804 protein-coding genes, 3 tRNA genes, 11 pseudogenes, 3 riboswitches and 1 other annotated feature (1 of these 822 cut by a window edge) are annotated in these 922,746 nt (G+C 44.0%); of the genes and pseudogenes, 392 read left to right on the forward strand and 426 right to left on the reverse strand.

Annotated features, from left to right (window positions below):
* The 4 genes in view from msbA to kdsB are tightly spaced (at most 5 nt apart) and all read left to right on the forward strand, a layout consistent with a single transcriptional unit that may run on beyond the window.
* Window positions 1–554, forward strand: the end of a protein-coding gene (gene msbA, locus N646_RS00240; RefSeq protein ID WP_017820018.1) for a lipid A ABC transporter ATP-binding protein/permease MsbA. It extends 1,195 nt beyond the left edge of the window; the window shows 554 of its 1,749 coding nt (coding positions 1,196–1,749); its start codon lies off the left edge, out of view; the stop codon is at window positions 552–554.
* A 5-nt stretch (window positions 555–559) separates the two neighbouring features.
* Entirely contained in the window at window positions 560–1,567 is a 1,008-nt protein-coding gene (lpxK, locus tag N646_RS00245) for a tetraacyldisaccharide 4'-kinase (protein ID WP_017820019.1), read from the forward strand.
* Window positions 1,548–1,727: a Trm112 family protein gene (locus N646_RS00250; protein ID WP_005378451.1), complete on the forward strand. Its 180-nt coding sequence runs from the start codon at window positions 1,548–1,550 to the stop codon at window positions 1,725–1,727. The genes lpxK and N646_RS00250 overlap by 20 nt, the downstream gene beginning before the upstream one ends.
* Complete coding sequence (gene kdsB / locus N646_RS00255; RefSeq protein ID WP_017820020.1) at window positions 1,727–2,482, forward strand: 3-deoxy-manno-octulosonate cytidylyltransferase; 756 nt, start codon at window positions 1,727–1,729, stop codon at window positions 2,480–2,482. Before N646_RS00250 ends, kdsB begins: the two co-directional genes overlap by 1 nt.
* Before the next feature lie 79 nt (window positions 2,483–2,561).
* Here the strand turns inward: kdsB and N646_RS00260 are convergent, their stop codons facing one another.
* From N646_RS00260 to N646_RS00300, 9 genes are all read right to left on the reverse strand, one after another.
* Entirely contained in the window at window positions 2,562–4,121 is a 1,560-nt protein-coding gene (locus N646_RS00260; RefSeq protein WP_005378449.1) for a SpoVR family protein, read from the reverse strand.
* A gap of 11 nt (window positions 4,122–4,132) precedes the next feature.
* Window positions 4,133–5,404 (reverse strand): YeaH/YhbH family protein, encoded by a 1,272-nt coding sequence (locus N646_RS00265; protein WP_005378448.1) that lies wholly within the window; start codon window positions 5,402–5,404, stop codon window positions 4,133–4,135.
* 47 nt (window positions 5,405–5,451) lie between these two features.
* Window positions 5,452–7,386 carry a PrkA family serine protein kinase gene (locus N646_RS00270; protein WP_005378447.1) on the reverse strand — a complete coding sequence of 645 codons (1,935 nt, stop codon included), beginning with the start codon at window positions 7,384–7,386 and terminating at the stop codon, window positions 5,452–5,454.
* A 492-nt stretch (window positions 7,387–7,878) separates the two neighbouring features.
* On the reverse strand, window positions 7,879–8,379 hold the full coding sequence (locus N646_RS00275) for a YfbU family protein (protein WP_017820021.1): 501 nt from the start codon (window positions 8,377–8,379) through the stop codon (window positions 7,879–7,881).
* A gap of 136 nt (window positions 8,380–8,515) precedes the next feature.
* Complete coding sequence (locus N646_RS00280) at window positions 8,516–9,181, reverse strand: energy-coupling factor ABC transporter permease (RefSeq protein WP_005378445.1); 666 nt, start codon at window positions 9,179–9,181, stop codon at window positions 8,516–8,518.
* Window positions 9,182–9,334: 153 nt separating this feature from the next.
* On the reverse strand, window positions 9,335–10,075 hold the full coding sequence (gene pflA / locus N646_RS00285; protein WP_005378444.1) for a pyruvate formate lyase 1-activating protein: 741 nt from the start codon (window positions 10,073–10,075) through the stop codon (window positions 9,335–9,337).
* Between the two features lie 211 nt (window positions 10,076–10,286).
* On the reverse strand, window positions 10,287–11,264 hold the full coding sequence (locus N646_RS00290) for a lipid A deacylase LpxR family protein (protein WP_005378443.1): 978 nt from the start codon (window positions 11,262–11,264) through the stop codon (window positions 10,287–10,289).
* Window positions 11,265–11,417: 153 nt separating this feature from the next.
* Window positions 11,418–13,694 carry a formate C-acetyltransferase gene (gene pflB, locus N646_RS00295; protein WP_017820022.1) on the reverse strand — a complete coding sequence of 759 codons (2,277 nt, stop codon included), beginning with the start codon at window positions 13,692–13,694 and terminating at the stop codon, window positions 11,418–11,420.
* Window positions 13,695–13,997: 303 nt separating this feature from the next.
* Complete coding sequence (locus tag N646_RS00300; RefSeq protein WP_005378441.1) at window positions 13,998–15,545, reverse strand: DUF3360 family protein; 1,548 nt, start codon at window positions 15,543–15,545, stop codon at window positions 13,998–14,000.
* Window positions 15,546–15,998: 453 nt separating this feature from the next.
* Here N646_RS00300 and N646_RS00305 point away from each other — a divergent pair, with 453 nt between their 5' ends.
* From N646_RS00305 to N646_RS00330, 6 genes are all read left to right on the forward strand, one after another.
* Window positions 15,999–17,474, forward strand: a complete 1,476-nt coding sequence (locus N646_RS00305; protein WP_017820023.1) for a hypothetical protein — start codon at window positions 15,999–16,001, stop codon at window positions 17,472–17,474.
* A 264-nt stretch (window positions 17,475–17,738) separates the two neighbouring features.
* A complete protein-coding gene (locus N646_RS00310; protein ID WP_005378438.1) occupies window positions 17,739–18,509 on the forward strand; it encodes an ABC transporter ATP-binding protein in 771 nt (256 codons plus the stop codon).
* A gap of 83 nt (window positions 18,510–18,592) precedes the next feature.
* A complete protein-coding gene (locus tag N646_RS00315) occupies window positions 18,593–19,363 on the forward strand; it encodes an ABC transporter substrate-binding protein (protein WP_005378437.1) in 771 nt (256 codons plus the stop codon).
* Window positions 19,364–19,444: 81 nt separating this feature from the next.
* The gene (locus tag N646_RS00320; protein ID WP_005378436.1) at window positions 19,445–20,185 is read left to right on the forward strand and encodes an ABC transporter permease; all 741 of its coding nucleotides are present in this window, start codon (window positions 19,445–19,447) and stop codon (window positions 20,183–20,185) included.
* Between the two features lie 3 nt (window positions 20,186–20,188).
* Window positions 20,189–20,866, forward strand: coding sequence for an ABC transporter permease (locus tag N646_RS00325; protein WP_017820024.1), 678 nt, complete (start codon window positions 20,189–20,191; stop codon window positions 20,864–20,866).
* 154 nt (window positions 20,867–21,020) lie between these two features.
* Window positions 21,021–23,744 carry an ImpA family metalloprotease gene (locus N646_RS00330; RefSeq protein ID WP_017820025.1) on the forward strand — a complete coding sequence of 908 codons (2,724 nt, stop codon included), beginning with the start codon at window positions 21,021–21,023 and terminating at the stop codon, window positions 23,742–23,744.
* Window positions 23,745–23,837: 93 nt separating this feature from the next.
* Here N646_RS00330 and xthA read toward each other — a convergent pair whose 3' ends face one another.
* The 5 genes from xthA to dinG all read right to left on the reverse strand — a co-directional run bounded on the left by xthA (window position 23,838) and on the right by dinG (window position 28,321).
* Window positions 23,838–24,644, reverse strand: coding sequence for an exodeoxyribonuclease III (gene xthA, locus N646_RS00335; protein ID WP_005378433.1), 807 nt, complete (start codon window positions 24,642–24,644; stop codon window positions 23,838–23,840).
* A 95-nt stretch (window positions 24,645–24,739) separates the two neighbouring features.
* Window positions 24,740–24,904, reverse strand: coding sequence for a pleiotropic regulatory protein RsmS (gene rsmS / locus N646_RS00340; RefSeq protein WP_005378432.1), 165 nt, complete (start codon window positions 24,902–24,904; stop codon window positions 24,740–24,742).
* Window positions 24,904–25,449 carry a primosomal replication protein gene (locus tag N646_RS00345; RefSeq protein ID WP_017820026.1) on the reverse strand — a complete coding sequence of 182 codons (546 nt, stop codon included), beginning with the start codon at window positions 25,447–25,449 and terminating at the stop codon, window positions 24,904–24,906. The genes rsmS and N646_RS00345 overlap by 1 nt, the downstream gene beginning before the upstream one ends.
* On the reverse strand, window positions 25,446–26,231 hold the full coding sequence (locus N646_RS00350; protein WP_005387866.1) for a sulfite exporter TauE/SafE family protein: 786 nt from the start codon (window positions 26,229–26,231) through the stop codon (window positions 25,446–25,448). Before N646_RS00350 ends, N646_RS00345 begins: the two co-directional genes overlap by 4 nt.
* A 14-nt stretch (window positions 26,232–26,245) precedes the next feature.
* Window positions 26,246–28,321 carry an ATP-dependent DNA helicase DinG gene (gene dinG, locus N646_RS00355; protein ID WP_017634733.1) on the reverse strand — a complete coding sequence of 692 codons (2,076 nt, stop codon included), beginning with the start codon at window positions 28,319–28,321 and terminating at the stop codon, window positions 26,246–26,248.
* Between the two features lie 511 nt (window positions 28,322–28,832).
* Here dinG and N646_RS00360 point away from each other — a divergent pair.
* Together N646_RS00360 and N646_RS00365 are read left to right on the forward strand one after the other, a co-directional pair.
* Window positions 28,833–29,912 (forward strand): porin, encoded by a 1,080-nt coding sequence (locus tag N646_RS00360; protein ID WP_005378424.1) that lies wholly within the window; start codon window positions 28,833–28,835, stop codon window positions 29,910–29,912.
* A 76-nt stretch (window positions 29,913–29,988) separates the two neighbouring features.
* Window positions 29,989–30,666, forward strand: a complete 678-nt coding sequence (locus N646_RS00365; protein WP_017820027.1) for a DUF2057 family protein — start codon at window positions 29,989–29,991, stop codon at window positions 30,664–30,666.
* Window positions 30,667–30,751: 85 nt separating this feature from the next.
* Here N646_RS00365 and N646_RS00370 read toward each other — a convergent pair whose 3' ends face one another.
* Window positions 30,752–31,453 carry a pseudouridine synthase gene (locus N646_RS00370; protein ID WP_005387874.1) on the reverse strand — a complete coding sequence of 234 codons (702 nt, stop codon included), beginning with the start codon at window positions 31,451–31,453 and terminating at the stop codon, window positions 30,752–30,754.
* Window positions 31,454–31,764: 311 nt separating this feature from the next.
* Here N646_RS00370 and N646_RS00375 point away from each other — a divergent pair, with 311 nt between their 5' ends.
* Entirely contained in the window at window positions 31,765–33,990 is a 2,226-nt protein-coding gene (locus N646_RS00375; protein WP_005378404.1) for an NADP-dependent isocitrate dehydrogenase, read from the forward strand.
* Between the two features lie 185 nt (window positions 33,991–34,175).
* On the opposite strand, the gene cspD is transcribed toward N646_RS00375, so the two are convergent.
* Window positions 34,176–34,394 (reverse strand): cold shock domain-containing protein CspD, encoded by a 219-nt coding sequence (gene cspD / locus N646_RS00380; protein WP_005378407.1) that lies wholly within the window; start codon window positions 34,392–34,394, stop codon window positions 34,176–34,178.
* Window positions 34,395–35,098: 704 nt separating this feature from the next.
* On the opposite strand from cspD, the gene clpS reads away from it, so the two are divergent.
* Window positions 35,099–35,419: an ATP-dependent Clp protease adapter ClpS gene (gene clpS / locus N646_RS00385; protein ID WP_005378419.1), complete on the forward strand. Its 321-nt coding sequence runs from the start codon at window positions 35,099–35,101 to the stop codon at window positions 35,417–35,419.
* 50 nt (window positions 35,420–35,469) lie between these two features.
* Window positions 35,470–37,737: an ATP-dependent Clp protease ATP-binding subunit ClpA gene (clpA, locus tag N646_RS00390; RefSeq protein WP_005387879.1), complete on the forward strand. Its 2,268-nt coding sequence runs from the start codon at window positions 35,470–35,472 to the stop codon at window positions 37,735–37,737.
* 133 nt (window positions 37,738–37,870) lie between these two features.
* Here the strand turns inward: clpA and infA are convergent, their stop codons facing one another.
* The 3 genes from infA to aat all read right to left on the reverse strand — a co-directional run bounded on the left by infA (window position 37,871) and on the right by aat (window position 39,576).
* Window positions 37,871–38,089, reverse strand: coding sequence for a translation initiation factor IF-1 (infA, locus tag N646_RS00395; protein WP_001040192.1), 219 nt, complete (start codon window positions 38,087–38,089; stop codon window positions 37,871–37,873).
* Window positions 38,090–38,170: 81 nt separating this feature from the next.
* Complete coding sequence (locus N646_RS00400) at window positions 38,171–38,872, reverse strand: arginyltransferase (RefSeq protein WP_017820028.1); 702 nt, start codon at window positions 38,870–38,872, stop codon at window positions 38,171–38,173.
* Window positions 38,869–39,576 carry a leucyl/phenylalanyl-tRNA--protein transferase gene (gene aat, locus N646_RS00405; protein WP_005378347.1) on the reverse strand — a complete coding sequence of 236 codons (708 nt, stop codon included), beginning with the start codon at window positions 39,574–39,576 and terminating at the stop codon, window positions 38,869–38,871. The genes N646_RS00400 and aat overlap by 4 nt, the downstream gene beginning before the upstream one ends.
* A gap of 39 nt (window positions 39,577–39,615) precedes the next feature.
* On the opposite strand from aat, the gene N646_RS00410 reads away from it, so the two are divergent.
* Window positions 39,616–40,092: an outer membrane lipoprotein gene (locus N646_RS00410; protein ID WP_005378348.1), complete on the forward strand. Its 477-nt coding sequence runs from the start codon at window positions 39,616–39,618 to the stop codon at window positions 40,090–40,092.
* Window positions 40,093–40,382: 290 nt separating this feature from the next.
* On the forward strand, window positions 40,383–41,663 hold the full coding sequence (gene aroA, locus N646_RS00415) for a 3-phosphoshikimate 1-carboxyvinyltransferase (RefSeq protein ID WP_005387883.1): 1,281 nt from the start codon (window positions 40,383–40,385) through the stop codon (window positions 41,661–41,663).
* Window positions 41,664–41,726: 63 nt separating this feature from the next.
* Here the strand turns inward: aroA and N646_RS00420 are convergent, their stop codons facing one another.
* Entirely contained in the window at window positions 41,727–41,975 is a 249-nt protein-coding gene (locus N646_RS00420) for a YciN family protein (protein WP_005387884.1), read from the reverse strand.
* 434 nt (window positions 41,976–42,409) lie between these two features.
* Between N646_RS00420 and topA the strand changes: the two genes are divergently transcribed.
* The 4 genes from topA to N646_RS00440 all read left to right on the forward strand — a co-directional run bounded on the left by topA (window position 42,410) and on the right by N646_RS00440 (window position 49,226).
* A complete protein-coding gene (gene topA, locus N646_RS00425; protein WP_017820029.1) occupies window positions 42,410–45,040 on the forward strand; it encodes a type I DNA topoisomerase in 2,631 nt (876 codons plus the stop codon).
* Window positions 45,041–45,648: 608 nt separating this feature from the next.
* Window positions 45,649–46,866, forward strand: a complete 1,218-nt coding sequence (glgC, locus tag N646_RS00430) for a glucose-1-phosphate adenylyltransferase (protein ID WP_017820030.1) — start codon at window positions 45,649–45,651, stop codon at window positions 46,864–46,866.
* A complete protein-coding gene (gene glgA / locus N646_RS00435) occupies window positions 46,856–48,313 on the forward strand; it encodes a glycogen synthase GlgA (protein ID WP_017820031.1) in 1,458 nt (485 codons plus the stop codon). The genes glgC and glgA overlap by 11 nt, the downstream gene beginning before the upstream one ends.
* A gap of 109 nt (window positions 48,314–48,422) precedes the next feature.
* Window positions 48,423–49,226 carry an alpha/beta fold hydrolase gene (locus N646_RS00440; RefSeq protein ID WP_017820032.1) on the forward strand — a complete coding sequence of 268 codons (804 nt, stop codon included), beginning with the start codon at window positions 48,423–48,425 and terminating at the stop codon, window positions 49,224–49,226.
* A gap of 31 nt (window positions 49,227–49,257) precedes the next feature.
* Here the strand turns inward: N646_RS00440 and N646_RS00445 are convergent, their stop codons facing one another.
* The 5 genes from N646_RS00445 to torD all read right to left on the reverse strand — a co-directional run bounded on the left by N646_RS00445 (window position 49,258) and on the right by torD (window position 53,604).
* The gene (locus tag N646_RS00445; RefSeq protein ID WP_017820033.1) at window positions 49,258–49,578 is read right to left on the reverse strand and encodes a DUF2007 domain-containing protein; all 321 of its coding nucleotides are present in this window, start codon (window positions 49,576–49,578) and stop codon (window positions 49,258–49,260) included.
* Window positions 49,579–49,598: 20 nt separating this feature from the next.
* A complete protein-coding gene (locus N646_RS00450) occupies window positions 49,599–50,285 on the reverse strand; it encodes a TVP38/TMEM64 family protein (RefSeq protein ID WP_005378366.1) in 687 nt (228 codons plus the stop codon).
* A gap of 114 nt (window positions 50,286–50,399) precedes the next feature.
* Entirely contained in the window at window positions 50,400–50,990 is a 591-nt protein-coding gene (locus N646_RS00455) for a TfoX/Sxy family DNA transformation protein (protein ID WP_017820034.1), read from the reverse strand.
* A gap of 116 nt (window positions 50,991–51,106) precedes the next feature.
* A riboswitch (cyclic di-GMP riboswitch) is annotated at window positions 51,107–51,196 on the reverse strand.
* A gap of 287 nt (window positions 51,197–51,483) precedes the next feature.
* The gene (gene purR, locus N646_RS00460) at window positions 51,484–52,488 is read right to left on the reverse strand and encodes an HTH-type transcriptional repressor PurR (RefSeq protein ID WP_005378368.1); all 1,005 of its coding nucleotides are present in this window, start codon (window positions 52,486–52,488) and stop codon (window positions 51,484–51,486) included.
* Window positions 52,489–52,956: 468 nt separating this feature from the next.
* The gene (gene torD / locus N646_RS00465; RefSeq protein WP_017820035.1) at window positions 52,957–53,604 is read right to left on the reverse strand and encodes a molecular chaperone TorD; all 648 of its coding nucleotides are present in this window, start codon (window positions 53,602–53,604) and stop codon (window positions 52,957–52,959) included.
* A 266-nt stretch (window positions 53,605–53,870) separates the two neighbouring features.
* Here torD and torR point away from each other — a divergent pair, with 266 nt between their 5' ends.
* A complete protein-coding gene (gene torR / locus N646_RS00470; RefSeq protein ID WP_005378370.1) occupies window positions 53,871–54,581 on the forward strand; it encodes a two-component system response regulator TorR in 711 nt (236 codons plus the stop codon).
* Between the two features lie 72 nt (window positions 54,582–54,653).
* On the opposite strand, the gene elyC is transcribed toward torR, so the two are convergent.
* Window positions 54,654–55,439 carry an envelope biogenesis factor ElyC gene (gene elyC / locus N646_RS00475; protein ID WP_005387893.1) on the reverse strand — a complete coding sequence of 262 codons (786 nt, stop codon included), beginning with the start codon at window positions 55,437–55,439 and terminating at the stop codon, window positions 54,654–54,656.
* A gap of 114 nt (window positions 55,440–55,553) precedes the next feature.
* Here elyC and cmoM point away from each other — a divergent pair, with 114 nt between their 5' ends.
* Genes cmoM through mukB form a run of 4 tightly spaced genes read left to right on the forward strand, consistent with a single transcriptional unit; the run spans window position 55,554 to window position 62,857 of the window.
* Window positions 55,554–56,345, forward strand: a complete 792-nt coding sequence (cmoM, locus tag N646_RS00480) for a tRNA uridine 5-oxyacetic acid(34) methyltransferase CmoM (protein ID WP_021707640.1) — start codon at window positions 55,554–55,556, stop codon at window positions 56,343–56,345.
* 2 nt (window positions 56,346–56,347) lie between these two features.
* Complete coding sequence (gene mukF, locus N646_RS00485) at window positions 56,348–57,685, forward strand: chromosome partition protein MukF (protein ID WP_009707095.1); 1,338 nt, start codon at window positions 56,348–56,350, stop codon at window positions 57,683–57,685.
* Window positions 57,666–58,391 (forward strand): chromosome partition protein MukE, encoded by a 726-nt coding sequence (gene mukE / locus N646_RS00490; protein WP_005378379.1) that lies wholly within the window; start codon window positions 57,666–57,668, stop codon window positions 58,389–58,391. The genes mukF and mukE overlap by 20 nt, the downstream gene beginning before the upstream one ends.
* A 2-nt stretch (window positions 58,392–58,393) precedes the next feature.
* The gene (mukB, locus tag N646_RS00495; protein WP_031777201.1) at window positions 58,394–62,857 is read left to right on the forward strand and encodes a chromosome partition protein MukB; all 4,464 of its coding nucleotides are present in this window, start codon (window positions 58,394–58,396) and stop codon (window positions 62,855–62,857) included.
* Window positions 62,858–63,000: 143 nt separating this feature from the next.
* Here the strand turns inward: mukB and N646_RS24735 are convergent, their stop codons facing one another.
* The 7 genes from N646_RS24735 to N646_RS00525 form a co-directional block, all read right to left on the reverse strand.
* Window positions 63,001–63,153 (reverse strand): hypothetical protein, encoded by a 153-nt coding sequence (locus tag N646_RS24735; protein ID WP_005378381.1) that lies wholly within the window; start codon window positions 63,151–63,153, stop codon window positions 63,001–63,003.
* Between the two features lie 227 nt (window positions 63,154–63,380).
* The gene (locus tag N646_RS00500) at window positions 63,381–64,349 is read right to left on the reverse strand and encodes an alpha-L-glutamate ligase-like protein (RefSeq protein WP_005378387.1); all 969 of its coding nucleotides are present in this window, start codon (window positions 64,347–64,349) and stop codon (window positions 63,381–63,383) included.
* Between the two features lie 3 nt (window positions 64,350–64,352).
* The gene (locus N646_RS00505) at window positions 64,353–65,858 is read right to left on the reverse strand and encodes an inactive transglutaminase family protein (protein WP_005378389.1); all 1,506 of its coding nucleotides are present in this window, start codon (window positions 65,856–65,858) and stop codon (window positions 64,353–64,355) included.
* Between the two features lie 11 nt (window positions 65,859–65,869).
* Window positions 65,870–66,616, reverse strand: coding sequence for an ATP-dependent zinc protease family protein (locus tag N646_RS00510; protein ID WP_005378391.1), 747 nt, complete (start codon window positions 66,614–66,616; stop codon window positions 65,870–65,872).
* 276 nt (window positions 66,617–66,892) lie between these two features.
* The gene (gene cmoB, locus N646_RS00515) at window positions 66,893–67,864 is read right to left on the reverse strand and encodes a tRNA 5-methoxyuridine(34)/uridine 5-oxyacetic acid(34) synthase CmoB (RefSeq protein ID WP_017820038.1); all 972 of its coding nucleotides are present in this window, start codon (window positions 67,862–67,864) and stop codon (window positions 66,893–66,895) included.
* Between the two features lie 81 nt (window positions 67,865–67,945).
* On the reverse strand, window positions 67,946–68,683 hold the full coding sequence (cmoA, locus tag N646_RS00520; RefSeq protein WP_017635063.1) for a carboxy-S-adenosyl-L-methionine synthase CmoA: 738 nt from the start codon (window positions 68,681–68,683) through the stop codon (window positions 67,946–67,948).
* A gap of 93 nt (window positions 68,684–68,776) precedes the next feature.
* Window positions 68,777–69,643 carry a DUF72 domain-containing protein gene (locus N646_RS00525; protein ID WP_017820039.1) on the reverse strand — a complete coding sequence of 289 codons (867 nt, stop codon included), beginning with the start codon at window positions 69,641–69,643 and terminating at the stop codon, window positions 68,777–68,779.
* A 273-nt stretch (window positions 69,644–69,916) separates the two neighbouring features.
* Here N646_RS00525 and aspS point away from each other — a divergent pair, with 273 nt between their 5' ends.
* The 21 genes from aspS to N646_RS00630 all read left to right on the forward strand — a co-directional run bounded on the left by aspS (window position 69,917) and on the right by N646_RS00630 (window position 88,925).
* Window positions 69,917–71,695: an aspartate--tRNA ligase gene (gene aspS / locus N646_RS00530; RefSeq protein WP_017820040.1), complete on the forward strand. Its 1,779-nt coding sequence runs from the start codon at window positions 69,917–69,919 to the stop codon at window positions 71,693–71,695.
* Between the two features lie 142 nt (window positions 71,696–71,837).
* On the forward strand, window positions 71,838–72,584 hold the full coding sequence (locus N646_RS00535; protein WP_005378402.1) for a YebC/PmpR family DNA-binding transcriptional regulator: 747 nt from the start codon (window positions 71,838–71,840) through the stop codon (window positions 72,582–72,584).
* A 92-nt stretch (window positions 72,585–72,676) separates the two neighbouring features.
* Window positions 72,677–73,198 (forward strand): crossover junction endodeoxyribonuclease RuvC, encoded by a 522-nt coding sequence (gene ruvC / locus N646_RS00540; RefSeq protein ID WP_005387909.1) that lies wholly within the window; start codon window positions 72,677–72,679, stop codon window positions 73,196–73,198.
* Window positions 73,199–73,265: 67 nt separating this feature from the next.
* The gene (gene ruvA, locus N646_RS00545) at window positions 73,266–73,877 is read left to right on the forward strand and encodes a Holliday junction branch migration protein RuvA (protein ID WP_017820041.1); all 612 of its coding nucleotides are present in this window, start codon (window positions 73,266–73,268) and stop codon (window positions 73,875–73,877) included.
* Window positions 73,878–74,164: 287 nt separating this feature from the next.
* Window positions 74,165–75,169, forward strand: coding sequence for a Holliday junction branch migration DNA helicase RuvB (ruvB, locus tag N646_RS00550; protein WP_005378312.1), 1,005 nt, complete (start codon window positions 74,165–74,167; stop codon window positions 75,167–75,169).
* Window positions 75,170–75,630: 461 nt separating this feature from the next.
* The gene (gene cydA / locus N646_RS00555; protein ID WP_005378311.1) at window positions 75,631–77,217 is read left to right on the forward strand and encodes a cytochrome ubiquinol oxidase subunit I; all 1,587 of its coding nucleotides are present in this window, start codon (window positions 75,631–75,633) and stop codon (window positions 77,215–77,217) included.
* A 17-nt stretch (window positions 77,218–77,234) separates the two neighbouring features.
* Window positions 77,235–78,371 (forward strand): cytochrome d ubiquinol oxidase subunit II, encoded by a 1,137-nt coding sequence (gene cydB, locus N646_RS00560; RefSeq protein WP_017820042.1) that lies wholly within the window; start codon window positions 77,235–77,237, stop codon window positions 78,369–78,371.
* 12 nt (window positions 78,372–78,383) lie between these two features.
* On the forward strand, window positions 78,384–78,491 hold the full coding sequence (gene cydX / locus N646_RS23315) for a cytochrome bd-I oxidase subunit CydX (protein WP_000270284.1): 108 nt from the start codon (window positions 78,384–78,386) through the stop codon (window positions 78,489–78,491).
* A complete protein-coding gene (gene ybgE, locus N646_RS00570; protein WP_017820043.1) occupies window positions 78,484–78,786 on the forward strand; it encodes a cyd operon protein YbgE in 303 nt (100 codons plus the stop codon). The genes cydX and ybgE overlap by 8 nt, the downstream gene beginning before the upstream one ends.
* A 171-nt stretch (window positions 78,787–78,957) precedes the next feature.
* Window positions 78,958–79,377 (forward strand): tol-pal system-associated acyl-CoA thioesterase, encoded by a 420-nt coding sequence (gene ybgC, locus N646_RS00575; RefSeq protein ID WP_017820044.1) that lies wholly within the window; start codon window positions 78,958–78,960, stop codon window positions 79,375–79,377.
* A complete protein-coding gene (gene tolQ / locus N646_RS00580) occupies window positions 79,367–80,065 on the forward strand; it encodes a protein TolQ (RefSeq protein WP_005378301.1) in 699 nt (232 codons plus the stop codon). The genes ybgC and tolQ overlap by 11 nt, the downstream gene beginning before the upstream one ends.
* 3 nt (window positions 80,066–80,068) lie before the next feature.
* On the forward strand, window positions 80,069–80,512 hold the full coding sequence (locus N646_RS00585) for an ExbD/TolR family protein (RefSeq protein WP_005378298.1): 444 nt from the start codon (window positions 80,069–80,071) through the stop codon (window positions 80,510–80,512).
* A 13-nt stretch (window positions 80,513–80,525) separates the two neighbouring features.
* Complete coding sequence (gene tolA / locus N646_RS00590) at window positions 80,526–81,593, forward strand: cell envelope integrity protein TolA (RefSeq protein WP_017820045.1); 1,068 nt, start codon at window positions 80,526–80,528, stop codon at window positions 81,591–81,593.
* Between the two features lie 12 nt (window positions 81,594–81,605).
* Window positions 81,606–82,958 (forward strand): Tol-Pal system beta propeller repeat protein TolB, encoded by a 1,353-nt coding sequence (gene tolB, locus N646_RS00595; RefSeq protein ID WP_005387925.1) that lies wholly within the window; start codon window positions 81,606–81,608, stop codon window positions 82,956–82,958.
* 30 nt (window positions 82,959–82,988) lie between these two features.
* Window positions 82,989–83,513: a peptidoglycan-associated lipoprotein Pal gene (gene pal, locus N646_RS00600; RefSeq protein WP_005378293.1), complete on the forward strand. Its 525-nt coding sequence runs from the start codon at window positions 82,989–82,991 to the stop codon at window positions 83,511–83,513.
* Between the two features lie 15 nt (window positions 83,514–83,528).
* Window positions 83,529–84,281, forward strand: a complete 753-nt coding sequence (gene ybgF, locus N646_RS00605; protein WP_005387926.1) for a tol-pal system protein YbgF — start codon at window positions 83,529–83,531, stop codon at window positions 84,279–84,281.
* Window positions 84,282–84,532: 251 nt separating this feature from the next.
* The gene (nadA, locus tag N646_RS00610) at window positions 84,533–85,594 is read left to right on the forward strand and encodes a quinolinate synthase NadA (RefSeq protein ID WP_017820046.1); all 1,062 of its coding nucleotides are present in this window, start codon (window positions 84,533–84,535) and stop codon (window positions 85,592–85,594) included.
* Window positions 85,595–85,712: 118 nt separating this feature from the next.
* Complete coding sequence (locus tag N646_RS00615; protein ID WP_017820047.1) at window positions 85,713–86,756, forward strand: potassium channel protein; 1,044 nt, start codon at window positions 85,713–85,715, stop codon at window positions 86,754–86,756.
* Window positions 86,756–87,172, forward strand: a complete 417-nt coding sequence (locus tag N646_RS00620; RefSeq protein WP_005378281.1) for a DUF350 domain-containing protein — start codon at window positions 86,756–86,758, stop codon at window positions 87,170–87,172. Before N646_RS00615 ends, N646_RS00620 begins: the two co-directional genes overlap by 1 nt.
* A gap of 8 nt (window positions 87,173–87,180) precedes the next feature.
* A complete protein-coding gene (locus N646_RS00625) occupies window positions 87,181–87,750 on the forward strand; it encodes a DUF1190 domain-containing protein (RefSeq protein WP_017820048.1) in 570 nt (189 codons plus the stop codon).
* An 8-nt stretch (window positions 87,751–87,758) separates the two neighbouring features.
* Window positions 87,759–88,925, forward strand: a complete 1,167-nt coding sequence (locus N646_RS00630; protein WP_017820049.1) for a glutathionylspermidine synthase family protein — start codon at window positions 87,759–87,761, stop codon at window positions 88,923–88,925.
* A 73-nt stretch (window positions 88,926–88,998) separates the two neighbouring features.
* On the opposite strand, the gene N646_RS00635 is transcribed toward N646_RS00630, so the two are convergent.
* The gene (locus N646_RS00635) at window positions 88,999–89,610 is read right to left on the reverse strand and encodes a YecA/YgfB family protein (protein WP_005378278.1); all 612 of its coding nucleotides are present in this window, start codon (window positions 89,608–89,610) and stop codon (window positions 88,999–89,001) included.
* Window positions 89,611–89,661: 51 nt separating this feature from the next.
* Here N646_RS00635 and N646_RS00640 point away from each other — a divergent pair, with 51 nt between their 5' ends.
* The 5 genes from N646_RS00640 to N646_RS00660 all read left to right on the forward strand — a co-directional run bounded on the left by N646_RS00640 (window position 89,662) and on the right by N646_RS00660 (window position 95,418).
* Window positions 89,662–92,082 carry a hybrid sensor histidine kinase/response regulator gene (locus N646_RS00640; protein WP_017820050.1) on the forward strand — a complete coding sequence of 807 codons (2,421 nt, stop codon included), beginning with the start codon at window positions 89,662–89,664 and terminating at the stop codon, window positions 92,080–92,082.
* Window positions 92,083–92,584: 502 nt separating this feature from the next.
* Complete coding sequence (locus N646_RS00645; RefSeq protein WP_005378276.1) at window positions 92,585–93,034, forward strand: L-alanine exporter AlaE; 450 nt, start codon at window positions 92,585–92,587, stop codon at window positions 93,032–93,034.
* Between the two features lie 144 nt (window positions 93,035–93,178).
* A tRNA-Ser gene (locus N646_RS00650) sits at window positions 93,179–93,266 on the forward strand.
* An 83-nt stretch (window positions 93,267–93,349) separates the two neighbouring features.
* Window positions 93,350–94,474 carry a site-specific integrase gene (locus tag N646_RS00655; RefSeq protein ID WP_017820051.1) on the forward strand — a complete coding sequence of 375 codons (1,125 nt, stop codon included), beginning with the start codon at window positions 93,350–93,352 and terminating at the stop codon, window positions 94,472–94,474.
* Between the two features lie 296 nt (window positions 94,475–94,770).
* Window positions 94,771–95,418: a hypothetical protein gene (locus N646_RS00660; protein ID WP_021033815.1), complete on the forward strand. Its 648-nt coding sequence runs from the start codon at window positions 94,771–94,773 to the stop codon at window positions 95,416–95,418.
* Window positions 95,419–95,704: 286 nt separating this feature from the next.
* On the opposite strand, the gene N646_RS00665 is transcribed toward N646_RS00660, so the two are convergent.
* From N646_RS00665 to N646_RS00675, 4 genes are all read right to left on the reverse strand, one after another.
* Window positions 95,705–96,244, reverse strand: a complete 540-nt coding sequence (locus N646_RS00665) for a helix-turn-helix domain-containing protein (protein ID WP_017820053.1) — start codon at window positions 96,242–96,244, stop codon at window positions 95,705–95,707.
* Window positions 96,245–96,857: 613 nt separating this feature from the next.
* Entirely contained in the window at window positions 96,858–96,986 is a 129-nt protein-coding gene (locus N646_RS25050) for a hypothetical protein (RefSeq protein WP_005378275.1), read from the reverse strand.
* 349 nt (window positions 96,987–97,335) lie between these two features.
* Window positions 97,336–98,328 carry a cytochrome d ubiquinol oxidase subunit II gene (locus tag N646_RS00670; protein ID WP_017820054.1) on the reverse strand — a complete coding sequence of 331 codons (993 nt, stop codon included), beginning with the start codon at window positions 98,326–98,328 and terminating at the stop codon, window positions 97,336–97,338.
* A gap of 2 nt (window positions 98,329–98,330) precedes the next feature.
* Complete coding sequence (locus N646_RS00675; RefSeq protein ID WP_005388402.1) at window positions 98,331–99,662, reverse strand: cytochrome ubiquinol oxidase subunit I; 1,332 nt, start codon at window positions 99,660–99,662, stop codon at window positions 98,331–98,333.
* Window positions 99,663–100,478: 816 nt separating this feature from the next.
* Between N646_RS00675 and N646_RS00680 the strand changes: the two genes are divergently transcribed.
* Window positions 100,479–100,727: a hypothetical protein gene (locus N646_RS00680; protein ID WP_005378271.1), complete on the forward strand. Its 249-nt coding sequence runs from the start codon at window positions 100,479–100,481 to the stop codon at window positions 100,725–100,727.
* Window positions 100,728–100,732: 5 nt separating this feature from the next.
* Here N646_RS00680 and N646_RS00685 read toward each other — a convergent pair whose 3' ends face one another.
* Window positions 100,733–101,722 (reverse strand): Solitary outer membrane autotransporter beta-barrel domain, encoded by a 990-nt coding sequence (locus tag N646_RS00685; RefSeq protein ID WP_017820055.1) that lies wholly within the window; start codon window positions 101,720–101,722, stop codon window positions 100,733–100,735.
* A 774-nt stretch (window positions 101,723–102,496) separates the two neighbouring features.
* On the opposite strand from N646_RS00685, the gene N646_RS00690 reads away from it, so the two are divergent.
* From N646_RS00690 to N646_RS00705, 4 genes are all read left to right on the forward strand, one after another.
* Entirely contained in the window at window positions 102,497–104,134 is a 1,638-nt protein-coding gene (locus tag N646_RS00690) for a methyl-accepting chemotaxis protein (RefSeq protein ID WP_005378266.1), read from the forward strand.
* A gap of 465 nt (window positions 104,135–104,599) precedes the next feature.
* Complete coding sequence (locus N646_RS00695) at window positions 104,600–105,739, forward strand: efflux RND transporter periplasmic adaptor subunit (RefSeq protein WP_017635040.1); 1,140 nt, start codon at window positions 104,600–104,602, stop codon at window positions 105,737–105,739.
* Between the two features lie 2 nt (window positions 105,740–105,741).
* On the forward strand, window positions 105,742–108,903 hold the full coding sequence (locus N646_RS00700; protein WP_005378264.1) for an efflux RND transporter permease subunit: 3,162 nt from the start codon (window positions 105,742–105,744) through the stop codon (window positions 108,901–108,903).
* 187 nt (window positions 108,904–109,090) lie between these two features.
* The gene (locus N646_RS00705; protein ID WP_017820057.1) at window positions 109,091–109,546 is read left to right on the forward strand and encodes a MarR family winged helix-turn-helix transcriptional regulator; all 456 of its coding nucleotides are present in this window, start codon (window positions 109,091–109,093) and stop codon (window positions 109,544–109,546) included.
* A 44-nt stretch (window positions 109,547–109,590) separates the two neighbouring features.
* Here N646_RS00705 and N646_RS00710 read toward each other — a convergent pair whose 3' ends face one another.
* A complete protein-coding gene (locus tag N646_RS00710; RefSeq protein WP_005388415.1) occupies window positions 109,591–110,547 on the reverse strand; it encodes an AEC family transporter in 957 nt (318 codons plus the stop codon).
* Window positions 110,548–111,148: 601 nt separating this feature from the next.
* On the opposite strand from N646_RS00710, the gene trpS reads away from it, so the two are divergent.
* Entirely contained in the window at window positions 111,149–112,171 is a 1,023-nt protein-coding gene (gene trpS / locus N646_RS00715) for a tryptophan--tRNA ligase (protein ID WP_017820058.1), read from the forward strand.
* Window positions 112,172–112,242: 71 nt separating this feature from the next.
* Here trpS and N646_RS00720 read toward each other — a convergent pair whose 3' ends face one another.
* Both N646_RS00720 and N646_RS00725 read right to left on the reverse strand, forming a co-directional pair.
* Window positions 112,243–113,211, reverse strand: a complete 969-nt coding sequence (locus N646_RS00720) for a hypothetical protein (RefSeq protein ID WP_017820059.1) — start codon at window positions 113,209–113,211, stop codon at window positions 112,243–112,245.
* Window positions 113,208–114,536 carry a sphingomyelin phosphodiesterase gene (locus tag N646_RS00725; RefSeq protein WP_017820060.1) on the reverse strand — a complete coding sequence of 443 codons (1,329 nt, stop codon included), beginning with the start codon at window positions 114,534–114,536 and terminating at the stop codon, window positions 113,208–113,210. Before N646_RS00725 ends, N646_RS00720 begins: the two co-directional genes overlap by 4 nt.
* A gap of 291 nt (window positions 114,537–114,827) precedes the next feature.
* On the opposite strand from N646_RS00725, the gene N646_RS00730 reads away from it, so the two are divergent.
* Both N646_RS00730 and N646_RS00735 read left to right on the forward strand, forming a co-directional pair.
* Window positions 114,828–115,094 carry a hypothetical protein gene (locus N646_RS00730; RefSeq protein WP_017634954.1) on the forward strand — a complete coding sequence of 89 codons (267 nt, stop codon included), beginning with the start codon at window positions 114,828–114,830 and terminating at the stop codon, window positions 115,092–115,094.
* A gap of 155 nt (window positions 115,095–115,249) precedes the next feature.
* Window positions 115,250–116,878 carry a methyl-accepting chemotaxis protein gene (locus N646_RS00735; protein ID WP_021033818.1) on the forward strand — a complete coding sequence of 543 codons (1,629 nt, stop codon included), beginning with the start codon at window positions 115,250–115,252 and terminating at the stop codon, window positions 116,876–116,878.
* A 125-nt stretch (window positions 116,879–117,003) separates the two neighbouring features.
* On the opposite strand, the gene miaE is transcribed toward N646_RS00735, so the two are convergent.
* Together miaE and N646_RS00745 are read right to left on the reverse strand one after the other, a co-directional pair.
* On the reverse strand, window positions 117,004–117,774 hold the full coding sequence (gene miaE / locus N646_RS00740; protein WP_005388968.1) for a tRNA isopentenyl-2-thiomethyl-A-37 hydroxylase MiaE: 771 nt from the start codon (window positions 117,772–117,774) through the stop codon (window positions 117,004–117,006).
* Window positions 117,775–117,871: 97 nt separating this feature from the next.
* Window positions 117,872–118,636: a hypothetical protein gene (locus N646_RS00745; protein ID WP_005378247.1), complete on the reverse strand. Its 765-nt coding sequence runs from the start codon at window positions 118,634–118,636 to the stop codon at window positions 117,872–117,874.
* A gap of 313 nt (window positions 118,637–118,949) precedes the next feature.
* Between N646_RS00745 and cysB the strand changes: the two genes are divergently transcribed.
* Together cysB and N646_RS00755 are read left to right on the forward strand one after the other, a co-directional pair.
* Complete coding sequence (cysB, locus tag N646_RS00750) at window positions 118,950–119,924, forward strand: HTH-type transcriptional regulator CysB (RefSeq protein WP_005388967.1); 975 nt, start codon at window positions 118,950–118,952, stop codon at window positions 119,922–119,924.
* A gap of 53 nt (window positions 119,925–119,977) precedes the next feature.
* On the forward strand, window positions 119,978–121,174 hold the full coding sequence (locus tag N646_RS00755) for a methyltransferase (protein ID WP_017634951.1): 1,197 nt from the start codon (window positions 119,978–119,980) through the stop codon (window positions 121,172–121,174).
* A gap of 93 nt (window positions 121,175–121,267) precedes the next feature.
* Here the strand turns inward: N646_RS00755 and ald are convergent, their stop codons facing one another.
* Entirely contained in the window at window positions 121,268–122,392 is a 1,125-nt protein-coding gene (gene ald, locus N646_RS00760) for an alanine dehydrogenase (protein ID WP_005378241.1), read from the reverse strand.
* 156 nt (window positions 122,393–122,548) lie between these two features.
* Between ald and lrp the strand changes: the two genes are divergently transcribed.
* The 6 genes from lrp to N646_RS00790 all read left to right on the forward strand — a co-directional run bounded on the left by lrp (window position 122,549) and on the right by N646_RS00790 (window position 130,148).
* On the forward strand, window positions 122,549–123,043 hold the full coding sequence (gene lrp, locus N646_RS00765) for a leucine-responsive transcriptional regulator Lrp (RefSeq protein WP_005378234.1): 495 nt from the start codon (window positions 122,549–122,551) through the stop codon (window positions 123,041–123,043).
* Between the two features lie 152 nt (window positions 123,044–123,195).
* Window positions 123,196–126,243 (forward strand): DNA translocase FtsK, encoded by a 3,048-nt coding sequence (locus tag N646_RS00770; protein ID WP_017821701.1) that lies wholly within the window; start codon window positions 123,196–123,198, stop codon window positions 126,241–126,243.
* Window positions 126,244–126,304: 61 nt separating this feature from the next.
* Complete coding sequence (lolA, locus tag N646_RS00775; protein ID WP_005388103.1) at window positions 126,305–126,931, forward strand: outer membrane lipoprotein chaperone LolA; 627 nt, start codon at window positions 126,305–126,307, stop codon at window positions 126,929–126,931.
* Window positions 126,932–128,287, forward strand: a complete 1,356-nt coding sequence (locus N646_RS00780; RefSeq protein WP_017821702.1) for a replication-associated recombination protein A — start codon at window positions 126,932–126,934, stop codon at window positions 128,285–128,287. It abuts the gene before it with no gap.
* A 91-nt stretch (window positions 128,288–128,378) separates the two neighbouring features.
* Window positions 128,379–129,686 carry a serine--tRNA ligase gene (gene serS, locus N646_RS00785; RefSeq protein WP_017821703.1) on the forward strand — a complete coding sequence of 436 codons (1,308 nt, stop codon included), beginning with the start codon at window positions 128,379–128,381 and terminating at the stop codon, window positions 129,684–129,686.
* 207 nt (window positions 129,687–129,893) lie between these two features.
* The gene (locus tag N646_RS00790; protein ID WP_017821704.1) at window positions 129,894–130,148 is read left to right on the forward strand and encodes a DksA/TraR family C4-type zinc finger protein; all 255 of its coding nucleotides are present in this window, start codon (window positions 129,894–129,896) and stop codon (window positions 130,146–130,148) included.
* 69 nt (window positions 130,149–130,217) lie between these two features.
* Here the strand turns inward: N646_RS00790 and bioA are convergent, their stop codons facing one another.
* Complete coding sequence (bioA, locus tag N646_RS00795) at window positions 130,218–131,498, reverse strand: adenosylmethionine--8-amino-7-oxononanoate transaminase (RefSeq protein WP_017821705.1); 1,281 nt, start codon at window positions 131,496–131,498, stop codon at window positions 130,218–130,220.
* Window positions 131,499–131,628: 130 nt separating this feature from the next.
* Between bioA and bioB the strand changes: the two genes are divergently transcribed.
* The 4 genes from bioB to bioD are packed head-to-tail and all read left to right on the forward strand — an operon-like array spanning window position 131,629 to window position 135,323.
* Window positions 131,629–132,681, forward strand: coding sequence for a biotin synthase BioB (gene bioB / locus N646_RS00800; RefSeq protein ID WP_005378222.1), 1,053 nt, complete (start codon window positions 131,629–131,631; stop codon window positions 132,679–132,681).
* Window positions 132,668–133,819 carry an 8-amino-7-oxononanoate synthase gene (gene bioF / locus N646_RS00805; protein WP_017821706.1) on the forward strand — a complete coding sequence of 384 codons (1,152 nt, stop codon included), beginning with the start codon at window positions 132,668–132,670 and terminating at the stop codon, window positions 133,817–133,819. The genes bioB and bioF overlap by 14 nt, the downstream gene beginning before the upstream one ends.
* Window positions 133,819–134,640 (forward strand): malonyl-ACP O-methyltransferase BioC, encoded by an 822-nt coding sequence (gene bioC / locus N646_RS00810; RefSeq protein WP_005388087.1) that lies wholly within the window; start codon window positions 133,819–133,821, stop codon window positions 134,638–134,640. Before bioF ends, bioC begins: the two co-directional genes overlap by 1 nt.
* Entirely contained in the window at window positions 134,637–135,323 is a 687-nt protein-coding gene (bioD, locus tag N646_RS00815; protein WP_005388086.1) for a dethiobiotin synthase, read from the forward strand. The genes bioC and bioD overlap by 4 nt, the downstream gene beginning before the upstream one ends.
* An 82-nt stretch (window positions 135,324–135,405) precedes the next feature.
* Here the strand turns inward: bioD and N646_RS24740 are convergent, their stop codons facing one another.
* Window positions 135,406–135,573 (reverse strand): hypothetical protein, encoded by a 168-nt coding sequence (locus N646_RS24740; RefSeq protein ID WP_005378215.1) that lies wholly within the window; start codon window positions 135,571–135,573, stop codon window positions 135,406–135,408.
* A gap of 509 nt (window positions 135,574–136,082) precedes the next feature.
* Between N646_RS24740 and htpX the strand changes: the two genes are divergently transcribed.
* From htpX to N646_RS00860, 9 genes are all read left to right on the forward strand, one after another.
* Window positions 136,083–136,952, forward strand: a complete 870-nt coding sequence (gene htpX, locus N646_RS00820; RefSeq protein WP_005388085.1) for a protease HtpX — start codon at window positions 136,083–136,085, stop codon at window positions 136,950–136,952.
* A 210-nt stretch (window positions 136,953–137,162) separates the two neighbouring features.
* The gene (locus N646_RS00825) at window positions 137,163–137,582 is read left to right on the forward strand and encodes a nuclear transport factor 2 family protein (RefSeq protein ID WP_017821707.1); all 420 of its coding nucleotides are present in this window, start codon (window positions 137,163–137,165) and stop codon (window positions 137,580–137,582) included.
* On the forward strand, window positions 137,579–138,304 hold the full coding sequence (locus tag N646_RS00830; RefSeq protein ID WP_005378209.1) for an SDR family oxidoreductase: 726 nt from the start codon (window positions 137,579–137,581) through the stop codon (window positions 138,302–138,304). Before N646_RS00825 ends, N646_RS00830 begins: the two co-directional genes overlap by 4 nt.
* A 12-nt stretch (window positions 138,305–138,316) precedes the next feature.
* Entirely contained in the window at window positions 138,317–139,627 is a 1,311-nt protein-coding gene (locus N646_RS00835; RefSeq protein ID WP_017821708.1) for an NAD(P)/FAD-dependent oxidoreductase, read from the forward strand.
* 1 nt (window position 139,628) lies between these two features.
* Window positions 139,629–140,447: a DUF1365 domain-containing protein gene (locus N646_RS00840; RefSeq protein ID WP_021033822.1), complete on the forward strand. Its 819-nt coding sequence runs from the start codon at window positions 139,629–139,631 to the stop codon at window positions 140,445–140,447.
* Window positions 140,441–141,697, forward strand: a complete 1,257-nt coding sequence (locus tag N646_RS00845) for an SAM-dependent methyltransferase (RefSeq protein ID WP_017821710.1) — start codon at window positions 140,441–140,443, stop codon at window positions 141,695–141,697. The genes N646_RS00840 and N646_RS00845 overlap by 7 nt, the downstream gene beginning before the upstream one ends.
* A gap of 6 nt (window positions 141,698–141,703) precedes the next feature.
* Window positions 141,704–142,216: a DUF2878 domain-containing protein gene (locus N646_RS00850; protein ID WP_017821711.1), complete on the forward strand. Its 513-nt coding sequence runs from the start codon at window positions 141,704–141,706 to the stop codon at window positions 142,214–142,216.
* A complete protein-coding gene (locus N646_RS00855) occupies window positions 142,176–142,769 on the forward strand; it encodes a chalcone isomerase family protein (protein WP_017821712.1) in 594 nt (197 codons plus the stop codon). The genes N646_RS00850 and N646_RS00855 overlap by 41 nt, the downstream gene beginning before the upstream one ends.
* Entirely contained in the window at window positions 142,769–143,302 is a 534-nt protein-coding gene (locus N646_RS00860) for a DUF3833 domain-containing protein (RefSeq protein ID WP_017821713.1), read from the forward strand. The genes N646_RS00855 and N646_RS00860 overlap by 1 nt, the downstream gene beginning before the upstream one ends.
* 133 nt (window positions 143,303–143,435) lie before the next feature.
* On the opposite strand, the gene purB is transcribed toward N646_RS00860, so the two are convergent.
* The 3 genes from purB to mnmA form a co-directional block, all read right to left on the reverse strand.
* Window positions 143,436–144,806, reverse strand: a complete 1,371-nt coding sequence (gene purB, locus N646_RS00865) for an adenylosuccinate lyase (protein WP_005378198.1) — start codon at window positions 144,804–144,806, stop codon at window positions 143,436–143,438.
* A gap of 153 nt (window positions 144,807–144,959) precedes the next feature.
* A complete protein-coding gene (gene hflD, locus N646_RS00870; protein WP_005378194.1) occupies window positions 144,960–145,577 on the reverse strand; it encodes a high frequency lysogenization protein HflD in 618 nt (205 codons plus the stop codon).
* Window positions 145,578–145,587: 10 nt separating this feature from the next.
* On the reverse strand, window positions 145,588–146,712 hold the full coding sequence (gene mnmA, locus N646_RS00875; RefSeq protein ID WP_005378192.1) for a tRNA 2-thiouridine(34) synthase MnmA: 1,125 nt from the start codon (window positions 146,710–146,712) through the stop codon (window positions 145,588–145,590).
* Window positions 146,713–146,900: 188 nt separating this feature from the next.
* Here mnmA and N646_RS00880 point away from each other — a divergent pair, with 188 nt between their 5' ends.
* A complete protein-coding gene (locus N646_RS00880; protein ID WP_005378190.1) occupies window positions 146,901–147,170 on the forward strand; it encodes a hypothetical protein in 270 nt (89 codons plus the stop codon).
* Window positions 147,171–147,287: 117 nt separating this feature from the next.
* Complete coding sequence (locus N646_RS00885; RefSeq protein WP_005378187.1) at window positions 147,288–148,592, forward strand: inosine/guanosine kinase; 1,305 nt, start codon at window positions 147,288–147,290, stop codon at window positions 148,590–148,592.
* Between the two features lie 127 nt (window positions 148,593–148,719).
* Here the strand turns inward: N646_RS00885 and N646_RS00890 are convergent, their stop codons facing one another.
* A complete protein-coding gene (locus N646_RS00890) occupies window positions 148,720–149,127 on the reverse strand; it encodes an H-NS family histone-like protein (protein WP_005378185.1) in 408 nt (135 codons plus the stop codon).
* A 582-nt stretch (window positions 149,128–149,709) separates the two neighbouring features.
* Window positions 149,710–149,892: riboswitch (Lysine riboswitch) on the forward strand.
* Window positions 149,893–150,001: 109 nt separating this feature from the next.
* Between N646_RS00890 and tet(35) the strand changes: the two genes are divergently transcribed.
* Complete coding sequence (gene tet(35) / locus N646_RS00895) at window positions 150,002–151,603, forward strand: tetracycline efflux Na+/H+ antiporter family transporter Tet(35) (protein ID WP_005378182.1); 1,602 nt, start codon at window positions 150,002–150,004, stop codon at window positions 151,601–151,603.
* A gap of 323 nt (window positions 151,604–151,926) precedes the next feature.
* Here the strand turns inward: tet(35) and N646_RS00900 are convergent, their stop codons facing one another.
* Window positions 151,927–152,880 (reverse strand): sigma-54 interaction domain-containing protein, encoded by a 954-nt coding sequence (locus N646_RS00900; protein ID WP_005388056.1) that lies wholly within the window; start codon window positions 152,878–152,880, stop codon window positions 151,927–151,929.
* 369 nt (window positions 152,881–153,249) lie between these two features.
* Window positions 153,250–153,387 (forward strand) — a sequence feature (His leader region).
* A 53-nt stretch (window positions 153,388–153,440) separates the two neighbouring features.
* Here N646_RS00900 and hisG point away from each other — a divergent pair.
* The 8 genes from hisG (at window position 153,441) to hisIE (ending at window position 160,609) form a co-directional block, all read left to right on the forward strand.
* A complete protein-coding gene (gene hisG / locus N646_RS00905) occupies window positions 153,441–154,337 on the forward strand; it encodes an ATP phosphoribosyltransferase (protein WP_005378180.1) in 897 nt (298 codons plus the stop codon).
* Between the two features lie 5 nt (window positions 154,338–154,342).
* A complete protein-coding gene (gene hisD, locus N646_RS00910; RefSeq protein ID WP_017821714.1) occupies window positions 154,343–155,635 on the forward strand; it encodes a histidinol dehydrogenase in 1,293 nt (430 codons plus the stop codon).
* A gap of 12 nt (window positions 155,636–155,647) precedes the next feature.
* Window positions 155,648–156,688, forward strand: a complete 1,041-nt coding sequence (gene hisC / locus N646_RS00915) for a histidinol-phosphate transaminase (RefSeq protein ID WP_017821715.1) — start codon at window positions 155,648–155,650, stop codon at window positions 156,686–156,688.
* A gap of 69 nt (window positions 156,689–156,757) precedes the next feature.
* On the forward strand, window positions 156,758–157,831 hold the full coding sequence (gene hisB / locus N646_RS00920; RefSeq protein WP_005389832.1) for a bifunctional histidinol-phosphatase/imidazoleglycerol-phosphate dehydratase HisB: 1,074 nt from the start codon (window positions 156,758–156,760) through the stop codon (window positions 157,829–157,831).
* A 26-nt stretch (window positions 157,832–157,857) separates the two neighbouring features.
* Entirely contained in the window at window positions 157,858–158,472 is a 615-nt protein-coding gene (gene hisH, locus N646_RS00925) for an imidazole glycerol phosphate synthase subunit HisH (protein WP_017821716.1), read from the forward strand.
* A 12-nt stretch (window positions 158,473–158,484) separates the two neighbouring features.
* Complete coding sequence (gene hisA, locus N646_RS00930) at window positions 158,485–159,222, forward strand: 1-(5-phosphoribosyl)-5-[(5-phosphoribosylamino)methylideneamino]imidazole-4-carboxamide isomerase (RefSeq protein ID WP_005390889.1); 738 nt, start codon at window positions 158,485–158,487, stop codon at window positions 159,220–159,222.
* Window positions 159,204–159,977 carry an imidazole glycerol phosphate synthase subunit HisF gene (gene hisF / locus N646_RS00935; RefSeq protein ID WP_017821717.1) on the forward strand — a complete coding sequence of 258 codons (774 nt, stop codon included), beginning with the start codon at window positions 159,204–159,206 and terminating at the stop codon, window positions 159,975–159,977. The genes hisA and hisF overlap by 19 nt, the downstream gene beginning before the upstream one ends.
* Window positions 159,974–160,609 carry a bifunctional phosphoribosyl-AMP cyclohydrolase/phosphoribosyl-ATP diphosphatase HisIE gene (gene hisIE, locus N646_RS00940; protein ID WP_017821718.1) on the forward strand — a complete coding sequence of 212 codons (636 nt, stop codon included), beginning with the start codon at window positions 159,974–159,976 and terminating at the stop codon, window positions 160,607–160,609. The genes hisF and hisIE overlap by 4 nt, the downstream gene beginning before the upstream one ends.
* A gap of 280 nt (window positions 160,610–160,889) precedes the next feature.
* Here the strand turns inward: hisIE and N646_RS00945 are convergent, their stop codons facing one another.
* The 4 genes from N646_RS00945 to N646_RS00960 all read right to left on the reverse strand — a co-directional run bounded on the left by N646_RS00945 (window position 160,890) and on the right by N646_RS00960 (window position 164,091).
* Window positions 160,890–161,405, reverse strand: coding sequence for a YchJ family protein (locus N646_RS00945; RefSeq protein WP_017821719.1), 516 nt, complete (start codon window positions 161,403–161,405; stop codon window positions 160,890–160,892).
* A gap of 80 nt (window positions 161,406–161,485) precedes the next feature.
* On the reverse strand, window positions 161,486–162,700 hold the full coding sequence (locus N646_RS00950) for an EAL and HDOD domain-containing protein (RefSeq protein ID WP_017821720.1): 1,215 nt from the start codon (window positions 162,698–162,700) through the stop codon (window positions 161,486–161,488).
* Window positions 162,701–162,798: 98 nt separating this feature from the next.
* Window positions 162,799–163,536, reverse strand: a complete 738-nt coding sequence (gene lpxH / locus N646_RS00955) for a UDP-2,3-diacylglucosamine diphosphatase (protein ID WP_017821721.1) — start codon at window positions 163,534–163,536, stop codon at window positions 162,799–162,801.
* 60 nt (window positions 163,537–163,596) lie between these two features.
* The gene (locus tag N646_RS00960) at window positions 163,597–164,091 is read right to left on the reverse strand and encodes a peptidylprolyl isomerase (RefSeq protein ID WP_005378156.1); all 495 of its coding nucleotides are present in this window, start codon (window positions 164,089–164,091) and stop codon (window positions 163,597–163,599) included.
* A 202-nt stretch (window positions 164,092–164,293) separates the two neighbouring features.
* Between N646_RS00960 and cysS the strand changes: the two genes are divergently transcribed.
* Together cysS and N646_RS00970 are read left to right on the forward strand one after the other, a co-directional pair.
* Window positions 164,294–165,676 (forward strand): cysteine--tRNA ligase, encoded by a 1,383-nt coding sequence (gene cysS, locus N646_RS00965; RefSeq protein ID WP_017821722.1) that lies wholly within the window; start codon window positions 164,294–164,296, stop codon window positions 165,674–165,676.
* An 87-nt stretch (window positions 165,677–165,763) separates the two neighbouring features.
* Window positions 165,764–166,342, forward strand: a complete 579-nt coding sequence (locus N646_RS00970) for a thymidine kinase (protein WP_005378154.1) — start codon at window positions 165,764–165,766, stop codon at window positions 166,340–166,342.
* Between the two features lie 60 nt (window positions 166,343–166,402).
* On the opposite strand, the gene N646_RS00975 is transcribed toward N646_RS00970, so the two are convergent.
* Genes N646_RS00975 through N646_RS00985 form a run of 3 tightly spaced genes read right to left on the reverse strand, consistent with a single transcriptional unit; the run spans window position 166,403 to window position 168,762 of the window.
* The gene (locus N646_RS00975) at window positions 166,403–167,041 is read right to left on the reverse strand and encodes a YdcF family protein (RefSeq protein ID WP_017821723.1); all 639 of its coding nucleotides are present in this window, start codon (window positions 167,039–167,041) and stop codon (window positions 166,403–166,405) included.
* Window positions 167,038–167,865, reverse strand: a complete 828-nt coding sequence (locus tag N646_RS00980; protein WP_017634682.1) for an NAD-dependent epimerase/dehydratase family protein — start codon at window positions 167,863–167,865, stop codon at window positions 167,038–167,040. Before N646_RS00980 ends, N646_RS00975 begins: the two co-directional genes overlap by 4 nt.
* Before the next feature lie 18 nt (window positions 167,866–167,883).
* Window positions 167,884–168,762, reverse strand: coding sequence for a LysR family transcriptional regulator (locus tag N646_RS00985; RefSeq protein WP_005378151.1), 879 nt, complete (start codon window positions 168,760–168,762; stop codon window positions 167,884–167,886).
* 89 nt (window positions 168,763–168,851) lie between these two features.
* Between N646_RS00985 and N646_RS00990 the strand changes: the two genes are divergently transcribed.
* Window positions 168,852–169,298: a PACE efflux transporter gene (locus tag N646_RS00990; RefSeq protein WP_005378150.1), complete on the forward strand. Its 447-nt coding sequence runs from the start codon at window positions 168,852–168,854 to the stop codon at window positions 169,296–169,298.
* Between the two features lie 43 nt (window positions 169,299–169,341).
* Here the strand turns inward: N646_RS00990 and N646_RS00995 are convergent, their stop codons facing one another.
* Complete coding sequence (locus N646_RS00995; RefSeq protein WP_005378148.1) at window positions 169,342–169,575, reverse strand: TIGR02647 family protein; 234 nt, start codon at window positions 169,573–169,575, stop codon at window positions 169,342–169,344.
* 299 nt (window positions 169,576–169,874) lie between these two features.
* Here N646_RS00995 and focA point away from each other — a divergent pair, with 299 nt between their 5' ends.
* Entirely contained in the window at window positions 169,875–170,735 is an 861-nt protein-coding gene (focA, locus tag N646_RS01000; RefSeq protein ID WP_005378146.1) for a formate transporter FocA, read from the forward strand.
* A gap of 85 nt (window positions 170,736–170,820) precedes the next feature.
* Here focA and N646_RS24745 read toward each other — a convergent pair whose 3' ends face one another.
* Both N646_RS24745 and N646_RS01005 read right to left on the reverse strand, forming a co-directional pair.
* Window positions 170,821–170,958: a hypothetical protein gene (locus N646_RS24745; protein ID WP_005378145.1), complete on the reverse strand. Its 138-nt coding sequence runs from the start codon at window positions 170,956–170,958 to the stop codon at window positions 170,821–170,823.
* Between the two features lie 354 nt (window positions 170,959–171,312).
* The gene (locus N646_RS01005) at window positions 171,313–172,125 is read right to left on the reverse strand and encodes an ABC transporter permease (protein ID WP_017634681.1); all 813 of its coding nucleotides are present in this window, start codon (window positions 172,123–172,125) and stop codon (window positions 171,313–171,315) included.
* A 462-nt stretch (window positions 172,126–172,587) separates the two neighbouring features.
* Here N646_RS01005 and torE point away from each other — a divergent pair, with 462 nt between their 5' ends.
* The 4 genes from torE to N646_RS01025 all read left to right on the forward strand — a co-directional run bounded on the left by torE (window position 172,588) and on the right by N646_RS01025 (window position 178,429).
* Window positions 172,588–172,767, forward strand: coding sequence for a trimethylamine N-oxide reductase system protein TorE (gene torE / locus N646_RS23320; RefSeq protein ID WP_005378141.1), 180 nt, complete (start codon window positions 172,588–172,590; stop codon window positions 172,765–172,767).
* Window positions 172,768–172,817: 50 nt separating this feature from the next.
* Window positions 172,818–174,002, forward strand: a complete 1,185-nt coding sequence (torC, locus tag N646_RS01015; RefSeq protein ID WP_005378139.1) for a pentaheme c-type cytochrome TorC — start codon at window positions 172,818–172,820, stop codon at window positions 174,000–174,002.
* A gap of 26 nt (window positions 174,003–174,028) precedes the next feature.
* Entirely contained in the window at window positions 174,029–176,491 is a 2,463-nt protein-coding gene (torA, locus tag N646_RS01020) for a trimethylamine-N-oxide reductase TorA (protein WP_017820873.1), read from the forward strand.
* A gap of 198 nt (window positions 176,492–176,689) precedes the next feature.
* A complete protein-coding gene (locus N646_RS01025) occupies window positions 176,690–178,429 on the forward strand; it encodes a glycoside hydrolase family 36 protein (RefSeq protein ID WP_017820872.1) in 1,740 nt (579 codons plus the stop codon).
* A 78-nt stretch (window positions 178,430–178,507) separates the two neighbouring features.
* Here N646_RS01025 and N646_RS01030 read toward each other — a convergent pair whose 3' ends face one another.
* Window positions 178,508–179,722, reverse strand: coding sequence for a putative manganese transporter (locus tag N646_RS01030; RefSeq protein ID WP_017820871.1), 1,215 nt, complete (start codon window positions 179,720–179,722; stop codon window positions 178,508–178,510).
* 186 nt (window positions 179,723–179,908) lie between these two features.
* On the opposite strand from N646_RS01030, the gene N646_RS01035 reads away from it, so the two are divergent.
* Together N646_RS01035 and N646_RS01040 are read left to right on the forward strand one after the other, a co-directional pair.
* Entirely contained in the window at window positions 179,909–180,814 is a 906-nt protein-coding gene (locus tag N646_RS01035; RefSeq protein WP_017634678.1) for a manganese-dependent inorganic pyrophosphatase, read from the forward strand.
* 68 nt (window positions 180,815–180,882) lie between these two features.
* Entirely contained in the window at window positions 180,883–181,272 is a 390-nt protein-coding gene (locus N646_RS01040; RefSeq protein ID WP_005378129.1) for a DUF2750 domain-containing protein, read from the forward strand.
* An 82-nt stretch (window positions 181,273–181,354) separates the two neighbouring features.
* Here N646_RS01040 and N646_RS01045 read toward each other — a convergent pair whose 3' ends face one another.
* The 6 genes from N646_RS01045 to pspF form a co-directional block, all read right to left on the reverse strand.
* Complete coding sequence (locus tag N646_RS01045; RefSeq protein WP_005393308.1) at window positions 181,355–182,146, reverse strand: peptide ABC transporter ATP-binding protein; 792 nt, start codon at window positions 182,144–182,146, stop codon at window positions 181,355–181,357.
* Window positions 182,143–183,138: a peptide ABC transporter ATP-binding protein gene (locus N646_RS01050; RefSeq protein ID WP_005378126.1), complete on the reverse strand. Its 996-nt coding sequence runs from the start codon at window positions 183,136–183,138 to the stop codon at window positions 182,143–182,145. Before N646_RS01050 ends, N646_RS01045 begins: the two co-directional genes overlap by 4 nt.
* Window positions 183,138–184,025, reverse strand: a complete 888-nt coding sequence (locus N646_RS01055) for an ABC transporter permease subunit (protein ID WP_005378123.1) — start codon at window positions 184,023–184,025, stop codon at window positions 183,138–183,140. Before N646_RS01055 ends, N646_RS01050 begins: the two co-directional genes overlap by 1 nt.
* Window positions 184,012–184,974, reverse strand: coding sequence for an ABC transporter permease (locus N646_RS01060; RefSeq protein WP_005378122.1), 963 nt, complete (start codon window positions 184,972–184,974; stop codon window positions 184,012–184,014). Before N646_RS01060 ends, N646_RS01055 begins: the two co-directional genes overlap by 14 nt.
* Window positions 184,974–186,593: an ABC transporter substrate-binding protein SapA gene (sapA, locus tag N646_RS01065; protein WP_017820870.1), complete on the reverse strand. Its 1,620-nt coding sequence runs from the start codon at window positions 186,591–186,593 to the stop codon at window positions 184,974–184,976. The genes N646_RS01060 and sapA overlap by 1 nt, the downstream gene beginning before the upstream one ends.
* 205 nt (window positions 186,594–186,798) lie before the next feature.
* On the reverse strand, window positions 186,799–187,806 hold the full coding sequence (gene pspF / locus N646_RS01070) for a phage shock protein operon transcriptional activator (protein WP_017820869.1): 1,008 nt from the start codon (window positions 187,804–187,806) through the stop codon (window positions 186,799–186,801).
* A 232-nt stretch (window positions 187,807–188,038) separates the two neighbouring features.
* Here pspF and pspA point away from each other — a divergent pair, with 232 nt between their 5' ends.
* The 7 genes from pspA (at window position 188,039) to N646_RS01105 (ending at window position 195,378) form a co-directional block, all read left to right on the forward strand.
* Complete coding sequence (gene pspA, locus N646_RS01075) at window positions 188,039–188,710, forward strand: phage shock protein PspA (RefSeq protein WP_005378119.1); 672 nt, start codon at window positions 188,039–188,041, stop codon at window positions 188,708–188,710.
* A gap of 14 nt (window positions 188,711–188,724) precedes the next feature.
* Window positions 188,725–188,958: an envelope stress response membrane protein PspB gene (gene pspB, locus N646_RS01080; RefSeq protein WP_005378117.1), complete on the forward strand. Its 234-nt coding sequence runs from the start codon at window positions 188,725–188,727 to the stop codon at window positions 188,956–188,958.
* Complete coding sequence (pspC, locus tag N646_RS01085) at window positions 188,951–189,340, forward strand: envelope stress response membrane protein PspC (RefSeq protein WP_017820868.1); 390 nt, start codon at window positions 188,951–188,953, stop codon at window positions 189,338–189,340. The genes pspB and pspC overlap by 8 nt, the downstream gene beginning before the upstream one ends.
* 161 nt (window positions 189,341–189,501) lie before the next feature.
* Window positions 189,502–190,533: an efflux RND transporter periplasmic adaptor subunit gene (locus N646_RS01090; protein ID WP_017820867.1), complete on the forward strand. Its 1,032-nt coding sequence runs from the start codon at window positions 189,502–189,504 to the stop codon at window positions 190,531–190,533.
* A 1-nt stretch (window position 190,534) separates the two neighbouring features.
* Window positions 190,535–191,632 carry an efflux RND transporter periplasmic adaptor subunit gene (locus N646_RS01095; RefSeq protein ID WP_017820866.1) on the forward strand — a complete coding sequence of 366 codons (1,098 nt, stop codon included), beginning with the start codon at window positions 190,535–190,537 and terminating at the stop codon, window positions 191,630–191,632.
* On the forward strand, window positions 191,629–194,739 hold the full coding sequence (gene vmeI, locus N646_RS01100) for an efflux RND transporter permease subunit VmeI (protein ID WP_017820865.1): 3,111 nt from the start codon (window positions 191,629–191,631) through the stop codon (window positions 194,737–194,739). The genes N646_RS01095 and vmeI overlap by 4 nt, the downstream gene beginning before the upstream one ends.
* A 72-nt stretch (window positions 194,740–194,811) precedes the next feature.
* A complete protein-coding gene (locus N646_RS01105; protein WP_017634671.1) occupies window positions 194,812–195,378 on the forward strand; it encodes a DNA-3-methyladenine glycosylase I in 567 nt (188 codons plus the stop codon).
* A gap of 24 nt (window positions 195,379–195,402) precedes the next feature.
* Here the strand turns inward: N646_RS01105 and N646_RS01110 are convergent, their stop codons facing one another.
* From N646_RS01110 to cls, 4 genes are all read right to left on the reverse strand, one after another.
* Window positions 195,403–196,263 carry a lipase secretion chaperone gene (locus tag N646_RS01110; protein WP_017820864.1) on the reverse strand — a complete coding sequence of 287 codons (861 nt, stop codon included), beginning with the start codon at window positions 196,261–196,263 and terminating at the stop codon, window positions 195,403–195,405.
* Window positions 196,264–196,275: 12 nt separating this feature from the next.
* Window positions 196,276–197,205, reverse strand: a complete 930-nt coding sequence (locus N646_RS01115) for an esterase/lipase family protein (RefSeq protein ID WP_021033826.1) — start codon at window positions 197,203–197,205, stop codon at window positions 196,276–196,278.
* Between the two features lie 224 nt (window positions 197,206–197,429).
* A complete protein-coding gene (locus N646_RS01120) occupies window positions 197,430–198,635 on the reverse strand; it encodes a cystathionine beta-lyase (RefSeq protein WP_017820862.1) in 1,206 nt (401 codons plus the stop codon).
* A gap of 211 nt (window positions 198,636–198,846) precedes the next feature.
* Window positions 198,847–200,301: a cardiolipin synthase gene (cls, locus tag N646_RS01125; RefSeq protein WP_017820861.1), complete on the reverse strand. Its 1,455-nt coding sequence runs from the start codon at window positions 200,299–200,301 to the stop codon at window positions 198,847–198,849.
* 430 nt (window positions 200,302–200,731) lie between these two features.
* Between cls and N646_RS01130 the strand changes: the two genes are divergently transcribed.
* The 3 genes from N646_RS01130 (at window position 200,732) to N646_RS01140 (ending at window position 203,850) form a co-directional block, all read left to right on the forward strand.
* Window positions 200,732–202,102 (forward strand): sodium-dependent transporter, encoded by a 1,371-nt coding sequence (locus N646_RS01130; RefSeq protein ID WP_042522154.1) that lies wholly within the window; start codon window positions 200,732–200,734, stop codon window positions 202,100–202,102.
* A gap of 82 nt (window positions 202,103–202,184) precedes the next feature.
* The gene (locus tag N646_RS01135) at window positions 202,185–202,877 is read left to right on the forward strand and encodes a TIGR01621 family pseudouridine synthase (RefSeq protein WP_017820860.1); all 693 of its coding nucleotides are present in this window, start codon (window positions 202,185–202,187) and stop codon (window positions 202,875–202,877) included.
* Between the two features lie 31 nt (window positions 202,878–202,908).
* Window positions 202,909–203,850 carry a class I SAM-dependent methyltransferase gene (locus N646_RS01140; RefSeq protein ID WP_017820859.1) on the forward strand — a complete coding sequence of 314 codons (942 nt, stop codon included), beginning with the start codon at window positions 202,909–202,911 and terminating at the stop codon, window positions 203,848–203,850.
* A 213-nt stretch (window positions 203,851–204,063) separates the two neighbouring features.
* Here N646_RS01140 and N646_RS01145 read toward each other — a convergent pair whose 3' ends face one another.
* The 9 genes from N646_RS01145 to N646_RS01185 all read right to left on the reverse strand — a co-directional run bounded on the left by N646_RS01145 (window position 204,064) and on the right by N646_RS01185 (window position 214,350).
* Window positions 204,064–205,119, reverse strand: coding sequence for an FAD-binding oxidoreductase (locus N646_RS01145; protein WP_005378100.1), 1,056 nt, complete (start codon window positions 205,117–205,119; stop codon window positions 204,064–204,066).
* An 81-nt stretch (window positions 205,120–205,200) separates the two neighbouring features.
* The gene (gene hcp, locus N646_RS01150) at window positions 205,201–206,862 is read right to left on the reverse strand and encodes a hydroxylamine reductase (RefSeq protein WP_017820858.1); all 1,662 of its coding nucleotides are present in this window, start codon (window positions 206,860–206,862) and stop codon (window positions 205,201–205,203) included.
* Between the two features lie 174 nt (window positions 206,863–207,036).
* Window positions 207,037–208,566, reverse strand: a complete 1,530-nt coding sequence (gene norR, locus N646_RS01155; protein ID WP_017820857.1) for a nitric oxide reductase transcriptional regulator NorR — start codon at window positions 208,564–208,566, stop codon at window positions 207,037–207,039.
* Window positions 208,567–208,768: 202 nt separating this feature from the next.
* Window positions 208,769–209,248, reverse strand: coding sequence for an outer membrane lipoprotein (locus tag N646_RS01160; RefSeq protein ID WP_005386695.1), 480 nt, complete (start codon window positions 209,246–209,248; stop codon window positions 208,769–208,771).
* Between the two features lie 123 nt (window positions 209,249–209,371).
* Window positions 209,372–209,983 (reverse strand): CDP-alcohol phosphatidyltransferase family protein, encoded by a 612-nt coding sequence (locus N646_RS01165; protein ID WP_017820856.1) that lies wholly within the window; start codon window positions 209,981–209,983, stop codon window positions 209,372–209,374.
* A complete protein-coding gene (locus tag N646_RS01170; protein WP_017820855.1) occupies window positions 209,976–210,623 on the reverse strand; it encodes an ATP-binding cassette domain-containing protein in 648 nt (215 codons plus the stop codon). Before N646_RS01170 ends, N646_RS01165 begins: the two co-directional genes overlap by 8 nt.
* Window positions 210,589–212,298: an ABC transporter permease gene (locus N646_RS01175; protein WP_017820854.1), complete on the reverse strand. Its 1,710-nt coding sequence runs from the start codon at window positions 212,296–212,298 to the stop codon at window positions 210,589–210,591. Before N646_RS01175 ends, N646_RS01170 begins: the two co-directional genes overlap by 35 nt.
* A gap of 9 nt (window positions 212,299–212,307) precedes the next feature.
* A complete protein-coding gene (locus tag N646_RS01180) occupies window positions 212,308–213,468 on the reverse strand; it encodes an ABC transporter substrate-binding protein (RefSeq protein WP_017820853.1) in 1,161 nt (386 codons plus the stop codon).
* A gap of 435 nt (window positions 213,469–213,903) precedes the next feature.
* Window positions 213,904–214,350 carry an META domain-containing protein gene (locus N646_RS01185; protein WP_005378077.1) on the reverse strand — a complete coding sequence of 149 codons (447 nt, stop codon included), beginning with the start codon at window positions 214,348–214,350 and terminating at the stop codon, window positions 213,904–213,906.
* A gap of 184 nt (window positions 214,351–214,534) precedes the next feature.
* On the opposite strand from N646_RS01185, the gene N646_RS01190 reads away from it, so the two are divergent.
* Complete coding sequence (locus tag N646_RS01190) at window positions 214,535–214,783, forward strand: DUF1289 domain-containing protein (protein WP_005378062.1); 249 nt, start codon at window positions 214,535–214,537, stop codon at window positions 214,781–214,783.
* A 134-nt stretch (window positions 214,784–214,917) separates the two neighbouring features.
* Here the strand turns inward: N646_RS01190 and N646_RS24710 are convergent, their stop codons facing one another.
* On the reverse strand, window positions 214,918–215,139 hold the full coding sequence (locus N646_RS24710; protein ID WP_005386686.1) for a hypothetical protein: 222 nt from the start codon (window positions 215,137–215,139) through the stop codon (window positions 214,918–214,920).
* A gap of 415 nt (window positions 215,140–215,554) precedes the next feature.
* A complete protein-coding gene (gene ushA / locus N646_RS01200) occupies window positions 215,555–217,243 on the reverse strand; it encodes a bifunctional UDP-sugar hydrolase/5'-nucleotidase UshA (RefSeq protein WP_017820852.1) in 1,689 nt (562 codons plus the stop codon).
* 751 nt (window positions 217,244–217,994) lie between these two features.
* Between ushA and N646_RS01205 the strand changes: the two genes are divergently transcribed.
* On the forward strand, window positions 217,995–218,510 hold the full coding sequence (locus N646_RS01205) for a GNAT family N-acetyltransferase (RefSeq protein ID WP_017634886.1): 516 nt from the start codon (window positions 217,995–217,997) through the stop codon (window positions 218,508–218,510).
* Window positions 218,511–218,657: 147 nt separating this feature from the next.
* On the opposite strand, the gene rplY is transcribed toward N646_RS01205, so the two are convergent.
* The 5 genes and pseudogenes from rplY to N646_RS01230 form a co-directional block, all read right to left on the reverse strand.
* On the reverse strand, window positions 218,658–218,936 hold the full coding sequence (gene rplY, locus N646_RS01210) for a 50S ribosomal protein L25 (RefSeq protein ID WP_005378066.1): 279 nt from the start codon (window positions 218,934–218,936) through the stop codon (window positions 218,658–218,660).
* A 284-nt stretch (window positions 218,937–219,220) separates the two neighbouring features.
* Entirely contained in the window at window positions 219,221–220,570 is a 1,350-nt protein-coding gene (locus tag N646_RS01215; protein WP_005378071.1) for an ATP-binding protein, read from the reverse strand.
* A complete protein-coding gene (locus tag N646_RS01220; protein ID WP_005378073.1) occupies window positions 220,560–221,219 on the reverse strand; it encodes a response regulator transcription factor in 660 nt (219 codons plus the stop codon). The genes N646_RS01215 and N646_RS01220 overlap by 11 nt, the downstream gene beginning before the upstream one ends.
* Before the next feature lie 76 nt (window positions 221,220–221,295).
* The gene (locus N646_RS01225) at window positions 221,296–221,661 is read right to left on the reverse strand and encodes a PepSY domain-containing protein (RefSeq protein ID WP_372008595.1); all 366 of its coding nucleotides are present in this window, start codon (window positions 221,659–221,661) and stop codon (window positions 221,296–221,298) included.
* Window positions 221,662–221,816: 155 nt separating this feature from the next.
* Window positions 221,817–223,566, reverse strand: a pseudogene (locus N646_RS01230) (DEAD/DEAH box helicase family protein).
* 121 nt (window positions 223,567–223,687) lie between these two features.
* On the opposite strand from N646_RS01230, the gene rsuA reads away from it, so the two are divergent.
* The 3 genes from rsuA to N646_RS01250 all read left to right on the forward strand — a co-directional run bounded on the left by rsuA (window position 223,688) and on the right by N646_RS01250 (window position 226,690).
* A complete protein-coding gene (gene rsuA, locus N646_RS01235; protein ID WP_017820850.1) occupies window positions 223,688–224,389 on the forward strand; it encodes a 16S rRNA pseudouridine(516) synthase RsuA in 702 nt (233 codons plus the stop codon).
* A gap of 436 nt (window positions 224,390–224,825) precedes the next feature.
* Window positions 224,826–226,028, forward strand: a complete 1,203-nt coding sequence (locus N646_RS01245) for a Bcr/CflA family multidrug efflux MFS transporter (RefSeq protein ID WP_017820848.1) — start codon at window positions 224,826–224,828, stop codon at window positions 226,026–226,028.
* Window positions 226,028–226,690, forward strand: coding sequence for a DUF2913 family protein (locus N646_RS01250; protein ID WP_017820847.1), 663 nt, complete (start codon window positions 226,028–226,030; stop codon window positions 226,688–226,690). The genes N646_RS01245 and N646_RS01250 overlap by 1 nt, the downstream gene beginning before the upstream one ends.
* A gap of 30 nt (window positions 226,691–226,720) precedes the next feature.
* Here N646_RS01250 and N646_RS01255 read toward each other — a convergent pair whose 3' ends face one another.
* Window positions 226,721–228,172 (reverse strand): DUF2867 domain-containing protein, encoded by a 1,452-nt coding sequence (locus tag N646_RS01255; protein ID WP_017634881.1) that lies wholly within the window; start codon window positions 228,170–228,172, stop codon window positions 226,721–226,723.
* A 94-nt stretch (window positions 228,173–228,266) separates the two neighbouring features.
* On the opposite strand from N646_RS01255, the gene N646_RS01260 reads away from it, so the two are divergent.
* The 8 genes from N646_RS01260 (at window position 228,267) to fabV (ending at window position 240,626) form a co-directional block, all read left to right on the forward strand.
* Window positions 228,267–229,643 carry an MATE family efflux transporter gene (locus tag N646_RS01260; protein ID WP_017820846.1) on the forward strand — a complete coding sequence of 459 codons (1,377 nt, stop codon included), beginning with the start codon at window positions 228,267–228,269 and terminating at the stop codon, window positions 229,641–229,643.
* A gap of 187 nt (window positions 229,644–229,830) precedes the next feature.
* Entirely contained in the window at window positions 229,831–230,502 is a 672-nt protein-coding gene (locus N646_RS01265; protein WP_005378040.1) for an ABC transporter ATP-binding protein, read from the forward strand.
* Entirely contained in the window at window positions 230,483–232,936 is a 2,454-nt protein-coding gene (locus N646_RS01270) for an ABC transporter permease (RefSeq protein WP_017820845.1), read from the forward strand. Before N646_RS01265 ends, N646_RS01270 begins: the two co-directional genes overlap by 20 nt.
* On the forward strand, window positions 232,936–234,060 hold the full coding sequence (locus tag N646_RS01275) for a lipocalin-like domain-containing protein (protein WP_017820844.1): 1,125 nt from the start codon (window positions 232,936–232,938) through the stop codon (window positions 234,058–234,060). The genes N646_RS01270 and N646_RS01275 overlap by 1 nt, the downstream gene beginning before the upstream one ends.
* Before the next feature lie 330 nt (window positions 234,061–234,390).
* Window positions 234,391–235,542: a Na+/H+ antiporter NhaA gene (gene nhaA, locus N646_RS01280; protein WP_005378034.1), complete on the forward strand. Its 1,152-nt coding sequence runs from the start codon at window positions 234,391–234,393 to the stop codon at window positions 235,540–235,542.
* A 717-nt stretch (window positions 235,543–236,259) separates the two neighbouring features.
* The gene (locus tag N646_RS01285; protein WP_005378033.1) at window positions 236,260–236,895 is read left to right on the forward strand and encodes a TetR/AcrR family transcriptional regulator; all 636 of its coding nucleotides are present in this window, start codon (window positions 236,260–236,262) and stop codon (window positions 236,893–236,895) included.
* Between the two features lie 71 nt (window positions 236,896–236,966).
* Window positions 236,967–239,249, forward strand: coding sequence for an acyl-CoA dehydrogenase (locus N646_RS01290; protein WP_017820843.1), 2,283 nt, complete (start codon window positions 236,967–236,969; stop codon window positions 239,247–239,249).
* 174 nt (window positions 239,250–239,423) lie between these two features.
* Window positions 239,424–240,626 (forward strand): enoyl-ACP reductase FabV, encoded by a 1,203-nt coding sequence (fabV, locus tag N646_RS01295; protein ID WP_005388648.1) that lies wholly within the window; start codon window positions 239,424–239,426, stop codon window positions 240,624–240,626.
* Window positions 240,627–240,704: 78 nt separating this feature from the next.
* Here the strand turns inward: fabV and N646_RS01300 are convergent, their stop codons facing one another.
* Complete coding sequence (locus N646_RS01300) at window positions 240,705–242,387, reverse strand: aspartate:alanine antiporter (protein ID WP_005378028.1); 1,683 nt, start codon at window positions 242,385–242,387, stop codon at window positions 240,705–240,707.
* Between the two features lie 175 nt (window positions 242,388–242,562).
* Entirely contained in the window at window positions 242,563–242,829 is a 267-nt protein-coding gene (locus tag N646_RS01305) for a GrxA family glutaredoxin (protein WP_005378026.1), read from the reverse strand.
* Window positions 242,830–243,206: 377 nt separating this feature from the next.
* Between N646_RS01305 and N646_RS01310 the strand changes: the two genes are divergently transcribed.
* Window positions 243,207–244,451, forward strand: a complete 1,245-nt coding sequence (locus N646_RS01310) for an iron-containing alcohol dehydrogenase (protein WP_017820842.1) — start codon at window positions 243,207–243,209, stop codon at window positions 244,449–244,451.
* A gap of 76 nt (window positions 244,452–244,527) precedes the next feature.
* Here N646_RS01310 and N646_RS01315 read toward each other — a convergent pair whose 3' ends face one another.
* The 5 genes from N646_RS01315 to N646_RS01335 form a co-directional block, all read right to left on the reverse strand.
* On the reverse strand, window positions 244,528–245,382 hold the full coding sequence (locus N646_RS01315) for a MurR/RpiR family transcriptional regulator (RefSeq protein WP_005378021.1): 855 nt from the start codon (window positions 245,380–245,382) through the stop codon (window positions 244,528–244,530).
* Between the two features lie 311 nt (window positions 245,383–245,693).
* Window positions 245,694–247,340 (reverse strand): pyridoxal-dependent aspartate 1-decarboxylase PanP, encoded by a 1,647-nt coding sequence (gene panP, locus N646_RS01320; RefSeq protein WP_017820841.1) that lies wholly within the window; start codon window positions 247,338–247,340, stop codon window positions 245,694–245,696.
* Between the two features lie 211 nt (window positions 247,341–247,551).
* Complete coding sequence (locus N646_RS01325; RefSeq protein ID WP_017634875.1) at window positions 247,552–248,064, reverse strand: hypothetical protein; 513 nt, start codon at window positions 248,062–248,064, stop codon at window positions 247,552–247,554.
* A 208-nt stretch (window positions 248,065–248,272) separates the two neighbouring features.
* Window positions 248,273–249,178, reverse strand: coding sequence for a lysine exporter LysO family protein (locus N646_RS01330; RefSeq protein WP_005378011.1), 906 nt, complete (start codon window positions 249,176–249,178; stop codon window positions 248,273–248,275).
* 146 nt (window positions 249,179–249,324) lie between these two features.
* Complete coding sequence (locus N646_RS01335; protein WP_005378009.1) at window positions 249,325–250,245, reverse strand: HDOD domain-containing protein; 921 nt, start codon at window positions 250,243–250,245, stop codon at window positions 249,325–249,327.
* 369 nt (window positions 250,246–250,614) lie between these two features.
* On the opposite strand from N646_RS01335, the gene N646_RS01340 reads away from it, so the two are divergent.
* Window positions 250,615–251,202 (forward strand): TfoX/Sxy family DNA transformation protein, encoded by a 588-nt coding sequence (locus N646_RS01340; protein ID WP_005378007.1) that lies wholly within the window; start codon window positions 250,615–250,617, stop codon window positions 251,200–251,202.
* Window positions 251,203–251,394: 192 nt separating this feature from the next.
* On the opposite strand, the gene N646_RS01345 is transcribed toward N646_RS01340, so the two are convergent.
* The 3 genes from N646_RS01345 to N646_RS01355 all read right to left on the reverse strand — a co-directional run bounded on the left by N646_RS01345 (window position 251,395) and on the right by N646_RS01355 (window position 254,669).
* Window positions 251,395–251,943 (reverse strand): hypothetical protein, encoded by a 549-nt coding sequence (locus N646_RS01345; RefSeq protein ID WP_005378006.1) that lies wholly within the window; start codon window positions 251,941–251,943, stop codon window positions 251,395–251,397.
* Between the two features lie 291 nt (window positions 251,944–252,234).
* Window positions 252,235–252,732, reverse strand: coding sequence for a response regulator (locus tag N646_RS01350; RefSeq protein ID WP_017820839.1), 498 nt, complete (start codon window positions 252,730–252,732; stop codon window positions 252,235–252,237).
* A complete protein-coding gene (locus N646_RS01355) occupies window positions 252,729–254,669 on the reverse strand; it encodes an ATP-binding protein (RefSeq protein ID WP_021033835.1) in 1,941 nt (646 codons plus the stop codon). The genes N646_RS01350 and N646_RS01355 overlap by 4 nt, the downstream gene beginning before the upstream one ends.
* A gap of 186 nt (window positions 254,670–254,855) precedes the next feature.
* Here N646_RS01355 and N646_RS01360 point away from each other — a divergent pair, with 186 nt between their 5' ends.
* The 3 genes from N646_RS01360 (at window position 254,856) to N646_RS01370 (ending at window position 258,771) form a co-directional block, all read left to right on the forward strand.
* Window positions 254,856–256,124, forward strand: a complete 1,269-nt coding sequence (locus N646_RS01360) for a DUF945 family protein (RefSeq protein ID WP_017820837.1) — start codon at window positions 254,856–254,858, stop codon at window positions 256,122–256,124.
* Between the two features lie 137 nt (window positions 256,125–256,261).
* Window positions 256,262–257,356 (forward strand): 3-phosphoserine/phosphohydroxythreonine transaminase, encoded by a 1,095-nt coding sequence (gene serC / locus N646_RS01365; RefSeq protein WP_017820836.1) that lies wholly within the window; start codon window positions 256,262–256,264, stop codon window positions 257,354–257,356.
* An 83-nt stretch (window positions 257,357–257,439) separates the two neighbouring features.
* Complete coding sequence (locus N646_RS01370; protein WP_017820835.1) at window positions 257,440–258,771, forward strand: D-serine ammonia-lyase; 1,332 nt, start codon at window positions 257,440–257,442, stop codon at window positions 258,769–258,771.
* 97 nt (window positions 258,772–258,868) lie between these two features.
* Here N646_RS01370 and cydC read toward each other — a convergent pair whose 3' ends face one another.
* The 3 genes from cydC to trxB form a co-directional block, all read right to left on the reverse strand.
* On the reverse strand, window positions 258,869–260,590 hold the full coding sequence (gene cydC / locus N646_RS01375; RefSeq protein ID WP_005377996.1) for a heme ABC transporter ATP-binding protein/permease CydC: 1,722 nt from the start codon (window positions 260,588–260,590) through the stop codon (window positions 258,869–258,871).
* Entirely contained in the window at window positions 260,583–262,370 is a 1,788-nt protein-coding gene (cydD, locus tag N646_RS01380) for a heme ABC transporter permease/ATP-binding protein CydD (protein WP_017820834.1), read from the reverse strand. The genes cydC and cydD overlap by 8 nt, the downstream gene beginning before the upstream one ends.
* A gap of 103 nt (window positions 262,371–262,473) precedes the next feature.
* Window positions 262,474–263,433, reverse strand: a complete 960-nt coding sequence (trxB, locus tag N646_RS01385) for a thioredoxin-disulfide reductase (RefSeq protein ID WP_017820833.1) — start codon at window positions 263,431–263,433, stop codon at window positions 262,474–262,476.
* A gap of 359 nt (window positions 263,434–263,792) precedes the next feature.
* Here trxB and N646_RS01390 point away from each other — a divergent pair, with 359 nt between their 5' ends.
* Together N646_RS01390 and N646_RS01395 are read left to right on the forward strand one after the other, a co-directional pair.
* Window positions 263,793–264,449: a 2OG-Fe dioxygenase family protein gene (locus tag N646_RS01390; RefSeq protein WP_005377989.1), complete on the forward strand. Its 657-nt coding sequence runs from the start codon at window positions 263,793–263,795 to the stop codon at window positions 264,447–264,449.
* Complete coding sequence (locus tag N646_RS01395; RefSeq protein ID WP_017820831.1) at window positions 264,433–265,668, forward strand: cysteine desulfurase-like protein; 1,236 nt, start codon at window positions 264,433–264,435, stop codon at window positions 265,666–265,668. Before N646_RS01390 ends, N646_RS01395 begins: the two co-directional genes overlap by 17 nt.
* Before the next feature lie 90 nt (window positions 265,669–265,758).
* On the opposite strand, the gene N646_RS01400 is transcribed toward N646_RS01395, so the two are convergent.
* Window positions 265,759–266,583 carry a DUF2797 domain-containing protein gene (locus N646_RS01400; RefSeq protein ID WP_005377984.1) on the reverse strand — a complete coding sequence of 275 codons (825 nt, stop codon included), beginning with the start codon at window positions 266,581–266,583 and terminating at the stop codon, window positions 265,759–265,761.
* A gap of 333 nt (window positions 266,584–266,916) precedes the next feature.
* Here N646_RS01400 and N646_RS01405 point away from each other — a divergent pair, with 333 nt between their 5' ends.
* The gene (locus tag N646_RS01405; RefSeq protein ID WP_005377983.1) at window positions 266,917–268,254 is read left to right on the forward strand and encodes a GGDEF domain-containing protein; all 1,338 of its coding nucleotides are present in this window, start codon (window positions 266,917–266,919) and stop codon (window positions 268,252–268,254) included.
* 142 nt (window positions 268,255–268,396) lie between these two features.
* On the opposite strand, the gene N646_RS01410 is transcribed toward N646_RS01405, so the two are convergent.
* From N646_RS01410 to N646_RS01420, 3 genes are all read right to left on the reverse strand, one after another.
* Complete coding sequence (locus tag N646_RS01410) at window positions 268,397–269,767, reverse strand: SLC13 family permease (protein WP_017634863.1); 1,371 nt, start codon at window positions 269,765–269,767, stop codon at window positions 268,397–268,399.
* A 219-nt stretch (window positions 269,768–269,986) separates the two neighbouring features.
* The gene (locus tag N646_RS01415) at window positions 269,987–270,721 is read right to left on the reverse strand and encodes a SanA/YdcF family protein (RefSeq protein ID WP_005388862.1); all 735 of its coding nucleotides are present in this window, start codon (window positions 270,719–270,721) and stop codon (window positions 269,987–269,989) included.
* Window positions 270,722–270,874: 153 nt separating this feature from the next.
* Window positions 270,875–272,563: an NAD-dependent malic enzyme gene (locus N646_RS01420; RefSeq protein WP_005377977.1), complete on the reverse strand. Its 1,689-nt coding sequence runs from the start codon at window positions 272,561–272,563 to the stop codon at window positions 270,875–270,877.
* Between the two features lie 213 nt (window positions 272,564–272,776).
* On the opposite strand from N646_RS01420, the gene N646_RS01425 reads away from it, so the two are divergent.
* From N646_RS01425 to N646_RS01435, 3 genes are all read left to right on the forward strand, one after another.
* The gene (locus tag N646_RS01425) at window positions 272,777–275,131 is read left to right on the forward strand and encodes a helicase-related protein (protein WP_031777198.1); all 2,355 of its coding nucleotides are present in this window, start codon (window positions 272,777–272,779) and stop codon (window positions 275,129–275,131) included.
* Window positions 275,132–275,419: 288 nt separating this feature from the next.
* Window positions 275,420–275,797 (forward strand): hypothetical protein, encoded by a 378-nt coding sequence (locus N646_RS01430; protein ID WP_005377965.1) that lies wholly within the window; start codon window positions 275,420–275,422, stop codon window positions 275,795–275,797.
* Window positions 275,798–276,127: 330 nt separating this feature from the next.
* A complete protein-coding gene (locus N646_RS01435; protein ID WP_017820829.1) occupies window positions 276,128–277,801 on the forward strand; it encodes an alkaline phosphatase D family protein in 1,674 nt (557 codons plus the stop codon).
* A gap of 78 nt (window positions 277,802–277,879) precedes the next feature.
* Here the strand turns inward: N646_RS01435 and N646_RS01440 are convergent, their stop codons facing one another.
* From N646_RS01440 to N646_RS01470, 7 genes and pseudogenes are all read right to left on the reverse strand, one after another.
* A complete protein-coding gene (locus N646_RS01440; RefSeq protein ID WP_005377963.1) occupies window positions 277,880–278,983 on the reverse strand; it encodes a phosphoribosylaminoimidazolesuccinocarboxamide synthase in 1,104 nt (367 codons plus the stop codon).
* 205 nt (window positions 278,984–279,188) lie between these two features.
* A complete protein-coding gene (locus N646_RS01445; RefSeq protein ID WP_017820828.1) occupies window positions 279,189–279,581 on the reverse strand; it encodes a SulA-like leucine-rich domain-containing protein in 393 nt (130 codons plus the stop codon).
* Window positions 279,582–279,993: 412 nt separating this feature from the next.
* Window positions 279,994–280,176 carry a hypothetical protein gene (locus N646_RS01450; RefSeq protein ID WP_005377960.1) on the reverse strand — a complete coding sequence of 61 codons (183 nt, stop codon included), beginning with the start codon at window positions 280,174–280,176 and terminating at the stop codon, window positions 279,994–279,996.
* Window positions 280,177–280,353: 177 nt separating this feature from the next.
* A complete protein-coding gene (locus tag N646_RS01455; RefSeq protein WP_017820827.1) occupies window positions 280,354–281,328 on the reverse strand; it encodes a J domain-containing protein in 975 nt (324 codons plus the stop codon).
* 76 nt (window positions 281,329–281,404) lie between these two features.
* Window positions 281,405–282,064: an OmpA family protein gene (locus N646_RS01460; RefSeq protein WP_172462919.1), complete on the reverse strand. Its 660-nt coding sequence runs from the start codon at window positions 282,062–282,064 to the stop codon at window positions 281,405–281,407.
* A 217-nt stretch (window positions 282,065–282,281) separates the two neighbouring features.
* A pseudogene (locus N646_RS01465) lies at window positions 282,282–282,977 on the reverse strand (DUF2786 domain-containing protein).
* A 208-nt stretch (window positions 282,978–283,185) separates the two neighbouring features.
* The gene (locus N646_RS01470) at window positions 283,186–283,866 is read right to left on the reverse strand and encodes a DUF3334 family protein (protein ID WP_005388843.1); all 681 of its coding nucleotides are present in this window, start codon (window positions 283,864–283,866) and stop codon (window positions 283,186–283,188) included.
* A 263-nt stretch (window positions 283,867–284,129) separates the two neighbouring features.
* On the opposite strand from N646_RS01470, the gene ydiJ reads away from it, so the two are divergent.
* Together ydiJ and N646_RS01480 are read left to right on the forward strand one after the other, a co-directional pair.
* Window positions 284,130–287,165 carry a D-2-hydroxyglutarate dehydrogenase YdiJ gene (gene ydiJ, locus N646_RS01475; RefSeq protein WP_017820825.1) on the forward strand — a complete coding sequence of 1,012 codons (3,036 nt, stop codon included), beginning with the start codon at window positions 284,130–284,132 and terminating at the stop codon, window positions 287,163–287,165.
* Window positions 287,166–287,238: 73 nt separating this feature from the next.
* Complete coding sequence (locus tag N646_RS01480) at window positions 287,239–287,700, forward strand: methyltransferase family protein (RefSeq protein WP_005377951.1); 462 nt, start codon at window positions 287,239–287,241, stop codon at window positions 287,698–287,700.
* A gap of 110 nt (window positions 287,701–287,810) precedes the next feature.
* On the opposite strand, the gene N646_RS01485 is transcribed toward N646_RS01480, so the two are convergent.
* From N646_RS01485 to hutC, 6 genes are all read right to left on the reverse strand, one after another.
* Entirely contained in the window at window positions 287,811–288,536 is a 726-nt protein-coding gene (locus tag N646_RS01485; RefSeq protein WP_017821813.1) for a DUF3581 domain-containing protein, read from the reverse strand.
* 335 nt (window positions 288,537–288,871) lie between these two features.
* The gene (hutH, locus tag N646_RS01490) at window positions 288,872–290,407 is read right to left on the reverse strand and encodes a histidine ammonia-lyase (protein WP_017821814.1); all 1,536 of its coding nucleotides are present in this window, start codon (window positions 290,405–290,407) and stop codon (window positions 288,872–288,874) included.
* Between the two features lie 11 nt (window positions 290,408–290,418).
* Window positions 290,419–292,116, reverse strand: a complete 1,698-nt coding sequence (gene hutU / locus N646_RS01495; protein WP_021033840.1) for a urocanate hydratase — start codon at window positions 292,114–292,116, stop codon at window positions 290,419–290,421.
* Window positions 292,117–292,189: 73 nt separating this feature from the next.
* Complete coding sequence (hutG, locus tag N646_RS01500; RefSeq protein ID WP_017821816.1) at window positions 292,190–293,200, reverse strand: formimidoylglutamase; 1,011 nt, start codon at window positions 293,198–293,200, stop codon at window positions 292,190–292,192.
* A 1-nt stretch (window position 293,201) separates the two neighbouring features.
* Window positions 293,202–294,452 carry an imidazolonepropionase gene (gene hutI, locus N646_RS01505; protein WP_017821817.1) on the reverse strand — a complete coding sequence of 417 codons (1,251 nt, stop codon included), beginning with the start codon at window positions 294,450–294,452 and terminating at the stop codon, window positions 293,202–293,204.
* A 129-nt stretch (window positions 294,453–294,581) separates the two neighbouring features.
* Window positions 294,582–295,289, reverse strand: a complete 708-nt coding sequence (hutC, locus tag N646_RS01510; protein WP_005385493.1) for a histidine utilization repressor — start codon at window positions 295,287–295,289, stop codon at window positions 294,582–294,584.
* A gap of 248 nt (window positions 295,290–295,537) precedes the next feature.
* Between hutC and N646_RS01515 the strand changes: the two genes are divergently transcribed.
* Entirely contained in the window at window positions 295,538–296,281 is a 744-nt protein-coding gene (locus N646_RS01515) for a sporulation protein (protein ID WP_017821818.1), read from the forward strand.
* Between the two features lie 6 nt (window positions 296,282–296,287).
* Here N646_RS01515 and N646_RS01520 read toward each other — a convergent pair whose 3' ends face one another.
* The gene (locus N646_RS01520) at window positions 296,288–297,265 is read right to left on the reverse strand and encodes a DUF3187 family protein (protein WP_017821819.1); all 978 of its coding nucleotides are present in this window, start codon (window positions 297,263–297,265) and stop codon (window positions 296,288–296,290) included.
* Between the two features lie 402 nt (window positions 297,266–297,667).
* Between N646_RS01520 and thrS the strand changes: the two genes are divergently transcribed.
* The 6 genes from thrS (at window position 297,668) to N646_RS01550 (ending at window position 302,544) form a co-directional block, all read left to right on the forward strand.
* On the forward strand, window positions 297,668–299,596 hold the full coding sequence (thrS, locus tag N646_RS01525; RefSeq protein ID WP_005395892.1) for a threonine--tRNA ligase: 1,929 nt from the start codon (window positions 297,668–297,670) through the stop codon (window positions 299,594–299,596).
* 3 nt (window positions 299,597–299,599) lie between these two features.
* Complete coding sequence (gene infC / locus N646_RS01530; RefSeq protein WP_080276913.1) at window positions 299,600–300,151, forward strand: translation initiation factor IF-3; 552 nt, start codon at window positions 299,600–299,602, stop codon at window positions 300,149–300,151.
* A gap of 121 nt (window positions 300,152–300,272) precedes the next feature.
* Window positions 300,273–300,467, forward strand: coding sequence for a 50S ribosomal protein L35 (gene rpmI / locus N646_RS01535; RefSeq protein ID WP_005377932.1), 195 nt, complete (start codon window positions 300,273–300,275; stop codon window positions 300,465–300,467).
* A 40-nt stretch (window positions 300,468–300,507) separates the two neighbouring features.
* Complete coding sequence (gene rplT, locus N646_RS01540) at window positions 300,508–300,861, forward strand: 50S ribosomal protein L20 (protein ID WP_004727974.1); 354 nt, start codon at window positions 300,508–300,510, stop codon at window positions 300,859–300,861.
* Window positions 300,862–301,050: 189 nt separating this feature from the next.
* The gene (locus N646_RS01545) at window positions 301,051–301,368 is read left to right on the forward strand and encodes a heavy metal-binding domain-containing protein (RefSeq protein WP_005377919.1); all 318 of its coding nucleotides are present in this window, start codon (window positions 301,051–301,053) and stop codon (window positions 301,366–301,368) included.
* A 366-nt stretch (window positions 301,369–301,734) separates the two neighbouring features.
* Window positions 301,735–302,544, forward strand: coding sequence for a helix-turn-helix domain-containing protein (locus tag N646_RS01550; RefSeq protein WP_005377917.1), 810 nt, complete (start codon window positions 301,735–301,737; stop codon window positions 302,542–302,544).
* Here the strand turns inward: N646_RS01550 and N646_RS01555 are convergent.
* Window positions 302,537–302,722 (reverse strand): hypothetical protein, encoded by a 186-nt coding sequence (locus N646_RS01555; protein ID WP_017821820.1) that lies wholly within the window; start codon window positions 302,720–302,722, stop codon window positions 302,537–302,539. The two genes, N646_RS01550 and N646_RS01555, sit on opposite strands and share 8 nt — an antisense overlap.
* 269 nt (window positions 302,723–302,991) lie before the next feature.
* Between N646_RS01555 and N646_RS01560 the strand changes: the two genes are divergently transcribed.
* From N646_RS01560 to pheT, 6 genes are all read left to right on the forward strand, one after another.
* Complete coding sequence (locus N646_RS01560; RefSeq protein ID WP_005377913.1) at window positions 302,992–303,780, forward strand: TetR/AcrR family transcriptional regulator; 789 nt, start codon at window positions 302,992–302,994, stop codon at window positions 303,778–303,780.
* Window positions 303,781–304,029: 249 nt separating this feature from the next.
* A complete protein-coding gene (locus N646_RS01565) occupies window positions 304,030–306,408 on the forward strand; it encodes an efflux RND transporter permease subunit (RefSeq protein WP_017821821.1) in 2,379 nt (792 codons plus the stop codon).
* Window positions 306,409–306,426: 18 nt separating this feature from the next.
* Window positions 306,427–307,218 carry an outer membrane lipoprotein-sorting protein gene (locus N646_RS01570; protein WP_017821822.1) on the forward strand — a complete coding sequence of 264 codons (792 nt, stop codon included), beginning with the start codon at window positions 306,427–306,429 and terminating at the stop codon, window positions 307,216–307,218.
* A gap of 10 nt (window positions 307,219–307,228) precedes the next feature.
* Window positions 307,229–308,404, forward strand: a complete 1,176-nt coding sequence (locus N646_RS01575) for a hypothetical protein (RefSeq protein WP_017821823.1) — start codon at window positions 307,229–307,231, stop codon at window positions 308,402–308,404.
* A 191-nt stretch (window positions 308,405–308,595) separates the two neighbouring features.
* Window positions 308,596–309,579 carry a phenylalanine--tRNA ligase subunit alpha gene (gene pheS / locus N646_RS01580; protein WP_005385470.1) on the forward strand — a complete coding sequence of 328 codons (984 nt, stop codon included), beginning with the start codon at window positions 308,596–308,598 and terminating at the stop codon, window positions 309,577–309,579.
* Between the two features lie 18 nt (window positions 309,580–309,597).
* On the forward strand, window positions 309,598–312,003 hold the full coding sequence (gene pheT / locus N646_RS01585; RefSeq protein WP_017821824.1) for a phenylalanine--tRNA ligase subunit beta: 2,406 nt from the start codon (window positions 309,598–309,600) through the stop codon (window positions 312,001–312,003).
* Window positions 312,004–312,216: 213 nt separating this feature from the next.
* Here pheT and N646_RS01590 read toward each other — a convergent pair whose 3' ends face one another.
* A complete protein-coding gene (locus N646_RS01590) occupies window positions 312,217–313,098 on the reverse strand; it encodes an AEC family transporter (protein WP_005377901.1) in 882 nt (293 codons plus the stop codon).
* 534 nt (window positions 313,099–313,632) lie between these two features.
* Here N646_RS01590 and ihfA point away from each other — a divergent pair.
* Complete coding sequence (gene ihfA, locus N646_RS01595) at window positions 313,633–313,929, forward strand: integration host factor subunit alpha (protein ID WP_005377899.1); 297 nt, start codon at window positions 313,633–313,635, stop codon at window positions 313,927–313,929.
* Between the two features lie 121 nt (window positions 313,930–314,050).
* On the opposite strand, the gene N646_RS01600 is transcribed toward ihfA, so the two are convergent.
* On the reverse strand, window positions 314,051–314,830 hold the full coding sequence (locus N646_RS01600) for a nucleotidyltransferase family protein (protein ID WP_017821825.1): 780 nt from the start codon (window positions 314,828–314,830) through the stop codon (window positions 314,051–314,053).
* A 315-nt stretch (window positions 314,831–315,145) separates the two neighbouring features.
* On the opposite strand from N646_RS01600, the gene N646_RS01605 reads away from it, so the two are divergent.
* Complete coding sequence (locus tag N646_RS01605; RefSeq protein WP_021707633.1) at window positions 315,146–315,796, forward strand: thiopurine S-methyltransferase; 651 nt, start codon at window positions 315,146–315,148, stop codon at window positions 315,794–315,796.
* 72 nt (window positions 315,797–315,868) lie between these two features.
* Here the strand turns inward: N646_RS01605 and purT are convergent, their stop codons facing one another.
* The 7 genes from purT to N646_RS01640 all read right to left on the reverse strand — a co-directional run bounded on the left by purT (window position 315,869) and on the right by N646_RS01640 (window position 323,457).
* Window positions 315,869–317,044: a formate-dependent phosphoribosylglycinamide formyltransferase gene (gene purT, locus N646_RS01610; RefSeq protein ID WP_021033842.1), complete on the reverse strand. Its 1,176-nt coding sequence runs from the start codon at window positions 317,042–317,044 to the stop codon at window positions 315,869–315,871.
* Between the two features lie 143 nt (window positions 317,045–317,187).
* The gene (gene cdd / locus N646_RS01615) at window positions 317,188–318,075 is read right to left on the reverse strand and encodes a cytidine deaminase (RefSeq protein WP_005377892.1); all 888 of its coding nucleotides are present in this window, start codon (window positions 318,073–318,075) and stop codon (window positions 317,188–317,190) included.
* 431 nt (window positions 318,076–318,506) lie between these two features.
* Entirely contained in the window at window positions 318,507–319,184 is a 678-nt protein-coding gene (locus N646_RS01620) for an LrgB family protein (protein ID WP_017820875.1), read from the reverse strand.
* Between the two features lies 1 nt (window position 319,185).
* The gene (locus N646_RS01625) at window positions 319,186–319,560 is read right to left on the reverse strand and encodes a CidA/LrgA family protein (RefSeq protein ID WP_005377887.1); all 375 of its coding nucleotides are present in this window, start codon (window positions 319,558–319,560) and stop codon (window positions 319,186–319,188) included.
* Between the two features lie 55 nt (window positions 319,561–319,615).
* Complete coding sequence (sbcB, locus tag N646_RS01630) at window positions 319,616–321,037, reverse strand: exodeoxyribonuclease I (protein ID WP_017820876.1); 1,422 nt, start codon at window positions 321,035–321,037, stop codon at window positions 319,616–319,618.
* Between the two features lie 157 nt (window positions 321,038–321,194).
* Window positions 321,195–322,568 (reverse strand): L-cystine transporter, encoded by a 1,374-nt coding sequence (locus N646_RS01635; protein ID WP_005377885.1) that lies wholly within the window; start codon window positions 322,566–322,568, stop codon window positions 321,195–321,197.
* Window positions 322,569–322,767: 199 nt separating this feature from the next.
* A complete protein-coding gene (locus N646_RS01640; protein WP_017820877.1) occupies window positions 322,768–323,457 on the reverse strand; it encodes an NAD(P)H-binding protein in 690 nt (229 codons plus the stop codon).
* A 248-nt stretch (window positions 323,458–323,705) separates the two neighbouring features.
* On the opposite strand from N646_RS01640, the pseudogene cobT reads away from it, so the two are divergent.
* The 8 genes and pseudogenes from cobT (at window position 323,706) to btuD (ending at window position 331,772) form a co-directional block, all read left to right on the forward strand.
* A pseudogene (gene cobT, locus N646_RS01645) lies at window positions 323,706–324,750 on the forward strand (nicotinate-nucleotide--dimethylbenzimidazole phosphoribosyltransferase).
* A gap of 29 nt (window positions 324,751–324,779) precedes the next feature.
* Window positions 324,780–325,556, forward strand: a complete 777-nt coding sequence (locus N646_RS01650; protein ID WP_031777196.1) for an adenosylcobinamide-GDP ribazoletransferase — start codon at window positions 324,780–324,782, stop codon at window positions 325,554–325,556.
* On the forward strand, window positions 325,553–326,086 hold the full coding sequence (cobU, locus tag N646_RS01655; RefSeq protein ID WP_017820879.1) for a bifunctional adenosylcobinamide kinase/adenosylcobinamide-phosphate guanylyltransferase: 534 nt from the start codon (window positions 325,553–325,555) through the stop codon (window positions 326,084–326,086). Before N646_RS01650 ends, cobU begins: the two co-directional genes overlap by 4 nt.
* Window positions 326,087–326,097: 11 nt before the next feature.
* Window positions 326,098–326,712 (forward strand): alpha-ribazole phosphatase, encoded by a 615-nt coding sequence (cobC, locus tag N646_RS01660; RefSeq protein ID WP_017820880.1) that lies wholly within the window; start codon window positions 326,098–326,100, stop codon window positions 326,710–326,712.
* Between the two features lie 128 nt (window positions 326,713–326,840).
* Complete coding sequence (locus N646_RS01665) at window positions 326,841–328,637, forward strand: M3 family oligoendopeptidase (RefSeq protein ID WP_017820881.1); 1,797 nt, start codon at window positions 326,841–326,843, stop codon at window positions 328,635–328,637.
* Window positions 328,638–328,911: 274 nt separating this feature from the next.
* On the forward strand, window positions 328,912–329,940 hold the full coding sequence (locus N646_RS01670; protein WP_017820882.1) for a succinylglutamate desuccinylase: 1,029 nt from the start codon (window positions 328,912–328,914) through the stop codon (window positions 329,938–329,940).
* An 82-nt stretch (window positions 329,941–330,022) separates the two neighbouring features.
* Window positions 330,023–331,018 (forward strand): vitamin B12 ABC transporter permease BtuC, encoded by a 996-nt coding sequence (gene btuC / locus N646_RS01675; RefSeq protein WP_017820883.1) that lies wholly within the window; start codon window positions 330,023–330,025, stop codon window positions 331,016–331,018.
* Entirely contained in the window at window positions 331,005–331,772 is a 768-nt protein-coding gene (gene btuD / locus N646_RS01680) for a vitamin B12 ABC transporter ATP-binding protein BtuD (RefSeq protein WP_017820884.1), read from the forward strand. The genes btuC and btuD overlap by 14 nt, the downstream gene beginning before the upstream one ends.
* A gap of 69 nt (window positions 331,773–331,841) precedes the next feature.
* Here btuD and N646_RS01685 read toward each other — a convergent pair whose 3' ends face one another.
* The 3 genes from N646_RS01685 to N646_RS01695 all read right to left on the reverse strand — a co-directional run bounded on the left by N646_RS01685 (window position 331,842) and on the right by N646_RS01695 (window position 334,411).
* Entirely contained in the window at window positions 331,842–332,417 is a 576-nt protein-coding gene (locus N646_RS01685) for a nucleoside triphosphate pyrophosphohydrolase family protein (RefSeq protein WP_005377875.1), read from the reverse strand.
* 109 nt (window positions 332,418–332,526) lie between these two features.
* Window positions 332,527–333,099, reverse strand: coding sequence for a DUF1415 domain-containing protein (locus N646_RS01690; protein ID WP_017820885.1), 573 nt, complete (start codon window positions 333,097–333,099; stop codon window positions 332,527–332,529).
* A gap of 88 nt (window positions 333,100–333,187) precedes the next feature.
* Entirely contained in the window at window positions 333,188–334,411 is a 1,224-nt protein-coding gene (locus tag N646_RS01695; protein WP_017820886.1) for an MFS transporter, read from the reverse strand.
* A gap of 106 nt (window positions 334,412–334,517) precedes the next feature.
* On the opposite strand from N646_RS01695, the gene N646_RS01700 reads away from it, so the two are divergent.
* A complete protein-coding gene (locus tag N646_RS01700; protein ID WP_017820887.1) occupies window positions 334,518–335,387 on the forward strand; it encodes a LysR family transcriptional regulator in 870 nt (289 codons plus the stop codon).
* Between the two features lie 27 nt (window positions 335,388–335,414).
* Here N646_RS01700 and N646_RS01705 read toward each other — a convergent pair whose 3' ends face one another.
* Window positions 335,415–335,645 carry a glutaredoxin family protein gene (locus N646_RS01705; RefSeq protein ID WP_005377871.1) on the reverse strand — a complete coding sequence of 77 codons (231 nt, stop codon included), beginning with the start codon at window positions 335,643–335,645 and terminating at the stop codon, window positions 335,415–335,417.
* Window positions 335,646–335,783: 138 nt separating this feature from the next.
* On the opposite strand from N646_RS01705, the gene N646_RS01710 reads away from it, so the two are divergent.
* Both N646_RS01710 and rlmF read left to right on the forward strand, forming a co-directional pair.
* Window positions 335,784–336,299: a M48 metallopeptidase family protein gene (locus tag N646_RS01710; RefSeq protein WP_005377870.1), complete on the forward strand. Its 516-nt coding sequence runs from the start codon at window positions 335,784–335,786 to the stop codon at window positions 336,297–336,299.
* The gene (gene rlmF / locus N646_RS01715; RefSeq protein WP_017820888.1) at window positions 336,286–337,413 is read left to right on the forward strand and encodes a 23S rRNA (adenine(1618)-N(6))-methyltransferase RlmF; all 1,128 of its coding nucleotides are present in this window, start codon (window positions 336,286–336,288) and stop codon (window positions 337,411–337,413) included. The genes N646_RS01710 and rlmF overlap by 14 nt, the downstream gene beginning before the upstream one ends.
* Window positions 337,414–337,484: 71 nt before the next feature.
* Here the strand turns inward: rlmF and N646_RS01720 are convergent, their stop codons facing one another.
* The 6 genes from N646_RS01720 to N646_RS01745 all read right to left on the reverse strand — a co-directional run bounded on the left by N646_RS01720 (window position 337,485) and on the right by N646_RS01745 (window position 344,014).
* Window positions 337,485–337,805: a hypothetical protein gene (locus N646_RS01720; protein ID WP_005397755.1), complete on the reverse strand. Its 321-nt coding sequence runs from the start codon at window positions 337,803–337,805 to the stop codon at window positions 337,485–337,487.
* Between the two features lie 70 nt (window positions 337,806–337,875).
* Window positions 337,876–339,471, reverse strand: a complete 1,596-nt coding sequence (locus N646_RS01725; RefSeq protein ID WP_017820889.1) for a S41 family peptidase — start codon at window positions 339,469–339,471, stop codon at window positions 337,876–337,878.
* 365 nt (window positions 339,472–339,836) lie between these two features.
* Window positions 339,837–340,601, reverse strand: coding sequence for a hypothetical protein (locus N646_RS01730; RefSeq protein ID WP_005377865.1), 765 nt, complete (start codon window positions 340,599–340,601; stop codon window positions 339,837–339,839).
* 30 nt (window positions 340,602–340,631) lie between these two features.
* Window positions 340,632–341,306, reverse strand: a complete 675-nt coding sequence (locus tag N646_RS01735; RefSeq protein WP_005377862.1) for a GntR family transcriptional regulator — start codon at window positions 341,304–341,306, stop codon at window positions 340,632–340,634.
* 152 nt (window positions 341,307–341,458) lie between these two features.
* Entirely contained in the window at window positions 341,459–342,991 is a 1,533-nt protein-coding gene (locus N646_RS01740; RefSeq protein ID WP_017820890.1) for an aldehyde dehydrogenase (NADP(+)), read from the reverse strand.
* A 21-nt stretch (window positions 342,992–343,012) separates the two neighbouring features.
* A complete protein-coding gene (locus tag N646_RS01745) occupies window positions 343,013–344,014 on the reverse strand; it encodes a 4-hydroxyproline epimerase (RefSeq protein ID WP_017820891.1) in 1,002 nt (333 codons plus the stop codon).
* 109 nt (window positions 344,015–344,123) lie between these two features.
* On the opposite strand from N646_RS01745, the gene N646_RS01750 reads away from it, so the two are divergent.
* The 7 genes from N646_RS01750 (at window position 344,124) to N646_RS01780 (ending at window position 351,932) form a co-directional block, all read left to right on the forward strand.
* Complete coding sequence (locus tag N646_RS01750; protein ID WP_017820892.1) at window positions 344,124–345,380, forward strand: NAD(P)/FAD-dependent oxidoreductase; 1,257 nt, start codon at window positions 344,124–344,126, stop codon at window positions 345,378–345,380.
* A gap of 123 nt (window positions 345,381–345,503) precedes the next feature.
* On the forward strand, window positions 345,504–346,577 hold the full coding sequence (locus N646_RS01755) for a polyamine ABC transporter substrate-binding protein (RefSeq protein ID WP_017820893.1): 1,074 nt from the start codon (window positions 345,504–345,506) through the stop codon (window positions 346,575–346,577).
* Window positions 346,578–346,663: 86 nt separating this feature from the next.
* Window positions 346,664–347,638 (forward strand): bifunctional Delta(1)-pyrroline-2-carboxylate/Delta(1)-piperideine-2-carboxylate reductase, encoded by a 975-nt coding sequence (lhpI, locus tag N646_RS01760; protein WP_017820894.1) that lies wholly within the window; start codon window positions 346,664–346,666, stop codon window positions 347,636–347,638.
* A 56-nt stretch (window positions 347,639–347,694) separates the two neighbouring features.
* Window positions 347,695–348,609 (forward strand): dihydrodipicolinate synthase family protein, encoded by a 915-nt coding sequence (locus N646_RS01765; RefSeq protein WP_005377851.1) that lies wholly within the window; start codon window positions 347,695–347,697, stop codon window positions 348,607–348,609.
* Window positions 348,610–348,682: 73 nt separating this feature from the next.
* A complete protein-coding gene (locus N646_RS01770; RefSeq protein WP_017820895.1) occupies window positions 348,683–349,804 on the forward strand; it encodes an ABC transporter ATP-binding protein in 1,122 nt (373 codons plus the stop codon).
* Window positions 349,801–351,081 (forward strand): ABC transporter permease, encoded by a 1,281-nt coding sequence (locus N646_RS01775; RefSeq protein ID WP_017820896.1) that lies wholly within the window; start codon window positions 349,801–349,803, stop codon window positions 351,079–351,081. The genes N646_RS01770 and N646_RS01775 overlap by 4 nt, the downstream gene beginning before the upstream one ends.
* A gap of 2 nt (window positions 351,082–351,083) precedes the next feature.
* Window positions 351,084–351,932 (forward strand): ABC transporter permease, encoded by an 849-nt coding sequence (locus N646_RS01780; RefSeq protein WP_017820897.1) that lies wholly within the window; start codon window positions 351,084–351,086, stop codon window positions 351,930–351,932.
* 120 nt (window positions 351,933–352,052) lie between these two features.
* On the opposite strand, the gene N646_RS01785 is transcribed toward N646_RS01780, so the two are convergent.
* Window positions 352,053–352,487 carry a hypothetical protein gene (locus N646_RS01785; RefSeq protein ID WP_017820898.1) on the reverse strand — a complete coding sequence of 145 codons (435 nt, stop codon included), beginning with the start codon at window positions 352,485–352,487 and terminating at the stop codon, window positions 352,053–352,055.
* 302 nt (window positions 352,488–352,789) lie between these two features.
* Here N646_RS01785 and N646_RS01790 point away from each other — a divergent pair, with 302 nt between their 5' ends.
* Entirely contained in the window at window positions 352,790–355,234 is a 2,445-nt protein-coding gene (locus N646_RS01790) for a collagenase (protein ID WP_017820899.1), read from the forward strand.
* Window positions 355,235–355,394: 160 nt separating this feature from the next.
* Here N646_RS01790 and N646_RS01795 read toward each other — a convergent pair whose 3' ends face one another.
* The 7 genes from N646_RS01795 to N646_RS01825 form a co-directional block, all read right to left on the reverse strand.
* Entirely contained in the window at window positions 355,395–357,191 is a 1,797-nt protein-coding gene (locus tag N646_RS01795; RefSeq protein WP_017820900.1) for an aminopeptidase P family protein, read from the reverse strand.
* Window positions 357,191–358,183 (reverse strand): ABC transporter ATP-binding protein, encoded by a 993-nt coding sequence (locus tag N646_RS01800; protein ID WP_017633963.1) that lies wholly within the window; start codon window positions 358,181–358,183, stop codon window positions 357,191–357,193. The genes N646_RS01795 and N646_RS01800 overlap by 1 nt, the downstream gene beginning before the upstream one ends.
* A 9-nt stretch (window positions 358,184–358,192) precedes the next feature.
* Window positions 358,193–359,176: an ABC transporter ATP-binding protein gene (locus tag N646_RS01805; RefSeq protein WP_017820901.1), complete on the reverse strand. Its 984-nt coding sequence runs from the start codon at window positions 359,174–359,176 to the stop codon at window positions 358,193–358,195.
* Window positions 359,177–359,186: 10 nt separating this feature from the next.
* Window positions 359,187–360,119 carry an ABC transporter permease subunit gene (locus N646_RS01810; protein ID WP_005377839.1) on the reverse strand — a complete coding sequence of 311 codons (933 nt, stop codon included), beginning with the start codon at window positions 360,117–360,119 and terminating at the stop codon, window positions 359,187–359,189.
* A gap of 9 nt (window positions 360,120–360,128) precedes the next feature.
* A complete protein-coding gene (oppB, locus tag N646_RS01815; RefSeq protein WP_005377838.1) occupies window positions 360,129–361,049 on the reverse strand; it encodes an oligopeptide ABC transporter permease OppB in 921 nt (306 codons plus the stop codon).
* Window positions 361,050–361,194: 145 nt separating this feature from the next.
* Window positions 361,195–362,805, reverse strand: coding sequence for a peptide ABC transporter substrate-binding protein (locus N646_RS01820; protein ID WP_017820902.1), 1,611 nt, complete (start codon window positions 362,803–362,805; stop codon window positions 361,195–361,197).
* A gap of 264 nt (window positions 362,806–363,069) precedes the next feature.
* Window positions 363,070–364,176, reverse strand: coding sequence for a M20/M25/M40 family metallo-hydrolase (locus tag N646_RS01825; RefSeq protein ID WP_017820903.1), 1,107 nt, complete (start codon window positions 364,174–364,176; stop codon window positions 363,070–363,072).
* 538 nt (window positions 364,177–364,714) lie between these two features.
* Between N646_RS01825 and hppD the strand changes: the two genes are divergently transcribed.
* From hppD to N646_RS01865, 8 genes are all read left to right on the forward strand, one after another.
* Entirely contained in the window at window positions 364,715–365,788 is a 1,074-nt protein-coding gene (hppD, locus tag N646_RS01830) for a 4-hydroxyphenylpyruvate dioxygenase (RefSeq protein ID WP_005377835.1), read from the forward strand.
* Window positions 365,781–366,923, forward strand: coding sequence for a homogentisate 1,2-dioxygenase (locus N646_RS01835; RefSeq protein ID WP_017820904.1), 1,143 nt, complete (start codon window positions 365,781–365,783; stop codon window positions 366,921–366,923). The genes hppD and N646_RS01835 overlap by 8 nt, the downstream gene beginning before the upstream one ends.
* Window positions 366,920–367,957: a fumarylacetoacetate hydrolase family protein gene (locus tag N646_RS01840; protein ID WP_017820905.1), complete on the forward strand. Its 1,038-nt coding sequence runs from the start codon at window positions 366,920–366,922 to the stop codon at window positions 367,955–367,957. Before N646_RS01835 ends, N646_RS01840 begins: the two co-directional genes overlap by 4 nt.
* 21 nt (window positions 367,958–367,978) lie before the next feature.
* Complete coding sequence (maiA, locus tag N646_RS01845) at window positions 367,979–368,647, forward strand: maleylacetoacetate isomerase (protein WP_017820906.1); 669 nt, start codon at window positions 367,979–367,981, stop codon at window positions 368,645–368,647.
* Between the two features lie 195 nt (window positions 368,648–368,842).
* Window positions 368,843–369,502 (forward strand): DUF2726 domain-containing protein, encoded by a 660-nt coding sequence (locus N646_RS01850; protein ID WP_005377831.1) that lies wholly within the window; start codon window positions 368,843–368,845, stop codon window positions 369,500–369,502.
* Window positions 369,503–369,621: 119 nt separating this feature from the next.
* Window positions 369,622–369,960 (forward strand): hypothetical protein, encoded by a 339-nt coding sequence (locus tag N646_RS01855; protein ID WP_005377830.1) that lies wholly within the window; start codon window positions 369,622–369,624, stop codon window positions 369,958–369,960.
* Between the two features lie 179 nt (window positions 369,961–370,139).
* Window positions 370,140–370,216: transfer RNA gene (locus tag N646_RS01860), tRNA-Val, on the forward strand.
* Between the two features lie 33 nt (window positions 370,217–370,249).
* Window positions 370,250–370,326 (forward strand) — tRNA-Val (locus N646_RS01865).
* 259 nt (window positions 370,327–370,585) lie between these two features.
* On the opposite strand, the gene N646_RS01870 is transcribed toward N646_RS01865, so the two are convergent.
* The 15 genes from N646_RS01870 to N646_RS01940 all read right to left on the reverse strand — a co-directional run bounded on the left by N646_RS01870 (window position 370,586) and on the right by N646_RS01940 (window position 381,661).
* Complete coding sequence (locus N646_RS01870) at window positions 370,586–370,816, reverse strand: hypothetical protein (RefSeq protein ID WP_017820907.1); 231 nt, start codon at window positions 370,814–370,816, stop codon at window positions 370,586–370,588.
* A 129-nt stretch (window positions 370,817–370,945) separates the two neighbouring features.
* Window positions 370,946–371,584: a DJ-1/PfpI family protein gene (locus N646_RS01875; RefSeq protein WP_017820908.1), complete on the reverse strand. Its 639-nt coding sequence runs from the start codon at window positions 371,582–371,584 to the stop codon at window positions 370,946–370,948.
* Window positions 371,585–371,749: 165 nt separating this feature from the next.
* On the reverse strand, window positions 371,750–372,148 hold the full coding sequence (locus N646_RS01880) for a VOC family protein (protein WP_017820909.1): 399 nt from the start codon (window positions 372,146–372,148) through the stop codon (window positions 371,750–371,752).
* A 205-nt stretch (window positions 372,149–372,353) separates the two neighbouring features.
* A complete protein-coding gene (locus tag N646_RS01885; protein ID WP_021033853.1) occupies window positions 372,354–372,926 on the reverse strand; it encodes a hypothetical protein in 573 nt (190 codons plus the stop codon).
* Window positions 372,927–373,118: 192 nt separating this feature from the next.
* Window positions 373,119–373,568 carry a nuclear transport factor 2 family protein gene (locus N646_RS01890; protein ID WP_017820911.1) on the reverse strand — a complete coding sequence of 150 codons (450 nt, stop codon included), beginning with the start codon at window positions 373,566–373,568 and terminating at the stop codon, window positions 373,119–373,121.
* Between the two features lie 163 nt (window positions 373,569–373,731).
* On the reverse strand, window positions 373,732–374,121 hold the full coding sequence (locus tag N646_RS01895; protein WP_017820912.1) for a lysozyme inhibitor LprI family protein: 390 nt from the start codon (window positions 374,119–374,121) through the stop codon (window positions 373,732–373,734).
* Window positions 374,122–374,526: 405 nt separating this feature from the next.
* On the reverse strand, window positions 374,527–374,778 hold the full coding sequence (locus N646_RS01900; protein WP_005377824.1) for a TIGR03643 family protein: 252 nt from the start codon (window positions 374,776–374,778) through the stop codon (window positions 374,527–374,529).
* 98 nt (window positions 374,779–374,876) lie between these two features.
* Window positions 374,877–375,377: a GNAT family N-acetyltransferase gene (locus N646_RS01905; RefSeq protein ID WP_017633971.1), complete on the reverse strand. Its 501-nt coding sequence runs from the start codon at window positions 375,375–375,377 to the stop codon at window positions 374,877–374,879.
* A 150-nt stretch (window positions 375,378–375,527) separates the two neighbouring features.
* The gene (locus N646_RS01910; RefSeq protein ID WP_017820913.1) at window positions 375,528–375,908 is read right to left on the reverse strand and encodes a hypothetical protein; all 381 of its coding nucleotides are present in this window, start codon (window positions 375,906–375,908) and stop codon (window positions 375,528–375,530) included.
* A gap of 153 nt (window positions 375,909–376,061) precedes the next feature.
* Window positions 376,062–376,466: a DUF1801 domain-containing protein gene (locus N646_RS01915; protein WP_017633973.1), complete on the reverse strand. Its 405-nt coding sequence runs from the start codon at window positions 376,464–376,466 to the stop codon at window positions 376,062–376,064.
* A gap of 141 nt (window positions 376,467–376,607) precedes the next feature.
* Window positions 376,608–376,940, reverse strand: a complete 333-nt coding sequence (locus N646_RS01920) for a YnfA family protein (RefSeq protein WP_005377819.1) — start codon at window positions 376,938–376,940, stop codon at window positions 376,608–376,610.
* A 64-nt stretch (window positions 376,941–377,004) separates the two neighbouring features.
* A complete protein-coding gene (locus N646_RS01925; RefSeq protein WP_005385757.1) occupies window positions 377,005–377,472 on the reverse strand; it encodes an Sbal_3080 family lipoprotein in 468 nt (155 codons plus the stop codon).
* A gap of 418 nt (window positions 377,473–377,890) precedes the next feature.
* A complete protein-coding gene (locus N646_RS01930; RefSeq protein WP_017820914.1) occupies window positions 377,891–378,574 on the reverse strand; it encodes a DUF4336 domain-containing protein in 684 nt (227 codons plus the stop codon).
* A 249-nt stretch (window positions 378,575–378,823) separates the two neighbouring features.
* A complete protein-coding gene (locus tag N646_RS01935; RefSeq protein ID WP_005377816.1) occupies window positions 378,824–380,299 on the reverse strand; it encodes a Na+/H+ antiporter NhaC family protein in 1,476 nt (491 codons plus the stop codon).
* Between the two features lie 18 nt (window positions 380,300–380,317).
* Window positions 380,318–381,661, reverse strand: coding sequence for a glutamine synthetase family protein (locus N646_RS01940; protein WP_017820915.1), 1,344 nt, complete (start codon window positions 381,659–381,661; stop codon window positions 380,318–380,320).
* Window positions 381,662–382,001: 340 nt separating this feature from the next.
* Between N646_RS01940 and N646_RS01945 the strand changes: the two genes are divergently transcribed.
* From N646_RS01945 to N646_RS01985, 9 genes are all read left to right on the forward strand, one after another.
* On the forward strand, window positions 382,002–382,748 hold the full coding sequence (locus N646_RS01945; protein WP_005377814.1) for a gamma-glutamyl-gamma-aminobutyrate hydrolase family protein: 747 nt from the start codon (window positions 382,002–382,004) through the stop codon (window positions 382,746–382,748).
* Window positions 382,749–382,766: 18 nt separating this feature from the next.
* Window positions 382,767–383,324 carry an HTH-type transcriptional regulator PuuR gene (gene puuR / locus N646_RS01950; RefSeq protein ID WP_005377813.1) on the forward strand — a complete coding sequence of 186 codons (558 nt, stop codon included), beginning with the start codon at window positions 382,767–382,769 and terminating at the stop codon, window positions 383,322–383,324.
* A 35-nt stretch (window positions 383,325–383,359) separates the two neighbouring features.
* A complete protein-coding gene (locus N646_RS01955) occupies window positions 383,360–384,844 on the forward strand; it encodes an aldehyde dehydrogenase (RefSeq protein ID WP_017820916.1) in 1,485 nt (494 codons plus the stop codon).
* Between the two features lie 37 nt (window positions 384,845–384,881).
* Window positions 384,882–386,159: an NAD(P)/FAD-dependent oxidoreductase gene (locus N646_RS01960; protein ID WP_017820917.1), complete on the forward strand. Its 1,278-nt coding sequence runs from the start codon at window positions 384,882–384,884 to the stop codon at window positions 386,157–386,159.
* A gap of 17 nt (window positions 386,160–386,176) precedes the next feature.
* Window positions 386,177–387,043 carry an N-carbamoylputrescine amidase gene (gene aguB, locus N646_RS01965; RefSeq protein ID WP_017820918.1) on the forward strand — a complete coding sequence of 289 codons (867 nt, stop codon included), beginning with the start codon at window positions 386,177–386,179 and terminating at the stop codon, window positions 387,041–387,043.
* 12 nt (window positions 387,044–387,055) lie between these two features.
* On the forward strand, window positions 387,056–388,138 hold the full coding sequence (gene aguA, locus N646_RS01970; protein ID WP_017820919.1) for an agmatine deiminase: 1,083 nt from the start codon (window positions 387,056–387,058) through the stop codon (window positions 388,136–388,138).
* A gap of 54 nt (window positions 388,139–388,192) precedes the next feature.
* Window positions 388,193–389,620: an NAD-dependent succinate-semialdehyde dehydrogenase gene (locus N646_RS01975; protein WP_017820920.1), complete on the forward strand. Its 1,428-nt coding sequence runs from the start codon at window positions 388,193–388,195 to the stop codon at window positions 389,618–389,620.
* A 14-nt stretch (window positions 389,621–389,634) separates the two neighbouring features.
* Window positions 389,635–390,906, forward strand: coding sequence for a 4-aminobutyrate--2-oxoglutarate transaminase (gene gabT / locus N646_RS01980; RefSeq protein WP_017820921.1), 1,272 nt, complete (start codon window positions 389,635–389,637; stop codon window positions 390,904–390,906).
* A 345-nt stretch (window positions 390,907–391,251) separates the two neighbouring features.
* Window positions 391,252–392,748: an EAL domain-containing protein gene (locus N646_RS01985; RefSeq protein WP_031777195.1), complete on the forward strand. Its 1,497-nt coding sequence runs from the start codon at window positions 391,252–391,254 to the stop codon at window positions 392,746–392,748.
* Between the two features lie 132 nt (window positions 392,749–392,880).
* Here N646_RS01985 and N646_RS01990 read toward each other — a convergent pair whose 3' ends face one another.
* Window positions 392,881–393,768, reverse strand: coding sequence for a DMT family transporter (locus N646_RS01990; RefSeq protein ID WP_017820923.1), 888 nt, complete (start codon window positions 393,766–393,768; stop codon window positions 392,881–392,883).
* Between the two features lie 110 nt (window positions 393,769–393,878).
* Between N646_RS01990 and N646_RS01995 the strand changes: the two genes are divergently transcribed.
* The 4 genes from N646_RS01995 to N646_RS02010 all read left to right on the forward strand — a co-directional run bounded on the left by N646_RS01995 (window position 393,879) and on the right by N646_RS02010 (window position 395,809).
* Window positions 393,879–394,361 (forward strand): MarR family winged helix-turn-helix transcriptional regulator, encoded by a 483-nt coding sequence (locus N646_RS01995; protein ID WP_017820924.1) that lies wholly within the window; start codon window positions 393,879–393,881, stop codon window positions 394,359–394,361.
* A 23-nt stretch (window positions 394,362–394,384) separates the two neighbouring features.
* On the forward strand, window positions 394,385–394,738 hold the full coding sequence (locus N646_RS02000; RefSeq protein WP_017633985.1) for an MmcQ/YjbR family DNA-binding protein: 354 nt from the start codon (window positions 394,385–394,387) through the stop codon (window positions 394,736–394,738).
* A gap of 119 nt (window positions 394,739–394,857) precedes the next feature.
* Window positions 394,858–395,292, forward strand: coding sequence for an Mpo1 family 2-hydroxy fatty acid dioxygenase (locus N646_RS02005; RefSeq protein ID WP_005377800.1), 435 nt, complete (start codon window positions 394,858–394,860; stop codon window positions 395,290–395,292).
* 205 nt (window positions 395,293–395,497) lie between these two features.
* Window positions 395,498–395,809 carry a hypothetical protein gene (locus tag N646_RS02010; RefSeq protein ID WP_005377799.1) on the forward strand — a complete coding sequence of 104 codons (312 nt, stop codon included), beginning with the start codon at window positions 395,498–395,500 and terminating at the stop codon, window positions 395,807–395,809.
* A 146-nt stretch (window positions 395,810–395,955) separates the two neighbouring features.
* Here N646_RS02010 and N646_RS02015 read toward each other — a convergent pair whose 3' ends face one another.
* From N646_RS02015 to metA, 7 genes are all read right to left on the reverse strand, one after another.
* Complete coding sequence (locus tag N646_RS02015) at window positions 395,956–397,047, reverse strand: hypothetical protein (RefSeq protein WP_017820925.1); 1,092 nt, start codon at window positions 397,045–397,047, stop codon at window positions 395,956–395,958.
* Between the two features lies 1 nt (window position 397,048).
* On the reverse strand, window positions 397,049–397,525 hold the full coding sequence (locus tag N646_RS02020) for a hypothetical protein (protein WP_017633987.1): 477 nt from the start codon (window positions 397,523–397,525) through the stop codon (window positions 397,049–397,051).
* A gap of 9 nt (window positions 397,526–397,534) precedes the next feature.
* Complete coding sequence (locus N646_RS02025) at window positions 397,535–400,711, reverse strand: response regulator (RefSeq protein ID WP_017820926.1); 3,177 nt, start codon at window positions 400,709–400,711, stop codon at window positions 397,535–397,537.
* 156 nt (window positions 400,712–400,867) lie between these two features.
* Window positions 400,868–403,024, reverse strand: a complete 2,157-nt coding sequence (locus N646_RS02030) for a GGDEF domain-containing phosphodiesterase (protein ID WP_017820927.1) — start codon at window positions 403,022–403,024, stop codon at window positions 400,868–400,870.
* Window positions 403,024–403,953, reverse strand: a complete 930-nt coding sequence (locus N646_RS02035) for a phosphate/phosphite/phosphonate ABC transporter substrate-binding protein (RefSeq protein WP_017633990.1) — start codon at window positions 403,951–403,953, stop codon at window positions 403,024–403,026. Before N646_RS02035 ends, N646_RS02030 begins: the two co-directional genes overlap by 1 nt.
* A gap of 266 nt (window positions 403,954–404,219) precedes the next feature.
* On the reverse strand, window positions 404,220–404,945 hold the full coding sequence (gene pilW, locus N646_RS02040; RefSeq protein WP_017820928.1) for a type IV pilus biogenesis/stability protein PilW: 726 nt from the start codon (window positions 404,943–404,945) through the stop codon (window positions 404,220–404,222).
* A 179-nt stretch (window positions 404,946–405,124) separates the two neighbouring features.
* The gene (metA, locus tag N646_RS02045; RefSeq protein WP_005377792.1) at window positions 405,125–406,066 is read right to left on the reverse strand and encodes a homoserine O-acetyltransferase MetA; all 942 of its coding nucleotides are present in this window, start codon (window positions 406,064–406,066) and stop codon (window positions 405,125–405,127) included.
* Window positions 406,067–406,406: 340 nt separating this feature from the next.
* Here metA and N646_RS02050 point away from each other — a divergent pair, with 340 nt between their 5' ends.
* From N646_RS02050 to N646_RS02060, 3 genes are all read left to right on the forward strand, one after another.
* Window positions 406,407–406,793, forward strand: coding sequence for a hypothetical protein (locus tag N646_RS02050; protein WP_017820929.1), 387 nt, complete (start codon window positions 406,407–406,409; stop codon window positions 406,791–406,793).
* A gap of 123 nt (window positions 406,794–406,916) precedes the next feature.
* Complete coding sequence (locus N646_RS02055) at window positions 406,917–407,252, forward strand: DMT family transporter (protein ID WP_069593657.1); 336 nt, start codon at window positions 406,917–406,919, stop codon at window positions 407,250–407,252.
* Window positions 407,253–407,672: 420 nt separating this feature from the next.
* Window positions 407,673–408,623, forward strand: coding sequence for an LpxL/LpxP family Kdo(2)-lipid IV(A) lauroyl/palmitoleoyl acyltransferase (locus tag N646_RS02060; protein WP_031777194.1), 951 nt, complete (start codon window positions 407,673–407,675; stop codon window positions 408,621–408,623).
* Between the two features lie 70 nt (window positions 408,624–408,693).
* Here N646_RS02060 and N646_RS02065 read toward each other — a convergent pair whose 3' ends face one another.
* A complete protein-coding gene (locus N646_RS02065) occupies window positions 408,694–410,166 on the reverse strand; it encodes a carboxypeptidase M32 (protein ID WP_017820931.1) in 1,473 nt (490 codons plus the stop codon).
* Between the two features lie 223 nt (window positions 410,167–410,389).
* Here N646_RS02065 and N646_RS02070 point away from each other — a divergent pair, with 223 nt between their 5' ends.
* Both N646_RS02070 and N646_RS02075 read left to right on the forward strand, forming a co-directional pair.
* Window positions 410,390–411,025: a LysE family translocator gene (locus N646_RS02070; protein WP_017820932.1), complete on the forward strand. Its 636-nt coding sequence runs from the start codon at window positions 410,390–410,392 to the stop codon at window positions 411,023–411,025.
* The gene (locus N646_RS02075; protein ID WP_005385713.1) at window positions 411,025–411,591 is read left to right on the forward strand and encodes a hypothetical protein; all 567 of its coding nucleotides are present in this window, start codon (window positions 411,025–411,027) and stop codon (window positions 411,589–411,591) included. The genes N646_RS02070 and N646_RS02075 overlap by 1 nt, the downstream gene beginning before the upstream one ends.
* A 118-nt stretch (window positions 411,592–411,709) precedes the next feature.
* Here the strand turns inward: N646_RS02075 and N646_RS02080 are convergent, their stop codons facing one another.
* Complete coding sequence (locus N646_RS02080) at window positions 411,710–413,086, reverse strand: alanine/glycine:cation symporter family protein (protein ID WP_017820933.1); 1,377 nt, start codon at window positions 413,084–413,086, stop codon at window positions 411,710–411,712.
* A gap of 122 nt (window positions 413,087–413,208) precedes the next feature.
* Window positions 413,209–413,308, reverse strand: a riboswitch (glycine riboswitch).
* Between the two features lie 527 nt (window positions 413,309–413,835).
* Here N646_RS02080 and N646_RS24750 point away from each other — a divergent pair.
* Window positions 413,836–413,994, forward strand: coding sequence for a hypothetical protein (locus tag N646_RS24750; RefSeq protein WP_005377784.1), 159 nt, complete (start codon window positions 413,836–413,838; stop codon window positions 413,992–413,994).
* A 31-nt stretch (window positions 413,995–414,025) separates the two neighbouring features.
* Window positions 414,026–414,760: a chromosome segregation ATPase gene (locus tag N646_RS02090; protein ID WP_017820934.1), complete on the forward strand. Its 735-nt coding sequence runs from the start codon at window positions 414,026–414,028 to the stop codon at window positions 414,758–414,760.
* Window positions 414,761–414,849: 89 nt separating this feature from the next.
* Here N646_RS02090 and N646_RS02095 read toward each other — a convergent pair whose 3' ends face one another.
* The 6 genes from N646_RS02095 to proV form a co-directional block, all read right to left on the reverse strand.
* Window positions 414,850–415,233 carry a hypothetical protein gene (locus N646_RS02095; protein ID WP_017820935.1) on the reverse strand — a complete coding sequence of 128 codons (384 nt, stop codon included), beginning with the start codon at window positions 415,231–415,233 and terminating at the stop codon, window positions 414,850–414,852.
* Window positions 415,234–415,332: 99 nt separating this feature from the next.
* On the reverse strand, window positions 415,333–415,698 hold the full coding sequence (locus N646_RS02100) for a VOC family protein (protein ID WP_017820936.1): 366 nt from the start codon (window positions 415,696–415,698) through the stop codon (window positions 415,333–415,335).
* A 147-nt stretch (window positions 415,699–415,845) separates the two neighbouring features.
* Entirely contained in the window at window positions 415,846–417,795 is a 1,950-nt protein-coding gene (locus N646_RS02105; RefSeq protein ID WP_005377780.1) for an LTA synthase family protein, read from the reverse strand.
* A gap of 194 nt (window positions 417,796–417,989) precedes the next feature.
* A complete protein-coding gene (gene proX / locus N646_RS02110; RefSeq protein WP_005377779.1) occupies window positions 417,990–418,997 on the reverse strand; it encodes a glycine betaine/L-proline ABC transporter substrate-binding protein ProX in 1,008 nt (335 codons plus the stop codon).
* Complete coding sequence (proW, locus tag N646_RS02115) at window positions 418,990–420,075, reverse strand: glycine betaine/L-proline ABC transporter permease ProW (RefSeq protein WP_017820937.1); 1,086 nt, start codon at window positions 420,073–420,075, stop codon at window positions 418,990–418,992. The genes proX and proW overlap by 8 nt, the downstream gene beginning before the upstream one ends.
* A gap of 4 nt (window positions 420,076–420,079) precedes the next feature.
* Window positions 420,080–421,267, reverse strand: coding sequence for a glycine betaine/L-proline ABC transporter ATP-binding protein ProV (gene proV / locus N646_RS02120; RefSeq protein ID WP_005377777.1), 1,188 nt, complete (start codon window positions 421,265–421,267; stop codon window positions 420,080–420,082).
* A gap of 438 nt (window positions 421,268–421,705) precedes the next feature.
* On the opposite strand from proV, the gene N646_RS02125 reads away from it, so the two are divergent.
* From N646_RS02125 to tnpA (N646_RS02160), 8 genes are all read left to right on the forward strand, one after another.
* The gene (locus N646_RS02125; protein ID WP_005377775.1) at window positions 421,706–423,586 is read left to right on the forward strand and encodes a DUF294 nucleotidyltransferase-like domain-containing protein; all 1,881 of its coding nucleotides are present in this window, start codon (window positions 421,706–421,708) and stop codon (window positions 423,584–423,586) included.
* Window positions 423,586–424,332 (forward strand): 3'-5' exonuclease, encoded by a 747-nt coding sequence (locus tag N646_RS02130; protein WP_017820938.1) that lies wholly within the window; start codon window positions 423,586–423,588, stop codon window positions 424,330–424,332. The genes N646_RS02125 and N646_RS02130 overlap by 1 nt, the downstream gene beginning before the upstream one ends.
* A 192-nt stretch (window positions 424,333–424,524) precedes the next feature.
* Window positions 424,525–426,183 carry a BCCT family transporter gene (locus tag N646_RS02135; RefSeq protein WP_005377772.1) on the forward strand — a complete coding sequence of 553 codons (1,659 nt, stop codon included), beginning with the start codon at window positions 424,525–424,527 and terminating at the stop codon, window positions 426,181–426,183.
* A 315-nt stretch (window positions 426,184–426,498) separates the two neighbouring features.
* Window positions 426,499–427,032 (forward strand): diaminobutyrate acetyltransferase, encoded by a 534-nt coding sequence (gene ectA, locus N646_RS02140; RefSeq protein WP_005393379.1) that lies wholly within the window; start codon window positions 426,499–426,501, stop codon window positions 427,030–427,032.
* 34 nt (window positions 427,033–427,066) lie between these two features.
* Window positions 427,067–428,332 carry a diaminobutyrate--2-oxoglutarate transaminase gene (gene ectB / locus N646_RS02145; RefSeq protein WP_017820939.1) on the forward strand — a complete coding sequence of 422 codons (1,266 nt, stop codon included), beginning with the start codon at window positions 427,067–427,069 and terminating at the stop codon, window positions 428,330–428,332.
* A gap of 14 nt (window positions 428,333–428,346) precedes the next feature.
* Window positions 428,347–428,733 (forward strand): ectoine synthase, encoded by a 387-nt coding sequence (locus tag N646_RS02150; protein WP_005377769.1) that lies wholly within the window; start codon window positions 428,347–428,349, stop codon window positions 428,731–428,733.
* Between the two features lie 86 nt (window positions 428,734–428,819).
* Window positions 428,820–430,241 carry an aspartate kinase gene (locus N646_RS02155; RefSeq protein ID WP_017820940.1) on the forward strand — a complete coding sequence of 474 codons (1,422 nt, stop codon included), beginning with the start codon at window positions 428,820–428,822 and terminating at the stop codon, window positions 430,239–430,241.
* A 170-nt stretch (window positions 430,242–430,411) separates the two neighbouring features.
* Complete coding sequence (gene tnpA, locus N646_RS02160) at window positions 430,412–430,846, forward strand: IS200/IS605 family transposase (RefSeq protein ID WP_017633711.1); 435 nt, start codon at window positions 430,412–430,414, stop codon at window positions 430,844–430,846.
* 197 nt (window positions 430,847–431,043) lie between these two features.
* Here tnpA (N646_RS02160) and N646_RS02165 read toward each other — a convergent pair whose 3' ends face one another.
* The gene (locus N646_RS02165) at window positions 431,044–432,609 is read right to left on the reverse strand and encodes an arylsulfatase (RefSeq protein WP_017821943.1); all 1,566 of its coding nucleotides are present in this window, start codon (window positions 432,607–432,609) and stop codon (window positions 431,044–431,046) included.
* 388 nt (window positions 432,610–432,997) lie between these two features.
* On the opposite strand from N646_RS02165, the gene N646_RS02170 reads away from it, so the two are divergent.
* Window positions 432,998–435,328, forward strand: a complete 2,331-nt coding sequence (locus N646_RS02170) for a tetratricopeptide repeat protein (protein ID WP_017821944.1) — start codon at window positions 432,998–433,000, stop codon at window positions 435,326–435,328.
* Between the two features lie 46 nt (window positions 435,329–435,374).
* Here N646_RS02170 and N646_RS02175 read toward each other — a convergent pair whose 3' ends face one another.
* Window positions 435,375–436,103 carry a formylglycine-generating enzyme family protein gene (locus tag N646_RS02175; protein WP_372434443.1) on the reverse strand — a complete coding sequence of 243 codons (729 nt, stop codon included), beginning with the start codon at window positions 436,101–436,103 and terminating at the stop codon, window positions 435,375–435,377.
* Between the two features lie 238 nt (window positions 436,104–436,341).
* Here N646_RS02175 and N646_RS02180 point away from each other — a divergent pair, with 238 nt between their 5' ends.
* The 3 genes from N646_RS02180 to N646_RS02190 all read left to right on the forward strand — a co-directional run bounded on the left by N646_RS02180 (window position 436,342) and on the right by N646_RS02190 (window position 439,979).
* Entirely contained in the window at window positions 436,342–437,667 is a 1,326-nt protein-coding gene (locus N646_RS02180; protein WP_017821945.1) for an anaerobic sulfatase maturase, read from the forward strand.
* A gap of 53 nt (window positions 437,668–437,720) precedes the next feature.
* Window positions 437,721–438,818, forward strand: coding sequence for a tetratricopeptide repeat protein (locus N646_RS02185; RefSeq protein ID WP_017821946.1), 1,098 nt, complete (start codon window positions 437,721–437,723; stop codon window positions 438,816–438,818).
* Between the two features lie 162 nt (window positions 438,819–438,980).
* Window positions 438,981–439,979 carry an HAD family hydrolase gene (locus N646_RS02190; RefSeq protein ID WP_017821947.1) on the forward strand — a complete coding sequence of 333 codons (999 nt, stop codon included), beginning with the start codon at window positions 438,981–438,983 and terminating at the stop codon, window positions 439,977–439,979.
* Between the two features lie 107 nt (window positions 439,980–440,086).
* On the opposite strand, the gene N646_RS02195 is transcribed toward N646_RS02190, so the two are convergent.
* Window positions 440,087–441,604, reverse strand: a complete 1,518-nt coding sequence (locus N646_RS02195; protein WP_017821948.1) for an arylsulfatase — start codon at window positions 441,602–441,604, stop codon at window positions 440,087–440,089.
* A 247-nt stretch (window positions 441,605–441,851) separates the two neighbouring features.
* On the opposite strand from N646_RS02195, the gene N646_RS24815 reads away from it, so the two are divergent.
* From N646_RS24815 to N646_RS02255, 13 genes are all read left to right on the forward strand, one after another.
* Window positions 441,852–442,706, forward strand: coding sequence for a sulfatase-like hydrolase/transferase (locus N646_RS24815; protein WP_255209460.1), 855 nt, complete (start codon window positions 441,852–441,854; stop codon window positions 442,704–442,706).
* A 94-nt stretch (window positions 442,707–442,800) separates the two neighbouring features.
* Entirely contained in the window at window positions 442,801–443,277 is a 477-nt protein-coding gene (locus tag N646_RS24820) for an alkaline phosphatase family protein (protein ID WP_021707625.1), read from the forward strand.
* A gap of 152 nt (window positions 443,278–443,429) precedes the next feature.
* Window positions 443,430–444,689 carry a hypothetical protein gene (locus N646_RS24825; protein ID WP_021033863.1) on the forward strand — a complete coding sequence of 420 codons (1,260 nt, stop codon included), beginning with the start codon at window positions 443,430–443,432 and terminating at the stop codon, window positions 444,687–444,689.
* Entirely contained in the window at window positions 444,655–455,571 is a 10,917-nt protein-coding gene (locus tag N646_RS02210) for an Ig-like domain-containing protein (protein WP_021033864.1), read from the forward strand. The genes N646_RS24825 and N646_RS02210 overlap by 35 nt, the downstream gene beginning before the upstream one ends.
* Complete coding sequence (locus N646_RS02215) at window positions 455,568–457,739, forward strand: type I secretion system permease/ATPase (protein ID WP_017820613.1); 2,172 nt, start codon at window positions 455,568–455,570, stop codon at window positions 457,737–457,739. The genes N646_RS02210 and N646_RS02215 overlap by 4 nt, the downstream gene beginning before the upstream one ends.
* Window positions 457,736–459,049, forward strand: a complete 1,314-nt coding sequence (locus tag N646_RS02220; protein WP_021033865.1) for an HlyD family type I secretion periplasmic adaptor subunit — start codon at window positions 457,736–457,738, stop codon at window positions 459,047–459,049. Before N646_RS02215 ends, N646_RS02220 begins: the two co-directional genes overlap by 4 nt.
* Window positions 459,050–459,064: 15 nt before the next feature.
* Complete coding sequence (locus N646_RS02225; protein WP_005377756.1) at window positions 459,065–460,378, forward strand: TolC family outer membrane protein; 1,314 nt, start codon at window positions 459,065–459,067, stop codon at window positions 460,376–460,378.
* Window positions 460,371–460,991 (forward strand): OmpA family protein, encoded by a 621-nt coding sequence (locus N646_RS02230; RefSeq protein ID WP_017820614.1) that lies wholly within the window; start codon window positions 460,371–460,373, stop codon window positions 460,989–460,991. Before N646_RS02225 ends, N646_RS02230 begins: the two co-directional genes overlap by 8 nt.
* A complete protein-coding gene (locus N646_RS02235; protein WP_017820615.1) occupies window positions 460,981–461,823 on the forward strand; it encodes a hypothetical protein in 843 nt (280 codons plus the stop codon). The genes N646_RS02230 and N646_RS02235 overlap by 11 nt, the downstream gene beginning before the upstream one ends.
* Window positions 461,824–462,000: 177 nt before the next feature.
* On the forward strand, window positions 462,001–462,774 hold the full coding sequence (locus N646_RS02240; RefSeq protein WP_017820616.1) for a DeoR/GlpR family DNA-binding transcription regulator: 774 nt from the start codon (window positions 462,001–462,003) through the stop codon (window positions 462,772–462,774).
* Window positions 462,775–462,785: 11 nt separating this feature from the next.
* Window positions 462,786–463,826, forward strand: coding sequence for an oxidoreductase (locus N646_RS02245; protein WP_005377752.1), 1,041 nt, complete (start codon window positions 462,786–462,788; stop codon window positions 463,824–463,826).
* On the forward strand, window positions 463,823–464,293 hold the full coding sequence (locus N646_RS02250; protein ID WP_017820617.1) for a heme-degrading domain-containing protein: 471 nt from the start codon (window positions 463,823–463,825) through the stop codon (window positions 464,291–464,293). Before N646_RS02245 ends, N646_RS02250 begins: the two co-directional genes overlap by 4 nt.
* Before the next feature lie 184 nt (window positions 464,294–464,477).
* Window positions 464,478–466,055: a sensor domain-containing diguanylate cyclase gene (locus N646_RS02255; RefSeq protein WP_005389121.1), complete on the forward strand. Its 1,578-nt coding sequence runs from the start codon at window positions 464,478–464,480 to the stop codon at window positions 466,053–466,055.
* A gap of 51 nt (window positions 466,056–466,106) precedes the next feature.
* Here N646_RS02255 and N646_RS02260 read toward each other — a convergent pair whose 3' ends face one another.
* On the reverse strand, window positions 466,107–466,664 hold the full coding sequence (locus N646_RS02260) for a DUF3750 domain-containing protein (protein WP_017820618.1): 558 nt from the start codon (window positions 466,662–466,664) through the stop codon (window positions 466,107–466,109).
* A 480-nt stretch (window positions 466,665–467,144) separates the two neighbouring features.
* Between N646_RS02260 and N646_RS02265 the strand changes: the two genes are divergently transcribed.
* The 5 genes from N646_RS02265 to N646_RS02285 all read left to right on the forward strand — a co-directional run bounded on the left by N646_RS02265 (window position 467,145) and on the right by N646_RS02285 (window position 471,478).
* Window positions 467,145–467,507 (forward strand): hypothetical protein, encoded by a 363-nt coding sequence (locus tag N646_RS02265; protein ID WP_017634013.1) that lies wholly within the window; start codon window positions 467,145–467,147, stop codon window positions 467,505–467,507.
* A 35-nt stretch (window positions 467,508–467,542) separates the two neighbouring features.
* Window positions 467,543–468,007, forward strand: a complete 465-nt coding sequence (locus N646_RS02270) for a GNAT family N-acetyltransferase (RefSeq protein WP_017820619.1) — start codon at window positions 467,543–467,545, stop codon at window positions 468,005–468,007.
* Between the two features lie 248 nt (window positions 468,008–468,255).
* Entirely contained in the window at window positions 468,256–469,674 is a 1,419-nt protein-coding gene (locus tag N646_RS02275; protein WP_017820620.1) for an SLC13 family permease, read from the forward strand.
* A gap of 6 nt (window positions 469,675–469,680) precedes the next feature.
* Entirely contained in the window at window positions 469,681–471,018 is a 1,338-nt protein-coding gene (locus N646_RS02280; protein WP_017820621.1) for a sensor histidine kinase, read from the forward strand.
* Complete coding sequence (locus N646_RS02285; protein WP_005377744.1) at window positions 471,005–471,478, forward strand: response regulator; 474 nt, start codon at window positions 471,005–471,007, stop codon at window positions 471,476–471,478. Before N646_RS02280 ends, N646_RS02285 begins: the two co-directional genes overlap by 14 nt.
* A gap of 107 nt (window positions 471,479–471,585) precedes the next feature.
* Here N646_RS02285 and N646_RS02290 read toward each other — a convergent pair whose 3' ends face one another.
* On the reverse strand, window positions 471,586–473,289 hold the full coding sequence (locus N646_RS02290) for a putative bifunctional diguanylate cyclase/phosphodiesterase (RefSeq protein ID WP_005377743.1): 1,704 nt from the start codon (window positions 473,287–473,289) through the stop codon (window positions 471,586–471,588).
* Window positions 473,290–473,776: 487 nt separating this feature from the next.
* Between N646_RS02290 and N646_RS02295 the strand changes: the two genes are divergently transcribed.
* The 4 genes from N646_RS02295 to N646_RS02310 all read left to right on the forward strand — a co-directional run bounded on the left by N646_RS02295 (window position 473,777) and on the right by N646_RS02310 (window position 478,481).
* Window positions 473,777–474,994: an HD-GYP domain-containing protein gene (locus N646_RS02295; protein ID WP_017820622.1), complete on the forward strand. Its 1,218-nt coding sequence runs from the start codon at window positions 473,777–473,779 to the stop codon at window positions 474,992–474,994.
* A 202-nt stretch (window positions 474,995–475,196) separates the two neighbouring features.
* Entirely contained in the window at window positions 475,197–475,820 is a 624-nt protein-coding gene (locus N646_RS02300) for a LysE family translocator (protein WP_021033866.1), read from the forward strand.
* A 212-nt stretch (window positions 475,821–476,032) separates the two neighbouring features.
* The gene (locus tag N646_RS02305; RefSeq protein ID WP_017820624.1) at window positions 476,033–477,577 is read left to right on the forward strand and encodes a YjjI family glycine radical enzyme; all 1,545 of its coding nucleotides are present in this window, start codon (window positions 476,033–476,035) and stop codon (window positions 477,575–477,577) included.
* Between the two features lie 22 nt (window positions 477,578–477,599).
* A complete protein-coding gene (locus N646_RS02310) occupies window positions 477,600–478,481 on the forward strand; it encodes a YjjW family glycine radical enzyme activase (protein ID WP_021033867.1) in 882 nt (293 codons plus the stop codon).
* A gap of 19 nt (window positions 478,482–478,500) precedes the next feature.
* Here the strand turns inward: N646_RS02310 and N646_RS02315 are convergent, their stop codons facing one another.
* Window positions 478,501–479,439, reverse strand: a complete 939-nt coding sequence (locus tag N646_RS02315; protein WP_005377737.1) for a LysR family transcriptional regulator — start codon at window positions 479,437–479,439, stop codon at window positions 478,501–478,503.
* A 411-nt stretch (window positions 479,440–479,850) separates the two neighbouring features.
* Here N646_RS02315 and N646_RS02320 point away from each other — a divergent pair, with 411 nt between their 5' ends.
* Both N646_RS02320 and N646_RS02325 read left to right on the forward strand, forming a co-directional pair.
* Window positions 479,851–480,621 (forward strand): TerC family protein, encoded by a 771-nt coding sequence (locus N646_RS02320; RefSeq protein ID WP_017820626.1) that lies wholly within the window; start codon window positions 479,851–479,853, stop codon window positions 480,619–480,621.
* Between the two features lie 160 nt (window positions 480,622–480,781).
* Complete coding sequence (locus N646_RS02325; protein WP_005377733.1) at window positions 480,782–481,384, forward strand: 2OG-Fe(II) oxygenase; 603 nt, start codon at window positions 480,782–480,784, stop codon at window positions 481,382–481,384.
* Between the two features lie 54 nt (window positions 481,385–481,438).
* Here the strand turns inward: N646_RS02325 and N646_RS02330 are convergent, their stop codons facing one another.
* Window positions 481,439–482,704, reverse strand: a complete 1,266-nt coding sequence (locus N646_RS02330) for an HD domain-containing phosphohydrolase (RefSeq protein ID WP_025766702.1) — start codon at window positions 482,702–482,704, stop codon at window positions 481,439–481,441.
* A gap of 629 nt (window positions 482,705–483,333) precedes the next feature.
* Between N646_RS02330 and N646_RS02335 the strand changes: the two genes are divergently transcribed.
* The 8 genes from N646_RS02335 (at window position 483,334) to N646_RS02370 (ending at window position 493,980) form a co-directional block, all read left to right on the forward strand.
* Window positions 483,334–484,527, forward strand: coding sequence for an iron-containing alcohol dehydrogenase (locus N646_RS02335; RefSeq protein WP_017820628.1), 1,194 nt, complete (start codon window positions 483,334–483,336; stop codon window positions 484,525–484,527).
* Between the two features lie 161 nt (window positions 484,528–484,688).
* Window positions 484,689–485,894 carry an aromatic amino acid transport family protein gene (locus N646_RS02340; protein WP_017820629.1) on the forward strand — a complete coding sequence of 402 codons (1,206 nt, stop codon included), beginning with the start codon at window positions 484,689–484,691 and terminating at the stop codon, window positions 485,892–485,894.
* Between the two features lie 274 nt (window positions 485,895–486,168).
* The gene (locus N646_RS02345) at window positions 486,169–487,293 is read left to right on the forward strand and encodes an HD-GYP domain-containing protein (protein WP_017820630.1); all 1,125 of its coding nucleotides are present in this window, start codon (window positions 486,169–486,171) and stop codon (window positions 487,291–487,293) included.
* Between the two features lie 87 nt (window positions 487,294–487,380).
* Window positions 487,381–487,599, forward strand: coding sequence for a hypothetical protein (locus N646_RS02350; protein ID WP_005377723.1), 219 nt, complete (start codon window positions 487,381–487,383; stop codon window positions 487,597–487,599).
* A 324-nt stretch (window positions 487,600–487,923) separates the two neighbouring features.
* The gene (locus N646_RS02355) at window positions 487,924–488,688 is read left to right on the forward strand and encodes an ABC transporter ATP-binding protein (RefSeq protein ID WP_005389081.1); all 765 of its coding nucleotides are present in this window, start codon (window positions 487,924–487,926) and stop codon (window positions 488,686–488,688) included.
* An 11-nt stretch (window positions 488,689–488,699) separates the two neighbouring features.
* A complete protein-coding gene (locus tag N646_RS02360; protein ID WP_005377718.1) occupies window positions 488,700–489,584 on the forward strand; it encodes an iron-siderophore ABC transporter substrate-binding protein in 885 nt (294 codons plus the stop codon).
* Entirely contained in the window at window positions 489,581–491,557 is a 1,977-nt protein-coding gene (gene fhuB / locus N646_RS02365) for a Fe(3+)-hydroxamate ABC transporter permease FhuB (RefSeq protein WP_017820631.1), read from the forward strand. The genes N646_RS02360 and fhuB overlap by 4 nt, the downstream gene beginning before the upstream one ends.
* Before the next feature lie 200 nt (window positions 491,558–491,757).
* Complete coding sequence (locus N646_RS02370; protein ID WP_017820632.1) at window positions 491,758–493,980, forward strand: TonB-dependent siderophore receptor; 2,223 nt, start codon at window positions 491,758–491,760, stop codon at window positions 493,978–493,980.
* 42 nt (window positions 493,981–494,022) lie between these two features.
* On the opposite strand, the gene N646_RS02375 is transcribed toward N646_RS02370, so the two are convergent.
* The 6 genes from N646_RS02375 to N646_RS02400 all read right to left on the reverse strand — a co-directional run bounded on the left by N646_RS02375 (window position 494,023) and on the right by N646_RS02400 (window position 501,954).
* On the reverse strand, window positions 494,023–494,571 hold the full coding sequence (locus N646_RS02375; protein WP_017820633.1) for an MSHA operon transcriptional regulator: 549 nt from the start codon (window positions 494,569–494,571) through the stop codon (window positions 494,023–494,025).
* A 250-nt stretch (window positions 494,572–494,821) separates the two neighbouring features.
* A complete protein-coding gene (locus N646_RS02380; protein WP_017820634.1) occupies window positions 494,822–496,597 on the reverse strand; it encodes an ABC transporter transmembrane domain-containing protein in 1,776 nt (591 codons plus the stop codon).
* A 3-nt stretch (window positions 496,598–496,600) separates the two neighbouring features.
* Complete coding sequence (locus tag N646_RS02385) at window positions 496,601–498,340, reverse strand: ABC transporter transmembrane domain-containing protein (protein ID WP_017820635.1); 1,740 nt, start codon at window positions 498,338–498,340, stop codon at window positions 496,601–496,603.
* 271 nt (window positions 498,341–498,611) lie between these two features.
* Window positions 498,612–499,103, reverse strand: coding sequence for a type II secretion system protein (locus tag N646_RS02390; protein WP_005377704.1), 492 nt, complete (start codon window positions 499,101–499,103; stop codon window positions 498,612–498,614).
* 204 nt (window positions 499,104–499,307) lie between these two features.
* On the reverse strand, window positions 499,308–500,651 hold the full coding sequence (locus N646_RS02395; RefSeq protein WP_017820636.1) for a sodium/glutamate symporter: 1,344 nt from the start codon (window positions 500,649–500,651) through the stop codon (window positions 499,308–499,310).
* Window positions 500,652–501,075: 424 nt separating this feature from the next.
* Window positions 501,076–501,954 (reverse strand): LysR family transcriptional regulator, encoded by an 879-nt coding sequence (locus N646_RS02400; protein WP_017820637.1) that lies wholly within the window; start codon window positions 501,952–501,954, stop codon window positions 501,076–501,078.
* Window positions 501,955–502,057: 103 nt separating this feature from the next.
* On the opposite strand from N646_RS02400, the gene N646_RS02405 reads away from it, so the two are divergent.
* Together N646_RS02405 and N646_RS02410 are read left to right on the forward strand one after the other, a co-directional pair.
* Window positions 502,058–502,345 (forward strand): putative quinol monooxygenase, encoded by a 288-nt coding sequence (locus N646_RS02405; protein WP_017820638.1) that lies wholly within the window; start codon window positions 502,058–502,060, stop codon window positions 502,343–502,345.
* A gap of 11 nt (window positions 502,346–502,356) precedes the next feature.
* Window positions 502,357–503,334: a Gfo/Idh/MocA family protein gene (locus N646_RS02410; protein ID WP_017820639.1), complete on the forward strand. Its 978-nt coding sequence runs from the start codon at window positions 502,357–502,359 to the stop codon at window positions 503,332–503,334.
* An 83-nt stretch (window positions 503,335–503,417) separates the two neighbouring features.
* On the opposite strand, the gene N646_RS02415 is transcribed toward N646_RS02410, so the two are convergent.
* Window positions 503,418–504,104 (reverse strand): DNA-3-methyladenine glycosylase I, encoded by a 687-nt coding sequence (locus tag N646_RS02415; RefSeq protein ID WP_017820640.1) that lies wholly within the window; start codon window positions 504,102–504,104, stop codon window positions 503,418–503,420.
* Window positions 504,105–504,190: 86 nt separating this feature from the next.
* On the opposite strand from N646_RS02415, the gene N646_RS02420 reads away from it, so the two are divergent.
* Window positions 504,191–504,385 (forward strand): hypothetical protein, encoded by a 195-nt coding sequence (locus N646_RS02420; protein ID WP_005377692.1) that lies wholly within the window; start codon window positions 504,191–504,193, stop codon window positions 504,383–504,385.
* A gap of 85 nt (window positions 504,386–504,470) precedes the next feature.
* On the opposite strand, the gene N646_RS02425 is transcribed toward N646_RS02420, so the two are convergent.
* The 3 genes and pseudogenes from N646_RS02425 to N646_RS02435 form a co-directional block, all read right to left on the reverse strand.
* Complete coding sequence (locus N646_RS02425) at window positions 504,471–507,296, reverse strand: Hsp70 family protein (RefSeq protein WP_017820641.1); 2,826 nt, start codon at window positions 507,294–507,296, stop codon at window positions 504,471–504,473.
* 56 nt (window positions 507,297–507,352) lie between these two features.
* A complete protein-coding gene (locus tag N646_RS02430) occupies window positions 507,353–509,317 on the reverse strand; it encodes an Hsp70 family protein (protein ID WP_017820642.1) in 1,965 nt (654 codons plus the stop codon).
* Window positions 509,317–509,950, reverse strand: a pseudogene (locus N646_RS02435) (DUF2760 domain-containing protein). Before N646_RS02435 ends, N646_RS02430 begins: the two are co-directional and overlap by 1 nt.
* A 291-nt stretch (window positions 509,951–510,241) precedes the next feature.
* On the opposite strand from N646_RS02435, the gene N646_RS02440 reads away from it, so the two are divergent.
* Together N646_RS02440 and N646_RS02445 are read left to right on the forward strand one after the other, a co-directional pair.
* Window positions 510,242–511,783 (forward strand): sensor domain-containing diguanylate cyclase, encoded by a 1,542-nt coding sequence (locus N646_RS02440; protein ID WP_005377686.1) that lies wholly within the window; start codon window positions 510,242–510,244, stop codon window positions 511,781–511,783.
* Window positions 511,784–511,865: 82 nt separating this feature from the next.
* Window positions 511,866–512,396, forward strand: coding sequence for a 3'-5' exonuclease (locus N646_RS02445; RefSeq protein WP_017820643.1), 531 nt, complete (start codon window positions 511,866–511,868; stop codon window positions 512,394–512,396).
* 241 nt (window positions 512,397–512,637) lie between these two features.
* Here the strand turns inward: N646_RS02445 and N646_RS02450 are convergent, their stop codons facing one another.
* From N646_RS02450 to N646_RS02460, 3 genes are all read right to left on the reverse strand, one after another.
* Window positions 512,638–513,078 (reverse strand): tellurite resistance TerB family protein, encoded by a 441-nt coding sequence (locus tag N646_RS02450; RefSeq protein ID WP_017820644.1) that lies wholly within the window; start codon window positions 513,076–513,078, stop codon window positions 512,638–512,640.
* Window positions 513,079–513,267: 189 nt separating this feature from the next.
* Window positions 513,268–515,208 carry an alkaline phosphatase D family protein gene (locus N646_RS02455; protein ID WP_017634943.1) on the reverse strand — a complete coding sequence of 647 codons (1,941 nt, stop codon included), beginning with the start codon at window positions 515,206–515,208 and terminating at the stop codon, window positions 513,268–513,270.
* Window positions 515,209–515,217: 9 nt separating this feature from the next.
* Window positions 515,218–515,562 (reverse strand): VC1380 family protein, encoded by a 345-nt coding sequence (locus N646_RS02460; RefSeq protein WP_017820645.1) that lies wholly within the window; start codon window positions 515,560–515,562, stop codon window positions 515,218–515,220.
* Between the two features lie 235 nt (window positions 515,563–515,797).
* Here N646_RS02460 and N646_RS02465 point away from each other — a divergent pair, with 235 nt between their 5' ends.
* Window positions 515,798–517,102 carry a MipA/OmpV family protein gene (locus tag N646_RS02465; RefSeq protein ID WP_021707746.1) on the forward strand — a complete coding sequence of 435 codons (1,305 nt, stop codon included), beginning with the start codon at window positions 515,798–515,800 and terminating at the stop codon, window positions 517,100–517,102.
* A 65-nt stretch (window positions 517,103–517,167) separates the two neighbouring features.
* Entirely contained in the window at window positions 517,168–517,554 is a 387-nt protein-coding gene (locus N646_RS02470; protein WP_017820647.1) for a hypothetical protein, read from the forward strand.
* A 94-nt stretch (window positions 517,555–517,648) separates the two neighbouring features.
* Here the strand turns inward: N646_RS02470 and N646_RS02475 are convergent, their stop codons facing one another.
* Window positions 517,649–518,233, reverse strand: coding sequence for an FMN-dependent NADH-azoreductase (locus tag N646_RS02475; protein ID WP_017820648.1), 585 nt, complete (start codon window positions 518,231–518,233; stop codon window positions 517,649–517,651).
* Between the two features lie 185 nt (window positions 518,234–518,418).
* Here N646_RS02475 and hrpA point away from each other — a divergent pair, with 185 nt between their 5' ends.
* The 5 genes from hrpA to N646_RS02500 all read left to right on the forward strand — a co-directional run bounded on the left by hrpA (window position 518,419) and on the right by N646_RS02500 (window position 526,241).
* Window positions 518,419–522,405 carry an ATP-dependent RNA helicase HrpA gene (hrpA, locus tag N646_RS02480; protein WP_017820649.1) on the forward strand — a complete coding sequence of 1,329 codons (3,987 nt, stop codon included), beginning with the start codon at window positions 518,419–518,421 and terminating at the stop codon, window positions 522,403–522,405.
* Between the two features lie 182 nt (window positions 522,406–522,587).
* The gene (locus tag N646_RS02485) at window positions 522,588–523,067 is read left to right on the forward strand and encodes an outer membrane beta-barrel protein (protein ID WP_021033871.1); all 480 of its coding nucleotides are present in this window, start codon (window positions 522,588–522,590) and stop codon (window positions 523,065–523,067) included.
* Window positions 523,068–523,266: 199 nt separating this feature from the next.
* The gene (locus tag N646_RS02490; protein WP_005377661.1) at window positions 523,267–523,782 is read left to right on the forward strand and encodes an outer membrane beta-barrel protein; all 516 of its coding nucleotides are present in this window, start codon (window positions 523,267–523,269) and stop codon (window positions 523,780–523,782) included.
* Between the two features lie 362 nt (window positions 523,783–524,144).
* Window positions 524,145–525,725, forward strand: a complete 1,581-nt coding sequence (locus N646_RS02495; RefSeq protein WP_005377659.1) for a BCCT family transporter — start codon at window positions 524,145–524,147, stop codon at window positions 525,723–525,725.
* A gap of 126 nt (window positions 525,726–525,851) precedes the next feature.
* Complete coding sequence (locus tag N646_RS02500) at window positions 525,852–526,241, forward strand: AAA family ATPase (RefSeq protein WP_017820650.1); 390 nt, start codon at window positions 525,852–525,854, stop codon at window positions 526,239–526,241.
* Window positions 526,242–526,260: 19 nt separating this feature from the next.
* Here N646_RS02500 and N646_RS02505 read toward each other — a convergent pair whose 3' ends face one another.
* The 16 genes from N646_RS02505 to N646_RS02580 all read right to left on the reverse strand — a co-directional run bounded on the left by N646_RS02505 (window position 526,261) and on the right by N646_RS02580 (window position 544,669).
* Window positions 526,261–526,899: a sugar transferase gene (locus N646_RS02505; protein ID WP_005377654.1), complete on the reverse strand. Its 639-nt coding sequence runs from the start codon at window positions 526,897–526,899 to the stop codon at window positions 526,261–526,263.
* Window positions 526,900–526,909: 10 nt separating this feature from the next.
* Entirely contained in the window at window positions 526,910–528,100 is a 1,191-nt protein-coding gene (locus N646_RS02510) for a glycosyltransferase family 2 protein (RefSeq protein ID WP_017820651.1), read from the reverse strand.
* A complete protein-coding gene (locus N646_RS02515) occupies window positions 528,093–529,211 on the reverse strand; it encodes a glycosyltransferase (RefSeq protein WP_017820652.1) in 1,119 nt (372 codons plus the stop codon). Before N646_RS02515 ends, N646_RS02510 begins: the two co-directional genes overlap by 8 nt.
* A gap of 221 nt (window positions 529,212–529,432) precedes the next feature.
* Entirely contained in the window at window positions 529,433–530,866 is a 1,434-nt protein-coding gene (locus N646_RS02520; RefSeq protein ID WP_017820653.1) for a GumC family protein, read from the reverse strand.
* Window positions 530,863–531,987, reverse strand: a complete 1,125-nt coding sequence (locus tag N646_RS02525) for a glycosyltransferase family protein (protein ID WP_017820654.1) — start codon at window positions 531,985–531,987, stop codon at window positions 530,863–530,865. Before N646_RS02525 ends, N646_RS02520 begins: the two co-directional genes overlap by 4 nt.
* 115 nt (window positions 531,988–532,102) lie before the next feature.
* Complete coding sequence (locus N646_RS02530; protein WP_017820655.1) at window positions 532,103–533,467, reverse strand: O-antigen ligase family protein; 1,365 nt, start codon at window positions 533,465–533,467, stop codon at window positions 532,103–532,105.
* On the reverse strand, window positions 533,464–534,894 hold the full coding sequence (locus tag N646_RS02535) for a lipopolysaccharide biosynthesis protein (RefSeq protein ID WP_017820656.1): 1,431 nt from the start codon (window positions 534,892–534,894) through the stop codon (window positions 533,464–533,466). The genes N646_RS02530 and N646_RS02535 overlap by 4 nt, the downstream gene beginning before the upstream one ends.
* On the reverse strand, window positions 534,887–536,059 hold the full coding sequence (locus N646_RS02540) for a glycosyltransferase (RefSeq protein ID WP_005377641.1): 1,173 nt from the start codon (window positions 536,057–536,059) through the stop codon (window positions 534,887–534,889). The genes N646_RS02535 and N646_RS02540 overlap by 8 nt, the downstream gene beginning before the upstream one ends.
* 11 nt (window positions 536,060–536,070) lie before the next feature.
* The gene (locus tag N646_RS02545) at window positions 536,071–537,255 is read right to left on the reverse strand and encodes a glycosyltransferase (RefSeq protein WP_017820657.1); all 1,185 of its coding nucleotides are present in this window, start codon (window positions 537,253–537,255) and stop codon (window positions 536,071–536,073) included.
* A 144-nt stretch (window positions 537,256–537,399) separates the two neighbouring features.
* Window positions 537,400–538,470, reverse strand: coding sequence for a glycosyltransferase family 4 protein (locus N646_RS02550; RefSeq protein ID WP_017820658.1), 1,071 nt, complete (start codon window positions 538,468–538,470; stop codon window positions 537,400–537,402).
* A complete protein-coding gene (locus N646_RS02555; RefSeq protein ID WP_031777249.1) occupies window positions 538,445–539,971 on the reverse strand; it encodes a sigma-54-dependent transcriptional regulator in 1,527 nt (508 codons plus the stop codon). Before N646_RS02555 ends, N646_RS02550 begins: the two co-directional genes overlap by 26 nt.
* A 307-nt stretch (window positions 539,972–540,278) precedes the next feature.
* Window positions 540,279–540,659, reverse strand: coding sequence for an Hpt domain-containing protein (locus tag N646_RS02560; RefSeq protein ID WP_017820660.1), 381 nt, complete (start codon window positions 540,657–540,659; stop codon window positions 540,279–540,281).
* An 11-nt stretch (window positions 540,660–540,670) separates the two neighbouring features.
* Window positions 540,671–541,357 (reverse strand): AAA family ATPase, encoded by a 687-nt coding sequence (locus tag N646_RS02565; RefSeq protein ID WP_017820661.1) that lies wholly within the window; start codon window positions 541,355–541,357, stop codon window positions 540,671–540,673.
* Window positions 541,357–543,459, reverse strand: coding sequence for an SLBB domain-containing protein (locus N646_RS02570; protein WP_017820662.1), 2,103 nt, complete (start codon window positions 543,457–543,459; stop codon window positions 541,357–541,359). Before N646_RS02570 ends, N646_RS02565 begins: the two co-directional genes overlap by 1 nt.
* Window positions 543,456–544,322, reverse strand: a complete 867-nt coding sequence (locus tag N646_RS02575; RefSeq protein WP_017820663.1) for an OmpA family protein — start codon at window positions 544,320–544,322, stop codon at window positions 543,456–543,458. Before N646_RS02575 ends, N646_RS02570 begins: the two co-directional genes overlap by 4 nt.
* A gap of 26 nt (window positions 544,323–544,348) precedes the next feature.
* Window positions 544,349–544,669: an STAS domain-containing protein gene (locus N646_RS02580; RefSeq protein ID WP_017634929.1), complete on the reverse strand. Its 321-nt coding sequence runs from the start codon at window positions 544,667–544,669 to the stop codon at window positions 544,349–544,351.
* Window positions 544,670–545,092: 423 nt separating this feature from the next.
* Here N646_RS02580 and N646_RS02585 point away from each other — a divergent pair, with 423 nt between their 5' ends.
* Complete coding sequence (locus N646_RS02585; protein WP_017820664.1) at window positions 545,093–545,938, forward strand: DNA ligase; 846 nt, start codon at window positions 545,093–545,095, stop codon at window positions 545,936–545,938.
* Window positions 545,939–545,953: 15 nt separating this feature from the next.
* On the opposite strand, the gene N646_RS02590 is transcribed toward N646_RS02585, so the two are convergent.
* Together N646_RS02590 and N646_RS02595 are read right to left on the reverse strand one after the other, a co-directional pair.
* Complete coding sequence (locus N646_RS02590) at window positions 545,954–546,952, reverse strand: DUF3080 domain-containing protein (RefSeq protein WP_017820665.1); 999 nt, start codon at window positions 546,950–546,952, stop codon at window positions 545,954–545,956.
* Window positions 546,953–547,086: 134 nt separating this feature from the next.
* Window positions 547,087–548,457 (reverse strand): MATE family efflux transporter, encoded by a 1,371-nt coding sequence (locus tag N646_RS02595; RefSeq protein WP_005377626.1) that lies wholly within the window; start codon window positions 548,455–548,457, stop codon window positions 547,087–547,089.
* A 392-nt stretch (window positions 548,458–548,849) separates the two neighbouring features.
* On the opposite strand from N646_RS02595, the gene N646_RS02600 reads away from it, so the two are divergent.
* Window positions 548,850–549,461: a riboflavin synthase gene (locus tag N646_RS02600; RefSeq protein WP_017820666.1), complete on the forward strand. Its 612-nt coding sequence runs from the start codon at window positions 548,850–548,852 to the stop codon at window positions 549,459–549,461.
* 75 nt (window positions 549,462–549,536) lie between these two features.
* Here N646_RS02600 and N646_RS02605 read toward each other — a convergent pair whose 3' ends face one another.
* Both N646_RS02605 and N646_RS02610 read right to left on the reverse strand, forming a co-directional pair.
* A complete protein-coding gene (locus tag N646_RS02605) occupies window positions 549,537–549,731 on the reverse strand; it encodes a CPXCG motif-containing cysteine-rich protein (RefSeq protein WP_017634925.1) in 195 nt (64 codons plus the stop codon).
* 253 nt (window positions 549,732–549,984) lie between these two features.
* Window positions 549,985–550,851, reverse strand: coding sequence for a fructosamine kinase family protein (locus N646_RS02610; RefSeq protein WP_005377623.1), 867 nt, complete (start codon window positions 550,849–550,851; stop codon window positions 549,985–549,987).
* Window positions 550,852–551,075: 224 nt separating this feature from the next.
* Here N646_RS02610 and N646_RS02615 point away from each other — a divergent pair, with 224 nt between their 5' ends.
* From N646_RS02615 to N646_RS02625, 3 genes are all read left to right on the forward strand, one after another.
* Window positions 551,076–552,050: a response regulator gene (locus N646_RS02615; RefSeq protein ID WP_021033872.1), complete on the forward strand. Its 975-nt coding sequence runs from the start codon at window positions 551,076–551,078 to the stop codon at window positions 552,048–552,050.
* Complete coding sequence (locus tag N646_RS02620) at window positions 552,050–553,012, forward strand: GGDEF domain-containing protein (protein WP_005377621.1); 963 nt, start codon at window positions 552,050–552,052, stop codon at window positions 553,010–553,012. Before N646_RS02615 ends, N646_RS02620 begins: the two co-directional genes overlap by 1 nt.
* Window positions 553,013–553,202: 190 nt before the next feature.
* Window positions 553,203–553,547: a DUF3802 family protein gene (locus N646_RS02625; protein ID WP_017820667.1), complete on the forward strand. Its 345-nt coding sequence runs from the start codon at window positions 553,203–553,205 to the stop codon at window positions 553,545–553,547.
* A 44-nt stretch (window positions 553,548–553,591) separates the two neighbouring features.
* On the opposite strand, the gene N646_RS02630 is transcribed toward N646_RS02625, so the two are convergent.
* A complete protein-coding gene (locus tag N646_RS02630) occupies window positions 553,592–554,086 on the reverse strand; it encodes an NlpC/P60 family protein (protein ID WP_005377619.1) in 495 nt (164 codons plus the stop codon).
* Window positions 554,087–554,220: 134 nt separating this feature from the next.
* Here N646_RS02630 and N646_RS02635 point away from each other — a divergent pair, with 134 nt between their 5' ends.
* The 4 genes from N646_RS02635 to N646_RS02650 all read left to right on the forward strand — a co-directional run bounded on the left by N646_RS02635 (window position 554,221) and on the right by N646_RS02650 (window position 557,769).
* The gene (locus tag N646_RS02635; RefSeq protein WP_017820668.1) at window positions 554,221–556,239 is read left to right on the forward strand and encodes a methyl-accepting chemotaxis protein; all 2,019 of its coding nucleotides are present in this window, start codon (window positions 554,221–554,223) and stop codon (window positions 556,237–556,239) included.
* 270 nt (window positions 556,240–556,509) lie between these two features.
* Window positions 556,510–556,923, forward strand: coding sequence for an NUDIX hydrolase (locus N646_RS02640; RefSeq protein WP_021707743.1), 414 nt, complete (start codon window positions 556,510–556,512; stop codon window positions 556,921–556,923).
* 198 nt (window positions 556,924–557,121) lie between these two features.
* Entirely contained in the window at window positions 557,122–557,502 is a 381-nt protein-coding gene (locus tag N646_RS02645) for a hypothetical protein (protein WP_005377611.1), read from the forward strand.
* Window positions 557,503–557,550: 48 nt separating this feature from the next.
* Entirely contained in the window at window positions 557,551–557,769 is a 219-nt protein-coding gene (locus N646_RS02650; protein WP_005389537.1) for a hypothetical protein, read from the forward strand.
* Between the two features lie 103 nt (window positions 557,770–557,872).
* On the opposite strand, the gene N646_RS02655 is transcribed toward N646_RS02650, so the two are convergent.
* Window positions 557,873–558,688, reverse strand: a complete 816-nt coding sequence (locus tag N646_RS02655) for a sterol desaturase family protein (protein ID WP_031777247.1) — start codon at window positions 558,686–558,688, stop codon at window positions 557,873–557,875.
* 140 nt (window positions 558,689–558,828) lie between these two features.
* Between N646_RS02655 and N646_RS02660 the strand changes: the two genes are divergently transcribed.
* Window positions 558,829–559,578: a tRNA-uridine aminocarboxypropyltransferase gene (locus N646_RS02660; RefSeq protein WP_021033873.1), complete on the forward strand. Its 750-nt coding sequence runs from the start codon at window positions 558,829–558,831 to the stop codon at window positions 559,576–559,578.
* Between the two features lie 175 nt (window positions 559,579–559,753).
* Window positions 559,754–560,662 carry an N-acetylglucosamine kinase gene (nagK, locus tag N646_RS02665; RefSeq protein WP_017820672.1) on the forward strand — a complete coding sequence of 303 codons (909 nt, stop codon included), beginning with the start codon at window positions 559,754–559,756 and terminating at the stop codon, window positions 560,660–560,662.
* 185 nt (window positions 560,663–560,847) lie between these two features.
* Here the strand turns inward: nagK and N646_RS02670 are convergent, their stop codons facing one another.
* The 6 genes from N646_RS02670 to N646_RS02695 form a co-directional block, all read right to left on the reverse strand.
* Complete coding sequence (locus tag N646_RS02670) at window positions 560,848–561,114, reverse strand: DUF2960 domain-containing protein (protein WP_005377584.1); 267 nt, start codon at window positions 561,112–561,114, stop codon at window positions 560,848–560,850.
* Window positions 561,115–561,188: 74 nt separating this feature from the next.
* On the reverse strand, window positions 561,189–562,967 hold the full coding sequence (locus N646_RS02675; protein WP_017820673.1) for a bifunctional molybdopterin-guanine dinucleotide biosynthesis adaptor protein MobB/molybdopterin molybdotransferase MoeA: 1,779 nt from the start codon (window positions 562,965–562,967) through the stop codon (window positions 561,189–561,191).
* On the reverse strand, window positions 562,964–563,551 hold the full coding sequence (gene mobA / locus N646_RS02680; protein ID WP_017820674.1) for a molybdenum cofactor guanylyltransferase MobA: 588 nt from the start codon (window positions 563,549–563,551) through the stop codon (window positions 562,964–562,966). Before mobA ends, N646_RS02675 begins: the two co-directional genes overlap by 4 nt.
* A complete protein-coding gene (locus N646_RS02685; protein WP_017820675.1) occupies window positions 563,529–564,248 on the reverse strand; it encodes an energy-coupling factor ABC transporter ATP-binding protein in 720 nt (239 codons plus the stop codon). Before N646_RS02685 ends, mobA begins: the two co-directional genes overlap by 23 nt.
* Window positions 564,249–564,298: 50 nt before the next feature.
* Window positions 564,299–564,997 (reverse strand): ABC transporter permease, encoded by a 699-nt coding sequence (locus N646_RS02690; protein WP_017820676.1) that lies wholly within the window; start codon window positions 564,995–564,997, stop codon window positions 564,299–564,301.
* 6 nt (window positions 564,998–565,003) lie between these two features.
* A complete protein-coding gene (locus N646_RS02695) occupies window positions 565,004–565,822 on the reverse strand; it encodes a substrate-binding domain-containing protein (protein WP_005389522.1) in 819 nt (272 codons plus the stop codon).
* 334 nt (window positions 565,823–566,156) lie between these two features.
* Here N646_RS02695 and N646_RS02700 point away from each other — a divergent pair, with 334 nt between their 5' ends.
* From N646_RS02700 to N646_RS02710, 3 genes are all read left to right on the forward strand, one after another.
* The gene (locus tag N646_RS02700; RefSeq protein WP_017820677.1) at window positions 566,157–567,608 is read left to right on the forward strand and encodes a sigma-54-dependent transcriptional regulator; all 1,452 of its coding nucleotides are present in this window, start codon (window positions 566,157–566,159) and stop codon (window positions 567,606–567,608) included.
* Complete coding sequence (locus N646_RS02705) at window positions 567,598–569,637, forward strand: sensor histidine kinase (RefSeq protein ID WP_017820678.1); 2,040 nt, start codon at window positions 567,598–567,600, stop codon at window positions 569,635–569,637. Before N646_RS02700 ends, N646_RS02705 begins: the two co-directional genes overlap by 11 nt.
* A gap of 216 nt (window positions 569,638–569,853) precedes the next feature.
* Window positions 569,854–571,446: an ABC-F family ATPase gene (locus N646_RS02710; protein WP_017820679.1), complete on the forward strand. Its 1,593-nt coding sequence runs from the start codon at window positions 569,854–569,856 to the stop codon at window positions 571,444–571,446.
* A 240-nt stretch (window positions 571,447–571,686) separates the two neighbouring features.
* Here the strand turns inward: N646_RS02710 and N646_RS02720 are convergent, their stop codons facing one another.
* Entirely contained in the window at window positions 571,687–572,511 is an 825-nt protein-coding gene (locus tag N646_RS02720) for a formate dehydrogenase accessory sulfurtransferase FdhD (protein ID WP_017820681.1), read from the reverse strand.
* Window positions 572,512–572,834: 323 nt separating this feature from the next.
* Between N646_RS02720 and N646_RS02725 the strand changes: the two genes are divergently transcribed.
* The 12 genes from N646_RS02725 (at window position 572,835) to N646_RS02780 (ending at window position 589,020) form a co-directional block, all read left to right on the forward strand.
* Window positions 572,835–573,299, forward strand: coding sequence for a DUF3305 domain-containing protein (locus tag N646_RS02725; protein ID WP_017634910.1), 465 nt, complete (start codon window positions 572,835–572,837; stop codon window positions 573,297–573,299).
* Window positions 573,289–573,915 carry a DUF3306 domain-containing protein gene (locus tag N646_RS02730; protein ID WP_017820682.1) on the forward strand — a complete coding sequence of 209 codons (627 nt, stop codon included), beginning with the start codon at window positions 573,289–573,291 and terminating at the stop codon, window positions 573,913–573,915. The genes N646_RS02725 and N646_RS02730 overlap by 11 nt, the downstream gene beginning before the upstream one ends.
* 311 nt (window positions 573,916–574,226) lie before the next feature.
* Entirely contained in the window at window positions 574,227–575,888 is a 1,662-nt protein-coding gene (locus N646_RS02735; protein WP_017820683.1) for a 4Fe-4S dicluster domain-containing protein, read from the forward strand.
* 9 nt (window positions 575,889–575,897) lie between these two features.
* Window positions 575,898–576,524 (forward strand): TorD/DmsD family molecular chaperone, encoded by a 627-nt coding sequence (locus tag N646_RS02740; RefSeq protein WP_017820684.1) that lies wholly within the window; start codon window positions 575,898–575,900, stop codon window positions 576,522–576,524.
* Window positions 576,525–576,597: 73 nt separating this feature from the next.
* The gene (locus N646_RS02745) at window positions 576,598–576,798 is read left to right on the forward strand and encodes a twin-arginine translocation signal domain-containing protein (protein ID WP_005377542.1); all 201 of its coding nucleotides are present in this window, start codon (window positions 576,598–576,600) and stop codon (window positions 576,796–576,798) included.
* 10 nt (window positions 576,799–576,808) lie between these two features.
* Window positions 576,809–579,664, forward strand: a complete 2,856-nt coding sequence (locus N646_RS02750; RefSeq protein ID WP_021033875.1) for a formate dehydrogenase subunit alpha — start codon at window positions 576,809–576,811, stop codon at window positions 579,662–579,664.
* A gap of 11 nt (window positions 579,665–579,675) precedes the next feature.
* Window positions 579,676–580,284 carry a formate dehydrogenase FDH3 subunit beta gene (gene fdh3B, locus N646_RS02755; RefSeq protein WP_005377536.1) on the forward strand — a complete coding sequence of 203 codons (609 nt, stop codon included), beginning with the start codon at window positions 579,676–579,678 and terminating at the stop codon, window positions 580,282–580,284.
* A 14-nt stretch (window positions 580,285–580,298) separates the two neighbouring features.
* A complete protein-coding gene (locus tag N646_RS02760; RefSeq protein ID WP_017821916.1) occupies window positions 580,299–581,351 on the forward strand; it encodes a formate dehydrogenase subunit gamma in 1,053 nt (350 codons plus the stop codon).
* On the forward strand, window positions 581,335–581,751 hold the full coding sequence (locus tag N646_RS02765) for a membrane protein (protein ID WP_005377532.1): 417 nt from the start codon (window positions 581,335–581,337) through the stop codon (window positions 581,749–581,751). Before N646_RS02760 ends, N646_RS02765 begins: the two co-directional genes overlap by 17 nt.
* Before the next feature lie 424 nt (window positions 581,752–582,175).
* Window positions 582,176–586,555, forward strand: coding sequence for an RHS repeat-associated core domain-containing protein (locus N646_RS02770; RefSeq protein ID WP_017821915.1), 4,380 nt, complete (start codon window positions 582,176–582,178; stop codon window positions 586,553–586,555).
* A 2-nt stretch (window positions 586,556–586,557) separates the two neighbouring features.
* Window positions 586,558–587,457 (forward strand): immunity 49 family protein, encoded by a 900-nt coding sequence (locus N646_RS02775; RefSeq protein WP_017821914.1) that lies wholly within the window; start codon window positions 586,558–586,560, stop codon window positions 587,455–587,457.
* Between the two features lie 342 nt (window positions 587,458–587,799).
* Complete coding sequence (locus tag N646_RS02780) at window positions 587,800–589,020, forward strand: ammonium transporter (RefSeq protein WP_017821913.1); 1,221 nt, start codon at window positions 587,800–587,802, stop codon at window positions 589,018–589,020.
* Between the two features lie 32 nt (window positions 589,021–589,052).
* Here the strand turns inward: N646_RS02780 and N646_RS24755 are convergent, their stop codons facing one another.
* Window positions 589,053–589,226, reverse strand: coding sequence for a hypothetical protein (locus N646_RS24755; RefSeq protein WP_005377524.1), 174 nt, complete (start codon window positions 589,224–589,226; stop codon window positions 589,053–589,055).
* A 118-nt stretch (window positions 589,227–589,344) separates the two neighbouring features.
* Between N646_RS24755 and cobB the strand changes: the two genes are divergently transcribed.
* The gene (cobB, locus tag N646_RS02785) at window positions 589,345–590,076 is read left to right on the forward strand and encodes a Sir2 family NAD+-dependent deacetylase (RefSeq protein ID WP_005377522.1); all 732 of its coding nucleotides are present in this window, start codon (window positions 589,345–589,347) and stop codon (window positions 590,074–590,076) included.
* 88 nt (window positions 590,077–590,164) lie between these two features.
* Here cobB and N646_RS02790 read toward each other — a convergent pair whose 3' ends face one another.
* The 5 genes from N646_RS02790 to potA all read right to left on the reverse strand — a co-directional run bounded on the left by N646_RS02790 (window position 590,165) and on the right by potA (window position 595,312).
* On the reverse strand, window positions 590,165–591,202 hold the full coding sequence (locus N646_RS02790) for an extracellular solute-binding protein (RefSeq protein ID WP_005377521.1): 1,038 nt from the start codon (window positions 591,200–591,202) through the stop codon (window positions 590,165–590,167).
* Window positions 591,203–591,451: 249 nt separating this feature from the next.
* Complete coding sequence (locus tag N646_RS02795) at window positions 591,452–592,483, reverse strand: extracellular solute-binding protein (protein ID WP_017821912.1); 1,032 nt, start codon at window positions 592,481–592,483, stop codon at window positions 591,452–591,454.
* Between the two features lie 102 nt (window positions 592,484–592,585).
* Window positions 592,586–593,356 carry a spermidine/putrescine ABC transporter permease PotC gene (gene potC, locus N646_RS02800; protein WP_005389180.1) on the reverse strand — a complete coding sequence of 257 codons (771 nt, stop codon included), beginning with the start codon at window positions 593,354–593,356 and terminating at the stop codon, window positions 592,586–592,588.
* Complete coding sequence (potB, locus tag N646_RS02805; RefSeq protein ID WP_005377512.1) at window positions 593,356–594,216, reverse strand: spermidine/putrescine ABC transporter permease PotB; 861 nt, start codon at window positions 594,214–594,216, stop codon at window positions 593,356–593,358. Before potB ends, potC begins: the two co-directional genes overlap by 1 nt.
* A complete protein-coding gene (gene potA, locus N646_RS02810) occupies window positions 594,197–595,312 on the reverse strand; it encodes a spermidine/putrescine ABC transporter ATP-binding protein PotA (protein WP_017634901.1) in 1,116 nt (371 codons plus the stop codon). The genes potB and potA overlap by 20 nt, the downstream gene beginning before the upstream one ends.
* 400 nt (window positions 595,313–595,712) lie before the next feature.
* Here potA and N646_RS02815 point away from each other — a divergent pair, with 400 nt between their 5' ends.
* The 4 genes from N646_RS02815 (at window position 595,713) to ttcA (ending at window position 599,107) form a co-directional block, all read left to right on the forward strand.
* Entirely contained in the window at window positions 595,713–596,510 is a 798-nt protein-coding gene (locus N646_RS02815) for a DUF2189 domain-containing protein (RefSeq protein ID WP_005377508.1), read from the forward strand.
* Window positions 596,503–597,339 (forward strand): glucosaminidase domain-containing protein, encoded by an 837-nt coding sequence (locus tag N646_RS02820; protein ID WP_017634900.1) that lies wholly within the window; start codon window positions 596,503–596,505, stop codon window positions 597,337–597,339. The genes N646_RS02815 and N646_RS02820 overlap by 8 nt, the downstream gene beginning before the upstream one ends.
* A gap of 13 nt (window positions 597,340–597,352) precedes the next feature.
* Window positions 597,353–598,015 (forward strand): DUF2987 domain-containing protein, encoded by a 663-nt coding sequence (locus tag N646_RS02825; RefSeq protein WP_005389171.1) that lies wholly within the window; start codon window positions 597,353–597,355, stop codon window positions 598,013–598,015.
* A gap of 198 nt (window positions 598,016–598,213) precedes the next feature.
* Window positions 598,214–599,107: a tRNA 2-thiocytidine(32) synthetase TtcA gene (gene ttcA, locus N646_RS02830; protein WP_017821910.1), complete on the forward strand. Its 894-nt coding sequence runs from the start codon at window positions 598,214–598,216 to the stop codon at window positions 599,105–599,107.
* Between the two features lie 123 nt (window positions 599,108–599,230).
* On the opposite strand, the gene tnpA (N646_RS02835) is transcribed toward ttcA, so the two are convergent.
* The 11 genes from tnpA (N646_RS02835) to ccoN all read right to left on the reverse strand — a co-directional run bounded on the left by tnpA (N646_RS02835) (window position 599,231) and on the right by ccoN (window position 608,850).
* Window positions 599,231–599,665, reverse strand: a complete 435-nt coding sequence (tnpA, locus tag N646_RS02835) for an IS200/IS605 family transposase (RefSeq protein ID WP_017633711.1) — start codon at window positions 599,663–599,665, stop codon at window positions 599,231–599,233.
* Window positions 599,666–599,849: 184 nt separating this feature from the next.
* Window positions 599,850–600,797, reverse strand: a complete 948-nt coding sequence (gene uspE / locus N646_RS02840) for a universal stress protein UspE (RefSeq protein ID WP_017821938.1) — start codon at window positions 600,795–600,797, stop codon at window positions 599,850–599,852.
* A gap of 180 nt (window positions 600,798–600,977) precedes the next feature.
* Window positions 600,978–601,724 (reverse strand): FNR family transcription factor, encoded by a 747-nt coding sequence (locus tag N646_RS02845; protein ID WP_005377497.1) that lies wholly within the window; start codon window positions 601,722–601,724, stop codon window positions 600,978–600,980.
* A 90-nt stretch (window positions 601,725–601,814) separates the two neighbouring features.
* Window positions 601,815–602,495, reverse strand: coding sequence for a sulfite exporter TauE/SafE family protein (locus N646_RS02850; RefSeq protein WP_017821937.1), 681 nt, complete (start codon window positions 602,493–602,495; stop codon window positions 601,815–601,817).
* A gap of 7 nt (window positions 602,496–602,502) precedes the next feature.
* A complete protein-coding gene (gene ccoS, locus N646_RS02855; protein WP_005377493.1) occupies window positions 602,503–602,667 on the reverse strand; it encodes a cbb3-type cytochrome oxidase assembly protein CcoS in 165 nt (54 codons plus the stop codon).
* Window positions 602,668–602,682: 15 nt separating this feature from the next.
* Window positions 602,683–605,046 (reverse strand): heavy metal translocating P-type ATPase, encoded by a 2,364-nt coding sequence (locus N646_RS02860; protein WP_017821936.1) that lies wholly within the window; start codon window positions 605,044–605,046, stop codon window positions 602,683–602,685.
* A 4-nt stretch (window positions 605,047–605,050) separates the two neighbouring features.
* Window positions 605,051–605,527, reverse strand: a complete 477-nt coding sequence (locus tag N646_RS02865; protein WP_005377489.1) for a FixH family protein — start codon at window positions 605,525–605,527, stop codon at window positions 605,051–605,053.
* 105 nt (window positions 605,528–605,632) lie between these two features.
* Window positions 605,633–606,607 carry a cytochrome-c oxidase, cbb3-type subunit III gene (gene ccoP, locus N646_RS02870; protein WP_005377487.1) on the reverse strand — a complete coding sequence of 325 codons (975 nt, stop codon included), beginning with the start codon at window positions 606,605–606,607 and terminating at the stop codon, window positions 605,633–605,635.
* Window positions 606,607–606,780, reverse strand: a complete 174-nt coding sequence (locus tag N646_RS02875) for a cbb3-type cytochrome oxidase subunit 3 (protein ID WP_005377485.1) — start codon at window positions 606,778–606,780, stop codon at window positions 606,607–606,609. The genes ccoP and N646_RS02875 overlap by 1 nt, the downstream gene beginning before the upstream one ends.
* Before the next feature lie 9 nt (window positions 606,781–606,789).
* A complete protein-coding gene (gene ccoO, locus N646_RS02880; protein WP_005377475.1) occupies window positions 606,790–607,410 on the reverse strand; it encodes a cytochrome-c oxidase, cbb3-type subunit II in 621 nt (206 codons plus the stop codon).
* Between the two features lie 12 nt (window positions 607,411–607,422).
* Window positions 607,423–608,850: a cytochrome-c oxidase, cbb3-type subunit I gene (gene ccoN / locus N646_RS02885; protein ID WP_005396488.1), complete on the reverse strand. Its 1,428-nt coding sequence runs from the start codon at window positions 608,848–608,850 to the stop codon at window positions 607,423–607,425.
* A gap of 257 nt (window positions 608,851–609,107) precedes the next feature.
* Between ccoN and N646_RS02890 the strand changes: the two genes are divergently transcribed.
* The 3 genes from N646_RS02890 to N646_RS02900 all read left to right on the forward strand — a co-directional run bounded on the left by N646_RS02890 (window position 609,108) and on the right by N646_RS02900 (window position 612,470).
* Entirely contained in the window at window positions 609,108–609,464 is a 357-nt protein-coding gene (locus N646_RS02890) for a hypothetical protein (protein ID WP_005377473.1), read from the forward strand.
* A 113-nt stretch (window positions 609,465–609,577) separates the two neighbouring features.
* Window positions 609,578–610,759 (forward strand): FIST signal transduction protein, encoded by a 1,182-nt coding sequence (locus tag N646_RS02895; protein WP_017634895.1) that lies wholly within the window; start codon window positions 609,578–609,580, stop codon window positions 610,757–610,759.
* Window positions 610,749–612,470 carry an ATP-binding protein gene (locus tag N646_RS02900; protein ID WP_005377471.1) on the forward strand — a complete coding sequence of 574 codons (1,722 nt, stop codon included), beginning with the start codon at window positions 610,749–610,751 and terminating at the stop codon, window positions 612,468–612,470. The genes N646_RS02895 and N646_RS02900 overlap by 11 nt, the downstream gene beginning before the upstream one ends.
* 173 nt (window positions 612,471–612,643) lie before the next feature.
* Here the strand turns inward: N646_RS02900 and N646_RS02905 are convergent, their stop codons facing one another.
* Window positions 612,644–613,012, reverse strand: coding sequence for a DUF3693 domain-containing protein (locus N646_RS02905; RefSeq protein WP_017821935.1), 369 nt, complete (start codon window positions 613,010–613,012; stop codon window positions 612,644–612,646).
* A gap of 126 nt (window positions 613,013–613,138) precedes the next feature.
* Between N646_RS02905 and N646_RS02910 the strand changes: the two genes are divergently transcribed.
* The 9 genes from N646_RS02910 (at window position 613,139) to N646_RS02950 (ending at window position 619,035) form a co-directional block, all read left to right on the forward strand.
* On the forward strand, window positions 613,139–613,762 hold the full coding sequence (locus N646_RS02910) for a 3'-5' exonuclease (protein WP_021033876.1): 624 nt from the start codon (window positions 613,139–613,141) through the stop codon (window positions 613,760–613,762).
* A 3-nt stretch (window positions 613,763–613,765) separates the two neighbouring features.
* Window positions 613,766–613,981, forward strand: a complete 216-nt coding sequence (locus N646_RS02915) for a hypothetical protein (RefSeq protein WP_005488200.1) — start codon at window positions 613,766–613,768, stop codon at window positions 613,979–613,981.
* Window positions 613,965–615,113: a replication initiation factor domain-containing protein gene (locus tag N646_RS02920; protein ID WP_021033877.1), complete on the forward strand. Its 1,149-nt coding sequence runs from the start codon at window positions 613,965–613,967 to the stop codon at window positions 615,111–615,113. The genes N646_RS02915 and N646_RS02920 overlap by 17 nt, the downstream gene beginning before the upstream one ends.
* A gap of 3 nt (window positions 615,114–615,116) precedes the next feature.
* A complete protein-coding gene (locus N646_RS02925; RefSeq protein ID WP_017822035.1) occupies window positions 615,117–615,470 on the forward strand; it encodes a DUF1293 family protein in 354 nt (117 codons plus the stop codon).
* Between the two features lie 11 nt (window positions 615,471–615,481).
* Window positions 615,482–615,727, forward strand: a complete 246-nt coding sequence (locus tag N646_RS02930) for a hypothetical protein (RefSeq protein ID WP_017822034.1) — start codon at window positions 615,482–615,484, stop codon at window positions 615,725–615,727.
* A 10-nt stretch (window positions 615,728–615,737) separates the two neighbouring features.
* Window positions 615,738–615,971 (forward strand): major coat protein, encoded by a 234-nt coding sequence (locus tag N646_RS02935; RefSeq protein ID WP_015975175.1) that lies wholly within the window; start codon window positions 615,738–615,740, stop codon window positions 615,969–615,971.
* A 133-nt stretch (window positions 615,972–616,104) separates the two neighbouring features.
* Window positions 616,105–617,580, forward strand: coding sequence for a methyl-accepting chemotaxis protein (locus tag N646_RS02940; RefSeq protein ID WP_017822025.1), 1,476 nt, complete (start codon window positions 616,105–616,107; stop codon window positions 617,578–617,580).
* A 1-nt stretch (window position 617,581) separates the two neighbouring features.
* Window positions 617,582–617,896, forward strand: a complete 315-nt coding sequence (locus tag N646_RS02945; protein ID WP_017822026.1) for a DUF2523 family protein — start codon at window positions 617,582–617,584, stop codon at window positions 617,894–617,896.
* Window positions 617,893–619,035, forward strand: a complete 1,143-nt coding sequence (locus N646_RS02950) for a zonular occludens toxin domain-containing protein (RefSeq protein ID WP_021033879.1) — start codon at window positions 617,893–617,895, stop codon at window positions 619,033–619,035. Before N646_RS02945 ends, N646_RS02950 begins: the two co-directional genes overlap by 4 nt.
* 321 nt (window positions 619,036–619,356) lie before the next feature.
* Here the strand turns inward: N646_RS02950 and N646_RS02955 are convergent, their stop codons facing one another.
* Window positions 619,357–619,611, reverse strand: a complete 255-nt coding sequence (locus N646_RS02955; RefSeq protein WP_017821799.1) for a hypothetical protein — start codon at window positions 619,609–619,611, stop codon at window positions 619,357–619,359.
* 295 nt (window positions 619,612–619,906) lie between these two features.
* Between N646_RS02955 and N646_RS02960 the strand changes: the two genes are divergently transcribed.
* Window positions 619,907–620,644, forward strand: coding sequence for a hypothetical protein (locus tag N646_RS02960; protein WP_021707808.1), 738 nt, complete (start codon window positions 619,907–619,909; stop codon window positions 620,642–620,644).
* Window positions 620,645–620,799: 155 nt separating this feature from the next.
* Complete coding sequence (locus N646_RS02965) at window positions 620,800–621,198, forward strand: hypothetical protein (protein ID WP_021707809.1); 399 nt, start codon at window positions 620,800–620,802, stop codon at window positions 621,196–621,198.
* A 37-nt stretch (window positions 621,199–621,235) separates the two neighbouring features.
* Here the strand turns inward: N646_RS02965 and N646_RS02970 are convergent, their stop codons facing one another.
* From N646_RS02970 to N646_RS24830, 5 genes are all read right to left on the reverse strand, one after another.
* Window positions 621,236–621,601, reverse strand: coding sequence for a phage protein (locus N646_RS02970; protein WP_017821803.1), 366 nt, complete (start codon window positions 621,599–621,601; stop codon window positions 621,236–621,238).
* Between the two features lie 520 nt (window positions 621,602–622,121).
* Complete coding sequence (locus tag N646_RS02975) at window positions 622,122–622,445, reverse strand: hypothetical protein (RefSeq protein WP_017821804.1); 324 nt, start codon at window positions 622,443–622,445, stop codon at window positions 622,122–622,124.
* Between the two features lie 114 nt (window positions 622,446–622,559).
* Window positions 622,560–622,871, reverse strand: coding sequence for a DUF3634 family protein (locus tag N646_RS02980; RefSeq protein ID WP_005377468.1), 312 nt, complete (start codon window positions 622,869–622,871; stop codon window positions 622,560–622,562).
* 15 nt (window positions 622,872–622,886) lie between these two features.
* Entirely contained in the window at window positions 622,887–623,336 is a 450-nt protein-coding gene (gene matP, locus N646_RS02985) for a macrodomain Ter protein MatP (protein WP_005396497.1), read from the reverse strand.
* A 173-nt stretch (window positions 623,337–623,509) separates the two neighbouring features.
* Window positions 623,510–623,752 carry a hypothetical protein gene (locus tag N646_RS24830; protein ID WP_021033883.1) on the reverse strand — a complete coding sequence of 81 codons (243 nt, stop codon included), beginning with the start codon at window positions 623,750–623,752 and terminating at the stop codon, window positions 623,510–623,512.
* Between N646_RS24830 and N646_RS02990 the strand changes: the two genes are divergently transcribed.
* Both N646_RS02990 and fabA read left to right on the forward strand, forming a co-directional pair.
* Complete coding sequence (locus tag N646_RS02990; RefSeq protein WP_226977269.1) at window positions 623,658–625,187, forward strand: AAA family ATPase; 1,530 nt, start codon at window positions 623,658–623,660, stop codon at window positions 625,185–625,187. The genes N646_RS24830 and N646_RS02990 overlap by 95 nt on opposite strands.
* Before the next feature lie 70 nt (window positions 625,188–625,257).
* Window positions 625,258–625,776, forward strand: coding sequence for a bifunctional 3-hydroxydecanoyl-ACP dehydratase/trans-2-decenoyl-ACP isomerase (fabA, locus tag N646_RS02995; RefSeq protein ID WP_005390081.1), 519 nt, complete (start codon window positions 625,258–625,260; stop codon window positions 625,774–625,776).
* Window positions 625,777–625,916: 140 nt separating this feature from the next.
* Here fabA and rmf read toward each other — a convergent pair whose 3' ends face one another.
* The 14 genes and pseudogenes from rmf to N646_RS03060 form a co-directional block, all read right to left on the reverse strand.
* A complete protein-coding gene (gene rmf / locus N646_RS03000; protein WP_005377453.1) occupies window positions 625,917–626,090 on the reverse strand; it encodes a ribosome modulation factor in 174 nt (57 codons plus the stop codon).
* Between the two features lie 181 nt (window positions 626,091–626,271).
* Window positions 626,272–628,005: a DUF3466 family protein gene (locus N646_RS03005; RefSeq protein WP_017821806.1), complete on the reverse strand. Its 1,734-nt coding sequence runs from the start codon at window positions 628,003–628,005 to the stop codon at window positions 626,272–626,274.
* Window positions 628,006–628,012: 7 nt separating this feature from the next.
* Window positions 628,013–629,932 carry an ABC transporter ATP-binding protein gene (locus N646_RS03010; RefSeq protein WP_017821807.1) on the reverse strand — a complete coding sequence of 640 codons (1,920 nt, stop codon included), beginning with the start codon at window positions 629,930–629,932 and terminating at the stop codon, window positions 628,013–628,015.
* Window positions 629,910–630,110, reverse strand: coding sequence for a glutaredoxin family protein (locus N646_RS03015; RefSeq protein WP_005377447.1), 201 nt, complete (start codon window positions 630,108–630,110; stop codon window positions 629,910–629,912). Before N646_RS03015 ends, N646_RS03010 begins: the two co-directional genes overlap by 23 nt.
* Window positions 630,111–630,173: 63 nt before the next feature.
* Window positions 630,174–632,294, reverse strand: coding sequence for a bifunctional 23S rRNA (guanine(2069)-N(7))-methyltransferase RlmK/23S rRNA (guanine(2445)-N(2))-methyltransferase RlmL (rlmKL, locus tag N646_RS03020; protein ID WP_017821809.1), 2,121 nt, complete (start codon window positions 632,292–632,294; stop codon window positions 630,174–630,176).
* 486 nt (window positions 632,295–632,780) lie between these two features.
* Window positions 632,781–633,324: pseudogene (locus tag N646_RS03025) on the reverse strand (cell division protein ZapC).
* Window positions 633,325–633,492: 168 nt separating this feature from the next.
* Window positions 633,493–634,503, reverse strand: a complete 1,011-nt coding sequence (gene pyrD / locus N646_RS03030) for a quinone-dependent dihydroorotate dehydrogenase (RefSeq protein ID WP_005377443.1) — start codon at window positions 634,501–634,503, stop codon at window positions 633,493–633,495.
* Window positions 634,504–634,814: 311 nt separating this feature from the next.
* On the reverse strand, window positions 634,815–639,656 hold the full coding sequence (locus N646_RS03035) for an NAD-glutamate dehydrogenase (protein ID WP_017821810.1): 4,842 nt from the start codon (window positions 639,654–639,656) through the stop codon (window positions 634,815–634,817).
* A 201-nt stretch (window positions 639,657–639,857) separates the two neighbouring features.
* Window positions 639,858–640,076 (reverse strand): DUF2835 domain-containing protein, encoded by a 219-nt coding sequence (locus N646_RS23335; protein ID WP_080659264.1) that lies wholly within the window; start codon window positions 640,074–640,076, stop codon window positions 639,858–639,860.
* A 65-nt stretch (window positions 640,077–640,141) separates the two neighbouring features.
* Window positions 640,142–642,748, reverse strand: a complete 2,607-nt coding sequence (gene pepN, locus N646_RS03040) for an aminopeptidase N (protein ID WP_017821812.1) — start codon at window positions 642,746–642,748, stop codon at window positions 640,142–640,144.
* Window positions 642,749–642,974: 226 nt separating this feature from the next.
* Window positions 642,975–643,640, reverse strand: coding sequence for a hypothetical protein (locus tag N646_RS03045; RefSeq protein ID WP_005377438.1), 666 nt, complete (start codon window positions 643,638–643,640; stop codon window positions 642,975–642,977).
* A gap of 194 nt (window positions 643,641–643,834) precedes the next feature.
* Window positions 643,835–645,841 carry a carboxy terminal-processing peptidase gene (gene prc / locus N646_RS03050; protein WP_017634279.1) on the reverse strand — a complete coding sequence of 669 codons (2,007 nt, stop codon included), beginning with the start codon at window positions 645,839–645,841 and terminating at the stop codon, window positions 643,835–643,837.
* Window positions 645,842–645,858: 17 nt separating this feature from the next.
* Entirely contained in the window at window positions 645,859–646,485 is a 627-nt protein-coding gene (proQ, locus tag N646_RS03055) for an RNA chaperone ProQ (RefSeq protein WP_005377435.1), read from the reverse strand.
* A gap of 97 nt (window positions 646,486–646,582) precedes the next feature.
* The gene (locus N646_RS03060; protein WP_005377433.1) at window positions 646,583–647,056 is read right to left on the reverse strand and encodes a GAF domain-containing protein; all 474 of its coding nucleotides are present in this window, start codon (window positions 647,054–647,056) and stop codon (window positions 646,583–646,585) included.
* A 92-nt stretch (window positions 647,057–647,148) separates the two neighbouring features.
* Here N646_RS03060 and N646_RS03065 point away from each other — a divergent pair, with 92 nt between their 5' ends.
* The 4 genes from N646_RS03065 to rsmF all read left to right on the forward strand — a co-directional run bounded on the left by N646_RS03065 (window position 647,149) and on the right by rsmF (window position 654,448).
* A complete protein-coding gene (locus tag N646_RS03065; protein WP_021033889.1) occupies window positions 647,149–648,945 on the forward strand; it encodes an ABC transporter ATP-binding protein in 1,797 nt (598 codons plus the stop codon).
* A 24-nt stretch (window positions 648,946–648,969) separates the two neighbouring features.
* Window positions 648,970–650,220: a paraquat-inducible protein A gene (locus N646_RS03070; protein ID WP_017821871.1), complete on the forward strand. Its 1,251-nt coding sequence runs from the start codon at window positions 648,970–648,972 to the stop codon at window positions 650,218–650,220.
* Entirely contained in the window at window positions 650,213–652,861 is a 2,649-nt protein-coding gene (locus tag N646_RS03075; protein WP_017821870.1) for an MlaD family protein, read from the forward strand. The genes N646_RS03070 and N646_RS03075 overlap by 8 nt, the downstream gene beginning before the upstream one ends.
* 150 nt (window positions 652,862–653,011) lie before the next feature.
* A complete protein-coding gene (rsmF, locus tag N646_RS03080) occupies window positions 653,012–654,448 on the forward strand; it encodes a 16S rRNA (cytosine(1407)-C(5))-methyltransferase RsmF (RefSeq protein ID WP_017821869.1) in 1,437 nt (478 codons plus the stop codon).
* A gap of 283 nt (window positions 654,449–654,731) precedes the next feature.
* Here rsmF and N646_RS03085 read toward each other — a convergent pair whose 3' ends face one another.
* Window positions 654,732–655,565, reverse strand: a complete 834-nt coding sequence (locus N646_RS03085; RefSeq protein WP_017633794.1) for a CvfB family protein — start codon at window positions 655,563–655,565, stop codon at window positions 654,732–654,734.
* 192 nt (window positions 655,566–655,757) lie between these two features.
* Here N646_RS03085 and N646_RS03090 point away from each other — a divergent pair, with 192 nt between their 5' ends.
* A complete protein-coding gene (locus N646_RS03090; RefSeq protein WP_005377421.1) occupies window positions 655,758–657,110 on the forward strand; it encodes a hypothetical protein in 1,353 nt (450 codons plus the stop codon).
* Between the two features lie 33 nt (window positions 657,111–657,143).
* Here N646_RS03090 and N646_RS03095 read toward each other — a convergent pair whose 3' ends face one another.
* The gene (locus N646_RS03095; RefSeq protein ID WP_005377418.1) at window positions 657,144–657,641 is read right to left on the reverse strand and encodes a DUF4442 domain-containing protein; all 498 of its coding nucleotides are present in this window, start codon (window positions 657,639–657,641) and stop codon (window positions 657,144–657,146) included.
* Window positions 657,642–658,013: 372 nt separating this feature from the next.
* On the opposite strand from N646_RS03095, the gene N646_RS03100 reads away from it, so the two are divergent.
* Complete coding sequence (locus N646_RS03100) at window positions 658,014–659,072, forward strand: 3-deoxy-7-phosphoheptulonate synthase (RefSeq protein ID WP_005390197.1); 1,059 nt, start codon at window positions 658,014–658,016, stop codon at window positions 659,070–659,072.
* A gap of 21 nt (window positions 659,073–659,093) precedes the next feature.
* Window positions 659,094–659,576, forward strand: a complete 483-nt coding sequence (locus N646_RS03105) for a YajQ family cyclic di-GMP-binding protein (RefSeq protein WP_005377415.1) — start codon at window positions 659,094–659,096, stop codon at window positions 659,574–659,576.
* Between the two features lie 100 nt (window positions 659,577–659,676).
* Here N646_RS03105 and N646_RS03110 read toward each other — a convergent pair whose 3' ends face one another.
* The gene (locus tag N646_RS03110) at window positions 659,677–660,597 is read right to left on the reverse strand and encodes a precorrin-2 dehydrogenase/sirohydrochlorin ferrochelatase family protein (RefSeq protein WP_005390199.1); all 921 of its coding nucleotides are present in this window, start codon (window positions 660,595–660,597) and stop codon (window positions 659,677–659,679) included.
* A 460-nt stretch (window positions 660,598–661,057) separates the two neighbouring features.
* Between N646_RS03110 and N646_RS03115 the strand changes: the two genes are divergently transcribed.
* From N646_RS03115 to N646_RS03135, 5 genes are all read left to right on the forward strand, one after another.
* Window positions 661,058–662,086, forward strand: a complete 1,029-nt coding sequence (locus N646_RS03115) for an amino acid ABC transporter substrate-binding protein (protein ID WP_005377403.1) — start codon at window positions 661,058–661,060, stop codon at window positions 662,084–662,086.
* A 218-nt stretch (window positions 662,087–662,304) separates the two neighbouring features.
* Complete coding sequence (locus N646_RS03120) at window positions 662,305–663,510, forward strand: amino acid ABC transporter permease (RefSeq protein ID WP_005377402.1); 1,206 nt, start codon at window positions 662,305–662,307, stop codon at window positions 663,508–663,510.
* A gap of 1 nt (window position 663,511) precedes the next feature.
* Window positions 663,512–664,609: an amino acid ABC transporter permease gene (locus N646_RS03125; protein ID WP_017821868.1), complete on the forward strand. Its 1,098-nt coding sequence runs from the start codon at window positions 663,512–663,514 to the stop codon at window positions 664,607–664,609.
* 23 nt (window positions 664,610–664,632) lie between these two features.
* Window positions 664,633–665,382 carry an amino acid ABC transporter ATP-binding protein gene (locus tag N646_RS03130; RefSeq protein ID WP_005377400.1) on the forward strand — a complete coding sequence of 250 codons (750 nt, stop codon included), beginning with the start codon at window positions 664,633–664,635 and terminating at the stop codon, window positions 665,380–665,382.
* 249 nt (window positions 665,383–665,631) lie between these two features.
* Window positions 665,632–666,294, forward strand: a complete 663-nt coding sequence (locus tag N646_RS03135; RefSeq protein WP_005377399.1) for a Bax inhibitor-1/YccA family protein — start codon at window positions 665,632–665,634, stop codon at window positions 666,292–666,294.
* A gap of 76 nt (window positions 666,295–666,370) precedes the next feature.
* Here N646_RS03135 and N646_RS03140 read toward each other — a convergent pair whose 3' ends face one another.
* Window positions 666,371–666,745 (reverse strand): chromosome partitioning protein ParB, encoded by a 375-nt coding sequence (locus N646_RS03140; protein WP_005377398.1) that lies wholly within the window; start codon window positions 666,743–666,745, stop codon window positions 666,371–666,373.
* A gap of 408 nt (window positions 666,746–667,153) precedes the next feature.
* On the opposite strand from N646_RS03140, the gene N646_RS03145 reads away from it, so the two are divergent.
* Window positions 667,154–667,483 (forward strand): TusE/DsrC/DsvC family sulfur relay protein, encoded by a 330-nt coding sequence (locus N646_RS03145; protein WP_005377396.1) that lies wholly within the window; start codon window positions 667,154–667,156, stop codon window positions 667,481–667,483.
* A 2-nt stretch (window positions 667,484–667,485) separates the two neighbouring features.
* Here the strand turns inward: N646_RS03145 and yccX are convergent, their stop codons facing one another.
* Complete coding sequence (gene yccX, locus N646_RS03150; RefSeq protein ID WP_005377386.1) at window positions 667,486–667,758, reverse strand: acylphosphatase; 273 nt, start codon at window positions 667,756–667,758, stop codon at window positions 667,486–667,488.
* A gap of 90 nt (window positions 667,759–667,848) precedes the next feature.
* Between yccX and N646_RS03155 the strand changes: the two genes are divergently transcribed.
* Both N646_RS03155 and N646_RS03160 read left to right on the forward strand, forming a co-directional pair.
* Entirely contained in the window at window positions 667,849–669,252 is a 1,404-nt protein-coding gene (locus tag N646_RS03155; RefSeq protein WP_017821867.1) for a methyl-accepting chemotaxis protein, read from the forward strand.
* Window positions 669,253–669,413: 161 nt separating this feature from the next.
* Window positions 669,414–670,607, forward strand: coding sequence for a class I SAM-dependent methyltransferase (locus tag N646_RS03160; RefSeq protein ID WP_017821866.1), 1,194 nt, complete (start codon window positions 669,414–669,416; stop codon window positions 670,605–670,607).
* A gap of 55 nt (window positions 670,608–670,662) precedes the next feature.
* On the opposite strand, the pseudogene N646_RS25075 reads toward N646_RS03160, so the two are convergent.
* The 3 genes and pseudogenes from N646_RS25075 to N646_RS25210 all read right to left on the reverse strand — a co-directional run.
* Window positions 670,663–680,554, reverse strand: a pseudogene (locus N646_RS25075) (Calx-beta domain-containing protein); the annotation flags it as partial.
* A pseudogene (locus N646_RS25205) lies at window positions 680,528–681,181 on the reverse strand (Calx-beta domain-containing protein); the annotation flags it as partial. The pseudogenes N646_RS25205 and N646_RS25075, both read right to left, overlap by 27 nt.
* Window positions 681,156–683,231, reverse strand: a complete 2,076-nt coding sequence (locus N646_RS25210) for a Calx-beta domain-containing protein (protein ID WP_021033900.1) — start codon at window positions 683,229–683,231, stop codon at window positions 681,156–681,158. The gene N646_RS25210 and the pseudogene N646_RS25205, both read right to left, overlap by 26 nt.
* Before the next feature lie 387 nt (window positions 683,232–683,618).
* On the opposite strand from N646_RS25210, the gene N646_RS03200 reads away from it, so the two are divergent.
* Both N646_RS03200 and N646_RS03205 read left to right on the forward strand, forming a co-directional pair.
* On the forward strand, window positions 683,619–684,932 hold the full coding sequence (locus N646_RS03200; RefSeq protein WP_021707835.1) for a TolC family outer membrane protein: 1,314 nt from the start codon (window positions 683,619–683,621) through the stop codon (window positions 684,930–684,932).
* A gap of 2 nt (window positions 684,933–684,934) precedes the next feature.
* Window positions 684,935–685,549, forward strand: coding sequence for an OmpA family protein (locus tag N646_RS03205; RefSeq protein WP_005377363.1), 615 nt, complete (start codon window positions 684,935–684,937; stop codon window positions 685,547–685,549).
* An 86-nt stretch (window positions 685,550–685,635) separates the two neighbouring features.
* On the opposite strand, the gene N646_RS03210 is transcribed toward N646_RS03205, so the two are convergent.
* On the reverse strand, window positions 685,636–703,746 hold the full coding sequence (locus N646_RS03210) for a tandem-95 repeat protein (RefSeq protein ID WP_021033901.1): 18,111 nt from the start codon (window positions 703,744–703,746) through the stop codon (window positions 685,636–685,638).
* A 400-nt stretch (window positions 703,747–704,146) separates the two neighbouring features.
* On the opposite strand from N646_RS03210, the gene N646_RS03215 reads away from it, so the two are divergent.
* The 6 genes from N646_RS03215 to N646_RS03240 all read left to right on the forward strand — a co-directional run bounded on the left by N646_RS03215 (window position 704,147) and on the right by N646_RS03240 (window position 710,345).
* Window positions 704,147–705,457, forward strand: a complete 1,311-nt coding sequence (locus N646_RS03215) for a TolC family outer membrane protein (protein ID WP_017821962.1) — start codon at window positions 704,147–704,149, stop codon at window positions 705,455–705,457.
* 2 nt (window positions 705,458–705,459) lie between these two features.
* Window positions 705,460–706,074, forward strand: coding sequence for an OmpA family protein (locus N646_RS03220; protein WP_005377354.1), 615 nt, complete (start codon window positions 705,460–705,462; stop codon window positions 706,072–706,074).
* A 175-nt stretch (window positions 706,075–706,249) separates the two neighbouring features.
* A complete protein-coding gene (locus N646_RS03225; protein ID WP_005377352.1) occupies window positions 706,250–706,603 on the forward strand; it encodes a DUF2750 domain-containing protein in 354 nt (117 codons plus the stop codon).
* A 186-nt stretch (window positions 706,604–706,789) separates the two neighbouring features.
* The gene (locus N646_RS03230; RefSeq protein ID WP_021033902.1) at window positions 706,790–708,760 is read left to right on the forward strand and encodes a tetratricopeptide repeat-containing diguanylate cyclase; all 1,971 of its coding nucleotides are present in this window, start codon (window positions 706,790–706,792) and stop codon (window positions 708,758–708,760) included.
* 87 nt (window positions 708,761–708,847) lie between these two features.
* On the forward strand, window positions 708,848–709,546 hold the full coding sequence (locus N646_RS03235; RefSeq protein WP_017821666.1) for an IclR family transcriptional regulator: 699 nt from the start codon (window positions 708,848–708,850) through the stop codon (window positions 709,544–709,546).
* Window positions 709,547–709,652: 106 nt separating this feature from the next.
* Window positions 709,653–710,345 carry an SDR family oxidoreductase gene (locus N646_RS03240; RefSeq protein WP_017821667.1) on the forward strand — a complete coding sequence of 231 codons (693 nt, stop codon included), beginning with the start codon at window positions 709,653–709,655 and terminating at the stop codon, window positions 710,343–710,345.
* Between the two features lie 198 nt (window positions 710,346–710,543).
* On the opposite strand, the gene dkgB is transcribed toward N646_RS03240, so the two are convergent.
* The gene (gene dkgB, locus N646_RS03245; RefSeq protein WP_017821668.1) at window positions 710,544–711,344 is read right to left on the reverse strand and encodes a 2,5-didehydrogluconate reductase DkgB; all 801 of its coding nucleotides are present in this window, start codon (window positions 711,342–711,344) and stop codon (window positions 710,544–710,546) included.
* 112 nt (window positions 711,345–711,456) lie between these two features.
* On the opposite strand from dkgB, the gene N646_RS03250 reads away from it, so the two are divergent.
* Together N646_RS03250 and N646_RS03255 are read left to right on the forward strand one after the other, a co-directional pair.
* Complete coding sequence (locus N646_RS03250) at window positions 711,457–712,362, forward strand: LysR family transcriptional regulator (RefSeq protein WP_017821669.1); 906 nt, start codon at window positions 711,457–711,459, stop codon at window positions 712,360–712,362.
* Window positions 712,363–712,494: 132 nt separating this feature from the next.
* Entirely contained in the window at window positions 712,495–713,400 is a 906-nt protein-coding gene (locus N646_RS03255) for a TIGR03571 family LLM class oxidoreductase (RefSeq protein WP_017821670.1), read from the forward strand.
* A 115-nt stretch (window positions 713,401–713,515) separates the two neighbouring features.
* On the opposite strand, the gene N646_RS03260 is transcribed toward N646_RS03255, so the two are convergent.
* Window positions 713,516–714,400 carry a LysR family transcriptional regulator gene (locus N646_RS03260; protein ID WP_017821671.1) on the reverse strand — a complete coding sequence of 295 codons (885 nt, stop codon included), beginning with the start codon at window positions 714,398–714,400 and terminating at the stop codon, window positions 713,516–713,518.
* 159 nt (window positions 714,401–714,559) lie between these two features.
* Between N646_RS03260 and N646_RS03265 the strand changes: the two genes are divergently transcribed.
* From N646_RS03265 to N646_RS03275, 3 genes are all read left to right on the forward strand, one after another.
* The gene (locus tag N646_RS03265; protein WP_017635963.1) at window positions 714,560–715,741 is read left to right on the forward strand and encodes an MFS transporter; all 1,182 of its coding nucleotides are present in this window, start codon (window positions 714,560–714,562) and stop codon (window positions 715,739–715,741) included.
* A gap of 143 nt (window positions 715,742–715,884) precedes the next feature.
* Complete coding sequence (locus tag N646_RS03270) at window positions 715,885–716,406, forward strand: TetR/AcrR family transcriptional regulator (protein ID WP_031777252.1); 522 nt, start codon at window positions 715,885–715,887, stop codon at window positions 716,404–716,406.
* Window positions 716,403–717,452 (forward strand): alcohol dehydrogenase family protein, encoded by a 1,050-nt coding sequence (locus N646_RS03275; protein ID WP_017821673.1) that lies wholly within the window; start codon window positions 716,403–716,405, stop codon window positions 717,450–717,452. Before N646_RS03270 ends, N646_RS03275 begins: the two co-directional genes overlap by 4 nt.
* A 201-nt stretch (window positions 717,453–717,653) precedes the next feature.
* Here N646_RS03275 and N646_RS03280 read toward each other — a convergent pair whose 3' ends face one another.
* Window positions 717,654–718,565 (reverse strand): GlxA family transcriptional regulator, encoded by a 912-nt coding sequence (locus N646_RS03280; RefSeq protein ID WP_017821674.1) that lies wholly within the window; start codon window positions 718,563–718,565, stop codon window positions 717,654–717,656.
* Window positions 718,566–718,678: 113 nt separating this feature from the next.
* Between N646_RS03280 and N646_RS03285 the strand changes: the two genes are divergently transcribed.
* Window positions 718,679–719,197: a cysteine hydrolase family protein gene (locus N646_RS03285; RefSeq protein ID WP_017821675.1), complete on the forward strand. Its 519-nt coding sequence runs from the start codon at window positions 718,679–718,681 to the stop codon at window positions 719,195–719,197.
* Window positions 719,198–719,317: 120 nt separating this feature from the next.
* On the forward strand, window positions 719,318–720,079 hold the full coding sequence (locus tag N646_RS03290) for a transporter substrate-binding domain-containing protein (RefSeq protein ID WP_005388903.1): 762 nt from the start codon (window positions 719,318–719,320) through the stop codon (window positions 720,077–720,079).
* 98 nt (window positions 720,080–720,177) lie between these two features.
* Here the strand turns inward: N646_RS03290 and N646_RS03295 are convergent, their stop codons facing one another.
* Window positions 720,178–721,251, reverse strand: coding sequence for a permease (locus N646_RS03295; protein WP_017821676.1), 1,074 nt, complete (start codon window positions 721,249–721,251; stop codon window positions 720,178–720,180).
* Window positions 721,252–721,597: 346 nt separating this feature from the next.
* On the opposite strand from N646_RS03295, the gene N646_RS03300 reads away from it, so the two are divergent.
* A complete protein-coding gene (locus N646_RS03300; protein ID WP_017821677.1) occupies window positions 721,598–722,590 on the forward strand; it encodes a zinc-binding dehydrogenase in 993 nt (330 codons plus the stop codon).
* Between the two features lie 147 nt (window positions 722,591–722,737).
* Here N646_RS03300 and N646_RS03305 read toward each other — a convergent pair whose 3' ends face one another.
* The 4 genes from N646_RS03305 to N646_RS03320 form a co-directional block, all read right to left on the reverse strand.
* Window positions 722,738–723,640: a homocysteine S-methyltransferase family protein gene (locus N646_RS03305; protein WP_017821678.1), complete on the reverse strand. Its 903-nt coding sequence runs from the start codon at window positions 723,638–723,640 to the stop codon at window positions 722,738–722,740.
* Window positions 723,641–723,916: 276 nt separating this feature from the next.
* Entirely contained in the window at window positions 723,917–724,651 is a 735-nt protein-coding gene (locus tag N646_RS03310; RefSeq protein ID WP_020480918.1) for an amino acid ABC transporter ATP-binding protein, read from the reverse strand.
* 14 nt (window positions 724,652–724,665) lie between these two features.
* Window positions 724,666–725,613 (reverse strand): amino acid ABC transporter permease, encoded by a 948-nt coding sequence (locus N646_RS03315; protein ID WP_005377325.1) that lies wholly within the window; start codon window positions 725,611–725,613, stop codon window positions 724,666–724,668.
* Window positions 725,614–725,748: 135 nt separating this feature from the next.
* Window positions 725,749–726,537 carry a transporter substrate-binding domain-containing protein gene (locus N646_RS03320; protein WP_017821680.1) on the reverse strand — a complete coding sequence of 263 codons (789 nt, stop codon included), beginning with the start codon at window positions 726,535–726,537 and terminating at the stop codon, window positions 725,749–725,751.
* A gap of 461 nt (window positions 726,538–726,998) precedes the next feature.
* On the opposite strand from N646_RS03320, the gene N646_RS03325 reads away from it, so the two are divergent.
* The gene (locus N646_RS03325) at window positions 726,999–727,343 is read left to right on the forward strand and encodes a DUF3316 domain-containing protein (RefSeq protein WP_017821681.1); all 345 of its coding nucleotides are present in this window, start codon (window positions 726,999–727,001) and stop codon (window positions 727,341–727,343) included.
* A 611-nt stretch (window positions 727,344–727,954) separates the two neighbouring features.
* On the opposite strand, the gene N646_RS03330 is transcribed toward N646_RS03325, so the two are convergent.
* Both N646_RS03330 and N646_RS03335 read right to left on the reverse strand, forming a co-directional pair.
* A complete protein-coding gene (locus N646_RS03330) occupies window positions 727,955–728,929 on the reverse strand; it encodes a porin (RefSeq protein ID WP_017634771.1) in 975 nt (324 codons plus the stop codon).
* 140 nt (window positions 728,930–729,069) lie between these two features.
* Window positions 729,070–729,993 (reverse strand): LysR family transcriptional regulator, encoded by a 924-nt coding sequence (locus tag N646_RS03335; protein WP_017821684.1) that lies wholly within the window; start codon window positions 729,991–729,993, stop codon window positions 729,070–729,072.
* A gap of 378 nt (window positions 729,994–730,371) precedes the next feature.
* Between N646_RS03335 and N646_RS03340 the strand changes: the two genes are divergently transcribed.
* The 3 genes from N646_RS03340 (at window position 730,372) to N646_RS03350 (ending at window position 735,769) form a co-directional block, all read left to right on the forward strand.
* Complete coding sequence (locus N646_RS03340; protein WP_017821685.1) at window positions 730,372–731,541, forward strand: efflux RND transporter periplasmic adaptor subunit; 1,170 nt, start codon at window positions 730,372–730,374, stop codon at window positions 731,539–731,541.
* Between the two features lie 12 nt (window positions 731,542–731,553).
* Window positions 731,554–734,694: an efflux RND transporter permease subunit gene (locus tag N646_RS03345; RefSeq protein ID WP_017821686.1), complete on the forward strand. Its 3,141-nt coding sequence runs from the start codon at window positions 731,554–731,556 to the stop codon at window positions 734,692–734,694.
* A gap of 145 nt (window positions 734,695–734,839) precedes the next feature.
* Complete coding sequence (locus N646_RS03350) at window positions 734,840–735,769, forward strand: LysR family transcriptional regulator (RefSeq protein WP_017821687.1); 930 nt, start codon at window positions 734,840–734,842, stop codon at window positions 735,767–735,769.
* 1,228 nt (window positions 735,770–736,997) lie between these two features.
* Here the strand turns inward: N646_RS03350 and N646_RS03360 are convergent.
* Entirely contained in the window at window positions 736,998–737,897 is a 900-nt protein-coding gene (locus N646_RS03360) for a LysR family transcriptional regulator (RefSeq protein ID WP_017821689.1), read from the reverse strand.
* Between the two features lie 112 nt (window positions 737,898–738,009).
* On the opposite strand from N646_RS03360, the gene eamB reads away from it, so the two are divergent.
* The 3 genes from eamB to queC all read left to right on the forward strand — a co-directional run bounded on the left by eamB (window position 738,010) and on the right by queC (window position 739,965).
* On the forward strand, window positions 738,010–738,594 hold the full coding sequence (eamB, locus tag N646_RS03365; RefSeq protein WP_005388201.1) for a cysteine/O-acetylserine transporter: 585 nt from the start codon (window positions 738,010–738,012) through the stop codon (window positions 738,592–738,594).
* Window positions 738,595–738,902: 308 nt separating this feature from the next.
* Window positions 738,903–739,241, forward strand: coding sequence for a helix-turn-helix domain-containing protein (locus N646_RS03370; protein WP_005388200.1), 339 nt, complete (start codon window positions 738,903–738,905; stop codon window positions 739,239–739,241).
* Between the two features lie 67 nt (window positions 739,242–739,308).
* Window positions 739,309–739,965, forward strand: a complete 657-nt coding sequence (queC, locus tag N646_RS03375; protein ID WP_005377298.1) for a 7-cyano-7-deazaguanine synthase QueC — start codon at window positions 739,309–739,311, stop codon at window positions 739,963–739,965.
* Between the two features lie 310 nt (window positions 739,966–740,275).
* On the opposite strand, the gene queE is transcribed toward queC, so the two are convergent.
* Complete coding sequence (gene queE / locus N646_RS03380) at window positions 740,276–740,926, reverse strand: 7-carboxy-7-deazaguanine synthase QueE (RefSeq protein ID WP_031777254.1); 651 nt, start codon at window positions 740,924–740,926, stop codon at window positions 740,276–740,278.
* A 216-nt stretch (window positions 740,927–741,142) separates the two neighbouring features.
* On the opposite strand from queE, the gene N646_RS03385 reads away from it, so the two are divergent.
* A complete protein-coding gene (locus N646_RS03385; protein WP_017821691.1) occupies window positions 741,143–741,952 on the forward strand; it encodes a Cof-type HAD-IIB family hydrolase in 810 nt (269 codons plus the stop codon).
* Window positions 741,953–742,111: 159 nt separating this feature from the next.
* On the opposite strand, the gene N646_RS03390 is transcribed toward N646_RS03385, so the two are convergent.
* From N646_RS03390 to N646_RS03435, 10 genes are all read right to left on the reverse strand, one after another.
* A complete protein-coding gene (locus N646_RS03390) occupies window positions 742,112–743,557 on the reverse strand; it encodes a bifunctional NUDIX hydrolase/phosphatase PAP2 family protein (RefSeq protein WP_017821692.1) in 1,446 nt (481 codons plus the stop codon).
* A 385-nt stretch (window positions 743,558–743,942) separates the two neighbouring features.
* Window positions 743,943–745,274 (reverse strand): trypsin-like serine protease, encoded by a 1,332-nt coding sequence (locus N646_RS03395; protein ID WP_017633778.1) that lies wholly within the window; start codon window positions 745,272–745,274, stop codon window positions 743,943–743,945.
* Between the two features lie 191 nt (window positions 745,275–745,465).
* Window positions 745,466–745,945, reverse strand: coding sequence for a GNAT family N-acetyltransferase (locus tag N646_RS03400; protein ID WP_005377290.1), 480 nt, complete (start codon window positions 745,943–745,945; stop codon window positions 745,466–745,468).
* A 189-nt stretch (window positions 745,946–746,134) separates the two neighbouring features.
* Window positions 746,135–748,012 carry a propionyl-CoA synthetase gene (locus N646_RS03405; RefSeq protein ID WP_017821693.1) on the reverse strand — a complete coding sequence of 626 codons (1,878 nt, stop codon included), beginning with the start codon at window positions 748,010–748,012 and terminating at the stop codon, window positions 746,135–746,137.
* A 77-nt stretch (window positions 748,013–748,089) separates the two neighbouring features.
* A complete protein-coding gene (gene prpF / locus N646_RS03410; protein ID WP_005377286.1) occupies window positions 748,090–749,286 on the reverse strand; it encodes a 2-methylaconitate cis-trans isomerase PrpF in 1,197 nt (398 codons plus the stop codon).
* 9 nt (window positions 749,287–749,295) lie between these two features.
* The gene (gene acnD, locus N646_RS03415; RefSeq protein WP_017633775.1) at window positions 749,296–751,887 is read right to left on the reverse strand and encodes a Fe/S-dependent 2-methylisocitrate dehydratase AcnD; all 2,592 of its coding nucleotides are present in this window, start codon (window positions 751,885–751,887) and stop codon (window positions 749,296–749,298) included.
* 156 nt (window positions 751,888–752,043) lie between these two features.
* Complete coding sequence (gene prpC / locus N646_RS03420; protein WP_005377283.1) at window positions 752,044–753,186, reverse strand: bifunctional 2-methylcitrate synthase/citrate synthase; 1,143 nt, start codon at window positions 753,184–753,186, stop codon at window positions 752,044–752,046.
* Between the two features lie 132 nt (window positions 753,187–753,318).
* Window positions 753,319–754,215, reverse strand: coding sequence for a methylisocitrate lyase (gene prpB, locus N646_RS03425; protein WP_005377281.1), 897 nt, complete (start codon window positions 754,213–754,215; stop codon window positions 753,319–753,321).
* 12 nt (window positions 754,216–754,227) lie between these two features.
* Window positions 754,228–754,941, reverse strand: a complete 714-nt coding sequence (locus N646_RS03430) for a GntR family transcriptional regulator (RefSeq protein ID WP_005377279.1) — start codon at window positions 754,939–754,941, stop codon at window positions 754,228–754,230.
* Between the two features lie 264 nt (window positions 754,942–755,205).
* Window positions 755,206–755,604, reverse strand: a complete 399-nt coding sequence (locus tag N646_RS03435) for a GFA family protein (protein ID WP_017821694.1) — start codon at window positions 755,602–755,604, stop codon at window positions 755,206–755,208.
* A gap of 266 nt (window positions 755,605–755,870) precedes the next feature.
* Here N646_RS03435 and N646_RS03440 point away from each other — a divergent pair, with 266 nt between their 5' ends.
* From N646_RS03440 to N646_RS03460, 5 genes are all read left to right on the forward strand, one after another.
* A complete protein-coding gene (locus tag N646_RS03440; protein WP_005388181.1) occupies window positions 755,871–756,842 on the forward strand; it encodes a tripartite tricarboxylate transporter substrate binding protein in 972 nt (323 codons plus the stop codon).
* Between the two features lie 238 nt (window positions 756,843–757,080).
* The gene (locus tag N646_RS03445) at window positions 757,081–757,575 is read left to right on the forward strand and encodes a tripartite tricarboxylate transporter TctB family protein (RefSeq protein WP_017821695.1); all 495 of its coding nucleotides are present in this window, start codon (window positions 757,081–757,083) and stop codon (window positions 757,573–757,575) included.
* 19 nt (window positions 757,576–757,594) lie between these two features.
* Window positions 757,595–759,121, forward strand: a complete 1,527-nt coding sequence (locus N646_RS03450) for a tripartite tricarboxylate transporter permease (protein WP_017821696.1) — start codon at window positions 757,595–757,597, stop codon at window positions 759,119–759,121.
* A 279-nt stretch (window positions 759,122–759,400) separates the two neighbouring features.
* Window positions 759,401–759,916 (forward strand): P-loop NTPase family protein, encoded by a 516-nt coding sequence (locus N646_RS03455; RefSeq protein WP_017633773.1) that lies wholly within the window; start codon window positions 759,401–759,403, stop codon window positions 759,914–759,916.
* 81 nt (window positions 759,917–759,997) lie between these two features.
* Window positions 759,998–760,768 (forward strand): sulfite exporter TauE/SafE family protein, encoded by a 771-nt coding sequence (locus tag N646_RS03460; RefSeq protein ID WP_017821697.1) that lies wholly within the window; start codon window positions 759,998–760,000, stop codon window positions 760,766–760,768.
* Between the two features lie 293 nt (window positions 760,769–761,061).
* On the opposite strand, the gene N646_RS03465 is transcribed toward N646_RS03460, so the two are convergent.
* From N646_RS03465 to sctW, 15 genes are all read right to left on the reverse strand, one after another.
* Window positions 761,062–762,033, reverse strand: coding sequence for a TAXI family TRAP transporter solute-binding subunit (locus N646_RS03465; protein ID WP_017821698.1), 972 nt, complete (start codon window positions 762,031–762,033; stop codon window positions 761,062–761,064).
* A 259-nt stretch (window positions 762,034–762,292) separates the two neighbouring features.
* A complete protein-coding gene (locus tag N646_RS03470; protein ID WP_017821699.1) occupies window positions 762,293–762,658 on the reverse strand; it encodes a hypothetical protein in 366 nt (121 codons plus the stop codon).
* Between the two features lie 364 nt (window positions 762,659–763,022).
* Window positions 763,023–763,457 (reverse strand): IS200/IS605 family transposase, encoded by a 435-nt coding sequence (tnpA, locus tag N646_RS03475; RefSeq protein WP_017633711.1) that lies wholly within the window; start codon window positions 763,455–763,457, stop codon window positions 763,023–763,025.
* A 168-nt stretch (window positions 763,458–763,625) separates the two neighbouring features.
* Complete coding sequence (vopD, locus tag N646_RS03480; protein ID WP_017821326.1) at window positions 763,626–764,630, reverse strand: type III secretion system translocon subunit VopD; 1,005 nt, start codon at window positions 764,628–764,630, stop codon at window positions 763,626–763,628.
* Window positions 764,631–764,640: 10 nt separating this feature from the next.
* Window positions 764,641–765,840, reverse strand: coding sequence for a type III secretion system translocon subunit VopB (gene vopB / locus N646_RS03485; RefSeq protein ID WP_017634540.1), 1,200 nt, complete (start codon window positions 765,838–765,840; stop codon window positions 764,641–764,643).
* A 7-nt stretch (window positions 765,841–765,847) separates the two neighbouring features.
* Complete coding sequence (vcrH, locus tag N646_RS03490; protein ID WP_005377258.1) at window positions 765,848–766,333, reverse strand: SycD/LcrH family type III secretion system chaperone VcrH; 486 nt, start codon at window positions 766,331–766,333, stop codon at window positions 765,848–765,850.
* Between the two features lie 12 nt (window positions 766,334–766,345).
* Entirely contained in the window at window positions 766,346–768,169 is a 1,824-nt protein-coding gene (locus N646_RS03495) for a virulence-associated V antigen (protein WP_021707754.1), read from the reverse strand.
* Window positions 768,170–768,179: 10 nt separating this feature from the next.
* Complete coding sequence (locus N646_RS03500; protein ID WP_005395092.1) at window positions 768,180–768,464, reverse strand: LcrG family type III secretion system chaperone; 285 nt, start codon at window positions 768,462–768,464, stop codon at window positions 768,180–768,182.
* Between the two features lie 60 nt (window positions 768,465–768,524).
* On the reverse strand, window positions 768,525–768,938 hold the full coding sequence (locus N646_RS03505) for an LcrR family type III secretion system chaperone (RefSeq protein ID WP_017821328.1): 414 nt from the start codon (window positions 768,936–768,938) through the stop codon (window positions 768,525–768,527).
* Window positions 768,938–771,064, reverse strand: a complete 2,127-nt coding sequence (gene vcrD / locus N646_RS03510; RefSeq protein WP_086013006.1) for a SctV family type III secretion system export apparatus subunit VcrD — start codon at window positions 771,062–771,064, stop codon at window positions 768,938–768,940. Before vcrD ends, N646_RS03505 begins: the two co-directional genes overlap by 1 nt.
* Window positions 771,048–771,389 (reverse strand): type III secretion system chaperone VscY, encoded by a 342-nt coding sequence (gene vscY, locus N646_RS03515; protein ID WP_005377248.1) that lies wholly within the window; start codon window positions 771,387–771,389, stop codon window positions 771,048–771,050. Before vscY ends, vcrD begins: the two co-directional genes overlap by 17 nt.
* Before the next feature lie 5 nt (window positions 771,390–771,394).
* On the reverse strand, window positions 771,395–771,772 hold the full coding sequence (gene vscX, locus N646_RS03520) for a type III secretion system protein VscX (protein WP_017821329.1): 378 nt from the start codon (window positions 771,770–771,772) through the stop codon (window positions 771,395–771,397).
* Window positions 771,769–772,143 carry a type III secretion chaperone SycN gene (gene sycN, locus N646_RS03525; protein ID WP_005388159.1) on the reverse strand — a complete coding sequence of 125 codons (375 nt, stop codon included), beginning with the start codon at window positions 772,141–772,143 and terminating at the stop codon, window positions 771,769–771,771. The genes vscX and sycN overlap by 4 nt, the downstream gene beginning before the upstream one ends.
* Window positions 772,130–772,414, reverse strand: a complete 285-nt coding sequence (locus tag N646_RS03530; RefSeq protein WP_017821330.1) for a TyeA family type III secretion system gatekeeper subunit — start codon at window positions 772,412–772,414, stop codon at window positions 772,130–772,132. The genes sycN and N646_RS03530 overlap by 14 nt, the downstream gene beginning before the upstream one ends.
* Entirely contained in the window at window positions 772,395–773,288 is an 894-nt protein-coding gene (sctW, locus tag N646_RS03535; RefSeq protein ID WP_017821331.1) for a type III secretion system gatekeeper subunit SctW, read from the reverse strand. The genes N646_RS03530 and sctW overlap by 20 nt, the downstream gene beginning before the upstream one ends.
* Before the next feature lie 185 nt (window positions 773,289–773,473).
* On the opposite strand from sctW, the gene vscN reads away from it, so the two are divergent.
* From vscN to N646_RS03585, 10 genes are all read left to right on the forward strand, one after another.
* Window positions 773,474–774,796: a SctN family type III secretion system ATPase VscN gene (vscN, locus tag N646_RS03540; protein WP_017821332.1), complete on the forward strand. Its 1,323-nt coding sequence runs from the start codon at window positions 773,474–773,476 to the stop codon at window positions 774,794–774,796.
* Window positions 774,793–775,254 (forward strand): type III secretion protein, encoded by a 462-nt coding sequence (locus N646_RS03545; protein WP_017821333.1) that lies wholly within the window; start codon window positions 774,793–774,795, stop codon window positions 775,252–775,254. Before vscN ends, N646_RS03545 begins: the two co-directional genes overlap by 4 nt.
* Window positions 775,255–775,263: 9 nt before the next feature.
* Complete coding sequence (locus N646_RS03550; protein WP_017821334.1) at window positions 775,264–776,469, forward strand: type III secretion system needle length determinant; 1,206 nt, start codon at window positions 775,264–775,266, stop codon at window positions 776,467–776,469.
* Window positions 776,466–777,434: a SctQ family type III secretion system cytoplasmic ring protein VscQ gene (gene vscQ / locus N646_RS03555; RefSeq protein ID WP_005377234.1), complete on the forward strand. Its 969-nt coding sequence runs from the start codon at window positions 776,466–776,468 to the stop codon at window positions 777,432–777,434. Before N646_RS03550 ends, vscQ begins: the two co-directional genes overlap by 4 nt.
* The gene (gene vscR, locus N646_RS03560; RefSeq protein ID WP_005377232.1) at window positions 777,431–778,081 is read left to right on the forward strand and encodes a SctR family type III secretion system export apparatus subunit VscR; all 651 of its coding nucleotides are present in this window, start codon (window positions 777,431–777,433) and stop codon (window positions 778,079–778,081) included. The genes vscQ and vscR overlap by 4 nt, the downstream gene beginning before the upstream one ends.
* Window positions 778,082–778,094: 13 nt before the next feature.
* Window positions 778,095–778,361, forward strand: a complete 267-nt coding sequence (vscS, locus tag N646_RS03565) for a SctS family type III secretion system export apparatus subunit VscS (protein ID WP_005377227.1) — start codon at window positions 778,095–778,097, stop codon at window positions 778,359–778,361.
* Window positions 778,358–779,143, forward strand: a complete 786-nt coding sequence (gene sctT / locus N646_RS03570; protein WP_031777255.1) for a type III secretion system export apparatus subunit SctT — start codon at window positions 778,358–778,360, stop codon at window positions 779,141–779,143. The genes vscS and sctT overlap by 4 nt, the downstream gene beginning before the upstream one ends.
* A 15-nt stretch (window positions 779,144–779,158) precedes the next feature.
* On the forward strand, window positions 779,159–780,208 hold the full coding sequence (vscU, locus tag N646_RS03575) for a SctU family type III secretion system export apparatus subunit VscU (protein ID WP_005387129.1): 1,050 nt from the start codon (window positions 779,159–779,161) through the stop codon (window positions 780,206–780,208).
* 102 nt (window positions 780,209–780,310) lie between these two features.
* Window positions 780,311–781,021, forward strand: a complete 711-nt coding sequence (locus N646_RS03580) for a helix-turn-helix domain-containing protein (protein ID WP_021707757.1) — start codon at window positions 780,311–780,313, stop codon at window positions 781,019–781,021.
* 106 nt (window positions 781,022–781,127) lie between these two features.
* Entirely contained in the window at window positions 781,128–782,030 is a 903-nt protein-coding gene (locus tag N646_RS03585; RefSeq protein WP_373417447.1) for a DMT family transporter, read from the forward strand.
* 89 nt (window positions 782,031–782,119) lie between these two features.
* On the opposite strand, the gene N646_RS03590 is transcribed toward N646_RS03585, so the two are convergent.
* From N646_RS03590 to N646_RS03685, 20 genes are all read right to left on the reverse strand, one after another.
* Window positions 782,120–783,598, reverse strand: a complete 1,479-nt coding sequence (locus N646_RS03590; protein ID WP_017821337.1) for a hypothetical protein — start codon at window positions 783,596–783,598, stop codon at window positions 782,120–782,122.
* A 9-nt stretch (window positions 783,599–783,607) separates the two neighbouring features.
* A complete protein-coding gene (locus N646_RS03595) occupies window positions 783,608–784,066 on the reverse strand; it encodes a CesT family type III secretion system chaperone (RefSeq protein ID WP_005377211.1) in 459 nt (152 codons plus the stop codon).
* Window positions 784,067–784,296: 230 nt separating this feature from the next.
* Complete coding sequence (gene vopR, locus N646_RS03600; protein ID WP_017821338.1) at window positions 784,297–785,274, reverse strand: type III secretion system effector VopR; 978 nt, start codon at window positions 785,272–785,274, stop codon at window positions 784,297–784,299.
* A 10-nt stretch (window positions 785,275–785,284) separates the two neighbouring features.
* Window positions 785,285–785,731 carry a type III secretion system chaperone gene (locus tag N646_RS03605; protein ID WP_021707758.1) on the reverse strand — a complete coding sequence of 149 codons (447 nt, stop codon included), beginning with the start codon at window positions 785,729–785,731 and terminating at the stop codon, window positions 785,285–785,287.
* Window positions 785,732–785,986: 255 nt separating this feature from the next.
* Window positions 785,987–787,150 (reverse strand): VopS family T3SS effector adenosine monophosphate-protein transferase, encoded by a 1,164-nt coding sequence (locus tag N646_RS03610; protein WP_017821339.1) that lies wholly within the window; start codon window positions 787,148–787,150, stop codon window positions 785,987–785,989.
* Window positions 787,151–787,153: 3 nt separating this feature from the next.
* Window positions 787,154–787,585 (reverse strand): type III secretion system chaperone, encoded by a 432-nt coding sequence (locus N646_RS03615; protein ID WP_017821340.1) that lies wholly within the window; start codon window positions 787,583–787,585, stop codon window positions 787,154–787,156.
* Window positions 787,586–787,767: 182 nt separating this feature from the next.
* A complete protein-coding gene (locus N646_RS03620; protein ID WP_005387146.1) occupies window positions 787,768–788,406 on the reverse strand; it encodes an HrpE/YscL family type III secretion apparatus protein in 639 nt (212 codons plus the stop codon).
* Window positions 788,385–789,050: a SctK family type III secretion system sorting platform protein VscK gene (gene vscK, locus N646_RS03625; RefSeq protein WP_017821341.1), complete on the reverse strand. Its 666-nt coding sequence runs from the start codon at window positions 789,048–789,050 to the stop codon at window positions 788,385–788,387. The genes N646_RS03620 and vscK overlap by 22 nt, the downstream gene beginning before the upstream one ends.
* A complete protein-coding gene (gene sctJ, locus N646_RS03630; RefSeq protein ID WP_086012989.1) occupies window positions 789,043–789,789 on the reverse strand; it encodes a type III secretion system inner membrane ring lipoprotein SctJ in 747 nt (248 codons plus the stop codon). The genes vscK and sctJ overlap by 8 nt, the downstream gene beginning before the upstream one ends.
* A complete protein-coding gene (gene sctI, locus N646_RS03635) occupies window positions 789,789–790,133 on the reverse strand; it encodes a type III secretion system inner rod subunit SctI (RefSeq protein ID WP_005387149.1) in 345 nt (114 codons plus the stop codon). Before sctI ends, sctJ begins: the two co-directional genes overlap by 1 nt.
* An 8-nt stretch (window positions 790,134–790,141) precedes the next feature.
* On the reverse strand, window positions 790,142–790,777 hold the full coding sequence (locus N646_RS03640) for a YopR family T3SS polymerization control protein (RefSeq protein ID WP_017821342.1): 636 nt from the start codon (window positions 790,775–790,777) through the stop codon (window positions 790,142–790,144).
* Entirely contained in the window at window positions 790,774–791,133 is a 360-nt protein-coding gene (locus N646_RS03645; protein WP_005377200.1) for a YscG family type III secretion system chaperone, read from the reverse strand. Before N646_RS03645 ends, N646_RS03640 begins: the two co-directional genes overlap by 4 nt.
* A 3-nt stretch (window positions 791,134–791,136) precedes the next feature.
* Window positions 791,137–791,385 (reverse strand): type III secretion system needle filament subunit SctF, encoded by a 249-nt coding sequence (sctF, locus tag N646_RS03650; RefSeq protein ID WP_005377199.1) that lies wholly within the window; start codon window positions 791,383–791,385, stop codon window positions 791,137–791,139.
* 18 nt (window positions 791,386–791,403) lie between these two features.
* The gene (locus N646_RS03655) at window positions 791,404–791,607 is read right to left on the reverse strand and encodes an EscE/YscE/SsaE family type III secretion system needle protein co-chaperone (protein ID WP_017821343.1); all 204 of its coding nucleotides are present in this window, start codon (window positions 791,605–791,607) and stop codon (window positions 791,404–791,406) included.
* A complete protein-coding gene (gene sctD, locus N646_RS03660; protein WP_017821344.1) occupies window positions 791,594–792,895 on the reverse strand; it encodes a type III secretion system inner membrane ring subunit SctD in 1,302 nt (433 codons plus the stop codon). The genes N646_RS03655 and sctD overlap by 14 nt, the downstream gene beginning before the upstream one ends.
* A gap of 5 nt (window positions 792,896–792,900) precedes the next feature.
* On the reverse strand, window positions 792,901–794,775 hold the full coding sequence (sctC, locus tag N646_RS03665) for a type III secretion system outer membrane ring subunit SctC (RefSeq protein WP_017821345.1): 1,875 nt from the start codon (window positions 794,773–794,775) through the stop codon (window positions 792,901–792,903).
* Complete coding sequence (locus tag N646_RS03670; protein WP_017821346.1) at window positions 794,772–795,200, reverse strand: YscB family type III secretion system chaperone; 429 nt, start codon at window positions 795,198–795,200, stop codon at window positions 794,772–794,774. Before N646_RS03670 ends, sctC begins: the two co-directional genes overlap by 4 nt.
* Before the next feature lie 12 nt (window positions 795,201–795,212).
* Window positions 795,213–796,193, reverse strand: a complete 981-nt coding sequence (locus N646_RS03675; RefSeq protein ID WP_017821347.1) for a T3SS regulon anti-activator ExsD domain-containing protein — start codon at window positions 796,191–796,193, stop codon at window positions 795,213–795,215.
* A 148-nt stretch (window positions 796,194–796,341) separates the two neighbouring features.
* The gene (locus N646_RS03680) at window positions 796,342–797,202 is read right to left on the reverse strand and encodes an AraC family transcriptional regulator (RefSeq protein ID WP_005377191.1); all 861 of its coding nucleotides are present in this window, start codon (window positions 797,200–797,202) and stop codon (window positions 796,342–796,344) included.
* Window positions 797,203–797,810: 608 nt separating this feature from the next.
* Entirely contained in the window at window positions 797,811–798,224 is a 414-nt protein-coding gene (locus N646_RS03685) for a YscW family type III secretion system pilotin (RefSeq protein WP_017821348.1), read from the reverse strand.
* A gap of 388 nt (window positions 798,225–798,612) precedes the next feature.
* On the opposite strand from N646_RS03685, the gene exsC reads away from it, so the two are divergent.
* Together exsC and exsE2 are read left to right on the forward strand one after the other, a co-directional pair.
* Entirely contained in the window at window positions 798,613–799,059 is a 447-nt protein-coding gene (gene exsC / locus N646_RS03690; protein ID WP_017821349.1) for a type III secretion system regulatory chaperone ExsC, read from the forward strand.
* An 8-nt stretch (window positions 799,060–799,067) separates the two neighbouring features.
* Entirely contained in the window at window positions 799,068–799,373 is a 306-nt protein-coding gene (gene exsE2 / locus N646_RS03695; protein WP_017821350.1) for a T3SS regulon translocated regulator ExsE2, read from the forward strand.
* Between the two features lie 126 nt (window positions 799,374–799,499).
* Here the strand turns inward: exsE2 and exaC are convergent, their stop codons facing one another.
* Window positions 799,500–801,020, reverse strand: coding sequence for an acetaldehyde dehydrogenase ExaC (gene exaC, locus N646_RS03700; RefSeq protein ID WP_017821351.1), 1,521 nt, complete (start codon window positions 801,018–801,020; stop codon window positions 799,500–799,502).
* Between the two features lie 239 nt (window positions 801,021–801,259).
* Here exaC and N646_RS03705 point away from each other — a divergent pair, with 239 nt between their 5' ends.
* On the forward strand, window positions 801,260–803,026 hold the full coding sequence (locus N646_RS03705; protein ID WP_017821352.1) for a sigma-54-dependent Fis family transcriptional regulator: 1,767 nt from the start codon (window positions 801,260–801,262) through the stop codon (window positions 803,024–803,026).
* 61 nt (window positions 803,027–803,087) lie between these two features.
* Here the strand turns inward: N646_RS03705 and N646_RS24765 are convergent, their stop codons facing one another.
* The gene (locus N646_RS24765) at window positions 803,088–803,225 is read right to left on the reverse strand and encodes a hypothetical protein (RefSeq protein WP_005377165.1); all 138 of its coding nucleotides are present in this window, start codon (window positions 803,223–803,225) and stop codon (window positions 803,088–803,090) included.
* Window positions 803,226–803,803: 578 nt separating this feature from the next.
* Here N646_RS24765 and N646_RS03710 point away from each other — a divergent pair.
* Window positions 803,804–804,007, forward strand: a complete 204-nt coding sequence (locus N646_RS03710; RefSeq protein WP_005377162.1) for a hypothetical protein — start codon at window positions 803,804–803,806, stop codon at window positions 804,005–804,007.
* Between the two features lie 93 nt (window positions 804,008–804,100).
* On the opposite strand, the gene gnd is transcribed toward N646_RS03710, so the two are convergent.
* From gnd to zwf, 3 genes are read right to left on the reverse strand one after another with little or no spacing between them, the layout of a single operon-like run.
* A complete protein-coding gene (gene gnd, locus N646_RS03715; protein ID WP_005377160.1) occupies window positions 804,101–805,549 on the reverse strand; it encodes a decarboxylating NADP(+)-dependent phosphogluconate dehydrogenase in 1,449 nt (482 codons plus the stop codon).
* Between the two features lie 38 nt (window positions 805,550–805,587).
* Window positions 805,588–806,304 carry a 6-phosphogluconolactonase gene (pgl, locus tag N646_RS03720; RefSeq protein ID WP_017634562.1) on the reverse strand — a complete coding sequence of 239 codons (717 nt, stop codon included), beginning with the start codon at window positions 806,302–806,304 and terminating at the stop codon, window positions 805,588–805,590.
* Complete coding sequence (zwf, locus tag N646_RS03725; protein ID WP_017634563.1) at window positions 806,301–807,803, reverse strand: glucose-6-phosphate dehydrogenase; 1,503 nt, start codon at window positions 807,801–807,803, stop codon at window positions 806,301–806,303. The genes pgl and zwf overlap by 4 nt, the downstream gene beginning before the upstream one ends.
* Window positions 807,804–808,340: 537 nt before the next feature.
* On the opposite strand from zwf, the gene N646_RS03730 reads away from it, so the two are divergent.
* Window positions 808,341–809,306 (forward strand): helix-turn-helix domain-containing protein, encoded by a 966-nt coding sequence (locus N646_RS03730; RefSeq protein ID WP_017821353.1) that lies wholly within the window; start codon window positions 808,341–808,343, stop codon window positions 809,304–809,306.
* 99 nt (window positions 809,307–809,405) lie between these two features.
* Window positions 809,406–811,541, forward strand: coding sequence for a TonB-dependent siderophore receptor (locus tag N646_RS03735; protein ID WP_017821354.1), 2,136 nt, complete (start codon window positions 809,406–809,408; stop codon window positions 811,539–811,541).
* A 91-nt stretch (window positions 811,542–811,632) separates the two neighbouring features.
* On the opposite strand, the gene N646_RS03740 is transcribed toward N646_RS03735, so the two are convergent.
* Both N646_RS03740 and N646_RS03745 read right to left on the reverse strand, forming a co-directional pair.
* Complete coding sequence (locus tag N646_RS03740) at window positions 811,633–812,319, reverse strand: response regulator (RefSeq protein WP_017821355.1); 687 nt, start codon at window positions 812,317–812,319, stop codon at window positions 811,633–811,635.
* On the reverse strand, window positions 812,316–813,935 hold the full coding sequence (locus N646_RS03745) for an ATP-binding protein (protein ID WP_017821356.1): 1,620 nt from the start codon (window positions 813,933–813,935) through the stop codon (window positions 812,316–812,318). Before N646_RS03745 ends, N646_RS03740 begins: the two co-directional genes overlap by 4 nt.
* 476 nt (window positions 813,936–814,411) lie before the next feature.
* Between N646_RS03745 and N646_RS03750 the strand changes: the two genes are divergently transcribed.
* The 5 genes from N646_RS03750 to N646_RS03770 all read left to right on the forward strand — a co-directional run bounded on the left by N646_RS03750 (window position 814,412) and on the right by N646_RS03770 (window position 819,506).
* Window positions 814,412–814,639: a hypothetical protein gene (locus N646_RS03750; RefSeq protein ID WP_005377125.1), complete on the forward strand. Its 228-nt coding sequence runs from the start codon at window positions 814,412–814,414 to the stop codon at window positions 814,637–814,639.
* 130 nt (window positions 814,640–814,769) lie between these two features.
* The gene (locus N646_RS03755) at window positions 814,770–816,185 is read left to right on the forward strand and encodes a TolC family protein (RefSeq protein ID WP_017821357.1); all 1,416 of its coding nucleotides are present in this window, start codon (window positions 814,770–814,772) and stop codon (window positions 816,183–816,185) included.
* Between the two features lie 3 nt (window positions 816,186–816,188).
* Window positions 816,189–817,169, forward strand: a complete 981-nt coding sequence (locus N646_RS03760) for an HlyD family secretion protein (RefSeq protein ID WP_005377122.1) — start codon at window positions 816,189–816,191, stop codon at window positions 817,167–817,169.
* Between the two features lie 22 nt (window positions 817,170–817,191).
* Window positions 817,192–818,358, forward strand: coding sequence for an ABC transporter permease (locus tag N646_RS03765; protein ID WP_017821358.1), 1,167 nt, complete (start codon window positions 817,192–817,194; stop codon window positions 818,356–818,358).
* The gene (locus tag N646_RS03770) at window positions 818,355–819,506 is read left to right on the forward strand and encodes an ABC transporter permease (RefSeq protein WP_017821359.1); all 1,152 of its coding nucleotides are present in this window, start codon (window positions 818,355–818,357) and stop codon (window positions 819,504–819,506) included. The genes N646_RS03765 and N646_RS03770 overlap by 4 nt, the downstream gene beginning before the upstream one ends.
* 287 nt (window positions 819,507–819,793) lie before the next feature.
* Here the strand turns inward: N646_RS03770 and N646_RS03775 are convergent, their stop codons facing one another.
* From N646_RS03775 to aspT, 6 genes are all read right to left on the reverse strand, one after another.
* On the reverse strand, window positions 819,794–820,702 hold the full coding sequence (locus tag N646_RS03775; RefSeq protein ID WP_017821360.1) for a LysR family transcriptional regulator: 909 nt from the start codon (window positions 820,700–820,702) through the stop codon (window positions 819,794–819,796).
* 142 nt (window positions 820,703–820,844) lie between these two features.
* The gene (locus N646_RS03780; protein WP_017821361.1) at window positions 820,845–821,273 is read right to left on the reverse strand and encodes a hypothetical protein; all 429 of its coding nucleotides are present in this window, start codon (window positions 821,271–821,273) and stop codon (window positions 820,845–820,847) included.
* Between the two features lie 17 nt (window positions 821,274–821,290).
* On the reverse strand, window positions 821,291–822,460 hold the full coding sequence (locus N646_RS03785) for a patatin-like phospholipase family protein (RefSeq protein ID WP_017821362.1): 1,170 nt from the start codon (window positions 822,458–822,460) through the stop codon (window positions 821,291–821,293).
* 210 nt (window positions 822,461–822,670) lie between these two features.
* Complete coding sequence (gene pdxY / locus N646_RS03790; protein ID WP_017821363.1) at window positions 822,671–823,528, reverse strand: pyridoxal kinase PdxY; 858 nt, start codon at window positions 823,526–823,528, stop codon at window positions 822,671–822,673.
* A 125-nt stretch (window positions 823,529–823,653) separates the two neighbouring features.
* Window positions 823,654–825,249 (reverse strand): bifunctional aspartate transaminase/aspartate 4-decarboxylase, encoded by a 1,596-nt coding sequence (locus N646_RS03795; RefSeq protein ID WP_017821364.1) that lies wholly within the window; start codon window positions 825,247–825,249, stop codon window positions 823,654–823,656.
* Between the two features lie 95 nt (window positions 825,250–825,344).
* Entirely contained in the window at window positions 825,345–827,060 is a 1,716-nt protein-coding gene (aspT, locus tag N646_RS03800) for an aspartate-alanine antiporter (RefSeq protein ID WP_017821365.1), read from the reverse strand.
* Window positions 827,061–827,486: 426 nt separating this feature from the next.
* Between aspT and N646_RS03805 the strand changes: the two genes are divergently transcribed.
* From N646_RS03805 to N646_RS03830, 6 genes are all read left to right on the forward strand, one after another.
* On the forward strand, window positions 827,487–827,699 hold the full coding sequence (locus N646_RS03805) for a DUF1656 domain-containing protein (RefSeq protein ID WP_005377106.1): 213 nt from the start codon (window positions 827,487–827,489) through the stop codon (window positions 827,697–827,699).
* Window positions 827,700–827,709: 10 nt separating this feature from the next.
* Window positions 827,710–828,573: an HlyD family secretion protein gene (locus N646_RS03810; RefSeq protein ID WP_017821367.1), complete on the forward strand. Its 864-nt coding sequence runs from the start codon at window positions 827,710–827,712 to the stop codon at window positions 828,571–828,573.
* Between the two features lie 13 nt (window positions 828,574–828,586).
* Window positions 828,587–829,942, forward strand: coding sequence for an FUSC family protein (locus tag N646_RS03815; protein WP_017821368.1), 1,356 nt, complete (start codon window positions 828,587–828,589; stop codon window positions 829,940–829,942).
* Window positions 829,943–830,243: 301 nt separating this feature from the next.
* Window positions 830,244–831,899, forward strand: coding sequence for a hypothetical protein (locus tag N646_RS03820; RefSeq protein WP_017821369.1), 1,656 nt, complete (start codon window positions 830,244–830,246; stop codon window positions 831,897–831,899).
* Window positions 831,900–832,108: 209 nt separating this feature from the next.
* Entirely contained in the window at window positions 832,109–834,148 is a 2,040-nt protein-coding gene (locus N646_RS03825; protein ID WP_017821370.1) for a carboxylesterase family protein, read from the forward strand.
* Between the two features lie 101 nt (window positions 834,149–834,249).
* Window positions 834,250–835,701: a phospholipase D family protein gene (locus tag N646_RS03830; protein ID WP_021033915.1), complete on the forward strand. Its 1,452-nt coding sequence runs from the start codon at window positions 834,250–834,252 to the stop codon at window positions 835,699–835,701.
* A gap of 58 nt (window positions 835,702–835,759) precedes the next feature.
* Here the strand turns inward: N646_RS03830 and N646_RS03835 are convergent, their stop codons facing one another.
* From N646_RS03835 to N646_RS03905, 15 genes are all read right to left on the reverse strand, one after another.
* Window positions 835,760–837,418 (reverse strand): autotransporter assembly complex protein TamA, encoded by a 1,659-nt coding sequence (locus N646_RS03835; protein WP_021033916.1) that lies wholly within the window; start codon window positions 837,416–837,418, stop codon window positions 835,760–835,762.
* 336 nt (window positions 837,419–837,754) lie between these two features.
* On the reverse strand, window positions 837,755–838,219 hold the full coding sequence (locus tag N646_RS03840) for a DUF2846 domain-containing protein (protein WP_005377099.1): 465 nt from the start codon (window positions 838,217–838,219) through the stop codon (window positions 837,755–837,757).
* Between the two features lie 169 nt (window positions 838,220–838,388).
* Window positions 838,389–839,015 (reverse strand): LysE family translocator, encoded by a 627-nt coding sequence (locus N646_RS03845; RefSeq protein WP_005377098.1) that lies wholly within the window; start codon window positions 839,013–839,015, stop codon window positions 838,389–838,391.
* Between the two features lie 327 nt (window positions 839,016–839,342).
* Entirely contained in the window at window positions 839,343–839,969 is a 627-nt protein-coding gene (locus N646_RS03850; protein ID WP_017821466.1) for a LysE family translocator, read from the reverse strand.
* A 129-nt stretch (window positions 839,970–840,098) separates the two neighbouring features.
* Window positions 840,099–840,452, reverse strand: coding sequence for a DUF1428 domain-containing protein (locus tag N646_RS03855; protein ID WP_017821465.1), 354 nt, complete (start codon window positions 840,450–840,452; stop codon window positions 840,099–840,101).
* Between the two features lie 97 nt (window positions 840,453–840,549).
* On the reverse strand, window positions 840,550–841,155 hold the full coding sequence (locus tag N646_RS03860; RefSeq protein ID WP_017821464.1) for a hypothetical protein: 606 nt from the start codon (window positions 841,153–841,155) through the stop codon (window positions 840,550–840,552).
* 81 nt (window positions 841,156–841,236) lie between these two features.
* Window positions 841,237–841,533, reverse strand: coding sequence for an antibiotic biosynthesis monooxygenase family protein (locus N646_RS03865; protein ID WP_017821463.1), 297 nt, complete (start codon window positions 841,531–841,533; stop codon window positions 841,237–841,239).
* A 143-nt stretch (window positions 841,534–841,676) separates the two neighbouring features.
* Entirely contained in the window at window positions 841,677–841,964 is a 288-nt protein-coding gene (locus N646_RS03870) for a putative quinol monooxygenase (protein WP_017821462.1), read from the reverse strand.
* A 128-nt stretch (window positions 841,965–842,092) separates the two neighbouring features.
* Complete coding sequence (locus N646_RS03875) at window positions 842,093–842,734, reverse strand: alanine--tRNA ligase-related protein (RefSeq protein ID WP_017821461.1); 642 nt, start codon at window positions 842,732–842,734, stop codon at window positions 842,093–842,095.
* Between the two features lie 142 nt (window positions 842,735–842,876).
* Window positions 842,877–843,422: a GNAT family N-acetyltransferase gene (locus tag N646_RS03880; protein ID WP_017821460.1), complete on the reverse strand. Its 546-nt coding sequence runs from the start codon at window positions 843,420–843,422 to the stop codon at window positions 842,877–842,879.
* 253 nt (window positions 843,423–843,675) lie between these two features.
* Entirely contained in the window at window positions 843,676–844,239 is a 564-nt protein-coding gene (locus N646_RS03885; RefSeq protein WP_017821458.1) for a sugar O-acetyltransferase, read from the reverse strand.
* Between the two features lie 143 nt (window positions 844,240–844,382).
* Entirely contained in the window at window positions 844,383–844,724 is a 342-nt protein-coding gene (locus N646_RS03890) for an RDD family protein (RefSeq protein ID WP_017821457.1), read from the reverse strand.
* Window positions 844,725–844,937: 213 nt separating this feature from the next.
* A complete protein-coding gene (locus N646_RS03895) occupies window positions 844,938–845,546 on the reverse strand; it encodes a pyridoxamine 5'-phosphate oxidase family protein (RefSeq protein ID WP_005389306.1) in 609 nt (202 codons plus the stop codon).
* 143 nt (window positions 845,547–845,689) lie between these two features.
* Entirely contained in the window at window positions 845,690–846,091 is a 402-nt protein-coding gene (locus tag N646_RS03900) for a putative signal transducing protein (protein WP_005377076.1), read from the reverse strand.
* Between the two features lie 104 nt (window positions 846,092–846,195).
* Window positions 846,196–846,717: a GNAT family N-acetyltransferase gene (locus tag N646_RS03905; RefSeq protein ID WP_017821456.1), complete on the reverse strand. Its 522-nt coding sequence runs from the start codon at window positions 846,715–846,717 to the stop codon at window positions 846,196–846,198.
* Window positions 846,718–846,984: 267 nt separating this feature from the next.
* Between N646_RS03905 and N646_RS03910 the strand changes: the two genes are divergently transcribed.
* A complete protein-coding gene (locus tag N646_RS03910) occupies window positions 846,985–847,464 on the forward strand; it encodes a hypothetical protein (RefSeq protein ID WP_021033918.1) in 480 nt (159 codons plus the stop codon).
* A gap of 200 nt (window positions 847,465–847,664) precedes the next feature.
* Here N646_RS03910 and N646_RS24850 read toward each other — a convergent pair whose 3' ends face one another.
* The 5 genes from N646_RS24850 to N646_RS03935 all read right to left on the reverse strand — a co-directional run bounded on the left by N646_RS24850 (window position 847,665) and on the right by N646_RS03935 (window position 852,071).
* Window positions 847,665–847,871 carry a hypothetical protein gene (locus N646_RS24850; protein ID WP_005377069.1) on the reverse strand — a complete coding sequence of 69 codons (207 nt, stop codon included), beginning with the start codon at window positions 847,869–847,871 and terminating at the stop codon, window positions 847,665–847,667.
* A gap of 806 nt (window positions 847,872–848,677) precedes the next feature.
* Window positions 848,678–849,790 (reverse strand): DGQHR domain-containing protein, encoded by a 1,113-nt coding sequence (locus N646_RS23265; RefSeq protein ID WP_017821455.1) that lies wholly within the window; start codon window positions 849,788–849,790, stop codon window positions 848,678–848,680.
* Window positions 849,787–850,323, reverse strand: a complete 537-nt coding sequence (locus N646_RS03925; RefSeq protein WP_017821454.1) for a GIY-YIG nuclease family protein — start codon at window positions 850,321–850,323, stop codon at window positions 849,787–849,789. Before N646_RS03925 ends, N646_RS23265 begins: the two co-directional genes overlap by 4 nt.
* A 151-nt stretch (window positions 850,324–850,474) precedes the next feature.
* Entirely contained in the window at window positions 850,475–851,074 is a 600-nt protein-coding gene (locus N646_RS03930) for a hypothetical protein (protein ID WP_017821453.1), read from the reverse strand.
* A 133-nt stretch (window positions 851,075–851,207) separates the two neighbouring features.
* Window positions 851,208–852,071, reverse strand: a complete 864-nt coding sequence (locus N646_RS03935) for a hypothetical protein (RefSeq protein WP_017821451.1) — start codon at window positions 852,069–852,071, stop codon at window positions 851,208–851,210.
* Window positions 852,072–852,410: 339 nt separating this feature from the next.
* Here N646_RS03935 and N646_RS03940 point away from each other — a divergent pair.
* Window positions 852,411–852,940, forward strand: a pseudogene (locus N646_RS03940) (MFS transporter); the annotation flags it as partial.
* 5 nt (window positions 852,941–852,945) lie between these two features.
* Here N646_RS03940 and tnpA (N646_RS23370) read toward each other — a convergent pair.
* The 4 genes and pseudogenes from tnpA (N646_RS23370) to N646_RS23375 all read right to left on the reverse strand — a co-directional run.
* A pseudogene (gene tnpA / locus N646_RS23370) lies at window positions 852,946–853,161 on the reverse strand (IS200/IS605 family transposase); the annotation flags it as partial.
* Window positions 853,162–853,270: 109 nt separating this feature from the next.
* On the reverse strand, window positions 853,271–853,966 hold the full coding sequence (locus tag N646_RS03950; protein WP_017821449.1) for a 4'-phosphopantetheinyl transferase family protein: 696 nt from the start codon (window positions 853,964–853,966) through the stop codon (window positions 853,271–853,273).
* 214 nt (window positions 853,967–854,180) lie between these two features.
* Window positions 854,181–854,330 (reverse strand): hypothetical protein, encoded by a 150-nt coding sequence (locus N646_RS24770; protein WP_017634313.1) that lies wholly within the window; start codon window positions 854,328–854,330, stop codon window positions 854,181–854,183.
* 3 nt (window positions 854,331–854,333) lie between these two features.
* Window positions 854,334–854,571: pseudogene (locus tag N646_RS23375) on the reverse strand (transposase); the annotation flags it as partial.
* 295 nt (window positions 854,572–854,866) lie between these two features.
* Between N646_RS23375 and N646_RS03955 the strand changes: the two are divergent.
* Window positions 854,867–855,943, forward strand: coding sequence for a 3-deoxy-7-phosphoheptulonate synthase (locus N646_RS03955; RefSeq protein ID WP_017634314.1), 1,077 nt, complete (start codon window positions 854,867–854,869; stop codon window positions 855,941–855,943).
* A 30-nt stretch (window positions 855,944–855,973) separates the two neighbouring features.
* Here the strand turns inward: N646_RS03955 and N646_RS03960 are convergent, their stop codons facing one another.
* Window positions 855,974–856,753 carry a 2,3-dihydro-2,3-dihydroxybenzoate dehydrogenase gene (locus N646_RS03960; protein WP_017821448.1) on the reverse strand — a complete coding sequence of 260 codons (780 nt, stop codon included), beginning with the start codon at window positions 856,751–856,753 and terminating at the stop codon, window positions 855,974–855,976.
* Window positions 856,754–856,930: 177 nt separating this feature from the next.
* On the opposite strand from N646_RS03960, the gene N646_RS03965 reads away from it, so the two are divergent.
* Entirely contained in the window at window positions 856,931–858,112 is a 1,182-nt protein-coding gene (locus N646_RS03965; RefSeq protein WP_017821447.1) for an isochorismate synthase, read from the forward strand.
* A 5-nt stretch (window positions 858,113–858,117) separates the two neighbouring features.
* A complete protein-coding gene (locus tag N646_RS03970) occupies window positions 858,118–859,737 on the forward strand; it encodes a (2,3-dihydroxybenzoyl)adenylate synthase (protein ID WP_017821446.1) in 1,620 nt (539 codons plus the stop codon).
* Between the two features lie 42 nt (window positions 859,738–859,779).
* Here the strand turns inward: N646_RS03970 and N646_RS03975 are convergent, their stop codons facing one another.
* Window positions 859,780–860,661, reverse strand: a complete 882-nt coding sequence (locus N646_RS03975) for an isochorismatase family protein (protein WP_017821445.1) — start codon at window positions 860,659–860,661, stop codon at window positions 859,780–859,782.
* 216 nt (window positions 860,662–860,877) lie between these two features.
* Between N646_RS03975 and fepB the strand changes: the two genes are divergently transcribed.
* Window positions 860,878–861,879, forward strand: coding sequence for a Fe2+-enterobactin ABC transporter substrate-binding protein (gene fepB, locus N646_RS03980; protein ID WP_226977257.1), 1,002 nt, complete (start codon window positions 860,878–860,880; stop codon window positions 861,877–861,879).
* 31 nt (window positions 861,880–861,910) lie between these two features.
* Here fepB and entS read toward each other — a convergent pair whose 3' ends face one another.
* The gene (gene entS / locus N646_RS03985) at window positions 861,911–863,194 is read right to left on the reverse strand and encodes an enterobactin transporter EntS (RefSeq protein ID WP_010648822.1); all 1,284 of its coding nucleotides are present in this window, start codon (window positions 863,192–863,194) and stop codon (window positions 861,911–861,913) included.
* Between the two features lie 128 nt (window positions 863,195–863,322).
* Here entS and N646_RS03990 point away from each other — a divergent pair, with 128 nt between their 5' ends.
* Genes N646_RS03990 through N646_RS04000 form a run of 3 tightly spaced genes read left to right on the forward strand, consistent with a single transcriptional unit; the run spans window position 863,323 to window position 866,265 of the window.
* Window positions 863,323–864,402: an iron chelate uptake ABC transporter family permease subunit gene (locus N646_RS03990; RefSeq protein ID WP_017821442.1), complete on the forward strand. Its 1,080-nt coding sequence runs from the start codon at window positions 863,323–863,325 to the stop codon at window positions 864,400–864,402.
* Window positions 864,402–865,442 carry an iron-enterobactin ABC transporter permease gene (fepG, locus tag N646_RS03995; protein ID WP_017821441.1) on the forward strand — a complete coding sequence of 347 codons (1,041 nt, stop codon included), beginning with the start codon at window positions 864,402–864,404 and terminating at the stop codon, window positions 865,440–865,442. Before N646_RS03990 ends, fepG begins: the two co-directional genes overlap by 1 nt.
* A 1-nt stretch (window position 865,443) precedes the next feature.
* A complete protein-coding gene (locus tag N646_RS04000) occupies window positions 865,444–866,265 on the forward strand; it encodes an ABC transporter ATP-binding protein (protein WP_017821440.1) in 822 nt (273 codons plus the stop codon).
* A gap of 79 nt (window positions 866,266–866,344) precedes the next feature.
* Here N646_RS04000 and N646_RS04005 read toward each other — a convergent pair whose 3' ends face one another.
* Genes N646_RS04005 through fes form a run of 3 tightly spaced genes read right to left on the reverse strand, consistent with a single transcriptional unit; the run spans window position 866,345 to window position 876,398 of the window.
* Window positions 866,345–874,807, reverse strand: coding sequence for an amino acid adenylation domain-containing protein (locus N646_RS04005; protein ID WP_017821439.1), 8,463 nt, complete (start codon window positions 874,805–874,807; stop codon window positions 866,345–866,347).
* Window positions 874,808–874,860: 53 nt separating this feature from the next.
* Complete coding sequence (locus N646_RS04010) at window positions 874,861–875,055, reverse strand: MbtH family protein (RefSeq protein WP_017634326.1); 195 nt, start codon at window positions 875,053–875,055, stop codon at window positions 874,861–874,863.
* A gap of 23 nt (window positions 875,056–875,078) precedes the next feature.
* Entirely contained in the window at window positions 875,079–876,398 is a 1,320-nt protein-coding gene (gene fes / locus N646_RS04015; RefSeq protein WP_017821438.1) for an enterochelin esterase, read from the reverse strand.
* A gap of 186 nt (window positions 876,399–876,584) precedes the next feature.
* On the opposite strand from fes, the gene N646_RS04020 reads away from it, so the two are divergent.
* Together N646_RS04020 and N646_RS04025 are read left to right on the forward strand one after the other, a co-directional pair.
* On the forward strand, window positions 876,585–878,678 hold the full coding sequence (locus tag N646_RS04020) for a TonB-dependent receptor (RefSeq protein WP_017634328.1): 2,094 nt from the start codon (window positions 876,585–876,587) through the stop codon (window positions 878,676–878,678).
* Between the two features lie 258 nt (window positions 878,679–878,936).
* On the forward strand, window positions 878,937–879,641 hold the full coding sequence (locus tag N646_RS04025; protein ID WP_017821437.1) for a nickel/cobalt transporter: 705 nt from the start codon (window positions 878,937–878,939) through the stop codon (window positions 879,639–879,641).
* An 80-nt stretch (window positions 879,642–879,721) separates the two neighbouring features.
* Here N646_RS04025 and N646_RS04030 read toward each other — a convergent pair whose 3' ends face one another.
* Window positions 879,722–880,045: a cupin domain-containing protein gene (locus tag N646_RS04030; RefSeq protein WP_017821436.1), complete on the reverse strand. Its 324-nt coding sequence runs from the start codon at window positions 880,043–880,045 to the stop codon at window positions 879,722–879,724.
* Between the two features lie 3 nt (window positions 880,046–880,048).
* A complete protein-coding gene (locus tag N646_RS04035; RefSeq protein WP_017821435.1) occupies window positions 880,049–880,855 on the reverse strand; it encodes a class I SAM-dependent methyltransferase in 807 nt (268 codons plus the stop codon).
* Between the two features lie 212 nt (window positions 880,856–881,067).
* Between N646_RS04035 and N646_RS04040 the strand changes: the two genes are divergently transcribed.
* The 3 genes from N646_RS04040 (at window position 881,068) to N646_RS04050 (ending at window position 884,340) form a co-directional block, all read left to right on the forward strand.
* Window positions 881,068–881,754 (forward strand): Crp/Fnr family transcriptional regulator, encoded by a 687-nt coding sequence (locus N646_RS04040; protein WP_017821434.1) that lies wholly within the window; start codon window positions 881,068–881,070, stop codon window positions 881,752–881,754.
* Window positions 881,755–881,791: 37 nt separating this feature from the next.
* Window positions 881,792–883,234, forward strand: coding sequence for a tetratricopeptide repeat protein (locus N646_RS04045; protein ID WP_017821433.1), 1,443 nt, complete (start codon window positions 881,792–881,794; stop codon window positions 883,232–883,234).
* Between the two features lie 740 nt (window positions 883,235–883,974).
* Entirely contained in the window at window positions 883,975–884,340 is a 366-nt protein-coding gene (locus N646_RS04050) for a hypothetical protein (protein WP_021707818.1), read from the forward strand.
* A gap of 185 nt (window positions 884,341–884,525) precedes the next feature.
* Here N646_RS04050 and N646_RS04055 read toward each other — a convergent pair whose 3' ends face one another.
* The 6 genes and pseudogenes from N646_RS04055 to N646_RS04085 form a co-directional block, all read right to left on the reverse strand.
* Entirely contained in the window at window positions 884,526–885,008 is a 483-nt protein-coding gene (locus tag N646_RS04055) for a hypothetical protein (protein ID WP_017821432.1), read from the reverse strand.
* Window positions 885,009–885,051: 43 nt separating this feature from the next.
* The gene (locus tag N646_RS04060) at window positions 885,052–885,195 is read right to left on the reverse strand and encodes a DUF3265 domain-containing protein (RefSeq protein ID WP_017821431.1); all 144 of its coding nucleotides are present in this window, start codon (window positions 885,193–885,195) and stop codon (window positions 885,052–885,054) included.
* Window positions 885,158–885,634: pseudogene (locus N646_RS04065) on the reverse strand (GNAT family N-acetyltransferase). Before N646_RS04065 ends, N646_RS04060 begins: the two are co-directional and overlap by 38 nt.
* Before the next feature lie 161 nt (window positions 885,635–885,795).
* The gene (locus N646_RS04070; protein WP_017821429.1) at window positions 885,796–886,191 is read right to left on the reverse strand and encodes an ACT domain-containing protein; all 396 of its coding nucleotides are present in this window, start codon (window positions 886,189–886,191) and stop codon (window positions 885,796–885,798) included.
* A 117-nt stretch (window positions 886,192–886,308) separates the two neighbouring features.
* Window positions 886,309–886,788 (reverse strand): hypothetical protein, encoded by a 480-nt coding sequence (locus N646_RS04075; protein WP_021033927.1) that lies wholly within the window; start codon window positions 886,786–886,788, stop codon window positions 886,309–886,311.
* Between the two features lie 340 nt (window positions 886,789–887,128).
* Window positions 887,129–887,683 carry a hypothetical protein gene (locus N646_RS04085; protein ID WP_017821426.1) on the reverse strand — a complete coding sequence of 185 codons (555 nt, stop codon included), beginning with the start codon at window positions 887,681–887,683 and terminating at the stop codon, window positions 887,129–887,131.
* Window positions 887,684–888,433: 750 nt separating this feature from the next.
* Between N646_RS04085 and N646_RS04090 the strand changes: the two genes are divergently transcribed.
* Window positions 888,434–888,991 carry a GIY-YIG nuclease family protein gene (locus N646_RS04090; protein ID WP_021707816.1) on the forward strand — a complete coding sequence of 186 codons (558 nt, stop codon included), beginning with the start codon at window positions 888,434–888,436 and terminating at the stop codon, window positions 888,989–888,991.
* 144 nt (window positions 888,992–889,135) lie between these two features.
* Here N646_RS04090 and N646_RS04095 read toward each other — a convergent pair whose 3' ends face one another.
* The 11 genes from N646_RS04095 to N646_RS04155 form a co-directional block, all read right to left on the reverse strand.
* Window positions 889,136–890,095: a phosphotransferase gene (locus N646_RS04095; RefSeq protein WP_017821423.1), complete on the reverse strand. Its 960-nt coding sequence runs from the start codon at window positions 890,093–890,095 to the stop codon at window positions 889,136–889,138.
* Window positions 890,096–890,800: 705 nt separating this feature from the next.
* Window positions 890,801–891,247 (reverse strand): GNAT family N-acetyltransferase, encoded by a 447-nt coding sequence (locus tag N646_RS04105; protein WP_017821421.1) that lies wholly within the window; start codon window positions 891,245–891,247, stop codon window positions 890,801–890,803.
* A 135-nt stretch (window positions 891,248–891,382) separates the two neighbouring features.
* Window positions 891,383–892,156 carry an aminoglycoside phosphotransferase family protein gene (locus tag N646_RS04110; protein ID WP_017821420.1) on the reverse strand — a complete coding sequence of 258 codons (774 nt, stop codon included), beginning with the start codon at window positions 892,154–892,156 and terminating at the stop codon, window positions 891,383–891,385.
* Window positions 892,157–892,291: 135 nt separating this feature from the next.
* A complete protein-coding gene (locus N646_RS04115) occupies window positions 892,292–892,834 on the reverse strand; it encodes a hypothetical protein (protein WP_017821418.1) in 543 nt (180 codons plus the stop codon).
* Window positions 892,835–892,982: 148 nt separating this feature from the next.
* Complete coding sequence (locus N646_RS04120; protein WP_017821417.1) at window positions 892,983–893,429, reverse strand: GNAT family N-acetyltransferase; 447 nt, start codon at window positions 893,427–893,429, stop codon at window positions 892,983–892,985.
* Window positions 893,430–893,563: 134 nt separating this feature from the next.
* Window positions 893,564–894,304: a hypothetical protein gene (locus N646_RS04125; protein ID WP_017821416.1), complete on the reverse strand. Its 741-nt coding sequence runs from the start codon at window positions 894,302–894,304 to the stop codon at window positions 893,564–893,566.
* A 197-nt stretch (window positions 894,305–894,501) separates the two neighbouring features.
* Window positions 894,502–895,020, reverse strand: coding sequence for a DJ-1/PfpI family protein (locus tag N646_RS23400; RefSeq protein WP_309303445.1), 519 nt, complete (start codon window positions 895,018–895,020; stop codon window positions 894,502–894,504).
* 206 nt (window positions 895,021–895,226) lie between these two features.
* Complete coding sequence (locus N646_RS04135) at window positions 895,227–895,784, reverse strand: hypothetical protein (RefSeq protein ID WP_021707815.1); 558 nt, start codon at window positions 895,782–895,784, stop codon at window positions 895,227–895,229.
* A 287-nt stretch (window positions 895,785–896,071) separates the two neighbouring features.
* Window positions 896,072–896,572 (reverse strand): hypothetical protein, encoded by a 501-nt coding sequence (locus N646_RS04140; protein ID WP_017821413.1) that lies wholly within the window; start codon window positions 896,570–896,572, stop codon window positions 896,072–896,074.
* Between the two features lie 106 nt (window positions 896,573–896,678).
* Window positions 896,679–897,215, reverse strand: coding sequence for a nucleotidyltransferase family protein (locus N646_RS04145; protein WP_017821412.1), 537 nt, complete (start codon window positions 897,213–897,215; stop codon window positions 896,679–896,681).
* A gap of 756 nt (window positions 897,216–897,971) precedes the next feature.
* The gene (locus tag N646_RS04155; RefSeq protein ID WP_017633715.1) at window positions 897,972–898,328 is read right to left on the reverse strand and encodes a cell envelope integrity protein TolA; all 357 of its coding nucleotides are present in this window, start codon (window positions 898,326–898,328) and stop codon (window positions 897,972–897,974) included.
* A 247-nt stretch (window positions 898,329–898,575) separates the two neighbouring features.
* Here N646_RS04155 and N646_RS24865 point away from each other — a divergent pair, with 247 nt between their 5' ends.
* Window positions 898,576–898,878, forward strand: coding sequence for a hypothetical protein (locus N646_RS24865; RefSeq protein ID WP_017821409.1), 303 nt, complete (start codon window positions 898,576–898,578; stop codon window positions 898,876–898,878).
* Between the two features lie 215 nt (window positions 898,879–899,093).
* Here the strand turns inward: N646_RS24865 and N646_RS04165 are convergent, their stop codons facing one another.
* The 16 genes from N646_RS04165 to N646_RS04240 all read right to left on the reverse strand — a co-directional run bounded on the left by N646_RS04165 (window position 899,094) and on the right by N646_RS04240 (window position 910,600).
* The gene (locus tag N646_RS04165; protein ID WP_017821408.1) at window positions 899,094–899,474 is read right to left on the reverse strand and encodes a DUF4087 domain-containing protein; all 381 of its coding nucleotides are present in this window, start codon (window positions 899,472–899,474) and stop codon (window positions 899,094–899,096) included.
* A gap of 134 nt (window positions 899,475–899,608) precedes the next feature.
* Window positions 899,609–900,007, reverse strand: coding sequence for a DUF6232 family protein (locus tag N646_RS04170; protein WP_017821406.1), 399 nt, complete (start codon window positions 900,005–900,007; stop codon window positions 899,609–899,611).
* Between the two features lie 119 nt (window positions 900,008–900,126).
* Complete coding sequence (locus tag N646_RS04175; protein WP_017821405.1) at window positions 900,127–900,480, reverse strand: hypothetical protein; 354 nt, start codon at window positions 900,478–900,480, stop codon at window positions 900,127–900,129.
* A gap of 147 nt (window positions 900,481–900,627) precedes the next feature.
* Complete coding sequence (locus tag N646_RS04180) at window positions 900,628–901,146, reverse strand: GNAT family N-acetyltransferase (protein WP_017821404.1); 519 nt, start codon at window positions 901,144–901,146, stop codon at window positions 900,628–900,630.
* 152 nt (window positions 901,147–901,298) lie between these two features.
* Entirely contained in the window at window positions 901,299–901,649 is a 351-nt protein-coding gene (locus N646_RS04185) for a hypothetical protein (RefSeq protein WP_017821402.1), read from the reverse strand.
* Window positions 901,650–902,403: 754 nt separating this feature from the next.
* Window positions 902,404–902,982, reverse strand: coding sequence for an ankyrin repeat domain-containing protein (locus N646_RS04190; protein ID WP_017821397.1), 579 nt, complete (start codon window positions 902,980–902,982; stop codon window positions 902,404–902,406).
* Window positions 902,983–903,111: 129 nt separating this feature from the next.
* Window positions 903,112–903,846: a hypothetical protein gene (locus N646_RS04195; RefSeq protein ID WP_021707813.1), complete on the reverse strand. Its 735-nt coding sequence runs from the start codon at window positions 903,844–903,846 to the stop codon at window positions 903,112–903,114.
* 145 nt (window positions 903,847–903,991) lie between these two features.
* Window positions 903,992–904,549 (reverse strand): HNH endonuclease, encoded by a 558-nt coding sequence (locus N646_RS04200; RefSeq protein WP_017821394.1) that lies wholly within the window; start codon window positions 904,547–904,549, stop codon window positions 903,992–903,994.
* 149 nt (window positions 904,550–904,698) lie between these two features.
* Window positions 904,699–905,127, reverse strand: a complete 429-nt coding sequence (locus N646_RS04205) for a GNAT family N-acetyltransferase (RefSeq protein WP_021033943.1) — start codon at window positions 905,125–905,127, stop codon at window positions 904,699–904,701.
* 137 nt (window positions 905,128–905,264) lie between these two features.
* Window positions 905,265–905,870: a hypothetical protein gene (locus tag N646_RS04210; protein ID WP_017822041.1), complete on the reverse strand. Its 606-nt coding sequence runs from the start codon at window positions 905,868–905,870 to the stop codon at window positions 905,265–905,267.
* Between the two features lie 372 nt (window positions 905,871–906,242).
* Complete coding sequence (locus N646_RS24670) at window positions 906,243–906,407, reverse strand: hypothetical protein (RefSeq protein ID WP_155244049.1); 165 nt, start codon at window positions 906,405–906,407, stop codon at window positions 906,243–906,245.
* A gap of 788 nt (window positions 906,408–907,195) precedes the next feature.
* Window positions 907,196–907,615 carry a GNAT family N-acetyltransferase gene (locus tag N646_RS04220; RefSeq protein WP_017822044.1) on the reverse strand — a complete coding sequence of 140 codons (420 nt, stop codon included), beginning with the start codon at window positions 907,613–907,615 and terminating at the stop codon, window positions 907,196–907,198.
* Between the two features lie 696 nt (window positions 907,616–908,311).
* Window positions 908,312–908,770, reverse strand: a complete 459-nt coding sequence (locus N646_RS04225; RefSeq protein ID WP_021033947.1) for a hypothetical protein — start codon at window positions 908,768–908,770, stop codon at window positions 908,312–908,314.
* A gap of 221 nt (window positions 908,771–908,991) precedes the next feature.
* Window positions 908,992–909,405: a hypothetical protein gene (locus tag N646_RS04230; protein WP_017822003.1), complete on the reverse strand. Its 414-nt coding sequence runs from the start codon at window positions 909,403–909,405 to the stop codon at window positions 908,992–908,994.
* A 647-nt stretch (window positions 909,406–910,052) separates the two neighbouring features.
* Entirely contained in the window at window positions 910,053–910,355 is a 303-nt protein-coding gene (locus tag N646_RS04235; RefSeq protein ID WP_017822001.1) for a type II toxin-antitoxin system RelE/ParE family toxin, read from the reverse strand.
* Window positions 910,343–910,600, reverse strand: coding sequence for a type II toxin-antitoxin system Phd/YefM family antitoxin (locus N646_RS04240; RefSeq protein ID WP_005448240.1), 258 nt, complete (start codon window positions 910,598–910,600; stop codon window positions 910,343–910,345). The genes N646_RS04235 and N646_RS04240 overlap by 13 nt, the downstream gene beginning before the upstream one ends.
* A 719-nt stretch (window positions 910,601–911,319) precedes the next feature.
* Between N646_RS04240 and N646_RS04245 the strand changes: the two genes are divergently transcribed.
* Window positions 911,320–911,568, forward strand: coding sequence for a type II toxin-antitoxin system Phd/YefM family antitoxin (locus tag N646_RS04245; protein WP_005377003.1), 249 nt, complete (start codon window positions 911,320–911,322; stop codon window positions 911,566–911,568).
* Window positions 911,558–911,848 carry a type II toxin-antitoxin system RelE family toxin gene (locus N646_RS04250; protein ID WP_005377002.1) on the forward strand — a complete coding sequence of 97 codons (291 nt, stop codon included), beginning with the start codon at window positions 911,558–911,560 and terminating at the stop codon, window positions 911,846–911,848. Before N646_RS04245 ends, N646_RS04250 begins: the two co-directional genes overlap by 11 nt.
* 40 nt (window positions 911,849–911,888) lie before the next feature.
* Here N646_RS04250 and N646_RS04255 read toward each other — a convergent pair whose 3' ends face one another.
* The 14 genes from N646_RS04255 to N646_RS04320 all read right to left on the reverse strand — a co-directional run bounded on the left by N646_RS04255 (window position 911,889) and on the right by N646_RS04320 (window position 922,155).
* On the reverse strand, window positions 911,889–912,620 hold the full coding sequence (locus tag N646_RS04255) for an IS3 family transposase (RefSeq protein WP_431188248.1): 732 nt from the start codon (window positions 912,618–912,620) through the stop codon (window positions 911,889–911,891).
* A 47-nt stretch (window positions 912,621–912,667) separates the two neighbouring features.
* On the reverse strand, window positions 912,668–912,976 hold the full coding sequence (locus N646_RS04260) for a transposase (protein ID WP_004413754.1): 309 nt from the start codon (window positions 912,974–912,976) through the stop codon (window positions 912,668–912,670).
* A 655-nt stretch (window positions 912,977–913,631) separates the two neighbouring features.
* Window positions 913,632–914,063 (reverse strand): T6SS immunity protein Tdi1 domain-containing protein, encoded by a 432-nt coding sequence (locus N646_RS04265; protein ID WP_005386969.1) that lies wholly within the window; start codon window positions 914,061–914,063, stop codon window positions 913,632–913,634.
* Window positions 914,064–914,134: 71 nt separating this feature from the next.
* A complete protein-coding gene (locus tag N646_RS04270; protein ID WP_021033953.1) occupies window positions 914,135–914,986 on the reverse strand; it encodes an IS3 family transposase in 852 nt (283 codons plus the stop codon).
* Window positions 914,983–915,291 (reverse strand): transposase, encoded by a 309-nt coding sequence (locus N646_RS04275; RefSeq protein ID WP_004413754.1) that lies wholly within the window; start codon window positions 915,289–915,291, stop codon window positions 914,983–914,985. Before N646_RS04275 ends, N646_RS04270 begins: the two co-directional genes overlap by 4 nt.
* A gap of 214 nt (window positions 915,292–915,505) precedes the next feature.
* On the reverse strand, window positions 915,506–916,162 hold the full coding sequence (locus N646_RS04280; RefSeq protein ID WP_017822040.1) for a quinolone resistance pentapeptide repeat protein QnrVC10: 657 nt from the start codon (window positions 916,160–916,162) through the stop codon (window positions 915,506–915,508).
* 245 nt (window positions 916,163–916,407) lie between these two features.
* A complete protein-coding gene (locus N646_RS04285; RefSeq protein WP_457785813.1) occupies window positions 916,408–917,139 on the reverse strand; it encodes an IS3 family transposase in 732 nt (243 codons plus the stop codon).
* 47 nt (window positions 917,140–917,186) lie between these two features.
* Entirely contained in the window at window positions 917,187–917,495 is a 309-nt protein-coding gene (locus tag N646_RS04290) for a transposase (protein WP_004413754.1), read from the reverse strand.
* 207 nt (window positions 917,496–917,702) lie between these two features.
* Window positions 917,703–918,119 (reverse strand): lysozyme inhibitor LprI family protein, encoded by a 417-nt coding sequence (locus N646_RS04295; protein WP_017821968.1) that lies wholly within the window; start codon window positions 918,117–918,119, stop codon window positions 917,703–917,705.
* Between the two features lie 693 nt (window positions 918,120–918,812).
* Window positions 918,813–919,718, reverse strand: coding sequence for an Imm49 family immunity protein (locus N646_RS04300; RefSeq protein WP_017821971.1), 906 nt, complete (start codon window positions 919,716–919,718; stop codon window positions 918,813–918,815).
* 162 nt (window positions 919,719–919,880) lie between these two features.
* Window positions 919,881–920,225, reverse strand: a complete 345-nt coding sequence (locus N646_RS04305; protein WP_127891239.1) for a hypothetical protein — start codon at window positions 920,223–920,225, stop codon at window positions 919,881–919,883.
* 206 nt (window positions 920,226–920,431) lie between these two features.
* Complete coding sequence (locus tag N646_RS04310; protein WP_017821975.1) at window positions 920,432–921,124, reverse strand: DUF2971 domain-containing protein; 693 nt, start codon at window positions 921,122–921,124, stop codon at window positions 920,432–920,434.
* 151 nt (window positions 921,125–921,275) lie between these two features.
* Window positions 921,276–921,590 carry a hypothetical protein gene (locus N646_RS24675; RefSeq protein WP_041170521.1) on the reverse strand — a complete coding sequence of 105 codons (315 nt, stop codon included), beginning with the start codon at window positions 921,588–921,590 and terminating at the stop codon, window positions 921,276–921,278.
* Window positions 921,591–921,744: 154 nt separating this feature from the next.
* Window positions 921,745–922,155 (reverse strand): cytidine deaminase, encoded by a 411-nt coding sequence (locus N646_RS04320; protein ID WP_021033956.1) that lies wholly within the window; start codon window positions 922,153–922,155, stop codon window positions 921,745–921,747.
* Between the last annotated feature and the right edge of the window lie 591 nt (window positions 922,156–922,746).

Genomic DNA, 922,746 nt, shown 5'->3' on the forward strand with positions numbered 1-922,746 from the left:
CTATCACATTAGATGGGCATGATATTCGTGATTACGAGCTAAAGAATTTACGTCAGCAATTTGCACTAGTATCGCAAAATGTTCATTTGTTTAATGACACGATAGCAAACAATATTGCGTACGCAACGGATGGCCAATACGAGCGCAGTGATATCGAGAAAGCGGCAACACTCGCGCATGCGATGGAGTTCATCGGCAAAATGGATGATGGACTTGATACCATGATTGGTGAAAATGGTGCTAGCTTGTCTGGTGGTCAACGCCAACGTGTTGCGATTGCGCGAGCTCTATTGCGTGATGCTCCAGTGCTGATTCTTGATGAGGCAACTTCGGCTTTGGATACCGAATCCGAGCGAGCTATTCAAGCTGCACTTGATGAGCTGCAAAAAGATAAAACGGTACTTGTAATAGCGCACCGCTTATCCACAATCGAGAAAGCCGATGAAATTCTTGTGGTTGATGATGGTGCCATCATTGAACGTGGCAACCACGCTGAGCTTATTAAGAAAAATGGTGCGTATGCACAATTGCACCGTATTCAGTTTGGTGAATAAGCGCGGTGATTGAAAAAATCTGGTTTGAAAACCATCCAATAAAATACCTCTTGTGGCCGCTTTTGTGGCCACTGAGTTTATTATTTGGAACGATAAGCAAGTCAAAGCGAAAGCAATACCAAACTGGCCGCAAGCAAGCTTATAATGCGCCAATACCTGTTGTTGTGGTTGGCAATATCACTGCTGGTGGCAATGGTAAAACACCAGTTGTTGTGTGGCTTGTTGAGCAACTACAGCAAATGGGCTTTAAGCCGGGGGTTGTTTCTCGTGGTTATGGGGCAAAGGCTCCTGCCTATCCGTTAGTGCTAAAAGAAGATACGCCAGCGAAGCATTGTGGCGATGAACCTAAGTTGATTCATCGCCGTACAGGAGCACCTGTTGCGGTAGATCCTGTGCGTTCAAATGCAGTGAAAGCACTGCTAGATTTGGATGTGGATATCATAATTACGGATGATGGATTACAACATTATGCGTTAGGCCGTGATATTGAGTTAGTGATTGTGGATGGGAATCGCCGGTTTGGGAATGAAAGCCTGATTCCATTAGGTCCTTTACGTGAAGGTATTGAGCGACTTAAAGAAGTCGACTTTATCATCACCAATGGCGGTCAAGCGCATACGGGCGAAATCGCAATGGCTTTAGCACCCTCTAAAGCTATTAATCTTAAGACTAAGCAACATGTGGATGTCTCGGAGTTGAAAGATCTCGTCGCATTTGCGGGCATTGGGCATCCTCCGCGTTTTTTTCATACACTAAACTCGATGAACGCAGATGTTAAAGTCACAAAAGGTTTTGCTGACCATCAAGACTTTGATCAACAAGAATTAGAAGCATTGGCTCAACAAGGGACCAATGTGGTTATGACCGAGAAAGATGCCGTCAAGTGCAGCCATTATGCGCAAGATAATTGGTGGTATCTGCCTGTATCTGCCCAGTTTGAATCAAACGATGCAGAGCAAATTTTAAATAGAATAAAAGAGGTTAAAGCGGCTTATGGATCACCGTCTACTTGAGATTGTAGCTTGCCCTGTTTGCAAAGGTAAGCTGACGTACGATAAAGATAATCAAGAGTTGATCTGCAAATTGGATCGCCTCGCTTACCCGATCAAAGAGGGTATTCCAGTTCTGCTAGAGCCTGAAGCTCGCACTATGAGCATGGATGAGGGACGCTAATGTCTTTTACGGTTGTCATCCCTTCGCGCTACGCATCGAGCCGTTTGCCTGGTAAACCGCTAGCGGATATTGGTGGTAAGCCTATGGTTCAGTGGGTTTATGAACAAGCGCTACAAGCGGGTGCGGAAGATGTCATCGTTGCAACTGATGACGAGCGTGTTGCGAAAGCGGTTTCGTCATTTGGTGGTAAAGTTTGTATGACCTCTCCCCACCACGAATCAGGTACGGAGCGTCTTGCCGAAGTTGTTGAAAAGATGGCTATTCCGTCAGACCACATTATTGTTAATGTGCAAGGGGATGAGCCTTTGATTCCGCCGTCCATCATTCGTCAGGTTGCTGATAACTTATCTGGGTGTGAAGCCCCGATGGCGACGTTAGCTGTAGAAATAGACTCGGAAGAGGAAGTGTTCAACCCGAACGCTGTTAAAGTTGTCGCAGATGAGCAAGGCTATGCGTTGTACTTTAGTCGAGCAACCATCCCTTGGGATCGCGATAACTTTGCTAAACAAGACAAAACTATTGCCAACCCATTAATGCGTCATATTGGTATTTATGCTTATCGAGCTGGTTTCATTAATACGTATGTCAACTGGGCACCAAGTGCATTAGAGCAGATTGAGTGTCTTGAGCAACTGCGAGTGCTTTGGTACGGTGAAAAAATTCATGTGGCGGTAGCGAAAGAAGCACCAGCGGCAGGGGTTGATACGCCCGAAGACCTAGAAGCCGTGCGCGCGATTGTTGAGAAGCAAGCGTAACAAATGCTCATATAGATTTAAGAATAAACAAGGCTCCTGAATTAGGAGCCTTTTTGTTTTACTTGTATCGCGGTATTAGTTAAATGTTAGTGTCGTATTGGTTCCGTTTAGGGCAGGTCGCTAACACCTCTCGGTGACCGGTGTCTTTCACTTCTTGGAGAATGACATCAAAGCCCCATAATCGATACACGTGCTTTAGAACTTCTTCGTAACTATCATCAAGTGGGATGCGGTTGTGAGGAACGTACTGCAACGTAAGCGAGCGATCACCACGGACATCGACATTAAACACCTGAATGTTTGGCTCAAGATTAGATAAGTTATACTGAGCGGCTAGGGTTTCTCTAATGCGTTTATAACCCATCTCATCGTGTATCGCAGCGACTTCAATAAAGTTCTTATGATCATCATCGTTGATCGCAAACAACTTGAAATCACGCATTAATTTCGGAGAAAGGTATTGGCTAATAAAGCTTTCATCTTTGAAATTATGCATCGCGAAATGCACTGCATCTAACCAGTCGGTTCCTGCCAAGTCTGGAAACCACTCCTTGTCCTCATCAGTTGGTTCTTCACAGATACGCTTAATATCTCGGAACATGGCAAAGCCTAACGCGTAGGGGTTAATGCCATTAAAGTAAGGACTGTTATAAGGCGGCTGAGCCACGACACTGGTGTGGCTATGTAAGAACTCTAGAATGAACTTTTCAGACACCAAGCCCTCATCATAAAGATGGTTGAGTATGGTGTAGTGCCAGAACGTTGCCCAGCCCTCATTCATGACTTGCGTTTGTTTTTGCGGATAAAAATACTGACTGATCTTACGGACGATCCGAACAACTTCACGTTGCCATGGCTCTAACAACGGAGCATGTTTTTCGAAGAAGTAGAGCAAATTTTCCTGAGGCTCGCTTGGGAATCGCTCTTTAATGTCTTCCTCTTTCGTCTTGGCTGTTGGTACCGTGCGCCAAAGCTCATTAACTTGAGATTGTAGGTATGCTTCGCGTTCTTCTTGTCTTGCTTTTTCCTCTGTAATTGAGATTTTCTCTGGACGCTTGTAGCGGTCTACACCAAAGTTCATTAACGCGTGACAAGAGTCGAGCAGCTTTTCCACTTCTTTTACGCCATATCGTTCTTCACATTCGGCTAAGTACTTTTTGGCGAACAGCAGATAGTCGATAATAGAACTGGCGTCAGTCCACGTTTGGAATAGGTAATTACCTTTGAAAAAAGAGTTATGGCCGTAACACGCGTGCGCTATAACGAGTGCTTGCATTGTTACCGTATTTTCTTCCATCAAATAAGCAATACAAGGGTCGGAGTTAATGACAATCTCGTAGGCTAGCCCCATTTGACCATGTTTATAGTTCTGCTCTGTTTGGATGAATTTTTTACCAAATGACCAGTGATTGTAATTGATTGGCATGCCGATACTTGAGTAGGCATCCATCATCTGTTCTGAAGTAATCACTTCTATTTGGTTAGGGTAAGTGTCTAGGCGATAATGCTCCGCGACACGCTTAATTTCTTTGTGGTATCGCTCTAACAGCTCAAATGTCCAATCTGGTCCATCTGGCAACACTTTACTGTTACGCTTCTTAGGCGCCTCTCCTGAGAGGTTTCTCGTTGCGGTATTCATCGCTAGCCTCCTTACGCCGTTTCTTTTTGGAATAGTTCACGAAAGACTGGGAAAATATCCTCCACAGAGCGAATGTTTTTCATTGCGAAATTAGGAAACTCTTCAGTGAGTTTTTCGTACTCATGCCATAGAGTTTGGTGCGAGCGCCGTGTGATCTCTATGTAAGAGTAGTACTGACAGTTTGGAAGTAATTTGTTCACTAATAGATCCCGGCACCTTGGCGAATCATCTGCCCAGTTGTCACCGTCGGATGCTTGAGCTGCATATATGTTCCACTGACCAATCGGGTATCGCTCTTTTACTATTTCATCCATTAACTTGAGTGCGCTAGATACAATGGTGCCCCCGGTTTCTTGTGAGTAGAAAAATTCGTGCTCGTCCACTTCCTTCGCTTGGGTATGGTGGCGGATAAAGACGACTTCGACATTCTCGTAGGTACGAGTTAAGAACAAGTACAAAAGAACATAGAAGCGTTTTGCGATGTCTTTCGTTGCCTGATCCATCGAACCGGATACGTCCATTAGACAGAACATGACCGCTTGGCTCGATGGTACCGGGCGTTTCTCATAGTTCTTGAAGCGTAAGTCGAAGGTATCGATGAACGGCACGCTTTCGATTTTCTTGCGCAGTTCTTCAATTTCAGCCTTCAAGCGGTTCTCTTCAAACTGCTGAGCAGGTTCAATATTTTTGATGCGAGCAAGTTCGTCTTCTAACTCTTTAAGAAGTCGTTTTTTACCGGCAGTCATTGCAGTACGGCGCGCAAGAGATTGTTGCAGAGAACGTACTACGGCGATATTGGAAGGGATACCGGCAGTTTGAAAGCCTGCACGGTGTGTTTTCCATTCAGTGATTTTGGCAATTTGGTTTTTTTCTAGATTAGGCAGCTCGAGATCTTCGAACAAAATATCGAGGTACTCATCTTTTGATATTTGGAATACAAATTCGTCTTGGCCTTCTCCATCTGGACTGGCGTTCCCTTCTCCTGAGCCGCTACCCTGACCGCCACCTTTGGGACGCTCAATTTTATCACCAGTAATAAATTGATCGTTACCGGGATGAACTCGTTCGCGAACACCACCTTTGCCTTGATGAAATATAGGCTCATTGATGTCTTTGTGAGGGATAGAGACGTCTTCGCCCGTTTCCGTATTCGTAATCGAGCGTCGATTCACTGCGTCTGCTACCGACTCTTTTATTTGCTCTTTGTGGCGCTTCAAGAAGCGCTGTCGATTAACAGCGCTCTTGTTCTTGCCATTGAGCCTTCGGTCTATAAATTGCGCCATGAAATAGCCCTCTTCATGTTTCACAAGCGACCTAACTCAATACTGGGTTAGGATGACTTACGTACTCGTAGGTACCACTCAGAAAGTAGGCGAACCTGTTTCTCGGTATAGCCTTTTTCCATCATGCGAGCGACAAAGTCGTCGTGCTTCTTCTGATCTTCAGAAGAGGTTTTCGCATTAAATGAGATAACCGGAAGTAGCTCTTCGGTATTGGAGAACATTTTCTTCTCGATTACTGTGCGCAGTTTTTCGTAGCTGGTCCAAACCGGGTTTTGACCATTGTTATTCGCTTTCGCACGAAGCACAAAGTTAACGATTTCGTTTCGGAAATCTTTCGGGTTAGAAATACCAGCTGTTTTTTCGATCTTCTCTAGCTCAGCATTCAGTGAAGAGCGATCAAATAGCTGACCGGTTTCTGGATCTCGGTACTCTTGGTCTTGAATCCAGAAGTCTGCATAGGTGACATATCGGTCGAAGATGTTTTGGCCGTATTCAGAGTAAGACTCAAGATAAGCGGTCTGAATCTCTTTACCGATAAATTCAACGTATCGAGGTACTAGGTAGCCTTTCAAGAACTCGAGATATTTCTCGGCTGTTTCAGCAGGGAACTGTTCGCGCTCAACCTGTTGTTCAATCACATAGAATAGATGTACAGGGTTGGCTGCCACTTCGGTTTGGTCGAAGTTAAATACGCGTGACAAAATCTTAAAGGCAAAACGTGTTGAGAGACCGTTCATGCCTTCATCGACACCAGCATAATCACGATACTCTTGATAGCTTTTTGCCTTTGGATCCGTATCTTTCAGCGTTTCACCGTCGTATACGCGCATCTTAGAGAAGATGGACGAGTTTTCAGGCTCTTTAAGTCGAGAAAGAATACTGAATTGTGCCAGAGTCTCGAGCGTGCTTGGTGAACAAGGGGCTTGAGACAACTCACTGTTTTCAAGAAGTTTTTGGTAGATTTTGACTTCTTCTGAAACACGTAGACAGTAAGGTACTTTCACAATATAAACACGGTCCAAGAACGCTTCATTGTTCTTGTTGTTACGGAAGGTCTGCCACTCAGATTCGTTTGAGTGAGCCAGAATCATACCGTCGAATGGAATCGCAGAAAGGCCTTCTGTACCGTTGAAGTTGCCTTCTTGCGTTGCTGTTAACAGCGGGTGAAGCACTTTGATTGGTGCTTTGAACATCTCAACGAATTCCATTAAACCTTGGTTTGCTTTACACAGCGCACCGGAGTAGCTGTAAGCGTCTGGATCGTCTTGCGAATAGTGTTCAAGCTTACGAATATCGACTTTACCAACCAATGATGAGATATCTTGGTTGTTTTCATCGCCTGGTTCAGTTTTGGCAATACCGATTTGGTCAAGGATAGAAGGGCGTACTTTCACTACTTTAAATTTGGTGATATCACCACCAAACTCGTGAAGACGTTTAGCGGCCCAAGGAGACATGATCGAGCGAAGATAACGGTGCTCGATGCCATATTCTTTTTTCAAAATATCGCCATCTTCTGTGGCTTTGAATAGGCAGAACGGATGGTCATTCACTGGGCTGCGTTCGCCGTTAGCAGTAAGAACATAAATAGGCATCTGTTCCATCAGAGCCTTAAGCTTTTCTGCAAGCGAAGACTTACCGCCACCTACAGGGCCGAGTAAGTAAAGAATCTGCTTACGCTCTTCTAGGCCTTGCGCCGCATGTTTTAGGTAAGACACAATTTGTTCTATGGCATCTTCCATGCCATAAAAGTCTTTAAAGGTTTCATAACGAGAGATAACACGATTCGAGAAGATTCGGCTTAGTCTCGGATCCTTTGCCGTATCGATTATCTCTGGTTCACCAATCGCCATCAGTAGGCGTTCTGCTGCATTAGCATAAGCGCTTTTGTCATCTTTACACAGGGCTAAAAACTCCTGTAACGACATCTCTTCATCTTTTGCAGCTTCATATCTTGATTGATAGTGGTCGAAAATACTCATGTCGCTTTCCCCTTTAATAGTCAGTCTACCGACGAACGTTGATTCAGGCTTTCCACCAACAGTTATGCTCGTTGTTGTTTGAATATACGTCCTGTTATCACATTTGGTTCGTACAGAATGTAAGATTGGCGACACCAAAGACTTTGCTTTATGGACGGTTTTTCGTTACAACGGTGAGCGGTGGATATGAATTTTTCAATCACAGCCTTTCTCTACTTAAGCCTAGTCGGGGATTTGCAATTTTGCTTAACAATTATGAATTTATTGTAAAAGTGACATTTGAATCACTCTTTTATTAAGGACGAATTTATGTCGTGAATAGGTGCAATAGAAATCAAATATTTGGCAAAGACAGAAGAGTCTCAGTGATTCGTTGTTCTACATTGAGCAAGGCAAGTGAAAGAGGTAGGAAGAGAGCAAAGTCTTAGATAAGTTTGTGACAGGGTAAATAACAAGGAGAGCGGGCGCTCTCCTCATTCTTAGATGACCATTTTATGCGCTGAAGATTTGCGCTAGTTCGTTTTCACATAAATGATACTGACGAGGGCAGTTACGCCAAGTTTGCAGCATACGGCGGTATTTATCTAGCATCGGCATTTGGCTGTTAAAGTGATGATCTGCCTTGTCAAACTGAGGGTACAAACCTTCAGAATCGATGAGAAAACGTACGTAATGTACTTGTTGCGCTTCTGAAGCGATATCAAATCCCAAGAACTTCAAGCGGCGCTGATCTACGTTGCTGCGGTCTTCATCTTCTAGCATGTTGTAAGATTCTTGCATCGCATGATACATCTCCATAACGTCGATGATCTCACGACATTCTGCTTCTGAGAGGCAGCCGAAATCTTTGTTCAACTCTCGCATTTGTAGTTCATAACCACGTTCAACTATCGTTTGTAAGCGTTTGTATTTGGCCGCATTACTTGGATCAAGTTGAGACATAAGGTTGTATTGGTTTGATAGAATCAAACGTTGAGCGTTTGACATTTCCATGGTGGCCTCACTAGATATCTAATACATTTTTAATGTGCTTAGGTTAACGCTTAAGACACGAGTGAAACATGATCTCAACACATATTTAATACTAAAAAATGGCAAGAACTGTCACTTTTGACCAGTTTGAAAACACTTATTTATGGTAATGATTGTATATGTAGTCTCGGTCTGAAAATACTCTCAGCCACTCTGGCTTGAATACGGTTAAAACCGCCAGTGCCATACCATTTAATAGACCTTCTGGAAAGGCGAGCAACGGCACAAAAACAAAGTAGTTATGTTGAATGGTTTCCCAATCGTAGTGACCAACTGATAGGTGATAAAAAGAGTTAATGATGAGGTGCAGACTTCCTGTTATCGCGCCATTGAAAAATCCAGCAACGAAGATGAAAACAAAAATGTTTCGTGGCAAGTAGTGGTAACTCAGAAGAAACACTAAGTAACTAATGAAAATCGGAATTAGGGCAGATAGAACTAACGACGTGGGTAAGAGTAGCAAGGACACATCATGTAGTAGGTGGTTGACCAACATAGCGGGAATGCTGAGTAGAAATGCCATGCGCCAACCATACATCATCGTCAGCGTTGTTAGTGCAAGAAAATGAATCTGTAATCCTTCTTTTACACCTGCTTGAGCTGTCCATAAAATACTGAAAAAGAATAGCGTTGCAAAAACGAGGTGCTGAAATCCTTTTTCTTTTTCCAGTTTGGGCCAAACGACTTTTTTCCAATCTGGTAGGCAGTAGACTACTACTATCCAAATTGAGACAACAAGAGAGCCTAAGTTAAACAGATCCATGTTACTTCCTTCCTATGCGAACATGACGCAATCATTTCTATCGTTCTTTTATACCTAAATGACCGCAGAGAAACTCACTGATAAGGCTTAGATATAATCAAAAAAATACCAGCAATAAGCTGGTATTTTAAAGAGGTTAGTCTTGCGGTTCACTTAGTATTTTACGTTATCGTTGTATTGAGCAAGAATGGATTGAATTTCATCCATGGTTTCTTTCGGTGGCGGGTTTACGCCTTCGAGTGGGTATTCTAAGCCTAACGCTTCCCATTTATGAGCCCCTAATTTGTGGTAAGGAAGTAACTCGACCTTTTCGATGTTATCCATGTCTTTAATAAATTCACCAAGCATGTGTGCTGCTTCTGGGTCATCTGTGTAACCAGGCACGACGACATAGCGAATCCATGTTTTCTTTCCGATTTTTTGTAAGTAACGAGCAAAGTCCAATGTGCGTCGGTTGGATACACCGATGAGATCTTGGTGCACTTCGTCTTTCATGTGTTTGATATCAAGCATGACTAAGTCTGTTGCATCCAGTACTTCATCGATAACATCAGTGTGCTTACGAACATAACCGTTAGTATCTAGACATGTATGAATGCCCTCGGCTTTAGCTGCGCGGAAAAAATCACGTACGAATTCCGGTTGAAGCATCGCTTCGCCGCCAGAACAAGTAACGCCACCACCTGATGCATTCATGAAGTGGCGGTAACTTTTCGCTTCGGAAATGATTTCTTCAACCGTGACTTCTTTGCCATCATGCGTGTCCCAAGTATCGCGGTTATGGCAATACTTACAGCGCATTAAACAACCTTGCAAGAAGACGATAAATCGAATACCAGGTCCGTCTACGGTACCACATGACTCAAATGAGTGAATACGACCAGCTGTTGACATCTTTTGCTCTCATTACTAGTAAATTCTAGCTGTTATTTTATTACAAAAAGCAGGGTTAAAACAGCTTTGTCGGTACTAAAGGCAAGGTTATTTGAAGAAAGAAAATAGATGGAGCCAATCTACATAAACGCTTGAACACGAGGTGGTTAATACCTACCCCGAGAACTTGCCGTGTATCTAGATTGACTTCGATGCTGGGATAATCCAGTTTTTAGAAAAAGGCGAACACGGAGAACGAGCCTGTCCCATAAACATCGGTTTGGGCTTCTTCATAATCCGGTGTTTTAATTGTAAAGGTGATGCTTGCACCGTAATTTTGGTTGTACCAAGATACTCCCGCGACGGCACTTGCTTGCCAATTTTGCAGTGTGACGTCGTATGGCGCTGACGGTTCAGGAATGCCAGGACGATCTCCTTCGATAGTCATGTCATTAAAGCGGTAACGACCTTCAAACCCGGTGAACAAGAACCAACTCGACGTGTTCTGAGCGATCATACTTGCTGAGAAAGGGCTTTCGACACTGATATTGGCGGCTCCGATGCTATTCGCTAGGTTTGTACCCCAACGAAACATGACGCCTTGAGAGACATCACTACGGAAGTTACCCGCATTGATGTCGTTAATGTTGGTGATCTCCCATTGTGTTTTTTGTTCTTCGCTGCGCATCAATTTGTTAAATACGCGGTAACCAAGGCTGAACGCCACTTTATCTTCAATCTGGTAATCCCAACCTTGAGGGTCCGTCGATCCTGTTATGCCGTGAACGATTTCTTGCGCCTTTTCTGATAGCGAACTTTCACCCGTAGTTCCTATGGTGAAATTGTACCGTACAGCTTTGTCACTCGTTAGGGAAAGGTAGTTGATTTCGGTGTGTAGGTAACCGGCATATGGGCGATCATTGATTAGTGGATAATCGGCTTCAATGTCGCTTGGAGTCCACATCTTGTGGCCAAGAACCAACTCTATTTTATCGATATTGGCGTGCTCTGAGTTAGCTAGACTCAGCCATTTCCATTGGCTTTCTTGTGTCAGTTGGTCTGTCGCGTAAGAAAGGAAAACACCATTCGTATAGTCTTGATCGACGCCAAAAATACCATCGTTGTCGATGGTAAAAGAAACCGTAGACTTAGTGGATGCTATTGCAACTGGAGAAAGAAGGGTAAGAATAATTAATTTACTAAATCTCATAGACTTTATTTGCTAACTTTTTTCGCATCATACGTAAGAATGCGGGCAAAAGTCTTTCGCGATATCACAACTTTCATTCAAGAAATAAAAAAAGGCTGATGCTACTTAGCATCAGCCTTTGTTGTATTACTAGAACGTTATTTCGCTATAGTCTTATAGAGACTCAGTGAATGTACGCGCGATTACGTCAGCTTGTTGCTCTGCAGTTAGAGAGTTGAAGCGAACAGCGTAACCAGATACACGGATTGTTAGCTGAGGGTATTTCTCTGGGTGCTTAACTGCGTCTTCTAGAGTTTCACGGTTAAGAACGTTCACGTTTAGGTGTTGACCACCTTCGATACCCGCTTCGTGGTGGAAGTAACCATCCATAAGACCAGCAAGGTTAGCGCGTTGTGAACCCTCATCTTTACCTAGTGCGTTAGGTACGATAGAGAATGTGTAAGAGATACCATCTTGTGCGTCAGCAAACGGCAGTTTAGCAACTGAAGTTAGTGATGCTACAGCACCTTTCTCGTCACGACCGTGCATTGGGTTTGCACCTGGAGCAAATGGAGCACCAGCACGACGACCGTCAGGCGTGTTACCAGTTTTCTTACCGTAAACCACGTTTGAAGTGATAGTAAGAATTGACTGAGTAGGGATTGCATCACGGTAAGTCTTAAGCTTACGGATTTTGCCCATAAATACAGAAACAAGTTCACATGCAATGTCATCAACGCGTGGGTCGTTGTTACCGAATTTAGGGTAATCGCCTTCGATTTCGAAGTCGATTGCTAGACCGTCTTCGTCACGAATTGGCTTAACTTTTGCGTATTTAATTGCAGATAGTGAGTCAGCCGCAACAGATAGACCAGCAATACCACAAGCCATAGTACGTTTAACGTCACGGTCGTGTAGAGCCATTAGTGCCGCTTCGTAGCTGTACTTATCGTGCATGAAGTGGATAGCGTTTAGTGCAGTCACATATTGTTTCGCTAGCCAATCCATGAAGTGGTCCATTTTCTCCCACAGTTCATCGTAGTTAAGAACATCGCCTTCGATCTTAGGCATTTGCGGGCCAACTTGGATTTTTAGCTTCTCATCCACACCACCGTTGATGGTGTAAAGCATTGTTTTCGCAAGGTTCGCACGAGCACCGAAGAACTGCATTTGCTTACCAACAACCATTGGAGATACACAACATGCGATCGCGTAGTCGTCAGAGTTCATGTCTGGACGCATTAGGTCGTCATTTTCGTACTGAATAGAAGAAGTATCGATAGATACTTTCGCACAGAACTTCTTGAAGCCTTCAGGTAGTTGCTCAGACCAAAGAACAGTGATGTTTGGCTCTGGAGAAGGACCCATAGTGTATAGTGAGTTTAGGAAACGGAAGTTTGTACGAGTAACTAGCGTACGACCGTCAAGACCCATACCACCCATAGACTCAGTTGCCCAGATAGGGTCGCCAGAGAATAGATCATCGTACTCAGGAGTACGTAGGAAACGAACCATACGTAGTTTCATTACGAAGTGGTCGATCATTTCCTGAGCTTGTTCTTCAGTTAGCTTACCAGCCGCGATATCACGTTCGATGAAGATGTCTAGGAACGTAGAAGTACGACCTAGAGACATAGCCGCACCGTTTTGAGATTTAACAGCAGCTAGGTAACCGAAGTAAGTCCACTGAATAGCTTCTTGCGCAGTTTCAGCAGGACGAGAAATATCACAACCGTATTTTGCAGCCATTTCTTTGATTTGACCTAGAGCACGGTGTTGCTCTGCGATCTCTTCACGAAGCTGCATTGTCATTTGTAGGTCTTCGCCGTTCTCAAAACGCTCTTGTAGAGAAGAGAACTGCGCGAATTTATCCTTCATTAGGAAGTCAATACCGTATAGAGCAACACGACGGTAGTCACCGATGATACGACCACGACCGTATGCATCTGGAAGACCAGTCAGTACGCCAGATTTACGACACGCCATGATTTGAGGAGTGTAGATATCGAAAACGCCTTGGTTGTGAGTTTTACGGTATTCTGTATAGATTTTTTTAACTTGTGGGTCTAGCTCGCGGTCGTAGGCTTTGCATGAACCTTCAACCATGCGGATACCACCGTTAGGGATGATCGCACGTTTTAGAGGAGCGTCAGTTTGAAGACCTACGATAGTTTCTAGGTCTTTTTCGATGTAGCCTGCATCGTGAGCAGTGATGGTAGAGATAACTGAAGTATCAAAATCAACAGGAGCGTGAGTCGAGTTCTCTTGTTTGATGCCTTCCATTACCTTAGCCCAAAGCTTGTTAGTCGCTTCAGTACCTTCAGAAACTAGGAAAGATTCGTCGCCTTCGTACGGAGTGTAGTTCTTCTGAATGAAATCACGAACGTTTACTTCGTTTTGCCAGTCGCCTGCAGCAAAACCTTCCCAAGCTTTAGCAAATTGCTCTGCCATGACATACCTACCTTTTTAGTAGAAAAAAATACGTACTGCTTCGCCGTTGAGCCAGCTATCCCCAGATAAAAGAGGGGAACAGTACACTCTTATGAATAACAATATTTATAGTCTTAAATTTACGTATTCGATTTACAAAACTATAAATATTGTCACTAGTTTTAACGTTTCTCTTTTTAAGCAACAGTTAGAGGTTAAACTAAAATTTTTTTGCAAACCTTAAACTAAATCAATAAATCCTCAAAAATCTCGATAAAAATGGGGTAGCGACGAGCGCTACCCACAAATTTCTGGACTGCTAGCTTATAGCCAAGCTTGGATGCCATACTGGCCTTCAAGCATACCAACTGCAAGCATAGCAACTAAACAGATAACGAGTACGCTTACTGGGATCACAATCTTGTCTACAAATGATAGGCGAGACGCGCGCTCTTTATCTCCAATTAAACCGTTGTTATCTAAAAGCATAGTTAGTGCCCAAGCTAGAACTGGGTTAACAACGGCAGAACCAAAGATACAGATACCTGCTGCTTGTGAGTCTTTTGAGTCCTTCACCATCTGCATGCCAGCTTCAAGCAGTGGTAGAGATACACCAACGAGAAGAGCAACGCGCATAACTGGAGGCCATACTGCAACGTCCATAGGAAAACCAAGGATTGCAACAATAATACATAGAGAGCCTAGTAAGATGGCACCAGCAGGAATAGGGCGTTTCGCGATTGCAGCAGGGATCATGTAAGTCCCCCAAGATGATGTGATGTTACCACCACCCACTGCAGTACCGACCATTTGGCGAACGGAACACATTGTCATTGTGTCATCAACGTCCATCAGCACTTTCTCACTCTTACGTGGGTAGTTCATCTCTTGGAAGATACGGTGACCCAAGAAGTCAGGTGACCACATTGCTACCGCAAGAATGGCGAATGGTAGTGAAGCGATGAAGTGTTCCATATTAGGAAGACCAAGCATCCAACCTTCTTCTGTTGAACCCCACCAGTAGATTGGATTTAGGTTTGGAAGGCCTGTCTCGGTTACGAATTTAATATCGAAGCCTGCGCCAAGAGCAAGTGCGATTGCAAGCCCAGTGAAGGCACAAACAGGGATCGCTAGCCAGCGTTTGTTCACTTTAGCAAGGAACGCGTATAAGCCAATGGTAACCGCAAGAACAATCAGACCGATGTAACCCATGCTACCAGCGGCAACCGTATCGGATTGCAAACCAACAGCCCAAGCTTGAATAGAGTTAATTTGGCTCATGGTTCCGGTTAAACCTAGGAAAATAAGAAGGCCACCAGCCGTACCTTCAGAGGTGAGGTTAACCAGTTTTGACCCACCTTTTAAGAGGCTCAAAATCAAACCAAACACACCAATGAGAATTGCTAATGCAAGAGGATGAGCACCAGCAAGAGCGATGGTACCAATAAGAGGGATCATTGGGCCGTGGTTGCCTGCTAGGTTGGCTTTAGGGTTAATAAAACCAGAGGCAAGTACACAGAAAAGAAGTGCAGGGATGAGCATTTCTACACGCGCAACTTCGATAGCAAAGTCCTTGCCTAAGTTTACGTGGTCCCATGCTGCAGTAAGACCTTCAGCCCAAGACATCATTACCGCAGAGTACATTGCGATAATACCGATAGTACCAGCAAGCGCTGGAACAAGGTCTTCAAGCTCAAAGCGGAAGTCACGACCTGGCAAGTTCAAGCCAAAACGACGTGGCTTCATAATTTGTAGTTCGTGGTCTAGGTAGTCTGAACGGCTTGCGAACTCAGATGCTGGACGATGAAGCTCACGGTAGCTCTTGGTCTCGATATCTGAATCAGAGTGCGTTTTGTTAACTGCGTCTGACATAGATTCCTCATATATTTAAAAGTTATGAATTCTTCATTCAATTGTGTTAATCCGCATCCTGCGGCACGCTTATGCTAGCTATTGTTAGATTTGTTACACGTCGACACTGTGCCTAAGCATAGCTAATAACTTATTGTGTTGAGGCACAAAAAAAGCCTCATCTTTTGGCAGGAGTCTAGCAAGATAGCCATTTAGGGTGATTGATTTAGATCACTTTAAGAATGGTTGTGAAATAAAACTACAGAAAGTTTCTGGCATGCGAATGAGATGCGGAGATCTTGTGTAATTTCATTACACAAGTTGCATAAAATTAGAACTTTTTGTCCTTTTGCACGAGATGCAGATTAAATGTCAATATTCACGGTGATTATATAAAGCTGGCTTTATTCTTGCTTTGGACAGAGCAAAGACAATTTTTTGGCTAATCATTGCCGCTCAGTTTAGGAAAAAGACATGAAACAGCTTAAAGTACTGCCACTAGTGGCAATCATCTCAGGGTTAATGGTCGGTTGCGGCGGCGGTGGCGGCGGTGGCGGTGGTGCAGCGCCGAAAACTGCGTTTACTTTTGATTTTGCTATACCAGCAACAATGACTGAAAGTGAAGCAACTACGAAAGGTTGTACTGTATATGACCACAAAACTGAGCTGAACGGCGATAAAACGGTTTTAACCTACAGTGCAGCGTCAAAAGAGCAAGTGACCAACTATGTTATCGGTTACTACTCTGATGCCGATGGCAAAAGATCCGGAGACATTATCAAACCTACCACTGATAACTTTAAGTTTTATCTTGAAGATATCCCTGACGGCGGCTTTGTAACGTTTCAAGCAATAGAATTTAACGGCAAAGAAGCTCGCGTAAACACGTTTTCAAAAGAGTTCTTGCAAGATAAGAAACTACGTAATGCTACTTTTGCACTAAACCGAGACTCTTTGAACAAATGCTTTACTGGCGGTAACTTAGCAAGCAATAAGTTTACTAACTTAGATTACCGAAACGCTGAATCAGGTGGCGGAGATTACAACTTTGTCTCGCAAACCGATATTTTCACGTCTCCGAACCCTGATATGTTGCCTACTGATGAACTGATGGGGCTTAAAGGTGAACCAACGGCATTGTTTCAGTATGAATCAGGTTCAAGCGACAAAGCGCTTTACCAGTATGGTATTGGTTCGTGGGGAACTGGTGAGATAGCCTTAGTTAGAGCGGATAATACGTCAAACATTTATTCGTCTTCTGACTATACTTACGACTCGCTCAACATTGGCTTTGTTACTAACGGCTTTGCATATGACGCGTTGAAGCTGGATAAAACGGCCGTTGAATATAATCGCCCTAGTGCAACGAATAAAGAAACTTGGGTATACATGGCGTTCTCAGAGAATCAAGTTAATGGTTGGGAGTCTCTACTTAACGAAACGATCTCTGACGGATGGGATATTGACGTTGATCCGAGTGCTTACTTAAATATTGATAACCTGCCGAACACAAAACCAAGTGTATCAACGCAAGGAAGTGCAGAGTCCGTGATTGATCTGGACATGGGCTTAACATCGTCTACTGAAGGCTTTACTCGTGTCGCTTACTTTGCAACTTCAGGCGACTACAGAGTCACACATCGCATTTTCACAACAAGTGATAGTGATTCTGTTGTTGTTCCAGAATTGCATTACTACAACTTCCCAACATCGGCCGTTAACGGTTTGAAAGTTTCAGCTTCGGACGATTTTAATCGCACTGCTTTGGTAGTGAATGAAGATAGTAATATTGATTCTAAAGTTTTCATGAGCTTCTTTTCCAATGGTGAAGCGTCAGAGCCTGAACTAGATGAAGACCTAGATGGCATCATTACTTCTGAAAAAGAAGGCTTAGAAAATGAAGTGACATTACGTACTTCAAACTCGTTGGTAGTCAGTCGTTTTAATTAATTCATTGCGACCTCGAATAGGTTTCAATTAACACTTTTGTAAATTTAGTAAGCCCCTTTGAAAGGGGCTTTTTTATATTTAATATTCAACTTTTGAAGAATATGTTGCTATATATTGCATATTAATTTGTCTATCGTATCTTTCTATTCGAATTATTTAGGTTAATAATTTGTTGCAAGTTTCAAGGGGCGGTGCTAATTTGTTCCGAATTAGAGAGGGCGGAGTCCCTTAATTGCAGTGACAAAAACACAGGGAGTAGGGCGCATGAATGATGTACCAGCGCTAGATATAAAAGACCTGCACAAAACATTTGGACAAAATGAAGTTTTAAAAGGCATTTCACTTGCCGCGCACAAAGGAGATGTTATCTCCATCATTGGCTCTTCCGGCTCAGGTAAGAGTACCTTTCTCAGATGTATCAACTTGCTAGAAACGCCTACCGCGGGCGAAATTTGGGTAAATGGTGAATTAATCCAAATGAAGAACAACAGAGCAGGTGAATCTGTTCCTGCTAATGAAAAGCAAGTCCAACGTATTCGCTCACGCCTGGCAATGGTTTTCCAAGGTTTCAACCTCTGGTCTCACCTAACCGTACTAGAAAACGTGATTGAGGCGCCTGTTCATGTCTTAGGCGTGCCAAAAGCTCAAGCGATTGAAAATGCAGAAGTCTTGCTTAAGAAAGTAGGCTTGTATGAGCGTAAAGATTATTACCCTGGGCACTTATCTGGCGGCCAGCAGCAACGTGCAGCTATTGCCCGTGCGCTAGCAGTTGACCCAGAGGTGATGTTGTTTGACGAGCCAACTTCTGCGCTTGACCCAGAACTTGTAGGAGAAGTTCTGGGGGTAATGAGAGATTTGGCAGATGAAGGGCGAACTATGCTGGTGGTCACGCACGAAATGGCGTTTGCGCGTGACGTATCAAACCATGTGATGTTTTTACATCAAGGCTTAGTGGAAGAACAGGGAAATCCAGCTAAGCTATTTACAAACCCGGATTCAGAACGATTACAGCAGTTTATCTCATCCATTTACTAATATTTGTTAGGCGGCAGACTATTGCCTCCTAAGCCAACACAACAAACAAAACGAAATAAAATAGCAATCACAGGAGTATGGAAATGAAAAAGTGGTTATTAGCAGCAACGATTGCTGCAACGGCAGTATCAGGTGTTGCCCAAGCGAAAGAATGGAAAACAGTTCGCTTTGGTATCGAAGGTGCTTACCCTCCGTTTAGCTGGACAGAAACTGATGGCTCAATAAAAGGCTTTGACGTAGACATGGCAAATGCACTCTGTGAAGAGATGCAAGTGAAGTGCAAAATCGTCGCTCAAGATTGGGATGGTATTATTCCTTCTCTGCTTGCACGTAAGTACGATGCCATCATCGCAGCAATGTCTATCACTGAAGAGCGCAAGAAAAAAGTCGATTTCACTGGCAAGTACGCACAAATTCCAAATAAATTTATCGCTAAGAAAGGTGCGGGTCTAGATTTTGATAATCTTAAAGATGTCAAAATTGGCGTGCAACGTGCGACGACACATGACAAGTACTTAACTGACAACTACGGCGATGATGTTGAAATTGTGCGTTATGGCTCTTTTGATGAAGCGTATCTTGATCTAGAAAATGGTCGAATTGCTGCTGTTTTAGGTGATGCGTCTGCTCTAGAAGAGGGTGTGATCAACAAAGCAGGTGGCGAAGCTTATGAGTTTGTTGGACCATCGTTAACCGATCCAAAATGGTTTGGCGAAGGTATGGGTATCGCTGTTCGTAAACAAGACAAAGATCTGACGAAGAAACTCGACGCAGCAATTATTTCACTACGTGAGAAAGGTGTTTACCAAGAAATTGCTGGTAAATACTTTAACTACGATGTGTACGGTGAATAAACCGTAATTAAGCGACCGTTGGCTTGTTCCTAGAAGTAGTCAACGGTCGATTTTTTGAGTTTAGGGATTAGGAACTCACCTATGCTAGATTTACAAGGATACGAAGCTTCGATTTTGAAAGGAGCTTTAGTAACAATAGAAGTTGCAGTGCTTTCACTCATTCTCGCCATGGTCTTAGGCATGCTTGGCGCATTAGCTAAGTTAGCGCCTTACAAATGGGCAAGGGCGATTGCCACTCTTTACACCACCGTCATTCGCGGCATTCCAGATTTGGTTCTGATGATGCTAATTTTCTTTGGTGGACAAATACTTTTAAATAACAGCCTTTACTCCATCAACGAAACGCTCAACGAGTGGTTTGCCTCGAGTGATCCAAACCATGAATGGACGTCTTACTTACCTGATTATATTGATGTCAGCCCATTTATAGCTGGTGTACTCACGATTGGTTTTATCTTTGGCGCCTACATGGCGGAGACTTTTCGTGGAGCGATCATGGCGGTGGACAAGGGTGAATTAGAAGCGGCGAAAGCTTATGGGATGAGTTCTGCTTTATCGTTTAGAAGAATCTTACTTCCTCAGATGATTCGTCATGCATTACCTGGATTTGGTAATAACTGGTTAGTGTTACTTAAGACCACAGCGTTAGTTTCCATTATTGGTCTGGATGACATGGTGAGAATGAGCTCATTGGCAGCAGGTACAACGAAAATGCCGTTCACCTTTTACATGGCTGTCGCGCTCATCTTTCTATTTTTTACCAGCGTTTCGACCGGGCTACTCAAGCTTGTTGAGCGTAAGTTCAGTATTCATGCGAGGTAAGTTATGGACTTTTCTTTGATTATTGAAAGCTTTCCAACTTATCTTCAGGGACTTTGGACAACAGTTTGGTTAGTGGGATTAGCGTTGGTTATTGGCTTGTGTGTCTCTATCCCATTAGCCGTGGCACGCAATAGTACCAATTACGCTCTAAGCTTACCTTCTTGGGGATTCATTTACTTTTTCCGTGGAACGCCGCTATTGGTTCAGCTGTATTTGATTTACTACGGCATGGATCAGTTTTTCCCTGTGAAAGATACCTTATGGGAGAACGCTTGGTTCTGTGCTTTGGTCGCTTTTATTCTGAATACATCGGCTTACACCGCAGAAATTATTCGTGGTGCGATTAATGGTTTGCCGAAAGGTGAGGTGGAAGCTGCGAAAGCGTATGGCATGAGTAAGTTTATGACATACAGACGTATTATCTTGCCGAGTGCATTGCGTCGAGCATTACCAGCTTATTCCAACGAGGTCATATTTATGCTGCACGGAAGTGCAGTCGCGGGCATCGTTACCATCATGGATTTAACTGGTGCTGCGCGTCTAGTAAACTCGCGCTACTATGCACCATTTGAGTCTTTCCTGACGGCGGGGCTGTTCTACATGGCACTGACGTTTTTGATCTTGTGGTGTTTCAAAGTGGCAGAGAAGCGTTTCTTAGCTTATTTGCGTCCTTTAAGCTAATTATCAATAGAGGCAATAGCACCGGAGTGGGTGCTATTGCTTTTGATAATTTTGTTATCTTCATTCCTATTTTTCCAGTCGATGTAAAAGACTCTTTCTTATTATTCATTAACTTACATTAACATTCGATAAACTCATTGTTTAGTAAGTAAAAATGAAAAAAACAATTCTATCGTTGGGCATTGCCGCCTTAGCCACAGGATGTGGTGGGGGAGAGGGAGAATCAAAACCTAATGCTCAAGTAAAACCAACGCCAGCTCCAGTTCAACAAGCTCTTGAAACTGGTAATGCACTGCTCGTTTCTGACCCGAGCGATTTCATTCGAGAAAGTCGTCAGGTTGTAGAAGCCCACAAGATGCAGTCGAATACGATCAAATCTGCAATTGCGAAAAACCTTTCAGGTCTTTATTGGGATCCAACCCATGATGCCGCGATCTTGGCACCTCAGTATGGCTTCAACGACACCATCTTGATGATCAATAAGGCCATGGCAAGCGGTTACAAAGATCAAGCGCTGTCAATTGGCGTTGCCGGGGAAAAGTCTAATGGTCAACGTTACGCACTATTAGGTAGTAACCCATTTAGAACGGCACAACGTTTTCCCGACTCTTCCAACGCAGCGATGACGCAATGGTTAAGTAATCTGGTCACTTGGTTGTCGGGCGGAGTTACTTCAAACGTCGTCATCGCGCAAATGGACCAGTCTTATTACTTTCCGGATGAGCAAGCGACTCGGAATTGGCTAAAAGACAATGTCTCACAAGAGTTGGCGTTTAACGAGGCCAACCTATGCGATGGTTCGAAGCTACTTAGCTGCTTGCAAACCAATACTCCAAACTTATTGATCTTGTCACAGCATCTGCAATCTGGAGATACCAACAAACCAGTACTCGAAGCTTTGGAATACGCTGAGCAAGCCCAAATTCCTGTTCTATACCTGCATTGGGATGGAGGACTAACTGATCTTGGCCAAGACATTTTGGAAAAATTCCATGTTGATTATGTGGGAGATAACTATTGGCGTAAGTTAGGCTTGGTCGACTGGGAACCTTCATCGTTGATGAACGTTGTGCCGGACTCTGTCATCACACAACAAGCGCTGTTGTCTCGTTTTGAATCTCAAAATTTCAACGTTGACTTGTCAAAGTGTGATGACAAATCCTGCCCTGACACTGCGAATATGGACAGTCAATTTTATGCAGGGGCAAACAGCATTCGCCATTGGTTGCAAAAGCTTGATGAACAAAAAGTAGATTTGTTTAATCAAAACGGCTACCAATACGAAAAACTCATGGTATTGCTGGCTGATCATTATCGTCAAACGGTTGTCTTCCCGATGGACAAACAATCAACCCAAACGACCGAATTCCTAAAGTCGTACTTTGCCGATTACGTGCAATACAACAGCCGAAGCGTAAACCCAAAACAACCAAATATGGGGAACTTCAGCCGTAGTGAGTTTAGCCCTGACATAAAGAGAATCAGTGCAACGATTAATATGGAATCAAAGCGTAACTTCCGTTCGGCTGGTGTGTATGCGCTTCCTGGGGAAACCTTTACGGTTAAACGTAATGACAGCAATGATGTGGCGACTAAGATTGTCATCAACACTTTAAGAAGTGGTGCAACTCATGAGTTCAGCAAAGATGGATACACGCGACCAAAACTGCTGACTTCATTCGGCTATGAAGTGAAGCCGGGTGAAACCATCACGCTGACTTCTCCTTATGGTGGTCCAGTACAGGTTCACTTTGACAAAAATGATGTTCCGGTTGAACTGAAATTTAATCATGTGGCACAGCATCCAGTTTGGAGAAGTGAGAAGGACAACGACGCTTTTATTCAACAGTTAGAAGCCAATTTATTCGATTGGGCTGAGCTGATCACTCCTGGGTTTGAAGTACACTCAAAGCGCGACAAAATGTTGGAGTCGGTCAACGATGAAATGTGGTCTACCCCTTCGGAAATGGCGCTTGCAACAGAAGAATATGTTCACAACTACCCGCATGTGCTGGCAGGTTTCCAAGGGCCGGGCATAGATGAAGTGCCTGAAATTATTCAATACGCCCAAAACCAAGGTTGGGAAATCGCCAATATTGATATAGTGAAGCACATGAACGCCGACCAAGCGACGTGTGGTTATGGTTGTTCGGGTAACCCTTACGATGCTTACTGGTCATTCAGCCCACTCGGTCACGGTGATTTACATGAGCTTGGTCATGGTTTAGAAAAAGGTCGATTCCGATTTTCAGGCTGGGAAGGGCATTCAACGACCAATTACTACTCGTATTACAGTAAGTCTCGTTTCTTCCAGAATACGGGAAAAGTTTCAACTTGCCAAAGCTTGGATTTCAAAGGCCAGTTTGAATTATTGCAAGCTAGCCGAACTCAAGCGGATCCAAACGCATACATGGCTGCGCAAAATCAAACCAGTTGGAGTTGGGGCGCTCGTGTTTACATTCAAATGATGATGGCGGCGCAGCATGAAGGTGTGCTTAAAAATGGTTGGCATTTATTGGCGCGCTTGCACCTGATTGAACGTGAGTTTAACCGCTTAAAATCGGACGATGCGCTTTGGGATGAGAGACGATTGAGTATTGGTTTCGCCAACTACTCTCGGGAAGAAGCAAATAGCATCTCGAACAACGACTGGTTGCTTATTGCTCTGAGCTACATCTCTCAGCGAGATATGACTAACTATCTCGATATGTGGGGGTTCTCGCTCACAGAAAAAGCGAAACAGCAGGTTGTGGCGCTGAATCTACCGCCGATGCCGCTCACTTACTTTGCAAGTAGTAATACAGGCTACTGTCTGAACGAATTTGCACAAACACCGATAACTGTTGATGGTCAAACGGTTTGGCCGCTGAATCAGTGATTAAATGGTAATTTGTATGAAAAAGGGAGACTGAGTCTCCCTTTTTATTGGATTAAGCTTAGCGTTGAGTCTCGCTTATAGCTTTGCAATATATTACTTAAATGTTGACCAGATTGGTGCGTGATCTGAAGGCTTCTCGATACCACGAAGCTCATAGTCGATACCAGATTCAATACACTTTTCCGCTAGAGAAGGGGTTGCCAAAATGACATCAATTCGTAGGCCACGGTTATCATCAAAACCGCGAGAACGGTAGTCAAACCACGAAAATTGATCGTTCACCTCTGGGTATAGCTTACGGAAGGTGTCCACAAAGCCCCAGTCTAGTAAGGTTTTCAACCATTCGCGTTCTTCAGGTTGGAATGAACATTTACCTGTTTTTAGCCAACGTTTACGGTTTGGCTCGCCGATACCGATATCTGCATCAATAGGGCTGATGTTGATGTCACCCATAACAATCAATTGCTCGTCGTTATTGTGATGATCGTTTAGGTAGGTCATCAGATCTTTATAGAATTGGCGCTTGTATGGGAATTTGGTTTCGTGGCTGATGTTATCCCCTTGAGGGAAATAGCCGTTTAGTACAGTGACCTTTTCGCCGTTTTCATTTAAAAACGTTGCCATGATCATGCGCTTTTGATGTTCCTCGTTATCCGTCGGGAACCCTTTTTGTACGTGTAGAGGCTCTTGCTTACAAAGCATTGCTACGCCGTAATGTGCTTTTTGACCATGAAAATACACTTTGTAGCCCATGGCTTCGACAGCTTCAATCGGGAATGCTTCATCGTGAACTTTAATTTCCTGAAGACCAATCACATCAGGTTGGTGTTTGTCGATTAGCGCTTGGAGTTGGTGCAGTCGCGCACGTAGTCCATTGATGTTAAAGCTGATTACTTTCATTATTTATCCTTTTTGGGGGCGTACTTTTTATGAATAGTATCATTGTGTAAGAGCACTGAAAACGAGTCTCGGTGAAAGGAGTGAAACGCTCTGAGCTACTTTGCTTTTAATTTGTTTTCTAAGTCGTTTTGCACGATCTTTAAAGCGTTAAGCGCAACTTCTGGATCTATCTCATTGCTCTCAAGCAAATAGATTAAATCGACAGCCAGTTTGATCTCTTCAGGTGCGTCATCTAAAGGCGAGGTTGGTTGATCAGCCATTATTGATGTTTTTCCCTATGTGTAATTTGGTTCTCTAGCTTAAGAAGTGCTGTTTCACAACGCGCTAAACGTTGCTCGGTTGCTAGTAATACTTTTTGAGCGTCGGCACGCATAAAACTAGGAGCGCTTTCGACAGCACGTTCTTTTTCTAACACCATCTCGCGCAAGCGTCTTGCCCACTCTTGATGTTGAGCGAGCTCCTGATAAAGCACGTTGATAGGCTTACGGAAATGGCTGCTATGTTTGATTTCATTCTTACGAATTTTAGTGGTAGAAATCTCGCGTTGAATCGCACCGATTTGCGCCACTAACCGTTCAGTGAGGTACTCAGCACGCAAAGCGGTGAGCTTACCTTCATTTTGCTCACGCACAATCGCACCCAGCGTGGCTTTTGCTTCTTTTACGCAAGGAGTAAGTAAGCGAGAGCGGCAACCAAATAAACGCTCATCAAAAAGCGGAACATGATGTTCGCCTCTTTGACGGTCAAGAACAGCGGCTTGCTTCGCCATTTGTTCTAGATTTTCCTGGAGTTGAGAAATGTTCATGACAAACCTACAAACCATGCGTCATAAGCCAATTTAATAGCTAGTATGCTGACGACAGTAACAAATACAGGACGAATGAATTTAGAACCAAATCTAATAGCGGAGTGCGCGCCAACAAAAGCACCAGCCATTAAACATACTCCCATTGTTAAGCCTAGCACCCAGTTGATATGTCCGAGGAATGCAAAAGTGATCAAAGAGGTAAAGTTACTGGTAAAGTTCATTGCTTTTGCTAAGCCAGAGGCGAGCAAGATATTCAGCCGGTACAGCGCCATTGAACTTACTGTCCAAAAAGCCCCAGTTCCAGGCCCTGCGAGTCCGTCGTAGAATCCTATGGATAAGCCTTGCATGTACTGTTTTTTATGAAGTTTTGGGCAAGGCTCGGGTATTGGACTTTGATGAGCAGAGTGGGGTGTTTTATGAAAAACGGTATACAACGCTGCCGCCAAAATAACAAGCGGCAATCCTTTTTCCAGCCAATCCGTACTAATCGCATCTACAAATAGCGTACCTAATGTCGCTCCGACGAGTGTTGCCACGAATGCACGCCTCCAGCATTGAGGTTTGAATAGACGTTTTTTGTAGTACGTAAATGCTGCAGTAGAAGAAGCAAAGGTAGCGGCAAGTTTATTGGTGCCTAGTGCAATATGAGGCGGCAAGCCTAGCGAAAGTAGAGCAGGTACGGTAAGCATGCCACCACCACCGGCAACTGCATCAATAAATCCTGCGACAAAAGCGACAAGCGCCAACACCAACAGCATGGTTGGCTCAATCATTTCCATAAATGGTGATTCTTCTAATATTCTATTTTACGTTTAAATGGAGGTAGTGAGTCGATTAAGGCTTGTCCGTATCGCTTAGTGACTAGGCGTCGATCAAGAATCGTTACTCTACCAGAATCTCTCTCTTTACGCAGTAAGCGACCTACGCTCTGGATCAGCTTTTTGCTTGCGTCTGGTACAGTTATTTGCATAAACGGGTTTCCTCCTTTTTTCTCAATGTATTCGGAATGAGCCTGCTCAACAGGGGAGGTTGGAACGCCAAATGGAATTTTTGTAATCACCAAGTTTTCAAGTAATTCGCCAGGTAAGTCTAGCCCCTCAGAGAAACTGCCAGTACCAAATAAGACGCTGGTTTTATTTGATTCTATTAACTTTTTATGTTTTTTTAGAATTTCTTGACGTGAGCTTTCACCTTGAACTTGCAACGCCCAGCCTTTTTTTATGAACTCCGAAGAGAGTGCCTTCGCGACTTGGTTCATCTGCCAATAGGATGAGAATAATACTAAGTTGGCTTTCTTGTCTTCCAAGTACTTAGGCAAGATCTCAATAAGATATTCAGTAAATTGAGGCGCTGGTGGTTCATATTTCATCGCAGGGATGAGTAATTCTGCCTGGTTTTGGTAATCGAATGGTGACGCAAGCGCTAAAAACTGAGTGCCTGATTCTGGTTTTCCATCAATACCAACCTGATGGCAAAAGTAATGGAAAGAGTTTAATGCACGCATCGTTGCGGAAACCAAAATGGCGCCAATACATCTGCTCCAAATCTGTTGGTCGAGTTGCCATCCAATTTCAAGTGGCGAAACACTCACAATGAAATCACCCTCGCGATCGGGGTGGGTTTCTAACCAGCGAGCTAAAGGCGCACCTTTTTCACGAGTTGGTTCAGCCATTAAATGCCATACTTGCGCTAGGTTTTCTAACCTTTGAATGTAGAAACCGAGCTCTGCAAGCGCTGGTTCAGCCAACCTTGTCGCAAGCTCCCCGTCTTTTACTCTTTCCGCAATAAGGTCGGCAATTTTTGCCACACTCTGATTTGCTTTTTTACTGAACTGTTTTAGTTCTTTGGATTGGTTCTCTAGCCACTCAGGTAGTTCACCGTGTTCGAAGCGGTAGATACCCTCTTCAAATTGAGCTGGGTCGAACTGTTTGGGCAATTGAGTCAGTGCCGGTATCAAGTTCTGAACCGCGTCTTGAAGGTCGTTGCGAAATCGAGCTACGCGTTTCTCGTCTGCGAGTGATGAAAACTTACTAATCGACTGATTTAACTTCTCAAGCCATGCTGCCGCGCCTTTTAAACTCGCAGATGCTGAAGCATGGTCACGAGCGACGTGAGGTAAGTGATGTGCCTCGTCGAAGACGTATATCGTATTTTCTGGCTCAGGTAAAATCACGCCGCCACCTAAATCTGCGTCTGCCATGACGAGAGAGTGGTTAGCAATGATGACATCGTTTTTATCCAACTCTGAGCGCGCTTTTTGGAATGGGCAGCCGCGGTGGCCTGGTAAACTGTTATTGCAACTGTGTTTATCACTGACAATCAGTTGCCAAAGCTTATCGTCGATGGGTTTAGGCCAAGAATCACGGTCACCGTCCCATTTACCTTGCGCAAGAGAGCGATGCATTGTTTCTAACAGCTCTATATCTTTTTGCTTAGGTTTGGTTTCAAACATGGCTAACTGGCCACCATCAGCACCGCTAGCAGTAGCGAGCTTTTCTGCACAACAATAGCGTTGACGGCCTTTTGCCAAAATAAAAGAAAACTCTCGGTCGGTAATCCGACGAAAAAGAGGGAGGTCTTTATTTATGAGCTGCTCTTGCAGAGCGACGGTCGCCGTTGAGATAACCACTTTTCTATTGTTATGTACAGCCACGGGAATGGTCGCCATTAGATAGGAGAGCGATTTACCAATTCCAGTCCCTGCTTCTGCAACGAGTATTCGGTTAGATTTGTGATACTGACCGCACAGCGTTTTTGCAATCTCTGCAACAAGGTAGTTTTGTGCTCTTCTAGGCACAAAGTTATCAAGTTGATCTTGAAGGTTTTGATAGCTATTACGAATCGATTTTTGAATGTTACTGGTCAGCATACGGGCCTCAAATGCGTTGGAGGCGAATAGTAGCACACATCACTAGTTGTACAGTAGTTCACAAAACGGAATGCTTTTATAAGGAATGTAGATCTCCTTCACAAAAAAATATTGAACCTTATCTTAATGAAATTAATTTCATTATATGAAAAATATAAAACTCCAACTTGGTCTTATTTGTGGGTTTTTATTCTTTTTTTGTTTTTTAAATTTACTTATTGGATTAAAAAACCATTTGTTAATAATTTTGTAAATTACAAATAATAATGGAGATTGGTTAGATGTTCGTCGAATAAATAAAGGTAAACTTATCAAGTTGTTGTTTTATAATGGTATTTTGTTTTTTTACATTGGTATTTAGAAAATTTGACAGCCAGAATAATCTTTTGCACTCTTAGCTCCAGATTTTGAGGAGGTGCTGTATAACGTTTTGTTAACGCTCTACCTCAAACATATAAAAAAGGGAACCGGACAAGGATATCCCGAACTAAGAAAAGGCAGTGGATTAATTATGAAAAAAACTCTATTAGCACTAGCTGTAGTTGCGTCTGCAACTTCAGTGAACGCAGCTGAAGTATTCAAATCTGAAGAAGGTTCTGTAGATTTCTACGGTCAGCTACGTCCAACTCTTCTATTCACAGAAAAAACTGATCACACAGCAGAGCTAAACACTAGCTCTTCTCGTACTGGTGTGAACGCGGTTTACGTTGTTGACGAAAGCCTAAAAGTTCTGGGTGAAGTTGAAATCGGTGTTGCTCTAGGTGACAACTACGACGCAGGTGCTGATTCAAGCGAGCGTACAGATGACTCTGTATACGTACGTCGCCACATCATCGGTTTTGATATGGGTGATATGGGTACTCTTCGCTTCGGTAAAGAAGGTACTTGGGCTGATGACGTATACTTCGCAGATTACTCTTACTTCTTCGGTGGTAACGCAGCGGAAACTGCATACGGTCACGCTTGGAACAACGATTCTCAAATCAAATACGCTTACGAAAATGACGCGTTCTGGCTAAAAGCTGGTTACGCGCTAGGCGAAAAAGATTCTAACGAAGAAGTACTAGAAGTATTCGTTGGTAAATCTTTCAACGACCTATCTCTACACGCTGGTGTACTTACTGCGAACAACGACATCAACGTAACTAAAGAGAAAAAACTAGTTCTTAATGGTGTAGAGCAAACAGTTTCTCACACAGAGCGTACTGATAACGAAAACCTATCTTTTGAAGTAACTGCTGAGTACGCACTAAACGAGCACACTCTAGGTGCTACGTACTACTACAACGAAAACGAAGATAAGCTAGGTAAATCAACAGTTGATTCACACTACATCGTTGTAGCTGGTATGTTCGCTGTTGCTCCTAAAACAACTCTATACTCTGGTTACGAGTACCTAGCTCAGTCTACTGACGAAGCAGGTAAAGTAGACGCAGACTCTTCTTGGTTCTACGCTGGTGTTGAATACAAGTTCTCTAAATGGGCACGTGTATTCGCAGAAGCGGGTTACACTTTCGAAGGTACTGACTTCGACAACAAAGACACAGATGACGCAACTAACTTCGGTGTTGGTGCTCGTTTCTACTGGTAATCAATACCCAGTTTGATATTGTAAGACCCAGCTATATGCTGGGTCTTTTACTATGAAGATAAGGATGAAAAATTCTATGCAGTTATCATTAAAAGTGGCAATGGCACTGTCTATTTTTGCCAGTACAAACCTCTACGCTGCAACGACTTTAGTGGTTCCAGAAGACGTGAAGTTATTGGCCGTCAACATGGAGAAGCCAGATCTAGAAGGTGGTCTTTTTTCTAGTGAGAAGACAATCGAACTACCTGACGGAACGAATCAAATTGTCTTCAAATATCAACCTACATTCGAAATTAACGAAAACCTTAAGACGGTTTACAGTGATGTAATCGTTGCTAAATTTGATGCTGAAAACGAAAAGCTAACGTTTGAACTGCCAGAGTTTAAAACTCTTCGCCAAGCGCAAAACAACATCTCGCCTCTAGATTGGCAATTACTGGATACCAAAGGCCAACCTATTGCTTTGGTCGAAGATGTATTAGAGTCAGATGGTGTTCAAATTGGTCGTAATTACCCTCAAGAAACTCGTAACTACAATATTGCTGGCGGTATCGCGAGTGTTGCTGTTAGCTATGTAACTGTGAATCAGCATCAACAATCAGTAAGTGATATCGAGCCTCGAGTTGAGACTAGTGATACCCGTTCAACAGCCGCATCGAACGACAGCCCAATGGTTGATGTATTAAAGACGATGTACCAGAAAGCGTCTCCGGCGGAAAAAGAGGCCTTTAAAAACTGGCTTGCTGAGCAGTAATCCCTTAGTTCATTAGATAGGGCTTAACTGAAAAAGTACGAATCTAAAAAGCAGGCTTTAAGCCTGCTTTTATCTTTTCTGCTTATTAGAGAGAGATTTCTCTCCATTCACCAGGCATTAGGTCGTTAAGGACGATATCACCCATCGAATGACGAATGAGGCGCAAGGTAGGGAAGCCAATGTGCGCAGTCATGCGACGCACCTGACGATTTCTTCCTTCAATAATGGTAATGGCTAACCAAGTTGTAGGGATATTTGCTCGAAAACGAACAGGAGGCGTTCTGTCCCAGACTTGTGGTTCTGGAATAACTTCAACTTCGGCTGGTAGAGTCATACCATCTTTTAGCTCTACTCCCTTTCTCAATTTTTCAAGATCTTGCTCCTGAGGAGCGCCATCAACTTGAACCCAATAAGTCTTCGGCGATTTTGACTTTGGCTGCGTTAGCTTCGCCTGCAAGATGCCATCGTTAGTGAGTACCATCAAACCTTCGCTGTCTCGGTCCAATCGGCCAGCCGCATAGACATTTTTGATTGGGATATAGTCCGCTAACGTTTTGCGACCATCGCCATCGGTAAATTGACTGAGCGTATCGTAAGGCTTATTGAAAATAATGACTTTACGATCTTTAGGGGCCACTTTTGGCTTTTGGCTTTTTGTTGGGCGATTAGGGCGGCGGTCTTGCTGAGTACGAGTCTTCGAGCCATTGCGAGCTCCTGAGTGTTTAAAATGGCCCGTTTTAGACTGGTTACGACTGCGACCTTTTTCCTGACCTGTACGAGATGACATGTTAACTACCCTGCAAAAATGTAAATGAACTGTGTTTGAAAGTTTTAAGTTTTCTCATGATCGGATATGATTTGCGCGCCTAAAACTAACAAACGCGCACAGAATGATAGACTAATTCGTGTTATTTGTTTAATTATATCAGTGCACTCATGGATTCAGAGCTTAGAGCTTCAAACTACAACAAAGAGTGCGAACCGCATGTGGCGTTAGTGAGGAGACATGTACTGCTAACGCGCAGCAATGCGTCAATTAAACCAACTCAGACGCTGAGTTGATCAGCCAACAAGTTGATTAAAAAATAGGGAAATTTCATGCCTACAGAAAAACCTACAATTATCTACACCATCACTGATGAAGCGCCGGCGCTAGCAACTTATTCATTACTACCAATCATTCAATCATTCACAGCATCGTCTGGCATCAATGTAGATACTCGTGATATTTCACTAGCAGGTCGAATTATCGCTAACTTCCCAGAGCATCTAAAAGAAGAACAGCGCATTGGCGATGCGTTGACTGAGCTTGGTGAACTAGCTCAAACTCCAGAAGCAAATATCATCAAGCTACCTAACATTTCAGCTTCAGTTCCTCAGCTTAAAGCGGCGATTAAAGAGCTTCAGGCGAAAGGTTACGATTTACCAAACTACCCAGAAGAGCCGAGCACGTACGAAGAGAAAGCGATTAAAGCGGCTTACGACAAAATCAAAGGTAGTGCGGTTAACCCAGTACTTCGTGAAGGTAACTCAGACCGTCGTGCTCCGACTTCGGTTAAGAACTACGCGAAGAAAAACCCACACTCAATGGGTGCATGGTCAGCAGAATCTAAGTCTCATGTTGCGAGCATGTCAGACAATGACTTCTTTGGTAGCGAAAAGTCTACAACTATCTCTGGTGCAACAGAGGTCAAAATCGAGTTTGTCGGTAATGATGGTACAGTTAAAGAGCTTAAGTCTGCGTTCCCATTACTAGATAAAGAAGTCATTGATACTTCAGTAATGAAGAAGAAGGCGTTGGTTGAATTTTTCGAGAAAGAGATTGCTGAAGCGAAAGCGCAAGACGTGCTGCTGTCTCTTCATATGAAAGCGACGATGATGAAAGTTTCTGACCCTGTCATTTTCGGCCATGCCGTAAAAGTTTACTACAAAGACGTTTTCGATAAGTACGGTAAGCTGTTTGAAGAGCTAGGCGTTGATGTAAACAATGGCATCGGTGATGTTTACTCAAAAATTGAGTCTCTACCTGAAGCGCAAAAAGCAGAAATTGAAGCGGCCATTCAAGCGGTTTACCAAACTCAACCAGAACTTGCGATGGTTGACTCTGATCGTGGTATCACAAACTTACATGTACCAAGTGACATTATTGTAGATGCTTCTATGCCAGCAATGCTTCGCTCTTCGGGTCAAATGTGGGGACCAGATGGTAAACAAAAAGACACCAAAGCGATGATTCCAGATCGTAGCTACGCAGGTATTTACCAAGCGGTTATTGATTTCTGTAAAGAGCACGGCGCATTTGATCCAACCACTATGGGTAGCGTACCTAACGTTGGTCTAATGGCTCAGAAAGCTGAAGAGTATGGTTCTCACGACAAGACATTCATTCTAGACGCTGCGGGTACTGTTCGCGTTGTTGATGCTTCAGGTAACGTACTGTTAGAGCAAGCGGTTGAAGAAGGTGATATCTTCCGTATGTGTCAGGTTAAAGACGCACCAATCCAAGATTGGGTTAAACTAGCAGTGACTCGCGCACGTGCAACAGGTGTTCCAGCTGTATTCTGGCTAGACGAAAACCGCGCGCACGATGCTGAGCTCATCAAGAAAGTAAACGCCTACCTACCAGATCACGATACTGACGGTCTAGAGATTAAGATCCTATCTCCTGTTGAAGCTTGTAAGTACTCACTAGAGCGTATGAAAGCGGGCCTAGATACTATCTCTGTTACAGGTAATGTTCTTCGTGACTACCTAACAGACTTGTTCCCAATTCTAGAGTTAGGTACGTCTGCTAAGATGCTATCTATTGTTCCATTGATGAATGGTGGTGGTCTATTTGAAACAGGCGCTGGTGGTTCTGCTCCTAAGCACGTTCAACAAGTAGAAAAAGAGAATCACCTTCGTTGGGATTCTTTGGGCGAGTTCCTAGCGCTTGCAGCTTCGTTAGAGCATTTAAGTGTAGCGACAAACAATCCTAAGGCTCAGGTTCTCGCAGATACACTAGATAAAGCGACCGGTGAGTTTTTAGACACCAATAAATCTCCGTCACGCAAAGTGGGTGAGCTAGATAACCGTGGAAGCCACTTCTATCTTGCACTTTACTGGGCGAAAGCGCTTTCAGAGCAAACGGATGATGCGGATCTTGCTGCTGAATTTGCACCAATTGCAAAAGCGCTGTCAGAGCAGGAAGAAACGATCGTTGCTGAGCTAAATAATGCGCAAGGCGTGAAAGGTGAGCTAGGAGGTTACTACTTACTAGACGATGCATTGGTTTCTAAATTGATGCGTCCAAGCGAAACCTTTAACGCAATCATTAACAAGTAAGTTAGTGTTAAAAAACACGTCGTTTTCGGCGTGTTTCCTATCCTGTAAGTGCGTTGTAAGTGTTCCTTTTGTAACACGTGCTCTAAATAGTAAGAAACCCGCTATCTTGGCGGGTTTATTTTTCTCTTCAAAACATCAACGTGGTGTTTCGAGAGCAATATTTTTATATTTCGATAGCGCTCTAATTATTTGGCTTGGCCTTCAAGAGGCACGACGCTACTCGCGTGACAGCCTTTGGGACCTTTTTCAATCTCGTAAGAGACTTGTTGGCCTGCTTTCAGTGTACGATAACCGTCCATCTGGATAGTTGAGTAGTGGGCAAAGATATCTCCCTCTTCTTCATCTGAACAAATAAACCCAAATCCTTTGGCATTGTTAAACCACTTTACTGTACCTGTAGCCATGCTTTACATCCCTCATGCATTTTTTACTGATGTTGTTACTGCAACCAAGTTATACCTTTAACTTGGTACTACCATTGTCAGCGAATGCCAACAAACGTCAAATCAATGATAAGTCACATTCATCAAACCACTTAAAGAAGAGAAGTTTCAAAATGATGATTTATGCATCGACACTTTCCACTGTAGTCAATGAATTTCGACAGTCAATAGCAGTGAGCAACAAACAGAAACATAATTGAAAACAAATCACTTTTGAGATTAACAAATTTGCAAACAGTTTTTCGTATATACGCAGAAGTTTAGTCAATTTGCCTATGAAGTGGCTCATACTGAAAAAGCCATACTGTCCGTGTTGCTTATGGGAGAAGAATCCTCTGACTGAATAAAAAATGAAGTTTTCGTGATAATTACCGTATTCTCAATGAGGAAGTGTGATCCAGATAGAAGATGATGGGGTGGTTTGCAATAGTCCAAAAGCAATAAATAGAAAGTTCTTTTATAAGAAAAAATGTGTAACTTATCGACAAGCATCTTTTATTTGCGCCGTATCAAGACGTGCATTAGTCTCTATATTAGGTAGCAACTTTTATCGATCAAAGATCGAATTCGGTGCCATAACTCACTACACCGCGCTGCACGCTTGTGGTAGATTGTTTTTATAGGTCGAAAACATCAACCCTTTGATACGATATCTTTAGATTGCCATGAGTAAAAATTTTGAATGGGTCACTCCGGACTCTGATCTTCTGGAGCGAGAAAGTACGAAAGTCCAGCCACCTAAGCTGTACAATGTCGTACTCAATAATGATGACTATACACCTATGGATTTCGTCATAGAGGTGCTTGAGCGATTTTTCTCACATGATATTGATAAAGCAACTCAAATCATGCTTCAGGTCCACTATGAAGGAAAGGCAATTTGCGGCACATACAGCGCAGAAATTGCCGAAACAAAAGTAGCGCAAGTTACGATGTACGCAAGGGAAAATGAACATCCGCTACTTTGCACTATGGAGCAAGCGTAAACAAAGAAGACTTGCTCGAACAACCCCAGTTGTTTTTTCGGGAGGTACTTATGCTAAATAAAGAACTAGAGTCAAGCCTTAACGGTGCATTTGCTCGGGCGCGAGATAAACGCCACGAGTTTATGACTGTCGAACACCTCCTACTTGCATTGTTGGAAAATGATGCAGCTAAGGAAGCCCTTCTAGCTTGTAAGGCGGATCTTGACGCTTTACGCAACGAACTCGATATTTTCATCGATCAAACTACGCCTCTTATCCCAGATAGTGATGAGACGCGTGAAACGCAGCCGACTTTGAGTTTTCAACGTGTACTACAACGCGCCGTCTTTCATGTACAGTCGTCTGGTCGTAATGAAGTAACAGGCGCCAACGTGCTTGTTGCTATCTTCAGTGAACAAGAGTCGCATGCCGCTTACTTACTGAAGAAAAATGACATCTCCCGATTAGATATTGTTAATTTCATCTCCCACGGTATTACTAAAGCATCAGGTGCAGGTGAGGATTCATCATCAGACTCGTTTAGCTCAGAAAGTGTTGAAGAGCCTAATTCTGAAGAACGCCTAGAAAGCTTTGCGACGAATCTTAATCAAGTCGCTAAAGATGGAAACATCGACCCACTCATTGGACGTGATAAAGAGTTAGAGCGCACTATTCAGGTACTTTGTCGACGCCGCAAGAATAATCCACTACTAGTGGGTGAGGCAGGAGTTGGTAAAACAGCCATTGCGGAAGGTCTTGCATGGCGAATTGTCGAAGGGCAGGTCCCTGAGGTCATTCAAAACAGCGTGATTTATTCACTAGATATTGGCTCTTTGCTCGCTGGTACCAAATATCGCGGTGATTTTGAAAAGCGCTTCAAGGCGATTTTGAAACAACTTGAAAAAGAAGAAGATGCCATTTTGTTCATCGATGAAATACATACCATCATCGGTGCAGGCGCGGCATCTGGTGGTCAAGTCGATGCAGCAAATCTTATTAAGCCTCTTTTAAGTAGCGGTAAGTTGCGTTGTATTGGTTCGACGACATACCAAGAATACAGCAACATTTTCGAGAAAGAGCGTGCGTTGTCTCGCCGTTTCCAAAAGATAGACGTTGTAGAGCCTTCATTGGATGATACAACTAAAATCTTGATGGGTTTGAAGCCGAAGTACGAAGCTCACCATGAAGTACGTTATACCAATAAAGCACTGCGTGCCGCGGTAGAACTGTCGGCTAAATACATTAATGAACGCCATCTACCAGATAAGGCCATTGATGTCATTGATGAAGCTGGTGCGCGTAGTCGTCTTGCTCCTGCAAGCCGTCGTAAAAAAACGGTCGGAGTGGCTGATATCGAATCAATGGTTGCCAAAATGGCGCGAATTCCAGAGAAGTCGGTTTCTTCTTCAGATAAAGACATTTTGAAAAACTTAGATAGCAAAATGAAGATGTTGGTATTCGGTCAAGATAATGCGATTGATGCATTGTCCGAGGCGATCAAGCTGACACGTGCAGGTTTAGGTGTAGACAACAAACCTGTTGGTTCATTCTTGTTTGCAGGCCCAACAGGGGTTGGTAAAACAGAGGTGACGGTGCAGTTATCTAAGCTTCTAGGTATCGAGCTACTTCGTTTTGATATGTCTGAGTATGGTGAGCGTCACTCCGTAAGTCGCTTAATTGGTGCGCCTCCTGGTTATGTCGGTTATGACCAAGGTGGTTTGCTAACCGATGCTGTTATTAAGCACCCACACTCAGTCGTATTACTTGATGAGATTGAAAAAGCGCACCCTGATATCTTTAACCTGTTGTTGCAAGTCATGGATAACGGTACGCTAACGGACAACAATGGTCGCAAAGCAGACTTCCGTAATGTCATTCTTGTTATGACAACTAACGCAGGTGTGGCGGAAACCGAGAAGAAATCAATTGGTTTGATTCAACAAGACAACAGTCACGATGCAATGGCGGAAATTAAGAAGGTGTTTACTCCTGAGTTCCGTAACCGTCTTGATAACATCATCTGGTTTAACAGCCTTGATGAAAGCGTTATCCATCAAGTGGTTGATAAGTTCATTGTTGAACTGCAAGTGCAACTTGATGCGAGAGGCGTTTCAATGGAAGTATCGCAAGACGCTCGCCATTGGTTAGCACATAAAGGTTATGACAAAGCTATGGGGGCTCGCCCAATGGGGCGTGTTATCCAAGAACAGCTTAAGAAGCCTTTGGCTAACGAACTGTTGTTTGGATCTTTAGTTGACGGCGGTACAGTGAAAGTAACGCTGGTCAACGATACGCTTGAGTTTGAATACTTAAGTGAGAAAGAGACAGCGATGCATTAATCGTTAGTCGGTAACAAACGCAAAAGCGCACGAGAAGATCGTGCGCTTTTTTATCTGAACTAAATCGGAAAAAATTGTGCAATAAAAAACGGAGCAGCTTGCTCCGTTTTTTATTGCATCCGAAAATCAGAGATTAACGAGCGCGGAAGACGATGCGGCCTTTTGACAGGTCGTATGGAGTCATCTCTACAGTTACTTTGTCACCCGTTAGGATACGGATGTAGTTCTTACGCATCTTGCCAGAGATGTGAGCAGTCACAACGTGACCGTTTTCAAGTTCAACACGGAACATAGTGTTTGGTAGAGTGTCAAGGACAGTGCCTTGCATCTCGATTACGTCTTCTTTAGCCATTTAATCCTCTTTAGAAATTAGGCAATATTAGCGGGCTATATTCTGCCGCTAAATAGTAATTATGTAAAGTTGAGGCGTATTCTACCCTCGCCAACGCTGATTTACTAGCCTTTGGTGGCGTTGAAAGCGTGTTTTGTAGCTCATTGCTGGGCACTCATCAATCTGATATCCCAAATATAGCCACTGTTGTTTGTTTTCTTGGCAGTATTTAATTTGATAAAGCACTGCTAACGTGCCAAGAGATAACTCGTAGTCAGGGTCAAAGAAAGTATAAAAAGCACTCGAGCATTGTGGCATCAAATCTGTCACCGCAATGGCGAGCAATCGATCTGATTCATCGTAAATGTGTAAAAACGACGTTGTCAGCCAGCTAGTTTGAGCAAATCGAGCAAACTCATCACGCTTTGGTGGGTACATAGTGCCGTTTTTATGCCGTTTGCCGATGTACCGACTGTAAAGCTCAAACCATTCCTCATCCATTTCAGGTTTCATTTCCCAGCGTAAAGACTGTGCTTTATTAAGCAGCCTCTTCTGACTTTTTGATAATCTAACGTCTGGAATCGAGACTCGAATTGGCTGGCAAGCGGTGCAATGCTCGCAATGCGGTTTATATATGGTATCTCCGCTACGACGAAAACCGTTAGCCATGAGCAACTGGTAATTTTCTTCAGTATGCAGCCTTTCATCAAGCGCCACCGCAACCCGCTCTTGCCGTTCAGGCAAATAACTACAAGGGTGATTATTCGTCAACCCTATTCGAATATGTTGTATATCCGTACTCATACTGAATCCTGCAAAACTTGGGGCTGATAGGCATCAAATAGTGTTTGCTTTTCTCTTAAAGATAGTAGTTTTTGCATAAATTCGTCACGCTCAAGTTCAAATGCGCCAAGTGATGCCAAGTGAGAATTCATAACTTGGCAATCGATTAATTGACCTTGCTTTGACGCCAAATGGTTGCATAAGTACCACAATGCAATTTTGGATGCGTTATCTTTTAGGCTAAACATCGACTCCCCGCAAAAAAGTTGGCCCACGCAGATGCCATATAGTCCGCCAATCAGGTTGTTGTCATGCCATACTTCTACAGAGTGACAGTGACCAAGTTTGGCTAACTCAATGTAGGAAGTTTGCATTTCCTCGTTGAGCCATGTTTCCTCTGCAGGGCGTGTTGAAGAACATAGTCTAATCACTTCTTCTGTCGCGAAATTGAGTGTTACTTTATAGTTATGTTTACGCTGAAATTTTTTGAGACTTTTAGATGGCTTAAACTGCAATGGGTCAAACACAGCGCGCGGAGAAGGGCTCCACCATAAAATAGGTTCACCAGGACCATACCAAGGGAAAATGCCTTGATAATAACCATTGAGGATTCTCATGGGGTTTAAGTCACCACCAAAAGCCAGCAAGCCATTGGGGTCGCTGAGTGCTTTATAGGGTGAGGGAAAGTTGAACGTTTCATCGAGTTCAGTTAAATAAATAGCCATAAGAAGTCGTTACCAACATTGGAGTCAGAGGAGTTTATGATGACCTGGTTAAGAAATATCGTAAAAGTATGGCTTGGGATCATACTGTTTTTACCACTTGTCGCCAACGCAGCCTATGAAAGAAATGTTGCCAAGCCAGTTAATGAAGTAGTTTACGGGAAGATTGACTCTGTCCGTTATATTACTCAACAAGAGGTTGTTCAATCGAAAAGTAACGGTTGGAAGACACTACTTGGTGCCACTATCGGTGGTTTAGTCGGTAATCAATTTGGTGGCGGTACGGGAAGAGAAGTCGCGACGGCAGTGGGTGCGCTTGCAGGTGCCGCAGTTGCTCAAAACCAAAGTAATTACCAATACACGGTTGAATATAAGTTAGTTGAGCTACTCATCAAAGTGAAGGGTGATAAGCTAATTAATGTCATCCAAGATGTTGATAAAAATATGTTATTTAGTCGAGGGGATGAAGTTCGTATTTTATATTTTGATGATGGAGTCAGGGTTGATATCACTTATTAACCCTAGGTTGTTTTAGCCTAACGAAGCCTAATCAGGCATGTACAGTCGGGCTGGCTTATCGTCAAATAAAGTCGAAATAGTTTGCTGTTTCGCCGTGCTTCTTTCGCTCTGATTTACATCGCTGGCAATGCCTTTAATTCTGTATCTTTAGGCTGCTTGAGGATATTCATAAATTAGCACCGATTTACTCTGGTTTTGTCGTGTTTTTTTGGGTAGTCTGAATTCACGAAGAATTGTTTAGCCCTCATAAAAAATCGTATGTTGAGGGCACAAAGGATTATCAACTTTTAATGGAAAGCCTAACGTTACAACCTATCAATAAAATTCAAGGGGAAGTGAACCTTCCTGGCTCTAAAAGCGTTTCTAATCGAGCTCTTTTACTTGCTGCTCTTGCTAAAGGCAGAACTCGCCTTACTAATCTCCTCGACAGTGATGATATCCGTCATATGCTGAATGCGCTGACTAAACTAGGCGTTCAATACCAACTTTCCGAAGATAAAACAGAATGTCTCGTTGAAGGCCTTGGGCGTCCGTTTTCTGTCTCAGAGCCGGTAGAGTTATTTCTCGGCAATGCTGGCACTGCGATGCGACCATTAGCTGCGGCTCTTTGTCTTGGAGAAGGGGAGTATGTACTGACGGGCGAACCTCGTATGAAAGAGCGTCCAATTGGTCACCTTGTCACGGCACTGAAAGATGCTGGTGCGAACGTTGAGTACATGGAAAACGAGAACTTTCCGCCTCTCAAAATAATTGGTACTGGCCTAAAAGCAGGTACAGTTTCTATCGATGGGTCCATTTCAAGTCAGTTCTTGACCGCTTTCTTAATGTCTGCGCCATTGGCTGAAGGTGAAATTCGCATCAACATCGAAGGCGATTTGGTTTCTAAGCCTTATATCGATATCACCCTGCATATCATGAAGCAGTTTGGAGTCGATGTGATCAACAACGACTATCAAGAGTTTGTGATCCCAGCCGGTCAGCAATACATCGCTCCAGGTGATTTCTTGGTTGAAGGTGACGCGTCTTCTGCTTCTTACTTCTTGGCGGCGGCAGCCATCAAAGGTGGAGAAGTTAAAGTCACGGGTATCGGTAAAAACAGCATTCAAGGTGATATTCAATTTGCTGATGCGCTTGAAAAAATGGGTGCAGAAATTGAATGGGGTGATGACTACGTAATTTCACGTGTTGGTCAATTAAAAGGCATTGATATGGATTACAACCATATCCCTGATGCTGCAATGACCATCGCGACAACAGCGTTATTTGCCGAAGGCACTACCGCTATTCGTAACGTTTATAACTGGCGTGTAAAAGAAACAGACCGTTTGTCAGCTATGGCGACTGAGTTACGTAAAGTTGGTGCGGAAGTGGAAGAAGGGGAAGACTACATCATCGTCAAACCTGTCTCTCAGTTAAAGCATGCAGCGATTGATACTTACGATGATCATCGTATGGCGATGTGTTTTTCGCTGGTGGCACTTAGTGATACGCCTGTGACGATTAACGATCCAAAGTGTACGTCGAAAACGTTCCCTGACTACTTCGACAAACTTAAGGCTTTGAGCTGCTAAATATTCTGACCTGAAACAGGAAAGCCAGAGTGAATAACACTCTGGCTTTTTTGTTTCCCAATACTATTTAACCAGCGTAAATTCCTTAGAAAGGTGATGCGCTAAGTATTTGAACATATTGAATACTGCAGTCGTATTTGAAGTTGGTAAACCTTTGTCATCAAGGAAGTATTCACCTTTAAAAACTAAAACACCTTCTTTTTCTTCTACACTTGTTGCTCGCATTCCCTCGATGTAATCATCGTGCTCTTGGATGATTTGGTTAGCGATCAAAAGAAGGTCGAACTCTTCGATAAACGTTCTATCAGACATATTCTTTCTACCATCCTATTCAGTTAAGAACGCTGAGTATACCTACAACTAAAATGGGTTTGCATGATTAATTCAGTCAATCGTTCAGTAAGACTAAACAGATCAATTTTTAGAGTATAAGCATGATGCGGAGGAAGATGGCAGAGCATTGAACCAAACTATTTTGTGATGGGTAACAAAATTTATTGCATTGGATTAGCGGATGCTAAGTTTGCCTGTTTAGATATGCCGCTCAATACCTTTCAGAACCCTGTCTTTTTGAAGTATAAAGACGATGAATTGTCAACCAATCGGATCTGAATTTCAAAAAAGCAGTTGATCTTCTTTTCATCTCGCACAATAGTAAAAAAAGAAGCAATGAAATAGAACATTATGCGGGTGGCCTTTAAACAAGGCTTCTACCCGCATTATTATGAAGGACGTTAGAGTCAGTTATGGGTAAATCACTCGTTATAGTGGAGTCACCAGCCAAGGCAAAGACGATAAATAAGTACCTTGGTAAAGACTTTATTGTTAAGTCTAGTGTTGGTCATGTGCGTGATCTGCCTACGGCCGGTCAAAGCACTGGTGAGAAAAAAGCCGCAGCCATCTCAACTAAAGGGATGAGTCCGGAAGAGAAAGCGCGCGTTAAAAAAGAGAAAGACCGCAAAGCGTTGATCAAAAAGATGGGGATTAACCCATATCATGACTGGGAAGCGAATTACCAAATCCTTCCAGGCAAAGAAAAAGTTGTCAACGAACTACAAAAACTCGCCAAAGACGCAGATTGCGTTTATCTCGCAACCGATTTGGACCGCGAAGGGGAAGCAATCGCATGGCACCTTCGTGAGATCATCGGTGGCGATGAAGAGCGATACAAACGTGTAGTTTTTAACGAAATTACGAAAAACGCGATCCAACAAGCTTTCCAGACACCTGGCGAGCTGAACATGGATGGTGTAAATGCCCAACAAGCACGTCGCTTCATGGACCGTGTCGTTGGTTTTATGGTTTCACCTCTACTTTGGAAAAAAGTGGCTCGTGGCTTATCTGCTGGTCGAGTGCAGTCTGTTGCGGTGAAATTGTTAGTTGAGCGTGAGCGTGAGATTAACGCGTTTGTACCAGAAGAATTCTGGGACATTCATGCGAATACGAAAACGAAAGACAAAGCGGACTTTAAACTGCTTGTTGCTCAGAAAGACGGTTCTGCGTTTAAGCCAGTTAATGAGGCAGAAACCAAAGCAGCGATGTCTGTACTTGAGAATGCAAGTTACGAAGTATGTAAGCGTGAAGACCGCCCTACAAAGAGCAAGCCTTCAGCACCTTACATCACCTCTACGCTTCAACAGGCAGCGAGTACACGCCTGGGCTACGGCGTGAAAAAGACCATGATGCTAGCTCAGCGCCTCTATGAGGCCGGTTACATCACTTATATGCGTACTGACTCGACTAACCTAAGTGCCGAGGCTGTGGACGCTGTACGTGACTTTATTGGTTCTGAGTTTGGTGATAAGTACCTACCAGCGAAACCATTGACGTACGGTAGCAAAGAAGGGGCACAGGAAGCGCACGAAGCGATCCGTCCTTCAAATGTGGGTGTTAAGGCGGAAGACCTGCAAGGTGTCGATGCTGATGCGCACAAACTTTACGCTTTGATTTGGAATCAGTTTGTAGCGTGTCAAATGACGCCAGCAGAATACGATTCAACAACCATCAGCGTAAAAGCGGCAGAATACACGCTTAAAGCGAAAGGTCGTATCCTTAAATTTGACGGCTGGACTCGTGTACAGCGTCCAATGGGCAAAAACGAGGATACAATCCTTCCTGCGGTACAACTTGGCGATAAGCTAAGCTTAGAGTCACTTGACCCTAAACAGCACTTTACAAAGCCACCTGCGCGCTACACTGAAGCAGCACTGGTTAAAGAGCTGGAGAAACGAGGTATTGGTCGTCCGTCGACTTACGCATCGATCATTTCTACGATTCAAGATCGTGGCTACGTGAAAGTTGATCAGCGCCGTTTCTACGCTGAAAAAATGGGTGAAATTGTTACTGACCGCCTTGATGACAGCTTTAACGATTTGATGAACTACGACTTTACTGCGCGTATGGAACAGAAATTGGACCAAATCGCTGAAGGTGAAGTGAACTGGAAAGCTGTGTTAGACAACTTCTTTGCTGATTTTACTGGCGATCTTGAAAAAGCGGAGCTGGATGAGTCAGAAGGCGGTATGAAGTTAAACCACATCGTCATGACGGATATCGAGTGTCCGACGTGTAGCCGTCCAATGGGCATCCGTACTGCTTCGACAGGTGTGTTCTTAGGCTGTTCAGGTTACGCGTTACCACCAAAAGAGCGTTGTAAGACAACCATCAACTTGGGTGACGAAGAAGGTATTATTAACGTTCTAGAAGAAGACGTTGAAACCGCAGCTCTTCGTGCTAAAAAGCGTTGTCCGATCTGTGAAACAGCGATGGACGCTTACCTGATTGATGACAAGCGTAAGATGCATGTTTGTGGTAATAACCCGAACTGTGAAGGCTACCTTGTTGAATACGGCGAGTTCAAAGTAAAAGGCTACGATGGTCCAGTTGTTGAATGTGACAAATGTGGCTCTGATATGGTGCTTAAGAACGGTCGCTTTGGTAAATACATGGATTGTACGAGCGAAACGTGCAAGAACACTCGTAAGATCTTGAAGAATGGCGAAGTCGCGCCCCCGAAAGAAGATCCTGTTCATTTCCCCGAGTTGCCATGTGAAAACTCAGATGCGTATTTCGTACTTCGTGATGGTGCTTCAGGTCTATTTATGGCGGCAAGCAACTTCCCGAAATCGCGCGAGACACGTGCTCCTTTGGTTGCTGAACTGGCACGTTTTGAAGAGCGTTTACCTGAGAAGTTCAAATACCTAGCGACCGCACCGCAAGAAGATCCTGATGGTCGTCCTACAGTTGTACGCTTTAGTCGCAAAACAAAAGAGAACTACGTTCGTTCGGAAGAGAATGGCAAACCATCTGGTTGGACAGCGCTCTTTGTTGACGGTAAGTGGGAAGTCACTGATAAGCGTAAAAAAGCGAAAGCATAAAAACGTACGATCTAAGTAATGTAAAAAGGCAGCGATATCGCTGCCTTTTTTGCGTTTTGTTTTTGCGTAAAGGCCACTGTGTTGTTCGTATAGATCTTTGCTGCTTTGACTGAGTTTTGCTGACGCGAGAAGATCCCAGTATCAATATTTCGTAGTCGCTGATGTATTTTTTATGTAAAAAATATTCGTTGTAACTTTCATTTTGCATTCACATATTTGTTATACATTGGGCTAAAAAATCGGCGGTGTAGTGAATCCGTTCGTAAATTGTTTTCACAATGTAATCGTTTGCTTTTCCATGTGTGATCTAGATATCGTCTTGAGTACGCAAGAGCTGTATGGTACACAGAATGGCGTATTAAAAATTGTAATTTAGAACCCGCTTAGATAATTTATTACAAAAATTAGTGCAACTGTGTGCATTGTTTGCGTCAAAAAATAAGGAAAGAGTGGACGTTGCATACTGGAAGTGCCGTAGCTTTTTTATCCGTGTTGTAAGAGTTCACAGAAACTCAGAGACGGTTGCTAAATGTATTCGCTTGACTCCCCGAGTATGACTCATTCAAGCGAGTACCAAATCCAAGCTATAACGATATGGAGAACAACAAATGGCTGGTGTTTTGGGAATGATTCTTGCTGGCGGTGAAGGCTCTCGTTTGAGACCTTTAACGGAATCTCGCAGTAAACCTTCGGTACCGTTTGGTGGTAGTTATCGATTGATCGATTTTGCTCTAAACAATTTTGTTAATGCGGATCTGATGCGCATTTACGTCCTAACCCAATTTAAATCTCAATCTTTATTCCATCACTTAAAAAAGGGGTGGAACATCAACGGCATTACAGACCGCTTTATCGATCCTATTCCCGCTCAAATGCGTACTGGTAAACGTTGGTACGAAGGGACGGCGGACGCGATCTATCAAAACCTGCGTTTTATGGAGTTAGAGGAACCAGAGCAAGTTTGTATTTTTGGCTCTGACCATATCTATAAGATGGATATCAAACAAATGCTGAACTTCCACTCAGAAAAGCAGGCTTCTCTGACGGTATCTGCATTGCGCATGCCACTAAAAGAGGCGTCGCAATTTGGGGTTATCGAAGTGGATAGCGAAGGCCGTATGATTGGCTTTGAAGAAAAACCAGCAAATCCGAAGTCGATTCCTGGTGACCCTGATTACGCTTTAGTTTCAATGGGTAACTATGTTTTTGAAGCTCAGGTACTGTTCTCAGAGTTGGTCGAAGATGCGGATAATGAAGCTTCATCACATGATTTTGGAAAGGACATCATTCCAAAGATGTTCCCTAGAGGTGATGTGTTCGTGTATGACTTCAGTACCAACAAAATCAGTGGCGAAAAAGAAGAGGTGTACTGGCGTGATGTCGGAACTATTGATGCGTACTGGCAAGCGCATATGGATCTGCTAGAAAAAGATGCTCCATTTTCGCTGTACAACCGTAAATGGCCATTGCACACCTACTACCCACCATTGCCACCTGCGACATTTACCGACTCTGATAATGGTCGTGTGCAGATAATCGATAGTTTAGTGTGTAATGGCAGCTATGTTAGAGGCTCAAGAATCGAAAAGTCGGTGCTTGGTTTTCGCAGTAATATTGCTTCTGCTTGCGATATCAGCGAATGTATACTTCTTGGTGACGTAAAAATTGGCGAAGGCTGTGTTTTACGTCGTGTGATTGTCGACAAGGATGCCGATATTGCTCCTGGTGCTCAGATTGGTGTGAATCTTCAAGAAGATAAAAAACACTTCCACGTGTCTGAGGAGGGCATTGTTGTTATTCCGAAAGGAGCTCGAGTTGGCTACTAACAACTTATCTATTCTGTTTGTAGCTTCTGAGGTTGAAGGCCTCATTAAAAGTGGTGGCTTGGCAGATGTTGCCAAGGCACTACCGGAAGCCCTTCAAAACCTACAGCAAGACGTAAGAATTACCATCCCTGCGTACAGTAGTATTGATAAACTCGCAGACGCAGAAGTTGTATTAGAAACAGAATTAACATCATGGCCGCATACGGAGTATCGAGTTTTGCGGCTCATGTTAGGTCAAAATCCTGTTTACCTGATTGATTGTCCGCCGTATTTCAATCGACCATCAATGTATGCGGAGAACAACCAAGCGTATACTGATAACGGCGAGCGCTTTGCGTTTTTTAGTGCAGCATGTCTCGATATGTTACCCAAGCTCGCCTTTCAACCTAATATCATACACGCGAACGATTGGCACACAGGTCTTGTTCCATTTTTGCTCAAGCACAGGTATGGCAATGATCCGTTTTTTGCTCATACTAAAAGCGTCATTTCAATTCACAATGCGGTCTTTAAAGGCGTATTTAGTTATGAAGACGTGCAGTGTTTGCCAGAGTTTCATTGTAGAAACGTTCCCGATGCTGCGGTGAGTGCAACGCATATTACGATGCTTAAAGCTGGTGTAATGAATGCAGATAAGATAAACGCGGTTAGCCCTACGTACGCAGAGGAACTAAAAACAGAGCTTGGCAGTCACGGCATGGCTTGGGAGTTTCAGCAACGTGCGCAGGACTTAGTCGGCATCTTGAATGGTTGTGATTACAGCGCTTGGAATCCGGAAACTGATACCTACTTGCCGGTTAATTACTGCGCCGACCAGCAAAGTATGTCGCAAGGGAAGAAAGCTTGTAAAAAAGCATTACAACAACGACTAAATTTGCCCGAAAAAAATGTAGCTATGTTCGGTATGGTTTGTCGGTTGACCCAGCAGAAAGGCGTTCATTACTTGTTGCCTGCTTTGGCCGATTTTTTGAAGCACGATGTTCAGCTAGTTGTCGTTGGGACCGGAGACCCTGTTCTTGCCGCTCAGTTACGAGAGGTTGCCGCGCAGTTTTCTAGCAAATTTGCCTTTGTAGAAGCGTATGACAATGAACTTGCGCATATCGTTGAAGCTGGTTCGGATTTCTTCTTGATGCCTTCTGAGTTTGAACCATGTGGCTTAAACCAAATCTATAGTATGGCTTATGGGACATTACCGATAGTACGCGGTGTTGGTGGCTTAAAGGACAGCGTTAGCGATTATGATGTAAACCCATCTGAAGCAACGGGGTTTGTTTTTTTCGAACCGACACCGCAGGCATTGTTGTTAACGATGCTAAGGGCACTGTTGCTCTACGCTCAAAACGAGCCTGAAGTGAATAAAGTACAGTTGCACGCGATGCAACAAGACTTTTGTTGGCAAAAGGCCGCAGAATCTTATTTGCAGCTTTACCACTCAGCGTTAGTTTGACTTAAAATTGTAACGAAAGGCACCGAATGAGGTGCCTTTATTATCTTGAGTAAGGGGAGTGTGGTAGGATGGCTTTTTACTCAATAGCACGATCTTTTTGATACTCAATATGACCCAGCCGCTACTTTTTCATAAAACCTATTTGCACCCTACTAGTAATGAGTGGGTTGTATTTGTGCACGGTGCTGGTGGTAGCTCTTCTATCTGGTTCAAGCAAATTAAAGCTTACAAGCAACACTTTAACTTATTGCTGATCGATTTAAGAGGTCATGGAAAGTCAAATCAGTTACTTAAAGAGCTCATTGCTAGCCGTTATACCTTTACGGAAGTTACCCAAGATATTTTGAAAGTATTGGACCATTTAAAGATCCAATCCGCTCATTTTGTCGGTATGTCGCTTGGTACTATTATTGTTCGAAACCTTGCTGAATTGTCATCAGAGCGCGTACGTTCGATGGTGCTCGGCGGTGCTGTCACAAGGCTTAACACTCGTTCTCAGATATTGGTGAAATTAGGTAATTTTTGTAAGCATATCCTACCGTACATGTGGCTCTACAAACTGTTCGCTTATATTGTTATGCCTCAAAGAAGCCAACGAGAATCTCGCCACCTTTTTATTCGCGAAGCCAAGAAGCTTTGCCAAAAAGAATTTAAACGTTGGTTTATTCTTGCCGCTGATGTAAATCCGTTAATGAAATATTTTAAAGATCGAGAGTTACCCATTCCGACTCTTTACTTAATGGGCGACAGGGATTACATGTTTATTAAACCTGTCAAAGAAATGGTTGCAGCACATAAGCTCAGCATTCTACGAGAAATCCCGAATTGTGGTCATGTATGCAATGTAGAGCGTCCAGAAGACTTCAATCAACACTCCATCGAGTTTATTAAACAGCAAGCTGTATGTGCTTAAAACTGAGTGCATCCACTGAATAGGAGAGCCGCTATAGCTCTCCTAGTTGATATCCACATTGCCAACATGCACCAAATTGCCCTTCGTTTATTTCATGACATTTTGGGCATTGCCAATCTTGATACTCATGCCTATCGGATTGTTTTCGATATGCTTTTACTATTTCTTCAGCTTTCATCTTTTGTGCCGTGTCAAAAAGCCACACATAAGGATCGGTATCATCACCAAACGGCAGTTCTCCTTTTAAGCCGAAAATACCTTCTCCGCGAACTTCACAGTAAATTTGTTCCACTTTAAGCAGCTCACATACAATGTGTGCTTCTGCTGGGTTTTTAGCGATAAATATTTTCATCAAAATACCCACTTCACCAATTACGAGTTTTGCTGACTTGGTGTCGGCCTTACTTTATTCATAACCCATTTAGTGATGATTGGAAATAGTCCCAATAGCGCAAAAGACGCTAATACTGCGGGTGAAACAATGCCCGATAGGCTTTCAATTGTTGCTAATTGAGTACCTGCATTCAGATATACGGCTGTGCCTGGCAGCATACCTATTTGGCTAGTGAGATAAAATCGACCTACAGACATCGGTGTTAAGCCCATCAGTAAGTTGATTAGAAAGAAAGGGAATACAGGGATTAGACGCAAGGAAAATAGATAAAAAGCTCCGTCTTTTTCGACACCTTGATTAATTGCGTTGAGTTTATTTCCGAATTTGTTTTGTACCCAGTCACGCAATAAGTATCGGCTGCTCAAGAAGGCCAGTGTTGCCCCCATAGTGCTAGCGAAAGAAACCAGTAGCAAGCTTGTCCAAAAACCAAATAAGGCTGCACCAAGTAAGGTGACTACTGCCGCTCCTGGGATAGAAAAAGCGGTAATTGCAATGTAGGTAAAAAAGTAAATCGCAGCCGAGAATACAAAATTCTGATCGATGTATGTAGTTAGTGCTTCTTGTTGGGCTTTTGCATTCTCTAAGGTTAAATACTGGCCAAAGTTAATACCTAAAAAGACGATAGCCGCTAGTAGGATGAGACCTAATATCAGTTTCTTATTCATAATTTTGATTCCAATTTGGGATATATGTAATAAGACAGTAGGAAAACCGAAAAAATTTCACAAAAAAACCGCAGATTAGACTGCGGTTTTACAAGATAGTTTTTAGGCCGACTTTTATTGGAGGCCGTTCATCAACTCATCTCGGCGAGCTTGAGGTACCACACTCCAATGAGTGCCGTTGATAGCACCTTCTAGTGCCCATAGCAACTCAATGTTGACGGTTGCAGAGTGCGTATCTCTTATCGCTTTATAGGCGTTAAGCGCACCTTCCTCTTCAAGCTTCTCTACGGATTCGATGCCGGCTTTTTTTAGCATGCGCTCGGTAGCCAGTCGTAAGTTAGGCAAATCTTTCAAACGGTTAGGCTTTGTACTTGCTTGCTGTTCTTTCTCAAGCTTTGCCTTTTTCAATGATTGATTCGCTACTTCGATTAAGCGTTCGCTTGATTCCCATAAATCGCTGGAAATAGCGTAGTACTTTGTAACGACTGGAAAGCCACGTTTTTTATAAACGTAAGGCTTTAGCCCTTGTTTCTCGAAGTCAGATGAAGTTTTTTGGTCTGCTCTGATATGAAGCTGATTCTTTACCACTAGTGCAAACATTGTTTCATCAGCGAATAGTCCGAAGCCACCAAACATTGAGCGCGACTTGATATTACCAAGTGCCTCAAATAGCTTCATAGAGTCTTTGAGTATCGGTTTATCCATGTTTTGTTATCTCGGTGTAATTAATATTACGCCACCAAAAGTCAGGTCCGAGAGAGTAGCAAACATGCGTAAAAACAATGTCATTACAGAGTAAAGTCATTGCTTACACACTTGCCATCGGTAACCCCGCTACCTTCCATATCGTAATATGGTTCAGGCCGGAGGCTTTGCGTCCCACTCTTTCGAATGGTTTGCCCTGTGCGTGACACAATGAGCATACTTCTTATATTGAATTAACATCACGGTTTAGCGTTAAAAGTGTGATTTCGGTTCAATAAAAATGATAGATTGAATGCTCTATTTTGCATATGGAAAGGTGCAAATTGGCCTTTGAAAAGGAGTTCTTAATATATATTACATTTATATAAAACAGGGAGTTAACGTTAGTCAATTGTTATTAGAGCTGTGTGAAGTATTAGAGAATGCTTAATTTTCCCAAAAAAATAAGCGCCCCTGTAGAGCGCTTATTTAACACGGTTAAATACAGTGAAATTTAGTTCATTTTTTTCACAGTATTTCGAATTACAAGCTCAGGTTGCATTTCGAAAATTCGTTTTTCGTGTTCTTTATCTTTGATACGCTCAAGTAGAATTTCGAATGCATTTTTACCAACACGACGTTTAGGTTGGTGGATAGTCGTTAGCGGTGGAGAGAAGTATTCCGCAAGCTCGATGTTGTCGTAGCCGATCACTGAAATATCTTCAGGAATTTTGATCCCGTTTTGTTGCAAGCGGCTCATTAGGCCTAGAGCCATTGTGTCGTTAAAACAGAATACCGCCGTCGGGCGCTTGTCCATTGCGGTAATTTTATCTGCAACTAATACGGCCGTATCACATTCAAAGTTACCTTCAAGGATCCAGTCTTCATTTACAGCTAGGTTCGCTTCACTCATTGCGCGACGGAAACCTGCAATGCGCTCTTGGCAAGCAAGCTTTTCAAAATGACCGCTTAGACAAGCGATATCCGTATGACCATTGTCAATCAGATGTTTGGTTGCAATGTAGCCACCTTCTTCTGAGTTATCCATGATCTTGTCTGCTTGTGAGCTCTCTGGGCCCCAATCCATGACCACTTTAGGAATGTCCGCATGACGGTCAAGCATCTCTTTTAGTTCTTCGGTTAAGTCAGAACACATCACTAGGATGCCATCAACGCGCTTTTCAGCCAGCATACGAATGTAATCGCGTTGTTTTTCGTAAATCCCGCCTGTGTTACATAAAATCAGAGTATAGCCTTGGCGGTAACAGTAGCTCTCAACGCCATCAATCACTTCTGAGAAAAATAGGTTAGTTGATTGAGTTACTAACATGCCAATCGTACGAGTTGAGTTGCATTTTAGGCTGCGTGCAACGGCACTTGGCGCGTAATTCAGCTCGTCAACGGCTTTCATTACTTTTTCTTGCGTTGCTTCTGCAACGAAACGCGTTTTATTGATAACGTGCGAAACTGTCGTAGTGGAAACGCCGGCTAAGCGAGCAACGTCTTTTATCGTGGCCATAAATGGTGTCCTGTATCGAGCTACTGAAATATGTCGTATTGGATGTACCTGATGCTCTAATGGTTTCACACCTAGCAATATAAAATTGGCGCTAAGTGTCTCGGCAGCGGTTGATCCAAGTGCGACAAAAGGGTGCGTAGCAGCATCGGTCGATGAATTTTATCTTTTTTCTATCTGATGAGAAATTGCCATCAACCTGTTAAGAAAACACAAAAACCGCTATATTTCAGCGGTTTACATATAAATCATATTTAATCGTTTGCGCTCACATTTTAGCCCTATGTGGACTGACTAGCAATGTTTTCAGCAAGAGATTTGTGTATTTGAAGTCACATTTTGACTGCTAAATAACCAAGCGTCTTTGCGCTAAGTTAAGGCAAACGAATATTATACCCAAGTTACTTACAATTGGTCACTTTCAGGCATACAGGAAGCCCGATAGGCAGGCTCCCTAAAAATAGGCGGCAATTATTCACCAAGAAGGTAGGCGCTGTCTAGTTTACAAAATGCAACTAATAGTTTCGCGACACTCGAGTAAAATCCAAATTCGTCGAATTGTTTACATTTGTCTGAAAACTGAGGTAACCAAGACATCAATTGTTGCTGGATAAAGTCGTTTTGTTTAACGAAGGCTTCTTCCATGTGTTTTTCTTGTTCAAGCTCGTTTGAGCGGATAATCATGTTCCCGAGAAAGTCGAGCTCAACGGCTAAGTGATCCGCAGGTTCCTTTAGGTTTTCGTCTACTTGAACGCCAAATTCAGCCATCAACTTTTCCATTTCCTCAGCTGGCTTGTCATTCAGTAAACCTGATTCACCAATGTACATGGATGCGTAAGGAAGAGCGCCGTATTTTTCTGTCTTCAAAAACAGTTCACAAAAGTCAGCTGCAAGCTCTAGTTGTGCATCTTCACGATCTTGTAACCGATTCAATGCATCAACTAGGCTATCAACAGCTGGTTTCAGCGACTCATTTTCACCTAAACCTGCGAGAAAACTGCGAATTTCAACACTGTGATAGGCTTCCAATTCTTTCTCTGTTAGTTCTTTTGCGAACAAGCTCGAAAACCACCAGTAAATTTCAGCGCGTTTTTCATTAAAAGCTTTCACTTCTTGCATTTTGGGCTCCTGAATGATGCTTCAAGTCATGCATCACAAAGTCAATTAGGGATATCCCCTAAGTGTAATCAATTAAAATGAATAGCAGTAACTATAATTGTTATGTTTTATGGTCAAAAATGACCGTTTATTAATAGCAATGGGCAAGCTTGTTTTGAATCAATAAAAACGCTAAATCTTGCGTTTTAATGTATCTATGACTAGAAATGTTACTAGTTATGAATAGAATACGTCTTGGATAATAAGAAGACAGAAAAGTGGTGTAAATGAGCTATCACGTATTAGTCGTAGAAGATGATGTTGTAACTCGTAGTAAGCTTGCGGGATATTTCCAAAATGAGGGCTACCAAGTCAGCGAAGCAGAGAGTGGCGCAGAAATGCGTGAAGTTTTGCAAGCGGGCGATGTAGACCTGATCATGCTGGATATTAACCTGCCTGGTGAAGACGGCCTGATGCTTACTCGTGAGTTACGTAGCCAATCGGATATTGGTATCATATTAGTAACAGGACGCACGGATAGCATTGATAAAATCGTAGGCCTAGAAATGGGTGCTGACGATTATGTGACAAAACCTTTTGAACTGAGAGAGCTGTTAGTTCGCGTTAAAAACTTGCTGTGGCGTATTTCAGCAGCGCGCAGTGGCAGCTCGAAAGCGAATGAAACCAGTGAAGAGCACATTGTGCGCTTTGGGGAGTGGACATTCGACATTCAACGTCGCGCACTTAGCCGCAACGGTGAGCCAGTAAAACTAACTAAAGCAGAGTATGAACTTTTGGTGGCATTATCGTCTTATCCTAACCAGGTGTTAAGTCGTGAGCGTATTTTGAACATGATCAGCCATCGAGTGGATGCGCCGAATGACCGCACCATTGATGTTCTTATTCGACGTATGCGCGCAAAAATGGAGTTCGATCCTAAGAACCCACAGATTTTTGTAACGGTACACGGCGAAGGCTATATGTTTGCTGGTGACTAGTTGGAACATAACTCAATCGTAAAAAGAAAAAGGAGAGCTTGGGCTCTCCTTTTTTGTGGCTTCAAGATAATACTAGTTTGCTTCAACCATTGGTGTTTGGCCGACAGTATCACGCAACCTTTGCCAAATACTGCCCAAGTACTCATGCCAATAAAGCTCTGTTTGTTCTAAGTAACGCGCTTTAGGTGAGTATTTATCCCAAGGTTGACTTATCTCGCTAATAGCTAAGAAGTTGGTCGGGGCTGGGATTGGTTTAATGCCTGCTGCGTTGAACTCATACAATGCACGGCTCATGTGACTCGCAGAAGTGACTAACACAATCTCCTTTTGTTGAACGAATGCAGCCGCTTGACGCGCCTCTTCCCACGTATCTTTCGCATCTTCTAATAAAATGATATCGGATTTCGCGACTCCCAACGCAAGGGCAACGTTCGCCATCATTCGCGCGTGGCTAATTTCAGATCCGCCAGCATAGCCGGATAAGATTAATTTCGCGCCTGGATACATTCTTAAAATACGAATGCCCTCAGTTAAGCGCATTAATGCTGCACGGCTTAACTGCGAGGTGGGTGGAATTTCGTCATCGATAACATGACCATTCCCTAAAACCATCACGTAGTCGATGGTGCCAGAAACTGGCAAAAAGGCTTTATGCTCTCGCTCTAACGGCATAAGAAGCTTGGTTGAAACAGGTTGGAAGGCAACAAGAAAAATGCCAACAAAAGAGAATAGAACAACGAAGCAGCCAGTTTTACGTTTTGTAGTAAAACTAATGAGAGCAAGACCCAACAAGCCTATCAGCAGCAATGCCGGAAGGGGCATAAGCATGGCTGACACTACTTTTTTCAGCTCAAACATACATAAATAGTCCGAAAAAACATCAATTGATAATAAAAATGAGGGTATCCCTCTTTATTCCTGCTTTCCTTGTGCCAGAATAGCGGCACAATCCGTTATGATAACTCAGCAGAAGTGACAGAAGACCGCAATTTCGACGATATCGCCCACAAATTTGCAAAAAATATTTACGGCTCCGATAAAGGGGAGATCCGCCAAATCATTGTGTGGGAAGATTTTCTACAGATTCTAAGTGAATTAGATGCTGACCAGCAACCCCTAGAAGTGTTGGACGCTGGTGGTGGTTTGGCACAAATGTCGCAAAAGCTTGCTAAGCTCGGACATCGAATCGCTTTATGTGATCTATCTTCGGAAATGCTGCAGTTGGCTAAGCAGGATATTGAAAAAAACGGTTTGCTTGAGCAGTATCGCCTGATTCATTCGCCTGTCCAATCCATCGGTGAACATATGGATGGACAGGTCGATCTGGTTATGTTCCACGCTGTGATGGAGTGGCTGGTTGATCCTAAGGCCGCACTTGAAACAGTTCTAGAGCAAGTAAAACCGGGAGGCATCGCATCAGTCATGTTCTACAACCACCACGGTTTAGTCTATAAAAATGTGGTTTGTGGCAACATTCCTCATATTTTAGACGGCATGCCTCACCGGAAAAGATTTAAACTACAGCCGCAGAAAGGCCTAAAACCCGAAGAGGTCTATCAATGGATAGAAGATTCTGGTTTTAGTATTTGTGGCAAATCTGGTATTCGTTCCTTCAGTGATTACATAGGCAATATGCAATACATGGGCGATTACGAGTTTGAAGATGTGTTGGCGCTAGAAAAACAACTTTGTCGACAAGAGCCATACCTCTCATTAGGCCGCTACATACACGTGTGGGCTAAGAAGAACGATAAACAGGAATAACGATGAGTGAGATGACTCTCAATGCTGCAGAGCAACCAATCGATGAGTTGGTTGGCTGGGTTAAGCAGCACGATTTCTCGTTGAACCTGACCACTGAGCGATTGGCATTTTTGATTGCCATCGCTGTACTAAGTAATGAAAGGTTCGATGAAGAATTGGGTGAAGGTGAATTGCACGACGCATTTGCCATCGTCACTCGACTTTTTGATGAGACCGGCGAAGCTTCGGCTTTCCGTGCGAACAATGCCATCAACGAGATGGTTAAGCAGCGTCTTATGAGCCGTTTTGTCAGTGAGATTACTGACGGAGCGAGCATTTACCGCTTGTCGCCATTAGCGATAGGAATTACCGACTACTACGTGCGTCATCGCGAGTTCTCGAAACTGCGTCTTTCTATCCAGCTATCGATGGTAGCGGATGAAATGGCAAAAGCGATTGAAGCTGCACAAAAGGGTGGCACTCCGGGCCACTGGAAGAAAAACGTTTACGGAATTTTGAAATATTCTGTAGGCGAGATCTTCGATCAAATCGACCTTAACCAACGTGTGATGGATGAGCAGCAACAGTCTGTTAAACAACAGATTGCTGATCTGCTTAACAAAGACTGGCGTGAAGCGATCAACAACTGTGAAGCGCTACTGTCAGAAACGTCGAGCACGTTGCGTGAACTTCAAGATACGCTGCAAGCTGCCAGTGATGAACTGCAAACTCAGATCCTAGATATTCAAGAAATTGTTTACGGTGACCCTGAGCTGGAGTTCATCGAAGAAGCCTTGTTTGGTCTGCAAATGAAGCTGGACCGAATCACAAGCTGGGGCCAGCAAGCGATCGATCTCTGGATTGGTTATGACAGACACGTACACAAGTTTATCCGTACTGCTATTGATATGGATAAGAACCGTGCGTTTAGCTCGCGTCTGCGTCAATCCGTCAAAGATTACTTCGATGCGCCTTGGTATCTGACTTATGCAGATGCGGAAAGGCTTTCTGACCTTCGTGATGAAGCCCTAGTACTGCGTGATGACGAGGTAACGGGTCAAGTTCCGATGGAAGTAGAATACGAAGAGTTTCAACAAGTCAATGATGAGTTGGCAGAGCGAATTGGTGACATGCTAAAAGCGCATAAAGATCAAGGCACACCAATCGACTTGAGCGTGGTACTGCGAGATTACCTTGCACAACACCCATACACTCATCACTTTGATTTAGCTCGCATTGTCGTTGATCAGGCGGTACGTCTGGGTTACTCAGAATCCGACTACCAAGCTGTTCAGCCAGACTGGAAAGCAATCAACGAATTTGGGGCAAAGGTACAAGCGAATGTCATCGACCGATACTAATGAATACATGTCAGAGAATCTGGCAAAAGCAATTTCTAACCCTCTGTTCCCAGCGCTAGACAGCATGCTTCGAGCAGGGCGTCATATCTCAAGTGAAGATCTAGACAACCACGCGTTGTTGTCGGATTTCGAACTTGAGCTTTCTTCTTTCTACCAACGCTACAACACCGAATTGGTGAAAGCGCCAGAAGGTTTCTTCTACCTTCGTCCACGTTCAACATCTCTGATTGGCCGTAGTGTTCTTTCTGAACTGGATATGCTGGTGGGTAAGGTACTGTGTTTCCTTTACCTAAGCCCAGAGCGTCTTGCGCACGAAGGCATCTTCACTAACCAAGAGCTGTACGACGAACTGCTTGCTCTAGCAGATGAAAATAAGCTGATGAAGCTAGTGACGAACCGTGCTACCGGTTCTGACCTTGATAAAGAAAAGCTGTTTGAAAAAGTACGTACGTCACTTCGTCGTCTGCGTCGCCTAGGCATGATCATCAACATCGGTGAGACCGGTAAATTCAGCATCAGTGAAGCGGTATTCCGCTTTGGTGCCGATGTACGTATTGGCGATGATATGCGTGAAGCGCAATTGCGTCTGATCCGTGATGGTGAAGCGGTAGTGCACACCAAAGAGCCAAGCCAAGGCAGCCTATTGTCTGAAGAAGATCAAGACGACCAAGCCCAAGAAGAAACAACAGAAGAGGGTGAAGCATGAGCATGATTGAACGCGGTAAATACCAATCGCTGACCATGGTCAACTGGAACGGCTTCTTTGCCCGTACGTTTGACATCGATGGTCTGGTCACCACGCTATCAGGTGGTAACGGTGCAGGTAAATCAACCACAATGGCGGCGTTCATCACCGCATTGATTCCTGACCAAACGCTGCTGCACTTCCGTAACACGACAGAAGCAGGCAGCAGCCAATCGTCTCGCGACAAAGGTTTGTACGGTAAGCTACAGCCGGGCGCATGTTATGCGGCGCTAGACGTGGTGAACTCACGTAACCAACGCCTATTGTTTGCAGTAAAACTACAGCAAGTTGCGGGTCGTGATAAGAAAGTAGACATCAAACCGTTTGTGATCCAAGGTCTTCCAAGCCATGTGAAACCAACGGATATCTTGGTTGAAAGCGTATCTGCGACTCAAGCTCGTGTACGTCAAATCAACGAAGTAAAAGAATCGATCGCGGAATTTGAAGGCGTTCAGTTCAAAGCGTTCTCTTCTATCGTGGATTACCACGCACAAATGTTTGAATTCGGTGTGATTCCGAAGAAACTGCGTAACTCTGGTGACCGTTCTAAATTCTACCGCCTGATCGAAGCATCGCTTTACGGTGGTATCTCAAGTGCGATTACCCGTTCGCTACGTGACTACCTTCTGCCACAAAACGGCGGCGTGAAGAAAGCGTTCCAAGATATGGAATCGGCGCTGCGTGAAAACCGCATGACGCTAGAAGCGATCAAAACTACGCAAGCAGACCGTGACTTGTTCAAACACTTGATCACAGAGTCGACTAACTACGTGGCAGCGGACTATATGCGCCATGCTAACGAGCGTCGTAAAAAACTAGAACAGACATTGTCTTTGCGTTCAGAGTTATTTGGTTCTCGCGAGACCTTGATTGAGCAAAACAATCTGCTTAATCGCGTTCAAGAAGAGCTGGAACTGCTGATCGAATCAGAATCTTCTTTAGAGCAAGACTACCAAGCGGCTTCTGATCACTTGCAACTGGTGCAAAACGCGCTGCGTCAGCAAGAGAAGATCGAACGCTACCAAGAAGATCTTGAAGAGCTGAGCGAGCGTCTTGAAGAACAAATGATGGTAGTGGAAGAAGCGCAAGAACGCGTGATGATGGCTGAAGAGCAAGCTACCGTTGCAGAAGAAGAGGTGGATAGCCTTAAGACGCAACTTGCTGATTACCAGCAAGCTCTTGACGTTCAGCAAACTCGCGCCCTTCAATATCAACAAGCAGTTCAAGCGCTGGAGAAAGCGAAGCAGCTACTTGGCGATGACAGCCTAACGGCGGAATCGGCTCAAGCGCTTGTCTCTGAGCTTAAGAGCAAAGAATCAGAACACACCAATGCGTTGCTATCGGTTAAGCACAAACTGGACATGTCCTCTGCAGCGGCAGAGCAGTTTGAAACCGCGCTTAAACTGGTACAAAGCATCGTTGGTCAAGTTGAGCGCAAAGACGCGTCTGAACATGCGAAAACTGCAATCGCGAAAGCGCGTGAGTCACAACAAATCGCACAAAACGAACAGCAATGGCGAGCACAACACCGTGATCTCGAACGCAGCCTTAACCAGCAGCGTCAAGCACGTGAACTGGTTGCTGAATACAAAAAGCAATATCACGTTGAACTAACCGATGAGGTTACGTTTGAACAAGAACGTGAACGTCATGCGACGCAAATCGAATCACTAGAGATAGCTCAAGAAGAAGTTCGTGATCAGCGTGGTGAACAGCGCCGTCTAGAGCAAAACGCGGTGGCAGAAATCAGTAAGCTTGAAGCAATAGCACCAGCTTGGATCGCGGCGAACGATGCGCTAGAGAAACTGAGAGAGCAGAGCGGTGAAGAGCTTGAGGATCGCCATGCGGTAATGAACCACATGCAAGTTGTCCTTGAACAAGAAAGGGAGCTGTCTTTAGCTAAAGATAAGCTTGCTGAGCGCCGTAGCCAGCTAGACTCTGAGATTGAGCGTCTTGCTTCTCCTGGTGGTTCAAATGACCCTCGCCTGAAAGGTTTGGCAGATACGCTGGGCGGTGTATTGCTGTCTGAGATCTACGATGACATCACGATTGATGACGCGCCTTATTTCAGTGCGATGTACGGTCCGGCTCGTCACGCTATCGTTGTTTCTGACTTGTCAGGCATCGAAGAGAAACTGGTAGAGCTAGACGACTGTCCAGAAGACTTGTACATCATTGAAGGTGACATCGATGCCTTTGATGACAGCTCGTTCGATGCAGAAGAGTTAGAGGGCGCGGTTTGCGTTCGTATGAACGATCGCCAAATGCGTTACTCTCGCTTGCCTGAGATCCCATTGTTTGGCCGTGCGGCACGTGAGCAGCGTCTAGAGTTGCTGCGTAACGAACGAGAAGAAGTGGTAGAGAAACACGCAAAAGCGGCGTTTGATTCTCAGAAAATGCAGCGCTTGTACCAAGCGTTTAACCTATTTGTGTCTAACCACATTCAGGTTGCTTTTGACGCCGATCCAGAACAAGCACTGGCAACTATTCGTGATAAGCGTAACCAAATTGCTCGCGTGTTGGCGGATCTGGATGTGAAAGAGCAACAACAACGTTCTCAGCTTCAAACCAGCAAGCAAGCGTTGTCTTCTCTGGACAAGCTAGCGTCACACATGGTGCTTGTTGAAGATGAGTCATTGCAAGCGCGTTTTGATGAGCTAGAAGAGAAAATCGCTCAGCTTGCAGAGGCGAAGAACTTCTTAAGCAACCATGCAAAAGCCGTCGCGCAATTAGAGAATATTGCGTCTGCGCTTGATGCTGACCCAGAGCAATTCGACGCGCTAGAAGCAGAATACAAAGCGGCAGACGAACAGCTACAAGATCTTAAGAAGCAAATCTTTGCACTCTCAGATCTCGTTGAGCGTCGCCACTACTTCGCTTACTCAGATTCAGTAGACCTACTGAACAAGAGCAGCGAACTGAGCGAGCAGCTAAAAGCAAAACTGGTTCAAGCTGAACAAATGCGTACACGCTCTCGTGAAGAGTTGAAACAGTCGCAAGGCCAAATGAACCAATACAACCAAGTATTGGCGTCATTGAAGAGTTCACACCAAGCGAAACTGGAAACGGTTCAAGAGTTCAAACAAGAACTTCAAGAGTTTGGCGTGAACGCGGACGAAGGTGCTGAAGAACGTGCAATGCGTCGTCGTGATGAATTGCATGAGCGTCTACACACGTCTCGTAGCCGTAAGAGCGAATACGAGCGCACAATCACCTCTACTGAACTAGAGATGAAAGGCTTGGCGAAACGTCTGAAGAAAGTTCAGAAAGAATACGTTGAGCTACGTACCTTTGTGGTTGCAGCGAAAGCTGGCTGGTGCTCTGTACTTCGTCTGGCGCGCGAGAACGATGTTGAACGTCGTCTACACAAGCGTGAACTGGCTTACATGTCAGCGGATGAACTGCGTTCGATGTCGGATAAATCACTGGGTGCGCTGCGTCTAGCGGTTGCGAACAATGACGACCTGCGTGATGCGCTGCGTCTATCAGAAGACAACGCTCGCCCAGAGCGTAAAGTTCTGTTCTATATTGCTGTATACCAACACCTTCGTGAGCGTATTCGTCAGGATATCATCCGTACTGATGACCCAGTTGAAGCAATCGAAGAGATGGAAGTCGAGCTGGCGCGTCTAACGGAAGAGCTAACGCAACGTGAAAACCGTCTAGCGATCAGCTCTGAGTCGGTAGCGAGCATCATCAAGAAGACGATTCAGCGTGAGCAAAACCGTATTCGTATGCTGAATCAAGGCTTGTCGAACATTTCGTTTGGTCAGGTGAAGGGCGTACGTCTAAACGTGAAGATCCGCGAAAGTCACGAAGTGCTACTGAACGGTCTAGCGACACAACAAGAGCAGCACAAAGACCTGTTTGAATCGACTCGCTTTACTTTCTCCGAAGCAATGGCGAAGCTGTTCCAACGTGTGAACCCACATATCGATATGGGTCAACGTTCTCCTCAGGTTTTGGGTGAAGAGCTACTGGATTACCGTAACTACCTAGAGCTAAGTGTAGAAGTGAACCGTGGTACAGATGGTTGGCTACAGGCTGAGTCTGGCGCGCTATCAACAGGTGAGGCGATCGGTACTGGTCAGTCAATCCTACTGATGGTTGTTCAAAGCTGGGAAGAAGAATCACGCCGCCTGCGCAGTAAAGACATTGTGCCTTGTCGTCTGCTGTTCTTAGATGAAGCAGCGCGTCTGGATGCGAAATCGATCGCGACATTGTTCGAATTGTGTGACCGTCTGGATATGCAGCTTCTTATCGCGGCACCAGAAAACATCAGCCCAGAGAAAGGTACGACCTACAAACTGGTGCGTAAGGTGTTTAAAGACCACGAACACGTACACGTAGTGGGTCTGCGCGGTTTTGGTCAAACGGATAAGCCTAAGACCGAAGCACAAGAGATGATTGAAGAGTTTGAATCGTAAACTTCGAATCTAACAAAACGCCCGCAATGAATGCGGGCGTTTTTGTATCTGTTTACGAGGCAGGCTTCGAAATACATAAGATAAGCCGAGACTGTAGGACGGCAGTCTCGGCTTATTAACGGAACTTAATGAGGAAGCGACGTTTATTCCTCTGGAATATCGTCCCTGACTTCGATCATTTCAGCAAGCTCTTCAAGTGCTTGGACAGAAAGCTCAGACAAGCGTTGTAGGTGTTGGTCTAAGCTCTCTTGTTCTTCAAGCTCTGGTTCATCATTATTTGTTTCTTTTATTAGCATTTCCCAACCTCTCAAGTTGAGTAAGGGGAGCTCTCATCATACTCAAAAGGCAAAGTAGAAAAGAAACGATCTATGTTGATTTTGTTAGCTCGATCATTGATTCAACTTATATATGAGAAGGATGTGTTTAATAAGGAGAGCAAGTGCAAGGTTTTTGGATGCGGGAACAAAAACGCCAGTAATCATGACAATTACTGGCGAGTAATAACGAACATTAGGTCGGAGGGTTAGAACAACGGCTTCACACCGAACTGCTCTGCTGCGTAAGCGACGCGTTCAATCGGTTTTGGATACTCAGCAGGTGTGCCAAGGCTCTCTATGTGTTTCAAACGAGGAAGCAAGCCTGCACCATTAGCGATTTGGATTGCCAGACCAGGGCGAGCGTTAAGCTCTAAAACCATAGGTCCTTCATCTTTATCCAGCACCATATCCGTACCCATGTATCCCAAACCTGTCATTTCCCAGGCACTTGACGCAAGCTCCAGCAAGCGCTCCCAATGCGGTACTTGAAGGGTCGAAAGGTCTTTACCTGTATCAGGGTGATGAGTCACTGGATGATCGAACTGCACCGCTCTGACGGCTTTACCTGTCGCGATGTCAATGCCTACTCCTACGGCACCTTGGTGAAGGTTTGCTTTGCCGTCGGAAGCCGCTGTAGAACAGCGCATCATCGCCATAACTGGATAACCTTTAAATACGATGATCCGAACATCTGGTACGCCTTCATAACTGAAGCCATCAAAACAGTCATCAAACTTGATTAAGTTTTCAACCACAGCAACGTCATTTTTACCACCAAGAGAGAAAAGGCCAGCAAGCGCATTACTAATGTGACGCTCGACCTCATCCCTACCAATTGTAGAGCCGGAGGGTTTGGTATATACCCCGTTTTTGTGAGACGTAACAACCAGAATGCCTTTACCGCCACTACCTTGTGCAGGTTTGATTACAAAACCAGGCCAGTTCTCAACCATTTTGTGGATAGTCTTAACTTCAGCTTGGTTATGAATGACACCGATCAGGGCAGGAACTGTTGCTCCTGCTGCCTGTGCAATAATTTTGGTCTTTAGCTTGTCATCGACAAGTGGGTATTTAGAACGATCATTGTAACGGCCAATATAGCTGTGGTTACGCTTGTTCATCCCCATAATGCCTTTATGGCGAAGCTTAGACGGCGAAGTAAAACTTTCGAACATCGTTTAGTCCTCCGCTAGTGGTTTGAAGCGTCGTAGCTCAGTGAGGCGGTAACCTGTGTAAGTACCTAGTAATAGAATACCGGCCAGAACAATCAACTGTAGACCAATGAAGTTAAAGGTTAAGTGTTGAATGTATGAGTTCGTCATTGCAAGGTAAACTAATACCGCTGTCAGCAATGAACCACCACCTTGCAGAGCAACTTCCTTCGCACCTTCTTCTTCCCATAGGATTGACATACGTTCAATCGTCCAAGACAAGATTATCATAGGGAAGAAGGTAATTGTTAGGCCTTCCGTTAAGCCCATCTTAAACGCAACAACGGTGAACACCGAGATGATCATGATAACGGTAATAATGACCGCAGATATCCTTGCTACCAGCAATAAGTTCAACCTAGACAAATAGCTTCGAATAATCAGGCCTGTACCTACAATTAGCAAGAAACCGACAATACCCGTTAATAGTTGAGTTTGAACAAAAGCAACGGCAATCAACACAGGCATGAAGGTACCGGATGTTTTCAGGCCGATAATCACACGCAAGAACACAACGATCAGAGCACCAATAGGGATGAGCATGATGGTTTTGAACATCGCTTGCTCTTCCAAAGGTAAGCTATGAATTGAAATATTCAGTAATCCATCTGCTTCTATTTTGTTGTTTGTAGCTTGTTGTGGTGTCATTTCTTGCTTAATCATCGAGAAATGCACTTGGCTATTTTTACCACCAACAAGGTCAAGTAAGGATACGTTTGATTCATCCCACACTAACAAGTTGGGTTTCACTGCTTTTTGTTCGGATTTTGGCGAAAACAGTACCCAATCTTTACCTGACCAAACCTGAACCATTGGTTGAATTGTTTGGCGTCGACGACCATCTTCTAGTTCGATAACACCGACGGTTTTGCTTTGTATACCTGCGGTAAGCAAAATATTATGCAGTGCATCAGTACGGCTGAAATCGTTCAGTAGTAGCGACGAGTTTTGGCTATCTGGGTCATTAAGCGCTTTGATAAGCTCACGAGTAAACGTCACATTATCGGCTGAGCGACTCATCGCACGTTCGATAAGGGCATTTGCCGCTGCTGCTTGTGGTGCTGATAGCGTTGGTGGCGTAATGTCTTCCGTTGGCGGTAAAGGAGTGACTTTAGCCTGAGGGTCTACTAAGAACTGGGCTTTGTAGTATATGGTTTGTGGCCCTTGAGCTTGGCGAATTGACCATTCTGCACGACGGCCTGAATCGTCATTGATGTAGGAAACGCCATAACCTGATGAGGAAGCAGATTCACCGATAAGTGTGTAACCACTTTGTGTATGAGGTGCTGCAAGTGACGCTTTTACTTCGTTGCCGTTAGCATTGAACTCAATACGAGCTTCTACATCCCATACCTGGCGAGTTTCGCCTGGCGTCCAAGGCACGCCGTAGTTTTCATGTCTGAAAACACTCAGAGCAATGCCCGCAATCACCAATAAGATGATAGAAAGGTAAAACGGTATTTTTGACGTCATAATCTACCTTATTATTTTTTATCTTCGTCCGTTTGGATATAGGTACGACTTACATCGACAAGTGCTATGTCGCGCATAAATTCTCTACCCAGTAAAATAGGATGGTTCATATGTGAGCGATCTGCCAACGTAAATTGCGCTTTTTCATGAATTTTTCCAACGCGCACCCAAAGTTCTACCACAGCGCGGCGTTCTAACTCTTCACTGGTAACCTGGCGGATTTTGACGTAGCGAATGACAGGAGCTTCGATCCAAGTACTTTTCTCTTCTTCGGATTTACTGGTGTCTGCTAAGTGGAATCGGACCCATTTTTTGCCATTTCTTTCGAACTCTTCAATATCAACGGCATTTAAAGACGACGTCGCGGCACCAGTGTCGATACGTGCATCAAAAGTTTGCTTAATCGACTCTACAGTGACCTTTTCGATAGAGCCAAGGACAATATCGTGAGTTGGGGTTGGTTCCACAGGAGCGGGAGATTGGACAATAATCGGCTCTTTCGGTTTTTTTACTTCTGCCATTGCTTCATCGCGAAATGTAAGAAGTTCAACCTGTAGTTTATCGACTTGTTCTTCAAGGCTGTCGATATAGTCCGATTGGTTGCTGAGCTGTAGCTCTAGGTTGGTAATGCGATTATTGACATTCGCTTCTGAATTTTGAATCGCCGCTAACGTTTCTTGGTGGTACTGTTCGCCTTTGGTTAGTGAGCATCCAGATAGTAAGGCGATGGCAACAATCGGGGTCAATCGTAATAACATTGAAAACCTTGGGATTGGATTAAGTTGTTTATTTTTTAGGAGTTTAGCTTATATCGATAAAGCCTCACAAGTAAGAATGTTTCTCTATTACTTATTGTTTGAGGAATAGTGATGAAAAGCCAAAAATCAAGGACATAAAAGCGCATCCTTATTTAGAGCGTGCTTATATTTTGACGTGAAAAATGGATTCAAAAATCAAACTCGCTCATTACGAGGAAAGAGGGTAATGTCTTAACTCGTAAAATGAGTTAAGACAATGTCAGGAATCTCAGCGAATTATGATTTGCGAGCGACAAGAACCGCGCGGCGAGGGGCAGGGTAGCCTTCTACAGTCTTGCTTGGGTCGTTCGGATCTAAGTAGTCAGGTAGAGAGTTATGCGTCATCCAATCTGTGGTACGTTGTTCATCTACGGATGTGATGTTTTCATCAACGATACGAACATCTTCAAAACCGACCAATTCTAACCACACTTTTAGGGCTTTTGCTGAAGGGAAGAAATAGACATTACGCATTTGCGCGTAACGAGAAGTCGGGACCAGTACTGCATTCTCATCACCTTCAATCACGAGTGTTTCCAATACGAGTTCACCACCAGATACCAATTGATCTTTTAGTTGCACTAAATGATCGAGAGGCGAGCGGCGATGGTAAAGCACGCCCATGCTGAATACCGTATCGAACGCTTCTAACTTAGGTAGTTGTTCAATACCCAATGGCAATAGGTGTGCACGTTGGTCATCGCCCATTAGTTTACGAATTGCTTCGAACTGAATTAGAAACAGGTGAGATGGATCGATACCGACAGTTAAGCGTGCACCTTCGCCTAGCATGCGCCACATGTGGTAGCCGTTACCACAACCTACATCGAGTACGCTGCGATTTTTTAATGGTGAAATATGCGGAAGCACGCGGTCCCATTTCCAATCACTGCGCCACTCAGTATCAATATGGATGCCGTGTACGTTGTATGGGCCTTTGCGCCAAGGATGGAATGTACGAAGTAAGCTTTCTAGCTTTTTAAGTTCCCCTTGAGGCATGGGCTCATTGTTTGAAATCGTGACAGAATCAACAATGTCGATGTTGTCCGGTCTACCCGCTGGGATTTTGTTCAGGGCTTTCAACCAGCGACCAAAGTCACCGTGCTCTGCATTTTGCCAATCCGTTAGCTGTTGTGGAAGCACATTAAGCCAAGGTTGAAGACGAGTGTCTTGGGCAATCAATTGGTAGAAATTTGCAAAGTTAAACATAGTTAGTTAATCGCTGAGTTGATGGGTATAAATTATTAACAAAAGCCGAAATCGGTATAGTTCAGGCTTTGTATGCATGGTCTATTTAATCGCGAACATGGAGCCGAAGTTAAAGCATTGGAACCAAACATCGTAGCTAGAAAAGCCAATTTTAGCGAAACGCTCTTTATGTTCTTTCTTTGAATCTGGGCGCATTACGTTTTCTATCGCGCTGCGCTTTTGGCTGATTTCTAGTTCGCTATAACCATTCGCACGTTTAAAGTCGTGGTGAAGGTCAATTAACAGTTCGTTCGACACTTCATCTTCGAAGACGAATTTCTCAGATAGAATCAAAATGCCGCCCGGACGAAGGCCTGCGTAAATTTTTTCGAGCAAGGAGTAACGATCTTCTGGAGAGAGGAATTGCAAAGTGAAGTTCAACACCACCACTGACGCGTTTTCAATTTCGATATTGCGAATGTCTGCTTCTACTACATCCACAGGAGTGTCACTGCGGTAAGCGTTGACGTGAAGTTTACAACGCTCAACCATCGCAGGAGAGTTGTCCACTGCGATGATTTGGCAGCCTTCTTGTTTGATATGGCGACGCATAGACAATGTTGCAGCACCCAAAGAACAGCCAAGGTCATAGATGTTTGAGTGAGGTTTTACAAAACGCTCTGCCAGCATACCGATTGCAGAAATGATATTGCTGTAACCCGGTACCGATCGTTGAATCATGTCAGGAAATACTTCCGCTACGCGTTCATCGAACGTGAAATCCCCAATTTTATCGATTGGAGCCGAAAAAATAGTATCTGGATTGCTCTTAGGGTTCATAACTAAGTCTCTGCATACAAGCCGCCTGAAAATGTCAGGCACCAAAAAAGGCGCGTATTTTATGGGAATTTCGCGCCTCTGTCATGTGTTGCGTTAGAACATCTGTAACTGCGAGTTGCCATCGTCAGCTGGGAAAGGCGCTAACTCAGGGAGCGTGATACGTTTTTGTATGTCTTTATACAGGTTTGCAGCCAACTCTGGCGCAATTATATTGTCTGCGGTATGGATCATGACATATGGCTGTTTACCTTCGGCAATCCATTGTGGCAACTTGCTGAGCCATGGTTTAAAAAACTCGTAATTTTGCTGTTCTTCTGGATGACCAATAAAGCGAATCAAAGGGTGTGAAGCGGTAGCAATGGCGTGGACAGGGACTCGTGGTTTTTTCATTTGCGCATCAATGATCGCCTCATTGTCGGGCTTAGCGGCAAAGACTGGGCGGCTATCCATAATAATACGGTCAATATTATTCTCTACTAACCATTGGTTAAGTGCTCGCTCTTCTTCGCCTTTGGAGAAAAATGCCATATGACGAACCTCAACACCGAGAGGGAAGTTAGGTGGAAAGCTCGCACAGAACTTTTTCAGTCGATCAAGGTGCTCAGGACCAAATGCGGCTGGTAATTGAATTGTCCATTGGCCCACACGGTCATGCAAAGGCTCCATGACTTTCATGAAGTCTCTCAGTTGTTCGCTGCAACCTCTTAGCATTTGCTCATGAGTGATGGCTTTAGGAAGTTTGAAAGTAAAGCGAAAATCATCGTGGGTTGCGGCTCTCCAGTTTTGCACTGTATTGAGCGTCGGTGTGGCATAAAATGTCGTGTTGCCTTCCACGGTATGAAACACTTGCGCATACCTTTCTAAACGTTCAGCGGGCTTTGTCCCGCTGCCGTAAAAACTTTGTTGCCATTGATTGTGCGACCACATCGTCAATCCAAGTCGAAGAGGTAAGTTATCCATTATTCTTTACTGCTTGCTACTCGTGTGAATACTTTACGAGAGTTTTGCTGAAATAGGTAATTTCACGCTATAATCCTCCCCAATTTTTTCGCTTTGGTGCGCTTTTGAACATTTGTTGTACTAAAAAGCACCAGTGAATGATAAAACACACGTAATTGTATGTTGAGTAGTCGATTTTCGTGGACATTCAGCGTATAACTGAATCTTTACTCTGCTTAGCAATGAGGCTGACAGAGCGTAGTTAACAACATTTGAGAGATTGGGAATTTCATTATGCGTACCCATTACTGTGGTCACCTGAACAAGTCCCTTGCAGGACAAACTGTAGAACTTTGCGGCTGGGTTAACCGTCGTCGTGATTTAGGCGGTCTTATTTTTATTGATATGCGAGATCGCGAAGGTATCGTTCAGGTAGTTGTTGATCCAGATATGGCGGATGCGTATGAAGTGGCGAACACACTTCGTAATGAATTCTGTATCAAACTAACGGGTGAAGTGCGCGTTCGCCCAGAGAGCCAAGCAAACAAAGACATGGCAACAGGTGAAGTTGAGATCCTTGCGAAAGGTCTTGAAATCATCAACCGTTCTGATGTTCTGCCTCTAGACTTCAACCAAAAGAACTCTGAAGAGCAGCGCCTGAAGTACCGTTACCTAGATCTACGTCGTCCAGAAATGAGCGACCGCATCAAGCTACGAGCTAAAGCGTCTAGCTTTGTTCGTCGTTTCCTAGATGACAACGGTTTCCTAGACATCGAAACACCAGTCCTAACAAAAGCGACTCCAGAAGGCGCTCGTGACTACCTAGTACCTAGCCGTGTTCACAAAGGCAGCTTCTACGCGCTTCCTCAGTCTCCACAGCTATTCAAACAGCTTCTAATGATGTCTGGTTTTGACCGTTACTACCAAATCGTTAAGTGTTTCCGTGATGAAGACTTGCGTGCTGACCGTCAACCAGAATTCACTCAGATCGATATCGAAACGTCATTCATGACGGCTGACCAAGTTCGTGCAACGACTGAGAAAATGGTTCGTGAAATGTGGCAAGAGCTACTAAACGTTGACCTAGGTGAATTCCCAGTAATGCCGTTCAGCGAAGCGATTCGTCGTTTCGGTTCTGACAAGCCAGACCTACGTAACCCACTGGAACTAGTAGACGTTGCTGACCTAGTGAAAGATGTTGAGTTCAAAGTATTCTCAGGTCCAGCAAACGACGAAAAAGGCCGCGTTGCCGTTATTCGCGTTCCAGGTGGTGCATCTTTGACTCGTAAGCAAATTGATGGCTACGGTGAATTCGTTGGCATCTACGGTGCGAAAGGTCTAGCTTGGATGAAGGTTAACGACCGTGCAGCGGGCATGGAAGGTATCCAATCTCCAGTCGCTAAGTTCCTAAATGAAGACGTGATCAACGGCATTCTAGATCGTACTCAAGCGGAATCTGGTGACATTATCCTATTTGGCGCTGATAAAGCGGGCATCGTTGCAGAAGCAATGGGTGCGCTACGTTTGAAACTAGGTAAAGACCTAGAGCTAACGGATGAGTCTGCATGGGCTCCACTATGGGTTGTTGACTTCCCAATGTTCGAAGAAGATGACGAAGGCAACCTACACGCGATGCACCACCCATTCACATCGCCTCTAGGTGTGACTGCAGAAGAGCTAAAAGCAAACCCTGTTGCGGCAAATTCTAACGCTTACGATATGGTTCTAAATGGCTACGAAGTGGGCGGCGGCTCTGTTCGTATCCACAACGCAGATATGCAAGAAGCCGTATTTGATATTCTAGGCATCACACCTGAAGAGCAACAGCTTAAGTTCGGCTTCCTGCTTGATGCGCTGAAATTCGGTACGCCTCCACATGCTGGTCTTGCATTTGGTCTAGACCGTCTAGTAATGCTGCTATGTGGTACAGAGAACATCCGTGATGTTATCGCGTTCCCTAAAACAACAGCAGCTGCGTGTCTACTAACAGACGCACCAAGTATTGCGAACCCAGCAGCGCTAGAAGAGCTAGCAATCGCAGTAACTGCAGCGAAAGAAAAAGACGCAGAATAAGCGCACAACATTTGAAGAAAACTCCCGCAACTGCGGGAGTTTTTGTTTAAATAAACCCAAGAAACTTCCAAAGCAATTTCCCAAGCAACGCTTTTAGAACATGTTTTGTTATTAAGCGTCAAAATACATTAAAAGGTGAATTATGGCTGGTCATAGTAAATGGGCGAATATTCGTCACCGTAAAGCAGCGCAAGATGCGAAGCGCGGCAAAATCTTTACTAAATTAATCCGTGAAATCGTTGTTGCGGCAAAAGAGGGGGGCGGTGAGCCAGAAAATAACCCACGTTTGCGAGCAGCAATTGATAAAGCACTGTCTAACAACATGACACGTGACACTGTCAACCGCGCTGTCAGCCGAGGTGCTGGTGGTGAAGGCGACGACAACATGGAAACCGTGATCTATGAAGGTTATGGCCCAGGTGGTACGGCGGTCATGGTCGAATGTATGACGGATAACCGAAATCGTACGGTATCTGGCGTACGCCATGCATTCTCAAAGTCAGGCGGTAATCTGGGGACGGATGGTAGCGTCAACTATCTTTTCGACAAGAAAGGCGTGATTTCATATGGCCCAGGTTTAGATGAGGATGCGGTAATGGAAGTAGCATTAGAAAGTGGTGCTGATGACATTGAAACGGCAGAAGATGGCTCGATTGATGTCTACACGGCCCCAGGCGATTTTGGACTCGTAAAAGATGCTCTTGATGCCGCAGGGTTTGAGGCAGAGAACGCGGAGGTGTCGCTGATCCCATCTACGAAAGCAGATTTGGACGCGGATACTGCGCCAAAACTACTTCGTTTGATTGACGCTTTGGAAGATCTGGACGACGTTCAAGAGGTTTATCACAATGGTGATATCTCTGACGACGTTGCGGCTACGCTAGATTAAACTCAAGGTGTCGGGAGCGGTATTTGCTCCGAAGTTAGCAAGTAATAATAAAAAGACTGAGGCCGAATTAGGCCTCATTTTTAGGAACATTCATGTCAATTATTTTGGGCATTGACCCAGGTTCGCGCATTACCGGCTATGGGGTCATTCGTCAAAATGGACGCCACTTGCAATACCTTGGTAGTGGCTGCATTCGTACTTCAGAAAAAGAACTTCCGGGTCGGCTTAAACAGATTTATGCAGGCGTCACGGAAATCATTACCCAGTTTCAACCGGACGTTTTCGCGATCGAGCAAGTGTTTATGGCCAAAAACGCGGATTCAGCGCTAAAACTTGGCCAAGCTCGTGGCAGTGCAATTGTTGCTGCGGTGAATGCGGAGTTGCCGGTATTTGAATATGCGGCTCGTCTTATTAAGCAAGCTGTCGTCGGCACTGGTGGCGCGGACAAAGCGCAAGTTCAGCATATGGTTCAGCAGATGCTTAAATTGCCCGCCAAGCCTCAAGCGGATGCAGCCGATGCTTTAGGTGTGGCGATTTGTCATGCCAATACTAACAAGACTCTCGTTGCGTTAGCGGGCAAAGCAACCAGTGCCAGAAAAGGGCGCTACCGTTAAAATTAACTGGATGTCTATCCAGTTCTTTATTATCCTGTCGCAAATTCATTTCCAAAGAGTATTTATAGTGATTGGACGTCTTCGTGGCATACTGATTGAAAAGCAACCACCTGAAGTATTAATTGAAGTTAATGGCATTGGCTATGAAGTCCAGATGCCAATGAGCTGTTTTTACGAACTGCCAAATGTTGGCGAAGAAGCCATTATTTATACTCACTTTGTTGTCCGTGAAGATGCGCAATTGCTATACGGTTTCAACACGGTAAAAGAACGAGCACTTTTCCGTGAAGTGATCAAAGCCAATGGCGTTGGTCCTAAACTCGGTCTTGGTATTCTCTCTGGTATGACAGCAACGCAATTTGTTACTTGTGTGGAACATGAAGACGTTTCTACGCTGGTTAAGCTTCCAGGCGTTGGCAAGAAAACCGCAGAGCGATTGGTTGTTGAAATGAAAGACCGCTTGAAAGGGTGGGGCGCTGGCGATCTATTTACACCATTTACGGATGCTGCTCCTGCGGATTCTAGTGCGACATCCAACAACGCGGAAGAAGAAGCAATCAGTGCGCTTCTAGCTCTAGGTTACAAGCCGACTCAAGCGTCGAAAGTGGTATCTCAGATCGCTAAACCGGACATGAGCAGTGAGCAAATGATCCGTGAAGCTCTAAAATCAATGGTGTAACGCTGGTTGCACAGTGAACATTTGTTCAAGATAACTCATTCTCTAAGGTTAATGCCAATCGCTTAACGATGTTTTTTTGTGTCATTTCAGCGAGCCTGGCGAGACTGGGAATCTAATAGCAGCACGCTGAGCGGTTAATGAAACAATTTGACCATAAATCGCTCGGGTAGAAGATCCTGTATCACGCTCCTTCGTCGCTGTACAGGATGACGAGATATAGAAATATGCCACTTGCTGTTAAACGAGCGGCATTATTCTCTCAGGTAACCATTTTTCAAGGTAAAAAGATGATTGAAGCCGATCGTTTAATCGCGCCAGAAAACCCTGCCTTTCGTGATGAAGATGTCATTGATCGTGCTATTCGGCCAAAAAAATTAGCGGATTACCAAGGTCAGGACCATGTCCGTGACCAAATGGAGATCTTCATTAAAGCTGCTCAGTTACGTAGCGAAGCACTTGATCACCTTTTGATTTTTGGTCCCCCAGGTTTGGGTAAAACCACACTTGCGAATATCGTTGCCAATGAAATGGAAGTGAACATTCGCACTACTTCAGGCCCTGTACTTGAGAAAGCAGGCGATTTGGCCGCGCTGTTAACCAACCTTGAAGAAAACGATGTGTTGTTCATCGATGAGATTCACCGCTTGAGTCCGATGGTTGAAGAGGTGCTATATCCGGCGATGGAAGATTATCAACTGGATATTATGATCGGTGAAGGTCCGGCCGCTCGTTCTATTAAGATCGATTTACCACCATTTACGTTAATTGGTGCGACGACCCGAGCGGGCTCTTTAACGTCACCATTGCGCGACCGCTTTGGTATTACTCAGCGCCTTGAGTTTTATAAGATAAAAGACCTCCAAGATATCGTGCAGCGAAGCGCGGATTGTTTAGGTTTATCAATGGAACCTGAAGGTGCATTGGAAGTGGCAAGACGTGCGCGTGGCACACCACGTATTGCTAACCGTTTGCTACGCCGTGTTCGTGATTATGCGGAAGTAAAAGGCAATGGTCACATTTGTGCCGATGTTGCTGATAAGGCGTTGAATATGCTTGATGTGGACGCCGAAGGCTTCGATTACATGGACCGTAAGCTACTACTCGCGATTATGGAAAAATTTGGTGGTGGTCCGGTCGGGCTCGACAACATGGCAGCGGCGATAGGTGAAGAAAAGGACACTATTGAAGACGTTCTTGAGCCTTATCTTATTCAGCAAGGTTATTTACAACGCACTCCGCGTGGAAGAATCGCGACAGATCGTGCGTATTTGCATTTCGGAATTGAAAAATAAGATTCCCTCGCTGGGCCTTTGTTGCCCAGCGCTTCATTAAAGTTGACCAAACTCACATTTTTTGAATTTTTTCTCATACTGGTTTAGTAAGTAAAAAGCATTGATTGTTAACTCGATGTTTGCTTGCAACTGGTTAATTTCTCTCCTGATTACTCTCTCTTAACATCCGTATCCAATACTGGTTGATCTAGATCAATGTGATGGATTTTTGTGCAAATTCCGCGCATAAACATTGATGTATATCAAAGCGCGTTACGGCTATAAACCTTTTGAAACAATCTGTTTTTACAAGTAATATTAGTCCCAGCTATATTAGCTGATGCTTAACAATTAACTAACCAATGAAGCACATTTTTGCAACAATGAGTTGTGATAATTCAACATTTTTCAAGTGTAAATAACACCTGAATATGGATTGCAATATGTAGAGAGTGTCATTCAGCCGACACATAGGAGTTACCATGATTGACGTAGTTGATCTATCGCGGTTGCAGTTTGCACTGACAGCGATGTATCACTTCCTATTCGTACCATTGACCCTTGGTATGGCCTTCCTTCTGGCCATTATGGAATCGATGTACGTAATGACGAACAAGCAAATCTATAAGGACATGACCAAGTTCTGGGGTAAGCTATTCGGTATTAACTTTGCACTTGGTGTGGCGACAGGCCTTACCATGGAGTTCCAGTTTGGTACGAACTGGTCTTATTACTCCCACTATGTAGGTGATATCTTCGGTGCACCGCTAGCGATCGAAGCACTTGTCGCATTCTTCCTGGAGTCAACTTTTGTTGGTCTATTCTTCTTCGGGTGGGATCGTCTATCTAAACGCCAACACTTAGCGGTTACCTGGCTTGTGGCACTAGGCTCTAACTTCTCTGCTCTTTGGATTCTTATCGCAAACGGCTGGATGCAAAACCCAGTAGGCGCAGATTTCAACTTCGAAACCATGCGAATGGAAATGGTGAGCTTCTCTGAGGTTGTACTAAACCCAGTTGCTCAGGTTAAGTTCGTGCATACGGTTGCTTCTGGTTACACTTGTGGCGCAATGTTTATTCTAGGCATCAGTTCATACTACCTATTAAAAGGTCGTGACATTGCGTTTGCTCGTCGTTCGTTTGCTATTGCTGCTTCTTTCGGTATTGCAGCTATCTTATCTACCATCGTTCTTGGTGACGAATCTGGCTACGAGCTTGGTGAAGTTCAAAAAGTGAAACTCGCTGCAATTGAAGCAGAGTGGCACACTGAACCTGCACCTGCCGCATTTACGTTATTTGGTGTTCCTAACCAGGAAACGATGCATACCGATTACGCAATTAAGATCCCTTACGTAATGGGTATTATCGCGACACGCTCTTTTGATGAGCAAGTAACAGGTCTTCGTGATTTACGTGATGAACACGTCGATCGTATTCGTGACGGCATGTACGCTTATGAACTTCTAGAGAAGCTTCGCGCGGGCGACAAGTCAGAAGAAAACATGACTGCGTTTGATGAAGTGAAAGGTGACCTAGGTTACGGTCTACTTCTAAAACGCTACACAGACAATGTTGTTGATGCAACAGAAGAGCAAATCCAAGCTGCTGCGGACGACTCAATCCCAACAGTATGGCCGCTATTCTGGTCATTCCGTATCATGGTTGCTTGTGGCTTCATCATGTTGTTTGTCTTTGGTGCGGCGTTTATCCAAACGTGTCGTCAGAAGATTGAACAGAAACAATGGATTCTAAAAGCTGCACTATTTAGCATTCCACTACCTTGGATTGCAATTGAAGCGGGTTGGTTCGTCGCTGAGTACGGCCGTCAGCCTTGGGCTGTAGGTGAAATTCTACCAGTGCATGTTGCAGCTTCTGCGCTGACTGCAGGTGAAATCTGGACTTCACTCTTCGCAATTCTGGCGCTATACACGGTATTCCTGATTGCAGAAGTTTACCTAATGTTGAAATTCGCTCGTAAAGGCCCAAGTAGCCTGAAAACGGGTCGCTACCACTTCGAGCAAAATGCTGACTCTGTTGAAGACAAAGTTAGTCGCCAAGTAGAAGCGTAAGGTAAGGAGATAACAAGATGTTTGATTACGAAATCTTGCGACTCATCTGGTGGGTACTAATCGGTGTTCTACTAGTTGGTTTTGCAGTAACAGACGGCTTCGATATGGGTGTAGGCGCGCTTGTACCTATCATCGGTAAAAACGACACGCAACGCCGTGTCATGATTAACTCAATTGCTCCTCACTGGGATGGTAACCAAGTTTGGCTTATCACTGCTGGTGGTGCACTGTTCGCAGCTTGGCCTTTGGTTTACGCAACGTCATTTTCAGGCTTCTACTTAGCGATGATTTTGACACTAGCAGCGCTATGGCTTCGTCCTCTGGGTCTAGACTACCGCTCTAAAATCGAAGAACCAAAATGGCGCAATACCTGGGATATCTGTATCTCAATCAGTGGTTTTGTTCCGCCAATCATCTTTGGTGTGGCGTTTGGTAACCTTCTACAAGGTGTACCATTCCAATTGAGTGAGTTCTTGATGCCAACATACCATGGCTCATTCTTTGGTCTACTAAATCCATTTGCACTGTTGTGTGGTCTAGTAAGCTTGTTCATGATTTTGATGCAAGGTTCTACTTGGCTACAAATGAAAACAACAGGCGAAGTGCATGTGCGTGCGCGCAACGTTGCTCAGTTGGCTGGTTTACTGACGGTTGCTGCGTTTGTAGCGGCTGGTTTCTGGATCCAAAATATCGATGGCTACGTCATTGTTGGCGGTATCGACACTAACGCTGCTTCTAACCCTCTAAACAAAGAGGTTATCCGTGAAGCTGGTGCGTGGATGAAGAACTTTGAAAACTACCCACTACTATGGGCTGCTCCTGTATTAGGTGTTGCAATGCCGCTTCTCGCTGTATTGGCATCTCGTCTTGAAAAATGTGCGATTTCGTTCATTACTTCAAGCTTGGGTGTTGCTGGTGTTATCTTTACTGCAGGTTTTGCGATGTTCCCATTCATCATGCCTTCAGACTTAATGCCAAGCCACAGCTTAACAATGTGGGATGCAACGTCATCTGAGCTGACTCTGAACCTAATGACAGGCGTTGCGTTTGTTATGGTGCCAATCATCCTTGGTTACACATCTTGGACTTACTACAAGATGTTTGGTCGCCTTGATGACCAGTACATTGAAGACAACAAAAACTCACTTTACTAAGGGGCATTTACTATGTGGTATTTCGCATGGATTCTAGGTGTACTACTTGCTTGTGCATTCGGTATCATCAACGCTCTTTGGCTAGAGCACTCAGAAATGATGGATAAAGACAGTGAGTAACCTCGCTGATAAGGTAGCGAAACTTCACGCACCAATGGATAAGACTCTGCTACGAGTCTTATCTCTCATCCTTGGCTTTATGCACGTAGGATTGGTGATGTGGGACCCTGAAGCTTACCATCAAGCAATTGGTGGTTTTAACTCAATCGTCGCACCAGCACTGATTTGGTCTGTATGTTCAAGCATGGTGTATGGGGTGGGCTTCAAGCCAAGAAACTGGTACTGGCAAGTTTTGTTTAGTCCTTATTTCTCGTTAGCTATCTTAATTTATCTAACGGCACTTTATTTCATTTAGGCTGAAATATGCTGTAATAAAGTCGGTTACTAAATCATCGAATAAAAGCTAGGTATCTCGCCTAGCTTTTATTTTTCTACAAATTTCAAAAATATTTCCTTAGCTCGGTACCAATTGCTGTCGCTTCAGTTATAGTAATTACTTTAAAGAATTGAATATATTGGTACTCCCTTGCAAGGCACATCAAATCTCTTTCACTGGCCGATCACCGTGTACTATGAAGACACTGATGCGGGCGGTGTTGTATATCATTCTAATTATCTAAAATTCTTTGAGCGCGCACGGACAGAGATGTTACGTGCTAAAGGCATTTCTCAACATGTGTTACTGGAACAAAATATCGGCTTTGTTGTCCGACACATGGATATCGATTTTAACCAAGGGGCTAGGCTGGACGAGCATCTGACAGTCGTAACCCGAGTGTCAGAAATAAAACGTGCTTCTCTGCAATTCTGTCAAGAGTTGGTCAATGATCAAGGCAAGATATTGTGCAAGGCCTCGGTTAAGGTAGCATGTATCGATAATAAGAAAATGAAACCAATAGCTATTCCAACCTTTATAAATTCGGAGCTAACAAATAGTGACTGCTGATATTTCCATTTTAGATCTCTTTCTTCAGGCCAGTCTGTTGGTAAAGCTTGTGATGCTGACGTTGCTTGGCATGTCAATTGTGTCATGGGCAATGATCATCAAGCGCAGCAAAGTGCTTTCTCAAGCATCAAAAAATGCAGAGCAGTTTGAAGACAAATTTTGGTCGGGTACTGATCTTTCTCAGCTTTACCAAAAAGTAAAAGCGCGTAAAGACGAAATTGAAGGCACAGAAGAAATCTTCTACGCAGGTTTTACAGAGTTTGCTCGCCTACGTAAGAGCAACGCAAATTCACCAGCTTACATCATGGAAGGCACTGGCCGCGCAATGCGCGTTGCTGTTTCTCGTGAAGTAGATGAGCTAGAAACAAGCTTACCGTTTTTGGCAACAGTCGGTTCTATAAGCCCTTATATCGGCCTATTTGGTACCGTTTGGGGCATCATGCACGCCTTTATTGCGCTGGGTGAAGTAAAGCAAGCTACGTTGTCTATGGTTGCACCGGGTATCGCCGAGGCACTTATCGCGACAGCGATGGGGCTATTTGCGGCTATTCCGGCAGTAATGGCGTACAACCGCCTAAGCAATAAAGTGAGTAAACTAGAGCACACTTACGCAACATTTTCTGAAGAATTCCACAGCATCCTTCATCGTCAAGCGATGGCTGGCCGAGACAGCGCGGATAAGGAATAAAGCATGGCGGGTTATCAACCTAAAAAGCGAAAAATGACAGCGGAGATCAACGTTGTTCCGTATATCGACGTAATGCTCGTACTGTTGATCATTTTTATGGCGACCGCTCCATTTGTGACTCAAGGCGTCGACGTTGATCTTCCGAAAACATCGACCGCAGAATCTATGCAAGACCTTGCTGGCGAGACTGACAGTAGCTTTATTATCATCGAAATTGATAGCGAGGGTAATTTAGGCCTAAGCGTAAATGATGAAGAAGTTCAGCGAGGTTTGTCGTTGCAAGATGTTATTGTGCGAGTGAAAGCGGAGCGAGAGGTTAAGCCGGATTCACCAGTTGCGGTAGGTGGCGACGCGGCAACACCATATGCCGATGTTGTTCTATTGCTAGATGAACTAAGTCGAGCTGGTATCCCTAAGGTAGGTCTAATGACCGATATCAGGGAATAGACATCAATTATCTATGAAAGATCACAAGAAGAAACCCAACCAATACGCCAAACCGATAGCAATATCGGTTGGTTTGCATGCAATTCTAGTTGCAGCCCTGCTTTGGGGGACGGACTTCAACATGTCTAAACCAGAGCCTACAGGGCAAATGGTTCAAGCTGTTGTCATCGATCCAAAACTTGTGCAGCAACAAGCGAAAGAAATTCGCCAGCAACGCGAAAAGGCAGCGAAAAAAGAACAAGAGCGTCTTGATAAACTGAGACGCGAAGCAGAGCAGCTAGAAAAAAACCGCAAAGCTGAAGAAGAGCAAATTCGCAAGTTGAAAGAGCAGCAAGCGAAAGATGCTCAAGCGGCGCGAGAAGCAGAAGCTGCACGTAAGAAAAAAGAGCAAGAGCGCAAGCAGGAAGAAGAACGTGTTCGCAAAGAAAAAGAGCGAGCTGCTAAGCTAGAAAAAGAGCGCAAGGCAAAAGAAGAAGCCGTGCGTAAAGCTGAGCAGGAGCGTTTAGCAAAAGAAGCGGCTATAGCAAAAGCTGAGCAAGAACGTTTAGCTCGCGAAAAAGCAGCAAAAGAAGCGGAAGAAAAAGCACGTCGTGAGCGTGAAGCTGCTGAAAAAGCTGAACAAGAGCGCATTGCAAAAGAGAAAGCGGCAAAAGAGGCAGCGGAGCGAGAGCGTAAAGCGAGAGAAGCAGCTGAGCGTGCCGAGCGTGAGCGTAAAGCTCAAGAAGCCGCGTTAGATGATATTTTTGCGGGTCTTGAGGATGAGGTCAGTAAAAACAGTGCTGCGCGCAATCAATTTATTGACGACGAACTTTCTCGTATGTCATCCATCTATACTCAAAATATTCAGCAAAAGCTGATTAAGGATGACTACTTGCTGGGAAAGGAGTGTAGGGTAAACATCAAATTGATTCCGACAGGAACTGATATGATGGTCTCTGGTGTTACCGTTTTGAGTGGCGATACTCGAGTATGTGCTGCGGCGAAGCGAGCAATAGCTCAGGTAGGGACGTTCCCTAAATCTTCAGAATCAGCGGTCAATGAAAGACTAAAAGACATCAACATAACTGTTGCTTTGGACTAAAAGGAATAAGACGTGATTAGACGCCTTTTACTAGGAATGTTTGTACTGTTTAGCAGTATGACAAATGTGGCGAATGCCGCATTAGAGTTGGTCATTACCGATGGTATTGATTCAGCACGACCAATTGCTGTTGTTCCGTTTAAGTGGGAGGGCACACAAGCGCTTCCAACGGATGTTTCTGCTGTTATCGCCTCGGATTTACAACGTAGTGGTAAATTCAGCCCAGTTCCAACGAGCAAAATGCCACAAACACCGTTCAGTGAATCAGAAGTTAATTTTGATGCTTGGACCAATTTAGGTGTGGATGCGCTATTGACTGGTTCAATCAAGCAAAACGACCAAGGTGACTACGTTATCAACTATCAACTTGTTGATATTGTGCGTGGTCAGTTAACAGGTGGGAAGAGTAAGGCGCTTGGTAGTGACGGTGAATTGGTTCTGTCAAAAGATCATGTGCTGTTCAATAAAGTAGCCACTGTTCAAGGGCCTCGTATGCGTGAGTACGCTCACCGAATCTCTGATTTGGTGTATGAGCAGTTAACTGGCGACCGTGGCGCTTTCATGACTCGTATCGCATATGTGGTAGTGAACGATAAAGACCGTTTCCCTTACCAACTTCGAGTCGCTGATTACGATGGCTACAATGAGCGTCTGGTTTTACGTTCTAAGCAACCATTAATGTCACCAGCGTGGTCACCAGATGGTAAAAAGCTTGCGTATGTTAGCTTCCAAAATGGCCAAGCAGAAATCTTCATCATGAACATCTACACCGGTGAACGTGAGAAAATTACTTCATACCCACGTCACAATGGTGCGCCAAGATTTTCGCCAGATGGCAATAAGTTAGCGATTGTTCTTTCTAAAACAGGCTCGCTTCATGTTTATACGTTTGACCTTAACACTCGTAAGCTGACGCAAATTACGCGTGGCAGATCAAATAATACGGAACCGTTCTGGCATCCGGATGGAAAATCGTTGATTTTCACATCGGATAGGGGTGGTAAACCACAGATTTATCAAGTAAATTTGGGCAGCGGTTCTATTGACCGTTTGACTTGGCAAGGCAGCCAAAATTTGGGTGGTCAGATTACTCCTGATGGGCGATTCCTAGTTATGGTGAACCGCAGCAACGCAGGATTTAATTTGGCGAAACAAGATTTGGAAACTGGTGCTCTTCAAGTCTTAACTAAGACCTTGCTTGATGAGTCTCCTAGTATTGCCCCAAACGGTGGCATGGTTGTGTATAGCTCGATTTACAACAAGAAAAACGTACTATCGATGGTGTCAATTGATGGTCGATTCAAAGCTAGATTACCGGCAACAAATGGGCGTGTTCGAGCGCCTGCATGGTCACCGTTTTTGTAGTAATAAGTTTGATTAATAAAGGAAAATAAGATGCAACTGAACAAGGTTCTAAAAGGGCTACTAATCGCGCTTCCTGTAATGGCTGTTACAGCGTGTAGTTCAAGCGACGACGCTGCTTCTAACACTGGTGCAGCAACAAACAACAATGGCGCAGTGGAAACAACAGTAGCTACGCCAATTGATCAAAGCGGTCAGTTGACAGAGCAAGAGCTAAAAGAGCAAGCGCTACGTGAAACTCAAACAATCTACTTTGCTTTTGACAACTCAACAATTGCAGCAGATTACGAAGAGATGCTAGCGGCTCACGCTTCTTACCTAAGCAAGAACCCAGCACTTAACGTAACTATCGAAGGTCACGCTGATGAGCGTGGTACTCCTGAGTACAACATCGCTCTAGGTGAGCGTCGTGCACAAGCAGTAGCGAACTACCTACAAGCACTAGGTGTTCAAGCTGACCAAATCTCAATCGTTAGCTACGGTGAAGAGAAGCCACTTCTTCTAGGTCAATCAGATGAAGTTTACGCTAAGAACCGTCGCGCGGTTCTAGTATACTAATTCGAGGTAATCCTCATGTTCAGTAACACTAAGCGCGCTGTTGCGCTTACGTTACTGGCAAGTGCAGCGAACTTTGCGTTCGCTGCACCAGCTCCAGTATCCGATCTCAACAGCACATCATCCGTCTCTAAGAGCCGTTCATCTGAAACGGAAGTAGAGCGTCTAGAGCGCTTGCTACAAAACCGCAATCGCGTTCAGCTCCAAATGCAACAGCAAATTGACCAAATGTCACAAGAGATCAGTGAATTACGTGGTCAATTAGAGCGAAATAGCTACGAAATGAAGCAAATGTTGCAACGTCAACGAGAGTTGTTTGTCGAGCTGGATCGTGTTCGTGGAGAGATAAAATCCGCGCCTGCGCAAGAAGCGAAACCGGCTAAAACAGGTGGTCAGTACACACCAAATGTTGATGAGCAAACGGCATACCAAAATGCAGTCGACCTCATCCTCAAGAAACGTGACTACACTGGCGCAATTGCAGCGTTCCAGCAGTTCCAGAAAGATTATCCTGATTCTACATATTCAGCGAATTCTCACTACTGGCTAGGTCAGTTGTACTTCGCTAAAAAGCAGGATGAGGATGCAGTGAAAAGTTTTGCCGCTGTTGTGTCTTATAAAGACTCCAATAAGCGAGCCGATGCGTTGCTTAAGTTAGGCGAAATCGCTGAGCGTAATAACAATGCAGCTCAAGCGAAAAAGTACTACCAACAAGTGGTTGATGAATACCCAGGTAGTGCATCTGCAAAACTTGCCAGCTCTAAGCTGTAAGACGTTATGTTTTGAAAAGGAAGCTTCGGCTTCCTTTTTCTTTTCCATTTTCTGTTGGTGCAGAACGGCTAAGTCGATAGCAATGATGCAGAGCCTCTGACCTTATGTTGCACCGAATTTAGCTACTCGGAAATGCTACCTGTAACAAAGATATACGGCTAGACCGCTAGAAATCCCCGCGACAAGTTGGTTTTTGAAAATTAACGAGGTTACAATACTCGGATTAAAGGAAGTTGCGTAGAGCAAGAGCAATGAGCCATATATTAGATAAAATCGACACTGTTTACCCATTCCCACCGAAACCAGTTCCATTAAGCGAAGAAGAAAAAGCATCTTACATTGAGCGTATTAAAAAGTTACTCAAAGAAAAAGATGCGGTACTTATCGCGCACTATTATACCGACCCTGAGATTCAAGCCCTAGCTGAAGACACTGGCGGGTTTGTTGGTGACTCGTTGGAAATGGCGAAGTTTGGTAATCGTCACCCTGCAAGTACATTGATTATTGGTGGTGTTCGCTTTATGGGCGAGTCGGCCAAAATTCTGACACCAGAAAAGCGCATTCTAATGCCAACGTTGGAAGCGGAATGTTCGCTCGACCTTGGCTGTCCTGCGGATAAGTTCAGCGAGTTTTGTGATGCTCACCCTGATCATACGGTTGTAGTTTACGCAAATACTTCAGCAGCGGTTAAAGCCCGTGCCGACTGGGTCGTTACATCGAGCATTGCGCTTGAAATCGTGGAACACTTAGACGCTGAAGATAAGCCAATTATTTGGGGACCAGACCGTCACCTAGGATCGTACATCGCTAACAAAACTGGCGCAGATATGCTGCTTTGGCAGGGTGAGTGTGTGGTTCATGATGAGTTCTCTGCTGATGCGCTACGAAAAATGAAGAGCGTGTATCCAGATGCGGCTATTTTGGTTCACCCTGAGTCACCAGCAAGCGTCGTAGAACTTGCCGATGCCGTTGGATCAACGAGTCAGCTGATCAAAGCAGCGAAAGAGCTTCCTCACAAACAAATGATCGTTGCGACAGACAAAGGCATTTTCTTTAAAATGCAGCAACTTGTGCCAGAGAAAGAACTTATCGAAGCGCCAACCGCAGGTGCAGGCGCAACATGTCGCAGCTGTGCACACTGTCCTTGGATGGCAATGAACGGTTTGAAAGCAATTGAGAAAGCGCTTAGTGAAGGTGGTGAAGAGCACGAAATTTTTGTTGATGAAGCGCTACGTGTGAAATCACTTATCCCACTGAACCGCATGCTAGATTTTGCTGAGCAGCTAAATATGCAAGTGAAAGGTAATGCTTAAAAAGTAGGCGTAACTGAAAGTAAATCTCAAAAACCAGCCGAATATGGCTGGTTTTTTTGTGTCTTACTATCAATGAGTTACTATTGATGCAATCAATGAATATCGAGGTCATAAATTTATGGCGGTGTGGTTAGTAGTTAAAAAGTGGCTTAGTTCCCACCTTTTTAAATTGAGCAACCGAAGCCTTCTCATCTTTAGTGGCTTATATGTGAGCCTTTCATGGTGGCTGCTGGTTCTCGCTGGTGAAACAGCATTAACAGACAGTTTCGCTAACTTTATCTATTACCTCATGGTTACGGCGAGTACGGTGGGTTATGGCGACCATTCTCCAGTAACAGATATGGGTAAATGGGTTGTCGTACTATTTGTAATCCCCGGCGGTTTGAGCTTATTCGCCGCATTATTGGGGCGTGTCGCTGGAGCAGCGATGGACTATTGGCGAGCGGGTATTTTAGGAAAACGGAGAGTAAGAGTGGAAAACCATATTGTATTGTTGGGCTGGAATGGATCGAGAACGATGCACCTTATTCGCATGTTACAACATGAAGAAGAGGGAAAGCGCCCGATTGTTTTATGCAGCCGTTCAGAAATAGAGAACCCGTTACCTGGCGAAATCAGTTTTATCAAAGTGACCAGTTATACCGATTCGCAAGAAATGAAAAACGCCAATATTGCCGAAGCCGCTTGCATTATTGTGGATAATCTCTCGGACGACATTACCTTGTCAGCCGCTCTATACTGCGCATCTGTAAACCCTTCCGCTCATTTGGTCGCTTACTTTAAAGATGAAGCGCTAGGCCGACTTCTAAGTCAGCATTGCCCGAAAGCGGAATGCATACCTGCTGTTGGCGCAGAAATGTTGGCAAAAGCGGCGGTTGACCCGGGCTCAAGTGCGCTTCATCAGGAGCTTTTGGCTTCAACACGAGGTATGACGCAATACTCAGTTATTTATCCTGAGGGGCAGTCTGCCACCACTATTGAGAATCTCTTCGTTTTTCTCAAAAGACGCCATCATGCCACGCTGATTGCTTTTGATATTGGCGATGGTATTCAACTCAACCCAGATTTAGATGCTGAAGTACCCGCGAGTACCAAGCTGTTTTACATTGCAGATGAACGTATTGAAGATTTTGCCTGGAAAGAAATGAACAAGGAACAATAATGCACATGATTGCTGGCCTGTTAGCAGGCTTCCCAAACTTTTTACTCTATTTCTCTGTTTCTATTATTTTTGTATTGGCGTTTAAGTTCATCTACGTCAAGTTGACGCCATACGATGAGTGGCATCTGATTAAAGAAAAACAAAATACAGCAGCAGCGATTGCGCTAAGTGGGGCTTTCCTTGGTTACTGTCTCGCGATTTCGGGGGCGGCAAAAAACTCAGTCAATATCGTCGATTTTATGGTATGGGGCGTTGTCGCAATGCTTGCTCAAATTATCGCATTTGCAATTGTACGCTTTATTTTACTTCCGAAAGTGGCAGAGCGTATCGAAAAAGATGAACTGCCAGCCGGTATTGTATTAGCAGCAGTTTCTGTTTCGGTTGGCGTATTGAATGCCGCGTGCATGACCTACTAGGAGGAACGATGAAGCGGAGTTCTAACGTTAAACGTTCTTCCATGGACAAAAGCTTAAAGATTGGGAAAATTCTTCCCTTTGCTGCCTTTGGTGGTATTTTCTTCTTTGCTACGTACGAGTCAAAAACAGAAGGGTACATTTTTTCTGATGCTGATGAGTGTAAATCTAACTCGCCTGAGTTTAGTGAACAGTGTGACATTGCATACCAAGAAGCTTTAGCTCGTGCCGAACAAAATGCCCCTCGCTACCGCAGCGAGTTCGAATGCGAGAATGATTTCTACGAGGATGATTGTTACTACAGTTCCAGTTCCCGAGCTTATGTACCTAACTTTGGCGGTTTTTTTTACAGTCGCTCATTAAGCGGGTTGAAAGGTTATAACAAGAGCTATTACTCAGAGCCGATGTACCGTTATAAATCCAAATTCTATAATGGAGCAGGGCAATTCTTTGGCTCCTACCGAAATCAGCCGACCAAAGTTGCGACGAATAGCCTTAATAAACGTGGTGGCGGCACCATTGGCAGGGCGATGTCTCGAGGCGGGTTTGGTAAAGCGGTGTCGGTCAGTCGAGGCGGTTAAAAAGCACTATGTTTCGACGAGAAATACAAGAGCGCGAAAACTGGCGTGAATTAGCACGCCAGTTTGGTTTTGGTTTCCATACCATGTATGACCAACCGTATTGGGATGAGAGTGCTTACTATCAATTCACGCTGGAGCAAATTGAGCGCGATATAGAAGCGCCCACTGAAGAGCTGCATCAGATGTGCCTGGCTATTGTGGATGAAGTCGTTCGGAGTGAGCGGTTGCTGACGCAATGTGCGATCCCTGAATCTATGTGGGAGCAGGTCGCTTCTTCATGGAGACGAAGCGAACCTTCGCTTTATTCGCGGCTGGATTTCGCGTACAACGGGACCTCGCCAGCAAAATTACTGGAAAACAATGCGGATACGCCAACCAGCTTGTTTGAAACTGGCTTTTGGCAGTGGGTGTGGCTAGAAGATGTTGTAAATAAAGGTCGAGTTCACCAGAGCGCGGATCAATTCAATATTCTTCAAGACTTTTTGATCGAGCGCTTTGCCGAAATAGCAAAATACCAACCAGGACAAACACTTCACTTTAGCTGCTGCAAGTACACTGAAGAAGATAAAGGGACTGTCCAGTATTTAGAGGATTGCGCGCGAGAGGCAGGGTTAGCAACGGCATTCGTGCATGTCGAAGATATTGGAGTGACGGAAGATGGTCTGTTTGTGGATGCTGACGACAGAGCGATTCGTTGGATGTTTAAGCTTTACCCTTGGGAGTTTATGTTTGAAGAGGAATATGCGAAGTACTTAGCGACTGCGAACGTAAACTGGTTAGAACCGATGTGGAAGTCGATTCTATCCAATAAAGCACTTTTACCGTTATTGTGGGAGCGCTTTCCTAATCACCCGAACCTTTTGCCCGCTTATTTTGCTAACGATTCAAAAGCGAACACTATGAGAGATTGTGTCATCAAGCCACTATTTTCTCGAGAGGGCGCGAACATCGAGATCGTCATCGATGGAAAACGTTTTGTTAAAACGTCAGGGCCTTATGAATCTAAATTCAATATCGTCCAGCAATACCATCCACTACCTAAGTTTGGGCACAACCATACGTTAATTGGCAGTTGGTTGGTCAATGATAGAGCTGCCGGTATTTCGATTAGGGAAGACAGTAGCTTAGTGACTCAAGATATGGCGCGGTATATTCCACATGTAATTTTAACATGATCAAAAAAGCTCTCCATTTGGAGAGCTTTTTGTCTATTCAGCCGTTCAATCTTGATGGTCGACAGCGTTGCGTCTATTGTTCTTCAGCTAATGCAACACCGCGCTGGGTAAGACCACATAACATCACTGGCATTGCATTGAAGATCTCTTCAAACTGCTCTAAGCCTTCCATACCTTGTTCGGCCAATGTTTCAATGGTTGTTTCTGGGTCGTAAAGCATAGTAAGAGAAAGTAAAACACCACCGAGTAGGGCATTATCTTCGCTATCCTCAGGCATCAACGTTTCCCAGTCATCACGCGCAAGTTGCCAGCCTTGTAATACACCTTCACAGAAATCGCGAGCCTGACTTGTTACAATGTCTTGCTCATCTAGCGCGCACCCTGCAGGCCACTGCCAAGTGCCTTCTAGGAGAGCGGGACGAGTTTGGTTCCACATTTGTACAATCTCGTCAATGTACTGCTCTAGTTGTTCACCGTCAGTAAATGGCGCTGTTTCTTCTCCACCCCATAAGAATGGCAACCACTCTTGAGGCATTAATACGTTTGGCGCTGCAGCCATCGCTGTTACAAAGCCTTGAGTTTTTGCTAGGTTTAGTAGTTTACCGTCAAGTTCTGGGAGAGAAAGGATGTCTTGTAGTTTCAAAATAGAATACCATTTGTTAATGGGCTGGTTGATTGCGCTCATCTTACCAATCAATTAGTGATAAATCGATATTAGGGAATGATTCACACATCTATGGAAATTCGCTCATCACTTAGAAAAAAAAGCATTCTCGCCCTAACACTTTACCTGTGCTTCTTTATCGCCACTATCGGTTCTGTCGCCTATTTGGTTGTTGAGCCACCGGTTAGACAAAAGCTAGAGCAAAACCTAGAGTTACGTACCCAACTCCTGGCTCTTGAGATAAAAGAGCCCCTCCTCAGTTCTACAGGTGTATTGAGCAGCTTAGTAGGGCTAGCCCAAGGGACTGAAAATATTCAATCTCTCAACACAATAATTCCACATATACTTCAATTGAGTGACAAGATGCTTGTTAGTGGTGGCGTATGGCCTAAACCCGAACTAAAAGCAGAACAATGGAGATATAAAAGTCTATTCTTCAATAAAAACAGTGATAGTGGTATTGACCAAATTCACTCCTACAATAACCCCGAATCTGGCGGTTATGATAATGAAGCCTGGTATGTCGCTGCCGCCGATGCTCCGGTAGGTTCTGTTAGTTGGTCTACGGTTTACATCGATACCTTTACTCAGGTCCAGATGATTACCGCGTCTTCTCCGTACTACCAAAACGGTCGATTCGCTGGAGTTGTAACGGTAGACCTATCACTTGATGCACTTTTTCAGTTTATTCGAGAGCACACGAACCAGCATTCTTTGGGGGTAGTGGTTCGCGATGCTGACTCAAACGTGATTATTGAACACAACTTTCAACTGACGGACGAAATTTATGTCAGCGAGCTTGATTTCGGAGAGTTCGATTGGCGCATGGAAGTTGTCAACGCAAAAGCTAAAGTCGCCGATCAAGTGTTTGAACAAGTGATGAGCGTTGAGGGGAGGATCATTCCATTTTTGCTCTTGTGTGTCTTGGTCGGTTACTACTTACTGAATCGCTATATTGTTGAACCAATTGTTCGCATTGCCGCTAAGATTGATGACTCGAAAACTGGTGGGATCATAGATATTGACTACGATAGCGATGACGAAATCGGACAGCTTATCGAGAAGTTCAATGAAAAGACGATCTATTTAGAGCAGGAGAGAATAAAAGCTCAGGCTTCGACAAACGCTAAAACGGCATTCTTAGCCACATTGTCCCACGAGATTCGCACACCAATGAACGGTGTACTAGGAACTGCCCAGATACTGTTAAAAACACCACTTACCGATGAGCAGCGTAAGCACCTGAGAACACTTTATGATTCAGGTGATCACATGATGACATTACTCAATGAGATTTTAGATTACTCAAAAATTGAACAAGGGCATGTTGAGTTTGAAAATAAGCCTTTCCCAATTGAGTCGATTATCGGCAGTATCAAGAGTGTTTATCAAACGCTATGTGCAGAAAAAGGTCTTCGCTTTAGAGTAGTCTCGCATTTACCAACGGGTCGTTGGTACAACAATGACAAAGCCCGTTTGCGTCAAGTACTGTTCAATCTACTCAATAACGCTGTTAAGTTCACCGATCGTGGCATCGTAGAGGTAGAGCTAGCCGAGAAATCGAGTAAGGCTGGCACCAAGCTGATACTAAAGGTAAAAGATACAGGGATTGGTATTTCAAAAGAGGCACAAAAACGCATTTTTCGTCCTTTTGAGCAAGCAGAGTCATCAACGACTAGACGGTTTGGTGGTACAGGGCTTGGTTTAGCAATAGTCAAAGAAATCGCGGAACATATGGGTGGGCAAGTGGTTGTAGAGAGTCAGGAGGACGCTGGAACGACTTTTACTGTCGAAATTGCCCTTACACCTTGCAAGCCGGGTAAAGTAGAGTCAATCAATACACATAAATTGAACTGTAAAGGGTTGAAAGCACTCATTGTTGAAGACAACCGAACAAATGCGATCATTATGGAAACTTTCCTCCGAGCCAAGGGCTTTGAGTGCACAAGTGTCGAAAATGGTCAGCTTGCAGTCGATGAGGTTGCGATCAAACCATTTGATTTGATACTGATGGATAATCATATGCCTGTTCTAGATGGCGTTGGGGCCATATCAGCCATTCGAGCAATGAGTTCACCTGCTAAGTCGGTACTGATTTTTGGCTGTACAGCGGATGTGTTCAAAGAAACACAAGAGCGTATGATTAATGTAGGAGCAGACCACATAATAGCGAAACCAATAGTGGAGTCTGAATTAAATGATGCACTGTATCTTCATGCGACACAGTTATATCAGTACCAATCGGACTTTGATGGAAATGCAGCAGATAGCTTTAATGCTGAAAAGTGGTTACTCAACTTCTATGTCGCTCTAGATAATGGACATCTTAATGAAGCACTTGAGGCTATTTCAGCGATCATTGCGGAGGCTCCCCTTGAACTCAGTGGCGACGTTTCTTCAGTCGCCGAACGGATAAGAAGTAACTTAAAGCGTCAGCAATCCCCGGACCAAGATGATATCGATACATTAACGATTTTGCTGGCCTCACCATAACTGAATCAATATGGCGCAACTGTAAATTGTTCTTACTATTCATACGTCATCCAGCGTCGTCACAAACTCTTCTAACCTGCAATGAACAGGCTTGCAGTTTTACTTTTACGAGTAAAGCAGCAAGACCTTCTACTGTGATTATATCGGTAATACTCTGAATTTTCGCAGCTTGGTAGCATAAGCTATAGGAGTGACTGTTTACAGTCCGAGTTTTGTTCTAACTTTACGTCAAAATAATTATCGTAACCCCTTTTTATGTAAGTGAAATCCGTGTTTTTGTACCATTTTTACGTAATTTTAGGCGTTTTTACTCGCCATTGGTGAAAAAAACTACTTTTACTTTAAAAGTTGGTTATAAATTTACAACTTAATTTTAAATACAGAGCCATAAGCTGGTTTTTGTGTGTTCTAATTGCATCATTAACTGGCTTGATGTCTTTTTAGTGGTTAATAGTTTTATTATTTTTATTAATTGCAGTGTTTGATTTTAAGGGTTTTGTAAATGAAGTCTCGTGGACCATTTTGTATTCGTCACGCCGCAGCGGATACCTTTGCTATGGTTGTTTTTTGCTTTATCACAGGGATGATTGTCGAGATTTTGATTTCAGGGATGACATTTGAGCAATCTCTAGCATCGCGTACGCTATCGATTCCAGTGAATATCGCCATTGCTTGGCCGTATGGGGTTTTTCGTGATTGGGTGCTGCATCAAGGTAGTAAGGTGTCGCCGTCTTCCTTTATGAAAAACATCTCTGATCTGGTCGCTTATGTACTATTTCAATCTCCAGTTTATGCGGGTATCTTATTCGCGGTTGGCGCGTCTACAGATCAAATTGTGACCGCAGTGGCAAGTAACGCTGTTATTTCTTGTGGCATGGGTGTGTTGTATGGGTACTTCTTGGATATGTGCCGCCGTTGGTTCCGTGTTCCCGGTTATTCTCAAAGCATGTAAATGCCCCAGTTTTGCTCAATTTAGTTACTTAGTGAGCAATCGATTCGAAAAGGGCGCTTTTTTTTATGTTTAGCCTTGACCATCAGGCACATAATCATTAAATTAGCGCCTCGTTAGCCAATGATGCTAACCAAAATTTGATTCGGTGAGTTGTCCGAGTGGCTGAAGGAGCACGCCTGGAAAGTGTGTATACGGCAACGTATCGAGAGTTCGAATCTCTCACTCACCGCCACATTCTAAGAGGTCTGATTTATCAGGCCTTTTTTCGTTTTTAAGGCTTATTGAGATAACGCTAGCCCACACTGGAGCTAACACATGTTATCGAATCAAAGGCTATCTTCTAGAAAATCACTTTACCTTATTACCAGTAGGACGGGTGTTTTTACGTTCCGCTGGAATCTTAGAGTTAATGGTAAACACCACCAGCCAACATTGAGTCTAAAAACGAGAGACTACCTCCAAGCGGTTAAGCTCGCGTCAGAAATAGCAATTCGCATACAGCAAATTACTCTCCCAACCTTAGAAGACATCAAGTCAATCTACAGCGACTTCAAAGGCTCTCAGTCCAAGCAAGCTCTTTTGCTTCAGAGTATTGATATCTCTAATCATCTAACAGACCTCAGTATCAAAAGCCAAACAGAATACAGAAACTGTTGGAATAGCTTTGTTAGCTCTGTAAGCCCATCAACGACGCTAGACAGTGTCAGACAGTCACACATTGAGCAATGGAAGAAAACCCAAACTTGTAGCCTTACTACTATGAAGAAGAAGCTTAGATTGCTGTCTAGTTGTTTCGGGAGAGTTGGTCATAAAGTAGAACAAGATTGGCTTAAAGTAGCAGTTGAAAAGACACCAGTTAGACCCAAGCGAGCTATAACCAAGCAGGAGCTAGGAAAGCTACTGAAAGCCACACAGTGCTATAAAAAGAGCAAGGATGAGTGGAAGTATTATCTTCCTCGCATAGCGGCTCTAACAGGCTGTAGGCTCAATGAAATAGCTCAGTTGAGGGTAAGTGATGTTCAATTGGGAGATGAGCCAACATTGAGCATAAATGACGAGCATGATGATAAAAAACTAAAGAATTCATCGAGTAAACGAGCCTTGCCAATTACTAATCCTTTACTGAATTTACTCAATGAGTTGGTTGCAGGTAAAGGAAAGAATGAACACTTATTCACTCTTCCATACAGTAAACAGAATGGCTACTCAGGAAAGCCTAGTAAGTACTTCTCAGTGCTTCTAAAGTCTTTAGATATAAGAGGTGTGTCATTTCACTCTTTACGCCACTACGTGATTACAGAGCTATTTAATGCAGGAGTGAAAGAAGAGCTGATAGGTTCACTGATGGGACATAGTGTAGGTAAGTTGACTACAGGTAAAGTTTATTTGTCGGGTTTTTCATTCGAGAATAAGTGTAAGGCTATGGCGGTGCTTTCGTAGGCGTATTCTGATTTTTATGTAATTGAGAATAATTAGTCTCTTTATGTTGTTTTACTCTGTATTTTATCTGTATATCAATAACTCTAAAAATGGTAAGGGCCGTGTGGGAGCCCAAATACTTAGTAATAAGATTCTTGACTGATTTAGCGTTTGTGGGTCGTATGGTGATGATTTCTCACTTTCAGAGTCAACAGGAAAGACAATAAGTTTCGAGATTGGTGAGGCGGTATAGTTTTTAGGGTGAATTAATTGTTAAGGTATAGATTTTTGTTTATTTACTTTTTGGACGTAATTTTATGATAGAGTGGAGTATTTCTCGCCTACCATTGCATGGTGTTTGGGGGATGGATAATGGTTGGTATGAGGTATTTCATAATATATTAGTACCAGAAGTACTTAGAGACGAAAAAAAGGAAAGCATTGAAACGACAGGTGGATATAGGTTGAATTTCGAATACGGCAGACCAGTTCTTTATAGTGATGGTTTTGCTGATTGTGGTTTCGAAATGCACTCATTGAATAGAGTGTTTTTACCAGTGTTCCTAAAAAAAGAAAAAGAGTTGAATTGTGACTTAAGTCCATATGCGTTTATTTACATATTTGGATATACAGAATTTGATGAGTACGTTGTTAATAGTATTAAAAAGAAAAGAAGCTTTTTAAATTCATTAATTAATACGCGTAAAATGGAAGATTATAAAAAGTCAAAGTCATACCTAAAAGTTTTTTGTTGTATTTCTTGGTCTATTTCTCCCATCGGTTTTAGAATAAAACCCATAGACAGAGAGCTGTTTGCTAATGATTGTTTTATAAATGATGATGAAAATGTTATCTACGAATCCCCATATATACTAGTTAATGAAGATATATGCGACAATGTTAATGATTATATAGATTTAGCTGCAATAGAATTGGCTAGATATACTAAGATGAAATTCTCGTAATATTGATATATATATCATTACTCTGTTTTGCCATTTATTATGTGCATCCACTGGGAATGATTTGGTACACTAAAAGGGGAAGTATTATCATCCCCTTTCTTATTTTACATCTTTGTCAGTGTTCGATTAACATTCTATTATTTTAAGTAGTAGGATTAATAATATGTTTCTTAGTATGTTTGTCTAAACTGTGTTAATAGGGGAAGATAACTCAGTTTGCAAGGGTATGGTCATTAGTTTAGAGGGGGACGCAACTCAAAGAAAGAAAGCCTCCGAAGAGGCAATCTTAGAACGGTGACTCTCTAGCCTCTAGTTCCTCACTTACAAAGTCATCCCACCAACTACTATTAGTATGTTGAGCTTGGACGCTGTTTGGATTTACCGTACTAACAGTACATCCTGATAAAATGTGGGAACTTTCAGATTTTGAACCATTATCCGTAAGAGATTCCAAGGTTTCAGCGTTATTAGGCTTAACTTCAGCGCTAAGTTCTTCTGTTTCTTTTTCCTTCAGTTTTGGAATCCCAATCCAAGTGTATAATTTCGAAGTAGAACCCCCATGAAGAGTGGTTCTATAACAACTCTTTATAAAGCCTAACTCCTCGAACTTCTTCAGTGCACGATTAACTGCTACCGTAGAACAGCAAGCTTTATCTGCGAGAGTCCTTTGACTTGGATAGCAGGTAAACACGTTCTTTTTCTCTTTGTCGCCAAGGAATCGAGAAAGGGATAGCAACACCAACTTTTCAGTTGGGGTTGTTCCGTGAGACTGCTTTAGATTTGCATCCATGATTTGGCTTGTGATAGAAAATTGATTTCTAGTCATAGACAATAGTTCCTAATGTGCAAGGTAACTACGGATTGCTCCAAACATTTTCAGCATGCATCTATGTGTATCCACAATTCCATATGTGAAAGATAATTCCATCAAAACTACTAACTACTGTTAAGATGGAACTGTAAGTCTAACTGCAAGGACGATGAAAAAAGTCAGCATAATGTCTATTTTTTCGTTAGAATAAGCACACACAGCAGCATACACTAACATGCTAGTTTTGTTTTCTCAGTGCAGATAAGTCATTGACCTATATACGGCACATCGCCGTCAGGTGATGGTGAAAGCGTAGCTTTACGTATCGAGAGTTCGAATCTCTCACTCACCGCCACATTCTATAAGGTCTGATTTATCAGGCCTTTTTTCGTATCTACACTAAAGTAATGCGTAATTGAAAGTACACAAGAGTGCTCAAGGTGCAAGCGCCATTCTATCTACAAGCCAACTATTCACATCTCACCTCTATACAACGCCAAAATTGAAGATGCTATACAGAGGCAGCCATAATCTGATTGGTGCGGGTTAGCACATCCGCTTTAATCTAGAATTTAGCACCCATATCACATGAGGTATGAATACGGCCACAAGAATGAACGTAGTGCTACTAGATGCTAAGCAAAACAGCCATGAACACGAATACAACAGCAATCATACCAAAGAGATCTGTGTTTAGATTGAGGTCATCAGGGTTAAATTTTTCAATGCTTTGCGTCGTTTTGCATCTTATCTTCATGTTCTTGTCCTTATTTCATGTACGATTTCAACAGCAACATAACATGCAATTGAGTGTTCACAAGTCATAAAAAGCATAAGTATACTTGCACCACATTGAGCGCAAAAAATACTCAAAGCGTTTTAAAGTGGCGGTCTACCTTTTGTAACATCAAATATTCTTTCTGTTTTTGTGCCTGTATCGCTATAGTTGAGAAACGGTTATCTCGTTCTAGTTAGGAACAAACTACTGGCTGCCGCTACATTCTCTAAGCGTTCCCACTCAGTCGCCTTGGGTAGATACTTTAGTCGTTGAGTACTGCAAAAAAACGCCGCATGAGCAGCGGCGCTTTGTTGAGGAATTCCCTTTCCTACTTGTAGCTAAGTTCTGTCGCTTTGCCTTTGAAGATCCGGTATACCACAAAGGTGTAAAGCAATATCACCGGCATAACAATCATCACACCGTAGCCCACGATTATTAACGTCGCAGGCGAGGAGGCAGCTTGTTGTGCGGTCATTAATCCCGGCACAACTTCTGGGAAGAAGCTATACGCAAGCCCGAGAAAGCTCAACGCGAAAATGACAGTGACACCAAAGAAAGGCCAGCGCACACCCAGATCATTCACCATTGGAACCTGACGCAAATAGCGATCAACTAGGAAGATGGTTGCCAATACAATTAACGGAACTGGGGCAAGCAACAAGATTTCTGGGAAGCTGAACCAACGCAAGGCAACTTGTTGATTTACAATTGGGTTTACAACGCTAACCACCAAGATTCCTAAGGCTGCTAACCAACCAGCACGGCGAGACCAACGGGCCGAGCGTATTTGCAAATCACCTTCCGTTTTTAGTACTAACCATGCGCCACCGATGTAAACGTACGCCGCCGCTACACAAAGTGCGCTTAACCAAGCAAAGCCAAATGCTTCGGTTGATTGTTCAAATCCCATGATGTAACGACCCACCATGTAGCCTTGGGTTAGCGCGGTGACTAACGAGCCAATTCTGAAGCACCAATCCCAGTGAGGTTTATGATCCGAGTTCGCTTTGGCTCGGAAGTCGAACGCCACGCCACGCATGATCAGTGCGATAAGCATAATCGCGGTCGGCATATAAAGTTCCGTCAAAATCAAGCTATGAGCAGTAGGAAAGGCAATCAGCAGAATACCGACGGCTAACACCAACCACGTTTCATTCGCATCCCAGAAAGGGCCGATAGACGCTATCATTCGGTCACGTTGCGCTTCATTATCACTCGGTAAAAGGATACCGACGCCAAGATCGTAGCCGTCGAGCACGGCATACATAAAGACCGAGAAGCCAAGCAGCAGAAGATAAATTTCTGGTAGATAGTCGAGCATGATTAGGCCTCTTGTTGTGTCAGTGGGACTTCATGGGCTGCAACGTCTTTGCGCGCCAAATAGAATAGGGTATGGATGTACGCAACCAGCAATGCAGCATAAATGGCTAAGTACATAATGAGCGAAGTCATCACGCTACTGCTCGCAACCGTGGTGACGGCTTCGGATGTTCGCAATACACCGCTGACCAACCAAGGTTGTCGACCAATCTCAGTAACATACCAACCCGCCAGTGTGGCTATCCAACCAGAGAACGTCATGGCTAATACCGTGTACAGGTAAGGTTTAGGTAGCGCTTTTTTACGTGCTAGCTTCACCGCGCCATACCAGCTAACAAGCAACATAAGGACACCAACACCAACCATCACGCGGAAACCAAAGAACAAGGGCTTCACTGGCGGGTGGTCAGGTGCAAACTCGTTAAGTCCTTGGATTTCCCCATCTAAGTCATGCGTAAGAATCAAACTCGCCAGCTTTGGGATGCCCACTTCAAAATCATTGCTGCGAGTTTCTTCATTTGGCATCGCAAACAGAAGAAGAGGCGCGCCTTGCTCGGTCTCCCACACGCCTTCCATCGCTGCGATTTTTGCAGGTTGATGTTCAAGCGTGTTTAACCCGTGAAGGTCACCGACAAAGATTTGAATTGGGATGAATCCAGCCGCCGCGAACAGCGCGACTTTTAGGCCAAGTTTGGCTGAGCGGTGATCTGGCTTTTTCATTATTTGATAAGCTGAGATACCCGCAATCAAGAAGCTGGCAGTCAGCGCCGATGCTAATAGCGTGTGCAGAAGACGGTAAGGTAAAGAAGGATTGAAAATAACTTCCTTCCAACTGGTTACATGTACAATTCCGTCAATCACTTCATAGCCACTTGGTGTGTGCATCCAGCTGTTAAGCACTAGAATCCAAAACGCGGACATACTTGTCCCAACAGCAACCAGAACGGTGGCGAGAGTATGAACCCATTCCGGCACTCGTCCTCGTCCAAAAAGCATCACGCCAAGGAAGGTGGCTTCCATAAAGAAGGCGGTCATCACTTCGTATCCGAGCAATGGTCCTGCTACGTTACCGACTCGTTCCATAAAGCCTGGCCAGTTGGTACCAAACTGGAAACTCATCGTAATGCCGGATACTACACCTAAGGCGAAAGTAAGAGCGAATATCTTGACCCAGAAGTAATAAACATCGAGCCATACGGGGGCTTGGGTGCGGTTATATCGCCACTTGAAAAACACCAACATCCATGCCAACGCGATGGTGATGGTCGGGAAGAGAATGTGAAAGCTGATATTGGCCGCGAACTGGATCCGCGACAGCATGAGGGTATCTAACATCTTGGTTCCTCAAAAACGTGCCATACTAAAAATCGTGTCTATCTGTAATTTAGTTACGAAAAGTCGGGCAGTTTGGATTCATGTATCGAGAAATACAGGTGATTCTGTTTTCTTCTAACCATGATTTATATCAACTAAGGGAAAGAAAGGAGTGTAGGAAATTGTCTCAAAATGCCACTAATAGTCGCGAGAAGTGAGTAAAAGAAAGCAAATGTAACTGAAGGAGCATGGATTAAGATTAGTTCGAATTATCCTTATGATGGTTTCGATAATCCTGAAATAAAATTACAAAAACAATATTTTTAGTAAGGAAAATTGCCTTGCCTTCACTTTGAACCTCCATACTATTTATACACTAGTCATGTCGAGATCATCTCAAACACAGCAAACTTACTGGCAGTTAAGGTGGGAAACTTTAGCTAATTGATAAACTTAAAATTGCACTGCTAATGACATATGCATCATAAGTTCGTTAGCACTCGACCAGAAGTGCGATAGGCTACATTTTTATACTAGCGAACGATTTGGCGCTAGGTAATTCGGCTTTCACTAGATCAACAAGTCGACTGCGGACCATTTTCGATTTCTGATGAGTTTCAATCCAAACTGACACTTACTTTTCAGCAAGTGTGCTAGTGTCTTTCTTATTATTTATTAAATAATTAATAGATGCCGATATGGTAAAGAGAGTTGTGGACAGCTATCTCGAGCAGTAGACTGGCGCTAGCCAGAGAGTCTGACTTTGAGGGGGGCATTCTACATGAATTTTGGATTCTGCCACCGCAAAGCTGATATTGAATTTGATGGAGATGGATAATGAATGACAGTTGGGCTAATTTCTTTCCTTACTTTGCTGGAGCTTTTAAGCTTATTGTATTAGGGATAGGAGCCTACTTAGCCATTAAATGGCATTTTGACGAAGAGCGAAGGGTAAGAGAAGCGGAAGGTGTGGTGTTTGATAACCCAAGTCTCATGAAAAAGTTTGCGAAGACGCTAACTCTGCCATTCCTTTTGTGTCTTCTCGTTCTTCTTGTTATATATGCTACCAACTGGTTCCTGTATTGACGGCTTTATTGTTTGTTGTAGTAAAGCTGAATGCTGCCGCCTCTGAGAGTCGAGCCGTAGTTGAAGTTAACGCCTATGCCGAAATTGTCCAACCAATCAAAGGGCTTTGGTGCATAAAATAGCCATCCTATAGAAGCTTCGTAGTAATGCGGACTTCCCAGTTCATCGCTTAAATCATGCGAAAGGTCGACTCTTTTAATCCCGGTAAATAAAGCCTGCTCACCGTGATAAATATTGTAGTAACCGGTGATTTCATTAGATAGGTACCAACCTTTAGGGTTGCCTATATTGCCGTTATTTGCGCTTCCCCAGCTGTGCCCAATGAATGAATTCAATGTCGAACTGGCATGCCATTTCCCCCAAATTGTGGGAGACGTGTATTTGGCTTTAATGGATGGTTGAACTATTGCCGCCCATGCTGAAACGTTAACGGCACGGCCGTCTAGGATTCTTCCAATGATGGATGAAAGTTTATTATCGGTAGAGAATGAGTTTTTATAACGCATAAGGTGAGTCGTCGTTCTGGTGCTAAGGGTGACGTTTTCACTTGCTTTGTATAGATACCCATAACCAATCGATGCACCGTATGTCCTTTCCTTGAGAAGATCCTTACTTGTGCCGAATAGTTTGAGATCATTCTCTGTTTGTATCGTAAATGCCTTAAACGACAGCTCATGTAAGTCCTCGCTGCCCTCTATGTCAAAGTTAGTCGTGTAAGGGAGAACATATACGGATTTGCTTCGACGTTCATTGATTGACTCGTCAGTCCCGAACTCTGGGTTGGCGGTATCAAATAATGCATTCGGATCAAAGTCGCCAATACCAAACGCAATTGCGTCAGTGTCGGACAGCAAAACCGCGATAGAAAAACGTTGTTGGAGAAGGTTGCTAATTTCCTTATCTAGTGGATCCGCTTGAGCTGTGTTAGGAAGAGAGAGTAGGAGAGCGAGCGAAACGACTCGCCACTCCACTGAGGCGAAGTTGGGTTGGAACATTTTGGCTCTTTCAAATGGTTCATGCATGGAGTTTTTGGACGTACCGGTACGCTAACATTAGTTTAATCGTTGAATGGTCGGTGTAACTTTGAGAAATCTATGTTTTCTCATATTGATATGAAAAAGTTCCTTAAACGAGTTTAGCTTCAATGTGTATGCTGCACCAGATTTGTTTAGCAACATCATTCTTTTCTGAAGATGTAGCAAGACTTTGTGACTAGGTTGCATTATTTTCTTTAATGCGTCTCTTGAGAGGAAAATAGCAAACTTTTTTATTGCCTTGGCGCTCAAGAAAATCTGAATCGTTCACTGTGCTACTGGTTAACTTCGAAAACTTGTAAGCATCCTGTCTGCCAACATCACGACTAACATCATCAAGGAGTACCCTTAAATACGTCAGATAAACAATGGTTTTTTTGAGCTTTAGAAGAAATGTTCGGACCTTTGCATATTCCGCGGTGGTGCTCAATCCAAGAACTGTGTTTTGTATGTGTTCTCAGTAAATCATTGAGTCGATCTATTCTTCAAAATGTGGTCCCTTTTAATTCACTTTCTGTTACATATTTTTCGTTTTGAAAGAGCATTTTAATTTGCATCTTTTGAAAAGATCTCTTTGTTAAATTTTGTATAAAATCAACTAATTGTTGAAATTAGAACCCTTGTCAAAAAGTCATTAGATTTCATGTTGAATAGCCTCTTTTACCTAATAGTATACTCTATTTGTTTGATATAATTTCCGGCAGTTTGTATACCATAAATAAAGAGAGTCTATTCATGTTCCAGAACTTAACGATCAAGCAGAAGATAGTGATTCCGCTGTCATTGATTATTGGATTGTTTATTGTGAGCTCTGTATTAAACGTTATGACAAGTTGGAAGCAATCTGAATTGAGTGAGACACTCAACGAACAGATCGTGCCGAACTTATTAACGATTGAGGATGCTTACCGCGATCTTTACCAAGCTACATCTGCAATCCAAGGTGTTGCTCTTTCTGATACTCAAACCGATATTGATCACCACATCGGTGAATACAAAGACAACGCATACAAAGCGCTGCCGCGTATGGAACAAATGATTGAGCTATCGCAAGCCGGTGTGACGCCTTCTACACATGGTAATGAAGTTCGAACGCTTGTCTCTTTGGGTGAAAAATGGTTAGCAAGTTATGAGGCGATGCTACGTTTACCTCAATCTCAATGGCGTGGTTACTACAATGAGCACAAACATACCTTTGAAGACCAATTTATCGAGGTTAGAGCGCAGCTTAACGTTGTAAAAGATGCAATAGAAGAAAAGCAAAGCCAATTGAAGGACGAAATATCAGCGGCTGCAACAAGAGCAGAACTCATTCTTGAAGCGGGCATTGTGATTGTTATTCTGGCCGCTATTGCGATGGCGTTTTTGTTGTTGCAAACGGTTGTGAAGCCTATCAATGATATTAAAAATGCGATGACAGAAATTGCGTCCGGTGAAGGTGATCTAAGTCAGCGAATCGATGTAAAAACACAAGACGAAATTGGCAATTTAGCAGACGCATTTAACCAGTTTGTGTCCAAAATTCAAGTGACAGTCGCTCAGGTAATTGAAAGCTCAAATACCCTACGTAACGAAATGGCAAATCTTAGCTCGTTGACCAAGACCATCGCGAACTCGACCGTTTCTCAGCAAAAAGATAGTGAGGCGGTAGCGGCGGCAGTGCACGAAATGCAAGTCACCAGCAGAAATGTAAGCGATAGCGCTAACGAAGCCGCGGTTGCGAGCCAAACAGCGAATGATGAACTTACCAATACCAATGTTATTTTGGATCAAACGGTTAGCTCAATTCGCAGCCTCGCAAGTGAAATCGAAAGCGCAAGCCACGTCATTAACACATTGGATCATGATGTGAGTAACATTGCGTCCGTACTGGATGTAATTCGTGGTATTGCCGAGCAAACAAACTTATTAGCGCTTAACGCAGCCATTGAAGCGGCTCGCGCTGGAGAGCAAGGGCGAGGCTTTGCTGTGGTAGCGGACGAGGTTCGTTCTTTAGCCAGTCGTACGCAACAGAGTACGGGAGAAATCCAAACCATGATTGAAAAGCTACAATCTGGTGCAGGACAAGCTGTAGAAGTGATGCGCGGTAGCCAAAATAGCAGTGATGAAACGATCAAGTCCGCTGGCCGAGCGAGTGAATCCCTTTCTGAAATCTTGAACGCGATTTCACGTATGAACGAGATGAATACACACATTGCAACGGCTGCGAGCCAGCAAAGTACAGTAAGTGACGAAGTAAATAGCAACGTACAAGGCATTGCAGACAGTAGCACTTCAATTGTGGAAATCGTAAACCAAGCGCAAGCTTCTTTAGCCATGTTGTCAGAGCAAACTCAACGTTTAGATCATCAGGTCAGTCAGTTCAAAGTATAAGCTGAGAACAGCAATCTCACTGACGAAATAACCCGCTTCTTAGCGGGTTATTTTTTAGATAAGTGGCGAACCTGACTTGTGAAATTTCGACTATATTTACATTCCTTTCTCACTTTAGTTCGTATACCAGAGTGGGCAAATAACCCTAGACAGCGGTAACAAACTCTGTACAGCGTGATGATGCTTTTATCATCACTTTTGCTGCTTTTTAACCATTGCAATTGCACACAGGAAAATGTGATTTCCAACCCAAAATCTTCAAATTTGAGAACTTCATAACACCTTTACCATAAACGTTTTTCGTAAGCGTATAGAACTGTAAATTTTGTTGTATGTACAACACTGGGTATTTATCATCCTAATTAATTTGTTCTGGATATACATCCATTAGTCATTATTAAGTCATTCTAGAAGCTTTTAATAAGGAATCTTGAAGGCTTGTCGGTAGATAAGAGAGAAAAATTCATGAGACGTAAAACCACGCTATCTCTGCTGATTGCGTCGAGCCTTTTTGTGGTTGGATGTCAACCTAGCGAAGAAGGATCGAGCCAAGGTGGGGGGCCTGCGCCCGTAACCGAAGTAGAAGTGTTAACAGTGCAGCCAACGCGCCAAGCATTGACAGTAGAGTTGCCGGGTCGTAGCAGAGCATTCAAAGAAGCAGAAGTTCGTCCGCAAGTCACTGGCATTATTTCGGAGCGAAATTTTGTTGAAGGTGGCCTTGTTGAACAAGGACAGTCGCTATATCAAATTGATGATTCATCATTTCAGGCGGATTTGCTGAGCGCTGAAGCGGAATTAATCCGTGCGCAAGCTGCGGCAGAGTCGACCTATGCCACGGTGAAGCGTTACAGAACCTTGATCACCAAAAAATCCATCAGCCAACAAGACTTGGATGAAGCAGAAGCGGCATACAAAGAAGCGAAAGCGCAGGTCCTAGTCGCAAAAGCCAAGATCAACACAGCAAAAATCAACTTAGATTATACGCAAGTCAAAGCTCCGATTAGCGGGGTGATCGGTAAATCGAGTGTGACAGCGGGTGCGTTGGTTACGGCTAACCAAGCTGCCAAATTAGCGACCATTCAGCAGCTTGACCCTATCAATGTTGATATTGTGCAATCATCCGCGCAACTGCTGCGTTTGAAAGCATCACTCTCCCAAGGCCATATGCAAGAAGATGACTCTGCGCAAGTTACATTGATGCTTGAAGATGGCAGCACTTACGAACACAAAGGCACAATGAAATTTACTGAGGTCAATGTGAACGAAAGTACGGGCAGCGTGACGCTTCGTGCCGAATTCCCAAACCCTGACGGTTTGTTGCTACCTGGAATGTTTGTTCGTGCGACGGTCATTACTGGTGTCGACCCTGATGCGATTCTAATACCACAAAATACGGTATCTCGTGATGCGACAGGTAAAGCGACAGTGATGACGGTTAATGGCGAGAACAAAGTGGAAGCGAAACCAGTGAAGACTGCCGAAGCGATCAATAGCCAATGGCGCATTATTGATGGTTTGAACGCGGGTGATAAAGTCATTACCGCCGGTTTACAAAAGGTAGGGCCAGGCAGTTCGGTAACTATCCAAAACGGTGAACAGGAGTAATCATGGCACGATTTTTTATCGATCGTCCGGTATTTGCTTGGGTTCTCGCGATTCTAACGATGTTGGCGGGGGTAATGTCATTATTCAATTTACCCGTCTCGCAATACCCAACGATTTCACCGACGACGATCACCATCAGTGCTCGCTATCCAGGTGCATCAGCAAAAACCGTTGAAGACTCGGTAACGCAGGTTATCGAGCAAAACATGACAGGATTAGATTACCTTCGCTACCTATCATCGAGCAGTGATGCATTTGGTAATGCGACAATTACCCTGACGTTTGATAGCGAAGCTGATCCTGATATCGCGCAAGTACAGGTGCAGAACAAACTGCAATTGGCATTGACTTCATTGCCGATGGAGGTACAAAACCAAGGTATTGTCGTCAATAAATCCAATACGGCATTTCTCATGGTTGTCGCAGTTTATTCTGAAGATCCTGACTTTACAGAAAACGATATCGGCGACTTTGTTGTAACGAATATTCAAGACCCGATAAGTCGTGTAACTGGCGTAGGACAAGTGCAGGCGTTTGGTGCGCAGTATGCGATGCGAGTTTGGCTGGATCCATTTAAGCTTACGCAATTCAACTTGACCGCGATCGACGTAGCAAATGCAATCAGTGAACAGAACGCGCAAGTTTCTTCAGGTCAACTTGGTGCGGCACCTGCGCAGGAGGGTCAGTTGTTGAATGCTACGATTTCTTCTGCAAGTCGTTTGAGCAGTGTAGAAGAGTTCCAAGACATCATTCTTAAGTCCGACGCCAGTGGTTCGAATGTTTATTTGAAAGATGTAGCTCGCGTTGAGCGTGGTGCAGAAAGTTATGATATTCGAGGCCAATATAATGGCTTCCCAGCATCGGGGTTAGGTATTTCATTAGGTACTGGCGCAAACGCGCTTGAGACAGCCAATGCGGTAAAAGAGCGCTTAGAACAACTGAGTGCAACGTTCCCAGAAGGGTTGCAGATTGCTTACCCATTTGAAACAACACCATTCGTCAAAGCCTCGATTCAAGAAGTGGTTAAAACGCTATTAGAAGCTATTCTTCTTGTGTTCTTAATCATGTACCTATTCTTGCAGAACTTCCGTGCGACGATCATTCCAACGATCGCAGTGCCTGTCGTATTGCTCGGAACCTTCGCTATTTTGTACGCGACTGGATTTAGCGTAAACACGTTAACCATGTTCGCGATGGTTCTGGCTATCGGTTTGCTGGTGGATGATGCCATCGTTGTGGTGGAAAACGTCGAGCGTGTGATGCATGAAGATGGTTTAGAGCCCAAAGAAGCGACCAAAAAATCGATGGGGCAGATCACTGGTGCCCTGATTGGTGTGGGGTTGACGCTTTCAGCGGTATTCGTCCCTATGGCGTTTATGTCTGGTTCTACCGGGGTTATTTACCGTCAGTTCTCGATAACTATTGTGGCGGCTATGACGCTTTCCGTTTTGGTTGCGATAATTCTGACTCCGGCATTGTGCGCTACGTTGCTGAAAAAAGGCGATGCTGAGCTTCTAGAGAAGAAAGGCTTCTTTGGCTGGTTTAACCGCAAGTTTGATGCGATGACAGCAGGCTATGAAACCGGCGTTGCCAAACTTCTAAAACGCACAGGTCGCATGTTGGTTGTATTTTTGGCAATGAGTGCAGGTGCTGGCTGGTTATTTATGAACCTTCCAACGTCATTTTTGCCAGATGAAGACCAAGGCACAGTATTCTCAATGGCTATTTTGCCGCCTAACTCAACACAAGAACAGACGGAAAAAACACTTGAGAAAATGCGTGACTTTTACCTAGTAGACGAAAAAGACAATGTAAAATCCGTCTTCTCTGTTGCGGGCTTTAGTTTCGCAGGTCAAGGCCAAAACATGGGGATGGCATTTATCGGCCTGAAAGATTGGTCTGAGCGTGAAGCGCCTGGCGCTGATGCGGCTTCCATTACGGGCCGAGCGATGGGGTACTTCTCTACCATTAAAGAAGCTTTGGTGTTTGCGTTCGCCCCTCCAGCGATTCAAGAGCTAGGTAACTCGACAGGTTTCGATTTCTATCTCCAAGACTCGTTGAATAAAGGGCACGATGCATTAGTTGCGGCTCAAGGGCAACTTCTGGGCATGGCAGCACAAAACCCGAAACTTGTCGGTGTTCGTCCAAACGGTCAGGCAGATGCGCCAATGTACAAAGTGAACATTGACCACGTCAAACTTCGTGCTTTGGATGTCAGTATCAATGACGTAAACCAAATCCTGTCAGCTGCATGGGGCGGGGCTTACATTAACGATTATATTGACCGCGGTCGTGTGAAGAAAGTGATGGTGCAAAGTGATGCGGAATACCGCATGCAGCCAAAAGACTTCGATTCATGGTACGTACGCAACGCTAAGGGAGAGATGGTGCCTTTCTCTGCTTTTGCGAGTGGTGAGTGGACATATGGTTCTCCTCTTTTGCAGCGCTTTGATGGTTTGCCAGCAATGAATATTCAAGGCGGTGCAGCTCCTGGTGTAAGTACTGGTGAAGCCATGGAAGAAATTGAAGCAATGGTAGAAAAGCTACCAGAAGGTTTCACGGTGAACTGGAATGGTATTTCGTATGAAGAGCGCCTTTCCGGAAACCAAGCGCCGATGCTATATGCGCTATCTATCCTCGTCGTATTCTTAGTTCTTGCCGCTTTGTATGAAAGTTGGTCAGTACCTTTCGCCGTGGTGTTAGTTGTTCCTCTTGGTGTGCTTGGTGCTGTGCTTGCGGTAATGACGCGCAGTATGGATAACGATGTGTTCTTCCAGGTGAGCTTATTAACGACGGTCGGCTTGGCAACCAAAAACGCCATTCTGATTGTTGAGTTTGCAAAGGACTACTATGAGAAAGGCGCTGGGCTTATCGAAGCAACCTTACATGCTGTTCGCGTTCGTCTGCGCCCAATTATCATGACATCGCTTGCTTTTGGTTTGGGTGTGGTACCACTAGCTATTAGTTCAGGTGTGGGATCAGCAGGTCAAAACGCAGTGGGTACCGGCGTACTTGGTGGCATGATCAGTGCCACGATATTGGGTATATTCTTCGTCCCAATCTTCTTTGTAGTGGTTGAGCGATTGTTTGATCGACGTGCGAGAAAAGAGTCGGAGGCAGAGTTGTCTGAGACCAGCACTAAACCCACTCAGCAAAGCGAGTAGGACTTGGTTGTTTTAACTGAGTTATACTAGTGATAATAAACACGATTAAAGGGCGCTTCGGCGCTCTTTATTTTATGTTTTCACTTGGTGGTTACCGTCTATGACGCGAGCCTGAAAGACGGCGTGTTGTGTGCAGTATCAGCACAGCCTTTTCGACCGAATGGAAGCCTAAAGAAGAAAAACGACGATGAAAGATCAGAAAGTTTCCCCAATTTCCGTTTTGGATCAAAGCCCTATGTTTGTTTGTGGTGTGATGCAGCGCATGTACCGCAATCGTGCCCAAGCTGAGCTCTCTCGGCAAAATTTGATGACACTAGAAATGGCAAGTGCACTGGCCGCTTTAGAAGAATTTCAGCCTATGAGCCAGCAAGCGTTAGCTGATGCGGTTCGAACTGAGCGAAGTGTAGCAAAGCGGATGGTGGACAATCTGGAAAAGAGAGGGTTTGTTCAAGTTTCTAAAAGTAAATCGAATCAGCGCCTTAAAATGCTAAGCATGACAAAAGAGGGGGCAAATGCTTTAAAGCAAGTTCATCAAATCATGACGAATTTACAGAAAGAGTTTTTTTCTTGTTTGTCGGAATCTGAAGCGACTGAATTTTTTCGTCTGGTAAGAAAGCTCACTTTTGCGAATCACGACCAGTAACTTACATCAATGCCGTCTAGCGTCTTTATTTTATCGCTGGCCAATTATATTAAGTTGTAGAACTTAAGAAATAGGATGCCCAACGTACAGGTCACGGTAGAAAGCACCGTAGTGAGTGCGATGATATTTGCAGCTAACGTGGCATTGCCTCCCATGGAGCGCGCCATGACATAGCTGGCAGCAGCGACTGGAGAGGCGTTCATAAAGAAAAGAATACCTAGCTCAATTCCTCGAAATCCTACTAAGTAAGCTCCCATGGTGATGATGACTGGCGCTACGATGAGCTTGTAACTGCTCGCAAACCAAGATGGACCTTTCTCTTTTCTCATCAAGCTAAAGTCAAGTGAGCCACCCGTACACAACAGCGCCAAAGGCAATGTCATTTTGGACAAGTAGTCTCCTGCGTCAATAACCACATTCGGTACTGGAATAGCGAGTAAATAAAAAGCCATTCCTAGAACAATGGAGATTATGAGTGGATTCCTAGTCAGTGTTCGGCCCATCATCTTTGCTGCTTGCGAGGCAGACGTTGCTCCTTTGGGAGATAAGCAAATTACCGCTTGGACGTTATAAATAAATGTGGTGACCGCGACATAGAGAGCCGCTAACGCCACACCTTGAGAACCATACGCATTGGCAACGTAAGCGATACCAATAATACCTGTATTTGCTCGGAACCCACCTTGGATGAGAACGCCTTGGTCAGGCGATGCTTTGAATAGAAGTTTGACGGAAAGATAGGTGAAAATGAAAAACGAAATACTAGCGATGACGCCGAAATTGACGAATCCACTTGCCGCGGAAAAGTCGTGTTCTGAAGCCACAATGCTGACAAATAACATTGCAGGCAAGGTAACTTGAAACACCAGTTTAGAGCCTACTTCGATAAAATTATCGTTGATTAGACCAAAGCGCTTAAAAAGAACGCCAAGTACCAACATCAAACAGATAGGTCCGGTTATCGACAAAGAGAATTGCAACTGATGTAAAACAGCTTCCATGTAAGTATCCGCAGCAAAAGAAAAAAGTGTTCCTGTTGCCTATTAAGCCACAAACCCGGAGGGTAGGACAGTAACGTGATGAAATTTTCTTCTGTTGTAGGTTCCGGAGTCATTTACACTCCAAGTTATGGACGAGGTCCCAATTTAACAAAGCGGTACTGGTCCTACGTGCGATATGTTGATTAACTCGTTGTCGTGATGCATCCACATGCGTATTAGATGTGAGGGCTGGTCATCGTAGTTATGGATAGGAGTTCATCAATGAAAAGGAAACACAACAAAACTGTACTGTGTGCGTTTGTCTCTGGTTCGGTATTTGGTGCGGTTTTGGTCATTGCGATGTCTTTACCAATGTAATCCTCTTAATTGGCTGTTGGAACACTCACTCTAATTCAGTACAAAACAGATTGAGTTCTGCGGTATGTGCTGTTAGTTTAAAAAACATGAAAATACACGTTCGCCCTTCATTAACAACCTTCTCTTGGTGGCGCTCTAAATAGAGCGGCGCGGAATACTTACATTCTTAAGCTGCTGGATGGTAGCTAAGAGTGTTTGATCTTTTTATCTCCAGTAGCGATCTATTAATTACTTGGAGACAAATATGAATACCCATAAAAATACATCTCAGCGTGAAATTATACTTACCGGAGATCGAGCAACAGGTCCATTACACCTCGGGCACTATATTGGTTCATTGCAACAACGAGTCAAATTGCAAACGGAGCACGAGCAAACGAGCTTGGTTGCGGACATGCAAGGGCTGACGGATAACGCGCATAACCCATCAAAGGTATCCTCTAATATTCTCAATGTCGTTGCAGATTATTTGGCTGTTGGTATCAACCCCGCTCAAACTACGATCACGTTGCAGTCTCAAATTCCAGCGTTAGCCGAGTTGACAATGTATTACAGTAATCTTGTTTCTATCGCACGATTAGAGCGAAACCCCACGGTTAAAAATGAGATTCAAAGTAAAGGCTTTGAACGCTCTATTCCCGCAGGCTTTTTAACGTATCCAATTTCTCAAGCTGCTGATATTACGGGGTTTCATGCGACGCTAGTACCAGTGGGTGATGACCAGCTGCCGATGTTAGAGCAAACTAATGAAATCGTGAGAAAAATAAACCACCTGGGTGGAAAAGAGGTTCTTAGGGAATGCCGTCCATTACTTAGTGATGCACCTCGTTTGCCGAGTACTGATGGCAAAAATAAGATGTCTAAAAGCATGGGGAATGCAATCAACCTAGGGACGTCTGAAAAGGAGATTTCTGCGGCGGTGAAATCTATGTATACCGATCCCAATCATCTGAAAATTGAGGACCCTGGCCAAGTCGAAGGGAATATTGTATTCATCTACCTCGATGCTTTTCATCCTGATAAAAATTATGTCGAACAGCTAAAAGACCATTATCGACGAGGTGGGTTAGGTGATGGTTTGACCAAGAAAGTGTTAGAAGAATGCTTACAAGAGATGCTTCGCCCTATTCGAGAAAAGAGCGCTATGTATTTGAATGATAAAGCGCAGCTGATTGATATTTTAAAACAAGGTAGTGAGCGTTCTCGCGAGAAAACCGAAAAAGTGCTATTTGATGTGAAAGATGTATTTGGTTTAAATTTGTTCTGAATTAAAAGTAGAGAGTTGAACATAAGGCACGACGACTGGTTAGCAACGTGCCTTTTTAAGTTCCCAGTCAGTCAAAGCGCATTGTTAAGAAGAAAAAAAACACGACGAAAATCCGCGACTTCTTGTTGGTAATAGCTTTGCCATTCCGGTTCTGACAAATGTGAATGGCTAGAGGCTCTTTGCGTTCTTAGCTTGGACTCAAGTTGTTGTAATGCTTGTTGGTAATCTTTGACTTGTTTTTTTTGCTCTGTAATTTGCTGCTGACGAGCATGAATGTTTTTACTTTCTTCTTTCGTTAAGTAAGCTCGTTCTAGCTCTGCGATGATCGCCAAGCGATCTGGTAGGCTCATACTATTAGGAATCAGGGTGACCGCACGCTCATATTTTTCCTGGTTGCTTGTTAGCCCGATAGCATCTGCATGTTCTTGCCAGTCAATGGTGAGTTGCTCGAAAGCTCGCAAAAAGTTATCTGGGCTTTGAGTGTCCAGCTTTTGGGCTTCTAAGTTGAAATCGTACAGCGCGAACTCATCCGCAAAAACAACATCAGCCAATTCCCCCCAGATGCTTCTTGCTTCGTTCTTCAGCTGTGCAACACGCGACGCCAGTGATTGTTGCTCATCAAATAACAAATTTCCTACACTCTCTTGCCATTGGCTGCTGAGCTGAGGGTAGTTCGCCAAAAGCTGGAATCGAGCTGAAGATAAATGCGCCTCAAACAAGGCGATCTGCTCTTCACAACTACGGTTCAACATACACTCATGCCAAAACGTCTCAAGTTCAGCGACAAGTTTCCTGCCTTTGAGTTGAGTTAATCGCTCAGTCGTTATTTGAACTGTGGAAGGGAGCTTAGTTGTTTGTGGTGAAGTATCTGTATCGGGCACGATGCTGCTTGTTTGTGGTGATGTACTGGAGACACTCTGATTTTTTGTCTTAGGGAAAGGAGAGGAAGCGAGCTCTTCTTTTTGAACATCGTGACTGAAAGTTAAAAATATCATGCCCGCCATAATGGCGGACATGATTATCAAAGCGATTTTCTTCATGGCTTGATTGTTGCGCTTACTGGGAAATGGTCAGAAAGGTTATAGTGTTTCCATAAACTCTCTGCGGTTGTGCGCGGCACGTCTACACGGTTGTCATTGAATGATTTCACCCCGTATTCACTACTCACCATAACATAGTCAAGGTATTCCACGTTTTCGCCACCTGATAATGCTTCACCTGCGAAGTTATTGATACGGGGATCAAAGGTTGACTCCGTGTAACCAGAGTACTGAGGCTCTATGGCGCTTAAGTTAGCGATCATTTGTTGGTAGTCACCAGGGAACTTTCTTTTGTTTACGTTAAAGTCGCCGCTGTATACCACAGTTTCGCTTGAAGGAATGTTAAGAGATTGGGCGAGTGCGCGGATTTGTTTGAACTGGCGCTGACGATACTCACGGGCGGTGTCTGTATCGAAAGATGCGGTATGGGTAGCAAACACATGGTAAGCCTGACCACCTTTAATTATTTCCGCATAATTTACGCCTTTATCGGCAAAGCAGTCTGTACCAGAGCAATCGGGAAAGACATATTGCGCTTCATTCACGATAGGGTAGCGACTAACTATGATTACGCCACCATCATGAATATTAACGCCTTCTTTATCTAACATCTTTGTTTGGTAAGGATATTCCTTGGCTAACTCACGTAAGAATGCTTCACGACCGCTGGCAAACACCTCTTGCAGCGCCAAAACATCGTAACCTTTTACATGTTGAGGAATCAGTTCGTAACGATCTCCAATGTGCGATGCAATAGCCGTCAACGCCCAGATGTTATAAGTCATCAACTTAAGGTTTTGTTCTTCGCTGTCGACAGACTCCGCTACCTTGCTTGGCGTGATGGTGTAGTAAAGATCATCATATCGAGCGGTACTGTCTGACTTAAATGCCAGTTCGGTTTCTCTCGTACCAAAAGCTTTAGTGTTGGCACGATGAATGTTACGATCATCTTTGAGAGATAACTCGACATCGGCTGCGGATAAGCCGTATTCAATGGTCGAATTGTACCAATGGCCTTCCATTATTTGATTGAGTGTTATGCTTTCACCTTCGGGGCTAGAAACCACCGTTTCAAAACGGTAAGTTTGATTTGATTTCACGCCCTCCCAGCGGTTGAAGCTTAATACAGATTTAGTTTCCCACGGACCAAGTACCTGCACATGTTGTTGCCACTCGTCTCCGTATTGAAGCAAATCACTACCTTCATGTTTTACTTGAATAGTTAACGGTTGATCAGAGTTATTCGTTAGGTAAACGTCGGTATCTGCAATGCTGGGTAACGCTATCAAGCTACTTAATAAAAGGCTCCACTGCGAAAATTTCATCTTATTTTTCCATCATTTGAACTAGAGCAATCATTCTTGTTTATAAATGTTACTTGCACGTTAAATATGGATGACATCTAAGCCAGTGCTGAAAATTGTTATCAGAATGTGATCTTTATTCAATGGTGAGGGTGGAGGTATTGAGTGTGTGGCCGTTGAAGCGGTGGAAAATAATACCAACAGTCAACGAATTGCATTCACTGCAATCAAGCTGTCATCTTTGCTCTATAAGTTGTGCGGCGTCATTCATCTAGCCATATGGCTAGAACTCAAATTGATAGATGGAGCACCATGGCTAGAGCAGTAAATCCAACCGATGAAACCATCATTAAATTGTTACAAGAGCAAGGTTTGATTAGAAGTGAAGCAGAAGCGCGTTTAAAGAAAGAGGTGTACCGCTTGCAACCTAATGAGATAGCAAAAGTAAAAAATTATGCCCAGCATTTTGGGATAAATGCGAAAGAAAAGCTCATCGATGAGATCTTGGATCTGCGCCGAGAAGCGCTCATGAAAAGATGTAGACACAATACGGAGCATGCGAGCCTATCTCTAAAATAGCATGTGATAAAACTATCAATTACTGGTCAAGATTTGATCTCTCAAGCCGATATATATAAGAGCGTTCAATGATATCGAGCGCAAAAAACAGTGTGTTTTAGAGGTTAAGCTTTCACTTAAGTGAGAGGTTTGGAAAGGCTGCGGGGAGAGAGTGCATGCGTATTAAAGACTTAAGTGTCGTAAAGAAAATATCGGTTAGTTATTTAACCGTTTTTGCCGTGTTTGGTTTAGTGTCAGTAATGTTGGTGCAAGGTTTGTTAACACTGAATAAAGACATTTCAGTGTTAACAGATAAAAGTTTACCTTCTGTTGCGATTTTGAAAGGTATCCAAGTTGATATTACTAAAGTGCGTAAAGATGAGTTCTCTTTATTGCCAAACGCAAATCACCCCAAAATTGGTGAGTGGTTAAAAGGCCTCGACCAATGGCGTTCTGATGTGCAGGCTGGTATTGCAGAATACGAAAAGCTCGACCTTAATAAGCGTGAAACGCAGTCCTTTAGCGTTTTTAAAGAAACTTGGAATCAATACATCAAAGAAACGAAGACTTACAACGCACTGCTAAGCCAAGGTGATGCTGAAAGTGCAAATGATGTGATTTTATCGAGTTTCGATACCTACTCAAAAGCGTTGAGCAGCTTGGATGATACCCTCGCGTTGAACGATGAGTTGGTGAATTTGATTGGTGAAGAAGTACAAAGTGAAGCGGCATTTACACAATACAGCGCTGCTGTTGGTGCGCTTGTCGTCGCATTGGTCATGGTAATGTCTGCCATGCTGCTTTCTCGAGTCATCTGCGGGCCTGTTGATCGAGCATTGGAATTCGCTTCCAAAATCGCCAAGGGTCAATTGAATAATCAAATCGACGAAAGCGAATTGAGCAAAGACGAGTTAGGAACGCTGCTCAAAGAGCTTGTCGGTATGCAAACAAACTTACATTCGTTGGTTTCTGAGATTAATGACTCAACGATTCAGCTAACGGCAGCAGTAGAGGAAGTGAGTGCTATTTCTTCTCAGACCGCCTCTGGTATGCAAAATCAACAAATTGAACTTAGCTCGGTGGCTTCTGCGATGACAGAAATGCAAGCTGCTGTAAGTGAAGTGGCACAAAATACCGAAGTTGGCGCAACCTCTGCTTATTCGGCTGCGGAAGTGGCAAAGCAAGGAACGGTGACGTTACAACAAACTATCGCAGTAATTGAGCGTGTATCACATACGATCCAAGAATCAGATGAACTGGCACGTGAGCTTGAATCGAGCTCAAACAATATCAATGTGGTCGTAGATGTGATCCGCGGGATTGCCGAGCAAACAAACTTGTTAGCACTGAACGCCGCAATTGAAGCCGCTCGGGCTGGTGAACAAGGACGTGGGTTTGCTGTTGTGGCAGATGAGGTTCGTTCTCTGGCGCAACGCACTCAAGACTCCACTTCACAAATTGTGGAAATTGTTAATCAACTACAAGAGAGCAGCAGTAAAATAGGGCATTCAAGCCGTGATTGTCAGGAGGGTATTTCTCAGTGTGTTGAGCAAGTTAATGATGCTGATAGCCAGATAAAAGAAATTGAACATTCTGTCGATAACATAGCGCAAATGAGCACACAAATCGCAACGGCGTGCAGTGAGCAGAATTCTGTATCCGAAGAGCTGAATCGCAGCGTGGAGCATATTAATAGTGCTTCAACAGAGATGGCTGAGGGAGCTTCACAAACGGCTGTGGCTTGTCAGCAGATTAGTAGCCTAGCGCACAACTTGAAAACTCGAATGGGTTCATTCCAGCTCTAGTTGTTGTGTTTCAGCTTTATTCCTAACCTCATTGCTACAATAAATAAGCCGGACGAAATGTCCGGCTTATTTATTCTCTGTCTATATAAGTTCAGAGTATGCTCAACCTTGGGAGAATATGCTCGCTAGGCTGGAATACCACTGTGAAACTTAAAATCTGTATCTGGCGTAGAAATTAAATCTGCCTCTATACGTCCAAAGTAGGCGATGCGCTCGCTGATATCTTTGCCTGCGATTTGCTCCGCTAATACAAGATAATCCTGGTAATGGCGTGCTTCTGAACGTAATAAAGAAATGTAGAACTTTGCGATATCGTCATCCATATGTGGTGCTAGTTTGGCAAAACGCTCACAAGATCGGGCTTCGATGTACGCACCAATGATGAGTTTATCGATCAGCGTTTCCGGCTCATGAGTCTTCATATGCGAAATCAGTCCTTTAGCATAACGACTTGCTGGAATATTTTTGTACTCAATTCCACGACTTTCCATGATCTCTAAAACTTGATAAAAGTGGTGTAACTCCTCTTTTATCAAAAGCACCATCTTATCGATCAAATCTTGGCTGTATGGTGAGTCGGACTTAGCCATGATTGACTTAGAAATATTGCTCTTGCCTTTTAAAGTTTCCAATGAGCCTACGTTACGGTAAGCAAAATCTTCGTAGGGCTTAAACCAGTCAAGTAGAGCATGTGAACTGGATTGGTCAACGGCATACTTACGAATTAAAAACATGGCAGATTGGCCAGCTTTTAGTTCGCACAGTAGGTGGTCTAACAAAATGGTTTGAAGGTTCTCTGGTTTCTTTGCTTCCTCTACCCATTCATCAGGTGTACTGCATTGCAGAAATTGGTTAATGGGAGCAAGAAGATCTTGATAGGCGTCTAGATTCATCATTTTAGTTTTAGTACTTCACATTTTTATTGGGCATATCCGTTGTCTTGCGGATAGAAAAAAGGCTGCAATTGCAGCCTTTCTTGACCTGAAGTGAATGTTACCACTTTTTCTTCTCGCCGAAGAGTGCTTCCATGTCATTGTCACGCTCTTTGTCAGCAATCTGCTGCATTTCAGCATCGCTTTTATCTTGGCGCTTTTTATCTAAGTCACCCAACATCTCTTCAAGCTTTTGTTTCGCTTGAATAGAATAAGGATCGCTCTTAGTGCTCAAAGCATCGATACCTTTACGCAGCAGTTGAAGCGCGGTGCCTGGTTGGCCACGAGCGATAGAGTCGTTTGCTCTTTTGATGACATTTTCAATGTTGATGCGAATTTGCATCGTTTCCAAGCGCGCATTTTCAGTGACGTAAGTCTGGGTATCCAATCGGCCTTTGTTGTGCTCGTTACGGATAGTGTCGCGAAGTCGTTTAACCAGCTTAAGCATGACGATAGCTTGTTTATCACTACTCGGCATCTTGAAAGTGGTACTCTCGCCAGTAGGACCATTCTCTTTTAGCTGCGTAATCTGCTGCTTCATATTTTCGATACGTTGAGCAAGTTGCTTGTTCTTCGGGTCCAGCTCATGCATGCTCTCTAGCGCGTCAAGAATACGATTGTTTAGACACAGCAACAGCTCTTTACTAAAAGGGATATGGTGCGCATGACCAATCAACTCTTCAGTACCATCTATCAAGGCTACATATCGCGCTGATTCCTGCCTTTTTGCGGTTTCAACTTTAACCTTATATTGCAACATAATGTTATAGCCTAGGATTAACACCAGTAGGATGGCTACCAAAGCGATTATTAAACCAATATTCATATCTTTGCGTCTGCTTTACTTTTCTGCGGCTAGCGTTAAAGAATACATGAATCTTATCTTACTCGGCACCTTATTTGTTTGATTATTTTGTCTCTCCCACGTTTTAGTTACTGATAGAAGTCACATCATAGAACTTCGGTCATTTATTGGCTCAACTTTGTGCATATTGTTTCTTGCTTGAAGATTATTAGTATGTGATTGAGGTATAAGTTAGAAATTGCTGTTCATTTCGATTTGAACGCGTTATAACTAATTATTATATCGCTCGCTTGAGTGGCCAATAAACTCTCTCATGAATAAGTAAGGGATTACGATGAAACTGCAGCAGCTGAAGTATATTGTTGAGGTTGTAAACCATAATCTGAATGTATCTGCAACGGCGGAAAGCTTATATACCTCTCAGCCAGGTATTAGTAAACAGGTTCGGTTGCTGGAAGATGAGTTAGGTATTCAGATTTTTGAACGTAGCGGTAAGCACTTAACGCAAGTGACGCCAGCTGGAGAAGAAATTGTACGTATCTCTCAAGAAATTCTCGCTCGTGTAGAAAGTATCAAAGCGGTGGCTGGAGAGCACACCCATCCAGAAATGGGGACGCTGAATATCACCACGACACATACGCAGGCTCGTTATGCACTGCCAGATGTCATCAAAGGTTTTACTTCTCGTTATCCAAAAGTGTCGTTACACATGCACCAAGGTACACCGTCACAAATGTCTGAGGCGATAGCTAAAGGCACTGCGAATTTTGCGATTGCGACAGAAGCTCTTCACTTATATCAAGATGCCATCATGCTGCCTTGTTATCACTGGAATCGTTCAATAGTTGTGCCTAAAGACCACCCACTAGCGAAGAAAGACAAAGTAACGATCAGTGATCTTGCCGCTTACCCATTAGTCACTTACGTGTTCGGTTTTACTGGTCGTTCAGAGCTGGATACAGCATTCAACCGCGAAGGTTTAACCCCGCGAGTGGTGTTCACGGCAACTGATGCAGACGTCATTAAAACTTACGTTCGTATGGGTATTGGTGTGGGTGTGATTGCAAGCATGGCTGTGGATGAAGAGCAGGACGGTGACTTGGTTGCAATAGATGCGAGCCATTTGTTTGGCGCGAGCACCACGAGCATCGGCTTCCGCCGTGGTACATTCTTACGCTCTTACATGTTCGATTTTATGGAGCGTTTTGCACCGCACTTAACGCGTCCAGTGGTTGAGCAGGCGATTTCGTTGAAGTCTAATGCAGAAATCGAAGAGATGTTTAAAGACATCGAGCTTCCGGTGAGATAACACTTCATTGATGTTTCGATTCCCTCTACAATGCGCTCGTTGTAGGGGGAGCTATGAAAACGCAATTTCAGTTTATTAATGACTGCTTAATCGAAAACCAATCTTTGTGGCGATTCGAGCCTTTTAAAAGCAGCATTCACACATCATTACCTTGGCAGGAGCAACATCCTCGACTGTGCCAATGGCTAGCGTCTCTTACTCCCTCTCAAATCGAAGAATACAAAGCAGCACCAGAACTCGCGTTAAAAGCACTTAGTCCGTTTTTGCCTGAGCTTGAACAACTCGCAGAACTGACTCATTTAGAGCTTTTGTCGTTAAACGGCTTGGAACTCGCTCGTGGTTTAGATAACGGTATTCCGGGACGTAAGTTGGAGCAAATTAGCTCGATGGGTGAAGCTGCAATTCAACAACACTGTGGCGAAGAATGGCTAGAATGGTGCTCAGGTAAAGGTTACTTGGGGCGAATCCTGACAACGCAAACCGATCAGCCTGTAACCAGCTTTGAATACCAACAAGCACTGTGCGATTCGGGGCAACAAGCAGCCAATGAACATCATTGGAAGATGACGTTTATTCAAGGCGACGCGTTTGATAGCAAAGCGAAAGCCGTGTTTAAGCCAACGCAACACGCAGTAGCACTGCATGCATGCGGTGACCTTCACGCTCGTCTAATGCAGTACGGCAGTGAAAATGGGATTGCTGCGATGACCATATCACCTTGTTGTTACCACTTGATTCAGTCGGAACAATACCAGCCGATGTCGGAATCGGGCAGGGCTTCTTCTCTCTCATTGTCTAAGCAAGAACTGCGTATCCCATTACAACAAACGGTGACAGGAGGAGAGCGCGTGCGTCGTCATCGTCAGCAGGAAATGATGTTTCGTCTTGGGTTTGATTTGATCACGCGACAAGCTTTGGGAATGGCAGAGTATCAGCCTGTGCCGAGTATCCGTAAGTCGCAATTAAGTGATGGTTTTGAATCTTTATGTCGCTGGGCAGCGGAGCAAAAAGGCATTGTTCTTCCTCAAGAAATCGATTTCTCTCATTTTGAAAAGTTAAGCGAACAACGCTTCTGGCAAATGGAGAGAATGAGCTTAGTGCAACTTGTTTTTCAACGTCCGTTGGAGATCTGGCTCGCATTAGACAAAGTGCTTTATCTTGAAGAACGTGGTTACCGTGTTAGATTGTCAGAGTTTTGCCCTAAATCGGTCACACCTAGAAATATTTTAATTTGTGCATATAAGATTTAGTTATTCTTTATAGCCAAACGCTCTATATGAAAAAGCCCACTTATGAGTGGGCTTTTGTAAACAAAACGTGACAAGTTATGTTTTATTTTGTCATTAATTAAACATAGCGATAGCTTGAGTTGGTTCAACGTATTCCAAGTCAAAGCTTTCTGCTACTTCTTTACATGTTACTTTTCCGTGAATAACGTTTAGACCTTCAAGGAAGCCTTTGTCTTCTAGAAGTGCTTCGCGGTAGCCTTTATTTGCTAACTTCACGATGTATGGAAGCGTAGCGTTGTTGAGTGCAAATGTTGAAGTGCGAGCAACTGCGCCAGGCATATTTGCTACACAGTAGTGAACCACTTCATCAACGATGTAAGTTGGATCTGCGTGAGTTGTCGCGTGTGAAGTTTCGAAACAACCGCCTTGGTCAATTGCCACGTCAACCACTGCTGCACCAGGCTTCATCTTAGCAATGTGCTCTTTAGTGACCAGTTTAGGTGCTGCTGCGCCAGGAATTAGAACGGCACCGATAACAAGGTCCGCTTCTAGAACATGCTTCTCGATAGCGTCTTCAGTAGAATAAACCACTTTTGCGCGACCTTGGAATTCTTCGTCAAGCTTACGAAGTGTGTCTACGTTACGGTCTAGAATAGTGACGTCAGCGCGAAGGCCAACCGCCATACGAGCAGCGTTTGCACCAACAACGCCACCACCAACGATAACGACTTTTGCAGGTTCAACACCAGGTACGCCGCCTAGGAGCAGACCACGACCGCCGTGCGATTTTTCCAACGTTTGCGCACCAGCTTGGATAGACATCCGACCTGCCACTTCTGACATTGGTGCTAACAGTGGCAAACGACCCATATTATCTGTTACAGTCTCATAGGCTATACAGACAGCTTTGCTCTTGATTAGCTCATCAGTTTGTGGAAAATCTGGTGCTAGGTGTAAATAAGTAAATAAAATTTGCCCTTCGCGGAGCATTGCTCTCTCTACTGCTTGGGGTTCTTTTACTTTTACAATCATGTCTGCTTGCGCAAATACGTCAGCAGCATGAGGGAGAATGGATGCGCCGACAGCGATGTAATCATCGTCTGAAAAACCAATGCCGGCACCTGCATTGGTCTCAACTAAAACTTGGTGACCATGTGAGATGAGTTCTCTCACGCTAGCTGGGATCATACCAACACGATATTCGTGATTCTTGATTTCCTTAGGTACGCCAATGATCATCCTGTATCCTCTTTCTATAATGGTTGTATTAACTGTTAGTAGGGTGTTATTGTCGAATTAATAACTAGTATAGTTATAGATTTGTAAAATTTGGCACCAAATATTAAAAAGTTGTAGTATATTTTTTTGCAAGGAAGTAATAAGGTGGAATAAAAAATGGCAGACAACTATAAAAAGCCGTCCAAGGAACTAGACCGTATCGACCGCAACATTCTTAATGAGCTGCAGAAAGACGGTCGTATTTCAAACGTTGAGCTTTCAAAACGTGTGGGACTTTCTCCAACGCCATGTTTGGAGCGTGTACGTCGCTTAGAGCGTCAGGGTTATATCACAGGGTATACTGCATTATTGAATCCGCAGTTCCTGGATGCATCACTATTAGTATTCGTTGAGATTACGCTAAACCGTGGTGCGCCGGATGTGTTTGAGCAGTTTAACTCAGCTGTTCAAAAGCTAGACGACATACAAGAGTGTCATCTTGTTTCAGGTGACTTTGACTATCTTCTTAAAACCCGTGTATCAGATATGGGTGCTTACCGCCGACTATTGGGCGATACGTTACTACGTCTACCTGGCGTAAATGACACTCGCACATACGTTGTTATGGAAGAAGTGAAACAATCTAACCAGCTTGTGATCAAAACTCGTTAATTTCTTGCAAAGAAAGCGGTATATGCTTCCGCTTTCGCCAGAGAGTAATTGGGTTTTTCTCCTTGATATGGTTAAATCAATTTACCGAGCGGCTTGATGCCGCTCGGAATGTTTTGCAATTTCCTATTTCATTTCCATATTCAAGTTGATTTATGTTCAAAGAGAACGCAAAGAAAGTCGAAACCATTATCAAAACCAGTGAAGAGCCCCAGTCTTCACGCTTAAATGGCTTCCAACGCTTAAAAGAGTGCTGCTTTATCGTTGGCGTTCTTAGCTCGGTATTGCTTGCGGTTGCACTATTTACCTTCAGTCCGGCCGATCCTTCTTGGTCCCAAACCGCATGGGGAGGGGATATCGATAATGCTGGTGGCCTTTTCGGCGCTTGGCTAGCCGATACTCTATTCTTCACATTTGGCTCTCTCGCTTACCCAATCCCTTTCTTGCTAGCGGCGGCTGCATGGGTGATTTGCCGTAAACGAGGAGAAGATGAGCCAATTGATTTCATGCTATGGGGTACAAGGCTGCTCGGTCTTGTCGTCCTTATTATGACCAGTTGCGGTCTTGCCGATATTAATTTTGATGACATTTGGTATTTTTCATCCGGAGGTGTGGTCGGGGATGTGTTGTCTAGCCTCGCTTTACCTACATTGAATGTACTCGGTACCACATTGGTACTGCTGTTCTTGTGGGGAGCGGGCTTTACGCTCTTCACTGGCATCTCATGGCTTAACATCGTGGAATGGCTTGGTGATCGTGCGTTAGCGCTAATTGCCGCGCTTGCAAATAAGGCAAGAGGTTCAGAGCAGGAAGTTTTAGAACCTCAGCTTGATGAGTTTGTAGAAGATAAAGTCTCTACGCCTAAACATAATGTAGACCATGAAATTGATGATGAGCCGCTTCCTCATTTAACGGCGTACGATGTCGATGAACCGAAAGAGCCGGCGCCAGCGCATGAGTATCCTATTTATATGCCGCAAGCTAAACCTGATAAGCCTGCGGAACAGGCGATGGTAGAACCGACGCCACCACAACGCAAGGCTACGGTTAATGCTGCGCCAGTTTATTCTGAACCTGAGCCTCAAATACAACCTATCCATACGGTTAACACGGATAACGTTGATCCGCTCTTGGAACGCACCAAGCAACTGAATGTTACGATAGAAGAGCTTGAAGCAGCGGCGCAACAAGCAGATGACTGGGGAACTGAAGAACAGGCAGCCCCATCATTTGCAAACACTTACTCTTCCTATGTAGAGCCACATACAGCTACAGAAGAACCGATCAGTGTTGAACCAGATTATGCGGAGTACGAACAATTTGAAGCAGAGCAAGTACAGCAGCCAAGTATAGAGCATCCTGTACATGAAGAGCCTGCAATTGATTCTGCTGTATTAGATAGCATCACGGCTCAAACAGAGTCGAGCCAACATATTGAGCCTACGATCTCTGACTTTGATGTGTTAGATGATGAAGACGAAGTGGAGTCTCAGCCTGCACAGCAAGTACAGCCAACAACGCCTCATCAGCAAGCAGCAACACCTTCAACAACATTTGAACCTGCACCTCAAAAAGTGGAAGTAGAAGAGATCCAAGACAACGACCAAGACGTTACCGCATTCCAAGATATGGTTTCCAATGCGCAAGCCAAAGTCGCTGCAACACAGAACCCATTTTTGGTACAGAAAGAAGAAAACTTGCCAGTTCCGGAAGAGCCACTCCCAACGCTCGAGTTGCTTTATCATCCAGAAAAACGTGAAAACTTTATCGACCGTGATGCGCTAGAGCAGGTCGCTCGATTGGTAGAGAGCAAACTCGCTGACTACAAAATCAAAGCCGATGTGGTTGGTATTTATCCTGGTCCAGTGATCACTCGTTTTGAGCTTGATTTGGCGCCGGGGGTGAAAGTAAGTCGTATTTCTGGTCTTTCAACTGACTTAGCGCGTGCATTGTCTGCGATGGCGGTACGTGTTGTGGAAGTAATCCCTGGCAAGCCTTACATCGGTTTGGAACTGCCAAACATGAGTCGTCAGACGGTCTATTTATCTGATGTCATCAGTAGCCCTCAGTTTGAGCAAGCAACGTCACCAACAACGGTTGTGTTAGGTCAAGACATTGCGGGCGAAGCTGTGGTGGCAGATCTTGCGAAGATGCCACACGTGCTAGTAGCAGGTACAACAGGTTCTGGTAAGTCGGTAGGTGTGAACGTGATGATTTTGAGCATGCTGTATAAAGCAGGCCCAGAAGATGTACGCTTCATCATGATTGACCCGAAAATGCTAGAGCTTTCTATTTATGAAGGTATCCCTCATCTTCTTTCTGAAGTTGTGACTGATATGAAAGACGCATCAAATGCTCTACGTTGGTGTGTGGGCGAGATGGAACGTCGTTACAAATTGATGTCGGCATTAGGTGTACGTAATGTGAAGGGCTTCAACGAAAAACTGAAGATGGCAGCAGAAGCGGGCCACCCAATCCATGACCCGTTCTGGCAAGAAGGCGACAGCATGGATACTGAACCGCCATTGCTAGAAAAGCTGCCTTACATCGTCGTTGTTGTTGACGAATTTGCTGACCTAATGATGGTGGTCGGTAAGAAAGTTGAAGAACTAATTGCTCGCTTGGCGCAAAAAGCGCGTGCGGCAGGTATTCACTTAATTCTTGCGACTCAGCGTCCATCGGTTGATGTTATTACCGGTCTAATTAAAGCGAACATTCCAACTCGTGTTGCGTTTACGGTATCGACTAAAACGGACTCTCGTACAATCCTAGATCAAGGCGGCGCAGAATCACTACTTGGTATGGGTGATATGTTGTATCTACCGCCGGGGTCAAGTCATACAACTCGTGTTCACGGTGCATTTGCATCAGATGATGATGTTCATGCTGTTGTAAACAACTGGAAAGCGCGTGGTAAACCTAACTACATTGAAGAGATCATCAGTGGAGATCAAACTCCAGAAAGTCTATTGCCAGGTGAGCAAATGGAAGCGGATGAAGATGTAGACCCGCTCTTCGATCAAGTTGTTGAGCACGTGGTTCAATCACGTCGAGGTTCGGTTTCCGGTGTTCAGCGCCGATTTAAGATAGGTTACAACCGTGCCGCCCGTATTGTAGAGCAGCTTGAGGCGCAGGGCATCGTAAGTGCTCCGGGTCATAACGGTAACCGTGAAGTACTGGCACCTGCGCCACCAAAAGATTAATGAACTTGTGTTACTCACCTCAGTCCAACTGAGGTGAGTGGTTCTAATAATAGGTATCTGAATGAAAAAACTATTTTCAGCGAAACTTTTCTCCGCGCTTGTTTTAAGCTTTTCCCTCTTCTCTACTGCACACGCAGCGTCTCCTAAAGATGAATTAAACAAACGCCTTTCTATGAATGATGGCTTTAGTGCAGATTTCTCTCAGCAGGTTATTAGCCCTGAAGGCGAAACGGTGATGGAAGGAGAAGGTACGGTTGAAATTGCCCGCCCAAGCCTGTTCCGTTGGAGTACAACATTCCCTGATGAGAACCTATTGGTCTCTGACGGTAAGACATTGTGGTACTACAGCCCATTCATCGAGCAAGTGAGCATCTACTGGCAAGAGCAAGCAACAGAGCAAACGCCATTTGTTTTGCTAACGCGTAACCGAGCAAGTGATTGGAATAACTACAAAATATCTCAAAAAGGTGACCAGTTCACTCTCATTCCTACTGCAGTAGACTCCACACAAGGTCAATTCCAGATTAATATTGATGCCAAAGGTGTGGTGAAAGGCTTCAATGTGGTTGAGCAAGACGGCCAAAAAGGTTTGTTCACCTTTAACAACGTGAAGCTGGGTAAACCAAAAGCAGACAGATTCACATTCACAATTCCAAAAGGTGTGGAAGTGGATGACCAAAGGAATTAATTGGTAGTGAGTAATTACACATTAGATTTCTCGGGGGACGAAGATTTTCGTCCCCTTGCTGCTCGTATGAGACCGGAAACGATCGAGCAATATATTGGACAGCAGCACATTTTAGGCCCTGGTAAGCCACTGCGCCGTGCGCTAGAGGCGGGTCACATTCACTCTATGATCCTTTGGGGACCACCAGGCACAGGCAAAACGACATTAGCGGAAGTGGCTGCAAACTACGCCAATGCTGAAGTAGAGCGTGTGTCTGCCGTAACGTCTGGTGTGAAAGAAATCCGTGCTGCAATCGAGAAAGCACGTGAGAACAAAATGGCGGGTCGCCGCACCATCTTATTTGTGGATGAGGTGCATCGCTTCAACAAATCTCAACAAGACGCGTTTTTACCGCATATCGAAGATGGCACGGTTACCTTTATTGGTGCGACGACAGAAAACCCGTCGTTTGAGTTAAACAACGCATTGCTGTCACGTGCACGTGTCTACAAGCTAACGTCTCTCGATAAAGATGAAATCTCACTGGCGCTGAATCAAGCGATCAGTGACAAAGAGCGTGGCTTGGGCAATACACCCGCACACTTCGCTGATAACGTATTAGACCGCCTAGCAGAACTGGTAAACGGTGATGCTCGCATGTCTCTCAATTATCTTGAGCTGCTCTACGACATGGCAGAAGACAATGCGCAAGGTGAAAAAGAGATCACGCTTAAGTTGCTGGCTGAAGTGGCAGGGGAGAAAGTCTCTCGCTTCGATAACAAAGGTGATATCTGGTATGACTTAATCTCTGCGGTCCACAAATCCATTCGTGGCTCTAACCCAGATGCGGCGCTTTACTGGGCTGCACGTATGATTGCTGCGGGTTGTGATCCTCTTTATATTGCCCGTCGATTACTTGCGATAGCATCAGAAGATGTCGGCAATGCGGACCCTAGAGCCATGCAAGTGGCACTCTCCGCGTGGGACTGTTTTACACGCGTTGGCCCAGCAGAAGGTGAACGTGCGATTGCACAGGCGATCGTGTACTTAGCATGTGCGCCAAAAAGTAATGCTGTTTACGTGGCGTGGAAACAAGCGCTAGCGGACGCTCATAACTTACCTGAATATGAAGTGCCGCATCACCTTCGAAATGCGCCAACCAGTTTGATGAAAGACATGGGTTATGGGGCTGAGTATCGTTATGCTCACGATGAGCCTGGTGCTTACGCAGCAGGTGAGCAATATTTGCCGCCTGAAATGGGCGATCGTAGGTACTATCAGCCGACAAATCGTGGTCTGGAGACCAAAATCGGCGAAAAGTTAGATTACTTGGCTACTTTAGACGCAAATAGCCCACAAAAGCGCTATGAAAAGTAGGCGTTTTTGGATACATTTGTTTAGTAAATTTTTTTAACGCGTACGCTTGGAAAGTGCGCGTGATTTCACAACAAAAAGCATAGGATTAACAATGCTGGATTCTAAATTACTTCGTACAGAGCTGGATGAAACAGCTACTAAACTGGCGCGTCGTGGCTTTAAGCTAGACGTAGATACTATTCGTAAACTTGAAGAACAACGTAAGTCCATTCAAGTAGAAGTAGAAAATTTACAATCCACGCGTAACTCCATCTCCAAGCAAATCGGCCAAAAAATGGCGGCTGGCGACAAAGAAGGCGCAGAAGAGATCAAGAAACAAATCGGTACGCTAGGTAGCGATCTTGATGCGAAGAAAGTTGAACTTGAGCAAGTAATGGCTCAACTAGACGAATTCACGCTTTCTGTACCAAACATCCCAGCAGATGAAGTGCCAGATGGCAAAGATGAAAACGACAACGTTGAAATCTCTCGTTGGGGTGAGCCAAAGTCTTACGACTTCGAACTGAAAGATCACGTTGACCTAGGCGAAATGGGCGACGGTCTAGACTTCGCAAGTGCAGTTAAGATCACTGGCGCACGTTTCATCGTGATGAAAGGCCAATTTGCTCGTCTACACCGTGCAATCGCTCAGTTCATGCTGGATCTTCACACTGAAGAGCACGGCTACACAGAAATGTACGTACCTTACCTAGTAAACTCTGACAGCCTATTCGGTACTGGTCAGCTTCCTAAGTTTGGTAAAGATCTTTTCCACACTGAGCCGCTAGTAGAAAAAGTAAACGACGAAGAGCCACGTAAACTGTCTCTAATCCCTACTGCAGAAGTACCTGTAACGAACCTAGTTCGTGACACGATTTCTGACGAAGCGGATCTACCAATTAAGATGACAGCTCACACGCCATGTTTCCGTTCAGAAGCAGGTTCTTACGGTCGTGATACTCGTGGTTTGATTCGTATGCACCAGTTCGACAAAGTTGAGCTAGTACAAATCACTAAGCCAGAAGATTCAATGAACGCACTAGAAGAGCTAACAGGTCACGCTGAGAAAGTTCTACAACTTCTAGAGCTTCCTTACCGTAAAGTGGTTCTATGTACAGGTGACATGGGCTTCGGCGCTCGTAAGACTTACGACCTAGAAGTTTGGGTTCCTGCTCAAGAAACTTACCGTGAAATTTCTTCATGTTCTAACATGTGGGATTTCCAAGCTCGTCGTATGCAAGCACGTTTCCGTCGTAAAGGCGAGAAGAAACCTGAGCTTGTACACACGCTAAACGGTTCTGGTCTTGCTGTAGGTCGTACAATGGTTGCTATCCTAGAAAACAACCAAGAAGCAGACGGCCGCATTGCAATCCCTACAGTACTTCAGAAGTACATGGCGGGCGCAACGCACATCGGTTAATTCATTAACCACTAGAACACCAAAACCCAGCCTTAGTGCTGGGTTTTTTGTTATCTGCGTCGAGTGAAAATTGATTATTACTAAGCTGCAATAGTGTTTTCGAATTTACCCTAATTATCTTGTTATTTGTAATCGATATAATCATCCACCTTACCACGGTAAGTAGATTTTCTCATTCAAGTAACGAGGAGGGCTTATGGCCGTAGGGTGGCAAATGACGATAGCGTCAGCCAACAAATTCAAAACACAATAGACGACGAGATTTCCCGTGTTCGTGGCAGTATCACAAGGGGTGAAAGCGCCCATTATTGCGATGAGTGTGGTGATGAGATCCCAGAAGCACGTCGTTTTGCTATGAAAGGCGTTCGTTTGTGTATCGAATGTCAGTCAACAATCGAATTGGTGTCTCAACGCCAAGCATTGTTCAATCGACGAGCGAGTAAAGACAGTCAACTCCGATAACTTTACTGTTCTAATAAATAATGAGACGGTTTGAGTCTCATACTCAAACCGTTTTCGTATTGAATTGGACTATGAAGCGAAGCAGTCTTTACGTTGCAACGCCGCATCAATCGCGTTAACTAGCTTCTCAATATCTTCCGGCTTGCTGATGAACGGCGGCATCATATAAATCAGTTTGCCAAATGGACGAATCCAAACTCCGTGTTCAACAAACAAGGCTTGGATGGTTTCCATATTCACAGGGCGATGCGTCTCCACTACGCCAATGGCACCTAGCCAACGGGTGTTTTTCACCAACTCGTATTCTTCAAGTTTTGGTAGTAACTCAGAAAACAGCGTTTCAATTTGTTGGGTTTGTTGCTGCCAATTACCTTGCTCAATCAATTCCAAACTTGCGGTGGCAACAGCACAGGCGAGTGGATTCCCCATAAAGGTTGGACCGTGCATAAAACAGCCTGCATCACCACCACAAACGGTGTCTGCTACGTGTTTGCTCGCCAGGGTCGCAGAGAGGGTCATGTAGCCGCCAGTGAGTGCTTTCCCGACACACAGAATGTCTGGTTGAATGTCTGCATGTTCGCAGGCAAACAACTTACCGGTACGACCAAATCCGGTAGCGATCTCATCTGCAATCAATAACAAGCCGTATTTGTCGCAAAGCCTACGCACGCCTTTGAGAAATTCTGGATGGTAGATGCGCATGCCGCCTGCGCCTTGAACAATAGGTTCTAGGATCACCGCAGCAAGTTCTTCATGGTGCGTTTCAATCTTGTGCTCGAAGTCGGTAAGGTCCTCTGGCTTCCATTCATCCCAATAACCACAAGTTGCTGACTCCGCAAAGATATGCTCAGGCAAAAAGCCTTTGTAAAGAGAGTGCATTGAGTTATCAGGATCGGTAACCGACATAGCTGCAAAGGTGTCGCCGTGATAACCGTGTCGCAAAGTAAGAAACTTCGGTCGGCGTTCGCCTTTTGCATGCCAATATTGCAGTGCCATTTTTAAGCTGACTTCTACGGCAACGGAGCCTGAATCGGCAAGGAATACATGTTCAAGGTTATTTGGTGCAAGGGACAATAGCTTCTTACACAAACTGATTGCTGGCTGGTGGGTAATCCCGCCAAACATCACGTGAGAGACCTGATCGATTTGCTGGTGAGCGGCTTGATTTAAATGCGGATGGTTGTAGCCGTGGATCGTCGACCACCAAGAAGACATGCCATCGACCAGCTCAGTACCGTCTTCCAATTTAATATGAACACCATTTGCCGATGCCACTGGGTAGCAGGTCAGAGGTGTCAATGTCGAAGTGTAAGGATGCCAGATATGCTGGCGGTCGAAGGCGAGATCCATGTGCGATTCCAATAATAATTGAGGCTAAAAAACAGACAGGTGTAAACTTTGATCTTTTGCGTTGTGTTGACAGTTTATCGAGACTCAGTAGACTGTCAACACAACAACAAAAGTGACTAAAGGAATACACGTGGAAGTTCGTCATAACTGGACGCATGCTGAAGTGCGCGATCTCATGGAAAAACCATTCATGGATCTCCTATTCGAAGCGCAGCTTGTACATCGTCAATATCAACAAACCAACCATGTTCAAGTAAGCACGCTTCTGTCGATTAAGACAGGTGCTTGTCCAGAAGATTGTAAGTACTGTCCTCAGAGTGCTCGTTACACCACAGACATCGAGAAAGAGCGTCTGATGGAAGTAGAACGCGTACTCGATGCTGCGCAAAAAGCCAAAAATGCTGGTTCTACTCGATTCTGTATGGGCGCAGCATGGAAAAATCCAAAAGAGCGTGACATGCCGCATTTGACCGACATGATCAAAGGCGTGAAGGGCATGGGTTTAGAAACGTGTATGACATTAGGCATGTTGACACCAGATCAAGCAAAACAACTGGCAACCGCAGGTTTGGATTACTACAACCACAACCTAGATACGTCTCCTGAATTTTACGGCAACATCATTACCACACGTACTTATCAAGACCGTTTAGATACTTTGTCTCATGTTCGTGATGCTGGCATGAAGATCTGTTCCGGTGGCATCATCGGTATGGGTGAAAGTGCTAACGACCGAGCAGGTTTGTTGGTTGAATTAGCTAACTTGCCAGTGCATCCTGAAAGTGTGCCAATCAACATGCTCGTGAAGGTGAAAGGCACACCACTGGAAGAGGTGGACGATGTTGAGCCATTCGATTTCATTCGCTTGATTGCGATTGCGCGCATCATGATGCCTCAATCAGCGGTTCGTCTATCGGCTGGCCGTGAAAACATGAACGAACAAATGCAAGCGCTGTGTTTTATGGCGGGTGCAAACTCAGTCTTCTATGGCTGCAAACTTCTGACGACTCCAAATCCTTCTGAAGATAAGGACATGATGCTGTTCAATAAGCTCGGTATTAACAGCCAAGAGGTGTCTCAAAAGCCTGATGAAATCGAAGAAAACGAGTTACTCGATCGCGTCGTAGAGCGCGTTGCTGCCCGTCCGACAAAAGACGACCTTTTCTACGATGCCAGCGTTTAAATCTCGTATCGAGTCCGCCCTTGCTGAGCGTAAAACGCAAGGGTTGAATCGTTCTATGAATGTGGTGTTTGCCGGTAACCAGTCCGTTTTGGAACACGAAGGTAGACGCTACATTAATTTCTCAAGTAATGATTATTTGGGATTGGCTAATGACCAAGCGCTTGTTCGGGCTTGGCAGCAAGGTTTAAGCGTATATGGTAGTGGCAGTGGAGCATCACCGATGGTGACTGGCTTTAGTGCCGCGCACAGCAATTTAGAAGCCGCACTGACCGAATGGTTGGGTTACGACAGAGCAATTCTGTTTGGTTCTGGATTCAGTGCTAATCAAGCCTTGTTGTTCACCTTGTTGGAAAAATCAGACGTATTGATCCAAGACCGTTTGAACCATGCCTCACTGATGGAAGCGGGGGCGTTGTCACCAGCTAAGATGAAGCGCTTCAAACACAATGACATCGAGCACCTAAAGTCGCTGATTAATAGCGAAGACAACCATCTAGTTGTGACTGAAGGGGTATTCAGCATGGACGGCGACTGTGCGCCGCTTAGCGATATAGCTGAAGTCACTCGTAGTCATGATGCTTGGTTTGCTGTCGATGACGCTCATGGTATTGGCGTTCTTGGTCAATCCGGTGGTGGTTCTTGCGAGTTGGCAACGGTTAAACCCGAGATACTGATCGTTACTTTCGGCAAAGCGTTTGGTATGTCTGGCGCGGCTATTTTATGTGACCACGCAACGGGAGACTTTTTGACTCAGTTTGCTCGTCACCATGTGTATTCCACAGCGATGCCTCCGGCACAAGCCTACGCGCTCACGCATGCGGTTTCTATGGTTCAAGAGCAGTCTTGGCGACGTGAAAAGCTCTCTGAGCTTAGTGAAGTGTATCGAGATAGCCTTAGCGACCTTGAGGGGTTTGTTGAGACTCAAACTTCGATTAAGCCCTTTTTGATTGGTGAATCTGAATTGGCTTTGCGAGTAGCAGGTGCTTGTCGCCAAAACGGTATTTGGGTGACTGCTATTCGCCCTCCGACGGTGCCTAAAGGAACGTCTCGTCTTCGAATCACACTCACTGCCAATCACACTAATGAACAAGTTAAAACGCTTTCAATCGCATTGAAGCAAGCATTAGGAGCGCTGTAATGGATAATGCAACTACCGCATTAGCGCAAACGCTCGCGTTAGAGAGTTTCCATCAAGATAAAGACGCGATTGCCTCTTCGTTTGGTAAAGCAGCAGAAACATACGATAAACATGCGGCTTTTCAACGTGATGTCGGGCATCAGCTGCTTGATAAACTTCCTGAAAACTTGACGGGAAAACGTGTATTGGATTTAGGTTGTGGCACGGGTTATTTCTCCCAACTACTTCAACAACGCGGTGCGGAAGTAGTCTGCGGCGATATCTCTCAAGCCATGTTAGATAAAGCAGAGCAGCGTTGTGGTGCAGTACGAATGCATTACCAAGTTGCTGATGCTGAAAACTTACCATTTGACGATGATAGCTTCGATTACGTGTTTTCAAGTTTAGCGCTGCAATGGTGTACAGATTTAAGTTACCCACTAAAAGAAGTGCGCCGCGTGCTAAAAAATGGTGGGAAAGCGTGGTTCTCTACACTGGTTGATGGATCACTGTATGAGCTGCGTGCATCATGGGAAAAAATTGATGCATATCAACACGTCAATAACTTTCTAACGCTCAATCAGGTAAAAATTGCGTTAGCGCAATCTCGATGTGACAGCCATCAACTAGACTTGACCACCATCACAGTTTGGTACGACTCTGCATTTTCAGTTATGCGTGACCTCAAAGGTATAGGTGCAAATCACGTAAGCGGGCGCTCACACGGTTTAACTAGTCGCGAGACTTTGTTAAAAGTTGAGCATGCGTACCAAGCGTTTAAAAACGATCAAGGTCTTCTACCTGCAAGTTATCAGGTTTGTTTTGGAGTAATACATCTATGATTGATGCTTTTTTTATTGCTGGTACGGATACTGATGTTGGAAAGACGGTAGCGTCTAAAGCCATTTTGCAAGCGATCGCAGCAAAAGGACTAAACACTATTGGTTATAAGCCAGTGGCAGCAGGGAGTGACAAGACTGAAGCGGGATGGCGCAACTCTGATGCTTTACACTTACAAGACGTCGCAACACTCGATGTGGCCTATGATGATGTGAACCCATACGCTTTAGAGTTGCCTGCTTCTCCCCACATTGCAGCGAAGCATGAACATGTCGAAATAAGTTACGATGTTCTGAGTCAAAAACTGGCTCAACATAAGCAGCAAGCCGATGTTGTTCTCGTTGAAGGTGCTGGAGGCTGGCGTGTGCCAGTATCCGATACGGACTGTTTATCTACATGGGTAAAAGAAGAGCAGTTACCTGTTGTACTGGTGGTTGGCATTAAATTAGGCTGTTTGAGCCACGCTTTACTCACAGCGGAGAGTATTAAAGCGGATGGTTTGAATCTTGTTGGCTGGGTGGCAAACCGCGTCAACCCAGGCACAGAGCACTACGCTGACATTATCGAGATGCTAGAAGCACGTATCGATGCACCTAAGCTTGGGGAAATTCCATATATTCCAAGTGCTAAACGCAAAGAGCTAGGCAAGTACATTAATGTAGAGCCGTTGCTAAACACTGACTAATGGTGTTTAGGATAAAAGACTAAAAAACCCAAAGGGCTGCGCAATGCAGCCCTTTCTTGTTGGTGTAACCTAAAAAGTCAGATTACTTATCTTGGCTGAGCCCCATCAATGCTTGTTGTGTTTCTGCAACACGCTGAGACATATGATGATCGGTTGAAATACCAAGTTGTTGCTTTGCCTCGTCCTCTGAGATGCCTAGGTGACAACGTAGTAAATCAATAGCCATTTGATAGTCGTTAGTTTCTACCATGGTTTTTCCCTCAATACATGGAGTTTTTGAGCTCACCCAATGCACTTTTTGCAATGTACTTAGAGTGGCTCTGTTTTGTTCATCTCATTCGAATTTAGCATGTCCATGTAGCCGCACAATAAGACCAAAGTCTATAGCAGAGCTAACGTACTGTTTTTGGTCTATTAAAAAATTTCTAGCTAAGTTGCTAAGAGGTGATAGATTTAACACCAAGATCATCTATCAATAGATGATGGGTAGCTCAGAGCTTATTTTATCATTTTGATAAATGTATATGAACGGAGGTTCCAGCTCCTACCAAAGCATGTTTTGAAATCGCTTGAATCAAATATTTCAGTCCCGAAAACAAATGTTGCAATTTATTGCTTAACCTTGTTTTTATCGCGGATAGACTATATCTATAACGCACGGAACATGAAAATCAACGGAATTGGCTTTTATAGCGATTACCATTTGTTCCTTATAACAATCCGTTTTAAAAAAACGATAAGCTTCCTCGGAGAAAAGTAATGAAGCGAATTATGTTATTCCTAGCAACTAACCTAGCTGTCGTGCTAGTGCTTAGTGTTGTTCTGAATATTGTTTACGCTGTAACTGGAATGCAACCAGGCAGTCTGTCAGGTTTACTTGTAATGGCTGCTGTATTTGGTTTTGGTGGCGCATTTATTTCGTTGATGATGTCAAAGGGTATGGCGCTACGCTCGGTTGGTGGTATGGTCATTGAAAGCCCGCGCAACGAAACGGAGCATTGGTTAGTCGAAACTGTGGGTCGTCAAGCTCAACAAGTGGGTATTGGTATGCCAACGGTGGCTATTTATGATTCACCAGATATCAATGCATTTGCGACAGGTGCAAAACGAGATGACTCTCTTGTCGCAGTTTCTACTGGTCTTTTACACAATATGACTCGTGATGAGGCAGAGGCAGTACTTGCACACGAAGTGAGCCATATTGCAAATGGTGATATGGTCACGATGACGTTGATGCAAGGTGTCGTGAACACGTTTGTTATCTTCCTATCACGCTTTATTGCCAATATCGTGGCGTCGAACGATGATGAAGAAGGCCAAGGTACAAATATGATGGTTTACTTTGGCGTATCCATGGTGCTTGAACTGGTATTTGGTTTCCTAGCTAGCTTCTTGACTATGTGGTACAGCCGTCATCGCGAATTCCACGCGGACGCAGGTGCAGCGCGCCTCGTTGGCAAAGAAAAAATGATTGCGGCTCTAGAGCGTTTGAAGGTGAGTCATGAATCTCAACTGGATGGCACCATGATGGCATTTGGTATCAACGGCAAGCAGTCGCTGACTGAGCTACTAATGAGCCACCCTCCGCTAGATAAACGTATTGCAGCGTTGCGAGGCCAGCAATACTAATTGTTCCTACTTAAATAATTGTTAATCTGCTGAAAAGGCTTGGTTTTGACCAAGCCTTTTTTTTTCGCCGATTGATCGCGTGCGAACTTCATCACGTACTACTTACAGAAATAAAGTTATACAAAATTATTTTTGTACAACTTTGGTGGAATGAACTATCTTGTACATATAATAATTTTGTACAACTTAATGGGCGTGTAGGAGTAAAAAATGGACATACAGTCTGTTGGCAATATCTATCAAAAGCTCAACAAAGCGAACTTACATCTGCTTAAGGATATATATCACCAAGATGTAGTATTTGAGGACGCAGCGCATCGTTTAGAAGGATGGCCAGCACTTTCGAATTATTTCACCTCATTATATGCCAACGTCATCAGTTGTGATTTTGTAATCCATGAGCATCAACAAGTCGGAGATACAGGCTTCCTAACTTGGACAATGGACCTTCAGCATCCCAAACTTCAGAAGGGTGCGCCTATTCTCGTCAATGGTGTTTCGCACCTCAAATTTAGCGAAGGTCAGGTCATTTATCACCGAGACTATTTTGATCTCGGAGAGATGCTCTATGAGCATTTACCGTTACTTGGTTCAGTCGTTAAAACCATCAAGCAGAGGTTAGGACAATGAACAACACCATCTTAATCACAGGCGCCACCTCCGGAATAGGAAGACAGCTTGCCCTAGATTACGCGAACTCAGAATGGAATGTGATTGCTTGTGGTCGGAATCAAGATGTTCTTGCAGAACTGGAGGCAGTTTCCTCCAAAATTCATACATTGCAGTTTGATGTGACAAATTATGAGGAAACTCAGCAGGCGCTCTCTAATTTGCCCTTTACGCCAAACACATGGGTTTTTAACGCAGGCGATTGTGAGTACATGGATGAGGGAGTGGTCGACGCGAAACTCATGGCGCGTGTGATGAACGTAAATGTTGTCGGTGTTGCCAACTGCGTTGAAGGCTGCCAAGTGCATTTAGAGAGAGGGCACCGCATTGTTATTGTTGGCTCTATCGCATCAGAAGTGGCACTGCCTCGTGCTGAAGCTTACGGCGCATCCAAAGCGGCAGTCAGTTATTTTGCACGCACGCTCGCCGTCGACTTGAAAAAGAAAGGGATCAATGTGGTAACGGTGTTTCCTGGTTTTGTTGAAACGCCGTTGACTGACAAAAACGACTTCGAAATGCCAATGATCATTTCTACTCAGCAAGCGTCGGACTCTATCAGGAAGCAGTTAGCCGCCAACAAGACCTATATCTATTTCCCAGCGAGATTTACCAGTATTTTACGTTTTATCTCGTTACTTCCATACAGTTGGCAAGCTCGCCTAACTGCTAAACTCGTATCATAAGAAGGAATAAAAATGAAAACAGCAGGAAGAAAGAAGATAGCGATTGTGGGAACGGGAATCTCTGGCCTTACTTGTGGTTATTACTTGCATAAAGAACATGATGTAACGCTGTTTGAAGCGAACGATTACATCGGTGGCCATACTGCAACCGTTGATGTGAGCCTTGATGGTAAAGAATACGCGATAGATACTGGGTTCATCGTCTATAACGACCGTACGTACCCTAATTTCATTAAAATGATGAGCGAGATTGGCGTTGAAGGTCTGCCTACTCAAATGAGCTTCAGTGTCAGAAACGATGGGAACGGACTAGAGTACAACGGCCACACAGTGTCGACATTGTTTGCTCAAAAACGCAACTGGGCAAACCCCAAATTTTATCGATTTATCTTCGAGATACTTCGTTTCAATAAACTTGCCAAGCGCTTCGCTAGCGAGCAATCCTCGCACTCTCAGACGTTAGGTGAGTTCCTTGACGAACACAAATTCAGTGCTTTCTTTACCGATAACTACATTTTACCGATGGGTGCTGCGATTTGGTCGTCGACTTTAGCTGACATGCGCGCATTCCCTCTTATGTTCTTCTTACGTTTCTTCCTCAACCACGGTCTGCTAGATGTGACTAACCGACCGCAATGGTATGTGATTAAAGGTGGTTCACGTTCATACATTCCACCATTGACCAAAGGCTTTGCCGAGAATATTCGTCTTAATAGTCCTGTCGAAAAAGTGGTTCGCAACGAAAAAGGGGTTGGCGTTCAAGTTCGCGGAGAAACGCATTGGTTTGATGACGTTATCTTTGCTTGTCACAGTGATCAAGCAATGAGAATGCTAGAGGATATCAGCCCAATTGAGCAGGAAATCTTGGGGGATATGACATACCAAGCAAATGAAGTTGTTCTTCATACCGACTCTGCCGTATTACCAAAACGTAAGGCAGCATGGGCATCATGGAACTACCTATTGGAAGGCAGTGAAGAGGAACAGCAACGCCTCCCTTCGCTCACTTATAACATGAACATTCTTCAGCATATTCAATCAGAACATACGTTTTGTGTAACGTTGAACAGTACTGAGCAAATTAACTCAAATAAAGTCTTGCGTTCGTTCACTTATTATCATCCAGTATTCACCACTGAGTCTATTGCAGCGCAGCAGCGCAAAGATGAGATACAGGGCAAACAAAGTACCTGGTTCTGCGGCGCTTATTGGTACAACGGTTTTCATGAAGATGGCGTGCGTAGCGCGCTTGATGTTGTGAAAGAACTAGAAGAAAAGTACCGCGAACAAAATGTGGTTCCTTTCGAAAAAGGCGCAGCGTGATATGGATAGCCAAATGAACAGCCGATTGTTTATAGGCAACGTTCGTCACCGTCGATTCACGCCGGTGAATCATGAGTTGAACTACTCTTTATTTATGCCCGCCATTGATGTAGACGAGATCGATGCTTTAGAGAAAAAAGTATGGGGTTTTGGTTCGCGTTGGTGGCATTGGGCTCGCTTCAAGCGCAGTGATTACATTGGTGAAGGTAGCGTCAAGGCGGCAGTGCACAGCAAAATTGAAGAACTGACAGGTGTTCGCTGTACCGGCAAGGTAATCGCAGTCTGTCACTTGCGTTATCTAGGACTTTATTTCAGTCCCGTTAATTTCTACTACGTTTATAACACGGAAGGAGAATGGAAGTATCTCCTCGCAGAGGTGAGTAACACTCCTTGGAATGAACGACATTACTACGTGGTGTCAGCAGATAAAGAAGAAGAAAAGTTTGGTTGGGAACAAGATAAAGCATTCCATGTTTCACCATTCAACCCGATTGACCAACTCTACCGCTGGAGAATTAAGCCTTTGACAGACAAGTTGAATATTCATCTTGAATGTCACAAAGGAGAGAAACACTTTGATGCCACCATGGTTATGAAAGCTAAGCCACTTTCAAGCAAAACCTTATTGAGGTGTTTGATCGTTACACCAATACAAACGGTAAAAGTAATGGTTGGTATTTATTGGCACGCATTAAAACTTTGGGTGAAAGGCGCACCTTTTTATTCTCATCCTAAATATTCAACGCATGAAGAAATAGAAGCCGATATTGAAAAAACAGACAAAAAAAATAAAAAGCACAAGGAGAATTCTGCATGTTAAATACTAGTTCTATGACATTGCCGCGTAAATTGACGACAACGCAAAAAGCGGCTCGCGGAGTTATTTTTCAATGTCTGCAAAAAATGGAAATCGGCTGCTTAACAGTTATTGAAAGTTTTAAGACGGAAACGACAGAGCGAAGCGAGCGTTTTAGTGCGCCAAATGGGGAGTACAGTGGTCAACCTGTTGTCGCTACTATAGAGGTAAAACATCCAGGCTTTTATTCACGGATCTTGCAGGGCGGCAGTATTGCTGCTGGTGAGGCTTATATGGATGGGTGGTGGGATAGCCCCGATTTAACCTCATTAATGAAACTGATGGCCCTTAACATGCGTGCTCTAGATAAACTCGAAGAGCAAGGCAGTTGGTTGACTAAAATACTGTACAAGTTCAGTCATTGGTCAAACAGAAACTCTGAAGAGAACTCACGTAAAAATATCCATGCGCATTACGACTTGGGTAACAACCTATACGAAGCGTTCCTTGACACCAATATGCTGTACTCGTCGGCGCTTTACAATCATGCGGACGACTCTCTAGAGCAGGCTCAAATCAACAAAATGGATCGTCTATGTCAGCAACTTGAGCTGAAGCCCACTGATCATGTTGTTGAAATTGGCACTGGGTGGGGCGCTATGGCGATTTACATGGCCGAACAATACGGCTGTCAGGTCACTACAACAACGATATCTGAAGAGCAACACGCGTACGCGGAGCAAAAAATCAAAGAGCGTGGCTTAGAAGATAAAATCACACTACTCAAAGAAGATTACCGTAACTTAACCGGCACTTATGACAAGCTCGTTTCTATTGAAATGATTGAAGCTGTGGGCAAACAATTCCTGCCTTCGTACATTAAGGTCTGTGAGTCTTTATTGAAGTCTGGTGGCTTGATGGCGATTCAAGCGATTACGATTGCCGATCAGCGTTACGATTACTACAGTAACAACGTCGACTTTATCCAAAAGTACATTTTCCCGGGTGGTTTTTTACCGTCGGTAACCTCACTAACCCAAGCAACAACAAAGTACAGTGACTTAGTGACGCGAGACTTGTTCGATATTGGTTTGGACTACGCCAAGACGCTGAACGAATGGCACTTACGTTTTAATCGAGCAGAGAATGAAGTGCGCTCGTTTGGCTACGACGACCGCTTTGTGCGTATGTGGCGCTACTATTTGAGCTACTGTGAAGGTGGCTTTTTGGCTCGCACGATCAGTGCCGTTCACATGACGTTTCAACGCCCGTAGTTCGTTATGAAGGTGTTTCTTGCTTCGACATGGTTCCAACTCTGCTGGTTTGCAGCGGTGCTTGGAACCTATCAATGGCAATGGGTGACGTTATTCCTTACTTTGGCAACCCTACTATATTGTTTGAAAACTGACGCATCTTCGCTCAACAGTATTGGTGTTATCGCCACGATTGGTCTCGTGCTTGATACATTAAATCAGCAATTTTCAATTTTCATGTTTGCCACTCAATGGTTACCCCTTTGGCTTTTGTGCCTTTGGATTCTGTTCGCCTGGTATGCCTATCAACTCAAGTCAATTTTGTACCGTTTCCCAAAAACCTACGTATCAATAGTAGGCGGACTCGGAGGAACAGCGAGCTACTTTGCTGGCTATAAGCTCCAAGCCGTTGAATTTGGATTTAGCACTGGCGCTACACTGGCAATGTTGTTTGTCGAATGGTGCGTCATGATGCTCTTGATACTCAAGGTGTACGGAAATGAAAAGCTTGAAGAGAGACTTAACTCAGAGACTGACTAGGCTGCTTGCGTTGGTAATAGTAACTGGCTCTTTTGCTCTGCAAGCTCAACCTGTTGGAAACAGCGAAGCTGCTAGCAACATTGCGAATTGGAAGGGATGGAAAACTGTTGGAGAAGCCCAACTTACTTGGTTCATCTTCGATATTTATCACTCAAGATTAAAAGCGCCTGATGGAAAGTTCATCGTAAGCGATGACGTATCGCCACATCCCCTTGCGTTGGAAATTAATTACAAGAGAGACATCAGTAAGCAACAGCTGCTTGATGTGACGGATGAGCAGTGGGCGAAATTGGGTTTTACGGACTCATATCGAAAAGCTTGGATCAGCGAGCTCGATCGTATGTTTCCTGATATTCAAAAAGGTGACGAGCTTACTTATCTAACAGATGGAAAATCTGGTCAGCTTTTTTATAAGCAGGTTGGGGACGTGCAAGTAAAGAACGTTGGCATCATTGAAGACGAACGAATGAACGATGCATTTTTGGCTATATGGTTATCACCCAACACAGAATTTCCGAAACTCCGAAAACAATTGATAGGGCAGGTTAGATAGTGTTTAAACGAATTTTTAAATCAGCGACTTTAGTGGCAGCTGTTTTTCTTTCGGCATGTTCCGCAGACATTGATAATTACCGCTCTTCTAAACCGACTTTTGACGTATTCGGTTATTTCGAAGGCGACATAAAGGCGTGGGGGATGGTGCAAGATTATACCGGACAGCAAACGCGTCGCTTTGAAGTCGATATAGTGGGTACTGTAGCGGGTGATACGCTGACGCTGGTGGAAGACTTCGTGTTTGATGACGGAGAGGTGGACCAGCGAATTTGGGTTATCACTAGATTAGAAGACGGTCGTTATGAAGGTAAGGCAGACGATATTATAGGTGTGGCAACAGGGGAAGAGCAGGGCAATGCGCTACAGTGGCAATATGACTTTGAGCTACAAATGGAGGATTCATCAGTGACGGTTGCTTTTGATGATTGGCTTTATCGTCAGGATGACAGACACGTTTTCAATCTAACGAAAATAAAAAAGTTTGGTGTGGAAGTAGGAACAATAACCTTGTTCTTCCAAAAGCTGCCATAACAAATGGGGCTGATCTTCAATTAATAATCCATTCCATATAACTAAAATTATTTTCTCCCGACCTAACTCTCCTAACTAAAAAAGGTTGACGCTTTCGCGTCAACCTTTTAAGTATCTGGTCGTTACAGGAGTATTACAGCTTATCTGTCAGCTCGATTGCTTGACCGATATAGTTCGCTGGTGTCATCTCTTTCAGACGTGCTTTCTCGTGCTCAGGAAGCTCAAGACCGTCGATGAAGTTACGCATTGCTTCGCCGTCTACACGCTTACCACGAGTTAGCTCTTTCAGCTTCTCGTATGGCTTCTCGATGCCGTAACGACGCATAACGGTTTGTACTGGCTCAGCTAGTACTTCCCAGTTCTTGTCTAGTTCAGCAAGAAGCGCTTCACGGTTTACTTCTAGCTTGCTGATGCCTTTAAGTGTCGAAGTGTAAGCGATGATAGCGTAGCCAACACCAACACCAAGGTTACGTAGAACCGTTGAGTCAGTTAGGTCACGTTGCCAACGAGAGATAGGCAGTTTCTGTGCTAGGTGGCCGAATACAGCGTTCGCAAGACCTAGGTTACCTTCTGAGTTTTCAAAGTCGATTGGGTTAACTTTGTGAGGCATTGTTGAAGAACCGATCTCACCAGCAATAGTTTTTTGCTTGAAGTGGCCTAGTGCAATGTAACCCCAAACGTCACGGTCGAAGTCAATCAGGATAGTGTTGAAACGAGCGATAGCGTCGAACAGCTCAGCGATGTAATCGTGCGGTTCGATTTGAGTTGTGTAAGGGTTCCAAGTTACGCCTAGAGACTCTGTGATGAACTCTTCAGAGAACTTGTGCCAATCTAGCTCTGGGTAAGCAGAAAGGTGTGCATTGTAGTTACCTACTGCACCGTTGATTTTCGCTAGGATCTCAACGTTTTCGATTTGCTTGAATTGACGCTCCATACGGTACGCCACGTTTGCCATTTCTTTACCCATAGTAGATGGAGAAGCAGGCTGACCGTGTGTACGAGATAGAAGAGGAATGTCGCGGTATTCCACTGCTAGTGCTTTGATAGCGTCGATTAGGTTACGGATTTCTGGAAGAATCACGTTCTCACGCGCTTCTTTAAGCATTAGAGCGTGTGATGTGTTGTTGATGTCTTCAGAAGTACATGCGAAGTGGAAGAACTCGTTTACTGCGTGCAGTTCAGGAACGTCTGCTACTTTCTCTTTTAGGAAGTACTCAACCGCTTTTACGTCGTGGTTAGTTGTACGCTCGATCTCTTTGATACGGCGTGCATCTTCTTCAGAGAAGTTTGCAGCAAGGTCGTCTAGGAATTGGTTTGCTTCTGCGCTAAACGCTGGCACTTCTGCAATTTCAGCAGTAGCAGCAAGCTTTTGTAGCCAGCGGATTTCAACGATAGTACGGTACTTTAGTAGACCGTATTCACTGAAAATTTCGCGTAACGCAATTGTCTTGCTTCCGTAACGGCCGTCTACTGGTGAAACAGCAGTCAATGCTGACAGTTCCATGATGTTCTCCTGAATTGAGTTTCTAAATTTCGTGAGCTTTATACCAATAACTGTGGCAATTGTCACGAATATTGCGCAAACGTTTGCGCGAGATTTGTTTTAGTCGAAAAAAATGAGCTCGCGATAAACGCGAGCTGCTTATTTGATATTTTACTACAGACGAGCAAGAAGGATTTGTGCTTGCTCTACCATCTTCTTGCGCCCGAAGATTAGGTGGCGACGCTTACCACCAACTTGACGCCAAAGAACTGCACTACGAATGCCAGATAACAACAGCGCACGAACTTTGTGTTGGCTTGCCGTCTGCTGCAGTACAGATGGCGTGCCCGTTACTTGAATGCGTGGGCCAATAGGGCTAACGACATCCAGATAGATGCTCGCTAAATTGCTGATCATTTGATCGTCTAGTAGCTCAAAGTGCTCTGACTGACGCTTGGCCATTTGAATACGATCACCAAGCTGAGACATAGCATCGTTTCGAGAGCTTAACTTACGTTCTAACGCCATTAAACTAATAATGTAACGAGTAATTTCACTGCCTGATGGTGTGCTATCAATCCCTTTAACCAAGCATTCTAGGCCGAGCTTTAGATCGGCTTCGCGACCGAATACGCCAACTGTGTTAGCAGGGTTAGTGCTCAAAATAGCGTTGATTGATGTTTCAAAAGCATCTTGATCACAATGTCCGTTTCTCGCTACCTGTTGAACTAAAGCAACAGCTTGGCAAATCCCAGCGAAAGCGATAGTACGGTCATAAAGTGTATTCGCCACGTAACGACTCCTAAGCTTGAGAATATTTAATGCGTTGCTCGATGATGCCGCCACCTAGGCACACGTCACCTTTGTAGAACACTGCTGATTGACCTGGAGTTACAGCAATTTGTGGCTCGTCAAAGATAACTTTAATGTTTTCATCATCGATAGGGATGATTGTACAAGGAATATCTTCCTGACGGTAACGAGTTTTCACTGTGCACTTCATAACATCGCGAATTGGCTCACGATCTACCCAGTGAAGTTGTGATGCAAGTAGACCTTCTGATTTCAACATTGGATGGTCTTTACCTTGAACGGCAATCAAAACGTTACGTTCTAGATCTTTCTCACCAACGAACCATGGGTCCTCGTTACCACCGCCGCCTTTACGGCCACCAATGTGTAGACCTTTACGCTGACCAAGTGTGTGGTACATCAGGCCTTGGTGTTGACCAATCACTTCGCCTTCTGGAGTCTCGATATTACCAGGCTGAGCTGGAAGGTAGCGACCCAGGAATTCCGTAAACTTACGTTCACCGATGAAACAAATACCAGTAGAGTCTTTCTTCTTCGCCGTGATTAGATCTTGCTCTTCAGCAATGCGGCGTACTTCTGGCTTCTCTAGGTCACCAACAGGGAATAGGCTACGTGCGATTTGCTCGTTGCTTAATGTGTACAGGAAGTAGCTTTGATCTTTGTTGCCATCTAGACCACGCAGCATCTGTGGTTTTTCACCATTTTCTGGGAAAGAGCGACGCACATAGTGGCCCATTGCAATGTAATCAGCATCAAGTACTTCATCAGCGAATTCTAGGAATGCTTTGAACTTGATTTCTTTGTTACAAAGAATGTCAGGGTTCGGAGTACGGCCAGCTTTGTATTCAGCAAGGAAGTACTCAAATACGTTATCCCAGTATTCGGCAGCAAAGTTGATAGTGTGTAGGTGGATGCCTAGCTTGTCACATACTGCCTGAGCGTCAGCAAGATCTTCTGCCGCTGTACAATATTCTTCGTTGTCATCTTCTTCCCAGTTCTTCATGAAAAGGCCTTCTACTTGGTAGCCTTGCTGCTTTAGAAGATACGCGGAAACAGATGAATCAACGCCGCCGGACATACCGACGATGACTTTCTTTTGGCTGTTATCAGACATTACTAAACACCACTTAAATAAACGGGATGCAGATTCTATCAGAATCCACAGACCGGTGACAGATCCGAGATCGAAATCACAATTCGTTTCGCTGGATTTTTCTTCAACAAAGATTCGAACGAGTAATTTCGCAAGTATAGAAGAGGTATATATGGCATAGTTGGCCAAAATCCAAGAGGAAACACCAAATGACAGAAGAAAACCAATTTATGCAAGAAAGTGAGTTGATTGAAATTGTTGAAAATCAGCTCGAAGATGGCAACCCGCTTAAAGTAAAAGAAACCCTTATGCGTTTAATGATGACTGGCACACCACGTGAAGATGCGGTTGCGATGATGGCATGTGCGATGTCAATTGAGATTTTTGATGTAATGAAGAATGAAGGTGAGTTCAACCTAAAGCGTTATAGCGAGCACCTTGAGCAACTACCAGATCTCAGCTTTATGGAAGGTGAATAAGCCACCTAAAAGAAAAAAGCTGTCAGCAAACGTTTGCTATAATCGCTTTTATTGCTGCTTTATTATTAGCGGTATAGAATCCGCTCTCCTTTTCATCCCCTTACTCAGACTGACAATATGAAATTTCCTGGACAACGCAAATCGAAGCACTATTTTCCTGTTCATGCTCGTGACCCGCTGGTGAGCCAAGCACAAGAAAGCAAGAAGATGACGCGCACTCACATCATTGGTATTGACCAAACCTTGGTTGATATTGAAGCAAAAGTTACAACGGATGTGATTGAAAAGTACGGTCTGAGTAAAGGTCACTCTCTGGTTATCGATGACGAAAGAGCAGAAGAGTTATACCAGCAACTGAAAGAAGAGAACTTGATTACCAATGAGTATGCGGGCGGTACAATTGGTAACACGCTACATAACTACTCCGTGCTAGCGGATGACCGCTCCACACTACTTGGAGTGATGAGCCAGGATATTAAGATTGGCAGCTACGGTTACCGTTATCTTTGTAATACATCAAGCCGCATGGACTTGAACTACCTACAAGGTGTAGATGGTGCAATTGGCCGTTGTTTTGCTCTTATCACAGAAGACGGTGAACGTACTTTTGCTATCAGCGAAGGGCAAATGAACCAACTCCATCCTGATAGCATTCCAGAGAAAATCTTTAAAAATGCATCAGCACTTGTACTGACGTCATATCTAGTACGTTGTAAAGACGGCGACCCAATGCCGGAAGCAACAATGAAAGCGATTGAGTACGCGAAAAAGAATGATGTGCCTGTTGTTCTGACTTTAGGCACAAAGTTTGTTATTCAAGATGACCCTAAATATTGGCAAGAATTCATTAGAGATAACGTTTCAGTCGTTGCGATGAATGAAGATGAAGCAGAAGCTCTGACGGGGGAATCTGATCCACTTGCTGCGTCTGATAAAACATTGGAGTGGGCTGATCTAGTATTGTGCACGGCGGGTCCTGTAGGTCTATTTATGGCTGGGTATACGGAAGATAGCGCGAAGCGCGAAACTTCTTTGCCATTACTTCCAGGGTCAATTGCTGAATTTAATCGTTATGAATTTAGTCGCCCGGCGAAAAAAGACTCATGCGAGACGCCAATAAAAGTGTACTCGCATATCTCGCCATATATGGGTGGCCCAGAAAAAATTAAGAATACAAATGGCGCAGGTGATGCCGCGTTATCTGCTGTTCTTCATGATATGGCAGCAAATAAATACCATAAAGAAAATGTGCCTAATTCAAGCAAGCACAGTAACGAGTATTTAACTTACTCTTCTTTTTCTCAAGTCTGCAAATACGCAAACCGTGCTAGCTACGAAGTTCTCGTGCAACATTCACCACGATTGTCGCGCGGACTTCCTGAGCGAGAAGATAGCCTAGAAGAAGCATACTGGGAACGTTAATACGAAGCGGTTTAATTAACTATTCTGTAACTAAAGTAAAAGGCACATTAAGAAATGTGCCTTTTTTATTTGTAATGGTTTAAATAAAAAAGGCTCCCTATGGGAGCCTTTTAAAAATAGCACGGATCTAGATTAGGAACTCATCCAGAGATTTACCTGCATCAAGTTGCTCTTGAATCGCCGAAGGTGTACGACCTTGGCCAGTCCAAGTTTTCTCATTACCGTTTGAATCTGTGTATTTGTATTTAGCAGGGCGAGGTGCGCGCTTCGCTTTGCCTTTCGTCTTAGTTTCGCCAGATAGCGCAGTAATAAGTGCTTCTACGTCAATACCGTCTTGAGCGATTTTCTCAGCAATCTCTGCAAGCTTAGCTTCTTGCTCTGCTTGTGCTGCGCGTTCTGCTTCTTCTGCTTCACGACGCTCATCTACGACAGTAGTGAGTTTATCTAGAGCTTCTTCCAATTGTTCTAGAGTCAGCTCACGAGAAAATGCACGAAGGCTACGGATATTTAGAAGGGTTTTAGTCAGCTCTGACATAACGATTCCTATTAAAAGGTTAATGTGTTGGGCACTTTTTATCGTTACGATTAAATAATGCCAATCTATAAATAAACAAAGAGTCCTTATATTTAACTTTATCTTTTCCTTATGTGCAAATGCTAAATCAAGATTTTGTTTAAATTTGACTATTTTTTAAAGCAATTAATATTATTACACTCGAAATAAATCATTATTAGATGAGAACTAAAATCAACAATCATTATTGTATAGAGAGAGCGACAGCTTGGTTTTTTATAAAAAAATTTGAGTTATTACTTAAAAATATGAAGCATCCATCTTTAATGGTGTGTCATATATCCTTAATTTATTGATATAAGATAAACCATGATATTTCTAAGGTAGTAATAATGTTTCATAAATAACATGATTGATGTGATTTCAGTTGCACAAAACTTATGGAAGTAGGCAAGGTTTATAAATTATCTCAGTCATTATTTATTTGTTTAATTTAGTTTGATGTGTTGCATTGACTCTCATCATAAGTACAATGGCTGCCACCTGATGCAATATTGCAGACAATTTGTTGTTAATTTGTACAGTTAGTGGTTAATTGTTTGTTGTTGCCGTAGAGGCGCGGTCTCGAAGAGTAGCTATTATTGGGGTGATGCCAATGAATAATAGTGGAAGGCGAAGATTGCCGAAGTAAGTAACTCATCAAAGTTACTTGCTGGGGTTGTATCTGAAAGGAACAACACTGCCATAGTATATATTCACATTAAACTATGGAGCGCTACTGTAGGGTTGGGTGGAGTGTTCGCTTCCCTGTCGCTAAGTTCAACATGAGCACGTATCGTATGCTACGTGACTTGTCTGCAGTAGATCTCTAGCCAAACTTTGGTTTTTGAAGATCATGAATTTAATAGATTTTTCTAGTTCTCCTGTTTCATTATTGCCACCTATTGTCGCTTTGACTTTGGCGATTTTGACTCGACGTGTATTAGTTTCCTTGGGTGTAGGTATCGTGCTAGGTGCGGTGCTACTTAATAGCTGGTCTATCAGCGACACCGCAGGTTACGTCAGTTCTCAAGTTTCTTCTGTCTTTATTGAAGATGGCGGAATTAACACTTGGAACATGAGCATTGTTGGTTTCCTAATCTTATTAGGTATGACAACAGCTTTATTAACGCTTTCTGGCGGTACTCGTGCTTTTGCTGAATGGGCACAATCTCGAGTGAAGAGTAAACGCGGCTCCAAACTTCTTGCCGCCTTTTTAGGCGTATTCATTTTTGTCGATGATTACTTTAATAGCCTTGCTGTTGGTGCGATCTCTCGCCCAGTAACCGATCGCTTTTATGTGTCTCGCGCTAAGCTTGCGTACATTCTAGACTCAACCGCTGCTCCAATGTGTGTAATTATGCCTGCTTCTAGCTGGGGTGCTTACATTATTACTATTATTGGCGGGATCTTAGTCTCACATGGGATCACAGAGTATTCGGCTCTTGGCGCATATGTTCGTCTTATCCCAATGAACTTCTACGCCGTTTTTGCGCTGCTAATGGTGTTCGCTGTTGCGTGGTTTGGTCTTGATATTGGTAAAATGCGTGAGCATGAGATCTCTGCATCGCAAGGTCGTGGCTTTGATAAAGACAAAGAAAATGACTCGCAAGAAGCGCATGACCTAAATGAAGAGCTAGATATCCGTGAAAGTGAAAAGGGTAAAGTGTCAGATTTGATACTTCCTATCGTGACGCTGATTATCGCGACTATCGCTTCAATGCTTTACACGGGTGGCCAAGCATTGGCTGCTGATGGTAAGGAGTTTGCGCTTCTTGGTGCTTTTGAAAATACAGATGTAGGTACATCACTAATCTACGGTAGCTTGCTTGGCTTAGCAGTTGCACTGTTTACTGTTGTGAAGCAAGGTCTACCAATGGCTGAGATCGCACGTACACTTTGGATTGGTGCTAAGTCTATGTTTGGTGCGATTCTAATCTTAGTATTTGCCTGGACCATTGGCTCTGTTATCGGTGATATGAAGACTGGTACTTACCTTTCGACAATGGCGCAGGGAAATATCAACCCTCATTGGCTCCCAGTTATCTTATTCCTGCTGTCTGGCCTGATGGCGTTCTCAACAGGTACTTCATGGGGTACGTTCGGCATCATGCTTCCAATCGCCGGAGACATGGCTGGTGCAACAGACGTAGCGCTAATGCTACCGATGTTGAGTGCGGTTTTAGCTGGTGCGGTATTCGGTGACCATTGTTCACCAATCTCAGATACGACTATCTTGTCATCGACGGGTGCACGTTGTAACCACATTGATCACGTATCAACACAGCTACCTTATGCATTATCAGTCGCGCTTGTTTCATGCGTCGGCTTTATTGCCCTTGGTATGACTGCTTCAATTGCGTTCTCGTTCATTGCAGCGTCGATAACATTCGTTATCGTTTGCGCTATTTTGTCATGGCTTTCAAAGTCTAAAATAGCGTCTTGCCAGAGTGCGTAAGTTGTTTTGAATAGATTCGTTACAGAGGGAAGCTCCGCTAATTTAGCGGAGCTTTTTTTAACGCGACTTAGGTGAGGGGGGCAATCGCGTTTTTGGGGATAAAAGTCTCGTGTTAAGAGCGAATTGTTTGTGTACCGAGCTCTCCTTGATGGGCTGTAATGGAAAAGCAATCCATCTTCTTCTTAGTTCTAAGCAAAGACTATGCCCATTTTAAGCTTTTGATTTTTAATACAGAAAAATCCGCATGGTTGCGATGCAGAGTTAACTAAATGATATCTAAAGAGTTACCTGTTACACAGTGTTACGTTACACCTATACAGTATTTAAACATTTAAGTTGTATTTCTTTATTAATCGATAAAGCGTTGTTCTTGAAATGCCGAGGTGACGTGCAGCCGCACTCATATTGTGTTTATTTTCTTCGATAGCTTGCAGTAGGTAGTCGAGATCAATTTGGTCCACAGAAGGGAGCAATTGCCTCTCATTGTTATCAAGGCCCAAGTCAGCGACGAGAAGCGTGTGATCTTCACACATGACAATTGCTCGTTGGATGACATTACGCAGTTCTCTTACGTTGCCTGGCCAACGATGTTTGAGGAGCTTGGCTTTTACCTTATCAGACATTTTTTGTACCTGACCATGAGACAGATCTGCTAGAAAGTGTTCAGATAAAATAATAATGTCTTTTCCACGCTTTCTCAGTGGAGGGATAGTTAATGGCAATATATTAAGCCGATAGAATAGATCTTCACGAAATCCTCCTTGTACGACCTCATTTTTCAAATCCACGTGGCTTGCTGCAATGACCCTACAGTCCACGTCAATGAATTTATCCGCTCCGACTTTATGGATTTGTTTACTCTCCAAAAAGTGAAGGAGGTGGATTTGTAAGTCTGGTGGCATGTCACCAATTTCATCAAGAAATAGGGTGCCTTTATGTGCCTTTTGAATAAAACCTATACGCTCTGAGATTGCGCCTGTAAATGCTCCTTTTTCATGGCCGAAAAGCTCGGATGCAATAAGACCACTTGGAATGGCTCCACAGTTGACTTCCACAAAAGGTGCTGAGTGTCTGTTCGACAATTGATGAATAAGGCGAGCGCAAAGACCTTTCCCAACACCAGTTTCACCCTGAATGAGGACTTCAGCATCACATTGAGCGTACTTTTGTATTGCAGTACGAAGTTCTTGGATACAGGCACTATTGCCGATCAACGGGTATAGTGCCGTATCGTCGAAATCTACAGCTTGTTTATTACTACCGTTACGCAGTTTCATTGTTAATCACTATTTTTTGCCCCGCTCTAATAATAGTTTTGAATGACTTGTCTCAAACGTGAGTTGCTGTCTCTTTATTGATAAAAATGTCAATTAATGGGTTGGGTACGGTCTAAATAGTTGATTTGGTGGATATTCATACTATTCTTCGCTTTCTTCGTCAGAGTAGAGCTGATTGGAGGTGTTCTTTCCACCAGAGTATTCAATATGGAAAAGAATTTAATTTCATTTAAATCAATGTCTTGTGAAAAATATTTAGAAAATATTCAATTGAGTATTGAAAAATATAGAATCCTTAGTTAGTGTGGTTACTAACAAAGCAACTCAAAAAGAGCCTTAAATAAGTATGCGTAATTTTGTAATGAACATTCATCACCATCATCACCCAATCTAGTCTTTCGGGCGATGTACGCATACCCGGGAGGCAGGAAACTCCCGGAGGTAAAATCAAAGTAAAAGCAGATTTTAAACCCTCGGGAGACTTCAATCTCCCGAGGGTTTTTTAGTTTTATTAGTTTGAAAAATACTTAGATATCAAAATCTTGCATAGGGACAAAGCAATGCAAACACAACGTTTAAGAATCGCAATTCAGAAAAAAGGTCGTCTTAGCAAAGAGAGTCAAGCTCTACTAAAACAGTGCGGCGTAAAGTTCAACGTAATGGGCGAGCGTTTAGTTGTCCATTCTGAAAATATGCCAATTGATTTACTCTTGGTTCGTGACGACGACATCCCAGGTTTAATTATGGATGGCGTGGTTGACCTTGGCTTTATTGGCGAAAATGAGCTAGAAGAAGTTCGCCTTGACCGCAAAGCATTAGGTGAACCCTGCGAGTTTGTTCAGCTTCGTCGACTTGATTTTGGTGGCTGTCGTTTATCTATCGCAATCGACAAGGACGAAGAGTACAACGGTCCACAAGACTTAGCTGGCAAGCGTATTGCTACAACGTATCCTCAACTTCTAAAAGCGTACATGGATGAAGCCGGCGTTCCATTCTCTACATGTATGCTGACAGGCTCTGTAGAAGTTGCGCCTCGCGCGGGTCTCGCTGATGCTATCGCTGATTTGGTTTCTACAGGTGCAACACTGGAAGCGAACGGCCTTAAAGAAGCTGAAATTATCTTCAAATCAAAAGCGACATTGATTCAACGCACAGGTGAGTTCGACGCAGACAAAGTGGCGCTAATCGAAAAGCTGTTAACTCGCATGCAAGGTGTGCAGCAAGCGAAAGAATCTAAGTACATTATGCTTCACGCCCCAGCAGAGAAGTTAGATCAAATTAAAGCACTACTGCCAGGTGCTGAAGACCCAACTGTTCTTCCTCTTTCTGCAGATAAGCAGAAAATGGCTGTTCACTTAGTGAGTTCTGAAAACCTGTTCTGGGAAACAATGGAACAGCTGAAAGAGTTGGGCGCAAGTTCAATTCTCGTTCTACCAATTGAAAAAATGATGGAGTAAGCATCATGAGAACAGTCGTTTGGCAATCATTAAGTGAGAATCAGCAAGACTCTATTTTGGAGCGCCCTGCTATTGCAGAAGGTGCCAATATCACCACTGCTGTGGCCGAAGTTATTGCTAAAGTTCGAGAAGAAGGTGACTCTGCTCTTATTGAGCTGACCGAAAAGTTTGACCGTGTTAAGCCTGAATCCATTCGTGTTTCTTCTCAGGAAATTAAGGCAGCGTCAGAGCGTTTGTCAGAGTCAATGAAGAGCGCATTAGAGCAAGCTTACGCCAATATTTCTAAGTTCCACAAAGCGCAAAAGCCGCAACCGATCAAGGTGGAAACCCAGCCAGGTGTCCTTTGTGAACAAGTAACACGCCCAATTCAAAAAGTGGGTTTGTACATTCCGGGTGGCAGTGCGCCTTTGCCATCGACTGTTTTGATGCTCGGCGTTCCTGCAAAAATTGCAGGTTGTCGTAAAGTCGTTCTTTGTTCTCCACCGCCAATCGCTGATGAGATCCTTTATGTCGCGAAACTGTGTGGCATTGATGAAGTGTACAACGTCGGTGGTGGCCAAGCAGTTGCTGCAATGGCTTATGGCACCGAGACGGTATCGAAAGTAGATAAGATCTTTGGTCCGGGCAACGCTTACGTGACCGAAGCAAAACGTCAGGTAAGTAATGATTTCCGTGGTGCTGCGATTGATATGCCAGCAGGTCCATCAGAAGTTCTTGTAATTGCCGATGAAACCGCAGATGCAGACTTTATCGCTGCGGATCTTTTGAGCCAAGCGGAACACGGTCCTGATTCTCAAGTGGTACTTGTGACTCCTTCTCCTGTGATTGCTGATCAAGTGACGGATGTGGTTCAACGTCAGCTTAAGGAGCTATCTCGTGCAGACATCGCAGAAAAGGCTCTGGCATCAAGCTTGATCATTATTTCTGAGTCGATGACGCAGTCAGTTTCTATTTCCAATTACTACGGTCCTGAGCACTTGATTGTTCAGACTAAGAACCCTCGTGAGCTTCTACCTCTATTAGATAACGCAGGTTCTATCTTCCTAGGTGATTGGTCGCCTGAATCAGCAGGTGATTATGCATCGGGCACTAACCACGTTCTTCCTACTTACGGTTACACACGCACGTATTCAAGCTTAGGCTTAGCGGACTTTTCGAAACGTATGACGGTTCAAGAGCTGTCTGCTGATGGTCTAAAGAACCTTGCACCAACGGTGGTCACCATGGCGGAAGCAGAAGGTCTGGATGCACACAAACGTGCAGTGACCATTCGCGTAGAAAAACTGGCAGCTAAGTAAGAGGATATTGAGATGGAAAAGCTAGCGCGCAAACAAGTCCAACAACTTACCCCTTATATGTCGGCTCGTCGAATTGGTGGTACCGGTGACGTATGGCTAAACGCCAACGAATCACCATTCAATAATGAATACAAAACAGACTTCGCTCGTCTTAATCGTTACAGCGAATGTCAGCCTAAAGAACTGATTTCTGCTTACGCAGCCTATGCGGGTGTGAAACCAGAGCAAACATTAACATCTCGTGGTGCGGATGAAGGTATTGAGTTGTTAATTCGTGCATTCTGTGAGCCGGGTGAAGATGCGATTCTTTACTGCCCACCGACTTACGGTATGTACGCCATCAGTGCAGAAACCATCGGTGTAGAGCGCAAAACCGTGCCGCTAACGTCAGATTGGCAACTAGACCTTGCAGGCATCGAAGCTAATCTGGATAACGTGAAACTGGTTTTTGTATGTTCGCCAAACAACCCAACAGGTAACTTGGTTAAGCGTGAGGACATTGTGTCTCTGCTTGAGATGACAAAAGACCGTGCAATCGTGGTGATGGATGAAGCGTACATCGATTTTTGTCCAGAAGCGTCAACGGTAGACCTACTGGCGCAATACCCGAACCTTGCAATTCTGCGTACTCTGTCGAAAGCTTTTGCGCTTGCAGGTCTACGTTGTGGATTTACGCTTGCGAACGAAGAGCTGATTAATGTACTTCTTAAAGTTATCGCACCTTACCCAGTCCCAGTTCCAGTGGCAGAAATTGCGACTCAGGCGCTTTCGGAAGCTGGTTTAGCGCGAGCGAAGTTTCAAGTTCTCGATTTGAATGCAAACCGTGCTTACTTGCAAGTTGGCCTTTCAATGATTCCGGACTTGGAAGTGTTTGAAGGGTGGGGGAACTACCTATTGGTGAAATTCCCAGATGGCGATGACCTTTTCAAAGCGGCTTGGGATACGGGCATTATTTTGCGTAACTCGCCAATTGAAAACTGTGTGCGTATCAGTGTGGGTAACCGTGACGAGTGCGAAAAAACGCTTGGATTTATCAGAAACTACTACGCATAAATAGAGACAGAATTTATCGCTCTCGCTCAATAGCGGGAGCGCCAAAAGAATAGCAATAAGGAAGTTCGAGTGAGCAAACAACAAAAAATCCTTTTTATCGACCGTGATGGCACCTTAATTGTTGAGCCGCCGATTGATTTTCAAGTAGACCGTTTAGATAAGCTAAAACTAGAACCATTTGTTATCCCAAGCCTGCTGTCGTTGCAGGATGCAGGATACCGCCTAGTGATGGTCACGAACCAAGATGGTTTGGGTACCGACAGCTACCCACAAGCTGATTTTGATGCACCACACAACATGATGATGGAGATCTTTGAATCTCAAGGTGTGAAGTTTGATGATGTGCTGATTTGTCCTCACTTCGATGAAGATAACTGCTCTTGCCGTAAGCCTAAATTGGGCTTGGTAAAAGAGTACCTTCAAGGTGGCAAAGTGGATTTTCAAAACTCTGTTGTGATTGGCGATCGTCAAACCGATCTTCAACTTGCAGAAAACATGGCAATTCGTGGCATTCAATACAACCCAGAAACCATGGGTTGGAAACAGATCCTAAAAGATCTCACGGTGAAGGCTCGCGTTGCTGAAGTGGTTCGCACCACAAAAGAAACAGACATTAAAGTATTCGTTAATCTTGACGAGCAAGGCGGTAACGATATTTCTACAGGTCTTGGCTTTTTTGACCACATGCTGGATCAAATTGCGACGCACGGTGGATTCCAAATGGTGTGCAAAGTGGAAGGTGACCTGCACATTGATGATCACCACACAGTAGAAGATACCGCTCTTGCGTTGGGTCAAGCGTTGAAAGAAGCACTGGGTGACAAGCGTGGTATTGGTCGCTTTGGCTTTAGCTTGCCAATGGATGAGTGTTTGGCGCAATGCGCACTAGACCTATCAGGTCGTCCTTACCTTAAGTTCGACGCGCAATTCAGCCGTGAGCAAGTGGGTGATCTTTCAACAGAGATGGTGGTTCACTTCTTCCGTTCTCTGACTGACACATTAGCGTGTACGCTGCACCTGTCTTCTGCGGGCAACAATGATCACCACATCATTGAAAGCCTATTTAAAGCGTTTGGTCGTACGTTACGCCAAGCAATCAAAGTAGAAGGCACTGAGCTACCAAGTAGTAAAGGCGTGCTTTAAGGCTAACGTTAGCAAGGAGAAAAACAGTGACAGAACAGAAAGTTGTCATTATCGATACTGGCTGTGCCAACGTTTCTTCGGTGAAGTTTGCCATTGAACGCCTAGGCTATGACGTAACGATTTCAAAAGATCCGCAAGTCGTATTATCCGCAGATAAGCTATTCCTACCGGGTGTGGGAACCGCCAGCGAAGCGATGAAGAACCTAGAAGAGCGCGATCTGATCAGCTTGGTAAAACAGGTAGAAAAGCCATTACTAGGTATCTGTTTAGGCATGCAACTGTTGGGCAAAGTGTCTCAAGAGAAAGGGCAGAAAGCCGACGAGTTAGTTGAGTGTCTTGGACTTTGTGATGGCGAAGTGAAGCTACTACAAACTGGCGATTTGCCGTTGCCGCATATGGGGTGGAACACGGTCTCTGCAAAAGCAGGTAATCCACTTTTCAAAGATATTGAAGAAGGAGAGTATTTCTACTTCGTGCACAGCTTTGCGATGCCTGTTGGGGATTACACGATTGCGGAATGTGAATACGGCAACCCGTTCACAGCAGCAGTACAAAGCGGTAACTATTACGGCGTGCAATTCCACCCTGAGCGTTCTTCAAAAGCGGGCGCGAAGCTTATTCAAAACTTCTTAGAATTATAAAAGGGATTTAGTGTGATTATTCCAGCTCTTGATTTAATTGAAGGACAGGTGGTTCGCCTTTATCAAGGTGATTACGGCCAAGTAACTGAGTACAAAGTCGACCCAGCAGAGCAGTTCAACTTGTACCACCAAGCTGGTGCTAACTGGCTGCACTTGGTGGATTTAACTGGCGCGAAAGACACGACAGCACGTCAACTTGATTTAATTGCAAAGCTACTAGCAAGCACGCCAGCGAACATCCAAATCGGTGGCGGAGTGCGCACAGAGCAAGACGTGATTGATCTGCTAGAAGCGGGGGCTCAGCGTGTTGTCGTTGGCTCAACAGCAGTAAAACAGCCAGAGCTTGTGAAAGGTTGGATGGAAAAATACGGTGCAGAGAAAATCGTTCTCGCGCTAGACATCAACATCGACCAAGACGGCACGCGTAAAGTAGCGATCTCTGGTTGGCAAGAAGATTCAGGCGTGACTATCGAAGCTCTGATCAACGATTACCTGACGGTAGGTTTGCAGCACGTGCTTTGTACGGACATTTCTCGTGACGGTACGCTAGAAGGCTCAAATGTAGAGCTTTACGTTGACCTATGTAAACAGTACCCACAAGTGCAGTTTCAATCTTCAGGTGGCATTGGCTCATTAGCAGATATCGAAGCGCTAAAAGGCAGCGGTGTGGCTGGCGTGATTGTTGGTCGTGCGCTGTTAGATGGTAAGTTCACAGCAGAGGAGGCGTTTGCATGTTGGCAAAGCGAATAATTCCATGTCTTGATGTCCGTGATGGACAAGTGGTGAAGGGCGTTCAGTTCCGCAATCACGAGATCATTGGCGACATCGTTCCTCTGGCACAGCGTTATGCGGAAGAAGGCGCTGACGAGCTCGTGTTCTACGATATTACCGCTTCAAGTGATGGGCGTGTCGTCGATAAAAGTTGGGTCGCTCGCGTTGCAGAAGTTATTGATATTCCTTTCTGTGTGGCTGGTGGTATTAAATCAGCGGAAGACGCAGCGCGCATTCTTGAGTTTGGTGCAGACAAAGTGTCTATCAACTCACCTGCATTAGCGAACCCACAGCTGATTACTGACCTTGCTGATAAGTTTGGTGTGCAATGTATCGTCGTTGGTATCGATTCATACTACGACAAAGAGACGGGCAAGTATCAGGTTTACCAGTTTACTGGTGATGAAGAACGAACCAAAGCAACGCAATGGGAAACACGTGATTGGGTGCAAGAAGTACAAAGGCGTGGCGCTGGTGAAATCGTACTGAACATGATGAACCAAGACGGCGTACGTAACGGTTACGATATTGAACAACTTAACATGGTGCGTGAAGTGTGTAACGTGCCATTGATTGCATCGGGTGGGGCAGGTGCTATGGAGCATTTCGCAGAAGCCTACCAAAAAGCAAATGTGGATGGCGCGCTTGCCGCATCGGTATTCCACAAACAAGTCATCAATATTGGTGAACTAAAGCAGTATTTGAAACAACAAGGCATTGAGGTACGACTATGAGTGTGAAAGCCGCCGAAGTAAGTTCGCTAGTTGAGCGAATCAACTGGGAAAAGGTGGATGGTCTGGTACCTGCTATCGTACAAGATTTCCAATCAAGCCAAGTGCTGATGATGGGTTATATGAACCAAGATGCGTTGGCAAAAACGGGCGAAACAGGTCAAGTGACGTTTTTCTCTCGTACCAAGCAGCGTCTTTGGACGAAAGGTGAGACCTCCGGCAACGTATTGCAACTAGTGAACATGCAGCTCGATTGCGACAACGATACGCTACTGGTGAAAGTGAATCCCATTGGTCCTACGTGTCACTTGGGTAACACAACTTGCTGGGATGTGGACCCTCAAGAGGAGTCACAAATGGTGTGGCTTCATCAACTTGAGCAGCTATTGGCTGCCCGCAAGAGTGCCGACCCAGATTCCTCTTATACTGCCAGTCTTTATGCCCGTGGCACCAAGCGTATTTCGCAAAAAGTGGGCGAAGAAGGCGTTGAAGTCGCGCTTGCGGCGACGTCGGGCGATAAGGCGGAGTTAGTGTGTGAATCAGCAGACTTGATTTACCACTTGCTGGTATTGCTTCAGGACCAAGGTCTATCGATGAATGACGTGGTGAATAAACTGAAAGAGCGTCATAAATAAGCCTGCTATAGATAAATGAAAGCCCCTATGACTCGGGAGTCTAGGGGCTTTTTTAATTTAGTGTTCTTGGTTCGGGGTAAACCTCGGCGACAGTGCGAGTGGCGATTGGATTCTGAATCACGCTCGTCCCTCGCTGTTCAGAATGACGGTATATTTTCTAATGGTGCTTGCAGTAGAGTTATCTACTTCAAATAGGTACATATATTCACATCATTTCGACAAGCCTAAGCGATGTCAAGAATCCAATTAAATCGAGTTTAATAAGCTAGGTATGGATGCTTTACCCACAACACTTTTTAAACTTTTTACCGCTTCCACAGATACACGGGTCGTTGCGACCTACTTTTAGGCTACTCACTGGTTGGTTTAGGCGAGGATCTTGTTCTGGTTCTTCTTCTAGCTCTTTTTCTGGAAACGTGCCGTCAATGTAGTACCAAAGCCCATTTTCTTTTACAAAGCGGGAACGCTCTGTCATACAGTAGCGTTTGCCGTCTTCATCAAAATAAGCGCTAAACTCTACAAAGCCTTCATTGTCATTACTGCCAGCTTCTGTTTTTACAACTTCAAGTTTGCACCAATCGCTGTCGATAGATTGGGCAATGCCTTCACGTTGCTCTTCTGCATTACAGATTGGATGATAAGTGTTGACCACGTAATCGACTAGACCTAACACATGCGCACTGTAACGAGAGCGCATTAACTGCTCTGGAGTGGTGACGTCAGCATGGTTGTTGTGGGCGATTTCACAACACTGTGAGTAGGTGCGGTTAGATCCGCAAGGGCAAGAAGAAGCCATAAAATGAAATCTCGATTAATTAAGCGGTAAAAACAAACAACCTCACAATTGCGAGGCTGGAGGTGAGGCATTATAGCGATTTAGGGCGTTTGAGACAGCAGTTCTTGAGCCCACTCGGTAGATTGATTAAAAGCGTCTGCTAATTGAGGTTCGGTTAATTTAAGAACGGTGCAATATCGCTCGGCTAACTCCCAGTCCGCTTGTTCATAGGCGATCGTCATCGAAAGTAAGTGACCAAGTACGCCTTTTCGACTGGTTAATGCGAGTTTTATATCTTCGTCAACGGGGATATCTTCAATGACATCCGAGAGCGGTTGATCGAGCAAAGATCCGAGTAAAGAAAACATGCCTGTCAAAAAAGCCTGCCCAGGGTCATACCTAGTGTTCATTTGACTAAGTAACAGTTCACACATTCGTGCACGCTGAATCGCTAAAGAGTAAAGAGAGTCAGGTTTATCTTCTTGAACAGACGCAATTGCAACTAAGGAAATAAAGCGTCGTAGTCGCTCTTCACCCAGATAAATAAGCGCCTGTCTGAACGATTTGATCTTAGTCGTTAATGTATATCCTGAATTTACGTAAGTAAGCAGCTTGTATGACAGCGTCACATCAATCGAAAACAGACGTTCAACCTCATTGAAGTCGATGGGCTTATCTGCAATCTCTTTACAAAGTTGGATGACGGTAAGAAACGCGGGGTTCAACCGTTTTTTCTGGATCATCTCAGGTTTGCTAAAAAAATACCCTTGAAAATAGTTAAAACCGGCTTCTAGGGCTTGCTCAAACTCTTCATAGGTCTCTACCTTCTCCGCAAGAAAGTCGATTTTAAATGGGCTCAACGCCTGAATAAAAATGGCAGCTTTCTTGATCGGCACAAGTCTAATATCAAACTTGATCATGGAAACGTATGGAAGAAAACGCTTCCAAGCTTTCGTCGGAACAAAATCATCCAGAGCAATTTTGTACCCGCACTCATGAAGGTGCTTGATGGCTTCTAACAGTTCTTCTGTCGGTTGGCAGTCTTCAAGGACTTCAATGACGAGAGATTCTTTAGGAAACAAAGTTGGGACCAAGTTCACCAAGCTTTGATGCGGAAAGTTAACAAAGCCAAGTTTGTTTCCTAATGTATTGTAATGCGTCGACAAAAAATGATCGGATAGCAGTCGACTAGTAGCCAGCTCTGGTTCTACTTCAGGGAAGGTATTTTTAGGGCCGTCTCGAAAGAGGAGTTCGTAACCTATGGTTCGTTTTTCTCTATCCAGAATCGGTTGGCGAGCTACGTAAGAATACTTCAATTAGGTACTTCGTTCTGTTTAACTTAGTATTATGATAATAGCGATTTTTTACAAAATATCTACGACTTGAGCGTGAATCTTCTACACGCTCTACATGCTTAACGCAAATTCTGTATGAACGGTCTCGTTTGCAGGTCAAAACTATCAGAATTTACTTTTAAAACTGAGCCTTGCGTATACCAATCCCCTAAAACAATTCGGGTCTTTTTAATGCCATCGACGTCAAAAAAATGTGTGTTCGGGCGATGTGTGTGACCATGAATCATTATGTTGACGCAGTTCTGAGACATCACTTTCTCGACCTCATTTTGGTTAACGTCCATGATATCTAATGACTTGCTCATTTTATCATCACGAATATCGGATTGAACTTTTGAGACAATTTTCTTCTTAATGAACCAAGGAATACGGTTAAACAACCATTGTAGCCATGGCTTGTGAACGGTTTTTCTAAACTCTTGGTATTTCACATCGTCAATGCAGAGCGTATCGCCATGTAGGATTACGGCTTTTTGACCATAAAGATCAATCGTGCAGACATCGTCGAGTAATGTCATACCGGTTTCTTTGCAAAAGCGTTTGCCGAGTAAAAAATCTCGATTGCCTTGGATGAAAAAAGTTGGCACACCCGCATCCGTCAGTGCTTTAAATTCTGCACGGATTTGGTCTGCAAAAGGGGTGTTGTCATCGTCACCAATCCAGAACTCAAACAGATCGCCGAGTACATAAAGTGCATCAGCTTTTGTTGCTTCTGTTCGTATGAACGTCACAAAACATTCCGTGATATCAGGACGTGATGGGGTAAGGTGAAGATCGGAAATAAATAATGTCGTCATAGAAATAAGGGGAAGCTATGCCTCCCCATTAACTTATCTTTTAAAAATAATTCCTAAGAATTACTCTTCAATTGTTGTACCAGTGATTACTACGTCTTCTAGAGGTACGTCTTGGTGCATGCCGTAAGAACCAGTGCTAACGCCTTTGATCTTATTTACGATGTCCATGCCTTCGATTACTTCACCGAACACACAGTAACCCCAACCGTCTAGGCTTTCGCTACGGAAGTCTAGGAATGTGTTGTTGTTTACGTTGATGAAGAACTGAGAGCTTGCTGAATGCGGCTCCATAGTACGTGCCATAGCAAGTGTACCCACTTTGTTGCTTAGGCCGTTGTTTGCTTCGTTCTTGATAGGTGCACGAGTCGCTTTTTCACGTAGACCAGACTCCATACCACCACCTTGGATCATGAAGCCGTCAATAACACGGTGGAAAAGCGTGTTGTCGTAGAAACCGTCGCGGCAGTACTGAAGGAAGTTTGCGCTTGTCTCTGGCGCTTTCTCTTCGTTTAGTTGAATCTTGATGTCACCAAAATTAGTGTGAAGGGTGATCATGCTACTTTCCTTTACTGTGTTGTGTTGAGCCCGAGATTCTAGCCTAAGTTCTAGTGCTTTAAAAACTCAGGAAGAGGAAATTCTTCGTTTTGTGCTTGAAGTTTAGCCGATTATCGTTTTATCGGTTAATTGCTATTACCTAACTAGGTTGGAGTTGATATACTCATCTTCTTTTATTCATTCACAATCATAGATAGAGATCATGTTAAAGATATATAACACACTCACAAGACAGAAAGAGGAATTCAAACCAATTACAGCTGGCAAAGTCGGTATGTATGTCTGTGGAGTTACCATCTACGATCTCTGTCACATTGGTCACGGTCGTACTTTCGTCTCTTTTGACGTTGTATCACGTTACCTTCGCTACTTGGGCTATGATCTGACGTTTGTACGTAACATCACAGATATCGACGATAAGATCATCAAACGTGCCGCAGAAAATGGTGAGTCTTGCGATTCATTGACTGAGCGTTTGATTGGTGAAATGCACGCTGATTTTGATGCTCTGAACATGAAACGTCCGGACGTTGAACCTCGTGCGACACAGTTTATTGCTGAAATCATCGAATTGGTTGAGAAGCTAATCGAGCGCGGTTTTGCATACGTTGCAGATAACGGTGACGTAATGTTTGAAGTGGGTAAGTTCAACGAATACGGCAAGCTTTCTAAGCAAGACCTTGATCAGCTTCAAGCTGGCGCGCGCGTTGATATCGAAACAGCAAAACGCAGCCCTCTAGACTTTGTACTTTGGAAGATGTCTAAGCCGGGTGAACCAACGTGGGAGTCACCATGGGGTCCTGGTCGTCCAGGTTGGCACATTGAGTGTTCAGCAATGAACTCTTCAATCCTAGGTAACCACTTCGACATTCACGGCGGCGGTTCTGACCTTCAGTTCCCACACCATGAAAATGAAATCGCGCAATCATGCTGTGCACACGATTCACAATACGTGAACACATGGATGCACAGCGGCATGGTAATGGTAGACCGTGAGAAGATGTCTAAATCTCTAGGTAACTTCTTTACTATCCGTGACGTTCTTGGTCACTACGATGCTGAAACAGTGCGTTACTTCCTAATGTCTGGTCACTACCGTAGCCAGTTAAACTACAGCGAAGATAACCTAAACCAAGCACGTGCTTCGCTTGAGCGCCTGTACACATCTCTACGTGGTTTAGACCTAAACGCGGCGCCTGCTGGTGGTGAAGAATACGTATCTCGCTTCACTGCAGCGATGAACGATGACTTCAACACACCAGAAGCGTACTCAGTTCTGTTCGACATGGCGCGCGAAGTTAACCGCCTGAAGACAGAAAACCTAGAGAAAGCGAGCGAACTCGGTGCGCTAATGCGTGAACTAGCTGACGTGATCGGTATTCTTCACCAAGATCCTGAAGCCTTCCTAAAAGGTGATGCGGGTAACGATGATGAAGTGGCTGAAATCGAAGCTCTGATCAAGCTGCGTAACGACTCTCGTGCTGCGAAAGATTGGGCGAATGCAGATATGGCTCGTGACAAGCTGACCGAAATGGGCATTGTTCTGGAAGATGGTCCAGAAGGTACAACGTGGCGTCGTAAGTAATTGAATTTTCATTTTTAAAGGGCTGATAATTCAGCCCTTTTATTTTCCATTTCCATAAATTAAAACTTTAACTTTAGGTAATGCTCTGTGGCTCAGATGTATTTCTATTACTCAGCAATGAATGCGGGTAAATCAACAACGCTTCTTCAATCCTCTTTCAACTATCAAGAACGCGGCATGACGCCAGTTATTTTTACGGCTGCGCTAGATGATCGTTTTGGTGTCGGTAAAGTGAGCTCTCGTATTGGTCTTCAATCTGACGCACATTTATTTCGTCAGGATACCAATTTGTATCAGGAGATCGCAGCTCTGAATGAGGTTGAAAAACGTCACTGTATTCTTGTTGATGAGTGTCAGTTCTTGTCGAAAGAACAAGTTTATCAACTTACTGAAGTCGTTGATAAGTTGCATATTCCAGTATTGTGTTACGGCCTTCGCACCGATTTTCTAGGCGAACTTTTTGAAGGCAGTAAGTATCTATTATCTTGGGCAGACAAGCTGGTTGAGCTCAAAACAATCTGCCATTGCGGCCGCAAAGCGAATATGGTTATTCGTACCGATGAACACGGCGTGGCAATTAAAGAAGGCGATCAAGTTGCGATCGGCGGTAACGATAAGTATGTCTCCGTATGCCGCCAACATTACAAAGAAGCGCTCGGTAAATAAGCCGTATTGATACATAAAAGCCACCGAACTTGGTGGCTTTTTGTTGTCGGTTAGAAAAAGTTAGACTAAGTCAAAACCAAATCGCTCGAGTAAAACCTGGTAAGAAGATTCGACTTGCTGAGGGATGTTCTGCTCGGTTTGAAATCCTTTCTCTGGATAGCTTTTTACGCGAGAGAAATCTTCCATTAGTGCTTCTAGCACCATCATTAATGGCATGTCTTCATTAATGTATTCAAAAAATGGAAGAGCCGCAGAGCTTACTTGGAGCTGAGTGTAGGGTGACTGCCACTGTTTTTCAAATGTCGCGATTGCTCTACGCTCCATAAACGGTTTTTGTACCAGAATAAACGAGGAACATTGTTTTCCTTCCTCTTTTAATCGTTGCTCAGTAAAGCGGACGTTTTCTCCGCTGTTTGTGGATTTAGTCTCGAGCAAAATTGCTTTGCTTGGAACGCCCGACAACTTTGCAATCTCGGCAAAGGTTTCTGCTTCGCTTTTTTCAAACAGTCCATCTGTGAAGCGACCTTCACCCCCTGAAAATACAATCAAAGGTGCCAACTTTTGGTGGTAGAGCTTGGCAGCGTGCTCCGCTACACGCACATCATTACTGCACATCACAAACAAACAGTCCGCAGGCTTCAGTTCATGTTTAAGTTGCATGTAATCCCAAAGCGTTTCTATATGTCTATAGAGTCTCATAGCGCATCCAAAGTTGAATTGAAGTGAAATCGATAACCAAGTGAGAGTAGTTTGTCAGCAAGAATACGCTTGTCAGCTTGCTCTGTGACGGGTGGAAGAGGTATCTCACTTCCGATTTTGTTTATGGCAGCTTGGTAGAACTCAGCCTTGCTGACAGTATGAGGTGTCGTAACATTAATGACTTGGTTGCTTAAGTTGCCTAAGGCAAATTTCGCAGCCGAGACAGCATCATCTTGATGAAGCATATTAGCTGGTGCTTTACGACTAACTTGTTGAAGCCTTGCTGCAAAGCGAGATGGGTGTCTATCTGGCCCGATTAATCCGCTACAACGTAGAATAACAAAGCTAATATTCGAGTCGATAACATGCTGCTCTGCTTGAAGCATAATACGTGCATTGTCAGAGAAATAAGGGCTTTCGGCTGCTAAAGAGATTGACGCGTCAGCTTCTTCCATATCGGAAGCAAGGTTAGGGTAAACCGTTGTAGAGCTGATCATGAGAAGTTTTTCAACGTTGTTTTGCTTAGCTGCGTTGGCAAGTATTTGCCATTGCTGTGCATATTCTTGACCGCGTCCTTTACGAAATCCTGGAGGAAAAGCACCGATAACGTGCGTAATTTGATGCTGTTTGAGCAGCTCATCTAGCCGTGCTGTGGCGTTCAATTGATTGAAATCGAACAATGCGGAGTGAGTTAATGAGGTGGGTAACTCTTTTAATCGAGTTTGGCTACGACGAGTGACAACAACATAGTGTCCATCTTTCATCAATGTTTCTGCTAGCGGAGTTCCGAGCCAGCCTGCACCTACGATCAATGTATTTGCCATTTGGGTCTTCCTACTTACTTATGTCTGCCCGAATAGGTTGAGCAGTTCTGCTTTGGCTTGTTGATGGAGGGGATCTGAATGCCATTTCTGGTGCTGAATAAGGTCAACATTGACTTGCCAAGCCAGTTTTGTGAAATCATCCCCAACTTTTTTTAATGTATTAGGTGAATACGCGACTAAATGCTGTGGTAGAAAGCACCAACCAAACCCTTTATTCGCCAATTCCAACAAAATATAGTAGTTATCAGCGTACCAGATATCTGGGCTAAATGCTTGATTGAGACCACATGGCTCTGCACTTTTGGATCGTATGACCAATTGACGATGTTGTTTTAGTTGATCAATGTGAGTGATTTGCTGCTTTGCTAAAGGATGTGTTGAAGAGACATAGACATCAAATGCAATATTGCCAAGATTGGTGAAATCGATGTGCCTTGGCATTTGTAAATCACTCAAAATAATCCCAGTCGTGGCGCGTTCCGACTTAACCAATTCAATGATATCAGGGCTTGATGCCGTTAAGCATTCAACTTGTAAGTGTGGAAAGCGTTGCTCTAACTTCTTTAGCACATCCGGCAAGCGAGTCAGAGGAATCCCTTCATCAATAGCTAAGACTAATTTGTTCGTTGGCGTGGAAAAGAGCTGCGATGCCCTATTGTTTAGGCGGTCGAGTTGGCTGATTGTTGCTTGTGCATAAGGTACGAGCGCGAGGCCATTCTCAGTTAATTTAGGGTACCTGCCTGATCGATCAAAAAGCTCAACGCCACAGTCGATCTCCATATTCATGATGTGCTGGCTCACTACAGATTGAGCTCGCCCCAGTTTTCTAGCTGCTCCTGAAAATGATCCTGCTTCTGATGTAGCAATAAAAGCTTGCAGTTGTTCGATGGTAAACATATCGCTTAAACCGATGGTATCTAACTTTTGGTTATCTAAATAATAGATAAAATTCTAAGCATTGAGTAGAACTATTTGGACAGAGAAATATGACTCGTAACGAACGAATTTTTCATGCAGTACTTTTTGAGTTAATCGCACTCGCGATTATTGTACCAGCGGCTTCATTGATCACTGGAAAGGGCTCTAGTGATCTTGCGTTGGTTGGGGTCGGGTTGAGCATGTATACCGTGATATGGAACTACATCTACAACTTGTACTTTGATAAGTGGTTTGGTGGCAATCGAGCTGAGCGAAGTTTAGCGATGCGGCTTGGACACACTGTTGGTTTCGAGGGAGGATTGATCTTTATCTCTCTACCTGTGATTGCCTGGTTCTTAGAAATTACGCTTCTTCAAGCTCTGATGCTGGAAGCCGGCTTCCTCGTTTTCTTCCTATTTTATGCTACTGGTTTTAACTGGTTGTATGACAAGGTTCAACCATTTAGCAAAATGAAAAAGCGATTATTGCCGCAGGCATCGACAGGAAAAATATAGGACTAAAAAACGCCACCGAGTTCGGTGGCGTTTTTTGTTCAAATTACACAGACAAAACTCTTAAAATCTTATCTGCATGTTCTGCAACTTCAATGCCTTCGTCTGTTAGATAACCACCGTCAGGCTGTGTACAAAGTTGCTTCTCATATAGACGAGCAACGGCTGCCTGCATTTCTTCTGACGCGTCTGTATGAACTTTAATACCAGTTGCAGCACTACTTAGGTCGAACTGAAGAAGTAGATTCAATTCGGCGATATGTTCAGCTGAATATTTCATAAATGATTCCTTTGCGCTTTTTTTACCAAGCTAGTCTGAAAAGTAGCGTTGGGCAACATTCAACGACAAGAAGTGTTAAGTATGGCGCTATCAGGCTGATATAACGCAGGATCTTTGTTCGAAAGGCCGAATACTTGTTAAGTATCAATGATACTTACGGTAGCGAATGATAGGCGCTATTTATTGCTTGATCTCCCAATAACAACGATTTTAGTAAACACGCCAAATAGAACTTGAAAAAATAGGGAAATAGAGCGATTATCCGCGCCTCTTTAAATGTTTCTAAATGTTACACCAGAATGAACTTTAATCAGTTTGACTCACTATTACCGCCACAAGCTGCGGAACGCGCGGCTGAAGTGGGGGTAGGCAAAGCAACGAAAGCTCCAATCAAATCTTTTCTGCTCGCCATTTCTGCGGGGCTTCATATTGGTATTGCTTTCATCTTCTATACCACAGTAACGACAGGCGCAGGCGAGCTGCCTTGGGGCATTACACGACTCATTGGTGGTCTGGCATTTAGCCTTGGTTTGATTTTGGTGGTGGTTACTGGCGGCGAGCTTTTCACTAGCTCTGTGCTAACACTAGTTGCGCGTGCGAGTGGAAAAATCTCTTGGCAAGCACTTATCAAAAACTGGTTGGTGGTTTACTTTGGCAATATGGTTGGGGCCATTTTGCTCGTGGCCTGTATGCTAGTTACCAAGCAATATATGTTTGATCATGGCCAAGTTGGTCTTAACGCGATGGCGATCTCCCAACACAAATTACATCATGGTTTCTTTGCTGCTGTTGCGCTTGGCATTATGTGTAACGTATTAGTTTGTATTGCAGTTTGGATGACGTTTAGTGGGCGAACATTGACAGATAAAATAGCGGTCATGATTTTGCCTGTGGCTATGTTCGTGTCGGCAGGTTTTGAGCACTGTATTGCGAACATGTTCCAAGTACCTATGGCGATTGGTATTAAGTACTTTGCGCCAGAAGCGTTTTGGCAAATGACAGGGGCAGATATTGCAAACTACGCGGACTTAAACATGATGGGGTTCATCGTAAACAACCTAATTCCTGTTACGATAGGAAACATTATTGGTGGTGGCGTATTTGTTGGCATGTGGTATTGGATGATTTATCTACGCGATGAAGATAACCATTTGCGATAAGTTTAGAAGATCACAAGAAAGGCGAACCAGATGGTTCGCCTTTCTTTTTATTTGTCTCTGCAAATGTCAAATAAGTCGAGTCATGCTAAATCAACTCTTCGTTGATGCCAAAATCGGTTGGGAGCCAATGAGAAGTTACTTCCTTTGGTTCTTGAACGAGCCAATCCAGAGGTGCATCGGACAGGAGTTCATCGTAATTTTCTTTGATCATTAAGACATCCATGTACGTCTCTCCAAGTTTGTGGTCACTGCCTTTACTATAAAATTAGAACATGTCAGTCACGTGATCAATGCATGACGATTCGATTGATCACTTATGTTGCTATGTTTCTGGTTGCGTATGGGTTTTGGGGGCTTATCCACATTTTCTGTGGATAACCTGTATCAAAGGTCGTGCGTATCTAAACTTGCAAAGAAAATTTCATAAAATTAGAGGCTTATATCAAAAAGAATTCTGCCTGACTTTTCATCTGAAAGCGTCTTGATGAGTGCTCGAAGAATAGTTGAGTTATTCAGTTATAAGTACGTTCGACTTGGCACCATAAGTTGTTTAACGGGCTTTACCCACAAGCGCCAACTAACCGTGAGTTTTGGTCGATTCGGGTTGCTCGATTTTTATCTTGATTCGGCCTTCTTTGGTTTGTACCCAGCGCAATGTCATTTCTAACGTTATGGTTACGGAGGCACTCAACATGACGAAAATAGCCAGCATAATTACTAACTGGTATTTAATCGCAACCATCGGGCTCGCGCCACCTAGAATTTGACCGGTCATCATACCCGGTAAGGTAACCAGTCCTGTAGTGGCCATAGAAGCTAAAGTCGGGGCAAGGGACTTTCTAAGAGCCTCTTGAATGAAGGGGAAGGATGCGTAGCGAGGAGAGGCTCCAAGTGAGATTGCAGCCTCATATTCTGCTTGTCTCTGCTCAAAAGCCGTAAACAAATTCTGAAGAGCGATGATATTACTACTCAAGCTGTTACCCAATAACATACCAGCAAGTGGGATCATGTACTGCGCATTGTAAATAGGGGATGGTTGCACTAGGCCTGCTGTAATTGCTATCAGAAGTGGTATTAGACCACAGGTAAGGCCCGTTAGTAGCGGAAGCATAAGTGGCTTTTTAGGTAAGTGAGCTTTTCCCGCAATTGAGCTGGCACCAATCAGTAGCATGATGGCAAGCCAAAGTATATTGACAAGTAAGCTGTTTAATTGAAAAAGATATTCTAAATACACGCCAATCAATATGAGCTGAAGTGTCATTCGGATAACACTGATTATGGTGTCTTTTGCTATCCCTAATTTGTAGCGGGCATTGATAAAGAAGGGGACCAATAAAATCAAACCAAACAGTGCCAGTTTGACCCAGCTTATATCCACCACGTTATCCATAATCGCTCCTTGAAAATACGCGAATAATTGTATCTAAGCCTCCCCTTTATATGAACCACTATGTGCACTTTTTGCTGTTCTTAAAGTAAACCTTGAGTGCTATTTTAGACATTAATACGCAGCATTCTGTTTACAAGTGGATATCTTTTTCGGAGTTTTTAAGTCGATTTATGGCATGGTAATTACGATTTAAATGTGATCGATGTTTCTTAAATGTTGGTTATTTAACAACTCCTTAAAAGACTTATTTTGTCACATCTGTTCATGTTTTTTAATAAATAACATCAATCCATCATATCTCTGGATGAGCTCAAAAAAGTGTTGAATTACAAGGTCTGAGGTCGCTTATTTGATTGAACCCTACTATTAGTATGGTCTAACATTTTCCATTAGAGATTGTAAAAAACTTAAGCTTGGTTACGCGGGCTTTTCAATAACACTAGATACAAAATAGGCAAATGTATGAGTGATGTTAATAAAATTGAGAGTGGTGAAAAACGCTCCCTGGAGTGGAAGTCGTTCCTCTTCATTGCAGTTGTTCTCTTCCCAATTCTGAGTGTGGCCTTTGTTGGCGGCTACGGGTTCATCGTTTGGATGTTGCAAGTCTTCTTCTTTGGACCTCCAGGCGCGCACGGCATGTAAGCCAGTGAGCTCATAACCACACTTTTGAAAAGATTTTAAGAGAGCAAATAATGAAATCATTAATCATTAAACTGTGGCGTACCATGACGCGCCCAGCTGTACATATCAGCCTAGGTGTGCTGACTATGGGCGGCTTTATTGCTGGTGTTATCTTTTGGGGTGGCTTTAACACCGCTCTAGAAGCAACCAACACAGAAGAATTCTGTATTAGTTGTCACACAATGCGTGACAACGTGTACGTTGAGCTACAAGAAACGGTGCACTGGAAAAACCACTCTGGTGTTCGTGCTACCTGTCCTGATTGTCACGTTCCACATAACTGGACAGATAAGATCGCTCGTAAGATGCAAGCTTCTAAAGAAGTATTTGCACAAGTATTTGGCAACTACGACGAACCGGGTGTGTTCGAAGAGCGTCGTATCGAACTTGCTAAACACGAATGGGATCGTTTCTCGGCAAACAAATCTCTGGAGTGTAAAAACTGTCACAACTACGAATCGATGGATTTCGAGCAAATGTCTCCTACGGCTCGTATCCAAATGAAGCAAGCCGCTGAGAAAGATCAAAGCTGTGTTGACTGTCACAAGGGTATTGCGCACAACCTACCAGCAGGCATGGACAGCATTGGCGGTATCGTGGGTGATCTAGAGGGTATGACTTCTAACACGGATTACGGCGTTGGTCAGCAACTCGTGAGCGTTCGTCACCTACCAATTTACTTTGATGCGCAAGGCAGTAAAGAAGCTGGTCTTCTTAATCCTGCATCGACCGTTAAAGTTCTTGAAGACAAAGGCGAGTTTGTTGAGATCGAAATTGACGGTTGGCGCAAAGCAAAAGGTTTTGGTCGTGTAATTCAAGAAGACTTCGGTAAGAACATTGCGACTGCGTCTCTGATGAAAGAAGCAGCAACAGACAGCAACATTGTGACGACTGGTGAGAAAAAAGTGGATGAGCTAACAGGCCTTCCTTGGGAAAAAGTAGCGGCGAAAGTATGGATTAAGAAAGAGTCTATGCTGAACGACATCAATCCTGTTTGGGAAAAATCTCGTGAAGCCTACAAGACCAATTGTTCTGTATGTCACACTCAACCTGCGGAAGCGCACTTCGACGCGAACACCTGGCCAGGTATGTTCGACGGTATGTTGGCGTTCGTTAACCTAGATACAGACAGTGAAGCACTGATCTTGAAGTATCTACAGAAACACTCTTCAGATTATGCTGAAGGTCACCACTAATAAGCGTCGGATTGGAGTAATTTTAAATGGCTATTACACGAAGAAGTTTTCTTAAAGGTGTAGCAACCACAAGTGCAGCGTCAGTAATTGGTCCTAGCTTATTGGCGTCCGCCTCTGCAAATGCCGTTGAGACGACAGGTACTTGGAAAGTAACCGGTTCTCACTGGGGCGCGTTTCGCGCCCACATCTACGCGGGTAAAGTTCAAGAGATCAAGCCGCTAGAGCTAGACAAAAACCCAACAGAAATGTTGAACGGCATTAAGGGTATTATCTACAGCCCTTCACGTGTTCGTTACCCAATGGTTCGTCTAGATTGGTTGAAGAAACATAAATACAGCGCAGATACTCGCGGTAACAACCGTTTCATCCGAGTAACTTGGGATGAAGCGCTAGATTTGTTTTATCGCGAACTAGAACGTATTCAAAAAGACTACGGCCCATGGGCGCTGCATGCAGGTCAAACAGGTTGGAACCAAACGGGTTCATTTAACAACTGTACTGCGCACATGCAACGTGCAGTAGGTATGCATGGCAACTTCATCACTAAAGTAGGTGACTACTCGACGGGTGCAGGTCAAACCATTATGCCGTACGTGCTAGGCTCAACCGAAGTTTATGCACAAGGTACGTCTTGGTCTGAGATCCTAGAAAACTCTGACAACATCGTTCTTTGGGCTAACGACCCAGTGAAAAACCTTCAAGTAGGTTGGAACTGTGAAACGCATGAGTCGTTTAAGTACCTTGCACAACTAAAAGAAAAAGTGGCAAAAGGTGAGATCAACGTTCTATCTGTAGACCCAGTGAAGAACAAAACTCAGCGCTACTTAGAGAACGATCACTTGTACATCAACCCGCTGACAGACGTAGCGTTCATGCTCGCTGTGGCACACGTGTTGTACAACGGAAACCTGTACGATAAGAAATTCATTGATACTTACTGTCTAGGCTTTGAAGAGTTCATTCAATACGTTCAAGGTAAGACAAAAGACAAAGTAGAGAAGACGCCCGAATGGGCAGCAGCGATTTGTGGCGTGAAAGCGGACAAGATCCGTGAATTCGCACGCATGCTAGTCAGCGGTCGTACACAGATCCTGATGGGTTGGTGTATCCAGCGTCAAGAGCACGGTGAGCAGCCATACTGGGCAGCGGCTGTGGTTGCTGCAATGGTTGGTCAAATCGGTCTACCTGGCGGTGGTATCTCTTACGGTCACCACTATTCAAGTATCGGTGTGCCTTCTACTGGTTTCGCGGGCCCTGGTGGTTTCCCTCGTAACCTTGACCAAGGTATGAAACCGAAGTGGGACAACAACGACTTTAACGGCTACAGTCGTACTATCCCAGTTGCACGTTGGATCGACTGTCTGCTAGAACCTGGCAAAGAGATCAACTACAACGGCGGTAAAGTGAAACTGCCAGACTTCAAGATGATGGTTATCTCGGGTTGTAACCCATGGCACCACCATCAAGATCGTAACCGCATGAAGAAAGCGTTCCGCAAACTTCAAACGGTTGTAACGATCGAGTTTGCTTGGACTGCGACATGTCGTTTCTCAGATATCGTTCTACCGGCGTGTACGCAATGGGAACGTAACGACATCGACGTATACGGTTCATACTCGAACAAAGGTCTGATTGCGATGCATCGTCTCGTTGATCCATTGTTCCAATCTAAGCCTGACTTCCAAATCATGAGTGAACTCACTCAGCGTTTTGGTCGCCGCGAAGAATACACTCGTGGTATGAGCGAGATGGAATGGATCGAAAGCCTTTACAACGATTGTAAAAAAGCGAACGAAGGTAAGTTTGAAATGCCAGAATTCAACGAGTTCTGGGAGAAGAGCGTACTAGACTTCGGTGAAGGTAAACCTTGGGTTCGTCATGCGGACTTCCGTAAAGACCCTGAGCTTAACCCACTAGGTACGCCGTCTGGCTTCATCGAGATCACGTCTCGTAAGATCGGCCGTTACGGTTACGAACACTGTCAAGAGCACCCAATGTGGTTCGAAAAATCAGAGCGTTCACACGGTGGTCCTGGTTCAGATAAATACCCATTCTGGTTGCAGTCTTGCCACCCAGATAAGCGTCTTCACTCTCAAATGTGTGAGTCTGAAGAGTTCCGCGCGACTTACGCGGTACAAGGTCGTGAGCCGGTTTACATCAACCCAGCGGATGCCAAAGCAAAAGGCATCAAAGATGGTGATTTGGTACGTGTATTCAACGGTCGTGGTCAGCTGTTAGCTGGTGCTGTTTTGACTGACAGCTACCCACGTGGCGTTATTCGTATCGAAGAAGGTGCATGGTACGGTCCTCTAAACGAGAAAGAGGGCGCAATCTGTACCTACGGTGATCCTAACACGCTGACGCAAGACATCGGTTCTTCTGAGCTTGCACAGGCGACTTCTGCGAACACATGTATCGTAGACTTCGAGAAGTTCACAGGTAAAGTGCCACCAGTCACTTCATTTGGTGGTCCGATCGAAGTTGCTTAATTAGTGCAGTTTGCATAAATCGAAATACCAGCCTCAGGGCTGGTATTTTTTTATCAAAATTTCAGTGAGCGTTGTCTCAATAGTAACTTCATAACGTTAAACGAGACTGGTATTCGTGATGATGGTAACGAATTGGGTGAGACAAGCAGGAGATAATGCGCCAAGCTAAACAATAATAATTAAGTGAGTAGACCCATTATGGCTCAGAGCATTCAATTGGCAAATCACACTGAGATCACTGTGAATAACAATGACTTCCAAGTTGAAGTCAAGGGTAATCAATTACATTTTTCTTTTGCCGGTCTTCACAATAAAACCTTTACCGACCGTGAAGTGTTATTCGAAATGCCGTTTTTGTACGAGCACGAGGCCAACGTAATTGGGGATGGTTTTCAAATGTTGGCGCAAACGGCGGGAACGATCAATCACCCCGTTGATATTGGTCGCTGCCCAGACAATAATCCTTCTTATCGAATCTACCCTAAAGATGCCCCTAAGCGTTATTACAACTATTTAGTGGTGGAAGGTTCAGCGGGCTACACATTATTTGGCTTCACATCATGTCATCGCTTTGCAGGCTATTTTGATGTTGTGCTGCGTGATGGGCATTGGGTTTTATCAGCCGCAATTGATGGTGAGTTGACTCAAGTGGCGGATTGGGAAAGTAATCAACTTGAGTCCGTGGCGGTACTCTGTGGTCAATCGCTGTCCGAGCTTTATCAAACCTATGGCGAGATGATTGCAAAGCATCATCCTGTTCGCCAAGGTGTGACACAAGATGCGCCTGTTGGTTGGTGTTCGTGGTACGCGTACTACGCGGACGTGACAGAGCAAAACATCATGCAGAACGTGGATTGCATGCAAGATAAGCTCGAAGACCTAGAGTGGCTACTTCTGGATGATGGCTATCAAGCCTTTATGGGCGATTGGTTAACCCCATCAGATAAGTTTTCTGGTGGCGTAAAAGAGCTCATTCATAATATCCGTGCAAAAGGAAAAAAGCCGGCAATTTGGATGGCGCCTTTCATTGCACAGCCTGAGTCGGAGATCTTCAAACAGCATCCAGATTGGTTTGTTCGCCACAAGGGTGGTGGCTTACTTAAAGCAGAAGATGTCACATACGGTGGTTGGCGATGCACGCCTTGGTACATACTCGATACCTCAAACCCAGAAGTGCAAGACCATCTGACGCATGTAGTCTCTGTCATGAGACAAGAGTGGGGCGTTGAGTTGTTCAAGCTAGACGCGAACTATTGGGGCACCTTAAAAGGTGTCCGTAAACAATCTGGTATTACAGGCGTTGAGGCGTATCGCTTAGGAATGGAAGCGATTGCCAAAGGCGCTGGTGATGCGTGGCTTTTAGGTTGCAACGCGCCAATGTGGCCATCTCTGGGGCTTGTGGATGCAATGCGTGTTTCTGACGATGTAGAGCGTCATAGTCGTCGATTCGAACAGATAGCCAAAGAAACCTTTTACCGTAGTTGGCAGCATCGAAAATTGTGGCAAATTGACCCGGATTGCGCCACGTTCACTTCATTAGCTAATCAATCTGCATCCAGAGAAGAGTATGAATTTCATCGCACGGTGTTATTAGCGAGTGGTGGTTTGCTGCTGTCTGGTGACCCGCTCCCTGAGATTACACCGTTTGCTAAGAAGACACTGTCTAAGCTCATGTTACGTCAACAACGTAACCAACAATCTGCAAAGTTTACCGCTTTGAGTTTAAATCACGCGTTTTTAAAACTAACGACGAAGAATGACCTCCATTGTTTGTTTAATTATGCGAGTTACGGAGCGATGGAATTTACGCTGACGTCTGATCAACCGGTGGACTGGTATGATTACTGGACAGGGGAAAAGCTAAACCAAGAACCTTGCCAGTTGTTAATGGTGAGCGTGGATAAAGGGCTCAATGCGAAAGCGATCGTTACAGCATAAAACGTGAAGTAAATCGCCTAATACCAAGATCAAGAAAGGAGCCTATTGCGGCTCCTTTCTCGTTTGATGCTCTGAGCGTTAGAACTCGAATAAAAAGTAATACCCGTATCCAACAATAAACGCAGGAATGGACGAGTAAATAGTCGCGACCAAAGCAGCTTTCGGTGCCATTGCAATAGCGGGGAATAGGGCGTCACCATCGTTAGAAATCGCATTGGCCAGTTGCGCAGAAAGTGGCGCTGCACCAGAAATGTATAGGCTAGTGACTAAAATTTGCGGTCCACAACCAGGCAACATACCAATGGCTAGGCCAGCTAATGGCATCCAAATTCCCCAATGAGAAAAGGTTTCTACAAGGTCGAGTCCAGAAAAATAGGTCGTCAGTTCAAACGCCAGAAACGCCACGATCACCCAAGCACTGACGAAATTCGTATCTTGTGCTGCTTTTTGAATCGGGTGTGAGTCCACGATTTTTTCATCTTCAGAGACCGTTGACTGATAATCGCCGAGCTCTTTTGTCATAGCCCACAACGACATTGTGATCACCGCGAAGATAGCGCCTAGCCATTCAATGGTATTGGCCTGCAAAGACAACAGCTGATTAATATCGATTTGGAAAGACATTAACACAGCAACGACACTAGCAGGCACAATAAGCCATTTCCAAAATGCGCCTTGTAGATTGATTGCACGTTGTTCAAGGGGTGTGTGTCGGTCTGTCTGGTGTTGGCAACAAGCATGTGTCTGAGGTGCTTCTTTTGGTTCTGGTCGCAGAAAGTTATCAGCATGAAAAGCATTAACGACTAACCCTGAAAGAGTACCCACGATAATGCCTAATCCAACCACGCCTAATCCAACACTTGGTTTGGCGGCCAGAAGTAAAAAGGCAGCGTCACCCATTGTTGAAGTAAGTACCGCGACAATCGCACCAAATCCTACTCGGCCACTAATAAATTGCGTTGTCACAACAATAGCGCCACCACAGCCAGGCAAAGCACCCAACAAAGAAGCAAAGAAAACCTGATGATTACGCGAGCGATGATATAGCTCGGTAATTCGATTGGTTTTCGACATAAAGTTTGAAAGATAATGATAAATAGCCAATGTGGCAGCAACATAGCATGACACCGCCCAGAATGAGTCGGATAGCGTCTGTACGGCTACGTCACGTGTATTTTCATTGCCTAGCAAAATGAGCATGACGATAGGGATCAGCAATCGCTTATAAGCTAAACGAAACTGAGTAGGCTGAAACAACTGTTGTGCAGAGTGTAATAATTGGGTCGCGTTCATCGTTTACTCAAATGCAAATAGGAATAATTATCATTATATGTAAATGAGATTTATTCGCAATAGCATTGTGAACTTTTCTTCGTGTCAAACTCTCTGAAATCAGGTAAAGTATCGGCCTTTGTGAGCAAACACGCCCTAATTAACTGTATTAGGCGGCGTATAAAATTGACTTGAATAGGAAGAAACATGATTCTAGTTGTAGGTCATAAGAACCCAGACAGCGACAGTATTTGTAGTGCACTCGTTGCAACTGAACTTCTAAAAGCGCGTGGCGTTGAAGCTATGCCAATTCGCCAAGGCGAAATCAACCGTGAAACTCAGCACATCCTAGAAGTTGCTGGCGCTGAAGTTCCTGAGCTTCGCACATCAGTTGCGGGTGAGACCGTTTGGCTAGTAGATTACTCAGATCTAGCACAAGCACCAGACGATATCGCAGAAGCTGAAATTGCGGGTATTGTTGACCACCACCGTCTAGGTGACGTGATGACAGTAAACCCAATGGAAGCATGGATCTGGCCTGTTGGTTGTACCAACACTGTTCTATTCAACATGTTCAAGATTGAAGGTCACGCGATTACTCCACAAATTGCTAAGCTAATGATGTCAGCAATTCTATCTGACACAGTAGGTTTTGCTTCTCCAACTTGTACACAAAAAGACAAAGATGCCGTTGCTGAACTAGCGGCAATCGCAGACGTACAAGATGTTGACGCGTTCACTAAAGATCTTCTAATTGCTAAAACAAACATCGAAGGTCTATCAGCGGCTGAGCTTGTTGAGAAAGACCTTAAAGGTTACCCATTCAACGGTCGTGACGTAGTGGTTGGTCAGGTTGAACTTGCAACTCTTGAGCAAGTTGACGGTATGATCGAAGCACTAGAAGCAGACCTAGAATCTCGTTGTGAGAAAGATAACCTAGCGTTCGCTGCTGTAATGCTAACAGACATCACGACTGCTCAAACTCGTCTTCTATACAAAGGTGAGTGGGCTGAGAAGCTTGTTAAGCACGAAAAAGACGGCATGCTAATGATGGAAAACACGCTAAGCCGTAAGAAGCAAGGTTGGCCTTGGCTTCAAACTGAGCTAGCTTAATTTTCTAGCATATACTTTAAATGCCCGCCTAGCTGCGGGCATTTTTCTATGGGAAATAGGAGACGAATATGTCTGAGCAACTGACCCAAGAGCAGATGGATACCATTAATCGCTACAACGAAGAGCAACGTTTAAAGTACTGCGTAAAAGAGATTGTGGCGAATCGTAAGGTTTGGATTCTGAAAGACGAACATGGCTGTGTCATGTTAAATACAGAAGATGATGATTGTGTACCAGTATGGCCAAACGAAGAATTTGCTTTGCAATGGGCGAATGGTGATTGGGAAGATTGCGAGCCTGAGGCGATCTCTTTAAACAAGTGGCACAGCCGTTGGACCTCTGGTCTAGAGGATGACGAGCTATCGATTGTTGTATTCCCAAATCAAAATGAAGAAGGGGTCGTATTGTTTCCTGACGAGTTTGATTTTGAACTGCGCAAACAAGCGAGCCGCCGTTAGTTTTTTGATTAGTACCCATGCAATAAAGAAGCCTGCGTTAAAGCAGGCTTCTTTACATTTGCACGATTACATCTTTGATAAGCTATTTTGTTTGATGGCTTGGCGCTTTATAAAAGTGGCTTTCGACTAGTCGTTGAGTAATAGGATGCTCGGGATGAGTCAATACTTGGTTGGTCTCGCCAAACTCGACCACTTCACCTTCATGCATCACCATCACTTTATCAGTAATATGCTTAACAATGCCAATATGCTGAGACACGTACACAAATGACAATCCCATCTCTTCTTGCAACTCGAGGAATAAGTTAATGATCTGCGAGCGCATTGCCATATCCAAACCGTTTAACGCCTCATCAGCGACAATGATGGAAGGTTGAAGAATAAGTGCACGAGCCAAACACACGCGCTGTTTTTGACCGGCAGCTAGCATTTGTGGATAAAAATAGGCGTGCTCAGGCAGCAATCCTACGCGGAGCAGGGTGTTCTTTACACGCTGCATGCGCGCATCTGGCGGCATGTTGGTATTTCGCTTTAGCGGACCTTCTAAAATACGACCAATCTGGATTCGTGGGTTTAACGATGTGTTTGGATCTTGGAAAATCATGCGGATGAGCTTGCAGCGTGTCGCGTAATCTTTGTGCTCCAATCGTTCGCCATTCACACGGATCTCTCCGGAGCTTGGTTCAACAACGCCAGCAAGCATACGAGCTAGTGTGGATTTTCCTGACCCGTTTTGACCAATAAAACCAATAGTTTGTCCTGGCTCTAAAGTAAAGCTTACCGGTTTAACTGCCTCATTAACCTGACGTTTGAACAGACGGGAGCGCGTAACAAATTGCTTCGATAAATTATCGACTTCAAGTAACGCACTCATGACTTTTTCTCCGTGTTCAATGGAAAGTGGCAGTTAAATTTATGATTCTTAATTCGTCTGGTGTGTGGAATTTCTACACATTGTTTCTGCGCATATGGGCAACGTGGTCCGAGGCGACAACCGATAGGCAGATGCTGCAATGGCGGAATCGAGCCCGGTAGGGATTGGAGTTTTTGCTTGTGTGGTACCCAATCATTAAAGTCAGGCATCGCTTTAAGCAAGGCATCGGTGTACGGGTGCTTGGGTGCCGCAATGATTTTACTGGTATCGGCAGACTCCACCGACTGACCACAATACATTACCGTAATACGTCCTGCCCACTGTGTTATGGTCGCTAAGTCGTGGCCGATAAGCAGAATGGTTGTGTTATTAAGTTGGTTCATGCGGCTCAACAGACGCAAAATTTGCGATTGGGTAATCGGGTCTAAGTCGTTGGTTGGTTCATCTGCTATCAGCAATTTAGGTTTGGTCGCAATCGCCATGGCAATCATGACCTTTTGACACTCACCATCAGTCAGTTCATAAGGGTAGCTACCCATTAAACGCTTGTGATCTTTAATACCCACTTTATGCAAAAGCGCGATGGCCTGTTTTTTACGCCATTTAAATCGCTCCCACCATTTCCCTTCAAATGCGCGAGATGGAATGGATTCAATCAATTGACGCCCGACTTCCTCTGAAGGGTCAAGACAAGTTGAAGGCTCTTGGAAAATCATCGCAATATCACGAGCAATGACGCGCCGACGCTCTTTTGGCGTAAGCTGAAGCAAGTCAATATTGCCAAGGCGCATACGGTCAGCGGTGATGCGCCAGTTATCTTTACTCACACCGACAATCGCTTTTGCAACTAAGCTTTTTCCAGAGCCAGACTCACCTACAAGACCACGAATTTCGCCTTCGTTCAAAGTTAGGCTCATTCGGTCAACGGCTTTGACCAACCCTTGAGGTGTTTCGATCTCAATGGTCAAATGTCGAATATCTAACAACGGCATTATTCGATCCCCGCATTAAGCGCTTGACGTACACCTTCACCTACTAAGTTTAGGGTAATAACAGTAAACATGATGGTCAGGCCGGGTAGGGTCACTGTCCAAGGTGCAATATAAATAAGCTCGACAGAGTCACCTAATATTGCTCCCCACTCGGTGCTTGGTGCCTGTGCGCCTAGGCCAAGAAAACCCAGTGCCGTAATATCTAAAATCGCAGCAGAGAGCGCGAGTGTGATTTCAGCGGCAATGACCGTCAGAATGTTAGGAAGAATTGAACTCCACAGTAAGTAGAAATCATTAGCGCCATCAAGGCGTGCTGCCATTATGTAGTCTTTTTCAACTTCGGTGTGGACTGCGATATAAACGGAGCGAATAAAACGCGGAATCAAAGCCAAGCAGATTGCGAGTAAAATATTGAACCCACCAAAGCCTAGAAATGCCACAAAAATGATTGCTAATAAGAGCGACGGGATCGACATGACGGTATCGAGCAAGTGGTTGAGAGTACTCGACAGTAAGCCTTTCGTCATACCTGCCAATACGCCAATTAAACAGCCTACAACGGCAGCAATTGCGGTGATGGCGACAGCAGCGCCAAATGTCAGCTGAGAGCCCATAATCAGGCGCGAAAGAATATCTCTACCTAAGTCATCGGTCCCCAAAAAGTAATCAACCGTTCCTGCTGGAGCCCATGATGGCGGCACAAGCAACTCACCTGACTGTGCTTGGGCGTCAAATGGTGCAAGTAGGGGGGCAAAAATGGTAATAAGGACGATAAACACCAAGCACCACAAGCCAAACATGGCTAGTCCGTTGGCGCGGTAGCTTCGCCAAAAACGCTCAAACTGTGTTGGAATGCGCTCTTCCTGATAAACGTTATTTGTTAGCATACCATTCCTTTCGAACTAAAGGGTTAATCATCGCGCCAATCAAATCCGAGAGTATGTTAGCGGTAAGAACCAAAGTCGCAAGTACCATCACGCCAGCTTGGATAGATGCATAGTCTTGGCTTGCTAGCGCATCTAAAAGCCAACGACCAATACCTGGCCAGTTAAAAATAGACTCCGTGATGATAGCTAAGGTAATCATACTCGAAAGTTGAACACCAACCTTGGGAATGATAGGCGGTATCGCATTCCGCAATACATGTTGAGTTACGATTTCGCGGTTAGAAAGACCTTTGATTCTCGCTGCACGGATGTAGTTTTGGCTCATCACTTCCGCTACCGAGGAGCGCATTAGTCCGACAACCTGGGTGGTTGGAGCCAAAGCAAGCACCAAACATGGCAGCACCATATGCTCAATGACGCTTTGCAGTGCGTGAGCGCGGTATTCACCTTTCGCCATGAATGCGTCGATAATGGCAAATCCGGTTACATGATCAATTTCGTAAAGCAGGTCATATCGTCCTGCCACGGGAAAGAGTTGGTACTCTAATGAAAAAACCATGATAAGTAACAGAGCCACCCAAAAAATTGGGGCGGAATAACCAGACATCGACATGAATGAAATGCTGGTGTCGAGCCATTTACCTTGCTTCATCCCAGCCACGGTTCCAAGTGGAATACCGATCAAAAGGGACACCAAAAAGGCAAAAAAGCACAGTTCCAAAGTGGCAGGGAATACGACGGCGAGCTCGTCATAAATCGCGTTGCCGTTTTTACTTATGCCAAAATCAAGCTGAGAAAGGTTGATTAAGTAAGTTTGCCAACCAGACCAAAAATCAACGTTTGCCCAGTGCGAGAGAGGGTCAAGGCGAAGCAGAGAAAAACCCACTAATGTAAGGATCATCAAAGTGATGATAAATAGGTTAAAGCGTCGAACGGTATACCAAAACATCAGTGAATTCTCTCAACTCTATCAAACGGTTGGGCATTGAAAGGGCTTGATTTGAAGCCTGTCAGCGATTTGTCGTGCACACGGAACTGCACGCCATGCGCCAGAGGAATAACCGGGAACTCTTGATTCAAAATGTTCTGTGCTTGGCGATATAGGTTCAAACGGTAACGCGGTTCTTGAGTTTCTAACGCCAAATCGAGCAAGAAATCGAAGTCATCGTTACACCACATGGACACGTTAAGGCCAACGCGGTCAGACTCGCAAGATAATAAAGGGCGGAAAAAGTTGTCAGGATCCCCGGTATCACCAATCCAACCTGTTAAAAGTAAATCGATATCGTTGATGTTCTCCAAATCCACACGTTCAAACCTATCATCGGTCAGTAGCGTTAATTTAACCCCAATATCGGCAAAATTCGCTTGGATTAACTCCGCAGTCTTGCGAGGGCTTGGGTTAAAAGCACGTGGTTCAAGTGGTACCCACATGGTCAATTCTAGGCCGTCTTCGTAGCCTGCATCTCGAAGTAGTGCCAATGCATAATTCCGGTCATAACGAATTTTTACGCTGTCTTTTTGATAAGCCCATGAATTTGGTGGTAGCAAGGTATAAGCTTGGGAGCCAGTTCCGTAGTAAACCGAATCTAAAATATTTTGACGGTTGATCGCTAAGTTAAGAGCTTGGCGAACTCGAGCATCACTCAGCGCGGTGGTTTCTGTGTTTATCGCAATAAAGGAAACGTTGTTAGCTGGTGTAGCCGTCAGCTCAAGGTTGTCATTTTCTTGAATGACAGGTATTTGGCTCGAAATAGGTGAAGAGAGTACGTCACACTCGTTTCTTAAAAGTTTAGCTAATGTACCCGTGCCTCTGTGAGAGATATCGAACACCACTTGTTCCATTTTTGCTGGTGACTTCCAGTAATTAGAATGACGCTCTAATCGAATCAAATCGTTCACTTGGTACTCTTTTAATTGATAAGGGCCGGTACCGATAGGAAGTTGGTCGATTTCTTCTTTATGATCTTTTGCTGCCAATTGCTGTCCATACTCCGCAGACAAGATAACCGCATGGCTGGTGGCAATATTGGCCAAGAAAGAAAAGTTTGGCTGAGATAACGTAAACCTTACCGTATGCTCATCTATTGCAACCACGTCTTGGAGTAGGTTTTGAAAATCTAACCCTGCAAACCATGGATAAAAACCACCACCTACTTGGTGAAAAGGATGGTCTACATCGATGATTCGCTTGAAGCTAAATACCACATCTTTTGCATTCAATGGGCGAGTGGGTGTGAACCAAGGCGTGGTTTGGAATTTAACACCACGTTTAAGCTTAAACGTGTATTCCGTCCCTGATTCATTTACTGACCAACTCTCGGCGATGCTTGCCACGGGCTGATGTGATTTAGGATCGAGCGTGAGCAGCGTATCGTACAGCTGCGGGCTCAGAGCCTCTGCGGTAATACCGCTATCAATAAGCTGAGGGTTAAACGTGGTCGGCTTACCCTGTCCGCAAAACACAAAGCCAGCTTTGCGAATATCATTGTGGTCAATTTCATCGCCACAAGCGGTAAGTAGGCTAATCCCAATAAGGCTCAGCGATAATCTTATAAAAGCATTCATAATATGAAATGTTCATTGGATCTTGCTCGTTTCGTTTGATCTTACTCTTTCAAAGCTAACAAGCGAAAATGATCTCGCTAATTTATCACCTTTGTGAACTCGCTCCAAACATAAAATCCATACACTGTAAGGTGTTATGCCATAAATGCATGCGAATTAGAGCGCAGTCACGAGCTCGTGTATTGATTGAGTTCTCTCGGTCAAGTTAGCTTTGTCCGACCAAACCATATTTTCTAACCATCCCTCGTAATTGGTGATAGCTCAAGCCAAGTAGCTCGGCTGCTTGTCGTTGATTAAACTTGGCTTCTTCCAATGCACGATTGAGTAAATGGATATCTTGTTCCTCTTGCCATTGTTTATAGTCTAGAGGGAATTGGATGGTGTTGCTTGATGCTTCCTCTTCTTGTTGTTCTGCTTGTTTTGCACTATGGCCAAGCGCGCTGTGCCAAACCGTTTCAAAGGGATTGAAAACCAGTTCATCAATTGGGTGAGCATTCAGACCATGTTGGTAAATCGCACGTTCAATCACGTTTTTTAGTTCGCGGACGTTACCGGGCCATTCATATTCAATAAGCGACTGCTGCGCTTTTGGGGTAAAACCGACAAAGTATTCCAGTTGCAGTTCACGACACATTTTCATCGCGTAGTGCTCTGCTAAAGAGAGAATGTCTTCTTTGCGCTCGCGAAGAGGCGGTAACATAATGACATCGAAGGCTAGCCTGTCGAGCAGATCTGCACGAAAATCACCTTGCTCTGCCAATTTTGGTAGGTCGGCATTGGTTGCACAAACAAGTCGAACATCCGCATTGAGAGCGGTATGACCGCCAACTCGCTCATATTCACCATATTCAATGACACGTAATAGCTTTTCTTGAACTAAAAGTGGTGCGGTTGCCAGTTCGTCAAGGAACAAAGTACCGCCCTCGGCACGCTCGAAACGCCCTTTATGCTTACCTTTAGAGCCCGTGAAGGAGCCGGATTCATGTCCAAACAATTCGGAATCTATTAGCCCTTCGCTTAATGTCGCACAGTTGAGTGATAGTAGTGGTTTATCCCAACGTCTTGATAAATAATGCAAACGCTGAGCGATGAGTTCTTTACCCGTACCTCGCTCACCAATGATGAGGACAGGGCGCTCAATGGGTGCAAGTTGTGATACTTTATCTAGTACAGCGAGAAAAGCAGGTGATTCACCAATCAGGTTTTGCTTCATAAAATCCTTCTTATTTAACAGCCGAGCCATGATTCAGGGATAGAGTTGGTAAATTTCACCAACAGTTGGTGAAAAACATCATAGCACAATAGTGTGTAACGACAACAAAATGAATAACGCTCTGATTTAAAAGAAAATTATAAGTTGGCACGTTACTTGTTATATATTCAGGGAGACACAAGGTTAATCACCACCTTGTCGAGTTTTAATAGGAAAAAAGAGGAGTTCCGTTATGGGTATTTTTTCTCGATTTGCAGATATCGTTAACTCAAACATCAGTGCATTACTGGACAAGGCGGAAGATCCTGAAAAAATGATCCGTCTTATCATTCAAGAAATGGAAGACACACTTGTTGAAGTGCGTACTAACTCGGCTAAAGCGATTGCAGACAAGAAAGAGTTGGCTCGTAAGGTTGAAACGTTAGAAGAGCAAATTGGCGAATGGGGCCAAAAAGCGAGCTTAGCATTAGTGAAAGAGCGTGAAGATCTAGCTCGTGCAGCGTTAATTGAAAAGCAAAAGCTAGAGCAAGTGATTAAAGGCCTCCACACTGAGCAAACCTTAGTGGAAGAAACGATCGATAAGCTTACTGGCGAGATTGGTAAGTTGGAAAGCAAAATTGCCGAAACGCGCGCAAAACAGCAAGCACTAGCAATTCGTAACCAAACTGCATCTAACCGTCGTGATGTGCAAAAACACCTGCACACTAGCCGTACTAATGAAGCGATGGCGAAATTTGAGCAGTACTCACGTAAAGTGGATGAAATGGAAGCGGAAGCAGACTTGTATGCTCAAACTGGTAATGCTAAATCGCTAGAACAAGAGTTTGCAGAGTTGCAGGCACAAGACGAAATTGAAAAAGAGTTGGCAAAACTGAAAGAACAGATGTCATCGAAAGATAAATAAGAAAGGAGCCATTTATGTCGGCATTTTTTATAGCAGGACCAGTGATTGTCTTTTTAATCTTTGTCGCTCCACTATGGCTCTTCTTACACTATCGCAGCAAACGCAAAACAGATAGTGCACTGTCGAGCCAAGATTTAGAGCGCCTTCAGGTACTATCTGAAAAAGCGGAAGCGATGCAGTCCCGAGTTGATACATTGGAGCGCATCTTGGATGCTGAGTCACCAACATGGAGACGAAAGTATGAATAATCGAGAACTGTATCGTGACCCAGTAAATGGCAAAATCTCCGGTGTTTGCGCCGGAATTGCCAACTACTTTGGTGCAGAAGTTTGGTTGATTCGTATTGTAGTGATTTCTGCAGCGCTGTTAGGTGGTACGTTTTTGGTATTGCTAGCGTACATCGCGATGGCGTTTATGTTAGAAAAGCAACCAGTAACGTATTCTGAAAATATCAGAGCGCAGCAAGAGCATACGCTCAAAAGTAAGCCTTGGCAGAAAGGGCAAAGCCCTGATCAACTGCTCAGTGTGTTGGAAAGGGATTTTGACCGTCTTGATGTCAAAATTCGTAACATGGAAGCTTATGTTACGTCTGATACATATAGGGTGAACAGAGAATTCAGTAAGCTCTAGGCATTTTATATCCAAAGAAGATTTAACTGAAGCAGGCATAAAGCCTGCTTTTTTATCACAAATTACTAATTTTAAAGCACTATTAATCTTTTCTGCTCTGGAAGTTCGTTCAAAATTCATCTACTTTAAAAATAATCCCCCAATTTTTATGGATGAATGTAATGAGAAGATTGCTCATTCCTATTGCCATCTCGGCTGTCTTGTCGGGGTGCGGTAAAGAACTTCCTCCTGTTCCTGAACCTGAATCGCGCCCTGCGAAGCTATTTACAGTATCTGTTGGCAATGCCCAGTTTGAGCGACATTTTCCTGCCACGACGGAAGCTGGCGATAGAGCAGTACTGACATTTCGAGTTCCTGGGCTTCTTCAAACGATAGAAGTGAATGAAGGTCAAGTCGTCAGTAAAGGTGATGTTTTGGCGTCATTAAACCCAGATGAATATTCTCTGCTCGAACAGCAAGCTCGGGCAAATTTTTTGCTCGCAGATGTGCAATACAAGCGATACCAAAAGCTACGTAAAGACCAAGTAGTATCTGAGCAAGATTTTGATGAGGCAAAAGCGAATCACAACTCAGCAAAAGCTCAATGGAATCAAGCAAAGGCAAACTTAAGATATACCAAACTTGTCGCGCCATATGATGGCACTATTTCGTACATTCCAGCAGAAAACCATGAATATGTTGCCGCGAAAGAAGGGGTGATGAATATTCAGTCCAACCAACTCCTCAAAGTGATATTCCAAATCCCAGACTATCTTCTAAATCGTTACACGCAGGGGAGCGATGTCTCTGCCAGAATGATATTTGATGCGTTCCCCGAGCAAGCCTTTGACTTAACCTTTCAGGAAATCGATACAGAAGCCGACCCTAAAACGGGCAGTTACAAAGTCACGATGGTCATGGAGCGACCAGCAGAAATAGGCCTTTTGCCGGGAATGTCTGGCAATGCTTACCTCCTGTCCAAAAGTGCAGGAGCGACAAAGATTCCTAACTCCGCGTTGCTAGAAGAGAACGGCAAAACATACGTTTGGCGTGTCGATGAGCAAGGCATTGTGTCCAAAGCCGCAATTGAGATGAATGACAAAAATCAAGTGTTAGCCGGGCTTAGCGATGGCGACCAAATCATTATCTCGGGTGTCAGTGTAATTGAACCCGGAATTAAGGTAAGAGCGTGGATTAAGGAAAGAGGGTTGTAATATGAAAGGAATCATCTCTCTAGCGACTTTACTTTCAACGCTTTTTCTCGTCGGCTGTGTGGATAATGCGCCAGAAAAAGAGCTCGAAACGCCACGAGTTAGGGTTACGTCATTAGCGGGAAACAAGGTGGACGACAACTTGTACTTCCCTGCGGTTGCGAATGCAGCGGATCGCTCTCATTTGAGCTTCAGAGTGACAGGAGAAGTCAGCCGCATCATGGTAAAAGAGGGCGACAAAGTCACGAAGGGTGATGTTATTGCAACGCTAGATCCCACGGACTATGAGTTGGATGTAGATAATGCGAGTGCGCGTTTTTCTGTTGTCGACAGTCAGTATCGCCGCTCACGCCCTTTGGTTGATAAAGGCCTATTAGCTAAGTCTCAGTTTGATGAAATTGCAGCACAACGACAAATCGCCTTAGCTGAGCTTCAGTTAGCCAAACTTCGTCTATCATTTACTGCCTTAAAAGCGCCCGTGGATGGGATTATTTCGCGAGTTAATATCGACCAATTCGAAAATGTTCAAGTCGGACAGCATATCGTTAATATTCACAGCTTGGAGCGAGTCGAAGTGTTGATTCAGCTTCCAGACCGCCTCTATGTGAACCAACCGCCAACGGAAGAAAGGCTTACCGCGATCAAAGCATTAGTGCGCGTGCCCAGCGGTAACGAATATAACGCGACGGTAAAAGAATTTACGACTGAGCCCGATCCAACAACAGGTACGTTTACTGTCACACTGTCGCTTCCTATGCCGGAAGAAGAGTACATCCTAGATGGGATGGCTGTTGAAGTAACGTCTAAAGACGAGAATGTTGGGCTTGATCTCAACCTAGGAATTAATGTCCCTATCGAAGCCATTTTTAATGCGGATGGTGACGAGCTGGGGCGCGAAAACAAATTTGTTTGGGTACTGAATGACGACAATACGGTATCGCGCAAACAGGTGCGAGCAGGTAAGGCATCTAAAACGTCCATTCAAATCCTTGATGGTCTCATGCTCAAAGACAAAGTTGTGATTGCCGGTGTTTCTCGATTAAGGGATGGCATGAAAGTGGAAGTGATACAGGAAATGGCTACGCAGGAGGCCGGTCTATGAGCGATCTTAATAAATCAGTGCCTCAAAGTGATGATGATGTGACCGGTATTGCTGCGTACTTCATCCGAAATCGCGTCATCAGTTGGATGGTCGCACTGATATTTTTGATTGGTGGTATCGCCGCATTCTTTGGTTTAGGGCGTCTTGAGGACCCTGCTTTTACTATTAAAGATGCGATGGTAGTGACCTCTTACCCTGGTGCGACACCGCAACAAGTCGAAGAAGAAGTGACGTACCCAATCGAAAAAGCGATTCAGCAGCTTACTTATGTTGATGAAGTAAATTCGATTTCTAGCCGAGGCTTATCTCAAATCACGGTCACGATGAAGAACAATTATGGCCCTGATGATCTACCACAAATTTGGGATGAGTTGCGCCGTAAAGTGAACGACCTTAAAGGGACGTTGCCTCCAGGTGTGAATGAACCTCAAGTGATCGATGATTTTGGTGATGTTTACGGGATTTTGTTAGCGGTGACTGGCGACGGTTATAGCTATAAAGAGCTACTAGATTACGTCGATTACTTACGCCGAGAGCTCGAACTGGTTGATGGCGTGAGTAAAGTTTCGGTATCCGGGCAACAGCAAGAGCAAGTTTTCATCGAAGTATCGATGAAAAAGCTGAGCAGTATAGGTCTTGCTCCGGATACCGTGTTTAATCTTCTTTCGACGCAAAACGTGGTTTCTGACGCAGGAGCGATCAGAATTGGTGACGAGTACATCAGAATTCAGCCGACTGGCGAGTTCCAGAGTGTGGAGGAGCTGGGTGATTTGTTAATTACTGAGTCGGGCGCTCAGGGGCTCATTTTCTTGAAAGATGTGGCGGAAATAAAACGCGGGTATGTAGAAGTACCGAGTAATGTTATTAATTTTAACGGCAGCCTTGCACTGAACGTGGGTGTTTCTTTTGCTGAAGGCGTCAATGTGGTTGAAGTCGGAAAAGCGTTTGATCATCGCCTTGCCGAGCTAAAGTACCAACAACCTGTCGGTATCGAAATCTCGGAAATTTACAGTCAGCCTAAAGAGGTGGATAAATCGGTTAGCGGTTTTGTTGTCAGCTTGGCTCAAGCTGTCGGTATCGTCATTATCGTACTTCTGTTCTTTATGGGGCTACGTTCTGGGCTACTTATCGGTTTAATCTTGCTGCTGACGGTGCTGGGTACGTTCATTTTCATGAAGTATCTCGCGATAGATTTACAGCGGATTTCATTAGGTGCCTTGGTTATCGCATTGGGTATGTTGGTGGACAATGCCATCGTTGTGGTTGAGGGGATTTTGATTGGTACTCAAAAAGGGCGAACTCGACTCCAAGCAGCGACCGACATTGTTACCCAAACCAAGTGGCCATTACTTGGGGCAACTGTGATTGCGGTAACTGCATTTGCGCCAATTGGACTGTCTGAAGACTCGACGGGCGAATACTGTGGCACTTTATTTACGGTTCTGCTGATCTCTTTAATGTTGAGCTGGTTTACCGCTATCTCGTTGACACCATTCTTTGCTGACATCTTCTTTAAAGGCCAGAAGATTAAACAAGGTGAAGGGGAAGAAAATGATCCATATAACGGGGTTATTTTCGTTATTTATAAAAAGTTTCTTCAGTTTTGTATGCGTCGTGCTTGGTTTACCGTTGTGGTGCTGATTGCGGGATTAGCGGCAAGTGTTTACGGGTTCACCTTTGTGAAGCAAGCGTTTTTCCCATCGTCGACAACGCCTATTTTTCAGTTAGATGTATGGATGCCAGAAGGAACTGATATTCGAGCAACCAACACAACGCTTAAAGAGTTAGAAAGTTGGTTAGCTAAGCAAGAGCATGTTGACCATATCACGACGACCGCGGGTAAAGGCTTACAGCGCTTCATGTTAACGTACGCGCCAGAGAAAAGTTATGCGGCTTATGGTGAGATAACCACTCGCATGGAAAACTACGAAGCGTTAAAACCATTAATGGCGAAGTTTCGAGAGTATTTAAAAGCCAACTACCCAGAAATCAATTACAAGCTCAAACAGATTGAGTTAGGCCCTGGTGGTGGTGCAAAAATTGAAGCTCGCATTATTGGCTCAGATCCAACCGTCCTTCGTACGATAGCCGCTCAGGTCAAGGACATCATGTACGCCGACCCTCAGGCAACAAATATCAGGCATGATTGGCGTGAACGAACCCAAGTTCTTGAACCTCAGTTTAACGAGAGTCAGGCACGTCGCTATGGCATTACCAAATCAGATGTCGATGACTTCTTGTCCATGTCATTCTCTGGAATGACGATAGGCCTTTACCGAGACGGCACGACGCTCATGCCTATCGTGGCTCGTTTACCTGAAGATGAACGTATTGATATTCGTAACATTGAAGGCATGAAAATATGGAGTCCAGCACAGAGTGAGTTTATCCCACTTCAACAAGTCACAATGGGTTACGACATGCGTTGGGAGGATCCTATCATCGTACGTAAGAACCGTAAGCGTATGCTCACTGTGATGGCAGACCCTGATATTCTAGGTGAAGAAACCGCATCGACATTGCAAAAACGCTTACAGCCCCAAATCGAAGCGATTCAATTACCACCAGGTTATTCCTTAGAGTGGGGTGGTGAATACGAATCTTCAGGTGATGCTCAAGAGTCACTGTTTACTACTATGCCAATGGGGTACTTGTTCATGTTCTTGATCACTGTATTCCTATTTTACTCTATCAAAGAGCCACTCATTGTTTGGCTTACCGTACCGCTGGCGTTAATTGGCGTCACCACTGGTTTGTTGGCACTCAACACGCCGTTTGGTTTTATGGCATTGCTCGGCTTCTTAAGCTTATCGGGAATGGTGCTCAAAAATGGCATCGTATTACTGGACCAAATTGAAATTGAAATGAAGTCCGGTAAAGAGGCTTATGACGCGGTCGTTGATGCTGCGGTAAGTCGCGTCCGTCCCGTTTGTATGGCTGCTATCACGACGATCCTTGGTATGATCCCACTGTTGCCAGATATTTTCTTCAAACCAATGGCGGTTACGATTATGTTTGGTTTGGGTTTTGCGACAGTCCTGACACTGATTGTCGTGCCAGTGTTGTATCGTTTGTTCCATAAAGTGGCAGTACCGAAACAGGCTTAGTGCTACTGATATAACGATAAAAAATATCGCGCCTCTAGCTCATCAGTTAGAGGCGCTTTTTAAGGAAGAATAATGACAGAACAAAAAACGTGTGCGTGGGCGATGAATCACCCATTAGAGCGCGAATATCATGATTCCGAATGGGGCGTGCCAGTATATGACGACCAAGTCCTGTTTGAATTTATTACTTTGGAAGGTGCGCAAGCTGGTCTTAGTTGGATCACCATCCTTAAAAAGCGCGAAGGTTACAGAGAAGCGTTCGAGAATTACGATCTAGATGCGTTGGAACAAAGAAATGAAGAACGCGCTGAATACATCGTGGAAAACTTCGATGTTGTAAGGCATCGCGGAAAGATTAACTCGGTTTTCAGTAATGCCAAAGCGGCCAAAGCGTTAATTGCTGAATACGGAAGTTTATCAGACGCGTTGTGGCAGTTCGTGGACGGCGAACCAATCATTAATCAATGGCAACATATGAGTGACGTGCCAGTTTCGACAGAGCAATCCAAAGCCATGAGTAAATTCCTAAAAAAGAAAGGCTTCAAGTTTGTCGGTGAAACCATCTGTTATGCTTTCATGCAAGCCGTCGGCATGGTGGATGACCATATCGTTGGATGTCCTAAAAAGCAGAATAAGTAACGTTTGGCTATTAAGCTAATGTTGTTAGTTCTGGCTATCATGAATACGTTCCAAAGCTTCGATTCGACGCCATTGAGTGGCATCGAAGCTTTGTTTTCTTAAAGCAATGATTTCTGACTGTTTTTCGTCTTGCCCTAGAAAATCTCTATTCAGAATATTTTGACGCTGCTTTAAGTAAGTGGCGAGTTGAGTCTCAAATGATTCTCTTTGCTCATCAAGTTTTTGCAGCCTCTGCGCTCCGGCATCTCCTACCAGAGCAACACGGGCGATGTACTTGTCTTGTGAATCAAGCTGAGAAGCTTGCTCGAGCTGCTTTGCTAATGCGTTATTGCGTTCACTTTCTCGTATGTAATCCGGTTGTTCTGATAACGCTTGATTGAGAAGGTGTTCTTGACTCTCGATATCCGATGCCTGTGTTTTAATCGTCAGCTTTTCTAAAGCAAGTTGGCGAAGTCGGTTTTCTTCGTCAAACAATTGGGTTATCTGCGCCTCGCTAAAGTATTGAAGCTGTAAGTTCAGTATTGCTTCATTCAGCATGGTTAACTGTTCAAGCGTTAGGTGATTGTGCTCAAAAGGCTCTAATGCAGAGAGTGCTTGCTTGTAGGAAAGGTAGGTTTGAAAAAGTTTGGCATCAATATTCAGAGTTTGCTTTGCTAAAGTGTCATCATTGACTTCCGCTTTGATCGTATCGAGATCTTCTTCGCCCAGCCGGCTAAGAGAATATTCGAAGAAGTCTTTTGGGGAAGAGACATCGGCGGCTATATCTTGCTGAGATGGCGAATGGTTAGAGGTTATCTCTTGTTGTTTGTCGCTTTGTAACAGAGAAAGCGCTCCCACGCCAAATATCGAGAGCAGGATAAAAGTGGTGAGAGCGACTTTCTTCATTGTGATGACCTCTTATAAACCTTGAAGTTTGAGACGATTTGCATGTTGGCGATAAAGCGTGACTGGATCGGTTTCAAAAAGATGATGAATACCGAGTAGGCCGTTAATTTCATCCAAATGGTTCATTTGATAATCATCACGTATGACTTTGCCCAAATGTGTGCTGCACGCACCAACTAAGCCATCATTTGGCCCATCAAAGGCTAAGCCAAGTACCATCATGGCAGCGTCGGTCGGATCGAAAACGTTTGTAAAAGTGGATGATCCGGTCCATGAGTAGTAATAAACGCCATTTGAAGCCAGCAAGTCACCATTACCACATTCACTGGTAGGGACTCCTTCCGGGTAGTGTTGGTTAAACGCTAATGATCCTTCCGTGGTTAATGCTGCTAGTGAGGCTAAAGGGTCTTGGTCGAGATCAGAACCACCTGATAGAAGATTAATAAGAGTAGTTAAGCCTTGCGCCAGTTTTACCGCGAGCTGCTCACTACCCGAACCCTCGGATACGGTGCCACGAACTAGATCTGCCACTTTAGACCCTTTATTAACGCCTCCTATACTCGTAACTGATGCGACTAGGTCAGGACGGACAGAGGCAACATAGCGCGTTGTTGGACCACCATGACTGTGACCAATGAGATTGACTTTCTCTGCGCCTGTTGCTGCAAGTAAGGTTTCGACTTGAGCAAGCAGTTGCTCCCCTCGAACTTCGCTGCTATTGGTCGCGGATACCTGTGCAACATAAACCGTAGCGCCATCTTTTGTTAAGGAATGTGGTATTCCGAAAAAGTAATCAACGCCTGCCAGGGTATCAAAACCAAACAAACCGTGAACCAGAACAATCGGATACTTGGTTTGGGTATAACCTGTTGCAGCGTATACGGAGGTTATTGGGACGGTAACTAAGGTAAAAAGCATTAGCGCTATAAATTTGAGTTTCAAAACTATCTCCTTGTGGTATGACCTCTTATGAATGATAAAAAGTAGGAGAGAAACTCTAAATTTGGAAAGCCTATTTGTGGCACATTATTTCATTCTGTGACTGCTCAATTGAAAAACAACACAAATGATTAACATTAATTAATAGTTCTGGTGAATGTTAGTTAATTCTAATTAAGTCAGGGAGTTATAAAAACGCCCCGCAATGCAGGGCGATTCAATCATTGTTATAGGGAGACTTCTTTTTCAAGCATTAAGGCATTATAACGCGCAAAACCAGCCTCTAAATCAGCGATCAAGTCATTTACGTCTTCTAAGCCAATATGAATACGAACCAAAGTACCTTCAAAGTGTGGGTGAGCTACGGTTCTCAGACTGTTAAAGCTCTTAGGTTCGTTAGCTAGAATGAGGCTTTCATAACCGCCCCAAGAGTAACCCATACTGAAGTGTTTCATGCCATCAAGCAGAGCCGTCGTCGCTTTTGGATAAGACGTTTTGAGAACAAATGAAAACAAGCCGTTTCCCCCTGTGAAGTCTCGTTTGAAAAACTCATGGCCAGGGCTTGTTTCTAAAGCTGGATGGCGGACATGATCAACTTCTGGGCGAGAAGCGAGCCACTGAGCGACTTTTAAACTGCTTTCTGCGTGCTGTCTTAGGCGAACATCCAACGTGCGAATACCTCGAAGACCTAGGTATGCGTCGTCAGGAGAAACGCACTGACCCATCAGGTAGCTTTGTTCACGAAGCTGATCCCAATACTTTTCAGAAGCCACAGCAGTACCTAGCATGACATCTGAATGTCCAACGATATACTTAGTCGCCGCTTGAATGGAAATGTCTACGCCATGCTCGAAAGGAGAGAAGTTCACGCCAGCTCCCCATGTATTGTCTAGCATCACGATGATATCTTGCTCATGGGCAATGCGTGCTAATGTAGGTACATCTTGGACTTCCATGGTTATTGAACCAGGAGACTCCAAGAAAAGGACTTTGGTATTCGGCTGAATCAAGTCTCGGATACCTTCACCGATCATTGGGTCATAATAGGTGGTTTCGATGCCCATTTTCTTCATTATGGTGTTACAAAAGTCACGAGTTGGTTCGTAACAAGTGTCCACCATTAGAATGTGATCGCCAGTTTCAACGAAAGAGAGGATGGCGTTTGAAATTGCTGCCGTTCCACAAGGGTAAAGCGCGCAACCAGCTCCACCTTCAATCTCAACCATTGCGTCTTGGAAAGCAAAGTGCGTGTTGGTGCCTCGGCGACCATAAAACAATGTTTTGTTTGCACGATTAATGGTGGCTTGGTTCTTTTCTGCAACGGTATTGAATACCACGGTTGAAGCGCGTTGAACGGGTGGGTTTACAACACCATTTGTCCACTTTTTATCGCGGCCAGCGGTAATGAGTTTGGTTTTTTTTCCCTCTGACATAAAAGTTCCCTGTCTTAAATATTGCGGTTTTGAATATTTAAAACATGGACGACGTAGGTTATGCAAGGGAAAAGTCAACTATCAGCCAATAACAGCGAAGATGAACAGGTAATGATGTCGAGAGGTATCGTGTAGATAGGGAGCTAAAAGAACAAACCTCCAGCAGGATGCATGTAGCGCTGGAGGTTTTTTAGCCTGTGTATTTGAGGTATTAGAGGAGTGGGTTGAAGAGATAGAACACTCGCTCTAAGAACCGAGAAAATAGGCTCCTTTTCTCCCATTCTTCCAATACAACAGTGTGAGATTGCTTAATATAGCTATCTTGTAACCAAGACATTTGCTTGGTGAACTCTTCGTCATCAACGGCGAGGGTCACTTCGAAGTTCAGCCACAAGCTGCGCATATCCATGTTTACGGTGCCAACTAAACAGAATTGGTCGTCAATTACGACAGATTTTGTATGCAGCAAACCACCATAAAACTCATAAATCTTGACCCCTGCACTCAAGAGCTCACTATAAAAAGCGCGTGAAGCCCATTGCACCATCATAGAGTCATTTTTATGGGGAATAATGAGTTCAACGTTAATGCCTCGTTGTGCTGTCATCTTTAACGTTTCGAGTAAATCAGCATTGGGCACGAAATATGGTGTTGTGATTCGTACCGAGCGATTGGCTTGGTTTATTGCCAATGTTAATACTTGATAGATCAGATATTCCGGCATACCTGGGCCAGAAGGCACAACCTGAATAGGGTGTTGGAATTCACTCTCATCGATCTTGCATTCAGGTAGTCTTGGTAAATGACGTTCGCCAGTTTCGACTTCCCAATCCCAACAGTGGATGGCACTCAATACGTTTACCGTTGGTCCCGTAATGCGAACCATGATGTCCACCCAATGCCCGACGCCACTGTTTTGCTTGAAGTAAGCCGGGTCAACCAGGTTCATTGAACCGGTATAAGCAATTTCATCATCAATTACGATGATCTTGCGATGTTGGCGAAGATCAAGACGACGTAAGAAAATACGCCACATCTTCACTTCTAGCGCTTGAATAACTTCAATTCCAGCATCCTGCATCATTCGATACCAAGGACTTCTGAAAAAACGTGGACTACCTGCTGAATCGAGCAATAGCTTGACATCTACGCCGCGTTTAGCCGCTTGAATAAGCGCAGAAGCGACAGAGTCAGCCAAACCACCCGGATGCCAAATGTAGAATACCATTCGAATACTGCTCTGCGCGTTTTCGATGTCTTCAATAATGGAATGCAAAATCTCATTAGGTGACTGTTGCAGCGACAATGTATTACCGCTCAATGCGGGAAGACCAAGGCGGTTGTTACAAAGTTCATCAATTCGGTAGATGTGCCTTCCCATCGTTTCTGGGTTGTGCGCGTTACAGTCGTTAAGCTGACTGAACCACTTCTCGAATGGTGTAAACATCTCTTTCGCACGTTCGGCTCGCTTTCTGCCTAAGTTCAGTTCACCGAAGAGGAAATAACATGCGACACCCAGAACGGGAAGGATATAAATGATCATTAGCCAAGCTAAAGACACGCTCACTGCACGGCGCTTTAAAACGACACGAATGGTCACACCTGCGACCAGTAACCAATATAGCCCGATGCCAGCTAAAGTAAGAAAGTGATAAAACTTGTCCATATACGCTCAGAGTAATATGCCCTTCTAGGATATTAAGCATAAAAGTGGGTTGGGGGAATAGATTTCCCATTTAGACGTGGGATTGACCTTATATGAGGAACGAATTTCATAACAGCTGATTCTGTTATTTTAATGTGAAAAATAAGGTCATTCTTTAACTTTTGAACAAAAAAGCAGCATTTAACCTGCGTAACTCGACACTTGTGCGATAAATGTACTTTTTTGGGGTTCCAATTTTAAAGGGGAGCTGCTTTACTTTCTAGACATAGTGCGTCGAACGCTTATTTTATAAGTGTACAATAATTTTTACATAAACTTTTTAGACGCCTATCTCTATGCATACACAACAAACTAATTTTGGAGAAAAAGCGTGGCTACAACTAATACAGCAGCACCACGTGATACGTGGGGGTCTAAACTAGGCTTCGTAATGGCAGCAGCGGGTTCCGCTGTCGGTTTAGGCAATATATGGAAATTCCCTTACACAGCAGGTGAGAGTGGCGGCGGTGCATTCGTTGCTATCTATCTTATCTTTGTAATTTTTATCGGCTTTAGCGTGATGCTGACAGAGTTCGCTATTGGTCGTAAGACAGGTCTTTCTGCCGTAGGTGCATTCAAAACAACTGACCGACGCTGGACGTTCACTGGCGTTATGGGAGTCTTCAGTGGTCTTTTGATCATGGGCTTCTACCCAGTGGTTGGTGGTTGGGCATTGGCCTACATCTTTAAAGTGGGCGGTGGTCTACTCAGCGCGCCAGAAGCAATTGGCGACAGCTTTGGCGGTTTCATCTCAGATCCGATTCAACCTTTGATGTGGATGGGTGTTTACCTGTTCCTTAACGTCATGATCGTGATGAAAGGGATTTCGGGTGGTATTGAGAAAGCCGGTAAGGTTCTGATGCCGCTTCTGTTCTTAATCCTAATCGTTGTTTCTGTTAAAGGCTTGATGCTGCCAGGTGCAATGGCTGGCCTTGAGTTCTTATTCATGCCGGACTTTTCTAAAGTCGACAGCAATGTGGTTCTTGCTGCACTAGGGCAGGCGTTCTTCTCACTTAGCTTAGGTATGGGTTGTATGATGACGTACGGTTCTTACCTGAAAAAGAAAGAGAACCTAGTTCAAACAACCGGTATGGTTACAGCGATGGATACAGGTGTCGCGATTCTTGCTGGTGTTGCTATGTTCCCAGCTATGTTTGCCTTTGGCATGGAGCCTGCGGCAGGCCCTGGTCTTGTATTCGTTGTCGTTCCTCAGCTATTTGCTGAAATGGGCGGTGTGATTGGGTTGCTATTCGCGTTGCTATTTTTCATCGGTTTGACGGTGGCGGCATTAACTTCTTCAGTATCACTATTGGAAGTTGTCGTGTCTTACCTAATCGACGAGAAAGGCATGAAGCGCTCTAACGCAGTTCTGTCTGCAAGTGCAGTTATGGCGGCATTATGTATTTTTGCGTCACTATCGTTAGGTGGAATGGGACCAACGCTGTTCGGTACCGGTGCCTTTGATATCTTCGACTTGCTAACGGACAAAATCTTCTTAGCGGTTGGTGGTATGTTGGTTTGTATCTTTGCTGGATGGCGCCTAAGCCGTGCTGAGCTAGAAAAAGAGATCACTAATGACGGCGAAGTATCCTTCCCGCTATTTGGATTGTGGTACAACCTAGTTAAATACCTGATTCCTGTTGCGATTGCTATTGTTGCCTTCATGGGGATTAAGTCTGGCTTTGATAGTGGCAAAGGTGAAATCATGCTGCTGGGTATCGCAATCATTGGTCTTGCTGGCATTTTCTCGAAGAAGCTTTAGAAAAGACCTTAGGGGCAAGCCTCGATAGCTTTGTCCGGTAACTTATGTATACTGCTGGCTCCAAACGTGGAGCCAGTTTTTTATGTTCGATATTCTACATACCCATCCCGATTTTCTGATCATCAATAAGCATCCCAACGTCTCTGTTCATAAAGACGATGGCGACACAATGCTGCTGCAAGAAGTGGCTAAGCAGAGTGGTGATGAGCAGCTCTATCTTATCCATCGCTTGGATAAAATGACATCGGGTATTCTGCTCCTCGGACGCAACGCCAAAGCGGCTAGTGCGTTATCACAAGCTTTTGCTGACCGCCAAGTGGAAAAGTTCTATCTGGCGATTGGCTCTAAAAAGCCGAAAAAGAAACAAGGTTTGGTCGTTGGTGATATGGAGCGTTCGCGCCGTTCATCATGGAAGCTGGTCAACAGCAAAAACAACCCAGCCGTCACCCAGTTTTTCTCTCTTGCGGCAGAGCCCGGAGAGCGCCTATTTTTATGTAAGCCACACACTGGTAAAACGCATCAAATCCGCGTGGCATTAAAATCGGTTGGCTCAGGTATTGTTGGCGACCCGATTTACAATGCAGGCAATGAGGCTGATCGCGGTTACCTGCATGCATTTTCACTTTGCTTCCAATACCGAGATGAGCAATATCGCTTTGTTTGCGATCCACGAGAATACAAAGTGCTGGGTAGCAAATGGCACAGTGAAATCGTCTCTCAGGGCTTGGATACTTGGCTTTCCCCTTGGGAGCTGAACTGGCCTACGATCAAATAACCGTCACAAAGAAAACTAATAAGAGAACTCGATGCAAGCATCACAACTTCCGCTGTTCTTTCAGCATCTAGAAACCGAGCTCGCGCAAGCTCCTAACGAAATTCGTCGACTGTTTCATGGTCGTGGCCGTCGTTTTGAGGGCCTAGAGCAAATCACCTGTGATTGGTTACAAGGTCAGTTGATTATCAACTTGTTTAAAGAAGTCGACGACGCGTTTCTCGCTGAGCTGAAAAGCGGCCTGAATGCGTTGGCACAATCACAACTGTGGGCAGACAAGCAAGGTCGCACTATGGTTCTTCAGCACCGTTATGCCGATGGTGCGCCTTCAGAAGTGCTTGTCGGTGAATTAGACGCTCGCTCTGTCGTTGAAGAAAGCGGTTTGAAATACCAATTGGATATTGGCCGCAACCAAAACTTCGGTCTGTTTTTGGACATGCGCTACGGTCGTGATTGGGTTCGCGAAAATGCGAAGCAAAAAAACGTGCTTAACTTGTTTGCTTACACCTGTGGCTTTTCTGTCGCTGCCATTGCGGGTGGCGCAGATAAAGTGGTTAACGTCGACATGGCAAAAGCGTCGCTGTCTAAAGGTCGTGAGAACCACAAGCTAAATGGTCATAACATCAACCAGGTAAGCTTTATGGGGCACGATATCTTTAAATCGTGGGGTAAGATTAAAAAATCTGGTCAGTATGACTTGATTATCATCGATCCGCCTTCATTCCAGAAAGGCAGCTTTGCGCTGACGAAAGATTACAAAAAGATTCTACGTCGATTGCCGGATTTGTTGGCAGAAGGCGGTCAAGTGATGGCATGTGTGAACTCGCCATCTGTGACAAGCGACTTCTTGATTGAAAGCATGAAAGAAGAAGCGCCAGAGTTGACATTCCGTGAGCGTCTGGATAACCCACCAGAGTTTATGGACGTAGACAGCGAAGCAGCATTGAAAGTGTTGTTGTTTAGCGAGAAGCAATGACGACGAAACGAAAGTTGTACCTATCTATAGTACCAGCCGTTTGAGTACGGCTGGCATTTCCGCGATACCCCGTCAATCTGAATAGCGAGACGCGAGTGTGATTCAGAGTCTATTATCAGAATAAGTTATTCCTAACACGCTGATATTAGGTTCCTGATCTCGCCTAGGCTCGCCGGAATGACGGGAAACAATAAAAGATCGATACCAGCAGCATTAACCGATCTGCACTTCAAGATCCGCTTCGATGATTGATGAGCAGGCGAGCACATAGCCTTGTTCAATTTCTTCTGGCGTCAATGTTTCTAGGCTAGTGGAAGATACGTTGCCTTTACGAACCTTGCATTTGCACGAGCCACAAATTCCGCTTCGACAAGCGACGATTAATGGTAAACCTGCGCCTTCGAGCACATCGGCCAGTACCTGACCTTTTTGCGCATCGATGCTTTGAGCAAAATCAGGAACAGAAACGTTAACCGTCTCATCGGAGACCGATGATTCTGCGCCAGTCGCTGGCGTAAAACTCTCTTGGTAGAAGTTCGTCATGTCAAAACCAAGGTCATTCAAATAGCCGTGAACATCTTGCATAAACTGGCTTGGACCACACAGGTAAACGGTGCGCTGTTTGAAATCAGGAACAAGCTCTTTAAGCCAGTCGGCATTCAAACGACCTTGTGGATGCGATGTTCCTTCGCGGTTTTTCAGCAACAACTTTAAATTGAAGTTGGGATACACAGCGTCTAACGTTTCTAGCTGATCGTAGTAAATCGTCTCTTCTGGGCTGCGTGCAATATGAAGAAATGCGATGTCCACATCGTTGTCGTTTTCATCTTGATTACTCAGCCAGTGTTTTGCCATCGAAAATACGGGCGTGACGCCGCAACCTGCACTGATAAGCAAGGCTTTTGTTTCGCCATCACGTAAAACGGGTGGATGGTCAATGCAGTTAAATTCGCCCGCTGGTGGTAATGCTTGAACGGTATCACCAAGCAGCAGCGAGTCAACGATGTAGTTCGATACTTTACCGCCAGATACTCGTTTGATGGTGAGTTGAAGGTGATCGTCTTCATTGATCGAGCTGATTGAATAGGCACGAAACTCCATTTTTCCATCAATTTCCACGCCTAAGTTAATAAACTGGCCAGGCTTAAACTGAAACAGAAGTGACTCGGTTAGTTCAGCCAATTTGATGCTGACGGTGTCGTGTGTTTCGAAGTATTTGTCGATGCAACGGAGTGTGACGGGTTGGTTACCTTGCCATTCAAAAAACATAACAATCTCTTTGGTTGTGGCTATTTTTGGTTCGAAATAGATAGCGCCTCCGCGTAAGGAGGCGCGTAACAAGCAAGTTTATTAAGCTGCTAGGATGGCTTTTAGATCATCCTGAACATTGCCAATACTGCGCATATCGAACTTCTCTTGGATGATGGCGATTAGGTTTGGCGTTAGGAATGCCGGTGCAGTAGGGCCTGTGTAAATGCCTTTCACGCCCAATGCAAATAGCGTTAGCAAGATAACGATCGCTTTTTGCTCGAACCAAGAAAGCACAAGCGTGAGTGGTAGTTCATTGATATCACAGTCAAACTCTTTCGCCAGTGCAAGTGCAAGCTGGATTGCAGAGTAAGCATCGTTACATTGGCCCACATCCAATAGGCGAGGGATGCCGTTGATATCTCCGAACGTATTCTTGTTGAAGCGGAACTTACCACACGCCAAGGTCAGGATTAGCGTGTCTTCTGGCGCTTCAGCCGTAAAATCGGTGTAGTAGCTGCGTTCCGCTTTATCACCATCACAACCGCCGACTAGGAAGAAGTGTTTGATGTTGCCTTGCTTCACTTGGTCGATAACCGCAGGGGCGGCGTTCATCAGTGCATTGCGACCAAAACCAACCGTGATGTGGTGTTCGATTTCATCGTGTTGGAAACCGTCTTGCGCTAGAGCACATTCAATCACTTGGCTAAAATCATCGCCTTCGATGTGAGCCACACCAGGCCAGCCAACAATACTACGAGTGAATAAACGGTCTGCGTATTGACCCACATTTGGATTCAACAAGCAGTTTGACGTCATTACGATTGCGCCAGGGAAGTTTGCGAATTCTTTCTGTTGGTTTTGCCATGCGCTGCCGTAGTTGCCGACAAGATGAGGATATTTCTTCAGCTCAGGGTAGCCGTGTGCAGGCAGCATTTCACCGTTGGTATAAACGTTAATGCCTTTGCCTTCAGTCTGTTGCAGGATTTTTTCTAGGTCATGCAAATCATGGCCAGAAACAAGAATACATTTGCCTTTTACTGGCTTGACGTTCACCGAGGTTGGTTCTGGATGGCCGAAGGTCATTGTTTCACCTTGGTCGAGCATTTCCATCACTTTGTAGTTCATCAGGCCGATGCGCATTGAGCAATCAAGTAGTTCACCAAGATCTTCAGGGTCTGTACCCAACCACGCCATGATTTCATGGTATTCGGCATAGATATCGTTGTTGGTTTGCTCAAGAACACGTGCGTGCTCCATGTATGCTGCGGCACCCTTAAGGCCGTATAGGCAAAGTAAGCGTAGGCCAATAACATCTTCATGTACTTGGTCCTTACCACGGTTAACCGCGACTTGAGGAGCAAAAGCTAAGATTGCTTCTGCGCTATTTGGTAGCTCAAAGTGAGCAACAACAGGGATGTCAGCAACTTCGGTATCGGCGAGTGTTGCAGCAGACATTACTTGCTCTTTTAGCAATGCTTTGTACGTTGCCGCTTGAGAAGTTAGCTCTAGGACACGTTCAGGGTCAAAGTTTACGTTCGTCAATGTAGAGAAAAATGCCTTTGGTGCCCATTGGTTGATTTCATCGTTAATGATGTTGAATTCAAGTGCTTTTGATGCCCAAAAAGAAACCCCTTGCAGTGTGTAAACCAACACGTCTTGAAGGTCAGATACTTCAGAAGTTTTACCACACATACCTTGTGCAAAAGAACAACCTTTAACAGTAGGGGTTTGAATTGTCTGTTCACATTGAATACAGAACATATTGGGTTCTCCAGTGATTGTTTTAATAGTCGTGATGTTGACCACTAGAGAGCAGAATGTGTGCCAATTATTATCTTGTTGATTTGTATTGAATTTTATCAGATTTAGGAGAGTGGTTGATGTAATTAAGACAACGCAGTTGATGTCTTAATCACATCGACTTCTTGTGGTCGGTTATTTATTGATCCCGAGCTTTTTACCCATTCGATATAAGTTCCCGCGATCCATTTGCAAAAACTCCGCTGCTTTTGCCCAAACGCCACCAGTTTGGCTTAAAGCATGTTCAATTAAATCACGTTGATAGCTTTCTATCAGTTCTCGCATTGGTTGGCTTTCTTTGGGTAAATAATGCGATGTGTTTTTTACATCACCGAGAGCCAATAAGGTGTCGAAATGGTTAAGCATGATCGTGCTTGCGCCTTGTTGAATGGCGTGCAAAGCCGCGCGAGTTAAAGTATGTTCGAGCTCGCGCACGTTTCCGTACCAAGGTGAAGATTCCAATTGAGTCAACACTTTAGGATGAACGTGCAGATTGGGTGCATTGAATTGTTGGCGTACTTTTTCCAACAAATATCCTGCTAAAACGGGAATATCCCCGTCACGGGCACGCAGTGGGGGGACTTGGATTGGGAACACGTTCAAACGGTGGAAAAGGTCAGCTCGAAACGTGCCAGATTCGACCTCTTTTTCTAATTGTCGATTGGTCGCGGCGATGATGCGCACATTGACCATCAAATGCTGATCGCTACCTACACGTTGCAGCTCGCCTTGCTGAATTACGCGCAGCAATTTTGCTTGCAAAATCAAAGGCAGTTCGCCCACTTCATCAAGGAAAATCGTTCCACCGTCTGCCAGTTCAAACTTACCGGCACGGTGGCTATTAGCACCTGTAAATGCGCCTTTGACATGGCCAAACAGTTCACTCTCAGCCAGACCTTCAGGCAGGGCCGCACAGTTGACGTAAATCATCGGCTTATCGCTACGATGAGATTGCGCGTGTACCGAGTGCGCGACCAGTTCTTTACCAGTTCCGGTTTCTCCTAAGATAAGTACCGCGTAATCTGATTGAGCAACAGTCGCAATGTTGTTTCGTAACTGGTTGATCTGCGGACTCAAACCCACCATTTCACCATGTTGAGAACGGGCTTGCTGGATAAGGGTTTGAGTGACGCTTTTTTGCTTCTGGTTTTGCGCTTTGAGCGCTTTTAATTGAGCTATGTTACGCAATGTCGCAGCGGTCAAAGCCGCAAAGGTTTCGATAGCGACAGGATCGATGCCATCAAACGCGCCCACTGTTAGTGCATCCATCGTTAGTGCGCCAACAAGTTGGCCTTCGACATACAAGCTAAAGCCCATGCAATCGTGAACATCAATGCATTGGTCTTCAGTTAATAGTGTGCCGTCGAAAGGATCCGGCAGTGAACAATCGGCATCGAAACGCACCGGTTCACGGCTATGAATAATGGCATCTAAGCGAGGGTGCGCCTTGGGGAAATAGCGACGACCTAAGACCGAGCTGGATAAGCCTTTTACCGCGACAGGAGTTAGAAACCCATCCTCATCGAAGATAAACAGGCAGCTCGCATCACATGGGAATACTTGCGCGACCCCATCAATGAGATTTTGATATTGCTGCTCGTGAGAGCGATTTGAGCTGAGGTTTAGCGCAATATTAAGGAGTACGTGGTCAACAGTCGGAGTCATAACAAGCCCAAAGTTATCTGGAATGGGCTCATGCTAGCAACTTGATGTCATTTGAACATCGAAAGGTGTGGGAGATTGATGTTCCATTGACGACGATCAAGTTTGATACGAAAAGAAACGCGCAAGTTAACAAGCCAGTGATGTAAGCTTGCGCGGGTTAGGTGTTTGAATCAAAGCAGGCCAAAGGTTTGGTTCGTCCGAATTAACGAGGAACGACTCTGGCGTCATTACCAGAAACATTGATTTGGACCGCTTGGCCTGGTTGGAAAATCATGTTTGGATTTGCTTCTTGAACAATAGAGATAATCTTTCCGTCCTCTAAACGAATGGTCAGATTCACGCCATTTCTTTTCGCGGTTGCTTCAGCCGCTTTGCTGCCTGCATAGCCACCCAATAGACCACCACCAATGGCAGCGATATCCGAGCCAGAACCGCCCCCAACTTTTGAGCCTAAGATCCCGCCCACGGCAGCACCAGCGATGGTGCCAATGGCATTGGATTGGGTAGAGGCATCAATGGTTACGGGTTCTACTTTTTCTACTGTGCCGTAGTAAACCTGCTGAACTTTGCGAGTGTCGGATGAGCCGTATGCATCTCCGTACGGGTTAGGTGAGCTACAGCCGCCAAGCACGAGCGCACAAGTAATGGTGAGCAACATGCCTAAATTGATCTGTTTTTTCATATAGCCTCCGAATGGTTTCTTCATTCAAAGAGTATATACCCCAATTTAACCTGCGTTTTGGTGCTTTATAAAACAGTGGCTTAGCGGCCTGTCCCTTAAGGAAACGCGATTGTCTAAGCAGTATTAATGATCGTTAAGCGTATGAAACCCTGAATAAATACGTGTAAAAGTAGTAAACCAGCATGCCGCGCCAAAGATATACGCGATGACGGCAAAGTGTTGCGGTAGCAAACAAAATAAAATCAAGCAGCCAATGGTTTCTGTACCTTCGGTTAAGCCGCTCATGTAGTAAAGCGATTTGTTTTTATATACCGGATTATCGATGCCTTGTTTTCCTGCCATGATGGCAAAAGCCAAAAAGCTACTACCAGTGCCGATGAAGGAAAAAATCAAAAATGCGCCTGCAACGGCATTGTGCTCTGGGTTGGCAAGCACAAAGCCAAAAGGAATCAACGAATAGAACAAAAAATCTAAGCTGATATCAAGAAAACCACCCGCATCGGTAATGCCCTGAATCCTTGCCAGTGCTCCGTCTAACCCATCACAGATTCTGTTCAGCAAAATAAACAGCAACGCCAACAAGTACTGTTCGGCGATCAAAGCAGGCAGGGCAAAACAGCCAAGCACAAAACCAAATACTGTCGTCTGATTTGCAGTGATACCACATTTATCGATATATGTCGCACTGAGTGCCAGCGGTTTGCGGATGAGCTTTATACTCAGGCTATCAAGCATGATTTGTCTCCCACGGCCAGTTTATGCAGCGGCTGCCATCAGGAATATCGTCTTCATCGTGCGTTACCATCAAAGTAGGGATGTTCGCTTGCTGCAATTGTTCGACCACCCAATTGCGAAATTGTACACGCAGGTCTTTATCCAACTTGCTATAGGGCTCATCAAGTAGCGCAACTTTCGGCTTTGCTAGCAGCATACGAGTCAATGAGATACGGGCGCGTTGCCCTCCCGAGATTTGGTCAGGAAAGGACTCTGCTAGCTTGGTCAATGAAATGTTCTTCAGTGCTTGCATGGCGTGAGCTTTACGCTCTTCACCTTTGATTGAGTTTGGTAGCGCGAAGGCAAGGTTCTCCCACACCGTTAAATGAGGGAAGAGCAAATCTTCTTGGAACAGAATACCGACCTGACGCTTATGGGCAGGGAGGGCATCCAACTTTTCGTTATCAAGCGTAATGGCTCCAGAGTAATTGAACTCGGCGGATAGGTGCCCGGCAATGGCATCCAACAAAGTGGATTTACCACAACCGCTAGGCCCCATCAGGGTAACGATTTCACCTTTTTCTACGGTCATATTAAACGCCGAGAAAAGCGCGTCGCCATTGGTTTTACGGATGGCGAGGTTTTCGAGACAAAGACTCATTCAGTAGTAAACCTTTTATAGACAAGCGGCGATACGTCCTGTGCAAGTGGCTAAGCAGTATCGCAAAAGAGAAGAACATGAATGGCAGCAGAGCTTGCCAAATGGCGTAAATAGCGGTGACACGTCGGTCAAAACCACTGGATAGTGCAACGGCTTCGGTTGTGATGGTGCTAATGCGCCCAGCCCCTAGCACTAATGTAGGTAGGTATTGCGCTAGGCTGACACTAATACCGACAGCCCACGCGAATGCAATCGCAGGTAGGAGGATTGGCAGTTTCACTTTTAACCAAGCTTGCATCGGTGTTTTACCCAAGCTGAGTGCGACGCGAGTTAAGCTGTTATCGAAGCTGCGCCACGGCCCGTCTAGCGAGAGGTAAATAAATGGGAATGCGAAGAACACATGCGCCCAGCATACCCAAAAGAAATACGCGTTACTGTTTAAGTACAGTGTTACCACTTGCATACCGAATAGCACCGATAATTGAGGAATCAGCATCGGGATGGCGATGATGTAACCGGGTATCTGCCAGCGATAACGAAGGCGATACTCATGTGCTATTAAAGCAAGAACTAGCGCGATAGTCGCGCTGATCAGGGCGATTGACATACTTTGCTCTAGAGTCCCTAGAATACTGTGCCATTCGTATTCCCAAAAACGCAGGCTGTAACGGCTTGGGAGCAAATCTGGAAAGCGCCAACGTTGAGCAAAGCTCCACAGCACCATGAGTGGAATCATTAGAAGTGCAAGTAGCGCAATCAGTGAAAATAGGGTTTTACCGGGTAAACGAAACCCGTTTCGACCAGAGTACTGCCAGCGTTTGAAGCCTTTGGTCGTTAACCATTCCACCAATCGAGCGAAACCAATCAAAAGACTAGCCATCACAAACAGTATTACTGCGCCAGCGGCCGCTCTTGGTAGGAGCGATAAATCTGGATCGTTAAACCATTGCCATACCAAAACCGCAAACGTCGGCGGGTTGGTAGGGCCAATAATCAGGGCGACATCGACAACGGACAAACTGTAAGCCAATACCGCCAGCATTGGGAAACGAAGTTTTGCTAACCATTGCGGAAATACGCATTTCCACCACGCTTGCGCCGAACTATAGCCCATCGAGTGACTGACTTTTTCAACCTTATCGACTTTCAATTGCTGAAGGATCGGAATACTCATCAACAATAAAAACGGCACTTCTTTAATCGCAAGCATGATGACCAAACCGAGTGCATGTGGGTCTTTAATCAACAATGCTAAGTCATTCACCGTTTGTGCATTCGGGTCGTAACCAAACAGTTGGTTGAGAACACGAACGCCCATACCAGTTGGGGCAAACAAGAACGCAAAGCCAATTGCAAACGCGACGTGCGGCATCGCGAGAAGTGGGGAAAGGCTAACTTCAATTTTTCGCCAAAACTTGCTGCCCCAAGACGCCTGTAGAATGGCAAACGTGATGAAGCAAGCCAAGTAGCTACTGAAAATGGCGGAGTAGAAAGTAAGCCCGATGGATGTCCAAACACCTTCCCAATCAAAGACGGCATTGAAGCCATCAAAAGAAAAGTGGTGTAGACCGATAGGAGGTACATAACCGAGCGCAGAGACCACCACTCCAAGTAGTCCCGGAATGGTAGGCAAAATACAAACTGCGATAATGACTAAATACAGCGCTCTTAACATGGATTCTTACTAATTCCCGTAGCGTTTCAACCATTCTTTTTCCAACGCCGCTTGCCAACTTGGATGTGGCTCAGCGATGGATTTGAATTGTTGAGTGTTTTTGGCCGAACCAGTTAGGTATTGGTTGCTTAGTACCGAAGGGTCGCCCCAGATGTTTAGGTTACCTTTGCGAGACTGTGCTTCAGGGCTCAATAAAAAGTTTATCGCAACTTGTGCACCAGCACTGGCATTTGCGTTCCAAGGAATCGCTAAAAAGTGGATATTTGAGAGTGCTCCTGCGTCCATTGCGTACGCTTTGGTGCTCTCTGCAAGATTACCGCTCGACTGCGCAGAGAAAACCGCGTTCGGGTTAAAGGTAATCGCCAGGTCAGTCTGACCATCATCTAGTAGCTGAAGGGTTTCTGCTGTACCGCCTGGAAACTGCTTACCACCGCGCCAAGCGACTTTATGGAACTCATCTAGATAAGACCACAGCGGTTGAGTGACTTGTTCAAACGTGTCATCGGTAATTGGTTGTTGCAGCTCAGGGGCGTTGTTAGACAGTTCAATGAGTAATGCTTTGATAAAGCTTGTGCCATGAAACTCTGGTGGTCGAGGGTAAGTCAGGCGATTCGGGAACGCTTTTGCATAGCTCAGCATTTCTGAGAATGATTTTGGAGGGTTATGGAGGGTTTGCTCGTCATGGATAAACACTAATTGTCCTACTCCCCAAGGTGCTTCTAGACCTTCTGTTGGCTCGGAGAAGTCCACATCAATTGGTAGAGATTTATCCACATATTGCCAGCTTGGCAAACCTTCGACAAAAGGACCAAATAGCAATTGGTTATCCTTCATTGATTTGAAGTTTTCGCCATTGATCCAAACCATATCAACACTACCACCGCTGTTTTTGCCTGCCGCTTTTTCTGCGATAAGTCGAGTAGTGGTCTCAGAAATATCAGTTACTTTAACGTGGTTTAGCGTCACGTTATAACGTGATTTTAGCTCTCTACTCGCCCACTGTATGTAGCGATTAATTTCTTGGCTCCCGCCCCAAGCATGAAAGTAGACGGATTGCCCGTCGGCTTGCTGTTCGATTTTTTGCCATTCGCTATTCACTGATGAATCGGCAAAAGAAGGTGTCGCAAAAGTCGTGGCTAAAATGCCAATGCTGCTGAGTAGCTTTTTCATATCTATTCCGTGTTATGTCTTTTGGTTCTTGCTTTCGTTTCTATTGACGTTTTCGCAAGTCGTTCCGCTCTGTTACAAGGATAGTAATTCATCTCTCTCTATTATCAATGCCAATCCCAAACGGAATCACTCATTGATTCAAAGAATTACTCTCAATGTGAAGCAAAACGAATAAAGGACAAATTTGGTGTCATTTTAGGAGCGGACCGTTTGTTTAAGGATATTCTTTCAAGTAATTGAAAATTATTGTCCCCAGAGATATGAATAGGTTGTTTTACAGAGCAAAATTGATGTCTAAAGCATGGAATTGAGGGCGAAAAGAGAAAGAAAGTTGGCCATTTAAATGACTTTAGCATGCATGACTAACGATTCATCGATATAAAAAAAGCAGCCGTTTGGCTGCTTTAAGATACTATCTGGTTTACTTAGTTGGGATTAGTTTACCCAGTCACGTAGTGTAAACGTCAATTCGTGATCGGCACTTTTCAGAACAAGACCATCTTTAGTTAGCGTGATATCGCTCCAGTTAGATAGTGTTTGTGTCATTGCGTTTTCGATCTTCATTTGATCTTCCATACACATCTTCATGGTCATGCCCATTTTTTCGATGCGTAGTTGGTTGTTTTTCAGCTCGGCTTGACCGAAGAAGTTGTTACAACCTGCGTTGCCGTTTGCGGTTAGATTTTCACCGATTTCTAGGCGAGCCGCTTTTTGGTGTTCGTCTAGAACGATATTTTTGCCATCAACTTGAACAAGTTCCCAGTTGTGGTGCTGCAAATCTTGAGCCGTTATTTCTTTCACATCATCACCGTTGCTAGCACAAGCAGTCATAAGAACAGGGAGAGAGATTGCTGTAACTAACGTTTTTAGGCTAAGCTTCATTTTATAGACTCCGTTTTTATAAACGCGGTAAGTATAAGTAATAAAACACTGTTTTTGTCAGCATAAGGTTATGGTTTCGTATGTTTTTGACATAACGAAGTATATAGCAAGTTTTGTTGCTGACTAATCTTCTCATTATTTAAACTAGGCCAATACGCCCTAATATGGAAAGAGCGGTTTTAGTATGGAGCAACTGGAGTTTTTTACTGTCCCAAGCCCTTGTGTTGGAGTATGTACCTCCGATGAAAAAGGGTATTGCAAGGGGTGTATGAGAAAGAGAGAGGAAAGGTTTAATTGGCTTAACTTAACCCCCGCTCAGCAGTTGCACGTTATTAAGTTGTGTCGTCAAAGGTACAGAAGAAAGATGTTGGCAGGGAAGACGAAGCCAGAACAGCTTCAAGATGAGTCATCGCCTCAACAAGACTTATTCTAGAACTCTTGTTCAGTCTGTGGGTTACGCCTTCGCTTTCGGTTCTGATTAGGCTTTTACATATTCCCGGTCCGGCAAGGTGTCCTTTAAGAACCGGGAATCTCCTATCCATTTTCCCTATAAAGCGGTAATTGGCGTTATTTCATCGACCAACGGTCGCTAACCCAGCCTCCCGCTTGTTCGTCGAAGTGATTTCCTGAAAATCGATGATTGAATTCAACATCTAATTTACTTGTTGGGCGTTCATCCATGAGTTGATGAATGTATCTCGCCATAGGATCCGTACAAGCTTCACGCTCTCTACGGGTAACTACTTCTTTGATCATTTGGAGTCTGTAGCTATTGCTGGCTCGTTTCATTTTTGACCTCCAGAACTCGATGGCAGCAGTTTGAACACATTGACGTCCAGATCGCTGCTCATTAGTGTGCGCGTGGAGGCACATCACCATCGTTTGAAGTCCAAAGACAAATTGTTTGAGAGCAGTGTTTGTAACGCCATTCACATCTTTCTCAGAATCATTGACTGTGCGATTGAAAATGTTTCGCGAAATTTAGCCGATGAACCTGCATATTTAAAAGACCTTATCAAACATAGAAGCCCAACACAGGGGCGTCAATAACACAAATGAACAATTTTTGAACATATTGTGAAGGTGGAGAGTTTTCAGTAATTTATCGAAAATAAAAAACCGAAGCACAAAGCTTCGGTTTTAAGGAAAGCCCTGACGAAATTGCTTGTAAAAGCTCTTAGCGCCAGGGGTAAGGTGTTGAGTATTAGCTACCAGTTGCAGGACAACCTTTTACTGGTTGGCCATTACTGAAGTACTTGACGTTCTCTAAGTTCTTGTTGTAGTTATCCGCAGAGATTTGTGGGTTGTTTACGAAGAACTCGCGCAAAACGTATGCATCGGTTAGCTGTGTAGATTGAACATCGATGATTGGATAGTTATCGCCACCAGCAGCACTGAAGCTGATTACAGAGAATGTGTACGTTTCGTTTAGATCGAAGCCTTTATTGTTAATATCGGTAATGGTTACTGAGCCAGCATCACAGTTTACATCTAAAGTGATGTTATCTAGTTGAGCGTAAGCACCAGACCCTGCAGATTTCGTCGCAACCACGTCTAGGTATTCTTTAACTTCTTTACCTGTCATAGTTGCTTTAGTCACGAAGTTACCAAATGGCTGAACCGTTAGTACGTCACGGTAAGTGATATCACCATCTTGGATTGAATCACGCACGCCGCCAGAGTTCATCACACCAAAGTCAGCATTTACCGTTTTGTAAGTACGGTATGCCTCGCCGAGTAGGTGACCTAGGTTAGTTTGTTGAGAGCGAACTACGTTACGATCACCTTCTAACTTACCCGTCGTATTAGAAATCTTCTCATCTAATAACTCTTGACCTTGTTGTTGGTATGGCAGTAGTAACGCTTTTACTGTTGCATCTTGTTGAATTCGTTCACCGATAACTTCATCGTTTTCGTCTAGAAGGTTTACAGGAATCAGTGCGTAGTTCGCTAAGTGAAGCTTGCCGTCGTAGTATTCGAAGTCTGCACGACCCACATATTTACCCCACTCATGCGCTTGCATAATCCAAGTGCCTTTTTGTTGGTCTGGGGCACAATCATCCCCAGGTTTGAAATCAGCATACTCATTGGTACCTGGTTCCATACATACAGGGTTTTGCGAGTGACCACCGATGATAGCGTTTAGCTGTCCTTCTTCAAGAGAGCGAGCGAGTTTAACGTCACCTGGTGCTTCACTACCGTTTTTGCCGTCTTCGTAGTGACCCATGTGCGTCGTTGCAAATACTAGGTCTACCTTTTCGTTCTCTTCGATTTCCTTCAGTACCTTTTTGATTTCTACTTGAGGGTCTTCGAAGTGGATGTTTGATACGTTGTCTGGATTGACTAGCTTCGCAGTGTCTTGCGTTGTTAGACCAATAACAGCGATCTTAAGGCCGTTGATAGTAAATACTTTGTAAGGGTCGAAGTAACGCTCGTTTGTATCTTTTTTATAGATATTCGCAGCCAGCATAGGGAAGTCAGCTAGCTCGGCTTGCATATCGAGAATATCTAGTGAGTTATCAAATTCGTGGTTACCGACAGCCATTGCATCGTAACCAAGTAGGTTCATCCCTACGAAGTCTGGAACCGCATCTTGCATGTCTGATTCTGGTACACCGGTATTAATATCACCGCCAGATAGCAGAATGGTTTCACCGCCTTTTGCTTCGACTTCTGCGCGGATAGATTCGATTAAAGTGTGACGCGCAGCCATGCCGTATTCGCCGTCGCTGTTATGCCAAAAGCGACCATGGTTATCGTTAGTGTGGAGAACGGTGAACTTTGTACAAGAATCTGCAGTCTCGCAGGTTACTGGAGAATTGTCGCTGTCTGAGCCGCATCCTGCTAGCGCAGCGCCCACTGCCACTACCAAAAGAGATTTGGAAAACTTCATAAGGGATCCTTTCTTTGTGATTTTGTTATTGTTACGGCGTGAAATATACGGAATTAATGTGAAACTTTAGTGATCTATCTCTTATTTATACTTCTATCGGAGAAATGAATTAATAAGCCTGCAAACTACGTCTATAAATAAACAGAATTGGTATTTAGTATTTATTTTATATAGCTAGCTCTATTTTTTGTGAGGTAGTTAATTGAATGTGTGTTGTTTGTGTGAATCAATGCGCATTTTTGCGAAGTATTACGCTGATTTTGGTGATTATTTTGCCAAGTTTATGTTTTTCCTAATAGGTATGACACAAATCGTTATAAATTTTCGCTCTGATGATGAGGGGTGGCGGTTTGTATGCATAATGAACAGCACAGAGCTTAAACTCATTTGATCATGGCTTTATTCTGCCAAACTCTATCAAAAATTGTATTTATCTCTTTACTATAATTGCGATCGTTTAGAAACCTTATGCTTTAGGCATCGTTTATTTATCCTCATCGATACCTTATCGTGCTTATTCCGCATTTGACACTCGAGTGTTTAAACAAATAGATTCAACCTAATGAGTCAAAATGAAAAGTAAATAATGGATCGTTCTTCTTCGAATATTATGATGTGAACTATCATTTAATTAATGAAAATGAAATGGATTAATGTAAAGCGTTGCGACTGTAGCTGTTATCTTTGAGCTTTGGTTTAAAGGGTAGGGTTAAAAGAATTTGTAAGTGGTGAACGCTAATAAAGGATGCTTATGAGATACACAGTAAGGGACGCACTCAAAAAGGAAGCAGCCCAAATCGCCAAGATACACGTTGACTCTTGGCAGGTGGCGTATAAAGGATTAATGCCAAAGAGCTACATAGAGCAGTTTACGATTGAGCGTCGAGAAAGGATGTGGGCACGAGTGATGACGGAGCAACTGGCCCAATTGATCGTAGTTGAGAGGCAAGGAGAAATTGTTGGCTTTTTAAGTTACGAGTTACCTAACCACACCAGCGAAGATAAAACGGCATTAGTGACATGTTGCTACGTTACGCCGCTACATTATGGGCAAGGAGCAGGAAGTGCACTGTTAGATGAGTTAGAGACACGTTTGCTCTCTACGTCAGTTATGCAGATCAGTTTGAAAGCACTGGATACTAATCAACAGGGGCTTAACTTTTACAAGAAGTGTGGTTTTGTGCGTACTGGAGAGGAAGAGTCGGAAGTGATTGAGAGTATGACGCTGACCGATCTCACTTTAGTGAAGTATATTGCCCGTTCATAAATCAAATGCTATATGCCAAACATAGTAAAACCCCGGAGGTGGTAAGACTCCGGGGTTTTGAAATTTTGTAGATGTCTCGGTTGGTAAATCCGATTATCTTTTATGCAAAAGGTTTGGATTTAATCCGATTAATTCCTTGGTAGGGAATTAGATACGGATGAAGTCCATGTGTTCAACTTTTGGCTTGAACGCGTGACGTTGAACGTCTTGTGGCTTAACTTTAACTTCTTTGCCATCGATAACTAGAACGATGCCTTCGTAGAATTCAGGCTTGTCCATTTGGTTTACGATGTCGTCGTGGTTAAGAACGATAGCTACTGCTGCTTCTTCACCGCCGTATACAACTGCAGGGAATTTGCCAGCGTGACGTAGGCGGCGGCTCGCACCTTTACCTAGTTCAGTACGTACTACTGCTTCGAATTTCATAGTATTTACTCTCAAATTAGTAAAAATCAAATGTTCACAATCAACAATGCGACCTTGTTGTTCGTGGTAAAGCTTGAAACAGGAACTGTTCAAGCGAGCGCGGATACTATCATTCCACTTATAAATGGGCAACCCAAATCGTATCCAAATCAACAAAAAGGTATGATTTAGCGGGGTGGAAGGCTATCCCTTTTAACGCTTTGCTTGGATTTTGTTCACATCGACTTCATTTTCATCGGTTTACTGATCATGGTCCGAAAAACAAAGTTTATGTGTTATATGCTTTATGTTCGGCTGAGATGTAAGACTAAAGATGCTTTTAATCCACCTAAAGCGCTTGTATCCAATGTTAATTGACCTCGGTAACTGTGTGCCATTTCACTGACTATGTTTAGACCAAGACCTGAGCCAGGGGTTGTTTCATCCAATCTAACTCCTCTCTTGATTACTTGACTCAGTTTCTCTTTAGGGATGCCTGGCCCATCATCTTCAATAATGATGTGTATATTTTCCTTATCCTGAGAGGAGTGCACACGAATCATGCTGTTGGCCCACTTATAGCCATTTTCTAGCAAGTTACCTAGCATTTCATCGAGATCGGTCTGCTCTACTGCTACATTCAGCTCTGAATCAAGTTCATTAATTAAGGTAATGCTTCGGCTCGCATACACTTTATCAAACGCCATTGAGATAGCATCCACACGATCTGCTGGGTTCGACTTCACTGATAATATGTTCATCGATCCGGCCATACGGGCACGACCCAAATGGTAATCGATATGGTCTTGTATTTGATTGATTGGAGCTCGGAGACGGGATTGTGCCTCAGGTTCTAACGTCTGAACTTCATTTTTTAGAACAGAAAGTGGCGTTTTAAGTGCATGAGATAGGTTACCTGCATGATTGCGAGCTCTCTCTAGTAATTCTTGGTAATGGAACAGCAGAGCGTTGAGGTCGAAGATTAGAGGAGAAATCTCTTTTGGGTAGGTTTCTTCTAGACTCTTTTTATTACCAGACTTCAGCTCGGCTAATTCTTTTTGTAGCTTTGTAAGCGGACTCAATGACCAAGCAATTTGCAGTAAAATGACGGTAAGTACGCCCGCGAATAATAAACCCAAAATAAGCCAAAGTTGGCCGATTAACGTTTGAAGGGTATTTTTAATGGGCTCTTCGTCAATACCAATAATAATGTGAATAGGACCATCGTAATCAGGAAGATACAGCGCTTTTTCTAGCGTAATTAGTTTTTCGCCTCTTGCTCCATACGCATCTTTATCCAAACCTTTGTATTCGATTTTTTTGTCCCACAACGAACGAGAACGTTCGAGGCTTGCCTCTGTAGAGGCGCTCCAATACAAACCACTGTAAGGTCGGTTAAATCGAGGGTCTGATAGCTGAGCTGCGAGTGAAAGATGCCCGGTGTTATCGACTTCTAACTGTGCGGCGACTTCATCCATAAAAATGCTGAGCTGTGAGCGAGTGTCATCAACCATATAGTTATAGACCTGCGTCGGTATCGTCACACCAGCGGCGAGGATCATTGCCGTTAACCAAACGATCGCCGCTAAAACGAGGCGACTTTTGATACTCAGTCGTTTTATTGCGTTCAACGGTAGCCTGTTTCTATTCGGCATTTAATTGGTATCCCAACCCTCGGACAGTTTTGATGATCTTTGGTGCGATTTTTTTGCGAATTCGGCCGATAAAAACTTCGATTGTGTTGGAGTCACGATCAAAGTCTTGTTTGTAAATGTGCTCGACGAGTTCGGTTCGAGAAATCACTTTTTCCGGGTTATGCATAAAGTAAGCGACCACTTTATACTCTAGCGCCGTCAAGCTTACCGCTTGCCCTTGCCACATGACTTTAGAAGTGCGTGTATCCAAGCTCAAGTCGCCAATTTGCATCACAGGAGAGGCATTACCAGAGGCTCTTCGTAGCTGTGCACGAATACGAGCGATAAGCTCAACCATTTCAAATGGTTTAGTTAGGTAATCGTCTGCACCTGCGTTTAAGCCTTCAACTCGCTGCGTTAGGGTGTCGCGAGCGCTTAGAATCACGACAGGAGTATTAATGTTTTCATCTCGGATGCCTTTTAGGACGGTAAGACCATCCAGTTTTGGCAAGCCGAGGTCAAGAACAATGGCGTCCCATTCTTCCGAAGTCGCGCGATACAGAGCGTCTATGCCATCTTGGGACAGTTCTGGTACCCAGCCGGTACTTTCTAATGTTTCGATGATTTGCTCGCCTAAACGAGGATCATCTTCAACAACAAGTATTTTCATATTGATGATTCTTATTATGTTTGGATTTTTATCGAAGTAAGCTACGCATCGCGTCTGGATTACGCATTAGACAAGTTTAGTTGTTTTGCGGCTTTAACGCTTTGTTAAAGCTGCGACCTTTGATCTCAAGCATTTCCAGCGTGGCGGCGTCGTACTCAACTTTCAGGACGCTATTGTTGTACAGAATTTTCAATTCATACACCCAAGCATCATCATCTTCTTCAAGCTCGACCTTGATGATGCGGCCGTATAGGTCGTTTTCTACTGCGGCGTAAAGTTCCGAAAATGGTCGTATATATCCTTGTTGAACCGCGCGATAGACCTCATCTTGATCTTCATCGAATTCGATGCGTGTTCCTGGCTTTTCGACATCTTGCACGATGGCGTGGCCATTTTGTGATGTGTACTCGTTGCCATGCTTGGCAAAACTTGGTGCACACATGAATGTCGTGATAAGGCCGAAAAGTAACGCAGAATGTAGAGAAGTCGTTGCTTTATACATAGTCAAACCTTTTCTGGAGCGTTAGCCGCAGTATATCGGATATAGATGAACAGAGAGTGAATCAGCTAATTGAGTTTTGCCATGTGTTGTCGATGTTATTTCAACTCATCTTCAAAAATCTTATCCCGCAGCTTCCAAAAGCGACCAGATTTTCTAGCAATAACAAACTGAGGCAAACGGAAACGATGTTGATTAGCTACAACGCGTGTCGGTGAAGCCTCTTCAAAAGGGCGATGCTTGTCTGCTAAGTGGGGGCGTACGAACTGATCTTTAAACGTTTGTTTTGTTTTTGGTACTCAATGACCAAAACTCATGAACTAACGCATTGCCTTCGCCTTGGTATGGTTCACCAGAATACGTCACCTTTAGCTGAGATTTACCATCACTGGACTTAAATACAGATAGGTCCATTTCTGTGCATTCAAAGATTAATGCATCTTTGAGATTAAGGGCTTCTTTTAGCTTTTTATCTGGGTCAACGAGCGTCGCGTCACACTCATGACAAATTCGTGCAGCAATATCGTTGTCCGCACCACATTCACCACAGTATTTGGCACGAAAACGGTAGCCACAGTGTTCACGTTCGCCTGTGTCTTCATCTTCAAAGTAACCTTGGCAACGTCTGCCAAAGTGTTCAACCAAGAAACCGTTACTATCCAACTTACCCCAGAAGTTGTTATTGAATCCGCAAGCCGGGCAAGGAATCGTGATAATTTCACTGTCAGAGTCTGGTTTGGGATCACCGACTTCTGGTTGGTATAAATCGTAGCTGTTGCCTGCGTAATCAAGCACTAAACATTCTGATTTTCCGTCTGATAAGCGTAATCCTCGTCCTACTATCTGTTGGTACAGACTGACTGACTCTGTTGGTCGCAAAATCGCGATTAAATCGACATGCGGCGCATCAAACCCGGTTGTCAGTACCGAAACATTGACTAAGTATTTTATTTGACGATTCTTGAACGCTTGGATGATCGCATCGCGCTCCGGCGTAGGTGTATCACCAATGACGATTTCAGTTTCGCCTTCTGGCAATAAACTGTGTATCTCTTGTGCGTGTCGAACAGTTGCAGCGAAGATCATGACACCTTGACGCTCTTTCGCATATTGCATGATTTGCTCAACAATTTGCGGAGTCGCACGTTTGGCTTTATCGATCACCATGTCCATTTCTGCTTCTTTGTAGCGTCCGGTGTTAGCGGGCTTCAGCTGAGAGAAGTCGTAAGACAAAACGGGGGCATCCATCATGCGGGCTGGAGTGAGGAAGTTTTCGTCGAGCAAGTAACGGATCGGCAGTTCGAAAATACAATCGCGGAAGAATCGAGGCTCTTCGGTTCGCACTTGACCTCGGGTGTGATACTGATAAATCCAGCCCATTCCTAAACGATAGGGCGTTGCAGTTAGTCCCAGCACCTTAATGCCAGGGTTCAGTTCTCGTAAGTGAGTAATAACTTTTTGGTAGCTGCTGTTTTTGTCATCTGGCACACGATGGCACTCATCAATAACGAGCAGAGAAAACTGGTTTTTGAACGAATCTAAGTTACGTACGACCGATTGAACCGAAGCAAACACGACTTGCTGGTCAGTTTCTTTTCGTCCCAATCCTGCTGAGAAGATAGAACCTTTTAAACCATAACCTTCATACTTTGCGTGGTTTTGCTCGACCAGTTCTTTTACGTGGGCGAGGACTAACACTCGTCCTTTCGCAAGGCGAGCAAGTTCTGCGATCACCAAGCTTTTTCCTGCACCGGTTGGCAGCACGATCACTGCTGGTGTCGAGTGTTTACGAAAGTAATGAATAACGGCTTTAACCGAGTCGGCTTGATAAGGACGAAGTGTGTACATGAAAATATGTGAAATTGCTCAACTATTCGAACGAGGAACGCTATAATACCTGACTTTTATACCCAAGTGACCTTTAAACCAAGATTTAGAGATCACTTGGGTATAATTCAATGAGGTATTCATGCGTTTAGATAAATATTTGTGTGACGCTCTGGGTGCAACACGCAAACAGGCAACAAAGATCATCAAAAGTGGAGACATCACCGTTGACGGTGAGGTTCAAAAAAGTGGTGCATTTAAAGTACCTAAAGGTGCGGAAGTGATGTGGGAAGACCGTGTTATTGGTGCTCCTGGTCCTCGTTACATTATGTTGTATAAGCCTGCTGACTTTGTTTGTTCACATGAAGATGGCTACAACCAAACTGCATTCGCATTGCTTGATGAGCCTAAAATTGAAAACCTTCACTTTGCGGGCCGATTAGATGTCGACACAACTGGTTTAGTATTGATTACGGATGATGGTAAGTGGTCTCATCGTATTACCTCACCTAAGCATAAGTGTGAGAAAACGTACCGTGTTTGGCTCGTCGATGCTATTCAGCCAGATTACGAGGAAAAGCTCGAACAAGGCATCATTTTGCGCAATGAATCAGAAGCAACATTGCCTGCTCGTTTGGAAATCGTGAACGAGGCTGAGAATGAAGTATTGTTAACTATCGTGGAAGGTAAGTATCACCAAGTGAAACGTATGTTCGCGGCGTTAGGAAATAAAGTTGAGTACTTACATCGTGAGCGTATTGGTTCTATCGAACTTGATGAGGCACTAGAACCAGGTGATTATCGCTACCTCACGCAAGAAGAAATTGATTCTATTTGGAATTAATTGTCGGCATGGGAAATTCTTTAGTTCCTAATAGGAACTAGCCTTTTGGTAGGAATTGGCTCAAAATAAATTTTCCTACCAAAATTAGTGCCTAGACAATTCCGGTGTGCTTACTCATCTCAGTGATATGCCTTTGCATTTAGCTGATGCATGCATACTCTTATTGCAAAGCCTTCGGCTACGGTGAATGGAATGATGGTGTCAACGCCATCATTTTTACTGCATTGTGTTTGTTTCCCATAAACACATTTCGCTTTCACATGCTTTTCTATGTCGAGTTCGTCAAGGTCACACCTTGGTACATATTTGCCCTTATGATTCTCGAACGTTGGATAGAACAGGTTTTTGGCTTCTACATTCAGCGATATGAGAACTTCCGTTATTTTCACTTTGTTCTGCAAGTATTGACGGTAGGGCTCCAACAAGAGGTAAAAGAATGACAGAAAAAGCTCAAAGTGCTCCGCAATCCCAAATCAGTTTTCTATTGTTTCTGGTACTAGGAGCGATTGGTGCTTTGACGCCTTTGGCGATCGATATGTATTTGCCTGCGATGCCGACAATAGCGAAAGATTTGGGGGTCGCGCCTGGCGCGGTTCAGATTACGTTGACGGCTTATACCGCGGGTTTTGCGATCGGCCAGTTAATTCACGGGCCGCTTGCCGATAGCTTTGGTCGCAGACCTGTGTTGATTTTAGGCGTACTTTTCTTCGGCTTGGCTGCTGTTGTGAGTGCGACAACAAATGGCATTGATGCGCTGACCTATGTACGTACGGCACAAGGTTTTGCTGGCGCGGCAGCGGCGGTCATTATCCAAGCCGTCGTGCGTGACATGTTTGACCGTGAAGACTTTGCACGCGCAATGTCCTTCGTTACTCTGGTCATTACTATTGCGCCGTTGGTGGCACCGATGATCGGTGGCCATCTCGCGATTTGGTTTGGTTGGCGTTCCATTTTTTGGGTACTAGCTATTTTCGCTGTAGTTGTGATTTTTCTCGTACTTTGGAAAATCCCTGAAACGTTACAGCCTGAAAATCGTCAGCCTCTTCGTTTCCGCACGACGCTGAGAAACTACGCCAGATTATGCTCCAATCCTGAAGCGATCGGTTTGATGCTCTCAGGTGCGTTTTCATTTTCCGGAATGTTTGCATTTTTGACGGCGGGTTCGTTTGTTTATATTGATTTATATGGTGTTCGACCAGACCACTTTGGTTACCTATTTGGTTTGAACATTGTGGCGATGATCATCATGACCAGTATTAATGGTCGCTTGGTGAAGAAAGTGGGTTCCCATGCCATGCTTCGTTTTGGGTTGTTCGTGCAACTTTTGGCGGGGATTGGTTTATTCGTAAGTTGGTTAATGGACTTCGGATTATGGGGCATTGTGCCTTTTGTTGTGCTGTTTATCGGTACATTGTCGACGATAGGTAGTAACGCGATGGCGCTGCTTTTAAGTGGTTACCCATCAATGGCGGGTACGGCGTCGTCTCTAGCGGGGACATTAAGATTCGGTATCGGTTCATTGGTTGGTGCGCTGGTGGCATCACTGCCCGGGAATGTTGCTTGGCCGATGATCATCGTGATGTTTGCTTGTTCTGTGCTTTCAGCACTGTTTTATTGGACTTTAGGAAGAAAGGCGTAATGTCGAATTACACCAAAGAAATTCAAAACTTGGTTAACTCAGCACTTGAAGAGTTAGATCAAGAGCATCGCTCAGGTAAGTTAGCCAATGCCCCTGTTGCGAATAACCATTATTTAGTGCGTTGGGTAACAAAGGCGCTAAAATCACAACGTTTCGGACGTACGGTAGGCGATGACTTAACGCGTTGGCAAAAAGCAGGTCGCTCAAAGGGGAACGATGCTGGTTTGTTGTTTATCTTTAAACGTATTTCTTCTTTTTATGCGCAATTCTTCCCTGAAGGTGAAGACTCCAAAGTGTTCAAAGATTCAGATATTGAGTCTTTTCTTGATTTGATGGAGCAAGCAGGCTGGGAAGTCTCAACATCTGAGCAACTGATTGGGTGCGGCAAAGTACAAATCTTCACTGAAGGTCAAAACTCTTTAGCGTTATGTGCAGACCAATGCGAAAGCTGTTTTGATGGCGAGTTGCTCGTAAAGCCAATGAGTTGGTTTGTGCGTGGCAATCATGCTGAGTTTGTTGAGAAAGCAGCGCAAGCGGGCTTTATGGTTCATAAGGTAACAGACTACAAATCGATGGTGAAATACCATGGCGAGTACCTTATTTTTCCAGCAAACGAAGGCAACCAGTTAGCCGAAATTCCACTCTCGTTCAAAGCTGACTAAAGTGACATTTTGAGTGTTTAGAAGCCCCTGTTATTGGGGCTTTTTGTTTTCTAAACGGTTTGCTTCTTTCGCGATGGCTTTGACCATGCCTTTAAATATGAAAAGATGGGCTGGCATCATTGCAAACCAATAAAGCAGCCCAAGAAACCCTTGCGGGTGCCACCAGGCGGTAATATCCAGCTCTCGTTCGTCACCGAGATCTTTGATGGTAATTTCTAAACGCCCAAGGCCTGGGCCTTTCATACCAAAAAACAGTGAAAGAAACTGATTATTATCGCAGCGAATCACTTTCCAAGAGTCAATAAAATCACCGACTTTAAGCTCTGGTCCAGGAGGAGAAACGCGAATCGGTTTTCCGCCACCAAAAAAGATATCGAGCCATTCACGTGTACGCCACAAGATGTTGGCAAAGTAATAGCCTTTTTCGCGACTCCCGATCTTTTGCGCCACTTTCCATAATGCCGCAGCGGAGGCATGAGTTTTAATGCTCGCTCCAGCTTGTTTTGGGTAATAACCATATCCTGGTTGCCATCGACGAAGCGCTGCGGGTTCAAACCCCCAGACATTACTGCGTACAAATGTGCCTTCATCTTGAATGGTATCAGTTACCGCTTGCTCGTAGCTGATCAGCGTTTGAGGAAATCGTTCTTCAATCGCTTTGGAGTTTGCAATGTAGTCGTGCTCTAAGCCAGCAAGTAATGCTTTACCGATACTAGTTGGCACTGAGGTAACTAAACCTAGCCAGTACGATGCCATTTTCGGAGTAAGTAGCGGGGTCGACCACAGTCGATACGGCTTGTTCGTGATTCGGCAAATGACTTTGAACTGTTCGCGGTAGCTAAGTGTATCTGGCCCACCAACTTCATAAATTTGACTTTCTTCTGGAGAGGGAGCTTCTGCTAACTTCAACAAATAGTGGTTGAGATTGGGCAAGGCAATAGGGTTCGCTTTTGAGTCGACCCATTTAGGCGCGATCAAAATAGGTAAGTTGTAGACAAAGTCACGCATGATTTCGAAAGCGGCAGAGCCGGGGCCGATGATAACGCCAGCACGCAATTCAGTTACTGGAACACCAGACTGTCGAATTATTTTTCCCGTGGCTTTACGAGCGGCTAAATGGCGAGAGTTTCCGGTTTGAGGTTGAATGGCACTCAAATATACAACATGCTCGACGGAGCTTTGTTCCAACGCATATTTGAAGTTCAAAGCAAGGTTTAGTTCGTACTCAACAAAGTCATCACCTTGAGCCATCCCGTGCACGAGAAAAAAGACTAAATCAAAATCGTTCACTACAGCCTTCGTGGTCTCTGCGTCAGCCAAGTCGAGATACCTTAACGTTAAATTAGGGTGAGGCTGAGTTCTTGACTCTAAATAATCAATATGTCGCGCCGCTGCTGTGACGGCGTAACCTTTATCTAAAAGTAACGGAAGAAGTTGAGAGCCAATGTAACCCGAGGCGCCTAGCACCAACACCTTTTTCATTATCTGTCCTTTTATCGTTGGTGGAATAAACACCACAGAGTATAATCATGAGACACTTTCCCCATTCTATCAATAAGTTGTCGTTGGAGCGCTTGTGACTTTTCTTTCTCAACTCTCAATACACGCAGATAAAGCATTCTTACGTCGTTTATTTGCAATCGCGTTACCAATTACACTGCAAAGCATGATGTTTTCTAGCCGAAGCCTCGTCGATGTTCTTATGCTTGGTCAGCTTGGTGAAGCAGAAATTGCCGCTGTTGGAGTTGCTGCGCGCGCGACTTTCGTCACCACCATCATGTTAGTTGGGGTGACAACGGGCGGTGCGTTGTTAACCGCTCAATATTGGGGGGCTGGCGATAAAGTTGGGGTGCGTCGCAGTACCGCTTTGACATGGATGATCGCAATGATGTTTGCTGCGATTGCTGTTGCTTTGTTTGTTGTTTTTCCACAACTCATCATGAGCTTGACTACCGATTCACAAGAAGTGATTGAATTAGGGGCCAGCTATCTCATTATTTCGTCGGTTAGCATGTTTGCTGTTGCATGTGTGGCCAGTATGTCGGTGGGCCTAAGGGCGATGCACCAACCAGGCCTAAGCACTTTTTTTAGTGGTATAGGCATTTTATCTAATGTGTTTCTTAACTGGGTTTTAATTTTTGGTCAATTAGGCTTTCCTGCTCTGGGTATTACGGGAGCAGCGATCGCAACGGTAATCAGTGGCGCGATCGAAGTAGGTTGCTTGTTTGGTTATCTATGGTTGAAAAAACACATAATCGCATTTGGTTGGGATGATATACGCGCAGGATTGGTCTTAGATAAAATTACGCGTTTCTTGAGCCTCTCTTTGCCAACCACATTTAACTTCTTGGCGTGGGCTGGTGGGCTGTTTGCTTATCACGCCATCATGGGGCAAGCAGGTGTACAAGGTTTGGCGGCACTTTCCGTAATGACACCTGTTGAGTCGATCGCATTGGCGATGATGATTGGTTTATCGAATGCGGCTGCAGTTCTAGTCGGGAACCAGCTCGGCGCTCGTAATTTTGAACCCGTTTATTATCAAGCATGGGCTACGGTCATTTTGAATGTGCTTATCGCATTTGTGGTCGCCGTCTTGTTGATAGTGTCAAATCAATGGATCCTTAATGCGTTTAGTGCACTGACAACAGACACTCGCGAGCTAGCTGAACAGTTTATGGTGATTCTTGCGTTGGGTGTCGTGCTACGCTCGGTGCCGATGATGGCGATTGTTGGTGTATTACGTGCGGGCGGTGATGTTAAGTTTTGTTTGTATCAAGACATCTTGGCGCAGTGGGTGATCGGGATTCCACTCGCAGCATTTGCAGCGATTTATCTCAATTGGGACCCACAATGGGTTTACTTACTCTTTTTGACGGAAGAAGTTGTGAAGTGGGCGATTTGCTTGCCAAGAATGGTTAGCCGAAAATGGATGAAAAACCTGATTGGCCAGTAAGGAGGAACAGAGTTTATTTTGGCTGCAAAAATCTGCTCAAAACGTCAACAAAATTAGCAACAGAAAGTGAATCGAGTTGCATTTGTACTTCCATAGTGTGATCAAGCATTCAAAATACTTTCTACTAACAGGATTTTAGTGTAGATTCTGATCCCAATTTTTAAACACCATCCGAGCGGCATAATCAATGTTAAAACTGTCAGACCTATGTAAAGGCTATGTAGACGGGGGAGAGTTTCACCCTGTATTACAAGGGGCAGAATTAACATTGCAGCAAGGCGACCAAGTTGCTCTGATGGGGGAAAGTGGTTCGGGTAAAAGTACTCTGCTGAATTTAATCGCCGGATTAGATACTGCTGACTCTGGTGAAGTGCAGTTTCCAAATTTTGCTATGCATGAAGCACCGGAGCATTTAAGAACCCTTTATCGCCGCAACAATATTGGTAATATCTTCCAACAATTCAACCTGCTTCCTACACTTAATATTGCCGACAATATTCGTTTTTGTCGTCAGTTAAAAGGTCTGCCGGAAGATAAAGAGTTGTGGCGTCAAATTCTTTCTGCTTTGGACTTAATGCCATTGCTAGGACGTTATCCGGAAGAGGCGTCTGGTGGTCAGCAACAACGTGCGGCGATTGCTCGTGCACTCTATATGGAACCCAAAATCCTGCTTGCTGATGAGCCAACTGGTAGCCTAGATGAGCGAAACGCAGAAGCAGTAATGCGCTTACTAACGAGTCTCGCTCGCCAACTGGAGTGTACTTTGCTGTTAGTGACGCACAGTGAAAAAGTGGCCGCCCATATGGAAGGAAAGATTCGACTTCAAGGAGGGCAGCTACATGTTATGGCCCGTAGTTAAGGCACTACTCGGTCATTACCGTCGTTACCCTCTACAAATTATTCTTGTCTGGCTGGGATTAACTTTAGGCGTGTCCCTCCTTGTTGGTGTTACTTCTATCAACCAGCATGCAAAACAAAGTTATGCCACTGGGGAAAAGCTTTTCTCTAATCCTTTGCCATACCGAATCCGAACGAAGCACTCTGCCAATAAAATTCCTCAAGGTTTCTATATTCAGTTACGTCGAGCTGGGTTTAACCAATGTGCACCGTTTGACGTGCTTCATCTAGATGCCAAGACCGATATGAGCCTGATGTTGGTGGGGATAGATCCTGTCGCGATGATCCCACTACAACAAGGAAAATCGCTAGGTGAGATGCCGGTTTTATCACTAATGAAGCCTCCTTATCCTATTCTCGTTAGTCAAGATTTGGCCGCTTACATGGGTTGGCAAGATGGGGACTTCATTGAGATGAATGACGGAAGCCGTCTTGGGCCTATTCAAGTAGATAAGGACAAGATGCTTTCGGGTACTCGGCTGGTTACTGATATATCGTTGTTGCGTATGCTCAAGCGGAGCTCAGGTTTGTCTGCGATTTCTTGTGGTGAAATGCCAGAGGAAAAGCTAATAGCACTGAAAAACATGCTGCCAAATGGAATGACGCTTGTTAGGAATACGCGTACTGAGCTTGAGTCGCTAACTAACGCATTCCATATGAATCTCACCGCGATGGGAATGCTGTCGTTTTTGGTTGGGTTGTTTATTTTTTATCAAGCGATGTCTCTGTCTTTCATTCAGCGACAACGTTTGGTCGGTATTTTGAGACAGACTGGTGTTAACGGAACACAGTTAGCGCAAGCCTTATTGCTAGAGTTGTCTTTGCTCGTCTTTATTGCGTGGGCGTGTGGTAACTTTTTTGGCTTGATCTTAGCGAATGAACTTATCCCAGCAGTGTCTTCGAGCCTGAGTGATTTGTATGATGCCAACGTAGGTTTAACCATAGGATGGTCATGGCAATCTAGCTTATATAGCCTAATCATGGCAGCGATGGGTGCGTTGATATCGTGTCTGTGGCCATTAATCCGTTTGCTGAAGTCACAACCAATCCGCCTTTCTTCTCGACTGTCGCTAATGCGATTTGCTGGAAGAGAGTTCTCTTGGCAGGCGCTTGCGGCGTGTGCGTTTTGTGTCGCTGCAATAGCGGTATATCAGGCCCCGAAAACACAAGAAACCGGCTTTGCTATTATTGCTCTGATGTTGGTTAGTGTGGCGTTGTTTATGCCATTTATTATGTGGCATATGTTCCAAAGTTTTTCTTATACCATGCGATGGGTTCGTGTCCGTTGGTTTTTTGCTGATGCAGCAGCGAGCATGAGCTATCGCGGTGTGGCTACGATGGCGTTTATGTTAGCGCTGGCGGCAAACATTGGTGTAGAAACAATGGTCGGAAGCTTTCGAGATACAACCGATAAGTGGCTAAATCAGCGATTAGCGGCTGATGTGTACATCTATCCGACCAACAATTCAGCCGCTAGGATGAGCGCATGGCTCCAGAATCAGCCAGAGGTGAACTCGGTTTGGTGGCGCTGGGAAAAAGATATGCCGACCGAGCATGGTGCTCTGCAAGTTGTGAGTACGGGCTCTTCTGAAGGTGAGTTAGACTCACTTACCGTCAAGTTAGGTGTCCCAAATTACTGGTATCAACTGCACGCTACCAAGAGCTTAATGGTCAGTGAGTCGATGGCCTTGAAGTTGGATATCCGCCCTGGCGATTTCATTAACTTGCAAGAACCGCTTGGTGGTGATTGGCAAGTCGTAGGCGTTTACTACGATTATGGAAACCCATATAACCAGGTGATGATGTCGCACCGGAATTGGCTGTATGCATTTGCAGGTACGGGTAATGTTGGTCTTGGCGTAGTATTAAAAGATAACGTCAATGGAGAAGGGCTGAAAAATCGCTTAGAGAATGTATTCCGTCTCCCGCAAGATCGTGTGTTTGATAACGGTAATATTTATAGCCAAGCAATGAGAGTGTTTGATCATACCTTTGCGATAGCGGGAACCTTGGGCAATATCACGCTGATTATTGCCGTGTTTGGTTTATTCTTTGCGACGTTGGCAGGAGAGCTTTCACGGCAGCGGCATTTTTCCTTATTAAGGTGCATGGGTGTGTCCGGAAAAGAACTTGTCGTATTAGGTGGTTTGCAGCTATTCGTCTTCGGAGCCATTTCTGCGATTATTGCAGTGCCGCTCGGCTTGGCGCTCGCACATTTGATCGTTGATATTATCATTAAGCAATCATTTGGCTGGTCTCTAGAGCTTCAAACGATTCCATGGGAGTATGCTCAAACCATTGCTTGGGCGATGCTTGCCATTATGGTTGCTGGCGCATTGCCAGTTATTAGAATGATCAAAAGTACACCGATGAAGTCATTAAGGGACGCGTTGTAATGAAAAAAATGGGCTCTAAAAAACGCTTGTTGGTTTCAACGCTCATTGTTGTTACGTTCGCGTTTCTGACTGGGGCTGCTTTTTACTCAACTTTTTGGTTAGAGGCGACAGCAATACGAGAAAGCGAACTTGATTCTATCTTAACGCGTGAAAATCAAACGATTTTCGAGCCTGTACTACCTAATGAGCATGTCTCTTTACCCTCAGACTTTCGCTTTCATCCCGAGTATCAGCATGAATGGTGGCACTACTTTGCGAAATTAAAAGATGAGCAAGGCAAGATCTACAATGTTCAATGGAGCTATTTCAGGGTTGCGACGGACGAGCGAGAAACCAGCGGTTGGCAGAACCCTCAATTGTACATTTCACATGTTGTCGTCAGTCATGGTTCGCATGTATGGAAAGAGCAACGGGTAGCTAGAGGCGGGATAGGCCAAGCTGGTATGATCAATCGTCCTTTCAGGTTATGGATTGATAATTGGACTTGGCGATCACTCGGTGCGACGCCTTTCCCGGGCAACTTGAATGTGAATACTGATACGTTTGGGCTTGAGCTCAATACCATGACAAGCGGCCCCTTTGTGGTGAATGGAGACAAAGGTTTCCAAGTTAAACATGCGTTGCAATCTGTTGCTTCTTTCAGCTTCAGTGCTCCATTTTTAAAAGTAAAAGGCAGCTTAAGCTTAAATGGTAAGCGATTCTCAGTGACGGGTTCTGCATGGGCGCAAAAAGAATGGGGCAGCGGCTTAATTGGTGAGGGGCAACAAGGCTGGGATTGGTTTGTTTTCAATTTAGATGATGGTCGAGCATTAACTGTTAGCCGTTATCGTCACCATGGGCAAACACCGCACGTGTTTGGCACGTTGTCGACACGCTCAGGTAAAGTCATCAACCTCTCAGACGATGATATCAGTATTAAACCAATGCAAGTGACCAGTTTATCCAATGGAAAAAGGTTACCTTTGCAATGGATTATCAATATTCCGAAGCATCAAATTAATTTGACTACCCGCATTATCAAGTCAGATATGTGGCTACCCTTTGTAATACCTTACTGGGAAGGGCCTACTTTAGCTTCCGGCTCCAATGAGGCTTGGGGCTTTATGCAGCTGACAGGCTATTGAGTTGTGAAGAAAACCACCCCCTACGGGTGGTTTTTTAGTGCGCGAAGCTTCCTAGCTTTTTCTCAAAAGTACGGGGTTATCATGATGGTACAAGCCGTGTTATGCTGATTTTCTCATCATCTTGATAAATATTTGGTGCGACAAGTACAAATACGATCTCCGATCAAAATTGAGTGTCATGTTGGAAAATACGATGTATAGTAAACTTAACATCGAAAAAACCGAAGTTTATACTCTGAAGAAGCGATTATTCTAAAGTTTTCGACAGCTATACACTCTTATCACTCTTTGTTAATCGTTTATTAAGATAATAAATATAAGGACGAAACCATGAACGATGTCATTCGTGACTTTTTCAAAATGGAATCAGCAGGTGGTATTCTTCTCGTAATTGCAGCGGCAATTGCGATGACCATTGCTAACTCACCGCTGGGCGAAACTTATCAATCTGTACTGCATACTTATGTATTCGGTATGTCAGTTTCTCACTGGATTAATGACGGCCTAATGGCTGTTTTCTTCTTACTTATTGGCCTTGAAGTGAAGCGAGAGCTACTTGAAGGAGCGCTAAAATCAAAAGAAACCGCAATTTTCCCTGCGATTGCAGCGGTTGGTGGTATGTTAGCCCCTGCTCTTATTTACGTTGCGTTTAATGCTAACGACCCAGAGGCGGTTTCTGGCTGGGCCATTCCAGCTGCGACGGATATTGCATTTGCTCTAGGTATCATGGCGCTACTAGGTAAGCGCGTACCAGTAAGCCTTAAAGTGTTTTTGTTAGCTCTCGCTATCATCGACGATTTAGGCGTGGTTGTTATTATTGCACTGTTTTACACAGGTGATCTTTCTAGCATGGCGCTGCTTGTTGGCTTCATCATGACTGGTGTCCTGTTCATGTTGAATGCGAAGGAAGTAACGAAACTGACGCCATACATGATAGTCGGCGCGATCTTATGGTTTGCGGTACTTAAATCTGGTGTTCACGCAACACTTGCAGGCGTAGTGATCGGCTTTGCTATTCCTCTTAAGGGTAAACAGGGCGAACATTCCCCACTTAAGCACATGGAGCACGCACTTCATCCATACGTGGCATTTGGTATCTTACCTCTATTCGCATTTGCAAATGCGGGGATTTCGCTAGAAGGCGTATCGATGTCAGGCCTAACTTCAATGCTGCCATTAGGTATTGCTTTGGGGCTACTGGTTGGTAAGCCTCTAGGTATCTTCACCTTTAGTTGGGCAGCTGTGAAAATGGGTGTAGCTAAGTTACCTGAAGGCATTAACTTCAAGCATATCTTTGCGGTCTCTGTGTTGTGTGGTATCGGTTTTACAATGTCTATATTCATTTCCTCTTTAGCGTTTGGAAATGTAAGCCCTGAGTTTGATACCTATGCTCGACTAGGTATCTTAATGGGCTCGACGACAGCCGCGTTACTTGGCTACGCGTTACTGCACTTTTCTTTGCCTAAGAAAGCGCAAGCGTAAGATACACACTGTTTAGTAAAGCCTCCCATTCGGGAGGCTTTTTTATGTCTGCAGATTGGCACATCAACCACTTCAGGGTGGTTACTTTTGTGACCAACTAAGGTCTAGCTTATGGAGTTGGGGCAAATCATCGAAAGAGGCGCTTGGTAAATCTATAGGCGAAAAAAAGCCCAGCCTAAAATTTGACTGGGCGGATACAAACATAGGAGTTAATAAGAAAAAAGCAGCAACGTAACAATTAGATGGAAACAAGTTTGACGGCCAGTGAAACTTCAAATGCCCTAACTGTTACGTATATTCAGACCGAGCCTTTTCCAAACAGTTCCATTTTTTTTCAAAAAATTTCTACTTAATGCTTTCTAGCTTCTTACACATCCGAAAGTAATAGAAAAATCGAGATGGATTACCAACTTGGCGAAGTTACTAACTTCTGTGTTTCTCATTTTATCTCCCCTAGAACCGAAGATGTATTTCATACTCTCGTCGCTCACTCCGAGCCGCCAAGGCTATTGTTAGCGTTTCAATTGCGCTGGACTGAGAAATTTGATCTTTTTCTTCTGGCAAGCTTCACTGGAGTATTCGATTGAATTTCAAAAGATTAGATCACACCTTTTACTGTCTGGTCAGACCAATTGGTTAAAGTGTGATGTTAATCATTTGTTAATCTTAAGTTTCGGGAGTATATTTTCAAACAGTTGTTTAATACGAGTGATTAAAATGGCCCCGAGAACATCAACAAAAGAAAAAATACTCGATGTCGCAGAAGGACTCTTTGCTGAACATGGCTTTAATGATACTTCGCTAAGAACGATAACAGGTAAAGCTAACGTTAACTTAGCATCGGTAAACTATCACTTTGGCGATAAAAAAACGCTGGTTAGAGCGGTTTTAGATAGGTATTTAGAAGCACTAATGCCGAGCATTAAGACTTCATTAATTGAGTTAAACACGCGCGATAGCTACAACATGGACGATGTCTTTGAGTCATTGCGATTACCTTTACGTACATTAAATGATGTACGCCCAAATGGTACTGCGCTATTTATGTTGTTAATTGGCCGCGGTTATACAGACGTTCAAGGTCATCTACGCTGGTTCATTACCACCAGATACGAAGAGGTACTGAACCTTTTCACTTTCTCGATAATGAAAGCGAACCCGGAACTATGTGAAGAACAGTTGTTTTGGCGACTGCACTTCACGTTAGGAACCTGTGTATTTACGATGGCTTCAAGCCAAGCTCTTTCGGAGCTGGCAGAAAGTAAGTTTGAAAAGGAAGTCGATGTGAAATCTGTCGTCGATTTACTGATTCCATATTTGTCAGCAGGAATGTCAGCAAAGCAGTTGGCATAAGACAAATAAGAAAGTTAAACCAATAATAAGATTATACCCCGAGCGGTTACGTGAACAAAAGGATCTGAACTATGAGCTCTCTACGAAGAAAATGGATTAGTGACCCGGCTTTTAAAGTGTTCAAAAAAGTATTGCCACCTCTGTCTAGCACCGAAAAAGAGGCGATGGAAGCGGGTAGTGTATGGTGGGATGCCGAACTATTCTCAGGCAAGCCAAACTTCACAACATTGCATCATTATCCAACGCCTACACTGACGGCAGAAGAGCAGTCATTTATGGATAATGAGCTTGAAACCCTGCTAGAAATTCTTGATGACCAGAAGATTGTCAAAGAAGACAGGGATTTACCGCCTGAAGTATGGGAATACCTACGTAAAGAGCGATTTTTCTCTTTGATCATCTCGAAAGCTTATGGTGGTCGTGAATTTTCCGCTTTGGCGAACTCAACTATTGTTTCTCGTATTGCGACTCGAAGTATCAGTACCGCGGTATCGGTAATGGTACCGAACTCTCTTGGCCCTGGTGAGCTGCTATCGCACTATGGTACGCAAGAGCAAAAAGATTACTGGTTGCCTCGTTTAGCTGATGGTACAGACATCCCTTGTTTCGCCCTAACTGGCCCTGAAGCGGGTTCTGATGCGGGTGGCATACCTGATCAAGGCGTAGTTTGTTACGGCACCCATGAAGGCAAAGAAGTGCTTGGCGTGCGAGTTAGTTGGAATAAACGCTACATCACGCTTGCGCCAGTTGCGACAGTGCTCGGGTTAGCATTTAAACTGCAAGATCCTGAAGGGCTACTTGGAGACAAGAAAGAGGTTGGCATTACATGTGCGTTGATTCCCGCTGACCATGAAGGTGTCGAGATAGGTGAACGCCATGATCCTCTGGGGTCTGCGTTCATGAATGGTCCAACTCGTGGTGAAGATGTCTTCATCCCTATGGACTGGTTGATCGGTGGCGCTGATTACGCAGGTAAAGGTTGGCGTATGCTGGTTGAGTGTCTTTCTGCGGGGCGTGGTATCTCTCTCCCAGCGCTTGGCACTGCGATTGGTCACCTTACTACACGTACAACAGGTGCTTATGCTTACGTGCGTAAACAGTTTGGAATGTCGATCGGTAAGTTTGAAGGCGTCGCAGAAGCGATGGGGCGCATTGGTGGTCTTACTTACCTACTAGAAGCGACGCGTACGCTAACGACGACTTCTCTCGATATGAAAGAAAAACCTGGGATTGTAACCGCGATTGCCAAGTACCACATGACGGAAATCGCGCGTACCATTCTAAATGATTCGTTTGATATCCATGCGGGTCGTGCGATTCAAGATGGCCCAATGAACTATCTTGCTAAACATTACCTTGGTATCCCGGTTGCTATTACCGTTGAAGGCGCTAATATTCTGACTCGTAACCTGATGATTTTTGGTCAAGGTGCGACTCGATGTCACCCATATGTTCTAAAAGAGATGGAAGCCGCGGCGAATCCAGATTCTGAACAAGGTGCGAAAGAATTTGACAACTTACTCTTTAAACACATCAAGCACGCGCTCGGTAATACATTCGGTGCATTTGGTGCAGCACTAACTGGTTCTCGATTTGTTAACGCGCACATGAGTGGCCCAACGCAGCAATACTACAAAGACATTACTCGTCTCAGTCGTGCACTTGCAGTAAGTGCAGACTTTGCGATGTTAACCTTAGGTGGAGACTTGAAGCGTAAAGAAATGATCTCCGCACGTTTGGGTGATGGATTAAGCTATCTATACATGGCATCTGCTGCCTTGAAAAAGTATGAAGATGAAGGCCGTCAACAAGGCGATCTAGACTTCGTTCATTACGCTGTTCAACACTGTTTGTATAACGCTTCTAAGTCATTAAATGAGGCTTACACCAACTTCCCTGTGAAATACGTTGGCGGTGTGCTTAAGGGGCTATTGTTCCCGCTTGGTAATCATTTCAATAAGCCAAGTGATGAGCTGTGTGTGAATTTGGCTGAAGCGATGATGACGCCAGGCGTGCAACGTGATCGCCTCACGCATCTGTGCTACATCGGAAAATCAGAGGATGACAGCGTAGGCTTAATGGAGAATGCATTCCTTGCAATGTACGACATTAAACCTTTGGAGCGTAAACTTATGAAGGCTGCGAAGGATGGTAAAGTGGCTCGTAAAGGTCTGCTACATGATCGTTTGCAGCAAGCATTTGAAGCAGGCGTGTTAACTGAACAAGAAATTGATCAAATCATGGCTGCAGATAAATTGCGCTACAAGGCGATTCAAGTTGACCACTTTAGTCATGACTTTTCTGAAGTGCGAACTCATAGCCCAAAAAAGTCGCAGTTGAATCCGGCGGCATAATAGACAACTAATGTTAAGAAAAGCACCTCAATGAGGTGCTTTTTTGTATTCTTGGGGAGTGGATGGTGGGATAGTGCTCCAACCACTTGCCTTTTAAGAGCATTTTTACAGAAATTAGATGCGAAATCCCAACGAAACTTTTATCCTAACAAGGTTTTTTAAAGGAAGTTGAATATGATCATCAAACCTAGAATTCGTGGATTTATCTGTACTACAACGCACCCTGTTGGTTGTGAAGCTAACGTAAAAGAACAAATTGCGTACACCAAAGCGCAAGGTCCAATCAAAAACGCACCTAAGCGTGTTCTTGTTGTTGGTGCATCAAGTGGCTACGGTCTATCTTCTCGTATCGCTGCGGCATTTGGTGGCGGTGCATCAACTATCGGTGTTTTCTTCGAAAAAGAAGGTACTGAGAAGAAGCCAGGTACAGCAGGTTTTTACAATGCCGCTGCTTTTGAAAAGCTAGCGCGTGAAGAAGGTCTGTACGCAAAAAGCTTAAACGGCGACGCTTTCTCAAATGAAGCGAAACAGAAAACTATCGAGCTGATCAAAGAAGACTTAGGTCAAATCGATATGGTGGTTTACTCACTGGCATCTCCAGTACGTAAAATGCCAGAAACTGGTGAATTAGTTCGTTCATCTCTTAAACCTATCGGTGAAACTTACACATCAACGGCTGTTGATACCAACAAAGATGTGATCATCGAAGCTAGCGTTGAGCCTGCAACAGAAGAAGAAATCAAAGACACTGTCACGGTAATGGGCGGTGAAGATTGGGAACTTTGGATCAATGCGTTGTCTGATGCTGGTGTTCTTGCTGAAGGTTGTAAGACCGTCGCGTACAGCTACATTGGTACTGAGCTAACTTGGCCAATTTATTGGGATGGTGCACTAGGTAAAGCAAAAATGGACCTAGACCGTGCAGCGAAAGCGCTAAACGACAAGTTAGCAGCAACAGGCGGCAGTGCCAATGTTGCGGTACTTAAATCTGTTGTAACTCAGGCGAGTTCTGCAATTCCTGTTATGCCACTGTACATCGCAATGGTATTCAAGAAAATGCGCGAAGAAGGTGTACACGAAGGCTGTATGGAACAAATCTACCGTATGTTCAGCCAACGTCTATACAAAGAAGACGGTAGCGCGGCAGAAGTTGATGAGATGAACCGCCTACGTCTGGATGACTGGGAACTTCGTGACGACATTCAGCAGCACTGTCGTGAGCTATGGCCTCAAATTACGACTGAGAACCTAAAAGAGCTGACTGACTACGTTGAGTACAAAGAAGAGTTCTTGAAACTATTTGGTTTCGGCGTTGAAGGCGTAGATTACGAAGCGGATGTGAATCCAGCAGTTGAAGCAGACTTCATTCAAATCTAATCGAATCACAGACTAGATAACCAATAAACAAAAGGCGCTCATTGAGCGCCTTTTTGTATTTCATAGTCAAAGTGAGTATTAACTTAGTATTATCAGAATCGTACCAGCTAGCGTCATTAAAATATTCGCAATCGCATAGGTACCCGCATAACCAAGGGCTGGGATGGTGGACTTAGCGTAGTCGTTAACGACATCCATAGCCGGAGCGCAAGTACGGGCGCCAATAATGGCACCGAAGAGCAGGGCACGGTTCATCTTGAGTACGTGTGCGCCAACTAAGTAAGCCAGAACTACAGGCACAACACTGACAATAAATGCCAAACCAATGACTTTTGGTCCTACTTGCGTTAGGTGCTCGAACATCTTTCCACCTGCACTTAGACCAATTCCGACCATAAAGAACATTAACCCTAGATCTTTGACCATATTCAGCGCCCCTTGTGGGACATAACCGAAAGTAGGGTGATTTGCTCGTAAGAAACCAAGCGTAATACCGGACAACAGAAGACCCACCGCATTACCCAAACTGAAAGACACCTGACCGAACGTCATTGTGATGAGGCCAAACAGAATACCCAAAATAAAGAAGCTACAAAAAGCGAGCAAATCGGCCATTTGACTGTGGATCGAGATGAAACCGATTTTTTCCGCCAGTCCATGTACTCGGCTTTTCTCGCCGCTCACTTGAAGGACGTCCCCTTTAGCGAGCACAATGTCTAAGTCCATAGGCATTTCAATCTGAGCGCGAACTACGCGGTTTAAGAAACAGCCAAACTCAGACAAATTCAAATCCGATAAACGCTTACCAGCGATTGCGTCACTTTTTACGACGATTTCTTCTTCAACGATGCGTAAATCAAGCAAGTTACGGTCGAATACTTCTTTACCATTACGGAAGCTAGGGTCTAAGCGAGCATGGCTGTCAGGGAAGCCAACCAGTGCAATTTCATCTCCCTCTTGCAAGATAGCATCACCATCTGGGTGGGCGAGAATACCATTGCGACGGATTCGTTCAATGTAACAGCCAGTTTGACGATAAATACCCAGTTCTCGCAAGTTTTTACCATCAGTCCAGTCAATTAGCTCTGGGCCCACTCGGTAAGCTCGAATAATGGGTAAATACACTTTTCTCTGGCTTGAATTTCCAAGGCCACGCTCTTGTGCGATTTGCTGCGCGGAATCAGAAAGGTTTTGTTTTTGCAGTTTTGGCAACAATTTAGCAAACATGATCATGCTAATTAAGCCGACCAGATAAGCCATCGCGTAGCCTACGGATAGATTTTCTAATACCAGAGAAAATTCCATATTCCGCGGTATAGTCGCAAGGCCAGAGTTAAGAGCATCTTGTGCACCAACCAGTACTGGCGTTGCGGTCAATGCGCCTGCCATCATACCGGCGGATAAGCCAAAATCGAGGCCGAAATAGTGACTCAAACCATACGTTAAGCTGACCGCAGACACGAGAACAGTCATGCTTAAAATAAAATAATGCTTACCATCTCTGAAGAATATACCAAAAAAGTTTGGTCCAGCTTCAATGCCAACGCAGTAGATAAACAGCATAAAGCCAATGGTTAAAGCTTCTGCATTAAATGAGAAACCAAGGTGGCCCATTACCAAAGAGGTAATAAGAACGCCAATAGAGTTGCCTAATTGTAATTTGCCAAATCGAATTTTTCCGATGGCAAGGCCAATGGCTAATACGACGAAGATTAGAAGGATAGGGTTTTGCTCGAGAAGGTATACGACGTCTATGTTCACTGTGTGGCTCGGTAGAGTGTGTGCCAAAAAAGATTAAGAACTGTGAATTGTAACTAAATATAGCAAAAAGATAAGTGAATTTTTTTAGGTTTTACCATTAGTTGACTTAACGTAATAACCAGCTGAAAAATAATAAAAAAGCCGCATGAAGCGGCTTTTTTGAAAACAGTCTTTATTACTCGTCAAATAGACCTAGGTGCTCTTTCGCGTATGCTTCGAACTCGTCGCAGCCACCGATGTGCTCTTGGTCGATAAAGATCTGAGGAACGGTTTCAACTGGTTTACCAACTGTTTTCTCAAGATCTGCTTTAGAAATACCTTCAGCGTGAATATCAACGTAACGGTAGTTGAAGTCATCACGTTTTGCTTTTAGCGTTTCTGCGTGCTCTTTTGCACGAACACAGAAAGGACATGCAGGGCGACCAAAGATAACAACGAACATAATCTTATTTCTCCTAAATCTATTCTTTTTTGAAAGCGTACAAAACATAGCGGCTGAGTGCGCTTTCTTTTGTTGGAGTAACTATGCCCGATCCAGATACGGAAATAAAGCGGCAATTACCTCTTGGTTCTATAGGTGAAATCTATCGAATAAAAACTAAACGCACGTGCTTATTTTACGACTCTGAAGTATGTGAAGTGACGCATAAAAAACATACATTCTAAAGGGTTAATGATGGCAAGGTGGAATTGGTCAATTTTTTTTGTTTAAAAAAATAGCAATCTATTTTGGCTATACGCAAATAACTTCAACTCTTACATAAGTGTTAAATCAGAGGGCGAGAGGTTATTTGGGTATATTCTTTTGGGAGGGTGTGTATGTTTCAGTTTATGACTGCAACAAGGATTATATTTGGTGAAGGTGCACTTCAATCTTCATTATCCGTTATTAACCAATTTGGCTACAGTGTTTTGCTGGTTACTGGGCAGGATACCCAACGAGCCGCCCCCATTATCCAATATCTTAAAGCTCAAAATATGCGTTACCAGCACGTAGCTATCGTTGGTGAACCATACATCACGATGGTAGAAGAGACCGCAGTGCTCGGTAGAAAATTCCAACCTGATATGGTGGTTGCGATAGGTGGTGGCAGCGTCATCGATATGGGCAAAGCCTTAGCTGCCATTATTCCCAATCAAGGCAATGTTTACGATTACGTAGAAGTGGTAGGAAGAAGCGTCCCTTTAAAAGCAAAGCCTCTTCATTTTATTGCAATTCCTACGACAGCAAGCACCGGTTCAGAAGTGACCAGAAATGCTGTGCTGAAATCTGGACAAGATAAAGTGAAAGTGAGTCTTCGAAGCCCTGATATGCTCGCAGACGTTGCCATTGTAGACCCGACACTTACTTACGGGACCGACCAATACACATCTGGACGTGGCGCAATGGATGCGTTCACTCATTTAATGGAAGCGTATGTGTGTGGTGAGCCAAACCCTCTTACTGATATGGTCTGCGAAGAGGGGCTACGCCGTTTAAGCCGTTCAGTGATTGCCGCTTGTAAGCAAGATAATCATAAGGCGCGCTCTGATTTATCGTTCGCTGCATTGCTTGGTGGTATGGCGATTACTAATGCCAAATTAGGTGCCGCTCATGGGTTAGCATCGGCGTTAGGAGGCAAGTTAGACGCCCCCCATAGCGTTATTACGGCTCGCCTAGCTCCGCACGTGATGCAGGAGAACATTAACGCCGCTAAACTCGCGGGTAGGAATGATGTGATAAGTCGTTATCGCAAGCTGGCCCAATTAGTCACTGAGCGAGTAAATGCTAACGAACACGATGGAATTCTTTGGGTAAATATGGTGCTAGATAAGTTAGCGTTACCGCTACTGGCTCAATTTGGAGTATGCCAAACCTCTTTTGAGCAAGTGGCGAATGATGCGCTTAAATCAATGGCAATCAAAGGGAATCCTTTACCTCTTAATCAGGAACGTTTGATACACATATTGCAGCAAGTCTGTGATTGTAGCGGAGAGTGCGCAGCTGAGAGTGCACAACATGTCAGTTCTGTTGAAGTACTGGAATCAAGAACGGACTTATCGAGTGTCAACGACTTAGGGTGATTGCTCCCTTAGCAGCATTAAAACAAAAGGGGAGCCTTGAGCTCCCCTAGATAAAGTATTGACTAAGCTTTAGTGCTTAGTACTGGCTTAATTTGTCATAGCGACTGTCTTTCAACGCATCTTTTACGCGTTTTAGGTTCTCACGGAAACCTGTACCACGGCGAAGAGTGAAGCCAGTTGCTAGCACATCAATCACTGTCATTTGTACAACTCGGCTTGCCATTGGCATGTAAACGTCGGTATCTTCTGGAATATCGAGCGTGATGGCCAGCGAGCTTGCCTTTTCTAGAGGAGAATCCTTCGCTGTAATCGCAATAACCGTTGCGCCATTTTCACGAGCAAGGTTCGCTATTTCTACCTGACTCTTTGTTCGACCGGTATGAGAAATAAGAACCACAACATCATTATCACTGCAGTTGATACAACTCATGCGCTGCATAACAATATCTTCAAAACAAGTAATTGGAATATTAAAGCGAATAAACTTGTTTTGTGCGTCTCGGGCAACAGAAGATGATGCACCAAGGCCAAAGAATGAAATGCGCTTCGCTTGCGTTAGCAAATCGACCGCACGGTTCACTTGCATTGGATCTAGGCTATTTTTCGCGACATCTAAACACGCCATCGTCGATTCGAAAATCTTATGGGTGTACGCGTCTGGGCCATCGTCTTCTTCCACATTACGGTTAACGTAAGGGGTGCCGTTGGCTAGGCTCTGTGCCAAGTGAAGCTTAAAATCTGGAAAGCCCTTGGTGTCCAGACGACGACAGAAGCGGTTTACAGTGGGCTCACTAACGTCGGCCATTTTAGCCAGCGTTGCAATGCTTGAATGAATTGCAGTTTGTGGAGACGCCATAATTACTTCCGCAACTTTGCGCTCTGACTTACTGAAATTCTCCAGGTTTTTTTGAATTTTTTCTAATGTATTCATAGTGTTCACGAGGGTATAGAGAACAACTCGCTGGCTCTGCTAACGAAAGGAAACACGAAGATTCCGGAGTAGAGTGGGGCGTTAACGAAAACAACCAGCGCCATAGAATCAGTATAAACCTGATCTTCAATCAGTCTAAACCAATAACGGGTACTATTTAGTGAGAATTTGACAGGCCTCAAACAAAATGTTGTAAAAACTACAGAATTGGATGTGTAAACGAAGTTTTGTTGCGCTAGTCGCACGATAATGATGTTTGAGTTACATCAAAACGAAAAAAAATTTCAAATTGATGTAACTCGATCTGGCTGTTAAGACGATTGAATATCGACAACCAGCTGTTGAATTCTTTTCATCAAATTTGGTGCTTGCTTGGCGATTTCGCGTTGTTCATCAAGCACTGAGCTCAAAATTTCTTTTGTGGTCAGTGGATTTGCCAAAACCACTCTAAACACTATCGTATTCATGCGTTGCCATTGGTCTGGGTTCAGTCTTGTACGTGAAACGAACGATTTGCCCGTTTCGCGCTGACGCTTTTGAATAAACTGTGTTAACTCATTGATCAGCTCATTCAGTTGTTCTTTTTGTGAGCCTTCTGCTTGTGCTAATGCTTCACGGATGAATGGCGGCAAATAACGGTATGTGAGCAGACAAAGCTCTGGTTCAGAAACTAACTCGAAATCATCTTGCTGTTTGATTAAATCCGCAAAGTATCGAGCTTTTTCAATGCTTTGGTCAATCAGAAGCTCGTAACCTGGGCGACTTATGATGTGCATTGCGGCGTAGACCAACATCGCCATACCCGAACGTGAACCTTCTAATGTATGGCTGCCTAGGTCTTTTGAACCTTTGCGCAATATATATTGAGCGTGATGCTCTATGGATTTCATTGCGTCAGGGTCTTTGAACAGAACCATACCAGCGCCCATCGGGATGTAGAGCTGCTTATGCGCATCAATAGTTACTGAGTCTGCCATTTCCACACCTTTGAGAAGGTGACGGTGATGGTTAGACATAAGTGTTGCGCCACCCCATGCGGCATCCACATGGAAGTGACAGCCGTGAGCTTGGCAGACTTCAGCGATTTCAGGCAATGGATCAACATTACCTGTCTCTGTTGTGCCAGCCACACCAATAACAGCAATAGGCTTGATATTTTGTTTTTCGAGCTCAACAATTTTCGCTTTCAGGTCGTTGACAATAATACGGTTGTTGGCATCGGTTTTAACCGCAACCAAGCCCTCTTGGCCTAGCCCTAATACATCGGCTGCTTTCTTAAGGGAGTAGTGACCACGCTCAGACACTAGCACCGCTAAGCCATCATATCCATAGTGCATCATGGCTTTAAAAAGGCCTTCCTTCTCAACGCCTTTAAATGAGCCATTGGCTCTTAACGCTTTGTTACGTGCTACCCAAAGCGCAGTGATATTGGCAATGGTGCCGCCGGAACAAAATGCGCCTAATGAGTGGTTTGCACTGTGCATCCACTGATTGTAAAACGTATCATTCTGACCATATATTAAGCGATGCAGCATACCCAAAACTTGACGCTCAAGTGGCGTAAAGGCTTTGGAAGTCTCTATTTTTACCAGGTTTTGGTTTAAGGCGATCATGATCTTTGACAGTGGCATCAAGAAATAAGGCAGTGCCGATGTCATATGACCAATGAAGCTTGGTGAAGATGTGTGAACTGAGTGCGACACCAAAGTGTCGAGTAAGTGCTCTGTATGATCTGACACGAACTCTGGCTGCTCAGGAATCTGAGCAGAAGAAAAGTCTTTTTCGATTTCGCGTAAAGGCTTTTCTTCTGCCACGATGTGTTCACGAAGAAATTGATTTAGATTTCGCGAGAGGCTCTCGTCAATTTTAGTTAACGTTGAGTCCGGACCTTCTGGGACAGTGAAGATCTTTAGCAAGCTCTCAAAGCTAACATCAGCGGTTTTTTGTTCCTTAACCATAGCAAAGAATCTTTGTAGTTATTTTGGTAATGCGAGCGGCACAATCTAAACTAAAACGGGCGCAAAGTCCCGTTTTAATTGTTGAAACCCAAGTTGTAGAAATGAAAATTTTAGGTGAAGGTTACGATATTCACATTAAAAAATTCTAGATTGAGTACGTTAAAACATTCTAGTGTTTTCGAATGCTAATCAACGACTAATGCGAGCAATCTTAGTCACATTTCTGCTTTTCAATCTTTTCTATTGACTGATTGTACTTATTAAGTGCGGTATCAATTTGTTGGGGATGACTAAGCAGATCAGCGAATGCTGAACGAAGCTCGTAGTTTTTTGGGTGGTTAGTTGATTGACGGTCGCTAAATGTCTGTTTTGCAACTTCACCTAACTTATCGCTTCGGGTCGCTAACTGCTTAACGTCATGTTGCTCTAGTTTTAACCATGCTTCGATTGGCTGTTCCGTCGCAACGCGGCTAGGGTCGTTCTCTAGAAAGTAGTGAACCGCTTCGCGGTTTAATTCAAAGTGATGTTTACGTCCATCCAAGAACCATTGACTAACTTCTTTCAGATCTGGATATTGGGTAACCGTCAAATCAACAAGATCTTGATACCACTGTAGTGAGGCATCGACGTAGCCATCGTATTTGCTAGCAAGACATTGTTGATCTGCGGCAAGCGTAAAAGTTGAGCTTGTAGCGAGGAGCGCTGCAACGACAAAGCGTTTCATTCTTCTTCCTTCTGGTTGTTATCCCTTTATTAACGCAATGCACATCAGTTGATGTTTCTCCCTTCTTTCTATTTGGTCGTGACAAATCGTTGGGCTGAATGACGAAAAGAAAGAGGGGTCTTGCCAAAAAATATTGACCACTTTGACGTTAACTGGGTATTTAAATTTTTGCCGTATTGTAATGGATGTTAAAGCGAAAACCTGAGATCTAGCTAGCAAGTGATACAAAGAAAAGCATCATAACTGGTACCAATAAACTCAAAATAAAGCCGCTAACGATAGCAACAGGAACACAACGCACACCACCGGTAGTTTGAATAACGGGTAGGGTGAAGTCCATTGCTGTTGCACCGGCATAACCAATTGCGGTGCACGGATAGCTACGAATAAAGAGAGGAATGGCAACCAGTGCGACTAACTCTCTCATCAATTCAATCAAGAACGACGCGCCACCAAATACCGGACCAAAAGCGTCACCCATTAAAATACCTGCGAGTGAATACCAGCCAAAACCTGAAGCCATTGCGAGTGCTTGATAAAGAGGAAGATCCAAAAGCACCGCTGCAAGAACGCCACCAAGCATACATGTTGCGATGACAACAGCCGCAATGGCCATTCCTTGTTTATTTAATAGGATTTGACGCAGAGTAAGTCCACTATTGCGCAGCTGAATACCAATAAAAAATAGAAGTAGAAAGAGTATCCATTCGCTTGCTGTATCTACCCAACTCAAATCAATGGGTAACAGCAGGCCAACCACTAACCCTCCGCCAACGACCACAATAAGCTTAACAGACTCTAAAGCCATCGAAGATAACGGTAGCTTCTTTTGATTCTGATTGGTCTGGAGTGGAATAATTTTATCAATAATAGGCAGAGCCAACAGGTTGCAGGCACTTAGACACAAAAAAAACGTACTCGCATAGAGGAGAATACTTTGTAAGTTGCTGCTTAAATTATCGAGCGCCGCCAAACTAAGACCCATCAACGACAAAATGACGTAAATAAGGTAGGACGTTGACTGATTGATCTTCTCCAATAACGAAGATCGAGATATAGGAATTAGATACCCCACCACAAGCGGAGCGAAAATAAATAGCATCCCTGAAAACATAAAGCTCAATGATTCCTTTTTGAGATAACATCAACACGCATAAATCAAATTATCTATCGGTTGAAATTAGAGATATTTCACCACACACAGCTCAGCCTTGAGCGAATCGTTTTATCACGTATAAGGTATTATCAGAAAGCGATAAATTACAAACCGCTAGCATTGAGTACAGCACGGATTTGATCATTGAAGTCAGTATCACTCATGTTACTAAGTTCATACAAGACTTCTGCACCAGTTAAGTTGAATTCAACTTCGTGTTCGTCAATGCGTTCATCGTGATTGCGAAACATCAATAAATGATGCGCAATTCTAGCGATGTCGAGATAACTCACTTCTGGTCGCGTTAATTCGTATTTTTCGTTTGAGGATACTTCTCTGAAGTCGTTGTCAAATCCCCAACGCTCAAGCACTAGTTTACTTGTGGCAGAACAACGTGTTTGGAAGATTTGCAATGCAATATCTGGGTCTAAGTAATTGCCCCTATCTAAGTACAAGTGGTACTCATTAATTAGGCAAAATAACCCAATATCGGCTAATAGACCGACCAATAACGCCTTTTCTTGCTCTAGATGACCATAAGTGCCTGGCTCGTGGCTACGAAACGATTGAACCAACATCACCATGACGGCACCGAGCTCACGCGATATCGCTGCACTCTTCACCAAGATGGCATTGCATTCTTTAGTGAGATTAACTGAGTGTTTAAGTTGCTCGATCGCTTGTGCGGTAACAATATCACGTACACGAAGTATTCCGAGACGAGATACCGCTGTAGTTAAGTCGTTGCAGGTGATATTTCTGCGATTAAAAATCACAGAGTTAGCGACTCGTAAAACGACCGCTGCTAATCCGGGATCTTCCAATAAACAGTTAGCAACATCGGCAATCGTGGTGTGTTCTTCGACACATAACTGCTGAATTTTAAGCACGACATCAGGAATAGGAGGTAACGAAATCTTACCCGTGGCGATGGACTGTTCTACCAGCTGAGCAAACTCGGATTCCAGTGCGTTTATAAGCTTATCTTTATTATTTGGCAGCCAAAAAAATGATAAATGTTCCATTGTGACGCTGTACTTGAGATCTTTCGTACAGTGTACCCTTACAGCGTATTCTTTATCAATTAAATGCGTATTATGTGCCCGTAATTGCCAGCGAGATCATAATGATGGCGTGTTTTAGGCATGCTATGCGTCAAAAAAATATCACCACACAAACAATAAGTGTGAAACTAATCACGTATGCAGAATTTATACTTTTTTATATGTGACCTATGTCCTAACTTATTTTTCAACGTTAAGTATGATTAAGCAAGTTGGTGAGCACAACTCACAAAAATATCGCCAACAAATCGACATTTATAATTCGCTATAAGCTGCTGTTTATCTGGTGACATCGCTAATCGGGGTAATTTATTCAGATTAAAGAGGTCAATGGACATGACAGACCAAGCTTTTTTTAAATATGTACGCACCTTCAGTGAGTACCAAAAACGTTCTATGTTCGGTGGTATTGGTTTATTCACCGATGATGCTATGTTTGCGCTTGTCAGCAATGATTGCTGCTACTTACGTGGTGGTAATGGGCTAGATGAAGTGTTTACTCAACTGAGCTGTGAGAAGTATAAGCACGTCAAAAAACAGACGACGGCAACCGTAAATTATTATGATGTAACCGATTTATTCGAATCCGGATATGTAGGGCTTGATGAACTGGTACAGAAATCAATTGAATACTCAATTAAGGAACGGAAATATCAAAAGTCCTCTGCCAGTAGACGCTTAAGAGACTTACCCAACATGCAACTAACCCTTGAACGTATGGTCAAGAAAGCCGGTGTTGATGACGTAGAAACCTTTTTAGAACTTGGACCTGTAAAAGTCTTCAACAAAGTTAAAACGGCTTACGGTAATGATGTTGATGTAAAGCTACTGTGGAAATTTGCTGGTGCAACTGATGGCGTACATTGGAAACTGATCCAAGAGCCGCGTAAAAAACAGTTATTGGCACTGTGTGACTAAGCGAAGCTGATCGCACAATGATTGACTCGTTTCGATGGAGTTAGCGGGTCGTAAAGGCAAGTGTGAAAAGCGGAAAAAGGACGTTGAAGTTTTTTACCACTTCATTGAGTTAGTCATTAAATTAGACAAAAAAACCGAGGCAGAGACCTCGGTTTTTGTTTTTTAATTTGCTCTTTTCTTATAGCACAAATCTTAAAACTTAAAACGCGTAGTGAACATTACCTGATCACCGTAAAAATCGTTGATACGTGCTTCAGCACCCAAAGAGAAAAGCTCTGTTGAGTGGAATCGAGCGTAGGCAGAGCCAGTCCAATCGTCATCGTTATCGATAGAAACGTAGCCGACTTTGCCGCCTACTTCTAATTGAGGGCCCAACCATTGGCGAACACCTAAGTTAAGCTCCATACCAACATCTGTGCTGCTCTCATTCGAAGGTTGCACAACGCGCATTAGCATTTCACCAGTAAGATCTGCCCAGTTGTTTAGCGGAGAATGGAAGCCAAAGCCTGCAGCTGAGTCAAAATCACTTTCAAACTCAGAGTCAATACGAGCAATAACATGCGCGTTCGGGTGAATTGATTTGCTGAATCCAGCACCAAATGTCACAGGACTTGCGCCAATACGTGCTTCGAAATAGTCGTAGCTAAAGTTGCTCATAGTTGCTGGCGCATTGCGATCGTTTGCAGCTAGGGCATGGCTTGATGCCACTAGTAAGGCAGCGGCTAATAGTGTTTTACGCATAACTAACGATAAACCTTGTTCATTATTTCCATGGATTCAAGCAACCACTTGAACCGTAATCTGATTTGTCCGACATCATAATAAAAAGGAAGGTCGACGACCAACAAAAATGTGTCGATGTTTTGTCAATTAACTTAATAGTTCCTTGGTTTAAGCAAAAACTACGCCATATACGTAGTGTCCGAGAATTTCACTCGGACAAGTAACGATGTTTTTCTAACCTCATTCGACTATGCGAGGTTAGGTGGTGCAATGAGCATCGTTGAGTTCAAGTTAGAACCAAACACTTTATTACTCGCCAAAGCTTGCTCTTCTATCTGCCATGGCGTTGAGGATTGCCTCAGAATCAAGGATTTGAGTCCAGGATAGCAGGTTATCATCATTCTCAATCACAAACGCGGTAAGCTGAGACACGATTGCTTTTCTCAATGCTTCGCCTTTCCAAGGTTTGGCAATGTAATAATCGAGACTCGCGTTATTTACGGCTTCTACGGTGTCTTCCAAACCAGCTTGTCCTGTGAGTAAAACTTTCCGCGCTGCTTTTGTGTCACCATTTTGACTGAGTTCGATTAAGAAGCTGATCCCAGTTTGTTCCGGCATAATGTGGTCACATAAAATGAGAGCAAGCTGAACTTCTTCTTCCGCCATCTCCTCAATCACTTGTCGTGCTTCAGTCACTGATTCCGCTCCTTCGACAACAAAGTTCTCCTCGAAGGGAGCAAGATCTTGGAGCACGCTATCCAAGACTTCTCGTTCGTCATCGACACATAAAATTAGATACTTGGTCATGTTTCATCTCCTTCTTCGATGACTGGTAACCAGACGGTCATTCGTGTGAACTGGCCGATCTCTGATTCGACGTCAATCCACCCTCTGTGTGCTGTTACGATTTGCTGGCAGATGGACAGCCCGATGCCTAAGCCAAAATTACCTTCTTTTTTTGTGGTGAAGTTTAGCTCGAAAATGGCGTCTCTTTGCGACTCAGGAATGCCACATCCATTATCTTCAAATGAGATAACGGCATAATTTGTGTGCTCTTTTTCTACAAGGCGTGTTTGTATGTTTAACACCCCTTTTTCTGGAAATGCGTCAATGGCGTTAGAGACCAAATTCGTCCACACCTGTTGGAGTGCGATCGGTTGACAAAGGATAGAAGGCAAGTTTGCATAGTCGGTTGAAATTTGGTGCATTTTTAATTTGTTCTCGAAAATCACCAAGGTGTCTTCAATGCCCTCATGAATATCGGCATAGTGCAGGGTCTCATCATCTGACCGAGCATATCCTTTCAGGCTTTTTACCATATCAGCAATTCGTGCTGCACAGACATTAATTGAGCGAAGTGTAGAACCTGCTTTGTGGTATTGCTCTAGTGTATTGAGAGCATGATAAGACGCTTGCTGCTTTCTCGCTAGTTGGGTAAGTAGCTCTTGATCGGACTCTAATCCAAGGCTCACCACTTTTTTTGCCAATGCTCGGTCTGGAAGAGTATGGCTAAGCGCTTTTACGCGTGATCTGAGCTCGGCGGTTGAAGCGGGTTTTGAGGTTTGCGCTTTGCTCAGTAATTCAATGCCTTTGGTTTGTATATCGGAACTTGGCGCATCGTTAAGTAATCGTTCTAGCGTATGCGTTAAATTCTCTACGCCCCTCAATATCGCGGCTACTGGATTGTTTAGTTCGTGGGCCACTCCCGCAACCAATTGACCAAGCATCGCCATTTTTTCTCTTTCAATGAGCTGCTGGTGGGCTGATTCTAAAGATTCGAGCGTTTTTTGAAGTTGCAGTTTGGTGTTGATGCTTCTTTGCAATCGGCGGTTGAAGTGGCGTAAAAGCAAGTTTGTAAAAAGAGGCAGTAAGTTTGAGTCGCTTTGCATCACTTTATTGAATACGTTGCGATCGAGTTTGATAACTTCTGTTTTGGTTAGTGTTAGAGCTGTCGAGAAAGAACATTCCCCAGTAACAAACGACATGCCTCCGACAATATTCCCTTTGTTATGGCGTACAACCTCTCGCTGCATGCCTTGCTCATCGCGCTTGTACAGAGCCACTTCACCTTCGGTGATAAACCACAAAAAGCAATTTGGCTCGCCTTCCACGGTTAATAAGTGTTCAGGTGAGTATGTACGGCACGCTCTTGTTTCGTCATTATCTTTGAAAAATTGCTGGAGAGCGGAGATCACTTGCTCGGCTAACTCGGCATCAGACATCGAGTGGTAGTCGTGTAAGAATCCGGCTTGATAATGGCTCATCTGGTTATTGATGTGCGCTCGCAACAAGCTGTGATGATCCAATATCTGACTGTAACTTAGCAGGTCTTCTTTGCCATTTCGCAAGATAAATTGGGTCAGCTCTTTTTGCACTGTGTTAAATAAGACGTGATCTGGCAAAGGTTTAGTGAGGCAGTGGTCGAGCCTGCCCTCATTAACGGCAGTGAGAATTGCCTCTATATCAGACGAGCAGCTAATAAGAATTTTTCTTGCTTGCTCGGTATGTGGCATCCGGTCTAAACCAATAAGAAAATCCACGCCGTTAAAATGAGCGTGATGGCTCGCTATAACTAAAGCAACAGTCTGTTCTCTTTCTTCTAGATACTCTAAAGCGCTTTGAGCCTCTTCTATCGATTCGACAGAAAAAATATCAAACTTACTTGAGAAGGCAGACAGCTCCAATCGAAACTGTTCAGCACTGATTGGGTTGTTGTCGAGACACAACACAGCATAACGATTCACAGATGTTTTAGCTCCGGTTAAAACTTCGCCACGCAAACTTTAACAATAAAAGGACATGATGAGTGGGAGCCAAGTATGATTCCTGATTAATGGACTAGAATAAGCATCAATAGTCTGATTTGTCTCAATGTTTTCTCCGCAGGTGGTTTGGGGTAGACTGACCGAAAATATCTAATAAGTGACGTTATGCAAAATCTTAAAAAAATCGGCGCCATTGGTGGTGCTATCTCATTAGCACTGTGTTGGCCATTGGCTGTCGGACAAATTGGTCAGTCCATCATTGAAGATGGTATTACCAATATGAATGATGAAATGATTAAAGGTGAAGTGGTCGAGTATCAGCGTGGCTACTTGTCTTCAGTCGTGCTGACTCGTTATTCAGTTGTTGATCCTGAGCTTAAAACTCAGCTAGAGCGTGATGGTATGCCAACGACGTTTGACGTAACCAGTGATGTTAGCCACGGTCTAACAAGCCTAACAGCAGATTCAAAATTGGTGGACAATGACTTTTTGCCTCTCACGATGCATAGCCAGACTCAACTAAATGGCAATACAGCATTTATCCTCGACCTAGACAGTTGGCATTATCGTAACGAAGCGCAAGGTGTTTCTGTTTCTACAAGCCCTGCAAAAGTAACAGGTGATGTGACGGTATTGGGTGATCTCAATTACCAAGTTTCCGTTCCTTCTGTTCAAGTGGATTTTGAAAACGGTGAAGAGCTTCATCTGAATGCATTGACAGGGCAAGGTAAAGGAAAGCAAGCAAAAGGCTACTGGTTAGGCGAGCAATCTTTCTCTCTAGAGAAGCTAGATGTGGTTGATGCGAACTTAACGCCTGTCTTTTTGATTGAAAATGCGAGCTACCGTGGTAACACTACGATGAGTGAGTCTGGTGATAAGCTGAACAGTCAATTAAACCTAGATGCTAAGAAACTGCGTTTAACTGATGGGACGGATGTCGATAACTTTAAGTTGGATTTCTCAATTGCAGATGTGGATAGCCAGTCTTTTGATCAAATTATGTCTATCTATCAAAGCTCTCCTATGATAGATGAGCAGGAAATTGCGAATTTATTGCCGCATGTCGATACGCTGTTTAGCAAAGGTTTTGATTTATCCGTGAACGAGCTTTCACTCGCGTTCGGTGACGGCAAGTTCCACAATGAGTGGCAACTATCCATCCCTGAAGGTACTGAGCATATTACTCAAGATCCAATGAAGTTGGTGACGGCCACTACTGGTGAACTTAGCACTTACTTCTCCGATGAATTAGTAACGCATTACCCATTTATTCAAGAAGGGATTGATGAGCTCCTTATTATGGAGTTGATCGAAAAAGTAGAGGGCGGTTATCAATTAAAAGCAGAAATTGGTGAAGGCAAATTGAAGTTCGAAAATGGGCATGAGTTCCCATTGGTGGCTCTACTTATGCCTGCTTTGATGCAACAACAGTAATTCGTGTTGTTGCGAATTTGTTCCAATTCAACGCTTAGTCTTTAAAAAGAGGTCGTAAGACCTCTTTTCTTGTTTTTATCACTGCGAAAACGTGATATTAATTTCGTAATATTTACATAGCAGGAGCAATGAGCATCATGGAACAAAATACGGACAACGTATTTAACTTCAGTGCAGGGCCAGCAGGTCTGCCTAAAGCAGTTATGCAGCAAGCACAACAGGAACTAATCGATTGGCAAGGCCTTGGTACTTCGGTCATGGAAATCAGCCACCGAAGCAAAGAGTTCATCAAAGTTGCAGAAGAAGCCGAGCAGGATTTACGTGATCTTCTGAATATTCCGGACAACTATAAAGTGCTGTTCTGCCAAGGTGGTGCTCGTGCTCAGTTTGCTGCTGTTCCTCTAAACTTACTTGGTGATGCCGATACGGCAACTTACATCGATGGTGGTTATTGGGCTGAAAGCGCGGTAGCTGAAGCGAAAAAATACTGCGAACCAGACGTGTTTGATGCAAAAACAGAAATCAACGGGAAAGTCGCGGTTCTACCTGCAAGTGAATGGAAAATTGCTCCAGAAGCGGCTTACGTTCACTTCTGTCCAAATGAGACCATTGATGGTATTGAGATTAACGATCTTCCTATCACCGATAAACCGATTGTTGCTGACATGTCTTCGACAATTCTTTCTCGTGAAATCGATGTGTCTAAATACGGTGTAATTTACGCGGGCGCTCAGAAAAATATTGGTCCTTCCGGCATTGCTATTGCTATCGTGCGCGATGATTTATTAGGTATGGCGAAGCAGGTACTACCAAGTATCTTGGATTACACTGTTTTGGCAGAAAAAGAATCAATGTTCAACACGCCACCAACCTTTGCATGGTACCTGTCTGGTCTTGTTTTCAAATGGCTGAAGGCACAGGGTGGAGTAAAATCGATTGAGCAAGTGAACCGCGCTAAAGCCGCGCTACTGTATGATTACATCGATCAGTCTGATTTCTACCGTAATGGCGTGCACTCAGCAAACCGCTCTTTGATGAACGTGCCATTTCAACTTGCTAAGCCTGAACTGGATGCAACCTTCCTTGAGCTAGCAGACTCTAAAGGGCTGAAAGCGCTAAAAGGTCACCGAGCAGTTGGTGGTATGCGAGCATCCATTTATAACGCAATGCCGCTAGAAGGTGTTCAAGCGTTAGTAGACTTCATGCAAGAGTTTGAGAAAAACTACGCGTAAGCTCAAACTGATAGTTATTCTCCAAAGCGTCGCTATTGCGGCGCTTTTGTTTATCTCAACTCACATCATTCCAGGAAGGTAAAATGACCAAGGCAAATATTGAAGCGCTGACTAAGCAGTTCCCACTCTTGGCAGCACTTATTGATCTTGAAGAGGTTTGTTGGTTTAACCCCCATATCACTTCCTTGGAGGAAGGCTTACCTCATGTCGGGTTAGATGAAAAAGATATTCAAGCGGCGAGTGAACGGCTAACACGATTTGCGCCTTATTTGATGAAAGCGTTTCCCGAAACGGAAACGTCGCGTGGCGTTATTGAGTCCGCAGTGGTGGATATTCCCAATATGAAAGTGCGTTTGGAGCAGCAATACGGCACGCCAATATTGGGCCATTTAATGCTCAAAAAAGACAGTCATTTGCCAATTTCTGGTTCGATCAAAGCGAGAGGTGGTATTTATGAAGTGCTCACTCATGCAGAAAAGTTGGCGTTTGATGCCGGCTTGCTCTGTGAAAGCGATGATTACAGCAAATTGTTCAGCAATGAGTTTCGGCAGTTTTTTAAGCAGTACAGTATTGCGGTTGGCTCAACCGGCAATCTTGGTATGTCCATCGGCATCATGAGTGCGAAGCTGGGTTTTTCAGTTTCAGTCCACATGTCTGCGGATGCGCGGGAATGGAAGAAAAATAAGCTCCGGTCACATGGTGTTAATGTCGTAGAGCACCAAGAAGATTATGGTATTGCTGTCGAGCAAGGTCGTAAAGAGGCAGAAAAAGATCCCAACTGTTTCTTTATCGATGATGAAAACTCACGGACGCTGTTTCTAGGTTACTCTGTTGCGGGTGAGCGTCTTAAGCAGCAGTTTGATGACTTGGGAATCGTTGTTGATGAGCATCATCCATTGTTTGTTTATCTTCCTTGTGGTGTTGGCGGTGGACCTGGTGGGGTGGCATTTGGCTTGAAGGTAGCATTTGGCGAGCATGTCCACTGTATTTTCGCAGAGCCAACGCACTCACCGTGCATGCTGTTGGGCGTACATACAGGCTTGCATGACGATATTTCGGTACAAGATTTGGGTATCGATAACATCACCGCCGCTGATGGTTTGGCAGTCGGGCGTGCCTCGGGATTTGTCGGAAGAGCGATGGAAAGGCTACTTGATGGTTTTTACACCATTGATGACGCTCGTATGTATCACCACTTGGGTCAGTTAAGTGAACTGGAAGGTATTAATCTAGAGCCTTCTGCATTAGCCGGTATGATTGGTGCAGTGCACGTCTCGAATAACCATGCTTACCAGTCTCGAATGAAATTTGACGAAGAAAAACTCAAAAACGCAACACATCTTGTTTGGGCAACAGGTGGGGGCATGGTTCCGAAAGATGAAATGGCGGCTTATCTCAAAAAATCTGGTCGGTAAATCAGCACTGTATACGTGCTTAATTAGGTAACTAATAATACAGGAATAACAAAAGGGCTCATCGTTTGATGAGCCCTTCTCGTCACTGAAAATCGAATTATAGAGATTGTAATAGCTGGTAGTAACGACCTTTTTGAGCGAGTAGCGTTGGATGGTCGCCTTGTTCGATGATCTCACCTTGTTCCATCAAACAGATGCTATCCATACTTTCTAGCTCTATCAGTCGGTGTGTAATGAATACTACTGTCTTATTAGCAAAGTGTTCATTGAAAAGCGCCATCACTTTTTGTTCCGTACGCTTATCGAGGCCTTCAGTCGGTTCATCTAAGAGTAGGATTGGGGCATCACGTAGCAATGCTCGAGCAATACCGATTCGACGTTTCTCACCACCAGATAACTGACGACCGCCGTCGCCTAACCAAGCGTCTAACCCCGGCTCTTCAAGAAGCCCGCCAAGCTCGACTTTTTGTAAAATAGTAGACAGTTGCTCATCACTTGCATCCGGAGCGGCCATGAGTAAGTTGTCACGTAGTGTCCCGTTTAGTACATCTACGCGTTGACTGACCACAGTCATTGCTGATCGCAGGTCCGACTCGCTCCAATCTTGCAGTTTTGTACCACCGATTCGAACTTCACCTTGGTTAACATCCCAGTAGCGGCAAAGAAGCTGAATCAGTGTTGATTTACCTGAACCTGTTTGACCTACAATTGCAGTTTTAGTGCCCAACGGTAGTGAGAGTGACAAGTCTTTCAGCACCTTTTGCTGACCGTCAGGGTAAGTAAAATCTATGTTGTCGAATTCAATGTCTAACGTTGTGTCTTTATGTTTCGACTGCTCAGGGAAGACAACGTCAGGTTCAGCCAAAATTACTTCATTTAAACGACGAGCAGAGGTCAACGTTTGACCGAGATACTGGAATGCGCCTGCGATAGGCATCAGAATCTCAAAGCTCGCCATGGTTGCAAACGCAAACAGCGCAATCCAAGGATCAGGAGCACGACCACCTACGCCGTCTGCAGCAAACCAAAGCATCACAACCAGTGTAATGCCGTTCACCAGCATAAGCAGGCCTGAAGCCATGCCCGTTAAGTTCGCGTTCACAAATTGGTTAGACAGCAACTGCTTCTGCTTCTCTAGAATGAGATTACGATAACGTTCTTCTGCTCCAAAGATACTCAGTTCGCTGTAGCCTTGAAGCCAGTCCAGTGTCGCCACTCGCAATTGCGCTTTATGATGAGTGAGATTCTCGCCATTATTTTTACCCAGTTTATAGAACAGCACTGGCCATACAAACAACATGACGGTAAGAATCGAGCCAAGCAGTAGGGCGAGATGCCAATCAAAGAACGCCAGGACAGCCGTTAAACTCAATATGCCAAAAATACCAATCACGACAGGGCTGATAAGTCGAAGGTATACGTGATCCATCGCATCTACGTCCGCTACTAAGCGGTTGAGCAGATCGGCATCACGCATCGTAGAAACACGACCCGGAATCAGTGGTGCAAGTTTCTTAAAGAAGAAGATACGTAGATCGGTAAGCAGCTTGAACGTTGCATTGTGGCTAACGACACGTTCTCCCCATCGACCTGCGGTTCGAGCCATTGCAGCGCCGCGTACCCCGGCACCTGGTAACATGTAGTTGAAGGTCTCACGAGCAACCGTCAAGCCTGCCACCGCTGCGGCTGAAATAAACCAACCTGATAGCGTTAATAAGCCAATAGACGCCGCTAAGGTCAGAAATGCCAGTAGCATACCTAGCGAAAGACCAAACCAGTGTTTTTTATAGAGTTTTAGATAAGGGAGTAAATCACGCATCTAAGTTCCCCTTGTCTGTTTCACGTTGTGCGAGGTTCGCTTCCAACATGTCTTTAAATAAGCCATCTTCTGTCGACAGTGTGGCGTAATCACCACGTTGAACAATCTGGCCGTCCTGCATAACAAGAATTTGCGATACGTTTTGTAAAGGCGCAAGTTGGTGAGTAATCATCAAATTCGTTGTGGCATGCGCATACTTGTTAATGCCTTCCATCACGAGTTTTTCACTGCGAGCATCTAAGCTTGCGGTTGGTTCATCTAATAACCAAAAACGACCATTTTGTAGCATGGCGCGAGCCAGTGCTAAACGCTGCGCTTGGCCGACAGATAAACCACCAGAACGATCAGATATCGGATAATCCAACCCATGCATTTCAACAAATTCAGCAGCGTGAGAGTCATTCAACACAGAATGTACGTCTGCATCCTGAATATTGTGCTTACCTAGTGTGATGTTATCTCGAATGCTACCGTGTAATAGCATCGGGTTTTGACCAATCCAGCTTACTGCCTCTCGCCATGTGGCTAGATCCAGTTGCGACAATTCACAACCATTAATCTTCAAGCTACCTTGATAAGGCATGAAACCGAGGATGGTGTTTACCAAGCTTGTTTTACCTGCGCCACTTGGTCCAACTAAAGCCGTACTTTTGTTGGCTTCAAGAGAGAAGGATAGGGGACCTGCGAGCTGCTTACCTTCCGGACTAAAAATGGTTAACTGGTCCGCTTCAATATGGATAGGGCTGTTTTTATCTAACGCTTGGGTACCATCTTTGATTTGATCGACTTCCAAACCCAGAAACTCGACAATGCTTTCTGCTGCCCCAACCGCTTGCTGTTTCGCATGATAGAACGTGCCCAAATCACGTAATGGCTGATAAAACTCTGGAGCAAGAATCAGAATGAACAAACCAGCAAAGAGCGTAACACCTGTGCCGTAGTAGCCGAAGTCCAGCTCCCCGATATAACTAAAGCCAAAGTAGACAGCGGTAATTGCGATAGAAATGGAAGTGAAAAACTCTAACACCGCAGAAGACAGAAACGCGATTTTCAGAACGTCCATGGTACGAGTACGAAAGACTTCTGAAGCACCCTTTAGCGTCTCAGTTTCAGATTTTGTTCTATCGAATAAGCGAATGGTTGTCATTGCTTGCAAGCGGTCATAAAAGTGACCCGACAAACGCTGCATCGCTTTAAAGTTTTTACGGTTTGCTTCTGCGGCTTTCATCCCAACCAGTGCCATGAAAATAGGCACTAGTGGTGCAGTGACCAGGAAGATCAAGCCTGCTGCCCAGTTTACTGGGAATACGACAACCAAAATGATGAAAGGCACTAGTACCGATAATGACATTTGAGGCAAGTAGCGTGAGAAGAAATCTTGCATATCTTCTACTTGCTCTAAGATGAGCGTTGCCCAACTGCCAGCAGGTTTGCCTTTGATGTAAGCTGGCCCAAGTTTATGAACTTTATCTAAAATGAGTTGGCGAATATAAACTCGAATTTGCTCCCCGCAACGGTAACCGGCAAGCTCTCGACCCCAGGTACAAGCAGCTCGACCGATAACCGTGCCACCGAGCCCAACAAAATGCCAAATGAGGTCGGCTTTGTCGACTTGGTCAATGATTAACTGGTGCAGAATGGAGGCGAGCAGGGCTGCTTGAGCCAATAAAAACACGCTTGAAAGTACGCCTAGGCCTATCGCAATCATAAGCCAGCGCTTGGCTAACTTACTTTGTTGCTTCAGCCACTTATTCAAGCTGCTTTGCTTTTTCTTATCCATCGTGAAGGCTTAATGATAATTGTTTTAATGAGGCGGTAGTATACAAAAGAAAACCCAGCGGGAATACCGCTGGGCTTTAAGGATATGACACAAATGTGAAAAGTTATTTGTCACCAAGTGAGTCTAAGAAACGTTCAGCATCTAATGCAGCCATACAACCTGTACCTGCAGAGGTGATCGCTTGACGGTAGTTGTGGTCCATTACGTCGCCAGCTGCAAATACACCTTCGATACTAGTTTGTGTTGCGTTGCCTTCAAGACCTGATTGAACGATGATGTAGCCATCTTTCATGTCTACTTGGCCTTCAAAGATTTGTGTGTTTGGCTGGTGGCCAATTGCGATGAATGCACCCATTACATCGATATCTTCTGTCGCACCGCTGTTCACGTCTTTAATGCGGACGCCCGTTACGCCCATATCGTCACCCAGTACTTCATCGAGAGTGCGATCGGTATGAAGAACGATATTACCGCTTTCAACTTTATCCATCAGACGTTTCACAAGGATCTTCTCTGCGCGGAATGAATCGCGGCGGTGGATCAGGTGAACTTCTGACGCAATGTTAGATAGGTATAGCGCTTCTTCAACAGCCGTGTTACCACCGCCCACAACTGCAACTTTCTGATTACGGTAGAAGAAACCGTCACAGGTTGCACAAGCAGAAACGCCGCGACCTTTAAATGCTTCTTCAGACTCAAGGCCAAGGTATTTTGCTGATGCGCCGGTAGATATGATTAAGGCATCACAAGTGTACTCACCTGAGTCGCCTTTTAAATGAAATGGGCGTTGTGATAGCTCTACTTCATTGATGTGATCAAATACGATTTCAGTTTCAAAACGCTCGGCGTGTTCTTTCATGCGATCCATCAATGCTGGACCTGTCAGTCCCTCAGCATCGCCTGGCCAGTTTTCAACTTCAGTTGTGGTGGTTAGCTGACCACCTTGTTGCATTCCCGTCACAAGCACAGGGTTTAAGTTTGCACGCGCTGCGTAGACGGCAGCTGTGTATCCTGCAGGACCAGAACCAAGAATTAATAATTTACAGTGTTTTACGTCGCTCATTATGGCTCCAAAAAGGGCGTAACATTTCCCTCGATTGTATGGAAATTCTTAGTGCTTTAAAAGCATAAACAACGATTGTGATCGAATAATTGGTTATAGATTAGAACCCACTAAATATTGATTGAGAACGTTGACTTCTAGCATAAAATTCTATTCGTAGTAGAGAAGTCTAGTTTCAAATATTGTCAAAGCGTAAAACTGAAACATGGCTCTGTTTTTGTGGTTTGGTTTGGTTTGTTATGTTGTTTTCGTCGTTTTGTTGAAGCTATCAACGTTAAAAGCTGGTAATTGCAGAATATTTGCGTAACCTAGTGTGTAAATTAAATGTTAATTAATGTGCCTCATTAAAGGAGCAAATGATGTTACATTCACGTGAGAATACTCTACATTTAACACAGCTCAGCATGGCAGCAATTGAGCAGCTTTCCCCATCGTTTGAAGAACTGCCTCGTACCGAACATGCAGATGGTCAGTATCGACTACGACGTTATTCTGTGGTTGGCTTTGATAACGGCAAAGTCATCGACTTAAATAAAAATAGCTTTGTTCAATCCTCTGATATCAACCGATTTCAAGGTGATGTAGTAAGACAATTCGAGCCAATTGAGAAGGATATTCTTACCAGCGATGGATTTCGAGAAATGTGTGAATTGTTTGTCAATGCGAATCATCTGCCAAACGGTCAAGAAATAGAAATTCACCAAATCCGTATCAGGGCACTGGAAGAAGAAACCCAAGTAGCACCTGAAGGTGTGCACCAAGACGGTTTTGATCATATTGCAATGGTTGGTGTGGGACGCCATAACATCATCGGTGGCGACATCATGCTGTACAGCAGCCATAACCAAGCCCCATTTTTCCGTAAAGTGCTAGAAACCGGAGAGGTCGCAATCTTGGCTGATAGCAAGCTGTGGCATAACGCGTGCCCAATCCGCTCTGTTATTGATGACGAAGCGGGCCATATGGATGTATTTGTACTTACTGCTACGGATAAGCGTAATGAACTTCAATCTTAATCAGATCAGAGAGCAATTTCCGGCGTTGGCTCAATACCACAACGACAAGCCCGTGACGTTTTTTGATGGTCCAGGTGGCTCACAAGTGCCTCAACCAGTACTAGACAGCATGGTTGGGTATTTAGGTCGTTTCAACGCTAACTTAGGCGGGCATTATTTTTCTAGCCAAGTGACCGTTGACGTAATGCAAAATGCGCGTGAGTCGGCTCAGGCTCTACTTAATGCCCCTTCATCTGGCAATATTGTCTTCGGTGCCAATATGACCTCACTAACCTTTCAGCTTAGTCGCGCGATTAGTCGAGATTGGCAAGCAGGAGATGAGATCATTGTCTCCGCTTTGGATCACTATTCAAATGTATCCAGCTGGCAGCAAGCGGCAGAAGATAAAGGCGTTACGGTTCATCAAGTTCGTATCAACGAAGAAGATTGTACGCTTGATATGGAGCATTTAAGCCGCCTTCTTTCTGATAAAACGCGCCTTGTCGCTGTGACTTATGCATCGAACACGACGGGCTCTATTGTGGATGTACAGCAAGTAGTCAGCATGGCGCACAATGTTGGGGCACAAGTTTATGTGGATGCCGTCCATTATGCGCCTCATCATTTGGTTGATGTTCAAGCGTTAGGTTGTGACTTTTTAGCTTGCTCAGCTTACAAGTTTTTCGGACCACACGTTGGTATTGCTTACATAGCCGATCAGTGGCTCCACAGTATTCTCCCTTACAAAGTCGAGCCTGCCACTAATATAGGCCCTGGTCGATTTGAAACAGGAACGCAAAGTTTTGAAGGTCTTGCTGGTGTCGTTTCTGCGGTTGAGTATCTGGCTCAATTTGGTGAAGTCGGTTTACCTCTTCGCCAACGATTGGAGCAAAGCTACCAACTGTATGAACAACATGAGCAGCGCTTGAGTGAGCGTTTCTTGCAGCGTTTGAATGCATTAGATGGTGTCAATCTATTCGGTATCGCAAAGGAAGATAGCCAACTCCGCACGCCAACTTTTGCGCTAACGTTTGACCGATATTCTCCAGAGTTCATCGCGAAAACACTGGGTGAACATAACATTTGTGTATGGAATGGTCACTTTTATGCGTTGGGCTTAGTTCGTCAACTTGGTTTAGAAGAATCGGGTGGTGTAGTGCGAATTGGTTGTATGCATTACAACACAATAGAAGAAGTCGATATGTTATTCGATGTGCTAGAAAGCATCCTTGACGCATAACTAACGATTTCTTCCTAATAGAAAAACAAAAGCTCGAGTCAAACTCGAGCTTTTTTCATTTTTATTTGAATCAACGCGTTCTGCAAGCGATTACTCACTAACTTCAACTTCATAGGAAGTGAATTTTCTTACATTAATAACGCCGGTATCAAAGATGAGGTATTGACCTTTGATGCCTTGCAAAGTGCCAGTAACAACCGGGTTTTTATCGAAGTTATGCGAAGTGATCTTCGTTGGGTGCTGTTGTACCGGGTAGCTAAGGTCGGTAATGCTTTCGTTTAATACTTCAATGGCATCTTCGCCGAATTGCTGTTTTATCTCGGCAATTTTCTCTTCGACTAAAGGCAATAGCTCAGCAAAACGGTCCTGCAATGCCATAGGTTCACCGTCACCTTTTAGCAGTGTGCGCCAATTGGTCTTGTCTGCGATATGTTTCGCCAGTTCAACTTCAATTAAACCGGAGATATGGCGAGTTTTTACTTTAAAAATTGGCAAGCCCTGAGTCGCGCCTTGGTCAATCCAACGAGTCGGGATTTGAGTATGACGAGTAATACCAACTTTTAAGCTGGATGTGTTGGACAGGTAGACAAAGTGATCCACCATGCAATTCTCTTCACCCCATTGTGGTTCGCGACAAGTCCCTTGATCGTAGTGGCAGGTCTCTGGCTTCATGATACACATGTCGCAGCTTGCTAGCTTTTTCATGCATACAAAACAGTGGCCTTGCGAATAACTCTTTTTCGTTTTCTTTCCACATGAGCAACAAAAAATATTGCCAGTGTGAGTCAGTGTGAGCGTTTTACCCAGAAAAGGAGTTAAGTCGATTTCTTCCTCACCGACAGGAAGACGGTAGTTGACGGCACCGTCCAGAGAAGCACGCATTTTGTTTAGCGTGCCAGTTGCAATTAATGACATGACATTACTCATTATTGTGTTTTTGCACAGTATATACTGAAGTGGAGAAGAGATGCAGGGTTGACAGGAGCTTTAAAGTAAATGTCTTGCACTAAATTATTATGCATCGTGTTTTATTTTCTAAAAATTATGGCTGTGAAATGCTTCGCAAATAGAAGTTGGGCTGCACTTTTTAGAAATTTTAAAACGTGATAACGGTTCAAAATCCGTTACCATGTGTCGAAACTAAGAATTGAATGAAAAAGCGATTTTATTTCTTGATAAATCACCTTGATTTCATTTTTGAAATTATTGAACCCCACGTATTGTATAATCTCAGCAGGTCACTTGCCCATGAAGTGGATCCATAACTTTATCTTTGCTCTTTCTATTTGCACTATCAGTTTGGTTGCCCTTTATAGTGTGCTTGGCGATACGCGAAAGCTGACCATTACACCTGAGTATTTCAATATCTATGCAACTAAAGATGCCAGTGAAGGAGGTGTGAGTGAGGCAGATATCACATACGATCGGCAAAGCCTAGTCCTTAGCTGTGAACTAAAGCAGAGCTCGTATGCTTGGCCTTATTGCGGAATCTCGGTTTATACCGATTCAGCAACGCCAACACAGGGTATTGACCTTTCCAACTACCATACGATTCGATTGAAGGTGCGATATGAAGAGGCAGGAATAGGGGCTAACCCTAGCCACGACCTACGTTTGTATCTTCGCAATTATAATTCTGAGTATTCCAAACCGGACGACGAGTACACCATTAAATATAATGGCATGCAGTTTTCTCCGTCGGGTTCGATCGATATTGTCGAAATTCCGATTAAAAATCTTCAGGTGATGACCTGGTGGTTAGCAGATAACGGAGTCGCGATTGAACACTCTGCACCTGAATTTTCAAACATCACACGTATTGATATTGCAACTGGGTCTGGTGCGGCACTTGGTAAACATAGAATTGTGATTGATAAAATTGAGTTTGAAGGCGCTTACCTTGCGCAAGAAACATTGTTGTATGCATTATTACTCTCTTGGATGGCGCTTGGACTGGCTTTTTCACTGCATGAGTTACGAAAAAATAGAGTGGCTTATGAAAAAGCGCAAAAGCGTCACCGTCATTTGGAAAAGGTGAATGATACTTTGCGAGCTCAAAACTATGAGTTTGCAGAGTTAGCGCATCGAGATGCTTTGACGGGCGCGATGAACCGATATGCTGTGCAACACTGGCTGGAACAACAATCTCGTCAGGTTCGCTGGGGGCATAACACCTTCAGTATTCTCTATTTGGACTTGGATAAGTTTAAAAAGGTGAACGACAAATTTGGGCACCAAATGGGGGATGACATATTGCGCGAATTTGTCATGGTGGTAGCGACTTCTATTTACTCAGACGATCGACTCGTTCGTTGGGGCGGCGAAGAGTTTGTCGTATTTTGCCCTGATACCAATATTGAACAAGCGCTAGAGAAGGCAGAAATGATTCGCAAAAATGTGGAGGATCATTTGTGGGTGCACGGTGAATCATTAACTTGCAGTATTGGCATTGCCCAAATGCAGAATGAACGCGTCTCAGAAACCATGGCGAGAGCTGACGAAGTGTTGTATCAGGCGAAGCGCAATGGTCGCAACCGAGTGGAAGCTCATTATGGTTTACTTGCTTGCGAAAAGAAGCAAGCCTGATAGCCGTTCACTAAAAGGAAAGAAAAAAGGTGGCCAACTGGCCACCAAGAGGGAAACTGCTGAACACCACTTAGGGGGGAAGTTTGGGTTATCGATACGATTACCGTGAGCAGCAGTGTAGTGCTAATCGAACTTGCTATTTTTACCAGAACAACCAAGCGAAAAGCGTTAGTGCAGCAATACAGGCAATGTTTAATACGAAACCAATTCGCATCATTTCTTTTTGCTTGATATGACCCGTACCGAACACAATCGCGTTTGGAGGTGTTGCAACAGGTAACATAAATGCACAAGATGCAGCGACGGCAATCAGTGCAGAGAGAATAACCGGAGACATGCCTAAGGCTTCTGCAATGGTCGCAAATACAGGGACAAGTAGCGCAGCACTGGCGGTGTTACTCGCAAACTCAGTTAAGAAGACAACAAAAGCAACCACTGCAAGAATCGTTAAGAGAATACCGGCTTGCTCAAGGAAGCCTGACAAGCTATGAGCCAAAAATACGCTTGTTCCGGTTGCTTTTAGGACGTTACTCAGACAGATACCACCACCAAATAGGATTAACACACCCCAGTCGGTTGTTTTCTCAATATCTTTCCACTCGACGGCGCGAGAAGCACCAAGTAGAAGGATGGCGCCAATAGCTACAAGAGTATCGAACTTCGCGAAGCCACCCAGCATAGCGTTAATAGGCTTACTGAATATCCACAAAGTTACGGTCAGTAAGAAAATCGCCAACGTAATCATTTTGCCGTTTGTCCATTCGACTGGTTGATGGTCAAGGTCAAACTTGTGGCTAAGGTCAGGCTTAGTCATCGTGTACAATACGAGGATAGCGATTGGCATTAATACTAGGGAAATAGGTACACCAAACTTCATCCATTCAGTGAAGCTTAGGCCAACTTCAGCGGCTGCAATTGCGTTTGGTGGGCTACCAACCAGTGTTGCAATACCACCAATTGAAGCACTGTAAGCGATACCGAGTAGAACAAACAAAAAGGTGTTGTGGTTTTTCTTGGCGTCTAGCTTTGTCATCACACCCAGCACAAGCGGTAACATCATCGCGGCGGTGGCGGTGTTTGAAATCCACATTGACAGGCCAGCACTCACACCAAATAGCATGAATACAGCGACAGACATTTTTCCTCTTGCCAGCAATAGTACTTTATCTGCAATCGCTTGATCTAACTTTTGTTTATGTAGAGCCGCAGCTAGTGCAAAACCACCCAAAAATAGAAAAATGATGGAGTTGGAAAAGTTATTCAGTGCGGCTTGAGTGTTGAACACACCCAAAAATACCGCAAGTAGTGGTATGAGCAGCGCAGTAATGCTGACGTGAATCGCTTCGGTTAGCCACAGAATAGCAACAAAAACTAAGATGCTCAGGCCGGTTACTACTTGTGGTTCAAAGGGTAAGGTATTAAACAAGATAATGAACAATAGGATATTCGCGTTCAAAATCATGCTGTTGCGAGTGAAGAACCAATTCTTCAATGTCACAGCGAGTGCGGTCATGGGTAGTGCTCCTTTTGCATTGCCTTTTGTCGGTTTTTTTATGGCAAAGTAACTGACTTGTAGTTATTTATTGATGAAATGTTACTTTGAATGCGAAAAAGAGTTTTGCCTGAATCGTAGAGCAAATTAGAAAGTGTGATGTTGAGAATTGGAAATGGGTAGAAAACTACCCATTTGTTTTATAGAAATGTTACTAGGCTTGTGAGCCACGTTATTCCTCTATTCGACGGGGACTTGAAGAGGCTCGTTAGCTGCTTTATTTGGCTCTTTTACTGCGACGATAGGTTCTTGAGGGCCAAGAAACTTAGGCTGCGTATTGATAATATACAGGTCTAAAAACGCTTTCACACGGGCTAGCAGTTCTCGAACACGCATCGATGTTTTTTGCTTGTTGGCCGTCGGCCCTGCTACCGCGAGACACTGCGCATCAATGCTGTAAGCATCAGCGATGAACAGTGCGCGTTCGCAGTGAAAGCGTTGAGTCACAATCAGAAATCGCTCCGAAGCAAAAATTTTTTTTGCTCGTACAATCGAATCTAAGGTACGAAAGCCAGCATAATCAAGGTGAATCACTTCTTCAGGCACGCCTGCTTTAAGTAAGTCGCGTTTCATTGTCCACGGTTCGTTATATGAACGGTGGGCGTTATCACCACTCAATAAAAACTGTTTTACTTTGCCTTGGTTGTAAAGCTCAATCGCCGCATTAATGCGATGAGTGTAGTAAGTGTTGAGGATCTTTCCGATGTATTTACTGGTACCAAGAACTACGGCAACCTCATGTTGAGGGATTTGCTCGTATTCAGTGAAAATGCTCTCTTTGGCTTGTAAAACCACCCATCGGTCGATGGCAATAACAGAAACAAGCAGACTAAGTGCAGAGATCGACAAAATCAAAGCAAATCGCTTCCAGGAAAATTTCAGCTTCCACTTTGATCTTATGCGAGAAAACAACAAAACGTTTTATATCCTTAACTAAAAATGTAGTTCTCATCATATCTGATAGAAACAAAAAGAGAGAAGCCCATTTATGCCAAAATCTGGTTAGGATGATAAAAAATAAAAGCCCCTACATGGTAGGGGCTAATTATTAAACGAATTGTCTCAAGCTTAGAACGCAGTGCGTTTGTAGCGGCGGTAAACAGGTTGCCAGAACGACTGTTCAATTGCCACGTTCAATGCTTCATCAGTAATTTCTAATGCGACACCTTGTTCAATTGCCTTTTTACCAACGGCAAATGCGATTTTTTTCGACACTAAGTGGATCTCTTCCAGTGGTGGAAGTAGTGCACCACGACCATTGATTGCTAGAGGAGAACATGTTGCTAGCGCGCGACTTGATTCCATTAGCATCTCGTCAGTGACACGTTTTGCATTGACAGCAAGTACACCAAGGCCAATGCCTGGGAAGATGTAGCTGTTGTTACATTGTGCAATAGGGTAAGTGCGACCTTCATGAACCACTGGCTCAAATGGGCTACCTGTTGCAACCAGTGCTTCACCATTTGTCCAACGAATGATGTCGTTCGGTGTCGCTTCCACGCGGCTTGTTGGGTTCGACAGAGGGAAGACAATCGGACGCTTACAGTGTTTATGCATTTCTTCGATGACTTCTTGGCTAAATAGGCCAGGCGCACCAGAAACACCAATTAGTACCGTTGGCTTGGCGTTACGCATAACATCGAGTAGTGAGAAGCCATTTCCTTCATTTTCCCACTCTTTCGTATTGGTATGCTTTTGCACCAAGCGTTGTTGGAAATCAAGAAGGTTAGGCATGCCTTCTTGTAACAGACCCCAACGGTCAACCATGTAAACTTGTGAGCGAGCTTGCTCGTCAGAAATTCCTTCCGATACCATTTGTGCGATGATCGCTTCTGCGATACCACAACCAGCAGACCCTGCGCCTAGGAAGGTAATACGTTGTTTAGAAAGCTGAGTTCCTGCTGCTTTACAGGCGGCAAGTAGAGAGCCAACAGTAACAGCTGCAGTACCCTGAATATCATCATTGAAGCAACACACGCGGTCTTTGTAACGCTCTAGAAGAGGCATCGCATTTTTCTGAGCAAAGTCTTCGAACTGGATCAAAGCATCAGGCCAACGGCGCTGTACCGCTTGGATAAACTCTTCTACAAATGCATCGTATTCTGCACCCGTAATACGAGGATGACGCCAACCCATGTACATCGGATCAGCTAAGCGTTGCGGGTTATTGGTACCCACATCAAGCACGATTGGTAGCGTGTAAGCAGGGCTGATACCACCACACGCGGTATATAGTGACAGTTTACCGATAGGAATACCCATGCCGCCGATACCTTGGTCACCCAAGCCAAGGATACGTTCGCCATCTGTCACAACAATCACTTTAACGTTGTGGTTTGCTGCGTTGTTCAGCAAGTCGTCAATACGGTCACGGTTTGGGTATGAAATGAACAGACCACGACCACGACGGTAAATGTTAGAGAAGTTTTCACATGCTGCGCCAACAGTCGGTGTGTAGATGATAGGCATCATCTCAGAAATGTGATTTTGCACTAGGCGGTAATACAATGTTTCGTTGGTGTCTTGGATATTACGCAGATAAATGTGTTTATCCATATCGCTTTCGAAACTTTTGTATTGCTGGTAGGCACGTTCCACCTGCTCTTGGATAGTTTCGGTCGACTCTGGAAGCAGACCTTCTAAGTTGAATGAACTACGTTCTTCAGCAGAGAATGCACTGCCTTTGTTCAAAAGAGGGGTTGCTAAAAGAGCCGGACCCGCATATGGAATATATAGTGGGCGTTTATCGTTGTTCATTGGGTGCCTTATGTAGGGTTGAAGGATGCGCACCAAATTTTAACGGGTTCACTATTTAGTTGTAAACATGCGTTGATGCACATCAATGTAATGTCGCAAAAAAATTCAGATACCGACGAAAATATCGGCAATATTGGTTGTTTAGAGATACCTAAAGCAGGATTTTTTTACTTGGGTATAATGTTTTGCATCATCAAATCAAATCCAATTTCTATGTTTCAACTACCTATCGACAGCCTGCAAGCCGAGTTTGACCATCATGTAAGCCTTAACCATCTTGTGGTGGAAGCCGAAACCGGGTCGGGTAAATCTACCCGCTTGCCCATGTGGGCGGCAAAACACGGACGCGTTCTGGTTATTGAACCACGTCGAATTGCTTGTACCTCGCTGGCTGAATTTCTTGCGGAGCAATCTGGAGAGCCAATAGGTCGCAAAGTCGGTTACGCGATCAAGCTTCATGCCTATTTTGATGAAAAAACCGAAGTTGTATTTGTCACTCCGGGGGTTGCACTGCGTTGGTTTTCGGAAAACAAGCTAGCAGACTTTGATGTCGTGATAGTGGACGAATTTCACGAGCGACGCTGGGATATTGATCTATTAACCGCCATTTTGAAGCAAGAAAATCAACATCGATTGATCGTCACTTCCGCTACCTTAGAAGGCGAAAAGCTTGCTCGTTACCTGAATGCTAAGCGCCTGAGTTCGGAGGGACGTTGCTTTCCAGTCACGGTGACACATCGTTCTACAGACAGCCGCTATTTACCGAACAAAAAGGGATGTGAACAGGAGGTTGTCGGAGCGGTAAAAGAAGCACTGGAAGATGAAGATGGCGATATTCTTGTTTTTCTCCCAGGACGTAAAGAGATCGCCCAATGCGCGCAGATGCTACAAAGCAGCAGTGATGTCATGGTGGTTAAACTTCATGCCTCGGTCAGTGATGCAGAACGACATCGTGCGCTGACGGTACAAAAGCAACGGAAAGTCGTATTGGCAACCAACGTCGCGGAAACCTCTCTGACCATTCCTAATATCCGGGTGGTAATCGATAGCGGCTTAGAGCGCAGAACTGTACAACGAAATGGACGTACAGCACTGACGTTAACCAACATTTCTAAGGCCAGTGCCGCGCAGCGAATGGGGCGAGCAGGTCGCGTTACCGAAGGGGCTTGTATTCGTCTATATGGTGAGCACGCGCCTTTAGAGTTGGTGACACCTCCAGAATTACACAGAGAAGAGCTCGTCGAGCCCATGCTGGCAGCGGCTTGTTGTGGGTACCGTCTCTCAACACTCGATTTTCTCGACTCAATTCCCCCAAAGTCGCTAGAGGCATCTCATTCGACGTTGTTATCCATGGAAGCGATTGATGAGGATGGCAATGTCACGCAGCACGGGAGAAAAGTATATCCACTACCCATTGATGCACTGTTTGCCGATCTCGTTACCAGAATTCAAGCGAAGACAGAGAAGGAAGCAATGATTGACTTGGCAGCAGCATTATCTGTGCCTGCTCAACTCTATCAGCGACAAAGTGGTGAAGTCGCTGAGCTTCTATCTCAAGAGGAACCATACGGGTGTGATGCCTCTTTGCTTATCCGTTTGGTTCGGGGGGAGCGACTTCCGGGCATTGTCATTGATGCCAGCGCACTCGAAGAGGCGCAAGGTTTAGCGAAACAAATGCGAGAAGCATTTGAATTGCCGGAACTTGACGTTGCCTCTCGATATAAACGTGAAGCGCTCTTTTTCTCCATCGCCTCATTGCACCCTGAGCTTGTGTTTGTCCGACGAGCTCGTCGAAGGGATGCTCTAGGAAATGGCGTAGTCGAGATGCTGGTTGGGCGTAACAGCCGCTTTCCTGATAAAGAAGAAGCGGCCATCGTGCTAGATAGCCATAGCGTGCCAGGACGAGGCGTTAAGCAAACACTGAACCTCGCATCAGTTATGATGCCTATCCCGCTGACATTATTACGCGAACTTGAATTTGGGGAGTGGCAACAAGGTGAGACGAATTATGAAGAGGAGACCCCAAGAGCAACAATGCACCTGGTCTACGCCGGGCGAACAATCTGTACTGAACATCAAGCGTTAAAAGGTGATGTTGCTGTTCAGTCTATTGTCGAAATGATAGAAGACGAGACACTGTTACCAGGTTTTGCTTCTCAAAGAAAACAGCAAATCCAACACTGGAAACTCTACAACGCATTGGGCCTTAATGCCGAAGGAGAAGAGGTTAACGACTTGGCCTCCTTGACATTTTCTAGCTGGTTAAAGGATCAGTTGGAAACATTAGGCGTTGAAAACATCGATGATATGGCGTTGTTTGAACCAGAAGACTTAACATTTAACGGTGTTCCAGAATGGGAATACGACGATTTCACGGAGCAGTACCCTTTAGAACTTTCGCTGCCAGAACTCCAACTAGATGTCGAGTATTACGCGTCTCGCAAGCTGGTACAGGTCGTTTATCGAGAGGGAAACCGTAAGGGAGACCCGAAGCGTTGGGAGCTGCCACGTTGGGCTGGTTGGAAGATACAGTATAAAAAGGCCAGTCGAGTGATTGATGTAAAGTAGGTCGACGGATGACGTTGTGACAAGAATTGATATTTTCTTGGTGAATCTATAATGATTTCATATTGATAGCGTTACTTGAGTGTTGTTTTTAGTTTCTTAATTGAAATATTAATCAATTGAATGCTTATATATGGCGAAGCTGTACATCAGTTGTTACAAAGCTGGTTTTAATATTTCCTTTTGTATGTAAATTAGGGCATAAAAGACGAATGTTTTATATCCCATTGCTATATCAAAACAGTTGAACGATATTTGGTATATCTCATTTTCGAGTGTCGGGGGCATAGAATGGATCAACAAGGAAAGACGTGCATTGAATTCGACTACACTAGCTTTTTAGGAGCGACAGGTAGTAAAAAATGGACCTTTTTAGAGGCATTTGCCACCATCGCGCCTATTTTCGGTTTGATGTGGAAACAGAACATTGCGGAATTGAGCAAGCCTGAAGATCGGTTGTGGGATGCCGCATTAAAATCGATGTCTTCTCGTAAAAGTGATGAATCCAATTTGGTCCGCTTAACCCAGTTAGCTAAACATGAAGGGATCAATGAATTGCGAGTCGTTATGCCATATTCGCTCGATGTTCAGCAAATCGAGTACATAGAATCTCGCAGTCAGTTGAAGGTGGATACGTCAGAACAAGATGTCCTTAACATCAAGTTTTAGGCTGAGCATTTCCACTTCATCGATGTACCACTTAACAATAGTGCAATGAAAAGCGACCTCAAAGTAGGTCGCTTTTTTATTTTGAGGTTTTTGTCACAGGTCTTAGGAAGTGTGATGAATATAGAGTATTTGCACTTAAATTAACAAAAATGTAACGTTTGGAAATGCAATTGTCATAACTAGCTTCTAACTTTGTGTTTTTAGGACAAATTATCGACTAAGTGGTTGGTACTGTAAGTTCGAATTAACGTCCCTTATTGGCATACAAGGATGATCGAGTCACCACGTCATTTGGGCATAAAAACAAACACAATAAGAAAGGAAGTCAATATGTCTTTGTCTCGTCGAGACTTTATGAAAGCTGCCTCTTCAACGGCGATTGTTACCGGGCTGGTGGGCTGTGGTAGCGATGCTAGTGAATCTGTTGCGGTTACCTTTGAGCACGGAGTGGCGAGTGGAGATCCTACTCAAACACAAGTAATCATTTGGACTCGTGTTACAACCTCAGCGAGCTACGCAGATGTAAGCTGGCAAGTTTCTTCTAATGAAAATTTTACTGATATCGTACAAAGTGGCACTTTTGCCACGGACACGAGCCGAGATTTCACGGTAAAAGTCGATGTTCAAAATCTCAACGCAAATTCTCGTTACTACTATCGATTCATGGTTGGAGATGTCACTAGCGAAGTCGGGCAAACTCAAACATTACCAGAGGATGGTGTAGAAAAGGCATCCATGGCGGTTGTTTCTTGCGCAAACTATCCTGCTGGTTACTTCCATGTGTATCGAGAGATCTTAAATCAACATGAGCAAGAACCGTTTGATGTGGTACTTCATCTCGGTGATTACATTTATGAGTATGGTGCTGGTGGCTACGCTAGTGAAGATGCTGAGGCACTAGGGCGAGAACCAAGCAAAGGCACTGAATGCATTACCTTAGATGATTACCGAAAACGGTATGCGCAATATCGCCAAGATGCTGATCTGCAAGCGTTACATGCGAGCCTACCAATGATTGCTGTCTGGGATGACCATGAGCTTGCAAATGATACTTGGAAAAATGGTGCGGAAAACCATCAAGAAGAGGAAGGCAGCTTTAATGATCGTCGTGCAGCTGCGGCTGCCGCGTGGACAGAATGGTTGCCCGTTCGTGAAAACACTTTCTCAAACATGCTGATTTACCGTCAGTTTTCGTTTGGAAGTTTAGTCAATTTGATGATGCTCGACACGCGACTTGTGGGGCGTGATAAACCGTTGGATTATTTCTCGCTCAGCTCACCAACGATGGAAGCTATTGGCGGTTTAGTTGCTCAGTCGCGCAGTCAAGACCGAGAGCTGTTAGGCGCTGACCAACTCGCTTGGCTGATGGATGCGTTCAGTACGCACGACGCAACTTGGAATGTGCTAGGGCAACAAGTGTTAATGTCTCGTATGGAGTTGCCAAGTTCGGTTATGACCGCGATGTTTCAATTGTTTACTGTCACTGAAGAACAAAAAACAGAGGCGTTATTAGCGGTAAACTCTGCGATTACGGGTTATCTCTCTGACCCAAGTTTAGATACCATTGCTTTGCCATATAACCTAGATGCATGGGATGGTTACTACGTTGAGCGAGAGAAAGTTTATCAACTGGCCAAAGCCAGCAGTGGTAACTTTGTCTGCTTGGCAGGAGATACGCACAACGCATGGGCAAGTGAGCTTAAAGACATATCTAAGCATCCTATCGGGGTAGAGTTTGCGACTAGCTCTGTGAGTTCCCCTGGGTTAGAGGCCTACCTCGCGTTAGACCCTGTCGCGATCGCTCAAATGGAATACACGCTGCCGCACTTAGTGTCAGAATTACAGTGGGCAGACATCAAACAGCGTGGCTTTATGCGCGTTACTTTTACGCCCGACAAGGCAGAGTCGACCTGGTATTTTGTATCAACGATTAAAGACAAAACATATCAGGTGACGACCAAGTCAGCCTCTACAACAGATGGCACTACGTTAAATATCGGCTAAGGTGAGCCTAATACGAAAAAAGTCCGCAGGCTAGTGCGGACTTTTTATTGGAAAGCGTTTAGCAATCTAGCGACAGTGCTAGTCAATCAATCCGTATTCTTTGCTCAGAACCTCGATGATTTCCGCTTTCGGATTCTCACTCAAATGAATCGGCTTGCCTGTAATCTTCTCGGCAATACCAATGTAAGTGCTCGAAATCGCCATCAAAGATTCGACGGGTAAAGCATTATCACGAGCGAGAGCTTCGCGCTCAGGCATACGTTCTTTGTTTAGCAAGATATCTGGGTCAGGGAAGTGGTTAAGTAGGAACTGGCGGAAACCTTCTTTTGAGTTCTCTACGATGTGACCTGCTTGGTACTCTTTAGCATCCCATATACGAGACGAGTCTGGTGTACCCACTTCATCCATGTAAATCAGCTTTTCATTGCCAGCAGCATCATGAACATAACCAAATTCGAATTTGGTATCGACAAAGATTTGGTCGATTTCTTCTAACGCTTGGCTGATAACGTTAAAGCCTTCTTTCAGCAATTTTTCGTAGAGTGCGATATCGTCAGCGCTTGAGAAGTTAAATGCTTCGTAGTTGTCTACGATGTTTTGACGAGTAATATTTACGTCATCCGCTTCTGGCACACCGGGAATGCCTTTTAGAATGCCTTTTGTGGATGGGGTCATTAGCAACTCTGGCAGTGCTTTGTCTTTTCCTAACCCTTCAGGAAGTTGGATTCCACAAAACTCGCGCTCGCCATTTGCGTAAGCGCGCCACATCGAACCCGTGATGTATTTGCGGCAGATGGCTTCGATTTTTACCGGTTTGGCTTTTTGTACAATCCAAACAAAAGGGTGAGGAATGTCTAGAATATGGCTATCTGCTAAGCCATTTTCTTTGAACAGTTTGAACCAGTGATTAGAAATCGCATTAAGCGCAGCCCCTTTACCCGGGACACCATTAAGACCACCTTCAGCATGCCAAATACAATCGAATGCAGAGATTCGGTCGCTAATCACCATGATAGCCAAAGGCGCATCTGGAGCGACATTGTATCCTTTTTCTTTGATCAGTCGGGCGCTGTCTTCTTCAGTTAACCAGTAAACTGAACGAACTTTTCCACTATGAACGGGTTTATGGGTGCGAATTGGCAGGTCGTCATTGACGGCAAGTACTTGATTAGCAAGGCTCATTGCGACATTCCTATCATCTTAATCAAACGTCAGAAAGAGAAGATATTCAGCAAAATGTGGGCGCTGAATAAATCGAATGTGGGCATCATACCAGAACTATTTTAACTCGCCAGAGAAAAAAGCAAACGTTTGCCTGTTTTCTTTAATACAAAAAAATGCCCCCTTAAAAAGGAGGCGAGATGCAGGATAGATAACGTCGAACTTATTAGTGGTACTTATTAACTCTGCCTTCGACGAAAAAGACTTCACACTGATAGCGCTGCGCCACGTCGCGCAACATAGATTGATTCATAAGTGCAATTTTATTGGATGCGACAACAGCACTGGCATTACCTGATCGGATGGCTTTTATCACGATCTCGACTTCTGAAAGCTGTTGAGAGGGCTTCATTTGAATAACGTTTTTACAGCAAATATTAGAAGCAGTGAGTTGTTCAAAGTCTGGACGAGGGCAGTCTGCTGTAAACAAAATCCATTGTTTCTGCTGCGATAAAACAGCCAGCTTAGATAGAAGCTGATCCGAAACGGCCATGGGCTTAGTTGCTTGTGCCAATACGTTGTAGCGAGAGTATGTATGAGATTGACTTTGTAACTGCATCTTACTGTTCCTTTATACATGCTGTATGTGTATACAGTAGTTTGTTTTGGCGACCTGATCAACAAGTTTCTCAAAAGTTATTTGCGGTTTTTTGAGAAGGAAATAAAAGGATTTTACTTTAAGTAATTGAATTCATTTGTTTATTTTTCATTTCTGATATGTCTAACATCAATTTAAAAATGTGAGGTGAGTAGAAAGTTGGACGAGAGACATACAGGGGTTTACTACTGTATATACAGGTGTTTTTCACGGACAGTGGTTTGTATACAGTGGAAGAGGGCTGATAACCGATGCGACATGCTATGTAGGATAGGAGGGAATACGAGATAGAGATTGGAAATAGGCTTGGGCGATCAAAAAAGCGCCTTATAAAAGGCGCTTTTGAAAATCAGTTCCATTGATTCCGTCTTGCTTAGCTCGCTCGTTGCAAACGTTCACGCATTTGCAATTCGCCTTGGTTAAATAGGCGCACGTCGATTTTCGCCATATCGTAACAAGCTTTACATGAGTAGTGGTGCTTGCCATCTAAATAATCGTGACGAGTTACAAGACTAGGTTTTTTACACCAATCACAGGTGCCTTCTTCAGTGAACATTGATTTTCTCCCCACCTAGATTAATTTGAGTCGTTAGGTGTTATTTTGCGCCGGGCATTATGGCATAAAAGCGCGACTTAAGTTAAATGTCTGTTAATTTCTTTGAGAGGGAGATCGATTGCGGTGCTTGATTATATGGGAATAAAAGCATGGCAGCCAAAGTATCCTGACCTATTTTTACTGTTTTGTAACATTTTGTGAGACGAGCTTAAAGGCATGATTGAGTCGCTTCATTTCTTCTTCACTGCCCCTTGTGTCAGGATGATAAAGCTTTGATAACTGTCTATAGCGTAGCTTGATTGCCTGTAAATCAGGGATGGTTTGTGGTGTGTAGCCAAGCATGGCGCATGCGACGCTTAGCTTATGGTTTTCTGCCTGAGTTTTGGATTTCTTAAACTCTCTGAATACTTTCTCTAACTGACGCTTCAGTTGCTTGTTCGTAAACTCTAGCTCTTTTATTTTTTTCGCCATTCGTTGATTTTGGCTTTCCTCTTTGGCTTCACGCGCTTTTCTATTCTGCTTGAGTTTCTTGATTACGAGAAAACTTAAGCCGCTGATGATGAGTATCGCCGCTAGCCAGATCAGCCATAAAAACGGCGAGTGTTCTACTTTGGGGTTTGCAACTGTGCTTTTCTCTTCCTGTGCTTGCTCAGCCTTTTTATCGAGCGACTTTATTTGCGAGACTTGTTTAGCTCGCAGTTGGTTGAAGCGCTGCTCTAACAGTTGATTATAAGCTTGTTCTGCTGCTGGATTATGCTGAGAAGCCATTTGATACAAGGCTTCAGTCAATTGAGAAGTTGTGACCTTATCTGGATTGCGCTGAATAAAATCGGCGAGAAGAAAGCCACGATCGGTTGGGTCATTGAGTGCGATAGAGGTTAGCCAATATAACGCTTGTGTTTCATTTTTTTCGCCATTTATCCCTTTAGCAAAGTCGTTCGCGAGCTGTTTTTGTGCAGGGAGGTAACCTTGGTTGGCGGATTGCTCTAGCCAGTAGCGCGTTTCTGGTGAGGCTTCAGCTTCGTTTGATGCCAATAATTGTTGTGCGTACTCGTATTGTTCGACGGGGTCATTTGGAGCTTGAGAGGCAAGTGAGTAGCCAGAAAAACTGAGGCTAAATAAGCAGAGTAGGGCAGACGTTTTGACAGACATTAATATGTCAGGCCTAACGATAATGGTTAGGCCTGCTCCGGTAATTTTTTATTATTACCGTTATGGTGCAACCAAATTACTTCAGTGGCAAGATCTGGATTTCAACACGACGGTTGCACGCACGACCTTCAGAAGTTTGGTTTGAGCAAATTGGGTTACGTTCGCCGTAGCCGCGTGCAATTGCACGACCAGGTGCAACGTTTTGAGATACTAGGAATTGACGTACGGACTCTGCACGGCGCTCTGACAACTTTTGGTTGTATGACTCACTACCTGTGCTATCCGTGTAACCGTCAATAACGAGACTGGTATCTGGGTACTCAACTAGGATGCGAGCAACACCGCGTAGAGTATTATGGATACTAGCATCAAGCTGGTAAGAGCTTGAAGAGAAGCCGATACCGTTTTCCATACGCAGTAAAAGCTGATTTTCACCAACACGCTGAACTTGTACGCCAGAGTTTAGCAAAGCGCGACGTAATTCCGCTTCTTGTTGGTCAAAGTAGTAACCAACGCCAGCGCCAGTCGCTCCGCCTGCGGCTGCACCAATGAGTGCATGCTGACGACGTTCTTTAGCATCATCACCCGTTGCTAGACCGATTGCTGCGCCAGCGATCGCACCAATAAGCGCGCCTTGCGTGGTGGAGTTAGTTTCGTATTCACCCGTTGTTGCATTTTGGCGTTGAGTGGCTTGACAGCCAGTAAGAGCTAGCACTAGAGCTAGTGCAATAGGCATCTTTTTCAAGGGAAAATCTCCGTATAAAACTGAGGCGAAACCATGCCTCATAATGGGATGCGAATTATGAATAAACAAGCATTGATATTTGTTATGAGAAAGTAAGATTGATAAGAGTTTCTGTAAGAAAATTCCTATCAATACTGCTAAAGCTCTCAAAGTAAGCCCCATCGACATCGAAGTCATTGCTGCTTATGTGAATCCTTTACTATTCTGGCTATTTCGATGAATCGCCCAACATTTTGCGTGCTTGTTCGCCGCCCACTCCACGGTTAACTGAAACCTTTCTACCTTTCTTTAAGCCCACTTCGTAGTCTTAAGTTAGGTTTTTCATCGCTTCTTTCAATTGCTTCTTGAACGTTTCGCGGTCAATGTTTTGGAATTCTTTATCAATATAGTCATTAATTTTATTGGCCGACTCTTCATCTGGAGAAATAATTGGCAATTTTTCAATCGCGCCTTCCACCCAGCCAGATACAAATGAGTTCACACGGCGAGTCACTTCCTGAGAAGAGGTGCCGGTGCCAGCAAAGCTGTTTCGGAATTGTCCGGTACTTTCGTTCATCTCGCGATAAACAATATCGAAAGCAAATGCAGCAAAAATAGCGCGATCTGCTTCACCGATAAATTCGACACGTTTGAGCCCTTTGTGATTCAACAATACTGCTTCGACACCGAATTTTGTGTTAATGCCGCGAATCACTCGCAATATGGTAGAACTGATGTTCGCTGGTAGCAGATGAGAAGATTGTGTTTTTCCCATTCTGATGAACTCAATATCGTCTTTATCGAGACCATATTTAAGCATGAGGCGATGTGCCATTTTGATAGCATTGGCAGCCTCATTAACATTAGCGGAATTGCCCAGTTCTAAGCACTTGGCGATTTTTTTCAGAGCTTTTTGTTTATCCATCGACAACCAGTAACGAAAGCAGAAAATTTATGAAGTCAGACATATTACCTTTTTTGACATAAAAACGAAATACAAGGTGGGACTGAAGATAATTTCTGCACATAAAAAGAAGCCTCGCATTAAGCGAGGCTGGCGTTTTAGTTCGTCGTAATCAGTATGAAGCCGTACTTGTGTCTAAGAAGCCATTCTTCATTAAGATTCGTTAGAATTACAACCCGAGCTGGTTGAGCAAGTCATCGGCATCATCGTTTGATCCCGACGATTTAGATTCTTTCTCAGCCAACTGTTTACGTGTTGCCTCTAAAATGTCGTCTGGGTTTTCGTCTTCAGCAACTTCAAACTCTTCCAGTTGGATGAACTCAGTTTTATCCATTGCTAGTTCGAGATAGAAAATATTGTTGTTTTCGGTGGAGAACGTCACTCTGCGCGCTTGAGGGCGGTCAAGGTTGGTATCAACTTGTAAGATAACTTGCTTATTCAACGCCAGCATTTTTGGTTGGTTTTGTGTGATGTTCGTTTGCAGGTCTTTACGAATTTTATTAGTGAAGTCTCCGACCAGTTGATTCATGAGTTCACCCAGAACATCGCCTACCTCGTCAGAAGTATGAGATATTGCCAGTTCTTCTTCTGGCATGCCCATATTACGCATGTAGTTGGTGTAGATCTCCAGTGCGGCTTTTGCCGTAAAATTAATCACAACTAGCCCGGTAAATCCGCCATCAAACAGAACAAAACAGCCAAAATCTGGTTTGAGGCTAGTCTTGTGGATTTTTTGCACCATTGCTGAATAATTTACTTGAGAAGATGTCGCCGAAGTAAGTACGCCAGAAACAGACTGGCAAAGTTTGAGAAGGATATCTTCAGTGGTCACAATTTTATTTTTTTTCATTCTGAAAACTCATCTAGAAACGCGATTCGTTCCCCAATGTAAGGCATCAAGCGTGAAAAAATAAAGCATAAGTTTAATTATTGTATCGAGATTCTGATTTGCTCGTCTTTTTAAATGTTGTAAAGTGACGAAATTCAAAGAATATTACTTCACTAACTCTTTTGTGGTGTTTTGTTTCGCTTAGCGCCAATTTGTATGAGAAGTGAGCAAATAATTACACAACCCGCAGCTGATCGGATCAGCGTCGTAGGGGCAGGAAGCAAATGTTACCAAGATTACACTCGCAAACTGATGTCGATCCTCTTGTTCTTAGTTTTCTGAAAGAGCTTGAGCACGCCGGATTCACTGGTGATATCGAAAGCCAATATTCAAGCCGACTAGCGGTTGCCACTGACAACAGTGTTTACCAGCAACTTCCTCAGTCTGTCGTTCATCCCAAAACGACAGAAGATGTTTCTCTCCTCGGTAAACTGAGCAATAAAGAAAAGTACGAACGAATTACCTTTTCACCTCGTGGCGGCGGCACAGGGACCAATGGTCAGTCGCTAACCAAAGGTATTGTGGTGGATATGTCTCGTCACATGAACAAAGTGCTTGAGATTAATGAGAAAGAAGGCTGGGTTCGTGTACAAACTGGTGTAGTGAAAGACCAGTTAAATGACGCTGTTCGCCCTTATGGCTACTTCTTCTCTCCAGACTTATCTACCAGTAACCGTGCAACGATTGGCGGCATGGTCAACACCGATGCTTCTGGTCAAGGTTCTCTGAAATACGGAAAAACATCCGATCATGTTTTGTCGCTACAAGCGGTGTTTGCTGATGGTTCAATTTTAGAGTCGGACTTGTCTCATGGTTACCCAAAAGAAGGCGAGTTTGCTGCCAAGGCGCTACGTGTAACGGAATCCGTATGTCGTGAAAAACGCCAGCAGATCGTAGATAAGTTTCCTCCTCTTAACCGATTTTTAACGGGCTACGATTTAAAAAATGCCTTGAATGAAGAAGGTGACCGTTTCGATATCACACGAGTACTGTGCGGCGCTGAAGGTTCATTGGCATTCATTACCGAAGCGAAGCTTAACCTGACGCCAATTCCGAAAGCGCGTACGTTGGTTAACGTTAAATACAACAGCTTTGATTCTGCACTGCGTAATGCACCGTTTATGGTAGAAGCGAAGGCGCTGTCTGTAGAAACCGTTGACTCAAAAGTGCTTAATCTCGCGAAGCAAGATATCGTTTGGCACACCGTGAGCGATTTACTTACCGATGTTCCAAATAAAGAGATGCTTGGTATCAATATGGTGGAATACGCAGGTCAGGACGAAGAGGAAGTTGCTGCTCAGGTTGCAGCATTGACCGCCAAGCTCGATACCATGTTGGAAACAGAAGAAGCGGGCATTATCGGCTACCAAGTTTGTAACGATGTAGCGAGCATTGGGCGTATTTACAACATGCGTAAAAAAGCGGTGGGTTTGTTAGGCGCAGCAAAAGGTCGTGCTAAACCGGTCGCATTCGCTGAAGATACCTGTGTGCCACCAGAAAACCTGGCGGACTTCATTGTAGAGTTTCGAGAACTGTTAGACAGCAAGTCTCTGAATTACGGCATGTTTGGTCACGTCGATGCTGGGGTGCTTCACGTACGTCCTGCGTTGGATTTGTGTGACCCGCACCAAGAAGCATTGATGCACGAAGTTTCTGATGAAGTGGTCAAGCTGGTGGCGAAATACGGTGGTTTGATGTGGGGTGAACACGGCAAAGGTTTCCGTTCAGAATATGGCCCTGAGTTTTTCGGCGACGAGTTGTTTACTGAACTGAGACGTGTGAAAGCGGCATTCGATCCACACAACAAAATGAACCCGGGCAAAATCTGTACACCGCTGGATAGTGATGCAGAGCTTGTCAAAGTTACCGATACCAAACGTGGTTACTATGACCGTCAGATTGACGTTCAAGTACGTGACAGCTTTAAACAAGCGATGGAATGTAACGGTAACGGTTTGTGTTTTAACTACGATACTAGCTCGCCAATGTGTCCATCGATGAAAGTAACAGCCGATCGTCGTCATTCACCGAAAGGTCGTGCGGGTTTGGTTCGCGAGTGGTTGCGTCAGCTCACTGAACAAGGCATTGATATCCTTGACTTAGAAAAGCAAACACTAGAAAACAAAACATCAATCAAAACCATGATTGACCGCGTACGTCATTCTATCAATCGTCGTCACGAGTATGACTTCTCTCACGAAGTGTATGAAGCGATGAATGGTTGTTTGGCGTGTAAAGCGTGTGCGAGTCAGTGTCCGATTAAAGTCGATGTTCCGAGCTTTCGCTCGCGCTTTTTAAACATCTATCACTCTCGTTACCAACGTCCTGCAAAAGACTATCTGGTTGCCAACATTGAGACTATGCTGCCGATGATGGCGAAAGCGCCAGGTGTCGTAAATGGTGTTTTGAAGCAGTCGTGGGTGAAAAGTTTAACGGCATCTACGGTCGGGTATGTCGATGCGCCGTTGTTATCAGTACCCACCTTGAAACAACGAGTAGAGTCGCTGACAACGCCTTATGATCTGCAAGCGCTCAGTGGTTTGTCTTCGTCTGAAAAGAGCAAGCATGTTTTAATTGTTCAAGACCCATTCACTAGCTACTACGACGCTGATGTCGTTGAAGACTTCGTTAAGTTATTGAAAAAGCTGGGTATGCATCCGGTACTTCTGCCGTTTAAGCCGAATGGTAAAGCACAACACATTAAAGGGTTTTTACGTCAGTTTAAGGACACAGCAGCCGACACAGCGAAGTTCTTGGCGATGGTAGCGGATTTGGATATCCCATTAGTTGGCGTCGATCCTGCTTTGGTGCTGTGTTATCGAGATGAATACGCTGAAGTGCTTGGCAGTAAGCGAGGTAATTTCGATGTACTAACAGCCCACGAATGGCTTTACCCAAGACTAGAAGCGTTTGAAAGCGGAGAGCATAAGGCGCAGGAACCTTGGTATCTGTTTGCGCACTGTACTGAAAAAACCAAAATGCCCAATGCGGAAAAAGAGTGGGGCGCTATTTTTGCTCACTTTGGTGCAGTTTTGAATACGGTACCTGTTGGTTGTTGTGGTATGGCGGGTACGTTTGGTCATGAGGTTGATAAGTTGTCGATGTCGAAAGACATTTACAATTTAAGCTGGAAGCCGAGCTTAGATAAGTTGGATAACGAGAGATGTTTGATTACAGGCTATTCTTGCCGCAGCCAAGTTAAACGCTTTGAAGGAACGAAGCCCAAGCATCCCGTTCAGGCATTGTTAACTTTGTTGTAATCGGACTAGATCAAGCCCAGTTTTACTGGGCTTTTTAGAAACCGTATTTAGACCCTTTCAAAGGATATGAATCTTGAGAAAACTTGAACTCAAAGTCCCACCTGTTGTGGTGTTTTTGCTAGTCATACTTTTGATGTACGGACTTAAAGTTTTGACGCCGAGCATGAACATTCGAGTACCCTTTGTTGAATTTGTAGTAGGTGTATTAACTTTGTTGTCTGGCTACATGGGCATTGCTGGCGTGTATGAATTTCGCAAAGTAAAAACCACAGTAAACCCAGTAAAACCTGAAGCGGCATCTTCTGTTGTAAGAACAGGTGTGTTTGCCTTTTCACGCAACCCTATGTACACGGCATTATTGCTTCTAATCATAGCAACTGGTTTGTGGTGGCAGCACTTGAGTGTGGTGCTTTGTGGCGTGATATTTGTCAGTTATATGAATCGGTTTCAAATCAAGCCTGAGGAACGCGTTTTAGAGCGATTGTTTGGTGAAGAGTATGTGGATTATAAAAACCATGTTCGTCGTTGGCTCTAAGCATTGCGTTTAGTTTTGTTTGGATGAGACATAAAAAGAAAGCCCAACGGTCGACGTTGGGCTTTCTTTTAGTAAACACTTTTTTTGTGCGCTTCTGATAGGGCAGTCGACTAGGCTGCCTTAACGAACTTTGCTAGGAATGCATCCTTACGTTCATTAAAGCGGCGTACAAGGTCGTCAACCGCTTCTTGGTCATATGGCTTCAAGCCACTTGCAACCATGCGCTTAATACCTTTACCAACGACTTCACCGTCTTCTTTAAACGCAAAGTTTAAGGTGACTACACCTCGTTTTCCTTCTACGTCGAATGTTGCGCCAGTGAAATCCACCTCTGGATGCGTAAGGTCTAAGCGTGAAAATTCGACTTCCATGCTTTCATAAATAACTAATGGACGCTGGCAGTTAATCATCATTTGCTTCTCTTCCATAAGAGGAACCATGATGTGAGGGAAGTTCATACCAGAAAATTGCACGTAATTTGTCACTACATGCTCAATAAATGCCGGATCGTGGTTAGTTTCACCTTCACGGGACATGTGTAAGTATTCTTTACCTGCCTCGTCAACAACAGCGCTTTCTTTGTCACACTTATTTTCAATATGAAGTGCTACACCATCGTTTACCATGCCAGAGAAGTTAAAACGCATCTTTTGGCTAACGCCTTCTTTACTAAGAAGCACAGCGAAAAGTAAATCTCCAGGGACACAAAAGCGTTTGTTGTCTTCATCATGAATTGGGTTGTAGTCACCTGCGACACGTTTTGCAAAGTGGCTTGCTTGTTCGCGAGTGAACTGAAACTGGTGATTAGTGTTTGAAAAATAAGGTGTTAGAAACATAATTTTTACGTAGTAACCAAAACTGTGTGGGATTATATGCGAATATCTGCGTAGCAATGGTCCATCCAGTGAAAACTTCACCGTATCCTAACAATAAGACACTATTTCGGCGGATAAACCGTTAAAAACGCATACTTTAGCAACGCTTTTATTTGTGAAAACAATAAACAACGACCTTTTCGCTCGCCTATCTTTTAAAGTATAGCCATCAAAGTAGACAGGCGTTCATAAATAGTGCCATCAACATGTTTAATCGTATGTAAAAAGGCTCCACGCTGAACGTAGAGCCTTCAAGTCATTATCTGTTTATTCGATGAAATGCCAGTTATGCTTGGTTATTGAACACTTGGTAACAAGCTCTCTGGCATGAGCGTGTTGTGGATAGCCAGCTTAAGCAGAGTATTTGCCTGTTCAATGTCTGGAGCAAAGTAGCGATCTTTATCGTAGAACGATACTTTTTCACGCAACATTTGTTTCGCAATCTCAATACGCTCAGAGGACTTGTTTGGCGCTCTAAAGTCTAGGCCTTGTGCTGCTGAGAGGTACTCGACAGCCAGAATACCGCGAGTGTTTTCGCCCATTTCTTTCAATCTGCGAGCCGCGAATGTTGCCATTGACACGTGATCTTCTTGGTTTGCAGATGTTGGCAAGCTGTCTACTGACGCTGGGTGAGCGAGCGTTTTGTTTTCACTTGCTAACGCAGCAGAGGTCACCTGAGCGATCATGAAACCAGAGTTCACACCACCATTGTCGACTAAGAACGGTGGCAGTTTTGATAGCGCGCTATCGATAAGTAATGCCATACGACGTTCAGACAAGCTGCCGATCTCGGCAATCGCAAGTGCTAGGTTGTCGGCTGCCATTGCAACAGGCTCCGCGTGGAAGTTACCGCCAGAGATGATGTCACCATCTTCAGCAAACACCAACGGATTATCTGATACGGAGTTCGCTTCTACTTGTAATACTTCCGCCGCATTGCGGATTTGCTGTAAACACGCGCCCATCACTTGAGGCTGACAGCGCAAAGAATACGGGTCTTGTACTTTTTCACAGTTAGTGTGCGAATCACCTATTTCACTCGATGTGTCTAACAAATGACGGTATGCGAGTGCTGCGTCCATTTGGCTGCGATGACCACGTACACGGTGAATGCGCGGATCGAATGGACGTCGGCTGCCGAGAGCGGCTTCAACAGACATTGCACCACAAACGGTTGCTGACGCGAAAAGGTCTTCCGCGATAAACAGGCCTTCCAATGCGAACGCTGTGGATGCCTGAGTCCCATTTAGTAGCGCTAAGCCTTCTTTTGGCGCCAGAGTGATAGGCTCTAGACCTGCGATTTTTAATGCTTCTTGCCCGGAAATGATTTTACCGTTGTGGCGAGCTTGTCCTTCTCCCAGTAATACAGTGCTCATATGGGCTAGAGGAGCTAAGTCACCTGATGCGCCAACAGAGCCCTTTTTAGGTACGCAAGGGTAAACTTGTGCGTTGACTAGGTCGGTCAGCATATTAATGACTTTTAGGCGAATCCCAGAAAAGCCACGAGACAGACTATTGATTTTTAATACCATCATCAGACGAACCGTTTCATCTGACATAAACTCACCGATACCTGCCGCATGAGAAAGAACGATACTGCGTTGCAGTGTTTCTAAATCTTCTGGTGCTATTCGTGTGTTAGCCAATAGCCCAAAACCAGTGTTAATTCCGTAAACCGTTCTATCTTCCGCGATGACTCGGTCTACGACCTGTGTGCTTTCTTCAATGGCCGGAATGGCTTCAGGATCCAAAGTAAGGTTGACTGGTGAACGGCTCACTTGGCGTAGTTCGTTTAAGCTAATATGACCTGGCTTTAGCGTTAAATTTAACATCTCTTTCATCCTTACTTGAGCTTCTTCAGTTCTTCGTTGAGCATTGGCAAATCTAGCCCTTGCTCTGCTGCACATTGTTTAGCGATATCGTATCCCGCATCAGCATGACGCATCACGCCTGTTGCTGGGTCGTTATGCAGCACGCGGGCAATACGTTCTGAGGCATCTTCACTGCCGTCACAGCAGATAACCATACCTGAGTGTTGCGAGAAGCCCATACCTACGCCACCACCGTGGTGCAGTGAAACCCAAGTTGCGCCGCCCGCCGTGTTGAGTAGCGCGTTTAATAATGGCCAGTCTGATACGGCGTCAGAACCGTCCATCATACCTTCGGTTTCACGGTTCGGGCTTGCTACAGAGCCAGAATCTAAGTGATCTCGACCAATGACAACGGGCGCTTTAAGTTCGCCATTTTTCACCATTTCGTTGAATGCTTGACCAAGACGCTCACGATCTTTAAGACCAACCCAGCAAATACGCGCAGGTAAACCTTGGAACTGGATGCGTTCGCGAGCCATATCTAGCCAGTTATGTAAGTGCGGATTATCTGGAATTAGCTCTTTTACTTTTTGGTCGGTTTTATAAATGTCCTCAGGATCGCCAGAGAGAGCAGCCCAACGGAAAGGACCGATACCTTCACAGAATAGAGGACGAATGTAGGCTGGAACGAAGCCAGGAAAATCGAATGCGTTTTCTACGCCTTCTTCCAAGGCCATCTGGCGGATGTTGTTACCGTAGTCGAGTGTTGCGGCGCCGCGATTTTGCAGCTCTAACATCGCTTGAACTTGCACAGCCATGGATTTTTTCGCTGCTTTTACGACCATTGCTTCATCTTGCAAACGCATTTCTGCTGCGTGAGACATGCTCCAGCCTTGTGGTAAATAGCCATTGAGCGGGTCGTGTGCAGACGTTTGGTCTGTTACGACATCAGGCGTGATATTACGTTCTACCAGCTCAGAGAAAACGTCTGCTGCATTACCTAGTAGACCAACCGATACTGGTGTGTCTGACTCTTTAATGATAGCTAGCGCTTCATCTAAAGAAGTCGCTTTCTTATCGACATAGCCTGTACGTAGGCGGTAATCGATACGTGATTCATCACACTCTACTGCAATCATGGAGAAGCCCGCCATTGTACCAGCGAGAGGTTGAGCACCACCCATGCCACCAAGACCACCTGTTAGAATCCAACGGCCCTTTGCTTCGCCGCCAAAGTGTTTTTTTGCAACAGATACGAACGTTTCGTATGTGCCTTGTACGATACCTTGCGAGCCAATGTATATCCAGCTGCCAGCGGTCATTTGGCCGTACATCATCAAGCCTTGTTTATCGAGCTCGTTGAAGTGTTCCCAGTTTGCCCAATGCGGAACAAGGTTTGAGTTTGCGATAAGCACGCGTGGAGCATTTTTATGAGTAGGGAAAACACCAACAGGCTTGCCTGATTGAACTAAAAGCGTTTGGTCATCTTCGAGTCTTTCAAGTACTTCAACAATCTTGTCGTAACATTCCCAGTTTCGCGCTGCTCGGCCAATGCCGCCATATACAACCAGTGAATGTGGATGTTCTGCAACATCAGGATCAAGGTTGTTCATCAGCATACGAAGAGGGGCTTCGGTTAGCCAAGATTTTGCGCGCAGTTTATCTCCGTGAGGTGCACGAATTGTTCTGCTTGTATCAAGTCGTGGATCTTGTCCCTGGCGCTGTGTCATTTCAGACTCCTTTAGTTTCTCGTGATGACCAAGTACTTGCTTGGTCGTAATAATCAGTGGCATCTGGGATGCATTATGGTTTGTGCTGTTTTTCCGCCATTGCGTTGGCGATATCCCAACACAAACGGGCAGCTAATCGTGCTGTTTGACTATCGACGTCATAATTTGGGTTGTATTCGGCGATATCAGCCAGCATTAACTTATTTTTGTAATGAAGAATTCGATCTAAAAAGGGGGCAATTGTGTCGTAACTCACTCCCCGAGCTGCTGGTGCGCTGACTCCAGGTGCGGTTGCAGCAGGGAATACATCCAGATCAATAGTCAAATAGAGGTAGTCACAGTCGTCAATAAAATGCTGAAGCTGAGTTAAGTGATAACTGTGGTTTAAGTAGCAGAGCTGATTGTCCTCTACATACCAAACATTTAACGCATCTGCTTTTTCAAATAGCGCTTTAGTGTTGCTACTGCGGCTTACACCAATACAAGCGTAATGAAAGTCCCAATCGTTACGTTGACAAAAATGGTAAATTTGGTTGAAGGGTGTACCAGAGCTCGGTCTTATGTCGGCGAGGTTACTCTCGAATGCGCGCAAATCGAAATGCGCATCGAAATTGATAATGCCGATTTTAGGCTTCTTCTCTGGATGGTGCGCTTTAAAATATTCCGCTAAGCCGGAAAACGAGGCCCACGCAATCTCATGCCCACCACCCAGCACGATGACTGGTGTATGGGGCAGTGCGCTTGAAATGGTTGCTGCACATAGAGCTTGGCTCTCTTCCAGTAAGTCGTCTTCACACACCACAGTACCTAAGTCATATAGTGGGGCGTCTTGGTGCCATGCTAAATTAGCGAGTGCTCGTCGGATTAAGTCTGGCGCTTTTTTCGCGCCAATGCGTCCTTTGTTTCTCGCAACGCCAGCGTCGGTAGCAAAACCGAGTAATGAGACGCCATGCGCAACGGCACTCAACTCATCTGCTTTTTGGCGTTGAACAACGTGATGAATTCGCTGACCAAGCTTGCCGTCCTCGGCATCATGACGGCCTTGCCAATGAAATAGGGGAGAGTGTAGGTCGAATTGAGACATATTATTGGCCTCCGTGTGAAATGTATTCACCATTTACTATACGACCTACCAGACGTTTTGCTCCGACTTGATAGCTTAAATCCGCAGGGCTTTCGATATCCCATATAGAGAAGTCCGCATCAAACCCTACTTTGATTTCGCCACGTGAGTTTTGATAACCCAGAGCTTTGGCTGCATGTTGCGTTACACCACGCAGTGCTTCTTGCGGTGTAAGGCGAAATAGCGTGCACGCCATATTCAGCATGAGTGTGAGATCAGAAAATGGTGATGTACCTGGGTTGACGTCCGTAGCAATTGCCATCGGCACGTTATGCTCTCTCAACAACTCAATCGGTGGTAACTGAGTTTCTCTTAGAAAATAAAAAGCGCCAGGCAATAGAGTGGCGACGGTGTTTGATCGAGCAAGTGCTTTAACACCTTGCTCATCTAAAAACTCGATGTGATCCGCTGACAGACCTTTGTATTGCGCAGTGAGGGCTGTACCACCGAGATTAGAAAGTTGCTCAGTATGCCCTTTAACCTTTAAGCCGTGGCGTTTTGCAGCTACAAACACTTTTTCTGTTTGTTCAAGATTGAAACCAATCGATTCACAAAAAACATCGACACTCGTAGCTAATTCTTCCTTTGCGACAACAGGGATTATGTCCTGACAAATGTGCTCAATATAATCATCTGCACGACCTTGGAACTCTGGCGGAATGGCGTGAGCGGCGAGAAGTGTAGTGGTGATTTTAACTTTGCGCTCTTGCTCCAGCATTTTGGCGGCACGGAGCATTTTTATTTCATCATTCAGTGTCAATCCATAGCCAGATTTCACCTCGACAGAAGTGACGCCACTCGCGAGTAACCCATCTAAACGTGGTAACGCTAACTCAACTAATTGCGCTTCGGTTGCTGAACGCGTCGCATGCACCGTTGAAAGTATCCCACCGCCTTGTTTGGAAATTTCTTGATATGGCACGCCGTTTAAGCGCATTTCAAATTCGTTGGCACGATTGCCCGCGTAAACAAGATGAGTGTGGCAGTCGATCAAACCTGGCAGAACTAACTTGCCTTGAAGGTCGATACTCTGAGCGTAATGTTGGGCAGACAGCAGAGACTCGGTTTGCGGTGCGTCTTCACCAATGGCACAAGTACTGATCGCAACGATTTTTCCAGATTTAATACCAATGCGCGCTGGAGGCGTTGGAAGGTATCCGCATTCTCCCGATTGCATGGTAACTAGACGTGCGTTTTCAATCAGCAAATCCATGTTTGTGTCCCTGTGTTTATTTGTATCATTAAATGTATATACAAATAAATAGAGCAAAATAAGAACACTGACAAGATTGATGTTGCTAAAATGTGATCAAAACGTAGATCTAGAGGGCAAATCTTGTCCTTAAATGAGCACTTTTGAGCTCAGCTTATATTTGTTACCAGGGTGATAAAGTAGGGCGGTACTGACTAACTTATCTTGGCTCCACGTTCTGCGATTCAAGAGAAGGCAAGGTTCATTGGCTTGCATTTTTAAGTCTTGCTTAATACGGCTTTCAGGCACAATTGCCTCTACAGTATGTTCTATCGCGCTGAGTGGGCAATTATCTGACAGGTATTGATTTGGAGTGATTTGTGTGAAGTCTTGATTTAAATAACTCGGGGCATATTGGCTATTCACCCAGCGGAGCTCCAATTGAATCGGCGTTTGGTCTTCATAGTGAATAATTTCACTGTAAAACACTGTCGTGCCTAGCATAACGCCGAGTTTTGTCGCAATGTTGTCATCTGCTTTTATGGCAATCTGTTTGAGCACTTTACTGCCATACTTTCGCCCTCTATCGCTGACTTCTTCGGCAATGTTTCGAATGTCTAGCAGGGGGGATTCTGACTTTTCACCAGGATCACACACGAACGTGCCTAAGCGTGGGCGACGTTGTAATCGGCCCTCATTTACTAAATCCCGAATTGCTTTGTTCACTGTCATTCTACTGACACCAAATTGCTCGGTAAGCTCAATCTCGGTGGCGATGCGATGACCAACTACCCACTCTCCAGCATCAATTTTATCCAGGATAAATTGTTTAATTTGAATGTAGAGCGGTGCAGACATAATGATTTCCCTTTATTTGACTATACAAATACTGCTGAATTTAGGTACAAATTGCAAACATTTCTCGACGAATGTACCGCTTAGTGACCGAACAATCCTATTGCAGGGCTGAATGACTCTTGCTGCTGAGCATTATTTGGCTTGATGATTGAATTCAAGCATTTTCTTGTGGTCTATTGCTTGCACAGCAGAAAACAATTGTGTAAACAAACGATTATTAGAAGAAAAGTCGCTAAAAAAGGAAAAATATGTTTAAAAAATTGAAAGCATCACTGGGGATCGGCTCTGCAAAAGTAGATACCATTTTGGACGAAATGAGCGTGTTTCAAGGAGCGACGCTGAAAGGGCATGTTCATATCAAAGGCGGAGATGTCGAACAACAAATTGATGCTATTACGATTAAATTGAACACGGAAATGAAAGTCGAAGTGGATGATAGCGTAAGTTACCAAACCTTCACTATTGATCAATTGAAAGCAGTTGACCCTTTTGTGATTCAACCTAATGAAGAAAAGCAGGTTCCGTTTGAGCTAAAACTGCATGATGAAACACCAATTACTGCGGTTAGCGCACTTAAGAATCAATGTCATGTTTGGGTCGAGACGACGTTAGATATTGATTTTGCAATTGATCCGCGTGACCGTGACTATATTGAAGTGAAACCTTTACCAGTAGCATCTCGGGTTATTCAAGCGATCGAGCAAGCTGGTTTCACTATGGTTAAAGCCGATGTTGAAAAAGGCTTTTTGCGCGGTGGCTCGTTTGCTTCTCGCTCTGGTATTTATCAAGAGCTAGAGTTCCGTAACAGCGGCTTTATCTCATCAAAAGAAATTGAGCTCTCTTTTATTCTGGAAGGGCAGGTCATGCATTGTTTGGCAGAGATTGACCGTTCGCTCAGTTTGGCTGGTGACCAATATCGCTCGTTTACGTTGCCGATCAATGCAACCGATGCTCAAGTCGCAGCCGCAGTGGCACCAACGCTAAATCTATAGCTCTCATCACCTTGATGAAAATATGTACCGATATCCTATTGTGAAAGCGATATCGGTACTGTTATCCATGTTTCTTGCGTTCTCTACGGCTAAAAACTCAAGCGCTGAATTTTCCATTAGATATCGATAGCCCAATACCAGTTCATTAGAGGCATCAGCAAACTCTGTGGGCCCTTCTGTTGAGCCTTGATACCAATGATATTCCAACATCAGGTGATGGTTATCTTCTAAGGCATAACGGTACCCACCCGCAATGGCAATCGTATTATGTCGATAGGGCAGATCGAGCAAGGCACGGTCATCCGAGCGAAAAGTCATGCCAATCATCGAATAAAATGCATGAGCATCACTTAAGTAGCTGTAGTTTAATTGGAAGCCTTGCTCGAAACTGCTACCTTGAAAAGTACCGTGAGCCACATCGTTAAAATACAAACTGCCGCCAATCGATAGGCCGTGATGTTCATTTTGGAACACTTGATACTGTAAGTAAGTAGATAGGTTATTGGCCAGTGTTTGTCCTTCGAAATCATCTTCAAGCACATTATATTGCGGCATTGAAATGTAAAAACGATCTCTGTCTACTTTATCCCGCCCATTTTGTCCGATACCGAAAAGTTTATGGAAGCTTTTCGTCAGTCCATCTAAATGGTTGTCAGCGGCAAAGACCCATCGATAGTTGAGCTCCCACTGCCAACGGTTGCTGACTTGCCATTTGCTGCCTAATTCGATTTGATTGTGGTAATAATCCAGTGCGTATTCATCAGTATGAGCCCAAACACTTGCCACGGTTCCCGAACCATAGGCTTCGACAAAACCAGAGGGCAGACTATGCCCTGAACGCAGTATGTTGGTGTGACTAACCACTTGCATTGGGGATTGTGCGTAAGAACGCAGCGGGCCATATAAGTCATTTGATGCGAAGGCTTGCAAAGAACATATCGAGGTGCTTAGAAGTACCATAAAGCGCGATTTGAAATAGACCATGATGAATACCTACATACAAACTACTCTATAAAACAACTATATACCTAAATCGCACGTTGAGCTCTCGCCAAGCGTGTTAAGCTTTGTATCGGTTCAAACGTAATAGGCGATATTGTAATTTGTTGTGTAAGTTCATTGGGGGGCAATTCCGTTTACAAGTTATGCGGTCTCTTAAAAAGCATGATCAGATTGTCGTGACGGGTCTGCGGTTAAGTTCTTATGACAAAACAAAATCGCGCTTTGCATTCTAAATGTGAGCTAGGTACAATCCCATTTTCGATAACGGTCCGGTATTCGTGTTACCGAGAGGCCTTTATTGACTCTCAACTATTTTCAACAAATAGCTTCTAATTTGAATAACATGTGTTGCTTGGTGTGCAACACCACTGTAAAGGACATAGCATGCCTATTATTACTCTTCCTGACGGCAGTCAGCGTCAATTTGACAACCCAGTTTCTACTATGGAAGTTGCGCAATCGATCGGTCCTGGTCTTGCAAAAGCAACTATCGCTGGTCGTGTAAACGGTAACCGCGTTGATGCGTGTGATCTAATTGAAGAAGACGCAAGCCTTGAAATCATCACAGTTAAAGATGAAGTAGACGGTCTAGAAATCGTTCGTCACTCTTGTGCTCACCTTCTGGGTCACGCTCTTAAGCAGCTTTACCCTCAAGCTAAAATGGCGATCGGTCCAACCATCGACAATGGCTTCTACTACGATATCGACCTAGACGAATCTCTAACGCAAGAAGATCTTGAAAAGATTGAAAAGCGTATGAAAGAGCTAGCGAAAACCAAGTACGAAGTGGTTAAGAAAAAAGTAAGCTGGCAGGAAGCGCGTGATACGTTTGAATCACGTGGCGAACCATACAAAGTGGAAATCCTAGACGAAAACGTATCTCGTGATGATCGTCCAGGTCTTTACCACCATGAAGAATACATCGACATGTGTCGTGGTCCACACGTACCTAACATGAGCTTCTGTCAACATTTCACACTATTAAATGTGGCAGGCGCATACTGGCGTGGTAACAGCGACAACAAAATGCTTCAACGTATCTACGGTACAGCATTCCACGATAAGAAAGCTCTGAAAGCGCACCTAACTCGCCTAGAAGAAGCGGCGAAGCGCGACCACCGTAAGATTGGTAAGCAACTAGACCTATTCCACATGCAGCAAGAAGCGCCGGGTATGGTGTTCTGGCATCACAATGGTTGGTCTATCTTCCGTGATCTAGAAGTATTCATTCGCGCTAAGCTAGATGAGTACGGTTACCAAGAAGTAAAAGGTCCGCTAATGATGGACCGTGTTCTTTGGGAACGCTCAGGTCACTGGGATAAATACGCTGATGCAATGTTCACAACTTCTTCTGAGAACCGTGAATACGCGATTAAGCCAATGAACTGTCCAGGTCACGTACAGATCTTCAACCAAGGTCTAAAATCGTACCGCGACCTACCGCTACGTATGGCTGAGTTTGGCTCATGTCACCGTAACGAACCATCTGGTGCACTACACGGTATTATGCGTGTACGTGGCTTTACTCAGGATGACGCTCACATTTTCTGTACTGAGAGCCAAATTCAAGAAGAAGTAACAAACTGTATCAAGATGGTGTACGATACGTACCAAACATTTGGTTTCGACAACATCGTAGTGAAACTGTCTACTCGTCCAGAGAAACGTGTAGGTTCAGATGAAATCTGGGATCAATCTGAAGAAGCATTGAAGCAGTCTCTTGAATCGATGGATATCCCATACGAAATTCAAGAAGGCGAGGGTGCGTTCTACGGTCCTAAGATTGAATTCACACTATACGATTGTCTAGACCGTGCGTGGCAGTGTGGTACTGTCCAGCTAGACTTCAACCTACCAGGTCGCTTAGGTGCAACTTATGTAGGTGAAAACAATGAACGTCTTGTACCGGTAATGATTCACCGTGCGATTCTAGGTTCACTAGAGCGCTTCATCGGTATCCTTATCGAAGAATATGCTGGTTTCTTCCCAACTTGGTTGGCGCCAGAACAAGCAGTTCTTATGAACATTACTGATAAACAGTCAGGTTATGTTCAAGAAATAGTACAAAAACTACAAAAAAGTGGAATTAGAGCTAAAGCGGACTTGAGAAATGAGAAGATTGGCTTTAAAATCCGCGAACATACTTTGAAGCGTGTACCGTATATGCTTGTTGTTGGTGACCAAGAAATGGAAGCTGGCGAAATTGCAGTGCGTACTCGTAAAGGTAAAGATCTTGGTAAATTTAAAGTGGATGATTTTATTGCATACATCCAAGACGAGATCTCTAGCCGTAAGCTCAATCTGGAGGAATAAGCTATTAAAGGCGGAAGACGTGGCCAACAGCCGGTAAAACAAAACCCGCACCGTATCAACGGTGAAATTCGTGGTATTCGTGAAGTTCGACTAACAGGCGCTGACGGTGAATCAGTTGGTGTTGTATCGATTCAAGAAGCCATTGCAGCTGCTGAAGAAGCTGGTATGGATCTCGTTGAGATCAGTCCTAACGCCGAGCCACCTGTTTGTCGTGTGATGGACTATGGTAAGTTCCTCTTCGAGAAGAGCAAAACTGCTAAAGAGCAGAAGAAGAAGCAAAAGCAGGTCCAGATCAAGGAAGTAAAATTCCGTCCTGGAACTGATATTGGAGACTATCAGGTAAAACTACGCAACCTGACGCGTTTCCTTGAAGAAGGCAACAAAGTGAAAGTAACAATTCGCTTCCGTGGCCGAGAGATGGCACACCAAGACATCGGTGTTGACGTTCTAAATCGTCTTAAGGAAGATACTGCAGAAATTGCTGTAGTTGAATCTTTCCCTAAGAAGATTGAAGGTCGCCAGATGATCATGGTGCTAGCCCCTAAAAAGAAGTAATTAACGGCTCATCAAGTAATTAAAACCTAGCCGCTTTCCTTTCGATAAAGGCATAACGGCTGGGTTTTGTTCGCCCTAATTACGTTGTTTATTAAACCTACTCAATGCGGAGTTATTCATCATGCCTAAGATGAAAACCAACAAAGGTGCTGCTAAGCGTTTTAAGAAAACTGCTGGTGGTATTAAGTACAAGCACGCTACAAAACGTCACATCCTGACTAAGCGTACTACTAAGAACAAGCGTCAACTACGTCCGAATGCAATCCTTCCAAAATGTGAAGTGGCTGCAGTAATCCGTATGTTGCCATACGCTTAATTCTTTTTAGTTATCAATCGTTTAGTTTAGGAGAAGCATAATGCCTCGCGTAAAACGTGGTGTACAAGCTCGTGCACGTCATAAGAAAGTTCTAAAACAAGCTAAAGGTTACTACGGTGCGCGTTCACGTGTTTACCGCGTAGCTTTCCAAGCAGTTACTAAAGCTGGTCAATACGCTTACCGTGACCGTCGCGCTAAGAAACGTCAATTCCGTCAACTATGGATTGCACGTATCAATGCGGCATCTCGTCAAAATGGTCTATCTTACAGCCGTTTCATCAACGGTCTTAAGAAAGCATCTATCGAGATCGACCGTAAGATCCTTGCGGACATCGCAGTATTCGACAAAGCTGCATTTGCAGTTCTAGTTGAAAAAGCGAAAGCTGCTCTTTAATTAGCAGTTTAGGATTAAGAGAAGGAGAGCATTAGCTCTCCTTTTTTATTGCTAAAATTTATACCCAAATGACTTTTAGCTTGGCTATTTAGAGTATTGTTTATCAGTCTTCTCAATTTATTGGTTAGCATCTTATGTTAGTTATAAGGTAGCTTGGGTATAAATTTTTACGTTTATAAGGGATTAAAAATGATTTACACAACGACCGAAAGCATTCCTGGCAAGCAGATCTCTGAAATCAGAGGGGTTGTAACTGGTAATGTTGTTCAATCAAAGCATATTGGCCGTGACCTCATGGCGGGTATCAAGAGCATTGTTGGCGGCGAAATTCGTGGTTACACGGAAATGATGACCGACGCGCGTGATATTGCTATACAGCGCATGGTGGCGGACGCTGAATCTAAAGGTGCCGATGCAATTGTAGGGATTCGATTTACCACAAGCTCAATCGTAGATGGTTCTTCGGAAATTTTGGCATTTGGTACTGCAGTGAAACTAGCGGACTAGTCTACTTGAATAGCATTGCAAAAATGCTAATAGAGAGCGGTGAATTATTATGCATTTACCGTTCTGTTCCTTTTAGGTTAATTATTCTAGATTTTTGCAGAGCGAATAGATTTATATTCTCAACTTTACGTTACTATTAAAATTAATCACGATAATTTAGAGTGATTGCTTTACTTTTGTTTTGCATATTATTTTATACCTATAATGAAATTGAATTCATATTGAATTTTTCATTTGTTGTGTGAATTCTCCTTTCAGTATATTAATTCATGTTTTTCTTATAAAAATATGAACTTATACCTTGCCAAGCGGTTCTAAATTGTTACAAATACTATACAGCTGTAACATTGCCAAAAGGAATTGTAGATGAGAGATCTGACTCCCGAATACTTGCTAGCCGCATTACGCCAAGCGATTAAAACAAAAGGGCTAACATATCGAGAGCTATCTGAGAAAATGGGTATGCCACTATCTACTTTTAAGAGACATCTTACAAGCACGAATCTCGCTTTAGATAAGTTGCTGGAATATTGTAGAGCGGTTGATTGCACGTTAGATGAACTACAAAAGCTCGCAAATCAATTGCAAGGTGAAGACGAGGATTACTTTAGTCGCACACAGGATGAAGTATTCTTTCAATTCCCTCACCTTTACGACTTTTATCGTGAATTGAGAATGTTACGAGGTAAAGACGGCTATTCTATTTTAAAGAAAAAGTATGACTTGTCTGAGCAGAGCATGTCCGATTACTTAAAAGCATTAGAGTTGTTGGATCTCGTTTACGTTGATGAAGATAAAAATATAACGCTGCACGGACCTTTATATTATAGCTATGCAGAGAACTCCAAGCTCAACGACAAATATACCGAAATCATAAAAGAGCAGACGACTACCCACGATAAGTGTGTTCGCGTTGCTTTGGCGCGTATGAAAATTACCGAAGAACAGCTTTTGTTACTGGAAGATCAAGTCGCAAAGACCGTCATCGATTTTCATTCCAAAAATGTTGTAGCAGAGAACTTTAATGTCTCTGATTTTACTAATATTGTTCTACTTGCTGGGCCACATCAGCCAGTCACATTCTCTGACGGCATTATTGAGACAGAGGGGCGATTTATTGATGATATTCGTTATGCCATCGCATCTGCAGGTGATAAGCCAAGCCTATCTATATAGATTTTGAGCCTTTTTTGAAGAGAGTTTCTGAAAGGGCGTTGCAAAAGAAAAAGCCTAAGACAGCAAATACTTTGTAAGTAGGGCATTCAGCGGTGTTTGCTCTTAATTCAGACTTAAAGTGTTTTGGGCTTATTTCGAATAATACCTGTTCAGTATCTACTTTCGTCATTTTTAACATGCTGATTTCCTTCGTTGTTCCTCCCAAAGCCACTCTCGCTTCCTCTACAAAGAAACCATTCTCGTTGAACCAAGCATCCTGTAGCTACTTGGGTATGCATAATTGGTAGCTATTTATCTTCTAATTATAAATTCATACTTGAAATGTTTGTTTTTTGATCTATTATGACGAAGTGTCATTCATGACGGTTCGTCAACTTTAGTTGCGTTCCTGTATTAAAGAATCGTGTTACAATTATGGGAGTGTGTTGGTATACGGATCAAAGGATTATGTTTAACTTTCGCTGTAAAAAATATAGCAAGCAAGACGGATGTCGCGTGTCTTCAGGGCTAACAAAAAAGCAACAGGCGATTGCTGATCGTGAGATAGAGCTTATTCAATTGGCTAAGTCTTTAGTTCAAGAGCAAGGCTTTGCCAACTTAACGATGGACAAGCTTACAGCGTCAAGCCCTTATTCTAAAGGGACGATCTACAATCATTTTTGCAGCAAAGAAGATGTGATTCTTGCGCTTTGTATTCATTCGCTGAAAAGCGAAGCAATATTTTTCGAACGTACCGCCAAATTTAATGGCAATACCAGAGAAAAAATCATTGCGATGCATGTAGGTTATCGTATTTACGCTCGTATGGAGCCAGTACTATCAACCTGTGCGATTGTTGCAAAGACGCCTTGGGTTCTAGAGAAGGCTTCGCCTAAACGTGTGAATGAACTGAATAACTTGGAAGAACAAGTAATAGATGGTGCTGATGCGCTAGTGAACAATGCGGTAGAATGTGGTGATCTTAAGTTTTCTCCCGCAATAGGTTCTGATGCTATTGTATTCGCCAACTGGTCTATTGCATTCGGTTCAAACGCTTTGGCGCAAAATGCATCGAACAGTCGATGTATTCAGCGAATTCAAGACCCATTCTCAGTACTGCACAACGCGAATATGTTACTTGATGGTTTAGGTTGGTCGCCTTTATCTACAGAATGGGACTACCGTAAAACCTGGCGTCGAGTGGAGCAGGAGTTATTTAGTGAAGAGCTTGCTTATTTAGAGTCAGTGAATCGCTAATAAACTGGAAAGGCCAATCTGACGTTATGGTTGGCTTTTTTATCGCACTATTGTGACGAATCGTCATTAAATCTCGAAGGTTGGCGTTCAGCCAATGATCACGAGAAGCATAGGAAGTTACTAAAAACTAACTTATGTAGCCAAATTCATTCGATCTAAAGTTTGCATGTCGAGTTTGTCTGGTTATTTACAGCATTTGCTGTTTTTTTAGTTTTTAAATTTGACGAAACGTCACAAAAGGAGAGTGTGATGCCACATCACAACGTTCAACAATACGCCCGTTCAGGGTGGGGTAAGCTACCAACGAATTACAGTGTATTGGTGATGCTTGCTACCGTTTTATTGATTGTCATAGCAACTATTGGAGGAAAAAATCTTTACTTTAGAGGAGATTACGACATCTTCTTTGATGGAACAAATGAGCAGTTACTTGCGTTTGATGAAATTCAAACCACCTTTGCAAAATCTGACAGTCTTGCTTTGGTTATAGCGCCAAAGAGCGGCACTGTTTTTACTCCTAGCACATTATCTCTTATTCAGCAGATCACTGACGAGGCGTGGCAAGTTCCATACTCCACCCGCGTTGATTCCCTCGCCAACTACCAGCATACCGAAGCGTTTGAAGATGATCTTCTTGTCGAAGATTTACTGTATAGCGAATATGAATTGACACCTCAACGAATAGAGAAAGTCAAAAGTATTGCGTTGAGTGAGCCGGTTTTGAAAAGTTCACTGATTTCTGAAAAAGGAGATGTCACGGTCGTAAACGTTACGGTCCAACTCCCTGAAATAGATAAAACTGCTGAAGTACAAGAGGTGGTTGCTTACATAAACGGAATGATTGAGCGTTATCAGCAAGTGTACCCAGACACGGAATTCCACAAGGCTGGTATTATTGCAATGAACTACGCGTTTATGACCGCAGCCCAAGATGATAGCGCAACATTAGTGCCAACTATGTTACTAGTGATATTGGTGTTTCTGACCATCATGTTGCGCTCATTGCTTAGCGTCATCGCGACGCTCATCGTTATTATCGGCTCGGTTATGGTTACAATGGGCTTGTCAGGATGGGCTGGTATGTTCTTAAGCACGGCGACCGTTAATGTGCCTACCTTGGTGATGACGCTTGCCGTCGCAGACTGTGTACACATCATCGCGACAATGCGTCAGTCTATGCAAAACGGCTTTAGTAAAGCCCACTCTATTGAGCGAAGTATTGCGCTCAATTTCATGCCTATCTTGATTACCTCCATTACCACCGCGATCGGCTTTTTAATGATGAATATGTCGGATTCTCCAATCCTGAGAGATTTCGGCAACCTATCAGCCCTTGGCGTCATGGTTGCTTGTTTCCTTTCCATCACGTTACTTCCCGCCTTGCTTAATATCCTTCCGATTACGGTGAAGTTGGATACTTCTGATGAAAGAAAGCACTTTATGGATCATTTAGGAGATTTCGTGGTGTCAAAGCGACATGCGTTATTGCCGTTGTCGGTGCTTGTTATTGTCGCGAGTGCGAGCTTGATTCCGCTGAACAAAGTCAATGATGAATCCGTCGAGTACTTTGGCCATAGCAATGAATTTCGCCGAGCGGCTGATTTTATGGAAGAGCGAATCAGTGGCATGGCGAACATCAGTATCGCGATAAAAACTAACGAATCGCAGGGCATTGCCGATCCTAATTTTCTCAATTCCGTGGGTAAATTTACTGACTGGCTAAGGTTGCAGCCAGAAACGGACCATGTTGCGACCTTGAGCGATGTTTATAAGCGCCTAAACAAGAACATGCATGGAGATGATCAGGCTTATTACTCGCTCCCTCAAGACAGAGAATTAGCGGCTCAATATCTGCTGCTTTACGAAATGTCACTACCGTATGGTTTAGATTTGAACAACCAAATCAATGTAGATAAGTCGTCGATCAAGATGGTTCTCACCGTGGAGAACTTGGGCAGCGTCGAGCTTGTTGATTTGGAAAATCGTATTTACCAATGGTTTAACGAAAACGCGCCTCAATATGATGTTGTTGCGTCTAGTCCTTCACTGATGTTTGCGCATATTGGTGAAACGAATATGGCTAGCATGCTGTCAACCTTGCCCATTACTCTTGTCTTAATCTCTGCATTACTGATCTTTGCCTTGCGTTCGTTCAAGCTTGGCTTAATTAGTCTTGTCCCGAATATTGCTCCTGCGCTTATTGGTTTTGGTATTTGGGCGCTGGTTTCTGGCGAGATTAACTTGGGATTGTCTGTCGTTGTGACATTAACGCTTGGTGTTGTTGTTGATGACGCCGTTCACTTTCTTTCTAAATATCAACACGCTCGTAAAGATGGCCACAGTGCGGAGCAAGCGGTTCGCTACGCCTTTCGTACCGTGGGGCGCGCACTTTGGATTACGACGGTCGTGCTTGTTGCTGGTTTCTCTGTTCTGGCGATGTCGAGCTTCCGCTTAAATGCCGATATGGGACAGCTGAGTGCCATTGTCATCTTTATTGCCCTTGTTGTGGATTTCATCCTCCTACCGACTCTACTGATGTTGTTTGACAAAGGCGTTTACGACGAGGTGGAGCGCCGAAATAAGCTTAAATCAACTGACTCTCAAACCAAGACTGTTACTCAGTCATAACGAATTAAAGGATCGAACATGAATTTAGTAAAAAATGCCTTAAAAGTATCAGTACTTTCTGTCTCGCTTATTATGAGTCATGCGGTGTTGGCGGATGAAGCCAAAGGACTAGAAATTGCCCAAGAGCGCAAAGCCCGTGATGAAGGGTGGGGGGATTCTGTTGCTACGATGCAAATGATTCTTCGAAACGCGCAAGGAGAAAGCAGCACACGTTTAATGCGCTTACAATCACTCGAAGTTGATGGCGATGGTGACAAAGGGCTCACGATATTTGATGAACCGAGAGATGTAAAAGGCACGGCGTTTCTTAACCATTCTCATACGGTGGGTGCCGATGACCAATGGCTTTACCTTCCTGCACTGAAACGTGTGAAACGTATTTCCTCGCGTAACAAATCAGGTCCTTTTATGGGCAGTGAATTCGCGTATGAGGATCTCAGTTCCTTTGAGATTGAAAAATACCGTTTCAACTACCTAAAAGATGACAGCATAAACGGGCAAGATGTTTTCGTCGTAGAGCAAATTCCGACCGATAAGAACTCAGGTTATACCAAGCAAACGGTGTGGTTAGGTAAAGCGCATTATCGTCCACTTAAAGTTGAGTTTTACGACCGCAAAGGCTCTTTGTTAAAAACGCTTTCTTTTTCCGATTACAAGCAATATCTCAACCAATATTGGCGCGCGCACACTATGGCGATGACAAACCATCAAACAGGAAAAAGTACTGAGCTAACGACTAGCGAAATGCGTTTTAACACTGGATTACAAGACAATGACTTTCATAAGAATGTGTTGAAGCGAGTGAGGTAGTGGAGGAAAAATGAAGCGATTAAATGTTGGGTTGTTGTTTAGTGCAGCAGCTTTTTTTTACTCGATGCCTCTGACTGCCGTCGAGCTCGCAGGACAAGTCAATATTGAGCATCGTCAGTTTTTTGAAACGGGCTCTCAGGGTCAGAGCAAAGCGCAAACGTCATTGGTTTTGCAGCCAGAATTTTACTGGGAGATGCAAAATGGTGATGCAAACTTTACTTTCACACCTTTCTATCGTCTGGATGGTCTAGACGATGAGCGAAGTCATGGTGACATACGAGAGGCACTTTATCTGACTTATTGGGATGATTATGAGCTTCGAGTTGGGATTAGTAAGGTCTTTTGGGGAGTGACTGAATCAGCCCATTTAGTTGATGTAGTAAACCAAACAGATGCCATTGAAGCCGTCGATGGTGAAGATAAACTCGGTCAGCCGATGTTACATTTTACCTCTTTCAAAGACTGGGGCACCGTCCACGCAATGTTGTTACCTTACTTTAGGGAACGAACGTTTGCGGGTACAGATGGCCGCTTGAGAACCGACCCCGTTGTCTCTGATGATGCTATCTATGAATCAAGCAGAGAAGAGAAGCACGTAGATGTGGCTTTTCGATATTCGAAAATGCTTGGCGATTGGGACGTAGGCCTAAGCTATTTATATGGAACAAACCGGGATCCTTACTTTCGTTTAGAGTACGGAGAATTAAAGCCTTACTACGCTCTGATGAGTCATGTCGGTCTCGATGTGCAAGGAATTGTTGGCGATTGGTTATGGAAACTAGAAAGTGTTTATCGAGATAGCGCTGATAATCATGTCGGTCTTGTGACGGGTTTTGAGTATACCTTCGTCGGTGCATTTGACACGGTTTGGGATGTGGGGGTTATTGGTGAGTACCTCTATGACAGTCGTGGAAACAACGCACAAACTATCGGTCAAAATGATGTGTTTGCAGGTATTCGTTGGGCGCTCAATGATGAGGACGGAACGGAAGTATTGACGGGAATCACGAAGGATTTAGATAATGCTGATGTTTACAATGCTAAGTTAGAGGCGTCGAGCCGAATATCGAATCACGTTAAGTGGCAAATTGATGCTTGGTTGTTTAAAAATGAAACACCAAATGATTTGCTCTACTTCGCTAGAGATGACGATTTTATCGAGCTATCTATTCAATACTATTTCTAAAACAAAAGGGCACAACTAAACGGCAGATTAACTAAAGATGACATTTTTGACGTTTTTGTGCTCTTTTTATTCAATAACCTCTTCTTTTCGTAATTCAATTTGGCATTGGTGCCCGGTTTGGCTACTATGTACAGCTATCAAAAAACCAATCACTCCCTTATGGACACTACCTACAGGTAGATGAGGAAACGATGCAACATCTAGAAGAGATCATTGCTAGCGCGAGCACTGCAATTGAAGCTGCCGAATCGCTAGTCGCACTTGATGAAGTGCGTGTTCAGTATCTGGGTAAAAAAGGTGAGCTAACTGCTCAACTTCAAAGCCTAGGCAAACTACCACCAGAAGAACGCCGTGAAGCTGGTCAAGAGATCAACAAAGCGAAAGGCGTAGTTCAGCAAGCTATCGCAGCTCGTAAAGATGCACTACAACGTGCTGAGCTTGAAGCGAAACTAGCAGCAGAAACAATCGACGTAACACTACCAGGTCGTCGTATTGAAAACGGTGGTTTACACCCAGTAACTCGTACTGTAGAGCGTATTGAGAAGTTCTTTGGCGAACTTGGTTTTAACACCGAGGCTGGCCCAGAGATCGAAGATGCATTCCACAACTTCGATGCGCTAAACATCGCAGCTGATCACCCAGCGCGTACTGACCACGATACTTTCTTCTTCAACCCAGACTTGATGCTTCGTACTCATACGTCAGGCGTACAGATCCGTACGATGGAAAATGGTAAACCACCATTCCGTTTCATTGCACCAGGCCGTGTATACCGTAACGACTACGACCAAACGCACACGCCAATGTTCCACCAAGTGGAAGGCATGCTGGTTGATGAGAACGTAAACTTTGCTCAGCTGAAAGGCATCCTGCACGATTTCCTATGTAACTTCTTCGAAGAAGAAGTAGAAGTACGTTTCCGTCCATCTTACTTCCCATTCACTGAGCCTTCAGCTGAAGTAGACGTGAAAGGCAAAAACGGTAAATGGTTAGAAGTACTAGGCTGCGGTATGGTTCACCCGAACGTGCTACGTAGCGTAGGTATCGATCCTGAAAAATACTCTGGTTTCGCATTCGGTATGGGTGTTGAGCGTCTAACAATGCTTCGTTACGGCGTGAACGACCTACGTGCGTTCTTCGAGAACGATCTTCGTTTCCTAAAACAGTTCAAGTAATCCAGAGGGTTCATCAACATGAAATTCAGCGAATCATGGCTTCGTGAGTGGGTAAACCCTGCGGTTACTACTGACGAGCTAACTCACCAAATTACAATGGCCGGCCTAGAGGTAGACGAGGTTCTTCCTGTTGCTGGTTCTTTTACTGGCGTTAAAGTCGGTCACGTTGTTGAATGTGGCCAACACCCAGATGCAGACAAACTGCGCGTAACTAAAGTTGACGTGGGTGAAGAAGAGCTTCTAGACATTGTTTGTGGCGCACCTAACTGTCGCCAAGGTCTGAAAGTAGCAGTCGCAACAGTTGGTGCTGTTCTTCCAGGTGATTTCAAAATCAAAAAAGCGAAACTACGTGGCCAGCCATCTCACGGCATGCTTTGTTCGTTCACTGAACTAGGTATCGACGTTGAGTCAGACGGCATCATGGAACTAGCAGAAGACGCTGTAATCGGTACTGATTTCCGTGAATTCCTAGGTCTAGACGACGTAACAGTAGACGTAGATCTAACAGCAAACCGCGCTGACTGTTTCAGCATTCGTGGTCTAGCTCGTGAAGTTGGCGTACTAAACCGTGCTGACGTGACTGAGCCATCAGTAGAAGCAGTTGCCCCTTCAATCGACGATAAAGTGTCTATCGAAGTGAAAGCGCCAGCTGCGTGTCCTCGTTACCTAGGTCGTGTTATTAAGAACGTAAACGTTCAAGCTGAAACGCCACTATGGATGCAAGAGAAACTGCGTCGTTGTGGTATTCGCTCTATCGACCCTGTAGTAGACATCACTAACTACGTTCTTCTAGAGCAAGGCCAACCAATGCACGCATTCGATCTAGCGAAGATCGAAGGTGGCATCGTAGTTCGTATGGCAGAGCAAGGTGAGAAGCTAACGCTTCTTGACGGCAACGAAGCAGAACTAAACGCAGATACACTAGTAGTTGCTGACCACAACAAAGCACTTGCAATCGCAGGTATCTTTGGTGGTGAAGAGTCTGGTGTAACAACTGAGACTAAAGACGTTCTACTAGAGTGTGCATTCTTTGCACCTGACCACATCCGTGGTCGCGCACGCAGCTACGGTCTGCACACTGACTCTTCAATGCGTTTCGAGCGTGGTGTGGATTACGCACTACAAGTGAGCGCAATGGAGCGTGCAACACAGCTTCTTGTTGAAATTTGTGGCGGTGAAGTAGCACCTGTTGTTGCAGTAGAGTCTGAAGCAGACCTACCTAAGCCAAACAAAGTTGCTCTACGTCGTACTAAGCTAGACAACCTGCTAGGTCACCACATTGCAGATAGCGACGTAGTAGAAATCCTAGAGCGTCTAGGTTTGACTGTTGAAGCTTCAGAAGAAGGTTGGATGGCAGTAGCGCCAACATGGCGTTTCGATATCGCTATCGAGCAAGACCTGATTGAAGAAGTTGGCCGTATCTACGGTTATGACAACATTCCTAACCAACACCCAGCAGCAGCACTTAAGATGCACAACCACGTTGAAGCGGATCTTCCACTGAAACGCGTTCGTGATCTTCTTGTTGACCGTGGTTACCACGAAGCAATTACATACAGCTTCGTTGAGCCTGAGCAACAAAAGCTAGTTGTACCTGGTGTTGAGCCTCTAGTGCTTCCAAACCCAATTTCTGCAGACATGTCAGCAATGCGTCTTGGTCTTATCCAAGGTCTGCTGAACACGGTTGTTCACAACCAGAAGCGTCAACAGCCACGCGTTCGTCTATTCGAATACGGCCTACGTTTCATCCCATGTGAAACTGCAGAAAACGGCATGCGCCAAGAGCCTATGCTTGCAGGTGTTATTGCTGGTACTCGCGGTGAAGAACATTGGGATATCGAAACTAACACGGTTGATTTCTTCGACCTTAAGGGCGATCTAGAAGCGATTCTAGAGCTATCTGCGAACGAAAAAGCGTACTCTTTCGCTGCACTGTCACCTGAAAGCAAAAAAGCTAACCCAGCACTTCACCCAGGTCAATCTGCGGCAATCATCGTAGATGGCAAAGAAGTGGGCGTGATCGGTACCGTTCACCCTGAGCTTGAGCGTAAGTTCGGTCTAAATGGTCGTACTATCGTATTCGAAATCGAATGGTCTGCAATTAACAGCAAAGTGATCCCAGAAGCGGTAGCACTTTCTAAATTCCCTTCAAACCGTCGTGATATCGCGGTAGTAGTGGATGAAGCTGTTGCATCTGGTGACATTGTTAACGCTTGTCTAGAGCAAGGTGGCGAGTTCCTTAAAGATGCGAAACTGTTCGACGTTTACGTAGGTAAAGGCGTTGAAGATGGTAAGAAGAGCCTAGCAATCGCTCTGACTCTACAGTCACTTGAGCGTACGCTTGAAGATGCAGATATCGCTGGTGCGGTTGACGCTATCGTTGCTCACGTTTCTGAGAAGTTTGGTGCGTCTCTGCGTGACTAATCTCGCGTAACGTATCTTCTTAAGAAATGAAAACCCTGCCAGTTTGGCAGGGTTTTTTATTTTTAGGATTACCTTATCGTTGTTCAAGTTCCTTACTGCTCGCACCATCCCTCATTACTTTAAAATACTAGACCAAACTAGGGATGGCCCTTACCCGAGATTAGGAACGTATTGTTTTTCAGCTAATACACGCTAACGATAGCTTGTTGGCGGTTAGGCAGCGAGTGAGAGGGTATAGCTAAGCAGAAGAGGTAGCGTAAGAATGCTGAAAAAGTTGCCAAATAGTACCATTGACGCCACTTTCATGGGTTCTATATTCAGCCTTTCCGCAAATAGGTAATTCATGACGGCTGGCGGCAGCATTGTGAAGAGCACCATCATTTGCAATTGCATCGTTGGAAGGGGAATTAACCAATAAATAAGTGCAAAAGCGACAGCACCAGTTGCCAGTGACTGCACGGTACACAACACACCAATCTTTAAACCGTCCAACCTTAAATGACACATTTGTGCCCCCAGAGATAAAAGCATCACGGGTACGGCCGCTTGCCCAAGTAGAGCCGTGGCTTCGTATAAAGGCGCCCATGCACCCACATTTGACACGTTGAGAAACAGAGCCAACGACGCTGCTAAAAAGATTGGCATCTTGACTATTTGCTTAAAAGGGTTGCCATGACTAAGCAACATTACGCCTAAGCTGATATGCAAGCATGCTGACACGACAAATAAAAGCACTGCTGACGACAGCGCAATTTCTCCAAACGTATAGGTAAACAAAGGAATAGCTAGATTTCCGCTATTGCGAAACATATGTGGTGGCGCCCAGGTTTTAAACGAGAGTGACGTCCATCGACATACCGGGATCATGAGTAGTGCGGGAATTAAAACCGCGACAATTGCCGCCAAAAGAAGCGGCCCCTGATTTGAATCGAGCGGCATGCTAACGAGTGACGAAAATACCAGTGCTGGCGTAAATACCTCAATATTAATGCGGTTTATTGGGCGAAAGTCAGGCTTGATGTAACGACCGACCAAATAGCCAACTCCGACAAGAGCAAAAACAGGGAAAAGAATATTTATGATTTGATTAATCATGGTCGCCTAGAAGCAGTGTAAGAAGCTAATGAGGAAATACACGAACTTCCACATTATCAATCTTTATATATGGCGTCATCGTTAAACAGCGAGAAGCGTGGGTTTAATCAAGCTTTCTAAGCACAGTTGCAAAGTACAGGTGGTCATACCTTTTAATCTAATTGTTACGTATCGAGTTACATACAAATCACTGAATTTACGACAAGTTCTATGTCAAGTGTCTGTTAAATAACCAATATCTGATATTTTTATTAAATAGTGTTTAATGTTGATATTTAAACTACTTTTAGTTTTATAATCTGGATGTTTTTCCTGATAAAGATGAAACAAAAACAAAAATATCAAATTTCTGGCGTTTAACAATAATTTACGTAGTGCTATTCCTTTTGTTCGCCAAGAAAAAAGTTGGCGAAAATCATAAGCTTGTCATACACTTCCTGATGTAACCCCGATATGTTGTTGAATTGGTAGGGTAAAACTGCTCTGGCGCTACACTAACGTAGCATTGTTTAACATAGCTTTGAGGAAAGTTTTATGGCGCTCACAAAAGCCGAACTGGCAGAAAACCTGTTTGATAAATTAGGATTTAGTAAGCGGGACGCCAAGGAAACGGTGGAAGTGTTCTTTGAAGAGATTCGTAAGGCACTGGAAAGTGGCGAACAGGTAAAACTGTCAGGTTTTGGTAACTTTGATCTTCGTGACAAGAATGAACGACCTGGTCGTAACCCGAAAACTGGTGAAGATATTCCAATTACTGCTCGACGTGTAGTGACTTTTCGCCCGGGTCAGAAGTTAAAAGCTCGTGTAGAAAACCTGAAGAAAGTACAGTAAGCCGAATAAATGGATCACGCTAAGGCGTGGTCTTTTTTTGCGTAAAATTCGTGTGCATACAAATGAAAACCACCGCAATGCGGTGGTTTTTCTGTTTATGAGAGACGCTTAATGATATCGGTTACGCCGCTTCTAGATGCGTTGTTAAGTATGGTTGCCATGCTTGTTGGTACAAGTTCTTAGACTGTGTACGCATGTTGCGAATAGAGGCAAGCTCTATTTCGCTTAGCTCACGTTTTTCCAACATCGCTTGACGTTCTAGTTTCTGGATTTTTTCGTATAGGTCGTGTTCGGGACCGCTTTTTACATCTGCGATTGCTTTCAAGTGCAGTTGAACTTCGGCTACTAGGTTTGTTTTTGGTAAACGAACGAGCAAGTTCAAGTCTCTATATCCTGAAGGGCCAGGTTTTTTGAATCGATTTTTTACTTTCACAATCGTTGTTTCACGCTCTAACGTTTCATAAATGGAGACTAAGCTGGCGACGTCTTCAGCTACAATCGTTGCACGTGCTAGGTCAGTAATACGTTCAACTTTCCCACCTAATTCTAAAGCTATCTTTTCTTCTGCTCGTTGTTTGGATTTTACACCTGCGAAGTATGGCTGAGCGTCATTAAGAAGTGCGGTACTTTTACAGATAGTTTCAAGTTCAAATTGTGCTTGGTGTGCTTTGCTGTAAAGAATGTCGAAGTCAGAATATGGCTGAGTTGGCGTGGTGTCGATTGACTGAATGCCGTATAAACCGCTAAGGCTGTGTTTAAAAAGTTTCGAACAAACTTCGTTTTGGCTGGTTGAACGATTTTGTTCGCCACTAGGTGCAGGGGTAATTGGAAGTGCGGCAAATGCCGGTGCACGGCTAAGTACCAAAAGCATCAATGCTGTAGTACGAAGAAATAAGCTCATTCACTCTCCTTAACTTGCTTGTACTTAGAAAATAGGGAACATAAAGGTCGCTAAGTTCGGCAAATCAGGTACTAACTTATAAATGGGGCCATTACGAAAGATTCCAAGGTTTCAGTTTTATCTTGAAGTAGAATCGTGCGTTAGATCACCATTTCTCTTTTCTTTATTCTGATTATCAGATAAAGGCGCGTCTCCTATGAGACCGATTACATCCTATCACCGCAGTATTAACCAAAGATGAACGGCATAGACAAATTGAAAAAAAACGTTAGTCTTACCTCTCAAAATGAAAACAGCCGACAAGTAGAAAGTAAAATGAGAGACCAAGAATTTTGGCATAACAAATGGGCCAGCAATCAAATCGGATTTCACTTGGAAGATGTAAACCCGCTATTACCAGTATATTGGAAACACACTAATCCAAAGCGTGAAGATAAAGTGTTAGTTCCTTTATGTGGAAAGTCAGAAGACTTGATTTGGCTAGCGATGAAGCATGATTCGGTTGAAGGCGTTGAGCTAAGCCATATTGCTGTGCGTGCCTTTTTTGCTGAACATTTTTACACGCCAACGGTAACGCCTCTTAATGGCATGCACGAGCTTTATCAATTTGATGAGCTCTCTATTTATACTGGGGACTTTTTCACTGCACCAGTATCTCAAGCCGATATCATTTATGATCGCGCCGCGTTGGTTGCTTTACCGCAAGATATGCGAGAGGAGTATGTAGAGCGTCTCAAGCAACTTTTGAACCCAGGCGGTCGTATTTTGCTTGTTACACTCAACTATCCTCAAGAAGAGATGGCGGGGCCTCCATTTAGCGTGCCGGTCGAAGAGATTGAGCAGTTATTTTCAGGTTACAAAGTTACTTGTTTGAACGTAGATGAAGCTGACGAGAATCATCCTAAAATTGCGAAAAAAGGCTTAAGTCGCTTCTCTGAAGAAGTGTACTTAATCGAGAGTGAATAGGCTCTCTTCGGTTTGGAACACGAAATAGCGCAGCAATTTGAGCTGCGCTATTTTTGTATGAGTGGTTCGTATTTAATAAATGATATTCACTTTTGAAGCACTTTCAACAGCATCTTGAACGGCTTCTTCGGTGGTTTTTCGTCGCGTAAGGACAACACCTAAACGGCGGCGACCATCGATTTCTGGCTTACCGAATAGACGAACTTGTGTTTGAGGTTGAGCTAAAGCTTTGCTTAGGTTTTCAAAGCGAATGTTTGTGGAAGTCCCTTGTCCAAGAATAACAGCAGACGCAGATGGGCCATATTGCACAATATTATTAATTGGCATTCCGGTAAACGCGCGCACGTGGAGAGCAAACTCAGACATTTCCTGCGAAATCATTGTAACCATACCCGTATCGTGAGGGCGAGGAGAGACCTCATTGAAAATGACTTTATCGCCTTTGACAAACAGCTCTACACCAAAGATGCCGTAGCCACCGAGCGCGTTTACCACTTTCTCAGCCGTGTATTCAGCTGCTTTTACTGCGTTTTCTGACATAGCTTGCGGTTGCCATGATTCGCGGTAGTCGCCATCTTCCTGACGATGACCAATTGGAGCACAGAAATGCACACCGTCAACGGCTCTGATGGTCAATAAAGTGATTTCGTAATCGAAGTCGATAAAACCTTCCACGATAACGCGACCTGCACCCGTACGTCCGCCTTCCTGAGCGTAATCCCATGCTTTTGTAACGTCGTCTTCGGTCTTGATAACACTTTGCCCTTTACCGGAAGAGCTCATCACTGGCTTCACCACGCACGGAATACCCACATGTTCAACCGCGGCTTTGAAGTCTTCAAAGTTATCTGCAAAACGATAAGGTGAAGTCGTCAATTCCAGTTCTTCTGCTGCCAAACGTCGGATACCTTCACGATTCATTGTTAGCCTGGTTGCCTTAGCGGTTGGAACAACATTCAGTCCTTTTTCTTCAAGCTCTACCAGTTTGCCGGTTGCGATGGCTTCAATTTCTGGTACGACGTAAGTAGGTTGTTCCTTCGTAATAACTTCTTCTAAGGCGTTCCCATCTAACATGTCGATAACATAACTACGGTGAGCGACTTGCATCGCTGGAGCATTGGCATAGCGATCACAAGCAATCACTTCTAAACCAAGTCTCTGGCATTCAATGGCGACTTCTTTACCGAGTTCGCCAGAGCCTAAAAGTAATACACGGGTAGCATTTGCGCTAGTTGCAGTGCCAAACATAGTGTTCCCTTACAAAATAGAGTGATGAGACAGAAATTGCAGGAGATCATACTGAAGTTTTATGACAAAGCAAACGTTTGCTTTTGGTTTTTAGGTAATAAAAAAGCTCTACATGTTGTAGAGCTTTTTGTTGAATTTGTCGTTTATACGTTGACAAAACTAAGCGGAATATCTGGATTCAACGCTTCCAACGTTGATTGCGTATCGGCTAAGTGACTGATCTTACCTTCAGAGTTTTCTACCAATGCAGCGGCTTTGATGCTGTCAAAGGTTTCACCCGCAAGTAAAACTTGGATTAGCGCAACTTGTAGCGGTGGCAAGCTAGGATTAAACGCTGCATTTTCTGCATAAGCGCCTTGGAATACACGGCCGCTAGTCATCTCTAATGCTAAACCACTCAAGTTGTTGGTGTATGGAGAGTGGCTCATGTTCATCGCTTCAACTGCACTTTGGATGAGTGCGTCTTCATCATCACATGAGAATTGGTGTTTAACTTCTGCCATTAAGCCGGACTCGATACCGAGATCGTTTGGTCCAAAGGCTTCAGGCAGGTATTCATGAAGTGACTTTTCTTCACGTTCTGGGAGCTGGATTTTAAGCTCGTTTGCGGTAGATAACTCATTCATGAACTGGCGGCAGTGACCACATGGGCTGAAGTTGATAGTGATATCCTTAACACCACGTTCGCCTTTCATCCAAGCATGGCTAATCGCAGACTGCTCTGCGTGAACCGTTTGACCCAACTGTACACCAAAGAATTCCATGTTGGCACCGAAGTAAAGGCGACCTGAAAGACCACGAACGATAGCGCCGACATAAAAGTCAGAAAGGGGAGCATAGGAGTACGCTGCGGCAAAAGGAAGTAGCGCAACACGAAGCTCTTTGTCTGATAGACCGGTAGCTGAAAGCAACTGCTCAAATTGTTGAACTGAAAGCGTAGCATCAAAATCATCAGCTTGGATGATAGGAGCAAGTTGTTTGGAAAGTGCTTCTGGAGCGCCTGCTAGCGCCTGTTCAATGCGACTTTTCATGTTGAATCCTTGTTATTGCATGGACAGTTATTCTATGTGAAAGATAGAAATGTTCCGTGCGTTAGATCACGATAAATAATGCAATTGATAATTCTGTTACATAATTAGAGTGAGCTCACACATGTATTCGATTGCACAGGTGTGAAGCGTTATCTCCGTCTCACAATTAACCATATCAGTATATATTCATATGACCAAGGAGCAGGAGTATGTTACCAACGCGACTTTTACCGCTATGCTACTTTATACTTACGTAATCTAGAGCGAGTGGTAGCAGCTAGAATGCTAATGCTATGAATGTATATCTCAGTCAAGTCCCTTCACGATATTACTGGGTGAGTTTGATAGATAAGATAGGGTTTTGAAAAGGGATAAGTAAGAAACGTAAAGGCTACGGCCTGCCGGAAGGAGGGCAGACCGAGAGCGCTTAACTATTGATATAGCCAGACCGCCAAAGCAAAAAAACTTGGAGCCAAAATAGAAGTTATGATCCCACATAAAACCAATGCGAGTGATGAGAACGCGGCATCTATGGGCTGTTTCTCTGCACATGTCGCGGTGCCTAAGGCATGAGACACGGTACCCATTGTTAGGCCACGTGCAATCGGGTGTTTAATTCCAATTAAGTTGTAAATTGGGTATGCCAAAATCGCGCCCAATAAACCAACAATCAGAACCAAGATCGCCGCAACGGCTGCTTCACCACCGAGGTGACTCGAAATTTCCATTGCTATTGGCGTAGTGACGGATTTACCCACTAGACTTGCGATTAAACTGATATCCGCTTTGAAAGCGACTGCGAACAAGGTGGTTGTCATCATCGACATCACACTGCCTACTGTGCAAGCGAAAGTGATGATTCGCCAGTTTGCTTTAATTTGTGGTAGTTGTTCATATAGTGGATAAGCCAGAGCAACTACAGCAGGTTGAAGCAAAAAGCTAATTCCTTCGTTATCCGCATAATACGTTTCAAATGGCACATTTAAGTAAGTAAGCAAAGGAATGAGCACTGCGATACTGATCAGCAAAGGGTTTGCTAGAGGATTGTTCACTTTGATTGCGATTTGACGAGCGATAAGAAAAACCGCAATGGTAACAACTAACCACATATCAGTGTTTCTCCTGTAGCAAGTAATCTAGCAGCCAAGCGAGGCTGACCAGTACAATGAGTGAACCGCCAACCGCGCTAGCGATGATAGGGAGCGCATTGGCGAGTAGTAGGTCGAAATGCTGCATTAATCCGACGCTGATAGGAACGAACAATAAGATCATATAGCGGATAAATAGCGTGGCGCCCGGTTTGACCCAGTCGACTTTTACAAGCCCAAGAGTCATGGAGAAAAACAGTACGAGCATACCGATGACACTTCCTGGAACGGAAACGCCAGTGAACTTTTGAATGGTAATTCCGATGCCAAGTGCTCCCATGATGAGGAAGATTGAAATGAGCAGTTGGATCAGTTGTAAGAATCGTTCTTTAATCATTTTGACAGTATATAAACAACAAGCACACCATAAGGTGCGCTTGTATTAGGAGGAGTTAGGAAGCTAAGCTCTCTACATAACGGTACACGGATTTTAATATCGCAATCTTCTTTTCGTCACTTTCATGTTCGTGAACTAAGTTTTCTAAATTCAGCATGTACTCTTCAATTTGGCTTTCAAACACTTCTCGACAGTGTAGTGCCCAGCGTCTTTGTTCTTGCTCGTCTAATGTGCCTGGGAAGTTACGCGCACGATAGCGGAACAATAGAGGTTTAATACGCTTGTCATCAAATTCAATGTCTAATGCAGCAAGATTATTCGGGTCGGTTTCTCGAATGATATCCATAGCTGCGCGATCAGCCGGAGAAAAGAACCCGTCGTAAAGCTGTGTATCGACGTCATCACTTTTATCGAATTTACGCTCGACGGAAAAGAGGCTAATCAGCTTTTCTCTAATTTCAGGATGTTGGCGCAACAAAGCGAGATTGGCGAGACATTGTTGGCGATCAATGCCAATAGACTCTGCATTTTCAGCCGTTAACGTTTTTGCAGGGGCGAGAATAGGGCATTTGTTCAAATGAACTAGTTTAACTGGCACTGGTAGCAATTCACCAAGATCTTCGCGCTTCGTGTAGAGTCTTTCGTGCAGCTCTTCTGCGGATAGCTCAAGAATAGGTTGAGGGTCTTTCGCTAAATCGATGGTGATAACGGCGTTATTATTGGTTGGATGCCAAGCAACAGGCACAATCCAGCTAGTGTACTGACATTCGCGCCCTAGCATGCCTGAAACGTGCATCAACGGTGTCATGTTGACGATGTCGACTAAATCATTGAGCTTGCGCTTTTGGCGCATAGAAAAAAAGTAATCAAACAATTTTGGTTGCGCTGCTTTTACTTTCTTTGCCATTTCGATAGTCGCAACCACATCTGCCATGGCATCGTGCGCGTTACTATGTTCTATGCCGTTAGCCACAGACAAGTGTTCTAATTTAAAGCTAGTGAAGCCATCTTCGTTTTCTGGCCATTCTACGCCTTCTGGGCGAAGGGCATGGCAAGCGCGTAGTACATCGAGTAAATCCCAACGTGAGTTACCGTTTTGCCAACTCCATGCGTATGGATCGATAAAGTTGCGATAACAAGTATAACGGGTCACTTCGTCATCAAAGCGAATGCTGTTGTAGCCTAAACTGGTGGTATTTGGTCTCGCGAGTTCAGTGTGAATCTTAGCGATAAACTCTGGCTCAGAAAGGCCTTCTTGAACCGTTTTTTGCGGAGTAATACCAGTAATAAGCGCAGCTTCAGGAGACGGAAGATAATCAGCCGGTGGTTGACAGTACATGACTAAAGGCTCGCCGATGATATTAAAGTTTTCATCTGTACGAACACCAGCAAACTGGCTTGGGCGATCTTTCGCGGGGTTGGTTCCCCATGTCTCATAATCAAAGAAGAAAAAAGTGGGCTGATTATCTTGGTGCATTCTGCTTACCGTTTACAAAACCGATGACAGTATTAGACCATTCAACGCCTTGACTAGCAACGAAAGATGCAAGTTGAATTTTTGAAAATGAAAAAAGCCGATGGCGAACCATCGGCTTGATATTTTACGTTTTATCGCTTTGGAAGGAATTTGAGTTCTATGCTCGTGTTTCTTCCAATGTTGCTTCACTTTCTGGTGACTTCAGCACTCGGCTAGCAATTGTACCCGCAGTCATTGAGCCTGAAACGTTTAGTGCGGTACGTGCCATGTCAATCAGTGGTTCAATAGAGATAAGCAGTGCCGCGATGGTCACAGGTAAGCCCATTGCAGGAAGAACAATCAAGGCTGCAAACGTCGCACCGCCGCCGACACCTGCAATACCAAATGAGCTGATGGTGATAATCGCAATCAATGACAGGATAAAGTGTAGATCAAGTGGGTTGATACCCATTGTTGGAGCTACCATCACTGCAAGCATTGCAGGATAGATACCCGCACAGCCGTTTTGGCCGATAGTGGCACCAAACGATGCTGATAGGTTTGCAATCGCTGGTGGTACGTTAAGCTTGGTGATTTGCGCTTCTACGTTTAGTGGAATTGTTGCTGCTGAGCTACGAGATGTAAACGCGAAGGTCAGTACAGGCCAGATTTTCTTAAAGTATTCCGCAGGGCTAACGCCAACAAAAGAGACCAATACGCCATGAACAACAAACATCAGTGCGATAGCAACATAAGACGCCACAATAAAGCCAAGTAGGTTTAGGATGTCGCCTGCGCTTGATGTCGCTACCACTTTTGCCATCAGTGCTGCGATGCCGTATGGCGTTAGGGCCATGATCATCTTCACTAATCGCATAACGATAGATTGAGCAGCTTCTACGAAAGTACGAATCGGTGATTCCAACTCTGCTTTTTCCATCATCACTTTACGAGCGGCGATACCAGTTAACACGCCGAAAATCACAACAGCGATAATTGATGTCGAGCGAGCACCTGTTAGATCAGCAAATGGGTTGGTTGGAATGAAGCTAACTAGCATTTGAGGAATAGTTAAGTCACTTACTGTACCGGCACGGCTTTCTAAAACGGCGATACGAGCGGTTTCACGCGCGCCTTCAGTTAAACCTTCTGCTGAAAGGCCAAATGTTGTTGTCACCAAGATACCGATGAGTGCAGCAATTGCAGTCGTTACTAGAAGAACAGAGATGGTCAGGCCAGAAATTTTACCTAATGATCCACCTTTCTCCAATTTAACAACTGCAGAGATCATCGATACCAACACCAGTGGCATGATGACCATTTTCAGTAGACCAACGTAGCCACTGCCTACAATGCCTACCCATTCAAGTGTTTGAGCAATTGCGCTGTTGCCTTCACCGTGAATGAGTTGCAAAGCAAGACCAAAAAGAGAACCGGTAACAAGACCGATTAAAACGAGACGAGAGAGTGTGTGTTTCTTTTGTTGTTGGTTAAATAGAAAGAACAATATGCCAACAAAGACGGCTAGAGAGGCTATCACTGCAAAATTCATAATCTGACCTTATCAACCTGCCGAAATGGCGGTTGTTTTTATACGGGGTTTTATACGGATTTGTTTATGGGGCGTAAGATAACGCTCGTGATATAACTTTAAAAATGACAAACGGGTATTAGCTAGATCTAAAATGAATATAAAAACGAGATCTAAGTCGCGTGAGAGCGTGAATTAGCACGTTAATTGTACAAAATGGTTATTCGTAGTGATGCAGTAAGTCACGCATTTCTTTCCTTTGTAAGTAAACCACCGAGTCTTCTTGATAACTGAAAAGTTGATAAACCATCGCTTTGGCGACATCTTCTGCTCGAATCGGTAAAAAGTTGGACAGTTTGCCAAGCATGAATGGGCGAATTACCTTAAACAGAGTTTGTACTAACTTCTCGTCCATTCTTGGGCTTTGACGTTGACCAACAAGCGGGCCTGGGCGAACAAATACGATTTCCTCAAAATCCATAGCTTCGATTCGTTGTTCCATTTGTCCTTTACAAGCTAAGTAATGGGATGGCGATTTACTATTTGCACCGAGGCTAGAAACAACCGCAAGGCGTTTGACTCCGATTGTTTTCATTTGTTGGGCGACTTTACACACCAGATCAACATCTACTCTACGCAAATTATCCTTACTGCCTGCTTGCTTAAGGGTCGTGCCTAAACAGATAAAGCCGATGGTTGGTGTTGGTTGGTTCTCATCCCATTGGTGGATAGAAAGGTCTGCATCAATGAGAGGAATAAGCTTGTTGTCCACATCTAGGACGCCATCGAGTGGGCGGCGAGAAAGATAATATAATGTTCCAACACCTGATTGATTTATGAGGTTTGCAATGACTTTTGAGCCTACTAAGCCAGTTGCACCGGCGATGATTGCGCAGGTGTTGTTATCCATATCTTTTCTCCTATATGGGAACATAGTCTAAGCTATTGTAGCGGATTTCAACGAGTTACTTATAATCTCGTGCAAGAAAGGTGAGACGCTCTGCGAACTCGGCAGACTATCCTGAGATAAACTTGATTAGCGCTGCCCCAATTGGATGCAAGTGTATACAATAGTGGGCGCGCAAAAACTGTCGCTGAACAAGACCTCTTGAACAACAGAACACCTCTCACCCAGACAACATCAAAGGAACGTAAAAAATGGATGACTCTTTTGCTGCGGAGATACAAGCACGCATAGATAACAAAACCAAACCCGTCGGTTCTTTAGGCTTATTGGAAAAGGTGGCACTGCAGTTAGCTCTTATTCAAAGTCAGGATAAACCTCAGCCAGTTGATTCCATCGCTATCTGCAAACCGAGCATGCTGGTATTTGCTGGAGATCACGGCGTTGCAGAGGAGGGTGTGAGCATTGCGCCAAGCGAAGTCACTCAACAAATGGTGGCTAACTTTCTCGCTGGCGGCGCAGCCATCAACTGTTTTTGCGACATTAATGGCATTCAACTCAAAGTAATAGATTGCGGCATGTTGGCTCCTATTGATGTGCTGGTTCCAGAATTTAAATCCCATCCCAACTTGGTTGAACAACGGTTGGGTAACGGTACGGCTAATTTTTCTAAACAATCAGCGATGTCCCCAGAACAAGTGGCGTTAGGTTTAGAATATGGTGCGAAGATTGCTGAGCAAACCATTTTTGCATGGTTCAAACCTCTTGATGTTCGGTGAGATGGGCATCGGTAATACCAGTTCGGCCTCAGCACTGTTATCGGCACTGAGCTCATTAGATATTGATTATTGTGTTGGCGTTGGCACCGGAATCAATCAACAGCAGTTGAGCCGCAAATATAAACTGGTAGCACAGGGGGTAAACCGATGTCGAGGTCTTGATACCAAAGCGATTCTCGCACAGGTTGGGGGCTTTGAAATCGTACAGATAGTGGGCGCTTTTTTAGAAGCCAAGCGGCTTAAAACTCCAGTTTTAGTGGATGGGTTTATCGTATCGGTAGCGGCTTATATTGCGACGTTGTTAGACGAAGAAACGCGTGAATACATGTTGTTTGCCCATCGCTCTGAAGAAAATGGACATAAATTTGTATTGGAACATCTAAAAGCAGAACCTCTGCTCGACCTTGGTTTACGGCTAGGGGAGGGAACAGGAGCCGCTCTTGCCTTGCCTCTGTTAAAAGCTGCTGCCCAGTTTTACAACAAAATGGCGAGCTTCGAGAGTGCAGGAGTTACAGTTTAGTGTCAGTCCCTGATAATTCTGAGAAAGTCATGCCGTCATCGTTAAGATACCAGTGGGAGTTATTTCTATTAGCTACCAGTTTTTTTAGCCGCTTACCCGTGCCCCAAGCGTTGCATTACAGTGAAGAACGCATGAATCAGGCAGGCCGTTACTTTGCGTTAGTTGGTCTCGTGCTTGGAGCACTTTGCGCTTTGGTATTCTCGCTCACCTCAATTTTTTTCCCAGAGTCGGTTGCCATAGTATTAACGATGGTGTTTAGCTTATTGTTAACTGGGGCTTTTCACGAAGACGGCTTGACCGATATGGCGGATGGCATTGGCGGTGGCATGACCGTAGAGCGACGCCTCTCTATTATGAAAGACAGTCGTATTGGCACTTATGGTGCCGCCACTCTCATTATGGCGTTATTGGCTAAGTATGTTTTTTGGAGTGAACTGGCTAACTTGCCGCACTTTTGGTTGGTCATTGTCGTCGCTTACACCGCAAGCCGAGCACTAGCAGCGACGCTTATTTATGACATGCCTTATGTCAGTGACAGTGATACGTCGAAAAGTAAACCGCTAGCAAGTCGCCAGTCTTCTCTAGAAGTCTCCATTTTGTTGTTTACTGGTGGCATAACATTGCTTGTGCTTGGTATCGCGGATGCGATCTTGATATCGCTTGTTCTCGTGGTATTTCGTTTGATGTTCAAACGTTGGTTAACCAAGAGAATTGGCGGCTTTACGGGGGATTGCCTTGGCGCAGCGCAACAGTTGTCGGAACTGCTTATTTATCTCACTATGATTGGGTTGTATCACTCCTCATGAAGCAATTGATACTCGGTGGCGCGCGCTCTGGGAAGTCGCATTTGGCAGAAAAAACAGCTAAGCAATTATCGGTCGCTTCTCATCGATCATTACACTATGTTGCAACCGCGCTGCCATTTGACCAAGAAATGCGAGAGCGAATAGCGCATCATCAAAAGCAACGCGGGGGCGAGTGGCAAGAGCATGAATGCCCCCTTAATTTATCTGAGTTACTGACAAATTTCGCTACCACCGATGTTGTATTGGTCGATTGTTTAACCTTGTGGCTCAACAATTGGATATTTGAGTTAGGTGATGAATGTTCCAATGAGAAGCTAGAAGCAGAAATTGAAAAGCTTATACAGGTGGTGCGTGGCTCAGATGCGACGTTAATATTCGTCTCTAACGAGGTTGGAATGGGCATTGTACCTTTGGGGGCGGTTAGTCGTTATTTTGTGGATAATGCAGGACGGATGAATCAAAAACTAGCCAGTGTTTGCCATCGCGTTACCTTTGTTGCTGTTGGTTTGCCGTTGGTTCTTAAAGAGTAGGATGGAACAAAATGAAAACACTCAATATCTATCTTGTGCGTCATGGAAAAGTAGACGCTCCACCAGGACTCCATGGCCAAACAGATGTAAAAGTTACGCCTGCTGATCAAGAGAGTATTGCTCGGGCTTGGGCCGAGAGTGGACGAGGTGTGGGTGGAATAATTTCTTCTCCGCTTTCACGCTGTCAAGAACTGGCAAACATCATTGCTGAACAGCAATTATTACCAGTAATGACGGATGAGTCTTTACAAGAGATGGCATTTGGTGATTTTGATGGTATGCCTTTTGATATGCTCACTGAGCAGTGGAAAAAGCTAGATGCTTTTTGGCAATCGCCAGCACAACATACGTTGCCGAATGCTGAGAGCTTAAGCACATTTTCTGAGCGCATATGTCGCGTTTGGTCTCAAATCATCAACGATATCAATGACAATCTACTTATCGTCACGCATGGTGGCGTCATTCGTATGATTCTTGCTCATGTATTGGAGTTAGATTGGCGTAACCCAAAGTGGTATTCGACGTTGTCGATAGGAAACGCTTCTGTCACGCATGTAACAATTACCATAGATGAGCAAATTTACGCCTCGGTGCGTTCGATTGGCGTACCTCTTTTAACTCGTTAATTTATAAATATTAAAATGCCCAGAACGATATTGCTTACGGGCATAGTCACGGAAGATGTCAGTGGAAGCCCATCTGCTAGGTGCAGGAAGCGAAAATTGACTCAGTTACTTAAAAAGGAAATATAGAAATGACAACGCCGAGTTGGGATTTGTCCATCGTTTATAACGACCTTTCTGACCCACGAATTCAAGACGATATTGCTCTTGTGGAACAATGTATTGATCTTTTGAATAAACAATCAGCAGATTGTGGCAACGTAGAGATCATGCAAAATGCGATTTTAACCAATGAAGCCGCGAGTCGTTTAGCGGGTACAGTTGCAAATTTTGCGAGTTGTTATGCTTCTGTTGATGCAACAAACGCCGAAGCGAAATCGTTACTTGGTAAAATGACCCGCATCTTTTCGGAGCTTTCCCAAGCGTTCAGTCCCTTTGATTTGACATTAACTCATGCCGACAAAGAGTTTATCTTGCGCGTGTTAGACCATGAGAATCCTGATATCAGTGGGCAAGCTTTTTCTATCTTGAATTCTAGAAAGTTGGCGGATACTCGTCTTAGCAACGCAGAAGAACAGTTACTGGCTGCGATGAGTGTGGATGGCAAATCGGCTTGGGGTAACCTATACGATAACCTGACTGGCTCATTGAAAGTGAAGCTTGAGTACACAGATGGTAATAGTGAAGAGCTTGGATTTTCTCAAGCGGCAAGCATTCTTTATGGTTCTGAATTCGAGCGTCAAGAAGCCGCGTGGCGTGGCGTACAAGATGCAATGCAAACGCACCAAGAATCATTCGCTGCGATTTTGAATGCGTTAGCAGGATGGCGCTTAACTGAAAACAAAAAGCGTTCTACGAAGCGTGAAGTTCACTTCCTAGAGCCGAGTTTGCATGGTAGCCGAATCCAAGCTGAAACTTTAAATGCGATGATGACAGTAGCCAAAGACAGTCGAGCTATTGGTCAGAAAGCAGGTTTATTGATGGCGCAAGTACATGGTCTGGATGAGATGAAACCTTGGAATCATCTGGCGGCTATGCCTGCTTTGAGCGGTGAAGCGAAGGTTTACGACTTTGATGAAGCGATTGATGTTATTTGTGAAGCATTTGAAACAGTAAACCCTGAGATGTCGGAGTTTGTCCGTTTGATGGTACAAAATGGTTGGATTGATGCCGCGCCAAATGCTAACAAGCGTCTTGGCGCATACTGCACCAAACTGCCAGCAACGCGAACACCACTTGTGTTTATGACTTGGAGTGGCAGCCGTTCAGACCTTATGACTCTGGCACATGAACTTGGCCATGCGTTCCATAACTGGGTTATTCGTGATTTGCCACTTTGCCAAACTTACTACCCAATGACGTTAGCAGAAACCGCCTCTATCTTTGCAGAAAACATCGTTCGTGATCATTTGATTTCGAAAGCTGAGAGCGTTGATGAAAAGCTCGAGATGTTGTGGGAAGAGTTGTCATCTGCGCTAGCTTTAATGATCAACATTCCGGTTCGCTACGAGTTTGAAAAATCGTTTTATGAACGCCGCCAGGATGGAGAGTTAACCGCAGATGATTTCTGTGAGTTGATGTCAGAAACTTGGAAAGAATGGTATGGCGACGTAATGAGCGAACCGGATCCGTACTTCTGGGCAAGCAAGCTGCACTTTTCTATTGATAGCGTGAGCTTTTATAACTACCCATACCTATTTGGCTTCTTGTTTAGCAAGGGTATCTATGCACAGCGAGAAACCAAAGGCGAAGCGTTTTACACCGATTACATCAATTTGCTGCGCGATACAGGCTGCATGATGGCGGAAGATGTCGTCGAAAAGCATCTGTCTATGGATTTAACCCAGCCAACGTTTTGGCAGCAGAGTGTTGAGCTAGTGCGTGAAAAAGTCGATGAGTTTGAGCGTTTGCTCGTACAGCGCGGCTAAGTTTTTCGCAGTGTTGATGCATAATCTGCTTTATAGCTACAAAAATTTGATCAAATCATAATGATCTTAATCAGGGCTGTGGTAAAGTTCACAGCCCTAACACTTTGTAATTGTTTGAAAATTAAACGCCTCAATGCTTGATTTGAGTGCCTGGCGCGAAAAGGCATCGGATTTTCGAGGGAAATAGTGATTTCTACTCATAAGTGAGATCGCAGCAACAAAAATCCTTTGTACAATTTATTAACATATCCGCCGTGCTATTAAGGAGTAACGCATGACGAAGTCTCTCTTTCGCCAATCGTTTTTAACTGACACGTTAGATGTTCATATTGATGTTGCACCAGCGGAGCAGGTGCTTTCTAGCGGTGTAAAACTTAAACTCTATCAGCGTGGTGTATTAGAAGTAATCCCTGCGAATTATACTCAGGATACGAAGAACATCATCATCTCTTGTGGAGTTCACGGAGATGAAACCGCACCGATGGAGCTGGTGGATTCCATTATTCAAGACATAGAATCTGGGTTCCAGACGGTCGATACCCGTTGTCTGTTCATTATCGCTCACCCAGAATCCACTCTGGCGCACACGCGATTCCTCGAAGAAAACCTCAACCGTCTGTTTGACGAAAAAGAACACAAACAGACAAAAGAGCTTGTTATCGCCGATACACTTAAGCTGCTTGTTCGAGATTTTTATCAGGATACCGACCCGACAACACGCTGGCACCTTGATTTACACTGCGCGATTAGAGGCTCGAAGCACTATACGTTTGCAGTAAGTCCTAAGACTCGTCATCCAGTGCGCAGCAAGGCATTGATCGATTTCTTGGACAGTGCACACATTGAAGCTGTGCTCCTGTCAAACTCACCATCGAGTACGTTTAGCTGGTACAGTGCTGAGAACTTTGGTGCGCAGGCTCTCACGATGGAGCTTGGACGTGTGGCTCGTATTGGTGAAAATGACCTCGATAAACTGACCGCGTTTGATTTGTCTTTACGTAATTTGATTGCGGAAACGAAGCCAGAACACCTACCAAAACCATGCATTAAGTATCGCGTAAGTCGCACAATCGTTCGTTTGAACGAAGACTTTGACTTTATGTTCGACGACAATGTTGAAAACTTCACCTCATTTGTTCACGGCGAAGTGTTTGGTCATGATGGCGACAAACCATTAATGGCAAAGAACGAAAACGAAGCGATTGTCTTCCCAAACCGCCACGTCGCAATAGGTCAACGCGCAGCTCTGATGGTTTGTGAAGTGAAAACCCGTTTTGAAGAGGGTGAGTTGGTTTACGATTAATCCAACATTGCTTTGAGAAGTTAATTGCAATTTACCGAGGCTTAACTGTAAGGTTAAGCCTCGTCTGTTTTTATCGGCTGCTATGGATTTTCAACAACTTATCCTGAACAAGGAGCGACGCTGGCAACGTAACCTGATGGTTATGTCGATCGTGCTCGCTGTACTCTCTGCCATTCACTTGATGGTCGGAGAAATTTTCCTTTCTCCTTTTCAATCCTTATCTGCATTTGAACAGAAGTTATTGGTGGACTTGCGTTTACCGAGGTTAGTGTCTGCGGCAATTATTGGTGCTGCGTTAGCGGTATCTGGCGCGACGTTACAAGTGTTGCTTGGGAACGTGTTGGCTGAACCTGGCGTGCTTGGTATCTCTGGTGGTGCAAGCTTAGCAATGGTCTTAATCATGTTCGCGTCACCTGTTCTTCCTACCCCGATTGTTTTTATGTTGGCAGCAATTGCAGGCTCGATGGTATTCACGTTTGTTTTGGTGGCGATAGCAAGGGCAATGCACCTGACGACGGCTCGATTGCTTTTGGTTGGTGTCGCATTGGGTATTTTATCGAGCGCGATTGTGACGTGGGCATTTTACTTCAGTGATGATCTCAGCTTACGCCAACTGATGTATTGGTTAATGGGCAGCATTGGCGGTGCGAGTTGGTATCAACATACCGTTACTTTGGTGATGTTACCAGTGCTTACCTGGTTGTGCTGTAAAGGCAAGTCGCTTGATAAATTGATGCTGGGTGAGATTCATGCGACCCAATTGGGTGTCGACGTGCATCAAATGCGTTGGAAATTGATCCTCGCCATTTCTATTTTGGTGGGTAGTTCAGTCGCTTTGGGTGGCATCATCAGTTTTGTTGGTTTGGTGGTCCCGCACTTGTTGCGTTTGGCTTTTGGTACGGAAAACCGTTATTTATTGCCACTTTCTGCAATATCTGGTGCTGCGTTGCTTGTATTTGCTGACATCGGCGCAAGACTGTTATTGGACTCCGCAGAGTTACCTTTAGGTGTCATGACAACATCGATTGGCGCACCTATTTTCATCTGGATGCTGGTGAAGAGTCATGATGCACGTTAAACATATGTCGGTTGGTAGTCGATTATTGCCTCTTTCTTTTGAATGCAAAGCTGGCGAAATCGTACATATCGTTGGGCCTAATGGTTCCGGTAAGAGTACTTTATTGGCTGCGATTTCTGGTACGTTAAGTCACCGAGACGGTATGAGTGGTGAAGTGTACGTGGGCAACAAAAACTTGCTTACTTTACCGTTGTCAGAGCAAGCTCATGTTCGAGGTTATTTGTGTCAGCAATCGCGCCCAGCGTTTAATGTTGATGTGTTTCAGTATCTAGCCCTATCTCTGCCGAGTGGCGCTGAGATTGCGGATATCAAAGTGCGTGATGCCGTCAATATGGTGGTGGAGCTGGTACAACTGCAAGATAAGCTTCATCGCAGTATTCAAACATTATCCGGTGGTGAGTGGCAGCGTGTCCGATTAGCAGGTGTATGTTTGCAGGTGTGGCGTACCATTAATCCTTTTTCGCAGTTTTTAATTTTGGATGAGCCAGCAGCACCGTTAGATATTGCGCAAGAGGGTCTGCTTTATCAATTGATTAACGCTATGGCGGCGCAGGGAATTGGAGTATTGGTTGCTAATCACGATCTCAATCGCACATTAAAGCACGCAGATAAAGTATTGCTGCTTAACAACGGTGTGCTGCACTCATCAGGAAGTGCCGATACTGTGCTAACGGAAGAAGCTCTCGGGGAAGTGTTCAATACTCAAGTCAAAAAGGTCATTGTAGATGAGCAACCTTATTTAATCTTTGATTAATATTTAGGGACAATAAAAAACGACCTACTTGAGGTCGTTTTTTTTAATCGAGATAGCCAAACTCAACGCTTATTGAGTTAACGGTTTTAGATCTGCAGGGCGGTAGTAAACAGATTTGAGTACTTTGCCTTTACGAATGGTTTTACCTTCCGATACGAAATCTTCGGCGCATTTCGCGATGATGTATTCACCTTTCTGCACCGCCATCAACTTGATGCCTTGTTCCGCGTAGAATGCTTCTGTTTCTGAGTACTCTTGCTCGTTACGGCATACTTTGCTCATGTTGCTTGAATGTACTTCATCCCAGCAAGGAATAAATTCGATACCACGGTTTACCGCAACGTTTAATAGAAGATCAATTAAGTAGCTGATCGCCAGGTTGTCTTCTACTTTGCTGTGGCCAAGATGAACGAGACGTCCCATTAATACATACACGCTGTCTACGATGGCATCTGCTTGCTCAGTTTTACAATCTGCTTCTGCTAGCTCTGTTAGCTCTTCGATCGCCAAAGAGGTGTGTAGTGTGTCTGCTTGCGTATCAAGGCTTGCAGCGTCTGCGACTGGTAAGTCGAACGTACTACGGAACTCGGTGATATCACGGTATAAGTGATCAAAAATCTCTTGGGTTAGCTTTGACAGTTGCATTCTAATTTCCATTGAATCGATTGAAGCGGCAATGATACCAAACCGCACTTTGAACCCCAAGGGCATTGCATCTAACTGGTGATAAATCTGCCTTTGGGAATGGTGGTGCTTAACGAAATAGGTAAGGGAACAGCTTTTTACGTTCTTCCTCTGAAAGGGAGGAAACACGAGCGATGTTTGTATCGGGAATGGATTCAGGATCAGGATAGTGTTTTAGTACCTTTTCCATACTCTCTTCGCGAATCAAATGGAAGATCGGGTAAGGAGAACGATTGGTTAGGTTTTCGTCGTCTTCAGGCCTTGCGCCGCCAAAACAGTAATCAGGATGGAAAGTCGCTACTTGGAAAACACCTTCCCAGTTTTGTTGCTTAATTAATCCTTCAACCCAATCGATACAAAAGTTGTAGTCCCAGAAATCTTGTAGCATGTTGGGAACCACAACCAACGTGGTCTCAAGTTGTTCGGGTTCTGTGTTACTCAGCTCAATCAGCTGCAATAAAATATCTTCAAGAAGCGCTTCTTCTTGAGTCGCTTCACTAACAAAGATTTTGATTTGTTTATTACGTTGCGGTTTGGCAGCAAACGGACAAAGGTTGAGCCCGATTACCACATCGTTGAGCCATTGGTTGACCTGTTGAGTGATCGCTTCGATATCTGTGTTTTGTGTTGAACGCGTTGACATACGACTTTCTGGTTTTATTAAAGTAGCGCAAGCATAGCAGAGTTGGTTATCCAAGTAACCAGAGAGGTATTACGTAAATGAGCGTACCTTAGCTACTCTTTAAACTCGCAGTGTCAGGTGTTTGGTCAGTATGCTTTCTTTCGGCAATGTGTTTCAAATACGCAATTGCAGCAAACATTGCTAGGTAGACGGCGCTTCCCCCCATAAGAACACTCGACCAACCTCCATGCTGCCAACAATAAAGAAGTAAGAATCCTCCTAAGCTACCGCCTACGTAGTAGTGTACTAAGTAGAGCGCTGTCGCGGTGGCTTTGGCACGAGTGGCATTCTGACCGACCCATCCGTAGGCGAGGGTATGAGTAAAGAAGGCACCAAAACTTATCAACAACAATCCAAATAGCATTGCAGTCAAGCTTTCAACCGCCGCAATCCACATCCCCGTCATGCTCACTATCGCGCCTAAGAACATACCGAGGATTGATGAATAACGTTTACTCCAGTGGCCTGCGCAACGAGAGGAGAAAGTCCCTCCCAAGTAACAAATAAAGATCAGTGAGGCCAACCCGACGGGCACATTGTGAGGTTCACTCACCAGACGGAAACCCATGACGGAGTAAAGGTTGACGAACAAAGCAAAGTTGAGTCCTCCTATCAGCATCGCGAACCACACGCGTTGGTTTTTAAAATGACCAATAAGCGCACGATTTTGATGGCGCAAGCTGCTTGATGACGGGGTGAAGTTGCGCTGTGTTGGCAATAAATAGTGAACGCCAATGACACCAAGAAGAGTGAACACCATCATAACTTCTATGGCGACATCAACACTGAAATTGTCCGCCAATAAGCCGCCGCTAATACGCCCTGCAATACCGCCTAGTGAGTTAGCCGCAATGTACGTTCCAATTGCCATCGAGAAAGCGTGCTTGTCGAGCTCTTCTGCCATGTAAGCCACGGCGACCGCAGCAAAAGCTGCGAGCGCGACACCGATCAGTGCTCGACATACCACCAAAAACAGAAATGAGTCACCAAACAGCATCAAAGCGGAAAGGGTAGGAATCGAAAACAGACCAGCCATCATGACTGGCTTTCGTCCCACTGATTCTGACAACACAGCCATTGGAACGAGGCTAAAAGAGAGAGCGAGTGTTGAGGCCGCAAATAACCAGTTCACTTGCGTTTCTGAGATCGTGAAAATTTGGGCAAAAGTGGGCAGCATTGGCTGTAGTAGGTATAAATTTGAAAAAACCAAGAAGGAACCAAGCGCTAGCGAGAGCGTAATGCGTTTGTATTCCGGTGTGCCAAAACTGACCATGAATCCTGCCTAATGTGAGCAAATGGAGAGACTGTGATCAATCTATCAGTTCGTTATAAATTAAAAAAATATATTAAAAATATGGACACCATATATTTATGATCTAATGGAATCGAAACAACTTAAACATTTTCTGGCGGTCGCTGAACATGGAAATATTACCCATGCGGCGAAAGCCCTGCATATTGCCCAGCCCGCATTAAGCATTTCTATCAAAAAGTTTGAGCAGTCTTTGGGCGTTACCCTATTTCGCCGTGATGATAAAAAAATCAGCTTAACGAAAGAGGGCGAAACGCTACTTATACATGCCAAGCGGGTGATTCAACAGTTGCACGACGCGCAGCTCGCGATTGATGAGTTGAAAGGCTTAGCGAAAGGCGAAGTAAGGCTCGGGACGCCATCAATGATGGGCAGTTATTTCTTTCCACGAATTGTGATGGCGTTTAAAAGCCAGTTCCCGGAGTTAAAATTGACCTTGGTCGAAGCTGGGACTCAATCGATTCGTCGTATGCTGCTCAATGGTCAACTCGATATCGGTGTGATCAGTTGTGATAACGTGCCTGATGACCTAGAAACTGACCATTTGTTTACTAGCCAAATGGTCGCAGTTGTTTCACCTGAGCATGAGTTAGCCCAGCGACACGCTCTTACTTTTGATGAGTTCTTTGAACACGATTTGGTTATGTTTCAGCATGGCTATTTTCACCGCGAATTTTTGGATCAGGTGAGTGAGGAGCATGGGTTTACCATGAAGTCATCATTCGAGACCAACTTACTGCCTTTGATTTTGAGTATTGTAAAACAAGAGTTTGCGATTACCGCGTTACTGGAATTGGTGACTCAACATGAGTCGGGCGTTGTTGGCTTACCGTTTGAACCACCAGTGACGCTGGATCTGGCACTTGCTTGGCGCAAGCAGGGGTACTTATCAATAGCAGATCGAACGTTTATCGACTTTATCAAGCGCTACGTTTAAACGCAGCGCAGATTCATCGTCCGAGCACTAGTCGCCTTTGTACATCTTCTCGAAGTTCTTTGGGTTCCAGCCAATCATTACCCGATCACCAATTTTTAAAACTGGCACTGAACGAGCACCAAGCGCATCAAGTTCTTTGCGACCGCGTTGCATCTTAGCATTGCACAAACGATAGTTAATATTTTTCGAATCCAGATAACGTTGAGCATCTTTGCAGTGAGGGCATTTGTCTTTGACATAAAGAACGACACGTTTCATTGAATTTCTCTCCATTATCATTGGGAGGCGAAGTTTAAAGGCCTTTCACAATAAATGAAAGGCGAAAGCTAAGGTGAAACTGTCCTTTATCTCAGGTATATTGAGCGCCTTTATTTTGTCATAAAAGACGTTAACTCTATGCATCCGTCACTTCGATACATTCAAGGCTACCCACAAAACATCGTAGAGCAGGTGAGCTCATTGATAGCGAGTGGCAAGTTTGTTCCTTGGTTCGAAAAGCGTTATCCCGACAGGCACCAAATCAAAAGCGAAAGGGCGCTCTATGAGTACGCCATGGCAATCAAAAACCGCTACATGAAGAAAGCCGCGCCAATCAGTAAAGTCGTCTACGATAAGAAAATTCACGCGGTAAACAACGCGCTTGGTTTGCACAGTGTAATCAGTAGAAACCATGGCGGTAAGCTGAAGTCGAAAAACGAGATACGCATTGCCAATGTATTTAAAGATGCGCCCGAGCCACTATTAAGAATGCTGGTGGTACATGAGTTGGCACATACTCGTGAGAAAAACCACGACAAGGCGTTCTATCAGCTATGTTGCTACATGGAGCCTGAGTATCACCAACTCGAATTTGATGCTCGTTTGTTTATGATTTACCTCGATTTAAAAGCGAATTTGAATGAAGAACAATAATCACAACGCGAAGCAAGCAAAGCCAAAGGCTTCAATGACGGGTCAGAAGAAAGACGCGAATAAAGCCAAGCCGAAGCGTGTTAAAGACAAAGTTGCGCGCAAATCCTCGCAGCCTGCAGGAAAGAGCGAAGTCGAGTTCATAAAAATAGCGAAGAATGGTTTGCATGAGCGTAATGTTCATCGAGGTCGTTACGATTTTAAAAAACTCGTGGAAAGTGAACCACAGTTAAAGCCATTCGTTATCAAAAATCCGAAAGGGGAAGACTCCATAAACTTCTCTGATCCTAACGCTGTTAAAATTCTCAATAAAGCATTGCTTGCTGCGTATTATGGTATCGAGTTCTGGGACATTCCCGACACCTACCTTTGCCCACCGATTCCGGGCCGCGCTGATTACATTCACCGAGTGGCAGAACTACTTGATGGTGAAGTAAAAGGTCAGTACGCGCACCAAAAAGTGAAAGCGTTGGACATTGGCGTGGGAGCAAACTGTATTTATCCGATTGTTGGTGTAACAAAATACGGTTGGCACTATACGGGCAGCGATGTCGATCCAAAATCCATCCAATCGGCTCAAACGATCGTAGAGCACAATCGTGTTTTGACGGGAAAAATTGCACTGGTACAGCAATACAATGATGCCAATATTTATCGAGGTATCATTCAACCGAATGATCGTTATGATGTGACGACATGTAATCCGCCATTCCACCGTTCGGCGGAAGATGCCGCTATGGGCAGCCAGCGTAAAATCGATAATCTAAAAGCAAACCAGCTTAAGAAAGGGCTAAAACCTCAAACCACACAAGTAAAGACAAGTAAACCTGCGTTGAATTTTGGCGGTCAAAACGCTGAATTGTGGTGTGAAGGCGGAGAAGCGGCGTTTATCCGAAAAATGGCGAATGAAAGCCAAGCTTTTGCCGCACAGGTCTTGTGGTTTACGACACTTATATCCAAAAAAGACAACGTTCGCCCGATGCGCAAGCAGCTTGAAAAATTGGGTGTGAAGGCCATTCGTGTGGTTGAAATGAGTCAAGGGCAGAAAGTGAGCCGCTTTGTAGCTTGGTCATACATGGATAAGCAACAGCGCAAAGCATGGATTGAACTAAAGTAACGTTGACCGTTTCACACTGAACAATAAAGTAGGAAGCCCGCTGATATCAGCGGGCTTCTATTTTGGGAGATCTAAAACTTAATGATGGGCTCACAATCTAGTGAACTGAGAGAGACAAAAGTATCTGTTTTGGCATAGTACAAGCCACAGGTTTCACCTCTTATCTGCAACGTATATTGGTCTGGAAGATCCGTATAGCTGCCATCCAACAGTTGATTGTTGTTCCCTTTTACTCGTCCTTTTTCAATCAACAAATGCGGTGAGGATTCAAATACGTTATTTGCGATTCTAGGTGCTGGTGTCCCTTGGATTTCTGCGATCGCGTTTTGAATCTCTATGACTGTTTCCGGAGAGTTCTTTTTACTTAATGCTTCAACGGGTTCTTGTGACATAGCTTGGCATCCTATCAAAGAAATCGAAGTGCCTAAGAAAAGCGCAACCCGAATCAGCATTCGTAAAAAGTTAGTTGATCTCAACATGAATTGCCTCTGTTCGTAGCGGAGAGCGAACATCGCTTAACTCCGGAGATGAAATGTTACGCGGCATGGCGTTGAAACTTGAAGGGGATACTGGCGGACAGGTTCCTGTTTCCATGTAGTTTAGCGCCGCAGAAAGCATACCTTCAGACGGATCGCCTAACGGTTTTGTTAGGTCGTCATTGACCCAGCAACCTTCCACTCTATTGTTTAAGCCTAGCTCGGTATTGATTTGGCTCTTTGGAGTAGGAATAAAACCATCAGCGAAGTCGCCAAATTTTTTCTCGTTCGCCGACTTGAACTGAATAGTGTAGTACATAGTGCCGCAGTTTTGTTCTGGTGAGAACCCATACGGTTTACCTGTGGTTGTTGAGCCTATTTGGATAACCTCCACATCAATGCCGCGCAAAGCGTTGATCAACAGTTCACTTGAGGAAGCCGTGCCTCCTGAAGTCAGTACATATACGCGCTTTTTGTTCAGTGTCGGAAGCACTTGGTCCGAATATTTCTGTGCTGCCCAGTCTATTGCTAGATTCGTAAAGCGATAGATGTTATCCCCATCCTTAATGGTACGCATCACTTTGTCATTGTGAATCAATTCACTGAAGACTCGGTTCTGACCAGCACCGCTTAGCATGTAGCCTACTTGCGAGGACTGAAGGACTAAACCACCGCCGTTGTAACGTAAATCAACGACGATCTCGTCAACATTCTCTGCTGAGAGCGTACTAAACGCCTCAATAAGCGGGGCTTGAGCGCTTGGTTCGAAGGAGTTGTATTGCAGATAGCCGATCCGCATACCATTGTGTGTAATCACTTTGGCATTTTTAACTGGAGAGGTCATGACATCAGAGGCGGTAAGCGTCACGGTTTTCTCTAGACCGTCAACACTCTCAAATGTGAAGGTGTAATCTTGATTGATGTCAGGGTTAAAGAGCGTTTTATTAATAAAATCAATGTCGGACTGACTACCGGTGTTAACCACATCAATATTATTGATTTTCAGAAGCTTATCACCACGAGCAATGCCGCTTCTATCAGCTGGCGAGGCTTCTTCAGTGTAGGAAATACGAACGTCTCGAGGTTGTACGCCACGTAGGAATGCCCAGTTAAAACCAAATCCAGCAACTAAACCGGATTGCGATGATTTCATATCATCCTCATAAGGGACGGTAAAATGGAAGCGATCTTTTGGTTTACCCGTCGCGGTAGTAGCAGAGGTGACCAGCGTATTGAAGTAATCAGTAACAGTTTTGTAGTTTGCTGGATTATTATCAGGAACCTCGTCATACCATAGATACGTTTCGTTAGTAAAAGCTCTTAAAAAGAGTTTTTCGTGTAATGCAGAGCCCAATTTATCTGGATAGGCGGCATAGTTGTCATATGGGTCCAGTCCGACGCGGGGCGTTTCACATTGGTTGATAAACGTTTTCGACGGTTGGCTAAAATCATGAACTTTCCACGTTGGACCGTTTGCACTGCTAGTGGACGGAGTAGGTGATGAGCTATCACCGCCACCACCGCCACAGCCTTGTAATAATGCGAGAGTGACTGCCGTTGCTAAAGAATACTTAAATTTCACTTTTCTATGTCCTTATAAATAATAGAATTATAATTATGTGTTTTGCTTTTGTTTTTATTAGCTAGGTGAATGTATTAATTTAATTTGTTCGTCTGCAAATTTATAGTTAAATAGTGTGAGGTAAATAACGTAAAAAAGTTGTCTTTTATACTTAAGCTAAATTAGTCATTACTTAAGTTTTCTGTCTATTTCAAAAGAGCTAACAAGACAATTAATAAGTGTGAAATTAAGACAAGTTCTTAGTTGACTAAGCGACGCTTGCTAAATAAAAAATCAGAATTAGATTCAGGAAACGCTTTGAATCAATAGTTTGGTAGGGATATATGATGTTATTTCGGGGGTGTTTGATTTATTTATCTGATGCTTTAACTTAATTTAGTGAGTTGAGCGACGTGCTTTAATAAGCTTCCGTCAATGTTAGGTAAATCATCAGCGAAAAATATCTGAGCACCGGGAGTGCAGCGCATTAATATATTTGTTAGTTCACCTTCATTGTTGGAAGTGTTAACTGCGTTAAGTTTCGCTAATTTATTACAAAGCTCGTCCTCTATTTGCACTTTCTGCTCTTCGGTGAGCCTAATGCGACCTATACATACGCCTGGGTTGATATCATGAGAAAGCGAATCTTGTTGAAATCGCTCTTTGAATAAGGTGTCTAATGCCGTACCTTCTTCCATAATAAATCGACGACCAGAACGGTAAAACAAGCCGTCTCCGAAGTTTTCGACATATCCTAGAATTTCCGCGATACGCAAATAGAATCGTAAGCTTGTATCAGAAAGTCCGTAAGTTTGGGCTATCTCTTGCGGTTTAATATCACGAGAAGTCAGCATATAAATAAAATCAAGTAAATAAGGATGCTCAACGAAAAGGGCGCTCTCTTCATCTGTTAGCATTTGCTCGTTTTGGTGCTGAAGCTCGTTGGCTAAGGTTGCGAGTTCGATGAGATCGGTATTCAGGTAGTTCAGATAAATAAGTACTTTATCCAAACCTAAAGCTGGATTATGTAGGTGGCGTTTAATACTAGATAAAGGGATGCCACTTTTCTCTGACAAGGAATTGTAGCAAAGCCCTTCTTCTTTAATCTTTTGTCGTAGCGCTGCAAGTAAAAACTTTGGTCCAACATTCATCCTTGAATATCACCTTATTCGTTATTCCGTTTACTGGCTGATATTTTGCCTTTCAAGCAGCAGGTTTCGAATCGCTGTGCCTGCTTCTAGAATGTGCTTTTTCAGTAGGTACTTGGCGCCTTCGATATCGCGATTTTGGCACATTTCAAACAAGCTTAAGTGCTCTTCTTCTGCCTTTTTAATGCCTGTAGTAAACAATAGCTGCATGCGTATGTATCGGTCACACTTTGTGTTCAGGTTGTAAATGACGTCCATAGTTTCAGGCATGTTGGCTGGCGCATATAGGGCTTTGTGGAACTCGTAGTTGTAGTTGCTCCATTCTTCTACTTCGTCGCCACTGTTCACTACTGACTCGAAACGTTCGCGAACTTCGCGCGCGCGTTCAAGGTCAGCGTCTGTCATATTTTGAATCGCGCGCTCTAAAATGTGGCATTCCACGACAGCGCGCAGTTCAAATAGCTCATTGATTTTCTCTGGAGATAGCTCAGTGACCGTCGCACCTTTGTGAGGTTCAAAGCTAACGAGTCCTTGTGCTTCCAATTGAACTAACGCTTCACGCACAGGAATTCGGCTAACATTAAACTCTTTTGCTAACGCATCTTGACGTAAAGGTTGACCAGTTTTTAACTCGCCCTTCAAGATCTGAGTTCGAATTGCTTCCTCAACGAGCTGAGTACGCGTTTTAAAAACAGGTTTCTGTGACATTGAAGTCTCCCGTGAAATTAATATTGTATCCAATCCATTTTACTTTAGTAGTTTATTGTTTTTCTGGCACAAACCAACTAGGAAAGAAGGTTTTGAGAAGTAGAGTGAAATAAAAGGCATCAGTTGATGCCTTTTTGAGCCATTTGGTGATTTTATTGGGACACACTGCCATCTATGGCGCGTTGAATACCCAGTGGATTCGACGCTTTTAATGAATCCGGCAATAAAGATTCTGGTAAAGCTTGATAAGCGACGGGACGCAACCAACGATGAATAGCCTCTGCCCCGACAGATGTTGAGGCAGAATTGGTTGAAGCCGGATAGGGTCCACCATGAACCATAGCGTAACCAACCTCGACGCCAGTTGGCCAACCGTTGAATACAAGGCGTCCGGCGATTTCTTCCAAACTTGGAAGCAGTTGCTTGGCTTGTTCTTCGTCTTCAGCGGTAGCGTGAAGGGTTGCGGTGAGCGAGCCAGTCAGTGAATCACTCAGTTTCAACATGTCATCGAAATCTTCACAGATTACGATCAACGATTGAGGACCGAATATTTCTTCTTCCCATTGCGGGTTTTTACGCCAGTTTTTACTGTCCGTCACGAACAGTGCTGGTGCGACATTGGTCACTTCTGCTTGTTCAGAACGAGTTACGTTAATGCCTGTTTCGGAAGCTCGCTTATCCACTTCGGATTCATACGTTTCTCGGATTCCTTGCGTTAGCAAAGTGGCCGTTGATTGTTGTCGAATTAACCCTTGAGCGATTTCGATAAAGGCTTGCGTTTCTGGGCTATTCAAGACAAATACAACGCCTGGTTTTGTACAAAATTGTCCACAGCCCAAAGTCATAGAAGCCACAAACTCTTCAGCCAATGAGGCGTTTGCTCGTATGGCTGAAGGGAGAATAAATGTTGGATTAATAGCCCCTAGTTCACCATAGAAGGGGATTGGCTCTGGTCTTTGCTGAGCTAGATTGAACAGCGCACGGCCACCACCGACGGAACCTGTAAACCCAACCCCTTTAATTTTTGGATGGGTAACGAGTGCTTGGCCAAGTGCGCGTTTGTTGCCTTGCAATAGCGTGAAGATGGCTTGCGGTAAGCACTCTTTCTCAAGTGCAGCCTCAATACACTCTGCAACAAGTTGACTGGTGCCAGGGTGGGCGGTATGGCCTTTTACAATCACAGGACAGCCAGCTGCCAGTGCCGAAGCCGTATCACCACCTGCCGTAGAAAATGCGAGCGGAAAATTAGACGCACCAAACACGGCGACAGGGCCAATTGCGATTTGCTGACGACGAATATCTGGTTTCGGCAGTGGTTGACGGTCTGGGTTTGGCGTATCGAAAATTGCTTGATGGTGATTACCCGAGCTCACAACCTCGGCAAATAGTCTTAATTGGCTCGCTGTACGTCCTATTTCACCGCTTAAACGTGCTTCGGGAAGGGCAGTTTCTAAATGAGCACGAGCAACGATTTCTTCACTCTTCACTTCCAATTCAGAGGCGATAGAGCAAAGTAAGCTCGCTCGCTTTGCATTGCTTAGTTGGCGAAACTCACGCGCAACGTTTTGGGCGGCTGAGGCGGCTTGATTAACTTCTTGCTCTCCATGTACCGGAAACGCAATAGGTAGAGGCTCACCAGTAAAGGCGTTGACTGCGTAAAAAGTGGTTGGTTCTTGTGGGTTCATCATTCTTCCTTACTATCCTTATTACTTCACTTCAAATCCGTACGCATATGGGTCTTCATCGTCTACCCATATTGTGTTGTGACCGTATACTTGTGCCCATCCTTCAATACTTGGCAAAATAGCGGCTTTGCCATTCACTTCGGTAATGCCTTCTATACGTCCTTGAAATAGGCTGCCGATGATACTTTCGTGAATAAAGTCTTCTCCTTGATTGAGTTTGCCTCTTGCATGCCATTGCGCCATGCGTGCACTAGTACCCGTACCACATGGCGAGCGATCCAACGCTTTGTCGCCGTAAAACACAGCATTTCGAGCGGTGGCGTTTTCTTGAGTGGGCTCTCCGGTCCATAGCACGTGAGAAACACCGCATACTGTTGGATCTTCTGGATGTACGCACTCAACCGCTCGAGATACCGCTTCGCGAACTTTTGGTGAAAGCATCAAAATTTCATCTGGAGAGTAGTGTTCAAGTCCGGCATAGTTTTCTTGAGGATCGACGATTACGTAATAGTTTCCGCCATAAGCAACATCGACAGTGAGCTCACCTAAGCCCTCTATGTCCACGGTTACGTCTTGGTGGGCAAGGTAAGCTGGTACGTTAAATATCCTCACTGACGTGACCTTGTCACCTTTTGTTTGGTAGTGCACTTCGATTTGTCCTGCTGGGACATCAAGTATCAAACGGCCTTCTTTTTTGGGAGTGATAAGGCGATTCTCGATAGCGGTAGTGACGGTTCCAATGGTGCCGTGGCCACACATTGGTAAGCAGCCACTGGTTTCAATAAACAGAATTGAAGCGTCTGCGTTATCGCTGCAAGGAGGCAAGACAACTGACCCCGACATCATTGAGTGTCCGCGAGGCTCAAACATGAGTGCCTGACGAATCCAATCATAATGCTCAAGAAAGTATTGGCGCTTTTCGCTCATGGTATTGCCTTCGAGTGGAGGCACACCGCCTGCGACCAGCCTAACTGGGTTGCCGCAGGTGTGGGCATCAATACAGAAAAAAGTTCCTTGTCTCATTTTTCGCTCCTTGCTGAAAAAATGGTTGAATTAAACAATAGTGATGTTAACGTAATGTAAAATATATTGTATACAATCTACGTTTTCAAGTGTGACTCGGAGCATATTTATGTTGGTCAAGGATGAAACAAAAAAGGAAAGGATCGCCGTGATAGGTGCGGGGATTATTGGCTTATCAATTGGATTGAAGTTGCAGCAGCAAGGTTATCAAGTCACAATTTTTGATCCCAATGGCGTGGGGAATGGATGCTCTAAGGGAAATGCAGGTCATATCGCGACTGAGCAAATCTTCCCTCTTGCAACGCCAGCGCTGCTTCCACAATTACCTAAAATGCTGCTAGATCCCAAAAGTCCGGTTTCGATCCGTTGGCAAGATATTCCAAGCACTATCGGGTGGATGATTCGTTTTCTATTACAAACAAAGCCATCAGCCGCGGAGCAGGCAAAAAACGCGATTAAAACTCTTAACGAGCGGTCAGTGGCAAGTTGGCGTGGCGTGCTTGATTCAATCGGAAAAGCGCATCTAATAAAAATGAATGGTTCATTGCTCACTTTTGAAAACGAGAAACTGTTTAAAGACTACCAAAGTACGCTTAACTCACTGGTCAAAAACGGTGTGGCGTATCAAGTTTGGACGCAAGAGGCGATTCGAAAGCGGATACCTGATCTCAGCCATAAGGTTCGTGTCGGCGTCTTTTTTCCCGATACAGGACATACGCTAGACCCTTATCAGATCTGTGTTGAGCTAAGTGAAGCTTTTGAAGCTCTTGGCGGTAAGATTTTACAAAAAGGTGTATCTGCGTTGGAGAAAAATGGTGATGTGTTGGTTGAGTCTCAAACACATTCATTTGACCGAATCATTGTTGCCGCTGGTGTACATTCTAAGCCTTTGATATGGCAGCTAACCGGAGTCAAAGTGCCTATTCAAGCCGAGCGTGGTTATCACCTAATGGTGGATGACAAGCGTGATGTACTGCCATTTCCTATTAGCTCTGCCGATAGAAAATTCATCATGACTCCGATGTCTGGCGGGCTACGCTTGGCAGGCACTGTTGAGTATGCCGATGTAGAATCACCACCCAATATGAAACGTTCAGAAATGCTTTTTCAGTTAGGTGATGAGATGTTTGAATCGGAGTTAAATCCACTCAAGCAAGGAGAAAAGTGGATGGGTAATCGGCCTTCAACAGTCGACTCGTTACCGGTTATTGATAGCATTTGGGATGGAAATGTATTACTGGCATTTGGCCACCAACACCTTGGATTAACTCAAGCGGCGATTACGGCAGATCTCCTTTTAGAGCTTATCGAAGGAAAGCCGACATCGATTGATCTATCACCTTTTTCATTACAACGATTCGCCTGAAAAATTTAATATTAAATATTGTATAAAATATATTAAATGCTAATGTTAACTTAATTTTAACAAAAATGGTGTCCAACAGCCGTACTCGGATGCCTCCAGAAAAACAACCAAAAGGAGTAAAACATGTCACGAATGACCAAAGCACCATTGGCGCTGTTGATTTCAGGAATGCTGTTGGGGGCCTCTGCTTATGCTGAAGACAAATTGACGGTCGTATCTTGGGGTGGTGCATTCACCAAGAGCCAAGTGGAGGCATATCATAAGCCTTTCATTAAAAAAACAGGTGTTGAGATCGTATCCGAGGATTTCAGCGGCGGATTAGCTGAAATTAAAGCACAGGTGGAAGCGAACAACGTGCGCTGGGATTTGGTTTCTCTCGACAAGCCAGACATTGTTCGTGGTTGCGCCGAAGGGTTACTAGAACCAGTGAACCCAAGTATTTTGCCTCCGGGCGCAGATGGAACACCAGCACAAGAGGATTTTATTGATGGTGCGATTCACGAGTGCGCAATCAATACCATCGTAGTGTCCACTGTATTAGCGGTGAACGAAGACGCGTTTAAAGGTAAGGCTTTGCCAAGCAAGTTGACCGATCTTTTTGACCTAAAAACTTTTCCAGGTCGACGTGCATTGCAAAAACAACCTCAGGGCAATCTTGAGTGGGCACTATTGGCTGATGGTGTAAAGCCAGAAGAGGTCTACAGCCTGCTCGAAACCGAAGCGGGGCGTGAGCGTGCTTTTGCTAAGTTGGATACGATCAAATCAGAAGTACTGTGGTGGACAACAGGTGCCCAGCCACCTCAAATGCTTGCAGACAAAGAAGTGGTGATCGCCTCGGCGTTTAACGGCCGAATCCACAATGCCCGTAAAGATGAAGGTCAACCATTTCGGATTATATGGGACCGTCAAATGGGTTACATGAATGGATGGGCGATACCTAAAGGGAGTGAGAACACAAAGCTTGCATTGGACTTCATTGCTTTTTCTTCAGGAACAAAACCATTAGCTGATCAAGCTAAGTACGTTGCCTATGGGCCTACGCGTAAGTCGTCTTCGGCGGAGGTGAACCCAGACATTTTAGCGAACCTTCCTACCGCACCTCAAAACTTCCAAACCGCCTTCCTGATTAACGATGAATGGTGGTCAGACTACGCGGATGAACTCAATGAAGAGTTCAATACCTGGCTGCTTAACTAGGCGTTAATTTGTGTATGGGGTCGAGTTTTCATCCATAAGCGAGGTTCCGTACTTTCCTCAACTGTATTTATGTTTTCGGAGAAATGATGAAAGTCATCGAAGCACAGCAAGTCGCGCAATGTTTAACAATGAAGTCTCTTATTGAAACGATGCGTGAAATGTACTCGCGGCCAGCAACAATACCTCAACGCCGAGTCATGCCCTTAGAAGAGGGAGAATACGAGGCGTTTGCGCTACTTCCAGCTTGGAACCAGGAGTTGATTGCGGTGAAAGCCTTTACGTATTTCCCGCATAACCCTGAACAAGGCAAAGATACGCTTGCATCTAAGCTGCTTATTTTTAGACGAAACGATGGTGAGCCGCTCGCACTCGTGGACGGTAAAGTTTTAACGTTTTGGCGCACCGCCGCAGCTTCTGCGTTGGCAGCGGACTATTTGGCGCGTCCCGATGCTGATCGTCTGTTGATCTGCGGAACGGGCAATCTTGCGCCTTATTTTGCGTGGGCATACGCTGCGGTTCGCCCACTTAAGCAGGTTTATATTTGGGGGCGTAACTCAGATAAAGCCGAGGCGACGGTAGATGCCATTGTGTCATCTTCAGAGTATCAGTCGCTTCCTGATGAGCGTCGGTTTCGCGTTTCAGTCGTAGAAAAAGTGGACCACGTTATCAAACACGTTGACATCATCAGCTGTATTACTGCATCAGCAGAGCCTTTGTTTAATGGCGCAGACGTGCAGCCGGGCACCCATATTGATTTGGTCGGTAATCATGACTTGGACAAGCGTGAATGTGACTCCGAAGCAGTGCAACGAGCACAGGTGTATGTTGATAGCCGTATTAATGTATTAGCCGAAGCGGGCGATCTTCTCATTCCAATTCAAGAGGGCGTATTCACGTCAGACGATATCAAAGGGGAATTACCGCAGCTTTGCGCCCAACAAATCTCAGGACGTCAAAACGATGAGGTCATTACTTTATACAAATCAGTTGGCAGTGCTTTGGCTGATTTGGCCGCTGTAAAGGCGGTGTTGTTAGAAAATGGCATAGATAGCCATGTCTGAGCATTTTCGCTCGTTCATTTAAATTGCATACAATATACATATAAGGAAAGTAGTTCATGAAAATTGATTGGAAAGGTGTTTATCCGGCGGTCAGTACGCAATTTCGTCAAGATCAGTCAATTGACTTAGACGCAACGCAAACCGTTATAGACAACCAGATTAAAGATGGTGTGAATGGCATTATCTGCTTGGGTACTGTCGGTGAGAACTGCGCGTTGTACCCGGAGGAGAAACGCCAGGTTTTGCAAGCGGCAAAAGAAGTCGTAAATGGCCGTGTGCCTTTGATTGCTGGTACAGCAGAGTCTATTACCACAGCAGCTGTTGATTACATGCAGGATGCGTACAAAATTGGTATCGATGGTTGTATGGTGATGCCTGCCATGGTTTACCGCACGTCTGAGAGCGAAACGTTCGAATATTACCGCACGCTAGCAGAAGCAACGCCAGAAATGCCAATCATGATTTACAACAACCCGGTTGCTTATGGTGTCGATGTAAACCTCGATATCATGGCGAAACTGGCTGAGTTTGAAAGTATTGTAGCTATCAAAGAGTCGACCACTGATACTCGTCGTATCACCGAGCTTTACAATAAATTTGATGACCGCTTTACCGTGTTCAGTGGTGTTGATGACATCGCTCTTGAATCATTGATGCTAGGTGCGACCGGCTGGATTTCTGGTTTAACCAACGCATTCCCAGAAGAGTCCGTTGCGATTTATAAACTGGCAAGCCAAGGTCGTTATGCTGAAGCGTTAGAGATCTACCGTTGGTTCTTACCCCTACTGCGTTTAGACACCATTCCTACGCTGGTTCAGTGCATAAAATTGGCCGAGCAAGTCTGCGGACGTGGCTCTGAACAAGTTCGTGCGCCACGCCAACTCTTACAAGGTGAAGAGCGTCAACAAGTCATTCAAATGGTTGAACATGCGTTAGAAACCCGCTTAGACCTATCCAAATACAATCTGTAATTGTGCTGTTTAGTAGAGCGTTAACTGACGCTCTACTCATTCGTAATATTCAAAAAATGAGAAGAGGGAAGTCATGAGCACGGAAAACAAGGACTATGTCAGCTTTCAACACGTTAAGAAAACCTACGATGGCACGAATTTGGTGGTGAAAGACTTCAACTTAGATATTACTCCTGGAGAGTTCGTTACTATGTTGGGGCCGTCAGGATCGGGCAAGACCACTTGCTTGATGATGCTAGCAGGCTTTGAAACTGCGACCGGTGGAGACATTTATATCGATGGCGTTCCTGTCAATCATCTCGCGCCGCACAAGCGCGATATTGGTATGGTGTTTCAAAACTATGCGTTGTTTCCACATATGACCATTGCTGAGAATCTTGCGTTTCCTTTAAAGGTGCGAAAACTCGACAGTGACACGATTCAAAGCAAAGTTCAGAGTGTATTAGAAATGGTCGAGCTTGAGCATGTTGCGACTCGATACCCAAAGCAGTTATCAGGTGGTCAACAACAGCGTGTCGCGTTAGCGCGAGCATTAGTGTTTGAGCCTAAACTCGTTTTGATGGATGAACCACTAGGCGCGTTAGATAAGCAGCTGCGTGAGCAAATGCAGATGGAAATTAAACATTTGCATGAAAAGCTTGGTATCACCATTTTGTATGTGACGCACGATCAAGACGAAGCTCTCACTATGTCCGACCGTATTGCGGTTTTTAATCACGGCGAAGTGCAACAACTCGCGACACCAACCGAGCTTTATGAATCTCCGAGTAATACGTTTGTTGCACAGTTTATCGGAGAAAACAACCAACTCTCAGGTTTAGTCAAAGAGTGGAACGGAAAGTATTGCCAAGTGCTCGTTGGGAAAGAGTCATTTACTGCGAAACCTGTCAGAGTCTCTGAGCAAGGGCAGAGAACAACACTTTCCATTCGACCAGAAAAGATTGTTATTCAACCAGAGAAAGCGTCTTGCGAGAACCAAGTCTCAGGCGTCCTACGAGAATTGATTTATCACGGTGATCATTATCGTCTGGTCGTCGAAGTAGAGAGCGTTGGTCACTTCATCGTTAAAGTACCTAACGATAATCGTAAACACTTGCAGTTAACGCCTGGCTCAATTTGTCGTATTGGTTGGCAAAGTGACGATTGCCATGCTCTTGATGGGACACAAACTCAAAGTAGCGAGGTAGCAGCATGAGTCGAGAGCTAACCGCATTAGATTCTGTATTGGAGATCGAACGCCAAGTTCATGAGCAAGAAACCAATCTGAAAGCGCAGTTGCAAAAGGCGGAGCGCCGAAAAAAGCTTCGCTCCATTATGCTCACAACGCCATTGGTGTGTTTTATTCTGCTTACGTTTGCTTTTCCTATCCTCGACATGCTTTATCGAAGCGTGGATAACCGAGAAATATCCCTTTCACTACCACAAACTATTCAAGCCTTAGAAAGTTGGGATTATCAAGGTCAGCCTCATCAAGAAGTCATTGAGGCATTCTCTGTTGAAGTACTTGCGCTTTATCAAAGCAAAGAGCTACCGAAAATAGCCAACCGGATGAATATTGAAGAGTCTGGTATGCGCAGTTTACTCATGAAAACCGGCAGAAAGTTGTCTCGGTTGACGTCGCTGCCGATCTCGGTGACACAGCTAGCTAAGCTGGATAAGCGTTGGGCTAATCCTAAATATTGGGCGGCGTTTAAGAATCTTAGTGGCGCATTCACATTCAGTCATTATCTTGCAGCGCTAGACTTGCAAGTGAATGAGTTTGGAGACATTGAGCCCCAACCAGAAAAACGCCAAATATACGTCGACCTTTTCTTTAAAACTTTTTGGATGTCTATTTCAATCACCTTAACTTGTTTGGTGATGGCGTACCCCGTTGCTTACCTGCTTGCCAATTTACCTGATAAGCGCGCGAACTTACTTTTAATTATTGTGCTGCTGCCATTTTGGACATCATTATTAGTCAGAACCACGTCTTGGATTGTTCTGCTGCAAAACCAAGGGGTCATTAATGATCTCCTTATTTGGTCGGGTTTTACTTCTGAGCGAATTCAGATGATTCACAATACCTTCGGAACGGTGGTGTCTATGGTGCACATTCTGTTGCCTTTTATGATCCTGCCTCTGTATAGCGTAATGAAAGGAATTAGCCCAACTTATTTCCGTGCCGCTCGTTCTCTAGGCGCGACGCCTTTCATTGCGTTCATCAAAGTTTATATGCCGCTTACGTTACCGGGGATAGGTGCGGGGGCCTTGCTCACTTTCATTCTTTCTATTGGTTTCTACATTACGCCCGCTTTGGTTGGTGGAAGAAGCGGACAGATGATCTCCAATATGATTGCCTATCATATGCAGACATCACTGAACTGGGGGATGGCTGGCGCATTGGGTGGACTGCTTTTGTTCGTTGTACTGGTTCTGTTTTATATGTTCAACCGTGTGGTTGGCACTAACAACCTTAAGGTAGGGGGATAACCATGGCATTACCAAACTATGCATCAAAAGTAGAGCGAGTCGCGTACGCAGGTTACTTAGTTTTTTGTGGGTTGGTGCTGTTCTTTTTAATCGCTCCAATTCTGACCATCATCCCGTTATCGTTTAATGCAACGCCTTACTTTACTTTTACCGAGGGGATGTTAAACCTTGACTCGGCAGCGTATTCTACTCGCTGGTATCAAGAAATGTTTACTAGTGAACAGTGGCTGTTGGCGCTGAAAAACAGCACGTTCATTGCTTTTATGGCGACACTCGTTGCAACAGGGCTAGGAACTCTGGCGGCGTTGGGTTTAGCCAGTAGTAATTTGCCTTTTCGCAATACGATTATGGCGCTGTTGATCTCACCCATGATCGTACCAGTCATTATCTCTGCTGCTGCGATGTACTTTTTCTACACACGCTTTGGCTTATCACAAACTTATTTAGGCATCATTTTGGCACACGCTGCGTTAGGTACGCCTTTTGTCGTCATTACCGTTACTGCGACGTTAAGCGGCTTTGACCATAGCTTGGTAAAAGCGGCGGCTAGCTTAGGCGCAAACCCTGTTTATACTTTCAGACACATTACCTTTCCGCTGATTCGTCCGGGGATGATATCTGGCGGCTTGTTTGCTTTTGGCACCTCGTTCGACGAGGTTGTGGTGGCGTTATTCCTGACTGGGGCAGAACAAAAAACCGTTCCGAGGCAGATGTGGTCAGGAATTCGAGAGCAAATTAGTCCGACCATATTGGCGGTCGCTACGTTGTTGATTTTTATGTCGGTGTGTTTGCTCGTGACATTAGAAGTTTTGCGTAGACGTAATGTACGCATTCGAGGCATTCAAGAGTAACCAAACTTTTTCTTTGTTGGTCACTTTGCACTTTTGTTTAGGGGCACCTCAATTTTTGACCAAATGCGCCTCATTGTAGGCGCTTGTCTTTTTTGTGTATCTTCAGCGATGACTGACATATCACTCTGGTAGCTTAATGCCAGCTTGCTCGAAACGTGCCAAAGGCGACTTGTTTGATTGCTGATACCAACTAGCTGGCATGTTTGATTTAAGTCGCGCTTTTTCTTCCTTGCTAATCACAACATAATGCAAAAACGTATCAAGTGTGGTTCCCATCACGTCAAATGTCATTTCCCCATCTTTGCTGATGGCTTTCAATAACCCAACCACGGCTTCCTCAGGGACTAACGGTTCAACCACCGCCTTTTTTCGCTCTTTTATTGATGTTGAAGCGGGCAGTCTTGCACGTGCCGTCTCCCAACAAACTTTGTTGGTTTTACTGACAAGGTTGTGCTTGTAGCAGTAGTAACTGAATAAAAAGCGTGGCAGGTTTTGCCAGCGTTCGGCTTGGACTTCTAACCAAAGATGTTGTAGCTCAATATCAGCGTCGGTCATAGGAGTTGTTTAGCAAAAAGAAAAGAAACCATTTTATCGCTTTTGTGAGGAGCAATAAAAGATATTTGAATGGAAAGATAAACAACTAGTTGATCAATATTACTAAAGCAAATCGATTTCTGGCAAGCTCGTGCAACGGCAACTCGAGTACCAAAAACTGACACCGTCACGTTCAGTTGTTAACAAAATGTTTCATCTTGTCTTGCGAGTAGATTATATGGAGATGCTCTTGCAGTAATAAGGGCAGTGGCGATGCAAAAGACGTAATGCATTTAAGGAAAACTCAATATAGAAGAAATTAGATGGAACTGAAGACTTTGAGTGTCGCGATTGCGACAACATTAACCAGCACTGGCGTATTTGCGTTAAGCGAGCCAGTTTCTCAAGTTACAGAGCAACATGCACATTCGGCTCATACACACGGTGTTGAATCCAATCGAGTTGAATACCAACCAACCGCAACTCTCCCTATTCAGCCCTCCAAGGCAACTCGAGTACAGTCACTTGAAAGCCTTGATGAGTCGAGCACTGCTTGTGATTTGGAAGCATTGGTTACCGAAAGCAGTAACCAATTGATCAGCGAAATTTTAAGTCAGGGCGCGACGTGCGTGAACCAGTTATTCTCTGCTGAAAGTCGGATTCAGGAGTCGGTATTTAGCTCCGATCATATGTACAACATTGCGAAGCGCACTACGACATTGGCGAAGGGGTATACAGGTGGCGGGAGCGATGAACTCGAAACGTTTTTCTTATACTTGCGCGCGGGTTATTACGCCGAGTTTTACAATGACAACATCTCATTTATTGAATGGGTTACCCCAGCGGTGAAAGAATCCGTGGATGCGTTTGTTAATAACGCAAACTTCTATGAGAACAGCGACCGTCACGGCAAAGTGCTTAGTGAAGTCATCATCACTATGGATAGTGCGGGCTTGCAGCACGCGTACTTACCGCAAGTGACCCAGTGGCTTACACGTTGGAATGATCAATACGCCCAGCACTGGTATATGCGCAATGCAGTTAACGGTGTTTTCACTATTTTGTTTGGTGGGCAGTGGAACGAGCAATTTGTGCAAATAATTGGCAACCAAACGGACCTTGCCAAAGCTTTAGGCGATTTTGCTCTGAGGGCATCATCAATCGGTGCTGAAGATGAGTTCATGGCCGCGAATGCGGGGCGAGAGCTCGGGCGTTTGACCAAGTATACGGGTAACGCGAGTTCTGTTGTGAAGAGTCAGCTGAGTCGAATCTTTGAACAGTATGAAATGTATGGTCGGGGTGACGCGGTTTGGCTTGCGGCGGCGGACACTGCCTCATATTACGCAGATTGTAGTGAGTTCGGAATTTGTAATTTCGAAACTGAGCTAAAAGGCTTAGTGCTATCGCAAACTTATACTTGTAGTCCAACAATTCGAATATTGTCCCAGAATATGACGCAAGAGCAACACGCGGCCGCATGTTCTAAAATGGGTTACGAAGAGGGTTACTTTCATCAGTCATTAGAAACTGGTGAACAGCCAGTAAAAGATGACCACAATACTCAGCTCCAAGTCAATATCTTCGATTCAAGCACCGATTATGGTAAGTACGCAGGGCCAATTTTCGATATTAGTACTGACAATGGCGGTATGTACTTGGAAGGCGATCCTTCCCAGCCGGGGAATATTCCCAACTTTATTGCTTATGAAGCCTCTTATGCGAACGCGGATCACTTTGTCTGGAACTTAGAGCACGAATACGTGCATTACTTAGATGGTCGATTTGATCTCTATGGAGGGTTTAGTCATCCAACTGAAAAAATAGTGTGGTGGAGTGAAGGCATTGCAGAGTATGTCGCTCAAGAAAATGACAACCAAGCAGCACTTGAGACGATTTTAGACGGCTCGACATATACCTTAAGTGAGATTTTCGAGACTACTTATGATGGGTTTGATGTCGATCGAATTTATCGTTGGGGGTACTTAGCTGTACGTTTTATGTTTGAAAATCATAAAGATGACGTAAACCAAATGCTGGTGGAAACACGCCAAGGGAATTGGAGCAATTACAAAGCAACGATCACCCAATGGGCGAATTTATATCAAAGTGAGTTTGAGCAGTGGCAGCAAGCCCTTGTCTCAAATGGTGCACCTAATGCAGTCATAACCGCAAACAACAAGGGGAAAGTCGGTGAAAGCATTACATTTAGCAGTGAAAACAGTACAGACCCAAACGGGAAGATCGTCAGCGTCTTATGGGACTTCGGTGATGGCTCGACAAGTACACAAACCAAGCCGACGCACCAATATGGGAGTGAAGGGGAGTATTCGGTCAGTCTAAGTGTGACAGACAGTGAAGGCTTGACGGCAACCGCCACTCATAGTGTTGTTATCTCAACGTTGGGCGGTAATGACACATTGCCACAAGACTGCGCGGTGCAAAGTAAAGTAAGCGGTGGGCGCCTAACAGCAGGAGAGCCTGTTTGCTTGGCAAATCAACAAACCATTTGGCTGAGCGTGCCAGCGGTGAATGAGAGCTCAAATCTGGCGATAACGACGGGGAACGGTATGGGCAACCTAAAGCTTGAATACAGTAACTCTGGTTGGCCGGATGGTGCTAATCTTCACGGGTGGTCAGATAATATTGGTAATGGAGAGTGTATTACGTTGTCAAATCAGAGTAACTACTGGGGCTACGTTAAAGTCTCTGGTGACTTTGAGAATGCCGCCATCGTCGTTGATTTTGATGCTCAGAAGTGTCGTCAGTAGGGCATTTTAACTGCATCATTTTAATTTAATTGATCGCCTCGCTAACATTGCGGGGCGTTTTTGTTTTTCACGCCGTTATCTCTATAAAAAAACCAGCCCGAAGGCTGGCAAACAAGGAGTTTGAGATGAAAATGAAAACGTTATAAAGCTTGCTGATATCCTATTTCTCAATAAGTTGGGTTGTGCGTTGAAGCCAGTTTTTATCTTGCGTATCAAGAAAAGGGCTAAGTGCTTGATAGACTCGTGAATGGTAATGATTGAGCCAGTCTAGCTCTGCTTGATCTAGCATTGATAAATCAAGGGCGTTGGTCGCAATTGGAGCAAGAGTGATGGTCTCAAAACCGTAAAACGTGCCGAACTCATTTTGTTCTACTTCTACAACTTTAAGAATGTTCTCTATTCTTACCCCGTACTCACCTTCGCGATAAACGCCTGGTTCATTAGTAATGACCATACCCGGTTTTAGCTCAACCTCATGGTGGCTTTGCGAGAAATTTTGTGGGCCTTCGTGAACATTCAAGCAAATGCCCACGCCGTGTCCAGTGCCGCACTTGTAATCAATACCATGTTGCCATAAGACGCCACGCGCCATGATATCAAGATTGGCACCCGTAGAGCCTTTCATGAATCGAGTCTGAGTCAGTCGGATGACCGCTTTGAGCACCAAGGTATAATCTTTGCGCTGCTTAATGGTCGGTGACCCGAAGTGGAAAGTACGGGTGATGTCTGTTGTCCCGCCAAGGTATTGGCCACCAGAATCGACGAGAAAGAAGTTGCTTTCATTGACTGCCGCATTGCTTTCTTCATCGGCGGCATAATGCATTTTTGCCCCGTGAGCTGCGAAGCCTGCGATAGTGCGGAAACTGTCACTCACATAATGTCGGGTTTGACGGCGATAGTGATTCAGTTGTGCCTCAGCAGACAATTCTGTAACGAGTCCGCTTGGAACTTGCTCTTCGAGCCAGTTCATAAACCTTACGATTGCCACACCATCATCTGTTAATGCCTGTTCTAGGCTAGTTAGCTCGGTCGCATTTTTTATGGCCTTCATTGCCGTTACAGGGCAAGCCATTGGCTTTAGATTCACATTCCCTTCAATCGAACTCACCAATAAGCTGTCTGTGTGGGTCGGGTTAAAAGCGAGCGATAATCCCTCACATTGCTGATTCAAATACTGACTTACGTAGTTGTAATGGCGAATGTGTACACTCTGCTCGGTCAGCGCTCTTTCAACGTCTTGAGGCAGTTTGGCTTTATCAATAAACAGTGTCGCAAGTGATTGCTCTACGACTAGATAGGCTTCAGAAACTGGGCAGTAATTCGTATCACCACCTCGAATATTCATTGTCCACATGACATCATCTAGCGTTGACACTAATAAGCTATCTACTTGGTTCTCGGTTAACCAAGAACGGATTCTCGCTAACTTATTTTCAGTGTCAACGCCAGCAAAAGCGGTGGGGTGCTCGAATACGGGTGCACTTGGGCGAGGTGGTCTTTCAAGCCAAATCGGTGTGAGTAAATCCAGGTCGACAATGATCTTAATGTTTTTCGCTTCAAAGGTTTGTTTGAGGCCTTGATAAAAAGCGTAACTGATGGCGCGCCCGTCAACCGCGATAATACTGTTTTCTGGTAGCGTGGTAGCCAGCCATTTGGCAACTGTCGGCGTTTCTGGTTGTTTGGCTTTAAACAGTTCAAGTCCTGTGCCGTGTAACTGTTCTTCAGCTTGAATATAGTAACGACCATCAGTCCACAGGCCACCACCTTGTTGGGTAATGACGACATCGCCTGCTGAGCCGGTAAAACCTGAAATCCAGCTTCGCGCTAACCAATGATCCGCTGAGTATTCACTGTTATGTGGGTCATTGTTGGTCACGATATATGCAGACACGTTGTGAAAGGACATTGCCTCACGCAATAACGTAAGGCGTTGGTTTACTGAGTTAGTATTGTTCATTAAATGGTTCCTAAAGTCATATTTGAGCAATAGATATGATGCTGCTCCGAGCCTGTTTTTATTGGGTTCTGTTGCCCGCATACTTCTGTTGCTTCTGGGCATCGAGTACGAAAAACGCAACCGCTCGGTGGGTTAAGTGGAGAAGGAAGATCGCCGGGCAATAGTTGTATTTCACGGTCACGTGCTAATTGCGGATTAGCTATCGGGACAGCAGATAACAGTGCTTTGGTGTAGGGGTGTTGAGCATCATCAAATACTTGATCGTAACGTCCTACTTCCATAGGTTTACCAAGATACATCACCATAACGCGGTCGCTGATATGGCGCACCACGCTTAAGTCATGCGCAATCATCACCAGTGTTAACCCCATTTCTTGTTTAAGATCATCTAGAAGATTGATGACCTGAGCTTGTATGGAGACATCTAGTGCACTAACGGGTTCATCACACACGACCAAATCTGGATTGAGAATTAATGCTCTGGCAATGCCCACACGCTGGCATTGACCTCCGGAAAATTCATGTGGATAGCGGTTTCGCTGGCTCGCCAAGAGACCCACTTTATCCATCATAGCGATGACACGCTTTTCTACCTCTGCCCGTTTAAGCTTTGGCTCGTGGGTGAGCAGTGGTTCGGCGATGCATTCTGAGATGGTTAACCTCGGATTCAAACAAGCGGATGGGTCTTGAAACACCATCTGAAATTCTCTGCGTCGAGAGGAAAGCTCTTTTTTACTAAACCCGAGCATGTCTTGACCTTTCCAAGTCAACTCGCCATGTGTAGGTTCAATTAAGCGAAGTAAGGCGCGAGCAAGTGTTGATTTTCCGCAGCCTGATTCCCCCACAATGCCAAGTGTCTCACCTCGGTAAACATCTAAGTCGATACCATTGACCGCTTTCACGATTTTACGTCGACTTGGAATAAGATGACGTGAAACAGGAAAGTGGACGTTTAAATCACGAGCAGACATGAGGACTTCTTTTTTATTCATAACGCCTCCTTAAGCTTTTATTTGAATGGGAGTGATAACACTGGGTGCTTTAACGTGACAGGCAATGGACTGGCTCGTGTTTAATGGAGAAAACCGTGGGGTTTCGTATTGGCAACGCGTCTCTCGATGCTCGCACCGCTCTTTAAACGGACACCCTTGATGGTTAATCAACGCACTTGGTGGGTTACCTGGGATGGTTGGTAAGCGCGGCATATCTTCAGTGATGGAAGGAATCGCCTTTAGCAGACCTTGAGTGTAGGGGTGCGCAGGTTGAGCGAACAATGTCTCGGTATCGGATTGCTCCATTTTTTGACCACCATACATGACCAATACGCGATCACACATCTCGGCGACGACGCCCATATCGTGAGTGATCAGTAAAATAGCCGTATTGAACTCTTGTTGTAAGTCTCGTAATAGCGTCAAAATTTGAGCTTGAACGGTTACATCTAACGCGGTGGTTGGTTCGTCTGCAATTAACAACTCGGGCTTACACAACAAGGCCATCGCTATCATGATTCGCTGACGCATTCCGCCAGATAATTCGTGAGGGTATTGATTCATCCTAGTTTCGGGAGAGGGAATACGCACCGCATCCAACATGTGAATCGATTCAATTTTTGCTTGTTTTCGGGTCATTCCTTTATGAATCATGAGAACTTCACAAAGCTGTTTGCCAATTTTCATAAATGGGTTGAGTGACGTCATCGGATCTTGAAAGATCATTCCGATTTTCTCTGCACGGATGCGGTTGAGCTGCTTTTTAGACATCGCGAGTAAATCATCACCGTGGAACATTGCGCTTCCAGACACGGCGCCGTTATCCGCGGTTAACCCCATTAATGCGAAAACAGACTGGCTTTTTCCCGAACCTGATTCCCCAACAATCCCAAGAGTTTCGCCCGCTTTAATCGAGTAGGAGAGATTACTGACCGCTTGCACTTGCCCATCTGGCGTATCGAAGCGCACGTTCATGTTTTCAATAGATAGCATGGGTTTGTCCTTATCGGTCTTTCGGGTCAAGAGCATCACGCAAGCCATCGCCGATGAAGTTAAAACAAAAGAGGGTGGCAACTAAAAACAGAGAGGGAAAAAGCAGCATCCACAATGCAACGTCAATCGTTTTTGCGCCTTCGGAAATTAGGATTCCCCAGCTCGTGTCTGGTGGTTGAACACCAAGCCCTAAGAAGCTCAAAAACGATTCGAACATAATGAATCCTGGTACCATTAAGGAGGAATAAACCATCACGATCCCAAGCACATTAGGCAGAACATGGCGTCGGACAATTGTCAATTTAGAAACCCCAATAGAGTGTGCGGCTTCGATGAACTCTCGCTTTTTTAGACCGAAGGTGACACCACGTACAACACGGGCAATGCCCAGCCAAGATACCATTCCGATCACGATAAAAATCAGGTAGATGTTGTTGCCAAAAAGGGTAACAAACAGGATAACCATAAACATAAATGGCACCGAATCGAGCACCTCAATAATGCGCATCATTACGCTATCGACAACGCCGCCAAGATAGCCGGAAATACTTCCCCAAATCGTACCAATAACAACGGCGACTAAGGCGCCAACAAAACCTACCAAAATAGAGAGCCTGCCACCTTGCATCGTGCGAGCGAAGACATCTTGCCCGAGATCATCGGTACCAAAGTAATGGCCACTGCTCAGTGAAGGTTTCCCTAGCTCGTATGGATCGATGAGCACTTCCCAGTCAATTTCATCATGGCCAAAAGCGGCAAGAGAGGGGCCGAAAGTGATGCATAAGGTAATGAAAGCCAAAACATACACTGATGTCATCGCGGCTCTGTTTTTACGAAATCGAGTCCATGCATCCTGCCAAAGACTGCGACCTTCGACGGCTTCAATATTGTCGACGACTTGATCTTGAAGAGCTTGTGTATCCAGTTTTTTGATCGTTAACATACCGGACTCCTAAACGCGTATACGAGGGTCGATAATCGTATATAGCAAGTCGACCACAAGGTTAAAGAAGATAGTGAGTGAAGCGACAATCAGAGTAATGCCCATTACTAGGCCGTAGTCGCGGTTGAGAGCCCCAGACACAAAGTGTTGTCCCATGCCACCTGTACCAAAGAAAATGTCGATAATTACCGAGCCTGTCACGACAGACACAAACGCAGGGCCGAGCATCGCAACGACGGGAATCAGGGATGGTCGCAAAGCGTGATGGAATAAAATGTAGGTTGTGGACAAACCTTTGGCCTTTGCCGTTCGAATGTATGGTTGGTTAAGTGTTTCAATCATTGCGCCACGCATGACGCGTGCAATACTCGCAATGGAGCCAATCGCTAGGCTGAGCACGGGAAGAACAAGAAAAGCCAGCTTTCCTCCTTCCCAACCACCAGCAGGGAACCAGCCGAGCTGAATAGCGAAGATCATGACTAAAACTGGAGCAAGCACGAAAGCCGGAACTACAACTCCAGTCATCGAAAGTGTCATCAGGCCGTAATCTAGGCGGCTATTTCGGTTCAATGCCGCAATAGTGCCAAGCAACATGCCAAGTGGAACGGAAATACAAAAGGAGAGTACGCCTAATACTGCTGAAACTGGCCATGATTGTGCGACGAGCTGTGTAACACTGAAGTCTTGATAAACGAAGCTCGGACCGAGATCTCCTTGTATGAAATTACCAATGTAAATCCAAAACTGAGTAAGGAAGGGCTGGTCCAAATGGAATTTTGCTTCGATATTCGCACGTACCACCTCTGGCATAGGCCGTTCCATATCAAATGGCCCCCCTGGTGCAATGTGCATCAGCCAAAATGATACGAGTGCGATGAATAGAAGCGTGGGGATAGCGATAGCTAATCGCTTAACAATGTACCAAATCATGATCCATCATCCTTTGGTCGTCCGAAATCACTTCGAACGGTTATGAATAAAAAAATGGCCTGAGCTCAGGTTGCCTTCTCCACCGAGAGATATGAGGAACGACAAGTAAACATTGAACTTGCCGACTCAGACCGAAAACATGCTTTTAGTGGGCTTTCACATAGACATTCTTGCGGTAGTACGACGACTCAGGGTTTGTCAGTTCGTAGCCGCCCACATAAGGCTTGATGAGGTATTGATCGTTACCCGGACGATAAATAGGAATAATGGCCATGTCTTCAATCAGCATGCTTTCTGCTTGTAAATACAGTTCTGATGGGTTGCTCATGGTCTTTGAGCGAGCCATTAACTCGTCGTATTGCGGGTTGTTATAACGAGAATCGTTGTACTCGCCACTAGAAACGAAGATATCCAACCATGTAGAGGCTTCATTGTAGTCGGCCGTCCAGCCGCCGCGAGTAATGTCGGTCGGCTCTTTAAGTGCGTAGAACACTTTCGGTTCTAGCTGTTTTATCGTGACTTGCGCACCCAATCGGCTTTTCCACATGCCTGCCATGGTGGTTGCCATTTTTACGTCCATCGAGAAAGTTGGTACGGTAAACGTTAACTTAAGCGGATTGCTTTTATCGTATCCAGCTTCTGACAGTAATTGCTGCGCTTTTTCGATACGTTTATGGCGGTTCCAAGTTGCGAACTCAGGAGTGTGAGATTTAAAACCATCTGTTTGAGGTGGCACAAGGGTATACATTGGAACCCCACCGTTTCTCAAAATAGCACTCGTTAACAGTTGACGGTCAATGGCATATGAGAGGGCTTTACGAACCCGCACGTCTTTTGTTGGCCCTTGTTGAGTGTTGAGGTAATAGAATGTGGAGCCAAGAGACGCACTGGTGCTTGCCACTTCTTGTGGGCGTTGTTGAATTAACTTTTTCTTCTGAGCGGCAGGAATGGAAACCGCTTGGTCTATCTCACCAGCTAGGTAGCGGTTTAGCACTACGTTTGCATCACCAATTGGTAGCCAGGTGACTTTTTCCAGCACTACATTGCTTGCGTCCCAATAATGTGGATTTTTAACCATCACCAGTTTTTCGTTAACTTTCCATTCAGAGACAGTAAACGCACCATTTGTAACGATATGCTCAGGCTGGGTCCAACGGTTGCCATGTTTTTCAATGGTCGCTTTATGAACGGGGGCAAGCACTGGATGACTTAATAGTTTCGTAAAGAAGGGAATAGGCTCTTCGAGTGTTACCTGGAACGTTTTTTCATCCAGCGCCTTCACGCCCAAGGACTCGGGTGCGGCGTCGCCTTTCATAATGGCTTGCGAGTTTTCGATATTTGGAATGGCCGCAAACCAAGCGTAGGGTGAAGCAGTGCTTGGATTCAGTAAGCGTTGCCAGCTGTAGACAAAATCTTGTGCAGTGACCGTTTCGCCATTTGACCATTTTGCATCACGTAAGTGGAAGGTATAAACCGTATTGTTGTCATTGACTGACCAAGACTCAGCAACACCAGGAATGGTTTTACCTTGCTTATCTTGAATGACCAGACCTTCAAACAGGTCTCGACCGAGATTGAAAGCGGGCTCTGCGGCTTGCTTGGCTGGGTCAATAGAAGTAACTTCAGCCCCATTGTTTAGCGTAATTTCTTGTGTCTCATCGAGGGTCACACTTACGGGATACGGCGCGGCATAGCTTGATGTTGCCAGTATTGGACTCATCATCGACGCTAATAAAAGCAACTTAGGTAATTTCATCCTTGTCTCACTCTTTTCATCCTGAAAGATGCCAAAAATGTATATTGTATAAATTGTCTACACAATCGAGTTTTAACATTACTGTAACAGGGTGTCAGGTATTGAGCTGTCTGGTCTCAAAAAGTGAGCTAGGGGAATTTCTTTGAAGATCTGATATCAAGTTGGCATGACGGGAAGTAATTTTGCTTCGATACAAATTAAAATCCCCTTCAAGCACAGGCTAGAAGGGGAAGATAGTCAGTCTGCTCTTCAAAAGGCACGACGTTAACTGACTAGGAAATGTTTCACGAACTCAGTGATTTTGACCATATCACTTACCGCGATAAACTCTTCTGTCGTGTGTACTTTTGCCATGCCAGTTGAAAGATTGACCGTTGTGAGACCTTTCTTGTTAAAGTTGTTGGCATCGCTACCGCCGCCAGTGCCTTTTGTGAAGGCGTCAATTCCCAACTCTGAAAACGCTGCTTTTATAGCGTTTACGTGCGGGTGGTTTTCTTCAATAACAAAAGCGTCGTAGGCTCGGCTAGATTCAATGTCGACTTCTGCACCGTGTTTTTCACAGACAGACTCTAATGTTGAGATCATATGATTGACCTGAGCATCTAGTTTATCGCCATTCAGGGAGCGTGCTTCTGCCACGATTTTTAATTCAGGCATAACAATGTTTGTGGCCTGACCGCCATTCACTATACCGATGTTGGCTGTCGTTTCTTCGTCGATGCGAAGCAGCTTCATTTGGTTGATGGCATCTGCCGCCACCATGATCGCACTGATGCCTTCTTCTGGCGCAAGCCCTGCATGTGCTGGTCGACCTTTGATTGTTGCCACGATTTTTTGCTGGCCTGGGGCTGCGGTCACAATAGTGCCAATAGGGCCACCCGTATCTAACACGATTGCTTCCGTTGAAGTGACGTGTGACATATCGAAGTATTGTGAACCGAATAAACCGCCTTCTTCATACACGGTGAAAGCAAGTTCTAACGTTTTGTGCTCAAGGTTTTCCGCTTGAATACAACGAACGGCTTCCATGATGGCAGCAATACCAGATTTATCATCGCCACCAAGAATCGTATTGCCTTTTGAACGGATAACGCCGTCTTCGATGATTGGCTCAATGCCAATGCCCGGTGTGACTGTATCCATATGACAGCTCATTAGGATAGAGCCGTCTTTTTTGCCGTCTAAACGGGCGTACACGTTAAAGCCGTTAGAAATGTGCTTAGGTACTGGAAGCTTGTGCACGGTAAAGCCTAGGTCGCCTAGCTGCTCTGCCAGTGTTTCTGCAATTTGTTTTTCGTTTGTTGATTCGCTATCGATACGTACCAGTTGGCAAAAATGTTCAACTAAGCGTTCTTGATTGATGTGTGTCATTAGAAGTCTCTTTTTCTGATCGAGCGTGAAGCCTTGTGGCTCGGCTCGATAGGGAACAGAGCACCACTTATGGCACAGTTACTTTTAAATAAAACTGAGGTGAATCAATAAAGGGGTATCCATGACACGATTCTGACCGATGAGCCTTTCGAACTGTATGAAGCGTCACGAAACATTACTTTTGATGTTTTGCAGGAGCAAATGAATAAATCGGATAGAGATAGGGTGCAATAGATTTTCCATACCCTTTTACTTTTTGAGTTACGTTGCCAAGATAAAATGCCAAAGTAACAACTTGTTTACATTTTATGTGTTGGCGTAAAGCCGAAAATATCAATCTAATATATTGAAAATAAGCAGTTTATTTGATGTTTACGAAAGTAGATTCGACGCGCCTCCTGTGTGTAACATATATTTTACAATTATGCGTAAAAATCGCCAAGGTAAAGATTTCTCCCCACGTATTCCAATTTCTCAAGACCTGCGCCAAGTTAGAAAAATAAGTCCAAACAAAAGCTACTGAGACAAGGAGAAAGTCATGGTTGATGCATATAACCCACTAGGAACAGACGGATTTGAGTTTGTTGAATATACCGCTGCTGACAACAAAGGCATTCAACAGCTTAAAGATCTGTTTATATCGTTAGGTTTTGCGGAAATTGCAAAGCATCGCTCAAAAGAAGCGTGGTTATATCGACAAGGTGACATTAGCTTTATTGTGAATGCGCAGCCGCATAGCCAAGCTGAGGGATTCGCCAAAGTTCACGGTCCGTCGGTTTGTGGCATGGCATTTCGTGTGAAAGACGCCACCGTTGCTCTGGCGCATGCGTTAGAGAATGGCGGTAAAGAATATAAAACGGAAATTGGGCCGATGGAGCTTAGCATTCCTGCTATTTATGGCATCGGTGAAAGCTTGCTTTATTTTGTCGACCGTTATGGAAAGCAGAGTATTTATGATGTCGATTTTCGTTTTTATGATGATGCTGATGAGCGTTTATCAAAAGCGAATGTTGGTCTTTACGAAATCGACCACTTAACGCACAACGTTAAGCAGGGCAACATGGATGTCTGGTCAGGTTTCTATGAGCGCATTGGTAACTTCCGCGAAATTCGTTATTTCGATATCGAAGGTAAGCTGACTGGTCTTGTCAGCCGTGCGATGACCGCACCTTGCGGCAAAATCCGAATTCCTATCAATGAGTCGTCAGATGATAAATCGCAGATTGAAGAGTTTATCCGTGAATACAATGGCGAAGGTATTCAACACATCGCATTGACCACAGACGACATCTACGAAACGGTCAAAACATTGCGTGAGCGCGGCATGGACTTTATGCCAACGCCAGATACTTACTACGAGAAAGTCGATCAGCGTGTTGAAGGCCATGGTGAAGATGTAAGCAAGCTTCGTGATTTGCAGATTCTTATTGATGGTGCGCCAACGAAAGATGGCATCTTGCTACAAATCTTTACTCAAACCGTTATCGGCCCTGTGTTCTTCGAAATCATCCAACGTAAAGGCAATGAAGGCTTTGGCGAGGGTAACTTTAAAGCGTTGTTTGAATCGATAGAAGAAGACCAAATTCGACGAGGAGTATTGAGCGATGCATAAATGGATCACATTCCCTCACCGGGAGGGAGTGTGCTCTAAACAAGCGCATGCTGACTTCCCGAAAGAGGCAATTTATGAACGTGAGGCAGGTCGAAGTGGCTTCTTCGGCCCCGCAACACATTTTCATCATCAACATGCCCCAACGGGGTGGTCTGAGTGGGAAGGCGAGCTACGTCCACGAGCATTTGATTTTAATCTAGTCGAGAAAGCCAGCCATATTACCCCTTGGGCAGTCCCGCATCTATTACACAACGCGAATTGTAAAGTTCGTGTTTGGCGTATGGATGAAAAAATGGACTTCTTGGTGAGAAACGCGGATGGCGACGAACTGCTATTCATCCACCAAGGTACGGCAGATCTCTACTGTGATTATGGTCATTTGAAAGTGAGTGAAGGGGATTATGTCATGATCCCGCGCTCAACGAGCTGGCGTTTAGAACCAAGCGAGCCGATGTTCATTCTGATGATTGAAAACACCGATGCGGCCTATACATTGCCCGAAAAAGGCATGGTTGGAAACCACGCGGTGTTTGATCCAGCGGTTTTAGAAACGCCGTCGATCAACGATCAGTTCCGTGCTCAATATTCTGAGAATCAAACACAGGTTCAGGTGAAACGCCACGATAAAGTCAGTGTTATCACTTACCCATTCAACCCGCTGGATGCGATTGGGTGGCATGGTGATTTGGCGGTAGTAAAAGTGAACTGGCGTGATATTCGTCCACTTATGTCACATCGTTACCATTTACCGCCTTCTGCACATACTACATTTGTAGGATCAGGATTTGTGGTGTGCACCTTCGTTCCTCGTCCAATTGAAAGTGATCCTGGAGCGCTCAAAGTACCGTTCTACCACAACAATGACGATTATGACGAAGTCTTGTTCTACCATGCAGGTGATTTCTTCAGCCGTGACAACATTGAAGCGGGTATGGTGACATTCCATCCAGCAGGATTTACACATGGCCCTCACCCAAAAGCTTTCAAAGCAGGGCGAGAGCATAAGAAGACTTTTACCGACGAAGTCGCGGTCATGATTGATACGCGTCACGCACTTCAGTTTTCGGATGAGCTGGAAAAAGTAGAAAACAAAGAATACGTCTATAGCTGGCAGAGAAGTAAGAGGCAAGGATGAAATTAGCAACCAAGAAAAATGGCACTCGTGACGGTTTGTTGATGGTCGTGAGCAAAGACTTAACGCGCTGCGTACCTGCGACAGAAATTTTCCACCCTATGAACTTAGCTCCGACGATGCAGGTGGCGCTTGATAACTGGGATGCGCTAGCACCACAACTGGAAGAGCTATACCTTGCACTGAACAATGGCACGGTTGCAGGGTATGAAGAGTTTGAAGCGCACTACTGTGAGTCGCCGCTTCCTCGCGCTTATCAGTGGGCTGATGGCAGTGCTTACGTAAACCACGTTGAGTTGGTTCGAAAAGCTCGCGGCGCTGAAATGCCAGAGAGTTTTTGGACGGACCCGTTGATGTACCAAGGAGGCTCTGATGCCTTTATTGGACCTTGTGACAACATCGAGTTTGCGAGTGATGAATGGGGTATTGATTTCGAAGGTGAAGTTGCTGTGGTAACTGGTGACGTGCCAATGGGCGCGAGTGTTGCAGAGGCTCAGGAGTCGATTCGTTTGATCATGCTGGTGAATGATGTCTCACTGCGTGGTCTAATTCCGGCAGAGTTAGCTAAAGGGTTTGGTTTTTTCCAATCTAAACCTTCTTCTGCGTTTTCTCCTGTGGCAGTAACACCTGACGAACTAGGCGATGCGTGGTACGAAAACAAAGTGCATTTACCACTGGTCTCGACATACAACCACAAGCCGTTTGGTCGCCCAAATGCGGGTATCGATATGACGTTTGATTTTGCAGACTTAATTGTTCATGCGACTAAAACGCGCCCGCTTTCTGCTGGGGCAATTATAGGTTCTGGCACGGTATCTAATAAGCAAGGCACCGAACATGGCACTTCGATTGAGGAGGGTGGTGTTGGTTATTCATGTATCGCGGAAGTTCGCATGATTGAAACCATTCGTGATGGTAAGCCGTCGACTAACTTCATGTCGTTTGGAGATTCAATTAGATTGGAAATGTTCGATGCGGATGGCAACAACATATTCGGTTCGATTGACCAACAAGTTAGCCAATATCTCAAGCACTAACAGTGCTGGTTGGGAGACGATATGAGCGATAGCATGGTTTTGTACGGATATTGGCGGTCTTCAGCGGCGTATCGTGTGCGTATTTGTTTGAATCTTAAAGAGTTATCGTATGATTCAAAATCGGTACACTTGGTGCGCAATGGTGGCGAACAACACAGTGACGAGTACCATGAGTTAAACGCTTCTGAACTGGTTCCTTTGCTGGTGGATGGGGAGGTTCAGTTAACCCAGTCACTGGCGATCATTCAATACTTAGAAGAACACTACCCGGATGTCACCGTGATCCCCGAGCAAACGCCGCTTCGATACCAAGCGCTAGCTTTGGCTCAGGATATTGCAATGGAGATTCATCCCCTGAATAACTTAAGAGTTCTACAGTATTTAGAGGGGGAGTTAGCTTGCGAGCCAGAGCGCAAAGTCGCTTGGATTCATCACTGGATCCACAAAGGTTTTACGGCATTAGAAGAGAAACTTCAGAAGCATCGTAAACTAAATGGTGATTGTAAGTTTAGCCTGACAAGCTCGCCATCTATTGTCGATATTTGTCTGGTACCACAATTTTATAACGCACAACGCTTTGGTGTAGATACCTCTCTTTATCCAACCATTAACGCTGTTGTGCAGTCATGCAATCAACTGCCAGCTTTTATTGATGCGATGCCAGAGAATCAGCCAGACGCTAATAGTTGATTCTTAGCATACATAATGTATTAAAAAAATTAAAACGAGCCAATCCAAGTGTGTGATTGGCTTGTTTTTATTGGTGAGCAAAATTTTCTGTTTCTCGCTATCGTCGTGGCGCCTCAAAATTGCGAGGTTTTGTTGCTCTGCATAACATTTCCATTTACGCTTTGAGCAACGAGTTGTTTTGGATGCACTTTATTTATGACCAACATTTTTATCATTGTTGTTCTTCTGGTTTTATTCTTCTTTGTTATTCAAAAGTACGTGATTAAGCACGATGACACGCGTGATTATCCTTATCGCTCGAAAGGCCCTCTGCTCAGAGGTCAAGAGGGTGCGTTCTATAATGCGTTAAGAGCGGCGGTCGGGGAGCATGCCGTAGTATTCGCGAAAGTAAACATGTCCAGTTTGGTTACGCCAAAAGAAATCAAAAATAAGAAGCAGTTTTTTGTCGCGAACAATCGTATATCTCGAAGCTATTTTGATTACGTTATTTGTGACCCAAGGACTCTAGAGCCGCGCGTTATCGTTGAATTGGATAATGGGCAGGAGCTAAACAAGGGTAAGATAGAAAGACAAAAGTTATTGATTCATGTTTGTAAGACGGCCAACCTGCCTTTAATTGGCGCCTCGATAAAGCACAGTTATCAAGTTGGGCGATTACGTCGTTTGCTTGCGGCACACATTGATTTGATTGAGCCCGATAAAGAAGTGCGTTTTTGTAAAAAATGCGGCAGTCCGATGATCATTAAAACCGCAAGCCAAGGTGAGTTCAAAGGGAGACGTTTCTTTACTTGTAGCCGTCAGCCGAATTGTACATACACCGAAAATTATAACGTTGTGTTTGAGGCGGACGACTAAACACGACAATTAACCAGCAGAAACAAGGGGCTTTGATTAGAGATGATCAAAGCCTTTTTTGTATCAGTCCTCAAGGCAAGACCTATACTTTGAAAAAGAGTGCAGAATAGGGCAGCCATATGCGATACGGATGGATTTTGTCAGCATTGTTCATCGCATCTAATGTTAGTGCGATACCTAATTTGAAACCACTAGAGTGTGAATTGACAGAGACACCCCAAGATCATTTCTTGTTTTACCGAGAGCAAATGGTTTACCACAGTGAGCAGTTTGTCATATTTCAAAACTTCAAAGGCAGGGTGAGCACTCAAGTGGATGTTAAAACAGGAGAGTTGATCCGTACAACCTATATCGGCGAACCATTTAAACCTAAATATCAGATTTTGTTCGGCACTTGCCCTAAGGTATCGCAAACCTTACAGATTTGGATGCTCAGTGAAGTGCCTTACGACAATTAAGTGAGATAATAAAAGTTATATAGATCACACTTTTAAACCCTGCAGGCTCAGTCCTTGTCGATAAAATCATCTGAAAACGCGTGTTGAGTTTACATTTTCGCCAAACGGTTCAAAGTTGGTAAATTTGTGCTTGCACCGTCGTTCGCTTATAGCTAATATCCTCGTCGTTCCAGAGAAATGCGTCCGTAGCTCAGCTGGTTAGAGTATCGCCTTGACATGGCGGGGGTCGGTGGTTCGAGTCCACTCGGACGCACCATTCTGAATTGAATGGTTAGGAACATAAAAATTTGGGTCCGTAGCTCAGTTGGTTAGAGTACTACCTTGACATGGTAGGGGTCGGCGATTCGAGTTCGCCCGGACCCACCAAATTTTAGAAAAAGCCCACCTTTTGGTGGGCTTTTTTGTGTCTGTAATTCATTGATACTCAAGTAAAACTACTTCTTTTCTTGTCCCTTGTTTTTGCTCTGCTTTAGCCCCTTGTTAGAGATAAAAGCGCACTACTTGATCCGCAACACAACCTCAAAACCCTAAATGCAATGCATAAGGTGTATACGCTTCAAACCCACTAGAGCCGTCTATAAATCATGTTGCGTGCCACTAGCCGTGGCATTAGAGACAATGACTATTAATCTAAATTATCTGGCGTGTGAAGATTGGTGCCGCATATTGTACATTTGTAGTCACCAGTCGCTTCGCCTTCCATTAATGAGCTAATTATTGCTGCAAATAGACCTGAGAAGAAACCTTTAGCTTTTTTCTCGGTCTTTTCCTGCGCTTTAGAGAAGCTTTCGTACCGATGCAGCGTTACTTCTTTACAATTACAGCAAAACGCTCTTGTCTCTTCAGAACCGTACATTTTTACCAATTGATTTACTCCCTGTAAGTTAATTTCCCCAAGTGGCGTTATGTTCAAGGGTAAGTCACACAAGACTGATGTGTGACTTACCCTAAACACTAAAACTAACGTAATGTAAAACACCACATGTTATGAATGATTATTTAACGCCTTGTTATCCGAGCTTGCTAACTCTGCTGATTGAATAGTTGTGGCAATAAGTTCTTCAAACAGCTCTAATTGCCCAGCAGGTATCAATTGATTTTGTATAGCTTTTCGTTTGTTTGAGTCAAATAGCCGCTCTGTTAACCAACCAATTAGATACATCAGTGAAAGACAGCCACCGGCCGTCGCTACATTACCGTCTATCACGAGAGGCAGATCCTGAACATCTCCTCCCATACTTTGTAGAACAGCCTTTGCATCTGGGTTTGTTGTTAATCGCTTGCCTTTTAGTAAACCGAGTTCATGGAGGATGAATGATCCCGCACAAATCGAACCTATTAGCTGCCTATTTGGATCAAGATTCAACGCTGACATAAATTCAGCATCTTTTAAAGCGGCTGGAATACCCTGTTTGCCGCTTGTAATAAGAACGACATCTTGATTCGTCACCTCAGAAAGGTGTCCGTCTGTTTTAACTTTCATACCGAGGTGGGAATGATGTTCAGATTTAGTTCCAAGTATACTTACTGTCCAACTGTCGGTTGTGCGCCCCAGCAAGTCATACATAAGAAAGAAATCGACATCCGTGAAATCATCAAATAAAACAACGCCGATTTTATACATAACATTTATCCTTTTGGACTTACTCGTAAGTCGCAAAATGTGTAGTAGGAGGGGAGGGGCATTCAATACGCAAGCTTCTACTGAGCACCTTAAACACCAAAGGCGGTGCAAACTAACAATGCCATGTGTGCCAAATCCCTATTATAAAACTTTGTTATGTTTGTTTTATGAGCCCGCCCAGAAAAACTCAACCCTAATACCACTTGGGTCGTAACACATTAAATGTTTTGCGGGTCCTGTTTTAACAAGCTCGGGACCAAACTCAATTTCGATTCCCGACGCCATAAATTGATCACGCAACTCATCGAGTTGCTTCTCAGTCTCTACCAGTAAAGCTAAGTGATGCAAACCAATATTCGTTTTTCTGTCAAATGGAGTGGCGGCATCAGCCTTAGCCGCCCATAGTGTAAGCATGATATGCCCATCACTCACAAATATTGCCGGGTAGTCTGGATTTCTTTTTACTTCACTCCAACCTAATTGTTCAGTGAAAAACTTCGCGCTTGCTTCTAGGTTAGATACGGTTAAACCTACGTGGTGTATGCCTTTTGTTAACACAGTCACTTTGTTTCCTTACTCGTTTTAATGGCTATCAAACAAAGATAACTCGATAAAAAGTAAGCATCAATACACATATATTGATTAACTTCGTCAATCTATTCGAATACGGTAATCCAACTGGAAACATAACATTGTAAACAAGAAACCCAATCTTGAACTAAAAATTAAACTTAGAGTTCATTCTTAAGTACTGTATTAATCAAATACATTAATAGCCATAATATTTAAGCCAGCCTATAGGGCATATCATTCCATTAAAGGTTTGAATGTTCTTATCCAAGCTAACGTCTTCCAATTTGTAACAGTGAACAACATTACTAGTCGAAGTAGATGCTGGTGTTGAATACGTTACAGGTTTAGAAGCGTTTGCTTTATGTATTTCATGTGCTCGCTGCTGGTCTATCGCCACTTGATTCTTATGATTGTTAACTTCTCGCAATCCAGATTCTAGGGGTAGGTGCCAATCCTTACATGTTGTTCCTAAACCATCATTCTGAGACTGATATTCTGATAACGCTACACGAGCTTCATTTACAGACTGATCGATATCGGACTGATCGACTAGCCAAGTAGAAAAAGAATAGTTAATGGCCTCTCGATAGTTTACCGATTGCTCTAAGCTATAAGCATCGGAATGAAAACAGGCTTCTACTACTGCCCATTGAGTCGATAGGTTTGATAATACGTTTTCAGGTATAGGCTGTAGCTGGCTTTGCGTAGACTGGCAACCGGTTAGAAGAAAAGGGACAGGGAGTAGTTTTAGAAAAAATTTTTGGTTCATTTTAATCTTAAAATTAATGCAATCTTTTTCATTATCATAATACAGGACGATTGAAGAAAGTAGCATTTCTATCAGTAAGGGAATGTGGCTAACGCACTGATAAGGTGTGAGTAAAGCGATATCAAAGCCCTCAACACACCTTAACTACGAATACTACCGCATAACAAAGATGCTATGCGGTAACGGTAGTATTCAGGCTTGAACAGTTTGTCGCACGTTGTTCTCGCCTGCCAGCACGGAAATTCTCTCAAAATCTCGACTCGGGAAGTCAGGATCTACGTACACAAACATACGACTTATCATTTTTCCTTCAAACTCAAATACACTACAAAAACGCCCTGTGGAAACTTTGTTGTCCGGCCAAGAGGTACCATCACTCATTACGCCGCCTTCCTGTCCTTCAACAATGACCTTGTTTCCAGCAGTCGTTATTTGAAAGCCGTCTATGTCGTGCCAGATACTAATCAACGAGCTACCAATCCTATTGCCAAACTCCACTAAGGCACTCTTTCCTTTCGCTTGCCCAAATTTAGGAAAGAAAAAATCAACATCCTCTGAGAATAGATCCAGATAGCTAGGAGCACCGGCATCTATTTTCTCGAAATACTTAACTACTAGCCCAACTAAATCGTCTTTTTCCATAATTATTTCACACCCATATTAGCTTTACGCACAACGCAGAGTTAAATAGTAAGCGGAGCGACCACTCAACCTGAACGTTTGCATCTTAAACACCGAGTACATTTAAACTGAAATTGCCAAGAGTTGCGAATCTTATTGAAGTGCTTTGTTAGATGTAATCCGTTTAGCCTACGTATACACCATTGAAGTATTCGACGCGTTCTAACGTCATTCTTAACTTACATTCTTCAATCTGGACACCTTGCCAGGGTGAGGGCGTGGAAGACAGGCCCGTAAACTCACATTCGGCGTCTCTGTATTTTAGCCAAGCTCTTTGGGCCTTTCGAAATGGCTCTACCAGTTCGGTCTGAGACCATGTTTCCCTTAGTGCTTTTTCTTCCTCACCTATTCTAGCGATTGCTTCCTTGTAACTTTCGTTAAGCTCTTTATCTGCAGATTCCATTTTCTTTTCTACACACTGATAACCAGCCATAACGCCACCGCCTTTTACTTTGCAGGGATCTTCAACATCATCAGAGGCCAAGCAAGGTAAAGAAACCAACGCAAATATCATAAGTAATTTGTTCAAAATTGCCTCCAAGCTCCGAGTGCTTGTTAAACCGTTATCAGCTATTTTTCCTTTTTAATCATGCAGCTTTTTGCCTGTGCCTTCAAAGATAAAATAGAAGGTTAGTGATTCTAGTGCCTAAACAGAAGGTAAAAGAAGATTGATACACGGGTTAAATGACGCCTTAATCTGAGTTATTTTTAGTGGGCGTTTTGTATCAATTTTTTCTGTGGAATCATTAGTTTGATGGCGTCTGAGGATGTTAAGATGACTCCCATTGAATTTATTATCGCCCTGAAACACCTAGGTTGAATTAAGTGGTGACTATTCCCCTCCAATCATGGAGTTGATTCAAAGGTAGGGCGATAAATGTTGCGATTCGTAATAAAAATTTATGCCAAGTGCAGTTCGCTATCGCGGCTTATATTGAGTTGGGCAATAACCTCTAATGATGTCTGAGTTTCGTAGCTTGTTGTGTTTTGTATTGCGCCCCGAAACCCTTTTACGCCACAATTTAAAGCTACTTGATTTGAGCCGGCTACGCATAAACTGAATCACGTCGGATTCATTCAAACCAAATTGGAATTCGATAGCCTCAAATGGGGTGCGGTCTTCCCATGCCATTTCTATTATTCTTGACTCAGTTTCCGAGGTCAGTTTCATTTCAAATAACCTATTTTAGAAAAGAGATTTCTACGACGGAAATTGAGTCTTGGTTCAAATGTTCTTATATGCGTGCTTAGTGTTTAGCGACTTAACACCTACAAAAACTTCTCAATGAGGACTTCGTCTACGTATTTCCCACGAACTTTTGCATGCTTCTTCGCGGTCCCTACGATTTCGAAGCCTTGTTTGAGATAGGCTGATAACGCTCGCTCATTATCGCTGCGAACGTACGCAAATAGTTTTTCGTAACCCTTTTGTTTGGCTACTTCGAATGTCGATTTGAAAAGCTGTTTAGACACACCTTGGCCACGAGCACCGTCACTAACAAACGTACCAATTATGCCAACATGGTCAAAAGCTTTTGTATATTGTGCAAAGGGCTCGATATTTTGGAAACCAATGACTTGTGAGCTATTTTCGGATAAAGCGACTGTAAACACGCCCCGTTCTGGGAAATGAGTAATGAACTCTTTTTCTTCTTCAGGTGTGAAAGGCGTATCTAATACAGTGTATAAACCTTCAATAATGATGGGATTGAGGACGTTTGTAATGCCTTCAGCATCACCTAAAGTTACCTGACGTACAATTAAATTCATGCCACTTAGCTCCTATTAAAATTAGGGCTGTTTTGTACATGAGTTGGAGACTTGCGGCAACAAGTAACGTCATTAAGTCGTAAAGAATATACCTATTACACTTAAACGGCGGTTAATAGTGCTGATTGTTACTTTAGTATTTCTGATATATCACTTTTTAAGTGACGGCTTAACTTCTACAGAATATTTCCACACCACGATCCCGTTTTCTACAAGATCATAACTCGCGCTTTGACCCTCGGAGTTGAGTACAAATACCGGCATTTCCATCCTTGACGTAGCGTCATCTCGGTTGCATGACATGGTAGCTTCAAGCTGTATGCTATTTTTGCTCGGTTCTGAAAGGGTTCCTAAGTACGTGCAGCCGTCGACAAAACTGGTTTTGCTTTTTCCTTTAGAGGATATTTCAAAAGTCGGAAAAATGAATGTTGATTGAGGCTCTGTTACTACCACATTGACTTGATAGTTCGTCGCTGAAAAAGCATTGAAATGAGCTCCAAGCATAAGTAAGAACAAGATTTTTGATTTCATAAACTCTTCTTTATTTCGATATTACTAGTTTGGTTACGGCGCTATTAACGTGACCACTTAATCTAAAACTTTACTGCGTAAGCATTAAAAAGGATACAAAGGTAGAGTAGTTGAATATGGTTAATCGGCCGTAAATAGTTTTATTAAGAGATCTTACATACCTAAAAGAGGTAAGTTCTTTCGCTTTTGATAGGTTAATGCTAATTCTAAACAGGTCTTGATTGAAGCTTCTGGCAAAGGAGCGGATAAAGATAGAATTATTGCTCGATTACCCTGAAACTCAAGTGAGTCACTATACAGTTCGCGGAATGTGTCGACGAGCTTAGTTTGGCAATTAAAGAACAGATAATAACGACTAGGCGTTTTCTGTTTCCAATCCATCCTTACCGGGCTACCTGTTTTCACACTGTAGCTTGGCTCTCCCCATTTTAGAGATTCTTCAACTTCCCCCAGTTTTAATTCAGAAGCGATAGTTAAGACGATATTTCGTAGCTCTTCTATCCGAATACGCACATGTTTTGGATACTCATCAAATCTTGCCTTCACTGCATGGTTCATTGGTATCTCCTATAAATAGCGCTGTTTTGGGGTGAAGCCCAAGCATACTTTGGCTATGTAGCAATTACGTCATAATGTTATTAATCAATAAATCTAGCACATAGCCAAAATACTAAGCGTAAGGGTTTCCCTCGGTTACGTTTAGGATGCTCTGGGTGAAAACATGATGATTGACATGCCAAGCATAGCGACAGAAACCCCCACTATGTCCCAGAGCGTTGGTCGAACGCCGTCGATACACCACAACCATAGAATTGCGACAAAAATATAGACACCACCGTAAGCGGCATAAACTCTGCCAGTTGCGGTAGGATGTAAAGATAGAAGCCAAGCAAACATAGCAAGGCATAGCGCTGCTGGTACCAAAAGCCAAACTGACTTATCTTCCTTTAACCAGAGATAAGGTAAGTAGCAGCCTAATATTTCTGCAATGGCGGTTATAAAGAAAAGCCCAATGGTTTTGACTTCAGTCACTTAAACATTCCTATCTTTTTCTACAAATATATGAGGCTGGTTAAATGGGCAATTGCTCGGCTCATTACATTTCGCCCAGCTTAATCTTGGATTGAGCCTCACTCACGGTTTGTTTACCGAATAACAAATCCATCATCGAAATGATTCGTTTGTTGTCTTTACCCCATTTATCTGGATTCGCGCTGTTTGGTGCTTTAAATTCAACTTGTCCTACTTTTTCGTTATTTTTGTAGGCTTTGATCTGAGCATCAGCGATAAATGTTCTAAAATCCCAGCTCCAGCGTGATACGTAAGTAAGTGTCAGCTCAGAGCTAACAGGAGGCGTGCCATCGCTTACGACTGTGCATTTATGGGCGGTATCCAAACACCAGTCTTGCATCGAATCTAAGAAAACATCTCGCGTGGCGTTGTCTTTTACGATGGTGATTTCCTTGCTCTGATTTTCTTTCGAGATTGTTTCTACCGTATACTTTGGTGCCGCACATGCAGCTAATAGAATAGGCAAGCTTAGAATGATGAGTTTTTTGTGCATCTTATGTCTCTTTTTTTTAAATTTATATATTCAAACAACTTCAAGATACTGAGTTCAACGAGAATAACTAACAAGCATGGCAACAGTTATTAACAAAACCTTTAGAGTCGAAGGGTTTGTTTCGGGAGTATGCCAATGTCTCGAAGCAAAATAATTAGTAAGAGATTGCTATAGCGTTATGTTAACTCTTGAACTTATGTCCGTATCAATGTTCAGAATTCTTCGCATTGAAGTTTTTGAAGTGCAATTCTAACGGAATTTTAAATTGCTGCATAATGCTCAATTAAGAGGAATAGGGGAGCTTATCGTTAAACATAACGTGTAGTTCTGTAAATTGCCCCCTAAGACTAAGCTAAAAGGGCCTAATGTTTTAAAATAGCTTCTTGTCTATTCTGTTGTGTGAGTTTTCAATGTTGTCTCATACTAGCCACTTAAAAGAGCGCTGTAAGAACTCGTCTGCATTATCAAGGACGATTTCACCGTGAGCCATAACCAATATATTAGGTTTCCAAGACAGCAATTTACTTAAGTGTTTTCGAGCCTCTTGTTTGCTAAACATAAAACTTAGGCGCCAATCCAAAGGCATTTTTCCATTCGGAGCAAGAATACCGGCCCCTTTAGCCACAAACCGCTGCCAGTAGTTAAAGTCCTGGCCAGAAAAATTCTCGACGAGGTCAGTAACAATTAAGGTCTTTGAAAGTCGATGATAAAACACACACTCTTCCATTAATGGAGAGCCAGAAAATAGTTCTTGTTCAATCTCAGAGTTCCAAGCATTACCGCCTTGGTTAAGTGAAGCGTGAAAGTGTATATCACGGCACTTCTTAATGACTTCATCTGTGCCATAAATTTCTGCGCTAGGATAGGCAAATACCCATTCAGATAAGAACAAGTGGTGTAAATGATTAGGAGCGATTAAGTATTTCACTTGGCCTAGATTGTTGATTTGCTCTTTAATCGAATTTGATAACTGAATTGGACTATGAACCCAAAGGCCACCATCAGAAAGCCTAACAATAGTCATACGAGTGGTGTATGGGAGTCCTAAGAATTGGACGGGATCTCCGTCAAATATCCATATCTCATGGGCTAACTTTTTCATGTCTCTCCAACCGTTAACACTGTATTAAGGCGGCATTTAAGTTACTCAAAAGCTGCCTTGCTGCACAATAAACGCTTCGCTAAGCGTAAACCAAAAATATTAGGTTTACCAAACCCTTATTGAGTGCAGCTGTACATCTTTGAGTATTTTTATACTGAACGAACGTAAAGTAGTTTTAAGAGGATCATTTGACTTGATAGAACAAAACCCCGCTATTTTTGAGCAGGGTTTTGCAATTAGATAAAGGGGCTAACCGATGATGAAGAAGAAAATCGCGGTTGCAACAATACCAATCAACGCATAAGGAAACTGTGTGGTTGCGTGTTGCATTGCTGTACAGCCCGAACCTTGTGCAGATAACACGGTTGAGTCACTAAAGAAACAAGAGTGGCTCCCTGCCGCTGATGCTGAAAGCAGAGCTGCAACGGTTAAGTGTAGAGGCACACCAAGCTGTTCGCCCAAAGGTAGAACAATTGGCATCGCTACTGCAAACGTTCCCCAAGACGATGCCGTTGCAAATACCAACGCGCCCGTAATCATAAAGATAATCGCAGGGAAGTAAGACGCTGACAGGTAAGGGCTGACGGTCTCAATGACATACTGCGTGACGCCCAATGAGTCGTTGACCGATTTCAACATGAAACCACCAATAACGGTCGCAAGCGGCAGTAGCATAACTTTAATGCCATCATAAACAGCTTCGAACATGTCGTTCATCGAGATCAGTTTTTGTGCGCCGTAAAAGCTAATAGTAAAGATTAACGCGACGAAAACACCAGCAAGTAGATCGATACCAAAGTACCAACTTGCGGCAACGAGTACGATCATCGGCAACAAGAAGTTGACAAGGCCCATGGTTGGGTTGGTATGTGCAGATACATCGGGACCAAAGTCGACATCTGTTGCACCGTCTGGACGAACTTGACCATTCTTCGCACGCTTTTCTGCCTTTTTCATCGCACCTAGATCTGGGATCTTTTCCATTGCAACCAGCAAAACAATCACCAGCGTTACCCAGCCGTAAGCCATGTATGGAATAGCTTCAATGTATGCTTTGATACCATCTCCCGCTTCTGCTACTCCGTTTGCTTCTAGCAACGAACTGAAGAAAATTGCCCAAGTGGAAATCGGTACGAGGATACAGATAGGCGCGGCGGTTGAATCCACAAGATATGAGAGCTTTTCACGCGAGATTTGGTAGCCGTCCGTAACTTTTTTCATTGAGGAAGAAATTGCAATCGCATTCAAATAATCGTCGATAAAGATCAGAATACCTAACGCAAAGGTCATCAGCATCGATTGCTTACGGCTTTTTACTTTCGTGACCAGCATGTCGGAGAAGCTTAAGATACTGCCGCCTTTCTCCAAAATAGCAATTAGGCCGCCCATCAAACCACAAACGAGGATGATCCAGGCAATAGTTTCATCCATCATTACACTCATGGAAATATCAACAATCTGTTCCACCGCTTCAGTTGGGTTAAGCAGAAGAACACCGGCAATAGCGCCGCTAAAGAGGGCTTCCACAGTTCGGTGTGTTGTCAGCGCAAAGACCAATACCAACGCCGTTGGTAAAAGACTCATCCATCCGTAGGCTTCGCCTTCCTCATGGTTCAAACCGATTGTGGTAAAAAAGACAAACGTCGCAACCGAGATTAAAGAAACAATAATGTGTTGAGAGTTGATTTTAAGAGGCGCATCCAGCGCCTTGGTCTGCGTAGTCATAAAGTTCATTTCCTTTGTTTATGCCGAGTGCAACATCCAGTCGATTTCCAATGGAGTAATCGCTCGCTCAAATTCTGCGAGTTCACTCTGTTTGCAAGCTAGATACAAATCGATAAAGTCTCTTGAGATGTATTGAGCCAGCTCACTGTGCTCCAGTCGCTCTAGAGCTTCTGACATACGCAGAGGTAACTCAATTGCATCATCACTGAGAGTCGGTGGACATTGATCTTTGGTGTAGCTTTCACTCGCTAATACTGCGGAAAGTACTACTGCAGCGAGAATGTAAGGGTTAACGTCAGCGCCTGCTATACGATGCTCTATACGGCGATTTTTGCTATCGCTGATAGGCACACGCAACGCAACACCGCGGTGGTTTTCTCCCCAATCGGCTTTGGTCGGGACGTAAGCGCCAGGAACAAAGCGACGGTAAGAGTTAACGTTAGGACAGATTAGGGCCATGGCATCGGATGTTTGTGACAGCATCGCTGCCATGGTTTGATAGAAGAAGGCGCTCGCTTGACCGTCTGGTTGGCTAAAGTGGTTGTTACCATCTGTATCAACCAAGCTGAGGTGAATGTGCATGCCATTACCCGCTTGCTCACTAAAAGGTTTCGCCATAAATGTGGCGTCAAATCCGTGCTGATGAGCGACCTGGCGAATCAAGCGTTTTGCGATGATGATTTCATCACATGCTCGAAGTACATCTTTAGAATGGTTGAAGTTGATTTCGAACTGCCCTGGGGCCGATTCAGATAGGGCTCCGGAAGTGTTTAAGCCTTGTTCTAATGCAATTCGATTAAGGTCGGCCAAGAAATCAGCGTAGTCATCTAGTCCATCAAGGTCGTAAACCTCGGTATCTTTTTCTCGAGTTTTTTTCGTGGGGTTAATTGCCGTTAATGGTTCGCCATTTTCGCCGCGGGTTTTGTCTATTAAATAGAACTCCAGCTCGAGCGCGACACAAGGATATTGGTCTTTAGCATGCAGTGTTTGCAATATAGAAGCGAGAATGTTTCGGATGAACAGTGGGTTAGGGTGCTGCCCGGTTTCATCCATCATACTAAGCAGTAGCTGACCAACTTGTTCTTTTGCCGTCGGCATTAAGGTGCCGCTGATTGGATAGCAGAGATTATCTGGTTCTCCGAGATCTTCTCCCAACCCGGCTGTTTCAACGACGTTACCTTTGGTATCTAGGGTGATGGTCGAAAGGGGGAGGGCAACACCTTTATTCAGTTTTTCTAGAGCATCTATCGGGATGCGTTTTCCTCTTGGGGTGGCATTTATATCGGTAAAGATGAGATCGATAAATTCAATATCGGGCCATTTTTGTTTAAAATTTTGTACTTCCTGTAGATACGATTCCATTTTCTTCTCCAAATAGCCTGACGAGTAGAAATTAGAAATAACCAAATTAACAAATAAATTACAGCACTCTGAGCGAGCTGTTTGTTTTTTAGGTTATTTTTAATTTAAACATGTACTTACACTGTGTTTTTGATGTTTAACGGCTGGTTTTTATGTCTTTCTGTTAACTATTTTGTAACAGTTGGTTTTGTTTTGTTCAATATAATGAGCATAAATATTCAGTTTTGAAGCCTAAAAAGTGCTTCAGATCACGTTGTGACGATAATAATGGTCATCTGTGTTGATAATTTTGTACATGGTTTGTAGGGTTTGTGTTAAATAAATTGAACACGGACATATCATGGCAGATACACACAAACCCATCATTGGTGTGGTTAGCTGCGCTAAAGAGTTGGGTGGCTATCAGATACAAGCGGTCAACGACTTTTACCTTCGCGCCATAAAGGATTTTGGAGGACTACCGATTATGTTGGCTCCCGACATGTCGGGCGATGACGTAACCACCATCCTAGACATATGTGATGGTTTTCTTTTTCCTGGCAGCCACTCTAACGTTGCGCCACATCGATACAATGCAACGCACGAAGAGAGCTACAAAGATGAAGCTCGTGATGAGCTCTCATTCACGTTAATTCGTCATGCGGTTGACCAAAACATTCCGTGCCTTGGTATTTGCCGCGGCTTTCAAGAGATGAATGTCGCACTTGGTGGCTCGTTAAACCCAGCCGTTCATGACTCCGGCTTCAATGACCATCGTGAAGCGCCTGTTGAAGATTTCGAACAAAAATACGCGCCAGCACACGCTGTGCTAGTTCAAAAGCAGAGCTTATTTGAACAATGGCTGGTGCAAAATCATTGGGAAAATACCACCTTCTTTGAAGTGAACACACTACACAACCAAGGCGTCGATCAGCTTGCTCCTCTATTACAAGTAGAAGCTAAAGCCCCGGATGGCTTGGTAGAAGCATTTAGTCTTCCTAATCAAAAATTTTTCGTTGGCGTGCAGTGGCACCCAGAATGGGAAGCAAAAACCAATCATTTCTCTCAAATTTTGTTCAATGAATTTATGATGGCTACCTCTCGTTAAACGTTTGGAGCTGTATGAATGGACAATCAAGAGATTGGTAAAAATATTGTTCAGTTACGAAAAAAACATGGATTGTCACAAAGGGAACTAGCCGAGCGCGCTGGTATTACCCACAGTGCAATCTCATCCATTGAAAATGGCAAAGTGAGCCCGTCGGTCAGCTCACTACAAAAAATCGTTAATGTATTTTCTTTATCGTTATCAGAGTTTTTCACTTTTGAACAACCTTCGAACGATGAAGTGAAAGTAGTCATCAAGCCGTCAGATCTTGTGGAAATCGGGAGCGAGACGGTGTCCATGAAACTGGTAACGAATGGCGACAAAGATCAAGTCATCGGATTCTTGATCGAGGAATACGCACCTTATGGAACCACTGGTGCGGCAGAAATCAAACACGAAGGCGAAGAGATTGGCACCGTATTAGAGGGTGAAATCACTCTGGAATATAAAGGGCAATCTCATGTCATAACAGCGGGCGAGTCGTACATTATTGATACGACGAAGCCCCATCGATTTACAAATCACACAGACAAGGCTTGTCGAATGATAAGTGCGCATACGCCAACCACATTTTAGTGGGGGCTTGCCTTGTGTGATCACAAGGAGAGCGTATGAAAACCCAAGAGCAATGGATTGAACTAAAAAACAATCTAAACATCGAAAACAGGGCGTACATTAACGGTGAATACAGTGCTGCTTTAACAGGGCAAACCATCCCGGTAGTTAACCCAGCAACAGATGAGATATTCACCGAAATCGCCCGTTGCCAAAATGAAGATGTTGATCTCGCAGTTTCATACGCTCGCCAAGCATTTCAATCCGGTCAGTGGAGCGAGAGCAGCCCAGCTCATCGCAAAGCAGTGCTTAAACAGTTTGCTGACTTGATTGATCAAAACCAAGAAGAATTGGCTCTGCTAGAAACGCTTGATACCGGTAAGCCTATCTCTCACAGCTTCTCTACCGATATTCCTGGTGCGGCGAGTGCATTACGCTGGTACGCAGAAGCAATCGACAAAGTATACGGCGAAGTTGCCCCAACCGAAAAAGATGTACACGCTTTTATTTCTCATCAACCGATTGGTGTGGTTGCTGCGGTTGTACCGTGGAACTTCCCACTTTGGCTTGCGTGCTGGAAGCTTGGCCCTGCTTTAGCGGCTGGTAATAGCGTGATTCTAAAACCGTCAGAAAAATCTTCTCTCACCGCGATATTCCTAGGTCAACTTGCTTCTCGAGCGGGCTTACCAACAGGCGTTTTCCAAGTCGTTACGGGTTTTGGTCATGAAGCTGGCGACGCGCTGGCGAAACACCAAGACGTAGACTGCATCGCTTTCACAGGCTCGACGCGCATTGCAGGTCAACTGATGGTCAGATCGGGTGAGAGCAACCTAAAACGCGTGTTTGCAGAAGCGGGCGGTAAGAACGCGAACATCGTGTTTGAAGATTGTGATGATTTAGACCGCGCAGCAGCAGACACCGCCGCAGGGTGTTTCTACAACCAAGGTGAGGTGTGCGTCGCGGCAACCCGCCTGCTTGTTCACGAAAGCATCAAAGATCAGTTCTTAGAAAAAGTTATTCAAGCGTCGAAAGCGTTCACGCCAAAAGACCCAATGGACCCAAGTTCATCCATGGGAGCGCTCATCGACCAAGATCATAAATCAAAAGTGTTGGAATACATCTCGTTAGGTGAATCAGAAGGTGCAAACGTACGTTGTGGCGGCGATGTCGATGGGCAGGGCGCATTTGTTTCCCCAACCATTTTAGACAATATCGACAACAAGATGCGTGTCGCCCAAGAGGAAATTTTTGGTCCGGTGCTGTGTGTCATTCCATTCAAAGACGAAGCGCAAGCAATTGAGATCGCTAACGATTCGAAGTACGGCTTAGGTGCTGCACTTTGGAGTAGCAATATCAACCGCGTTCATCGCGTAGCAAAACGACTGCAAGCCGGCTCGGTTTGGGTCAACAACTATAACGAAGGTGACATGACGGTCCCATTTGGTGGATTCAAAATGAGTGGAAATGGTCGAGACAAGTCTCTCCACGCGATTGAAAAATTCACCGAAACCAAAACCACTTGGATTCGCCTCCATCCTTAAGCCTGCTGACGATTACGATAAATAAAGGAATAGTTCTATGAACAAGCATACGGATTCGTTCTACGCGCACTCTGTGCCAAACATGCCGGAATACCCACAGTTGCAAAACGACATCGAGTGCGATGTGTGTGTAGTCGGTGCGGGATTTTCTGGTCTTTCTTCTGCACTACACCTTGCAGAAAAAGGTTTTAAAGTTGTTGTGCTAGAAAGCGCAAAAGTGGGCTTTGGAGCAACTGGTCGTAACGGTGGCCAAATCGTTAACAGCTACAGCCGAGATGTTGACGTGATTGAAAGCCGTTACGACCAAAACCAAGCCAAAGCTCTGTGCGATATGATTTTTGAAGGCGGCGATATCATCCGTGGTCTGATCGACAAATACGACATCAACTGTGATTACAAGCAAGGCGGCTTGTTCACGGCACTGAACAGTAAACAACTCAAAGGGCTAGAAGAACATAAGAAGAACTGGGAGCGTTACGGCAACGACCAACTGACTCTACTTGACGCAGGAGAAGTAGAACAAGCGGTAGGGACCAAAGTGTACACTGGTGGCTTGTTGGATATGCGCGGTGGTCACATTCACCCGCTTAAACTCGCGTTAGGTGAAGCCGCTGCGTTTATTTCTCTGGGTGGCCAAATCTTCGAACAGTCGGCGGTCGTATCGATTGACAAAGGGATTAACCCAGTAGTGAAAACAGCGCAAGGCAGCGTGAAGAGCAGGTACGTGGTTTTGGCAGGTAACGCCTACCTTGGTGGTTTGGCACCAAACATCAGCAACAAAGCGATCCCGTGCGGCACACAAGTGGTGGCGACTCAGCCTTTGAGTGATGAGCAGCTAAAACAAGTGCTGACCAGTGACTACTGCGTTGAAGACTGTAACTACTTGCTTGACTACTTCCGCTTAACCGCCGACAAGCGTTTGTTATTCGGAGGTGGCGTGGTTTACGGCGCACGTGACCCAGAAAACATTGAAGCACTGATCCGTCCGAAGATGGAGAAAGTCTTCCCACAATTGAAAGGCATCAAGATTGATTACACCTGGACGGGTAACTTCTTGCTGACTTACTCACGCATGCCGCAATTTGGCTCGTTTGCAGACAACATTTACTACCTACAAGGCTACAGCGGTCACGGTGTAACGTGTACTCACCTAGCAGGCAAGTTGCTGGCTGAAACCTTGACTGGACACGCAGAACGCTTTGACGCGTTTGCCGCTCTGAAACATTACTCCTTCCCGGGTGGCCGCCACTTCCAAATTCCGTTTACGGCAATGGGCGCGGCTTACTACAACCTACGTGACAAACTGGCGATTTAAGAGATAAGGAATATCCAATGAGCAAAGTAGTGAAATTTGCAGCCCTTCAACTGACGAAAAGCTGGGATCTGGAAGATAACTTAGCCAAAGCAAAAAATGCGATTCGTGAAGCAGCACAAAACGGTGCGAACGTGATTCTTCCTCAAGAGCTGTTCGCCGCACCTTACTTCTGCAAAAAACAAGAAGCGAAGTATTTCGAGCTTGCAGAAGAAACGGAGAATTGTCGTCTTATTAAAGAGATGAGTGCGTTGGCTAAAGAGCTCGGCGTGGTGATTCCTGTCAGCTACTTTGAAAAAGCGGGCAATACGTTTTTTAACTCGCTAGTAATGATAGATGCCGATGGCACGGTACTAGATAACTACCGCAAGTCACACATTCCTGACGGCCCGGGCTACAGCGAGAAGTACTACTTTAGCCCTGGCGATACTGGTTTCAAAGTGTGGCAAACCAAGTTCGGTAAGTTCGGTGCTGGCATTTGCTGGGACCAATGGTTTCCAGAGCTTGCACGCAGCTTGGCTCTGCACGGCGCGGAAGCGATTTTTTACCCAACTGCAATCGGTTCTGAGCCTCAAGATCCGACACTGGATTCACGTGACCACTGGCAACGTACAATGCAAGGTCACTCGGCAGCAAACCTCGTTCCAGTGATTGCGTCAAACCGAGTGGGCACTGAAGTCGATGATGGTATCGAGACGACGTTCTACGGCTCTTCTTTTATCACTGACCACACTGGTGCAAAAATTGCCGAAGCACCGCGTCAAGGTGAAACCATCATTTACGCAGAAATCGACCTAGCTACGACAGCGAAAGCGCGTCACGCGTGGGGCTTGTTCCGCGACCGTCGTCCAGACCTTTACACCAGCGTTGGCAAACTAGCCGTTTAAAGAGGCGTTAAAATGAAGTTATCGACAACACCAGCGCAAGATGGCTTCTATTTTCCGGCTGAGTTTCAGCCGGTTAGTGAAGTTTGGCTAGCGTGGCCAGAAAGGAAAGACAATTGGCGTGATGACGCATTACCCGCGCAAGAAACCTTCGCCAGAATCGCGAACTTAATCGCGGAAGTGGCCAAAGTGTGTGTGGCGGTGTGCTCGCACAACTTTGACCGAGCGCGTCAAATGCTTCACTCAGATGTACGTTTGGTGGAAATCCCATTTAACGATGCGTGGATGCGAGACATCGGGCCGACCGTGCTTGTTAACCAAGCGGGCGAGCGCCGTGGGATTAGTTGGCAATTCAACGCGTGGGGCGGCGAATACAACGGCCTTTACGACAACTGGCAGCAGGACGATCTTGTCGCTGGTTCGGTGTGCGACATCATCGGTATTGATCATTACCGCGCACCGTTTGTACTTGAAGGTGGGGCGATTCACACCGATGGTGAAGGCACCCTTTACACCACAGAAGAGTGCTTACTTAGTCCGGGGCGAAATCCACAGTTGAGCAAAGCGCAAATTGAAGAGCAGTTAAAGGCGTATCTCGGTATCGAAAAAGTCATTTGGTTGCCAAATGGTTTATTCAATGACGAAACAGACGGCCATGTTGACAACCTGATGCACGTTATCGCTCCGGGTAAGGTGGTACTTAGTTGGACCGATGACCCAAGTGATCCGCAATACGCGTTATCTCGTCAAGCGGAACAAGTACTGAAATCTCAGCACGATGCGAAAGGGCGCAATATTGAAATTGTCCGTTTGCCATTACCGGGTCCGTTGCATTACAGCGAGCGCGAAGCCAATGGCATTGACGCCAGTTCGGGAATGAGTCGACAAGCTGGCGAACGCCTAAGTGCCTCTTATGCGAACTTTCTTATCGTCAACGAGCATGTGTTCTTGCCGATGCTGGACGAAGAGACCGACGCTATGGCGATCGATATTTTGCAAAACGCGATGCCGGAATACCAAATCATCGCGATACCGTCGAGAGAGGTTCTACTCGGCGGAGGGAACATTCACTGTATTACGCAGCAGATCCCTGCTTAAACATAAACTCGCCGCTGGCTTAGCGGCGATGATGAGTTGTCAAAAGGAATGACCATGCAACAGATACAAAACCAAAGCCTTGTTTCGTTTATGGTAGCGAATCCACAACAGGGCATTGCAGTGACTAATCCGGCGACCGGAGAACTCCTCGGGTACGCACCAGTTTCAACCGAAAACGACATTTCAAATGGCATTGAACGTGCCAGTGTGGCGCAGAAAGAGTGGGCGGCACTGCCAGCAAAAATGCGTGCTGGCATGCTCAATCGTTGGTTCCAACTCCTGTTAGAAAACAAAGCCGACCTTGGCCGTTTGATGACGTTAGAGCAAGGTAAGCCGCTAGCGGAAGCTCAAGGTGAAGTGCTTTACGGCGCGAGCTTTATCGAATGGTTTGCTGAAGAAGCGAAGCGTACCTACGGTGAGACGATTCCTGCGCCAAGTGCGGACAAGCGTTTGGTGACCATCAAACAGCCAATTGGTGTCGCCTGTGCGATTACACCTTGGAACTTCCCAATTGCGATGATCACGCGCAAAGCAGGGCCAGCTTTAGCAGCAGGCTGTAGCTTTGTGGTAAAACCATCTGAATCTACGCCGCTGTCTGCGTTTGCGGTTGCAGAGCTTGCCTATCAAGCGGGTATCCCAGGCGATGTGCTGCAAGTGGTATTGGGGGAAAACTCCCGTCAGGTCGGTGCTATCTTCACTTCACACCCGTTGATTCGTAAGTTGTCTTTCACTGGCTCTACTCAAGTCGGTAGCGTGCTGATGCAGCAAAGCGCGGCTGACATCAAACGTACCTCAATGGAGCTCGGTGGCAACGCGCCATTTATCGTATTCGATGATGCGGATATTGATGCAGCTGTGGCAGGCGCGATGGCGTCGAAGTTCCGTAACGCAGGCCAAACGTGTGTTTGTGCGAACCGTTTCTATGTACACAGCAAAGTGTATGACGAATTCGTTGCTAAGTTTGACGCTGCGGTTCAGCAGCTCAACGTCGGTAACGGATTGGAAGAGGGGGTCAACATTGGTCCGGTGATCAGCGAGTCAGCGAAGCAAGGCATTCAAGCGTTGATCGATGGTGCTATCGAGCAAGGCGCGAAGCCGGTTTCAGAACTTAAAAAGCTGGATGGTCTATTTATGCAGCCAGTGGTTCTCAAAGACGTTACTCACGACATGAAGATTGTCTCTGAGGAAATCTTTGGTCCTGTCGCACCAGTGATTCGTTTTGACAGCGACGAACAGCTAGTCGAAATGGCGAACGACACCATCTACGGCCTTGCGTCGTACTTCTACAGCCAAAACATTCACCGTGTTTGGAAAATCGCAGAAGCGCTCGAATACGGCATGGTCGGCATTAACGAAGGCATGATTTCTACTGAAGTTGCTCCTTTCGGTGGTGTTAAGCAGTCCGGCATCGGACGTGAAGGTGCAAAACAAGGTATCGATGAATACATGGACGTGAAATATCTCTGCTTTGGCGGCAACTAATTAAGGACAAAACAATGACAAACCAACAACTACACGAAAGAAGAAGCCAAGTTATCGCTCAAGGCATGGGCGCACTGTACCCGCTTTACGTCGAGAAAGCTGAAAACGCTTACGTATGGGATATCGAAGGCAACAAATACATCGACTTTGCAGCTGGCATCGCGGTAACTAACACCGGGCATTCTCACAAGCGCATTAGCGAAGCGGTAAAAGCTCAGCTGGACAACTTCTCACACACGTGTGCGATGGTTACGCCATACGCGTCATTCGTAGAGCTGGCTGAAAAGCTGACAGAACTTGCACCAGGTGAGACTAAGAAGAAAGCGATCTTTCTAACCACTGGCGCCGAGGCGGTCGAAAATGCCGTAAAAGTGGCACGCGCTCATACAGGCCGTAGCGGCGTGATAGCGTTTAAAGGCGGCTTTCACGGTCGCACAAATATGACGATGGGGTTAACTGGTAAAGTTGCGCCATATAAAGCAGGCTTTGGTCCTTTCCCGAATGAAATCTATCACGCGCCGTACCCAAATGCGTTCCACGGCATCAGCGTTGAGCAAAGCTTACAAGCAATCGACGATCTGTTTGCTTGCGATATCGAACCTTCACGCGTTGCGGCGATCATCTTCGAGCCAGTACAAGGTGAGGGCGGCTTCTACAAAGCACCTGAAGCGTTTGCACAAGGCTTACGTCAGCTGTGTGATAAGCACGGTATCATGCTGATTGCCGATGAAATCCAAACGGGTTTTGCTCGTACCGGTAAAATGTTTGCCACAGAGTACCTAGGCATTGAACCAGACCTAATGACAATGGCGAAAGGCATTGCTGGTGGTTTCCCAATCTCAGCGGTAGTTGGGAAAGCGGATGTGATGGATTCTGCACTACCTGGTGGTTTAGGTGGCACTTATGCGGGCTCGCCACTTGGCTGTGTTGCTGGTCTTGAAGTACTGAAAATTATCGAAGAAGAAGACTTGTGTGCTAAAGCAATGGGTATCGGTGAAGTGGTCAATGCTCGTATGACAAAACTGCAACAGTCAGTGCCTGCTATCGGTGAAATCCGTACTACAGGTGCGATGATGGCGATTGAATTTACTGATCCTGAAACGGGTGAGCCGCTACAAGAGATGACCAAAGCGGTGATTTCTAAAGCGCAAGAAAATGGTCTGATTTTGCTTTCTTGTGGGGTAAAAGCGAACGTGATTCGCTTGTTGCCGCCGCTAACCATTGAGCCTGAAGTGCTTAGTGAAGGTTTAGATAAGTTGGAAAAAGTGATTCTTGAAGTGGCGTAATTCACGCGCTTTTAAATAGCAATAACAAATCAAGGAAGCGGTTGGTATCAATCGTTTCCTTTTTGTTTTTTAGCGTATCTGCTGCCTATCTAAAAAGTATTGCTCAAGCTCCAAGTCGTCACTTTTATTACGGATGACTTAACAATTGGGCTCGTTCTTACTTTCCACTTAGTCGCTACTTTGTTCTCCTCGAATGTGGTTTGGTGCTCACATTCTAAATCCCGACATCTGAAAGCCACTTGAGTCTATAATTTTATTGAGCGTCATTCCTCACTTTTTGGACTATAAAAATGAGATAGTATTCATATCCCACTTAGGTTGCTTGACAGATTAGCAGGACGAACTTTGATAACAAAGAATACAAGGTATGCCATTTTACTCGGCTTAGTTCCCATCGCCATATTTGTAGTGGCCTTTCATTCGATAACCAACTTTTACGTCAACTCGGTAAAAGCGTCGAAAATAGATGCTTACGTAGATTATTTAAATCAAAGGTCTGCCTATTTGGACGGAGCAATAGTGAAGCAGATTGCTCAGTTAGATTTTACTTGTAGTGATAGTGATGTAAGAACTTTACGCGACCCACGTTTTTATAACCGTTACATTCGTTTTATTGCGATGACCACAGAAGGCGGAAAAACGTGTTCCACGGTTGGTAGTGAAGTGTCTCGCCCATCTAGTAGTGAACGATTTCAGATGGATGAAAACTTTTTCGCATCACTTATTTTGCCGCAACAGAATGACCAAATAGAGTGGATGGTCATTTATGATAATGAACACGTTGAAGTCTTCTGGGTACTTGATAACAGTTGGGTTAACGAGGTAATAAAAACGCCTTGCAAAGACTGCCTATTTGTAGAGTTTAAGTATGATGAACCAATATTTGGTGATTTAACGATAAGCCGTGGCAAAGCGAATATTGCAGGAGAAGAAAACGCACTGTCAAAAGAGTTTTTCTTTTCAGGAGAGTCTCAAGCCAACATGCTCATCAAGATATACAGCGGTGAAAAACTTAAAAATTATGCTCAGGAAAGAGTACTTTTGTGGGGCGGTCTTGTAAGTGTGCTTGCTGGTCTTGTGACTGCCTTTGCATACATATCTGGTAAAAGCTTGAGAAAATCCATTACAGGTCTAATTGAAAATGGGATTAGTAATACAGAATTTATTCCTTACTACCAGGCGATTGTCGATAGTCGCGATGGTAAGACAGTAGGATATGAAGCTCTGATTCGATGGTCGCGACGTGATGGAATGGTGCCACCAAATATGTTTATTGGTGCTGCAGAAGAAAGTGGCCTGATTATCCCGATGACCAATCAGCTTATTCGTAAAATCATACAAGACTTAAGTGACTTGCCCGAGCATACGTGGGTCAGCATCAATATTGTTTCCTCCCATTTAGAGTCAGGCGTATTAACGAAGTTGCTGTCGGAGTTAAATTGGCCAATCTCGAATAGAATTCATTTTGAGTTGACCGAGAGAATACCAGTAAAAGACACTGAGGCCGCGAAAAAAGAGATTTTGTATTTAACGAATAAAGGCTACAAGTTCAAAATTGACGATTTTGGTACCGGATATGGTGGCTTTTCTTACCTACAAGATTTGGGCATCCGGTGTGTAAAAGTGGATAAGATGTTCATTGATCCAATAGGATCTGACGATCAAAAGTTGAAAGTGCTGGACTCAATTGTGTCTGCAGCGAACAAAGCGGAATGTGAGATGATTGCAGAAGGTGTAGAGAGCCAGGCTCAAGTCGAATATCTGGCTCAGCATGCGATTTACCTTATTCAAGGTTATGTTTACGCTAAACCAGAGCCCCTGACTAACCTTGCAAGCGCTTAACAGCCATAATGTCAAAATGTACCGTTTTAAAGGTGTCAGTTGCCTAGGTTAGCGCTGATTTCTGCTGATGGGGTTACACTTGAGGATTCCTAACACTCTCATTACTTCTAGAGTGTTAGGAATTAACGTTACTTAGGAGGAGAGTGCGGCTCTTTTCGTTTTGATTGACGTAATGAGCTGAGGTAGTAATGACATTACGATCATTCCTAGCATTAAGCTGTATTGCAGAGGAGTGAACGTTTCCCCCAATAGCAGTAGGCCCGAAACAATGCCTGCGACTGGGTTTGCAATACCACCAAAGGTAAAATCTACGACCGACATCCGCTGTAATAACCATACATACATGCCATACCCTAATGCGGTGTTCAGAATAACTACCCACAGTAACCCTAGAATATTCGTCATGGATACGTCCTGAACGACCGTAACATATGGCTCTGGATTGTTTATCGCCAGCACACTTGTTGCGATAGACATAATCACGCCACCCAAAATGAGCTGCCATGTTAGCACTGTCCACCAGTGCATTTTTGTACCTAGTGACTTTGTTACGCTACTTCCTATCACGATGCACATAATGGCGGAGATCATCGCAAGTAAGCCCACGGGTTCGAGAGAAATAGAGCTAGGATCAAATAAGAACCAAGCTAAAGCAATCAAAGTTGCGCCGCTTATCGCTTGAATGCCACTAGGCTGACGTTTGTAGACCGCCCAACCAAACAGCATCGCAAAAACGGGGACCGAAACCATACCAACACCAGAGATGGCAGAAGGAAGCGTCAACGCCATGACAAAAATGAGACCAAAGAAGCAAGCGATGTTGATGGTTCCTAAAACAAGCAGCACTTTCCACTCACTTCTTTTTGGAAACGAGGGCTTTATTGCCAGCAACAAAAGACCCGCAGGCAGTGCCCTTAGAGCACCAAGTAAAACGGGAGGCCAGTCCGGTAGAGTAAACTGAGTAACAGCGTAAGTCGTCCCCCAAAAAAAGGCAGGAATCATCGCAAGTAAAATGTTCATGTTAAATATCTTTATGTAGAGATAATTAAATGTAACGATATCGGCAAGGTGGCTTTTTGTAAAGTATCTTTATGTTAAAATAAAAAATATATGATGTTTGGAGAGAAATAATGGATGCAATTGATAGAGTGGTAGAGCAGTGGGCTAGGGAGAAGCCAGACCTCGACACTGAACCGATGGCAATAATGGGTCGACTAATGCGAATTGCAAAACACATGGAATCTAGGGTCGCCGAGCTACATAAGAAGTACGATCTGAAAATGGGTGAATTTGATGTGTTAGCGACACTGCGTCGAGCTGGTTCACCATATTGTCTTACTCCCTCAGCGTTAATAGAGTCAATGATGCTCACTTCGGGTGCGATGACCAATCGCTTAGATAAACTAGAGAAGAAAGGGTTTATTACCAGAACCCATAGCAAAGAAGACCGACGTAGCGTCACCGTTGAACTAACAGAGCAAGGCTTAACCTTAATTGACAAGCTAATTTTGGAGCATGTAGACGTTCAGCAATCGTTATTGCATGGTTTAGAAGGCAATGAAAAAGAGCGGGTTAACCAGGCGTTAAAATTGCTATTGCCACAATTTGAGTGAGAACGCAGAAGGAGGTAGGGGATATGAAAAGCAAAGAACTAGAACAATACTTAAGTACCTTCATGTGTGCAGAAAGTGATTTCCCATTTGGGCCTGAAGCGCTTGTATACAAAATCAAAGGCAAGATGTTTGCCATCATTGCAGAGAGAAACGGTCGGGAGTATGTCAGCGTAAAAGTAAAACCAGAAGATGGAGAAGTCTTAACGTCGCAGTTTACGGATATTATCCCGGGTTATCACTTAAATAAGCGTCATTGGATAACGGTTTATTTTAACGGTGATGTCGAGGATGGGTTGATTCAAGATTTGTGTGAACGCTCTTATGCTCTTGTCGTTGCCAAGCTGCCGAAAGCACAACGAGCGTTGCTTGGTGAGTAATCGGCAACGCACTGGCCTCTGTTGTCTTGTCGCTCGTTGCTCGTAGCCTTTACGGAAAAATTCGCACCTTTTTCATCCTCGGGCTATATAAGAATAAGAAGGTGGAAAAGGGGAATGATATGCGAGCATTATCTGAATGGCTAAAAGAATATGGTGAGAGTCACCAAAACCCTATCAACCAAAAGATTCACACAATCGCAGTTCCAGGTATTTACCTTTCTGTGGTTGGACTTATTTGGTCGATTCCCCAGATTTCATTATTAGGCTTCGAACTTAATTGGGTTTGGGTAGCGGTGATCCCCACTTGGGTTTTCTATTTTCGTTTGTCTCTGAGCGTATTCATGATGATGATCGGCTACACATTAGCGTGCATTGGCCTTATTTGGTCTCTAGAGGTATTGATGTTGCCCGTTCTGCATATTTCTATGCTTTTGTTTGGCGTATTGTGGATATTGCAATTTATCGGTCACAAGATTGAAGGTAAAAAACCGTCGTTTTTTGAGGATTTACAGTTTCTACTCATCGGCCCGATTTGGGTGTTCAGAAAACACTAGCGATAAGCAAAATCAGGCATCATCCGAATGACACAAGACATATAACGTTCAGAGATTATGTAGCTCTTACTACAGAATACCTCTCCTTCTTATTGCCACGACAAGCATTCACTTTAGATACGCACTATGATTAAAGAGGTGCCAACGCACTTTACGCTATCGAGATGCTTAAACTTACGGCAAGTTTACTTTAGGGGGGGGATGAATGTACGATCGACAATATAAATATGCCTATTGGAGAGAAGAGCGTAAAAAAGGCAAATGGCACTATATATTAAAGTCCTTCTTTATGATTTGTTGTGCATTACTGCTTGGTAAAGTCATCGGTTTGTTCATTTTTGGAGAGCTGCATTCTTTAAGCGACATTTGGGAACAACTCCCTGCGGATGTTTTTATTATGATGCTCGTGGGCTTCCCAATTAGTGTCCTTGGTTGGTACCACGAAGAGTCAAAGTTTTTCCGGGCACTGCGACGCAAAGAAAAGCGGTTAAAAGGCAATCAAAACAAACCGAAATAGAGTAACCTTTGTCTCTGTTTGGATTGCCACTTACCTATCTGATCGATTCTATCCCTTCCAGTCGTTTAGCGTTTAGTTACGTGTTGCAAAAAGCCTTCTTAATACAACAGCCCCCAGTGTTGTGGAAATTGGTACTGTAAGAAATATTAAAAAACGAAGTTGAGCATTAGCGTATAAAGGCTCGCACTGTCATCCTTTGGGGCTGATGAAAACGCGCCAGAGCTATTATTGTAGGCGTTGAACCTTTGCCATTCTGCATTCAGGGAAACGTTGTAATCTAGGTCATATCTCAACCCGAGTAAGAAACTGTCTCCACTTTTTTTATCCCGACTATTAAACTGCTGACCGTAAACAATATAAGGAGTCAGCTTGTTTACATTATAACTTGTTGTCGCGTACCAAGATGAGGAAAGATTGCTGGTCTGTCCTTCTGCCATAATCACAATGTTATCGAGCTCGTATCTTAACCCTAGAGAAAACAGATCGATCGTGTTGTTTTTTTCTGTTTCAACTAGACGGTCAATGATTGTGGTTCCGCCACCGGGAGTGGACTGCTCAATGTTAGAGAGCGTCGTTGTTTGATCATAATCGCCGTGGAGGTAGGAAAAATTCCAACGATAGCTCTCTCCGCTTAGCGTTAAGTTCATCCCTACAGTATTGTTTGACTCAATTTCCAATTCAGTACGTTCATTGATGGTTACGTCACTATTGTCTTTAAACCCGACAAACGGCATGGCGGTAAGTACGACTTGCTCATTGAGGTCATGAATCCAGCGTGCAGATAGGCCGTTATAAGCCGTGATACCTAGAATGCTGTCATATACCTCATTCGGTGGGCGGGCTTGGGTAAAAGCGTGGCCGACATAGTTGTACTCAGACATCAAAAACAGTGGCAGTCTTAAGCGTCCTCCTCGTATTTCTATGTTTTGATAGGTATAAGCCAAATACGCCCACTCGAGCTGAGGCGAGCTCCAATGGTCTTGCGGGCGCTTTACGACTTGTGCGGATGCCCGAAATGCCTTGTGAAAATAATCGAGCTGCATGCCGAAAGTGGTATCGCAATCGAAACAAGATTCATCGCCAATAAAGCGGTTAACTAGTACCGTAGTTGGGTTATCGGATTTTGCCCACGAAGTAGAGCCAAAACCACTTAAAGAAAGTTGTTCTGTTAGTTCAATCGTGGCTGAGCTCGGAAAGGTCGCGATACTCAGCGATAACATGGTTAAATATTTTTTCATATCAATTCTCCGAGCTAACCACACATAAAACATGAGCATTACTAGGGACGCTCGATGTTGGGGCATAACCAATTCTATTCGGCTTCTCTTGCATCCATGCTATGAGGTCATCAATGCTGGAGCGTGCAATCACTTTTGGCGGTCTAGCTTTACCAGAAAAAGACAAGCTTGCCCAATGCGCGTTCATTTGCGCTAAATTTTTGTTGAGAAGATAACGATAGAACTCAGCTCTTTCTGTTGATGTCGCAGGCCAGTCAGAGAGTTCAATTCGCTGGCCTTGTAAAAGTTGCGTCTTCCCTCTGTACAACTTTCGCGCTTTATTGACAGTGAGCGGAGAGAATTCGTCATTAAATGAGAAAACGGCGTAGCTCTCTGCAGCGAGAGCTTGGCAATTTAATGAAAGAAGGGCAATCAGAATAAACAGATAGCGTTTTATGTAACGCAAAGGAAAAGCAACGCGAGAATGATTTCTACTCATAGAATCCACCTACATTGCTTGTTCTATTTGATATAACAGTTTTTCTTTGCGCACAGGCTTTGGTACGTAGGCATCCATTCCTGAATCAAAGCAGCGCTGGATGTCATCATCTACGACGCTTGCTGTTAATGCGATAATGGGCGTCTTAGCTAATCCTTTACTCGCTTCATAAGCTCTAATTTGCCTAGAAGCTTCAAACCCATCCATTATGGGCATCATGCAATCCATCAAAATAACATCAAACTTTCCATCTTTTTGGAACATTTCGACTGCAATTTGTCCGTTTTCTGCGACTTCGAATTGATAGCCTGCTTTAGATAGCAATAGAGAAGCCACTTTCTGGTTCACTCTATTATCTTCGACAAGCAAGATACGTTCGGAGCGAATAGGCGTTACCGTTGCTTCTGGTTGCTCTGAACTCGCAGGTAGTTTATGAGTTTTATCGGGAGTAGTATTCTCTTGGTGTGGTTCAGCAGGCGTCGTGTTGGAAACACGTAACCCAATTGCCTTATCTAACTTCTCTTTAAGCAACCCTGCTTTAAACGGTTTGGGCACATAGTCATCCATTCCAACGTCAAAGCATTTTTGTATATCGTCATCGACCACACTTGCCGTTAGAGCAATAATCGGAATTCTGAAAGCGCGTTTTTCTTTTACTTCTATTTGACGAATTATTTGGGTGGCTTCAAATCCATCCATTACGGGCATCATACAGTCCATTAAAATTAGGCTGTATTGATTCTGTTGAAATTTCTCAACCGCTTCTTGTCCGTTTACTGCGACATCAAAGTCGAAGCCAGCTTTTGTGACGTGTAGCCCCGCGATTTTTTGATTGACCGTATTGTCATCAACGACCAAAATTTTCGGCAAAGATTTAACATGTTGCGCTGAAGTGCTCTCTTGTTGTGCGTGCGAGAAATTTGCCGCACAACTTTCAAGTGCTTTAATTAAGCGCTGCCCTAGTAGTGGCTGAGTGACCAAGGCGCTGATACTGTTTCTAAAGTCGAATTGTGGGCTATGAAGGTGCTTGATGAGGCAGACACGAATGTTTCGTTTACAAAGGCTTTCTATCTCATCGATATGCATCGCCGCTGCATTTGGTGATGCTTCTACATGAATAACGATAACGCGCTCGTTATCAATCCACGTTGGCAACGCACTTAAGGTATCTACTGACTGCGTTATATTGATGTTGAAAAAACTTAACTCGTTACGCAGTTTTTGTTCTAGTTGAGTACTGCTGCATACAATCCATATGTCGTTGTGATTCAGAGCGTGATAAGCGTTAAACTCTTGCGTCACAACAGGAGCAGTTAGTTCAAAGAAGAAGCGACTGCCTTTACCTTTCTCGGATTCAAGTTGAATTTCTCCACCCATTAGCTCAACTAATTGCGTGCTAATGGCAAGCCCAAGTCCAGTTCCCCCAAATTGTCGGGTAGTAGAGTTATCCTCTTGGGCAAATGGAGCAAATATTTTCTTTTGCTGCTGGGCATCAATACCAATCCCAGAATCTTTAACGGAAAACTCGATGACCGCTTCACCATTTTTTATTTCGCGGGTGATGACCGATAGCTCTACACTGCCTTGTTCGGTAAATTTTACCGCGTTAGACATGAAGTTCATGACAACTTGGCGTATACGATGGTCATCCAACATTACGTGGTAAGGCGTGTTACGGCTAATGTTGACTTGCACATCGATGCCTTTTTCCTTTGCTTTCGGTGAAATGATAGAAGCAATGTCATAGATAGACTCTCGAACACAAGTTGAATGTGGGCTAATGAGCAACATCCCAGATTCAATTTTTGAGAAGTCTAGAACGTCATTAATTAAACTCAAAAGCAGTTGGGAGGAGGTTTCAATCGTGTCGACGTAATCGCGTTGTGTGGCAGTCAGGGAAGTATCGGATAAGACTTCAGAGATGCCAATAACGCCATTTAGCGGCGTGCGGATCTCGTGGGACATGTTGGCCAAAAAGCTACTTTTGGCTTTACTCGCCTTAATTGCATCATCTTTTGCTTGTTCTGCATCTTCTTTAGCTTGTGTGAGCTTTAGTCTGGACAACATCCGCTCATCACTAAGCTTTTTTACCTCTCGAGCAAACTTACTCAGCTCGTCTTTACCCTTTATTAGTTGAGCAAGAGGTGAATTTTCAGTGTTACTTTGTTCATTGCTTTCGTTACTGAGAAATTTGAGGACTAGATTCAAGTTTCCAGTAACTTTTCGCACCAATCTTAGCGTTAAACTTACGACCAACAGCGTTAAAAGGCTCATCATTGCGATAAAGGTAAAGCGGTGCTGTGTCGTCGTGTTGATTGTCTTTGATATATCATCACTCAGCTGCTGTTCCATTTTGTCGTCAACACTTTGTAATAACGATAAGCGTTTGTTGAGTGCAGATAACCCCGCATCAATCTCATCCGGGGTTAATGATTTGAGTTGAGCTGGTTGCAATAAATAAGCACGAAACTCTTGGCTTTTGATAAAGACTTCACCCGTAAACGTCTCAATGAGCAGATCTACTTGTTGTTGATTGGCATTTAGCGTCACAAAACGCTCTAGAAATAGTTGTTGGTTCTGGATTAAAGATTGGATAGAAGCCTGTGTTGTGAGGTCATACTCGTTATTTTCCTCTGAAGATCGAATCAAATATTCGCTTAATCTATGCTCTTCAGTGGACCAAAACATCAACCATTCAAGTTGCATCAAAGAAGAAAGGTGAGTGTTTGTTTCATAACTCACATTTCTAAAATAGACTTTGTCTAAGCTCATGAGGATTTCTTTGAACGTATCAGCGCGCCACTCTGCCGCATCTAACTTTTCTTCTTGATTTTGCGAAGAGAGCATCGAGAGGGTTGCTTCCTCAAAGCTTGTCAACTGGTTTAGTATCTCAGCGTTTTCACCGAATACTGGTGCTGCAGTGTCGCGTAACAATTGAGATATCTGCTGAGTTTTTAGTTGCTTATCTATTACATCAGGGTTATTCGGTAGGTGATAAAGCGAAGATACGCGGTCTATGTAGACAGAGAATAACTGTGCTTTTTGTAGTTCCTGAGCCTGGATAGAAAGGCTTTGTACATGTTTACCCGCGAGGACAAGCAACAATAAAATTGGCAGCAAAACCAACCCAAATAGCTTTTGTTTTACCGACAGGTTGTTCCAAGAAAAGATTCCTACCACGCGCATTTCCATATCCAAGAAGTTGATATGAAAAGTGTAGTTTATTTATCTCAGATGTTAGATTTTAAGAGAAAATTCATATTAATGAGGTGGGGGAAGTGTGACCGATATTGCATTACGAGTACTAACGCGCTAAGCGGCAATAGTTAACAAAACGGCGTTCTAAGCAAAGTGATTGACGATTTGAGCGTCACTCCCTCGTTGGTATTCAAATGCAATCAATTCCTCGGCAGGTACAGGTCTACCTAAGAAAAAACCTTGTACGACGTCACAGTGGAGAGACTCCATTCGTGTGAGTTGAGTTTGAGTTTCTACGCCTTCGGCTACTACTTTCATTCTTAGGTTGTGAGCCATGGATACAATCGCGCGAACTAATGAATCGTCTTGATCGCTTTTTCGGATTTGAGCGATAAATGAACGATCAATCTTGAGCCCGTCAAAAGCCATATGTTGTAGGTAGGCAAGGGCTGAATACCCCGTACCAAAGTCATCTAGCCAAACTTCCACTCCGATACTTTGTAGTTTTTTAAGCACATATTGAGCTTTCTCTGTATCATCAATAAAAAGTGACTCTGTCACTTCAACATGAATGGTTTGAGGGGCGACATCATGTCGTCGTAAATACTTAGAAAATAATTGACTTAAATCTTGGCGATAGATTTGTCTTGGGGACAAGTTTAGTGCAATGTGAAAATCAGTACCGAAATGTTCTGCCCACATTGCCCGCTGAGCAACTGCCGTCTTAATGATATGTTCTCCAAGCTCCAATATTAAATCACTTTGTTCTGCGATCGGGATAAACGATTCTGGACTGATATAACCTTTCTCGGGATGATTCCACCTAACCAATGCTTCGACCCCAATTAGGCGATAGGTTTTTAGATCAAATTGTGGTTGATACCACAGCTCGAATTGAGACAAGTCACGTACTGAACGACGCAGTTCTCGTTCTATGTATAAACGTTGTTTAATCGTTTCATCAAACGTGGAATCGTATATCGTCATAATGTCTTTACCGCGTCTTTTAGATTCCTGCGCCGCAAGAGAGGAAAGCTGTAAAAGAGACTCAGCGTTTGAACCAAATTCTGGATACACAGCAATTCCGAGGCTTGCCGTAATTTGAATATCGTTCTCTTCCAAACTAAAGGGAGAGAGTAGTTGGCGATGAATATCGTTCGCTTTTTCTCTAGCTTCATGATTGTCCGAGCACGGAAAGGCCAGTACAAATTCATCCGCACCTACTCGACTTACGATGGTAGAAAGGCGGTAAAGCGGCTTAAAATAACTCGGCAAACGGCCTTGAAGCTCTGAGGCAAGATGGCCTAGCAATTTATCCCCAATGTTATGTCCATAGTTATCGTTAATGTGCTTAAAGTCATCCAAGTCAATAAACACAACCGCGAGTGAGGGGGATTTGTGGTCAGTTATTTGCGTTTGAATATCAATGAGTAACTTTTCTCGGTTTGGCAGGGAAGTCAGAATATCGTGGTACGCCATGAACTCAACTCGGCTGGTGTATCGGTTCACTTTGTTTGACATTTTGTTGTACGCCGAAATAAGTTCTCCCACTTCATCTTTGCTTTGTATGTCGGTGACTGGCAGCGCTTGGGTATTTGACTCTGAAAATTGATCTTTTAGTTGCTTGAGTGGCTTAGTTAACGACCGCCCCAAAGCATAAGCGATGATGCTACCGAATAGAACGGATATCCCACTGATCGTTAGCAGCAAGTTAAACATCTTCTGTTTATCGTTTGAGGTAATCGCTTGGACTTGTTCAATGTTCTGTTCTTTCTCTTCCAGTAGATGTATCAAGTTAAGCTCAAGATATACCGCCCCAAGAGTAATGTTTGATTGCTGAATCGGCGCTGCGATCTCCAACTGATGCTTGGAAAAGGAAACGAGAGTTCTGGATTCTTCTATTGCTTTCAAAATAAAAGGAGAGCGGTCATGAGGTTGGGCAAACATCCTTAGCTGAGTAGTGCCGTCGTGAAAGATTAGCCCTTCATTGTCAACAACATGTATTTTCGAGACATCTGGCTGGCTCAATGTTGCCTTAATTTGCTCATACGCTTGACTGATATTGTCTGTATAGAGTGGATCAAAAAGCTGTTTTGATAATAGCTCTGCATAAACCAACCCTTTTTGCTTAACGTAAGATTCTGTTTTTTCTTGAGAGTTGTTCGTGATTTGTTGAGTTAAGCTATTTGAATACGCATCGTAACCGTGCATGTATAACGCAAGATTTATCACCACAACAAACAAGACAACGAACATTGTCGAGCAAATGTATTTGGTTTCGAGTGAGAGCTTTTGAAACATCAATCCACCTTCGGTAATAAGTGAACTGACTTGCGCACTGTACTTAAGGAGGCTCGCATTTCTGGAGTAAGCGCGCTGAATTTTTTGGTGTTCTGAAACTTTTTAAGTGCGAGAGAGCCTTCGTGAGTTGTATCCATATCAAGCAGTATGGACGTGATTTTACGCTGTTGCTCTAGGCTCATGCTTGGAGAAGCGAGAATCAAATCCCTGGGTATTTCAACAGAACGAGAAAAAATCGCTAGTTTGTCTTTCATGTTCTCTGGCAAATCTTTGGGATTGTTCCAGTTGAAGTTACTGAATGCTCCTGCTGCAACTCTCTGTTTATATACCCATACAGATAGGTTGATTTCATTTGACTGAGCGAGTTGCTCATCAAGGAATAAATAACCAATGCTGTCTTTGGCCGGTTTGTCATCAGGAGAGGGAAGGTATTGCAGTTTTTCTCCGTGGTTCAGCAATGTAATCGCAGGTAGGTAATAGCTGCTGGTAGACGTGCGCTTTTCGAAAACAAGCGTTTTTCCGCGCAGGTCAGAAAGTGACTCAATGCCACTCTCTTTATTAGTAAAGAACACCGTATGATATTTTTGCAGGCCTTTTTTCCATCGTATAGCAAGAACTTGGCTATTAGACTCCTTTTCTAAGGTCATCGCATTAAAGGGGGTCGCCGTTGCAATTTGAACGGTGCCATTTTCAAGCGCAACCGCGAGCTGACGATAATTTTTAAATACCTTTACTGCCCCTTTTGCGTAACCATATTCAGACATATTTTCAGTTACATACTGAGTAAGGGGCGTCGCTTTTTTGATTTTGCTTTGGGCTTTATTGGACACAATGCCAAACGTGAATGTTTTCTCAATATTTTCTTGTGCACTGACAACAAAAGGTGAACTCAGCAAAGTGAGTAATAACAGAGTGCAGGCAGGTTTCATCCGGCTTCAACTTCCTTCTGGTCATGTCAGTAATATTTAGTATTTATCAATGTGCCGAAATCAATCTTAAAAACAGTATGATGTACAAATTTCGTTGTGTGCGCACTTTTTATAATGTGACTTGGTCACTTATTCCGTTCAAATAGTACCGAATTTGACGTTTATGTACAGGATGAATGTATCACCGTGAGTCTGAATTCACTGGATTCTTGGTCAAGCGCTGTATTGGCTGTGAGCTAATGCGCCTTATGTATCGCTATTTTGTACTAAGAAAATTTTTCCAATTGTTTTTGATACTTTTTCTCGAGAGCTTCATTGCCTGCCGCACGTTCAAGTTGAATCATGAGTTGCAAAGAGGGCTTCTTCACGCCATACATTTGATTGAATCTCATTAATCGAATTCTAGCTTCAGTATAATCACCGCTATCAATTTCTATTTTAGCGAGTTGCAAAATCGATTTTGGTCTATGAGGGTCATGATCGATAGCTCTAGTAAAGTAGTATCTCGCTTTGTCTTTATCTTGTGATTTTAGCGCACAAAAAGCTGCATTCTCATAGCTTGCTGGAATAAGGTAGTAATAAGGCTGCTCAATGGCTCGATTAAACATCTGATCGGCTTTTTCGAAGTCACCTCGCTTGCAAAGAAAAGTACCGTAGTTATTGAGCACATTTCCGTTTTTAGTGTGTTGGCGTAGAGAGCGTTTATACATCTGTTCGGCTTTAATATCTTCACCAACCGTTTCGTAGTAGTGAGCCATAGATAATTGCGCGCGATAGTATTGAGGTGCGTGGTTTAAGGCTTGTTGTAAGTTATCATGCGCGCGAATCATGTTACCGCCGTCTAAATAACCTAAGCCAAGTGCGATACGTGATTCTGCCATTGCCACAGGATCGGCTTTAACGACAGGGCTTCCATCTTCTTTCACCGTCACGCAACCCACGAGTGCAAACTGAGACAATAATATTAGTGCACCGAGCTTTGCTGTTTTCATTCTTTATCCCTACATCCCTGAATCTTTCTGCATGATATGAATTACTTAGCAAAAACCTATTGAGGAAAAAACACTATGCGATCAGGTTTGCAAACTGTTATGAAAAAGCCGCCATATGGCGGCTTGGTTCACATATTACATTTCGGTAATGATGAGTGCTTTGTTTGCTTATTTTGAAGCTAATCGTCTTTAGTGAAAGCATCTTCACTGAAGTGATCGAGATCGTACGGTGTTTGCTGATAAACACAGTAGTTCAGCCAGTTTAAAAAGAGGAGGTGTCCATGGCTTCTCCAGCTTGCAATTGGTGGGTTATCTGGGTTGTTGTTTGGGTAATAGTTGACAGGAATAGCGGGCTCCATACCTTCGCTTAAATCTCGGATATATTCATTATGTAAGGTGTGAGAATCATACTCAGGGTGTCCTGTGACAAAGACATTGCGTTTGTCTTTTGTGGTGGCCAAGTACACACCTGCGACATCCGATGTCGCTAAAATGTCTAAGTCAGTATGCTCTTCTAGAAAGTGAGGCGAAAAATCTGCGTAACGCGAGTGAGGAGCCAAAAACGTGTCATCAAATCCGCGTAAGATAGGGTGAAACTGATGATGGATTTGATGATGATACACGCCTGAAAGTTTTTCTTTACGCGTTTTTTTAGGTAGATCGTAGAGTAGCTTTAACCCTGCTTGCGCAGCCCAGCAAACATAAAGAGTGGATGTCACATGATCTTTTGCCCACTCCATGATGGTTTTGAGATGATCCCAATAAATGACATCTTCAAATTGCACCAAACCTAATGGAGCCCCAGTAATGATCATGCCATCGAAGTTTTTATCTCGCACCATTTCAAATTGGCGATAAAACGTGTCTAAATGTTCAGTTGGCGTATTTTTACTCGGGCGGTTATCAATGCGCAGTAATTCGACGTTAACCTGTAGTGGGCTGTTTGAGAGTAGACGCAGAAACTGAGTTTCAGTCTCTATTTTTTTTGGCATCAGATTAAGGATCAGCACTCTTAAAGGACGTATTTCCTGACTCGCTGCACGCGTTTCACTCATCACGAAGATGTTTTCTGTCCTTAATACATCGGTAGCTGGTAATTGATCTGGAATTCTAATTGGCACGACTTTCTCTCCCTAAGTATAGTCAATCTAGACGTCTATACTTCTAAAGCTAACTTAATTAAGTTTAGATGTCGATACGAAATCCGACTTTTCAATCTACTCTTTACATTATGGTAAACCGTACTCGGGGTTGTCACACAATTGTGACTAAAGCAGAGTTTCTGATGAGATAGGTTTGAAACGCAGTGTGTACTATTTGCTGGTAATTATGCGATCACGTTAATATGTGAAGGTGACTTCGTAGTAAGGAAGTCTCAAATTAATGAGCCATACTAAAAACAATCAGCTCACCATTTTGCATTAATGTGCATGTTTGGAAACATCGTCAGTGGAGGACATTATGTTCGGTATTTTCAAGAGAAAGACAAAGATTCAGAGCATCGCTCAAGAAGTTCCTTGCGTGCTACTGCATTCGTTTGGTGATAAAGGCATTTATACGCCGGAAGAGATTGATCAAGCTCTTCAAAAGCTGGGTTATGATAAGAGCAAGGATATCAGTCATTATCAGTATGCGTATGGAATGTTTGCCGATGAAGCCTCTTACGAGCTCCTAGAACTAACGGATGAGCTAGGTAATTATGGTCATTTCCAACGTGAAGTAGGTAAGATGCTACTCAATACACCTGAGCCGATTGATATGCATATCTACTTTGAAATTTCTCGTCAGCACCAAAACGTCAGCCTTTCACCTGGTCATCAAAAAGTAAGCGAAAGTGATGGTGTGTAAACATCGTTAGTGGTATTCCATCGTGAGATGAGTTGGGTATAATGCGCGGCCTAATTATCCGGACATGTTGTCGGTTACATTTCTGTTGAGCGTTAATGCCTTATGTTCAAAATGCTTGTCTCTATGCCACCAATGTTGGCGCTGTCGATAGCGATTGTATGTGAAGTGATTGCCACTTCTTATATTCCCAAAACAGAGCAATTTACGAAAGTAATGCCGAGCACAGTCGTTTTGATTGGTTACGGCATCGCTTTCTTCTTGCTTTCCGTCACAGTGCAAACAATGCCTGTCGGGGTTGTTTATGCCATATGGAGTGGTGCTGGGATCGTTTTGGTTGCGACGGTTGGTTACTTTGTTTACGGACAGCGTCTAGACTTACCAGCCCTAGTTGGTATTGGGTTTATCATCGCAGGTGTGTTGATCGTAAATTTATTATCCAAAACAGTAGGGCACGAATAACGCCACTCTACTTGTTAAGTGAATAAGAAGCCGCAGCGAGAAATTGCTGCGGCTTTTTAGTACAAATTCAATCGCTAATGGCGAGTATTGATATGACGTCTTATTGTTGTATTCATAACGGTCGCATTATGTGATTGAAAAATAGACATTATTTAGCGCATTGAAAATACAAAGTTATGTTTCTTCAAACTTTAGGAAAGGGCAGTAGATAAATCACTCCGATAGATGTTAACGTGGCGACTCATCTTTACTGCTTTTTCATTCCCTACATATTTCTGCAAAGTTCTTATTGTGTAGTGTGTCGAAGAACCATAGAATCCGCGCGCTTTAATTTATGTTATTAGCGTTATCAATGATAAAAGTGCAGTCCATTATCATTGTTTTTATCACTTATAGATGGGCACATCTGACAATACTTACATGAACAAATACAAAAAGCCTGCTTTCAAGGCCGAATTTCTTTTGCCTCGTTACTGGGGAACGTTAATTATCATTAGCGTGATGTACTTACTTAGCCTCCTTCCTTTTAAAGTTCAACTAGCTTTGGGACGCAACATTGGTCGTTTAGCTATGCGACTCATGAGAAAACGTCAAGTTACGATCAGACGCAATCTTGAGCTTTGCTTCCCTCATATGGAAAAATGCCAACGCGAAGCAATTCTAAAAGACAACATCGACAATACTGGCATCGCACTTTTTGAGACCGCAATGGCATGGTTTTGGTCAGATAAACGGGTAAACAAACACGTCACGATAAAAGGCATGGAGCATCTAGAGGCTTTAGAGAAGTCAGGCAAAGGTGCATTAATGTTGGCCGTACACTCAATGAATCTAGAGTTAGGTGCTCGAGCTTTTGGCATTAAAAAGTCTGGAACCGGTGTTTATCGCCCAAACAATAATCCGTGCTTTGATTATTTTCAGTATAAGGGACGCTCTCGCTCTAATCGTACACTGATTGATCGTAAAAACGTCAAAGCCATGCTTGAATCACTTAAAACGGGTGAGCGGGTTTGGTATGCACCGGACCACGATTATGGTAACCGACGCTCGACATTTGCACCGTTATTTGCCGTTAAAAATGCTTGTACTACGACAGGTACAAGTTTGTTGGTTGATTCTACAGATTGCGCCATTGTGCCTTTTACGATGGTAAGAGGAAAAGACGGACACTATACCCTAACCATTAGTGCGCCCGTCGAAGGTTTCCCGAAAGAGGATCATCAACGCGCCGCCGCATTCGTGAATCAAATAGTTGAAACATCAATCATGGCAAGTCCGAGCCAGTATATGTGGCTTCATCGTCGGTTTAAAACTAGACCAGAGGGTGAGGACTGTTTGTACAAGCCTAGGCTCATCCCTAGCTTGGCATAACACATAGATAGCCTACAAAAAGCCCAAGGAACATACGAACCTTGGGCTTTTACTTTCTATTCTTTTCGCTTTATAAGTAGCGATCTTTTAGGTGAGCTTGAAAGTGTTTAGCATTCAGTGTTTCACCCGTGGCTTGTTTTACCAACTCATCAGTGGTGAATAAGCTCCCTTTACTCCAGATGTTTTCCGAGAGCCAATTGAATATCGGAGCTAAGTCGCCAGAACGAATAACCGCATCTACATCGACGGTTTGTTTCATTGCTGCCATAAATTGTGCAGCGTACATCGCACCGAGCGTGTAGGACGGGAAATAGCCAAAACTTCCGTCTGTCCAATGGATATCTTGCATACAGCCATTTTTGAAGTTTCCTTCGGTTGATAGCCCCAAGTACGCTTTCATCTTTTCGTTCCAGAGTTCTGGTACATCTGTATGTTTGATGACGCCGTTCATGAGATCTCGCTCAATTTCATATCGAAGAATAACGTGAGCAGGATATGTAAGTTCGTCAGCATCTACGCGAATAAAGCCTTTTTCTACGCGAGTGTAAATTTTGGCTAAATTGTCTTTTTCGAATTCACTACCAGAAAAATGGTTAGAAGCCAGTCGAGCGAGGTGATCGATAAACGCGCTGCTTCGTCCTATTTGCATTTCAAAGAAGAGTGATTGTGATTCATGAATACCCATAGAGCGAGCTTCTCCCGCGGGTGTTCCTGATAAATCTTTTGGTAGCCCTTGCTCGTATCGAGCATGGCCAGTTTCGTGGACAATCCCCATCAATGATTGGACAAACTCGTTTTCATTATAACGTGTCGTAATACGTACATCTGTCGGTACACCGCCACAAAATGGGTGGGTACTCTCATCAAGTCGACCGTGTTCAAAATCGAATTGAAGTAGCTTCATGACTTCCAAACCGAGCGCTTTTTGCTTTTCCGCAGGGTAGTGTGCAGTTGGCAATAAGATGTTGTCTGATTGTTGTTTTTCAAGCGCTTCATCGATCAAAGTAGGAAGCCAGGTTTTCACGTCAGCAAAAAGAATGTCTAACGACGCAGACGTTGTGCCAGGTTCATAAACATCGAGCATGGCATCATAAGGAGTCGTGCCATTTGCTTCGGCTCTAATTTGCGCTTCTTCCTGCGATAGCTTTACTACTTCAGCCCAGTTCTTTTCAAAACCAGCCCAGTCATTTTCTCCACGTTGTGTACGCCATGCATGTTCACATTTGGAGCCAGCAAGAGATTGAGCTTGAACTAATGATTCTGGTAGTAAGTTAGCTTGCTGCCACCCACGCTTCATTTCTCTTAGGATAGATTTTTCTTTTGTAGACAGCGTGTCTTCTTCTGCCTGAGCGAAAAGCTCTCCCAAGTGCGGTTGAGTCATTAAAGAATGGATATGTACATCAAGCTCTGCCGTGGCATTCGAGCGTGCTTCAGCGCCACCAGGTGGCATGACCGCCGCTTGATCCCAATCTATGATGGCAGATAGATGCTCAAAATTTGCCACTTTTTTGGAATGTTCAACGAGTTTTGTAAATGCGTTCATGTGACTACTCTTATTCTTTTGTTCTTTCCCTAAACACCCGATAACGGGTCCTTCATATGGTGTTGCACTAAGCAACCTGCGTTAATTTACTAATAATTAACAATTAACTCCAACCCATTGTCCATAAACTCACCCAGTTGTATAGCTCTCTTAAAAAAGAAGCTTGCGAATCTTGTGGATTGGCGGTATTGATGAAGGATTGACAATTAATTATCACGATAATATGGATATTTTGAATTTCGAGGCATTTATTATTGCCATTACGATTTTAACGTTAACGCCAGGTTTAGATACTGCACTTGTTATCCGTAACACTAGCCGCTCGGGCCTAAAAGATGGATGTACAACCAGTCTAGGGATTTGCTTTGGCTTATTCGTACATGCTTTTTTTTCTGCGGTTGGTATCTCGGCGATTCTTGCGCAATCAGCAGAGTTGTTCCAAATCGTAAAAATGATTGGCGCAGCTTATCTTATCTGGCTTGGTTTGAGCAGTTTAAAAGCGCTAATGTCGTCGAAAGATGGATTGACCGTGACCGAGCAGATTCACGAAGTGTTTAATGGTAAGCGCTCTTTTAGAGAGGGCTTTCTTTCTAACGTCTTGAACCCGAAAACGGCGGTCTTCTATTTGGCTTTCTTACCACAGTTTGTGAATCCAGAAGGTTCACCCTTGCTTCAATCAATGATGATGGCATCTGTACACTTTGCTATTGCGATGGTTTGGCAGTGTGGTTTAGCTGGCGCGCTTAACTCGGCTAAAAATCTACTAAAGAATGCAAGCTTTATGAAGTGGATGGAAGGCGCGACGGGCGCAGTATTAGTCGCACTTGGTGTGAAGTTATTAATTGAAAAACCCGTTTAATGCGTAATATTTATCGATTGTTGATACTACTCGCTGTATTTATTGTGGGGATAGGTGCCGCTGTTGCTTGGCATACGTGGCCACAAGTACAGTTTGCGCAACGCGGCATGATCTGGTCTTGGCACTGGGGCTACTTCGAGCCTTTTGCTAATGGAATACAACAAACGCGAACTCAAGACACTAAACAGTTATTGCTCAGGCGTGTGTATTTGCATGACGCTATTGTCGTTTTTGTTTCGACAACTATGGACAATAAATTTGAGGTCGACGTTGTAAAAGAGCAAACCTGTGAACCTAAAACGACGACTTGGGCTTCGGTCTCTGTCAATCATCAACGTGTCAGGCATGTACCTATGGTGTGCGATGCGTTTGGGCAAGGCTACTTTTATCGCTACATCGGGAAACATCTGGAATCGATTGAGGTTGGTGTCGGCGACTCGTTTGTAACAGAAGCATTTTTAGACTGGCCGCTATCAGAGTTGAAAGCGGATCAATTCAAGCAAAAAAATGCGAAGTTTTTTGAAGAACGTGGAGAAAACGTTGAGCATCAATGGTTGAGAGATTAACCATTTAACCGAAGATAAATAAAGCCCGCTAAATAATAGCGGGCTTTATGTTTTTACCATTTCTAATGTGCTTTGCTCTCCGTTACTGGTAGTTTGTGACCGAACAGCTGTCATTTCACTAAGCTTTCACTGCTTCAACTTCACCTGATTGCGATGTTGAGCTAAAGAACAGTTTGGTTTCTGCCAGTACGACGTGACGCAGTGCGATCAAACCAATCAGGTTAGGAATTGCCATCAGACCGTTTACGATATCAGCCAGTAGCCAAATCATATCGAGGTGAAGGAATGCACCAGATGCCACCAAGCCAACGAAAATCAGTTTGTATGGAAGCACAGCTTTAGTTCCGAACAGGAACACAACGCAACGCTCACCGTAGTAGTTCCAACCAAGAATGGTGGTAAAAGCGAAGAACATCAAACCGATTGAGACGAGCATAGGGCCAAATGTATCTGCATTTAAACCCACCGCAAAAGCATGAGTCGTCATCGCGGCGCCTGCTAGGTCACTTTGCCATGCACCGGTCAGGATTAGAGCAAGGCCTGTCATGGTACAAATAATGATGGTATCGAAAAAGGTACCCGTCATTGAAATTAGGCCTTGTTTAACACAAGAGTCTGTCTTCGCTGCTGCTGCTGCCATAGGCGCGCTACCCAAACCTGATTCATTTGAGAACACACCGCGAGCGATACCTGATTGGATTGCCAACATGATGCTTGCACCTAGAAAACCACCAGTCGCTGCTGTTGATGTAAAGGCTGAAACCAGCACTAATTCAACGGCATTGAACAATTGGTCTGCATTCATGATGATCACGCTTAAACACGCCAACACATAAAATACAGCCATGGTAGGAACCACTTTTCCTGCAACGTTAGCAATGGATTTGATGCCACCCAAAGTTACGAAAGCAACCAAAAGAGTTAGTACAAAGGCAGATAGCTCACGGTTAATACCAAGAGATATCTCACTTGCATCCAGAATCGCGTTTACTTGTGGAAACGTACCGATACCAAAACAAGCAACACCTAAAGCAAACACTGCAAACATGATCGCGAGAGCTTTTGAGCCAACACCGTATTGCAAGTAATACATTGGGCCACCAATCATTTGGTCTTTATCATCGACTCTTCGGTACTTAACCGCCAACAAACATTCGGCGTATTTAGTCGCCATTCCGAAAAGGGCAGCGAGCCACATCCAGAATAGAGCGCCTGGTCCACCGAGTTTGATTGCTGTGGCAACACCAACAATGTTACCAGTACCAATTGTTGCTGAGAGTGCAGTACAAAGAGCTGCAAAGCTAGAAACGTCACCTTGAGTATTAGATGACTTATCTTTACTGAATACCATCGCTAGCGCTGTTGGGAGGTGTTTAAACTGGATCAAGCCAAGGCTAAAAGTGAAGTAAACACCTGTACCCACTAGCAAAATAAGCAGCGGTGGACCCCAGACAAAATTATCGATGGTTTGTAGTAAAGATTGTAGGTTGTTCATGATTTCCCCTTAATAAAACAACTAATAAGGAGAAGAGGGAAAGGACGAGATCAACGATCTCTAAAAGAACTAAGCTATTGGCTGTAGGCGGGAAGGCCAAGCAAAATAGTTAGGTTGTAACTTTCCACTCCTCTGTCCTTTTGCCTGAGAGTTTCACCTTGCGTGAGTGCAAGACTTGCTCCTTCGGCGACCGATTTAACGGTTCTCTCCAGAGGTTCCTCCAACTACAGTCCCCGCTACCTAGGTAGCACCTGAAATAGTTAATTCTTCGGCGAGTTATGCTAATCAAATGTTAAAATTTGATTAATAACCACTCTCCTGCAGTCTTCATCGGAACAATTACTCAATTAAATGAGTAAAGGTTAGTTAATGATGCTGGTCATCATTAACGTGTGAACTCTATCATGTTTTTGGTCCATTTCAACACCCTATGTCAATTTATTTTCAATGAAATAACCTTATCTATTTTCATGAAGGTATGTTTGCCAATCTTTTTGTGCGAGTCACGGCATAAATAAAATTTATTGGGTTAGGGAATGGAACCCAAAAACACTTCAGAACGATAAATGTGTTTCGATCGTTACGACATAAGTTATTCAATTAAGGACACAAAATTGATTAAAATCGGAGCACTTATTTTAAAATCTACGCTAAGTTGACCTTATGGTACGTATAAATGGGTTACAATGAATCTTTGTGAAACAGTCTACGGACCTAGGCAGTTTTTCATGAGTGGACAAGGAGGCGGTATGACCAGATTATTAGCCATTGCGGTGTTGATTGCAGTAGCATTTGTGCTGTTTCGTTATCGAACCAATGAAAAAGTCCAAAAAGCGACCGTTATAACATTAATTGGCGCATTTCTGATTTATACAGCATCAATTATGTTTGCGGAATTGATCCGCTAGCAAAGTAAAAGAGTCCTTGGAGTAGTATACGGTGAGTTCTCAGAACAAAATGGAAGAGCAAGACGACGTAGTTGTCATTGAAGAGCGTGACAAACGTACGCATATCTATATCGCAATCGCTGCGGTGTTAGGCTTGGCATTTGGTGGCCTTGTTGGATCGGTTGTCACTGCGAACAAGTGGGAATCGACTTACCACGTATTAGAAGAAAAGTATCAAGCACTAACGCAAGATAAAACCCAGTTGGCATCTCAAGTAAAAGTGCGTGAAGAGGCGCTCGACCAAGAAATACAAAACCAAGTTAGTGAGTTACTCGCCGCGAAAGATGAAGCTCATCAGAAAGCACTTAAGAAGTTGCAAAAGCAATTGACTGAGGTCGAGAAGGTTAACTTGTCACTAGAGTCTCAATTGAAGCAGCAGGCAGATAAGATCAACACGACGAAGTCAGAAAATGAGAAGTTGAGTCGTCAAGCGGATATGCAAGCGACTATGTTTGAGCGGTCCCGCGAAGTATTCCAGAAAGAGCTAAAAATTTCGCAAGAATTAGAGTCTCTCGAGAAAGAACGGTCAAAATTATTACCTAAGATTGAGAAACTCAAGAAAGAGTGTGACGTATTTTTAGAAGGCAAATCTTGGGACGTGAAGTCGGACGCGTGTGATAAACATGACGAAGCTAATTCACGACTAAGTCAGGTCGATCAAATGATTGAAGTCTATAAAATGGACCTCAAACAAATCAAAGCAATAACGGAAGATATCGGCCTTTAAGTCTTTTGTATCCGATTTTTGAAAAGCAAAAGGAGCTCTTTAAGAGCTCCTTTTTCTTTGTTAGCTATGACTTTAAGGCTGCTCGTATATTAGATTCGTGAGGCGTCATAGCCTGAGGCGAGCAGGAGCTCTCGTTCGTGTTTAATCAGCTGAGCTCGATCTTCAATTAGTTCATTGAGTGCTTGAGATGGCTTACCTGCTAATGCTTTGAACGAATCAAAAGATTCCGCGGTGTCGATTTTATCAATCATCTGACTGATGACATTACGAGCCTCACACGGGTTACTCGTCGTTGTAAAGTATTCTACTTGCTTTGCTGCCGATTTCATCTCAGTTAATAGCTCAAGCGGGCTACTTTCTTTGGCTACTGCCATGTAGTTATCCAGCACGCGCTTTGCATAAAGCAGTTCTTTGAGGGGGATATCTCTTCCGCTCTCGATTAGGGATTCGCTAAGGATCATACTTGAGATCATGGGCATTCCTTCTTATTACTACGCCGCTTTTAATGTTTCCTTGAGTCTAATTTATTGAAGTCACATTGGGAATGGGTAAAAAGCATTTTTAACGCATTTTTATTCATTTATGAAAACACGAATGCGATGCTTATCTGGATCGATAGCCATAAAATTTAACCCATACACTGATGTCGCTGGTGGTTGAACAAACTCAACACCTAGGTCTTTCCAGCGCTTGTAAATGCGCTCTAACGTATGCCTGTTGGGCACTGATAAAGACAGCTCGGTGCCACCACCTCTAATTCCGCTGTGGGGTGAAAGATTATCTCTTTGCTTGAGTGTCAACGTTAAGCCTTCGGTCATTGGAATAGCGGCAAAGGTTGGAGACAACTGCGTGACTTTGCGTTCGAACAGTTTCGAATAAAAAACTTGGCTTATGTGGATGTCCTCAACGTAGAGAACGAATGAATTGATAGTCAGCATGGTTTTGTTCCTTAATCAATTAGAAGTAGTAGGGGCAATCTAACGGAAAGGAACGACAGGAGTTGTCAGTAGAACATTCTCGAAGGTAAGTGACAGAATAAGAAAAAGGAGCCGTTTAGCTCCTTTTTATCAGCGGAATCATTGGTATTAATGAGTGTGTTTGGAAGAATACCAGTTGTTTTGATACGCTTTAGATGCAAATAATGCGTTTGCTTTTGCACGCTCGATAATAGACTCGTCCACCTCTAGCGGCTTCATGGTTTGGTCTTTAAAGTCGTACGCCAGGGTCGATATCTTTTCACCAGGGGAAAGCACAACGAGATTGTCGCGCGTTAAATAACCAAAGTTTTTGTCGTATTGCATCATTGCGCGTTCATCTTCGCGAGCCAGTGGCTTCGTTAAATCACGACCAATCATCGGTGTTTTAGCATCTACCCCAATCAGAGATAACAGTGTAGGCGGCATGTCTATGTTGTTTGCTATGCGGTCATCTTTACGTGGTTGAATGCCTTTACCAAGGATCAATGCTGGAATGTGAAAGTGCTTAACTGGAACAAGGTTAGCGCCAGAAACACGTGCATCATGATCTGCAATTACAATGAAAATGGTATCATCCCAATAAGATGACTTTTTCGCCTTTTCAAAGAAAGTACCCAAAGCGTAATCGGAATATTTAACGGCGTTCTTACGCGTCATATATTCTGAATCGTATGGCTCAATTTTGCCTTTTGGATACTCATAAGGGCTATGATTACTTGACGTAAAAACTAAGCTAAAAAAAGGTTTGTCGCTTTTTGAAAGGCGTTCAAACTCTTCGTTTGCTTTGTTATATAGATCTTCATCACTAACACCCCAAGAGCCAACAAAGCTTGGGTTGTTATAATCGTCTTCTTCTACTATTTGATCAAAACCGTTACCAAAGAAGAAAGTTTTCATGTTGTCAAAGTTGGCTTCACCGCCGTAAATAAATTGCGTGTGATAGCCTTGAGCTTTCAGTAAGTCCGCGATGGTAAAGAAACCCGTTTGGCTTTTACTCAGCTTCACTACCGCGCGAGACGGAGATGGAGGAAAGCCCGTGGTTACGGCTTCAATTCCACGAACAGAACGAGTACCAGTGGCGTACATTTGTGTGAACTGCCAACCTTCCTTCATGAGTTCATCAAGGTTTGGTGTTAGAGGTAAACCACCCAAAGCACCGACAAATTGGGCGCCTAAGCTTTCTTGTAGCAAAATCACTAAGTTTTTATGTTTACCCTGGTAAGTCGCGGGGTTACTGTTCATGGTTGGGAGTAATGAAGGGGTGAAGTCGGACTTTGTTGATGAAGTGCGAACTAATTCCAACATCTTTTGAGTGTCCATTTTTCCGTAGAACTGCTCAGCACTCTTTTCTGACTTCATGCTATTAACCGCAAACAACAATGAGTAAGATGAGTTCAGTGCTAAGTCGTTAAGCAGTGGATCGTTAGAAAAGGCGACCATAGCAGGATTTAGCGGGCGGTGCCCTAAAGATGAGCGAGCACCTGCAACCCCAAAAAGAACAACGAAAAGTGCCAATAGTGGTCGCCATTTCCAGTTGACCTGCTGCGCCTTATCGGTCAGTTTCTTACTCCACTTCCAACCTAAAGTGATGGTTAAAACTGTACCTAACGCACCAATAAACAGTTCTAATTTGTAGCCAGTCCAGAGCATACTCAAGACTTCTTTTGGGTAGATTAAGTATTCCACAAACAGGCGGTTTGGACGTAGGTCGTATTCCTGAATGAATGGCGCTGTTGCTAGCTCCATGTATACAAGCACCCAAAGCCCTAAAACCATCCATATGCGTAATATTCGCTTCCAACACTCTCCCATCTTACCGGTTAATGGCATGAAGGTTGAAAACAGTGCTGGAAGAATAAATAACCAGCAAAGCGTTGCAATATCTACGCGCAAACCTTGACCTAGGATGTAAATTAAGTCGTTTAGAGAGTCAATACGGTCAATCTGCCAAAAAGCTAGCAAAACTCTTGAGATAGACAGAAATAGAAGCGAAAACAAAGAAAAGGCAGCAATTGGCTGCAAAGGCCCCCACACAGAGCTCTTTGATAAGTTTTTCATATTTATTCGAATAGTTTAATTGTTATGTTGTGTTGTTTTTAGCAAAGCAAGCGTGAAATAAACGTGAATTATAATGTGGGTTTATGGTCGAGTAGTGTAAGTGTTGGTATGTCTATGTAAGGGGGAGGGGCGTTTGTGTAAAAAAAGAGCCAGTTGATAACACCAACTGGCTCTAGAGGTTGATAAAGGCATGATTACATTGCGGCTTTCTTCGCTTCTTCGACCCATGCGTCGAACTTTTTCTGGTTCGCTTTGATCCAACCATTTACATGAGACTCGATGTCCGCTGAGCTGTTCTTACCTTGGCTCATCATCATATTCTGAGCACTAACATCATTGATATTTAGTTTGATGATTTCAAATAGCTTCGCAGCAGCAGGGTTTTTTTCCGTAAACTCTTTATTGGCAACGATGCGCATAGAGTTCATCTCGAAGCCGTAGTTCTTACCGTTCTCTAGTGTCGTATCAATGTCCTTACGCTCACCAGGAAGTGAAGAGAATGGCACTTCTAACCACACAACATCTTTCCCTGGAACTAAAACGCCACTTACCCAGTACGGTGTCCAAGTGTAGTAAAGAATCGGATCGCCTTTTTTGTAACGTGAGATCGTATCAGCGATAATCGCCGCGTAGTTACCTTGGTTGTGTGTTACTGTGCCACGAAGTTTGAAAGCATCCAACTGATGCTCAACAACCATTTCACACCCCCAACCTGGGTTACAACCAGTTAAGTCCGCTTTGCCATCGCCGTTTGCATCGAATAGCTTCGCCAATTTTGGATCTTTTAACTGACCAATGTTAGTGATGTTATATTTTTCCGCGGTTTTCTTATCGATCAAATAACCTTGCGCAGCACCACTTACGTATTGGCCTTTACGGAAGAACTTATCATCACCGCCCGACATCGTGTACTTATCGGCGTGAAGAGGGAACCAACCAACCGCTAAGAAAGTAGCATCACCTTTAGCAATAGAGGTGTAGCCTACGTTGTAGTCCACTTCTTTGGTCGGTTTAACATCGTAACCAAGCTCTTCAAGTGCGCGGTTTACGATCAACGTTTGAAATGTTTCTTCTGCAACGGTTGATTGAACAGGCTGAACAGTGACACCTTCACCCGGTAGTTCACTTGCCACACCATAAGTTGAAAATGCGATAGTACTTAGAGCTCCAACAGAGAGCGCTTTCTTCCATGAATTATTCATTGATGTTTCTCCTAAGTTTTAGATCGTCTTGGTTCGTCTTTGTTTTCAGTTTTAATAGGTATGAAACAGGACCTGTGTGATACCAGCGAAGTTTAGTGTTGCCCGCATTAACCCCTAACACCTGGGTGATACGGTCTAACAAAATCGCAAGAATAACGATGCCTAAGCCACCAACGGCAGCAAGACCCATATCAAGTCGGCCAATACCACGAAGTACCATTTGGCCTAAGCCGCCAACAGCAATCATTGAAGCAATCACTACCATAGAAAGTGACAGCATTAAGGTTTGGTTTACACCTGCCATGATAGTTGGTAACGCCAACGGTAACTGGATGCGATAAAGCATCTGTTTTTTGTTTGCCCCGAAAGAGTGGCCAGCTTCGATAAGCTCTTCAGGTACTTGCTGAATACCCAAAATAGTCAGGCGCACAACGGGAGGCAGGGCGAAAATGATCGTTACTACTACGCCAGGAACGTTACCAATACCAAACAACATAACAATTGGTACAAGGTAAACGAACGCGGGAGTCGTTTGCATTGCATCTAATATTGGCCTAACAAATTTGGCAGCGGTTTGGCTCCTTGCCAACCATATCCCCATTGGTAGCCCTATAAGCAAACAGAAGAAAACGGCGGTTAACACCAGTGCTAGCGTTGTCATCGCTTGTGACCACGCACCAATTAGGCCGATGAAAACAAGGGATACAAGAGTAGAAAAACCAAGTTTTACATTGGAAAACTGCCACGCTAGCAAAAATAAAATGAGTACCATTATAGGCGCAGGTGTAGACACCAAAGCAGTTTCAAACGACGTTAGAATAAAGTCGATTGGAACTCGTATTGCTTGGAAAACAGGTCGACCATGTTCCACCAGCCAGTTCAAACCGGACTCTACCCAGCTATCGAGGGGTAAAACCGCATCTTGGAATGGGTTCATAATATCGAATGGCGCTTGCTCTACAGTTTCTGAGTTGAGCCAATCATTACTTGGCGCGGCCTCTGTACCTTGCGACCAAGGATCATCTTGCGTAGGAGCAGTATTTGACCAGGGATCATTGTTAGTTTGCTCTGAAGACATCGTGTTAATCCTTATCTAGTGTTTGTAGAAGACGTGATTTAGTCACGACACCAAAGTAAGTTCCTTTCTCATCTACGACAGGCACGGCATAAGGAACACCAGCAACCAGACCCAAAATGTCATTAATTGACTGATCAGGCTGAAGAGTAACTTCATCCGGTAATTGAGCACTGGCTAACGAACGGTTTTCTTTATGAGCCAAACGTAGTGAATCAAGAGATACGATGCCGGAATATCGGCTAGATTTATCGACGACAATACCGTAATCACGGTCGTGATCCATCAGAATCTGCATCGCAGAGCCTGGACCGTCATTTTCCGATTTCTTAAAAACAGCCGCTGGCTTCTTGCGCGCGATATCTTTTGCTGTCAAGACACTTGCGATGTTTACGCCGCGGAAAAACGCTTCGACATAATCATTTGCTGGACTGTGTAATATTTCATCAGGTGTACCAACCTGAACAACCTCACCGTTTTGCATGATGGCGATACGGTCGCCAATGCGCATTGCTTCATCCAAATCATGAGAAATGAAGACAATTGTGCGTTTGTCATCGTTCTGTAGACGAATAAGCTCATCTTGCATCTCAGAACGGATCAATGGGTCTAAAGCGGAAAACGCCTCGTCCATTAATAGGATGTCAGGATCACAGGCTAACGCTCTCGCTAAACCAACGCGCTGTTTCATACCACCGGATAATTCGTCAGGGAAAGATTCTGCATAAGGGTCTAAACCCACTCTTTCTAGGGCGGAAAGGGCACTTTTCTGACGCTCATTAACATCGATGCCGGCAAGTTCTAAACCAAAGGCGGCATTTTCAATCACCGTCATGTGTGGCATGAGTGCGAAACTTTGAAACACCATTGAGATATTATTACGACGAACTTCTCGAAGTTCATTTTCGGAGATGTGGGCGATATCTCTTCCTTTGAGATAAACACTGCCTTTAGTCGGCTCAATGAGCCGGTTAAGAAGTCGAACAAGGGTGGATTTCCCGGAGCCAGAAAGGCCCATGATTACGAAAATTTCCCCTTCATTTATGGTGAGAGATACATCGTTTACGCCGACTGTTAAACCTGTCTGTTCAAAAATACCGTCTTTATCGACGCCTTTGTCGATAAGCGAGAAGGCTCTCTCTGGGTCTTCTCCAAACACTTTATACAGTCCCTTAACTTCCAGTATGGGATCCATGTTATCTGTCCTTTTTCGTGTGTTTATAACTGTTTAACGATTTGTACTCTAATTAATTTTAGTTCAACTTTCAATGAAAGGGGGTTGGTTAACTAGTTATGCTGTGCATAGAGAATTAGTTGAGCAAGGTCTGTTCAACTCTTGTTTTTTATATTTAAAACAATTGCTTGAGATGTGTTTTTATCCGCCATAACGTTGCCCTGACGTAGGGTTGAATTTATTTTGAATTTTTTTGTACATTTCAACTCAACTCACTTGCATAGATATAAGCCGTGATAGCTTAGAGCTCTACATATAAAAAGGTTAGAGCTCTAATTTTTGGTTAAGGCTTGGTCCTGTGAAATCGGTTAGGTACTGTTATCCTTAGATTTATTTATTGCTTGATTTCACTCAGGGTGATATTTATCGCTGTAGTTTAGGCAACGTATGGAATAAAAAATGGAAGCCGAACAGTTAGAAGTGCTCAATTTCATTAGCCAGTACCCACCTTTTGATGACCTACCTGAAGAGCAGCTTAGAAAAATTGCTCTCAATGCCGAGGTTGCATACTTTCGGCAAGGAACAAAAATCCTTAACTTCGGAGATACGATCCGCGACTTGTATATGGTGAGAAGTGGGGCGGTAGAGATTTATCGACGTAAAGGTGAACTTTACAACAGGATTGATGCTGGTGGACTGTTTGGTCAGATGGGGTTGTTGATGAACAACCGCGTACGTATGCCAGCCAAAGCGATAGAAGACACTCTCGTTTACTGCATTCCGGAAAACATCTTCAATGAACTTTGTGATGAGTTTGAAAACTTTGCGGACTACATGGAACTGGAAGATAGCGCGCGTTTGCGAAGCGCAATATCTAGCCGCTCCGAAAGCAATGACTTTACCACCGCTAAGGCACGTAAAATCTTAGCAAGAGATCCAGTAACTCTGGAGGCAACGGCTTCAATTCAGGAAGCTGCGATACTAATGGCAGAGGAAAATGTCACCTCTCTGCTCATTATTCGCCCGACAGAGGAGCTCACAGAAGAAGATGATGAACAGCTGCTTGGAATATTGACTGATCGCGATCTTTGCATTCGCGTACTAGCTCAAGGTATTGATACCAATATTCCAGTGAGTGAGGTCATGAGTTATGACGTGGTTTCATTGGATTATAACGCCTATGTGTTTGAGGCCATGTTAACCATGTTGCGTTACAACGTACATCATTTACCAATTTTAAAAGATAAAAAGCCGATAGGAATTATTGGCATGACGGACATCGTTCGTTACGAATCTCAGAACAGCCTATTGCTAGTGAGCTCTATTTTTCAGCAAACCAGTGTCGAGGATCTCAAGCAGGTTTCTGAACAAGTAAAAGACTGTTTCGTAAGAATGGTCAATGAAGATGCCAACGCGCACATGATTGGTCGAGCCATGTCGGTTATAGGCAGTAGTTTCAAACAACGCCTCGCTGAATTAGCTGAGCAAGAGTTCGGCCCAGCGCCCATTCCTTATTGTTTAGTCGCAATGGGTTCAATGGCGAGGGATGAGCAGCTAATTGTAACGGATCAAGATAACGCCCTTATTCTCGATAACAGTTATGACGTTGAGATTCACGGAGAGTACTTTGAAAAGTTTGCTAAATTTGTTTGTGATGGTTTAGCGGCATGCGGCTATGCTTATTGTACTGGAGACATTATGGCTACCAACCCAGAATGGCGAAAAACTCGTGCAGAATGGGAAGAATGCTTTGGAAACTGGATAGACAATCCAACCCCTGAGAGATTGTTAAATAGTAATATCTTTTTTGATCTCCTCGGTGTGCATGGGCGAGTGAAATGGGCGGAGCAATTAAGCAGCTTTATTGTGAGACGAGCGAAAAGAAATAACCGCTTTCTTGCTTGTATGGCGTATAACGCAATACGTAGGACGCCTCCACTGGGCTTTTTCAAAGACTTTGTGATGGAGAAAGATGGTCGTCATCGCAACTCGATTAACTTGAAGCGAAGGGGGACGGCTCCGTTGGCCGATTTAATACGGGTGCATTCTCTGGCAATCGGTTCGCGATCGCAAAACTCTTTCGACCGTTTAGATGACATTAATGATGCTGGCATTTTACCGAAAGGTCGAGGTTTGGATTTAAGGGATGCGATGGAGCTAATCTACATGGTTCGAATTCGTCACCAAGCCCTTGATATAGAAAATGGAGAAGAGCCAGACAACAATATTGAGCCGGAGAACATGTCTGAATTTGAACGTCGAAACTTAAAAGCAGCATTTCAAATTCTAAGTAACGCTCAGAACTTCATTAAGTTTCGATACCAGAGAAGTAGCAAATAATGTGGTTCTCAAAAAAAGTAGAAAAAGAACAGCCGTTGTTGGATACATCCCAGACGCCAGAGTGGTCAATGTTGTTCAAACAACTAGCTAAAGAAGCGAAAGACGAGAGGCTCAAACGCTACTATTCGACACCGATGGTTAATGGGGAAACACCAATTGAACAAGTGCCATTTGTCTCGGTAGACTTTGAGACAACAGGATTGAACTCGGAAGAGGATGTCATTCTCACGATCGGACTTGTGCCGTTCACTATTGATCGTGTTCAATGTAATGGTTCTGCTCATTGGGTCGTTAACCCAAACAGAGAGTTAAACCACGAGTCTGTCATTATTCACGGTATCACTGACTCTGAGGTTAAAAACGCGCCGCAGCTGTCTCAGATCTTGGGTGAAATATTGGATGCGTTGTCAGGCAAAGTGGTACTTGTTCACTACAAGAACATTGAAAGGCAGTTCTTTAATAACGCCTTGCTAAATAGCATCGGAGAGGGGATACAGTTTCCTGTTGTTGATACGTTAGATATTGAGTATGCGATACAACGCCGTGAATGCAGAGGTTTTATCAATAAGTTGAAAGGCAAGAAACCCGGTTCTGTACGATTAGGGCACGCTCGTGAAAGATATGGCCTCCCTGCTTATCAACCTCACCATGCCCTGACGGATGCGTTAGCAACTGCGGAGCTGTTTCAAGCACAACTGCAGTATCACTTTAATCGAAACATGCCAATATCTTCGGTTTGGCAATAGGCGTTATTTATGGTGAAAACAATAAAATGCAATGAGAGATAGGGGGCTTTAAGATTATGATGGCGGATTGAGTAACCGCTTATAAGAACAATGTTTTATGAACATGTGCTTGGTAGTGATGAAGACGTTTCATTACTCGAACTCCGACGAAAGTAATTTAAACTTGGTCACGTATTTTTAAGGAGATTATCCGTGAGCACCGATAATAACGGTGGCATTCAACGCCCCGATGGAAAAGTAAACGCAATAGATACTGACTATCAAATTGGTCAGGATAACGTTGCGCTAAAGGTAGGCCCATTTGGCCTTGATATTCACAACCGTGTTTTTGCAATTTCTGGCTTAGCAATCGTCATGTTTGTTGTGATAACACTATTATTCCGAGAACAGGTAGAGCCGTTTTTTGCAGACCTACGAGCGGGTTTGTTACACAATTTAGACTGGTTTTTTCTCGCTTCAGGTAATATTTTTGTCATTGTCTGTGTCGGATTGATCTTCACACCATTGGGCCGTGTGCGAATCGGTGGTACTGAAGCAACACCGGATTACTCCTATGCCGGATGGTTGGCAATGCTATTTGCTGCAGGTATGGGCATTGGTCTCGTATTCTTCGGTGTATCAGAACCGATGTCCCATTTTAGTTCTGCGATTGGTGGCGTGAGCGTTGAGAATGGTGTACGTACTGACTGGGCACCGCTAGGTGGTGCAGAGGGCGATGCAACTGCAGCTTCGGCATTAGGGATGGCTGCGACGATTTACCACTGGGCACTTCATCCGTGGTCAATATACGCGCTCTTGGCTCTTGGACTGGCTATCTTTTCATTTAACAAAGGTTTGCCACTCACCATGCGCTCAATTTTTTACCCTTTGTTTGGTGAGCGTGTATGGGGTTGGACTGGTCATATTATCGATATTCTTGCAGTGGTAGCGACGGTTTTTGGTTTAGCAACATCGCTAGGCTACGGTGCGTCTCAAGCCGCAACGGGTTTGAACTTCCTGTTTGATGTCCCAATGACCAATACCACGCAGGTTATATTGATTATTGGTATTACTGCGCTCGCTTTAATCTCTGTTGTGGCTGGACTCGATAAGGGCGTGAAAATCTTATCTGAAATCAACATGGGTCTTGCAGCGCTGCTATTGCTATTTGTTATTGTTGTTGGCCCGACGATTGCGATTTTAACTGGTTTCTTCGAGAACATCGTTTCCTATGTGGCTAATATCCCTGCCTTATCTATGCCATTTGGACGAGAGGATGTGAATTACTCTCAAGGCTGGACGGCGTTTTACTGGGCGTGGTGGATTTCTTGGTCACCATTTGTGGGTATGTTCATCGCACGTGTGTCTCGCGGTCGTTCAGTTCGTGAGTTTATTATTTGCGTTATTCTTATCCCATCTTCAGTTTGTGTGTTATGGATGACGGCTTTTGGCGGTAACGCAATTAGCCAATACGTTAATGATGGCTACGAGGCGGTGTTTAACGCAGAACTACCTTTAAAACTTTTTGCCATGTTAGATGTTATGCCATTGGCTGAGATAACATCTTTTGTCGGCATTATCTTAGTCGTGGTGTTCTTCATTACCTCTTCTGACTCAGGATCACTGGTTATTGATACTATTGCTGCGGGCGGTAAGGTCGATGCACCAACGCCACAACGCGTGTTCTGGTGTACGTTTGAAGGTTTGGTTGCGATTGCATTGATGTTGGGTGGTGGTCTAGCTGCTGCTCAAGCAATGGCGGTGACGACTGGTTTACCGTTTACTATTGTTTTACTTGTTGCAACGGTATCTTTGATAAAAGGTTTGATGGATGAACCTCGTCCAAAGGCGGTTTCTAAGAAATCAAAATAACTAGTATCAGCAGTTAAATTATTGATAAAAGCGGTATGCGAAAGCATGCCGCTTTTTTTTTGGATTTCTATTTTTCTCTGAGAAATGAACAGCATGGAAAACGGTCTTATTCTGGTTGTTTTTTGTACTGTGCATTTAGGTGACTATTTAATAAATTAGACCTCGAACTATTTTAACTTTTGGTTAATAGGTTTATTTTTGTGATTTGAATCACAAAAATACCGATAAAAAGGCGGATTATTTGATTTTTAGTCGCGAGGGATGCCCATAATAAAAAGGAAATTTAATTAGACCTCAAAGGATATGTATTTTCACATGATCACATCAGCACCTTGGGTCCTTTATCCAGAGATTGGAGAAGACTCAAGTAAAAAATGGATTTTTCGTGAGCCTAAAATCTCTGATGGTGACGACATTTACAGCTTGATTGCAGACTGTCCTCCATTGGACATGAACTCATCTTATTGCAATTTCCTACAGTCTACGCATTTCAGCAAAACCAGTATTTTGGTTGAGCAAAAAGGCGAAATCGCAGGTTTCATTTCCGGTTATCAGAAACCAGACGAGCAAGACGTTTTATTTGTCTGGCAAGTTGCAGTCTCACCTCGCTTTAGAGGTCATGGTTTAGCATTCCGCATGTTGAAAGAACTTCTCACCCGAGAGGAATTAGGCGGTGTTAAATCGGTAGAAACTACCATCACGGAAGATAATAAAGCCTCTTGGGCACTGTTCAAAAAGTTAGATGCGATGAACGGCAATTCTGGCCAAGTAAGCACATTTTTGGATGAAGAAGCCCACTTTAAAGGCAAACACGATACAGAATATTTGTATCGCATTCCTCTCAAATAATCCTCAAACAATAGGAAATAAAAACGGTCTCATCATGGATATTTTCAAAAAGCAGGAATCCAACGTACGCTCATATTCAAACAATTTCCCGGTCGTTTTTCGTAAAGCGAAAGGCTGCTGGCTAGAAACAGAACAAGGTGAACGATACTTAGACTTCCTTGCTGGAGCGGGATCTCTAAATTACGGCCATAACAATCCAGTACTAAAACAAGCGTTGCTTGAGTACATTGAAATGGACGGTATTACTCACGGTTTGGATATGCACTCAGAAGCGAAAGCATCGTTTCTGGAAGCGTTGGATACTTACATCCTTAAACCAAGAAACTTGGATTACAAGGTTCAGTTTACGGGCCCAACAGGTACTAACGCTGTTGAGGCGGCATTGAAGCTGGCTAAAAAAGTAAAAGGCCGCGACAGCGTCGTTGCGTTTACTAACGGTTTCCATGGTTGTACTGCTGGCGCACTGGCTGCAACGGGTAACCAGCATCACAGACAAGGTAACGGTTCTAGTCTAAGTAACGTCACTCGTATTCCATTTGAAGGTTACGCTGGCGTAGATGGTCTTGCGCTGTTCGAAACCATGCTAAATGATAACTCTGCAGGTATGGATAAACCAGCCGCTGTACTTCTTGAAACTGTGCAGGGTGAAGGTGGTTTAAATGCTGCTTCAAACGAGTGGTTACAACGTTTGAGCAAAATCTGTAAAGCCAATGACATTCTTGTGATTGTCGATGACATTCAAGCAGGTTGTGGACGTACCGGTACTTTCTTTAGTTTCGAGCCGTCTGGTATCCAACCGGATATCGTGACGCTATCGAAGTCGATCGGTGGTTACGGTTTGCCGATGGCTGTCGTATTACTTAAGCCTGAGCTTGACCAGTGGAAGCCAGGCGAGCATAACGGTACGTTCCGTGGCAATAATCACGCCTTTATTACTGCTGCAAAAGCACTAGAAATTTACTGGGCAAACGATGATTTTGAAACACACATCAAGCAGTGTTCAGACAAGGTGAGTGCAGTGATTGACCGTTGTGTTCGTCGCTTTCCACAAATGTTTGTGCAGAAAAAAGGCCGCGGCATGATGGTTGGTATTGAATGTATCAATGGTGACATGGCATCTGAAATCGCGAAAAACTGTTTCGAGAATGGAATGGTGATAGAGACAGCGGGTCCAGACGATGAAGTTGTGAAGTTCTTCTGTCCACTAACCATCAGCGAATCAGAGCTAGATCAAGGACTAAGCATCTTTGAAAATGCAGTAGAGACTATCGCTGCGAAACATTTCAAACAAGCATCTTAATAAGGATTTTAATTATGATCGTCAGAACTCTAGATGAATGCCGCAACAGCGAACGACGTGTTGTTTCAGATAACTGGGAAAGTGTCCGCATGTTGTTGAAAGACGACAACATGGGTTTCTCTTTCCACATCACAACGATTTATGAAGATACAGAAACTCATATTCACTATCAAAACCACCTTGAATCGGTGTTTTGTATGAGTGGTGAAGGTGAGATTGAAGTTGTAGGTGGAGAAACGTACCCAATCAAACCAGGTACATTATATATCCTTGATAAACACGATGAGCACTACTTGAGAGCTTATAAGAATAAAGAAATGGTAATGGCGTGTGTGTTTAACCCACCGATTACTGGCGCTGAAGTGCACGATGAAAACGGTGTTTATCCTCTCGTTGACTAAAAGATGATGGTGGGGTGCTTTGCCACCCCACACTTTACTATCTCTTCTTTTTTCTTTTTAAAGTTACCAATCAAAAAAGGCTTATCATGACATTTACCGTAGAAAAAATCGGCGGTACATCAATGACAGCATTTGATGCTGTTCTCGACAATATTATTCTTCGTCCCAAAACACCATACAATCGTATTTTTGTCGTATCTGCATACGGTGGTATGACCGATGCGCTGCTCGAGTGTAAAAAAACCAGTAAACCAGGCGTTTATCAGCTTATCGCGAAACGCGACGACAAATGGGAAGAAGCGTTAGCGTACGTTGAAAGCCGTATGTTGCTGACCAATGAAAATATTTTTGCGGACCCAATGAATCGTATCCGTGCGGATAAATTCATTCGCTCCCGCATTGCTGAAGCGAAAAACTGTATCGCGAATATTTTAGAAACCTGTCAGTACGGTCAATTTTCGTTGCGCCAGTACTTGCCTCAAATTCGAGAGTTTCTCTCGTCTATCGGTGAGGCACATAGTGCTTACAACACAGCACTAAAACTAAAAAATATGGGTATTAACGCTAAGTTCGTTGACCTGTCTGGTTGGGATAATCAAGCGCCAAGAAGCCTTGATGAGTCGATCAGTGACGCGTTTGCTGATATCGATGTATCAAAAGAACTGCCAATCGTGACAGGTTATGCTTACTGTAAAGAGGGCCTAATGCACACTTATGACCGAGGTTATAGTGAGATGACATTTAGCCGAATTGCAGCAATAACAAAAGCGGATTTAGCAGTAATTCACAAAGAGTACCACTTGAGCTCAGCAGACCCACGCGTTGTTGGCCCTGAAAAAGTATTACCAATTGGTAGTACAAACTATGACGTAGCAGACCAACTTGCTAACCTTGGCATGGAAGCGATTCACCCAAATGCCGCTGCGGGTTTACGTGAAAGTGGTATTGAGCTACAGATTAAAAATACATTCGAACCTGAACACGAAGGTACTTTGATCTCTTCAAGCTACCGCCCAGAAGAAGACAAAGTCGAGATCATCGCAGGTAAAGAAAAAGTATTTGCACTGCATTTGTTTGACCAAGCAATGGTAGGAAAAGCCGATAACGTTAGTTACGAATTGATGGAAATCATCTCCGATGCTCGTGTAAGTTTGGTTGGTAAAGAGATGAACGCTAACTCTATTACTTACTATCTAGGTGGCAGTACTGATAGCTTAAACAAAGTATTGTATAAAGCCGAGAAACGTTATCCGAATGCCTCGATTAAAGGTCGTATGGTCGCGCTTATCTCAGCCATCGGTTCTCAAATTGATACCAACAAGACGTTGGCGAAAGGTGTGCTTGCATTGATGAATAATGGCGTTACGCCAGTTGCACTGCACTCATCATTGAGAAATGTAAATGTTCAATTTGTTGTCGGTGATAAGGAATACCAGCACGCGATTTGCGCATTGCATGATGAGTTTTTCCAAAGTAGCAGTGTAGCTAAATCGGTTAATGTGGCTTAGTTTATCCACGGTTAAAATACAAAGGAGAGCAGGTTAGCTCTCCTTTTTTTGTTTTCAGCCCTAAACCACCTACTTCAGTAGGTGGTTATCATCCGTTTCGGCTTTGCCTGTAAAACTACTCATGCTAAATGCGTCTTTGATTTTTCCAGAAGTCAAAGAGGACAAATAACATGAGTAGATACAATCAAGCTTCCCACGTATTTTGGCGTTGTCAATACCATATAGTGTGGACGCCAAAGTATCGATTTAGGATCTTGAAGAACAATATAGGTAAAGAAGTTTATCGATGTATTTATGTTTACTGTAATCAACTTGGATGTGAAGTCGTAGAGCTAAACGTACAAGTTGACCACGTACATTTAGTTGTAAAGGTCCCACCAAAGCTTTCGATATCCAAGTTGATGGGGGTATTGAAAGGCAAAATAGCCTTAAAGCTATTTAGCAAGTTTCCTCACCTTAGGAAGAACAGGCTTTGGGGTAATCACTTTTGGCAAAGAGGCTATTTTGTCGATAGTGTTGGAATCAATGAAGAAATAATACGCCGATATGTAAGACATCAAGAGAAGCAAGAGCGAGTAGAGCAGCAGCAATTGGCGCTGGACTAAACAAAGGCCCCCTTTTAGGGGGCTCACACAAAGCCACCTTCTTTAGAAGGTGGTAATTTACTTTTCAGTTTGTACTCACAATGCCCACTTTGTATAGGCTAAACAGGCGATTTAAGTAAGTTCCTATGTGGCGATACACATAAGCCAGCAGAATGGTCTGCTGGCTTATGTTACTGATTAACTAACGTTAACTTAGTTTACTTAAACTTGCTGATTTCTTGTTCAACTTTGTCTAGTTGTTGCAGCTTCTCTTGCATTTTTAGAGAGTCGTAGTTTAGTGAAGCAGGGTTCATCGCTGTGCCACGCTGCATTGGGTATTCTGGAAGTGTTTTAAAGAACTCTCCCACAACGTCTTGTACAGGTACAAATAGCCACATGTTGTCAGCCATCCAACGCAAGTACATTTGTGATTCGCTTGGGCCTTTTTCGAATGGGTCAGCGCGTAGGTGGATGATTTTAGGCCAGTTCGGAGCAAAACGAACTGCGTTACTTAGGTTCCCTTCAAGCGTTGCAAAGTGAAGTTTCCAGTCATTCCAGCGGACAGCGTTTAATTCACCATTAGACGTAAAGTAAAGCAGCGACTCACGAGGGCCTTTTTCTTCCTTACCTTCAAAGTATGGCATGAAGTTATAACCATCTAAATGCACACGCCATTCTTTGCCATTTGCTTTGTAGCCTTCTGCCAGTTTTTCTTTTACATCAGGTACGCCAGCAGCTGCCAATAATGTAGGCAACCAGTCTTGGTGTGCCATCATTTCATTGATCTTGGTTCCTGGCTTAATGACGCCTGGCCAACGAACCAGTTGAGGAACACGCATACCGCCTTCCCAAGTTGTACCTTTTTCACCATGGAATGGTGTTGCGCCACCATCTGGCCAAGTCATGGTTTCTGCGCCGTTGTCCGTTGAGTAGATAACGATAGTGTTGTCTGCAACACCTAGCTCATCCAGCTTGTCGAGTAAAACACCTACATGATCATCATGTTCCAGCATACCATCGGCATAAATGCTTACACCTGATTTACCTTGGTATTTTTCCTGCAAGCGAGTCCAAACGTGCATACGAGTGGCGTTATGCCAAATAAAGAAGGGTTTATCCGCCTTAACTGCTTTTTCCATAAATGCCAAAGAGCTCTCTAGGAACTCTTCATCTGCGTGCTCCATACGTTTTCGTGTCATCGGGCCAGTGTCTTCAATCTTACCGTCGGCATAAGACTTAATGACACCACGAGGGCCATAGTTTTTACGAAACTCTGGGTCTTTAGGGTAGTAATAAGTTTCAGGTTCTTCTTCTGCGTTTAGGTGATATAAGTTACCGAAGAATTCGTCAAAGCCGTGTTTTGTCGGTAAGTGCTTATCTTGGTCACCTAAGTGGTTTTTACCAAATTGACCCGTCATGTAACCTTGTTCTTTTAACAGATCTGCAATGGTTGGTGCCCAATCAGGTATGCCGTGGTCAGAGCCTGGCATACCAATTGTTAACAAACCCGTACGAAATGGCTCTTCACCCGTAATAAAGGCAGCGCGACCAGCAGTACAAGACTGTTGTCCGTAGTGATCTGTGAACAACGCACCTTCATTCGCGATACGGTCGATGTTTGGCGTTTTGTAACTCATCATACCTTGGTTGTATGCGCTGATATTCCAGTAGCCGATATCGTCACCAAAAATTGCCAGTATATTCGGTTTGTCTGCTGCTATAGCAGCACTAGACGCCGCTAACAGTCCTGCGCCTACAGCGGTTTTGCTCAATTGATTTGCCATAAAAACTCCAGATTGTTGAGAGTAAAGATAAGCACAAGTGAGCCTTATGCTTAGTTGCTGCATAAGTTAATGATGTATATAGAAAAATCCTCTTATACTCGATATAACTATAAGTTATTGCTAGGTAGTAACCATTTGTTAATTAAGAAGAAATAGGATTGTCCTGTTAGTTTGTAGAGATTCGTAAAGTAGATTTAGATCACTGAAGAGCCTTATTTTTATTGCGTAGTAGAAGAGGGGATGGAAATGAAAAACAATAGGATGCTCGCTTGTTTTACGGTCCTAAAGCAATACTAAAGTCGTTATGTATTGCTTGTAATTATTTGTATAACCAGTGATTTAGTGTCTATATTGATTTAGGTTGTGCATTATAAATATAAGGATATCTATGAGTCAGTGGGCAGGCCGGTTTCGTATTTTATTGCTGGTCAACGTTGTTGTCAGTTTTATGGCTTTTTCTCAAGAGTTATTAACAGAGAAACCAAATATTCCTTTAGGCTTAAATCCAGAATATGCTGGCACACAAGCTTGTATAGATTGCCACCAAAACGAGGTGGAGGCCTGGAAAGGGTCACATCACGATATGGCCATGAAGCATGCAAGTACAACCTCTGTGCGTGGTAATTTTGATAACCATGTTGTAACACACAAAGGAATGCCTAATCGTTTTTTTAAAAAAGGCGGCGAATATTGGGTCAACATTCAAGGCTCTGACGGGCAATGGCATGACTATAAGATCAGCTATACATTTGGCTGGGAACCATTACAGCAGTACATGGTCGAGTTTGAAGATGGCCGCGTGCAGCTTATTCCTTTTGCTTGGGACACAAGAGCTAAAGTTGAAGGGGGACAGCGTTGGTTTCATCTTTATCCAGAAACGACAACAACGGATGAATTCTATTGGACCAATACCGGGCAAAATTGGAACTTCATGTGTGCTGATTGCCATTCAACGCACCTAAAGAAGAATTACGACGCTGACAAAAACACTTACAACAGCTCATGGTCAGAGATTAATGTGGGATGCGAAGCATGCCATGGTCCTGCTAGTCAGCACATAGAACTGGCCAAGAAATACAAAAATGCTGGCACTTCTTTTGAGCATGACAGCCATTATGGCTTTGATCGAAATTTGTCTAAAGCAGTGTCGGATTGGGTGTTTGAGGAAGGCCATAGTACGTTACAGCCGAAATCAATTGAAGCAACCAATCAAGTGCAAACATGCGCTCAATGCCATAGTCGCCGAACCCAGTTAAATGAAACAGGTGATCATGTTAAAGGTTCCTTTTTTGATAAATATCGCTTAAGTCTTATAACACCTGAACTCTACTATCATGATGGACAGATTTACGACGAAGATTATGTTTATGGTTCGTTTCTTCAATCTGAAATGGCGGAGAAGGGGGTCACGTGCACTAATTGCCATGATCCACACACGGCAGAATTAACGATCCCAGAAGAGGCAGTATGTTCGCAATGCCATATTGCATCTGAATATACACCTGAAAAGCATACCTTTCATAAGGCTGGATCTGAAGCATCGCAATGTACGACTTGTCACATGCCAGAAACGACTTACATGCAAGTCGATCCTCGTAGAGACCACAGTTGGCATATTCCACGACCAGATTTGAGCAAACATATTGGAACGCCCAATGTTTGCATGTCATGCCATGAAGATAAAAGCAATCAATGGGCCGATGAACAGATAGCAGAATGGTACCCGAATTCGAAGTATCGTAATCAGCAACATTTTGCTGTCGCATTTTATGCGGATTCAATTGGTCATCAAGGAGCAGCAAATGCGTTAGCATACTCTGCTCAGGATTCGTCTTTAAAAGACATTATTCGCGCCTCAGCCCTGGAGAGGATGGGAGGCAATACAGACCAAAATACAACAGTATCTTTGGCTAGGGCCGTTAAGAATGAGAATGAAATGGTTCGATTAGGGGCAATTTCAGGCTCGTCTGGTTATGAATTTCATGATCGGTGGCGGATTCTAGAGCCATTGCTTGATGACCCGGTGCTTTCAGTGAGAACGGAAGCTGCCTCGGTGCTGGTAGCGAACTACGCACAAATGACCCCTTTACAAAAAGATATCATTAAATCGCCTTTAGAAGAGTACATGGAAATTCAAGAGTTTAATGCCGATCGTGGTTTCGGAAGAACCAATTTGGCGAATGTGTACCGCAGCTTAGGTGAAATCGACAAAGCGGCCGAGCTGTATAAACAAGCGATCAGCATCGAACCCTATTTCGAAAATAGCTACGTTAACCTAGCAGATTTGTATCGTCACCTAGGTAAAGAAGAAGCTGCGCTCACGGTGCTACAACAAGGGATGAAAGCTCAACCTAAATCCAGCACGTTACCATACAGCGCAGGTCTTTCTTTGTTGCGTCAAGGCAAAGCTGATGATGCGAAAAAGCTACTTAGACGCGCCGCAGAAATTGGTGAAACTAATGCTCATTATTGGTACGTGTACGGTCTAGCTCTAGAAAAAAGCGATGTTCTAGAAGCCAGTAAAGCGTTGCAAACAGCATTTGAAGTCGGTGGCAATCCACAGCACTTGTATGCTCAATGCGAGGTTCTAGCGAGAAATCATAAAAAAGGTGCTGTCGCTTTTGCTTTCGATAGGTGCATACAAGAGCTTAGTCACTATGCACCTAAACAAGCTATTGATCAGCTTAAAGCCTCTATTGTCGGGGTCAATAGGAGCTAATTACCAAAAGTGGAGCTTTTATCGCTCCACTTTTTTCTTACTTAGTTTAATCAGCGTCTTTCGCTAATCTCAGCCCCATGTCGGACATGATGACTGACTGGCTAGCAAAATCGCGACGATAGTTTTCGGATTCGTCAGCATCATAGGCAAAGCTACCACCTCGTACAGACTTGTGTGCAAGGCTTTCTTTTTCATCTTTTGCGTTTACCGGATTATCACTTGGTGCTGATTTGTAATAACCTTCATCAAACGCATCAATAACAAACTCACCAACATTACCCGTCATATCGTATAAGCCAAGCTCATTCGGTTTTTTCTGACCTACCTTGTGTGCCTTATTGTTTGAGTTACTGGCATACCAGGCAACGTCGTTAATATCATCAGCTCCCGCGTAAGTGAATCCTTGACTTAGATTCCCCCCTTTCGCTGCAAACTCCCATTCTGCTTCTGTGGGTAAACGATAGTGCTCTCCCGTTTTTTCATTCAATTTCTTTATAAAATAATTGGCTTGTTGCCAGCTAATGTTATTTACGGGCGTATTTGGGTTTCTAAAATAACTCAGAGAAGAGCCTGTAACCGATTCGAATAACTCTTGGGTTACCTCAAATTTTGCCAAATAGAAATCTTCCACGCGAACGGTGCGAGCCGGGCGCTCGGATTTATTTGCTGACGGATTATCCGAGCCCATCGTAAATTGTCCACCTTCAATAAGAACCATATCTTGATCGATTTTTTGGGCAAGAGGGCTAGGTTGTGTTGTTGCACATCCAGTCATAATTAGCGAAATCGAAATAGCGGCACCAAGGTAAAGAGTATTACTTTTGGAATGCTTCATAGGGGAGCTCCATCAACATTTATGATCAAAGAATTTTATCAGGCAAGTCTATGAAAAACAGTTATACACACTATAACAAGCGCCACGAATAATTGAACATTATCATCACACTAGGCGATTAACTTAATGATTAGTCTTAGCGCCGTTGGGCACAGGCTAGCAACTAAGAAGGTGATGAATGCACATAACTCAAGGTCCGCAGTTCAATGGAAAAGCATCCAAGCGATTACATGTCATGGCGAAACCTATCGGTGCAGTGTGCAATATCGATTGCACCTATTGTTACTACCTAAGCAAACAAGATTTACTTGAGTACAAGCCAGGCTGCTCACCAGTCATGGATGAGGAAACGCTCGAGACCTATATCCGTCAATATATAGCGGGACAAAATACACCTGAAATTATTTTCTCTTGGCAGGGTGGTGAGCCGACAATGCTAGGTTTGGATTATTTCAAGACAATTGTTGAGCTACAGAATAAATACCGTCCCGATGGCATTACGATCTCCAATGACCTCCAGACTAATGGCACACTGCTTAACGATGAATGGTGTGAGTTTTTAAAGGCGAACAACTTTCTCGTCGGTTTAAGCATTGATGGCCCAGAAATGATGCACAACGCTTACCGAACAAACCGAGCTGGTAGAGGCACATTCCGGCAAGTTATGAATGCGGTTGAATTATTACATAAGCACGAAGTAAAGTTTGCTACGCTCACTTGTGTTAACAACTTGACCGGCCGTAACCCACTTGAAGTGTACCGATTCTTGCGAGATGAAGTACGCTCCCCTCAAATGCAGTTTATTCCAATAGTTGAGCAGAAAACATTCAGAACAACCGCCCCTCAAACTTGGGAGCCAAACGAGCAACTAAAGCAAGGAGATAAACGGTTGATCCCAGGTCATAAAGATGCCGTTGTTGAGCCTTTTTGCGTTGCGGATGAAGCATGGGGAAATTTTCTGATCGCGATTTTCAATGAATGGGTTTTACACGATATCGGCAACGTGTTTGTGCAGTACTTTGAAGCCAGTATCGAAACCTGGATGGGCAGAAAAAACCCACTGTGTACGTTAGGTGAAATCTGCGGGAAGGGCTTAGCAATGGAGCCTAATGGTGATGTGTTTGCGTGTGATCATTACGTGTACCCAGAATATAAGGTTGGAAACATTCATCACGAAAAGCTCGATACGCTCGCTTATAGCTCTGAGCAGCAGAAATTTGGGTTTGCTAAAAGTCGTACGCTGCCCCAACAGTGCCTTCAATGTGATTATCAATTTGCATGTTTTGGAGAATGTCCCAAAAACCGTTTTATCCGTACTAGGCAAGGTGAGCCTGGTCTTAATTATCTCTGCGCGGGTTGGAAGAAGTTTTTTACCCATGTTGATCAGTCGATGGCGTACATCTTACGAGCGACAGGTAACCCAGTGGTTCACGGTAAATACAGTGACCAGATTCTACACCAGCAAGCTACTCAAACACAGACTGTGTTTGAAACGAAGTTTTAAGATAGTCACTACGCCTGCTACAGGCCCGGAAATGAAAGAATATAGGTTATTGAATGCAAAAAATTAAGCTGCTCTCTAAATCATTACTCGTGATCTCGATCGGCATTGCTGCGAGTCAAACAGCAGTGGCACAAGAAACAACATTGCTAGACCCAGATCAAGTATCGCCGACAACGGTTGTCACTCCACAAGAAGCTCAAATGACACCGGCGCAACGAGTCGAAAAGCTGTCTTATGATGCGCAAAATAAAAAGTTGTCTTCAGAAAAACGTATTGATGCTTTACGTGAGTTAGCCAACTATCCAAGCCAAAATGCATTGGTTGCAGTTGCGCGTGGGTTGCAGGATGAAGATGCAGGTATTCGCGAAGCTGCGATCGTGGGAGCACAGCCATATATGATTGAGCACCGTTGGCGTTTGATTTCACCGTTATTGAGTGATGACGCCGCCATGGTGCGAATTACAGCAGCGATTAACCTCGTTCGAGATTACGCCAATTTGAGTTCGGAGCAACAGCAGTCACTTGAGGGGCCTGTTTCAGAGCTGACAGCACACTTGTCCAGTAAGAACGATAATGTTTCCAAGTTATTACTTGCAGACGTTTACCGTTGGCATCGTGATTGGGATAAAGCGGCGCTGATATACCCAGAGTTAACTAAGCTTGAGCCAAACAACCCTCAAGTTTGGTTAAGCTATGCAGACAACTTCCGAGCGCAACAGCTAGACCAAAAAGCTATCAACGTGCTTGACGAGGGTATCAAGCTAAATTCAGAAGATGCCTCGCTGCATTATTCTAAATCTCTCGCTTTGGTTAGATTAGACAAAAAGAAAGAAGCGGCGTTTGAAATAGACAAAGCTGCGACGATGGCAACGACGAACAGTTACTTTTGGTATTTAAATGGTGTTCTGCAAGAAGAGTTAGACTTGAAGAAGTCTGTCAACGCTTTTGAGCAAGCGTATTTGATATCCGGTGCTCCAGAACAATTGTATGCCGTGTGTGACATCTATGTCAGATACGGCAACCCTAAAACGGATGACTGTTTAACAGAGCTAACGAAGGTCGCTCCCGACTATGTTATTGAAGAGCTCAATCAGAAAAAGGGACGTAAAAGTGCCTCTACATCAGTTGAAGCCAATGAATTTAAACTCTAATCGGTAAATTCCATGTTCCTATTTCAATAAAATAGTGAACCAATTTAGTGACGGCGTCACTCTTTGGTGGCCGTTGGATATGTCAGTTCAATATGCGCCTGTTTCAATTGAACTATACTTTTGATTGGATTCGCACCTAGCACCTCAATATAAGGAATTAAGATGGCTATAAAGTTAAAGGCGATTGTCTTAGCAACAGGTTTAGCTCTGTCTAGTTACGCTGTTGCTGCTGATATGCAAGATCCACTTCCGTCATGGAACAACACTGACGCTAAGCAAGCTATTATGGCGTTTGTTACGAAAACAACGACCCAAGGTTCGGATTCCTATGTGCCTGAAAGCCAACGAATCGCGACGTTTGATAATGATGGAACACTTTGGGCAGAAAAGCCTGTTTATCTACAGTTGTTTTTTGCGATCGATAGAGTAAAAGAAATGGCCTCTGAGCATCCTGATTGGAAGACAACCGAACCCTTTGCTTCCGCATTAAAAGGTGACATGGAGGGGATTGGTAAACAAGGACTCGAAGGTGTAATGAAGCTTGTTATGGCAACCCATTCTGGAATGTCTACTGAACAGTTTCATCAAGAAGTTAAGGAATGGTTGAAAACGGCTGTCCATCCAACAACGGGTAGACCATACACTGAAATGGTCTATCAACCTATGCTCGAACTGCTCGACTATTTAAGAGCGAACGACTATCAGACCTACATCGTTTCTGGAGGCGGTATTGAATTTATGCGCGTTTGGGCGCCGGAAGTATACGGCATTCCAACGCAAAACATCGTGGGGACGACGTTAAAGGCGGAATATCAAAGTGTTGATGGAAAACCTACCATCCTACGCATGCCGGAAATAGACTTCGTCAATGACAAAGCAGTAAAGCCTGTGACGATTCAAAACTTCATTGGCAAACGTCCGGTCATGGCGTTTGGTAATTCTGATGGTGATTTACAGATGTTAGAGTGGACGAAAGCAGGTTCAGGTCCAAGATTTTCTGCGATTATCCATCACACGGATGACAAGCGCGAATGGGCGTATGATAAAGATTCTCATGTTGGTAAGTTAGATGAATCGTTTAAAGTAGGTGAAGAGCAAGGTTGGCTATTTGTCGATATGAAACAAGATTGGAATCAAGTGTTTAAAGAGAGCACTAAATGATAATCTTTGTTTGACCATAACTTGCTGCAACCAAACAATTGCAACGAAATAAAAGGCCTCACAATTGAGGCCTTAGTTAATTCCACAGTAGCTTCGATACCTAGGGTCTAGTTTCTAGGTTGCTGTGTCATTGTTTCTACCACTTTTTCAATACTTAACGAGCTACCTTTCGTGGCAGGGAACTCCTTGAATGTCTCTAGGAACTTACGCACGATAGCTTGAGCAGGAACGAACATCCACATTTGATCAGCGTAAAAATGTCTGACGTAAAGTGCTGCATCTGGACCGACCTCAAATGGATCCATACGAAGGTTTACAATCAAAGGCCAACTAGGTGTTTTGCGGTATGCCTCATTAATGGCACCTTCCATAATACTGAAGTGGATCTTCCAGTCTTTATAACGAACGGCGTTTAAATTACCACCAGCATCGAAGTAAAAGATTTCTTTGCGTGCGCCTTCGTCAGCTTTACCAGTCAGCAGATCAAGTTGGTTGTAGCCATCTAAATGTGCTTTAAAGGTTTTGCCCGCTGCTTTATGACCCTTCAATAGTTTTTCTTTCACATCTGGTTCGCCCACAGCTGCGAGTATAGTTGGCATCCAGTCTTCTTGTGAAAAGATATCGTTGATAACCGTTCCTGGTTTAATGTTTCCAGGCCAGCGTACCATCATCGGAACGCGGAATCCGCCTTCCCAAGTCGTACCTTTTTCGCCCTTGAACGGTGTAGTACCACCATCTGGCCAGGTAAATTTCTCAGCGCCATTATCAGTACTAAAAACAACAATGGTGTTATCTGCTACGCCTAGCTCTTCAAGTTTATCAAGCATGACACCTACTTGATCATCTAGGTCCATCATGCCATCGGCGTATAAGCCGTAACCTGACTTCCCTTGATATTCTTCACTCAAATGTGTCCAGACGTGCATACGGGTTGAGTTATGCCAAATAAAGAATGGTTTGTCTTCTTTTACTGCTTTTTCCATAAATGCCAAGCTAGCATCCATGAACTCTCGGTCTACGTTTTCCATACGCTTACGAGTAAGGGGACCAGTGTCCTCGATTTTGCCATCCGCAGTCGCCTTCAACACGCCTCGAGGTCCGAATTTTTTACGAAACTCTGGATCTTTTGGATAAAACTCAGACTCAGGCTCTTCTTCCGCGTTTAAATGGTATAGGTTACCAAAGAACTCATCAAACCCATGGTTAGTTGGTAGGTGCTCATCTTGATCACCAAGGTGGTTTTTACCAAACTGACCAGACACATAGCCGTGATTTTTAAGTAACTCTGCGATAGTAGGATCTTTCGATTGAATACCCTCTTTTGCGCCGGGCATACCAATAGTCAATAGACCGGTACGAAACGGATGTTGACCCAGAATAAATGAGGCTCGTCCGGCAGTACAACTCTGTTGTGCGTAAGCGTCTGTGAAAATGGCACCTTCATTGGCGATTTTATCAATGTTAGGAGTCTTCCCTCCCATCATACCATTGTGATACGCACTAATGTTGTATACACCTACATCGTCACCCCAGAACACAAGGATGTTGGGCTTATCGGCAGCAAAGGCTGTGGACGCAGCTAATGTACCGACCAATGCCATTACCTTTTTAATCGAGTTTCGCATGAAAATCCTCCGCGATAAATGAATCCATTATCGTTATATAACGTTACTAATTGTGTTCATCATGGCGAAGTCGAGTGAGATGACACCAAATGAGACAATGTAGTCAGTTGAATATAGTAGAGGTTTTTTGTTGCTTCCAAGTAATCCCTGTTTTTCAAAAATGTTAACTAACATGGACTAGACTTTAGTGTGTTTTAAGTGTGATAAGACGCACTTACAGGATTGAATTTCAATGAAAGGCGACACTATGAAAAATAAACTAGCAACTATCCTGTTTCTATGTATCCCGTTAGAAGTGGTTGCGGAAGAGACACCAAATGTCGTGGTAATGTTGGTTGATAACCTTGGGTGGGGGGAACTAAGTTCCTATGGGAGTACCAGAGGTGTTGAAACTAAAAACTTAGATCAACTTGCTAGAGAAGGTGTACGCCTTACTAATTTTAATGTGGAACCGCAATGCACGCCAACTCGCTCCTCATTCATGACGGGGAGGCGAGCGCTTAGATCTGGGACAGATAAGGTTGTTTGGGGAGTGCCTTACGGTATGGTGAACTGGGAGATAACCATTGCAGAGAAGTTTAAGGAACAAGGATATAACACGAGCCTTTACGGGAAATGGCATTTGGGAGACCAAAAAGGGCGCTTTCCAACGGATCAAGGCTTTGATGAATGGTATGGCATTGCAAATACGACGGATGAGTCAGAATATAGCTCTCAACCCGGTTATAAAGCTATATTACCTAAACCTCAAATCCTTTCAGCTAGAGCAGGGCAGGATCCTAAAGGGGTCAAAGAATATAATTTGGACTCACGTAGAACGATTGACAGTGAGCTAGTTGAACATGCCACAGATTTTATAAATCGAAATGTGAAAGAGAATAAGCCATTTTTCTCTGTAATTACTTTTACTCAACCACATTTACCGACGCTACCTCATCCTGATTTTATTGGTAAAACAGGCAAAGGAAATTACTCAGATGTGTTAGCTGAGATAGATTTTCGAGCTGGGCAAGTTATTGGTGCAATAGAAAAAGCAGGAATTAAAGACAATGCACTAGTGATTTGGTTTTCTGACAACGGTCCAGAGTGGCATATGCCATAGCGGACCATGGCGTGGTGCGTACTTTACGGCTCTTGAAGGCTCTCTCCGAACACCATTTATTGCCTCTTGGCCTAACCACATCAAACCGGGCAGAGTGAGTGATGAAATTATCCATGTTGTGGATCTATTTGCCTCACTTTCTCATGTCGGTGGATACAAATTACCAAGCGATAGAACAATAGATAGTATTGATCAGTGGGCCTTTTTAAAGGGAGATAGTGAAAAGTCTAATCGAGATGGTTTCATCGTTAACAATGGATCTGAAACCTACGCTTATAAGTGGGAAAATTACAAGATGCACTTTATTGATCAAGATATCATGCCGGAGAAAGGGCGCCCATTACAGATCCCTGAAATATACAATTTGATTGATGACCCTAAAGAGGAGTTTGATTTAAGAAATAATGCCACATGGTTATTTCCTATCATGATAGGAAAGAGAGTAAAGTTTGAATCTTCCGTTTCAACAAGCTGCGATACGATTCCTTTCCCTGCTCCATTTGGATATGAGCCCGATTGTAGCAAGGGGAATTTCAATCAATTTCCAGTGGATGGATTACGCCAGAAGTAGTTTACCCCAATGGCTCTTTCTCGCATACATGAGGTATGTTTTTGGTTCAATATCTCATTAGAGCCATTTAGGGCCATGTTTTTTCTAGTTTCATTTGAACAGTCATATTCGTCGACCATACTTAAAGTTCGTTGTTTCATATGGGGCGAATTATGCAGCCAATACTCTACATTCAAATCGGTAATGTTCTTTGGGCGGTTTTAAGTGACGGTTCTTGGATCCAAATGTTGCCCAACGAACAATTAGTTCCAGAAGTAGAGGTGGTTGTTCTTAATACTGACATTCTCGATATTGCATTTAATGAAGATACAACAAGTGAGGATGAATCGAGTTCGAATGATCTTTTAATTGCATCTCAAAACGGTATTGAATCCACTTTTAATCAGAGCGTTCGAGATTTTAGTGAGTCTTCTGGTGGGTTAAGTTTTGTTGCCTATATTCGCGCTGTTTTACCTGAGCAACTCGTTTCTAATGGCTATGTTACTAGGCCAGCAGTGCAAGAAAGAGAGAACCCAACTTCTGAGACTCAGGCTCCTGAGCGGTTGAATCCCGATGCTATATTAACGGTGGATATTCTTGATGGCGGCGATGGATACGAAAACCAGTTTGAAGTTCCTAGTGTCACGATTCAAGGTGACGCACTCAAGATAAGCGATGAGTGGCTTGTTACTATCACCATTACCGATAGCCTCAATAATTCTATTACTGTTACAACGACCGTAGAGAACGAGTCTTATACCCTATCAGGCGTTGATCTGTCTTCTCTTGCCGAAGGGCCGCTTACGGTGACTTCTGTGGTTTCTGACATTTATGGCAATAACCTGAACGCCGTCGATACGACCATTAAAGATACGCTTGCAACGGTGAACGTCAATTTTGATGGTGGAGGGGATGAGTATTTAAATCAGTACGAAATCGCGACTACTCGCCTCGAAGGGACGATTGAAAACATTGAAGATGGCCAGCGTATCCAAGTTACGGTAACCGACTCGTTAGGAGCGGTCATAAACTTAGAAACGGTGGTGACTGGTGGAAGTTGGTCTCTGGACGACGTTGACCTTTCTGGATTGTCTGAAGGTACGCTGACAGTTGTTGCTGAGAGTATTGATATAGCGGGCAACCCTACAACCAGTGAAAACACCATCATCAAAGATACGCTCGCAAGTGTGACGGTGGACGTTGACGATGGCGGAGACGGCTATTTAAACATTGAAGAGCGCCAATCTGTCACTTTGTCAGGGCAAGTCAGTGATGTTGAAAATGGTCAGACGGTTTCTGTCACGGTTCAAGACAGCTTGGGGGTGATGCTCTCGTTCAATACCGTTGTCGTTGATGGTATGTGGCAAGTCGAAGGGGCGAACTTATCCACGTTAGCCGATGGGGCGTTTAACCGTATCTGCCTCCGTGAATGATGTGGCGGGCAACCAAGCGAAAGCGATGGATGAGGCTACGACCATAGATGCCACTGCTCCCACCATTGATATCGATACGGATTTTTATATTAGCGGTGGTCTTGCCATTGATGATTTCCGTGAGGGTATAGTCACGGAAATGAGAGGGACAACCAGTGGTGTAGAGCAAGGTTTGGCAGTGACGATTCGGGTAAGTGACGGAGACAGCACGCTGAATTTTACTGGCCTCGTTGATGCATCAGGTTCGTGGACAGTAACCGGAATTGACGTAAACACTCTCAATCTAAACAACACGTGGACCATTGAAGCAGAAGTGTTGGATGCCGCCGGCAACCACGTGGTCGATACCATGCCGACAATAGTGCTACCCGGTTCAACGGTATTTTCTGAAAACATCGTTGGATTTTTTGGTGAGCAAAGCAGCTCGGCAGCCATCAACATAGAAAATGGTGTGCCAGCACTGCATGCAGAGCAACCAAGTTTGAGCGCGCTTACATCGGTCGGTCAATCTATAAATGTTGTTGTTGCAGAAGATGGGTTGAGCTTACAAGGAACATCGACTGACGACCGATTAGTTTTCTCAGCAGAAGTCAATGATGATGGTACGGTTCAAATTACTTTTTATGAAGCGATTGATCATGGTGTAGGTCAAGATGAGCTGGTGACTAACGTATTGGTTGAAAGCATTCAAAGTGATGCTGACGGCACACAAGAGGCTGTTGTGGCTCCCCTAGAAATCGCCATCCTTGATGCCGATCCAGTGATCGAAAATGAGTCATATAGTGTAACCGAAGGCCAAGTCATTTCTGGCAATGTACTGGAGAATGACATTGATATTGATGGTGACTTGTACATTCGATATGTCAGAGCCGGAGGAGAGATCCAGTCTGTCCCTGATGGTGGCTCAGTAAGTTTTAGTCTAGAGAAGGGTGAATTAACCGTATTTTCAGATGGCTCTTGGCAGTTGAATGCCAGTCGCAACTTAGATCACACGGTTGAGCAAAGTCTCGTTTTTGATTATCTCGCAGCCGATGATTCAAAAGATTACGGTGTAGCAACCGCAACTATCGACATTATAGATGGCCAAGCGGGTTATGTAGGCAGCGCTACTATAAACGCAGCAGAAGTACCTCTGGGAGAGGCATTATTAACCACCGAAGGCAGTGTTAATGTGATTGCTGGCTCTGATAACCCTGATCCGACTAGTTTGTATTTTGGTGGGGCATCCATTACTAAGTTAGAGGCATTAGGGCTTACAAGCTCAGTCTCTGATAATGAGCTTAGCTACACGTTAAGTTCCAGTGGAAAGCAAATCACAGCATTTGCCAATGGTGTCACTGTATTTACGTTAACATTGAGTGGCATTGAGTCGGGTAACGATGTACTAGCTTCAATCTCGCTTACTCTTGATCATCCTATCGATCAATTCAATAGTAGTGATACGGTCACTTTCCCGCTGACCATTGGAGGGACAGATCTAGACTCCACACCGCTTGTAGAGAACGAAATTGATTTCGTGTTGAAAGATGGTGTTGATCCTACGTTGAGCAACTTGACTGTTGTTGCAATGGAGGAGATTAATCTAGAAAGTGGGGCAATCTTTAAAACTGGGAGCCTTCAACTCGATATCGGGAGTGATTATGTTGACTCTCTTCGATTTAGCGAATTTAACCAGCCCACATTAGTGAGTAGTGAAAGTGAGTTGCTTTACCGTCTGTCTGATGACGGTACGACAATTACTGGCTATATCTTAGAAGGTGGGGTGGAAGTAAATATTTTTCAATCGAAACTATTATCCACATTACCTTTAGAGTCAAGTAGTGAAATAGAGTATTCCTTTGAATTATATCGCTCTTTCGATCTGTCAAAAGATCAAATCCTGGATATACCATTGTTAGTTAATGCAACAGATTCAGACGGTGACACCACCTCGGTAACATTGGATATTACCTTAGAGGCAATAGAAGGTTTGAACGATGATGCCTCTTTAACAGTAGATATTCTTGATGGCGGTGATGGATACGAAAACCAGTTTGAAGTTCCTAGTGTCACGATTCAAGGTGACGCACTCAAGATAAGCGATGAGTGGCTTGTTATTATCACCATTACCGACAGCCTCAATAATTCTATTACTGTTACAACGACCGTAGAGAACGAGGCTTATACCCTATCAGGCGTTGATCTGTCTTCTCTTGCCGAAGGGCCGCTTACGGTGACTTCTGTGGTTTCTGACATTTATGGCAATAACCTGAACGCCGTCGATACGACCATTAAAGATACGCTTGCAACGGTGAACGTCAATTTTGATGGTGGAGGGGATGAGTATTTAAATCAGTACGAAATCGCGACTACTCGCCTCGAAGGGACGATTGAAAACATTGAAGATGGCCAGCGTATCCAAGTTACGGTAACCGACTCGTTAGGAGCGGTCATAAACTTAGAAACGGTGGTGACTGGTGGAAGTTGGTCTCTGGACGACGTTGACCTTTCTGGATTGTCTGAAGGTACGCTGACAGTTGTTGCTGAGAGTATAGATATAGCGGGCAACCCTGCAACCAGTGAAAACACCATCATCAAAGATACGCTCGCAAGTGTGACGGCGGACGTTGACGATGGCGGAGACGGCTATTTAAACATTGAAGAGCGCCAATCTGTCACTTTGTCAGGGCAAGTCAGTGATGTTGAAAATGGTCAGACGGTTTCTGTCACGGTTCAAGACAGCTTGGGGGTGATGCTCTCGTTCAATGCCGTTGTCGTTGATGGTATGTGGCAAGTCGAAGGGGCGAACTTATCCACGTTAGCCGATGGGGCGTTAACCGTATCTGCCTCCGTGAATGATGTGGCGGGCAACCAAGCGAAAGCGATGGATGAGGCTACGACCATAGATGCCACTGCTCCCACCATTGATATCGATACGGATTTTTATATTAGCGGTGGTCTTGCCATTGATGATTTCCGTGAGGGTATAGTCACGGAAATGAGAGGGACAACCAGTGGTGTAGAGCAAGGTTTGGCAGTGACGATTCGGGTAAGTGACGGAGACAGCACGCTGAATTTTACTGGCCTCGTTGATGCATCAGGTTCGTGGACAGTAACCGGAATTGACGTAAACACTCTCAATCTAAACAACACGTGGACCATTGAAGCAGAAGTGTTGGATGCCGCCGGCAACCACGTGGTCGATACCATGCCGACAATAGTGCTACCCGGTTCAACGGTATTTTCTGAAAACATCGTTGGATTTTTTGGTGAGCAAAGCTGCTCGGCAGCCATCAACATAGAAAATGGTGTGCCAGCACTGCATGCAGAGCAACCAAGTTTGAGTGCGCTTACATCGGTCGGTCAATCTATAAATGTTGTTGTTGCAGAAGATGGGTTGAGCTTACAAGGAACATCGACTGACGACCGATTAGTTTTCTCTGCAGAGGTCAATGATGATGGTACGGTTCAAATTACTTTTTATGAAGCGATTGATCATGGTGTAGGTCAAGATGAGCTGGTGACTAACGTATTGGTTGAAAGCATTCAAAGTGATGCTGACGGTACACAAGAGACGGTTGTGGCACCGTTAACGATTACTATTTATGACTCTGATCCGGTGATTAGAGATGACACATACTCAGTCGCAGAAGATCAAACAATTACGGGCAATCTACTTGAAAATGATATTGATCTTGATGGAACACTTTATGTGAAATTTGTAGAGGCTGGCGGGGAGCAGAAGTCAATTCTAGAGGGGGGATCCGTAAGTTTTAGTTTAGAAAAAGGCGAATTAACCGTATTTTCTGATGGCTCTTGGCAGTTTGATGCAGGTCGAAACCTAGATCATTCGGTCGAGCAAAGTGTTTCTTTCAGCTATTTAGCTGCAGATGACTCCCAAGACTATGGCTTGGCTAACGCGACGATTGATATTAGTGATGGACAAGCAGGTTACGTAGGCAATGCGACTATAGACGTAACAGAAGTCCCTTTGGATGGCCCGATATTGAACTCTGAAGGAACTGTTAATATTGTCGCGGGATCTGACAATCCGGATCCGAGTAGTTTGCATTTCGGTGGGTCATCTATTACTAAGTTAGAAGCATTAGGGCTTACAAGCTCAGTCTCTGATAATGAGCTTAGCTACACGTTAAGTTCCAGTGGAAAGCAAATTACAGCATTTGCGAATGGTGTCACTGTATTTACGTTAACGTTGAGTGGCGTTGAGTCGGGTAACGATGTATTAGCTTCAATTTCGCTTACTCTTGAGCACCCTATCGATCAATTCAATAGCAGTGATACGGTCACTTTCCCGTTGACCATTGGTGGCGTAGATTTAGATGCCACACCGCTTGTAGAGAATGAAATTGACTATGTTCTAAAGGATGGCGCAGACCCAACTTTAAATAATTTGAATGGGGTAGAAGTAAAAGAATCTGATCTCGCAAATGGAGGTGTGTTGAGCTCAGGGAATTTTCAAGTTGAGGTTGGCAGTGATTACCTCGAATCTTTGTCGTTCATCGTCTCTGAACAACCCTTGTTGACGAGTAGTGAACAAGTTGTGCTTTATCAAGTCTCTGCGGATGGCAAAACACTTGATGGTTATATTCTTGACGAAGATGGGCAAACTCAGATTCCCATCTTTCAAGCTATCCTCAATGCTTCTTTACCTATTGATGCAAATGGCGACATTACCTACTCCTTTGAGCTTTTTCAGGCTCTCGACCAACAAGAAAATACTGATCCAAACGTACCTCTCGTTGTTACTGCAATGGACTCAGACCAAGATAACACGTCGGTCGTTTTAGACATTAATGTGATAGATAACGACAATGGACAAGCGCTAATCAATAGTGGCAATGTCGAGTTAACCGAAACACCTGTCGATACAAACATTGCTCCTGATGGGGTTTCAGCCATAGCGAATACGGATGTGATAGTTACGTCATCATTCGATCCGATTGTGTATCTGGGTGTTGACATAAATGATGGAGATACTGTCAAAACTACGCTTGGTGATGCTGTTACTTATAACGGAGAGGCTGTCACTTGGTACGATAACAATGATGGAAGCTTTGACGCAATTTCAGACACTGGAGACGTTGTATTTAGGGTCACGTTACCTAGTGACTTCTCTTTGCCATCAAATGATACGTCTACCGTTAATGTAACTGTAGAGCTTTATCACTCGCTTGACCATGTTTTAGGTGATGGGACGCAATTGTCGATCTCTATGCCCATCGTGGCGAGAGATTCTGATGGAAGCGAGATCTCTACGGAGTCCAACATACTGGTCTATGATGGCTTGTTTCCGGAACTAGTAATTACAGAGGGAATCACAGTCAATGAAAGCGGGTTGAATGATGATTCGCTTGATTCTGGCATCGAGGGCTCGTCACCATCCATTACGCTATTACAAGGTTCAGACTCTATCGCCAGTGTGAGCGTGAATATCGATATGTTCAATGCGCTCGGCTATAAAACAAGTAGTGGTAGCCTGGTTTCGCTTGATTCACCGGACTCGAATGGTTGGTTATATGCAAGAGATGAAAGTGAGCAAGACGTCTTTAGAATTAGATTTAATACCGATGGGACTGTCGAGTTTGATCTATACCGTGCACTTGAACACGATGAACCTGACGGTGTTCCAGCGGACGAGAACACATTAGAACTCAGTTTTTCAATTTATGCCGTTGATAAGGATGGCGACCAGTCTGAAGCTGAGACATATACCGTAAGTGTAGTGGATGATATCCCCGAAGACACAAGCTCACCAATAGAAATTGAACTTACCGAGGGGGATGAGTTTTCGGGAAACTGGTTTAGCAATAATGCTGACTTAATCAGTTCAGATGGCACGTTGATTTCAAGTTTGACCTATGCAGGTGAAACATACGATACGGCGAGTTCGGTATTTAGCAATGATGCTTGGACCATCGATTTAATCAATAGTAGTGATGGTAACTTAAAATATGGAACGCTGACTATTGCTCAAGATGGGACATTTACGCTAACTACCGAGCTTATTGTTAATACGCCTGTAGGTGGTTTGCTTGATGATCTAACGATAACTGTGACGGATGCAGACGGTGACCAAGCAAGCAGTGAAGCTCAATTAATTCTTGATGATGCTAGGGGCTTTATTCGAACTGTTAATGTAGATACGTTAGAAGATAATGGCGCGAATAACAGTGGAGACCCCACGCCAGTCGCGTTACCGATTAGAGTTTCTCCTGGGGATACGGAGAATAATGAGCGTGTTGAAGCGATAAGGATCTCTGTTGAATCTCTACAAGGAGGGGCTCTGTTTTTAGACGGAGTGCGCCTTGAAGATGATGATAATGACGGATTTATTAGTCTTTCTGGTACAGAGCTAATGGGGGTGGGTATATTCACCGTTCCAAATGGTGATCTCACTTATCAACCAGCGCTAAACCTGTCGGGCAACACTATCAAAGTTTCGTTAGCAGTGTCTGCATTAATCGTATCTGATGTCGAACCAGATGGTTTTGTATTACAAGGCAATAACACGTTAAATGTTAACGTTTTACCGGTTGCAGATTTGCCAGAGTGGTCTAATGATTCGGACTTTTCTTATCAAAGTGTTGAAGATTCCGCTGAATCACTTTCACTCAATATTGTCGCTGAAAAGTTTGACCAAGACGGTTCTGAAACGCTCCACTACCAAATTTCGAATATTCCAGATGGACTTATATTAACACTTAACGGAAGTGCTATTGAGGAAGGGAAAGCGTATAGCCAATCCGAGTTAGATCAAATTGAAATCACATCTAACGAAAACTTAGCCGGAAGATTTACTTTTGATGTAACGGCAGTAACGACTGAGTCGGGTAGTGTGTTTGCCGATGAGCAAGATAAAACAGCGGAGATCACTGAGCAAGTAGTTATCGATATATCTCCAGATGCCGATGTGCCTACGCTGACCGTTAAAAACATTCAGGGGCTTGAAGACCAAGCGATTGACTTAAAAGAGTACATCCTAGGGCGGCTCACTGACACAGATGGCTCGGAGTCTCTGTCTTATCGCATAGAAGTTCAAGATGGTTGGACATTGCCTGTCGGAGCTGGGATCACGCTTATCGGTATTAATACCTACCTAGTGACCTCCAATGCTCTAGCCAATTCAGAGGCGTTACTTCAACCAAAATCGGATATCAGCTCATTTACTGAATCTCTATCCCTTCAAGTAACCGCCATTTCAACAGAGTCGACTATTGATGGCTTAGCACCTCTTAATGAAACCGCCGAGAGCCAATTTGCAACCATTGATATTAAGCTAAAAGGCGTGGTCGATGAACCAATTGTCCTAGATGGTGGACAGGGGAATTGGCAATATGATCAAGCGACTAAAGTAATTAGTAATCTCTCTACGTTAGACGAAGATAACCTGATACAACTGGATTTTATCATCCAGACATCAGACGACGATCTATCAGAAGAAATTAATATCTTGCTTCAGAACATCCCTTTGGGAACACAACTGACAGATGTAAATGGTGACCCTATTGTTCTTCCAATTGCTTACGTGGACCCAATAACGGGGCCAGTTTATCAGGTCTCGAACGCTGTTCTTGAAAACACTTACCTCAAAACAGAGCAAGATTTTAGTGGAACACTGAGCATGGATGTTATCGTCGTTTCAACAGAGCCGGATGGTGATTCTGCTGAAACCCCTCTTAAAGTGGAAATGGAAATATCACCTATTGTTGATCAAACTGACGGTCAAGAATTACAAAGCAATGGTGTTGAGGACAATTTCATCACACTAAATCTTGAGCCTGTCGTTAATCAAGATATAGATTCTAGTGAGTCCTTGACAGGATACACCATTGTATCCATTCCAGATGGCTTAACACTTTACTTTGATGGTAATGCAGTAGAGGAAAGTAATTTACCGTTAGAACTCAATGAACTACTCGATGGTAGCTCGGCAACATTATCTGAGTTGTTAAACAGTGGACGAATCACTGTAAAAGCTAATGAAGACCTAAGTGGGACATTTAGCCTGGAAGTTCAGTACGAAGTGACAGACACGTCTCCGACGATGGAGACTGATGTAAAGGCAATCAATGGCTCTTTGAGCGTCGTGGTTTCTGGCAAAGTGGATATTGGTAATGAAGATATTGACAAAACACGTTTAGAAGGCGCGACTGAAGTATTCACAAGTACGGATGGGTCTGCTGTTGACGTGAGTGGAGGCATTACATTTACAGAAGCGGATATTGATGGTTCAGAGTATCTCGATTACATCGTTTTACAGATACCGCAGGGTCAAGACCTCATTGTTACTCATCCGAACGGTGCTTCTCAAGATGCCGATGGGAACTGGCTGATTCCAATGGAAGGAATCACAAGTGATAGCGTGTTGGAAACCGCTCAAGATTTGCTTGCTGGCGCATCGATTTATAGCCCATCTAATACAGAGATACTTGATGTGAATGTGTTAGCGTATGTTCGAGATGGAACGGATGCTCAATACATCACAGGTCAGTTCCAAATTCAAATTACTGGCCATGAAGGAGATGGAGACCAGTGTGCTGATCCTGGTGAACCAGGAAGCGTTCAAAGTGGGGATATTGTAGGTAAAGAAGGTGAAGATGTCTCAATTGGGGCGTTTTTAAACCCTGATGTAGCGAGTAGTGATGGTAACTTAGTTTCCTTCTTTGTCGCCGCAGATTCTTTACCTGAAGGAGTCGAGCTTACTGGCGAAGGTGTGATACCTGCTTATGATAATGCGGGCAATCTGTTAGGTTATTCAATTTCTAGCGCTGGATTGTCTTCCTTGACGCTTACTGGCGTGGATGAGGACTTTGCTGGTTGCATTACTTTCAATTTAGAAGTGACAGAAACGGCCCCATGCGATGGTGACTCGAAAACAACCGCTCAGACCATTACGGTACAAATCTCTCCTGTTGTCGATGATATCGCGATAGCACCAAGCCAAGTTACGGTTCAAGAAGATACTATAACCAACCTGAATCTTGCTCTTGTATTGGGCGATAGTGAAGGACCAATGCAGTCCATTACTGGAGAAGGTGACGCAGCGACTGGCCTTGAAAGTGTCAATTGGGTTTCTTTATCGGTGTCTGACGAGAATGCGCGGTTTACGGCCGTGGACCCGAGCCTACTCATTGACAACGGTGATGGAACATGGGTAGTGACAGATGTTACGCGTCTAAACGAAATTCAGTTAATCCCACCTGAAAACTACAGTGGAGAGCTTGTTATTTCCGTTGACGCAAACATTACTGATGAAGTCACGGGAAGTTGTTTAAGTACTGACAGTGCGAAAGATACTCAAACTAAATCAACAGAAGTTACCGTTACCATTGCCCCAGTGGTTGATAAAGCGGTTCTGGAAACAGAAGACGTAGTTGGTGATGAAGATAATTATATTTATTTAGGAAACTTATCTGCATCATTAATCGATCAAGATGGTTCTGAGTCGATGTCTTTGGTCATGACAGGAGTGCCAGACGGAGCCGTGTTGGTTTGGGACAATAATGGGACGTTCGAATTACTCCCTGATAACGGTTCAACGGATGGTGAGAGCAAGGAGTGGCAGCTAACTCAAGCACAACTTGATAAGGTTTACTTTCTACCGCCACTAGATTTTAGTGGGGATATTTCATTAACACTGCAAGCTATTACCCAAGAGTCTGGATCAAACGACTATAACTATACCACTTCTCAGTTCAACGTCGGCGTAAAACCGATTGGCGATGATGTATCGTTGAATACAACCTCTAACACGTTCACTGGAGATGAAGGTGATTCCATTTCGATTGACTTTTTAGCGAGCGGTTTTGAAACAAATAGCAACGAATATATAGAAGTGTCGATGTTGATCAAAGCAAGCTCTGAACCCTCTGCATTGGAAGGCTTAGGTAGGATTCGTATCGGGACTCAATTCTCATCCTTTACCTTCGATGACGCGGGCAATGCCGTGGCGACGGTATTAGTGCGAGCAAATGAAGTGTCAGGTTTGGAGTTCGTTCCGAAGGATGCATTTGGAACGATGGATGTTGCTCTCAATGTTAGAACGTTTGATCAAGCGATAGTGTCAGGGAAACTCGAAACCGATTTTGGAGATGTGCAAAGCACCGATCTAACCATTGTTGTTACCCCTGAAGCTGATGAACCAACACTAACGGCCGATTATCAATCTATTGTGTCTGAAGCGTCTGGGAGTATTCCTTTAGGGTTGAGCATGAATTTAGTCAACCCTGCACCCGAAGAGTTTGGAAGTGTGGAGATTCGCGGATTACCAACAGATCTAGAGTTGAGTCATGGTGAAAGATTGAACGGCTTTTATACTGTTGATCAAGAGGATGTCGCTGATCTTTCCATCGTTGGCGGGTTTAGCGGTGCAAGTGATTTTACGTTGTCGATAAAACCGATTGCAACACTGGGTGCTACAGTCGCAGAAGGTGCTGCTCAGACAGTCAATGTTGCCTTAGTGGAAGAGGGTGACCAAACATTACTTGCGACAGATGCTAATGATTTGCTTATTGGAGGAAGTGGCAGCGATGTATTCGAGTTTGACAGTTCAGGGCTCGGTAACGAGTTAAAGCCCTCGTACGATGTGATCAACGACTTCCAAATATCCGTTATTGGTGATGATAATGACACAATTGATATCGCCTCGATAATCACCGCTACCTCGATAACAGAAGTCGATAATAAGCTCGATTTAACAGAGAATGATGATGGCGTAACGCTTCACATAAAACCAGAAGAGACGGGGACAAAACAACAGATTCTTATGCAGGGCGTCACTCTCGATCAGCTTTACAAAGGTGACTCGACTGGCGTAGCCGAAGAAAATGTCTTACAGAAGATGATTGATGACAACAACTTGCTAGTAGGTGGTATGTCATGAAGCATCACTCATCCTCATCAAGTGAGCTGACTAACGATCCTTGGGGGCATTCGTTAACTTGGTTGATGCGTTATTTTGAGGTTAGACACCATACAAAAAAGGTGCTTTCTGGATTACCTCTTGTTGAGGGTAGATTGGATGTTGACTTATTCATCAGAGCCGCTGAGCGAGCCGATCTTGAACTCACATTAATCGATTTAAAATCCACCGCAATGTTGAGCTTTCCATTGGTGGTAATCAATAGGAAGACGTTACAACCCGCTATTATATCTGAGCGACATAACAGCGATTATCAAGTCACGTTATTTAGTGAAGATCAAGGTGAAACGCAATACGTCACGAGCGAGGAGCTGCATAATCAATTCCAGCCTCAAGCATGGCAAGTTTCTATGCGTCCAGAGCTGGACAAACGGATAAGTTCTATTCAAGCGGATTATAATGAACATTGGCTTTTCGCCGTAGTGAAAGAAATGTCTCCGTGGTATCGAGATCTTTTGATTGCCTCTTTCCTTATCAATACGCTAGCGCTAGTTATTCCGCTTTTCACTATGAACGTTTACGATCGTGTAGTGCCTAATCAAGCTTTCAGTACATTATGGGTTTTGGTCGCTGGTGTCTCCGTCATCATTATTTTTGATTGGCTATTGCGTAAAGCAAGGGGAGTTGTCACTGATACCGCGGGTAAGTACATCGATAACAAGCTTTCTTCGATACTTTTTTCTAAAGTTATGGGGATGAAACTTGAACACCGTCCTGCATCAGTCGGTGCATTCGCTCGACAACTACAAGATTTTGATAGTGTTCGCGATTTTTTTACTTCTGCATCTCTTGTGACCTTAGTTGATCTCCCATTTACGTTGTTATTTTTAGTCTTAATAGGTTGGCTAGGTGGGGCAATGATGTTCATACCTATTGCCGTCATGTTTACCCTGCTGATCCTTGGCTTTGCGGTAAAAGCAAAAATAGAACAATCACATACGGAAAGTGCTGCACTATCCATGAAGCGACAAGCTCACTTGTTTGATTCATTGTCCTCTTTAAAAGAGATTAAGCAAAATAACGCTACGGGAGAAGCACAAAAGCGTTGGGAGCAAACGGTATCCATGCTTTCTGATTGGCAAAATCAATCGCGAAACTATTCGAATATCGTTGCTTACTCCATTCAATCTAGCCAGCAGATAATTACCGTAATGTTACTTGTAACAGGCGTGTACAGAATTTCTGAGGGATTGCTCAGCATGGGGGGGCTCATTGCTATTGTCATGCTGAGCGGTCGTGCTGCAGGGGCGATTAACCAGTTAGCTATGCTGTTACTTCGCTATCAACAGACAAAAACAGCGGTTGAAGGCTTAAATTCTATCATGTCTTTACCTCAGGAGGTGCAACGCAGTCAGGTCATTACGTCTGCCGAATTTACAGGGAATATACGTTTAGAAAACGTGAGCTTCCAATACCCAGATGTTGATATGCCATGTTTGAGAGATATTAATCTTACTATCAAGCAAGGCGAACGCGTTGGCGTTATTGGTAGTGCAGGAGCAGGAAAGTCTACACTCCTTTCTATTATTGCCAATCAACTCAGTACCTTACAGGGTAGCGTTTATTTTGATGACATTGACAGTCAGCTTTGGCCCGCCGAATTGATAAGAGAGAAAACGGGTTGGGTTGGCCAAGATTCGCATCTTATATACGGCAGCATTATGGAAAACATAGTATTAGGACATCATGTTATTGATCAAGAACGATTACGCCGTGCGATAGAATTATCGGGTTTGAACCAGTACATGAGTCGCCTTCCTCATGGTCTAGAAACGCAAGTCGGAGAAGGAGGGCGTTATTTGTCGGGGGGGCAAAGGCAAGCTGTAGCGATTTCAAGAGCTTTTTATCGAAACCCAGCAGCATTAATTTTAGACGAGCCAACCAGTTCCTTAGACCAACCTGCTGAGAATGCGTTGTTTAATGCTCTTAAATCGTTGCCGCACTCGACGACGATGATTATTAGCTCTCATAAACATTCCTTATTATCGCTTTGTGATCGAATTGTTGTGCTTGATAAAGGCGCAATTTTGAGGGAAGGATCGCCCCAAGAAATTTTTGCTAAACAACAGTCTAACGCGAAGACGAACAGAGTACGCGCAGTATCAATTGTACGCGAAGGAGGTCAATGATGAGCACAGTTCGTTGGAGTAATGCTCATTTAGCAAACCGTTCGAGAACGTTGATTTGGTTGTCTGCCGCGTTAGTGCTGAGTGTGATTATTTGGGCCTCGTGGGCGAGGTTAGACGAAGTGGTTGTCGGCGAAGGAAAAGTTGTTCCTACTTTGTCTGTTCAGACGATTCAGAGCTTAGAGGGAGGCATTCTAAAGGAGTTACTTGTCATGCCTGGTGAAAGCGTCACTAAGGGGCAAACCATCGCCATTCTGGATGATACAAGGTTTAAGTCGACCTATTCGGAGACCTCTGAACAAGTAGAATCTTTGCTCGCCAGAAAGCAGAGGCTTCAAATTGAATTAGAAACGGTAAAAGTGAATAGCCTCCAACTGGATTGGAAACAACAAGTGAGTATCGAGCCTCAGCCATTTGATATTTCGATGACCGGCCACTCTGCCTATCTGAATGCCAAAGCAAACTATCTTGAGCGGTTGAGCCAACTGGAGTCTGAGCTGGAGGAGGCTAAATTGCGAATTGAGCAACAATCGCAAGCTTATCTAGATACCTTGAATACCATTCAAACACTAAAAAGCAGTCTGGTTATTGTCTCGAAAGAGCGAGATATGTTGAGAGAGGTGGTTTCTAGTGGCGCGGTGGCTGAAGTGGAATTATTAAAACTGAATAGAGACGTTATAAAGCTCAAAGGAGACATCGCGAGTTCACAAGCTGCTGCCCAAAAGCAAAGGGCTGTGTATTCTGAATCCATCGCAGATTATCGTGGTACTGCGCTTGCTTTTAGGGCAGAGGCACAAGGGCAGCTCAATGAAGTTGTGACGCAACTAGCGCAGCTCAATGAAAGTCGTCAGGCGATTGCGGATCAGTTGAATCGAACGCAGTTACTTTCTCCGGTCGATGGAACCATCAAAGATGTTTTTGTCAGAACCATCGGAGGTGTGGTTAAGCCGGGTGAGCCTATTTTAGAAATAGTCCCTCGTAATAGCACGTTAATCGTTGAAGCGAGAATTTCTCCTCAGAATATCGCCTTCATAAGGCCTGGCCTGCCGGCAACGGTAAAGTTGTCTGCCTATGACTTTGTCATTTACGGAGGCCTAGAAGGAGAAGTGACCTACGTAAGCGCCGATGCACTTCAAAATGAAGAGGGCAATGCCTACTACCGTGCCAACGTTACTTTCAAGGTTGATGATAAGTTTACGATCATCCCGGGAATGCAGGTTGTGGTAGACATTCTTACAGGAGAAAAAACAGTACTGAATTATTGGTTAAAACCTATATTACGTGCGAAAGAGAATTCGCTCAGAGAAAGATAGACATAAGGATATAAGATGCGGCTTAAATCAACGTTATTGGTCTTGTTTGCAGTATCATCGTCGCCAAACGCTTTGACTTTAGAAGAGTCAGTTACGTTATCTCTCGATAGCTCCCCCAGTTTGCTTGCTCGCTATTCTCGCTATGAGTCGATGGTACGAGACCGAAATGCCATAAATGGTTCATTTCTTCCTCAGGTTAATTTGTATGCAGCAGCAGGGTACGAAGGTACTCGATATAACAACGGAAACTACATCGACAGTGAAGATAGAACATTAGAAAGAACGGAGATGGGCGTAAGAATCTCCCAACTGTTATTTGATGGATTTAAAACAAGTGCTGATGTTGATCGCCTATCTTACGAGGCTGAAGCTGAACGCTTGGACTTATTGGCATCTGCGGAAAATGTTGCATTAGATACTGTCAGAGCGTATGTGGATGTTTTACATGCCCGAGAGTTGATGAAACTGACAGAAAGAAACCTAAATGAACACCAAGAGATCTACCGTTTCATTCTAGATAAAAAAGAAAAAGGTTTAACCAGCAACTCCGACTTAGCGCAGGTTTCTTCGCGTGTCGCGACAACACAGTCCTCATTGATTGCCGCCCAAAACAATCTTTCCGATGCTAGAACAAGATTTGTACGTTTGGTTGGTCGAGCGCCACAAAACTTAGTTGAACCTGTTTACCCGCAGGAGTTGCTTCCGAATAAGCTTGACGAAGCACTCAAACAAGCGGTTAGGTTGCACCCATCCATACAGTCAGCGATGAAAGATTTAGAGGCGGCTCGACATGAAGTAAAAAGAGAAAAGGGGGATTACTACCCAGAGCTCAAGCTTGAGCTGTCAGCCAACAAAACAGACAACGTGGATAATATTGAAGGCATTAACGAAGATGCAAAGGTTATGCTGACGGTCAACTACGATCTTTTTAACGGCTTTTCTACAGACTCCCGAGTGGAGTCATCTGCCTGGCGAGTAGAGGAGGCGAGGGCTATTCGAGCAAATGCAGAACTAGATGCGAATGAAGGTGTAAGGCTGGCATGGGACGCACATACATTGCTTCAACAGCAAATGGAGTTTTTAAAAGTCAACGTTGATGCGGCGAAAGTAACTGAATTAGGGTACATCCAGCAGTTCAATGTAGGGCGACGCAGTTTGTTAGATGTATTAGATGCCAAAGTTGAAACGTTTGTTGCGAGACGGAACTACACCCGAACAAAGTACGATCATTTGGTTGCCACTTACCGTTTATTCAACTCGATGGGGATTCTGACTTATGCGTTGCGAGTTGAGTATCCAGAGAACTGGAAGGAGAACAATAATGGATAAATTCGCAGTGACGAGTCTTCTAGTTTTCATGTTAGCGGGCTGTGCTGAATCACCGGATACGACGTTGACCACTTACCAGTACAACGACCTTAAAGACAATGATAGTGATGGCGTGATAAACCAACGAGATAACTGCGCAGATACGCCAAAAGGTGTCGTTGTTGACAGTGAAGGTTGTGCGAATTGGGTCAACGACTCGCAGACACACCTGATCAGTTTTTTCTTTGTGATGGATGAGCATCAGGTAACGCCATCTCATGATATGCCGCTAAGCGAGTTGAAAGCACTGCTTCAGAGTAACCCAAATGCGCAAGTCATACTGATAGGAGACACAAGCCCTGAAGCGTCACTCGAATACAACAAAGCGTTGGCAAAGAAAAGGACGGCAGCTATACGAGAATTGCTAGTGAGAAACGGCATTCAAGATAATCGAATTGAAGAGCAAGAGTTTTATCAGAATACGGCATTGACGGTACAACTAAAAAAACGGGAAAGGCGCACAATTGCTGTTGTAAACACGAAAGCTGAAAGTACTGAACAAGCGTGGACTATATTTAGTTCGGACAGCGAGTTGACACCTAATTCGAAGTTGGAGTTGAATTATGAAAATTAAAGTCTTGCCTTTCTTTGCTCTAGCTTCATGTTTGATTTCACCGCTGGCATTTGCTGACTCTGAGGCTCGAACATCGATTTTTGTCGAACCAGAGATACTAGAAACGATAGAAACATTGATAGATGAGCCAAGTGTAAATGTAGCGCTTGCATCTCAGTCTGGTGGTTTTAACGACATGCTAAATGACGGGACCTCTATTGCGATCACATCTAAGAAATGGTCAGATGAAAACATCTCTCGATTTCAACGAGAAAGAGGCCACAGGCCTATACGTTTGTTTTTAATGGCAAACGCTATTGTCGTAATCAATAGTCAAAAGAGTACGGTAGATAGTGTTTCCGTTAGTGAATTGAAACGCTGTGATGCAAATACGTATGCTTTCGGGGAGATGCGTTTAAGTAACCCAGATGTGAGCTCTAATGGTTGTCAATCATCGATTCAAAAGCTTGATGAAGACCGATTGAAACGCGCTTTAAGTGACGACTTTTTAGCCAAAGCTTATATGCGATACTCCGATTTTAAATACTCAGAACAGTGGTCGAGCTACAAGGCTCTCTCTGTTCATCATAACGATGACTCATGCTCTTTGAGCACAGATTGCATCTATTCTCTTCGCTATCCATTTTCCGTGGTCTATTACGTTTATATAAATAAACAATTCGACACTAATCAGAAGATCAAAAAATCAAAGCTATTTGAACTCCTTACAACCGACAACAATACACAACAGGTACGAAATACTGGGTTTATTCCACTACCAAAAGCGCTTATTAAAATAAATAGGGTGAAGTTAGGGCTAGATGAGCCAGTTGTTTTAAACGGGTATAAATAAACTTCATACGCCTAACTATGTGGGCTTGAGTGAACGTACCGCTCTAGGAAGTTTGCCTTGCTGCTCATTTATCTTTGGTTAACCTTTGGTCAATTGAGTTGGTTATAAGTGGTTTTGTTGGTAATTTTTCTATCATTGTGGCAAGTTTACTTAAAATCACTTAAGTGAATTTAAGTTATGACACAAGAAGAAAGACTCGTAGCGCTCAGAGCGAAGCTGGATCAGCAAAATAAAGTAACGTTGTCTGAAGTTTGTGAGTACTTTGGTATCTCGCGAGATTCAGCTCGTCGAGACTTAGTTAAGTTGAGTCAGCAACCTGGGTTACAAAGAATACGAGGTGGTGTCATGCTTGCGCCGATCTCTTCCCATACCGAGGCATACGCGAGTCGACCCGTGAGTGACGTTAAACATCGACTAGCTCAAGCTTCCGCAGCGTTGTTGGATGAGCGCGACCATCTTGTTATTGATACCAGCACCATTTTGTCTCTGCTCCCACTCTATGCAGGAAAAGCGCATTGTGGAGAAAACAAGCTCAACGTCGTCACTAACAGCATTGATGTGCTGACCGCTGCTGAAACAAACGACACAATGGACGTTCATTTCTTAGGCGGACACTTTGACCCTTATGCCAGAGCAGTTTTAGGGGCGCAAGCAGAGCAGCAAATGCAGCAGTATCACGTGAACAAAGCGTTCATTGGCGTGTGTGCATTGTCATCCCGAGGGCTGACAACAAATAGTTTGTTAGAAGCAACAATGAAACAAGCGATGATTGCTCAAGCTCAGCAGGTCATCGTCGTTTGTGAATCCCGAAAAATTGGTAGCGACAATTTCCACCACGTATGTGATTTGTCAAAGATCGACATCATTATTACCGATCATCCTCCTCAATCAGATTTTCAACAACTCCTCGATCACAATGATATTGAATGTATTGTTGTGTCACCGAAATAAGGAATCTTAGAATGGCTTACGATCCCGTAAAAACCGCTGTGATTGGTTACGGATATTCAGCAAAAACGTTTCATTTACCCTTCATTAAAGCGCTACCAAATTTAACGCTGAGCGCGATAAGCTCTCGTCAACAGGAGGCGGTTCAAAATGATTGGCCAGATGCTAAGTGGTTTTCTGATGCGAATACTTTACTCGATGATAGTGATGCAGAGCTTGTAATCATTACTGCGCCAAATGACGTACATTACGAACTTGCAAAGCGTGCGTTGAACAATGGGAAACACGTCATCGTCGAGAAACCGTTTGTTACTCGTATAGAAGACGGTAATGAACTTATCGCCTTGGCGGAAGAGAAAGGTCTGGTGCTGAGCGTTTTTCACAATAGACGTTGGGATGGAGATTTTCTCACGGTTAAATCTCTTATCGAACAAGGTAAGTTAGGTGATATAAAGCTATTCGAGTCACACTTTGACCGTTACCGCCCTGAAGTTCGTCAACGCTGGCGAGAGCTAGCCCAAGATGGTGGTGGTATTCTATTCGACCTTGCTCCTCATCTTCTCGATCAAGCATTGGTGTTGTTTGGCTTGCCAGATGCGATAGACGCACAATGTCGAATGATGCGCCCGGGTGCGACAACGATTGATTATTACAACTTGATACTTCATTACCCTGAGCATATTGTGCACTTGCATTCAAACTTGTATAGCCCAGAGCCGAATCTCCGCTACAAAGTATTGGGTACGGAAGCTAAATATGAAAAGTTTGGATTAGATCCTCAAGAGGGCTACTTAAAAGAAGGCCGTTTGCCGGAAAACGATGCTTGGTCGGAAGAAGATGAGGCGTTATACGGCGTCCGTTACGACGAAGACGGTGCGCAAACTATCAAAACGGAGAGAGGCGCGTACCAAGCTTACTTTGTTGGTGTGGCAGACGCCATTCGTTTGGGCACTGATAACCCGGTTCCTGCCGCTCAAGCAGTACAGAATATCGCTCTGATTGAGATGGCATTGGAAAGCAGTAAAACGGGTAAAACGATTCAGGTGAAACCATGAGTTTGACGCTTGAACTCGTGGCCCTGCAAGAGCATGAACTTCAGTTGGCGGAATTTAATCACCATATTGCGTGGTCTATCGGCCTCGCTCTAAAAGAAGAGGCTGAAGCTCGCGGCGCGGCTGTTGCTATTGAGGTTTACGGCTTTGGACAAACGCTATTTCAATACGCGATGGCAGGAACCTGCGCTGATCATGTAGATTGGGTCCGTAGGAAGCGAAACTCAGTATTAAGGTATGGCCACAGCTCTTACTATCTTTCTCTGTACAACAAGCAAAAGCAACGTGATTTCGAAAATCAGCCTCATCTCGATGCTCGTGAGTACTGCGCTCATGGTGGCGCGTTCCCAATTCGGCTTTCTGGGTCTGGTTTGGTTGGGGTTGTGACGGTATCGGGTTTACCGCAGTTAGATGATCATCAGCTAGTTGTGGATATATTAAAAACGATGACAGAGACAAAATCCTCTTAAACGCCAAATATGAAAGTAGCACGGTTCTTTATCGTGCTACTGAATTCTCTTTTTAGCTCATAAAGTGTTCTTTAATGTGAGCAAATATTAACATTGATCCCAACTTACTACCTGAAAATCAAATCAATTTCATATAACCTATACGCTCATTCATATAGAAAGCCTTCAAAGTTGGCCATTGGCAATGTCTTTTAGAAGAAAAGAAAAACTCAATCTTAGAAATCTTATTGTCACCCTATGTGTGTTCAGTGTGCTTGTCACTTTGATCAACGCATTCTACTCGATTTATCGTGTTCAAAGGGATCTCATCATCAATAACACGTTAGAATCAAACCGTGTTTACGCCCAAAAAATGTCTGAAATGACAGACTCTTTCATAGAAAGCTCAATGTCGCAGTTAAAATACAGTGCGAACGTGCTAAAAGACAAGATGCATGACGCTCAGCTTCTTGATAAAGAGGCTGAGAGATTAAGAACGCAAACCAAATCATTTAACTCTGTGGTTGTCGTTAATGCAAAAGGGGTTATTATTTCTGTATCCCCTGAAACACTTCAGGTGAAAGGTGTAAGGTTAGTGGGTGAAAGAAAACGCCAGTCTTTAAACGCTCAAGCACCGGTTGTTACTGAACCATTTATATCGCCAGCTGGAAATTACTTGTTAACCATCTCATACCCTATATTTTCTCAATCTAATGAATATTTAGGTTATATCGGCGGCACTATTTATCTAGAAAAAGAAAATATTCTTGCAGAGTTACTCAGCCAGCACGCATACAAAGATGGTTCTTTCCTTTACGTTGTCGATGAGAGTAACACTCTGATTTATCACCCAGATCAATCGAGAGTTGGTGAAGTAATCGACGATAATGAGGCAATCAAAGCGGTGACGATGGGGCAGAGCGGTAACAAAGAAATTGTTAACTCTCGCGGCGTCGAAATGCTTGCTGGTTATGCACCAGTAAAGTCATCAGGATGGGGAATTGTTGCTCAGCGCCCGAAATCGATGACGTTATCTGTGCTAGATGAACAGATGTGGAATGTTTTCCTTAAGTCGATTCCAATTGGTTTATTAACTTTGTTGCTAATTTGGTTCTTGTCCCTTCTTATTTCTAGACCACTTTGGCAGTTAGCGGGTGCTGTGCGAGGTGTCGAAGAACATTCATCATCTATCGATGATCTCAAACTGGTTAAGTCTTGGTATTTTGAGGTCTCACATTTGAAGCTTAGCTTTCTTAAAGCATTTGGTATCGTGTCAAAAACCATTGATAAGCTGCAACTGGATACATTAACAGATTCGATGACTGGATTATTGAATCGACGTGGATTAGATAAAGTTCTTGGTTTGTTTAAGCAGGAAAATACCGCGTTCTCTGTTTTGGCGCTAGATATTGACCACTTTAAGAGCGTAAACGATAACTATGGCCATGACGTGGGTGACAATTTACTTAGAGAGTTTGCGCAGTTAATGAAAGACCAAGCTCGCTCTAATGATCACCTGTGTCGTTCTGGCGGTGAAGAGTTTATGATGTTTTTGGAAAAAACAGACGTAAACCACGCTATGGATGTTGCAGAGCGTATTAGACACAACGTGGAACAACATGACTTCCAAGTCGTTGGTAAGGTCACGGTTTCGTTGGGCGTTTCTCACTGGAAAGGCAATGACACACCAATTGAAGCGGTAATGAAAGACGCCGATAATGCACTGTATAAAGCGAAACATAATGGAAGAAATAGAACTGAGTTGGGTGACGACGCACAATAGATATTGCGCTTTAGGCTGAACATAAAACGAGCCAGTGACTAACCTTTGCTGTTAATCGCTGGCGTAACCGCTACCAATTGCGCGAAACGGCAAGTTCAGCTCTAATTCTGGAATTTGTTTACCCACCCAAGCCGGAAATGTATTGCTATTTGGCCCTGGAAACAGCGTATATTCTTCAGCCCAAGGGTATTGGTTAATAACACTTTGTATTTTAGGGATAAGCTGGCGGGCCTTTTCACCTTGTATGGAGAGGATCTTTTCTGGTTTTGCACCATACCAATATCGATCTGGCGTCCCAGTTTGGTACTGATATAGAGCGGGTTGTCCGCGATTCACTCTCCGGCCGACTACTTCATAGACTGTATATTCGTTCGCATTTTCAGGCTTTATTGCAAACCATGTGTGAACGGCAAACCAGCCTCGCCAACCAAACGCATCTGCGGCATAAAACTCAATCACAGCATGCTTAACATTAGAAGGATCGGGTGCGATACCCGCAGGTTCTCTGCTTGCGGTACGCCAATCTCCTTGAGTGCATCCACCCAGCATAACCGCGATTGACATGAACCCAATTTTTACAAGGTGAGTAAAGTTGAGAGGGTCTTTCATTTATTGCTCCTAGACCAACCGATGCTGGTAACGCTCTATTGATTTTAGCTATAAAAACGTGGCAAGTCTGATTGTTGAAATCCTCTCCTTATTAAAAGAGAGAGGGAAGTTAGTGCCATAATTCCAGTTCATACGTAATAATAAGGTAAGCCGATTTGTAACATGTGGCATAGACGATGCCGTATTTCTCGAACGATTCGTCTAATTGCGTATGAAAAAGTAAGAGGTTGTATGTATTCCTTACACGGTCACATGAATTAAAAGCATAAAAAAAACAGAGGTTTACAGTGGCCTTTGACTGGTTGAGTGAGTTTGGGACCCTCACATTGTCTCACATTTGCTTGTTTTGGACGGAATTTTCATCGCTCATCTTTTTGCGCGTTTAGAGTCAGCGTTCAGCTATGGCACAATAGGCGCTCACAGAACAAGTGCTGTTTGGTCATGCAAATAGCAGAAAAATAACTAGAAATAGAATAATTAATGTTTAAATCAAAAAGTATACTCGCATTAAGCATGTTCGCATTTGGCTGTTTTGCCAATCAAGATAGCGAACCAACGTCCGTTGTGCTGAACTATGGTGACTCCTCCATCAGTACTGATATTCAAGCCAATCGAAAATTTCATGTTGTCCGAGACAATGAAAGTGAGCACGTAGAATTTTCCGGCGGAATCACAAAGGAGTATTCCGATTATATTGTGAATATTCATATCATAAGAAAAAGCAATATACGCAGATCAAGCCGAGAGCTGAATACAACCGTATTGATGAACAGTGATCAGATTGGGAAGCCTTTAGTGATTGGCATTGAAAATGATGAGTTCACTAGTATCACTTTGCGTTAATGCTTAGTATTTATTGAATAGGAATGAGGAAATTGATGCTCTCAATACGCTGCTATCGCACCGAGGATGCCCCAACACTGTGGGCACTCTTTTACCATACTGTGCGAATCATTAATCGTCGCGATTACACGGAATCACAAGTTTCCGCTTGGGCACCATCAGATTTTGACCTCGATGTGTGGCAACGCAAAATGGACGATATTCAACCCTATGTCGCGGAGATAGAAGGGCAGGTCGTTGGCTATTGTGATTTGCAAGGTGACGGCTTGATTGATCATTTCTTTTGCCATCATGAATACCAAGGACAAGGTGTTGGTCGTGATTTGATGTCTTTTCTTTTTTCACAGGCGAAAGTACAGGGGATAAAACGACTGTATTCTGAAGTGAGTATTACCGCCCGACCTTTTTACGAGAAAATGGGTTTCACAGTTAAGTCTCGACAACGTGTTGAGGTTAGGGGAGAAACCTTAACTAACTTTATGATGGAAAAGTATATTTAACTTAAATAGTGAGCATTTAGTGAGCTTGAACACAGATATAAAATGTTTTCCAATGTGAAAGCGAGTTCATTGATCTCGCACCAATGTTTTGTTTGAAAACAGTGTACATAATCTTCTCTGGAACGCCATTACCGCATTTCGTCTCTGAAGGCTTAAAAACAGTCTGAAAGTTTTGGTTTTGCGGCGGGTAATAGCGTTCCAAACGCCAAATGTGTCTGGCTAACCATCTCAGGAAGAGAAGTAGTACTATGCGCCCTTATCTCAAATACGTTGCTCCAACATTGATACCATTGCTTGTTTGGTTGATGCCTCTCTCTGCGTTCCCATTTGATGGCATTACTATCGTCCAGCAAAGAGTGATTGCAATCTTCTTGCTTGCCGCACTTTGCTGGGTATTCGAGCCAATTCCAATCTACGCCACTTCGGTTGTGATCATTGTCCTAGAGCTATTGCTTGTATCAAATAAAGGTATTGTGCTCTTTCGCTTGCAAGAAGGGCAGCCACATTTTGGTGAGCTATTACAATACAACGAGATAATGGCGACCTTCGCTAGTCCGATTATCATGCTCTTCCTCGGCGGTTTCTTTTTGGCTATGGCGGCGACAAAGTACAGGTTAGATGTCAACTTAGCCCGAGTGTTACTCAAACCATTTGGACAAAAACCAAAGTTCGTTATGCTGGGGTTGATGCTGATCACCGCTGTTTTTTCCATGTTTATGTCAAACACCGCAACAACAGCGATGATGTTGTCCATTTTAACCCCTGTGATAGCAGTTTTCGGGCCTAAAGACCCAGGTCGAATTGCATTCGCTTTGTGTATTCCTGTTGCGGCCAACATTGGTGGCATTGGTACTCCAATCGGCACGCCACCGAATGCCATCGCCCTAAAATATTTGGTTGGTGACAACTTAATTACGTTTGGTGAATGGATGGTATTTGGTGTGCCATTCGTTATTGTGATGATGGCGTTAGCCTGGTTTCTGATTGGCTTTTTGTATAAAGCCGAACAAACCACCATCGATCTGAACATTAAAAGCAAGTTTTTGAAAACACCCAAAGCAATAATGGTTTACGTCACCTTTGTCGGCACGATTATTCTTTGGTTGATGGGTTCTGCACATGGAATGAATTCTTACACAGTAGCATTAATTCCGGTCGCAGTGTTCTCATTGACGGGCATCATCAACAAAGAAGACTTGAAGAAAATCTCTTGGGATGTGCTTTGGTTGGTGTCAGGCGGTATTGCTCTGGGCCTTGCTCTAGATAAAACCGGGCTTGCGAAGCTGGTGGTACACAGCATTCCGTTTGATCAGTTCTCGCCATATGTTGTCTTGTTTGGTGCGGCTTTCTTGTGCTTGTTAATGGCAAACTTTATGTCGCATACAGCCACCGCAAACTTGCTGATGCCGATTATGGCTGCGCTGGGTACTTCTATGGCTTCGCTAACGCCTCTCGGCGGTGAAGTTACTCTGATCTTGGTCGTGACATTTGCCGCTTCACTCGGTATGTCGTTACCAATCAGTACGCCACCAAACGCGTTAGCTCATGCAACAGGGCATGTCGAGAGCGGCCAAATGGCTCGTATCGGTGCCGTGCTAGGCGTGATTGGCGTATTACTCAGCTTTGTGATGGTGTGGATTTTACATACTGTTGGGCATATTGGATAACCCACCATGTACGAAACGAAGTTAGACGCGTTAGTACAACGCTACTTTAATCACCTTGAACGCCGATTAACAGTTTTATCCGGGTCGGTGCTTATTGAGCAAGCTGGCTACAACGATCGCTTGTACTATGTGCTGTCGGGAGAACTGGCGGGCTATTACGCGGAAGATGACAAGAAACCGATTCAGGTATTTTCTGCGTCTCAAGGTGCGTTTATTGGCGTACATAGTTTCTTTTCTGGTACGTGGACTGCCTCTTCGACAGTGATTGCTCAAACCGATGTTGAATTGGCTTGGATACAGCGCGATACGCCCGCCGTGGAAGAGGCGATATACGGACCATTGACGACACAATTTATGCCTGTGATGGTTAACGAATTATCTCGTCGTCAACGGCGCGCAATGCAAGAGGCATTGGCTAAAGAAAAAGCACTACAAAAGCTTCATACCGCAGAGCAAATGACAACGTTGGGGCAGCTTGCAGCGGGTATTGCTCATGAGTTGAACAATGCGATAGGCGTTGTAAGCAGTAAATCAGAACGGCTAGAGACAGTTATCATGGAACTGCTTGAAGAAGTTCATCCGGAAGCGAGTCAATTTTTTGATTTTGGTTTAATGCAAGGGCAGAAAGTCTCTTCTAGCGAAGCGAGAAAGCGGGGGCGCCACTTCGAAAAATACTACGGTTTAACCAAGGAGGTTGCTCGTGATCTTGCACGTGCCGTTCCAAATAACTTCCTTTCAGAACATTGGCTAAAAAGACCAGAAGAAGCGATACGTTTCTGGCAAATGGGGCGAGATCTGCATGACTTACGCATCGCTTCTAAACATACCGTTGGCATTGTGCGATCCGTAAAACAATTGGGGCGCACGGATATCGACTTGGATGAAGCGATTAACATCAATGATTCAATCAATCGCGCCTTGGCTCTATTGCAAAGTGACTTAAGACGAGTGAGTGTTCGTTTTAGCCCTGCGGATTTACCTGCTTTTATTGGTTCTCAAACCGAACTCGTCCAAGTTTGGGTAAATATATTAAAGAATGCGTGCGATGCACTTGGTGAAACGGAGAAACCCGGTATCGAAATACATACTCGGGAGAGTAAGGGTAAAATTTTGGTCACGATTGCTAACAACGGACCAGAAATTGATGAAGCGACACGTAGAAAAATTTTCCGGCCAAACTTCACCACTAAAAAGGGGGGATTGTCGTTTGGTTTAGGGTTAGGTCTGTCGATTGTGAAGCGCATTATCGCCGGATATAACGGCTCTATTGTAGTAAAGAGCGACAGTGAAAAAACGATTTTTAGAATCAAGTTACCAGTAGAGGGTGAACATGGAGAAGCTTAATGTAATTTGCGTTGATGACCAACGAGAGGTACTAAGCGCGGTTCTACAAGATTTAGAGCCGTTAAATCAGTGGTTGAATGTCGAAGACTGCGAATCAGCAGGTGAGGCTCTAGAACTGATGGATGAATTTGATGCAGAAGGCGAGATGATCGCATTGATTATTTCCGATCATGTGATGCCAGGTAAAACGGGAGTAGAGCTGCTGACCGATGTATCAAAAGACGGTCGTTTTGGCTTTACGAGGAAAGTGCTTCTTACCGGGCAAGCGACGCACACCGATACGATTAATGCGATCAACTCCGCAGGCATTGACCGCTACTTTGAAAAACCATGGCAAGCAAGCCAATTAATAGAGTGCGTTAGAAACCTGGTGACCCAATATATCTTTGATGTGGGCTTAGATTACACTCAGTATCACGAACATTTAGATCAGAGTGTGGTGTTTGAACGCCTACGTTAATAGGGGGCATTAAGCTTTGTTTTCGTCACGGCCAGTTAGTGTCTGAAATCTATAGTGAATAGTTCAGCATGTTTAACGTGGCCGTGCGGAATATTGCTCTAGTATGCTTAACTCAACGAATAGCGGCTTGCACTGGCAACAGAAAGTGGCTTAGAGAACCAATAACCTTGCAGATAATCGACGCCCATTTCGGTAAAAAATTCACACATTTTGGCGTCTTCAATTCCCTCAATCACTACTTCAATATTATTTTCCTGGCACATAGTGATAAGAAACTTCAGATATTCTTGTGAAGAGCGGTTGGTTAGTGTTTTCCACGCCATCGACCTATCAATTTTGATTTGTGTCATCGGGAGGTCGAAGAAGCTATTTAATGAACTGTAACCCGATCCAAAGTCATCCAGAGAGAGTGCAAATCCTAGTTCCCTGAGGGTATTCAGAGGGGCAATGGCTGTCTGATTATTATCCAAAATAAACGTTTCTGTTAGTTCCAAAACAATAGACTCAGGATCGACACCAACCTCATCCGCCATGGCTTTAATTCGCGCAGGGAATTCACTGTTCATTAACTGAAGTACAGAAACATTCACGTTGACGCGAACTTGGTTTTGGTAACGCTCACGGTAGTTTTTGATAAATTCACACGCTTTGGCAAAGACTTGATATCCGAGTTCGACAATCAAACCTTTGTTCTCTGCCACGGGGATGAATTCGTCTGGATAAATTTCGCCAAACTCTTTGCTACGCCAGCGAACCAGAGATTCGAAGCTCACCACTTTTGAGCTTTTGGCGTCAATAATTGGCTGAAACTTAACGCTTAATGTCTGTTTTTCTAGTGCACTTTTTAGACCTTGCTCAATAAAGAAATAACGGTCTACGGCATGCTGAGTTTTCTCACTGTAAACCGCAACACGGTCTTTATTCTGTTCGCTTGCGTACTGACAAGTTCGTGCTGCTTTACGTAATATTTCCTCTGCTGAGTGACTTGGATCTATGCAAGGATACAAACCAATACTAATGTTACTTCCTAAGTATTGGCCTTCTTCAATCACTGCCTCGTGGTAGGTTTCCTTTAAACTTTCGGCGTAACTTTGTAGCGTTTCTACCGAGCATTCATCGTGAATCAAAATCGCAAAGTCATCATCATGTACGCGATATACAGAACTATTTGGAGAAGGTAGGTGACTGAGAGTTTGTAGCAATTTTTCCACTAACCCATCGACCAACTCGCTGCCATATTGATTTAAGTAAGATTTAATCTCTTCTATCTGAATGTAACAGATAGATGCACAAGAATCGGTGGCTCGCACACTATCTTCAATATCCAGCAAGAGATGGGCGCGATTAGCCATACCTGACGCATTGTCATGAAATGCGACTTGATGAATATAGCTTTCCATCAGCTTGCGTTCAGAAATATCACGGTGGCTACCAACCATATAATGACCATGTTCTGTTTCTTTGGTCATGGCTACGCCTTCAATCCAGACGTACTGCCCATTGGGTTTACGCACGCGGTAGGTCGTTGTGACCCTCGTGTTGTTGGTAATGATGTGAGCATCGACCCGAGTGGAGAGTCTTTCTCGATCGAGAGGGTGAACAAGGTCTAACCATTGCTCTAAGCTGATTCGACCAGCGTTGATACCAAGCTGCTCATAAAAGCCCTTGTTATAAAATACCATGGTGCCAAACTCATCCATGTAAAAGAGGCCTTCGTTAAATACATCGAAGATATGAATGAATCGTTCTTCGACGATTTTTAGGAACTCTCGGTCACTATCTGAGACTTGTTGGTCAAATATGGTGGTCAAGATATTTCCTCCTCGAGCCTTTTAGCATCAGAGATGAGTGTTGGGGTTGATAACATAGAGTTGATCTACTGGCGTACATTACAATCACAAAAGTGTCAGTTCAAATTGTTTGGCTATCATTTTATGCGCTACTAGGTTAATAACATACTAAGATTAGGCGGCTAATCATCGACATTTATAAAAAATAGTCAACAGTAAAAATCATTTATAAAATACAGTTATTGATGCCGTCCGCAATCTATAAATATTTATGAATAATTATCCTAAAGTTATTTTCAGTTGTGTCGGTATCAATGTGCGGTTTTCTAACGTCATTTGTATATATGCTATCTTGGATAAAACCATAATAACAAAAAGGACTTAATGAGCGCGACCGATTATTAATTGACAGGATGCTCATTAATTGTAATCAATTCAAATTTATTATCACGCCAAGTAATCAAATCTCTTATAATGCGGACGTTAATATCGAGTAAGCCTTCTTTATATGCAGTACGATCCGAAAAATTCAATCAAAATTGCGCTCGCTGATATCGGCGTTGGTATGTTTGTTACCGCGATAGAGCACAACAAGCGCGTCAATTTAGCCAATGCAGGGCGGATATCTAGCCCTGAAGGCATTAAGAAGCTTGCTACAAGTGGAGTAAAGTATGTTTGGGTAGATCAAACATTATCTTCGCAGCAGTGTGTCTTCAAGCATGTAGATGAATCAACTGATGCCACTAAAGAGACGAGAGAGCAGAAACACTCAGATTTTAAGAGGGGTCAACGAACTTATCGTTCGAGAGACATCCAACACAAGCGAGCCAAAAAGCTGATCGCCGAAGCAAAAGATTTGGCGCAGAAACTATTGAATCAAACTTTTGAAGGAAAAATCATTGAAGTTGATGAAGTAGAAGCTTGGGCTGACGATGTCATTGAAAGTGTTTTGATTGACTCAGATGCGTTGCAGTGTGTCTCTGCACTCCGAAAAAAAGACTCTTACTTATTGGAACATTCCGTCAATGTCGCTTGTCTTTTAGTGTCATTCGGTAAGTACTTGGGCTTGGATAAGCCAACGCTAAAACAGCTTGCTGTAGGTGGCATTATTCATGATGTAGGTAAAATTAAAGTCGATGATAAGATCTTGCACAAGCCAGCGAAGCTAACGCCTGAAGAATTTGAACATATGAAGCTACATCAAGTGTTCGCAGGTGAGATTATCCTTCACGTAAAAGGGCTTAGTGAAGTAAGCCGTGATGTTTGTTTGATGCACCACGAGAAGTTAGATGGCAATGGTTATCCTAGAGGCTTGAAGGGGGATGAGATTCCAATTCACGGCCGTATGAGCTGTATTGTAGATATCTACGATGCGCTAACGGCTGATCGCTGTTACAAAAAAGGCATGAGTTCTGCGGAAGCGTTTAAAATCTTGTTGAGTCTAACGCCATTTCATTTAGACGCAGACTTAGTTTACAAATTCATTAATTGCATTGGGATGTACCCCGTAGGCTCCATTGTCGAGTTGAACGATGGGCGTGTTGGTATTGTTTGGTCTTCAAATGAATCTCAAGCATTAAAGCCAGAAGTGAAATGTTTCTACTCCCGCAAGTATAAACGATACATTGATGTCACGATGGTGGATTTAAAAACGAGTGCGTACAAAATTGAAAGAGCGATCGCGCCTTCATCGTTAGAGATCGATCCTAAGCCTTTTTATGATTAAGAGAAATAGATAAGCTTATACAACAGGCTTTACATCCTTGCATGTAGATCGTATTTTATTTGCATAACTATCTATTAATTTTTTCTAAGTTATTTAGATGCAAGATGGTTATTAAGACCTCGGCTTCATGGATAGAAACCGGGCGATAAAATAGTTCTATACACAATGGGCTATAAACCTCATTTTGCTGGAAGGGATGCCAATGCAAATAGATACATGGATTTTTTACACTCTTGCCATTCTCGTGCTCACAGCTTCACCAGGACCAAGCTCACTGTTGTGTTTAAGTAAAGGAGTGAGTAGTGGGTTTCGTATTGCTTTCATGACTGCACTTGGCAGTTTGTCTGCGATTACGAGCATCCTTACGCTCTCATTTACCGGGCTGGGAGTTGTCATTGCTTCATCTGAGTTAGTTTTTAATATTATCAAATGGTGTGGTGCCGCTTATTTAATCTGGTTAGGTATTCAAGCGTTGCGCTCATCTCAGAGAGATTTTAATAAAACGGCAACGACTCAAAGTTCCGCGACAGCGTTCAGCGCGTTCACTAGTGGTTTCATTGTTGGCGCTAGTAACCCCAAAGCGATAGTCTTTTTCACCGCTTTGTTTCCTCAATTCATTGAACCTTCCGCACCGCTACTGGCTCAATACGCGATTTTCGCGTCTACATTTGTGGTTTTTGAGCTTAGCTGGCTAACATTTTATGCATTGTTAGGGGTAAAAGCCTCCGATTGGTTGTTTGTCGCTGGAAGGGCGAAGTTGTTCAATCGTTTGACTGGTGGAGTATTTATTGGTGCAGGCGTGATGTTGTCGACGGCAAACCGATAAGTAAGACAGATTTCGGTACGCAGTTAGGTTTTCCCATATAGTAAGTTGGAATGCGCTAATTTAGCTTTGTCTTATTTCCAGAATGGAAATAGACGTTTTGTTTATTTTCATTAGTGGCAACAGCCAAGCAGGAGTAAAATCACGTTACTCTTTAGGGGTAGAGCTCGTATTTTGTCTTGTGGGCTTGTGGTTACTTTGTAGGAATATCTTAGATGACAAGCCTTTCTAAACTACAACAACGTTTTCTAGATATCGCGACCGACGTCCGTCTTTCTCCAAAACAGAAGTCGAGTTTTTTAGCTTTAGAGGCGGAAGCGTGCATTCCTTACATGACCGTATCTCCATCACTGAGACAAGCAATGGATGAAGGCATCATCTGCGATATGTTTGAAGGTCATGCACCGTTTAAACCTCGCTATGTGTTGCCTGATTACGCTAAATTTCTATCGCAAGGCTCAGACTATTTAGAGTTGTCTCCGGCTGATGATTTCGATGATGCGTTGAATATGCTTACCATCATTTACCATCATGTTCCTTCGGTAACGAACATTCCGGTTTACTTAGGCCAGTTAGATGATGTCTTGTTGCCTTACATAGGCGACCTAACAGAGAGCCAGATTTACAAAAAGTTAAAACATTTTTGGATCATGCTGGATCGCACATTGCCAGATGCGTTTATGCATGTGAATGTCGGACCGACAGACAACATTATTTGTCGCACTGTTTTAAAAGTAGATGCGGAGCTCAAGCAGATCGCACCGAATCTCACCTTTATGTACGACGAGACAGTTACACCTGATGATTTACTTCGTCAAGCGACACAGAACATTTGTGAATGCAGTAAACCGCATATTGCCAATTACCCAATGCACGCGAAAGCCTACAACGGCTCACGCTTTGGTATTGTAAGTTGCTACAACTCGCTTCCATTAGCAGGTGGCTCGAACACATTGGTGCGAATGAATTTAAAAGAAGTTGCAAAACGAGCATCAGACTGTAACGACTTCTTAAACAGTGCGTTGCCTTCTTACCATCGATTAATGGTCGAGCTCATAAACGCAAGAAGCACGCACTTGCATGAAAAATCGAACTTCTTTCAAGGCTTTTTGACGCAAGAAGGGTTGATAAAAGAGTCCTATTTCGCGCCAATGTATGGCGTTTATGGCATGGCCGAAGCGGTAATCCTTCTATTTGAAAAAGAAGGGCAAATAGGGCGATACGGAAAAAATGATCGAGCAAATACTTTTGCTCATGATGTTTCAGCAACACTGGCTAAACTGGTGGACTCAACCCCGGTGAAATATGGTTTAGATGGCAAAGCGCTCTTACATGCACAAGGCGGCATTAGCTTAGATCATGATGTTACGCCAGGTGTACGTCTGCCTTATGGTGCAGAGCCAGACCCTGTCACTTATGTACAAGCAACGGCGAAGCATCATCAGTATTATCGTGCGGGTATCAGCGATATTTTGACGATTGATGAAACGGTGAAATCTAACCCAGAAGCGATGTTCAATTTATGTAAAGGGGCACTAAATGCTGGTTATCGTGAGTTTACCGCGAATGTCACTTCAAATGACTTAATTCGCGTGACAGGCTACATGATCAAACTTTCAGATGTCGCGAAATATGATAAAGAAGGTTCGAGAACCAACACGACGTTTCTAGGTGCAGAAGCAGCAAAAAATACCAAAATTTTAGAACGCTCGCCACGTGTGGTGAGTCATGAAGTAACACCGACTTACACGCAGGCATAAGTTCGGTTTAGGAAAGAACAAGATGTCTAGACGAAGTGGAAGCCTTTTGGCAAAAGTCACTCGTATCCTTCCTTTCTCTTGTGTTGATGGGCCAGGAAATCGTCTAGTCATCTTTCTACAGGGTTGTAACTATCAGTGTTTGAACTGCCACAATCCTCACACGATAAACCATTGTAATCATTGTGGTGAGTGTGTGAGTGAATGTTCAGCAGGCGCATTGAAGTTCGACGAAAACAACAACGTTGTTTGGCTTAAAGAGGAGTGCACCCACTGCGATCATTGTATAGAGATATGTCAGAACCAATCTAATCCAAAAATTACTGACTACTCTGTAGTAACAATGCTCGATTTGATACGCAAACATCGCTTTTTCATCAGTGGTGTTACTGTATCCGGTGGGGAATCTACCTTACAACTTCCTTTCATTATTGAGCTGTTTAAAGGGATAAAACAAGATCCTGAATTACGGCACCTCTCTTGTTTCATCGACAGTAACGGTTCTTTAGCGGTTGCTGGTTGGCAGCGTATTCTACCTTTTCTGGATGGCGCAATGATCGATTTGAAAGCGTGGCAGACGGAGACGCATCAGTGGCTAACTGGGCGTGATAATCATCGTGTATTTAAAACCCTTCAGTACCTTGTTGAGCACGAAAAATTGTACGAGGTCCGCTTACTGCATATTCCCCAAAAAAGTGATTTAGATATAGAAATCGTAGCAATTGGGCGTTACTTGAGTACTCTTCCTGAATCGGTGCTTATCCGTTTAAATGCCTTTCAGCATCACGGAGTAGTGGGGGAGGCGTTAACTTGGGATATGTGCTCTCATCATGATATCGAACGCTTAAAATCAGAGCTTCGATGCTACGTGAGTAACCCTATCACAGTGCCGACAGTACTCACGTAGTACCGTTGTTTATCTATGCTTACGCATCACAGGCATCTAACATGGCGCAGGCGTCGAGTAATTGTTGCTGTAACCATTTTAAAGCGGGATCGTTTAAGCTCGCTTTGTTCCAAACGAGGCTGTAGGCTACCTGTCCGTAATCGAATGGAAGAGCTTGTTCAACCAAACCTTTTGCTTGCATTGCCGCTCTTGCCCAAAGCTTGGAGCATGTGAACAAGTAATCCGAGTGCTGACACATCACCGCAGCTGAACCAAAGTCGGCTACACGCATGGCCAAGTTTCGCTTTGAATGCCTTTGGGTGAGATTTTGCTCAAAATAAGGTTGTGACAGATCTTTATCATGAATACCGATGTGTCTTGCACAAAGGTAACTTTCAACAGATAGGGGTTGCTCAGCGAGTGGGTTCGATGCTCTCATTAAGCAAACCATTTCGTCTTTCAAAATGGTTTTCCAGACCAAGTCTTTATTTTGTGTGGGTGGTTGGCTGAGATCGTGAGGAAGCAACAAAAAATCCACTTGACCTCTTGCTAATGCATCGAAGCTCATTTCCTCTTTCGCATGGACATTCAAGTGCGCGTGATTGCTCAGTTGTTGGGACAAGTGCTGTAGAACTGGCGCAAAGAGCTCAAACGAACTTTCACGCATTGCTAATGAAAAACTACCTTGATAGTAAGCCGGATTAAAAGAGCCTTGATGTAATAACCCATTCATACTGGAGAGTATGCCATGGATTGATGGGCCTATATGCAGCGCAAATGCTGTCGGCACTAAGCGAGTGCCATCACGATAAAAAAGGTCATCCTTTAGCGTTTCGCGCAACTGTCCGAGCGTTTTACTGACGCTCGATGGTGTTACACACAAGCGTTCTGCCGCAAGTGTGACGCTGTGAGTGGTTAACAACATATGTAAAACAGTTAGATGTTTAAGGCTTATACGCGAAAGAGCAATGTAGTCCATAAATAGCATGGTTTCTTATGATTTTTGGCAGTATATCAGCATGAAACAAATTTTTACTATTGTTTATCTCGGAAACACGCCTGTTTCTCTTTGAGCTCAATGCATTTAATGGGTTGCATAAGGGTTGATGGTGCTTATAAGTCTAGAAATTTATCTTAGTTTTGTTGGACTTTAATGCTTTCATTTATTCAATTCTAAAGCTTCTATGTAATTTTAATCAATTTGGAGGAGTTGATTGATTTGTACACGAATTAAACTTGTTCCTTGTTAATTAAAATAGATATTGTTTTGTTGATTGTTTGGTGATTTACTCATGATCCCTCAGTAACAAAGGTATAAATAATTAATGGACGACCCCTTTAGTCGACAAAACCCTTCACCATATGTCTTCTTATTATTGGAGACATGCTCATGCTAGAACTTTTTATGCAACCAGAAGCTTGGGCTATTTTCGCCACTTTGTTTGCGCTTGAAGTTGTCTTAGGCGTTGATAACGTCGTTTTTATCTCTGTCTTATGTGAAAGACTGCCGCTGCACCAACGTAAGCTGGCAAGAAACCTTGGTATTGGTCTTGCTGTTATTGCTCGTATTGGTTTAGTGTTTTCAATCTCTTGGATCATGCAACTGACTCAACCGCTATTTTCTTTGGCGAACCATGCGTTTACCGGAAGAGACGTTATCATGATTGCGGGTGGTGCATTCCTCTTGGCTAAAAGCCTGAAAGAGTTGTGGAGTTGGTTAAATCACAACGAGTCGGCTCACTCAACTCACGCCCGTACTGGTTTAGCGGTAGTTCTGTTGCAGATTGTTGCCGTGGATGCTGTATTCTCGATGGACTCGGTGATAACCGCCGTTGGTTTGACAAGTGATGTCCCACTTATGGTCGCAGCGATTGTTTCTTCTGCTATCGTGATGGTCATGACAGCAGAAAAAATCAATAACCTGGTGTCGTGTTACCCTGGTTTTAAGACACTTGCTTTGTTATTCCTCGTTTTGTTAGGTGGTTTATTGATGGCAGAAGGCTTCGAAATTCATATCAACAAAGGTTATGTGTACTTTGCGATGGCATTCGGCTTAATTCTGGAACTTTGTCATATCCAGTTAAAAAACAAACAACGCCCGACTATTAAACGTCTTAGTCCGTTGCGAGTTCATCCAACGAGATTAGAAGCTCGTCAATAATAAAAGATATTGCCGCTCATATGAGCGGCATTTTTATATTCGTCATCACCTATTTTTAGTCTCTTTTTATTTTGTTGTCGTTTCGACAAAAAATCGCATTTGTTGTGGGGTTGAAGATTTTTTATATAGACCGCCCAACTAATATGAGTGAACGACAATAATGGATAAAATGATCGATGCGTTAGCAACCCATGGCTACTACATCTGGGATGATTTTCTTTCTGAACAAGAAGTGGCTCAATTACGAGACTGCATTCCAAGTAACTGGAAAAAAGCGCGTATTGGTCGTAATGACGATGTGACACGTATTGAGTCAATTCGAAGTGACAAAATTCAATGGTTATCGCCCAATATGGGGCACGCGGTTACTTCTTACTTAGATAAGATGGAAGAAATACGCCAAGAAGTGAACCGTCACTTGTTTCTGGGGCTTTTTGAGTATGAAGCTCACTTTGCCAAGTACGAGGAAGGGGATTTCTACCAAAAGCATCTAGATTGTTTTAAGGGCAATGAAAACCGTCGATTGACAACCGTTTTTTACATGAACGAATCTTGGACGGAAAAGGATGCAGGTGAATTGGTGGTTTACGATCTAAATGATAATAAGATAGCAACCATCCCTCCTCAATCGGGACGCTTACTTTTATTCTTATCTGAGCAATTCCCGCATGAGGTTTTACCGACCAATGCTGAGCGTTTCAGTATTGCAGGTTGGTTCAGAATCAATGGTGTGCGAGACAATGTACTTGATATTGCAAAATGATTGATTTGCAACCTGCACAAAATCAGCAAAGGGCGTATCTACGCCCTTTATCGATTAAACATTAGTTGATAGCTCGTAACACTCGGTCATGTTTCGCTCTAGCACTGCATAGACGTCAGAACAAAGTTCTTGTTTAGCGACTTGCTCGCCCATAATCGCGGCGATTTGTGCTTGAGCCATTCGTCCTCGGTAGGGACGGTCCTGAGACAGAGCTTGAAAAACATCGGCAACCGCGACAATACGCGATGGTACATCGAGTTCGTCTCCTGTTTTATGATAAGGATAGCCAGAACCGTCCAAACGCTCGTGATGATTAGAGGCCCACTCCGCTATTTTAGCGTTGGGAAACACTTTGTGTAATGCGAGCTGAGTATCAATTGTATGGCGTTTAATACGCGTATACTCTTGTTTATTAAGAGAGCCTTCTTTATGAAGAATCTCATCTGGTGTTTTTAACTTTCCGATATCATGCACCAACCCAGCAATAAATAACATCTCTTGGTCGTGCTCACAGAACCCAAGCTTGATGGCTAGATACCGAGATAACTCCGCCACTTTTTGCGAATGTTGATAAGTAAATGGGCTTTTTGCGTCAACAATTCGAGCGATAAACATGCCCAAACTATTCATATCTTGGATGGTGAGCTGTTTTTGAAGCCAATCAATGCTTTTAAAGTTTAATCCGATGGTTTCTATATTTTCAGACTCCATCGCGAACCAAAATGCGTCGGTCATAACGAGCTTAACCATTGCCTTAGCCATGTCTGGATTAAACAAAGTTCCAGCGTTTGCCATGATGCATTCTGCAATTAGTTCTTCATGAAGTGTGACAATGTCACAGTGGCAGTTCATGACGTATTTGGAACGCATAAAATCGAGACGGTCGGCTAAATAGAGTAGGGCAGCGACCTCTTTTTCAAAAGGCGGTAAATCAAGATATTTTAGTTCACTCCAATGTGTATGGTGGTAAAGAACAGGTGTAGCAAACTGACGCAACAAACGACACTGCTTGAGGCTTCGGTATCCTCTTAAGCAATGTGTTTTTACGTCTTGTGGCACCAACTCCTCAAGTAACATTTTATGTTCTTGTGTTTCGGAGACCCCACAATCGTGGATCATCCCTGCGAAGTAGCAAAACTCCGCTTTTTCTGGTTCCCAGTTCATGACCCGAGCACATTGGTAAGCGATGTAAGCGACACGGTGGCTATGGTGCGTATCATCAACACCTACATAGTCGAGTGCTCGAGCAACCCAGATAAGTGCTTGTTTCAGATCGACTTCAAAGCCCATGTCCGTATGGGAATGGCAAGAATGATTCATGGTTTATACCGACATTGCTAATTAGCCCACGCTAAACCCAAATCAGAAGGTGATAGGAAAAATTGGGTACGACAGCGAATAGACCCCAAAAAGGTGGGCGTTTAGACATAGTTTTGATTATGGGCGGGATAATAATCCTAGTTGCATAATAATATCACCTGAAGCTCATGGTTAAGAGTCAGATATTTGAACTAAGTATAAGTTTTGAAAGATTATTGTTGCTCTTGTTGACTTATTTGAAAACGACAATAAATCATGATGTAACACATTCTTATTTTTATTTTTGTAAATCGTGTTCGGGCTTAACCAGAGACACACGGTATTGATGTGTGATTAACAGAATTCATATTGTTGCTTTTGAAGGCAAAAAATAAGAGGACTTCTTCGAGGCTTGCTCTGTAACTAACAGAGTAATAGGGAAAGCAGCTTGTTAACTACATGACAATAGAGCGTCGTTGAAAACATTTTCTCTGTAGCTCATGTCGTTGAGGAAAGATAATAAAATGGTACGGTTTCCCAGCGATGCTAGCCCTTTTAGTGAGATAAGTTTATTGAAAATGTGTGATTGCAAAGTAAGCATAGGTAGTAAAAGTAGCTAGAATGATAGCTCTAAATGAAAAGGATTTCGTATGTTGAAGCATCGTTTATATCGGAGTTACACCGCAGGGTTAAAAATAGCAGCCCTTATCCTTCCTATGCCGAGACCAACCTTGTTTTCCGGCCCTGGTTCGATGAATGAGCTATTAGAATCGATGACCGAGCTGGGATTTAAACGCGTTTTGTTAGTTACCGACGAAGGGTTGGTCCAAGTCGGTATTGTAGATAAGGTGCTTGAGGCAGCAGCACAACTCGATTTACAGTTAGATGTTTTCTCGCAAGTTAAGCCCGATCCTACCTATGATCAGGTTGAGAGCGGTCTAGAGGCTTATCATCGTTTTCATTGTGAGGGCATATTAGCTTTGGGTGGCGGCTCTGCAATGGATTGTGCAAAAGTTATTGCTGCGAAAGTTACCAATAAACGGCCAATAAAAAAATTAGCTGGACTATTGAAGGTATGGCGAATGCCAGCACCGCTTTTTGCTATTCCAACAACGGCTGGAACCGGAAGTGAAGTTACTATCGCTGCGGTCGTGTCAGATCCCTCCTCACACATTAAAACCCCTTTAATGGATCCAAAGTTGGTGCCACTAATGGCAGCTTTAGATGCGAATTTAATGATTGGTTTACCTCCTAAGATCACGGCTGATACTGGCGTTGATGCATTAACCCACGCTATTGAGGCCTATGTATCGAAAAACGCTACTCAAGAAACGATGGCTTATTCGGTTGCCGCTATTAAACTCATTTTTAAATATCTTCCTAGGGCTGTGATGCAAGGGGATGATGTCGAAGCTCGTCATAAAATGGCTATGGCATCCTATTACGCGGGTTTAGCATTTACCAAAGCGAGTTTGGGTTATGTTCATGCCTTTGCTCACACATTCGGTGCGAGATATGGAATACCTCATGGTATGGCAAACGGATTAGCCTTGTTGCCTGTGCTGCGCTTTTCATTATCAGAGATTGAGCCTCAACTAAGAAAGCTCGATGAGTTGACGGCCGAGGGGCAGTTAGGTAACGCAAGTGCTCAGCATTTTTTGGCGAATCTGGAGTCCTTGTTTTCAACTATTGATATTGAGCAAACCAGTGCGCTCATTCAACGTGAAGATGCTGATGCGCTTGTTGATTTAATTCTGAAAGAGGCGCACTGGAATTACCCTGTTCCCAAGTTCATGAACAGGGAAGAATGCACACAGTTATTGTTAACTATCAGTAGGGTGTAAATTTTAGTTTACATGTGTGGTTTTTTATCCTTACACTTTGCTTGATCTTCTGCTAAAGATCCTACAATATCGACGGCAATACAAATATGGTGTTGGTTTCGGTCCGCCGTTGCCCGATCTAATACTGATAATTTCTAATAAAGTGTAAAGATTAATATACAATGAGTCGTTCTAAAGTATTCGGTAGTACGCTAATTATTGCGGGCACTACAATAGGCGCTGGTATGCTAGCGCTTCCACTTGCCTCTGCCGGCATTGGTTTTTCAACTTCTATTATCATCATGCTAGGCTTATGGGCTCTGATGGCTTTCACTGCCTTGCTTATGCTTGAGCTTCATCAACATGCGGAGAGTAGTGCTACACTTCATACTTTGGCGAAACAGATCCTAGGTCAAAAAGGCAAGTGGGTGGCAAGTTTTGCGATGTTGTTTCTTTTCTACTCATTATGTGCAGCGTATATCGCTGGCGGTGGTGCTCAGTTCGGAGACCGCCTTGCACAATGGTTTGACCTCGATATTTCAGGGCCTACATCAACGATAATCTTTACCTTGGTTGTGACTTTAGTTGTGACAGTGGGTACCGGTACGGTCGATAAAGTAAACCGAGTTCTGTTCGCGATGAAGCTCGTTGCGATGGTTGCGGTGCTTTCTTTTCTTGCTCCAAACGTTACGGAATCTTACTTGTTAAGTATGCCAATCGAACAAGGCCTTGTTGTAGCGGCGATTCCGGTGATCTTTACTTCGTTTGGTTTCCACGGAAGTATACCTGCAATTGTGAATTACTTAGACGGTGACACTTCTTCTTTACGCAAAGCCGTTATTATTGGTTCGACGATTCCACTTGTTATTTATATCTTTTGGCAAATCGTGACGTTGGGTGTGGTTAGCCAAAGTACGCTTGTTGAGAACGGAGGGTTGAGCGCACTGATTGGTCAACTATCTCAGACAGTACACCAATCAAATTTGGGTAGCATTGTTGGTGTGTTTGCTGACTTGGCATTGTTGACATCGTTCCTTGGCGTGAGTTTGGGTCTATTCGAATTTTTGGGTGATACCATCAAAGGAAGTAACGATAAGCCTAATCGTTTGATTGCGGCACTAGTGACGTTTACTCCACCGCTAGGCTTCGCACTTTTCTATCCTCAAGGCTTTATTATGGCTTTGGGCTATGCAGCGATTGCCTTAGCGATTTTAGCCATCTTTTTGCCTTTGGTTATGGTGATCAAGGTTCGTAAATCGGATGATTTTACTGGGGAGTACCGCGTCGCAGGTGGTCAAGGTGCGTTAGTGATAACGGGCATCGCTGGCACTGGCATCGTATTCGCTCAGGTGTTAATTACGCTGGGTGTGCTTCCTGCTCTAGGCTAGTTGTTTAGAACGTTCTTTGAATAACTTCTAGTTACTGAATCCATCGTAATCAATCAGTATTGTTAGGCCAACGAGTTTCGCTCGTTGGCTTTTTTAATCTGGATCAAATTACCGTAAGATATCCGGTGAAAAAATTGGTAGAAATGTGCTTTTATTTCGTACACTTAAGTTGTGGTATATCGATAATTTAAGTGGAGAAAACCGCTCAAAATACCATTGAATTTGCAACACAATGAGCTTTTCTTGTTTCTCTGCTTTGGTGTGGAGGTGAAGCATGGCGCACCGGAGTTTTTACCCGTTTGCAAAACCGCTTAACGAGCAACTGCAAACGCTAAAAGGCAGGATGCAGGCGCACTTGCCATGTATTGATAGGGTGTCATTTGCAAAATATCACCCAGACCAAGATGTGCTCAAATCATTTGCAGAAAGTGAGTTCGACACTTGGTGTTTAGCCCATCACGAATCAGCATTCCGTAAACTCCACCACCTCAATATTGCCTCTAAAAACGCGGTTCCTCGTATCGTCGAAGACCTTCATGATATTAAGCACTGTCCTCGGGTTCAAATTTTACTCAAACACGGATATCAGTCGTCGGCTGCTATTCCTTGTTATGACAATAAAGCTTTTACTGGTTTTGTATTTTTGAACTCCACTCAACGTGATGCGTTTAGTTTAGAAGTGCTGAATGGTCTTAAACCTTATTTCGAAATGATTCGATTTGCGGTTGCATCAGAGACTCAAGTAGTCAATGCGATAGAAACGCTAGCGAACCGAATGCAATGTATGATGCCAGGCTATTCACCTGAGTATTACGCGCATACCAAACGCATGAAGTACTACAGTCAAATTATCGCAACGCAGTTAGCGGATCGTTATCACCTGAATGACGAAATGGTCGAAGATATTGGTATTTTTGCTCAGTTCCATGCGCTCGGTGATAGTCAGCTGCCAGTTGAAATTGCTAGCCGCCGAACAAATTACTCTCAAGAACAAGAGGCGATATTGATTCAACATATTGAGCGTTGTATCGATTCAGCGGATGACATAGTTGCCCGTATCGGAAATCCGGTTCACCCGAGTGTGACTTTGTTTTTGCAGATGGTTACTTATCAGTACGAAAACTTAAATGGCACTGGTTATCCTTATGGTTTAACCAATGATGATGTACCAATCGCCGCGCAAATTACGGCTGTCGCGAATGCCTTTGATTTTATGACAACGCACCATCCGTACAGACAAGCGTGGTCCATCCCATACGCATTGTTAGAACTTGAAAAATGGGTATATCAGGGATGGTTATCTCGAGAATGTGTTGATGCTCTGCGAGAGCATCAAGGTTATATAAAGCAAATCATCCACAAATATCCCGAGCACTATACAGGCTTGGGGTTAATGTGAAGAGCAGTAACAAAGTTGAAATATTGACGAGGAGGAATATTTAAACAATACTGTTTTTATATACAGTAATAAGTTTGGAGGTGAAGTATGTTGTGGGAAACCCTTGAAAGAGTAAACCGCTTACGCCAACAAGCACTTGCAAATCCTGAGTTTGTTGAGTCAGCAAAAGAGCACGAACAAGCACTTCAGGAGCAAGAATACCATTATCAAACTAAGAAAAAGCGTTCAGCCAAAGACAAACAAGGTAAAAAGTCGCTGGCCGATATCTATAAAGAAGTAGAGTTTGGCGCTGACGCTCGTCATTAATGTATTCACTGCGGCATTTTTCATTTCTTCATACGCTGCAGTATTCGTTCAAATTTATTCGAGAGCAGTGGGAGACCGCTGCTCTCGTTGACCTGCCTATAATTTACTAATGAAGTTCAGCTGAGCAAATTATCACTAACACTTAGCAATTCTCTCAATGATCTTGTTGATGTAATGATAATGACAACGGTTTGCATTTGTATCTTTGTTGTTATATAAAACCTCCCTTATTAATCGTTCTGTTGAATAAGAACGGCAAACGTGATCAACGAATGAGAGCTTTGAATAACTGTTATTCGTAAATGGCTATTAGGTGAAGTAGGGATGTTGGAAGCTAAAGCACTCCAGTTTGAGATTGAAGGCAAGTCATTGCTAAAAGCGTTTGATGTGACATTTGAACCCGGAAAAACATACGCCCTTGTTGGACACAATGGTTCAGGAAAATCCACATTGTTAAAGTTGCTGGCACAGCAACAGCAATACACAGCTGGTGACGTGGTTCTGCATGGAACGAGCATTAACGATCTCTCAGCGAAAAAATTCGCCCAACACATTGCCTACTTGCCTCAGCATCTTCCGGTGACCGACAGTATTTTAGGTCGAGATTTAGTCGGTTTTGGTCGTTATCCATGGCATGGTTTACTTGGACGTTTGAGTAAGAAAGATCACGACATTGTTGAAGAAGCAATGGCGATGACAGGCACACTAAAATACGCAGATCGCTTAGTGGACACGTTATCTGGAGGAGAGCGTCAACGTGTGTGGCTAGCTATGCTGTTAGCCCAAAAAACCGAGTATTTGCTTCTTGATGAGCCTTTGTCTGCGCTAGATATCAGCCATCAAGTCGATATGTTGAAGCTTATCTCTAAACTCAGTCAAGAACTGGGCTTGGGCGTTATCATCGTATTACACGACATCAACTTGGCTGCACGATTTTGCGACTACATCGTTGCATTACATCAAGGTGATTTGATTGCACAAGGCAATGTTGAACAGGTGTTTACTGAACCTAAGTTGAGGGACATATATGGGATAGAGATGATGATCTCTGACCACCCTGCGGGTTATCCGGTGGCGATGCCAAGCTAAAGGTTGGAATAATGAGCAGTACAAACACTCGACTTAAACATTTCTCTTTCGCTCTCTCACTTAGTGCGCTTTTGGTCAGTTCTTTTCAAGCACTAGCTGACGCATCACCTCGGGTGATGTCGGTTGATTGGACACAAACTGAAACGATGTTGGCTTTAGGGGTCGTACCTGTAGGCGTTGCTCAAGGGCAAGATTACGATGCTTGGGTAAAATCGCCACCGTTACCACCTCAAACGAAGGATGTAGGGTTAAGAACTCAACCCAATATAGAGCGCATTTACGAGCTCAGACCTGATCGTATTTTTATTGCCCCGTACTTTTCCTCAATGAAGCATCGCTTAGTTGATATCGCCCCGGTTACCACCATTGACTTATATGAAAGCGGAATTACGGATTGGTCGGTACTTACCAGTTTCACTCGGAGGTTTGGTGAAGAGCTGGGAAGAGAGGCGGAAGCAGAGGCGCTTATCCAACAATATGAAAAACGTTTGTCTTTATTAAAACAGCGTATAAATAAAGGCCAGCCGCCACTACTAATGATTCAGTTTATGGATACAAAGCACGTACGTGTTTTTGGTCAAAATAGTCTTTACTCTCAGGCTATCGAAAAGATTGGGCTGAGTAATGCATGGAATGAAAAGACGAATAGCTGGGGCTTTAGCCTAGTTGGCATCGACAAGTTAGCTGGCATAAAAGCTCAAATTGTTATCGTAGAGCCATTACCTTACGGTGGAGCGGAGCAGCTCTCTCAAGACCCATTTTGGCAATATGTTGTTCAACAATCTGGTGAAAAGGTCATGCAAGTCGCGCCCGTTTGGAGTTTTGGTTCTATGCCTTCAGCCCTCCGTTTCGCAGAGTTAGTTACGGCGAGTAAGGTCGAGGAGTTAACACAATGAAAACGATGCCTTTAAGCTTTGTGGTGTTACTTTCGGCATTTACCTTTTCTATTGGTGCTTTCCAATTGTACCAAGTAAGCTCATTTTCGTTAGCTCTAAGCAGTTTATGGGAGCCTAACTTTCAATCTATCGATTCTGTTTTACTTCACTTTAGCTGGTGGCCTCGAGTCTTCACCACGATTATATCTGGTGCTGGATTAGCGGTTGCTGGGGTATTGATGCAGCAAGTGCTGCGTAACCCTCTCGCTTCACCCACGACACTTGGTGTGGCGAGCGGTTCAAGTTTTGCTTTGATGTTAGCTACGCTATTCGCACCTTGGATGTTGGATATCGCGCCTAATTTGGTTGCTCTCATCGGCGGTGTGATATCGATGGGGTTGGTGATGCTGTTGTCATGGCGACGAGCGTTATCTCCAACGGTTGTCGTCGTTTCTGGGTTAGTGATAAACCTGTACTTTGCATCATTAAGTACGGTTATTCTGATGATGAATACCGAAAAGCTGAATGGGTTAATGATATGGGGAGCCGGTTCGCTTGTTCAGAGTGGATGGGGAGATTTCTCGTATCTTGCCCCTCGAATCGCACTTGCTACGGTCGTTGCATTTGTGATTGCAAAGCCGTTAAGTCTGTTGGAACTCTCCGAGCAAGGTGCCAAGAGTTTAGGTGTCTCGCTAGCTAAGTTGCGTTTTGTCTGTCTTGGGCTTGCGGTGTTAATCACTTCTTGGGTGGTTTCTGCCGTAGGAATCATCGGTTTCATCGGGTTAGCGGCGCCAGCGATTACTCGATTGATAGGTATCAATAAAATCCAGCATAAGCTTTGGGTATCAATGCTGATTGGTGCCATGTTATTGACTTTAACCGATTTGGTTATTCAGCAACTGCCAGGGATAATGGCGAGTTTTATACCAACGGGAGCAGCAACCGCTGCACTGGGCGCTCCGCTACTGTTATGGCTGTTACCTCGTTTATCACAAAAGACGCAGGGCCATACTCAAACAGTGTTAACTCGACACCGTCAACATGTTTATAAGCTAAACCCTAAAGCGATCTCATTGGCGTTGATCGGCACGTTAATTTCTGTTGTTCTTTTTGCCACGGTTGCTGTGCAAAATGAAGGGTGGACAAATTTATTTGCTAGCCAAAATTGGATTTTTTTGGAATGGCGCGCACCTAGATTATTTGCAGCAGCAATTGCGGGGGCAATGTTAGCGATTGCTGGAACCATGATTCAACGCCTAAGTGGAAACCCAATGGCAAGTCCTGAAGTGATCGGTATCAGTTCAGGGACAGCGATGGGATTGATCATCGCGATGTTTACTGGGTTTGGTTCGTCAATTTTCACTCTTTCTCTAGGCGGGCTCGTAGGCGCATTAGCGACGGTATTAGTCATTGTGCTGCTAAACCGTAAGTCAGGCTTTCAGCCGGAGCGTATTTTGTTGACTGGTATTGCAATAACCGCACTGATGAATGCAATACAGAGCTTTATTCTAGCCACTGGTGACCCAAGAAGTTATCAAGCATTGGCTTGGTTGTCTGGGTCTACCTACTATGTTTCGGTTGAAACGTTACTCCCATTGTCCTTATCTGCGCTTGTCTTTATAGGGTTGAGTTTTCTCTGCGTAAGATGGCTAGATATTCTTCCTGTCGGTGCCGCTTCCTCTAAAGCACTTGGAATTCGAGTTGATCGTTCACGCGCAATACTGCTTCTTTTAGTTGCTTGTCTCACGGTCAGTGCGACATTGGTTGTTGGCCCGATTAGCTTTGTTGGGTTGTTGGCTCCGCATTTAGCTCGCTTATTTGGTTTTAACAAAGCGTCACAACACATGTTATGCGCCGCGATACTGGGGGCAGGGGTGATGTTGTTGGCTGATTGGTTGGGACGACAGATCCTTTACCCGCAAGAAATACCAACAGGGCTTATGGCGTCTCTCATTGGCGGTTTGTATTTAATGTGGGGTTTACGCCGCTTATAGAAATGAGCTAAGCCTCAACCAAGAAAGTACTTATACAAATAAGCACTCGTAGTGGCATTCGTAACCTATGCGAGTGCTTTATGCAAAACCTCTGGTTTGTCTTTTACGGAAACAACTGGCGATGCCGTAACTCGCTTTTCTTTCAGCGGTCGCTGAAGTCATGAAGGGTTGGTTTGGCTGCCGACAAAAAGGAGAAGAATATGACTCGGCAGTTTATGCTGACACCAACGTCGATGGCGGTTGTATTAGCTTTATCAACGCCAAATGTCTTGGCTCAGGAAGATGAAAATATAGTTGTGATTGGACAGCAGCAAGACAGTGCAGTTGGTCCTGATTTTAGTTATCTCGGAGCGAAGAGTCGGGCAGCGACGAAAACTGATATTGCTATCAATGAGACTCCAAGAGCGGTGTCTGTTGTTACGCGAGAGCAAATGGATGATCGTGCCTCTATTAGCATTTCTGACGCACTACAGTACACACCAAGCATTCAAACTAATTATTTCGGCGAAGATAACAAGCAAGATTGGTTTATTATTCGTGGTTTTAAACAGGCGAACAGTGGGTTGTATCAAGATGGTACCCGTTTATATTCTTCTGGCTTCTATAGTTGGCAAATAGATCCGTTTGCGTTAGAGAGGGTTGAAGTTTTACGTGGTGCAGCGTCTGTTCTTTATGGGCAAAACCCTCCTGGTGGGGTCATCAATGTTGTCAGTAAGCGACCTCAATTTGATGGGGGGTCAGGACTTGTATCTTTGGAGTACGGTTCTGAAGACCGTAAACAACTTTCTCTTGACGTAAACTCTGAGGTGAGTGAGCAGCTAGCTTTCCGCTTTCAAGGGTTAGCGAGAAAAAATGGGACGAGAATTAGTGGGGTAGAAGCAGAGCGCATTCTTCTCTCTCCATCGATGACGTACAAATTTAATGAGGCGTCTGAAATTACCTTTCTAACGAGCTATCAAAAAGACGACTCAGATCCTTATCTGCAATTTTTGCCAGTTGAAGGAACGTTAACGCCAAACAAAAATGGAAAGATCAGTGATAGTTTAGCGATAGGCAATCCTAACTGGGAGACGTTTGAGCGTGAGCAGGTGTCTTTAGGCTATGAGTTTTCTCATGCATTTAATGATACCACTTCATTTATTCAAGCAGCTCGTTACAGCGAAATGGATGTTAAGCTAAGACAAATGTATTCGTACGTTTACTCGGCTGATGTGCCTGCGTTGGGGCCGGTTTTGGACCCATCAAATGAACGCAAAACCATACTTCGGGGTGCTTCAACAGAAGATGGGTCATCTGATGCTTTTAATATCGATAATCGTTTGATGCACCAAGTAAATTGGGGAAGTGTTGAGCATAACTTGATGTTGGGCATAGATTTTCAAATGATCAGTATCGATGGTAAAGATTTTGCCAATGACCCTATAGTTGCTAATGGTAATGCATTATTAAACACACCAATGGGAGCTTTGCCCGATCCTAGGTTTAATGTATTTAATCCTACTTATTCGGATAACATAATGTTACTCGATCCGAATACGCTACAACCATTGAGCGAAACCGATAAGCAAAGAACGAAAATCGATAATCAGCAGCTCGGCGTCTACTTTCAAGATCATATGCTGATCAACGATAAATGGGCGATGTTATTGGCCGCACGTTACGACGATACAAGTAATGAAGTACATAATGTTACCACGGGTGCTCGCACGAAAGTCGATAATGGAGAGTGGACGTTTAGCGTGGGAACGGCTTATATTTCTGATTCTGGCTTCACGCCATACTTTAGTTACTCTCAGTACTTTGATCCAATTATTCAAGAAGACAGCAATGGTAAGCCAGCGAAGCCTGAAAGCGGTGATCAATTTGAAATCGGTATGAAATACCAACCGGATTCATTTGATGGTTATTTCAATATTGCAACGTATCGGGCAACAAAAGAAAACTTGGCTCGTATCTACTTGAGTGAATTAACGCAAATAGGAAAAATAGAAAATAACGGCGTTGAGTTTGAAGCTGTAGCTAATGTGACACCATCCTTAACATTGATCGGGAACATTGCGTACGTTGATGCAGAGATAAAAGAAGACATCAATAAGGCATGGGTTGGCAAAACACCTTCCCAAGTGGCTAATACCGTATCATCAGCTTGGGCACATTATCGTTTCTTTGATGGACCTCTTGATGGCTTTGCTGTTGGCTTAGGCGCGCGCTATACAGGTGAGTCATACGGAGACAATGAAGAGAGACTAAAAGTACCAAGTTATTTCTTAATGGATGCGACGGTCAGTTATCGAATCGGCGACTACAAGTTACAAGTCGCAGCTAAAAACATCGCGGATAAAAAGTACATAGCGACATGTGATGGCTTTTGTTGGTATGGCGACCGACAAAATGTTATTGCAAGTTTAACTTACGACTGGTGAGTTAACGTATAAATAAACACCCCTAACTTTAGGGGTGTTTATTTAGAAATCGGCTTTACGGACAAAGTGCGGGTTTTTGTACTTTTTCTGCGGGCCAAACGATGATACGACAAGTTTGTTCCATAATGTTTTGTCAAACTCACCCTTTGGAATCGAAGGGTAGAGGGTTTCCTCTTCTTCTCTTGCAAAGTTCATATATTGTTTCTTTTTAATTTGATTGTACTTTTTGGCGATCTGGTTATGTTTTCTTACCCACTCCAGCTTGTAATTGTGGAGCACTTTTTCACCATCTTCGAGACTCATTCGAGATAGGAACAGTCGCTTGTATGAGACCTTTCTGTCCAGCATTGTGCGCATAACGGTTTGGATATATTTACCGTGATGCGTAATGGTAATGTCGTTTTCATCAACAGGAGTGACACACCAGCCTTTAGGTAAAAAGTCTGGCTTCTTAAATTGCTTATTACGCTCCATTAGCGCCTGATGTAAAACTAAATCAGAGGTGCCGCGGAACGTCTTTTGCCATTTACCGATACGAATTTGAATCGAACCAGGCAAGCGATAGATGTTAGTAAACTTATCTTTGTCCATGGACTTGTGTCATGAGATTAATGTGCATAATTAGAAAGCGGAATTCAGCCCAATGCCACAGGCAGTAGACTTAAGTACCGTACGATTTTACAACGACCTTGCGTGATATAGCGAGGGGTTATGTCAATAATAGGTAAGAAATAGAAAATTAGTTCACATTATGAAGAAATTGGAAGCTTACAAGGCTAAATTTTGAAGTTACACCAATTATGCCCATGCCGACTAAATAAAAGAAGGCACGGGCATAAAATCACACCGCTTCTTCGAGTTGCTTGGTGTCTTCTTCAATCTGTTGTAGGTGTCGGTTTGCTTGCTGTAACTGATACATTTGAGCATAACGACCATTTTGCGTTAAGAGTGCTTTGTGTGTGCCTTTCTCGACTAACTCCCCATGATGAAGAACAATGATTTGGTCTGCATCTAGGATAGTTGACAGCCGATGAGCAATAACAACGAGCGTCATGTCTTGTCTGAGTACCGCCAAGCTCTTTTGGATTAAAGCCTCTGTTCCTGAGTCAATATTTGCGGTTGCTTCATCTAATATCAATATCTTAGGTTTTACCACAAGCACACGTGCTAACGCCAAAAGCTGTTTCTGACCCGCAGATAAATTAGTTTCGCCTTGACCTAACTGCGTGTCTAGCCCGTTAGGGTAACGATGAATTTGTTCTGCCAAACCTACCTTGTCTAACGCATCCCATATTTGATTGTCATCAACCGCCCGACTGAGAGAGATGTTTTCTCTGACTGAAGCAGGGAGAATATGTGGATCTTGTTGGACCATTGCCACATCTTTGCGAAGTACGTCTTTCCCTAATGTTTTAAGTGGACGACCATCTATGAGCAGTTCGCCACATTGCGTTGGATAAAAGCCCATTAACAGTGACGCTAATGTGCTTTTACCGCTTCCTGTATGCCCGACAAGCGCGATAAAGTCTTGGTGGTTGGCCTTCAACGAAATGTCTTTTAGGACGTCCTGTTTACCATCGTAGCTAAATGTGAGATCTCTAAGTTCGATAGCACCTGACCTTAATGGTTGATGATTGTCCCCGTAAGTTTGTTCTTTCGCGTCAATTAATTCAAAAACACGTTCGCTTGATACTAACGCTTGCTGAAGTAGAGCAAGTTGCTGAGTCATCTCAATTAGTGGTTCAGTAACTCGCGCAAGATAACTGATAAATGCATACAGTACCCCCACACCAATCAACTCAATACCATTAAAACCAAAGATCGCAACCAAGCAAAGCAACGCAAGACCAGCGAGTAAGTCCATTAATGGTCTTAGCAGATAGCCGTTTAGCCGAATCACTCGTTTAGATGCCACCAGATGCTCTGCGGTTAGCTCGTTGAACTGTTTATTAAAACGCTCTTCTTGTTGCATTAATTGAATGACACTCATCCCTTGAATGGATTCACTCAGATTCGCATTTATATCGGTCAATAGGTCACGCATCTTTCGGTAGCTTTCTGTACTTAGCTGCTTAAACAAGTACATAAAGCCGATGACGATCGGCAGCAATACAAGCACAACGAGTGTGAGCTTCCAGCTCATGAAAAACATAACGCCAAGCATTACGACAATCATGACCACGTTTTTCACCACGGTCGCGATCAAAAGCTCATAAAATTGCTGTAAAGATTCCGTATCGTTGGTGATTCGCGACACCAATTTTCCAGCAGGAGTGTAATCAAACGCAGATAACGGCTGCTTAATCACGCCAGAAAATACTTGCTTACGAATCGCTTTGATCGTGTTAGCCGCGACAATGCTAAATTGCAATGACTGAAAATACTGGAATGTTGCCGATACGATCTGAAGAGCGATATAACCTACTGCTAGCGAAATCAGAACACTTTGTGAATAGTCACCTTTAGCGATGTGCTCATCAATGAAATATTGAATCAACCAAGGGCCGCCGGCGCTAGCTAACGCTGCAATAAACAGCAAGGCGAGTCCTTTAATCATTGGCTTTGGTTGAGATAATGGGTAAGACATTAACCGTTTAAACGTGCTGGTCTGGTTCATTCATTATTCCTCCATCGCCTGCTCTAGTTTCTGATACTCGAACATCTCGGCGTACCAGCCTTTATGCGCTAATAACGCGCTATGTTGCCCACGTTCAGTAATGTGTCCGTGATTCAATACAATGATCTCGTCTGCTGCTTCCAAAGCGGTGAGGCGGTGCGCAATAACGATTAGGGCCTGATTACGGTAGTATGTTTCCAAATTCTTAAGGATTTGATGTTCGGTCCGTCCATCAACAGCGGAAAGTGCATCGTCCAAAACCAACACTTGAGCATTCAGCAGCATAGCGCGTGCTATCGCAATACGTTGTTTTTGCCCGCCGGAGAGTGTAATGCCTTTTTCACCAACTTCTGTTTGATAGCCTTCAGGAAACTTTTCAATATCGTCATGTATACAGGCTAACTTTGCTGCTCTATAGACTTCTTCTTTCTCTGCATTAGGGTTGCCTAAGGCAATATTTTCGAAGATAGATTTGGAGAATAGAAACGGACTTTGGTTAACGACAGCAAAACGGTTGCGCCACTGCGGTAGTAGGGCATCCTTGATCTCGACATCCCCGAATTTAATTGAGCCGTTTTCTAAATCATGTTGACGCAAAAGTAGTGTTAACAGGGTCGATTTTCCGCTTCCTACCGGCCCTGCAACTCCCAACATTTTTCCGGGTTCAAGTTCGATGTTTACTTCCGTCAAAGCGGGCGGTAAATCACTAGACCAGTGGAAATCGTCGATATCAATTTTTAACGGAAGTGGTTTATTTTCTATTGGCTTATTACCACTGATAATTTCTGGCTTTTCATCAAAGATCTCTTGTAGTCGGTTCCATGCAGCTGAGCCTCTTTCTAAAATGTTAAATAGGAATGCGAATGCCAGCATCGGCCATATCATCAACCCTAAATACATCGTAAATGCGGTCAGATCACCAAGCGTGATCTCACCTTTATCAACAAGGTAAGCACCAGCAGCGACACTAAGAAGGAAAGAAAGACCGATGGTTAACTGAATTGCCGGGTCAAATCTAGCATCGACTCTTGCAACAGCGATGTTCTTTTCGCCAGTATCATCCACAACCTCTTCAAAACGTTGCTGCTCTTGGTTTTCTAATCCGAAAGCACGCAGCATTCGCACGCCATTAAGTGACTCTTGTGTCATGTCTGACATGGTAGAAAAGGCTTCCTGAGCGACACGAAAGCGTTGATGTAGGATGCGCACAATAAAGAAGATGATGATGGCAAGAAATGGCATTGGAAGAAGCGCCATTACGGTGAGCTTCCAGCTTACTTGCGTTATCATAATGATTAAAACCGCAATACCAGTGATCAAAGAGTCTGCGGCGGTTAAAACCCCTTCGCCGGCTGTCATAACGATATTACGCACATCATTAGTGCCACGAGCCATCAGATCCCCCGTCTTGTAACGTTCAAAAAAACGAGGTGGCTGTGTCGATAAATGCCTATATAGACGGTTACGTAGAATGGTCCCGAGCTCCCAGCTTGCGCCGAAAAGCCAAATTCGCCATAAGATGCGACACCCATAAATGGTAAAGATCAGTACAGTTAACCCTGACAGCCATAGAATCAGCGTATTTGTATCTAAAGTGTTGTCTACGACGCCGTCAACTATGATGCCAACTGCTTTGGGCGGAACAAGCTGTAGTGCTGATATCACAGCGAAAAGCAGAATGGATCCGACATAGTGCCTCCACTTTTGTTGGAAATACCAACGTAGCTGCCAGAATATTCTCATTACGCCTCCCGCTTTAAATTATTGAATTTGTTATAGAACTATTATTGAGCGAAATGATGAGTTTACAAGCACAAGTTATAGGCGGGTTTAAAAACGATAGATTGTTTCAATTATAGCCATGTGTCGGCGCAAATTACTGGTTTTATCTCTATGAGCTAACTGTGCGACGACATTATGTGAAATAGTTGTTAATGGTGGTTTTGGAGCCATGACCTTGCAATAACGATGAAGACACCAAAAGTAAAAGTGTTACTGCCACTCTCTATGGGAATTAGCAATCGTCAGTTTGTATTTTGTATTTCACTTGGCCACCAGGAGTTTCTGGGTAGTAAACTTCGACATAACACATATGTTCTGGACCAACAGGCTTGTTTGCAAAACCAATAAGGAAGTAGGGCTCGTCTGGGCTATCTACCCCATACCAAGTGTTGATAGTGAGTTGCGGATCAAAGCCTGCTAGCTCTTTTGCTGGAATAACATTTTTGATAAATCCAAAGTAACCAATTAGGTCGTTATGGCCGTCATTATCTAGATCAATGTTATATTGTATGCCGCCATCTACTGTCTCTTGAGATTGAATCACTGCTTTGGTGTAGACAAAGTTGTTGGCGGTCATGAGTGCTTCTCTGGCTCCATATAGAACCGCCACTCTGGCATCTTTTTGTAAGCCAAGAAATTTAGGAAATGCAACGACGCTTACAATACCAAGAATGATGATGCACACAATGAGTTCAATAAGAGTAAATCCTTGAGAGCGACGCACAGCCTTTCTCCATGTTTTAGAAACGAATAGGCGGCTATTCTGATATAGAAACTTTCAGGTCAAGTATTAAAAAAGAATGATAGTAAGAGATCGGGATTGCAAATCTCAAATATAAAACAAGTTGCTTATTTTCGAGATGAGGAGTGATTTTGATAAAAACCAAGGAATGAACTCGAGAGGATAAAATCCTCCCGAGTAAAGCGACTAAGATTCGTGTGTCAGAGCACTGCTGTTACGTTTAAAAATGAATCGCCAAACAAATAAGACAATTGCGATGTAACCTAATCCTACACCAAGCGCTTGCCAGTGCATGCCGTTATACATCGCGATTGGCATCAAAGAGATGATGAAGATGTCAGTGATTGAGCCAGGGACATAAGCGATGGCGTAATCATCAAGCACCTTGCTACGCATTTTTGGATCAACAATGCGAAGCAACGCAATACCCATAGCTACCGTACCGGTCAACCAACCCCAAGAGAAGATGCCTTTCTCAAACCAATCTTCACCCATGATTCGCGGCGCTACCCAAAAGATTAGCCATAGTGTGAAGGCGATACCGCCGATTGCAAGTACTACCATCGGCATTAAATACTGGGCTAAGACGGTAATCTTGATGGCTGAGATACCAAAGATAATCAAATAATCGGTACTGATGCCCGCAGCGTGTTTGAATGCACCGTCACAAAGATAGCGTGAAGCTTTCGTTTGTTTCGCGATGATTCGCACAAGCATGCCGCCAAGGAAGCCAGTTACAAACGTCGGGATCTGCACCTTATCGTGGAAAGAAGACAAGTAGTTGGCGGCGACATAAGAGAAAGCGGTTACGACAACCACTAACGCAGCGTGAATCGCGAAAGAATCAACCGACAGGGAAGACATGGTGTCTTTCATTACCGGTTCTTGATCATCAGGCTTAACAAGGCCTTTGCGTTCGTGTTCGTCCATGCTGTCGAAGGTCGTAAAGCTACGAATCCAACCCATCTTCAATGCGAATTGCAGCATGAGCATGCCGACAGAAATCGAGATGAAAATACCCACGGTTGCGAACGTTAAGCCAAGTGTGAAGCCATCTTCCCAGCCAAGCCCCGTGAAGATTTCACCAACAACAGATGCAGAGCCATGTCCGCCCATAAAGCCCGCAGACATTGTCACACCAAAGCCAGGATTAATCTCTGGCCAGAAGAAGGTTGTGAGAACTAGACCAAACATTGCTGCAAACAACCACTGAGAAACAGAAGCGATTTGGTTAAACGCCCACAATGAGCCAGCACGCTGTGCGACGGTTTTAGGTGATGGAACATCCGTTGCCAGACCTAACGCAGAAAAAAGTGCAGCAGTTAATAGGCTTGCGTTAGCGGTAAACGTATCGGTCCAAGGCAGTACGTCTAACAGGGCTGGTCCAAAAATTAGACCGAATAATCCTGCGAGAACCGCCGATGGAATGTACATACGCTGTAATAATGGCGCGTGAACGCGAATGACTTTTGCCAAAATTAATAGTAAGCCAGCGATGGCTAAGTCAGTCAGCATTAGACCTTTAGGCATCTTATCCTCCAGTAAATGCAGTCAAGGGGTAGCGTCCTTGTGACCTACCTTGAATAAAAATCTCTCTCAAGCCAAAAAGCCACATACGTGACTAACAGCGTTGAGAAATCAATGTCGTTTTCATAAGCAAAGGAATGTGCTTATGCAATTTGAAATGAGTGTAAATGTTGTGATTGCACACGAACAGGAAGAGAAATTAGATTAAATTTCTCGATATTTTTTTGATAGTTCACTCAGGAAAGGCGGCAATCCTAGTCACTTTGTTAGAGCAATGCAATTGGTGTGAATCAATAAATTATGCCTAGTTATGGGTGTTTCTGACTAACAACATGAAAAATAAAGACAATTAACAAGCAATAATATTTGTCATATCGACAATAAAAGTTAATTAAATGGTTAAATTGTCGCCGCTTTATGTGGGGCGTTACGGATTCACATGCGAAAGAACAAAATCGACTAAGGTGCGATTTTTAAGGGAAAGCTGTTTTGAACGGTAAAGCAGGTGGATCGGTTTTGGCTTGGGAATGTGTGAATGGAGAATTTCTACCAAGGCGCCAGATTGGATTTCCTGTTCAACTAAGATCTTTGGTTGCAGAAGAACACCAGAGCCTTTTAACGCAGCAAACTTAAGCACATCACCATTGTTAGACGTTAATCGGGTGTTACTGTTTCCAAAGGTATTAGATGGCATGTTCACCACTTGTTGGCTTTCTCCTTGGTGATACTGAAACCCCAAACAATGATGATGTTCAAGGTCATCAAGCGATTGGATAGGGGCATGTTGTTCAAGGTAAGAGGGTGAGGCGCAGTAAGTCATGTGGTATTCACCCAATTTTCTCGCGACTAACGACGAATCGACCAACTCACCGATTCGAATAATCACGTCTGCTTCGCTTCGATATGGGTCAATCAAATTGTTGTCCAACATCAGCTCAACGTTCAAATCGGGAAATTCAGCTAAGAAGTCAGCCACGATAGGAGCAATGACCTTTTTGCCATACGTGACAGGGCAGTTAACTTTTACTGTTCCGGTTGGACGGTTGATCAGCGTCTGGATTAAGTTCTCTGCGTTAGTGATGTCTTCAATAATGCGGTGGCACTCTTGGTAGTAGAGTTTACCGGCTTCGGTTAAGGACTGTTTGCGCGTGGTCCGATGAATCAGCTGTGTACCTAAGCTTTGCTCAAGAAAGCTCACGTGCTTGCCAACCATGGTCGGTGAAATATCAAAGTGGTGTGCAGCATTACGAAAGCTGCCGTGTTCGACCACGTAAGCGAAAACTTTCATGCTTGTTAATTTATCCATTGCACACCCAGAGTTGATAAAGAAATAACTAAAGCAGAGTTTATCAATCAAACGAGGTTAATTACAGTGGGCGTATGATTAAGAATGGAGAAAGAGATCCATCATGAATGAGACGATTTTTGTTACCGCCGAACTGAAAATGAATGCCGATAAGCCAAGACAACAAGTAGTTGAAGCCATTGAACAATTTTGCCTTGATATGCAAAGCGAAGCGGGGTGCTTGCAAGCGAGTGCGACCTACGATTCTAAAGATCCACAACGTGTGATTCTTTGGGAGCGATATGAAAACCGCGCCGCGATTGAAGCGCATTTTGCTATGCCGCATACACAAGCGTTTATTGCGGCTGAAATGGCAGAGTTAGTTCAAGCATTCGAAACCCAAGCTCAATAGGAGAGGCGAACATGAAATGGGGTATTTTAGGCACAAGCTTTATCTCAGGTGTCATGGCTGAGGCAATCCAAGGCGATGACAAGAGTGAACTGTACGCGGTTGCTGGGCGTTCGGAGCAGAACTTAAAGACATTCGCTGAGCAATATGGCATCGAGAATACGTTCAACGATTACGATGCGTTGATTGCCGATGAGCAAGTCGACATTATTTACATCGCATTGCCAAATCACCTTCATCATGACTTTATCGTTAAAGCGGCAGAGCAGGGAAAAGCGATCCTGTGTGAAAAGTCACTGTCGGTAGATATGGAAAAAACCGAGTTGGCCCTAAAAGCAGTCGAAACGCACAAGGTATTCTTTGCTGAGGGTTTGATGTACTTACATCACCCATTGATCAGCGAGTTGGTTTCTGTGCTTAAATCGGGAGAGATTGGTGAACTTCGCTCCATCCACACGTCTTATATTGCGTCGATTGCGCAGTTTGTTAATCCAGACAGTAAAGGTGCTTTGTATAACTTAGGTTGCTACCCAATGTCATTGGTGCATTTGGTGGTGAAAACCATGTTGGGTGAACAAGCCTTTGGAAACCGCTCTATGACGGCGATTGGTCGACGAGGTAACGATGGGAATATCTGTGAATCGAGTTTGATGATGCAATTCGGTGAGCAACAAACGGCGAGCGTACACACCGCCGAAGATCATGGATTGAAACACCAATTCACTATTCTGGGTAGTAAAGGCAGTATTACGTTAGACTCGAATCCATGGCTACCAACGCAAGACAACCAGTTTAGTGTGGAAATTTACGAGACGTCGAAGCGCGAGGTGTCTGTATCGGCAGCTGGAGACGCTTTCTTCTATCAAGTGCGCAATATTCGCCAAGCGGTTGAAGCAGGGCGTACATCGTTAGAGAACCCTTGTGCAACATGGGAAGACTCTCACCGTATTATGCAGCTACTGACTGAGTGGGAATCACTGGCTTCAAAGTAAGTCTGTACTTGAACCAATGAACATAAAAACGGCGCACTAAATCCAATATTTGGTGCGCCGTTTTGTTTTGGGTTCAGTCTCTGTTAAATGCGATTATCGCCGGTGCTGAACGCAATGATTTGGCTGATCTCAGACAGGCTTCTGCCACTTTCTTGCTGCCATTGAACAAACGCTTTGTTGGTTGCATCGAGCGATTTTTTCGTATCTTTGCCACCTTCAATGATCTTGCAATTGCGCAGGTAAGCCTCGACGTCGCTAGACAAGATGAAGGTATCAACGCCCATTTGACGAAGTGTGTAAGGGCCAGTATTTCCGCCTAGGCGATTACCGCGTTTCTTCAAATACGCCCACAGGTCGGTGATTTTATCTTGCGGCCAATCGGCAACCATTTTGCCAAACGAGCCGTATTCGATTTTTGCTTCGTGGATCATACGAGCGTTGGCAGGAATCGACATAACTTTAGTGAGGTGGCGAATGATGCGTTTGTCGGTTGCTTTGGTTTCCCATTGCTCATCTGACAGCATTAATAGCGGCTCAATCTTAAACCCAAAGAACACTTCTTCGAAGTTCGGCCACTTGTTGCGAACCACACTCCACGAAATCCCACTTTGGAATACTTTCATCGAAAAAGCGGCCAGCCAACGGTCGTCGGGAATCGCTGCCAATTCTTCTTTGCTTAGTGGATGAGATAAAAGCGCTTCAAGTTGATCTTCACCACCTTTACGCTCGGCAGCGCGCTGATAAATCGCGTCAAATTTTTCGATACTCATAAAAGAAGTTAGTCCTAGTTTATGTCGATATTTGCGAAACATACTACGCTTAAGTGGCTGAATCGTAAATTGATGGAGTGTCACAAATGAAGAAGGTCACATTAACGTTTGTCGGGGAAGGTTCGGATCGTATTGCGGAAAAATTCTATGCGTGGATGACGGACGGTGGGTTGGAAGACAGCATGATTGAGAATTTATCTGACCGTGAAATCTCAGTGGTCGGCATCAGTGATATGGATAATGAAACGCGTGATGTGGTGATCAATACGGAAATGAATTAACGAGTCGACTTTCGTCAGCAAGCAGAATCAGATAAAACAAAGCCCTTCACGAGAAGGGCTTTGTTGCGTTTATGAGCATGGGAGCTTAGTTATTTACCAGCGTCAGACCGCTTGGCAGTGCATCACCGAAGATACGCTTCGATTCGCTCTCAGATAGCTCTTTGACTTCTTCAACCAATGATACCCAAGATTCAGGTACCTTGCTTTGCTTCAACTTAGCCAGTACCTGCTCACGGTAGTCGTCTGAGATATCGAATAGGCGGTCGCCTGTCTTACGACAAATCATTACGGCTGCGAAAGCGATCATTGGCTCTTTCTGCCAGTTCTGCTCTAACAGCTTAGGCAACCACTGTTCCGCTTGTTCACGAGGAACGACGTTATGCTGACTGCCATATAAAGGCGTACGTGATGCCAAGCGACCCATTGCCCACCAGTGTGCTTGTTCGAACTGGTTATGGTTGATGGCTTTGCTCAAGAACCACGTAGCCAATAGAACTTTGTCTTCGACTTCTAGATGCTCTAGAGAGGCAGACAAGCGAACCATCGACTCGTAACCCATGTCTTGCGCTGCTTTGGCGGATTGTGGGTTTTTCATCGCGCCAGGGTGTAGGTATTTCGCGATGTCCGCCAAGATGGTCTCTTGCTGCTCTTGGCTTAAACCACCGGCAATGCGACGCCAGAATACCCACCAGTCAGTCCAACCTTGATGGTTCTTAAACTGAATGTTTTGCTGGTAGAGACCCCAAACTTGCTCAATGCGCCATGAGTCGGTTGGATCGCCAAAGCCCGGACGCAGTGCAAAACCTGCCAAACGAAGCCAGTTTTTCTCGTGTTGTTCAGAACGACGGCGACGCTTACGACCTTGTGCAAAGGTATCGAACAGTTGACGTAGGGTAGTGAAATCCCATTCATCACGTTTGCCCAGTTTCTTCTCAAGATCTTTGGCTAAGGTTTTGATCTCTTTACTTTCCGCGCTTTTCTTATTACCGCTGTAAAGGCGAGCGATCAGCTCCTTACATTCGTTCAGTTTAGGGTGAAGCTTAACTTGCTCGCTGTCATCGGTTTGCTTATTACGAACTTCGAATTCTAGCTCCCAACGTTTGCTATCGTCTTCTGCGCTGACACATTCCATCTTAAGTGTGCCGACTTCAGTCAACTGACACGCCAGTTGCACTTCTACACGCTCTTTCTGGTTGGCTTGTAGCTCGGCGCCTTCACCTTCAAGGGTGGTGATATAAGGCGGAAGAGGAGCAAACAAGTCCGGATCAACGTCAACCATCACACCGTTTTGAATAGCGGTGTTATTGGTTAAGGTGTCGTGGGTAGAAGTCAGCAGGTTAAAGCGAACGGGTTCACCTAGGGTAAGCGAGAAGCGACGACCACTTAAGCGGATCTCGTGTCCTTCTTCTGTACCTTTTGCAAGTAAACAAAGCGCTTTGCCCATCTTGTTCTTTTCTTGAAGATGCAAGAAGTAAGAACGCGCTGCACCACCACCAATTTTTAGCTGTGCACCACGACGTGCTTTACCAAACGCAACAGCACCTAGTGCAACAGACCAATCTGGATGTGGGTTGTCTAATACCGTAACCGGAGCGCCGCGCCAATCGGACAGTAGGGTAGTGACTCGCTCAGTAACAAGTTCACTATTGAACACACCACCGTTAAGTAGCAAACCGACTGGCATGGCATTTTGTTTGTCGTCTTCAATGCCAAGAGCGGCACGAGCAACTTGCTGATGCTGAGTTAAGAACTCGGCTACGTGTTTGCTCACCGCTGGGTCAGCAACGTATGGAAGACCAAACTCGACAACCGCGCTGCGACGTTTGTCTGGTACTTCACTGAAATCAGAAAGCGGGAAGAAGCCATCTAAAGCGATTTGGTGCACTTCTTGTTTGCTCAGCCCAATACTCTTTGTTCCGCCAAGAAGTTTCGAGCCGCTGCCCAGCATGGTGATTTTCACTTCTTCAGGTGCATTCGCTGAAAGCAGGTTTTCTTTCGCTTTACGCGTTTGCTGAATCAACTTAGTCAGGCTTGCGGCAGTGAGCTTCTTACTTTGTTCCCCTTTATTTTGAGAAAGGCGGCTCTCCGCAAGGTGTGCTAATGCTAAATCGAGGTTATCACCACCAAGCATCAAGTGTTCGCCAACGCCAATACGATCAAGGGCTAGTTCATCTTGAGAAGAGAAACTGGCTTCAATCAAGCTTAAGTCGGTAGTACCACCGCCCACATCACACACCAGAATCAGCGGTAACTCTTTGAGTTCATCAGCTGCGGTTTGCTGGTGGCGTGCGTACCAGTCGTAACATACGGCTTGTGGTTCTTCGAGCAGGACGATTTTTTTCAAACCTGCCAACTCAGCGGCTTCAAGCGTGAGCTTACGAGCGGTTTCATCGAACGACGCTGGAACGGTCACAACCACATCTTGGTCTTCTAACTTATTGCTAGGATGACGGTAGTTCCATGCTTGACGAATATGGTTGAGGTAGCTTGCGCTGGCAATGACGGGAGAAACTTTATCTACGTCTTGCGCACCAGCCCAAGGAAGAATGTCTGAGCTACGATCCACGGCTTGGTGAGATAGCCAGCTTTTTGCACTGGATACCTGACGTCCTTCCACCTTAGCGCCTAACTCACGAGCCCATTCACCCACGATCACATTACTAATGTCACCAGAGACAGGTTCGTTTTCCCAAGGGAGTGTTAGGTCAGAAGGGGAGATTTGACCAACCGCAGGGTGATAGCGGAAAGAGGGCAGCAATGGTTTACGAACCACTTCACCCGGACCAATCAATTGGTCGATGTCGAATAGGGATACTTCGGATTGTTCAAGGTTGTCGGTAATTTCACAATACGCCACCACAGTGTTTGTGGTGCCAAGGTCAATACCAACAAGAAAACGAGGAGATGCCATACAAACCTTCGTGTATTTAAAAACGGCACCCGATTGGATGCCGTTTGATTTTCTATTTATTCTTCTTCGTTTGAGTTGCTTTTCGCGTCTTCGCGCACATCGAACTCAACATGCCATTTTTGACCGTTATCAGCGGCAATGGCTTCTAAGTAAAGCGTACCAAGCTCTGTCACGCGAGAAGCTAGGGTTACCGGAACCACTTCACCTTCACGGCGACCTTCAGATACAGGCAGCGTTACTTGGATTTCTGGTAGCTCTTCAAGCTCTTCTGGTGCCCAGTAGTCTAGGTGAGTACCCGCTAGGTCATCACGACGAACGGTTGAGCCGAAGAATTGGAAGTTAACCGGCTGACCGATGATCAAACCAAACTCTTGGCTTGGTACGTCAACGCTTGAACCTTCTTCCATACCAAATGGTGCAACACAAAGTGCTTCCATTGGAGGCGCCATGCCCGGAATCGCTGGCATCGCACTTTCGATACCCACGTAGTACGCCGAAGCAATACCACCGCGGATACGAACGCCTTGACCACGACGCACAGAGCCGTAGTAAGCCGCTCCGCTAGCAACTGCAAGGTCTAGATCCACACCTGTTAGGCGTTTTGCCATTTCAGCATCTGCTTCAATTAGCCATTCGTTGATCGTGTCTTCTAGACGAGTTGCTAGAAGTTTCGATTTCAGAACACCACCGTTGAATAGGATTGCTGTTGGCTTGATGAAGTCAGCTGATTGGGCTGCATCCGAACCTGGCATACCAGGCATGTTAGCGAATGGGTTGAAATCTTGAGCTGCTGCTTCTGCGCCATTTCCTGAAGCAGAAAGAGCATTGGCTTGCTTAGACAAGAACGCTGCAATGTGACGAGTAATGCCTGCATCTTGTGCGTAAGGCAGACCCATTTGCGTTAGTGCACCACGGTTACGTTGAACAGGGTGATCGGTAATCGCAACTTGAGGGAAGAAACCGTCAACTAATGTTTGTTGTACTTCTTCTTGAGTCAGTTCAGTTTTCAGCGTTGCACCAAGCAGTTTAGAACCGCGACTTGGTACAACGATTGGCACTGACTGAAGCTCGCTGTCGTTCAATAGCGCTTCTTTAGCGTCACGACATGCGTGCGTCATCGCCTGAACTTGCCATGGCTGTAGCTCTTTGCCTTCTTGCGCTAGCTTCATCTTCAAGCGGTACGCAAGTGCAAGGTCCATGTTGTCACCGCCAAGTAGGATATGTTCACCTACCGCGATACGGTTCAGAGTTAGGTTGCCTTCGTCTTCTGTTACTTCAACTAAAGAAAGGTCGGTTGTACCACCACCGATATCGACCACAAGCACGATGTCGCCAACTTCAACTTCGTCGCGCCATTTGTCGTTGCTGTTATCAATCCAGTTGTAAAGCGCAGCTTGAGGCTCTTCTAGAAGCGTTAGGTGCACAAAACCAACGTTGCGTGCAGCTTCGGCTGTCAGGTCTCGAGCCGCAGGATCGAAAGAAGCTGGAACCGTAATGGTAACGTCTTGATCGGCAAGGTTGTGATTTGGATTGGTGTGATTCCAAGCGTCTTTTAGGTGCTCTAGGTAAAGCTCTGTCGCGCGAAGAGGGGATACTTTTTCCACTTCTTCTGGGCTACCTGCTGGTAAGAAGGCATCACGACGATTCACACCAGCGTGGCAAAGCCAAGATTTCGCACTTGCAACAAGGCGAATCGGTGTTTTTGAACCTAGGTTACGTGCAATAGCACCAACCAGAGCTTTTGGCTCGCTCGACCACGGAAGAACGCGTGATTGCGGGTTCATTTCGTGTTCGTGTGGTTGGTAAAGGAAAGAGCCCAATTGGCTGCGAGTCTCTACCGTGCCCGGCGCAGTAAGTTGCGGGATAGGCATCACTTCAACGCGAGCGTCTTCGTCGTGAGTATCAACAAAAGACATGACGCAGTGTGTTGTACCTAAGTCGATACCAACACTGAATTTAGGCGTCTGTTGAGTTTCAACAGACACTTCTCGAGAATGGTTTTCTTGGTTCATGTGTTCCATTACAGCTCAACCTCAGCTGGAGCGATCACAGATGCGTCGTAGTTCTCAGCCAGTTTAGGCAACGTCATTGATGTTGCCTTCCAACCTTTGTGAACTAGCGTGCCGTTAAATGGCGCGCTGCCTGTTACGTTGCCAGTTAGGCGGATTTCTTGTGGGTTGAAGCCTTCTTCAACCGTAATGCGAGTTTCTTCGTCTTCGTTACGAACGTGCGCTAGCGTCACGTAGTCGTTCAGTACTTTCTGACCGCCAGTGTGGATTACGCGAGCGGCTGCGCCTACTTCTTCATCAGAGAATGACGTTAGGTCTTCTTTTAGGAAGTCAATCAGGCGAGCTTCTTGTTGCATGATAGAAAGCAGCTGCATTGCAGAGTCCGTTGACGCGGTTGCAAGTTTTGATTCAACTTCCACCACTTTTTTCGACGACTTTCTCTACTTCCACTACTTTTTCTACTTCAACGATCTTCTCAACTGGTTTCTCAACCTCGACGATTTTCTCGACTGGTTTTTCTACCACTTTCTCGACCACTTTTGATTTGCGCGACACTGCAACTAGAAGAAGCAAAACGCTCGATGCGGTTAGGCCAGCGTGAAGCATATCGAACGTTTGAGGAATTAGGTTCAAATCAATGTTCATGACGTTTTTTCTCTTTCTATTGATTTATTGGTGCTCAGTATTGGCTCATATTTGTTCACTAAAACGATCGTCTTTGCGATCTTGCACCAAGTTTAGACATTAAAATGATGACGGATGGTAGCATATTCAAGGCTTAAGGCTGTAATAATTCGTGACTATACCGTACGAACAGCGTGAAAAATCGACGATCAGACTCCCCAATATAGGTTGTTGCTTGATGTTTGTGCATTGCTAACGCAGTATTTCAATAGATCCCGAAGTTTAACTTACGGAAGTATCAAAAATTACGATATGACACAAAGCACCGCTCATAAGAGCTTTATAAAACGACATTCAGACTCTATTTTAGCTTTTTTGGCGACTTTATGTGTCACTGCTGGTGTAGTAGGTGCTGCTTATACAATGCAGCAACGGTATACACAGACGACGTTTGATACTTTAGCCGACCGACAAGCAGAATCACTTAAAGCAAACGTCGAGAATGATCTAAAGTTCATTGGTGCGGGCGCAAACTTTTTCCATTCGATTGAGCGAAGCTATTGGCCATCGTTTCCCATGTATGCGGAACAAGTGATTAATAGCTCGCGAAGTCTCATTGGACTTCAATGGATGCAAAAGGTCGAATTCGAAGATCTTGATGAACATATTTTAAAGACCCGTCAAAAATTTCCAAACTTCCAACCGTTTACCGTTCCTAAAGATGGTCCCAAAACCTACGGGTACATTTTTGAACACAATGAGCCAATTTTTATCGCGTCGGATATCTACCCAAGAACACCGGAAAACCTTTCTCTATTGGGTTTCTATTTTTCGCGCAAACGCTTCGATTTAATCTTGGATGATATTTCCGAAAATGGGCGAGCGAATGTCTCGGATAAAGTTCGCTTACTGCAAGATGGTTATGACAAGTCCATACCTAAGACTGGGTTGCTGGTGTTCCATCCAGTGTTCGACTTCGAGAACAAATATTTATTAGGAGTAGTGACCGGTGTTATCCGAAGTACGGTTTACTTTGAGGATTTGATTACGAAAACCGCGACGGAGCTCGATATGTCGGTGCGCGTAGAAGACTTGGGATTCGACGCAGCAGATGACCCTGTTCTCTTTCAAAGTGCTAGCTGGGATAACATTCGAGGAACCGTTATAAGCCGAACCATTCAACTGCCTAACCGTGAATGGCGTATTGACTTTAAACTTTCTGACGCAGTCTCAGCTTGGGAGCGTTCTATTTTAGCGGGCACGACGCTAGCCGGATTGGTAATCGCCTTTTTGATCAGTTGGATTGTGAATTTACAGTCTCGAGAAAAAGAGCGCTTAGCGGTCATGTTGGAGCTCAAAACCGTTGAATTAAAAAGAATGGCAGAGCGAGACCCTCTAACTCAACTACTGAATCGCCGAGCATTCAACGATCACTTGCTTAATCAGATAAACAAAGGTGTTAACTTCGCCTTGGTTGGTTTTGATATCGACCACTTCAAAGTGATTAATGACAAACACGGCCATTTAGGTGGAGATGAAGCGTTGCAACATGTCACTAAGCTGGTCAGTGCTAATTTAAAACCGGGAGATAAGTTTTACCGCGCTGGTGGTGACGAGTTTTGTATTATTTCTAAAGTCATTGATAGAGCGGTGCTAGAAGCTTACCTAGAAAAGTTACGGAGTGTTGTGGCAAGTACGGCTTTTGATTATGGTGATGCGTCAATCATCTGTACGTTGAGTATCGGTGCGGTTATCCATAAAGAAGAAGATCCTGAGAGCTTGTATCACAAAATGGACAGTCAACTCTATTTGAGTAAAAAAAACGGCCGTAATAATGTGTCGATCGGCGATTAAATGGGCGCACAAATTCGAGTTTTACGCCGTGTTACGATAGAATCGCACGCTTTAAATTTTATGTTAGGAACCAAGGCAAACTATGAACCATAACCGTATTGTATGCTTCGATTTAGAAATGTGTTGCTGGAACGAAAATGGCGTCGGCAGCACGGGTGAAATTATCGAAGTGGGTTTAGCTGAAATAGATTTGTCTAAAGGTGAGATAGTCAAGCGTGCTCAATACTACGTGAAACCAGAACACGATGAAGTGTCTCTGTTTTGCGCTGAGTTAACGGGCATCACACCACTTAAGATTGAAAAACAAGGACGCCCACTAGAAGAAGTGCTTAAATCTATGGTTAAGAACTTCGGTGGTCGCAACAAAATCTTTGCATCTTGGGGGCGAGATGACCTCATTCTTCTAGAAGAGTGTAAGCAAAAAGGTATTGAAGCACCGTTCACAGAGTTCATCAACTTAGCGACACTCTACCGTATTCAAAATCGTCTTAAAGATAAACGTATAGGCCATCGAGCCGCTCAAGAAGCAAAAGGAATAGACTGGGAAGGGCGTCAACACTCTGGCTATGTAGATGCATACAACTTAGCTAAGCTTGCTTTGACCATGTTTTAGTTATTCGAACCTAGCTAGCTTGTAATTAAATTATCATCCAACCATTGTTGTTTTGTCATGCAGTCTGTTTAGTGTGGAAAGAGCTAAACACATACCTTGACCAGTATTTTAATAACAATGTCGTTGGCTTATTGAAAAACGCGCAGAGTGCGCGTTTTTTTATGGCTACAGAAGCGATATCTGTTGTCATCCTAGGGGTAGCTTAGAGTTAGCCAGCGACTTATATACTCATCTCGTCACTTTACTGAGACTGTAACTTCGCTCGAATGAACTCGCTGTGATCAACATAGAGTAGCTCTGCTGTTTTACGGATCACCGCGTCTTCTAGCGGGTCAATTTCGCCGTCTGCGTAAGCGACTTCCCACATGCTTTTGATTAAGTTATAACGAGTTTCTTGAGTCAGTTCTCTTAGTTGAGAGGTAAAGTCGTACAGCGAAGCGGAATCTTTTATTTTCTGTTGCGCTTGCTCTAACAAAGTATTTGATTCTTCTTCATTTAACGAAAGCAGTTTCATCAATAAAGAGCGCTTTGTTTCTTGTTCTCTATCATCGACACTATGGTCTGCACCAGAAACTTCACAAAGCAAACACGCGATAGCCATGTTAGGGGAAAGTGTGTTGGTTTGGCTTAAATCAGAGCCATCAATGAGTTGTTTAAATAATGATGTGAGAGAATTAAACATAATGAACACCGAGCTATTGTTTATTTGGTTAACATGGTAATAAATACGGAAGATCTCAAGGTGCGATACCAAATTTAGCACGCCGTTGACATTTAAGCACGGCCACTTTCTCCCCAAAAAACCTAAACTCCTGAGTTAGTTTAAGGTGACTTGCCTCTTACAAAGGGCAAGTCATTTTGGGATTGATACTCAGCTTTCAGCACGTGTCGGTGGAAAATGAACTTCGTCACCATCACTCGTCAGAATACTAATTTGACTTGGTTTGCCTTCATCATCAAGACGTAGCTCACCAATGGCACTATGGTTAACCAAGCGATAAAAGTTGTGCGTACTTGGTGCGCGTTTGTAAATCTTGAGTCGTTTACGTTTTGTGAACCAGTTTAAAGGTGAGCGAGGGCTGTATAGCAGTCTATCTAGGCCATCACAAATATTGAGCAGTTGTGTAGGGAACTGATTTTTAATTCCACTACAGGTGATTTGATAGATATTCGGACTGTTTTTTCGATAGCGGAGCTTAATATCGTATGCAAAAGAGTAGTGTACGTCGCCAGAGAGAATAACAAAGTTAGTTGGTGTCTTTGTGTGTGTGAAAATACTAATAAGAGTATTCGCACTTCCGGGGTGAGCCATCCAGTTTTCAGCATCAACCATCAATGGTTTACCAAGCATGGTCACCACACGTTGTAGTGCTTCGATAAATTTCACACCAAACATTGGCGCGGCAGAAACAATAACAACTTTGTCTTGGTGCACGAGTTCTTGGTGGAACTCAATCATCGCTTCCCAGTCCATTAAGCCAGAAGGTTTGTTCATTTTAGACTCAGAACGCCAGCGTCTGGTTCGTGTATCTAGCACGACAACTTTTGGTGTCGTAGGAATGGTGTAGTGCCAATTCTCAAAGCGATACAAATATTGAATAAATGCATCTTGGGTTTGCGAGGTTCGCTCATCGATAAAGCGTTGAGCGAGGCTCATAAATTCATCATTGAATTTTTCTGGCGCATTTCCCCAACCTTGGCAAAGCCAGTAAGCAATCAAGCTATTACCGATAATGCGTTTTGCAAACGTGTTGCTGTATGCGGCTTGTTCCCAGCCTATGGTGAGATTCCAATCGTCGGTGACATCGTGATCATCAAAGATCATATAGGTTGGAATGTGAGCGAGTAAGCGTTGAACCTTGTCCAGACCTGCGACGAATTTATCAATTTGTTTTTTTTCTTCGCGCCATTGCTGCTGCCATTTCGGTTCAAGAACTTCTCCGCCGACAGTAAATTCGTTTTCTAATAAACGATCCGTTCGAACAAGCTTCCACAAGGTCGGAGACCAAACCAATAAGTACATTGCAAAGCACTCAGCAAAGCTTATTAGGTGATTCTCACACTCTTTGGCGCTGAATATTGGTGTCCCTCGGTGTGGAAAAAACTTACTTAGTAAACTGTCATCACTCACATAATGAGGCAACAATTTATCTCGACCATAATAGCAAGCAGGGTGTTGGTAGAGGTCATTGGTATTTTTTATCGGAGCTTGATCGAATTCTTCGCCTGGCAAACCCAATAAAGCTATGACTTGCTCAATGGCATCGAGAGTGGGGCCTGCAACATGGTCTGCATAGATTTGATCACCACTCATGATGAGCATATCTGGTCTCTCTTCAATGGATTGAGACGCGATTTTATGATCCGCAGCGACCAATGTATCATCACTGAAGTGATGGGGATTACGGCAAGAGCCATGTAAGAGATAATCCGCTTTTTCACTAACGAGGAACTCAATACCCAAGTTTGGCGTATTATCTCGCTCATAAGTCAGGTGAGGGAGCAGTTCCGTCACTAAGCCATATTGCGTTTTTATTTGATAGCGTAACGCTTGATGGGTTGGAAACTCGCCTTCTAATTTAAGTAAGCAACACCACGCATTGAGGCCGATTTGAAGCTGTTCTTTTTGTTCACTTAAAGGGGCTTGATAAAGGATGGAGGCATTTTCATCCGTAATTTGCACCATACCCTCCAAGCGTTGGGTGGTGACTAGCCAAATATTGATTTCAGTTGCGGTCACTTTACGTAGGATCGGACCTGCAACGACAAGAGGAAGTGAAGAAATTTCAGTCGTGTTCATCAATGCTGGCAAAACGGCTCCTTATGTGTCAGCTTCTTCTTCTAATATTTCGATAACTTGCGAGCTACTAAGTTCATGTCCCATAAGGAACAAACCAAGCATCGCATCGGCTTTTGACGCGTTATCACTGTCTTCATCCAAAATTTGCTGAAGCCGAGTTCTAATTAGGTCGATTTCGTGTTCGACGAAGCCACGCCCTTCTTCGTCACCTTGACCATCTTCTGGTGCATTATCAAAGTGCAAAAACAACATGTCACCATCGAGTTGAGTCCCTATCAACCTCTCTGGCAGCCATGCTTCTCCCATCACAATGTCTGTGTCTGCGGGTAAATGATTCAAGGTAGAGATGAGTTCTGATGCTTTCACTTTTTACTTCATTATGTTTGATTTAGAACTAAGCTAGAGTTTAAGCGCTTGTTGTAATGGTAAAATATTCGCAAACAAGCTCACCTAGTCGTGCAATATTAATATGATCTTGGGACTCAAACTGTCACGAGGATGACAACATTTGCCATTGTAACGGCTATCATCAGCAGAACATAAGCTTTTAATGGCAAATCATTGATGTTTGCCTGCTTCTCAACCAACATTTTTCGAACTCATGAAGAGATTAATTCTAACAACACTCGCTTTACCTTTAGCTGCGGCAGTTTCTTCTGCGCATGGTGCAGAAGAACAAACGTGGGGGATTGCTGCGATGTATCGCACAGCATCGATTCCGTTTTATACCGCCGATAATGACTCTACGGTGAGTACATTTGTCCCAATGATGTTCTTTGAAAACGAACATGTGTATATCAATGGCATTGAAGGTGGCGCGTTTTTGTATAACGAGAGTGATTCCGACTGGCGCGCGAGCGCACTCATGCGATTGAGATTTGTCGATATTCCCATGTCGCTACAAAATGCTAATGAAGGGGACAGAGTCGATTTCGGTGGGCAAGTGCGTTATAGCATTAACGACAATTGGCGCGCAGAAGTAGAGCTGATGACGGACGACGAACTCCAGTTTCACTCTAATTACCGCCTTGCTGCCAATTATGTATTTGGGGATTGGGAATTAGAGCCATCGATTACGATTCGATACAAAGACGCTGATTTCAATAGTGAATATTATTCCTTTAAGGATATTACTGGCGAGAGAATTGGAGCTGGACTTGACACCAATCTTGGTATTAAGGCGCGTTACCATGTAACTTCAAATTTGTATTTACTGGGTGAGACGAGTGTTACTCGCTTAGATGATAACGCCTACAACAGTCAGCTTGTAGAAGATCGATATCAGGGAGAAGTGTTTGTCGGTTTTGGCTTTTTCAACGATAAAAGCAAAGTTCCGAAACCGACACTGAGCAATAAAGCATATCTACGTATTGCGCATGGTTGGGCGACGCCTTCGAACATCGGTGAAATATTTAGCTTTGAGAGAGAAAAAGACCCATACGACAATCAACTTACTTCATTGTTTTATGGGCATCCATTAACGGATGAGCTGTTTGGTTTTCCTCTTGATATTTATTTAACGCCAGGGTTGGTTCATCACTGGTCGTCCAGTGTTCAGTCTGCGAGCACAGAATACGTCATGGCGATTAAGGCTTATTATACGGTTAATTGGCCTACGACTTGGCGATTTGGTGTAGCGGAAGGTGTGTCATACATTGATAGCATTACCTATATTGAAGGCACAGAAATGGAAGACAAGGGTTATACACCAAGCAAGTTGCTCAACTACCTAGATTTCTCGTTTGATGTCAATGTAGGCGATCTCTTCAACCAAAAGAGCTGGAACAATATGTGGGTGGGCTATTCATTGCATCACCGCTCGGCGATTTTTGAAAGCGCTTCCCAGTTTGGGCGAATTAAAGGTGGGAGCAACTACAATACTATTTATTTCCAGTTCGAGTTTTAGCGCATCGCGAGATGCATATAGGTCGGATTTGCAACTGACTTATTTATCGCCCATTATGAGTAAAGATGAATAATACTATGCTGCTTTCAACGAGAAATTTCGTATATCGTGCCAGAGTTAAGGCTGTTTGTGATGCATCTGATGAATCGGATGGCATGAGCACCATGAGTATCGACTCCTCATTCAATATTCAAATTGAAGCGATAAATTGTACTAACTATGAATTTGCTAAACGCTTTTTTGCCATTCACGGAGAAGGGCATTTGGAGGGAGATGAATGGTTGGTGTTGTACGTCAACTCTCTTGACGTTAAGGCGGGAGACAATATAGAAATCCGTAGCGATGTCGCGTTTAATGCGATGATCGAGAATATGATAAGCGAAGCTGAGCGGTCTTTAGAAAAAGTCTACCTTGATGCAATACGCAACTTGGAGAAAGTGAATCGTCTTTGACGATGTAAGAGACCCTATAAATACGTTCAAGGCATCAGGATCCAAAAAGGGATTGGCGCGAACCAATCCCTTTTGTATTCTGGTTTATTCTAACTTACGCCATTGTTGCAAGTTGGCTTTGCGCTTCTGAAATGCCTTTTGCAGCCGCATCTTCACCCATGTTTAGCGCTTCTGCGTAAACAAATTCTACATCAGTGATTCCTACAAAACCCAGTACAGTGCGTAGGTATGGCGTAACGTTGTCAGTTGGTGAATCTTTATGAATACCACCACGAGTCGTTACTACAATCGCCTTTTTACCTTCAATCAAACCTTGAACGCCGTTTTCTGTGTATTTGAATGTCACGCCTGCACGAGCAATCAAATCAATCCAGTTTTTAAGCTGAGTCGGGATGGTGAAGTTGTACATTGGAGCGGCAATAACCAAAGTGTCTGCGGCCTTTACTTCTTCAATAAGGGTGTCAGACAAGTCGACCACCGCTTGCTGTTCTTGTGAAAGATCTTCCGTAGCGCGCAGTGCAGTCGCAACGGCGAAGTCCAAAACAGGTAGCGGGTTTGCAGCCAAATCACGAACAGTAAGCTTGTCTTGGTCTACATTTTTGATGAAGTTTTCAACCAATTTGTTTGATTGAGAGTAATCGCCAAGGATGCTTGATTTTAGAGCTAGTACACGAGACATAATGGTTATTCCTTAAATAAGTGCTTTCGACTATGGGAGCCATTATAAGCAACGTAAGTGAGTTCAAAAGTCTAGCGATTCGCTGAACATGTTCGAAAAAATTGAATGAGCTTTCGGTTATCTTGTTACAGATCTTGTGTGATACAATCCGCGCAGTTTTTGTAATGAAAAGAATAGGAAACGCTTTGACTTCGTCACAGCCCCCAAAAAAGAATCTAGCTGAAGAGCAAGCGACACCGTCAAATGGTGCGCAAAAAGCGACAGCGAAACAAGCTCAAACACCTCAGGCTCAAGTGAATAGTGCTGCATCTCTGCGTAAAGCGCTGAATCAGTGCATGATGCGCGACCGTTTCCGCTTGAGTAAACGTATTTCTGGTGCAAGCAAAATTAAGAAGGACGCAGCGCGTAATGCTGTGTTCGACGAAATCGCATTAGACATCGCAAAATCCATGATGGTTGCAGAGCAGCGCAGCAACTACAAACCAACGATTGAATACCCAGAAATCCTACCTGTAAGCCAAAAACGCGACGATATTGCGAAAGCGATCGAAGAAAACCAAGTGGTTATCGTCGCGGGTGAAACCGGTTCTGGTAAAACCACTCAGCTACCAAAAATCTGTGCTGAGCTTGGTCGCGGTAAATTTGGTCTGATTGGTCATACTCAGCCTCGTCGTCTTGCAGCGCGTTCGGTTGCTAACCGTATTGCCGAAGAGATGGAAACCAAGCTTGGTGAGTTTGTTGGTTACAAGGTTCGATTCAACGATCAGATCTCTGAAAATACCCAAATCAAATTGATGACGGACGGTATCTTGTTGGCTGAAATTCAGCATGACCGTTTCTTGAATCAATACGACACCATCATTATCGATGAAGCGCACGAGCGCAGCCTCAACATCGATTTCATCTTGGGTTACTTGAAAGAGTTGCTGCCACGTCGTCCTGATTTGAAAGTGATCATCACGTCAGCAACCATCGACCCAGAACGCTTCTCAAAACACTTCAACAATGCACCAATCATTGAAGTATCGGGTCGTACTTACCCAGTAGAAACACGTTACCGCCCACTAAGCGGTGATGACGACAATGATCGTGACCAGCTTGAAGGCATCTTCGAAGCGGTAGATGAACTGTGCGATGAAGGTTTAGGTGACATCCTGATTTTCATGAACGGTGAACGTGAAATCCGTGATACCGCAGATGCATTGTCCAAACGTAATCTGAAGAGCACGGAAATTGTGCCGCTTTACGCGCGTTTGTCGGCAGGTGAGCAGAATAAGATTTTCCAACCTCACACTGGTCGCCGAATTGTACTGGCAACCAACGTGGCAGAAACCTCGCTAACTGTTCCGGGCATTAAGTACGTTATCGACCCGGGTACGGCGCGTATCAGTCGATACAGTTACCGTACTAAGGTTCAGCGTCTTCCAATCGAGCCAGTTTCTCAGGCGAGTGCGAACCAGCGTAAAGGTCGTTGTGGTCGTGTGGAAGAGGGTATCTGTATTCGTCTGTACTCAGAGGAAGATTTTGAGTCGCGCCCAGAGTTTACTGATCCTGAAATCCTGCGTACCAACCTAGCGTCGGTTATCTTGCAAATGACGGCACTTGGTTTGGGTGATATTCAAGCGTTTCCGTTTGTGGAAGCACCGGATAAACGTAACATCCAAGACGGCGTGCGTTTGCTGGAAGAGCTTGGTGCTATTAACTCTGAGGTAAAAGACCCGAAAAAACGCCTGACTTCCATTGGTCGCCAATTAGCGCGTTTGCCAATCGATCCGCGCTTGGCGCGTATGGTATTGGAAGCGCCAAAATATGGTGCGCTTAAAGAAGTGATGATCATCGCAGCGGCCTTGTCGATTCAAGATCCACGCGAACGTCCTTCAGATAAACAACAATCGTCAGACGATAAGCATCGTCGTTTCTTCCATGAAGAATCGGACTTCCTGACATTTGTGAATTTGTGGGAATACATCCAAAAGCAGCAAAAAGCCCTGTCTAGCAATCAGTTCCGCAAACAGTGTAAGCAAGACTATTTGAACTACTTGCGCGTTCGCGAGTGGCAAGACGTTTACTTCCAAATTCATCAGTCGATGCGTGAAATGGAATTCAAACTTAACGATGAGCCTGCTTCTTACCATGGTGTACACAGTGCGATCTTGGTTGGTTTGCTGTCGCACATCGGTATGAAAGACCAAGAAAAGAATGAATATCAAGGCGCGCGCAATGCTCGTTTCCATATCTTCCCTGCATCGGGTCTATTTAAGAAACAACCTAAGTGGATAATGTCAGCCGAGTTGGTGGAAACCTCGAAACTTTGGGGCCGTATCATCGCAAAGATTCAACCAGAATGGATTGAGCCGTTAGCTAAACACCTTATTAAACGCAGTTACAGCGAACCACATTGGTCGAAGAAACGTGCGGCGGTGATGGCGCACGAGAAAGTCATGCTTTACGGCGTACCAATTGTATCGAAACGCTTGGTCAACTACGGCAGTATCGATTCGACCGTAAGTCGCGAAATCTTCATTCGTAGTGCATTGGTTGAGGGTGAATGGGAAACCAAACACGCGTTCTTTAAGCAAAACCGTAAGCTTCTGCAAGAAGTGGAAGAGCTTGAGCATAAATCTCGTCGTCGTGACATCTTGGTGGATGATGATGAGCTGTTTGATTTCTATGACCAACGTGTTGGTACTGAAGTCGTTTCTGGCAAACACTTCGATACGTGGTGGAAAAAGGCATCTAAAGAAAATCCGGAACTGCTGAACTTTGAAAAAGAGATGCTGTTCAAGGGTGATGCTAGCCATGTGACCGATTTGGATTACCCGAACTTCTGGCATCAAAATGGTTTGAAGCTCAAATTGAGTTACCAATTTGAACCAGGCGATGATAGTGACGGTGTCACAGTGCATTTGCCGTTGCCGATTTTAAACCAAGTTGAACCAGCGGGTTTTGATTGGCAGATCCCAGGTTTACGCCATGAGCTTGTGGTTAGCTTGATTAAATCGTTGCCAAAGACAATTCGTAAGAACTTTGTGCCTGCGCCAAACTATGCCGATGCATTCTTAGCACGTGTCACGCCAATGGAAGCGCCGCTGCTAGATTCATTAGAGAAAGAGTTGCGACGCATGACGGGCGTAGAGGTACTGCGTGAAGACTGGAACTTGGAACAAGTACCTGAGCACTTGAAAGTCACGTTCCGCGCGGTTGATCATCGAAATCGTAAACTGAAGGAACATAAAGACCTTCATGAACTGAAAGAAAGTTTGAAAGACAAAGTTCAAGAAACGCTTTCCAAAGTTGCGGATGACGATATCGAACAGCAAGGTCTGCATACGTGGAGTTTTGGCGAATTGCCGAAAGTGTATCAACAAAAACGTGGCGGCTACGATGTAAAAGCGTATCCGGCGCTTGTTGATAGCAAAGACAGCGTTGAAATCAAACTCTACGAAACCGAATTTGAGCAGATCACCGCAATGCGCGCTGGCCAGCGTCGTTTGATTTTGTTGAATGTACCGTCTCCAATTAAATATTTGCACGCTAACTTACCGAACAAATCGAAGTTGGGGTTGTATTTTAACCCTTACGGCAAGGTGCTTGATCTGATAGATGACTGCATTGCCTGCGGTGTCGATAAGCTTATTGAAGAGCAGGGTGGTTTAGTTTGGGAGCCAGAGAAGTTCGAAGCGTTGAAAGAACACGTTCGTGCTGAATTGGGTGACACCGTTGTAGAGATCGCTCAACAGGTTGAGACTATTCTGACCACGGCGTTTAGCATCAATAAGAAGCTAAAAGGCAAGATCGACTTCACAATGGCGTTTGCTCTGTCCGATATCAAAGCACAAATTGAAGGCTTGATCTTCAAAGGCTTTGCAACGGAATGTGGCTGGAAGCGCTTGCCGGATATTCTTCGCTACATGCGCGCGATAGAGCGCCGTATGGAGAAGTTGCCAATCGATCCAAACAAAGATCGTTTACATATGCTGAAGATTGAATCTGTGACTCAAGACTATAAAGAGTTGCTGAACAAGATCCCGAAAGGTGTGGCCATTCCTGAAAATGTAAAAGAAGTGCGTTGGATGATTGAAGAACTTCGCGTGAGTTACTTTGCTCAACAATTAGGCACTCCTTATCCTGTTTCTGATAAACGAGTCAAAAACGCGATTGATGCTTGCTAATCAACCAGTAAAATAGTGTCAGATTTGTAATTATCGCTTAAGAAGTTGCTGGTACACTAATTGCTAGTAACTCAATAAGCATTATTTTTTAGTTCCGGGAGGCAATAGTTCGCCTCCCTTTATTTGTAGTACCAACGACTGAGTTATGCAGACGTGGGAATAATAAAGAGTAAAGGTAGATGATGAAAAAAACTCTATTAGCAGTGGCGCTACTTGGCGCATCTTCTGCGGCAATGGCGGATTCTTGGATTTACGGTGGTGCAACAGTAGGTCAGTCTGACTACAAAGGTGAAACGGACACATCATACTCTGTTCACGTTGGTACAGGCATTCTACCTATCATTGGTGTTGAAGCTGGTGTAACACAACACGGTGAGTTCAACGTAAATGGTCAAGACACTAAGCTAACTTCTTACTACGCAGCACTTAAGCCAAGCATCGACTTCGGTCCGCTACACGTGTACGCAAAAGGTGGTTTCCATCAGTGGGACAAAAAAGTGAAAGGCGGCAAAGACGATGACGATTTGGACCTAATGTACGGTGTGGGTGCTGAGTACTTCATTTTTGGCCCAATGTCTGTTGGTGCTAGCTACATGAACTACACTGCTGGTAAAGACGATATCAGCACGTTCTCTGTTAACGCAACACTACATTTCCTATAAGCGTCAAGCTTTCTAACACCATATGAAACACACCGGCTTTATGTCGGTGTTTTTTTGTCTGGAAGTCACAAAACAAAAGTTGAACATAAATTATTCACTTTTAGAGTCTTAAAATGCCTATGCTTTCCAATATATAGTGGCGATTAAATGCGCATATTTGCGTAATGTTTCGCTTAGGAATCGATCAGGAAGGGATAGTATGAAAAAAACACTCTCGTTATTCGCTCTAACGTTGTGCTCAACGTCAGCAATGGCTGACTCTTGGATTTACGCTGGTGGTCAAATTGGTCAGTCCGATATCGACAGCGAAAATGATACAACTTATGGTATTCATGTCGGTACTGGTATTTTGCCATTCATTGGCATTGAAGCAGGCTACTTTAACCACGGCAAAGTGGATTTATCTTTGAGTGGCAGCAGGGGTAGTGCTGATTTTGATTCATTCTATTTAGCGGCGAAACCTAGTATCGACTTCGGCCCGTTACACGTTTACGCAAAAGGCGGCATCAATGCATTCAACGTTGATTATGACGGCGGACTGAGAAACTTAGACAAAGATGATGGCGTCTCTTACATGTATGGTGTTGGTGCCGAATACTTCTTGCTTGACAATGTGTCTGTGGGCGCGAGTTATCAAGCGTTTGGCGTGGATATTGAAGGCGATAGCGATACCGTTAGCAGCGTAACAGGGAACATCACCTTCCATTTCTTATAACGCTCGCTGGATGAAAGGTTTGCTGATTTGGTTTCGTCGTTAATTGTGAAACCAAATCAGCGCAGGTCTTCTCTATTTGCGCAGTGACTGGCTATGAACTTAAGTATTTCTTGTGTCTTTTCTAGTCTACAACCTACGACAAAATCAATCGTTAGACCTCATAATTTTTGTGTTGATATTATTTCCCCTTCATCTGTCTTGAATTGAGCTTAAAATGCAATAAATCACGACTTTTTGCAAAAATATGTGATTGCTGCTAAAATTCGTCCCGCTTTAAAACTTTAGAGTTCAAATTAATGGAGGGCGGTATTGGAGTTCTTCTCACCTGAGGGGCGTTTCAAATTCACGTTAAATTTGTATTTATGGATAATGCATTTAAAAAATATAGTATTGATACAACCGATTATCAGGTTGGACAGGATAACGTTCAAAAGTGGGGATTCGATATACATAACCCGGTTTTTGGCATTAGTGCGGGGCTCGTTGTTTTCTGCCTGATTTCACTTCTTCTTGTTGAGCCAACCACTGCTCGTGACGTATTAAACGGTCTAAAAAACGGAATTATCGAACAGTTTGATGCGTTCTTTATGTGGTCGACAAACTTCTTCTTATTGTTCGCCGTTGCTCTTCTTTTTTCTCCGCTAGGTAAAATCCGCTTAGGAGGCAAAGAAGCAACGCCGGATCACTCAACCGTTTCTTGGTTGTCGATGCTTTTCGCCGCGGGTATGGGTATTGGTCTTCTGTTCTGGAGTGTGGCTGAGCCGACCGCGTATTTCACTGATTGGTGGGGAATGCCACTTAACGCAGTACCATACACCGAAGAAGCAAAATCCCTCGCGATGGGTGCCACTATGTTCCACTGGGGTGTACATGGTTGGAGTATTTACGCACTCGTTGCACTAGCATTAGCGTTTTTTGCCTTTAACAAAGGTTTACCACTTTCATTGCGCGCGGCGTTCTATCCAATTTTTGGTGACCGTGCATGGGGTTGGTTAGGTCACGTTATTGATATCCTTGCCGTTTTGTCGACGCTATTTGGTCTTGCAACGTCGCTAGGTCTAGGTGCTCAGCAGGCGACCAGTGGTATTAACCATGTCTTTGGTCTAGAAGGCGGCATTGGTACACAAATGATTGTGATCACCTTCGTTACCTTTATCGCGGTGCTATCAGTGATTCGTGGTATTGATGGTGGTGTTAAGCTACTGAGTAACGTCAATATGGTGGTTGCGTTTGCGCTGCTTATTTTCATTACCTTCATCACGTTTGATACGGCGTGGAGCTCGCTACGCGACACAACAATGGCTTACATTGAAAATATTATTCCATTGAGTAACCCTCACGGTCGTGAAGATGAAACTTGGATGCACGGCTGGACGGTATTCTACTGGGCTTGGTGGGTATCTTGGTCACCGTTTGTTGGTATGTTTATCGCACGTGTGTCTAAAGGTCGTACGGTTCGAGAATTCTTATTCGCAGTCATCGTTATTCCTACAGTTGTTACTTTGATTTGGATGTCTGTGTTTGGTGGTATAGCGCTTGACCAAGTGGTGAATAAAGTTGGTGAGCTAGGTGCAAATGGCCTAACTGATATTTCATTGACTCTGTTCCATGTTTACGATGCGCTTCCGTATAGCTCAGTGATTTCAATGCTTTCTATCGTGCTGATTCTGGTATTCTTTATTACATCGTCAGACTCTGGCTCGCTGGTTATCGATAGTATTACCGCCGGTGGTAAGATTGATGCACCAGTACCGCAACGCATTTTCTGGGCGTGTATTGAAGGCGCAATTGCAGCCGTAATGCTGTGGGTTGGTGGTAAAGAAGCCTTGCAAGCATTGCAATCAGGCGTTGTTGCAACAGGGTTACCGTTTACTTTTGTTCTGCTGTTGATGTGCGTAAGTTTGGTGAAAGGGTTAAGAACAGAACTGCCAGCTTACAAATAAATACAACACGATCCATGATTGAGTTTAAATGCCGAGCCTAATGTGCTCGGCATTTTTTATTTCTACTTTTCTTTTCCAATAATTTCGTTACAGTTTAGGCTTATTCCCACCTCATTAAACTGTATTATGTCACTGGCTAAACTCATTCTTATTCGTGGACTTCCGGGTTCAGGTAAAACAACCTTAGCAAAACAATTGGCAATAGATCTTGGTGCTAAGCATTTTGAAGCTGACATGTATTTTGAAAATGATGAAGGTGATTATCACTTTGAACCAGTTCAATTACCTCAAGCGCATGAGTGGTGTTTTCAGCAAACTAGAAAGTGGTTGAACAAAGGGAGAGTCGTGATTGTGAGCAATACGTTTGTTCGACATTGGGAGATGAAGCGTTACATGGACTACTGCATGAAGAAGCGCATCGAGGTGGAAATTAAAGTGTGCCACGGAGCGTATCAAAGCATTCATGATGTACCACCAGCGACGATAGAAAAGATGCGACGCCAGTGGCAAGAGTGACCGTTACCAGAACCAGGGGTTACTGACCTCGTCCGTCAATCATCACAACGAATGTTTTGCTCATGATTGAAAGGTCCATTGAAATCCAAGAGTAAAACGAACCTAAGCTTAGTGCGTAACTGTGGTCAAACCCAACTTTGCGTCTTACATCTTCAATGCAAGCATCATAGCCTTGGTTAACCTGAGCTAAGCCTGTGATACCTGGTAACACGCCATATGTGCGCTCTACAAAATAGGGGATTTCATCTTCCAATTTCTGGTAGAAAGCTGGGCGTTCTGGGCGCGGCCCAATCATCGACATTTCACCTCTCAACACATTAAAAAGTTGAGGTAGTTCATCTAAACGCGTTTTGCGTAAAAAGCGTCCTACTGGCGTGATGCGGGGATCATTTTCAGTTGCCCATACTGCGCCAGAGCGTTGTTCTGCATCAATATACATGGTGCGAAACTTCATGATTTGAAAAAGATCCATTTTTTCTGGTGTACAGCGCCCAACACGCAGTTGACGATAGATCACTGGGCCTTTCGATGTGGTTTTGATCGCTAGCGCGATAAATGGGAAAAGTGGTGCAGTGACGACCAAAATAAGCATTGCAACCAGTACATCAAACGTTCTTTTCGCGTGGCATACATTTGAATCATAGCGTGAGTTTTTCATGATGCTTTCCTTATCGGTTGACGCGTTTCCAACGTCCATTTTCCATTCCGAGTAAATACTTCATACCGCCGATAAAGTTGGCGAGATGACCAATGACGATGTAACTAATCAGCTTAAAAGGTTTAATTGTGTTAAGTGCTGGCATCAAGTAAGTGATAAGCGCGATGCTATAAATACCAACTTGTGCGGACAGCATTACTTGAAACAGCGGATTGTGTGCCAGTAGTAGTGAGCAAATAAAGCAAACAATCATCAAATAGGGTGTTGCTAAGCGCAGAACCTTTCCCGATAGAAATGCAAAGGCAGTGCCACGATAACGAGGTAGCAGTAATTTCTTTAATTGCATGAGCTGCTGCATGTTACCCGCTGAAATTCTTAGGCGTCGTTTGAAATCTGCGTCGTCTGAGCTTTGTTCGAGCTCAAGAGCCAGCATGTTTGGCTCGTAAATAGCGCTATAGCCTCGCAAAACGATTCTCATGGGGAGAATAAAGTCGTCATTAATGGTGCTAACTTCCAGTGGTTCAAATAAGTGAGTTCTGAAAGTGTAAAACGCACCGTGGGAACCAATCGTTGAACCTAACAAGGATTCTTGGTGCTTTACTCGAGACTGGTATTGCCAATACGCCGCTTCACCTTGGTTATCAGTGCTCATTATTTGATATGTTGCGTTAACCACTCCAACGTTCTCATTTTGATAATGCTGACTAGCTAGCAACAGAGAATCGCAAGAAATCAATGCCGACGTGTCACTCAGTGCGGTAATGTCCGAGCTAACATGACGCATTTCTTCGTTGAGTAGGGCAACTTTACCGCGATTGATTTGGTGATCATTAATAATGAACAGAGTATCAGAGCAGATTGCTTCTTGAATTGTCGCTTGAGCAATCTCGGCTGTGTTATCTGTGCAGCCATCACATGCGATCACTACTCTTAACTTATCCCTCGGGTAATCTAGGCTCGCAAGGTTACGGATCTTCTCTGCTATCCATTGTTCTTCATTGTAGGCGGGCACGATGACAGTAATAGAGGGTAGCTGGCTGTCTGTTTTGGAGGCTTTGTAAGCTCGCTCTACAAATGGTGCTTTGGTTTCGTCTTGCTGTTTTAAAGGAAGCCACTTAAGGAGCAGTGGATACCCAACGTGATGATAGACAATCAAAAACGCGGATAAACCAAACCCTATAATCCAAAGTAAATCATTCATAGCTAGCCTCCTTGGCCAAACGTGAGTAGCGACTCACCATGTCTCTGATATCAAAGTGTTTGAGAATAAAAGTTCGAGGAGAATGGTGTGATGATTCCAGTTGCTGTGATAACGCTTCGGCCAACGAAAACACGCGATTTGCTTCAACCAGTGTGCTGTTGTTCGGACAGAGCGTCTCTTTCACGCCGCCAACATCCGTCGCGACGCAAGGAATGTCACATGCTTGAGCCTCGAGGGTTGAGAGAGGAAAGCCCTCTTGAAGTGATGGTAAGCAAAACAAATCTAGGCTTTGGTAAAAGCTGGGCATATCGTCCACCAAACCTAAAAAGGTTACTCGATCTTCAAGTTTTAACGTTCTAACTTGTGCTTCCAATTGAGCTCGCTGAGAACCATCTCCAGCAATGGCTAGGTGTGTGTTTGGCGCAAGATGAGAGAAGGCTTCGATAAGCACTTTATGGCCTTTAACTGCTTCTAGACGCCCGGCGACGCCAACCACGATTTTGTCGGTTGGAAGTTCAAACAAGTGTCTTGTTGCCGTTTGGTCACCGCTTTTAAACTTCTGACAGTCAATCCCGTTATGGATAGTACAAACTTTGCGATACTTTAACTTAGTCTGTATTTGATGGGCGACAAAGTTAGCATCGGCAACTACTTGCGGGCGAATCATCGTTAGCAAAAGGGACTGTAGTCGAGCTGATTTTTTGTTATTAAGGTGCCATGCGTCGTGCTCGGTATGAATCACTACAGGTACGTGCGCTAAACGTGCAGCAATACCACCATACAGAAGTGGGCCGATATGATGGGTGTGGACCACGTCTGGTCGCATTCTTTTTATCATTGAAGTCAGCGTAGCGATGGTCTTCCCGCTGAATCCAGGTCTTTTATTAAGAAAGTGTAGTTGGCCTTGGTAGGGCAACAGTTTTTGCCAGCCTTGTAGTGCATGTTCTTTGCTTCCTTCTAAGCTCACGACAAAAACGGAATGGTTGGGCTGCGCAAAACGAAGCATTTCTAGTACGAGCGTTTCTAAACCGCCAGGAGCTAAGTGTTGCACGACGTGTAATATCACTTTTTTGCTGTGCTTAGTGTTATTGTGTTTTTGTCTGAATTCCATTTTCAAACCCTCGTTGAGTTCGTTGTTTATTTAGGAATTGCAGACTGCGTGCCAAAAAATTAATCATTTAAAAACAATAAGTTAACATTGATGCTTGTGAGACTTTATGTTTATTCTCAATTTGAGATTCATATTAGTGGACATGCTATGAGGCTGTATAAGGCAGTAGTAAAAGAAAAGCACTCGCAGACCGAGTGCTTGTAAATGAGTTCTTATGGCGGTTAGTTTCCGTACACTACGTTAGGTAAAGTGGTGATGACAGGAACACCAAGGTGTTTTTCTAATGCTCTTTTAGAGCGGATAGAGTTATCGGCTAACTCAAGTATCGTCGCTAATCCAATGCCTAAACCAGCGCCACCAATAAATCCTAAAATGACAAATACAAAACTAGGTAAGTTAGTTGGAATCGTTGGCGTGAACGGTTCATCAATGATTTTTACGCGCTTATTCTCTTCAAACTCTCCCAAAGAGCCTGTTAGTTGGGCCATCTCATAGCGTTCGACGAGTTCGTCATACATTTCTCTCTTCACTGCGACGTCACGAGCTAAGCGGTTGATTTCTGTTGCCGTGCTCCCAAATTGGTGCGCATTTCGCTCTAATTCTTGGATCATGTCTCGCAAGCTGTTGGTTTCTTCCGTAAGTGCTTCAAAACGTCCGCGCATCATTTGTAATTGATGTAGTTGGGAGACTAGTAGAGGCTGTGCTTCGCCAAGACTGTTTACTGTGGTATTGCTCGCGATATCCCATAGTTGAGCACTGTTTAGTTCTGGTTGTTTAGAGTTCAAGAGTACCGAGCGTTCCTGCTCCAACCGGTTTAATTCTCGCAACTTACCTTGCACTAAACTATGCGCCTCTGTGTATTTAGCGCGAAGCAGGGTAAGTTCACTACGAATGTCGATGATTTGCTCTTCCAGTTTACCGATAACCGGGTTCGTTTTGGATAGTTGTTGATCCAAACTGCCTAGACTTCGTGAAACACCAGCAAGCTCCGCCTCCTTTTCGGCTAGCGTTTGTTTGAGGCTAGCAAGGCGAGTAAGGCTTTGAGCTTGCATTTCGGGCGTCGCGTCTGAGTAAGTATTTTTATATTCTGCAAAGGCTTGTTCAGCCTTGTCTAGTTCTTCCCTGCGTTTGTTGATATGGATAGTCAAAAAATGGCTCGAATCTTTAATCGAAGAACGCTCAGGAGCCAAAAGCTGTTCGACAAAATGCTCTCTGACAGACAGCAGCATCGACTCCATTCCTTCTGATTTACCACTTTGCAATTGAATTTGAATGAAGTCTTTACCGAGTGGCTGAACAGACAGGCGCGACGCAAGATCTTTTATGATGAACTCTTGCTCTTTTGCACTCATCTCGTCATTGATCAGCGATTGTTCTTTTGCGACAGAATACAAAACGTGTCGGCTTTTTAGCAGAGTACTGAGTGCGCTCAATCGGTCTTTAAGCATTGTTGAGACGGCAAGGTCTTGAAGGAACGGGTTCATTTTCGCTGTCTCTTGAATAAGCATGCTGGTGTGAGCAACATAAGTCGTCGGAACCAGCTTACTTACGATGAAACCCAGCACCGGCAAGACAAGCATAGGGATAACGATCATGTAACGACGTCGCCAAGTGCCATGTAGTAATACACTAAGGTTTTCTCTTAAATCGTTCATAGCGCCCTCACTAATTTATCAACTTGGTTGGCTCTTGCTTCCCAGCTTTGCTGTTGAACGTATTGCTTTGAGTTTGCCGGGGGTGGGATCAGGTGATCGAGACTGGCGCATACATCTTCGACATTTTGAACTATGTGGAGCATATGCTTGTACGGCATTAATGCGGGAAAGGGTGGGCTGATAACAGAGGTTCCTGTTGCCAAGTACTCAAGAAGTTTAAGCGGATTACACGCTTTGATTTGAGCGTTATCAACAAAGGGCAACCAACTGGCATCCCAGTGTTGAGAGTAACGTGGCAGAGTGTGATGCGCTCTCGGGCCCAGGTAGTATATGTTGCTTCTTTGTGGAAGTGGATTGTCACTGAACTCGTTGGGGCCGATGAACACGAGATCCCAGTCAGGCGCTTGGTCTGCGACTTGGGCAATTAAGTCGTAGTCTAACCATTCAGACAAACTGCCATAAAAGCCCAGCACTTTGCGACCATTATTAGGAAAATCTTCAGCCTTAGGTGCTGGCTCAGAGAACAAACTAAAGTCGACACCGTGAGGTAAAGTGACGGTTTTATGTGATGGAAACTTGGTGGAGAGCGTATCGCTTGCCGTAAAGATAACGTTGGCCGCATTAACAAGAGTACGTTCGTGCTTTGTTACCGTGTCGTGGTCAACACCAGCTAAAGCGCTAAAGTCATCGCCACAATAGTAAATCAGTCCACGTGGGTTCATTTCTGCACAAACATCGGCAGCAGTCGGGAGCGACGTCCAAAATACAGGCTTATCAAAACCAAGAGCTTGTAATTGTTTGTTGAGTTGGTGTTTCATCATCTTAGCGGCCACTTTTCTTGCTAATGCAGAACTAGGGGCAGGAATCGTGAGCAAGTTGATGATGTGAATGTTTGGGTTTGTTTCAGAGTCCAATGTTGGCTTGTGTGAGCCTACGTTATGAAATACACGAGTGAGTTTGTTTAACGCACGTTGTATGTCTTTAGAATCCAGCTTAGGTTGACGAAGGCCAATGGAGTTCACCCAAAGGATTCGATGGTTCGCTGCTAGTCGCTTGACAATATGCTGAGTGGAAGAGGGTAACCCACCAAAATCTTCTCCAAATACTACGATGTCCGTCATGTGGCTCTCCTTGAGTCTTAGTTATTTGATTACTAATTAAGTGAGTAATCACAATGCGTGCCAAGGAATTAGCCATTTTAAAACAGTGAGTTATGGGTTTTGTTTATGTTTGAAACTAGTATTTCTCATTTTGACAGTCACTTTGAACAATTCGGCTAACGACAACTGTTAATGCCGCTAGAATGTAAATTGGCCAGGTGAAACCTTGAGTCAGAAAAGTGCCTGATACGATGGTACCGATAAGCCCACTTAACACGGCGTTTGCTCCTACAGAGAGGGTGTAATCTGATTTTGGTGTCAACAATGAGATGGAATGCAAAGAGGTGCGGATCAATGACACAATTAAAGTAATGAACACCGCGAGCCCGACAAAACCCGTTTCTGCTAACACGCCAAACCAAGTACTATGGACCGCGTGGTTGATACCATCCCAGTGTGGGCTGTAGAAATAGTAATTAAAGTAAAAGTTATCTAGACCTACGCCAGTCAACGGATGATGCAGCGCCATTTTAAATGCCGCTTCCCACGCATAAAGTCGCCCCATCGCAGAGGCATCTATACCATCCTCAGCGGCTCCCCCCGATTCTCGTCCTGAAATACCAGCGAATGCGTAGAGTACGATCGCTGCGATAGCGCCTAATACCAAGACTAATGTTTTGCTTTTGATGTGTTTAAAAGCAAAGTAGGCAAATACAGACAGTGAACCTAGTAACCCCCCGCGGCTCTGCGTCTCAATGATCGCAAAGAACAAAACCAAACAGGTGATAAGGGCAAAGAGCCTGAGATGCTTGGGGGAATGCTTCTCCATCAATTGACTAACGGTAAAGGCAAGGGGAAACATCAGCACTAGTGCCAAATCGTTAGGATCGCCAAGTACTGAACCTATGGATCGTCCTATCGACACGCGCGTCCCTTCAACCAAATCAATGCCATTCGCAGCGTTTTGTAATGCCACTAAGCCAATCAATAATCCGGCGAAAATAATTGCTTTTGACATCTGTGCGAGCTGTGAAGGTTTAGTAATAAGCCAGGTGATGGCCAACGTCATAATGATGATTTTCCAATAGGTGTTTTTGAACACCGTTATTGCGATATCACGACTGGAAGCGAATATGATTCCGATGATCACCAGACCCCAAAATATACACAGCCACTTTAATGAAGGGTGCCAAAAAGCTGTAATCTGGCGGCTTATAAGAAGGTGAAAAGCGAGTGCGGCGAGTGCCCCCAATGATAACAGTAATGGGATCTTGAAGTTATAGATAACAGGAAAGGCTTCGTGAATACGAAAGAATGAAAAAATAACGAACAGTGTGACAAGCCAAAACGTTTGATTGAGAACAAACAGTAACGCGAGTGGTGCGAAACACAACGCAACAATCAAAATGGGATGAGGCATAACAACCCAAAGCAGGCCGATACCGACAGTGATCGTCAGTGCTGCGATGGACTGTTTTGTTCTCACCTTGGTTTCATTCATAACGAGTATCTCTTCACCTGTCCACGCCGTTTCACTATGTATCGAGTGAGAGCATTGAGCGTCTCTTTACTCATGTAGCGAGTGGCTATCCCTGCCAGCAAACTGCATGTCAAAATGCAAATTGCGATGGCGATTCCTATTGATTGTGAAGAGTGAAGCAGGAACAGTGCCACACCGGATATAATCTGTAATAAAACCATCAGACTTAGGTGAAAAGGCAACGTCATACATTGTTGGCCTACTACATAAGTCAGGCCCAGCTTACACAGTTGTGCGTAATAAAGCGCAATGAACACACCATAAATACCCAGAGAAGATAAGCCAAACAGCAAAGCAATCGCAACGCACGCAGAGACGACATTTATACCCAGTAGCCAGCGAGTACGACGCTTGTACAAAATGGAGATGTTAATCAACTCACTCCATTCTTTTAACATGGCGATAGGTAGCAAGAATAAGCTGAATAGTACCGCCTCATGATAGGTTTCTGGCAGTAAGTAGGTGATCATCACCATTGCTAATGTGCCGACCACTACACTCAAACCTGTAATGTAAATCATACCTAAGTGTGTGATGCGCACTGCTTCAGTGCTCTTGCGCCCTTCTAAGTAGTTAAATCGACGTGGCATCCACCACATGCCAAACGGCTGCACTAAAATACACATGCCCACTGCAAATTTTACCGCTATCGCGTAAATCCCTAACGTCGCAAGAGAAGTGTTGGCACCAATGAACCAGCGTTCAGCGCCATTGAGACAAAATGCTACTAAACCGGCCATCATCATTGGTAGGCAGTAGTTTAGGTATTGTTTTGCCAATGTCAGCTTAGGAAGGGTGACATTGTAACGGTTAACGATGTGCAGCCAAACAAATTGAGTAATAGCAGCCAACAAGCCCCCCCACAAAACAGAAATAACATGGGGATGAACAGACAGCGCCGCGACGATAAAAATGACCTGAAAAATGGTGGTAGTGACCATGACGTTAAGCAGTGTTCTTGCTTTGTCGTCTTGTGTTCTTAACCAGGCAGTGCCGATTGCAATACTGCCTTCTAGAACGATGGCAAACATAACAATAGCAAATTCGACTCGCGTAAAAGGCGCGGGAATGGGGGCGATTAAAATGATAGTGAGCAAGCTAAGAGCGACGACGCCAGCGATGAGTAAAGCAAGTGAGTACAGCTGGTTTAGTAGGCTTGTGCGCGTATTTTGATCCTTTTCAACGCCGACGAATCGATAAAGCGCTTCATGCAAAGCGAAACTGACAAACAAGGTCGTAACAACACCAAAGGTTGTTAGAAGCTCAAGCTTGCCCATTTGTTCTGGTGAGAGAAAGTGGGGCAATACAGGCAGCATGATTAGGCTGATGCTTTTATTGATCACTAAGGCGATAGCAAATAGCGTCATGTTGGTCATTGCTTTAGACATGGTCATATCCTTTGATGTCTCGCGGTGTCTTGAGTGTGCAATCATTGTTGGTAGCAATTTCGGCAGCAAGGTGCTGGGCGATTGGCAAATAACAACGTTCGGCTGTGTATAGTTGAGAAACATTGAGTGCTTCGATACCCATCGTTACTTTCATCCACGGCGATTCATTCAAAAGGCGAATTGCGTTGTGCAACGAAGCCACATTGTTAGGCGTGTATTTAATACAATTTCGGCCGTGAGTTAACACGCGGTCCCAATAACTATCATCGTGTGGAATGACGACACACATACCTGCAGCGAGCGCTTCCAAAATAGATAACCCAAAAGGTTCGTTGAGACTGGTGGAAACAAACACACCACACTGTGAACGCAATTCATCTAAGTTGTTTGGGCACTCATGCCATTCAACACCTTGTGTGTTGAAGTCCGGTGTTGAATATTCCACACCTGCCACGTTAGGTTTGATGTAACACACGGTGGATTTGATCTTTTTCGACTCATCAAGTGTTAAAGCATCAAGCAAAAGATCGATGTTCTTCCATTTTAGTAAGCTAGCTGCCCAGAAAACGCGGCTTGAAATCGGATTCGCTTGTTTTGGCCAGCGATCTTTCGATAATCCATTAACAAACGTAGATGTATTCAAACCACACCAATAGCGTTCGGTGGCTGGCTTCTCTGTTTTGAGGTAGGCCTGTAATGCTTCTACCATTGATTCGCGGGTGTTTGCCAAGTAGTAAATTGCCGATGCTTTTACTAAGCAGTAGCCAGCAGATCTCGATCGTCCAATAGGGCCATGAACCATCTGTACCACAGGCTTTTTGCTAATTAATCGTAGTAAGTACAAAGGCATATCATTACTTGGGCAAGATAGGCCCAAAAAGCTATCTATTTTTGGCAGCTTCATGCACGCGTAGAGAAGTTGGAGAAAGTAGTAAGCGTTCATCAACCAGTAGGTCAGTCCATGAGTCGAGTTAAATGGTGATGGTTTTATTTTTATAACTTGCACACGCGGTGTATCACTAAGCAGTGACGCCCAATGCTCTGGATTTGTAGTGAGTAGATAACCAATCACGTTCAGCTTATCGCACTGCTTAAGGAGCTCTGCATTCGCGATTTTGGATCCACCTTGCATTGGGATGGCGTCGAACATCAATACACGTTTCATGACCGGGCTCCTCAATTGATGCTCAACCAGCGTGAAAGAGGCTTCATGCAGTGAGTCATTGGCATTGGTGTAATGGCGTTGTTATTAAGTTCACCTTCGTAAATACGTTCAATAGCGTTGATAGATGCAGTCGTCGTTAAGTTCTGGCTAGCATGTAGGTAAGCGTTTTCCGCCAGCTTGTTTCTTAATGCCGCGTCTTGCATGACTTGTTGAATCGCGTTTAACAGGCTCGCCATTCCACTGTTCTGGTACAGCAATGCAGAGTGATTATGCTCGAACAACTCAGGAATGCCTCCCGTTTTAGGAGCCACGATAGGCAGTTGAGCTAAAGCCGCTTCCCCGAGCACGAGACCAAAGGCCTCTTCATAGGCGCCGCTAATAAAAGCGTCTGCATTACCACACATCCACTCTCCGGCATTGTGTTGCTCCCCGACAAAGTGCACTCGCTCTTGGATACCAAGATCCGCGGCAAGCTGTTGCAATGCTTCTCTTTCTTCGCCGTCACCAACAATAACAAGGTGAGGGTTGTGGTGGTGGTAGTTGTGCATGCGCATTGCGCGAATAAGGCGGTCGAACCCTTTGCGCTTAATCAGCGAACCCACCGACAGAAAGGTAAAGGCCTGTGATGGGATTCCGAGGCTATCTTTAATGTCGATGGGTGTATCCACGCCTTGAAGTGACACGCCGTTGTGTACGACATGAAGTTGGTTTTGTGGGTAGCCGTCCTGAAGAATTTCGCGTCCAACATCTTTGCTAACGCAAATCAATTTTGGAGAGAGGTGAAGTCCGAGAGAGAAGCGATCGCGCAATGTATAATGGCAATGAAGTTGCGTGACAAGTGGTATATGATTCATGCGAGCAGCCAAACACATCCATTGACAAGGGCCGCCGCTATTGACGTGTACCAAGTCGATGCTGTGCTTTTCGATCAAAGCTGAGCCTTGTTTGATAAGGCTATTCCACCCGCTAATATCCCAGCGTGGAGCGCTCCAACCACCCACCAAATTGAAGGCTGAATGTTCCGCTTCAATTCCGAGCGATTGGCACTTATCGATTAATGGTTGGCAGTTTGACCATACGAATGGCTCAAACTTATTGCGGTCGATTCCTGAAATGAGATCCAGAAGCACCACTTCACTGCCGCGAATCCAATTATCACCATAATGAACATATAGAATGCGTTTTGGCGTAGTCATAAGTCACCTCTGTCTCATCATTAATCTGCGTTAACTGCTGAGCTGCAATAGAGATGCCAAAATATGCTATTAGTTTATGTGATTGAATCTTATATGATATTTATGTTTGGAACTCATCATTCTCATATTGAGAACCAATATGGATTAGTGATCCGTTTCAATTTGATATTTTTGTAGCAATACGGGAATCACACTTTGCGCTGAGAAATCATCAATGATGGTTTGTCGAGCATTCTGGCGAATGAGTGATTGTTGCGCTTCACCAATCGACATCCAGTCATGAAGACATTTAGCAAGAGAGGGAATGTCTTCGACGATAAAACCATTTTTACCCGTTTGGATAATATCTGGAAGACGACCTACACGTAAGCTCATCACGGCAATGCCTCTCGACATGGCTTCAAGCGCCGCCATTGGAAGCCCCTCATAACGAGAAGAGATGATAAGTACACTGATATTTTCCCAAACACCTTCCATATCGGTTTGATGGCCGAGGAAAGTCACGTTTGAAGGGGCAGTTTGATTAAGCGACTCTTTTTCTGGGCCATCACCGTACACACTAAACTGTAATGTTGGACAGAGCCTCGCTACCTCAATAAATTGATCGGCGCCTTTTTCCTGACTCAATCGGCCGACAAAAGCGATCTCCTGATAGTTGAGTTGACTGTTGGGAATCGAAACAAAGTTATTCAGCAGTTCTGAAGAACAAAAAACTTTGCGCTGAATACTTGGACTGACAGCAAAGCAATGGTCAGATAGGCTGCCTGAGCTTCTATCAAGCCAATCGTATAGCCATAGTTTCCCTGAGGACGATTCACCAGCATGATAAGTTGAAATCAAACGAGGAAACGTACGGGTGAGCAGTTTGGCGCAGCGCGACAAAATCGACGCTTTATAACCATGGGAGTGAACCACTGAGGGTTGGTGATTGGCGACGGCGCTTGTTAGGTGTTTAATTTTTAAAGCTTTATTGGGCTCGCCAGACAAATAGTTTAAGTAACTCACAGGGATCGCGGCTTCTTTTGCCTTCTGTACAATCTGAGCGGCTGGTGAATACTCAGTGGTTAGCACAACTCGAGCTTTGTGTCCAAAGGCGATTAATCCCCGAGCTAGCTCGATAACGTGACTTTCAATGCCACCGAATAGACGGCTATCAAGCAAGATCCAAATTTCACCAATGGCAGGTTTATCAAGATTGTTCGAGATTAATTTCATCCGCTTCCCACGCTTGTTTTTTTCGGTAAACCGTAGATGGGCTTAACTCCAGCATGACAGCGGCGTTGAGGACGTTGCCATCACAGTACGCGATTGCGTTTTGAATTGCTTCACGCTCTACTTGCCACATAGGACGAATGGTTCCATCAGAGTTAAAGTACGGTGAGGTAGCAGCAGAGGACGGTGTACCAGGCAGCTCCGCTGCGGTAATCGACGGTTCGACCGCAGAAGGTGAAAGTTCCTCAGTATAAACAGGTGGTGGTGTGATTGGTGCAATGTTTGCTGACTCTTGAGCAACATGCGCAGGCGTCGTTGTTTTCGTCACTTTAGACTTTTTAGTAAGTTGAGCGGGTAGGTGGCTCACCGTGACTTTTTCGTCGTTATTAAGCACCACAATGTTACGTATGATGTTTTGTAGTTGCCTTACATTACCCGGCCATTCGTAATGCTTGATGATATGTTGAGCTTCGCTGTCGATTGTTGAGAATTTCTTTTTGTCCTGTTTGGCGTAAGTGGTCAAGAAGTGCTTGGCAAGCGTGACGATGTCACTTCCTCGTTCACGTAATGGGGGCATATCGATAGGTATAACGTGCACACGGTAGTATAAGTCTTCACGAAAACGACCTTCTTCTACTTCTGTTAATGGATCTCGGTTGGTGGCACAAATGATTCTCACATCCACTTTCATTTCTCGAGTGCCACCAAGAGGAGTGTAAGTGCCCGTTTGTAGAAAGCGGAGCAACTTCTTTTGCATCTCAAGTTCCATTTCACATAGCTCATCAAGAAAAAGCGTACCACCATGTGCCAGCGTCGCCGCACCTTTTCGATCTGTTGTTGCTCCAGTAAAGGCCCCTTTAACGTGACCAAAAATCTCACTTTCCATCAAATCTCGTGGAATAGCCCCACAGTTAATTGCAATAAAAGGCTTGTCTTTACGGTCGCTCTGGCGGTGGACGGCTTCAGCACAAACTTCTTTACCTGTGCCGCTTTCTCCCACAATAAACACACTGGCAGAAGTTGGCGCAACAGCATCAATGGTCTTGTATACCGCCTGCATCGGGAGGCTTGAACCGATGAATCCGTGATAGTTGTGGCGATCAAACTTGGACTGAATATTTTCCACCAAATCTTCCAATTTGGCGCGTTTAAGGTGCAATGCAACTGACGTTTTTAGGCGATCAGCGTTTATGGGCTTTTCTAAGAAATCTTCCGCACCTTTTTGAATTAGATTAACGGCTAAGTCGACGCTGCCGTGTGCCGTAGCAATAATAACGGACGTAGGAATGTCATTCTGGTTGATCCAATCCAGCACGTCTTCGCCAGACATGTCGGGCAGTTTCAAATCGAGAATGATGAGCTGAGGTTTGCTTCTTTCAATAAATTGAATCGCTTCGCGACCTGTCTCGACATGAAAAATGTCATAAGGTTCGTCTTTCACATACTGCTTATAAAGTATGGCTAGTGAAGTAGAGTCCTCTACCAGTAACACCCTTGGTCTCATAGTCCCATCCCAACGTAGTTTGTTTCATTTTTTATGATTTTTGTCAGCACTACTATTTGGCGTTATGAGTGGTTTATTGCTTTCTAGTGCTGAAAATTCTCAATTTGAGAAAGCGTTATTTAAGTATTAGCACAAGGTAGGAAATTTGCGAAAAATCCATACTTTTTAATTGATTAAGTTATGCCCAAATAACTTCAAGGTGTGTGGCTTGGCGAGGGTGACTGAATTTGGAGCCTAAATTTCTGAGATGATGTCGGCATCGCGCTTTATCAAACGCGATGCTTCGCTAGGGAGTAAGACACTGATGCTACTCAAACCCTTGAGCTTTTCGCTTTTCTAACGCATCAAACGATTCATTGGCGAGTTGAGGAAGTGTTTCACAAAGCTCCAATGCTTTTGGTATTTTTCCTTCGACACAGTACTTCTCAATCATTCTTGCTTGTCTTGAAAGCGTTCGATTGCCTAGAGCGAGAGCAGAACTGCCCAGTGTGTGAACCTCGAACTCTAATGTTTGAAGGTCTTTTGTGCTTAATGCTTGCTCTATTTTCTCCATGCGATCGCGTGACTCTTCGACATAGTGATCAATCAAGGTAGGGATGATTTCGGCGCACGTATCTTTGATCATTTGCTGAAGAATATTCTCATCCACTAATTCTTGCTCGATAGTCAATGTGTTATTTATCGTCATAATAGCGCTCCCTATAACATAAACAGTTCGCTTTTTTTAATTTGCTGAGACAGTTTTTCTTTCCACTTTTTTGGTAAGAAACGCAGCTTGGAAACTTGGCGGATTAACTCATCTTTCAGGCTTGGTGTATGCTTCATGTTCAAGACAGAACCAATCAAGTTCGCATCGCTAGCATCGAGTAGCTTTTTGGCTTGCTCGAGCTGGGTTGCAGTCGTAGAACCATAATGCGCTACTAACAAAGTAGCATCACATACGCCAGCAATCACTTGAGGCGCAATATTGCTTCGGTTGACACTGAGAAGTGGTGATGTATCTATCACGACGCGCTCGTACTGCGTTAACCATTGTGCAATGTTTCGTTTCAGCATTGTTGGGTCTCGGTACGCTAACTGAGTGCTGGCGAGAGATGGAGCAGGGAGGCCGACTAAAGTTTGATGTGTATTCTCTCGTGTGATCAAATGGCCAACCTTCTCGTCATCATCAAATTCGTGAACAGTGTGATAAGCGGGTTTGAATAAGTTAAGGTCTACATACAAAGTATTGTGGCCTGCTAAAACCAAGCGCTCTGCAAGAGATGACGCCACGGAAGTGACACCATCTTCAGATTTACAACCCACAACACAAATCGTTTTGTGGCCTTTCTGTTCGCTCTGAAGATAAATTTGCTCAATCTCAGCGTGAGTTGCAGGAATAGTCATTACAACGCTCCTATTAACACGATGGTTGTGGTGATTTGTAAAATATCTCTTAATCCGGCCCTCGCTTTTTCAACAAAGCTTTCGTCTTTATGGGGAATGTAAATCGTGTCGCCTGCGCGAATAACTGGCAGCTCATAAATGTTGGCTGTTTTACTAAAGTTAACCAAATCAAATGTTCGGGCTTGGCCTTGGCAGCAAGACATATTGACCACACTGATCTTTTCAAGGTAGGCATTGTCAGTTGGTCCTCCTGCTTCCGCTAACAGATCAAGCACAGTCATGTTGTCATTGAATACGTACCGCCCTGGGTCTCTTACTTCACCTAATACGCGTACCGTGGACTCTTTTGAACGATCTAACCAGTTTTTGTTTTTTTCTGGAATGTAAATGGTATCACCAGGACGAACGTGGGGCAGAATTGACTCATCGCCTGTTTCAAAGTACATCGATAAATTCAATTTACTCACTTTGGCATAACCTAGGCCTCGGTGTGTGACACGGATGTTGTGAATATCTGCATCCATTGTCGGTCCATCGGCGGCAGACAAAATATCCAGAAAATGCATATCTTCGGTGAAACGATAGCGCCCAGGTGCATTGATTTGCCCGAAAACGTATATCGATGCGTCAGAGCTTTGGCTTACCCATTGCGATTTATTATCGGATGGGTCGTCAGGCAATGCATGTACCCTTACTACTGTACCAGCGGAAACTTGAGGTAGGCTTGATGTTGGTGAGCCATCCAGAATGTATTGGTCTAAGTCAAATTGTGTCATTTGACCGTTATTGGCGACTTCAATTTTGGTGGTATCAGCTCGTCGAGTTGGGCCTCCAACGTGTGCAAGCAGATCAATCAAATCCATTTCGTCTGACCACTCGATGCGTCCAGGGCGAACAACTTCTCCCATCACTGCGACCGCTCGACTAGGTGCTACTTTTAACCAAGACTTCTCATTGAAATCGGTTTTCTCCGGTACGAAAATCGCGTCTCCTGGTCCAACATTTGGTGGTCTGGCTGAAGATAGTCCTTCTGTATGCGCGGTAAGATCGAATTTGATGACTTTGCCATCGGCTTTTATAACGCGAATTTGGCGAGATTCTGCGTAGCGAGTGGGCCCGCCAGCGTTGGCGAGGATATCCATGAAGCTAGCGCCTTGCTTGCCTTCGTATGCCCCAGGATGGGCGACTTCACCCATCACGTAAACCACATTTGCACCTGCTTTGATTTCTTCTTCCTGTTTTGGGACAAAGATGGTGGCACCTGGCAGGATCTCCGGCAGTAGGCTTTGGTCTCCAGTATCAAGGTACTTTTTCAGGTTAAACATGGTTGGGTTATTGTTTGTTATCACGCGAATTTGCTCAACACTGGCATATCGTGTCACGCCGCCAGCTCGCATTACGACATCAACTAGCGTGGTGTTTGGCTTGTATGAGAACGAGCCAGGTGCGTTGACTTCACCAAAGACTTTGATTGCACGAGCGGAATCTGCGCTGTCACCTGAATTCGCGAGTTTTGCTGCATCAAACTCTTGCTCAATATTCCCTACGAGTGGGGAAGCGGGGACAAATAAGACATCCAGTGATTCTAGTTTTGGCAGCTGGCTATTGTCACCCGTATCAAGGAAGCGTTTGTAGTCAAATTCAATGTTTTTATTTCCACGTTTCACGATCATTTTATCAAGCTGAGCCCCTGCGCGCAGGCCGCCAGCTTCGTACACAAACATTTGAATGTTGGACCCAGAAGGTAAGGTATATTCACCGGGTTTGACCACGTAGCCTTGAACGGACACTAACAACTGTTGCTGTTTAATAAAAACTCGAGCGTTGTTAACGTCACGATAAACGGTCTTTAGCCTGTCGATAATCACGTCTTGGAGTTGTTGTTCATTGTAGCCGGCCACTAATACAGGGCCGACTTCTGGTAAATTAATTCGTCCACGACGATCGACCTGAAACCCTTGGTTTAACGACGCCTCTCCGGGTAAGTTAATCTGTATTAAATCACCGACCTTAACAGTATTGCTCTCATCCGCTATGGAAGAAGGTACCCACGCAACCAGACACAACAACATTAAGAGGATAAATGGTTTCATCGTGTTCATAGCGCGCCTCCTGCCGTTGAGTTGCGGTTTATTGAGGTATCGCTATCTGAATTAGGGCTAATAACCTCGATGCTTACTCGACGATTAGTTAAACGCACGGCAGATGTTTCACCTTCATAGAGTGGCAGGTTATCTCCGACAGATTTGGTAGTGACTCTCTCTGAAGTGATACCAAATACGGTTAGGTAACGCTTTACTTGTTCCGCACGCGCTTGAGCAAGTTTCTGGTTGTAATCGGGTGTTCCAGTTGCATCCGCATGCCCCGTTACTACAAGAGATAGGTTGGGGTGGTCACGTAAAATGTAGGCTGCTTCTGCCAAATGTCCCATGTACTTCGGGTTGATTTCTGCTGAATCGACAGCAAACTGGTTGTCGATATTAAGTAGTGCATAGATATCCGAGACTATGTTTAGGTCGCTACGTAGTGCTTCAATATCATCGGGCGGTGTGCAAGTGGTTTGGCTCAGTACGTAGTCGAGTTGTTGTTCGAGCTGGTTTAAGCGTCGACGCTGAATCACAAGGTCGTTGGCAGCGTCGAGTAAAAGCCCACCTTCTAACTCGCGCGCAATTCTATTTTGTTTTTCAAGGGCCTGAACAACTGCCGCAGGAAAACACCAGCGCGCGCCCTCTTGGATTAGTGCGTCTAGATGTAACTTGGTCAGTTGCCAATCAAACCTTAACCCATGTTCTGGACCTAAAGGCTCGTCAGGCATCACTGGGGAAAACTGATAATTCTCGATCGAGATATCTTGATAGCTTTCCGCCAAGCCACCTTTCCCGTGTTCTGGGTAGTCAAACGACGAACAACCAAACATGCCGACAACAAGACCGCTTACTGCATATCGTCGTAAAAGATTTACCATGCCAACCTCCGTTTAAACCGGTATTTTTAGTGTCCTTTTGAGTTAACGGGAATGGCATGGTTGATACGAAGCAAGCTCATGATTTCTAAAGGTTGGCCTGATACGTTTTCAATACTCATGCTTCTTTCACGTTCAACTAGACGCTTATATAAGTAAACAATGGCACCAATCCCTGAAGAATCAAGAAATTGGACGTGCTGTAGGTTAATTTCGACTTCTTTGTGATGATTGTTGTGAATTACTTCATCAATGTGATGTTGTGCTTGTCGACAGCCGCTTGCGTCTAAGTCACCAAAAAACTCAATGGCTAACTTGTCTTGATTGATTTCTAGTTTGCGTAATTCCATGACTCTGTCTCCGTTTGTTTTTCTAATTGGATATAGAGCAGGTAACGTGCCAATTTGAAATTAATGAAAAATCAAACAGTTAAATATTGTTAATTATATTGTTCAATTTGAGAAAGGACTGATTCTCAAATTGAGAATCAAAAACGCACAGAGAAATGGTTTGCTTATAAGAGGTTTTGAGCCGAAAGAAGTCGTTAGACCGGGGGAGGCACGTCATGATTAGATTCCAACTCGATTGACGAACCATCCGCCATACGAGAATAATGTGTAACGACTAAATGCAAAACCTGTCTAAAGTTTATGATTATCTTTGCAAATTATTACTAATGTTGATTGTTATGAGTCGAAGAATAACTAGTAATAAATAGGTCATCGAGAGGACTTACGTTTCAATAAAGGCGATTTTTTGTACAAGGTCTTCTTATGCCATTAAAAATGACATTAATTGCGCTGGCTGTTATGGCAGCGTCTTCACAGCCTCAAGCGGATATGTCTCTCGCACCACCAGTTTCTCTTGCACAAAGCTATCAGGATGGCATTGATGTGTCTGAATATTGGTATAGCGAAAAACTTGATGGTGTTCGCGCTTATTGGACTGGGCAACATCTCGTGACGAGAAATGGTAATCGAATCTACGCCCCAGACTGGTTTACAGGACCTTTGCCTGATTATCCGTTGGACGGTGAACTTTGGGCTGGGAGAGGTAACTTCCATCTTGTTCAGCAAACGGTATTAGATAAAACTCCTGTAGAGTCTGCTTGGCGACACATCGACTTTATGATCTTTGATATGCCATATTCTGCTGGTGATTATCGGAAGCGTTATTACAACATCAAAGACTTAGTGCTTGAAGTCGACCAGCCTCATATCAAATATGTCGAGCACCGAGCGATTCAAAATGAAGCTCATCTGTTTACACAGTTGGATAAAATTTCAATATCCGACGGTGAAGGGGTGATGTTGCGGAAGGTATCAAGCCGCTATCAGGCTGGACGCGGTAGTGATTTGCTTAAACTAAAACGATACGCAGATGATGAAGCGTTAGTTGTGGGTTATAAGCCAGGAACAGGGCGCTTATTAGGTATGATGGGAGCAATGTTAGTTCGCTTACCAAATGGCATTGAGTTTTACATCGGTAGCGGATTTACCGATGAAGTGCGTCGCCAGCCTCCGAAAATTGGTTCAACCATTACATTTAGATATAACGGTTTTACACATACTGGTAAACCACGTTTTGCTCGATTCTTGCGTGAAAGGTTGAAGGAATAGAACGCTCTGCACTTACTAGTTGCCAACGGTTACGCCACATCGTTTGAAGAGACCCTGCCAAAACTGAACGTGGTTTAGGGTTTCTTGCCTAAATGTCCTATGTGCCTCAATGATGCCGTACTGGTGACCATGGAGTTGCATACGGTTCTCCACCAAAGTGGCACCATCATTAAGTTGTTGATAGGTACTGTCTAAATAAGCCAAATAAGGTTGCACTTCTTCAACGTAAATGGATTGAAAGACATTTCTTAAGTAGCGGAACTGGGTGGTGTCTCTGTTCGGCCCGCACAATACATTGCTCTGGTTCTGCTCAAGTAGCTGAGTTGTCGCTTTTAACCAAAGGGATGTGTTTACCATTGAATAGTAAAGTCGTCCGAGTAAACGAGATTTCTCTAACTCTTCTTGATATTGCGTAACTTCCACGTCGGGTAGACGTGAGACCGCGCGGTGGGGTAAATCATACATTTCGCTGAAAATACGATAGACATCGTTAATGCGTGCAATATCATTCGTCGTATTTTGAGATAGCCAATCAGAGGCAGTTAGTTGCTTTTGCATGGCGTCACTTACGAGTAGTAAGTTGTCGAGATGAATGTCTAAATGTTGCCACTTGGTTGAGTAAAGCTCTGTCAATGTCGCGCGTTCTTCATCGCTAAGTGGAAATTCGGATAAACATCGATGCATGACTCTTAAAAGGGCAGTTTGATAATCAAAATCATGAAAGGCATCCTGCACCTTTCCAAGTTGCGAGTTTTTCTCAGCAAGTAAATTGAAGAGTCCGCACTGTCGTAATTGATAGCTCTCTAGCAGGCCAATAGATAGCCTTGGCAATGGCTCGAACAAAACGCGTTTCGCAGGAATCGTTACCGTAGACTGTAATTCTATTGGAATAGCAGGAACGTCCAATACATTGGCTACACGTTGATGATACTTATCAAACATGGCGTTCTCTGGATTGAACCAGTTATCACAACCATTAAGAATCAAGATTAAGAACAATAAAATAGACCGCACAAATATCCTTTTTTCTAACTTCGTATCCGTTGTCTAGAGAGCAAAATCAACCGCTTTGTAATCTTGTTATAAGTATACTCAACCGTGTGATTATTCGATCAAAAAAGCCAGCGGATGCTGGCTTTTTTTACTTTTTATTGAACTGAAAAGTTCAATTGCACTTCTGGCTCTTGGCGATGCATCCAACGCATTCTGACGCCTAACATAAAGGCCGCAGAAGATAGGCCGATGATAAAACCAAGCCAGAAGCCTTGTGCTCCCATTGGCTCGACAATCCAGTCTGTACGGCCAAGGACGTAACCAATTGGCAGCCCAAGAATCCAATAAGCAATAAAAGTACGGTTGAAGATGGCTCGCATGTCTTTATAGCCGCGTAATGCACCAGCTGCGATCACTTGAACCGCATCCGTACATTGATAAACAGCGGCAAACACGAGCAGGTGCATCGCTAGAGTGATTACCTCTGGGTTGCTAGTATAAAGCTCGGCGATCCACTCACGAGACAAGACGGTTAAAATCGCTGTGAGAACGGACAATGCTAGACCAACCATAATGCCGACTCGTGACGCTACGCGCGCGCCATCTACGTTTTCTTCACCAAGTCGATGGCCGACACGAATGCTTACTGCTGCACCAATACTCATTGGTAGCATAAATACCAACGAGGAGAAGTTAATCGCGACTTGATGCGCTGCCACAATGATAGGACCCAGTGGTGAAACGAGCAGTGCAACAACAGCAAACAATGTCACTTCAAAAAACAGCGCTGCTGCAACAGGAAAGCCGAGCTTGAATAGACGAACTTGCGCTTTCCATTGTGGGCGATGCCATTCTCCAAATAGGTTGATGCTTTTCAATCGCTCTGATGTCATCACATACAGCAATAGCATGGCAAACATGACCCAGTAAACAATCGTGGTTGCTACACCACAGCCAACACCGCCTAATTCAGGTGCACCAAACTTGCCGTACACGAAAATCCAGTTTAGAGGAATGTTGAGCAGCAAACCGATAAAGCCAATAACCATTGCCGGTTTCGTCAATGACATACCATCCGTAAAGCTTCTAAGCGTTTGGAAAAGTAAAAAAGCGGGTACTGCTAATATAACGGCATGAATGTATCCCACCGTTTTTTCAGCCATCAGTGCTTCAACATCCATCAGCCCGAGAATAAACTGGGTTTGAAGCAGGACTGCAATTATCGGCACACTGATCAGCAATGCCAAAACGACGCCTTGCTGAATTTCAAACGGTATTTTCACTCGACGACCAGAGCCATTTAACTGTGCGACAACAGGGACCAATGCCATTAATAAACCCACCCCAAACAAAATGGATGGTAGCCAAATACTTGAAGCGACAGAAACCGCAGCCATGTCGGTGGCGCTAACGCCGCCAGCCATTACGGTATCAACAAACCCCATACCAGTTTGAGCGACAGATGCGATCAATACCGGGGTCGCCAATTTGATAAGACTTGATGCTTCTTCTTTATAGCGATGCACGAAAAATACTCCAGAGCGGAACAATAAGTTGAAAGAATGAGAGTACTCGAGGGCAAAAGATGTGGTGAACGGATCTGATGGTTGATTTTAGTCACGATAAGGTGAAAAAATGCCTCGGAGAAACTCCGCGCAAATGATAAACAATTGTATGTTTATATTCCATAGCTAGGTAGTGAATAGTCGATAACACTGACTGGACGCTCTCCACGCTAAGGATACGCTTTTACTGAGAACAGCAGCGAATCATGGTAATGTTGAAGCATGCATGAGAACAAACCAGTGTTCATTAAGCCATGGCTTTATCGCCTGAGGTCTTTATTTCCGACCTGTAGCGCAGTGTTTAGGGCTTAGTCTTCGACTACAGTTGGTATTAAATCAATAGGTAAAAAGAAATGTTTACAGGAATAGTTCAGGGTACGGCGAAGGTCGTTAAAATTGATAAAAAAGAACGCTTTCAAACGCACGTTGTCGAGTTAAGCGATGAACTTTGTAAAGGGTTAGAAATTGGTGCATCCGTTGCACACAACGGATGTTGTCTAACTGTGACTAAGATCGAAGGCAACCTTACCAGTTTTGATTTAATGCAAGCGACATTGGCTCTTACTAATTTAGGTCGGCTGGTGGAAGGGGATAGCGTAAACATTGAGCGCGCGGCTAAGTTTGGTGACGAAATAGGCGGACATAGCATGTCTGGTCATATTAGTTTGACGGCAGATATTGTCGATATCATCGATACGCCCAATAACCGCACGATTTGGTTCCAACTGCCGCAAGAATCAATGAAATATGTATTAGCGAAAGGTTACATTGGTTTAGATGGCTGCTCGCTAACTATTGGTGAAGTTGAAGCGTGTCGTTTTTCAGTACACCTAATTCCAGAAACCTTGCAGCGAACGCTTTTCGGAGTGAGACAAGTAGGGGAGCGTGTTAATATTGAGTTTGATCCTCACACTCAAACAATTGTTGATACTGTTGAGCGCGTTCTTGCAGCAAAACAGCTTTAGAATGAGAAAAAGGAGCCTAGTGCTCCTTTTTCATTTAAGCGTTTTTATATTTCTGATGTTCACATGCTCGAGCTGTTATTCGTAATTGTCATCGATAAATAGTTCGACCTTATCTTGTAACTCATCCACTCGCATATTTAGGTGGATAGCGTGGCAACAAGCTGGGCAATCATCATAAAACTCTTGGTCACCATTACTTGCATCCAATGTAATGCCGATAGAGTGTCCGCAATGCGGGCACTTTACATACCTTTCGGTATAATTTTTCATACAACAACTCCTAATCTCGCAGGGCTTTTAAACACACTATTCATCAAGGAAGTACAGCCCTTTACTTACTTTGCCTACAAGGAAAATAGGCACAATCCAAAGTTAAGTCTCCTTTGATATTAGGTCGAGTTGTTGCTAATTGAGTCGAAATAAGTACAAAACTTGACCCCAAACTCAACCTTGAGCTTAGGGTGATCTTCTGTAGTGATGTGCCTCGAGATTTTACATCTTGAAATATGCAGTGGCTTCCAAATTAATAAGAAATGATTTTATTAATAACCAGTTGAGCCTGTTCCAAGTAATGGCCGCCAAACAAATTACAATGGTTGAGAACATGGTAAAGGTTATAGATATCTTTACGCTCTTCATAGCTTGAAGAAAGTGGCATAACCGATTCGTAGCCTTGATAAAATTCTGGTTGAAATCCACCAAAAAGCTCCGTCATCGCAATATCACACTCCCTGTCCCCCCAATAGCACGCAGGATCGTAACAGATAGGACCGAATGCAGTGAGTGCCGCATTTCCATTCCATAAATCGCCATGCAACAAAGAAGGTTCCGGAGCATGGTTTGCTAGCCGCTGTTTTACGACATCGATAAAGTCATCGATATCAACCAAGGTGACGCCTTTTTCTTTAAGGAGCTGTAATTGCCATCCTATGCGTTGCTCAGCAAAGAATACACACCATTTCTTGTGCCATTTGTTGGGCTGTAGAGTCGAACCGAGATAGTTGTCGGTATCAAAACCAAACTCTTTTTGCTCGCCCCACTGGTGTAGGTGAGCTAATTGCTGCCCAAATTTAAAGCTGTTGGGACCATCTTCTAATGGTTTCGTTGGAAGGTAGTTAAGAATTAGGAATGAGGCATTTTTGGTTTTACCAACCAATACCACCTCAGGTACAAATAGGGTGGATGTTTCACGCAAAAGATGCAGGCTTTCAGCTTCTACCTCAAATTTCGACAAAAACTCGCGATCGTTAATTTTCACAAAATAACGTTGCTCGCCATCATTGATCATGTAGCTTTCACTGATATCCCCACCAGACAGCCTTACTTTTTCCGTGATCTGGTAATCGAACAATAAAGTATCAGAAAGCTGTTGCGATATTGCTTGCCACATACAAAACCTCGCGAATCTATTTGACCACCAATAGTTTAGGATAAATAGCAGGGAGTTGGCGCTATGTTGAGCATACTTAGTAAAGAAACCTTCCTCTTAGTGTAGTCAATTTGTATAAATGTGAATCAAATCGCTTATAAGCCTCTGATTTGTTGGCTTAGCATATGGAGATGAACGTTTACAACAGGTATTATGATTTTTTTGACGTTAGTTCCATTGGTGGCATGAAAATACTGATATGTGATGACTCAGCTGTTGCAAGAAAGCTTATTGCGCGTTCTATCGTACAAGATACATCATTGCATCTTATTGAAGCGCAAGATGGTTATGAGGCGCTTAATATTCTTGCTGAGCAAAATATCGATATTTTGTTTCTCGATTTAACGATGCCCATAATGGATGGTTTTGAGGTCCTCGAATCATTACCTGTTAGTCAGTACCCGACCAAAATCGTCATTATTTCTGGAGATGTTCAACAAGAGGCAAAACAGCGCTGTCTCGATCTTGGTGCTCAAGCTTTTATCGCTAAGCCTCTGACAGAAGAGCAGGTGCTCCCACTATACGAACAATTAGGGCTGCATTATGCGTTCAAACCTAGTCATTCGGTTGATTCTAAAAACCAGGGTTGCGAAGAGCTTTCCTTACTAGCCAAATTCCGTGAAATTGCGAACATTGCCCTTGGTAAAGGGGCTGCGATTATGGCTGACCATTTACATGAGTTCATCCAACTTCCTGTTCCTCATGTTGGACCGTTGTCCTACGGCGAGCTTCATATGACACTGGTTGATGTGGTTGGGCGTGACAGTTCCGTTGCGGTAGCGCAGAGGTTTGTCGGTGGTGGTATTCACGGAGAGGCACTGGTGTGCTTACGTGGTAGGGATATCAATCAGATTGGGGAAAAATTAGGTTACCTCCTTGAGTTTACGCCTCATAATGAAATCATCTTGAATATCTCTAACCTACTGGTTTCGTCATTTCTCACATCATTGGGCGATCAACTCGACAAGCAGTTCTCACTTCGTCAGCCAGGCATTGTGGATACCTTAACACCTTATTGTGAAGAGCAAGGCGAGTTGGGTGAGCTCTTTACTATCGAATACACCTACATGGCAGAAGCGCTCGATTTCGAGTGCGAGGTACTGTTTTTAATTGATAAGCCATCCGTAGAAATAATCTATGAAATCATGGAGCTAATCTAATGTCCGATATCACGCTGGACATAGCAGACTTTCATTGGGTCACACAAATTCTCGATACGATGGATTCAGGGCTTATTGTTTTGGATCAAGAGTATAAAGTGTGTGTGTGGAACAGTTTTATGCAGTCATACAGTGGCATTCTATCACAAGAAATTCTTGGTGAATGTTTATTTGAGCATTTTGAAGAGCTGCCAAGAACTTGGCTAGAAACCAAGATAAAAGCTGCCGCCGATCTGGAAACTCGTTCTTTTTCTAGCTGGGAAAACCGACCGTATCTTTTTAAGTTCAACAATTTTTCTCCGGTTTCAAACAGCAGTGATTTTATGTATCAAGATATCGTGATCACGCCGTTAATTGGGCTCTCAGGAGAGGTCAGCCACATAGCGATTCAAGTCAATGATGTTTCTGAAACTGCGAGAAATCGCATTCATTTGAAAGAAACAAATCAACATTTGTCGGAAATCAGTCGCAAAGATGGTTTAACAGGTTTATTTAATCGCGCTTATTGGGAGCAATCATTGAAAGATGAGTTTGCTCACTTAAAAGTTATCGACGGACCATGCTCATTAGTAATATTCGATATCGACCACTTTAAGAAGGTGAATGATACTTATGGTCACCCGACAGGGGACGAAGTCATTCGTCGAACCTCTGCCTTGTTGAGAAAAACAGCAAGAAGCAGTGACATCTGCGGTCGTTTTGGTGGTGAAGAGTTTACCGTACTACTTCCTCACACAAACCAGGAGCAAGCTTGCTATTTCGCAGAGCGTTTGCGCAAAAGAATTGAGCAAGAGATCGTGAAAGTGGAAGATTTTTTGATTAATTACACGATAAGTATTGGTGTTTGCGAGTATAAGCCTTATTTTGAAACTCACACTCAATGGTTAAAGAGTGCCGATGCTGCGCTGTATCGTGCAAAAGAAAATGGTCGTAACCAAACCTGTTTGCATGAAAATGGCTGAAATATAAAAAGGTTTGAAGAAACCCTGTATCCGAATTCAGTGAAGCAAAGCTCAATTGTTTGAAAATCATCCAGTTGGTTCGTGAATGTTTGTTAATATGAAATAAGTTAATGAAATTTTCTCGGCATGTCTTACTATTGAAACTATTCTGCTTTCAGCTTCGAAGGCTTGCAATAAACGGAGAAAAACAGTGGTTTTAGAAACCGATGGATATCTCGCTCTTATCGAGCACTTGTCTCTAAATCTAGATATTTTTACGACCGAAATTGGCGACACTGGATCCGAAAGCATCGAAGATGTTGTCACCGATATGGTGGCTTCAAACATCATGGCGATTTTTGAGCAAAATCCAGAACTTCACTCGAGCGTACGTTTCAAATTGTTGAAAGAGGCTGATGCAGTTGTTGAAGATCTTGCTGAGATATTGGCTGGGGTATGGCATAAAAAAGCGACCAATGAACAGATCACGTTCCTTGATGAATACATCGCTCTGGTCAAAAATCTGTTCGATAATGCTGTTGCGACTTACGACTGATATTGTTTTAACTTACAGCAATGTCCGGTTAAGAGTAAGAAGAGTTACATTGTAACTCTTCTTATTTGCCAAAACTTAGATGCCCAGTATGGGTTGTCGATTCTTGAAATAATCACACCTCTAGACGTCGATGCATGCATGAACTGCTTGTTACCCAAGTAAATTCCGACATGATAAGTTGTACGTCTTGTTTTAAAAAACACTAGATCCCCTTGCTTGGCATCCGTCCAACTTAACTCCACACCTTGCGTTGATTGCTGCCTCGTTGTCCTTGGTAACGAGAGCTGATAAGCCTCAATAAACGCTTTTTGTACAAATGCTGAGCAATCAATTCCAGATTTCTGTGTCCCGCCTAAGCGATAAGGCGTGCCGTGCCACTCTGTGTAAAACTCGAACAAGTCGGGGTTGTCCGACAATAGCTGATTTGTAGGTGCTGTCACTTGAGCTTGCTCACTAGGCTCAGGCCCAGAAGAGCAGGCGCTTAGTAGCACACTGATTATCAAAGGAAAATATACTCGACGCAAATCACCACCTGTCATCTCTATGACTCACAACTGAAATATTAGTGTCATAACCAATCCATAGTATGGGCTGCAAATCACGGTTTTGTCTCACAAATGTGACGGAATCACTGCAGAACCGATTCAACCTTAAGAAAGAATAAAAATTGATTATGGCAAAGCGAAAACGCTCACGCACATCACTTTCACTGATTCAGGCTGTCAGTGCAACATTTTTAACTATCATTGCTCTTGTTATAGCCCTTTCTGTCTCAAGTTTCAAAGGAATGGAACAGGTAGGGGAACAATTTGAAGACTTGTCGCAAAAAGCATTACCAATCGCGATGGCAAACGCAAAGTTAACCAGGAATGTATTGGAGATGGTTAAGCTACTCAACCATGGTATGCAGATTACTGAGCCGAAAGAGTTGCCTCTCGTAAAAGAGCAAATCGACTCTCTTGCAACTCAAAGCACAACTTTGGTTGTGAAAGCGTCTGGTGTAGCTCAGCAACTCTCGGAGGAGTTAGACACCAAACTAGCGCGTTTACATAACATCACGCAGTCCATTTTGTTGAAGCAATCTTCGGTGATACAAATTCAAATGGATATTGATGCCGCTGTTGGTGGTTTTCGCTATGGGCTTAGCTCTATCGGCCCGGAAATGAATCGAATCAGTTCGTTCCTTAGTGCTGATAATCCTGAGTCGAGCGATGCCGCTAACCGTTTCATTGCTTCTGCAAGCTCAATGGAAAGTACGTTCTTAGTCATGATGATGCACTCAGAATTAAACAAAGCCGAAAAAGAATACCGAGAAATGCGAAATCGCATAGCAGGTATTAAACTCGCCTATGAAGACTTCCAATCTTTCCATCCTGAAGTAAGTGAATATGCAAGCTTAACCGCACCATATGAGATGGTGAAACAAGGCTTTAGTGAAAAGGGCGTGCTGCGTTTGATCCTCGCCAAACTAGAACAAGGGGAATTGCAACGTTCAGAGTTTAAACAGGCTTCGATGCTTGCGGATGAAACCATGCGGTTACTTGATCAAATCTCCCAAACCGCTGGTCAGTTGATCGATGAAAAGGAGCGGGTGGTCAACGAGACCATTGAATCGGTGAGCGTTGTGCTCGTGTTTGCGGCGTGTGTGATTTCTTTTATTATTCTTGTTACTTGGTTTAGTCTCAAGTCATGGACAAACCGAGGGTTAAGGAATGTACTAACGCGTCTTTCAGCACTTACCGAACATGATTTTCGTGACAAGGCAGAAGAAGTTGGCCCCTATGAGCTGAAAGAAGTAGCACGAAAGTTGAATCAAGTAATCGATTCCACACATGACTCCATTCAAACGGTGACGCGCAATTGTGAAACGCTTTATCAGACGGCAGAAGTAAGTCACAGTGCAGCCGAACAAACAAGTGATGGGTTGGCAACACAAAATGAAGCGTTGTCGAGTATGATCACGACCATAACGCAGCTTGAAGCCTCTATTCGTGAAATAGCAATGGTGACAAATGCATCTTCACAGGACTCGCTCCTTGCAACCCAACACACTGAAAAAGGGGTTCAAGTCGTGGAACAAAACCGCGAACGTTTGGAGTCATTAGAAAGCTCTTTGGATGTAAATGAACAGTCAATGTTAGAGCTAGACCAGCGTGTTAAACAGATTCGTGAAATGGTGGATATGATCAGTGGGATCGCGGACAACACCAACTTACTTGCTCTCAACGCGGCAATAGAGGCTGCCCGTGCTGGTGAGCAAGGGCGTGGATTTGCGGTTGTCGCTGATGAAGTTCGCAAACTTGCAAGTGATACCTCTCAACAAACTACGAACATCCGAGAAATGATGAGCGAGCTTATTACTGCCGCAGAGCGCTCGCGCCAAGCAGTTAATGATTCAAGAGAAGAAATGACCCACGCGCTACAGTCCAGCAATGAAGTGAAATCGACATTCTCTGATATCAACCTCGCGGTTAAGCACATTCAAGAACGTGTTGAGCAAATCTCAGTTGCTACAGAAGAACAAGAACGAGCGACGGCAGATGTATCTCAATCCATCACACATATTTCTGATCTTGGCGAACGCACAAAGCTGCAGCTTGAGTCTATGGTTGAGAGTTCTGAGCAAGTGGCGGAAATTGCTGGGCACCAGCAAGCAATGCTGCACAAGTATGAGCTTCATCAGACCAAGTAAATGAGATGTTTCCACCGACTAAAAGCAGAACCTCGGTTCTGCTTTTTTGTTACGGCTACTCATTTAATGGCTCCTATTTGCATCGCAAAAGTGAGTTACATCTCATCTCGTTCATTTCTAAAGGGTTTAGTTATCACAACGTGATGTTAATGCTTTGTTCGAGGGACTCGTTGACTAGAATGTCGCCAGAATTCAAAGGAATGAATCATGCAGCTTCATGCGATTTTTTTATATCCAGAGAAAGCTAAAGCCATAAGAAGGAGTGGTTTTGTGATCGATAAAGTTTGCCCCGTCGTTCTACGTAATCAAAATCAAGAGATCCTACTTTTTAAACATCCGTTGGCGGGTGTTCAGCTCGTCAAGGGCACTGTTGAAGTGTTTGATGAAAGTTACATCATAGCGGCCAAGCGGGAGCTCGCTGAGGAGTCTGGTATCACACATGTTCATTCCGCACGATATTTATGCTCATGGGACAGTGGCTTTCAAAATCAAGTATGGCATTTTGTTTTGTGTGAGTGTGCTGACCTCGCTAATTCATGGCTGTTTCATACGCAAGACGATGGTGGACATGATTTCGCGTTCTTCTGGCACGATGTCGAGAGCGGCCTTCCCGCGAATGCACATACTGTGTTTCAGCGCGGGCTGGAAAAGGTACGAGAGTTGATAAACCAAGGCGTGATTTAAAGGAGGATTCTGTCGTTGCATTGGCGGATTTGGGACAATGACAAAGCAAACACTATGCTAAATAAAGAAGGTAGAGCAGCCGTTACTGTTCTCATCGTGTTGATAATGGCACTGTCGATCTCAAAAATGGCGATGGGATTACAAATGTTTAAGTGACTTCTATATGCTTTGCTCATTCATTCAGATAAGGAAACGGTAATGGATAAATTCGTCGTGTTTCTCTTATGCCTTTTTATGACAGTTGGCGGAGTGGTTCATCTTTATGACAACATTGTTGGTGGCTTTTTACCTTACGATTTTGCGCCACGCTGGTTGAATATGTATTGGAGCGCTTTGGGACTATTGGACTTATTAGCAGCGTATCTATTGGTCAAGCATCGCCGCTCTGGCCTAGTCGTTATGTTATTGATTCTTATAACCAATGTTATCTTTAGTTCCCACGCTCACTATACATTAGAAATATTAGATAACAACGTCGCCCTACAAATGAAGACACTGTTTTTAGGGTTCTCATTTGGGGTATCTATCTGGTTATGGAATGCGCGAAAACATAGTCAATCGCGCCAAATATTTCGTTAATTATTATTTTCACAACACTCGATTAAGGATTGTAAACAGGGACTCGTTATGAACGATTTTAAAGACTTGGCCAGTTTTGCTGGTTTCAGCGTACTGACAGGTTTGAGCTTTGCCACCACTTTCTTCAGCCTTGCTTTTCTATACAGCTCAATAGAGGCACAGCAAGTAATGAACACCAATGCTTTGGCATGTGCAGTGCTTGGTGTTGTTGGTTTATTTGTTGGTATTACTCAGCTAAACAAAAAGCGTCAGCTAGCAGAAAACTAATCTGTTCTTACACATCATGAGGATGAAGTAGTGTTTAACTGGGGTTTAGGCTTGGTCTATTCGTTTTGTTGACATACTTCATCCAACAATATTTTTTCAACCATTACTTCTTCTCTTTATTGTAGCGAAAGGGCTGCGTTAACAGCTTATCTAATCTTTGCTCTTCTTCGTCTCTAATTTCCGGCACACCAATAACAACATCTTCATGACCCAACTTAGGCTGAGCTCGGTATGTCCCAAAAAAGCGGTCCCAAACTGAAAGGAAAAAACCAAAGTTTGAGTGGGTCTCTTTTACTATCACTGAATGGTGCACGCGATGCATGTCTGGTGTAACGATGACGTTTCGCAGTTTTTGGTCCATAGATAAAGCCAGTTTTGCATTACTGTGATTAAACATCGCGCTCGCATTAAGCACAATTTCAAATACCACAATTCCGATAGGTGAAACACCTAAGATAAACACGGCTGCAATTTTTACTCCCATTGAAATGATTATTTCGAAGGGATGAAAGCGTGCGCCTGTAGTGACGTCTATGTCGAGATCGGCGTGATGCATTCGGTGAATCTTCCACAGCGGCTTTACATGATGAAAGACAACATGCTGAGCGTAAATGACGAAATCAAGCAAAATGACGGTTAGAAAAATATTTAACCAAGCGGGGAGGGACAGAATATTGAGCAGCCCCCATTGTTGCTCCTGAGCTATGACCGCAGCTTGAAAGGCGGCGATAGGCATGATTAAAGCAATAACTAGGCTGTTAAAAGCGACCAATGACAAGTTATTGACCCAGCGAAACCTGCGCGAAGCGGTCAGTGTTTTTCTAGGCAATTTGTTTTCCCAAATGGCACAAAGCAATAATACGCCAAGGAAAAAGCCTAATCTGAGCCATGAGGGTTCTTGAAATGTCGTTTCTGTCACTGTCATTCCCTTATTTATTTCTTTATCTATGACCGAGATAAGAGTGAAATTATTTCAACACACTGCTGATGGGCTTATCTTGAGGCGAAGCCATAATATCAGTAGAATCGCGCTCTACTTTTTACTTGGCATTACTTACCATGAGAATTCACGCTTTCCACCGTTTATATCAGTACCGACAATCTATCTCAACCAAGCCTTTCAACGCGCGTGGATGTAAAGTGGTTCGTTGCCAATATTGCCAGGTTTCTGAGCAACACTGTTTGTGCGACCTTCAGCCAAACATCAAGGCCAATATTGCATGTATGTTGATTGTTTCTGAAAACGAAGTGTTTAAGCCAAGTAATACCGGTCGTCTAATCGCTGATACGATTCAAGAGACTTACGTGTATCAATGGAACCGAACAGAACCGTCTGAAGAGATGCTAGCGCTACTACAGGATGACAGTTACCAACCGGTGATTGTATTTCCTGCAGACTATGTGGATGATCCCTCTCGTTTAATTGAAGATCTAGAGCCAGGGCGATTGGTAAAAGAAGATGTCGAGAACAAAAAATGGTTGCTGATCTTTATTGATGGTAGCTGGCGTGAGGCACGAAAGATATTCCGTCGTTCTGATTTTCTTAAATCTTTGCCTGTGCTTTCCATTGAGCCGGAATCTCTGTCTGAATACATCATGCGCCGCTCCGAGAATGAGCAGCATCTTTCAACCGCCGAAGTCGCGACATTAGTTTTAAAACAAGCTGGTGAGCCGAAAGCTGCGGAATGCCTTCAATTGTGGTTTGAAGCCTTCAGAGAAACTTACATGCTGAGCAAGACTCGAGTCAAAAACGACCCTAACCAGCCACACTTGAAACGTTTCAAAGAGTGGATGAAAACCGAGAGCTGACTCTAAGGAATGAGCTTTTGTTGATGGTATGTTGTTCAACTGGCTTCGGTGAGGGGATAAATCTGCATTCGGTCACGGTTTGCAGGCGTACAGATATGGATAATGCCATCAGTTTATACTTTTGACTCTAGCCATTTTTGAGAGTCGTTTGAAGCATTTTTTAGGAGAGAAATACATGTATTACGGCTTTGATGTCGGCGGCACTAAAATTGAATTTGGTGCATTTAACGAGAAGCTTGAGCGTGTAGCGACGGAACGTGTACCTACACCAACAGACAACTACGAGCTGCTGGTTGATACCATTGCGGAATTGGTGAACAAATACGATACAGAGTTTGGCTGCGAAGGTACGATTGGTCTTGGCCTACCAGGTATGGAAGACGCCGATGATGCAACGGTACTAACAGTTAACGTTCCTGCGGCAAAAGGCAAACCACTTCGTGCTGATCTGGAAGCTAAAATCGGTCGCAGCGTAAAAATTGAAAACGATGCAAACTGTTTCGCGCTTTCTGAAGCCTGGGACGAAGATCTTCAAGATGAACCATCTGTACTAGGTTTGATCCTTGGTACTGGTTTTGGTGGCGGCTTTATCTACGAAGGCAAAGTATTCTCTGGCCGCAACCACGTAGCGGGTGAGGTGGGTCACACACGTCTTCCTATCGACGCATGGTTCCACCTAGGCGAAAACGCACCATTACTGGGTTGTGGCTGTGGCAACAAAGGCTGTTTAGATAGCTACCTATCTGGTCGTGGTTTCGAGCTTCTTTACGCGCATTACTACGGCGAAGAGAAGAAAGCGATCGACATTATTAAAGCGCACGTAGAGGGTGAGGAGAAAGCAGTAGAGCACGTCGAGCGCTTTATGGAGCTGCTAGCGATCTGCTTTGCAAACCTGTTTACTGCAACAGACCCACACACCGTTGTACTTGGTGGCGGCTTATCTAACTTCGAATTGATTTACGAAGAGATGCCAAAACGCATCCCTAAACACTTATTGTCTGTGGCTAAGTGTCCTAAGATCATCAAAGCAAAACACGGTGATTCAGGTGGTGTACGCGGCGCTGCGTTCTTAAACATCAAGTAATGACTTAAACCTTACTCGATATAAAGTAAGAAGAAATTTAAAGCCCCGTTTAGACTTTCAAGGTTAAACGGGGCTTTTACTTATATACCTAAGTAATTTCGGTATGCTCGGGTATAGATCATGAACAAAAGTAGCATGCATAAAAAACTCACGACGAATCGTGAGTTTTCTGTTTGCAGCTAAGCTTATTTGTTCTTTTTGCCTACGCCCAGGTTTTCTTTTTGAGCTAGGGTGATTTTGCTAAAGCCTAATTTTCTGAAGTAGTTGTCGCGGTAGTTTCGCACCGCTTTAGTGTCAGACACTGCTTCGATTTGTTGCTCCATCTTTAGGAACTCAGTGATATCGATACCTTCTGCCTCTGCAACTGCTTCTTGAATGTTGCGGTGTTGCTGGTATGAGAACGTCAGTTCTTTGTCTTGGTCTTTGTAAGTGTAAAGAATGGTGCGAGCCATAGCTGTCTCTCTAAAAAGGTTTCTGTATTAAACAAAAAGGCCAGACTCGCTGACCTTTGAATTTCTAGTTTGAGCTAGATTCTGCCTTGAAGTGGGATAATTGTCACGCTTTCTCCCGCTTTTACTGTATCAATAGCTGGGGAGATTTCGATCAAACAGTTTGCCTCACTCATTGAGCGCAAAATACCAGAACCTTGCTTGCCTGTTGTACGAACGGTTAAACGGCCAGTTTCATCCAGTTCATAGACGCCACGGCTAAACTCGGTACGACCTTGTCGAGAGCGAAGGTTTTCAGTCGCGATGGCATTCACTTTCAGAGGCTTCCACCCTTGTTCGCCTTGCATCTTACGCAGTGCAGGCTCAACAAAGTTGATGAATGAAACCATCACGGCAACAGGGTTGCCCGGCAGACCAAAGAACGGCTTGTTGTTGATTTGACCAAACGCTAATGGACGTCCCGGACGCATATTGATTCGCCAAAAATCGATTTGACCAAGTTTATCCAAGGCAAGTTTGATGTAATCCGCATCACCAACAGATACGCCACCAGAAGTCATAACCACGTCTGCTTGAGCCGATGCGTTTTCCAACGCTTCAATCATTAACTGTTCGTTGTCTTCCAGAATACCGAAATCCAAGATCTCGCAGCCGAGCTTTTCAAGCATGCCCATGATGGTAAAACGGTTGGAATCGTAGATAGAATTCGCTTTTTGCTCTGTTCCCGGCGCTTGTACTTCGTCACCGGTGGAGAACACGGCAACTTTCAATTTGCGGAATACATTCGCTTCACCAAAGCCAAGCGAAGCGATCATGCCCATTTCTGGAGAGGCGAGGCGAGTGCCTGCGGTAAAGACATCACTGCCGATAGCGAGATCTTCACCTGCTTGACGAACGTTTTGGCCTGCTTTGATATGCGCACCGTTAAAAGTGACCCTGTCACCTTTTTGAGTGGCTTGCTCACGCATGACCACTGTATCGCCGTTACGTGGTGTTGGTGCGCCAGTCATGATCTTAACTGCTTGACCAACTTTCAGAGGCTGATCGTAAGCATGGCCCGCCATCACTTCAGCAATCACTTGGTAGCTATCACGCTCAACATCATCACTGCGGATGGCATAACCGTCCATCGCGGAGTTGGTGTATTGCGGCACATTTACTGGTGAAACGATATGTTCCGCAAGAACGCGCCCGTAAGCATTTTCAATCCTGCATGCTTCTATTTCCGAAACCGTGTTCACCAAAGAAAGGATTTTTTCTTGGCCTTGAACCACAGAAAGGAAAGCCGGAGAAAGTGTGTCGCAACATGCGGCGTCTTTCTCTTTGTTTTTTGGTGCTTTCGCTTCTTGAACATACTGAATAACGAACTGAGCAATCGCCTCAAGATCGTTGATGTTCATTTGTGGCAGTTCAGAGTCCAACTCGCCGCCGTCTGACGCGATAGCGATGATGTTTTCATCGTGAGGGTAAAGCCAAGGTTCACCCACTTCTTCACGGTGCAATTCAATTTTAGGAAACGCGATGTTTTTACAGCCTTCAACCAAAACCACATCGAGCTTGTCTTCATCAAAACGAGTTAAGAGGTATTCAAACTCCGCTTCGGCTTCTGGCGTTTCTGTCATTAACGCAAAACGGTTGCGAGAAGCAATCAGCATTTGAGACGCGCCAGCTTTGCGTAAACGGTAGCTGTCTTTACCCGGCTTATCGACATCGAAGTTGTGGTGCGCATGTTTTAGCATGCCAATGCGTAAACCTGCTTCAGTCAGCTTTGGCAATAGGGCTTCAAGTAGCGTGGTTTTGCCTGTGCCTGAATAAGCTGCAAAACCAAGAATAGGAATGTTTAGCGTGTATTTCATGATTCTAATTGTCCAAATTGCGCCAGTTCTTCCGGAGTGTTCAAGTTGACGAAACAGTTTGGTGAGTCGCTAAAGTCAACGTAACTGGTGTTGCACTCTTTGTAGAGCAGAATGATTTTTCGGTCGCCACGTTCTAAAAATGCGGTGAGTTTTGGCATTACGCGCTTGTGGTAGAGCGTAAAAACAGGTTGCTGATGGTCACCATCATGCGCGACCAAAATATCACTGTCTTCTTGGGCGGCTTGGCAGAAACGCTCGACAAGGTCGGTGTTAATTTGTGGACTATCGCAAGGTACAAATCCGACCCAGTCAGTTTCAGCATGCATCAAACCCGCGTGAATACCGCCCATAGGCCCAGGGAAATCTTTGAATTGATCACTAAATACGAAACCAAATTTGCTGTACGCATCTTGGTTTCGGTTGGCATTAATTAAAATGCGTGGAGTTTGTGGAGATAAACGTTCAATAACGTGTTCGATGAGTGGCTTCTGATTTAACTCAATCAGACCTTTATCTTTTCCACCCATACGGCTGGCTTGGCCACCAGCCAAAATGACCCAACTAGTTTGTGTTGGTTGAAGCATATGCATTCTCTTGGGATGTTTCTTTTGGTATGACATACAACAGAGGAGACTCTATCAAAGTCTTGTCTTTAATCCACCACTGTTTTTTACATAAGTCGGTCAGTGCGTTGGCCTGATGGCTTGTCACCACGATACTGGAACCACGATCCAAAAGATCTTTCGCCATCACTACCAATCGTTCAATGGATTCTTGGTCTAAAGACGCACTTGGCTCATCCATCAATAAAATCGACGGTTTTAAAATCCAAGCCCTTGCCATGGCAACGCGCTGTTTTTCACCGCCGGACAACACGGAAATATGTTCGTCCGCTAAGGTTTCTAAACCTACCATGCGCAGCGCGTGAATAACTTGAGCTCGCTTATCTTTTTGCGTGTCTTGTTGATATTTCACTCCATAGACTACGTTTTCATATACAGTGCCGTCAAAAAGGTAAGGGGATTGATGGAGATAAATCACATCGACACGACCATTGCGACACGTCAGTCTTTTCAGCCACGTATCTTTTGGCGCAACAACATCGCCAGTAGAGGGTTTGAGCAAGCCAGCAAGGATTTTGAGTAGGGTAGTTTTGCCCACACCATTGTCACCCTTGAGATAAATGGCATCATTTGGGCCGATGGCTAACTCAGGGATGTGGAAAAGCACACGCTCTTTAAAGCGCATGGATAACTGTTCGGCGGTGATTTTTATAGTCATAATTCGCCTCGACATGGGGTTAATGGTGAGTCGTTTGTTTGCTTCATGTTCTATGTTCTGAGGTAGCCTTCGCCTCTCATGCTTGATAAGAAGAAGTTTAGAGCCAACGCTAAAGATAGTAATACAATTCCTAATGCAACTCCTTGCGCAAAAGCACCTTTACTGCTTTCCATTGCGATAGCCGTGGGAATATTTCGCGTCACGCCCATAATGTTCCCACCAACCATCATTGAGCAGCCCACCTCGGTCACGATACGTGAAAACCCTGCAATGATAGCCGCAAGTAGAGGAAAGCGGGTTTCCCAAATCATCGTAGCTGCCAAGCGCGGAATGGAGACGCCCAGCGTGATGGCAGTTTCCACTGCACGACGGTCGCTAGATTGTAATGCACCATGCATCATCGATACCAAAACAGGGAAGCAGATCACCATTTGGCCGAAGATCATTGCCTTCTGAGTGAACAGCATTTGCCAGTCTCCCCAAGGGCCAGCACGCGACAGCAACATGTACAGCAACAGGCCAATCACCACGGTAGGGACCGCTTGCAGCGTATTTACGATCGACAACAAAAACCATTTACCGCGAAAGTCGGTATACGCCAGTACAAAGGACATCAAAATAGCCGGCAATACCACTAGGGATATTGCCGTGATAGAAACACTAAAGGAGACCGCAACGATCTCCCATAGGTCTGCATCAAAATTCACCAGTAAGCGAAGCGCTTCCAGTGTTGTATCAGCAAGATTCATATTGCGTTATTTGCTCTCAGCATTCGCAACAAACAGTTGTTTACCGTTTAGGCGGAAACCATTGATAAGTTCCTGTCCGCGAGGGTTTACCAACCAATCACTGAATGCCTTCGCACCTTGGTAGTTGATCGTTGGGTAACGCTCAGGGTTAACAAGAATAACTTGGTACGGGTTAAACAGTTTTTCATCGCCTTGGAACAGAATTTCTAGATCCAATTTGTTTTGGTAAGCCAGCCATGTGCCGCGATCCGTCATGGTGTAGCCTTGCATTTCAGACGCCATGTTTAGAGTTGGGCCCATACCTTGACCTACGCTACGGTAGCCACCAAAGTTCGGTTCGATTTTAGTTTGAGCCCAGAAGCCCATTTCTTTTTTGTGCGTACCAGAATCATCGCCGCGAGAGATGAACGTTGCGTTTTTGTTTGCGATCTCTTTGAATACATCTAACACGCCTTCGTCATTTTTGATTGTTGCTGGGTCAGCTTTCGGGCCTACAATCACAAAGTCGTTGTACATTAGCTTGCGAGGTAAAACGCCGTAGCCTTTCTCAACAAATGCGCCTTCAGCTTTTGGTGCATGTGTCATCACCAAATCTACGTCACCGTTTTCGCCCATTTTTAAGGCTTTACCCGTACCTGCAGCAATAACATCGACTTTGTAGCCCGTGTCTTTTTCAAATTGTGGAAGTAGGTAATCAAGTAAACCTGAATGGTAAGTACTGGTTGTGGTTGCAAGGCGAACGTGTTCTCCGTCTTGAGCAGAAAACGCAGAGTAACTTACAAGCGTGATTGACGTTGCAGCCAGAGTTAGCGCAATTTTTTTCATTTTTATGTGTTCCTTTCCAATGATTCTTTGGAATCTCTCCAGGTTTTAGGGAGAAGCCTTTTTGGACGAGAGCGATTAGCGTAATACGCAAGTTGTCTCAGGGTGTTGGAATAAGCAAACATCAACATCCTTAGATCACTTAAATGCGCTCCGTATCCACCTTATAGCAAACAAGATGCCAACCTTTTACAAGCTTAAAGTGCTTGGTTTATGCACTAAATCATGGGGTTATTTGCATAAAAGTTTGCGTTGGTACAAAATGTCGCACTTTTTGTAGGGTATCTCTGTTTAAACTTGGTACACTCTGTCCCATCGAAATCCATCTGGGGTAAATATGTCTACTCAATCCCATCTTAGTACAAACCAACAATATAGCGCCTTTTCCGTACTGGTCGTCGATGATGAATTAGGCATGCAAGCCATCTTGAAAAAGGCATTGGGTAAGCTTTTTTCACATGTCGATACAGCTGGTAGCATCGAAGAAGCAGAACAACTGCGTAATTCTCGACATTATGATCTGATCTTACTGGATATTAATCTGCCAGGGCGTTCTGGAATTGAGTGGGAAGAAGCGTTTGAAGATGATGACAAACGTGCCGATGTGATTTTTATGACGGGTTATGCGGATTTAGAAATTGCCATTCGAGCGCTACAGCTCGGTGCTTCCGACTTTATCCTCAAACCATTCAACCTTGAGCAGATGTTAAAAGCGGTCAGTCGCTGTATGGATCGCCGTTTGAACGAACGCATGCAGTACGCCATGACACGCGATTACCAACGTCACAATACCTCAGAGATCATCGGCGGCTCAGAAAAAACGCGCCTGCTTAAGCAACTTATTAACCAATTTGCACCATCACGCGCTTCTGTTTTGGTGGAAGGTGAGTCGGGTACGGGTAAAGAGCTAGTTGCACGAGGTATCCACCAGGCGAGTGGGAGAACGGGCCCGTTTGTGCCAATCAACTGCGGCGCGATTGCACCTGAGCTTTTAGAGAGTGAGTTATTTGGTCATACATCGGGCGCGTTTACCGGTGCAAAAAAATCGCGTGAAGGTTTGTTCCGTGTTGCGAACGGTGGCACCTTATTTCTTGACGAAATCGGGGAGATGCCACTTGCAATGCAGGCATCATTATTACGTGTGTTAGAGCAGCGTACGATTCGCCCTGTCGGTTCAGAAAGAGAGATCAGTATTGATGTCCGTATCGTAGCGGCAACCAACCGAAACCTGCAAGAAGAGGTCAATCAAGGTAATTTCCGCAGTGACCTCTATTACCGTTTAAACGTTCTGAAAATTGAAGTGTGTCCGCTGCGAGAGCGCAAAACCGACTTATTTGAGTTGGTGCCATTTTTCAGCAACATGCTGACGCGCGAGCTCGGTATGCCTGCGCCCAAATGGGCGCACGAGGACATGGAAGCCATGAGTGAGTACGATTGGCCGGGAAACATTCGTGAGCTGAAAAACTTGATTGAGCGTTGTATCTTGCTTGGCAAACCACCTGCACACTATTGGCGAGAGCTGAATGGCGGGCATTCACTGCCTAATGTATCGATTACTGTTTCTCACTCTGCTGAGTTACCAACCTTTAGAGAAGGCAAAGAATTTACTGGCGAAGGCTATCCAAACAGCTGGACGTTAAAAGAAGTCGAGAAAGCACATATTAAACAAGTCGTTAACTTGCATGAAGGCAATAAGTCTGCTGCTGCTCGTGACTTGGGCGTAGCTCGCAAGACCTTAGAACGTAAATACAAAGAATGGGATTCTGAGGATGAGGAATATGCCGACTAACGGCCCACAGTACAAAGGATTGTCAAAATGGACGCACCGTTTTAAAACCATGGTGCGTTATCGCTTGTTATTCTTAACCTCTGCGCCGATTTTCCTCACATTGTTAGCTCTGATCGGCATTACCATTTATTGGTCTATTCATTACACGTGGCAAAATGCGCTGCTTGATGTCTCGGAACGTCTTGGTGTTGCAAATAACAGTGTAACGTTGTTACAGCAAAAGCAAGCCAATTACGTGCGGGCGTTTGCCGATTCGTACGATTTCCGTATTCGCATTAATAAAGGAACGCCACAAGGTGACCTGCAAAAGTGGGTCACAGAGCAGAAGAAAAGATATGCTTTAGATTTTCTCTCTTTCCAACGCGTTAATTCCATGGAAAACAAATTCCGCTTTATGGATCTCACCAAGCGCGAATCGTTTTTTGATGTACTCAATAAAGAAGAACTCGAACGCCTCGATCCTGAACTCGCCAAACGAGCAGAAGTGCCTATTCTTGCTGATGGTGACAGGGAGGCGCGTGGGTTAGTCAGTCGAACCGTGATTCCGGTATACAGCCAAGCGAATGATTTGATCGGCTTTCTGGATGGTGGTTTGCTCCTTAACAATAGTACAGTGCTGGTGGATCAAATCCGCGATCTCATTTACTTAAGTGATAATGACCGCCTTCGCCCTGTGGGTACGTTGACGGTATTTCTCGATGATTTGCGTGTGAGCACCAACGTTCCTCTAGACAGCGATCATAGACTAGGGCGCGCCATAGGCACTCGCGTGAGCGCAGAAGTGTATAACCAAGTACTTTCGAAGGGTGAACAGTGGGTTGACCGAGCATATGTGTATGACGCTTGGTATATTACGGCGTATCAACCGATCAAAGACCAATACGACAACGTCATTGGTATGCTTTATACCGGTTACCTAATGTGGCCATTCGTTAAAGCCTACATGACCAACATTGCCGAAATCAGCTTGATTACGGTTATGTTATTGCTGGTTTCTGGCGTGATGGTATATCGCGGTTCTTATGATCTGTTTCGACCGATCGAACGCATTCACAAAGTGGTGAAGCAGGTCCAACAAGGTAAAGAAAAACGGATTGGCCCGTTAGGATTAGATGCCGATCATGAACTTGCGCAGTTAGCCAGACAGTTTGATGATATGTTAGACGCGCTAGAAGAGCGCAAAATTGAACTGAAAAACTCCGCAGCTCAACTTGAATGCAAAGTTCAAGAGCGTACGGCAAGCCTGAGAGAAAAAACCCAAGATCTTGAGCTGCATATTCAATTGCTTAACCAAACTCGCGACAAACTCGTTGTTCATGAAAAACTGGCAGCATTGGGAGAACTCACCGCGGGGATTGCTCACGAAATTAATAACCCAACCGCCGTGATTCTTGGCAACGTAGAATTGATCCATTTTGAGTTGGGTGACGATGCAAGTCGAGTACAAGAAGAAATTGATGCGATTCACGCGCAAATTGATCGTATCCGCAATATCACACGCAGTTTATTGCAATACAGTCGCCAAGGCGGTGTTCAAGATGAAATCACTTGGCAACATGTCAATCCTATCATTGATGAAAGCATCACCTTGGTTAAAACTGGCACCAAGAAACGCGACGTTGAGTTTGTGACTGACCTACAAGCGCATACGTCCGTCGAGATAAACCGTCACCACTTGCTACAAATCTTAGTTAATTTGCAAATGAACGCCATTCACGCAATGAGCGGTAAAGGCACGTTAACAGTAGTCAGTGAAGACTGGATTGACGAGGGAGAAGTGAAAGGAGCCGCGATTCATGTTATCGATGAGGGCTGCGGTATTAAACCAGAAAACTTGAGTCGAATCTTCTCGCCATTTTACACAACGAAACGAGAAGGCACAGGGTTAGGGCTATCGGTCTCCCAAAGTATTCTCAGCCAAACGGGTGGTGAGTTAAAAGCAGAGTCTGAATGGGGAAAAAGCAGTAAATTCAGTATTTATTTACCTAAAAAAGCCGAACTGATCCTAGAGGTGACGAACATCGCTTAGTCACTTTTTTGAAGTATTAATGGAAAAAGAGCCACTGACGATAGTGGCTCTTTTTTGTATTTAATGACGCATTTATGTTTGCGCTTTTGCTTCTTAGAAACCTTACAATGATTTTACTTGGAGTGAATTAATAAAAACAACACTTGCAGTATGTAGCATGAACAAGTACCGTTGCCCGGTTTTTCTAAATACACCCCAATTGCTAAGGTAAAGGTTTTGATCTCCACAGCGAATATTACTCAACAATTCGGCGCTAAGCCGCTATTCGAAAACATTTCAGTTAAGTTCGGCGAAGGCAATCGCTATGGCTTAATTGGAGCTAACGGTTGTGGTAAATCAACCTTTATGAAGATCCTCAGCGGCGAGCTTGAGCAAACCAGTGGTAACGTAAGCTACGATCCAAACGAGCGCGTTGCAAAACTGAACCAGGACCAGTTCGCTTACGAAGAATTTACGGTAATCGATACCGTTATCATGGGTCATAAAGAGCTATGGGAAGTGAAGAAAGAGCGTGACCGTATCTACTCACTTGCTGAAATGAGTGAAGAAGACGGCATGAAAGTGGCTGACCTAGAAGTTCAGTTTGCGGAAATGGACGGCTACATGGCAGAAGCCAAAGCGGGCGAACTTCTTCTTGCGGTGGGTATTCCAATGGAGCAGCACTTCGGTCTAATGAGTGAAGTAGCACCAGGCTGGAAACTTCGTGTGCTTCTAGCGCAGGTTCTATTCGCAGACCCAGATGTGATGCTTCTTGACGAACCTACCAACAACTTGGACATGGACACAATCCGTTGGTTGGAAGACACGCTAAACGCGCGTAACTGCACAATGATCATCATTTCGCACGACCGTCACTTCCTAAACTCAGTATGTACACACATGGCTGACTTGGACTACGGTGAACTACGTGTTTACCCAGGTAACTACGACGAGTACATGACGGCGGCTTCTCAAGCTCGCGAACGTCTACTAAACGACAACGCTAAGAAGAAAGCACAAATCGCTGAGCTACAAACTTTCGTTGCGCGTTTCTCTGCAAACGCATCGAAAGCAAAACAAGCGACATCTCGTGCGAAGCAAATCGACAAGATCAAACTGGACGAAGTGAAAGCGTCTAGCCGTCAAAACCCATTTATTCGTTTTGAACAGTCTAAAGAGCTGTTCCGTAACGCTCTGATTGTAGAAAACCTGAGCCAAGGTTTTGAAGAGGACTTGTTCTCAGACTTCAATGCAATTTTTGAAGTGGGAGAGCGCGTTGCGATCATCGGTGAAAATGGTGTGGGTAAAACAACACTTCTAAACACGCTTGCTGGTGTACTTGAACCGCGTGCTGGTGAGTTCAAATGGTCTGAAAATGCAAACATCGGTTACTACGCGCAAGACCACGCGCATGACTTTGCAGAAGATATGAATCTAACGGATTGGATGGGTCAATGGCGTCAAGAAGGTGATGACGAGCAAGTCGTTCGTAGTTTCCTTGGTCGTATGCTGTTTGGTCAAGATGACATTAAGAAGTCAGTAAAAGTACTGTCTGGTGGTGAGCAAGGTCGTATGCTGCTTGGTAAGCTAATGATGCACAAGCCAAACATGCTGCTAATGGACGAACCAACCAACCACATGGACATGGAATCAATTGAATCTTTGAACACGGCGCTTGAGCAATACAAAGGCACGTTGTTCTTCGTCTCTCACGACCGTGTATTCGTAGACTCACTAGCAACGCGTATTATCGAAATCCGCGATGGTAAAATCACAGACTTTAAAGGCACTTACTCTGAGTTCCTAAAATCTCGTGGCGTTGACGCGTAATTACTCGCAAAGCGTTTAAAAAGCAAAAGCCTCGCTATTTAGCGAGGCTTTTTTGATATTTGGCCTTAATCCTTAAACTGACCGGTTATATACGCATAGATCCCGACCACGCCAAAGGTAATAATCATAGAAAGCATGATACCGCTGGGCGTAAGCAGAAAATTCCACAATTGGTCATTATTCATAGTCCACATCCTCTGTGAATCCGCATTATTGGTTTTAGTTTACACTGAAAAGGTGTTATTGGTTGCCTTTTACATCAAATTCAACCTTGTCGGCTCCTGTAAACACTTGGAAGCGCAAACCTTTCGCACGCGCAATGGTCGTAATACCAAATTGCTTCGCTAGATCTAACCCCATTTGAGTAACGCCAGAGCGAGAAAGCAGAACAGGAATGCCCATTTGAGCCACTTTAATCACCATCTCTGATGTAAGGCGACCAGTTGTGTAGAAAATTTTATCTTCACCTGTTTCTTCTTTGAGCCACATCTCACCTGCAAGTGTATCCACTGCGTTGTGACGGCCGACATCTTCCACAAATGATAACACCTCATTACCTTTGCAAACCGCACAGCCGTGTACTGCGCCCGCTTTTTTGTAGGTGTCGTTGTAATGAGTTAACGCTTCCAGCGCAGAATAAATTTCTGACTGCTTAAGAGGAACTTGAGGCACTTGATAATTTTCAAGCTGCTTCATCACGTTGCCATACATAGTGCCTTGGCCACAACCTGAGGTGACGGTTTTCTTTTTCAGGGCGCCTTCTAAGTGCTCAGTGTTTTCTTTAGTAATCACCGCTGCGGAATGCGTTTCCCAGTCAATAATAACGGATTCAATCGCGGCTGGATCGGACAGGAAGCTTTGGTTTTTTAAATAACCCAGTACTAGTGCTTCTGGACGCGAACCTAGCGTCATGAGCGTGACCACTTCTTTCCAGTTCAGCATGACCGTAAGAGGACGCTCGCAAGCGATTTGCTTCGTGAGCTTTTCGCCGTACTCGTCATACACATCGACTTCAATGGTTTGCAGGGGATTTTCACTGGTTTTAATAATATTTGGTTTCAGCACAGTCGTGTCCTAGTGATTAAGAGCGTTAGGTTGCTACGCATTTTAGCTTTTTAAATGGCTAGCAAATCTCATTCCAAAATAGCGGTTCCCACAGAAATTGCGAGGTTTTATGTCAACAATGCATTAAAACTGCGAGTTCGCAGTAATGACACATCAATACATTTGAGTTTCGTCTAGTTTGGTACTTATAGCCTGAGGGAGTATATAGACTAAGTTATATCAGCTTGGCGCGTTTATTGCTTCGAAGACAATAAAAATGGTCGAAAACGGGGGCAAAATGTCCTGTGTGTTTTCAGACCAAAAATAGAAAGACTGGGTGAGTTATGTCGGATAAGAAAGATTTCGAAAAAAATTACGAAAAGACTGAGGATACATGGCCAATCGGCGTAGAGCTTGTTGAGCATGAGATCAGTACAGGGATTTGGGTGACAACCCAATGGCAGTTGACAGGATTTGCGCTGAATCCGACGGAAGAGACTCCAGATGTTTGTCCGTTGCAATTACATAAAGATGAACGTACAGACTACCGCTTTAACTTAAGCTCTCTGCAACCTAAACTCTTTTTAGTGATGGATAACGTCGAGTCTGGTGAAAAACCAGCGATACAGTTACTGACGGCTTCACAATCTGTTGCGGCGCAATATATGGATGGTGATAACCTTGTACTATCTAACGATATGCCGTTAGCCGTTCAGGCTTGGATGGAAGCCTTTATCGGTCGCCACGGTGAGTTGTTAGAAGTAAGACGTAAGAAACGCAAAGGAGCGGGCAGAGCAAATGGCAACTAGTTTTTTAAGCCGTTGGTCGAAACGTAAGTTAGAAGAATCTTCCCAACATGATGAAGAGATCACGCCGATAGCAGAGACGGCGCAATCCGAAGATAGTGTCACAGCGCTTTCAAACGCTGACGAAAGCTCAGATGCTTTGAACGTCAATGAGGATAGTCAGGCTCCAGACATTACCGCGAGTGTAGAGACTGAAAAAACCGAAAAAATGTCTGTGGCGCAACTGCTGGTTTCTGAAGCTTCAGAAAGTGTCAAGAAAGCTGCGCTGCGCAAAATGTTCTTGTCCGAAGAATTTAACGTGCGTGACGGCCTAGACGATTACGATGATGATTACAGTAACTTAAAGTCACTTTCTCAAGACGTCGCTGAGACGCTGCGTGATTGGGTTAAAGACAAAGTGGAAGACGAACCAGACGCTGAAACTGCGCAAGGGTCTGAGCTTAACGCTAACGATATCGCATCTGAGGTAGTTGAAGACGCAGAGTCAAACACCGACAAAAATGCCCAAATTACTCAAGATGAAAATGAACTGTATATAAACACAGTGTCTAGTGAAAGTGATACTTTTGCTGAAGAATCACAGTCTAACGAGGTGAGACAAAATATACCACATAAATAATAGGTACATTTTGACTAAACACTCAATGAGCCGGCTGAGACAAAATGTCTCAACCGGTTTTTTTATCCCTACTATTTGTCAGTAAAATTGATAACCTATTGATTTTCAGTTGATATTTTATTGGCATGACACTTGCTATTTGTTGCTCAATACCAATCTGGTTGAAGTTAGTACGGACGCACTGCGTAGTATTCATCGCCTATAGATGGCGGAATAAGAATTCTCATTGATAAGTTAATCAGCAGAATCTCCGGCGCTAACTACACTAAGAGATGGAAAAGACTATCCATGTTCATAAATGGAATTGAGCAATGCTGAAACAATTATTAGAACAAGCAACTTCCAATAACGGTAAAGCGAGGCTGTACGCTTTCGAAAATACCGTAGAGTTGACCAATCTTATTCCACCAACCGTAAGCTATGAAAGCGGCGGTAATACTTTGATTGTGGGCCCAACAGCAATCATCGAAAGTGCGGCAGCGCAATTGTCGCAAATGAACAGCCTAACGCTGCTTTCTACCGATGGCGAAAAGGGCACAAATCCCGAGCTTTATTACGCCAATTCGGTTCAGGTTTCAGGGTTCTTAGGTACGTTTGAAGTTCTGATTGAAAATCATGGTTCGACCAACAATCTTGCCAAGGTCGCGATCAATAGCGATTGTTTCGATATCGTACTCGATCTTTGCCTTAACAGCTGCATGTCGGAAGAAGTCCCAGTACCGGGCTACTACCCAGTAGGTCGTGGCTATCCGAAACTGGCTGAAGCGTTGGAAGAGATTCCAACCTTAATGGGGACGTTCGATAAACCGAAATTCTTCCGTTTAGATACCGATTTATGTGCACACAGCTCTCGTGGCGTAAAAGGTTGCGAACGGTGTGTGGATGCTTGTCCGGCAGGGGCACTATCGAGTGAAGGCAGCGACAAAACGGGCCATCGCATCGAGATCAACCCATACCTATGTCAAGGCGTGGGTACTTGTGCTACAGCGTGTCCGACAGAAGCAATTCATTACGCACTGCCAAACCCTGAAGATACGCAAAAGTTTATTGAACGTACGCTCGCCAACTATGAGCAAGCGGGTGGTTTAGATCCTATCGTATTGATTTGCAGTTCTCGCCACGAGAGCTACAACGTGATGGCACTAAAAGCACTGCCAGATAATGTGATTCCAATTGTGGTGGAAGAACTGCCTTCGGTTGGTATTGATACTTGGTTCGCCGCGCTTGTGAATGGTGCTACTCAGGTGCTGTTTGCGGCTTCACGTTTTATGCCTCAAACCATTATTCGTGTGCTTAATAGCGAAGTAGGTATTGCTCAAGAGCTGCTCGGTCAGCTTGGTATCGCCAAAGAAACCATCGACATTCTGTATCTAGAGTCACTACGTGAAGGTGCTCCGACACTTTGTACTGAGTCTTTTGATTTGGCATTAGGTGATTTGCAAGGTAACAAACGTCAGCGTCTATTTACGGCGTTGGATGCGTTGTCGTCTTCTCGTATTCCAGTCGAGAACATTGTTGAGCTGCCAGCAAACGCGCCTTACGGCAATGTTTCTTGTGAGAGCAAAGATTGTACGTTGTGTATGAGCTGTGTGGCAGTTTGTCCTACACGTGCACTTCATACCGATGGTCAATCTCCGTCGCTTAAATTCGTCGAGCAAGACTGCATTCAATGTGGGCTGTGCGAGAAAGCGTGTCCAGAGAAAGTGCTGACGCTTACGCCTCGTATGAACTGGGTGAAAAAAGAGCGCCAAAAAGCGGTTGTGATTCACGAAGAGAAAGCAGCGGAATGTATTCGCTGTCATAAGCCATTCGCACCTCAGTCTATGATCGACATGCTACAAAACAAGTTACGCGGTCACTCTCATTTCTCTGATGAAGCGGCGATCAATCGTATCGCGATGTGTGAAGACTGCCGTGTGATCGACATGTTTGAGTCGATGGCAGAAGACCCAATGAAACAACTGAAATACTAGGAGCTCGCAGTGGACACACAACAAGAACAAACACTGAGAACAGACATTTATCTCGTTTTATCCGCACTTTTTCGTAGTGCGCCTAGTGATGAAATGCTGGCGTTCCTGAAATCGCTAGAAATTGAGCCGTCTGAGAGCGCGATGCAAAAAGCTTGGCTCGCACTGCAACAAGCCGCGAACGAAGCGCAGCGAGAAGCGTTAGAAGAAGAATATCAAGATCTGTTTATTGGCATTGGACGTGGTGAAGTTGTGCCATTCGGATCTTGGCATCGTACTGGCTCGATGATGGAAAAGCCGTTAGCGGAAATTCGTCGCGATTTGGATCTTTTAGGCATCGAACGAGAAGAGAACGTGAAAGAGCCTGAAGACCATATTTCTGCACTGTGCGAAGTGATGGCAATGCTGACAGGTGAAGAGGAAGAACTTCAACAAGCGGTGTTTAACAAACACATTGCCCCTTGGTTCCAATCTTTTACGCGCCAACTAGAGAGCGCAGAAAGCGTGAACTTCTACAAGCCAGCTGCACAGCTTTGCGATGCGTTTTTAACGTTAGAGCAAGTGCGCTTTAGCGTGAACACCAAAAGCAGTAAGAACAAATTAAAAATTGATGTGAAAAACGTCACTGATTACGAGTAATCGAGCAGTACTTGGTCATATCGATAGAGAGGCATGAGTCTCCAAAGATCTACCGTAAGGTAAGGAAGCAATGATGAAAGATAATAAAGAAATAAACACAAGCCGTAGGGATCTCCTAAAAGGCTTCACAACCGCTGCCGTTGCCGGTGCTGTTGTTGCGGGAACCACGAAAGTGGCCGTTGCTTCAGAAACGGTTGAGCCTTCTGAAAACGACGTGAAGAAGAAAGGGTATCGTGAAACTCAACACATTCGCGATTACTACGACACACTTTAGGAGATAACGGATGAAACTTGTCAAACGCTCCGACAGTGTGAGCAAAGAAACGAACCAGCTTGGCGTATCTCGTCGTGCATTCATGAAAAACACTTCGCTTGCCGCTGGTGGCGCAGTGGTTGGTGCTAGTCTATTTGCACCGGGAATGATGAAAAAAGCGCAAGCAAAATCTGTCGATCCAGAAGCGAAAACAGAAATAAAACGTACTATCTGTTCTCACTGTTCAGTGGGTTGTGGTATTTACGCAGAAGTTCAAAATGGTGTTTGGACGGGTCAAGAGCCTGCATTTGACCACCCATTTAACGCCGGTGGTCACTGTGCAAAAGGCGCAGCACTGCGTGAACATGGCCACGGTGAGCGTCGTCTAAAATACCCAATGAAGCTTGAAAACGGTAAGTGGAAAAAGCTTTCTTGGGATCAAGCGATCGAAGAAATCGGTAACAAGGTGATGGACATCCGCAAAGAGTCTGGCCCTGATTCGGTTTACTTCTTGGGAAGCGCAAAGCACAGCAACGAACAAGCGTACTTGTTCCGCAAAATGGCATCACTTTGGGGCACTAACAACGTTGACCACCAAGCGCGTATTTGTCACTCAACAACCGTGGCGGGTGTAGCAAACACTTGGGGTTACGGTGCGATGACCAACTCTTTCAATGACATGCACAACTGTAAGTCGATGCTGTTCATTGGTTCAAACCCAGCTGAAGCACACCCAGTGGCGATGCAGCACATTCTGATCGCGAAAGAGAAGAACAACTGTAAGATCGTCGTAGCGGATCCTCGTCGTACACGTACGGCAGCAAAATCGGATCACTATGTATCACTTCGTCCAGGTTCTGACGTAGCATTTATTTGGGGTGTGTTGTGGCACATCTTCGAAAACCAATGGGAAGATAAAGAGTTCATCCGTCAACGAGTATTCGGTATGGATGAAATCCGTGCTGAAGTAGCGAAGTGGACGCCAGCAGAAGTAGAGCGCGTAACAGGCGTAAGCGAAGAAGACGTTTACCAAACAGCAAAACTGCTCTCTGAAAATCGCCCAGGCTGCATTGTTTGGTGTATGGGTGGTACTCAGCATACTACTGGCAACAACAACACACGTGCTTACTGTGTGCTTGAGCTAGCGCTTGGTAACATTGGTAAATCAGGCGGCGGCGCAAACATCTTCCGTGGTCACGATAACGTACAAGGCGCAACCGACCTTGGCGTACTTTCTGACACGTTACCTGGCTACTACGGCCTTTCTGAAGGCGCTTGGCGTCATTGGTCAAAAGTGTGGGAAATCGATTACGAATGGATCAAAGGTCGTTTCGATGACAACGCTTATAGCGGTCAGAAACCAATGCACAGTGCAGGTATCCCAGTATCTCGTTGGGTCGATGGTGTACTGGAAAACAAAGACAACATTCGTCAACGCGAAAACATCCGTGCAATGTTCTACTGGGGACACGCAGTGAACTCTCAAACACGTGGTGTTGAGATGAAAAAAGCGATGCAGAAGTTGGACATGATGGTGATTGTGGACCCATACCCAACGGTTGCTGCGGTAATGAACGACCGTACCGACGGCGTTTACCTGCTTCCTGCAACAACACAGTTTGAAACACACGGCAGCGTTACCGCATCTAACCGCTCTCTACAATGGCGTGATCAGGTGATTGAACCTTTGTTTGAATCAAAACCAGACCACGAAATCATGTATCTGCTTTCGAAGAAACTGGGCTATTCAGATCTTCTGTTCAAAAACATCCGTGTTGAAAATAACCAGCCGGTGATTGAAGACCTAACGCGTGAATTCAACAAAGGCATGTGGACGATTGGTTACACAGGCCAAAGCCCTGAGCGTTTGAAAGCGCACCAACAAAACTGGCATACGTTCCACAAAACCACATTGGAAGCGGAAGGTGGCCCTGTCAACGGTGAAACCTACGGTCTACCTTGGCCATGCTGGGGCACACCAGAAATGAAACACCCAGGTACACACATTCTGTACGATACGTCTAAGACGGTTGCAGAAGGTGGCGGTAACTTCCGTACGCGCTTTGGTGTGGAATTCGAAGGCAAAAGCCTTCTTGCAGAAGACAGTTATTCGAAAGGCTGTGAGATCAAAGACGGTTACCCAGAGTTCACTGATAAGTTATTGAAACAACTTGGTTGGTGGGACGACCTAACTGCTGAAGAGAAAGTGGCAGCAGAGGGTAAAAACTGGAAGACTGACCTTTCTGGCGGTATTCAGCGTGTCGCGATCAAGCACGGTTGTATTCCATTTGGTAACGCGAAAGCGCGTGCGATTGTTTGGACGTTCCCAGACCGTGTGCCACTGCATCGTGAACCACTTTACACACCACGTCGTGACCTTGTAACGGATTACCCAACTTGGGAAGACAAAGATGCAATCTTCCGTGTTCCTACGTTGTATAAATCCATTCAAGAGCAAGACAAATCGGGCGAGTACCCAATCGTTCTGACTTCTGGCCGTCTGGTTGAATACGAAGGTGGTGGTGAAGAGACGCGTTCAAACCCTTGGCTTGCCGAGCTTCAACAAGAAATGTTTGTTGAAGTGAACCCGAAAGACGCGAACGATCTTGGCTTCAGAGATGGTGATGATGTTTGGGTTGAAGGTGCAGAGAAGGGGCGAATCAAGGTGAAAGCGATGGTAACACGTCGTGTGAAACCTGGCTTGGCGTTCATTCCGTTCCACTTTGGCGGTAAGTTCGAAGGTGAAGACCTACGTCCTAAATACCCAGAAGGTACACAGCCTTACGTTGTTGGCGAATCGGCCAACACGGCAACCACTTACGGTTACGACCCGGTTACCTTGATGCAGGAAACCAAAGTAACCCTATGTAACATTCGTAAAGCCTAAGGAGTCTGACAATGGCACGAATGAAATTTCTATGTGACACCAAACGCTGTATCGAGTGTAACGGCTGTGTTACTGCATGTAAGAACGAAAACGACGATGCTCTTGAATGGGGCATTCAACGTCGCCGCGTGGTAACACTAAACGATGGTGAAGCCGGTGAAAACTCCATCTCTGTTGCTTGTATGCACTGTACCGATGCGCCTTGTATGGCAGTTTGTCCAGCAGACTGTTTCGAACATACCGAAGACGGCATCGTTCTTCACAATAAAGATCTGTGTATCGGTTGTGGTTACTGTTTGTTTGCTTGTCCGTTTGGCGCACCTCAGTTCCCTAAACAAGAAGCGTTTGGCGAACGTGGCAAAATGGATAAATGTACTTTCTGCGCGGGCGGCCCAGAAACAGAGCCAGGCTCTGAGGAAGAACGTCAAAAATACGGTGCGAACCGTATCGCAGAAGGCAAGTTACCGATGTGTGCATCGCTTTGTTCAACCAAAGCACTGCTTGCGGGTGACGCAGAGAAAGTCTCTGACATTTTCCGTCAACGTGTGGTAGAACGCGGCGCGAAAAACGCAGGTTGGACAGACGGAAACGATCTTTCTTACGATGCGACGAAAAGCTAAGTAAGGAGAGGCACATGTTAAACACGCTTAAACGTGCGTCTCTAGCAATGCTGTCAATGATGACAGCATTGCTGCTGACTTTCGCAATGCCTGCTTCAGCAGAGGAACAATCTTCTAAAGTTATTCAACAGGAGATCACGCAACTCGCCGGGGCAGACTATTGGCGCGAAGTCAGAGAGGGGCAAGAAGGTTATACCACGTCTAAATCGCCAGAACATGGCGTATTAATCAGTAAACCTGGTGAAACTTGGTACATTCTAAAAGAGAAATGGATGTCTCCTGCTGGTGCTGTCGCGATTTTCGGCAGTATCGCGATGGTTATCATGGCTTACGTATTTGTTGGCCCTTTGATGCTAAGTAAGCCTCGTACAGGCAAAAAGATGAAGCGTTGGTCTCGTTTAGACCGCGCGCTTCACTGGAGTATGGCGTTTACATTCTTAACGTTGGCATTCAGTGGTTTGATGCTGGTTTACGGTAAGCACTTCTTAAAACCGTATGTTCCTACTGAGTTCTGGGGCTTTATCGTCATGTTGGCGAAGCAGTACCACAATTACATGGGGCCATTGTTCTTCATTTTGCTGATGCTCGTGCTCTTTAAATGGTGGCGCAAGTCGATTCCAAACATGACTGATGTTCGTTGGTTCATGAAAATGGGCGGTATGGTTGGTAAACACAAAGGCACACATCCGTCAGCTGGTTTCTCAAACGGTGGCGAGAAGGCAATCTATTGGTTGTTGATCTTCTTTGGTGCTATCGCGGCAGTGAGTGGCTTAGTTCTGGACTTTCCTATCTTTGGCCAAACTCGCCGTGACATGGAGCTTTCTAACTTAGTTCATGCGATTTCGGCACTGATTCTAATCTGTGGCTTTATCTTCCACATCTATATTGGTCTATTCGGTATGGAAGGTGCGTTAGAAGGCATGGTGACTGGTGAAGTTGATGAAACATGGGCGAAAGAGCATCACGATCTTTGGTATGAAGAAGTGAAATCCAAAGAAGCAATGGGCGAAACAGATACGGCACAAACGGAAGTAAAAGGAGCGAAAGCGAATGAACAAACCTCATAACGGGATTTGGGTTGCGTACATCCTGAGCTGTCTGACCCCGTTTACGTTTCTGATCTCAGGCGTTATCGCAATTATCTATGCGGGTTACCGATTAGATAAGGGAGAAGACAGTGACGTAGTGATTTCTCATTACTACGGTTTAATTCGTACCTTCTTTCTCTACCTGACGTTTTTTGTTGTGTTGATCGTCACCGTCGCGACTTCTAACGGTGTACTCGTTGGCGTGAGTGATTATTGGTTGCATAGTACTTTGCTTGAAACCATCGCTTACTTTATTCCTTGGGTAGGGATGGTGTTTGCTGCATTAGCCATCTTGGTGTGGTTTATGCGAATGTTTCAAGGGATGCAGCAACTGCTCAATAACCAACCACACAGACCATCGACAGGTCCAAACCTTTAATCAGTATTCTTTAAGCAAAACCGCCGTAATAGGCGGTTTTTTTTGTTGCTGTTTTGTCTCAAATATGAAGCGTTGAGTCGCAGTGGTGATACTTGATGCAACTTATTGAGTGAATTTACGTAACTGGGCAGAAAATCATAGTTAAGTAAGAAACATGTAAAAAAATCGCGTCACGATGAGACATTAGTCTCACTCACGCTATTGTTCATTTACTCAGGATTCATCGTCCCGTTAAAGTACGCTGCGCTCAGAAATTCAAAGAGTTGCATACGTGAAAATTGCCATCAATACATTCAGTCTACTCATACAGAGGAATCTCTATCGGAGGATGTTTGATTAAGGCATCTTGCTCTCACAAATAAAAAGAGCGAAACGAGCATTAAATGATGCGGCAAGGTAAGAAAAGGACAAACACGTTACGGCTATGATCCCTCAATTCGTCATTCCTATCACGAATCGCTTTGGCGAAAGTTATCACTTCTCTGGTCAGTTACTTACTAGCGGCGAACCTAAAACATTCGTGACCAAACAAGAGGCAATAGAGTTTCTTGAGAGCTTTGGTGAGCTTGACCTTCGCTCTGTCGAGGACTTGTTCTATGCGATTGGTCAATTCAAGCCAAACATACCTGACGGTGAGCTTACTTCCCAACACTATAATTCAACGTTTGCCAATGCTTTGGTGAACGGTGACTTGCATGTCGCTCGAATTGTACCTACCGGCGAAAACTACGCACTCTCGTCAGCGGTTACGCCTCCACCGACTCAAAATACCGTCAATGCAAAACCATCGAAGGGAAAGGGGAAGTCGAATAAAAAGAGTGGCAGAAGTGCCGCATCCGACAAGCCTCAGCAACAAAGCAGCGAAAAACATGAGAAAGCCGGTGATCCTGTATCACTTGTGACGGGTGAAGAAATTCTCGAACTCTATGATATCGAGCTACAACAAGGTACTACTTGGCAGCGTACTTACCGCTCTTCGCAGTCGGATGTAAATCATGGAATGGGCTTTGGTTGGCGACATGCATTTCAGTTTGAATTACGCGAAAAGACGAACGAGAAAGACAATGTTATCGCTTGGGAGTTTGTTGACGATAAGGCCGATATCACAGAATTTGAGCCAGTAGATATTGGAGCAACAAGTTATCAAATATACGCTGGTGCGAGCTGTTATTTCCTGAGCTCAACAACTCGGATTGTAACGCTCGCGAATGGGCATCAATATCGATTTGAACAGAAAGATGATCGTTGGGTTGTTAAACAAGTCAGAAATGGCACGTTTTCAACGTTTCAACTGCAGTATTCTCGAAACCATCGATTGATCGAGATTGCATACAACAAGCGTCCGGTTCTTGAATGTCAATATGATAAGCAAGGACGCCTTGTAGAACTGCTAAATGCAAAGTCCCAAAAAGTTCTGACAACTTATACCTATGATGAGCACGATGATTTGGTCAGTGCAACTAATCATTTAGGCTTAAAGGAACAGTATCAATACCGCGGGCATTTAATTGTTAAACGTGTACGACCAACTGGCTTTACTCATTATTTTGAATGGGATGGCGAAGGTGCAAAAGCGAAATGCATCAGAAACGTTGGGGACGCAGGAATTTATGACTATCGCTTCCATTATCAAGGAAATCACTCTTCTTATTCTGACTCGTTAGATCATCAATGGTCTTTCTTGCATGACGAGCAGGGTAACTTACTCGAGAAAATAAGCCCCACAGGTAAAACTTGGCGATGGCAATATGATGAATTAGGGCGAAAAGCGCAAGCTATCTATCCTGATCAGTCAACGGTCAATTATCAATATAATCAGCATGGTCAATTAGTTTCTAAGTTTCATTCCTCTGGCAAAGAAATTCAATATGGTTATGACGGCTTAGGTAAGTTAGTTAAAACGGTTTCACCTGACGGGGATATCGAGAAGGCTTACTACAATAGCCTCGGTCAAAGAGTTTGGGATACCGACCAGTTTGGCTGTGTCACGGAATATGATTACGATAAACACGGTCAAGTCGTCAAAAAAGAGTCTGAAGATGGTAAGAAAAGTCAGTGGTGGTGGGATGAACAACAAAGACTTATCGCGAATGAAATAGACGGTACATTACTTCGTTATAGCTACAATGAAGAAGATTTAGTGAATGGCGTTGCTTATCCCGATGGGTGTATTGCTCAACTCGCTTATGATCAATTTGGCAGGCGTACATCAGTTCGTTATTTTAACGACGAAGACAAAGTCGGTTATAGCGAAGAATATTCTTACGATGAGCACAGCCGTGTTGCTCAGATTCGAACGCCAGCAGGCATTACCTCATATCAATGGGGAGCACTCGCGCAACAAGAAGCAGTCATCTTTCCCGATGGCAGCCATATTTCTTACGAATACGATCAACAACGTAACCTGACTAAATTAGTTCGGAGTGACGGCTTAGAGTTCGAATTCCTGTATGACGATGAAGGCCAGCTGTCAGGAACTGTCGGGTTTGATAATCTACAAAGCCAATTTGATTATGATCATATGGGACGGATCCATCGTAAGCAAGTCGCCGATAGGACTGTGCTGTATCGCTATGACGCTGCGGGTTATCTCAAGCACGTCAAAGCAGGAAATGGTAGCAGTATTGTAGAGAACCACTTCAACTATACGCTTGGTGGTCGACTTACTTTCGCATCCAATCGCCATCAAACATTGCAATACCAACACTCTTCATTCGGGCATTTAACAAAGCGCATTCAAGGTCAGTTTGAGATAGCGCAGGAGTTTAACAGAGTTGGCCAACGCGTATCTCAGGTACTGCCAGATAATACGGAGCTGAACTTCTCTTACGATCGATATGGGCGTTTTTCAGCGATTCGGTTTGGAAACCTAGATTTACCTCAAATCAAATTTCATTACGATGAAATGGGACGAGTTTCCCAAATTGAAACGGCATATTTTAATGAGCGCATCATTTATGATGGTGTTGGTCGTTTGGTCGAACAACATTGGCCTGATAGAGAGAAAAAGTACGTTTACAATGCGCAAAACCGTATTTCATCAATCATTGATAATACGGCAGGAGCAACACACTATCAGTACGATGCCTTAGGGCAACTGAAACGAGTCAATGCTTCCGGAGAAGTGACTAAGTTTGAATACGATAGTTTTGGCAATCCTACTTTGCCATCTTCAGAGGTATTCGCTGATCGTATTGAAGTACACGATGGTGTCCGGTTCAAATATGACGCGCAAGGAAACCAGACAAAACGTGAGGGGCAAGGACACGTTCAGACTCGCGTATTTGATGCGTTAAATCAGCTCATTGAAGTTCACACCGACGATGGCATCAGTCAATATGAATATGATGCATTAGGGCGCAGGACGAAGAAAATTACACAACAAGGCGTTACGGAGTTCTTGTGGGAAGGGGAACGTTTAATTGGTGAACGCTCTTCATGCGCTTTCCGCTGGTACCTATATCAACCAGAAACCTACACGCCAGTGGCACTGCTAGAAAATGACGTTATTTATTGGTACCAGTGCGATCAAGTTGGTAAACCAGAGCGACTGATCGATTGCGAGGGGAATGTTGTATGGAGTGCCAGCTACGATGCTCATGGCTTTGCTCATGTACATATTGAAAAAGTAGTAAATCCACTGCGTTTTCAAGGGCAGTACTTCGATCAAGAAACCGACTTACACTACAACCTCGCTCGGTATTACGATCCTAAGCTAGGACGCTTTATCCAACAAGATCCGATATCTATTGCTGGTGGCATTAACCATTACCAATATGCAGTCAATCCTATCCAGTGGATTGATCCAACAGGTTTCCTTTGTGAAGAAGGGTTAAAACGCTTGGGTCAAATGTTGGCAGCGTATCAGGCGCAAAGCGATGTCCCCCAAGAGGTTTGCGATCAGATTTTAGAGGCAGCAAAAGAATCATCCGTCGGAGAAGATGGCGTTCGCTCGCAAGTCAAAATCCGAAAACCCAAAGGTAAAAATCATATTCGATATGAATACGATTTAGACCATATTGATTGCGAGAAAAATGAAATTACTTTTTATCGTCATATCAATCATTCAGATGGCAGCAGGCACGAAGTTCAGTATGTTGTTGGGATTGAGGAATTTGTAAATGCGCATGTTTTTGACTCAGAGAAAGTTGGCGGGGAAGAAGGTTGCACGATCTTTACTGAAGATCTTGTGCTGAATAAAGCAGAGTATAAAGAAAACTCTGAACTCAATACGAGTGATTATGAGCTAACAGAAAGAAACAAAGAAAAAATTGACGAATGCTTAAAAGAGCGTCAAGAGGCAATCGACGCTCGAGCTGGCGAAGAGGGATATAACGCTCAAATTGGTAATATTAACCAACAGTCTGCAAAAATAGGTGAGTTGGCCGCGGATGACTTTGTCCGGAGTAAACGTCCTAATGCTAAGCTGCTTCATCCCAAAGATATTGGAACCTCAATTTCGAAGCCGGGCGACTTTGATATGGTTTACCTCTCAGATGATCCTGAAGAAATCATCATCGTTGAGGCTAAGGGGGGCAGCAGCCCGCTCGGCAGTCGTAAAATTGGCAATGAAGCATATCAGCAAGGGACAAGTAAATATGCGGCGGAAATAGTTAAGTTAATGTCAGAGAATAAAGAAGGAACGACTGAAAAATTAGCTGCCGACGAAATCCAATTTGCAGCTTTCTCCGGCATACCTATTCGATATATACATACTCAAGCAAGCATCCCAGAAAGTGGAAAAGCCTCGGACGTAAAACTAGAAGTGGCAGAATTTAAAATTGATTCAGAAGGACTAAAGTAAAAATGCAAAGCAAAGAATCGGTCAAAGTTGTAGAGCGCAAAGCAAATCCTGAACTTGACACTCAAGCCATTGTGAATCGGAAAAAATTTATAAACCGGGTCTTAGATAACAGAAAAGAAGGTCTTAAAATCAGGCGGGAAAACCTGGTCAGTCTTGGTGATTTTGCCATTGACCAGGTTCGCTGGTATACCTGGTTTCAAGCCTCACATGAAGATGAGCAAATATGTACCTTGCGTCTTTATGAAACTTCGCTAATGGGCGCATGTTATCATCGGCTCGCTATGTATCAGAAAGAACCATTAAGTATCCAGATACTCGGCTATCCAGAAGTGACATGGGATGGGGAAGGTATTTTAAAAACAGGCTTCATTTGTCCTTCAATGTGGCTAGATGCGTATTTTACTTCGGTGATTGTGCGTGATAAACCTAGCATGGACGTATTGGCGAACTTTCCGATTTCTTTGATGAGACAAAGCTCTACTAAAGCGGGTGAATTGTCTTACATGTTAGTAGATGTCATCCAGTCGTTTCATAATCGCACATCGGACTATCCTGATAAGCTCGTCGCAGCAATGGACGCAGCGGTAGCCCAAGGGGATAACTGGGCGTTGGAAATTGCGATGGGGCTCCTAGAAACCTTCGCAGCGCTCACTACTAACATTGGTTATGATTTTGAGGAAGTGCTCGTTAAAAACCTACAGTTTCAAGAGAAATATCATCTTAGAGAATTGGGACCAGATAGAGTAGGGATCCGCACGTTCATTAATTTCCCTCTGCTTGGTATGGCATGTATGTGGTATGACAAAGGTAACCGTTTATCTGTTGAAACTGGTTGGCTCCCCCCCTATCTCGTTGAAGGACGTTGGCTAGAAGAAGTAAAAGCCGGGAAGATCACTCGATAAACTCCTTTAGTTAGCAATTCCGTATATAAGCCACCTCTCATGAGGTGGCTTTTACGTTTATCGTATAAAGTTTGCTGTTTGTTGAGCTATATGGTGCGCATTATGTTGGTGCACTAAAACCATATTGGTGCACTTATTAGCGTGTTAAGCGCCATTTTAAGAATGCCTAATTTTATTAAAGTTCATACAAAACAATAAATTAAATCGTAAGTGTTAGAAATGTAAATTATGGAATGAGAATTGCTCTGATAGACGCTCTATAAATTAAGTTCACCAAATTGGTGATGAGCCTAACTTTGATGCACAGGATAAGTGCGCTACAGATCAACGGAGACAATCATAATGAGTGTAACTGCCAATCAGGTACACGGCGCTGTACAAACTCTCACGCAAAGTTCCGACACACTTTTCTTACTACTTGGCGCAATCATGGTTTTTTTGATGCATGCTGGTTTTGCTTTTCTTGAAGTAGGAACCGTGCGCCAAAAGAACCAAGTTAATGCTTTAGTTAAAATCTTGGCCGATTTCGGTATATCCGCCATCGCGTATTTTTTCATTGGATACTGGGTCGCTTATGGCGGCACCTTCTTCGCTGATGCTGAGACATTATCTCAAGGCAATGGTTACGAGTTAGTGAAGTTCTTTTTCTTGCTGACCTTCGCTGCAGCGATTCCCGCTATTGTTTCAGGTGGTATCGCAGAACGAGCTCGTTTTTATCCGATTTTAATCGCAACATTTTTCACTGTCGGTATTGTATACCCACTATTTGAAGGAATGATCTGGAACGGAAACTTTGGCGTTCAATCTTGGTTTGAAAATAGCTTTGGTTATGGCTTCCACGATTTTGCAGGTTCAGTCGTTGTGCATGGTGTTGGCGGCTGGATAGCGCTTGTTGCCGTCGTGTTTTTGGGCATGAGAAAAGGCAGAGTTCGAGCAGGAAAGCACACCAGCTTTGCACCTTCGAATATTCCGTTTTTGGCTTTGGGAGCTTGGGTCTTATGTGTGGGGTGGTTTGGCTTCAACGTCATGTCAGCTCAAACTGTGTCAGGCATAAGTGGCTTGGTGGCTATGAACTCATTGATGGCAATGGTCGGGGGCATTGTCGCGTCACTGTTGGCTGGTAAGAATGACCCTGGCTTTATTCATAACGGCCCACTAGCTGGCTTGGTTGCTGTATGTGCGGGCTCAGACTTAATGCATCCTATCGGTGCTTTAGTGACAGGTGCGATTGCTGGCGTGCTATTTGTTTATCTTTTTACCCACCTACAAAACAAAACCAAGATTGATGATGTGCTAGGTGTCTGGCCTTTACACGGTGTATGTGGCGCTTGGGGTGGTATTGCCGCTGGGATTTTTGGTCAAAGCGCATTGGGTGGGCTAGGTGGCGTGAGCATTATCGTTCAGCTTCTAGGAACGCTTTTGGGCCTTTCCATCGCAGTGCTTGGTGCACTTGTAGTCTACGGTGCGATTAATACCAGTATGGGACTGAGGCTTTCAGAAGAAGACGAATTCAATGGCGCTGACCTAGCCATTCATAAAATATCTTCGACCAACGAGGATTGAGGCCAATATGGGAGCGGCATAAAGCCGCTCTTTTAGCAATTGTCTTTCTTGGCTTGGCCCGGAGGACAGAAATTACCATTACCTCGATGGTCATCATCATTGGTGCTGACTCTCACCTTTACATCATCGACTTCGCCTTCAACATTGGTAAGTTGACAGCCTGCCAAAGTCAGAAGCAATGTAAACGTTAGAGATACTTGTCTCATTGCTGTTCCTCTTAAATTGTAATTCTAATAGTGACCATTACGACTATGGTCTAATCCATATTACTACTGTTGCTATTCTTTCAGTGTTAAGCTAATGAAAAAACAGCAAGGATGAGTTATGAATTTCCCTTATAGAAATATTGTAGTACTTACTGGTGCAGGTATCTCGGCCGAATCTGGTATTCAAACATTTCGTGCGCAAGATGGCCTATGGGAGAATCACCGTATCGAAGATGTAGCAACGCCTGAAGGGTTTGCTCGCGATCCGGACCTTGTTCAAGATTTTTACAACCAACGCCGCAAGAAACTTCAAGATAATGCGATAAAGCCTAATGCAGCGCATGAAGCATTGGGTCGTTTAGAGGCTGAGTTAGAAGGTAAAGTGACGGTCATCACTCAAAATATAGACAACCTTCACGAACGAGGCGGCAGTCAGAATGTGATTCACATGCATGGTGAGTTGCTCAAGGCCCGCTGTAGTGAATCTAACCAAGTAGTAGAGCACAATGAGGACATTAAGACCGGCGAGCTTTGTCACTGTTGTCAGATCCCTTCACAAATGCGACCACATATTGTTTGGTTTGGTGAAATGCCATTGCGAATGGGGGATATCTACGCGTCATTAGAAGAAGCAGATTTGTTTATTTCTATTGGGACTTCTGGCGTTGTGTATCCCGCAGCAGGTTTTGTTCATGATGCAAAAATGCACGGCGCACATACCATTGAAATTAACCTAGAACCTAGTGCGGTAGAAAGTGAATTTGAGGAAAAACGCTACGGAAAAGCAAGCGTTGAGGTTCCAAAATTAGTTGACGAGATACTGGCTCTAGAAGGAAAAGAAAGAGCGTAATAACTTCAACAGGAAGAGTTTTTGTCTTGTCATTAAGAACAAAAAAGCGGCTCATGAGCCGCTTTTTCATATCTTTAAAACTAACGAATTAGTTGTTCACTTTTAGCTTTTGGAAGTACTCATCGTACATTACGCTCGCTTCGCCAACTTCATCTTGCCAAGTACCGCTGTCCATCACTTCTTGTGGTGGGAAGATGCTTGGATCATTAGCAAATTCTTTCGGTAGCAGATCGTGTGCCGTTTTAACTGGCGTAGGATAACCAATCTCAAGTGCAATCTTAGCTGCGTTCTCAGGGCGCAGTAAGAAGTCAATCATCTTATGAGCCGCATCAACGTTCTTCGCACCAGCTGGAATTGCTAGGCTGTCCATCCAGAAGATAGTGCCTTTTTCTGGCCAGATGATGTCGATGTTCGCGCCTTCTTGACGAGCCATGTATGCAGAACCGTTCCAAAGCATGCCTAGTGAAACTTCACCCGCAAGGTAAGGGTTTGCAGGAAAATCTGAGTTAAATACTAATACGTTTGGCATTAGCTTTTTCAGTTCTTCGTAAGCGGCTTTGATTTCTTCTGGGTTAGTCGTGTTTGGTGAGTAACCAAGCTTAGTCAATGCAATGTGGAATACTTCGCGAGAATCATCCATCAGCATTAGTTGACCTTCCCACTTGCTATCCCAGAAATCATCCCATTTAGAAACCGATGACTTGTCTAGCATGTCAGCATTGATACCAATACCGGTCGCACCCCAAATGTATGGGATAGAGTAGTTGTTGTTCGGATCGAACGGTTTGTTTAGGAAGTTAGTATCAAGATCGGCAAAATGAGATAATTTCTCTTTGTCGATCTGTTGTAGCATGCCTTCTTTACGCATTTTAGAGACGAAATAGGTAGACGGTACTACCAAGTCGTAACCAGAACCTTGAGTTTTTAGTTTTGCATACATACTCTCGTTAGATTCGTATGTAGAGTAAATAACTTTGATTCCAGTTTCTTTTGTAAAGTCTTCAAGAACTTCGTTTGGAATGTATTCCGACCAGTTGTAGAAATACAGTTCTTGATCAGCAGCCATTGCAGGGGTAGCGATGAGCGTCGCTGCACATAGAGCGCTTGCGTAGAATTTACTTTTCATTTGTTTTCCGTTTTGTTTCGCGATTGGACAAATCAATACTAGTTGGAGTTATCAATTTGAGCCAAATCGCAGTAAGCACAAATATGTTCATTTAGCTTGAATATCGTTGTCTCCTTGTTATGAGACGATAAATCTATGATACCAAGACAAATAAACCTAGCAACGCGCGATTATATCAGCCTAAGACAAAAATAGGCAGCGTATTGCTGCCTATTTTCCTGTGGTTGATGACTTGTTACACAAGCTAGATTATTGTCCCGCTTTCAGCTTGAGGAAATAATCTTCGTACTTAACGGTTAGATCACCAACCGCATCTTGCCATTCAACGCGGTCAAGGTCTTCTTGAGAAGGGAACAGTGGGGCAACGTCTTTAAACTTAGCATTCGATTCTTCCACCGCCGTTAGGTAGCCAGTATCACGAGAGATTTGCTCTGCGATTTCTGGGCGCAGTAGGAAGTCAATCATCTTGTGAGCGGCTTCTACGTTCTTCGCACCGGAAGAGATAGCGAAGTTATCAACCCAGCCGATACCGCCTTCTTTAGGAAAAACGAGTTTAAGGTTCAGGCCTTCACTTTGTGCCGCTGCGGCGCTACCGTTCCAAAGCATACCAACGCCCACTTCACCAGACATGTAAGGTGCGCCAGGGTTGTCAGAGTTGAAAACTAAAACGTTAGGCATCAACTTTTGTAGCTCAGCGTACGCTTCATCGATTTGCTTAGGGTCTTTTGAGTTACCTGAGTAGCCAAGTTTACGCAGAGCGATATGGAACACTTCACGAGTGTCGTCCATCAACATTACTTGACCTTCAAGCTCAGGCTTCCATAGGTCAGCCCAGCTATGGAAGTCGTTTGGATCGTACATATCTGCGTTAACCGCTAGGCCTGTAATCGCAACAACGTGTGGGATAGAGTAGTCGTTACTTGGATCGTAAGGCTTGTCTAGGTAGTTTTTATCTAGGTTGCCGAAGTTTTTCAGCTTAGTCTTATCGATCTTTTGTAGCATGCCTTCGTCACGCATCTTCGCCACGAAGTACGTTGAAGGTACTACTAGGTCATAACCTTGGTTATGGGTTTTTAGCTTTGCATACAAAGTTTCGTTCGACTCGTAAGTCGAGTAGATCACTTTGATGCCAGTTTCTTTAGTAAATTGCTCTAGGATATTACTGTTGATGTAAGGACCCCAGTTCATAAATACTAGTTCTTTATCATCCGCTGTCGCTGTACCAGAGAACAGAGAAAGCGCACATGCACTACCAGCTAATAGAGTAGCCCATTTTTTCATTGACGTTAGCTCCAAACCAAACGTTGTCCAATTTTGGACGATAGATAGAAAAACAGAATGGCATGTAACCATTCTGTTTCGTGATGTTAACAGGTGCGGATTCTACTTCACTTTTTCTCTTGCTAGCAACTGAGAAATTACTACCAAGACCAAAGAAACAATCAACATCACCGTTGCTAGGGCGTTCACTTCCGGTGAAATGCCCACCTTAACCATGGAGTAAATCTTCAATGGCAAGATTTCGTATGTTGGACCCGTTACAAACGAGCTGATGATCACATCGTCCAAAGACAGGGTAAAGCTCAATAACCAACCTGCGGCAACCGCTGGTTTAGCGAGAGGAAGGATGATCTGTTTCAAGATAACCCACTCGCTTGCACCAAGGTCTTTTGCTGCTTCCAACATTTTCACATCAAAGCCATTTAAGCGGCTGTATACAGTTACCACAACGAATGGTAGACAAAAGGTGATGTGAGCAATCAATAGTGTAAAGAAGCCAAGCTGTGCGCCTAATACTAGGAACAGAGCAAGTAATGAAATCGCCATTACAATATCGGGAGACATCATCACGACAAACAGCATGCCGTTTACCGCACCTTTACCTTTGAACGAGTAACGGAATAGGGCAACGGCCGTTAAGCTACCAATGATGGTTGCTGCTGTCGCTGAGAATACCGCTACGTTCAATGAATGCCATGCAGCTTGCATTAGGCTGTCGTTATTTACTAAGGTTTCGTACCATTTCGTGGTGAAACCACCCCATTTCATACCAAATTTGTTGGCATTAAATGAGTTAACAATTAAGACGATGATTGGCAGATACAAAAATGCATACACCAGCGCCATAAAGCTAAATCTAACTGTGCGTCCCATTAGTCTAGCTCCACTTTCTTATTCAATAGTTTGCCTGCTCTGTAGTAAGCGTAAAGCATCACAGCCATTGCGAAGGTGAGGGCGATACTGGTCGCAGCACCAAATGGCCAGTCACGAGCGTTCAATACTTGGCTCTTAATAACGTTACCAATCAGTAGGTTCTTCGCACCACCAAGAAGGTCAGAGATGTAGAACATACCTAGTGCTGGTAGCAGAACCAACAAACAACCACCGATAATGCCAGGCATTGTCAGAGGTAGAATCACTTTCGTAATGGTTTGGAACTTGTTCGCACCAAGATCTTTCGCCGCCTCGATATAAGTGTTGTCCAACTTCTCGATTGCCGAGTAAAGCGGCAGAATCATAAATGGAAGCAGGATGTACACAAGACCAATCATTACTGCTGTTTCGGTGTACATAATACGTAATGGCTTATCGATGATTTCCATCGCCATTAATGATTTGTTCAAAATACCTTGTGTACCCAGAACAATCTTCAGGCCGTAAGTACGGATAAGAGAGTTTGTCCAAAAAGGTACGATAACTAAGAACAACATGAATGGGCGCCATTTCTCTGGCATTTTCGCTATGATGTAAGCAAATGGGTAACCAATTACTAAACACAACAACGTCGCCACGATCGCCATGTAGAACGAGTGCATCAGCACTTTCGCATACAAGGGGTCGAGTAGACGTAAGTAGTTGTCGAAAGTAAATGTCATTTCGATTAAGTTTGCTTCATCACGCGTTAAGAAACTCGTACCGATAATCATCACATTTGGTACCAACACGAAAAGTGTTAACCAACCGACGATTAAGGTAATGATCGCGTTTTGAAGATTAATCTTCTTGCTTATCATTGAGGACTACCTCCCAGCTCTCAACCCAAGTGATAGCGACTTTCTGGCCAAGTGAGTGGTCCACATCAGGATCATCTTCGTTAAAGAATTCGCTAACCATTACACGCATGCCCGAATCCAATTGGATAACTGAATCAAGCGTCATACCTTTATAGGTACGCTCTGTTACGTGACCTACGATGCCTTTTTCTTCAGACTCTTTGATCTCTTCGATACGTAAGTCTTCTGGGCGAAGTAGTACTTGCAGTTTTTCACCTGCTTGCGCTTCCTGATCGTAGTAAACAACAGATTCGACACCTTCGATTTCTGCACGGATACGTTTCTCGTCGATACGCTCTAGCATGGTTGCGTTGAATACGTTGATCTCACCGATAAAGCGAGCAACAAATAGGTTCTTCGGCTCTTCGTAAATCTCACGTGGAGAACCATCCTGCTCGATAACACCATCGCGCATTACAATAATGCGGTCAGACATCGATAGGGCTTCTTCCTGATCGTGCGTAACGAAGATAAAGGTAATACCAAGTTGACGCTGAAGCTGTTTAAGCTCGATTTGCATTTGCTTACGCAGTTTGTAATCAAGTGCCGATAGAGATTCATCTAGCAGCAGTACTTTTGGTTTGTTAACAACCGCACGCGCAATGGCGATACGTTGTTGCTGACCACCAGAAAGCTGATGAGGCTTACGCTGTGCCATTTTTTCTAGGCGCACCATGCGTAGCGCTTCCATTACTCGTGGTTCAATGTCCGCAGTAGGCGTTTTCTGCATACGAAGGCCAAAAGCGACATTCTCATATACGGTCATGTGTGGAAACAATGCGTAACTTTGAAATACCGTGTTGACGTGCCTTTGCTCTGCAGGAACCTGTGTTACATCCTGGTCATCCAAAATAATTTGACCGTTATCTGCCGTTTCAAAACCTGCAATCATGCGTAAAACTGTTGTCTTACCACAACCAGAAGGCCCGAGAATCGTCAGAAATTCACCATGATTAACATCCAGATTTAAATTACCGATGATTTCCTTACCATCGAAACTTTTACTAATACCAGATAAACGAATAACTGGCTTTCCTGCTTGCGGTTTTGCGTTCAACGTCTGTATTTCCCCCACGTTCAAGCCGGGATTATCCCAGCTGATGTGACACTAACCATTCACTTTTGAGGCGCGCATCATAATCACCAAAAGTGTGAAATTAAAGCATTTTCTTATCTTGAAACAGAAATAATTTTGCAGGAAAAAGCCATCATTCCTTACCATACTGTTTTTATGAGATTAATTGGCATCTAGACACAGTTTGATAGCACTAAACTTTGTTCAACAATTGTTTCAATTTCATGACCTTGAAAGTGGTCAATTATCAACCATACAGTTGAGATTGCAAGGATTGTAGGTGAGTTGTGATGTTAGATGTGGAAAGATTTCTTTATAATGACGATTACATTAATTGACTGGAATTCCAGTCAAAATTTTACAAGTTAGTCTTGGATAAACTATGAACGACGATTTTGAGAAAGATTTCAATCTTGGGGGGAGTGTAGAGCGAGCTTTGTCTGGCAACTACGAGCTTAAAGCTGGCGCGGTTTTTAACGAAGCTTGGCGAGCAACCATCCAGCACTTTTTATCATTTTCTCCTGCCATTATTGTATTGCTTTTTGTCCAGTTAGGTATTTTCTATATTGCATTAAAACTGCAGTTGGGCGATTTGACCGTTATTCTTGATGCGTTTGAGAACCCAGAGTCGTTCACAAACGATATTGTGTCTTCTATTTATGTCGCGAATTTCAGTTATGAGGTGATTAGCGCCCCAATTTATGCGGGGATAAGTTTGATGGCTATGAGTCATGTCGCTGGCTTAAAGACTAAGTTGCGCCATGTTGGAAAGGGGTTGCAGTTCACCATTCCTGTTATCCTAGCAACGCTCATGAGCTTAATGCTACAAGGTGTGGTTGGTATGATTTTTCCTTTACTGTCGCTGTATCTTTCCTTGGCATTTAGTCACTCTATTTTGTTGATTTGTGAGAAAAGGGTGCCACCAATGCAAGCGTTGCTGTTATCACTTCGCGCAATCAACAAGAAGATTTTTGTGGTCGCGGGGCTTTACTTAGGCGTGATGTTAATGTTTATTATTGCAGCAATGTTCTACGGTATTGGCTTGATTTTTGTGCTGCCATTCTTCTTCCATTTGAAAGGCATACTCTACCGCGAAATGTTTGGAATTAAGCTTAAGATCGTTACAACACAGAAAAACGATAATGATCACGATGGTAACTCACAGGTGTTTGATGCCTAATTCTTTGAAATCAATAAGTTTACGAGTGGCGGCAACCTGTATAGCCGCCACTTTCATTTCTATAGGCCCATATTTACACTACGAGAAACAGTTTAAATATGTGGAAAATCCTGACGTACTCTCTGGCAAGATTAAGCATGTCGATTTATCACACTTGCCATACATCGGTGATATCCCAGACTTCAATTCAATAAAAGATACGAAAGAGAAAAAAGCTGCTTTTTTTGATTTTTTAAGGCCTAAAATTGCTCTTGAGAATCAACGAATTCGTCATGAGCGGGCCTTTCTTACCTCTTTAAAGGTGGGACAAGTGACGCAAGAACAACAAGAGTATGCTCAGCGGTTATCATCTCTGTATTCGTTGCCCTTGAGTAACGATAAGATTGATCAAGCATGGCTAGACGAGATGCTTGTGAGAGTGAACGTCTTACCAGAAGCGTTGGTTCTAACTCAAGCGGCAAATGAATCTGCGTGGGGCACTTCTCGTTTTGCTACTCAAGCAAACAACTTGTTCGGCCAATGGTGTTATAAAAAGGGCTGTGGAATTGTTCCAGCGCAACGTGGCGCTAACAAAGTTCATGAAGTTGAAAAATTCGATTCTGTACAACAGTCTGTTCATGGCTACTTTATGAATGTTAATCGAAACCCAGCGTATGCAGACCTGCGTGAAATCAGAACATCTCTGGCTGAAAAGAACAAGGGCTTGTTAACGGTTGCAACCGCGTCAGAGTTAACGCATGGGTTGCTAGCCTATTCTGAACGTGGCATCGCCTATGTACACGATCTTCGCGCTATGATTCGTCATAACAACGCCTACTGGACGCAATAAAATAACGGATAAAATGAAAAAGTTAAGCCTAAGTCTATTGGGAAGTGCGGCGCTAATTCTTGTATCGCCGATAACCCAAGCTCAAGAGTACATGTTCACGTACTCAAAGTTATACACTCAACTAAAAAACAACAATAAAGAAGGGCATGACGATGTGAAAGTTGGTGTCTTTTTTGTGGACGCAAAAACTAAGCAAATTTGTACGATAGAAAAAGCTTGGATGGAAAAAGAAGAGCACTATGAAGAGTTTGTTATCCCTGCTTCACAAGAGTTGCCTTTACCAGTTGATAAAAACTTAAAGTCAGCAAATCCGTTGGTTTTTGTCGATACCCCAAAAGATACACGTTGCGATTACTCACTTGTCGTGATGACCAAAGAACCATTACAGGGTAACGTTTCTTACGACCAACTTAAGCCTCTTCTACCTCAAATGCAGACGATGCTGGAAGATTTAGGCGGTATGTTTGCGGGTTGGTTTACACCGGAGGTTCAAGGTGTGACGATGGAGTTTGCAAATCAACTGAATGATAAAGTGATTTTCTCAAACGGAACCGAAAAGCCAATTGTCAATGGCAAGATACAAGTCGCACTAAGTGAAATAGGGCAAGGTGGCACAATGACACTACCAGAACCGACGATGCGAGTGTTACCTTATCTACCTAACGCAAAGAAATGAACACTGAACGTTTAGAAAGGGCTGCAATCGCAGCTCTTTTTTAATTTTGACCGTAACTAAAGTATCTTTCACACTCTTTTCTTAAAGACTCAATAAGACAAACATTTAATCCTGCGTAAAAAGCTCGTATAATCCACGCCCCAAAGAAACCCATGTTAGGAAGTCCTAGTCGATTTATCGGCGATGTGAGAGCCCGCAATGAACCAAATAGATACAAGAAAAGAAACCCTAGAATTCAACAAGCTTCAGAAACGCCTAAGAAGACATGTTGGAAATGCCATTACTGATTACAACATGATCGAAGAAGGCGATGTTGTAATGGCATGTATTAGCGGTGGTAAAGATTCATTCGCGATGCTTGATATCCTGCTGAATCTTCAAAAAGCCGCACCGATCAAATTTGAAGTGGTTGCGGTAAACCTAGACCAAAAACAACCGGGCTTCCCTGAGCACATTCTGCCAGAGTATTTCGAAACACTGAATATCCCTTACTATATCGTCGATAAGGACACGTATTCCGTCGTAAAAGAGAAGGTACCAGAAGGCAAAACCACTTGTGGTCTGTGTTCACGCCTGCGACGTGGTACGCTGTATTCATTTGCAGAGAAAATTGGTGCAACTAAGCTTGCGCTAGGTCATCACATGGATGACATCGTCGAAACAATGTTCTTGAATATGTTCCACGGCTCTCGCCTTAAAGCGATGCCACCAAAGCTACGCTCTGATGATGGCCGTAACGTGGTCATTCGTCCATTGACTTACTGTCGTGAAAAAGATTTGATCAAATACGCTGAGAACAAGGATTTCCCAATAATTCCGTGTAACCTTTGTGGCTCTCAAGAGAACCTTCAGCGTCAATCTATAAAAGCAATGTTGATTGAATGGGATAAGAAGACGCCAGGGCGTGTGGAAGCAATTTTTAAATCAATTCAAAACGTAAGCCCAAGCCAACTAGCAGACCGCGAATTGTTCGACTTTGTTAACTTACCGCTAGAACGTGAAGGTAACCGCGAAGAGTATGAATTTAATGAGGCTGTCGTTTCTTCGACGAATATTGATGAATCGATGTTCATCGATGTTACGAACATCTAACTCGTAAAAAAGGAGGTCAATTAGACCTCCTTTTTTGTACCCAACGCTTTAACTGTTCCCAAGTAAATTACCACCTTCTAAAGAAGGTGGCTTTGTGTGAGCCCCCTAAAAGGGGGCCTTTGTTTAGTCCAGCGCCAATTGCTGCTGCTCTACTCGCTCTTGCTTCTCTTGATGTCTTACATATCGGCGTATTATTTCTTCATTGATTCCAACACTATCGACAAAATAGCCTCTTTGCCAAAAGTGATTACCCCAAAGCCTGTTCTTCCTAAGGTGAGGAAACTTGCTAAATAGCTTTAAGGCTATTTTGCCTTTCAATACCCCCATCAACTTGGATATCGAAAGCTTTGGTGGGACCTTTACAACTAAATGTACGTGGTCAACTTGTACGTTTAGCTCTACGACTTCACATCCAAGTTGATTACAGTAAACATAAATACATCGATAAACTTCTTTACCTATATTGTTCTTCAAGATCCTAAATCGATACTTTGGCGTCCACACTATATGGTATTGACAACGCCAAAATACGTGGGAAGCTTGATTGTATCTACTCATGTTATTTGTCCTCTTTGACTTCTGGAAAAATCAAAGACGCATTTAGCATGAGTAGTTTTACAGGCAAAGCCGAAACGGATGATAACCACCTACTGAAGTAGGTGGTTTAGGGCTGAAACCAAAAATCCCCCTGTATTCGGGGGATTTATTAGCGCGCTCAATACATAGCAATACTAAGGAGAGATTAGGTTGCTGTATTTGGATCGAGAGGACTAATGTAACCTTTTGGTTTTAGAGCCAACACATCGCAATTTATTTTATCAATTACGTGCTCCGCTGTATTACCAATAAAGACAGCAGAAAGCCCAGTTCGCCCTGTAGTACCTAAAATAACCATTGCAGCATTTAAGCGCTCTGCAGCTGCCGGAATGACATCTTCAGGTAAACCTTGCTCAACTATCGTTTGTTCTTCATCAAGACCATGTTTTTGGCGTAGTGCTTTCATAGCCGTTAAATGATGACCTCGCACCGCATCGGTATAAGTCGTTGGGTCAAATTCAGGAAGTTCAATCGTAATGTTCGCCGGTGTAACGGGGTAGGCGTTAACAAGATATGGCTTGGCCTCAAGCCGAGTGGTGATTTCTTTTAATCGCTCGACCATCGTATCGTTGAGATCAATATGAGTCGGGTTTTCTGAGCCCACATGTACTGAGGCAAGGATACTTGCTTGTTCCGGCCAAGCAGCATTCTTAATAAGAAGCACTGGAATAGGGCATTTTCGCAACAAGTGCCAATCTGTCGGTGTGAAAATGACAGACTCTAAAACATCATGCTTACGTGTGCCTTTGATGACTAGGTCATGATTGCCTGCGTAGACTTCAGCAATAATCGCCTCATAAGGGCGGTTGTGCCAGACAACACAAGCATCAAAGTCGAAGCCATCGTTTAGGTATGGTTGAGCAATTTTACGCATCCACTGCTCACGCTGATGAATGACACCTCGACGCATAGCATCTCTTTCATCCACTGACAGCATTGACGTCATGTCATACGAGAAATCGTAAATGGATAAAAAGAAAGTGATTCGGCTTCTAGATACACTTTTCTGAGCTAATTGAACAGCTCTTGCAAGTGCGGGCTGCTCATCATTATTGATGTCAGCTACAACAAGGATCTTACTGTATATACTCATAACTAAGCCCACTTCTATTGCAAAACCAGATACTGAATGTAAATTAAATCAGTATTTTGGAGTACTCACCGTACATTTTTACTGTAGCTTAGTTTGGAGAACTTTTTGAGGACTTTCGAAAGGAATTTATGAGAAATATGATGTAGCTCATTTTCGAGCTACATCAATAATTAGGGTGTATTATTCTTTAGTTACACCAGCAAGTTCCATCAATGCATCGTGGTCTAAGATAGTGATATATTTACCTTTTACGCTTAGGATCTCTGATTTCTGGAAACGACCTAACAAACGACTGATCGTTTCGACTGTAAGACCAAGGTAGTTGCCAATATCACCACGAGTCATAGTTAAACGAAACTCTCTAGGGCTGAAGCCACGCTGAGAAAAACGCGTTGATAGGTTGTAAAGGAAAGCAGCTAGTCGCTCTTCTGCATTCTTTTTAGAAAGAAGCAAAATCATTTCCTGATCACCTTTAATTTCGTTACTCATCAAACGCATGATTTGCTGGCGAAGCTTAGGCATCTTACCCGATAGATCGTCTAAAATTTCGTATGGGATTTCACATACCATCGACGTTTCGAGTGCTTGAGCAAAGCTAGGGTGGGAGTCACCAGTGATAGCATCGAAACCGACTAAGTCTCCAGCTAAGTGAAACGCTGTGATTTGCTCATCACCTTGCTCTGTGATCGTATAGCTCTTGATGGTACCAGAGCGGATAGCGTATAGCGATTTTAGCTCATCACCAGCCTTAAAAAGCTCTTGTCCTTTTTGAATAGGCTTCTTACGTTCGATGATTTGGTCAAGCTGGTCGAGTTCTGCCTCATTTAGAGTGAACGGGATACACAGTTGACTAATGCTACAATCTTGGCAATGAATGGCGCAACCGCCTGATTGGATACGCTTTGTTGCAGGTTTTTCAGAAATCATAACAACCTTTCACTATTTGATATACATCAATATTTTAGCATCGCTTAATCCTAAAGGGTAGCAAAAATGTCACCTCAATAGAGTTTATCGTTATATGAAACCGAGTAACGCTAAGGCTCCTATAGCGGTATACGAACCATACCCAATAAGGATTAATGCTGAAATATTTCTAAATATTAATGATTTTTGTAATTTCTGAAAATGATTGGCACCATATCCAATAATAAGCATTGCAGGTAGCGTTCCGAGCCCAAACGCAAGCATAATTAGGCCGCCGTTGATCGCACTACCAGAAACCGCCGACCAAGTAAGCGCTGAATAAACTAAGCCACATGGTAACCAACCCCAAATAAAGCCAAATGGCAGCGCGTGAAGAGGATGCTTTAATGGCAACAAACTCTTCCCTGCCGGCGAGATAAAGCGCCAGAGATACTGCCCTAGCTTTTCTATTAAAAGTAAGCCTTGCCACCATTTAGCAATATACAGCGCGACCAGAATCATGAATAACGCCGCAATCAGCCTTAACCAAGCAAGAGAGTGCGTTAACCCACTAAGTTCAGATAAACCTGATATAGCACCACCGACTAATGCTCCTATTAAGGTATAACTGATCAATCGTCCGAGGTTGTAGAAGAGGGGGATAAGAGGGGTAGTTTTATTTTTAGCAGAAGAGCCCATGGTAAGCAGAGACGCGATACCACCACACATACCCATACAATGACCGGCTCCTACTAAGCCGATCATCAACGCACCGATAAAATCAGGAGTCATAAAGTCGCTACTTTTTATCACTATTAGATTGGTCTTCTTCGTCGAGAAGAATGTTGTGCCCTTGCCGTTCAAGATCTTCAAACTGATCGCTTCTTACCGCCCAAAGAAAAACTGCGACAGCAACACAAACGAGAACGATAGCGATGGGAATCAATATATAAAGACTTTCCATGTTTGCTTTCTCTACTTATTTCTCTTTGAGCAGGCGCAAAGAGTTAGATACAACGATAATTGAGCTTGCAGACATGCCAACTACTGCAATGTAGGGAGCCACTAAACCTGCGACCGCCAAAGGCAAAATTAACAGGTTGTAACCCAAAGACCAAGCCAAGTTTTCTCGAATAATCTTTCTTGTACGCAGTGCAAGCAAACGTGCTTCTAGTAGCTTTTCGAGATTATCCCCAAGTAACGTCATATCAGCAGAAGCTTTAGCGACATCTGTACCACCACCCATTGCGACAGAAAGGTGAGCTCCGGCGAGAGTCGGCGCGTCATTGATTCCATCACCAACCATCATAGTGATACTGTTTTCGTCCAAGCTCTTAAGGTATGCAAGCTTATCTTCTGGCTTTGCTGACGCGACGATGTGATCGATACCAATTTCATTCGCCACTGGTTGGGCGTTTGAGAGAGAATCACCAGTTAGCAGGGTTGTCTTAATTCCAGCGTCAGCAAAACGTTGAATAAAGGCTTTGCTTTCTTTTCGGATAGGGTCGCGGTAGTAAAAGCTAGCGACATGCTTGCCATCAACCGACAGATAGACCGCCTGGCTTTCACCACTTTCTTTGCCTTGAACAAAAGCAGCACTACCTATCTTAACGATTTTGCCATTCCACATACCCTCAATCCCTGAACCAATCACGTTTTGCACGTCAGACACGATAAAGTCATCATTGGTGTAAGTTGCAAAAGAACGAGCGATAGGGTGGTTTGCATGAGCCTCTAAAGCTGCAGCTAGTGATAGACAATCTTTCTGTGGGAGATCACTAAGTACCTTTGTTTCACAGATCTCAATATCACCTTTCGTTAGAGTGCCTGTTTTATCTACAACTAAGTGGTTGATCTTACATAGTGTCTCAAACACATGGCCTTTACGAAGCAAAATGCCAAAATTACCCATTCTAGAGGTAGCACAAGTGAGAGCGGTCGGAGTGGCCAGAGATAGCGCACATGGGCATGTAGCAACTAACACAGACAGCATGATCCAAAACGCATCATCTGGTTTTGTTTGATGCCAGTAAAACCAAGTACCAGCAGAGATGATAAGAATCACACCAACAAAGTAACGGGCGACAATGTCTGCAATTTCCGCAATTTTAGGTTTGGAGTGTTGAGCTTCATCTTGTAAACGCACGATGTTAGAAATCATTGAATCGGCCTTTGAGCTTACTACCTCAAGTTCAAATGATTCGTCTCCGTTTAGCGTTCCTGCATAAACAATATCGCCTTCTCGTTTCACAACGTGCACTGACTCGCCCGTTAGCATGGATTCATCAATATGAATACGGCCTGAAATAACTTTACCGTCAGCGGGGATATGTTCACCAGGTAGAACGCGAATGCGATCGCCAACTTTTAGCGTCTTCACGGGTATCTGATCACCGTCCAGCGTTGTAGCAATTGCAGGAATCAACTTAAGAAGGTTACCACTCGCTGCAGCAGCTTTGCGACGAGCGCGCATCTCTAAGAATCGACCTACTAACAAAAAGAAGGTAAACATCGAGATAGATTCAAAGAAGACTTCGCCTTGTTCAGTTACTGTTGCAACTAAACTTGCAACATAGGCAAAGATCAACGCGATAGAAACCGGGACATCCATACCAAGGGTTCGGCCTTTGATACTGCGCCATGCGTTTAAGTAAAATGGAAGAGCGGAATAAAGCAAAACAGGAGTAGCAAAAATCAAACTTACCCAACGAAAGTAACTTTTAAACTCTGGCTCTAAATCACCAAAGACTTCGAGATACAGTGCAACGGCGAGCATCATGACCTGCATGGTTGCTAAACCTGCAATACCTAGCCGATATAGATATTGCTTCATCATTCGATGGTAAGAGGCTTCTTGCTTATCTGCTTCAAAAGGTGCAGCTTTGTAACCAAGTTTATGTATAACGGAAAGGAGCTCGCTTAACCGTACCTGAGTTTTATCCCAGGCTAGTAACGCTCGATTGGTGGTTGTATTAACACGGATAGATACCAACCCGGCCGTATTAGAAACTTGCTTTTCGATTAACCACGCACAAGCGGCACATGAAACGCCTTCCAAAGAAAGGGTTACTTCAGAAACATTTTCGCGATTTCGTACGAATTCAGATTGTACATCCGCATTGTCATAATGAATTAAAGCTTGGAGTTGCTCTGGTACTAGATCTGCCTTTTCTGCAGGCGCAGTGCGGTATTGGTAATATGAGACAAGACCACTATCGACAATAGTCTGCGCCACAGTTTCGCAGCCCGGACAACACATGTCGCGAATTTCACCCAATATTTCTACTTTGAAATCCGTGTTGGCTGGTACATCTTCACCGCAGTGATAACAGGATTTACACATATGCTTACTTCATTAACGGTGTTGAAGAGGCAGGAAACTCAACTTTACCTTGGATCATCCATTGCTTGTCGTGTGGTTGTAGTTCAACAAACCATGGCCCTTGAATAGATTCCTCAGCTTTTAGTCGGTAATTACCAGATGCATCCGCTGTTACAAGCTTTGTGAAGTCACGATCAGGAAGAGTACGATGAGTGAAAGTGGCCGTTAGAGCAGGGTAATGAGGTAGCTTCCCTTTAGCGAAAACAATCACAACATTGTTATTTTCAGAGGAAATCTCAGCGTTAAGACCTAGGTCACGAGCGACATTCATTTTACTAATATCGATATTAATGCCTTTGCCTTTTTTATAGTAATCCTCAGCGACTAAAGAAACAGAGTTGTTCGAGAAAACGACCACAGTAATCACAGTCCAAACTACGACAGTAAGAGGAAGGATGATTAGGAACCACGGCCAAAATTGTTTATACCAAGGCTTTACCATAAAAAAGTTCTCAACAGCTAAATGAAAAAATGTAAGGCGTTAAATTTAAAGGAAAGACAGCCCCTATGAAAGGGGCTGTTATTGCTATGTTACGTAATATCTCAGTTACTTACTCTCTGAGTTACTTAAACTCCAGACATATGAGGCAACGAGCTGAACTTTATCTTCACCCAAAATGTCTTTCCACGCAGGCATTACGCCTGAGCGTCCGTTCATTACGGTTTCTGTTACAGCTGCACGAGAGTCACCAAATAACCAGTCTTGGTCTGTAAGGTCAGGCGCACCGACTGCAGGGTTACCCTTACCATCGGTACCATGACAAGCAGCACACACTACGAAGCGTGCTTTACCTGCCGCGGCTTCACGAGCATTTACTTTACGACCAGATAGACTAAGTGTGTAACTTACAACTTCTTGAACACCTTGCTCACCAAGGGCATCTTTCCATGCTGGCATTTGACCAATACGGCCGTGCATGATGGTTGTAACGATCGCTGCTGGCTCGCCACCATATAGCCATGCATCATCAGTCAGGTTAGGGAAGCCTTTCTGACCACGTGCATCAGAGCCATGGCATTGAGAACAGTTTTGCAAAAACAAACGCTGACCAACTTTTAATGCTTCAGGATCTTGCGCAATTTCAGGAATTGGGCGTAGACCACTGTCATTGTGCGCAAGTTTACGGAATGCTTCGCCGAAGTAAGCGTCGGCATCATCCAGTTCTTTTGCATATTGGTTTAGTTGCTTGTTCTCTTGTGCTGCAGCGATGGCTTCTTTTGACTCTTCTAGTGAGCGAACGGTTTGAGCCGAACTCTGCCAGTTTAAAAAGCCCTTGAAGCTACCTAGACCTGGGAATAGGGCAAGGTAAACTGCTGCGAACACAAATGTGCTTACAAACAGGTAAGTCCACCACTTTGGTAGAGGGTTGTTTAGCTCGCGAATACCATCGTACTCGTGGCCCATGTCTTCCCCTTCCTCGACGCCCATTTTATCTTTAGCGCACCAAGTCAGGAGAATCGCACAGCCTACTAGCGTACCGACAGTAATCACGATAATCCAGAGACTCCAGAATGTAGTCATTACTTCTTCACTCCTTGGTTATTAGGGGTCTTTTGTTCTTCGTCAGCAAACACCAAGTTGGCATCTTCTTCAAAGCGTGCTTTACGCTTTTTACTAAATGCCCACCATACGATGCCAATAAAACTAGCGAAGAGTACAACGGTATAAATACTATGAATTGTACCGAAATCCATATGATCCCCTTACTTCATTGCATGACCAAGAGACTGAAGGTAAGCGATGATTGCATCCATCTCTGTTTTACCTTCTACTTCTTTAGCCGAATTCGCGATCTCTTCATCAGTGTATGGAACGCCGAACTGATCACGAAATAGCTCAAGTTTCTTCTGAGTTAGCTTACCGTCTAAAACGTTTTCAGCTAGCCACGGGAAACCTGGCATGTTTGACTCAGGTACAAGCTCACGAGGATCTAACAGGTGAACACGGTGCCATTCGTCAGAATAACGACCACCAACACGAGCTAAATCCGGGCCTGTACGCTTAGAGCCCCAAAGGAATGGGTGTTCCCAAACACTCTCACCAGCAACAGAGTAGTGACCGTAACGTTCAGTCTCTGAGCGGAAAGGACGAACCATCTGGCTGTGACAGACGTTACAACCTTCACGGATGTAGATATCACGGCCTTCCATCTCCAAAGGAGTGTAAGCGCGCAGATTTTCTACAGGTTCAGTCGTTTGCTTTTGGAAAATCAGAGGAGTGATCTCTACAAGAGCGCCCCAACTGATAGCAAACACGATAAAAATAGCCAACAAACCGACATTACGTTCTAAGATTTCATGGCGATTATTAGAATTATTACTCATTCTTAAATCTCCTTATGCCGGATGTGGGATAGCTTTTAGGCTTTCTTTAGGTGCACTTACCGTTTTGTACGTGTTGTATGCCATTAGGAACATACCAGATAGGAAGATAAATCCGCCTAGGAAACGTACAAAGTAGAACGGATAAGACGCTTCTACAGATTCAACAAAACTGTAAGTTAGCGTACCGTCAGAGTTAACCGCGCGCCACATAAGACCTTGCATTACACCAGAGATCCACATCGCAACGATGTAAAGAACGGTACCGATTGTTGCTAGCCAGAAATGCACATTAACTAGACCAACAGAGTACATACGCTCTTGGCCAAATAGGCGAGGTACCAAGTGATATACAGAGCCGATAGAAACCATCGCAACCCAACCTAACGCACCAGAGTGAACGTGACCAATGGTCCAGTCTGTGTAGTGAGAAAGTGCGTTAACCGTCTTAATCGACATCATCGGGCCTTCAAAGGTAGACATACCGTAGAACGACAGTGAAACGATTAGGAAACGTAGGATAGGGTCATAACGAAGCTTATGCCATGCACCAGATAACGTCATAATACCGTTGATCATACCACCCCAAGAAGGAGCAAATAGAACCAGCGACATAACCATACCTAGAGACTGAGTCCAGTCTGGTAGCGCTGTATAATGAAGGTGGTGAGGGCCTGCCCAAATATATAGAGAAATAAGTGCCCAGAAGTGAACGATAGATAGACGGTAAGAATAAACAGGACGTTCTGCTTGTTTAGGAACGAAGTAGTACATCATACCTAGGAAACCAGCGGTCAGTAGGAAACCTACCGCATTGTGTCCATACCACCACTGAACCATCGCATCCACTGCGCCCGAGTAAATCGAGTAAGATTTACCAAGTGACACAGGAATAGCCATGCTGTTCACGATGTGAAGTACTGCTACTGTGATAATAAAGGCACCGAAGAACCAGTTTGCCACATAAATATGTGACGTGTTTCGCTTCACTAGTGTGCCGAAGAACACCACCGCATATGATACCCATACTAGCGCAATTGCGATATCAATAGGCCATTCTAGCTCAGCATACTCTTTACCCGATGTTAAACCGAGAGGCAAAGTAATGGCTGCTGCCAGGATGATTGCTTGCCAACCCCAAAAGGTGAAGGCAACGAGTGGGCCACCAAAAAGACGTGTTTGACATGTGCGCTGTACAACATAATAAGACGTTGCGAACAGAGCACTGGTACCAAACGCAAAAATTACCGCATTAGTATGCAGTGGACGTAAGCGACTGTACGTCAACCACGGCGTATCAAAGTTTAGCTGTGGCCAAACTAATTGAGCGGCAATCAAAACACCAACAGCCATACCAACTATGCCCCATAAAATGGTCACAAGGGTAAATTGGCGAACGACTGTATAGTTGTAGTTTTGTTCAAGCTGCTTTACTTGGCTCATTTGCATGCTTCCAATTTCTAATTAACTACACTTTTACTTCCAACACGACTTGCGTCGTAACACCACCCAAGTAAACTCTAGAATTCAAGTGTTATCATCACCTTATTTCCATTGCTGACTTTAATAAAAAGTGGCATTTTCAGCGTGACACTATACTTGAATTAACAATTCAATGACAGGGTAGTAACCTTACTGGACCTCTGGAAATCATTTTTTATTTAAAAAGTTTGAAGTTTGTAACAAGGATATTAGTAATTATGCCTGCACAAAAGTTAACAAAGGCGCGACTTGCACAAATCTTAATCATGCTCAGTGTTTTAATAGGCGCATTTTTCTGGCGTACCTTTACACACGAGAGTGTCAATAGCGTTGACTGTTCACAAAAAGAACGATGCGATGTAACAATTGAAGGAGAAATAATCACGATTAATCGTGACTCAATGGGAATTTCGCTCGAAACGACAGAAAGTAGCACTCTAAAAATTGATCTAAATCAATCTGGTAATTTTATCAATCTCAACGAAAAGCATAAGTCAGTAGAATGGGACATCATGCCTGAATCGAAAAAAATCACCTTTAAAAAAGGTGAAAACATTGTTGTAGTTCAATTATAAATACGATCTATCACGAGATAATCGTAACTTATTAATGAAATTAACACCTTCTTACCTAGAGAAAATTGGTTGGAATGGTATAACAGCAGAGTGATATCCAATTATAAAATCGTATGCATTGCCAATCAGTTTTTACTCATATTAAAGATGAAGACTCAGCGATAAAAACGCTCAGGTCCGAATTGACACAACAGAACTTGTCTTACGTGATGTGTTACTACACGGAAGAATACAATTTCGAGTTGATTCGAGAAGCGTTTCTTGCGCATTTTCCTGGTGTGCCTTTTCATGGCGCCAGTTCATGTCAAGCCGTAATGACAGATCAGGGCTTTCATACAGGACCAGTAATTGCGGCACTTGCTGTTTATGATACAGGTCCTCATGCTTATGGTACTGGTATTTCTAATCACAACTCAGGTGACAGCGTCACCAAGGCTTTGGATATGGCCCTTGAGAACGCAAACCGTGTAGGAGAGGTACCAAACTTAATTCTACTTCATGCTACACCAGGGCAAGAGGAATCAATCATTGCGTCTATAGATGAAAGATTTGGAACTCTAATTCCAATTATTGGTGGTTCGGCCGCTGATAATAACATCGCTGGGAAATGGTCTGTGATAACCGCCCAAGGCTCTCAAACTTCAGGTTTAAGCTTAACTCTCTTTTACTCCTCTCAACCTGTTGATATCGCTTTCAGCGCTGGGCATACACCAACTAATATCAAAGGTGTTGCAACCAAGACCAACGATAGATGCTTACTTGAAATTGATAATGAACCTGCGCTCAATGTTTATAGAAGGTGGACAAATCACCAGGATAACCAAGTAGGTAAAGATAATATGCTGTTTACAAACTCGAGTGCTTATCCATTAGGGCGGATCGCAGGTCATCTCTATGATCGCCCATATTACAAGTTATCCCATCCGATCCGTGAGACGCCAGATGGTGGAATCGAGTTGTTTACACGAATAGAAGAGGGTGACGAGCTCACATTAATGAAAGGAAGTCGTGAGCATCTCGTTGCGCGCGCTGCAAAAGTCGTCAATGCCGCTTTTAACCAAAAATTAGAAGAGTCTCGAAAAATTGGAGTGATAAATATCTTTTGCGCAGGTCCCATGTTGCACTTAATGCAAGACATGAATAGCGTTTGTGAACAAATTAACCAAGAACTAGAACATTTGCCTTTTATTTGCCCTTTTACTTTCGGCGAGCAAGGTAGATTTATTGGTGGTGAGAATGGACATGGAAACCTGATGATTTCATCGGCTATATTCCATAAACCTTATGAAAGATAAATACTTAGACATATATCAACAGGAAGCGCTTCAAGAAGCGTTAGTTGAGCTAAAGCAGGCTAGACAAAGAGAACGACTACTCGCTGATGAAAACAAGGCCATTCTTTCCGCGATATCTGCGATGAGTGAGGCAAAGAATCGGCATGAGATATTTACGGGATTAAACAATGTCCTCAAAAAGTACATCAACTTCGATGATTTTATTGTACTGACTCGTGATGGTGAACGATATCCCTTCAAGACATTGATATCAACTAATAGCGTATTTGATAATGTATCCTGGTTACACGGTAACACCTATCAAAGAGCTCTCAATGGTGAATGCATTCTACTGTTCGAGCCAGATAAACTCGCTGAGTTTGTTAACTTAAACAGCTTTATAAAAAGCCATGTAAACTCGGTCGTTTTAACTGGTATACGTTCAGAAGTAACGCAAACCGTAATCCTACTTATTGGAGCTCAGAAAGGGCACTTTAGCATAGAGAATAAGGAAACCTTGAGGCGGTTTCGTCCCTTAATTGAAAGGGCGGTCATTGATATCGAAACCAAAGAGAAGTTACAACGTATCGTTGAAGTAAGAACAACTCAGCTCGCTAAAGCAAGAGAAGAAGCAGAGCTTGCGAACCGGTCTAAGTCGGAGTTCTTAGCGATGATGAGTCATGAAATAAGAACCCCTTTAAATTCCGTTCTTGGAATGCTAGATATACTGAAGCAATCAACCTTGTCAGAAGAACAAATTGATGCTTTGAGCCAAATGGAGTGCTCTGCAGAGTTACTTCTCGCGATAATCAGTGACATTCTTGATCTTTCTAAAATCGAGTCAGGTCGCTTTCAGCTCAATGAACAATGGATTAACTTAAGAGACACTGTCACTTTTGTTATTTCTCAGCAAAAACAAATCGCTAAGAAGAAAAATCTTAAATTCAAGCTCAACTGTACTGTCACTAATGACAAACAATTTTGGATTGACTCCACGCGGTTATCTCAAATTCTGTTTAATCTAATAGGGAATGCAATAAAGTTTACAGACGAAGGTGAAGTAAAAGTTTCTGTATCTGAGCAAGATGCTGAACTTGTGATCTCAATATCTGACACTGGAATTGGTATATCTAAAGCAAAGCAAGAGCACTTGTTTACGGCATTTCATCAAGGAGACCGTTCCATCACGAGACGCTTCGGTGGTACAGGACTGGGGCTCGCAATAACCAAGCATTTAGTTGAAATGATGCGTGGCAAGATTGCCGTTAAAAGTGATGAGCATGTTGGTTCAACCTTTACGATTTCGATTCCAGTTTTGACTCGTTGTAATCAAAATCGTCCAGTTAGAATCGAAACCAATCAACCGACAAAAGCAATGGAACTTCTCGTCGTAGAAGATACCGAGTCGAATCAGTTCGTAATAAAGCTTATCTTAAATAAGCTTGGCCATAATGTTCATATCGCAAGCCATGGAGCAGAGGCATTAACATTTTTAGAAGAGAATGAGGATTTAATCGATTTGATTCTCATGGATGTCTCGATGCCAGTGATGGATGGAATTACCGCAACAAGACTTATTCGAGATAAAGGTCTCAGGACCCCAATTATAGCGTTAACTGCACATGCGCTAGAAAGCGATAGAGATAAATGCCTGGATGCCGGTATGGACGGATTCATTTCTAAGCCAGTTAGAAGACAAGATATCTTTGAAGCTATACAGTCATTTCAATAAGTAAAAAGGCGTTAATATAGATCTTAACAATCGATAGATTATTAAGATCTATATTAAGTATTTTATGGTAAATAACCATTATGTTTAATGCTCACAGTAAGGCCCTTAAATTTAAAATCTGCAGGGGAATAGGAGCATACTCAGACAACATTTAGCGTACGGCGATATACAATTTAACATAACACATATAATGCGCACTGATATAGTGGTTCCTGTGGACTTGAAATCACTAAGGCTAATCCAGTGCAAGCCATTGAGATTCCTGACAATCCAAGCCCATTAAACTTTTTTGCAATTCCTTCCCATACTGCTTTTATCTGCGGATTATCATTGCGATCAGCGTGACAACCCAGCAATGCAATCTCAGGGTCTAAACCTGATTGCTCTGCAAGAAAAATTGCTTGTGTATCAGTCATATAACGCTTTCCTTTGCGGAAATCACTGATTCTTTGCGGCGGCACATTCATATCCGCTGCAATTTGTTTGTCTTGTACGTAACTTTGAGCCTTTTTGTAGGCATCTAATAGTTTGTTCTGATACATACCGCTTCCTCCGTTTCCGTCAGTTTAGCTTATCAATCACCATTTTTGGTGTCTTGCGCTAACCAATTTTGGTGATTACGCTAATAACCAAATTTGGTTACTCAGTTAAATTTGCTTGGTGTTGCTATGAAAAAACTCTCTACTCAGAACGCGATCATTCTTGATACGGAAACTACTGGTTTAGGTTCTCAAGCAGAAATTGTCGAGTTCACTGCTATCTGCGCTCACACTGGCAAAGTTATCGTGAACGAACTTGTTAAACCTACATGTTCGATTCCTGCTGACGCAACGGCTATTCATGGCATCACCGATGAAGACGTTAAGGATGCGCCCGACTTTCATTTAGTCTTCTCAAACCATTTTCTTCCGCTTCTTAACGGTCGTCCAATCATCATCTACAACTCAGATTTTGATACGCGCTTAATTATCCAATCTTTGGATAAGCACTGTAACGCTGCTTACGTCCAATCCGTTCACGATTTGTTTTTCAAGTTCTGTGTTCCTCAATGCGCAATGCTTTGGTATGCAGAGTTCTTTGGTGTTTGGAATGAACACCATGAAGATTACAAGTGGCAAGCACTTTCCAACGCTTGCGCTCAACAGAATGTTGATGTGTCTGACTTAACGGCGCACCGTGCACTGGCTGATTGTGAAATGACTCGTCGATTGATTCACACCGTTAACTCACAGATTGAAAACCAAAACAATCAAAACTGTGACAGCGTCACTAAGCCTAGTTCAGAGGCTTAATCCATGAACGAAGCTCAAATCATCTATTACGACTTGCTGCCTGACTACACGGTTTCTGTGTTGGTCAAAGGTTGCGACGAATGGGATTTGCTTAAATCCATGTCTCATCTTGAGTCTTGGGCTTCGTCTCAGTTCGCTTCTTATGAGTTGGTGTCCATCACCAACACGACCGTTGAACAACGTATCAATATGGGGGTGTTCGATGACTACTGCAACTAACATCCTCAAAAAGTTCGATGAGCAAAGCGTTCATATTGATTACCTGTGTTTTACGTTTGCCGTGAAAGACTTACGTCATTGTCATGATGCGGTTCGTCGATTGCACAAGCATGAGGAATACAAAGGCTTTGCCAAATCAGGACTGTTACAGCGTCACTGTCGTGCGCCTAAGTTCCCTGCTCCACCTGTATTTAATCCGACCGTCGCTAAGACGTCTGAAGACATTGAAGCGTACAACAAAGCATTTGATATCTGTTACCGCAACTACTTGGAAGACTGCTTGCGCATCTTCACCAATCAAGTGCTTGGTTTGTCGCTGTCTGCGCCTCGCGGTTTGGGTTTCCAGTTCTACACCGAATCCATGAAACTGACTTCGCCAGATGGTGAGGACTTCTGCGGCTTCGTTGGTATCGGCGGTAACAATGACACGGTGCATTTCCAAATCAACGGAACGGGATGCAAGCATGTATTTGCCCGTCGTCCTACGTGGTCGCTACATGACTGGCTGACCAATGTACTTGGTGTGCAAACTCTGGCGCGTGTTGACTTGGCTTATGACGATTACGACGGGATTTTCGATTGCGAATACGCTTACAAGGCGTGGCGCGACGACTGTTTCAGAACGGCTGAACGTGGCCGTGGTCCTGTGCTTCATGAAGATATGACCATTGCCAGTATCGGCAAAGACGGCAAACCGATTTACACCAAAGAGCAATACTCGATTGGTTCGCGTACCTCGCGCATTTACTGGCGTATCTACAACAAGGCACTTGAGCAGAAACTCGCAAACACGGGTCTTGTTTGGTATCGCTCTGAAGTCGAGCTTAAAAAATGGAATGTTGATGTGTTGCTGAATCCGGCTGGCGCGTATGCCGCGCTCAATGATTTCGCTGCGTCTATTTCTACCGCTAAGAAATTCAATACCAAACCTGTCCCGACGAAGCGCGCGGCGTTAGACCTGTTGGCCTCTGCGCATTGGATGCGTCGCCAGTACGGGAAAATCCTTAATTCACTTATCGAGTTCCATGAGGGCGACATTGAAACCGTGGTCGGTTCCCTTGTCCGTGATGGAACGAAATTCACCTTCCCCGATACCTACGGCAAGTTGGTGACTCACATATTGGAGACTTAACAAATGGCTAAATCCGTTTTTGTACTTGGCATGGATATCACTTGGAATTCAGCACGTGGTGACAGTGCTCAACTGAACGTGTCGCGTCCTCTACGTGAAATCAACTCAGAGAAATTCAAACGCCGCACTATCGGTGAATCCGGTGATGTGAATCCACAGTGGGACCAACCGTTGATGATTGATCATCAATACGCCCTATTACTTGAGCGTACTGGTGCTCTCGTTCCTCGCCGTGAATACCAATTGCGTTTGGAGATTAACCCAGACGATCCATTGGCAGGTGCCATTGTGACAGAACTCATCCCTGTGGATGACGACATCAAGAAACATTTTGAAGCCTCGCTAAAGGCTAAATAAGGAATTTCGTTATGCCTGTGTGTGCTTTACCTAACGCGGACGGTTTTCTCGCTGTCGTTCCTGACATTGAAGCGGCTTCATGCCGCGGTTATGTCATGGTGACGGCTCAAGAATATGACACGTTAATGAGCTACACACAGCTGACTCCAGGAGAGATATCTCAAGCGTTCGGCTTGGGTTTCACCTTGGTGTTCGTTGGCGGATATCTCTCAACTTACGCCATCAAGATGGCAATACGTTTAATAAAACTACTTTGAGGAATCTGTTATGAAACGTCTAAACGCGCTTAAAAAGTTCGGTAAACAAGCGGCGGCAACCGTCACTGTTGCGGTGCTTTCTGTCCCTGCTATGGCGGCGGAAGGTGGTGCAGCTGACCCGTTCTCCGCTATCGACTTATCTGGTGTGGCAACCAAAATCGGCGCGGCTGGTCTGGTGATTGTCGGCATTACTATGGCTTACAAATCCATCACCCTTGCTAAGCGTGCTGTGAACAAGGCTTAAGTTTATGTTGGCCGTTCTCCACGATGTCCAACTCATCGTCTTTGTGCTTTTGGGTGGCATTGCCGGATACGTGGCCAGCCAAAACTTTAGAGGATAAGGGGGCTTCGGCTCCCTTTTTTATTGGTTTAATACAATGAATCACTATCTCCGTTTTTTTATTGCCCTTGTTATTCTATGCGCTAGTCATCATACGTATGCTTTAGAAGCACGTATTAGTCATATGCAAATGAGGGGGTGTGGCTCTCAAGGTGATTGGGTTGACCCTTACAAGGTGAATACTTGTTTTTTGGATACTGGGTATTTCGACTCATGCACATTTGAGAAGACATCATATGCTAATGCTCGCGATCCCTATCAAACAGTTTGTGATAATGGGCTCGGTCTTTCTTATTCTGAGGTTCGTTGTCCAGAAAATAGCGAATTTGACCCTTCAACCTTACGTTGTAAATCGGTTTGTGAATATGGCAAGAACCCTGACGGCACTTGTATGGACGTGTGTCAGTTTAAAAAGTCCATTGATGAAATCAAATCGCTTCAGTGGTTGGCTTATGTCTATGGCGAACAAGTGACAGGGTCATGTTACGGCGATTATGGCGCAACCCGTTGTGAATTGGAGCGTACTCCTAGTGATAGTACGCTGTGTACGGGTGTTGATTCCGGCCAATGGACACAAAACACCATCTGTCATGGTAACTTTCAATTCACAGGCAACCAGTGTGAAGGCGGTACACTCTTCTGGGGTAAAGATGGCCCTGACACCCCTATTATTCCTGATGACCCCATTCATGACCCTGACGACCCAACAGGCGACATCGAAGACCCTAGCGTATTACCTGATGGCTCAACCAATACGGTGAATCCACCGGATACCGACAGTGAGCCAGACGTGGAAGAGCCAGACACCGATGAATCGACAGACACGGCAGTTCTGAAAGCCATTACTGGAATGAATAAGGACGTCAACAAAGCACTAAACGACATGAACATCGACATCAATCAAGCCAGTGCTGACGTTCAAAACCAAATCATTGCGCTGAATGCGTCGATGGTCACCAACACGCAAGCCATTCAAAAGCAGCAAATCAACGACAACAAGATTTACGAAAACACTAAGGCCCTTATCCAACAAGCGAATGCTGACATCACCACGGCCATGAACAAGAACACCAATGCCGTTAATGGTGTGGGTGACGATGTAGAGAAAATTGCAGGGGCAATGGATGGTATCGCGGATGAAGTTTCCGGTATTTCTGACACCTTAGACGGTATCGCAAACACAGATACGTCTGGTGCAGGTACGGGTGGTACGTGTATCGAGTCCCAAAGTTGTACCGGATTTTATGAGTCGGGCTATCCCGATGGCTTAGGTGGTTTGGTGTCCGGTCAGTTAGATGATCTTAAACACAACACCATCGACAACTTTGTGAACTCGTTTGGTGACCTCGACTTATCCAGTGCCAAGCGCCCTTCTTTCGTGCTCCCTGTGCCGTTCTTCGGTGACTTCAGTTTTGAGGAGCAAATCAGCTTTGATTGGGTGTTCGGTTTTATTCGTGCGGTGCTCATCATGACGTCAGTGTTTGCGGCGCGTCGTATTATTTTTGGAGGTTAATATGGATTGGTTAGTCGATTTATTTAACAAGCTGTTGGTGTTCCTCTATCAGCTTTTAATCTCGCTGGTCAACATGCTCAAAGACCTGTTCTTTTGGGCGGTTGAGCAAATCATGGCAATGGTGAACCTGTTGCTCTCTGGTGTGTTCTCCCTATTCGCTCCGGTCGATATGAGCCAGTACATGACCAGTATTCCGCCTACTGTGGCTTGGGTTATGGCGGCGGTCGGTGTGCCTCAATGTCTGTCCATCATTCTGGCCGCTATTACGGTGCGTTTGATGCTGCAATTGATTCCGTTTACGAGGTTAGGCTCATGATATACGCCATAGCAGGAAGACCAGGAGGCGGTAAAACCTATGAGGCTGTTGCCTACCATATTATTCCGGCCATTAAGGATGGCCGTAAAGTCATCACCAATATCACCTTAAACATTGATTGGTTCGTTAAGGTGTTTGGTGAAGACGTTCGAGAACTCATCAAAATCGTGGATGGCCGTTTAACGGATTTTGGTTCAACCTCACGTCCTTTCAGTCAGATTGAAGACTACTCCGACGAATGGCGCAATGAAAAAGGACAAGGGCCACTTTATGTGGTCGATGAGGCGCACATGAGCTTGCCAAGTCGAGGCTTGGCCGCGCCCATTCTAGAATGGTACTCAATACACCGTCACTACGGTGTCGATATCATCTTGCTCACGCAGAACATCCGCAAAGTGCATCGAGACATTAAGGACATGATTGAAGTGACCTACCGATGCACAAAGAACACGGCTATGGGCTCAACCAGTTCTTACACCAAGAAAGTGCAAGATGGTTGTGCCGGTGAAGTGGTGAACACCTCTACCCGATTTTATAAGTCGGAATACTTCCCGTTCTATAAGAGTCATTCGCAATCCAACAAGCAAGTGCAGGAAGCCGAAGCAAAAGACATTCGCCCGTTCTGGAAGCGTTGGCCTGTCGTCGGAACGGTGGTGCTGTTATCGCTTGGGTTAGTTTTCAATATCTGGGCTTGGTGGCCGGAGCCAGAGCAACCGCCCGACCCCGTTAAACCACCACAACCAGTACAAACGCAGCTGCCTGATGGAACGCCAACGGTAGATACGGCAGAAACCAAAGCTAAGAAGAAAAAGAAAGCATCAGGGTTTGGGCCTTTGGAAGATTACGACTTCTACATCACCGGATACGCAAAGCAAATCGCCTACGCCAAACGGCTGAAATATGCTGCCGAACTAGACCGTGACCTGACGTTCTACAAGATATACATCGATGTGTACGATGGCCGCGACAAGCTATTCAGTTTCGATCATCTGGACTTGGTAAAGATTGGGTATCAGTTCGAAGTGTTGAGCGACTGCGTATATCGAGTGACTTGGGAAGAAACAGAAAGGATCTTCACGTGCGGCCAAAGAGAAAAGCCATCAGACATATTGCAGCAAAACATGCCTGTCCATATCTAGACCGCTCGCCACAGCGTCGAAGCTAGCGTAGTCTGCGTAGACCGAGGAAGCGGAACATGTAGGACACCAAACCTTGGCACTTCCACACCGAACTTAATCATGGGGCTCTATACGAGCCCTTTTTTATTACGTGCGCGGTATTGCGAGCATTTTGGGAGGGGCCCGCTTTGCGGGAGGGACCTAAAAGCGGAGCAAACCCCCGAATCTGTATTACGGGGGTAAATTCCCACTCCTTACTAACCTTGTACTCTGGTACAAAAAAGCCGAGCTATAAAAGCTCGGCTGAATCTACTAAATACAAGCATGCATAAAAGTTTCGTTTTACTCGTCTTCTTCTAACGCCACAATTACCTGAGATATATATTTCGGTAAATTGCTTAGATGCTCATCTAGCCTTGTTCCCGTACGTTGTGACGTTGCAGAAATATCAGCTTTAATCAATTCTAAAACAACTGATGCTGCTGCATGCTTTTTCTCAGTGTCTGTCAGTGTGGAATATTCAGTTCTCCACTTCTCATTTGCGTTATCCCAATGTGGGATTGTTTTTAGAATATCTCCCATGTACTCATTAGACATTGTGCCTCCTAACAGGTGTTTGATGTGTGTCAATAATATGAAACCGTATACACACAAAATCAAGAAAATAATTAATTTAGCACGCTCGTGCTATGCAAATTATGTATTGCAGGCCGTTTCTAAACGATCCTCTGACCTTCGGAGAGAGCTGGAGCTGGTCGATACCTATTGTTAGGCCTTCATAGCAGTGCGACTTATAGAACTGAACATAGTTGAGTTCTTTAAACTCTATGGTGTACTATATTCGTGTTTTTATGCAAGGGGTAGCTCCCTTATCTCAATAGCAGTGTTTGAAATGTATACAGACAATAAATTTGTTTTTTACGAAAAACAGTATTATCACGAAATAGAGTCCAAGCAGAAAATTGACCTTCGCTTGCAAACGATTATCGTTTTCACGTTTGCTTGGCTTAATTTAGCTACGTATACATTACAAGTTATAGATTATGAAAATAATAAATTAATCTCTCTGATATTTTATAACTTGATGGCAATGTATTTTATTTTCGTATTACAGAGCATGAGATACTCTATTTTCTCATTCTATGGTAGTACTTATCAATATTTACAATCTCCATTAGTGTTTGATGATTATTATAAAGACACTAATGACTATTACACTAAGTACAAAAATGACCCCGATTTTGCGGATGAAGAACTTAAACTCTTTATCAAAGAGAACTTGATAAATTCTACACATCATAATTGCAAGCTTAACGATGAAAGATCTCAAAAGGCTTTTGAGTCAGTAAAGTGGTTAGTAATATCTTTCTTACCCTTCTCGTTAGCATTCGCAATTTTTATAGCTTTTAAGCTAGATTTAAAACACCCTACAAAACCTATTTTAATCGAAGAAACCAATCTATCAGGAGCACATATAAATGTCAGAGAAGGACGCACCTCAGAAACAGACAAAACCATCATCGCCACCATCACGACCGATAGGAATTCGCTCTGTACGCAACCATGTAACGATTCCGGTGGAGAACCCATCACCAACTTCTCATCGCCAAGGTCAAAGGACGTTCTCTAATGAGGAGTAAAGTTTGTGACAGATGACAACAAGAATGATAAAAAACCAAGTCCTCCACCTCCTCCACCTCGTCCACCTGGTGTTCGATATGTGAAAGATGGTTACAATCACGGTAAAGACAAAACCGAGAAGAAGAATAGAGGCTGAGTCTATTTATGTACTTAGATATACTAGAATGCGAAGAATATTTTTTCCCTAAACTAATAGAGCAATACTCTATGCTGGGAAATTACTTACAATCTTCAGACTATGTTAGTTTTGAAAATAACATTATAACTATTAATTTATTGTCTTATGAATTCAAATCAAAATATGGAGTTGTCTTTATAGATAAAAACATAAGATTGCGAGTTAAATTTGAAACTGTATCTTTAGATGGTGACGATTTATACTTTGACTTGTACTTAGATCCTCAAGGTCGAATTTATTCTGACTACAATTCTATCTTAGATAAAAACTACGTAGATATTTTAGAGCGCAGTAGCGTTAAATCAATTGACAAATATATTTCTGAGTTTGTTTATAACTTTCTAAGTAAAAATAGCTTGATATAAAGAAATAAAAGTTAGGCTCATAGCCTAACTTTTACTTTTACATGATTTTTTTCAATGCTCTAGCGTACTTTAGTACTTTTCCCGCAGCTTCTAAATCAGTCAATGCTCCAATCTCTAACAACGCAATTCCAGTCAAAACTTGCTGAGCCGTTACCAGCTGTCCTGTTGGAAGCTCTAGTCTGTCGTAGTGCATTTTAAAGTGCTCCCATTGTTCTGATGGGCTCAATTCCCTTCCTTTTGTCATTCTCATGAGTCGTTTACACTCAGGAGGAATGGTTTTCCCCTTATCCCATTCTTTGACCGTTCTCACAGTTTTCAAACAAAGTTCAGCAGCTTGTTCGACGGATAAACCACATTCAAATTCACGAAAAATATAGTTTTTAGTCATTTCGTGATACTTCATTGAATAGTCCCTCAAAAGAGAGACATTTTATAGGACTGGCATATGCAATCGCACTCAACATAAGCAGATATAATGCGCACTAAGGGGGGTAAACTCAAAGCAATAATGTCCGGTTTTAGCTGCTTTAAAATGTCATCCTAAGATTAACAACATTGTTTTCTTTTGAAGCTTTAACCGAGGTTTCTGTGGGCTTGCAATCGCTAGTTTGGTTTGTGGTTATGCTTACGAAGCAAATCAAATCTCTTATTGAAAATTGATGCGCGCGTAGTCCTCGACTTACTGGCGTGTTCTTCCGTAAGTACCTGAATCAATCTATGTATGGTGATGATGGCCAACTCACTGAATTTGCCATTCAATGGCATCACGATTACTAACTTAAGCGCTACCAAACAAAAAAGCCTTTCATACTCGCCTCGTACAACAGCAAAAATCAGCTAAACGCTCTAATCGCTCCGCAACGAAATCTGCCAAAAATCACGAGCTCAGTTCACTCGCTCTTAATCAAGGCGTTCTGAAACATTTATAAGCCTGTGGTTATATGGAGGCGAATGTACTTTTCGGGGTATTTGTAACGATAGCGTTTTCCTTTCTTCAAGTTGGACTTAACGTACCTACACACTTTTTGGTCACCACTGCTGGTTACTCTTTTTATTACTGCGTTTTTACTTTTGTGCTCCATTTCTATCATGACGTCACAATAACCTTGATAGCCATCAAACTTATTGTCTACTTTCTTTTGAAGCTTAGTCTTAATCTTTTTAGCCAACAGGTTCGTTTCTGAATCGTCAGCAAAAACTGAATTACTTGTAAAGATCAATACCATTAAAGTTACAACGTATCTCATCGTTTTGGTCCGTTTATGTTGTTGATTGTTCGATGATAAGTAATTTTTCTGTAGATACGAAAATGGGACGCCACATTGCGTCCCATTTAACATGATGAAGTAACTGATATGTAATTAAGCGCGCTTCTTGCCTTTGTTTGCTTTGAAGCCCTGATGCGGAAAAACGTTACGAATCCTCTGTTGAACTTTTTTGGGAATGCCTTTGGAAAAGCTTAAGCGCATTCCTGTTCGTTGGCTATACACCTTCATTTCACCAGTAAACGGGTTATGCTCACTAATATCCTGTAAGTTGTGTTTGAAAGAAGGAGGTAGATGCCCTTTTACGTTACTAATATGGCCATTATCGAACTTTACTTTTAACACCGGCCTATCGACTGCGATCAACCAAAAGATCACGATAGCTGCAATTAAGATTACATATAACATTTGGCACTCCCTATCCTAGCTAGATAGCAATTTACTCAAATCCTCTTTAATTGAGGTAACTTTTTGACTCGCTTTTTCACTTCTCGACGCTTCGGAAAGCAAATATTCAATTGCGTCAGATAACGTACAACCAAGTTCATTCGCTCTACTAGAAAGCTTTTCCCAAACTCGGTAATCTAAATCAATGGATTTTTTCTTTGTATGGACTTGCTCTGCATTGAAGTGACGTTTCCGTTTCGCTCGGATAGCCTGCTTGAGTTTATTATCTAACTCTTCTGACATGTGGTTTTCTATCCAAGCCAAGACAAGTGTAGGCTCGTGTTCAAGGCGTTTTAGTTCTGCGACCGCTGCATCTGCTTCGCTTGTATCAATATGTCGGGTAATCGCTTCACCATCTTTCCATTTTTTGATGAGATACTTCCATTTCCACCCACATTCTAGATTCTCAAGCTGCTGATATTTCATTTGTTCGGACCCATAAACATAACCTAGTGACAGCGTAACCCAGATGGTTTACTTGGGCAAATAAAACTCTTAGAAGTATCGATGTTGATCACTCATTTGTCTAAGTATTGTTCATTGAGAGTTGAATGCCGAGAACAAACCAAATTGGTGCTAGGGTGTTATAGTCCGTTTCGTTATAATGTCGGCAAGATTGAATTACGATGAATTTTAATGAACCAACTTAATTGGCAAGACGTAACACCTTCACTTGAGCGGTACGAAGCACTTTTAAAGTCTGCACCTTCGTTACCAAAGAAGTCTTTTACTGAGCTCCAACCGAGAATGTCGGCAACGATATCTCGTTTTTCAAAAATTTCCGGATTGACGCGAGTACTACTCATTAACTGCGTAGATAATTCTGTATATAGAGAGTTCATCAGTAAAGCTCTTCAGAGCCAGTCTAACGCTGCGATAGTTTTGTCGGAATCACTTGATGCCAAACGTTTATTTGACCGTTACAGTGTTGATGTAAGTGGTGATATTGCCTTCCAACCTGGTTTAATTTCACAGGCAGATAACGGTTACTTAATAGTACCGGCTAATCTAATTTTGGCTAACCCAGGGCTTTGGCCAAATATAAAGTCTGCAATTCAACAAAACCTTATCGAGCCACTGAACCTAAGCCCTACTCGTTTACCTACTTCAGTACCGCAAGCTAAAGCCTATGATGTAAAACTGATTGTAACAGGAGAAAGAAGTCAGTTAGCAGAGCTAGAATACATCGATGAAGACTTCTGTTCTGGCTTTGCCATGTATACGGAAGTTGAAGAAGATATTCATCTGTCAGAGCAGAATTTGACAGATTACTTTGGTTTAGTGAACTGGATATGTTCTCAATATCAGCTGCCTCACTTAACTGAATGTGGTTTTAGAAGATTGTTGCTGGCCGGTATGAGATTTACTGAAGATCAACATTATCTGCCTTTAGGAGTAATGTGGCACTCTCAACTTCTAACGCTTGCTAGCCAGTTCAGTGATGGCCACGCATTAGATTACAAGTCGTTAGATAAAGCGATTGACGATAAGTATTACCGAGAATCTTACCTTCCTCAGCGTGCCGTGTACGATATTTTAGATGGCCAAGTCATCATTGAGACAACTGGGGAACAAGTTGGTCAAATCAATGGCCTAACCGTTATTGATATGGCTGGGCACCCTGTCAGCTATGGTGAGCCTGCACGAATATCTTGTGTAATTCATTTTGGTGATGGCGATGTTTCCGATGTTGAGCGCAAAGCTGAGCTTGGAGGCAATCTACATGCAAAAGGCATGATGATTATGCAAGCTTTCTTGAGCTCTGCTCTGAAACTGGATGAACCACTGCCTTACTCTGCCTCCATCGTATTTGAACAGTCTTATAGTGAAGTTGATGGTGACAGCGCATCTCTTGCAGAACTTTGTTGCTTGGTGAGTGCTTTATCTGAATCTCCAATTAATCAACAAGTTGCTGTTACAGGAGCTGTTGATCAGTTTGGTCGAGTGCAAGCCGTCGGTGGCTTGAACGAAAAAATTGAAGGCTTTTATCAGGTTTGTAAACATCAAGGTTTTACAGGAAATCAAGGTGTTGTGATGCCAAAATCAAACCTTAAACACCTTGCATTACATAAAGATGTAATAGAAAGCATTAAAAATGGTGAGTTCCATATTTGGTCCGTTTCTACCGTAGATGAAGCTATTCCGATTGTAATGAATAAACCTTTTAGAGGTGAAGACGATAGCATTATTGGCAAAATAGCGGAACGTATTGAAAACTTTGAAAGACATGAGCATCCAGAAGGAATTGTGCAGCGCATCAAAAACTGGTTTGTCTAGTACTGATCGGAGTTGTTTAGCGTACACGTGTTCACTAAGATGCAGCTATCAAAAATTGGAGTAATTGATAATGCAAAACAAACGTGATTCTTATAACCGTGACGATCTACTTGCTTCTAGCCAAGGCGAACTGTTTGGGCCTGGTTACCCTCAGCTTCCTGCGCCAAACATGCTAATGATGGATCGTGTTACTAAAATGTCTGAGACTGAAGGCGATTTTGGTAAAGGTTTGATCTTGGCGGAATTGGATATTACTCCAGATTTGTGGTTCTTTGACTGCCACTTCCCTGGCGACCCTGTAATGCCGGGTTGTCTTGGCCTTGATGCGATGTGGCAACTTGTTGGTTTCTTCCTTGGCTGGGTTGGTGGCAAAGGAAAAGGTCGTGCTCTGGGTGTTGGCGAAGTGAAGTTTACAGGTCAGATCCTGCCAACAGCGAAAAAAGTGACGTACGAGATCCACATGAAACGCGTTGTAAACCGTAAACTTGTGATGGGTTTGGCCGACGGTCGTGTATGTGTGGACGGCAAAGAAATCTACGTAGCAAAAGATTTGAAAGTTGGCTTGTTCCAAGACACTTCAAGCTTCTAATCACGATTTTAATCGATTTATTAAGGCTCCTATTTAGGAGCCTTTTTGTTATCGAGTGTTAACCTACTTCCCTATGTCCCTATAATGTAGAAAAGGCTCCGTAGAGCCCTTTCGAATCCTTCTTTTTGTATGTGGAGAGTTTATTTGTAGAGACCAGATTGTCTTTCATCTCTGGCATCACGCCAACCACCTAACCAATACGACCGAGCATCAACTTGTTGATATGGGCAAGCCTCTTGAGACCTTCCATTCAACCCAGCTTTGTAGCCTTGAGATTGAGCTCGTTCTAGGCGATCACGCTTTTGTCTCTTCATAGTTAATTCCTCATACAGGTCCATTTACTAACGTACAGCTGTTATTGTGAAACTTTGATGGAGTTTTTATGACTCCACTTATAAGAATCGATCAAAGTAGGCAATTTCTCAAGGCATAAAAAAAGCAGAGACTCAAATGTGTGAGCCTCTGCTTGATTTAAAAATTACTGACGATTTTTAACTATTTTCTACGGAACCCAAACAATCCAAGCATGGTCAAAGCTAACCAACCAAGACCTGCACCTTGACGCTCTGTCGTCGTTGAGTCAATGCTTCGAGATACGATGTCGTCCTTCGTTGCGTCAGCAATAGGTACTAGTTTGACGGCTACAATTTGCTCTTCAGAGCTACATGTCGCATTGTTTGCTGTTGTACTATAACCACCTGCACATTTCATAGCAGTGCCAGAGATCACACCTGCATCATTGATATCAGTTGCGTCGATAATACGAAACTGATTGTTTTGTTCAGAGTAATCACCGCCATTAGTCAAACTGTCTAGGAACCAAGCTTTTCCATTAAACAAAGTTGCAGCACGTTCACTAGTCTCGCCACCTAGGCTATATGGATAGATAAAACCGCGCTTACGACGTGGCTTGCCATCGTCTTCACGAGTCGTTTCCGCATCAAGTTGCCCGACGATTTCATTGTAAGAGTTGATACCGCCCATCTTACCGCCCGCACCGCTAAAGAAAATGCCAGTAGTTGGGTAAAAAGCGCTAATAGAATCCTTACGAACATCATCTACGATAAAGAGACGATTCGGAGCAGAGCCCGTTGGCATTAAGTATCCGCCCGAACGTTTCGCTTCACCAATAGCAACAAAATTAGAGTTAACGTCGGTTAAGCGTGAGTTTGTATGAACCGTATCATCACCTTCGCGCTGTCTAGCTCCTACAACAACTTTATTTTTCCAAGTTGCGTTTTCAACTCTACCTTCGGCTTCTAGAGTTCCGACAAAAACAGTCGCATTCAGGTAGTTATCATCACTGTAAGTGTTGTAACCTACGCCATAGACCGTAGTTCCATCAGTGACAAGGTCACGCATGCTCCCTTGAGCTAACCTTTCTCCATCTTTAGATGTGCCACTTGGCCAAGCCAATTCACTGACGGTTCCGCTTTGATCCCAAATCGCTGCTTTTGATGTATGGTGAGATCCATTGGTATTGCTTGCTGTTCGAGAAACACTGCCAACAGTAAAAATGCCGTCTGTGCTCCAAGCATGGCTTTGCACAACACTTGCGTCACTATCGCCAGTAAGAATATTTGGCTCTACTGGTGCAACTACGGTATTTCGTGTTTCTAATGTAGAAGCATTTTCTGTGCTAACTTTACTCTGATTACCGACAGCTGCACCATCCTCGGTAAGCTGGTTGATAACATTGTTATATTCATTTTTATAAGCAGCAGAATCTTCTTCTATGAACGCTAACGCATTAGAAGTAAAGTCTTTACTACGTTCTTTATTCCACGGCGTCCAGTTTACTGAAGCCCAAGAGTCACAGGTGGAATAGCGAAGCTGGTTGTAACAGTAACGCTCAAAGTCTTTGAGTTCTTGGATGTAATAAAAGCCAGCGTCTAATCCGAATGGGATTTCTTCACGATAGCTGTTCCCATCCACGGCTTGTGTCGCTGAAATCGGCGTAGTGCGAGTTTCCATTGCAAGTTTAAACTGCTCTGGCGTGCAGTTTGCTGCTGCATCAAAGCAGCCTAAAGCGAAAGGTGAACCTGTTGAAGGATCTGTACCTGCATCGCCCTGTTGAATTGCAACCCCGTAAGCCGTTTGGTAGTCACCGTTTGAACCATGATCCTGAGGTGAAACCTCAACAACTTGATACAATGCCGCCTGTGCGTTCATTGTGGTACCAACCATCATTGCAATGGCGGTCAATTTGAATTTATTACTACAATTCATTGAATTCTTAACTATCCTGTTGCATTGCTTCGAGTTCTTCCCATCTCTCGAATGCGATTTCCAACTCCTGCTCTAGTGCAGCAAGCTGTTCCAATACCGGCTGAGTTTGCTCTACAGGTTTAGCAAAGAACTCTGGATCGTTCACTTGCTCCTGAAGGCTCTCGATATCCGACTCTAATTGTTCAAGTTTAGCTGGTAGAGCCTCTAATTCTCTTTGCAGCTTATACGATAACTTCTTCGAATTGTTCTTAGGTTGCGTAGTTTTGGGAGTTTCCTCAACCACTTTCTCTTTCTTCGTTGGTTTTTCAACCTGACTGCGCGAAGCAAGAACTTGGTCACGCTGTTGTTTAGCATCATGATAACCACCAACGAACTCTTCGATTATACCGTTACCCTCAAAAATCCAGCTGGTTGTTACTGTGTTGTCTACGAACTCACGGTCGTGACTCACTAACAATAATGTACCCTGATAATTGGCAAGCATTTCTTCTAAAAGTTCCAACGTTTCGATATCCAAATCGTTAGTTGGTTCATCAAGAATAAGTAAGTTGTTTGGTTTCAACAAGATACGGGCTAGCAATAATCGGTTTTTCTCACCACCGGAAAGTGCCTTAACCGGGGTTCTGGCGCGCTTAGGTGCAAATAAGAAGTCTTGAAGATAACTCAGCGCATGACGCTGACGTCCCCCAACCATTACTTCTTGTTTCCCATCCGCTAAGTTATCGATCACTGTCTTTTCTGGATCCAAAATCTCTCGGTACTGATCAAAGTACGCGACTTCTAATTTTGTTCCGCAGTGTAAACGACCAGACTGCGCTTCCAATTGCCCTAGTAGCAATTTAAGTACCGTACTCTTACCGCAGCCATTTGGTCCGATAAGTGCAATACGGTCACCACGCATGATGTTAAAGCTAAAGTCGTCGACAATTGTCTTGCCTTCGTAAGCAAAAGATACATTTTCTGCTTCAAATACAATCTTACCTGAACGAGAAGCATCATCGATGTTTAGGTTAACTTTACCTTGAACTTCACGACGGTCACGACGCTCTTCACGAAGTTTTTTAAGGGCTCGAACACGGCCTTCATTACGAGTACGACGTGCTTTAATGCCTTGACGAATCCACACTTCTTCCTGCGCTAGTTTCTTATCGAACTCAGCATTTTGCATTTCTTCGACGCGAAGCATTTCTTCTTTGTCATTCAAATACTGTTCATAATTACCAGGGAAAGAAGCTAATTGACCGCGATCTAAGTCAACGATGCGTGTCGCCATCGACTTGATGAATGCACGGTCGTGAGAAATAAAGATGATCGAGCCTTTGAAGTCTTTTAAGAAGTTCTCTAACCATTCGATCGTTGTCACATCGAGATGGTTTGTTGGTTCATCAAGAAGCAATACATCAGGATCACAAACCAGCGCACGAGCTAAAGCAGCTTTACGTTGCCAGCCACCGGATAGATCGGTCAGTTTGGTTTCTGGGCTTAGTTTTAAAGCGCCAAGTACGTTCTTAACACGGTCATCAAAGCGCCAAGCGTTAGAATGATCAAGTTGCTCTTGAACTTTCGCCAAACGGTTAATGTTCTTCTCACTTGGGTCTTGAGCAACAAGATCGAGAAGATCGTGATAGATCTTCAAGTGTTCGCCGATTTCAGCCAAACCGCCAGATACGTATTCGTAAACCGTACCCTCTTGATTGCGCGGTGGATCTTGTTCAAGCCGAGAAACTACTACGTCTTGAGTTATTTGAATCTTGCCATCATCCAACAAAATGTCGCCGGCAAGCACTTTCATTAACGTGGACTTACCTGCTCCGTTACGACCAACTAAACAAACGCGTTCGTTTTCTTGAAGAGCGAACTCCGCTTTGTCTAGCAATGGGTGGTCACCAAATGCAAGTTGTGCGTTATGAATGGTAAGTAATGCCATTATTATCCAACCAATGTGTGAGTTGTTCTAAGTCAAACGGCCAGTTCAACTCAGAATCTTGATATTTTAATACGGGTATTGTGACGCCGTAACGAGAAAATAGTACATCATCGAACGCAATATCAATGATATCTGTTTGCTCGGCCAAACCGACTTGGTCTACTAGAGCAAATGCCATCTCACAAAGATGGCATCCCTCCGTGCTATACAATATCAGCACGTATTAATCCTTTTGTTTATACTACGCGTGCGTTACTAGCCAACAGTTATGAATCTGTTTATTACGCGCAAAATCTAATGGTAACGTTTGAGAAGAAATATTCTGAGCCTTCAAACCCAATTCAGCGAGTGATTCTTCATCCATCTTGAAATGACGTTTGTTATTTGAAAATACGATTGTGCCTTCACTTCTCAGTAAACGTTTGAGGTTCTTCATTAGCTTAATGTGGTCACGTTGTACATCGAATGATGTTTCCATACGCTTAGAGTTAGAGAACGTAGGTGGGTCAATAAAGATCAAGTCGTACTCACCTTTTGCGTTTTCTAGCCATTGCAAACAGTCCGCTTGTTCATATTTATGTTGGCGCCCTACACAACCATTAAGCTGCATATTGTCTTTCGCCCAGTTCAAGTAGGTGTTTGACATATCGACAGTTGTAGTGGAACACGCACCACCAACTGCAGCGTGCACTGTTGCACTACCAGTGTAAGCAAACAAGTTAAGGAAATCTTTACCCTGTGCCATTTCGCCAAGACGACGACGAGTGATCTTATGATCCAAGAACAGGCCTGTGTCTAGGTAGTCATGAAGGTTAACGATCAGCTTCACACCGTACTCGTTTACTTCGAGCGTCTCTGATACCTGACCTAATTTTTGGTACTGGCTTCGACCTTTCTGCTTCTCACGAACTTTCAGTACAACTTTGTTCGCTTCGACACCGGTCACCTGAATCGTCGCACGGATAATGTCCGTTAGACGACGCTTGGCTTTTTCTTCAGGGATGTTCTTAGGTGCTGCGTACTCTTGAATCACAATTTGATCGCCGTACACGTCGATCGCTACGTTGTATTCTGGAAGGTCTGCATCGTAGATACGATAGCAGTCTAGTTTCTCTTTACGAGCCCACTTGCCAATCTTGCCAATGTTTTTCTTCAAACGGTTTGAGAAGTCTGGTGCGATTTGAACGTTAGTATCTGCACCTTTAACTTCATCAGCGCTGCGCTCGGCAATGCTGTAGTTCTTTTGGTGACACGGTAACGCACCGTTGTTCAATTTAAACTGTTTATCAGCGCGCATACGAAGGCAACTCAAGAGCTCGTCTGAGCTAGAGAAGATAGATGCTTTACATCCGCCAAACTCAGATTTTAGCTGTCCACCGAATGCGGTATAGAGCGCAATCAGCCCCGGCTCAGTTCCTAGACGCTCACCGTAAGGTGGGTTTGAAACGATAACACCCTGTTCAAATCCTGCGGGACGAGTAATAGTTGCAGCATCACCTTGCGCAAACTCAATCAACTCTTCAACACCTGCTCTGCGGGCGTTTTCTTGAGCAACTTTTAATACTTTGGGGTCGTTATCGAATCCAAAAAACTTAGCGTCAACTTTCTTGACACCTCGTCTAGCTTGAACATTAGCCTCTGATTTAATCTCAGCCCAGGTCTCCGGTTCAAAATCTTCCAAAACTTCGAAGCCCCATTGTTTGCGCTTAACGCCAGGTGCCATGTTGGCTGCCATCATTGCCGCTTCAATAAGCAAAGTACCAGAACCACACATTGGATCGAGTAATGGTTGATGCCCATCCCAGCCACAACGCATGATAATCGCAGAAGCAAGCGTTTCACGTAATGGCGCACGACCCGATTCTGGTCGATAACCACGCTGATGAAGACCACTACCTACCATGTCTACCCCAAGCAACGCTTTATCTTTATGCAAACGAACGTGAATACGAATATCTGGGCGTTCTTTGCTGATATTAGGACGTGGCAAGCCTTTGTTCTCAAAGCAATCTACGATGCCATCTTTGACCTTCATAGCTCCGTATTGGCTATTTCTAATCTCACGGTTTGTGCCGTTAAAGTCCACAACAAAGCGTTTAGAGCTATGAAATTGGTTAACCCAGTTAATAGTGGAAGTGGATAGATACAAGTCCATGTCGTTGTTACACGTGAACTCAGATAAAACACGTACAAATCGAGACGCTAAACGGCTCCACAAACAACAGCGATAAACCTGTTCGTTTGTCGCTTTAAATTTTACGCCTGCCTGTACTGGTTTCGCATTTTCAATGCCTAGTTTAGTCAGTTCTTCAACAAGCAAATTTTCCATGCCATTTGAAGTTACCGCGAGATATTGATTCATAGTGTTCTTTCGCTGATAAAAAATGGCTTCAATTATACCTGACTTTACGATCAATGCCTCGTTTTTAAAGGTATTTTCCCACCCGTTAGTTCAAATCATCACCACTCAAATGATCTAAAACTTTCAACATCTTTAGTTTGAATGTTTTTCATTCATGAACGTATTTTGTTTCCTTTAGAAGAAGTGAATACTTATTTACATGCATTTTGGTATATACCAGTCGGGATTGGTTGATGTAAATTACTTACAAACACCCTTTATAGGGGAATAAATAGGGTTGTTTTAGGCGCTAGGTTGCCTAATTAAAGGAGTAATCAAATTGAAATAAGTAAAATAAAAGTGACCAGCTTCATGTTTGCATGCATAGAAAACAAACAGTTTCATGGTCTTTCGGATTGGAGTGTCAGAGGAAAGGACAAAAAAAATCGACCCAATAAGGTCGATTAAGGCAAACAAAGGAACGAAATAAAGAAAAATTAAACAGCTTTAACCCACCATTGCCATAGGGGTCATTGCAAAGAGGTGGTTTGCACAAGCCATGCGATCATGCATTACTTTAATCGGCTGCCCAAATTGAAGCGCCTTATTGCCATCAAGAACAAAGGCTTCTTGGTTAACATAAGCACATAAGCTCGATGTTTCGCCTGGTTCTAGAACGATGAACATACCATCAGAATATTGATTTGTGAGAAAGACCATGTCCCCTTCTTGAGGTTCATAATCAGAGGACTGTGCATCGAAGAACCAGCTCTTAGGCTGTACAGGTTTATGAAAAACGCTTTGCAGCAACACAATACAGTGTTAATTCAGCTTGGCGATATTCACTGATATCGAGACAGCGAATGCGCTCATTAAACGTTTGAAATGCGCTGGCGTCATCAACGGTAAATTCACTGTTTGAGAAGGCACAGTTAACCAACAATTTTCGGGATAGATTGGTTTGGAAAATCATTTCCTCCCCCAGATCCAGCATTAAGCAAGCTTTTTGCTCGTCAAAATACCAATTCCATTTGTCGCTGGGTTTAAGCATTATTCCGTTCTCTCTTGACTAGTTAAATCAGTGGTAAAGAGGTAAGACGCTTAATTACCTACTCGTGATTTTTAAATTCTACAAACGAACGGATAAAAAAAAAGAGGAAACAAAGTCCTCTTTTTTATGTAACAGGTACTGATTTTTCAGTAGTTTTTGATGTATATGTTAAAGATTCTTAACAATATCACGTACGAGACCTGGGCCGTGGTAAATAAAGCCAGTGTAGACTTGAACAAGTTTAGCGCCTGCCATGATCTTTTCTTTGGCTGCAACATAGGAATCTACACCACCAACACCGATAATTGGAAGTTTGTCTCCAAGCTCTTCATGAAGCTTACGTACGACCTCCGTAGAGCGTGATTGCACAGGGCGACCACTCAAGCCACCTGCCTCATTGGCGTGTCTCATCCCTTCTACGATCGTGCGATCCAAAGTTGTGTTAGTCGCGATCACACCATCTATATTGTTTTTCAATAAAGAATCGCAGATTTGGCAGATTTCATCGTCACTTAAATCTGGCGCAATCTTTAATGCTAACGGGACATACTTGTTGTACTTCTCTGATAACTCCGCTTGTTTCGCTTTTAATTCGGAAAGCAGTTCATCAAGCGCTTCACCATATTGAAGTGAACGAAGACCTGGAGTGTTTGGCGATGAGATGTTTACTGCAATATAGCCAGCATACTCATACACTTTTTCCATACAAATCAGGTAGTCCTCTGCCCCTTTCTCAATTGGCGTATCTTTATTTTTACCGATATTAATTCCGAGAACACAATTGAATTTTGCTCGTTTAACATTCTCGATCAAATTATCAACGCCTAGGTTATTAAAGCCCATGCGGTTGATGATCCCTTCTGCTTCCACTAAACGGAATAAGCGTGGTTTATCATTACCTGGTTGTGGTCGTGGCGTTACAGTGCCGACTTCGACAAAGCCAAAGCCCATGGCATCAAATGCTTCAATACATTCGCCGTTTTTATCTAAACCAGCCGCAAGACCAACAGGGTTACGGAATGTTAGACCCATACACTCAACTGGACGAGTTGGTAACTGTTGGCGGTAAAAGAGATCAAGTGGTGTGCCGTTAAAGCGTTGGAAGTTCTTGATTGCAAGATCATGTGCCTTCTCGGCATCGAGTTGGAAAAAGCCAGTTCTGGCTAGACGGTAAAGCATTGTGCCTCCGAAAGAAAAAAGCCCCGTATAAACGGGACAATATTATTTACCGTTTTTCATCGTAATTCAATGAAAATGAACGTAATAAGTAAAAACCTATATCTTTATAAGATTTTCAAATATAAAACAAACAATTACAATCAAGTTTCTGCGATAAAAATCGTAACTAACCGCTTAAAAGCAATCGATTTCACTCTGTTTTAATTTCAACTCAATGTGACAATGTAACTATTTTCGTTCCAAATGTGAATAATAGATAATAAAAAGCCCCGTTAAATAACGAGGCTTTTACTTATGACTTGATTATTCCACTACTCTTTCGATGAGCAGTTGAGGTTTAAAAGTACTAGCTCTCGAAGTGCTACAGAGAACTTAGCAAATTCGTGTACTGAGCCAACTTTGAACTCGTTTAAGATACTCTCCCAGCGGTGCAACGATTGCTCGTTAGTTTCAATCCAATCTTCTAACGCAGCCATCACGTCAAGCTCTTCGGTTGAGCAGCCACAAGTCAGTACCTGAGCGGTAAGTTGACGTTGTTGCCAGTCCAGATCTTCACGGAATGCCGCTCTTGCAAGTGCTTGCCAGTTGTTATCAACGGCTTGGCTATTAATTTGCTTCAAGAACCAATGCAACGATAAACGGTCACCCAAGTTAAAGTAGAGTTTCGATGCTTGCTCAACCGTTTTACCTGTTTCACTTGCTACTGATGAAATATCCAGTGCAGATTGTAAGCTTGATAAGCGGGCAACTTGGTGAGCGAGTTTCTCTTCAACCCCTTTCTCTATCCAACCTTGAGCCAACTCATTGTGTTCTTCAACTTCAGACTCAACTAACATAGTGTCTAGGGTTTCAGTGATAACATTGACATCTTGCTTGTAGATAGCAATCAACTCACCGACCGTGCATTTGCCGCTACGGTTACGAAGCAACCAGCGTGCAATTCGACGCAGTGCTCGGCGCACGTAAAACATAATTTCGTATTGAGCTTGCGCTGTCGCAACGTTATCAAGTTTGCGAGTTTGCTTGAGGATTTCTTCTAAATCAAAGATTTCTCTAGCCGCACTGTAAGCGTTGGCAATATCGACAACACTTGCACCAGTTTCTTCTTGCAAACGAGTAACGAAGTTACAGCCCATTTCATTAACCATCTGGTTAGCCAATGCTGTAGCGATAATTTCAGCTCGCAGTGGGTGATTAACCATTTGATCTTTATAGTTACGTCGTAACGCACTTGGGAAATATTCAACAAGTTGTTTTGCATGGAATTCATCATTTGCGATTTCATCCGTAACAAGTTGCTGTTTAAGTACCATTTTACCGTAGGCAACTAACACTGATAGCTCAGGGCGAGTCAGACCTAGTCCCTGTTTTTCACGCTCGATTAGCGTTTCATCATCAGGAATGTATTCGAGAGCACGGTCCAAGTACCCTGCTTTCTCCATAGTGTGGATGAATCGAATTTGCTCCTTAACAATGCCAACACCTTGCTGTTCAGTAACAGAGATCGACTCCGACTGACGGTAAGCATCATCCAAGACAATTTCACCCACTTCGTCTTCCATAGACTCTAGAATTTGGTTACGTTGCTTAACCGTAAGATCGCCATTTGAAACCAGTCCATTGAGGAAGATCTTGATGTTGACTTCATTATCCGAACAGTCAACGCCACCTACGTTATCAACGAAGTCCGTGTTCACTCGACCGCCAGTTAGTGCGTATTCGATACGACCAAGCTGAGTCATACCCAAGTTACCACCTTCGCCAACCACTTTGGCTCTTAAGTCACGGCCGTCAATGCGCAGCATGTCGTTAGCACGGTCACCAACATCTGTATGAGTTTCTGTCGATGATTTAACGTAAGTGCCGATACCACCGTTCCAAAGAAGATCGACTTTCATTTTCAAGATCATCTTTATCAGATCGTTAGGCGCTAAAGATGCTTTCTTCGTACCTAACATTTTCTGAATTTCTGGCGTCAACTGGATCGATTTTGATCGACGAGAGAAGATGCCACCACCTTGAGAGATCAAGTCTTTGTTGTAATCTTCCCAGCTTGATCTTGGCAAATTAAACAAGCGGTTACGCTCTTCCCAGCTGCTGGCTGAATCTGGATTTGGATCAATAAAGATGTGCATGTGGTTAAACGCAGCTTGCAATCGAATATGCTTCGATAACAGCATACCGTTACCGAACACGTCACCTGCCATATCACCTACACCGATTGCAGTAAAATCAGTGGTCTGACAGTTGATGCCCATTTCACGGAAGTGACGTTTAACAGATTCCCAACCACCTTTTGCGGTGATTCCCATTGCTTTGTGATCGTAACCGTTTGAACCACCTGAAGCGAATGCGTCACCTAGCCAGAAGTTGTATTCTGCAGAAACAGAGTTTGCCAAATCTGAGAAGGTTGCTGTGCCTTTATCGGCAGCCACTACTAGATATGGGTCATCTTCATCGTGACGAACAACGTTTTGTGGTGGTACCACCTCTCCTTCAATGATGTTATCTGACACATCAAGCAGTGCACGGATAAAGCGTTTGTAACAACGCTGACCTTCCGCAAAAATTTCATCACGACTGGTGAGAGATGGCTGGCGTTTACAAACGAAGCCGCCTTTTGCACCCACTGGTACAATTACAGTGTTCTTAACCTGTTGCGCTTTCACTAAGCCAAGAATCTCCGTACGGAAGTCTTCTTGACGATCTGACCAACGCAAACCACCACGAGCCACTTTTCCACCACGAAGGTGAACACCTTCAATATCTGGTGCGTAAACAAAGATCTCGAATGCAGGTACAGGCTGCGGAATCTCAGGAATATCGCTTGGCTTCATTTTCAAAGATAACCAAGGCTTAGGCTGCTTATTCTCGTCTACTTGGTAGTAGTTGGTACGAAGCGTCGCCATGATCATTTCGATATAACGACGAATAATACGATCATCATCCAAGCTCTCTACACGATCCAACTGCTCTGTTAGCTTTTTAATTAGATCGTTTTGGCCTTTGTCGCTGCCTTTGTGTTTCGGATCAAATCGCTTGGTGAACAGCTTGACTAGACCTGTCGCTAAGTCTGGGTAGTGGCTTAGCGTGTCTTCGATGTACTGCTGACTGAATGGGAAGCCGACTTGGCGCATGTATCGTGCGTAAGCGCGAAGAATGGAAATCTCACGGCCAGATAAAGACGCACCTAATAACAATCGGTTGAAACCATCACTTTCAAGATTACCCGCCCAAATGGCAGCAAATGCTTGTTGGAAACGATCACGAGCTTCACGAAGGTCAACGGTTTTCTCGCTCTTATGCAGCATAGAGAAGTCAAGGATCCAGAAGGTCTGACCGTTGTTTTTCTCGATCTCATATGGCGATTCGCCAATCACACGCAAACCAAGGTTTTCCAACATCGGCATTACGTCAGAAAGGTGAATTGGTTCATCGCGATGATATAACTTTAAGCGGACAGCTTTGGAATCTGCTCCCTCTTCTTGAGGTCGGTAGAACAACATACCAAGTTTATTATCATCACTTAACGCTTCTAAGCGCTCGATATCTGCAACCGCAGAACCTGGCATCATGTCCTCTTTGTATGAGCGAGGGAACGCACTCATATATTCTTTTGAAAGAGGAAGGCCTTTACTTTCACCAAAGTTAGCAATGATGGATTCTTTTAGTCTGTCATCCCAAGAGGTAGAAACTTCCATTAGATTTTGCTCGATCTTTTTCACGTCTACGTCAATGTTGTTATTGTCTACACGAACAATGTAATGTGTTCTCGCTAGTGGGCTTTCTGAGAAGTACGTTGTAAATTCAACCTCTTGCTCGCAACCAAAGTACTGCTTAAGAATGCGTTGAGTTTGACGACGCAATTCTGTGTTGTAACGATCTTTAGTGACATAAACCATGCAACTGAAGAAACGACCAAATGGGTCTTTACGAACAAACAAACGCAGCAAGTCACGATCTTGCATTTGTACAACACCCATTCCCACCTCAAGCAGCTCTTCTTCATTAGCTTGAAGCAACTCGTCGCGTGGGTAGTTTTCTAAGATATTGTGCAATGCTTTGTATGAGTATGATCCGTGACGGTATCCACTTGCTTCAAGGATACGGTCAACTTTTTCACGGATCAGAGGAATACTTTGTACCGCTTGGTTGTAAACAGCGGAGGTATATAAACCAGTAAAGCGATGCTCACCTATTACTTTACCGTTTTTATCAAACTTTTTAATACCGATGTAATCAGTATAAGCTGGACGGTGGATACGAGATGCTTTGTTACCTTTGGTGATGATCAGAGCGTATGGTTTTTTCGCTTCTAATCGCGCTGAATCTGATAATTCAGAGAGCTTGACGCTACGAACGCGCTTGTCATCAGCAAACAGACCTAGTCCTTTTTCTTTAGCAGGAACAAGTTCGGTATCACCATTGACCTCTTTTAAGTCATAATCTTTATAACCCATAAAGGTAAAGTTATGATCTTCTAGCCAACGAAGAAATGCGATCGTTTCATCCATACGATCCGTTTGGATAGAAACACGATCTTTATTTTTCTCAAGTTCATCAGTAACAAACTTAAGCTTATCAACCATCTGCTTCCAGTCATCAACGACTAAGCGAGTATCAGATAGAATTCTTAACAGCTCTTCTTTAAGCGCTTGCATCTCGTCTTTACTAGTAAGGCGGTCTACCTCTATGTGGAAAAGTGATTGAAGAACACCACCCTCACCGTTTACGTCTGTAACTTGGCCTTTTTTATCACGCTGAATCTGTGTTGGGTTATTCAACATTAGGTGACAAACAAGATCCAAACGTGCTAAAGCCATTTTGACTGAGTCCACTAAGAATGGACTATCTGGAACAACAATTTCTACGATTGTGTGTGTGGATTGCCAGCCTTGACGACTTACGGTCGGGTTAAATACTCGAACCGAAATCTCTTCTGGTTTTTTTTCATTGATATGGTGCCAAAGGCTAACGACAGCACCATAAAGGTCGGATTCGTTTCGCTGAATTAGATCATCATCAGCAATGTTACTGAATAAGTGTTGAGCAAGTTTAGTTACAAGCGTTTGGTGAGAAAGCTCGAGTTTGTCTTGAATCAGTTGGTAAACCTTTTCAAGCAGAACCGGCACTACATTTTCACGCGCGGTCATATTCACACTCCACATTAGAATTGTTGTTTTGTAGGGGGACTTAGTAGCTAGGCTGTTACCTTAGAAACTAAGCATAGGTAATGCATGTGCCCATTGTAAAAGCATAATTACAAATGTTTAACAACTAATCGTAGTGGTAAGAGGTGAAATGTCCGATTCTGTGACTAAGATTCCTATTTAACTCTCTGCAAATACAATACATCACAGAGTTTCTAACTTAAGAAACTTATTATTTTGGTTAGTTGTTAGTCTAAACTGGCCTCTAACGCCCAATTGACTAAGAAATGGTCTAAATCTCGCGGCGGGTAACTGCAAACGCAAACCGTTGTGTGTGACAACTTGAACAACACTTGCCGCACCAGAATAATGAGATAAAAACGTTTGATATGAAATGTTGAGATTGAAGTAGTAATAGTTCATGAAGTGAAAACTAAGTGACATAAACAAATAAGGTGGTCTAAATGACCACCCTATTGTGTTGTTTACTATTCGTCTAGTGCTTTAGTCACTTTTTCGAATAGATCTTTAGCAAGATTATCCATTGCTTTGAGCTTTTCAAGTTCTGCACGAATCATTGCTTGGCGAGCTTCATCGTATTTACGGAACTTAAGCAAAGGATCAATCATTCGAGAAGCTACTTGTGGGTTCGAATCATTTAGTTGGCGAAGAATTTCACCGGCAAACTGGTAACCTACACCGGATGTATCATGGAAACGTACAGGGTTCGCACTTAAGAACGAGCCAATTAAGCTGCGCGTACGGTTCGGATTTTTCAAACTAAATGCTTCGTGGTTCATGGTTGCTTTTACTTTTTCAAGAGCATCCTCTGCAGGATTGCTACCTTGAAGTGCAAACCACTTATCCATAACCAAACCATCGTGCTTCCATTTATCGCTATAATCAGCCATAAGTACTTCACGACACTCGAGCTGAGCGTTATTTGCGGCACTCATCGCAGCAATCGTATCTGTCATGTTATTTGCAGATGCGTACTGCGCGTTGACTAAATCATTACCTTTTTCCGTATATGCTAGGTACTGAAGGCAACGGTTACGTAAAGCACGCTTGCCAATAGCAGCATGGTCGATCGTATACTCTGTTTGCTTAAGCGTGTGATAAGTCGCACTTAGCTCATCTTCTAATTCCTTAGAAAGTGACACTGTAATGCTGTTTAGCACTTTGTCTACGGCATCGATATCAATTTGCTGGTACCAACCAGTAATCTCATTGATTGAAGGCATAGAGAAAACTTGAGCAATGAAAGCTGGCTCAAGCGTTTCATCCAACAGCACACCGCGGAAAGCATCTATCACACCTTCAGAAAGCGATACTTCTTGTCCCGCTTGAACGTTTTTCACATTCTGACGAATGTATTTAGCCAATAGCATTTGGCTAGCGTCCCATCGAGCAAAATCGTTCGTTGCGTGCTTCATCAAGAAGACTAACTCGTCATCGCTGTAATCGTATTCTAATTTGACTGGTGCCGAGAATTCACGCAACAAAGATGGCACTGGCTGTTCTTCGACATTTTCAAATACGAACGTTTGCTTATCTTGTTTAATATCCAGCACGTTATGAACAAATTCACCGTTACTCATCAGTGGGATAACTTGACCTTTCGAATCATACAACTCGATATCGAACGGGATATGCAGCGCTTGTTTTTCTGCTTGGTCTTGCGTCGGCTCCGTAAATTGCTCTACCGTTAGTGCGTAAGTTTTTGCATCAGCGTTGTATTCGCTATTTACGCGTAGCGTTGGTGTACCCGATTGGCTGTACCACAAACGGAACTGTTTTAAATCAACACCGGTGGCATCTTCCATTGCAGAAACAAAGTCTTCACACGTCGCGGCGGTACCATCGTGACGTTCAAAATAAAGTTTCATTCCTTTTTGGAAGCCCTCTTCGCCAAGGAGTGTATGGTACATGCGAATAACTTCGCTGCCCTTTTCATACACCGTTAGCGTGTAGAAGTTATTCATCTCAATGACTTTGTCAGGACGAATCGGGTGAGACATTGGGCTTGCATCTTCCGCAAATTGAGGACCACGAATAATACGTACGTTATCAATACGGTTATCAGCACGAGAGCCTAAGTCAGAAGAGAATTCTTGGTCACGGAATACGGTTAAGCCCTCTTTTAGACTTAGTTGGAACCAATCACGACAAGTGACACGGTTGCCAGTCCAGTTGTGGAAGTACTCATGACCTATCACAGCTTCGATGCCTAAATAATCACGATCTGTCGCAGTTTGATCGTTCGCCAGAACATATTTTGAGTTAAAAATGTTCAAGCCTTTGTTTTCCATTGCACCCATGTTGAAGAAATCAACAGCAACGATCATGTAAATATCCAGATCGTATTCCAGGCCAAAGCGTTCCTCATCCCACTTCATCGAGTTGATCAGCGATGTCATCGCATGACCTGCACGATCTAAGTTACCTTTATCAACAAAGATTTCTAAATCAACACTGCGACCTGACATCGTTGTATATTTGTCACGCAATACATCAAAGTCGCCTGCAACAAGGGCGAACAAGTAAGCTGGTTTTGGATGCGGATCCTGCCATTGAACCCAGTGACGACCGTTCTCTGCATCGCCTTCTGCAATTCGGTTACCATTGCTCAGCAAATATGGGTAAGCAGCTTTATCTGCGATCACTTTTGTTGTGTATTTTGCTAGAACATCCGGACGGTCTAGATAGTACGTGATACGGCGAAAGCCCTCAGCCTCACACTGAGTACAAAATGCGCCGCCTGATTTGTACAAACCTTCGAGTGCTGTATTCGCTTCAGGATCAATTTTGGTGACGATTTCAAGTTCAAACTCGGATGGAAGATCGGTCAGTACCAGCGATGACTCCTTCACCTCGTGATGAGCCCAATCCTCACCATTTACTTTTACAGCGCGTAGCTCAAGCCCTTCGCCATCGAGTTCTAGCGTTGTTGTATCGCCTTTTTGAGCAACTTTTGATACCGCCGTAACGATTGTGTCATTGTCATATAGATCAAAAGTAAGATCGATATCAGTAATCGCATGAGATGGCTCTTTATAATCTTTACGATATTTGGCCTGGGGAGCTTGAGACATGAGCATAAATCCTTGTATGTCGAACAACAAAAATACCAGACTGCATGATCAAAAATGCAGTTCTGGTATCACTATATAAGCTATTTGTAGGGGTTGTGGTATCAGAATACAAGTCTTTCTATCAAAAAACGGAGCTTTTAGTGCTCTAGCTCCGTTTTTTGATTAACATTTAAACAACATTAATGACTTACCGTACGCACGCGTAATTTGGCGCATGTTAAAGGCATCATGGCGTAACTCTATTGAGTACGGCGTACATATCACCATTGGAATCTTCGATCGTTAGCTCATTCTTGTTGAGCTTATACGTGGTTCCATGCTCGCCATTTTCATACAACAGAACCAAAAACTCATCTTCTGTGTAAAACACACCTTGTTTGATGGACTCATCCCCTTCTTCGTTCGAAACCCTAAACATGAACACGAAATCAGGTTGAAGTATCAAATCCATCTGATTAATGTTGTTGGCCACAAGACCGTCGCCAGATACGTGAGAGCTAGACCAAATACCTGCAAGTGAATTGGATAATCCCTTAGTGAATGTTACACCATTAAGATCAAGCGTATTATGGTTGTTGCGATAGGCATAAATTTGAGGCTCGTCGGTGTTTAAACCAAGAACGATGGTGTCTTCATTTGCGTTATACAGCCCTTCCCAATGGTCAACGGAATAGTCTTTCTTTTGAATATCAATAGAAAAGCTGTAGTCAGAACCTAATGAGAGTTTGATCGCACGAAAGTTTTCAGCCGACTCTTCGGGGTTTGGGTTCATCAAATACCAGTCTCCGATGAGAAACGGCGTGTCAAAGTGACTTAATTCATCTTCTCTGGTGTTTTCTCCACCAAACACACTAAAGCAGCAAAAGCTAAGTAAAATAAAGAACCACTTCATATCGGCATCCTTATCGTTTTCTTTTAGCTTAGCCAGTAGTCCTCACTTTCGCGAAATTTTAGATGTAGATCACGTAAATTATTGGGGGAAAATAAGCGAATATCTTGCTCGATATCGAGACAGCGGAAGGCAAAAAGGCATAAAAAAAGAGTGAATCTGAAAGACTCACTCTTTTTATTCTAAATTGCCAGTTATTATGACTGATTTTCCTGCTTAAGTAGATCGACCATAATCGCGACAGACTCATCTAAATAAACATCAGGAGCCTCGTAGTCTTTTGGTATGTCATCCAATGTTTTGAATGCTTTTTTACCCAAAGCAACTTGACGTTCATTTATGCGTTGTAATCGAAGGGCTTCCGCTTTATCCGATTCAGCTTTACGAACTTTTTCGTTCAAAGACAAAGTATTATCGTCTTTTTCTTTACGATATTTCTCGATGTCTTCATTGATAAAGCGGAACTCCATCTCATCAGAAATACGCTTGTTATGAAGAGCAGTAAGTTTTTCAACTAAGGCGTCGTTACTTGGAAACGTTTGATATTGTGCCTTATCAATCTGATCCCAAGGTAAAGCATTGTCTTCAACACTTTCACCTGTTTCAGAAGCCTCAATTGGCGTTGGGTACGAAATATCTGGTGCAACACCACGATTTTGCGTACTTCCACCGTCAATACGATAAAATTTCTGAATCGTGTACTGAACATAACCTAGCTCTTTATCGAACAGATCATAAATATGATTCAGTGAACGATGTTGCTGAACTGTACCTTTACCGAAAGAGTTTTCACCTAAGATGATTGCACGATTATAATCTTGCATTGCCGCTGCAAAAATTTCAGATGCTGAAGCACTGTAGCGGTTAATCAATACCGTCAATGGGCCATCATAACTCACTTTTCCATCGGTATCGGCATTCACCTTGATGCGGCCATAGCTGTCACGAACTTGAACTACAGGACCTTCTTTAATGAATAAACCTGTCAATGCCGTTGCTTCTGTTAGCGCACCACCGCCATTGTTGCGTAGATCAACGATTACGCCGTCAACGTTTTTGGTTTTCAACTCAGCTAGTAATTTATCGGTGTCTTTCGATAAGCCGACGTAGAAACTTGGTACTTCTAAAATACCAATCTTCTTACCGTCTTTTTCGATGATTTCTGACTTAACTGCACGATCTTCTAAGCGAACTTTGTCACGAACAATTGTGACAATGTAACTCTTCGCATCGTTACCTTCTGGCAAGATCTGTAGATTAACCTTTGTGCCTTTAGGGCCTTTGATTAACTGAACAACATCATCCAGACGCCAACCGATCACGTCGACAATTTCTTCACCGTCTTGTCCAACACCAGTGATTCGGTCCCCTTCACCAAGTTGCTTACTCTTTGAGGCCGGACCGCCAACAACAAGTGAACGAATTACTGTGTAATCGTCTGTCATTTGCAAAACGGCGCCGATACCTTCTAGAGAAAGGTTCATTTCCGATTGGAATTGCTCGGCATTACGTGGAGAAAGGTAGCTTGTATGAGGGTCAACCTGTCGCGCGAAGGCATTCATATACAACTGAAATGCGTCTTCATTGTTGGTCTGTGTGATGCGCTTCATCGCGTTGTTATAACGCTTCTCTAAAACTTCTTTAATCTCTGGCCACTCTTTGCCAGTCAGTTTCAGATTTAACGCGTCATATTTCACACGCTTGCGCCACAACTCGTTGAGCTCTGCTTCGTCTTTTGGCCATGCGGCCTCAGAGCGGTCTAACTCTATCTCGTCATCGGTATCAAACTTGATCTCTTCATCGAGTAGAGTTAACGCATAAGCAAAACGATCGAAACGCTTCTGCATTGAGAGGTTGTAAACATCAAAAGCAATTTGGTTGTTGCCCGATTTAAGCTGATCATCAAGCTCGACTGACCAATTTTTAAATGAATCGATGTCTGCTTGAGTGAAAATATTTCTATTGTAATCAAGCAACTCTACATAGCGTTCAAAGATCGCTTTAGAGAAATCATCATTGAGGCTGAAGTGCTTATAATGAGAGCGGGTAAATCGCGAGGTGACTCGTTTGCTAGCTGTTTCATGCTGAACTTCAGGAGAAAGAACCGGCAGGTCATCTTTATGTAGTTTGGCTTCAAGAGCCTGAGCTGATGCTGCTAGCCATAAGCTAGCAGCAATCAGGGTCACTTTTGAACGGCAATTCATGCGTAGGAGTATCTCCTTTATGCGCGCAAGTGCTCCGCTTTCACAACCATTTGTAGGCCGTTAGCAAGTTGAACACGTACATCATCCTTATTGATTTCAACAATGGTCGCTGCCATGTTTCCTTTGCCCATGTTCACGTTAACTGCGTTACCTACTGTGATTTCATCAGCATTTAGAGCGCGCGTTTCTACAGGCTTAGTTGGTTTTTGTACTTTTGGTTTATTAGTACGACGAGGCTGTTGAGGCTTTTTAGCCGCAGGTTTCGCTTTCGCCTTACCCTCTTCACGAGCTTTTTGTGCTTGTTCTTTACGACGAGCCTGAACTTTCGCCTTGCTTTCTGCAAGTGTCGCTTTCGCGTGTTCAACGTGCTCTTCTTCTAGCTCACCACAAGGGTTGCCATCTAGGTCTACACGTACTGCACCTGGTTTTACACCGTGTAGGTAACGCCATGATGAAGTGTACTGTCTTAACGCTGCACGAAGCTGTGTTTTGCTTACTTTTTCGTCTTCATTTAGACGTTCCGCAAGATCTTGAAAAATACCAATTTTCAGAGGTTTTGCTTCACCTTCTAAAGTAAAGCACTTAGGGAAACATTCAGCAATATATGCAATAACTTCTTTGCTGTTTTTTAACTTTTCAGTCATGAGGGGTCCTGATTTGAGCGGATTTCCGCGAGCATTAAGAAAAAATATTCTCGTATTATAGTGACATGCCAAGGAAAAACCACACTCGAAGGCTAATTTATGCGTCGTTCGCGTGTGAATTAAGCAGCTTTTCTACTTCAACCATGAAATGAGTGAGACCTTCTTCGTCTGTTTCATTAAATCGGCCAATACTTGGACTATCAATATCAAGTACACCAACCACCTTTCCATTAATAGAAAATGGAATCACAATTTCTGAATTGCTCGCTGCATCGCACGCAATATGCCCCTCAAATTCGTGAACGTCGTATACTCTTTGTATAGTATTAGTTTGTGCAGCAGTACCGCAGACGCCTCGACCCATTGGGATACGAACACAAGCTGGTTTTCCTTGGAACGGACCAAGAACAAGCTCTTCACCTTTTGTTAGGTAAAAGCCTGCCCAGTTAAGATCGTCAAGTTCCATGAAAAGCAATGAGCTCAAGTTTGCTAGGTTCGCAATAAAGTCTGGTTCAGACTCAATTAGAGCAACAGCTTGTTTGGTTAGTCTTTGGTATTGTTCTAAGTTCATATTAACTTCCTACTTACTATAAAAGCTTCCATTCTCAATGTATGGCGCTAAAATGCAGCCCTACTTTATAATAGGACTTATTCTCAATTACAATGCTTCTGAAAAATGACACTATTAGCCGTTCTTGGTTGATAACACAAGTAAAAAAGCACAAGTCCAAGCTGATCATAGCGAACTTGATAGCGGTGCTTGCAACCTTGATTAGTGTTCCAATTCCCCTCCTCATGCCTTTGATGGTTGATGAGGTCTTATTGGACCAACCTGCAAAAGGCTTAGACGCCATGAATGCCATTCTCCCTGAAGCGTGGCACACTCCGACAGGCTATATTTTCTTCACCCTGTTCTTGGTTGTTCTTATGCGAGCTGCGAGCCAAGGATTAAATATCCTTCAAAGCCGACAATTTACGCTTGTTTCAAAAACCATCACGTTTGAGATGCGCAGTAAAATGATCGACAAACTCGGCCGTATCAGCATCCGACAATACGAAACCAAAGGTAGCGGAGGAATCAACGCACACCTTATCACTGACATTGAGACCATTGATAAATTTATTGGTTCTACGTTAGCAAAATTCGTTATCAGTTTTCTGACTGTTATTGGTACTGCTATCGTTCTACTTTGGCTCGATTGGCGACTTGGTCTGTTTATCCTGTTAGTTAACCCTATTGTCATTTACTTCTCACGTAAACTAGGCAGTATGGTTAAACATCTGAAACGGAAGGAAAATCATTCTTTTGAAATTTTCCAAAACCGTTTGGTTGAAACATTAGATGGAATCTACCAACTACGCGCAGCCAATAAAGAGCGAGAATTCCTCCAACAACTCAAAGACAGTGCGAACCAAGTTCGCGTTGATGCAGACAAGTATGCTTGGCAATCTGAAGCGGCTGGTCGCGTTTCTTTTCTTCTCTTTTTGATCGGCTTTGAATTATTCAGAGCTGTCGCAATGTTAATGGTCATGTTCAGTGACCTTACTATTGGCCAAATATTTGCCGTTTTTGGTTACCTATGGTTCATGCTTTCTCCTGTTCAAGAGTTGCTTGGGATTCAGTTTTCTTGGTACAGCGCTAAAGCCGCATTAAAACGCATCAACGACTTATTAGAGTTAGAAGAAGAGCAGAGACCGGTTCCTAAGGTAAATCCTTTCAAAGAAGGTAGAGAAGTTGACGTTAAAGTAGAAAACATTAATTTCTCTTACAATAATGAAAACAAAGTCCTAGATAATCTTTCTTTACATATGCCGGCAGGAAAGAAAGTGGCGTTAGTTGGCGCAAGCGGCGGTGGTAAGTCAACCTTGATACAATTACTTATTGGGGTTTACCGTCAAAACTCCGGTAGCATTCGCTTTAATGATGAATTAACAGAAGATATTGGTTTTGAAGTAATTCGCGACAAAATTGCCGTGGTATTACAGCAACCTATACTATTTAACGACACCTTGAGGCATAATCTAACGCTTGGTGGGGATTTTGACGAAATGTCACTTTGGCGTGCGCTTGAAGTGGCTCAGCTGCAAGATGTTATTTCTCAACTGAACCACGGCTTGGATACTCAAGTTGGTCGTAATGGCATTCGTTTGTCAGGAGGTCAACGACAACGGCTTGCCATTGCTAGAATGGTGCTGAGTAATCCTCAATTTGTTATTTTAGACGAAGCCACGTCTGCGCTAGATACCGCTACTGAAGCGGCTTTACACAAAGCACTGACCGAGTTCTTACGTGGTAGAACAACATTAATCGTTGCGCACCGACTATCCGCTGTTAAACAAGCAGATTTGATCTACGTGCTTGAAGATGGGAAAGTGACGCAAACAGGTACTCATGGTGAGTTAGTTGAGCAAGAAGGCTTATATCAAACCTTATATGGGGGCATACAGTCCCACGCTTAAATCGTTCAAGCTAGAGAGGTCGTTATGACCTCTCTGTCTAAGCACGCCATGCAACCCAATAACGTACGTCTGTGCCAAGGTTGTGAATTGCCTGTCGACATCGTCGACTTACCCCATGGCAAAAATGCACACTGCCCTCGTTGTGGTACACAATTATATCGCGGAGGTAGCCCTAGCCTCTCTGGTAATCTAGCCGTCGCGATAACCTGTATCCTACTATTTATTCCATCGCACTTTTTTAACTTTATTAGCATCCGACTCTTTGGTGTGATGATTCCGGCAACCCTGCCTTCAGGGATGATCACATTGATGGAAGAAGGATTTGTTCTTCTTTCATTGCTCATTCTATTTTGTAGCTCTCTAGCGCCACTGACGGTTTGTGTTTCAGTGGTAACGGCGCATATTTCTTTACATCAACGATGGTTCCGTGGGCTTCGTATCTCACTGTGGCTAATTCAACATTTGAAGCATTGGGTTATGTTGGATGTGTTCTTAGTTAGCATCGCCATTTCCTGTTTTAAACTCCAAGATTATTCCGACATTTTCGTCGGTCCGGGGTTAATTGGTCTGGTTCTTTTGCAGATATTTACCGTTTTGTTAGTTTCAAGAATCAGCGTGCGTCGTTATTGGGAAGCTTGGAAACCAGAAAGTTTATATGCTTTTGAGCATAAAGATGTGCATTGCCATGAATGCCACTTGTCCCAGCCTGAAGGTGACCATTGCCAGCGTTGTCATCACGAGTTATATCATCGCAAGCCAAACTCCATTCAGAAAACATGGGCTTACCTCATCGCAGCAACGGTCGCCATCTTCCCTGCTAACCTGATCCCTATTTCCATCTTGCTTACCAATGGTAAGCGTTTGGAGGACACTATTTTTTCAGGCGTGGCTGGTTTGGTAAAAAGCGGCATGTATGGAATCGCTGCGATCATTTTTGTTGCGAGTATCGTTGTCCCGGTGATTAAAATACTTGGGCTCGCCTACATCATGCTTTGCATCCAATTCAAACGTTCGGTGTTTAAGAGACAACGAATGATGGTTTACTTTGTTGTTAAATGGATCGGTAAATGGTCTGTGATGGATTTGTTTGTTATTTCTATCATGATGACGTTAGTCGATCGTGGTCAGATACTGGATTTCACACCAGGATATGGCGCCGTAGCATTTGGTGTTGTCGTAGTGTTGACCATGCTTGCAGCAGAAAGTATTGATCCAAGGCTAATCTGGGACCAAACAAACCCAAAACAATCAGAAAAAGAGTCAATGAATGAGTGATCAGAACAGTTCTCAAACGTCATACGTACCAGATGTAAAGCGGAGTAAAGGCATATCTCCTCTTTGGCTGTTGCCAATTTTGACCATGGTCTTAGCTGGCTGGCTTGTTGTGAAGTCGATACACGATGCAGGACAACGAGTGCAAATCTATTTTTCTGATGCCGCTGGTCTTGTCGCCGGCCGAACCACTATCCGTTACCAAGGATTAGAAGTCGGCATGGTAAGAGACATTAACCTCACCGAAGATCTCGGCAGTATTTATGTCGATGCTGATATCTATCCTGAAGCTGCAAAGTTACTGAACGATAAAACACGCTTTTGGTTAGTAAAACCAACAGCTAGCCTAACGGGAGTTTCCGGACTGGATGCGCTCGTCTCAGGTAACTACATCTCGATTCAACCCGGAGATGGTCAAGAGTTTGAGACAACATTCCATGCGTTAGACTCTGCTCCAACAGATTTACGCGTTTCTCAAGGTTTGAATATTAAGCTCAAAAGCCGTGATTTAGGTGGTGTATCGGTTGGCTCTCAAATTGTTTATAAGAAAATCCCAATCGGTGAAGTGTACAGTTACCAGCTAGATGAAGATGCAAAATCTATCACTATTCAGGCCAACATTCAGGATCAATACCGACATATCATTAACAACCGCAGTCGATTCTGGAACGTCAGTGGAATTGGTGCCAGCATCGGTTTTGAAGGTGTCGATGTAAGACTAGAAAGCATGAGTGCCTTACTAGGTGGCGCCATCGCCGTCGACTCTCCGGATGATGGTGAGCCTGTAGAAGAGAACACCGAGTTCCGTTTGTATAAAGATTTGAAAACTGCTGGTCGAGGCATCGCGGTTAAAATCGTCCTACCTGATGACAGCAAGATCAGCGGAGAAGGCGCTCCAATTATGTATCGCGGAATCGAAATTGGCCAAGTTACGGACTTGAGCCTTTCCGAAGGCCGAGAAGTGATATTGGCGTCAGCGGCAATTCAACCCGCTTTTAGTGACATGCTGACGACAGGTACTCGATTTGTCTTAGAAGAAGCAAAAGTGTCCCTCTCTGGTGTAGAAAACATTGCTAATTTAGTGCGAGGGAACTTCTTAACGATCGTGCCGGGCGCGGGTGAACGCTCTCGCCGCTTTACTGCCATTCGTAAAAACGTGTTTAACCAACAGCAAGAAAAGTCCATCGCGATTCGGTTGGTGTCCGACAATTCGTTTGGCCTAGATAGCGGTGCCAATGTACTTTATAAAGGCATCGTTGTTGGTTCAATCATCAAAGTGGGCCTAGTTAAGGAAGATAAAAAATCACAACACGAAGTATTTATGGATGTATTGATTGACCATGAATACAAACATCTGATCAAATCAAACAATCGTTTTTATGTAACCGGCAGTGCATCAGCAGAGTTAACTGAATCCGGGCTCAGCGTTACCGTTCCTCCAGCAAAGCAGTTGTTAACCGGGTCAATTAGTTTTGTGAGCGAAGGCAAGCAGGATATTCAAAAAGAGTATCAACTGTTCCAAAATGAATCATTGGCTGAATTGGCGCAGTACAATCAAAGTGGCTCTAGGGCTCTAACACTATTTGCTTCTGAATTGCCGCCGATTTCCAAAGGCAGCCCTCTACTCTATCGTAATCTTCCAGTTGGTAACGTCTCCGATTTCCAGCTAGTTGATGGCGGAGTACTAATTAAGGCTACTATCGAAAACCGCTTCGCTTATCTTGTAACGCCACAAACCGTTTTTTGGAATCGTTCAGGGATTGAGATAGATGCATCATTAGCCGGAGTCAGTGTGAAAGCGCACCCTTTAAAATCGTTAATCGAAGGTGGCATCGCTTTTGACTCCGTACCAGGCGTTGAAAACAAAATCGGAGAAAACTGGAAGCTGTATTCTGATCAAAAAACCGCTCGCAAGTTTGGGCGCGTCATTGCTTTAGAAACCGACGGTTCGCAAGAGATTGCTAAAGGAATGCCGATTGAATATCAAGGTGTTAAAGTTGGTGAAATCACTCTGGTTGTACCGAATTTTCGTCGTAACATGGTTGAAGTCACTGCAAGGATCCTACCTGAATACGTAGAAAACATTGCAGTTGAAGGCTCACATTTTTGGCTAACTGAACCAGAAATTGGTTTAGGTGGCGTTAAAAACCTCGGGGCGTTGGTTTCGAAATCCATCAGTGTTGAGCCAGGTAAAGGTAAAGCTAAATTTGATTTTCAATTAGAAAATAGTTCAGAACGCGTGCATGGAATCATGTTTACGTTACAAAGTGAACAGAGAGGCTCAGTACAAGTCGGTACCCCTATTCTTTACCGCCAGATGGAAGTTGGCCAAGTGACCGACGTAAGCCTAGGAGAATTTGCTGATCGCATCCTCACGACTATCAAAATACAGCCTGAATATGCTTACCTCGTTCGTCAAAACAGTGTGTTCTGGAATGTTTCAGGAGTAGATGTTTCCATCGGGCTTACCGGCGCTAACATCAAAGCGGGAACCTTTGATAGTTTAGTTCGCGGAGGAATTGCGTTTTCAACGCCAGAGCAATCGACTATTCCACCAGCGGCAAAGAGTGGGCAATCTTTCTTTTTGTATCCACAAGCTGAAGAAGGTTGGACTCAATGGCGTACAGCAATTCCGAAGCCGTAGAATAAAGCTCAATTCACGTAAAATTGAAGTTTGATCACTTTAAAAGAGCAGCAATCGCTGCTCTTTTTTATCGCTCGGCCCTTGTCACTATTCGTTTCTGCTTCGCTTTCGTATATTATTTGCCACAAATTCTGCAAACGAGATCCCACATTGCATCCTAATGTTTACATCCCAGACGCGTTTCTGGAAAAAATCCAAACTATCCTTCCTGCTCACCTCAACATGGAAGACTTTATCGCGTCGTGCCAAAAGCCACTGCGCAAAAGTATTCGAGTTAATACGTTGAAGATCAGTGTTGAAGCGTTTCTAGAACGAGCAGAAGCAAAAGGCTGGAAGCTTTCTCCTGTGCCTTGGTGTGACACGGGGTTTTGGATTGAAGCGGATGAGTCAGTTGTACCATTAGGCAACACAGCAGAACACATGTCTGGCTTATTCTACATTCAAGAAGCCAGTTCGATGATGCCGGTATCTGCTCTGTTTATGAATGATGAATCTTACGATGCCGTGTTAGATACCGCAGCCGCTCCAGGCTCAAAAACCACTCAAATTGCAGCTTTAATGAACAACGAAGGTGTACTTGTGGCCAATGAATACGCCGCAAGTCGTGTAAAAGTACTGCACGCTAATGTGGAACGTTGTGGGGTACGTAACGCCGCACTAAGTAACTTCGATGGACGCGTTTTTGGCGGTTGGCTACCAGAACAATTTGATGCGGTTTTGCTCGACGCGCCTTGCTCTGGAGAAGGCACCGTTCGCAAAGACGAAGATGCGATGAAAAACTGGACGCAAGCTTCCGTACTCGACATCGCTGACACACAGAAAGATCTTATTGAAAGCGCCTTCCATGCATTAAAGCCCGGTGGTGTGATGGTTTACTCAACATGTACGCTCAGTACAGAAGAAAACCAACAAGTTTGTCAACACTTGAAAGAAACCTTTGGGGATGCTGTAGAGTTTGAAAGCCTTGAGAACTTGTTTGAAAACGCAGAGGCAGCTCTAACTGAAGAAGGCTTTTTGCATATTTTCCCACAGGTCTACGACTGTGAAGGGTTCTTTGTTGCAAGAATTCGCAAACTGGCTGCTGTTGAGGCGCCAGAAGTCAAAAAGCGCATGGGGAAATTCCCCTTTGCTAAAACTTCAAAAAAAGAATCGACAGAAATTGCTCAACAACTCCAAAGCGCGTTAGGTATTAAACTTCCAAATGACAGTTCTGTATGGCTTCGCGATAAAGATGTCTGGTTATTCCCTAATGCTTTAGAAGCGATGATCGGCGAATTACGCTTCTCCCGTATGGGTATAAAGATCGCGGAAGCCCATAAAAATGGCTACCGTTGGCAACACCAAGTCGCGACTGCCCTGGCGACAGGTTCTGAAAGCAACGCCATTGAACTCAGTATTGAAGAAGCGCGCGAATGGTACATGGGGCGTGATGTTCGCCCACAAACCATTCCTGAGGGAATGAAAACAGGTAAAGGCGAAGTGCTTGTCACCTATCAAGGCGCAGTTATTGGCCTTGGCAAGTGGGTAAGCAACCGAATAAAGAATGGTCTCCCTCGCGAATTAGTACGAGATAAGAACTTATTTTAAAAGACGTAACGAACCATAAATAAATGAAAAGCCATCGTATTTGCGATGGCTTTTTAATTCGTAAGTATGAAAGCAAGTGGGCTCGCTAGCGATCCGGACACGCTGTACTAAACTAGTTGTATCAAAGTAATGCTTTGATGTGGCATTTCTCTCTATGTTCACCAACAAAATTATTGTTGGACAAGTTTAGCGCAGGCTCTGCGGAGCCGTTTCCCCTAGGCCCAAAAAAAGGAAAAGTTTGGGCCGTTTTTTTGGCTGTAGTTCCACTATACGTGAGTTTGGACTACGCTAGACGAATACCGTCTTTCTCAATGACAATTTTACCCTGCTTGTATAAGCCACCGATGGTCTTTTTATAAGTCCCTTTACTTGTGCGGAAAGCATCAAAAATCGCTTCAGGAGAAGACTTGTCATTCAAAGGCAAAAATCCGCCTTTCTTCTCTAGCAAGTCAAGGATCTTACTAGAAAGATCGTCCATTTTCGCCACACCGACTTTTTGTAGAGCAAGGTCGATTTTGCCATCTTCACGAATGTGCTTAATAAAGCCTTTCAGCTTTTTACCGATGTAAAGCTTACCAAAAACATCCGATGGGAAAATCATGCCCCAATGCTTACCATTAACGATAGCTTTATAACCAAGTTGACTACGCTCTGCGATGATCAAATCAACTTGCTCGTTAACTTCATAATTCGCTGGAGTTTTATCTAACCATTTATTGAACTTAGTCGTACCAACAATGCGACCTGACGCTTTGTCGGTATAAACATACACTAAAATGGTTTGTCCGGCAGAGAAGCGAGTGCGTTGCTCACTAAAAGGAATCAGTAAGTCCTTTTCTTTGATGCCCCAATTTACAAAAGCACCTGTCGCATTCACACCCTCAATCTTCATTAAACCCCATTCACCCACTTGGGCAATTGGTCTTTCAATGGTCGCAGCAAGTTGGCTTTCTGAATCGAAGTACAGAAATACGTCTACATGCTCACCAATTTCAGTACCCTCTGGTACATACTTACTAGGTAGTAGAACAGAACCGTAATCATCGCCATCCAGAAATACGCCAAAATCAGCCTTTTTAATGACTTCTAAGCTGTTAATTTGACCAATTTTAATCATTGATTTTGTCTCTTTTTAAATTTACGTGGAATTATACCTAAACTAACAAGAAAATCAGAGAGAAAAGCATAGTGCTCTGTTATGCTGTTGTCGTTCAGCTATATGCCCCAGTCACTCTTTTAGCACTCTTATACTTACCTGCTCAACGGAACGCATAAGTTAAGAATGCTTTAGCAAAGTCAGGAGCTTTCTTTGGTCACCGTCGATAAACAAGACTCAATAACATTAAAAATCAGTCATGCACTCGCAAAGAGCAAAAGTGTCGACCTAGATATTTACTTTTTTATACCTGGTGAGCTTGGTTTAAACGCCGATATCATCAGTGAATCCGAATTTTATTACACCTCAATCACACAGCAACGATCTTATTACAGTACTGAAATCCTTCTTCCGCTAGTACACAGTCGACTTGCCAAACGTGGACGCCTGTCGAATCAGCAATACCGAGTAAGTTTGAGTTTGTTCGCTTACCAATACGTTATCGCGCTAGACAAAGCGGTAGCAAGTTTAAACAAGCATGAGAACAACTCCGTAACGGAAGATGAAGTGGACGAAGTTATCGAGCTCACGCTTGAGATCTTAAAGCGCTTGCGGCGTTCTATTCCTTATGAAGAGAACTTAAAACGCTACTACGTTAACATCGATAACTATCTGTCTTGGTATACCGAGCAAAAGTTCCTGTCACTGGTGGCCCATCTACCACGTGAAGGCGACTATGGCACGATCAAAAAGCGTCTGATCACGCTATGTGAGAAAGAGCAAGCCCATCGTAAACTCAACAAATACAACTCATCAAGAGTCGTTGAAGACGTTACTCGCCTATCTAACAAAATGCGCTTGCTAAGGCGATTGATTGAACACCCTATCGTGCTTCGTGAAGAAACCATATCGATGGGTAACAACATTAAGCGCGCTATCAAAGGTATTGCAACCGGTTTAGTGATGGTTGTCGTGACCTCGACCGTGATTCTCGCTCGCGATTATCTGGGGGAAATTTCTGCCTCATTCATTATCGCGATGTCTTTTATTTACGCTTTACGAGAAATCTTTAAAGATGATTTACGCGATGCCATGTGGCGATGGATCCGTAAAGGCAAACCAAAATGGCGTAAGAAGTACGTTGATCCAACGACGAAAAAAGTGGTTGGCAAAAAATTGGAGTGGCTCGATTATCGTACCTTAAGTAGCTTGCCGGATAAGATTCAAAGAATACGTAAAAAACGCGTCGTTCAACGTGAAGAGCAGATTCTTCATTATCACGAGAAAACCGAAATGGCGACCTCTCTTTTCTTGAGTGGTTACGAACAAACGAGAGAAACATTGAACATCAGTTTGCGCCCTATCATCCGCTTGATGGATAAAAGCTCAAACCGAGTTTACCGTTTAAATGAAGGTCAAGTAACCAAAGAGTCAGTAGAGAAACGTCATTTGCTCAATGTGATTGTCAAAGAGGACAACCACACCGATGAGCCTGTTTATTACCGCTGGAAAGTGGTCTTAAATCGCTCCAAAATCGTCTCTATCGAGAAGATTGAACTCAATTAAGCCAACGCCTTTAAACAAACGAGCCACAAACCACTAGGCAGCCTCTTTTCTTTGTTGGGCTGCTTTTTTTATCGAAAGAGTAAGCGAAAATTCAGCCATTGGCTCGTCACCATGTAAATTAGGACACAGCGCGACAATTTTTACGTCACGATTTACTCGTTCACCCGTTGCCAAGGTGTGCTCGAGCATCTCATCAATGACATGACCATCGTTACAAACAAAGTGCACATCGGCTTCCGGGCGCTTTAAAAACTCGGCTTTCACACCTTTAAATGCTAGCGAGATCGCTTCTCCCTTTTCTTGCGCTTTACTCATAGCAAGAAAACCACCAGCAACATCAGCGCCAACGGCTAAAGCGCCGAAATACATGCTATTCAGGTGGTTCTTCGTTCTTCTGCGCAATGGGATACGAACCTCAACATGCTTGCTATCTATCGCAATGATTTTAGGGTGGCAAAGCCAAATCAGCGGCACTTTCGAAAAGCCAAACAGATTTAGATACAAATTCGCACGACGTAGAGCTGATAACATTTTGGTCTCCTTACCAATCTAGTCAGACCAGTTAATCAACGAAAGAAATAGATGTCAAAGAAATGTTAACAAAAGCTCGATCTCACGAGTTATTTAACCCTCATGAAGTGACGGCGTCACCCGTGAGGTATGAAGTTTATCGCAGTTACTTAGATTACCTTACAGCGAGATAGATAAAATGGTTATAAATTCAAATGTATATATATTGATTTAATGATCAAGTTTTGTCATTTATACATAAGTCATTTAAATGAATACCTACACCTTTGTATACAATTCGGTATTTCCTGGCGAAGATTCCCGTGAAACGGTTTATTCCTGCCTGTAATTCCGTTATCTTTACCCCTTCGCAATAGAGAATAAAGCTATAACATGCCTATAAAAACAGATGAATTGAGAACCCAGCCTTTGGGTCCAATGCCTACCCCAGCAGAGCTAGGTAGTGTACATCCTATTACGGATGACGTTGCAGACCGTATCGCTCAATCTCGTCGTCAGATTGAAAACATTTTATCGGGTGAAGACGATCGCCTTCTTGCGATTGTAGGTCCGTGTTCTGTTCACGACACTGAAGCTGCCATTGATTACGCCACTCGCCTGAGTGAAATCCAAGACAAGTACAAAGACGAACTGTTTATCGTGATGCGTACTTACTTTGAAAAGCCTCGTACAGTAGTTGGTTGGAAAGGTTTGATTACGGACCCTAACCTAGATGGTTCTTACGCACTTGAAGCTGGTCTTCATAAAGCTCGTAAACTACTACTGGATATCAACAAGCTTGGTCTTGCGACTGCTACTGAGTTTCTTGATATGATCACTGGCCAATACATCGCGGATTTGATCACTTGGGGCGCGATTGGTGCTCGCACAACGGAATCACAAATTCACCGTGAAATGGCGTCGGCACTATCTTGCCCAGTTGGTTTCAAAAATGGCACAAATGGCAACGTAAAAATTGCAATTGATGCAATTCGCGCATCGAAAGCATCGCATTACTTCTACTCGCCAGATAAGAACGGTCGAATGACGGTTTACCGCACAAGTGGCAACCCTTACGGTCATATTATTCTGCGCGGTGGAGAAAAAGGCCCTAACTTTGATGAAGCATCAGTCAAACAAGCATGTGATGCTTTAGCTGAGTTTGGATTGCCACAACGTTTGGTTGTGGATTTCAGCCATGCAAACTGTCAGAAGCAACACAGAAAACAAATCGACGTAGCTCAAGACATTTGTAACCAAATTAAGTCAGGCAGCACTCGTATTGCGGGTATCATGGCAGAAAGCTTTATTCTTGAAGGCAATCAGCCAATGACTGACATCAATAACCTAACGTATGGTCAGTCTATTACAGATCCATGCCTAGGTTGGGAAGACACTGCTACAATGCTAGATATGCTGGCAAGCGCTGTTAAGTCCCGAAAGTCCCTATAACAAAATAATCAAGGAATCTTCATGCCATCGTTTGATATTGTTTCTGAAATCGATACGGTTGAACTACGTAACGCCGTTGATAATGCTAACCGTGAATTGTCTACTCGTTTCGATTTCCGCAACGTAAATGCGAGCTTTGAGCTAGTAGAAGAAAACGTAAAAATGTCTGCGGAAGGTGACTTCCAACTTAAGCAAATGCGCGACATTTTACGCGGCCACTTAGCGAAGCGTAACATTGACGCGAACGCAATGGATGCACAAGACCCAGACGTTACTGGTAAAAACTGGCACCAAACTCTGCTTTTCCGCCAAGGTATTGATACTCCAACGGCGAAAAAAGTAGTGAAACTTATCAAAGACGCAAAGTTAAAAGTACAAGCTTCTATTCAAGGCGACAAAGTACGTGTTACCGGTAAGAAACGCGACGACCTGCAAGCGACAATGGCAGCGATTCGTGAAGCAGAGATGGGTATCCCATTCCAGTTTAACAACTTCCGTGATTAATCAATCTGAGAAGTAAATAAAAACGCCAGCGCATAATCCGCTGCGTTTTTTATTGGCTTTAGTGTAACGAACTACGTATCCACTTTAGCATTTGGCATTGCTAGATAACTAAGTCCTGTCCTTGCAGCAATACGAATTCGCTCGTTCCTTGTGGTATGAACACGCAAATTCGAAGCTTTTCAGCTTTAGCCTTGGCCAGCATATCCGAAAGCTCAGCAGCGCTCGAGAAAGCTTCTCTTTCTGCATCTCTTCGTATTAGTTCTAACACATTCGCTTCACATCGAGTTGAGTACAGAGCCAGCTCCGCTTGTTGCATATAGCGTACGGCTTTTATTGGCAACATCTCAACATCTTTCCCAACATGAACCCAAGTACAACTTCCCTTTTCATCTAAAGGTGTTGCCATGGTCGCTTGGTAAATTGCTTCTAACTCACGATTATCTCGCGCGTTTTCCACCTCGGGGTTCGAGAAGAATTGCTCCCAAAACTTGCGGCGTAAATCGACACTAGGCAGCGCCTCTTTAATTGAGTTTCGCTTTGAGTTAGCAAAGTCCGCCATCAACCCCATGTTTTGTGGCAGTATCGATTCAAGTTTTTCACGGATGTTTCGAATTAAAACTGGCGAAGCTCCACCACTAGAGATAGCGATTTGGATACGGCCACGATTAATCATAGACGGCGTGATGAAATCACAATAAGGCTTATCATCCACAACATTAACCAAGATGCCTAGCTCTTTGGCATCTTTGTACACTTGGTGATTTAGCTCAGGATTGTCTGTCGTCGCCCACACTTGAACAAAGCTTTTAGTGACAATGTCACTCGAATAGAAACGTTGTACCCAGCGCAGTTGATGCTCAGAAGCAAGCTTAGACAGAAAATCAACCAACGTCGGAGAAACGATAGTCACATCCGCCCCAGCCTTTAGCAACGCTTCCACCTTTCGGCTTGCCACCTCACCACCACCCACGACGAGAACGGGTTTATTAATTAAATCTAAGAACAGAGGAAAATATCGCATTTCAATCCATGATTACTCTAATTAGCTGTTGTAGACCATGCTACCAAAAATGGGGCAAGCTCATCACCCTGTTTCGGTATCACAAATAATTTTTGTTTGAATTTTTACTGAACTTCACCTTGCTCAGCTAATGACAGTTTTAATAACAACTTTTTATTCTTTTGTATTGTTCACTCTTCTATTGATTGTTCTGATGCACCAAATTGTCCATGAATTGCACTATTTACAAACAATTAACATTTCGTCATTCTAAATCTCAAGGCACTTTGTAAGTTCTCTCAAAACTTCATTTAAATTATATATTTGAGAATTAACAGATCCTTTCCTACGCTTATAACTGGTTGATCTATCGAATGCCGTTTCTTCGAAAATCAATCACGTAGGACGATAACTCTAACGAATTGGACACGTTATTTCAGGTCACTCCTGATTAAACATGGATCATACAGGAAGGATACAAATGGCAAATAAACTCACAGTTCTTGCTTCCGTCGTAGCGGCTTCTACTGCGATGATGGCAACATCAGCTCAAGCAGCAGACACTACTCTGGACAAAGTCACAAAACAAGGCTTTCTTACTTGTGGCGTAAGTACCGGTCTACCTGGTTTCTCTAACCCTAACTCAAAAGGCGAATGGGAAGGTATCGACGTAGAATATTGCCAAGCACTGGCTGCAGCCGTTCTTGGGGATAAAACGAAAGTTAAATATGTACCCCTAACCGCAAAAGAACGTTTCACTGCGCTTCAATCTGGTGAGATTGATGTGCTTTCCCGTAACACGACCTGGACTCTCCACCGTGACACTGCACTGGGCCTAAACTTCGTAGGTGTGAACTACTACGATGGTCAAGGTTTTATGGTGAAGAAGGAACTTGGTATCTCAAGTGCTAAAGAGCTTGATGGTGCGTCGGTATGTGTTCAATCAGGTACAACAACCGAGCTAAACCTTGCAGATTATTTCCGCAACCAAGGCATGGCGTACAAACCAGTGGTATTCGACACAGCGGCGCAAACTTCGAAAGGTTTTGATGCGGGACGCTGTGACGTATTAACAACTGACCAATCTGGCCTTTATGCACTACGTTTGAATTTGAAAGATCCGTCCTCTGCGGCCGTTCTTCCAGAAATCATCTCTAAAGAGCCACTAGGTCCAGTCGTTCGTCAAGGCGATGATCAATGGTTTAACATCGCTAAGTGGACATTGTCTGCGATGATTAACGCTGAAGAATACGGTATTAGTTCGAAGAATGCGGATGAAATGCTGAAGTCAACAGATCCAAACATCAAACGTATCCTCGGTGTTGATGGCCCTAAAGGCAAAGGTTTGGGTATTCGTGATGATTGGGGCTACCAAGTTATCAAACAAGTTGGTAATTATGGTGAAAGCTTCGAGCGTACAGTCGGTACTGGTTCGCCGTTAGAAATCTCTCGTGGCGTTAATGCGCTATGGAATGCGGGCGGCTTTATGTACGCGCCACCAATCCGATAGAAAGAGTTAATCAGGGCGGTTCATGCCGCCCTTTTTCTTGATTATATCTCACTGTATGAGTAAGGATCGCTCATTGGATGGCGAAAAGCGCTCGCTTGGTGGAACGGCTTTAAAGGTTCGTAAGTCACCAGACATGAGAGCGTTATTCTTTAGCCAGCAAGGACGAAACTTCTTTATACAGGCCGATATCTATAACTAAGGTTTGAGGTTATCGCTGTATGAAACCGACACAAGATGCATCGCCAAGTACGATGTCCAAACCAAGCGGAAGCAAGAGCCTGATTTATAATCCTGCCTTTCGTTCTGCTATTTTCCAGATCATTGCCATTGCTGCACTGGTATTTTTCTTTTACACGATTGTAAACAACGCTCTCAATAACTTAGATGCTCGTGGTATTGCAACGGGCTTCGGTTTTCTGAATCAAGAAGCCGGGTTTGGTATTGGGTTAACATTAATTGAATACGATGAAACGTACTCTTACGGTAGAACATTTATCATCGGCCTTCTTAATACGGCGTTAGTCTCTGTATTAGGTATTATTCTGGCTACTGTGATTGGCTTTACCATGGGGGTTGCCCGCCTTTCTTCTAACTGGTTAGTTAGTCGTTTAGCGGCAGTTTATATCGAAACTTTCCGAAATATCCCCCTTCTTCTGCAAATATTCTTCTGGTATTTCGCTGTTCTTCAAGCATTACCCTCACCACGCCAAAGCTTAAGTCTTGGTGAAGCTATTTTCCTGAACGTTCGTGGCTTATATTTCCCTGCACCGACTATGGAACCTGGCAGTAGCTACGTTATTGCCGCGTTAATCTTCGGGGTAATCGCAAGCTTATTAATTAATGTATGGGCGAATAATAAGCAACGTCTCACTGGGCAACAAACCCCAATGGGAAGAATAGTTTTGGGTTTAGTTGTTGGCCTTCCATTGGTTGTGTACTTCCTTGCTGGTATGCCAATTTCACTGAATTATCCTGAACTAAAAGGGTTTAACTTCCGAGGTGGTATTAGCATTATTCCTGAATTGGCTGCGCTACTTTTGGCATTGAGTGTTTATACAGCTTCTTTCATTGCTGAGATTGTGCGCTCTGGTATTAATGCGGTTAGCCATGGTCAAACCGAAGCAGCGATGTCGCTAGGCTTACCACGCTCGAAAACTTTAAAGCTTGTTGTCATTCCTCAAGCGTTACGAATTATTATTCCACCTTTAACCAGTCAATATCTCAACCTCACCAAAAACTCATCGTTAGCGATGGCGATTGGTTATCCAGATCTTGTCTCTGTGTTTGCTGGTACTACCCTGAACCAAACGGGACAAGCGATTGAGATCATTGCGATGACGATGGGCGTGTACTTGACATTAAGTCTGATTACGTCTGCATTAATGAACTTGTATAACCGTAAAGTCGCGCTGGTGGAGAGATAATATGAGTACTCATCAATTTCAACCGGATCTCCCGCCACCCGCCAATACTGTAGGCTTCGTTGGTTGGATGCGGAAAAATCTATTTAATGGCCCTATCAATTCCATTGTTACTGTCATTCTTGCGTATATTGTCGTAACTGCAATATGGTATATCGTGGATTGGGCGTTTATTAACGCAGACTGGATTGGCTCAACGCGTGACGACTGTAGCCGAGATGGTGCTTGCTGGGTATTTATCAGCGTGCGCTGGGAGCAGTTCATGTATGGTTTTTATCCAGAGTCCGAACTATGGCGCCCTCGCCTTTTCTATATCACATTGGCCATGTTTACTGTTTTACTCGCGTATGAGAAGACACCGAAACGGATGTGGATTTGGCTTTTCTTCGTAAACATCTACCCATTCATCATCGCTGGGCTGTTGTACGGGGGTGTCTTTGGACTAGAAGTGGTCGATACACACAAATGGGGTGGATTACTCGTTACGCTCATTATTGCGTTAGTTGGTATCGTAGTTTCACTGCCAATTGGTGTGGTACTTGCGCTTGGTAGACGTTCAGAGATGCCGATCATTCGCAGCATTTGTACCGTCTACATTGAAGTTTGGCGTGGCGTTCCGCTGATTACGGTTTTGTTCATGGCTTCGGTTATGCTTCCATTATTTATGTCTGAAGGTTCAGAGACAGATAAACTGATTCGCGCCCTTATCGGTGTGGTTATGTTTGCCTCCGCTTACATGGCAGAAGTGGTACGCGGTGGTCTACAAGCCATTCCGAAAGGTCAATATGAAGCCGCTGATGCGCTTGGGTTAAGTTACTGGAAAAAGACTGGGCTGATTATCTTGCCACAGGCGCTAAAGATTACTATTCCTTCTATCGTGAACACCTTCATCGGTTTGTTTAAAGACACCAGTTTGGTACTCATCATTGGTATGTTTGACGTACTCGGTATAGGGCAAGCAGCAAACACCGACCCTGAATGGTTAGGTTTTGCTACAGAAAGTTATGTATTTGTCGCGTTAGTGTTTTGGGTATTTTGTTTTGGCATGTCGCGCTATTCGATATGGCTTGAAAACAAACTTCATACCGGTCACAAACGATAACTCATCAAGATCAAGGACGTATTATGACGCAACAACAAGATTACATGATCCAATTGAAGGACATGAATAAATGGTATGGTGAGTTTCACGTACTAAAAAATATTAACCTCGACGTTAAGCGCGGGGAGAAAATCGTTATCTGTGGCCCATCTGGGTCGGGAAAATCAACGATGATTCGCTGTATTAACCGCCTTGAAGAGCACCAAGCAGGCAGCATTTACGTCTCTGGTACGGAATTAACTGAAGACTTAAAGAACATTGAAGCAGTACGCCGAGAAGTGGGCATGTGCTTTCAACACTTTAATCTCTTCCCTCATTTAACCGTACTGGAAAACTGTACGCTCGCGCCTATCTGGGTGAAGAAGATGCCAAAAGATGAGGCAGAAGCAGTTGCGATGAAATATCTGGAACGTGTTAAAATTCCAGACCAAGCGGAGAAGTATCCCGGTCAGCTGTCTGGTGGTCAGCAACAACGCGTGGCGATTGCTCGCTCTTTGTGTATGAACCCTAAAGTCATGCTTTTTGATGAGCCAACATCTGCACTCGACCCGGAAATGGTTCGCGAAGTACTGGATGTAATGGTCGAACTCGCCGAGGAAGGCATGACTATGCTTTGTGTGACACATGAAATGGGCTTTGCTAAAGAAGTTGCCGATCGCGTGATATTCATGGACGCAGGAGAGATCATCGAAGAAAACAACCCTGTTGATTTCTTCGAAAATCCTCAATCGGATAGGACCCAAAATTTCCTAGCGCAAATCTTACACCACTAAGATTTAGCCGAATCGACATAAAAAAGCACTGGTTTCTATGAAGCCAGTGCTTTTTGTTACTAAATTCAAAAATCTGTGTAAGAATCAACATAGCTATGCTAGGCAGTAATATTGTGTTACAAGTTGCCAAATACATAACATCTTATTTCTATTATTATTTTATCTAAGTTACGTATGGTTAGGGCTTGATTTTTTGAACTTTCAATCCCATAAATGTACTTAAAAGAAAGTCTCTTATCGAGGAAGATTATGAACAGTCCAATGTTTACCCGCACTTCAACTCAAGAAAGTGCTCTACAAACGAACAAAGTATTGCGTAATACTTACGCTCTACTTTCAATGACACTTTTATGGTCGGCAGTCGTTGCTGGCGTTGCAATGGCATTTAACCTTCCACATCCAGGTATCATCCTAATGCTGGTTGGTTTCTACGGCCTATTATTCTTAACAGAAAAAAACCGTAACAACAGTCTTGGCCTTGTGTTTACGTTCCTATTTACTGGCTTCTTAGGTTACACCGTTGGCCCTATTCTAAACATGTACATCGGTGCCGGCATGGGCGATATCGTATTAACCGCACTCGGTGGTACGGCACTATCTTTCATGGCAGCATCGGCATACGCACTAACAACGAAACGTGACCTATCGATGATGGGTGGCTTAATGCTATCACTATTTGTTGTGCTGGTTGTGGGCATGATTGCAAGCTTCTTTATTCAATCAACCCTTTTACACTTGGCGTTGAGCAGCTTGTTTATCATTTTCTCTACTATGGCGATCCTGATGACAACACAAGGCATTATTCGTGGCGGTGAAACAAACTATATCTCTGCGACAGTAACTTTGTATGTATCAATCTACAACATCTTCATCAGCCTACTAAGCATTCTAGGCATCATGAACGACGATTAATCGTTTCTCGTTAAGTAGAATCAAAAAGCCCGAAGGTAATTCCTTCGGGCTTTTTCTTTGTGTGCAATTCAGTGTATTACGCCTGCTCTACTGACAACTCGATAACTTCGTCAGCTTCTGGATTTTCTCTAAAGCGTCTCACTTTGATCGTTTCCTCTCCTAACATGATTTGCTTGGCGATTCGGTGCATACCGTCAAAAACACGATAGTCACTGGTTAAGATTACCGGATACGACAAATCAGCATTGTTGATTCGTTGGCAATGTTTTGCAATTTCACGGCAGGTTGGCTGTGGCCCTTCATGACTAAACCAAGTCACTTCATTTGGGCCTTTGATATCATCAATCGAAATTTCTTCTACAGGTAAGGATTCTGCAAGTTGCCAAATACGCTCGATGGACCAAGTGGATTTTACATTGTCATTAATCTCAATGTAACGTTGTTTCGACATGACTAACTCCTTGTCATCATTGTTGTTTCTAACCTGAATACAGGCTTTTATTAATCCAATGAGAATATCGGTCTATGAAAACAAACACAACGTTTAAGCTATTCATTCACCCATAAAATCCCATAATCAGACAAGTAGCCAAGAAAAAACCAAAACAAAAACGAATAAGCCTGGGTATCCATGCAATTTCGTTGGTACTCACCCCGTAAAATTTCTAACAAACTGAATAGTTTCCTATTTATTTGAATAAAAGAGCATTTATATCAAAGTGCCTAGCTCTGTCAAAAAGCACTCACCATTTTGTACGCTTTTGCTTCGCTCGATACGACTTCGAGATTCTTTTGTTGAGAACATTCTCGGCTGTCGCTAATCTATAAACATCCATGTTTACTTAACGGATAAAACGTTATGTTCGTTTACAACGGCAAAGAAATTGAAACGGATGCTCAAGGCTACTTATTGGATCATACTCAATGGGAAGAAGGTATGATTGAGCTTTTAGCAAAAGAAGAAGACATCGAGCTTACGGATGCTCATTTGGAAGTTGTGCATTTTGTGCGAGACTTTTATGAAGAGTTTAATACCTCCCCTGCAGTGCGTATGCTTGTGAAAGCGATGGAAAAAGCGCACGGCCCGGAAAAAGGTAACAGTAAGTATCTATTCAAGCTGTTTAAAAAGGGACCAGCCAAACAAGCAACCAAATTAGCCGGCCTACCAAAGCCAGCTAAATGCTTGTAGATTCATAAAATTTTAAAACCGCGTAACGGCTTATACGACGCAGGCTCCTGCATCACTTGCTCTACTGTTGCCGTTCGCGGTCCTTCTTGTAACCATTCCGAAAACGCAACTATTTGCGCGTCTGTTCCACACGCCATCACTTCAACATCACCATTGTTTAGGTTCTTCGCATAACCTGTTAACCCTAGCTTCAATCCTTGATGGGAAGTATGGTAACGAAAGCCGACGCCTTGAACGTGACCTTTTACTATAAATCTCTCACACTTTACGTTCATCTTTGTACCGCTTCTTTTTACTGAGTGATATATTCTTTTCGTCTATTCACCCCACTAAGGATAGTGGGTTTTTGCACGGTTATTATAATTATGAAAGAAATTCCATTCCGCTGGATTGATAAGTATCTCATTCACTTAAAGATTCAAGAAAAGTTCTATTTGCTCTTCGTTCTCCCTCTTCTTGCTTTAGTCATTCTCACTCTCGTCCTTAATAGCGCGGCTAATACACTGATCTCAAGTATGTACCAAGAAGAGCTCATGCTTATGAAAGGTCTGATAGAGGCAGGCAACCTTTCTCAATCTCAAGTAGCAAGCCTCATAGCGGGTTCAGAAACCGTTTCTATTGGCTCTGGTTCGCAATCCGTGTCTGTTTTAAATGGTGCGTACAGTTTGGTTGCGAACCATGAACTTTCTTTATGGACTGCCCTATCAACGACTCAAGTAAGCATCATCTGTGTGAGCTTGTTTATTCTCGCTCTTGGCGTTTACTACATCATGACGTTTATTGGCGGCGCGATGTTCACGATGAACAAAGCCTTAAACACTCTTGCTGGTGGCGACCTAACTGCGAGAATGAACTTCTTCCCTGTTCGCGACGAGTTTAGTGAAATTGCTATTACGATAGACAAAGTTGCAGAACGAGAGCAACAAATGGTGCTGTCGATTCAAGAGTCTGTGGCGTTAATGCAACAAATTAGCTCAGACCTGAATCAATCGATTCATCACAGTTCAGATATTTCAGCGACTCAGCAGGAACACCTCAACTCTCTTGCGAGTGCAACTGAACAGATGGCATCAACGATTCGAGAAGTCGCGACACTAGCTCACGATTCAAGCACGCAAACCGATGATGCACGTAACGTGGCTCAGTCTGGACAAGTGAAAGTTGAGAATACGCTTCACTCGATTTCGAACCTTTCTAATGAGATTCAATCTGCGTCTCAAGCCGTTGCCGAGTTAGATGCCAATGCCGCACAAATTGATGAAGTCGTGACAACCATCAATGGGATCTCCGAGCAAACCAACCTACTTGCTCTGAACGCGGCGATTGAAGCTGCACGTGCTGGAGAACAAGGTCGTGGATTTGCGGTCGTTGCGGATGAGGTTCGCGCTCTTGCGGGACGCACTCAGCAAGCGACAGTTGAAATCCAAACGATGATTGAATCGTTACAGCGTAACAGCCAGTCGCTTACTAAGCTGATGGAAGTGACAGTTAATAATGCAAATGAGGGACAAAACCTCATGACGGAAGTGAATCACGAAATCGGCTCTTTGGCAGATAAAAATCAAACTATCTCCGACAGTAGCATTCAAATTGCAACAGCAGCTGAAGAGCAAGGTGTAGTCGCGGACAATATCGCCTCAAGCGTTGAAGAAATTCGAGTTCAAGCAGATAACGTGTGCAATATGATAAGCACGACTTCACAAAACGTTGATCAACTGCGTAAGCAAAGCGACACAATGGAAGCTCTACTTACTGGACTTAAAGCATAGCAACGGAATCTGTTACAGCAAATTCAAATAACAGGGTCACTTTAGTGACCTTTTTTGTATTTAAAAGTCACTACAATGTACTGGATTGCCGAGGGATATTGCTTTTACCATTCACATCCCGGACAATACGCCCCTTTCAAAATTCAACAAGAGCTAATGAAATGACAGCTGCTATCTATTTGGTTAAAGGTCGTGAGAAATCGGTCAAGCGCAAGCACCCTTGGATCTTCTCTCGAGGCATCAACAAAGTTGAGGGCGAACCTGCTCTTGGCGAAACGGTTGATGTATTCACTCACGACGGTAAATGGCTAGCTAAGGCGGCATATTCGCCAGCTTCACAAATTCGTGCTCGTATTTGGAGTTTTGATAAAGAAGAAATCGACACCGCGTTTTTCGTTAAACGACTTAAAGACGCACAACTTCTTCGTGAAGACATTATCGAACGTGATGGCCTTACGGGTTATCGCCTTATCGCAGCAGAGTCTGACGGCTTACCAGGCGTTACGATTGACCGTTACCAAAATTTCTTTGTGTGCCAACTTCTCAGTGCTGGCGCAGAACACAATAAGCAGGCTATTGTTGACGCTCTGGTTGAGTGCTTCCCTGATTGTAATGTGTACGAGCGCTCTGACGTGGCCGTTCGTAAAAAAGAGGGTTTAAAAGAGATCACGGGCGTCTTGCACGGCGAAGAGCCACCTCAATCGGTCGTCATCGAAGAAAATGGCGTAAAGATTAGTGTAGATATCGTTGGCGGACACAAAACAGGTTTCTACCTAGATCAACGTGATAGTCGCCAGCAAGCGATGAAATATATGAAAGGCAAAGAAGTTCTTAACTGCTTCTCTTACACAGGTGGCTTCGGACTTTACGCTCTAAAAGGTGATGCAAAGCGTGTGATTAACGCTGACGTGTCGCAACCTGCTTTAGATACCGCAAAATTCAACGCAGAGCTAAACGAGTTTGATATTTCGAAGAAGCGTGCCGTGTTCCTAAATGCAGACGTGTTTAAGCTACTTCGTGAGTATCGCGATCAAGGAACTCAGTTCGATGTGGTTATTATGGACCCACCGAAGTTCGCAGAGAGCAAAGCACAACTAAACGGTGCATGTCGTGGTTACAAAGACATCAACATGCTAGCAATGCAAATTCTAAAACCGGGCGGCACGCTACTGACCTACTCGTGCTCTGGCTTGATGGATCAAGTTCTGTTCCAGAAAATCATCGCTGATGCAGCCGTAGACGCTAACCGCCAAGTAAAGTTTGTGGAGCGTTTTGAGCAAGCCGCTGACCACCCAACCGATACAGCATATCCAGAAGGCTTCTACTTAAAAGGTTTTGCATGTAAAGTGCTTTAGGCTACGAATAAGTAAGACAAAGCAGAAGAAAAGGGCCTACTGGCCCTTTTCATTATGGCTCTAAGTTAACCTTAGTTAGTGCGGATAACACATCTCTCTCAAAGTCCGCATTTCCCACGATTAAATCACTAAACTCTGTCGCCCCGTTTTCTATTACGATAGTTTGAATTGAGTTTCCATCGTTATGGGTTATTTCTAGAGATAAGTCATCGCCATCAATGTTCAAGTCAATACTATTAAGAAGTTCTTCTATCGTATTGTGCCCTGCATCTTCAACGACTTCACTCAGATCTAAGGTGTCCAAATCTCTCTCAAAACCTCTAATTAGATCTGTTCCTGTATCCAAGGAGTCGTTGACCCATTTAAAGACATCTGCCTCGTTATCATTACCGATCAAGATGTCATGACTTACGTCTACTTCAGCTTCAATAATATTTGCAGAGCCATTACTTGAAGCATTTACTCCTCCGTTTTCATCAATAACGAATTGCAGGGTATTCTCACTTTGATCGCCATCGTTATCCGTCAATACATAATCGAAGTCTAACGTTTCAACTGTATCACCCACCGCACCATAAAATGCATACGCACCATCGTTTAGGTCGATTTCCAGAGTATGTTTGCTGTCGATATAGATAGTAAGCTGCATCGTTGTGTCGTCAAATGCATGCGAAATACCATCGTTATTGTCAGTTACTATTAGGTCTGTACCATCAAACGAATAAGTGACACCGTCATGTTCTATTTCGCTAATATAACCACCATCTGCACCAATACCTGTATCTGGAGAAGTGGTATACATCAAGTTCCCCCCAACAGGTTGAATCACTGACTGCAACATAACCGGAGGTAATTGAGTTACGTCAGGAACCACAACACCATCAAGGTCTTGATTCAAAAAGCCATCATATGCTACGCGATCTAATTGCTCCGGCATAAGATTAACGCCCATACCATACGCTAGGGCTGTGATCTGATTATCAGGATCGGTTAGGTGATCAATCCAACTCTGCTCGCGAGCGTCGTTTATAAATGATGACGCAGGGTTTGGCTGACCATCTGACAAGAAGTAACTAACATTCGACGCACTGGTTAACTTACCTACATCATCCCATGACTGTTTTGCTTCATTTAGCGCGTTGTTATAGTTAGTCGCGCCACCCGCAGTTAGCGTCTCAATATACGCTTTGGCCTCCTCGACCGTCAGCCACGTCGCAGCACCTATAGCGTAAGTGGATGCTGTACTGCTATAAGTAATAATTTGAACTCGCGTTTGACCGATAGACTCATATTGATTCAATAACTGAGTTGCCGAATCTTTCATTATCTGCAAGCGATTATCCGTTCGCATAGAACCCGAGACATCCATTATGAGCTGAACGTTGGCACTTTCTTTAGTTTCTGCAACTACATCGTGAATAATAGATGCAGAATCTGGTGAGTCATCTTCCACAATAACGTTGACCGTTGTGGAGTTAGTAAGACCACGAGCATTCGAGACAAGCACAGGCACCTCAATATTTAAGGTGTCTTCTCCAGATGGGTTGGAGTGATCAATCGGACCAAGAAGCTCCGTAGATACCACTCCAGTATCATTGACTGATATTTTGATAACCTCTTCACCGTTCGCTGAACCGATAAGCATTTGGTCGTTATTTGATAACGTCCACGTTACAGAGATACCGTTACTAGTAAGAGCTGTAGATGGTTCACTGAGCGTAACAGAATCAACGGTTTGACCCAGCGTCAATTGTTCTACATCAGTACTCGAGTCAGTTGTGTCATCAAAGCCGTTTAGAGCAGAGTCATCAGCAATGGCGTTGCTTAAGCCTTCCTCAGAAACGTTTAGTGTTACACCTTCTACAATTGGTGGGGCGTAAGGGTTGACAGAAAAGTACCCCGTTTTACTGTCGCCATCATTATCAGTAATAGTGTAGTTAAAATCGATATCCCCATCGCCATAAGGTGAGGTCAAAGGCAAGTATTGGAAGAACTCCCATTTTCCAGTGCTAGGTGTAAGTTGAACTTCGAATGCAAGCTCTCCATCAGCCTCTGCAATCAGTCTATTAGAGTTTTGTGGATCGACGTATATCAACACGTCTTTACCATCTAGAGTCTCTAAACCAGCCTCACCTCCATTTAAGACTATAGAACCAGGGCCATCAGCTCCATATACAGCACCGAGGTTCCCATCCGCACTAGCAATTGGCACGCCAGAGTACGCACCTGTAAAGGTTATTGATTTAACGGTAAAGTCACTGTTGTCTTCAGTATCCGGGCCATTGCCATTACTGGTCGCCTCGAGGATGATTTTATCAAAGCCTCCCTGTTGAACATTGAAATTTGCCGCGTAATCACCACTGCTTGCGTCAGAGCTGAACGATTGCTGAGCAATTAATACACCATCTCTATAAAAAGATGCGATTCCTTTCTCAAGTTCACCACCAAACATTTTCTCAAATTCTATTTCTGCTCCGTAAGCAACTTTATTGCCTAAGTCTATGATTAACTGCTCTGATACACCCTCATTACCCGCGAATCGATAATCGACTTCGTTTTCTAATTGGAAGCCGTTGTTACCAGAACTTTTAACGCCAATCCCTTCTGATGATTGATTGATTTCAGCTGTTCCCAGCATCACAGATTCGTCAGACACAAAACCGTTTGCAGTCACAACAACGTCCCCAAATGTTCGACTGGTTGCATCTGCCTCACTTCCTGCAAAATCTATGCGCCCTGTCAGAACGTTAGGTGCACCAGTAAGCGACACATCGACGGGTTGAACAACAACAGGCACGTATGGGCAATCATCTTCAACGGCCACATTTAAGCTTTGAGATGTTGTTGTTTGTCCATCACTTACAGAAATCTGTAAATCAAAGTTGATGATGTCTTCCACATCATTAACAGGATGATCAAGTGGCTCAAACAGAGTAATAGTATAGTCCCAAGAGCCTTGACCTGAAGCTGAAGGCTCGCTCAGCACAACAGTAGCAACAACGCTCAGGTGAGCAGTTTTCGCAGTCAGCGTTTGAGTACTGTTGTCCCACGTCCACGATATAGGCTCCCCTCCTGATGTTAGGTTGTTAGGGCCTGCCAATACCACTGAAACATTCGCCGTGTCTGGATCGGCAACTGTGAATGTTCCTGAGAAACTTGCGGAGTTAGTGGTGTCTGAAGGTGCTCCTGTATTATCAGGGATACCATTAGCTAAACCTTCTTCCGAAACAACTGCATTCACAACATTTGAAATAGAAGGAGGAGCATCATTATCAATAATCGTTGCCGTACCGGTATCGCTGCCTTGCACTGCACCAATGCCGGTTACTGTCACGCTGAAATCTTCAGGGCCTTCATAAACAGCGTCATCAATGGAAGCAATACGCACATCAAACTCAGTTTGCCCCGCTGGCACCGTTACTACACCATCGTTTGGCACTGCAACCCAACCGCTTCCGGTGTTGTATTCCAAGGTACCTAAGTCACCGGCTTCGGTATCGCCTAAGTTGAGGCCAAGCTCGACTTGAACTGTAGACTCGGAGGCGTTCGACAACGTCACTTTGAAATTCGCTGTCTCACCCTCATTGATGGTGCCAGCGTCTGAAATAGTCACGCTTGGACGGTCATCATCCGGATCAGGGCCCGGACCCGTGCCATCGTCCACTATCGTTGCCGTACCCGTATCACTGCCTTGTACTGCGGCAATGCCGGTTACTGTCACACTGAAATCTTCAGGGCCTTCATAAACAGCATCATCAATGGCAGCGATACGCACATCAAACTCAGTTTGCCCTGCCGGCACGGTCACCACACCATCGTTTGGCACTGTCACCCAACCGCTTCCGGTGTTGTATTCCAAGGTACCTAAGTCACCGGCTTCGGTATCGCCTAAGTTGAGGCCAAGCTCGACTTGAACTGTAGACTCGGAGGCGTTCGACAACGTCACTTTGAAATTCGCTGTCTCACCCTCATTGATGGTGCCAGCATCTGAAATAGTCACGCTTGGACGGTCATCATCCGGATCAGGGCCCGGACCCGTGCCATCGTCCACTATCGTTGCCGTACCCGTATCGCTGCCTTGTACTGCGCCAATGCCAGTCACCGTCACACTGAAATCTTCAGGGCCTTCATAAACCGCGTCATCAATGGAAGCAATACGCACATCAAACTCAGTTTGCCCTGCTGGCACCGTTACTACGCCATCGTTTGGCACTGCAACCCAACCGGAGCCTGTGTTGTATTCTAAGGTGCCTAAGTCACCGGCTTCGGTGTCGCCTAAGTTGAGGCCTAGCTCGACTTGAACTGTGGACTCGGAGGCGTTCGATAGCGTCACTTTGAAGTTCGCTGTCTCACCCTCATTGATGGTGCCAGCATCTGAAATAGTCACGCTTGGACGGTCATCATCCGGATCAGGGCCCGGACCCGTGCCATCGTCCACTATCGTTGCCGTACCCGTATCGCTGCCTTGCACTGCGCCAATGCCGGTCACCGTCACACTGAAATCTTCAGGGCCTTCGTACACCGCGTCATCAATGGAAGCAATACGCACATCAAACTCAGTTTGCCCTGCTGGCACCGTTACTACGCCATCGTTTGGCACTGCAACCCAACCGGAGCCTGTGTTGTATTCTAAGGTGCCTAAGTCACCGGCTTCGGTATCGCCTAAATTGAGGCCTAGCTCGACTTGAACTGTGGACTCGGAGGCATTCGATAGCGTCACTTTGAAGTTGGCTGTCTCACCCTCATTGATGGTGCCAGCATCTGAGATAGTCACGCTTGGACGGTCATCATCCGGATCAGGGCCCGGACCCGTGCCATCATCCACTATCGTTGCCGTACCGGTATCGCTGCCTTGTACTGCGCCAATGCCGGTTACTGTCACACTGAAATCTTCAGGGCCTTCATACACCGCATCATCAATGGAAGCAATACGCACATCAAACTCAGTTTGCCCTGCTGGCACCGTTACCACACCATCGTTTGGCACTGCCACCCAACCGCATCCTGTGTTGTATTCTAAGGTGCCTAAGTCACCGGCTTCGGTGTCACCTAAATTGAGGCCTAGCTCGACTTGAACTGTAGCACTCGGAGGCGTTCGATAGCGTCACTTTGAAGTTCGCTGTCTCACCCTCATTGATGGTGCCAGCATCTGAAATAGTCACGCTTGGACGGTCATCATCCGGATCAGGGCCCGGACCCGTGCCATCATCCACTATCGTTGCCGTACCCGTATCGCTGCCTTGCACTGCCCCAATGCCAGTCACCGTCACACTGAAATCTTCAGGACCTTCATACACAGCATCATCAATGGAAGCAATACGCACATCAAACTCAGTTTGCCCCTGCTGGCACCGTTACTACGCCATCGTTTGGCACTGCAACCCAACCGGAGCCTGTGTTGTATTCTAAGGTGCCTAAGTCACCGGCTTCGGTGTCACCTAAGTTGAGGCCTAGCTCGACTTGAACTGTGGACTCGGAGGCGTTCGATAGCGTCACTTTGAAGTTCGCTGTCTCACCCTCATTGATGGTGCCAGCATCTGAAATAGTCACGCTTGGACGGTCATCATCCGGATCAGGGCCCGGACCCGTGCCGTCATCCACTATCGTTGCCGTACCCGTATCGCTGCCTTGCACTGCGCCAATGCCAGTCACCGTCACACTGAAATCTTCAGGGCCTTCTTAAACGGCGTCATCAATGGAAGCAATACGCACATCAAACTCAGTTTGCCCTGCTGGCACCGTTACTACGCCATCGTTTGGCACTGCCACCCAACCGGAGCCTGTGTTGTATTCTAAGGTGCCTAAGTCACCGGCTTCGGTGTCACCTAAGTTGAGGCCTAGCTCGACTTGAACTGTAGACTCGGAGGCATTCGATAGCGTCACTTTGAAGTTCGCTGTATCACCCTCATTGATGGGTGCAGCATCTGAGATAGTCACGCTTGGACGGTCATCATCCGGATCAGGGGCCTGGACCAGTGCCATCGTCCACTATCGTGGCCGTACCCGTATCGCTGCCTTGGACTGCCCCAATGCCAGTCACCGTCACACTGAAATCTTCAGGGCCTTCATAAACGGGCTTCATCAATGGAAGCAATACGCACATCAAACTCAGTTTGCCCTGCTGGCACCGTTACTACGCCATCGTTTGGCACTGCAACCCAACCGGAGCCTGTGTTGTATTCTAAGGTGCCTAAGTCACCGGCTTCGGTATCGCCTAAGTTGAGGCCTAGCTCGACTTGAACTGTGGACTCGGAGGCATTCGATAGCGTCACTTTGAAGTTCGCTGTCTCACCCTCATTGATGGTGCCAGCATCTGAAATAGTCACGCTTGGACGGTCATCATCCGGATCAGGGCCCGGACCCGTGCCATCATCCACTATCGTTGCCGTACCCGTATCGCTGCCTTGTACTGCCCCAATGCCGGTTACTGTCACACTGAAATCTTCAGGGCCTTCATAAACGGCGTCATCAATGGAAGCAATACGCACATCAAACTCTGTTTGCCCTGCGAGCACCGTTACTACGCCATCGTTTGGCACTGCAACCCAACCGGTAGCCTGTGTTGTATTCTAAGGTGCCTAAGTCACCGGCTTCGGTGTCGCCGAGATTCAGGCCTAGCTCTACTTGAACTGTGGACTCGGAGGCATTCGATAGCGTCACTTTGAAGTTCGCTGTCTCACCCTCATTGATGGTGCCAGCATCTGAAATAGTCACGCTTGGACGGTCATCATCCGGATCAGGGCCCGGACCAGTGCCGTCGTCCACTATCGTTGCCGTACCCGTATCGCTGCCTTGTACTGCCCCAATGCCAGTCACCGTCACACTGAAATCTTCAGGGCCTTCATAAACCGCATCATCAATGGAAGCAATACGCACATCAAACTCAGTTTGCCCTGCTGGCACCGTTACTACGCCATCGTTTGGCACTGCAACCCAACCGGAGCCTGTGTTGTATTCTAAGGTGCCTAAGTCACCGACTTCGGTGTCGCCTAAGTTGAGGCCTAGCTCGACTTGAACTGTGGACTCGGAGGCATTCGATAGCGTCACTTTGAAGTTCGCTGTCTCACCCTCATTGATGGTGCCAGCATCTGAGATAGTCACGCTTGGACGGTCATCATCCGGATCAGGGGCCCGGACCCGTGCCATCATCCACTATCGTTGCCGTACCCGTATCGCTGCCTTGCACTGCCCCAATGCCAGTCACCGTCACACTGAAATCTTCAGGGCCTTCGTACACCGCATCATCAATGGAAGCAATACGCACATCAAACTCAGTTTGCCCTGCTGGCACCGTTACTACGCCATCGTTTGGCACTGCAACCCAACCGGAGCCTGTGTTGTATTCTAAGGTGCCTAAGTCACCGACTTCGGTATCGCCTAAGTTGAGGCCTAGCTCGACTTGAACTGTGGACTCGGAGGCATTCGATAGCGTCACTTTGAAGTTCGCTGTCTCACCCTCATTGATGGTGCCAGCATCTGAAATAGTCACGCTTGGACGGTCATCATCCGGATCAGGGCCCGGACCCGTGCCATCATCCACTATCGTTGCCGTACCCGTATCGCTGCCTTGTACTGCCCCAATGCCAGTCACCGTCACACTGAAATCTTCAGGGCCTTCGTAAACCGCATCATCAATGGAAGCAATGCGCACATCAAACTCAGTTTGCCCTGCTGGCACCGTTACTACGCCATCGTTTGGCACTGCCACCCAACCGGAGCCTGTGTTGTATTCTAAGGTGCCTAAGTCACCGGCTTCGGTGTCACCTAAGTTGAGGCCTAGCTCGACTTGAACTGTAGACTCGGAGGCATTCGATAGCGTCACTTTGAAGTTCGCTGTCTCACCCTCATTGATGGTGCCAGCATCTGAGATAGTCACGCTTGGACGGTCATCATCCGGATCAGGGCCCGGACCCGTGCCATCGTCCACTATCGTTGCCGTACCCGTATCGCTGCCTTGCACTGCGCCAATGCCAGTCACCGTCACACTGAAATCTTCAGGGCCTTCGTACACCGCATCATCAATGGAAGCGATACGCACATCAAACTCAGTTTGCCCTGCTGGCACCGTTACTACGCCATCGTTTGGCACTGCAACCCAACCGGAGCCTGTGTTGTATTCTAAGGTGCCTAAGTCACCGGCTTCGGTATCGCCTAAGTTGAGGCCTAGCTCGACTTGAACAGTAGACTCGGAGGCATTCGACAGCGTCACTTTGAAGTTGGCTGTCTCACCCTCATTGATGGTGCCAGCATCTGAAATAGTCACGCTTGGACGGTCATCATCCGGATCAGGGCCCGGACCAGTGCCATCATCCACTATCGTTGCCGTACCCGTATCGCTGCCTTGCACTGCCCCAATGCCAGTTACTGTCACACTGAAATCTTCAGGGCCTTCGTAAACGGCGTCATCAATGGAAGCAATACGCACATCAAACTCAGTTTGCCCCGCTGGCACCGTTACCACGCCATCGTTTGGCACTGCAACCCAACCGCTTCCGGTGTTGTATTCTAAGGTGCGTAAGTCACCGGCTTCGGTATCGCCTAAGTTGAGGCCAAGCTCGACTTGAACTGTAGCCTCGGAGGCGTTCGATAGCGTCACTTTGAAGTTCGCTGTCTCACCCTCATTGATGGTGCCAGCATCTGAAATAGTCACGCTTGGACGGTCATCATCCGGATCGGGGCCCGGACCCGTACCATCATCCACTATCGTTGCCGTACCGGTATCGCTGCCTTGCACTGCGCCAATGCCAGTTACTGTCACACTGAAATCTTCAGGGCCTTCATAAACAGCGTCATCAATGGAAGCGATACGCACATCAAACTCAGTTTGCCCCGCTGGCACCGTTACTACGCCATCGTTTGGCACTGCAACCCAACCGGAGCCTGTGTTGTATTCTAAGGTGCCTAAGTCACCGGCTTCGGTATCGCCCAAGTTGAGGCCTAGCTCGACTTGAACTGTAGACTCGGAGGCGTTCGACAGCGTCACTTTGAAGTTCGCTGTCTCACCCTCATTGATGGTGCCAGCATCTGAGATAGTCACGCTTGGACGGTCATCATCCGGATCAGGGCCCGGACCAGTGCCATCGTCCCACTATCGTTGCCGTACCGGTATCGCTGCCTTGCACTGCGCCAATGCCAGTCACTGTCACACTGAAATCTTCAGGGCCTTCGTAAACCGCGTCATCAATGGAAGCAATACGCACATCAAACTCAGTTTGCCCTGCTGGCACCGTTACCACGCCATCGTTTGGCACTGCAACCCAACCGCATCCGGTGTTGTATTCTAAGGTGCCTAAGTCACCGGCTTCGGTATCGCCTAAGTTGAGGCCAAGCTCGACTTGAACTGTAGACTCGGAGGCGTTCGATAGCGTCACTTTGAAGTTCGCTGTCTCACCCTCATTGATGGTGCCAGCATCTGAAATAGTCACGCTTGGACGGTCATCATCCGGATCAGGGCCCGGACCCGTGCCATCGTCCACTATCGTTGCCGTACCGGTATCGCTGCCTTGCACTGCCCCAATGCCAGTCACCGTCACACTGAAATCTTCAGGGCCTTCATACACAGCGTCATCAATGGAAGCAATACGCACATCAAACTCAGTTTGCCCCGCTGGCACCGTTACTACGCCATCGTTTGGCACTGCAACCCAACCGCAGCCGGTGTTGTATTCTAAGGTGCCTAAGTCACCGGTTTCGGTATCGCCTAGGTTGAGACCAAGCTCGACTTGAACTGTAGATTCGGAGGCGTTCGATAGCGTCACTTTGAAGTTCGCTGTCTCACCCTCATTGATGGTGCCAGCATCTGAAATAGTCACGCTTGGACGGTCATCATCCGGATCAGGGCCTGGACCCGTGCCATCGTCCACTATCGTTGCCGTACCGGTATCGCTGCCTTGCACTGCGCCAATGCCAGTCACCGTCACACTGAAATCTTCAGGGCCTTCGTACACGGCATCATCAATGGAAGCAATACGCACATCAAACTCAGTTTGCCCTGCTGGCACCGTTACTACGCCATCGTTTGGCACTGCAACCCAACCGGAGCCTGTGTTGTATTCTAAGGTGCCTAAGTCACCGGCTTCGGTATCGCCCAAGTTCAGGCCCAGCTCGACTTGAGCAGTGGACTCGGAGGCGTTCGAGAGCGTCACTTTGAAGTTCGCTGTATCACCCTCATTAATGGTGCCAGCATCTGAAATAGTCACGCTTGGACGATCATCATCCGGATCAGGGCCCGGACCAGCGCCGTCATCCACGATCGTCGCCGTACCGGTATCGCTGCCTTGTACTGCCCCAATGCCAGTTACAGTCACACTGAAATCTTCAGGGCCTTCGTACACCGCGTCATCAATGGAAGCAATACGCACATCAAACTCAGTTTGCCCCGCTGGCACCGTCACCACACCATCGTTTGGCACTGCCACCCAACCGCTTCCGGTGTTGTATTCCAAGGTACCTAAGTCACCGGCTTCGGTATCACCTAAGTTGAGGCCAAGCTCGACTTGAACTGTAGACTCGGAGGCATTCGACAGCGTCACTTTGAAGTTGGCTGTCTCACCCCTCATTGATGGTGCCAGCATCTGAGATAGTCACGCTTGGACGGTCATCATCCGGATCAGGGCCCGGACCCGTGCCATCATCCACTATCGTTGCCGTACCCGTATCGCTGCCTTGCACCGCCCCAATGCCAGTCACCGTCACGCTGAAATCTTCAGGACCTTCATAAACAGCATCATCAATGGAAGCGATACGCACATCAAACTCAGTTTGCCCCGCTGGCACCGTTACTACGCCATCGTTTGGCACTGCAACCCAACCGGAGCCTGTGTTGTATTCCAAGGTACCTAAGTCACCGGCTTCGGTATCGCCCAAGTTCAGGCCTAGCTCGACTTGAACAGTGGACTCGGAGGCATTCGACAACGTCACTTTGAAGTTGGCTGTCTCACCCTCATTGATGGTGCCAGCATCTGAAATAGTCACATTCGGGCGGTCATCATCCGGATCGGGGCCTGGCCCAGTGCCATCGTCCACGATCGTCGCCGTCCCCGTATCGCTGCCTTGTACTGCGCCAATGCCGGTTACTGTCACACTGAAATCTTCAGGGCCTTCGTAAACGGCGTCATCAACAGAAGCGATGCGCACATCAAACTCAGTTTGCCCTGCTGGCACCGTTACTACGCCATCGTTTGGCACTGCAACCCAACCACTTCCCGTGTTGTATTCTAGGGTGCCTAAGTCTCCAACTTCGGTGTCACCTAAGTTCAGGCCTAGCTCGACTTGAACAGTGGACTCGGAGGCATTTGACAGCGTCACTTTGAAGTTCGCTGTCTCACCCTCATTGATGGTGCCAGCATCTGAGATAGTCACGCTTGGACGGTCATCATCCGGATCAGGGCCCGGACCACTGCCGTCGTCCACGATCGTCGCCGTCCCCGTATCGCTGCCTTGCACTGCACCAATGCCAGTCACTGTCACACTGAAATCTTCAGGACCTTCATAAACGGCGTCATCAATGGAAGCGATACGCACATCAAACTCAGTTTGCCCCGCTGGCACCGTTACTACGCCATCGTTTGGCACTGCAACCCAACCGGAGCCTGTGTTGTATTCTAAGGTGCCTAAGTCTCCAACTTCGGTGTCACCTAAGTTCAGGCCTAGCTCGACTTGAACAGTGGACTCGGAGGCATTCGACAGCGTCACTTTGAAGTTCGCTGTCTCACCCTCATTAACCGTACCTGCATCACTCATCGTTACCGCTGGGCGATCATCATCAGGATTTGAGCCAGGTCCACTACCATCATCTAAAATAGTGGCAGTCCCAGTAACAGGTGTGCTTTGTTCTTCTGTCGTGCCAGAGAGCGTAAACGTTTCTGGGCCTTCAAATACAGAGTCGTCAATAGAGTCTATAGAGACCGTAAAGTCACTTTCACCCGGTGGGATCGAAATGGTAAAGGTTCCGCTTTCACCGACTGAAACTTCTTCTGTTGTACCATCAGAAAATGTTATGAGGACACGCTCATTGACGTAGTCACTCCCGTTCTCGTCAGCTGAGCCGCCTGTTGCGGTTCCATCAAGGAGAGAAAGAATGACATCAGTGTTGTCTTCAGTTGTTTGACTTAGAGTAATATCGAATACAACTTGGTCACCTTCGTTGATAGTCGGACTAGATATTTCTTGAACTAAGATAGTCGGTGGTACAGGGCCATTAATTACTCTGAAAAGATCCAACAAAGATAGTGCTTGAGTTGTAGATAGTCCGATTCCATCAATACCGACGGTCTCAAAATTCGTACTAGCCAACAATTCAGCGCCAGTACGATCTATTGCACCAGTATTTTGGGGGCTAGAACCACTTTCCTCACCTGCAGCTGGCTCAAAATCCTCACCAAGAGCAGTAGGGTCTTCTCCACTAGCGATAGCCTCGATTAGCGCAGTGACATCATCAGTAACGTTAATTGAACTACCTTGCGGTGTTACCTGTTGTACAATTAATTCTGATGTATCAGAAACTTCCTCAATAATTAATTCACCAGGCTGAGGTAGCTGACCACTTTCAAGACTTCTCAGGTTCCCATCAAGCCCTATAACCACGACATTGCTCATCAATGAACTTAACGCTACTCGATCCATGCTCTTCATCCTTGTATTAGTTTAATTAAAGGCTTGTTACTGCACTAAACACGTCTATAGTTTAGACAAAATATGAATTTTTCGTTTTATTCCAAGAGGATTTAGTTTTTGAGAGTAATAAGGAAAATAACCGAAGAATTTGCCTTCATTTAAACCAGTTTCCGCTATGCTCTTAAGATAAAAAGGTTTTCTACGAAAAAATCGACCACTTACCAAGCAAGCTTTGCCTCGTATGCTAGAGTTTAGAGAGTAAGATTGTTGTTTTTATTGAATTAAACATTTAAACATCAACAAGTTGATAATACGCACTAAGAAAATTCATTGTTTGTAACTTCTCGTCTCAAATATGAAACAGAATAAGAGCGACATGATTTTAGGAGAACTAACGTGAGATGGAATCGAGTACATATAGCCTGCTGTTGCTTAATAGTGTCTTCACCAGTTTTCGGTCAAACTCTAGAGCAAGCGGTTGCACAGACGCTACAAAATAACCCCGATATTAAGAGTGCATTTAACGAGTTTATGAGCCAGAAGTACATAAATGAAGCTTCATCAGGTGCTTACCTCCCCTCTGTTGATCTAGATGCTGGAATTGGATATGAAGGATTAGACCCGTCAGATGAAGTTGGTCGAGGAGACACGGATTACACTCGAAAGGAAGCTTCAGTGACACTGACCCAACTAATATGGGATGGTAGCGCTACATTAAATGATATTGATCGAACCGCAGCTGATGCTGAATCTGTTAGATTTCAACTCTTAGCAGATGCTTCAGATAAGGCACTTGAAGTGACTAAAGTGTACTTGGACGCTGTTAAAGCGTATGAAGTCCTAAAGCTTTCAGAAAACAACCTTGCTGTTCATAAAGATATTTACGATGACATTAAAAAACGAGTCAACTCGGGTATCGGCTCTACTGCTGACTTGACGCAGGTAGAAGCACGTTTGGCAAAAGCACACGGAAACTTAGCTGCTGCTCAAAATAACCTGTATGACTCTCACACGATGTTCACTCGTTTAGTCGGTCAAACACCACAAGGGTTAATCTTTCCGAGAGCGGACCAAAACTTTATCCCGTACACGGTTGATGAAGCGGTAGGCTTGGCATTTGAACTTCATCCCGTTATTCAAGTGGCGCTCGCAGACGTAGACTCGGCTAAGTTTCAATACAAACAGTCTAAAGGTGTTAATTACCCAACCATTTCAATTGAAGCTTCGCAAACATGGCGTGACGACGCTGATGGTTTAAAAGGTCGAAGTGATGAGACACTTGCCATGCTGCGTCTACGCTACAACCTATTCAATGGTGGCAGTGATGCAGCGAACTCAGAAAACTTTGCCTACCAGCTAAATAAAGCAAAAGACTTGCGTGAAGGTGCCTATCGCAATGTTGAAGAAGGGTTAAGGCTTTCTTGGAGTGCGCTTGATTTAACATTACAACAAAAAGAGTTTCTATCAGATCATGTAGACTCTGCGTCTGAAACCGTAATTGCTTACGAGAAGCAATATCGCATCGGTAAACGAACACTGCTTGATCTATTGAACACTGAAAACGAGCTCTTTGAGGCGCGTAAAGACTACTTAGATTCTAAATACGCAGAGCAGTACGCCAAATATCGAGTGATGAACGCAACTGGGCAACTGTTGAGTGCATTAAGGGTTGAAATGCCTAAAGAATGGCTAGAAGAAGTGGAGTATTAATTATGAAACACATAGCTTTTATTACACTCTCATTAATGCTCTCCGCATGCAGTTCATCAGATCGTGGTGATGAATATGATTACATAGATACCCCAATTGCCGATCAGTGGGCTGATCATATAGATGATGACTCTGACGGAGTCATTAACGAGCGAGATTTGTGCCCGGGTACACCTTTGGGTGCCGAAATAGACAACGACGGTTGCGGTTCGTACGTTGACTCCTCACAAGAAATGCAAATTCGAGTACTATTTGCGAACGATTCCGATGTGATCAACCCTATCTTTACGCAACAAATTCTTGAACTATCCGACTTTTTGAAAGAGTACCCGAACACGTCTATAGAGATTCAAGGTTATGCTAGTCGCACTGGTACTGCAGAACATAATCTTGACTTATCTAAGCGCCGCGCTGAAAACGTTAGAAAAGAGCTCATGAAGAACGGCATTAGTGGAGATAGAGTTACCATTGTCGGCTATGGAGACACAGTACTTGCGACACAAGGTACAGACCAAGTTAGTCACGCATTGAACCGTCGAGTAACCGCAACAGTGATTGGCCACAAGGGTGAAGTGAAGAAAGAATGGACCGTTTTCACAACACTTCCAAAAAGCTAGCACAACAATAAACAGACCGTAAAAATAAAAGGTCTAGCAAATTGCTAGACCTTTTTGATTTTAAATTTGACTACAGTTTAGCGCTACTACATGTCTTTGTACTGAGCTTCTAAACTCGCAATTAAGCTTTGAGTCACATCATCAACACTTGCACCGTCAAAATGGATGTCCAATGTCGAGCTCCCTTTTGTAATACTCAGGTTTGCCTCAGATCCCCCGTCTGGTGCCACTTCTACATGATACTCTCCGACATCACCAGTATGATCACCTGATTGAAGATCATTAAGAAGCTCTCCAATTTCATCTTTAGATAAGTCGTCAAACAGATCTGAGAAGTCTAGAGCGTCTTCATTTTTATTGAAGTCAGTGACAGTATCAACATCGTTAGTGACTTCACTCCACTTAAAGATGTCGGCCCCTTCTGACCCTGTTAAAGTATCACTACCTAAACCACCAATCAGAATATCATCCCCTTCACCGCCAACGAGTATGTCGTTGCCACCATGACCAAATAGTAAGTCATCACCAGCGCCGCCATATAAATTATCCGATTTATCTCCTTGGTGAGTTTGGTTGAATTCTTCCAAGTTATTTCTAACGTACTCATGTATATCTTCGCCGTCAACGGTAGACACATCCTGACCCGTTTGCTGCGCCACATGTGATTGAATCGCACTTAAGCCTTGTTCATTACCACCAAACTCAATTAAGTCACCTAACAAGATATCGTTACCTTCACCTCCTTGAATAGTGTCTGAACCTTGTTTGAGAGGTACATCTTGACCCAATATCGTTTCAGCAAGCTTAGTAACATCAATATCTGACTCTACCACACCATCAGTGTCATACTGCTTGAGTGTATGTTCATCAACGCCACTCCCAAGACCTATCGCTTCTATAGAGGACAATGCCGCTAGTACTTGATACATGTGTTGAGCTTGTGTCGAGCTATTCCCTTCATCGTAATAACGGATAGAGCCATAATATCTGTCGATATCGCCAAGGATTCTTCCTGTTAGCGGTGAATAAACCTTACCGTAACTATCTATAACGACATCACCTTTGTAGGTAACTGTTTGTCCGTATGAGTAATTGTTTTTACTCGCAATATCTTGCAGGGTAACAAGCTTGCCAGAATTATCGACGTCCAAAATCACTTTCGAGAATTCACTCGGTGCTACACCATAGAGGTATGTTGCTCTATTTGGTTGACCATCCGTAACAAAGTACGTGATATTTTGGCCATTAGGGTTAGGTTGACTGCTGAACCATTCAACGGCCGACTGTAAGCCCGCCTCATAGTTTGTGCCGCCAGAACCCTCATCATCAATTACACGATTCAACTCTTCTACAAACTCTTTTCTTGCTGTAAGAGAACTCAAGTCAACAGAAATCACCGCTGATGCACTTGAAGCAAATTCACTAAGGTGAATATTCACTGTCCCTGGCTTCTCTCCTTGATTTACCGCACTTAACAGCTCATCAAACACATCTAGCACTTCTTGCTTCGCAGTTCCTACCCAGTTACCCATGCTCCCTGAAGTGTCCAGAACAAATGCGATGTTGTAGTCCTGACCTGCAATGATCTCCAATCCTTGAACATCACCAACAATAATATCGTGATCGTCACTACCCGTTATCTGATCATTCCCATGCGATCCCGACTCCAACACATAGTCACGAGCTGTAAGCTCAACGGATTCAGTTGTTGAAGCTGCGTCATTATTTGATCCTTCAACAGACGTAGCAGTAACGCTTAGCGGGAACTCTAAGCTGCCTTCATAATCGAATGGCACTCTGATATCCAGGGAAAGCTTACCATCTGTACCAAGAGTGACAGGGTAATCTCCATTTGAATCTTGCTTAATTGCGACCCCATCAACATACACGTCAACACCGTCTGGTAGATCTTGTACAAGAGCAGTCTGCGCTAAATCCTCACTTCCATCGACATCAACTAGATCAACATCCACATCGACCGAAATCCAGCGATCTTGAAGCACTTCATAAGTGCCATCAGGTTTCAAATCAACAATTTTGTCTGCAAAAACAACGCGTTCAATTTCATATAAATGATCACCTCGGTCATCACTACCTGTATGATCGTTTACCGAATCGATAGAACGACTATCTAATAAAATCCAATATGGAACTTTACCTCCATGATCGTCTTTGAAGGTCATTTTGTAGTCATCAAAGTTCCCTGTTAAGTAGACTGTATCTTTACCATCATGCAGAGTAAGACTGGTCGCGTCATCACCATAAAACGTATCATTGTTACCACCGCCAACAAATACGTCATCGCCACCGCCACCATAGAATACATCGTTGAAATCTGTCCCAACAAACAAGCTGTCGGTGTCACTTAAGTCAGTATTGACTCCCAACACAACACCAGCGTGTGTATTAATTTTAGGTACTGCATTATCCAACCCAAGGTTGGCTGCGACAGCCTCATTTTCGGTATTGGTATTATTTATTGCCGATGTAGCTAAGTGATGGTTTGGATCAATAGCATCTCGTTTAACTAAGTCGCCAACATTGATCGTGATCGTAGGTGCATCTGCGATAGCAACAACATTGATATCAAGTGTATTTGTTACGCCAGTATTTGTGGTATAGCTAATTAATGGAACGTCACCTGACCAATGCTCAGCAGGTTCAAATATGTAACTACCATCTCGGTTTACTAGTAACGTACCACTAGTCAAAGAAACACTTTCGCCTACCTCGTAATCAGCACCATCGATAGTAAGATGATCTACCATCAGAATATTGTCGCCGTCAGAGTCATTAAGCAATACATTCCCTTGTAGAGTATTGTCTTCTATGGTTTCGCCCAAATCACTTTCCGTTTCCGTCGGTAAGTTCTCATGTACTACAACATTGATCGCCAAGTTAGATTCTGCTGAATCACCATTCGAGCTTTCTGTACTCGTTGCAGTCAAATTGATAGTGAAGTCATCATGGGAGCCCGCAGGTGGAGTCACAGTAAGTGCATCTAATGCCCAACTTGTCACGTCCAGTTCTTCATCAATAGTTGCGACAGTAATAGAACTATTTCCATCTGAAAGGATCGCACCTACAGGTAAGCCAGTTAGCGTGACTTTAAGTGATTCAGAGCCATCTGTATCATTTAAGCTTGCTTTAATTTCAGAGAGCGGTATCGCTGTATCTTGTAACCCTTCGTTCAGCTGGTATGTTTCGTAAAACGCAACACCATTAACTTCTTGTAGTTCAGACGTTCTGATATCAGTTGCTTCTAGTGCACTTTCATCACTAACTACGTAAAGACTACTATTGCTCAGGTTGACAGGCGCTTGTCCATTAATGGATACATCCACATTAAAGTTACCCGGACCACTTTGGTTATGGTGATAAATTTCAATTGGATAAAAGCCAGATACCGAAGGGGTAAAGCTAGCTCCCTTAATATCACCACTGTCGCTCCCCCAACGAGCTTGATCAAGTAACGTACCACCCAACTTGATTGCAAGGCTATCATCGGCTTGACCGACAAAGTCGTAACTCGAGCCAGCTTCGAGATAAACAAGAGATGTGACTAGAACGGCCTCATTTGCCAAGGTTGCATGAGTCCCTAAATCTTCCACATTTGCCCAACTCAATCGAGTACCATCGGCTTCATTAAGAGCGTTGATCGCTGAGATTAGAGTCTCTCCATTGACCCCCATACCATCACTAGAACCAACTTGAACATTACTCCATGTCGTAACGTTAAACTCTTGTTGAGGCAATGAGTTTAATGGCGTCACTGCAATTAAGTTCGGTTTGTCAGCTACAGGGTTCACGTCTATTGTCAGTGTCGACTCTTGACCAGAGCTCTGCCCATCTGTCGGTTTAAAACCAATTTGAGCGTAACTAGATTCCTGATCTCCGACTTGATTTCCGCCGAAGATGTCACTGCCTGATTCATTTAATTCAGGTACAAAACGAACACCGTTTTCCTCAAAAAGCGATTTATCGAGGACTTGATCGATTTGTACAGACTGCCAATCGCCTTGCGAATCTCTGTACTCTAATGAGCCATCGCTAGGAAGCGTTGTAATTTGGACGGATAGATCTGATACATCAGAGTCCACATCGCTAATACCGAATGATGACCAATCAAGCATCACTTGAGTATCTTCATTCATCTCAACCACTGAAGGCGAAGATTCAGGAGCATCATTCACATTTACCAGAGAAACATTTACCTCGGCAGTATCAATCCCGCCAGTTCCATCGATAACCTCAACCTGAAGCGTATAATCGCCCAAGTCAACATCATCGATTGTCTTGTTCAATGAAATCTCTCCACTTGTCGGGTCGATATCAAAAATACCATTAGTGCTCGAGCCATCTGCAAAGCGGTATACAAGCACGTCATTATCGTGATCTTCAGCAACGACCGTGCCGATAACGGCCCCACTCACCGTGTTTTCGTTAACTGACCCGAAGTCGTAAACATCATCATTTGGTTTGTCACCAGCACTATCGCCGCCAGAAATAAACTCTGGAGCGTGCTGAGCATCTATAATAGAGACTGTTGCTTCATTCGAGTCACTTGCAAGCGTCGAATCTGCACCAACCGTATCAATTAGAGTCACGGTTAGGTTTTCAAGATCTTCGTAAATACCATCATCGAGAGTTTTTATATCAATCGGCGCCGACGTTTTACCCGCTGGAATCGTGACTGTGTACGTACTTGGAGCAATATAATCTTTGTCATCAACATTCCCTCCGATTGTGAATGTTACCAGTACATCTTCATCTGCTTTTTGGTCAATGTTGACGATAAATTTTGCATCACTACCTTCATCAACTGAGGATTGATCTGAGCTAATAGTCACTTTCGGTGCACTTTGGGCATCAACGATCACAACACTTGCGCTGTTATTTGAAGCAATGCTCGCATCAGCGCCATCAACCTCTTTAATGGTTACTGTGAAAGATTCTGCGCCCTCATAAATACCATCGGTGACCGTCAGTAAGTCAAGAGCAGCTGAAGATTGACCCGCAGGAACTTCAACACTCAGAACGCCAACAAAATCTTTTCCATCTTGGGCCACGCCACTATATTCGACATGAACCGTAACACTCTCATCTGCAACTTTATCAAGTGTCAGCGTAAAGCCTGCCGTTTCACCTTCATTTACGCTATTTTGATCGGCACTAATACTAACTAAAGGTGCAGGATCAGAATCCACAATATTTGCGTTACCAGTTGCAATACCATTACTGGTGACACTACCGATTTCCGTAACCGTAAGACCAAAGCTCTCATCACCTTCATGGACATTATCTAGTTTGGTCGGGACTGCGACTTTAATTTCAGCGACACCTGGAGGTATAGTAACGTCTCCATTAGGCGCTATATCTAATGTTTGAGTTTGACCATGAGTATCCACATAGGTCACTACCATAGTGCCTAGATCAACATCTTCCGCAGTATAGCTATCATTTGTTGTTGACTTCAGATTGACGACAACGGCCTCTTGAACAGGGTTAGAGAGTAAAACGGTAAATATTGCGTCAGTTCCTTCAATGACATCGCCGGCATCTACTACGCTAAGTTTTGTACTGTCATTATCAAGAACTGTTGCCGTCCCCGTTTCACCGCCGATCTCAAGAACGATCGTTTCGCTGCTTTCCACAACCAAGTCATCAATAGTCGGAATCGATATTTCGAAGCTACTTATACCTGCAGGAACAATCAAGTAACCACCTAAGAAAACAACACCATTTGTATAGGTTGCATTTGATAGATTTACGTCATTCTTATCAACTGAAGAACCTTGAGCAAGCATATCAACTTGGTACTTAACGGCAGTGCTAGTGGTTTCATTTAGAACAACCGAGAACGTGACATTGTCACCCTCAGTCACGCTATCACCGACCACAGACAGGCTTGGCCCATTTTCAGCAATATTACCATCTAGCATTTCATTAACGATATTGACTGTAGATGGATCGCTAACGCCATTTTCAGAGTCGACTGCCACATATCCAAAGCTGTCTTCGGCAGGTACACCTTCTACATAACGTAACTCCCAGTTCCCTTCATTTTTCGTAGAAAAATCTAACTGAGTAATGACCGAACCTTCAGGAAGAGCTAGATCTTTCCCATAACCAACGCTTGTTTCTTGGAATAGCATGAAGTTGCCTTCAGGCTTCAAAAACTCGAACGTTTGAGTCTGTTGGACATTATTTGAATCTAAGTATGTAACCGTAATAAGTGCTGCGTTGTCATCACCGTAATCAAACAATCCACCTAATCCATCTAAGCCAAGGTTTACGCTGCCCACAGGATTATTAGACAAATCGATCGTAATCGTTTCACCTTTCTCAATACCCTGCCCATCATTGTCAGCGATACCATTGCCGATGTGTGACACCTGGCGGTTGTACTGCGCAAGCTCACCGCTATCAGAAGAAATGGTGATAGAAGCTCCATTTGCTAAATGCTCAGTACGGGAGTGTGATGGACCTCCGTCCTCACTTAGCCCCCAATTATTGAAATCTGTTGTAGACTCGGAACTATTTGGTGTATCTGGGCGATCCTTGATACCTAATAAGAAACCCACATTATCAGCTTCATAGTAAAGGCTGTCTTTGTCATAAAGCGTATCGCTTACTTCTTTAATTTCGTGCAACTCACCATCACTATCTTTAAAGAACAACGTACCTGAGGTTGGCAGTTCAGTAATTCGGACATGTAGATCGTTGCCTTTTAAGTCGTCTTCAACATCCGCGATATGATCTTGAGAGTCACCGTGACCCAGAGGCTTCGTATCGGTATCAAACACAACGTGCGTAAGCTGATCATCGGCCACATGCGTAAAGTCTTCACTGTCAGGTTTGTCGTTTACTGGCGTGACATCGACGTTAACAATGGTGGATTCACTGACACCACCGGAGGTGACGATGTAGGTGAAGCTGTCTGCCCCGTGGAAGTTGTCGTTTGGCGTGTAAGTGACGCTGCCGTCCGGGTTGACCGAGACCGTGCCGTTGGCTGGACCGTTATTGCTATCGAGCGACACCACTTTGTCGTCGCCTTCGAACGTGTCGTTACCTAAAACCTTGATGATGGTTGGTGTGTCTTCCACAACCGTCGCGCGGTCAGATTCAATATCTGCCACAGGCGCCACTGTGAAGTTCACCGTTTGGCTAACGCTTTCACCGCTTGGATCGGTGGCAGTAAAGGTCAACGCTTCAGAGCCGTTCCAGTCCGCAGTTGGGCTAATGGTCGCGATGCCATTTTCAATCGACACCAACACGTTGCTGTTGCCGGACACTGAGAAGTTCAATGCGGAGTCGCTGTCTTTAAATGCGTCGTTTAAATCAATCGTGTAGATCGTAAAATCTTCTGCTAACACTTGATCTGAAATCACATTGTCGACTGTTGGTGCATCGTTAACGCGATTCACAATCAAACTATCACTGTCGCTAACCGTTGGATTAACACCATCCGATACTGATGCGCTGATCGTTAGGTCTTTAAGGTTGAGTTCGTCGTTGTTAACCGCGTCAACACCCGCTTGAGTCAGTTTGACTTCATCGCCAACTAGCGCAAAGTAGCCGTTTGAGTTGTTTTCTAAAGAAACGGTTAATTGCTCTTCTGGCGTGTCGATATCAGCGACTTCCAACGTTGCCACTACCGTACCGGTATTCACTGCATCTTCAGTGATACTTTCTACAGCATCGACCTTGATCGTTGGCGCATCGTTTACTGGGTTAACGGTAACAGCTACTTTCGCTTGGTCAGTCAGCGAACCATCAGTGATGGTGTAAGTGATTTCGGCGTCACCATGGAAGTTCTCAGCCGGTGTGAAGACCAGTTTGCCATCAACGATCTCAACTGTGCCTTGTGTTTCAGGTACGGAAGCCGATTCAATCGACAGCTTATCACCATCAATATCGGTGTCGTTTGGCAGGACATCAATCGTCACTGGCGTGTCTTCGTCAGTGACAGCGGTATCATCTTTTGCCACTGGCGCGTCATTCACTGGCGTGACATCGACGTTCACCGCGGTGGACTCCGATACCCCACCGGAGGTGACGATGTAGGTGAAGCTGTCTGTACCGTGGTAGTTGTCGTTTGGCGTGTAAGTGACGCTGCCATCAGGGTTGACCGAGACCGTGCCGTTCGCTGGACCGTGATTGCTATCGAGCGACACCACTTTGTCGTCGCCTTCGAACGTGTCGTTACCTAAAACCTTGATGATGGTTGGTGTGTCTTCCACAACCGTCGCGCGGTCAGATTCAATATCTGCCACAGGCGCCACTGTGAAGTTCACCGTTTGGCTAACGCTTTCACCGCTTGGATCGGTGGCGGTAAAGGTTAGGGTTTCTGAGCCATTCCAGTCTGCGGTTGGAGTGAACGTAGCAATGCCATTGACGATCGCCACTTGAATGTTGCTATTACCAGAAACGCTAAACGTTAACTCACCATCGGCGTTATCCACATCACTGAAGGCCGTATTCAGATCGATGCTGTATGGCGTAAAATCTTCCGCCAAGGTTTGGTCTGCAATGTTGCTTTCAACCACAGGCGTGTCGTTCACCGCATTCACGGTGACGTTGACCGTTGCTTGGTCAGTCAGTGCACCATCAGTAATCGTGTAAGTAATTTCAGCGTCACCATGGAAGTTCTCAGCTGGCGTGAACACCAACTTGCCGTCAACAATCTCGACTGTCCCTTGCTCACTCGGCACAGACGCCGAGTCAATCCACAGCTTATCGCCATCAATATCGGTGTCGTTTGGCAGGACATCAATCGTGACAGCGGTATCTTCTTGTGTTGTGGCCGTGTCATCGTTTGCCACTGGCGCGTCATTCACTGGCGTCACATCGACGTTCACTGTGGTGGACTCCGATACCCCACCCGATGTAACGATGTAGGTAAAACTGTCTGCCCCGTGATAGTTGTCGTTTGGCGTGTAAGTGACACTGCCGTCCGGGTTGACCGAGACCGTGCCGTTGGCTGGGCCGTGATTGGTATCCAGCGACACCAATTTGTCGTCGCCTTCGAACGTGTCGTTACCTAAAACCTTGATGATGGTCGGCGTGTCTTCCACAACCGTCGCGTTGTCTGCCACGATGTCCGCCACTGGCGCTACCGTGAAGTTCACCGTTTGGCTAACGCTTTCACCGCTTGGATCGGTGGCCGTAAAGATTAGGATTTCTGAGCCGTTCCAGTCTGCCGTTGGGCTAATGGTCGCGATGCCATTTTCAATCGAAACCAACACGTTGCTGTTGCCAGAGACACTGAAGCTCAGCTCGCCATCTACGTTATCCACATCGCTGAAAGCGGTATTTAGATCGATGCTGTATGGCGTAAAATCTTCCGCCAAGGTTTGGTCTGCAATGTTGCTTTCAACCACAGGCGTGTCGTTCACCGCATTCACGGTGACGTTGACCGTCGCTTGGTCAGTCAGTGAACCATCGGTCACGGTGTAAGTGATTTCAGCGTCACCATGGAAGTTCTCGGCCGGTGTGAACACCAGTTTGCCATCAACAATCTCAACTGTCCCTTGGTCACTCGGCACAGACGCCGAGTCAATACGTAATGTATCACCATCGATGTCAGTATCGTTTGGCAAGACATCAATCGTAACAGCGGTATCTTCTTGTGTTGTTGCCGCGTCATCGTTTGCCACTGGCGCATCGTTGACTGGCGTCACATCGACGTTCACTGTGGTGGACTCCGATACCCCACCCGAGGTAACGATGTAGGTAAAACTGTCTGCCCCGTGATAGTTGTCGTTTGGCGTGTAAGTGACACTGCCGTCCGGGTTGACCGAGACCGTGCCGTTGGCTGGACCGTGATTGGTATCCAGCGACACCACTTTATCGTCGCCTTCGAACGTGTCGTTACCTAAGACCTTGATGATGGTTGGCGTGTCTTCCACAACCGTCGCGCGGTCAGATTCAATATCTGCCACAGGCGCAACTGTGAAGTTCACCGTTTGGCTAACGCTCTCGCCGCTTGGATCGGTGGCCGTAAAGGTTAACGCTTCTGAGCCGTTCCAGTCTGCGGTTGGAGTGAACGTAGCAATACCATTGACGATCGCCACTTGAATGTTGCTGTTGCCAGAGACAGTGAAGCTCAGCTCGCCATCAACATTATCCACATCGCTGAAAGCGGTATTCAGATTGATGCTGTATGGCGTAAAGTCTTCTGCTAAGGTTTGATCTGCGATGTTGCTCTCAACCACAGGCGCGTCGTTCACCGCATTCACGGTGACGTTAACCGTCGCTTGGTCAGTCAGCGCACCATCAGTGACGGTGTAAGTGATTTCAGCGTCACCATGGAAGTTCTCAGCTGGCGTGAACACCAGTTTGCCATCAACAATTTCAACTGTCCCTTGGTCACTCGGCACAGATGCCGAGTCAATACGTAATGCATCACCATCGATGTCAGTATCGTTTGGCAGAACATCAATCGTCACTGGTGTATCTTCGTCAGTAACGGCATTGTCATTGGTCGCCACTGGCGCATCATTCACTGGTGTGACATCGACGTTCACCGTGGTGGACTCCGATACCCCACCGGACGTGGCGATGTAGGTGAAGCTGTCTGTACCGTGGAAGTTGTCGTTTGGCGTGTAAGTGACGCTGCCATCCGGGTTGACCGAGACCGTGCCGTTAGCTGGACCGTTGTTGGTATCCAGCGACACCACTTTGTCGTCGCCTTCAAACGTGTCGTTACCTAAGACCTTGATGATGGTTGGCGTATCTTCCACAACCGTCGCTTTGTCTGCCACGATGTCCGCCACAGGGGCTACCGTGAAGTTCACCGTTTGGCTGACGCTTTCACCGCTTGGATCGGTAGCCGTAAAGGTCAATGCTTCTGAGCCGTTCCAGTCTGCGGTTGGAGTGAACGTAGCAATCCCATTGACGATCGCCACTTGAATGTTGCTATTACCAGAAACGCTGAAGCTCAAATCGCCATCGGCGTTATCCACATCACTGAAAGCGGTATTTAGATCGATGCTGTATGGCGTAAAATCTTCCGCCAAGGTTTGGTCTGCAATGTTGCTTTCAACCACAGGCGTGTCGTTCACCGCATTCACGGTGACGTTGACCGTTGCTTGGTCAGTCAGTGCACCATCAGTAATCGTGTAAGTGATTTCAGCGTCACCATGGAAGTTCTCAGCTGGCGTGAACACCAACTTGCCGTCAACAATCTCGACTGTCCCTTGCTCACTCGGCACAGACGCCGAGTCAATCCACAGCTTATCGCCATCAATATCGGTGTCGTTTGGCAGGACATCAATCGTGACAGCGGTATCTTCTTGTGTTGTGGCCGTGTCATCGTTTGCCACTGGCGCATCATTCACTGGCGTCACATCGACGTTCACTGTGGTGGACTCCGATACCCCACCCGATGTAACGATGTAGGTAAAACTGTCTGCCCCGTGATAGTTATCGTTTGGCGTGTAAGTGACGCTGCCGTCCGGGTTGACCGAGACCGTGTCGTTAGCTGGACCGTTGTTGGTATCCAGCGACACCACTTTGTCGTCGCCTTCGAACGTGTCGTTACCTAAGACCTTGATGATGGTTGGCGTATCTTCCACAACCGTCGCTTTGTCTGCCACGATGTCCGCCACAGGGGCTACTGTGAAGTTCACCGTTTGGCTGACGCTTTCACCGCTTGGATCGGTAGCAGTAAAGGTCAATGCTTCTGAGCCGTTCCAGTCTGCGGTTGGAGTGAACGTAGCAATCCCATTGACGATCGCCACTTGAATGTTGCTATTACCAGAGACGCTGAAGCTCAGCTCGCCATCCACGTTATCCACATCGCTGAAAGCGGTATTTAGATCGATGCTGTATGGCGTAAAGTCTTCCGCCAAGGTTTGGTCTGCAATGTTGCTTTCAACCACAGGCGTGTCGTTCACCGCATTCACGGTGACGTTGACCGTCGCTTGGTCAGTCAGCGCACCATCGGTAACGGTGTAAGTGATTTCAGCGTCACCATGGAAGTTCTCAGCCGGTGTGAACACCAGTTTTCCATCAACAATCTCGACTGTCCCTTGCTCACTCGGCACAGACGCCGAGTCAATCGACAGCGTATCGCCATCAATGTCGGTGTCGTTTGGCAGGACATCAATCGTCACTGGCGTGTCTTCGTCAGTAACAGCGGTATCATCTTTTGCCACTGGCGCATCGTTGACTGGCGTGACATCGACGTTCACCTTGGTGGATTCACTGACGCCACCGGACGTCACGATGTAGGTGAAGCTGTCTGTACCGTGGTAGTTGTCGTTCGGCGTGTAAGTCACGCTGCCGTCCGGGTTGACCGAGACCGTACCGTTAGCTGGACCGTGATTGCTATCCAGCGACACCACTTTATCGTCGCCTTCGAACGTGTCGTTACCTAAGACCTTGATGATGGTCGGCGTGTCTTCCACAACCGTCGCGTTGTCTGCCACGATGTCCGCCACAGGGGCTACCGTGAAGTTCACCGTTTGGCTAACGCTTTCACCGCTTGGATCGGTCGCCGTAAAGGTCAACGCTTCAGAGCCGTTCCAGTCCGCAGTTGGAGTGAACGTAGCAATGCCATTGACGATCGCCACTTGAATGTTGCTGTTGCCAGAAACGCTGAAGCTCAGCTCGCCATCCACGTTATCTACATCGCTGAAAGCGGTATTTAGATCGATGCTGTATGGCGTAAAATCTTCCGCCAAGGTTTGGTCTGCAATGTTGCTTTCAACCACAGGCGTGTCGTTCACCGCATTCACGGTGACGTTGACCGTTGCTTGGTCAGTCAGTGCACCATCAGTAATCGTGTAAGTAATTTCAGCGTCACCATGGAAGTTCTCAGCTGGCGTGAACACCAACTTGCCGTCAACAATCTCAACTGTGCCTTGCGCTTCAGGTACAGACGCCGATTCAATCGACAGCTTATCGCCATCGATGTCAGTATCGTTTGGCAGAACATCAATCGTCACTGGCGTATCTTCGTCAGTAACAGCGGTATCATCTTTTGCCGCTGGCGCATCGTTGACTGGCGTGACATCGACGTTCACCGCGGTGGACTCCGATACCCCACCGGAGGTGACGATGTAGGTGAAGCTGTCTGTACCGTGGTAGTTGTCGTTTGGCGTGTAAGTGACGCTGCCATCCGGGTTGACCGAGACCGTGCCGTTCGCTGGACCGTTGTTGGTATCCAGCGACACCACTTTGTCGTCGCCTTCGAACGTGTCGTTCTCTAAGACCTTGATGATGGTTGGCGTATCTTCCACAACCGTCGCTTTGTCTGCCACGATGTCCGCCACAGGGGCTACTGTGAAGTTCACCGTTTGGCTGACGCTTTCACCGCTTGGATCGGTAGCAGTAAAGGTCAATGCTTCTGAGCCGTTCCAGTCTGCGGTTGGAGTGAACGTAGCAATCCCATTGACGATCGCCACTTGAATGTTGCTATTACCAGAAACGCTGAAGCTCAGATCGCCATCCACGTTATCCACATCGCTGAAAGCGGTATTCAGATTGATGCTGTATGGGGTGAAATCTTCCGCCAAGGTTTGGTCTGCAATGCTACTTTCAACCACAGGCGTGTCGTTCACCGCATTCACGGTGACGTTGACCGTCGCTTGGTCAGTCAGTGCACCATCGCTAACGGTGTAAGTGATTTCAGCGTCACCATGGAAGTTCTCAGCCGGTGTGAACACCAACTTGCCGTCAACAATTTCAACTGTACCTTGGTCACTCGGCACAGACGCCGAATCAATGCTTAACGTATCACCATCGATGTCAGTATCGTTTGGTAGGACATCAATCGTCACTGGCGTGTCTTCGCCAGTGACAGCGGTATCATCTTTTGCCACTGGCGCATCGTTGACTGGCGTGACATCGACGTTCACCGTGGTGAATTCCGATACCCCACCGGAGGTAACGATGTACGTGAAGCTGTCTGTACCGTGGTAGTTGTCGTTTGGCGTGTAAGTGACGCTGCCGTCCAGGTTGACCGAGACCGTGCCGTTGGCTGGACCGTGATTGGTATCCAGCGACACCACTTTGTCGTCGCCTTCGAACGTGTCGTTACCTAAAACCTTAATGATGGTTGGTGTGTCTTCCACAACCGTCGCGCGGTCAGATTCAATATCTGCCACAGGCGCAACTGTGAAGTTCACCGTTTGGCTAACGCTTTCGCTGCTTGGATCGGTGGCGGTAAAGGTTAGGGTTTCTGAGCCGTTCCAGTCTGCGGTTGGAGTGAACGTAGCAATGCCATTGACGATCGCCACTTGAATGTTGCTGTTGCCGGAGACACTGAAGGTCAGATCGCCATCCACGTTATCTACATCGCTGAAAGCAGTATTTAGATCGATGCTGTATGGGGTGAAATCTTCCGCCAAGGTTTGGTCTGCAATGCTGCTTTCAACCACAGGCGTGTCGTTCACCGCATTCACGGTGACGTTGACCGTCGCTTGGTCAGTCAGTGCACCATCGGTGATGGTGTAAGTGATTTCGGCGTCACCATGGAAGTTCTCAGCCGGTGTGAACACCAACTTACCATCAACAATCTCGACTGTCCCTTGCTCACTCGGCACAGACGCCGAATCAATGCTTAACGTATCACCATCGATGTCAGTATCGTTTGGCAGAACATCAATCGTCACTGGTGTATCTTCGTCAGTAACAGCGGTATCATCGTTTGCCACTGGCGCATCATTCACTGGTGTGACATCGACGTTCACCGTGGTGGACTCACTGACCCCACCCGACGTAACGATGTACGTGAAGCTGTCTGTACCGTGGTAGTTGTCGTTCGGCGTGTAAGTGACGCTGCCGTCCGGGTTGACAGAGACCGTGCCGTTGGCTGGACCGTTATTGGTATCCAGCGACACCACTTTGTCGTCGCCTTCGAACGTGTCGTTATCTAAGACCTTGATGATGGTTGGCGTGTCTTCCACAACCGTCGCGTTGTCTGCCACGATGTCCGCCACAGGCGCAACCGTGAAGTTCACCGTTTGGCTAACGCTTTCGCCGCTTGGATCGGTCGCCGTAAAGGTCAATGCTTCTGAGCCGTTCCAGTCTGCCGTTGGAGTGAACGTAGCAATACCATTGACGATCGCCACTTGAATGTTGCTATTACCAGAGACGCTAAACGTTAACTCGCCATCCACGTTATCTACATCGCTGAAAGCGGTATTCAGATCGATGCTGTATGGCGTAAAGTCTTCTGCCAAGGTTTGGTCTGCAATGCTGCTTTCAACCACAGGCGTGTCGTTCACCGCATTCACGGTGACGTTAACCGTCGCTTGGTCAGTCAGTGCACCATCGGTCACGGTGTAAGTGATTTCGGCGTCGCCATAGAAGTTCTCGGCCGGTGTGAACACCAATTTGCCGTCAACAATCTCGACTGTGCCTTGCGCTTCAGGTACAGACGCTGATTGGATAGACAGCGTATCACCATCAATATCGGTGTCGTTTGGCAGGACATCAATCGTCACTGGCGTGTCTTCGTCAGTGACAGCGGTATCATCTTTTGCTACTGGCGCGTCATTGACTGGTGTGACATCGACGTTCACCGTGGTGGACTCACTGACGCCCCCGGAGGTAACGATGTACGTGAAGCTGTCTGTACCGTGGAAGTTGTCGTTTGGCGTGTAAGTGACGCTGCCATCCGGGTTGACCGAGACCGTGCCGTTGGCTGGACCGTTATTGGTATCCAGCGACACCACTTTATCGTCGCCTTCGAACGTGTCGTTACCTAAGACCTTGATGATGGTTGGCGTGTCTTCCACGACCGTTGCTTTATCTGCCACGATGTCCGCCACAGGCGCAACTGTGAAGTTCACCGTTTGGCTAACGCTTTCACCGCTTGGATCGGTCGCCGTAAAGGTCAATGCTTCTGATCCGTTCCAGTCTGCGGTTGGAGTGATCGTGGCAATGCCGTTGACGATCGCCACTTGAATGTTGCTGTTACCAGAGACGCTGAACGTTAACTCGCCATCCACGTTATCCACATCGCTGAAAGCGGTATTCAGATCGATGCTGTATGGCGTAAAGTCTTCCGCCAAGGTTTGGTCTGCAATGCTGCTTTCAACCACAGGCGTGTCGTTCACCGCATTCACGGTGACGTTGACCGTCGCTTGGTCAGTCAGTGCACCATCGGTCACGGTGTAAGTGATTTCGGCGTCGCCATAGAAGTTCTCGGCCGGTGTGAACACCAATTTGCCGTCAACAATCTCGACTGTGCCTTGCGCTTCAGGTACAGACGCTGATTGGATAGACAGCGTATCACCATCAATATCGGTGTCGTTTGGCAGGACATCAATCGTCACTGGCGTGTCTTCGTCAGTGACAGCGGTATCATCTTTTGCTACTGGCGCGTCATTGACTGGTGTGACATCGACGTTCACCGTGGTGGACTCCGATACCCCACCGGAGGTGACGATGTAGGTAAAGCTGTCTGCCCCGTGGAAGTTGTCGTTTGGCGTGTAAGTGACGCTGCCATCCGGGTTGACCGAGACCGTGCCATTGGCTGGACCGTTATTGGTATCGAGCGACACCACTTTATCGTCGCCTTCAAACGTGTCGTTACCTAAGACCTTAATGATGGTTGGTGTGTCTTCCACAACCGTCGCGTTGTCTGCCACGATGTCCGCCACTGGCGCAACTGTGAAGTTCACCGTTTGGCTAACGCTCTCGCCGCTTGGATCGGTGGCCGTAAACGTCAACGCTTCTGAGCCGTTCCAGTCTGCGGTTGGAGTGAACGTAGCAATACCATTGACGATCGCCACTTGAATGTTGCTGTTGCCAGAAACGCTGAAGCTCAGCTCGCCATCCACGTTATCCACATCGCTGAAGGCCGTATTCAGATCGATGCTGTATGGCGTAAAGTCTTCCGCCAAGGCTTGGTCTGCAATGCTGCTTTCAACCACAGGCGCGTCGTTCACCGCATTCACGGTGACGTTGACCGTCGCTTGGTCAGTCAGCGCACCATCGGTGACGGTGTAAGTGATTTCAGCATCGCCATGGAAGTTCTCAGCCGGTGTGAACACCAGTTTGCCGTCAACAATCTCGACTGTCCCTTGGTCACTCGGCACAGATGCCGAGTCAATCGACAGCGTATCGCCATCAATATCGGTGTCGTTTGGCAGGACATCAACCGTTACTGAGCTATCTTCCTCTGTAATTGTTGTATCATTAGAGGCAATAGGCGCATCGTTAACTGAGTTTACTGTTACCGAAACTTGAGCTTCATCCTCTAACTCACCATCTGTGATGGTGTAGCTAATCGTTGCATTACCGTTGAAATTTTCAGCCGGAGTGAAAACAAGCTTACCATCGATAATCTCAACGATACCTTGCTCTTCTGGTACAGAAGCAGAGGTAATGATTAAATCATCACCTTCAATATCACTGTCGTTAGCGAGCACATCAATTACAACCTGGGAATCCTCGTCAGTTTGAATCGCATCATTAGTTGCTATTGGCGCGTCATTAACAGGCGTAATATCTAAGTTAGCAGTGCCATTAATAACACCGCCATCGTTATCAATAATGTCATAGGAGAATGACACTTCAGTGTCATCATCAGCCTCTGGAATGTAAGTCCAAGATCCATCGCTGTTATCAATTAAGGTGCCATTCCCACTCTCAATAGTGACGTTTGTAATGACAAGAGTATCGGCATCATCAATATTGACATTAGATAGTAATTCTTCAGTAGTTATCGTGATTGGATCGCTATCTTCCTCAACAGCGCTTAATGTCACTGGAGAATTAGTAAGTGGCTTACTTGAGCCATCCCCACTTGTCTCGATACCTGTTGTGAAGAAGTCATTTAAGGTCAACGCTTGTGTTTCAGATAAGCCGAGGGATTCTAGGCCAATAGTTTCAAAGTTTGTTGAGGCTAGCACTTCAGTACCATCTCGTACAATCGTGGCACTATTTTGCAAACTGGAGCCACTATTTTCACCCGCTGCAGGTGCGAGTTCTTCATCAATAGCAGAAGGGTCTTGACCTTGCTCAATAGCACTAATAATCTGTGCTACATCGTCTGAAATATCTTTTAAGCCTTGCTCTTGAGCAAGCTGAATTTTCAGGTCTTGAGGCGCAGCATCTGTCATTGCCACTATCACTTCACCTGGTAGAGGCTGCTGTCCTTCTGCAAGGACTCTCAGCTGCCCATCCAAACCTATTACGACGACTTGATTACCGAGTGGCACTAATGCTGTACGATCCATATAAACCTTAACCCTAAATAACTGTCAAGTTTTTGACTAACAATACTAATTTGCTATATATTGCCCTAATATATAGTGCAATAACAGCAATTTGATGCTCAATAAAGTAATTATGTGTCATACATCAATAAGAATCCAGATGCATAAGTGTTTTATTTTATTAAAATCTGGACACTCGTTTCTAGCCATTACCTCCATCTTTAATTTGAGATCTTAATTCAAGTTTTAGGCAGATTTAGTAGGTTGATTTATCAAAATTGAAACAAATGAACAGCGAATCAACAGGTTACTTCATCGCATATTAATGTTATTGTGCGCTAAATTATTGACGCCCTTATAAGTATTCCACTTATAAGCCCTATCACCTCGAGAATTTTTACCATTATCTAGGAGAATCACAGTGAAGTGGACTCGTGCCAACGCCTTTTGTATTGGTATGTTCACCGCTAGTCATGCGTTTGGGCAAACGCTAGAGCAAGCGGTTGAAAACACATTAAAAACCAATCCTGACATCAAAAGTGCGTTCAATGAATTCGTTAGCAAGCAGTATGTGAATGAAGCATCTGGTGGTGCTTACCTCCCATCCGTAGACTTAGATGCCGGTATCGGTTACGAAGGAATCAAACCCGCAGAGTCAGGGCGAGATTCAACCGACCTGACAAGAAAAGAAGCCACCGTGACACTAACCCAGCTAATATGGGATGGCTCAGCGACACTTAATGATATGGATCGAACAGCAGCTGATGCTGAATCGGTCCGTTATCAACTTCTAGCTGATGCCCAAGACACCGCTCTAGAGGTCGCGAAAGTTTATTTAGACTCAGTAAAAGCTTATGAAATTCTTACACTTTCCGAGAATAACTTGAAAGTGCATAAGAAGATCTATGAAGACATTAAAAAGCGAGTTAACTCAGGTATCGGTTCTACAGCAGACCTAACCCAGGTAGAGGCTCGTTTAGCAAAGGCTCACGGTAACTTGGTGGCAGCTCAGAACAACTTATATGACAGCCACACCACCTTTACACGCCTTGTCGGACAGTCACCACAAGGATTGATTTTCCCAAGAGCGGACCAAAACTTTATTCCCTACACCATCGATGAAGCGATTGACTTGGCATTCGAGTCACACCCAGTAATCAAAATCTCGGTAGCTGATGTGGACTCTGCAAAGTTCCAATACAAGCAATCTAAGGGAGCTTACTACCCAACGATATCGGTAGAAGCGGCTCAAACATGGCGTGATGATGCAAGCGGTATTGAAGGAAGCAGCGAAGAGACAACAGCGATGTTGCGCATGCGTTACAACCTCTTTAACGGTGGTAGTGACGTAGCCAACGCTGAAAGTTTTGCCTACCAACTAAATAAAGCAAAAGACTTAAGAGAACGTGCATACCGCCAAGTCGAAGAAGGTCTTCGTCTATCTTGGAGTGCGTTAGATTTAACACTTCAACAAAAAGAGTTCCTAGCGGATCACGTAGATTCGGCCTCTGAAACTGTCATCGCCTACGAAAAGCAGTATCGCATTGGAAAACGCACTCTGCTGGACTTGTTAAATACTGAAAACGAACTTTTCGAAGCGAGAAAGAACTACTTGGATGCTCGATACTCAGAGCAGTACGCCAAGTACCGCGTTATGAACGCGACTGGCCAATTGTTAAATGCCTTGCGTGTCGATGTACCTACAGAATGGAATGAAAAGGTGGAGTACTGATCATGAAACCAGTGAAGATTCTATTTGCATTGGGTATGCTCGCCATCACTCAACACGTTGTTGCTGAAGACGAATATGAGTATCGTCCTGTACCAAATGCAGAACAAATAGCAGATTTGCAAGATGACGATAACGATGGTGTCATCAATGCTCGAGATATGTGCCCAGGTACACCTGAAGGCTCAGAGGTCGACAACGACGGTTGTGGAGAATACATTAAAGCATCAGATAACATGCAAGTGCGGATACTTTTTGCTAACGACTCTGATGAGATCAATCCAGTCTTCAGAAGACAAGTCCGAGAGCTTTCCGACTTTTTAAAAGAGTACCCTACTACTTCGATAGAGCTGCACGGCTATGCTAGTAAAGTTGGTGGTTCAAAGCATAACCAAGATCTTTCTGAAAGACGAGCACGCAATGTACGTGAAGCCCTACTAAGCTACGACATCGAACCGAGTAGAGTCCGCATTGTTGGTTTTGGTGACACTCACTTAGCACAGCAAGGGACCGATGAAGTCAGCCATGCTTTAAATCGTCGAGTAACCGCATCAGTCGTTGGTTACAAAGGCGAGATAAAAAGAGAGTGGACAATATTCACAACTCTTCCAGAAAGGTAAAGTACCTGTTTTTGTTTGCTCTGCAAGCACAAAGCAAACAAAAACGAGTGAATACTTAACCTCAGAAAAGGAGCTTCGGCTCCTTTATTTTTACTCATTTCGACAACCGTATTATGCTTTAGGAATCGGCACTTTAGTGTTACTCTAGCCACGTCATAACAACGAGAGTTTTGAAATGAGCAAACTTACATCAGATATCCAAGCGAACCTTGACCTTTTTGTTGCAGAAACGAAAGAAAACCAATTGGTTTGGGGTTTACGCAATGAAGAAGGTTGGCTATCTTGCGATTCAACTGAATTCGAAAACAGCGAAGTCATGCCTTTCTGGTCTTCTAAAGAAGATGCAGAAGCACATAATGTTGAAGAATGGGCAGATTTTACTGTACTAGAAATCCCATTAGATATCTTTGTTGAAGATTGGCTTTTGACTCTTGCTGAAGATGGTGTTCTTGTTGGAACTAACTGGAACGATCAGTTAGAAGGCAAAGAAATGGAGCCTCAAGATCTAGCAAAGCTTTACATTGATTAAAGATTTCTGACCTCAACTTTATGTTGAGGTCTTTCTTTTTATGCCTCTTCTTTCAATATCTCGACCAAGTGCATAGTTTCACTACTCTTTTTCTTAGTACACCCAACTTAATCACAACGCTGATGCGTTAAAAGCGCTATGATAACTCAACTTTAAAGGCACCTTAAATTAAAGGCTCGTTTAAACATGCGCGTGCTCTATCCCTTGCTTGCGTCACTTTTGCTCACTCCAGTATATGCAAGCGACACTCAAGATATTGAACCAAACCAAAATATCACACAGTGGCACTCTGTCTACCAAACCACACTACGAAGCAACCCTGAGTCGGCATTGAGCATGCTTCAAGATCGCTACCATACAGCGAAATCGGACAGCGAAAAGCTCTACGTAAGTGGATTGATTTATGAATATATGTCAAACATAAATCAGCCTTACTACGGCAGCAGTCAAGTCTTAGACAACCCTTTTTCTCAATTAGAATCAGAATATATTCTTGCCTTAAATGAACGTAAGCATGGTAGTTACGAGGCCTCAGTAGATAGCTTTTCTTCTTTGCGACAGACAATGAAGAAAATATCCGATTCCGAAGGCAAGGCTCTGATGAACTATCAACTTTGTTATACGCTGAATCAACAAGGTCGTTATCACAAAGCAAACTTTTATTGCTCATCCATAGAGAGCCACTTAAATCATAAGCATCAAGAAAACTTCCCTGTTGATCTTGCTTTGCGCGTGGTAGCAAATAACTACAATTACCGTGGTGACTATGAAAAAGCCTTAAGTTTGTATCGACAGTTGATGGCCAACATGTCGACGCAAAGCGATCCTTCAGGGATTTACAATGACGTCGGCAATTTACTTGCAGAGCTGGGGCAATTTGAACAATCAGAGCAATATCTCATTCAAGCCTTACTGGTTCGCCAAGATGAAGGGACACCTCTTGAAGTTGCGCAAGTCGAACATAGTCTAGGAGCGATGTACAGAAAATCCAAAGAACTCGATAAGTCCATCAGCCACTACAAAAATGCATTAACGATTCTCGAACAACTTCATTATCCATACGGGCAAGGGTTGACCTATTTAGGGTTATCTGCTGCTTTGGCCGATTCTGGGCAATTGGATACCGCGGTAGATTACATTGGAAGAGCATTAAACATTGCCCAAACTTATGAGAATACGCACCTTGAAACAGAGGGTCATTTGGCTGCTGGATTGGCATATTTAAAGAACCATACACCCGAAAAATCGATTGAACACGGTACAATTGCGTTAAGATTAGCGGTAAAAAACGCTAGGCCCTTATTGCAAGCGCAAGCCCAATTACTCCTCTCAAAAGCATACCAAGCTCAAAATGATTACAAAAAGGCGCTGGAGCATCACAAGGCCTACTCGACGATTGAACTAACGAACCGAGACGCGAGTAATATCAAGGCGTTAGAGGCACTAGATCTCACTAAAAAAGAGTATGAATATGATCTACAAGTCGCGCAGTTGAACAACGAAACTCTTCAAAGTCAGTACCAGTTTGAAAAACTCACAGACCAACAACGCACTTATAATTTTGTTGTTTTCTGTTTATTGGTTCTCCTCGCTCTGGCATTGATGGTTCAGCGACAAACACGCTTAAAAGCCAAAATAGACAGCTTAACGTGTGCATTAAACAGAGCGGCAATTATAGAGACGATTAAAAGCCACACCTCCAAAGCGGAAGGAGACTTCCGCTACGTTCTAGCATTAATCGATCTAGATGACTTTAAGGCGATTAATGATCAGTATGGTCATCCGACTGGCGACTTAGTACTACAACAGGTATGCAAAGCGCTTAAAGCTAAACTTAATAAGGGAGAGTACTTGGGTCGTTTAGGTGGAGAAGAGTTTATCTTGCTATTGAAAAACGTCGATGAGATTGACGTTCCCTTTAGAATACAAAGTCTGCATAAAACAATTTCAGAAAAGAGTGTACATTCGCTTAATAACCATCAATTGAATATATCTGCGAGTCTGGCCTATCTATCAACCTCAATGCCACTCACCAACTTTGATGAGCTCTATTCGATATTAGACCAAGCGTTATACAATGCTAAGAAGCAAGGAAAAAACTCCCTTGTGGATGCATACAACGAGCCGATCAGTTTAAGTGCTGAGTATATTCTCTAATAAAACCAAACCACCAGCGTAGTGGTTTGTTATAGGTGGAAGCATCAGTAAGCCATTCAGATGCAACACCATCATCAAGGAGTCTTTGTGCCCAAGGCAAGAAAAAACATTCAGTCTCTAGAGCGAGGTTTTCTAATCCTCGAGTTGCTCTCGATGAGTGAGTCTCCCCTATCATTACAGACGATCAGTAATGCGATCCAGTTAAATAAGACGACTGTTCACGGGTTACTTGCGACTCTACACTCTCTTGGATATGTATCCAAACACAACCATAGCTACAGCCTAGGGTTTAGATGCTATGAACTGTCTAAGCCGATTGAACAAAAAAACGAAGCTATCCGACAGCATTTTGTTCCATTGCTGAAAAAAATGGCCCAAATGACTAACAACACTGCTTACCTCGCTGTACAAAGTGGCGCTAAAGAGTACTTGTATATCGATGCTATAGAGCAGGATAACCCTCTTACTATCCGTAGCCCGAGAGGGAAACGAGAAGGACTCACAACATCTGCGATCGGCAAGGTTTTTCTTAGTTTTGATGATGAGCTTCGCCGAACATTGCGCCTTGAAAGCCAAATATCCCCCACGTTAGAAACTGAACTTAATCAGGTTGTATTATCAGGTTACGCACTCGATTTAGAAGAGGCAGAGCCAAACCTCAATTGCTTAGCGATCCCCCTTTATTTGGATGGTAAAGTCGTTGCTGTTGCAGGTGTTAGCGGTGCTGCCTCCGAACTGACGGTCACTAGGCTAAAACACTTTGCCAGCATCTTTCTCAAATTTTAAGATTTGACAATGTCGAATCCTAGGCCATTTTTATACTGTTTTGATTACATGCTTATACGTCGCCTCTAATATGGTCGTTGTTCAACTCAACAACGTAGGAGAAGCGATGTCTACTGTATTAATCACCGGCGCTAACCGTGGCTTAGGCTTGCAATTTGTCCGCCACTACCTTGGAAAAGGTTGGCAAGTTATCGCAACTTGTCGTTCACCAGAAAATGCTAAGCAGCTCAATGAACTAGTAACCCAATCCAATCAACTTCAACTGATGGCTCTAGACGTCACTAACCAACAAGATATCGATCAGTTAGCCACTCAATTAGCGGATCGTCCGCTCGATCATTTAGTTCTTAATGCAGGTGTATTAGGCGAAGAGTGTGCAAAGCTTGGCGAAATGACCCAGAAAAAATGGCTAGAAGTACTAAACATAAATACCGTCGCACCTGCCCTGCTAATTCAAGCCCTACAAGACAACGTTGCGAAAAGTCAGCACAAAACCATCGTGGGAATCTCAACCCGAGTTGCGAGTTTAAGCGATAACAGTTCAGGTAACATGTACAGTTATCGAGCATCTAAAGCAGCGCTTAATCAGGTTCTAGTATCAGCAGCACGCAATCTCGAATCGCGAGGAGTAAAAACCGTCGCAGTTCATCCCGGCTGGGTAAAAACCGATATGGGCGGTGAGGACGCAACCTTTTCTGCCGAGGAAAGTGTTGCAGGCATTGTTTCGGTCGCAGAACAGCTAACACTTAAGCTATCCGGAAGCTTCCGCGTATTTGATGGCTCTACAATCGAATGGTAACTGTTCTCTAAATGACGTCTCCCGGCCAAATTGAAGGCCGGGAGAATACAGTAAACTAATAGGCCAAAAAGATAAAAGCTCGCACTATCGTCAGACAAGCGAGCCGTTATCGTCTATGGTGTTGTACTACCGTCAAACGCTGAGGAAGTCAGCGATTGCAGAGGTGTCATTTAGACAATGATTTCCCGTGAAACTCACTCAATCATCCCACTCAGGCGCTAGCCCTTCAGGGTTTACTTCGCGGCCATTTCTTTCCAACGCATCTATCTTTGCAATCGTCTCTTCACTCAGATTAAGTTCAAGTGCTTTCAGGTTACTTGCCAAATTCTCTCGTTTAGTTGAAGACGGGATCACCGCGTAACCTTTTGACAAAGCCCAAGCAAGCGCGACTTGAGCGGGCGTGGCCTGATAGTCCTCAGCAATACCTGCAATAGTTGGGTCCCCAAGTACTTTCCCATATGCCAAGGTCATGTAAGACGTTACCTGAATATCGTTTTCCTGCATGAAGCTGACCAACTTACGATTTTGCAAATAAGGGCTAAGCTCGATTTGGTTAGTAACAATATTCTCTTTACCGACCACTTCTATCGCTTGTTGCAACAAGTCAATATTAAAGTTGGATACGCCAATATTACGGGTTAACCCTTGCGATTTAGCTTCAAGTAATGAAGCCATGTATTCGTTCAAGTTATTGTTATTGCCAGGCCAGTGGATCAAGGTCAAATCCACATAATCTGTATTTAGCTTTTCTAAGCTCTCTTTTAGACTTGGAATGAGTTGTTCCGTGTTCATGTTATCAACCCAGATCTTGGTCGTAATGAATAGCTCATCACGTGCAATACCGGACTGTGTCAATACTTCACCGATTTCTGCCTCATTACCGTAAATCTGTGCAGTATCAATTACGCGGTAACCCACTTCTAACGCATTACGGACTGAATCCTTAACTACTTCACCCTCTAAACGAAACGTGCCGACGCCAAATGATGGTACTTTCATCTAAATCTCCTGACTTATCGATTTTATAGTTGATTCGAAGCAAAACTTTACCCCGCAAGAAACTTTCCGTAAAGTTAACAATACTCAAATCTAATTTGAAATATATTCAACAATGAAAGCTACTCTAGATGAAATGCGCACCTTTATGGCCGTGGTCGATACGGGTTCAATCAGCTCTGCGGCTGAACTGTTATCGATGACCGTCTCTGCGGTGAGTCGATCGGTATCTCGGCTAGAAGCCAAACTCGAAACGACCTTGTTAAATCGCACAACCCGTAAGTTAGATGTTACTAATGAAGGAACGATATACCTCGATAAAGTCAGACATATTGTAGAAGCAGTAGAGAATGCCGAAGCACAACTGAAAAGCCAGAAATATAAGCCTTCTGGCCTCCTACGAATAAACGCAGCTACCCCCTTCTTACTGCACGTACTAACGCCGCACATTGCTAAATATCAGAGCTTGTATCCAGAAGTCGAAATCGATCTCAATTCCAATGAGGAAAATATTAGCCTTTTGGGAACAAAAACCGATATTGCTTTTCGTATCGGTGAGCTACAAAACTCAACCATGCGCGCGATATTTCTTGGTAAAAGTCGGATTCGAATCGTCGCGAGTCCAGAGTATTTAAGACAACATGGTACTCCAACCTCAATAGATCAGTTACTCAATCACAAGCTACTTGGATTCAACAAGCCGGAGTATCTTAAGGAATGGCCGATCATGGATGATAAGAACAAACTTCTGCGTATTATGAGTAGCCTAAGATCTGATAATGGCGAGACGCTAAGATGTTTAGCCTTACATGGTGCGGGGATAGCTTGCCTGTCTGACTTTATGACCTACTCTGACCGACAAGCTGGTCGCTTAGTGGGCGTGCTTAGTGAACACACGCATAATGTCGAACAGCCCGTTCATGCGGTGTATTACAAAAATGCCAGTACCTCACGCCGGATCAGCTCTTTTATTGACTTCATCAAGCAAGAAATCAAGGTAGAGAACCAGCAGTTCCTTTAAAGACCACCGCTGTTTGTGGCAAAACACTTTTGTCTTTTTGCCGCTTTTTCTCACAACAAAAATCTCATAGTGTCCTGAATATCAGGGAGGCACCTTGCCTCCTAGTACTCAAAGTAATAGTCAGGCTTCATAATGCATAAAGATTTAAGTAACAGATTCACCATCGGGGTTGAGCTCCCCCTAGATAATGACTGGACCCAAGAAGGCCAGAAAAAACGCCTGCTCCAACGAGAACCGTTCGGCGTACCAGACATGAGTGCACATAAACAGCGTATTATGTTAGCCGATAAGTTAGGCTTTAACGTAGCGTGGGTGAGAGATGTCCCGTTGTACGACCCTAACTTTGGAGACGCGGCACAAATTTATGAACCGTTCAGTTATCTTGGCTATCTCTCTGCGTGCACCGACAACATTCTACTAGGGACAGCAGCGATAGTATTACCGTTAAGACAACCTTGGCTAGTGAAAAAAGCCGCTGCGACCATCAACGAGTTAAGTGGTGACCGCCTGATACTCGGTGTGGCTAGTGGAGACCGCCCTAGTGAATATCCCGTTTTTAATGCCAACTTTGACAGCCGTGGCTCAGCTTTTCGAGAAAGTGTAGAGATTTTGAAAGATACGCAAAATGATAAGCTGGGTAACGATCTACAGTTATTACCCGAGTTTGCTGATATTCCTATCTATGTCGCAGGGTTAGCGCAGCAAAGTCCACAATGGATAGGAGAAAACCTAGACGGCTGGCTCGCCTACCCAGGCACACCTGATGATCATGAACACCGCGTTGCACTTTGGCGCTCCGTAGCGGGAAACAAACCCTACGCCAGCTTTATTCATCTTGATTTAGTCGATAACCCAAATGCACCAGTCGTTCGGCATCATTTTGGTATCCAGGCCGGAGTCAATGGCTTGAGCGATGAGCTAGAAAAAATGCAAGAAGCAGGAGTCAATCACATCGGGTTGCATTTCCGTCGTAATAGCCAACCAATTGATAAATCAATGGAACAGATCGCTCAGTACGTGTTGCCACGCTTTAACTAAGATCAAATAAAAATATGTGCCACCTTACTAAGGGGTGGCACGCTAGGCTTGGCAGTTGGAAAAACAAAAGCCGCAATAACGGCAAAACTCTTTTGTTAAAACAACAATAATAGTGTTATTTTAAAGTAAGTCTTGGTTGAATAAAGTCGATGAACGCGGAAATACGTTTAGAGACTGAAGAAGATTTGTAGAACACAGCATTGACCTGTTCTCGTCCAGTATTTGTGATTTTTTCCGATTCAAACAATGCCACTAACCGTCCAGAATCAAGATCACCTTTCACCATAAAGCCAGATAAACATGCAATGCCGTTCCCTGCCAACACTAACTGTCTAACCGTTTCACCACTGCTGGATAGGATATCAGGCTCTATCATCTCAAACCCTCGTAATGGCCACTGATTTAACACTTTAGCGCCAGAAAAACCGATCAAGTTATGACTGCGCAAATCGCTCACCGCTTCAGGGAAACCTCGTTTAGATAAATAACCAGGCGTGGCAACGATAAATAGTGGGCTTGTTCCTAAAGGTTTAGCATGCAGTGTTGAATCCGATAATCGTCCAATACGTATCGCCACATCGGTTCTTTTTTCCAATAGATCCACAAAACCCTCATTAGAGGTAAGATCGAGTTGAATATCAGGATAAGCCTCTTTAAATGGCTGAATTAACGGCACGAGTTGATGTAAAACAAATGGGCTAGCGGCATCAACTCTTAAGCGCCCCTTGGGTAATTCACCTCGTGTGATGATCTCTTCTTCAGCTTGCTGTATTTGTAGTAAACCTAAGCGAACCGCTTCAACAAACTGATGCCCTTCCTCAGTAACTTCCACTCTGCGCGTCGTGCGATTCAGCAAGGTTACCCCCAGCTGTGATTCAACTTTACTAACCGCACGAGATACCCTAGCGACTTGAATACCTAGTGCATCAGCAGCGGAAGAAAATCCACCACTATCCACAACTGCCATAAGAATCTCTAATTCATCTGATCGGGTTAACATTTCATCCCCTTTCCTAACTGCGCATTTCCTTCACTTATAACAAAAGTATTTTGTAATAAACACCATTTTTCGCAACGAATAACTCTTTAATAATACACGACATGGAAACGGGCTATTCGTTTATCCATTCATATTCAATGATTATAAGAGAGAGTTGTTATGCCTTTAGCTTTACTTGCATTGACGCTTAGCGCCTTTGCTATTGGAACCACGGAGTTTGTAATTGTCGGTCTGATACCGACTATGGCCTCCGACCTCAACGTATCATTACCTTCAGCGGGTCTTTTAGTTAGCCTGTACGCACTTGGTGTTGCGGTTGGTGCTCCCGTTTTAACAGCGCTGACTGGTAACTGGAAAAGAAAGTACGTTCTGCTTTCTGTTATGGCACTGTTTGTTCTTGGCAATCTGTTAGCCTGGCAAGCACCTGGATACAACACACTAGTTACAGCAAGGATACTGACCGGGCTTGCACACGGTGTGTTCTTTTCGATCGGCTCGACTATCGCCACTGGCCTAGTGTCAAAAGAAAAAGCCGCTAGCGCAATTGCTATTATGTTTACCGGTCTGACCGTAGCTCTAGTGACGGGCGTGCCACTTGGAACCTGGATTGGCCAGACATTTGGTTGGCAGGCAACCTTCCTAATCGTCGCGATCCTTGGAATCATCGCACTGATAGGAAGCGCTCTACTAGTGCCGAGTAATCTGAAACAACCACCAGCAACCAAGCTGTCATCGCAAGTAAAAGTCTTGACTCAGCCTCGTCTACTTTTGGTGTACGCAATCACCGCGCTCGGTTACGGTGGTACGTTCACAGCCTTCACTTACTTGGCTCCTATTTTGGAAGAAGTTTCGGGGTTTGGCTCTAGCGCTATCAGCCTAATTATGTTGGTTTATGGTGTATCAGTCGCATTCGGCAACATCTGGGGCGGAAAGATGGCCGACTCTATGGGGCCAATCAAAGCTCTGACAGCGATTTTCTCGGGCCTAATTGTGGTATTGCTCGTGTTTAGTGTCACAGCATTTAATCCAATTTCTGCAGTAGTGACCATTCTTGTCTGGGGTGCCTTTGCCTTTGGTAACGTTCCAGGACTTCAAGTTTATGTTGTCAAACTAGCAGAGAAATATTCACCTGATGCAGTCGACGTCGCTTCTGGTCTCAACATTGCTGCATTTAACGTAGGTATTGCACTGGGTTCTTGGGGCGGTGGCCTTATCGTGGCCAATGCTGGGCTGATGCACACACCTTGGATTGGCGCGATCGTAGTATTAGGTGCTCTACTACTAACCCGTTTCAGCGGAATGCTAGACAAGCGTGGAGAGCAGCACGCAACGGCACACTGATTCACGTTCCAAATCGATAAAAATCACTTAAATTAGCCCGGCATTACGTCGGGCTTTCAATACAGAGTTCAAATACACCATTGACTGAGGTAGAAAGTTTATTCTACCCTTAGGTAAAACAAACGTTCTACCTGGTGTATCAAATAGTGAAAGAAAAAATCGCAGCAAGCCTAGAAAAAGCATTCAGTCAGTATGGCTTCGCCGAGCCTAGCGTACCCCAACTCAAAAACGCCTGCGAAGTCAGCCTGAGAACCCTGTACAAATACTACCCCTCCAAGGAAGCGATGATTGTTGCAGCTCTCGAGCATCGCCATCAAAGGTATTTGAGTTTTTTGCTCGAAGACGCCCCTGCCAATGGAACACCGGCTGTATTACACCTATTCACTCGCCTCGAGGATTGGATGAAGGAGTTTGCACCGAATGGCTGCATGTCCATCAATGCATTAGCAGCCTATCCAGAAAATCTATCAATTAATCAAGCAGTAAAACAACACAAATTGGCGGTTCGTCAGCTTATGGTCCAACTAAGTCAGCGAGAAGACCTCGCAACCACACTCTTCTTGTTACATGAAGGTCTATCCAACGCATGGCCGGTTCTCGGTCACGCTGCCTTTGCATCCGCTGAACACACTCTGCTAGAACTAATGAAGGAGAACAATCAATGACCACAATCCCGAAAGTCATGAAAGGCGTCCAACTTATCGGTCATGGTGGGCCAGATATGCTTCGTTACCGCGATGATCTACCTGTACCAGTCCCCTCGCCTGATGATGTATTGATCCAAGTTGCCGCCGCCGGAGTCAATAACACCGACATCAATACCCGAACAGCATGGTATTCTAAAAACGACGCCAATAGCATGGATGCAAGCTGGTCAGGAGACGCGCTATCTCTCCCTCGAATCCAAGGTGCCGATGTATGCGGTACCATCGTCGCTGTTGGTGAGAATATCTGCCCATCACGAATCGGTCAGCGTGTGCTTATCGAACCATGTATTACGCGCTTCAACAGTCAAGCACTTAGCTCGCCTTGGTACTTCGGTTCAGAGTGTGATGGTGGCTTTGCTCAGTTCACTGTTGTTGACAGTGAACATGCATATGCAGTGAATAGTAGTTTATCGGATATCGACTTGGCCTCCTTCCCTTGTTCTTATTCAACTGCCGAGAACATGCTTGTCCGCTCTAATGTCACAGCGAGCGATACCGTACTGATTTCAGGGGCATCCGGTGGTGTTGGCTCTGCCGCAATCCAACTGGCGAAGGCGCGTGGAGCATACGTCATTGCTATCGCCAGCCCAGAAAAGAAAGAACAGATCACGGCATTAGGAGCAAACCAAGTTATCCCTCGCGATGCAAATTTGCCGGCGACTCTCGGAGAAAACAGCGTTGACGTAGTGATTGATCTGGTCGCAGGAGAGCAGTGGCCACAATTTCTTCAGGTACTAAAACCAGGATCAAGATACGCTGTTTCCGGCGCCATAGGCGGTCCAATTGTCGAGCTGGATGTAAGAACTCTTTACCTTAAAGACCTAGCGTTATTTGGTTGTACCGTTTTGGCACCAGAAGTATTCGGTAACTTGGTTCGCTATATCGAACAGAACGCAATTCGCCCCTTAGTCGCGGAGTCATTTCCCTTAAACCAGATAGGTCAAGCGCAAGAAGTATTTTCACGCAAGCAACATACTGGGAAACTGGTTTTGGAAATCACATAGCTTTTCGATTAACAGCGGCCTATACAAGTCGTTGTAATTTGAGAACACTTTAAGCATCCTAAAAAGTTCTCAATACTTAGAAGATCGCTACGGTTGGCTTAGCTTGTTATCCCTTTTCATCACGCTAAGCCAGCTTGTAAAAATACGTGTTTGTTTCTGAGTTATAAATGTTTAATACCAACATTATCTTACTTCTGGCGTTTATGAACAGAACCGAGATCTGAACGACTTTGGTGTTAAACCTACGATCCTATTAAATATTTTCCTGAACGCGCTCACATCTTGGTAACCCACTCTAAATGATATTGCGTCAAATGTTAGGGTTGTCGACTCAAGTAAATCACAAGCTTTTTGGACTCTTAAGCTTTGTATGTATTGGTTAACATTGAAACCTGTCGCCTTTTTAAAGCGTCGCTGCAATGTCCTTTCTGTTAAACAACTCAACTCTGCAAGCTCTTTATTGCTCAGTTTTCCTTGATAATGATCGTTTATATAGTGCTGTAGTTGAACAATTACCTCATCACCATGTTGGAAGTTTGGGGTAAACTGTTGATAAAAGCGTTGCTCTCTCGGACCAGTATCAATAACCAACATTTTTCCTAACAGGCGCATTACTGCCGGTGACGCAAATAAGGAAACCAATTCCAAGCCTAAATCCACCCATGACATCATACCCCCAGCCGTAATGATCGTTCCTTCGTTAATAAGGATGGCTTCTTGTCTTACGTGGATATCGGGAAACTGACTCGCTAATGAAAGAGCCAAGCCCCAGTGTGTTGTGCAAGACTTATTGGTCAACAACTGGGTTTGAGCAAGAATAAAAGTACCAGCGCAGGCGGAGGCTAAAATCGCACCTTTACTATATTGGACATTTAACCAGTCGAGTAGCTCTGGCTCTGGTTCTAAGTAATATTGACCAGTACCGCTAGGCGGAATCATTACCGCTGTTTTCACATCGAAGTGCGTGTTTGGCCAGTGATCCAATATCTCTACTTCAAAGTGCACATCAACGCCCAATTTAGCCGCCGCACGGTTTGCCATCTCGAAGAGTTCGCTTAAACCATATACGGAGGCTTGCGAGCTATCTGGGTAATTAACGAGTGCTATTTTCATTTATCTTCAAGTGTCGCTTTTTGACTCTTTTGTGTCATTTTAGACTCTAAAGGAGGTGGCTAAAAGTCTTTATATTATTCTTATCGCAATGATCCTCAATAAAGGAAAAGAAAATGACTCAAAAAGCCCTACTTGTAATTGATTTGCAAAACGACTATTTCCCAGACGGAAAGTTTCCTTTATGGAATACAGAATCGACTTTAGACAATGTTAAGAGAGCAATAACTAAAGCCAATGGGCAAAACATTCCTGTGATTCATATTCAGCATATTGCCGATCCTGACATGGGCATTGCCCCATTCTTCAATGAAGGCAACGACGGTGCCAATATTCACCCAGAAGTTCTTGCTTTAGCACCGAATTCCGAAATCGTGGTAAAGCACTTCGCAGATAGCTTTGAAGGAACACGTTTAGAAGAAGTATTGGCAAGCAAAAATGTAACGGAGTTACTTGTATGCGGAATGATGACACAAAACTGCGTGACACATACAGCTATCTCAAAATCTGCGGACAAGTATGATGTTTCGATCTTAATCGATAGCTGTACCACGGTCGATGAAATGATTCACAACATTGCACTTCACGCTGTCTCAACGAGAGTTCCCCTCGTAACTATTGAAGATAAGCTGTAATACACGCAAAACCTTTCGCTCACACAATGCGGGCGAAAGGTCACACATATATGCACTTTCATTGATATTTGCTTACTTTGTGTTAAACATTGGTTTCCAAATAGTTACAAGGAAACGTTTATGAAATGGATAGTCGTATTGTTTATTAGCTTATTTTCAGTTTTCAGCCATGCGAAAGAGTGGAAACAAATTCGCTTCACTGTTGAAGGGGCTTACCCCCCATTTAGCTGGACGACAAAAGAGGGAAAGCTAGAAGGGTTTGAAGTCGACCTCGCTAACGCGTTATGCAAAGAGTTAGAAGTAAAGTGCGTTATCTCAAAAATGGATTGGGATGGCATCATCCCTTCTCTCCTTAGTCGCAAGAACGATGCGATTATTGCTGCAATGACAATCACAGAAGAACGAGAAAAGAAAGTCGATTTCACCGTCCCTTATGCAAAAGTACCGACTCGTTTTGTAATGAAAAATGATAGAGAAATCAACATGGATGACGGCAGCCTAAATCGTTTATCTATTGGAGTTCAAAGAGCCACAATTGGTGATAAGTACCTTTCTGCCTTGTATCCAGATATTGATATTCGTCGTTATGGTACGTTCGATGAGGCATTTACCGATCTACTCAATGGACGGTTAGATGCTGTATTTGGCGGCTCAATCGGTTTAAGTGCTGGTTTTCTTGAAACTGCACAAGGTGAAGGCTATCACTTTACTGGACCAGCGTTTACAGAGGAAAAGTGGTTCGGCCGTGGCATTGGCGTAGCAGTGAGAAAACAAGACAAAGAATTAAAAGCATTACTCGATAGCGGAATACAAAAATTGATCCAGAGCGGTAAGCATAAAACCATCGCCAGCAAGTATTTCTCCTATAGTATTTACGAGTAACCCCGTTATTTTTTTACAGTCTGCGCGGTATAGGAAACTTCCCTTTCCCTATATGGCGACAAAAACAGAGCCCTCGAGCAATCGCCCGAGGGTTATTTTTATAAAAAAGCCCACGTATATAAGTAACCCGCTCCCATGGCCATCGTTAAGATAACGATTAGGAAGGCAGCAATCATCTGGTTCTTAAAAATTGATTTCAACAAAATCACTTCTGTAAGACTTGCGCCAGCACTACCAATAATAAGCGCCATAACAGATCCAAGAGCCATACCTTTTTGTACTAGTGCCGCGCTAAGTGGAATGACCGCCTCTGCACGGATGTACAATGGAATACCAATGATTGCTGCGACCGGAATCGCGTACCACTTCGCTTCACCTGCGAACTCCGCAATGAACTCCGTCGGGATGAAGCCATAGATAAATGAACCAATCGCAATGCCCATCATGAGATAAGGGAACACTTGCTTAAAGTCTTTCCAAGTTGATTGCCAAATACGTACCCAGCGGCTAGGCTCTTTCTCTTCCACGACTGTCGCTGTTGCACTACCGTCTGATGAACAGCAGGACACTTCCACTTTAGGTTCAGGTTTTGGTGCATCACCACAACAAGATGTTTTCGCCGCAACTGGCGTAGGTTCATTGCAGGCGCTGGTATCACAGATTGATGCTGGTCTCGCTTCTTCTTTTTTCTTGCTTGAATCGCCACAAGAAGTACCGCACGAAGAAGAACCTACCGCTTGATATGCTTCTGGTTTGACGTAACGTTCAAACCCTAGTTTTTCAAGTACATAGCCTGCTACCACTGATACTGACATCGCAATAGCAAAGTAAAATACCGCAACTTTCCAACCAAAAGTCACCACAAACAAGCCAATAATCACTGGGTTAAGCAACGGGCTTGCAAATAGGAACACCATCATAGGTCCAAAACCTGCTCTTGCACGCAACAAGCCTTTTAAGAAAGGAATGGTCGAACACGAACAGAAAGGCGTAATCGAGCCTAGCAACGCAGCAATGAAGTAACCTTTACCCTTTTTCGAGCTGAGAATAGATTGAATTTTTTCTGGCGTTAGAAAATCTTGCAACACACCGACAATGTAGCTAATTGCCAGAAATAAGATGATAAGTTCAGTTGCTAGAAACGCAAACATATCCAGCGCTTCTTTAGCCATAGTTATAATTTCTGTATTCACATTTACTCTCCTCGTCATTTTTCTCTAACAAGCTTACCTGATAGATAAGCCTTTATTTCGACATTTCCGGAATTATAGAATCGCAAAACAAAAGATCAACAAAATATTTCCATAAAAATGGAATAATAAAACTAGTCATTACTTATCATAAAGTTACATGTCGTTAGCTATGCAGACTGGTTGTCGATGATAATTTCAGAGCATCTCGAATCCTTTTTATCAAACATAATCTAAAATTATCAAAATAAGAAAAAACCATAATTATTGCAGCAGCACCCTCTGAGTTAGTATGACTTTCGACCATTCTTAATAATAAGGAAAACCTATGAGAGCGATAACTTACCAACGAGATAAAGATACTTTCTCTTTATCCGAATTACCTACACCAAAACTAGAAACCCAATTTGATGTATTGGTTAAAGTTAACGCTGTTGGTTTGAACCCTGTCGATGCAAAAATTCATTATTGGTCAGACATGGTCACTAACATGAATAACAATTTTGTTGGCGGGTTAGACGTATCAGGAGAAATAGTCTCTGTAGGCGATGCGGTCGTTGATTGGAAGGTTGGCGATAAAGTGTTGTATCACGGAAACATGAGACGCCATCACGGTGGATTCGCTGAATTTGCTATCCATGATTCAAGAACGCTCATAAAGCACCCTCAGGTTTCGGTTGAAGTGGCAGCATCTACACCTTGCGCAGCCTGGACCGCATATCGCGCTTTGGTAGACAAGCTCGGTATTTCAAATCGAAGCAGCATTTTTATCGCCGGAGGTGCTGGCGGCGTTGGAAGCTTTGCTATTCAGTTAGCAAAGACATTTGGTGTTGAACAGATCATTGCTACTAGTTCAGAAGCTAATCACGCATATTTGTCCTCGTTAGGAGCAACCCATACGATTGATTATCATCATGAAGATGTAGTTCAACGAGTAATGGACATTACCGGAAATCATGGCGTTGAGGTTGCACTCGATTGTGTAGGCGGTGATAACGACCGAATTGCAGCCTCGGTGTTAACCTTTGAGGGAGAAATGGTGGAGCTCGTCAAGACTGTCGACCCTTCTCAATATCCAGATGCCTTCTTAAAAGGCTTGGGCTTCCACCAAATAAGTTTGGGCTCTGGTCATGTCTTTGGCGAGAGAGGGTTTGCAAGTATCGTTAATGCCGGAAAGGAAGTGTCGGAGCTATTAGAAAATGGAGAATTGGAAGTACCGAAACTGAAGATCATCGGCTTAGAGGATGTAGGTAACGCACTCTTGGACATGCGAAATCAGAGAACAGTTGGAAAGATTGTCGTTAATCTGAACCAAAAATAATTAATAAAAATCTCGAGGCAAACTGGCAAAGTAATGAGCAAGTTAAAGCATCTTGTTACTTTGCCAGATACGAAAGACCTTTATTTTATCTATAACGATGAATGAAAAACAAAATCTCTTGTCATACTTCCCTGCGCTTCACCAAAATTAGGCGTTTTCGAGAGTGTCTCTCCAAGTCGCTAGCAGTTTAATATGACGTGGTTCAATCCCACAGCAACCACCAATAATGCTTGCTCCCTGCGCATGCCACGTTTTAGCATACTCAAGATATTCAGTCGGAGAGAAATGACGAACTTCCTGAATGGTCTCGTTGGCTTGGTGCGCTTGCTTTATCGGAGCAAAGCTATTTGCGAAAACACCTATCGTCAATTCTCTACCTGACTCACTCAATACTGCTTGTGTATCAATGATCGCTTGCTCGACAACTTCAGGAATAGAGCAATTGAAAAAGATACCTGAAACATTTGTTTTCAACAGCGTATTAACCGCGACTTTGAGAGATTCCCCTGAGCGAAGACGAGGCAAAGAGTTAGGCTCATCCATTAAGGTGAAAGCAATATAATTGGGCTTATCTGTTTTGGCTAAAATTATTGATAGAACTTCAACTTCAGCGAGGCTAGACACGGTCTCAGCTAACCAAATATCAACATATTGATCTTGAGCTTCAAATAACTCAGAAGCCACTTCCAGTGCCCTTTTCGGCTCGAATAATTCAGGCCTGTAAGACCCCATTACAGGAGGAAGAGAACCCGCAACGAGCACTCTATCGTTAGAGCTGGTGACTACATCTCTGGCAATTTTAGCAGCAGATTTTGCTAACTCAGTCCCTCGCTTTGCATAGAGTTCCTCGCCTAAGTGAAATGGAACACATGCATAACTGTTGACAGTGACAATCTCTGCGCCAGCGTCTATGAAATTCTCATGGGCCATTTTTACATATTGTGGTGATTCAATTAGCGCTTGTGCACTCCAAAGCGGCTGAGAAAAAGGGGCGCCAATACGTTTCAACTCTCGCCCCATGCCACCATCTAAAATTGTTACTTTCTTCATTTAGACATCCATACCGCCAAACATCCATAAGCTCTATTCAAACACAATTTTTATCAATTCAAAATGAAATTGTTATGTTTAAAGTGAACAAAGACTTAATGGCTGATTAAACACTTTAGTATTTACCAGACCTTTCATTCGGACCAAGCTAATGTTATCGCCATTAACTTCGAGTAAAAAGCCCATTATCTATGTCTCTCGGCGAGGCGAACGTTACGAGCCACAATAGTGCATGAAGTGATTGAGGGACTCGCCCTCAATCAAATTTTCTTTTTATTATAAGACTTTAGATAAAAACTTCTGCAATCTAGGGTTGGTGGGGTTATCAAAAAATCGCTCAGGAGAGTCAGAAACCAAAAGCTCACCATCTTCCATAAACAACACCCTATCAGCGACCTCTTTTGCGAAACCCATTTCATGAGTAACCACGACCATCGTCATTCCGTCCTTGGCCAAATCTTTCATCACATCAAGAACTTCTCCAACCATTTCAGGGTCTAGTGCTGATGTGGGTTCATCAAACAACATAATATTGGGCTTCATTGCTAACGCACGAGCGATTGCGACGCGCTGCTGCTGTCCACCTGATAAATGATTAGGATAATTATCCATTCTCTCCGACAGACCGACTTTATAAAGCAAATCTTTTGCTTCTTTCTTCATCGATTCAGGGTCACGTTTAGAAACCTTTAAAGGTGCTAACATGACGTTCTCTATCGCCGTTTTATGTGGAAAAAGGTTGAAGCCTTGAAATACCATGCCCACATCAGCGCGTAGTTTATTGATATCCGTAGATTTGTGGTACATATCGATACCATCTACGATTATAGACCCACTATTTATTGTCTCTAATTGATTGATCGTCCGTAAGAATGTTGACTTACCAGAACCTGACGGTCCTACGATGACAATCACTTCCCCTTTTTCTACATTTACCGATACGTCCTTGAGCGCATGGCAGCCATTAGGGTAAATTTTATTAATTGTTTTTGCTGAAATAATGTATTCCATTAATGACTCCACCATTAATCACTTGCTGCCAATTTCTTTTCTAACGTTTGTATTGCCCAAGATAAGGTACTAGTCAGAAGCAAATAAAGGGCCGCTACGGTAAACCAAACTTCAAATGGGGCAAAACTACCACTTACGACTTCCCTGCCCGCTTTTGTCAGATCAGTAATCGAAATCACGGAGACAAGTGAGGAATCTTTTATCAGGTTGATAAACTGCCCGGCTAAGGGAGGTAATGTCTGCTTAAACGCTTGAGGTAAAATGACATAAATCATCGCTTTGGGATAATTCATTCCTAGTGAACGCGCCGCTTCCATTTGTCCTCTTGGGATTGACTGGATTCCTGACCGCACAATTTCTGCGACATAAGCGGCGGTAAACACGGAGAGCGCTATCACTCCCGCAGTAAAACGCTCAAGGTCAAGCACAGTACCAATAAAGAAGTAAACGATAAAAATCTGTACTAAAAGAGGCGTTCCACGAATGACCTCGACATACACAAGCGCCAGCTTTTTTAATGCCGGATTGCTGGATATACGCATTAGTCCGACAACTAAGCCCAACGCTAGAGCAATGATAAGTGACCAGAGCGAGATTTTAATTGTCGTCACAACACCATCTAAAATTGGGCCAGAGCGCCACTCTTTTATAGTTGCTAAGGTATCTCCTTCAAAAATAAGATCACCTTCATAGACGTCCACAGACTTATATTGGCTTAGTTCAAGAACAATATCACCATGAATACTCTCCAGAGCCAGTTGGTTATTCTCGTCGAGAATGATGTTCCCATCGACAGGCGCGGTAATGGATGAAGCAGCGTTAGTGGCAATATAAGGAAGGACACGCTCCCAATTCCAGCTGTAATCGATTCGCTTACCTGACAGATAGACAAGACCGCAAATTGATAGCAAAACAAGAACAAAAACAGCGTTCCACAATAGGGATTTAAAGTTATTTTGCATGTGATTCCGAGAATGACTTTGATTAAAGTTGGTTGGGTATTTGAATAAAGAAAAGCGTTAGCTTCACAGCACGAACCGTTTGGTTGGCGATGAACCGAGCCAGAAGCTAACCGCTCCTCTACAATAACAATATGATTACTTGACTTGCTTTAACCATTTATCGTCGTTAAACCACTTATCGTAAATGCGATCGTAAGTTCCATCGCCCTTAATTTGACGTAAATAGTTGTTTAAGAAGTTAAGCGTATCTGGATTTCCTTGCGGCACAGCCCAACCCAAAGGCTCGTAAGTAAACGGTTTAGCCAAGTGCATTAACTGCCCTTTGTTTTCCGCCACATAAATAGAGTTGTAAGGAAAGTCATAAACAAACGCATCTACCTTTCCGTTGGCAACCTCAAGTACCGCTTCAGACTGAGTTTCGTATAGATTTATCTTAGCTTTCGGAAGGTATCGTTTTACCGCTTGCTCACCCGTTGTCCCAAGCTTAGTTGCAACAACATAATCTGGACTATTGAGATCACGGTAACTAGACACTTTACCTTCATGCTTGAGATCTACGAGAATAGATTGACCAATAACCACATAGGGATCAGCGAAATTCACCTGAGTATTTCGCATAGGTGTGATAGTCATCCCGCCCATAATCATGTGACACTTACCAGTCAACAGTGTTGGGATAATGCCATCCCATGAAGTGTTTACCGGCACAAACTTAACATCCATGGCACGCGCCATTTGCTTACCCAAATCGATATCAAACCCGATGTACTGCCCATTTTTTGCTGTCATTTCAAAAGGCATATACCCAGAATCAAAGCAGACTTTTAGCTCCCCTGTACTTTTGATGTCGTCTAAAATTGGGTCTGCATTAACCGTCGTCGAAACAGCTAACCCCAGTGCAGCAAAACACAATAACTTTTTCATGGATATTCCTTTATCATTTGTTGTAAAGTTTTTTTATACACGACAATAGAATAAAAAACCACAAACAATGACTTTTTAATCACTAGAATTTGTAGGATCGTTACTAAGCTGGAAGATCTGAATGAAAATCTATACCAAGCCATTGCAATTGAATTGCATGCATTAAGTGATTAAGTTGTAGGCAGGTCACTATAACGACAAGAAACATACGCTTTGACTGAATAGTCAGCGTTTCCGAGAGTGGTTTAATTATTAACGAAACCATACAGATATTCGCTTTTTCACATTGACCGTAATGTCAAAAGTGCTTGAGTTTTATTGTTGACAATTCTTCCATAGTCAATGGTCACAAATGTGATGTACAGCACATTTCTATAATGGCACTATCACCTTTGTCGAGAGATATTAACAAGGATTCGTTGGACATCTTGACTTTGTAATACAAATAAAAAGGTGACTATATGAAAAAACTAATGACGCTCTCATCACTATTATTATTCAGTTTATCTGCTACTGCTGGTATTCATATCGAACACTCTACAAACAAAGTTGTTCTCAATGACTTTACGACAAAAGATGCCGCTTATAGCTCTGCGTTTGATCTTGTCGATGAATACCAAACGCTATCAAAACATGAACTTAGAAATCGTCTAAACATCATTGGAAGCGGTTTCCCTCGTGATATTGCAATCGATGATAGTAAGGTGAGAGTTGAAGAGTACGCACTTAACCGTGATGAAGTTAAATATCGTGCAATCATAAACTTCGATTATCACTTCAGAACAAGTGACGGCGGTAAAAACTAAAAAATCATCTGCACCTTTACTTTCTTAGAGCCCTTCCTATTTTAAGAAAGTAAAGGTGTCTAATCACATTGAAACGACTGCTTTTCATAAATCGCTCTCTCCTTACATAAACAGTATCAATCCCTACCTCTATCGTTTACATAAAAATCATTTTTCCAATCTTCATTGAGATACATTTCGTCGTTTGGCGCTTTATCATTCACTTGGTTCGCCATATGGATTCCACATCACTTAAATGAAAAAGACCCTTGAAATTGAGTTTAATTTTCTATGAAGATTAACTAAATCTAAGATCGACAATTGTCGTTACATTTTTCTCGTTTATAGCAATATATAAAACTACTCTTTTCGTTTTAATTAACCATAAAGCGTGAAAATAAAAAAAGGCAACAAGACACTTCTTGTTGCCAAAGAAAAAATACATCATTCAAAAAATATGAAAATGAAAACTAGCAGTGGACTAGCTAACAAAACCATTATATTCAAAACACTTAAACAAGTAACGATCAATATAATCCATTATATATGGATGAAAATCAGCACTTATGAAGTTACACCGATAAATAAAAAAGCCTGAAAATAGTTTCAGGCTTTTTAGCTTTATTAATTTTTTAGAATGAATATCTCGCAGCTATTGCAAGAATATCGTCTTCATTGTCTACATCTGTAATTCTGTATTCTGCTAGTGCTTTAAAATTAGAAGTCAAATCGTACTCTGCACCTAGTGAGTAGTAATCGACGACGTCTTCATCATCACGCTCTAGATTGTTATAGCCAACAAGTGCCCAAAGCTTATCTGTTATTTCATAAGTGGCAACTGCTTCAATACCGGTGTAATCAATATTACTTTCAGAACCATCTTTAGCCCAGTTTTCACCATCACTGTATAAAACAGAGGCATAAAACTTGTCGTATTCAAATGCAATAGCACCCGTTAGCAGCTCTGCATCTTCTGCACCCGATTGCCCTTCACCTTCGTTGTAACCAAGCGCAACTTTGAAGCCATATGGCAACTTGTAGTCCGCCGCCGCACCATAAGAGGCTGCATCTGTTGACACTTCATCGTTTTCAGCCTGATAGCTAACATGAATATTCAAACCTTCATAGCTTGTCGTTAGCTTAAATACTGAATCGGAGCGACCGGTACCATATAGATCCGCACTTACGCCAGCAGCTTCATTACCAAACTCCGGGAAAATATCCGTGTAATCAGATACTAAAGTGACCGCACCGTATTGACGTCCATAACTTACTGTTCCGTAATCTGCACCAACTCCTACATAGCCTTTTCGGATATCAAATTCATCATCTTCAATCCCATCAGCATCTCTGCGATTAGACTTAAATTCCAACTCATATAAGCCGAATGCATAAAGATCTTCATTTATTTTAGACTCACCTGAAAGTCCTACACGAATGTAGCTATTATCTCCGTCAGCATTTTTATCATCAGAGAAATAATACATCCCTTGCGCTCGGCCATGAATATTTAATACTGATTCTTGATCTTCATAAACTACGGCTGAATTTGCAGCACTTGCAGAAAAAAGTGCTGCGATTGCGATCGACGTTCTTGTCATTTTCATTTAATTACCACTACTTATGTTGTTTGAATCGAGTGAGATTATGAACAGTGGCAATTATTTTTAAAGTGCAAATTCAACCATATTCTATGGATAAATATAAACAAGCCCTCAATCTAAAACATTATGTCCTAGTACTCATATTAGTCGAGATAATCCATCCAAACAGGAGGCGTTCCTATTATTTTTTGAACAGTATCAATGAACAGTTTGGCTAATGGTTGTTGATTTCGGTGAGTATACATTGCATATATTTCCCCTATTGCGGGAAGATTATAATCAGGAAGCAACTGGACAAGATCTTGTTTACTCAAACTCTCCTGAAGAAAGAACTGCCCTATTAAAGCATACCCTAGATCAGATTTTACGGCATCGAGCATTAACTCAGTTTCATTCACGAAGTACTGCCCGTTGATATTATACGTTCTAACGTCGCTTGATGACTGGCTTGGCGCTATACGTAGCTTATCCGCCTTAAAGTTAGCATTAGAGTATATTACTGCTGGCATTTTTATAAGCTCTTCTGGAGAGCTCGGAGTTCCATACTTGTCAATAAAACTCTTTGATGCAACCAGTGCCATATTATTGCTTGCCAACTTACGTACTATCATGTTGGACTCTCGGATTGGTCCGATACGAAACACAACGTCAAAACCTTCGTGGATAACATCGACTCGATTATCATCGAGCAGCAGCTCTACAGTAATGTTTGGGTACTGTTTTATAAACTCTTTAACTGCCTGATTTAAGTATGCTCTGCCAAAGAAAGTGGAGCTTGATATTTTCAAGTTACCCTTCGGTTCATCCTGAAATGTAGCAGCAATACTACGAGTTTCGGTTAGAACCTCTCTTACTTTCTTGGCTTGCGCCACCATCTCAACACCTGCATTGGTCAGGGATAGCGAACGCGTGGAACGGTTTAACAGCCGTAAGCCCAATTCATCCTCTAGCTTTTTGATCTGTTTTGACAAAGCTGAACGATCTATATGATTTCTGTCAGCAGCTTTAGCAAAAGTTCCGTATTCAGAGACATCCAGTAGTAATTCAAGTTGGCTTGCGAGATCCACTGCACAATTCCTTATTTAGTTTTTATTCTTTATGTGATGGGAAATGGATTTTACAAAATTAATTTCAATTTTTTATGGTTCAAATTGCATCAGTGAATTGCAAATAATGCACGAATTAAAAACGCTTTAATTTTCGTCGCTATCTTTAGCTTCTGTTTAGTTATTCCTATCTATTATGGCTTATTACATTTAACAATACTCCACGTCTTTAAAACCCTAAACTGACCTTTTTCAAACCAAAAAATGAGCATTTTGACCAATATTTAATCGTGCATTTTTATCACTACTCTATGTTCGCTGAGGGCCTATTTACCCATAGGTACAATGAATACAATGCCGTTCCTTTTAGTATGAACAGAATCATTTAGGGCGCGACAAATGTTAAAGAAAGTTTTCGGCATTGGCCTTTTATCCGTTTTAGCTGCTTGTGCAGACGAAGAGATAACCAAACAACCTAATACTCCCTTACCTACGATAGACGTCTCCAAAGTTATCTATGAGCCCGTTCAATCGTGGTTCACCTTTACAACAAGGCTTCAAGCCCCAGAGAAAGTTTCTTTAATGCCACGCGTTTCCGGAGTTATTGAAACGGTAGAGTTCAAAGACGGACAGAGTGTCAACAAAGGCGACTTACTCGTCACTCTTGATGATCGAACCTTCAAAGCTCAGGTCTCACGACTTGAAGCGCAAGTTAAGAGTGCTCGAGCTGCGCTAGAGCAAGCAGCAAACGAACAAAAGAGAGCCGCTCAACTTGTTAAGCGAAAGGCCATCTCAGCGGAACAAGCAGAGGCCCGAGATACCGCAGTAAAACAACGCTCTGCAGAACTAATGGCCTTGCGTGCTCAGTTAGAATCCGCAAAGTTAGATCTTGAGTTTACGAAGATATATGCCCCTATTAGCGGCACTATTTCAAGAGCATTCATTACTAAAGGAAACAATGTAAACGCAAATCAAAGCGTTATATCAAACATTGTCTCTAACGATCAGGTATATGCATACTTTGATGTCGATGAGCGAACTTGGAACCGTTACTTCTCGACAATCAATGCCGACTCTAACTTACCTACTCGTCTTGAACTATCTGGACAAAATGGGCAGGAGTTTTTTGGACGCGTTGACTTTGTCGACAACTCCATCAACGAAAACACCGGTACTTTGCAGGTTCGAGCGGTATTCGATGCAACAAAATCAAGCTTAAAAGTGGGATCGTTTGGCCGAGTTCAGATATCAACAACCAAACCAGTTGAACGAGTTCTCGTTCCAGAGCGTTCTATTGGCACAGATCTAGAAAACCGCTTTGTATTAACACTCAATGAAGAGAATACGTTGCAATACAGCATCGTAACCTTAGGCGAACGTTACGGAACATTTCGTGCCATCGAGAATGGCTTGAACGCCGACTCAGTTATTGCGGTAAATGGCCCAGCAAAAGTTGGCCCAAATAGCAAAATCTCACCAAAAAATGTCACGCTAGATATTAGCAACACCTCATTGATTATGGCTTCAAACTCAACATCGTTGCCAAATAAACGTTTAGCTCAAGACTAAGAAGACAACCGAATGAAATTTGCACACTTTTTTATTCAAAGACCCATATTTGCCTCTATGTTATCGCTATTGATATTAATAGTAGGCGCAATTTCACTTTTACAGTTGCCTGTGAGTGAATATCCAGAAGTTGTCCCTCCTACAGTCGTAGTTACAGCAAACTATCCTGGTGCGAACCCAAAAGTAATCGCAGAAACAGTTGCTACGCCTCTGGAGCAAGAAATTAATGGTACAGAAAACATGTTATATATGTTTTCACAGGCAACCAGTGACGGAAAAATGACATTGACCGTAACCTTTGCTTTAGGTACGGACTTGGACAAAGCTCAGGTTCAAATTCAAAATCGCGTCACTACAGCTTTGCCCCGATTACCAGAAGCCGTCCAACGGTTAGGAGTTGTTGCCGAAAAAGCCTCTCCTGATCTCACCATGGTTGTGCATATATATTCTCCAGATTCTAGCCGTGAAGTCAGTTATTTAGCTAACTACGCTAATTTAAACTTGAAAGATGAGATAGCTCGGCTCGGAGGCGTTGGTGATGTGCGCCTTTTCGGTGGTGACGAGTACTCAATGCGCTTGTGGTTAAATCCAGATGAGCTCGCTTCTAGAAATCTAACCGTAATGGACGTTGTCTCCGCCGTCCGATCTCAAAACCAACAGGTGGCAGCAGGCTCATTAGGTGCGCAACCAGCCGCTAATGAAAACCAATTCCAAGTTTTGTTGAACGTAAAAGGCCGCTTGGAGAATATTGATGAATTCAACGACATTGTAGTAAAAGTTGACGAAACAGGGGCTTTGACACGTCTTAAAGACGTTGCACGCGTAGAGCTAGGTCAAAACTCTTATGCACTGCGCGCCTTGTTAAATGGTAAACCAGCGGTGGCGATGCCCGTATTCCAGCGCCCTGGTGCTAATGCTATTGAGCTATCTAATCAGGTTCGTTCAACCATGGACCGTTTACAAACAGCCTTTCCAGCTGGAGTTTCATATGAAATAGCCTACGACCCGACCGTCTTTGTTCGTGGTTCGATAGACGCGGTGGTTCATACTCTGCTAGAGGCAATTGTACTTGTTGTTGTCGTAGTCATTTTGTTTTTGCAAACATGGCGCGCGTCTATCATCCCTATCATTGCGGTGCCTGTTTCATTAATCGGTACGTTCGCCGTAATGCAAATGCTTGGAGTATCGATTAACACGCTTTCGTTGTTTGGGCTTGTTCTCGCCATAGGCATCGTCGTCGATGACGCCATTGTCGTCGTCGAAAACGTGGAACGGAACATCCATAATGGACTTGCACCACTAGAAGCAACGAAACAAGCAATGACCGAAGTTACCGGGCCAATTATTGCAATTGCTTTAGTGTTATGTGCGGTGTTCATCCCGACGACCTTTATTACAGGGTTATCCGGTCAGTTTTATAAGCAGTTCGCACTAACAATTACGATCTCGACGATTATTTCAGCAATTAACTCGTTGACGTTATCGCCTGCTTTATCAGCACTGCTATTACAAGATAAGAACGCAAAACCCGATCGGCTAACCAAGCTCTTGGATGCGGTTTTTGGTAAGTATGTTTTTGCGCCATTCAATAGAATTTTTGAGTATAGCTCGAACCAATATCAAGCTCTGGTCAAGAAGCTGATTCGCTTTAGCCTTGTTGTTGTGGTGGTATACATTGCGTTACTCGGGGGAACGGCTTCTCTATTCAAAGCGGTTCCTGGAGGATTCATTCCTCAACAAGATAAGCAGTATTTAGTTGCGATCGCCCAACTTCCAGATGCAGCAAGTTTAGATCGAACAGAGTCCGTTATTAAAGAAATGGAAAACCTCGCGCTGGCAACACCTGGCGTAGCACAAACCATTTCTTTCCCAGGCTTATCGGTCAATGGTTTTACTAACAGTCCGAATAGTGGCATCGTTTTTGTTACGCTTGAGGACTTCGATAAACGAAATGATCCAACTCTCGGAGCAAATGCGATTGTTGCATCTTTGAATAAGAGCTTTTCAATCATTGATGAAGCCTTCGTTGCGATTTTTCCACCACCACCAATCCAAGGACTTGGCTCTACTGGCGGCTTTAAACTTCAAATCGAAGACCGTGCGAACAAGGGGTTTGATGAGCTCTTCAAGCAATTGAACTTGGTAATAAGTGAGGCATCAACAAGACCCGAGCTGATGGGATTATATTCCACATTTCGTATACAAGTGCCGCAGATGGACATCCAAATAGATCGTGAACAAGCGATGCTGCAAGGTGTTCCTCTAGAGCAGGTTTTTGATGCGCTTCAAGTTTATTTAGGATCATTATACGTCAATGACTTCAATATGTTTGGTAGAACATACAAAGTGAATGCCCAGGCAGACATGAACTATCGTCTCGAACCTGACCAAATACTTAATTACAAAGTAAGAAATGCTGCCGGAAAAATGGTTCCTCTCGGCGCTGTACTGGAGATCATACCCACGATTGGGCCTGACCGCGTGATGCACTATAACGGCTACCCTAGTGCAGAACTAAACGGCAGTCCTGCTTTTGGTTACAGCTCTGACCAAGCCCAAACGGCTATTGAGGAAGTACTGGATCAAAACCTAGCAGAGGGAATGGTTTATGAATGGACTGATGTAACCTACCAGCAGATTTTGGCTGGTAACACGATGGTGTATATATTCCCACTTGTTGTTTTGTTAGTTTTCATGGTGCTAGCTTCGCAGTACGAGAGTTTAAAACTGCCATTCGCTATCATTTTGATCGTTCCCATGACCATTTTTTCTGCACTAGCAGGTGTTTGGTTCATTGGTGGTGACAACAATATATTCACACAAATTGCTTTGATTGTCCTTGTGGCTCTAGCGTGTAAAAATGCCATCTTGATGGTGGAGTTCGCTAAAGAACTTAAAGACAATGGCCAAGATACCTTATCAGCGATTTTGGAAGCATGTCGTTTACGTCTTCGACCGATTCTAATGACATCAATTGCATTTACCGCTGGTGTTATTCCATTAATGATTGGTACAGGGGCCGGAGCGGAAATGCGACAAGCAATGGGTATTGCCGTATTCTCGGGTATGGTAGGCGTAACGGTATTTGGATTACTACTCACACCTGTTTTTTACATGTTAGTGAGTCGAAACAAAAAACGTCAAACACTATAACCATAATATAAATACTCATTTAAATTCATACTAAAGGGAGCTATTGCTCCCTTTTCTTTTGGTTATTAAGTATACTAATAATTTCTAGACAGAGCAGAAGTTATACATGAAACTAATACGCTAATATCTAACGTGGATAAACATTGTGGATTTAGCAAATAAACTACACCTGCTTTTAGAAGTCTCTAAAGCTGGATCTTTTGCAAAAGCAGCAGATGGGATGAATATCGACCGCTCTGTTTTGTCTAAACACATCAAGCAGTTAGAAGAGCACTTAGGCGTTAGGCTATTAAACAGAACGACTCGCTCTCTTTCATTAACACAAGTCGGCCAGCAAATAGTAGAAAAAGCAGACCAAATATCTCAACTCCTTGATGATACTCAACAAATAGCGGAGAACTTTCAGACTGAGCCTTCAGGGAAAGTACGAATTTCAAGCTCAACATTATTTGGAAAACTCTATCTACAACCTTCGATAGAGAAGTTTTTACATAAGTACCCAAAAGCAAGTGTTGAACTAATGCTAGATGATCTTCATGTAGACGTGATTAGAAGTAATTTTGATATTGCTTTTCGAATCGGACCTATGAGGGATTCATCAATGGTAGCAAGAAAATTAGCAAAAAATACGACTGCAATCATTGCTTCTCGAAATTTAATTGAAAAACATGGTAACCCAGAAACGCCGGATGAGTTAGTTAAGCTACCTTTTATTATTTATTCAAATGGTAATTTTATTGTCGATAAACTTAAATTCTACGACAAAGAAAAATCAGATGGTTTAGATACATACCCAATATCAGGGTCATACATGGTAAATGAAGCTGAGCTAATAATTGAAAGCGTAAAGTCAGGTCTGGGCGCAGCACTTATAGGTCAATTTATGCTTCCTAAAAACCTAGAGTCTTCTAATTTAGTCCAACTTTTACCAGAATATGAAACTCAAGATTTTGGTGATATTTATGCCATGTACTCACACCGTCAGCAATCACCATTGGTTAGGGCATTCATTGATATCGTTCAAGAAGAAATTGGCATACCACCAATATGGGAAAAGCATTTCAATAAAAGCTAGGCGATTCTATTTAACCAAAATTAACAGAAAATCAAATAAAATCAATAATTTAAAACAGAAATGTTTAAGATCCATCGAAGTTTAATGTTAGGTGAATTAAGTTCCATTCTAAATGGCGCTTAATTCACTAAATATAAAACACTCTTGATTTATAATACTAACAAATCCATCACCTATACAAGTTACGATGTATATTAAAGAAAAACACACCTCGGTCACTAGTTTGTTAGTATATAAAATATCTTATCTTATTTTTTTGGTTATTTATACGTTAGCAACGATTTATTTTAGCGTACAAATGGACAAAAGCACATCGGAGAACTCTCTTATAGAAATGACTCAAATAGCATTTGTGCTTTTTTCATCGTTAATGTGTTTGTATAAATCTAAGGAGTATCTTGAACTCAAACACATATTAGTAATAATGTCTTCATTTTTTATGGTTATATTCGTTAGAGAAATGGACTACCACATAGAGCAGTATTTCTCTCACGGTTCATGGAAGTACCCTGCTTGGATTATAATAGTCTCGGTCTGTTATTTTTGTTTTAATAACATAGTTAACATAAAAAATGAGGTCAAACTTTTCATTTCTCATTCTAGCTTCACGACATTAACGATTGGCTTTTTCATTGTTTTCTTATTCTCACGCTTTGCAGGGTATGGTGATTTTTGGGTCGAGTTTATGGGGAACTCATACAATAGAGACGTGAAAAACTTGGTCGAAGAAAGCTTAGAGTTACTAGGTTACGCGATACTTTTAAACGGTGTTTTACTTATTAAAGTAGAAAACCACTAAGTATAAACAAAAGTTCAGAGCTTGTAGTTCAAGCTTTGAACTTTTTTTGGTTAAAAAAAAGCAGCAAATATAATTTGCTGCAAATGATGAAAAAAAACAATATGCGTAAGTTAACTTCCTAGCAATGGATGCGTTAACGAGTTAATAATAACGAACCGTAACAATTAAGTCTCGTTGAAAATAATCCATAAAGAATGGCATTTATTACACTGTTAATTATGTAACCTTATCTAATCTAGTTATCACACGCCGTCGTTTTTATATCTTATCTCTTTCCGTCAATAAATAGCTCTTCACATCAGATCCCATTTATCATCCCACAACAGTCGGATTCACAACAAAGCAATAAAAATCAATAAATTAGAAGTAGCCACTTAAAAAGTAAAAAGGAGTAAAAACGAAACTATGTCAGATAGAACATATTAAAGATCACCGACTCTGAGTAGAAAACCGTTCATACTCGTTACGCATACAATCAATAAAGACTTCCATCGCCGGCGTCACACACTTCCCAGCATGATAAGCACAAAGTGGCTTGATCATCTGTGAAAATTCGGTGAACTCAAGCTCTTGTAAACTGCCCTCTTGCAACTCTTTTTCAACCGTAAAACGAGGTAAATAAGAGATACCAATATTACTCTCAACGCAATTTTTGATCGTATTAATACTGCTAAGTTCGATCATGTTGTCGATGCTAATATCACGCTCCTGAATAATGCTCTCAAACATCTGTCGAAAAAGGCACTTAGGGCCATTGCTTATAAACCCTAAATCAATATGTTGCTCTCTCTTCTTTAAATCTAGCCCTTTTAAAAGCGGTGAAGCAACCAATACCAGTGGCTCCTGCTCAAACTCGTGGACCTTGAGCGTATCGTCATTACCTACTCGATAAAACACACCTAAATCAGCTTTATCCGCTATCAACTCATCTCGAATCTGATAGCAATTTTGTGATTGCAGAGAGAGTCTGACATTGGGCGCTCTGATCCTGAACTCTTTTAAAACATTAGCCATCTTATAAGCAAGTTGAGTCTCAGCAACCAGCACTTTCAATTCACCGGTCGGCTCCGAGTTTTCTTGCTGTGCTGTTCCCTCAATATTTTCCATCACTCGCGCCAGTTCATAGACGTAAGGCAGTATCTTTTCTCCTGCTTGAGTCAAAACCATCTTACGCCCTATTTTTTCGAACAGCTGCAGAGACAGATCTTGTTCCAACTGCTTGATTTGAAAGGTGACGGTTGATTGCGTGCAATAAAGCTTCTGTGACGCTTTTAGAAACGATCCTTCTTCAACAATAGCTTTAAAAGTAAGAAAGCGTTTTAGATTCATGACTAGACTCCACAACCAACAGTTCAATAAATTAAAAGTCTAAGTTTTAATTTATTCAATTTTTTAATCAATTGTAGCGAAGTATAGTGCAGTAAAAACAGGAGAGATAGAGATGACAGCCATCTACACCGCATTTTTTACTTACGTAATCATTACTTCAATTACACCAGGGCCAAACAACATTTTATCGCTCAGCATCGCGACGCAATATGGACTAAAACGCTCAACAAAAGTGATTTCGGGGATGTTTTGTGGCTATGTTGTTTTGATGCTACTTTGTGGCGCTTTCACGTATAACATGATCAGCCTCTTGCCCGTGATTACACCTTGGCTAACATGGATTGGAGCAGCTTATATTGTTTGGTTGGCTTGGGGGCTTGCTACGAGTGAGATCAAAACTTCATCGGATAATTCTAAAGGTATCAGTTTCTTAACAGGTTTCGGTTTGCAGTTCGTTAATGTGAAAATCATTCTTTATGGAATTACCTCTATTTCTACGTTCGTACTGCCCCACACTCAGAATATCTACTGGATCTTAGCGACTAGCCTCATTCTTGCTTTGATCGCACTCCTTAGCAACGTAGTTTGGGCCGTTGCAGGAAAGCTACTTCAATCGCAATTCCAGAGATATGGCAAAGTCATCAATATGAGCTTAGCAGCAGCTCTGATCTATTGTGCGACACAGTTATTTACTTAAGTATATAGTTGATCATCAAGAACAATATTGCTCTTCAACTTAGACGACTACGTTTATGTGAAGAGCAAATTCTGCTCTACAAATAGCTGCGGTTTCTCGTGCCCTTACTCGCTCCTCCCACTCCTTCATACGGCAGTTTTTGAAGAAATAGATTCAACGTCACTTAATCAACCTAAAGATACGAAATCTTGTTTAGCTATACATACACGGCCTTGGCGACCTCGGTAATAGCTAAGTATTACTTAGTATACACAAATCAGAAAAACTAAGATAATCTTAGTCATCCAAGTCCTTCGTATGAACTTTAAGTGTTGTTTAATAACCCACTCCCAGCCCGCCTTAAGCATGCGCGTAAACAAGCGAATCTGTCCCAAAAAGCACTGGGCATCCGTATCGGCATGGATGATAGTTCTGCAAGTGCAAGGATGAATCAATACGAAAGGGAGCGCCATACTCCCGACGTAAAAACGCTCAAACTTATCGCAGATGAGCTAAACGTGCCTCTAAACTATTTTTTTTGTGAAGATGAAATCACCGCTGAACTTGCTGTGAATCTCCACAAGCTGTCAAATGATGACAAGCAAAGAGTGCTTGAGAGCACAGCCCAGCTGATTGCGGACGCAATCGCCACGAAGTCGAGTACGTAATTGGGATTAAACGCCTAAGAATACGTATCAATACCAAAGAATCAAAGAGCATAACTAAGGGTTCAACATGGCTACAACAAAAGCACTTGTGGTTTTTTCCGGTGGGCAGGACTCTACGACCTGCTTAATCGATGCATTAAATACATATGATGAGGTTCATGCTATAACGTTTGATTATGGCCAGCGTCATTCAGATGAAATAGATATCGCTATCGAATTAGGTAAGCAACTTAACATCAAAAGCCACAAAGTCCTGGATGTAAAATCAATTAATGAGTTAGCGATAAGCTCGCTGACAAGAGACAACATTCCGGTATCTAATGACTTAAGCGACGCTAACGTACCCAATACATTCGTTCCAGGGAGAAACATTCTCTTTCTTACTTACGCATGTATCCATGCTTACCAGCTTGGCATTCAAGACATCATTACGGGAGTTTGCGAAACAGACTTTAGTGGTTACCCTGACTGCCGAGACAACTTTATTCGCTCTCTAAATCTCTCTTGCAACTTAGGTATGGATAAAGCCTTCAATATTAAGACTCCTTTAATGTGGCTTACTAAAGCAGAGACCTGGGCTCTAGCTGATAAGCACAATATGTTGGAGTTTGTCCAAAACAATACGTTAACATGTTACAACGGAATCGTTGGTAAAGGCTGTGGTGAATGCCCAGCGTGCCTACTGCGACAAAGCGGCTTAGAAGAATACTTAGCGAGCAAATAGTCTTTGTTAGCGGTAATAGCGCTGGGATAAAACCTTTTGCGTTAGCTTCTAAACGTTTTATCTCAGCGTGAAACTCCAGCCAACAGAGCTTCATTTTGATGCCGCCAGATTGGTGGCATCAATTAAATGCGAAACGATTGTCGAACCAAAGATAGCACCACACCACAACAGCCAACACTTCTTAGCTTTTACAACGCTATAAATTGTTTAGATATATCGACAATGTTTCGATAGCAAAGCTACCAACGGCATTACTCGCGAAACCGGGATTAGATAGAAAAGCCACTTCGAATGATGACGAGCCTCTCGTCTAAGCAATACTCAAATATTTATGAGTTTGAACAGACAAACGCCAATTGCGGGCAATGCACGTATCAATACACAATTGCGTAGCACGAGGCTTCTGGCTAATTGGTTGTAGTGCAATGATAGTCTCAGCCGCTACGTTCGCATTTGCTAAAAGGTCATCAAGGTGGTCGATGTCTTTCTGGGTGCCGACTGGATGCTTAATCTCATTTGCTCGCTCTAACGCGCTATTAAGCACTGGCAATTTACCTTTCATCGCCACTTTTGGTGACACTGTCACCCACGTATTTTCTGAAGTAATCACTTCTGATGTGCCACTGGTTTCAATTTGGCATTGGCACCCCATATCTTCAAACGCCTTTGTTAAAGGGCGCAGATCATAAATACAAGGCTCTCCACCAGTAATCACGATATGCTTAGCATTAAAGCCTTGCTGTTGGTATTGCTCTACGATGTTCTCGGCAGATGCAACACACCAAGTCGGAGAGTCTTCCGTTTTCACCAGAATATCGCCTATTTGACGTTGATCATTCTCATCTGCATACCACGTCTGTTTGGTATCGCACCATGAGCAACCAACCGGACACTCTTGAAGCCGAACAAAAACAGCAGGGACTCCAGTGAAAATCCCTTCCCCTTGGATGGTTTCAAACATCTCATTTAGCTTATACAACGCAGAACTCACTCAACTCATAACATTTCAAGGCGAAGACCATAATGGACACGCGTGTCTAGGTCAATTTAAACCAAAAATTAATTGTTAAAATAGACCATTTTGTAGTTTCATAGCGTAATGAATGCAGGTTTCTGGTTAACGTTAAACCAAGCCTTTTTCACTGACAGACCCCAAAAAACTTTAAGGTAAGAAATGATGTATAAACTGATCGCACTAGATATGGATGGCACGCTACTCAATAGTGATAAAGCCATTTCTGAAGAAAACAAACAAGCGATCGCAAAAGCTCGAGAAGCAGGCGTTACTGTCGTTCTCGCTTCTGGTCGCCCATTAGAAGGAATGCAAGACAAGCTCGACGAACTGAATATCCATTCCGATCGAGATTTTGTTCTTTACTACAACGGTTCGATGGTCAAGAACGTAGGCACAAACGACATCATCCACCAGCAAATCATAGATGGTAAAGCTGCAAAATTGGTGGCGCGAAAAGCCGAAGAGCTAGGTGCGTACGTCCATGCTTTTAGTCAAGTTCATGGTTTAATCACCAACGAACACAACCCTTACACCGATATTGAAGCAAAGATAAATGGCTTAAATGTCACCGAGATGAACTTCGAATCACTAGAAGACGATCATCCAATCATCAAAGCTATGATGGTTGCAGAGCCAAGCAAACTAACAGAAGTTATAGCAGCACTGCCAGCTGAAATGCGCGAAGCGTTTACGGTTGTTCAAAGCGCTCCGTTTTTCCTTGAGTTTCTTAACCCTGCGAGCAACAAAGGTATTGGTGTTGCCGCAATTGCCGAGTATCTGGGAATTAAACCGGAAGAAGTTATCTGTATGGGTGACGCAGAAAATGACCACCACATGCTGAAATACGCTGGCCTTGGTATCGCGATGGCAAATGCAATGGAAGAAACCAAGCAAATCGCTGACTACATTACGGCAAGTAATGATGAGCACGGTGTCGCTAAAGCTATAGAAAAGTTCGTGCTCAATGCATAGCCCTTTCCGCCATGTCTGTTGCGTTAAGCTTCTTACGTTTAACATCCCTAGCCGTCCAAGATAGGCAAGCGGCGTTGTTCGTGGACTAAACGTGTAAAAGCCTTGCTGTAATGCAAGGCTTTTTTTTACTTAAATACTAATAGATAACAAATACAGCCATCAATCTAGCAACGTTTTGCTCGGTTGGTTTTCACAAGTCAGCTTCCTTGCAAGCAGCATAAATAACAACATTAATAATGGATAATGTAACGTCGACAAGACTAATGACCACAAACCGCTAAACGATACGATATTAGCCGAGTACAAATAGAGTTGATCAACAAGCAACAATGCCAGCGTCACAAAGATCATCTGCCGAGTATCTAAATGTGCTTTCGACTCTTTAAATGTCATGACCAACGCTGATGCTGTGATTAAAATTGCTAGCCAGCGACCAAACACAGGTAATGGCCAGATGACGGAGATGACCGCTGTTGCCGCAGTCATAATGAACCAGACGCCTTTTGAGCTTAGAACTTGATCAACGTTCACATCTTGATTTGTTTCCAATCGAAGAACATGCCAAGCCACCAAGCTGCCTAACAGCGCGCCAAATAACATATCTAAAATAAAGGCACTGCCGAGGAAAAACTTACCTAACACCACTGTAAGAGTGATGAACACGAAGACTGCCGTTGTTCCATTCAAACCGAAATACTGGGTTCTATGAAACAAGGACGTCAGAACACAAAACCACACAGCGATAGGCAAGCTAGGAAAACTAAAGCCAAAGCTGTGCGTTAACTCCATCATTGGTATATAGACATGTGGGCGCGGTAACGAAAAGCCTTGTTGAGCGACAAGCACCATAAGCGACGTTGCACTAATTGCAAAAAAGAGTCGGTACACAAACCGGCTACCAAAGCGCATCATGGCAAAAGGAAATAGAAAGAGTAGTACCGTCGGTTCTGTCAGGTCTATAACCAGTTTCGAGATCTGACTAGCTACCTCGTAACTCTTTTCTGACAACGCCCCTACCCAACTCTGTAAATCTATCAGCCACGCCAATTCAACCTGACGAAATGAAGGCGCGGATTCGATCAACTGAGTCACATAAGATACTGATTGCTTGGTAGCTTGATCAAAAAACTGAGTGGCTTGTGGCCATTGCTCAGGATAACGATATAAAGATGATGGTAATTCAGATGGGCTAAGCAACATCGCTGACGCAACTTCTACTCCATAATGAGGGGCAAACCAAATAGGCAGTTCATTTCCACCTAAAGAATTATTCATAGAAAAAGCGATAATGTCAGAGTCTGATATACAGTCGTAAAAAACCGCAGTGTCCGTTCTGCCAAGCTCCTCTCCAACCGTAACCACTATACCGGTTTCTTCCCACGTTTCTCGTTGAGCAGCAACTTGTGGAGACTCACCATCAATAATGGTTCCGCCAGGTAGAGAAATCTTATCCGTTAATACTTCATGAACTAACACTAACTTGTCATCAGCGCGAACAATACAGAGCGCTCCTTTAACTTCGCTCGCAGTGGCTTTAGCCGTAGAGATCGGTGAAACAGGTAACAAAATAAAACAAAGGATGAGTAATAACAGCTGTCTCAACACAAAATATGACCTTAAATAAACATAATGATAACCAATGAATCATGGCAGTTAATCTTATCTTTTTCGACAAAAATTAAGTAACGAGTTATGCCAAACTGAGTTGATCGCGTAAAACCTGATCTCAACGCTCACTGGAGAATAATTTAATGCAAACCTGACAAAAATCAGACAAAACATAAAATGTTGATCGCAATTCTGCCAGTTATATAAAGATAACGTCAGGACAAAGTCATACACATTTTGTGGGTTCTCATAGTTGACACAATAAAAAAGGGCTTATTATTCGCAAACAATAAACCCTAGTTATGATAACTATGTACTGATCGTTGAAACCAAGAATGAATCTTATCTCATGGTCAACGAATCAAGTTCACTGGCCCGATAGTTAGTTAGACTTGCAATTCGCATCGCCTACTTTTTGCCAAACACCCCAAGGCCCTGAGTCTGCTGGATTATCACCTTGAGTCCACCACTGCGCTTGCCAAACTTTACCATTCCAAGTAACCGTATCTCCTTTGAGATACACTAAGCTGGCTTGCCATACAGTTGTACAGCTATCTGTGGGAGGCGTTGTCACCGTTTTCGCTTGAGCGGATACTAACGCTTGGTATTGTGTGCTGGTCTTATCAACGTTGAAGTTCAAAGCCACTCTTGCTTCTCCGCTCTGAGTAGCACCAAATTCAACATCAACACGACAACTTGCATTCATTGCTAACGTCGCCTGAGAGCACTGATCATTGGCAATAACAGCTGCATCAGTAACACCCGAAGCAAACGCGCGAACATTTTCCACAGTGAAGGTGGTGCTCCCTGAATTCTGGATAACAAAGCTATGTTGCTGTAACTCCCCAACATTAAATGATGCCAGTGTCTGTTCGGTGGTGTATCCAACAGAAACATTTTCTTTTGGTGGTGTTGCTGTTCCGATAACACCATCGACAAAATTGCGCATAGCAGCGATATCGCTATAAACCCCATACATACCAGGACGAGCACAACCTATTCCCCAACTGACCACACCAAGTTGAGTGATTACACCACTGCGATTAATAACGATTGGACCACCACTATCTCCCTGACAAGAATCTATCCCACCTTGAGGAATACCCGCACAGAATGACACTTCTCCAACCGTTGTGTAGTTGCCACCGGCTTGACGGCAAGTCATATCCGACACAAGTGGGACGTCAACCTCTTGCAATCGAGACGGAGAGCTTCCTCCTTCAGAAGTTCGCCCTAAGCCAGCAACACTAAGCCAATCTCCGATGCTCGCGTATTGCGTTAGACTACCATTCGCAATCTCAACTGAAGAAACACCTTGAGGCACAGAGTCGAGCTTCAATACCGCGAGGTCATGAGAAAGCGTCGCGCGGCGATATGCCGGGTGCATATGGATCTCACTGACGTTTGCACGAACACCATCACTACCGTTATAAACAACGCCACCGATTTTAACCGCAATCTGACTCGGAGAATCACCCTCAACACAATGTGCAGCAGTCAGGACGTAACCATTCCCGATATAACTGGCCCCACAATACGATCGGTTACCATAACGACTAACAATTTGGGTGTAGAATTTCCAGTCACGTGGGTCGGCAGTTACTCCGCCTACGATCTGGGGTTGGATAGTGTGATTTTGCGTCTGTGACAAATCATCAGCACTTGCGAACATTGGCAAAACGGCTAAAGCAAGTAACGATTTTGTTAGTTTCAAAATATTGTCCTCTTGTTTTTGTAAGCACGATCCTCGTGCTACTAATAAACAAGCAGACAAAAACGCCGATACCAATGTGGGTGCATATCAATTTATTAACATTGCGAGCAACTTATAGAGAAAAGTCTATTGACGAACTGAATGATTTCAATTCGAATGAACCTAAATCACAATATTAAAGTTAAATACGATTATTCGTTCAGCGGTTTTCTTAAATAGTGGATATGATGTGCAAACCCTTGTTTTTCATACAAAGATATTGCGCCCTGGTTAAAATGCCATACTTCAACAAACATCTGTTTTGCACCGTAATCAGAGAACGTTGACTCAATTTTATTAATCAATGCCTGCGCCGTACCTTGTTTTCGATATTCAGGCAACACATAGAGCTCATCCACACTTCCCATCATAACTGGCTGGCTGACGGTAGAAATAAGTTCACAGAAGTGACCAGAGATAAAGCCAATAATTTCATCTCCTTGTTTTGCTACGTAAACAAGGCACTCAGGGTCGTCAATATATCGAGCAATGCTTTTTTCTTGTTCTATCTCCTCTGCCGTTTTGAAAAGCTCAGGAGATTGAAGATGATGCTCATCATGAAGCTCGAACATAAGATCGTTGAGCAACTCTAGGTCGCTAAAACACGCAGGTTTAATCGCAAACGTGGTCATACAAAGGGTCACTAAAAATGGAATGGCTGTAGTTTGTGAGGAAAACGTCGTATTGGCAAGTCACAAATGCTTTCACGATACGTTTGTACTGTTTGAACAACAAAAAGGCCCCTGCACTTAATAAACGTACAGAGGCAGAACCAACCAACAGAGTTCGAGGATCAGGGGTTAGTTAGAATTGAGTTTTTCTCAGCGTCGTAGCACTCGCTCAATTTCGTTCAAGCTACTTGGGTCATCAATCGTTGACGGAACGGTGTATTTTTCACCATCAGCTATTTGACGTATAGTTCGACGCAAAATTTTACCTGAACGTGTTTTCGGTAAACGGTCTACAACCAACGCATGCTTGAAGCAAGCAACTGCACCTATCTCACTACGCACTTTGCCAACAAGCTCACCTTCAAGGTCTAGCTCATCCACTTTGACGCCGTCTTTCAGTACAACAAAACCAAGTGGAAGCTGACCTTTTAGATCATCGTGGATACCGACCACCGCACATTCTGCAATCGCTGGGTGGCTTCCTACTATTTCTTCCATTTCACCTGTCGACAATCGGTGTCCCGCGACATTAATCACGTCATCAATACGTCCCATAATAAACAGGTAACCGTCTTCATCCAGATAGCCACCATCACCTGACACGTAGTAGCCTGGGAATTGGCTAAGATAACCAGTTTCAAAACGGTCATGATTACGCCAAACCGTTGGCAGACAACTTGGTGGTAGCGGACGTTTTAATGCGACAAAGCCTTGTTGGTTAGGCCCGACAGCCTCTCCAAGTTCATTCAGAATCTCGACCTGATAACCCGGAATGGGCTTCGTCGAAGAACCAGCTTTAACTGGCATCATTTCGACACCTGTCGGGTTGCCCGCGATGGCCCAGCCCGTCTCGGTTTGCCACCAGTGGTCAATAACGGGCTTGTCCGCTTTGCTCTGAACCCACTCCAGTGTCGGAGGGTCAAGGCGTTCTCCCGCCATAAAGATGGTTTTCAGATTCGACAAGTCGTACTGTTTTAAGTGCTCACCTTCCGGGTCCTCTTTCTTAATCGCACGAAACGCCGTTGGTGCAGAGAACAACGCATCTACTTTATATTCATCACACACTCGCCAAAATGCGCCAGGATCCGGTGTTCGAACAGGCTTGCCTTCGAATAGGATAGTAGTGCAACCGTGAATCAGTGGAGCGTAAACAATGTAAGAGTGCCCTACTACCCAGCCCACATCAGATGCCGCCCAAAAGACGCCATCTTGAGGAACGTTATAGATTGCGCTCATGGAGTACTTCATCGCGACAGCATGACCACCGTTATCACGCACAACGCCTTTCGGCTTACCTGTCGTACCCGATGTATAAAGTATGTAGAGCGGCTCGGTTGCTAACACCGGAACACAACCATGTGGCAGCGCTTGGTTGTACTCTCGCTGCCAATCTAAGTCTCTATCTTGTTTTAGCTCAGCGTCGCACTCTGGACGTTGGAAAACAAACACTTTCTCAGGCTTCCAACGGCTGTCCATAATGGCTTTGTCTACCATTGGTTTGTATGGAATGACTTTGTTGATCTCAATCCCGCACGACGCCGTCATGATCACTTTCGGCTCTGCATCTTCAATTCGTACAGCAAGCTCATTAGGTGCAAAACCACCGAATACTACGGAATGAATCGCCCCCAAACGCGCGCAGGCAAGCATCGCCATTGCGGCTTCTGGGATCATTGGCATATAAATAACGACTCGGTCGCCTTTTTCAACACCTTGAGCAGACAGCATGCCAGCAATTTTTGCTACTTGGTCACGTAGATCGCTATAGGTGTACGTGGCTTTACGACCTGTCACTGGCGAGTCATAAATGAGTGCAGTATTATCACCGCGTCCTTGCTCGCAATGGTAATCTAATGCTAACCAGCACGTATTCATTACACCATCTGGAAACCAACGTTCTATGCCGTTTTCATCAGATTTCAAGATAGTTTTAGGAGATTCAAACCAATCGAGATTCTCCGCTTGAGCGCGCCAAAAACTCTCCGGTTCATTCTTCGCCCATAAGTATTCTTTTTCGTATGAAGACATATTGCTTCCTCCAGTATGTCCTGACATTGCTCTCGTTCTACTCAAAGATCGCTCTTTTAATCCAAAGATCGTCTCTTTTAATCGAAGACATAGAAGGGTACACGCACAAATCCCTCCATCAGTATTCTCGCACTTCGGCTCATAATGGCTTTTTGCACCACCCAGCCCTGCTCAGTTTGCTTCGCTTGTGCCCCAACTTTTAACGTTCCTGACGGGTGACCAAAAGTCACGGACTCTTTTTCACCGCCACCAGCGGCTAAATTCACTAACGTTCCGGGCACACACGCAGCAGAAGCGATAGCAACGGCTGCTGTTCCCATCATTGCATGATGTAGCTTGCCCATCGACAGCGCGCGAACGAGCACATCAATATCCGACTCATTAACGGCTTTACCACTTGAAGACAGGTAACTTTTCGGTTTAGAAACAAACGCTATTTTCGGCGTATGTTGGCGTGTTTGAGCTTCTTCTAAATCAGAAATCAGGCCCATTTTTAACGCGCCATATGCACGGATGGATTCGAACATCGCTAATGCTGTGTCATCGTTGTTGATATCGTCTTGCAGCTCGGTGCCCTGGTATCCTATCGATTCAGCATCAATAAAAATGGTTGGTATGCCCGCGTTAATAAAGGTCGCGTTGAACGTACCCACATCCGGCACCACCAAATCATCAACTAAGTTACCCGTTGGGAACATACTTCCTTCGCCATCGGAAGGATCAACAAAATCCACTTGAATCTCTGCCGCTGGAAACGTGACACCATCGAGTTCAAACTCTCCGGTTTCTTGGACGAAACCATTGACGATTGGCACGTGAATCAAAATCGTTTTGCTTATGTTCACTTGCCAAACACGCACCGTCACAATGCCATTTTCTGGAATACGGTCTTGTGGGATCAGACCAGCATGAATGGCGAAAGGACCGACAGCGGCAGACAAGTTGCCGCAGTTACCACTCCAATCGACGAATGGTTTGTCGATCGACACTTGGCCAAATAAGTAGTCAACATCGTGATCGGCTCTGCTGCTGCGCGAAACAATCACTGTTTTACTGGTGCTTGACGTCGCGCCCCCCATGCCATCAATTTGCTTCGCGTAAGGATCAGGGCTGCCAATAACGCGTAGCAACAGTTTGTCACGTGCGGCTCCAGCCACTTGCGCTTCTTGAGGTAAATCCTCTAGGTTGAAAAAGACACCTTTACTCGTGCCGCCACGCATGTACGTCGCGGGCACTTTTATTTGGCTTGTTTGATTCGGAGTATTATTTGACATACGCACTCCTTATTGTGCCAAGAAATCTTGCGCGAAACGCTGCAAAACACCGCCTGCGTTGTACACGTGAACTTCGTCAGCGGTATCTAAGCGACAAGTAACCGGAACATCGACTTTATCGCCGTTGCTGCGTGTGATAACCAGCGCTAAATCAGCGCCCGGCTTGATTTCTCCAACCACGTCGTAAAGTTCCGTACCATCCAGCTCTAGCGTATTGCGATTAACGCCTGACTTAAATTGCAGTGGTAGTACGCCCATGCCAACCAAGTTAGTACGGTGAATACGCTCAAAACCTTCAGCAACAATGGCTTCTACGCCTGCCAGTCGAACGCCTTTTGCTGCCCAGTCACGGGATGACCCCTGACCGTAATCCGCGCCAGCCACCACGATCAATGGTTGTTTACGATTCATGTAGGTTTCAATCGCTTCCCACATACGAACCACCTGCCCTTCTGGCTCTACACGCGCCAGAGATCCCTGCACGACTTCGCCGTTTTCCTTCACCATTTCATTGAACAACTTTGGGTTAGCGAAGGTCGCGCGTTGCGCCGTTAGGTGGTCACCACGGTGAGTCGCGTAAGAGTTGAAATCTTCTTCTGGCACACCCATTTTCGCTAAGTATTCACCTGCTGCGCTGCTTGCGAGAATCGCGTTGGATGGTGATAAGTGATCAGTGGTGATGTTGTCGCCCAGAATCGCCAATGGACGCATGCCAGACAATGTTCTTTCTCCCGCTAGCGCACCTTCCCAGTACGGTGGTCGGCGGATATAGGTACTCATCGGACGCCAGTCGTACAGCGGGTTGGGATTTTGCTCTTGATCATTCAGCTTAAACATCTGAATGTAAACTTGCTTAAACTGCTCAGGTTTAACATGAGTACCGACAACTGCATCGATCTCTTCATCGCTTGGCCACAAATCATTGAGATAAATTGGTTTGCCGTTTTGGTCCGTGCCCAATGCATCGCGCTCGATATCAAAACGAATCGTACCCGCTAGCGCATAAGCGACAACCAATGGTGGTGAAGCCAAAAAAGCTTGTTTGGCGTACGGATGGATTCGACCATCAAAGTTACGGTTACCAGAAAGCACCGCTGTCGCATATAAATCACGGTCGATGATCTCTTGTTGGATTTTTGGATCCAGCGCACCACTCATACCGTTACAAGTTGTACATGCGTAACCAACAATGCCAAAGCCAAGCTTCTCTAGCTCTGGTAATAAGCCCGCTTCTTCCAGATACAAGCGTGCAACTTTAGAACCCGGAGCAAAAGACGATTTCACCCAAGGTTTACGTACAAGACCAAGTTCGTTGGCTTTCTTCGCCACAAGGCCAGCAGCAACCACGTTTCTTGGGTTACTAGTATTCGTACATGAGGTAATAGCAGCGATGATCACTGCACCATCTGGCAACTCGCCTTCTTTCTCTTCCCACGCTCCAGAAATGCCGCGCTGTGCCAACTCAGAAGTTGGTAAACGACGATGAGGGTTTGACGGACCAGCCAAGTTACGGCTAACTGATGATAAATCGAACTCAAGTACGCGCTCGTAAACGGCGCTATCAAGATCGTCTGCCCAAAGACCGGTTTGTTTTGCGTAATTTTCTACTAGAGCAACTTGTTCTTCATCTCGACCAGTTAGTTTCAAGTAATTGATGGTCTGCTCATCAATATAAAACATGCCAGCTGTTGCGCCGTATTCTGGTGTCATGTTTGAAATCGTTGCGCGGTCTCCGATCGTTAGATCACGTGCGCCTTCTCCGAAGAATTCAAGATATGAAGATACCACACGCTCATTACGCAGAAACTCAGTAATCGCGAGGACAATATCCGTTGCGGTAATGCCCGGTTGACGTTTACCCGTCAGTTTGACACCGACAATATCTGGTAGACGCATCATTGATGGTCGGCCAAGCATGACGGTTTCTGCTTCCAGACCACCGACACCTATCGCAATAACACCAAGAGCGTCTACGTGAGGCGTGTGACTGTCCGTACCCACACAGGTGTCAGGGTAGGCAATGCCCTGCTTTGCTTGTACCACAGGAGACATTTTTTCCAAGTTGATCTGGTGCATGATGCCATTCCCAGCTGGAATCACGCTGACGTTTTCAAACGCTGTTTTACACCACTCGATAAAGTGAAATCGGTCTTCATTACGGCGCTCTTCAATCGCGCGGTTTTTGTCGAAGGCATCAGGGTCAAAGCCCGCATGTTCAACCGCTAAAGAGTGGTCAACGATCAATTGTGTCTCAACCACTGGGTTCACTTTTGCAGGATCGCCGCCCTGATCTGAAATGGCATCGCGTAGACCCGCTAAATCGACTAGAGCGGTCTGACCAAGAATGTCATGACAAACAACGCGTGCTGGATACCAAGGAAAATCAAGATCGCGTTTGCGTTCAATTAACTGTTTCAGGCTATCTGTCAATGTGTTCGGGTCACAGCGACGGACCAGTTGCTCAGCTAGCACGCGAGAGGTATAAGGGAGTGTTTCATAGGCTCCAGGAGAAATGGCATTGACGGCTTCGCGTGCATCAAAATAATCCAGTTGAGTTCCCGGAAGCGGCTTACGATATTGGGTATTAATATTTGTGTTCATGGTTTGCTTCCATTCAGTCTTTACATCTTGCCTTCATCAAGGTTTTCCATTGCTCCAGAAACACAGTGATGAGAGGATCTCCTTCCTCTGTTAGAGAGAATGACAAAGGAAGGAGGTGGTCAACCAAAGCATATAATGCCCTCGTTGACCTTCGCGCTAGCGATTCTCGATAGGCACCCATTCTTGATGATCTGGGCCCGTATAATCGGCACTTGGGCGAATAATACGGTTATTGGCACGCTGTTCATAAACGTGTGCAGCCCAGCCCGTTAAACGACTCATCACAAAGATTGGGGTAAATAGTTTGGTTGGAATGTCCATGAAGTGGTAAGCCGATGCATGGAAGAAGTCCGCATTACAGAACAGACCTTTCTCTCGCTTCATCACTGATTCAACACGCTCAGAAACCGCATATAGATGAGTATCACCAACTTGTTTCGATAGCTCTTTGGACCATCGTTTTATTAAGGCGTTGCGAGGGTCACTTTCACGATAAATCGCGTGACCGAAGCCCATGATCTTGTCTTTATTGGCTAGCATTTTCATGATGTTCGCTTCCGCCTCGTCGGGCGTTTGCCAATCTTCAATCATTTCCATCGCCGCTTCGTTCGCACCGCCGTGAAGTGGCCCACGAAGCGTACCGATTGCCGCCGTGATACAAGAATGAATGTCTGACAACGTTGATGCACAAACGCGTGCTGCGAATGTAGAAGCATTAAACTCATGTTCAGCATAAAGAATAAGCGAGCAATGCATCACTTGTTTGTGCAGCGCAGATGGCGCTTTGTCTGTAAGTAATCGCAAGAAGTAACCACCGATGCAATCTTCAGTCTGATCCTCGGTGTTGATACGCACGCCATCATGACTAAAGCGGTACCAGTAACAGATGATGGCAGGGAACAAGGCTAGCATACGTTCGGTTGCTTTCAGTTGCTCCTCGAAGCTCATTTCCTGCTCTAGGTTACCCAATACAGAACAACCCGTGCGCATCACGTCCATTGGGTGTGCGCTTGCAGGAATCAACTCTAAAGCTTGTTTTAGCTCGGCTGGCAAACCTCTAAGGCTGAGTAGGTGTGTCTTGTACGCATCAAGTTCTTGTTGATTCGGCAAGTGACCGCGTAACAGAAGGTGAGCCACTTCTTCAAACTGTGCGTTGTTCGCAAGATCAGTAATATCGTATCCACGATAAGTTAAACCAGTTCCCGTTTTTCCGACAGTACATAAAGCTGTGCTTCCTGCGCTTTGACCACGAAGGCCTGCGCCACCTAATTCTGCTTTCTTTTCTGCAGTTTGAGACATTGTTTGAACTCCTTTTCTGTCTGACTTTTCCCTCTCTGGGGTGTTTTTAGCCAAACGAATTTCACGTTATTAGATGAGATAAATTCCGATTATCTTTTTCTTGGGCTTCCGTTTATTTTTGCTTTTCCCCCGCTATTTCCCTTCAGAGAATAACTGGTCAAGTTTGTCTTCATAGTCGTGGTAATTCAGGTGCTGATACAACTCTTTACGTGTTTGCATCGAATCAACCAGTGCTTCCTGATTACCCACTTCTAGCAAATGTTTGTAGACCGTTTCAGCAGCTTTGTTCATGGCACGGAACGCACTTAACGGATAAAGCACCATGTCCACTTGTGCTTTCGCTAGCTCATCGCAGCCATACAGCGGTGTCGCGCCAAATTCTGTAATATTCGCCAGAATAGGAACGTGCTTTCCGGTCGCTTGCTCAAGCGCATTTGAAAACTGAAGGTACTGGTCCAGCTTGTTCATCGCTTCTGGGAAGATCATGTCTGCGCCAGCTTCCACACACGCAATCGCGCGCTCGATTGCGCTGTCCATGCCTTCAACAGCTAGCGCATCAGTACGAGCCATAATCACGAAACTTTCATCATTGCGTGCATCAACCGCGGCTTTTACACGATCAACCATCTCTTGCTGGCTGACTATTGCTTTGTTCGGACGATGACCACAACGTTTCTGTGCGACTTGGTCTTCCATGTGCACCGCTGCCGCGCCCGCTTTTTCCATCGCTTTGATCGTGCGAGCAATGTTAAATGCACCGCCAAAGCCCGTGTCGATATCAACCAAAAGAGGCAAATCACATGCGTTAGTAATACGGTCAACATCAACCAAAACGTCGTTTAATGTTGTGATACCGAGATCCGGCAATCCGTATGACGCATTTGCGATACCGCCACCAGACAAGTAAATCGCTTGGTGACCCAAGTTTTTTGCCATCATGGCGCAATACGGGTTTATAGTGCCGACAATTTGTAGTGGATTATTTTGTTCAATGGCGAGTCTGAATTTCGCTCCCGGTGTTAAGCTCATGACGAATTCCTTCTAGTCTTTGTCTAAACTTTCTGTATGTATAATTTGAGATTGGATGAGCTTTCGACTTCCTGATATGTGTCTTCTCATCAACATTTCTGCAAGCTCTTCATCGCGATTGCGAATGGCTTCCAAAATGAATTTGTGTTCGGTGAGCGCCTCATTCGGGCGAGATTGCGCACGTGGCGACTGGTAACGATACATCCGTAATAAGTGATAGAGTTCATCACACAGCAGAGATATTAACTTACTGTTTCTGCTCGCTTGGATGATGCGATAGTGAAAATCAAAGTCACCATGTTGATGGAAGTAAGACGCGCCTTCCATTTGGTCTATATGCTTGGAATGTGTCGACAATAGCATTTCCAAGCTTAAGAGCTCTTCTTGCGTAATGTGTCGCGCAGCTAACCTTGCCGCCATGCCTTCCAATGCTTCTCGAACGGCATAAAGTTCTATCAGCTTTTCCGGAGAAAAAGTGGTCACTCTAGCCCCAACATGAGGAATTCGCTCGATGAGCCCTAGCCCCTCTAAGCGCATCAATGCTTCACGCAAAGGCCCACGACTGACTTGATATTTCTTTGCTAGCTCAGGCTCTGATATCTTATGGCCAGGCTTCACGTCGCCATTAACAATGACTTCAATGAGTGTTTCGGTCAGCGTTTCGGATTTGGTGTGTTCTTTCTCAGAACCCAGCACTTTATAACGAGCTTTCAACTCAGAGTTCATATTCAGATACTCTTGTTACCGACATCGAAATGTCTACAATTTCTTAACCTGAATATAAAGTAGTCGATCAAAGTGTCGACAATCAAGTAAATTGTCGACAATTTAGACTAAGGTCGTAATTTAAATGGGCCTAAAATGCCTATTAAGTGCCATTTTTAGCAGAAATAAAGAATGGGGAACTCATATTGTCGACAACTTATAAACCTTTAAGCTTATGATCTAAAAACTAAAAGCTCAGTTGTCGAACAATAATCGGATAAAAAACTATTCTTTAGGTGCAAATTGATCAAATACTTGTTGCGAAGTCATCTTTTGTGAAGCGGAATTGAGGTCATAATAAGCTGGCTTTTCATCGGTAAAAATCTCTAAAGTGAGTTTGAAATCTGGGTTATCGAACAAACCAGCGGAAAGAATGTACTCACCTGTCGGCAACAAATGGTAGAAAAGGTTTGTGCCACACTCACCGCAAAACCCCCTCACAGCCCAGTCTGACGACTGATAACGTTTAGGTTCGCCACCTTTAAACGTCACGTTAGGCCCACAATGCACCGCATGAAGTGCGCCACTCGACCATTTTCGACACATAGAGCAATGGCACAGGCTAACCTCATTTTTAACCTCAGCGATGACTTCAATTGCGCCGCACAAACACGTCCCTTTCATTCTCTTTTCCTCGTTCATTTTCCGTCATTTTATTATGGCCTACCAAAGCGTAAAGCCGCGTGACCTAACACCAACTTCTCGCCGTGAACTTTATGAACAAAATAACCGAAATGCTCAATATTCTCTTTATATCTCTTTTACAGACAGATATTTAACACTTAATTAACCTTTACACCAAGTTCAGCTTTAACGCTTACAAGGCATGACAACTGAGCAAAAACAATAAGGCTCAACTAAATAGAGTCGCTAACATAAGGAACGTGAACATGTTAAAGGTACTCAAACCAACGCTCGCCGCTTCAATCATCGCAGCTTCATTTTCATTCAACGCTCTTGCTGCAGATATTGAAAAAATGCACTTTCTTATCCCTGGAGGTGCCGGTGGCGGTTGGGACATGACCGCCCGAGGTACTGGTGATGTATTAATAAAGTCGGACATCGTTGAAACCGTATCATTTCAAAACCTATCTGGTGGTGGCGGTGGCAAAGCAATCGCACATTTGATTGAAACGGCTGATCGTCAAGAAGATACACTCATGGTGAACTCAACACCGATCGTCGTTCGCTCGCTCAGTGGGATCTTCCCACAATCTTTCCGCGACTTGACTCCTGTTGCCGCAACGGTTGCCGATTATGGCGCCATTGTTACATCAGCCGATTCTCCTTACAGCTCTTGGGAAGATGTCGTTAAAGCTTTTAAAGAAAACCCTCGTAAAGTGAAGGTTGCTGGTGGCTCTGCTCGTGGTTCTATGGATCATTTGGTTATAGCAGCGGCTTTCAAAGGTGAAGGTTTTGATGCGCGCAAAGTTCGTTACATTGCCTATGATGCAGGTGGAAAAGCCATGGCTGCCCTACTTTCAGGCGAAACACAACTGCTCTCTACAGGGTTAGGTGAAGTACTCGAAATGTCTAAGTCTGGGCAAGTGAAAGTGTTAGCGATTACAGCACCAAAACGTTTAGAAGCTGCGCCTAACATTCCAACTCTCACCGAATATGGTAATGAAACTGTCTTTGCTAACTGGCGTGGATTCTTTGCAGCACCAGGCACAAGCCAAGAAAAGCTAGATGAATGGAATGCCGCATTTACTAAAATGTATAACACCGACGAATGGCAAGTCGTTCGAGACCGCAATGGTTGGATCGACAACTATAAAGCGGATAAAGCATTCTTCGCGTTTCTTGAAGATCAAGAGCAACAGATGGGTGACTTAATGCGCGAGTTAGGCTTCCTGAAGTAACAATCGAATTGGGGTCCCTCAGATACCAACCTCAATGAATAACGTAGGTTGGTATTTCCCCATTGTATTTGCACTCTAAGTTTCACCGCATATGGACATTGTCGACAATCGGCATGCACACTCCTTTGTTTATATACCCAAAGCGGCTCGACTAGCAGCGAAATGCTTAATTGTTAATGGTTTAGTTTATTCATTGACGTCCATATGCGGTCTTTTTTACTTTTGTTAGGAGTTGAATATGTCTCGTTCAACCAACTTTTTCACCAAAGAATATTTGCTCTGTCGTGACCGTGTCGGCGCAACGATCTTTCTACTCTTCTGTCTTTGCTACGGTTATCAAACCTCGCAGATTCCATTGTTTCCAGGTGATGAGTATGAACCATTCACCGCACGTACTCTGCCAACCATCTTGACTTACGTTGGTGTCGGCCTTTCTTTGCTATTGCTGGTGACAGGACAACCAGATAAACAAAGTGGCGCAGTGCTGACCTTCAATTGGAAGTTACTGATTGCCTTTTTAATTTTAATGGCGCTCTACGGCGTGGGCCTGACTTACTTAGGTTTTGTGATAGCTACTGCCTTCTTTTTATTGGCTGGCTTTTATCTGCTCGGGGAAAGACGTAAACCCGTTCTGTTTGGCGCGTCGTTTCCATTCGTGATCGCGTTCTACTTATTACTCACTCAAGGTTTGGACATCTATCTCGAACCGGGTTTGATTTTCACCATCTGGTAGTCAAAGAAAGGACTGAATTATGTTAGATGGAATTCTACAAGGTTTATCCACCGCAGTAATGCCAATGAACATTATGATGGTGATCGTTGGTTGCTTCGTCGGTACATTTATCGGCATGTTACCTGGACTTGGGCCGATCTCAGCCATTGCTTTGATGATCCCAATTACTTATGGCCTAGAGCCCTCCTCTGGCCTTATTTTAATGGCGGGTGTTTATTACGGTGCGGTATTTGGTGGTTCTACATCGTCGATTTTAATTAACGCGCCGGGTTGTTCTTCAACCGTGGTCACAGCATTCGACGGCTACCCAATGGCTCAAAAAGGCCAGGCAGGTAAAGCATTAGCTTTGGCAGCTTATTCATCTTTCACTGGCGGTACGCTATCTGCCATTATGTTGCTTGTTGCCGCACCAGCATTGGCTAGCGTCTCCCTTAGCTTCCAATCGTCGGACTATTTTGCGTTGATGCTACTTGGGTTATCAGCAGTCGCGGCTTTTGCGGGGAAAGGTCAGGTAATCAAAGCGTGGATGATGACCATTCTTGGTTTGATGCTATCTACAGTTGGTATCGATAAAGGCGTAGGCGTTGAACGCTTTACCTTCGGTTTAAGGGATTTAATGGATGGCTTTAGCTTCTTGTTGCTTGCAATGGCGACATTCGCACTGGGTGAAACATTGATGGGCATTCTTAAACCATCAAAAGACACCAGCGATGAAGAACAAGAAAAGCTGAGCAACATTGGCTCAATGAAAGTGACCAAGGAAGAAATCAAAGATGTTGCGCCTGTTTCAATTCGCTCTTCAATATTAGGTTTCTTCACTGGCGTTCTTCCTGGCGCAGGGGCAACCATTGCTGCTTTTTTAAGCTATGGTATGGAGCGCAACCTCGCACCTAAAGAGAAAAAGGATGAGTTCGGTAAAGGCAGTATCCGTGGCTTGGTTGCGCCAGAGTCAGCAAACAACGCAGCGTCTAGTGGTTCATTTGTTCCACTGCTAACGCTTGGTATTCCGGGTTCTGGTACAACAGCAATAATGCTCGGCGCTCTGATCGCTTATGGTATTCAACCTGGCCCTCGCCTGTTTGTTGAACACCCAGATGTGTTCTGGTCAGTGATCATTTCCATGTACTTCGGCAACATCGTACTTGTGATCCTGAACTTACCGTTGATTCCGTACATTTCAAAGCTTTTGGCGGTTCCAAGAACGGTGCTTCTACCGATGATTTTATTCTTCTCAATCACCGGGGTTTATTTGGTCTCTTTTAACACTATGGATGTGTTCGTGATGCTGATTGTGGCTATGGCTGCCATTGCACTTCGGCTCGCTAACTTCCCGCTCGCACCTTTATTGCTGGGCTTCATCCTTGGAGGATTAATGGAAGAGAACTTACGCCGCGCATTAATGATTTCAGATGGAGAACTGAGTTTCCTATGGGAGCGTCCTATTACCCTTACCTTTACTGTTTTAGCTGTATTGGTATTGGCAAGTCCACTAATCGTAAAGCTGATTCAAAAGTTTAAAGCACAGCCAGTCAGCGTTGAGCAGTAATCGCTGTCTCTTTCAACCTAGATAAAGCCATCCATCGTGATGGCTTTATCTTCCCCCTTCCAAATCGTTCACTTGTTGTACAGATGGTATTGACAAATCACTGTCGTTATATGAAGGTGATTGTATGAACACACACTTAGCGCAACTTAACCAACGAATTATCATCATTCCATAGGAATGGTGGGATTTTTTGATGCGCTCAGTATTTATCGAACCCACCCATAGCGGTGGGTTTTCTGTCTCTACCGTATGGGAAAAGCTCTCTTGGAGGCGGTCACAATGCAAAAAATAGCAGTTTTTGGTAAACCCGGCAGTGGAAAATCGACGGTAAGTAAAGTAATCGCGTCGGCTACCGGTCTTCCTCTTCATCAATTAGATTCAATAGTCTATAAACCAAACGGTGATCCCGTTGAGCGTAGCGTTTTTGATGAAGCTCATAGCAATATACTAAGCTCAGATCGTTGGATTATAGATGGCCTTGGACCGATCAGCTCTTTCAACGCTCGTTTAGATGCAGCCGATACTCTCATTTATATTGATCTACCATACTCAGTAAGCTATTGGTTTGTGACGAAACGTCTCCTTAAAGGACTATTCATTAAACCTGAAGGATGGCCTGATGGTAGTTCGGTACTGAAAGGAACGTTACAAAGCTACAAAGTTCTTCAGCAATGCCCCGCATTCTGGAATGATGACTTTATGTCTCGCCTCGAGGGGTACTCTCAAACTAAAGCCGTTCATGTCATCAAAAACGTTACAGAACTGAACAATTTTGTTTTAGAGCGGGTAAAGTAAACCTCATATCAGAACATTAGAGCATGTAGGTTAGATCATCTGAAGCTCTAACAATGAAAAAGAACATAACAAGGATTGTTTATGCTTTTAGAACTCTCACTTTTATTCATTGCTGGCGTAATTGGTGGGATCATTAACTCCATAGCGGGAGGCGGAAGCTTTATTACTTTTCCGGCTCTATTGGCAGTTGGTGTTCCTCCTATTATGGCTAACGCAACAAACACATATGCTTCATGTGCGGGTTACATTAGTGGAGCCGTCGGGTTCAGAGAAGAGATCATGAAGAACAAGCATGAACTGCTGTTCACAGTCTCATTCAGTTTAGTCGGCGGCGCTGTCGGAGCATATCTGTTGCTCAACACGCCAGAATCGCTATTTATGGAAGCCATCCCTTGGTTACTCTTATTTTCCACCGTGCTTTTTCTCACCGGTTCTCGTTTAACAATGCTAATCAAAACTGTCGCGAAAGAGCACAAACATGCTGGCATACTCGGAGCAATCGCGTTGGGTTTACTACTTGTTGGTGTCTCTGCTTACGGTGGTTTTTTCAACGCAGGTTTAGGGGTTATTGTTCTGAGTTATCTGGTAGTAGCCGGTCACCAAGACATTAATTTAATGAACGGTTTGAAATTGCTCGTATCTACGTGTGTTTCACTCATTGCTATCGTGATTTTTGTTGCCAATGGCTCCATTGATTGGCACACAGGTAGTGTTGTTTTGGTCGGTACGTTGGTAGGTGGGTATCTTGCAGCTCGTGTATCTCGTCAACTGAATCCCAATCATGTTAAAGGGTTTGTTGCTCTTTCTTCTATTCTCATCACTATCTACTTTTTCATTGATGTTTATGTTTAAGCAAAACTTGTACAAGTGGATAACACTCCTACAAAAACACCAGCGCGAAAGATTAATGCAGATAGCTTAACGATTTTTTGTGTCACTCCAGCGAGGTTAGGAATCTAATAGCACTACACTGAGCGGCTAATGAAACCATTTTGATCACAAAGTGCTCGGATAGAAGATCCTGTATCACGCTCCTTCGTCGCTGTACAGGATGACGAGAAATAGAAATATGCCACTCGCGGTTAAACGAGTGGCATTGATCGAGAAAGATGGCGTTTTACATCAATAATAAGAGAAAGTAACGCTTACTTAATCAGCCCTACTTCTTTGTAGTATTTGAGCGCACCTGGGTGAAGAGGCGCAGATAAACCGTCTTTTACCATTTCCTCTTTCTTCAAGTTTGCAAACGCTGGGTGGAGACGGCGGAAATCATCGAAGTTTTCAAATACCGCTTTAACCACGTTATAAACCACATCTTCTGGTACAGCAGTAGAGGAAACAAACGTCGCGCCCACACCAAAGGTTTGAACATCACTATCTGTGCCACGATACATACCACCTGGGACATTTGCGACACGATAGAAGCTGTTGTTTGCAACCAGTTTTTCTACATTAGGTCCAGCTACCGTTACGATATTACTATCACACGACGTAGTGGCTTCTTTAATCGCTCCACTTGGGTGACCAACGGTATAAATCATCGCATCAATTTTGTTATCACAAAGTGCTTTTGATTGCTCTGCTGCTTTTAACTCAGAGACAAGCTTAAAGTCGTCGTTACTCCAACCATACTGGTTCATTAGTACTTCCATAGTACCTCGCTGACCAGAACCAGGATTACCAATGTTAACGCGCTTACCTTTCAAATCATCAAAAGTTTTGATGTTCGCGTCTTTACGTGCAACGACAGTAAACGGTTCTGGATGAACGGAGAATACGGCGCGTAGCTCTTTAAAAGGCCCGCTTTCTTCAAACTTACTGGTTCCTTTGTAAGCATGATACTGCCAGTCTGATTGCGCGATACCGAGGTCCAATTCACCAGCACGAATAGTGTTGATGTTATAAATCGATCCCCCAGTACTTTCTACCGAACAACGGATACCGTGATCTTCTCGCGATTTGTTAACCAAGCGACAAATAGCGCCACCAGTCGGATAATAAACCCCTGTTACGCCACCGGTACCAATCGTGACAAACGTTTCCTCCGCAGACGCAGAAAAGCCTGTTGTGAGTGCCGCCAAAGAAGCCGCAAGTGCGATTTGCTTAAACTTAAACATTGAACATCCCTTTTACTTGTGTTGATGACCGTTTAAGTATAGCAACCGTTAACAATTTGATAACGTTTGAGTTCTCATCCTTGGCGGTTAGCTTAGTAATCACCATTTTATTGGCATATTCTGCCGTTATATAATGGCTCTATATAAGCGTAAACCGTATAGTCTAGAAAATTAAATCTTTAGACTGATATGTCCATTCTAAATTATCTATTAAATAGAAATACTCAGGTCAAATTACTATAATCTTGTTAAATAACCTTTATTCTATATAAATATGATGAGTTATAACTCCAGCCAGAAGACATGATGTACTTGAAATAAATAATACGAATGAGAGAACAAACAATCGTTGAATATGAATTGGAACCTTATCCCTCTTCTCTAACATTTTATATCGTTTCGCATGAAAAGTGCTCAGAAAAACAGTTCCATATTGTAGTACTCCGTGACCTGATAAGAATATATTCAGAGTGTAGTATCGAACTCCATTATCAAGAGCATCTTCAAGATACTTCAACCACTTAGATTTCAAATAAATAACAAACAAAAACCAAGCAAATATACCTAAAATTCCAACCGTAGTCAGATAAATCACTAAATCTGATGCTAAACTGATATCTTCCATCTTCGACTACTTATTAAGTTGAGTTTTATATAATTCTGTTCCCAAATACTCACCAGTCGAACTACCATATTTTGTTATTGAGTATCTAATTACACCCTTCACTACAAAAAATTCTTAAACACACTTTTTGTGAATAATAATGGCACTTTAACTTAATTTTACGCAACAAGGCTACTATGAAGTTGTTAGCTTTGAGCTGAGTTCAACAAAAACAGTAACTTTTATGCAATGTAACTCACTACGTTATATTGCTTTACAAACAAATCACCCAGTAAATATCCGTATCTAGTTTAGATAGCTGAAGTAAATTACCACCTTCTAAAGAAGGTGGCTTTGTGTGAGCCCCCTAAAAGGGGGCCTTTGTTTAGTCCAGCGCCAATTGCTGCTGCTCTACTCGCTCTTGCTTCTCTTGATGTCTTACATATCGGCGTATTATTTCTTCATTGATTCCAACACTATCGACAAAATAGCCTCTTTGCCAAAAGTGATTACCCCAAAGCCTGTTCTTCCTAAGGTGAGGAAACTTGCTAAATAGCTTTAAGGCTATTTTGCCTTTCAATACCCCCATCAACTTGGATATCGAAAGCTTTGGTGGGACCTTTACAACTAAATGTACGTGGTCAACTTGTACGTTTAGCTCTACGACTTCACATCCAAGTTGATTACAGTAAACATAAATACATCGATAAACTTCTTTACCTATATTGTTCTTCAAGATCCTAAATCGATACTTTGGCGTCCACACTATATGGTATTGACAACGCCAAAATACGTGGGAAGCTTGATTGTATCTACTCATGTTATTTGTCCTCTTTGACTTCTGGAAAAATCAAAGACGCATTTAGCATGAGTAGTTTTACAGGCAAAGCCGAAACGGATGATAACCACCTACTGAAGTAGGTGGTTTAGGGCTGAAAATAAAAAAAGCGTTGTATAAACAACGCTTTGTAGTTAGTGAAACGGATGGTTACACCGTTGGGACTGACGCTCGCCACGCTTGGTTCTGGCTATCTGAGATAGATCGGAACAAGTCACGTAGCTCTTTCAATAAACCTTCTTGGAAACCAATGTTTTCATCGGCTTTCTGTTTGGCTGCTTGTGCGCGAGTCGCTTGTACTTCATCATCTTTGCTGCGCGCTTGCGCTTTGGTTTGCTCTACATTCGATGCTGAGTTTGCCATCTGGCCCAAAGCTTGAAGAATCGCGTTCTTCGCTTGGTTTGAGCTCATCAACTTATCGAACTTACGGCCACCACTTGTCAGCTGCGCTGTCGTGTCTGCGATATTGTCTTTCGCTAGTGAGTGCGCACGCTTAACCTGATCTTGCTGAGTTTTAGACAAGCTATTGTTATTTAATAACTCTTCTGCTTGATCGAAGCCAGCTTTTTGCGTTTTCAGTACATTATTGCTCGCCATTTCATTCTTGATTTCTTTCCCTGCTTTGAAAGAACCAAGGGCACCAATAATTGCGGTAGCACCCGCTAATACACCCGAAACGACTGCCATCGCGATCATTGCGCTTGCCGAATTGTTTAGCTCTGCCGCTTGGCTTTCTAAACTCGCGACGTTTGCTTCAACAGCAATTTCACGTTGTAGCACTTGCTGCTCACGGCTCAGCTTTGATACTTGATACAACAATGTTAATAGCGTCAACGATTGTGATACCGCATCTGATGGTGACTTGATCACCTCCTCACCGTTAAGTGCTTTCATCGTTGTGCTCACTAATGAGCTCACCGTCGGCGCAAGAGCGCTCATTAGGTTTGCAACAACTTGAGCTTGATTACTCACTGTAGGAGCTTTAGGTGTCTCTAACTGGTAGCGTGCTGCACCAGAAACACCTGACTCACTTTGGCTTTTAACGGCGCCCGCTTCAAGCTTTGTTTCCGGCGCTTTTTCTGCTTTGTTGGTTTTAATGGTATCGCCTAAACCGTATAGTTCACCACGACCCGTTCCGCCTACTTTATCTAGCATAATAAACTCCTTATACCGTTGCAGGACGGCTTAACACCGTTTGCATAGTTTCACTTTTCGCTTGAATCATTTGCATGATGAGGCTCATCAACTCTTGGAAGTCTTCCATCAACTTACCAATCTCTTCTTTGAGCTTATCAATGACAGCCTGGCTTAACGTCATTTTGGCTCGAAGGTCTGTGATATCAGCCTGAATCTCTGTCACGTGAGCATTGTTAGCAGCGTGGACACTGTCCGTTGCGCCTTTACCCACATTGACGGCAAGATCGACGGTTTCTGCGCCATAACGAATCGCTTTCGCTGTTGTTGTCGCAGCTTTTGTGCCCATATCCGCCACTTTCGCCATGTTTGCAGCGGCTTTCGTAGCGATTTCTGTGACCTTTTGAGCTACCTTACCAGCACCTTTTGCTGCAAGTTTCGCGATACCGCCAGCTGCTGCACCACCAAACGTCACAACAGCTCCAATAACCGCGACGGCGATTTCTAATGCCATTACGACTTTGTTTAGCACATCGACATTTATGCCCGCTTCTTTTAGCGCATCTTGAACGGCTGGCTCTTGCAGCGCCATGCTCACTGCTCCCATAACGCCACCAGCGATCATAAGTGCACCGGCTGCTGCACCAACACCCGTTGCCACCATTACGGCACCAACAACAATAGAAACCACCGCACTGATCCAACCAAAGATCTTCGCTGCTAAGCCTGATTTTTGGGCTTCTTTTGCAGCGGCTTCCGATTCTTTGATTTTGTCTTGGTTTTCCACCATCTCTTTTTCGTGCTTAGCTTTTGCGACCTTCACTTCCTGAATTTTCAGCTCGTTTTGAGCACTTTTCAGTTTATCCGTGATAGCAGCAAGCTCTACTTCAAAATCATCAGCAGATCCTGCGATGATTTTGACGGCAATCGAACCTGTTTGGTCTGCAACTGCATGGAGAGATTTTGCAATGGTATCGACGATCTTTTGCAGCTGTGCCATGGCTTTTAGCGTCAAATCATTCACTTTGTCACTAACAGCTGCGTTAGGTGCATCTAACTGAACTTTTACTTTTCCGGTGTTCAGTACATCTGCATCTTTACTCTTCACGTTTTCTACCGTCACAGAAGGCGTCGCTGTAGGCGCCGTTTTCTGCACGTTATCTAACGTGGCTTGGCCAGATTCAGGGCTATAAACCTGTGTCTGGATGCGGTCAAGTGCAATAGAACTCATAGTCTAATTACTCCTTTTTATTTCTCACCGCTTCTAACATGATGCCTGCACGCTCATGCAAATCTGCATATTGTGATTTTCCGGCAGACATCTCCTTCGCGCTGTAAAACCCACTCTCTGCTTCTGTCAGTTGTTCCAGTTTCAGGTGACATTCAGCAGAGTGAAAAGGTGGGCGTGGATCATTTACGTCCACTAGCGCTGCGTAGCTGTAGGCGTCTATTGCCTGCAGATACTCACCCAACTCCTGACGAGCCGCGCCAAGGCCAATGAAAAATCGCGCCTGATAATGATCAAGCATGCTGAGTAATTGAAATACTTTCGCTGCTTGCTCAATCTTTCCCGATTGGAAAAAGTTGTAACCTACGGCATAAATGTGTTCGATGGTGTCCTGAGACACATCGTGCAACATTTTTAGCGTGCCTCCCTCTTCCAGAAAAGACAGCAGCTCTTCTGCTTGCATTTGGGATGGATCGGTCGCGTTTGTTTTAGTCATGGTTGGTTATCCTTAAATGGCTCGTAGGATTTCTTGTAAAATACTGTGGTACTTCTGAACAAACTTGTTCATCGCTTCAACGGTCGAGTTGTATTGAGAACTGGTGTCGTTCAGCTCAGTGGTTTTGATTTGCACTTCATCGTTAAGCAACTTGGATTTAGCACTGACAGAACTAGAAAAATTAGACAGTTTTTTCGACTTCTCTTCGTCTTGGTACGACGCACCATCACCGATAGTAATACCTTGTGTTTGAAGGAAGTCTCGATGGTTTGTTATCTTATTATCCGTCAAATACTTGTACTCAGGTGAAGCTTCAAAATCCGTTTGATTGCTGTAGTTAAAGTCACTCGCTTTGAAGTTACTTTCTGGATATCCCGGTTTATAAACCCCATCAACACTTTGCGTAGAGTGAATTTTTGATTGCACAACACCAAAAACTTTAAGCTGTATTGTGAGATCCTCTAATGCCTCTTTCTGGTCATTACGTTTCTCTAAACGGTTAACACGACGCTCATTTAGTGCAAGCAGCACTTGCTCATCAAAACGGTCTCCAATGCTGGACTCAACAACGGCCAACAAATCACGAGCCGTTAGAGAGTGCTCTGCTCTCACCTCGCGATCCGCTTTCTCTTTATCGGTGATATTGAGTAGACGCTCTTTCAATGCCCCTAAGTTCTTGCGCAATGCCTCGTATCGCTCAGTAAATGAAGCCCCGGTAGATTCACCTTTTACTATTTTTTCAAACTGTAATCGGATATCTCGTTCGGTGTTTTCTTTGATCAAATTAACTTGAGCTGCCGTTATCTGTGTCTTTTGGACATCGGCTATCGCGCTGTCCTGGTAAAAGTCGTCGATTTCTATATTTGTTAAACTCACCGCGAAGTTGGCGAACAGACTAGAAAGGGTCAAAGGCTCAGTTCCACCAATGACAGTATTAAGTGCTGCTTTTAGATTGTTCGTTCCACTCGCCTCACCATAAGCTGCGCTATATTGGCCTTTCACTTGAGCGGCCATTTCATCTAACGCTTCTTTAAGCTGCTGTTTAGAAATACCAGGAGTCCAGGTAATTCTGCTAGCTAGCGCACTTGCGTCATCGGTGCTTAAAGTAATACCGATGCCTTGAAAACTACTTTTTAATTGAGCTGAGACTTGAAGAGCGAAACTCTCTTTAGTCAACAGAAAATCCGAGCTCTTCAGTTGCGCGAGATTAACGGAACCTAAGCTACTAAAGGCATTGCGAAGAAAAGAAATAGAAGCATCTCTCACTTCACGGGAGCCCATTTGATTAGCAAGCTCTGCAACAAAAAGAGAAATTTCTTTGGTGGCATTAGCCAGACCTGTCTCGGAGAGGTTGGCGATCTGCTCCGCTTGGTTACTCTGAGTGCCCAGATTAAATTGACTAACAAACTCAGTAGATAACGAGCTATCTACGTTTTCCGTCAGTAACTTACTAAACCAAGACTGAAACTGATTTGATAGCGTTTGGTTTGTTTGAGCATTAAACTCGGCTGCGGTTAATTCGCCATCTGAGTTAGCACTTTGTAGCGACTTTAGCCAAACAGATGCGGTGTCGGTCAATGATATACCAGCAAACGCGTTATTTTTCGCTTTTAGGTTTTCAAGCGTATCAACATAAAGCGCGATGCTTTGTAATTCCGTTTGTCCCGAGATAGTTGGCAATGAAGAGATTATCGAGGCAAGTTGCTGAGTCTCTGCTTCACCCAGTACAGGGGTAAATGCCTCTATCAAGTTTTGTTGGAAAGTGGGTAATGGTGCACTACTCGCAGCTGTGTCTGTTGCTCCTGTCGTAGAGCCAGTCGTTTTCATATTCGTCATTTCCAAACCTCTAAATCATCATGCCGCGCATCACTGTGGGACGCTTTCTGCGTTTACCTGACGTACCTTGTAGCTGATTTTGTTGTTGCCGGCGGCGTTGGACTTCGTCTATTAGCTCTTGCTCTGCACGTTTCATGGTATCTACTGGTGCTTTTATGCCGCCAAGTAAAACATCACCCGCAACAGGACCAACACCTAAGCCTTCCAATAGCTCGTTAAAAATATCGGTTCTGTCTTCAGCTTTTCTAATGGCAAGCTCAGCGTTCTCAATCGCATCGGTAAACGGTTGCTTCATCTTGATTCCTATCTTAAAGCGGGTCATCTCATCGGTGCTGTCAGTAACAGTCGTGAGTTTTTACTTTTTCAACTTTTTCAAAGGTCTATAATCTGCTAGACGTAAACAGTACCAGTCGTCTAGCTCATCATGGCTTGCACCGCATGCTTTTAGATAGAATTGTGCCAATCGCTGGCTGTTCATGTTGCTACCACGTAACACATCGACGTTGCCGCGAATGACCCAATCGGAGGGATAAAGTTGAATGGCATGTTCAGCCAAGAGAAATAAGCCGGCAAAGGGGTTACTCAACCCCAATTTTGGACGAACGCGTTTCAGAAGAACGATGATGATTTCACCGTCCTCCACCCGAAAAACGAGCTCTAAGCCTTCAACTTCAATTCGATAACCAAGTTGAATTTCACTTTGTTGCCAAAAGTATGGCGTCACTTCGATCCCCGCTTGCGCCAGCGAGAGTATTAGTTTTGTTTTCATTACATCCCCACCCTTCCAAGTGGCTGAATATTGATTTGCTGGGTTAGTTCTTGAAATGACAAAACGGGCAGATCGTAGTATTCCGATTCAATAAGCTTTCGCACATATCGGCGTACATCCATAGACACAACTAGCACAGGTTTATTCGGCATGCGGCTTAAGTCACCAATGGTCTGTTTCACATCACTGACAAATTGTTGCGTTACTGACGGGTCTAACGCCAAGTAACTCCCTGCTGAGGTTTGACGAATACCGCTGCGTATTGTGTCTTCGAGATTTTGATCCAATAAGTAAGCGGGCAACATGTTTTGTCCGCTTGCGTATTTGTAGCAAATGTAACGTTTTAAGCTGGAACGAATGTACTCCGTCAGCTGTACAACATCTTTCTCTTTTTGGCCCCACTCAACCATCGCTTCCAAGATCACGCGAAGGTTTCGGATAGAAATGTCTTCAGAAACCAAGCGTTGCAAGATTTCCGTCATTTTTTGCAACGGAACAATACGCTGGGCCTCTTTGACTAGCTCCGAATAACTGCCTTCCATCTGCTCCAACAGATAACGCGTCTCCTGAATACCAATAAAGTCTTGTGCGTACTCCTTGAGAACATGAGACAAGTGGTACGTTAAAATCCTGTCGGGTGTGAGAAAACCGACATGACTGGCTACGAGTTTTTGCTCATAACTCTGTGCCACCCAAATGCTAGAAATACCAGGTAGAAAATCTTCATCTTGCTCATAAGGCACGCCTAATAAATCGATCTGTTCATTCCCTTCTGTCACCAAGAGTTGATCTTTAACAATTCGTCCTCGTGCAACCGGGACTTCTTGTAACTGAATTAAGTACTCGCCATTTTGCATCCCCTCGTTAAAGCGCAGGTGGATGCCTGGGAAAGGCACGCCTAGGTCGAGATATAGTGCGCGTCTAACCCTTGCTAGCTCTTCATTTAATGCGACCGCTTCCAAGCTTTCCTGAAGGCTCGCGTCAAGATCAATCAACAGCGGGACCGTCATGGCGAACTCTTCTTGCTCACCTAACTTACCTTTGCTGTTTCTAGAAGGCGTGGGTTTGCTTGGCTTCGCCGCTGGCGAACCGGCCCCTTGCGAAACAAAGCTTGATAAGTCGGTGCTATCTGATTCCGCTTGTTTTTTCTGTTGATAGAAAAGGAAGAAACCACCACCACCAACCACGGCGGCCAAGACCAGAAAAGTGATTTTTGGAAACCCAGGAATGAGTGCGAACAGCACCAAAAGCACACCACCAATAAGAAGCGCACGTGGCTGAGCAATGACCTGTCCACCAATGTCCGACCCAAGATCAGAAGAGTCTTCATGAGAAACACGCGTCACGATAATACCGGCGGTAATCGCGATAAAGAGTGCCGGGATCTGCGACACCAAACCATCGCCAACGGTCAAAATCGCAAATAACTCAAGTGCTTCAGAAGCACTCATGCCTTTTTGCGTTACCCCGATCGTGACGCCACCTAAGATGTTGACCACAATGATGACCAGACCCGCAATGGAGTCGCCTTTAACGAACTTCATCGCGCCATCCATCGAGCCATACATTTGGCTTTCTTTTTCAATCAGTGATCGTCGGTGCCTAGCTTCGTGTACGTCAATTACTCCAGCACGCATGTCACCGTCAATACTCATCTGCTTACCAGGCATCGCATCGAGTGAGAAGCGCGCACTAACTTCTGCTACCCTTTCTGAGCCTTTGGTGATCACCATAAACTGAACAATGGTAATGATCAGGAACACAACAATACCGACCACTAAGTTACCGCCCACAACGAAGTTACCGAATGTATAAACGATTTGACCAGCATCGCCTTGTAGCAAGATCAAGCGGGTTGTCGTGATAGATAAAGACAGACGAAACAATGTCGTGATCAATAGCACCGCAGGAAATGCAGAGAACTCAAGTGGCGTGGTGATGTAAATCGCTAACATAAGCAGCACCACCGCAATGCTCATGTTGGTGCCAATCAGCACATCCACCAGTGCGGTAGGAAGTGGCAATATCATCATAAAGACGATCGCGAGTAACATCACCGCAAGCATGATGTCTTTGCGTTGCCCTACTTTGTTTAGAATATCGATCAACTTATTCATGTGATTCACTATTTAAAGATTGCAGATAGCGTCGGTGCGCTTGACGGGCGCCATCGACGTCATTTTGTTTCCAACGCGCTTGGCTTAAACAAAACCAGAGTCCTGCCGAGTCAGGATGAAGGTCGGATTTTAATAAGTGCTCACACACCTCAATCGCCCGGGTATATCGACCACTTTGTAAACACGCCACAGCAAGTGTTTGCATCGCCTCTTTGTGCTGCGGTTCTATTTCTAGAACCGCATCGAGAATAGAAATGGCATGCTCTGGCTTTTGGTATTGAACTTGTAGCGCAGCGTGAACAAGTAAGAGTTCAATGTCTTTGGATCTCAACATGTTGGTTAGACCTGAATAAGGAGATTGAGCGCCATAGTGAGGTAACGCTGATCTAGTTGCGTACTTTGTAGCGTTTCAGATGCTTTGATAAAAGAAGCGGAGCCTGAATCCTGTGCAAGAACTTGCAGCTGAGATAACGTTTCATCAAATTGTTGACGGTATTTTTCTGGACGCAACAACTCTGAGTGCAGCAGCTTGGGCTTAGTTAACGCGATGAGATATTGGTCTGAAGGCCTGAGATCATAGAGCTTCTCTAAATGTGTAGCGACCGCCTGCCCATCAGGAAGCAGTTGAAATCGCTCTGGGAAATCGGCCTTAACTTCACTATGAGTAACATGCGTAAAGGCTTCGATGCCTACGTTTAAAGTGCTGACTCGAGTCATGAGCCTGCCACATCGTTATGTAGACGAGCCAAAAGCGTAAACGCTTGCTCTAAGGTCGGAAGTGTTACTTCTTCTCCTTTTAGCCTTGCTGAAAAAACCAGAGTTTGCTCATCTAACAAGCCGGTTTTAATTTCGAAAGGCCAGCCTTGATCGGCATGACACAAACACAGTGCACTTTGAATCATGTCACTGGTTTGATGCCAAGATAACGCTCGAGACAACATCAAGAATAACTGCTCACCCTGTCGCTCAATATGCAGCGTACCACTTTGCTCAAAATCCAGCTGCACCCGTCCAGCTGATGAGAAATCGACGGCATCGAGCCCCATTCCTCGGCAAAATTCATCGACGGATGCATCAATCCAACTCATCTTCCCACGCTTCCTCTTCTTCTATATCAATGGCTTCGTCTAGCGCCTTTTGTACCGCTTGGATTAAATTCTGTCGTTGTTCTTCATCGGCGAATACGTCAATTGGGATTGCGCGAACTAACTTATGGAACTCTCGAAAAAAATCGATTGTTTGTTCTACAGCCTTCAATTCCATTGCGTTGGCGACTTTCCATATCTCATCACTGCTTACCCATCGCTGCTCTACCAACGCAATCACATCAGCCATCAAATTAGAAACTTGATAAGCCATAATTCGTCCTTTCCGGTTTAAACATTTGGAACAGCTGACTCACACGATCTTGCAACGTATTTAGAGTTTTGAGTTTTTGCATATCGGACATCAACCACTGCAACTTAACCGAATCGATACTGCTACCTTGAACACTAAGATCTGCACTCATGCCTTGCAGCATAAAGTCAACAGCGGTCGATACCTCCTGCTCACCAAAGCGCGCCACAACATCTTGATAAGCCGCGCCGAGCCCTTGATAACTATGAACGGTATCGCGGTAGAAGCCGCGCAACTGATGCAAAGAGCTAAACTCTTGCTCTTGGCTGTATTCATCAGCAAAATTTGAGACACGGATTTCCGTATCAATTTGAGACCATGTATCTGGGTTTTGCTCGATTCTTAGAAGTGCTTGGTCAATCAGCGCTAGTAGGTGTTTACTTTCTGGACTCGCACTCAAAAACTTTTTCACGGCTTTTAACGCAAGGTATTGATGGCTTTTCTCCTCTGAAAATCCATTCAAATAAGCTTGCAATTGAGCGATGGTCGAGATATTCCCTCCCGCCATTTTTGTAGCCAAATCTTTGATCTTTTGGTTCTTTTCAAGATCAGGGACTTTTCGCAGATAGTCAGAAACGAGTTCGTGCGCTTCATTAACTCGAACGCCACTGTCTTTCACTTTGCGCTTGGTCAGATCTTTCTCTGCTTTTTCGGAACCGAGTGAAGTGAGTTCTTCCATCGCATCAAAAAGTGATTGTGTGGCATTGTGAACACGGACGGTTTCACCGCGATAATTGCCTTTTTGTGAAACGTCGGGGCGAGACGATTCCAACCCGTTTTGGATAGACGCATCAAACTTTGGATTTGTTGCGATATGATTGTTGATAATACTCATTCACTTGCACTCCTTCCGCACAATACAGGCGAATTATAGGAAGTGCGCTTTGTTGAAGCTGTCAAAATCAGACGTGTTTTTTTAGTGCGCTTTCAGTTTTCTAAAAACTCCCGACTGATATTCACTATAAATTGATTCTTATACTTTCTATCCTCTCAGCATCAATCATTGCGCATATTTTTACCTTGAACGATTTCTCATACATCACTGATATCCAACAATCTGCGATTAAACACACGCGTTTGATCCAAATTCGCGGGCGCGTTACACAAGTCACCGGCACCATTATCAAAGCTGTCGTCCCTGGCGTTCGTGTAGGTGAACTGTGTGAGTTGCGTAATCCCGATCAAACTCTGTCTTTGTTAGCGGAAGTGGTTGGCTTCCAGCAGCATCACGCTTTGCTCACCCCGTTAGGAAATATGTTTGGGATTTCCTCAAATACAGAAGTAAGCCCAATGGGCAAAATGCACGAAGTGGGTGTTGGCGACCACCTGTTAGGTACAACGCTTGACGGGCTTGGACGTCCTTTCGATGGTACGCAAAGTCAGGAACCAAGTGCTTGGTATCCTGTTTATCGCGATGCGCCACCACCAATGCAACGTAAACTAATTGAAAAGCCAATCTCTCTTGGCGTTCGATCCATTGATGGGCTACTGACCTGTGGTGAAGGTCAGCGCATGGGTATTTTTGCAGCGGCTGGCGGGGGTAAAAGTACCCTACTGGCAAAACTGATTCGCTCCGCAGAAGTTGACGTGACCGTTCTCGCCTTAATTGGTGAACGCGGACGCGAAGTGCGCGAGTTTATTGAGCATGACCTAGGCGAAGAAGGAATGGCCAAATCGGTTTTAGTGGTCGCTACCTCTGATCGCCCAGCAATGGAGCGTGCCAAAGCCGCTTTTGTTGCCACTTCTATCGCAGAATATTTTCGTGATCAAGGTAAACGCGTGCTACTGCTGATGGATTCTGTAACGCGTTTCGCCCGCGCACAGAGGGAGATTGGACTAGCCGCAGGCGAGCCACCAACACGACGTGGCTATCCGCCTTCTGTTTTTGCCGCTTTGCCAAAGCTGATGGAACGAGCTGGACAATCAGACAAAGGATCAATTACAGCACTGTACACCGTGTTGGTGGAAGGTGACGACATGACGGAGCCTGTCGCGGATGAAACTCGCTCAATTCTAGACGGGCACATCATTCTCTCGCGCAAACTTGCGGCAATGAACCATTACCCCGCCATTGATGTACTTCGGTCAGCAAGCCGAGTGATGAATCAAATCGTTGAACCCGATCATCAGGCGTCTGCTGCTCATATTCGCGAAATGTTAGCTAAGTATGAAGAAGTTGAGCTGCTAATCAAAATTGGCGAATACCAACATGGCGCAGATAGTCGAGCGGATTTGGCCATTGCACAAAGTGATGATATACGCGCCTTTTTACGCCAAGGCACTCATGAACCAAGCGATCTTGATGGCGCTATCGCTCAACTTAAAGGGATGGCGAAACAATGATAGAACGTTTATTAGAAATCAAAAAAATTCGCGCTAACCGTGCGGATAAAGCCGTCAAGCGTCAAGAATACCGAGTGTCAAACGCCGCAGCACAGGTTCAAAAGGCCGAACGTTCTGTCGCGGACTATCACGTTTGGCGCCAGGAAGAAGAAGAGCGACGTTTTGCTAAAGCAAAACAACAAACGCTCGTTCTCAAAGAGCTGGAAACATTAAGACAAGAAATCGCGTTGTTAAGAGAGAGAGAAGCCGAACTTAAACAACGTGTGGCCGAGTCAAAAAAAGCGCTTGAAATCGAACGCTCGGCACTTAAAGAAAAGCAAAAAGAGGCGCGACAAGCCCATAAAACCAAAGAAAAATTCGTTCAGTTGCAGCAACAAGAAGTCGCGGAAAAATCGCGAGAAAGGCAATACCAAGAAGAACTCGAACAGGAAGAGTTTCGCACTGTCGACATTATCTAAAGGTTCACTATGCGCATTACCCCAACAACTGAAGCATCGAATACGCTGCACAAATCAACGCCAGAACAAGCGCCTCTCGAGAAGGAGGCCGAGCTTCAATCACAATTCGAGCATGCAATGACGAAGAAGCCTAGCAAGGGAAAGGAGTCTATCGTTGGGAATCCCCAAAAAAATCATACTGGCGAAAAAGACATACCGCTAAGGCATAAGACATCTCAAGGTCTAGATAAGAAACATAACCTATCGAACCAAGAAGCCAACGCTGACAAAAACATCTCCACCTTAAACGGTCAAAGTGACGTCGTCACTAAGAGAGACGTAGAGAAATCGCAAGACGACGCAGCAAATAGCGAAGAAATAATTAGCGAAAACAATAAACTGCTTAAAAATGACGGAAAAAGCGATGGCGACACAGTTCTAAGCTCCCCTTCTACCGAGCTTGTTGATCCTCACTTTCAAGCTCATTTGAAAGATGACAAACCGACGCCGATGGATAAACGTATCTCACCGGATTGTCTCTCTACGCTTGAATCTGGCTTGCTCCCCCAAAGTGCGACAGCGACAGAGCTCGCTCAAGATGGGATTAACATTTTTGGCCTAACGAAAAAGCAAACTGAAAAAACGCACAATAAGCGTGCAACTCCGCCGCTACAGAATACAGGCAAACGATCAGACCAAACTGATGGCCTGCCTGAAACCAAGCCTCTTGAAAAAATCGAGACGAAAAGCGCACTATTCGCCGTTAAAACGGATGAAGAAAAAGTGCCTTCTCAGCCCTTTGCAAGTGCGGTAACACAAGGCGATGTCATCCTAAAAAGTGTTGCTTCGCAGGCTCAACCAAGCCCAACGCGAGACGTAAACCAATTACTCCAGCAATTGGTGGACAAAATCTATGTTGCTCTGCCAACCGCATCGGACAACAAAGAGGTTCGGCTGTTTCTAAGTGAAGGGCAATTAAAAGGTGGTGAAATCCACATCAAGTTGGACGCTCAAGGGTATAGCGTGACGATTCGACAAGAGCATGCCCTTTCCATTATTAGCCAGCAAGCTAGACAAGATCTTGCTGAACGGCTAAACCGATTCGGCGGTGAGCAGCCACTTCGCTTAGCGATCAGCGAACAAACTCAACAGCTCGATCAACAACAACATGAACAACAACACTCACGCCAACAACGCAGCGTGTATGAAGAATGGCAAGCGGAGAATGACCTATGACGCCGTTAATAATCCCCAAAGTGGATGCAGAAAGTATCGCGCTCAGCAATCAACTTTGTGCAAAACAGTGCCACTTCCAAGGGACTGATGGTCAGAGCGTATCGATTACTGTTGCTCAAATCCCTTCATTTGAAGGGTTCCGTTTAACCACGTTGATTGGAGGGCAAACCCTACAAGTAGACTTTTCTCGTGCGCAGCTCCAACATTGGCTGAAATCGACCTTAAATGCTACTGCGTTTGAGTCCCTGCCTAACTCCCTCCAGTTAGCACTTTTGAGCTCACAGATAGAACCGCATAGTGAGGCAATCAAAGCGCTATTTGGTCAGTTACCCATTCTTAGTCAACTACAGCCGTTAGAGGCGAGCCAGGCCCAAGAGCATACTTTAATGTTAACCCTCAATAAGCCTAACGGCTCTCTTTGTTTGTGGGTTAGCGAAGGATCAGACGTGTTGTTGGATGCGCTACCAAACAGCGCTGCTCTACAAGCTCGACACCTCGCTTTACCTGTGTGGTTAAGTCTTGGAAGGACCCATTTGACGTTAAGCGAATTTAATTCGCTCGAGCTGGGAGATGTCATCTTTTTTGACGATGGTTACATCGCCAAGCAACAAACCATTTTTCAAGTATCTAACCAGAATCTCTGGCGCTGCCAACTGGATGACCAAACTCTTCACATTATGGAAAAAGAAACCAATATGAATGACGTAAACACTTCAGAAATGTTAACCGACCACCAGCAACTACCTGTGGAACTCACGTTTGATATCGGCCATCAAACCATCACGCTAGAGCAGCTTAACCAGCTCCAGCCAGGGTACGTATTCGAGCTAAACCAGCCAGTATCTAAGCCGGTAACATTGCGTGCCAACGGCAAAATCATTGGTGAGTGTGAACTGGTTAATGTTAACGAACATTTAGGTGTGCGCGTACTGGAGCTGTTCGGTGGCACGCAGGAGCCAGCATGATCCAGTTACCCGACGAGCTCAACCTCATTGTCAGCTTAGCACTGCTGGCACTGATCCCATTTATCGCCATGATGGCGACGTCGTTTGTGAAACTCGCCGTTGTATTCTCACTGCTGCGTAACGCTCTCGGTGTACAGCAAATTCCGCCGAATATGGCGCTTTACGGATTGGCCATCATTCTGTCAATTTTCATCATGGCTCCCGTCGGGTTTGAAACCTACGACTACGTAAAGCAACATGATATCTCCCTTGAAGATTCTGCAAGTGTAGAAGGCCTCATTGAAAGCGGTTTACAGCCTTATCGAGAATTTTTGAAAAAGCATATTCGGGAAACCGAAGCCATATTCTTCACTGATGCTGCACGCACATTGTGGCCACAGAAGTACGTAGACCGTTTAGAGTCGGACAGTTTATTGCTCTTACTGCCCGCATTTACCGTCAGCGAGCTTACTCGCGCTTTTGAAATTGGCTTTCTGTTGTACTTACCGTTCATCGCTATTGACCTAATTGTGTCGAATATCCTACTAGCGATGGGGATGATGATGGTATCGCCAATGACGATTTCCCTCCCCTTCAAATTGCTGCTTTTTGTCTTGCTTGACGGCTGGACAAAGCTTACCCACGGCTTAGTGTTGAGTTACGGTTAATCACGGAGAAAGTATGCATTCTGCTGAAATCATTCATTTCACGACTCAAGCATTAACCCTAGTGTTGTACTTGTCATTACCGCCGATTTTAGTCGCAGCATTGGTTGGTACATTGGTGTCGCTTATTCAGGCGTTAACTCAGGTCCAAGAACAAACGTTAGGCTTTGTGGTCAAGCTTATCGCGGTCATTATTACGCTGTTCGTCACAACGCAATGGCTAGGGGCAGAGCTCCACGCCTTCGCCTCGCTTGCTATGGATAAAATTCCTCAAATACGATGAGTTATCACGACTTACACCAGGCTTTATTTTTGTACAGCCTGACGTTACCTAGGTTAATGACATGCTTCATCTTTTTGCCTATTTTGAGCAAGCAAATGTTAGGCGGCACCATGGTGAGAAATGGTGTGCTTTGCTCACTCGCACTGTTTATATTTCCGATGATTAATCAGCAAAGCTTGCCCGCAGAAACCGACGGCATTTGGCTGATAATGATTTTGGGTAAGGAGGTATTAATTGGGCTATTGATAGGGTTTGTTGCTGCTATCCCTTTTTGGGCGATAGAAGCGGCCGGTTTTCTGGTCGACAACCAACGTGGGGCTGCCATGGCAAGTATGTTTAACCCAACGCTAGGCTCACAATCCACACCAACAGCGGTATTACTGACCCAAACGTTGATTACCCTGTTCTTCTCTGGCGGGGGCTTTGTCACTTTTATCTATGCGTTATTCAAAAGCTATACATCTTGGCCGATCGTGGACTTTTTCCCAACCGTTAGCGACGCATGGGTGAGCTTCTTCTACGCGCAATTTGAACAGCTTATGTGGCTTGGTGTGTTGATGTCCGCTCCATTAGTGTTGGCAATGTTTCTTGCTGAGTTTGGTCTAGCGCTTATCAGTCGTTTTGCACCGCAATTGAATGTTTTTTTCCTTGCCATGCCAATAAAAAGTGCCATCGCGAGTGTTTTACTGATCGTGTATCTCGGAATAATGATGGATCACTTTGAAGTACAGTTTTACGGCATTACCCGATTCGCAGAACAACTCAATACCATTTGGCAATAACGCTTAGGATTCTTTATGAGTGCAGAAAAAACAGAGCAACCCACCGCAAAAAAGTTACGCGATGCTCGGCAGAAAGGTCAGGTTGCCAAAAGCCAAGAAATCGTATCGTCTGCATTAATTTTGGCGCTCATAATTGTACTGTTTGCGTTCGCCGATTATTACATGTCGCACATCTCAGCGCTTATTCTCCTACCAAGTAAGCTTGCTTATCAGGGTTTCCAAGATGCGCTAGTCGATGTCGCTATCGCCATCGCAAAAGAAATTGCCTATCTACTCGCTCCGATTATTCTGGTTGCTGCACTCGTCGCCATCTTTTCCAATATGGGGCAGTTCGGGTTCCTATTTAGTGGTGAATCCGTTAAACCCGACATCAAAAAGATCAATCCCGTCGAAGGGGCCAAACGCATTTTTTCCCTCAAGAGTGTGATTGAGTTTATCAAGTCGATCCTTAAAGTCTCTCTTCTTTCCTGCATTATCTGGGTGACATTACGCGGTAACATCAACGCTTTAATGCAAATTCCAACTTGTGGGCTAGAATGTGTCCCGACCATTACTGGCGTCATGATTAAACAATTAATGATTATCTCTTCGGTAGGCTTCATCGTCATCGCTGCCGCAGATTTTGCGTACCAGAAGTTTGATCACACGAAAAAGCTCAAAATGAGCAAGGACGAAGTGAAGCGCGAATACAAAGAGATGGAAGGCAGTCCAGAAATAAAAAGCAAACGTCGTCAGTTACACCAAGAGCTACAAGCCTCTAATCAACGTGAAAACGTTAAACGTTCTAATGTATTAGTTACAAACCCAACACATATCGCGGTTGGCCTTTATTACAAGAAAGGCGAAACGCCCCTGCCCGTCATCACTTTGATGGAAACCGATGCGGTAGCCAAACGTATGGTCGCAATCGCTAAAGAGGAAGGCGTGCCTGTGATGCAAAAAGTCCCTCTTGCTCGTGCACTATACGCCGACGGTAACGTCGACCAGTACATCCCAAGCGATCTTATTGAGGCAACTGCGGAAGTGCTTCGTTGGTTGGCTTCGTTAGAGTCCGAGGCGGACTAACAAACCACATCCCATTCAAGATCTGGGCTTACAACTGCCCAGCTTTCAACCTCGATACTTTCAACGCTATAATGCGGTATCCTTTAACTGTATGTTGTTTTTATGAAATCTAGCTTAAGCATTCGCTCCTACACGAAACGTATGAGCCGACATACTCATAGTGATTATCATCAACTGGTGCTTCCTCTCCAGGGCAACATACATATTGATATGGATAGCTATGTCGGAAAGGTGGCGGTTGGCGACTGCATAGTCATCCCCAAAAGTTGTGCTCACGGGTTTAATGCCGAAGAGTCATCACGCTTTATTGTTGCGGATATGACCACTTTGCCCACTCATTTGATGGATAATAGTGTGGCTGTGTTTTCGATTAGCCCGCCTCTACTGAGCTTTATCCAGTTTGTCGAAAAGCAACTTGAGTATCAGGTTAATGATGAAATTGAAAACTCAATGGTTGCAACCTTCTATCTGTTGCTGGAGCAGCAAAAGCGGTCTCGCTCCGTGGATTTGCGTATTCGAGATGTACAGGTTGTGATCGCGGAGCAGCTTGATCAGCCACTCACCATTGCCTCATTAGCGAATGCCGCTTGCTTGAGTCCGACGCAGTTTAAAAAGCTTTTTAAAGAGCAGCTAAAAGTGAGCGTCCATAAGTACATTACACTACAACGTATGGAAAAAGCCAAAGCACTACTGACTCATACAGACCTTCCAGTTCAGTTGATAGCTGAACGAGTTGGTTATAGTGACCTTTCCGCGTTTAGTCGACGGTTTTCAATGCATTTTGGTATGTCTCCTAGAGAGTTTTCCCGATAGTCACTAAAATAGTCTTCTGGAACAAGTATTCCGTCTTTTCAGCACAAAAATCTCTATCGCTTTCTTTTATTCTTTCTACCCTAAAACAGCCATTCACTAGGTAGAAATTACAGTGTTAAAAAAACATTTCACCGACTATCAATTAGGAACTTTATCCATACTTTTTGCTTCAACCCTGTGGGGAACGACGGGCACCGCTGCCAGCTTGGCACCGGATGTCAGTGCTCTCGCCATTGGCGCATTTTCTATGGGTATTGGTGGGTTTATGCAAGCATGTCTATCTGCGAAGTCACTGAAGAGAGATTTTCGAAAAGTCGTACATAAGAAGAAAACGTTACTGATTAGTATTATCGCCTTAGCCACCTACCCACTGGCTTTTTATTCATCAATGCGATTCGCTGGTGTGGCTATTGGTACGGTTATTTCTATCTCCACTGCTCCTTTCTTTTCTGCTTTGTTAGAGTGTCTCTTTAGCCGAAATCAGACCATAACCAAGCGCTGGATGATGAGTTTCGCAATCGGGGTCATTGGCATTACCTTGTTGCTGGCTTCTGAGTCATCCGCAAATAGCTTATTTGATCAGGATATGAAGCATTGGGGTGTATTACTTGGCCTATTGGCAGGTTTGACGTACGCCATTTACTCATGGGGAGTAAAGGCTATGATTGACCACGGCATTGAATCGCAAACGGCCATGGGAAGTGTTTTTGGTATTGGTGGAGTTTTGCTTCTACCAACACTTTTCATCACGGGTGATAATCTATTTGCATCGTCAACTAATACGGCGGTCATGCTCTACATGGCCTTGATTCCAATGGGGTTAGGTTACGTCGCTTTTGGGTTTGGGCTACGGTTTGTTACAGCCAGTGGAGCTAGCATACTCACGCTATTTGAACCTGTTATCGCAGCAGCACTAGCAGTTGCGATTGTTGGGGAAGAAATTTCTTTCATTGGTTGGGTTGGTATAACGTTGACACTTGTGTGTTTGTTTCTTCAGTCGAAAAGTTAAATTAAACCGATATTAGCCAGCCCCAAAAAGGAACGCTGACGGTAGATAAAGTAAGGAGCAGCACCTACTCCCTACTTTACCATTTGAAATTACACCCAGCCTTCTGCCAAGTACATCAATCGCAATTGACTTGGTGAGCCTAGTTTTTCTAGCGCATCTAATTGGACGTCACTCAGGTTTGGGCATTTATCAAGATAAACTCGTCCGTTTGCTGCATCTAGGGGGAGCTTGTAGGTTAGCTTTTCGTTTATTTTACTTGCTTCCCCTTTATCAATCGCTCGAACAGCTGGCATGAGCCAATCCCAATCTTCTCCTAACAGTTTTTTAAACGCCCCGTTAGCAATAGACTCGGTTTTACTTGGTGCATCCTCTGGGCTTAGCTTCAAGATAGAGTCTACGTCAGGAACCAAGTGCTCACTTGGTTCTGAACCCAACATCTTTTTCAGTGTTAATCGAGCGGCTTCCATCTCTTGTGCCTCTTTAGGCGCTTGAGGAGAAGTCATTTCAGTATTCTCCTTAGGACCAAGGTACGCCATTAATGCGCGGACAGAAGCCGGATCTTGCATACTAAAGGTAAAGTCTCCTTTGGCATTAGAAACTTCAAGCCTTGGTAAAACACCAGACATCTCACCTTGCATGAGTTGTTCTTTGACTTCTGTATTTAGTCCGTATGCTCCAGCTTGGTTCGCAACAAAACCACCACCACTCATGATAGCAGTCGTTGCCGCAGAACCGATTGCCTCTTTTGCTATCGGTGTGACGCCCACCGTTGCTACAGAGCTAACACCGAACGTGCCCAGGCTCCCCGTCGCCATACCTAATGTAGCTCCAATGCCACCTTCAGCCGACAGTATCGCATGACCTTGAGCCAAGGTTTGCTGCATCGGCATAGAAAGACGTTGATCTCGCCCTGGCAGCTGTGAAATTTGTTCTAACTGATGATGGTAAGCCTCAGCATCACCATTTACGGCCGCTTTGTGCAGCTCTCGACCTGTAGAAATCAATAAGCCAACGCCAGGTAATGCCAAGTTAATAACGGCGTTAACACCAGAACCTTTTAGCTTTTCTTTGCCCATCTGCAGCAGTTCAGCAGCAAAGCCATCCATTTTTCCCGGATACTGGGCTTCTAAGCTCACCTGCATACGCGGATCTTTGCTGATCGCATCAAACGTATTTTTAAGCTGCTGGTACGTATCGCTGCTCACTTTTATTTCATCCAATAGGCTGACAACTTCTAAGATTTTACGCTCAGTAAGTGGCTCACCGCGATAGCCTGAAGGACTCACTAGGGAGTAAGCCAACAGCGCAACCTCAGGTTTTTCTTGCTTAAGTAGCGCTTGTTTTAAATCAAGGTGAGTTTTGATGTTTTCTTGGAAAAACTTAGTGTATTTGCTTCTCAATACGCCTTCGTGAATAGAAGCAAACTTGTGACCTTTGTGGAATGTGGAAGGTTCTTTTACTTCACCTCTTTTACTGATCACTCGGTCATCTTTTTGCGCAGCAACTGCACGAAACTGCTCTAGATCAGGTACTGGGCTTTGGCTGATTTTTTGTGTTGTATTAACCATTTTTCTCTCCTACACACGAAGTGATTGAACATGAGCTTGTTCATGATTAGAGGTGGTTGGAATCGCTTGATCCAACATTGCGAAACGCGCTTGCCACAGCTCGGCCTGTTCAATAACTTCGTGAAACCAAGCGGTAAGGTTCGTCGTATTTAGATGCTCAACGGGTTTACGTCCTGCTAAGACAAGCTGTCGACCGTTTGGAGCCAAAGCAAGTGCGAGGTTGCCACTACCAATTCCTTGATAGTTCGCATGAGCAAGAAGCTCTAAACCTTTTAGTCGTTGTTCACCGGATTTTTCTAACCCTCCGAACGTTACAGACAACATCAAATCATCCGTATCTGTCGCGATGAAATACAACATGTAGCGATCATCGACCAGTAGCTGACAACGTTCATTTTCTTCAAAATTCAGTTCGGGCAACTCATTGAGTTGGCAAAACTCCAAGAGCAGTTGTTGAATCGTGTTCATAACTTTTTCCTTTTGTTTCAATAACTCTATTGAACAACGATTGCAGATTGAACGATGTCGGTAATGGCTTTATTTTTGTCACTTTTTCGCCTTCATTGTGAGGTTTTCCGCAGAAATCTCGCTCTAAAATCGAGTTGCCAGAGTAATAAAAAAGAGCAGCTCAGAGCTGCTCTTTCAATAAAGGTTAGATGCTTAGCATGGTGTATTTGCTCACTTCTTTTGCAGAGTGACTAACCCAGTTTATGGCTATCAAAAATGACTTCTGTTGGCGGGAACATATTCGAAACAGGTGGTCGTTGTGCATCTCCAAACATTGGTGCACCGAATGCAGATGTCGCCCAAGGGTCAACAATTTTCACATCCTTACTCCACGTTGATGGATCTTTTATGTCGCTCCCCTCTTGTCGACCAACCAGTACATAAAGGTGTGTACCTGAATGACCCTTTTTAAACGCAACCACTTCTACTTTGGGTTCACTTTCAGGTGTTCCTGACATGCCTTGAATCATCTCAGCGGCGGCAGCAAAGGCAAATGTAGTACAGCAGCCGGCTTTCGCGGTTTGTACTGCCTTAGCAATGTTCTGTAGAGTGCTTAATTGCGGTGCGGTTCCTCTTTGTGCTGCAGCTTGAACTCCGTTTGCGGACATCGTCGCTCTGTGATCTTGCATGATTCGCGCTTGATCCGCGTGAAGCTCTTTTAGTCGTGGCTTTCCTTTTGTTTCATAAAACTGTGACCCCTTAACACCGAACGTATTTAAGTCCGTACAGGCAAAATCACCAAGCTTTTGAAGGTTGGCTTTATGTTCGTTGATAAGCGCGACACTCGATGAGGCTTTATTGGTTTTGGAAGAAGAGGCTGCCGTTTGTGCAGTGGGCCAATTTGAGCTAGGACCAGACGACAATCTCTCAAGATTTTTCAGGCTCCCAAGCGTTAACTTGTTTTCACCGTTCAACACATTTTTCAGCATCAGCTTCGCAACATCTTTAGGAATACCCTGCTTAGTAAGCAGGTTCACTACAATATCTTTCGCTTTATTCTGGTGGCTAATACGCGCGCTGATACTTTTATTTTTTGGTGCGCCCTCTTTAACAAAAATATCTTTACCGTTGTGTGCTCGAACCTCTTTGTCGTCAGCTTGATTTTGTGTCGCCAAATGTGACGTTAACTGACTCAACGAGTGCATTTGCGATGTATTAATATTGACCATGTGTGATGCCTTAAACTTGAATAAATGCGTGTACGTCTGTTTGGCTAAAATCTACAACCGTGTTGTTTTGAAATAACTGTCCCCAAGTATCAACTAATTCGTTCAACTGAATGATTAAGTTAGCAATGTTGGTGAGTTCACTTCCAGCCGCGATAGCAACTTGAAGAACAACGTCTTTGCGTGTTGGATTCACACAAAACTGCACACCACCTGTTTCTCGATACAAGAAGTTGTATTCAAGTAAAACTTGAAGTTTATCTAGCGTAATATCATCTTGTTCTATAAGCAGGTTTTTGGAAATCAATAACTCGCCTTTTTCCTCTACGAGCAGAACATCGACACTGTTGTTTTCAGCAAAATGCAGTGACCACATTTGATTGTCATACGCTGTCACGCGCTCAAGGTTCAGCACTTCTCCTAGCTCAGAGAGAAGCATATTAATCTTTCCTGTATCCATGTTGTGTCCTGTCTAATTTATTATAACTAAGTGACATCGATATATTTATTGCAGCGAAGCCACTTGGGTATAACGGCTCATTTAAATAAGCGAATAAGGATAAAAGAGATTTTATGGCGAGATAGAAACCGACACTTTATTTCAACGTCTCATTTTTATTGCTATTAGCCGTTTTATTGAGAAGAAAAATTAAGGTTAAGCTGGAAAATAAAAGAGCGGCAATCGCCGCTCCAAAAATTAAATAGAAGTAAAAAATCACTTAATACCGTGAAGGCTATTTTCTGCATCCATAGCTAAAGGATTGAACGAGTCGTTACGAAGTTCTGCTATCGCGTATAGCATGCGACCCATGCGACCATTTCCATCGGTAAAGCCATGGTACCCGATAACTCCGGCGAACAAATGCTTACCTAAGTCTTTATCTTCTACAGGGTTCTCTTTCAAAAAGCCTTCAATGTGCTGCTTTAACATGCCCTCACCGCCAATACTTGAAGGCAAAGTGCCACCCGAAATATTTGGCCCTCGGTAATCACGCTCAACATTAGGCACCAATCGAGCGTGTAGCTCTTTTAGGTTTTCCATATTCAATAAATCTTTACCATTAGACGCGTATTCTTTCAGTAAAGACGTAATATTTTCGGCATCGTTTCCTTTAGAGTTAGAAGCATTAATGATCCACGCCGCAGCTCTTTCAACATTATTGGTTACGCCACTTTTGTTAAACGCGTCCTCTGCCAGTCCTTCAGCGTATACACCTTGGCTTAGATCGGTGCTTGCTAGACCTTCGATATGACGTTGCGCCGATTTAAGATGCATCACCTCCATATCAAACACCGCTTGCATTTGATTAATGCTACCTGCCGGGTTTTTCTGCGCTGCAGATACACCACCGCCGTAGTCTTTTACTACACGTCCAGCAAGCAACTTCGCTGCACTTTCGCCAATCAGTGATGTGAGGTTTTTACCAGAATCGGTTTCTAACATTGCCTCTGTCATCGCTCGCTCAGCTAACTGGTTTAGCTCAGCAGAGTTCGACTGAACTGATTTACTGTCTAACTTCGCAAAGGCATTTAAGACATCTGATGCGGTTTTTATGCTTCCATCTTTGAAGAACATTTGTCCATGCTCAACAGAAGAAGCAGCTTGTAAACGCTGAGCTTGTCCTTGCTCATTATCAAATACGGCTTTTGTAAGGGCTTTCGCTACCGATTGTGGGCTACCTTCGCGAAACAGTTTTCCTGTCGCTTCAAAAAATCGCGCTACCGCACCATTCGTAGGATTGGCGCGAGTAAATTCTTGGGTCGCTGCGTTGATTTGGTATTCTTTGCCACCAATACTCAGCTTACCTTCGTTAAGTATCTCGTTACGAGCTTGCGGCATGGCGACCTGCAACGCGCTAACACTTCCAAAACTGATCATGCTTTAAACCCTTAATGTGGAAAAATGAGTGGTATTCGTTTCCGGTACTTCGATTGTTTTATTGGTTACTTCTTGTGTATTCGCACTTTTTAACCACTCGATGAAATTCGCAAATGACTCATCGAAAAAAGATGCAGTTAGCAGTTGCTGAGGCAGGTGTATGAAACCGATATATCCGGTCTCTTCCTCCCAGCATACCGCTGGAGAGCCTTGCGTTAAGGCACCTTTCATATGTTGATGCAAAATATCAGCACTCGGTTCATCACCTGAAATCAGCCCGATAAGCGTCACACGATCTTCTTGTGCACGAATTGTGATTGCTGTGTTTTGCTCAACGAGTAGATGGCAACAATCATCTTCATCAAAAACCAACGGCTCCAATTGGCAGCGGCTGGCAAAATCTGTCAGTAAAGAAGTTATAAATCCATTAGCCATTCGACTAAATAATCCTATTTTTGTTTTAGAGGCGCTGCTTGGTTGCAACACTTATCAACTAAGCAGCTTTCTTAGGTGTATTCTTAAGGATTTATGGCAGTGAATATTTTAGAAATGGTCGGATTTTTTTTGTTTAAAGGCATTAAAATGAAAAAACTCAGCAAGTGCTGAGTTTTTGAGGTTTATTCATGAATCGTAATTTTACGCTCGCTGAGCTGCTTCACCATGGCTTGCTTTAATGCATGCAGCTGTCCATCAATACTGGCGTCGATGATCCCAACTTCTGTTTCCAAAATGCAGCCTCCATTTTTCAAGCGCGCATCTGCTACCACGTCAACGTAACCGACTTCAGGGAAATCACTTAATACACCAGCCACCTTTTCTCTCACCTCAACAACCTGCTCTGGGTGGACATGTAAAATGACCTGCTTTTGGTTACTCACCAGTTGCAACGCTTCTCGAACTACACTCACCGTGGTATCGACATCATCGAAGGTATCGATGATCTTACGTACTGCTTCTAACACCACACCTGTCATTTTTTCTTCGACTTGCTGATAGTAGTCATTACAACGTGCTAAGGTTTCAACCATCGTTTGCGCATTTTCAATCTTGGCTTGTGCAAGGCCATCTTGATAACCACGTTGTTTTTCGGTTTCGTAGGCTTGTTGGGCATTAGCAATGATGCTTTCAGCTTTGGAGTTCGCGGCTTCAACTAAGTGTTGCGAATCCAGATAACTGGCATAATCTTTCGCTTTCAGCACCTTTAAGCCAGGTGCTAGCTGCAAATTGTCTGTTTTTATTTCAACAAATGAAACCATTGAGGAATAACCTGTTTTGCGATTTTTTTTGTGAGTCGATACGCCAGATCTCGTTGATCCGCTTCCAACCAGTTAGCTGTTTCCGCGTTTTCGCTAAGTTGCTTTTCCAATTTGAATTGCCAACGAAGAACAACATCTTCCGGTGAGTTAATCAAAATAAACCTCATCCAAAAATATCCCAGCTCCCTCATTCTTGCTTCAACAGACCTTTCATCCAGTAGTTCTGGTAACGAACGCTGCCAGCCTTGCGGCCAGCTGGATAACAGCATCGGCCCGTTTTGAATTAAGAACCGAGCGCCTTCCAATCCAAAGACGTTGTTCAGAACCTGTTTCGGATGTTTTAAAACAACGCCTCGCATTGCCACACAATGTAAAGCTCCGCCCACCATCAATACGAGTTGGTTCAACGCATCCGCTGGGAGCAACGCCAAACTATGACAAGGTCTGTTAAAAGCCGTCTCAGGAACTGGAGATAACGCCCACTCATTGATACACCATTGGTTGAACATGGGGTTATCTCTCCAGCCTTCGATATTTAGTAACCAAGGCTGCTTTTGCTCTATCCAACTTCTATGGATGTACTGGCAAGGCGCATAGTTAAACTGGTGTTGTACCTGCGCGAGTGGTGTTTCTGGTTTAACCACGCTTCGTGTTCCTACGACACCATGTAAAAGTAGCGATATTCGAGCCGATGAGTGCCGCTACCAAGAACACCAAAATGGCGATAAGATTATTCGCCGTCTCTTTGGTGACCTGAACCGACAAAATGCTTTTAAATTGATTGTTTTGAGTAGCAACTCGAACCTCTGATGAGGGTACCATCACTACGCTGATTCGATCGTAGTTCAACCCCTCAATACTGTTGTTCACTAATAATTTGATCTGCGGGACATATGAATCAAGCGCAATATCTGCCGCGTGTTTAATAAATACGGAGGCAGAAGCTGGAGTTGGGCGCTCTCCTGGACGCAGATCTTGATCTTCCAAAACAACATGAACACGTGCCACCAGCACGCCATCAATCTGAGATAAGGTTGACGAGAGCTCTTGAGATTTCGCGTACACCAAACGTGCTCGCTCTGCTAATGGTGACGAGATCAAATCGTCTTTAGGAAACACCTCTTTCAGTGTAGAAAACTGCTCTCTTGGATAACCTTTTCGCTTTAGCGCATCTACCGCAAAGGCGATTTGAGAACTGTCTACCATTAACTTGACGGTGTTGTCTTTGTCAGGTTCTTTTGTTGCAACGACACCTTCGGATAGTAAGATCGACAACATCTCATTACCCTCTTTCTGAGTAACGTTGGTGTATAACTCGGTCTGACAACCTACCAGAAACAACGTGAGCATGATGAAAACTGCTCTCATTTTATTCATCATCACTATTGTGCCTTCAATAAGGTTTCTACGTTTTGTGTGGTTTTACCCACGGTTTTCGCGATCAGCTCTTCTTGAAAAGTAATGCGTGTCAGCGCCCACTGCATTTGCAGTAATTGCGCCGGATCATCACCCACCATCTTCATGTTGTCTTGCAGGTTACTTTTCGCGTTATCGATAGTGTTTTTCAACTCGCTGATGTTCTCTAGCAAACCGCCCTCCAGGCCATTACTTGCCTCGGGAACCGACATGGCTTGCTCAAAACGTTCGCTTAAACCGTCTTCGACTTGCGCATCCTGTAACTTATCAATGTTGGTTTGCATCACCTCGGTGTACTGCGTATTTATCATATGTACTCCTAAGATAAATCTAACTTGTGACTGTGAGTCATGATGTTTTTCACCATCGCATTTTTTTGGATCATGAAGCTAAGTTCATCACGAACCATGTCCAGTGTTGATGCCATATCAGGTAACGACTTCAACTCTGCCCAGCAATGCCATAAGGCTTGTTCTTTCTGGGCACCCAGTGGAAAATGCTGCGCTAGCATTGCTTTTAGTGCTGTTTTATCAGCAGGTGGTTCGGCAATAAGCTGTCCCGAAAAACTCCCTAGTAACTCCTGCTTCAACACCTTTAACAAATCAGATTGTGGCTGCTCGTTGCCTTTTGCACTCTTCGCCTCATGAAAGGCGTACCACATTGCCTCTCGTTTAACTTGAGGGTCGGAAAACGCTTCATTTAACGATGATAAGACACTTTGTTTACTGACAACCTCTGCGTCTTTTAATGATTCGTACCACGCTTTAATCTCCGCCAGTTTCGCTTCTGTTTTCTCTAGCGTCTCTTTTGGAGAAACATGTGAAACTTGCTCTTGCTTGTCACTTCGCTCCATGAGTGCTTTCATCTTGTCTTCATCGCTCCGCTCATAATGGCGCGACTCCGACTGACGCAAAGATTGGTGTTGAAGACTTAGGTTGCTTGAATCAATGATCATCCAAGATTCCTAATGTCCTGAGAAAAGCTCGCAGCAAATGCTTGGCTTTCTTCGCTTCCTTGTGACGCAAGTTCTACCCAGCTTTCCGCTTTGCTCAGTAAACCGGCTTTGGCAGAAGCAAGAGCCGCTAAGCTGATCAGATCTGGATAGGCGTTACAAAGTGGTTCGAGTAATTGATGAGCCTCTTCATACAAGCCTTTATTCATGAGGCTCATTGCACGAATCATCGCAACGGTCTCTTCAGAACCTGAGCTTGCTTCAAGGCCATCTGCAATGGTGTTGGCTTCTTGATGACGATGCATACCTGTTGCCATCAGCGCGATTTCAGCCAGCAGTTGGCGCGTTTCTCGTTCCATGCTTTACACCTTCTGGAGAATCGACTGCATCACATCTTTAATCGCACGAGTGGTGGTCGCATTGATATTGTAAACAACAGACCATTTGTTGATCGCGTGCTGAAGCTCGGCAAGCTTTGATGGATCATCGGCATTGGTTTCTAGGTTCTTGATGGCTGCCGTCACTTCTGTGTTGGCATCTTTCGCTTGTTGTTCTAACTTAGCTTTAACATCATCAAGGTTTACACTGTTACTAGCATCGTAAAATGACATAAGACTTCCTCGTATTTTTTAGTTAGCTTCGTATGATTCAACGACCGCATAGGCGGCTGTGTAAGCTTCATACTGTTTGAGTAGCAATTGGTACTGCTGTGGTGAGCACCCTAAATCCAACTGACGTTTCACCACCGCTTGTGCTTCTAAGAGCTTGCTCTTAATCTTGTGCACTTCCGCACCGTTTGTGTCGTTATTTAAAATTTGTTCAAGATTTGTCATTGTTCGTCTCGCCTTCATATCCAAGTTCTATTGTTATCACCCGCCCGCCTTTAACCAACTCAATACCAGCAGGTGTAACACTGGATATTCGGTAGCCCTGAGGCGTTCTTGCACCGACCATATAGCGAACGTTATCGGTCAGAATCACATATGGAACCTGGCCAAAGTTAACGCTACGAAACGGGAAATCGATGTTGGTGCCTTTACTCACCTTAGGTATGGATTTCAAAACTAAGTACGGTTTCTCACCATATTGTTCCCGGAAGTCTCGGGTCACACCGTAAAATCGAGTCGTTTCGATATCATCAAGCTCACCACGAACTTCGATGCGATCACCGCTGGTGACCAACTGGACTTTTTTCAGTAGCTCCGCATCCGTCAATAACGCTTTTAGCGTATCCATGTAGGCACCCGCTCGCTGCAGTTCGACCTTCCACGCAACAAGACCAGGCACGTCTCGCTCCAAGATTTGTTCAACTTGGTTCCAACGACTGGCATCATCGATATAGCCCGTCAGCAGCAGTGTGCCGGTCTCATCGCCATTTTCGACTTTCACTTGGTGATAGCCGAGGTTGCGCAAAATAAATCGAACCCCGCGACGGATTTCTTCCATCGTTCTTAAGTCACTTTTGTAATTGATGCCCAATACATCAATTCGACCAAGCAGATCGAGTTTCTGTGTTCGGTCTTCAACATAGCCCTCTAAGACTGCTTGGCGTGCGGCGGCATTCCATTCCACGCGAACGTCGCTAAGTTTGAGCTCGCCTAAGATGTTACGTACCAAAACAATGGGTTCTGCTTCTGTAACAATTTCATTGTTGTTTCCGTTAGCTTGGCTGTACCACATACCGGCAAAAATGACACTCGGGACAAAACTACAAAGCAAAGCGATGAGCGTTGTTTTTTTCCAGCTAGAGCGTTGCACAGCAACCACAGGTGTATTCTGTTGGCTAGATTCGTCGCTGACGTTACTCACAATTAACGCATCTTCCGCGTATCCCAGAGCGAACTTCACAACGCCGACCGAGACAACAGCATGGCGTGACAACTCGATACCATCACCTGCAACAGCGATGTCTTCACTGTTAATATTTGCCTCTTCGCAACCTCGTAAAATGACCGAGTCTTGCTGGCAAACGAGGGTGAAATGGTTCGCTTCGACCCCAGCATCAGACAGTACAAGATCAGCAATAAAGTCGTCACTGCCAAGCACGAGAGCACCTTCAGGTAAGGTGACTTCTACTCCGGTATGCACGCCTGATAAAATACGAATTTTCCATTGCTGCATCGCGGTTAAGACTCCTCTGAAGGGCGCACACACTCACTTTGTGAGTCATCACATTCCAATACTTTCACCCGCCAACCCTTTTGCCCTGTTGGTAATCGGCACTGCGTTAATTGAGACGACTTTTGCTGTGACAATAAGTCTTGTTGATAGCGCTCGGCTTGAACCCTCGATGTGCAGCTATATACTTCCACTACCGATTTAAATTCAGCGCTATTGTTGGAGATGTTGTTAAGCTTGCCGATACTTGGTCGCAAGTCATATTCGTTGCCAATCAACACACTATCGCCAATACCATCCACAACAATTCGAGGTTCTAAAATAAACATTCGTACTGTGCGGCGCTTAGTATTGGTATTACTTCTAAACAGCGCGCCTAAATATGGGATGTCTCCTAGCAATGGCACTTTACGTAACTGATGGCTCACTTCATCTCGGTATACACCACCGATAAGTAAGCTTTGCCCTTGTTTAACCGTCGCTAAGGTGCTGATTTCAGTTTTACGAACGGAAGGAAGGTCATCGACGCCACCATCAGCGATCTTTGCACCGTCTTCGAGATGAAGGCTCAGGTTAATTTCAGGTCGTGCAGCAAATCTATCACCAACGATACGTGGGACAATTCTCAGTAACGTGCCATACGTGACCTCTTCCAGCGCTGCGGTTTCTTTACCAACCAGCTTGACGTAAAACGTGCTGCTGTTGTTCAGTACCGCTTCGACATTTTCCTGAGTTAACAATGTTGGTCTTGAAACCACTTGAGCACTGCCTTTGGATTCCAATAAACGAATTTGAGCCAGCAAGTAATTTAGGTTGGTTGAATCAAGCAAGGACTTAAAGTTCTGTCCACTGCCGAGCGTCACATCCCCCGAATTCACATCACCTGTTGTTTTGATATCGACAATGCGGTTGTTTCCGACAGACACTCCTGCTCGCCAATCCACGCCTAACTGACTTAAATCGTTGGCACTGATATCGACAATCGATAGCGCGACTTCAATTCTTGATTGCGGCTGGTCTAATTGCGCGACCAGTTTACGATAGAGCGGTAATCGTGCTTGAGTATCACGAACGATAATCGCATTAAGGCCCGGCTCTGCTTCAACTGTTGCGCCACCATGAACTGAGGCGGTTTTATTACTTTTTACAGGCTTATCTGAACTGGTAACTTCTTTGCTAGACGCACTCGTCACTTGAGTTTGAACACCAGACACGACCCGTTTTAACACCGATGCGATGCCAGGGACCGTAATTGTCTGATCTCGATATGCAATTTCTCTATCCGTTGCAGAAGCGTACTTCAAAGGAATTATCTCAACGAATAATTCGTCGGTTGAATTCGATTTCTGCAGCAAGCGCGTTTCCAATGCCTCCGCCGTTTGTACCACTAAGTCGACATAACGTGGAGGACCCGCAAGATAGACTAACCCTTTGCTCTCAGCAGCTCTCCAACCATAACGAGAATCCCAAACGCCGGTGGAAATTAACGTACTGCGTAGCTCTCTAGCCGTAAGTAATTCCAATTGAAGTAAACGTGAGCGAGTTTCTGTCGCCTTATAGACATGTAAGACGGCTCCATCGAAATACCACATCAAGTTGTACACTTGCGATAAGTAATCGAGGAATTCCGCCGGATCTTCAGGGGTAAAACGCCCATTCACTCGATCGTTGACTTTGTCACTAACAGAAACCGAGATACGATAATTTGCACCGAAGTTATTCAACAACTCTTTTAATGAGTCGTTATCTGCATAGTAGCGGAACGGTTGTTCGGGCCAGTGTAAGTCTGTTGCTTGCGCGTATCCCAAAGGAACAACACTCACTGCGCATAACAATGCCTTTGTTGCAGCACGCCTAATGTTGGGAAAGATTTTTAGCATCATGGTAACCACACTGTATGGTTGATTGTGTGGTTCACGCGTGCTTGTTCCAGTAATGCAATGTAACGTTCGCATAAATTGACGTGCTTAGAAAGCAAAGCAGAGAACCGTTCCACCGAACAGTCCTCAACCCTTACTTTACTTTGCAAAATCAATTGCTGATCATCATTGGTTGTCAGTACGCCGCCATCCTCACGAATGGTTTTTAATGAGAGCTGCATGCAACGTTGTAACGCTTGTTCTTGTTGATAATCTAGATGCTCTTTAAACTGGAAGGGTAACGTCGCTTCCCATAAAATCCATGACGCATGTTGCTTGATGGTCAGTGATAACTGGTCAACCTCGATGTTGTAAGAACCATTTTCTGAGGCAATAAAATCCCCTACCTTTAGCGCTTCCGCTAAAGATTTCATCATCTTATCTAACATTTAACGCCCTATTTAGATCTGGCTGAGGTGATTGCAAGCCTGGCCGCACTGACCACTTTGAGTATCAAAATAGTAGTGATCGATATCACCAACAGTGTGCATGTTCTTGAACCATTGCCATACTTTCGCAACCGCATTTTGGTCGTTGTAAACCACATCGCATGCATCCCAAACTTCGTTCAGCTCAGGGGCTTCAAGTCGCACTTCCAAACACCAATTTTTCCAATCAGAAATAAATTGTTCGGTTGTAGAGGTGTACTCCGCGAACCCTTTCAGCTCGTCTAAAGACGGTTGCCACTTCTCAATTAACAAACGATGACATTCAATCACTTGCAACTGTTGTTCGCTTAACGTCCCAAGTTGCTTTTTAAGTTGATGCTGCTGGCTCTTAATAAGATCGAGTTGCTGTTGAACAAAGACGGCACTGGTGTCTTCCCCTGATAGCTTCGACCAATATTCCTTCTGAATATCGAGTTGATTGATAAGTTGTTCAACTTTAATCGAAGCATGAAGAGCACTTTGATCGACTTGTCGGTTAATCCACTCGTTGAGTGATAAATGGAAACAAAGCATCAACGTTTTTGGGACAGCCAAATTAAAGCGAAAGCCCAGACGAGAGTTGATGTAGTCCAGCCTTTGTTCGAACGTTGTGATTGTGCTGCTATCACTGAGCTGCGATCCAATTTCCAAAAATAAACGCATGGCAAACCGGTCTATCGAAGCACCAAGTTTTTGATACGTTTTAACTAACTGGCTAGCGCATAGGCTATCGACGACATTTCTATCCAACAAGCGTTGAAGTAAAGATAACTGCTCATAATTTATGACGCCTTCACTCAACAATTGTCGGTGATTGACGTGCACAACATTGAGATCCTGCGTAGGTTTCGAGGCGCTTTCATAACGAGCTCCTCTTTGTAAAACAGTCACTTTCCGCTGTGTCACTATGCTGTCTGGAAAAAGCGAACGGCGTCGCCAATGCTGCTTTTTCATTTATGTTCGTCTCCGCACCCCTTTCGAACAATCCAGAAAGAAAGAGATGTAATAATTTTTAATCGTTCGTTGTTACACGATACATAATAGAATTTACACTGGTGAGTGACTTTCAAAATTAGTCAGAAAATTTTAGTCCCAAGTCATTTCATTTCGCGATAGCCACTTGATCGTCTCCCGAACGTACGCGGCTTGGGGTCGTTCCAAAACGACGACGGTAACTCTGCGTAAAGTAAGACTGACTGGAAAACCCTGCCTCCATCGCCACATCTACGATGCTCATCTTGCTCGTCAACAGCAGTTTATGAGCATGCAGTAGTCGACGCTCACTGATCCAAGCTCTTGGAGAAATGCCATAGTGCTCATTAAAAAGCTCTTTAAAAGTGGTTAAGCTGGCACCAAACTCCTGCGCGTAGTCTGTCAACTTCCATTCTTTTAAGTAATGCTGTTCCATAAATCGACGTAACCGTTCCGACGTACGGTTTGTTTGTTGTGACAGCAACGCATACAGTGATTCTCCTCCTTTGCTGTGTAGCAAGAGAATGAGTAGTTCTTCGTATTTTAGGCACATAATGGCATCAGGGTACGCTTGTTGCTCAAGCGTCTGCATGCTAGAAAGCACTTGTTCAACGAGTATGTTCAAACCAAAAGTAAACAAACCAGAACAAACTTTGTCTACCTTAGGCAGCATCATCAAGAGATCACTGTGTTTTTGCAGCAACTGACTAACGAGTTCATTGTCGTAGGCAATGATCGACGCTTTGTATGCCCCATCTAGCGGAGAGTACTCTAACAAGTAATCCCCTTGGGATAGAAATACCCCATTTTCTGCAGCAACATCGATTGTGCAATCACCTGTTTGAACTCGAAGCTGACCATTGTGAACGACAACAATGTGAGACTGGTCTGAGTGAAATACTTCGTCAGATTTTTCATAGCAGGAAAAACTACGAATTTTTCGTGAACTCGAGTCGACCCTTTCTGAGTTTAGTTGGCCTGACACATCCATTTTCTACCCTTCATTATTTTGAGTTTCTCAGTGCAAATGTTGAGAAACTTTCAAAGCACTACTTTGATTGTTGTGATTTCTAAGTACTGCTGTATGAATTAAAGAAGCAAAGAAAAGAGCATAGAAGTTCTATCACTTACCATACCCCCCGAATAATTAGCGAATAACCCAAGCATTACCTTTACCTAAAGGTAAAAGTTTGACTTAGTAAATTTCTGCTGTCCGTCTTTATTATTTTTATCAGATAGCGTTTATCATTAGCCAAAACTTAAATATCATTTGGTTATTTAAGTTTGGTTGTTTTGTTATACATTAGAATACAATTAAATAGATTTCGGCATCGTTTCGAGAACAAAATTAAATTTCCAAAATCATAAAAATGTATGTTTTATAGCCTAAAACGCCAAGCCAACGTGTTCAAGGAGCGAGATATAATCATAAAAAATACTGTTTTTGCAACAAGTATGAGTCTAAAAAACAACTGACCCGATGACTTCAAAGTCATGTAATTAATGTTTATAAAAGACAACAAATCTTTCACAAAAGGAAAGATATAGTCTTTATTTTATAAATTAGAAAATTCTAATAAAAATGTAGTACTTAAAATTTTATCTGTTTATTTTTGGAACAAGAATCAAGTTTTCTTGTTTATTTCCCTCTAAAAATAAATAGTTCTTTTCTTTTTCCGCAACGAGCTCACCGTTTGAATAAAGCTTTCCAATAATCTTCATTTTTCCTTCACCAGCTTGAATTGGTGCAATTAAAAACGAATACTGCACAGGCAACTGAACGCCTTGGTAGCTCTGAGATGCCGATTTAAAACATTGATTATCAATAATTTTACATATCTCCACTTCAAGAGAAGTAATCGAAGGTGGAAAGTAGCCGTCGACAGAAACCCAACCATAGACTGATGCCTGACTCTGTGTATCAAAGCCATCCACCCCATTGACGGACACAGTCTGACTGCACCCACTCAGTATGAATAACCCAATAAAACCAGCCCATATAGAATTGTTCATTATGACCCCATAAACGTATTTTATATAATCTAGCTCATTTGAAATTCACACAATTCTTTATGTAAAAATATAAAAGATCAACTTATATTTATACTACAAGCGGACAATAAATCGCATTTTTCAACAACACGTAGTTAACATGGACTGTAATTTCAAAAGCAGTTTCTGTTCTCTTTCATTCCTTCCTTAATTGAAGTTTATTAGAGAAAAATGATATTCATATATATCATTGCCATCGAGATATGCATCTGAACACATTTACTTTTGCCTTTCTATTTCTCTCAACACATTTAAAAGCCAAAATATAATAACAACCGACTAATATTGATAAACATGAAGAGATACATCTAATATTTTCCTTGATAAAATTTCAAAAGGGACTATTCCTATGTCAGCACGCCAAACTATCGATGAGATTTTGCTAAAGTTTGCTCATCAAATAGGCTTGCCTGCACTGCATCTAACGGAAAATGAAGTAAGCTTAGCCTTTGATGATAATCTAAGGGTGCATATCATCTTTCATCCTGAATCGACAACTCTGCAGCTCGAAGCTGAGATTGTTGGCCTTCAAATTGTAAATTCCGATCTTTATCGCTCTTTCTTGGCCTTTAATTATCACTGGCCTGAGCACCAGTTATTTTTTAGTTTAGATAACCACCGACATGTCCTATGTTTAAACCGACTCATTAACATTAGGCGACTGGATTACGAATATTTTGAAACAGCTTTAGCAGAATTGCTGACGCACAGCGAGTCGTGGGAAGCGTTATTGTCTTCTCATGTAACTATTGATAAGGCACCACCGATGCCACAAACTTTAGACTTGAGAGTTTAGGTGTCTTTATGTCCAATGACATCCAATCCACATACACCAATTCATCGGTTCATGACGTTCAACAAGCGCAGCAAAGTGATGCAGTGCCGCAAGGAACGTTTCATGGCCGTAAAGTCACCCTACTCTCCTCATCAGAAAGCAGTCTGATGCGAACAAGCTCTAAAAGAGAGCTTGGTGAATGTTTAAATCAATTTGCCAGTCTCGAATCTTGCAATCGCGTTTTGGACTTTGATCCACAACTCAATATTGACAAGCAAAACGCCGCCGTAGAAAAGCTTATGGAACGAAAAGTGGCGATAATTCAACGTTCCTGATATCACAATATAAGCAGGTTAAACATCTAAGGTAACCTTCAGCCGACAAGCTCACGCTAATACAAAACCCCGAAGATTCGGGGTTTTGATTCATACTGCTTTTTCTCTATTAATTACTTAGTTTCACTAGAAGAAGCCTAACGGGTCGATGCTGTAGCTAATCAGCAAGTTCTTAGTATTCTGGTAGTGATCCAGCATCATCTTGTGCGTTTCGCGCCCGATACCCGATTTTTTGTAACCACCGAACGCTGCGTGTGCAGGGTAAGCGTGGTAACAGTTAATCCAGATTCGACCAGCTTCAATATTACGGCCCATACGATATGCGACGTTCGCATCACGTGTCCAAACACCTGCGCCTAAGCCATATTCGGTGTCGTTTGCGATTTCCAACGCTTCAGCCTCATCTTTAAATTTGGTGATAGCAATCACTGGGCCAAAGATTTCTTCTTGGAAGATTCGCATCTTGTTGTGGCCTTCCAACATGGTTGGCTGAATGTAGTACCCCTGGTTGATAGACTCTGGCTGTTCTGACACTCCACCACCAAAGACCACTTTTGCGCCTTCTTCACGGCCGATTTCCAGGTAACTTAAAATCTTATCAAACTGTTCTTGAGAAGCCTGAGCACCAACTTGAGTATCGGTATCGAGCGGATTACCTTGTTTAATCAGATGTGCGCGTTCCGTCAGTTTCTCTACAAACTTGTCATAAATCGCTTCATGAACCAGTACGCGAGATGGACAGGTACAAACTTCACCTTGGTTGAAGAAACCAAGTAACGTACCTTCGATACACTTATCAAGATACTCATCTTCGTAATCGAAGATATCTGAGAAGTAGATGTTTGGAGATTTACCACCTAACTCAACTGTCGATGGGATCAAGTTGTCTGCTGCACATTTCAGAATGTGGTTGCCAACTTGCGTAGACCCGGTAAACGCGAGTTTCGCAATGCGGTTGCTGGTTGCTAATGCTTGACCCGCTTCAGAACCATATCCGTTTACAACGTTGATGACACCAGGAGGAAGAAGGTCACCGATTTTTTCCATCAGAACCAGAATGGATGTTGGGGTTTGCTCTGCTGGCTTCAATACCACACAGCAACCCGCCGCTAGTGCCGGTGCTAGTTTCCAAGCCGCCATCAACATTGGGAAGTTCCACGGAATTATTTGACCAACCACACCAATCGGTTCTGGGAAGTGGTAGCTTGCGGTGTGCTCATCCAGTTCTGCCGCACTGCCTTCTTGCGAGCGAATACAGCCAGCGAAGTAACGGAAGTGATCCACTACTAAAGGTAAATCTGCCGCCAAGGTTTCGCGAACTGGTTTGCCGTTTTCCCAAGTTTCTGCAACTGCAAGCTCTTCTAGATGCTGCTCAATACGGTCAGCAATTTTCAGCAAGATGTTCGAACGTTCTGTCACGCTGGTTTTGGCCCATTTTGCTCTGATGTTGTGCGCGGCATCCAGTGCTAAATTAATATCTTCCTCGCCAGAGCGAGCAACTTTACAATACGCTTGTCCGTTGATTGGTGAGATATTGTCAAAGTACTCACCACCCGTTGGTTTTACCCATTCCCCACCGATAAAGTTATCGTAATGCGATTTAAAGTTAACAATGGCATTTTCACTACCTGGCTGTGCATAGATCATAACTCTTCCTTTTGTTTCTCGTTCAATGTGTTATTGCAGTGTCGTATCGCACTGTTCACAAAGAGCATTACGCAAGTCACACGCCAACTACACCACACTTGTTGTTAATCAAATGTAAAACTATGATTACCAAGCGATAACAAACCAAGTGAGCGACGTTTGAGCGGATGTATGGTGTGAACACCAATGTTCAAGTGTTCCAAAATGGCACACCCTCACTGTGACAAAATGGTACAGTCATGGAACTTCAACATATTAGCGATAACAATTGGCTTTCAACTTCATGGGTCAGAAGTGAACAAGCGGGTTTAAAACAGCGTCGACGCCCTGAAGATATTCGAGTAACGCCAGCAACGCTCCAAGATAGGCGTCACCAACTCAATTTTTTGCTAGAGGCAGTCACTCAATTTGCGCTCCCTTTGTTTAATCAGCTATTTGCTCATAGCGACAGTCGCTTAATTTTGACGGATTCAGATGGTGTCATCATCGGCAGTTGGGGACAGCCTAGATTTCGTGAAAAGTTAACGGAAATCTCGCTAAGCTCTGGAGCATGCTGGCAAGAAAAGGTCAAAGGCACCAACGCGATTGGTACAGCTTTGGTTGAAGCAAAGCCCGTTTCTGTTATTGGTGATCAGCACTTTATCCAACACCATCGTTTTATTAGCTGTTCGGCTAATCCTATTTTCGATCATCTTGGTAACCTCATTGGCGTATTAGATATTACAAGCGAGCAAAAGAGACATGACTTCTCAACGCAAGTACTAGTACAAAACATGGTCCAGCAAGTGGAGAATCAACTACTTAACTTGATTCCACAAGGGCATATTCGTGTGGATTTAGCGTGCGAAAAAGGTTTACTGAATAGTGGTTGGCAAGGAATTATCATTGCAAATGAAGACGGACAAGTTTTGGCTCACAATCAAGTAGCCTCTCAACTTTTTGCGCAAAAAAGTATCATTGGGCAATCCTTAGACGACATTCTATCCACTCGGGGAAATGAGCACCCTTTCGTTTTCAAAACAAAACCGCTTACCGATAAAGATAGCAAGGTCAAGTCTCGTGCTGTAGCGGCGTCCAATGATCTTCATTATGGCGACTCCGCTGTTGAGCACTGTTGGCAGCAAGCTAATCGCGTCATCGATAAAGACATCAGTTTGTTGATTCTCGGAGAGACTGGTGTTGGCAAAAACGAGTTTGTAAAAGCACTCCATAAAAACAGCCAGAGAAAAACGGGACCGTTGGTTTCCGTTAACTGCGGAGCTTTACCAAAAGACTTGGTTGAATCTGAATTGTTTGGCTACGTAGCCGGTGCCTTTACTGGCGCAAACAGCAAAGGCTATCAGGGAAAAATTCGCCAAGCACACAAAGGGATTTTGTTTCTGGATGAAATCGCAGATTTACCCTTGGAAGCTCAAAGCCGCTTGCTCCATGTATTGCAAGATAAAACCGTGCTTCCCGTGGGTTCAAACCAAAGTATTCAAGTCGATACGCAAATCATTGCAGCCACGCATAAAGATCTGGAACATTTGGTCAGCGAAGGATTGTTCCGCCAAGATTTGTATTATCGCCTTAATGGCTTGATCATTGAGCTACCTCGCTTTGAGGAGCGTGAAGATAAACGACAACTGATTGAGAACATTCATCGGCGTCACGCCGAATCTGAACAACAGCTTTGCCCTCACCTACTTTCTCTGATGCTGTCTTACTCATGGCCAGGAAATTTGCGTGAACTCGATAGTTTAATCAAAGTATCCGCCTTAATGGCGCAAGGTGAAGAAATATTGGAACTCACACACGTCCCAGCCCATCTAAGTAAGAAACTCAGCCAAGCTCAAGAAGGGGCTGCATCCGCTGAACCAACTTCAGAACTGCGTGCAACCGTCGAAGATAAGTTACTCAAAACATATCAAGCCAACCAGGGGAACATTAGCAAAACGTCTCGTATGCTTGGTGTGAGCCGAAATACCATTTACAGAAAGTTGAAAAGCCTTGGCATATTAAGTTAATTCTACGACCTCAGATACAAAAAGAGCACCGTTGCGGTGCTCTTTCTCTTTGAAACCTAGCTTACAGGCCGCCTTGTTGTTGCGCCTGTTTTACTAATGCCTGACGTTGAGTTTCCTTCTCAGAGATCACTTGATTGTCCTTGTGCATTTCCTGTTCCAATTCTGCTGGAATGAAAACAAAGTACTTGTTAAGAGTCATCTTAGAACCTCAATTTGCTGTGTTAATTACCTTCTTGGTCGACGTAAACAAAACCAGAAAAACATGTTTTACTGGATCCTTGTTGCTAGTTTCAAAAAATAAAGGATGTTCATATAATAAACATCCTCCATGTGGGCGCTAATTATAGGCGTAGTTTAAAGGCTTACCTAGCACTCTTTTTCACCTTTTGTGCAATCTGAGTTTCGATCGAAAAACGGATTTAGTTGCCCGTAATTACTAAGGTATTGTTAAAAAGAGAAAAAAGCTTTTACTGTAACTGACGACAGGGATGAGCTTACGAGTGTAGGTTCACTTGCAATTGTGTATCGTAGAGTTCGAATACGATAATAATAACGCTACATGCCCTTAATCTGCGTAGTTAAAAACTTTGAAGTGATAGACAACCGAAGTCATATCTGTGCAACTCAGTTTAACGATTTGTCTACCAGTTCAATATTTCACCTTTTTTGAGAAATCTTTAGCCACTTTTTTGTGTGAAACGCCCCAAAAGAGCAGACAATTAAAAGTGTGGCATATGACCACAATTGTCTATCCCCACTTAGCTTCGGGAGGCGTTTATGAAAAGTAACAAACTTGGCCATGTGATGTCTTTCAGCAGGATGTTTTCCTTCATCGCATTCTTGACGGCCACATTCGCATGGATTCTCAGCATGTACGCCCTATTTACTGTTTCTTTAGTGGCTCTTGTGGTCAGTGCAATTCTCTACCTAAAAGACAGGTTTTATCAAAACAAGAAAACGACCACTGAAAAGAGCGCCTAGGCGCTCTCGAAGTTCCGTAAAAGCAAACACAAAAAAGGATGCCACTTGGGCATCCCTTTATATCTTTATATTTATTCGGTTTACTTAAAACGATTACACGTCGTAAGTTGTAGACGCTGTGTCGCCGCCTGTACCAGTCCAGTTAGTGTGGAAGAATTCACCACGTGGACGGTCAATGCGCTCATAAGTGTGAGCACCGAAGTAGTCACGTTGAGCTTGAAGCAGGTTCGCTGGTAGACGAGCTGTTGTGTAACCGTCTAGGAAAGATAGCGCAGAAATCGTACATGGCATTGGGATACCAGACTCTAGAGATTTCGCTGCTACTTTACGCCATGCTGCTAGGCTGCCTTGTAGGATGTTTTTGAAGTACTCATCAGAACCAAGGAATGCGATGTCTGGGTTCGCTTCGTACGCATCACGGATGTTGCCTAGGAACGCAGAGCGGATGATACAACCACCACGCCACATTAGTGCTACGTTACCGTAGTTTAGGTCCCAACCGTTCTCGTTCGATGCTTCGCGCATTAGCATGAAGCCTTGAGCGTAAGAGATGATCTTAGAAGCTAGTAGCGCTTGACGTAGTGCATCAACCCACTCTTGCTTGTCGCCTTCAACCGGAGTGATTGTCTTACCGAATAGAGATTCAGCTTCAACACGTTGGTCTTTCAGTGCAGATAGACAACGAGAGAATACAGACTCAGAGATAAGTGTTAGTGGAATACCTAGGTCTAGTGCGTTAATACCAGTCCATTTACCAGTACCTTTTTGGCCTGCTGTGTCTAGGATCTTCTCAACTAGAGGCTCACCGTCTTCATCTTTGTAGCCAAGGATGTCAGCCGTGATTTCAACAAGGTAGCTGTCTAGCTCAGTCTTGTTCCAATCAGCGAATACTGCTTGCATCTCGTCAGCAGACATACCAAGACCGTCTTTCATGAACTGGTAAGCTTCTGTGATAAGCTGCATGTCACCGTATTCGATGCCGTTGTGTACCATCTTAACGAAGTGACCAGCACCATCGTTACCAACCCAGTCACAACATGGCTCACCAGCGTCAGTTTTCGCAGCGATACCTTGGAAGATAGGCTTAACCGCTTCCCATGCTTCAGCAGCACCGCCAGGCATGATAGATGGACCGAAGCGCGCACCTTCTTCACCACCAGATACACCAGTACCGATGAAGTGGATACCTTTTTCACGTAGTGCAGCAACACGACGGTTTGTATCTGGGTAGTTAGTGTTACCACCGTCAATAATGATGTCGCCTTTGTCTAGCAGAGGTACTAGCGCTTCGATGAACTTGTCTACAACGTCTCCAGCGCGAACCATCAACATTACTTTACGCGGCGTTTCTAGCTTCTCTACTAGTTCTTCTAGAGAGTATGCACCGATGATGTTCGTGCCTTTTGCTGGACCTTCCAGGAACTCGTCTACTTTAGCAGCAGTACGGTTGTGAGCAACCACTTTAAAGCCGTGATCGTTCATGTTTAGGATAAGGTTTTGACCCATTACTGCTAGGCCAATTACACCGATATCACCTTTCATTGTTTCTCTCCAATTTTATTTCATCGACGAGCAGCGTCTTAAGCAATTTTTGCTGCCGCGTCTAAGTCTAAATACCATTCCGTTAGGCCCGATTTCGCTTGAATCTTAGCCGCTGGGTATGGCAGTGCGTGTGCTGGTGAACTGTTAATTTCTTCAACAATGTCCGCTTTTCCTGCACCAAGCACTAAGTAACTAATGCGTTTCGCTGCTTCTAATACGCGTGCGGTTTTCGACACACGAAGTTGGCCCGATTCAGGATGCGACGCCACAAGAGATAGGTTCGCATCATCATAATTCGTTTGGCCAGGGAACAGAGAAGCTGTATGACCATCTGCACCAACGCCTAATAAGATCCAGTCAAACACAGGTGTGCCGTTTTCACTCGGGATCACCTCTGCCATCTCTTTTGCAAAGCGCTCGGCTTCTGCTTTAGGCTCATCTTCGCCACGGATGCGGTGAATGTTTTCTGCAGGAATATTTACTTGGCTAAACAACAATGTGTTCGCTTCACCGTAGTTGCTTTCTGCATCGTCAGGGGCAACACAACGTTCGTCACCCCACCAAAAGTGGAGGTTTTCCCATTGAATGGAGGTTGCGTAAGCCTCTGAAGCCAGTAGTTTAAACAGCATTTTAGGAGTGCTGCCGCCAGAAAGAGAGATGTGAACAGGTCTGCCCATTTCGCTAAACGCTTTCATATCGTTAGCTAGGCTTTCAACTACCTGTTCTGCTGTTTGGTAGATCTTATGGTTGATCATAGTTCACAGTAATCCGTATCTGTTAAGTTTTTACATGGGAAACGCCAAGCGCGACCATCACGCTGTAACAAGTCATCTGACTCTTTAGGTCCCCAAGTGCCGCATGCGTACCCGAAGAGGGATTGTGGATCTTGCTTAAAATCTAAGATTGGCTGTACGTATTGCCAGCACGCTTCCACCGCATCACTACGTGCAAATAGCGTAGCATCACCATTCAAAGCATCAAGTAGAAGACGCTCGTATGCCGTTAGCATTTGCGTTTCTTGCAGGTCAGCGTAATGGAAGTTCATTTTCACTTCCTTCGCTTCAAAGCCTGCGCCTGGCTCTTTCAAGCCAAAGCTCATTTGAATGCCTTCGTCTGGTTGAATACGAATGATCAGCTTGTTTTCTGGTGCGTTTTGACCAAACACAGGATGCGGTGTTTGTTTAAAGTGGATAACCACCTCAGTAACGCGTGTTGGAAGACGCTTACCAGTACGCACGTAAAATGGCACGCCATTCCAACGCCAGTTGTTGATGTACGCTTTCAAACCGATGTAAGTCTCTGTACGAGAATCGTCTGCAACTCCCGGCTCTTCACGGTAGCCGCGTAGGCTTTGCCCACGAACTTCAGACGCCGTGTATTGGCCTAATACTAGGTCATTGCGCAGAGCGTTTTCGTCTAATGGCTTTAAGCATTGAAGCACTTTTACCACTTCATCACGCATCGAGTCTGCATTGATTTGCGCTGGTGGTTCCATACCTACCATTGCTAATACTTGTAGCAAGTGGTTTTGGAACATGTCGCGCACAGCGCCAGAGTTGTCGTAGTAACCACCACGCTCCTCTACGCCAAGGAATTCTGCGCCTGTGATTTCAACGTAATCAATGAAGTTACGGTTCCAAAGCGGCTCAAACATCGCATTAGAGAAACGAAGCACAAGTAGGTTTTGTACCGTTTCTTTACCTAAGTAATGGTCAATTCGGTAGATTTGATGCTCTTGGAAGTGCTCGTGAATTTCTTTGTCCAGAATACGCGCCGATTCAAGATCATAGCCGAATGGTTTCTCAATGATCAGGCGTTTCCAGCCATCCTCTTCACTGTTAAGACCATGTGCTGCAAGACTTGCAGGGATCACACTGTATAAACTTGGTGGGGTTGCTAAGTAAAAAAGCGTATTGCGTTGCTCGAATTGATATTCGTCCGCAAGTTGGTCTAAGCGAGAAGATAGCTTACCGTAATCTTGTGTGTCAGAAGTATTAATTGCTTGGTAGTGCAGATGGTTAATAAATGCATCAAGCGTTTCTGGCTCAGTCTTTTCCATTTCCTGAAGCGATTTTTTCAGCTTCGCGCGGTAAGACTCATCACTGTATTCAGTGCGACTTACACCCAGAATGGCAAAATTCTCTGGAAGCTGCTTGTTCGCGTAGAGGTGGTATAAAGCAGGAATGAGCTTACGGTACGTAAGGTCACCTGAAGCACCAAAAATAACGATGCTGCTGTTTTCTGGTATTACCATCATCTTTCCCTTAAAAACGAGGTACTTATTGTGTGCCCGGATACGGCTAGAGAATGAGCCAACCCTATCAATGGCACCTCAAAATAGAAAATTGGTCTTACCTATTACGTTGATAGGTAAAGTCTATGGGCCCAAAGAACCTTAAGAAGTTGCATTTCCGATTCTTGGAAACACGACGTATTGAGGTCATTTAAGTCACTTATGTCTCAAAAGTACACACTGTACTCGCTGGAGGAGAGTCCGACACGGGGCAATATTGTCTACGACTATTTGATTTACATCAACACTTGCCAGTGCAAACGTTTAAATAAGTTGCACAAAACGTCATAAGCGATTGTATTTTATTGATAAAAAAAGTTTCATCTGAACACTCCAAAATTTAAGCAAAAACTCTAATGTGGGCAATAATTACTCATCCTTGCAAGCCATTACAGTTTTATCGTGATCTGTGTTACTTACTTTTTATTTCATCATCCTATTGATAATGATACTCAATTAAAGATAATGAAATCACTATTAATATGAAAGTAGAACGCCATGAAATCAAGCGCCATTAACCCACATCCCATAAACCGAATACAATCGGTGCTTGACTACATTCACACCAACTTAGACAGTACTCTGAGCGTAGATGAAATATCGAAAGCAAGTTGTTGGTCGCGCTGGCAACTGCAACGCGTATTTCAACAACACACTGGCGTATCCGTCGCTCACTACATCAGAGAGCTTAAACTTAGCCTTGCGGCTGAGCGCTTAATCCATACTTCTGACCGCTCGTTAGATATAGCGATAGAAATGGGATTTACATCTGAACACGCATTTAGCCGAGCGTTCAGGAATATGTTTTCAAAAAGCCCCCGCGAATATCGAAAAACGCAACAACTCTCCGGGTTGAGGCAACCTTTGACGCTGCGTAAGACACCAGAAGAAGAGAAAAAACATCAGCGCTTTATTGAAGTTCGAATAGAAACAAAACCGGCTTTTGAACTTGCTGGTTATCATGAACCTATTCACGGATTGTTTTCCGCTACGCCCGATTTCCAATCCAAAGTACCGTCACTTTGGTCACGTCTTTATTCATCTGAAAACCTTAACAATTCGGAAAGTAGTTACTTTGGCGTGATTGATGTGACTCAAGCGTATTCAAACAACCAACAACTTGAGTATTGGGCAGGTTATGAGTGTGGTCCAACAGCAAACGCACCAAGATCAACGAACTCTTCCAACTCGGGGTTAGACCTCTTGGCTGTTCCTGAGCAAACCTACGCCGTCATTACACACATAGGCAAAGCATCAGAGCTCGCCTCAACGCTGGAATGGTTTATTTTACATTGGCTACCCTACTCTAATTATCATGCTATCGATGGTTATGAGTTAGAGCTTTATCCAGAAGGTTATGATGTTGATAGCGAACAAGCACAAATGCAGTATTGGATTCCTGTCGAGCCAAGCGACGCGCTATCTTTAAAACCTAAGAACAGAAAAATAATTTCCAAAGATTAGTGTTTTGCACCAAATTGTTAACTTTTCCTATTTCTTCGAATATAGAATACAAATAACAATCATTATCAATAAATAGAAAAAGTAGTGGAATTTATAAATATGGAAAGTCCGATTCGATTTCATCGTTCAGCGGTTGCTATCGTCGTATCCGCATTGCTCGCTGGCCACGCCAATGCGACTGAGAGCGTATCCCAACACGAAACGATTACGGTGCTAGGAGAAACATACCGAAACACCGCAACTAAAACCGTTTTAGAACCGGAGGAAACACCGCAAGCGATCACGGTAATCACTAAAGATGACATGGACCTGCGCGGCGTAAACTCGGTGAGCGAAGCATTGCGTTACGCGCCTGGCGTAAATACAGAATTGCGTGGCGGTGCCGTTTCCCGACTTGACCTATTCAATATTCGTGGTTTTATTAACTACACCAACTTTTATGATGGTCTTCCTTTGCTGTACAACGGTTGGAACCTTCAACCGCAGGTCGATTCCGTTGCTCTTGAGCAAATCGAGGTTTTTAAAGGGCCAACGTCTGTTCTTTACGGCAATATTCCACCAGGAGGTATGGTCAACATTATCGCCAAGGCGCCTCAGTCAACACCCTCGCACTCTGTCTCGATTAGTACTGGGACTAACAGACTAAAAGAACTGACGTTCGACACCACAGGACAAATTGGTGATTCTAATGTGGATTACCGTATTGTAGGCCTAGCTAAACAGCGAGATGGTCAAGCCGATACGTCTGAAGACGAACGTTATGTACTCGCCCCATCTTTCAATTGGCAAGCGACAGAAAGTACATTAGTGAACGTGAATGTTTACTATCAAAATGATCCATCAGCAGGTATCTACACGACTGTGCCTGCATCTGGCTCAGTGATTAAAAACCCACTTGGCTCGATGTCACCAAGCACTTATTTGGGGGATGAGGACTGGAACACTTACGAACGCGAAGTTCTGATGATGGGTTACAAAGTCCAACACGACTTTAACAACAATTGGCAATTTCTACAGAATGCCCGCTACATGACCGCCGATGCCTATCAGGAAAACACATATAACGGTGCACTTGAAGCGGATAACCGTACCGTTGGTCGAAATGCCTATTTAACCGATGAAAAGTCCAAATCCTTTGTGATTGACAACCAACTATCTGGCTACGTTAAAACAGGAAATTTTGAACATAACTTATTGTTCGGGCTTGATTATCAGTATCTAGATTCAGATGTAAAATACAAAGACACGCTTGGGTATTCGCTAACTCAGGACATTTTTAATCCTGACCACAACAGCATTGATCGTAATGCACTGAATTTCCAATACAAACAAAACTTAGATATCAAAACGAAGCAGATTGGCGTTTATTTCCAAGATCAAGTTCGTTACGACCAACTTGTAATGATTGCAGGTCTTCGTTGGGATAAATACGATTCAAATACAGACGCCGTTAGCGATTATCTAGGAGCAGTATCCAACAGCAAGGAAGAGTTAGACGATACCAACGTATCTTTCCGAGTCGGTGGTTTGTATGAGCTAGACTTTGGTCTCTCGCCATATCTTACTTACTCGGAAAGTTTTGAGCCAATTGCGGGTGCCGACTCTTCTGGTAAAGCATTTGAGCCATCAACCGGTCATCAATGGGAGTTAGGCTTTAAATACGCCCCATTATCTGGTGATATCTCAGGTAACTTAGCACTCTTCCATATTACGAAGAAAAACGCGATCTTGACCGATCCGAATAATCCATATGCACCGAACTATCAAGCGGGCGAAGTGGTATCACAAGGTATTGAACTTGAGGCGAAATGGCAAGCCACAGCACAAGCTGATTTCACTCTAGGCTATACATATACCGATATGGAGATTACCGAGGACAGTTATTACAACCAAGAAGGTAAAACGCCGGTTTGGGTACCTGAGCAAACGGCCTCTCTATGGGCCAATTACTTCTTTGAAGGAAATCTTTCAGGCCTTCGTACCAGTGCTGGCGTTCGCTATGTCGGAGAAGCACAAATTGATGCACAGAATAGTCAAAAAGTACCGGACTACACCTTGTTTGATTTAGCAGCAAGTTACGATTTCTCAACGGTATCTGAATCAATGAAAGGGGCTAGCGTCACGCTTTCTGCAAGCAATCTATTCGATAAAGAATACTATTCTTGTTACGACAAAAATAACTGTTGGTTTGGCGCTGAGCGCTCTATCGAAGCGAAGTTAGAATACAACTTCTAACCTCTTAGAACGGAACAGCAGTAATTTGTAAAGCGATGGTTTCTACAATAAGCCATCGCTTTTTATTTTGCATAGAGCATCAATATAAACGCTACCGCGTCACTTTTTTATAGCACCTTTCTGGCCTACCTACCGACCCATAGTTTAAATCAGCCTCTAGTTCTCCAGTACTGATAAGAAACTCAAGATAACGTCTAGCGGTTGTTCGGCTCACTCCGATTTTTTCACCTGCCTCATCAGCGGTCAGCGCACTGCCATTTGGGAACAACTCTCTGATCTTGTCTAGGGTTACACCATCAATCCCTTTTGGTAATCGGTTCGGCAAGTTGTCTTGATTGGCGTGAGACTGCAGCATTTTATCAACGAGGTTCTGATCCAAACTCTCTACGATGTCTAGTTGTTGGCGTTGGGACACATACTTTTTCAGTGCGGCATCTAAACGTGGAAACATCACTGGTTTTAACAGGTAATCGACAACGCCACCCCTCATCGCCTGTTGTAACGTATCGACATCCCTTGCGGCTGTAATCAAAATGACATCACACGTTTGGTTACTTGCACGCAGTGTATTTAGTATCTCAAGCCCTGTGCCATCGGGAAGATAGACATCCATCAATAGTAAATCTGGCTTAAGAATGTCGAGTTGCATTTCCGCTTCCATTCTCGTGGTCGCAATTCCGACCACTTCCAAACCTGTCAGTTGGCTTAAGTATTTGTGGTGCAGCTCAGCAATAGCCAGATCATCTTCAATGATCATTACGCGAGTCGCCATACTCATAATTGTTCTTCCTTGGGTAAGTACACCGTTATTCTTGTCCCATAATTTTTATTGGGTATCATCTCAACATGGCCGTGATATCGAGTAGCAAGCTGATTGACAAGGTGCAACCCAACACCTCGATTTTGACGAGATTTCGTTGAAACGCCTTTTGTAAATAATGTTTGTGGATCCATTGTTTTTGGGAGGCCACAACCATGATCTATCACCTCAAGTATCACTTCATTTCCGTAATCGCTAACGGACACATCAATGTTTCTGCGTTCTGACGCAACATTTGATTCATCGCGAATGGAAGTTAACGTGGCATCGAAAGCGTTATCAATCAAATTACCCAAAATTGTGACAAGGTCTTCCGAATTTAGCCACTCAGGTAGGGGCTCCAGACGACTGCCTTCCTCAACCACCAGTTGTAAGCCTAACTCGCGAGCACGTTCAGTTTTTCCAAGCAACATACCTGCAATTAGCGGGTCCTTAACGGTATCTCTTAAAAACTCAATCATTGCTTGATAGTGTGCGGTTTCTTGTCCAATTAACCTTTGCACCGCATCAAGCTCACCCATTTGTACTAGCCCACTAATGGTGTTGAGCTTATTGCGATGCTCATGGGTTTGCGAACGTAACAAATCTGCATATTCCTTGGTTTGTGATAGCTGCTCGGTTAGATCATTGATTTCATCCCTTAAACGGAAACTCGATACCGCCCCCACGATTTTTCCATCAACATAAATTGGAGAGCGATTTGCAATCAGGCGCTTATGATTAAGGAATATTTCAATATCATGATCTTCCTGCCCGCTTTCTAACACTGTATATAGATCGCTATCACGCAGCGTATCAGTCAAAGGTTTATTGAGCGCTGATTCTCTATCAATACCGAGAATCTGGCAGGCACTACGATTTATCGAGCGAAGTATCCCTTGGGCATCAATGCTTAACACGCCCTCTTTGATAGTGCTCATCGTCACTTCTAATTCGCCGTACAACCGCCCTATCTCTTCAGGCTCAAAGCCTAAAATGGCGCGCTGAAACTTTCTCGACGCATAATTGGATACAACGGCATTAGCGACGACAACTACGATGACCATTAAAATCAAAAAGGCCAAAAATGGTTCGATGCGGTCTTGCAGTCGGTCGAGCAAATAGCCAACTGAAACCACACCAATAATGTTCCCTTGCTCGTCAAAAATCGCAGCTTTACCACGAACTGAATAACCTAACGAGCCCTGTGCCGTCGAAACATAAGACAACCCCTGTTCTAGCGCTCGACGATTGTCGCCACCTCTCATTGGCTTGCCCAACCGCTCATCAACAGGGTGGATTAAGCGTACTCCCTTATGGTCGCCAATAACGATGAATGCAGCACCTATGGCTTCGGTTAATTCTCTAAAGCGAAGTTGGTATGGCTGGGGGTTTTGGGTTTCGATCATTTCACGAACAACCGCTGAGTCCGCTAAAAAACGGGCAACACCCAGTGCTTTTTCTCCCATTTCTTGCTCTTGATTGATTTTGAGATAAGTGAACCCTGCGGCGACAAGCAATAACAGCTCTATCAACCCCGATAGCGTCATGATAATGAGCATCCGCTTACGAAAGCTGATGGTTTTCCAACTCATTGATACATCCTTGTGATTCACTCTTGAGTGTAACGTTAACACTCAGTTAACAGCATGACGTTGTCGCGGTGATAAATCTGTGAGGAAGACAAGCAAACCGCAGAGTTTACGGTTAATTAATCGACGAGCTGAAACATAAAATTACAACCATTCACCAAATTTAGCATTCCTCTCTGATACTCAATTCCATACATAAATTGCCCTTAAAATCATGATCGTGATCACATCGATTTTAGCGGTTTTTGAGGCGTTTTTAGACTTTACAACGTATAATTTTTAATCAACGAAACCAATGAGAGTTTCGGTTTGAAAGCAGTGAAGCTGGAAGTCTATTAAAAGCTCAACATTGATGTCAGTGGTTTGGACACAAATAAAACAAAATACAAATACTGACTATATGACAAACACTTAGACACCATCTGAAAACTGGAAAACTATAAACAGAGGTGCATTTATAGTTAGAAGGAACACCAAACATGGAACGCGATACCTTTGGAATATGCCTGAATAAGGCGATGCTGTCAGAGAATATGTATTCAACATTTACACACGTCAGGGCTTATGAAAAAAACGGAGGCGGTACTTCTGATCTCAAAGTCCTGTTATCATTCCCTCAAATGAGCGGAAAAGATCTATTGAATACGATGCGAGGTTCTCGTCAGCTCGAGTGGAGAGCGGAGTTTCACTGTCCATATACGAAATAAATTTGTAACATCTCCCGCGCCCAGCACAAATATAACTGGGCGCATACTACTGCCCAATTTTCCCTCCTACTTAACACGCAGTTACGAATCCTTTATATTAGAGCTAATACTCTACGACAAAGCAGCCATTATGAAAAAAACAGGAAAGTTTTGGATATTGGGCTTACTTAGCAGCTCGATTTCCCTTACCTGTCATGCGGCACCGATCACTTTTGATACCGCATGGCAGCTATTGCTAGAAAACAACTATTCTCTTAAAGCTCAACGCTCAAACGTCGAGAACTACCAATACCAAGAGAGTGCCACCAGCAATCTCAACTTACCTCAGGTGACTATTGGCGCGAATTACACGCGTTTAGATACCGATATCACGCTGTCGGGAAAACAGATCCTAGACAGCACAGGAGCACACATTAACGTACCTCCTGCTTTTCAGCCTATTTTTGGTGCCTTAGCTAATACCACTTCGACCATAACCGAGCGCGATATTTTCTCTTCGTCTATTCGTGCCATTTGGCCAATTTTTACTGGTGGTCGAATTTCTGCGGCTCAATCAGCAGCAGAAGGCAAAACGGATGAGGCGAAAAGTCAGCTTCTAATGGAACAACAAGCGCGTTTTGAAGATTTATCGAAGTACTACTTTTCTGTCGTACTGGCAAAGGAAGTACTCGCAACGCGGCAAGCGGTTGAAGCAGGGCTAAAAAAGCATCGAGATTTTGCCATTAAGCTTGAAGAGCAAGGACAAATCGCGCACGTTGAGCGCCTGCAAGCCGAGGCTTCTTTAGATAAAGCATCCGTAGAAACACGTAAAGCTGCCAGCGATTTGAGTATCGCTCAGGCTGCATTAGGTAAATTACTCGCACAAGATGACGCCGTAGAGCCCGCTGAATCTTTGTTTATCAACGACAGTCTTCCCCCTCTTAGCGCTTTTGTCGATCAAACGTTGCTTACCTATCCGGGGTTAGAACTTCTGAGCGCTAAACACAAACAAGCCTCTAGCTTAATCAAAGCAGAAAAAGGGAAATACTACCCTGAAGTTTATCTTTACGGCGACTACAGCTTGTATGAAGACGATTCTCTCGCAAGCCAAATGAAGCCTGACTGGTTAGTTGGTGTTGGTGTCAGCATTCCACTGATTGAATCATCAGGGCGAAGCGAAAAAGTCAAAGCCGCTCAAAGCGTCGTCTCGCAGGTCGACTCATTAAAGTCCCAAGCCAAACAAGACTTATCGCTGTTAGTCCAAAAGACATACTTGGAGGCTCAGCAAGCCATTGATGAAGTACAAGGGCTCGCATCTAGCATTGAACTCGCTAACGAAAACCTGCGCTTGCGTGAAAAAGCATTTACTCAGGGTCTGTCGTCTTCTCTGGATGTTGTGGATGCACAACTTTATGTCGCGAGTATAGAAACTCAGCGTTCAGCGGCGCGTTTCCGCTATTTAATATCTTTAACCAAGCTACTCGCATTGAGCAGTGAAATGAACAGCTTCGAACAATATCAAAATACCGCTTATATCCCTGCTTCAACATCCAAAGAGGTGAAATAAATCATGGCAGCTAAATCACTAAAACCCGTTTTACTCTCACTTTGTGCTTTGGGTGTTGCCTCTTGGGTTGGGTATCAATTTTACCAAGCCTATCAACCGGAACCGATCCGCTTACAGGGATTAATTGAAGCCCAGCAATACAGCATTTCCTCAAAAGTCCCAGGGCGTATTGATGAGGTAATGGTACGTAAAGGCGACGATGTAGAGAAAGGTCAGCTTATTTTTACCCTTCATAGTCCTGAAATTGAAGCGAAGTTAGAACAAGCAAAAGCAGGTGAAAAAGCGGCGGACGCCTTAGCTCAAGAAGCTGAGAAAGGCGCACGTGAGCAACAAATCCAAGCAGCAAAAGATCAGTGGATGAAAGCCAAAGCCGCTGCGAATTTAATGGAAAAAACCTACAATCGTGTAAATAACCTTTATAACGATGGCGTGGTTGCAGAACAAAAACGCGATGAAGCTTTAACTCAATGGCAAGCAGCGAAATACACAGAAAGTGCCGCGTTTCAAATGTACGAAATGGCAAAAGAAGGCGCTAGAAGTGAAACCAAAGTGGCTGCGGCGGAAAAAGCGCGCATGGCATCAGGTGCCGTAGCCGAAGTAGAAGCGTACGCGAAAGATACTCAGATCTACAGCTGGTTCGACGGCGAAGTCTCTCAAGTTCTACTTCAAAGTGGTGAATTAGCACCTCAGGGCTTCCCGGTTGTTACTGTGATAGATACAGAAGATGCCTGGGCGACACTTAATGTGCGTGAAGATTACCTTCAACACTTTAAAAAAGGAGCAACCTTTGATGCCTATTTGCCTGCCTTAAACAAAAATGTTGAGTTCAAAGTAACGCATGTTGCCGTTATGGGTGACTTTGCAACGTGGAGAGCAACCGATGCTTCTCAAGGTTTTGATCTTCGTACCTTTGAAGTAGAAGCTCGTCCAGCTCAACCCGAACCTGAACTGCGTATGGGAATGAGTGTTGTCGTTGAACTTTAATCACAACCACTAGGTTAATGCTATGACGATTAAGATTTCACAGCGGCATATCTTACGACGAGACAAGTGGTTGCTTTCGTGCCTTACTTGGATACCGATTTTGCTCGCGATGATGATTTGGGGAGTGTTCTCTGCGGGCATTGCCCGGGATCTGCCAATCGGTGTGGTTGATCTACAACATTCCCAACTTTCTCGAAAGCTCATTCAATCTTTGGATGCGTCGTCGAGTCTGGCTGTTAACTATCACTACACCAGTGCAAGCGAAGCAAAAAATGCGATGATTGAAGGCGATATCTACGCTTACGCGGTCATCCCATCTAAGTTCGACCAAGACATTCTCCAGCACCGCCAACCTCAACTTTCTGTCTTTTACAACAGTCAGTACATTTTGGTAGCGAAACTGATCAACTCTGCTGTTGCGCAAGCACAAGGCTATTTCGACGCTCAGGTTGAAGTAATGGGCAACTTGGCTAAGGGTAACACCACAACGTTAGCAGCGGCTGGACAGGCTGTACCCGTGTCAACACAAATAACCGCATTATTTAACCGTAACAATAACTACGCACAATTTTTGGTAACGGCTATCGTGCCAGCCATTTGGCAAATATGTATTGTAGTAAGCACTATTTTGATTCTTGCCGCGCACTTTCGCATTTATGGTGGAAAGAATGGCTTTGCATTTTTGGGCGAAAAGCCATACGCCAGGCTCACTACCTTATTAAGTCGGTACATTCCGGTCTTTATGGCGCAAGGTGCGTTGTTCTTGTACTGGTTTTATTCCGTGCTTGATTGGCCAATGGAAGGCAGTTTTGTGGTTATGCTATTAGCACAATTGGCGACGGTTATCGCCTGTATCATTATGGGAGCGTTGTTCTTCTTCTTGTCGATGGATCCTGCACGTGCGATGAGTTTTGCTGGCGCATTTACGGCTCCAAGCTTCGCGTTCATGGGAATTACATTCCCAGTTTCTGACATGAACACGCTCGCTTATGCATGGCGTTCATTATTGCCGATTACCCATTACATTGAAGTACAAGTGAGTCAAGCAAGCTATGGAGCATCGGCCGCGCAATCTTTAAGCTCGCTATGGCCTATGATTGGTTACGTTATGCCTCTGCTCATTACCGCAGCCTTGATGGGTAAACATCGAACAGCTTCATCAACACGCCAAGCGAAGGAGGCGGTATGACATTGTGGCAACTGATTAAAGCGGAATTTAAGGCCGTTCTAACCAATCCAGTCGTTACGTTGACCGTGTTTGGTGGTGTCGTATTTTACTCGTTTTTATACCCTTTGCCTTATGCACAACAAACGCCTCGTGAACAAACAATCGCGATTGTTAATCTAGATGGTAGTCAGACGAGTTTAAAGCTGGAACGTATGGTTGATGCCACCCCACAAGTCAACGTAGTCACTCGACTTCATACGATTGCCGATGCAAAGCAAGCATTTTTACAACGAGAGATCACCGGTTTTTTAGTCATACCAGAACACTTTTACAAAGACCTAATGCTAGGTAAAAGCCCGACTCTGGCCTACGCTGCGGACGCCTCGTATTTTCTCGTGTACGGAACCGTGGTAGAAGGATTGGCCCAAGCGGGAGGCACATTAGGGGCCCAAGTGAAAGTCAGTAAAATGGTGATAGATGGTGTGCCCATGAGTATGGCTAGCCATAATTACTCTGCTATTAAGCTTAATATGAAACCGACGTTCAACCCAACCATGGGTTACATCGAATACGTAGTGCCGGCAGTATTTGTTCTGATTTTACAACAAACGTTGATCATGGCGGTTGGATTGCAAACGGGAACACAGCGTCATGGTCGTGGCTATTGGTCACAAGTATCAACGGGATCGCTGCTGCTTGCGAGAACGTTAGTATTTGTGGCAATTTATTATTTACTCGGCGCCTATTATTTTGGTTTTAGCTTCGAACGCTTAAACGTAAACCATATCGCCAATGCGGGCGAATTGCTGGCTATGTTGTTCCCGTTCTTTTTAGGTTGTTGCGGACTAGGCTTCTGGCTAGGTTACTTATTACCTCGGCGTGAACTTGTCACCTTAGTCGTCTTAGTGAGCTCTATGCCGCTCATTTTCTTGGCTGGTTTTATTTGGCCGATTGAAGCCATACCTACTCCCTTACTATGGATTGCTGATTTAAGCCCAAGCACTTGGGCGATCAAAGCTTTCTTAGCGCTAAACCAAATGGGGGCAACCTGGCAACAAGTCGCTCTACATTGGACGGCACTTTGGTCACTCACTGTGCTTTGGGGTAGCGTTGCGTACTGGATTGCTAAGCGAAGTAACAAGCCAGTTGTAACAGAGAGCTTGGGGTGACAGCTGACATTTTCTATTACTATAAAAAAAGCCGGGTAACTAAACCCGGCTGAAAATCTGCGTCCTTGCAGCGGACATATGGTAAAAACACTTTTTGCTCTGGGCTTACCCATTGAGCGAGATTAGATTAAGCCCAAAAGTATGGATTCCATACTCTCATATAGAGGGTCATATCCTTCCAATAGACATTAGTCTTCGCTAGAAAGATAACGTTTTTCAGACACAAAAAAAACAAGACTCACATTGAGTCTTGTTGTTGATAGGGATGAGCAAGATACATGTCGCCGCTAAGTCATATCGCGGATTATTTTCTCTCGGTATTCTGTAACGACCTTCATGATTGAATTTTTTACATCACCGACTTGCTTAGAGGGTTGGCACCATAGGCCAAAACCAAACTTAAAACCTTCCAATAATTCAGAAGCTTCCACTGGCTCTATATGATTATTAGAAAACTCCGAATGGGCAAACGTTCTGGGGAGAATCGCCCATCCTAAACCTGCTTCAACCATTTTCACTACAAGGGCCAATTGGTCGACCTCTTCATGGTTCGAACTTACGATGACTTTTTCGCCCATTCCCTCTTCAATAAGAGAACGCAGTACAAATTGTTTACTATTCCTCAAGGCTGTCAATACTCGATCTGGTGCCACAGAAGCGAGTTCACCACCTTTCTGGACGAAAGGAACAAATTCAAAATGACCTAAAAACGTCGCATCCAGACTATGTATAGCTCGACTATCATGCACATTGACAATACCGAATTGATACTCACCATTCTGTAAACCCTCTTTAATTTCGTTGCGATTACGAACAAGAAAGTTAACTCGCATCATCGGAAAATCTGCTGCTAATTGAATACGAAGCAATACAAGAAAACGGTGTGGTATAGCGCTTGAATAGGCGATACTAACATTCTCTAACCCACCGTAAGCTAGACTTAATGCGACTTTATCGAAAGTACGTGCTTGTTCGATGGTTTGCTTAGCATAGTGGTAAAGAAGATGACCATCTTCTGTCGGTTCTACCGAGCGCCCCACTCGCTCAAACAGGTTGACCGCCAGTTGATCTTCAAGATTGGTAATCACCTGCCCTATTGTGGTTCGGTGCTTATTGAGTTTGACCGCCGCCTTACTAAACGAAAGCTGTTCATAAACGGTTACGAACGCGAGAAGTTGTTCAAAACTAAAATTCATAGGTTGTGCTTACTTTTTAGAGTTATCTAATTAAATTACCACAAGATCGTAGAATTGCTACTTGGTAACGGAAACAATCTGCGTTTGAATTCCTTCTCGACGACACAAAAAAACCTACTAGCTTCAGTAGGTTTTCTCTCACTTAGTTGTACTCAACGACACGAGCTAAATAGTTGAATTCTCCTGAGTCACCATAGTAATCACGGTAGACATCGACACTGAAATATTTAGGTTGATCAGCGTAAATGTGGTCAACGACTTTTTGCTCAAGTGACTCCAACGTTTCACCGACCTGAGAGTACACGAACTGCTTGTTCACTTTTTCCAATTTACGTTGTTTCGCTTCTCTGTGTGACACATAGTTGTTGATCTCTTCCCACTTTCCCACGAACTCGACCGCCACGTAACTCGAGTTCTCGTCAATCATAATAAAGGCTGCACCTTCTTCTTTGATTGCAGACAGTTGCTGCATATCACTATCCACTTTTTGCTGGTCAAGATGGGCTCCACTTTGGGCGAATGCAGTCGCGGAAGCGGTAAGCATCATGAGTGTAAGAACGGCTTTTTTCATTGTATCGTTTTCCTGTATTAAGGGAGTTCAGTTACCCAAAGTTGCCCTTGGGTGGCTTTTTTGAATCCATATTCGTAAATCGTCAGCAAGTAGCGGTGATCGAACATATCTTTCGTTACTTTGGCGTACCTGAAATCTTGATCAATGTAGGTAAACTGCATCTCTATATCGTTGATTTTACTGATGTATTTCATTCGATAGAGATCACCACGAGTTTGCGCTAGCGTAAGGCTTGAGACACTTTTCGATACCAAGTCCAAACCTTTGTCTTTTAGTGGACGATACGGCGCTTTTAACGCACCATTGCGAATCACATCCAACTGAGGCGCTTTTTCTAACCCCAAAGCATCTGAGATTTGTTGATAGTTGAAGTTAGACGGATTAAAGAACACCTGCGCTGCGAGACCGCCATCTACGTGTAACTCCTCAAGTATTTCTCCATCATGTTCAACATCGATAAATTGTGGAGGGAAAACACCAGGGATCGATGCGCTCGCAGCAAGCACCTTGTAAATCAGTTCAGATTTGTCCGCCAAATCACTGTTCGCAATCGCACCAATATTCCAAATCACCAGTTCGCCTGAATCAAAATGGGTACTGCCAATAAAGAGGCGTTTACCATTGCGGTGTTGCTGCGCCATCGCCTCGATCATGGGCTCAGGGTAAGCGTCTGCGATGAAATCATAGAGATTCTCACCATCGGTAAACGCGTCCTTAAACAGGGTATTTAAGAAGTTCTTCTTACCCAAAATATTCTTATCATTGATGTTGAGCATGACTTCTTTCATCTTTGGCATCGCATCACCGCCAATGAAAACAAAAGGAGCGATTAGGGCACCCGCACTGACTCCAGTAATGATGGCATAATCTTTTAGCTCCCCCTTTTCCTGCAGCCCCATCAAAACGCCGGCACCGTATGCGCCGTTTACGCCACCACCCGATAAGGCCAAAATATTGAGCTGTTCACCCTCTACTTTGATCGGTGTGGTTTGATTGTGCGACGAGTAGAGAAAATCCGGAGCTTCATTGGCCCACATTCGAAGTGGCTCATTTGGTGTCGAACTCGCGATCTCGACATCTTTATAGTTGCTTTGAGAAACACGAACATCCAGCGTATGGGGTGAACTACAAGCTACTATCAGCAGCGAAAGTACAACCGTCACACCAGAGGAAATTAAACGATTCATAATCAGTCTCATTTAATGTTCTCTGGCGTATGACCAGAGACTCAGTTTGAAGTTAATTGGGTCAAAATGAAGTCCGTTTCGTTGTTTGGAGTTACTATAGCTAGGCACGGCTAAACCCCATAATCGCGATTGTAGGATGCTATCCATCAAAGCAATTATGCCAAGTTTCTATATGCTAACTTTACGCTTCTCCGTTAATTAGGTACTGCGCTAAGCAATTTTCACGACGTTGAACTCATACGTCGGTTCGACAAATTCGTATTGGGCATTGATCGTCTGTAGCTCCCATGTGCCATAGCCTTTTGTGATCTCCAATACACCGTAAACGGCGTTATGTGTATGACGAAAGGCTGCGACAGGAGACATCTTCTTCACCAAACAAGAGGTAAAAATCGCAGAAATTAAATCACCGACTCCGACTGGCTGCATAGCAAATTCAACACTAGGTCGTTGGGCCAAATAGCTTGCTTTCGGCGTCGCTAAAATCATACTGAAGGCGTCATCTGTTAGTGCATGCAGGTGTTTCACCAATACCATTTTCGGTCCTAACTCTAAGGCTTTTTTACATGCAGTGACCGCATCATAAAGAGAGTTAATTTTCACACCTGTTAACTCGCTCAGTTCAAACTGGTTAGGAACAATCACATCAGCGATGGGCAACAAGCTATGGCTTATCGCTTCTTTGACACCGTCTGCCACAATGCAACCTTTGTCTGGATCACCCATAACTGGGTCACACACATACAGTGCACTATGGTTACGCGATTTGACTAAACTTACCGCTTCGGCCACCGCTCGACATTGCTCTGCGCTGCCTTGATAACCGGACAGTATCGCGCCACATTCGCCTAACTTCTCAATGTTATCTAAGCCTCTCATTAGAGAATGAATTTCATCTGCCCCAAACTTCTGTCCAGTCCAACCTTGCTGGTACTGAGTGTGATTTGAAAACTGAACCGTGTGAATTGGCCAGACTTCGAGGCCCATTCTCTGCATCGGGAAGACGGCAGAACTGTTTCCTGCGTGGCCATAAACCACATGAGATTGAATAGAAATAATGCTTTTCATAAGTCACTCTTAATTGAGAAGTTTGTTAGCTTGGCGACTAAATAAACACAATATCGCGCACTGTGCTTATTTGGTCGGAATAGCCTCGACAACGCCGAGGCTTATTCTTAATCAGGCTGGATTAATTAGCCTTGGAACTCAGCGAAGTACTCATCCAACACTTTGCGCGTTGCACGACCGATAAGCTCGTATTCGTGATGAGTAAGGTTTGCTAACGAAACTCGAACTGATGCGTGTACTACATCGAAGCCTTGGCCTGGAAGTAGGATAACGCCGGTTTCATGTGCAAGACGGAACAGGAAGTCTTTGCCCTTCTCGCTCGCTTTGAACCATTCAACGAAGGCTGGTCCGTACAATTTGCCGCCCAAAGTGTCGAGCTCAAGCAGTGTGTAGTAGTCCACACGATCTTTGTTTTCTTCAATTTCTACACCCATGTTTTTGTACAGAGTTTTGTAACGCTCGCGAATGATGCGTTTACATGCTTCTTTGTAGTTTTTCTCTGAGTCCATCAGACAATTCAATGAGAACAACGCCATTTGAACTTGTTGAGGAAGAGACAAACCTGCTGTGTGGTTAAGCGCTACGCTGCGGCTGTCTGCTACGATACGGTCAATAAACTTAATCTCACGAGGTTCCGGAGTCAGTGTTTTGTAACGATCGTCCAACTCAAGTTGACGCGCTTCAGGAAGGCTGCGCATTGCATCGTCAAACACGTTGTTGTGTTGAATCGCAATCGAGCCTAAACGCCAGCCTGTTGCACCGAAGTACTTCGAGAACGAGTAAACACAAAGCGTGTTGTATGGCAGTTTCGCGAACAGTGAGACAAAGTCGTCCGCGAATGTGCCGTATACATCGTCAGTCACAATGAACAGGTCGCTGCGTTCGTTGTTCACAAAATTTGATAGGTTATCCAGAGTCTCATCCGAGAACTTCACAGACGCTGGGTTTGCTGGGTTCACGACACAAAGCAGTTTGATGTCTGTATCTGCAAGCTTTTCGATTTCAGACATCGGCAGCTGCCATGTTGTCTCATCCAAACGTAGTTCAACGATTTCCAGTTCGTATTCACTCAGTTCTGGAATTTCTAGGTACGGCGTAAAGATTGGAGTGATTAGCGCGATCTTGTCACCTTTCTTCAACAGACCGTTGTTGAACATAGTTTGGAACGTGTACGTCATAGACGCTGTGCCGCCTTCCGTTGCAAACAGATCGAAGTCTGTTGTCATTGGCATCGGGCCGTACATCTCTTCTGCGATGTACTGCTTCACAACCCTTTCGATGTTCGTCAACATACGTGGTGGCACTGGGTAGTTACATGCAAGGTATGCGTTAACCAGCTCATTCAAAAATGCCTGTTTCTCTAGACCCAAACGGTCTTTTGCGTAGCTCAGCGACTTTTCCAAGAACTGTACGCCTTGGTCTTGTTTATTCTTGCTTGCAAACGTATCGAAGCGCTCAACAATGCCCACACCATCTGGAATGCCACCGAAACCACCATCTAGGTATGAATAAGTGCGCTCGGCTTCCAATATTGCGAACTCACCCAAACGAATGAACGCTTTACGTGGTAGTGTCGCAAGAAAATTAGGATTACCACGACCTGCATCTAATAACGCGCGGTCAGGAACAGTTTGTGCCACTTCAATTAGTTTATCTTTTAATTCAAATGGGCTTAAATCTGCAAATTTTGAAAAATCAATTGTTGTATTTGGCGTAGTCATAATATTTACCTGAATTTATTATTTAGTGAAATTTGGATAATACTTCCCCTACCGCCTATTTAATTAGGCGATAAGAGTGTTCGAATTTATTTAAATTACATGCCTGCGTTTAAAGTAATAATGCCGACAATAATAGGACCCCATAGGGTGAGCAGTACATTGGCGACAGCATAAGTCACGGTGAATGAGAATACTGGCGTTGCGTTACCTGTTTTTTCCATTAAAGCCGCGAATGCTGGGTTCGCACTTCGTCCACCTGTCACACAGCCAAGTGCTTCAACTGGGTTCTTAATCTTCAATACAAAGTATGAGAAAAAGAACGAAATAAACTGAGGAATAATGGTCACAGCCATACCAAGGAACAACAGAGACATACCGTGTTCTTTGATGGTGTCGACCGCTTGAGGCCCAGCCTCAAGGCCAACAATGCCCACAAATGCTGCCAAACCGAAATCTCGAATAAAGTTCGCGGCACCCACAGGAAACTGAGCAACATGCGGATTGCGGCTACGCAACCAACCGACAATCAAACCTGAGATCAAACAACCTGCACCAGAACCGATAGTGACGGGAATACCAGCAATCTTAAAACTGATTAGACCAATTAATAGACCCACCACCATGCCCATACCAAGCACGACTAAGTCAGTCACGTTTGCTGAGCCCATTCGCTGACCAATGTTTTTCTCAACGCGATTGATATCTTTTGCGGTACCTGTAAGCTGGATGACGTCGTTTTTCTTCACCACAAGATCCGGCGTCATTTCGATAGAGCTGCCTTCACGAATGTAATCCGTCACATAAATACCGCGCATAAAGCCTTGGTTCGAAGCCTCTTTAATCTCTTGCAGCGACTTACCAATCAGTTTGCGGTTGTCTGCGATCAGTTGACGGTTTTCTTCAATAACTTCATAGCCTTCTGGAAGTGCAATCTCGTTGTCAGCCAAACCATCTTGCAGCTGATGTACTGCATTACGGCGACCTGTTACAACAATGACATCCCCTTCTTTCAGTGCTGTGAATTTGTCCACTTCTAGCACTTTGCCATCACGTTGAATCAATTCAATACAAGCAGCTAGAGCGTGTTGGTTTAACTGAGCTAGGGTTTTGCCTGCTAGCCCGCCATCTTTGCTCACTTTAAATGCTCGTGTAACCAGCGCGGTTACTGCGTTGAATTCACCCGGCGCAAGATCGCGCTTACCATTTGAGTTTTTCTCTTCTAGCGCAATCGCTTCTGCTCGGATATCCCACTTCATCAGTGTTGGGAATACCCATGTCACCATAAGAATTGGACCAAGCGAACCAAAGATGTACGTAACTGCATAGCCGACTGCGACGTTGGTCTGCATTAGGTGTTTCGCTTCTTCTGTCACACCACCAAGACGTGCGATCGCATCACCCGCTGTACCGATGATTGCCGATTGAGTCAAACCACCAGCTGCAAGACCAGCTGCCGTACCTCTGTCTAGATCAAACATCCAAGCTGCCGCTAACACACAAAGCAGACCTGAAACCGTCATAACCACGGCAGAAAGTAGAATGTTGATGGTTCTAAAGTTCAATGCTTTGAAGAACTGCGCACCACCTTGATACCCTACTGCGTAAATAAAGAGCGCAAAGAAAATGCTTTTTACGCCGGGATCAATATGAACACCAAATTGCCCAATAATTACACCCATTAATAATGTTCCGGCAACACCGCCAAGAACAAATCGACCAATGGTAATTTTACCAACCATATAACCGAGAGAGAGCGTAATAAAGAGAGCAACAAATGGTGCCATGTCAAAAAGGTTAGAAATAATTTCCATGACAATTTTACTCTTACTAATAAATATAAAACTCAAATAATCTAACTAATAATCTTTCACTCATATTTGTTGGATTATTTAATTTAAAAAGCATCTCGTTTGCTTCGAAGCGAATATTAGGAACAAAAACTCACAACTCGTAATCCCATTTGAAGGATGAAACCATCACTTCGCATATTCAAAAGCAAAAATCGATCAATAATTGTCGAAAATTTAATAACTTAGCGTTCTGCAATGAACACCAGATAAATCGCAAAATAATTTTATTTTTGTTTTCGCGCTTCAAAAAGCGGTTTGGTTGCATCATTCCCTCTATATAGCGCATAACACCTTTCGTTTGATGGATTAGATCCTCCAAAAGCGATTATCACGGATGCCATCATTTGCCTTATCTTTCCATTCATCAAGTTAATAGAGAAAAACACCATGAACTCAATGCCACATGAACTTGTGTGGGGCGAAGTTTACTTCCCACCCTTGTTGCTGGTTATTGCATTGGCTTACATGCTCACCATTTTGGTCGGAACCGTTGCTACAAAACTGGGACTCCACAAATACGTTGCATTTCCTGCACTCGCAGAGCTAAGCCTAATTGTGATTTTTACTGGCGTTATTGGTCGATTCATTACGATATTTTGAGGCAAATTCCGTGATAAAACGTTATCTCATCACACTGCTACTACTGTGTTCCGCTGGCACCGTGATTTTCAGCTACTACCAATCATACTCTGACACCCCTTGGACTAGAGATGGCCAAGTTAGCGCGCACATCGTTTCTATAACCCCCCGCGTAACAGGACAAATCATCCAAGTCTACGTTGAAGACGATTCGCAAGTGAAACAAGGCGATTTGCTGTTTGAGATTGACCCAAGCATCTATAAAGCGGCGTACCACAAAGCGCTAGCAGCTCAAAAGCAAGCCATTGCATTACTAGCAAAGGCCAAAAATGAAGAGCAGCGAGCACTTAAGTTAGAAAAGCGCACACCTGGCGCCGTACCTGTACTGACATTGAATAACCTAGACAATGCAGTGGAGACAGCCGTTGCCAACGTAGAACTCGCGAAAGCCAATGTTGAAGAAGCCAAGCTAAACCTTGATTACACAAAAGTTTATGCGCCAACGAATGGTTATATAACTAATTTGAACTTACGCGTCGGCTCTCAAGTCGTCGCTAACTCCCCAGTCGTGGCTTTGATTGATGAAGACAGCTTTTGGATCGAAGGATATTTCAAAGAAACGGATTTAGTTGGCGTTGATCCACAAGATAAAGCCTACGTGACCTTAATGATGCACAATGAAGCTGTGCTGGAAGGAAAAATCAAAAGCATTGGCTACGGCATTGCGAAGCAAGATGGTAGTACTGGTAACGATCTTTTGCCCAATGTGAACCCTAACTTTCAGTGGATACGCTTAGCTCAACGCATTCCAATTAAAGTTAAATTAGATCACTTACCGAAAGATTTTCAACTACGTGTTGGTATGACGGCCTCTATCAAAATCATCAAACAATAATGCGGTGGAATGTATGTTTAATGCCTCAACCAAAGAAGCAATCAAAGCTGCGCTGTCTATCGTTATCGCGATCTGCCTTGCCTTATGGTTTCAATGGGAGAAACCGTATTGGGCAGCGATCGCAGTCGCGGTAATGGCATTAAATGAAAGCTTCGCTCACTCAATAAACAAAGGTCATAATCGCTTATTAGGAACCCTCCTTGGCATCGGTTATGCCTTTTTCCTCATCACGACGTTTTCTCAAGATCGCTTTTTGTTTCTCACCTTCTTCACCTTGTTTTTAGGTGCGTGCATTTTTATGTCGAGCGACGAAAAGTATGGTTATGTGTTCTCTATCGGTTTTGCTGTGTGCTCCATCATCGCATGTATGGGAGGATTTGATAGTCAAGCAACGTTCCACTTCGCTGTTCTTCGCATGCAAGAGACGATTCTTGGTGTGATCACGTTTTCTGTTGTGTACCGATTAGTTTGGCCAGTCAGTACAGAACAAAACTTCATTCAACGTTTTGAGGCCAGCAGAGAGGCGATGCTTAACGCTATGAAATCGCCCAATGATATAGATACTGAAGCTCTTGAGACCAACACCGCCAACATAGAAAAGTTATTCCAACTGGTCGGCTTACCACTTACTGGCAGCTACCACTTGAAAGAGCATCGTCAGCTATGGCGCGCGCGTTTAAATGAGATGGCACAGATCCAAGACCGATTGCTAGAGCAAGCCGATAAGCCGCAACGTAATGAGATCGATTGGTCGACGTTAGCACAGCAACTTCAAAGCTTTGATATTAAAAATCCAAGTACGTCTCTCATCGGTCACGTTGCTTGTGTCATGCAAAGAGAGAAAAACACAGTTTGGCATCACGAGCATCGAACGTTTATCCAGCATTTGAATGAAGACGGCAGAAAGGTATTGCAAGGTGTATCCATGTTCGTCACTTCTTTGTTGATCTGGATTTATCTGCCCGTACCCGGAGGTTTCATTTTTCCGATGCTAGCTGGCGTGTTCTCTTCAATCGTTCCTACTATGCCACCAAGCATTATTAAAGATGCATTTTTTGGTGTGATAGGCACTGGCACGGTGATTCTATTGCAATACATTTTCCTAATGCCAATGATGACCGAGCTTTGGCAGCTTGGGCTATTCTACTTCATCAACATCATCGTAATTTGGAAGGTATTTTCCACACCAAAGCTGATGGTACACAGAATTCTAGGTATTAACTTATTGGTTGTCTTGACATCAGGAGCGCTCAATTTAACCCCAGCATATCGAATTGAAACGCCCTTGCTGATGCTGGTAAACATTATGATCATTTTGATGATTGCCAAGTTGTTTACTGATCTGTTCCGTGTTCGCGTCACGGCCTAAGCGTCACCTCCGTTCTTGAAACTAAAGCCCCGCATTGCTTTTGCTCTGCGGGGCTTTTTGCTTTGTTCACTGCCCTATTCCTGCCTCACCCATAAAGCGAGGATAGTATCCATCAAAAGCGATTAACGGAATCTCTCTTCACCTCATAAAATCCTCTCATTGATTCACGAAATGCAATCGAAAACTCTGCATTCACAACGTCAATCACAGCAAACACATCTATCTAACTGAACAAGAAGTTCAGTGACACATTAACTGTCTGAGTCTCGAAGGTTTGAGACTATTCAGAGTGGAAACTGTCATGAGTTTTTTTGAATTACGCGCCGGCAAGACGTCTTCTCTTACTGTGCTCGCGAGCGCACTAATGCTTACTACCCCCACTTTTGGCTTCGCCGCTGAAGAGACGACGACCTACAACGAAGTAATCGAGCAAGGCCGAGCACTGTTCGACAAATACGGTATCAGTCATGATTTACCAAAACTGGCCATCAGCTCTCTAGTTCAAGGCGAGCATTTGGTCGAGCATGCCCACCGAAGTGTTAAAATCGGTGATAGCGTTCGCGATTCGTCCGTCTACTTGGTTAAGAACACCGATAACAAAGGCAACATTGATCTGCGTATCAAGTACAACCCTGAACAACTCGATGAAAATGAAAAAGTACTTGATGAGATCGAAGCTTTCACACGAACAGAATACCGCCTTCGAAACTACGCGGAGAGTTTTGATCCGTCATCAGTAAGAGCCAAAGAGGATCAGAATGGTAATGTGATCATCAGTTTTAATTACTCAAAATACGGTCTTCCTCAAGATATCGCCTACTTTCGCTTTTTAAGCGTTGATATTGAGTTGGTTAATGGTGAACCGAAACGTATGGTCATTACCAACGATAAACCGTTCACACATCACAACTACCAAGTGGATTCTTACGATCAAGAGATCCTCTTCCAGAAATTAACATCAGGCAAAATTGCGATTGCCAGTAAAAACACCAAGATAGTTGGTTCAAAGAAAAATAAACCCCTCGAAATGATGAGCAGCGTAAAACCGGTAGCGATTTATGAAGATAAGCTTGGCGTGCAAGTACTAGACGAAAAACGCTTGAATGAGGTCTCTGATCCACGCATGCAAGAAGCCAGTGTTAAGCTAGACCGCGTTTTTCCTTTAATGGGTGATATGGTTCGTCGTCAAGGTATCGATTTGCCTCTGCCGTTTGGTGTATCGCTAGCGTATCGAAATCAAGATATGAATATTCCATTTAATGATTTCACGATTGAAGGCATCGGCCTTAATGAACTGTTTGATCCAGAAGACAGTGTCGGCATCGTGAGTGCTGAGAGCATGACGCTTCGTGGCGATGTAAACATCCTGCCATTTTGGAATGTATTTGGTTACATCGGAAAAGTTAATGTCGATGCCAATGTTGATGCCGCCTACACGGGTGAAGGTGGCCAGTACATAAAAGATAAGCTGAACGATAAACTGCCAGGATTAGGTGATAAGTTTTGCGATGGTTTATCTGCACTTTGTAGTCGCGGACGCCTAGACGTGCCGCTGCATTTGGAATATGACCTTCGTGGTATAGGTACAACCCTTTCGGTTGGCTATAAAGAATTCTTTGCTTCTGTCACTGGTACCTATTCGCAAACTCGCTTAAAGGGCTTAGATGATTGGGGCGATGGTATTGTTACTGTACAGCCGATGTTGGGTTATCAACTTGTCGATTATCGCACGCAGTTTTTTGTCGGAGCAGAATATCAAGGACTGGACGCTCGAATGGACGGGCATGTAAAAAGTGGTGATATCGAATTCGATTACGACATTGGTGTAGATCTTAATCAATGGGCGTTTTTGACTGGTTTCAATAAGCAAATCGGCAAAAACTACAACCTGACCTTTCTCTATAACAAAGGGGAAACTCGAGAGTCAGTAACCTTAAATCTTGGTTACCGTTTCTAGCTCTCATAAAGAGCCCGCCCCTAGACGATGGTAGGACTGCATCCTACAAAGGCGATTACTGAAACTGTCGCCGATGTCCTACCATTTGAGCCATCAATACAACAAGCCATCCAACCATTCACGGATTAATGCCAAAGCGTCAGGACGTCGCTTGTTAGATGCCGTTTAACATTTTCGGTGTACGCACCAAATGACTTTTGGACATAACAATGACTTTACTCAATCGCTCAACTTTAGCCATTACCATCACTCTTGCCTTAGCAGCTTGCAGTGATGACTCTGGTAAACCTAGCGTTCCTAACGGCCCGAAGCCACTACAACCCTTACCACCAGAGCAAATCGCTTTGGAAATTGGCGATGCAACCATTCAAGCGACCAAAGAGTCCCTTGTCATCACACCGCTTGATGCGGATGAAAAACTGGCAGCGGTAGAGGCGTTCAAAGGTATCCAATTTGCGCAAGCAGACCGCTTTAAGCACAGCCTTGTAGCCCCACTTGAAGGCGATATTGATGCGACTCAGTTCGGTGATGCGTGTCCGCAATTAAAAACCACGACTCAAACGCAGTCAGAAAATTGTTTGAACCTAAACATTTGGCGACCAACCGGGACAGAAGCGTACGCAGATTTGCCAGTTTATGTCTTTATTCACGGTGGAGACTTTGAATACGGCGCAGGCTCAGAACCGCTGATTCATGGTGATATGGTGGTTGCACAAGGTGCTGACGATGGTAACCCGTTTATTGCAGTTACTTTTAACTATCGTTTGGGCTTGCTAGGCAGTGTTTGGATCGATGGTTTGGACAACCCTGAAGGCGGTAACTTTGGTCTAGGCGATCAAAAACACGCGCTTGAATGGGTTCAACAAAACATAGAGGCATTCGGCGGCAATCCGCAAAACGTGACACTCATGGGTCAAGGTGCGGGTGCCATGGCGGTGGGAATTTTACAGCAATCAAAAGGCGATGCTGCAATCGCAGGTGAGCACTTTCAACGTGCCATCATGCAAAGCAACCCTTACGGCTTTGAATATAAAAGTTACGATGTTGCCAAGAGCCAAAGACCAGAGCAAAGCGTTGAAGATCTTGCGTTACTACCACTTGAAGAGATCATGAAGGTACAAAGCGAGATGCTTGATCCTATTCAACGTCTTAAGAACTGGGTACTGACCGCCGTGAATATTCCGGTTATAAGCCCAACACGCGACAACAGCCCATTAGCTACATTGATGCCATTTGCGCCTTACATCGAGCATCGCCCACCAGCGTTTCTAGTGAAAGAAGTACCAGGCTATCACTTTACTGAGCAAGCCATTGAGAGTGAATGGATCGTACCGACGGTAATTGGCTCAAACAGTGCAGAAAGCAATACTCTGGGCATGCTACCGAGCCTGACATTTTTGATCCCAACTATCACTGAAATCTTGAGCCAAGAAGCGCCAGAAGTCATTGAAAGTGGTGACGAAAACTTAATCGTCGAATACATGGTGGAGTGGCTAGAATCGGAAACGAACTTAAACCGTTTACGCGCTGAATATCGTTCATTACTCAACGATTCAGCTTCGATTGAACTCGATCTTTCTGACTTATTGGAACTGCTGCCTAGCACCGCTTATGAGGCGATGACTAAGTTGTTCTTCGGTTTGGGGAACTCCGATTCAACCACGGAGTTACTTGCTCTGACTGACTTCTTCCCTAACGATGAAAGCGAACTGAATGGCGCGGCCAAAAACATGCAGCAATTCAAAACCACGTTGCATGATTTGCTCTTCACGGGTCCAAACCGTCATAAAGTTTCAACTGAAGAAGCAACAGGGGCAACGCCAAGCTTCTACTACTTTGACTACAAACCTGGATTCAACGTATGGACTTACAATACCAAAGGTGAAAATGGCGATCTCGACGTTGGCGATTTACTCAAAAGCATCAGTTGTATTGTCGGCGCTTGCAATGCATCGGAATTACCATTTGTGTTTAATAAAGCATTAAAGCTTGATGGTTCAAGTGTTCGTCCAGGTAGCAAAGACAAAGCAATGATGAACGAGCTCTCTCGTATGTGGTTTAGCGAACGTTTATTTGAGGACTTCCAATACAACAGCGCGACTGACCGAGTATTGCTGATCGATAACGATGGCGGTATTCAATCCACACAAGACTGGGACAATGCTCATCACTCAGGCATCGATCCAAAACTGCGCCAAGGTCGCCTCAACGGTCTCGAGGAACTTGGGCTGATTCTGAGTCACATGTAACGTTATCTTCAGTCACTAATAGCTCGTTACCAAATACCTAAAAGCCAGTTCACTGGCTTTTTTCATCCTTATTCCTTGAACATCATTAGGAAGGTTTACTCATGTTTCCTAACGCCCTTCGTGCCCTGCTACTCTTTATCTTCAGCGCACTATTGGTTGGCTGTGCCCAGCCCTACCCGCAAGTTGAACCGGATTTTGAAGCCAATTGGCAAACTACTCAGCATCAAGCCGAAGTTTACTTAATTCCTAACGCTCCGGAAGCCTTTGCGCGTCGCGTTGAACTGGTTAGAAATGCTCAGCAAAGCATCGATATGACTTACTTTTCTTGGGAGAGTGACACGCTTGGTTTGATGCTACTCAATGAACTCAAGCAAGCAGCAGATCGAGGCGTGCAAATTCGACTCACTCTCGATGATCTATTGGTTTTTAACGAGAAATGGCTTGCTGATCTCAGCGCTCACGACAACATTCAAATCCGTTTATTCAATCCGTTTGATTCACGTAAGTCAGGTTGGATTGGTCGCGCCGTCAACTTCTCTACTCACCAACAACGTTTGGACAATCGTCTGCACGAGAAGTACTTCAACGTCGACCATCAATGGATGATTCTAGGTGGACGCAACATTGGCGACGACTATTTTGGTTACAGCCGCAAAGCCAACTTCTTTGATATGGATGTCTTGTTCAAAGGCAACATTATTCGAGCGTTCGACCAGAACTACCAACAACTTTGGGACAGCGAGCATGTCACGCCAATAGAAAACATCGTTAACGTTACCCCAAACTATTCCACGTTTACTAAAGCGCTTAATAAAGGTGAGAAAGACAAAAGCATCATTCTGGCTGAAGTTGAAAAACAAGTTAAACACCTGACCAATCCCAACTTCATCACTGCGCAAGTCACCCCCGTTTTCGACTCATTAGACAAGTTAAAAAACAACAAACCCTACTTTAGAAAACGGGCAGAACACCAAGTTTGGCAACAAATAACCTCTGCATCCAAAGCAGTGATATCAACGCCTTATGTGGTACCAAGCGATGGTGAATTTGCCTTTATTGATACCTTGATGGAGCAAAAAGCGGACATCACGTTAATGACGAACTCGTCTGCATCTAATGACTCTGGCTTTATTCCGGCTTATTACGAGGAGCACCGCCAAACCTTGTTGGATAAGGGCGTTCATCTACTTGAGTACAAAAACCAAGCGAAAAATGATGACCATTACTTCCATGCGGATACTTATTATCACAACAAGACGGTGATACTCGATGATCGGCTTACTTATATCGGCTCATCAAACTTCGACCCAAGATCGGATTTCCTCAATGTGGAATTTGGTGTGTTGGTCCAAAGCGAAGCCTTTGCAGAACATGTCATGCACTACTTAACTCGACAACAAGATGAACTTTTTTGGCGAGTGTCTCGAGATGGACAAGGCCAAACTCAGTGGCAATCAATGAATGAGATCCATACTAAGAATCCAAACTATGGTGGATGGCATAAGGCGCCTAACTGGATATTCAAGAAACTGAATGGTGAGTTCGAACTCTAAACAATCAAGACTTAAAAAGGCTCTCTATCTGCAAGGATGAGAGCCTTTTTAATGCCCGCTAAAACTGCGTGCCTAGTGAGAAGTGAACGCGGAATTGGTCTCCTTGCGGAGTATCTAAACCATAAGCAAAGTCCACTTTGACAGGCACGTATTTTGAGTTCCATATCAAACTCAGCCCTGTACCGCTTTTCCAATCCACCCTATCGTTGAAGGCATCACCAATATCATAAAATGCCCCAAGCCACAGTTGGCGGTAGACCTGATATTGATATTCCAGCCCAGCAGTAAACATGTAACGAGCACCCGTTAAATCGCCATTTTCATCTCTCGGAGAGATAGACTCATAACCATAACCACGAAGATTGCCATCACCTCCCGCAAAGAAGCGTAATGATGATGGAATATCGCTCAAAGTGTCAGCGACATTAATGCCAACATTGGAACGAAAGTGAAACTTGTGTTTTTCACTAATATCCCATGACAGAACACTGTTGCCCTCAATACGCAGCAAACGAGAATCGGAGAAAAAATTGGGATCCGAATATTCCAGTGAGTAGACGTGACGGTGCTTTACTTCTAATTGATCGTTCTTGCGATCAAGCAGTGAAAATGTCACCCCCGGTAATAACAACTGTGATTCGTTATTCTCCGACGCTTGTTGATAACTTTCTTGCAAATAACGAACGTGCATGGTGCTTTGCCAATCACCGTCTAACTGCCAGTGCTTTTCAAACGATAAATCATTAGAAAAACTCGATGTGTCCCGATAGTCGACATGCTTAGATTCAAACTGAATCCCGTAGTAATCAGTTAGAACATTTTTGGTGGGTATCTTATAACCTAGTAATAGCGATTGTTCCGGTTTGGAAGCGTACGCTTGTGCCTCAAAACTGTGCCCACTTGCGTTATACCATGGCTTGGTCCAGTTTAGCGAAGCGCGTAATCCCAAGTCTGTCGAATACCCACCACCGACTTGCACAATATTGCGTGAATTCGGCTCTGCGAGCACTTCTATCGGCACCTTATGGCCATCGGATATCTCCTCGAAATCCGCTTTCACAATCACACTGCGAAACCAATCAGTACTGGATAGGTCGGCCTGATATTGACTCAATTTCAAAGTATCAAAATCGTCGCCCCGCTCAAATGTTCTCATCGCTTCTATTCGAGCCGTTTCGATACCCGACGTAAGAACAGACAGCTCTCCAAATTGGTAACGAGAACCACTAGAGAAATGCAGGTTCACATGGGCTTCATTCAAACTTGGAATGACTTCCAAAGACGATTCGATAAAACGTCCATCTAAATAACCTTTTTGCTGAGCCAATGAGATCAAGTTTCGCTTTAGCGTATCGTACTCAGAATGAAGCAACGGCTGCCCTTGTTTAAGTTGAGCTTGATTGATTAGTTCGATGAAATCCTGATCGTTACTGGCCTCTCCCGACACAGCAATATTAGATTTTTTGACCAACATCACCTCCCCAGCGTCAACCTCAAGCGTGATGAAATCATTCTCTGATCTCTGAACATTGAGCTCGGAATGGTAGTAACCATAAGGGTTTAACGCATTATTAACCATCTGCGTTAGTCGATTTGAGGTAATGTTTGAAACAGAGAGTTTCGTTAGTGGTGTAAGGTGACTTTCAAGATTTTTCTCTAATATTGGTGTTAGCCCTTTGATTTTAAATTGCGCTCCGAATGCATGATGTAAAGGCATAGAAGCTAAAACCGATATACCTATTATTTGTTTAATGAGAGGAGACACACCGCTACCTAGTTTAGCAATACACTCGACAAGGTTAATGATGGAATGGCATATCAGTTAATCGCGTTTGTAGGATTGCTCCCTACGAAATACTCTCGAAAATTCACGTTTCACAAGTAGATACTTTGAACGATAAATTGGCTCAAGCTAGGAGGTGGCAAATCATGCGGTCTAAAATAGGTATACTGTTTGCCAAAAATACAAAACCCAACGCTGAATGGATCTCATCAAGCGTTGGGTTACATTGATAATGTGTTTTTTAATCTAAAAAGCGGTCTGTTTGTAAAACTAGATCGAAGAACAGTTTCCTTTTTCTGCCATGTCGACTTTTAGTACTTCTGCTTTACCTTTGCTTTCGTCTACGAGTTCTACGCCCGCACCACCAACAAATACACCCATTTTAATGTATTGATTAACGAAATAATTACGGCCCTCTTCCGTTAAGATAGTTAAGTGATTTTCAGAAAACTCAGACTCTGTACTTACTTGATGTTCTTTATTGCCTTCGACCTCATGGTAGAAGAATACACCAGGAGCGGTTTCACCAATACATTCCCCATCGACGTAAACATACTTTTTAAGCGCTGCTCCGACAAAAGCATCTTCTCGGTAAATGTAAATCCCTGCGTTCCCCTTTTGAGGTGCTTCAAATGATTTCATTTGATTTGATACTGTCGAATCAACAGTAGGAACAGAAGCACAACCTGACAAACCCAAAAGGAATGCGGAACACAGAATTACTTTATTTTTCATGTTATTAACCTAGCTACGATAAAATCGCGCCAACCATACTATAAATAAATACGTTCACTTATTGGTATTTTTGAAATTTGTGATTCAACCTATGCAATAGCACTCATTTAGCGTATAGATTGAGCAAACATTAGCCATATAATAATCACGAGAATAAAATGCCCTGTATCTAACGATCACTAAATGCCACTTTACTCGCTAGACTGATAAGTAGAATACCTGAAACACCTTCAAGAGTTCTTGAATAACGCTGAGAGTGTGGACGACTAAATACCCAATTACCCACAGAGGCGTACAAAACGTTACATGTCGTCGCAAGTACGCTGAACAGCAAGCCAAGTACTAATAATTGCATTGATGTTGAGCTTGCAGACGTATCAATAAATTGAGGCAGAAATGATAGGAAGAATAGCGCTACTTTTGGATTCAAGACGCTGACGATAACTCCCTGAACAAACACATTTTTATTATTATCAACATTTTTGTTTTCAACGATTTTACTTTCTCCACGCCACATGGACAGTAATGACTGAACACCTAAATAAACTAGGTAAGCGGCCCCTAACCATTTAACAACGCTAAAAGCCAAAGATGAACTCAGAATTATTGCTGACAAACCTAAACATGCCGCTAGTGTATGAAAAAAGTAACCTACACCAAGCCCCAGAGCCGCTTTCAGCCCAGCAGATAATTTACCTTTCATCGTATTGGAAACAATATAAATTACATCAGGTCCAGGAATCATGTTGATAGCGAGACAAGCGACAACAAATAATAATAGTGAGTTTGAATCCATTCTTTTCTCCAAATTAACGTCTTGCGGGATAACATTTCATCGAACTACAAGTAATGCAACGTCCAGGTTTCAATTGGTTATATTTAGTATTAACAACACGTTACTAATACTACAGCACTGCGCGAAGAGCACAATCATGAACAGTGATACGAATTAAATTATGGGCCTTTGTTAGCCCTTTGAATGATAATATTTAGCATCGTTTGGTTGTAAGCTTTTTCTAGCCAGCAGCTCTTATGGAAGTTAACAAATCGGCTACTTAGTATACTTAATAGACCGTCAAATCAGATAGATTATCTATTCTTATTTCTTCAAGCCTTTTTTGCTTCATTTTCCTGCCTCACTAAGCAGCAACTTAATACTTGCCACACCAAAAAATAACGCGAACACGCCTTCAAAAACTGCTTTGGATCTGAGATAGGTTTGCCTGACCTTTTTATACGCGAAAAGAAAAGCATAGCCAAAGAAAACCAAAGCACTAACCAGCCCTACAACAAAAATGACCGACAACAATTCCAACGGACTGGCCGTAGGAGGAACCCCTATCGAATAAAGCGCACCAAAAAACAGAATAGCTTTTGGGTTAGTTAAGTGAATTAACACTCCGGTTAAGTAGTTACCCTTCTCTGTCGTTACGTATGTTTTGGGTAACTTTAGCTGCTCGATGTTGCAGGCAGAATGTACGGACTTTAAAGCCAAAAATAAAAGATAAAATGCCCCACAATATCTAAGAATTTCAAAAAGCCAAACATTGCTATAGAGTATGGTTGCGAGACCAAAAGCGGCTGAGGTTGACCAAAATAAAGACCCCGTTAAAACACCTGCAGCCAAATACCCTCCAAAGCGTCGACCGTGGTTCATTGACGTGCCTGCTATCGCAAGAGTTGCAGGTCCGGGGCTAGCGATGGCAGCGATAGCTGATACGACAATCAGTGAATAATTTATCTCTTCCATTTTTACTCTAAGCCTCCAAGTGGAGTTTTATCAACACTTATCGCGGAATACTCTATTGAACGTACATCAGAAGCGTAATACTGATTAAAACACCAAGTGTCACGAATCGAGTTGAGATTCTTTGGTATTTTACTGCTCCAAAATAACATCAAATCCGCCATAAATGAGACGCTTTCCATCAAAGGGCATTGGGTTATTGTCTGGACTCATTCGAGGATCACCCATGATCCGCTGCCACCCTGAGTCCCGAACTTCTTTTGAAGGCCAGACTACCCACGAAAACACAACGGTTTCGTTGCTTTCAGCGTTAACTGCCATGGGAAATGATGTGATCTCACCATCTGGTACTTCACTCCCCCACGTCTCAACAACCTTTAAGGCCCCAAACTCCCTGAACATTTCTGCTGCTATTTTTGCGTGTGCGATATACTTTTCTTTATTCGCTGTCGGCACTGCAGCGACAAACCCATCAATGTATGACATAAGTAAACTCCTTTCATTGGAGTTATAACCATAGCTCAATAAAAAGAATGCACATGATGCCAAACCATAGAAGCAGGTACGTAATACAGCTTGAGAGCTACATTCCTAGCTTGGACTTTATATGCATATTTGAAAGGTATGTGTTTGGATCAAGCTTGGTTAGCATATTTATAATCTCCAAAACACTCGAATACTCAATACGTTCCTCTTCAGCATGCCCGATCCCACCTATTGTAAAGTGAGTAAAGCGGTAATCACGATAAACGTTTTGCAGCTGGCTAGAAATATCTTTGAGTAATCTTTTACTGAGGGCGAATGCAGGGTATTCACTACTTTCTGAAAGCTCTGCTGTAGAGCCAATAGATACAATATTGCATTTATCGTTAAGTGAACCTAAAGCGTTAAGCTCATTGACTAAATTAAGATACCCAATCGGGCCAACATTCATAAACTCAATCAGTTCGTTTGTTGTCAATTCTGAAGACTCTCCCCACATGGACGCCAAATAAACTATGATGTCAAACTCTACACCTTTGAAGCACGTATAATCTGGCTTTTTACCGGGATCAACGTCAATACAAGCAGAAGCGACTCCCTCCTCAACTAGCTTTGATCTAGAAATCGCATAAATTTCTGTACCCTGTAAGTTCGTAGCCAAGAACCTTCCTAGACCCTTACTACCTCCAACGATTAAAATCTGCATAACCCTATTCCTTGGTTAAGGTTGTCTTTCATATTGTCCGCCAAACTGTTCATTAGGCATCACTTTAACGTTTCTATTGCCCTACTTAGTTCTATCTTCAATTTCATCGAATGGTTCAACTGAAATACGCTCTGCAATTTCACTCATCTTCTTCATTTTTTCTGGGTTACTAGTTCCCCAAAACAGCTCCCAGTCTTCACGTGTTCGCCACTTGGCAATAGTTAAAACCTTTTCCGGTACATCGTAAGAACGAAGCATAAAACTACCAAGCGCCCCTTCTACTGACTGATGAATTGAATCTGTCGTCGAACGCCATATATTTTGAAACTCATCCATTTTTTCACTTGGCACACGCCATTCATACACAACTCTAAACATAACACTTCCATTAAAATTTCTAGATTTAATACGGCAAAGTATTAAGAACACTAAGCCAGGTGAATAGCTGAATAAAGCAACATAGTAGAGCGTAGAGCAACATGAAAAGCAAAGTGTAAACGCTCTAAATCACTCCGATTCGATTAGTCATGCACACATTCAAAGATTTCGTATTGCCGTTTAACATTGGCTGTTACTTTTCCCCAATGTGAGGCTTGAACTCTTTCCTGATGTTGCTTAAAAGAGGCTTTGTCGACGAACTCCTCATAGACATCAAAACGAAACGGATTAGTAGAGCTTTGAGTCACAAGAAAAGTAAGGCAGCCCGGCTCTTCTAACGTGAGCCTTTTGTGAATTATTAACGCATGTTTTACTAATTCTAAATCCTTTTCCGGAACTAAAATAAAGCCTTTCAATGTTACTTTCGACATATCATCCTCTCGCCCCTGTTAAGAAGTAGCCAACACGCCCTCAATCTCAACCATCATATCGCAAATGTGAATCTCACCATGAATTAAAATGCCACGTGTTAGGAATCTATTTCTAATGCCCTATCGACCTACGAGCATAAGGTTATCTCTACCCTTTCTTTGCCTTTACCGATGTTCTTGCGTTTTAATTGAATTTGGCCGACTTCTGATGTGCGCTTTAAATGAGTGCCACCGCAAGGTACTTGCGCAAACCCGTCCACTCTCCAATACCTTCTTTCACTCTCTTGATCGGAAAAGTCACTAATAATAACTGAATCAGAGTTAATCAAATCTTGCACATCAGTTTCAATTTCTTTCAATAGCGGGCCAATATTTTCTGACCACTCGAAATCTATGCGACTCTTATTTTCAGAAATATGCGCGCCTATCTTAACAATGCCTTCCCGGCGCTGATAAAACATCTCAAGCACCACTTCAGCCGCAAAGTGTAGCTTCATTAAGGCGTATCTACGCTTCCAATCAATATTCGTAGTTACAATGTCACCAAGAGTAAAATTTGGAGAGGATTCCAATGTGTAAATAAGTCGAACACCTAACTTTTGAGCAATCAAAACCGGAATACCATTAATCGTTCCTTCATCACTCTCTTGGCCTCCAGACTCTGCAAAGAAGATAGTCTGGTCCAATTCAACCTTATTTCCGTCTACATTGGTCACTCTTGAGTTAAGTTCTGTTTGGTAGGGATTAACCCAAAATAATTTCTCGCTCATGCTGCTATCCTTGCAGTAAGTCCTATCCTTGATAGTACATTTAGTGACCACCAAGTCAATTCAAGAAACCTCGCCGTCAAGTGTAAGGCTGTGTATTGAGTACGAGCAGGCTAGATCTATTAGATGCTTTTAAGGCCGGGTACTAAACGCTGTCCAGGGGTTTAGCTAACAACCCGTAAATTGCTGAATCTGAGACTACTCCATTCACTTCCCAACGCTGCCTTAGGAAACCTTCCTTTATAAAACCTAACCGTTCCAAGACTTTACCTGAAGAAGCATTGTCTGGATCTATCTCAGCCTCGATTCGACGTAGATTCAGTGTTTTGAATGCGTGTTCGATTAATGCAGTTCCCGCCTCTAATACAATGCCTTTACCCCAGAAATGACGACTAACGCCAAAGCCAATTTCTGCGCGCCTAGACTCTTTCACGTGATTAAACAGCATTATCTTACCCAGAAGTTGGCCATTGCTCTTTAGGAAGATGCCTAGTGTCACTTCTGTATTGCTATTCATGGCCTGTGTACTCTTGGCTATAAATGTCCGCGCTTCTTCAATTGAAACCCAAGGGCCAGTGTTCCAATATTTCATGACCTCATGGTCTGAGAAGATATCAAACAATTCGCTTGCATCATGTTCAACTAGCTCTCTTAGAATTAATCGTTCCGTTTCAATCTTTGTTACTAACATTTAGGAGTCAGCCTTTTGGTTTGTTATTGGTGACGAAAATCCAATAAAAGTGTGAGACACGTAATACAAATGATTTCGTGTGAGACTTTTAAACAAGCTCAACGCACGGTAAAAGCGCCACGTGTAACGACTCTATATTGAAGCAAATTTTAGACATTCAAGTGCGTCAACAAGTAACCGTTGAACGCATCAAAGCTAGGGGTGAGTTGATCATAAATCCTAAACTCAGGCTCAAAATAGTCCATATACTTTATTATCGCTTAGTGACGATTTCCTTCAGTACTCTGGCTGGGTTACCACCAACAACGACATTGTCTCCAAAACTCTTTGTAACGACTGCGCCAGAGGCTACTACCACGTTGTTCCCAAGTGTTACGCCAGGGTTGATTACGGCATGGCCACCTATCCAACAATTGTCACCAATGTTTATGGGCTTTGCTAGCTCTAAACCACTGTTCCTCTCGATAGGCTCTAAGGGATGAGTCGCAGTATAAATGCCAACTTGCGGCCCAAGTAAACAGTTATCACCAAACTTAACTTCCGCAACATCCAAAATCACACAACCAAAATTAGCGTAGAAATTATCTCCAACGTGAATGTTGGATCCGTAGTCGCAATTGAAAGAAGATTCAACATGAATATCGTCACCTGTTGTGCCGAACAAGTGCTTAGTTATTTCAACTCGCTTTTGTTTATGCTCAACAGAGGTCGCATTCAATTTTTCAGTTAGTAACCTAGCGCTCAACCTTAACTTTAACAACTCTTCATCACTTGGGTCATAAAGCTCACCTGCTAACATTTTCTCTTTTTCTGACATAAAACTTGGACTCCAATACCAATTTTCTTACAACGCTACATTCAGTACGTGAGTAACGCTACCACCTAAGCAAGGCTGCTCCACCACGAAAACAAAGCCCGACTTGAACGCAAGTCCTCAGCGCTATCAATTTTTTCAACAAGTTAGTGAACTACCACCACCGTTCTCACTAACTTATCACCGAGCCGTTGCCTCTTTTTACCAAGAATGAAAATTGAGTCAATAAAACCTAAGAATGGAGTAATAACATTTCGAAAGAGCGACTGAAAAATATTGCACTTTTTACCCGTTCTTGCACTTATAACTGCAATGCCCAAAAGTTTTTTACCCACACTTTGACCATTTGGTAAACAATCAGAAAAAAGGTAATACGATACAGTCGCAGTTACTGCTGTAGCGCGCACAAGCTCTTTTTCAATACCGATTTCTAAGCCGACCCATAAAACGAGAGTAAAAATGCTAAAACTGACAAAAAGATCAATCATTTGTCCAACACACCTAACTCCCGGACTAGCCAAAACGTAATTTTCTAGAGTAAATTTTTCTGCATTTTTCATTTTAAAATTTGGACTAACAATTGCTTATTGGTGAACTAACATTATTGAGACAGTAACATCCCCACTAAACCTAATCCATACTTCCGCAGAGCACGGTCGAACCTAATTTTTCTATCTTTTCAATATATTACCAAGCTCGTTCTAAAGGCTAGATTGGTAATATTTCAACATCTCTTCTTGATTAAGCGCTTTACTTTCTAACTTTTGTTGATCTTTAAAGATTTGAGCTAATGAAGGGAGAATTGAGCGATTTACTTTATAGTCATCAGACCAAAGTTTCCCTCTCATCACCGCTTTCGCACAATGAAAGTACATACTCTCTATGACTATTTTGATAACAACCTTAGGATCTTTACTTCCATCGGGGCAAGCAGATATCAAGTTGGCGTCGGTGTGAATACTTGCGATTCCTTTAATACGGAGCACTTCATCAATACCATTTACCATCAATAACAACCCTACCTTGGGGTTACTAATGATATTTTTTAGACTATCTATACGATTGTTCCCCGAGCTATCAGGGAGCAACAATGTTGATTCATCTAAAACTTTTACGAAGCCAGGCTCCCCTCCTTTAGGAGAGAGATCGATATACCCTTGTGAATCAGCGGTACTTAGAACTGCAAAATGGCAATTATTAATTAATGTAATCGCATGAACATCCAGCACAGGCAGCGCTTTATTTTTAGCTCTCGCACTTGGCTCTGCGTAAATTTCTTTTAACTGCTCTATTGTTTTAATTTCACTCATTCAATGTTGTTCCTTCACTATCGTATAATGCTTTGCTTGTAGGCAAGCAGTAACTCTGACTTCTTGTATAGGCACTAGACCTAACTCATCGTAAAAATACTACGAGTACAAGTTATCTCTTTAATGCCTTGTTATCTAAAGATTTAAAGTTTTTCACTAAACTCCCCACACTGCTTACACTTATAACCATGCTTGTAAAAAAACAGTGGAAAACCCAGTAAAATAAAAACTAAGAAAGCTGGGCGTTTACCTTTTGTAAATGCAAATAGATCTTTACTACCACATTTAGGGCAAACGTCTTTTTCTTCATCAACGTCAACTTCATTTCCCAATGATTCTGAGAAATCGCTACTAAGTATTTGTTTCGCATCTTCTGCATCACTTTCGGCCACCATCAGACGGACGCCGCCAATTGCATTTGAATAAAGCCACTGAGTATTTACCGTGTGCTCGTCAGCGATGTAACTTTCTATTCCGACACTATCTAGGCTTGCTCTCGCAATATGAGCTTCATGAGGAAAAGAAAACCTTGCTACTACAATCACATATTACTCCTTGTGGGAAAGCGCTCCCGTAAGGTATAAGAAACGCTAATTGGAAATGCCACGTGTAGTATTTCTTTTTGAACAATTTATTAGCCCACTACAGACTAATACATATACCCTAACCAATCTATATGACCAACAGCCCAAGTTTTACCGCTGATAGGTTTAACATATAAATCATCTAGTTGCTCTACAGCGACACCGTAATTTTTATGTTCGTGAACTCGCAACCAAGAACTTAGAGAGTTAAGGCGCATATAACCATTAGCCACATAAAAACGCTCCAAATCGGAGACTAAAATGATGAAGTCGACATCTTTAGTGGACGCATACTCGCTGAGTTGAGACAACATTTTTGTGCCAATACCTTGTCTTTGAACTGTGCTCTCGACACAAAAGTCACTCACACCTAATACTTTATAAATTTCATCACCAACGCGAACAACTCTGTAGTCTAATCCCATGTAACCAACTAACTGATCACCTTCGTAATTCAGAACTCTCATATGCGGGAGTTGCTTATAGTAAGAGCGAGTAACTTGATGTTCAGGAAACGACTGGTTTCTAAGAGCTTCAATTGCATTATGCTGCGCTTTAGATAATTCGATTTCTGGGTAAATATCCATATTTGACCTTTGAGTATTAATGACCTTTTGGTTACGATCCCTGTCGTTGAGTTTAACTCCGAGCGTGTCCTAACCTTGTGGGACATTGACAAATAACATAGAGTTTCTCAAAACACTACTTACAACATTTTTACTGCAAACCAATCGAAGTTGCTTAAGAACAAACACTACTTCATAGCAATGCCTACGGACCAAGCATTTGCAGCTTCTTACCCACACCCTATTCCGCCATCTGGAATTATTTTAATTACACAACGTGGGTACTCAATGTTGGTAAAAGCATTTACCGATGATTTTTCATGGCAAGTCCAAGAACAATTGGCAGATGCATATTTCGAAGCACAGAGAGTACTATCATCGGCGGAGCAACTATTAAACCAAGCTAATTTGCTAGTTCAACATGACCAACGAATTAACAACTTAGAAAAGGCTCAGTTAAATACACAAGCTCACATTTCTAGAACAAATGCCGAAGTTACAAAAGCCAATCAAAAAGCCGACGATGCATTTAAAGCGGCAAATGCTGCATTAGAGCATAAATTTGGAGATAAGGATTATTACACAGTTATCGCTTATTGTAACTCTAAAAATATCCCAATCATTCTGACCTTAGCAAAAGCTAAAGGTTTGGAAGCTAGAGCTTACACCCAAAAAATTGGAGGTAAGATCAATAAAGTTCCTGATGAACGTTGGGGACAAGTAAATGCGTATCATATTGCAGTTTTAGACCACGTTTTTAAACAGTGATTTATATCGGGAGTCCTCTGCTGAGGGCTCCAATTCCCCGTAATAAGGCTAACGCCCAGCTAAGGGGTGAGCAACGCAATACAAAAGCCGCCGCAAGCCGCCTTAATCACTAAAATCAACGCATGGTGAAAATGACACGCGTTGCGAATCCCTCTTGAACAGTTTGTTATGTGCGTACTTACGTTATGCACCAAACTGTTTTATACGCTTAGCGCCAATAAAAACTGATACTTACTTTGTTGAAGTAAGTCTAAATGGCGCTCAAACATGGGTACGCCATTGGATAAAGAAAGGGGGTAGACGAGTCCATTACCGACATACACCCCAACGTGTGCTCCGTATGAGTCAGTAGAGTCGTTGTACATCATGATATCTAGCGGCTTAAACTCAGTGACCACCTCACTCATCCCACCATTCACTAGAACGGTAGTTAGGTGGATTTAAACCGAAGTCTCTGAGCAGGTTATAAGCAAAGACCTGACAGTTAGCTCCAAGCGTTAAGTCTGAATCATCTTTGCAACCCGGAATGCGGGATGAAGCGTATCTTACATTTTTGAATCTGTCGGGAATATCCATTTCCATTTTCTCCCAAAGCACATAACGCCCTGTTAAGGGGTGAGCAACGCAATACCAATGCCGCCGCATACCACCTTAATCACTTAAACCAACGCATAGTGAAGATGCCACGCGTTGCGAATCCCTCTTGAACAGTTTGTTAACTGAGCGCCTTTCAGTTTTCGCCGATTTTTCAGCCACTTTCGCCAAAGCTCGTTTTGCTAATTAATGATTAGCAAAGCTAACTCAAATATGTGTTTAACAAAAAAATTACCGTTGATCTTTAGTTTGAAATGCGTCTCACAACACCATACTTCGGCGATGTAAGTGCGCCGAACTAATCGCGAACGCCTTATATTATTAGAAGGCTTTATGCCGCCTTTCACATCAGTAAGCTTAAGTACCAAACTGAAATTAGTCGCATTACCTCAGCTAAGGAAACCGACCGAACACGCTAAACCTCCGAACCTAGAAACCGTATCAATGTGCTTTCGTATTTTCTGTGCCAGTTAACGCCGCATTAAGGTGTGAGCAACGCTACCACAAAACTAAACCATACCACCGTAAACACAAAACCCAACGATGGAATGAAAAATTTCATGCGTTGGGAATCACTCTTAAATGCTTTGTTATACAACAGATTTTGTTAGTCCAGATTTTATTTTTTTAGTTTGGTTGCACTCACCTTTAGGATTCGTTTTCTTTGAGCCGACCAAAGGTTATTCTTCAGAATCTTACCTGACATATATAAATCATTTTTACTAACAATCAAAACTGCGCTTTCCAAAGATTTCTCCGAGGATAAAAGTTCAATTACCGTATCAGTGTATATATCCCAACCAATTGGTCTAAACAGTAGATGACCGCCATCATGATTGTTTCTGTATTTTTCTATGTCTTGACCCTCCTTATAGTCGGATAAACTTTTAACATTAGAAAAAGTAATTTCATAAAATGATTTAATAAATTCGAACAATTCATTCTCTTGTTCGTCTGTGATTTTTACTTTTTCAATCTCACTAATCTTACAGTCTAATTTGAAGGATAAGAGCTTTTGTACACAATCAAAAATATTACCTAACGATGTTACATTAGTTTTATCTCTTAATGGTCCAACACTAAACGCCACATTGTTTTCATTTAGGCATTTACTTTCTTCTACTATTCGTCGAGTGATGCAAGCCGCTATATCATCCTCATCCAATGCTATGATTGCATCTTTTTTAACCAGCTTGGCCTTTTTACTTAGGGTTGTGAATAATCTACGAGACTTCTTAATACCTGACTTCGTATTTCTATGTGTAACAATAATGACACTGAGCTGCTCAAAGCCAATATCTTCGTTGTTCTCTACAGCTTTTTTTATGCCTGACAAACGGTGTTGACCGTCTAGTGCAAACATTTTTTCTTCTTTGGTCAATGAAAGAAAACCAAGGCATTCGCGAGCATAGTCTGGCATTTCCAATAACTCAGCTTCTTTGCTATTTGGCTCAATTCGTGTGAAGTCATGCCATTGAGGATCACCATCATATATTGCGACAACGAGAGAATTAAAAAAGTGGTCTGGATTGCTTATTAAATAATCTCCAATTTCGACTGCTCGCTCATCTTCGAGGTTCCTTTGAATCATCTCAGATAACTTTTCACTTGTGTGCAAATCTGTTGCAAAGTTTATTAGCTCACTAATGTCTTTTAGCTGCATTAGACAAGTGTAAGTGTCCCAAGTACCCATTTTTCCCCTACGACAAGGGATTACTAACTTCTTACTCATAGGATGCTTGCTCCTTTTAACAAGTCTCTTACTTCTACCAAAAAATCATTCGTGTTATATGGTGGTATGAAAATTGTAGTCAACTGTTCTTCAATGTCACCCGTAGATACACCATTTGGTACCTCAGCATAGTGGTATGTCAAATGTCCAGCCCAAAGATTTAACATTCTATGAATTTTAGGTCTAGATTGAACTCTCGCTTCTCTAATATAATCTCTATAGCGCTTTTTAATTGTATTATTGCTTGTTGTATCTCCCGCTTTACCAACGTAAAGAATATAAGAATTACTCGGTAAACTTCCATGTTCAACGTTAATCGAGAATGCATAGACACCCTGATGATCTGGTAGATTAGGGGACGGCTCATTAAACTTGATTGTATTCCACACTAAGTCCGGCAATTCGTCTTTTTTACGAATAAAGCTAGGGCAAAGAACAAATTCCCTTCTATATTTCGATATATACGCTAGGCGTTTGTCATCCTGGGATTGCTCTTCAATATCTTGATCAAGAACATCATAAAATTCACTCATTTACTACAATATATCCTCATGTTGTATAACGCCCTGTTAAGGGGTGAGCAACGCAATACCGAAGTCACCGCACACCACCTTAATCACTTAACCCATGCATAGTAAAAATGCCACGCGTTGCGAATCACTCTTAAACAGTTTGTTATACAAATTAACTACCCAAAATTTGGTAATTTAAAAATGCTTTTAAGTTTCTATAAAGCTGTGTTGTTCGCACATAAGGCCAACGTCCTAATACATTGGAGCCAACGACTAAGCCCGTCCTTTGCAGTCTAGAAATAAGTGTGAATGCATAGTCCTCAGATATAGAATACTTTTCACTTAGGAGTTTTACTGCGTCCTCATTCTTCTGACCTACATCAGAGTTTTCACCATCAACTTTGGTGAACGGTAATATATCTCCAACGAGGAACAAAACTTCGATTTCACGGAAGGACATGTCAGAAAATATTGTTACTATTTCACTGTAGAGATCCGGTTTATCAATAATCAAGCCATCTTTTACACCCTGTACAAACAAATTAGTTAAAAACTCTACTTTCTCGTTTACTGACGCCTTTTCGATTGCTTCATTCGTCTTCAGAAAACAGCCAATGAAAGAGTCATCACTCAATACATGATCAGTAAGCTTAATGTCGCCATTTTCCAGACCGGATATTAGTTTATTAAAACGACGCTCTCGAAAGCGGCTAACTACATTTCCCAAAGTTGCACTTAAAGCCAACTTGCCACTGCTTGCTACGATGTCCATTTTTTCCTCATTTGTATAACGCCCTGTTAAGGTGTGAGCAACGCAATACCGAAGCTACCGCATACCACCTTAAACACTAAACGCAACGCATAGCAAAAATGCCAAGCGTTGCGAATCACTCTTAAACAGTTTGTTATATGCATTTTTCGGTTACCTCACTAAACGCCCACTCTGAGAAGACCCTCTCAAGTTTGTACCGATCCATATTTTTTCCTTGATAAAGGCTATCCGCAACAATGTCATCTTGGTTTTCAACAAATTTCTTATATGCAAGCAGATACGAACTACAAAGCTCTTCAAGTTGCTCATTTTTATCTAAGATAAAAAATGGGAGCTTTATAATTGGAGACTTTATCTGAGTAACAATAGGAGTACTTAAGTCGGGCTTGTCAGTATGAATTTTGCGCAGATGTTCGAACAGTGCATACGACAATGAGCCTTTGGTATAGTAAAATAGATCACAATAAAACTTTGCATCTAGTCCATCTCTCTTTTCCGGGTGAGTTACATACTCAACATCCGGAAATGGAACGCATAAACCTTCATTTTGGAAATGGACGACGGGCAACTCATGCATAACAGCATTTTTGTACTTGAGCAAATAATCGTACTTTACGGGCTCTTCAATTAGAGTATTCTGCCACCAAAAATTACTACCTCGATAATCATCTTCAGATATCGATATAGTAAAATCTGGATCCAACGCATAAAATGCACCATTAACTCCATTGTAAATCCAGTTATCTGTATCCTCTAGGAGCAGTTTGAAGCGAGCTGCAGCAGGTAAATCAAGCCCAAAACGCTCCAGCCACATTGCTTTAATATCTTGAGGGTTTGCACAAGAGTCTTTTGGTGTATTTGTGTCCTTTATTCGTGAATATACCGTACCTGCTCTGAGTATTTTATTACGATGCTTAAGCTCTTTCGTAAAGTAGAAAGGCTTTAGCCTTTCATTTTTAATGCTCAAAACCGCTACAGACTTTTCAGCGTACTCCACAAATTTAATATCAATAGAAGGTTTACTCGTTGAGCGGTGAACAGCGCTTCATACGACCTCATGTCGCACGCCCCAAAGTTTCTTAGCCCCCTCAGGTCAACACTAGCTAGTGTTGCAACGAATGGGTTAATTTATTTAATCCTGCTAATATGATTTTTTATCAGTGATTTTGATGCACAGAGCAATTCACCAATCTCCAGCCTCTCCGTTAGAAAAAATCCAAATAAAAATGTTACCAAATTAACTAATTCAACTAATTGCACTGCTCTAAATCTGACCTATAGCACTGAAATTAAGAGTAGATATACTGAATAGATTCTGTGCAATAAGAAGGTTTATATGGAACATCAGAGCCTATTTACGTACCAGCGCATTCAGCGCTTTCTCGTCCGGTTTGGATCGTATTGTTTGGTACCCTATTCTCACGCATTAGCTTGTTTCTGGCCTGGCCGTTTCTGATTGTCTTCCTCTATCAAGATTACGCTGCCAGCGAGATCGCCATCGGCACCATGTTGGCGCTTTCGGCGCTGGTAGGCAGCACCTCTGGGATCTATGTCGGCTACCTATCAAATAAATTTGGCCGCAAAGTGATGATGCTCGGCGGTAATGTGATCGCTGCGCTGGCGTATACTGGCATTGGGCTGGCTGATCAAATCTGGCACTTCTTTGCCTTGCTGCTGATCACTGGCTTGATGCGTCCGACCATTGAGGCACCCTCCAAGGCAGTGATTAGCGACTCTCTGCCCGACAAAAAAGACCGCGAACTGGCGCTGAATATGCGCTATTTTCTGATCAATCTCGGTGGATCTATCGAGCCCTTGGTGGGCATCACTCTAGCGCTGGCGCACCCACAAAAGCTCTTCTATGTCTGTGTGTGTGGGGGGGGGACGCTGATACACATGTGAACATGATCTTTCATCAAGTGCCCTTCCTCAATAGTCACGCCTTTCCGTTTCGCTAACTCATGAAACGTTGAACCTAGATGTTTTCGCAGTGCACCATATATCAATCTTTGTCTCTTTTTCGGTATAAAAACCACATGGTATTTACAATCCCAACGGGTATGAGACAGACTCTTATAGCCTCGCATAGGTTGTTTCCTCTTTACTTTTGGTCGAGAAAAGAAGTTACACCGTTGTCATGGTCAAACCTATGCGAGTCACCCCAGCTTAGCTGGGGATTTACCAGTATTTAATTAGTTAGTGTTTCAGGTGATGTTCACCAATCACACACCATGTAATGTAATGTGTATCATCCATCATTGAATAGCGGACTTTAATATTCACCTCACTGTTCAAATATTCATCGAGAATAAGGCTTGTCGCAAAAGTCAGTTCTTGTCTATCGCAATCAATCTGCTCAAGAACGACTGAATCAAAATCTAAAATCTGTTGAACGGTAGGGAAAATCGCTTTATAGATAGCCTCTTTTGCGGAAAATATTAGCGTTAGAAACTGACAAATATCATCAAAGTGAGCAGCGTGATGCCGTTCATTAAGCGAGACAATTTGTGATGATAGTTGATTCGCCCACTGACGAGACATCACTTTCTCAATGTCTACCCCTACCCCAACGACATCTTCACTACAGTGAGCAACAGATGCGACAGCATGTCCCACACAATGGGAAATAGACCCAACAATATTTTCAGGCCAAACAGGTTCATTCCCACGACCAATACCAATACTGCCGGCAGTTTCATGACCTAAATAGGTTAACGCTTGGTGCGCACACGCTCGTCCTGCCAAGAATTCACAACGGCGCTTAAGTGCCGCTTTACAAAAATTACTTGGTAAATGGATACCTTGCAACTCTATATTCGATATAAAATCAGGGCTGTAATCCACGCTTAGGTAGAGGGAAACCAAGTTATCAGACCACGGAAAAAGCTTCATAAAACTTACAAAAATTATTTTATAATGAGAATTATTATCTTATATCGATGATCGTTTTGAAAGCTGTTGTCACTTATCTTTGTTCACAAACTCTTTCAGCGTATCAGCCTGCCCAGACATCTTGGCAAACTCAGATAATGTTACCGATCTTTATTGGGACGGTCAGAATAGGTCTGTTGAAAAAGGGGTTTAGCGATTGATAGCTCACCTTTAATTAATGCCCCATCGATTCGGTGTTACCACGTTCGTCACGAGCACATGCATCAGCACCATTTTGAATCAATAACGCCACCGCTTTAGATTGACCACTATGTACGCCCCGTAGGTTGATCCATTTGTACGCATGAACATCAAAATCATACATAGTTCGGCGACTGATACAAGAATATTGGGACAAACCAATGGGAACTCTGCCAATCTAAAAACAGAATCGATGAAGCCTTGTAGGCTAAAGGTAAGGAAAAGACGCGCTTTACAATGAGAGCGGTCGTGATAGCAAGGTCACTAAACAATCCGGGGCGACCACGTCTATTCTGTCTGGGTTGCTTCCACTCAGCTATCGCCTCTTCGTCAATCCAAAACGTGAGTGAACCTCAGTTAGCCAAGGAGTTATTGTACTTGCTCTAGTTAATAGTTTTGTAGCGAGGCTTAGGCATGAAATCAAAGTCTGTGAATGAATCTCCCTGATCTGATCGTAAGATTTTGGTTTAGTCCATTCGATTTCCGCAACAAAGCCAGTGCATAATTTAAATATACAATTTCGCTCTTATTTACTACCACCAGTATTGACAAGTTACAAAATGTTTCACACTATCTACCCCGGAATCGAAATGAGAACCATTATCAATTCTAATAAAACATCATTACATTTTTGTCTTTTGGTTTATTTGGATATTAGTCATGCAACCTTTACACAACACCATCAACGCAGCGTCAGCCATACAACTCCCTACACTACACACTGTGTTATCTAAATCTGGAGTAGATGAGCGCTTAGAGCGTTTTATAGAGACTCAACGTGACGAGATCAAAGATATTCTATCGGGAAAAGATCAGCGTATGCTTGTGATCATTGGCCCGTGTTCAATCCATGACCCTAATGCAGCTTTGGAATACGCGAATAGATTAGCCAAAGTTCAAAAACAATTTAGTCAAACGTTAAAAATTGTCATGCGAACGTATTTCGAAAAGCCGAGAACACGAAAAGGTTGGAAAGGTTTTATCGTCGACCCAGAGTTAACAGGCGATTTCAATTTAGAGCAAGGTATCTATCAAAGCCGCTCATTATTGAAATCGATACTAGAGCTAGGCGTCCCTACTGCAACAGAATTTCTCGATACAAACATTGCTCCATATATTGCTGACCTTGTTTGCTGGGGGGCGATTGGAGCACGTACAACAGAGTCACAACCTCATCGACAACTTGCATCAGCACTTCATTGTGCTATTGGCTTTAAAAATGGAACAGACGGAAACACCTCCATATCCATTGACGCAATACATGCGGCAGGAGACTCTCACTTACTGGTGACTTTCGGTTCCAATGGGCATCCAATCGTACTCCAGACACCAGGCAACCCCCATTGTCATGTCATTCTTCGTGGAGGATTGGCTCCAAACTATTTTAGTCCAAATGTTCGTAGTACTGCTTATGACCTTGAGTACAACAAGTTAGCACCTAGCCTCATTATCGACTGCAGTCATGGCAACAGTGGTAAGATTGCAAAAAACCAACTCAATGTTATCAATAACATTTGCGATCAATTGACCGCAGGTGAAACGAGCATTTCAGGTGTGATGTGTGAAAGCTTTTTGCAAGGTGGTAACCAAGCATTGAATTCAGAAGAGTTGTGTTACGGCAAGTCGATTACCGACGAGTGTTTGAACTGGGATGATTCCGTAAGCTTCTTATCTAAACTCGATGAAGCTGTTAAGATTGCTTACCAAAACGAATACCTTCATTCTGAGATCGCTTAACTATTTAGCCGGGCATAACGCCCGGCTTCATTAGTTGTCTAACGTAGCCCCTCCGTCCACACGAAGATCATGCATTGTGATCTGTTTAGCACCATCAGACATCAGAAAGAGAACTGCTTTAGCTATGTCTTCTGGTTCTGCCATTTGCCCCAATGGAATCCCCAGCCGATATTGCTCTAAGTTGCCTTTTATGACTTCATTCTCGCCGTAGTTGACGTTCCATAGCTGGGTCTGCATGTCTGTTCTCGTTGAACCAGGGCTAACAAGATTGCAGCGAATGCCCTTTTCAGCAAGTTCCAAACCAACGCACTTCACTAGCATATGTAAGGCTGATTTTGTTGCTGCATATGCCCCTATATTCAACCTAGGTGTATTTGCCGAATTTGAGCCAATTACGACAATGTTTCCCTGCTGTCTATCTTTCATGCTGTTTGAAATCGCTTGGATTAACGCCAAAGCACCAAAGGTATTTACATCAAACATTTGTTTGATCTCATCCAAAGACATATCGTTCACGGCACCCAGATGCAATATTCCAGCACAACTCACTAAATGGTCAAACTGAAACTCACGATCGAGTTGGCAAACTTTGTCATTCACCTCATCGTGTTTTAATAAATCCAATTCGAAACAACATAACCTAGATTCATCAAAGCGAGCTCGAAGAGCTTCAATACTTTGATTCAAAAACGAAATATCCTTATCTGTCGCTACCACTCGATAGCCATTTTCTAACAGATGTTCCAACACAGCATAACCAATACCTTTACCTGATCCAGTGAGGAGTACCGTTTCAAAAGTACTATTCATTTACCTTACCCCAACATTCAAGTGGTAGCAGAAATCTGACGTCATTTATCGCTCCTTATTAAAATGCAATTAATTATCGTTTGATGTTGATAATCATTCTCACCTATACTCTAGCACTACATTTGCATGTGAAACAATTTGTAAATATGAGTAACGTAATATTTAGAGGTTAGGTTTATGAAACGTGAAGTTGTTGGATTCTCCAAAATGACTGATGAGATTTTGGATGCGCGATTAGATGAGTCCCCTTTCTTCTTTGCTTCCCCCCATAGTTCGATGCTAGGCGTCGGTATTGAACAACAACTTGAGCAAGCCATTCCATTTTCACAACTGGCAGTTCAAGCCAATGAAATGTTGGAAAAAGCAAAGTCTGAATACAACGATAACCCTGTCTTGTTTGCCAGCGTTCCTTTTGATGAAAATACGCCAACAAGATTTGTTATCCCAGAGAAGCTTTATGTTTCCAGTAGCCACAGAGCAAGAGGACAAGATAAACAAAGTTCAAATAAAGCGACCATAGTGTCTGCTCCAACCGGAAACGATTATAAACAAGGGGTATCTACTCTCTTGAATTTGTTTGATACCACAGAGCTATCAAAGGTCGTACTTTCACGCTCACTCAGGCTGGCAACAGATCACACAATCGACCAAACAGTGCTACTGCGTAACTTATTGTCCATCAATGCCAATGGTTACACCTTTGCTTCAGACATTGGAAGTGGGGTTAAGTTGATGGGAGCCAGTCCGGAACTACTACTGGCCAAAAAAGGCGGTCACGTGATTTCTAACCCGTTAGCGGGCTCTCGTCCCAAATCTCAAAACACTCAAGAAAACCTTCATTTACGTGCTTCCTTGTTAGATACCCAAAAGGATCTGAATGAACATAGTTTTGTTGTCGAAGAAATTGAAAAAGTCTTGAGTCGTTATTGCCACAACCTGTTTACTCCCATGGTGCCTTCAGTGATTGAAACGGAAACAATGCTGCACTTGTCGACCGTATTGGAAGGTCAGGCAGACGATCCAACAACGAGTGCACTGCAAATCGCGGCCGAGCTCCACCCTACTCCAGCGGTTTGTGGGTTCCCAAGAAATTCGGCTTATCAAGCCATTAAGCAGATAGAGAACTTTGACCGTGGCTACTTTACCGGCATGGTTGGTTGGTGTGATGCAAGGGGTAATGGTGAGTGGGTGGTAACCATTCGCTGCGCAGAAGTAAGCCAGCACGAAATGTGCGTGTTTGCGGGTGCAGGTATCGTCATGGACTCTTCTCCTCAAAGTGAGCTAGATGAAACAGGAGCGAAGATGGGAACAATTTTACGTGCTGCTGGTATTCAAATTGACGAATTGCTTACGGTATAGAACGCATGACGAACATACAGCACACGTTAGATTTTACACCATGGCCACAAGAGTCCGCTCGGTACTATCGGGCAAAGGGATATTGGCAAGATAAAACATTATTCGACCATTTGCTGGACTCGGTTAAGACTCATCCAGATGCTTTAGCCATCATCAGTGGTGAATGCTCATACACCTTTCAACAGTTGCATGACAAAGTCACCCAGCTCGCCGCAGGATTCATTACATTAGGCCTGAAATCGGGTGACAATGTTGTCATGCAAATCAGCAATCGAGCGGAGTTTTATATCTGCTTCTTTGCACTAACCATGCAAGGGATAAAGCCAGTTGTTGCACTGCCAGCTCACCGAACTCTTGAGCTCAGCTATTTTTGTCGTCACGCACAAGCAAAAGCGTATATTTTCTCTGATGACACGCCGGGTTTTGATGCCCAAAAGACGGCCTTAACTTTGCAGGATGAATGTGCATCATTGTCATACCTCATTCACACAGACCAATCGGTAGATTCTCAAATTACCGAATTAAGCACGCTTTATGAAGCGCAAGGTATTGCTCAAAACAGCAATGCTAACCATGTAGCTTTCTTCCAGCTGTCTGGTGGCACTACAGGCACTCCAAAGCTGATCCCAAGAACACACAATGACTACGCATATAGCGTTATCGCAAGTAATGCAATATGTAACTTCAGTGAACAAACACGCTATCTGTGCGTATTGCCAGCAGCACATAACTTCCCATTAAGTTCCCCGGGTGCGTTAGGCGTTTTCTTTGCTGGAGGCTGTGTGGTATTGGCACAAGATAGCTCACCACAAAATGCGTTCAAGCTGATTGAACAACATAGGATCACCGTCTCCGCTCTTGTACCACCACTCGCGTTACTTTGGATGAAACATGCAGAGACTGCCGATGACGATATTTCTAGCCTTAAATTTGTGCAAGTTGGTGGCGCCAAGTTCAGTGAAACCACAGCCAGAGAGCTACCTAATAAGCTAAACTGCCAATTACAACAAGTCTTTGGAATGGCGGAAGGTTTGGTCAACTATACACGTTTAGATGACCCGATTGATGTCATCGTAAAAACACAAGGGCGGCCAATGTCGCCAGACGATGAAGTGCTCGTGGTTGATGACGAAGGCAAACCCGTCCCTGTTGGTGAAGAAGGTGCACTATTAACCCGAGGCCCATATACGATCCAAGGTTATTTCCGCGCCAAAGAACACAATCAACGTTCATTTAACGCAGAACGATTTTACGCCACGGGAGATCTCGTTCGGCTAACCTCTGACGGCAACATCATTGTTACTGGACGTGATAAAGACCAAATCAACCGAGGAGGAGAAAAAATCGCCGCAGAAGAAGTAGAAAACCTGATACTTCAACATGACAGCGTACATGATGTCGCTTTAGTCGCCATACCTGATGAGTTTCTGGGCGAGCGCAGCTGTGCGATTATTGTTCCTGAAAGCAACCAGAAACCAAAACCTGTTGAACTAAAACGCTTCTTGCACAGTCAAGGACTTGCTCAATTCAAGATTCCTGACCAAATCCATTTTGCTGAAGCCTTACCGAAAACTCCGGTAGGCAAAATAAACAAGAAAGTGTTAAGAGAACAATTCTCTTCATAATAAAAAAACCGATTTCATCAGAAATCGGTTTTTACTTTAGCTCTAAGCGGCAACTTCCAAATTCGATTCAATCATTTGCCACCATTCTCTTAAGGTGGTTTTTTGCATGATGTCCGAAAAGGCAATATCAATGCCCTGCTTTCTCCAAGCTTCAAATAACGTCATTGCTCTTATGGAGTCTAGGCCTAAAAACATTAGGTTCTCATCAACATCAACTTCTTCAAGATCCATATCTAGAATCTCTGCGACATCAACACGCATGGAAGCTAGGCTCAGCTCTGACTTCAGTTGCCCACCCTGTGCTATTTCATTGATAACCTGCGACATTGATTTAATGCAACCCGCTCTGCCTGCAACGTATTTCAACGCGTACTGATGATCTTCCAAAGAAAAGTCTGCAATCGCATCCCCGACAATGAAGGGCTTAACGTCTAGCATAAATGCATCAAGCGCAGTGGACAAAATACCGATATGACCGTAGACCCCGACAATAATCAGTTGGTCACGCCCCGCTTCTCTCATCCAATCTAACAGAGGCGTCTTCTTAAACGCGCTATAGCGCCATTTTTTATACTGAATATCACCTTGTTCTGGAGCAACTTCTGCAATGATTTCTGTTTCTTGCGTGAGCCCCGTTCCCCAGAAATCCGTTAGTAAAGCACGTTCCTTAGGATCTTGATTCGCAGGTTGCGCTGTATAAACCACGGGAATATCCGCATGACGAGCAGCCTGCGCAACGTTTTGTACATTGCGAAGTAAGTGTGGGATAGGTTGCTTGGCTTTATCAAAGAAGTTAATAAAGTAATCCTGCATGTCGTGAACCAATAACACCGCTTTGTCTGGCTCAATACTCCAGTTGACTTTGTTATCAGGGAAAGTATCAACTTCTGGTATTTCGTAGCCAGCAATCTTGGGAATCGCCATTTTTTATAATCCTTAGTAAGTTATTTCCTATATAGGAATTGGTTGACGTTGTTTATGAACAAAGAAACAAATGGTAACAATTATCATTTAACCAATAGTAAGCAGCAGCAAAGACAAAATCAATTGATAATGATAGTAGTTCGCAATAAAGTAGCTACCTTCTACCAATAATGAAGTCATACGCGTTCGTTATAGAGCGATTAACCACGGGAACTAATGATGAGACACCACTATGCGAGAATTTTGATAGGGCTGCTTTTTCTAACCTTATTGTCGGCATGCAATGATGCTGCAATTTCAGACCAGACGTCTAAGCCATTAACTGTTTCAGACGGTTGGCCAAAGAAAATAACGTCAAGCTATGGTGACATCACACTGACATCACCACCCAAGCGCATCGTTTCCACCAGTGTTTCGATCACAGGAACACTTTTGGCTATTGATGCTCCAGTAATTGCTTCGGGAGGGACGCTTTCCAACAGTCCTGTCGCAGATAAAGACGGGTATTTTTATCAATGGCGCTCCGTTGCCAATCAAAGAAACGTTAAACCACTATATCAAGGCCTAGCTAATGCAGAAGCCGTCGCCAAAGAACGACCAGATTTGATTATTGTGTCCGCAACGGGTGGTGACTCTGCAATAAAAATGTATGACCAGTTCTCAGCTATCGCTCCGACTCTGGTTATTAATTACGACGATAAAAGCTGGCAAGAGCTTGCCCGACTATTGGCATCCTTTACTGATCGGAAAACACAAGCGGAAAACGCAATTCAACGCTTCAATCAGAGGGTTGTCGAAGTCAAAGAGCGCATTAAACTGCCACCTCAACCAACTACTGCCATGGTGTATTATGGCGATGGTCGTGGCGCTAATTTTTGGACAGTAAACTCCGCCCAAGGACAAGTTTTGCAAACCTTAGGGTTTGAGTTAAGTGAGATCCCAGAACCACTCACAGACAATCATCAAATGGGACAACGAAAAGATATTGTTCCAGTCAATGGTGAGAATTTTGCCGATGCGATAACAGGTCAATCCATACTTTTGTTCGCCGCAGAAGCACCTGTGATTCAGCAATTACGAGAAAATAAGTTCATCGCCCATTTGAAAGCGGTTCGAGATCACCATGTTTACGCAATGGGTAATGATTCATTTAGACTTGATTATTACAGCTCCATGAATTTACTTGAGAACATTGAAACACTTTTCAGTGCTCAATAGAAAACAAACCGCCCATATAGGGCGGTTTATTCTAACTTGTCGCTGTGGCTTCTTTTGCTGAACCGGTTGGCTCTGGTGGCGGAGCCAAAGCAGGATCAAATAGCTTTGCTCGGCGCAGCGGGCGGAACAGAATAACCATTAACATCCCTACCCCTGTCGCCCCCAATCCAAATGAAAATATCGACATTGCTGGCGCCATAACCTTACCCAAAGCACCTAATCCAATAGCACCCATTGAGTCTCCAGTTACGTCTTGCGCTGTCCATAAACTGCTTACACGGCCTAATAAATGATCCGGGGTATGTCCTTGGACAATAGAATATTGAATAAGCGAAGCCACAGAACCTAAGTATCCGTATATCACCAATATACTAAGGAATAACCAATAGTTTCCTGCCAATCCCATGGCCACAATGGCTAAAAATGTTCCCATAGTTGCATAGATCATAACCATTCCCGGCCGTTGAGATTGCTTTACCCAACCTGACGTCAATGCACCGACCATTGCGCCTAATGGGATCGCTGAGTACATCAATCCGGCATTCGCTGCATTTCCGGTAAATGTCTCAAGAGCCAACGCGGGAAACATAACTCTAACCGCTGTTGCGAGTGTTTCTAAGGTGCCAAAAACAACCACACACCCCACTACCTTGTTCGAAAAGAGAAACTTTACGCCTTCATACAATGACAACAACGGATTTTCTGGTGCGTCATGACTCGGTTTCATGGAAGGAAGTCTGAACAACGGGAATAAGGTGCACAAGGTACCAACTGAAGCAGCAAGGTAGTTCCAGCTGACATCACCAAACGAGATGAGCAACCCACCAATCGCTGGTGACAAAACCATTCCCATGCGAACAGTAAGCATGCTCAGTGCCGCCGCTGAGGGCAAATTCTCTCGCCCAACAATAACGGGCAACGAAGCCATCAAGGCCGTCATTCCCATCGCGCCAAAAAAGCCATCCCACACAGAAAGTACATAAAGTGCAACCAAGGAAGATTCCGCCAATAGGCTGTTTAAGGCTAACGCCCCAAATCCAATGCCACACGTTGTTCTGGCGAATAGAATGAGTTTGCGTCGGTCGTATTTATCTGCCAAAACGCCCCCGATGAGCAACCCGACAAACATGCCGATGCCATCTAATGCCATGATCATTCCGACTTGAAGGGTTGAGCCAGTCATTTGATGTATCTGTATTGGTACAGCGACGGTCATCATGCCAAGAGCAAGAATCGACATCATCCTTGCAATAAATACCATTCTAAAATTCGGGTTTTCTTTAAGTAAGCTGAAATCCAGCATAATTTTGGGCATTTTCATTATTTCTTACGTCAAATATTGTGAGTCGTGAAATCAACACGTTGAAAGAGGATGCTTATTGCTTGAACATTCTACGCATCAAGTTACAATAATGGCAATGATAATTATTTACAATTGTATTTATGAGTGTTCATAAGTTGCCTTTAATCTCTTCTCTCTTACCAAGTAAAACGGCACTCCCCCAAACGCCAGACTCCCGTAAAAAACGTACTTATCGCCACTCTTTAACGTTATTTTCTTTATGTGCTTTACTGCTGTTCACATGCATCTTAAGCTTGGTGATCGGTGCCAAAAGTATATCGCCAAGCATTGTGTTTGAAAGCTTGCGAGGCACAGTAACATCAACAGCAAGCCAAATAATCGTCGAAGCAAGAGTCCCACGAACCCTCGTTGGGTTGCCGGTCGGAGCGGCGTTAGCTGTGGCAGGTGCGTTAATACAATCTTTGACACGCAATCCCCTTGCAGACCCCGGTATCCTTGGTGTGAATGCTGGTAGCAGCTTTTTCGTGCTTATTGGTGTCGCAATTTTCGGTAACCATTTGATGAGTGAACACCTGTGGTTCGCTTTTCTCGGTGCTCTCACTACGAGTTTGTTTGTCTATTTCATAGGAACATATAAAGAAGCCCGAGTGAATCCATTAAAAATTACGCTTGCCGGTGTGGCTCTAGGTGCACTTCTTGCGGGAGTGTCGTCATCGGTTACGCTTTTAAACCCTCAAGCCTTTGACGAAATGCGTTTCTGGGACGCTGGCTCGTTAGATATCAGAAACCTCTCTTTGACCTTTACGGCCATCGCTCCCATTACATTTGCATTGATCGTCGCGTTATTGATTGCCCCAGGGTTGGACAATTTAGCCCTTGGTGAAGATGTTGCGCAAGGACTGGGTACGAATGTCAAACAGACGCAAGCTTTAGCCCTGCTGGTGATCGCTATTTTATGTGGCAGTGCCACAGCGCTTGCTGGTCCAATTGGCTTTGTTGGCTTGATGATCCCACACGTAGCTCGAAAGCTGGCTTCTTCAAGCCAACGCTGGTTAACGCTTTATGCAATGGTTCTTGGTCCTCTCCTTTTGATTAGCGCCGATATCATTGGCCGTGTTATCGCTGTCAATGAAGTCCGAGTCTCTATTGTGACAGCATTTGTCGGGGCCCCAGTCCTAATCTACCTCGCTCGTAAACTGAACTCCTTTGGTAAACTCTAATGCAACCATCAGGCACTTACCTACTTGGCCGCAAAAGCGGCCGTTTCAATTTTCTAATATCCAAACGAACTGTCGCTTGGTGCATTTTGCTTACAATAGCCACAACAATCATTGCCACCTTCGCTTTATCTCAAGGAGAGCTAAGAACAAGCCTGACCGATCTTGTTGAGGTCGCATTCGGCACAGCTGAACAATTCACTTCAATTGTGATTCTTGAATGGCGACTACCGAGGTTATTTGCATCGCTTGTTTTTGGCGCAGCGCTCGGAGTCAGTGGTGCACTTTTTCAATCACTCATCCGTAATCCATTAGGAAGCCCTGACATTATTGGCTTTAACACTGGCGCGTACACAGGTGCACTAGTCGTCATCATTGTATTTGGGGGAAGCTATTTTGAGGTTGCATTTGGTGCAATCACAGGCGGCTTAATTGCAGCAACGGCTGTATACCTGCTGGCATACAAACAAGGAATCCAAGGATTTAGATTAATCATCATTGGTATTGGCATCAGCGCCATGTTAAGCGCTTTTAATAGCTGGCTGATGCTCACAAGCAAGTTGGAGACAGCGATGACAGCCGCCATATGGGGTGCTGGTACACTGAATGGGCTGGGATGGAATAAAATTTTGCCATCATTTGTTTTTATTGCTGTCGCTTTTGTCATATCTGCAACACTTGTCAGAAAGTTAAACATTTTAGAAATGGGTGATGACAATGCCGCAATGCTTGGCGTAAGTGGTGAACGCACTCGGCGGTTAGCGATGCTATCTGGCGTTATTTTGACAGCAGCAGTCACCGCCGCTACGGGCCCGATTTCATTCATCGCTTTAGTCGCTCCACAACTTGCTAGAAAGCTAACCAAAGATGGCTCGGTGGGACTGATGGCCTCAGCATTGATGGGAGCGATGTTACTCACTCTGTCCGATTTCACTGCCGTTAATTTATTTGCACCAAACCAATTACCCGTCGGCGTAATAACCATAAGTATTGGAGGTATCTACTTGCTGTATTTGCTTATTCGCCAATCAGAGAGATCATAATTTGACTAACGCAACACAACATAAAATAAACTCGCGCTATCGATTGCAGGCGGAACAAGTCACACTCGCCTACCAAGATAACGTCATATCTCAATCTTTGTCAGTTGGCATCCCAGACAATAAATTCACTGTCATCTTAGGACCAAACGGCTGCGGTAAATCAACATTACTACGCGGATTAAGCAATCTGCTCATGCCCAAATCTGGATCTGTTTTGTTAGATGGCAAAAATCTCTGCCACTTTCCTCGTCAAGAACTGGCAAAGCAGCTGGGACTACTGCCCCAATCTGCAATTGCGCCATCTGGCTTAACTGTTCACGATCTCATATGTCGAGGGCGCTTCCCTCATCAATCATTTTTGAAACGCTGGACACAAGCTGACGAACAGGCCGTACAACAAGCGATAGAGGCAACTCAGGTTGAGCCATTACTAGGGCAAAACGTTGAAGCATTGTCCGGAGGACAGCGGCAACGTGTTTGGGTTGCCATGGTTCTGGCGCAAAAAACACCTTATTTACTGTTAGATGAACCGACAACTTATTTAGACATTGCACATCAAATTGAACTATTGGATCTATTTAGAAAACTGAATCGGCAAAACAGTTCAACCATCGTTGCGGTGCTGCACGATCTCAATCATGCATGTCGTTATGCTGATCACTTAATCGTGATGAATTCAGGACAAGTCGTTGCAGAAGGAACACCCAATACGGTGATCACAGAAACACTGATCCAACACGTATATGGGTTACGTTGTTTAATAATGCCCGACCCTCTAACCAAGACGCCAATGATCATTCCTCGAGATTCTAGAGTCGATTAGCGTTTCTGACGATATCATGCGTTTCACATAAAGAATTTACACCAATAAAAAACCGGCGATTTCGCCGGTTTTATTTTTGTTACTTCAAACTTGGGAGTCCACTAAGCAACGTATTTAGCTGCTCCCCAACATCACCAACGTTTTCAGGCGCGATAATATCTTCGTGCGAACACTCAAAATAATGCTTGTGCAAGCTGGTAATAAATGGCTTCCAATGCGCATCAATGTCATACCCCTCCGGTAAGGTACGTTCAGCCACAAACAAATTCACCTCACCATCATAAAGTGATGATTTTGCACTAGATAATAGCCGAACAGCATCTTCATAGTTCGATGTAATATCTTTAAACATCGCCATACGTTGCTTGTCCAATTCATCATCTGTAATGTCATTTGCTGCTAAGAACAAATCCTTTTCTCTTTCGATCTCGTCTTGCGCCTCTTCATTCATTGGCCCTTCCCAATCTTGGCCTTCAGGTGGGTAGGTATCTAGCAAGCCTAAGAATGCAACTTCTTCACCTTGACGTCGCAGTTTAGATGCCAATGCTTGAGCTACTGTTCCACCAAAGGAATAGCCTAGTAAATGGTATGGCCCTTCAGGCTGTAATTGCTTCAATGCTTTCATATGAATATCACAAGCATCTTCCATGTCTCGCCCCGCAGAGATGGCACCATTTGGACGTGGTGATTGCAGACCAAACACTGGATAGTGACCATCCAGATATTTAGGTAAACCTGTATATTGCCACGCGAAGCCAGAGGCGGAATTGATGCAGAAGAGCGCAGGACCAGATCCCGCTCTTATTGGCAGGACTTCACCAAAGCCAGCAAGAGTTGGATCGTTTAGCGCTTCATCGTCTAATAATAATGCCGTCAGTTTCTCTGGTGTTGGATTCACCATGATTTGACCAATGGTCACAGGAACATTAAGAATTCGACGAATATCTGCTGCCAGCTTCATTGCCATTAATGAGTGACCACCTAAGGCAAAGAAATCATCTTCTGCAGACAGAGTATCCAGCCCTAACACGTCAGCAAATATGCTCACAAGTTGAGTTTCCATCCCTGGTCGTGCCGTTCGCCCAGAACCAGTAACAACGTCACTCGGGAGAGGCAACGCTTTGCGATCAAGTTTGCCGTTGGCACTTAATGGGTATTCTTCCATCAAGATAATGGCAACAGGAACCATGTGAGCTGGCAAATGCTCTGCCAGTTTGCTGCGCAGAGTTTCGCTCTCCGTTTCGACACCATCATTGAGGATCGCATAACCCACAAGCTGGCGATCATCCGCACCCGCCATGGCCTTTTCATTACTCAAGGATTTTGCACAGACAAGGGCCTGCTTAACACCTGCAAGCGATTGAAGCGCCGTTTCGATTTCTCCCAGTTCAATCCGTTGACCACGAATTTTTAATTGATCATCACTTCGACCAAGGTATTCGATTTTTCCAGAGGGTAGCCAACGAACAACATCTCCTGTACGGTACATACGCTCCCCACTCGAGAACGGATTCGCAATAAACCTGTCTGCCGTTAATCCACTGCGGTTCAAATAGCCGATAGCCAATTGATCACCAGCTAGATACAACTCACCGGGGACACCCACTGGCGTTTCTCTCAGGAAGCTATCTAGCACATACACCTGCGTATTCCATACGGGTAGACCGATCGGCACACTCGTCCCTAAGCTTTCAGCTAAAATAGAACCAAAAGCCGGACAATACGTCACATCAACCGCCGCCTCAGTTGGACCATATAAGTTGTGTAATGGCGCCTCTATCCAGCGTGCATATTGATTAGACAGTTCTTTCGATAATGCCTCACCAGAACAGAAAACACGCTGTAAGCTTCGAGCGACACGCTCACCTTGTTCATGACTGTTTTCTATCGATGCCATAAACGCAGCAAGCATAGACGGTACAAAGTGCATGGTTGTCACTTTGTAGTCATTGATGATCTGCATTAACCACTCCGGATCTTTATGCGATTCCGGTGGTGCCATGACCAAGCTCGCACCTTCAATCAGCGGCCAGAAGAACTCCCAGACGGAAACATCAAAACTGCATGGCGTTTTTTGCAAGACCACATCTTGCGCATTGAGTGTATATTCATGCTGCATCCATTTCAGGCGGTTTACGATAGCCTGATGCGAAACTAACACGCCTTTCGGATTCCCTGTCGAGCCAGATGTATAGATAATGTAGGCCCCATGATAAGGCGTAAGTCCATCCTTCTCTTCCGTCAGCGTGGAAGCCACTGGTTTAGGAAGTTCATCCAAAATCAGCAACTCTCCGAATGCAGAAAAGCGCGCTCGGTGCTCAGATGTCGTGATGATCAGCTTAGGCTTCGCATCATTGACCATGTACGCCAACCTTTCGTCTGGATAACCCACGTCAAGCGGTAAGTAAGCGGCCCCACATTCAATAATACTATTGAACGCAAGACTTAACTTCGTACTTCGTGACAACGCAACGGCAACAATATCGCCAACACTCACTTTGTGCTGCCAAAGTAACTCTGCTATCGCTTTCACCTGCCCTCTCATTTCGCGATAAGTGAAACTTCGGTCTTCATCAATCAAAGCAAGCTTCTCGGGCGTTTTCTCAGCTTGTTGCGCCATCAACGAACGCAAGGTTTGCTCTGGTAACGCAACTTTGGTCTGGTTAATACGTTGCTGTAACTCAATTTCATCAGCAAGACGTAAATCTAACTGGGTCAAACTTGCCTCTGGTGACGCGATAATCGCATCTAACACTTGTTCAAAGCGCTGCATTACTTGCTCAGCGACACCCGCTGTATCGCGGTATTCAAACAGAATATGGATCTGCTCACCCGGTAACACTAAGAGCGTTAATGGGTAATGAGTGTAGCCACGGTTATGAATATCGCACAGCTGCGCCCCTGCATAGTCTTTGTTAAACCAATCAGAATGGTCTGGATAGTTCTCAACCACCAGCAGCGTATCAAATAGCGTTTCGCCGCCAGCCAATTGCTGAATTTCACCCAAACCAAGTTCATCATGCTCTAGTAATTGAATCTGAATTTCTTGATGCGCTATTAGCTGCTCAAGCAAACTTAGCTCTGGTTTGAGTTTCATCCTTACCGGAATGGTATTACTGAACAAACCAATATGTTCATCAATCCCTTCCACATGACCAAAACGACCTGATATCGGCGTACCAAACACTACATCTTCTCTGCCCATCATGCTGCCAAGAATGCTCGACCAAACACCTTGCATTAATGAGTTCATGGTAAGGCCATAGTGGCGAAGTAGCTGATTGATCGCTCGAGTTTTGTCTTCTGGGATAAACAGTTCGAGCTCGTTGAGCCTATCTGTGACGGGAATATCTTCAAATGCAATGGCTGGGTTCACGCCCTGTAACACATCCACCCATCGTTGCTGAGCGGCTTTTTTATCTCTTCCCGTAAGCTGCTCAACAACACTGGCATAACTTGCACTAATCGGCGTTAAAACATCAGCACTACTTGCATATGCCGTTAGGAAATCTCTCAACAAAATCGGCGTCGACCAACCATCAACCACCAAGTGATGAGCTGAGATGTACAAAGTACTTTGGTTATCACCATGATAAATCACACTCGCATTTAATAGTGATTGTTCAGGGTTGCTGAGATCAAACTGACGCGTCAGCTCACTTTTCTCATAACAAGTCAGATACGCTTGCTGCTCGCTTTCTTCCATCGAAGTAATGCTATGACTCTCGATTGGCCACTCACCAAGCTCCTTAGGAATAAGCTGAACGGTTTTACCCAGTATATCACTATCAAACTTAGCCATTAATTGAGGATGACGGCTTATCACCACATTAAGAGCACGCTTAACATGTCCAATATTGATTTCACCGTTAAAGGTTAAGCGCGTTGTTGAATTGTAATTACTGTTCTCATCACCCAGTTGTGACTGGAATAACAATCCTTCTTGTAAAGGCAAGGCCGGAAGCACATCTGCAAGCTCACCATATCGCTTTTCAAGACTTGAAGCTTGTGGCAATGAAATACCGACAACCGTCAATTCAGCTGGCACTTTTAGCTCTTCAGCCAACATTGTTCTCGAAGAAAGCCAATCAACTATGGAATTCAGATTCTCTTCAATTTTATCACTAATAACATCGATTTCATTTTGGCTAAACTGGAATTCGTTCCATGACCAGTTCAATGCAAATACGGGCGCGGCTGCATTTTCATCGACAAAAATATTCAGTTCGAGATCGTGCTGCAGTGCTTGTTCACTGTCTAACAGAACAGCAAAGGTATCAGCAAATTTTCTAGCTCGACTTTGTGGCGACCATTTCTCTGACGATTGCTCAAATCGGCCCAAATAGTTAAAGAGTACCGACGACTTATAACGACTTGCTAGTTCTTTTAACTCGTTACGATGAGGATTATCAAGATGGAGCAAGGCCATATACCCCAACCCTTTATCCTTGATACTCCGTTTGGCTTGCTTTACCTCACGCAGCAAGTCAACCGTTGTCCCTGATTCCGGCAACTCCACAACCAAAGGATACTCTGTGGTAAACCAACCTATGGTTTGGCTTAGGTTGATGGACGAGTCAAACTCTTCTCGCCCATGAGATTCAAGATTGAATTTAATCGCCTCGTTGCCAAACACATTAGCAATGGCTGCACTTACGGATGAAAGTAAGATTTCTTCAATATCAATCGACTCTGACAGTTGACCGAACTCAAGCACACGCTCTGTGGTAGCGGCTGCCAGTTTATTTCGGCAATGCTTAACCCGGCAATCCTCTTGCGCAGGTTTGAACGGTATGACAGGACGACTTTCTCGTACTCGCCAATCCGCCATTTGCTGAGCAGCAACATCCAAATAATTGTGCAGCGCATGAGACCAGGTATTGATACCCGTGACTTCATTTGGAATGACGATGTCATGACCGGAAACTTCCGCGCGAGTTAGTGATTTAAGCTGAGGCAATAACACACGCCAAGAGACACCATCAATCAACAAGTGATGGGCTAAGATCATCAGGCCACATTGCCCTTTACTATCACTTAACATCACTAACCGTAATAACTGACCATTAGCCAAGCTCATTGTCTTACCATACTGATCAAATATGGCATCAATATCGGCATGTTTTAGCTCGCCTACTGTTAGATGCTCCACCCACGATGCGACATCAAGTTGATCTATCGATTCGATATAATATTGCGATTCTTTCTTTATTAAGCGACACACCGAATTCATCGATACCAGTTTCACCAGCGCTCGTTGTAGCGCACTCAACGTAACATCAGCTTCGATTTCGACAAAGACACTTTGAACATAGTTGGTGTCCTCCGAGAAGGTATCTTCAAACCATCGCCACATTGGCAACGGCTTTATTTGCCCTTCTTGCGCCACATGCTCTTGCTGGTTAAGTAGCTTCATCACTTTTGCCATATCACCGACTCTACGGGCGGCAAAGATTTCTTTGGGGCGGAGTTCGAAGCCAACTTTACGCAAAATGGTGCCAAGCCCCATTGCGGAGATACTATCCCCACCGAGGTTAAAGAAATCATCTGAAATGCCAACATCAGCAACACCAAGCAATTCTGCAATGGCACTACATAGAGCAACTTCTTCTGCTGTAACCGGAGCTATCACTTCTTCGCGATTGGTAAGATCAATGTTTGGTAATGACTTTCTGTCGATTTTCCCGTTGACGTTTAACGCAAACGCGTCAAGGATCATCAAACCTGCCGGAACCATGTATTCTGGTAATGCCTGACTCATTTCATCGAGTAATTGCTGCTCAGAGGTATGCCCCTTCGCATGACTGACTAATGTGCAATACGCAATTAAACGGTGTGAATCTCCAAAACGTTCTGCAATCACCACGGATGAATCCACATCTGGGATATTGTTGATTGCGCTTTCTACGTCCCCAAGTTCGATACGGAAACCACGAATTTTGACTTGATCATCCGTTCGACCAATAAAGTCTAACTGCCCATTCTCGCGCCATTTTACTAAGTCACCCGTACGGAACATTATCTGACCGTGCTCAAATGGATTGGCAACAAATCGATCTGCTGTCATTCCCGGTTGATTCAAATAGCCTTTCGCCAGCCCTGCACCTGCAAGGTATAACTCACCGGCTACGCCGACAGGCACTTCTTGCAATGCATTGTTCAAAACATAGGCTTTAGCGTTGAGTATCGGACGGCCAATCACAGGGGTGGTATCTGCATTTAGAGGAGCACTCACGGCATCTACGGTAAATTCTGTTGGGCCATAGAAGTTCTCTACCAACAATTGAGGGTAATTCCCCACCCGCTCCCACAGTTTTTCTGGTATCGCTTCACTGCCGATGAGAACCAGAGTCGGAGTATAAACCTGCTCCATAAGCCCACTATCAAGCATCTGATTAAACAGCGATGGGGGTAAGTCCATTGCATCGATGCGGTCGTTTTCTACACATTTAACTAATTCATAGGCATCTTTGCGCTGATCATCATCGTAAAGATAAAGCGTGTGCCCGCATAGCATCCAAATAACTTGTTCCCAAGAAGCATCAAATGAAAATGAAGTCGTATGTGAGGCCCTGACCGTAATCTTTTCCGGCTCAGTTGAACGATTTGTCGCTAGGCTTGATATCGCCTTCCCAAAGATAGAGTTTTGATGAGAATGAAGTAAATTAAGTAACGCGCCATGTGTGTTCATAACACCTTTCGGCTTACCTGTTGAGCCTGAGGTAAATACGATATAGGCGACATCATGCTTGGAGATATCAATCTGTTCTGGGGTTGAAATCTGTTGAGCGGTTAATTCAGCAAGTGTTGTGCAGTTTGCTAATTCCCCCCATGACAGGTTTTCTCTATCTTCAACAATAACTGTTTGAGGTTGAGCCTGTTCAAGGATAGTCTCTATACGCTCTTGGGGATAATCAAGATCTATTGGCAAGTAAGCCCCACCACAGCGCATGATAGCCAGCATAGTAACCACGGTTTCTGGACTTCGAGGCAATGCCACGCCTACAACATGCTTTTGTTTTATACCCAAAGTACGCAACTGAGCAGCGCGCTGCTCAATGGCTTCACGCAGTGACTGAAAGCTCCATTTTTGTTGCTTATAAACGAGCGCAGTTTCATCTGGTGTTTGTGCAGCATTGCGTTCCAAAACATCAAGAACAGACTTATCTTGATACGGATCTTGCCATCGATTGCCAACAGACCAATCATCAATACTTTGCTGTTCACTTTGAGGAGCAAGTGCAATTTCAGCGAGTGTAATGGATGGGGTTTGCGCGATTTGCTCTACCATGTTGGCAAATCGATTAGCATGAATCGTTAATGATTGGGTATTATACTTTTGCGCATTGGCTGTGATCTCAATCTCGAGCTTGCTGTTACTTAATGCAGGAGAAAATTCAATATCATCGATCGGACCTGCAGATAAGATATTCGTTTTCGATTTATTGCTACCAACATGCAGTTCATCTTCAAATGGCTTGAAGTTGAGCATTGGTCCGTACAAGGGTTGCCCTACTTTGCCTAAATCACGCGAGATTTGCTCTGCTTCATACATTTGGTAACGACGAGCTTGTCTGATGGCTTTATTCATCACCCGAGCGACATCAGTAATACTCATAGTTTTATCAACAGAAAATGCCAAAGGTAGTACATTCACAACCGCACCAGAGGCACTCATTGCCGAACTGCCCATTCGGCGCATAAACGGGAAGCCGACACAGACGTCGTCATTGCCACTGTGTAAATGTAAATACGCAAACACAAGAGCCATTGCGAGCTCTGAAGGCAGTACATTATTGCCTTGCGCATGTAGCCAATCGCCACCACGAAGACTAATGTGCTGCTTAACAACACCAAAACGTGCCTTATCGGTTCCACCTATGGTTAAAGAAGGCGGAGCGGGCAACGACCTTCCGGCCTCCTTCCAAAAATATCGTGCTTTGTCGTATTGCTCTGATTCGATAAATTGACCATGTTCCGCGACTACCTTGGCCATTGGTGTAAAACCTTCAGGCTCGGACGTTCCGAGTGTCATGTGATTGTAGTGACGGGTGATATTTTGGCTAATTGCGTTAAAACTGAATCCATCAACATCAATATGGTGATAACGCTGGTACCAAAGCCACTTTGGTGCTTGCTTGGAGCCAATTTGAATTAGACAGTGACGGTAGCGTCTTACATTGCCTTGAATATCAATGGCTGTTTGCAGATCTTTTTCCATCCATTCCAATGCAGCATTTTTTGGCTGCTCTAAATGGGAAAAATCGAAAACCTCCAGAACATCTTCTAAAGCCGTTCCGGCTAGAAATTGCTGTTTGATTACGCCTTCGACTTCTACATAACGACAATGTAATGAATCTGCAGTGTTAAGCCCTTTGGCCACTGCCTGCCTAAAAACCGACGTATCAACTTGACCTTCAATTTCTACATAATGTGCGACGTTGAATTCTTCAGGGTTTGGCATCACTTGCTGAGCGAACCAAATTCCTTGTTGTGTGCCCAATAGAGGCCATAAATTATCTTGCACTTGTTGAGTGCGCATTGGTTTATTCCTTAGAAATTTAATTATTATCGTCGTGGCTATTTGTTTGTTTTTTACACACGAATGTCGTGCCAATTCGCTTCGATATAATCAATGCAGTCTTGCTTTAGTGACGGACCAAATGTGCTTTTCCAGCCAGGAGGGATCCCTTTGAACTCAGGCCATAAACTATATTGATTGTTGTGATTAATCAGCACAAAGAACTGGTTTTCAGGTTCGTCAAAAGGATTAATGTATTTCTCAGACATAGTTAACTCCAATCATAGAAAAATCAGGATTCAAAATTAAAAACATATGACAACCCATCAATGATGCCTCCGCGCCAACACAGGCGTTCATGTCCACCATCAAAGGTGCGAAACGATAACCGATGGTTTTGTTGCTTAAGTTGCTGGTATAGGTCTTGGCTCAAGTCCACCATGATGTCTTCCCCTAACCCAACTTCCATAAAAACACTTAGCTTTACGTTAGAACCAAGGCCAGAATGAACCAATTGACTCATTTGAGTTAAAGGTTCGCTTGTTTGAAGAGGAGAATATTCACTAGGTGGCTTCACTAACGAAAAATCAGGCCACCAGAATGAACCCGACTGACAAACAACCGCACCAAAACGGTCCGGATGGTTCAATCCGGCATACATCGCACTCAAACCACCAAGGCTTTGCCCAACAACAGCCGTACGATTAGCCTCATTAGTAATTGGGAAATAATGACCAACCAACGGCAGCAGTTCTTGAGTGATAGCCTGCCAAAACAAAGGGTTGCAACTGAATTCTTCATTACGCAGCGCTCCATTGATTTCATCAATGAAGACATACAAGGCAGGTGGAAGCTGACCGCTGCTCGTCGCATCGGTCAGCGCACTGAACAGAGGCATGGATTGAGACCAAAATTGACCATCTAAGACTAAAACCAATGGCAGTTCAGCCATTTGGTCAGCGCTGGCTGTCGAATACAACCAAACATAGCGCTCATTACCTAAACACTGGCTAGTCCAAGCCAGTTGCATGCCCGCTCCTGCCTGAACATTGCCATTTTTTGTATCGAACCTTGACCAAGCACTTTGCGATACTGCCTTTGGCATAGATAGCGGCGTTTTCGAACGTCCCCATTCGCAGGCTGACAAATTGTTTTTACTTAAATCATCGCGAACACTAAGAGGAAAAATGGTTCTCAACCACTCCCGATGCTTGGTGCGTTTCTCTTGGTATGTTCCGTGGTACGCTGGTTGGACGCGTTCATGTGTCACTGGAATAAACGTGTAGCTCCCACGCCACGTACTGTTTACCCTTGCCTTATAAAACCAAACATCCGTTCCTTTGACATGAGTAAGCCTTGCCATATCAAAGCTGTGATGATCAGTAATACCATTGATATCAATGTATATTTCCTTAACACTGTCATCCGTGTTTCGCCAAAGAAATAGCAGCTCAACGCTTGTATTATCTTGGGAAAGGATAAAAGGTGTTCCTTTTGTCTGCACCTCGTTCCACCAACATGGGGCTCCTACTTCTTCATTATCTTCAAGCAAACCACTTAAAACACTATTGATATTCTTATTTTCTATTATTCGAAAAGCCTTTATATCCATCACAAATCCAACTTGTACGTCGATACTTCATGCATATCTTCTAGTAATGAGATAGCACAAACTTATATCATCATTGTTGTAAATAATAATAATTATCATTAGTATTATTGCCGCAACACTTTTTTACATAAATGTTGTTACAACATCAAATGTTTTCTTCTTTTTTTATTAAGGAATACTCAGGTCATGAAGCCCATGGATTTAAACAGTGGCATCACCATCACTAATACTGGCAAGACTAAACTTGCCATGCTCATTGGTGTAATTTGCCTTGGAGCCAGCACCACTCTTTCAGCAGAGCAAGTGGACAACAGCAATACTAAGAAAGGCCAAGAAACCCTAACAACCCTAGAAACCATTGTGGTACTTGGTGAAAAACTCGGTGGTACACTTGCTGAGAACACAAGCTCAGTCACCGTTTTTACTGATGAAGCAGACAATGGCGAAGATCAAACATACTACGATCTACTCGATCGCGTCCCGAATGTACTGAATGCCCCTTCTGGTATTCCACATATTCGAGGTGTCGATGGTCGTGGGCCTGGTGAAGGCTTCCTTTCCTTCATGACAGGAGCGACACCAAGGGTGAATACAACCGTTGATGGCGTGTCAGAGTCATGGACTGGTGAAGCCTTTGGTAAAGCCGGATTGTGGGATACAGAACAAGTAGAGATTTATAAAGGCCCTCAATCAACCAACCAAGGCCGAAATAGTATTGGCGGCGCGGTGGTCATCAAAACCAAAGATCCAACGTTCCACTTTGAAAGTAAAGTTCGTGGTGGCTACGAAAACGAAGATGACAAATATCACTTAGCTGGTGTTGTTTCTGCCCCAATCGTGTCTGAAAAGCTCGCATTTCGATTAGCCGCCGAGGGCACAAAGGGTAATACACCAATTGATTACTCGCTGCCCGATAATGACCAATATCCATGGGACCCTTCTGAAGTTGAATCCTATAATGTGAGAGGTAAGCTGTTATTCAAACCGATGTCTAACGATAAGCTTACGCTAAAACTAACATTGGCTAGCCGTAATGAAGAAGGTCAATATACAAATCTGGTTTCTGAAAAAGGTAAGTTTGAATACATTGATGAAAACGGTACTCGACGTCAAACAACCGAAAGCTGGAATGCAAATTTTGACATAAATTACTTAATCAATGATGAATTAACCCTTGATGTATTGCTTGCGCGCCGAGACTATAATACGAAATTCAAAGCTTATCCTCGTACGGACTGGTGGGGTGATGTTGATGAAAAAAACTACACCGCAGAAGCGAAGCTATCTTATAACTCGTTAGATGACAAATACAATGCCATTGTCGGGGTAAGCAGTTTTTACAAAGATCAGGATACGCAAACAGACTCGATGAAGCGTAAAGATAAAGTTCTGACCAACTCAATTTACTTCGATTCAAAAGTCCAGCTCAATAACCGTTGGGGCTTGCTACTTGGCGCTCGTTACGAAAAAGATGAGCTGAAGCGTGATTTTGACCACGCAAGGTTCCCACTCGATTTCAATGCTGATGAAAGTAACGGTATTTTGCTACCAAAAGTCGGTGTAACTTTAAATGTATCAGACAATTCAATGCTTGGACTTACTGCTCGTAAAGGATACAACGCTGGCGGACTTGGATACAACGAGTACCAACAACAGGTCTTTGTGTTTGAGCAGGAAGAAGTCTGGACTTATGAGCTAAGTTCCCGTTCAACTTTCCTTGAAAATAGACTTGGTTTGACTGCAAATGTCTTCTACAACGACTATGAAAACTATCAAACGGTCGTGTATGGTGACAGTGGAAATCGTTTCGACAATTACATAGCAAACATCCCTAAAGGAAAAACATACGGTACTGAAGTTGAAACCAATTACTGGTTTGACTCAGGTCTGGACGTATTCGCATTTGTAGGCTTGTTAAAAACAGAAATCACCGAAGGACCAAGCGGTACTGTTGAAAACTTAAATGGGAATGAGTTCAGTTATGCACCTGAAGTGTCGGCTGGTCTTGGCTTCACCCAACAGCTAGATTCGGGCATTTTCTTTGGTGCTCGTGTTAATCACGTAACGGATTACTTTACAGATCTCGCCAACACCCGAAGTACGTCAGCAGGCGACTACACCATATTGAATCTCAATGCAGGTTATGCCATGAATGATCTCACCATTCGGGCCTACATTAAGAATGCAACAGATGAAGATTACGTTCTTCGCCATAAGAATGATCTTATCGAAATGGGCGGACCTCGTACATTCGGTCTTGTGGCTGATTACCAATTCTAACAACACAAAGTGCTCCGATGTTATTGTTATATAGTAACTTAAGGATGTATTGTCTATTAAGGCAGATAAATCTGCTTTTTTCGTAACGTTTATTAAGTACATCGTGACTTGTGTGTACGGCATGTATAGAGAATAGTATTACTCCCTACCAAAGACAAAATAAAGAATCGCAATTAGTCAACTCAATGGATTCCAAAGGAATCCATTTTTTCTTCACAAAGCTAAAATGATTAACTACGGTATATCAGTGAATACCTGATGCTCATCAGCCAAGGGCAACTGTTGTACTTGTTGGGCTTCAGCTTTCTGTATGGTTTACTGCATTCGGTTGCCCCTGGACACGGTAAAACGGCAGTGACGTCAATGAGCTTGATTCATGGCTACCGTCGCCGACAAGCACTTGTGTTAATGGCGATTATTGCCGCCCTACAAGCCGCGAGCGCGTGCATTCTTTTCGTGATTACTGCCAAGATTGCAGAGCAGTTTGCTTTCAGCCTTTCCGATAATGTTCGTCTGCTGACGCAAGGTTGTGCGGTGTTTATTGTTTTATTGGCGCTGAAAGAGTTTGCGTCGGTGGTCAAGCGCCGCATCAAGCAAACACGATCTCAAGAAGATGATGATTCCGCAGGTTCTAATGACAATATTTCATGGAAAGCACTGCTACTCATCGGCTTCCGCCCTTGTACTGGTGCGGTGTTGGTTCTGTTTCTCTCTAACATACTAGGCAGCTTAATGTGGGGCATGGTCGCGACATTCGTGATGGCTTTAGGAACGGCAATGACCAACTCGATATTGGTGTTCAACGCTTTAACGATTCAACGCCAAATGAAAAATCACAGCGCCAAACCTAATGCCAACTTGAGCGATACGCTTAACCTCGTTTTGGCAGTCACCATGGTGGCATCGGGTTTTATTCTCTATAACTTTGCCAGTGTGGCAGGATTGCAGAACTTCGTCAGATAAGTACCGGCAGCAATAAACGCAAAAGCCCCAACACTTGGTTGGGGCTAAATTTACATTGGTTTGTATTTCAATACTGCGTGTTACTTAGGCTCGCGCAACAGGTACAACATTAGCTTCAATGGCGTTTTTGCGATAATGCTGTGAGGCAAATGCGCGTCCATTAGTAGCCAAGCGCCAGCTTTTAGTTCCTTCGCCTCTTCTTCTAACGTGAACGTACATTCTCCTTCGAGTACTTGTGCAATCGCTGGTACTGCTGCAGTATGTTCGCTCATTTCTTCACCTTCGGCGAACCCGAAGATAACACCTCGCAAACGCTCACTTTTGTACACAGGACAACTCGTGATACCTGCTTTGGGGATATCCACTTCGCTGGCGAGATCTTCATATAAGGTGTATTCAAGCATGATTTAGCTTTCCTTCTTTCTTGCGACAAGCGTTATCGCAGATAGGTTCTTTTCGTGTTTGCGGAAAATCTTACGCATGCCTAACACACGCTTTCTCGCTTGCGGTTTAGTCAGTACGTTTTTCACGATTTTTAAGAACCCACTCAAGCCTTCATCGGCGATAACACGTTTTGGTTCGAGTAAATGCATTGGAGCAACGGCTTCAAATTCAACGACCAAGCCATTCTCTTCCATCAGAGCTTTCCACTCAGCGGGGGTGATGGGTTTGGCGGGGTGTTGAATGGTCTCGGAAACTTCTCTTTGAATCGCGCGCTTTTTATCTTCATCGATTGTATCTGGCGTAATGCACAACTCATGGATACCGTAACGCCCATGAGTCGCGAGGATTCGAGCAGCCTCGGCAATAATTTCGTTTTTACGCGCATCAGATTGCATCGTCAGCATGGCTTCGCCGTAAACCACAGAAGCGCATTCCGGCTCTAACCCTGTCTCTTGTGCATTCCCGACATGACAACGTTGGTTTGAACCCTGTAAGTAAGAGCGAACAATCTCGGCTGCCTGCTGATTTTGTTCGATAGCGGTGTAGCTTGCTGGGGATTTTTCCAAGCAAAAACGTGCGGTGTAACCCATACCGGGCGCGAATTCGACAACGCGGTCATCACGGGTAATTGCCAACCCTTGCAACATTTTTTGTGTCAGCTCTTTGCCACCAGGACGCAGCACTTTCTTACCCAGTTGAGCGAGTACCCAGTGTCCCGGTGTTTTTGTCACTTCTCGCCCTTCATTAGGCATGGCTAATCGTTTAGACATAATGACTCCTAAGCAAAGATGGCGACGGGAACAAAAAGAACGACCAGACCGCACAAGGCAACCCATCGAAATACGTGGCTAATACCGTCCATAACTGTTCTCCTTTCTCAGGTTGGATAAGTTGGCACATTAATCAATAATGATTATTATTTGTATCTTATCCTCCAAGTCCGAATTTGCTGCTTGATAATTATCAAGCTAAGGAAAACAGCGTGCCCGGCTCTATTGTTTCGCTCCTTAACGAAGAAGAAAAAACACAACTCTTCTCAAAACGCTCGCCTTTGCATTGCGATGCAGGGCATCAACTGTTTGAACGTGGCGAACCTGCGGAAAAAATGTATTTGGTAGAGAGAGGAAAAGTTTCATTGTTTCGTTTGATGCCAAACGGCGACGAAAAGCTGTTTCGAGTATTCATGGCGGGAGAAATGATTGCGGAAATGGCGATGTTTATGTCCCCAAGGACCTATCCGATGAGTGCCCGCGTCGTTCAGGACACCGAGCTGTCTGTTTTCCACTACCAAGATGTGTTAGCGGTGTTTACTCAATCTCCACAAACTTCATTAAAAGTAATGAACTACATGACAAATCGCATCCACCAGCTGATGGATACCGTGAACATTTTGACGCAAGTAAACGCGAATCAAAGACTGGTGATGAAGCTGGCTGACTTCTATCGCGCTCAATCGAGAAGCGAAGGGAAAATTACGTTACCCGTGACGAAAAAGCTGCTTGCAACACAGCTAGGTATGACGCCAGAGACGCTTTCTAGAACGTTCAAAAAACTGAAAAACGATGGTTTTATTACTGAGTGCGAAAGTCATATCACGCTGCTAGACATTCCCGCCATGTGCGAAGCCGTTGAACTGACACCAGAAATATTCCGACGCTCGAAGCGCTGATGTCAACAAAACTGAATCAGTGAGAGGAGGCTTCAGATTGCTGCCACAACTCAATAAGCTCACCGAAGATCCCGGTGCGATGTTTTACTGCCCTGATCTCATCATCAAAGCCGCGAATTATGATCTAATCCAACAGCCCAATAATGTTGTTTTACTCGATACCATCGCCCAAGCTTATTCCGCAAATAGTAAGTTCGATGAATCAGCAAAAGTTCGAAGCAAATTCCTAATACTCGCTCGTAACGATTACGAACGCGCTAGTGCCCATTTCGACCGAGGCATGGCATTCACATTTGCAGGGAAACATGACGACGCTATTTCAGATTACACCCAAGCTATCCGAGTCATCCCATCGGCTGCGCTTTATGCCAACCGCGCCAGCAGTTACGCCAGTATAGGCAATTTAACTTCATCAATAACCGACTACACAACTGCTCTTTCAATGTCAGATACCGGAAGTGACAGCTATAATCGTCATCTCCTTTATCGTGCACAAGTTCTGACAAAAGCTGGACAATTTCCTGAAGCGATCACGGACTACCGGAGATTGATTGCGATAGCACCAAGTAATGTTGAAGCACGCAAGGCTCTCATTCTCGTGCTTGCAGATTCTGGAAAACTGGATGAGGCAAATATCAGTCTCATCGAATTTAAAGAAAAATTTCTAGAGGACTTCAAACAATTCAGGTCAAAACTGGTCAGAATTCCTACGTTAGCCGACCAATCGGGAATCTCTGCCTCCAACCGCCTCAAACCGCGTCTGGAGGCAAAAGGAGAGCGAGCATTGTTGCACCAAATCAAAGAACTTGTACGTGGTGGCAAGTGGATCATGTATGGTAAGAACCGTATAGAATATAAAGCCAGCCCTGCGACATTGCGTCCCGCCCTATCAGGTCATCTTCAGATCGTTAACGTGACTTGCGTCAGCGATGGCCCTCAAAGTGACCTCCATCCTGTTACGAAAGGAGAGCGCCTTATTAAAGGATGTCCGAAAGACCTGCGACAATGGAATGTTTCAAACCTAATGGTCGATCTTTTAAAAGCAGACCCATTCTCACTTGATATTATTGAACCGACTTCAACAATTTCTGTAGGTGAAGGAGCCATTCTTCAGTTTGGCTACACTAAGGATAAAGAGAAAATAGGATGGCGCGATTGTATTGACGATGGCATTTTTAGCTATCAGGCTTCAGGAGAGGAAACGCGACGAGGACTTATTCCACCAGGACTGTTCTGTAAGGGGCAAGCGAATTGCAGGCAAGTTAAAGCACTACTTTCCGATCTCATCAAACGGGTTCAGAGAGCTAACCCAGAGTCCGCTCCTTCCTATTGGGATACACTCGGGTATCAGATCAATCAGCGCTTGTGGATACCTGAACGATCTGGGAGCAATCAAAGAAGACGGAAGCGAAGACAAGACCACAATGGCAAACTTATTTGCTTCCCGTGGATATGGTTTAGGGCTTATAGAACGCTATAATGCCTCTCTTGCTGATTTGAATAAGGCGATTGCACTCGATCCGACTAAAGCCGTATACTTTGATGTTCGTGCTATCGCAGCTGACCATCTAGGGAAGTCGGAGCAAGCTTATAAGGATCGTGAAACAGCCTGCTCTCTAGAAAAAAAACACTGCAAATAGTGGAAAACTACTCAATTCTATCTTGGTTTGTCATTTGTCAAAATTCCCAATTCGCTACTATGGTGTAAGGTCATGAAGTCGGGGGGAAACAAACCAGTCTTTAGTGACTTCATCCGGCTCCTTTACTCCAACCATAGACGCGGTCGAAAATGCGTTCGACGAATCAGCTGTATTTTGATCACTTTTCTCAAGTGTTAGCCTAGGTTTTGTGGATCTAAAACAACACTAACCACCAGTTCAGTTCCCATTGCGTACTGATTGAACTGCGTCTTGCTCGGTTTGTTTATCGCTTTTATACCTTAGTTCTTCAAATATCATTACTCTTCTTTCTCCTGCTCTAACTTGCTGTGGTAGAGTTCAAACAGGATTTGGTTGTCTAAGAATTGCATCACTAGGAACTCAGCAGATTATGTATTGTGGGGCTGCGGGTGATTTGCAGGTTTATGCGCTTGCTCGCATTAGCACATTTCAAAGACGCGCAGTCTCGAATCCAAATCACTAGGCTCCTCGAAATCAGCTGAAGCAGATTGAACAAATAGGTACAAATACTCCTAGCTGAGGAGGCTGAAGGATTACATGAATGATCAACCAGCTTCTCTTAGCGCTGGGGGAGCGTAAGCAGTTACGCCCGTATATTATGACCCGAGCGATGGATTCATCCGGTGGGCGATTAACTGATCGCGATATTCATGCTTATATTGTTAAGGAAGGTTTGGTAAGCACTATTATCCGGATCCAATCTACTAATTGCTCAATCACATGGTTTTTCCTAGATAACTTCACGCCCCAAACAAACATCCCAATCAATCCCAGAGCCCCCAAGACGACTTTAAAAAAAATCGAAATTGAAGTCATCAAGATCCCAGAACACATGGAACTTGAAGTGGTAAATGTAGGTTCCCAGATGAAGCAAGTTTCGGTCAGCAAAATACCACTGCCCACCTAAAGTGGCTGAGCATGGAACAAGACCATTCAACAAGAATCACCTACAAAAATAACGTGATACAAATCACATTTAAAAGTTATTTTCCGGTGTAACCCCAAATGTCACCCCAACCTAGGGCAAAATTTATTTTATTCATATAAAACAAAAACTTGAACAAAAAACCAGAATCCCTCTTAAATGCTTTGTTATGGCGATGAACTCAAAGTTAGCTCTTGTATATCAATTTGGTCTACTTCCCTACCCAATATCCGCTTGTACTCGACTAAACGATTAACTGGGATGACTGGCAACTCGATACCTTGATAATCTTTAAGAACTGATTCTGAAAAGTAGATTTCAAGCTGGTGCCAAGAACCATCTTGACGTGATTGTATCTTCGTATGTTGAGACAAACCGATTTCAATTTTTTGACTTTGGTAAACCAACTGGAAATACTCTAAATCCCAACCATATTCGGCATAATGATCTAACGGCTTTGATATGTATTTTGCTACATGCGATAACACCTTGTCTGCGTCAGAGTTATGAATATAAAGATCTATATCTGCGATTTCCCGACTACCACCATGAATGGTTGCCGCTAACCCACCGACTATTTGATACTCCACATCCTCTGCATCCAAGATTTCTTTGAGCCACTGCAAGGCTACTTTAACTTTATCACTCATCTAGTTCCCTTAGCTGAATTTTGCCCTGCGCCATAACGCCTTGCTAAGGTGTGAAGTACGCAATGACCAAGCCGCCGCATGGCACTTCAACACCAAAAGCACCGCATACTAAAAATGCCACGCGTGCTGAATCACGCTTAAGCAATTTGTTAGGTGCGTAACCACAGCTGATAAAAGTCAGTTTCATCGTGCTTTGGATTCTTACGCACAAACTCCCAATTATGGCGCTTGTAAAAAGTAAGAGCCCTAGTGTTAGTTCGACTTACTGAAAGTACTGCACGCTTACAACCTGCTCTAAACAAGACATTTGCGATGTAATCCTGCAACTTAGGAGCTAGCCCTAAGCCACGGAAATTTGATTTTAAATAAATCAGATGCACATAACCAGTTTCAGGCTCTGGTGAAAAACTGCGAAACTCCAACTGTCCTGCGAACTGACCAGAAACAAAAATATGAATGTAGAACTACTCTGGAGTCACCAAACGCTCAATAACTCGCTCGCGATAACCACTAATGAAATCATCGAATCCGTCGTAATGACCGAAACTACAAAAGTATGCATCTTTTCTAGCATCAACACATAAGTCTAAATCATCGATACTTATTTGCCGAAAAGCGATTTCCATATCTACCTTTTCCCTCTAGCACCTAACGCCGCATTAAGTGGTGAGCAACGCAGACCACCGCACTTAAAGTATTGTACCGTAAACACTAAATTCAAAGTAAACCAAAAATGCCGAGCGTTGGGAATCCGTCCTAAATGCTTTGTTAGCAATATGGCTTAACCCTATGCACTGAACTCTTCTAATGCTGAAACTGCCGCTTCTGCTTTACCACTTTGAACAAAGATATGGTCGTGATAATAAGCTGCAATGACATTAGCACTAATACCCTTTGATGCTAACTTGCTAGCCACTGCTGCTGTAAGACCTACAGCTTCCAAACTGGAGTGCACCGTCAGAGTTATTTGACTATATGTACCATCAAACGACAAACCTGCCTTTTCTGCCGCTGATTTCTCTAGAACCAAAGTTAAACCCTCAGATTCAATAAACGTGGCAACTGGATTTAGGTCAACATAGTCTGCTAGCACACCAGAAACTGTACAAAACACAAACTCTGATTCCATTAGTTTTGGACTCATCGAACGCAATAATTCGTCTAGGTCTGTGATACCTGACATATCGGTTTCCTCTTATATTGCTAACGCCGCATTAAGGTGTGAGCAGCGCTTGGCTATATTTGAGCGAAGCGAAACTGCCAAGCGTTGCGAATCACTCTTAAATGCTTTGTTAGGTTTTTACGCAAATAGTTCACTAAACTTCTCTGAATTCCAGACTGAAACAACTGGCGAATCTGATACAACCGCTTTGCTAAAACCATACTTTTCGCTTTTAGTAACGAAAGCTATGGGAACGCTTCTATATAATAAGGCTACTGAATTACCATCAGCCGACCATTGAAAGCTAAAATCTTGCTCTACTGTCTTCTCAATAATTGCTGTTTTGGAAACTAGCCCTTGGTGTAATTGTGGCGGTTCCCCTGCTCTCATTTTCTGCTTCCAAGATTCCTCGGAAACAGGCACGTACTGTATGTACGCAACAGCATCTCTTTCTGGCTTTTGAGTTTGAGGCTTAGTTAGGTAAAGCACCCCAGACTCTTCAAACTCATCGAGAATTGCATAACGTTCGGACACTTCGTTATATGAACTTAAAAACAAACCCTCAGACATTACTACTCCTGACATCAACGTACACAAAATAAACAGAATTTTCTTCATGTGACTCCGAAAACCTAACGCCGCATTAAGGTGTGAGCAACGCTACCACCAGACGAAACCTGTACGCCTTAAACACGAAACCCAACGATGACATAAAAAATGCCAAGCGTTGGGAATCACTCTTAAATGCCTTGTTAGTTTTTTGTTTCTAGAGAGTGCTTATTTTCCAAGTCTTCTACCTTATTTTTAAGTTTCTCTAACTTTCGAGAATAAATAAAGAAACCGATTTGAGAACATACTACGGCCACATAGAACAGGTTATCTCTATGTTGAGCTGGAGCATCATTCCACAACCATATAGCGAAGACAGTGACAAGCACATAAGAAATAATATTTGAAATCATTGATGAAGCCCCGAAACCAATCGTACACTTCGATTTTCTAACTCTGTATTAACTTTTTTTAATTCAGACTTATTAAACGCAACAGATCCCCAAATGACAAGCATAGCTAAACCACCTCTGCCAAGTTTACCTCTAGCTTTAGATTCCTTGTATAGGTCTTTGAGTCCAAGGCTTGAAGCACCAATACCTATATAACTAGCGAAATTGTCTAAAAAGCTATGAAAATCTTTATCAGACTGTAACTCTTTCTCAGTCATTGACCACATGCCATATTGTGGGTTAACAAAAGTAGTGTCTAGCGCTCCTGTTACTAGTTTTCCCATTAAGGCTCTATTCGAAACACTTCGTATCAGTTTCATAGCATCTACTCGTTGCTTCTGACTGAGATGTCTATACAAGATCATCGAACAAATCGCATCTACTTCTACTTTTCCAGTCCCAACAAGTAGTTCTGGTTTAAAACCGATTATTTTAGCTAATATTCTTAATTGTTCTTGCTCATGGCTTGGCAAATTATACGGTAAACTGCTAACTGAAATTACGTTACTCATCACTCATCCATGTATAATTTTAGGGCTTATTTTATGAAGTAAAAAGAACAACATATGCACTCAGTGGCGTATAGAAAATGTTATGAAACTAACGCCCTGTTAAGGGGTGAGCAACGCAATACTGAAGCCGCCGCATACCACCTTAAACACTAAAAACCAACGCATAGCAAAAATGCCACGCGTTGCGAATCCCTCTTGAACAGTTTGTTAACTGAGCGCCTTTCAGTTTTCGCCGATCTTTCAGCCACTTTCGCCAAAGCTCGTTTTGCTAATTAATGATTAGCAAAGCTAACTCAAATATGTATTTAACCAAAAAATTACCGTTTATCTTTAGTTTGAAATGCGTCTCACAACACCATACTTCGGCGATGTAAGTGCGCCGAACTAATCGCGAATGCCTTATATTATTAGAAGGCTTTGTGCCGCCTTTCACATCAGTAAACTTAAGTATCAAACTGAAATTAGTCGCATTAGCTCAGCTAAGGAAACCGACCGAACACGTTAAATCTCTGAACCGAGAAACTGTATCATTGTGCTTTCGTATTTTCTGCGCCAGTTAACGCCGCATTAAGGTGTGAGCAACGCTACCACCTGACCTAAACCATACCACCGTAAACACGAAACCCAACCTTGAGCTGAAAATGCCAAGCGTTGGGAATCACTCTTAAATGCTTTGTTATGTGCATTTTTCCACTTAACTCAACTTTCGTAGTTAACAAATATGCTACTGTTTGAGCAATAAATTACATTATGGCGGTTACTTTGGTTAGCGAAATACCTGAAGGTGCATTAGATACGCCTTATCGTAGAAATAAATACATCTGTGACCATATTTATGTAGCTTACTCCCCGTCTATAGATGTCTTTAAAATAGGGATTACAAAGAACCCTAGGCATAGACTGTCTAACATGAAGTCTGTAGGTATTGGTGGTGTTAAGGATTGGGAATTTCACTGCGCTTACAAAGTGGGCGTACAAACTGCTCATAGCTATGAAGTCAGCATATCTCGTCAGCTCTATTGCTTTAATATTGAGCTTAACTATCTAAATAAAACCTCTGCAGACTACTCCCGAGAACTTTACAAGTGTGACATTAAGATAATCAAAGCTGCTTTTAAAAGTGTTGGTGTAATCATTCCGATCTCAAGCGAAGTGCTTCGGAAAAAATTTGTTGAGTTCGTTCCACAAACAAACTTTTTGAAATGGGTAAACTTAAATAGGGAGAATGTTGGCTTAAGCGCTATGACGATGTTAGAACTCGAAAACTCTAAATTTTACACCATTCCCAATACTGCAAATTTTAGTTGAATTTGATTGTGCACATAACGCCCTGTTAAGGTGTGAGCAAGGTAATACCGATGCTACCGCATACCACGTTAAACACTAAAACCAACGCATAGTAAAAATGCCACGCGTTGCGAATCACTCTTAAACAGATTGTTATGTACCGCCTCAAAACAAGGCACTTTCAATTTGGAGCCATTGCTCCATAAAAGGGATAAAGTCCCTTTGAGGTATGAACTTCTGTGCCGCTGTATTATTTTTTAAAAATACTTCCTCCAAAGCCCACACATAGTGGTCGGCGTAAACAGCCCACGCCTTTGCTCCATCGTTAAGCTCTAATCGGGATAGAGGCTTGACAGACAGATAGCCTTTTAATAAAGCTAATGACCTATGAAGCTCCAAATCGAACATATACATGCATGCTCTCGCCAATTCATAACCAGGAGGCATGTTTTGCACTAAATCCCAGTCGATCACATCGCTTACTGTGCAATTAGAATCAAAAAAGACATTGAAATGATGAAAGTCGCCGTGGATTAGTTGCCTGCTTGTTAACGGGGTATATGAGTGCGTAGCTTCTGAGCTAGCTAGATAATCACGCTGTTGTTTTACTCTTCGTAGCACCGAGTTATTCATATCAAATTCACTATTTGTTTCAATAGCTGCGACTATTTTTTGTAGTCTATCGACCCAAGCACTTTTATCCCAAGAAAGCTCAATTGTTGGAAAGTCGTTTCCAACCTCGGAAGCGAGTTGAACATGCAGGTCAGCAAGGGCTTTTCCCAACTGAAAAGCATGAAACGCAGACAGAGCACTTTTTTCGATTAACGTTCCTTTTGCTTCAGGAAATAGAGCATAAAACTCATCACCTATTTTACAAAAGGAGTGGTGATCGCGCGTCAAAACAGGGGCAATTATAGTATTCAAATTTTGCGATAACTTTCTCAGCAGCTCATGTTCTAACTTGATCTTAGCAACATTGCGAACACTATATTTTCTAAGATAATAAGTCTCTGAGGATTGGATACGAAAAACATGATTCGTCGCACCAGCTGATTGACGTTTTATACTAGCGCCAGCACCAATCTGACTCCAGTTTTCACCAACCTTACGAACAAAATCACTCATAATTCCAGTTACCCCTTAGGTACATAACGCCCAATTAAGGGGTGAGTAACGCAACACAGATGCCGCTGCAAACCACCTTAATCACTAAAATTAACGCATAGTAAAAATGCCACGCGTTACGAATCCCTCTTGAATTGTTTGTTAGTACGCTGCCCGCAAAGCCTTTGGTACATACCAATACATTGAAATATAGCACGAAGCTGTTGGCTTAAAACCATGAAGCTAAACGGAAAACTGCCAAACTGAAAACTAACTTCAAGACGTAAGTTGGCTAGAAGAAAAACATGCTTCACTGCCCTTTTCACTGTTTTCAAATTAGCAAAGAATACGGGCTTCAAACTTGAACAGCTGCGACAAAGAAACGCTTGTTTTTCCGAAAATTTCTCAGCGCCAAAGAAACCACGCCAGAGAAATAGCCCGAAAGTTAGAAACCGTAAACGATAAACCCAAAGCGAAAACTTCACATCTAGTGCCACCGGAGCGAACCTGAAAGGCACATTTGATCAGATGTAAAGCGAGGAAAAGAAACCAATAAAAACAGAAACTTTTAGCCTTTGATGCCAACCCAGTACTAACGCCGCGTTAAGGGGTGAACAACGCGATGCCACCCAACTTAAACCATTGTGCCATAAACACAAAAGCTAAGCTTTGAACCAAAACTGCCATGCGTTGAGAATCCCTCTTAAACGCTTTGTTATGTGCGTACTAAAGTTGTACGTACAATCTCAGCATGTCTTTGTGTTGAATACCATTTTCATAGATTGGCTCTGGATAATTCAGCAAAAAGTAATCTTTGACGATTGAGTCAACCCGAAAGCCAAGACGCTGATAATAAGTCAGTTGATAGCCAAAGGTGCCTGTACCCAGTTCAACACGTGAGATTCCCTTACTTGATAACTGAGACAGAACCGACTTAAGCAATTCAGAACCAACACCTTGACCTTGTAACTTTGGATATACAGAGACATTGAATATCTCAGCAAGACTATTGGTTTGTAGCTTCACTATGCAAGCAGCTAAAACACGCCCATTATCTAGTGCAGCGAAGCACCATGAATCGGATAAATATGAAGAAACACTCGCTTCAGAAGGATCGGCTTCAAGCAGCAAATCTAGCGGAATCTGGCTACTTTTGACTTCGATATATTGCATTTTTCCTCCAAGCACATAACGCCGCATTAAGGTGTGAACAACGCAACCACGAAACTAAACCTGGCCACCGTAAACACTGAACTCAACGATAGAATGGAAAATGCCAAGCGTTGAGAATCACTCTTAAATGCTTTGTTAGTTGCACAATGCGCACTGAATTTTATGTTTATTTTCAGTGATATATTCTATGTCATTTAGATAGGCTTGGAGATGACCTTGCTCTATATTTTCAACAAAGGATTCATCACCATTTTTCGCTTCCCTACGCATGAATGAAACTAAAGCCTGTAATCGCTGAACCATTGCGTCAGCTAGGTGATTTCTTTCGGACTCCGTAGCACCGTAACTATCACAGAATAGTTTAGCTCTAGCCACCTGCTCACAGATTGTACCTAACTTATCATTTCTGTCTGTTTTGAAAGGTGACCAACAATAAACCGAATATGCTAAATCCCATATTCTTGGCGCTGGGTGCGAAGTATCGAAGTCAAATACACCAACAACTGTATTCTCGGAAAGGGAAACATTGTACGGGGTAAAGTCACCATGACAGATTACCTCAAAAGGCTCTCTTGGCTCTAGCATCCACTTGTGTGTATTAACATCTAATTGTTCTAAAAGCAGCGCAGTTGAGTCATGTATCTTACGCAATAATTTGGCTGCTGATATGAGTGCATCATCAGTTGCGATTGCACCAACTAGTGGGTAGTTATAAGTATTACCAGCAACAAAACTTAGGACTTCCTGATCTTGGCTAACACCAAGAAATTTGGGGCATTCAGCTACATTTTCTCGCTCAAGATGCTTCAAAATAAGGTGAATTGTAGAACTCCACGGTTGCAGAGGTCGATAGACAACTTCACCATCTCGATATATTGCGGACTTTCTTCCGCCTGCTAATTCTTCCACGAAACCTCCCTGTGCAACTAACGCCCTGCTAAGGGGTGAGCAACGCAATACCGAAGCCACCGCATACCACCTTAACAACTAAACCTGACGCATAGTAAAAATGCCACGCGTTGCGAATCACTCTTAAACAGTTTGTTAGGCATCTTTTCCCGAATGGTACTCTTTAAGTTGAGTTGCAACTTCATTTTGTAGCCAATCTTCAGTAATCCCCATTGTTTCCCACACTTTCAAACTCAGTTTTTCTACCGCATGATCAGCAACTTGGAAAGTGTGTATCAAGTTCTGGAGTTCAGTGATCATTTCTTTGCGACCATCAGTATCTGACATATGCATTGCATAATCGTAAAAGAAATCGTGTGCTAGCCAGTTACGCTTTTTCAGAGTAGCTTCAAGATGTGTTATTAACTCATAAGGTAGATCAACGTTCTTCTTAACTTGTCCCAATAGACGACCAAATGTATGGGCATTTAACCCATTGTATATTTCTAACCACTCTTCTTGATTCAGTGCTGAATTATCGACGACTTTATAACCCATCGCGAAGTTTACTAGGGCTTTTTCAGCGCACTGTGCATTGAACGAAGCTAACCCAAAAAAGGCAAAAACTTCCTTTTCGTCACATAACTCCGGTTCTGGGATTGGCTTTAACTCACCAATATTTATATCACCAACTTTCACAACGACTCCTTGATGCCTAACGCCCAATTAAGGGGTGAACAACGCCTCCACCCAAACCTAAGGGATTGTGCCATAAACACTAAAACTGAAGTAGAAGCTAAAGTGCCAAGCGTTGTGAATCCCTCTTAAATTGCTTGTTATGTGCGTGCTAAATCTGTGCGTACAATCTCAGCATGTCTTTGTGTTGAATACCATTTTCATAGATTGGCTCTGGGTAATTCAGTAAGAAGTGATCCTTGATGATCGAGTCAACACGAAAACCAAGGCGCTGATAATAAGTCAGTTGATAACCAAAGGTACCTGTACCCAATTCAACACGAGTGATTCCCTTACTTGGTAGCTGAGACAGAACTGACTTGAGTAATTGAGATCCAATTCCTTGACTTTGTAGCTCGGGATATACCGAAACATTGAAGATTTCAGCAAGGTTTTGGGGTTCAGGCTTCACTATACATGCCGCCAAAATACGCTCATTATCTAGCGCAGCAAAGCACCATGATTCTGATAAATATGATGAAACACTCGCCTTAGAAGGATCTGCTTCGAGCAGCAAATCTAGCGGAATTTGGCTACTTTTAACTTCGATAAATTGCATTTTTCCTCCAAGCACATAACGCCGCGTTAAGTGGTGAGCAACGCCACCACTTAACTTAAACCATTGCACCTTAAACACTAAAACTGATTTGAACTCAAGTCGCCAAGCGTTGGGAATCCGTCTTAAACGCCTTGTTAGGCTTTGGTTGCTTTCAAGTCTTTAGCTTTAAACCCAATCACACCAGCCTTATAGCTACGAGTCCCTTTTACAAATACATTTCTTACTACAAAACCCGACATAAAATCTTGTTCAGTAACTTTCAAAGTTTGTAAAACTTCGGTAACTGTTGACTCAGAGCGATTAATAATTTCAAAAACATACATTCCTGATTGAACACCACCAAATCTCAATCCCCAACGTGGGTCGTCTGTAACACGGGTGCTTTTTTCTCTTAAAGAGAAAAATTTACCCTCTCCAGCCAGCTTCCAACGACGCCCTTCTTTTGCACCACTAAGTTGAACCAGCGGCTCTGAAGTGGAAACAACATACTGTTCATCCAAAATTACACCGATTTGGCTGCGGTGGTATGCGGGGGTTGTATACACGAGTAAATCACCAGATATACCGTCATTGTATTCGTGAGTTGCTGTCCATTCTTGATTCTGAGGGAAACGAACACTAGTTGGGCTAGAAAACGGAATGATTTCATAGAAATCAACAGTTTCGTAATAACGAGCTACATTAAACAACTCATCGCCAATTGATGCCGTTTTTTCTACATTATCAATCGACATTTCAGAGTAAAAGTTAGTTGCCTCCTGCTCTTCTAAAACTTGCTTCTTAATTGGTGTATCAAGTTTGGAAGTATGGACAGAGTACACACATCCTGATAGTAGGAAGCTCGCTAGCACTGACGTTAGAAGTTTATTACACATAATTTTTATCCAAATTTACAACAACCTTTAGAATGCCACACCACAAGTAAGGGCTTGTACAATTACGAAGCCTAACGCCTTGTTAAGGTGTGAGGCACGCAATACCGAAGCCTCCGCATACCACCTTAACCACTAAACCTGACGCATAGTAAAAATGCCACGCGTGCCGAATCACTCTTGAACAATTTGTTATGTGTTTAATGAGCACCTTGCTTGTGATAGTTCAGAATAAACTGTTTTTGCTTACGATCTAGCAACTCTAGGGCTTCAGCCACCGCTAACCCAAAATCAACGTACCCATTGGGCATCGCTGTCACTATACGCTTGTCGATTTGAACCAACGACTCTTCATAGATAGCCCCCTCCCAATATGGTCGAGTGAGCAGTACCGAAGATTCTGGGGCATATTTTTCCGTATAATTATGGGTAATTTTAACGCCCTTTAGGATGCCAGCTCTTGCTAAGACTAATACTCCCGCACATATGCCACCAATAACTAGTAATGATTCATAGGCTTTCTGGATGAAACTAGCAATTGGGTCGCTTTCCATTATTGAGTCAGGATTTCCTCCAGGGATCAGAAGAGCTTGATAGTCCGTAATACATATGTCCTCAAAGTTAACAGTGGGGCAAATTCTTAGACCTGATGAATCGGTATGATTGTGGTTCTCTGGGGTGGTGATATCAACTCTCCCATACGCTCCTAAACACTCTATCGCTTACATTACTTCATAGGAAATAGCCCCCGGATAGAGTAAAACCAGTGTTCTCTTTGTCATTATTTCCTCTCTCCGTACGGAACACATAACGCCCTGTTAAGGGGTGAGCAACGCAATACCGATGCCACCGCATACCACCTTAATCACTTAAACCAACGCATAGTGAAAATGCCATGCGTTGCGAATCCCTCTTGAACAGTTTGTTAGCTTAATTGCTGAACAATAGCGATGTTTTTTTCAGGTATTACAATGACTCGATTATAAGTAGACTTGTCCTTAGATAAAAAAACCAACTTTCCATCCCTATACTTTACAACAATACCATTGAGACACTGTTGATCAGATAGTTTACAGACTTGCGTATTTGCCTCAGATTTTAAATGTTGATCTGATAGTTCGTTCGCATCATTTACCACAGGTACGAAAGCAACAAATAAGACAGGAAGTAAGCCAATTAGAATGTAAGGCAAACTTTGCAAGTCTAAATAGGAACCAACCCAATTAGCTTTAGCCGTTATAAACCTTTTCAGAGGTATATAGCCACAACCAATTAACGCACCAACAAGCATAAAAAATGCGAGACCTGAAGAGAAATTGAAAAACAGATACATGCCACCGATAGACAGGTATTCCAAAGAGTCGCCAATCATTTCATAGTGAGCAAATCCTAGTTTTTCTAGAAAAGCAGCATCATATAAAAAACCGATTACATATGCTGTAGTTACCATTAGGGACAAGATCCCTACAACTACTTTAGTCAAAACTTTCTCCATTAAGCTAACGCCGCATTAAGGTGTGAGCGGCGCTTGGCTATACTTGAGCGAAGCGAAACTGCCAAGCGTTGCGAATCACTCTTAAATGCTTTGTTATATTTTTTTATCCGCAGACTTCAAAAATAGTCGTTCGTACAGCCCGTCAGGCTTTGACACGACAACTGAACTGGCGAGGCTTTCTATCTTGATGATCTCTGTTTGGTGGTCATCATAGTTATATACCGCGCACAAAGATGTAATACTCGAACATGTTAGTATGCTCAATTCACTATCACCTAGTTGATACACAATTTCTTTTTTATATCTTCCAGCTTATCAAATGCAAACCATGATCCTAAAAATCCGTAAACTAGAGCCAACAAGAATAAAAACATTAAGTTGTTAATGACAAAGTCCAGTGTTTCTGAAAATTCACTAACTTTTTGAGGCGTCACAGGCTTAGAAGTTGCTCCCTCGTTGTTCCAAGCTTTCGCGGCTTCATTGTAAAAATCTGGCATTAACTTCCGAACAGTTATAACAATTAATCTAAATAACTGCTTAGTGAGAGATCTCAACAACCATAAAATTGGAATTAAAAAAGCAATAGCCCATAAACCATACGTATAAAATGGTGCGAAGCCGATCTGTAAAAGCTGAGGGGTGTCTTTAGGCAAAAAAGATGAGCTAAGACCAAGTGTCCTTAACCAAGATATGTAGTAGGTATTTCCGAGAATATAAAGAACACCTGTACCTGCAGCTAGCCAGACTGCCACATCTCTAAGTATATGTTTATTCATGGAACCACCTCAAAAATATAACGCCGCATTAAGGTGTGAGCAGCGCTTGGCTATACTTGAGCGAAGCGAAAACGCCAAGCGTTGCGAATCACTCTTAAATGCTTTGTTAGGGCACTGTTCTCAAAGATGGCCACCTTACTAGCCAGCCCTTTGAATTTACACGATTTTCAAACGTTTCTCGTGACCTTTTAGGGTTATGTGTGACACAGTAACCAAATAAGGATTCGTACCCAAAAGCTGCAATACATTCATAGCTATCAGGTGCGACTTGTCGAATGGCAACAGCTGTCTCTTGTTCTGGCCAATAGCTCATAGCATCAAGGGAGCATGTGTAGGGTAAATCGCCATTCCGAGTATGCATTAGTGCTTGGTTACGAACTTGCCAGTTAACTTCTGGCATTAGCTGCTTGAGCTGAGATTCGCGGTGTAAATATGCATTAGGGTCGTTCTCGTCTGGAGCAAAGTAAATAACATCCGCATCGTTCAATGGTGTTGCTACATCAAAGCCATGCAGTGCATCCCAAACAAGATTACGAACGAAACCAGCTGCAATGTAACACTGAGGCAAGCCCAATTTAGATACGCACTCTAAGGCTTTAACTCTAACTGGATCTTGCTTGATTAATTCTACGATTCTATCCATTTTCGCCCTGTGCCCTAACGCCCGCTTAAGTGGTGAGCAACGCTACCACAACACTTGATTATTGCACCTTAAACACAAAAGCCAAATCAAACCAAAACCGCCGAGCGTTGCGAATCCGTCTTAAAGCGTTTGTTATGCGTATTTTAGTTGGGTTCTAAATCGGGTGCATTACCTGGACTTCTTTCTACAGCATCCAACCACGGATTTGTTATACCTACTTTGTATAAGCAGTAAGACTGAAATTTTTACTAAAATACAAGGCTACGGCAGCGGTAACTCCGGCGATATAACTTAGATGTATTATTATAAATAGCGATGCAAATGCTATTAGATACATACTGTAACTTGTTACTTTCTGGCTCTTTGGGCTATTTATTAACAAAGCTACATTCTTCTGAGGAACTCTGTACTTTAGAAATATCCAATACGTCATTGAAAAAGTTGCGAATACAGGTAAACATATTGCGAACGCAATCGTAGCCAACATAAGCCAAAAGCCAAAGTTTGCGGGACTTACGTTTGTAAGAACTAAAAGCGAAGTGGCTGAATAGCCTGAAAGTGCGGCATAAAACCACTGATACTTTTCAATAAACACGATATCTCCTTCTACGATGTTCCCTAATACGCATAACGCCTTGTTAAGGTGTGAGGCACGCAATACAAAAGCCTCTGCATACCATCTTAACCACTAAACTAACGCATAGTAAAAATGCCAAGCGTGCCGAATCACACTTGAACAATTTGTTATGTTCACGGCTACTCTAAATCAACGGTAAGGTTAATATCTTTAAACTGCTCGAACTCTTGCGGACTTAGACTTAATAAAAATTCGAATGGGGAGCTGTTCTTTACTGCTTTTTCGACCGCGTTATCAAACGAGCGAAGCCCACTAGTTTTTAGCACCGAGAATTCGGTAACCTCAGCTTTATCATTAAGTTTGAAGTTTACACGGACATCGTACCCTAGATACTCATCTTGCTGGTTCAATTCATCTTGTATTCGAACTTTCATCAAGGATGCATTGTGAACTAGTCTAGCCTCTGGCGAATCATTGAAACCAACACACCCAGCAATAAACATTGATATTAATGCAATAAAAATTGCGTTTTTCATTATTAACGTTCCTTGAACATAACGCCCTGCTAAGGGGTGAGCAACGCAATACAAAAGCCGCCGCAAACCACCTTAATCACTAAGTTCAACGCATAGTAAAAATGCCACGCGTTGCGAATCCCTCTTGAGCAGTTTGTTAGTCGCGAGGCACCGAGCGACAATTTTAAGCCGAACTAAACTGTGCGAACAACAAACTTTATGTGCTTTGATGCATTTAAGTCAGGCGTAGTCTCAAAGCGGCTACTCAATGAAACCACTTAGAACAAACAACGCCGTAGAAAACGGACTGACAACACCAAAAAGCGCTTTTGGAAAGCCAATCTCACAGTACGGACTTTCAACAAAGTCACTGAAACCACGTGGAACTTACCACACCAGAGAGAGCGTCATTTCAGCGAGTAAATCGGCTTTTGTACCAACAAACTCACCGAGCGGAGTTGCAACCAAAAACAAACTCTCGATTGCCCTGCTCTGTCAGCACCAAAGAACAAAACAATCGCTAGGACACTTGCAAAATTTTGGACTCAAAACAGCTAAAACTAAGTTCTAAAGATCGACGATGAATCTGTGTTCCAAACAAACTGCTGCTAAATTTTAAGCTCAGAAACATGATTTTAATTGCTAGCTTTTTCTGGCGACTAACGCCTTGTTAAGGGGTGAGCAACGCAATACCGAAGCCGCCGCATACCACCTTAGTCACTAAAACTAACGCATAGTCTAAGTGCCACGCGTTGCGAATCCCTCTTGAACAATTTGTTAGGCGAATTACTTAAAAGGAAGTGGAATATCTTTCGTTATGGATATGTCCTCTAAACACTGCTTCAAAGGTAACTGCTTGGATTTATAGATTGTTGTAATCGAATTTTGCTCTTCGTCTACGTCCACTGTTAAGCAAGCACAACTAAAACCATAGTTTCGATTTGTTCTAACAAATTCATTTTCATTTGCAGTCGCTTGATAAAGCAGTTCCATCGATTTATCGTCCAATGCATTTGAAGTACCTTGGACTGATATATCCCACGAGCCATCGCGATCAATCAACCACATATTGGCAGGAGAAGGGTTTTCAAGCCATCCACATCGAGTCTCTTCTGCCGTCGCTGCTAATGCAGAAAACATCCCCAAAATAACAATCAAAAATCTCATTATTTACTCCATTCGCCTAACGCCTTGTTAAGGTGTGAGGCACGCAATACCGAAGGTTCCGCATAACACCTTAACCACTAAAACCAACGCATGGTAAAAATGCCACGCGTGCCGAATCACTCTTGAACAATTTGTTATACGAATTTTTTCAGTGCCGACACTTGCTGTTCAAATAACTCACAATCTGACTTTGAGTATGACTTAGCTACATTAACCCATTGAACGCCCGTTTCATCTATGTGGCGAAACTCGACTTGAAGTGCATATTTAGAACAACGAAAAAGAGCAAAAACCAAACCTACAACCGTCAGACTAAGAACTAAAACTAGTAGCCATTGTGGCACCTCTTCCAACCTTGGAATAACTAACCAAACAGCCCCTGAAAAAACACACACCCAGAATAAAACTTGACCTAAATTATCAAGAAAACTTAACTTTTTAACCCTAACATTGTTTATCTTAGACAAAGGATATGAGTCTTTCTTAAACCTGAACTCTTTTGAATCCAAGTTAAAATCAGTATTTTTGTACATAATTTCCCTCTATTCGTATAACGCCGCGTTAAGGCGTGACGTAATGCGTGCCATACTTGAGCGAAGCGAAACTGGCACGCGTTGCGGAATCGCTCTTAAACGCTTTGTTATGTGATTATTTATTGCTGCCAAAAAGACTTGCCTCTTTTGAGAACCTCAACAAAAGATTTATCTTTAAATTCAAGATGCAAATCATCGTTAACAAATTCTACTTCTATTTTTCCAAGTGTTGGATGGACAAATTCAATGTCATTTACATCCACATCAAAAACTATGACATTCGACGGCCAACCTTTAGACACTTGAAAAATTAACTGGTCACCGTTCTGTGCTGGAACAATTAAAATTTCATACCCATCAATGGAGCCAGTTTCCAAATTAGCTTTAACATTTGAATAAAAACCAAAATTTGTAGACGCAGATAATGCAGCCGATGAAAAACAAAAAAATAGAACTAAAAATAGCCGTATCACATAAACCTCGCTTAATCACATAACGCCGCGTTAAGTAGTGAGCAACGCTACCATCTAACCTAAACCATTACACCGTAAACACTAAAGCTCGACTTGAACTAAAAATGCCGAGCGTTGCGAATCTGCCTTAAACGCTTTGTTATACCGCTACTTACAGGCTACCCAATACCTAGCCACTGGCTCTTGAAAAACTTTACCCATAACCACTTTTTCAAACTTGCCACCATTAGATTCTATAACCTTACGCGATGCAATATTGTCTTCATCTGCTGTAATAAGTGCCTCAGAAATACCCAAAATTTTGGCTTTTGGTAACGCTAACTTGAGCATCAATTTACCATGACCAATTCCGCGGTGCGAAGGAGCAATATCATAGCCAATATGGCCTGCCTCTAAAGCTAGAAACTCGTTGTTGATATTATGACGAATACGAATAGCGCCCAAAATATTTCGATTGCCGTCGACAAACCAAAAATGATTACATGGCACATAGCCATCAGGTAAATTTAAACCCTGGGCTTCATCTTGAATCTGCTGGACATATCGCGTGAAATCTGAGACTCCGTTACGGTAATATTCCGCATTCTCTACATCATTTTTAACAAAATCTTGATAAAACACCGAAAACTCGGATTCAAATTCTAACGAGGGTGAAACTAATTCCATGTTTGATTTTTCTCCTTGCGGTATAACGCCTTGTTAAGGTGTGAGGCACGCAATACCGAAGCCTCCGCATACCACCTTAACCATTAAAACCAACGCATAGTAAAAATGCCACGCGTGCCGAATCACTCTTGAACAATTTGTTATGCTCGTACTCAAAGAAATTGGAGAATTAAGCAAGTGATAAACGCTGGAAGCCCTGCAATAAAGAAAACCAAACCTGTCTGGAAGTTCATTCTATGCTGCTCTCGTTGGTCTTCTTCGAAATCATGACCTTCTACCATTTTGTAAACTTTATCTGTTCTAGAATCATCCATATGCGCTGTTTTACTATATACGCCACCTTCCCACATAAGCTTTGCTAAAACCCAGTTCACGATAACAACGAAGAACAGAAAGTCGACTGGCTGAGTAGTAGCAAAGAAGGGGACAAACTGAGCTAAGAGAATAACAATCAATGCTGCAACAAGATTGATTAGCACCACTTTCTTCAGTAAATTGAGCAAAATTCCCTCCTAGAGCATAACGCCCTGCTAAGGGGTGAGCAACGCAATACCGAAGCCGCCGCTTACCACCTTAATCACTAAATTCAACGCATGGTGAAAATGCCACGCGTTGCGAATCCCTCTTGAGCAGTTTGTTAGTCGCGAGGCACCGAGCGACAATTTTAAGCCGAACTAAACTTTGCGAACAACAAACTTTATGTGTTTTGATGCACTTAAGTCAGGCGTAGTCTCAAAGCGGCTATTCAATGAAACCACTTGGAACAGCCAACGCCGCAGAAAACGAACTGACAACACCAAAAAAGCGCTTTTGGAAAACCAATCTCACAGTGCGGACTTTCAACAAAGTCACTGAAACCACGTGGAACTTACAACACCAGAGAAAACGTCCTTTCAGCAATTAAATAAGCTTTTAAACCAACCAACTCACCGAGCAGATTTGCAACCAAAAACAGATTTTCGATTGCCCCGCTCTATCACCACCAAAGAACGAAACAACCGCTTGGAAAATAGCAATGCATTGATTTAGAACCGATGAAACTGAGCTTTGACCGTCGAAGATGGAACTATGAATCAAACAACCAGTAGCCAAGTTTTGAGCTTAGAAACATGATTTTGACTTCTAGCTTTTTCTGGCGACTAACGCCCTGTTAAGGGGTGAGCAACGCAATACCAAAGCCGCCGCAGACCACCTTAAATACAAAAACCAACGCATAGTGAAAATGCCACGCGTTGCGAATCCCTCTTGAACAGTTTGTTAGGTGGGATTGTCGCACGCCATAAGCAATGCTTTCAGCTCTAAATTCAATGAAGCCTCACCAATTTTTCTTGCTGAATTTCCCAATTGATTGCGGTAATTACAATCGGCTCCCGCCTCTAATAATAACCTAACACCTTCGATATTCTCATTGATTGCAGCAATCATTAATGGTGAGTTGTAAACATACTCCTGAGTAAGAAGTAAATTGGGATCACCTCCATTATCAAGAAGTAGCTTTAATATTTTGTTATTGGAGAAGTTAGCAGATGCAAAAACTGGGCTATTCCCTTCATAATTCTGTATGTTGGGGAGCGCACCACTTGATAGTAAAGTTTTTACAAGTTCATGGTCACCAAGAAATGACGCCATGAGTAATAGTGACGCTCCACATGAATTGACTGTATTAACGTCCATTCCCTTCTTCAACAAACGTTGAGCATACGAGCTGCTTTTTCCCTCAATCATCTGATAAATTGCGATATTTATAGGACTACTAGGGTCGTTTCTGCTTTTGCAAGAACTTGAATCACTTGTCAAAAACACTATGGATAAAGCTGCTAGTAAAAATCGCTTCAAAATAATCCCTCCTAACGCCCAATTAAGGTGTGAAGCACGCGACCACGGTACTTCATTTGACCACCGTACACACTGAACTAAACCCAAACCAAAACTGCCAAGCGTGCTGAATCACTCTTAAATTGTTTGTTAGGCGCTCAGGAGCTTGAGTTTACCTGCTAGCTGCTCTCTCAAAGTTTGAAGGCCCTCACCGTTGTTTAAATAGATCAGAGCTCTGTGATGAATCATATCGGACGGAATGTCGCTTACATTTTGTGCTATTGGGACGACTGTTTTACCGAGGGTATGAGCAATACCTGTTTCATACATAACATTCGGGTTTTTATTGGAAAAGTCTACCACCACAATTTTTGCACGGTAGATAAGACTAAATATATCCTGGATTATGGACGAGTGTTTCCATATATCGTCAGCTCGTAGACATCTAAGCGTTGCATCTTCTGTTGCGCCTTTGATCGCGTCATAAACACTACTAAAACCAGCAAAAGGCATCATAACCGCTACTAAATCATCTTCCACGTCACTATCCGGTATTGAAAACACATTTGGTGAAAACGTAATTTTCCTCTCAGACGGTTTGGCAGAAATGTATGTAGCGCTTTGATCAGGATACCATTCATTTAAGTAAGCCTCGGTTTCTTTTAGGGCATTTGCATTGTGATCAACCATAGAGCGTAAAACGCTAATAATACACCCGCTATAGTCTTCATCACCAAAATGTAGACTACGCAATAACCTTGAATGATGTTCGATAAGGTGTGTGCAGTCAGTTATCAAACCTAACTCGATCCAGTTTTCAGCAGTAAAATTTTCTAAAATTCTTCGTTTTAACTGCAAAATCATTTGTGTATTTATATCTTTCACATTGAACCTATCATCTATAAATGACGCCTAACGCCCTGTTAAGGTGTGAGCAACGCAATACAAAAGCCGCCGCATACCACCTTAAACACTAAAACCAACGCATAGTGAAAATGCCACGCGTTGCGAATCACTCTTAAACAGTTTGTTAGCCAAAATGGGCTTCTCTATGACAATTGGGACACAGAGCAATAGCATTCTCTACAGTATCATCTCCTCCTTTCGCTAAAGGGACAATATGGTGCACTTCAAGGTATGGGCTCCTATCTTTTTTACGTTGGAATGGAGCTTTTTTACTGCAACCCTCACAGTATTCCCCTGCTCTTACTAATACTTCAGCTACTACATCAGGGTTTCGTTTGAATTTTGTAACCAACTCCAATACAAATTGAGGTTTTTTATTAGCTTTAGCTAAGCGTTTTCTCCTAGCTTCGGAGCTTGTGCTAAGTGAGTTCTTAATTTTTTCGTCAAAGTCATTCTGCTCACTATCTCTGTTATCAAACAAGCGAAAGCCAAGACGAGAGAACTGCTCTCGTGCATATTTTGAATGAAACTCTGTTGTATCCGAAATACCGTTTGCCAAAGCCCAAATTATCTTCGCTGGATATATACCATTGCTATCACTTAATACATACCAGTGACCCGGTTTTCCGTAATTTTGGGGTCTTTTCCCTGCATCATACTGAGCAAAAGCTTCTTCTATCATCTTTTTCAAGCAATAAACTCCAAATGTTGGCTAACGCCACGTTAAGTGGTGAACAACGCGACCACCTAACCTAAACCATTGTGCCGTAACCACTTAAGCTGATACAAACCAAAAATGCCAAGCGTTGTGAATCCGTCTTAAACGCTTTGTTAGCCGTTTTGGACGCCGACTATAGAAAAGTGGTGACTAGCGATATTGAAACCTTCGCGTAAATAGAACTTATGTGCTGGAAAACGCTGAACACCAGAATCCAAATGTATTTGTTCACAACCGCTTTCTAAAGCATATGTTTTAAACCAATCGATAATAAATTTACCTACTCCACTCGAACGAAATTGCACATTAGTTACCAAGTCTTCAATGTAAATATGCTTACCCCAAGCAAGCTTTTCACCTACGCTAAAGCCTGCTGCTAATACGCCTTCTGGCGATTTGACATAGACGACTTGGTAACCATTTGATTGCTGCTTCTCGATCTGACCAGACAAAGTATCTAAGTTGTAATTTGGGCGAAGTTGTAACAACACTTCTAGGACTGACTCGTAATCAGAATTTTTCTCTAAAAATTGTACTTCCATGTTTTCTCCGTTTTGACGGCTAACGCCCAATTAAGGTGTGACCCACGCGACCACGATACTAAAATTAGACGCCGTAAACACTAAACTTAACCCAAACTCAAAATGCCAAGCGTGGGGAATCACTCTTAAATTGTTTGTTATGCGTGTGCCTGAGCCTTCAAAGAATCTAGCATTTTCTGCTGAAACTCTTTTCGCATTATTTCTCTTTCTTCGTTCTCATGAAGAACCAACAAGAATGTTTGCCGATCACCCCACTCTTCTACTTTACGCTTTGGCAAACCACCTAATTCTCTAAGTTTCTCAGACATTTGAATGGCTAATAAACCTAAAGCAGCATATTTCGTTGCTCTCGCCTCATAAAATTCCGCAAAATCAGGAGGTGTAGCAGCATAATCACTTACAGCTGAGATATATGAATTAGCTTCGTGAACCAATTGAGGTAGGTTTAACAAATCGTAGAGTAAATCCTGGGGAAGTATTTTCCAATCAACCTCAAGTTCTAACGGAATAAAGCTTGGGGTTTTCGAGTGATAGTAAGTGTATCCATTCTGATCTTCGGTGCCATCATCAGTGACGACTTCACGACAACCGACTATAAACTGCTCGATACTACTCGTGACAATAATTGCAAGGTAGTACGTTTCTGCTGCTTTTGACTTTTTCGCAGCAACAGACTCTTTGAGGATAGTTAAAAGAAAACCGACCAAACCGCCTAAAATGACAACAATTAATTTCTCAAACACGATAATCCTCTAGTCGATAAAACGCATAACGCCCTGCTAAGGGGTGAACAACGCAATACCGAAGCCGCTACAAACCACCTTAATCACTAAAATCAACGCATAGTAAAAATGCCACGCGTTGTGAATCCCTCTTGAGCAGTTTGTTAGTTTGCAGACCCAAAAGGTTGATTTTACGTTGTTTTAAACTTTGCGAACAACAAAATTTATGTGCTTTGATGCACTTAAGTCAGGCGTAGTCTCAAAGCGGCTAGTCAATGAAACCACTTGGAACAAGCAACGCCGCAGAAAACGAACTCACTACACCAGAAACTGCTTTTGGAAAGGCAATCTCACAATGCGGACTTTCAACAAAGCCACTGAAACCACGTGAACTTACCACACCAGAGAAAACGTCCTCGCAGCGAGTAAATCGGCTTTTGTAGCAACAAACTCAACGAGCAGAGTTTCAGCAAAAAAGTTCAACTTAGTTAACCAAAAAGTCGCCGCACCAAAGAACAAATCAACCGTGAAACGATGCCAATTTTGGACTTTTACCACGCTAATTAACACTGAAATTGAACACCAATACGACAATTTCAACTTTGAACTTTTACCACTAGAACTTGCGATATAGCTGCGTTTTTCCTCTTGCAAACTAACGCCCAGTTAAGGGGTGAAGCACGCAATACCTAAGCTGCCGCATTGCACTTCAACACCAAAACCACCGCATACTAAAAATGCCACGCGTGCTGAATCCCTCTTGAACTGTTTGTTAGCACGCTGCCATTAAAGCCTTTGATATACGCCAAGACATTGAAATATAGCACGAAATTTATGGCTTAAAACACCAAAACCAAACGGACAGGTGCCAAACTAAAAACAAACATCAAGACGTAAGTTGGCTAGAAGAAAAACATGCTTAACTGCCCTTTTTCACCGCTTTCAAATTAGCAAAGAATACGGGCTTCGAACTTGAACAACAGCGACAAAGAAACACTTGTTTTGCCGAAAATTTCTCAGTACCAAAAAAACCACGCCAGAGAAATAGCCCAAAAGTTAGAAACCGTAAACGATAAACTCAAAGCGAAAACTTCACATCTAGTGCCACCGGAGCGAACCTGAAAGGCACATTTGATCAGGTGTAAAGCGAGGAAAAGAAACCAATAAAAACAGAAACTTTTAGCCTTTGATGCCAACCCTGTGCTAACGCCGCGTTAAGTAGTGAGCGACGCCTACACCTTACCTAAACAACTACACCGTAAACACAAAACTCAACTTGAACTGAGAATGCCACGCGTTGCGAATCTGCCTTAAACGCTTTGTTATAAGCAAAATAGCACCGATGTCTAGCTGCTCTTTAATTGCTCAACCTCCGATAACACCCAAGCACTATGATGATGTTCAAAACCTATTTTTGGATAATAACCTTCAGCTTGCGGTGCCGATAATAAAATAACCTTACAGCTTGGAGTTAGTTGCTTTTTAGTAATCAATATTAAATTTTTTCCGATACCACTAGATTGAACACTTTCATCGACGGCTAGATCAGAAAGGTAGCAACAATAATGAAAGTCAGTCACCGAACGTGCAATCCCGATGAGCTGGTTGTTAAACCATGCAGTAACAACTAGATTAGCATTTTCCAACATACCTTGAATTGTAAGGTTGTCATCAAGCGGTCTACGTACACCAAGTGATGTTTTTTCTAACAATTCAATAAACTGTACCGCTGTAATTGGACAGTTAACTTTATACTCAATTTCCATTTGATACCCTTTGAATCTGACTTTGCTTATAACGCCCAATTAAGGGGTGAGTAACGCAACACCAATGCTACCGAAAACCACCTTAACCACTAAAATTAACGCATAGTAAAAATGCCACGCGTTACGAATCCCTCTTGAATTGTTTGTTAGTACGCTGCCCTTAAAGCCTTTGGCACACACCAAGATATTGAAATATAGCACGAAAATTATGGCTTAAAACGCTGAAGCCAAACAGACAACTACCAAACTTGAACTCAATTTCAAAACCCAAGCTGGCGAGAAGAAAAACTTGCTTAACTGACCTATTTTCACCGTTTTCAAATTAGCAAAGGATACGGACTTCGAAACTGAACGGCAGCGCCAAAGAAACTCAGTGTTTGACAAAAATGTTCCAGCATCAAAGAAATCACACCAAAGAAATAGCCAAAAAGTTAGAAACCGTAAACGGTAAATTCACAGCGAACACTCCGCATATAGTGCCACCGGAAAGATCGTGAAAGGCACAATGTTTCAGGTGTAAAGCAAAGCAGAGAAACCGGTAAACTCTGAAAATTTTAACTTTTGATGCCAACCCCGTACTAACGCCCTGTTAAGGGGTGAGCAACGCAATACCAAAGCCGCCGCATACCACCTTAATCACTAAAACCAACGCATAGTAAAAATGCCACGCGTTGCGAATCCCTCTTGAACAGTTTGTTATAGCTCACTAGCCTGTTGCGCCATCATAACTTTAAGTTCCTTTGCTTTATTGTCGAAAGCTTCTTGAGTCTTTATTAATTCATCAAGTTTTTGGCGCTTAAAACTCCTGTTTTCACGACAATAATCTAGTACATCATCGCGCAATTTGATCAAGTTTCCGAAGTCATCAAACAACTCAGGGAAGTGTAGCTGCAAAATGGTTTGTAGCTTCTGAAAGTCACCTTTTTCCTGAAGTCGATTTTCAGTAGATAACTTCATTGCATTTTCCGCAGTGTTTGCGCCTTTATAAACGGGAATAAAAACCAAGCACATACCCTGCAAATCAATTTCCCACTTTTGAAAAAGTAGATGTAGCTCTTCTAATTTTGTTCGCTTAAATTCGATTTTTTTCAGCTCTAGTGTATTTTTGTGCTCAAGCTTTGATCTTTGGTGATTAACAAAACTTGTAACTATCACGCCTAGTAGAGTACCAAGAACCCCCCAAACTAGCTGTAATTAAAGGAGTGTAATTTAACACCGTTGACTGTACCTCTGATTCCACGATTATCTCCTGAGCTATAACGCCGCATTAAGGGGTGAACAACGCATTCCACCCAAACTAAACCATTGTGCTGTAAACACTAAAGCCGATTAAAACCAAAACTGCCAAGCGTTGTGAATCCCTCTTGAATGCTTTGTTAGTTGGTGGAGTTTAACGCGTTCTGAAGACCTTTCCAGTCTTTGCACCCAAGATAAACATTTTTACCACTAGTCAGTGTTAACTTAAGAGCTTTACTCACAGAAGCATTGTACAGCCAGCCATCTTTTAACATACGGATCCCTATACCTTGATACAACTTAGTCTCATAAAGTGAAGTCTGTACAATGTCAGACAGTTCCACTTCTTTGCGAAGAAAGCCGAAACCAAAATACCAGTAAATTTTATTTCCACTGACTCCGACTGTCATAGAGTAAAACAATACAGCTATAACCAAATTGATTAATAATGCAATCACTGCGCTGCTTATGTGGCTAGACGTAAATATTATGATCGCGCTTAGGATAAAAAGGAGGTTTAGTAATACTTTATTAACCTCTGTTTGTTTATACATAGCTTGCAATCCTTTGAACCAACTAACGCCGCATTAAGGGGTGAACAACGCAAACCACCCGGCCTAAGGCATTGTGCCGTAAACACTAAAGCCAATTCAAACCAAAACTGCCAAGCGTTGTGAATCCCTCTTGAATGCTTTGTTAGTTGCCAAACCTAAAGCTTTGATTTGATAGTTAGTTGCCGCTTTGCCAACACTGTCTTTGCGTATTTCGGAAAACTCAAATCAGGCGCAGTTTCCAAGCGTCTGTCACTGAAACCACTTGGAACATACAACGCCGTAGAAAACGAGCTAACAACACCAAAAAGCGCCTTTGGGCAAACAATGTTACAGAGCTAACTTTCAACATATAAATCGATTTCTGAAATAGAGAATACAACAACAAAAGAAACCAACGCACGATTTTACAAACCCAAATAACTAGAAATTGAAATACGAAAACCGAGCCAAAAACACACGAACATTAACCCTAAACATTCTGCTTTAGCTGCGTTTTTCTCGTTGGCAACTAACGCCCTGTTAAGGTGTGAGCAACGCAATACCGATGCCGCCGCATATCACCTTAACCACCATACGCAACGCATAGTAAAAGTGCCACGCGTTGCGAATCACTCTTAAACAGTTTGTTAGCCGCTCATTCCCAAAGGTTACTGCTTACTCAACAGGAACTTACGCAAATCTCTCTCTGCACGCATAACAAACAGAATAAACACCTTGTCACCGTCTTGTTTATAGAAAACACGACATGGATTAGCGACAACTTCACGATAACTTAAATGTTCTAGCTCGAGTGGAATACGACCTGACTCTGGGAAAGTTTGTAGGCGTTCGACTTTGGAGAAGATCGTTTGTACTAACTGCTTTGCAGCTACGATATTTTCAAGTGCGATGTATTCAGCGATATCATTGAGATCAGATAACGCAGGTTCAGTCCAGATTACTTCAGCCATTTTGACATTTTGTCCTTGGCTTCATCATGACTTACCACTTTGCCGTCAGCTAGTGCACGCTCACCTCGTGCAATACCCTCAAGGATAGCTAAACGATTTTGCATAAATTCGTAGTCATCAACATCAACTAGATACGCAGATGGCTTACCATGCTCAGTAATTAACACTGGTTCTTTGGTGTCGTGGAGATCGGCGAGGATCTTAGTTGCTTGACGTTTGAGTGATGTAACTAGTTCTACTTTCATGAGAGCTGCTCCAAAGGAATACTAAAGTGATACTATTCTATCACTTTGAGTATAGCAAGCTCCATGACGGCTAACGCCCAATTAAGGCGTGAGCGACGCCACCAAAGAACTTAAACCATTGCGCTGTAAACACAAAAGCCGATTCAAACTAAAAATGCTATGCGTTGCGAATCGCTCTTGAATTGTTTGTTATGTTTTACCACAAACGACTCACTTTCTTGACAAAGAACTGCTGTGCTCAAGAAATTGTTCAACTCACATCACACGAGTCAACCAACCATTATGACAAGTGCAACAAATGCAAAGCGCATAATAATTGAGACCTATCATCAAAACCAAAGCGACTTTAAGCAAGATAAATTTTCAGAATAAATCCATAATTTCAATGGAAGCAACCCTGAGGTTTGAAGCTCAAAATCGGTTGAGAAATCCAAGAATTTAGGCCACCGATATTGAATTTCTGAAACCATGAAGACAACTTATTAGAGTAACCAAAGAAGTAAACCAAAAACTATTTATTGCTTATAAATCAATGTGAAACATAACGCCTTGCTAAGGTGTGAGCAACGCAATACCTTAGCCTCCGCATAATACCTTAAACACATAAACCGACACATAGTAAAAATGCCACGGGTTGCGAATCACTCTTAAGCAACTTGTTATACCGCTTGGTTGAGGCTAAAATGACCAACATAAAAACCACTTAAGAGACCGATTATATGACCACTAGAATTTTAGCCGATGTTGCTGCAAGCATTACTGAGTTGAAAGCTAACCCTATGAAAGTTGCAACTAGTGCTTACGGCGAACCTGTTGCTGTATTAAACCGAAATGAACCAGCATTTTATTGCGTGCCTGCCGAAGCGTACGAAATGATGATGGACAGACTCGAAGATCTGGAACTACTAGCTATCGCTAAAGAGCGTGAATCTGAAGAGAGCATTTCGGTAAATATTGATGACCTATAAACTCGACTTTAAAAAGAGTGCACTCAAAGAGTGGAAAAAGCTTGGCTCTACTCTGCAACAACAATTTAAGAAAAAGCTAATCGAGCGCTTAGATAACCCACATGTTCCGGCTTCAAAGCTTTCTGGAGCTGACAACATGTATAAAATTAAGTTGCGTCAATCGGGCTACCGTCTCGTCTACAAAGTTGAAGACGATGTCATCATTGTAACCGTCTTAGCAGTTGGAAAACGCGAACGTAGCGATGTTTACCGTAAAGCCATGAAAAGGTTAGATGATTGATTGCGGTTGGTGTACCCCACAAAAAGTAGACAGTACATAACTACATACTTTCGTACTCAACTGGGCTGACCTGCCCCAACGCTGAGTGTCTTCTTCTGCGATTGTAAAATACCTCGATGTATTCGAAGATGCCCATTCGGGCTTCTTCGACAGTTTGATAGTCTTCTGCGTATATCAGTTCGACTTTCAGTCGACTGTAGAACGACTCCATCACCGCATTATCCCAGCAGTTACCCTGCCGACTCATGCTCGGTACACCTCCATGCTTACGCATGAAGTCTTGATATTTGTAGGCTCTGTATTGTACACCACGGTCTGAGTGGATAATGACGCCCTTAGGCGGCTTACGTGACTCAAACGCCATTTTTAGAGCGTTAGTGATTAGCTCGACGGTCATCGTTGTCCCAAGCGACCAACCCACAATGCGTCTTGAATGCAAGTCCATCACTGTCGCTAAGAAGAGCCAACGGCTCTTCACCCAGATATACGTAATGTCCGTAACCCATTTCTGATTTGGCGTCTCAGACTCAAAGTCTCTACGCAGTAAATTGTCGGCAACATTCGTCATAGCAGCCACATAATTCACGCAGCAGGCATAGCCTGCTTCGTTGAGCTCTTCGGCTATTCGCACTGAGCCGTAACGTGCCCGATATTGGGCAAAGGTACACATGACGAGCTGTTCAAAGCGCTCTCGCCGCTTTGAACGCTCACTCGGCGTATGATGGCACCACTTATAATAGCCGCCCCGACTCACTTCTAAGGTGCGGCACATTAAGCTAATGGAATACTCACCGACATAGCTTTCGATGAACTCGTACTTCACTCTTGCTGCTTCGCGAAGTACGCCGAGACCTTTTTTAGGAATTCCATTTCATCTTTGAGTCGCTTGTTCTCGCGCCTTAGCGCCCGAAGCTCTTCGGACTCTTTCTTCGAGTAATCGACACCGTCTAAGGTGTTAAACTGTTTATCAGATAGGCGTGTGAACTGGCGCTTCCAGTTTCGGATCTGCTGGGCACTGATGCCCAGCTCCTTGGCAACGGAAACGGCTGTTCGGCCAGGAAGACTGGCCAAGCGGACTGCTTCTTTGCGGAACTCTTCGGTGTACGCTGGATTACGATGTTTAGCCATAAATCACCTCTCAATTAGACCCTAGATCTAACTTAGTAAAGTGTCTACTAAACGTGGGGTACTCGGCGGTATAACGCCCTGTTAAGGGGTGAGCAACGCAATACCAATGCCGCCGCATACCACCTTAATCACTTAAACCAACGCATAGTGAAGATGCCACGCGTTGCGAATCCCTCTTGAACAGTTTGTTAACTGAGCGCCTTTCAGTTTTCGCCGATTTTTCAGCCACTTTCGCCAAAGCTCGTTTTGCTAATTAATGATTAGCAAAGCTAACTCAAATATGTGTTTAACAAAAAAATTACCGTTGATCTTTAGTTTGAAATGCGTCTCACAACACCATACTTCGGCGATGTAAGTGCGCCGAACTAATCGCGAACGCCTTATATTATTAGAAGGCTTTATGCCGCCTTTCACATCAGTAAGCTTAAGTACCAAACTGAAATTAGTCGCATTACCTCAGCTAAGGAAACCGACCGAACACGCTAAACCTCCGAACCTAGAAACCGTATCAATGTGCTTTCGTATTTTCTGTGCCAGTTAACGCCCTGTTAAGGTGTGAGCAACACAATACCGATGCTCCCGCATGCCACCTTAAACACTAGACGCAACGCATAGCAAAAATGCCACGCGTTGCGAATCACTCTTAAACAGTTTGTTATGTGTTTGCGTGCTGAAGTTGAAAATGCAACTGAGACATTAGTGATTGATATACTTTCATAGTAAATACTTGCAAATTTTCCATACAAAACTCACCACCAATAATTGGATGCAGATTCCAACCTAAGCATTCGTCTTGTTTTGGTTGTAGCCCGTGTTCGAGCGCCAAGTCATACCAACTAGTTAAAAAGACATTATCACACCAATCTTGTGATTTATTCATTTTATTGTACTCATGAAAGTCCGAAGCAATTGTTTCATAGGTACCATCTAAAACCGATAACAATGAAATTGAGCCATCCACTTCACCAAATAGCCAGTCACCCATGATGGTTAGATACAAAGGTTTCCCTGTAGGATTAAGCAACCATTTCCACTGAGGTAACAAGGTATCTATTTCTACGTCCGAGACTTCCCAAATAAACTGCATTTTTATCTTTCTCACTCTGTTTAGAAACCCATTGACACTGGTGTACCCCACAAAAAGTAGACAGTACATAACTACATACTTTCGTACTCAACTGGGCTGACGTGCCCCAACGCTGAGTGTCTTCTTCTGCGATTGTAAAATACCTCGATGTATTCGAAGATGCCCATTCGGGCTTCTTCGAGGGTTTGGTAGTCTTCTGCGTATATCAGTTCGACTTTCAGTCGACTGTAGAACGACTCCATCACCGCATTATCCCAACAGTTGCCCTGCCGACTCATGCTCGGTACACCTCCATGCTTGCGCATGAAGTCTTGATATTTATATGCTCTGTATTGTACACCACGGTCCGAGTGGATAATGACGCCTTTAGGCGACTTACGTGACTCAAACGCCATTTTTAGGGCATTGGTGATGAGCTCGACGGTCATCGTTGTCCCTAACGACCAACCCACAATACGCCTTGAATGCAAGTCCATCACTGTCGCTAAGAAGAGCCAACGGCTCTTCACCCAGATATACGTGATGTCCGTAACCCACTTCTGATTTGGCGTCTCAGACTCAAAGTCTCTTCGCAGTAAATTGTCGGCAACATTCGTCATAGCAGCCACATCCTTGCTGTATTTAAACCCTTTACCATTACGTGCCCTGATACCTTTTTCCTTCATGATATCAGCCACATAATTCACGCAGCAGGCATAGCCTGCTTCGTTGAGCTCTTCGGCTATTCGCACTGAGCCGTAACGTGCCCGATATTGGGAAAAGGTACACATGACGAGCTGTTCAAAGCGCTCTCGCCGCTTTGAACGCTCACTCGGCGTATGATGGCACCACTTATAATAGCCGCCCCGACTCACTTCTAAGGTGCGGCACATTAAGCTAATGGAATACTCACCGACATAGCTTTCGATGAACTCGTACTTCACTCTTGCTGCTTCGCGAAGTACGCCGAGACCTTTTTTAGGAATTCCATTTCATCTTTGAGTCGCTTGTTCTCGCGCCTTAGCGCCCGAAGCTCTTCGGACTCTTTCTTCGAGTAATCGACACCGTCTAAGGTGTTAAACTGTTTATCAGATAGGCGTGTGAACTGGCGCTTCCAGTTTCGGATCTGCTGGGCACTGATGCCCAGCTCCTTGGCAACGGAAACGGCTGTTCGGCCAGGAAGACTGGCCAAGCGGACTGCTTCTTTGCGGAACTCTTCGGTGTACGCTGGATTACGATGTTTAGCCATAAATCACCTCTCAATTAGACCCTAGATCTAACTTAGTAAAGTGTCTACTAAACGTGGGGTACTCGGGAACATAACGCCGCGTTAAGTAGTGAGCAACATTTCCACCTAACCTAAACCATTGTGCCGTAAACACTAAAATAGAAGCAAACCGAAAATGCCGAGCGTTGCGAATCTGTCTTAAACGCTTTGTTATGTGCGTAGCCGAATCTTGCGCTTAGTCAGGAACAATGATTACCCCTAATTGCTCCAGTAACTGCTCCTGTTGCCACGAGCATATTTTTACACCTGTTAGATCAATCTTTCGAGGGTCTAAACCATAAAGCTCTGAATGACTTAAATCACAACCTTGTACTCTAAACTGTTCCCAGCAATCTTCCGAAAAAACGCCACGACTTAAATCTGACTCTTTAAATGAAGCGCCTCGAAGATTTGCACCAATCCATCTATTTTCGAACAGGTCACATTTTTCAATAAGCTGCTGCTCAAAATTGGCATAGGATAAGTTACAACCTGTTATGTATGCAGAGCAAAAGTACATTTTATTCGAAACCTGATTTACAAAACTAACTTGGCTAAAATTTGCTCCTTTAAGATCACAATCTCTCAGTTCAATACCAAAGCAATTTGCCCCCTTAAAATGGGACATTGAAAGCTGACAGTTTTTAAATGAAGCATCTCGAAGATCAGCATAAGAAAAATCGCACCCTTCCAGTGCCCCCTGCTCTATGAAAGTACAGTTAATGAACTGTGTATCTCGAAGGTTTGAGCGCGTAAAATTACAATGTATAAAAGTACAATTGCTAAAGATATGTTCTTGCAAGTCCTGATGTGAGAAGTTCACTTGATTATATAATTGCTTTGATTTTTCCATGCTGTAGCTCCAAAAAACATTTGATTTGAAGACTACCATTTACCTGAAAGTTCTCAACAAAAACAAAACCAATAAAAACAGACACTTAAAAAGCCCCATTTTAGCCAAAATAAGGCACCAAAACGGCATTTTAAAGGGGGCTAATTCAAAACAACCGATGCGGCCAGCTAGAAAAAAGTTTTAGTGAATCTGGCGGGTTTTAGAGAAAGCACTGGTGTACCCCACAAAAAGTAGACAGTACATAACTACATACTTTCGTACTCAACTGGGCTGACCTGCCCCAACGCTGAGTGTCTTCTTCTGCGATTGTAAAATACCTCGATGTATTCGAAGATGCCCATTCGGGCTTCTTCGACAGTTTGATAGTCTTCTGCGTATATCAGTTCGACTTTCAGTCGACTGTAGAACGACTCCATCACCGCATTATCCCAGCAGTTACCCTGCCGACTCATGCTCGGTACACCTCCATGCTTACGCATGAAGTCTTGATATTTGTAGGCTCTGTATTGTACACCACGGTCTGAGTGGATAATGACGCCCTTAGGCGGCTTACGTGACTCAAACGCCATTTTTAGAGCGTTAGTGATTAGCTCGACGGTCATCGTTGTCCCAAGCGACCAACCCACAATGCGTCTTGAATGCAAGTCCATCACTGTCGCTAAGAAGAGCCAACGGCTCTTCACCCAGATATACGTAATGTCCGTAACCCATTTCTGATTTGGCGTCTCAGACTCAAAGTCTCTACGCAGTAAATTGTCGGCAACATTCGTCATAGCAGCCACATAATTCACACAGCAGGCATAGCCTGCTTCGTTTAGCTCTTCTGCAATTCGCACAGAGCCGTAACGTGCCCGATATTGGGCAAAGGTACACATGACGAGCTGTTCAAAGCGCTCTCGCCGCTTTGAACGCTCACTCGGCGCATGATGACGCCACTTGTAGTAACCACCTCGACTCACTTCTAACGTACGGCACATTAAGCTAATCGAGTACTCGCCTGTATAGCTTTCAATGAACTCGTACTTCACTCTTGCTGCTTCGCGAAGTACGCCGAGACCTTTTTTAGGAATTCCATTTCATCTTTGAGCCGCTTGTTCTCGCGCCTTAGCGCTCGAAGCTCTTCAGACTCTTTCTTCGAATAATCGACACCGTCTAAAGTGTTAAACTGTTTATCAGATAGGCGTGTGAACTGGCGCTTCCAGTTCCGGATCTGCTGGGCACTGATGCCCAGCTCCTTAGCAACGGAGACGGCTGTTCGGCCAGGAAGACTGGCCAAGCGAACTGCTTCTTTACGGAACTCTTCGGTGTACGCTGGATTACGATGTTTAGCCATAAATCACCTCTCAATTAGACCCTAGATCTAACTTAGTAAAGTGTCTACTAAACGTGGGGTACTCGGGCACATAACGCCCAATTAAGGTGTGAAGCACGCAATACCGAAGCCCCCGCATACCACCTTAATCACTAAATTCAACGCATAGCAAAAATGCCACGCGTTGCGAATCACTCTTGAACAGTTTATTATGTGCGTGGTTGAAACCTACTCTACACTTGGCTCCGGTAAAACTGGTGGTGTACTGTCCATATAAGTTAAAAAGTTTTCCCATAACTCGTGCGTTCTTTGCTTAGTTAACTTAGTTTTGCACGATATCGCCATAACTCCACGAATAGTTCCATCACGCCATTGCGTATAAACCGAATCACAGTGAGAGGACATATATGCTTGCCAATCCTGTTGAGCAAGCTTAATTGCTGCGATCAGTTCTGGGTCATGAGAGTTGTGCTCAAAGCTAGTGTTTAGATATTTGTCTAATTTAACTTGTGCTGACTCTAGTTCAATAGCAGTACATTGGTTTATCTCGATTGTGGTCATCGCATTATTACAGTCAATGGACTCTTCTTCAGCAAGAGCACCAAATGAAAGACTAGCTAATATGATGATTAGACACTTATTCATCGTTTTCTCCTAAAGCACATAACGCCCAATTAAGGGGTGAGTAACGCAACACCAATGCCGCCGCAAACCACCTTAATCACTAAAATTAACGCATAGTAAAAATGCCACGCGTTATGAATCCCTCTTGAATTGTTTGTTAGTACGCTGCCCTTGAAGCCTTGGGCATACCCCAAGATGTTGAAATATAGCACGAAATTTATGGATTAAAACACTGAAACCAAACGGACAACGGCCAAATTGAAAACTAGCTTCAAGACGTAAGTTGGCTAAAAGAAAAACATGCCAAACTGCTCTTTTTCACCGCTTTCACATTAGCAAAGGATACGCTCACCAAACTCAACCGCAGCGACAATGAAGCTACATTTTTGATGCTGAAACCAACAGCATCAAAGAAGCCGCGCCAAAGAAATAGCCCAAAAGTTAGAAACCGTAAACGATGAAATCAAAGCAAAAACTTCGCATCTAGTGCCACCGGAGCGAACGTGAAAAGCACATTTGAACAGGTGTAAAGTTAGGAAAAGAAACCAATAAACACAGAAACTTCTAACCTTTGATACCAATTCAGTACTAACGCCCTGTTAAGGTGTGAGCAACGCAATACAAGAGCTGCCGCAAACCACCTTAAACACCAAACGCAACGCATAGTAAAAATGCCACGCGTTGCGAATCACTCTTAAACAGTTTGTTAACTAACTACGATTTGTAAATATCTAAAAAGCTATAGCTCGGCTCGGGCATATTACGGGTGTAGAACACTTCTGGAACATAATCCGTTTCAAACCCTAAGCGAAAACCGTATTTCTGGTAAGTAAGCTTTGCCAGTGCCAGTAACGGCATAGCAAAATAGCCTACACGCTCTTCCTTTAACTTTTTTTGACTCCAATACTTGTGGTGCCCTTTGACCGCTTCATACATCGCTTGTTGATATTCCGCTTCACCACAACCTGATTTGTTTAGAACTTTTGTCATCACATTAATCGTTGGCAAATCGACAAGGTTAGCGTGTTCAAAGGCTAAACCCTCAAGATACTCAGGCGTACTCACATCAATAAACTTCTGAATTAACGACTTAACGTCGCCAGATTTTATTCCGAGCATGACCATTTGGAGCTCAAAGAAGGTACGAGACCGAACATTATACCACTCAGTGTTTGGGTGGTCGGCTAAGTTGGCAAGGTACTCGATGTCACTCACTTGCTCACAGAATAAAGATAGCCAACTTAAATAGGTCAAATATCGCGCGCCATCGAGAGCATTGTATTCCTCTTTCTTTGCTACTAGAGTCACCTCCGCTTTGGGGAGCACCACCGAAATCGTCTCACCATTACTCAATAGCTGTGACTGCACTAATTTAATATCAAAGTACTGATGCATATCCATTGCTCTAAGACTGGATTCTATGTCTCCAGCCTTGTGGTATAAACTACTGGTTAGATAAAGGCCTGCAAGACTCACGCGATATAAATCGACTTTCCCGATTTTAGAGTAAAGCTCAAAGTCATCTAGCAGTAGTTTACATTTCATCCCGTATGGATTCGAAAGCCTTTTTAGGTGGTCTGCATGGCATGGCATTGGTTTAAAGTGTTCTTTTGATGTCATATAAACATTTCTCTTTAATTTATAAACTGGATCGAAGGAGTTAGTTAACGCCCTGTTAAGGTGTGAGCAACGCAATACCGATGCCTCCGCATACCACCTTAAACACTAAACGCAACGCATAGTAAAAATGCCACGCGTTGCGAATCACTCTTAAACAGTTTGTTATGTTCGTAGCCTCGTGTGCCATCTAGTTACGTCCGTGAGCCTACTTTCATAGACCTTATTCACTGTTGCTATATGAGCTATACAGTCAAAATTAAACAACACTACACGTTTTTTAATAGTTTTTACTTTATCCGTATCTACTTCAACTGTTAAAGAAGCTTTCAATAATGTTGATAAATCGATATTTTCCTTTATCGCTTCACTTCTAAACCAAGCTGATAGCTCATTGGAAATATACAGTTCTAGCTCGCCAGCAATCGAATGTGAAACTGTTCCATCGAGCAAGTTAATACACAAGACACCATTAGGCAGCTCAGATAACATTTCGAGGTCTTCACCCATCCGCCAACCAACAAACATCTTGGGTAGAACTTCAACGTAGTGATTAATCCTTTTTAGTCCCATAATCCCTCTAGAACATAACGCCCAATTAAGGTGTGAAGCACGCAACCACTACACCCAATTTGACCACCATAAACACTGAACTTAACCCAAACCAAAAATGCCAAGCGTGCTGAATCACTCTTAAATTGTTTGTTAAGTTTCTTTTACCGATGAACAAACTGTTCCCTATAGTGCCCTAACTCCAAGCATTTTGAGCATTCTTCTTCACTCTCACGGTAATAGACTCTTTTATTTCCTATGATCATTTGCACACGTTCAACAACGCTGTCCCCCTTACCTTTGAGCTGAACAACTTGTAAATCAGGCTTACAGCAACGAAGAATCCCTTGTAATAGCTCTACTGTTGAGGCTTGTACTTTAGGTCCGAGTATCAATTTTTTCACTGCAATCGGTACATATGTGTCCGATGTGATACAACGGAACTCCTTCTCATATTTCCAGCTCGAATCCTTATACTTTAGAATTTCTATCGCTTTATCTGTTGTTAATTGATTTTTAGAAACTTTTGGCTTGTTGCGATAGGAAACTTTAACAACTTCCGAACTTGGTAGCAGTTCAAACTCAATGGCACAACCACGTCCCCCATCTGCATAATGTGCCCACATTAATGTGTTTGAGTCGTCTGGAGTAAAACAACATACTCGCAGATCTTCGAGTATGTTCTTCCACGTTTCTTCTAGGTCATCGGGGATTGTACCATCAACCTTAATGACTCCCTCCATAGGGTCATTTAGCTCACTATACTTACTTGCATACAATCTTTCTCGAAGCAATATGTCCAATACGAACTCAAAATTACTTAATGATTTGTATTTGTAGAATGTATTTTTGTTCATTTGAACTACCTATTGAAACTTAACGCCCTGTTAAGGGGTGAGCAACGCAATACATAAGCCGCCGCATACAACCTTAAACACTTAAACCAACGCATAGTAAAAATGCCACGCGTTGCGAATCCCTCTTAAACAGTTTGTTAGCTGTTTCGTATTAGGAGACTGGACTATTAACGTAAAAATAACCAACAAGACCAACCGTGCCGTATAAAAGTGCCTTCAGAGAAGCTAGCCAGTTACTTTTAATATTAAGTAAAGTCACCACAATTGAGGATACCATCGCAAAACACCACATCAAGACAACTAAACAAGCAAACAATAAATCTATAACGTCACCGAACCCATAAGGTTCTCCGGGTGAGACCGCTATATGCCCATAAATTTGAGATTTATATAGTAGCCCAGAGAAAGCAAAAAAATGGACTAAAACAATACTGAACGCTAATAACTTATTAAATCTTGCTTCCATTTAGTTTCACTCTCCAATACCACATTGCACAAACAGCTAACGCCCTGTTAAGGTGTGAGCAACGCAATACCGAAGCCACTGCATACCACCTTAAACACTAAAACCAACGCATAGTAAAAATGCCACGCGTTGCGAATCACTCTTAAACAGTTTGTTATAGCGCTTTGCCGTTTACAAGTGACCAATGATGAGGCATTAATTCTCGTATAGTCTTGAAAACCAATGCATTCCCTGAAGTCGTAATTGCTGCTTTGACATCCCCACCCCAATGGACGAGGCGCTCTTGGCAAACTCCGCATGGTGACAAAATTAGAAATTCATCGTTCTCGCTCTCACGACACAGGCATAATGAGTGGGTCACTCGCTCATTGAGTTTGTGAGCCTCTAAATACGCTCCCACCTCCATGCATAGTGAAAGAGCATCGTTTTTAGTATCAGGAGCAATGCTTGTTAATATTTTTCCTGACTCTGTTCTAACAGCCGCAGCTCCACCCCAACCAGAAGGATATCGCATATTTACTAGTTCTATTGCTGCTTGATAGAGCTCTTTTTCGATATTATCCATGACCATCCATATTCAATTTTATCGTGCGCTATAACGCCCTGTTAAGGGGTGAGCAACGCAATTCCGAAGCCGCCGCAAACCACCTTAAACACTAAAACCAACGCATAGTAAAAATGCCACGCGTTGCGAATCCCTCTTGAACAGTTTGTTATGTTTTACCACAAGTCACTGACTTTATTGAGAAAGAACTGCTATTTCAAGCTAGTTTTCTGAACCAAACCACAAGGCAAGAACCAACTTGGCCACCAAAAGCGACTAACCCAAAACCAGTAATTCCACTTCCCTGCCCAATGAGGCAACCCGACGAAGCTCCAACAAGCGACCTGTCTTTCCAACCAAAGTGCAAAACAATGGCAAATTGCCGAGGCAACTGCCAAGCCAAAATGCTAATTGGCTAAGAATCCAAAAGCGACTTTGAGCCAGTTAAACTAAAAACCGACCGCCACGACCTGACAATGAAGCAACCCACGAACATTGGTATGTTTTACGGGCTGATTGGTTCAAGAACTTAGACCGACAATACTGATTTGCTGAGTCTACTAGGGACGAATTGCCAGAGGGACAAAGAACTAGAGCCTAAGACCTTTAAGC

This window comes from Vibrio alginolyticus NBRC 15630 = ATCC 17749 (assembly GCF_000354175.2).
GTDB classification, from domain to species: domain Bacteria; phylum Pseudomonadota; class Gammaproteobacteria; order Enterobacterales; family Vibrionaceae; genus Vibrio; species Vibrio alginolyticus.

What these genes read in the sequence shown, in the direction of transcription:
- N646_RS03895 (WP_005389306.1), bottom strand. Translation starts at nt 845,546, where the DNA reads ATGAGTGAAATTAAAACAATAGAGCAGTTAAAAGAAATTTACGCAGAG.
- N646_RS04205 (WP_021033943.1), bottom strand. Translation starts at nt 905,127, where the DNA reads ATGGAAGTACAATTTTTAGAGAAAAATTCTGATTACGAGTCAGTCCTA.
- N646_RS04310 (WP_017821975.1), bottom strand. Translation starts at nt 921,124, where the DNA reads ATGAACAAAAATACATTCTACAAATACAAATCATTAAGTAATTTTGAG.
- N646_RS02395 (WP_017820636.1), bottom strand. Translation starts at nt 500,651, where the DNA reads ATGCCTAAAGGTCTAATGCTGACTGACTTAGCCATCGCTGGCTTACTA.
- N646_RS00845 (WP_017821710.1), top strand. Translation starts at nt 140,441, where the DNA reads ATGTTAAATACTAGTTCTATGACATTGCCGCGTAAATTGACGACAACG.
- N646_RS01960 (WP_017820917.1), top strand. Translation starts at nt 384,882, where the DNA reads ATGAACAAGCATACGGATTCGTTCTACGCGCACTCTGTGCCAAACATG.
- mukF (WP_009707095.1), top strand. Translation starts at nt 56,348, where the DNA reads ATGAGTGAGATGACTCTCAATGCTGCAGAGCAACCAATCGATGAGTTG.
- N646_RS04035 (WP_017821435.1), bottom strand. Translation starts at nt 880,855, where the DNA reads ATGTCTAAACGATTAGCCATGCCTAATGAAGGGCGAGAAGTGACAAAA.
- cysS (WP_017821722.1), top strand. Translation starts at nt 164,294, where the DNA reads ATGTTAAAGATATATAACACACTCACAAGACAGAAAGAGGAATTCAAA.
- N646_RS01435 (WP_017820829.1), top strand. Translation starts at nt 276,128, where the DNA reads ATGTCTTTGTCTCGTCGAGACTTTATGAAAGCTGCCTCTTCAACGGCG.
- N646_RS04290 (WP_004413754.1), bottom strand. Translation starts at nt 917,495, where the DNA reads ATGGCTAAACATCGTAATCCAGCGTACACCGAAGAGTTCCGTAAAGAA.
- N646_RS02310 (WP_021033867.1), top strand. Translation starts at nt 477,600, where the DNA reads ATGTCTAGACGAAGTGGAAGCCTTTTGGCAAAAGTCACTCGTATCCTT.
- N646_RS00585 (WP_005378298.1), top strand. Translation starts at nt 80,069, where the DNA reads ATGGCGGGTTATCAACCTAAAAAGCGAAAAATGACAGCGGAGATCAAC.
- norR (WP_017820857.1), bottom strand. Translation starts at nt 208,566, where the DNA reads ATGACTCCGACTGTTGACCACGTACTCCTTAATATTGCGCTAAACCTC.
- N646_RS00645 (WP_005378276.1), top strand. Translation starts at nt 92,585, where the DNA reads ATGAAGTCTCGTGGACCATTTTGTATTCGTCACGCCGCAGCGGATACC.
- purR (WP_005378368.1), bottom strand. Translation starts at nt 52,488, where the DNA reads ATGGCCACGATAAAAGACGTTGCTCGCTTAGCCGGCGTTTCCACTACG.
- N646_RS02375 (WP_017820633.1), bottom strand. Translation starts at nt 494,571, where the DNA reads ATGGACAAAGATAAGTTTACTAACATCTATCGCTTGCCTGGTTCGATT.
- N646_RS03300 (WP_017821677.1), top strand. Translation starts at nt 721,598, where the DNA reads ATGAGAGCGATAACTTACCAACGAGATAAAGATACTTTCTCTTTATCC.
- N646_RS03880 (WP_017821460.1), bottom strand. Translation starts at nt 843,422, where the DNA reads ATGTTAGTAACAAAGATTGAAACGGAACGATTAATTCTAAGAGAGCTA.
- N646_RS04295 (WP_017821968.1), bottom strand. Translation starts at nt 918,119, where the DNA reads ATGAATAAGTGTCTAATCATCATATTAGCTAGTCTTTCATTTGGTGCT.
- N646_RS01835 (WP_017820904.1), top strand. Translation starts at nt 365,781, where the DNA reads ATGCATAAATGGATCACATTCCCTCACCGGGAGGGAGTGTGCTCTAAA.
- N646_RS02125 (WP_005377775.1), top strand. Translation starts at nt 421,706, where the DNA reads ATGGAAGCCGAACAGTTAGAAGTGCTCAATTTCATTAGCCAGTACCCA.
- N646_RS03295 (WP_017821676.1), bottom strand. Translation starts at nt 721,251, where the DNA reads ATGGCTAAAGAAGCGCTGGATATGTTTGCGTTTCTAGCAACTGAACTT.
- N646_RS02370 (WP_017820632.1), top strand. Translation starts at nt 491,758, where the DNA reads ATGACTCGGCAGTTTATGCTGACACCAACGTCGATGGCGGTTGTATTA.
- hppD (WP_005377835.1), top strand. Translation starts at nt 364,715, where the DNA reads ATGGTTGATGCATATAACCCACTAGGAACAGACGGATTTGAGTTTGTT.
- N646_RS00280 (WP_005378445.1), bottom strand. Translation starts at nt 9,181, where the DNA reads ATGGATCTGTTTAACTTAGGCTCTCTTGTTGTCTCAATTTGGATAGTA.
- vscY (WP_005377248.1), bottom strand. Translation starts at nt 771,389, where the DNA reads ATGTTGAGATCCAAAGACATTGAACTCTTACTTGTTCACGCTGCGCTA.
- miaE (WP_005388968.1), bottom strand. Translation starts at nt 117,774, where the DNA reads ATGATGAATCTAGACGCCTATCAAGATCTTCTTGCTCCCATTAACCAA.
- hisIE (WP_017821718.1), top strand. Translation starts at nt 159,974, where the DNA reads ATGAGTGTGAAAGCCGCCGAAGTAAGTTCGCTAGTTGAGCGAATCAAC.
- N646_RS02240 (WP_017820616.1), top strand. Translation starts at nt 462,001, where the DNA reads ATGACACAAGAAGAAAGACTCGTAGCGCTCAGAGCGAAGCTGGATCAG.
- tolA (WP_017820045.1), top strand. Translation starts at nt 80,526, where the DNA reads ATGAAAGATCACAAGAAGAAACCCAACCAATACGCCAAACCGATAGCA.
- N646_RS03085 (WP_017633794.1), bottom strand. Translation starts at nt 655,565, where the DNA reads ATGATTAAAATTGGTCAAATTAACAGCTTAGAAGTCATTAAAAAGGCT.
- N646_RS03120 (WP_005377402.1), top strand. Translation starts at nt 662,305, where the DNA reads ATGAAACCGACACAAGATGCATCGCCAAGTACGATGTCCAAACCAAGC.
- N646_RS25210 (WP_021033900.1), bottom strand. Translation starts at nt 683,231, where the DNA reads ATGGATCGAGTAGCGTTAAGTTCATTGATGAGCAATGTCGTGGTTATA.
- N646_RS01055 (WP_005378123.1), bottom strand. Translation starts at nt 184,025, where the DNA reads ATGCTAACAAATAACGTTTATCAGGAAGAGCGCATTCCAACACAGTTT.
- N646_RS02010 (WP_005377799.1), top strand. Translation starts at nt 395,498, where the DNA reads ATGTACGATCGACAATATAAATATGCCTATTGGAGAGAAGAGCGTAAA.
- N646_RS02470 (WP_017820647.1), top strand. Translation starts at nt 517,168, where the DNA reads ATGAATAATACTATGCTGCTTTCAACGAGAAATTTCGTATATCGTGCC.
- N646_RS03125 (WP_017821868.1), top strand. Translation starts at nt 663,512, where the DNA reads ATGAGTACTCATCAATTTCAACCGGATCTCCCGCCACCCGCCAATACT.
- purT (WP_021033842.1), bottom strand. Translation starts at nt 317,044, where the DNA reads ATGTTTGGCACTGCAACTAGCGCAAATGCTACCCGTGTATTACTTTTA.
- hisD (WP_017821714.1), top strand. Translation starts at nt 154,343, where the DNA reads ATGAGAACAGTCGTTTGGCAATCATTAAGTGAGAATCAGCAAGACTCT.
- btuD (WP_017820884.1), top strand. Translation starts at nt 331,005, where the DNA reads ATGATGCACGTTAAACATATGTCGGTTGGTAGTCGATTATTGCCTCTT.
- cobC (WP_017820880.1), top strand. Translation starts at nt 326,098, where the DNA reads ATGAAAACACTCAATATCTATCTTGTGCGTCATGGAAAAGTAGACGCT.
- N646_RS03220 (WP_005377354.1), top strand. Translation starts at nt 705,460, where the DNA reads ATGAAACCAGTGAAGATTCTATTTGCATTGGGTATGCTCGCCATCACT.
- N646_RS02980 (WP_005377468.1), bottom strand. Translation starts at nt 622,871, where the DNA reads ATGTTATATGTAATCTTAATTGCAGCTATCGTGATCTTTTGGTTGATC.
- N646_RS02760 (WP_017821916.1), top strand. Translation starts at nt 580,299, where the DNA reads ATGTTAAACACGCTTAAACGTGCGTCTCTAGCAATGCTGTCAATGATG.
- cobU (WP_017820879.1), top strand. Translation starts at nt 325,553, where the DNA reads ATGAAGCAATTGATACTCGGTGGCGCGCGCTCTGGGAAGTCGCATTTG.
- N646_RS00350 (WP_005387866.1), bottom strand. Translation starts at nt 26,231, where the DNA reads ATGGAAATGATTGAGCCAACCATGCTGTTGGTGTTGGCGCTTGTCGCT.
- N646_RS01710 (WP_005377870.1), top strand. Translation starts at nt 335,784, where the DNA reads ATGCATCCGTCACTTCGATACATTCAAGGCTACCCACAAAACATCGTA.
- mnmA (WP_005378192.1), bottom strand. Translation starts at nt 146,712, where the DNA reads ATGTCTGATAACAGCCAAAAGAAAGTCATCGTCGGTATGTCCGGCGGC.
- ectB (WP_017820939.1), top strand. Translation starts at nt 427,067, where the DNA reads ATGGATATTTTCAAAAAGCAGGAATCCAACGTACGCTCATATTCAAAC.
- N646_RS01565 (WP_017821821.1), top strand. Translation starts at nt 304,030, where the DNA reads ATGCCACATCACAACGTTCAACAATACGCCCGTTCAGGGTGGGGTAAG.
- N646_RS03310 (WP_020480918.1), bottom strand. Translation starts at nt 724,651, where the DNA reads ATGGAATACATTATTTCAGCAAAAACAATTAATAAAATTTACCCTAAT.
- N646_RS03965 (WP_017821447.1), top strand. Translation starts at nt 856,931, where the DNA reads ATGAAACGTGAAGTTGTTGGATTCTCCAAAATGACTGATGAGATTTTG.
- N646_RS03925 (WP_017821454.1), bottom strand. Translation starts at nt 850,323, where the DNA reads ATGAGTGAATTTTATGATGTTCTTGATCAAGATATTGAAGAGCAATCC.
- N646_RS00620 (WP_005378281.1), top strand. Translation starts at nt 86,756, where the DNA reads ATGCACATGATTGCTGGCCTGTTAGCAGGCTTCCCAAACTTTTTACTC.
- N646_RS01785 (WP_017820898.1), bottom strand. Translation starts at nt 352,487, where the DNA reads ATGACCGACGCTGATATTGAGCTACAACATCTTTGGTTAGAAGTCCAA.
- N646_RS01175 (WP_017820854.1), bottom strand. Translation starts at nt 212,298, where the DNA reads ATGTTAAGAGCGCTGTATTTAGTCATTATCGCAGTTTGTATTTTGCCT.
- N646_RS01045 (WP_005393308.1), bottom strand. Translation starts at nt 182,146, where the DNA reads ATGAGTGCGTTACTTGAAGTCGATAATTTATCGAAGCAATTTGTTACG.
- N646_RS01105 (WP_017634671.1), top strand. Translation starts at nt 194,812, where the DNA reads ATGACAGAACAAAAAACGTGTGCGTGGGCGATGAATCACCCATTAGAG.
- pdxY (WP_017821363.1), bottom strand. Translation starts at nt 823,528, where the DNA reads ATGAAAAGCATTATTTCTATTCAATCTCATGTGGTTTATGGCCACGCA.
- N646_RS04265 (WP_005386969.1), bottom strand. Translation starts at nt 914,063, where the DNA reads ATGCAGTTTATTTGGGAAGTCTCGGACGTAGAAATAGATACCTTGTTA.
- htpX (WP_005388085.1), top strand. Translation starts at nt 136,083, where the DNA reads ATGAAGCGAATTATGTTATTCCTAGCAACTAACCTAGCTGTCGTGCTA.
- N646_RS00510 (WP_005378391.1), bottom strand. Translation starts at nt 66,616, where the DNA reads ATGTTATTACGATTGACCCCGATTGTTGCCATCGCCTTACTATCTGGA.
- N646_RS03990 (WP_017821442.1), top strand. Translation starts at nt 863,323, where the DNA reads ATGAGTGTTCATAAGTTGCCTTTAATCTCTTCTCTCTTACCAAGTAAA.
- N646_RS03445 (WP_017821695.1), top strand. Translation starts at nt 757,081, where the DNA reads ATGTCTCGTTCAACCAACTTTTTCACCAAAGAATATTTGCTCTGTCGT.
- N646_RS03685 (WP_017821348.1), bottom strand. Translation starts at nt 798,224, where the DNA reads ATGAACAATTCTATATGGGCTGGTTTTATTGGGTTATTCATACTGAGT.
- vopD (WP_017821326.1), bottom strand. Translation starts at nt 764,630, where the DNA reads ATGCTAGATAAAGTAGGCGGAACGGGTCGTGGTGAACTATACGGTTTA.
- N646_RS03680 (WP_005377191.1), bottom strand. Translation starts at nt 797,202, where the DNA reads ATGGATGTGTCAGGCCAACTAAACTCAGAAAGGGTCGACTCGAGTTCA.
- N646_RS03400 (WP_005377290.1), bottom strand. Translation starts at nt 745,945, where the DNA reads ATGACCACGTTTGCGATTAAACCTGCGTGTTTTAGCGACCTAGAGTTG.
- N646_RS04120 (WP_017821417.1), bottom strand. Translation starts at nt 893,429, where the DNA reads ATGCAATTTATCGAAGTTAAAAGTAGCCAAATTCCGCTAGATTTGCTG.
- N646_RS01425 (WP_031777198.1), top strand. Translation starts at nt 272,777, where the DNA reads ATGTTTCAACTACCTATCGACAGCCTGCAAGCCGAGTTTGACCATCAT.
- N646_RS01250 (WP_017820847.1), top strand. Translation starts at nt 226,028, where the DNA reads ATGTCGAATTACACCAAAGAAATTCAAAACTTGGTTAACTCAGCACTT.
- N646_RS24765 (WP_005377165.1), bottom strand. Translation starts at nt 803,225, where the DNA reads ATGACTCTTAACAAGTACTTTGTTTTCATTCCAGCAGAATTGGAACAG.
- N646_RS00960 (WP_005378156.1), bottom strand. Translation starts at nt 164,091, where the DNA reads ATGATCACCCTTCACACTAATTTTGGTGACATCAAGATTCAACTAAAC.
- N646_RS24675 (WP_041170521.1), bottom strand. Translation starts at nt 921,590, where the DNA reads ATGGAAGCAAGATTTAATAAGTTATTAGCGTTCAGTATTGTTTTAGTC.
- N646_RS01805 (WP_017820901.1), bottom strand. Translation starts at nt 359,176, where the DNA reads ATGCTATCTATTGAAAACATGAACGTGCGCTTCGATACGCCAGATGGG.
- prc (WP_017634279.1), bottom strand. Translation starts at nt 645,841, where the DNA reads ATGAATTGCCGTTCAAAAGTGACCCTGATTGCTGCTAGCTTATGGCTA.
- N646_RS02930 (WP_017822034.1), top strand. Translation starts at nt 615,482, where the DNA reads ATGCCTGTGTGTGCTTTACCTAACGCGGACGGTTTTCTCGCTGTCGTT.
- sctD (WP_017821344.1), bottom strand. Translation starts at nt 792,895, where the DNA reads ATGCAGCAATGGAAAATTCGTATTTTATCAGGCGTGCATACCGGAGTA.
- N646_RS00260 (WP_005378449.1), bottom strand. Translation starts at nt 4,121, where the DNA reads ATGAATACCGCAACGAGAAACCTCTCAGGAGAGGCGCCTAAGAAGCGT.
- N646_RS02815 (WP_005377508.1), top strand. Translation starts at nt 595,713, where the DNA reads ATGAACGACGATTTTGAGAAAGATTTCAATCTTGGGGGGAGTGTAGAG.
- N646_RS03440 (WP_005388181.1), top strand. Translation starts at nt 755,871, where the DNA reads ATGTTAAAGGTACTCAAACCAACGCTCGCCGCTTCAATCATCGCAGCT.
- N646_RS01935 (WP_005377816.1), bottom strand. Translation starts at nt 380,299, where the DNA reads ATGACTACGCAGACCAAGGCGCTGGATGCGCCTCTTAAAATCAACTCT.
- N646_RS03870 (WP_017821462.1), bottom strand. Translation starts at nt 841,964, where the DNA reads ATGTCGAAAGTAACATTGAAAGGCTTTATTTTAGTTCCGGAAAAGGAT.
- N646_RS02745 (WP_005377542.1), top strand. Translation starts at nt 576,598, where the DNA reads ATGAAAGATAATAAAGAAATAAACACAAGCCGTAGGGATCTCCTAAAA.
- fabA (WP_005390081.1), top strand. Translation starts at nt 625,258, where the DNA reads ATGCAAAACAAACGTGATTCTTATAACCGTGACGATCTACTTGCTTCT.
- pspB (WP_005378117.1), top strand. Translation starts at nt 188,725, where the DNA reads ATGTCGGCATTTTTTATAGCAGGACCAGTGATTGTCTTTTTAATCTTT.
- N646_RS02750 (WP_021033875.1), top strand. Translation starts at nt 576,809, where the DNA reads ATGAAACTTGTCAAACGCTCCGACAGTGTGAGCAAAGAAACGAACCAG.
- N646_RS01220 (WP_005378073.1), bottom strand. Translation starts at nt 221,219, where the DNA reads ATGAAAATACTTGTTGTTGAAGATGATCCTCGTTTAGGCGAGCAAATC.
- N646_RS02955 (WP_017821799.1), bottom strand. Translation starts at nt 619,611, where the DNA reads ATGTCTAATGAGTACATGGGAGATATTCTAAAAACAATCCCACATTGG.
- gnd (WP_005377160.1), bottom strand. Translation starts at nt 805,549, where the DNA reads ATGAAAGGTGATATCGGTGTAATTGGCCTAGCAGTAATGGGTCAAAAC.
- N646_RS04300 (WP_017821971.1), bottom strand. Translation starts at nt 919,718, where the DNA reads ATGACATCAAAAGAACACTTTAAACCAATGCCATGCCATGCAGACCAC.
- N646_RS00345 (WP_017820026.1), bottom strand. Translation starts at nt 25,449, where the DNA reads ATGAACATTTCTCAACTCCAGGAAAATCTAGAACAAATGGCGAAGCAA.
- N646_RS01160 (WP_005386695.1), bottom strand. Translation starts at nt 209,248, where the DNA reads ATGAAAAAACAGATCAATTTAGGCATGTTGCTCACCATTACTTGTGCG.
- ald (WP_005378241.1), bottom strand. Translation starts at nt 122,392, where the DNA reads ATGATCATTGGCGTACCTAAGGAAATCAAGAATCACGAATATCGTGTT.
- N646_RS25050 (WP_005378275.1), bottom strand. Translation starts at nt 96,986, where the DNA reads ATGAAGATAAGATGCAAAACGACGCAAAGCATTGAAAAATTTAACCCT.
- N646_RS23265 (WP_017821455.1), bottom strand. Translation starts at nt 849,790, where the DNA reads ATGAGTAAGAAGTTAGTAATCCCTTGTCGTAGGGGAAAAATGGGTACT.
- N646_RS02025 (WP_017820926.1), bottom strand. Translation starts at nt 400,711, where the DNA reads ATGCGCGTGGTAGGAATCTTTTCTTGGAACAACCTGTCGGTAAAACAA.
- N646_RS02220 (WP_021033865.1), top strand. Translation starts at nt 457,736, where the DNA reads ATGATGAGCACAGTTCGTTGGAGTAATGCTCATTTAGCAAACCGTTCG.
- N646_RS02075 (WP_005385713.1), top strand. Translation starts at nt 411,025, where the DNA reads ATGCGTAATATTTATCGATTGTTGATACTACTCGCTGTATTTATTGTG.
- N646_RS01545 (WP_005377919.1), top strand. Translation starts at nt 301,051, where the DNA reads ATGATTTACACAACGACCGAAAGCATTCCTGGCAAGCAGATCTCTGAA.
- N646_RS02495 (WP_005377659.1), top strand. Translation starts at nt 524,145, where the DNA reads ATGGATAATGCATTTAAAAAATATAGTATTGATACAACCGATTATCAG.
- torA (WP_017820873.1), top strand. Translation starts at nt 174,029, where the DNA reads ATGGCTATTACACGAAGAAGTTTTCTTAAAGGTGTAGCAACCACAAGT.
- N646_RS01005 (WP_017634681.1), bottom strand. Translation starts at nt 172,125, where the DNA reads ATGGATAACGTGGTGGATATAAGCTGGGTCAAACTGGCACTGTTTGGT.
- bioC (WP_005388087.1), top strand. Translation starts at nt 133,819, where the DNA reads ATGGATAATGCAACTACCGCATTAGCGCAAACGCTCGCGTTAGAGAGT.
- N646_RS00310 (WP_005378438.1), top strand. Translation starts at nt 17,739, where the DNA reads ATGAATGATGTACCAGCGCTAGATATAAAAGACCTGCACAAAACATTT.
- N646_RS03835 (WP_021033916.1), bottom strand. Translation starts at nt 837,418, where the DNA reads ATGCCTTTACATCATGCATTCGGAGCGCAATTTAAAATCAAAGGGCTA.
- N646_RS00835 (WP_017821708.1), top strand. Translation starts at nt 138,317, where the DNA reads ATGAAAACAGCAGGAAGAAAGAAGATAGCGATTGTGGGAACGGGAATC.
- N646_RS01035 (WP_017634678.1), top strand. Translation starts at nt 179,909, where the DNA reads ATGATTCTAGTTGTAGGTCATAAGAACCCAGACAGCGACAGTATTTGT.
- N646_RS00995 (WP_005378148.1), bottom strand. Translation starts at nt 169,575, where the DNA reads ATGAAATATTCAGCTGAACATATCGCCGAATTGAATCTACTTCTTCAG.
- N646_RS03595 (WP_005377211.1), bottom strand. Translation starts at nt 784,066, where the DNA reads ATGAACACGATTCAACAACTGCTCTTGGAGTTTTGCCAACTCAATGAG.
- N646_RS03850 (WP_017821466.1), bottom strand. Translation starts at nt 839,969, where the DNA reads ATGGAAGAGATAAATTATTCACTGATTGTCGTATCAGCTATCGCTGCC.
- N646_RS01345 (WP_005378006.1), bottom strand. Translation starts at nt 251,943, where the DNA reads ATGCGTAAAACACTATTAGCCGCTGCCTTACTAGTGGCATCAAGCCAT.
- N646_RS02165 (WP_017821943.1), bottom strand. Translation starts at nt 432,609, where the DNA reads ATGGCAAATCAATTGAGCAAAACCGCTGTAGGCGCAGGACTGTTAGCG.
- N646_RS02055 (WP_069593657.1), top strand. Translation starts at nt 406,917, where the DNA reads ATGCCACCAATGTTGGCGCTGTCGATAGCGATTGTATGTGAAGTGATT.
- N646_RS01515 (WP_017821818.1), top strand. Translation starts at nt 295,538, where the DNA reads ATGTTTAAAAAATTGAAAGCATCACTGGGGATCGGCTCTGCAAAAGTA.
- N646_RS00855 (WP_017821712.1), top strand. Translation starts at nt 142,176, where the DNA reads ATGAAAAGCTTGAAGAGAGACTTAACTCAGAGACTGACTAGGCTGCTT.
- N646_RS00730 (WP_017634954.1), top strand. Translation starts at nt 114,828, where the DNA reads ATGGCTAGAGCAGTAAATCCAACCGATGAAACCATCATTAAATTGTTA.
- N646_RS03765 (WP_017821358.1), top strand. Translation starts at nt 817,192, where the DNA reads ATGACGATTAAGATTTCACAGCGGCATATCTTACGACGAGACAAGTGG.
- N646_RS01390 (WP_005377989.1), top strand. Translation starts at nt 263,793, where the DNA reads ATGTTACATTCACGTGAGAATACTCTACATTTAACACAGCTCAGCATG.
- N646_RS00980 (WP_017634682.1), bottom strand. Translation starts at nt 167,865, where the DNA reads ATGGCAAATACATTGATCGTAGGTGCAGGCTGGCTCGGAACTCCGCTA.
- N646_RS02210 (WP_021033864.1), top strand. Translation starts at nt 444,655, where the DNA reads ATGGGGCGTTTAACCGTATCTGCCTCCGTGAATGATGTGGCGGGCAAC.
- N646_RS02215 (WP_017820613.1), top strand. Translation starts at nt 455,568, where the DNA reads ATGAAGCATCACTCATCCTCATCAAGTGAGCTGACTAACGATCCTTGG.
- N646_RS03315 (WP_005377325.1), bottom strand. Translation starts at nt 725,613, where the DNA reads ATGCAAAATAACTTTAAATCCCTATTGTGGAACGCTGTTTTTGTTCTT.
- pgl (WP_017634562.1), bottom strand. Translation starts at nt 806,304, where the DNA reads ATGATCAACCATAAGATCTACCAAACAGCAGAACAGGTAGTTGAAAGC.
- N646_RS02420 (WP_005377692.1), top strand. Translation starts at nt 504,191, where the DNA reads ATGAAGAAGGTCACATTAACGTTTGTCGGGGAAGGTTCGGATCGTATT.
- N646_RS04240 (WP_005448240.1), bottom strand. Translation starts at nt 910,600, where the DNA reads ATGAAAGTAGAACTAGTTACATCACTCAAACGTCAAGCAACTAAGATC.
- N646_RS04260 (WP_004413754.1), bottom strand. Translation starts at nt 912,976, where the DNA reads ATGGCTAAACATCGTAATCCAGCGTACACCGAAGAGTTCCGCAAAGAA.
- N646_RS02580 (WP_017634929.1), bottom strand. Translation starts at nt 544,669, where the DNA reads ATGGAATTACGCAAACTAGAAATCAATCAAGACAAGTTAGCCATTGAG.
- N646_RS04010 (WP_017634326.1), bottom strand. Translation starts at nt 875,055, where the DNA reads ATGTCTGAGAAATACATTAATCCTTTTGACGAACCTGAAAACCAGTTC.
- N646_RS03860 (WP_017821464.1), bottom strand. Translation starts at nt 841,155, where the DNA reads ATGCAGATTTTAATCGTTGGAGGTAGTAAGGGTCTAGGAAGGTTCTTG.
- N646_RS00690 (WP_005378266.1), top strand. Translation starts at nt 102,497, where the DNA reads ATGTTCCAGAACTTAACGATCAAGCAGAAGATAGTGATTCCGCTGTCA.
- N646_RS03320 (WP_017821680.1), bottom strand. Translation starts at nt 726,537, where the DNA reads ATGAAAAAGTTATTGTGTTTTGCTGCACTGGGGTTAGCTGTTTCGACG.
- N646_RS03865 (WP_017821463.1), bottom strand. Translation starts at nt 841,533, where the DNA reads ATGTTTAGAGTTGTGTATGAATGGCGTGTGCCAAGTGAAAAAATGGAT.
- N646_RS01325 (WP_017634875.1), bottom strand. Translation starts at nt 248,064, where the DNA reads ATGAAACGCTTTGTCGTTGCAGCGCTCCTCGCTACAAGCTCAACTTTT.
- N646_RS04025 (WP_017821437.1), top strand. Translation starts at nt 878,937, where the DNA reads ATGCTCATCAGCCAAGGGCAACTGTTGTACTTGTTGGGCTTCAGCTTT.
- prpC (WP_005377283.1), bottom strand. Translation starts at nt 753,186, where the DNA reads ATGTCTCAAACTGCAGAAAAGAAAGCAGAATTAGGTGGCGCAGGCCTT.
- N646_RS02155 (WP_017820940.1), top strand. Translation starts at nt 428,820, where the DNA reads ATGACATTTACCGTAGAAAAAATCGGCGGTACATCAATGACAGCATTT.
- N646_RS03730 (WP_017821353.1), top strand. Translation starts at nt 808,341, where the DNA reads ATGAAATCAAGCGCCATTAACCCACATCCCATAAACCGAATACAATCG.
- N646_RS01690 (WP_017820885.1), bottom strand. Translation starts at nt 333,099, where the DNA reads ATGTCAACGCGTTCAACACAAAACACAGATATCGAAGCGATCACTCAA.
- N646_RS01700 (WP_017820887.1), top strand. Translation starts at nt 334,518, where the DNA reads ATGGAATCGAAACAACTTAAACATTTTCTGGCGGTCGCTGAACATGGA.
- N646_RS03455 (WP_017633773.1), top strand. Translation starts at nt 759,401, where the DNA reads ATGCAAAAAATAGCAGTTTTTGGTAAACCCGGCAGTGGAAAATCGACG.
- N646_RS00665 (WP_017820053.1), bottom strand. Translation starts at nt 96,244, where the DNA reads ATGACTAGAAATCAATTTTCTATCACAAGCCAAATCATGGATGCAAAT.
- N646_RS03655 (WP_017821343.1), bottom strand. Translation starts at nt 791,607, where the DNA reads ATGACAAATCTTGAACAAATTTTAAATAACGACACAAACGGTGCGGAA.
- N646_RS23335 (WP_080659264.1), bottom strand. Translation starts at nt 640,076, where the DNA reads ATGAACTATTACTACTTCAATCTCAACATTTCATATCAAACGTTTTTA.
- N646_RS24710 (WP_005386686.1), bottom strand. Translation starts at nt 215,139, where the DNA reads ATGAAACGAGCCAGCAATAGCTACAGACTCCAAATGATCAAAGAAGTA.
- N646_RS04075 (WP_021033927.1), bottom strand. Translation starts at nt 886,788, where the DNA reads ATGAAGAAAATTCTGTTTATTTTGTGTACGTTGATGTCAGGAGTAGTA.
- N646_RS02000 (WP_017633985.1), top strand. Translation starts at nt 394,385, where the DNA reads ATGAAAAGCAAAGAACTAGAACAATACTTAAGTACCTTCATGTGTGCA.
- N646_RS03330 (WP_017634771.1), bottom strand. Translation starts at nt 728,929, where the DNA reads ATGAAAATGACAAGAACGTCGATCGCAATCGCAGCACTTTTTTCTGCA.
- N646_RS03605 (WP_021707758.1), bottom strand. Translation starts at nt 785,731, where the DNA reads ATGGATACAGGAAAGATTAATATGCTTCTCTCTGAGCTAGGAGAAGTG.
- N646_RS02825 (WP_005389171.1), top strand. Translation starts at nt 597,353, where the DNA reads ATGAAAAAGTTAAGCCTAAGTCTATTGGGAAGTGCGGCGCTAATTCTT.
- ydiJ (WP_017820825.1), top strand. Translation starts at nt 284,130, where the DNA reads ATGTTACCAAGATTACACTCGCAAACTGATGTCGATCCTCTTGTTCTT.
- fdh3B (WP_005377536.1), top strand. Translation starts at nt 579,676, where the DNA reads ATGGCACGAATGAAATTTCTATGTGACACCAAACGCTGTATCGAGTGT.
- aguB (WP_017820918.1), top strand. Translation starts at nt 386,177, where the DNA reads ATGAGCAAAGTAGTGAAATTTGCAGCCCTTCAACTGACGAAAAGCTGG.
- gabT (WP_017820921.1), top strand. Translation starts at nt 389,635, where the DNA reads ATGACAAACCAACAACTACACGAAAGAAGAAGCCAAGTTATCGCTCAA.
- N646_RS04285 (WP_457785813.1), bottom strand. Translation starts at nt 917,139, where the DNA reads ATGTGCCGTACGTTAGAAGTGAGTCGAGGTGGTTACTACAAGTGGCGT.
- N646_RS00770 (WP_017821701.1), top strand. Translation starts at nt 123,196, where the DNA reads ATGTTCAAAGAGAACGCAAAGAAAGTCGAAACCATTATCAAAACCAGT.
- N646_RS01730 (WP_005377865.1), bottom strand. Translation starts at nt 340,601, where the DNA reads ATGAATGTTGGACCAAAGTTTTTACTTGCAGCGCTACGACAAAAGATT.
- N646_RS02735 (WP_017820683.1), top strand. Translation starts at nt 574,227, where the DNA reads ATGCTGAAACAATTATTAGAACAAGCAACTTCCAATAACGGTAAAGCG.
- N646_RS04235 (WP_017822001.1), bottom strand. Translation starts at nt 910,355, where the DNA reads ATGGCTGAAGTAATCTGGACTGAACCTGCGTTATCTGATCTCAATGAT.
- clpA (WP_005387879.1), top strand. Translation starts at nt 35,470, where the DNA reads ATGCTAAATAAAGAACTAGAGTCAAGCCTTAACGGTGCATTTGCTCGG.
- N646_RS03070 (WP_017821871.1), top strand. Translation starts at nt 648,970, where the DNA reads ATGACCTCTCTGTCTAAGCACGCCATGCAACCCAATAACGTACGTCTG.
- N646_RS03705 (WP_017821352.1), top strand. Translation starts at nt 801,260, where the DNA reads ATGGAACTTCAACATATTAGCGATAACAATTGGCTTTCAACTTCATGG.
- N646_RS01550 (WP_005377917.1), top strand. Translation starts at nt 301,735, where the DNA reads ATGAGAGATCTGACTCCCGAATACTTGCTAGCCGCATTACGCCAAGCG.
- N646_RS00615 (WP_017820047.1), top strand. Translation starts at nt 85,713, where the DNA reads ATGGCGGTGTGGTTAGTAGTTAAAAAGTGGCTTAGTTCCCACCTTTTT.
- N646_RS01310 (WP_017820842.1), top strand. Translation starts at nt 243,207, where the DNA reads ATGTTTCAGTTTATGACTGCAACAAGGATTATATTTGGTGAAGGTGCA.
- N646_RS03855 (WP_017821465.1), bottom strand. Translation starts at nt 840,452, where the DNA reads ATGTCATACATTGATGGGTTTGTCGCTGCAGTGCCGACAGCGAATAAA.
- rsmS (WP_005378432.1), bottom strand. Translation starts at nt 24,904, where the DNA reads ATGGCTGATCAACCAACCTCGCCTTTAGATGACGCACCTGAAGAGATC.
- N646_RS00685 (WP_017820055.1), bottom strand. Translation starts at nt 101,722, where the DNA reads ATGTTCCAACCCAACTTCGCCTCAGTGGAGTGGCGAGTCGTTTCGCTC.
- N646_RS02965 (WP_021707809.1), top strand. Translation starts at nt 620,800, where the DNA reads ATGTACTTAGATATACTAGAATGCGAAGAATATTTTTTCCCTAAACTA.
- N646_RS02465 (WP_021707746.1), top strand. Translation starts at nt 515,798, where the DNA reads ATGAAGAGATTAATTCTAACAACACTCGCTTTACCTTTAGCTGCGGCA.
- N646_RS01570 (WP_017821822.1), top strand. Translation starts at nt 306,427, where the DNA reads ATGAATTTAGTAAAAAATGCCTTAAAAGTATCAGTACTTTCTGTCTCG.
- N646_RS03675 (WP_017821347.1), bottom strand. Translation starts at nt 796,193, where the DNA reads ATGAAAAAGCAGCATTGGCGACGCCGTTCGCTTTTTCCAGACAGCATA.
- bioF (WP_017821706.1), top strand. Translation starts at nt 132,668, where the DNA reads ATGCCAGCGTTTAAATCTCGTATCGAGTCCGCCCTTGCTGAGCGTAAA.
- N646_RS03275 (WP_017821673.1), top strand. Translation starts at nt 716,403, where the DNA reads ATGACCACAATCCCGAAAGTCATGAAAGGCGTCCAACTTATCGGTCAT.
- N646_RS00290 (WP_005378443.1), bottom strand. Translation starts at nt 11,264, where the DNA reads ATGAGATTTAGTAAATTAATTATTCTTACCCTTCTTTCTCCAGTTGCA.
- torE (WP_005378141.1), top strand. Translation starts at nt 172,588, where the DNA reads ATGAGTGATGTTAATAAAATTGAGAGTGGTGAAAAACGCTCCCTGGAG.
- N646_RS02950 (WP_021033879.1), top strand. Translation starts at nt 617,893, where the DNA reads ATGATATACGCCATAGCAGGAAGACCAGGAGGCGGTAAAACCTATGAG.
- N646_RS02245 (WP_005377752.1), top strand. Translation starts at nt 462,786, where the DNA reads ATGGCTTACGATCCCGTAAAAACCGCTGTGATTGGTTACGGATATTCA.
- N646_RS02225 (WP_005377756.1), top strand. Translation starts at nt 459,065, where the DNA reads ATGCGGCTTAAATCAACGTTATTGGTCTTGTTTGCAGTATCATCGTCG.
- N646_RS04090 (WP_021707816.1), top strand. Translation starts at nt 888,434, where the DNA reads ATGGCGGTTACTTTGGTTAGCGAAATACCTGAAGGTGCATTAGATACG.
- N646_RS02990 (WP_226977269.1), top strand. Translation starts at nt 623,658, where the DNA reads ATGTCGGCAACGATATCTCGTTTTTCAAAAATTTCCGGATTGACGCGA.
- fepB (WP_226977257.1), top strand. Translation starts at nt 860,878, where the DNA reads ATGATGAGACACCACTATGCGAGAATTTTGATAGGGCTGCTTTTTCTA.
- N646_RS02575 (WP_017820663.1), bottom strand. Translation starts at nt 544,322, where the DNA reads ATGGTAAATCTTTTACGACGATATGCAGTAAGCGGTCTTGTTGTCGGC.
- N646_RS02820 (WP_017634900.1), top strand. Translation starts at nt 596,503, where the DNA reads ATGCCTAATTCTTTGAAATCAATAAGTTTACGAGTGGCGGCAACCTGT.
- N646_RS03950 (WP_017821449.1), bottom strand. Translation starts at nt 853,966, where the DNA reads ATGAAGCTTTTTCCGTGGTCTGATAACTTGGTTTCCCTCTACCTAAGC.
- sycN (WP_005388159.1), bottom strand. Translation starts at nt 772,143, where the DNA reads ATGAGTTGGATTGATGCATCCGTCGATGAATTTTGCCGAGGAATGGGG.
- N646_RS00640 (WP_017820050.1), top strand. Translation starts at nt 89,662, where the DNA reads ATGGAAATTCGCTCATCACTTAGAAAAAAAAGCATTCTCGCCCTAACA.
- N646_RS02320 (WP_017820626.1), top strand. Translation starts at nt 479,851, where the DNA reads ATGCTAGAACTTTTTATGCAACCAGAAGCTTGGGCTATTTTCGCCACT.
- N646_RS02430 (WP_017820642.1), bottom strand. Translation starts at nt 509,317, where the DNA reads ATGGAACACATGAACCAAGAAAACCATTCTCGAGAAGTGTCTGTTGAA.
- N646_RS24740 (WP_005378215.1), bottom strand. Translation starts at nt 135,573, where the DNA reads ATGGTAGAAACTAACGACTATCAAATGGCTATTGATTTACTACGTTGT.
- N646_RS02610 (WP_005377623.1), bottom strand. Translation starts at nt 550,851, where the DNA reads ATGTGGCAAGCAATATCGCAACAGCTTTCTGATACTTTATTGTTCGAT.
- N646_RS03450 (WP_017821696.1), top strand. Translation starts at nt 757,595, where the DNA reads ATGTTAGATGGAATTCTACAAGGTTTATCCACCGCAGTAATGCCAATG.
- N646_RS01740 (WP_017820890.1), bottom strand. Translation starts at nt 342,991, where the DNA reads ATGAACCCACAAGAACCAACCACTTTTTACGCAGTCAACGCCTTTACT.
- N646_RS00660 (WP_021033815.1), top strand. Translation starts at nt 94,771, where the DNA reads ATGATAGAGTGGAGTATTTCTCGCCTACCATTGCATGGTGTTTGGGGG.
- N646_RS01635 (WP_005377885.1), bottom strand. Translation starts at nt 322,568, where the DNA reads ATGAATTTTGCAGTGATAGCCTCTCTAGCCGTCTTTGTTGGCATATTG.
- bioA (WP_017821705.1), bottom strand. Translation starts at nt 131,498, where the DNA reads ATGGATCTCGCCTTCGACCGCCAGCATATCTGGCATCCTTACACTTCG.
- torC (WP_005378139.1), top strand. Translation starts at nt 172,818, where the DNA reads ATGAAATCATTAATCATTAAACTGTGGCGTACCATGACGCGCCCAGCT.
- N646_RS04180 (WP_017821404.1), bottom strand. Translation starts at nt 901,146, where the DNA reads ATGGAATTAGTTTCACCCTCGTTAGAATTTGAATCCGAGTTTTCGGTG.
- N646_RS02180 (WP_017821945.1), top strand. Translation starts at nt 436,342, where the DNA reads ATGCACATAACTCAAGGTCCGCAGTTCAATGGAAAAGCATCCAAGCGA.
- N646_RS02690 (WP_017820676.1), bottom strand. Translation starts at nt 564,997, where the DNA reads ATGAATCTTGCTGATACAACACTGGAAGCGCTTCGCTTACTGGTGAAT.
- N646_RS03005 (WP_017821806.1), bottom strand. Translation starts at nt 628,005, where the DNA reads ATGAATTGTAGTAATAAATTCAAATTGACCGCCATTGCAATGATGGTT.
- N646_RS01825 (WP_017820903.1), bottom strand. Translation starts at nt 364,176, where the DNA reads ATGACACACATCAATCAAGAACGCTTAGTTGAACATTTTTGCCAACTG.
- N646_RS04105 (WP_017821421.1), bottom strand. Translation starts at nt 891,247, where the DNA reads ATGCAATATATCGAAGTCAAAAGTAGCCAGATTCCGCTAGATTTGCTG.
- N646_RS02100 (WP_017820936.1), bottom strand. Translation starts at nt 415,698, where the DNA reads ATGCTGACTATCAATTCATTCGTTCTCTACGTTGAGGACATCCACATA.
- N646_RS02585 (WP_017820664.1), top strand. Translation starts at nt 545,093, where the DNA reads ATGCCATTAAAAATGACATTAATTGCGCTGGCTGTTATGGCAGCGTCT.
- N646_RS00315 (WP_005378437.1), top strand. Translation starts at nt 18,593, where the DNA reads ATGAAAAAGTGGTTATTAGCAGCAACGATTGCTGCAACGGCAGTATCA.
- lhpI (WP_017820894.1), top strand. Translation starts at nt 346,664, where the DNA reads ATGAAAGTCATCGAAGCACAGCAAGTCGCGCAATGTTTAACAATGAAG.
- N646_RS02255 (WP_005389121.1), top strand. Translation starts at nt 464,478, where the DNA reads ATGTCTTTTAGAAGAAAAGAAAAACTCAATCTTAGAAATCTTATTGTC.
- N646_RS03610 (WP_017821339.1), bottom strand. Translation starts at nt 787,150, where the DNA reads ATGATCAGTTTTGGAAGTGTTAGCGCGTTGCAGGTCGCCATGCCGCAA.
- N646_RS01900 (WP_005377824.1), bottom strand. Translation starts at nt 374,778, where the DNA reads ATGAAACTGACCTCGGAAACTGAGTCAAGAATAATAGAAATGGCATGG.
- N646_RS00745 (WP_005378247.1), bottom strand. Translation starts at nt 118,636, where the DNA reads ATGAATATTGGTTTAATAATCGCTTTGGTAGCCATCCTACTGGTGTTA.
- lolA (WP_005388103.1), top strand. Translation starts at nt 126,305, where the DNA reads ATGAAAAAACTATTTTCAGCGAAACTTTTCTCCGCGCTTGTTTTAAGC.
- N646_RS00625 (WP_017820048.1), top strand. Translation starts at nt 87,181, where the DNA reads ATGAAGCGGAGTTCTAACGTTAAACGTTCTTCCATGGACAAAAGCTTA.
- hutH (WP_017821814.1), bottom strand. Translation starts at nt 290,407, where the DNA reads ATGTTAAATTTAACGCTAAAGCCAGGTCATATTAGCTTAAACGAACTA.
- N646_RS00500 (WP_005378387.1), bottom strand. Translation starts at nt 64,349, where the DNA reads ATGTTCGAAAGTTTTACTTCGCCGTCTAAGCTTCGCCATAAAGGCATT.
- pheS (WP_005385470.1), top strand. Translation starts at nt 308,596, where the DNA reads ATGCAACATCTAGAAGAGATCATTGCTAGCGCGAGCACTGCAATTGAA.
- exsC (WP_017821349.1), top strand. Translation starts at nt 798,613, where the DNA reads ATGTCAGCACGCCAAACTATCGATGAGATTTTGCTAAAGTTTGCTCAT.
- N646_RS01330 (WP_005378011.1), bottom strand. Translation starts at nt 249,178, where the DNA reads ATGTTTTCAGGGATGCTATTTATTTTCGCTCCGCTTGTGGTGGGGTAT.
- N646_RS01705 (WP_005377871.1), bottom strand. Translation starts at nt 335,645, where the DNA reads ATGAAACGTGTCGTTCTTTATGTCAAAGACAAATGCCCTCACTGCAAA.
- N646_RS00445 (WP_017820033.1), bottom strand. Translation starts at nt 49,578, where the DNA reads ATGAAAATATTTATCGCTAAAAACCCAGCAGAAGCACACATTGTATGT.
- N646_RS01720 (WP_005397755.1), bottom strand. Translation starts at nt 337,805, where the DNA reads ATGTCACAAGAACCCGTTGAAGCATTAAGTAAAAAGAACTCTCCGGAA.
- N646_RS02150 (WP_005377769.1), top strand. Translation starts at nt 428,347, where the DNA reads ATGATCGTCAGAACTCTAGATGAATGCCGCAACAGCGAACGACGTGTT.
- N646_RS04200 (WP_017821394.1), bottom strand. Translation starts at nt 904,549, where the DNA reads ATGATAGAAGAAGCTTTTGCTCAGTATGATGCAGGGAAAAGACCCCAA.
- N646_RS03735 (WP_017821354.1), top strand. Translation starts at nt 809,406, where the DNA reads ATGGAAAGTCCGATTCGATTTCATCGTTCAGCGGTTGCTATCGTCGTA.
- N646_RS01995 (WP_017820924.1), top strand. Translation starts at nt 393,879, where the DNA reads ATGGATGCAATTGATAGAGTGGTAGAGCAGTGGGCTAGGGAGAAGCCA.
- N646_RS03240 (WP_017821667.1), top strand. Translation starts at nt 709,653, where the DNA reads ATGTCTACTGTATTAATCACCGGCGCTAACCGTGGCTTAGGCTTGCAA.
- N646_RS04245 (WP_005377003.1), top strand. Translation starts at nt 911,320, where the DNA reads ATGACCACTAGAATTTTAGCCGATGTTGCTGCAAGCATTACTGAGTTG.
- ihfA (WP_005377899.1), top strand. Translation starts at nt 313,633, where the DNA reads ATGGCGCTCACAAAAGCCGAACTGGCAGAAAACCTGTTTGATAAATTA.
- cobB (WP_005377522.1), top strand. Translation starts at nt 589,345, where the DNA reads ATGAATTTCCCTTATAGAAATATTGTAGTACTTACTGGTGCAGGTATC.
- cdd (WP_005377892.1), bottom strand. Translation starts at nt 318,075, where the DNA reads ATGAAAAGTCGCATTGAACAGGCGCTAGCAGGCGCTCCAGAAGCACTT.
- N646_RS03580 (WP_021707757.1), top strand. Translation starts at nt 780,311, where the DNA reads ATGAAATCTAGCTTAAGCATTCGCTCCTACACGAAACGTATGAGCCGA.
- cydX (WP_000270284.1), top strand. Translation starts at nt 78,384, where the DNA reads ATGTGGTATTTCGCATGGATTCTAGGTGTACTACTTGCTTGTGCATTC.
- N646_RS04095 (WP_017821423.1), bottom strand. Translation starts at nt 890,095, where the DNA reads ATGAGTGATTTTGTTCGTAAGGTTGGTGAAAACTGGAGTCAGATTGGT.
- aspT (WP_017821365.1), bottom strand. Translation starts at nt 827,060, where the DNA reads ATGGAAATTATTTCTAACCTTTTTGACATGGCACCATTTGTTGCTCTC.
- N646_RS02670 (WP_005377584.1), bottom strand. Translation starts at nt 561,114, where the DNA reads ATGGCTCGCACCATTCTTTACACTTACAAAGACCAAGACAAAGAACTG.
- N646_RS02615 (WP_021033872.1), top strand. Translation starts at nt 551,076, where the DNA reads ATGAAAATACTGATATGTGATGACTCAGCTGTTGCAAGAAAGCTTATT.
- N646_RS02600 (WP_017820666.1), top strand. Translation starts at nt 548,850, where the DNA reads ATGTTTACAGGAATAGTTCAGGGTACGGCGAAGGTCGTTAAAATTGAT.
- N646_RS00370 (WP_005387874.1), bottom strand. Translation starts at nt 31,453, where the DNA reads ATGTCATCTCGTACAGGTCAGGAAAAAGGTCGCAGTCGTAACCAGTCT.
- N646_RS00330 (WP_017820025.1), top strand. Translation starts at nt 21,021, where the DNA reads ATGAAAAAAACAATTCTATCGTTGGGCATTGCCGCCTTAGCCACAGGA.
- glgC (WP_017820030.1), top strand. Translation starts at nt 45,649, where the DNA reads ATGGCTGGTGTTTTGGGAATGATTCTTGCTGGCGGTGAAGGCTCTCGT.
- N646_RS01945 (WP_005377814.1), top strand. Translation starts at nt 382,002, where the DNA reads ATGGCAGATACACACAAACCCATCATTGGTGTGGTTAGCTGCGCTAAA.
- acnD (WP_017633775.1), bottom strand. Translation starts at nt 751,887, where the DNA reads ATGAACACAAATATTAATACCCAATATCGTAAGCCGCTTCCGGGAACT.
- N646_RS03385 (WP_017821691.1), top strand. Translation starts at nt 741,143, where the DNA reads ATGTATAAACTGATCGCACTAGATATGGATGGCACGCTACTCAATAGT.
- N646_RS02845 (WP_005377497.1), bottom strand. Translation starts at nt 601,724, where the DNA reads ATGATTTCTGAAAAACCTGCAACAAAGCGTATCCAATCAGGCGGTTGC.
- N646_RS03825 (WP_017821370.1), top strand. Translation starts at nt 832,109, where the DNA reads ATGACTTTACTCAATCGCTCAACTTTAGCCATTACCATCACTCTTGCC.
- queE (WP_031777254.1), bottom strand. Translation starts at nt 740,926, where the DNA reads ATGTTTGAAACCATCCAAGGGGAAGGGATTTTCACTGGAGTCCCTGCT.
- rpmI (WP_005377932.1), top strand. Translation starts at nt 300,273, where the DNA reads ATGCCTAAGATGAAAACCAACAAAGGTGCTGCTAAGCGTTTTAAGAAA.
- N646_RS00455 (WP_017820034.1), bottom strand. Translation starts at nt 50,990, where the DNA reads ATGGATAAACCGATACTCAAAGACTCTATGAAGCTATTTGAGGCACTT.
- N646_RS00265 (WP_005378448.1), bottom strand. Translation starts at nt 5,404, where the DNA reads ATGGCGCAATTTATAGACCGAAGGCTCAATGGCAAGAACAAGAGCGCT.
- nhaA (WP_005378034.1), top strand. Translation starts at nt 234,391, where the DNA reads ATGAACGATGTCATTCGTGACTTTTTCAAAATGGAATCAGCAGGTGGT.
- N646_RS02080 (WP_017820933.1), bottom strand. Translation starts at nt 413,086, where the DNA reads ATGAACAACCTACAATCTTTACTACAAACCATCGATAATTTTGTCTGG.
- N646_RS01520 (WP_017821819.1), bottom strand. Translation starts at nt 297,265, where the DNA reads ATGGTCTATTTCAAATCGCGCTTTATGGTACTTCTAAGCACCTCGATA.
- N646_RS02385 (WP_017820635.1), bottom strand. Translation starts at nt 498,340, where the DNA reads ATGAGAATATTCTGGCAGCTACGTTGGTATTTCCAACAAAAGTGGAGG.
- N646_RS03255 (WP_017821670.1), top strand. Translation starts at nt 712,495, where the DNA reads ATGCATAAAGATTTAAGTAACAGATTCACCATCGGGGTTGAGCTCCCC.
- topA (WP_017820029.1), top strand. Translation starts at nt 42,410, where the DNA reads ATGGGTAAATCACTCGTTATAGTGGAGTCACCAGCCAAGGCAAAGACG.
- N646_RS04070 (WP_017821429.1), bottom strand. Translation starts at nt 886,191, where the DNA reads ATGTCAGGTATCACAGACCTAGACGAATTATTGCGTTCGATGAGTCCA.
- ectA (WP_005393379.1), top strand. Translation starts at nt 426,499, where the DNA reads ATGATCACATCAGCACCTTGGGTCCTTTATCCAGAGATTGGAGAAGAC.
- N646_RS02335 (WP_017820628.1), top strand. Translation starts at nt 483,334, where the DNA reads ATGTTGAAGCATCGTTTATATCGGAGTTACACCGCAGGGTTAAAAATA.
- N646_RS01305 (WP_005378026.1), bottom strand. Translation starts at nt 242,829, where the DNA reads ATGTTCGTTGTTATCTTTGGTCGCCCTGCATGTCCTTTCTGTGTTCGT.
- cydD (WP_017820834.1), bottom strand. Translation starts at nt 262,370, where the DNA reads ATGGATAAGAAAAAGCAAAGCAGCTTGAATAAGTGGCTGAAGCAACAA.
- sctT (WP_031777255.1), top strand. Translation starts at nt 778,358, where the DNA reads ATGAGTTATCACGACTTACACCAGGCTTTATTTTTGTACAGCCTGACG.
- N646_RS00850 (WP_017821711.1), top strand. Translation starts at nt 141,704, where the DNA reads ATGAAGGTGTTTCTTGCTTCGACATGGTTCCAACTCTGCTGGTTTGCA.
- N646_RS24750 (WP_005377784.1), top strand. Translation starts at nt 413,836, where the DNA reads ATGACCAGATTATTAGCCATTGCGGTGTTGATTGCAGTAGCATTTGTG.
- N646_RS01780 (WP_017820897.1), top strand. Translation starts at nt 351,084, where the DNA reads ATGGCATTACCAAACTATGCATCAAAAGTAGAGCGAGTCGCGTACGCA.
- N646_RS00375 (WP_005378404.1), top strand. Translation starts at nt 31,765, where the DNA reads ATGCCTACAGAAAAACCTACAATTATCTACACCATCACTGATGAAGCG.
- N646_RS02860 (WP_017821936.1), bottom strand. Translation starts at nt 605,046, where the DNA reads ATGTGTAAATCCTGTTATCACTGCGGTGAAGATGTACCAGCCAACACG.
- N646_RS04305 (WP_127891239.1), bottom strand. Translation starts at nt 920,225, where the DNA reads ATGGGTGAAGACCTCGAAATGTTATCTGAGCTGCCTAATGGTGTCTTG.
- N646_RS00830 (WP_005378209.1), top strand. Translation starts at nt 137,579, where the DNA reads ATGAACAACACCATCTTAATCACAGGCGCCACCTCCGGAATAGGAAGA.
- N646_RS02195 (WP_017821948.1), bottom strand. Translation starts at nt 441,604, where the DNA reads ATGCGAAACTCGATTAAAAAGGTAATGGCATTGGTCGGTACATTAGCT.
- zwf (WP_017634563.1), bottom strand. Translation starts at nt 807,803, where the DNA reads ATGGTAATACCAGAAAACAGCAGCATCGTTATTTTTGGTGCTTCAGGT.
- N646_RS02890 (WP_005377473.1), top strand. Translation starts at nt 609,108, where the DNA reads ATGCCTGCACAAAAGTTAACAAAGGCGCGACTTGCACAAATCTTAATC.
- N646_RS03745 (WP_017821356.1), bottom strand. Translation starts at nt 813,935, where the DNA reads ATGAGTTGGAAAACCATCAGCTTTCGTAAGCGGATGCTCATTATCATG.
- trxB (WP_017820833.1), bottom strand. Translation starts at nt 263,433, where the DNA reads ATGAGCGACGTAAAACACTGTAAATTATTAATTCTTGGTTCTGGTCCT.
- N646_RS00305 (WP_017820023.1), top strand. Translation starts at nt 15,999, where the DNA reads ATGAAACAGCTTAAAGTACTGCCACTAGTGGCAATCATCTCAGGGTTA.
- rlmKL (WP_017821809.1), bottom strand. Translation starts at nt 632,294, where the DNA reads ATGAATCAATATCTCGCGGTAACTTCAAATGGCATGGAAAATTTGCTT.
- aspS (WP_017820040.1), top strand. Translation starts at nt 69,917, where the DNA reads ATGCGTACCCATTACTGTGGTCACCTGAACAAGTCCCTTGCAGGACAA.
- N646_RS02935 (WP_015975175.1), top strand. Translation starts at nt 615,738, where the DNA reads ATGAAACGTCTAAACGCGCTTAAAAAGTTCGGTAAACAAGCGGCGGCA.
- rplY (WP_005378066.1), bottom strand. Translation starts at nt 218,936, where the DNA reads ATGAAATTCGAAGCAGTAGTACGTACTGAACTAGGTAAAGGTGCGAGC.
- N646_RS02865 (WP_005377489.1), bottom strand. Translation starts at nt 605,527, where the DNA reads ATGGTAAAGCCTTGGTATAAACAATTTTGGCCGTGGTTCCTAATCATC.
- N646_RS24825 (WP_021033863.1), top strand. Translation starts at nt 443,430, where the DNA reads ATGCAGCCAATACTCTACATTCAAATCGGTAATGTTCTTTGGGCGGTT.
- N646_RS02635 (WP_017820668.1), top strand. Translation starts at nt 554,221, where the DNA reads ATGGCAAAGCGAAAACGCTCACGCACATCACTTTCACTGATTCAGGCT.
- N646_RS02535 (WP_017820656.1), bottom strand. Translation starts at nt 534,894, where the DNA reads ATGTCTAAAGCAATGACCAACATGACGCTATTTGCTATCGCCTTAGTG.
- N646_RS02975 (WP_017821804.1), bottom strand. Translation starts at nt 622,445, where the DNA reads ATGAGATACGTTGTAACTTTAATGGTATTGATCTTTACAAGTAATTCA.
- N646_RS03495 (WP_021707754.1), bottom strand. Translation starts at nt 768,169, where the DNA reads ATGACGAATATGAAAACGACTGGCTCTACGACAGGAGCAACAGACACA.
- pilW (WP_017820928.1), bottom strand. Translation starts at nt 404,945, where the DNA reads ATGAAAACAGCAAAGCTCGGTGCACTAATATTATTGTCTCAGTTTGCA.
- N646_RS02925 (WP_017822035.1), top strand. Translation starts at nt 615,117, where the DNA reads ATGGCTAAATCCGTTTTTGTACTTGGCATGGATATCACTTGGAATTCA.
- N646_RS01215 (WP_005378071.1), bottom strand. Translation starts at nt 220,570, where the DNA reads ATGCCGAATAGAAACAGGCTACCGTTGAACGCAATAAAACGACTGAGT.
- N646_RS03545 (WP_017821333.1), top strand. Translation starts at nt 774,793, where the DNA reads ATGATAGAACGTTTATTAGAAATCAAAAAAATTCGCGCTAACCGTGCG.
- N646_RS02250 (WP_017820617.1), top strand. Translation starts at nt 463,823, where the DNA reads ATGAGTTTGACGCTTGAACTCGTGGCCCTGCAAGAGCATGAACTTCAG.
- N646_RS02340 (WP_017820629.1), top strand. Translation starts at nt 484,689, where the DNA reads ATGAGTCGTTCTAAAGTATTCGGTAGTACGCTAATTATTGCGGGCACT.
- N646_RS02650 (WP_005389537.1), top strand. Translation starts at nt 557,551, where the DNA reads ATGAACGATTTTAAAGACTTGGCCAGTTTTGCTGGTTTCAGCGTACTG.
- N646_RS02175 (WP_372434443.1), bottom strand. Translation starts at nt 436,103, where the DNA reads ATGACTGGATGTGCAACAACACAACCTAGCCCTCTTGCCCAAAAAATC.
- N646_RS01040 (WP_005378129.1), top strand. Translation starts at nt 180,883, where the DNA reads ATGTCTGAGCAACTGACCCAAGAGCAGATGGATACCATTAATCGCTAC.
- N646_RS03325 (WP_017821681.1), top strand. Translation starts at nt 726,999, where the DNA reads ATGAAAAAACTAATGACGCTCTCATCACTATTATTATTCAGTTTATCT.
- N646_RS02850 (WP_017821937.1), bottom strand. Translation starts at nt 602,495, where the DNA reads ATGACTCCTGATTTTATCGGTGCGTTGATGATCGGCTTAGTAGGAGCC.
- N646_RS02780 (WP_017821913.1), top strand. Translation starts at nt 587,800, where the DNA reads ATGAGTGTAACTGCCAATCAGGTACACGGCGCTGTACAAACTCTCACG.
- N646_RS03360 (WP_017821689.1), bottom strand. Translation starts at nt 737,897, where the DNA reads ATGAATCTAAAACGCTTTCTTACTTTTAAAGCTATTGTTGAAGAAGGA.
- N646_RS03815 (WP_017821368.1), top strand. Translation starts at nt 828,587, where the DNA reads ATGTTTAATGCCTCAACCAAAGAAGCAATCAAAGCTGCGCTGTCTATC.
- sapA (WP_017820870.1), bottom strand. Translation starts at nt 186,593, where the DNA reads ATGAATGCTTTTATAAGATTATCGCTGAGCCTTATTGGGATTAGCCTA.
- N646_RS01285 (WP_005378033.1), top strand. Translation starts at nt 236,260, where the DNA reads ATGGCCCCGAGAACATCAACAAAAGAAAAAATACTCGATGTCGCAGAA.
- N646_RS01925 (WP_005385757.1), bottom strand. Translation starts at nt 377,472, where the DNA reads ATGCACAAAAAACTCATCATTCTAAGCTTGCCTATTCTATTAGCTGCA.
- N646_RS01990 (WP_017820923.1), bottom strand. Translation starts at nt 393,768, where the DNA reads ATGAACATTTTACTTGCGATGATTCCTGCCTTTTTTTGGGGGACGACT.
- N646_RS02380 (WP_017820634.1), bottom strand. Translation starts at nt 496,597, where the DNA reads ATGAACCAGACCAGCACGTTTAAACGGTTAATGTCTTACCCATTATCT.
- N646_RS02445 (WP_017820643.1), top strand. Translation starts at nt 511,866, where the DNA reads ATGAACCATAACCGTATTGTATGCTTCGATTTAGAAATGTGTTGCTGG.
- panP (WP_017820841.1), bottom strand. Translation starts at nt 247,340, where the DNA reads ATGGTTAAGGAACAAAAAACCGCTGATGTTAGCTTTGAGAGCTTGCTA.
- pflB (WP_017820022.1), bottom strand. Translation starts at nt 13,694, where the DNA reads ATGGCAGAGCAATTTGCTAAAGCTTGGGAAGGTTTTGCTGCAGGCGAC.
- purB (WP_005378198.1), bottom strand. Translation starts at nt 144,806, where the DNA reads ATGGAACTGTCAGCATTGACTGCTGTTTCACCAGTAGACGGCCGTTAC.
- ruvC (WP_005387909.1), top strand. Translation starts at nt 72,677, where the DNA reads ATGTCAATTATTTTGGGCATTGACCCAGGTTCGCGCATTACCGGCTAT.
- N646_RS00695 (WP_017635040.1), top strand. Translation starts at nt 104,600, where the DNA reads ATGAGACGTAAAACCACGCTATCTCTGCTGATTGCGTCGAGCCTTTTT.
- ruvB (WP_005378312.1), top strand. Translation starts at nt 74,165, where the DNA reads ATGATTGAAGCCGATCGTTTAATCGCGCCAGAAAACCCTGCCTTTCGT.
- N646_RS02405 (WP_017820638.1), top strand. Translation starts at nt 502,058, where the DNA reads ATGAATGAGACGATTTTTGTTACCGCCGAACTGAAAATGAATGCCGAT.
- N646_RS02505 (WP_005377654.1), bottom strand. Translation starts at nt 526,899, where the DNA reads ATGAAAAACTCACGCTATGATTCAAATGTATGCCACGCGAAAAGAACG.
- N646_RS01090 (WP_017820867.1), top strand. Translation starts at nt 189,502, where the DNA reads ATGAGAAGATTGCTCATTCCTATTGCCATCTCGGCTGTCTTGTCGGGG.
- N646_RS02015 (WP_017820925.1), bottom strand. Translation starts at nt 397,047, where the DNA reads ATGAAAAAATATTTAACCATGTTATCGCTGAGTATCGCGACCTTTCCG.
- N646_RS00400 (WP_017820028.1), bottom strand. Translation starts at nt 38,872, where the DNA reads ATGAGTACGGATATACAACATATTCGAATAGGGTTGACGAATAATCAC.
- N646_RS02940 (WP_017822025.1), top strand. Translation starts at nt 616,105, where the DNA reads ATGAATCACTATCTCCGTTTTTTTATTGCCCTTGTTATTCTATGCGCT.
- N646_RS02510 (WP_017820651.1), bottom strand. Translation starts at nt 528,100, where the DNA reads ATGAATGATTTACTTTGGATTATAGGGTTTGGTTTATCCGCGTTTTTG.
- N646_RS01620 (WP_017820875.1), bottom strand. Translation starts at nt 319,184, where the DNA reads ATGTGGTTAGTTGTTACCATTGCGGTTTTTCTTATCGCTCGTCAAATC.
- N646_RS03670 (WP_017821346.1), bottom strand. Translation starts at nt 795,200, where the DNA reads ATGTTAGATAAGATGATGAAATCTTTAGCGGAAGCGCTAAAGGTAGGG.
- N646_RS02305 (WP_017820624.1), top strand. Translation starts at nt 476,033, where the DNA reads ATGACAAGCCTTTCTAAACTACAACAACGTTTTCTAGATATCGCGACC.
- N646_RS04030 (WP_017821436.1), bottom strand. Translation starts at nt 880,045, where the DNA reads ATGCTTGAATACACCTTATATGAAGATCTCGCCAGCGAAGTGGATATC.
- N646_RS03065 (WP_021033889.1), top strand. Translation starts at nt 647,149, where the DNA reads ATGCTTCTGAAAAATGACACTATTAGCCGTTCTTGGTTGATAACACAA.
- N646_RS01770 (WP_017820895.1), top strand. Translation starts at nt 348,683, where the DNA reads ATGAGCACGGAAAACAAGGACTATGTCAGCTTTCAACACGTTAAGAAA.
- infA (WP_001040192.1), bottom strand. Translation starts at nt 38,089, where the DNA reads ATGGCTAAAGAAGACGTAATCGAGATGCAAGGCACTGTCCTTGACACT.
- tnpA (WP_017633711.1), bottom strand. Translation starts at nt 763,457, where the DNA reads ATGAGTAGATACAATCAAGCTTCCCACGTATTTTGGCGTTGTCAATAC.
- cydA (WP_005378311.1), top strand. Translation starts at nt 75,631, where the DNA reads ATGATTGACGTAGTTGATCTATCGCGGTTGCAGTTTGCACTGACAGCG.
- N646_RS00705 (WP_017820057.1), top strand. Translation starts at nt 109,091, where the DNA reads ATGAAAGATCAGAAAGTTTCCCCAATTTCCGTTTTGGATCAAAGCCCT.
- N646_RS02230 (WP_017820614.1), top strand. Translation starts at nt 460,371, where the DNA reads ATGGATAAATTCGCAGTGACGAGTCTTCTAGTTTTCATGTTAGCGGGC.
- N646_RS03785 (WP_017821362.1), bottom strand. Translation starts at nt 822,460, where the DNA reads ATGAATCGTTTAATTTCCTCTGGTGTGACGGTTGTACTTTCGCTGCTG.
- N646_RS01360 (WP_017820837.1), top strand. Translation starts at nt 254,856, where the DNA reads ATGCAAAATCTTAAAAAAATCGGCGCCATTGGTGGTGCTATCTCATTA.
- N646_RS02605 (WP_017634925.1), bottom strand. Translation starts at nt 549,731, where the DNA reads ATGAAAAATTATACCGAAAGGTATGTAAAGTGCCCGCATTGCGGACAC.
- N646_RS04255 (WP_431188248.1), bottom strand. Translation starts at nt 912,620, where the DNA reads ATGTGCCGCACCTTAGAAGTGAGTCGGGGCGGCTATTATAAGTGGTGC.
- N646_RS03250 (WP_017821669.1), top strand. Translation starts at nt 711,457, where the DNA reads ATGAAAGCTACTCTAGATGAAATGCGCACCTTTATGGCCGTGGTCGAT.
- N646_RS03290 (WP_005388903.1), top strand. Translation starts at nt 719,318, where the DNA reads ATGAAATGGATAGTCGTATTGTTTATTAGCTTATTTTCAGTTTTCAGC.
- N646_RS01030 (WP_017820871.1), bottom strand. Translation starts at nt 179,722, where the DNA reads ATGAACGCGACCCAATTATTACACTCTGCACAACAGTTGTTTCAGCCT.
- N646_RS00525 (WP_017820039.1), bottom strand. Translation starts at nt 69,643, where the DNA reads ATGGATAACTTACCTCTTCGACTTGGATTGACGATGTGGTCGCACAAT.
- N646_RS24770 (WP_017634313.1), bottom strand. Translation starts at nt 854,330, where the DNA reads ATGTATGATTTTGATGTTCATGCGTACAAATGGATCAACCTACGGGGC.
- vscS (WP_005377227.1), top strand. Translation starts at nt 778,095, where the DNA reads ATGCATTCTGCTGAAATCATTCATTTCACGACTCAAGCATTAACCCTA.
- N646_RS04230 (WP_017822003.1), bottom strand. Translation starts at nt 909,405, where the DNA reads ATGTATAAACAAACAGAGGTTAATAAAGTATTACTAAACCTCCTTTTT.
- N646_RS02170 (WP_017821944.1), top strand. Translation starts at nt 432,998, where the DNA reads ATGAGTCAGTGGGCAGGCCGGTTTCGTATTTTATTGCTGGTCAACGTT.
- N646_RS01560 (WP_005377913.1), top strand. Translation starts at nt 302,992, where the DNA reads ATGTTTAACTTTCGCTGTAAAAAATATAGCAAGCAAGACGGATGTCGC.
- N646_RS03225 (WP_005377352.1), top strand. Translation starts at nt 706,250, where the DNA reads ATGAGCAAACTTACATCAGATATCCAAGCGAACCTTGACCTTTTTGTT.
- N646_RS00325 (WP_017820024.1), top strand. Translation starts at nt 20,189, where the DNA reads ATGGACTTTTCTTTGATTATTGAAAGCTTTCCAACTTATCTTCAGGGA.
- N646_RS00755 (WP_017634951.1), top strand. Translation starts at nt 119,978, where the DNA reads ATGAAAACGCAATTTCAGTTTATTAATGACTGCTTAATCGAAAACCAA.
- N646_RS03205 (WP_005377363.1), top strand. Translation starts at nt 684,935, where the DNA reads ATGAAACACATAGCTTTTATTACACTCTCATTAATGCTCTCCGCATGC.
- hisF (WP_017821717.1), top strand. Translation starts at nt 159,204, where the DNA reads ATGTTGGCAAAGCGAATAATTCCATGTCTTGATGTCCGTGATGGACAA.
- potC (WP_005389180.1), bottom strand. Translation starts at nt 593,356, where the DNA reads ATGGGACGCACAGTTAGATTTAGCTTTATGGCGCTGGTGTATGCATTT.
- prpF (WP_005377286.1), bottom strand. Translation starts at nt 749,286, where the DNA reads ATGTCAAATAATACTCCGAATCAAACAAGCCAAATAAAAGTGCCCGCG.
- N646_RS03840 (WP_005377099.1), bottom strand. Translation starts at nt 838,219, where the DNA reads ATGAAAAATAAAGTAATTCTGTGTTCCGCATTCCTTTTGGGTTTGTCA.
- vcrH (WP_005377258.1), bottom strand. Translation starts at nt 766,333, where the DNA reads ATGACTAAAACAAACGCGACCGATCCATCCCAAATGCAAGCAGAAGAG.
- N646_RS02515 (WP_017820652.1), bottom strand. Translation starts at nt 529,211, where the DNA reads ATGGAATTCAGACAAAAACACAATAACACTAAGCACAGCAAAAAAGTG.
- N646_RS03830 (WP_021033915.1), top strand. Translation starts at nt 834,250, where the DNA reads ATGTTTCCTAACGCCCTTCGTGCCCTGCTACTCTTTATCTTCAGCGCA.
- N646_RS01180 (WP_017820853.1), bottom strand. Translation starts at nt 213,468, where the DNA reads ATGAAAAAGCTACTCAGCAGCATTGGCATTTTAGCCACGACTTTTGCG.
- N646_RS02685 (WP_017820675.1), bottom strand. Translation starts at nt 564,248, where the DNA reads ATGACTATAAAAATCACCGCCGAACAGTTATCCATGCGCTTTAAAGAG.
- N646_RS04250 (WP_005377002.1), top strand. Translation starts at nt 911,558, where the DNA reads ATGACCTATAAACTCGACTTTAAAAAGAGTGCACTCAAAGAGTGGAAA.
- N646_RS03405 (WP_017821693.1), bottom strand. Translation starts at nt 748,012, where the DNA reads ATGTCTTCATACGAAAAAGAATACTTATGGGCGAAGAATGAACCGGAG.
- N646_RS02795 (WP_017821912.1), bottom strand. Translation starts at nt 592,483, where the DNA reads ATGAAAAAATGGGCTACTCTATTAGCTGGTAGTGCATGTGCGCTTTCT.
- pflA (WP_005378444.1), bottom strand. Translation starts at nt 10,075, where the DNA reads ATGTCAACAGCTGGTCGTATTCACTCATTTGAGTCATGTGGTACCGTA.
- N646_RS01455 (WP_017820827.1), bottom strand. Translation starts at nt 281,328, where the DNA reads ATGTCTGTCAAAACGTCTGCCCTACTCTGCTTATTTAGCCTCAGTTTT.
- N646_RS00250 (WP_005378451.1), top strand. Translation starts at nt 1,548, where the DNA reads ATGGATCACCGTCTACTTGAGATTGTAGCTTGCCCTGTTTGCAAAGGT.
- mukB (WP_031777201.1), top strand. Translation starts at nt 58,394, where the DNA reads ATGATTGAACGCGGTAAATACCAATCGCTGACCATGGTCAACTGGAAC.
- N646_RS01665 (WP_017820881.1), top strand. Translation starts at nt 326,841, where the DNA reads ATGACAACGCCGAGTTGGGATTTGTCCATCGTTTATAACGACCTTTCT.
- N646_RS02325 (WP_005377733.1), top strand. Translation starts at nt 480,782, where the DNA reads ATGGATAAAATGATCGATGCGTTAGCAACCCATGGCTACTACATCTGG.
- N646_RS03795 (WP_017821364.1), bottom strand. Translation starts at nt 825,249, where the DNA reads ATGACTACGCCAAATACAACAATTGATTTTTCAAAATTTGCAGATTTA.
- N646_RS03590 (WP_017821337.1), bottom strand. Translation starts at nt 783,598, where the DNA reads ATGGTTAATACAACACAAAAAATCAGCCAAAGCCCAGTACCTGATCTA.
- queC (WP_005377298.1), top strand. Translation starts at nt 739,309, where the DNA reads ATGGCTACAACAAAAGCACTTGTGGTTTTTTCCGGTGGGCAGGACTCT.
- cls (WP_017820861.1), bottom strand. Translation starts at nt 200,301, where the DNA reads ATGGACAAGTTTTATCACTTTCTTACTTTAGCTGGCATCGGGCTATAT.
- N646_RS03345 (WP_017821686.1), top strand. Translation starts at nt 731,554, where the DNA reads ATGAAATTTGCACACTTTTTTATTCAAAGACCCATATTTGCCTCTATG.
- N646_RS01335 (WP_005378009.1), bottom strand. Translation starts at nt 250,245, where the DNA reads ATGGAACATTTATCATTTTTTTGGCTGCCAAATAATAAAGATAAGCTT.
- maiA (WP_017820906.1), top strand. Translation starts at nt 367,979, where the DNA reads ATGAGCGATAGCATGGTTTTGTACGGATATTGGCGGTCTTCAGCGGCG.
- N646_RS03045 (WP_005377438.1), bottom strand. Translation starts at nt 643,640, where the DNA reads ATGAAGTGGTTCTTTATTTTACTTAGCTTTTGCTGCTTTAGTGTGTTT.
- N646_RS01885 (WP_021033853.1), bottom strand. Translation starts at nt 372,926, where the DNA reads ATGAACCAAAAATTTTTTCTAAAACTACTCCCTGTCCCTTTTCTTCTA.
- N646_RS01395 (WP_017820831.1), top strand. Translation starts at nt 264,433, where the DNA reads ATGAACTTCAATCTTAATCAGATCAGAGAGCAATTTCCGGCGTTGGCT.
- N646_RS03845 (WP_005377098.1), bottom strand. Translation starts at nt 839,015, where the DNA reads ATGGATTCAAACTCACTATTATTATTTGTTGTCGCTTGTCTCGCTATC.
- lpxH (WP_017821721.1), bottom strand. Translation starts at nt 163,536, where the DNA reads ATGACGACATTATTTATTTCCGATCTTCACCTTACCCCATCACGTCCT.
- uspE (WP_017821938.1), bottom strand. Translation starts at nt 600,797, where the DNA reads ATGAGTATATACAGTAAGATCCTTGTTGTAGCTGACATCAATAATGAT.
- N646_RS02345 (WP_017820630.1), top strand. Translation starts at nt 486,169, where the DNA reads ATGGCGCACCGGAGTTTTTACCCGTTTGCAAAACCGCTTAACGAGCAA.
- aguA (WP_017820919.1), top strand. Translation starts at nt 387,056, where the DNA reads ATGAAGTTATCGACAACACCAGCGCAAGATGGCTTCTATTTTCCGGCT.
- torD (WP_017820035.1), bottom strand. Translation starts at nt 53,604, where the DNA reads ATGCAAGAAGTGAAAGCTTTTAATGAAAAACGCGCTGAAATTTACTGG.
- N646_RS02130 (WP_017820938.1), top strand. Translation starts at nt 423,586, where the DNA reads ATGTGGTTCTCAAAAAAAGTAGAAAAAGAACAGCCGTTGTTGGATACA.
- N646_RS03210 (WP_021033901.1), bottom strand. Translation starts at nt 703,746, where the DNA reads ATGGATCGTACAGCATTAGTGCCACTCGGTAATCAAGTCGTCGTAATA.
- pspF (WP_017820869.1), bottom strand. Translation starts at nt 187,806, where the DNA reads ATGAAGCAAAACCTGATTGGTGAATCACCTGCTTTTCTCGCTGTACTA.
- N646_RS04140 (WP_017821413.1), bottom strand. Translation starts at nt 896,572, where the DNA reads ATGAATAAACATATACTTAGAGATGTGGCAGTCTGGCTAGCTGCAGGT.
- N646_RS01205 (WP_017634886.1), top strand. Translation starts at nt 217,995, where the DNA reads ATGAGATACACAGTAAGGGACGCACTCAAAAAGGAAGCAGCCCAAATC.
- N646_RS04280 (WP_017822040.1), bottom strand. Translation starts at nt 916,162, where the DNA reads ATGGAAAAATCAAAGCAATTATATAATCAAGTGAACTTCTCACATCAG.
- N646_RS03930 (WP_017821453.1), bottom strand. Translation starts at nt 851,074, where the DNA reads ATGGACATCGTAGCAAGCAGTGGCAAGTTGGCTTTAAGTGCAACTTTG.
- N646_RS24755 (WP_005377524.1), bottom strand. Translation starts at nt 589,226, where the DNA reads ATGAGACAAGTATCTCTAACGTTTACATTGCTTCTGACTTTGGCAGGC.
- N646_RS00885 (WP_005378187.1), top strand. Translation starts at nt 147,288, where the DNA reads ATGAAATTTCCTGGACAACGCAAATCGAAGCACTATTTTCCTGTTCAT.
- N646_RS03770 (WP_017821359.1), top strand. Translation starts at nt 818,355, where the DNA reads ATGACATTGTGGCAACTGATTAAAGCGGAATTTAAGGCCGTTCTAACC.
- N646_RS00270 (WP_005378447.1), bottom strand. Translation starts at nt 7,386, where the DNA reads ATGAGTATTTTCGACCACTATCAATCAAGATATGAAGCTGCAAAAGAT.
- N646_RS04275 (WP_004413754.1), bottom strand. Translation starts at nt 915,291, where the DNA reads ATGGCTAAACATCGTAATCCAGCGTACACCGAAGAGTTCCGCAAAGAA.
- N646_RS00365 (WP_017820027.1), top strand. Translation starts at nt 29,989, where the DNA reads ATGCAGTTATCATTAAAAGTGGCAATGGCACTGTCTATTTTTGCCAGT.
- N646_RS03155 (WP_017821867.1), top strand. Translation starts at nt 667,849, where the DNA reads ATGAAAGAAATTCCATTCCGCTGGATTGATAAGTATCTCATTCACTTA.
- N646_RS02525 (WP_017820654.1), bottom strand. Translation starts at nt 531,987, where the DNA reads ATGACGGACATCGTAGTATTTGGAGAAGATTTTGGTGGGTTACCCTCT.
- N646_RS00320 (WP_005378436.1), top strand. Translation starts at nt 19,445, where the DNA reads ATGCTAGATTTACAAGGATACGAAGCTTCGATTTTGAAAGGAGCTTTA.
- N646_RS03970 (WP_017821446.1), top strand. Translation starts at nt 858,118, where the DNA reads ATGACGAACATACAGCACACGTTAGATTTTACACCATGGCCACAAGAG.
- N646_RS01910 (WP_017820913.1), bottom strand. Translation starts at nt 375,908, where the DNA reads ATGAAATCAAAAATCTTGTTCTTACTTATGCTTGGAGCTCATTTCAAT.
- N646_RS04165 (WP_017821408.1), bottom strand. Translation starts at nt 899,474, where the DNA reads ATGAGATTTTTGATTGTTATTTTGGGGATGTTTTCTGCATTAGCAGCG.
- N646_RS02900 (WP_005377471.1), top strand. Translation starts at nt 610,749, where the DNA reads ATGAAAGATAAATACTTAGACATATATCAACAGGAAGCGCTTCAAGAA.
- N646_RS02960 (WP_021707808.1), top strand. Translation starts at nt 619,907, where the DNA reads ATGTATACAGACAATAAATTTGTTTTTTACGAAAAACAGTATTATCAC.
- rmf (WP_005377453.1), bottom strand. Translation starts at nt 626,090, where the DNA reads ATGAAGAGACAAAAGCGTGATCGCCTAGAACGAGCTCAATCTCAAGGC.
- N646_RS02475 (WP_017820648.1), bottom strand. Translation starts at nt 518,233, where the DNA reads ATGTCTCGTGTACTAGCTCTAAAATCAAGCATCCTTGGCGATTACTCT.
- N646_RS03435 (WP_017821694.1), bottom strand. Translation starts at nt 755,604, where the DNA reads ATGAAAGGGACGTGTTTGTGCGGCGCAATTGAAGTCATCGCTGAGGTT.
- N646_RS00990 (WP_005378150.1), top strand. Translation starts at nt 168,852, where the DNA reads ATGACTCGTAACGAACGAATTTTTCATGCAGTACTTTTTGAGTTAATC.
- N646_RS02770 (WP_017821915.1), top strand. Translation starts at nt 582,176, where the DNA reads ATGATCCCTCAATTCGTCATTCCTATCACGAATCGCTTTGGCGAAAGT.
- N646_RS01485 (WP_017821813.1), bottom strand. Translation starts at nt 288,536, where the DNA reads ATGTTTCTAACACCTTATTTTTCAAACACTAATCACCAGTTTCAGTTC.
- bioD (WP_005388086.1), top strand. Translation starts at nt 134,637, where the DNA reads ATGATTGATGCTTTTTTTATTGCTGGTACGGATACTGATGTTGGAAAG.
- N646_RS02905 (WP_017821935.1), bottom strand. Translation starts at nt 613,012, where the DNA reads ATGTATCAGAACAAACTATTAGATGCCTACAAAAAGGCTCAAAGTTAC.
- N646_RS03750 (WP_005377125.1), top strand. Translation starts at nt 814,412, where the DNA reads ATGGAACGCGATACCTTTGGAATATGCCTGAATAAGGCGATGCTGTCA.
- N646_RS03265 (WP_017635963.1), top strand. Translation starts at nt 714,560, where the DNA reads ATGCCTTTAGCTTTACTTGCATTGACGCTTAGCGCCTTTGCTATTGGA.
- N646_RS02485 (WP_021033871.1), top strand. Translation starts at nt 522,588, where the DNA reads ATGAAAAAAACTCTATTAGCAGTGGCGCTACTTGGCGCATCTTCTGCG.
- exsE2 (WP_017821350.1), top strand. Translation starts at nt 799,068, where the DNA reads ATGTCCAATGACATCCAATCCACATACACCAATTCATCGGTTCATGAC.
- elyC (WP_005387893.1), bottom strand. Translation starts at nt 55,439, where the DNA reads ATGTTTGAGCTGAAAAAAGTAGTGTCAGCCATGCTTATGCCCCTTCCG.
- nagK (WP_017820672.1), top strand. Translation starts at nt 559,754, where the DNA reads ATGTATTACGGCTTTGATGTCGGCGGCACTAAAATTGAATTTGGTGCA.
- N646_RS01875 (WP_017820908.1), bottom strand. Translation starts at nt 371,584, where the DNA reads ATGTATAAAATCGGCGTTGTTTTATTTGATGATTTCACGGATGTCGAT.
- N646_RS24815 (WP_255209460.1), top strand. Translation starts at nt 441,852, where the DNA reads ATGAAAAATAAACTAGCAACTATCCTGTTTCTATGTATCCCGTTAGAA.
- N646_RS02270 (WP_017820619.1), top strand. Translation starts at nt 467,543, where the DNA reads ATGCTCTCAATACGCTGCTATCGCACCGAGGATGCCCCAACACTGTGG.
- N646_RS00825 (WP_017821707.1), top strand. Translation starts at nt 137,163, where the DNA reads ATGGACATACAGTCTGTTGGCAATATCTATCAAAAGCTCAACAAAGCG.
- N646_RS03130 (WP_005377400.1), top strand. Translation starts at nt 664,633, where the DNA reads ATGACGCAACAACAAGATTACATGATCCAATTGAAGGACATGAATAAA.
- hutI (WP_017821817.1), bottom strand. Translation starts at nt 294,452, where the DNA reads ATGGATTTGCTGATTGAAAACGCACGTCTAGTTACCATGCAATCGGGA.
- N646_RS03530 (WP_017821330.1), bottom strand. Translation starts at nt 772,414, where the DNA reads ATGGCTTATCAAGTTTCTAATTTGATGGCTGATGTGATTGCGTTGGTA.
- N646_RS01555 (WP_017821820.1), bottom strand. Translation starts at nt 302,722, where the DNA reads ATGTTAAAAATGACGAAAGTAGATACTGAACAGGTATTATTCGAAATA.
- N646_RS02630 (WP_005377619.1), bottom strand. Translation starts at nt 554,086, where the DNA reads ATGACAGGTGGTGATTTGCGTCGAGTATATTTTCCTTTGATAATCAGT.
- N646_RS01410 (WP_017634863.1), bottom strand. Translation starts at nt 269,767, where the DNA reads ATGACCGCACTCGCTGTGACATTGAAGAATTGGTTCTTCACTCGCAAC.
- N646_RS00275 (WP_017820021.1), bottom strand. Translation starts at nt 8,379, where the DNA reads ATGGAAATGTCAAACGCTCAACGTTTGATTCTATCAAACCAATACAAC.
- potB (WP_005377512.1), bottom strand. Translation starts at nt 594,216, where the DNA reads ATGATAAGCAAGAAGATTAATCTTCAAAACGCGATCATTACCTTAATC.
- cydB (WP_017820042.1), top strand. Translation starts at nt 77,235, where the DNA reads ATGTTTGATTACGAAATCTTGCGACTCATCTGGTGGGTACTAATCGGT.
- N646_RS02560 (WP_017820660.1), bottom strand. Translation starts at nt 540,659, where the DNA reads ATGACGATAAATAACACATTGACTATCGAGCAAGAATTAGTGGATGAG.
- N646_RS02280 (WP_017820621.1), top strand. Translation starts at nt 469,681, where the DNA reads ATGTACGAAACGAAGTTAGACGCGTTAGTACAACGCTACTTTAATCAC.
- N646_RS02190 (WP_017821947.1), top strand. Translation starts at nt 438,981, where the DNA reads ATGGCTATAAAGTTAAAGGCGATTGTCTTAGCAACAGGTTTAGCTCTG.
- N646_RS02400 (WP_017820637.1), bottom strand. Translation starts at nt 501,954, where the DNA reads ATGGATAAATTAACAAGCATGAAAGTTTTCGCTTACGTGGTCGAACAC.
- N646_RS02070 (WP_017820932.1), top strand. Translation starts at nt 410,390, where the DNA reads ATGGATATTTTGAATTTCGAGGCATTTATTATTGCCATTACGATTTTA.
- hisG (WP_005378180.1), top strand. Translation starts at nt 153,441, where the DNA reads ATGCAAACACAACGTTTAAGAATCGCAATTCAGAAAAAAGGTCGTCTT.
- N646_RS03805 (WP_005377106.1), top strand. Translation starts at nt 827,487, where the DNA reads ATGAACTCAATGCCACATGAACTTGTGTGGGGCGAAGTTTACTTCCCA.
- matP (WP_005396497.1), bottom strand. Translation starts at nt 623,336, where the DNA reads ATGAAATATCAGCAGCTTGAGAATCTAGAATGTGGGTGGAAATGGAAG.
- aat (WP_005378347.1), bottom strand. Translation starts at nt 39,576, where the DNA reads ATGGCTATTTATTTAACTGAACTCGATGAAACGTTCAACTTTCCCTCA.
- N646_RS03135 (WP_005377399.1), top strand. Translation starts at nt 665,632, where the DNA reads ATGAACAGTCCAATGTTTACCCGCACTTCAACTCAAGAAAGTGCTCTA.
- N646_RS02790 (WP_005377521.1), bottom strand. Translation starts at nt 591,202, where the DNA reads ATGAAAAGTAAATTCTACGCAAGCGCTCTATGTGCAGCGACGCTCATC.
- N646_RS02425 (WP_017820641.1), bottom strand. Translation starts at nt 507,296, where the DNA reads ATGGCATCTCCTCGTTTTCTTGTTGGTATTGACCTTGGCACCACAAAC.
- N646_RS00505 (WP_005378389.1), bottom strand. Translation starts at nt 65,858, where the DNA reads ATGACGTCAAAAATACCGTTTTACCTTTCTATCATCTTATTGGTGATT.
- proW (WP_017820937.1), bottom strand. Translation starts at nt 420,075, where the DNA reads ATGTCTTCAGAGCAAACTAACAATGATCCCTGGTCAAATACTGCTCCT.
- N646_RS03110 (WP_005390199.1), bottom strand. Translation starts at nt 660,597, where the DNA reads ATGCGATATTTTCCTCTGTTCTTAGATTTAATTAATAAACCCGTTCTC.
- puuR (WP_005377813.1), top strand. Translation starts at nt 382,767, where the DNA reads ATGGACAATCAAGAGATTGGTAAAAATATTGTTCAGTTACGAAAAAAA.
- N646_RS02645 (WP_005377611.1), top strand. Translation starts at nt 557,122, where the DNA reads ATGGATAAATTCGTCGTGTTTCTCTTATGCCTTTTTATGACAGTTGGC.
- prpB (WP_005377281.1), bottom strand. Translation starts at nt 754,215, where the DNA reads ATGAGCTTAACACCGGGAGCGAAATTCAGACTCGCCATTGAACAAAAT.
- N646_RS01470 (WP_005388843.1), bottom strand. Translation starts at nt 283,866, where the DNA reads ATGAAAAAAAATAAAATTGTGACCACTGAAGATATCCTTCTCAAACTT.
- hutG (WP_017821816.1), bottom strand. Translation starts at nt 293,200, where the DNA reads ATGTCTCAATTCGACCTACACTCTCCCCTATTTCATTGGCAAGGCCGT.
- sctI (WP_005387149.1), bottom strand. Translation starts at nt 790,133, where the DNA reads ATGATAAATACGCAGTACACCGAGGTGATGCAAACCAACATTGATAAG.
- N646_RS04170 (WP_017821406.1), bottom strand. Translation starts at nt 900,007, where the DNA reads ATGTACAAAAATACTGATTTTAACTTGGATTCAAAAGAGTTCAGGTTT.
- N646_RS03285 (WP_017821675.1), top strand. Translation starts at nt 718,679, where the DNA reads ATGACTCAAAAAGCCCTACTTGTAATTGATTTGCAAAACGACTATTTC.
- cmoA (WP_017635063.1), bottom strand. Translation starts at nt 68,683, where the DNA reads ATGAACCCTAAGAGCAATCCAGATACTATTTTTTCGGCTCCAATCGAT.
- N646_RS00450 (WP_005378366.1), bottom strand. Translation starts at nt 50,285, where the DNA reads ATGAATAAGAAACTGATATTAGGTCTCATCCTACTAGCGGCTATCGTC.
- N646_RS01095 (WP_017820866.1), top strand. Translation starts at nt 190,535, where the DNA reads ATGAAAGGAATCATCTCTCTAGCGACTTTACTTTCAACGCTTTTTCTC.
- N646_RS01050 (WP_005378126.1), bottom strand. Translation starts at nt 183,138, where the DNA reads ATGCCGTTGTTAGATATTCGACATTTGACCATTGAGATCGAAACACCT.
- N646_RS02620 (WP_005377621.1), top strand. Translation starts at nt 552,050, where the DNA reads ATGTCCGATATCACGCTGGACATAGCAGACTTTCATTGGGTCACACAA.
- ttcA (WP_017821910.1), top strand. Translation starts at nt 598,214, where the DNA reads ATGAACCAAATAGATACAAGAAAAGAAACCCTAGAATTCAACAAGCTT.
- N646_RS00975 (WP_017821723.1), bottom strand. Translation starts at nt 167,041, where the DNA reads ATGAGACTCTATAGACATATAGAAACGCTTTGGGATTACATGCAACTT.
- N646_RS02030 (WP_017820927.1), bottom strand. Translation starts at nt 403,024, where the DNA reads ATGTTTCAAAAGCTCTCACTCGAAACCAAATACATTTGCTCGACAATG.
- xthA (WP_005378433.1), bottom strand. Translation starts at nt 24,644, where the DNA reads ATGAAAGTAATCAGCTTTAACATCAATGGACTACGTGCGCGACTGCAC.
- oppB (WP_005377838.1), bottom strand. Translation starts at nt 361,049, where the DNA reads ATGATTTGGTACATTGTTAAGCGATTAGCTATCGCTATCCCCACGCTT.
- N646_RS01870 (WP_017820907.1), bottom strand. Translation starts at nt 370,816, where the DNA reads ATGTACGGTTCTGAAGAGACAAGAGCGTTTTGCTGTAATTGTAAAGAA.
- N646_RS03645 (WP_005377200.1), bottom strand. Translation starts at nt 791,133, where the DNA reads ATGGAACGAGAAACGCGCCAACTGCTGGCTGAAATCGCGCTGATGGCA.
- N646_RS01290 (WP_017820843.1), top strand. Translation starts at nt 236,967, where the DNA reads ATGAGCTCTCTACGAAGAAAATGGATTAGTGACCCGGCTTTTAAAGTG.
- N646_RS01650 (WP_031777196.1), top strand. Translation starts at nt 324,780, where the DNA reads ATGCCGTCATCGTTAAGATACCAGTGGGAGTTATTTCTATTAGCTACC.
- N646_RS01745 (WP_017820891.1), bottom strand. Translation starts at nt 344,014, where the DNA reads ATGAGACAAGGAACTTTTTTCTGTATTGATGCCCACACCTGCGGCAAC.
- N646_RS03760 (WP_005377122.1), top strand. Translation starts at nt 816,189, where the DNA reads ATGGCAGCTAAATCACTAAAACCCGTTTTACTCTCACTTTGTGCTTTG.
- N646_RS02330 (WP_025766702.1), bottom strand. Translation starts at nt 482,704, where the DNA reads ATGAATCATTCTTGCCATTCCCATACGGACATGGGCTTTGAAGTCGAT.
- N646_RS00945 (WP_017821719.1), bottom strand. Translation starts at nt 161,405, where the DNA reads ATGGCTTCTTCTTGCCCTTGCGGATCTAACCGCACCTACTCACAGTGT.
- N646_RS01275 (WP_017820844.1), top strand. Translation starts at nt 232,936, where the DNA reads ATGAAAAAAATGGGCTCTAAAAAACGCTTGTTGGTTTCAACGCTCATT.
- N646_RS03430 (WP_005377279.1), bottom strand. Translation starts at nt 754,941, where the DNA reads ATGAACTCTGAGTTGAAAGCTCGTTATAAAGTGCTGGGTTCTGAGAAA.
- N646_RS02875 (WP_005377485.1), bottom strand. Translation starts at nt 606,780, where the DNA reads ATGGATTTCGGTACAATTCATAGTATTTATACCGTTGTACTCTTCGCT.
- N646_RS03640 (WP_017821342.1), bottom strand. Translation starts at nt 790,777, where the DNA reads ATGATCATTGATTCAAGCAACCTAAGTCTTCAACACCAATCTTTGCGT.
- rsuA (WP_017820850.1), top strand. Translation starts at nt 223,688, where the DNA reads ATGCGTTTAGATAAATATTTGTGTGACGCTCTGGGTGCAACACGCAAA.
- eamB (WP_005388201.1), top strand. Translation starts at nt 738,010, where the DNA reads ATGACAGCCATCTACACCGCATTTTTTACTTACGTAATCATTACTTCA.
- vmeI (WP_017820865.1), top strand. Translation starts at nt 191,629, where the DNA reads ATGAGCGATCTTAATAAATCAGTGCCTCAAAGTGATGATGATGTGACC.
- N646_RS01460 (WP_172462919.1), bottom strand. Translation starts at nt 282,064, where the DNA reads ATGCCTATTGCACTAGCTCTAGTGCTAGCTCTTACTGGCTGTCAAGCC.
- N646_RS01930 (WP_017820914.1), bottom strand. Translation starts at nt 378,574, where the DNA reads ATGAAAAAGTTAGCCCATGAGATATGGATATTTGACGGAGATCCCGTC.
- N646_RS01790 (WP_017820899.1), top strand. Translation starts at nt 352,790, where the DNA reads ATGGAACTGAAGACTTTGAGTGTCGCGATTGCGACAACATTAACCAGC.
- N646_RS03975 (WP_017821445.1), bottom strand. Translation starts at nt 860,661, where the DNA reads ATGGCGATTCCCAAGATTGCTGGCTACGAAATACCAGAAGTTGATACT.
- N646_RS01575 (WP_017821823.1), top strand. Translation starts at nt 307,229, where the DNA reads ATGAAGCGATTAAATGTTGGGTTGTTGTTTAGTGCAGCAGCTTTTTTT.
- N646_RS01890 (WP_017820911.1), bottom strand. Translation starts at nt 373,568, where the DNA reads ATGGAAAAAGACGATTTAGTTGGGCTAGTAGTTAAGTATTTCGAGAAA.
- N646_RS02185 (WP_017821946.1), top strand. Translation starts at nt 437,721, where the DNA reads ATGCAAAAAATTAAGCTGCTCTCTAAATCATTACTCGTGATCTCGATC.
- N646_RS03105 (WP_005377415.1), top strand. Translation starts at nt 659,094, where the DNA reads ATGCCATCGTTTGATATTGTTTCTGAAATCGATACGGTTGAACTACGT.
- N646_RS02705 (WP_017820678.1), top strand. Translation starts at nt 567,598, where the DNA reads ATGCCGACTAACGGCCCACAGTACAAAGGATTGTCAAAATGGACGCAC.
- N646_RS02920 (WP_021033877.1), top strand. Translation starts at nt 613,965, where the DNA reads ATGACTACTGCAACTAACATCCTCAAAAAGTTCGATGAGCAAAGCGTT.
- N646_RS03075 (WP_017821870.1), top strand. Translation starts at nt 650,213, where the DNA reads ATGAGTGATCAGAACAGTTCTCAAACGTCATACGTACCAGATGTAAAG.
- ccoP (WP_005377487.1), bottom strand. Translation starts at nt 606,607, where the DNA reads ATGACTACATTCTGGAGTCTCTGGATTATCGTGATTACTGTCGGTACG.
- N646_RS01975 (WP_017820920.1), top strand. Translation starts at nt 388,193, where the DNA reads ATGCAACAGATACAAAACCAAAGCCTTGTTTCGTTTATGGTAGCGAAT.
- N646_RS01800 (WP_017633963.1), bottom strand. Translation starts at nt 358,183, where the DNA reads ATGAATAAAAAAGAAGTCCTCATGTCTGCTCGTGATTTAAACGTCCAC.
- N646_RS02315 (WP_005377737.1), bottom strand. Translation starts at nt 479,439, where the DNA reads ATGGACTACATTGCTCTTTCGCGTATAAGCCTTAAACATCTAACTGTT.
- N646_RS04155 (WP_017633715.1), bottom strand. Translation starts at nt 898,328, where the DNA reads ATGAAAAACGCAATTTTTATTGCATTAATATCAATGTTTATTGCTGGG.
- N646_RS01400 (WP_005377984.1), bottom strand. Translation starts at nt 266,583, where the DNA reads ATGTCATTAATTGCAACTGGCACGCTAAACAAAATGCGTGCTTCTCTG.
- N646_RS01185 (WP_005378077.1), bottom strand. Translation starts at nt 214,350, where the DNA reads ATGAAGCTTAGCCTAAAAACGTTAGTTACAGCAATCTCTCTCCCTGTT.
- N646_RS03465 (WP_017821698.1), bottom strand. Translation starts at nt 762,033, where the DNA reads ATGTTTAAGTTTAAGCAAATCGCACTTGCGGCTTCTTTGGCGGCACTC.
- N646_RS01605 (WP_021707633.1), top strand. Translation starts at nt 315,146, where the DNA reads ATGAGAGACCAAGAATTTTGGCATAACAAATGGGCCAGCAATCAAATC.
- ushA (WP_017820852.1), bottom strand. Translation starts at nt 217,243, where the DNA reads ATGAAGTTTTCCAAATCTCTTTTGGTAGTGGCAGTGGGCGCTGCGCTA.
- sctF (WP_005377199.1), bottom strand. Translation starts at nt 791,385, where the DNA reads ATGTCATTTTACGATGCTAGTAACAGTGTAAACCTTGATGATGTTAAA.
- N646_RS02275 (WP_017820620.1), top strand. Translation starts at nt 468,256, where the DNA reads ATGCGCCCTTATCTCAAATACGTTGCTCCAACATTGATACCATTGCTT.
- N646_RS01795 (WP_017820900.1), bottom strand. Translation starts at nt 357,191, where the DNA reads ATGAACAATACTAACTCAGTAAACCAACGCCTTACGTTATTGCGTGAG.
- tnpA (WP_017633711.1), bottom strand. Translation starts at nt 599,665, where the DNA reads ATGAGTAGATACAATCAAGCTTCCCACGTATTTTGGCGTTGTCAATAC.
- N646_RS01670 (WP_017820882.1), top strand. Translation starts at nt 328,912, where the DNA reads ATGACGAAGTCTCTCTTTCGCCAATCGTTTTTAACTGACACGTTAGAT.
- N646_RS01315 (WP_005378021.1), bottom strand. Translation starts at nt 245,382, where the DNA reads ATGAATACATTAGAAAAAATTCAAAAAAACCTGGAGAATTTCAGTAAG.
- N646_RS01245 (WP_017820848.1), top strand. Translation starts at nt 224,826, where the DNA reads ATGACAGAAAAAGCTCAAAGTGCTCCGCAATCCCAAATCAGTTTTCTA.
- N646_RS03740 (WP_017821355.1), bottom strand. Translation starts at nt 812,319, where the DNA reads ATGAGTATGGCGACTCGCGTAATGATCATTGAAGATGATCTGGCTATT.
- vscQ (WP_005377234.1), top strand. Translation starts at nt 776,466, where the DNA reads ATGACGCCGTTAATAATCCCCAAAGTGGATGCAGAAAGTATCGCGCTC.
- N646_RS03115 (WP_005377403.1), top strand. Translation starts at nt 661,058, where the DNA reads ATGGCAAATAAACTCACAGTTCTTGCTTCCGTCGTAGCGGCTTCTACT.
- N646_RS02500 (WP_017820650.1), top strand. Translation starts at nt 525,852, where the DNA reads ATGTCACTGGCTAAACTCATTCTTATTCGTGGACTTCCGGGTTCAGGT.
- nadA (WP_017820046.1), top strand. Translation starts at nt 84,533, where the DNA reads ATGAGCCATATATTAGATAAAATCGACACTGTTTACCCATTCCCACCG.
- cmoB (WP_017820038.1), bottom strand. Translation starts at nt 67,864, where the DNA reads ATGTTTAACTTTGCAAATTTCTACCAATTGATTGCCCAAGACACTCGT.
- sctC (WP_017821345.1), bottom strand. Translation starts at nt 794,775, where the DNA reads ATGATGCTAAAAATCTTTCCCAACATTAGGCGTGCTGCAACAAAGGCA.
- exaC (WP_017821351.1), bottom strand. Translation starts at nt 801,020, where the DNA reads ATGATCTATGCACAGCCAGGTAGTGAAAATGCCATTGTTAACTTTAAA.
- N646_RS03885 (WP_017821458.1), bottom strand. Translation starts at nt 844,239, where the DNA reads ATGTCAGAAAAAGAGAAAATGTTAGCAGGTGAGCTTTATGACCCAAGT.
- proX (WP_005377779.1), bottom strand. Translation starts at nt 418,997, where the DNA reads ATGAATAATTCATGGAAGAAAGCGCTCTCTGTTGGAGCTCTAAGTACT.
- N646_RS04220 (WP_017822044.1), bottom strand. Translation starts at nt 907,615, where the DNA reads ATGGAAATTGAGTATAAAGTTAACTGTCCAATTACAGCGGTACAGTTT.
- N646_RS00735 (WP_021033818.1), top strand. Translation starts at nt 115,250, where the DNA reads ATGCGTATTAAAGACTTAAGTGTCGTAAAGAAAATATCGGTTAGTTAT.
- cspD (WP_005378407.1), bottom strand. Translation starts at nt 34,394, where the DNA reads ATGGCTACAGGTACAGTAAAGTGGTTTAACAATGCCAAAGGATTTGGG.
- entS (WP_010648822.1), bottom strand. Translation starts at nt 863,194, where the DNA reads ATGCCCAAAATTATGCTGGATTTCAGCTTACTTAAAGAAAACCCGAAT.
- N646_RS03820 (WP_017821369.1), top strand. Translation starts at nt 830,244, where the DNA reads ATGAGTTTTTTTGAATTACGCGCCGGCAAGACGTCTTCTCTTACTGTG.
- hisC (WP_017821715.1), top strand. Translation starts at nt 155,648, where the DNA reads ATGGAAAAGCTAGCGCGCAAACAAGTCCAACAACTTACCCCTTATATG.
- N646_RS04005 (WP_017821439.1), bottom strand. Translation starts at nt 874,807, where the DNA reads ATGCGCACTCAACAAGTGCAAGATAATTTATGGCCTCTATTGGGCACA.
- N646_RS01840 (WP_017820905.1), top strand. Translation starts at nt 366,920, where the DNA reads ATGAAATTAGCAACCAAGAAAAATGGCACTCGTGACGGTTTGTTGATG.
- N646_RS03755 (WP_017821357.1), top strand. Translation starts at nt 814,770, where the DNA reads ATGAAAAAAACAGGAAAGTTTTGGATATTGGGCTTACTTAGCAGCTCG.
- N646_RS02970 (WP_017821803.1), bottom strand. Translation starts at nt 621,601, where the DNA reads ATGAAGTATCACGAAATGACTAAAAACTATATTTTTCGTGAATTTGAA.
- N646_RS02490 (WP_005377661.1), top strand. Translation starts at nt 523,267, where the DNA reads ATGAAAAAAACACTCTCGTTATTCGCTCTAACGTTGTGCTCAACGTCA.
- N646_RS04020 (WP_017634328.1), top strand. Translation starts at nt 876,585, where the DNA reads ATGAAGCCCATGGATTTAAACAGTGGCATCACCATCACTAATACTGGC.
- N646_RS01905 (WP_017633971.1), bottom strand. Translation starts at nt 375,377, where the DNA reads ATGAATTTAATTGTACGTCAGGTAACTTTAGGTGATGCTGAAGGCATT.
- N646_RS03505 (WP_017821328.1), bottom strand. Translation starts at nt 768,938, where the DNA reads ATGAAAACAAAACTAATACTCTCGCTGGCGCAAGCGGGGATCGAAGTG.
- N646_RS01190 (WP_005378062.1), top strand. Translation starts at nt 214,535, where the DNA reads ATGGAGCAACTGGAGTTTTTTACTGTCCCAAGCCCTTGTGTTGGAGTA.
- N646_RS02295 (WP_017820622.1), top strand. Translation starts at nt 473,777, where the DNA reads ATGCAGTACGATCCGAAAAATTCAATCAAAATTGCGCTCGCTGATATC.
- N646_RS02410 (WP_017820639.1), top strand. Translation starts at nt 502,357, where the DNA reads ATGAAATGGGGTATTTTAGGCACAAGCTTTATCTCAGGTGTCATGGCT.
- N646_RS03095 (WP_005377418.1), bottom strand. Translation starts at nt 657,641, where the DNA reads ATGTTATCAGCTCTACGTCGTGCGAATTTGTATCTAAATCTGTTTGGC.
- pspA (WP_005378119.1), top strand. Translation starts at nt 188,039, where the DNA reads ATGGGTATTTTTTCTCGATTTGCAGATATCGTTAACTCAAACATCAGT.
- N646_RS01225 (WP_372008595.1), bottom strand. Translation starts at nt 221,661, where the DNA reads ATGTGTGCACCAAGTTTTGCCAAGCATGGCAACGAGTACACATCACAA.
- N646_RS01440 (WP_005377963.1), bottom strand. Translation starts at nt 278,983, where the DNA reads ATGAGCCTTGCTAATCAAGTACTTGCCGTCAATGACGACCTGCCAATT.
- N646_RS02775 (WP_017821914.1), top strand. Translation starts at nt 586,558, where the DNA reads ATGCAAAGCAAAGAATCGGTCAAAGTTGTAGAGCGCAAAGCAAATCCT.
- N646_RS01145 (WP_005378100.1), bottom strand. Translation starts at nt 205,119, where the DNA reads ATGTTTTTTGAATGGCAAGGTAACCAACCCGTCACACTCCGTTGCATC.
- N646_RS01855 (WP_005377830.1), top strand. Translation starts at nt 369,622, where the DNA reads ATGCGATACGGATGGATTTTGTCAGCATTGTTCATCGCATCTAATGTT.
- N646_RS02910 (WP_021033876.1), top strand. Translation starts at nt 613,139, where the DNA reads ATGAAAAAACTCTCTACTCAGAACGCGATCATTCTTGATACGGAAACT.
- N646_RS03230 (WP_021033902.1), top strand. Translation starts at nt 706,790, where the DNA reads ATGCGCGTGCTCTATCCCTTGCTTGCGTCACTTTTGCTCACTCCAGTA.
- N646_RS03780 (WP_017821361.1), bottom strand. Translation starts at nt 821,273, where the DNA reads ATGAAAAAAGCCGTTCTTACACTCATGATGCTTACCGCTTCCGCGACT.
- hutU (WP_021033840.1), bottom strand. Translation starts at nt 292,116, where the DNA reads ATGACACAGCGCCAGGGACAAGATCCACGACTTGATACAAGCAGAACA.
- sctW (WP_017821331.1), bottom strand. Translation starts at nt 773,288, where the DNA reads ATGAGTATTATCAACAATCATATCGCAACAAATCCAAAGTTTGATGCG.
- lrp (WP_005378234.1), top strand. Translation starts at nt 122,549, where the DNA reads ATGGCAGACAACTATAAAAAGCCGTCCAAGGAACTAGACCGTATCGAC.
- N646_RS03340 (WP_017821685.1), top strand. Translation starts at nt 730,372, where the DNA reads ATGTTAAAGAAAGTTTTCGGCATTGGCCTTTTATCCGTTTTAGCTGCT.
- fabV (WP_005388648.1), top strand. Translation starts at nt 239,424, where the DNA reads ATGATCATCAAACCTAGAATTCGTGGATTTATCTGTACTACAACGCAC.
- ccoS (WP_005377493.1), bottom strand. Translation starts at nt 602,667, where the DNA reads ATGGAAAGTCTTTATATATTGATTCCCATCGCTATCGTTCTCGTTTGT.
- N646_RS00630 (WP_017820049.1), top strand. Translation starts at nt 87,759, where the DNA reads ATGTTTCGACGAGAAATACAAGAGCGCGAAAACTGGCGTGAATTAGCA.
- N646_RS01270 (WP_017820845.1), top strand. Translation starts at nt 230,483, where the DNA reads ATGTTATGGCCCGTAGTTAAGGCACTACTCGGTCATTACCGTCGTTAC.
- N646_RS02555 (WP_031777249.1), bottom strand. Translation starts at nt 539,971, where the DNA reads ATGAGACCAAGGGTGTTACTGGTAGAGGACTCTACTTCACTAGCCATA.
- N646_RS02915 (WP_005488200.1), top strand. Translation starts at nt 613,766, where the DNA reads ATGAACGAAGCTCAAATCATCTATTACGACTTGCTGCCTGACTACACG.
- dkgB (WP_017821668.1), bottom strand. Translation starts at nt 711,344, where the DNA reads ATGAAAGTACCATCATTTGGCGTCGGCACGTTTCGTTTAGAGGGTGAA.
- N646_RS02350 (WP_005377723.1), top strand. Translation starts at nt 487,381, where the DNA reads ATGTTGTGGGAAACCCTTGAAAGAGTAAACCGCTTACGCCAACAAGCA.
- N646_RS01430 (WP_005377965.1), top strand. Translation starts at nt 275,420, where the DNA reads ATGGATCAACAAGGAAAGACGTGCATTGAATTCGACTACACTAGCTTT.
- N646_RS00535 (WP_005378402.1), top strand. Translation starts at nt 71,838, where the DNA reads ATGGCTGGTCATAGTAAATGGGCGAATATTCGTCACCGTAAAGCAGCG.
- N646_RS02440 (WP_005377686.1), top strand. Translation starts at nt 510,242, where the DNA reads ATGACACAAAGCACCGCTCATAAGAGCTTTATAAAACGACATTCAGAC.
- N646_RS00985 (WP_005378151.1), bottom strand. Translation starts at nt 168,762, where the DNA reads ATGTTTACCATCGAACAACTGCAAGCTTTTATTGCTACATCAGAAGCA.
- N646_RS00420 (WP_005387884.1), bottom strand. Translation starts at nt 41,975, where the DNA reads ATGTCTGATAGAACGTTTATCGAAGAGTTCGACCTTCTTTTGATCGCT.
- N646_RS02095 (WP_017820935.1), bottom strand. Translation starts at nt 415,233, where the DNA reads ATGATCTCAAGTATGATCCTTAGCGAATCCCTAATCGAGAGCGGAAGA.
- N646_RS04055 (WP_017821432.1), bottom strand. Translation starts at nt 885,008, where the DNA reads ATGAGTGATAAAGTTAAAGTAGCCTTGCAGTGGCTCAAAGAAATCTTG.
- N646_RS24865 (WP_017821409.1), top strand. Translation starts at nt 898,576, where the DNA reads ATGAAACCACTTAGAACAAACAACGCCGTAGAAAACGGACTGACAACA.
- N646_RS01765 (WP_005377851.1), top strand. Translation starts at nt 347,695, where the DNA reads ATGAAAATTGATTGGAAAGGTGTTTATCCGGCGGTCAGTACGCAATTT.
- serC (WP_017820836.1), top strand. Translation starts at nt 256,262, where the DNA reads ATGGAACAAAATACGGACAACGTATTTAACTTCAGTGCAGGGCCAGCA.
- N646_RS02570 (WP_017820662.1), bottom strand. Translation starts at nt 543,459, where the DNA reads ATGAACACGATGAAACCATTTATCCTCTTAATGTTGTTGTGTCTGGTT.
- N646_RS03620 (WP_005387146.1), bottom strand. Translation starts at nt 788,406, where the DNA reads ATGGTTTCATTTGTTGAAATAAAAACAGACAATTTGCAGCTAGCACCT.
- torR (WP_005378370.1), top strand. Translation starts at nt 53,871, where the DNA reads ATGAGCTATCACGTATTAGTCGTAGAAGATGATGTTGTAACTCGTAGT.
- aroA (WP_005387883.1), top strand. Translation starts at nt 40,383, where the DNA reads ATGGAAAGCCTAACGTTACAACCTATCAATAAAATTCAAGGGGAAGTG.
- N646_RS00635 (WP_005378278.1), bottom strand. Translation starts at nt 89,610, where the DNA reads ATGAGCGCAATCAACCAGCCCATTAACAAATGGTATTCTATTTTGAAA.
- N646_RS02520 (WP_017820653.1), bottom strand. Translation starts at nt 530,866, where the DNA reads ATGAACGATTTAAGAGAAAACCTTAGTGTATTACTACATGGCACTTGG.
- N646_RS00890 (WP_005378185.1), bottom strand. Translation starts at nt 149,127, where the DNA reads ATGTCAGAGCTGACTAAAACCCTTCTAAATATCCGTAGCCTTCGTGCA.
- N646_RS01350 (WP_017820839.1), bottom strand. Translation starts at nt 252,732, where the DNA reads ATGACCAAGTATCTAATTTTATGTGTCGATGACGAACGAGAAGTCTTG.
- N646_RS04320 (WP_021033956.1), bottom strand. Translation starts at nt 922,155, where the DNA reads ATGGATAATATCGAAAAAGAGCTCTATCAAGCAGCAATAGAACTAGTA.
- N646_RS02450 (WP_017820644.1), bottom strand. Translation starts at nt 513,078, where the DNA reads ATGTTTAATTCTCTCACATCATTATTTAAACAACTCATTGATGGCTCT.
- N646_RS02300 (WP_021033866.1), top strand. Translation starts at nt 475,197, where the DNA reads ATGCAAATAGATACATGGATTTTTTACACTCTTGCCATTCTCGTGCTC.
- N646_RS02105 (WP_005377780.1), bottom strand. Translation starts at nt 417,795, where the DNA reads ATGAAAAACTTATCAAAGAGCTCTGTGTGGGGGCCTTTGCAGCCAATT.
- hcp (WP_017820858.1), bottom strand. Translation starts at nt 206,862, where the DNA reads ATGTTCTGTATTCAATGTGAACAGACAATTCAAACCCCTACTGTTAAA.
- N646_RS24830 (WP_021033883.1), bottom strand. Translation starts at nt 623,752, where the DNA reads ATGAACTCTCTATATACAGAATTATCTACGCAGTTAATGAGTAGTACT.
- hutC (WP_005385493.1), bottom strand. Translation starts at nt 295,289, where the DNA reads ATGTCTGCACCGCTCTACATTCAAATTAAACAATTTATCCTGGATAAA.
- N646_RS01895 (WP_017820912.1), bottom strand. Translation starts at nt 374,121, where the DNA reads ATGATATTTGCGTTGGTTTCTTTACCTTGCTTGGCCTCTGATGATGTT.
- N646_RS01955 (WP_017820916.1), top strand. Translation starts at nt 383,360, where the DNA reads ATGAAAACCCAAGAGCAATGGATTGAACTAAAAAACAATCTAAACATC.
- N646_RS03710 (WP_005377162.1), top strand. Translation starts at nt 803,804, where the DNA reads ATGAAAAGTAACAAACTTGGCCATGTGATGTCTTTCAGCAGGATGTTT.
- N646_RS03775 (WP_017821360.1), bottom strand. Translation starts at nt 820,702, where the DNA reads ATGAATTTTAGTTTTGAACAACTTCTCGCGTTCGTAACCGTTTATGAA.
- N646_RS02695 (WP_005389522.1), bottom strand. Translation starts at nt 565,822, where the DNA reads ATGAAAAAAATTGCGCTAACTCTGGCTGCAACGTCAATCACGCTTGTA.
- serS (WP_017821703.1), top strand. Translation starts at nt 128,379, where the DNA reads ATGCTGGATTCTAAATTACTTCGTACAGAGCTGGATGAAACAGCTACT.
- N646_RS01625 (WP_005377887.1), bottom strand. Translation starts at nt 319,560, where the DNA reads ATGATTAAAGAACGATTCTTACAACTGATCCAACTGCTCATTTCAATC.
- N646_RS03960 (WP_017821448.1), bottom strand. Translation starts at nt 856,753, where the DNA reads ATGAATAGTACTTTTGAAACGGTACTCCTCACTGGATCAGGTAAAGGT.
- N646_RS01120 (WP_017820862.1), bottom strand. Translation starts at nt 198,635, where the DNA reads ATGTCAGAGGGAAAAAAAACCAAACTCATTACCGCTGGCCGCGATAAA.
- rlmF (WP_017820888.1), top strand. Translation starts at nt 336,286, where the DNA reads ATGAAGAACAATAATCACAACGCGAAGCAAGCAAAGCCAAAGGCTTCA.
- N646_RS01775 (WP_017820896.1), top strand. Translation starts at nt 349,801, where the DNA reads ATGAGTCGAGAGCTAACCGCATTAGATTCTGTATTGGAGATCGAACGC.
- N646_RS02550 (WP_017820658.1), bottom strand. Translation starts at nt 538,470, where the DNA reads ATGAAATTAATCTCGAACAATCTTGATAAACCTGCCATTGGTGAAATT.
- N646_RS02945 (WP_017822026.1), top strand. Translation starts at nt 617,582, where the DNA reads ATGGATTGGTTAGTCGATTTATTTAACAAGCTGTTGGTGTTCCTCTAT.
- N646_RS00670 (WP_017820054.1), bottom strand. Translation starts at nt 98,328, where the DNA reads ATGCTCGACTATCTACCAGAAATTTATCTTCTGCTGCTTGGCTTCTCG.
- proV (WP_005377777.1), bottom strand. Translation starts at nt 421,267, where the DNA reads ATGGATCCCATACTGGAAGTTAAGGGACTGTATAAAGTGTTTGGAGAA.
- N646_RS01370 (WP_017820835.1), top strand. Translation starts at nt 257,440, where the DNA reads ATGACCAAGGCAAATATTGAAGCGCTGACTAAGCAGTTCCCACTCTTG.
- N646_RS03500 (WP_005395092.1), bottom strand. Translation starts at nt 768,464, where the DNA reads ATGAAGCAACCGTTTACCGATGCGATTGAGAACGCTGAGCTTGCCATT.
- N646_RS01255 (WP_017634881.1), bottom strand. Translation starts at nt 228,172, where the DNA reads ATGAAAAAGGTGTTGGTGCTAGGCGCCTCGGGTTACATTGGCTCTCAA.
- N646_RS01135 (WP_017820860.1), top strand. Translation starts at nt 202,185, where the DNA reads ATGTTCGATATTCTACATACCCATCCCGATTTTCTGATCATCAATAAG.
- N646_RS03015 (WP_005377447.1), bottom strand. Translation starts at nt 630,110, where the DNA reads ATGGCATTTGCTCTAGTAGACCAAGTCGGTTTGGCCGAGCAAACAGAT.
- N646_RS03260 (WP_017821671.1), bottom strand. Translation starts at nt 714,400, where the DNA reads ATGTTAACCCGATCAGATGAATTAGAGATTCTTATGGCAGTTGTGGAT.
- N646_RS24745 (WP_005378145.1), bottom strand. Translation starts at nt 170,958, where the DNA reads ATGGATGTCTTAATGATCAAAGAAAATTACGATGAACTCCTGTCCGAT.
- N646_RS03010 (WP_017821807.1), bottom strand. Translation starts at nt 629,932, where the DNA reads ATGGCATTACTTACCATTCATAACGCACAACTTGCATTTGGTGACCAC.
- N646_RS03035 (WP_017821810.1), bottom strand. Translation starts at nt 639,656, where the DNA reads ATGACCGCGCGTGAAAATGTAGTGCCGGTTCTGCTTGAAAAGGTTTAC.
- N646_RS24850 (WP_005377069.1), bottom strand. Translation starts at nt 847,871, where the DNA reads ATGAGTGAGGTGGTCACTGAGTTTAAGCCGCTAGATATCATGATGTAC.
- mobA (WP_017820674.1), bottom strand. Translation starts at nt 563,551, where the DNA reads ATGCTTCAACCAACACAAACTAGTTGGGTCATTTTGGCTGGTGGCCAA.
- N646_RS02020 (WP_017633987.1), bottom strand. Translation starts at nt 397,525, where the DNA reads ATGAGTAGAAATCATTCTCGCGTTGCTTTTCCTTTGCGTTACATAAAA.
- N646_RS01165 (WP_017820856.1), bottom strand. Translation starts at nt 209,983, where the DNA reads ATGCTTGATAGCCTGAGTATAAAGCTCATCCGCAAACCGCTGGCACTC.
- pal (WP_005378293.1), top strand. Translation starts at nt 82,989, where the DNA reads ATGCAACTGAACAAGGTTCTAAAAGGGCTACTAATCGCGCTTCCTGTA.
- N646_RS01265 (WP_005378040.1), top strand. Translation starts at nt 229,831, where the DNA reads ATGTTAAAACTGTCAGACCTATGTAAAGGCTATGTAGACGGGGGAGAG.
- vscR (WP_005377232.1), top strand. Translation starts at nt 777,431, where the DNA reads ATGATCCAGTTACCCGACGAGCTCAACCTCATTGTCAGCTTAGCACTG.
- N646_RS00900 (WP_005388056.1), bottom strand. Translation starts at nt 152,880, where the DNA reads ATGAAACTGCGTAACGGTAGTAATAAACAAGCTGTAGATTTCGACGAT.
- N646_RS01405 (WP_005377983.1), top strand. Translation starts at nt 266,917, where the DNA reads ATGAAGTGGATCCATAACTTTATCTTTGCTCTTTCTATTTGCACTATC.
- N646_RS03615 (WP_017821340.1), bottom strand. Translation starts at nt 787,585, where the DNA reads ATGGCTAATGGATTTATAACTTCTTTACTGACAGATTTTGCCAGCCGC.
- dinG (WP_017634733.1), bottom strand. Translation starts at nt 28,321, where the DNA reads ATGCTGACCAGTAACATTCAAAAATCGATTCGTAATAGCTATCAAAAC.
- N646_RS00725 (WP_017820060.1), bottom strand. Translation starts at nt 114,536, where the DNA reads ATGAAATTTTCGCAGTGGAGCCTTTTATTAAGTAGCTTGATAGCGTTA.
- N646_RS01755 (WP_017820893.1), top strand. Translation starts at nt 345,504, where the DNA reads ATGTCACGAATGACCAAAGCACCATTGGCGCTGTTGATTTCAGGAATG.
- N646_RS01850 (WP_005377831.1), top strand. Translation starts at nt 368,843, where the DNA reads ATGACCAACATTTTTATCATTGTTGTTCTTCTGGTTTTATTCTTCTTT.
- N646_RS03160 (WP_017821866.1), top strand. Translation starts at nt 669,414, where the DNA reads ATGACAGCTGCTATCTATTTGGTTAAAGGTCGTGAGAAATCGGTCAAG.
- ccoN (WP_005396488.1), bottom strand. Translation starts at nt 608,850, where the DNA reads ATGAGCCAAGTAAAGCAGCTTGAACAAAACTACAACTATACAGTCGTT.
- N646_RS01915 (WP_017633973.1), bottom strand. Translation starts at nt 376,466, where the DNA reads ATGAACCATGCAGTGAAGGCAAGATTTGATGAGTATCCAAAACATGTG.
- N646_RS03460 (WP_017821697.1), top strand. Translation starts at nt 759,998, where the DNA reads ATGCTTTTAGAACTCTCACTTTTATTCATTGCTGGCGTAATTGGTGGG.
- N646_RS01685 (WP_005377875.1), bottom strand. Translation starts at nt 332,417, where the DNA reads ATGCAACTGTCAAAGCTAACCCAAGAGATTTTTGATCACTTATACCGT.
- N646_RS00680 (WP_005378271.1), top strand. Translation starts at nt 100,479, where the DNA reads ATGAATGACAGTTGGGCTAATTTCTTTCCTTACTTTGCTGGAGCTTTT.
- N646_RS03140 (WP_005377398.1), bottom strand. Translation starts at nt 666,745, where the DNA reads ATGTCGAAACAACGTTACATTGAGATTAATGACAATGTAAAATCCACT.
- N646_RS00840 (WP_021033822.1), top strand. Translation starts at nt 139,629, where the DNA reads ATGGATAGCCAAATGAACAGCCGATTGTTTATAGGCAACGTTCGTCAC.
- N646_RS02765 (WP_005377532.1), top strand. Translation starts at nt 581,335, where the DNA reads ATGAACAAACCTCATAACGGGATTTGGGTTGCGTACATCCTGAGCTGT.
- vscU (WP_005387129.1), top strand. Translation starts at nt 779,159, where the DNA reads ATGAGTGCAGAAAAAACAGAGCAACCCACCGCAAAAAAGTTACGCGAT.
- vscX (WP_017821329.1), bottom strand. Translation starts at nt 771,772, where the DNA reads ATGACTCGAGTCAGCACTTTAAACGTAGGCATCGAAGCCTTTACGCAT.
- N646_RS02260 (WP_017820618.1), bottom strand. Translation starts at nt 466,664, where the DNA reads ATGAAAGACCCTCTCAACTTTACTCACCTTGTAAAAATTGGGTTCATG.
- N646_RS03145 (WP_005377396.1), top strand. Translation starts at nt 667,154, where the DNA reads ATGTTCGTTTACAACGGCAAAGAAATTGAAACGGATGCTCAAGGCTAC.
- N646_RS02730 (WP_017820682.1), top strand. Translation starts at nt 573,289, where the DNA reads ATGGCAACTAGTTTTTTAAGCCGTTGGTCGAAACGTAAGTTAGAAGAA.
- yccX (WP_005377386.1), bottom strand. Translation starts at nt 667,758, where the DNA reads ATGAACGTAAAGTGTGAGAGATTTATAGTAAAAGGTCACGTTCAAGGC.
- ybgF (WP_005387926.1), top strand. Translation starts at nt 83,529, where the DNA reads ATGTTCAGTAACACTAAGCGCGCTGTTGCGCTTACGTTACTGGCAAGT.
- N646_RS02540 (WP_005377641.1), bottom strand. Translation starts at nt 536,059, where the DNA reads ATGAAACGTGTATTGATGTTCGACGCCATCCCAATGCAAGGTGGATCC.
- thrS (WP_005395892.1), top strand. Translation starts at nt 297,668, where the DNA reads ATGCCTATTATTACTCTTCCTGACGGCAGTCAGCGTCAATTTGACAAC.
- N646_RS00880 (WP_005378190.1), top strand. Translation starts at nt 146,901, where the DNA reads ATGACAGAAGAAAACCAATTTATGCAAGAAAGTGAGTTGATTGAAATT.
- pyrD (WP_005377443.1), bottom strand. Translation starts at nt 634,503, where the DNA reads ATGCTTTACCGTCTAGCCAGAACTGGCTTTTTCCAACTCGATGCCGAG.
- N646_RS01110 (WP_017820864.1), bottom strand. Translation starts at nt 196,263, where the DNA reads ATGAAGAAAGTCGCTCTCACCACTTTTATCCTGCTCTCGATATTTGGC.
- N646_RS03910 (WP_021033918.1), top strand. Translation starts at nt 846,985, where the DNA reads ATGTTGGTAAAAGCATTTACCGATGATTTTTCATGGCAAGTCCAAGAA.
- N646_RS03470 (WP_017821699.1), bottom strand. Translation starts at nt 762,658, where the DNA reads ATGGAAGATATCAGTTTAGCATCAGATTTAGTGATTTATCTGACTACG.
- proQ (WP_005377435.1), bottom strand. Translation starts at nt 646,485, where the DNA reads ATGACTGAAAAGTTAAAAAACAGCAAAGAAGTTATTGCATATATTGCT.
- N646_RS00300 (WP_005378441.1), bottom strand. Translation starts at nt 15,545, where the DNA reads ATGTCAGACGCAGTTAACAAAACGCACTCTGATTCAGATATCGAGACC.
- N646_RS02660 (WP_021033873.1), top strand. Translation starts at nt 558,829, where the DNA reads ATGAGAATTCACGCTTTCCACCGTTTATATCAGTACCGACAATCTATC.
- fepG (WP_017821441.1), top strand. Translation starts at nt 864,402, where the DNA reads ATGCAACCATCAGGCACTTACCTACTTGGCCGCAAAAGCGGCCGTTTC.
- N646_RS03905 (WP_017821456.1), bottom strand. Translation starts at nt 846,717, where the DNA reads ATGGATATTTACCCAGAAATCGAATTATCTAAAGCGCAGCATAATGCA.
- N646_RS04125 (WP_017821416.1), bottom strand. Translation starts at nt 894,304, where the DNA reads ATGTGTAATAAACTTCTAACGTCAGTGCTAGCGAGCTTCCTACTATCA.
- N646_RS02035 (WP_017633990.1), bottom strand. Translation starts at nt 403,953, where the DNA reads ATGAAACCTGCCTGCACTCTGTTATTACTCACTTTGCTGAGTTCACCT.
- N646_RS00710 (WP_005388415.1), bottom strand. Translation starts at nt 110,547, where the DNA reads ATGGAAGCTGTTTTACATCAGTTGCAATTCTCTTTGTCGATAACCGGA.
- N646_RS00675 (WP_005388402.1), bottom strand. Translation starts at nt 99,662, where the DNA reads ATGTTAGATACCCTCATGCTGTCGCGGATCCAGTTCGCGGCCAATATC.
- N646_RS01060 (WP_005378122.1), bottom strand. Translation starts at nt 184,974, where the DNA reads ATGTTTTGGTATACCGTTCGACGCTTTAACCTATTTATCATCACTTTG.
- N646_RS00410 (WP_005378348.1), top strand. Translation starts at nt 39,616, where the DNA reads ATGACCTGGTTAAGAAATATCGTAAAAGTATGGCTTGGGATCATACTG.
- N646_RS03060 (WP_005377433.1), bottom strand. Translation starts at nt 647,056, where the DNA reads ATGAACTTAGAACAATACCAAAGACTAACCAAACAAGCTGTTGCTCTA.
- N646_RS01590 (WP_005377901.1), bottom strand. Translation starts at nt 313,098, where the DNA reads ATGATTAATCAAATCATAAATATTCTTTTCCCTGTTTTTGCTCTTGTC.
- N646_RS00655 (WP_017820051.1), top strand. Translation starts at nt 93,350, where the DNA reads ATGTTATCGAATCAAAGGCTATCTTCTAGAAAATCACTTTACCTTATT.
- N646_RS01025 (WP_017820872.1), top strand. Translation starts at nt 176,690, where the DNA reads ATGGCTCAGAGCATTCAATTGGCAAATCACACTGAGATCACTGTGAAT.
- N646_RS01420 (WP_005377977.1), bottom strand. Translation starts at nt 272,563, where the DNA reads ATGAACAACGATAAACGCCCACTATATATTCCATATGCGGGTCCGGCT.
- N646_RS03100 (WP_005390197.1), top strand. Translation starts at nt 658,014, where the DNA reads ATGCCTATAAAAACAGATGAATTGAGAACCCAGCCTTTGGGTCCAATG.
- rplT (WP_004727974.1), top strand. Translation starts at nt 300,508, where the DNA reads ATGCCTCGCGTAAAACGTGGTGTACAAGCTCGTGCACGTCATAAGAAA.
- N646_RS04050 (WP_021707818.1), top strand. Translation starts at nt 883,975, where the DNA reads ATGATCAACCAGCTTCTCTTAGCGCTGGGGGAGCGTAAGCAGTTACGC.
- N646_RS01640 (WP_017820877.1), bottom strand. Translation starts at nt 323,457, where the DNA reads ATGGATAACAACACCTGCGCAATCATCGCCGGTGCAACTGGCTTAGTA.
- N646_RS02545 (WP_017820657.1), bottom strand. Translation starts at nt 537,255, where the DNA reads ATGACTACGCCAAAACGCATTCTATATGTTCATTATGGTGATAATTGG.
- N646_RS00360 (WP_005378424.1), top strand. Translation starts at nt 28,833, where the DNA reads ATGAAAAAAACTCTATTAGCACTAGCTGTAGTTGCGTCTGCAACTTCA.
- focA (WP_005378146.1), top strand. Translation starts at nt 169,875, where the DNA reads ATGAACTTTAATCAGTTTGACTCACTATTACCGCCACAAGCTGCGGAA.
- N646_RS04060 (WP_017821431.1), bottom strand. Translation starts at nt 885,195, where the DNA reads ATGAAACTGACTTTTATCAGCTGTGGTTACGCACCTAACAAATTGCTT.
- N646_RS01445 (WP_017820828.1), bottom strand. Translation starts at nt 279,581, where the DNA reads ATGCAGTTACAAAGTCAATCTCATACATACTCTCGCTACAACGTATTG.
- N646_RS00440 (WP_017820032.1), top strand. Translation starts at nt 48,423, where the DNA reads ATGACCCAGCCGCTACTTTTTCATAAAACCTATTTGCACCCTACTAGT.
- fhuB (WP_017820631.1), top strand. Translation starts at nt 489,581, where the DNA reads ATGAAAACGATGCCTTTAAGCTTTGTGGTGTTACTTTCGGCATTTACC.
- fes (WP_017821438.1), bottom strand. Translation starts at nt 876,398, where the DNA reads ATGGATATAAAGGCTTTTCGAATAATAGAAAATAAGAATATCAATAGT.
- vopR (WP_017821338.1), bottom strand. Translation starts at nt 785,274, where the DNA reads ATGGTCAATATTAATACATCGCAAATGCACTCGTTGAGTCAGTTAACG.
- N646_RS03550 (WP_017821334.1), top strand. Translation starts at nt 775,264, where the DNA reads ATGCGCATTACCCCAACAACTGAAGCATCGAATACGCTGCACAAATCA.
- pspC (WP_017820868.1), top strand. Translation starts at nt 188,951, where the DNA reads ATGAATAATCGAGAACTGTATCGTGACCCAGTAAATGGCAAAATCTCC.
- N646_RS01130 (WP_042522154.1), top strand. Translation starts at nt 200,732, where the DNA reads ATGGCAGCAGCGGGTTCCGCTGTCGGTTTAGGCAATATATGGAAATTC.
- N646_RS02895 (WP_017634895.1), top strand. Translation starts at nt 609,578, where the DNA reads ATGCATTGCCAATCAGTTTTTACTCATATTAAAGATGAAGACTCAGCG.
- trpS (WP_017820058.1), top strand. Translation starts at nt 111,149, where the DNA reads ATGAATACCCATAAAAATACATCTCAGCGTGAAATTATACTTACCGGA.
- N646_RS24735 (WP_005378381.1), bottom strand. Translation starts at nt 63,153, where the DNA reads ATGCTAATAAAAGAAACAAATAATGATGAACCAGAGCTTGAAGAACAA.
- N646_RS03890 (WP_017821457.1), bottom strand. Translation starts at nt 844,724, where the DNA reads ATGATTGATCTTTTTGTCAGTTTTAGCATTTTTACTCTCGTTTTATGG.
- N646_RS01810 (WP_005377839.1), bottom strand. Translation starts at nt 360,119, where the DNA reads ATGTTAACGATCAAAAAACTGGATACACAAGCTCTTCAAGATCAAGTC.
- N646_RS02355 (WP_005389081.1), top strand. Translation starts at nt 487,924, where the DNA reads ATGTTGGAAGCTAAAGCACTCCAGTTTGAGATTGAAGGCAAGTCATTG.
- N646_RS01820 (WP_017820902.1), bottom strand. Translation starts at nt 362,805, where the DNA reads ATGAAATTACCTAAGTTGCTTTTATTAGCGTCGATGATGAGTCCAATA.
- N646_RS02415 (WP_017820640.1), bottom strand. Translation starts at nt 504,104, where the DNA reads ATGAGTATCGAAAAATTTGACGCGATTTATCAGCGCGCTGCCGAGCGT.
- kdsB (WP_017820020.1), top strand. Translation starts at nt 1,727, where the DNA reads ATGTCTTTTACGGTTGTCATCCCTTCGCGCTACGCATCGAGCCGTTTG.
- N646_RS04085 (WP_017821426.1), bottom strand. Translation starts at nt 887,683, where the DNA reads ATGAGTAACGTAATTTCAGTTAGCAGTTTACCGTATAATTTGCCAAGC.
- N646_RS01450 (WP_005377960.1), bottom strand. Translation starts at nt 280,176, where the DNA reads ATGTTCACTGAAGAAGGCACCTGTGATTGGTGTAAAAAACCTAGTCTT.
- N646_RS02565 (WP_017820661.1), bottom strand. Translation starts at nt 541,357, where the DNA reads ATGACTATTCCTGCAACTCACGCTGAGATTGAGCAAATTTATCTTCAG.
- N646_RS03305 (WP_017821678.1), bottom strand. Translation starts at nt 723,640, where the DNA reads ATGAAGAAAGTAACAATTTTAGATGGTGGCATGGGGCGAGAGTTGAAA.
- cydC (WP_005377996.1), bottom strand. Translation starts at nt 260,590, where the DNA reads ATGCGTGATTTACTCCCTTATCTAAAACTCTATAAAAAACACTGGTTT.
- N646_RS02065 (WP_017820931.1), bottom strand. Translation starts at nt 410,166, where the DNA reads ATGAACGCATTTACAAAACTCGTTGAACATTCCAAAAAAGTGGCAAAT.
- N646_RS02285 (WP_005377744.1), top strand. Translation starts at nt 471,005, where the DNA reads ATGGAGAAGCTTAATGTAATTTGCGTTGATGACCAACGAGAGGTACTA.
- N646_RS04145 (WP_017821412.1), bottom strand. Translation starts at nt 897,215, where the DNA reads ATGGATAGAATCGTAGAATTAATCAAGCAAGATCCAGTTAGAGTTAAA.
- pheT (WP_017821824.1), top strand. Translation starts at nt 309,598, where the DNA reads ATGAAATTCAGCGAATCATGGCTTCGTGAGTGGGTAAACCCTGCGGTT.
- N646_RS02050 (WP_017820929.1), top strand. Translation starts at nt 406,407, where the DNA reads ATGTTCGGTATTTTCAAGAGAAAGACAAAGATTCAGAGCATCGCTCAA.
- sbcB (WP_017820876.1), bottom strand. Translation starts at nt 321,037, where the DNA reads ATGCACCAAGATAATCAGCCCACTTTTTTCTTCTTTGATTATGAGACA.
- N646_RS01600 (WP_017821825.1), bottom strand. Translation starts at nt 314,830, where the DNA reads ATGAGCTTATTTCTTCGTACTACAGCATTGATGCTTTTGGTACTTAGC.
- N646_RS03280 (WP_017821674.1), bottom strand. Translation starts at nt 718,565, where the DNA reads ATGAAAATAGCACTCGTTAATTACCCAGATAGCTCGCAAGCCTCCGTA.
- N646_RS00720 (WP_017820059.1), bottom strand. Translation starts at nt 113,211, where the DNA reads ATGAAGAAAATCGCTTTGATAATCATGTCCGCCATTATGGCGGGCATG.
- N646_RS02360 (WP_005377718.1), top strand. Translation starts at nt 488,700, where the DNA reads ATGAGCAGTACAAACACTCGACTTAAACATTTCTCTTTCGCTCTCTCA.
- N646_RS02530 (WP_017820655.1), bottom strand. Translation starts at nt 533,467, where the DNA reads ATGAATGAAACCAAGGTGAGAACAAAACAGTCCATCGCAGCACTGACG.
- N646_RS02235 (WP_017820615.1), top strand. Translation starts at nt 460,981, where the DNA reads ATGAAAATTAAAGTCTTGCCTTTCTTTGCTCTAGCTTCATGTTTGATT.
- N646_RS01140 (WP_017820859.1), top strand. Translation starts at nt 202,909, where the DNA reads ATGCAAGCATCACAACTTCCGCTGTTCTTTCAGCATCTAGAAACCGAG.
- N646_RS03955 (WP_017634314.1), top strand. Translation starts at nt 854,867, where the DNA reads ATGCAACCTTTACACAACACCATCAACGCAGCGTCAGCCATACAACTC.
- N646_RS01695 (WP_017820886.1), bottom strand. Translation starts at nt 334,411, where the DNA reads ATGGTCAGTTTTGGCACACCGGAATACAAACGCATTACGCTCTCGCTA.
- N646_RS02700 (WP_017820677.1), top strand. Translation starts at nt 566,157, where the DNA reads ATGTCTACTCAATCCCATCTTAGTACAAACCAACAATATAGCGCCTTT.
- N646_RS01940 (WP_017820915.1), bottom strand. Translation starts at nt 381,661, where the DNA reads ATGGAATCGTATCTACAGGAAGTACAAAATTTTAAACAAAAATGGCCC.
- mukE (WP_005378379.1), top strand. Translation starts at nt 57,666, where the DNA reads ATGTCATCGACCGATACTAATGAATACATGTCAGAGAATCTGGCAAAA.
- N646_RS02265 (WP_017634013.1), top strand. Translation starts at nt 467,145, where the DNA reads ATGTTTAAATCAAAAAGTATACTCGCATTAAGCATGTTCGCATTTGGC.
- N646_RS02005 (WP_005377800.1), top strand. Translation starts at nt 394,858, where the DNA reads ATGCGAGCATTATCTGAATGGCTAAAAGAATATGGTGAGAGTCACCAA.
- N646_RS01750 (WP_017820892.1), top strand. Translation starts at nt 344,124, where the DNA reads ATGTTGGTCAAGGATGAAACAAAAAAGGAAAGGATCGCCGTGATAGGT.
- pepN (WP_017821812.1), bottom strand. Translation starts at nt 642,748, where the DNA reads ATGTCTCAAGCTCCCCAGGCCAAATATCGTAAAGATTATAAAGAGCCA.
- btuC (WP_017820883.1), top strand. Translation starts at nt 330,023, where the DNA reads ATGGATTTTCAACAACTTATCCTGAACAAGGAGCGACGCTGGCAACGT.
- ccoO (WP_005377475.1), bottom strand. Translation starts at nt 607,410, where the DNA reads ATGAGTAATAATTCTAATAATCGCCATGAAATCTTAGAACGTAATGTC.
- N646_RS01340 (WP_005378007.1), top strand. Translation starts at nt 250,615, where the DNA reads ATGGACATGACAGACCAAGCTTTTTTTAAATATGTACGCACCTTCAGT.
- N646_RS00700 (WP_005378264.1), top strand. Translation starts at nt 105,742, where the DNA reads ATGGCACGATTTTTTATCGATCGTCCGGTATTTGCTTGGGTTCTCGCG.
- N646_RS01735 (WP_005377862.1), bottom strand. Translation starts at nt 341,306, where the DNA reads ATGTCACAGAAACCTGTTTTTAAAACGCGTACTCAGCTCGTTGAGGAA.
- N646_RS03875 (WP_017821461.1), bottom strand. Translation starts at nt 842,734, where the DNA reads ATGAGCGAGAAATTATTTTGGGTTAATCCCTACCAAACAGAACTTAAC.
- N646_RS02675 (WP_017820673.1), bottom strand. Translation starts at nt 562,967, where the DNA reads ATGAAATACACGCTAAACATTCCTATTCTTGGTTTTGCAGCTTATTCA.
- N646_RS01170 (WP_017820855.1), bottom strand. Translation starts at nt 210,623, where the DNA reads ATGAGTCTTTGTCTCGAAAACCTCGCCATCCGTAAAACCAATGGCGAC.
- tnpA (WP_017633711.1), top strand. Translation starts at nt 430,412, where the DNA reads ATGAGTAGATACAATCAAGCTTCCCACGTATTTTGGCGTTGTCAATAC.
- vopB (WP_017634540.1), bottom strand. Translation starts at nt 765,840, where the DNA reads ATGAGTTCTATTGCACTTGACCGCATCCAGACACAGGTTTATAGCCCT.
- clpS (WP_005378419.1), top strand. Translation starts at nt 35,099, where the DNA reads ATGAGTAAAAATTTTGAATGGGTCACTCCGGACTCTGATCTTCTGGAG.
- N646_RS02725 (WP_017634910.1), top strand. Translation starts at nt 572,835, where the DNA reads ATGTCGGATAAGAAAGATTTCGAAAAAAATTACGAAAAGACTGAGGAT.
- cysB (WP_005388967.1), top strand. Translation starts at nt 118,950, where the DNA reads ATGAAACTGCAGCAGCTGAAGTATATTGTTGAGGTTGTAAACCATAAT.
- N646_RS02060 (WP_031777194.1), top strand. Translation starts at nt 407,673, where the DNA reads ATGAACAAATACAAAAAGCCTGCTTTCAAGGCCGAATTTCTTTTGCCT.